This is a genomic window from uncultured Pontibacter sp., assembly GCF_947499215.1.
In the GTDB taxonomy this organism is placed as follows: domain Bacteria; phylum Bacteroidota; class Bacteroidia; order Cytophagales; family Hymenobacteraceae; genus Pontibacter.
On the sequence record NZ_CANMNI010000003.1, the window covers coordinates 288,208 to 940,328 of the forward strand.

Here is a 652,121-nt window from a genome sequence, read left to right on the forward strand (position 1 = left end):
AAAGTGGTGGCCATGGTGGGTGACGGCATAAACGATGCGCAGGCCCTTGCCACCGCCGATGTAAGCATAGCCATGGGGCACGGCACGGATGTGGCCATGGATGTGGCCGGCATCACACTCATGCGCTCAGACCTGATGCAGGTAGCTGCCGCCATCAACCTGTCGCGGGCGACAGTGCGCACGATCCGGCAAAACCTGTTTTGGGCATTTATTTACAATGTGATCTGTATACCGGTCGCCGCGGGCCTGCTGTTTCCATTCACCGGCTTCCTGCTAAACCCGATGCTGGCAGGGGCAGCCATGGCGCTTAGTTCTGTATCCGTGGTAAGTAACAGCCTGCGCCTGCGCGGCAAAAAACTTTATTAAATGAATTTGTTAATCAGTTTATAAATTATGTTAAATATGAAGACCTATAAATTTAAAACAACGATCAACTGTGGAAGCTGCATTAGAGCGGTAACACCCCATATGAACAAACTGGAAGGGGTGCAGGACTGGAAGGTGGACACAGACAATCCGGACAAAATACTGGAAGTGACCTCTGATAGCCTTGATGCGCAGACGATCAAAAGCACAGTGGAAAAAGCGGGTTTCAAAGCAGAGCAGGTGTAGTCGATGCTGACAGCTGAAAAGCTACGGGTAAGATTATAAAGATAGAAACCGATATGAATTAAGATGGGCAAACTGAGAGATCAGTTTGCCCATCTTTTTATGTGGCCCGGCTCATGGGGCGGGTGCAGACTTGTTTTCTTCTTAAAGAGGAGGGCGAGTAGTAGCATCGAAAAAGCACCGAAGATCAGCAGCGCGACCTCGCTAGCCGCCGCATTTTGCCAGAAATAATAAACCCCTGCTGTATAGGCCGTAGCGGCAATTAATAGCCATACCCTGCCCATGCGTTCGAGGGCAGTCATAAAGCTGAAGATAGCACCAGCTAAGTAGACCATAATCCACAACACCGCATCAGGGCGACTGTACTGCAAAGCAGCCGCCACCACGAGGCAAACTCCCAACGCAATTGCTATAACCTGTTTGAAAGCCATACGATTGATACTTTATACTGTATTTTGGAATACTGCAATAAAATATAAAAGTTTTGCTAAAAAACAAAATCTATAGAGCAATTTTCATTTGAAAGAGACTTTAAGTATTGTATACTACCAAGCCCACTGCGGACAAAGCACTTTGGAGGTGTTACGCAGCTTAAAACCGAGCACCACCTCGTGACTACCCGTGTTAGAATTGCCTAGCGGGGACACAATGGCATCGTAGGAATAACTCAGGTCCATCAGATAGCTGATGTTGATGCCCGCCATAACTGCCATAGACTCCTTGTGTCGGTAAGACGCCGCAGCCCATACTCTGTCACTGTACATGGCTTTCAGGGTGGCGTCCACTGACAACGGACTTGGCTGCGCCATCTTGAGCATCACTGATGGGATGAGCGCCAAATCCGGCGATACATCCAAACGATAGCCCCCGGTCAGGAAGTAGTGCTGCTGTAGACGGCCGCTGTTGTCGGTGGCCACGCCGGTGGTCAGATGTTCGCGCTTGCTGGGAACCAACTGCGTGCCGGCAAACCCGATATAGTAATTATAGGAGTAGAGCCACAGGCCCATGTTCAGGTCAAACTTAGTCTCATTCACACGACCGTCGTTTATGGCTTGGTCATTCGGGTTGATCACCCGTACAGCGGTTGGGTCCAAGTTATATTGAATTAGGCCCGGCGCAACACCCGCAGCCAGACGCAACGTACGCGTCAGGGGCTGGTGGTAGGCGTAGTTCACGTTAAAGCTGCTGCGCTTGAGCGGGCCTGTCGCGGTTGTCATGGCTACGGCGCCGATACCATGGTGTGCTCTAACGCGGCGGTAAGAGGTCGGCTTTTTGGTGGTGACCTCTTTTGGCACAACGCCGGTGCGCTGCCCAACGGGCACAGGGTTCACATCTTTCAAGATCGGGGCATGGAACGTGGCGTAGTAGGAAACAGGGGCTCCCTCCAGTCCAGACCACTGCTGCCGCGTACCAATCTTCACATCAGCGTAGTCCTCTATTCCTGCTATGGCCGGATTGAGCAGGTAATTGTTGAGGGTGTACTGCGTGTACTGCGGCTTCTGCTGCGCCATGGCCTGCGTGGCTAGCAGAAGCACAAAACCCAAAGCTAAAAGTTTGTTCATAGGCTGTTATTTGACAATGGTAATACTTCCTGAAAGTGGTTTCTCCTGACCATCCAACTGGATGAGATAATAATAAGTGGCTATTGGTAGCTCTTTGCCGTTCTGGCGACCATCCCATGGTATTTTGTAGCCCACTGAGCTAAACACCACATTGCCCCACTGATTGAACACTTGCACTTTACAATTCTGATACTGCTCGATGTTGAGAATCTCCCACACATCGTTCACGCCGTCGTGGTTCGGGGTGAAGGTGTTTGGCACGTACACCAGCTGCTGCACGGTTATCGTCACCTCGTCGGTCGACACGCAGCCCGCCTCGTTCGTCACAGTTAAGGTATAGGTGGTGGTCTCTTTCGGGTTTGCGTATGGGTTGGCAACGGTCGGGTCGCTTAAGCCCTCAGCCGGTGACCAGCTATACTTGGTGCCGCCGCTTGCCTGTAACTGCACGGTCCTGCCCAGCATGATGGTCGCATCCGGGCCGGCATTGGCACTTGGGCTAGGCACTGTAACGGTTACCGCACTGCGCTCGCTCGCACACGATAGCGCCACTTCCTGTACATAATAAGTGGTCGTTTTGGTCAGCACCGGTGTCGTGAAATTAGATCCTACCTGAATAGGATTCCCACCCGTAGGTTGTGCGAACCACTCCAATCGACCACCTTTGCCAGTGGCGGTAAGTGTCGTTCTGCTGCCGTGGCAGATTGTCTGGCCGCTGGCCGCTGGCATGGCCGGTAGCGAGGTCACCGTTACTTTTACCGCCTCACTCACCAGTTGCTCACAGGACTCAGAGGTAATCACACGCCTGAACCAAGTGGTCTGGGTGAGTGTAGCTGGCTGGTAGTCCTTGACGTTGTTCACGCCCAGCGCCGTGGTGTAGCCGTTATCTGGACCACTTGTGCTGCTCTCCCAACTATAGTTATAGTTGCCGCTTCCCCCAGTTGGCACAGTGCCCGCCAATGGCGACGGTGTCGTTCCGTAGCAAACGGTCTGGTTCGTGCTGATGCGGTTGTTCGCCATCGGCGGTCGCACGCTGATGAACACGGCCGCACTCGTGTCCGGTGTAGGGCCTGAGAGCACCACACGTCTGAACCAAGTTGACTGCGTCAGGGCGGCCGGGCTGTAATCCTGCCCGGTGCTGCTCCCCATAGCCGTTACAAATCCAGTTTTGGCACCTTTGATGCTCGATAGCCACAGGTATAGGTAAGTGCCGTCGCCGCCAGCTGGCATAGAGCCCTTCAGCGCGGCGGGCTTGTTTCCGGCGCAAATCACCTGATCGCTGTAGATGTTGTTGTTGACCACGCCCTTGTGTACTTCAATCAGAATCGGCGCCGACACGGTTTCGCAACCGCCTGAGAACACACGACGTCGGTACCAGACAGACTCCTGCAGCGCCTGCGGGCTGTAATGGCGTCCATCGTGCACACCGGTTGCCGGTTGGTAGCCACCCTGCTGGGTACTGCTGCTTTCCCATAGGTAGGTATAAGTGCCCGCACCCGCGCCACCCGACGGGCTTGAACCGGAGAGCGGTGCCGGCGTTTGGCCACGGAAAATGCTTTGCGACAACCCAATCGTATTGTTGGTGATAACAGGCGACACTGTAATGGTCACCACATTGGAAACATGCGCACATGGCCCAGACTCCACTATGCGGCGGTAGGAAGTTGTATAGGTAAGCGGACCGATGGTTAGGTCAGCCGAGTTGCCGCTCACTTTGCGGAACACACCATCAGTACCGGCGGCTTCCCAGAAGTAGGTATAGCTGCCGTCGCCGCCTGTAGGCTGCGATCCCGTCAGTTTGGCCGGAGAGCTTCCCGTACAGATCACCTGATCTTCGGAGATGGTATTGTTGGCAATGACTTCATTCACCAGCACACGCAACTCAGGCGTTACACTGAAACATTCGCCAGCTGTTACTTTGCGGCGGAACCAAGTGGTTTGGGTAAGCTTGCTTGGCTGGTAGTTCATGCCGTTGTTGACGCCAGCAGCTGGTGCGAACTCGCCGCCTTCGATGCGATTTTCCCACAGGTAAACAGGCTGCTCATTGCCGCCCGATGGTCGACTTGCTTTCAGCTCTTCCGGAGCCTCGCCGGCACAGACGGCATGCGCCTGTGTAATAATATTGTTGTTCGTGATAGCCGGCTGCACCGCAATCTCCAGCACTTGACTTATAGATTGGTTACAAGGGGCTGAGTAAACGATTCTTCGGAACCATGTATGCTCCACAAGAGGTGCCGGGGCTTGATAGTCTGCTTGGTTGTTGGTGCCTGCCGCGGTTGCAAAATGCTGTCCGTCACGGCTGCTCTGCCATAGGTAGGTATAGCTGCCCTCGCCGCTTCCGCCGCTAGGAACCGCTCCTTTTATAATAGGGAGTATGTCACCAGCGCAGATGGTGAACTTCTCGACCGCGATGCTGTTGTTGCTGATCGCCGGGAGCACCTCAACTTTGACAGCCGCACTGGTGTGCGCCGCACAAGGACCTGATGTGACCATGCGTCTGAACCAAGTGGTTTTCTTTAGCGCTTCCGGTTGGAAAGAGGCCGCTGTGGCTCCTTCGATTAGGCTAAATCCAGTATCGTCTCCTTTTTCGCTGCTCTCCCAACGGAAGGTATAGGTGCCCTCGCCACCTCCGCCTGTTGGGGCAGTGCCCGTGATGCTGGCTGGCTGTTGGCCGGCGCAGATCGGTGCTACCGCCACACTCAGAATGTTGTTATCCAGTCGCTTGTTCACGGTTACGGTCACAGGTTGGCGCTCACTGCTGCCACAGCCATTGATATTCACAGCCTCTACATAGAAGGTGGTGGTTTGGTCCAGTACCGCAGTTTCAAAGCTATACCCTTCGAAGAGGTGCTGCTGCGCAGCCGCATTGGCATACCAGCGGAAGGTATTGGTTGTGTTGCTGTTTACGGTCAGGGTGGCCATGCTGCCCTCGCAAATGGTAACAGCCGCTACAGCTGGAGCCGTTGGTAGGTTCACCACGGTTACTTCTACCACATCCGAGTTACTGATACACTCACCTGACACCACTTCGCGGATATACCAAGTAGTTTGAGTGAGAGCTGTTGGGCTGGTATAGTCCTTGCCAGTATTGCTACCGGGCGCTGGATTGAAAGTAGCGTCTGGACCAGTTGTGTTGGAAAGCCATCGGTAGGTGTAGCTGCCTTTACCGCCAGTCGGCTGGCTGCCAGACAGACTAGCCGTGGCAGTGCCTTCGCAGATGATTTGCTGACCCACCACTTGGATAGTGTTCTCCGCTATGGCCGGCTGCACACGTATCTCGATCTCATTGCTGATACTTTCTTGGCAAGGGCCGGCCGTTACCACGCGGCGGTACCACATGGTTTTGTCGTTGATCTGAGGCGTGTAGTTCAGGCCCATGCTATTACCCACCGCTGTTTCGAAGCTGCCGCCTTCGCTGCGCATTTCCCAACGGTATGTCTTCTGATCGGTTCCGCCTTGCGGTGTGCTGCCAATAATAACAGAAGGCGCATTGCCACTGCAGATCGTATTTTGCTGCACGGAGATGAAGTTCATAATAATAGGCTTCACCACATCTACCTTGACGGCTTCGCTGATGCTCTCAGAACAGGTGCCGGACATCACTTTTCGACGAAACCAAGTGGATTCATTCAGTACGTTTGGGGTATAGTGCTGCTCGCGATTGTTGCCGCTGGCCGCCCGGAAGCTTCCGCTGGTGCCGGTTGTACTAAACTCCCATAGGTAGGTATAGCTGTTGTCACCTCCGGTAGGCATGCTGCCCTCCAAGGTGGCCGCTTCGGAGCCCTCGCAGATCGGAGCGATGCCAGAGATGGTATTGTTTTCTACTACTGGCGTAACTTTCACAGCAATAGGGTCTGAGGTATGGCTGCAGCCGGCGGAAACTACGGTTCTTTTAAACCAAGTGGTGCGGTTCAATGCTCCCGGCTGATAAGTGGCTGCTGTTGCGCCTTGTATTGTCTCGAAACCGTCGGTGGTGCTGGTTACACTGCTCATCCAGCGATAGGTATAGCTGCCGTTACCGCCAGTCGGCTGGCTGCCGCTCAGTAGGGCAGGGGACTGACCAGTACAGATCACAGCCACTTCTGCTAATGCATTGTTGGCAAGTGCAGGCAGCACTGTTACCTGCGAAGCAACTAGTGGGCTGTAGCATCCATTGGTAACAGCACGTACATACAAGGTGCTGGTGCCTTCTGGTAATCCTGTTGTCGTGAAGCTTTTTGCGGATGCCACTAGCTGAGTGGCTGCCTCGTCGGCAAACCATTCGTAGGTGCCGGCATTGCCCTCTGCTATCAATGTCGCAACACTGCCTGCACCGCATAGGGTAACCGGGGCCACCACTGGAGCCGGTGTAGCAGGGTATACCTCCACTTTCACTGGCATGCGCACGCTGGAGCAGCCGCCTTCCACCGTCGTCTGCGCATAGAAGGTTGTGGTTTGATCAAGCAGAGAAGTGGTATAAGTTTCGCCTTCGTGCAGCAGATTGCCGCCTGTTGGCTGGTCATGCCACTGAACGCTGCCCTCTGGACTAACTACCTGCAGTAGCGCGGCTCCGCCCGGGCAAAGCGTAGCCACTGGTTGCACGGTTGGCGCATTGGGTAGGCTGTTAACGGTTACCAGTAGTGTTTCAGACACTTCGCATGTGCCCTCGCGATAGGTATAGGTTAGCGAAAAGTCGCCTACTTCAGCGGGATTGAATTTGCCGTCGGCCGATATGTGCTCTGAGCCGCTCCACACACCGCCTTCGTGCGAAGACTGTAGCTGCATAATGCCGCTGTTAAGGCAAACCACCTCTTTTGGCGCATGCAGCACCATTTCAGGTGTCGCCTCGATGGTAATCAACTGAAGAGTCGCTTCCGAATCGCCACACTCGTTTGTGGCGGTAACTTTTACTTCGTAAGTGCCGGGTTCGGTGAAGTGGATGCTTGGGAAGGCACTACCTGCGTTTGTTCCATCTGCAAATGCGATATCTCCCGGTCCGCTAATCTCCCAGCGGTACTGGTTTATCTGGCCGGATTGTGCATCATACACAGGCAAATGAAGCGGATTGCTTTCTGAAAATGATAGGGTCTGTGGACCGCAGTAAGCTGTGGCCTCTGGCAATGCTGCCAGCGGTTTGTGTATCACGACAATCTCAGACTCCTGACGGCTTACGGCGGAGCAGACATTGTTAGCCAACAAAGAAACGGTGTACTTTCCTGATTTATCGAAGCTGAAAACCGGGTTTTCAGAATTGGCATCCGTTCCTTCTGCAAAGCTCCAGCTATCAGAGCCGGTTACGGACCAAATATAGCGCAGGTCAGTTCCTGTCGAATTATTCTGTGCTCTGAAGATAGATGGGGCGCACACGCCGCCGTCAGGAGTAAGTTCAAAGGCTGCCTTCGGCACATCGTTCACTACAATGGTCTGCTCTACCGTAGTAGGCAAGCAAGTAGAGTTCGGATCCAATGGGTAGGCTGTCAGGCGAATCAGGAATTCGCCCAGTTCATTGAAGACGATATCCGGAGACAGTGTTTCGCTGTTACCGGAGGTGAATTTATAGCCTGTTGCCGGGAAGATCTCCCATTTCACGCGGTAGCGGTCCGTTCTGGCCGAAGCATCGTAGCCGTTTTTAGTCTTGTCGTTTAGCTTTACAGGTTCATTCAGGCACACATTACCCACAGTAAAGTCGGCAATTGGACCTTTGGAGATGCGAATACCGGTGAACGTGGCAATGGAAACGTTACAGAGGTTAGTGGCGGTACCGGTTAAGGTGAAGCCGTTCGGTTTGTCTTTGGAGGACTCCAAAAATTCGTGGCGCAGGATTCGGTCGGCTGGAAGCTCAGAATGCTTGTAGGTAACAGCAGGTGTGCCGTCATCAAATTGGAAGGTATAGACGGTGTGGGGTGAGTTTCCCTCCACGCCGGTGATCTTAAATCCGTAGGAGACAGGGGCACAGTCAATGTTATTGCCATCACTGGTTATACCCAAACCGGGGTTGCTGCCGATGAACATCTGCTCGGTGGAAGTGCCTGTGCAGCCATCGGCATTGGTAGCGGTTACCGTGATAGTATAAAGACCGGCGGCTGTATAGGTGTGGCTTGCCTGCGTAAAATCTCTCCCGAATGTGCTTGTTTTGCCATCTCCCCAGTTAATGGTATAGCCTGTGTTGGTGGCGACGGTTGTGGAGGCATTCTCTACATCCAGTTTAAATGAGTTGGCACTTCCTGTATAGCTGCAGTAGGTAAATTCGTAAATGGGATCCTTGATGCTGGCGTCAGGTGCGCCATCGATCTGTACAGGCTCAGATGTACCGGTGCAGCCGTCTTCTGAGGTGGTTGTGACGCTGTAAGTGCCTGCTGCTGTGACTGTAATATGGCGGGTGGTGGCACCGTTGGACCACTTATAGCTAGCCGCTTCACTGGCTATCAGGACTACCTCACCGCCTTGACAAAGCGATGATTGACCTGAAAAGGATATAAGAGGAGTACAACTTTGTGCTAAGGCGTTTGTACCAGAACACAGCACATAGAGTAGGGTGAGCACAGCTAGCGCAAGGCTCCTTTGTACCGGTTGCATATAGGGTTATGTATAAGTTTGCTATAGATTGATGCTTTTTTTACAAAATGCGGTTTACCGTAAAATTCAATTCAGTTGGGTTAGGCCATCTACACTAATTTACTTTCAGGTTACTAAAAGTAAGCTGCCTAAGACCTTAGCAGTTGCCATGAAAAACCTGCTTTAAAAGGTGTCTCATATTTTTTGATACCAGCTAAACATTTTACCGGTTTGTCCGTATTGTGCAAAATGTTTTTTGATGAGACTTGGTTCAAACAATTGTAAAATTTTTATGAATCTGTTTCTGGAAGGGTGTTTTTGATTTAGCATTTTACATTTATCATATCTTGTATTTCCCCTCAAATACGTTTCATATTCCCCTGTTTTAGACAATTACGAGCGGCAGGGTTACACGAAAGCATGTTAGGTATTGGATATTGCTAATATGATTTTAAATATTTATCAGTCTTGAGAAGATGATAAAATTTATACCTATGTGCGGATGTGAAGTGCTTTGTGAGCTATGCTTAAGAAAGAGGGTGTGTAACACATAGTAAATCTTAATGCACAAAAGGGGATTGAAAAAATAATAAGGCTACAGATTGGTTACACTACAGGGAGAAATTTTCAAAAATAGAGTATTAATCATCGAATAGTTATATAATAAAGATTAAATATGTAATTTATGGCAATTTGTATTTAAAAATAGGAATATGCTAATATTGTAACTTTCATTTTTATTAATGTTTTATAGTTAAATTAATAAACCTTAATATAAATGCTGTCGTATTTCAGTCTAAATTCTAGTTGTTAATCTTAAGGTCTGAAAGAGGCTGAAAGAAAAGACACCAAACTCAAAATATAAATTTTAAGCTAAAGGTGATTACGAACATAAAGATTGTCATGGGACCCCAAGGCATCGTGGGAATTGGCAAGGTGATTGAAGGACAGAGGAGTACGCACGTCAATTAAGGGTAAAAGGGAATTATGATTCAATAAGTACAATTATCAGGTTATGCACAAATACAGACACTATAATAGTTTTAATAGAATACTCTTATTAATACTAGACATTACATTGATAGCTTTCGCATTTAAGCTATCAAACCTTTTCAGATACGGTGAATTAGAGCTCACCCACCAGTACAGTATCTTCTTTGTGCTTTTCGCACTGGTTTGGTGGATCGTATCAGGCTTCAACAACTTCGTTTTCCGAATTGACGGTTTTTTGCCGGTTGGTAGAAAAACAGGCAATCTGATTAACGCTTTTGCGATTCACGCTGTGATTCTAGCGAGTTGTATCGTAATATTCAACTTGGAGCATCTGTCACGACTCCTGCTGTTGTATACCTATTTGTTTACAGCACTCTTGATCGGACTCAGCCGTGTGATTCTTTTCTTGGCACAGCGCTACTTCTCTAAGTCGGATATGGCTTACTCCCGCTACGTGATTGTGGGCATGGGGCCTGCAGCGATCAACCTGCACCAGACCTTCAGTAGCGATGAGGCACCGGGCCGTAAGTTCATGGGCTTCTTTTCAGACAAAGCCGACGAACTGAGCAAGCACAGCAGCATGGTGAAGGGTAACGTGTCGGATCTGCAGGAGTTCTGCCTTCAGAACAACATTGACGAGGTATACTATACCCTGCCGGTAAACGACAAAGAGCATATTGACGAACTGACTGAGTTTGCTGATGAGAACTTCATCTACTTCCGCATCGTGCCTGATTTTAGCGCCATCGTGCAGCGTGAGGTGAACATGTACTTCTATCAGAACATCCCGATGATTAGTGTGCGTAAGGAGCCACTGGAGCAAGTAACGAACCGTGTGGTGAAGCGTGCCTTTGACATTGCCTTCTCCCTGAGCGTGATTCTGTTCCTGTTCCCGATCGTAATGCCGCTCATCGCACTCGCTATCAAGATCAGTTCGCCGGGACCGATCTTCTTTAAGCAGCTGCGTCCGGGCAAGAAGAACAGGCTGTTTGTTTGCTACAAGTTCAGAACAATGCGTGTGAATAATAGCACAGAGCTACAGGCTACTAAGGATGATCCTCGTATTACACGGGTAGGAGCCTTCTTACGCAAGTCTAACCTGGACGAGTTGCCACAGTTCTTCAACGTACTACTAGGCGATATGTCGGTAGTGGGACCACGTCCAAACCTGGTATCGCAGCTTGACCACTACTCTAAAGTGATCAACAAGTACAAAATGCGCCACTTCGTAACACCGGGTATTACGGGTTACGCACAGGTGAGCGGCTTCAGAGGCGAGACCAAAGAAGTGCACCTGATGGAGAAGCGTGTAGAGTATGATGTAAAATACATGGAGAACTGGAGCTTCATGATGGACATGAAAATCATCTTCCTGACTGTCTGGAACATGGTGAAAGGCGAGAAAAATGCATACTAATCTAATGACCGATACAACCACAGTCGCTAAAACTGCAGCACCCTTGCAGCAAAAGCGTCGACTCTTGAAGTCTTACATCACGACAGGCAAATTCGCCGAATTCGTGGAGCAGGTCTTCTGGCTGACAGATAACAAAGAGTCATCTTATGTATGCTTCGCGAACGTGCACATGCTCGTGGAGGCCTACCAAGACCCTAGCTTTAACAAAATATTGAACGAGGCGGATGTGGCTTCGCCGGATGGCGGGCCGCTTTCTAAACTCATGAAAGTGCAGTATGGCCAGCAGCAGGACCGCGTGCCGGGTATGGACCTGATGCCGCGGCTGATCGAAGAGGCCGCCGCAAGAGGCAAGTCGGTATACTTCTATGGTTCAACCGACGACGTGCTGGAGGCTGTGGTGGCTACCGCCAATGCAAAGCACCCTAACTTGAGAGTGGCTGGCTATTATTCTCCGCCCTTCCGTCAGTTGACGAAAGAGGAAGATCAATCAATCGTGGATATGATTAACGCTACCGGCGCAGACTTGGTGTTTGTGGCCTTGGGCTGTCCGAAGCAGGAGCGCTGGATGGCAGAGCACAAAGGCCGCGTAAAGGCCTGCATGCTGGGTGTCGGGCAGGCATACATGACGTACGCTGGCTTAGAAAAGCGACTTCCTAAATGGGCCCGCGACTGGTCGCTGGAATGGACCTACCGCCTGTACCAAGAGCCAAAGCGCCTTTGGAAGCGCTATCTGGTTACCAACAGCACCTTCGTATACCTGACCCTCAAAGATTTGCTCTTGCCGGGCAATAAGCACAGAAAGACATCTTCTGTAACACTTAACTGACAATAGCCATGAATGCGCTACACAGGTTTCATCCCTAGGTAGCGCATTTTTTACGGACCTTTTCTTCAGTAACTACCGTTGCCACCACGCATACCAGAAACATAACTCAAAACCATAAGCATAATTAGAGGTATAAGTACAGCAAGGATGTTGCACCGCTCATGCTAGAGGCGTGTTATAACATGCAAGCTTCTGATAATCAAATTACTCGAACGAATCATGTCGGAAAATCAGCCTTAGCAAAATCAAAATATAGTAATTGTCGTATAGAGGACAAAATTCAAAATAGAACATTCACCCCAAACCCTTAGAAATAAATGAAAGCTGTAATACTGGCAGGCGGATACGGAACCCGCATCAGTGAGGAGAGTGGCATCAGGCCGAAGCCCATGGTGGAAATCGGCGGCAAGCCCATCCTTTGGCACATCATGAAAATATACTCAGCCCATGGCATCAATGAATTTGTGATTTGCTGTGGCTACAAAGGCCACATGATCAAAGAATACTTCGCCAACTACTTTCTGCATAATTCGGATGTGACCTTCGACATGAGCAACAACAGCATGAAGGTGCATCAAAATAACACTGAATCGTGGAAAGTGACCTTGGTAGATACCGGAGAGGGCACCCTTACAGGTGGCCGACTGAAGCGCGTGCGCGAGTACCTTGGTGATGAGACTTTCTGCATGACCTACGGGGACGGTGTAAGTGACATCAACATCAGCGAGTCCATCGCCTTTCACAAAGCGCAGGGTACACTGGCAACGCTTACAGCGGTACAGCAGCCGGGGCGTTTCGGAGCCTTTACGCTATCTGGTGGAGACACGCATGTGCGGCACTTCCAAGAGAAGCCAACCGGTGGCGACCAGCCTTGGATAAATGGTGGTTTCTTCGTGTTGGAACCAGCCGTGATCGACTATATTGAAGGTGACCAGACCACATGGGAGCGTGAGCCAATGGAGTATCTGGCCAAGGCGGGTGAACTAGCGGCTTACAAGCACACCGGTTTCTGGCAGCCAATGGATACACTTCGTGATAAGAATTATCTGGAGGAGCTAATCCTACAAGGCAAGGCCCCATGGTATAAAGTGATAAACAACCAACCTGTAAATGCCTAAACGGCGGAAGGTATACCGGAATGTTTGCCGCCTGCGTATAACATATCCTATACCTGACCCTTTAGCGAAACATAAGCTGATGAAGAGAGAATTTCTGCAGCAAACCTATCAAAACAAAAAAGTATTTCTGACGGGCCACACCGGTTTCAAAGGCTCTTGGATGTTGCAAATGCTGCACTCCCTTGGCGCTGAGGTAATGGGCTATGCCCTCGCTCCTGAAACCAAAGAGGACATGTATCAGCTGATTGACGGCGACAGCCTATGCGAGTCCGTGATTGCTGATATCCGGGATAAAGAAGCCGTGGAAGAGGCTGTGCTGCGATTTCAGCCAGACTTTATCTTCCATCTGGCAGCCCAACCGCTGGTGCGTCTATCTTATGAGTTTCCGTCGGAGACCTTTGCCGTGAACGCCGTGGGTACGGCCCATGTGCTGGATGCGGTACGGAAACTGGAAAAGCCCTGCACGGTAGTGCTCATCACAACCGACAAGGTATACGAGAACAAGGAGTGGGTATACCCTTATCGCGAGACCGACCAACTGGGTGGCTACGACCCTTACAGCGCCAGCAAAGCCTGTGCAGAGTTGGTGATCTCATCCTATACCCGTTCGTTCTTCCATCCGGAAGCCTATGACAAGCACCAGAAAGCGATTGCCAGTACCCGTGCCGGTAACGTGATTGGTGGTGGCGACTGGGCAAAAGACCGTATTATTCCTGACATTGTGCGTGCTTTGCGGGTAGGGGAACCAGTAACGGTTCGCAACCCGAATGCGGTGCGTCCGTGGCAACTTGTGCTCGAGCCGTTGGGTGGCTATCTGTTGTTGGGCGCGAAACTGGCCCAAAACCCGAAAGCCTTTGGCGGTGCCTGGAACTTTGGTCCGCAAGCCGGCGATAACAGCCCTGTAGAGGACCTAGTGCAAAAAGCGCTACAGGTATGGGGCTCGGGCAGCTACGACAAGCCGGAACTCAAAAACCAACCACACGAAGCCGGCTTGCTCAAACTCGACATCAGCAAAGCGCTGGTAGAACTGGGATGGACGCCAAAGTATAACTCAGCGCAAGCCATTGAGCGTACCATCGGTTGGTACAAGACCTACCATGAAGGGATAACTGACATCAAAGAATTCACGATGGGGCAGATCGCAGAATATCTGGGAGACGAACAGCCTGTACTGACATCTTAAAATCTGAACGACAGACACCTGTAAGGCAGCCCTTTGCAGGTGTTTTTCAAATACATCAACACACATGATCTTTACAGAAACCAAACTAAAAGGCGCTTACATCATCGACATCAAAAAGCTAGAGGATGAGCGTGGCTTTTTCGGCCGGGCCTACTGCCAGCAGGAGTTTGAGCAGTATGGTTTAAACACCAATCTGGTGCAGGCCAATGTGAGCTATAACTACAAAAAAGGCACCCTGCGCGGCATGCATATGCAACTGGCCCCGCACGCCGAGACCAAACTCGTACGCTGCACCCGTGGCGCCATCTACGACGTGATCGTGGATCTGCGGCCGGACTCTGAAACGTATAAGCAGTGGATAGGCGTGGAGCTGACCGCTGACAACTACCGCATGCTCTATGTGCCGGAAGGCTTCGCACACGGCTACCTGACATTAGAGGACAACTCCGACGTGATGTACCAAGTGACAGCCTTTTATGCGGCAGGAGCGGAGCGTGGCCACCGCTGGAACGATCCGGCTTTCAATATTCAGTGGCCAGTCGAGCCGCAGATTATTTCGGAGAAAGACCAGAACCATCCTTTACTGGAAGCTATACCTGAGCAGTCAGCTTTGTAAGCTCGACGAAGGTATAGCCTATTAAAAAGAAAGACTATGATCATTATAGATACCGCATTAGCCAAACGAGAAGCCGAAGGCCGACCTGTCCGTGTGGGCATGGTAGGGGCTGGATTTATGGCCAAAGGCGTGGCACTGCAAATAAAGAATCACGTGCCGGGTATGGAACTGGTGGCGATCTCGAACCGCACCATCGAGCGTGCCCGCGAAGCTTACAACGAGGCAGGTATAGCCGAGGTGGAGGAAGTGGCCTCTGTAGAAGCCCTGCAGGAAAACATTCGCAACGGCAGGTATAGCATCACCAACGACCCGATGCTCCTATGCCGTGCCGAAGGGATTGACGCTATACTGGAAGTAACTGGAGCTGTGGAATTTGGTGCACAAGTGGCTTTGGAGGCAATCCGGAATGGGAAGCACACCATTATGATGGATGCTGAGGTGGATGGAACAGTTGGTCCAATCCTGAAGGTGTATGCTGACAAGGCTGGAGTGGTGTTCACGAATGTGGACGGTGACCAGCCGGGCGTGATCATGAACTTGTACCGCTATGTGAAGTCCATTGGCATGAAGCCAGTGCTTTGTGGTAACATCAAAGGACTGCACGACCCCTACCGCAACCCAACAACACAGGAAGGCTTCGCTAAACGCTGGGGACAAAACCCGGCTATGGTAACTTCCTTTGCCGATGGCACCAAAATCTCTTTTGAGCAGGCCATCGTGGCCAACGGAACAGGTATGCGCGTTGCCAAACGGGGTATGCTGGGCCCCTACGCACCACAGGGAGCCAATATCAGGGAGTCGGTGAATCTGTTTCCGCTGGAAGAACTTACCAACGGTCCCGGCATCGTAGACTATGTAGTAGGTATAGCCGAGCCGGCTGGTGGCGTATTTGTACTCGCCACACAGGATAACCCGACGCAGCAGCACTACCTAAACTACTACAAGATGGGAGAGGGGCCGCTGTACTGTTTCTATACCCCGTACCACCTATGCCACCTCGAAGTGCCGCTCACCGTTGCCAGAGCTGTGCTCTTCAACGACGCTGCCCTCACACCGCTGGATCGTCCGTACGTGGAAGTGGTGACTGCCGCCAAAAAAGACTTGAAAGCCGGTGAGACCATCGATGGCATCGGCCACTACATGACTTACGGCCTGTGCGAGAATGCCGACGTGACCGAGCGCGAGAATCTCCTGCCGATCGGTGTAGCCGAAGGCTGTGTGCTGAAGCGTGATATTCCCAAAGACCAAGTGCTGACCTACGACGATGTGATCTTGCCAGAGGGTCGGACAATCGATAAACTGCGCGAAGAACAGCGCCAGTATTTTGCCGCTGCCTTTGCTGAGGCAAATGAACAGGAACCGAACAAAACCGCGTTGGCCTAAGCTGGCTTCTGGTTTTATAACAGTACAGCAACAGGCAAAATCCCGTCTTGGTCAGGTATGGCCTAGACGGGATTTTAGCTGATTGATATGCCCTCGCAAACAGGAGATAATTTTACACGTATCCTTTGGCAGAAAGCTATACCTCAAAACAAACACGATCCAAGCTTATAACAATAGCATTGCTTTAACTCATCCTTTCATGCGTATCCTTCAGGTTCACAATCACTATAAAATATCCGCTGGCGAAGACACCGTTTTCTATGCTGAGGCTGCATTGCTGGAAAGTCACGGTCATACAGTGGATAGGTTCACGCTCTCTAACGAGGATGTGAACTCGATTTCTGAGAAACTAGGTGCTGCGCTGGGAGTGGTTTATAACACTAAGAGCGCTCGCATGCTCAAAGCGAAGATCAAAGCTTTTCAGCCGGATATCATCCATGTGCACAACTTTTTTCCATTGATTTCGCCTGCCGTGTTTGATGTCGCCCATAAACTGGGTGTGCCCATTGTCATGACCCTGCACAATTACCGTCTGATCTGCCCGAGCGCATACCTGCATTACAACGGCCGCACCCACATGGAGAACGTGCATAAGACTTTTCCTATACAGGCCATCTTAGACAAAGCCTACCGCAACTCCATGTTCCAGACGGCTTCCGTTGTACTGGCTACCGGTGTGCATAAGCTTTTGGGTACTTGGCAGCACAAAGTGGACCGTTTCATCACGCTCACAAAAGGGGGCAGTGATTTGTTTTTCAACTCATCCCTCAAACCCAGACGAGAGCAGTTGGTTGTAAAACCAAACTTTACAGCTGACTTGGGTCTGAGTGAAGCCGAAAGAGGCGATCATTTTCTTTTTGTTGGCCGACTGTCCCCGGAGAAAGGTATAAGCACACTTCTAAAAGCGACTGAACTATACCCTTTCAAACTGAAAATAATAGGGGATGGCTCTATGAGAGCGGAAGTGGAGCAGCATGTTGCAAAATATCCAAATGTGGAGTATCTGGGCTATCAGAAGCTGGATAGGGTAGAACAGGAGCTTAAGACTGCTAAAGCACTCATATTCCCTTCTGAATGGATGGAAACCTTCGGCATGACCATCATTGAGGCCTTTTCGACCGGAACACCAGCCATAGCGGCCAAAATAGGCGGTGCGGAGCAACTAGTCGAAGACGGCGTTAACGGACTGCACTATACCCCCGGCAATGCCACCGAGCTGGCTGAGAAAGTGCAAATTTTAGCGGAAGACCCAGCATTGGTCTCCAAAATGGGAGCTGCGGCCCGCCAAAGTTACGAAGCAAACTATACCCCAGAAGCAAACTACCGCATGCTCATCTCCATTTATGAGGATGTGATCCGGGCCAAAAAGAAAAATGCCCCTACGACCGAAGTCGCAGAGGCGGGTTTATTATAGCCTAAGGCAGACTTTCGCCTACACAGTTTCAACATTACTCGTCTTTTCTGAGCTTTTGCGCATTTTATCAAGTATCTCCACCACTTGGTCTGTCTCCACGAACAAGTGCTGTCGCTGCCCTTCAGTGGCATCATGCACTTTTTTATCACCTTTGCAGATGATGTAGTCGTAGTCCAAGTCAATCTTGGTGGCGATGTCATAGAATGGCTCTATCACAAAGCCCTCGTGGAAGATCTCAATGATCTTGGTGCCGGGCTTGCAGAAGAACATACTGATCAGACCTGCTCCTGTGGCGGATACTACTACTTTGGCCTGCGAGAACATCCTGATTTTCTCCAAGATGCTATACTTGCTCGAAACAATAGATTTGAATTTATAAGCCTCCAAAGCTTCCAGTAGCTCTTTTTCGTTTAGCACATTGCGTATGGCGGAGTCGCTTCTGCTGATGTACAGGTAGGGCGCTTTCTCCTCCATAGTAGGTTTTTCGTTCTGTACTAATGGCAGGAAAGAGTCACGGACGTATTGCCCCAACCAGCGTGGCACCAAGGTATGGTTGCCGCGGGGAGCCGTAGAGGCTATGATCTTATCAGCGGTTAGGTGTTTGTACTCCACACCAGTAATAATCTTGTCAGCGGGTATTCCCAGCAGCTCGAGTGTCTCGGTTTGGTAGCTGTAGCGGGTGCTCGGCACTAGGAACCAGTCCACTTCGTCGTACAGGCCACTTTCACGGAGCAAGTGCAGTCGTGGCAATACATCTAAAAACCAGTGGCCGATGTTATTGAGGCCTGCACCACCTGTGAGCAAACTAAATACCGTGCCCTTGAAACGGGTAGGCGCCTGAAAATAGCTCTGATCAAAGATGTTGTTTTGTTCCGGGTCGGTCACTTTCCCGTCAGTCAAGCTTAGCGTGACATTCTCCACCACCCGGTTTAGCTGCGTCACGATTGCCACACTACTCTCATTATCAGTGTATACGCGGCCGTTTGGCACTTCCACCACTAAGTAGTCCGTGGTAACGCTGCGCTTAGGCTTCCAATAATCGGAGCAGGCCTTGTAAAGCTCCTCGCTGATCTCGAGTGGCGTCACCAGATTGGGATAAATACTGTGAACCTTCACTTCTGCATTGTTGCAGGTGCGTCGGTCGTTCAGGTTGATGCGGTACACGCCGTTGGGCCTAAAGCGGGTGTTACGAGGAATGACTCTGCCGAGTATCTTTTTTAGGCGCTTAGTGGATTTATCGTAAAAAACCTTTGGTTTCATGCTTTGATTTTAGATTTAGAGCTATACGTTCATTTACCGGATAAGGCTGTGTTATACCATCAATCTGTTTTTTTTACTAAGTGACGGGCATCTGACCTGTGTTCCGGTTGTTCGCCTTGCAAGTGCTGTGCCAACAGGCTTGCGGCAGCTTCCACCGCGATGTCGTTCCAATGTGCGTCATCTGCAGGGTATAAGGGTTTTTTCTCTTTATGGTACAGATGCTCAAACACTTGCTGTGTGTTTACAACCTCAATATTCCGTTTCTGCAACTCGGCCATCAGGCGAGGCAGAAAATCCGGCTTTTTGCGGGATGGAAGTAGCTGGTGGTAGATGTTCTCTTTGTTAGGAATGGGCATAAAAACAAATGCGATGCCACGTTCGGACAGGGCTTGTTTGTAGCTCTCCAGCAAATCGGCTATGTAGTCTATCTCCTCGTCGCTGAAGTCGCGGTTGGCGTACTCACCTTCCATAAAAAACTCGTCTTGGAAGGCGATGTACTCCTTACGCCCGAATTTACGCTCGATGTTGGCCAGTGTGCGGCGGTAGAGAGCTAGTTTGGAAACGCGGTCTGCCGTCACGGCCAGCCACGTAAGCACCGGCGAAGCATTGATAACAGATCCTGTCCGGTCTCTGACCTTTGAGCCTATGCCGGTTGCTCCAACAGGCTGCAGTTCAGGTATACGGCGCTCGATGCTCGAGACGATCACCACTTCCGGTGGACTCTCCTCAAAGCGCTTGGTGCCCAGAAACCTGTTTATGGTGGCCGGTGCGAAAGAGTATACTTCCTTGCCCAGTTGGCGCTCCAGCACCTCTGCCAGCGTTTCCTCCTGCGATAGCTTGGCACCTGTAATATTTGAGTCCCCAATCAGGAGCACTTCCGCCTTGGTGTCGCGGTTGCGGTAACCATAGGGGTCGGTATACCACTCCACCAGCTTTTTCTCGGCATATTTAGTGTGTGGTGCCAATTCTCCCTCTTCCTCCATTTTCATGTGCATGTTTGGGTAGAATGGGCCCGACATCACACGCATGGAATTCACAGAAATGGTTTCCCAAATCCTGAACGTAAAGAAATTCATGGGCAGCACAATGGCCTCAATAAGTGGCCATAGCACAAACGGGAGTACAAGCAGGGCCAGTTTTCGGAGTAATTTTTTCAAGTCTTTATTTTCCATCGTCTCCCATACCTAGAATTGGAAATAAATGAACTCCTGATGCCCAAACTGCCCGAACAGCAGCATGGTAATAATAGCCACATAGTAAAACGCCCAGCGCACTACCGCAGGCCTTCGGTTGATCAATTGCGACACGCTGCCATGGCGCTGTATGAGGTGAACCGTTTCCATGATCATGATGGAAATCACCGATACGGCAAACACTTTGAAGCCCTGATCCATGAACAGAATATGGTCAAGGTCAACGCCAGTAATCAACTGGCGGATGTTACCCAAGCCGGCAAAACTACTCTGTAGGATGTAAAAGGCCTCCCCAATGGAATTGGCCCTGAAAAAGACCCATGAAAATAGCACGAGTGCAAACACGCTCAGCACCTGTACCCACTTATAGAGCAGTGGCCTACTAGTCAGGCCCATGCTATCGGCTAGGGCATCGCGCTGTTTGGCGGTGACGATAGCAAACACTAGATAAAAGCCGTGCAGGGCACCCCACACGACAAAGGTCCAATTGGCTCCGTGCCACAGACCGCTCACCAAAAAAGTAATGAAAAGATTGTAGTACCAGCGCCATTTCACTACCCGGTTACCGCCCAGCGGAATGTACAGGTAGTCCCGGAACCAAGAGGAGAGGGAAATGTGCCAGCGGCTCCAGAACTCCGATATGCTCTTGGAGAAGTAGGGTCTGCGGAAGTTTTCCATCAGTCGGAAGCCCATGACTTGCGCCGCCCCAATGGCAATGTCGGAGTAGCCCGAGAAGTCGCAGTAGATCTGGAAGGCAAAGAAAATCGTGGCGATAATGAGGGTGATGCCTTCGTAGTCGGTGGGGTTATTGTATACCTGATTCACCATCAGGGCCAAGTTGTCGGCGATCATGATTTTCTTGAAAAAGCCCCACCCCATGCGCCTAAGCCCACCTACTATGCGGTTGTAGCTGAACTCGTGGTAAGCTTTAAGCTGCCCCAACAGGTTGCCTGCGCGCTCTATGGGTCCTGCCACCAGCTGCGGGAAAAAAGTCACGAACAGCGCAAACACCCCAAAGTGCCGCTCCGGTTTGATGCGGCCATGGTATACGTCGATGGAGTAGCTCATGGTCTGGAAGGTATAGAACGAGATGCCCATAGGAAGCAGCAGTTCAAAGGCCGGCACGGCATAGCTCATGTTCAGTGCCCCTGCCACTTCGCGGGCGCTGTCGTTAAAAAAGTTGTAATACTTGAACAGCCCTAAGATACTCAAGTTGGAGAGCAGTGAGATCCAGAGGAAAGGCTTGCGTTTCGCTTTGTCTTCGTCGCTATACTTACCCATGGCACGACCACAGCCGTAGTCCACAATAGTTGAGAAAATAAGGATCAAGGTATAAGCCGGCTTCCAAGAGGCATAGAAATAATAGCTGGCCAGCAGCAGGATGAGCCATCTGCGATTAGGAGGGGTTAAAAAGTAGAGGGTAACTACTACCGGGAAGAATATGAAGAATTCAGTAGAGTTAAATAACATACATTGATACTGTTAGGGGTGTGTGAGAACAGTATTTTCTCATGCCGTGTAGCTGCTCACCAAGTATCGTGGAATACAGGGAGAGAAAACAGAAAGCTTACTTCTCTATTATATTACCAGTCAGTCCAAAAGGTTTAGGAATCCGGTATATATTTTTCTGACTGTATAGTAAAGGCGTAATAATTGTGCAGGATTCTATACGGTGGGCAAAGTAAATAGCTGTTGCAAAAGACGTTTTTTTCAGTCTAAATTGGGTAGGCGCCTTGAAAGCAGGTATAGCTGAGGCGATGCTGTGTTATCTCTAATCAAGTGCTGGCTCATCTGGACATTGTTCCAACCGTAACAACCCCCTCCCGCAACGAGTCTTCTTTTGTATTATTTATTGCCTCCTACAGCCGAACCTCTCTGTCTTAACGGCGTAATATTATTGTACTCTAATACAACAGTTAATCTATACTCCTCGTAAAGGACAGGCGATGTTGCGAACTAGTATTTTGCTTAGAACAGCGGCTGTTCAGCTCTGAATTATACCACAAAACAACCCGACACTAATTGACGAGCATCAGCAAAATGCCGTGATACAGATATTTTTAAGCCTATATGAGAGCATATACCGTCAGGTACATTATTCAACACCTTCATTCATACCTATGGGACTGTAAGCGCAAAGTGGTCTTGGCAACCGTACTCGGTGTGCTGTTTAGCTTGGCGGCTCAGACAGTGGCGCTGGCTCAGTCTTCCTGCCCTCCGGGCTTGGTGCACTATTTCACTCTAGACGAAAAAGAAGCTGGCAGTTATATCGATGATGTAACTGGCATTCGCGCCACCTGTACAGATTGTCCCGTACCCGCTGACAGTCGCTTTGCCGGTGGGCAGCGCTTTAACGGTTCCAACACGGGATTGCTTATTTCGGACATAGAAAACTTTGAATGGAACCAGAACAGTAACTTCACGATGGAGGTGTGGGTGCAGGTTAACAACAAGTCCGAGAATCAAGTTATCATCGGGCGCAGGTCAACCAACGGACCAGCGGCTTGGTGGCTTGGCGTAAGTCCAGAGGGCTTCGCCGTGTTTGATATGAAAGACAATGCTGGCGTATCCCACACTGTGACCGATTACCAGAAACTGGTTAACCTTTTCGATGGCCAATGGCACCATCTGGCCGTGGTGCGGGTGGGTGGCCCTCAGGTTACTAAACTGTATGTAGACGGCTTCCGGGTAGACGATCTGCGCATCGATGTGAAAAAATACGGAGGAAGTTTTGAGTCTCAAAGCCCCGTAACCGTCGGGTATCTTGACTTGGGCAGTATGTTCCGCTTCGATGGCGTGACAGATGAGTTTAGTGTTTACAACCGGGATTTGCCTGAATCAGAGATGCGTGCACGCTACAATAAGGGTGCGGGCGATTATTGCGGATCACGCCAATTTGCCCCTGAAATTGTCTCAACCCCCATTACGTTTGCCACAGTTGGGCAGCAGTATACATACGAAGCCAAGGCCACAGGTAACCCTGCCCCAAGCTATACGCTCCTGTCCAATTTGCCGGGCATGCGGGTTGACTTCCGTTTGGGGGAAGTTAGTTGGGTGCCAACGCAGGAGGGAACTTTTACTGTTGAGCTAAAAGCAAGCAACAGTGTCGGTGACAGTGAGCCGCAACGGTTTGAAATAAACGTGCGGCCTGCTACGGAGGAACCCATCGGGATACTGCACCACTGGACACTGAATGAGGGTTCAGGTAATCGCTTCGCCGACGTTTATACACCTATCGATGCCGTTCCAGAAATAAAAAAACGGCCTGCTGCAGTAAAGGGTGCAGTAGGTATGGCGCAACGTTTCAATGGAAGTGACACGGGGCTGGATGTTATTGGTAGCCCGAATTTCGATTGGAAAGCGAACGAGAGTTTTACGATTGAGCTGTGGCTCCGCACGGAAACCAAAGAGGGTGCTAGCGAAGCCCAGAACCAAGTACTGGTCGGCCGCCATGCAAAAGACTCTCCGTCACAGTGGTGGCTAGGGCTCAATAAAGATCGAAAAGCTGCTTTTTATCTGCCCGATATTGGCTTTGAGGGTGGCTTTGTAGGTTCTGCGGGACCAAAGCTGAATGATGGAGTATGGCATCAGCTTGTGGCTGTCCGTGATGGTGGTTCCGGGGCTACTAGGCTGTATGTGGATGGTGAGCAAATTGCAGCAGGAAGTTTCTCCCATAATAATGGGTTTGCGAGCCGTTCGCCTGTCACTATAGGCTACTTTAATTCAAGTGTACTTGTCAGCTACCAATATGAGGGTGATATGGATGAGGTGAAGTTTTTCGGAAGAGCGCTTACTCCAGAAGAGATTAAAGAACGCTTCATAGATGTATACACTGAGCTGACAGAATTCCTGAGTTTTGAGGGACGCTATGCGGATGGGGAAACCTTCAACCAAAAAGCCGTAATTCTTGACTGGAGAACCTTTTACGAGCTTAACACAGACTTTTTCGAAGTAGAGCGTTCCGAAGACGGGGAAAATTTTACAGCCATTGGGCAGGTGAAAGCCTCCGGTACCACAACGGCTGCCATCGACTATACCTTTAGGGACGAGATGCCACTCAAAGAACAAGGGTATTACAGGCTCCGGTTGGTTCGTGTGGATGGTACCTTTACCTATTCAAATACCATCCTTTTACAGGACCGCTCACCTATTGCATCCTCATTCAGAATATATCCGAATCCTGCCGCGGTGGGAGAGGAGGTTACCATCGAGATTGCTAATCTAAAGGAAAGCGAAGAAGTGACTTTCATGATAACAGATGCTTCTGGAAGGCAAGTGCATGGGCAACAGGTACGAACCGATGCGTTTGGCGAACTAAATCTGACATTGCCAGTCGGAGCGGCTTTATCACCGGGCATCTATAATCTGACAGTGGCTGGCAGTAACAAAACGCTTAACCGAAAACTGGTGGTGGCCCATTAATGCTGTTTTTTATAAAAAATATAATTGCGATGCCTAGTTCTCAAACTCTGCAAAATGTAGTTCGTAATATGAAAGGAAAAGCACCCAAACCTATACGTCCTACTGGCGGACAATCTATCATTTAAGCTAAAATACCCTTACTTACATTAACTGTGATTTCTATATGAAAAAGTTATTGCTGATACCATTGTTGTTTGCCCTCGTTTTTACTTCATGTAAGGACGATGACGAAGAAGAATTTATACCACCGGTTTCAGATATTGATGCAACGATGCGTGGCGAATGGATAAACACGCAAATAAAAAGAGTGTACTACTCCATTGATGATGAAGTGATGTTTGAGGACTCAGTGCAGTATCAGACAGCATTCAGGTTCGACGGCAAACGCGTTACGATCTCTGTGCCAGGCAACGCTAACCCGGAAGTGCTAACTTACAGGTTCCCGGATCCTAACGATCCTAACATTATAGAAGTGCAGCAGGGCTCTCTGACGGGCCGGTATAAAATTCAAAATTTCTCAAATTCAGAAATGTACTGGGTAGAGGAAAAAGAATGGGCTGGCTTCCCCGAGGGCGCTCCAGATGATCAGAAAACAACATCCAGACTAGGTGTGTTTACCTGGAAATTTGATCGCAAACAGTAATATAAGATGAAACAGCCCAGCAAGTAAATCTGAGCTGTTTCATCTCAATAGGTTTAGGGGCCTTTCTTTCCTTGTAAAGAAGTGGCTTCTAAGCACCGATCTCAGCGTGATTGGAAACGTATGAGCTTATAAAAGTAAAGCGGTACAGGGAATCCCTGTACCGCTTTATTGTTTCTGGTTGTCAATGCCAACCGCTAGATTCTATTGGCTTACCCTTTAATCAATTTCAAGGTAATCTGTTTTTCGCTAAGCTGTGCTTATTCTTTGATCAGCTTAATGGTATTGCTCTTACCGGTAGTGTCTGTATACTTCAGGAAGTAAAGACCTGACCTTAATCCGGAAGCTGACAGGTTCATTACTAGCTTGTTGTTCTCCACTTTCAAGTTAGCCTCTTTGTATACCACTGCGCCAGCTTGATCAAGAATTACAACTTCCTGTAGTTTGATCTCCTCTTTGCCCAAGTCAAGTGTTACCACATCGTTGAAAGGATTCGGGTAAGCGCTTACTTTGTCGAAAGCGATGTTGCTATCAGTTGTCTCAGCCTGTAATGCAGATGTAGAGGATGCAACTAGACCATCAACTGCTGTAATCGGAGACAGTCTGTTTCCAGCGATCGGGCGCTCCAAGGCGCCGTCTGGCAGCTGCCAGCCCACGGCCAGGTTGTCGCCGCCGCCGCCCTGCAGCATCAGGGCCTCGATGTAGTAGCGCTTGCCGGCCTCCAAGGTGATCTTGGCAGACTGCTGGCTGGCGCTCTTGTTCCACTCGCGGGCGTTGGTCCACGTGCTGGAGAAGGCGATCTTCACTTTCTTGGCAGGGTCCTCGGAGGTGCTCAGGTATAGCTCGGCCACGTCGTCTGCCGCGATCCAGAAGGTGTACTGGCCCGATGTCGGTGCCGTCACGTAGCCTCTGATGCGCTGGCCGTAGTTGTTGCCCTGTCCGTTAGGCGCCTCGAAAGAGCTCAGCTCAGAGGTTGCAGTCGGCTTGGTGCCCACCGGGATCACGCTCACGGTCGAGCCGTGCACGTTGCTCCAGAAGTCGCGGGTGATCTTGCCTGCTGGCGTCAGTGTTGGGGTAGTAGCTATTGGAGTAGAAACTACAGGAGCAGTGCTGCCCATTTCAGATAGCTTGTTTCCAGCGATCGGGCGCTCCAAGGCGCCGTCTGGCAGCTGCCAGCCCACGGCCAGGTTGTCGCCGCCGCCGCCCTGCAGCATCAGGGCCTCGATGTAGTAGCGCTTGCCGGCCTCCAAGGTGATCTTGGCAGACTGCTGGCTGGCGCTCTTGTTCCACTCGCGGGCGTTGGTCCACGTGCTGGAGAAGGCGATCTTCACTTTCTTGGCAGGGTCCTCGGAGGTGCTCAGGTATAGCTCGGCCACGTCGTCTGCCGCGATCCAGAAGGTGTACTGGCCCGATGTCGGTGCCGTCACGTAGCCTCTGATGCGCTGGCCGTAGTTGTTGCCCTGTCCGTTAGGCGCCTCGAAAGAGCTCAGCTCAGAGGTTGCAGTCGGCTTGGTGCCCACCGGGATCACGCTCACGGTCGAGCCGTGCACGTTGCTCCAGAAATCGCGGGTGATCTTGCCTGTACCTGTTGCAGTGCTGGTGGTGCCACCTGTAGTTGGAGCTGGCTCTGTTGATGCAACCGGGGCAGTAGCAACTGGCTCAGTTGGAGCAGGTTGTGTAGTTTGAGTTGGAGCAGATCCGTTGGGACCAAGTGTAATACCGTTGCTGCTCAGCTTCGATAACCATGAGCTATACTCATTCTTCTCTTGCTGCTTTGTGATGTTACCACCGATATATGGGTTATTCTCATTTTTCACTAAGCCGTCAGGGAAATAGTTTTTGTCGAACAGGCTGCCTTGGCTCATTACGCCAGTAACGTTGTTGCGCATTACCGCATTGAAGGTAGCACCTTTCTTATAGTAGTCGTAACCATATATGCCTACGTTGTGTGTGTTCATGCGGGAGCCATCGTCAAACAAGCCAGAGTTTACACCGCGGTTGTTGAATACTTCGATGTTGTTACCACCAGCAATGGCGTAGTTGTAGTTACCGAGGTTTACAGTCTGGTTATCGTACACCTTCACGTAAGCAGTGGCTACTGAGGCCGGGTCGCCCATGCCGTCTTGGTACCAAGAGTCAGCGATGATACCGCCGCCTGAGAACTTAGTATCTGTTGCTGGGTATGGGTAAGCTCCCTGAATGTAGTTGTTGTGAATGCGGATAGGTGAAGCAGAAGTACCGCGTGAGTTAGACAGGTTGATGTTGTCTTCCACCAGCGACTTGTTCGGTTCGTTGATCACCTCGTTCCAAGCGATTTCAGCGTGTGGCAGGTTACCACGGAAATTGAACTGAGCGAACTGTGAGTGCTCACGCTGACCACCGTATACACGTCCGTCGATGTTCTTGGCTTTGTTATAGCGTATTTTTACCGTGTTGTTGGTCGATCCGTCACCTTCGTAGCGCGTGCCAACATAAATGCCGGCTGTGCCCTCCATGTAGCAGTTTTCTACCACCACATGCTTGAAATTATTAACTGTAACGAAACGACGTGGTTTTTTATAGTCGCGGAATGGCGTAGGAGTAAGACCGTAACCTTTCGTGTTTTTTACTGTAATGTTAGCTGAATAACCCCAGCTTTTGATCAGGTAACCGGCACCTCTGATGTTTGAGTTAACAATGGTTACTGGTTCGGAAGTACGTACATCTACAGCAGCTACCTCGGAATCCTTTGATTCCCAGTTGCCTGTATAGGTACCTCCTTTTGTGATTACTAATGGCCCACTGTAAGTCTGGGCATTAACGAAACCTGTCGAGAACAGAAAGGCTACGAGTGTGAGAATGAAAGCAGACAGAGTTGTCCCCGCCCACTTAGTCCCCTGAGTGGAAATTGTATTCATCTTTTTGGCTAAAAGTTGAAAAATTTAAAAAATATACTCCTTACAAGACACCAAGCATTTACTGTTTTCAAATAAAGAAGCTGATCTACTGCTTGGTGCTTTTTATGAAAATATTAAGCTTGGCGAACCGGTGCGTCTATCTTCATATATAAGTTGTTGCAAATATAAGTCGGAATATTTTAGAAAAACCAGTCTTTTTTGATTTATTCTTGAATAAATCATAAGTACTTTGAATATTTCAATTGTTAAGTGCTGCTATAAGTCTCATTTAAGCTTAAAAAAGGCGTTTTTGGACCTGCTGACTGACTAAAAAAGGTTACAAAAATATAAATAATACAAATTATATATTTAAATTAAAACAATATTTATTGTAATTATGTTAATAATTGTTAATTATAAATATAGAATACTAGCCTACAATTAGTATTAGAGGGATGTGAAAATGATAAATATATGAAATATAATATATTTAATAATAGTGTATTTCCTGTTTGGTCTTTTTAAAGGTGTTGTAACTTTGAATTGATTATGTTGAAACTCTCAGGAATGGGAGATGGTGCGGGTGATTTTGGATGGGGAATACAAAAACGGCTAGGTGATGGGAATATACATCCTTCGCCTGAGCCAGATTTCGGCCTGCAGATTTGCCGGCTATTGAATAGTGGACGGTTCAGTTGATTTTATGGGCTGTGCTAGAGAAGGACCAAGGACGATGTTGTTTCTTTCTAGTTTGGATTTCCATTTCTGATACTCAGCTCTTTCGCTTTGTTTTGTTATCTCACCTTTAATGAAGGTATTGCTGTGTTCACGCACTGTACCGTCCGGAAAGTAGTGGTTGTCGTTTCTACCGTCTTGTCCCATAATACCGATCACATTGCCATGGAAGGTATTGTTAAAGGTTGAATTCTTTTTGTAGAAGTCGTAGCCGTACAGCCCCTGTGTCCACATCTTAAATTTTTCACCGTTTTCAAAGCGGGCAGCGTTTACGGCGCGGTTGTTAAAAACCTCGATGTTATTGCCGCCTGCAATGGCATAGTTATAGTTACCAAGGTTTACGGTCTGGTTATGGTATACCTTCACATGGGCAGTGGCTACCTCCTTCGGATCGCCCATGCCGTCCTCGTACCATGAGTCCGCAATGATGCCACCGCCTGAGAACTCCTTGCTATCGGCCGGGTATGGATAGGCCCCTTGAATGTAGTTGTTGTGAATGCGGATAGGTGAAGCAGACGTGCCCCGTGAGTTAGACAGGTTAATGTTGTCCTCCACAAGTGACTTGTTCGGCTCGTTGATCACCTCGTTCCAAGCGATCTCGGCATGCTGTATCGGGTTCCGGAAGTTAAACTGTACAAACTGTGACCGGTACCAACCATCATAAATGCGGCCGTCAATATTCTTTGCCACGTTGTAGCGAATCCTGATGGTGTTGTCCGGACTGCCATTACCCTTGTAGGCATCTCCAATGTAAATGCCGGCTGTGTTCTCCATGTAGCAATTTTCTACCACCACATGTTTAAAATCGTTTACGATCAGAAACCGCCGGGGCTTCTCATACATAAACCATGGGGTGGGAGTAAGGCCGTAGCCCTTGATATTCTTAATGGTAATGTTAGCCGCGTGTCCCCAACTTTTAATCAGGTAACCGGCTCCCCGTATATTGGAGTTCTCGATAGTGACAGGCTCAGACGTCCTAATTTCCACAGCAGGCACTTCAGAGTCTTTTGACTCCCAGTTGCCGGAGTAAGTGCCTCCTTTGCTGATCACGATCGGGTCATCATAGCCAGCTGATGTGGCTTTGGCGCTATTTTTTGCACCCGGCAGGTGCCCTTGGGTATAGTAGTAAGCAAAAAGCATTGCTATTACCGCCAAGGGTATAGCAATGCTTAGTGTTTTGAGGTATGGAAAATCTTTCTTCAAATCAATGGACAAGTACGCCAAGTGGTGTTATCTTAAAAAATACCCAATTAGCCTGCGCGTATAGCCGTTTGCCAAGTGTAATGGAATATAAGGAGTGGGGCAATTCTTTAGCGTGAACCTAGTAAAGTCGCGCAAGTTCCCGCCACCTTTTAGGTCGAACAGGTGCTTGTAGTAATTTTTAAAGCTCTTTTCGCTTCTTATTTGCCGCTCCCCGCTTTCTTCCGGATAGGTGAGCAGTTTGGCGTCATAGTTTACATACAGTTCAAACCCAGCTCTTCTGGCAGTATGGGTATAGTCGTAATCTGCAATATAATGCGGGAACCTGTCTTGGTCGAAGAGTCCTATCTTTTCAAATATCGCCCGAGGTATAAGCAAGCCTCTTCCGGGGAGGTGCGTTACAGCATGCAGACCCTTTTGTTCATCTTGTGATAGGGAGGGCAGAACTTCGTCGATAGTGTTGAACAACCAGTTCAACCGCTCGCCCCCGAAGATCGGCTGTTTCGTATTGGCATCCAGTTCGAGCGCGCCCAGCAGGGCCATAGGCTTTTGCTCATGCCAGTAATACATTTTCTCGATCAGGCGCTCATCCGTGATCACGTCGTTGTTCATGGTCATGATGAGTTGAGCGTCCTGTTTCAGGGCATGCCGGATGCCCATGTTTACACCAGCTGTCCAGAACAGACTGCCACTGCCTTTGAGTACTTCAACTTCCGGAAACTCTTCCCGAAGCATATCTTCTGTGCCGTCTGTAGAGCCGTCGTCTACAATAACCACTTTAAAACGCTGGTCTGTTTGTTTGCCTAAAGATAGAAGGCACTCTCGTGTATATTCTTTTCTGTTAAAAACAGGTATGATGATGCTTATCATATGATTTGAATGTAATGCTGTTGTTAGGTGCAGATCATGCTGTCAGCGTTGCAGCTGAGCAGTACCATCTACGAAAATCAGAAGGGTTGTTATAGGATTGTTTTATAAATTAAAGCTCAGGATACTTTTAAGCTTTGAACTAACTTTGCCCTTGATCAAGTGGTTAAAGTTTTTTGTGTCTGATTCGATATCGCGCACTACGAAACGAGGGTGGCGCAGCGGGAAGGCGATTTCATTTTCCCTGATTTGTGCCTTGTTATCGTGAGTGTTAAACGTGTGTGTAGCATCTTCCCCAAAGCCGATATTGCGCACCAAGTTTACCTCCGGCACAATGCAAAGTCCTGAGTTGCTATACACTGTAAACTCCCACTGGTAATCCCAGATGTCGCCGTTTGAGATGCTGGCGAAAGCTTCTTCGAGCTTACTCAGGCGATAGGTTTCCTCAAACTTATTCAGGAACAGGCCTTTCAGGTAGCCTTTTGCCTTGAGTTCCGGGTATGCTTTCAGGTTGAAATCGAAAAGCTGCCATGCCCTGCGCCAAGTAGCCCAGCCCCAAGCATTCACCTTGTTTGAGAAGTAGTAGGAGTAGTCATTGTCTTTACGCCAGCCATTCAGGTAGTTGTTGCCGCTGATGTGCATGATGCGTGTATCGTTTTTGTACTTTTCCAGAAGCTCTTGGCAGAACCAAAAGAAGCTTTTGGAGGGCACGCAGTCGTCTTCCAGTATAATGCCGGACTCTTCATGCTCAAAGAACCAGCTGATTGCCGTGGCTGGAGCCACACCGCACTTCAAGTTTTTCTCTTGGAAGAGCGTTTTAACCTCGCACTCCCAGTCTACTTGTTCTACTATGCGTCGTGTCTCGGCGCATTTAGCTATATCTGTCTCCACGCCAGGTCTCGGGCCATCGGCGGCTACATAGAGTCGCGATGGTTTTACCTGTCGGATACGGTCGAATACTTGTTGTGTGGTATGAGCTCTATTGAATATTATTAACAGCACAGGTGTGTGCAAAGGGGTGTTCGGAATAGAATTACTCATAATATTAAGGTATAACAATATGTTTGTTTTATATACTGAAATCGCCGTCAGAAGTTACTGCTATCAGGCGGCTGTTAGCTTGCGATATTGACCGGTTGCTTTCGCCTTCCAGCGAGCGGCAAAATCGCGCAGATAACTGGTTGGCTCTACGCCATCTTCCTCCATTACAACAATTGCCCAGCCCAGTATGGCATAATAAAACACTGGCAGTACATACGAGAAACCATAGAGAAAGCCTGTGCTGATAAAGGCGATCAGGATAATCTGATTCACAGTCATGGCTTTGGAGCGCAGGCCCTTCGCGATTGCGTAAATAGGCATGATGGAGTAAATGGCAAGTCCGACAAATCCTGTGTAGAAAAGAATATCTACATAAAAACTGTGGAAGTGATGGCCTTGGCCGTCGTCGAATACAGGCTCGTTGGTGTCGTCGCGCCAGAACTGAATCGGCAGCTCAAAACCTTCGAAGCGCATACCTATTAGCCAGTTTTCCTGTATGAATGGCAGGTAAGACATCCACTGAATATAGCGCCAGCCTCCTGTTCCCTGTGAATCGAAGTTCTCTATGTCGGAGAAACTGTCCTGTATCTTGGTAATGATCTCCGGGTTCGTCGAGAATAAGAAAGCGCTACTGGCTATGCCTGCAATCAGTAGTACGATACCGATGGGCAGGAATTTACTCATGAAATTAATCGACAGGCCAGATTTAAATCTGATAAGCAGGTAATACACGACTAGTAACATCGCGGTGGATATCCACACGGTTCGGTGCTGGAAGAAGACGATGGATACCAAGATGAAAAATGCGATAAACAAACTTGTCATCTTGCCATGGAAGATGTACTTGCTCAGGAAGTAGATGAAAGGTATAACCAGCATGTACACAGAGGAGGCGTATACTCCCCGCTCATGTGAGGTAAAGGCCCCTAAACTAAGTTTATCGGGGTGCACTACAACCACACTAAGCCAGAAGCCCCCGAGTATAAACCAAACTACGTGCGAGAACTTAAGATGAAAATTGCCTTTGTAGAAGGTGTAGACAAAGAAACTGAAGTAAAAAAAGAACAGCTTCTGGAACACGTGCGGGTACACCATGGGGGTGTTATAGAAGTAGTATGACTCGAACACCATAGCCAGTACATACAGCGTAGTAAGCACGTAGGCCACCCGCATAACAGGCGACATGCGTGTAAAGTAAAGCGAGCTGTAGATAAAGGAGATGCCCGCCATGCCCTTCATCATCAGATTAAGCAGATTAGCTTGCACTGTGGTGTTTTGGGGTGCAGCCAACTCCGTGAACATGTTGTCCATTAACATGATCAGGGCAAGGGGGATGATAAATAGGAAAGAGTAATTAATCTTCATTTTAAAGGGTTGTCCCTACTTCTTTGATACTATTTGGCAGTAGGTATGGTGTTACGGTGGAACGCGTCTTCAGGTTTGTACTGTGGGGTGTCAGGCTGGACCGGCCTTCCCATAATCTCACTGTAATAAGCCAGATGCTTATCAATGATTACGTCTTCGGAGTAGTTAGCCCGTGCGAACTCACGCCCTTTTTGGGTCAGTTCATCCACCATTTGCTTATCCTCTAGCAGCTGCATGACCGTGCCGGCGATGTCATCCGGAGAGTTGATGTCGCATAGCAGACCTGCCTTGCCGAAGTCGAGCAGGTCCGGAATGAATCCGCTTTTGCTGCCTCCCACCACCGGGGTGCCAGCCACCATTGCCTCTAGCGGTACCATGCCAAAAGACTCTTCGCGAGAAGGGTGCAGCAGGATGCGCGCTTTGGCAATGTGCTGGTACACTTCATCAAAAGGCAAAGGCCCTAGAAACCGCACACCGTCTGTAAGTCCGTTGGCCTCTGCAAACTGGTAAGCCAGCCCGCCCTCTTCCATATCCACGCCGATCAGGTGATACTCCACCTCTGGATGCCGGGCCCTGATTTGGGCGAAAGCCTTTAAGGCCGTATCCACGTTTTTGCGGTGGGTGAAGCCCTGCACAGCCGTGGTGATGTAGTTACCCTTGATGAGCGGGTCAGGTATGTTCTCCTCCAGTTCGCTGGTGTAGAAGTTGTCGATGATACGCGTCTTCTTTTGTGTGCGCCTTACTAATTGGTTATAGGTATAGGATGAGTTGGCAATTAAATACTTCGCTTTTGTTACTACGATGGAGTTAATGAGCCAGCGCACCACCCGGAACATATCCGGAATGTTGAGCAGTATCTGGAAAGCAACGTCGTGAAAACTGACAGCGGTCGGCTTTCCCGTTCTTAGGGCAGCCCATGCGTACTCGTAGGACCAGAAGGCGCTGATGAAATCGGCTGGGTGCGCCTCCATCATGCGGTGCAGGTCCTTTACCTCATACAGGAAAAAGCGACGGCCGGGCTGCGCCTTCTCTCGGCTGATGCACACCTTCAGGTTGCCGCTCTCCAGCACCATCGGTTCGGTTATTTCGGTTGAGTTGGTATAAGCCACCACTTTGAATCCCCGTTTGAGCAGGGCATTGATGAAGTGGGAGGTAAGTGGAAAGGCATTGGTGGATGGCAGGTCTGTACCCGCAAGATCCCAATCTAATATCTGTAGATTTACAGGTCCGGCAACTCCTATCGTCATGTTGGTCTTCTTCTTAATGGTCTGGGGGCTTGTGTTTTAATTCTTCTCTAAGCGCTCTCGGGCTCTTTAACCAGCGTCTTTTTATACTTTGTTAGCATACGGCCATAGAAGGTGGTAGAGTTTTCCTGCATACCTGTACGGGAGAGTACCATGTGTAGCTGTTCTTTAAGTACAGGATGCGGAAAAAGCAATACCATTACAAGGAATACTACAGCACCAATGATCATCTGCGATACCAAGATGGCTAAAAGCGGTATATCCAAGCCACGCAGCAGGTTGCTAGCAAGGTATACGACTATAGCCACTGCGGCTCCGATCATCAAGCTAGGTATGTATACGCGCAATTGTTTCCAGTAGCTGATTTCCAGTACTTTGCGCATTAGGGTCTGGTACATGCCGATACGCACAAACTCACTTATGAGCAGGGCAAAGCCAAAACCTACCAAGCCATAGTCCCGAAGCAGGTAAAACAGGCTGCTGATCACTACGATCAGGGTAATGGTGATGACGATTTTCCAGTTGAGCACAGCCTTGGCGTCACACACAATACCGGCGAACATGGTAATAAAACTCAGCGGTATGGCCAAGCTTAGCACCTGCAGCACAGGTATGGCCTCTCCCCATTGATCACCTAGCACAATGTATACGATCTCGGGCGCAGCGACCATTATGCCTAGACAAACAGGAATGATCAGGGTGGCCAGCAGTGTCGTGCTGGAGAGGTAGACCCTCGCCAGTTTTTCGTTATCGGATTGAAGTTGGCTGAACGAGGGGAAAACCACGCGTGACACGGTACGGGTGAGGTTGTACATGGGCAGGTTCACGAGCATATAGGCCCGGTTATAGATACCCAGTTTGTAAGCGCCCAGCATCCGGCCGATTAGTAGTGTGGCTAACTCGGTGTATATGAATTCAAAAAAACTGATGACAGACATTTTGCTGCCGTAAGCGAGCAGCGCCCTGTAGGCATCCCACCGCACCACCGGCAGCACATTGTGGCGTGCCATTACGTAGGCGCCCAATGCAACCAGCGCAGACTGCACCAGTGAGGCGTACACTAAGCTCCACACACCATAATCCAGCCAAGCCAGCAGTATACCTATACCCAAATAGGATACAACATAGGAAGCCGTCTCTACGATACTCAGTTCTTTAAAGCGCATGTTGCGTTGCAACAGGCTGGTTGCCGTTGCGGAAAAACCGCCTATGACAAAGGCCAGTGACATCACACGCACGATCGGTACCACTTCGGGCATATCGAAAATCAGCACGGCATAAGGAGCCAGCACCCAAGCGAGCACCGTAAACACAGCGCCCAGTAGGGCAGAGGAAGTGAAAGCCGCCCTGATGTTCTCGGTGGTAAGCTCCTCTTTCTGGATGATGGCTTGGTTAAGCCCCAAGTTGGCAAAGTAATAGCCGAATCGAAGTATAACGGCAGACAGGGCCACCAGACCGAAGGCCTCCGGGGCCAACAGGCGGGCCATGGCCGAGGTATAGCCGATTTGCATCACGGCATTGGCAATAGTGCCGGCCGAACTCCATTTCAGTCCGCTTACCGCTTTCGATGCTAAATTTTTACTCATTCCCTAAATTCAGGTAGTCTTGCGCTCTTCAAAAAAGGTGCTGCAGGAATCTGCATCCTACAGCACCTTCTGAAAAATGCGGGTGAATGTTTGAGGCTAGCCTACTAGACGTAGTAGTAGCTGCCCTTTTTCTTGTATCCGTACTCGTATGTGTTGTTGTAGTCCAAGTCGTTGATCACCATGTAGATGTTCTTCAACTTTTTGGCCGCGTACAGCTCGTTCACCTGCTCCAGCATGTCTTTGCTGGTATACTTGTGCTTTACTACATACAAGTTGGTATCCATGTGCTTCATCAGCACGAAGTACTCAGCCACAAACCCGATAGGAGGGGTGTCGATCACCACGTAGTCATACTGCTCCTTTAGCTTGGCAATCAGTTCGACCATGCGCTTCTGCTCCAATAGCTTGATGGCGTTTTCCGGAATCGGACCGCAGGATATGATGTCGAGGTTTTCAATATCGGTTTTCTGGATCACTTCTTCCAGCGGCAGTCCTTGACCTAGGTACGAAGACAGGCCGGCGGCGTTGTGCGTGTTAAAGTATTTGCCGAAAGTAGGCTTGCGCATGTCTGACTCGATCAGGATGGTGCGTTTGCCCGACATGGCAATCTCACTGCTCAGGTTCACGGAGGTAAAGGTTTTGCCCTCGCCGGATACCGAGGAGGTGATGCCTATTACCTGAAACGGCTTCTCCGACATCAGGTACTGCAAGTTAATGCGTATGGACCTGAACGACTCGGCTATGGCCGAGCGCGGATTGTTCTTCACAGCCAGTTTATCAGTCTTGGTGCCATGCGCGATCACACCCAAGAATGGGATGTTGGTTACGTTGTTCAGATCATTCTTCCCCTGAATGGTGTTATCCACGTTGTCGAGCAACACGATCAAAGCGGCCGGAATGATGAGTCCAAGAATGAACGCCAGCATGAAAATCATCTTCGGCTTTACGTTCTGCGGACCAGCACCCCACATCGAGGCCTTGTCTACTATTTTCTTGTCGGTGGTGTTGGTAGCCAGTGCAATGGCTGCCTCGGCGCGCTTCTCGAGCAGGAAGTCATACTTCTGGCTTACAAAGTCAGCCTGATTCTGCAGGTCCATCAGGTGGCGCTCGTTTTCCGGCACCTTGGCAATACTAGACTCCAACTGGTTTATACGCCTGTCGGTGTTGGCGATGGATATATCCGTAGAGCGAATCAGGTTGCGGATGTTAGCGATAATGGCATTGCGCGTACTCTTGATCTCACTGTCGATTACCTTGATGCGCGGGTTGTCAGCAGTGGCACTCACACTGTAAGAAGCTTTCTGCTGGTTCAGGCGCGAAAGCTCCGAAAAAAGATTGGCCAAGTTCGGGTTTTGAACGCCAGCCACTGCCGGCGACACAGCCTGCGTAAAGCTTTCGTCGTCTTCGATCTGGTCGAGCACAGTAACATAGTACTGTTTCTCGGTGCTCAGCTTCGACTTCTCCATCTCCAACTGCGACAGCTTCTCATAGCTGATGTTAGACTGCACGTCAATGTTGGCAATGCGGTTGGATGAGCGGAAAGAGGACAGCGCCTGTTTGCTCTGACGAAGGGAGTCTGTAAGACTGGTGATCTGGCTGTCGATAAACTCCAGTGTTTTCTGTCCGTTCAGGTTCTTCTCCTCCAAGTCGCGGGACACATAAGTATCCATGAGCGTGTTGAGGAAGAGCAGTTCTTTCTCAGGTATAGCCCCCTTGGTGCTGAGACGCAGCACGCGGGCATCACGCTCAATCGGCTCTACGTGCAGACTGTTGACATAGTGTGCCACTTGGCTATCCATGCTATTGAGCACGAAATAGTGCTTTTTGGCATCTATTTTATCATCGGGGTTCGCGCGCTCCAGCGTGAAGCTAAGGTACTTGTCCTTGTATGGCTTACCGAACTCCAGTACTTTAGTGTACTCTATGTCCGGTACGATCTGCTTTACGGTATGCGTACTGTATTCATACAAAGGAGGGGTTTCCGCCTTTACTTTCAGCTCGTACTGCTTATCGTTAAGCACACGCACCTCCAGCGGAATATCGACCAGTTGCAGTGAACTTGTGTCGAGCCGCACAACGAACGGGGCATTGTCATACTGCTCCTCTTTTACCAAGTCGAAGCCGGTGTTGAGCCAGTGGTCTGATACTTTGAAGTAAGAAACCGAGAAATCAAGTTTTTTAAGTGTACTGCGCACCATGTCACCAGAGGTGAGAATACCGATCTCATCCTCTACTTTAATGCCCCTGTTCTGCACGTCGAGCAGATTGAGGAGTTCCTGTGCTTTTTTAGATCCGGTATGCTGATCCCCTAGCAGCAGGGTTGATTGAAATGCGTAAATACGGGTGGAGCTTTTAACAAACACATAAGCTCCGGCAAGCGCAATCAGTGTGAAAGCCAAGAACAGATACCACCTTGCGCGGAACTTGAACAGCCAGCTTCTCAGGTCTATTTCGTGCTCTTTATTTTTTCGTTTCATTGATGGTCTACTTAAAATAATTCAGAATTACGACAGCAGTTGATACAACTCCCAAGGCCAATGAGGCGACATTGAGACCTATCAGGTTATCACGCTTGATCAATTCCTTGGTTGGCTCTACGTACAACACATCATTTGGCTGCATGTAGTAATATTTAGACTGTACGAGGTTAGGGTCTTTGAGGTCTATTAGCACCACATCAGAACCGGATGGGGTCTGGCGCACCAGTTTTACGTTCTCGCGGCTGGCGCCACGGCTAAGGTCTCCGGCCATGCTAAGGGCTTCCAGAACGGTGGCTCGCTCATTGTAAATGAAGAACTGACCGGGACGATTTACCTCACCGAGTACACTCACCCTAAAGCTGATCAGCTTGACAACCACAGTGGCGTCGTTGATATAGCGGGATACGTTGCTTTGGATCAGTTCTTGGGTTTGCGCAACAGTCAGGCCCGCTACTTTCAGCTTGCCCACGTTAGGCAAGTTCACGAAGCCCTCCTCGTCAATGCTATATCCACTCAGGAACATGGTGCCCGGGTCGCCAAAACCAAAGGCGCTGGAGGGTGGAATAATATTATAAATGTTGGAAATCTCTGGTTCGTGGCTTTGTACTTTTACTGACAGTACATCATTCATTTGAAGTTGGTACGGTTTGTAAGTGCTTGGCACTGTAGTCGGGACGTTCTCTTTCAGGTTATCATTCTGAATGTATACGAGCTCCTTTTTGCTCAGGCACGAAGATGCACTTATCAGTAGGAGTAGGAAGTATACGACTCTTCTCATGGCTTTTAATTAAGGGTGTTTTGGTTTGTGATGATCGTAAGATTGTCGCGTTCAGCATATGGCATGCAGACCGCAAACAGAAATACAGCGGATTGCATTATCCAAAAAATTGCATCAGCCATATATACTGCAGGAGTCTCAAAAAGATTCTTATTTGACAAAATATTATGCCAATTTAATAGAGGGGAAGCTTTGTGATATTTTCATACTGCTGTAAATCAGTATGTTGCGTTAAGATAAAATAGATGATATTAAAATCGGGAATTAAGATGTGGGAGTGTATAGAGTGAATGCTTGGTGAATTATTTATATGAATAATGCAATTATAAAACTGACTGGCTATTCATGCGAAGATGTGGGAAGGCAAAGAAAAAAGAAGAAGTGCCTAATGTTATACTCCATGAGGGAAGGGCAAAAACAAAACCACCTCTTTTGGCCTAGGCACAAAAGAGGTGGTTTCCATACATATAGAAAGGGTGATAGTAGCAGACTATTCAATCCATTTGGTCCTGCGTTGCCTCGCAGCGACGGGAGCGGACTGGCGGTTCTTTAGTTTGTCAACGGTTTTACGTACCAACTGCTGGGAGAATCCATTAGAGTGTTCAGTGATTCCACCTTTAAGCTTCCAGCCTTGCGGAAAAAGTACGGCAACTTCTGTTGCGAGTGTCTCGAGGTTTGGGGCTACTACTATGTTGTATTCCATCTTTACATTAATAAACTAACTATAGAACTAATATAGCGGATTATAACATAGGTTGTATGCGAGGGGCTACGGAAAAATTAACATTAGGGTTACATTCGTTTAAAAATTTAGGGTATTATTGAAATGATGCTATAATTAAGCCACTTAAGTTGATTTTGTATCAATATAATACCAGTTTTAATACAGGCAAGTGCTTCTGGTTATCAGGATTCAAATGAAACTACAAAAGCAGTATGGCCTAAACTGTTGGGCGCCAACGAGAAAGAAAATCCATGGCTCATTAAAATTTCCCGAATCATGGTCAACCCGATGCCCTGCCCGGTCTCTTTGGTGCTGAAGAAAGGTGTGAACAGCTGTGGGCGCACGTGCTCCGGGATACCTTCTCCATCGTCTGTTATAGTGAGGCAGGCAGGGTGCTGTTGCAGCTCTACCCAGATGTGTCCGTTCTCTTGCACAGCCTCCATGGCGTTTTTCAGAATATTGAGTAAGGCCTGCTCCATCTGCTGCTCGTCCATGGGTATAAGCAGGGGCGCATCAGGCAGTCGCATACACATTTTGATATGCCGCTGCGCGAGCTGGGGCTGCATGAGGCGCTCCAGCCGGTGTAGCAGGTCCTGCACCGTAACTTGTTTCCTGTTGGGAGGTGGAAGGCGCACCACATCAGCGAAATTGGCCATGAACTTGCTCAGGTTGGCATTCCGGTCAATGGCCACCTGCAGGGCGTATGTAAAGTCTTCGCGCTGGTCTTCGGCGATCTGTGAGGTATAGAACTGTACCGAATCGAGGATGGAGTTGATGGCGCCGGTGGAGTTGTTCACTTCATGCGACATCATCCGAATCACCTTCTCGTAGGCCTGTCGCTCATTTTTGATGATGGCTTCTGTCAATTCCTCTATTAATATAAAGGCCCGCTGGAAACCCCGGTCTATGAATTGGGCCCGGTGGCAGCGGTAGGTGCGTATGCCGTTCATCCGGAAGGTATGCGACTGGCCGAGCTGCACTTGCACCAGTTCCCTTGCCCAAGCCTCCGGCAGGCTGCCTAGGGGTGTGCCTACTAGCTGCTGCGCTTTCTGATTGATAAAACGCTCCGCCGCCGGATTGATACTGTCTATGTTATTATCGAAGTCGAGCAGGATGATGCCGGCGGGGGAGGCCTGTATGATCTTTGCGAGCAGGAAGTGCTTTTCGGCTTGGGCCACACGCTCCTGCCGCAACTGCTCGATCATACGGTTGTACACGTCCACCAGCTCGTCTAGCTCTTGCTGTCCCACCGGCACAAATTTGGTGGAGAAGTCTTTGTCGCGGATGGATTCTATTCCTGCCCGGATCAGGTTGAGTGGCTTAAAAAAAGCACTATACAGCTGCACGGTAATAATGACCGAGACCAGCACGAGCACCTCCATACCTATGAACAGGAGTTTGTTTTCCTGCAGCAGGAAATAGGCCATGGCTGCCAGCAGACCATGCACCACGACCGCAAAGAGGATGAACTTAGTCCTGAGATTCATACGGGATGCCGAACTTTTCGAGGCGACGGTACAGAGCGGCACGGCTTAGGCCCAGTGCCCGGGCCACTTTGCTGATGTTGTTGTGGTAATAGGCCATCGATTTTTTGATCATGGAAGCTTCGAGCTCTTCCAGCGTCATGGTGCCTACGGCTGGCAACGCTTTGTCACCCACCTTCACAGGACCATGCTGCGCCTGTGCCTGAAAATCTTCGGCTCTGAGTACCTCATTCTCCGCCACCAGCACTGTGCGCTCCACAAGGTTTTTGAGTTCGCGGATGTTGCCCGGGAAGGGGAGCTCCTTCAGCCATTGCAAGGCTTTAGGGTTTATTTCTAAATCAGGGCGGTGGTAGGTTTTTTTCAGGTTCTCGACAAAGAACTGCACCAGCAGCGGGATGTCATCAGATCGCTCCCGCAGGGCAGGTATACGCACCTTGATCAGGTTGATGCGGTAAAAGAGATCTTCGCGAAACTTGCCTTCCTCGACCAACTGCTCCAAGTTGCGGTTGGTGGCGCAAACCACTCGGATGTCGAGCTTGCGGGAGCGGCTGTCGCCCAGCACCTCGTAAGTTCGGTCCTGCAGCACCCGCAGGAGCTTTACCTGACTGTTCATGTCCAGCTCACCGATCTCGTCGAGGAAGATGGTGCCTTTGTTTGCCATCTCAAATCGACCCACACGGTCGGCTTTGGCGTCGGTAAAGGCACCCCGCTTGTGGCCGAACATCTCGCTCTCAAATAGGCTAGACGAGATGCCTCCTAGGTTCACCTTTACAAAAGGTTGGGATTTGCGGAGACTGTTGCGGTGCACCGCCTCCGCTATCAACTCCTTGCCCGTACCGCTCTCGCCCTCTATCAGCACCGAGGCATCAGTGGGGGCGATCTGGCCGATCCGCTTCAGAATCTGCAACAGGTGCGGGTCCTGCCCTACAATGTTCTTGAAATCATACTGCTGGTCCAGCTTTTTGCGGCTCAGGCCTTCTTCTTTTCCGGTAGCCTGCTGCGATAGACTCAAAGCCGTGCGCACGGACTGCATCAGATAGTCGTTGCTCCAAGGCTTGGTGATAAAATCGGCGGCGCCGGCACGCATGCCCTCCACCGCCAAGCTAATAGAGCCCCAGCCCGTGATCAGAATGACGGGCACCTGCGGCAGTAGCTCCCTGAACTGCCCGAGCAGTAGCAGACCGTCGTGCCCCGAAGTCTCAATGGAGAAGTTCATGTCCATGATCACCAGCTGCGGTTCCTGCTGTCGGGCAAGTTCCAGCGCCTCGCGGGGTGAGGCGGCCTCTTTGGTCTTGAAACCCTGCTGCTTGAGCAGGATGCCAAGTGAGGCGCGAACCGCAATATCATCGTCTATAATCAGGATCATGAGGCTGGAGTTATCGAGTCAGGTATAAAGATAAATTTTTTAGGTATAAATTGCTATTACTCTTCATGCAGGGCAATGGCCGGATGAATGGCTGCAGCTTGGCGGCTTGGGTAGAAAGCACAACCCATAACCAGCAGGTAGATGATGCTGACCGCCATACCTAGCGCAATGAAATACACCGCCGACTCAACCTCAAATACCTGCAACAGCGGAAACTGCACGGCAAAAGCCACTCCCAGTAGCAGGCTAAAGGTGGCTAGCACCAGCACCTCGCCGATAAACTGGCGATAAATCTGTCCAGAAGAGGCGCCCATGGCACGCCGCAGCCCGATTTCCCCGTTGCGACGGCTGATGTTATACCACAGCACCCCGAACAGGCCAAGTGCCACGTTGAAGATCAGGAAGCTGCAGACCACTGCCAGTGCGATCAGAGGCACTATGGCGAGCTTTGACTTATTCTGACGCATCTTTTCGAGAGTAGATACCTCCAGCGTCCAGTCTTTGGTTATACCTGACAGCTCTTTTACCATCTTTTCCTCAAAGGCTACGCCTGTTCCCCGCTTCACCCGAATCAGGAGCTCACCGTAAAAAGCGTTCTCATTTTTTGGCAGATCAATACGGACAAAGAAGCCCGGCTCTTCAGCTGTGTACTCACTGCTCGGTCGGTAATGTTCTACTATGCCAACCACTTGGTAATTTAAAGAGTCGTTTCTAGGTATAAGCTTCCCTAAAGGATCTTCTCCTTCAAACAATTGTTGTTGTAGTGCCCTGTTAATGACGATCGGCTGGTGATGAGAGGCGTCGTCTTGTCGCCCAAACCAACGGCCTTGGCTCACCTGCACCTGCATGACTTCTTTAAAATCGTCCTGCACCAAGTACTCATTGGCCATTATTTCTTTCTGACCATAAGCAAGGTTATTGTTCATTTGACTGAATGCAAAAGGTGCATTGCTGGTAGTCAGCGCCACGCTTTCCACCTCCTGAAAAGCTTTGGTGCGTTGCAGTACCTGCTCTAGGTTCTGGCGGTTAAGCTCCGTCGAGTCGGAAGCGGGGCGCATTGTCAGCAGCCAGACGTTCTCGTGCTCAAAGCCAAGCGGTTTGCTGTAGTTGCGCACATTGTGCACGACTAAACTCAAGACTGCGAAGAGCACCAGAAAGCAGAAGAAAATCTCGGTGATCAGCAGGAAATTACTCTTCTTCCTGTTCCAGATCAGTTTAAATAGATGGCGTATCATTTTGTGCCTCCTTTCAGTGCCTCTACGGCTTTTAAGCGTGACATTTTATAAGCGGGGTATACCCCGGAGAATAAACCAAAAACAAGGCTCAGCAGCAGGCCCCAAGCAAACACCCGAAGATTAAGCCCCAGATCAGCATATACAATTACGCCACTGTCGTTGATAATCTTTAGCACGGCTGCAGACAGCAGAAAGCCCAAGATGCCACCTAAGAGTGTCAGAAAAACGTTCTCGACGATGAACTGCCCGATAATAGTGGAAGAGGAGGCCCCGAATGCTTTTCGTACACCGATTTCGGAAGAACGCTCCATGATGCGGCTTATGTTGATGCTAACCAAGTTAATGGTAGGCAGCAGCATAAAGAGAAATATGAGACCTGCCAGTACAGTATAAAGCATGCTCAGTCCGGCTTCCTGACCTCTTCCTAAAAAGGTGCGCGCAAAACTCTCTAGTATCGTGTCAGGAAAAGAATAAAGCTCAGTTCCCTGCTCGGGATGCTGGCGCTCAGCATGTTGCATCATGGCTGCATACTCCTCTTTTATTTTAGGTATGTCTGCGGAGTTTTTAGCCTTGATGGTGGCAAAGTAGCTGCCGTGCAGTCTCGCTTTGTTGAAATCCTGACTACGCAACGAGATTGGAACCCATACATCGGCGTAGGAGTGAAGACGCAGCACAGGCACATCTTCCACCACACCCACAACACGATAGGTCACTTGGTCCAACACAATGTCTTTCCCGACAACCTTACTAGAGCCAAAATACTGTTTGCGCGTGCTCTCGTTAATCACAGCCACACGGCTCGCTCCGTCTACTTCCTGTTGGCCAAATGGGGCGCCCTCCAGAAAGTTGAAATCCAGAATATCCCAAAACGCCTGATCGGTATGCTTGAGATCAAGCGCCAGTTTGCGGTTATTGACATAACTATTGACTGTCCTAAACACCGAGTTGATGGAGACATTTTCGGGCGTCTGCAGGGTGCGGACGTTATTGTGAAGGAAGTGGTAGCTGGGCGGGCCGCTCGTCATAAAGCCGCCTTCCTGTTTCTGCTCTCGCATGGTGTTCACGAAAAGCAGTTTATCCATTTCCCGTTCTGGCATTTGCGGACCAAAAGCATGGTCAAAAAGGGAGGTGGCCACCATGAGCACCATCAGTGTGAAACTGATGCCGAAGAGGCTGATGAAGGTGAAGAACTTGCGCCGCAAGAGCACCTTCCAAGCTATTTTGATGTAGTTCTTGAGCATGGCCTATACCTTTTGAAATTCGTGCGTGGCAGTTTTGGCATCGGATACCTGCTGCCCGTCAAAGAAGCGGATCAGGCGCTCGGTCTTGTGGGCCATGTTCTCGTCGTGCGTCACCATCACGATGGTAGTGCCATCCACACTGTTCAACTGGAGTAGGATGTTCATAATCTCTTCGCCCATCACGGAGTCGAGGTTACCCGTTGGTTCGTCGGCCAGTATGATCTCGGGCTGACCGATGAGTGCGCGGGCAATGGCCACCCGCTGGCGTTGGCCGCCGGAGAGTTGGCTCGGGTAGTGCTTGGTGCGGGCGCTTAGTCCCACTTTCTCCAGTGCCGTCAGAGCAAGTCTTCTGGTTTCGGCAGCTGATACGCCGCTGCGGTAGAGGAGGGGCAGTTCTACATTGTCGAGCACACTGAGGTCGTTGATGAGGTGATAGCTCTGGAAAACAAACCCGATCTTCTGGTTTCGCAGCTGTGACAGTTCCTTGTCTCTATACCTGCCGATGGGCGTGCCGTCTATCTCTACCAGCCCATTGGTGGGCTCGTCTAGAAGGCCCATGATATTGAGCAGCGTACTTTTGCCGCAACCCGACGGACCCATGATGGACACAAACTCCCCTTTGGGAATGTGCAGGTTGACATTGTGCAGGGCTACCGTCTCAATGGTCTTGGTCTGGTAGACTTTTTCGATGTTCTTTAACGTGATCATAGTTTTGTGTTTTTACCCCTCCCCAGCCCTCCCCTAAAAACAGGGGAGGGAGCTAAGTTAGAAGTTTATAATTTATAGGTTTTTACATCATTTAAATCACTCATATTAGTGTGTTAGCATAATTCATTTTCCAACTCCCTCCCCTGTTCTTAGGGGAGGGCCGGGGAGGGGTTGCTGTTCCTCAAAATCATAAAGCGTCAATTGCCTCAAGGTATAGTGCGCTATCCAGAAGGAGCTGAGTGAGGCGATGTGGGCGCGCCGAGCTTGGTCTTTCTCGCTTAGGGCGATGTTTAGGTCCGTGATGCTGATGCGGCCGATCACGAAGGTGTTTTTGGCGATCTCGTAGCGCTCTGCCGCAATAGCATCGGCTTCGGCGGTGGTAGCGAGACGGGCTTTGAGAGTGTTGTATTGGTTCACCTGCGTGAGCACGGCCTGTTCAAAATTGGCTTCCTCCTGATCCACGGTGTACTGCACCAGTTGTTTGTTCAGCTCCGCCACTTTGTAGATCGAGCGCTGCCGGCCCCAGTCCATGATCGGCATCGTAAAACCGATGCGGGCTCGCTGCTGGTTTTCAGGATGGGTATAGATATCTGTAAAAGAAGCCCCTCTGTTTGTCAGTCCAAAAGTGGCGAAGAGGCTGGCGTTTAGTCCGTTGTCACCTTTGGCTTTGGCGACCAGTCCTTCCGCTTCCAGCAGCCTTCTGCTGAAATTCAGACTCTCTTTTCGGTTCTTCTTTGCTTCTGCCAACGCCGGTACAGCCTCCACAATGCCAGCCGGTATACCTTCCGGTGTGCGCAATCGCAGCTCGTCGGTGTCTTTCATGCCGATGTAAGTCTTCAGGGCGAGGGCGGCGGTCTGCTGATCCAGCGCGGCCTGCGCCATGGCCAGTTCGGCGTTGAGCACGGCTAACCTCAGCTGCAACAGATCGTTTTTGGAAAGGCGACCCAGTTTATATTTTTCGTTGGCGATCTGGTAAAGCGTGTCGTTATTTGACTGGTTCTTGCTGGCGATACTGTGGTTGGTCTGAGCCAGCAAGAGGTCAAAGTAGAGCTCGGTGGCTTTCACAGCTACCTGCTCGCGCTCTTCCAGAAATTTGCGCTGAGACTCTTGGTATCTGAGCGGCTCAATCTTTTTAGCCCAAGCTAGCTCATTGTAGGCAAACATTGGCTGCTCGATACCGATAATGGCAGGGTTACCATTGTAGCGGGTCTGGCCACGGTCAAAGTCATCGAAACGCTGCATCAGCGAAGTCACAAACACTCGCCCGCCTGTCGGACCTATTACTTGGCTCAGGCTCAGTCCCAGTTCGGAGTTGTTGATTGACACCGGTTTGAAATCGGTGGTGCCGTCGGGTTGCGTAACCGGCATAATCGTGCGGCTGAAATCGGGTAGCGTTCCAGTTAGGCCGAGTTGTGGACGGTACTCAGACTTAAAGCTACGCCACTGCCAATAGCTGTTTTCCCGGCTAGTCTCTGCCTGCCGCGCCGCTGCTGACTGCTCCTGCGCCAAGGCAATCACCTCCTGCAGGTCCATTTGGCGAACTGCAGGCTGTGCCATACCTTGCACGCAGGGCAGAAGCATCATCACAAACAACAAACAAAATAGGTATAGCTTTTTCATAGTTTTATTCTGTACATAAGACACAAGACTTCTTCCAACTAGTGACTCAGAACTTATTCAATTTTGATTTTGTCGAGGTGCTGATATTCAGTCATATCTGAAATCACAATTTCATCACCGGCCATTACACCTGACTCCAGTTCCACAAAGTCCACGTTGCTGACCCCGATTTTCGCGTCCCTTCTGATAAGCTCACCTTCTTGCAGCACGTATACTTGTGGCTTGCCGGCGGACCTGAAGTAGGGGCCATTTTTCACACGAAGGGTATTAGGTTTAGAGACGGTACTCACATACACATCCACGCGCAAACTTGGTCGGAGCAGATGATGGGCTTTCTCTTCGAGCGCGACAAAGAAGGTGACGGTCCCGTTTTCGACAGTCGGTTTAATAGAGGCGATTGTGCCTTTCAGGTCCGTGTCGTTAATGCGGACGTTGGCACTGCTGCCGACGCTGATCTGGTTGGCAAAGGCGTCTGAAATGGTAGCCTGCACCCGGTAGCTGCTCAGGTCAGCAAGTCGGGCGATGATGTCACCGGCGTTTACGTTGCTGCCGATCTCATACTTCACCCAAGTGATCACGCCGGGCTGGGTGGCACGCACTTCTGCCTGTTGCATCTTGCGCTCCAGTTCTTCGATGGAGCGACTTTGCATGGCCAAGGTATAGCGCAACTCCTGTTCGTCGGCTTTGAGTAATTGGCGTTCCGTTACAATGTCGCGCTCGATCTGGTCCAGTTCCTGCTGCGCGATTTTTAGGTTCAGTTCGGCCTGCTTCACGCTCTCCTGCGTACCGCCGCCGATCTGGAGCAGGTACTTCTCATCTTCTAGCTGGGCCTGCAGACTACTCACCCGCATGCGCTTTATTTCCAGCTGCGATGCCAGTGCGTTGAGTTTCTTTTCGAGGTTCAGGTTGAGCTGCACCGTTTTGTGGCGGCTTTGTTCCTGCTCGTCTTTCAGCTTGTCGTAGGCCAGCTGGGTATAGGCCCTGTCGAGCAGCAGGATTTGGTCGCCGGGCTGCACCTGCTCACCGGTGTTGTGCACCACCTGCTCGATGCGCGCCTGAATGGGGCTGGTGATCACCTGCTCATGCTCCGGTACCACCGTGCCTGAAGCCGTGATGGTCGCCACCACCGGTCCTTCTTCTACTATTGCGGTTCGGAGTTCAGCGCTGGCAATGCTCGGGGCAATGAGGCTTCGAAAGCCAAACACAGCGGCTACCACGAGGGTAACTGCTATACCTATTTGCCAGATGCGTTTCCGCTTCTGGGCTTGTCTGGCGCTGGCTGATAATTCACGATCCATAGTTTTAAATTGGGTAATGCTCGTGAGGGTACAGCCAATTTAGATGCCAAATATGTATATAATTGATTTACAGCTATTTAAGTATTAAAATGCTGATTTTTAGGCGATTGGAAGTGTTCAGTAATGAACAGTTTGTGCGGTTTTGGGAGGGGAGAAATTCAATGTATAGAAGTGTAATAAAAAGATAAGGCTATATATGAAAAATGTTATGACTTTTGACTAACATTAGCTTTACTTAGCGATGGTGCTAAGTTACAGTGAGTCTAAGCCCGTTATAAATGCCTTTTGTACTTAAAGAAAAATTATGGAAAGAATACTGCTTATAATCCTGATCTTGATGGCTTCCCCATGCTTCGGACAGGACTTTAAAGCAGAGGTTGATGCGGCGTATGACTTTCATCCACACAAACTCTCGAAGAAGGAGCAAGCACTGAAGCTGCCAGCATTGGACTCATTGTTTGAGAAGGTGATTGCCGACACTGCTACTTATCTACCCCAGTTACGGGAACGGCTATTATCAAACGATCACTTACCTTATTTCTATTTTGATGGTGCTCATCTACTTATGATCATAAGTAAGCGTCAAGCTGATCTTAAGATTGCTGCTGAAGCTTTTTCAAAAAGTAATATTAAAGACTTGGACCCCAAGGTTTATGTTTCACTTTTGAGTCAACTGGCGCAGAATAATGTTAATGTGACTGATGCAGCAGTAAAAATTCTGGAAGACTCCACGTTTTCGTTCTTCATTCCTCAGCACGCGATGTATTTTAATCAAGGATACAGCCTAACATATTGTCTGTTGCCTCTTAACCCAAATGCTTATGTGGATACACTTATCACCATCTTCCAGCAGACACAGGACATTCAAGTGCAGAAATCAATTATAACGACTCTGTGGTTTTCATACTCTTGCAAAGGAGATACTTTCCTGCTTTCATTGAACGAGACTAACTCGCTTGCAAAAGAAGTTGCTTTTTATGCTAAAAGACTACTAGCAAATGATGAGCTAGACAGGAATTATAAAAGAAAGCTCAAGAAAATGAATGCAAATGAGCTAGAGGAGATGAAGCAATCAGCCCTAATGCGTTTTTCTGATGAGGCCATTTATGATTTGGATTTTGTGACAAAAGCAAAAAGGAAAAAGTCTGTTTGCCTCTAGAAATCCTGATTTTTTATATCACTGAATTAAATATCCTACACACATACATGAAGCAACAGCTACTCATTTTAGTTATTGGCCTATCACTTTTAACCATCCAAGCAACAGGACAATCCTTCAAAGACCAATTCCGGGACTTGGGGTATCAGCAGGACTCACTCGGACAAATCACCCTGCTGCAGAAGTGGGAGGCAACGGACAGCAAGGATCCAGAGCTGTATGTTGCGTATTTCAATTATTATGTAAAGCAAAGCGGGGAGGAGACAGTACAGCTGAGTGATAAAAAGCCGGCAGGGAAGGAGGCGCTGGAGTTGCAGGCTGAGGGTAAAACAAGTGGTGCACCGGCTGGCTATATGTATAGCGAAGTACACTATGAGCCGACACTCCTCCAAAAAGGGTTTGACTACATCGACAAAGGTATAACCCAATTCCCTAACCGGCTGGACATGCGCTTTGGGAAGGTATACATGCTGGGCGAGGTCGGAGACTATGCAAACTTCACAGCAGAAATAATCAAGGCGCTAAACCACGGACAGCAAATTCAGAATAAGTGGCTGTGGTCGGATCATAAGCCCTTGGAAGATCCGAAAGATGTATTGCTTGGATCGGTGCAGGACTACATCGTGCAGCTCTATAATACCGGCGATGATGCCTTGCTGGAGCATATGAAGCGTATTTCTGAAACAGTGCTAAAACACCATCCCAATCACATTGAAAGTCTGTCTAACTTGTCCATTGTGCACATGATCAGGAGTGAACATGACAAGGCACTAGAAGTTTTGTTACGGGCTGAAATGATAGCGCCTACCGACCATATCGTACTCAGCAACATCGCGCAGGCCTACAAACTAAAAGGAGATAAAAAGAAAGCTATTGCATACTATGAGAAGACCCTTAAGCACGGGGAAGGTGAAGTGAAACAGTATGCCAGAGAGCAGATACAGGCCCTGAAAAAAAGTAAATAGTCAGGCTATACCTGCGGAATAAAAAAGGCCTTCCCGTTCTTGGACGAGAAGGCCTTTTTACGATTAAAGCTATACCTATCTGAAGTTGTAGCGGATACCAAGGCCGCTCTGCCCGTGCATCCAGCCGGGAGCGTCAAACACCTCCACAAAAATGTTGGCATCCAAGAAGATGGAAAGCGGAGCGTTCGGGATGGTATACTCCAGACCCAGCACGCCGTCTATACCCAAGTCCAGATCCGTGAAACGCTCATAGTATTCTCTGTCGTCATACTTATAACGGTAGTGTACGTTGGTGAAGCGAGCCTGCGGACCAAGGCCGAAGTAAAACTGCAGCGCACCGTCATTGGACAGATCGTGGTGTTTCAGCCAATGGATTTGCAGGGCGGTTGTAGGACCGGCACGGTGTCCTTTGTAATCATAGTGCCTTCTGTCTTCGAAGCGGTCATAGCGGTAGAAGCGGTCTTCGTAGCGGTAGCCCCAGCGGTAAGAACTGCCTAGGTTCACTTCCCAAGCGGTGTTGCCGCTGTATTTTTTGAAGGTGATGCCAGCAGGGTCGCCGAAGCGGAGGCCTAGTCCGATGTTTTTGTTTGAGTCAGAAGAAGCAGACCTTTTGGAGGAAGTGGAACTACTGCTTTTTTTGGCAGTACTCGAAGACTGTCTGTTGCCACTGGTATTGCTGGAGAATCTGTTGCTTGAGCTGTTGCTGCGGGTCGGGCTGCTGCCCTCCTTTACAAGTTCTGAGGCCACATAGCCAGTCTGGCCGTTGTATTCCACCTTCACCCAGTTGCTGTTGGTGCGCTCAATTACCTTCACGTTAGCGCCTTGTGGAATTTTAGCGACAATGGCTTGGTCCGTTCCCGGGCCTTTGCGGATGTTTGCTCCTGAAGAGGAATTGATGTGAAAGCTCTGCGCATCTGCGGATGCTACAATAGCGAAAATACACACTACTGTAGCCAAAAGATACTTGTAAAAAGTCTTCATTTCTCATTTTGTTTAGGCCGCAAAGGTAGTAGGTAGGATGTTACGGACAACACGTGTCGCAAGAAGGGCTAAGACTACGGTGCAATTGCTGTGAAGCTACATGTTGATAGTCAAATTGTTGTGCTGATAGTGTGGCAAAAAATCAGTAAAAACAGACAATATAAACCCTTTGAAATCCAGCGTTATGGCGGGGTTGGGAGCAGCCGTAGCTAGTAAGCTTGTTGTGCCCTAAAAATGAAGCTTCCTGCGCATTTCTCCCCATCTTTCCTTAATTTGCCTCTTTCACCAAGCGACACGAACTATGAATCATAAGGAAAGACTGGCCGCCATACGCCAGCTGATGAAAGAGCAGGGCCTGAGCGCCTACATCATTCCCTCGGCTGACCCGCATATCAGCGAGTACCTGCCTGACCGCTACAAATGCATTTACTTTGCCTCAGGCTTTACCGGCTCGGCCGGTACGCTGGTGATCACGCAAGACTTTGCTGGTCTCTGGACCGATGCCCGTTATTTTGTGCAGGCCAAAGACCAATTGGATGGCAGCGGCTTCGAGCTGGTAAAACTGCAGGCACAGCACGCACCGGAGTACATTGGCTGGCTGGCCGATCGCCTAAACCAAGGCGATGTGGTGGCTTATGATGCGAAACTGATCTCGGTGGGACTGGCAGAACTGCTGGAAAATGAACTGGCACCATTAGGTATAGAGCTGGCCTCGGACCGTGACTTGCTGGACCCGATCTGGGAGGACCGTCCTGAACTGCCAACCTCCCCCGCATACCTCATAGGAGAGGAGACAAGCGGTCAGTCCACCACGGCCAAGCTGGAAGCACTTCGTAAAGCCCTCAAAAAGCAGAGAGCCGACTATCACCTTATCTCGTCACTCGACGACATGGCATGGCTCTTCAACCTGCGCGGCTCCGATGTGAAGTGCAACCCAGTCGTGCTCAGCTTTGCGCTGATCAGTCAGGACAATGCCATCCTCTTTATTGACCAGACTAAACTAAGTGAGGCCGACAAGAAAAAGCTAATGGCCGATGGTGTAGAGCTACAGCCTTACGAAATGGTAGAGCGCCTATTGGCCGAACTGACAGCCGGCTCTTCGATCCTAATCGACCCGAAACGTAATTGCTACGCGCTGTACAAGCAACTGCCAACCGAGGTGCGTGTGATCCAAAACACCAATCCGACGACTTTCTTCAAGGCTATCAAAAACGAGGTAGAGGTAGAAAACACACGCAAAACGATGGTGAAAGACGGGGTGGCCTTGACGCGCTTCTTCAAATGGCTGGAGGAGAATCTGGGCAAAGAAACGATCACCGAACTTTCCGTAGCCGATAAAGTGCTTGACTTCCGGGCAGAGCAGGAGGGCTTTGTGGGTGAGAGTTTTGACACCATTGCCGGTTACAAAGCGCACGGTGCCCTGCCGCATTATAAGGCTACACCGGAAAGCGATGTGGAATTGAAAGCAGATGGTTTATTCCTGCTGGACTCTGGCGGGCAGTACACTACCGGCACCACCGATATTACCCGCGTGGTTTCATTGGGCAACCTGACCGAAGAAGAAAAAACCGACTATACCTTGGTGCTGAAAGGCATGATTGATGGCGCCACCGCCCGCTTCCCGAAAGGCACCCGCGGCTACCAGATCGATGCCATCACCCGCAAACCGCTCTGGGACCACGCCCGTAACTACGGCCATGGCACTGGTCACGGCGTAGGTTTCTTCCTGAACGTGCACGAAGGACCGCATGTGTTCAATCCATCACCAACGCCAGTGGATATCGAGCTGGGTATGATCACTTCCGTAGAGCCCGGACTTTACCGTCCGAACCAATACGGTATCCGCATCGAGAACCTCGTGCTCACTATACCAGATGAAGTGAACGATTTTGGTGCGTTCTATACCTTCGAGCACCTGACCCTCGCCCTAATCGACACGGCTCCGGTGAAAAAAGAACTGTTGGACGAGCGCCAGATCAAGTGGCTCAACGACTACAACCAGTTAGTAGTAGACCAACTCGGACCGTACCTGAACGAGGAGGAACTGGACTGGCTGAAGGATAAGGCAAAGGCGATATAATTGTTGATTGCTAATTGTTAATTGTTAAACCGGCTATACCTTCAACAGGAGTAGCCGGTTTAATTTTTTAGAGTAAAACCTAAACCCAAGTTGTCTAGTTTATAGACCACTCTTTCCTGAAAAACGAAGTATATTTGGAAAAACTTCCTGCCATGAAACAGACAACCAGCACCATCCTAATGGTCGAGCCAACGGGCTTCGGGTATAACCCGGAGGCCGCCGCTACCAATGCTTTTCAAAAAGAACTGCAGGACTTCACTCCCGATCAGGTACAGGATATCGCCCTGCTCGAGTTTAAGAATGCGGTGGCTGAACTTCAGAACTTGGGCGTTGAGGTGATCACTGTCCGTGACCCCGATAATGCCGGCACCCCCGATTCTGTTTTCCCGAATAACTGGTTCTCTACCCATGCCGAGGGGCATCTGGTTACTTACCCTATGGCTTCTGCTAGCAGACGGAATGAACGACGCGAGGAAGTAATTGACAAGATAAAACATGCTTGCCAGTGCGGGGAGCATGTGGCCCTAGAGTTCTTTGAAGAAGACGATACACCCGTTTTTCTGGAAGGCACAGGTAGCCTAGTGCTCGACCGTATAAACAAAATAGCCTATGCCGCTGTGTCGCCGCGAACGAGTTTGGTAGCCTTGCAACATTTCTGCGATAAACTGGGCTACGAAGCGGTTACGTTCGAAGCCTATGGGCCGGCTGGCGAGTTGATTTACCACACCAATGTGATGATGTGCATCGGCGATACCTACGCCGTGGTGGCACTGGATGTGGTGGACGAACAGGACCGTGAAAAGCTGTACACCAGCTTGGTGGGAAGCGGAAGAGAGATTATCGAGATCAGCAAAGAACAAACCTACCAGCACTTTGCAGGCAACATGCTCCAGATCGAAAACGAGCAGGGCGAGCGCATTCTGGTGATGTCGAAGAAGGCATACAAGAGTCTGACACCTGAGCAATTGGAGCGTGTGCAGGCTCACAATGAGCACGTCCTATACCTGCCGATTCACATGATCGAGAAAGCCGGGGGCGGCAGCATCCGCTGCATGATCGCGGAATTGTTTAAGAAGGAATAAACAGCCACTGCTGGGCAATTAGAAATTCAAATTTAGAAATCAGAGGTTACGTATTGAGAGCAAGAGACAGGGATTGATTTTCCTGATGGGCAATACTATACCTTAAATTTTTAAACAATACCGTCCACAAGCTTCATTTCTAATTTCTAATTTCTAATTCCTCTACCTGCATGAGCAGCATCATCTTACTTTTTCTGTGCCTGATTATCGGGGTATTGCTGCGACGGGTACCGGCTTTTCCGAGCACTTCGCCGGTGGTGCTCAACCAGTTCATTATCCATATTTCGCTGCCGGCTCTGGCGCTGTACGCTATACCTGAAGTGGAGCTCGATAGCACCGTGCTACTGCCAGTGGGCGTGGCTTGGATCTGTTTTGGAGCTGCGGCGGCCTTCTTCTATACCTTAGGCAGGATCTATGGCTGGTCCAAAAAGCTGATCGGTTGCCTGATTCTCACGGCCGGGCTCGGTAACACCTCTTTCGTTGGCTTCCCGGTCATCGAGGCACTTTACGGCAAGCAAGGTTTGCAGACGGCCATCCTCGTTGATCTGCCCGGTACTTTTATGGTTGTCTCTACGCTAGGTATAGCCTTAGCCGCTTACTTTTCTAAAGGGCAGCCGGATTTCAAAGCGATCGGCCTAAAAATTCTCACGTTCCCGCCTTTTCTGGTGTTTGTGATCGCCTTTGCCATGAATGTGGCCAACCTCCATTTTTCCGATGACTTAAAGGATGTCTTCAACCGCTTGGGCAGCACCGTGACACCGCTGGCGCTGGTGAGCGTGGGTATGCAGCTGCGCATTGAGCGAAAAAGCAAGCACTGGCGTTTTCTATTCTTGGGCCTCGCGTTCCAGCTGATTCTAGCTCCCTTACTTATTTATGCGCTCTATGCAGGGTTACTCGGCATGCGCGGTCCGGTAGTGCAGATGAGTATTCTTGAGGCAGGTATGGCGCCCATGATCACCGCCTCTATAGTGGCCATTTCCTACGGTCTCAAACCCCGGCTGGCTTCCATGATGGTAGGCTTTGGTATACCGCTCTCATTCATTACGTTGGCCGTCTGGTACCTGCTGGTACAGAGTCTGTAGGTAGAAGAGGTTAGCTATTACTGAAGAATTCTCGTTATTTTACAAGATACAAATACACGGCTGAGCTATACCTTGGCCATTTCAATATTATGACACAGCACACATCCGACGGCATCCGCCTAAACAAGTTCATCAGCGACGCAGGCGTCTGCTCGCGCCGCGAAGCCGACAAACTGATAGAGCAGGGGAGGGTGATGGTGAATGGTAAACTGCCGGAAGTCGGAGCCAGAGTGAGACCCAAAGACAAGATACAGGTGGACGGCAAGACGCTGCAGATCGATCAGGTGGAGCCCGTATACCTTGCGCTCAACAAACCGGCCGGCATCGAAACCACCACCGACCTTTCGCAACGCGATAACATTATCCGATTTGTCAATTACCCGGAGCGCATTTTCCCGATCGGCCGCCTCGACAAAGACTCTGAGGGCCTGATTTTTCTGACCAACGACGGTGACATCGTGAATAAAATCCTCCGGGCCGGAAACAAGCACGAGAAAGAGTATATTGTGACGGTGGACAAGCCAATCAATGAGGATTTTGTGCAGAAGATGAGCAATGGGGTATCGATTCTCGGGGTGAATACCAAAAAGTGTTTTGTAGAGCAGCTGGGGCCGAACAAGTTCCGCATCATCCTGACGCAAGGCATGAACCGCCAGATCCGACGCATGACCGAGGCCTTGGGCTATGAAGTGCAGACCCTACAGCGTATCCGCATCATGAACATCACGCTTGCCAAAATTCCACTGGGCCAGTGGCGAGAACTCACTGAAACCGAGATTGCCACGCTCCACAGCTTGGTAGCTGACTCCGTAATGACAGAAGAAGGCTCCATAGGAAAGAAGAAGGCAGCCGCGAATCAGACGCAAACTTCGCAACCGGCTCGCAAGAAATCTTCGTCGGGTAGCAGACCGCCACGAAAAGAAGGCGGCGCGGGCAAGAAAAGCAGTTTCGGAGCGAGTGATGCCAAAGGCGGCAGAGGCCAGCGTGGGGCATCCAAAGGGCCGGGGGCTAAAAAGTCAGGGAGCAAGAGCAGTGCAGGTTCCAGAGGGGCCAGCAGAAACGCCCCGGCGGCCAAGGGTGGAGGACGTAAAAGACGCTAAGCTAAATACAAATAGCAAAAATCCAGTGCACAAGGTATAGGTATTCCTGATGCACTGGATTTTCTGTTTTATTTTTAAGAATGGTTTATAGTTTGTTTCCCTATATACAAACCACACCTTGAGCGTCCTTTTTCTAATTGAAAGTTCAACGCCCCAAAAAAAACTTCTACTGATTATTTTCTTCCTCTTCTTCAGAGTCTTCCTCAGGGTAGGCGTTCAGCTTGATCTTCTCGATTTGCAGATAGGTTTTAAACTGATGAATCAGCTTGTCCATCTCTTTCTCTTTCTGCTGTAAGGCATCCACTTCTTCGTCTGATGTCTGCAATACCGGGCGCAAACGGTTCAGACTTTCTTTCATTTGAGCGACGGCACCTTCCGTATGGTTGATCACATCTTGGTTCTGCTCGGCAGCCATGGCCAGTTGCAGCTGCCCGATGTACATTTCCAGAAACTCGACCATATCCCAAGGGTTATTGGGGCGGTTCCATGTGAAGCCTGTGTTGCAGCGGCGGCACTTATAGGTATTGCATTTCCAGCCGTGCTCGTTGGTAGTGGCACCTGTGCGCTTCAGCATATCGGCTTTGTTGCATTTGGGGCACTGGGCATTGTCCTCGATGATGTTAAGCAGGCGCTCCCGCTTGTCCATGATAGCGGTGCGGTTAGCGGCATGCGTGATCAGCTGCGTCTCCAAATTCTCGCAGGCGTTTGTCATTTGCGTATGCTCGGCGCTGAGTTCGCCTTCCTCCATCAGTCGCGCGGCACGCTTGCTGAAAAAGCGTATCAGTTTGATCAGTTCTCTCTCGTTAGGCTTCAGTGCAGGTTGTTTCATGTGACGTGTGTTTACTCAAAGGTACAAAATCCGCGGCAAAGCACGAATTGTTCAGTGGTTTAGCGCGGCTGCTTCGCTTCGCGTGTTCGTTTGTAGATGCGGATGGCTAGCATCAGCAGCGCCGAAAACAGCAGCAGTCCCACAATGCCCCATACCATACTCAACGCATTTTTGAGCACCACCAAAAACACGATGGCGATCAGGAAAACCGTGGCCACTTCGTTCCAGATGCGCAGCTGTGTGGAGCTGTATCGGATGATGCCGTTTTGCTGTTGCTTGAAAATGCTGTGGCAGTAGAAATGGTAGACATACAGCCCCACCACAAAAGCAAGTTTCCAAACGAGCCAGCCCGGAAAACCACCCCCGTACAAGTGCCACATGGTGAGCCCGAAAATAAGCGTGAGCACTGCCGAAGGCCACGTAATGCCATACCACAGGCGCTTTTGCATGATCTTAAACTGGTTCTGCAAGATGCTGCGCTCCGGCTCCGGCTTATCTTGCGCCTCGGCGAAGTAGATGAACAGGCGCACAATGTAGAACAAGCCGGCAAACCAAGTTACCACAAAAATGATGTGCAGGGCTTTCACGTAGAAAAAGGACATAGGCCGTCAGGGTGCTGTTTCTGCAAAGGTAATTAATAAATAGTAGTACATGTCAGAATCTCCACACAGCGCCCTTTCCTGAAGGATTTACAGTATTAAGAAGGATCGACAGGATTAAAAACCGTTTTGGGAACACGCTAAAAACAAAGTCCGAAGAACATAAGCTCTTCGGACTTTGCTGCTGGGTCTGCTTAATCAATCAAAAAAAACAGACCTATTTAACTCACCTTATACTGACTTACTAAAAATCGGCACCGTCATCTTGCCGGCCCACAGGCGGGCATCCAGACACATGGCAATGTTGCGCACAAAAGGCTTACCGGCCGGCAGCACCTGTATGTCTTGGTTGCTGTACTCTACCAGTCCATCGTCTGCCAGCGGTTGCAGGCGCATGAGGGCATCCACAAAATAAGGCAGTTCCTCAGGCTCCCAGCTGGTATAGTCGCGGCACATCAGGTTCTGGATGTGGGTGCGCAGCAGCATATCCTCTCCGGTCAGTTCGTGGCCTTTCAGGATAGGCAGGTGCCCCTCCAATACTGCAGCTTCGTAGGCCTCCACTTCTTTAATGTTCTGCATAAAGGCCGTGCCCGTGTCAGAGATGCTGGAGCAACCCAAGCCGATCAGCAACTGAGTATGGCGTGGGGTATAGCCCATGAAGTTACGATGCAAGGTACCGTTTGCCGCCGCGATGCACAGCTCGTCTTCCGGTAGGGCGAAATGGTCCATACCAGTTTCGATGTAGCCGGCCTCTTCCAGCATGGCTCTGCCCAGTTCATATAGACCACGCTTCACTTCAGGTGCGGGAAGGTCTGCCTCTGAGTAGCGACGCTGGCCTTTGCTCTTCCAAGGCACGTGGGCGTAGCTGTAGAAAGCGATGCGCTCGGGGCGCAGTTCTTTCACTTTCTCGATGGTATGGCGCACGCTGTTTGCAGTCTGGTGCGGCAGCCCGTAAATGATGTCGCCGTTGATGGAGGTATAACCGATTTCACGGGCTATATCAAAAATCTCTTTCGTCTTCTCAAATGTCTGGATGCGGTTGATAATCAGCTGCACGTACGGGTCGAAGTCCTGTATACCGACGCTCAGCCTACGGAAGCCTAGGTCGTAAAGCACCTGCAGCTGCTCGTGATTCGTCGCGTTGGGGTGCACCTCGATGCTGAAAGCCGCGTTCGGAGTGGTTTCGGTTTTCTCGAGCAGACGCTCCAGCAAATTCTTCAGGTTGGCTGCGCTGAAAAAAGTCGGGGTGCCGCCGCCCAAGTGTAGCTCGGTGATGCGTGGCTTTTCGTCAAACAGCTCTAAATACTGCTCCCATTCCTGTAGCAGGGCCTCTAGGTAGGGCGACTCTACCGCGTGGTTTTTGGTAATGCGCTTATTACAGCCGCAATAGGTGCACAAGGCCTCGCAAAAGGGTAGGTGCAGGTATAGACTGATGCCTTCTTTTTTATTCGTGGCTCGAAAAGCCTGCTGCACATGCGACTTCCAGCGGGCTTCGGTCAGGGGCTTTTCGTCCCAGAACGGCACAGTGGGGTAGCTGGTATAGCGTGGCGACGGTACATCGTACTTGGCCAGTAATTCAGCAGGAGTAGCAGGCGTGACAGCAGTTTTCATAAGCAATTTCTAAATTGTACACCGAAGCAAACATCTGCTTCATTACGTTTACAAAGGTCGGGCACCCAAGCCGCCCAAGAAATGACATTTGTCAGTCAGAGCGCTTTTTCTGAACTTTAAGGCAGGGCAAAGGGGTGATATTTGTCATGAAAAACGAATTTCAGGCGATAAAAAGCCCATCTTCTCCTGTTAACCTAGACACTTGGTGTACCCTTCAAAACTGAATTATATGCTTGACCATATCACACAAACCACTCTTTTGCTGGATGAGAAAAAATGCCGCCAAAACATCGCCATGATGGCCGAAAAGGCAGCACGCAATAACATCCGGCTGCGCCCGCATTTTAAAACGCATCAGTCGGCGCAGGTGGGGGAATGGTTTCGGGAAGCAGGCACGACAGCTATTACTGTGTCATCGCTCAAAATGGCCCGCTACTTTGCGGCTCATAGCTGGACCGATATCATGGTGGCCATACCTGTGAACATCCGTGACATGGCGCTGGTAAACGAACTGGCGGCCAAGGTCACGTTGCATTTGGTAGCAGTCAACATCGAAACGGTGCAGGCGCTGGCGGAGCGACTAACCCACCCGGTCAACCTCTGGCTCAAAATCGACACAGGCTATCGCCGCACGGGCATTTTGCCGCACAGCCACGAAGAACTGGATGCGATTGTGGCGCTTCTGGAGCATAGCGATAAACTGCAATTTACGGGCGTGCTCGCCCACGACGGCCATACCTACAAGCAGACCGATGCCGAGGCTATTCGCACCATCCACCACACCACGGTCTTTCTGCTGAATCTGGTGTGTGACAGGTATAAGGCGCGCTTCCCGGATTTGCAGGTTTCTATTGGCGATACCCCATCGTGCAGCATTCTGAACGATATCAGCGGTGTGGACGAAATCCGACCGGGCAACTATGTGTTTTACGACCTCACGCAGCAGCACATCGGTTCCTGCAGTTTCGAGCAGATCGCGGTGTGCATGGCCTGCCCAGTGATCGCGAAGCATCCGGAGCGCAACGAGATCATCGTGCACGGGGGCAGCGTGCATTTCTCCAAAGATAGCCTAGTGGGGGCAGACGACTCGCTGATTTTTGGTCTTGTGGTCGATTTGACCGAAAATGGCTGGTCGGAACCCTTGGAAGGTATAGAAGTGGTAGCGCTCTCACAGGAGCATGGCACAGTGCGAGCCAGCAAAGAGCTCTTCGACAGGTATAATATAGGCGACCTGATGGGTATACTACCGATACATTCCTGCCTTACCGCCGACGCAATGGGTAGCTATGTAACCATGGATGGAAAGCAGCTGGAACATTTGTCAGGTATAGCGCAGTAATTCTGTAATTTTTTGAGAACCCTGACGTCAGCAATTAGCCTGAAAGGCATATCTTTGCCCATCCCCCAACAGGTATGAGTACAGTTAAATCACCTCACCCGATTAAAGCCATCCGGACACCCAAGGCGGCGCAAGCCCCCAAGGTGCCCCGCCCCGCGCCTAAACGCAAGAAGCCCAAAAAGAAGCAGTCCAAACTGCCGTTCTGGATCGGGCTAGGCGTGTTGGCGGCTATTGGTATGCTGGTGCTTTACGTGGAGTTCTTCACGGAAAAGAAACAACCCGTCTGGCCGGAGGGGCACAGTCCGCTCGGTAACACCATTCTGGGGATAGACGTGTCGAAGTATCAGCGCAAAATAAACTGGGAGAAGGTGCGCGACAACGATGTGTCTTTTGCCTTCATCAAAGCGACGGAGGGCGTGAAGCTGAAAGACAGCCAGTTCGAGCGCAACTGGGAGGAGACGCAGCAGGTGGGCATCATCCGTGGCGCCTACCATTTTTACCGCCCCAACGTGGCTCCCGGCGAGCAGGCCCGCAACTTCATTGAAACGGTGGTACTGCAGCCGGGTGATCTGCCTCCGGTACTCGACATAGAGGTGCGGGGCCGACAGCCGCTCAACCACCTGCGCGGCGATTTAAAAGAGTGGCTTGTGCTTGTTGAGCGGGCCTACGGCGTCAAACCCATCATTTATACTGGATATAGCTTTTACAAAGACTATTTAGAGGGCTACTTTGATGAGTACCCACTCTGGATCGCGCACTATAACGTGAAAGAACTCAAAATGCAGCGCACCGAGCGGGCCCAACTCTCTTTCTGGCAGCACACCGACAAGGGTGCGATCGACGGCATCAAAGGGCCTGTGGACTGCAACATCTTCTACGGCTCCAAGCAGGAGATCCGAAAACTCTGTCTGCCGGACAGAGACAGCCCCAAAACAGGAAAGGCGCAGCCATAAGCTGCGCCTTTCCTGTTTCTTATCTTTTATACCTGCCTACCAGTCGGTGTTCCAACGGTTTCGGGCTGTGTTGAACTCTCTTGGTCGATGTTCATGCTGGTCGCGGTTCCTGCTGCCTTGGTCGCCTGACTGGCTTCTGGACTGCATAAAACCGCTGGAACCGTAGTCGCCTTCGCCATACCTGCTCGGAGTGTCGCGGCGATAGCTGCTGCCCATGTAGTTGCCTTGGTCGTCGCCATAATTGGAGCTGTAGTAATCGTCACGCTCAAAGTCGTAACTGTCCTGGCCGGGCTGGCCCTCAAAGCGGCGCGATACCTCACGGCCATACAGGTCTTCGCGATCGGAGCCATACCTGTTGTGGCGTCTGTAGTCTCGACTTTCGTCACTATACCTGCGCTGTGAGCCCATACCGCTGTCGTAAGGGTGGTCGGAATCGTGACGGCCACCACGTGTGTCTCCGAAGCCCTGCGCACCGCCGTAGCTACCCATATTGCCGTAGTTGCGGGACTGCTCAAAGCGGTCGTAAGGCGTCACGTTGATGTCAGAATAACGGTGCGATCCGCCCATTTCATTACCCTGATTTCCCCAAGTGCCTTGTTGGCTTTCGTTACCGTAGCCTCCTCTGGCAGATGATCCGTAGTCGTCGAAGCGGTGGCCGCTGTCGCGCTCAGGGTGGCGGTAGCGCTCCGAGCGACGGGTATGGAACAATCCTTCTTCGCGTCGGCCATAATCGCTGTCTGATGAGTGTCTGTTCATAGTTTTAATGGTTTAATGTTTCACATCAATACACTATTACTATAAACGGGAGAGGCTGGTATCCGTTGATGCAAATCACAGATTAGTGTTGCTTGCTCGACTAATCGATAACAAATGTGGTAGGAGCGGGGCTTATGGCCTGCAGATTTGCCGTAGACTTTTTAGCCGGTTTCTGAACAAGTGGACGGTCCTGTCTGTCAGATGTGTTATACGGCTTGTAGCCGAAGAACAGAAAACCCGCCGACACCGCCACCGAGAGCATGGTGATGACAATGGCCACGTAGCGGATGCCATCGTAAAAGCTGTGGCGCGTGCGCCAAATGGCCAATCGCAAGGGCTGCAGCACGGGCTGTAGCAGGCGGGCGTGCAGTACATTGTGGCGCACCCACTGTATGAATTTCTCTTGTCCGATCACTACCACACTTCCCAGTATGAATACATTCACCAAAGAGAACATCACCATCATCTGCACATACGGGTTGTCATACACGTGGCCGTACAGACGCTGGGAATAGGCGATGGCACCCAGCATGCCTAGCACCATCAGAATGTTGGGCAGGCTGAGCAGCCAGTTATTCTTCGGTTTATCGTCTTTCGGGGTCGGTATATAAGGCACTTTTACCCGGAAGATCGAATAGATCAGGCCCAGCATGAAAATCCACCACGTACCTGTTCGGAGGATACCCCCAAACATATGAAAGCCCTTCTCATTTTTTTCGTGCAGCCAGCGCTGCGCATACTGCCTAATTGCAATGGAAATGAGGAAAAACGGGGTGAACATGATCAAAAACTCCCCTAAGGACACATACCACGGAAACTCCGCCATGATAAGCGACACGGAAGGAATGAGAAAATCAAATAGGTTGAACAGCCCGAACAGGTAGTACATGGGCAGGGTGAGGTAGTGGATGCGCTGCCGCCACGTGAACTTGCTGAACAACTTCGGATATGTCGTAAACAAGAGCTCAAAGGTGCCGCGGCTCCATTTCACCTGCTGTTTGTAATAGGCGGCGAGGGTGCCGGGCACCAGTCCGCGGTTCAATATCTTGGGAACGTACACCGACTTCCAACCCTTGGCGTGCAGTTGCATGGCCGTGTGCATATCCTCCGACAGACCGGCCGCATGGCCGCCTATGCTGTCGAGGGCGCTGCGGCGGAAGGTACAGTTGGCGCCTATGGCCTGCACGGTGCCGTGGGAGTTCATGCCCATCATCATGGGGCCATAAAAGCTGTAGGTCTGCTCGGCGGCACCGTAGGCCACGAGGCTCTCTTTCTGGTTATAATAGGCCTGCACGCACTGCACATAGCCTATCTCCGGATCCTCAAAATAAGGCAGCACCTCATCCAGAAACTCCGGTACCGGTACATGGTCGGGGTCAAGGATGAGACAGATGTCTCCTGTGGCCTGCTGCAGGGCGTTGTTTATATTGCCCGCCTTGGCATTGATCTTTTTGGTTCTGGTAACATGGATTACCCCGAGCCGTTTGCACTGCTGCTTTAAATACGGGTCGTCGGCCTCGTCGCAGAGGTAGGTGGTGTGCGGATAGCGGATGCGCTGGATGGCCTCCAACGTGTTGATGATCATGTCGTAGGGTTCACCGGCACAGAAGGTGGTGAGCACGTCCACTTTGAATTGGGTGCGCAGCTTAGGCTTTACGGGTGTGCTTACGTCAAAATAGTGATACCATTCGTGGAGGGTGCGCAGCAGTTTGAAGCCGAGTGCGGTGGTGAGCAGTATGTAGAGCGGCATGTAGCCCACGTGGTCCTTATCCAAAAACCAGTACAAGAAAAGCACCATCGTGATCAGGCCCATCACGATCATAATCCGAATTGTCAAGACATCTTTTGGCTTGGGGACAATGCCGGGTATAGAGGAACGCTGGTCTGTTTGATGCCGAGTAGAAGTATACATCAGTAAGCTAACTCTTATTTATATATGGGTGAAAAGAGGCCTCCCAACACAGCATGTGCTGTGGGGATTAAAGTGTTGGGTGCAATAACATCTGAAGTTTATACTCGTATTAGCCTCAAAAGTTATATTGATTTACGCTACTATACCTGACCTTCACTTGTCAAAACCTACCTTTATGTCCAGCCATTTTTCATCTGTTGTTATCCTGAAAAGTTCAATTTTACCGCTGCTTATCCTGTTGGCTGGGGCCTGTTCTTTTAAGGCATCTGATGATCAGCGCTATGAAAAAATGGGTCGCAAAGTGGAAGTTGTGAAAGATGGGGATGCTTATACCTTGTACAAAGACGGAAAACCATATTTCATAAAAGGAGCGGCTGGCTACGAGCATTTCGACAAGGTGGCCGCCTATGGGGGCAACTCCATTCGGGTGTGGCACACCGACGATGCCCAGCGCATACTGGATGAGGCGCATGCCAATGGGCTTACCGTTATGCTGGGCCTTTGGATGGAGCGTGAGCGCGAAGGCTTTAACTACTATGACAAAGATGACGTGGCCGCACAGAAAGAGCGTCTGCGGCAGGAAGTGCTTAAATACAAGGATCATCCGGCCCTGCTGATGTGGGTGGTAGGTAACGAACTTTACGCCGAGGGTTCCAACGTGAAGGTATGGGATGCCGTGAATGGCGTTGCGGAGATGATTCATGAACTGGACCCCGACCACCCGACCACGACCACCGTTATGAATGTGCCGGAGAAAGTGGTGAACCTGATCAAGCGGCGCTGTCCGGCCATCGACATCCTTTCCATCAACGCCTTCGGGGCCATGCACAATCTGGCAGATGAACTACGGGAAACTGACTGGGACGGACCATACGTGATAGCCGAGTTTGGCGGCAGAGGCTATTGGGAAGCCTATACGACTTGGTGGTACGCGCCCATCGAGCAGACCAGTTCGGAGAAAGCGGAGTTTGCCCGCACCAAATACGAGCGCACTGTGCTGGTCGACAAGGACCGCTGCCTCGGCGCCTATGTGTTTATGTGGGGTTACAAATATGAAACCACGCCCACGTGGTTTAGCCTGATGACGGAGACGGGAGAAGAGACTGCGCTGGTGCATACCATGCGCGAAATATGGACCGGACAACAGGATTTTAACAAAGCGCCTCACATCGCCTACCTGACCATTAAGGACATCTTTCCTACCGATCAAGTTTACTTACAGCCCGGTGAGGACTGTATCGCCAAAGTATATGCTACCGATCCGGATGGGGATACCCTACAAGTAAGATGGGAGGTGCTGCCAGAAACGGTGAGCGAGGATGGTAACGCGATTAAGGAGGAAAAACCGGATGTGATCAATGGAGTTCTCGGCACGTCCGACGGTACGCAGGTTTCGTTGAAAGCTCCGAAAAGGGATGGGCCTTACCGACTGTACGCCTATGTGTATGACGGACAGGGGAACGTAGCATTCGCCAATTTTCCGTTCTATGTGAAGGCCGGAAACACGTTTAGCTCTGCGCTGGATTTTTACTAAAGAACTCATGTTATAGTTCAATTCAGGGGGCCGTCTAACAAGGGGAGAACCATACTATTCTTGATCTGTTTGTTTATTTGGCAAGAGCTACAACCAATTTGGAGCTTCTGCAGTAAACCACTTACCTCAGTTTTAGATTTAGGAGTAGTACAATTTAGACTGTATCTGGTAAGGGCAGTCTTCAGGCCATGCTGTCTCCTGCTGAACATTTCAAAGATTATAGAGCCTGAATTTGACACATGAGCAAGCAACTGAATAATACAAAAATAAAAACAGACCAAGTTCCGGTAAAAACTACGCGGGCAGTAGCTAAAAATGGGCAGACTCGGCCTAAAAAGCTAGATGCAGAAGACTTTTACAAAGAAGCGCTGAGCCTGCTGATCAAGAGCGAAGCGAAGTTTCTGGTGGGTGGCGGACTTGCCCTTGATATGTACACGGGCATCAACAGGGCCACCAAAGACTTGGATATTTTTTGCAAAGTGGGTGAATGTCCCCGCATACTCAAGACTTTTTCTGAAAGCGGCTACTATACCGAGATGACTGATGCCCGCTGGCTGGCCAAAGCCAAAAAAGAAGATCACTTGATGGACCTGATCTTCAATAACCCCGCCAGCATGTGCCCCGTGGATGATCGTTGGTTTGAATATGCCACCGAAGGAGAGCTTTACGGTGTAAAAGTGAGGTTCATGCCACCTGAAGAGTTAATCTGGTGTAAGCTATATGTGCAGAACCGGGAACGCTATGACGGCTCCGATATCAACCATATCATTCTGCGCTGCGGGGAAAAGCTTGACTGGAACCGGTTATGGTCCTATACCGAGCAACACTGGCAACTAATGCTGGCCCAATTCATGAGCTTCCATTTTGTATACCCATCAGATCGCGACATTATACCTCGCTGGCTGATGGACGAGCTGCTGCTGCGGGCTAAAGAGCAGTACGATGTGGAGACGCCCAAAGAGAAAATCTGCCGCGGCCCCTATATTGACCAAACGCAGTACGGCCACGACATTACCGTGTGGGACTACAAAGCACTCACCATGCGGACGATATAGTAAACAAGAAGTTAAATCGATACCAAAAGGTATAGAAACAGCGAGGCCTTGCAACTACATGCAAGGCCTCGCTGTTTTAGAACTTATCACTTCGTCGCTCGAGCAGGATCGTGTTGCGCCATACCCCGTGCAGCTGGGCAATGCGATCGCGGTAGCCGATCTGCCAAAAGCCGTGCCGCTCCTGCATGCGCAGGCTGGTGGTATTGTCAGCGAAGGTGGAGGATTGCAGTGTCCAGATGCCATTGGCTTCACTTTCTTCTATCATGGCACGCATCAACCGGTCGGCTATACCTCTGCCCCGGTGTCTGGTGGCGATGTAAATGCTGAACTCGGCCACTCCCCGGTAGCAGGCTCTGGAGGAAACGGGCAGTAGCGCCACCCAGCCCAGAACTTCACCATCCTCTATCGCCACTAGTCGGGTATGCGGCAGGTGATTGCGGTCCCATTCCTCCCAAGTGGGCACTTCCGTGTTGAAAGTCGAAAAGCCTGTCTCGAGGCCCTCGCCGTAGATGCGGAGCACATCACATGCATGCTCCGGTTTCATTGTTACAAGCTGTATCATCGCTTATTTCCAGATCAGAATCAGGGTGCCGCACAAGATTACGCCCATACCCAGCAACAGGCGCGGAGTAAGCGGCTCGTTCAGCAGAAAGTAAGAGAGCCCCACCGTTACCAGTATACCTGCCCGGTCTATCGTCGCCACCACCGACACATCGGCCGTCTTGATAGCTTTGAAGTAGAGTATCCAGTAAACCGCCGTGCAAACTCCCGCCAGTATAAACCAAGTCAGTGTTTTGTTGTCGATGAGCCGGGCAGTCTTCAGGCCGCCGGCGTACAGCGCATGCCCCAGTACCATCATAAACAGTACCCCTGTGCGTATAACCAAGGCCAAGTGTTCGTTGGCATTGTTATTCATTCCCATCTTCGCAAACACCATTGCCACGCCCCCTGTGAGCATGGCAACGAGTGCGTATCCTAACCAAGATTCCATTATTCTCAAAATTTCAGGCTGCAATAGTACGACAGGTTTTGTTCTCTCTTGCTAACCCAAGCCGGAATTATTTGCCTGTCAAGCCTCCTGATCTTTTTTACTTTTTTGTGAGCTGTTTAGCGGTTCTCACCTGTGCGATTTCAGCTTTCATGGCCTCCAAGTCAGCACGGAATTTACGGCTCTTCATTAGCTCGTCCACAAACTGTCGGGCAAACTCCTTACCAGCCTCTGAGTCGCTTGGGTAATGCACGCCGCGTGTTTCTCTGGAGAAGGCCATGTCGCTGGCTACCCCCATGAAGTGATCTTTGTATTCTGGGAAAATGTGGCTCAGGATATAAGCATGCACGTGAGAAGCGGAAGAGTGTCCGCTAGGGTAGGAGGCGTGACCCGGGGCTTCAAGGTTCTCCAGACGGGCATCCAGCTGGTATGGTCTCGGACGGTTGAAGTCATTTTTGAGTGAGAAGATGTAATAAGTGGCATCCTGTATCACATTCTGCAGCACTTTTGATGTTACGGGCAGCTGCTCCGCGTTGAACCAAGGGCCCAGATCGCGGCCGATGTAGAACAGGCTGTTGATGTTGCGGGTATAGTCAGGCTCAGCCGGGTTGGTGGTCAGCGGATCGAAGTAAACAGCTGCCATGGTCTCGGCGCGGTTGATCGCTTCAGCATTGCGCGTCTTTTGCAGGTGCAGCAAAAAGTCGAGTTCGGAGCGAGTTTCGGCGGAGCTGTTGGCCGGGAAAGGCTTCAGTTTAAACTTGCTTACCGGCACATCCACATATACCGTGCGCAGCTTTAGGTAGGCGCCACGTTTAAAGTCCGCCTCCGGGAAAGTGATGTCATCCAAAGAGCGGATGGCGACGTCAGACTTGTTTTCTTTAGCGGGTTTGTTGTTGCCGCTCAAGACCATGGCAGTCTGGGCGAATGCTGCTGTTTGCAGGGCCATGCTGCAGAGCAGAGCTAAAACCAATGTGAGTAGGGCAGGTGCCTGTTTGTTTTGCTGCTCACAGGCAGTATTGCAGTTTTGCTGCGCAGCGTCCTGCTGATTATTTGGCGTTTGGCTGCTCTGTTCGGCTTTCTGATTTTTGATAGACGCTGGTGTTGCGAATTGATAAATCGGTTCCATATGATGAATTGTTTTAATGTTTTAGTTTCAAATTCATCAGGATGACGGGGAGGTGAGTGGAAAGACGCAGGCAAATTGAAAAAAATAAAATATTTTTTTGACGATGGTTCTACCTAGCAAATTAATCGGCTGTTGCGCTCTCCTCTTGCTGGGGCTTTCACCATAATCTTAGTACCTTAGCGCAACCCAATTTTATACCTGTCGACAACAGCTGTAATTAAAAAACCGCAATCAAAATAAAACCCCATACATGAGCACTGAAGTAAGAGCACTCGAACCGAAAGCCCTTTGGAATAATTTTGCCGACCTGAACGCCGTTCCGCGTCCCTCTAAAAAAGAAGAACGTGTCATCGCATTCATGAAAGAGTTCGGGCAGAAACTCGGCCTCGAAACTATTCAGGACGAGATCGGCAACGTCATCATCAAGAAACCTGCAACCGCAGGTATGGAAGACCGCAAGACGGTATTGATCCAGAGCCACGTGGATATGGTGCACCAGAAAAACGCCGACACCGATTTTGACTTTGACACGCAGGGCATCGACATGTATGTGGACGGTGACTGGGTGAAAGCCCGGGGCACGACACTGGGTGCCGACAATGGCCTTGGTGTGGCTTCTATTATGACGCTGCTGGCATCCAATGACATCGAACATCCGGCTATTGAAGCGCTGTTTACAGTGGACGAAGAAACAGGTATGACCGGAGCCCTTGGCCTGAAAGGCGGTATGCTGGAAGCCGACATCATGCTCAACCTCGACACCGAAGACGATACCGAGCTGACCATCGGTTGCGCCGGCGGTGTGGACATAAACGCCAGCGGCACTTACCAGCCGGAAGGTATAAGCGGTGACCTAAAAGGCTACAAAGTAAGCATCAAAGGCCTGACCGGCGGACACTCCGGTATGGACATTTACCTAGGTCGCGGCAACGCCAACAAACTAATGAACCGTTTGCTCTACCAAGCCGCTGAAAAACTTGGACTGCGCATCGGCTCCATCGACGGCGGCGGACTGCGCAATGCCATACCGCGTGAGTCGGTGGCTGTGGTGGCTATACCTACAGGTGAGGCTGGTGCATTTGAAAAGTTTGTAGAAGAGCTGACGACTACCCTCAAAACCGAACATGCCACGTCCGATCCGAATCTAGCGTTGACTATTGAGCAAGTTGAAGCTCCTGCACAGGTATTGCCAGCCGATTATCAGGCCAAGTTGTTGCGTGCGCTTTATGCTTGTCACAACGGGGTGTACCGTATGAGTCCGGATATCGAGCATCTGGTGCAGACCTCCAACAACATGGCCCGTGTGCTGGTGCAGGACGGTAAGCTAACGGTGCAGTGCCTCACCCGCAGCTCGGTAGACAGCGAGAAAATGGATCTGGCGGCAGCTATACAGAGTGCGCTGGAATTGGCTGGTGCTTCGGTAAGCCTGAGCGGCATGTATCCGGGTTGGATGCCTCGTCCGGGTGCCGGTATCGTGCAGTTGATGAGCGATCTTTACAAAGAGAAGTATAACGGCGAAGCCCACGTGAATGCCTGCCATGCCGGTTTGGAATGTGGTATTATCGGCGCTAACTATCCGGAGATGGAGATGATCTCTTTCGGCCCGAATATCCGCGGTGCCCACTCACCCGACGAAAAAGTGCAGATCAGCTCCGTGCAGAAGTACTGGGATTTCCTGCTGGATACCTTGAAGCAAATTCCTGCGAAGGCATAACAGAATTCTCAAGATAAACAGCAGAGCCGCTCCATTTAAGAGCGGCTCTGCTGTTTTTTACATCTTCTACTTACTCACTCTCATCACCCAGTCCATCTCTCGATCTACGGCCTGCAAGGCAATCCTTGACTCCACTATCAGCAGCAAACTGGCGTAGAACAGCAGGCCGGCCCCGATCAGGCTGAGCATGGTGATCGCCCAAGCGTAGGGGAGGTTCAGCACGTCGAACAGGGCAATGGCGATGCTGGTGGCGACGAATACACCGAGGGTCAGGTATAGGCTCGTCATGGCGCGTTGCAGCAGGCGGCACCGGCGGGTGGCGCGCATCAGCAGCTCCAACAGAAAACCCTTTTCAGCCAAATCTGATTGAGAGAGCGCTTCTTTGCCTGTCAGGGTGCTGTACTGGTCAGCCAGTTTGCGGACTCGTTCCATGCTACGGCTCAGGCGCTGGGAGGTAGTCAGGATAAGGGAGCCACTGGCCATGATCAGAATGGCCGGGGTAATCATAGCCGAGAGAATAGTGAGTGCTGCGGAGAGATTGTCCATACCTGTGCTATACCTTAGTTAGGGCGACTGGGTTAGACTATCGTCAGCGCAGATTAAATTCCTGCTCTTTACTGGTTGTTCTAATTTCAGGTTTGTTTCAGTTGCAGAGTGGGAATAGCTCCAAATAAAAAGAGCGCATCCTGTGCGCCCTCAAATTTCTAAACTTTATACTCTCTACGCTCCTCTCAGGAATATCCTGAACTCCGATCCTTTGCCCAGTTCACTGTCGAACTCGATCTTGCCGTCGCAGTTCTCTACGATCCGCTTGACGATGGCGAGCCCTACGCCGGTGCCTTCTACATGGGCGTGCAGGCGCTTGAACATGCCAAATACCTTGTCTCTGTCTTCTTTCTTCAGTCCGAGGCCGTTGTCTTTAACACGCAACACGGTGAAGGTCCCTTCCGAATAGGTGCTGACCTCTATCTCCGGTTTTCGGCCGGGAGAGCTGTATTTGATCGCATTTGAAACTAAGTTATAGATGATGCTGCGGAGATTCTTACGGGAGAAGACTATTTCGGGGGCTTCTGAAAAGTCCGTATCGATCGTTGCATCATACTTTAAGATCAGATCCTGAATGTTGAGTGTTATGTCATCGATCAGTTCTTCAAACCGAACGCTCTCACTCGCAGTTTCATCCTGATGCTGTAGCTTCGCCACTTCAGTCAGGTCCATCAGCGTGAGCTTGAACCTACTGATGGCATCCTGTATCATAGCCATGATGATGTTCAGTTCATCGTGATCAGGCTCCGGGCTATCGAGCACCTCTTTAAGGGCCACCGCCAGTCCCTCGATGTTGTTGATAGGGGCTTTGAGATCGTGCGAGGCGGTATACACAAAATTATCGAGGTCTTTATTCACCCGTGTGAGTTCAGCAGTGCGAGCCTTTACCCGTTCCTCAAGCTCCCTGTTGATCTCCTGCGCACGCTTGTTGGCGCGCTCCAGCTCTTTTTTTTGCAGATAAAAACGCACGAAGGCGGCTACTTTGGCTTTGGTGATAGCAGGGTGCAGGGGTTTGAACAGAAAGTCCACAGCACCTGCCTCAAATCCCTCAATCACGTGTACATCCTGTTGGTGAATGGCCGTAACAAAGATGATCGGTACATCCCTTGTTTTAGAAATGTCACGCAGGTAGCGCGCCACTTCATACCCGTTCATGCCGGGCATCTGCACATCCAGCAAAATAAGGGCGAGTTCCTCCTGAAGCGCCATTTTGAGCGCTTCTTCTCCGGAGTTGGCGAATAGGTATGTAATGTTATCACCTTCTTCAAACAGCAGGCTTTCAAGGCTGACAAGGTTTTCTTCCTTGTCGTCCACCAGCATGATCTTTACTGGCTGCGTGTCAGTAGGTGCGGTAGTTAGTTTCGTGTCGTGGTCAGTGTTCATGTAAGGATAGCAAATAGGCGTGTATGCGCTCAACATTCATGATACTACAGCCGGGTATGCTGTTAATGGCAGCAAGTGGCATAGTAGCAACTTCTGCCTCGGCCGGGTCCTGTGCGATGACCATGCCTCGTTTTTCAAATATAGCTTTTAATCCTGAACTTCCGTCTCTGCTGGCCCCACTAAGTAGCACTGCCACTGTATTTTTTCCAAAAACATCGGCTGCGCTGGTAAATGTCACGTCGATGGAGGGACGTGAGTAGTTCTCCAACTCGGAATCGTCGAGCGAGAAAGTATGGTCCTTTTCGAGCAGCACGTGGTAGTTGGCCGGGGCAATGTATACATGGCCCGATTCTATCGGAGTTTTGTCATCGATTTCGATCGCTTTCAGGGTCAGTTTCTTTTCGAAGAGCTCCTGCAGACTGCCTTCTTGGTTTCGCAAACGGTGCAGCACCAGCACGATGGGAATGCTGAAGTCAGCGGGTAGGCCCTGCAATATCTTCATCGAAGCCTGTATGCCACCCCACGAGCCACCTATCACAATCAGTTTGGAAGAGCTATCCATCAATTGGTTTTACGGTATATGCGATTGTTTTTGTCTACTAGGTCATAACTGTTGCTGATGCCAGACATGGACAGCGTTTCTTTTTTGCCGAGCGCCAGATAGCCCAGACTCACCAGACTCTCGTCGAAAAGGCGGTATACCCGCTCCTGTAACTCCCGGTTAAAGTAAATCAACACGTTGCGGCACACAATCAGGTGAAACTCATTGAAGGAGGTGTCCGTGGCCAGATTATGCGGATAGAACACCACGTTTTTGATCAGCGAGGAGTTGAACTTCACATTGCCGTAATTGCTGGTATAGTAGTCGGCAAAGTCGCGCTTGCCGCCTGCCGCATAATAAGACGCGGTATAGCCTGCCATGTTGGACGCCGAAAAAATACCTTCCTTTGCCTGACGCAACACCTTCTGGTTGATGTCGGTAGCGTATATTTTCGATCTGCCCAACAAGCCTTCCTCCTCTAGTAGAATAGCCAGTGAAAAAAGCTCCTCTCCAGTGGAACAGCCCGCATCCCAGATCTTGATGAAGGGATAGGTCGACAGAATCGGCAGCACATTCTCGCGCAGCGACTTGTAAAAAGTCGGGTCGCGGAACATCTCCGTCACGTTCACGGTAATTTCCTGCAGAAAATTCTCGAAGAAGAAACTGTCCGTGAACAGAAACTTCCGCAGGTCTTCGATGCTCTGCAAATGCTTCTGTCCCAGAAAGCGCTTAATGCGGCGGTACACGGAGGCCCGTGCATAGCCGCTGAAATCGTATCCGTACTGTGTGTGTATTTCCTTGATGAGCGCCTCTACCTCCTGCTCAAACAGCTCCTCATTCTCAAGCTTCATACAGCCAAACGCGCATCAGGGTGAGCAATTTGTCGGTATCCACTGGTTTGGGAATATAGTCAGAAGCCCCGGCTTCTATGCATTTTTCTCTGTCTTCTTTCATGGCCTTCGCGGTGAGTGAAATAATCGGCAGTTGCTTAAAACGTAAATCCGTCCGGATTCGTTTTGTCGCTTCTATACCGTCCATTTCCGGCATCATCACGTCCATCAGTACCATGTCTATACCTTTCTCGGTATCAAGCTTTTGCAGGGCCTCTTTACCATCGTAGGCGGCGACCACCTGCATGCCGTGCAACTCCAGCAGACTGCTCAGCGAGTAGATATTGCGCACATCGTCGTCCACTACCAGTATTTTCTTACCGCGCAGCACCTCTTCCGGCACGTGCAGCTTCATCTTGAACTCGTTGCCCGGCGGCAGTTTCTGGTTCACCTTGTGCAGGAAGAGCTGCACTTCATCCAGCAGGCGCAGGTAGGAGTACTCGTTTTTGATGATGATCGTGTTGGCGAATTCCTTCAGCTTGGTTTCCTCTTCTTCACTCAGGTCTTTGCCGGAGTAGATGATGATCGGGATGTCACCCAGTTTGGTCTGCGACTTGATCTTCTTCATCCAGTCATAGCCTTTCATACCCGGCAGGTTGAGGTCGAGGATGATGCAGTCCACCTTTTGCTTGGCCAGCACCTTCTCGGCCTCTTCAGCGGAGTAAGCGGAGGTAGACTTGAGTCCGTGGGCCAGCAGCAGTTCAGCCACGGCTTTGTTCTCGATCTCGTTGTCCTCCACGATCAGGATATTCTCAATAGCGGCGCCTGACTTCTCAGAAATAGAGCTGAATGCTTTATTGAGCATCTCCAGCGTGACCGGCTTTGGCAGGTACTCTTCATTCTCGACATGCTCCCCAATTACCTCCTTGTCGTAGGCGGACATCACATGCACGTTGATGTGGCGCAGGTCTTTGTCTTCGCGCACTTGCTTGAGCACGTCCCAGCCGGTCATGTCCGGCAGGTGTATGTCGAGCAGCATGGCGTCCGGTTTCTTTTCGCGGGCGAGTTGCAGACCCTCGGCACCAGTGAAGGCTTGGTGCACCTTAAAGTTCTTGGCAGCCGCAAAATCAGCGAGAATGTCGCTGAAGCCTTTGTCGTCTTCCACAATCAGCACGCAGATGTCCTTCTTGTCCTGTCGCTCCATGTTGAGGAACACTTGGCCCATGCTTTGGCTCTTTTGCTGTGCAGGTGATGAGCTTTGCACTGGGGCAGGCTGAGCGACTGAAGGGGTGTAGGCAGGAGCTTGGCGCTGCTCAGGTATAGCCGCTCCGTTTGTTGCGCCGAAAGGAACACGCGGCAGGTATAGCGTAAAGGTGCTGCCCTTGCCCGGCTCACTCTCCAGCATTAGTTCACCGCCCAGCAGGGTCGCCAGCTCTTTGCTGATAGTCAGGCCCAGTCCGGTGCCGCCATACTTGCGAGTGGTAGAGGTGTCAGCTTGCTGGAAAGCTTCAAAAACCACATCCTGTTTGTCCTGCGGTATGCCTATACCTGTGTCGCGCACGGCAAAGGCCACCACATCCTGCGTATCGCGCAGTTGTGCCGATTTAAAGGCAGGCCGCTGTGTGACAGGGTATACCTTAAACTCAACTTCGCCCCCTTCGTCTGTAAACTTAATGGCGTTGCCGATGAAATTTTTAAGGATCTGCTCCAGTCGGAAGCGGTCTGTGGTGATGTTGTCGAAGACACCCGGCACATGACGCTCTTTAAAGTTGATCTTCTTCTTGGCGGCCAGCTCCTTAAACATAGGCTCCATCGAGATGTCGGCCAGCTTCAGTTCCTCGGTCTCCAGTTTCACCATCCCCGACTCGATCTTGGACAGGTCCAGAATCTCATTAATCAATCTCAGCAGGTCGTTGCCTGACTTGTGGATGATCTGGGCGTGGTCAACCTGCTTCGTCGAGAGCGTATTTTCAGTGTTATCAGCCAGCAGGCGCGACAGGATGAGAATACTGTTGAGCGGCGTGCGGAGTTCATGGCTCATGTTGGCTAAGAAGTCGCTCTTATACTTGCTCACCGTCTCCACTTGATGTATTTTCAGTTCGATGGCTTCACGGGCATCTTCGAGGGCTTTGTTTTTGGCACCAAGCGCTTCGTACTGTTCTTCCAGCAGTTGTGCCTTCTCTTCCAGTTCGGCGTTCTTCTCCTGCAGTTCCTCTTGGTTCACGCGCAGCTCTTCTTCCGATGCTTTCAACTCGGCATTGAGCTGGCGCAGTTCTTCCTGCTGGGTTTCAAGTTCCTCGGCTTGATTCTGGGTTTCGTAGAGCAGTTCTTGTGTCTGCAGGTGCGCTTTCAAGGTATGGATGAGTACCGAAACACGTTCGGCGGCGGAGTCCAGCAAACGGCGCTGCACTTCAGAGTATGCTTTGCGCGAGGCTAGTTCCAGCGCACCGACTACAGTGTTGCCGAAGTAAAGCGGAATGATCAAGACTGTGGCTGGCTCAATATCCGTCAGGCCAGTGCGGATGCGTAGGTATTCTTCCTGCACCCCTTCCAATACCTTCACTTTACGCTCGCTTACAGCTTGGCCCACGGTGCCGGTTCCGATCTCAAACACGGGCAGCTGCTCTTTGTTTTGCTGCACACCATGGCTGGCGGCGGGCTCCAGTTTACCGTTGTTGTTGTGCAGGTATAGCACGCCCGCCTCGGAGTCGGTATAGTTGCAGAGGTAGGAGAGAGCATGCTTGGCCACTTTATCGAGGGTATTTTCGCCCCCGATCAGGTTGCTGAGCTCTGCCACACCGGTCAGCACCCAGTTGCGGTTTGCATTCTCGGTCGTAAAGCGCTGCAGGTTGTCTTTCATGTCCCGGATGGAGAGACTTAGCATATCCTCTTCGCTTTGCACATCCACCTCCACATCGTACCGGCCCTCACCAATGGCTTGTGCCACCCGAGACAGCGATACAGTTTTGTTCACCACGCCTCTGAAAGAAGAGGCCACACTGCCGATTTCGTCTTCACTTTCAATATCCACTTTCACGTCGGTAGCGCCCAGCCTGATGCGGTCGGCGGCGTTTTTGAGGGTGGCGAGTGAATTAGAGATTAGGCTGATGATGTAGTAGGAAAGCAAACCCGTAAGAGCCAGAATGAGCAGCAGCATAACGAACAGCATCTGCAGGTAGCGCTCCTTGTTTGCGCTCTCGTCCTCTACCTGTGTTCTGATGTTTTGGATCAGGTGTTTTTCAGCTGTTCGGAGCGCCTCAATATTGGTGGTATACAGGCTGTAAACCGTGCCGGCATTAACGTTGTTCAAATCAAAATCCGGATCCTGCTCAAGGCGCTGTACCACAGCAATAGCCTGTTTATAGGAATCTGACACCACAATTTCCTGCACCTCACCCACAGTGGCTTCGTCGGCGTAGCGGTAAAAGTCCTCTAAAGATGTCGTGTGGCCATTGTATTGAGTCATCAAAAGGGCATAATCCTGATAGGAGAAAATGCCTTCCTGAATGGATTTCATGAGCAGGCTGCGCATGCGGCCAAGTTGGATCTTGGCCTCAGAAAGACTTTTAAAACTGATCAGCTTGCGGCCAATCTCGGCATTGCTTATACCGGTGGCGCTGGCATCCATGCGGTTGAGCATGTTAAACAGCAGACCGGTGGAGTAGCGCCGGAAGTCCAGCACATCCAAGAGACCCTGATCCAGATCGTTGCGGTACTTGTTGAGATCTTGCAAGGCGGAAATGGCAGGGAAGGAGCGATTGGTTTCGCTCAGGAAGTCGACGAGGTCACGAGCGGCGGCATCGGTCAGGTTTCTTTGCGCCCGGGCATCGAGTATGAAGATAGAGTCGCCGGAAGCGGCTGCCAAGATGCGAGCCCGCTCCCGCTGAAAAGCATGCAACAGTGTCGATATTTTCTCTGATTCTGTCAGCTGTACGATTTCGTCCTGCAGTTTGTCATTCTCCTCGAGTTCGCGCTGCACCGTAACGGCTACAAAATAGATAAGCGGAAAGAGGAGCAGGGCCAGTAGGAGGAGGAGTTTATCCCTGATCTTCAGGTTTCGGATGATGTTCATCGAGCGTGCGTAGGGTTAAGCAAGGGTGAATAAGAACCTGTTGAAAATGCAAGTTAATAAAACACAGGGAATTTTGGGCGTAGGCAGAGGAAATGCCCGGACAAATTGATGCTGTAGCTTGTCTGGCGATGCTGACAGCTAGTAAGTAATAGTTAATTGGGGTTGAAGTCTCGCTGTGTAGCCTAATTTCACCGCGGAAAATTTTCGGCGTCTTTTAAAGCGTTAGGGGAGTCTGATTTTAACGTAGGTATAACCGTTATGTCACCTGTGGATTCCAAGATCATCACATCAATTTTGGACAAGTCTTCCTGCCCTTTGGAGCGTGCGGCGGAATTAATCTCTTCTATGGTGATGCGCTCTCTTTTAAGAATATCCTGTAACACTTCTCCTTTGTAAAGCAGCAGGGTAGGCTGACTGGTTATAATTCGCTTGACTTGCTTTACACGCACCGAGAGCCAAGTAATGGCGTACTGCAGGAAAATCAGTAGGAAAAATGCCAGTACACCATCTGCCAGCGGTACACTTTTGTTAAGCGAGACTGCGGCGAGTGCTGAGCCCAAAGCCACTGTTACAATAAAATCGAAGGCATTCATTTTAGAGAGCGTTCGCTTGCCCGATGAGCGCAATAGCAAAACTATGGCAATGTATGCCAGAATGGTGATGGTGAATGTTCTGAAAATACTGTCCCAGTTGTCGAAAAAGAATTTTTCCATAAGGTGCGTATGCCTTTGCTTTAAGTATAGGTGTACGCCCTCTTTTACTGGAACGAGCTTATGCGGTTGCAAAAGAGTAAAATCGGCTACTCGCTGCGTTTCATCATGAATCCGTTTTCCACTTTATCGAATCCCATTTTTGGGTAGTAATCCATTGCTGCCCGGGCAGAAAGTAACAGCAGCATTGTTTGCTCTCCGATGACTTCCCTTGTCAATGCGATCAGCTGCCTGCCGATGCCTTCTTTCTGGTATTCTTTGCGCACAGCAAGGTCTGACAGATAGCAAGCATAGCAGAAATCGGTGAGCGAGCGGGCTATACCTACGAGCTGCTCATCATCCCAAGCCGTTATCACCAAATTGGAATTGGCATACATCTTAGCGATGCGCCCGTGATTAGTTGTCGGGCGGTTTATGCCTGAGCTGTTGTAGAGGTCGATGATCAGCTGCGTGTCTGGCGTCAGGTCTGATTTGTAGGTGATTTCCATGGCGTTGTGAAGGCGTTTTTCAAGTTAATTTAAATGTGATAAATGGCTTCATTTCTTATCCCACAATTCCTGCCCAAGGTATAGGTGCTTGGTGAGCATCTCTTCGTATACCTTGTCCACATTATCACCATTTAAGAAGATCAGATACCCGTTTTTTGACTTTGGAAAAATAACGGACAGTGCGCTTACGCCCGGGTCTTTTCCTGTATGAAGCAAAGCATATTCGCCATTGCTAAACCCTGTCAGTTTTTCCCAGCCAAGCCCAAAGTAGTCATCTTTACGCAGTTGCACTTGACTTTTGTGCATCTCTTCTAAAACTGAAGCTGACAACTCTGCTCCGTTTAACACATAAGCCAGAAAATTTCCGAAATCCTCTACGGTTGTCAGAAGATTGGCCGCCGCATTGGCCTCATAATATTGGGTTGTGGGGAGCTGTGTCCCTTCAGCGTCGAAGTTATGCGCATACCTTGACTCGTCCATGGAGGTATTCCACCAGAACCGAGTGTCGTCTATACCTGCAGGTATAAACAGGAACTCCGCGGCAAGCTCCTCCATGCTTTTGCCCAGCTTTTTTTCAATCGACTTTCTCAGATACTCAAAGCCTTCGCCGGAGTACTGGTACTTTGTTCCGGGCTCAAATTCAAAAGCTAGCTTGTTAGACGTGGCCATATACCGCCAGTTTGGGAAACCTGTTTGGTGGGAAAGCACGAGCCTTGGCGTAAGTTTTTTATACCGCTTGTCTTTCTTGAGATCAGGGTCAATCCAATACTTATACAACGGCTCCTCTAAATCTAGCAAGCCCTTGTCAATAAGCTTTAGGGCGGTGAGCGCTACGATGGGCTTGGTTAAAGAAGCTACTTTGAAGATAGTATTGTACGGGGCTGTCTTTTTACCATCCAGCGTACCGTAGACTTCTACTTTGGTCAGTTTCCCGTTTTCTATAATGCCCAAGCCCATGGCTGGCACACGGTTCTCTTGTAGCAGCTGCCCTATCGCATCTGCCCGCTGTTTCTCTGGGCGTGGTTCATGATGGTCGTAGCTTAAGACTTCGCTCAGTTTCCAGTCGCCATTTTCTTGCACCCATACTGAGGAGAAGCGAGCTGTACCTGTCCAGAAGTCTTCTTTTCCTGCCTCTCTAATATAAAAATGGTGGATGCCATGCTGGATAGCTCCATATAGCTCTCCATTGTTGTAAAGCGGAAAGACTTCCAGACTCGCTTCGTCCAGTTTTCTGATGGGTTTTTTAGCAGGGTTGGAGCAGATGTTTTTTCTGGTGTTCTCCAGAAAGGCTATTCGGTCCTGATAACCGCCTTGGTCGTGAAAAAACTTTAGATCATCCGCAACAGCTTGCTCAAGGTATACCATGTTGCATTGGTTAAAACCTCTTTCAAAAAAGATGCTGTCCTGCTGCTTGAGTTCGAGAAAGAGGGGAGAGCTTCTGTCTACTTGGGCCCTCAAATCAAGGGAGCAAAGTAGAAGGAATAACGTGCTGAAAAATATACGCTTTGCCATGGGTATGTTTTTTTTTTTATGACAAAGGTCTGCAACTGGTAAGATTTTCAGAAAAAATTTGGCCGCCAATAACACGACAGGGACCCGCCAATGTGGCAACGGGCTTATATGATGCTGAAATTTAGTTTGATGTACAGCCGTTTGTTTTTGTCGAGCTCAGCCGTATTCCGGAGGATGATGAACACATTGGACAGTACTAACAAGATCATAATAACCATAGTGAATTTGTTTCCCAAGTCAAACCAGTTCTTCATAAATGCACCCAGCATGAAAATGATAGGTGACAGAATGGTCCACAAGATTTGAACAGACACGATTTGCTTGGTGAGTGGTGTAAACTCTTTCTTGGCAAACATGAGGATAAGCGGGAGCACGATATTGGCCGGTGGAATGATGGTGAACGGGAGGGAGGATAGGTTGATCAGCTTGAGCCATGTTAAGTCCGTTTGATCAGGTATAATTGTTTGTTCAGGTATAGTATTCTCGGTAAGCAGTTCGCTTTCCGTCACGTCGAGCGCCTTGGCCAATGCCTTGAGGGTATAGCCTTTGGGTTCAGTTCCCGATTCAATACGTTGTATGGTTCTCACAGAGATCCCTGACTTTTCAGCCAACTCTTCCTGTGTTAAGTTTGCCGTTTCTCTAAGCGCTAGTAGTTTGGACATTTACCGGAGTATGAACTTTAGGGGTAACGTTAGAAGCCATTTATGGTAAGTGGAGGCAAGAGCCGAGGCGTGGGGACAAAGCTTGGAAATTTGCATCACAAAAACGATCATGGCCCGCGTGCACCAGCATATGAGTAACGCTAGTTAGGTTACTGTTTAGTAACAACAACACTTGCAACAGTTTGCCAATTCTCAACAACTTGGTCGTAGAACGGTTCTTCATCAGATCCACCCTTCCAAATCACATACAGCAGGCTATTATCTGGCTGATTAAAGCTTCTTGCAGTCTGTAGTAACTCTGTCGAGATACCTGTCATAACTTTGTCTAAGTTAAAGGTGAAAGTCGCTTTGTATTCGTCGGAAGGATTGATTGTTATGTCTGTAACAGTAAGATCTGCCTCGAAGGGAAAGGAGCTTCCTACCCTTACATGATCTATTCCTCCTTTTGTATTTCTAAATGTTCCTTTTAGGTCAAAAGCCAGATCAGAATTTTTCGATTTGAGACAAAACAATTTAACCTTCACATCTTTGTAAGAACCTGTCGGTAATTTAATTATTCCCGCCAGAGCATCAGCATTGAAAATATCTATGTTCTTTTCAACGAAAATGACAGTATCAAGCAGGTTGTCACTTTTCCCAACAAACGCTATTTTTTCTACATAAATAGAGGCAGAGGACCACTCAACAGCAACGGTATTCATGGTGCCATCCGATTTATTTTCCCTTCTCTCTACACCACTACCCGAGGCTTTCGCGAAATAAGATATATTTCCATAGCTGTCTGCGTCTTTAACAGGAAAATCGTCTTTTTTACAAGCTGTTACTGTTGATAATGCCAGCAATACGATGAGTAAATGTTTGAGTAATGTAGGTCTCATTTTAGTTTTTGGTTTGATAATTCTTTTTAACCGGTCTCGTGTAAGGCACGTGGAGGTATTCAAGGATAAAAATTGTCCAATCGGGATGAATTCAACTATCTTCTATAAACGTAACTTATAATTATGTATCCGCCATTCACATTGCTATAGGTTTTTGATATTATCTTTTCCAATCTACTTTGTTAATTTCAAGTAGATTCTCTTGGATCCATTGCCCTCTTTTCAGATATCCTTTTTCAATATATCTTGAAAAGAACATCCCAACCTTTTTCAAAACCCGTTCGCTTTTTTTATTCCAAAGTGCATGACAAGCAACAATCTTATTTGCAGCCAAAATCTCGAATCCAAAATTTATTACTGCCTTTGTGGATTCTGTCATATATCCTTTGTTTTGCTGTTCCGGATGTGTCCAGAATCCAATATTCCATATGTCTGGTTCGGCTTCACGTCTAATAGATATTTTTCCTACAAGAGAATCCTCATCTTTGTTAATTATTGTAAAACTATAAGCTGAATCTTCATTCCATGCCTTTTCAATATTTTCATAGACAGAAATTAATTCATCAGGAGTTTCAGGGGCATCCCACACCATACCATCGTTAAACCCTTCAAATCTCGTTGCAGAAAATACAAATGGAATATCATCAACTTTAGAAATTCGCAGAAGTAATCTTTCTGTTTCAATGGTAAATGTTTTAGATATCCTCATGTAATCGTAGTTATTGCAATAGCCTACAACGGCTCTGCTATAAGGTGGCCTAGTTAACTTATAGCAGAGCCGTTGTGTTTTCGTTTTTTATTCAGTTCCAAACACTTTCCCATTTAGTGTGTGAGTACAACAATCACAGGATGGAGCCAAGTCTTTCGCACTTAGCTCAGGATTTGTTAGCTGTAATTTACCATCATTGTCAATGTACATTCCTGAGAAATAGGTAGATTCTCCAACTCTGACAAAATCTTTTCTCTCATCTTCATTCAGAGCGACTATCCTATATATAGGTTCAGGTTTATCCAAACGAGATTTGGCTTCGCTTAGGACTTCCTCCCAATCATTCCCAACTTTTGACAATAGAAATTTGTAAAGAGGTGTATAATCAAGTCCTCTTTCTTTTTTACCATGCATTGAACCTTTGGTTTGCTCAATTGTCTCTCGTTTTTTGTTCCTCGAATTTTTGAAATCACCACCAAAATTATGGCGAACACCTCTTGCTCTTGTATTTACCTTTCTAAATAGGGGTGTTTTATCTCTATTCATTTCTTTTTTCTAAATGAAACACAACGTCTTGGGCAGCTGGTGAGCGAGGCGTAGTCAAGCATAAGGGTTGAAATTTGTTAGGTGGCTGTTATTTTTTATGCTCATCCCACTCTTCTTTTGTAAAACCTTTAGAGCCAAATAAACCACCAGCTCCAAAATCACTGTCTCCGATGTCTGCTAATTCTCCTTGGAAGCCGCTACCAAGTATAAATTTTACAGTCAAACCAAACACTGTAGCTATTTCCAGAGCCTTACTTGTAGGATTAAAGGTTATCACGTCAATGAAGTGATTGTCTTTAAATTTGTCGTCTTCTCCTTCTAATACAATTTCTTTTATTCCTGATAATTTGATTAGAGATGTTTTGCCGCCAAAGCTGGTGCTTGTCCAAAACAAGAATTTCTTCCTTTTTACATTCTTGAAGCACCGTCTTTCTACTTCAATTTCAATCGGCTTATCTATACTTAAGTTTTCAAGGTCTTCAAACTTAACACTGGCGTCGAAGAGTAGATGGTTTAGACTCTCTAAATCTTCTAAGTCAATTTTATAAACCATTTTATACGATTTTAACACTACCTAACGGACTGGTGTAGACGATGTGCAAGGCTTTCAGCCACAGCATAGAGTATACACGTGGTTGTAAGGAGTACTTTTCTATGCGTGGGGAAAGGTTCCAGTAGGATAAGTTCTTTTTTTTCTTGTTAACTGAAATTCCTTTTCCCGTTTTATGCCTGTATCCAAGTCCTGCAAATACACAGTAACTTTAAGTCTTTTATTATTATCGATGATATAACTTAGGTTCTTATTCTGAAACCAGAATGATTTAAGTTTACCTATGTGGACTAACTCTAAAGTGTCTCCTGTTTCAGCAAATAGCACTTTTACATCAAGTATTTCTACCTTTTTTTCTGACTTTATACCCTTTAAGTGATCGTAGTAACCTTTTCCATAAGTAATGGGAGTATAAGCACCAATTATCAAGTAATCTTCTCCTTTAGCCCCTTGCTTTGTGCATTTCAAAATAAAGCCTTCGTCTCGAACATATTCTTCCTTCTTATGATGATTGTAAGACACAGCGGTATGGAAGGAGCAAGAGCTACAGAAAAGTAAAACGATAATTACAATTTTCTTCATTTGTATTTCTTACAACTATCTGCTAGCAGGAACACCTACTCCCACTATCTGCACTATGTGTGGAGTTTAACGGACCTTCCTATACCTCCTCACTCCGCACCAGCACGATTAGATCAGCCGAAGCCTTATTCAACGCGATGGGGATATTATTAAGTACCGCCGTGCGGATAAGCGTCTGTATATCGTGTTCGTGGCCGTGTGGAGTTTCGACGTCGATGAAGAAAATTACCTTTTGGATTTGACCCTGCAGCAGGCGAGCGGCCAGCAGAATGTCACCGCCGCTGGGGCCGTGTCCGAAGGGCTCGATGTTCATGTCCAGCAGTTCGTTGATCAGCTTAGAAGTATTGGTGGTGCCTACCAATTTGTATTGCCGCAGCGCCTGTTGGTTTTCCTTTACCCAGTTGAGCAATTCGGTTTTTTTGTTATTGTGGGCAATCAGTGCAATGGTTGTCATAAGGTATGCTGTATAGCTTGTATCAGCAACGCCACAGTGCAGTTGCTGTTGAGCTAGTGAAGATAAGCTTTTCATCTTAATAATTTAAATGCATAACAGAAAGATCACGTGTCTCGTCAAAAGAGTGAGGCAGCTTACAGTGCCTGATGTTGGAGGACAGGCAAGAAAGCACATATGATAGTAGACAAAAAAGTACAGAAAGATTGCGCAGTGGCTGGCCCGTTACGGCTGTGTCTCCATCGGGATAGTGTATATACTGCTTGGCAGCATGGCGATTCTGTCACTGTTTGGTAGGTCTGAGGACGATGCCGATGAAGAGCGTGCATTGGATTATCTGCTCGAATACACACTGGGGGAGGTGCTGGTCTGGGTAGTGCTGATCGGTATGGTCGGTTATATTGCTTGGCGGATATTCGAGGCCATAACGGACCCATACGAGTTTGGGAAAAATCTGAAAGGTATAGGCAAAAGGATAGGCGTTGCCTTGAGTGGCGTAGGCTATGGACTTATCGCCTTTTCAGCCTACGAAGTGCTGACCGGAGGAGGAGGGAACAGTGAAGAGGAACAGCAACTCATGATCGCCAGAATACTGGCTTGGGGCGCGGGTCCATGGCTGATTGGGGCGGCTGGAGTGGTCACTATGCTGACTGGCTTGGTACAGTTCCAGTTCGTGATACAGGGAGCCTATAACAAGCGCCTAGATCTAGACGAACTAGAGCCGTATAAAAAGCGCATCATTCACATGCTGGCATGGGCGGGATACTTTGCACGCGGCATTATCCTGCTCGTACTGGGTTATTTTCTGCTGCGAGGTGCTATCAAGCAAGACGAAAACGCGGTCGGAGATACCGATTCAGCTTTCGATTTTATAGGCGGCGGCATGGTGGGAGATACAGCCTTCTTTCTGGTGGCGGTAGGCACGATCTGCTATGGCTTTTTTATGTTTATCTTCAGTGTGTTTTATAAGTTTAGGAAAGGCTGATGGCAAGTTTATTCTTGCGCAAACACATCTGACAGGTTCTCCATGTACTTCTGCCCGGAACCGGTGTTGAGCAGGAGAATCTTTTCATCAGGTGAGATGCAGCCCGTATCGACCAGTTTGCGGGTGGCCATCCAGACGGCAGCACCCTCGGGCGCGACAAACAGGCCTTCGTTTGCGCCCAGTTCTTTCAGTCCGCTTATCATTTCGTTCTCGGAGATGCTGATAGCCGTACCACAGGATTCCTGAAGTGTTTGCAGCATCAACTGTTCACCCAGTGGTCGCGGCACGGCTAGTCCGTTGGCAATAGTGGGTTTACCTACGTAATTTTGGGCATTGGCCTGCCTGCCGTAAAAGGTCTCGACAAGTGGACGGCAGTTTTCGGCCTGCACCGCTACCATGCGGGGCAGTATGGCGTTTTCCGGAAGCCAGCCTATCTTCTTCATTTCCTTGAAGGCTTTCCAGATTCCGATCAGTCCGGTGCCGCCGCCAGCAGGGTATAGAATGACGTCGGGGAGCTTCCAGTTGCCTTGCTCGGCTATTTCATAGCCCATGGTTTTTTTTCCTTCGATGCGGTAGGGCTCTTTCAGTGTCGACACGTCCAGCAGCTCGCCATTGCTGTTGAGTTCCTTTGCCTTGGCGGCGCAGTCGTTGATCAGACCATCCACCAATACCACCTCAGCGCCATACCAGTAGCATTCTTCCCGAAAAGCCTTTGGCGTATGGCGCGGCATTACCACCACGGCACGCATACCTGCCTTGGCGCAATAGGCAGCCATTGCCACGCCGGCATTGCCAGCGGTTGGTACAATGCAGCCTTCCACACCATGTTCTTTGGCTTTCGAGATAGCCATGCTCAGTCCACGGGCCTTGAACGAGCCGGTCGGGTTCTGGCCTTCGTCCTTTAGCTGCAAAGAGCGCAATTCATATTTCTTTGCCAGATTAGCGAGTTGCAGAATCGGGGTATAGCCTTCGCCGAGGCTTACGATATTTTCTTCGTGCAGCACCGGCAACATTTCAAGGTAGCGCCACATGGTTCCTTCCCGGCTGTACAAAGCCTCTTTTTCAGGCATTACATCAGGGGCATAGCCGGCCAGCAAAGGCAGGTGGCAACAAGGCGAAACGGTTTGTTTTTCGAATGCGTCGTAAGGGTTGCCACAACCGGAACAAGTCAGGGTGCTAAGGTGGCTCAAAAGGGAATGTGATGTTGTTTGCATATCCGTATTTACGGCAAATAGCCTCTCCGATATGACGAAACAAAATAGCTTTTAGGAATAGCTTATTCCGTTTTGGAATAATACCTTTTGGTAAACTGAATGAAATTTTTGTAAGGGAAATTGTTCTCTGTGCCCTTCCGTTGGATGAAATTGAAACTCCGCTTGATCGTGAGTCCCTGTATGGGCACCTGCACCAATTCACCGGACTGCAGCTCTTTGAGCACCGCCTGCCGGGGCAGGAAAGAAAGGCAGGTATCGACTCGCACAAAATTCTTAAGAGCCTCTGTACCGCCCAGCCTTATCTTGATGGGCAGTTCGCCCAGCTTCACCTTTTTTTGCTCCAAGGCTTGCTCCAGAACGGCGAGCGTACCCGAACCGCGCTCGCGCAGGGCCAACGGAATGTCGTAGAGATCAGCTATTTCCAGTTGCTGTTTTTTAAGTGGGTTACGTGAAGAGCATACCGCGATGACCTCATCCGTCAGGAAAGGCATATAAGTGACGTTACTGACTTTGTTGACGCCCTCCACAATGCCTAGGTCAATTTCATGATCGAGCAGGGCCTTCAGAATATTCTCGCTGTTTCGGTTCTTGAGATCGAGCTGCACATTCGGGTTTTTCTGCAGGTATGCCGAGAGCACAGGCGGTAGGATGTATAGTGAGATCGTGGTACTGGCGCCGAGCACCATGTTCACTTGCGGAGAGAAGTTCTCGCTCACCTGTTTGAAATCCTGATAAAGCTCGTGCTGCAACTGTTTAGCAACCAGCAATTTTTCATACAGCAGCTTGCCGGCAGGTGTCAGCACCACATTGTTTCCCAGCCGCTCAAAAAGCCCCGTCTTGTAATACTCCTCCAGCGCCTTGACATGCTTGCTGACCGCCGACTGGCTGATAAAGAGCGTCTGACTGGCTTTGGTGAAGCTCAGCAGCCGTGCCACTTCCATAAAAATCTCGTGCCTGTGAGAGAGCATACCCGTCGTAATGTGTTTCTGCAAGTATAACGAAATGCATCGTGGTTTAGTAGTGGGGAAGGCGCAAAGAGGCTTAGCTCTGTTGCGCTATAATCTGTTTCACCAAGTCCTCATCCGACAAGGCCTCCATCCAATCTTTTGGCAGCTGCAAACGCACCGTCTGGGCGCCGCCGCTCGGGGTGCAGACCACGGTCACATCGCCGTTTGTTTCTTCGGTCAGCTCAGCTGCCTTGTCTGCGTTTTCCTGTGATAAATTGCCATAGGCCTGCACGCAGGTCCAGTTAGTGTTTTCGCTGTCGGTAACTTCTCGTTGTGTCATTATTCGTAATTTAAGGTATACCCTATACTCGTTTCTAGAAAAGAAGATGCCTTGAAACCAGAAAGCCCCGGCCTGATTTCCTTTAGGCCGGGGCTTTCTGGTTTAGCTACTTAAGAGATCTACTGTACCCGGATCAGGCGCAAGTGGTCAATCATGGCTTGGTTGATATCGCCGTTCATATTCTCGTTGGCCGGCTCGAAAGTAAGCGACAACTGGTTGGCGCCTTTCTCGAGCTGTACCCATACCTTGTTGGTATAGCCCCAGTCGCTCCACTCGCCAATGCCACGCTGTGGCAGCACGATGGCGCCGGCCATCTCCTTTCCTTTGCGAAGGGTGCGCAGAGCCGCTTTGTTGTCGGTGTTGATCGGGCCGTTGCCGTTAGCGTAGCGGAAGTCGATGGCATACAGGCCAGCTTCTGGAGCGGTTACTTTAAAGTTGATGGTTGTGTTTGCCTTTTTGCTCACTTCCACAAAGCCCTTGCCCGTGAAGCCTTTGTAAGGTTGTTTGGCTGGTCTGGCCACCGCCTCGGCTTCGTATACCTGTTCCAGTGCCTTGGCATACACCGCTACCGGTTCGCTCGCAAAAGAGCCGTAACCCGTCGCATCCGTCGCGATCACCTGATATTCGGCAAAGCCATCGGCCTGCACCGCTACACCTGTTTCAGTGGTTTCCTGCAGTGGCTTGCCGTTTCGGAGCACGGTATAGTTCACCGCGCCTTCCACCGGCTGCCAGCTAAGTTTGCCATTCGTGTAGCTCGTCGTTGGAGCGGGAGGCGTTACATGGTGGGCCACTTTATTCTGGCTGCCTTTGTCGCTTATTTCATCAGCCAGCACGATCTGCACCGTATGCTGTCCAGTAAGGCTGGCAGGTATAGCAGCACCTTGCAGCGGCTGACCGTCCAGTGTGATGCTGCGGATGCTGTTGCCAAAGCCCTGCATTTCGATGTCGAGCACAGCGTTTCTATACCTGAAATTAGTCAGGCGGCGGCTGCCTTTGTAACTCTCCGGCACAAAAGGCTTGAACACCAGTTGGTTCGCCTGAAAATCCATGCCGAAAAGCAATTTATAAGTCATGCCCAGGTATCCGGCCACGCTCCAAAGTTGACGGTCAGAGTTTACCTGCGTGCCGGCATAGTCGCCGTTGCTGGCCACGAAGTTCTCTTTGTTCGTCAGGAACAAAGCGGCTGGCCGGTAGAGTGCGTTCAGGCTCTCCACGGTAGCGGTTTCATTACCGGCTTTTGCAGCGGCCAGTGTCCAGTAGGCCTGCACAAAGGGCCATATGCCGTTGTTGTGGTAAGGCGGGATGTTCGGGATCTGCGGGAAAATGCTCGGCACACCAAAGTCGTATACTGGCGTGTTAGCCACAATTCGTTTTGCTCTGTCGGCATCGGCGATGCCAAACAGCACCGTGAGCGCCTCACCCAGCGCCTCCGCTCTTGGCGACAGCGACAGGTAGTTGCGGCCGTACAAGTACTGTCCGTAATAGCCTTTGTCTTCCTGCCATAGGTGCTGGTTTATACCTTGCTTGATGCGCTCGGCCAGCTGGCTATACTTGTCGGCCGCCTGTTTGTCCTGCAGCATCTTCGCCATCTGGCTCAACAACACATTGGCCTGATAGTGCACCGCGTTTGTCCCCAAGTTTTGTGAAGCGTAAATGTCGGCAGGCTGCATCCATTTCGGGTAGGTCTGTTCGCGCCAATCCAAGAAGGAAGACTCGCCGCGCATCATGTTTGTGCTCTGGTCGAAGGCGTTTAGCAAATCGTCTTCCATGGAGTTACGGACGATCTCATAAGACATACGCAGCCAGCTCTGGTCACCCGTCACCGTGTAGATTTCCCAAGCGGCCGTGGCCCACACAATGCGGTCAGTCGACACCGGATAGGCTCCGCCTGTGCCTGTGTCCTGAATGATGCGCTGGTTCTTCACTTTGCGCATCAGGCTCTTGCGGGCGATCTCCGGCTCGATGGCCGCCAATCCCAGTATCAGACTGTAGCTAATGTCGCGCGTCCACACACCGGCCCACTCTTTGCCGGTCCGGAAAGTGCTGTCTTCTTCGATGTTCTTCACCACTTCCTCCAGCGTCATGTTATAGAGTGCATCGGTGAGCACGTAGTCGGAGCTGTACTGCGGATAGTGGTCGATCGGCAGGCTCAGCTTCCAGTGGGAAGCGATCTGCTTTTCTTCTTGATGCGCATTCATGCTCAGGGTCACTTCATAAATCCCATCGCCATCAGGGTCTTCCAGTTCCATCCCTTCACGACTCGCTAAGTTGTCGAAATCCCAAGAGAGGGGAGAGGAGTTGCCTGCGATGTAAACGCCCTTGAAATCGTCTTTGTATACCTTGCTGCCATTGTAGGCGGTGTAGAAACCGTCCTTCTCAAAAGCTGCCAGCACATCGCGCATATCCACGCGCACCGTCAATGGCGTGTTTGGCGGTAGAAAAGCCTTTGGTGGTGCCGGAGCTGTGGCCTTCAGTTGTTGACCGAATTTTATGAGCGGGGTTTCGCAGCTTCCGCCTTCCTCGGCAAGGCAGATGAACTGGTGGTCCATACCCGGCGGCATCTCGTTGTCTTTGCTGTTGATGCTGAATTTAAAGAGCACCTCCGGCGACTGGAACTCATTGGCCGGGCTCTGGTAACTGGAGGTGATCTCCGTGGGGGAGAGCGCCTGCGCTACGTGCTCACCTTGTACGACGCGGTCAGGGTATATGCTGTAGGCTTGCGATTGCCAAATAGCTTGTTCTTTGCTGACAGCTGTGTCTGTTCCGGTTTCCGGCTGTTGCGTTTTGCAGGCTGTTGCAGTTAGTAGGACTGCCAAGCCGAGGGTATGTATGTATCTGTATTTGGTCATAATGCAATTCGTGTTGTTACATAGCGCGAGCGTCCTCGCTCGTGCTTATTATAGAGGGGCCTCTGGCCCAGTTGTGAGTTGTCTCGGCTTAGCACTAGGGGCCAGAGGCCCCACGATAGCAAGTCACGAGCGAGGACGCTCGCGCCATAAAGTTACTTCACCTCAAACTTATAAATCGTCGTTTCGCTGTACTTCTCACCCGGCCGAAGAATGCTTGAAGGGAAGCTTTCCTGATTCGGGGAGTCGGGAAAATGCTGGGCTTCGAGGCAGAGGCCGGCGTAGCGATTGTACGTCGTATTGTTGTGGCCAGTCAGGGTGCCGTCTAGGTGATAGGCGGTGTAGAGCTGGATGCCGGGCTGCGTGGTTTGCACTTTCATCACGCGGCCTGTGATTGGCTCTTCTACCGTTGCCGCATGCACCAGTTTTTCGCCGCCATATCGAACCACATAGTTCAGATCGTACCCGTAGCCTTGCAGATTGTCGATGCGCTCACCTACACGGGTTGGAGATGTGAAATCGTAAGGCGTGCCTTTTACCGGAGCTAACTCACCGGTTGGAATAAGCGTCTCGTCGGTAGCCGTGAACTGGTCGGCGTGGATTGTCACGATGTGGTTGAGAATGTCCTTTTCCTTGCCCGCGCTTAGGTTGAAATAGCTGTGGTTAGTAAGGTTAACCGGAGTGGCTTTGTCGGTGGTGGCTTCGTAGTCGATCTTCAAGGCATTGAAGCCGGTCAAGGTATAGGTGACCACCACGGTCAGGTTGCCCGGATAGCCTTCTTCGCCGTCTTTGCTCACGTAGGTCAGCCGGATCGCATTTTGCTTTTGCAAGGGCTCGGCCTGCCATACCACTCTGTCGAAACCCGTGATGCCGCCATGCAGGTGGTTGGGCGCATTGTTCACGGCCAAGGTATACTCCTGTCCGTCCAAGGTGAATTTGCCTTTGGCGATGCGGTTGGCATAACGCCCCACAATGCCGCCAAAATGCGGATCGTTGGGTACGTAGCCGTCCACGCTGTCGAAACCAAGCGCCACTTCACCTATGTTGCCATCACGGTCGGGTGTTTGAATGGACGTGACGATGGCTCCGTAATTGGTGATCTTCACGGTCATTCCCTCCGCATTGGTCAGGGTATAGAGCTGCACTTCCTGCCCGTTAGGGGCGGTGCCAAAGGGTTCTGATTTGATTTCCATGGTGCTTTCTTCTTCGGTGCTCGTTGTTTGTTCAGTCTGGCTGTCGCTACCGTTACAGCCTGTGAATGTCGCAGTCCCTAGATAGCCAAACAGCGCCATCATGAGCAAGGTATGGTGGCCTTTACGTTTTTTCATAAACTCGTTCCGGTTTGGTTTATTTTTTTAGGATAAGCGAACTATACGCTGGAAGCTTGACCGTACTTTTGTTCAGGCTCGCTCCATTGTGCTGGTGCATAAGCTGGCTGTGTTCCTGCAGACTGGCAGGTATGGTGATGCTCACCTCTTTGCCTGACAGGTTGTGCAGCACAAGCACCGATTCGTCAGCCACCGTGCGAAGGAAAGCGCTTACTGCTCTGTTGCTCATGTTCACCGGCTCAAGCTCTCCATGGGTGAGGGCTTTGCTGTTATTGCGCAGTTTGATATAAGCTTTGTAGTGATTGAGGATCGAGTTTGGATCTTGCGCCTGTTGAGCAACCGGCTCTACATTTTGCTCGGTGCTATACTCCGGCGTCACCCAGCTTGTTCTGCAATCATCATTGGCTTTGGTGTCCCACAGGAAAGGCTCTCGGATTTGTTCGTCCGGCTTTTTGCCCTGCATGCCAATCTCCTCGCCATAGTAAATATAAGGCGCTCCCGGCAAGGTGAGAAGCAAGGCGGCACCCATTTTGGCTTTGTTCAGATCGACGTTCACCTCGCTCATGATGCGGTTCTGGTCGTGATTGCTCAGGATAGTGGCATCCACAAAATCCGGGTTTACCTTCTGGTATGTGTTGACGATGCGATCATGATGGATGGCCAGCGAGTCGCCGTTGCCTGTTTTTAAGGCATCAAGTATCTTCCAGCTCATCTCAAAATTAAAGAGGGCAGGCAGGCCTTTGGTATAAGGGGCCACGATATCGGCCTCGGCCCATACCTCACCGACAAGGTATACGTCGGACTTCACCTTCTGCATCTCGGCTCTAAATTCCTCCCAGAAAGCATGATTATCTTCGGGTCTGTCATCCGGGAAAATGTGGCGAGCCGCATCTAAACGGAAACCGTCCACACCCACTTCCTCAAGCCAGTAACGACCGATCTTGTAGACCTCCTCGCGCACCTTCGGGTTGTCGAAGTTAAGATCGGGCATGCCGCCCCAGAAGTAACCGAAGTATTTGTAGTCGCTGCCTTTCACTTCGTGCCACTGGTGCACATTGTGGGAGTCGTCGCCTGTGGTTTTGCCTTCGCCTTTGGTCTGCGGATCGTCTTTATGCGCCCATACGTAGTAGTCGCGGTAAGGACTTTTCTCATCTTTGGCCGCTTCCAAAAACCAAGGATGCTGGTTGCTGGAGTGGTTGACCACAAAGTCGATCACCACCTTGATGTTGCGTTTCTGGGCTTCGTTCACAAACTCCTTAAAGTCCTCCATTGTGCCGTAGTCCGGATGGATGCCGGTGTAGTCGGTCACGTCGTATTTGTGGTAGGAAGGAGAGGGGCTCATCGGCATCAGCCAAATGCCCTCTATACCTAAGTCAGCCAAGTAATCAAGCTTGGAGGTCATGCCTTTGATGTCGCCGATACCGTCGTTGTCGGAGTCACAGAAGGACTGCACAAAGATCTCGTAGCTCACGCTTCGCGGCCATTCGCTGGCGCTGGCCTCCGGCTGTGTGTCGAGTTTAGCCGGTGCGCTGCAACCTGTCGCCAAGTATAGCGCAGGTATAAGCAACAGGTGATGCAGGTTTAGTTTTTTCATGGTTGTTTGTGTTTACCCCACCCCAGCCCTCCCCTAAGAACAGGGGAGGGAGTTAGGGAATGATTGGTCTTGTTATTCTTTTGCAAAAGAGCAATTGATTACTCTAATTTCTTATCCTTTCAGGTTGTAAGCCCTTAGCCCTTGCCCCATAATTCATCGGGATGGGGGCTTCATCTGGACTCCCCCTCCTGTTTTGGGGGTAGGGGCCCTCTACAAAAGGAGGGGGCTGGGGGGAGGTTACCCTTAAAAGCCGACAGTGAAGCGCCCGTTGTCATTACGCACGACCATGCTGCGCACCTTATACCCAATTTGCGGGTTGGCTGTGCCCTGTGGATCGAAGCGGGAAACCGGATCTATGAAAGAAGCGAAGTCTTCCTGCACATCAGCTCTTTTGCCATTGAACCTGAATCTGGCCTTAGAATCATAACCGTGCAGCATTACCTTCACGTGGTTGAACTTGGTCTTGAAGTTGCCTTCCACATCGCCAAACGTTATGGTCTTGCGGCGTGGGTCGTAGGTGATCGTTCTTTTGTAAAAAGCTCCCTTCTCGTAGTCGTAGCTCTCGCCATCGTCTTCGTAGTACACAAAGCTGTTGGCCACATCGCCGCGGTATACATGGATGGTCAGCGTGTCAGTAGGCATCTCGCCGGTGTGCTGCACCAGTGACTGCATCGGAATGATGCTGCTCTCCTTCACGTAGATCGGCAGTTTGTTGTATTGCACCCCGATCATCTCCTCACGGTTGCCCTGCTTCACTTCGCCTGTCCAGAGGTCGTACCACTTGCCGCGCGGGAAATATACCTTGCCGTAGTTCTTGGTACTTTCAAACGGCATGATCAGGAAGGCCTTGCCGAACTGGAACTGTGAGTCGAACTCGCCGTTGTATACCTTCTCATCATGGGTATAGTCGATGGCCAAGGTGCGCATCAGCGGCTGACCGTTCTGCGTCGCCTCGTACATGTTAGAATAAATGTACGGCATCAGTCGGTAGCGCAGGTTGATGAAGTTGCGGGCAATCTCCGTCACTTCCTCGCCAAAGGCCCAAGGTTCGGCAGAGCGGGTGTTGACGCCTGTGTGGTTACGGAAGTAAGGGGTGAAAGCACCCAACTGAATCCAGCGGGCAAACAGGCCAACGGGAGCGTTGCCGGTAAAACCGCCAATGTCCATGGCCGAGAAACTTACACCTGTCACGCCGAGGCTGTTGAGCAAACGTATGCCTAGCAGCATGTGGCTGTCTTCAGCGCGGTTGTCACCGGTCCAGATGGCGGAATAGCGCTGCGAACCGGAGTAGCCGGCACGGGAGAGTATAAACGGACGCTTGTTGGGCATGTGCTGACGAGCGCCTTCGTAGCTGGCACGGGCCATCTGCAGGCCGTAAACGTTGCGGCCCTCCTTGTGCGTAGTGATATTGCCTTCGAAATTGAAGAGTACGTTGTTTGGCATTTTCTGACCCCACGTCGCGATCTCGTTCATGTCGTTCCAGAAGCCGTCCACATTGGTGTCGGCAAAGAATTTGATTTCTCTTTTCCACCATTCGCGGCCTTTCTCACTTGTGAAATCAGGGAAGTGTGTCCAGCCCGGCCATACCTCGCCGGCGTAGTTTTTGCCGTCGTGGTACTTCAGAAACACATCGTCTTTAATTCCACGCTCATAGGCACCGTAACCTTCCTCGATCTTGATACCCGGGTCCACGATCACGGTGGTCCGGAAGCCCATGTCCTTAAGCTTTTTGTTCATGCCGGCTGGATCAGGGAAGCGGCTTTTATCCCATGTAAAGAGCTTGTAGGCATCCATGTAGTGAATGTCCAGCGTGATGCCGTCGGCAGGTATACGCTTTTCGCGCAAGGTCTGGGCAATGCGGTATACCTCGGTTTCGGGGTAGTAGGAGTAGCGGTTCTGCTGGTAGCCCAGACTCCAGAGCGGAGGCAGCTCCATACGGCCGGTCAGGAAGGTATAGCTCCCGATGATGTCGGCCAGTTTGGTGTGGTAGAAGAAGTAGTAATCCATCTCACCGCCCTGCGCTCCGAAAGAGGAGAAGCGGTCGTTGCTGGCCCCGAAGTTGAAATCACTCTGGTAGCTGTTGTCGAAGAAGATGCCGTAGTTGAGGCCGTTGTGTATACCGATGTAAAAAGGGAAGGTGGTATAAAGCGGATCCTGGTTGGTGGTGTAGGCATAGGCATCGGTGTTCCAGTTGGTATAGCCGCTGCCACGACGGTCAAGGCCGCCAGTCTTTTCACCAAGGCCAATAAAGCGCTCACCTTTCTGCATCTTTTTGTAGGTGGTTACTTCTTCGCCAATCCAAGAGGTAGTCAGTCCTTCTTCATCTTGGTTGATCACTTTGCCATCGCGGGTATAGAAGGCAACGGCAAACGGATTTTTGGTGATGCGGGCCTGCAAAGAGTCCGTCAGGATCGTAACCTCTTTGTCGTTTTGGGTGATGTTTACTTTGGTTTGTTGCGGCTGTGTGACCACGGCATAGGAAAAGTCTTTACCCAGCGGTTGTTTGTCCATGCGCACGCGCACTACGGTCGGGGTATAGACCGTCACTTCCACGTGGGTGTTCTGGTCGGTGGTCAGGCTTACTTTCTGGCCTGCAATATTAACATTGTTCACGGCACCTACTGCTCTGATCGGGCTGTTCTGGGCCAAAGCCGGCAGGCTAAGAACGGAGGCCAAGAAGAGGGCGGCAAGTGGTTTAATAGAAATGTTCATGCTGTCGGATTGCTATTGAGATGAAACAGAATGGCTATACATAGAAAACCCGGCAGAGCGGAGCTGCCTGCCGGGTTTCTGATATGTTAGTAATGAAGTCGGATTACAACTTGGTTAAGGTATAGGTCGCGGTGTCATCCTCATCACTGAGTTTGAGCGTGATCTGATATCTGCCTGCTTCCGTAATGGCGATGTTATCACCTCCAAGGGTCAGATTGCCACCAGAGCCGCCGTAGTTGGTACCCCAGTCATCATTAAAGCGGAATTTGATTTCACCCTCTGTCAAATCAAGCGTGGCTCTCCATTCATCTTCTTCGTTGTTGTAGCGCATGTTTTGGTCAGCGTCCCAACCACCTGCGGTTGCATTGCCAATTATGCCCCAGGAGTGCTTGGCATAGCTCCAAGTCATGGCATTCAGGTCTACAGTAAGCATGTAGCTTTCGTTGGCAGGCACAGACAAGTCTGGACCATTTTGCTCCAGGTTGCCGTTTGTACCACCCCAGTTCAAGTCCCAGTTACGGTTTGCTGTAAACTTGAACATGCGGCTGTTTGGCTCCGTGAAGCTGATCACACCTTGGTAGATGTTATTGGCCTCTACCGAGATTAGGCTAGGCGCTGTAGCCGGGTTCCAGCCTTGGTAGTCGCCTGGCACATAGATAAAGGTCGGCTCAATGTAAGTGTTATAAGGGGTGATATTCACGGTTACCGGGTTAGAGTAAACCGGGCTTACGAACTCCGACACAATGGCTCTGATTCTGAAAGTCACCTCATGGGTTTCTTCCGGCGCGTACTTCAGTCGGCCCATCAGTGCGTTTAGTTCCTGACCTGTATAGGTTCTGGAAGTTACCTTGTTGCCCAACGAAACAGAGTACGGACGCACAAAGTTGTCACCAGCTGTGTCTATCTGCAGGGAATACTCAGTAGCCGCATCGAAACCGAAATCAGCCTCGTTCCAGTTCAGTGTAAGCGCTGTGCCCTCAGCGGTCTCCTCAGTCAACACCACATTGGTAGAGCTCGCCGAGAGCGCGGGAGGTGTCCCTTCACTGAGAATCAATTTCTCTTCGTCTTTCTCGCAGCTCATCAGCGTGAGGGAGGCAGCCACGAAGAATAGCGATTTGTTTAACCAGTTTTTCATAAAAAACGATTTTTAAAACATTTAGAATAGGGAGCTGCAGGCACAGGACCTGCAGCTCCCGTCAATCAGTTAGTAACCCGGCGTAGGCGTCAGGTTAGGGTTTGCAACCAAATCATTGGCAGGAATTGGGTACAGCTTCCTGAAGTCAGCCACGTTGGTGCCCTCCATCATGCCGCCTTTCCATGCCCACACATAGCTGTCGCCTGTGAAACGGTTGAAGCGGATCAGGTCGGTACGGCGGTGTGCTTCCCAATTCAGTTCACGGGCACGCTCATCCAAAATGAAATCGAGGGTCATCTGGTTTGCCGCAACGTTACCCATGGTGCTGCCATCGTAGGCACGCGTACGAAGGGCGTTTAAATATTGCAGCGCCAGCGAAGCGTCGCCACCTGTACCGCCACGCAATACTGCCTCAGCATACATGAGGTACACATCTGCCAGTCGGAACATCGGGAAGTCGGTGTCTACGAACGTAGGGTTGGAACCAGCCTGACCAGCAGGGTTGGTGTTTTTCCATTTCGTAATCGGATAACCGTCTGTGAAGGTAGCTATCGTGTTGATCTCCTTCTCTTGTCCGTCAGTGTGGAAGTTAGCACGGTCGTCGCTAGCAAGCGCTGTGCTGGAGAACAGGTCATAGACAGCAGGGGTGGAACGTATACCTCCCCAGCCTGAGTCGATTCCGAATGAAGAGGCAGACATGTTGCCGCCAACCGCCGCGTGTGTCAGAAAGGTGGTACCACCGTAAGACTGCGTGCGCAGACCATCAAACGCGATCGGGAAGATGATCTCGTTGGAGGTATTGTTGGTCGTCATGAACAGGTGGTCATAATCCGCCTCCAAGGTATAGCCTGCGTTTATCACTTTCGTGGCATACGTAATAGCCTCCGTGTTCTTCTGCTGGTTCGTGTATACTTCAGCGTTCAGATACAACTTGGTCAAGAGTGTCCAAGCGGCAGCTTGGTCGGCACGGGCGTACTCGTTCTGGCGAGGGGCTGCCAACTCGTTCTCGATGGCCAGCAGTTCAGACTCCACATAAGCGAAAAGTTCGGCTCTGGAGGCCTGCTCCGGGAAGAACTTACCTATTAGGTCTTCTTCTGTTACAAAGGGAACGCTACCGTAAAGGTCGAGGGCATGCCAATAACTGAGGGCACGCAGGAAGCGAGCTTCAGCACGGAATTTTTTCGCCTCTTCTAAGTTTGCACCTGTAATACCGCGCTCATTTAGCTTTTCATCACTCATTTCACGGATAAACTCGTTTGCCAGCGTGATCTGGTAGAAAATACGGTAGTACATGGCCGTGGTCACGTCGTTACTCGATGACCAAGTCAGCGTGTTGAGCGCTGGCAAGCCCGGGTCGTTCCAAGCGATTACCGCTTCATCGGTTGGTACCTGCTGTAGCATCCAGTAGGTGCGCACGTAGTTGGAAGCGCCTTCATCTATACCGCCCACATCCGGGCGACCAGCAGGACCTTGCTGCCCTGTCAGGGCAAAGCCAGCGTATAATTTGCCTAGAATAGGCTTGTAATTGGCAAAGTCACGGTAAACGCTTGCCGATGTAGCCTCATAGAAAGGCTCTCTGTCGAGGTCGTTAACGCAGGAGGTAGTGGCCACAGCCATGAGTCCTGCACAGAGTAAGGTTTTTAGATATCTTGATGTCATGATTTGCTCTGATTAAAGTTCGATGTTCAGACCAAGGCTGAATACACGCGGTCTAGGGTAGAAATTATTGTCGATACCACCCGCGATCTCTGGATCCAGACCGGTATAGTCGGTGATCACAAACGCGTTCTGAATGTTGGCGTTCAGGCGGAGGGCGGCACGATCATTCATGATTCTGCCAAAATTATACCCAAGGCTGATGTTCTCCATGCGCACAAAAGAAGCGTTCTCGATGTAGTAGTCCGATTCGTACTGGCGGATGTTAAAGCCTGTGTCAAATACATTGCGTGACATGTTGGAGAGCCAGTTGCTAACAGATGTTACTTCGTAAGCACCGGTGTTGGAGTTCACGTTATTGTATACATAGTTGTTGAAGCTGCCTCGCATCAATAAGCCAAGTGACCAGTTATTGTAGTTCAATTGCGTGTTGAAGCCCATGAAAAGGCGTGGCTCTGGGTTCTTGTAGCGGTACTTGTCCTGCTCGTTGATGATGCCGTCATTGTTCAGGTCAGCATATAAGCCTTCGATCGGACGACCGTCTTGACCATATACCTGCTTGTATACATAGAAGGTGTTAGGAGCATAGCCTACGGTGTGTACCTGTATGTTACGGCCTGTTGCACCAGCAATACCGCCTGTAACCACACCTACAGAGTTTTCTTCCTCTACCGTGTTCAGCTTAGTAATTTCGTTGCGTATTACAGTACCGTTGATACCCACAGACCAAGTAAAGTTCTCCCGGTCGATTGCTACATAGTTCAACACAGCTTCTATACCTTTACTTTCGATGCTACCCACGTTGGTGAGCAACAAGTTGGTCAAGTTTGTACCGGCTGGTACTGGCACCACACTTAGCAGGTCTTTGGTGTTACGCTGGAACACATCTAAACTACCATAGAGGCGGTTATTTATAAATCCGAAGTCGATACCGGCGTTCCAAGTCTGAGTCTCTTCCCATTTCAGGTTCGCGTCATATGCCTCCGGACGAAGCAGCAAGTAGTATTGATTACCGATCTGGTACATGGCGGCACTATCACTGGAAGTATAACGGGCTAGGTATGGGAAGTCGTTACCCACGTCCTGCTGACCGGTTACACCATAGCCTACACGCAGTTTCAAATCAGACACCGTGCGGGAATCACGCAGGAAAGCCTCCTCGTTGATTCTCCACGCAAATGCCAGTGATGGGAAAGTACCCCATTTCTGGCCTTCTCTGAAGCGGGAAGAACCGTCGCGACGCACAGTGGCCGTTATTAGGTAGCGGTCCATCAGGCCATAGTTGACACGGCCGAAGAAAGACACCAATGTGTTCTGCGTTTTGAAAGGGAATGGGCCAGCAGCTCTGCGTACACTACCATCTTCTCTCAGTAGAGGGAAAGCTGGACGCTCTGTTACCCAGTCTTGGTAAGAATAACCACCTGTCACATCGATGCGGCTGCGAAGGCTCTCGATGTCGTTGGTATAGTTCATGTAGTAATCGAGCAACTTGTTGGTTCTTTTCTCTTCAAATCGCTGGTAAGATCCACCTTCGAATGACTCAGAAGCAAGCGTAACAGGGGCATTGTTGTTGCCGTCGCTATCAGATTTGTCTAAGCCTACGTTCAGGTTGGCACGAAGCTCCGGCAGGAAGTGGAATTTGTAGTCGAGCTGAACGTTACCGATGCTACGGAAAGCCTGCCCTTCGTTGCGGCGCTGCTCTAGCATGCTAAGCGGGTTACGCGTCGCAATAGTAATTGGTCTTCTGTCCGATGGGTCGAGCCATTCAAAATAGCCGCCAAAACTGTTATCGGCATATACAGGCTGTGTCGGGTCGAACCCTACGGCTGCACCGATAGCACCTTGGTCAGCGAAACGGCTGTTGGTCAGAGCACCTTTCCAGTTTACATCTACGCTCAAGTGGTCGTCGAGGAAAGTCGGTGTCAGCTTCACGCTACCTGACACACGCTCAAAGTTAGAGGTTTTAAGCACACCATCTTGGTTGAGGTAACCAAGCGATACGCGATAAGGCAGCTCTTTCACAGATCCGCTCACGCTCAGGTTGTTGTCAGTGGTATAGGCATTGCGGTAGATCTGGTCCTGCCAGTCGGTGTTCTCAGTTCCCAGCAGTCGGATCTGATCTTGGTTGCCCAATTCTGTTACTGTGCTTCTGAATTCATCACCGTCCATTACGTCCACTTGCTTGGTGTTGGTAGAGAGGGAGTGCAGCGTGCTGAAGTTCACACGCATCTTCTGCCCGGCCTCTCCGCTTTTGGTGGTGATGATGATCACACCGTTGGAGGCGCGCGATCCGTAGATGGCTGTCGCAGAGGCATCCTTCAGGATGTTCATCGAAGCGATGTCATCCGGGTTGATAAAGTTCAGTGGGTTGGCCGAACCTGCGATCACTTGGTTGTCGATCGGTACGCCGTCGATCACGATAAGCGGATCGTTGCTGGCGTTGAGCGAAGCACCACCACGAATACGGATACGGCTGCCGGCACCCGGAGCACCACCGTTTGAGGTGATTTGCACACCGGCTACTTTACCGGTTATGAGCTGCTCAGCTGTGGTCACCTGTCCGTCTTGGAACTCTTCTTCAGAGATGGTGGTAACGGCACCCGTTACGTCTTTTCTCTCCTGCGTACCATAACCAACTACCACTACCTCCTGTAGCGCACGGGTGTCGGTGCGCATGGTAATAGTGAAGTTCGTCTGGCCTCCAATGGCTACTTCCTGCGTGGCGTAACCTATGTAGGAGAACACCAGTGTGCCGCCTTCTGCAGGCGTTGGCAGTGTAAACTCGCCATTGGCATTGGTCGCAGTGCCGCGCGTGGTGCCTTTCAGCACAACCGTCACACCCGGTAGGGCGCTGCCAGTTTCATCTGTCACGCGTCCGCTCACTGTTTGGTCTTGGCGCACTTTGGTAGTAGGCTTTGCAACTACGGTGGCAGCTGGCGCAGTTGGGGCAGGTTGAGCCGCTCTGGAGATGATGTACACCCCATTCACCTTTTTGTAGGCAAGGTTGTTGGAGGCTAAGGTTTTGCCTAGGTATTCCTCCACATTCTGAACGCCGCTTTTCTGTTCTGGCAAGATCAGTTGCAGGTCTTGCGCCAAGCTGGCTTGGTAAGAGAACTGAATGCCGTGGGAGTCTTTTAACTCATTTAGCAAATCCTTTAGCGACTTGGCCGTTAGGGCCTGTCCGGAGGTGTGGTTCACAGCAAGGTTCGGGCCCGGGCCCGGATACCCCTGAGCGGTTCCCGGAACCTGGAAGCAGCTCAGTGCCACTGCCAGACCTAAGGAACCGAGTCTCTTGGTAGATTTATTTAGCATAGAATATGTGGTTAATTATAGTGAGCTTATGTATAGTGTTTTCTCTTTTTGGGTAATCTGCACCTCAAAAGTCTCTTTTAGGGTGCTAAGGATATCATCTGCATTCTTTACTTCCAAAAAAGCGGTGATTTTCTGTTCCGACAGCTCTTGGCTGCTAAACTGCACCCGGTAGCCGTACTGCTGCTCGAGCATTTCGGCTACTTCTTTTAGGGTATAGTCATCAAAATATATCTTGTTATGCTGCCAAGCGGTGTACAAGGCAGGGTCTACCCGCCGGCGTGATACGCCTGCGCCAGTTGTTATACTTACTAAATCGCCGGGCTCCATTTCTATTTGCTGCTTGTTGCCATCTTGGAATAAGCTGAGGTTTACTTTGCCACTTGCCAATACCACGCGGTCTTCGTGGCCGCGATCGTATACGTTAAATTCGGTGCCAAGTACATGTATGGCGGTTCCTTTACTTGTTGTTACAACAAACCTTTGACTATTAGGTTGATGCGTAACAGAAAAATATGCCTCACCTTGTAGTATTACCTCGCGGGGACTGTTGCTAGACCATTTGCTAGGTATAGTTATACTTGAGTTGGCGTTAAGTACTACTACGGAATTGTCAGGAAGTTGGATAGTTCGCTTTTCGCCGAAAGTAGTAGCATAGGTCAGGGGCTGATCGCGTTGCAGGCTGTAGAATGTGAAAACGCCTGCCAGAACCAGTAAACTGGCAGCAGCTACCGAGAGCCACGCTTTCGGAACAGAGTGCCACATTGAGATCATCTTTCCTCCATCACTGTTCCCTTTATTATCCTGTCGCAGGGTCTGTTGCAGGTGCTCCCATACTTGGTGCACATCGTGGTCATAAGCCTCCTGATCCGCTTCTTCTTGCGAGAGCAACAGTACCAACTGACGGGCCTCTGCCAGTTCCTTCACCTTATAGGGATGTGCATCGGCAAATTTATTCCAGTAAACATTGCTTTCATGGGTAGGGTATTTCACCCATCGGATGAATTCGTGGTCTACTGCCAGTTCAGCTGCAGTGGCTGTTGCGTGGTTCATGTCGGTTCAACTTGTGGGTTTCAGTTTGGCGGCGGTGTCTATATAGACTATAGCCGGTCATAACTCAGAATATCCCTTGTGGAAAGGAAAATATTTTTAGGTTAGCCCTAACTGTCTGTAAATAAATAAGATAATTTTGATCTAGGAGTGCAGGAGAGAAAAAAGAAGTAATGAGAAGCCCGCAAGTAACTTTTGCAGGCGGGCAATAGCTTTGTAAGTGATTTTGTATACTGACTCCTGCTCAATGTCCATAATGGCTGAGATCTCGTCGTATTTCAGATTGGCGTAATATTTTAGAAAGATGACTTCCCGCTGCCGAGCAGGCAGTTGAGTGAGCAGATCGGCGATACGCTGGCGGGTAATTTCGGCTGCCTGCAGCTGGATGAGGGTCTGCTCATGAGAGTCTTCCAACTCAAAGTGGTAGTCCTCGGGCAGTGACTCGTGCAATTTGTCGCGGTTCGCCTTTTTGATGATCTCGTTGCGGATGGCCTTGAGCAGATAATTGCGCACACTGGCCGGGTTTCCCAACGTTTCGCGGCTCCGCCAGAGGCTGTAGAACACTTGCTGCAAACTATCGCGTATAAGTTCTCTGTCGGTTGTGATGCGGTGGCCGTAACGGAGCATAACGGGTGCATAATAGTGGTAAAGCTGCGAAAACTCCTCTTCGCTTCCTGCTTTAAACTTGCCCCAGACTACCAACTCATCCATGCTCGATTGACCCGTTTTGTCTACGGTTTGCAACAATAATATTAGAATTTAATCTAAAATCATACCTTTAGGCTTTGAAAAATAACGTAGCCTTATCCAGTGTTATAACATTTAGTGTTAGCGAATGGGGCTTTACGGGTAAAGACTAAGCTGTCACTTGGCACCGAGGTATGTTAACGACTCCTGTAGGCCTTGTTACGATAGAAATTCGCTTATTTCCGTATACCGCTTGTGCATTTGGTTCATTTCCAATTTATACTATAAAGTTTCTCATTATCTAACTATAATTTTCTATGGCATACAAATACCTCTGTCGCTTTTGTGCGCTCTTCATTTTTTTCTTGGCCATTGGTACGCAGGCGTTCGCCCAAGCGGTAACCACCATCCCCGAGTTTCCGACCGGAGACGAGGAGATCACCCTCATTTTTGATGTGAAGCAGGCGAAGGACGGTCGCGCGAGCGGATTACTCAACCAGACTGGCGATGTATACCTGTGGTCAGGCGCAGGCACGGTTGGATCGACGGATGCTTTTAAATACCAGCCGGCCGGTCAGACGAATTTCAACCAGCCTTTTGCACCGGGCAAAATGACCCCGCTCGGCAATGACCGATGGGAGATCAAGCTAACGCCACGCACTTATTTTGGCGTGCCAGCCGGTGAAACGATCGATAAACTGGGTCTACTTCTCAAAAATGGCAATGGCACCGCCCAAACAGAGGACTTCATCATCAAGATTTACGACGGCAGTCTGCAGGTGGCCATTCGTGAGCCGGCAGAGCAGAACTTCTTCGTCGATGCCGGTAGCAGTATACCTGTCCGAGCGGTTATCTCTTCCAAGGCCGATGTGACCGTGAAACTCGATAATGTGGTGATACACACCGACAGCGATGCAGACGAGGTAAATATCTCCGTTAATGCCGGCGTACTGCCGGGTGTCGCCAGAACCGTAACCGTAGAAGCCAAGATCGGAGACGAGACCGCTACAGAAAGCTTTACGTTCTCTGTTAAACCGCAGCCAGTTACGGCAGCGCTGCCGGCCGGAATGAAGGACGGCGTGAACTACACCAGCGCAACCAGTGCCGTGTTGGTGCTATATGCACCCCACAAAAGCTTTGTGTATGCCATTGGCGAGTTCAATGACTGGCAGAGTACACAACAGCATTTGATGAGACGCACACCCGATGGCAACCGCTATTGGATCGAGCTGAATAACCTGCCTGCTGGCCAAGAAGTAGCCTATCAGTACCTCGTAGACGGTACCTTGGCGGTGGCAGACCCCTATGCCGAAAAGATTTTGGACCCTAACAACGACCAGTATATTCCGGCCAACACGTATCCAAACCTAAAAGCCTATCCAGCCGGGGCCAGCGGTATTGTGTCGGTACTGCAGACCAACCAAGAGCAGTATACTTGGAAAGTGACTGACTTTGATCGCCCTGACCCAGAGAATCTGGTGGTTTACGAACTGCACGTGCGTGATTTCATAGCGGCCCGCAATTACCAGACCCTAGCCGACACGCTTTCTTACCTGAAGCGCCTAGGTATAAACGCCATTGAACTGATGCCGGTGATGGAGTTTTCCGGGAACGATTCTTGGGGCTATAACCCAACATTTTTCTTCGCGCCGGACAAAGCCTACGGTACCAAAAACGACCTCAAGGCCTTCATCGATAAATGCCACGAGTTTGGTATAGCCGTGATTCTAGATATTGTGCTCAATCAGGCTGACTACGAGTACCCTTATGTGCGGATGTACTGGGATGGCAACCGTCCGGCCTCCAACAGCCCTTTCTTTAACCAGCAGGCCACGCACCCCTTCAGTGTGTTCTTCGACTTTAACCATGAAAGCGAGGCGACCAAAGCCTTAGTGGAGCGTGTGAACCGCCACTGGATCGAGGAGTACAACATCGACGGGTACCGTTTTGACCTTTCGAAAGGCTTCACACAGAAGAACACAGGCGAGAACGTGGGTGCCTGGAGTGCTTACGATGCAAGCCGCGTAGCCACTTGGAAGCGCATATACAATGAGATCAGAAGCTACGACGAAACGGCCTATGTGATACTGGAACACTTTGCCGACAACCAAGAAGAGAAAGAACTGGCTAATTATGGCATGCTGTTCTGGGGTAATCTGAGCCATGACTATCGCAACATGGCCAAAGGCGTGCAGGCCAATCCGCAGTGGATCTCCCATCAGGCACGTGAGTGGGAGAAGCCTTACGTGATCGGTTACATGGAAAGCCATGATGAGGAGCGCTTGATGTATGATGTGCTTACTTACGGCAACCGCAATGGCAGTTACAACACCCGCACCTTGGGCACCGCCCTTGACCGTGCCAAATTGGCTGCGGCTTTTTTCCTGCCTATACCCGGCCCTAAAATGATCTGGCAATTTGGTGAATTGGGCTATGATGTGCCCATCAACCAAAACGGGCGTACCGGTCAGAAACCGATCCGTTGGGAGTACCAACAGAATGCTGACCGCCAGAAGCTGTATCAGGTATATGCGGAGTTGATCAAGCTCAAACTAAACGAACCGGCTTTCTCCACTGACAATTTTGACCTGCAACTGAACGGGTACGTAAAGCGCATCTCCCTTTTGCACGACGACATGGATGTATTCATCCTAGGTAACTTTGATACAAGAATGCAGCAGGTGAATGCCAACTTCCCAGCAACAGGCGTATGGTACGATTACTTCACAGGCAGCGAAAACAGGATAGAAGATGCCGGTCAGCAGATGGATTTACAACCGGGTGAATTCCATATCTATACCTCCAAGCGACTGGAAACTCCTCAGCCGGGTTTGGTGCCGTGGCAGGGGCTAGTGCTCTCTGCCGAAGAAGAATTGGCAGGCACTGGGGTGGCCGTCTATCCAAACCCGATGCAGGAGGCCACAGTGCTTAGTTTGGAGGGCGATTACCGTGGACCCGTGCAGGTACAGTTTATCGATATAACGGGCCGACAATTGCAGACCGTGCGCTTCCTGAAGCACCAGCAAAGCCACCAAGAGCATGTTAAACTGAAGCGCGTACCATCGGGCATCTACTACATGCAGGTGGAGCAGGGCGGTAAGAAAACCGTGCATAAAATGCTGAAAGTGAAAGAATAGAATTGCTCTTACCAGTTAGAGCTTAAATAAGAATCCCCCTGCTTATTGCGAGCAGGGGGATTCTTATTTAAGCCTATACTTTATTCAGTTGTTGCTTGGCTACTTACCAATCACTTTGATCATGGTGCCGGCTTGTACTTGGTCGTTGAGTTCCATACCGTTTAGCACGGCAAGCTCGTTCATGCGGGCATCCGGCACTTTGTTGTTGCGGAGTGCCTGTGCCAGTGAGGTACCCTGCGACACCGTTACGATTTTTATACGCTCCGGCTGTCTGTTCAATTTATCGGGGTCAGACAACTCTCGGAAGCTTTGCATACTGCCACTGAACACCTGGAAATAGCTGTTGAAGTTAGGGACGGTCGTGATACCCATCAGGCTATAGATATTCTCGCCATGCTGAATAAAATAAGTGAGTGTCCGCAAAGGCTGCTGTTGCTGCTGCTGTTGTTGCTGTTGTTGCTGAGGATCAGCCACCACCGCAAGGGCAGGAAGTCCGTTCACTGTTACCTGTTTACTTTCTGTAGGCTGTAACTGGTAGCGTTGCATCGCCTGTTGGGCGGCTTCCTGCAAATTAGCTCCGGGGGCCAGTGTCAGTATCATCACGGCACTTCCGTCTTTAGGGCCCATCTGCACCTGCTGTGGAGAGTTCTGGTATCCCCAATTGGTGGGCATGGTGTACTGGAATTTCAATACTGGATGATAAAAGACACTGTTTTCCACAAAACCCTGCTTTGGATCCTCCCCATAGATAAGGCCGTCAATCATCTTTAGGTAGCTGTTTCGGTTGATCTGCGCATTGGTTAGGTTTTGTTTCTTTTTTTCTTCTGCCGCCAATTGGTTTACAGTAGTATAGCGGTCGCCCGGGTCAGGGTGTGAGGATAGGAAAGAGGGCAGTGCCTGTCCACTTTCTTCCTGTTTGCGCTGGAGTGTGGTAAAGAAGTCAGCCATTTCTTTGGCGTCATATCCTATTTTGGTGGAGTACTCCACACCTAGACGGTCAGATTCGCGTTCGGCATCACGACCATACTTCAGCATCAACAGGCCAAGCCCCTGCGACACCTCTTGGCCATACTGTGCGACGGTCGGAGACAGAATCATGCCGAGTAGCAGGCCACCCTGCGCCAGTATGGATTTACTCTGCTGCTGCGCTGAGTGGCGCGCGGTAATGTGGCCGATCTCGTGGCCAAGTACACCGGCAAACTGCGCCTCATTGTTGAAGTGGGCCATGATGCCGCGTGTAAAGTATACGTAGCCACCCGGTACGGCAAAAGCGTTTATCACGGGCGAGTCTACGATCTTAAACTCATAGTTAAGGTTGTTGCGATGCGAAATCTGAGCCATTTGCTGGCCTTTCTCATTAATAAAGCGCTGCAGATTGGGGTCCTCGTAAAGTCCAAACTGGGCTACGATCTGTGGGTCAGCCTCCTTGCCAAGTGCAATCTCTTGGCTTTCGGACATAAACATCACATCTTTCTTGCCTGTCACCGGGTTGGTTTGGCAGGCAGTGGCTAGCAGCATGACGGATGCCATCAAACTGGTTATTATGTTCTTTTTCATTGTTTTGTTGTTTAAAAGCCTGCGACACCATTTATTGTGCTAATACTACAGGCAGTCTATATATGTAACAAGCAACGATATTGCACTTGATTAGTTGCGAATTGCAGAAGTGTCCGGTTGTTTGGATGTGGGTATGGCTAGTCGTAGGAAGGTATGTTCTGCCCTAGGACGATATCTCTTTCTGCCACCAGTAGGCCGTCTTTTTCCTTTAATGTCACAATGCCGGACCCACCGCGCATTGGTCGTGAAGTTCTCACTTTTTGGGTAAGCAGGGGATCACCTTCAAAGAGGTAGTCGTCGAGGTAGTACTCATTTTTACCCGGCTCTTTTACCGTGGCGTGGATATGGGCGGGCTCCGTTCTAGTAGGATAAGTGCCAGGGCGCAAGGTATAGAAGGTATAGCGCCCGTCCGAACCGGTCATGACCCAACCGCGCAAGTAGCCGTGGCGTTTGGCCCAGCCATGTTCATCTCCTTTTTTCGGATAGATACCAGTTTCATCCGTGTGGTAGATATAGAGAATCACGCCCTCTGCCGGTGTTTTTCCATCTTGCTGGTATACAATGCCGGTCACTTTGATTTTGTCGGTTCCGGCTTTGCCGAAATTAGGCAGGGTATCGACAGGAGAAAGGATTTTATCGCCGTACTCATGTATCGCCTCACATCCCTCGCAGGGGCCGCCGACGTGGTGGGAGGTTTGCAACTTTTCCCGGCTGTCCTGCGCTTGGCAGCCAGTGGTTAACAACAAAATAGACAAAGAGAACAGGAGCCTTAGCATACTGTTTTTACTACGTCTGATAAAGGATGACCGTTGTTAGCAACTCTCGTAAAATTAGCGTTGCATACCGTCTTCTCATCCGTATACCTTGCTAATCTATTGGGCAATTGCCAATTTTGTGATATGTATACACGTGAACAAACTTCAAAACTCAGACAGGCCTTCTGGACCGCGTTTGGACAGTATATGGCGCCGGTCGTTTCCGCTGAAGGCATGCCGACCAACTGGATCAACTACAAGACCGGACTGAAGGACGTGTTTTTCAAAATGCAGACTGATAAAAAGAAAGCCTCCATCGGTATAGAGTTGAACCAGCGTGACCCTGAGATACAGCAGCTGTTTTTTGAGCAGTTTGAAGCCCTGAAAGACTTGCTGCATGAGGCTGTGGGAGAGGAGTGGGAGTGGGACCTGCATACCTATGACGAACAGGGCAAACTGGTCAGTCGCATCTATACCGAGTTGCCGGGGGTGAGTGTGTTCAACCAGAACGACTGGCCGGCGCTTATTTCATTTTTCAAGCCCCGCATCATCGCCCTCGATGCTTTTTGGAACGATGCCAAGTACAGTTTCGACGAACTTAGGTAATAATGCAGTTTAGCGCAAGCGGGCCTGTCGCTTTAGGGGCTCTAGCAGATGTTCCAGTCCGTTTATTTTAATCTCGTAGAGGGTGGCCAGCTGCATACCCAATTTGCCGGGAGGGAAACCCTCACGCGCAAACCATTCCAAATAGGAGACCGGCAGGTAGCAGAGCACCGTGTCTTTGTACTTGCCGAAAGGCATTTTCATTCGTACAAGTTCGGTAAGTATGGACGCGTCTGGCTGCATGGGATGTGGGTTAATTGAAAGCCCAAAGATACATTTAAAGACAATGAAGGGTATAAAAAAAGCCTTCCAATTCGGAAGGCTTTTTTGTTATTAGTGAGGTCGGTGAGCCTTACTGTTTAACGTAAGTATACGTTTTAGCTACTTTGGCAGCCTCATACGTTTCACCGTCTTTCTCATAGGTGTCGTTGTCGTACTCATGTACCAGAACCATCTCGGTAGCTGTCAGTTTCTGTATTCTGTAAGCGATCTCTACTTCGTCACCAGCTGCATTGTAAACATTCAGCATTTTAGGGTCACCGTCTAGTTCAAGGTCAAACTTACGCGTGTACCAAGTAGGGTCTTCGCCAATCTTGAAACGCACCGTATTATCATTTTTGTACTCAAACTGATTGTTTAGATTCTCCTGACCGGTTGTATGAACAACAGTGCCATTTTCATCATAGTATTTATATTCCTCAGTATTCATTAACCAGTTTCCGAAGAGCAGTTGCTCAGTCTCAGATATTGCTGGAACAGGTGTATCATCATCGTCGTCATTACAGCTCGTAACCGTAAAAAGAACTAGAAGGATTAGTGGGAAAAATAGTAATTTTTTCATTTTGAATAATAGTTATTGGTGGTGTACAAACCTTAAATAGCAAAAGCTATATAGCTATTTGGATGGTGTGAATACGGTGCTATATTCAAAAAGATACAGTTATTGCTTTATTAATAGGTAGAGAGGGGAAATAGCTAAGTGTAAGCCGCTGAAAAAGAGTGAAATAATTTTAAATAGGCAAATAGAATTATTCCTCTACTGGTTGTGCTGCCATAGAACTTAGTTTGTTCTAATCAGCTTAACAGCTCACTAACGTGCTTGCGTATGTTATGGCAGATCTGGTCCACTGGCAGGTCGTTCGGATCGGTGCCAAACGGATTCTCAATCTCCTCGGCAATCAGCTCCAAACTGGCCAGTGCGTACAGAATCAGGATAACGACAGGTATAATAAAATAGCCAAGGCTGAATACCCAACCAAAAGGCAGCGTCATGACATAGAAGAACACGAACTTTTTGATGAAGACGCTATACGTGAAGGGAATCGGCGTGTTTTTGATGCGCTCGCAGGCACCGCAGTGGTCGGTCAGCGCTTTGATGTCCTCGCTGATGACCAGCATTTGGGCCGTGTTAAGTTTGCCCTCCGTCTGCATGGCATTGAGGCGGGTATACAGCTTGGCTGCGACTTGGTTAGGTAGGTGTTTTTCCTTTTTGAGATCAAGCACCGGGTCCAGTTCATGGAAATCCTCGTTTTCGCGCAGCAGACATTTAAGTGCAAAGGCATAGTTGGGAATCATGAGCCGGAAAAACTGCTTGTCCTTATCGTCGGTGGCGATGGCCTGCAGCTTGATGGCCAAATTACGGGAACTGTTGGTAAGGCCTCCCCATATTTTGCGGCCTTCCCACCAACGGTCGTAGGCCGTGTTGGTGCGGAACACAAGTAGGAGCGAGATCACGAAGCCCAATACCCCGTGCATCATCCCCACATTGCGGATGTACTGTGTCTCAGCAAGGTTCAGGAAGTTAAGCTCTAGGTAGGCGATCAAACCGGAATAGACACCAACCGCCAGCATGAGCGGCAGCAGCCTCCGGAAGGTGTCGGCTTTCGAGAAGCGAAAGATAAAAACGAACCAGTCTTTGGGATTGTAGTTTATCATAAAAAAGAAATCCGCTTAGCCCGTCCCAAAATAAGTGAGGGCAGGCTAAGCGGGGGTTCAGTTTGGCTAAAAGCTGAGCTTAAAGATAAGCACAAAATTTTCTAACGTGCAAGAGATACAGCAAAATTTCTATCTTGTATTTTTTAAATGTATCTGATTACCAGTAATGTAGGGTTGATTTCCTTCTTTTCTGTCTAAAATGTGATTTTAAAAAAATGACCCATGCCGCACATTTTAAGTGTAGCCTTTGTTCAACAGGTATGGAATACTTTGTAAGAGAGGGAAGCATCGTGCGTGAGATCTGGGGTAAAGGGGACACCATCCTTTTTATATTTGCCGGGGCCTCAGCCGAGTTTGCCCTTAACAAGGCGGTTGACTGGCTATACTTCACAGGCAAGCTACCTGCCGATCCGCTGGGGCGTCTGTTTTCTACCGTGGGCTATGCCCGTCAAATCGTTTTCTCGAGCAGGGAGGGGGCGCATAAGGCCATCGACACCATGGCAAAAATACATGCCGGTGTGGAGTCAAAAAGGGGCATGTCCATACCTGACTGGGCCTACCGGGACGTGCTTTTTATGCTGATTGACTACTCTATTCGTTCCCAAGAGTTGCTGGAAAGGGAATTAAGCCAAGCAGAAAAAGCCGAAGTATTCGAAGTGTTTTACCGTGTGGGTGCCCGCATGGGATTGAAGGGACTGCCAGCTTCTTTCTCTGAGTGGCAGACGATGCGGGAAGAGCACTTGAAGCAGAACCTGCAGCAGAGTCCCCATACCTTCGACCTGTACAAACAGTATCGCAAACATCTTGGGCCGATCAGGTATAAACTGCTGTTGGAAGGACAGAAACTGATTGTGCCGCCTTTTGTGCGGGAGCAGCTGGCCTTGGGTAAGATCTCACTGCTGGGCCCTGTGCTGGGCGTGTATAAACTAAGCAGGAAGTTCAGAGCGGAGTGGCTATTGAAATCCATCATCCTGCCACACGCCTACAAGAAGGAGATCAGGGAGCTGGACAGTCGACCGGTTTAAGTAGTTTTAGTGCGAAAATTATGTTAAGTAGTTTGGGGTGTTGAAACTTATTCCCTCTTCAAAAACTCCTGCACCTCATGTACCGTTTTGCGTGCTGTTCGCCCCACACCGATGAGGGTGGCGGAGGCAAAGCCAGTCCAGTTGCCGTAACCGACCAACCAGAGGCCCGGTTGCTGTGTTACACGCGTGCCCTCAACAGCTATTTTACCAGCTTCATTTTTTAACTGCAAACAGGCCAGATGGTCTAGCGCAAAGCCGAAACCGGTGCACCATATTACGGCATCTACTGGCTCTTTCTCCCCGTTAAGCCAAATCACGCCTTCCTCGTAAAAGTGCTCAAAAGGGCGTACTGTATGCAGCACGCCGCGGTCACGGGCCTCTTTCATAGGTGGCACCATCACGATGTTGCCTACATGAAACTGAGACGGCTGTACTTCCTTACCGTGTTGCATGGCGTAATACTTGGCCGAGGCTTGGTCAAAAAGAACGCGCCCGTCCACATCATCGGGCAGAAAAGTCACTTCATCCAGCGTTACCCAAGTCGTGTTGGCTACTTTTGAGACCTCGGCCAAAATCTGAGCGCCGGAATTGCCACCACCCACTATTAGCACCCGCTTCCCGGCAAACGGTTCAGGGATTTTATACTCAGAAGAATGCAGCTGTATGCCTTTAAATGTTTCGGCTCCTGTGTAGGCAGGTATAAAAGGCTTTCGGAACGTGCCGGTCGCACTGATCACGGAACGGGCATGATAAGTCTTGCCACTGCTCTTTACCTCGAACAAACCCTCGTTGTAGCAAACATCCTCTACTTGCACCGGGCGCTCAACTGGTATGTTATACCTGTTTTCATACTGGGTCAGGTAGATGATCACCTCCTCGCGACTCGGAAAAGGGCCTTTACTCTCCGGCATCAGCCAACCGGGCAAACTGCTGAAGGCGGCAGGAGAGAAGAGTGTGAGCGATTCCCAGCATTGGCGCCAAGAAGCACCGGGACTGGCTTGGTCATCAAGCAAAAGGTAGTTGAGCTTGGCTTTGTTAAGATAGTAGGCGCAGGCTAGCGCACTTTGCCCACCGCCGATTACTATGGTGTCGTAAGTGGTTTGCATGCTAGGAAGATGAGATCTGTGTACATGGAATGACAAGAGCTAAGACAATTGACCATACTTTAACAACATGCTAATTTGCCCGGCATGGTAAGCGGTATGGGTGGTGATGCGGCCCAGTGCTTCCGCCTTCGTCTTCGTGCCGAATTCCTTTGTCGTAATTGTGCTGTTCCAATCTTCGTCGGTCTGTGCTTCGATCGCCTGCTGTAGCTTCTGAGCGGAGTGTGCTACGTAATCCTTCAGTTCCCCGAAGTTAGTCCACTCGCCCGTGTCCCGCTGGGCTACAACTGTCTTGGCCCGTACCTGCAACTCCTGACCAAATACGTTTTTGGCGAACAGCAATTCTACATCGCCTATATGCCGCACCAGAAATCCAATGCTGTTGGGGGCAGGAGGGAGTTTCTTGCTCAGGTCTTCTTCCTGTAACTTATCCAGTAGTTGTGTGAAGCGCGTGCGGCCTTCCTGCCAGAGTTGTATGAGTTGTGCCGTGGATTGCATAAGCCTTATGATTTTATAGTATCAAGGTATGAATAAAATGTAATAGACCCTTATACCTTTCCTGATTTTTGGCCGCTCAGGTGAGCATCTCGTAATGATGGGGCCACAACTTATCACCAAACAAAAAGCCCCGACCTAGGCCGGGGCTTTTGCTGTACCCAAGGACGGCTTATTTCTGAGCGCTTCCCTGTGCTTCTATGTCCTTCAGCAGTTCTTTCACGGCTGCCTCCAGTTGTTGATCTTTGCCTTTGCTCACCAACTCGTATTCGTTGGCAACTTTCAGGTCTGGTTCTGTCTGCAGGTTTTCGAGGTACTGGCCTTGAATGTCCTTCACACCCAGTGGGGGCACACCCCAGCGCACATTGCCGTTCTGCAGCATTTCCCAACCGCCGAAGGTACAGGTACCCGGCACCGGCATGCCTACCAGCTTGCCCAGTTTTAGGTCGATGTAGCTGTAAGCGAAGCAGTGGCCATCGCTGTAGTTGGCCTCGTTGGCCAGCGCGATGCTCGGCTTGGTCCAGCGGAAAGATGGTTCAAAACCGGCTGAGCGGGTGTCGGTGGTATAGTCCAAGAACTTCTTGCCGCTCAAGAACATGGCTAAGTCAGCTACCAAATCGCCGCCGCCATTGTTTCGGGTGTCCACCACCATACCTTTGCGGTTGGCGTATTTGCCCATCACCTCTTCGTACACGGTGCGGTAGCTCGGGTCGTTCATGCCCGGAATGTGCACGTAGCCCAATTGGCCGTTGCTCAAACGATCCACCTCATCCGCGTTGCGGCGCACCCAGCGCTTGTAAAGCAGCGCATTCTCTTCGCTTTGTGGAATCGGTTTTACGGTAACGTCTCTTCTGTTTTTCCCGTTGGCGTCCGTTACGGTCAGCAGCGTGTTCTTGCCGGCTTTGCGGTTCAGGAACTGTGCCAAGTCCTTGTCCGGCGTGATAGTTTCGCCATCGATCTTCTCGATGATCATGCCTGCTTTTAGGTCCAAACCGGCCTTGTTCAACGGACCGCCCACGATCACTTCGTCGAGTTTGATGCCATTGCCGGTATAGGTCTGATCGTAGAAAATGCCCAGCGAAGCCGTGGCATCGCCGTTCGGGTCATTTTTGTTGTAGCTGGAACCGGAGTGCGATACATTCAGCTCACCCAGCAATTCGCTCAGCATCTCAGAGAACTCATGCTCGTTGCTGATGTGTGGCAGGTAGGCTTCGTAATCGGCCTTTAGCTCGTCCCACTTGGTGCCGTGTAGATTGGTTGTGTAAAAGGTCTGCTTGGTGCGGCGCCATACATGCTCAAACATGAAGGCACGCTCAGCGGCGGCATCCAGATTCATCTCACCGTCGATCTTCACCGTTTCCTGCTTGCTGTTGCTCGGGTCCAGCTTTACGATCTTGCCATCAGACTCCAAGAAGATGTTCTTCTGCTCATTGTCCCATACCATGCGGGCGCGGTTGGCGTTCAGGGGCACCAGCATTTTGGTTTCCTTGGAGCGCAGGCTCGTCGACCACAGGTTAAAGCCTTTCTCAAACTTGGCGAGGTAATACAGTGTTTCGCCGTCTTTCGACATCAGGGCATCGGAAAGCGTAGAGGAGTGCAGAGTCAGTTTGGCTTTGCGGTAAGGCATGCCCTCCCAGTGGATTTTCACATCATTTTTCTTGGCGACCTCGTCTTTCTTGGCTTTCTTCTTTTTGTTTTTCTCCTGTTCTTTTTCCTTCTCTTCTTTGGCCGCTTTTTCTTCCTGCTCTTTCAGCAAGGCATAATCCTCTTTGCTCAGTCTATACTTGTCAAAGGCGTCCTGTGTAAAGAAGAGGGCGTAAACGTCAGCTTGGGAGCCGCCGCTGTTGGCTTGGCTGCGCATGCCGTCGCGGGTGCTGTTCCAGATCATCATTTTGCCGTCCATCATCCACTTTGGGGCAAAGTCGTTGTAACCGCTCTCGGTCAGGTTCATCTTCTTGCCTTTGCCGTCAGCCGCGATAATGCCCACCTCTCCATTGGCAAAGCCCGGCTCAGAGTACTCAAACAAAAGCCACTTGCCATCCGGACTCCAAGTATAATACTGGTCGTTGTCGCGCATGGAGAACAGCTCGTTGGTGTTGAGAATGGTGCGCACCTGCTTGCTGGCAAGGTTGAGCACTTTCAGCGTCATGCGGTTTTCCAAGAAAGCGATCTCTTTGCCGTCAGGCGAGTACTGAGGATCATAGTTCTCTTTGTCATTCTCAACCAAGGCTGTTTCCTTCAGCAGGGTGGAAGCATAGAAGTAAGGCTCTTCGGAACGCACAATGTCAGTTTTGTAGATCTTCCAGCTCTTGCCGCGCTCGCTGGCGTAGAGTAGCGACTTGCCGTCAGGTGAGAAGCTCACGCTGCGCTCCTGCTCCGGTGTGTTGGTAATGCGCTTGGTCACGGAGCCTTCCACTGCGCTCACAAACACCTCGCCACGGTAGATAAAGGCTACCTCTTTTCCATTGGGCGATACCGCTAGGTTGCTGATGCCGTTTCCGACCTTCAGGATGCTCTCGTTGTTGGTTTTGGCGTCGGTGGCGATGCGTATATTCAGTTTTTGCGCCTGTCCGCTAGCCTTTTTGGTATACAGTTCACCATTCTGGCTAAAGCTCAGCGTGCCGTCGTTGGCAGCAGTAAGGAAACGCACCGGATGCTTCTCGAAGGAGGTTACCTGCTCAGGTTTGGCAGGACCCTGCGCCGCCATTTTGTGCACGTTGAAGGTGCCACTGGCTTCGCTCAGGAAGTAGATGGTCTTGTCATTGTCAGCAAAAACCGGGCTGCGGTCTTCGCCTTCGTAAGTGGTGAGCTTGCTGTGCTTGTTGGTTTTGGTGTCGTATACCCAGATGTCGCGGGTCACGGATGACACATGGTGCTTGCGCCACTGGTTCTCACCGCCTTTTTTATCCTGATAGAGCATTTTGCTGCCATCGCGGCTCAGTTTCACCTCCTCGGCCGGGGTGGTGAGCACCTGTGTTACGCGGCCGCCTGAAACCGCCACTTGGTACAGCTCCGGCTGGTAGGCCGTTGGGAACTGGCGGTTGCTGGCCGCGTCCAATCGGTTGGAGCCGAAGTAGACAGTCTTGTTGTCGTGGCTGAACTCGTAAGGGAATTCGTTGGCCGAGTGGTAGGTAATGCGTTGGGCAACACCGCCCGTGGCCGGCATAACGAAGATGTCGAAGTTGCCGTAGCGGTCGCTGGCGAAGGCAATGGACTTGCCATCGTGGCTCCAAACCGGCATGAAGTCGTGTGCTTCGTGCAGGGTAAGCGGGGTAGCCGTACCGCCTGCGGCTGGCACGGTATAGAGATCCCCTTTGTAGGTGAAAACAATGGTTTTGCCATCCGGAGAAATAGCCGGATAGCGCATCCAAGAAGGCGCGTCTTGCGCAGCGACTGACAAAGCCGATCCGGCTGCCAGTAATGCTGATAGTGCTAATTTTTTGATCATAGGGTTCTGCTTGAGAGCCCTAATTTAAGGAAGAAGTAGGGATTATTTAGTGTTTAGCAGAAAGTGTTTTGGGGTTATTGTGAAGGGATGATGTATACCTTAATGCGACTGCATTACCAAGGCCAGCACACAAAACGCCACGATCACCCACAGCGTAGGCGACATGCTCCTGCCTTTACCGGTTGCCACCTTCAGGGCGGCCCAGCTCAGGAAACCCCAGATGATACCCTGTGAGATGGAGTAGGTAAACGGAATCAGCACCATGGCTAGAAACGCAGGTATAGCCTCATCCATTTTCAGCCAGTTGATCTTCACCACCGGCCGCACCATAAAAGCACCCACCAAGACCAAGGCAGGGGCCGTGGCAATGGCCGGAATCATAGAAAGCAGCGGCGCTAAAAAAAGGAAGGGCAAAAAGAGCAAGCCGCCAACCACAGCCGTTAAACCGGTACGTCCACCAGCCTCTATACCTACAGCCGACTCAATATAAGCCGTACCCGGACTGGAGCCTACCAAACCCGCCAAAGTAGTTGCCACCGCATCTGTTGCGAGTGATCGTTTCACGTTGCGGGGCTCGCCGTGCTCATCGGTCAAATTGGCGGCTTCGGCCAGACCCACGAAAGTGGAAAGGCTGTCGAAAAGATCGGTAAAGACAAAAGCGAAGATCACCGGGAAGACAGCGAACTGCAGGGAGTTAATCAGATCAAGCTGAAAGATCAAGCTGAAGTCTGGTGCCGACACGAGCCCTTGCCAGCTGATGATCGGGTCCACATCAGTCCCCCACCAGCGACCCAGCGGGTATGCAGCCAAAGTGGTGAGTACGATGCCCAGCAAAATAGCGCCCGTCACGTTGCGGGTAATCAGGATCGCCATGAGCAGAAGACCGCCCAGAAAAGTAAGCACTGACGGTGAAAGCGTGCCGAGGCCTATGGTAGTGGCAGGGTGTGAGACAATGAAACCTGCGTTGATGAAGCCGATCAGGGTAATGAACAAACCGATGCCTGCCGCGATGGCATAGCGCAGCGGACGTGGTATGGCCTTGACAATGAGCGTGCGCACATTGAAAAGCGAAAGCAACAGGAAAACAATGCCTGACCAGAAAACGGCCCCCAGCGCCACCTGCCACGAAATGCCCATGCCCATCACGGCGGAGAATGTGAAGAAGGCATTCAGCCCCATCCCCGGCGCTACCAGAATCGGATTGCGGGCATAAAGCCCCATCATGACACTACTGAAAAATGAAACCAGTACCGTAGCCGTGAGCACTCCCGAAAAAGGCATGCCCGCCTGACTCAGAATGGCCGGGTTCACCACGATGATGTAAGCCGTCGCCAGAAAAGAGGTAAGGCCGGCGAGGACCTCCGTTTTAATAGTGGTATTGTTCTTTTTCAGCTGAAAATATGATTCCATACCTATGGGAGAGGTTTTGTGTCGAAAGGGAGCATAATATTAGGGAATTTATACGGAGAAGCCTCAAAAATATATGGAAAGTCAGGTGTAGAAAGCCCGTTTTGGTATCCCTTAGCTTCTTTCAATGCTGTTTAACAAATATTTAACACACCGCCACTGCCCGGGCATGCAACTTACATGTCTGTTCAGTCATCATTTGTGTCCGCCCCATCTTTACAAATAGTGTCCATTTCAGAACAGCAGGTGTCCATTATGGAACAGAAAAGCAGCTCGTTTTGCTGATAATTGGTTGTAATGTGCTGTAAATCAATCTTTAATATGGTTGGCACACATTTAGGATAGAGAAATATAAACTATGAATAACCTTACTCTCAAATCACATGAACCATTCTCTAACACAACAAGACAAAACCAGAGGCAAAGCCTTTCGCTATCTGCTTCTAACACTTCTTCTAGGGCTGACTTTTTCAGTCTCAAAAGCACAGGAGGCCACCGTAGCAGGTAAGGTGCTCGAGTCGGCTGACAAGCCACTGGGTTATGCCAATGTACTCCTGCTGAAGGCGGCAGATTCCTCGCTGGTAAAAGGCACACTGACTGACGAGGCTGGCGCTTTTCTTTTTGAAGGTATAGCCATCGGGAAATACAAAGTAGTGGCCAGCATGGTGGGTTTTGGGAAGTCAAAAGCCATGGAGGCCAATGTGACCAACGCCGACGAAACTGTGAAACTCAGCCCCATCATGATGAGCGAAGCCGCCACTGCGCTAAAAGAAGTGGTGATTGAGGCGCAAAAGCCACTCATAGAACAGCACCTTGACAAGACGGTGGTGAACGTGGAGAACAGCATTGTGTCGGCGGGCAGCACGGCTCTGGAGGTGCTGGAGAAAGCACCGGGCGTGGTGGTGGACCAGAACGACAACATCAGCATGCGCGGCCGCCAGGGGGTGATCGTGATGGTGGACGGAAAACCGGTACCGATGTCAGGCCCGGAACTGGCGAACATGCTGCGCGGTATGTCAGCTAACAGTGTAGAGAAGATCGAGTTGATCACGAACCCATCTGCTAAGTATGACGCGGCGGGCAACTCCGGCATCATCGACATCCGTCTGAAGCGTGACAAGAGTCTGGGTACGAACGGCACCTTCTCCTCTTCATTCGGGCAGGGGCGCTATGCCAAGTCCAACCAAGGTTTGCAGCTGAACCACCGGGCCAAGAAGTTCAACGTGTTCGGTAACTACAACTACGTGCTGCGCAAAGACTTTAATGAACTGGATATCTACCGCCGCTTCTTCGACGAAAATGGGGCATACATTGGAGCTTACGATCAGCAGAATGTCTTTAACATGACTTTCAACAACCACAGTGCTCGCGTAGGCGCCGACTATTTCCTTTCTTCCAAAACGACTGTCGGGGTGGTGGCCAATGGCTTCTTAATGGATATCGATAGAACTTCTGATAACAGTTCCGCCGTGATCAATGCCGCCAATCAGCCGGAATCCTCTTTCCTGACCAATGCGCTGGTGGAGCATGGTCGCCGCAACCAAGGCATCAACTTCAATCTGAAGCACACCATTGATAGTCTGGGCCGCGAGATCACCGCAGACGTGGACTACATCGCCTTTAAAAACACCGACGAGCAGAACTTCACGACCAACTATTACAACCTGAGCAACGAGCAGCTGCGTGACCCATACCTGCTATACGGCACACTGGATGGTAACCTGACCATCAAATCGGCGAAGGTAGATTACCGGCAGCCGCTGACTGCCATAGGAGGCAATTTGGAGGCCGGTTTGAAGAGCAGTTTGGTGAGCGCCGACAACGATTTGCAATTCTTCGACCGCAGCAACGGAGGCAATGTGTTCGACACCGACAAGAGCAATCACTTTCTGTACGATGAGAATATTAACGCTGCCTATGTGAATGCCAACAGGAAAGGGGATAAACTGAATGTGCAGCTGGGTCTGCGATTGGAGAACACCATTGCCAAAGGAGAGCAACTGTCCGACGTGCCCGACAACAAGCCTTTTGACCGCAACTATACCCAACTTTTCCCGAGCGCTGCCATGAACTACAGCCTGAACAAGAAACACGATCTCGGCGTATCAGTGAGTCGTCGCATTAATCGTCCGTCTTACAACCAACTCAATCCTTTTAAGAACTTTCTGGATCCTAGCACCTACTCAGCCGGCAACCCATACCTGAAACCTGAACTGTCCTACGCCTTCGAACTGACCCATACCTTCGACCAGCGCTTTATCACCAAACTGAGCTACAGCCGTACCACCGACGTGATGGTGCAGGTGCTTGCGCCGGCCCCTGAGGGAGAGAAACTGGTGAGGCAGACGTTTGAGAACCTAGCCACGCTCGACTACTTCGGGTTGACGACAACAGCACCCTTTTCCATCGGCAACTGGTTCAACAGCGTGAATAACGCTACCATCTACTACGGACTGTATAAAGGCAGCCTCGCCGATACGGATCTTAGCAACGGTATACCGACCTTTAACCTAAACTCCAACAACACGATCAAGCTGCCGAACGACTGGTCTGCCGAGTTTGTGGGAGTATACAGAAGCCGCGAGGTTTATGGCTTTTTGGAAGTCGACCCGATATGGTTTGTGTCGGCGGGGGTGCAGAAGCAGTTCTGGGACAAGAAGGCCAGCGTGAAACTGAACGTAACCGACGCCTTTTATACCAACAAGGCCCGTGGCTTTACCCACTTGGCCCGCTACGCCGAGAACTTCTACCAGCGCCGCGACACGCAGGTGGCCACGATCAGCTTTAACTATCGCTTCGGAAATGCGCAGTCAGGCCCTTCACGCCGCCGCACGGGTGGTGCCGAAGAAGAGACCCGCAGAGCGAACTAGGTATAGCCATCTGTAGATATGATAGCCTGTACATAAAACAAAGAATTGGTTTTTGTTAATTGTAAAAAGCCCGAGCGCCTGCTTGGGCTTTTTATTTGCCGTATACCGGAGTCTATACCTTGTGCCATGCAACAAACAGCCGAATTTTACTTTCACGGCTCCCTCAACGATTTCCTGCGCAGTAAGAAGCGGAAGGTTTGGTTTAGCTATACCTTCTCCGGTCACCAAACGGTGAAGGATATGATTGAGGCCATCGCCGTGCCGCATGCGGAGATCCGGGAGGTGCTTGTAAATGGGAAAGCTGTTTCATTCAGTCACCGACTGCAGCGAGAAGATAGGGTGGAGGTATACCCCTATGACGGGCGGGAAGAATTGCTGCTGCAAGGTATAGGCGACCTGAAATTTGTATTGGATGTGCTCTTGGGCACCTTGGCCAAATCGCTGCGCATGCTGGGTTTCGACACGCTCTATGAAAATACCTTTACTGACAAAGCGATTGCAGGTATAGCCGAAGCGGAGCAACGCATCGTGCTGACAAGGGATGTAAACCTGCTCAAAAATAAGATTATACCTATTGGCTACTGGCTGCGGTCGCAGCACACCGAAGAGCAGCTGGCTGAAGTGATAAGACGATTCCGATTAGTAGATCACATCAAGCCCTTTACCCGCTGTATGGTTTGCAATGGCTTGATTGTAGCAGTCCCCAAAGACGCCGTGCTAGAACAGCTGCCTCCGAAGACCCGGCTTTATTTTGAGGAATTTTACCAGTGTACAAACTGCCTGCGTGTTTACTGGAAGGGCTCGCATTATGAGAGGATGCAGGAATTGATTAAGCGCCAGTTGGGAGAGAATTGGTAGACGTTAAATACTTTCAATAATTTTTCAACTAAGATTTCAGCGCATAGCTTTGTATGACCCGAGCCAACTGCTCTAAGAATAAATGCAGGTGGTAACCATCTGCCAAGGCATGATGCAGACCAATGCTCATAGGCAGGTATACCTTGTCCTCGCGCATTTCTAGTTTGCCATAGCCGATCTTCGGTACACCCGGATCTTCTTGGCCGATCGAGAACGCATGTTCCATTCCTTTAAAGGTAAACCACGGCAGGGTGGTCATGTGCAGCAGGTCTATACCTTGGTGACCGTTAAACAGTTTTTTGCTTTTCTTAACCTCCGCAATAATCGCAGTACCCACAGAGCAGAACTCCTCTAAACTCTCAATAAAAGGGAAGTGGGTGAAGGCAATATTTTTATCATCTCTCAGAATAGTGGTGGACATGTCTAGTCCGCTAAACTTAACGACCTGTCCGTTTTTGATGCGCAGCAAAAAACTGTCTGTGGCCCGGGCGGCCTGCGTGGTGGCATGCATGTAACCCAGTGAAACTGAGAGACCATGCTGTTTGCAGTAGGTATAAAGCGGGGTGATATCTACCTCCGTGTGGACATTAAAAAACGGCTGGGTGAAGGTGCTGAAAAAGCGGAAGGTCTCTTCCCGTACCCATCCTTCGATCGATATAATTTGGCTGCTATAGCGTGATTCCATATAAATATGTCGCCGGCCGGAACGGCACAGCGCGGTTTTAATACTGGTGCAAAGATAAGGTAAGCTTGTAACATATACCTTAGTAAGAAAAAAACTAATGCAAATTGAAGCAGAGTATATGTGTTGTTATGAATATTCTATTATATTTATAGCACAATACATGTTGCTATCAAATACTACCTATGAACGAACTTTTACAAGCTACTTTTTCCAGTGTCAACCTCATCCCAACTGCCTTACTGGTTTTTGTGCTACTCTATTGGGTGGCCGTCATCTTTGGCTTTCTGGACCTTGACTTCTTTGATGTAGAAGTAGAGGCGGAAGTGGATGCCGATGGCGTGTCCTCGGTGACGTGGCTCAACTCCGTGCTGGCTTTCTTTAACTTGGGCAAGGTGCCCTTCATGGTGTTCCTGACCTTTCTGGCACTGCCATTCTGGGCAATCTCCATTTTGGGCAACTACTATCTCAACAACGACTATGCACTGTTGGGGCTGCTATACCTTATCCCGTCTTTCATCGCGGCACTTTTTGTCTCGAAGATCCTGACAAGGCCTTTTGTGAAGATCTTTGCCGCCATGGAGATCGAGCATGATTCGGTAGCCACGATCATCGGTCAGGTGTGTACCGTCATTCTCCCAGCCAACCCTACGGAACTGGGCCAAGCGACGGTTACGACCAAAGGCGCCCCACTCTTACTGAATGTCAAGACTACTGAAGGCTCCGCTGTGCAGAAAGGCGAAACCGCGCTGGTGCTGGAGTATAATGCTGAAAACAAATTTTACCTCATACAACCTTACCAAATCCTTTAATTCACATGATTGAATCTTTATCCATGTCTATCGTCATCGTGCTGGCGGTAGTCGCCATTGGCTTCATTGCCATGGTTATCAAAATGTACCAGAAAGCCATACAGGGCGAAGCCATGGTACGCACCGGTCTGGGCGATACGAAAGTGTCTTTCTCCGGTATTTTTGTGGTGCCTGTTATCCATAAACTGGAAGTGATGGACATTACGCTCAAGACGATCGTGATCTCCAGAACAGGTTCCGAAGGTTTGATCTGTAAAGACAACCTGCGTGCCGACATCAAGGTGAACTTCTTTTTGCGCGTGAACAAAACGCCGGAGGACGTGATTCAGGTGGCGCAATCCATTGGCTGTAAGCGGGCCTCTGATCATCCGGCACTGGAGAGTCTGTTTGATGCCAAGTTCTCCGAAGCATTGAAAACCGTGGGTAAGCACTTTGATTTCGTGGAGCTTTACAACAGCCGCGACGATTTCAAGCGCCAAATCATCCAAACCATCGGCACCGACCTGAACGGGTATGTGCTGGACGACTGCGCCATCGACTACTTGGAGCAAACACCACTAACCCACCTGAACGAAAACAACATCCTTGACGCCGAAGGTATCAAGAAGATCATCGACTTGACGGCTAAGCAGAAGGTACAGGCTAACCTGATCGAGCGCGAGAAGCAGAAGACCATCAAGAAGCAGGACGTAGAGGCGCAGGAAACCATCCTAGAGTTGGAGAAGCAACTGGCTGAAAACGAAGAGAAGCAAAAGCGTGAGATTTCCAACATCAAGTCCCGTGAATTTGCCGAGATGGAGAAAGTGCGCCACGAAGAGCGCCTGAAAGCGGAGAAAGCCCGCATCGCCACCGACGAGGAAGTGAAGATCGCGGAGCAGAACAAAGACCGCCAGATTCTGGTAGCCGAGCGCAGCAAGCAGCGTACCGACGCGATCGAGACGGAGCGAGTGGAGCAGGCCCGTTTGCTGGAAGAAAATGAAAAACAGCGCATCGTGGCACTGGCGCAGATCGAGAAAGAGAAAGCCATCGAAGAAGAGCGCAAGAACATACAGGGCATCATCCGTGAGCGTGTAACCGTGGAGAAAGCCGTGGTGGAAGAGGAAGAAAAAATTAAGGACACCAAGGCCTTTGCTGAGGCAGACCGTACAAAAGCGGTTGCAATAAAGAACGCTGAGCGTGAAGCAGAAGAGTCGCTGGTGAAAGAGATCAAGAGCGCAGAAGCAGCCCGTCAGGCGGCGGAGTTCCGTGCCAAGCAAATGCTGATCGACGCGGAGGCGGAACAGGTGTCTTCGAACAACCGTGCGCAGGCCATCAAAACCATGGCAGAAGCCGAGGCAGCGCAGGCAGCAGCTATTGGTTTGTCAGAAGCACAAGTAATGGAAGCGAAAGCCCACGCCCGTCAGAAAGAAGGCGAAGCGGAGGCGCTGGTGATCAAAGCAAAAGCCAATGCACAGGCTGAAGCCGACGAGAAAATGGGTATGGTAACTGCCAAAGTAACCAAAGAGCAAGGTATAGCTAATGCAGCTGTAGTAGAGAACTTGGCTGCTGCCGAAGAGAAGCGCGGACTGGCAGAAGCACGTGTGATCGGAGAGAAGTTCACCGTGGATGCCAAAGGTATAGAGGAGAAAGCCGAAGCCATGCGCAAGCTGGATGGCGTGGGCAAAGAGCACGAAGAGTTCAAGCTGCGTCTGGAGAAAGACAAGTCGATCGAACTGGCTCAGATCAACATCCAGAAAGACATTGCCGCTTCACAAGCCGAGGTAATTTCTGAAGCCCTGAAGTCAGCGAAGATCGACATCGTGGGTGGCGAGACCATGTTCTTCGACCAGATCGTGGGCTCCATCACTAAAGGCAAGCAAGTGGACCGACTGGTGGGCAACAGCGAAGTGCTGAACACCGTGAAGGAGACGTTTTTCCAGCCAAACGGTAACGGGCATGTAGACTTCCGTGAGAACCTGCAGCAGTTCATTAATCAGTTCGGCATGAACTCGGAAGACGTGCGCAACCTGAGCGTATCGGCCATTTTGCTGAAGATGATGCAGAGCAGCGCTGACGAGAGTACGCTGAATACCCTGAAGCAACTGACCACGACGGCCACTGCCATGGGGATTGCGGACAAGCCGTACATTTCACTGAACTAACCTCACCCCAAACCCCTCTCCTAAAACAGGAGAGGGGCTTTTTTCTCGCGTGTAAAAGCCATTAGTAAAACTCAAGCGAAATGAACTACTACGATGTAGCACAAATCTGTCTAAATGGTCATGTTATAACTCCCATGGCACAAACATCACCTAACTTTCAGCAAAAGTTTTGTAATGAATGTGGCGAGAAAACAGTAATGAATTGCCAGTCATGTGGTAGCTTAATAAAAGGCTTTTACCACGTAACTGGAGTTATAGGTTTGTATGACTATGAAAAGCCTAAATTCTGTGAAAACTGCGGTACTCCATATACATGGACGGAGAGACAGCAAAATGCTGCAAATGAGTTGATTGATTTTAGTGAGAAGCTATCGGAGGCTGAAAAAGAAGATTTTAAGGCAAGTGTAAACGCTATAATTAGAAACTCTACAAACAGTAATGTGGCTCAACTAAAGTTTAAAAAATACATAGCAAGTGCTGGCAGTGAAATCGCTAAAGGCATGCGAGATATTTTCATAGACGTAGTGAGTGAATCTGTGAGAAAATCAATATGGGGCAACTAAGTCTAGTCAAGTTCCACTTTTGCTTAGGACTTATAACTTCTTCGATACTCAAGCCATTAGTACAATTTAGACTGTGAAAACAATTGGCTTTAACTGAAGCCAAAAACTTACCATCATTCATTTTTAATCCTCCAACCTAATGGAAGATACCAATACCACCACCGCCCCAGCTGCCGAGAACGTGCAGTTGGAGGGTGGTACCTATGAAATCTTGCGGAACCGTCTGCAGAAAAGCGGGGCCGAACTGCGTGCGCAACTCGAGCAGTTGAATCAGGAACGGAAGAGCGTTTTCGGTGCGATCGAGACGAAGCTGATTACGACCGAGCGCATCACCACTGAGAACAACTGTGTGCCTTGGGACATGGTGCCGGTGGGCTATACCTTGCTTTTTGGCTACAACGTATACCTTGGCCTGAAGTCGGAGGTGGAGCTGTCGGATGTGTTCGGCGTCTATACCTACGAAGGCCACAGCTTCCACCAGCAGTCTCTCGACTTGCTGCAGGATAAAACCTTTCAAGACGATTTCCAGAAGCTTTACAAGTACTACAAGAACACCCAGTTCGTCAAGTTTGCGCACATCGGCAACTACCTGTACATGGTGTTCCGGGTGGGCAAGGGACTCAACGATATCAAGACCTTTAAGTGGTTGCTCAAAGGCGGTTCCATCACTTACGTGGACAACCGCAGTGATCACGAATATGTGTTCCCCAACCAGCATGATTTCAGCTGGAAGCGTACCACCCGCGAGGCACAGCGCAAAGGCAAGCACCCGCACGTGTCCATAGAGGACAAAGTGTTCGTGGAGACTGTCGGCGGTGACCTTACCATCAAAGTAGAAGATAACACCGATTCCGGCCGCGGCATTTATTCCGAAGAAGTCGAAGACAAGGACCAGACGCTCGACGACTCGGAGATTTACTATGCTGTGGTTGGGAATATCATCATTCTGAAAATACGGCCCTACCGCGAGAACAATTACCGGTATTTTGTCTATAACATTAAGCTGCAGGAGGCCCGCCGCATCGATGCGCTGGAGCACAGCTGTGTGCTTTTGCCAGACGGGCAGGGCATTATCTATGCCTATGGCTATTACCTGCAAACCGGCGAGTTCAAGCAATTCGACAACAACCTGCAGGACATGCTTTTTGAGAAGCGCATCACCTCTCCGAATGGTGAGGATTTCCTGTATGTGTTCTATAACAAGGAGTCCGGCATCTACCAGTTGCTGTCCTACAACCTGATCACGCAGCAGATCGAAACGCCGATTCTTTGCCATGGTTACGCCATCTACGAGAACGGGGAGCTAAGCTATTTTCGGGCCGACGAAGAGGCGCAGAAGCACCACGCTATCCAGATCTGGCAAACCCCCTACATCGGGCCAAACTTTACTATACCTGTTACGCAGGAGTCGTACCTCTACAAGATCGGCAACAAGGACATTGTTCGGGCCATGGCCGAAAGCAACGAAGTGTTGTCGCTGTTGCACAAGGACGATTCCTATGCCAACCTATACCTTGATCTGATCAAGAAAACCACCGATGTGTTGGACTCCTACCACTGGCTCAACCGTGCGGAAACCTATAATCTGGCTGCGCCTATTTCAGCGATCCGGCAGACGGCCACGGCGGCGGTGGAAGAGTACGAAAAAGTACTCAGCATCAAGAAAAACACGCAGGCGCAGATCAGTCAGGTGCTGGGGCAGGCCGACGCGCTGATCCAGACGCTGAAGTTCAAGAAGGCCGAAAGCATCAACGACTATGTGAAGTATCTGGCGGACCTGCGGGGTTTACGGGGTGAGGTGATTTCGCTGAAAGAGCTCCGCTATACTGATCTGCCCACCATCGAAAAATACGAGGCGCAGCTGCAGCAATTCGCGCAGGACACCGCTAACGGAGCGGTAGAGTTTCTACTGCAGCCCAATGCGCTGGCGCCTTACGAGAAGAAGGTAAAGGAGATCAACACCGCCATTGAAGGTATAGCCAAGGTGGTGGAGGCCGACGCGACTGACGAAGAGATTGCGACGGTTTCGGCGGAGTTGGAAATGCTGATCGATGTAGTGAGCAACCTCAAGATCGAAGACGCCACCCAGACGACCCGCATCATCGATACCATTTCGGCCATTTACGCCACTTTCAACCAGACCAAAGCCACCCTGCGCCGCAAGCGCAAAGAGCTTTTGAGTCAGGAAGGCAAGGCCGAGTTCAACTCCCAAATTAAGCTGATCAGCCAGAGTGTGGTCAACTACCTCGATGTGTCGGACTCGCCGCAGAAGTGCGAGGAATATCTGGCCAAGCTTATGGTGCAGCTGGAGGAACTCGAAGGCCGCTTCCCGGATTTTGACGAATTCATTGAGCAGCTCACGGTTAAGCGGGAAGAGATTTACAGCGCTTTCGAATCGAAGAAGGTACAGCTGCAGGAGGCGCAGAACAAGCGCGCTAACAGTCTACAGCAGGCCGCCGACCGTATCTTGAAAGCAGTGCAGAACCGGGCTGGCAAAATGACTTCGGTCAACGAGATCAACGGTTACTTCGCTTCTGATCTGATGATCGAGAAAGTGCGCAGCACGGTGGCGGAATTGCTTAAAATAGGCGACACAGTAAAAGCCGATACCATCCAGAGCCGCCTCAAAACACTGAAGGAAGACGCTGTTCGCCAACTCAAGGATAAGCAGGAACTGTTCGTAGATGGTGCCAACATTCTGAGGTTTGGCAAGCACCAGTTCACGGTGAACACGCAGCCACTGGAGTTGAGCGTGGTGCACCGTGACGATGCCATGTACTACCACCTAACCGGAACCAGCTTTTTTGAGAAGATCACCGATGACCAGTTTCTGAGTTTCCGTCCGGTATGGGAGCAGACGCTGGTGTCGGAAAACAATCAGGTATACCGCGCCGAATACCTTGCCTTTAAAGTGCTGGAAGCGGCGCAGGACAGAGGTATAGCCGGCCAGCAAACAGAGAATAGCCTGCGCTACCTAACCATCGACGAACTGCACAAACTCACGGAAGCGGAGCTGACTGAGTACGTGAACAAATTCATGGCCGTTCGCTTTAACGAAGGCTATATGAAAGGTGTGCACGACCACGACGCAGCGCTGATCTTAGGCGCGCTGATCCGCCTGATCAAGACAGCGGACCTGTTGCGCTATACCTCCATCGACAGAGCCTGTGCGCAGCTCTACTGGCAAGTGTTTGTGCCGGAAGCGAAGAAAAATACGCTCAACCACCAGCTCAAAGGGATAAGCGCCATCCTGCAAGTATTTCCCGACACGCACGAGTTTGACGACGTGAAGGCCGGGCTTCAGCAGGAACTTTATACCTTCCAGCAGGAGACGGGACTGTGCAAAGAAGCCAATGCAGCAGAGGCTGGCGAGTACCTGTTCTACGAACTGACCCGAGGCAATCATTTTGTCATCGACAGTCAGGCCGATGTGCTGTACGACGGCTTCAAACATTTCCTGACGGAGCGTCATGTGCTGGATCGCTTTGAAGAATCGGTGAAGGCGCTGGAAGAGAATGTAGCGCACCAGTTCGAATTGATTCAGCATTGGATCAAGGCCTACATTGCAAAGGCCGGGCAACACGACAAAGTTGAGTTTGTGGCCGAGGTAGCGACGCTGTTGCTCACTGACAGTTACAATCCGTTGCAGGTGGTGCACACTGTTCTGAAAGAGAATCTTCAAGGTATGCAGGGCGCGCACCAGCAGTTGCAGGGGCAAAGCTATCAACTGAACTACCACCAGTTCCTGCACCGTTTACGCGATTACACCAGCAGCACCGCCACGGCTTTTATAGCTTTCACGGAGTTCAAAAAGAACATGACGCAGCAGGCTGAGCAGGCATTGCGTCTGAATGAATTCAAGCCGCGGGTACTGTCTTCCTTTGTGCGCAACAAACTGATTGATCAGGTATACCTGCCGCTGATCGGCGCCAACCTCGCCAAGCAGATTGGCACGGCAGGCGAGACCAAGCGCACCGACCTGATGGGCATGCTGTTGCTACTTTCGCCTCCGGGCTATGGCAAGACGACCATCATGGAGTACATCGCCAACCGACTGGGCATCATCTTTATGAAGATCAACGGTCCGGCCATCGGGCACCAGGTCACTGCGCTCGACCCGAAAGAGGCACCCAATGCCGCTGCCCGAGAGGAGCTGGAGAAGCTGAATCTGTCTTTTGAGATGGGCGACAACGTGATGATCTACCTCGACGACATTCAGCACTGTAATCCGGAGTTTTTGCAGAAGTTTATTTCGCTGTGTGATGCCCAGCGCAAGATCGAAGGCGTGTACAAAGGCCGCAGCAAGACCTATGATTTCCGGGGCAAGAAGGTATGCGTGGTGATGGCCGGCAACCCCTACACCGAGACGGGGGAGAAGTTCCGCATCCCGGACATGCTCGCCAACCGCGCCGACATCTATAACCTCGGCGATATCATTGGCGATACAGCAGATGTATTCAAGCTGAGCTACATCGAAAACTCCCTCACTTCGAACACGGTGCTGGCGAAACTGGCTGCGAAGAGTCAGAAAGACATCTATGCCCTGATCCAACTGGCCGAAACCGGCGACAGCGAAGGGTTGGAGTTTGAAGGCAACCACTCGGCAGCCGAGCTCAACGAGTATGTGCTGGTGCTGAAAAAGCTACTCAAGATTCAGGACGTAATCCTGAAGGTGAACCTCGAGTACATCCGTTCAGCCGCGCAGGCCGACGAGTACCGAACCGAGCCAGCCTTTAAACTGCAAGGCTCTTACCGCAACATGAACAAACTGGCTGAAAAGGTGATGCCGATCATGAACGATCAGGAATTGCAGACGCTCATCCTGTCGCACTACGAAGCCGAGTCGCAGACGCTCACTTCCGGTGCCGAAGCCAACATGCTAAAATTCAAGCAACTGATCGGTATTATGACCGAGGCGGAGGCGCAGCGCTGGGAGGACATTAAAGCCACATTCGTTCGCAACAACAAGCTCAAAGGCTTCGGAGGCAATAACCAGGTTGGGCAGGTGCTTTCCGAAATGGAAAACATCTCCGGCGGACTGGCAGGTATAAAGGATGTACTGAGTCAGTTTAAGCCAACCAAGCTGGAAGCCGAAGAGTTTTAAGGTATAGCGAGTGAAAAGGAAAGCCCCTGCAGGTATAAACTGCTGGGGCTTTTGTGTTTACCGAGGTATAGCTTTAAAGTTATATTTTTAAAATCAAGGGACAGGAATCATTTTAAGTTTTAGCAGGTTGATTAATCTCCGGATAAGCCCGACCTTTGTACCTCTATGCAATTAGCCATCACCTCCTTAAATTCAGGCAGCAACGGAAACTGCTACTACATCGGTAACGAGCAGGAAGCCGTGCTGGTGGATGTGGGCATTTCGTGCCGCGAAACCGAAATGCGGATGCAGCGCTTGGGCCTGTCCATGCGCAAGGTGAAGGCTATTTTCGTGTCGCATGAGCACTCGGATCACATCAAAGGTATACCGGTGCTGGCCCGTAAGTATAAACTGCCTGTATACATTACAACTAATACCCTGTATCGCTCCCGCATAGACCTCAGTGGAGTGGAGGTATTGTCATTCACAGGTTACGAGTCAGTACAGATTGGTAACCTGACTATTACCGGCTTCCCGAAATTTCATGATGCTGCTGACCCGCACAGTTTTGTGGTGGAAGGCAACGGCGTAAAGATCGGCGTGTTTACGGACATCGGTGCCCCCTGCGACCACGTCATCCAGCACTTTCAGCAATGCCACGCTGCATTTTTGGAGACGAACTACGACGATGGGATGTTGGAGCAAAGTTATTATCCATATTACCTCAAGCGTCGCATCAGTGGCAACCACGGTCACTTATCAAACAAGCAGGCATTGGAGCTTTTCGTCGCCCACAAACCCGCCTTCATGAGCCATGTGTTCCTCTCGCACCTCTCCAAAGACAACAACTGTCCCAAACTGGCGAAGAGCCTTTTCGAGACTTGTGCTGATGGAACGGAAGTGGTCGTGGCTTCCCGTTTTCAGGAAACCCCTGTGTATAACATTAGCTGCCAAGGCGATATTTTCGGACGTACTATATCTATAGCGGATATCACGCCGGCAGGGGAGCAGCTGTCGTTGTTTTGATATTCAAAAATAGGTATGGGGCCCCCTACACTGCGCCCCAGAACAAGCTGGCCGTTACCAATAAAAAAAGTGCCAGCTGAATGAACAGTTGGCACTTTCCCTTTTTCAAACAATTGCTAGTATTGCATCCTTCTTAATTCGAGACTCAGAACTCGAATTAGTTCGCCCTCTTTAAATACTTATACAATTCCGAGTCAGTAGACAGGATGATGCTGGTCTTATCATCGAATGATTTATCCAGCGTTTCCATAGAGCGGAGGAAGCCGTACAGCTCACGTGCCTGAGCGTTTCTGTTATAGGCAGAGGCGTAAATGGAAGTGGCCTGTGCATCGGCCTTACCTCTGATCATCTCGGACTCACGGGTGGCCTGCGATGTAATTTGGGCCAAATCGCGCTCTTTGTTACCCTGTATCTTACGGGCCTCCCCCTGTCCTTCGGAGCGGAACTGGTCGGCGATGCGGTTTCGCTCACTGATCATACGGTCGTATACCCGGTTGCGCACCTCGTCCACATAGTTCATGCGCTTGAAGCGGAAGTCCAAGATCTGCACGCCTAGGTCAGATGTGCGTTCATTGGCACGTTTCAGTATAAGGGCTTCGATTTTGTCACGGCCGACAGAGATTTTCTCAAGGTTCTCCAAATCTTCCATGACCTCATCCGTAACTTCCGGATCCCGGTTGGTAGAACGAACGATGTCGAGCAGGTCGTTGCTTGCAATGGCGTTGCGGGTCTCACCGTCTAGTATGTCGTCGAGGCGGGACTGGCCGGAACGCTCGTCACGCAAACGGATAAAGAATTGCAGCGGATTGGTGATCTGCCAGCGGGCGTAAGTATCCACAAAAATGAACTTCTTGTCTTTGGTAGGTACTTGGTTGGAATCGCCGTCCCAAGCCAAATAGCGTTTGTCAAAAAACTGCACTTTCTGGATGATCGGTATTTTGAAATGCAGACCCGGCGTTGTGCGCGGCTCCCCTACAGGTTTACCAAACTGTGTGACAATGGCCTGCTTGGTTTCGTCCAGCACGAATACGCTTGTGAAAAGCAGGGTGAGCACGAGGACAGCGGCTATGAGCGAGAGTATGTTTCTGGTGTTCACGGGCTATTTCGTTTGAGTTTTATTCTGATCAAGGTTTAGCAGGGGCAGTACGTTGTTGCCTTTTTCGTCCACGATGACTTTGCCGCCGATCTTTGGCAGGATGCGTTCCATCGTTTCGAGGTACAGCCGTTTTTTGGTTACTTCAGGCGCTTTCACATACTCTTCGAAGAGAGAGTTGAAACGCGCGGCTTCACCGGTTGCCACGTTCACACGGGTGAGGGCATAGGCCTCTGCTAACTGTATGGTCTCATCAGCTTCGCCGCGGGCGCGCGGAATGATGCGGTTATACTCTGACTCAGCTTGGTTGATAAGCGTCTCACGCTCCTGCTGGGCTTGGTTAACTGCGTTAAAGGACGGCTTCACGGGCTCCGGTGGATTCACATCCTGCAGTACTACTTGGTCGATGCGGATGCCGTTTTCGTACTCATCGCACATGCGCTGCAACAACACTTCCATGCTGGTGGCCACTTCCTGACGGCCTACAGTTAGTACCTCGTTCACAGTGCGGTCCCCTACAACTTTGCGCATAGCCGACTCGGCCATATCGCGCAGAGCCTTATCGGCGTCGCGTACCTTAAACAGGTAGTTATAGGAGTTGACAATACGGTACTGCACCACCCACTCCACATTGGCTAGGTTCAAGTCCCCGGTAAGCATGAGCGACTCATCATTAAAATCTTGCTTGGAGTACTGGGTGTTCCTGCCTGCCTCAACGGTTCTGAAACCAAATTCCTGCTTGAGTTGACGCTGCACAGGTATCTTTTTCATTTCTTCGATGCCAAAGGGGAGGATGAAGTTCAGACCGGGCTGCACGGTACGGTCGTAGTGGCCCACATACAAGACCACGCCTTCTTCTTCAGGGCCCACGGTTTTTACAGATGTTAAGATGACAATAAGCAGAACAAGTCCGAGCAAGATCTTTCGGAAGTGCTTACTAAACAGGAACATGTAATACTGCATGCGGTAATTAGGCTCGGCCATGGGTGCAGATGAATTGGTTTGTAGCGTTAAGATACAATAAAAAATCTATATGCTCTAATTCTAGAGATGCGCTAGAGCATGCGTGATGCAGCACTAAACAGGATTATATGGGATTACAACCTGACAGTTAACGCACATACAGTGTGGCATATAGTCAGAAAAACATCGCTTTTTTGTCGGATTCACGTAAAGGATAGGAATTGGGAATTCTACGTGCTCTAAGTGCACAAAATCTAAAAGCGTCAGACATGAAAAAGTATTTCGTAATTGCGCTTATGGCGCTTGTCGGCTACGGTACACAGGCCCAAACTACAATGCCTGCCACCGAAGTTCAAATCAAAACCGCTGTGCTGGCAGCACCAGCCGATATGAGGGAAGGGGCTACCGTGCTAGGTTACAACCAGAAAGGGGAGGTGGTGACCTTGCGCAAAGGAACGAACGAATTGGTTTGTTTAGCGGACGACCCCAACCAGCCCGGTTTTTCAGTTTCATGCTATCACCGCGATCTAGAGCCTTTTATGGCGCGCGGACGCGAGCTACGCATAGCAGGCAAGAAAAGTGACGAGATCTTTGATACCCGTGAGAAAGAGGCTAAGAGTGGAAAGCTAACCATGCCCAAACAGCCGACCTCCCTCTTCGTGTATAGCGCTCCTGAGGAGCAGATAAACATGCGTACCGGGGAGGTGGCAGACGGCTATCTGCGCTACGTGGTCTACATACCTTGGGCTACAGCCGAGAGCACCGGTCTGCCGCTAAAGCCTGACAAAGGCTCTGTCGCCATGCCTTGGATTATGCATCCCGGCACGCATGGGGCACACATCATGATCAGCCCGCCACGGGATAAAGCTGGTCAGTAATCAGGTTTGTAACTCATAATAAACGCTTTTGCTGCTTGCTTTGCAGGCGCTCCATCAGGAGCGGAGCGAGTGTCATAAGTAGCAAACCGATGGGCTGTAAACCGCCTTTTGGGAGGTTGTAATCGGAAAGGAGCCGCTGCCAAGAGAGGTGCAGAACCTTACGGCCAAGCACAAACTCAAAGATCAGTGTGAGTAGGAACCATAACAAGCCTAGCCGCAGGAGCGTACTTTTGTCACGACTACCAATCCATTTGATGGTCAGATAGGTAATACTCATAATCAAAGCCGAGCCGGAGAAAACGCTGATCTGTCTTGCTTTAAAATCTCCGGTTCGAGGTGCCAGCAAAGCTGTGCGTGCGATCCCATGTACAACCTCCACACCCATGATTAGGAGCCAAACAGCAGCTCCTCTCAGCAAAGCGTTCTGAAGTGACGATTCTCCTGAAAAAAGCTGTTTTATTTTCATAGAGTGCGGTTTACAGGATTACCGATCCAGCATTTTACTTACAGCTTTAACAAGCAGCAGGGCCATTACCCCGCTAACAGCAATTATTTTTACAACTCTTTCCGGGTCCGGTATGGACTTGAATTTGGTATTGCCGTCTTTAATTTCAATATAACCCACGGGTTTGATGCCCACGCCGCCACCGCCGCCGGTTCCTTCTTCGCCTGCTTTAGATCCACTGCCACCGCCAAAGCCATACATCGCCTTGGCCGCAGGTATAACGGTTACGCCATCGCGTTCCACCGGCTCACCGTAAATCGTTGTGGCATTGGCGGAAATGCCCAGCCGCTGCGCCAGACGCTCTATAAAAGTGTTCTTTTCAATTTTTGCTGTCTCTTCCATGCGTTTTAAATTTAAGTTTAATATTAACTATTTGATAGTCAGTTGTACGTAAAGAAAAACATGCATTTCAGAAAAGGAAGAGGAGGGACTTGAATAATGGGTGAGTGGTACTTCAGTGAGGGTATAGGTAACTTGCAGCTTAGGCATAAAAAAACAGACCCGAGCATCGCTTCGGGTCTGTTTCTGAATAGCGGGCTAGGTCTGCAAAGCCAAGCCAAAACATAGTCCTTATTTTTCTTGAAGCGCCGTGATCTCCGATAACAAGGTATAGGAATGCAGCCGCTTCTCAGGATCAAATATACCCGTTGAAATCATCAACTCGTCTACCTGTGTCTCGTTCACGAAGACCTCTAGCTCTTCCTGCACTGACTTTTTGCTGCCCACAAAGCTGTAGCGAAGCATCTGTTTCACAGCATACTCCTCCTGCAGACTCCAGCGGTTTTCCATGCTCTCCACAGGCGGTTGCATCGGCAAGGCCTTGCCCTGAATCACGTTCAGGAAAGACTGGTAGAGGGAGGTCGCCAAATGGTTTGCCTCCGCATCTGTGTCAGCAGCCACTACGTTCACACAAGCCATGGCATAGGGCTCCTGCAATTGGTCAGACGGCCGGAAGCTGTCGCGGTATACCTTGAGCGCGGCGTGTAGGGCGGCCGGGGCGAAGTGACTTGCGAAGGCGTAAGGCAATCCCATGATGCCGGCCAACTGCGCCCCGAAAGTACTCGAGCCTAGAATCCAAACAGGTATATCCAATCCCTCGCCAGGTATAGCGCGAACCTTAGCCGTACTGTTTTCTTTGTTCAGGTATTGCCGCAGCTCGGCCACATTGTTCGGGAAGTCCTCCACATTGCCCTGCAGGTCGCGGCGCAGCGCGTAGGCCGTTACTTGGTCGGTGCCGGGGGCGCGGCCCAGCCCCAAGTCGATGCGGCCGGGGTACAGACTCTCGAGCGTACCGAACTGCTCGGCCACTACCAAGGGGGCATGGTTAGGCAGCATAATGCCGCCGGAGCCCACTCGCAAAGTAGAGGTACCGCCGGCAATGTAGCCGATCAGCACCACTGTGGCCGAACTGGCGATGCCGGGCATGTTATGGTGCTCCGCCAGCCAGTAACGGGTATAGCCCAACTGCTCTACGTGACGGGCCAATTCCAGACTGTGCTGAAAGGATTCGTGTATGCTCTTGCCTGTGCGGATAGGCACGAGGTCGAGCACGGATAGTTTGATTTCGCTTAGCTTTTTGTCAGCCATGGTGTTTTGCTTGTTTAGTGATTAGCAAATGCCGCCTACTTCGCAGCTGTTGCCCTCAATGTCGAGCTTCTGGATAGTCGGTGCTATTTGCTTGAATACGTTTAAGAAAGATTCTGCAGGCTGTGCGCCAGTCACCAGATACTGATCGTTGATCACAAAAGCGGGCACACCGGTTATACCTGCTGATTGCGCAAAAGCTTCCATCTGGCGCACTTCCACTTTACCTTCCTCGCTTTCAAAGAAATTCTCTAAGCGCTCAGTCGGTAATCCTTGGGCTACACCTATTTCCTTGAGCACAGCCAAGTCGTTCATGTTTTGGTTTTCGGTGAAATAGGCTTTAAACAGCGCACTGGCTACCTCGTGCTGTACACCATACTGCTCAGCCAGCCAGATCAGACGGTGACCGTTGAAGGTGTTGTTCACGGTCATGCTGTCCGAGAAGTTGAATTTTATACCTTCCTCAGCACCAGCCTCCGTCATGCGCTGGTCCATGGCCGGCACCTGTGACACAACCTGCTCACCGTAGTTACCCTTAAAGTAGTCAAGACGGCCCATGCCATCCTGCGGGATGTTCGGGTTCAGCTCAAAGGCTTTGAAGTTGATCTCGGCCTCGTATTGTTCTCCGACCTGCTGTAGCGCTTTGTTGAGGCGTCGTTCGCCCACGTAGCACCAAGGACAGTTAATATCCGAGAAGATGTCTATTTTGATTTTCTGCTTTGTCGTCATATTTTCTTTAAATGCGTAAGCCGACAGCTACCTGATAAAGGCAGCTGTCGGCTATATATGTTATGCTGAAGCTTAAGCTTCCAGTACGAATTTTTCTTTCTGGCGTCTTACTTTCGGCAACTTGGCCAGCCAGTCATTGTCCGCGTCACGATAGCCGAGTGGCATCAAAGTAACACTGCGCAAACCTTTATCTGGCAGGTTCAGCAGTTTATCCAAAGCGGCTGCATCAAAGCCTTCCATCGGAGTAGCGTCCACTTGCTCAGAGGCAGCAGCCACCAGTCCTACACCAAAGGCGATGTAAGCCTGACGGGCAGCCCAATTGAAGTTCTGCTCCTGCGTGTTGCGCTCAGCTATACCTAACAAGGTGTTTTTGAAGTCCTCCAGCTGCTCGGCTGGCATGTTGCGTACTTCGGCCGTGTGCTGGATGTATTCCTCAATGTGCGTTGAATTGATGTCGTCCCATGCGGCAAAAACCAGCAGGTGCGAGCCTTCCTCGATCTGCGGTTGATTCATGGCAATTGGTCTGATCTGCTTTTTCAATTCTTCGTCCTCGATCACCAGCACAGTATACGGCTGCAGACCCATGGAAGAAGGAGCCAAACGGATGGCCTCCAATATACGCTCTACTTTATCTGACGGCACACGCTGACCGTTCATACGCTTGGCGGCATAGCGCCATTTCAAAGATTCTAATATATTCATGTCTATACAACAGTTAAAGTGCCAGTAACGTTTCAATACTAAGTTACTTTTGGTAACTCAAAGGTATTTGTTAATTTTGGACCTGTCAAGAAGGCACCTCCGCTAAACTAAGTATCATGGAAGTAACTAATATTGAAAACCAGCAGCTTACGATCCAGAAAAAGATCGATAAAGTTTTGTGCAACTCTGCAGATGTGGAGTCTTGCTGCCCGATCAAAGATATTCTGGCCCGTTTCGGCGACAAGTGGTCGATCTACACCATTCTTACCTTGGGGAAGCAGGAGAAACTGCGCTTTAACGAACTGAAAAGCCAGATCAACGGCGTGTCGCAGCGTATGCTTACCGTTACGCTCCGATCGTTGGAAGAAGACGGATTGGTCAGCCGGGAGGTATACGCTGAGATTCCGCCCCGCGTGGAGTACAGCCTGACACCACTAGGGCAGGGGCTGCTGCTGCAACTGCTGCAGCTCGCTGACTGGGCCAAACTGAATGTTGATCAGATTCTGGAAGCGCGGGAAAGGTATGGAAAGAAAAGTACGCAGGGGGTATGATTAAGTCATGTAAGAGACAAGCGTCTATGCCTTATCTTGCTCCATAAATTTTTGGAACCAGACGGAATGTCCCCTTGAGGGGACTACAGGGGTGTATATAAGGCCTCTGAAATACCAAATGCATCTCTTGAGAAGATGAAATCCGTGGACGTGTAACACCCCTACGGTCCCCTCAAGGGGACAATTTCTTTTGACTAAATCTGCCTTAATAGATCTAGAAAATACAATTGTAATGTCTCGAAAAGTAGTGGCCCAACCCCCAAAGGGTAAGCTTTCACTTATTGCGAGAGTAGGGTGGTTTACCGAGGTTCCTAAAACAGGTTCGAGGTCATCAAATATAAAATAATAAAAATAGGAGAATCAAAAAGCCCGACCGCTTTTCACAGTGGTCGGGCTTTTTGATATAGACTCTCAATTCTTACGGATTCGCTCTTCCCAAACTCACATCAAAAGTCACCATTCCACGGCCGGGCTTGCCGGCGTCGGATATACCTTCCATGATCGCACGGTAAGTCGTGTTGCGGTCGGCGGCGTAAAAGGTCACGGTTGCCTTACCTTGGGAATCGGTTTGCACGCTTGGGTTCCAGTAGAGCGTCGTGCGCAGGTCGGGTTCGCGGCTGGCCGGTGTCTTGCCGTCGTACTGCGGACTGTAGAACTCTCGCACTTTGCTGTAGCCATCTGCACGGTGGATGATGATGTACTTGCCCGGCTGCACTTCCTGCATCGGCTCCCCACCCTGACGTGTATACAGGGCGATCACACCACCCGAGGCACGACCTCCGTACAGGCCAGCCGACGCCGGACTTTTCAGGATTTCGATGCGGCTTATGTCGAACTGGTTAAGCTGTGAGGTGATGCTTTCATCAACGGGCATCCCGTCGAGCAGGTAGAGCGGCGGATTCTGGCTTCCGCGTATACGCGCCCTGAAATCATTCTGTCCGGCACGGTAGATTTGTAAACCAGCCACCCGCCCTTGCAGTGACTCAATTATGTTGCCCGACGGTGAAACAGGCAGTTCTTTTACATTCAGCACAACATCCGCTTCCCGGTGCAGTTTGAATGGCTGCACCATCTCCGCTTCCCCTTGAATCTTCACATCCTTCAGCAGGATGCCCCTCAAGGTGAGCTCGCTGTTCATTTCGTCGGCGGCAGCCATTTCCACTTTACCGGCAGTGATCAGCTCTGAACTGGCGCTTGCCAAGAGCTCTCCTATTTGTGGGGCAGGTATAATAGGCAGCTTCGGTAGATAGGAGTCTTCGTCTAGGTTTACCTGCAAGTGCTTGCGTCGGCCTCTCGCATCCGTACCCTGCACCACCATGTCCACGGGACCAGTAAAATCAAATCCCTCAAAAGCAAAGCGGCCTTCTTTGTCTGTTTCTGTTGTGATAAAAGCCAGATGCTGTCCTTTCAGGTATAGCAGCGCCTCACCGCCTTTTACAGGTTTCCCTCTATCGGTCTGGAGTGTTCCACGAATAGCAAGGTCTGTCTCTAGGCTATACTTTAGCTCCGGGAATTCGCCTTTGGCGATTTGCTGCCAGCCGAAGCGGCGCCAGCCCTGCGTCATGAGCAGGTAGGAGAGGGCCTCTTTGCGAGCTGTGTCATTACCTTCAAAATAATAACCGGGGTTCTGTACATGGCCGCGAAGATCGGAAGTCAGCAGCAGGTAGGTGTTAATGTTAAGTCCCTGCAAGTCCGGTGTAACAAGTTCGTCGTCGGTAACGGCTAGCGAAAAGTCCGTAGATACTGGTTTACCCTGCTTGTCCCGCGCCAGCACCTGCATGGTCACACGCTCCCTGCCCGAATAGGTTTTCTTATCTGTAGTCAGGGTGATGTCCAGATTGTCTTGGTTGTCAATAAAGACGAGCCGCTCAGCTAAGGGCTCACCATTGGCCTTGGCCAAATTGAAGCGCACTATACCTGTCGCGAAATCCGCTTTGGCAATTTGCTTACTGAAAGACTGTCCCGGCTGCAGGTTGAGCTGTTCGGCGTACTGCACTTCATCGCGGCTGATGCCGGTGAGAAGCAGCGGCTGTCTACCAGCAACATTGCCTGCCACAGTCACTTGCAGCTGGTCGGGGTTGGCTGTTTCGTTGATTTGGAGCACATAGCCACTGGCCTGCGCCTCAGGTAAAGAAAATTCTGCCGTACGGCCGTCCGCAAAGTTCACCCGAGCCGTATAGCGTTGGCCCTGTTGCGGCTGCAACACAAACGCTCCCATGCCTAAGTGCGTGTCTTTAAAGTCAAGAACTTTTTGGTTTTGTGCGTCATAGACAGCACCAGTCACTGCTATACCTGTTCCATCAGGGTTAGTGGCTTTGAAGGCCACGCGGCTTTGCAGGCCTTGCACCAGATCACCGCCCTCGGGAAAGAACTGCAGATCGATCTTTTGAGCGGTTTTTTCTGTTTTTTCTTCGGTTTTGGTTTGCGCGCCTATAATGTTGATTTCTTTGCGGAAGAAGCTCTCTTCGCCGAAATTGCGCATCCACTGGGTATAGGCGGTCAGGGTGTAAGTACCTTCGGACAAGTTAGACGGCAGGATGATATCGCCGTTTGCTTTGCCGTTTTCCGCCTTTAGCGTCAGGCGCTGCACCGCTTCGTTGTTTGCATCGAGCAGGTCCACGTACAACACGCCGCTTTTAGCTGTTGGCTGCAATGTGGCGGCGTCCACAACATAGCCTTTCAACCAGATCTGCTGACCCGGCGTGTAACGCGGCTTGTCCAAGTGCAGGTATACCTTCTCAGGTGCATATTGGGTGTTCCAGCTCGCTAGGTGCGCCTGTAGTGTATTAAGCAGGTCCGGCTTTTGACTGACAAACGCCAGCGATACGAAAGCTAGTAGCAAGACCGGCAAAATGTATCTCCAACGCTCTAATTTATTACGATTCATATTTCCTCCATTTCTAATCATCTCTTCTAAATCAACAAAGAATGGTACAACAATCATTCCTTAAAGTGCTAGTGCAATGCTTTATGCACAAAGCCTGAAAATTATGCTGAGTTGGCCCCCTAGAGCAGTAAGGAGTCGATGCGGTTGGCCTGAACCATATTTTCGCAGGCTGACCAACTGAAGATGGTAAAACGCCCATCTTGGGAGGCAACGAGTGCAATGGCATCCCGTTGGTCGTGCACGAACTGGGCGGCTGATAAATGCCTTGTGCCCCCACTGAGTACCGGCTGGTCGATCATGGCCTCGCCTCCGATCACGGGTTCTGTCAGGATGAGCTTGTCGACCGGCCTGCTGCCCAATTTGCGCGTTATCTTCGCACCGAAACCGTACAGCTCATACCTGTCACTGATAATGGTAGCACCGTCAACAGCTGTAAGTCCGGCCATGTGATTGATAGCTCTCCCCAGTTCATCCTGCCAGTTGGTATCTTTTTCGTCCTTTTCTTTTTCCAGCTTCATTAAGTCGGCAAGTTCGGAATAAGCCGGGTCAACCGCGTACCGCATGGGGTGGCGTATCGATGTACGCCAAGCTTCTGTACCGGCAGGCACCACCAGCAAAATGCCTCCCTTTTTGTGAGCGCGCATCGATACTGCCAGCTGTACCAGCACGTTCAGCGACTTGTTCCAAGCGCTAAGTGAGCTGAAACCGAGCGCCGAGTAGAGCACATCGGGACAATTGGGCAGATGGGCGCTTTGCTCGTGCACAATTTTCACTTGATCGCCCATCAGCACGGCCACATTAACAAACTTGCCGAAGCCGTCCTGTCGGCGGTGCTTGATCACGAGCAAACCGGGCTCTGACACATCGAGCACAAAGCAAAAATTGGGTATACTGCGCGTGGTGCCCCAGATGTGCAGGAAGTCCCCTTCGTACCACACGCCTAAGTGGATGCCCGGCCGCTCCACACCCGGCCCGATCTTGGTAAGCACGGCAGGGGACAGGGTCAGGTGATGCTCAAAGAGAAGCGGTTGCTCAGCCTGTTCTGGCGGCAGGAAGGCGAGGGATATTTTAGGTGATTGCCCTTCTTCGCGCCGTAGGCTGGCCCAGAACGCGGCATCGATGATCGCTTCTATGATACGGGCGCTGGGCACGGTAGCGAGGTTGTCGCCGCCCTGATTCTTTGCCGCTTCTATCTGTTCTGAAAAATGGTTCTCTGCTAGCTGAGCCACTTCACGCGCGGCTTGGTATGTTGATTTGCCAATCATATCTGTTTTTTACTTCCCTATTTTGTTATAGGAGTCTCTTGGCATAGGTGATGCTAGAGACCTATAATTTTATACGGTGCTTTGCACAAAAGTCAACGGGAGTCTGGAAAACAGCTTCCATGGCAGGCGCTGCAGGTATAGGCCTAAAAACAGTACAGCCGCTGCGGATGACCCACAGCGGCTGTACTTTAAATATTGGGGAAAGCCCTTTGTTTAATCGGTTTAGTCCAAACCGCCCTTACGGGTAGAAGGTCTGGCCTGTGGCCATGTCGTTTGCTCGCCTGTGCGCGGGTTAACCGGCATGACACTGCGCTCACGCGATACCAGTTCAGGTTCCTCACTGGCCATATATGCCAAGATTGCCGTCAAAATCACGTTGCTGCGAACATCATCAAATACAACTTTGTCATACGTGTCGCGGTTGGTGTGCCATGTGTAATTGCCGTATGACCAGCTCAGGGAGCTCAGCATAAAGGCTGGCACGTCGTGCGGAATGAAAGAGGCGTGGTCGGAACCGCCGCCGCCTGGGAAACCCGGGAAGGTTGTCTGGATGTCTTTGGTGATATCACGCGGAACAGCGCTCAACCAGCGACCCATATAGTCATAAGAGTTCAGGAAACCCTGACCGGAGATGTTCGCCACACGGCCGGTACCATTGTCTTGATTGAAAACAGCCTGTGTCTTCTTCACGATTTCTGGATGATCTTCCACAAAGGCGCGTGAACCGTTCAAGCCCTGCTCTTCGCTACCCCAGTGACCTACCAAGATGGTACGCTTCGGATTTGGGTATACCTGCTTGAGGATGCGCATTACTTCCATCATCAGGATCGTGCCGGTACCGTTATCGGTAGCACCTGTGCCGCCATCCCATGAGTCGAAGTGAGCCGACAGGATCACGTACTCGTCCGGCTTCTCAGAGCCTTTGATCTCAGCGATGGTGTTGAAAGTCGGAACAGGCTTCTTGGCGTGCTTCGACTCGGCCACCACTTTAATGCGTGGTTTGCTGCCGTTCTCAGCCAAGCGGTATAGCATGCCGTAGTCTTCCAAAGCGATGTCTACGGTAGGGATTTTCTTGGTATAAGCACTGAATATCTTGTTTACGCCGAAACCGCTTGACCAGTTCGACATCACGATACCGGCGGCACCGGCCTGCTCCAAAGCAACTGGCAGTGTACGGGCGTTTTTACCAGTCGCACTGATGCGCTTGCGCCAAGCTTCATTATGCTCTTCACGCACTTTTTTCATTTTCTCGAAAGACTCCTCGGTAGCGAACTCTTTCCAGTTGTACTCCGGACGGCCGCTCGGCTGGTTCATCGATACCATGACCATTTTGCCCTTTACGCTCGGCAACCAGCGCTGGAATGCAGCTGAGTCAGCAAACTCCGGCATGGTGATCACTTCAGCCGTAACACCTCTTGAAGGGGTAGACGGGCTCCAAGCCAACTGCATGCCTTCGAGTGATTTCAGGCGCGGGTGCACCATGTCGATGTGCGTGATGCCGCGCTCCCAGCCGCGCCATTCGCCATAGTTTTCGTTGCGGGCCTCTATGCCCCAGCTCTTATACTTGTTCACGGCCCAGTCGCCGGCCTGCTGCATTTGCGGCGTGCCAACCAGTCTTGGTCCGATGCCGTCCATGAGTTCGTGGCCCAGCTTTTCCAACTGCGAGTTCTCAGTGGCCATTTTGATGATGTTCTGAATAACAGGGTCTTGCGGCTTTTGAGCCTGTTGCTGCTGTTGCTGCGGACGCTGCGCGAAAACTGCGCTGCTCATACCGCCCGATAGCATTAACGCTAGCGCCAGAATGTGAATAGGGTTTTTCTTCATGGTAAGGTTTAAGGTATGGATTAGGTTACTTCTTAAGGGTAATAAGCTTAAATTTAAATTCTCAGACTTACGCTGGGCCCTTTGGTTTAAAGAGCACTATAAATTTTGCAGCCACCAGGTATAGCTTCAACCTAAATTAAAGCTCTCCACTTCCGCTACAATCCCCGGCACGAATTCCTGTAAGTGAATATCCCCAATCCGCACACGCACGAGACGCAAAGTAGGAAATCCCACGGCAGCGGTCATTTTGCGGACCTGTCGGTTTTTGCCCTCCGATATCGTGATGGAGACCCAACTGGTTGGGCCGTGGCGGTCGTCGCGGATACGGCGGCTGCGCTCGGGGAAGTCCGGCGTGGTCTCTAGCCGGAAAGCGGTGCAGGGGCGGGTACCGTACTGTTCGCCGTACAGCCCGATGGACACACCTCCCTGCATTTCAGCTATAGCTTCGTCCGTGATCAGGCCGTCCACCTGCGCATAGTATTCCTTCTCGACCTGCTTGCTGCGTACCTGTTCGCTCATCTTGCCGTCGGTGGTGAGCAGGAGCAAACCTTCGCTGGCTTCGTCGAGTCTGCCGATGGCCATGGTGCCGGTCGGGAAATCGTGCAGGTCACCGAGTAGCTTCTTCTTTTTCTTGTCGGTCACGAACTGGCTGATATAGCCGTAGGGTTTATGCAAAATAAAATGCCGATGCTGCATGTAAGCGAAGGTATAAAAATCGGGTATAGAACAGACTGCAAATTAGACAAAACCCCCGAATTTATCGGCAAGCGCTGTAAAGGTACAGCACCTGTTTGCGTAATAGGACAAACATAAGACGAAGCCGAACCGGGAACAGGCCTGCGCCATACCTTACCCATCGCAACCCGGCATAGGCGACAGCCCATGCAACCGCTTCCGCGTATAGAAGAATGTAAAAGGCCGGTCAGGTATAGTCGAAACAGGTGGAGAAAGGAATCATTCCGGCTACTATAAGCCCATCCATGGCACATCCGCCTCGCCGGCACTTGATTACATCAATTTATTTTGCTTCATTACATAGTAATTGAGCGTTAAACTTTATAAATACAAAAGTGATTTTTTGGACATTCTTAATAGCAGCTATATTGGGTTACATTGTGGGCCACTACATTGTGCCAAACCGAAAACTACGCACGGCCCTGCAGGATGTGCGCAAGCAATGCGCTGCAGCACTTGAAGAAGGCAATAAAGGTGTGTATAAAACCATCGTGAACGACAATGGCAAGTCCTCGGAGTTGGTAGTGGAAGTGCGCGAGCTGGCCATAACCAAGACCGGGCAGGTAAAAGTGGAATATGTGAGCGCACAGTACCGCAACCCCGATTTCAGAACAAAAAAGGGCGAAGCCTTGCTGAATGAAGTGCGCGACTTGCTCGGCGAGTACCTGCCGCTCAACGACATTGAGTGGTACGAAACCACCGACCGGCACGAGAACATCAAAAAGTATTTAAGCTCATTGGACCTAATCAACCACAACCTTTTTAGGTAATAAGACAAGATGGAAAAAACAGAGAAAACAGAGATTACGATCGCAGAGAATCAACAGAAGATACAAGAGAAGGCCTTGGCTATCTCAAAATCCATAGATCCGGCGAACCCGGATAGCCTGAGCAATTTTGGGGTGGAAACACAGCGCAAACTGGGCCACTACTCTAACGAGCTGCTCACCAAAGTAAAAGCCAAAGACTCTGGCGAGGCAGGCGATGCCATCAATGAGCTCCTCAACCAGATCAACATGATCAAGATCGATGAGCAGGAGAAGGGTGGCTTCTTTTCTAGACTTCCATTTGTGAAGAAAATATCAGACCGCTCGAAGCAGCTGGCTACGCAGTACAACTCTGTGTCTGCCAACGTGGATGATGTGGTGGTGAAGCTGGAGCGTACCCGCCAGAGCATTATGAAGGACTCGACCAGTCTGGAAGTGATGTTCAACCAAGCGGTAGAGTATATCCATGAGATTCGTTCTGTTATTGCGGCAGGAAAGATGAAGATCGAGGAGATCGAGAACGACATCATCCCGAAAATGCAGGAAGAGGTGGAAAGCAGCGGACAGGACGAACTGGCTGTGCAGCGCCTGAGCGACATGATAGCCTTCAAGGAGCGTCTGGAGAAGAAGGTGCATGACTTTCAGCTGTCGCATACCATCGCGACGCAGTCCATGCCGCAGATTCGCATGATCCAAACTACGAACGATGTGCTGGCCCAGAAGATTCAGAACTCGATCGTGACAGTGATTCCGGTGTGGCGTCAGCAAGTGGCCATCGCATTGGGGCTTGAGAAACAGCGCAAGGCACTCGAGATCCAGAAAAAAGTGACCGACACCACGAACGAAATGCTCCGCAAAAACTCTGAGCTTCTCAAGAAGAACGTAGTGATCGCGGCGCAGGAAAACGAGCGCGGCATCGTGGACGTGGAGACGCTCAAGAAAGTGAACAAGGACATGGTGGAAACGCTCGATCAGGTGATCAAAATCTCTGAAGAGGGCAGCAAGAAACGGGCGGAAGCCGTAAAAGAACTGGCACAGGTGCAGGAAGAGCTCAACAGCAAGATCATCGGCACCTTCGGCAAGTCCAAGCAGATTGAAATTGAATAATGATATACAGAGGAGACAAGAAAGAAGAAGAACTAGCCGTCCGGCACCGTATCCTGAGCGACGAACAGGAGGCGGTGCTGGACCTCTATATCCAACACATCGACAACATATTCGAAGAGATGAAACTCTCCGAGAAGTTGCAGGTCGAAATTGAAACCCAGCACCTGAAACGCATCCTGTCCTAATGATCAGATTTTTCCGTTCTTTTTTCGGGCTGGAACAGGAGTCAACCCGCACGGTAATGGACCATCCCGGTGCGGCCGATGCGCGCGCCATGCAGTACATCCGTGCCTCCAACGCCCGCCTCAATGCCCTGCACAAACTTTACGACAGGTATAAGCACACGCCCCACGCCGAAAAAATATTGGCTGTGTTCGAGAAGACCAAACTGATTCACAACTACCTCGTTACCCGCAAGCGCATACAGGAACTGGAGCTGTTTCATGTGCAGAACACGGAGCACTTCATCAATACCTTCACCACGGTGATCAACGTGCACGAGCGGCACATCAAGGATAGTTATATTCCGGAGCAGGAAAAGCCACAGACCGTGCCGCAAACCCAGAAACCCCGACAGCCCCGTCAGGCACAGCCACAACCTGCCCCGCTACGACCGGTTTCACCAAGACCTGAAAATCCGGGTCAGCCGTTTGAGTCGAAGGTAGAACAGGTGCTCAAGCGCATCGAGTCCGAGACGATCAAAGGCATCTATACCGCGCAGAAAGTAACGGAAATGGTGAAGCGGGTTGCCAATCAGGCACCCATCGGTGCACCGGACGTAATGCAGGCCAGCATACCGACTTTGTCTGTTCCGGTCATCGCCATCGACACTTACTCCCGCGTGTTTTACTCACCGGAACTAGAAGGAGGCGCCACCATGTCACGGGAGATCTCCTTTACTTGTTCGGATGCTGACAAGGATGTTTTTCTGCAGCACATTGCTTCTAAGTTAGGGATGGCTAAATCAGAGCTCAGCTATATCGGCAATGCCATGCTGGCTATACCTGATACCAAGGGGCCGAGTCCTGCCCGGCATGTGCCGATTGTGCACTGGCGCGGTTATCCGTATGCGGTGAGTTTAATGGATTACCGCTTGTTTCCAGTGAGGATGCATCGGAAGAGCTTTTAAGGAGTTCTGAGTCTTCGAGTTCTGAGTTACTCAGTAAGTATAACAAAAGAGCCTCTGTGATTTCAGAGGCTCTTTTGTTTTGAAGATTTTTGTTAGCGTAGCGGCTGCAGTTTTATATGGCAAATGACCTTGTTTTATAGCTTCGCCTGTGCGGCGGGCACCTTCTTTTTTTCTTGATAAAAAAAGAAGTCAAAAAAATCAAGACTCCCCAAACTCGCTGACCGCTCTCGACAGGGGGACCCCTTCACCCCCAACAGTGGAGCGTCGTTTGATGCACATGGCCAATGTGTCTTTTTCATTGCCAGCGTGCGAGTCACTCTTTCAATGCGTGCCAGTGGTTAAGATCTGCAACAACGTTTATACCTGTTGAATAGTAACTGCAGAAAGTCCCCCTTTGAAGGGGGCAGGGGGATGTTAATCGTACACAGCTCCTTCCGCTTATTTGGGGATAAGGGCCCTCGACAAAAGGAGGAAGTTGGGTGAAATGTTTACGAACTACAAGACAACATAGAGCAACCCGCCTTCTCACTTGCCCACTCCGGTCTTGTCTGGAAGAACTCGTCGAATTTATCGGAGTATGGCTCTTTCATGGCCTCCTGCAGTTTCACGAAAAGCGTGTCATCTCCTTTCTCCAGTCCCTCGATGGCCTGATGCAACAGGTAGTTGCGTAACACAAAGCGCGGATTGGCTTTCTGCATCATTTCCTGCGAGTCAGAACGCCTGATCTTATTCGTGTTCAGGCGCTCGAGGTAGTTGCTGATCAAGGTATAGAGCGCTGTTTTTTGCTCAGCCGTGAGATCTTCGTACAAAGCCTGTTTGAAATAAACAGCCACTTCTTCTTCACTTTCCACAGCCAGTGGTAGGTCGATCAATAGCTGGTAGAAAATGGTCATGTCCGGTTTGATCTCGGCCAGTGTTTTTTCGAACTGGCTGATCAAATCCCTGTCGATGTTGGACACTTGGTCGAGGCCCAGTTTACGGCCCATCATGGCGTAGTATTCTGTCCAATACACGTCTTTAAACGTATCGAGCGTGGCTACCAACTGGTCTTTGTCGGTGAGCGGCAGGAGCGCGCCCGCTAAGGCGCCTAAGTTCCAGTAGCCGATGGAAGGCTGTTTTCCGAAGGCATATCTTCTGCCCGGCAGGTCGGTTGTGTTTGGGGTGAAATTCGGGTCGTAGTCGTCTACGAAAGAGTAGGGGCCGTAGTCGATGGTTAGACCTAATATGGACATGTTATCGGTGTTCATCACTCCATGCACAAAGCCCACGCGCATCCACTCCACCATTAGGCGGGCGGTGCGGTCCACGATCTCCTTGAACCAGTCGATCACTTTATTCTCTCCCGTGATATGCGGGTAGTAGCGGCTGATAGTCCAGTCGACCAACTGGCGCAGGTTGTCTGTTTCTTTGCGGGCGTTCAGCATCTCGAAATTACCGAAGCGCAGGAAGCTCGGCGCCACCCGCATCACGATCGCACCCGGTTCGTAAGCCGCGTTGCCGTTGTAGAACATGTCGCGCAGCACAGGCTCACCGGTGCTCACCAGACTCAGGGCACGCGTGGTCGGCACACCCAGATAGTGCATCGCCTCACTCATCAAATACTCGCGCACCGAAGAGCGTAGTACGGCACGGCCGTCTGCACGGCGGGAATAGGGGGTGAGGCCTGCGCCTTTTAGCTGCAGCTCCCACGTCTTGCCATCAGGCGCTTCCCACTCGCCCAGTGTAATGGCGCGGCCATCGCCTAGCTGACCGGCCCAATTGCCGAACTGGTGTCCGGCATAGCAGGCGGCATAAGGGGACATGCTGTCTGTCACGTGGTTGCCACCCAGTATATCAATGTCTTTCTGGTCAGTCGGTTTGGCTATACCTAGTTCCGCGGCAAGTTCGTCGGACCATGCCAATAGCGTAGGTTTCTCAACCGGAGTAGGTTTGGCTTTGCTGTAAAGTACGCCCGGTGTCTGACGTGGGGTTAAGGTACCGCTGTCGTCACCGGGAAATTGATCTACAAATTCTTTTTTATAAGTTTTTGAGCTAAGTGGCTCCATATCTTTCAATTTACAAGTTAAGAAGTGCAGGCATCGCGTTCTGTCAAAACCTTTTGTCTGTCTTTTGATTTCTCTTTAACAAGATTTGTGCAAGATTAGTTAAATTTAAGCGGACTATCCCTGAGTTGTCCGTATGTATATGCTGGCTATACCTTGCCATCAATTCTAAAACAGACTTATACCTTATGTCGATCACCATATTTAGCCAAGGGAGAAATACAGGCCGTTGGGCAGACGCGCTGCGGGAGAGGCGTCCCGGACTGGAAGTGCGCACTTACCCCGAAACAGTACCTGCCGATGAAGTAGAGTTCGCTTTGGCTTGGAACCACCCGCTTGGCGCTTTCAAAGATTTTCCAAACCTGAAATGTATTGCCTCCACGGGGGCCGGCGTGGACCACATTTTGCGTGATCCGGAGCTGCCTGAAGGCGTACAGATCACTCGCATTGTGGATGAGGATCTGACACAGGACATGGGCATGTTCGTAACGGCCCTTGTGCTCAACCATGTGCGCTGTTTGCATGGCTACAAAGATGCCCAGCGCGAGCATGCTTGGAAACAGCACCGCTACCTACGCACCGCCGATGTGGTGATCGGGGTGATGGGCATGGGAGTGCTGGGCAGCCACACGGCAAAGCAGCTCAGCAATCTGGGCTTTAAGGTGCATGGCTGGTCGCGCTCCACCAAGTTACTGGAGGGTATAGGGACTTATGCCGGCCCCGAGGAACTCGAGGCTTTCCTGTCTAAATCAGACATCTTGATTTGCCTACTGCCCTTAACTAAAAAGACTTCTGGTGTACTCAACAAGGAATTGTTCAGCAAACTACCGAAGGGAGCACACGTGATAAATGTGGCGCGCGGCGAGCACCTCGTGGATGAAGACCTGATCGAGATGCTGGACAACGGGCACCTGTCCGGCGCCAGTCTGGATGTGTTCCGGGAAGAACCACTGCCAGCAGAACATCCCTTCTGGGAGCACCCTCAAATCAATGTAACGCCGCACATTGCCAGCATTACCAATCCGGCTTCGGCTGTGTCGCAGATTCTGGAGAACTACGATCGCATGCGCCATGGCGAACCGCTTATCAATGTCGTATCACAAACCAAAGGATATTAAATGAACCCATTCCACTATGCCTTCAAAGTGAAGGACATTGAATCGACCCGCCAGTTTTATGTTGGCATATTAGGCTGCAAAGAAGGCCGCAGCACCGAGCACTGGATCGATTTCGACTTTTTCGGTCACCAACTTTCTGCTCACGTTAGCGCCAACATCCCCGAGCCCGACTACTGCGGACAAGTGGCCGGAATCAGTGTGCCGGTACCTCACTTTGGCTGTTTGTTGAGCTACGAGCAGTTTGATGAAGTGCTTGAGCGATTAGTGCAGCATGCTATACCTTTCGTGGTAGAGCCCTATACCCGATACGAAGGCGAAGTAGGGGAACAGCGCACCATGTTCATCCTCGACCACAGCAAGAACCCACTCGAGTTCAAAGCTTTTAAAAACATGGACGAGGTGTTTGCTTCCTGATAAGATGCTATACCTGCTTTAACAGCAAAGGCCAGCTTGTAACGGATACAAGCTGGCCTTTGTATTTTAGTTGAGGCGAGGACTAAAGTTCAGCCTCAGGTATAGCCGAGCGCCTCACGGCATAGATCAGTTCATCCAAGTACTCGCCATTTTTATAAAAGGTCTTCTCGAGCCGTGCCTCTAGTGTAAAGCCTGCTTTTTCGAGCACTTTTTGGGAGGGAATGTTTGGTCCAAAAGGGCGGGCAAAGATTCGGTTGATGTCCCAGTGCTCAAACCCGTACCGCACCATTTGCCTGACGGCCTGCGGCATGATGCCCTTGCCCCAGAAAGGCTCGGCCAGCCAGTAGCCCAACTCCGCATTTTTCCGGTAAATGTCCGATTGCGGGTGTATACCTATACCGCCTGCTGCCTCACCCTCCACTTCAATGGCCAAAATGTTGGGAGGGGTACTTTTCGCGGTCATCTGGAGGAAAGCTATACCTTGCTCTTCCGTGTAGGGATGTGGAAAAACATCCGCCATGTTTTTGGCGATGTGGAAGTTGTTGGCATATTTCACCAGACTGTCGAGGTCAGTTGCAGTCCAAGGTCTTAGCTTAAATTTCATGGTCGGAGAATCTTAAAGGTTTCTTGAATAGGCAATCTGGGCAATTTGAGCAAGTCTACTCTTTGAAAACGATTTTTCCTTCTTTAAAGAAGCCGATCCATTTTTCTTTTAAGTCGGTAGGTATAGCGGACTTGGCCATAAGGCGGCGTAGCTGGCTTATGGGTGTGGTTAGCTATTGTTTTTCTTTTCACGCTTCGCCATTTGCAAAAGGCCCTTCTACTTTCTTCTTAGAAAAGTTGATGAAGGCACGCCAATAACAGTCTCCCCCGTCACTAACCAAAATCAATCTGTTTTGCCAGTCTTGCCTGTAAAACCTAAGCTTACCATTCGAATCTTCCATAGGGTAATCTCCTATTTCGCAGAGACCGTTTATGAAAACCAGAGAATCTCCTTTACTGTCGACATAGCAAATTATCTGCTTGTATGAGTTGTCCAGACTGTCGGCCTTTAAATATCTTGAGAACTTATCTTCATTGGCTGAAATCGATTTTCTTGTTAATGAAAAGATTTGGTCAACTTGTTCCTTAGTAGGAGTCCATAAAGTGGTATCTCCTTCAGAAATAAAGTTTGCCTGCTTCGCATCATTTATGATTGAATAGCGAAGCTTCTCTCTTTCCAAGGAGTCTGCTTCAAACTTTGTTGTGACTTTATTCTCGCTAGAGTCGTGCTTTACTTCACAACTTGCAAGAGCTAACACAACTAAGATAACCAGCAATGATTCTTTCATAATTCAAATAACAGCTAACGGTACTTGTGCAGCCGAAGCCCGAAGCGTAGCAAGGGTTAAAGCTGCACTGGGTTGGGTGGTGTTATTCTTTCAATATACCGAATTTACCGTTTCTGAAATCAACTGCTACCACACTCTCAAGAAAAAGCGCATTACCTGTAAGCCCTATAATCTTTTCTTCTTTGAAAAACCTGTTAAAATTAGGCATCAGATAAACATTTGATTGTGTGAGCACGGTTGAACCAAGTCTTATAGGCTCCTTTGATTTTCTCCCCAATGCAGGGAAGCTTTTACCCCAAGATGACACAGTCAGGGTGTCTGTGACACTGCCATCAGCTAGCTTTTTGAAGTATTTCTTATTCGTAACTAGAGGAAAAATACTAGAGCCTGTATCGAACATAACCCAATAGGTCTTGGCGCCAATCGTGAAAGGAAGCTTTACTCTTCCTTTGTCAATCCTGCATTCTGAAAAATCAAAGCGCTTTCCAGTTTCTGAATCAAGCGAGTCAAGCACCAACAGTCGATGGTTGGGGTAATCTATAACCAGCACTTTATTCTTGAAGAAAGAAGCACCTAAAGTGCCGACATGTTTTACAGTAGGGGAACTGACAGAATCAGACGTGAGTATAGCTCCGAAATCTTCAAAATACATTAGGTGTTTTAATCTATAGGACGTTTCCTCTAGATGAACTTCCACGTCTTTAAAGCTACCGTTCTGTCTACTCTGAATCCTGAAGGGCTTATTGACTGTATCTAACTTTGCCGCAAGCTCTGGATAAGCCTGCAGGTAGGGAGCAATGGCGTTGCCATAAAGCATGGAATGGGTTGCGCCCAGGTCAAACTGCACCTTGAAACGATGAGGTATGGAGTCAATTTGAAAGGGCGCGTACATGAATGCTTTATCAAAATACCGATTACCCAGAGTTGAGCCTTCCCAATGAAACGCAATCCACTCTTTGTCAGGTAATAACTTTGCTTCCCTGGGCACCTGCCCTAAGACCGAAAGGGGAAAAAAAAAGAACAATGCCCAAAGAGTGCTTTTCATATTTAAAATTAAAGTTTACACCACCCAACGGTTTCCTGCTAATGGCGCGTAAGATCGTCCGCCGTGGCATGGTTTTCACAATGTTGGGCGGTGCTTTTTTTATACATGGAAGAACTGGAATCTCTTCCACTTCTTTCTCCTCAATTTTTCATTAGGGTAACTGAAACTAACTTTCTCCCCATTCATTTTGGTAAGATACAACACCAAATTCAAGGTCAAATCTCCTTGTATGTTGTCTGCTTTGATATAATAGTCAGTTTTGGCATTGATGGAATATCTGGTGAAGGTATCATCACCCCATTTCCTGAATCCCTTATCTAAAACCATATTTCCCTTTGCCAATCCATTTCCACTAGCATCAAGAATTTCATAATCAAATGAATTCAGTTTCTGATATACGTTATCGCCTGTAGAAATATTTAATTCAAGCGCATAGTCGTACTTCTTATTGTCCCATATGATAAAGAAGGGGAGGATTGTAAAACCCTCTTCACATTTAGCAAAGTTGATAGAAAGGTCAGGGGTTGTTGGGTTGTTCTTAACCCTTACCAGGGTCGAAGCGTCAGTATCCTGCCAATGCACCTTATTGGCTATGACACAACCGCTCAAAAATAGTAGTAGCGATAAAAATTGAAGATAGCTTTTCATATTTAATTAAAACACCATCCAACTACTGTGTAAACGTCACCGTGACGTTTATCCGCCATATAAGCGGAGTACAGTTACTAACTTTCAATAATATTTTTAGCAACTCATTCACTTCCATAGCGCTTTACTAATATAGTTCTTTTGCAGAGCTTCTCAAGCTGCCTCACTATTTTATTTAATTTAATATACAGCAGGTGTAATATGTTAAAATATTGTGAGTCAGTATTTTGCTGCTGTGTCTTGCTCTTGTGAGCATTCAAATATTAAATAAATTGTCAAAGCACATCAAGCGGTTTCCGCTCCTAGAAAACAACTAGAACGGTAATCAACCGGAGTATGAAACATTTAGTTGCGTTTATAAACGTAACTAAACGTTTCAAAAAACGGATGTTGTAAGAAAGGTATAGTTGACCGGATTCAGCTCCCTTGCATAGATAGCAGTTGCTAAGAGGTCGTATGTCCCTCCAAAGCCATGACGCCCTATTTTCTTATCGAACTATCACAAGAAGCGTAAATAGTAATATCGGGCTAAATTTTTATATATCTGATACTGATATTGGCGCTGTAGTAGTCGATTCAGACATAAAAGCAGACTTTAATAAATCGAGCCTTAGTTGGTAGGGAGGAAATGTTATGGATACCCAAAGTGTCAAAACTAGAGAGGGAGCTGTGGATGTAGTGGTGATAGGTGTTGGCACTAGTGGGGAGGATTTATCATTACAACTCCTTGATGCCGGACTTAAGGTGGTAGGCATCGCCAATGGATTGGTGGGCGGTGAGTGTGCCTACTGGGGGTGCATTCCATCAAAGATGATGATAAGGGCGGCAAATACCTTACACGAGGCCCGGCAGCTAAACAGTTTGGCAGGCCACTCCCGTGTGACTCCTGATTGGGAGCCTGTAGCCTCGCGGCTTAGTGAGGCAACAAGTGAATGGGATGATGCGATTGCCGTAGACCGATACGAGAAAAGAGGTGGGCGCCTGATCAAGGGCATCGGCAAAATAACGGGCCCACGTACGGTAACTGTCGGAGATGAAAGCATTACGGCGCGTTACGGTATTGTGGTCGCAACCGGTTCAAAACCTGTTATCCCTCCCATAAAAGGACTCTCCGAAGTCGATTACTGGACGACCTATGATGTCATGAAACTGAAGAAACTCCCTAAGTCGCTCATCATTCTTGGAGGAGGAGCCATCGGCTGTGAACTGGGGCAGGTTATGGCTCGGTTTGGGGTCGACGTGAAGATTATAGAGCGCAGCAATCATCTGTTGGACAAAGAGGAGCCGGAGGTTTCCACGGTGCTGGAGCGCACGTTTGCAGACGAAGGCATCAGTGTCTTCACCAAGTCGAGCATCAGGCAGGTGCGTTATACCGATGGCTTATTTGCAGTTGCGCTGGAGGATGGAAAGGAGATCACAAATGAGCGACTGCTAGTGGCCACAGGACGTAAGGCCGATATAAGCGAACTTGGGTTGGAAACAATCGGCATTCCCAGCACTTCTGGTACTATTCAAGTGGACGACCGAATGAGGGCGGGAGATGGGATCTGGGCAATGGGGGATGTGACGGGAAAGGGCATGTTTACCCATGTGGCTTTACACCATTCGGCCATCGTGGCATCAGACATACTTGGCAGAAGCCATCCTCCCGCTTCCTACCATGCCGTTCCAAGGGTGGTTTTTTCAGATCCGGAGGTTGGTGCTGTGGGCATGACTGAGTTAGAAGCCAAAAAAGCAGGTATAGAAGTTACCGTTATCGTAAAGCAGCTGCCCGCAACGTTTCGGGGTTGGATTCATGCGATAAAGTACGGGGTTATGAAGCTTGTAATTGACCGTAACAACAACACTATACTTGGAGCTTCTATGGCCGGACCAAATGCAGGGGAAGTGGTTGGGCTTTTGACCCTTGCCGTGCATGCGCGTATGCCGATCGATGAACTTAGAAATATGATTTATGCTTACCCCACTTTTTATGGCGGGCTGGGTGAAGCGTTAGGGGCTTATGGACGGGGACTAACTACCATTTTTGACCCCGAATACAAAGGCGTTAAAGTGCTTGACGAGATGATGCAGAAGGCTGTGACAAGTTCAACTTAATATAATGTACCCGCACTTAAAAGACTACATTATTAAGGTACTTCCCTTCTCAAGGAAAGTACAAGATTGATGGTATACTAGGCCGTGTTAGTGCTTTGCTAATTTATTTTCTTGAGTAGTTCAAGACCGAAATCCCACTTACCGAATCCGGATTTAGTTTCTATATGTCCTGCGTTCTCCAACTCTACAAACTCACCTCCCCAGTTGCTGGCAAATAATCTTGCTCTTTCAATCGCTACAACATGGTCGTTTGAACTTGCTACCACGATGGAAGGAAATGGCAATTTACGTTCAGGCATGGGGCTGAAGCCTGTAATATACTTTGGATAACCGGGTTTGTCCACGTCGCTTGGGGCTACAAACAAAGCGCCTTTTATTTGGTGTCCGTATTTCTCGAACCATTTGATTATAGTAACACATCCAACACTATGGCCAATTAAAATAAGCTGCCCGTAGTCGAACTGCTGCAGCTCTTCTTCAATTCTGTTAATCCATTCATCACAGGTAGGGTTTTGCCAGTCTGATTGCACCACCCTGAGAAACTCATCCGGATATTCATTTTCCCAGATAGTCTGCCAATGCTCTTTGTCAGAGTTATATAACCCGGGTATATTTATATACATGTCATTTTTATGGTTAACGACTTTAAACGTTTTTTATAGGAGGCCAACGAGGCGTAATCGAAGTATGGCTTGTATACCTTGTTGCAAGCAGTTATTTTATTTTTTCAAAGTAAAAGTTCATACCATAGTCCAACCATATTCTTTCTTGTCGAAACAAAGGTGAAGTCACCAACATTTCATATCCTGCTTTTCCCATTTCATAGTCATATGTCAAGTCAATTCGGGTTCCAAATATTGATGGCTCAATCATGTATGTACCCGAACCCCATGTTTGACTTTCAAATGTGTTATCATTTTTTATTATTAAAGTGTCGATACCTTGTTCTATAGGTCTAGGTCCTTCAAGAATATATTCAGTGTTGTTATTAATATATCGTCCTTGAAGTGCAGATTTCGAAACATAGTTCGTAATCCCTTCAAAGAATAGGAGTCCAAAGATCATTAAACCAACTATGATCAGGAGTTTTTTCATTTAATATGTACCGACGGCTCGTGTATACCTTGTGCGAGGCCATCAGCCGAGGCATAGGGTATAAACCTTGTTGGGCGGAGAGTTTCTATCAGTTAGTGTATTGATTCCTTTACTGTCCGATTCTATACTTTTTTCTTACTACTCTTTCTTTCAGAAGGATAGATACTCCATTCCGCTCCAAAGTATCCTTCTCCAATGGTAAATCGGTAATTTGTCCACCTTTGGCATAAGCTTCGTATTCGTCGTAAATCACTTCCAATGTGTCATTGCTTCTCCACTTTTGTATTACTAGTTCAGGTGGCAAACTGAATCTTGTTAATTTATCATCGAAGTCACCTTTTCTGAGTAGAGTTTGATATTGTCGAAGTCCGCGTGCTCCTACATCTAAAGTATAGTAAACTACAGCTTTTGAACTGTCGGGCGAATAAAGCAAACTGTCGAGTTGTACAGCATCATTATCCAAGTAATGAGGATTCAAGTCGTGCTTACACGATTTCCAAACTCCAACTCCAAGTCCTGCTATTATCAGTATAGGTATAACACCCATCAAAATTTTTTTCATTGCTTAGTTTTACGCCCAACTATAGTGTATAAGGAGGAGTTCCGGTTATTGGCCCTTTAGCTTGAGTACTGTTTTTTTTTATTCGCAGGCACTATTTAATACACTTTAAGCATAGCATAACACTAATATAATAAACAATATCAGCAATTTAAGCACAACTATAAATTAAAGTGCTTTATCACAGTCTATTATACCGTAGGGTTGTTTTTTACACAATTTCATCTATGTCACGCAGCAGGACCAATGCCTTGTTACGCTACTAACATGACTAAATTCATAAAATCATTTTTACACAAAACGTATTTAAACGTAACTAAACGTTTCAAAAAACGGATGTGGCAGGGAAGGGAGGGTTATTGGTCGGCTTCCGCTTGGCCGCTTTATTATGAAACTCTATACCTAACTAACTATCCTGAAATTCCGACCTCGCCTGAGCAGGGTATAGAACTGTTTGCGGTGCTTTCGGAAAGCGTAGGTGGAAAGAAAAGCAGCTGCTGAACCCAGCAGCATAGAGCCAAGCACATCGCTGGGGTAGTGCACACCTAGGGCCAGTCTGGAGTAGGCCACCAGCAGGGCCCACATCAGCACAAGACCGCGCAGGGTTGGGTTGCGGAACATCAGCACCAACACAATGGCAGCCGTAAACGCAAAGGCCGTGTGGCCGGAAGGGAAGGAGGGACTGCTGGCCTCTGCGATCTGCTCAATCGTGTCGTGCGTCACAAAAGGCCTCGGGCGGTCTACGATATACTTTAACAAGCCGATAAACAGAATATTCAACCCCATGGCAAACACATATTGGTAGGCTTTCAGTTTGAGCGAAACCATTCTCCTGAAGTGCCCCACTAGATATAGGCAAAGGGGCACCAAAGCACCAAGTCCGTAGGCCGTGATGGTTAGGGCGAGCAGCAAGTCATCCAAATGTGTTGCCCGGCTGCCATTGAGCATTTGCAGCGTGGCTATATCCAAGTTTGCGAAGGTTTCGAGAAGGGTGGTCGTAAGTAGGAGAAGAAGCGTAAAATGCTGAGGCAATAACATGAAATGACTTTAAATTTAATTTCTGATTCCTATACGATGCTTCTTTCAGTTTCTGTATCCACTTTTTCTAAAATTTGTAATTTAGAAAAGTCATCGGCTATTAGGCTCATGATTAGAAATCTTCTTTTCACTTGACGCCGTACAGAAGGAAAGACATAAAAAACCGAAATCATGAAAACCAATACATCATCTAACCCACTAGAACATCTGCTGAAAAACCCATCTGATATCATGGGTGCCATCAAAAACCCCGGCAAGTATGGGCTGGATATTTATAATGGGCTAGATACCAAGCAGCAGCAGTACGTATTGTTCGCCGCGGGCGCCGCTCTGATCGGCTATGGTATTTACCTCGGGATGAACAAAAAGTAAGTGTTCTGACATTAACATTCTGTGCCGGTATACGTATACTCAGGTATAGATACTATGTTATCGTTCACGCAGGCTAAACACCTGAATGAAAGCTTGTAGAAGCTTTTGGAAGAATTGCTTCCATGTTTAACGAAACATGAAAAAGAAAGACCTGCCTTCAACTTTGTTTGAGGCAGGTCTTTCTGATTTATACCTTTCTGTGCTGGCTATTTTTTCTTACGGCCTATTCCTTTTTTAGAAGCACGCAGTTTGTGCTGTTCCTCTTTCAGTACTTTGAAATCCTCGTTCGAGACCGTCACCGTATACTCTACCGACGACAAAAAGTGCTCTTGTTCCTCCTCGTCATACATCATCAATATGGACAGGAACTTGTCTTCATTCAGCACATAGTCATCACCCTCCTTGTCATACACCAAAAAGTCGTACTCGCCCTCTGGCAGGTGCTTGTCCACTTTGCGGGCCAGACAGTCGCCGGTAATGGTGATGGGCTCCTCCAGTTCCACCATCAGGTCGAAGGGCTGGTAGTATTTGCCGTCTTTTTTGTGCGTGATGTATTCGATCTTGTCAATCTCGAGCGCTATACCTGCATTGCGGTCGTCCCGCTTGTTTTTCACGTTGAGAATGTTGCCAGTCAGTTTCATGCTGCAAAATTAAGCTTAAATTTTAATTACCATCCCTTTAAAATACAGCTTAACTTTGTCTTTGAACGAAGAGCGCCTGCCTGAGGCGCATGAGTTGATACCCAGAAACCATGTCTACTGCCGATACAAACGATTTTTTTATCACCCAACGGAGCAGCGCCGAGATAAAATCGGAGCTGTTGAACGAGTTTTTCAAGGCTTGGTGCAGTGCTCAGTTGCAGGGGCAGCGCTACAAGTCTAACCCCACGCTGGCCTTTATCGACCTGTACGCAGGTGATGGCAAAGCCGAAGACGGTAAGCCGGCCACACCGGTGCGTGTGCTCAACAGCATTTTCGGGGCCACCGACAAGTATAACCTGAACAAAGTGGTGCGTACCTTTTTCAACGACGAGAAAAAGACCGTTACGGCCAAGCTAAAAGAGAACCTGCAACAACTGCCTTATTACGGAGATCTTCAGCACAAGCCCGTGCTTTTGCACGAGGAAGCCAGTCTGGCGGCATTGGCGAAGCTTCTAGGCAACGACACGCCCACTTTGCTATACCTTGACCCGTTCGGCTACGAGTTTTCGCAGCAGTTGCTGTTGCAGTCGGTGCGCCGCTGGGGGCTTGACCTGTTCATGCTCTTCACGCCGGCCAAACTGCGCGCCGCCGTGCAAGGTGCGGCCGACGATAGTATTATGGCCGATGTGTTCGGAAAAGAGCGACTAGAGAAAATCCGCGAGTTCTGCGACCGCTACCAAGACGCCGGTCAGCGCGAGGATTTCATGGTAGATCAGTTTGAAGATATCTTCAGAGAGAAGGATTACAAGACATTCCGCTTCAAGATCAGTCTGCCCAAAAAGAACCAGACGAGCCACTACCTGTTCTTCGTATCCAAGAACGATGCGCCCTACATGAAAATGAAAGAGCTCATGCTCATGTACAGCGACTATCAGGAAGACGGTGTGCCGCTTTTCGGGGCCAACATCAAGCACCAGTTGTCGCTGTTTCAGGAGCAGTACCGCTACTCCATCAAAAACCTGATTGCGGATTTAGCGGAAAAGAAAAGCTATTACCACAACCTGCCCATCGACAGTATTTACCGCCACCACAACATCGGCACCAATTACATTCGGGGCAATTACAAAGAAGCGTTTGAGGCGCTGAAAGCAGAGGGGGTGATCGGAGCGATCAACCCGGTGTCGAGACAGCCGATGCGGAAAGTTGCGTTTACTTCGATTATTGGGTATAAGTAGTCGATATTGCCTTACGCTTTTGCTAGCGTAGCGAATGCTGTGCTGTTTGGCAACTGGCCTTGTTTCATTGCTTCGCCTGTGCGGCGGGCACTCACTTTTCTCCTTGATGAGAAAATCGAGGGCCCCTACCCCCAGTAAGCAAAAGAATCAAGACGCTCCAAATCGAGGGCCCCTACCCCCACTCGCTGAACGCTCAAACAGTGGAGCGTCGTTTAGGGCACCGGGCTCAAGCTATCTGTTTCATAGCTGTGGAGCAAGTATGTTTTGCAATGCGTGCCGGAGGTTTGTGTGCTACAGAGCTTATACCTGAGAAACGGTTGCGACAGATTCCCCGCCTCGACAAAGAAGGGGGTAGGGGGATGTCAATCGTGCACGTAGAGATAAAACCACGAAGCTTATCTATTGTAAGGCAGCAACCGAAAGTCCCCCTCCTGTTTTTAGGAGGGGCTAGGGGAGGTAATTCCCTTCTGGCGGTAGGTGCCTTATATTTAATCTTATAAATCCTTGGGGTAGGGGCCCTATAAGAAGATTTAGACAAACTTCTAAAATATAACACCATGCAAAACCCTAAACTCTTTATGCTCATGCTGGGATGCCGTCCGGAAGGGCGCAACACGGAGCAACACGATATGTTCTTTGGCATTGGCGAACAGGTAAAGGACCTTGTTCCCGCCATCAAAGCGTTTTGGCCGGAGGCGAAAGGTAATATCCACGTGGACGGCTGGCGCGAAGTCACGCAGGTGGATGGTTATCGCATCACCGTTTTGCCGAAAGAGGAGGCATCGGCCGAGTCAGGTATAGACAAACTCTTTTTCCTCAACTTGGGTGGGTACAAGCCGGGTGAGTTCGACGAATTCCACTACAAAATGCTGGCCGTAGCACAAGAGCAGGCCGGGGCTGTGAAGCAAGCCAAGCAAACCGCCTTTTATAAGCACACCGGTTTCAAAGGGGCCACTTCTCACATCGACGATAAGTTTGGGGTGGATGTAGATGAATTGCACGAAGTGAAAGACATCCTGACTGCCGAGGCAAAGCAACGGTATAGACTGGAAATAAAAGCCAACGAAAGCGCGCAAGAGGACGAGCTGCATCTGGGCTATTTCCAGCTGCATAAGTTATAGTAAAAGCGGAGACATTCTACAGGAACAGGGAGGCTGCCTGATCGCAGATCTTCCCTATACGTTGTGCTGGTATGTGTGTATCTTCTCGGTTTGGAATCATAGTAGCGGAAAAAACATGAAGAGGTTTGCTGCGTTATTAGGGAGAGTAACTGTAAACCAAAACTTAAAGCTATGAACAGAAACGCAGATAATAACGACCGTTCCCGCAAGAACCACTACGCCGACTTCGACGAGCATGGCAATGCGCGCACCGGCAACCGTAACAGCCTTTCCCGTTACAATCCGGATGAGATGAACAGCAGCGAAGATGGACTTTACCACCCGCAGGGCAGTCAGCGAAGCTATGAAAACCGCTATTACGAAAACCAGCGGCAGCATGAGCGCAACCGCATGAGCTCCGACGCCCGCGCCTATGGCGATTTCAGCGGCGGCACCCGCTACGGCGAAGGGGGCAGTACCTATGGCGGTGGCTCGGCCTACGGTCCTTCTAACTATGGTATGTCAGGCGAGCGTGGACCTCGTAGCCATGGCGACGACAGAAGCTACTACGACCATGACGAACACAGCCGTCAGAACTACGGCCGATCAGGTGGCAACTACTACAGCGGCCGTATGAACGAAGAGCGGGACATGGACTACCGTGGCGTGGGCTACCGCGACGCTAACCGTTTAAGAAGTGGCTATGGAGATGAGGAGCGTGGAGGACGAGGCTATAACCGCAGCTTCGACGAGTTTCGCGACACGGGCTACGGCTCCAATAGGTATAACAACCGAGACGAAGACCGCGAGCGCAGCGCCTACAGCAACTGGGGACAGAGTAACCAAAACAGAGAATACCAGAACAGGTCAGATGAAGAGCGCCTTTTCAGTGAGCGTCGCAGGAACCGGGGGCGCGACCACCAAGATTGGTAGTATTTGATATCGATTTGATAGAGCGGCCATTTATTCTGAGGAGTAAGTGGCCGCTTTCTTTTCGCTTGATTGGGGATACCCACCAAAATTGCGTATTTTTTGGCTATGAAAACCCGCATTACCCAATTAGCCTTTTTAGTTGCTTTTTTACTGGCGCACAGCCATGCTTGGTCACAGACCGTTCCAAAAAAGATCGCCACCGCCTTTCAAAAGTTTGAAGCCGACCCGCAGATGCAGAACGGCATTGCCTCGCTCTATGTCATCGATGCCAAGACAGGGCAGGTCGTATTCGACCGCAACGGCAAAGTAGGCTTGGCACCCGCCTCCACCATGAAAGTCATCACCAGCATCAGCGCTTACGAGCTGTTGGGAAATGATTTCAGGTATGAGACAAAGTTCGCCCTTCGCAAAGGCGGCAATAATTCGCTTTTGGTATTGCCCAGCGGCGATCCCACATTCGGGAGCTGGCGCTGGTCGCTCACCGAAGAAGGCAATGTGCTACGCGGTATAACGCAAGCCCTGCAGCGCACCGGCATGAAGTCGGTGGGAGAGGTGCTCATCAGCAACGAGGGCTGGAACGAAGAAACCGTGCCAGATGGCTGGATGTGGCAGGACATCGCCAATTACTACGGTGCCGGAGCGGCCAAGCTCAACTGGCGCGAAAACCAGTATGATGTCATTCTGAAGTCAGGCAAACAGATCGGCGACCCGGTTTCTATCGTGAAGACAGTACCCAGTCTCAACGGTTACGGACTGCGCTCGGAGTTAACATCCGCCGCAGCGGGCACCGGCGACAACGCTTACATCTACTTTCCAGTGGGTACTGCCACTGCCGCTATCCGGGGCACCATACCTGTGAATGAGAATAGCTTTAAAATATCGGGAGCGCTTCCCTCCGGTGCACAACAGTTTGTGAGCATGTTGGCTGATACACTAAAGCCATTGGGAATCAGTTTGCCGCATCAGCCAGTTATGCACCAAAACGGCATTTCGCAGCAAGGCTATAGTGTGTTCCATACCATCAGTTCCCCGCCCATGGACAGCATTGTGTACTGGTTCAACCGCAAGAGTGTCAACCTGTACGGCGAGGCGCTGGTCAAGACCATTGCCTACAAAAGCGCCGGCACCAGCGACACCCGCAAAGGCTTAGAGCAAATCCGCCAGCACTGGAAGACACAAGGTATAGCCGAGACCGAACTGGCCATGGTGGACGGCTCGGGCCTGTCGCCGCTCAACCGCGTGACCACCCACGCACAGGTGCGCATGCTGCAGCACGCCCGGCAACAGAACTGGTACAAAGGCTTCTACGCCTCGCTGCCCGTGTTCAATGGCATGAAAATGAAAAGCGGCACCATCCGCGGGGTGAAAGGCTATACCGGCTACCACAAAGCCAAAGACGGCCGGGAGTACATCTTCGCGTTCGTAGTGAACAATTACAATGGATCGGCCTCGTCGCTTGTAAAGAAAATGTACTCGGTGCTAGATGAATTGAAGTAGAATATGACATCCACACTGACGGCCAAAACAAAAGCCCCGGAATAGCTTCCGGGGCTTTTGTTTTGAGTACCTCTAGGGGCCTATATTTTTATCAGACTTATTGTTTTTTGTTATCGTGACTTTCGTTGCTTTTGTGCCCTTTCAGGGTACTGGCATTCGGCTGGTCGTTACGGAACTCCTTGTCCGTGCTGTCAGCGCCCCGGCTGGTGGTTGTTAGGTTAGCGTGAGGACTTTGAGGGCCTTTCTGCTCCCTCTGATTTTCCTTACCCTGCTTGGCGCCACCGCTGCTGCCTTCACTGCTCGGCTTGTTCTCGCCGCGGGTGTTGTCTGCGCCGCCAGCCACCGGACCGGTCTGTTTGCCTTTGCCCAATCCGCTCACGCCTTCACCTTTTCTTGAATTCGGATCTTCGGAGATGTTTCTATTATTGTCGCTCATGGTTTGTTTTCTTTTAGTTAGAACATAAAAATTGACCTGCAGCACACGCTGCGGTCATTAAGTTGTACGCAGTAATCGGGCTCAAGGGTTAGGCAGTTTGGCTGCTATATCTTACGATCTATAGTACTATACGAAGGTGTAATACGACGGTGTACCCAACTATAAAGCACTCTGATTCGTTTATGAATTTATTGCAACAGTTTGTGTAATAATTAATTATGGTTTGAATTATACCTTCTACTAAAATAAACTGGTATGGAAAGATTTTTAGGACCCTACAGCCCGCAGTTGTATGCGATTCTGCGTATTGTTTCAGGACTGCTTTTTGCCATGCACGGCACCCAAAAACTTTTTGCCTGGCCCGGTGACCGCACTCCTGTAGAACTGGCTTCCATGATGGGGGTGGCAGGTATAGTGGAGCTAGTAGCCGGGCTAATGATCGCCTTTGGCCTGCTGACTGGCTGGGCGGCCTTTGTTGCCAGTGGTCAGATGGCGGTGGCTTTTTTCTATGCGCACTTTCCCGAAGGCTGGAACCCGCTCCTCAATGAAGGTGAGAAAGCCGTGCTCTACTGCTTCCTGTTCCTGTACATGGCTGCCCGTGGTTCGGGTATTTGGAGTATTGACGCGGCCATGGGCAGAGGCACTAGGAGAACTGCCGACAGGGAACCCAGCTATACCTAGGCTGGTAATACCTGATATTTTGCCAACTAGGCGGCAATGCCATCGTACAACCGAAATTAATTATTGGTTCAAATTTTAGTTTCGATTATGGCAGAGACGACATCATTTTCAAAAACATATACGATTGGCGGCGACCTTACGGTGAACAGGATGGGCTATGGCGCCATGCGCATTACTGGGGAGGGGATCTGGGGTCCGCCGAAAGATAAAGACGAAGCGATCCGGGTGCTGCAAAGGACGGTGGAACTGGGCATCAACTTTATAGACACGGCAGACAGCTACGGCCCCAACGTATCTGAAGAGCTGATCGCAGAAGCCCTGTATCCTTATCCCAAAGACCTAGTTATCGCAACCAAGGGAGGACTCACCCGAACGGGTCCCGGAGTATGGCCCATCAATGCAGACCCGGACTACCTGCAAAAGGCGCTGGAAGGTAGCCTTAAACGGTTGAAGCAAGACCGGATAGATCTGTACCAACTGCACCGCATCGACCCGGAGGTGCCTTATGAGAAAACGCTGGAGTTTTTGCAGCGAGTGCAGGAAGAAGGGTTGGTAAAGCACATCGGCCTGTCGGAGGTGACGATCGATGAGATTAAAAAAGCCCAAGAGTACTTCCAAGTGGTGTCGGTGCAGAACAAGTACAGCGTGGACTTCCGCAAATGGGAAGAGGAGCTGGAGTTCTGCCGTGAGCAAGACATGGCGTTTATTCCTTGGAATCCGATTAACGCGGGTAATGTGGGTGCCATCAACAAGCTGGAGGAGATCGGGAAGAAGTATGATGCCACAGCGCACCAGATCGCCCTAAGCTGGCTGTTGCACCACGCCGACAACATTCTGCTCATCCCTGGCACCTCCAAAGTGAAGCACTTGGAAGAGAATTACAAGGCCGCTTCCATTTCCCTGTCAGAAGAAGACATCCGGGAGCTGGGGCAGATCAAGCAGTCCGAGAAATAGGTTTTTGAGAATGAATTACAACTAAAAGAGCCGAGTGGACATATTCCGCCCGGCTCTTTTCTATACTGCGGATTGCGCTATTGCATCAACTCATTAAGCCTGATGCTACTAGATGATGACTGTGATGGGAATACCTTAAATACTTAATCGCACTTTTTGTCTTTGTTCAGAACCAAGATAACCCTTACGATTTCCTGCGCCTTCTTTTCATCCAGATCCAAGGCGGAGTACAGGTATTGAATAAGCTCTTCTTCTTTCTCAGTCACCACGCAGTCAGACAGCACCAGTTGTATGGTATGGGCGAAGAGGGTAGGGCGGTTTTCAACGGCTATCAGGTCAACGGAGTTATCGATTAGTACTTTGCTGCCAACTTGGACGTGGGCATAATAAACGGTTCGGCTATAAGCCATAATGTCGTGCCCTTCAAATAGTTTTCTGTTGGCCAAGGTATGGGCCATCACATCCAGTTCCTCATCGGCCACGTCATCGTCCACGGCTACGCAGGCATGCATAATGGCGATCCAAGCTTCCTGTTCGTTCTGGGGGGTGTAGGTATAGGTGTCGGGCACATTAGACCGACCTGTGGTGTTGAAAACTCCTTCCATTGGTTATCTATTATCTCCGCTATTAGGTACTCGCTATGTACTGCAATTGTTTTGCCCGGGGCTCCCGTTGGCTGATTGCTCAATACGGATATCGTTTTACCCATCGTGCAACAATTAAAATAGTTACAAGAAAAGTTTCGGGAAGGTATAGCGTTTACTGTCTTCGATTCTTTTTCTTAGACTTACGTTCTGACCGGGTATACTTCCTATTTGGTTTCACCAGAATAGGGTTGTTACTATGGTTAGGTACAACGGAGTGTGTCCCATCCGGGTTTACGAGTATAGACACAGCACCATGATTGTGTAACGAACTGTGTGTGCCGTCAGTATTTACTACGATGGCCGTGTTGCTTCCATGACTATGAACTGTAGAGTGTGTCCCATCCGGGTTCACAATGACTCCTGTATTGCCGTGTTGGTGCTGCACACTGTGCTTTCCATCTGGATTGACAATAACAGTGACCTGCGCCTGTGCCGCATAAGACGCCAATGTGAGGCTTATGAGAGAAAGGACTACTTTTTTCATAGGGCTTTAATTTGGTACAGGAGTTTATAAGCAATTTTGATGCCTGTTATATCTGTATTTAACTATATCTGTTAACGGCTTATATGTTCATGCGAGTGCACCCGTAATTTACCTGTGTTTCTGCTGAAGCACTTCTCTGACAGACTCAAGCACTTTTGCCCATGCCGGTGACTGCGGCGCCACTAAGTCGAAATGTCCGGTATCCGGCAAGAGTACCACTTCTGCAGCATCCCCCTTGCTTTTGGCGCGGCTTACATAGGCTGTGGCTTGCTCGACTGGTACGATAGGATCCAGCACTCCCTGCACCAGTCGTTGCGGTATTTTTAAAGGCAACAGTCGCATGGGGGAGGCTTGTGCGTAGCGGTAGGGTACTTCTGCCGGCATTCCCCCCATCAGCTTGGGCACGGCGGCATTGCAACTGCCCTTATCGGCAGCGTAATTTTCCAGATCGGCTATACCTGCCAGCGATACGACTCCTTTTACTTTTAGCGGCTTTTTAACATACAACTCACTTTTGGGAGAGAGCTGCTTTCGTGCTGCCAACCACAAGGCCAAATGTCCGCCTGCTGAATGCCCCAGCACCACCACCTGTTTCAGGTCAAGCGGGTACTGCTTGGCTAATTCCTTTAGATGGTCCGTGCCCTGCGCCACATCCAAAAAAGTGCCGGGCCAGCCTCCTCCTACATCTCCCACGCGGCGGAACTCGAGGTTCCAAGTGGCGTAGCCCGCCTCTGTCAGGGCAGCGCTCAGGTGCGCCATGTACTGCAGGTTGTACTGCGACAGCCAGCATCCGCCATGCACCACTACCACCACCGGAAACGGCCCCTTACCCTCCGGCAGACGCAACTCCCCGAACTGCAAGGAGTCGGTGCCATAGGCCAAGTGCATACCTGCGGCAGGGGCGGGAAGGGCTGCTATGTCCTGCCATGTAATCAGCTTCGGCTTTTGTTCTTGGGCAAAGAGGTGGCTAAGGGAGACAAGACAGAACAGCAGGGTATAAAGTATAGGGCGCATAAGCAAATTTTTTGTTACAGCTGATCGGTAAAGATACAGGAATCATTATTTATATTTAATGAACAGCCTTAAGGGAGGACTTTACTATGTTTTAAAGAATAAGGATATCACCTGTGTTCTTACTTTTGTGTAAATAATTTTGCTCCCGGACAACCCTTTACAATAGCCCCTTGTCTTACCATCAGAACCGATAATTGAACAGTTTATGAAACACTATTTATCCAGACTGGGATTACTTGTCATGATGCTGGCACTCGGAAGCTGCGATCAGGAAATGGAAGACGTGCTTCCACGCTCATTCCAAGAATTTACCCTGTACCCCGATGATATTTATATTTTCAATTCAAACTCAGACTGGATCAACAGGCTTGACCCCTTGTCAAATGACAGTGTAAAAACTGAGGTAATAGTCACGTATGACCAGCCAAAGCAGGGACAGCTACTTCCAGAGTTTGACGGACCCGGTACCATGGGCTACCAGCCAAACAACGACTTTTACGGAGTTGACAGCCTAAATTATACCGTGTGTACCAAAGAGATATGCAAAACAGAAAAGATCAGGCTGATTGTGGAAAAGCCTTATGACAAGGCCACCTGCGTCACCACATTAATTGCTGATTCTCTTGAAACCACTAGGAACAAGTTCAAAGGCATCAGAATATTTGAAAATGATATTATCTGCTATAACGAGAACTTCGGCGGACAATATATAGAGAAACCCCAGAAAGGGACTTTCAAAACGATAGAGTACTCAGGCAGCTACAAAAACACCATTTATGTTTACTATCCACCCAAGGACTATGTAGGAGAAGACTCCTTCAGGTATAGGGTATACACCAGTCGTGACCAATCTGTTTACCAAGAAATTATTGTAAAGGTAACGGTTAAGTAAAATGCAAGTCGCTATGCATAAGGCTGGTAAACCAATGCTACACTCCCTGAAAGCCGCAGGTCTTAACCTGTGGCTTCTCCTGTTTATGATTAATTCGGTTGGTGCAGGTCAAAACTTAGGACAGGGAGCTTGAAATAAGTGTACACCGAGGAAGAAATTGTAGCGGGCTGCAAAGAAGGAAAGCCATCGTTCCAGGAGAAGCTGTATCAGCTCTACTCAGGGCGAATGATGGCCGTATGCACGCGCTATACCCGCTCCCGGTTTGAGGCGGAAGACATTTTCCATGAAGCTTTTGTGAAAGTCTTCAGCAATATCAAGCACTATCAGGGAGGTGCGTTTGAAGGCTGGGTCAGGAGGATATTTGTAAATACAGCCATTAACCACTACCATAAAAACCGCAAATACCTAAATCAGCTCGACTATAGTGCGGTTGAAGAAAGCACACCGGCAGAAGATGACATTATCAGTTTGATCTCAGGAAAAGAACTGCTGGCCCTGATCAACCAAATGCCTGAAGGGTATAGGCTGATTTTCAACCTGTATGTAGTCGAGGGCTTTAACCACCGGGAGATCGCCGAGATGCTGCACATAGCGGAAGGCACTTCTAAGTCGCAACTGGCCAAGGGAAAAAGTTATTTGAAGAAGATGTTCCAAAAACTCTCAATTTCTGAAAATGCTGACTGATAAAGAACAGGAAGAAATAAGGCGAAAACTGCTGGCGCTCGAAGAAGAGCCGCCCACAGGTGCTTGGAGCAAAATTGTGGCCGACATACGCCCGCAGCAGGAGCCGCGTAGTCCTTGGTGGCATGCGGCAGCGGCCCTCTTGTTACTGCTGTTATCGTCGGCAGGTGTGTACTATTTCACAACACAGCAAGCTAGTGATGACACAGCCATCGTGAGCATTGAGCAGGAGCAGCGGCAGGAGGAATCTTCTAGACCGTACGCGGGTGAACGGGACAGAGGTTTGGCCGCTGAAAATCAGGCAGCTGTTTCGGTTGACACGGCACCACTTGAAGTAGAGGTTACAGACAATGTCGGGCTGAATGCGCCTGCAAAGGCAACACCAAAGAATAATCAGCCAGCAGTTGAGCCTATAAGGACTGAAAAACCAAAAGTAATCGCTCAGCGGGAAGCCGCGGTGCCTGTCAGCCGGTCTATAACAACCGTAGTGGTGGATGATGTCGCTCGGGCAGATAGGTATAGCCGCTCCAGTATGGCTGCAAGCGACATAGCCCCTTCGGCCGCTTCGACAGCCGATGTGCTAAAAGGGCGCATACCTATACTCGTTAATTCAGAGCCATTCGACCTTTCGGAGACACCTGCTATAGCTTTGGAGCTTAAGCCAATTCATACCCCAAGCCAGCACACCACTTCCGATCATACCAACCCTAAACAATCGGGCGACTGGTACTTAAGCATGGCAGTGGCCCCACGATATACTTTCCGGTCCTTTAAGCCAGCGGTTGAAGATGAAGTATACATCACGAAGCTGCAAAACTTGGATCGGTTAGACCCTGAGCGTATGGGTTATGAACTTGGGCTGAACGCTGGCAAGGCTATTTTGCCTGCGCTATACCTAGAAACCAGTCTGTCGGTGATGCGACTGCGTGAGAATGTTTCTTATTCGTACACAACTGGTAAAGTAGATACGATACTAAAGAGCCTGTCAAGTGACGGAACGATCAGGGCTATTCCGGTCTATGCGATTGGAGAGCGCCACTTGAGAAGTTCTTACACTTATGGCGGTCTACGGCTTGGGGCAACATACTTTTTTATGGAGCGTGCACAAAGGAGGTTTAACCTGACAGTATCTGGGGGCGTGAATCTGCTGCTTAAAGGCCGTACGGAAGAGCTCGTGAACGGAGAGTTGCTCGGAACAGTGGATTTTCCAGATGATGACAATCCATTGGAACAGACAAACTACAACCTGATGCTAGGTGTCGGCTACAACATGGCACTCCATAGGCAGTATGAGTTGATGGTTATGCCGACCGTAAACTATTTTCTAGGCTCTACCTATAGCAATCGGGAGCCCTTCGGTATGCGGCCTTATAGCATTGGTATGAGCTTTCAGATCAGAAGGCGGTTTGGGAAATAGCCCTGTCTGCTTTTCAGTCTGATAGTAGAGGAATTGCCGTGATCGATCGTCACGGCAATTTTTTTTAAAATAAACAGGAAGCACAGGCAACGGTTGGCGGTACGGTATGGTCTTATCATTAAAGAACAAAATAAAATTATGAAACCCAATCAACTTTTAATGCTAGCAGGTCTGAGTATGTCTGCGCTGCTTTTCTCCTGTGATAGAGAAGACGTGCTTCCGGGCAAGCTTTCAAATCCTTCTACAGGAACTCCTCCACCGGCGGGAAACACTCCGCCTCCTACCACTCCGCCTGCAAACGATCCACCTGCCACACCGCCTCCTGTAACTTCAAACAGCCTGCTCACAGAAATGGGCGAAAGGCAGTTTGTGTATGATACACAAAACCGACTGGTAGAGGTAAAATATTCCCAGCAGCCAGCTCTCGGTTACAACATTGTGTATGATGGAAACAAACCGGTACGAATCAACCTTAAAACCGGTGGATGGATGCTTTATACCTACAATGGCGATAAAGTGTCGGAGATTGTCTCCTATTATGGTGATAATCTGGTCAACTATCGGTATAACTTAGAGTATAGCGGCAACCTATTGGTGAAAAAAACGAGTATGAGCTATGCCCGTTATGACGAAGGACAACTTCATATAGAGGAGTTTAAGTATGATGCCAGTGGAAACATGACAGAATATGCTTCGCGCTGGTCCAGCAGCAACAGGTATGAAGACCTGAGCAGCCCTTCTATCATCAGATGGGGCAATTACGATAAGCAGCCAAACCCAATGCCTTACATTGAATTTGGTTTTTATCTTCCGGGTATTAAGTGGTCAACAAACAACCCGGGCTACCGAGACACAGGAGGAGGCAAAGAGTTTTATACTTATGTTTATCATGATTCCGGCATGCCGCAACAGCGCTACACAAAACTAGAGGCCTTTCCTTGGGTAGGTGCATTCATAGAGAAGTATAGCTATCAATAAAATGTGGGCACAGCAAAAAAGCCTGTCTTTCCTCATTCGAAAGACAGGCTTTTCTATTCTTTCTCCAACTTGGCCAGCACCCGGGCCAGCTCTCTTTGGTAGGCCGGATTCTCGTTCATGCCATTGTGGCCCTGCCCTTTGAGTAGAATCACTTTGTCAGTGGATTTAAGGTGGGCTTGCAGTTTTTCAGAGGAGCCGGGATAGATGATCTCGTCTAGCATGCCGTGGAAAATAGCGATGGGTGCCTTGGTCTGTTCTACATACTGATAGGTTTTGAACTTGTACTTGAGCAGAAAGGTGGGCACGATAGGGTAGAGGCTCTGCATCAAATCACCAAGGCTATAATAAGGTGCCTGCAGGAGCAACATCTTGGGATGATTTTCTGCGGCGAGCTTTGCAGCGGCAGCTGTGCCGATGGAATAACCGGCAACCACGATCTGCTCTTCCTTATACCTGCTTTTCAATGTGTCATAGGCGGCCTGTGTGTCGGCGTAAAATTGAGCTTCATTGCTGATCTCACCCTCGCTCTTTCCATAGCCTCGGTAGTCGAACACAAACACGTCGTAGTGCAAGTCAGTATAGGGTTCGTATACCCAGCCCCAAGAGTCCACGGAGCCGGCGTTGCCGTGCAGGTAGAACACCAGTCCCTTGGGCTCAGGCACGTTAAAAAGTACCCCGTGCAGTTTGGTTCCGTCAGGGGCAGGTATAAAGATCTCCTCAAATTCCTGCTTGAAGCTAAACCTGTGGTTGGCAGGCAGCCGCTCGGGAAAGAAAATCAAATGCTCTTGCTGAAACGATAGAAAGCCCATAAGCAGCACGTAAATAGAAACCAGTACAACGCCCGTCCTGAAAATGTTCTTCAAAGCTTTTTCCAAGGTATAGGCGGCAGCCTACGCTTCAGCCGCCGCTCTTTCTTTCTCTTTACGTCTGTTGATGCTGAAGCGGATGGTCTTCTCAATCGTCACGATGATCAGCAGGATCACACCGGCCCCGAAAATACGGAGAATTTGCATGGTATCGAGTGGTGCGGAACCGAACAGTACGTTCATGATCGGCAGGTATATGAACAGCGCTTGAAAGAAGAACATAGCTGCTATGCCGTAATATACCCACATGTTACTGAAGAAACCAATCTCCCGCATGGGCCGCACCAGCGAGCGGCAACTGAGCAGGTAGAAAGACTCGAGCACCACAAACACGGTAGTGGCCACGGTGCGTGCCTCTGCTACATCGGTACCCAGTATGCGGCGTTCGTACAGGTATAGCCCGAAGGCGGCGATGAGCAACAGCGTACCTACCAGCAAGGTGCGCATAATCAAGTCTTTAGTCAGGATCGGTTCGTTGGTGGGACGAGGCGGCCGATCCATGATGCCGGGTTCCTTCGGTTCAAATGCCAGCGTGAGACCAAGCAGCACGGCTGTGGTCATGTTAATCCAGAGCAGCTGCACCGGCTGCACCGGCAGCTGCGTACCGAGAATAACGGCGGCCAGAATCACCAAACCCTCGCCCAAGTTGGTTGGCAGCGTCCAGACGATGAACTTGGTCAGGTTATCAAACACGCTGCGGCCCTCCTCCACGGCTCCTTCTATAGAGGAGAAGTTGTCGTCGGTAAGCACCATGTCCGAGGCATCTTTGGCCACGTCGGTGCCCGTTATACCCATCGCTATCCCGATGTTTGACTGCTTTAGGGCAGGGCCGTCGTTCACCCCGTCGCCTGTCATGGCCACTACATGGTCGCGGGCCTGCAGGGCTTTTACGAGGCGCAGTTTCTGGTCCGGCGACACGCGGGCGAACACTGCCGTATTTTCAGCCACATCCTCCAGTTCCTTGTCTTCTATCTGCTGCAGCTCCTTGCCGGTGATGGCTTTTAGTTTACCGTTTTCTCTAACGCCTCTCAGTCCGATCTGGCTGGCAATGGCCGAAGCCGTCACGGCATGATCACCGGTGATCATTTTTACGTCTATACCTGCCTGCTGGCAGAGTTTCACGGCCTCTACAGCCTCTTGTCGTGGTGGGTCGATCATGCCCTGCAGACCAAGAAATACCACTCCCGAGCGCATGTGCTCGTGGTCGATGCCGTCTCGACCGTCCACTTCGGCCATACCGAAAGCCAACACGCGAAGCCCTTCGCTGGCCATGTGCTCTACCTGCTTGTTAATGGCTTCAGGGTCTAAAGGCACTGTTTCTCCGTCTGGCAGCATCATGCTTTCGCTGCGTTCCAACAATGCCTCTACAGAGCCCTTTAGGTAGATTACATTTCGTTCGCCATCGTGCAGGGTGGCCATGTACTGGTGCTCCGACTCAAAAGGAATAGTGTCTTTGCGCGGTAGCTTTTGCTCCAGTTCACTTCTGTCGAATCCGGCCTTCTGTGCGGAAACCACCAGCGCCCCCTCGGTTGGGTCCCCTTCAATGGACCACTGGCCTTCTTTCTCCTTCACCGAACTGTCGTTGCAGAGCAGGCCCGCGATCAGGAGTTGTTTCAGTGCCTTGTTCGTACCCGTTTCTGTCTGCTCCTCGGCTTCCTTAATCTGACCCTCCGGACGGTAGCCCAGTCCGGTCACAGCATACACTTTGTGGCCGGCTACGATCTGTTGCACGGTCATCTGGTTTTCGGTGAGAGTGCCGGTTTTGTCGGAGCAGATCACGTTGGTGCTACCCAGTGTCTCCACAGCCACCAACTTGCGGATAATGGCGCGACGTCTTGCCATTTTTGAAACACCCAGCGCCAGCATGATCGTAACAGCCACAGGCAGACCTTCAGGTATAGCGCCAACCGCTAGCGCCACGGCCACCATAAAAGTATCGCCCCATGCCCCGCCTCTTGAAATTTCCACGGCAAACACCGCAGCAGCCAACCCTAAAATCACCCAAAGCAGCAGGTGGCTGAACTTCTTGATTTTACGGGTGAGTGGTGTCTCTAAATCCTGTGCGCTCGAGATAGATTCCTGTATCTTGCCCACCTCTGTTTTATCGCCGGTGCCCACCACAACGCCTGTCGCCTGTCCGTAAGTGACCACCGTGGAGGAGAACCCCATCGAGAAGCGGTCGCCAAGCACATCGTCTGCCGCAACGGGGGCAGCGTTCTTCTCCACCGCCACCGATTCACCGGTCAGTGCCGATTCGTCCACTTTTACATCACGCACGTGCACCAAGCGCACATCCGCCGGAAACTTGTCGCCTGACTGCACCAGCACGATGTCGCCGGGCACGAGTTCCTGTGCGTTGATGTTATGCTTGTTTCCATTCCGGATCACCTGTGCTTTGGCTGTCATGCTGCGGGCCAAGGCATCTATGGCAGCCAGTGCCTTCGACTCCTGCACATAACCGATGATGGCGTTGATAAACACCACTGCGAAGATCACGGCAGAGTCGATATACTCTTCCAGCAGGAAGGTGACCACAGTGGCTGCCAACAGGATGTAAATAAGCGGCTGATGAAACTGCAGCAGGAAACGCACCAAGGCGCTTTGCTGCTTCTTGGGTGTCATTACGTTGCGGCCGTAGAGCTCCTGTCGCTTTTCAACCTCCTCGTCCGTGAGTCCTTTTTTGGGTGATACGTTCAGCAGTTCGAGGGCCTCTTGCGGGTCAATGCTGTGCCAGTCGTACTGCTGGTCAGGCTTTAACGGGCTTGTGCTTACTCTTTTCTGTTCTGTTACGCTCATATTCGGTCTGATTTTTCGTGTGTATGCGCATCTCTGAAAGCGTCAAAAAGGCTTGACGGCTCACAGGGGAGCATGTATTAATTCCAATACAAGGTGAGTATTTGAATTAACTGGCCACTGAGGGTACTGTGTTGTAATACGGAGAATTACTGCGTCAGGTAGGCACCGTCTACAGCGTAGTAGGAGCCTGTTACGAAAGAGGCTTTGTCGGAACTCAGCCAGATAACGAGCTCCGCCACCTCCTCTGGCTCCCCCAGTCGACCAATTGGGTGCTTGGAAGCCAGAAACTGCAGCGTGTCTTCGCCCATGCCGGTGTCGGTGAGGAGAGGCGTTTTGATGAAGGCCGGGCCGATGGCGTTGATGCGTATACCTTGGGAGGCGTATTCAATGCCGCCGTTTTTTGTGAGTCCCACCACACCATGCTTAGCGGCCACGTATGCGGCGGAATTGGCAAAGCCCACCTGTCCCAGTATGGAGGAGTTATTGACAATGGCCCCGCCGCCGTTCTGCAGCATCTGCCGTATCTGGAAGTGCATGCAGTAAAAAACGCTGTTCAGGTTTATATTGATCACTTTGTTCCAGCCCTCAATGCTCATGTCACCAATCGGGTTGGACTCACCGCCTATACCTGCATTGTTAAAGGCGATATCCAGCCTCCCGAATTTCTCCACGGCCTGCTGTACCATGCGTTCGCAGTCTTCCGGCTTCGACACATCGCCCAGCACAAAAATAGCTTTGCCGCCCTGTTGTTCAATTTCTCGCACTACCTGCAGGCCCGGTTCTTCGTGTATGTCCGACACCACTACATGGGCGCCTTCGCGGGCGTATTGCAGCGCCGTGGATTTGCCTATGCCCGAGGAACCGCCTGTTACCAGAGCCACTTTGCCTGAAAACTGTCTTTGAGTATCTGTTGCCATTTTTTTCAAAGTTTAGGATGGGTATACTTTATCTATAACGCAAAACTCGACAACAGGCCTGCATAAAAGAATGACTTGAGTCATTAATAAAAACGTTCCTTGTCAACCCTCGACACTTTTGGAGGTATTGATGCGGCGAGAGAGCGTCCTATGGCAGGGAGATTATGCTCTTAGGCACCCATACGCCAGCCTGTCTGTGGGATAAATGTGAACTAGCCGCGGTGGCTCTCAGGAGCTACCGGGAATAGTGGCTGAACCTCCTTTGGCATCTGTGTGGCGATATGCTGCAACTGGCCCTCTGTGAGGTAGTGCGTACCCAGCGAAGTGAGGACCATCGCGATCAGATTTTCCGTGGACTGTGACCAGTTGAACTGCTGCTCTCCGTGTCTGGCCTGTTCCTGCTTTACGGCCTCCTTGAGTTCTTCAAGGGTATCGAACTGCAGTGGCTGATCCCTGTATTGCCAGTGCTCTGTAAAGACTGCTTTCAGAAACATGGGCAGCTGTGAGAGCACGTGCAATGACTCACTTATCGCGATCCGGTCGCGCAGAGTATGCAGGACGGCCCTGAGCAGAATATAGGCTTGTCCTTTTTCTTGCGGGTGCCCCAACTCAGCTGCCAACTGATTGAGGTACGCATTGCCTTCCTGCGCGAATTTTTCAAAATAGTTTGCCATAGCCTTACATAGATTAGTAGTTGTGAGTGCAATACCTTTGTTTAGGTTAACGCACAGGAAATGAGTAAGTTTGATGAAGGTGTGAGGTTTGTGATACCTCTATTATGTATACTGGTTATATACTTACAGCCTGTTTTCTCCCAGTTGCTTTTCCAGTTCGTTCTCCACTTCCTTGGCTGGTTCGGAGAGTGCTGTTTGCAGGTCTTTTTCCTCTATCTGCTGATTAACCAGCCGTGCCTGCTGCACTAAACCTTTGAAAAGCCGACGATGCCAGCTGCTATGGGGCAGGTACTCCGGGTGCCACTGCACCCCGATCATAAACTCCTGCTCCGGGTGCTCTATACCTTGTACTACCCGATTTGGCTCCCTCGCTACGATATCCATGGACTCGCCCGTCTCTTTTACCGCTTGGTTATGCAGGGCGTTCACGCGGAGTCGCTGTGTTCCCAGCACTTCTGCCAGCTTGCTTCCTGCTTTTATGTGCACCTTTTTCACCGGAAACACACTGGCGGGGTTCGGCTCCTCTAAGTAAAATGTATTGATGTCCTGATAAAGCGTGCCGCGGAAGTATACGTTCATCAGCTGTGCCCCACGGCAGATGCCCAGCACAGGAAGACCTTTCTGCACCGCTTGGTCCAGCAACTGCAACTCCAAGTGGTCGCGGGCGCGGTCGAGCCCGAATGTTAGTTTGCGACTCATCAATTTTCGGATAAAAAACACCGCCGGATAGTAAATCCAGCTGATAAAGCGGCCCACCCGGTGGAAGATGTTTTTACGGGGGTGCTGCAGGGTGCGCTGCAGGTATTCCTCCATCACATGCTCCTGCTCATAGATGGAGGGGTCCACATCCGCTCCGCCACCAATAATAAGTCCCTGTAGACCGTCAGCAGTGCGGGGCCTCGATGGCGTGATGCGCACAGGTCTGCCGCCGGCGAGCAGTACCGATAGCGCCGTGAAGAACCAAGCGGCGCTGCCCCCTTTGTCTGGTCCGGTGACCCCAATGGTGGGCCTGCCGCGGTGTATCTTGTTCTCTGATCTCAGGATAGCCATTGCTTTGTTCTTTTGATCCACTTTGAATCGAAGCCAATGAGGGTATTTTCTTTCAGGGAAAGGTACTCGTCACTGAGGTGCGCTATTTTCTCATGGTCGCTCGCCAGTTCCTCCACCCGCACCCAGTTGTTCCACTCCTGGGCCAGCGTCCAGTCAGGTTGTGCGATAGAACTGTTGGGTAGCCGGTAATGAAAAGCATTCCGCGCTTTTACCTTGCCAAGCTTGGTGTACTGTGCCAGCATGCCCTCCTGAAGGAAGGCGAGAATAGGGTATAGGTCGAGCGGGCGATTGCGATCTGGGTTATGCGTGTGGTAATCTTGTGTGAATTCCAACAAGTCCGGGGCATAGGCCGGATTTAGCACAAGGTCCACGTAGGCAGCAGGATAAGGATCAATGAAAGGACTGATCTTGCGGGCCAAATCGGTTTGGCCTGCCTCCAACAGCCAAGGGTACAGCAGTATAAAAGCCCGCAGGTAAGCCAGTATTGTATCGGTTTCCAGATTGGGCGCTTCTACGTTAATATGGGTGCCAAAGGCATTGGTAAGAAAGGATTGTGTTCCTTCCGCATGGAGCCGGTAAAGGGCCTCCCGCAGTTTTTCTATCTGCTCCAGCTGTGTGCAGGGGATGGGCGGACAGGCAATCTCGTTCGGGAACACTTTGCCTATCAGATTGCTGAGGGTTTCCTCCACCTCGTCCTCCAAGGTGCCATTGCCGATTCTGACGTCCTCAAGGCGCAGATTAAATGTCTCAAACACTTTCTTATACCGCTTTTCCGTCAAGAGCGTGAGGTCAAACTCAACAGTAAAATCACCCAGTTCGGTATCTTTTACCTCTTGCTTAAAGCGATTCTCTTTCTTTATTTCCCCCCCATACAGCTCTTGTATCAACCGGGCAGAGGCTTCGATGCTCACATTCGTGTATTCCAGCTCAAAACCCACTGTGCGCAGTTCGTCCTGCTCATTATACAATATAGGAGGATGTCTAAATTTCATAATAGGCGTTTAATCCTGATTCATAAACTAAAACGGTAATGCCCTGATACGGTTATAAGGCGCAGTTCTAGGCTATTGCCAGTGTTTCTCTAGTGCAGGCTTTGCTTTTCGTACACGGGAATGCGGCGTGCTTCAAAACCTGAGCAGAACCAAAAGGGTACAGAGGTATACGCATCAGAAAAGAGCAGCAAACTGTGACAATCAGATACATCACCCTATTTTTCGCTTTCATATTCATTTCCGGCTGCGCAGGCTGGGACACGGACACGACAGGGCGAATCACCCAAAAGGCGATGGTGGTGTCGGCGCATCCGTTGGCATCCGAAGTGGGGTCCGACATCCTGCGGCGCGGAGGCAATGCCGTGGATGCGGCAGTAGCCGTGCAGTTTGCCTTGGCTGTGGTATATCCCGATGCCGGGAATATTGGAGGAGGGGGATTCCTTGTGTTACGCCAGCAGGATGGCAGCGTGGATGCACTGGATTACCGGGAAAAGGCACCCGGCAAAGCCCGCCGCGATATGTACTTGGATGAACAGGGCAATGTGGTGGAGGAGCTAAGTTTTAAAGGGCACTTGGCAGCGGGAGTCCCCGGCACGGTGGACGGTATGGTAGAGGCCCACGAAAGGTATGGCAGTATGCCATGGGCCGAGTTGGTGCAGCCGGCGGTAGAACTGGCCGCCAAGGGCTTTCCACTTACCCGGAAAGAAGCGAAAAAACTGAACGAACAAAGAAAAGATTTTATACAGTACAACACGCAGCGGCCCTCTTTTATCATCCAAGACCGCTGGCGGGAAGGTGACAACCTCCGCTTGGCGGAACTGGCCCATACCTTAAAGCGGATCAGGGATCGGGGCAGGGCAGGCTTCTATGAAGGCGAGACAGCAGAACTGATTGTGGCTGAAATGCAGCGGGGTGGCGGCATCATATCCAAAGCGGACTTAGCCGGCTACCGCTCCGTCTGGCGTCAGCCGCTGACCGGGCAGGTGGGTGACTACCGCATCATCTCCATGCCACCCCCTTCCAGCGGAGGTATTGCCCTCATGCAGCTGCTCAGTATAGCCGAAGACTATCCGCTGAAAGACTGGGGCTGGAACTCCGCCGAAGCCGCACACCTGATGGTAGAGGCCGAGAGAAGGGTATATGCTGATCGCGCGCGCCACCTAGGCGACCCGGATTTTTACGATGTGCCGGTAGAGGCGCTGCTCGATACGGACTATATCAGGAGCAGGATGGATGGCGTTTCGCTGCAAAAGGCAACCGATAGCGATGCCGTTTCTGCGGGTATGCCTGCGCCGGTCGAGAGCCCAAACACCACACACTACTCCATTGTGGACCAAGAGGGGAATGCGGTTTCTGTGACCACCACCCTCAACAGCAGTTTTGGCTCCAAGGTGTTTGTAGCCGGGGCTGGTTTTCTGCTCAACAACGAAATGGATGACTTCAGTGTGAAGCCCGGACACCCGAACAGCTACGGACTGGTGGGAGGGGAGGCCAATGCCGTCGCCCCGGGCAAACGCATGCTGAGTTCTATGACACCCACCATTCTGGAGCGGGACGGGCAACTCTACATGGTCATCGGCAGTATGGGTGGCTCCACGATCATCACCACTGTGTACCAGATTATCTTGAACGTAACGGTGCACGGTATGTCCATGCAGGGGGCGGTCAACGCCGGCCGCTTCCATCACCAGTGGCGACCAGACTGGATACTGTCCGAGTGGGGGGCGCTGGGCTTTGGCACCGGGCTTGAAATGTGGTGGCGAGGACACAGGATAGCTCCAAAAAATGGGGGAATTGGCAGAGCGGCAGGTATACTGGTGCTGCCCGACGGTCGCTTGGAGGGAGGCGCCGACCCGAGAGGCGATGATGCGGCGGCCGGTTTTTAATTAGCTGAATTTTCATTAATCTGGTTAAATAGGGTGTTTTGATGTTTTGAATGCATTACTTTTGGAGCGTAGCACAGCGCTGTTAAATCTGGCTGCCGATGCTGCTACCATGGTAACATGCCAGTCCTCGGGCGATGCTTTCAACCATTCCGAGAATTGACCCTTACGCAAAAGTATTATGTCGATGAAACTATACTTGCAACTGGTCTTACTTGTGTTTTTGCTCACCTCTTGCGGAGGTGATCCTGAAACCACCCAACCCACCGTAGAGGACATCTCGGAAGCCGTGTACGCCTCTGGCTTTGTGAAAAGCCGCAATCAGTATCAGGTTTTTCCGGTGGTGAGCGGCATTGTGGAGGAGATACTGGTAACGGAGGGCGACACCGTAAAACAGGGGGAGCCAATGATGCGGATCAGCAACGAAGCCGCCCGCCTTAACACCGAGAATGCCCGACTGGCAGCCGAATACGCGAGTGTGAGCGCCAATGCCGAAAAGCTGGCCGAGCTGCAGGAGGCCATCGATCTGGCCCGCAGTCGTATGCAGAACGACTCGCTACTGCTGGCGCGCCAGCGCAACCTCTGGGCCGAGCAGATCGGCACCCGTGTGGAACTGGAGCAGCGTGAGTTGGCCTATAAAAACTCCGTCACTGCCTACCGCTCCGCCCAACTCCGCTACCGCGACCTTAAAAAACAACTCGACTTTGCCGCCCGCCAGTCGCAGAAGAACCTGCAGATAAGCCAAACCATGCGTGACGACTACACCGTGAAAAGCGAGACGACCGGCAAGGTATACAGCGTGCTGCGCGAAGAAGGTGAGCTGGTGAGTCCGCAGATACCGCTGGCAGTGGTAGGTGATGCCGAGGAGTTTATATTGGAGCTGCAGGTGGATGAGTACGACATCGCCCGCATCAAACCGGGGCAGCAGGTGCTGCTCAACCTCGACAGTTACCGCGGGCAGGTGTTGGAAGGGCGCATCACCAAGATCAACCCGGCCATGAACGAGCGTACCCGCTCCTTTACCGTGGAGGCTGAGTTTGTGACCCAGCCCGATGCGCTATACCCCAACCTGACCACAGAGGCCAATATCATCATACAGGCTAAAAAGAACGCCCTGACCATTCCTCGCGAATACTTGGTGGACGGTGGCTATGTGCTGAAGGACAAAGACGAGCGCGTGCCGGTGAAAACCGGACTGAAGGACTACCAGAAAGTGGAGATTGTGGACGGATTGTCAAAAGATGACGTGATTGTGAAGCCCTGACCATGGATACCAGACTGATCCTGAGCATTGCGAAATCCATGCTGCTGGCCCGCTGGCGGCAGACGCTGGTGGCGGCCGTGGGCGTGACCTTCAGCATCGCCATGTTCGTGACGCTGCTCAGTTTTATGAACGGCCTTAACGACATGCTCGACAGTCTTATTCTGAACCGGACCCCGCATGTGCGGCTCTACAACGAGATTAAACCCAGCGACAACCAGCCCGTGAATGTTGCTGCCCAATACGAGGATTCCTACAACTTTATCAGTTCGGTTAAAGCCGGCGTCACGCGGCAGGAGATCTACAACAGCGGACCTATTCTGCAGGCCGTGAAAGCAGACGAGCGGGTGCTGGGCGCCGCTCCCAAACTGTTGGCACAGGTTTTCTTCAACGAAGGCACCATCGATATCACCGGCGTTATAAACGGGATAGATGTGGAGGAGGAGAGTCGCCTTTTCAACTTTCAGGATTACGTTACTTCCGGCAATGCGATTGACGCCAAAAATGTGGCCAACAGTATCATTCTGGGCAAGGGGTTGGCCGACATTCTGGTGGCCGACATAGGGGATGTGGTGCAGGTGACTACCGCGCAGGGCGAGCGCTTCTCACTCAAAGTGGTAGGCTACTTTCAGTCAGGTATACAGGAGATCGATAAAGTACAGTCGTATGCCTCTATCGCCACCACCCAGAAACTGCTCGGCAAGCCGGCCAACTACATGACCGACATCCAGATAAAGCTGCACGATTTGGAACAAGCACCTGCCATGGCCCGGGAGTATGCGCAACTGTTCCGCGTGGATGCAGAAGACATCCAAACGGCAAACGCGCAGTTCGACACCGGAAGTAGTATTCGTTCGCTCATATCCTATGCCGTGGGCGTCACCCTGCTGGTTGTGGCGGGCTTTGGCATTTTCAACATCCTCAACATGATGATCTACGAGAAGATGGATTCCATCGCGATTCTGAAGGCCACCGGCTTTTCGGGCCGCGACGTTAACCTGATTTTCTTGGTTATCGCCATGAGCATTGGTTTTTTCGGCGGTATGGTGGGTTTGCTTTTCGGCTTTATCTTTTCGGTGATCATCGATAACATTCCCTTCAATACGGCGGCCCTGCCTACCATCGAAACCTACCCGATCAACTACAGTCCGGTGTTTTACTTCATAGGAGGTTCTTTTTCTCTGATCACAACTTACTTTGCCGGTTACTTCCCGGCTCGAAAGGCCAGCAAGGTCGATCCGGTGGAGATTATCAGGGGCAAATAGGTATAGCGCGGGATGAACGAAAAGAAAGAACACATGCAGGAAGTCATACTCGAGGCGCGCGGCATCAACAAGGAGTTTCATGATCCGGTGACCGTGCAGGTGCTCCGCGACATCACCTTCACCGTGAACAAAGGCGAGTTCGTATCGGTGATCGGGAAGTCAGGCTGCGGCAAGTCCACCTTGCTCTACATCCTATCGACCATGGACACGGACTATACCGGCGAACTGCTGATCGACAGAGAACTGATGACCGGCCGCCCCGACAAAGAGCTGGCCCGCATCCGCAATGAGAAGATCGGGTTTGTGTTTCAGTTTCACTACCTGCTCAACGAGTTTACGGTGCTGCGCAACGTCATGCTGCCCGGGCTCAAGCTGGGTAAATTTAGCGAGCAGGAGGTAGAGCACCGCGCCATCGAACGGCTGAAAATGCTGGGTATAGAAAAGCTGGCCAGCAAGCCGGCCTATCATATCTCAGGTGGCGAGAAACAACGCGTTGCCATCGCCCGCGCCCTCATCAATGACCCGCACATTATCATGGGCGACGAACCCACCGGTAACCTCGACAAGCGCAACAGTGACATCGTGTTCAACATCTTCAAAGAACTCACCGAAGAACACAACCAGACCCTGCTCATCGTAACCCACGATCCGGAGTTTGCCGAAAACAGCAACCGCATCATCGAGATGGAGGATGGGCGGATTATACGGCATTAGCACAAGCCATACCTCCATCAGCCTACTTACAATTTGAAACCCTATACCTATGAACCAAAGTCTCCTGCGCCTCTCCCAAATCGCCCAAAAAGAATCACGCATCATCATCGGACTGATGTCGGGTACTTCGCTTGATGGACTGGATGTGGCGCTGTGCCGTTTCACCGGTTATGGCACCGCCACGCAGGCACACGTCGAGCGCTTCAGTTCTATACCTTATGAGGCCGCGTTCAGGGAAAGGGTAAAGGCGATTTTTTCGAAACGGCAGGTTGATTTAGAGCAGGTCTGTCTGATGAACGCCTTTATCGGCAGTTACCATGCGGAGTTGATCAATGCGTGTTTAGCAGACTGGGGGGTAAAGGCGGAAGAGGTGGATGTGATTGCCAGCCACGGACAGACCATTTACCATGCACCGGCCTCGCTGCACGGCATCTCGGGCATGCCAAACGCTACACTGCAGATCGGCGACGGCGACCACATTGCGGTTAAAACCGGTATCATTACGCTCAGCGACTTTAGGCAGAAGCACGTAGCAGCGGGAGGCGAAGGGGCTCCGCTGGCAGTATACGGAGACTACCTGCTATTTTCTGAGAAAGGAAAGAACCGGATTCTGCTGAATATTGGGGGCATCTCTAACTTTACCTTCCTGCCCGGCGACCTCGACACGTCCCGCATTTTCTCAACAGACTTGGGGCCGGGCAACACCCTGATGGATGCCTATGTGCAGGCGCATTTTCCGGGGCAGACTTACGATGCCGACGCGGCCATCGCGACTCGGGGCAGGTATAGCGCCCCTTTGGTGGAGGAGCTGCTAAATCACCCTTTCTTCGGACATTCTATACCTAAAACTACAGGTCCCGAGCTGTTCAACCTAGCATACTTGGAGCAGGCACAGCGCAAGTCCGACACAACTGGCCTTTCGCCTGAAGATGTGATGGCCAGCCTGAACCGCTTTACAGCCGAAGGTATAGCCAAGGCTGTGAAAGATGCCGGAGTGGAGCATGACGCTGAAATATTTTTGAGCGGAGGGGGGATGCACAACCCGCTGCTACTCGAGAACCTGCGGGACCTACTGACAGCTGTTCCGCTGCGCGACACGCAGGCGCTGGGTATATTGCCCGATGCCAAAGAGGCAGTGCTTTTTGCCACCTTGGCGAACGAGTGTCTGGCAGCGGAGCGCATCGATTTCGGAAGCGCCCGTATACCTTCCATTCGGATGGGAAAGATCAGTCTGCCGGATTAAGAAAATTGCCGGATTGAGAAACAGGTATAGCGGAGCCTACCGCCTGATACGTATAAGTTTTTCTTCAATGGCAGGGCTTAGCACCAGCACCAAGTGCTCGGCGAAGGCGGCATTCTCTATTTCCTCCTCACTCATCAAAGCGATCAGGCCTATGGGTTCACTGTCCTCTGTCAGAAAGATACTGCCCATGTAGCTTTCAATGTTCAACTCCTGCAGTTCTACGTCTAGCGGGAAATACTGCTGAACGTCGTGGGGGAAATAGCAGAACCGTTGGGTGATGACAGAATCGCAGGGCGTGTATTGGAGGGGATATTGGATATTGGACTTTTCCTCGCCGTTTTTCAAAAAAACCTTGGTCTCTACGCGTTTTCCGTCCGTGCTCAGGATGCCAATCAGCACATACTGCACGGAAGTATGCTCAGCTATAAAAGACGCCACGTTCTTTAAAAAGTCTTTGTCACGCTGTTGTTCCGAAATGGAGATGGCGGCTTCTAATATTTGATGCTCCTCTTCTTCCAGCGTGTAATTCCAGTGATGTACGAACCTGTATTCCATTGCAAAATTTTTGCGCAAGTGGTATGTTATAAACCTACGCGATTATACCTATGCGAGGGGACAAGATATGGGGCTATTGGTGAAAGGGTTATTTTACAAAGTAAACAGTTGGTTTTACACAGTGAACAGCTTCCCTTGGGAAGTGAATTCAATCTTGCTTGGCTAATTATTTGGTCTAAGGTTATACCTTTGCATGCTAATTTCTCAAAAAGTACTCATTTATGCAGCACGCTTTCACACGCAGGCTATACACGCACTACCGAAGCTTTGTGCTAGGGCTCATAGGTATAATGATAGTGTTTCTCTTCACTGGTCAGGCACAGGCGCAGGTAATTTACAAAGGAGGCTCCAATGTGCAGCTGCTGTACGGTCGCAGCCTTAATCAATCGGGCCAACTGGCTACCATTACCTTTGAGCACTTTGGTGATCTGGGACCCTTTGAGCACTTTGGTTTTGCTGATCTTTATAATGACGCCAGTCTGGCCGCTCCGAATATGTACCTAGAGTGGTATCCGAAACTGAGCCTGAGCCGGGCCACGGGGCGCGAGGTAAGCCTCGGCCCGATCAGCGACGTGCTGGTAGGCGGCGGTATCAACGTGCTGTTCGGCGGTATGGAGGACTTTTTCGCCTACACGGCCGGTCCGGCTTTTAAGTTTCGTTTGCCCGGCCAAGGACTGCTGCAACTCGAAACCTATTACTACAAGCAGCATGGTGCCGAGTACAGCGGCACGTACCAAATCACGCCCAGCTGGGATATTCCAATTCCTGTTTCAGAGCGCGTCCGCTTCCGTTTCCGCGGTTTTATGGACCTCATCGGTGACCGCGGGCCCGGAACTTACCAGTACCTCACCCAGCCGCAGTTTCACGTGGACATGGGTAATTTCTGGGATAAGCCCGGCAAGGTATACATGGGCACCGAGTGGCGCTACTGGCGCAATGTCGTGGGTATAGAGGGCCTTAACGAATCGATCCTGCAAGCGAATGTGCTGTTTTCTTTGTAACAGTAGAGCATAAAAAATAAACCGAAAGCCCCCGCATTTTTACAATGCGGGGGCTTTCGGTTTATAAAACTTCTAATTTCACAATCCTTTTAAAAAAGGTGCGGTTTTGCTCTCTTTCGACTTGGCAACCTGTGCAGGTGTGCCGGCAGCAACAATAAGCCCTCCGTCCTCGCCGGCGCCCGGACCAATGTCTATCACCCAATCGCTGGCGGCCACCACGCGCATATCGTGCTCCACTACGATCACAGTGTTTCCAGCTTCAACCAGATTATCGAGTTGCGTCATCAACTTGTCCACGTCGGCGGGGTGCAGGCCTGTGGTGGGTTCGTCGAGGATGTAGAGGGAATTGCCCCGCTGGGAGCGCTGCAGTTCGGTGGCCAGCTTGATACGCTGCGCCTCACCGCCGGAGAGCTCCGTAGCCGGTTGCCCGAGCCGGAGGTAGCCCAACCCGACTTCGCGCAGTACCGTGAGCGCCCGGTGTATGGCCGGCTCCTCATCAAAGAACTCCCAAGCGGCATCCACGGTCATGCCCAGCACGTCGGCGATGTTTTTGTCGCGGTAGGTAACCTCCAGCGTTTTGGCATTGTAGCGCGCACCGTGGCAGACAGGGCAGGGGGCGTATACGCTCGGCAGGAAGAGCAGTTCCACCATCACGAAGCCTTCGCCTTGGCAGTTCTCGCAGCGCCCTTTGGCAACGTTGAAGGAGAATCGCCCCGCGTCATATCGGCGGGATTTGGCCATGGGTGTTGCCGCGAATAATTTCCGGACGTGGTCAAACAGGCCGGTATACGTCGCCATGTTGGAGCGCGGTGTGCGGCCGATGGGTTTCTGGTCCACCCGCACGAGCCGTTTGATGTGCTCTATACCTGCTACAATGTGACCGCCCGTCTGCAAGGGCGCGGCACGCTCCAGTTCATCGCCTTCCTCTTCTTCCACGGGCAGTTCATGGCCTAAGTGCGCGGCTACCAGCTCTACCAGTACTTGACTGACCAAGCTCGACTTGCCGGATCCAGACACACCTGTAACAGACGTGAAAACACCCAGCGGAAACTCTGCGCTGAGATCATGCAGGTTATTGCGCGTGACACCGGACAGTTGCAACCAGCCCTTGGCTTGTCGTGGGTTAGGGTTGAGTACTTCCGCTTTACCGAACAGGTACTCGCCGGTTCTGGAGGCTTTTACTTTTTGGAGACCCTCAGGCGGACCGCTGTACAGGATCTCACCACCCTTCTCACCGGCGGCCGGACCCACGTCCACGATCCAATCGGCGTGTCGGATCACCTCCGTTTCATGTTCCACGATAAAGAGCGAGTTGCCCGCTGCTTTCAATCCGTCCAAGGCCTTGAGCAGGGAAAGCGTGTCGGCGGGGTGCAGCCCGGCGGAGGGCTCGTCGAGCACATACACCACTCCGAATAGGTGCGAGTAGAGTTGGGTGGCCAAGCGAAGGCGCTGCAGCTCACCCGGCGACAGGGTGGGGGTGCTGCGCTCCAGCGAGAGGTAGCCCAGCCCGAGGTCGAGCAGCACGTCGATGCGGGCGCAAAGGTCCTCGGCGATGCGCTGCGCCACGATAGTTTGCTCTGGGTGTTCTGCCTCCTGCTGTTCATGCCCGGTGGCGGTGCCCTCGGCGAAAGGCCTCAGTTCTTTTTGAATACGCTTCAGAGGCAAGCGCGACAGCTCTGTTATATCGTAGCCGGCGAACTTCACGTCCAGTGACTCAGGGCGCAGCCGTTTGCCTTGGCAGTTGGGGCAGTCGGTACTCAGCATGTACTGCATCACCCGTTTTTTCATGAGCGGGCTGTTGGTGTTGGCGAAGGTATGGAACACATGACGGCGGGCGCTGCTGAACGTGCCCATGTAGTTTGGTTCCTCCTTTCGCTTCAGGGCGCGTTGGGTCTGTTCGGGCGTATAGCCGGGGTATACCGGCACCACAGGTTGTTCGTCTGTGAAGAGTATCCAGTCACGGTCTTTCTGTGGCAACTCACGCCAAGGTCTGTCCACGTCAAATCCCATGCTCACCAGAATGTCGCGCTGGTTCTGACCGCCCCAAGCGGTGGGCCAAGCTGCAATGGCCCGCTCTCGAATGGTGAGGGAGCCGTCTGGCACCATGGACTGTTCGGTCACTTTATAAATGCGCCCCAGCCCGTGACAAGCCGGGCAGGCTCCTTCAGGGGTGTTGGGGGAGAAAGCCTCGGCGTAGATAATGGACTGCCCCGGCGGGTAGTCGCCGGCACGGGAGTAAAGCATGCGCAGCAGGTTGGACAGGGTCGTGACGCTGCCCACCGAAGAGCGGGTGGTAGGAGTGCCGCGCTGTTGCTGCAGGGCCACGGCGGGCGGCAGACCTTCAATAGCATCTACATCGGGTACGGCCATCTGATGAAACAAGCGGCGGGCATAGGGCGACACCGATTCCAGATAGCGCCGCTGCGCCTCAGCGTAAAGTGTGCCAAAAGCCAAGGACGATTTGCCGGAACCAGAGACACCCGTGAACACGACCAAGGCGTCGCGGGGTATGGATAGGTCGATGTTCTTCAGGTTATGCTCACGCGCGCCTCGCACACGCACGAAACCTTTCATTTCTTCCGATGCTTGCTGCCGATCTGCTTTTGCCATGTATAAGGTCTGTCTGTTTTAAGCTGTCAATAGGAGGGAATTGCTACATCCCCGATTAATCAGAGGTTGTACGGAATATGTCAGCATGCTGATGTTTTAGGAGAATCTGAAAAGGGCTGTAAGTGATTGTATGGGATGCATCTAGTTTGTTTAGTGGAATATAAAACGTTTGGTAACATATTGTTATTCAGTAGGTATAGAGTATAATAATTAATGTTGTAAGCATGCAATCCATTGTTAAACTTTATACCAATCAACGTTATGAAAACATTAAAATGCAGGGACGTCGGATTTGACTGCGATGCCGAAGTAAAGGCAAATAGCGAACAGGAAGTGATGGCGCAAGCCAGTAAACACGCACACGATGTGCACCATGTGGATGTAACGCCGCAGATGGCGGAACAAATCAGAACCAAGATTAAAGTTGATGGGATGAAATAGTCATCTGCAGACCATTTTGAGGACTGAAATTAGTTGAGGCACAGATAGAAATCTGTGCCTTTTCTTTTGATAAAACCTGAGATGCCAGCATGATAGGCAGTTATAAATATAAGTCAATTTATATATAGTGCTTCCTTTTAAAAATCCAATTTTTGTAACCCTTGAGGTATAGAATAGTATTTATTTAAACGCGAAACGAAAACCTAGGCTAGGTGGCGAGTATCGCATTATCTAACACCACTGAAAACAAACTTATGCTGGCAATGAACTATCGCGGACCACAGCGGGTCCGCATCGATGAAAAACCAGAGCCCAAAATACTGCATCCCCAAGATGCGATTGTGCGCGTAACGCGCTCCTGTATCTGCGGTTCTGATCTCCACTTATACAATGGCAATGTACCCGACACCCGCGTGGGCATGACCTTCGGGCATGAATTCATCGGGGAAGTAACCGAGATTGGCTCTGAAGTGCAAAAACTGAAAGTGGGTGACATGGTGATTGTGCCCTTCAACATCGCCTGCGGCAAATGCCATTTCTGCAAGCAGGGACTTTTTGGTAACTGCCACGAGTCCAACTCGCAGGCTACGGCTGTGGGTGGCATCTTCGGTTACTCTCACACGGCTGGCGGCTACGATGGCGGACAGGCCGAATATGTGCGCGTTCCTTACGCCGATGTCGGACCAACGGTGATACCGGAAGGGATGGACCCGGATGATGCCGTGCTGCTGACCGACGTGGTACCCACCGGTTACCAAGCCGCGGAGATGGGCGGTATACAGAAAGGCGACACGGTCGTGATATTCGGTGCCGGCCCTATTGGAATCATGGCGGCGCGCTGCTCTTGGCTCTTCGGTGCTGGGCGCGTGATCGTGATCGACAAACTGGAGTACCGACTGGAATTTGTGAGGAACTACGCTAACTGTGAGGCCTATAATTATGAGGAAATGGACGACCCCGTGTTGTTTGTGAAAAAAACAACCGACTGGATGGGTGCTGACGTGTGCATCGATGCAGTTGGGGCGGAAGCATCCGGCAATTTGATGCAGACTATCACAGGTCGAAAGTTGTTGCTGCAGGCGGGCTCCGCCACAGCTGTGCACTGGGCCGTCAACTCGCTTAAAAAGGGGGGTATCCTGTCCATTGTCGGGGTGTATGGCCCTACCGATAACCTCGTACCGATCGGCAACGTGGTGAACAAAGGTATCACGATCCGGGCTAACCAAGCTTCGGTGAAAAGGCTGCTTCCGCGCTTAATCGATCATGTGCAGAATGGCGTGATCAATCCCAAGCCACTGATCACACACCGCGTGCCGCTTGAGGATATTGCGGATGCCTATCATATTTTTTCAGAGAAACTGGACAATTGCATCAAGCCTGTGCTGATTCCACCATCAGCTCGATAGTAAAGGAGACATCATCATGGAAAATAAAACACCAAAAGATTATTCGCATATAAAAGACTGGGGAATAGACGCTGATCTGAAGAACGATCCGACCTACCCTATGAAGCACCGCACCGACGCGGAACAGGAGGGCTATAGTTGGGAGCGACCGACGCAGCAGGACATCAACATTGAAGTGCTGCACTCAAACGAGCGCCCCAATGTAACTGCCGTTTTCGGCACCTCCATGCCACCGAGCGGACTAAGCGGCATGATTAGGCGCTTCGCTTTCAAACACAGCGAAAACAGCTACCTGCACTGGCTACCGCTGCTCATGGCTGACCGCGTGAATGTGGTGGAGGGCGTGATAGAGGACTTTGCGCATGGCAAGGTACCCAATATTTTTGCCGAGAAAGGTTGGAAAGCCGATTGGGAGCATAACCGCAGCGGACTAATACAAAAAGTGGGGGTGATGGCCTTGGTTACCACCGCCGCCGTGCTGTTGCTAACCCGTAAAAAAAGCGATTAATAATTGAAGATAAGCCAAAACAGAGGCAGCGACCAACGGTCGCTGCCTCTGTTGCTTTTAGTCCCATTCTATTATGTCATCTTCATCTTCGTTATCGTCAAATTCCCCGTCGAAACTATCTTCCTCATCCCAGTCATCCATTACATACACCTCGTCCGCCTCATCGTCCTGTATACCTATTAGTTCCTCAGAAACATCAAGGTTTTCATTCTCCAACAGAAAGTCATGTAGCAGGGGCACCGCCGTAAACCCTGAGCCGCTCAGGTCGATCAATTGGCCGCGCTGCAAAAAGCGGTTAGCGTCCAGCAGCACTTCGTAAATGGGGGTATGGATGTGCTTGGGTATCTTGAACAGGCGCGGGTCTCGCTTATCGAAGGGGGTAGCAATAGCGGAGGTATACAGGTATGGGATAAGGGTTTTAGAACAGCTGATGGCAATGCGGTCGATACGGTGCTGCTGAAAGTACTCCTGTAGACGTCCGTTTATATTCTCGAAAAATTCAGCGGTCTCACCTAAACGAACACGCGAACCCGCCCGGGATTTCCCTTTGGTCTTGAGGTATTTGATCTGGCTCTTGCCCTGCTTCTTGCGCACCATGTAGGAGCGGAACACCTTGTGGTTCAGACAGCGCCCCTGCTCAAAATAGCCCATGGCGCAGTTACCCGCCTGAATCAGCAGGATAATGTAGTTTACCGGTTTTGCTTCGGCTATACCTGTCGCTGCGTACGGAACGGTGATCGGCAACCGGAAATGGATCTGTTCCAGACCCTTTTCGTCAAGCAGTGTAAGCCGGTGTTTTTCCGGGGCATATTCCGTTTTGATGGAAGACGTCTGAATGGAATGGAGCAGTTCGGCGGCCTTGTCGTGTGGTAAAAAACGGATAGTATCCATAAACAGGGTATAGCGCAATTTAGGTGCGCAAGTTCGCAAAAAGCCGCGTAGATACTAGTGAGCGCTTATCGTTTCAGGTAAATGCTCAGAGTAGAGCCTTTCCCGACCTTACTTTTAACCTCAATCCGTCCTTCAGCATTCTCCACAATTCTCTTCACCATATAGAGGCCTATACCGGACCCGTCTACGTGGTCGTGCAGTCGGGTGAACATGGAAAATATTTTTTGCTGCCCGGATGGGCTCATACCTAGTCCGTTGTCTTGTACCGTAATTATGGCAAAATCGCCGGAGGTTTTACCGCTTATCTGAACAAGGGGCACACGATCCGGGGAGCTGTACTTGATGGCATTGGAAAGCAGGTTGTAAACAATAGAGCGCATATTTTTCTCGGAGAACCTAATGGCCATGTGAGGGGCTACGTCGATTTCGAGCTTAGCACCGGCCTTTTCGATCTGGCTGCTTAAGTCAAGCGCTACATCATCGATTAACTCGCGAAGGTTAACCTCTGAAACCTCTTGGCTGTTTTCCTTTTGCAGTTTGGTCACATCCGTCAGATGCTCAATGGTGCGCTTAAACCGGGCGATGGAGCTTTCGATCATCTCGATTACCCCCTTGACCTCATCAGAAGTCCGTACCTCGCTAGGTATAGACTCCAGCAGAATGAGCAAAAGTCGCTCGATGTTAAAGATGGGAGCCTTTAGGTCGTGAGATGCCGCGTAGATGAAATTGTCCAGATCCGCATTGATGCGGACTAACTGCGTGTTGGTATCCGACAGCTCCAGGTTGGTCGCGGCGAGCTTTTCGGTGAGTGCCCTTGCCTCCTGTTCACTCTCTTCCAGTTTCATCCGGGCTATTGTCTGCTCGGTTATATCATGCACCAAGGTATAGAAGCCGACCACTTCGCCGTCTCTGATATCAGGCACGTAACTGCTGTAGATGTATTTTACAAAGTCCTCGCGGTAGGGCATTCGGCTCTCATAGTTGAGGCGCTCTCCGGCCAGTGCCCGGTCGATGTATTGTTTCACACCGCTGTAGGCTTTTTCGCCTATCACATCCCGTACAGGCCTACCCAGTAATTCATTTGCTTTTAACGGAAACCAAGACTCGTAGGCCTTGTTGGTAAAGCGGTACTTCTCCTCCTTGTCCAGATAGCCGATCAGCACAGGCAGCGCATCGGTAATCAGACGTAGCGTCTCAGCGCTCTGCTCTACTTTTTTTCGAGACATGACGTGGTCCGTCACCTCGTAAAAAAACAACAGCAGGCCGTCAATCTCGCCCTGCTCATTGCGGCGCGCTTGGTAAGTGAAGGTGAAATATAGCTCCTCCAATGTGCCATCGCCGTGGCGTGAAAGTGATACCGGATATTCTGATTCTTGGTATGTTTCACCTGTTCTGTATACCTGCTCTATGGAGCGAATCAAAGGGGTGCCTGCCAGTTCCGGAAAGGCTTCTACAAAGGGTTTACCCAAGACGTTTTTGGTCGGGAAAGCACGCTGGAAGGCTGGGTTAAACAGCTGAAACTTCAGCTCCGGGCCATCCAAGACCAGAAATGGGATAAGAGAGTTCATAAAAACGGCGTGAAGCCTGTTTCGCTGTATTTCGATAGCTGCTTTTGATAACTCCAGATATCCGGCGTATTCGGCTGCGTGGATCTCCTCCTGCTGATGGAACGATGCCTGCTGAGCTTGGACTGCTGCCAGCTCCTCCTTCGTTATTTGCTGCAGGCCATACAAAGTTTCCACTTGGTGTTTGCTCTTTTCCAGTCCTTCTTGGGCTAACACCTGCTCTGTGACGTCCACTACTTTGTGTAGGATGTACTCTATACCGCCATTTTCGTCTAGTACCGGGGTATTGGTAGGCAGCCAGTATCTTTTCTGAAAATTTCCCGTCTCCGGAGGTGATTGCACATCATAACGCTGCAGCGCCATTTGGTGGGGTTTCTTGTTTTGAATCACCCATTGCAGCGAGAGTCGCAAATTCATAGTGCCATCCGGCTCAGACAAGTTAGGATTATCAGGGAGGACCTCAAAGAGGTAGCGACCAAGCGCAGCCTCAAGCTTAAGCTGCGTTGCTTCTAGGTAAGTTTTGCTGGCTCCTAATATAGAAAGGTCAGTCGAAAGAATCAGGTATAGATCAGGCACTGCATCAAGGAAGCGTAGAAGCTCAGAAGACAGGGAAGCGTGTTTAGTCATAATTCTAATTGAAGCAGTACTGGAAAAGCGCCTCTGCAATTCGGCTTGATGGATTTGAAAAAGAAGCTTGGGAATGCCATTTCTGTCCTGCCATTCCAATATCCGGTGTTTAGCTGAGAACTGCAACAATATACTTTATAAAAGGGGCTGCTGTTTTGTTCGGACTAAAGATCAGACAATGTATTGGGAACCATTGGGACTGAAGTAGTCTCTGGTTCCTGTTGCATGCCGGGGAGGCTTATGCTTCAGCGTCTATTCTAAGGAGGTGCGCAAGGTATAAGAGGAGTCAGATTCCGGAAGGTTAAATTGTCAGAAAAAGCTTCAAACAGATTTCTCCCTTGTAACTTTTGGTGGGTGCGGGAGACTGCATCAAGTATTTAACTCGTCCGGGGCGAATTTGTTTAATGCCATTTCTAAACCTAACAAGCCTGTTTCCCCGGTGGGCACGCTAAGCCAACCGGGGAAATTGTGTCAGCTTGCTAGCATACTGTTTCCTGTTCTTTACGACTGGCGCTTACGTTTTCGGCTGATCCGTATCGGGCGATAGAATAGGTTTTAAAACCGCCGTCCAGACTTTTCGCTTTAAAGCCGTTTTCCTGTAGAATACGCAAGGCCAAGTAACCACGCAGACCAGCATGGCAATAAATATAAATTGTCTCGTTGGCCGGAAGCTCGCTTAAGCGGTTTCGTAGCTCGTGCAGCGGAATGTGTGCCGAGCCTGCCATGTGGTCTGTCATCCGCTCGGAGTCCTCGCGCACGTCCAGTACATAATGGCCAGCCGCCATCAGGTCATCTATCTCATTCCACTGAACGGTTTCCAGCATACCCTCCAGCAGGTTCACCGCTACATAGCCTGCCATATTCACAGGGTCTTTTGCAGAAGAGTAGGGTGGGGCATAAGCCAATTCCAACTCAGGTAGATCGTGTACGGTCAGGCCGGCCTTAATGGCAGTCGCCAGTACGTCGATCCGCTTGTCAACGCCTTTCTCACCGACTCCCTGCGCACCCAATATGCTGCCATCTTTGGGAGAGAATAGGAGTTTGAGGGCCATTGGCTTAGCACCGGGATAATAGCCCGCATGTGAGTTGGGGTGGATATGCACGGCATGGTAGGCAATCCCTTGGCGTTTCAGGTTCTTCTCGTTATTACCGGTGGTAGCGGCGGTCAGGTTAAACACTTTGGCTATGGCAGTACCGAGCGTGCCCCGGTAAGGTGTTTTTTTGCCGAATATGTTGTCGGCTACTATGCGGCCCTGTCGGTTAGCGGGCCAAGCAAGCGGCACAAAACAGGCCGTGCCGTTTACATAGTCCCGTACCTCGATGGCGTCGCCCACGGCATATATGTTAGGGTCAGAGGTTTGCAGGTATTCATTTACAGCAATGGTTTTGCGGTTGCCCAAGGCCAGTCCGGCTTCTTCTGCCAGTGTACTCTCAGGCTGCACGCCAGCTGCCATTATGATCATGTCGGTATGCAATTCTGCTCCGCTCTGCAACACTAGTCTTTTGCCGTGGTCTTCTATGCTGGCTAAGCCATCACCGAGGTAGAGTGCAACCCCTTGCTCTTGCAGGTGCAGGTGCAGACTGGCGGCCATTTCAGGATCGAGGGGCTCCATGACTTGGTTTGAGCGCTCTACTATACTCACCTCAATGCTGAGTTCGTGCAGGTTCTCTGCCATTTCTAGGCCAATGAAGCCTCCGCCTACAACAGCGGCCCTCCGTGGGCGCACCTTGTTTACAAATCCTTTGATCTTGTCAGTATCCGGAATGTTGCGCAGTGTAAACAAATGCTCAGCCTCTGCTATACCTGGTATGGGAGGGAGCATGGGTTTGGCCCCCGGCGATAAAATGAGCGTGTCGTAGGATTCTGTGTATACCTCCTGCGTGCGAAGGTCTTGCATGAGCACTGTTTTCTCATCCCGATTGATACGCACTGCCTCGGTGCGGTTCCGGATGTCGAGCTTAAAGCGGTCTGACATGCCGGCCACCGTCTGCACGAGCAGTTTGTCTCGGTTTTCGATTGCTCCGCCGATATAGTAAGGAAGTCCGCAGTTGGCAAAAGAGATGTACTCGCCTCGTTCAATCAGTACAATATGTGCATGCTCATTCAGGCGGCGAAGTCTGGCTGCTGCAGTAGCGCCTCCGGCTACACCTCCCACGATCACAATTTTCTCAGGTTTCATATGGCTAATTTTTTGGGTTTGTAAGTATGTGTCTTTTTTTAGGCTCTCTATTGTGAGCCATGTTCATCCGGGGTTTTCTGTCCCTGACTGATGCTGTAAAATTCGTGCACAACAAAATGATTTAGTGTGACGCATGTTACACAAGAAAAATAAAATATAAAAAGACCTTTAAGTATTTTATTAGTCGTGAAATTTACTTTCTCAGTTCAAAAGCATTGGCATGTTTGGAGTGGCCTGCGACGCTGATTTACTTTGGGAGAAGATTTATTATACTCTATCCAGTTGGCCTCGGAGCGTTGCAGTGACGTTGCCAAAGCTGCGTTATACCGCGGTTGTAGGTGATTTGCCACTGGGCTTTACTAAGACGGCAATTGGCACTGTAGTAGGGTGCCTGTGTAATGGAGATGAAACTGCGATTTTGTTTTAAAGTGAGTAACCTTCATTTTATAATGTGGAGCAATTGCGTTACTTTGCATTCAAAAACCACTATATATGAACAAACTTAAACTCGTGATCATCTGGTGCCTCTTCTTGGGCGCATTTTCTTCTTGCAGCGATAAAGACGATCCGGAGCCGGACGCTACGGCTGAACTCGATTACCAGCCTACTACACAGGGCTCTACATGGACGTATGGCGGCTCCTCGCCCTACACCGTAAAAGCTACTGGCAAAACCAAAGAAATCGGTGGCAAGACCTTCCACGAGATGGAAACACAAGAGGGTAGTGAAACACGTATGTCTTATGTGCACAAAGCGAATGGCGTGTACACCTTGGAAGGGATGGAAGAAGCCTTTGCCGGGGTAGCCCTCGTGTTCCTGAAAGATAACGCTCCGGTGGGCGATACTTGGACAGAGACTGTTGTCATGGACGGCATTAATACCAATATGACTTTCTCTATTGAAGCCAAAGACATAACCAAGACCGTGGAAGGAAAGACTTATCAGAACGTGATCCATGTCCGCTTGAATACCGCCGTAGTTTGGATGGGTATGGAAATAGATATGGGGGTGCCGATGAACTACTTCTGGGCAAAAGGCGTGGGCCTGATCCTGACCGATGCCGGTGACCATGGCAATTACCCTTTAAAGTCGCATACCATCAAATAGGGATGACTGCGCTGCTGAGCGGCGTAAGTTGGAACCAAGCTGGAGAGACAGCCGCAAAAGACCGCGGCTGCCTCTCCCGTTTTTAAGAAATATGGAGGATAGAAGCAGCTAAGCAGCGCTGCTTTCCGTATGCACACAGGATTGGGAATGCGCCGGCAAGCGCCGGAAAATGGCATAGAACCGACAAGCATTATCCGAAATGAGAGGGACCCTACTGATCATGCTGCTGCTGTGCTCCTGCGCCACCTCACGCGAGGCTGAAAGCCCTGTAGAGGATGACGCCGGCAAAACATTCCCCCCGAAGTTCTACCCGCCGGCCGTATACGCTCCAAAACCGCTTGATCCCACAAGGCTTAGTCTCACGCCCGACTTGGGCCGATCGCCCACACCCACTTACACGAATGGCTATACCCGAGAAGGCAAGCCAAGGATAGAGTACAAAAGCAGGATTATCACTGATACAGTCTACCTGCAAAGCCCGGTGGCGGCAGACTCCCTGTCCCGTGAACTGGAAATAGAGCAACTGGCCAATCAGGCCATCCGGAAAAGACTGCAGGATACGGAAGCGGACCGGGACTACTGGCAGGAGAAGAATGAGCAGAAGTTCTGGGCCCTGATTGCCATGGGGGTATTCGGGTTTTTATACATCCTGTTCACACTACTGGCTTCGCGCATCAAAGAGACCTAGCGCACAGTCGATAGAACCGTACGCCGCTGCCGTCGTTTAAAAAGGGAAGTTTCATTTTTAAACCTGATTCAAAACTATGGACAGACGAGAAAGAGATCGCTACGATCGTGACAACTACAACCGTGATTACAGCGGGGGCGCCGGCTACGGCCGTGGCGACGAACACTACCACAGCGCCCGCAACCTGACAAACGAATTCGAGCAGGAGTACCAAAGCCACCATCCGGACATGGATCGCGACCGCGACCGCTACATGCGTGACCGTGACCGCGGAGGTATGCGACAAAGCTATCATGAAGGAGATAGTGGAGGCGCCTACGAGCAGCGCCGACGGGAAGAAGACCGCGATTTCCGTGGCCGTGACTATGGCTTCCAGCAGCGTGACCGAGACCGCGACCGCGATTTCACGGACAGCTACAGCAGCCGTAACAGGTATAGCCAGCGAAGCGACGATTTCGGAGATCGCGACCGTGACAGGTATAGCGACCGCGACAGTTATGGTAGCCGAGAGCGCCGTGGCGGAATGAGCCATGACCGCATGCGCGAAGGCTATGGCATTTCCGATTACGGACGCACAGGGCAGTCATCCGTACGCTCAAACAGAGGCATTCCGAATGCAGGTGTTTCGAGCAGTTTCTCGGATGACTACGGCAGCACCGATTTCGACCGCGACCGTAGCTACGGCATTTCATCTGGTAATTACGGTGCCTACGGTTCTCACAGAGGTGGCTTCAGCCGCAACCGTGACGACTGGTAAACCACCGGTATACCTTAATTTGAACAAGACAGCCGCTGCCTTTGGGTAGCGGCTGTCTTGTTTTAAAATAGTTAATTTTAAATATAGTGTTTATTTAATTTATGCTTATATTGAAGGTGCCAATTGCGCCACTTGCTTGAAGATCACACAGTTCCTGAGTATAGAGCTGTCTAGTGCAAGAAGTGGCGGTAGAATTAATGCTGCAAAAAGGTGCAATTTGGCTAATCTCGGTAATCAGAATTTAGACAAGCACTAACGTAATATGAGCAAGTTATTCCTGCTATTCAAAACCGCAATTTTGGATGCCATTGTCATCTTTTTGTTTGGGCCGGTTCATCTTATTTATTTGGCTCTGAGGTATGGGACCGAGTTTGGAAGAGGGGTTGTCTTTGTTTACCCCATGTTCTTTACCTTGATTCTCGTGTTTTTGATAAACGTGGGGTACAGTCTGCTTAAGCTCACCTATAACGATCTCAATACCATGGATAAGACACGCTGGTTTGGTACTTGGCTTATCCTCCACACGCTGCTTTACCTATACCTTGAACTTACCATGCTCAATATCTCCACTTTGTTTTATGTGGAGTGTATCACAAGTGCTGTCATATACATGGGCTTTCTGATTTTCTTACACTACCGGATGTATACCAAACTTCCTGTTGCGCGGTATTAAGGCTTTGACCTTGACGCAGCGCACATCCTGTTAAAGCTGTCTCTGTTATAGTATGCAAGTTGAAAGAATTGTTTTTACCGCTTTTATTAGACCTATGGTAAAGAAAGAAGGGGCTGTCTGCTTAGGACAGCCCCTTTTGTTTTAAGCGACCTCAAGAGGGGTAGTGGGAGGTATAGTGAATTGTTGTATACTTGCGGCAGCGATACTATATCTTATGAAAAAGCTATACCCGGTTCTGCTTTCCCTTTGCGTGCTTGCTTCCTGCGATCAGGATTCCACTGAGCCAAGAATGGATTACCCCGTTACCTTTGCAACGAAGAAAATAATTAATACAAGCGCCATACGCATGTATACGAGTAATGGGGAAGTGTTAAATGCTGCACGTGCGCGAGCTTTTGCCAGTACTTATAGCACGTCGTACCATCTTGAAGACAAGGAAACAGACTTGGACACAGATCAGAAATTTATTTTGCGTTCTGAAAGCGAGGCCGAGCTATCGCAAAGAGGAAACGTAACAGCTTTTGAAATAGTAGAAGTGGACGGGATGCTTCAGTTAACCTCAACCGAGGAAAACACTATTTTGGAAAATTCCGGAAGTGAATATCTAACAGAATTAAAAGCCGCCATTAGCCGGTATAAGCCTCTCCAATATGATAGGCAGACGCTGGCTCCCACTACAGGCTATACCTATTCTTATAAAACGAAAGACCGCTTTTATGCTTCAGTCAAAGGCGATGAACTGCATTTTGGCAGAATGATTTTTACATTGAAGCGGCCTAACAGCCACGGCGGATTCTCATTGGTGACAAACGGTTCCTCTAATTTTTTTGAACCGTCCGGCGTCTCCAGGCTACATGCAGGCGATACCCTAGTCGTGCAGTCTTTTATCAACATCGCTATTAAAGAGTAGGGGAAAGCCAATCAGCTCACATCCCGGTAAGACAAATCAAATCTGGAATCCTCTACATTGATAATGACTTTAGAGTGCGCTTGGCAGATAAGCGAAATATCTTTGGCTGCGCCTTTCGGGAATTTGCTCTTAGGATAAGCACAAAATAGCGGGAAGGAATCGGTTTCGAAAAGCTCATTCCAGTACTTCTCCAGTATGATCGTAGCGGAGGCATTGCCCTGCTCCCACAGGATCGCCACCATTTCACCGAAGGCGCGCACCTTCCTGCCGGTGGCACGCACCCGATCAAACAGCCCACCAACTACCCTTAAGAATCGCTCCCGATCCGGTAAACCGTCCAGCATGAATTTAGAGAGGGTCTCATCAGCATCCAAGGCAATGTACTGGTCTGTTGTGCGTAGGGATTCAATATCCAGCCCATGTGACGTTAACCGCTGCTCCAATGCCTGCAAATGCTCCTTTGTTGCGATAATCATGACACAGTCCTCCGCCAAAACGCCTCCTTCCACAAAGTCTTCCAAAAGGCTCAGAAGCGCATCATCGCTCTCGTAAAGTTGAACCACATGCGAACTGCTGCCTACTTCACACCAGAACGTTTCTGAGTTACATACTTGCCAGTCTTTCTGTATATCCATCTTGAACTAAATTAAAGGGTGATGGTTAGGTATGATCTAGTGCCATATTCTTTGTTATGCACAAAGTCATGTGTTTAAAGTACTACCTCATTGTCAGAAGGTTTCAACAGAAAGATATTTCTAGTTGTATATAAGAAATTCAATAATTATGCATCTAATTGTTCTATAGGAAGGCCTCGTGGAAGTAACAATTATCTCCCTGCCTTGTGATTAATCTTTCCCCCTTTTTCATAGTATAATATAGGATAACCCGATATAATGAAACAGGCCCATGAACACAAGCAAACGCTAACTAGTGAGCAAAAACTGCTGCTCATAAAAGTACTGCATACTCTTATCTGGGTCTTTTTCAATGTGGTGATCTTCTATTTGCTTTACGCCGTCATCACCAACCGGATTGACAAGTGGGTATGGATCTGCCTTGGTCTTATTGTGTTGGAGGGATTGGTGCTGCTCGTATTTAAAAAGATGTGTCCCATTACGGTCGTCGCCCGCAAATACTCTGACTCCACACGCGACAATTTTGATATTTTCCTACCCAACTGGCTGGCTAGGTATAACAAGGAAATCTATACCTCAATTGTCATTGTCAGTGTATTCATTCTGATTTACCGTTTGCTGGCAGACAATCCCTAATAAAGGCTACAGCTTCTGTTAGCAGTCATATTTCCGGCGTTGGTCTAAAAGATTTTCATCATTGCGCAGGAAGTTCTTTCTTGTACAGGCTATCGATTTAGTAACCTGTACTTCAATGCTTTAACCATGATGCGAAACAAAGAACTGCTCTTGCTCCTTATTCGGCTCTTCTTAGGGTATATCTTCTTCTCGGCTGGCATCTGCAAACTGACTGGCGGGAATTTTGGTCAGGTGATCGGCCCGCCTTGGCTGGAGGAAGCGCTTTCGAAATATGGTCTGGGCTTGTTTGCGCAAGTCGTAGCCATTAGCCAGGTCCTGTGTGGCATGCTGCTGCTGTCGCAGCGCTTCAGTTTGCTGGGAGCCATCATGCTGGTGCCCATGAATATTGCCATCCTGTCTGTGACCGTTTCCATGAAGTGGGCTGGTACCCCTTATGTCAATACTGTTTTTCTATTCCTGAACCTCCTGCTGCTAGGTATGGAGCATCACAAATTCCGCTTTCTGCTGCAGGCAAACCAAGCCTGCCAGATCACACCAGCTGCGACAGATCGTATCGGGCAAAACCTGTTCAGCTGGCTAGGTATGGGCTTTAGCTTGCTCACCATCACGGTAGCGCCATTCAACTTGCTGCTTACCTACATCTTTGCCCTGCTGGCGTTGGGTGCTTTTGCCCTCACCATCGTGCGCAGCGGACTGGCTAAAAAACTCGACATCGCGCTGCTTATGCTCCCCTTTGCCGCCATGGTGTTTGTTACGCTAGGCAAACAGTTGCCCTACGCAACATGGTTGCTAGGAGGAGTGATTCTGAGCGAAGCCCTGCTTTTGCCTTACCGGCTATACCTTGGCAGAGACAGACACCAAGTCGTGGAGCCGACCACTGCCGTACTGGGCTAAGGTATAGGAATAGACCTTTTATTCACCCGAAGTCGTAGGTGCTTTATATACAGTCCGTCATGAAAGAGCTCCTCAAGCCCATCGGCATTTACCCGCTGGTATACTTCCGCATCCTGTTCGGGCTGCTGATGTTCTGCGAAGGTATAGGCGCTGTGCTTATTAACTGGGTGCAGGAGCACTACGTGGAGCCGACCTACCACTTTGGCTACATCGGACTGGAGTGGATGAAGCCGCTGCCCGGCAACGGTATGGTATACCTATACCTGCTCATGGCGCTGCTGGGCTTTCTGATCATGGTGGGCTGGAGGTATAAAATTTCCGCCTTTCTTTTCTTTCTGCTCTTTGGCTACAGTTTTTTCTGCGAGAAAACACACTACCTCAACCATCACTATCTCATCTGGCTTATCAGCGGCCTGATGGTCATCCTACCCGCTCACCGCAAATATTCGCTGGATGTGCGGCGGCGGCCGGAGCTGGAAAGCGAAGTGGCCCCGCAGTGGACGCTCTGGCTGTTCAGGGCGCAGCTGGTGCTGGTGTATTTCTACGCCGGGGTGGCCAAACTGCAGCCCGATTGGCTGGCCGCCAAATCCATGAGCATCTGGATGGCCAACAAAACACATTTTTATGTGATCGGCCCCTACTTGAACACACCCTTCATGATACAGACGGTGGTGTGGGGCGGTGTCGTGTTCGATTTCCTGATCGGGTTCGCCTTACTCTGGTCCCGGACCCGCTTGGTCGCTTTCTGGGTCGCCTTTACCTTTCACATTTTCAACTCGGCGGTGTTTCACGTAGGTGTGTTTCCTTATTTCATGATCGCGGCCAATGTGCTCTTCTTCAGCCCGGAACAGATCGCCCGCTGGTTTTTCAAAAAGCGGATCGTGCCGGAGGCCATGCAACATCTTCCACTCAAACAGCCAAGGTGGCAGCTGCAGCTGGGGGTGCAGTTCTTTATCCTATACCTAAGTTTTCAGCTGCTTTTTCCGCTGCGACATTTCTTTATACCCGGCGACGTGAACTGGACAGAGGAGGGGCACCGCTTTTCGTGGCGCATGATGCTGCGCACCAAAAGAGGTTATGTGCACTACCTCGTAAAGGATGGGGCCACACAACATACGGTATACGTGCAGCCCAGCAACTATCTTGTGCGGGAGCAGCTGCGGGAACTCCCCAAGCATCCGGATATGATCTGGCAGTTTGCGCAGTTCCTAAAGGCAGAGTATGAGCGGCAGGGGATGGAGCGGCCGGAGGTATACGCTGTCTCTACCCTCAGCCTGAACGGCTACCCGCCGCACCCCATCGTAGATCCCACCGTTGATCTTACCTCCGTGTCCTATACTTGGGGAGCCAAAAGTTGGGTAACACCCCGCCCCGAGGCCGATGGCTGGCCTTGGCTGTGGTAGTTCTATTCTTAGCCAGAACATTAATAAAAACATTTCGTTAAAAAATATAATAAATCTAAATTGGCTATTGCCAAATTGATACCGCCTGTACTACGCAATTCGCCAAAATCCTCTCTCAAGCATCACCCCTGCTGATTCACAAAATACAGGCCCCTAAAGCCTGAGCACGGTTCTATTATTTTCATTTACTAACCTAACCTATCTTTTATGAAAATATTCTCAATTTTTAAAGCCGCTCTTTTGACAGTATTCATTCCCTTTTTGATTGGTTGTGAGAAGGAGCCACTGACTGAACTGCAGGTGAGCGCTGAAAGCGAGCTCGGTAAAGGCAAACAAGTGGAACGACCATTTAAAGGAAGAATGGTGACTTCAACTATTCTGATAGGGGACGAAGAGGCAGGTTGGACGGAGGGGGATCTGCTGCCCGCATGGTTTCTCGGATCAGGAGAGGGTAATGCAACGCATATTGGCAAGTTCAACGCCTATTTTAGCCAGTATGGCATCCCTGTTGGAGTTAATGAGGCACAGGTTGTAGGAGCTCCGGTTACTATGTTTTTCACTGATGAGCTGTCGGCGCTTTTTACTCCGGCTGAGATAGCACTGATGGCAGAACTGGAGGTTAGCGTTGTCATTTACGACAAGCACGGCAATTCTATCTGGAGTGCCCGTGTACCAGTGACAAGAAACCTTATACTGGATGATGCCTCCCGCGTTGAAGTTTATCAGGAACTGGTAATAGTTGGGGGTACAGGCAGGTTTGCAGAGGCCTCAGGTTCTTATATACTAAGTGGCATAACAGAAGTTAGCAGCTCAGGACCAGGCAAGGGGGAAGTGCAGATCGAAGGGGTAATCGTGTATTGACAAAATCATTTCTTTATCCATGAAAATCGTTGTCTATTTCATCATTACAGCTTTTGCCTGTCTTACTGTATGCGAAACACAGGCCCGCCAATCTAGCTCATACACCGACAATACTAGCCAACAGGGTCAACAGGACTCAACCAAGCTGCTCGTCCAGCTGGTAAAAGACGCCTCTGAGATGGTCAGCAAGGGGGGTGAGAAGGCCTTTGCCGAGTTCCGCAAGGAGGGCAGCCGCTGGCGGGAGGGCGAAACTTACATTTTTGTGCTGGATACCGAGGGCAACATGCTCGTGCACGCCGACTCCTCCATGGAGGGCAAAAACCAGCTCGAGCTCAAAGATGTGAACGGCAAGCCCATCATCCGGGGCCTGATCGGGGCGGCTACCACTGCGCCCGATAAGCCCGCGGGCTGGTACCATTACGAGTGGCCGGTGCCGGGCGGGCTGCTGCCGCGCTGGAAGAGCAGCTTCGTGCAGCTGGTCAAGGCCCCCTCGGGCAAAAGCTATGTGGTGGGCAGCGGCATGTACAACGACCGCATGGAGCGGGAGTTTGTAGTGGACATGGTGCAAAAAGCGGTGGGGGAGATTGAGAAGCGGGGACGTGCCGCTTTTGAGCAGTTTCACGATCCGGCAAGCCCCTACAGAGCCAAGGATGCCTATGTCTTTGTGCTAGACCCGAAGGGGGTGGAGCTGGTTAACCCGGCCTTCCGCAACCTTGAGGGGCGCAACCTCATGGACCTGAAAGATACAGAAGGCAAGTACTTGGTACGGGAGATGTTTAAAGCGGTTGAGGCCAGCGATTCGGGTTGGGTGGATTACATGTGGCCCAAGCCCGGGGAAAATGTCTCTACGCAGAAATCCACTTATGTGAGCAAAGCGAAAATGGGGGACAGTTGGGTGCTGGTAGGTGCCGGCGTATACCTAGCCGATGCGCCCAAAGCAACCCCCAAAAAGCAAACCATAACTGCCACCGAGTTAAAATCTTTTGTGGAGGCGGCAGCCTCAGAGCTCATCAAGCGCGGAGAAAAGGCCTATCCGGACTTCCGAAGAAAAGGCGATAAGTGGTTCAAAGATGATACCTATCTTTTTGTCTGGCGACTGGATGGCACGCGGGTATTCCATGCCGCTGACTCCACCATGGAGGGAAAACAGGCGCGTGACATTAAGGATGCGGCCGGCAGGCCCTACGGCAAAATGTTTCTGGAGGTGGGGGAAAGACCAGAGGCAGAAGGATGGGTGCACTACATGTTCCCCGAACCGGGCGATATCTTCCCCGCTTGGAAGTCCAGCTTCCTGAAAAGGGTGACCTTCCCCTCAGGCAAACGCTACCTTGTGGGCAGCGGCATTTACAACATGCAAATGGACAAGGCCTTTATCGAGGATTTGGTAAATAGGGCCGCCGCCTTGGTGGAAGCGCGCGGACCTGATGCCTTTGCGGAGCTGCGCGATAAGCAGGGTTCTTTTTTCTTTATGGATACCTATGTGTTTGTGATGCGTCCCGATGGAACCGAACTGGTAAACCCAGCCCAACCCAGTCTGGAAGGGAAAAACCTCATGGAACTCAAAGACCTTCAAGGAAAAGAAGTAGTGAAGGAGGAGATCGCGGCAGCCATGAAAGATGGCAAGGCTTGGCTAGAGCACTACTGGTACAAACCTGGCGACAACACGCCGGCACCGAAGCAAACTTATGTGCGCCGGGTGCAGCATGGCGGAGAGACCTACATTGTAGGGTCCGGGTTTTATGGAGTGAATGGGAAAACCGGACAGCGCTAAACAAAATCCTCATGATAAAGCCTCATTTGTTACCGATCATCTTTTTGCTATCCTGCTTGGCAGTACATGCTCAAAGTACAGAAACTAAGTTTAAGGATAGCTCGCACACTGATGAAGTATCCTCACCACTTGGCGGTGTGACCCAGACAGCGCAGCAAGACTCAACCAAGCTGCTCGTCCAGCTGGTAAAAGACGCCTCTGAAATGGTCCGCAAAAGCGGGGACAAGGCCTTTGCAGAATTCCGTCAAGAGGGCAGCCGCTGGCGGGAGGGCGAAACTTACATCTTCGTGCTGGATACCGAGGGCAACATGCTCGTGCACGCCGACTCCTCCATGGAGGGCAAAAACCAGCTCGATCTCAAGGACGTGAACGGCAAGCCCATCATCCGCGGCCTCATCAATGCTGCTACCACTGTACCCAACAAGCCCGCGGGCTGGTACCACTACGAGTGGCCCGTGCCGGGCGGTCTGCTGCCGCGCTGGAAGAGCAGCTTTGTGCAGCTGGTCAAGGCCCCCTCGGGCAAAAGCTACGTGGTGGGAAGCGGCATGTACAACGACCGCATGGAGCGTGCATTTGTGGTAGACCTTGTGAAGAACGCCCAAGCTGAAATTGAAAAGCACGGCAAGGCGGCCTTTAAAACCTTCCACGACCGGGCAGGACCCTATCTTGCAAAGGACGCCTATATTTTTGTCTTCACTATGGAGGGCGTCGAGATCGTCAATCCTGCTTTCCCATCGGTGGAAGGCAACAACAACTTCGATATGCAAGATGCGCAGGGCAAGTACTTGGTGCGGGAGATCATCAAAACGGTGCAGACCAGTGACTCGGGCTGGGTGGACTACATGTGGCCCAAGCCGGGCGAGAGCATCCCTACGCAAAAGTCCGCTTACGTCCGCAAAGCGATGATTGACGGAGAGGCCTACGGAGTGGGCTGCGGCGTATACCTAGCCGATGCACCCAAAGCAGCAGCCACTTCAAAACAGATGTCGGCGACAGAGCTGATGACACTGGTGCGACAGGCAGCGTCAGAGCTAGAGAAACGTGGTGATAAAGCCTTTCCAGAGTTCCGCAAGAAAGGCAGCAAATGGTTTCAGGACGACACTTATGTTTTTGTTACCAAAATGGACGGGACCGGAATTTTGCATCCTACTGAACCTGATTACGAAAACCAGAATACCAGCGATCTGAAAGATGTGCAGGGAAGGACTTTTGTGAAAATGTTCCTAGAGGCAGCAAATAGTCCCGAAGCCGAGGGCTGGGTTCATTACCAGTACCCCAAGCCCGGCGATATCTTCCCGACTTGGAAGTCCACTTTTGTGAAGCGAGTGACTTTCCCAACAGGTGAGAAGCACTTCGTCGGCGCGGGCCTTTACAACATGCAAATGGACAAAGCGCTCATTACGGATGTGGTGAACCGTGCCGCCGCCTTGGTGGAGAAGGACGGAGAAAAAGCTTTTGACCAATTGCGCGACAAAAAGGGACCATACTATTTCATGGATGCCTACGTGTTCGTGAATACCCCAGACGGAATGGAACTGGTGAACCCGGCGCAGCCGAGCCTCGAAGGCAAGAACCTGCTAAAAGAGAAAGACGCGACAGGAAAGTACGCTGTGCGGGAATATATTGAGGCCGCTATGAAGAAGGGCAGCGCTTGGACAAGTTACCACTGGTACAAACCCGGACAGAACACACCTACCCCAAAACATACCTATGTGCGCAAGGTAGAGCACAATGGGCAGACCTATGTGGTGGGTTCTGGATTTTATGGGGAAGAACAAAAGAAATAATGACGTGAAAAAACTATGAAAAACGAAGTAAGAAAAATATCGTGGGAAGCGCTGGAAGAAGAAAGACTGAGCGCAACCGTATCGCGGCAAATGGTAACCGGTGAGAAAGCCACACTCACGAGAATGTCTGCCAAGAACGGTGCTGAGATTCCGCGGCATTCACATCCGAACGAAGAGTACATGATGGTGACATCGGGTGCCTTGCGCTACCAGTTTGATGACAGTGAGATGGTAGTGAATGCCAACGATGTGCTGATCGTGCCTCCGGATGTACCGCACTCGATCCGCGTGGAGGGAGATGCTACATTCTTCGTTTTCTTCTCTCCAGCTCGCGAAGATTGGCTGCGGGGAGAGGACCAGTACCTGCGCCGGTAATTCCTGCACTTATACCTGAAAAAAAGAGCGCTTAAAGTGTTGATAATAAAATAGTTTGGGCGCTATATTTAAACCATGCTAGGTTTATAGCGTCTTAGAAGAAAACACTTTAAGATAAAACGCATGAGAAAACTTCGACTATCCTGGGGACTGCTTGCCTTGTCTGCAATCCTGACTTTTACGTCGTGTCAGAAAGATGACACTATTGACCCTGCGCTGGATTCTTTTGCATCTGAGGAATTCCAATTGGAAGACTTGGATGGTTTGGAAAACACCGATGTGACAAGCGGTTCTGAAAGCTCTGCTTTTGGCACTAGCAGCACGGAGGCCATGCACAGCGAGAGGCACTCCCTCTCTTTCATACTACCGAAGCTAAATCTGAACCAAAGCCAGCGTGCTGCCATCAGCGGCTTTGCCAAGGATCATGCCTCCTGCGTGGCAGAACACCGCCAGCGTATACATGAGCTGCACCGCAACCTGCTGGCCAAGGCCAATGCCGTTCGTGAAGAGTACGTTGCCGATTACCGTGCGGGCAACATCAGCCGCGAAGAATTGGAGCAGCGCCTTACCTCTTTGCGTGAAAGAGTAAGAAACGAGATCAACAAACACGACCGCAAACTGATACATATGCGCGCCCTGCGCAAGTGCCGCCTCGACCTAATGACTAACATTGAGTCAGTGTTGAACCGGGAGCAACGTCAACTCTGGGACCGCTGGAAGCAGAGCCTGCGGCAGCGATAACAACTATCCGTAAAAAACAAACACGCTCACAGCTAGCCAAAGCTGTGAGCGTGTTTGTTTTATGCCATAGCCATATTTGGCATCAAGTGCTAAGTCCGACTAAGCCACCACTTTCCATGCCTTGGCGGATTCCTGCGCATATGCCTCGAAACTGCGAGGTGCGTGTCCCAATAGTTTGGTCTGGCGTTCTATGTCCTGCGCTGTGGCTTTCAAACCTTCTTTGTTGAAATACTCAAACATCAAGCGGAAATCAAAGGCCATCCAAGCCGGAAAGAACTGCGTGGCCTGCTGTTCCCATGCATCCAAATCGTTGCCGCCATACGTCACTGTCGTGCCCAGCGCCTCTGACCAGATCTCTGCGGTTCGCTGTCCTGTCATCGGCTCCGGTCCCACCAAGTTGTAGATCTCGCCGTTATGCCCTTCAGTGGTCAGGGCGATGGCCGCTGCTTCGGCTATATCCCGCACATCTACCCTTGAGATGCCCACATCGCCAATAGGCTGCGGGTATACACCGTACTGCAGAATGGCATCTTTGAACCAATTGTCGTTCTGGTAAAAGTTGTTTGGCCGCAAAAAGGTATATTCCATGCCCGAGTCCCGGATTGCAGCCTCAATGGCAAGCTTGGAACCGAAGTGGGGGAGATGTACAGCTTTGTCGTACTCGTGCACCGTCATGTATACAAAGCGCTTTATACCCGCCATACGGGCACCGTTCACGGCGAAGAGGCCTTCGCTGGTTTCGGTCGTGCTGACAGGATTGACCATAAACACGCCATCCATACCTTTAAAAATGGACCGCACCGTATGCGGGTCTAGAATATCGCCGATCACGGCTTCAGCTCCAGCTGGCAGGCTCTGCGCCTTTTCTTCGCTGCGGGTAAGTACCCTTACGTCAACATGACGAGCCAAAAGCTCCTTTACGGTCTGGGATCCCACCATCCCGGTGCCGCCAATTACAAGTACTTTCATAGTTAAAGAGGTTTTGTGTATGACAATTGATCAATAGCGTGCTAAGTTGCGGCTTGGCAGTCGCAATACGGTCGGTTTATTTATCGGGTCCGGCACTAACAGGAGGCTGTGCGGCCGGCACCACGTTGTTGATTGGTTTGGTGGACTTAAGGTAGGCGAATACAGCTCTCAACTCCTCGTCCGTCATATTCGCAATCATTTCCCAAGGCATAGGTGGCAGCAGCATGCGCCCGTTCTCCATTCCTTTATGTTTCCCTTCCCGGATTGCCAAAAAGAAGTTCTTCTCCGTCCAGTTCCCGATCCCTGTTTTGTCTGAGGTCAGGTTAGAGGAGTAGGAGATGCCCCACGGACCCACCCAAGACGTAAGTGTCTGCGTAACCGCGAGTCCTTTCTTTTCCATTTCAGCGCGGTCCACATCCGGTGGCGGCATATTGGCGGGGTGTCCTGAGAGTGCCCGCGACATATCATTCACCGGACCTTTGTCCGTCATTTTTTTGGGTGTGTGGCAATCGTGGCAGCCGGCGATGAGCACCAAGTGCTCGCCCTGTTTGAGCAGGGTCTGGTTGTTTTGCTGTGCCTCCAATGAAGCGCTAGCGCCCATGTTGACCTGATCAGTCGGTGTTTCGGTGCGGGCTTCGGAACATTGTGTTAGGAACACAATGCACACAATGGCCAGCCAATAGTTTAAAATTCTTCCCCAACTCATAGTTTTAAATTTTAGTGATTTGCAAAAGAGTATTGGTTGAAAATAAATAATTTTTATTGTAATAGTTATATTAATTAGTGATATTTTGTCAGTGGACGGATTTTAAGGGTAGAGGAAAGGAATCCTAGGAGAAGAATTTAGAAAACAGGGCAAACCTTACCCAAGGAAAGGCAAGGCTACAGACGCTTTGTCTATAAATGCTTAATAAGAGATATGATAAAACTTATGAGGTGATTTGGCCAATCCAGTCTGCGGCCTCTTTGTATGATATAAACTGTCGTACCTCCAAACTACCCGCTGCATTGATCGAGGCTTTTTCCATAAATTCCTTAAACTTGACATAGCTGATTCTATCTTCCCCGCTAACGCGCGCTATTTTCAAAACAGGGGAGTAGATGATGCGGGGCGCCAATTCTTGAATGGTCCAGACTACGTCCTCAGGGCAAATCTCACCTAGGGAGGCGGAGTCTGCGATCCAGTGCCGGATAGCGTGCTGGTGCAGCATCTCGGTCAGTAGTATATTGCCCTGCCGATATTCATCGCTTGTAACGTTTCGTAGCCATTCGGAATGCATGAGGTGTAAGTCCTGATCTACCCAAACCTGTAGGTAGCTGTTTTCAAATTCAATCATTGTTTTTATGCATCAGACGGTATTCCGACCCTTAGTTGGTAAAGTTGGCAACTATGGTAAGGCATGTACTAATCAAGAGGGCAAAAAGATACAACAATGCTGCAAGAATCAGAACACAATACGAATTTATAACAGTTATAATAAGAGGCACTGGCTTTTTTTTAGAGTTACAAGGCATTCAATTACATTGTGCACAGTGGCTCGGTACTAGCCAATAAGATTGTGCTTCACTACGGAAATAGCCAAAACACACTGGCTAAAAATTATTAGACTACAGATATAATTTAGTAGATTTAAACCGGAAAAAGCTATTCATATTTCCCAACCCAATCGACTCTGCATGAAACTTATCCGACAGCTGGTGCTTCTCTCAATAGCCATATTTCCTTTCGGAGCACAGGCTCAGAGCGGTGGAATTAAATTTGCCCCTGCAGATGTACAGGCCGATATGGCCTATGCCTACGAGACACTGCAAAAAGCGCATTACAACCTCTATGCCTATGTCAGCAAACAGGATTACGATGCGGCTTACCAAGAGCTTCTGAAGTCTGTCGGACAGGACTCCCTGAGCCTATTGCAGACCACCATGCTGATGCAGCGGCTAGTGGCGATCGGAAACGTGGGCCACAGCGAGGTCGATTTTGCGGCAGGCTCCTATATCGCCTACGCTATGCAGAACGGCACCCTGTTCCCGCTCGAGCTGGCCTTCGAAGATGGCAAGGCCTTTGTCCGCAACAGCTATACCCCTGATTCGACGGTGCGGGCGGGCGACCAGCTACTGCGCCTAAACGGTAAGCCCATCCGTAAACTGCAGGCGGCGTTTCATCCCTACCTCTCAGCAGAGCGGACTTATTTCAAAGATGCGAAGCTTGAGTTCTGGTCTTTCCCCCGGTACTATTGGGCGGTGTTTGGCGAAAAGCCTTCCTTTAAAATAAAAGTGAAAAACGCTGCCGGCAAGAGAAGCACGCATACCATACCCGCCATTACCGTGATGGCCTACGAAGCCAGCAGGGGAGGCGAGATCCTGAAAAACGAGCGTTCCTTTCGGTATGTGGAGGGCGTTGCCTATCTCCATCCCGGCCCTTTCAGCTCTCCCGACGCAGATGGCGAGGCGCAGTTCAAAGCCTTTGTTGACAGTGCTTTTGCAGACATCAACACCAGTCAGGCCAAGTACCTGATCGTGGACCTGCGCAACAACGCCGGTGGACACAACACCTTCAGCGATCACCTGATCGCCTATTTCGCGGACAAGCCTTTCCGATGGTTTTCTGACTTCACCGTCCGGACCAGTGAGGTGCTCAAGGCGCATACCAAAAAGCAGTACCCTGACACTATACCTGATGCCTATACCCGTAACATTCTCGAATATCCTGACGGCGAGACTTTCGCCTATGAGCAGCCCATGCAGCAGCCCATGCCGGATTCTCAGCGCTTTCAAGGTAAGGTATACGTGCTTGTCAATCGGCAATCCTACTCCATGGCCGCCGTAAGCGCCGCATTGATACAGGACTATGGCTTTGGCGTGATTGTGGGAGAAGAGACCGGCGATACGCCTACGCTCTATGCCGCCCAGTTTTCCTTTCAACTACCCCGCACCAGCGTGGAGGTAAAAGTGCCAAAAGGCTACATCGTGCGCCCAAACGGTGATGAAAAATTAGCGGGTGTTAAACCTGACCACATCGTGCACGACCACCTGCTTGATGAGCACGATGAGGTGCTGCGCTATACCTTGGAGAAGCTGATAAAACCGATGCAAATTTCTGAGGTTAGGAAATGAAAAAGGGAAGATTGGTAGGTATGGCATTCTACCGATCCAGCCTAAACTGTTTGCCAATGCACTCCATCTTAGACCTTGAAATGGACCTAGCCGCTATACCTTATACCTAGGGAGCCATAAACTGAGTAACACCGCTACCGGAGGCAGATGGCTATACCTATATATAGCTTAAAACCTTAAATATTAATACGCGTTATTAAATACATACAATACGTCCCGCGAGTGCCTTAGCTGTTAGTCCTTCATCGCCCTTTCCAGTCACTAAGGTTGTGCACAGACTTTTCCTTTCATTGACTTAATGATGCGCGCATGAAAAAAATCTACACACTTCTAGTTGCTCTCCTGATCAGTTATCCGCTGTTCGCCCAGTATGAAACCGTAGTGTTCAATTACGACAGGATGTATTTTAACGAAGGGCAGCCGTTGCCCGCAGAGAAGCCTTTTATCCTGACCGGGTCGGTGGGCAAGGATGTGGCGATGGTAGAGGTAGCCATCTACGGCTCGTCTGACACCAGCAAGGAGCCCCTCTTCGTCAACTCTTGGAAAAGGCGGCCAGGTAACCCCGAAAATAGATTCGTAGTCCCGTTGAACTACCCGCTCCGTGGAAATGCCAAATACACTTTTCTAATCAACTTTTACGAAGCGGCCAATGCTATGCAGCAGCAACAGCTCCTGCACCAGCTCAACAGTGCGCTGCACGCTTACATCGATCAGTCGTTTGTGGTGAGCCGCGGCAGTGTCGTGCTGCAAAAGCATCCGCGGAACATGCGCAGCGACATGAATGCGATCGTTAATCAAGGGCTTAACCTCTATCGAAGCCAGATAAACTATCAGTTCGACGGCTTCTCGGACATTGTGCTCGACAAGCTTGATCAAATCAATAGTATGCGCCTACGGAGGGCGCGGCGCAACATCGTAGCCACGGAAGGGGAAAGCAGTGAGGCGCTCCGCCTGAAGTATGCGAACAGCCAAATCGAGGCGCTTAAATCACTGGTTAGCCAAGAAGTGGCCCAATTTGCAAACGCGCCCCTGCACGCGCTCACAGACACCCGGAAGCTGACCGACTACGCCTCCGAAAAGACAAGGAATGTACTCGCGCTCAATGTGGGTTATGGCGGGGTTTACTACTCGGGAGACTTCGATGACTTCTCCTCTGACACGGCACCTTATGCGGGCATCTCCATTCCGTTTGGCAAGGCGCCTTTTAATTCAGCTTTCTGGACAAGGTCGAGTCTGTCGACGGGTGTTTTCCTAAAGAACCTGAACTTTGGTGATGACAACGAGGCGACAGGCCCGATTGTGAGACGACCCATCTACTTGGCACTAGGGTATAGGGCGCTGCCTTTTATCCGAGTTCAGGCTGGTGCTACCTTGCTACAGAGCAGCCAAGCATCCACTTCCATCTCCGATTTCAACCTTGACCGCTTGTATGTCAGGCCATTTGTTGGTTTGAGCTTGGAACTGAATTTATGGATGGATTTAAGCAGATAGCCATGAAATATTTTGTTTCCATATGCCTGCTTTTGCTCAGCTGCCACTTGGCAGTAGCGCAGCATGACATATATAGATGGCAGTTTGGCGGCTATACCGGCATTGCAAACTACCAGAACGATAAAAACAGCACAACAGACTATTTCAAGCCAAACAGCAACCTGCTGTACCGTTTGCAGCTGACCCGCCATCTTGGCAACAATTTCGGGTTGGAGCTGGCCTATTCGTACGGAGATGTGCGTGGGCTTGACCAATTGGATAACCGTTTCACGACTGATGTGCGCACGGCCTCGCTGCGTGGAATTTTCTATACAGACAACGGTTGGCTGCTGAACACTTCGGCTATCGTGTCACCTTATTTCTTTGCAGGGTATGGCTTAGGGATATTCGAAACCAGCGCGGGAAACTTTAATGAAGAGTCGCGCTATGTGCCGCTTATACCTTTTGGAGTGGGACTGAAATTCAGAATATCAGAACAGTGGCAGGTGTCCCTACAATCCGAAGCCGTATACCCGCGGGAGCGGCACTTGGAGGGCGCTGATCTGGAGCAGAACAGCCGCAACAGCACCTTTGTACACACGGGCATAACGGTGGGCTACAGTTTCGGTTTCCGTAAATCGGAATTCAGGGCAGCACAGTTCTATGCCGGCAACGTTGAGCTATTACAATCAGTGGAGGGCCGGCCACAGCCAAACTTACTGCAAATAATTACGAAACTAGAGCCGCGGGATGTGCGCATGCCCGTGCAGCAGGATACGACTGCCTTTGCAGAGCCGGACTTGCAAAAGCGCCCTGTTCTGCGGCACGTAGACACGCTTGAAACCACAAGAACAGCCATAGAAATAGACACTACCCAAGCGTTGAAACCGGGGGAGGTGGAGAAAGTCCCACTCGAAAAAACAGACATTCAGGATACAACCATGCTGCCTGCCGCCGCTGATACGGCCCGCCTTGCTGCAAAGCCAGATTCAGTGGTGGTGCCAGAACGAGTTGTGGAGCCAAAACAAGCGGTGGTACGAGAGCAAGTAGTGACTCGAGAACAAGTAGTCGAGCCTGATTCTGTGGTGCAGCAAAAACAGACCCGAGCCGTGACCAAGGAGCAACAGCAGGAATTAGTCGAGCGTAGGGACGAGCCCGTCATTAGGCGGGACTATGAACGGGATGAAAGGCGAACATACTATACTCCTGCACAACGTGACCAAAGAATTGCCCAACTCCAGAAAGAGCAGCAGCGGCTAGCTGCTGCGAATGCAGAGATTAGCCGGAAGCAGCGCATGCTAGACTCTTTGCAGACAAACCAACTGACAGATGAATACGAAGCGTTGACTGACCCCAACATGGTAAGCTTCCTATCGCAGCAGGCCGCCTTGAATGATAGCGTGCTGCTACGCCTGCAGCAGTACGAGCAGGAGCTGACCCTGTCGCAGCCAGCGTCTGCTCCGGGGACAGAAAGGGCAGGTCCGGTAGCACCCACCCCCCGCGCCTTAGCTGTATTCTTTCCCATCAATTCCCACCGCGTACCTGTGCAGAGCCTAACCGATATCAATCAGTTGCTAACAGCACTGGAGAATAACCCCCAACTACAAGTAAGGCTAACCGGCTACGCCTCCCAGTCAGGCAGCGCGGCCTACAATATGGAACTGAGCCGAAAAAGAGCCGAGTCTTTGATGAACATCCTCATACAGCAAGGGATATCAAGGGAGCGCTTCAGTCTGATGTACATGGGCAGCGAAAAGTCCTCCAAAGAGGAAAATCGCATGGACCGGAAAGTAGAAGTGATGCTGACAGAGTGAGTTTTTGAGGTATAAAAGCACTGGCTCATGGCCAAGCGTATAATCTAAAACGCAAAGCTCCGTCTCCGATGTGGTGACAGGGCTTTGCGTTTTCAGTAAACCTACCTTCGCAAAAAGCTGATCAAGGCGCTGTTCACCTGATCTTTGTGGGTGACGAAGATGCCGTGAGCGCCGTCTTTGATAACAACGTACTTACTGTTGCGAATCCCCTCGGCCGCCTTCTCGCTGCTTGTCTTGATCGGTACGATCTGGTCGGCGTCCCCATGTATGATCAGCGTAGGCACACTGACGTTTCGCATTTCCTGCCGGAAGTCGGTATGTGCCCAAGCTTTGGCTGTTTCGATGACGGCACGCGGCGATGCAAGAGAGGCAATCGTCCAGTCGAGGCGCAGTTGCTCTTCGCTGAGTGTGCCTTTTTTGCCTGTGTAATTATAGAACAGTTTGCCAAATTCTGCCAGAAAAGGCACCCGGTTAGTTTGCAGGGACTTCATGATTTCGTTTAGCTTTTCTTCCGGTACGCCATCCGGGTTGTCATCGGTCTGTTTCACCAGTGGGATGATCGAGCTGATGAGTACCGCTTTGTCCACTCGTTCAGGACCAAACATGGAAAGGTAACGCACCACTTCGCCGCCACCCATCGAGAATCCTACCAGCACGCAATCATAAAGGTCAAGCTGCTCGATCAGGGCCCGAAGGTCAAGGGCAAGTGAGCTGTAGTCGTAGTGGTACCAAGGCTGGTCCGAGTCGCCAAAACCACGGCGATCGTAGGCAATGCAGCGGTAACCGGCATCCACAATGGCCTGTATCTGGTACTCCCACATCTTGTGGCTCAGCGGCCAGCCATGGATAAGAATCACGGGCTGCCCATCGCCATAATCTTGGTAATTGATGTAAACGTTTTCTCCCTTTTGGATGTCCTCTGTTTCGATAAATGACATAGCGTTAAGTTTGTTTTGGTTGAGGTAAGTTATTTGATTTGAGCCTGAAACGGCCTGTTCCTTTAACTTGGTTTCTACGGAAATGTTTGCTGTTTTTAGGGAGAGCTGGCAGGGGTGATGGTATAAAAAAAAACAGGCTGCAAGTCTTTTCAAACCTGCAGCCTGTCGCTGTCTTTCACTTGTTCCTGTTACTTAATCCTGTTCCAACAGCTCGGTGTTTTCAACGGCCCCTTCAAATTCGTGAGAGGTGAAATCATCGGTACTGATCCAGTTCTCGGAGGTCAGGATGCTGTATAGGTGGTTGGCAGCTGGCTTGAGCTCCCACAGGATGCTTTCTGCCTCCGGGAAGGATTTGTCCCCAGCCATCTGCTCCGTGAAGAGCCTTTTCACCAGATTGCTGTCCGAGAGCCCAGCGCCCAGTAGTTTCAATGCCATCTCGCGGGTGAGTTCAGTCGCGGCATCCTCGTCTAGCGGAGTGATGGTACAGTCAATCAGCGTCGCCTTGGTGTTGGGGAATTTGCCGTTGAAGGCCTTGTATAAAAGCTGGTTGATGTGGAAGAGGCGGGCATGCAGGCTGATGTCTGGGTACTCTTCCACTATCTTGTCCAAGAGCATGTCATTGGATATTTGGTCAATCTGCCCCTCGTTGAGTTCCTCGCCCAATTTATACGCCAGCAGGATGGCAGCGGCTTCGTTAGGTTCATAGTCGGTGATGGCCATCAGAAGCAGTTCGTTCAGGGTATCGTTGCTGGCTTTATCGGCGTCCGGATAATTGAACTTGCCCAGAAGCTGCTTGTAATCTTCATTTGTCCAGTAACCTGGCATTTGCTCTACAGTGGCGGCGTCGTTAATTTTTATTTGATAGTTCATTGGAATTGAATCGAAAAATGTGAATTCTTTTAACAGAATAGTTAAAAGTCAAGCGTGTGCGGTATGCCAAGATGAGGCAGGATGAAATTGTCTTTGTGCGGATAAACTTGATGGAGAGTAAGCGGAGCGTGTTCACCTCCTTTTTTTGCAGCAGAAAGAAGATGAATCAAGTAAGAGCTCTTACCTATACAAAGGTATATCTCCACATTAGGTTCATTTGTTGTCGGGCAGGGCGGGGAAGCCTACTGCCAGTCTGTTGTGTTCTGGTGCTGGAATATAGCGGAAAGGGAGCTGCGGGGAGCCAAGTCCAGAAAAGGGTAAGTGACCTTAGAAAGGTATAGACCCTGCGGATAAGCCGGTGTCAGGGCTTTGGGAGCGTTCTCAGCAGCCAAGTAGCTTTCAAATTCGCTCAAGCTGAGGGAGCCGGTACCCACCAGCAGCAGTTTGCCGACAATGATCCGGATCATCCTGCTCAGGAAGCGGTTTGCCGAGATCTGGAAGCGCAGCCTGTCACCCGTGCTATCGGCAAACCAACTGGCTTCGGATATGCGGCAGATCGTACTGTCCTGCTCATCCGGTGTGATACAGAAGGACCTGTAATCTTGGTAAAGCGGGAGCAGGGCAGCGGCTGTTTTCATCGCATCCAAGTTCAGATCCCGCACAAGGTATAAGGCGCTGGCATTGCTCAGGAAAGGGTCTTTGTAGGTATGGATGAAGTAGTCGTAACTTCTCTTGATGGCATCAAATCGGGCATGGGGCAGGCCTTCCATCGGGATAATGTCGAAAATGGCAATATCCGGGGGCAGCACTTTGTTGAGTCGGAAAAGCATGTCGAATTCCCAAGGCTGCGCGACGTCCAAGTGAAAGAAAAACTGGCTGGCATGCACACCGGCATCTGTCCGTCCGCAACCCACGATGGCGACCGGCATTTTCAGTATTCTGCTCAGACAAGCCTCAATCGTTTCCTGCACATTTACGCCATAGGGGTGCCGCTGCCAGCCTTTGTAATTGGTCCCCTTGTAGCCGATGTGAAAGAAGTAGCGCAAACTGCTAGTTTTTATAATGACCTAGGCCGCCAATTCAGACCCCGGAAACAGAACATTGTAATCAAACATAGCATCAGGTGCCTCTTTAGTTATTTCAGGTAAAAGAGAAATAGGCAGACATGGGCAAAGCATGATTATTTTGGCAGGATGATGTGTCTGCAAGTACCGCAACATAAATCTAAAAATAAAATAATCTTCTTCAGACTGCATAGCTACTCCAAGGCCCATACGGTAATCCAATATTTTTATAAAGCCTTCTGTATCGTTGTAGAGTATAAATTCATACACATTATAGAAAAACTTTGTAGCCATCCTGGTATCAATTACACAATCCAATACATCGAATACCGCATTCACTTTATTTTTCATAAGCATATCTGTAAATCAAGCTACAACAATCACTTTTGATTTAAGAAAGATAAGACTTAAAAAGGCAGTAAAATAGTATATAGAGATTTTTTGGAGTATATGTTTTGGCTATATAGTGTAGGTAAGTGATTGAAAACTAAAAGGGTATCTACTTTTGATCACTTAGGTATAGACGCATGAAATACAGCGCTCCAAGGCAGCAATACTTATTAAGGTATAGCTGTTTTAAATTGACTAAATTTCGGGCTGATTAAAGGGCAGACGACACGAATTAGGTATAGTTCACCGCATGTCTCCGCTTATAACCGAAACTTTAAGCCTAATCTTACAAAGAATATTTCCATCTCAGATACATGTCTAAATCTAAAAAGCTCCACAACGTCACCATAGCCGAAGTATTCAAGACCATCATCTGGCCGCGGAGAAAGTACTTAACTATCGGGCTGGTCCTGATCGTTATCAGCCGACTGGCCGGACTGGTGTTACCGGGGGCGAGCAAGTTTCTGATTGACGATGTGATTCCGAACGGCGACAGCACTATGCTCAAATGGCTGATCGGGGCGGTGGTCGTGGCTATTACCATCCAATCCGTTACTTCGTTTGCGCTCACGCAGATTCTGAGCGTAGAGGCACAGCACCTCATCTCGCAGTTACGGGCCAAGGTGCAGCGGCACATCATTCAACTGCCCATCCGCTTTTTCGACAATACCAAAACAGGCGAACTGGTGTCGCGCATCATGACGGACGTGGAGGGTGTGCGGAACCTCGTGGGTACCGGCTTTGCCCAAATGATAGGCGGGGTGCTGACCGCCCTGATCAGCCTCGGGCTGCTCATTTACATCAGCCCCCTGATGACGGGCTTTGCCTTGATTCCGGTGATCATTTTCGGATTCATTTCCCTGAAGGCCTTCGGCGCGATCAGGCCTATTTTCCGGGAGCGTGGGGTAATCAATGCCGAAGTGACGGGCCGCCTGACCGAGACACTGGGAGGGGTGCGCGTAATCAAAGGCTTCAATGCTGAAGAGCAGGAAATCAGGACGTTTGAGGATGGCGTGACGCGGCTGTTCCTGAACGTAAAAAAGAGCCTTGTGACCACCAGCATGGTGACGAGTGCGGCCACACTGCTGCTGGGTCTGGCGTCGGCGGGCATCATGGGCATTGGCGGCTACCTGATTATGAAGGGCGAGCTGACCTTCGGCGATTTTCTGGCCTTTACGCTATACCTTGGTTTCATGATCGCGCCCATTTTGCAGATGAGCAACATCGGGAGCCAGTTTACCGAGGCCTTCGCCGGCCTCGACCGCACACAAGAAATTCTGAACACACCTCTCGAAAACGCCACCGGTGACCGCACCCTCGAACTCGACCACATTAGTGGCGACATTGTGTTCGATCGTGTGGCCTTTGCCTATGAAACGGGGAAGGACGTGGTGAAGGAGATCAGCTTTAAAGCACCTGCCGGTAGCGTGACGGCCTTGGTAGGCACCTCCGGCTCCGGCAAAACCACCATTGCCGGACTGGCTGCTTCTTTCCTTAACCCCGACAGTGGCACTATTACCGTAGACGGTCACGACTTGCAAAGCATTAGTCTGCAGAGCTACCGTAGCCAGCTGGGCGTCGTGCTGCAGGACGATTTTCTGTTTGAAGGCACGATTCGCCAGAACATCCTTTTCCCACGTCCCAATGCCACCGAGACGCAGCTGATGCAGGCCGTGCAGGCGGCCCACGTGCAGGAGTTTACCGACCGCTTCCCGGATGGGCTCAATACGCTGATCGGGGAACGTGGCGTGAAGCTTTCGGGTGGACAGCGGCAGCGCATCGCCATCGCACGGGCCATACTCGCCGACCCGCGCATTCTGATACTTGACGAAGCTACTTCCAACCTCGATACAGAAAGTGAGAGCCTGATACAGGCCAGTCTCAAAACCTTGATGCAGGGCCGCACCACCTTTGTGATCGCCCACCGCCTCAGCACCATCCGCCAAGCAGACCAGATTTTGGTGATCGAACAGGGTCACATCACGGAACAAGGCCGACACGAGGAGCTTTTGGAAAAGAAAGGAAGGTATTACCAGCTGTATACCTATCAGGCGAGAATCTAAGGGTAGTTGCTCAGGTGTAGAACAGTACGAGCTGCAAGCTCTAGCCAGTAGCTCGTACTTTAATTCTACATCAAGATCTTCTTTATCAACTCTTTCAGTCCGGTTCAGTTTCCTCTTGCTCGCCGAGCAGTTGCTGCATACTGGCCTGATTCACTTTTATGGTTCCCCGTACTGGCCTGTCGAGGTCGATGACGATAAAGACAACCAAGCATATCAGGAAAGTCATGACCAAGGCTGGGAGCGTTGATCTTTTTTTACCTAGCCCAGCTGCATAGCCCATCAAGGCCCCGGTCATAATGAAAATGATGAACAGCAGAAACAGAATCACCTCGGGTACGTGCAGTGCCAGCAGGGCATTGCGCTTACCGTAGGCGTCTATCATATTGTTGAGCGCGCTTATGAAGTAGCCGGTGGTGACAGACCTCGAATCAATGCGGGCGGCTTTCACCGCATTCACCCAAATCTCGGTGTGCAGTTTCTTTGTTGCTTTGTTCAGTTCCTCCTGCTTGGTTACCAGCGCCTCCATGGTATTGTCTACCTGTAGCCTGAGTACAATGTATTGCTGCAGCTGCGCATAGGTAAGCGAATCGTAAGGAGCCGGGAGCAGGTTAGTGCGTAACAAGGCTGTGCCAATGGTGTTCGCCTCAATGATGACGGCCTCGCTGCGGTTGTTATAGCGTTGCACCGCCATGTTGAACGTAAACCCGAGTATGAGCGCCAGCAAACCCAGCATACCGGCCTGAATCGTGTTGGTTTGCGTCTTCACGTCCGAATCTGTTTTGGACTGGTAGTAATGGCCCAAGCGGTAGCCTACCTCGTTTGCCACCAAAATCAGGGCAAACAAAATAGAGACGATGACAATGCTATCCAAGTCATACATGATTTCTCTTGAAAAGGCCATTCTACAACATATACTAAGATGTACAAATCAAAGCAGTCCCAATTGCAACGATGGTGTATACGCAATTTTTAATGTTTAGAGTAAAAGGGTAGCCTTGTAGGGTATGTCCGCTGAAATAGCCCGCCACCTGTATTTATGAAATTTTACTTAAATTGGTGAATCGTTTTCTTCTTAATCGAACCAAACCATGAGACACCTCTTGAGGTCCCAAACACTCCTGCTGTTTTTATTTGTATACCTATCCTCCTGCGCCATACAGGGTAAAACCGACTCTACCACAGAGGTGGCGAAGTGGGAGGAACAGGCTTCTCGCGTGACCATCATGCGCGATGATTTTGGCGTGCCGCACATCTATGGTAAGACTGATGCCGATGCTGTTTTCGGACTCTTGTATGCCCAGTGCGAAGACGATTTTAACCGGGTGGAGCGCAACTACCTGTGGGCCATTGGCCGACTGGCCGAGGTGGAAGGCGAGGAGATGCTCTACAGCGACCTGCGCGCCCGTCTGTACATGACCGAGGAAGAAGCGAAGGCTGAGTACGAGCGCAGTCCGGAGTGGTTGAAGCAGCTTTGCCAAGGCTTTGCAGACGGCATCAACTATTACCTGCACACGCACCCGGAAGTGAAGCCGAAGCTGCTCACGCGCTTTGAGCCTTGGATGCCGATGTACTTCAGCGAGGGCTCTATTGGCGGCGACATCGAGAGTGTTTCCACAAAAGGAATAAAGGCATTTTACGAAGAAGACAGATCGCTGGGGCTGAACAGCCACGGCCACGGACTGGTGCAGCCTGCCTTACTGGAAGAACCGAAGGGCTCCAACGGCTTTGCCATCTCGGGCAAGCACACGGCCTCTGGCGATGCCATGCTATTGATCAACCCGCATACCTCTTTCTTTTTTCGGGGTGAGGTGCACGCGGTCAGCGAGGAGGGACTGAACGCCTACGGCGCCGTTACCTGGGGGCAGTTCTTCATTTACCAAGGCTTCAACGAGAAGACCGGCTGGATGCACACTTCTGCCTATGCCGATGTGATTGATGAGTTTGAAGAGACCATTGTGAGACAGGATGGCAAGCTGTTCTACCAGTACGGCGAGGAGCTGCGCCCGGTGGCGACGGAAAAGGTGAGCTTAGCTTATAAAGACGGCGATGAATTGAAGCAGAAAAGCTTCACGACCTACCGCACCCACCACGGACCTATCACGCATATGAACGGTGACAAGTGGGTGGCCACAGCCCTGATGTGGAAGCCGGTCGATGCCCTGATCCAGTCCTATACCCGAACCAAGAAAAGCAACCTGAAGGAGTTTGACGAGATGATGCAGATGCGCACCAACTCCTCTAACTCCACCGTGTACGCCGATGCCGACGGCAACATTGCCTATTACCATGGCAACTTCTTCCCGAAGCGCGACATCTCCTTCGACTACTCCAAACCCGTGGACGGCAGCAACCCGAAAACGGATTGGAATGGTTTACATACGCTAGACGAAACGATCCGCATCATGAACCCGCCGAATGGCTGGATACAGAACTGTAACTCAACGCCTTTCACGGCCGCCGCTGAGTACAGCCCGAAGAAAGAGGACTACCCGGTCTACATGGCGCCTTCGGCTGAGAACTTCCGGGGAGTGCATGCTATACGCCTGCTCAAAAAAGCAGAGAACCTGACACTTGACAAACTGATCGACTTGGCCTACGACCCCTACCTGCCGGGCTTTGAGGTGCTAATACCGGGACTAGTAAAGGCTTATGATGCGCAGAAGCCGAATGACCCGAAACTGAAGGCAGCCATCGAGGTGATGCGCAACTGGGACTATGCGGTATCAAAAGAATCGGTAGCCATGTCGCTGGCGCATTTCTATGCTACTAACTTGCTGCGCGACGGCAGTGCACCAAAAGGCCATATCATGGAGCGTTTCGACTACTATACCAACACAGCACCTGAAACAGAGCGTCTGGAGATTTTCAGTAAGACCATCGCCCAACTGGAGCAGGACTTCGGCCAGTGGAACACGCCTTGGGGAGAGATCAATCGTTTCCAGCGCCTCACCGGCGACATCAAGCAGCCTTTCAATGATGCGGCACCAAGCATTCCGATCGGTATGGCTTCTGGGAACTGGGGAGCTTTGGCATCCTACGGCTCCAACAGCTATAACACTAAGCGCTTGTACGGCACCTCCGGCAACAGCTTTGTTGCGGTGGTGGAGTTTGGCGACAAGGTAAAAGCCAAGACCATACTGGCAGGCGGCCAAAGCGGCGACCCTAGTTCCCCGCACTTCAATGATCAGGCCGCTCGCTATGCCAATGTGAACTTCAAAGACGTAGCCTACTACCGCGAAGACGTGGAGAAGAGAGCCAAATCGACCTACAAGCCGGGGGAGAAGGTGAATTGATAAAAACGCAATTAGATCAGAATAAAAAAGGTCCGGGCTGTAAAGTCCGGACCTTTTTGTCTGTTACTGCACCGCTAGCTTGCAATTCATGGTGTTACGCATGCTCGATGTATAACTAAGATAAAATTACTGATCTAACTTCAGTTATCCTTTCTATTTAAATAATCGTAATAAATATTTTTATAGTCATAATTTATAAAGCTTCTCTTTTACTCGAAAACTTGCTGCCTACGGATGATAAAAAATTACAAATAATGAAATCATGAACACGAAATGGCGTACGCTGTCCCTGTTAGCCGCTTCCTTACCCGGCTTTCTACTATTTACCAGCTTTTTGGACAAAGAGGACAACCGGATGGAAGAAGTTCTACCCTACAGCAGCATCCCCATTTGTGGGGGAGGGAGCTCTGATAAGCTCAACACACACGGTGCACACCTCAATTGCCATTCACCCGTCACCTCCTATGTAGACCTGCTCCCGCCACCAGAGTTGATGGAGGGCATCGGCAGCAGCCATATCCCGATCACCTCAAAGTCCGAAACAGCACAGCAGTACTTCGATCAGGGACTTTCCATGCTGCACAATTTCTGGGATTTCGAGGCTTATCGCGCCTTTAAGCATGCGGCTAGCCTTGATAGCACTGCCGCCATGCCGTACTGGGGTATTGCCATGTCCCTGAACTTCAGTTCTAATCGTGAGAAAGATTACAAGGCGGCCATCGCCAAAGCCAAGAAGTTAAGCGACAAAGCCACCGAAAGAGAAAAACTCTACATCAGGGCACTGGCCGCCTATGACTCCTTAGGCAATGAAAAAGGCGTGGAAGCCTTCAAGTCCGGAATGGAGAAACTGATTTATCGCTACCCCGACGATGTGGAGGCGCAATTGGTGCTCTGGCTAAACGGTCTGTCACGTGGCTATACACCGGATATGGCCCCCAAGCAGGACGCGCTGTATGCGCAGTGGATGCTGGAGAAGCTGATGAAGACACATCCGGATCATCCGGGGGTGCATCACTACTACATCCATCAGATGGAAAACTGCTGCCCCGACAAAGCCATCGAAAGCGCCGACCGCCTAGCGGCTCTTACTCCCAATTCAGGGCACATGGTGCACATGCCGGGCCATATTTACTACCGAATCGGCGACTATGAAAAATCACGCGCCTCCTTTATCGCCTCCATGAAAGTGGATTCGGCCTACATGGCCTCGCAGCAGATACAGCAGTTGGACAACTGGAACTACATGCACAACCTCCACTACCTAGTAGCTAACTGCACAGAGGAGGGGCGCTACAAAGAGGCCAATTACTGGCATCAGCGGTTGGAGAACATTCCTCCGCCTGTCGATACCCTGAAAGACCGCCTGCAAGACCATCGGCGCATGATCTTTCGGCGGGTGGTGTTTTACGGGGCAGACCTAGATCTGCGCTTCGGCAACTGGAACAAAGTGGCGGAGCGATACAGCAAACTTGCTGACGAGGATTCTATTTTTGCCGCCCTCGGGTATAGCAAAACCTACAAGAATGCGCTGGTGCTGTATGCAAAAGGGATGGATGCCATCGAGCGGAAGAAACTGGACCTAGCCGCACAACATGCCGATGCCCTTGATGCCATGCTCTGGCGTGCCAACAAGCAGGAGAATGTTTCGCTGAGCCCCTATTTCGAGAACCGTTTTAACGCGCAGTCCTTAGAGCTCCGTGGCAATCTGCTGGCTGCCAAAGGGGATTCGAAGAAAGCTATAACGCTGCTCAAGCAGGCTCAAAAGCTGGAACGGCAACTGGGCTATCGGGAGCCGCCCTACTATGCGCGACCAGTGGCTGAAAGTCTGGCAAACGCCTACTTGCTGGCCAAAGAGTATGACCGGGCCCTCGAAACCTACGAAGCCATGCTGCAAGCCAGACCCAAGAGCGGCTTTGCTTATTACGGAATGGCGCGAACCCACGAATTGGCTGGAAACAAGGAAAAGGCAAGCCAATATTATACCTTGTTCCGAGAGGCTTGGCGCGATGCTGACAAAGACTTGCCACAAGTCAGAAAAGCAGAGGCATGGCTTAAAAAAGCACCACGTGTAGCGGCACGGAGCACGAAGTAAGGAGAGAAGTAGACAAGCAATAAAAAAGCCCCTGCTTTCGGCAGGGGCTTTTTTATTTTATTTAACTGGTATCATTACCGGAATCAACTCTCGCTCGAAGTACACAAGGTCGTTCTGGGCAGGGTTGCCGATGACAGTGCAGTAGTAAATACGCTTCAGGTATTGTCTGATAATTAATTTAAGATCCGGATTCACTTTTGCGAACACTTCAGATCCAATGGGGAATGTGTTTTCTAACATACTCTAATGTACGCATTTAACCTGGATAGCAACGGGTTATTTCCATCTATTTTAAGAATGCTGCCACTGGGTCAGATCAGTGGTGTTTATCCACGTCTATCATAAAACGCACCAGCCCCTCAAAGTAGGTTTGCTGGTCGTCGTAAAAGGCCATGTGGCTGCCTTCGGGGCAATGCAGGTAGCGGCCATTCGGAAACTGCGTGGCCATCCACTCCATGTGCTGCGGGTCCATGGTGTCGTGCTGGCCGCCGATGGTAAGCGTGGGCACCTGTATGTTAGGCAGGTGCTGGGAGCGGTCCCAGTTTAGCAGCGAGGCATTGCTCCGGATGCCGAACTCACTCGGTCCCTGCATCTGCACGTAGATGGTCTGGTTCATGTGGTCGAGCATGCGCAGCGCCGGGTCCGGCCACTCCTCCAGCGGCATGCGCAGGGCGTGCTTGGTATAGAAGTGCGGCAGCAGCAGCTCCATGTAGCGCGGGTTCTCAAAATCGTTGTCGGCTTCTATCTGCTTGATCTCAGTCAGCACCTCGGCCGGCATCTGCGGACCCAGCACCTCGTCGGCATATTGGTTATAAGTGGGTACGCTCGATACCATGTTCGAGATGATCAGGCCCTTGAGGTGTTGCTGGTACTTGAGCGCGTATTCCATTGCTAGGATGCCGCCCCACGAGTGGCCCAATAGGTAGAAATTACTCTTATCCAAGTTCAGCGCCTCCCGCACCTGCTCCACTTCTTCCACGAAGCGGTCAATTTCCCAGAGGCTGGTGTCGTCGGGATTGTCGCTGTAGTGGGAGCCCAACTGGTCGTAGTAATAATACTCGATGCCAGCCTTTGGCAGGTGGCTATGGAAGCACTCAAAAGCCTCGTGCGTGCCGCCCGGTCCGCCATGCAGCAAGAGCAGCTTGATGGTCGGGTTATTGCCCACCCGTTTCGTCCAGACGTAAAACTCACCTTTCGGGGTGCTGATGGTGATCCGGCGGGCACCGCCACTCAGCTCGTGTTCCGTGCCGGCGTAGTTGTGGTACTCTGCTACGGAGGGCGTAGAACTGCCGGAGTTTTCGGAAGGTGAGAGCTGGCGAATGGAGAGGAGTGGTTTCATGGTTTTGGAGTTTAGGTGAGAGGAAGGTATAGTACGTTAAATATAAACAAAAATTACTTTCCGCTTATGTTCCTCATTATACTGAGCGCTGCAGCTTTTAGGCTTTAAGCAGAATATGAGTCCGCTAGTGCGAGTGCTGTGCTAGTGCGATCTTGCAGCTCGTACTGTTGCTAATGCTGATGTATTTGCTCCGTAGAAATTAAAGGCACGATTTACAAACCCGCGCCAGCAGCAGGTCGCGCAAGCAGTAAAAGCAACGCTACTTACTTACACCTTTTTCAGTTTTCTTCGTTTTTACATAAGTGTATCACTATCAGATTTATACTTATGCTACTACCTGCTAAACTAATCCTGATTTTATTCTGGCCGCTGGCTATGGCCTTCTCGACGCTGCACCACGGTTGGGCAAACTACGACCAGACGAATAAGCTCGACTATACCGGCTTGGTGGAGGAAATCAAGTACGAGAACCCACATGGTATGCTGCAGCTACAACACGAGGACAAGACATGGACGGTAGTACTGGCACCGCCCAGCAGAATGAGCGCCCGCGGCCTGAACAAGGATATGCTACAAGCCGGCGATTCAGTGCGCGTAGTGGGGTATCCGCATAAGGAGGTGAAAGATGAGATGCGTGCAGAGCGAATCTATGTAGGAGATAAAAAGATAGAGCTACGCTAGCGGCGACCATTATCGGGGTGGGACTGCTGCAAAGTCTGGAAGATTCAGCACTGGCCAGCGCCATACGGCAATCTTATTGGCTTTACCCTTTTTTGGAGATTCTGCACATTCTGGGTATCGTGTTGCTGGTAGGCGCCGCCTTTCTGTTCGATCTGCGCCTGCTGGGCTTATCCAAAAACCTGCCTGTCCCTGACTTGGCCCGGCATGTATTGCCTTGGTCCAGAAGAGGCCTATACCTGATCATTCCATCCGGCTTACTGCTGTTTAGTACCAATGCGGTAGCTTTGGCAAGCGACTCTGTCTTTCACATCAAGATGCTCCTGCTGGCGGTGGGCGGTCTCAACGCCGGTTTTTTTCATCGCTACATCTTCTCTTCGGCACCGGAATGGCAGCACGGTAACACACCCCGTATTGCCAAAGCGGTGGCGGTATGTTCCATCGTAGTGTGGGTGGCGGTGATCACCTGCGGACGTCTGCTAGCTTATTAGTTGAGGTTTAAACTTCTCTATGTTTTGTCATGGCTTTTTGAATTTACTCCTGCGCCGACTTCTCTACCATCCGGACGGGTAGGTCTTTCTGGTAGTCGTACAGCTTGAGTTCCTGTATGTTGGCCGGGAGTCCGAAGCCATTTTCCAGCAGGGCTTTAGAAACGGCCTGCATGATGCTGCCTTTCAGCAACACAACGCCTTTTTTATAATCATCGGTTTCGGCCCAGAAAAACACTTTGATGTTTAAGGTGCTCACGTCGAGTAAGTCTACTGTAGCATAGGGTGGGTCTTCTTGCAAGACGCCGGGAACACCCAAGGCTGTTTTTTCGATCAGGTCAATGGCGGCCTGTGCATTATCATTGTAATCAATGCCCACTACAAAGTCTATCCGGATGCGACCGTTCTGGGTCAGGTTGGTTACTTTGGAGCTTAGTATTTTGGCATTCGGGATGTACACATCACGGCTGTCGAAGGTGAGCAGGTGGGTGGAGCGCAGGTGCAAATTCTGTACTTTCCCGATGGTGTTTTCTACCTCGATGGTGTCTGTTATCTCGAAAGGACGGTCGAAGGCAAGTATAAGACCGGCTAGGAAGTTCTCGGCAATATCCTTGAATGCGAAGCCAATCACAAACGCAGATAAGCCTGCGCTAGCCAGCAAGCCGCCTGCCACGCCGCTCAGTCCAAGAGCCTGCAGACCCAGCAATAGGCCAATGAAGATAACAACCCACCTTGTAACCATCGCAATGTACCTGCCCGTGATTTTGTCATGCGATTTGGTGGTCAGTCTGCCTTCCAGCCAGTTTTTGATTTTCCCCGCCAGCCACACCGCCACAATAAAGATGAGGATCGTGAGCAGGATGTTGGGCAGCAGGAACAGAAACCTTTCCCAATAGTGGTTGAGGACCGATATCAGATCAGCTGAAGAATTGCTGTAGTCGTCTTGCATATACAGGTGCTTTGGTTTGAGATGCTGATGCTACCAACCAGCGCAGCTTTTGTCAAAGGCGCTTATGTCAGTGTACCTGCTGTCTCTAAACGACAGGCCCAATTTACAGTTGCAGTAAACACATGGCGTAAGGCTGTAGAATGGCTTAGTAAAGCATTTCTGGCGTATGTATACCTTGACAATTGTGACATAATACAGACAGCATGAGTGAACAGATTAAACTTTGCTTTTCTCCGGATTTGAGCCTGAATGCCGAAGGCAAGCATGTGCGCGATGGCCTTTCTACCGCCATGCTCCTTGGCGATAACCTGTGGTTGAGTTGCGATGAGCGCACCACCATTGAGCGCCTCACCCGATTACCCGATGGGACCTTTGGCAAACACCACTCGTTTGATGTGCATGCTTACCTCGACCTCCCGGCACAGGACAAGAGCGAGATAGACATAGAAGGGATGGGAATGGCCGATCATTACCTTTGGCTTGTCGGTTCCCACAGCCTAAAGCGCAAGAAGCCGAAGCGGCCTGACTCCATCGCCAAACAAATCAAGTCCCTGTCCAAAATCAAAAGTGACCCGAACCGCTACCTGCTGGCGCGCATACCTATAATTCAGGATCCGGCAACAGGGGACTATACCTTGCACAAAGAAGTGACGCATCCGGACCAGCCCGGCAAAATGCTGCGTGCGGGTCAGTTGCGAGGCGACAAAACCAGCAATTTGTTAACCGAATTGATGGAGCAGGATGAGCACATAGCGCCTTTTATGAACATCCCCGGCAAAGACAATGGCTTTGATATAGAAGGACTGGCCATACACGGCAGCCGAATTTTTATAGGGCTGCGCGGCCCCGTGCTACGCGGCTGGGCCATGGTGCTGGAAGTGGAGCCGGAGGAAGACGAGAAGGGGATGCTGCACCTGAAGCAGCTCACAAAGGAGAAGCCCTACCGTAAGCACTTTCTGAACCTTCGGGGCAAAGGTATACGGGAGCTGCGCATTCACGGGAACGACATGTACCTGCTGGCCGGCCCCACCATGGATCTGGACGGCGTGATCGCCATCTACCGCTGGCGCAATGCCGTGGACGGGGACACAGAGCAAGTGGTGCATAACAACGAACTGGAGCGGCTGTGCGAGGTACCACATGGCACAGGGGAGAACTCCGGTAAAGATAAAGCGGAAGGTCTCGCCATACTGGATGACCAGCGTGTGCTGGTGGTGTTTGATAGTCCGACGGATGAGCGGACTGTTGGGAAAAATGATGTGATGGCGGATGTTTTAAGATTAGGAGAGGGGTGATTTAATACTGAGGGTCCGATACAAATACTCTAGCATGATTTCTGTATAAAAGATATGTATTCAGTTAGTTAGAGATAAAAATATCTAAAATAATAAACGCAACCGAATAGTTGCGCGTATATTAGCAAACAAACGGTTGCATATTTTAATCCAGAAATGAGAAGAGACGTTTTCCAGGCGATAGCGGATCCTACCCGAAGAGCCATTATTGGGTTGATTGCCTTGCAGGCCATGACGCCGAATGCCATTGCCGAACATTTTGACACCAGCAGGCAGGCTGTTTCAAAGCACTTGCAGATACTTCTAGAGTGCCAGCTTGTAAAACAGGAACAGCAGGGGCGGGAAATTTACTATCAGCTTGAAGTAGCTAAAATGAAAGAAATTGACAAATGGCTGGAACAGTTCAGGAAGATCTGGGAAGACCGCTTTAACCAACTCGACACTATATTTTCTAACATAAAACAAAATAAGCCATGAAACACGACCTTGAATTTGAGTTCTCCGTGAACAAGGAAATCAAAACGATCACCGTTAAAAGAGAGTTTGCAGCAGAGCTCCCGCTTGTGTGGGATGCTTACACAAAAAGCGAGATCCTAGACCAATGGTGGGCGCCTAAACCCTGGAAAGCCCGCACCAAAACTATGGATTTCAGGGAAGGTGGCTACTGGCACTATGCCATGGTTGGCCCCGAAGGAGAAGAGCATTGGGCATTGGCTAACTACAAGACCATTGATCCTAAAAAACGCTTTACCGCGCTGGATGGCTTTGCAGATGCCGAAGGCGTGGTAAACACAGAAATGCCGCAATCGAAGTGGGAGGTAAGCTTTACACCCAAAGAGGAGGTAACCTTAGTGGAAAACCTGATCACATTCGATGACCTAGCACAGCTCGAAACCACCATCCAGATGGGCTTTAAAGAAGGCCTGACAATGGCCATGGAAGGCCTTGAGGCATTATTGGCTGCTCAGAAACAGGAAGCGTAAAATTTTAAGCTGCAGAAAAGAGATCCTATTTATGAGCAAACTATAAAAGCGGGGCTGGTGCATAACCTTAGAGCCTCGCTTTTATAGTTTATAGTGCCATTCATCGTCTGCTAGTGCGAGCTTGTAGCTCGTACTGTTACTTGTGCCGAGGGTTAGCTGCGTGGAAAAGAAAAGGCACGAGCTGTAAGCTCGCGCCAGCGGGGGCTACAAGCTCATGGCAGCAGGTGGAAATAATTGAAATCAAAATTGATTTATATAAATTACTTTTGTGTATGAAGTATTTTTAAAATTGAATATTCTAAATTTTAAATTATTATTGTAAAGTATTAAATGGTATATTTCTTGAATAATGTCTCAAAAGTATTTGTATGAAAACTGCTTAAGTGGGTGTGCAGATTGTCCTCCTACTGATTATGTTCCTCGATTTATGTATTCATACAGATGGACTTTTGAGGATATAACTGATTACAAGAACTTCACACCAATGCAATTAATTGGTGAAGAACCATATGCTTCTACTGCAAAAAGATCACCTTGTAACAGCTGTGGCCTTTCTATGTTTGATTCGCTTGAAAATGCTGAGAATAGGTTGTTGAAACTAAGTGAAAGAGATGAGATGATTTTCACGAGGTATGGAAATACTATATCAGAACTTAGTTTAAAAGTGGAGCACGGTACTTGTGGGCCTGTATCGACTAAAGAAAATACTTTAGGACATTTTACTTTTCATCCGTATGATGGATGGAATCCTTTAGCAATTATAAGTGATAGAAAAACTCTAAATTAATGAAAGGTATTGAAAAAGCACCTTTTAAGTACAGTGCGCTAGGTAATTTGAGTAAAGTAGGCGATTTAGTTTATTTTCTAGATCCTATGCTAACTTTAATTAGATCAGATATATATCCGATTCTAATCTTTGACTGGTCTGAATCAGACATTGATTATGAGAGATGGATTGTGTACGAAGTATCAGCTACAAATCTTAATAATTATTTAGATAGACATTTTACTCATCTAGAGTTAATACATCATATAAAAGATAAAACTATATATGTAGTAGATTACCCTAGAAGTGATGCAGGCACAGTTAATTGTTTTAAAACAGAAACTAAATTTATTCCTAAAGAATATCTACCAAAGCTACATGTTGAACATGATGATGATGAATGTCCAGACATTGAAGAAATAAGAGCTTACATCAATAATCTTGTAAAAGAAGAAAAAGAAAAACGTATTCAGTTATGGCAAAGAAAATTTCCAGCGCTATCTGAAGCCGGAAAATTAGAAATTGCTATTCATGCTGGTGATATTATAAATAAACAAAGTAGGCTTCTTCAGCTAGAAATATAATGAAAACAATTACATTTTATTCATATAAAGGTGGTGTTGGTAGAAGCTTAACACTAGCAAATGTTGCTACTTTTTTGGCGAAGTTTGGACAAAAAGTTTGCTTATTGGACTTAGATTTAGAGGCTCCAGGGTTGAATTATAAGTTTCAGAAATATATAAAACATGAGATAAAAGGTGGGGTTGTAGATTATGTTTACGAATTTATCAATACCCAATCAATGGTCAATGATATTTCTAACTATTATACTAAGCTTGAAATTGAAAATCAATATGAAGGTTCTATAACACTTATTCCTGCAGGAGACATATATTCTAAAACATATTGGAAAAGGCTCGCATCAATTAATTGGAATTCGTTGTTCTATGATGAATATGGAGAGGGTGTTCCTCTATTTCTTGATTTCAAGGAGCGAATCAGGAAAGAAATTAATCCTGATTTCCTACTTATAGATTCACGTACTGGTATTACAGAAATTAGCGGAGTTAGTACTTCATTGCTTTCCGATTATGTAGTTTTTTTAAGTAACAATAGTTCAGAGAGTATAGATGGACTAAGACATATGGTTCAAGCACTTGATAGGAGCAGAACGACTTTTAATGATAATTACTTAGGAATTTATATAGTTCTTACAAGAATACCATTTCCTAAAAAAGCTAGCGACCAGTACGAACTACAAATAGTTAGCAATTTTAAGAAAAAATTATTTGAAGGATTAGAGTTGTCAAATATTAATGTATATGAAGAAGTTTTTGTCATACATTCTGATCCTGAATTAGAGATAAATGAAGCTTTAAAGCTTTCAGAAAATAAGTATGTAGAGAATCCAATCGTTGATGATTATATAAATTTTGTAAGTAAAATAGTACCGGATTATGCAATAGTAAATGAGCTTGATAAAATAATCTCTACTATTTTGAGCAATGCAATATCTAGCCCTGATCAAACTCAAGAAGAATTGGAGTCGCTAGCCAAGCATTATCCGCACTATAAAACATATGAATCCTTAGCAGAATTGTATATTTTAAGGAGAGAGTCTAAAAGTAATATTTTAGAAGCTTTGAATAAGATGTGGCAATTTAATAATCAGATCGATCATGAAAAACTAGTAAGGAAATATATAGAATATTTCCTTAAGGAAAATGACTCTTTCAATGGGAAAATTAAGTATAATCTTAATGTAATTGAAAAAAACCTTACATCTTTTCAAGGTGTGAAATATCAATTAATAGAAAGAATAGCTAAAGCTCATCTAGCATATAAAAATGAAAGTTTAGCCAAAATATATTTTAATGATATAATTACAAAAGTTTCTTCATCCAAAAAATTAGAACAAATTCTTGACTATTTATTAGCTCACAATGTAGAATTTGGGGCGCAGCTTGTACTAGATCATAGAGATTTAATTAGTCAAACAAAATCCACCTTATATAGGGGGATTAAACTTCTGTATTTGTCTACTTTAAAATCAGAAATAGTAACTTTTATTGATAATAACATATTAGAATATATTAAGCATCATGATGATGAATTATATATTATCATTCAGCTTTTTTTAAAGAATCTAGAAGCGGTTGAAGATGCTGTTCAGAGTAAACTAAATAAAATTTTAGCTCAGAAAGAAAAATATTTCATAATAGTTGATATAAGAAACTTCTTTAAGTTTATTGAGAAAAATAATTTAAAAGAAGTGCTTATTAGCCAGATAGATAAACATCCAAAGCAAGATGAACTTCACAAAATACTTGAACCTATGCAGCTTGATTTATTTTAAAGTAAGCTGCATAGGTTCAAGTATTTAAAATCTTTTTTTAGTATTGTTAGTTTATCATAATAGATAAAGAATGCAAAAAAAAGTTTTATACATAATATATAGTTCTCCCCCTTGCCCTTCAACCCATTTACCATAGACTTACCCGTTCGGGAAATTATACCTGCCGTCAGAGAACACCTGGCGGCGCAGAGTACGCTCATCGTAAATGCGCCTCCGGGAGCCTGTAAAAGCACCTTGCTACCGCTGGGTCTTCTTGACTAACTTTGGCTGAATGATTAGAAGATATAAACCGCTGCCTATCCCTACAGCTGCCATTAAATTAGTACAACACCTTTTACAGCGCAGAATAATTATTCGGAACAAACTCAATTATAAAATAAAATCTATATACTTGTGCTATACATTTACATAGGAAAATAATGCAAATGACTTGTCGGATTCTTGGAATTACGCTGCTGCTACTACTAGCTTGCCATGTTACGTTAATAGCCCAAGATCAGCGTAACAATGGGTTTATTGGGGTAGGGCTGGGGCCAAGTTTCTTGTTAGGGAGCAACAACGTAAAGGCCGGAACAGGATTGAATCTGACTTTGCTAAATGCTGGCTATGTGTGGGGGAAAGGCTTTGGGATAACCGGCGTGTGGGCAGGAGGTGCTCATGCTTTTGATGCGGAAAGTAGAGTTTATCATGATGGAGGCACGCATACTGTACCGGCACGCGTTGAGCTGAGCTATGGTGTGCTGATGATTGGCCCCATGTACAGCCTAAATATGACAGATGATTCGGCGTTAGATTTTAAGGTTAGGCTGGGCAGTTTATTTACCCGTGAAAAGTCTACTTCAGAAGTTTCTGCTTTTACATCTGACAATATGCGCATCAGCGCATCGCTCGGAGTAGGTTACCGTAAAAAAGTAGCGGACCGCTGGTCCCTGATGCTCTCTTCCGATTACTATGCGGTCAGACAGCAATATAGTATTACAGCAGGCCAAAATGCGCATATCCTAAGCTTTACCACTGGAGTAGGCTTTGTTTTGTAAGCTGTGAGATAGGCAAACAGGTATAGCCTACAAAAAATAGAAACCCTTCCATTAGATTGGAAGGGTTTCTTGTGAATAAGCTTATTCTAAATTCTATTGTTTTACTTACCCCAGTCTGCCCAATTGCTACAATGGCCGCTCAAGTCTGTGCCTGTGATTTCGGTTTGTACTTCTGTATAGCCTGCATTCATAATAGCCTGTGGAGCGAAATGTAGTTTGCCATTCTCCAAGGTTACAAATGCTTTACCGAAGTGGCCTTGGCTCAGACCGTGTCCTGCTTCATGCAATGCGATTGTTTCCACATCGAAGGTATAGCCATCGTTCCAAGTGAAGGCATCATTGTAGTAAATTTCCCTCCATGCGACATCCGCTTTACCATTTCCGTCCATATCTGTGGGGTTCCCTGATCCATCTATGTAAATGAGCGTAAAAGTTACGGCAAGAATATTAGCGCTTCCATTTAGTACAATCATGTCAAAGAATTCTGCCGGAAGCCAGCCTGAATGTACTATATCCGCTACATACCCATAACTACCTCCGAAGCCAAAAAGGGCAGCGATAAATCCGGTTTCTCTGCCATCATAAGGTACTTTTGTCATCCCTAAGTTTGAACAGGTTGCGTCATCCCAAGTGTCCATGGCTCTGTCTATGGCGTCTTCGGTAACCTCCGCAGCTAAGTCCTCTGAAGGTCTGTTGTTATCGACATAATAGGTGATGTCGCTTGTGCCGTCTTCGCTATAATCCTCCACAAAGTCTTCAGCGAGATGCTTCTTGCCACGGTCGTTGAAGTATATTACATTGCCCGCTTCTTTTCCCTCACCTGAAGTGATGTACTCGGCTTTGTATAGCATGTACTGCCCATGCCGCGTGTTGCCCTGAAACAAACTTTCTGAAGAGGCTGCAAGCGGCTCTATTTCCGCTTCCTCCAGTTGGTCCTGACAAGAAAATGTCATAAGTGCAGCTAGTGCTACTGAGATAGTTACTTTGATTGTTTTCATATGCTAAAATGTAATTGATGGCTGCTTTTGAATTGATTCCGAGGGGAAAAGGGCTTGACCATGATCTTGAATACAGGGGTCAAACTGGGGGAGTATTTAAAATAATACGTTTATTATTTACATTTAATAAGATTAAATTATACTTAATCCATGTATTTAGAGTCGGTGTATGCAAATGTTTAGTAAAGGCATACCAAGTATCGGTAAAACATAAAGGGCAAGAAGGGCACTTCCTTGCTTATAGCCCCACCTTATACAATCTCACTTGACTTTGCTTAACTTTGTGGGTAGTTACTAAGGTATACCTACATCATATTTTACTTAAATCTTTCCCTTTGCCTTTCAACCCCTTCACCATAGACTTACCCGTTCGGGAAATCATACCTGCCGTTAGAGAACACCTGGCGGCGCAGAACACGCTGATCGTAAACGCCCCTCCCGGAGCCGGTAAAAGCACCTTGTTGCCGCTGGCTATACTTGATGAAATATGGCTGAAAGATCAGAAGATCATTATGCTGGAGCCCCGGCGACTGGCGGCTAAAACCATTGCCGAGCGCCTAGCGCAGCTGCTGGGCGAGGAGGTAGGCCAGACCGTCGGTTACCGCATCCGTTTCGAGAACCGCACTTCGGTGAAGACCCGCATCGAGGTCGTGACTGAAGGCATCCTCACCCGCATGATCCACAGCGACCGCGCCCTTACAGGTATAGGTATTGTGATCTTTGATGAATTCCACGAACGCAGCATCCATGCCGATGTAGCCATGGCCCTGAGCCGGGAGGCGCAGCACACGCTACGGCCGGACCTGCGCATTCTGGTGATGTCGGCTACCTTGGATATGCCGCAGCTCACCAAAATGCTGAATGCCCCGGTGGCGCAAAGTATGGGGCGGCAATATCCAGTCGAGACTTTCTATACTGGCGATGCCGACGACCGCATGCTGCCCGAAATGACGGCCAAAGTGGTGATACAGGCGGCCAAGGAGCGGGAAGGGGATATCCTCGTGTTCCTGCCCGGCGAAAACGACATCCGGAAAGTGGAGATCCTGCTGCGCAAGCAAATGCGCGGCGTCATGATCCATCCGCTGTTCGGCATGCTACCCTTCGGCAAACAGTACGCCGCCATCATGCCCGACCGCAACGGCAAACGCAAAGTGGTGCTGGCCACCAGCATCGCCGAGACCAGCCTTACGATAGAAGGCGTGACGGTGGTGGTGGATACGGGCTTCGGTAAAACCTCCCGCTTCGATCCGAAGTCCGGTTTGTCGCGCCTCGAAACGGTGCGCATCTCCAAAGACGCCGCCGACCAGCGTGCCGGTCGCGCCGGACGTTTGGGCCCCGGTACGGCCTACCGCATGTGGAGCAAGGCCACGCAGGAGCGCATGGCCCCGCACCGCACCCCCGAGATCATGGAAGCAGACCTGTCAAACCTCGTGCTCGATATGGCGCAGTGGGGCATCATTGACATCCGCAGCCTGACTTGGCTCAACCCGCCGCCGCGTGCCGCTTTGCAATCGGCCACCGAAATGCTGCACCAGCTGCAAGCGCTGGAGAATGGCCGCATCACCGAGCATGGCAAGAAAATGCACGCGCTGCCTTGTCACCCGCGCATTGCCCACATGCTGCTTAAAGCAGAGGAAAACGGCCAAGTGCCGCTGGCCAGCGATATTGCCGCTATTTTGGAAGAGCGCGATCCGCTGGACCGCAACGCCGGCATCGACATCAACCTGAGAATAGAAGCCCTGCGCCGATATAGAGCTGAACATGGGAAAGGCAAAAGTTTTGGCAAGATCGAGAAGGTCGCAAAGTCCTACCGGCAGCTGTTCAATGTGGAGCCGGAGAATGGTGAATTCGACGGCTACGAGACCGGCGTGTTGCTCACGCATTGCTACCCGGAGCGCATCGCCTACGCCCGTCCCGGCAACAACGCGCAGTTTCAGCTGGCCAGCGGTCAGTTTGCCTCCGCCGGTCACCGCGACGAACTGGCGCATGAGCCATGGCTTGCCATCGCGCATCTGCACGCTGGTACCGGCGACAACCCGGGCCGCATTTTCCTAGCCTCGCCGCTCAATCCGCGCGACTTGGCCCCGCTCGTCAAGCAGCAGGAAAGCTATACCTGGGACGTGAACGACGGCGAGCTAACCGCCTCCCTCGACACGCGCATCGGCAGCATCGTTTTGCAAAGCAAACCGCTTCCACCACCCGATGAGAAGTACTTGGTTCCTGCCATTTCCGAAGCCATCAAACGGGAGGGCGAGCACCTGCTGGACTTTAACGAGGAAGTGACCCAGTGGCAGAACCGCGTGTTGAGCCTGCGTAAGTGGCGTCCGGAGGAAAGCTGGCCCGACGTGAGCACGCCCACCCTCCTCATGACCAACTGGGACTGGCTGCGCACCTACCTGTACGACGTGGAAGAGCCAGACGATCTGCTGGCCATCGAACTGTTGCCGATCTTGGAGAAGTTCTTGGACGCCGGCAAACGGTCGCGGTTAGACGTGTTGGCCCCGCCAACGCTGGACTTGCCAGACGGTTCATCGATTGAGGTATTCTACCAGTCCAACGGCACGCAACCCAAGCTGGAGATACGCCTGCAGGATGTGCTCGGCTGGGAGCAGAGCCCGACAGTGGATGAAGGCGAAATGACGGTAGAACTGCACCTGCTTACACCCGATTTAAAGCTGATCAAAGCTGTGCCTGAGCTTGAAAGTTTCTGGGCATCGGACTATCCAAAGCTTAAGCAGCAGCTGGAGGTGGTGTTTCCGGAAGTGGAGTGGGACCGGGGCTAGTTTAAGAGTTGGGGATTTAGAGAGTTTGAGATTTTATCCAATGCCGGGTCCAACTACCCCTAACCCCTTTTGCCGAAACAAGTCCGGGATCTTCGACTCGTCTAAGGCGGGGGAGTTTGTATTACAGTGAAAACTATCCCCTTGAGGGGATTATAGGGGTGTATTCGTTAGCAGGGGAAATTACTTCCTTTCACTTATCCAATGCTCCAGTGTCCGCAACACGTTTTGCATGTTTTTCTTGATCTCCATGTCATCAAACCTTAAGAACTGCACCCCATAGCGTTCCAGTTCAGACTGACGCTTCGTGTCATAGTCAAAGTTGTAGTCATGACTGTCCCCATCTATCTCAATTGCCAATTGCAGCTCGTGGCAGTAGAAATCCACGATAAAATCTAACATGGGTACCTGCCTGTGAAATTGATACCCCATCAGTTTTCGCTCCTTTACTTCCTGCCAGAATAGAATCTCAGATAGCGTACTGTTTTTTCTGAGTTCCCTAGCCTTTTCCTTCAGATCCTCTCTATAAGGTATTATCGTGTTCTTTTTCATATGAAGTACTCACCATGTGTAACACCCCTATGGTCCCCTCAAGGGGACAGTCCGGTTACGCCTGCTCTGTCGTGAATTATCAATTTCATACGGATGAAAGCTATACCCAGATAAACAGCTGCTTCAGTAAGTGAAATTCCCCGCCTTAGACAAGGAGGGGTTAGGGGTGGTTGGACCCGGCCTGTACTACTCCCAATTGCCCAAAATCCGCCGCATCACCATCACTTGCCCCACATGGTAGGCGTTATGCTCGGCTACGAGCATTGCTTCGCGGAGTAGCGTCTGCCCATTGCCGTGCGGGAAGGCCGCGTATAGATCCTGCTGCGTGTCCTCCACGAGCGCAATCATCTCTTCCACACCTTGACTGATCGATGCAAGACTGGCGTCAAGTGCCGCCTGATCGGCAGGGGCCTTCTCCTTGGGCCAGTAGTCGTCGGGCCAAGTAGGCTCCTCGTAGTCCGGGTTGCGGCTGAAGTCTAGGATGTCGTAGAGGGCGAAGCGCAGGTGTTCGAGCTGCTGCCAGATGGTATAGGGGAGGCCCTCAATGTTTCTGCCGGCCTCTTCTGCCTTTAGCCCTCGAAGCAGTTTCGCTATAGGCTGATAAGTCTGTCCGCCCCGCAGTAGGTTTGCTACATGTTCACGTAATGCTTTGTCTTTGTCCATAGGTATAGATGCGTGCTGGTACAAATACTTTACGCAGGAAAGGCAACAGTGGAAAAACCATATTTAAGTAAGGGATAACAAAATTTGCCGTGTTGGAGTAAATGTAAACTGCTGAAAGGAACGTAACAGATTCTACCAGCGCAAACCATTATATACCTTACATCATAGGAAAAACTAGAAAGATGATCCATAAAACCTACTTGAAAACCAAAGACCAGTGCAAAGTCAAATTCACGATCAGCTTAGAGCACGCAGATAAAGTGGAGATAGTCGGCCTTAACAACGATTGGGGTAATCCGATTAAGATGAGCAAGAAAAAGGACGGCACCTTTGAAAGCGTGCAAACACTTCCGCGCCATACCCAGCACGAGTTTAAATACCTAGTAGATGGTACCGAATGGCGAAATGACCCGGATGCTGACGGAGAGGCGCCCAATGAATATGGCGGCACCAACACCCTGCTCGTGTTATAAACGACCCAACTGCTCTATCAAAAGCTAGTTGCCTATACCTGAGATGTAGACCGCTATTTCTTCTTCCCTGTCCTGCATGTGCTCATAGGCAAACTTCTGGATCACATCGCAGGCCACCTTGTCCAGCACGCCAAAAATGCGAGCCTCGCTGATCACCTCTTCGTTCCAGTCTGAGGCGATGACCAAGATGGAGCGGCCGTTGTAAGGATTCAGGTCCACGAGGTCGGCGGAGAGGTTAGGGGATGGCCATTTTCCTTCCGCAATGCTGTAAAGTCCCGGCTTCCAACGCGGGGGACTTTCCTTCAGATCCGGCACGGGATTAAAATAGCCATTCTCGACAGTACCCATAAACAGGACATTCGCTTTTTTCAGCGTAGTTGGCACGAGCGTCTTGGGGTCGGGCAATACAGTGCCTGCTTCTTCCAGCACTTCATCAGAGTTTTCCATACCCATACATACTTCCGGATAAAGCAGAGGGTTGTGAAACCCAGTAAGCTGTTACCGTGCGCGCGGGTAAATATTGAGGATGCTTAGGTGAGGAAAGTCCCCTTGAGGGTAAATGAGAACGTGAGGTCGAAGCTTGGGAGGGTATGTTCTAGGAAAAACTGTCCCCTTGAGGGGACCATAGGGGTGTTGGAGGCTGTTGTTTTGCTTTGTCGCTACTACATTGGGTGAGTGCTGGCCTGATGAACACCCCTATAATCCCCTCAAGGGGATAGTCTTCGTTTTTGCGAATTCTCCCCTTGAGGACAAGTTTTGAACTCGCATTCTCACTAATCCTCAAGGGGATAATCTTCGAGAATGAAACGACCCTACCCTCAAGAGGACAGTTTCCGTTATAACTTCCACAGCCCGCCTAGGTATACAGGGAGCCGATCAGGCCTTGGTATTTCTCCAGTATCACCTTCCGCTTCAGTTTAAGGGTAGGGGTGAGCTCGCCGCCTTCTATGGTCCACTCGGAAGGGAGAAGAGCGAACTTTTTCACCTGTTCCACAGGGCTGAAGTTGAGATTGTACTGGTTCACGGCTTCCTTTATCATCTGCCAGACATCTTTGTCGTCTAAGACGGCTTCATTGCCGGGGTAGGTCTTGCCTTGGTTACTGTACCACTCGCGGAGCTTGGTGAAAGCCGGCACAATGAGGGCGCCGACGTACTTCTGCGTTTCGCCCACTACCATGATCTGCTCGATCCAGTTACTTTCCACCATCTTGTTTTCGATAGGCTGCGGTGCTACGTACTTACCGCCGCTTGTCTTAAAGAGCTCTTTCTTACGATCCGTTATCTTCAGGAACTTGCCGTCTACTATCGTGCCGATGTCGCCGGTATGCAGCCAACCCTCCGCGTCGATCACCTCGGCGGTCAGGTCAGAGCGCTTGTAATAGCCCATCATCACGTTGGGACCTTTGCAGAGAATCTCCCCGTCTTTGGCAATTTTCACTTCCACCCCTTCGAGCAGCGGACCCACCGTGCCGAACATGCGGTTATGCTCCGGGTAACGGTTGCCACTGATGATAGGGGAGGCCTCGGTCAGTCCATAGCCTTCCTGTATCACGATTTTGGCAGCGGTGAAGATCTTCAGGAGTCGCACCTGACAGGCGGCCGCCCCCGTTATAATTGACTTCACCTCGCCACCCAGCGCATGACGCCATTTGCTGAACACCAGCCGGTCGGCTATGGCCAATTGCAGACGGTAGCTCAGCGGCATCGGTTTATTGATTTCAAACTGCTCCGCCAAATTCAGCGCCCAGAAGAAGAGCTTCTTCTTGTTGCCTTTCAGCTCTGAGCCTTTGGCCACAATGCCTTCGTATACCTTCTCAAGCAGGCGCGGCACCGTCGTGAAAATCGTCGGTTTTACCTCCCGCAAATTGCCGGCGATCGATTCCATACCCTCAGCATAATAAATGGACACGCCACTGTAAAAATAGCAGTAGGTGGCCATGCGCTCGAAAGCGTGGTTGAGCGGCAGAAAGCTGATGGCCTTTTTGCGAAACACCCCGACCTCCTGTATGATGAGCGCACTGCCGAACACATTGCTGAGAATGTTGTAGTGCGAGAGCATCACGCCTTTGGGCGTACCGGTAGTGCCGGAGGTATAAAGGATGGTAGCCAGTTCGTGCTCACCCACCGCGTCGCGCAGCTGGGTGACCTGTCGAGCAGTTTCAGGCTTGGGCTCGGTCAGCAGTTCGGTCCATAGCGGAGCATTGTCGACGTGTTTAAAGTTATAGACCGCCTGCAGCTGCGGCAGGTAGGAGCGCATTTGCTGTACCTTGTGGTATAGCGACTCATTGCCCGTAAAGACCATCTTCACAGCTGCGTCTTTCAAGATGAACTCAAGCTCCGAAGGGTTGATGGTCGGGTATACCGGCACCGAGATCGCACCGATCTGCTGTATGGCCATGTCCACGAGCATCCACTCCGGACAGTTCGGACTCAAGATGGCGATCTTGTCTCGGCCCTCGGCTGTGCCGTCGCCTTTGGCTATACCCAGCTCCAGCAGGGCGGCGCTGATGCGGTTCACCTTGTCTTTTACCTCGGCGGTGCTATACCTGCGCCATTCGCCCTGCTCCTTGGCAGCCAGCATATCGTCCAGCGGAAATTGCGCCAGCTGGTAGTCGATGCAGTCAAACAGGCGCTTCGGTTTGTCGGTCGGGGTGGTCTCTGTATTCTTTTTCACAAGTGATTTTGTTCAAGCTATACCTATAAAGCAATACTGCGAAGGAGGCTGCTGTGTTTCCGGGAGAATCAAAAGCCGGGATTATTCCCACCAGTGGCTCACAGGTATGCGCCTGTGCAGGATGATGGGCTCCCCGATGCGCGGCGTGGTCATGTTCACGTCAAGCTCCTGCGCCTTTTTGGTGACCCGCTCGATCGGGTCGGTCCAGCTGTGCATCGCCAGCGCAAAACCCGCCCAGTGGATCGGCATGAGCACCTTGCCTCTTAGGTCGAGGTGCGCCTGTACGGTTTGCTCCGGCATCATGTGGATGTAAGGCCACAGCTCGTTGTACTGTCCGCACTCCATGAGCGTAATATCAAAAGGACCGTATTTCTCCCCGATCTCTTTAAAACCGTCAAAGTAACCGGAGTCGCCGCTGAAGAAGATGCGGTCCTGTCGGCCTTTGATCACCCAAGAAGCCCAGAGCGTTTTCATGCGATCCGAAAAGCCGCGTCCGGAGAAATGTCTAGCTGGGGTAGCCGCAAAGGTCAGACTGCCCAAGGTTGCCTCGTCCCACCAGTCCAGCTCGGTAATCTTCTCGGCAGGCACGCCCCAGCGCTCCAAGTGCGCCCCCACTCCCAAGGTCACATAAAAGTGCCCGGTCTTTTCATTTAGTTTTTGGATGGAGCCGTAGTCGAGGTGATCGTAATGGTCATGCGAAACGAGGATGGCGTCGATGAAGGGGAGCTCGTCTAGGTCGATGGGCAGGGAGTCAGAAAAACGCTTCGGACCCAAGAAACTGATGGGGGAGGCGCGGTCCCCTAACATAGGGTCAACGAGCAAGCGCTTGCTGTCTATTTCGATCAGGAAAGTGGAGTGCCCAAACCATGTGAGCACGGTAGCCGTGTCCTGCGGGGTATCGAGTTGCTTCGGATTCAGCTTCTCCACCGGAATAATCCAATCCGGTACTTGGTTTTCCACTTTGTTAAAGAGCCGGGAGTTGATCATCTTCACATAGCCCTTAAAGCCAATGTCCATGTTCGTCGGCACCGGGTTTTGAAACACCCCCTCCTCATAGTTTGGCGAAGCTTCTATGGCTTCTAATCGCTGCCCCTTCGCCTCAGCCCCAAACTGCGGAGAAAGGCTCATGAAACTGCAGCTGGCTACTACCAAAAGCAAAAGCAGGAAAAGAAAACTGTAAAGCGTAAATCGTTTGAGCGTCATGGGGTAAAATTACGCAAATTTGTGGTGCAACCTCCCCCCGGCCCCCTCCTTTTAACGAGGGCCCCTACCCCGAAACAGGAGGGGGAGTTTACCCCAGAAAAGGAGGGGAATGATCACAATAGTGAAAACTATCCCCTTGAGGGGATTATAGGGGTGTAGTCGTTAGCAGGGGAAATTACTTCCTTTCACTTATCCAATGCTCCAGTGTCCGCAACACGTTTTGCATGTTTTTCTTGATCTCCATGTCATCAAACCTTAAGAACTGCACCCCATAGCGTTCCAGTTCAGACTGACGCTTCGTGTCATAGTCAAAGTTGTAGTCATGACTGTCCCCATCTATCTCAATTGCCAATTGCAGCTTGTGGCAGTAGAAATCCACGATAAAATCTAACATGGGTACCTGCCTGTGAAATTGATACCCCATCAGTTTTCGCTCCTTGACTTCCTGCCAGAATAGAATCTCGGAGAGCGTACTGTTTTTTCTGAGTTCCCTAGCCTTTTCCTTCAGATCCTCTCTATAAGGTATTATCGTGTTCTTTTTCATATGAAGCATTCACCATGAGTAACACCCCTATGGTCCCCTCAAGGGGACAGTCCGGTTACGCCTGCTCTGTCGTGAATTATCAATTTCATACGGATGGAAACTATGCTAAGATAAGCAGTCTCTTCAGCAGGTAAAGTTCCCCGCCTTAGACAAGGAGGGGCTAGGGGTGGTTGGGTTAACCGTCCTACAAAAACGAAAGCTTCTCTACGCCGATGTTGCCTAAGTGGGTGGCTACGGCCATGAAGATGGAGGAAATGATAACGCCGAGGCTGATGGCTAGGAAGGCTTTTTTGCGTTCGATCTTGAAGATGTTGGCGGCGATGGTGCCCATGTAAGCGCCGGTGCCCGGCAGTGGGATCATCACGAAAACCATCAAACCCCAGAAACCGTGCTTCTTAACATTGTCGCCGGCGATCTTTTTCGCGCGCTTCGACAGGAAGATCACGCCTTTCTTATAGGCTTTAAAAGGCCAGAACTTCTGACTGAAGGTGTCGATCAGCCACATGAACAGGGGGAATACCATGGTGTTGGCCACGGTGCCGATCAGGAAAGCCAGAATAAAATGCACATTGTTTAAAATGGCAAAGGGTATGCCTGCCCGCGCTTCACCGAAAGGGGAGATACTCAGAAGAAAGGTATAAAGAAGCGTTTCAAACATATAATTCAAAAAAGTAAGCTAACCCAGTAAAAAGCCTGCAAATATAAGTGCAAAACCGGTGGTTATACATCAATTTGGCAGGGAACATTCTAAATAAATTTTTCAGCCCCACGATCCAAACGACACAGCACCAGCTCTTTGCTTTCTTGACAACAGCGCAGTCTCCTATATCATTCAACGAGATTTGGTTTTTTTTGATATAGTGATTTAGTAATTATAAATATGAAATCCATCGAATTTTCTATGTTTGAAGACTACAAGTTCTTATAAACAGTTTAGAGTGCGATTTGTTTAACTTTTTTGTTGGAAGGTAAGGTTTGTTGAAATAAGCTTTAAGTAAGAATTTAATTGTATTATATTTATATGAAGCTAAGGTTGGTACATTTGAAATGCCACAGGTTTGGCAGAGCGCAATTTGGCCTTGTAGAATAAGAAACTGTCCCCTTGAGGGGACCATAGGGGTGTTTTATCCCTGCGAATTCTCCCCTTGAGGACTACCGAGAACGAGAGTTCGAAGGTATCGAGCGTAGCTCTCAGAGGGGTGTTACTATCAAAAGGAAAACATCTAATACCCTTGCTAGCTGTAATTCTTCGCAGGTGTAGACACCCCTATAATCCCCTCAAGGGGATAGTTTTGGAGAACCAAACACAACCTGTTGACCTATGGTCGCAAGTTTCGAACTCACGTTCTCACTTGTCCTCAAGGGGATAGTTTTGAAGAATAATACGACCCTACCTTCAAGGGGACAGTTCGACACTAGTGCGAAACTGAAATTTTGTGCCGCCTCAACAAGAACGCAAAACAAAAAAAGCCCCGGATCATTCAACCCGGGGCTTTTTTTGTTTTGCGTTTATAGCGATTCAATAATTCAACTATTTACAATCAACAATTAAATCGGCCTTTGCGGCGGAAGTGGCGTCTCATTCACTTCGACGATCTCCACAACCTCCACCATCTCCGGTTTTGCCATATCTGGTTTTTCGTTGGCTTTTTTATACTGATTGTTGTCACGCTTTTTGCCCATGAGGGCGAGAGCGGCGGCACCGGCTGCGGCTACCACGGCTCCTGCTATCACAGGGTTGGTTACGGCACGGGTATACATGCTGGTCGGCATTGTGTCTTTGATGCGGCCGTGTATGCGTCCGCCTTCGCCGGGCTGGTATAAAGCGCCTTCCCGGTGACGGGCGGGCTCGTCGAGTAACTGCTGGTCGGTCATCAGCTTTTCGCTGGAGAGGTCCATGAGGCCGGGCACCAGTTTGTTGGTCAGGCTCATGAACTTACCGCCACCGCCTACCATGATGTCGCGCTTCTGGTGTGTGGCTGCGTATAGAATGGCATTGACAACCTCCTCTGGTTCGTACACCGGTGGTGGCAACGTGAGTTTGTGATTCGTGTAATTCTTGGCATGGTCAGGGTATGGCGTGTTGATGGCAGCCGGCTTGATCAGTGTAACCGATACCGGTGCGCCTTCCTCCTCCAGCTCAATACGGAGCGCATCGGTAAAGCCTTTCACGGCGTGCTTGGAAGCGCTGTACATGCCCTGCATCGGGATGGCTGTGTCAGAAAGCACGCTGCCGAGGTTGATGATCGCGCCGCCCCGGTTGCGAAGGTGCATGGCCGCCATCTGTGAGCCGTATACCAGTCCCCAGAAATTGGTGTCGAACATGCGGCGGTTGTCGTCGTCGCTTACTTCGAGCAGTCTGCCGTAGATCGACACCCCCGCATCGTTTATCCATGTGTCGAAGCCGCCGAAGTGGGAGAGGGCCGCGTCGGCGATGCGCTGCACATCCTGCTGACGGCCCACGTCCGCCCGCACAGGTATAGCCTCGCCGCCTCTTTCGTTTATCTCCTGTGCGATCTCCTGCAGTGCCCGCTCATTACGAGCCGCCAGCACCAGTCGCGCGCCTTTTTCAGCCGCCGCAAAGGCAGTCGCCAGTCCGATTCCGCTAGAAGCCCCCGTGATCACGATCACCTGCTCTTTCAATGGTTTAAGTTTGATACTCATAGTTTTGTGTAATTTGTGTTAATGAAATGATAATATGGTTATAGCGTAAGGGGGGTGGGAATGTTTTACCTCCCCCCAGCCCTTCGACTAAGGCAGGGGAGGGAGTGTGCACGATTGTCATCCCCTGCCCCCTTTGAAGGTAAGGCCGTTAAGTTCTAAATTATATCGCTCATTCTTGGCAAAACAGTCATATATAGTGATAGCCAGATTCTCCCCTTGAGGGGAGCCAGAGGGGTGTTGTCGTTTAGCATAAGGCTTTCACAACCAGCTTTACACCCCTATAATCCCCTCAAGGGGATAGTTTTTGCTAGAACTTAACAGGCCTTACCTTCAAAGGGGGACTCTTCCGCACTAGAATTCCCCTCCTCAGACGGGCTGGGGTGGGTTAATCGTGCACACTCTCTCCCCTGTTTTTAGGGAAGGGCCAGCGAGGCGGTGAAATTAAATTCCTACTATTGTAGTTATAGCACAGGATAAACTTGCACAGGAAAAGACATGACACAAGAAGAGTTTGATGCGCGCTATACCTATACCTTGGACGCCTTGGTGGCGATCATGGCGGAGGAACCGGAGGTGGATCCGGAGAAGTTCTACGGAATGGTCTGCCTGCTCGAGAACCTGCATTTTTTCAGTCCGGTGCTGTATGGCGCTATAAAGAAGAAGTCAGAATAGTATTGAATTCTGCAACGCTGCGCCGCAACACAGCGTATGCGAAACAAAAATCAATACAAGCTTATGTCTCCTCTATCTTATGTGTTTCAGGACTGGAACGCCAACAAAGGAAACCTCAAAGGTCGCCTTGTGATGGTGCTGTTCCGTGCCGCTCACCCTGCTTCATTCAATACCTTTTTCCGCATTCTCTGGCTGCCTTATCTGATGTTTTACAAAGTGCTCGTAGAGTGGTTCATGTGTATTGAACTGCCGCACTGGACCACTGTGGGCAAAAACTTCTTTCTGGGCCACGGACAGGCCTTGGTCGTGAACGGCTGCTCTGTGATCGGGGAGAACTGCTTTTTCCGCCACTCCACCACCTTGGGCAATATTCGATTCGAAGACGGCAGCTACTCCGGTTCACCTATTATCGGCAACAACGTGGAGCTGGGCTCTAATGTCTGCATCATCGGGGAGGTGCGCATCGGTAACAATGTGCGCATCGGTGCCGGCTCTGTTGTGGTGAAGGACATACCAGACAACTGCGTGGCCGTAGGCAACCCTGCAAGGGTGATTAAGCAGTTGAATCCCATAGGAGATGCCACTCCAAAACAGGTGCAAACAACACAATTAGATGCTGTTGCGGGTTAGCAAACATCGATCGGTTTTAAGCCTCATGAAATCAAATACTTATGCCTATTTAAGCCGTTGTAGCCCACAGCGGCTTAAATAGTTTTTTTGTATTTCTTGTGCTAAAGCTTGAAATATATTGGATATAATATGTATCATTGTACCAAAATGTATTTCAACTAAAGACGGTAAATCCATTACTGTTACGATATCATGAGAAATAAATTATTCATTCTAGGAGCCATCCTTTGCCTTTTTATCAGCACTGTCGACGAAGTAATGGCGCAACGCTTCCAGCCTAATCGTAAGAAGTCAAGTTCTTACCGCTATTTCAAAAGGTCAGAAAAGTTCTCCATCATGGGCGGTGTTGGCTTAACTGTGATGAACAGCGATAACCGTACGAATGGCTTTAGCGATGGTTTGGGAAATATGCTACAGCAAAACGGTGTAGGACCGACTTTGGGATTTGGCGCAATGTACCAAGTTTCACCTTATGTCGCTTTGCGTGGCAATTTGAACTATGCTGGTTTTAACTCAGATCTTTATCAGCGTCAGAATCTTGATCTGCTATTTAGCGCTAACGTAGCAGAAGTATCTGGTTCAGTAGTAGTTAACCTATTGGATAGCTACTTGCCTTCTCGCGGACCTTACAGCTCTGGCTTGCTCCGTTTGGTAGTGCCTTATGTAAAGGGTGGTGTCGGTTTGCTTTATTATAGCGCCTCTTCCTCTACTGCGTCTGACAATTCAGGATTCGCTGCGGTTATTCCTGTAGGTGGTGGGCTTCGCATCAACTATTCTAGCCGCGTAAGCTTTGCTCCAGAATTAACACTGAACTACACGACAACAGATTACCTTGATAACTTGCAAAAGAGTGGAGGCCTAACTGGTGGTAATGATGCCTACTTAAGCGCTAGTGTTAACATGATGTATACTATTTCTACAAAGCGCAGATACAGCTTCCGTAGAGGTAAGTAAAATTTAGTATCTTATTAAAAAGAGGAAGGCAGTCTGACTATAATGGTCAGACTGCCTTCCTCTTTTTAATATAGCATCAAAACTATTCTTTGAATAAACTGAGTTGTAGTAAAAGTATTTTGATGTTTATACTTCTTTAGACAGAATATTTTATGCAATTTTGCAAATCCATGAATTACGTTTTTGTCTAGATAAAGGTTGCATTGCTTGTGTGGCTTTTATGAGATGATAGCCTTATACTAATGAAGATAAAATTTATTTACCTGATTGCCCTTCTTTGCTTCGTGTCTTGCACCCATCGCAACTTGGCTTATTTTAGTGATCTGCAGGAAGCCGCCGATTATTCAGAGAACATCCAGAACAGCAGTGTGGTGAAGATTCAGCCGGATGATCTTTTAAGTATTTCGGTGACTAGTCCCAGCCCAGAGGCCAATGCCCTTTTTAACAGAGGAGAGAGCGTCTCAATGGGTACGATATCAAATTATAACATCAGTTCTGGCACTACCAATAACCTCTACCGTGAAGGGTATCTGGTAGATGAAAACGGTTTTGTTAACTTTCCCGTGCTTGGTAAGGTACAGTTGACTGGTTTGACCCGTAACGAGGCCATTGAGAAGTTTACGAAAGATTTACAGCCTCACCTCAAAGATCCGATCATTAACATCCGCTTCTTAAATTATAAGATCACCGTTGTAGGTGAAGTAAACCGCCCTGCTACTTTTACTGTACCTACGCAAAAGATTAATATACTTGAAGCATTAGGGATGGCCGGTGATATGACTGCTTTTGGCAAGCGCGAAAATGTACTTGTTATAAGAGAGGAGGGTGGCGTTCGTAAAATGACCCGCTTAAACCTAAACAATAAGAATGTGTTGAACTCGCCTTATTTCTATTTACAACAGAATGATGTGGTATATGTAGAGCCTGATAAAATGAAGCAGGTACAGGCAAGTACTAATACCCGCACTATTTCAATCATTGCTTCAGTAACCTCGCTACTGATCGTAGTTGCTACCCGCATATTTTAATTATCATTTATCATGGCAGAAAAAGGAACTCCTGAATCTCAGCGACCTGTATATGCGTTTCAAAACGGGCAGGTAGAGGAGATAAACTTGAAAGCGATACTTTATAAATATGTGCGCTACTGGTATTTTTTTGCCTTGGGTGTCGTAATGGCTCTGACCTTGGCATTCTTATACCTGCGCTATGCTACCCCAGAGTATACTATTAAAAGTAAGGTGCTTATTCGAGATGATAAGAAGGGGGCTGATTTATTAGGCGGTACGGCGCTAGGAGATCTCGATTTATTTCAATCTGGCAAAATAGTCGATAATGAAATAGAAGTTCTCAACGCAGTCAGCCTAATGCAGCGCGTGTTAAGTGATCTCTCCCTCCAGGTTAGTTATTTTACAGACGGGCGTTTTAGCGATAGAGAAATTTATGGCAAAGACCTGCCTTTAAAAGTTATAGTCACTAAACTTGATTCAGCTGCTTTTGACAAGACTATTGTGATCCAAATGAAAGGAGACAATAGGTTTCTATTGGAAGAAGTAAATGAAGTTGGCGATATTGTTCGATCAGAGCATAAGTTTGGTCAAGAACTTAGGAGGTCCTATGCGACTTTTACAGTTGTGGCAGGTAATACTTTTTCCCCATACAATATTATTGTAAAATTCCATGATATCCGAAAATTAGCAAATCATTACCAGCAACTGCTGTTGATTAGTCCGGTTAATAAAAATGCCAGTGTACTTTGGATCAGCATAACAGACCCTGTACAAGATAAAGGCAAGGATATTGTTAATAAACTGGTGGAGCTCTATAACAAGGAGGCTGTAGAGGACAAAAACCTAATCGCATCGAACACCATTGAATTTATAGATGAGCGCCTTAAGTTTCTGACGGATGAGCTAACGGATGTAGAAAAGGAGGTTGAAGCCTACAAGCGCCAGAATGAGCTAACCGATGTCAGTTCTGAAGCTGAATTATATGTAAAGAGCGCTAGCGAATACAACAAACAGTTAGCAGAATTTGAAATACAATTAGAGGTTCTTAATTCCATTGAAAAATATCTGCGCGATAATGGGCAGAATTACCAATTGGTGCCCAGTGCGCTGAGCATACAAGACCCCACCTTGGTAGGGTTGATTACTAAATTTAATGAACTGCAACTGGAGCGGGAGCGACTGCTCCTGACTACGCAGTCTACCAATGTACTGGTATTGAATATTACTGACCAGTTAGCTAACCTGCGAGCGAATATTGTGGAGAACCTGACCAATATTAAAAGGGGCTTGACGATTACGCGCAATAATCTAAAGGCCAGCATGGCTCAGTTTGAAAACAGGATACAACAAGTACCTTCTATTGAACGGGAGTTGTTGGAAATTCAGCGGCAGCAGGGAATTAAGCAAGGCTTATACCTGTACCTCCTGCAAAAACGAGAGGAGTCAGCCGTTTCCTTAGCGGCGGCAGTTTCAATTTCTCGGGTGCTGGATCCAGCCATGGCGAGTGACTTACCCGTGAAGCCTAAGAAGCAATTGATTTATATATTGGCAATCTTATTGGGGCTGGGTCTGCCATTAGCCTTTGTCTATGTGCGCGATTTATTTAATGATAAGGTAGAAACACTACATGAAGTAAAACAAGCTACAGCTACTCCAGTGTTAGGAGAGATTTCACATAGTGACTATCCTGAAAAACTAGTGGTAAAAGAGAACAGCCGTAGTGCCGTAACTGAGCTTTTCCGACTGGTGCGCACCAATTTACAGTTCTCTACAGTAGGCAAAGAGAATAAAGTGATTTTGGTAACATCGAGTATGAGCGGAGAGGGGAAGACTTTTTTTAGTATTAATTTGGGGGCTAGTTTAGCTTTAACAGGAAAGCGTGTGGTGCTGGTGAATTTTGATTTGCGCAAACCCCGCTTGATGCAGGATATCGGACTTTCAAATGAAGTAGGGATCACTAATTTTATCATTACTGATAAACTTTCAGTGAGTGACATTTTGACGCCAGTACAAGAAGTGCCAGGCTTGTATGCCATAGGTTCAGGTCCAATACCCCCTAATCCAGCTGAACTGATGCTAAGCTCTAAAGTACAATTTCTGCTGGAAGAGTTGAAAGATAGTTTTGATTATATACTGATAGACACTGCTCCAGTAGGCCAAGTTGCGGATGCCTTTACAATTGCACCTTATGCTAATTCCAGTGTCTATATTATTCGATATGGCTATACCCGCAAAAATCAGGTAGAAATCATAGATGATATTTATAAGACAGATAAGCTTAAACACCCAATGATTATATTAAATGATGCCAAAAAGGAAAATGGCTATGGGTATGGCTATGCTTATGGATATGGTTATGGAGAAACGGAGCCAAAGAATTGGAGGAAAAGAATTTCAGCTAAAGCTTAATAATATTTACCTATGAGAATAGCTGTAGTAGGCACTGGCTACGTCGGTCTTGTGACGGGCACCTGCTTTGCCGAGGTGGGCATCGACGTGACCTGCATCGACATCGACGAGAAGAAGATAGAGAACCTCAAGCAGGGCATCCTGCCCATATACGAGCCGGGACTGGAGGAGATGGTGACGCGCAACGCACAGAAGGAGCGCCTCAGCTTCTCCACCGACCTTGCCGCCAGCGTGCAGGGCTGCCAAGTGGCCTTCATCGCCGTGGGCACGCCTCCGGGTGAGGACGGCTCGGCCGACCTGAAGTACGTGCTGGCCGTGGCCCGCGAGATCGGCCGCTCCATGACCGACTATCTGGTGGTGGTGACCAAGAGCACCGTGCCGGTGGGCACGGCCGCCAAGGTGCGCCGCGCCATCCGCGAGGAGCTCGAGGCGCGCGGCGCCGACATCGCCTTCGACGTGGCCTCCAATCCCGAGTTTCTGAAGGAGGGGGCCGCCATCGACGACTTCCTCAAGCCCGACCGCATCGTGGTGGGGGTGGACGCCGAGCGCGCCGAGCAGGTGATGAGCAAGCTCTACAAGCCGTTCCTGATGAACGGACACCCCTTGATTTTCATGGACATCCCCTCGGCCGAGATGACCAAGTACGCGGCCAACGCCATGCTGGCCACTAAGATCTCGTTCATGAACGACATCGCCAACCTGTGCGAGATCATGGGCGCCGACGTGAACATGGTCCGCAAGGGCATCGGCTCGGACGCCCGCATCGGCAACAAGTTCATCTACCCGGGCATCGGCTACGGCGGCTCCTGCTTCCCCAAGGACGTGAAGGCCCTGATCAAGACGGCCTCCGAGAACGGCTACCAGATGGAGGTATTGAAGTCGGTGGAGACGGTGAACGAGAAGCAGAAGTCCGTTCTCTTCAACAAGATAAGCAACTACTACAACGGCGACCTGTCGGGTAAGACGTTTGCCGTGTGGGGACTCTCCTTCAAGCCCAAGACCGACGACATGCGCGAGGCCCCCTCGCTGGTGATCATCGAGAAGCTGCTCGAGCGTGGTGCGAAGGTGAAGGCCTACGACCCGGTGGCCATGAAGGAGGCCAAGCACTCGCTCGGCGACTCGATCGAGTACGGCAAGGACGAGTACGAGACCCTGATAGACGCCGACGCGCTGCTGCTGGTGACCGAGTGGCCCGAGTTCCGCTCCCCGAACTTCGCCGTGGTGAGCAAGCTTTTGAAGGAGAAGGTCGTCTTTGACGGCAGAAACATCTACGACGCCAAGGAGATGGAGGAGAAGGGCTTCGCCTACTTCGGCATCGGCATCAAGCAGGCCTGTGTTCCTAATTTTAAATTAGTATAACATTAATAAATGAAAATCTAAATGCTTAAAGTTTCACAGTTAAGTGATAAGATTTCAAAAAATACTTTTCTACAGGATTCCATATGGGCTTTAGGGGGTAACGTTATTGCCAAAATAATGAGCTTATTAGGTGCAATAATAGTTGCCCGTATACTGGGTAAAGAGTTGTATGGACAATATGGAGCAGTCCAACACACGCTAATAAATTTAGCTGTACTTTCTACAGTGGGACTTGGCTATACAGCTACTAAGTTCATTGCTAGTAATAAAGAAAGTAATCTAGAAAGAATCTCCAAGATATCTTCTTATATTCTTAGGATTACATTTCTGATTAGTACGTTTACTGCAACTCTACTAATCATTTTTTCTGAGGTTTTTACTGATCAAATTTTAGAAGCACCTCAATTAAAAAGTTCAATAAAAATTGTTGCCATCTGGGTTATATTTAATTCATTGACTACTGCACAAATTGGTATCTTGTCAGGATTTGGAGCCTTCAAGGCAATTTCTAGAATTAATACTATTGTAGGCTTCATAGCATTTATTTTAGGAGTGGCATTTACCTTTTTTTGGAGACTTGAAGGTTCAATTTTAGCTTTTTTATTAACTCAAATTATTAATTGGTATCTTAATTTTAAAGAGCTAAACAAGCGAGTTTCTATAAAATCAAGTTTTATTATAGATAAAGCATTGCTAAGGGATATAGCAAAGTTTACTGTTCCTATTGCTTTTCAGGAAATAACATATTCTTTTTCTTCTTGGCTACTGATATTTTTACTAATCAAATCCTCTAATTATGGAGAAATAGGGATATACTCAGCAGCAGTACAGTGGGCTGGAATTATTTTATTTATTCCTGCAATCTTAAGAAATGTTATTCTCTCTCACATGTCAGGATATTCTAATGATAGCAGAAAACATCAAGAGGTATTGTATACAACTCTTATCATAAATTTGATATTTACTGTTATACCATTTTTAGTAATTTTTTTCTTAAGAGAACCTTTGGTTAGCTTTTTCTATGGGAATGAATTTGAGGGGCATTTGGAGAAGATATTGATAATATCACTATTAAGTGCTGTAATATCTAGTTTATCAAATATTTATACTCAGGCTTATTTATCATTCGGTAAGAATTGGATTATGCTGGTTTTTAGAATAATTAGGGATTTCGGCATAATAGCATTATCATGGAGTCTTATATATACAGAGTTATTATTAGGTGCTGAAGCTTTAGTAGTCAGTTCAGTTACATTTCATTTAATATTTTTTGGAATTATGTCATTCTATTATCATAAGGTAATAGCACCTAGACTGGGCTAATTTATGAGGTGATTTTATGTATTATATTAAAGTATCGTAGAGGAAATTATTTACTGGTTAAGAAATTGAATAGGGCTTTATCTATTATTCTATTTATAATATCTCCTCTTGCAGGAGTAACTTTTAGTTTCATTAGTTTTTTTCTTAAAAAAACTAATGAATTAGATTATTACTTTTTTTGTGTATTAATGAGTTTGTTGATTGGGATCATAAACTCAGGTAAGGTTCTCGATAGTGATTTCTTAAATTATTATGATAGCTTTATCAATGTAGAAAATATGACTTTCATAGAATATATTTATTCTATGAATAAAGAGCCATTTTTCTTCTTATATAATTATATTGCTTATTACCTGTTTTTTGGAAATTTTGACATTTATATAGTAGCCACAACTACTATAGGATATACATTTATGTGTCATGCATTAATTAGATGTCATTCATTATTGAAATCATCAAATGTTTATCTTTTCATCGCCATTTTTATACTATTCCTATTCCCTAATATTTTTTCACTTTCAGCTCACTTAATAAGGCAATTTCTTGCTATGTCAATTCTTCTGATTTTAACAGTTGAGTTTGTCTTTTATGCCAAAAATAAATATTCTTATTTTATTAGTTCAATGTTGATACATACATCTTCAGTCATTTTTGGTCTCATTTATATAATTAAAATTACTAATGGTGCTAGATTTAAGTTATACATTGCAATAGTTATTACATTTTTAATTATTACAATTTTTATTAAATTCCCTTTGATCTTAGGTAACTTAAGTTTTAATAATGTTTTTTTGGATTATGGGATAACTAGACTTCAAAATATTGATAAGCAGTTTGTGGATTTAGAGTCTTTAAATATTTCTAGTTATATAATGTTTATATTTATAGTTGTGATATTTTATATTTTTTGGAAAGAATATTCAATCAATATAAAAAACTCATATATATTATTTTTTATAAGTATTGTTTTGTTGTTTTTTATAGCAATTAATCATGGAAATACAGAAATTTCTCTTCGATTTTCATTTTATTTCTATTCCTTATTACCTCTAAGTATTTATCTGTTTTTATCTTTGGTAGATATTAAAATAGTTCGTTTATATCCATTAATGAGTTTTTCTATTATATTTTTATTCCTTTTGCCCTGGTTTCTATATAAATTATTGAATGGAGCTTGGGTTTATAATAATATTAGTAGAATTTATTTTATTGGATTTTGGTAATTAATACAGTTTCAACTTTGTGATTTATAGTTTATTAATAATAGTTATTAATCAAAATATGTCTTTAGCACCAATAGTTCTGTTTGTATATAGCAGGCTAACAGAAACTAAAAAAACTGTACAGGCTTTAAGCAATAACTTTTTAGCATCTGAAAGCCAATTATATATTATATCTGATGGTCCTAAATCTAGTCAAGATTATGTTAAAGTACAGCACGTGCGTGAATATGTCAAGACTATTACAGGTTTTAAAGAAATTCATATAATTGAATGGAATAGAAATAAAGGTTTAGCTGACTCAGTTATAGACGGTATCAGTCAAGTTTTGCAGAATCATTATAGCATAATCGTGTTAGAAGATGATTTGGTAACAACTCCTAATTTTTTAGATTTCATGAATCAAGCTCTTATTTACTATAAATGCAATAATAGGGTGCAATCAATAAGTGGCTACTCCTTAGATATTAATGTTAATCAAGCTTTTACCAGTGTTTATTTTCATACGAGAACTTTCCCTTGGGGCTGGGCGACATGGCAAAATAGGTGGAATCCAGAAGTTTTCAATAAACAGAAGCTAAGAAACTTGATAACTACAAAGGAGTTAAATCTTAATCTTTTCAAAAAAAAATGTGGTGCTGATGTTGAAGGTATGCTAATCGCATCACTAGAGGGATTGAATAATTCTTGGTATATTAGATGGGTACTTAGTCACTATTTAAATGATAGACTTTGTGTTTTCCCTTTTAAATCTAAAGTCTCAAACATAGGACATGTAGAAAATGCTACACATTGTGTGGGAATCAATACTTATCAAAGTAGTCTAGATGAAGATTTTTCTAGAGCTTTTAATTTTGAAGTGCCTATTAGCGATGATGAAATTAATTATGAATTTTTAAAATATTTTTCATTTTATCATAAATTAAGTTTTAGGTTAAAATTAATGAAAAGCAAAAAAGGCCGAACAATGTTACTAAATGAAATTATTAATAGAGTTAGGAAATGATTACGAGAAAAGTTAATAATATTAGGCCTGGAAGGTCAAACATTACTCATCTCGTAAGACAACCATTTAATACTCTGCGCACAAGATTAGTTATACTTTTTAAAGCACCATATGCCAAAGTAAATGGTTTCCTACGGATTCCTTTTAGTACTAAAATATGGTCTCCACATAAACGTGTTGTTTTTGGAAATAAAGTACAATTTGGCGAAGGCTGTATAATAAATTGTAATATAATTTTTGGAAATTCCATACTTGTTGCGCAGAATGTAGCGTTTGTTGGCCGTGATGATCACACTTTCAATTTTATAGGATCATCTATATGGAATAATCCTAGAGGAGATTCATATCAAACAGTTATTGAAGATGATGTTTGGATTGGACATGGAGCTATTATAATTGCTGGAGTGCGAATAGGTAAGGGGGCAATAGTTGCAGCAGGTTCTGTTATTGTAAAGGATGTTAAGCCATATTCAATAGTAGGTGGAAATCCTGCTCATTTTATTAAAAATCGCTTTTCAGAGTATGAAATAGAACTACATGAAAAATTATTAATTGTTTGATATGGGGGTTGAATATCAATATTAAAATAGTCTAAATAATATATATAAGATATTATTAAATTAAATAGGTGAAAGTTTTAGGTTATAATATTAGTACTGTTTATCCTTGTATTCCTTCGGATAAGAAAATTATTATCAATACGATTAATCCACATTCTTTTTGTGTTGCAAAAACTGATAAAAATTTTCAAAAAGCATTATTGAATTCTGATATTTTAATTCCCGATGGTATTGGTATTGTATGGGCAACGAAAGTTTTGGCTAACAAAAAAATCGAGAAGATAGCAGGATATGATATTTTTTTACATTTACTAAAACAGATCAATTCTACTTGTGGCAGCTGTTTCTTTTTAGGGGCCTCTGAAAAAACCCTAGCATTAATTTCAAACCGAATATCTAGAGAATTTCCAAATGTATCTGTGCTGACATACTCACCACCATATAAAGCTACCTTTTCTGAAGAGGACAGCAAGCATATGTATGAAGCTGTTAATCAAGTAAAGCCGGATGTATTATTTGTTGGTATGACAGCCCCAAAGCAAGAGAAATGGGTATATCATTATCAAGAATATCTAGATGCTAAAGTTATATGTTCGATAGGTGCTGTATTTGATTTTTATGCTGGCACTGTCAAACGTCCATCCAAGTTCTGGATTAATATGGGATTAGAATGGTTACCCCGTTTCCTTAAAGAGCCGCGTAGGTTAGCTGAACGCAACTTAATCTCAACTCCAAAATTTATTTTAGAGGTTTTAAAAACCAAGGCTAAGGCAAGAAAGTCATAGAAGTGAAGCTGTAATTAATTATTTCGCTAAAGGAATAATTGAGAAGTATAGTATATCATCAATTTAGTTTTCTAGCATTGATTAGATATTAACAATCATAAATTAATATGCTTATATTTGCGGCTCTGAATATAAACAGTGCAATTTATTAGTTCTTAGTTTTATCAGAGCCAAAATAGATCTTTCATCTGATTAAAAGCCTAGTGCTGTATTAGACCAATTAACGACTAGGTAATAATTATATGGTACAAACTTTTACGTTTTTCATAACTGCATTTCTCATCACCTATTTTGCAGTTCCTTCTATTATCAAGGTTGCTACTATTCGGAACCTCTTCGATGAGCCCGATGAGCGGAAGCTTCATCAAAATACTATTCCTGCTTTAGGTGGTGTTGCCATTTTTGCAGGTATTTTCTTTTCTGTGCTTTTCTGGGCAGAGAGTTTTAACTTCAGCCTGTTGCGCTGGATCATGCTGTCGTTGGTAATCACTTTCATGCTCGGGCTAAAAGATGATATCGTTGCAATAGACCCTTTGAAAAAATTGCTTGGTTTATTGGCGGCATCAGGTCTTGTGATCGTTTATGGTGATATCCGCATTGCAAGTTTTCATGGCTTATTAGGTGTAGGGGAGTTGCCATATCTGGTAAGTGTCTTATTTACGCTATTTGTATTTATTGTGATCATCAATGCCGTCAATCTTATTGATGGCATAAATGGTTTGGCGGGAGGAATTGGCACGATTGCTTCACTTGCTTTTGGTACGCTGTTTCTGCTGAATGACCACTCAAATGCGGCTGCCTTTGCGTTTGCGACAGCAGGATCACTTTTGGCTTTCCTGCGCTATAATTTTTCGACAGCTAAAATATTCATGGGAGATGGCGGTGCTCTGGTTTTAGGCTTTGTACTTTCTGTACTCTGCACCCGATTTATGAACAGTGATATCTCTTTGGGGATGCTACCTAATTCTTCCATTTCTACACCGCTTATGGCGTTGGCCATTTTAATTATACCATTGGTAGATACGCTACGTGTCTTCATTATTCGCATAGCTGATGGCCGTTCTCCTTTTAGCGCTGATCGCAATCACTTACACCATCAACTGCTAGACCTTGGTTTTAGTCATAGACGAGCGGCTGTGATTCTTTATGCTGCCAATATTTATTTCATTTTGCTGACTGCTTTTTCCATGAGTTTGGGAATTCACACCGTTTTGTTCTTGATGCTGATAACAGCTTTCGTATTCAGTCAAATCCCTGCACTTATATTGCGCAATCGAGCGCAGGCTACTGAACAAATATTTGAGAAAAAAGTGGAAAGACACGCAGCCTAGCCGCTGCCTGTTTTAGAAACTGTGCAGGGTTTTGCTCTATGTTGTACATAAGGCAAAACTTTTTTATATGCTACCCATGGAAAAAAAATCTAAAATTTACATTGCCGGCCACCGGGGCATGGTGGGCTCGGCCATCCTGCGCAAACTCGAGGCCAACGGCCACACCAACATCATCACCCGCACCTCCTCCGAGCTTGACCTGCGCAACCAGCAGGCCGTGCAGGTGTTCTTTGAGACCGAAAAGCCGGACTATATTTTTCTGGCCGCCGCCAAGGTGGGGGGCATCCACGCCAACAACTTTTATAGGGCGGAGTTCCTCTATGACAACCTGATGATCGAGGCTAACATCATCCATGCCGCCCACCTGAGCGGCGTGAAGAAGCTGATGTTCCTAGGCTCATCCTGCATCTACCCCAAGCTGGCCCCGCAGCCGCTCAAGGAGGAGTACCTGCTCACAGGTCCGCTCGAGCAGACCAACGAGCCCTACGCCATCGCCAAGATCGCCGGCATCAAACTCTGCGAGTCCTACCGCGACCAGTACGGCAGCAATTTCATCAGCGTGATGCCCACCAACCTCTACGGCTACAACGACAACTATGACCTGCAGAACTCCCACGTGCTCCCGGCCTTGATTCGGAAGTTCCATGAAGCGAAGGAGTCCAACGCTCCAACCGTAACGGTATGGGGAACGGGGAGTCCGCGCCGGGAATTTCTATTCGCCGATGACTTGGCTGAAGCTTGTGTGTACCTGATGGAAAACTACGATGGCCGTGAACTTGTGAACATTGGCTCAGGCGAAGATATTGCTATCAAAGACTTGGCCCTGCTAGTTAAAGAAGTAGTAGGCTTTGGGGGGGAGTTGGTATTTGATACTTCCAAACCCGATGGCACGCCTCGAAAACTGATGGACGTGAGCAAGCTGCACAGCCTTGGCTTCCACCATAAAATTGAGTTACGAGAAGGTATAGCGCTAGCCTACGCAGACTTTAAAAGCAAGCTGGTTATAGCTTAAATATTTGTTTATTATTCTTAATTGATTGATTTGAAAACCGCCTTAATTACCGGAGTAACCGGACAGGACGGAGCCTATTTAGCAGAGCTCTTACTTAGCAAAGGATATAAAGTGCACGGCGTGAAGCGCCGCAGCTCCATGTTCAACACCGAGCGCATCGACCACCTGTATCAGGACCCGCACGAGAAGAACATCAACTTCAAGCTCCACTACGGCGACCTCACCGACTCCACCAACCTGATCCGCATCATTCAGGAGACGCAGCCCGACGAGATCTACAACCTAGCCGCCATGAGCCACGTGAAGGTGAGCTTCGACACGCCCGAGTACACGGCCAACGCCGACGGGCTGGGCACGCTGCGCATCCTAGAGGCCATCCGCATCCTCGGGCTGACCAAGAAAACCAAGGTGTACCAAGCATCGACGTCCGAACTGTACGGTCTGGTGCAGGCCGTGCCGCAGACGGAGACCACGCCGTTCTACCCGCGCTCCCCGTACGCAGTCGCTAAACTGTACGCCTACTGGATCACGGTCAACTACCGCGAGGCCTACGGCATGTTCGCCTGCAACGGCATCCTCTTCAACCACGAGTCGCCGCTGAGAGGCGAGACCTTCGTTACAAGAAAGATCACCCGCGCCGCCGCCCGTATCGCCATGGGCCTGCAGGACGGACTGTACTTGGGTAACTTGGACGCCAAGCGCGACTGGGGCCACGCCAAGGACTACGTGGAGGCCATGTGGCGCATCCTGCAGCAGGACGAGCCGGAGGACTTCGTGATCGCCACGGGCGTGACGACCACGGTGCGCGACTTCATCCGCATGGCCTTTGGCCACGTGGGCATCGAGCTGGAGTTCAAGGGCGAGGGCGTGGAGGAGAAAGGCTACGTGGCCGCCTGCAACAACCCGGAGTACCAACTGGAGATCGGCAAAGAGGTGGTGTGCGTGGACCCGAACTACTTCCGTCCGACGGAGGTGGAGCTCTTGATCGGCGACGCGACCAAGTCGAAGGAGAAGCTGGGCTGGGTGCCAAAGTATGATCTGCAGGCGCTGGTGACGGACATGATGCAGAACGACATCGAGCTCTTCAAGCGCGACACCTACCTCATGGAGGCTGGCCACAAAGTGCTGAATTACTACGAATAAGATATAGCTGAACTAAGATTTTAAAACGGTGGGCAGCTTAAATTTCCCACCGTTTCTTCTTTCTGATGAATTATGACAGAGACTACGAAATCAACCATTTTTGACCAGATCGCACAAGAGCTGAAAGCGCAAGCTTTTAAAACTGTAACAATCGATTCCTCCAGACCTTGGGGCGGCTTTTTTGTAATTGATGAAGGGCAGGCACCTACCTTTGCAACTAAATACTTTAATGGCTTGTCAGCCGACTCACTTAAGATCGCTGGAAAACTGAGCCCTAAGATTTTAGTGGTGGCTCCCGAGAAAAGACTGTCATGGCAGTACCACCACCGCAGAGCGGAAGTCTGGACTGTGCTGCAGGGGAAGGTAGGTGTCGTGACAAGCGATACGGACGAAGAAGGGGAGGTAAAAGTGCTGCATCCCGGCGATGTGATCACCCTGAAGCAAGGTGAGCGACACAGACTGGTAGGCTTAAGCGACTGGGGCGTGCTTGCCGAGATCTGGCAACATACGGATGCTGCACATCCTTCTGATGAAGACGACATCGTGCGCGTGCAGGATGATTTTGGGAGGTAGTGCTAAATTGAATTCCCATCTAAATCAAAAGCAGCAAGCGCACCACTTGCTGCTTTTTTTATGCCTAACTCCCAGCAAATACCCTTTCCTACCTCCCTGCTCTCTTTACCATTCCTATTATTTTTCTATCTTTAGAAGATAAAAGATTAACACCTTACACCTTGAGCAAAGATAACTACCTCAATAAATTTATTGATAAGGCACAAGCTGCCCATCTGGAACGGTCTCTTTTCAGCAAGCCGGGCAAAGATATTCCTGCAGGTATAGTGGTTTTTCTGGTGGCGCTACCGCTGTGCCTAGGTATAGCGCTGGCAAGTGGTGCGCCGCTCATCTCCGGGCTGATATCCGGCATTATCGGTGGTATCGTCATAGGTTCCCTGAGCCAGTCTCAGGTGAGTGTGAGCGGACCTGCCGCCAGTTTGACCGCCGTCGTGCTGGTCGCGATACAGAATCTGGGCAGCTTTGACGTGTTTCTATTGGCCTTGGTGATCGGCGGGGTAATCCAATTGGGGATCGGCCTACTCAAAGCCGGTCTGATTGCCGACTACATGCCCACCAGCATCATCAAAGGCTTGCTGGCGGCTATCGGCTTGATCCTGATCATCTCACAGCTCCCTTATGCGCTTGGCGTGGAGCTGGAAAAAAGCCGCATGTTGAATTACTCGGAAGACTTTTTCACGGGCGTGCAGCAAAGGGTCCTGTTCATACTCCGGTCCATCAACATGGGCGCCGTTGTCTTGTCCCTCATTTCGCTGGCGCTGCTGATTTTCTGGGACAGGACGCCCCTTAAAAAGTTGAAGCTCGTTCCGCCTTTTCTGCTGGTGGTGATCTTGGGCGTTATCCTGAACCAAGTCTTCAAGCTTGTGCTGCCTTCCCTTTATCTGGATGGTATACACTTGGTAAATATACCGGAGATTAGCAGCTTCTCCTCCTTTGTCACCTTCCCAGACTTCAGTGCCATCGGCAACATACAGGTATGGACCTACGGTTTTACAATTGCCTTGATTGCCTCCATCGCCTCCCTGCTGGCCATAGAGGCGGCTGACAATCTGGACCCACACAAGCGCAGAAGTCCGCCTAATCGGGAGCTGGTGGCGCAAGGTATAGGCAACACCCTCGCCGGACTGATAGGCGGTATACCTATCACATCCGTAATTGTAAGGAGTTCCGTCAATATTGAAACGGGGGCGGAGACAAAGCTCTCCACCATCATCCACGGTTCCCTATTACTGGTGAGCGTTCTGTTTCTGAGTGCAGTTATCAATTTGATTCCATTGGCTTCGCTGGCTGTGTTGCTCTTGGTGGTGGGCTACAAACTGGCCTCTATTGCGGTTATCAAATCGATGTATCGCAAAGGTTGGACGCAGTTTTTGCCCTTCGTCGTGACCACGCTGGCCATTTTATTTACGGATGTACTCATTGGCGTGACGATCGGAACGGCGGTCAGTATTTTTTTCCTGCTCAGGGGAAACTACTACAACCCGTTCTACATAGAGAGTACTAAATCCCCGAACGGGAAAACCTATCGACTGGAACTGTCTAATGAGGTATCCTTTCTGAACAAACCGGCTATTAAGACCACCTTGTGGAACCTGCCCCAAAATTCACAGATCATCATTGACGCTACCTTTACCACCTATGTGGAGCCGGATGTGATCGAGATACTGCATGATTTTCAGGATACGTTTGCGCGGGAAAATGATATCGACGTCATCATAACGGGTCTGCGTGAAAGTTATAATCCGAAGAGTCAGGAAGATGTGGCGGAAGTGAAAGCGGAGACCAAGAAGGTGCTGACAACTCCGCAGGATATCTTGGATTACTTTATGGAGGGCAACCAGCGCTATGTGGATGGCAACTTAGTCTCCAGAAGGTTGAGGAACAAGGAGCTGATGGACTTCATCAAAGAGGCGCCACTGGCTGCGGTCGTTAACTCCATAGACATGCGCGAGCCCTTAAACATGCTGCTGAATACCGGCATCGGTGATCTGATTCCGATGCGCGCCGCAGGAAACCTGATGAGCGACTTTCTGATCTACAGCACGGAGGTTGCCTGCCGGAAACAGGGTGCCCGACTGATCCTGCTGATGGGCAACTCAGAAAACTCTTTTATCAAAGAAGCCCTTGAATGCCATCTGGCAGGAGAAGAGTCGTATTTAAGTGCGCTGCTGGCGCCTGCCCTAGCTTCAGGCAACTTCCCTGAAGACAGGCTGCGCAGTGAGGATAGTGATAAGCTTGTGGATGGAATCACCCGCTGGAATCTGGAAGAGTCCAAGCGGAGGATACTGCAACAGAGTGAATACATTAGGGCAGAGGTGGAGAAAGGTCATCTGGGACTTTGTTCCGCTTTCTTTGACCGCGCTACCGGCAAAATTGAGTTCTCCCAACTGGCCACTGTTTAGCCTTTGTTAATTATTGTTTGACTTCTCTGTTGCTTTGGCCGCTTTTTTGGCCTGTTTGTTAGCATCTGCACGGTTCCGTTGAGCCTTTGCTTCCATCTTGGAGGCACGTTTAGCCTGCTTGGCCGCATAGGCAGCCTCCTTGTCGATGCGCTTCGCTTCTTTTGCATTCGCCTTGGCTACCCGCGCGTCTACTTTGGTGTCTTTCCGCAGGTCGGAGGCGTCATTCAGACGTTCCCTATCTGCTTTTGCTCTATCTTTTGCTTCCTGCTGTTCGGTTTTGGTCTCCTGCTTGGTTTGTGTCGTCTGGGCAAAGGCATGAGTGGAGGCAAAAGCCAGCGTTCCGGTGAGCAGCGTAATTAAAAGGGTTTTGTTTTTCATGTTGGTCAGGAAAAGGTTTATTCTATTATCCTACTATAGGTATACGGCTAGGTAACTATATTAACCGGAAATGTCTGATAATAAGATGTTTATATTTTTATATGGCCCGCTAGTCCATCTCAGGGCACATGTTTAGCTGAGAAATCACTTTCAGCCAAATCGATAAAGGAAAGCATTTCCATACCATTGGAAGAAACCCGCTGCTTTCTAAACTATTACAGGGTATGCACTTGTTACAGGCATAGCACTCACCCGGCCCGATGGCCAGAACCGACCAGCCAAACGGCTGCCCCCGCTTTTATTCGTCCCGCTGTTAAAATTTCAAACATGACTAATGACATTGTTAAGAACAGCGACTATTCAGATTACCTCACGCAACTCTTGGGAAGAAGGCCGAGCCCGGCCGAACTGATCAGTTTTGAGAATAATCAAAACTTGATTCTGATAAACAGGAGATCACCAGAGAACAATGCCTACCACATCAGTTTCGCCAACGGCACAGCTGTGCAACTACTGACTGACGGGGTCATGCAGGGTGGCTCCATCGAACTGCACAGCCATGAGGCGGGGCACCGATTTTACTCTGTCCAATTTGAGGAACAGGACGCGGTGGAGGAACACTACCTAATACTGGATGCTGCGGTCGAGTCCGTTAGGATAGGCGAATCCAGCACCACGCTGGTGCAGAGCGTGCGCCTGATCACCATTGAGGACTTGGTTCTGCAACACGACCCGATTATGTACAGCCTTCCTAATTAATGAAAGAAGACACTGGAGCAATTTTACTTTTGCCTTAGCATGATTATAAGGATCAGAGAAATGATAGAGGCGACTTCTAATGTCCGCCGAAAAGCGCAGGTGACAGAGTTCGCCTTAGCTGAAGAGCAGCAGCTCTAAAATCCTCTAAATTTATGAAAAAACAATTGTTATAGACTTTGTCTATATCCTAATAGATATTTAGAATCACTTTAAATTTGTTTACCCGTACTTGAATAAGTATATTTATTAATAATTAGATATTACATATAATAAAAGTTATCCAAATATTAATTTATATCATCAAGAATATGGAACATAAGAAAGACAGACATGTAGCCCCCAACACCCCGGTATGGGATACCAATGAGTCTAGGAGATGCCCTTTTATGGGTGGTGCCGTACATTTTACTGCAGGTAGTGGCCGGTCAAACCGAGACTGGTGGCCGGATATGCTAAACCTCCGGATACTGCATCAGCATTCCTCCAAGTCAAACCCTATGGGAGAGGGATTTAACTACGCCGAGGAGTTCAAGAGCCTCGATCTAAATGCTGTGAAGCAGGACCTGTACGATCTGATGACGGATTCTCAGGAGTGGTGGCCGGCGGATTACGGGCACTATGGTCCGCTTTTCATCCGTATGGCTTGGCATAGTGCGGGTACTTACCGCATTGCCGACGGACGGGGAGGAGCCAGCTCAGGCTCTCAGCGTTTTGCTCCGCTCAACAGCTGGCCCGACAACGCCAACCTCGACAAGGCACGCTTGCTGCTTTGGCCTATAAAGCAGAAATACGGAAAGAAAATATCATGGGCCGACCTGATGATTCTGGCCGGTAACTGCGCCTTGGAATCGATGGGCTTTAAAACCTTTGGCTTCGGCGGTGGACGAGTGGATGTTTGGGAGCCGGAGGAAGATATCTACTGGGGCTCGGAAGGAGAATGGCTGGGGAATAAGGAACGCCATGCAGGCGGCGTATTGGAAAACCCGCTTGCCGCTTCGCACATGGGCCTTATCTATGTGAACCCAGAGGGGCCTAATGGCAATCCTGATCCGATTGCGGCAGCGCAGGACATCCGCGAGACCTTTGGCCGCATGGCTATGAATGACTATGAAACCGTTGCATTGATTGCCGGCGGTCATACCTTTGGAAAAACACACGGCGCAGGCGACCCGCGTGAGTACGTGGGTGTAGAACCAGCAGGGGCCGACATTGCGGAAATGGGCCTTGGTTGGAAAAATACCTATGGCACCGGTAATGCCGGCTACACGATCACCAGCGGCTTAGAAGGGGCTTGGACTACTACTCCAACCAAGTGGAGCAACAACTTTTTCGAAAACCTCTTCGGGTTCGAGTGGGAGCTCACCAAGAGCCCGGCGGGAGCCCACCAGTGGAAGCCGAAAGGCGATGCAGGTGCTGGTACCGTTCCAGACGCGCACGATCCTTCTAAAAAACACGCTCCGTTCATGCTCACCACCGACATCGCCTTGCGTGAGGACCCTTCGTATGGCAAGATCTCCAGACAATTCTTAGAGAATCCGGATGAGTTTGCCGAAGCATTTGCACTGGCTTGGTATAAACTGACGCACCGCGATATGGGCCCGATTTCGCGTTACCTAGGTCCGGAAGTACCGGAGGAGGAACTGATTTGGCAAGACCCGATTCCGGCCGTTACGCATGAACTGATTAACGACCAAGACATCAGCGAACTGAAAAGCAAGGTACTGGACGCCGGGCTTTCTGTATCCCAGCTGGTTTCTACCGCTTGGGCATCGGCCTCTACTTACCGTGATTCTGATAAGCGGGGAGGCGCGAACGGCGGACGACTTCGTTTGGAACCGCAGCGGAACTGGGAGGTTAACAACCCGGCAGAGCTGGGAAAGGTGCTTCAGGTATATGAAAGGATTCAGGAGGAGTTCAACAGCGCGCAAGGCAATGGCAAAAGAGTTTCCATGGCCGACCTGATCATATTGGGAGGTTGCGCAGGTATAGAAAAAGCTGCCAAAGATGCTGGAATTGACGTAAAAGTGCCGTTCACACCCGGACGTACAGACGCTTCTGAGGAGCAAACTGATTGGGACGCCTTCGCGGTACTTGAGCCGAACGCAGACGGATTCCGCAACTATCACAGGAACCGTGACAACATTTCTGCCTCAGCAGAGGAAATGTTGATCGACAGGGCACAGCTGATGAGCCTGACTGTACCTGAGCTAACGGTGCTTTTAGGCGGCATGCGTGTGCTGAATACTAACTATGACAGGTCTAAGCGCGGCGTGTTTACCAACCAACCAGAAGTGCTTACTAATGACTTCTTTGTGAACCTGCTCGATATGGGCACCACATGGAAAGCGACTTCAGAAGCTGCCAATGAGTTCGAAGGACGTGACCGCAAAACCGGGGAAGTGAAATGGACTGGTAGCCGGGTTGACCTGATCATCGGTTCAAACTCAGAGCTTCGGGCTATTGCGGAAGTATATGCCTGCTCGGATTCAAAAGAGCGGTTTGTAAAAGACTTCATCAAGGCTTGGGACAAGGTGATGAACCTAGACCGGTATGACTTAAAGTAAAAGCAATCTTACAAAATGGTTATAATGGCCCTTTCAAGAGCTCATTATACAGATTGCGGAACATGATTTATCCTGCATTTTAAGGATATCAGGTAAAGGAAAACCTCCTGTTTTAGAGATATAAGTAGTTATATCACTTAAGCAGGAGGTTTTTACGTCTAGCCGCACAACTATACGGGACACACAGACGGTTGTCGTACAAGGTAAGATGCTACATTATCCCTTTTAACATCAGGTTCCAGTACATCCAAGGCAGTCCATATTTTTTTAGCAGCCACATGCTGTACTGCTCTTTGGTAGTATCTATAAACTTGCTGATGAAGGGGTCGCTGTCACGCATGTTATCGTATTTAAACTCAGCTAAAACCATTTTGCCATAGCCTGTGATAAATGGGCATGAGGAATAGCCTTCGTATTTTTCTGCCGGTTGCTTGTTGTGATTGATCTGGGCAAGTACGTGCGCTGCCACAACAGGTGCCTGTTTGCGCACGGCAGCTCCTGTTTTGCCGGTTGGCAGGGCGGCCACATCTCCTATTCCGTAAATGTTAGGGTAGCGTTTATGCTGCAACGTATTAATATCTACATCAAGCCAGCCTTTATTCGGGCCTTCTTGCACGGCAAGTTTTGAGTTTCTAACTACATCAGGGGCTATGTGCGGTGGCGCAAGGTGCAGCATGCTGTATGGGATAACTACTGTGTCAGGTCCTTCTATCCTCTCTTTTATCCTTTCGTTTGCTGTAAAGCTCTGCTGGTCCGGTTGCATACGTTTAAAGTGTATCTCGTTGCTTTTGGAATCGATCTTTACCGGACTATAGAAGGTCTTAATAATAATGTCTTTCCGGGCTACAACTTCCTGTAGAGTCCCTAGAAATTCCTTTACTCCAAAGATGGTAGAGCCGGGGGTGGCAAATACGATATTGGTGTTATTGCGAACACCTGTCTTTCGGAAGTGATCATCAGCGAGGTACATGATCTTTTGTGGTGCACCGCCACATTTTATAGGAGTACTTGGTTGTGTAAAAACGGCGTTGCCGCCTTTAAATTCCAGTAGTACGCCCCAAGTCTTGCGCGGGTCAATGTAGTTACTGCACACATTTGGCTGTTGAAGAGCTTCACGCAGACCTTCAATACCATCCAAGTCATATTTTACGCCAGTTGCTACCATGAGGAAGTCGTAGCTAAAGAAACCGCTGTGTTCGGTGTTTACCTTGTTTTCATCAGGTAGTATTTCAGTGGCCTTGTCCTGCACCCAAGTAACATTTTCCGGGATAACAGATGCTTCATCGCGGCGGGTATCCGGGTAGTTGTAAGTGCCCGCTCCAACTAGGGTCCAAGCAGGTTGGTACCAATGGTCTTTTGACGGCTCTATTACAGCTATCCGCAAGTTTTTCTGTTCCCGACGGAGCTTAGCCGCAAGCATGATTCCTGCTGTGCCGCCACCCAAAATAAGTACCTGATAATGTGTATACATGGCGATTTGTTCTGCATTTAGTGGTGTTAATTGTTATATCTGGTTAGTTATAAGTGTCTTGTGATATGACGTAACATCACTTTGTTTTACTAGTGCTATTACGGTTTTGTTTGAGATGATATGATGATATTGTTTATTTTTATGATTTTGTTAGTAGGCGAAGCTCTAATGAATGTAAGGCTAATCTGCATTGAATATTCCTTCAGGTAAAGCCAGAAATTTTTGATGGCAGATATCAGCTGTTAACTAGTTCCTTTGCTAAGGAAGAAAGATTGGGGGGTGAAATCAGCGCCAAAGCTTGTAAATAGAATTGCTTCATGACCATGAAGTTGCTTTGGGAAGACAATAGTAAGAACCAAAATCTATAGTGCATAAAAAAAGCCTCTCAGCGTTAACTGAGAGGCTTTCAAGTAGTCCGTAGGGGAATCGAACCCCTGTTGCCAGAATGAAAATCTGGAGTCCTAACCCCTAGACGAACGGACCATTCTGTCGTATTGTGGTGCAAAGATAGGGCAAAGCGCTTACAAGGCAAATATTTTTTTGTGTTTTCAACCTTATTTTATGTAAATCGTTAAGGTTCAAGCTGGAAAAAATATATTGGTTTTCCTTAATGGTAATCGTAACTTCGCACCATCAAATTTTAAAACAAATCAATCCCAAATACCATGTCTAAAATTAAAGTTGCAATTAACGGTTTTGGCCGTATCGGCAGACTTACTTTTAAGGCCCTTCTGGAGAAGGACAACGTAGAGGTAGTGGCTATAAACGACCTGACCAACACTAAAACATTGGCGCACCTGCTGAAGTATGACTCAGTACACGGCCGTTTTAATGGTACAGTAGAGGCCTCTGACAACGGTATTATCGTGAATGGCAGAGATATCCTGATCACTGCGGAACGCGAGCCGAAAAACCTGCCTTGGGGCAAAATGGGGGTAGACGTTGTATTGGAATCTACTGGACGTTTCTTGGACGCACAAGGCGCTGGCGGTCACATCGAAGCCGGAGCACGCAAAGTAGTTATTTCTGCACCAGCAAAAGGCGACATCCCGACAGTAGTATTGGGTGTGAATGAAGACATCCTGACGGGTGATGAAACCATCGTTTCGAATGCATCATGCACCACTAACTGCCTTGCCCCAATGGCAAAGGTGTTGGACGATGCTTTCGGTATCGAGAAAGGCTATATCACGACAGTGCACGCTTATACTTCTGATCAGAACCTGCAGGACGCACCTCACAGCGACCTGAGAAGAGCTCGTGCTGCTGCATACTCTATCATTCCAACATCTACAGGTGCTGCAAAAGCAGTAGGTTTGGTACTGCCACACCTGAAAGGTAAACTGGATGGCGTAGCGATGCGCGTTCCTGTTCCGTCTGGCTCTTTGACAGACCTTACTGTGGTACTGAAGAAGCCAGCTACGAAAGAAGAGATCAACGCGGCCATGAAAAAAGCTGCTGAAGGCGAAATGAAAGGCATTCTGGAGTACACCGAAGATCCGATCGTTTCCATTGACATTATCGGCAACACGCACTCTTGCATTTTCGATGCGGAAATGACTTCAGCGAACGAAACACTGGTGAAAGTGGTAGGCTGGTACGACAACGAGGCGGGCTACTCTAACAGAGCCGCTGACCTGATCGCCAAGCTTGGCTAATCAACTGGTTTTATACCTCTTTTTGCAAAAGCCCGCCTTTCCGGTGGGCTTTTGTGTTTTTGTGGCTTATATAAAAGAAAAAAGCTATATTTCACGTAGAATGACATTTATCATAGTACAGGCGTATACAGGTCCGTACTTTTATACCTGAAATCAAACAAGAGAGATAAACCGCACAAAAACTTATGAGAAGAATACTTGTACCAACCGACTTTTCCGATCAGGCCCGCAGTGCCTTTGAAGTAGCTGTAACCATCGCACGACAGACGGGCGCTGCCATCAAGCTGCTGCATGTGGTGGAGATGCCTAATTCGTCCTACTCCTTTAGCGCGACCGGTGATCTGGTGGGCGGAAACGGCATGGAGCAGGTATATATGATGAAACTGCTGGAGACAACGCAGCAGCGCATGGCGCAACTGGAGCGTTCTGTGGAGCATGAAGGAGTGGAAGTGGTGCAGGAGGTGGATGCCGACAGCGTGATTCGTAAGATCAGACGTGTGATAAGCGACGACAAGGTGGACTTAGTTGTGATGGGCTCGAAAGGTTCCAGTGGCATGGACGAGTTCCTGATCGGTTCTAACACCGAGAAAGTGGTGCGCACGGCCGACTGTCCGGTGCTGACTGTGAAAGGCCCCATTGCCAATTTCCAGATACGCAATATTGTGCTGGCATCCGACTTCAAGCGCGAGATCAGTACGGCTGTGGAGAAATTCAAGTATTTCCAGCATATGTTCGGCGCGAAGCTGCATATGGTATACATTAACACCCCAGGCGCATTTGAATCGTCAAGCAATCTGCGTACGCGCATGCAGAAGGCTGCCGAACGCTATGGCTTGCAGAACTTCACGATCAATGTATACAACGACACGATAGAAGAAGACGGCATCCTGCACTTTGCCGAGGAAATTGGTGCTGACCTCGTGATGATGGCCACTCACGGTCGCACCGGTCTGTCCCACCTGCTCAGCGGCAGTATCGCCGAGGATTTGGTAAACCACTCCGACATTCCGGTACTGACTTTTCATTTGAAATAGTTTTAGGCATAGCCCCATAAAAGCAGAAAAGCCCGGCCAATGTGCCGGGCTTTTTTCATTCTACGCCGGAATGGGTTATTTTTGTAAACCGCTTACCAGAGACAATATATACATGAGCAAACGCCCCCATATTCGTTTCATTATCAACCCAAAGTCCGGCCCTAAGAGCAAGGTAGACGTGGCCGCCCGCATAAAGCTGCACCTAGACCATAGCAAGTTCGACCATGACATCGTGTACACTGCCTATGCCGGACATGCGCCTGAGCTGGCCAAACAGGCCGCAGAGGAGGGTTGCGCAGTGGTTGTGGCCGTGGGAGGGGATGGCACTGTGAACGAAGTGGCACGTGGTCTGCTGCACACCGAAGCGGCGATGGGTATTATCCCGCGTGGTTCAGGCAACGGGCTGGCCCGGCACCTGCAAGTGCCGCTGACTGTAGATGGATCCATTCGTTTTCTGAACGAGGGGCATCGTTCCAAGATCGACAGCGGCGAAATCAACGGACATCCTTTCTTTACGACGGCAGGCATCGGGTTTGACGCTTACATCAGTTCCGTGTTCGCGGGCAGCAAAACCAGAGGCCTCAAAACCTACGTGGAGCTGATCCTGAAAGAGGTGATCAACTACCGCCACCTGCCCGTAAAAGCGACTATAAACGGCAAGACGATCGATACAGACCTGTTTGTGATGGCCTTCGCCAATGCGGCTCAGTATGGCAACAACGCCTATATCGCGCCTATGGCGGACATACGCGACGGTATGCTGGACGTGTGTCTGGTTAGGAAACTGGATATGCTGAAGGCGCTGCAACTGAGCTATGCGATGATGTCAAATAAACCGGCCGGAGCGGATAGCGCCGAGTATTTTAAAACAGAGGCCGTGGAAGTAGTAACGGACCACGAGTTGATGCACCATGCCGATGGTGAGTATCTGGGCAAAGCGACACGTTTCGAAGTGCGTATCGTGCCGCAGTCTCTGTACGTGGTGGCACCTTAGGTATAAAAAGCACAAGAAGATGAGCGATAAAAATAAAAAAGGAAGACAAGGGGTGGTGTACTCCACTAATTCAGATTTCAACTACGAATATCAGCAGGAGAACGAGGCCGAGACGCTTCCGCCCCAACAGCAGAACCTGAAGGTGATGCTTGATAAGAAATCACGCGGCGGCAAGCAGGTAACACTGGTAGCGGGCTTCGTGGGTACCGATGATGATTTGAAAGAACTGGGCAAAATGCTCAAAAGCAAATGCGGCGTAGGCGGCTCCGCCAAAGAAGGGGAAATCCTGATCCAAGGCGACTTCCGCGATAAAGTCCTGCAAGTGCTAGTAGCTGCCGGGTATAAGGCCAAAAAAGCGGGAGGGTAGGGAGTTTAGGAGTTTGAGAGTTTAGGAAGTATGAGTTAAAAACAGCAGAGCTTCATTTTAATGAATAAAGCTTTGCTGTTGTCTCGTTTATATTAGAATTCTTTCCGTTGAGTTTCTTAAACTCCTAAACTCTTTAACTTACTAACTGGTCCCTGAATGTGGTAGAAGTTGGCTGACTTTTGAACGAAAACGCGACCGGCTAGGGCAGGTGCCTTAGGTGGTCGGGGCTTGTATACCTGTGTGGGCTGTTTTGAATCTGTTTTTATGCGCTCGTAACCTACCGCTTCTAGCTTTAGCTCCAAGGCTTTTGGTGAAATATCCTTTACCGGAATCCTAACCTCCGTTCTCCGGTACCAGAGCAGCAGGGCCGAGGTAAACATCAGCGCGAAGATAGCGGCGTTGAGAAACAGTTCCTGCACAGCTGTCTCTGCATCCTCACTAAACCGACCGCTTATCCCATACCAAGCCGCCGTCAGTAGCCCATACATCCCAAAGAAGTATAGATTCAGTTTCACAAAGCGGTTTAAGGTATAGTTTTTCATAATGATTGATGACTGATGGTTAATGACGGGGATTAATAATTGGCTGAATCTGCTCAAGGATTTATAGGATTGCCGGGTCCAACCACCCCTAACCCCTCCTTGTCTAAGGCGGGGAATTTTTCCTACCACTTCTATCTCTTTTGCCTATAGTAACAACTTTCCACTCAAGGGTGCTTTTTAGTAAGATCTCGATAAGTAGTAGCTAGAAACATATAATGAGGACGTAGTAACAGCAGGTTACCCCGCCTTAGACAAGGAGGGGCTAGGGGTGGTTGGATCAGGGTGTGCAAGTTACCTGTGCACTATTCGGACAGGCGCGAACTGTCCCTGTAAATGAAACGGTAAATCTGCGTAGCACCACGACGTTATGGTATAACGTCGCTAGATCTCCGATTTCTCAACTCTTTCCAAATCTTCCGGAGTATCAATTCCAATTGTTTCGAACTCGGTGGTGGCAGTGGCGATGCGGAAGCCGTTTTCGAGCCAGCGCAGCTGCTCCAGCGACTCAGCCAGTTCTAGGCCTGAAGGGGGCAGCTGGGTGATCTGTTCTAGGATGTCGGCGCGGTAGCCGTAGATGCCGATGTGTTTGTAATAGGTATGCTGCTTGTGCCAGATATCGTTGGGCACGTTACGGCAATAGGGTATTGGCTGACGACTGAAGTAAAGCGCCTCACCGGCCTTGTTGATGACCACTTTGGGGGCGTTCACATTGAACAGCTCTTCCGGCGTAGATATCTTTTTAATTAGCGTCGCCAACTGGGTCTGAGGGTTACGGAAACAGGAGGCTACTAAGTCTATTTGCTCCGGTCTGATAAAGGGTTCATCCCCCTGAATGTTGATGATATACTCAAAGGGCTGATCGTGCAACTGGTATGCTTCGAAGCAGCGGTCGGTGCCGCTCTGGTGGTGCTCCGCCGTCATAATGGCCTTCCCGCCAAAGGACAGTACATGGTCCATAATGCGTTGGTCATCAGTGGCTATGAGTACATCTGTTAAAGAAGATTTGGAAGCCTGTTCGTGTACGCGCTGTATCATGGTTTTGCCGTTGATGATTGCCAGCGGTTTTCCGGGGAAGCGGGTAGAGGCGTAGCGGGCAGGTATAATGCCAAGTATTTCCATGGGGCAGACGGGTTTAGCAGCCTGCCATGCGCTGGCAAGCTGTGGCAAATTACAAAAGACCGCGGAGTATTACAGCTTCTTGCCCAAAAAGCTAGGGCCTTTTTCTAACGTTAAGCACCCGAATACCATCCATGGGCCTACTTTGGGGCGAAAGGCCGCAGGGGATGTCGATCTGCTTACCGAGGCGTACAAACTCAATGATGACCGGCGTTTCACCTTCTATTTTGAAGGCTTCATCAATATCGTTTTCGTTTTCCGGTTTATAGCGTGAGCCGTTGATCAGGACCTCAAACCCACAGCCGTCAACCATGTACTCACCTGACCAGACAAGCAGCGCCTCAGCAGTTTCTGTATCTCGCTCCATACTGTCTTGACATGAAGTGAAAAATAAAACAGAAAGGCATAGAAGGGTGAGCTGGTAGAATAGTTTCATGGCGCTTGGTTTAGGTGCAACAGGCAGGTTAGGGTGATAGGCACTTATAATTTCTCGATGGATATGATACGGATGAAGTCTAACGTGTTACTCACGGGAACCATGCCGCACTGAAAGTCCCGCTGATCAAGATGCACATACTTCAGGCGTACGGTAGTACTTCCATCTGTCTTGAAGGAATCGTCTATATCCTTTTCATTATCAGGTTTTAGGGTGTTCTCACCTAATTGAATACTATAGCCGCAACCGTCTACCGCATAGTCGCCCGACCAGCGAAGGGTGGCAGTTGATTCAAGCACTTCGAGGTCGTTACATTTCTCACAAGAGAAGCTGACTGATAGGAAAGTGACCAGTAGCAGCGCACAGCGTATAATATGCTTCATAAGATCAGGATAGGTCTTTACTATCTACAAGACCCACAAAACCACGCAACGGTTGCAAGGGGAATTAAAAAATTTGAGGCTATTCTCAAGTAGCGACTTTACAGTGTAACGTCGCCTTCCAACTTTCTAACTCGTAGCGAAAACGTGCTTTGGTCGATCACCTGCACGGTGTCGCCTTTTTCGATGAAGCCGTCACGGGCTTGGGCGTCGTAAATGTTGTCGTCGATCATGATGCGGCCGCTCGGCGCCATGCGGGTATAGGCAATTCCTGTTTTACCGATCAGGTGCTCGGCGGAGTCGGCGGAACGGTAGCCTTCTTTGCTGTGGAATTCGTTGCTGAGCACAACGTGCCGTAAAGCGCGACTGCCCATCACCCTTTTCCAAGTGAGCACCACAATGACGACAGCCCCCACCATACCCATCAGCACAGAAATAAGGCTCTCCATCAGTCTGTCAGGCGAAACGAAGGTGAAGTCGAAGGCTTGGTTGTTGACCATAATGAGTAACAGCGAAAGGAACACAAGCACAATGCCCCCGATGCCGGTCACGCCAAAACCGGGGACCACAAACACTTCCAAGGCGATGAGGATGATGCCCGCGACAAAAAGTAGAATCTCCCAGTTCTCTGCCAATCCGTTGAGGTAGAAAGGCGTGAGGTAGAGTATACCCGCGACAATGGCAGCCATCAGCGGAAAGCCAACGCCCGGTGACTGTAGCTCAAACCAAAGCCCCCCGATAATGATCAGAATAAGAAGACCACTGATAACCGGATTCAGGAAAAAGGAGATGATTTTGTTGGTACCACTCAGCTCGTAGCGTATAATTTCGGCGTCCTGCAGGTTCAGGATTTGTAGCACTTCGTCGATGTTGTTGGCGCGACCTTCGCAAAAGCCGTTTTCGATAGCCTCGGAGGTGGTGAATGTCAGCACTTGGCCGGCAGAGAGGGTGCTGTCCACGCTGGCATCAACCATGGCCTCGGCAAGGCGGGGGTCACGGCCATTGGCTTCGGCGGTGGAGCGCATAATGGAACGCATGTAACTCTGGTACTTGCCCGGGGCAGCCTGTCCGTCAGCGCCTACTACTGTGGCCGCACCGATGTTGGCCCCCGGCGCCATGTAAATGCTGTCGCAGGCAATGGAGATGAGAGCACCGGCAGAGGCAGCATTTTTATCGATGAACACATAGATCGGCTTCGGATACTCGAGCAGGCGCAGGCGAATGGCATCCGCGTCGTTCACGGCACCGCCGTAGGTATTAAGTTTTAGCAGAATGTGGTCAGCCCCTTGGCTGGTCGCCTCATCCAGTGCCAGTTGGGTATAGCGGTTCGTGCGAGGATCTATCTCGGAGGTGATCTCCATGATGAACACCTTCTGCTTCTTCGTTTCCTGTGCATGAGCGCCTGTGCTGAGCAGGAGGCAAACAAACAGGCAGAACAGGGTGTGCCAATGCCGGAATTTTGTGTCAGATTTCATACATTTGGGCTGGCTGAATGCCAATTAGATTTAAGGTACAAAAAAATTTCCGCTTATTCTCGCTCTACAGTTTAAATACGAGTTTCAGGCGCCCTTGTGGCGTATCCGCATTGATACCGAAGTGGGGCGGCTGGCTCTTGAGGTGCGGGACGGCGATTTGCTGCTAGCCAGTTTCTATACCTTGGATTGCCATACCCATACCTTATCACTTCTAACAGTTCCTGTGCAAAACACTTGGTGGATGGGGCTGGAGGAGGCGTATGCCGGGCAGGTATACCTGCATGGCTACGGCGATCGCAAACTGGGACAGCATAAAGGCATCTGGGCACTTGCCGCTGGCGGTGAGGGGGCGATATGGCATCAGCCGGAGCTGGCTTTCTACGGGCTGGCCCAAAATGGATTGCTGGCATACGAGGCGGCTGCACAGGAGCAAGGCTTGCTTTTGTTGGACACCCAAACGGGACAGATGCTGCAGCGCGCCATTAGTCAGGAACATGCAGCTGAGCAGGTGCAGGCTTACAGTAGCGTGCGTGACGCGGTAGTCGTTTATCCTACTCTTTACAAAGAAGGCGAGACCTACTTCGAGCAGGTGCGAGATTTTCTGGTACAGCGACTTGACTGTCAGCCGGTAAGCGCCATTGAGTATGCCGAGACTGATAATTACCTCGTCGTGTCGTACTACCTGACTACCGAAAAAAATAAATTAGATAATTTTTTGGCTGTTTTTGATTTAAATGGTTTTTTGCACTTAAATGAGCCGCTTGCAGTTGCAACAGATGGCGTAGGTTCAGATACTTTTTTTATCTTTATGCGCAGTTTATACTTCGTGCAGACCAAAGCAACCTTAAAGGCATATTCTCTTTAATTTTATAGTTACTACTTTTAGCTATGATTCGAATTCTATTCATCGCCCTTCTAGCAGTGCCGCTGCTACCTCTTTCAGCATCAGCCTTCGAAACGGCTGCCCTGCGCGACTCTGTTGGGGTAGAGCGGAAAAACGGAAAAACGTACGTTCAGCACCGCGTTGAGCCTAAAGAAACGCTTTACGCGCTTTCCAGAAAGTATAGTGTCTCTGTTGCACAGATTGTGGACTCTAATCCAGCTGTGGAGACGACCATCAACATCGGACAGATTGTGCTGATCCCGCGTCGCTATAACACCGCACCGGCTGCCAAGGTACAGGTTGCCGCAACAGCTGCTGAAGCCAGCAACCGTACGTTTACTGTGAACGATCGCGGTGAAAAGCTCCATACCGTGGAGCCACAGCAAACGCTCTTCTCTATTTCGCGCATGCACGGCGTGAAAGTGGATGATATCAAGCGCTGGAACAATTTGGCAGACAACACTATCAGCGTTGGTGCGCGATTGGTTGTGGGCAAGGGAATGGCAGTGCCGTCCAAGAAACCGATCTACGTAAGCGAGTCGGATGATGAAATAGCTAAGCCTAAAGAAACGGAAACAGCTGTGGCCTCCGCTGCCGATACACCAATCCCGACGACAAGCCCTGCTAACAAGCATATCGTGCTCACCCCTGTGTCGCCTGCCGCTCCAGCAGAATCTGAGCGCATAGCGGAAGACGAGGAAACGGTGGATAGCGTTTCTGGCGCGAAGAAGATCTTGGAAAGCGGTATGGCCGAGATGATCGACCCGAAAGCTGATTCCAATAAATACCTTGCGCTGCATAAATCCGCCCCGGTGGGCACCATTATGCAGGTGAAAAACGCCATGAACGACCAAGTGGTGTATGTGCGCGTGATTGGGAAACTGCCAAACACGGGTAACAACGAAAACGTAATCGTGCGTCTGTCTAAAAAGGCCTGTCAGAAACTGGGCGCCGTTGATCAGAAGTTCAGAGTGGAATTGTCTTACATGCCTTAAACAGGTATAGCGATAAAGAGAAAGCCCGGGCAGCAGTGTCCGGGCTTTTTTTATGTGCTCTGCATATTCCTTAACTTGCGAGACGCCATTTCTCGTACCATTGCACATGAAACAGGATATCGCTCAGATCAAAGCCCTGCTCGACGACCGGGTAGCCCGCTACAACCAGCCCAGTTTTATACCCAACGACCCGGTGTCCATACCGCATCGCTTCACCAAAAAGCAGGACATTGAGATCAGCGGATTCTTTGCCGCTATACTGGCTTGGGGACAGCGCAGGACTATCATCAACAATTGCCTGAAGCTCATGGACCTGATGGATAATGCCCCGCATGATTTTATCCTGCACCATCAAGAACAGGACCTGCCCCGTTTTCTGGGTTTCAAGCACCGCACCTTCAACGACACGGATCTTCTATACCTGCTGCACTGGTTTAAGTGGTACTACCAGCAACACGAGAGTCTGGAAACCGCCTTTACGGGCGAACAAAACCAAATTATAACCCAGAAGGCGCGATTGGAGCATTTTCACGAGCTGGTCTTCAGTCTGGAGGATGCCCCGCAGCGTACTCGTAAGCACATTGCCACGCCTGCCCGTAAATCTGCCTGCAAGCGCCTGAATATGTACCTGCGCTGGATGGTACGGCCCGCTGACGGCAGCGTGGATTTCGGCCTCTGGCACACGATGCAACCTGCCGACTTGGTCTGTCCCTGCGATGTGCACGTGGAGCGCGTAGCCCGCCGCCTCGGCCTGATCACCCGCAAAGGTATGGACTGGCAAACAGCCGAGGAACTGACGGACCACCTGCGGGCATTCGACCCCTCTGACCCCGTGAAGTACGACTATGCCTTGTTCGGCTTGGGGGTGGAGGAGAAGTTTTAAGGTATAGCTTTAACCAAATTCCCATGGTACAGCACTTACATGAAGCTTTAAACGAGCACCTAGAAAGCAATTATCCCTCCCATGGCCCGGGCGCAGCAGTTCTGGTGTCGATTGCAGGGGAGGTCTTGTATGAGCAAGATATAGGTGTAGCGAATCTTGCGACGGGAGAGCCGATAACACCGCATACGAATTTCCGGTTGGCTTCGGTGAGCAAGCAGTTTACGGCCATAGCCATACAGCTATTAGCGCAGCAGGGGAAGTTGTCTTACGAACATACCTTGCACCGCTTCTTTCCAGCGTTTCCAGCAGGTATAGGAAATCAGATTACCTTGCGACAGTTGCTCTGCCATACCTCCGGCCTGCTGGACTATGAGAAATTTGTGGAAGAGCGGCCTGACTGGCAGATCGGGGACGAAGAAGTGTTGGCGATTGCCGGCTCCCAAACCCAAACCTACTTTGCGCCGGGCACAGCCTACAGGTATAGCAACACTGGCTATGTGCTGCTGGCGCTGGTGGTGGAGCGGGTCTCAGGTATGGCTTATGCTGATTTTCTGCAGCAGCATCTTTTTGAGCCGCTTGGTATGAGGCAGTCTATGCTCTATGAAAGGGGAAAGGCTATACCTACACGGGCCTTGGGTTATGCCAGAAACATGGCGGGCGAATTAGTACTGTCAGACCAAGGCACCTGTACGGCCACCAAAGGCGACGGCTGCATCTATACCTCCGTGCGCGATTATCTGCAATGGCATAAAGCCTTGAGCAGCATGGCAGGTATGGCACCTGCACTTGATCAGGTATACACGCCGCTGGCAGGCTATCCGAACGGTTTCTATGGCATGGGCTGGTTCTTCAGCAAACGCAGGTCAGGCGGACTGGAAATGTACCACACCGGCAACACCAGCGGCTTCAGTAACCTTGTCATCCGTATACCTGAGCATGATGCATTAATCGCCTGCTTTTCCAACATCGCCGATAACCCACACTTGCTGACCAGCTTTTTGGATGTGTTGGATCAGTTTCCAATGCTCCGGTTAGAGTCGGGACTGGTGAGAGACTTGCTGGCACTTACCCGTTAATGAATGTATGGATTCCGTCTTCTCTCTTCCTGATTACTGTAAATACCGCCTAAACCGATGTTAAGCGAAAAATAGAATTTATACCGTGCTCCCGGCGCATGGGGTAAGTGCATGTCGTCATTTATTGTCCAGCGAGATTTCTCGAGCGGAAGCAGGTAGCCCACCCTTGCATTTACGAGATAGAACCACTGCGTTGAAAGGCCTACCCCCAAGTCCAGATGCGCCCTCGAGTTATGGATTTCCTTGTACTTTAAATCTGTCTGCAGATAATCTTCTAGGGTGGGGGGCTCTGCCAGTTTCTCGCGGTAAAGGTAACTGAGCCCATTGCCTTTTAAACCTAGGTATGGATAAAGTGAATAACGGTGACTCTTGGTCAAGTCGTAGCCAAAGTTGAAGGAAAACGAACGGTATTCCATTTCTGTCAGGTAGGTGCTTTCATCTTTTTTTGCAGCTGTCTTTACAAAAGAAATAGTACCAATCCCGCGGTTTGCATAAAACTGAAAGCCAATTCCAACGGAAGCGGTCGGGTGTTTAGCTGCCGGGAGTCCTGCGGTGTTTAAGGCATTTTCAAATCCTTTGTTGTCGATGATCGGGAATTCTATGGGCATGAAAAAGAAGGTCCCGTACGCCTCATTTTTCAAGGTGTCGGCTTGCGATTGTGCTTTGACTAAGGAAGCAAAACAGAGCAGTACCAAGAGAAGCGCCAGCCTTATCATCTGTTTGAATTGCTTTCCGGGTTTACCGCAATCTTCAACACGACTTTGCGCACATTCTTTTCCGTAATCATGGCGGCATGTGCATCGTCGGGGTAGAAGATGGTGAAAGAACCGGCCGGCACATCGAACCAAAAAGCAGGGCGGTCAGTGAAGAAGGCCGCATCGCGTTCGTCCGTGTATGGGTCGTTAGGGGTGCTGCACTGCGCCAGATCCCGCCAGCCCATATGGTCGGTGCCTTCTATCACATACTGTATGTCGATGTACTTGCGGTGCACCTCCAGTTTCGCATCTGACTCAGGTATACCTGAGCCTTCAGAGATTATCGCGAATAGGTCTTTGCCTACAATGGCCTGTTGACCAATGGGGATTGTCATAAGATCAGCCTGCTGCAAAAACCGAAAAGCTTGTGCAAACAGCGGGTGCATGCAGGTATAGCGGTTGGCGTTGGTGAGTTTATCGAGAACCATGATTTGAGTTTAGAGTTAAGGAATTTGGGAGTTTTGGAGTTAGAGGTTCTGAGTTACAAGTTCTGAGTCTCGAGTAAAAGTAAAACTTGTGAAAAAACTCAGAACGCAAGACTTAGAACTCAGAACTAAACCACCGGTTTTACTTGTTATAAAATGCTAAATTTGCCTTAAATTAAGAGATAACAATTGATCTATCCAGAGAATTTTGAAATAAAAATCGGGTTTGCGCAGGTACGTGAAATGCTCTCAGAACTTTGTCTGAGTCCGTTGGGCCGCCAGTTCGTGAACCGCATGACTTTCCTGAACCGGCACGACCTCGTGCAGCGTCTTTTAGAACAAACAAACGAGTTCAAGCAGCTGCTTGAGTCAGACGCTGAGATTCCACTGCAACACTACTTCGACGTAACCGCCTACCTCGATCGGGCGGCTATACCCGGCACTTTCTTGGAGGTGCAGGCTTTCTTCGAAATCAAGATGTCGTTGCGCACCATTCGCGACTCGCTGCGTTTTATCTCCAGCGCCGAAGAAGGCAAGTATGAAGCCTTGAAAGCCTTGGGAGCCAACGTAATCGTGGAGCGCTCGCTCATCGCGGCCATGGACAAGGTGGTGGACGATGCCGGCGCCGTGCACGACGATGCCTCTCCTGAGCTGCAGCGTTACAAGCGCGACCTTATCGCACAGCAGGGACAACTGCGCAAAACGATCAGCTCCATCATCCGCCATGCCAAGAATGAAGGTTGGACGCCCGGCGATGCCGAGCCGACCATACGCGGTGGCCGACTGGTTATACCTGTCATAGCTGAGCACAAGCGCCGCATCAAAGGCCTGATTCACGATGAGTCGAACACAGGTCAGACGGTATACATTGAGCCGGAGTCGATCTTTGAGCTCAACAACGACATCAAAGACTTAGAGAATGCCTACCACCGGGAGCTGATCCGCATTTTGGTGGGATTGACCAATACACTGCGCAACTTTATACCGGAGCTGCGCAAAGCTTACCAGTACCTCGGCCTGCTGGACTTCATCCGGGCCAAGGCGGCCTTCGCGCGGCGTATCGAGGCCAGTATGCCGAAGCTGCACCGTTATCCGCACATCGCTTGGAAACAGGCGATACACCCGCTGCTCTACCTATCACATAAACAGATGGGCAAGCCAACTGTGCCGATGGACCTTGAGCTGACGCGCGAGCAGCGTATTCTGCTGATCTCAGGACCTAATGCCGGTGGTAAGTCGGTGAGTTTGAAAACGGTAGGGCTGGTGCAGTACATGCTGCAGACCGGTATGCTGATACCTGTGGAAGGTGGTTCGGAAGCGGGTATCTTCCACGACATTTTTATCGACATCGGGGATGAACAGTCCATTGAGAACGACCTGAGTACCTATAGCTCGCACCTCACCAACATGAAGAAATTCGTGACGGTGGCCGACCACAAAAGTCTGGTGATGATAGATGAGTTCGGTACCGGAACGGAGCCGGTGCTGGGTGGCGCTATTGCCGAGGCCGTGCTGCAGAACCTGAACGACAGCAAGGTGTTTGGCGTGATCACGACGCACTATACTAACTTGAAGAACTTTGCCGAGCGCTCGCCGGGTATTGTGAACGGGGCCATGCGCTACGATCACAAAAACCTGCAGCCGCTCTACCAACTCGAGATCGGCAAGCCGGGTTCGTCCTTTGCCATCGAGATCGCCCGCAAAATCGGTCTGCCGAAGCACATCGTTGACAAGGCCAGCAGTCTGGTAGGCAAGGACAAGATCCGCTACGACCGCCTGTTAGAGGAACTAGAAACCGAGAAGCAGGAACTGGAGAGGAAGCTGAAAGAGGCGACGGCTTTGGAGCTGAAGCTGAAACGCAACGTGAAGGAGTACAGTGAATTGAAAAACTTCTTGGAGGAGAGTAAGCAGGACGTGATGCGCGAGGCCAAAGGCAAAGCCAAGCTTTTGCTGAAGGATGCGAATCAGAAGATCGAAGCGACCATTCAGCAGATCAAGCAGAGTCAGGCTGAGAAAGAGCAGACCAAACAGGCCCGCCGCGAACTCGAGGAGTTTGCCACCGAAAAGGTGCGCAAGGAAGAGCCTCGTCCGGCTCACAAACGAGTAGCCAGCAATGGCGGACCACTGAAAGCGGGTGATAACGTGTCGCTAATCGGGCAGGACTCCGTTGGCCAGATTGTGAGCATCAAAGGCAAAACGGCTGAGGTGCTCTTTGGCGGACTGAAGACGATTGTAAAAGTAGACAATCTGGAGCGGGCCGAGGCGCAGACCGCCAAGCAGAAAAAGGCCGCTACAGAGGCAGCCCAAGGCTATACTCGTAGCATGAACATCACGCAGCGCATGGCAGACTTTACCTCCACTTTGGACATACGGGGAGAATATGCCGAAGAGGCTCTGAATAAAGTGATGAACTTCACGGATGAGGCCATCATGCTCGGTATACCGGAGATCAAGATCGTGCACGGTCGTGGCAACGGCGTGCTGCGGCAGGTGGTGCGCGACTACCTGTACTCGGTGCGTGAAGTAGCCAGCCTCAGCAGCGAGGCCGAGGAGAGGGGAGGCGACGGCGCCACTTTAGCTGTACTGAAATAAAAAAGGCTCCTGCAAAGGAGCCTTTTTTGTTAGCGGGCAAAACGTGCTTCGATATCGACAGTCTGGTTATCCTCCGTTTCCCAAGCTTGAACAATGTAAAGCTCACTGCTTGTCAACTGGTTAATTCTTGCTGTTTCTTCATCTGCCGTGCCCTTGTCGAAGAGGATGGATTGCTCATTATTTGTGAACTCCCACCTGCCGGATTCTGCTGCACTGCCATCATAAGTTGAGCTGTAAGTGCCGTTAGAGTTAAAAGTTACCTTCCATTTTTTTACATCAAAAGAGTTGTCCGGATCATCTTCATCTATCAGCCAGTCAGAGATATCCTGAGTGCCTAAAAAGAGCGCTGTGCCTGTCCATTGGCCCCCAGTGAGCAAGGCTGTTCTCGTTGGCTCTGCATCGTCATCATCGTCGTCGCAACTCACCGTGGAGAAGGCAAGTACCATGACAAGAAATAAGGCGAGTAATTTTTGTAATTTCATAGTTAAACGGTTTTTGGAATGGGCTTACAAATTTCTGCTATCTACAAGAATCGAGAGACAGCAGGGGCTAAAATAAAACACAGCTGTACAATCAAAGGGGGAAAAGTCAAGTGTAATATATATGAAGTATACTTCTACTCAGTTTTTAAGTTTTACTTTAACCTAACCAAGAATACTAGGCCCTTTATCATTTTCTGACTTTTTAGTGAAGGCAGCTTTTGAGCACTTCAATGCATACAAAACTCAAGGAAACCGCTGTAAAAAGTAAAATTTCCACTAAACAGAAAAGGCTCCCGTGAAGGAGCCTTTTCTGTTTAGTGATCTTGAATACTACCTTGTGAATCTGAACTCAAAATCACTATCACCGGATGTGTCATAGGATTCGATATAGGAAAACTCCGTGTCTGTCAAATTTGTGATACGAACAGTTGATTCGAAGGAAGTGGCTCTGTCAAGCAAAAGAGACTCCTCGTTTTGGGTAAATTCCCACGTTCCGTTGTCCGTCACACCGCTGTAGGTGTCTAGGTAGGTGCCAACCTTGTCGAATTTGATATAGAGTTGCGAAACATCAAATGGAAACTCTTCTGCCTCGCGCAGTTCGTTCGTAATATCCGTACCATTCCACCACACAGAGGCGCCTCTCCATTCCCCGGCCGTCAGCATATCTCTTTTAGAAGGGCCTTTGTCGTCATCCTTCTTACAAGAACTCAAACTTGTGATAAGAAGTAGGGCAAACAGAAAGGTGAGCAGTTTTTGGAATTTCATAAGGTAGCTTTAGGTTAAGTAACTAGCTATTGCTTGTTATGCGTTAAACAGATGGATTTGGTTTTCGCATACATCAGCTGAATCTAAGCTAGTTAATTTAGTTATTTTTCACAAACCTCACCTCCGCATTGAACACCACTCCGTCCCGTTCTACGCTGGCAATCAAGTTCATGTTTGTTGTGGTGAGCTCATCAATCTTCAGATCGCCCAGTAGGTCAAAGTTGATGATCGTTTCATTTTCTTTGAGGGACCATTCACCGGTTGTGGTCTGCATAGATCCAGCCTGCTCGTATACAGCGGTATAAGTACCGTCGCGACGTAGGGTAAGGCGCGTACTTTTGATATCGAGCAGCATATCCTTGATTTCAGGTCGTTCCGACACATCCATACCACCGACCAGCACTTGCTGGCCCCGCCACTCGTGGGCTACCAGTAGGTCAGTATTTGTTAGGGGTTCTACATCTTTGTCTTTTTTACACGAAAACAATACAAAGGGGAGAGCTATAAGCAGTAAAAATAAGGGTAGTCTAAATGTATTCATAAAGAGTGGTATGCTAAGTTATTCATACCCTATATATCGCAGTTCCTATAAATTAGTTGGGGCGATTTAACTAATTTTTAGTTGCTTTCTCTAAATAAAAACACTTACAGAATATTTACTTCCGGCTGCAGTGTAATCCCGAATTTTTCCTGCACAGAATGGATGATATCGTAAGCCAACTCTACCAGTTTTTCGCCCTTCGCACCACCGTAGTTCACTAGCACTAGCGCTTGGTTTTTGTGCACACCGTAGTTATCGATCACTTTGCCTTTCCAGCCGCACTGCTCTATGAGCCAACCGGCCGGCACCTTCACACTGGCCTCCGAAACCGGATAGGCCGGCATGTCCGGATGCTTCTCTTTCAGTACATCAAACAGGAGCACGGGTATCTCGGGATTTTTAAAAAAGCTGCCCGCATTGCCAATCTGGGCGGGGTCAGGGAGCTTGCTGCGTCGAATGTGGCAAACGGCGGCACTCACATCGTGTATGGTAGGCTGCTGTACCTGCATTTCCTGCAAGGTGGTGTGTATGGCACCGTAGGAGGTGTTAAGTTCATGTGCCTTGCGCAGACGCAGTGTTACGGATGTTACCACATACTGCCCCTTCAGTCGGTGCTTGAACACGCTCTCGCGATAGCCGAACTGGCAGGCCATGTTGTCGAAGGTATGGACTTCGCCTGTCTCGAGATGTACAGCTTCCAATTCTTGAAACACATCCTTGAGTTCCGCACCGTAGGCGCCGATGTTCTGTAGCGGCGCGGCACCCACCGTGCCCGGTATAAGCGACATATTCTCGATACCGCCAAGGTTATGCTCGAGACAGAAAAGCACCAAGTCGTGCCATATCTCCCCGCCGCCAGCCCGTACGTAGGTATAGTTACTGTCTTCGTGCAGCACTTGCATGCCTTTGATGCCGTTAAGCAGCACAATGCCTTCGAAATCTTTGGTGAACAGCACATTGCTGCCCCCACCTAGTATGAGTTTCGGCTCTTCCTTTATAGCAGGGCGCTGCAGCAGCTCCTGCAACTCCTGCACACTGTCGAAACGTGCGAAATGCTTCGCCTTCACATCAATGCCAAACGTGTTGTAGGGTTTAAGGGAAAAGTCGTTCTCGAATTTCATAAGCGGGTATTTAGGGCAAAAATAAGGCTTTAATTTAAAAAGTTAGAAAGTAATCCCTTTAGTTCTAAGTAAACTTCCTGTACAGAACTACTCAGAACTCAACACTCGAGACTCTCGACTCATTTACTTATCTTTGCTGCTTATTCAGGTATAGACGATGGCTAAACAGAAACCGAGCGGTAATTTTAACATGATAGCGACCACACTCAGTGGTTTGGAGGAGGTGCTGGCTGAGGAGTTGCGCGCACTGGAAATGGAATACATTAAAGTGGGCAATCGTGCGGTGAGCTTCTCAGGTACGCAGCGACAACTATACGAGGCCAATCTGTGGTGCCGAACCGCCATTCGCATCCTAAAGCCGATTCGTAACTTTAAGGCCCGTAACGAGCAGGACCTCTATGAGCAGGTGCAGAAAACCAATTGGGCTGAGGTGTTTGATCTGGATCAGACCTTCGCCATCGATGCCGTGGTAAGTCACTCCACGTTTGAGCACTCGCTCTTTGTGGCCCAGCTTACCAAAGACGCCATCGTAGACCAGTTCCGTAAAGCAACCGGCGAGCGCCCCTCCGTGGACCGCATCCGTCCGGATGTGCGCCTGAACCTGCACATGCATGAGAACATGGTCACGCTTTCGCTTGATTCCTCCGGCGACTCGCTGCACCGCCGCGGTTACCGCCTGCAGACCAACGTGGCCCCTCTCAACGAAGTGCTGGCCGCCGGTATCATCTCCCTGACAGGTTGGGATAAAAGATCGACTTTCGTGGACCCCATGGCCGGTTCCGGCACCTTTCTGATAGAGGCTGCCCTGATGGCCCAGAACATTGCGCCCGGCATTTTTCGTCGGGACCCTTTTGCCTTCGAGAGCTGGAAGGACTTCAATGGGGAGTTGTTTGAAATGGTCTGGAAAACCGCAGAGGCCAAAGAAAAACGCGAACCGCTGGCCCAGATCATCGGCTATGACATTGATCCGGACTACGTGCTGGCCGCTCGCAAGAACATTGAGAATGCCGGACTGGACCACGTGATCAAAATAGCGTTGGCTGACTTTTTCGAGACAACGGCACCGGCCGAGGAAGGTGTGCTAGTGATGAATCCGCCATACAACGAGCGCATCCTGTCAGACGACATCAACCTGCTATACAAGCAGATTGGCGACACGCTCAAGGGCAATTACCAAGGTTTTGATGCCTTTGTGTTCACAGGCAATTTGGATGCCGCCAAAAACATCGGTTTACGTGCCTCACGCCGTACTCCGCTTTACAATGGCGCCATCGATTGCCGCTTGCTGAAGTATGAGCTATACCGTGGCAGCAGGAGAGGAGAGGCCAAAGATGAAGTACAGCAATAGCAGAAACTCACGCGCATATAAACAGCAAGAGCACCCCGCGGGGTGCTCTTGCTGTTTATATGAAATGTATAACCCTAGAGTCGTCGGATCTGCGCACCAAGTGCGTTCAGGCGGCCGTCAATGTTCTGGTAGCCGCGGTCAATTTGCTCCACGTTGTCGATGATGCTGGTGCCTTCGGCAGAAAGGGCTGCTATCAACAGCGCCACACCGGCACGAATGTCCGGGGAGGTCATGCGGATGCCACGTAGCGGAATCTGCTTGTTCTGTCCGATAATGGTGGCGCGGTGCGGGTCGCAGAGGATGATCTGTGCTCCCATGTCGATGAGTTTGTCCACGAAGAACAGGCGGCTCTCGAACATTTTCTGGTGTACGAGCACCGTGCCTTTAGCCTGCGTTGCCACCACCAGCGCCACACTCAGCAGGTCAGGTGTCAGGCCCGGCCATGTGTGATCGGAAATATTCAAGATACTGCCGTCGATGTAGGTGTCCACTTCATAGCGGTCCTGCTCAGGTATAAAGATGTCGTCGCCGCGGAACTCCATTTTGATGCCCAGTCGCTGGAAAGTGTCAGGTATAAGCCCTAACTCCGGTATCTGGCAGTCTTTGATGGTAATTTCGGAGCCTGTCATGGCGGCGAGACCGATAAAGGAACCGATTTCGATCATATCCGGCAGCATGCGGTGCTCGGTGCCACCCAGTTTTTTCACTCCCTCAATCACCAGCAGGTTAGAGCCGATGCCGCTAATATTGGCACCCATGCGGTTAAGCATGCGGCAAAGCTGCTGCACATACGGTTCGCAAGCGGCATTGTAAATGGTAGTGGTGCCCTCTGACAGTACAGCGGCCATCAGGATATTGGCCGTTCCTGTTACCGAAGCCTCATCCAACAGCATGTAGTTGCCTTTGAGGCTGTCCGAGGTTACGGTATAGAAGCTATCCTCAGAGCTATATTCGAATTTGGCGCCCAGCTTCTCGAATCCGATGAAATGGGTATCCAGTCTGCGGCGGCCGATCTTGTCACCGCCCGGTTTTGGCATTTTGGCCTTGCCAAAGCGGGCCAGCATCGGGCCTACGATCATGACAGAACCTCGTATGGCACGGCCTAACTGTACAAATTCCTGTGTATCCAGAAAGTCGAGATTCACATCGTCCGCTTGGAAGGTATAGGTATCGGTAGCTACGCGCTGTGTCTTTACGCCCAGACTTATCAGCAACTCGATTAGCAGATTGACATCGCGGATGTCCGGGATGTTGGAGATTGTAACAGGTTCAGGCGTTAACAACACAGCACACAGAATCTGCAGTGCCTCGTTTTTGGCGCCTTGTGGAATGATTTCGCCGCGCAGTTTGGTACCGCCTTTTACTTCAAATGAAGCCATTTATTACTATTTGTTTCTTTGGTTGGAAGTCGTTCTAGGATTTTTGCGACCGCGATTGTCGCCGCGGTTCTGCTGCTGTTGCTGTGGTCGGTTGCCGCCGCTATCATGCGACTTGGCGCTCACCGACTCAAACAGGTTGTTGCTCTCGACATAAGCGAGGTCCATGTTTAGTTTGCCTTTTGATATCTGCTGGATATCGTTCAGGATCACATCATCCGTGATGCTGTCTTTGTTGTAGGACCGGTAAAGTGTCTTCATCAGTTTGCCGATGGAGATGGTGGCCGCTTCGCGCTCCTTGTCATCCTCCAGTTCAGTGGCACGCTGAATAAGAAGCTCCACGTTCTGGCCATAGTGCTTATACCTTGGCGTGTGGAGCGGGTACTGCATAGGCTGCGGCTTGTCGTTCAGGTACTCCATCGCGCTTAGCGGGTAAGGGGCATCTACGTCGAGTTTCGAGCCGGACATCACATACAGGTGGTTCCATAGTTTTTGCTGATAGTCCTGCGTGTCGCGCAATTGCGGGTTCAGCTTGGCCATCAGGTTGACGAGCAGGTGCGACAGACGTGTGCGCTCCGAACGGTCTTCCAACGACAGGATGTGATTCACGAGGTCCTGTACGTTTCTGCCGTATTCGCGCAGCAGCAGCTCCTGCTTAAATGTGGTACTTGCTTCCATTATATCTGTTAAATGAATTCAAAATTAAAAATATGAGCTAATTAGAAATTAGGGTTAAGCAGAAATTAGAATTTACGAGAATGTAGATTGATGCGATTAAGATGTCTGTAAATATCATCTTGACCTTAGGGTATTTTATTCATCCAACCCCCAATTTCTAATTTTTAATTCATAATTTCTAATTACTCATGTATGCGTAGCTTGGCAAAGCTCAGCAATAAGGTTTTCTCACCCACCTCATCAAAGTTGATGATCGCCTTGGTGCTGTTGCCCTGCGTGTCCATTTTGGCTACTACGCCAAATCCGAATTTAGGGTGCTCCACCTTCATGCCGGCGGCCAAGTTGGATGTGTCGCTCGGTTTAAAATCGGCAGGGGCAGTATAGGCCGTGGCTGCCTGTTTGCGCGGCGGTGGCTGCACCAGACTGCTGATGCTGCTCTTGCGTTGCAGCACGCGGTCGAATACGTTGCCTCCTCCTGCAGCACCCGAATCACCGTACTTAAAATTGAGGTATTTCGGATCGATCTCATCGAGGAAGCGGCTCTTTTCGCAGGACCGCAAGTTGCCCCACTGGTAGCGGCTGGTAGCATAAGTCAGGTATAGGCGCTTCTCGGCACGGGTGATGGCCACATAAAAGAGGCGTCTTTCTTCTTCCAGATCAGCGCGGGAGTTGAGCATCATCTGGCTCGGGAAGAGGTTCTCCTCCATACCTACGATGAACACGTTCTTGAACTCCAGACCCTTGGCTGAGTGGATGGTCATGAGCGTGACAAACTCGCCGTCCATATCCGCCTTAGTGTCGGCATCGGTGATCAGGGCGATATCCTGCAGAAAAGCCGAAAGGCTCTTGTCCTCCTTCTCGGGATCGTCCACATACTCTTTTATACCGTTGAGCAGTTCCTGTATGTTCTCATAACGGGCGAGGCCCTCCACGGTTTTGTCTTGGTAGAGGTCGTCTACAATACCAGAGTGCTTGGCTACGTGCTTGGCTACTTCGAAGGCATCGGTGTTATCGGCGATACGGGCAAAGTCCTTGATCATGATCGAGAAGTTCTCGATAGCGGTGCCCACACGATTACCCAAAAACTGTCCGGCGTTCTGTATCACTTCCCACACCGAATGGTTAGTCTCATCGGCCGTCACAAAAAGTTTCTGCTCCGTGGTTTCGCCTATACCTCGTTTCGGATAGTTGATGACACGACGCAAAGCCTGCTCATCGTTCGGGTTCACCACCAGACGCAGGTAGGCGATCAGGTCCTTGATTTCCTTGCGCTGGTAGAACGATAGGCCGCCCACGATCTTATACCGGATGTTCATGCGGCGAAGGGCCTCTTCCATGGCTCTGGACTGCGCGTTGGTGCGGTACAGAATGGCGAAGTCATCGTAGGAGAGATGATTACTCATCTTATCCTCAAAGATGGTAGTGGCCACCAGCTTGCCTTCCTCGTTGTCCGAGTTGGCTTTGATCACCTCGATCAGCGGTCCCTGCTCGTTGTCGGTATAGACGTCCTTCTTGAGTTGGGCCGAGTTGTTCTTTATAACCGAGTTGGCCGCATTCACGATGTTCTTGGTAGAGCGGTAGTTCTGCTCCAGCTTAAACACTTCCAGCTCAGGGTAGTCACGCTCAAAGTTGAGAATGTTCTGAATATCGGCTCCACGGAAAGCGTAAATGGACTGCGCATCGTCGCCCACCACCACAATGTTTCGGTTCTGGGCAGCCAACTTGCGCGTGATCAGGTACTGCGAGTAGTTCGTATCCTGGTACTCATCCACCATCACGAATTTAAAGATGTGCTGGTACTTGTTCAACGCGTCTGGATGGTCGCGGAACAGCACGTTGGTCTGGAACAGCAGGTCGTCAAAGTCCATGGCGCCTGCCTTAAAGCAGCGGTTCGCATACTGTTCGTAGATCTTACCGATCTTCGGACGCATAGCGGCCTCATCGTCGGCCTGTATCACGGCATCGTTTAAGTACTGCTTTACCGAGATCAGTTTGTTCTTGGCCGAGGAGATACGACCCAGCACCACGTTCGGTTTGTAGAGCTTGTCATCCAGATTCATCTCCTTCACAATGTTGCGAATGAGTGTCTTGGAGTCGTCGGTATCGTAAATGGTGAAACTCTTCGGATAGCCTATCTTATCGGCCTCCGCACGCAGGATACGCGAGAACACCGAGTGAAAAGTACCCATCCAGATATTCTTGGCCTCGTTGCCGATCACTTTCTCGATACGATGGCGCATTTCTTTGGCCGCCTTGTTGGTAAAGGTCAGGGCCAGTATATTAAACGGATCGATTCCCAGACTAATCAGGTGGGCGATCCGGTAAGTAAGTACTCTTGTTTTGCCTGAGCCGGCACCCGCTATGATCATGGCAGGCCCCTCGGTGTGGAGCACGGCCTTGCGTTGCGACTCGTTCAGTAAACTAATATAATCCATTTCGTCTCTTCCGCGTGCGTCTTTAATAATCCATGCAATTTACAAATTCAAATCCGTTTTAGGAATGCCAGCGGCACATTTAGAGAACCAAGCGCGCTTATACTTGGTTTCTTTCTGAGTATAGTGTTTTTGGCCCTTGATTTGCGAGTCTTCATGTGGCGATTTTAGAGAAACGCCGCATAATCTGTATCTTTGTAAAATTGAGACGGTTGCCACACCCTTTTGATAGTGTGTCTTATACCTGATTTTACCATGACCCTAATACCTCGCATGAAAAAGCTACTCTTGCTACTCACACTGCTCCCAGCCGGACATCTGGCTATGGCACAGTCCGACACAACCCAAATGCTGAAAGCTATCCCCGACTCTGTGAAACAGGTAAAGGTACCGCGTTCAGCCAAGCAGGTATGGCGTACCCCGGAAATGCAGGAGGCGATGGATTTATACATCGGTCTGCAGTACAATGCGGCCTACAATAAATTCAGGCAGGCTGCCGCACGTGATGAGGCCGCTGCCTATTACTTTTTGGGTCGCATGCATCAGCACGGAGAGCTTCGGGAAGACGATACGCCAATAGATGAGATCATCACCACCGATTCGGTAGCCTATGTGCGTAACCCCGAGAAATTCTATATAGCAGATCCTGACACGGCCCGTATTCTTTTCGAAAAGGCTTTGGAGGGAAACAGTCTGTTGGGCAATTTAGGGCTGGCCGAATTAATGACAATTCGCAACGATGAGGATAAGCAGCGCTTTACACGCCTGATGCGCAGTGCGGCCGTCGACATCCGGGATATGGCGGTGGCCGGCGATGCCTTCAGTAACCGCATACTGGGTAGCATGTACTATACCGGCTATGGTGTCATGCAGGATAAGGAGTATGCCTATACCTACATTAAGCGGGCCGCTGAGCTGAATGACGTAGTGGCTTATACCTCGCTGGCTAACTTATACCTGTCGGGCGAGGGGGTGAAAGAGAATGTGGCACAGGCCAAGTACTGGCTCGAGAAAGGAGCCGCCGCCGGTGAGCGGGAGGCCCTCTATACCCTGGGTCTGCTTTATGAAGAAGGCAACATAGGCGAGCCTGAGCCTGAAAAAGCCCGCGAACTCTATCACGAGGCCATTTCGCAGGGCAGTTCGAATGCCTTCGAGCAGTTGAAGTACCTAAACCAGAGCAATGACCAGAAATTAGTGCTGGCCGCGATTGAACGGAATCCCGATATCGTGAAACGCACCTTAGGTAATGGGGCAAAGGTAAATACGCTGGCTATTCCGAACGGCTATGATTTCGATTTCAGACTGCGCACTCCACTCATGCACGGCATTTTTATTCCGCTGCTGCTCGAGGACTATGGTGTGATCTACCAGCCGAATGTTCGTCTGGAGGTGGCCAGTCTACTGCTGCGCGCCGGCGCTGATGTAAACGCGACCGATCAGGATGGAAAGACTGCCTTGCACTATGCCATGTCGGGAGCCCGTATCAATACCGAAGGCTTCGAGATAGAGCAGGCCCAGTTGTTGGATACGCTTTTCAAGTATAAAGCCGATCCCAATATCGTTGATAACAAAGGTAATACGCCGCTCTACTATGCCGTGCGCTTTGCTAACGGTACGCACATGATGGAGATGAGCCGACTGCTGAAAGGCGGAGCCAACCCGAACATCCAGAATTTAGAGGGCTTGACGCCGCTGATGCTGGCCTGCCAATTGGACGGTGGCAACGAGGTAATCGTGATGCTGATTAGTGCCGGCGCCGACCCAAGCCTGCGCGACTTTGCCGGCAAAACTGCTATGGATTACACGAAGCGCGAAAGTGTGCAGAATATTCTGATGGCGGCCGGTGCCAAGGCGCCTAACCGTTAATCTAAACTTAATTACCTTTTATTTTGTCTCTGTTTTGCTGGCTTAGCCGGCAAGGCATTTTAATTTCTTCTATACCTACATGATCGTTCTTCAAAATACCGTCATCAGTGATGATATCCGTGATAATTTCTTTGTCTGCAACCTTGAGAAGTGCAAGGGGGCCTGCTGTGTGGAGGGCGACCTAGGCGCACCGTTGGAGGAGGAAGAACTGGCTATTTTGGAGCAGAGCTACGAGCAGATAAAACCGTATATGACCGGAGCCGGCAAACTGGCAGTGGAAGAGCAAGGGCTGTACATTCAGGATTTTGAAGGTGACTATTCCACGCCGACCATCGAGAACCGCGAGTGCGCCTACGCCCTGTACGATGACCAAGGTATACTGAAGTGCGCCATTGAGCAAGCTTACTATGACGGCAAGATCAGCTGGAAAAAGCCAATTTCATGCCACCTGTACCCGATCCGCGTTACCAAATACGACGATTTTGAGGCACTTAACTATGACCGCTGGGGTATCTGCGCCGCCGCCTGTAATTTCGGTGAGTCGCTTGGCGTGAAGGTATACCAGTTCCTGAAAGAGCCGCTAATCCGCAAGTATGGCGAAGGGTGGTATACCGAACTGACTGAAATGATAGAGAAAGAAGAGGAGCCCACCGCGACTAGTTAGGTATAGGAGCAAAGAAGGTTAAAGTAATAAACAACAAAGCCCGACCAGTGTGGTCGGGCTTTGTTGTTTGTATATTCAAGCATTCTATCTTAGCGTAGCAACTGTCAATAAATCGCTAGAATTAAAAATTGTAGGGCAGTAGACAAGTATAACACGGAGGGCTTATTTGATAATGCCGGCCCCTGTCCAAAGCTCAATCAGATTCACAGCCAGTTTGTCGCCTTTGCTTTCAGCTTGGCGTGCCCAGTGAATCGCCTGTTCGTAGTTACCAGTCGCTTCGTAAGCCACGGCGAGGTTATGCGCTGCTTTACCCTGATGCTTGTAAGCTGCATCCTGAGCAAGCGGCAGCAGCGCGTCGATCGCCTGCTGGAATTGCAGCGTGTACAGCATAAAAACTGCTCCGTTCAGCCCCTTTCTCTGATGTACCTGCCGTACCAGCAGCATGGGTTGCGGGTAGAAGCGGTCCCAATAGCTATAGCCTGTCTCAACCGCCAGTCGGTTTATTTCAGGGCCTGCTTTCCCCATAGCCGGACCAATCGCAAGTAGACCACTGATAACGGCGCGTGAGTCATAATAGTCCTGTTGCTGTATGGTAGTGCGGTCCAGTACAGTGCCAGTGCTGTCGTAAAGCGACCAGCTACTTGTCACGATCAGGTCGTAGTTGGCTGTTTTGGAACGGAAGCCGTCCTCATCCTCATACGTCTCCACCTCTTTGCCCAAGCGGGTATCGAACTTGTCCAGCGTCAGGATCAGGTGTGGACTGTATCCGGCATACAAATCCTTTATCTCCGTTGGGCTGAGTTGGGTAGTGGCAGAAGAGGAGGGAAGGGATACAGCCAAGTCCGGATTAACCAGCACGAAAGTGGAGTCGTTGTAGATCGCGCCCATCACGCCACCGGCGGCTTGGTAGGCCCCATCGCGCAGCACTTCCAGCACACGCTCGTTTTTGTTAGAGGCGTGCTGCGCTGCATCATAGCGATTCACGACGAGTACTTTCCACTGGTCATGCGCGACCTGCACCACAGGCGGACGCACGGTTTCCATGGTCACCAAAGTCACGCAGCCGCTCAGCTGCAGGGTGATTGCGATGCACAGGGCGGGCATCAGCTTGGTTAGTTTCATGTCTGCTTTATTCAGAAGTCGTACTAAATTAACAGGAAATGATAAGTGTGAAAACTGCAAGCATAAAAAAACCGGCCCCAAAAGGTCGGTTTTTTTATATGGCTTATGCAATGCTCTTTAGAGCGCTCCGAAATCGAAGTTATCCAAGTAGGCTGTTGTGAAGTTACCCTCCTTGAAGCCCGGGTCATCCATCAGCTTCAGGTGGAAAGGAACTGTTGTCTTGATACCTTCGATCACAAACTCGCTCAGGGCGCGCTTCATTTTCACAAGGGCCTCCTCACGCGTCTGCGCACTCACGATCAGCTTCGCGATCATGGAGTCATAGTTCGACGGGATAGTATAGCCAGAGTATACGTGTGAATCCACGCGCACACCGTGGCCACCCGGCACGTGGAGGTTCGTGATCTTGCCCGGCGAAGGACGGAAGTTGTTCTTCGGATCCTCTGCGTTAATGCGGCACTCGATAGCGTGCATTTTCGGGTAGTAATTCTTACCGGTAATTTTCTCGCCAGCGGCCACTTTGATCTGCTCTTTAATCAGGTCGTAGTCGATCACTTCTTCCGTAATCGGGTGCTCCACCTGAATACGGGTGTTCATCTCCATGAAGTAAAACTCACGGTGCTTGTCCACCAAGAATTCGATCGTGCCCACACCTTCGTAGTTGATGGCCTTGGCGCCTTTGATGGCAGCCTTGCCCATGCGGTCACGCAGGTCGTCGGTAATGAACGGAGAAGGCGTCTCCTCCACCAGTTTCTGGTGACGGCGTTGGATAGAGCAGTCACGCTCCGAAAGGTGCGCCACCTGTCCGTGCTGGTCACCGATCAACTGGATCTCGATGTGGCGCGGCTCCTCGATGAACTTCTCCAAGTAGATACCGTCGTTACCGAAAGCAGCCTTAGACTCCGTGCGGGCATCGTTCCAAGCCTTATCGAACTCCTCTTCGCTTTTGATGATACGCATACCACGTCCACCACCACCGGCAGTTGCCTTGATGATAACAGGGTACTTGATTTTCTTAGCCAGCTTCTTACCCTCTTCTGCAGACTTAAGCAAGCCATCAGAGCCAGGTATAGTAGGTACACCTGCCTTCTTCATGGTGTCTTTGGCAGATGCCTTGTCACCCATGGCGTTGATCATCTCCGGTGTCGCACCGATGAACTTGATGTTGTGCTCAGCGCAGATGCGCGAGAACTCGGCATTCTCGGAAAGGAAACCGTAGCCCGGATGGATAGCGTCAGCGTTCGTGATCTCAGCGGCTGAGATCAGATGCGGCATGTTCAGGTAAGACTGGGCGCTAGGCGGCGGGCCAATGCAAACAGCCTCATCGGCAAAGCGCACGTGCAGGCTTTCTTTATCGGCCGTAGAATACACGGCCACCGTTTTAATACCCATTTCCTTGCACGTACGGATGATACGCAAGGCGATCTCGCCTCTGTTGGCGATTAGTATTTTTTTAAACATAATGTCAGATTTGTAGATTTGTAGATTTGGAAATGTAGAGACCGTCGTGAAAGTGATATAAAAATGGAGAGGGACATGCCATCTCCATTTTCAAATCTTCACATTTTCAAATTTTCAAATCAATGATTTAGCTTGGATCTACCAGGAACAGTGGCTGGTCGTACTCAACCGGGGAAGAGTTATCCACTAATACCTTCACGATCTTGCCAGACACCTCTGACTCGATTTCGTTGAAAAGCTTCATGGCTTCGATAATGCAGATCACCTGACCCTTTTTCACCTCATCACCCACGTTGACAAACGAAGGCTTGTCAGGGCTGGACGAGCGGTAGAAGGTACCGATCATCGGGGCCTTGATAGCGATGTACTTGCTGTCGTCGCTGGCTGGCGCTGCGGCAGGGGCCGCGGGAGCAGCTGGTGCCTGTGGCGCAGCTGGAGCTGGCGCTGCGGCCGGGGCTGGCGCGGAAGCGTGCATAGCCGGGGCTGAAGCAGCTTCTTTTACATACGTCACCTGCTGGTCTGGATCACGCTTCACCGAGATCTTGAATTCTTCTGTCTCAATGTTTACTTTATTCAAACCAGACTTGGCGATAAAGTCAATAAGGTCTTGGATTTCTTTAGCTTTCATGTTGTTATTTTACTCTCTCTGCGTAAGAATAAGTTCGTGTGTCTACCTTTATTTTTTCGTCCTGCCCGATGAAAAGCGGTACCTGAATAGTGGCACCTGTCTCAACGATGGCTGGTTTTGATGCATTAGTAGCCGTGTCGCCTTTTAGGCCCGGCTCTGTATACGTAATCGTCAGCTCCACGAAAGGAGGGATCTCACAGGTGAGCGGTGTCTCTGTTTCAGCGTGGAAAAGGATTGTCACTTCCTGTCCTTCCTTCATCAGGTCGGCAAACGGCACCATCTTCTCATCCAAGGCCACCTGCTCAAAGGTGCTCATGTCCATAAAGTTGTAGCCCAGATCATCTTTGTAGATATACTGGTGCGGACGCTGCTCCACGCGGGCTGTCGTAATTTTGTGACCTGCTGAAAAAGTGTTGTCGATCACTTTTCCAGTCTTGATGTTGCGGAGTTTCGTTCTAACGAAAGCCGGACCTTTGCCTGGTTTAACGTGTTGAAATTCAATAACAACATAAAGATCGTTGTTGAATTCCATACACAGACCATTTCTGATGTCAGCTGTGGTTGCCATAGTATGCTGGGGTTACGCTTAATATTAAATTCAAACGATAAAAGTATAGCGCAAATCGCTGTCTTGCAAACAAAGTTTATTAATATGCTTTAAAAGTAGATAAAAAATGAGCGAGGCATCAGCAGCAAGAGTATGATATTCGCTTGTTTTTAGGCCTTTTTACCCTGATTTTCGACCTTCGTTGGATAATTTGCCTACCTTGCCACCATATTCAAAAAAAAGCCCTGAGCGGAGGCATCGAGTCTCCGTTTTATCCGTAAGGCTTACAGCCGCAGGCTACAAGGGGTTTCCCCTTTTTTAATTTTATTGATTATAAACCGCATTTATGGATTTTAAGCAGGTATTTGAGCATGTGCCAGAAGCCATTGTGTTGATTTCCCCCGATATGAAGATTATGGGGGCAACTAATCTTTATCTGGAAACCACCATGCGCAGCAGAGAAGACATTATAGGGAAGCATTTCCTTTTGGAGGCGTTTCCCGAGCCTTCTGTAGCGTATGAGGACAACCCTGTTCGCATTTCTATAGAAAGAGCCATCCAAACCAAAACGAAGGATTGGTTGGATGTACTCCGCTACGATATCGCCCGTCCTGACGGGAAGGGGTATGACGTTCGCTTTTGGGAAGCGTCTCACACTCCAGTGCTGGACGGCAGGGGCGAGGTGCAATACGTGATACAGGAAACTAAAGACGTCACTGAAAGAGAGAATGCTAAACTGGCCTTAATAGAAAGTGAGCACAAGTTCCGCTTTATGGCTGACTCCATGCCACAGCTTATTGATGCGGACGATGCTGCAGGCAACTCAACCTATTTCAGCAAGCAATGGGAAAACTACACCGGTATACCTGTGAAGGAGCTTTTAGAGGATAAATGGAAAGAGGCGATACACCCGGATGATTTGCCGGGCGCACTGAGATCGTGGCAGCAGGCCTTGTCATCGGGTGTAGAAAGCCAAATAGAAATACGCATCCGCGATAAAGAAGGCGACTACCGCTGGTTCCTAAGCCGCTACCTGCCTATGCACGATGAGCAAGGCAAGATCAAGATGTGGATCGGCAGCTGCAGCGATATTCATGATACGAAGAAGCTGGTGGAGGAATTGCTGGCTACGAACGAGCAAATGTCTGAGTTGGCCGATCAGGTGCAGTTGGCCTACCGCAAAGCCGAGAACGAAAGGGCAACCTTGGAGCGACTGATCATGCAGGCTCCCGTTTTCTTCAGCATATTAAAAGGGCCGGAGCACCGCTTTGAACTGCTAAACACTAAATACCAAGCGCTATTCCCGCACTTGAAATTGGAGGGCAGAACGGTGGCTGAGGCACTTCCGGAAGTAGCCGAGCAGGGTTTTGTGGATGTGCTAGATAATGTCTATAACACAGGGGAGACGTTTTTGGCCGAGGACATTATGGTGAAGCTGGCCAACTCGGAAGGTAAACTAGAGGATAATTACCTGACTTTTACCTACCAGCCCCTGTATGACGAGAATAATCAGGTCACAGGTATACTGGTGGCGGGTTTCAATGTGACCGACAAGTTCATTATGAAGCAGAAATTGCAGGAACTTGGTGTTTCGGTAGAAAACATACAGTAAAACAAAGAGGGAGCATAGAGCGTATGAACGCAGCGCAGGTAGATTTTCAGCAGATCCGGATTAAACATATACTGTTTAAGTCCAAAGTGCGCTCTGTGCTGTATGGTGGGGCACTTGATAATGTTTTCTTTTCTGATGCAGGTCCGATTAGCCAGTGGTTTGTACAAGTAGGTAACACAAAGTATGCGGGAGAGCCGGAGCTCTATACCTTGCAGAAAACGCACAAAGACCTCCTCTCGAATGCACAACACCTTTTCAGTCTGTACAGAAACGGAAATATCGACCAAGCCCACGCAGGTATGAAGGATATCGAAAAATTGTCGGACAGGTTTCAGGAACTGCTGGCACAGATTGAAAAGCGGCTGGCTTTGCGAGCCGATCCTGTGTAAGACACATATAGCATGAAAACAGAAAAAGCGGCTCTAAGCCGCTTTTTCTGTTTAACTAGATTTTGTTATTTCGGGTCATAGGCCCACTTCACATAAATGGCTCCCCACGTGAAGCCACCGCCGAAAGCGGCTAGAATAATGTTATCGCCTTTTTTCAGCTGGTTCTCATACTCCCAGAGGCAAAGCGGAATAGTACCGCTGGTGGTGTTGCCGTAGCGCTCAATGTTGAGCATTACTTTTTCGCTGCCCACGCCCATACGATTGGCCGTAGCGTCGATGATGCGCTTGTTGGCCTGATGCGGCACAAGCCAAGCAATATCTTCTGATTTTAGGTTGTTGCGCTCCATCACTTCCGCCGATACGTCGGCCATTCCTCTCACGGCGAACTTGAACACCTGCTGCCCCTCTTGGTAAGCGTAGTGCTCACGGGCCAAAATGGTATCCATGGTGGCGGGCTTGCGGCTACCGCCGGCTTTCATGTGCAGGTACTGTGCGCCAGAACCGTCAGATTTGAGTACAGCGTCCTGTATACCGTAGCCGTCTGTATTCGGCTCGAGCATCACAGCCCCGCCGCCATCACCAAAGATGATGCAGGTAGTACGGTCTGTATAGTCGATGATGGAGGACATCTTGTCGGCACCTACCACGACTACTTTTTTATACTGGCCGGACTCTATGAATTTGGAGGCGGTTGCCAGTGCAAAGAGGAAGCCGGAGCAGGCGGCCTGCAGGTCGTAACCGAATGCATTTACAGCGCCGATTTCAGCTGTGATGAGGTTCGCCGTGGCCGGGAAGACCATATCAGGAGTAGTGGTAGCGCAGATAAGCAGCTCTACCTCTTCCGGTTTTGTATTTGTTTTTTTGAGTAAGTCCAATACTGCCGGCACAGCGATGTGAGAGGTACCCTTTCCCTCGCCCTTGAGAATGCGCCTTTCCTTTATCCCGGTACGTGAGAGGATCCATTCATCATTCGTGTCCACCATTGTCTCCAGTTCCTTGTTCGTTAGCACGTAATCCGGAACGTAGCCAGCCACACCTGTGATAGCGGCAGTAATTTTACTCATCTTGTAATCGGTCTAAGTGTTGGAAGTTTAAGACGGCAATATAATAAAAAAAACTTGGCACAAACTGTCAGTACCGCAAAAAGAGTAACTGAAACAGTTTATGCCAAGAAGTATTGTCGGCCGAAGCCAGCGCCTTATTGGGCGCCCGTATGCTTTTTGAATCGCTCTGACAGGTTCGAAGCTACCATCTTCTGGGCCTGCAGTACCATGTTGCAAATGGCTATCGGGCTTGACACCCCATGGCCAATTACGGCATTGCCGTTGATACCCAGAATCGGGCTACCGCCTACCGCCTCGTAGTTGAACTTGTCGAAGAAAGGATCGTGCATGTTCTTCTCGTTGAGGATGTCGTAGATGGACTCCGCCATTTTGAGGATGATGTTACCGGTGTAACCGTCGCATACAATCACATCGGCTTTGTCGTTGAACATATCGCGTCCTTCGATGTTACCGATAAAATTGATACTCGGGTTGGCTTTGAGACGTTGGTGGGCTGCCTGCGTATTCACAGTGCCTTTGCCTTCCTCTTCGCCAAGGTTCATCAAACCTACTTTAGGCTTTTCAATGTCCAGTACGTACTTGGCGTAAATAGAACCGATCTCGCCGAACTGTTCCAGCACCTCCGGCTTACAGTCGGCGTTGGCGCCTACGTCAAGCATGATGCCGAAACCACCATTGAGTTTAGGAACCAAGCCACCGATAGCGGGGCGAAGGATGCCTTCAACGGCTTTTACGCTAAACATGGAACCTACCAGCATGGCGCCTGTATTGCCTGCGCTACAGAAAGCATGCGCTTTCCCGGCTTTCAGCAATCCATATCCAACAGCGATGCTAGAGTCAGGTTTCTGGGTCAGGGCTTTAGTGGGGTGTTCCCCCATCTCAATCACCTGCGTGGCGTTCACCACCTTTATGCCAGTTCCTGTGTATCCATATTCTTTCAACAGCGGACTGATTATGTCCTCCTTGCCAATCAGCAGGATTTCATAGTCCTTATCGAGCTGCTCTGCGGCTAACATGGCACCTTTTACATTTGCTTCGGGTGCGAAGTCGCCGCCCATAGCGTCCAGGGCGATCCTCATGTACTGGATGAAGTTAAATTATACAGAACTAAAACGGGTGTAGGCTAAGCTTACTGGGCGTTAGTTGTATAATTTTTGATCGCCAGTTTGCCTTTGTGAAACAGGTCGCCCTCAACCACATAAGCGTGGTGGAACAAGTGAGGAGTGTCTGTAGTAGGGCAGATAGCAATCGCTTTCTCAGAGAGCTTGTAGTGAGTTCTTCTCTTATCTCTTCTGGTCTTCGAAATCTTGCGTTTAGGATGTGCCATTTTTAGTTAAAAATTTTACTTGCTATTATTTTATACTTTTTTAATTCTACTGCTTGTTAGTTCAGGTTTTTCAAAGCGTCCCAACGTGGATCAACATTATCATCGTCATCTCCATCGTTGTCATCGCCTTCATGATCGCCGTCCTTGCGTGAAGAATAGATTAGGATATCCCTTTCGTCCTCTTCATCCTGCTCCTCCACAAAACGCGGGTGAAGCTTTTTCATGGGCAGCGACAAACCTATGTAATCATACAGGTGCTGTGCCACGTTGAGCGTCTGCGTCTCGGGCGTTATCTGCCACAAGTCCTCATCCAGCTCCATGTTCTCCGGGCCGTATTTGATACGGAGCGTCTCTTCCACATCCACCGGCTGGTCAAACTCTTCCAGACTGCGGTCGCAGGTAAGGCGCACATGCCCTTTGATGTCAAAATGCAGCGTCAGCAGCGACTCGTTCTTATCGAGCTCTACCTTTGCCAGTAGCTTTCCCCCCAGTATGATCTCCTGCTCAAACAAAGCAAAGAATGAATCGTCCATCTCAAACTCATAAGAATGTTTCTTATTGCTGAGTTTGGCTATGCCGATTTCGTAGTCTCTAAGCTTTTTCACTACCGTGTTTTTATTGCAAGACGCAAAATTAGAACATTATTTTGATAAATAAAATAGCTACCCTATTTATAAAGCGTGCATTTGCTCTGTCTGGCGCTTTTTTATGATGTCGCAGGCAAGGAACAACGCTTCTCTGAAAGAGGTTTCATCGGCTGTGTGTTTGCCTGCTATGTCGTAGGCCGTGCCGTGGTCAGGTGAGGTGCGCACGATCGGCAGACCGGCCGTGTAGTTCACCCCGGTTTCCATGGCGAGGGTTTTGAAAGGGATTAGCCCTTGGTCGTGGTACATGCTCAGCACCGCGTCAAATTGCTTGTACATGCGCATGCCAAAGAAGCCGTCGGCCGGGTAAGGGCCGAACACCAAGTGGCCTTTGTCTTTTAGGTGCATCACTGCCGGACGGATAATCTCCAGCTCTTCGGTTCCTAGCAATCCTTTTTCACCGGCGTGCGGATTCAGACCCAACACAGCGATGCGTGGTTTCAGAATGCCGAAATCGCGGCGGAGGGACTCTTGCAGGATGGTGATCTTGCGGATAATCAGATCGAAGTTAATCTTGCTGGCTACCTCTTTTACAGGTATATGCCCCGTCACGGTGGCGATACGCAGGTCGTCGCTCACGAGCAGCATCAGGCTGTCGGCGGCGTCGAAGTAGGAGGTCAGAAACTCGGTATGGCCCGGGAAGCGGAATTCCTCGGACTGAATGTTGTCCTTATCAATCGGTGCGGTTACCAAGCCATCGAGCAGACCGGCCTTCAGATCCTGACAGGCGGCCATCAAAGAATCAAGCGATGCCTTGCCAGATTCTGGCTTGGGTGTGCCCGGCTCTACGGCGATGTCCTCTTCCCAGCAGTTGATCAGGTTGATCTTCTTTGGTACAAGCTCCTGCGCAGAACCCACTTGCTGATAATGGAAATGCTCAGCGCTCAAGGCCTTGCGCACCTTGTTGATCACGCCGGCGGATCCGTAGATCACCGGGGTGCAGAAGTTGAGGATGCGCTGGTCTGAAAGGGTTTTGACGATGATCTCCGGGCCTATGCCGTTCGTGTCGCCGATGCTGATACCTATTTTTGCTTTTTGTCTGTTGTCCATTTTTTGCTTAGTTAGCCTGCGAGCTAAGGTAGTTGTAAACGAGGCGCACGCCCGAACCGGTGGCCAGTTTGCCACGGTATGAATCTTCACCTAATAAATAGGCGGTACCGGCGATGTCGAAGTGCACCCAAGGGTAGTCGGTGAAATATTCTAGGAACACGCCCGCCGATATAGCGCCCGCCTCGGCTCCACCAAGGTTCTTGATGTCGGCTATATCGGACTCGATGTGCTTCTTGTACTCATCCCATAGTGGAAATTCCACGATGCGCTCGTGCTCTGCCTCACCGGCTCGCTTCAAGGCGGTCATTACTTCGTCTCCGGCATTGCTCATGGCTACTAGACCTTCTTTGCCTATGGCGCGGGCCGCGGCTCCAGTCAGGGTGGCCATATCGATCACGAGTTCCGGCTTATACCGTTGCGCAAAGCTCAGGGCGTCGGCTAGAATTAGACGGCCTTCAGCGTCGGTATTAAGCACCTCCACAGACATTCCGTTGTGCATGGTGATGACGTCACCCGGCGCATAAGCCTTGCCGCCCGGACGGTTATCCGTGGCAGGTATAAGCGCGATCACGTGCAGTTGCACATTGTTTTTGGCAAGCGCATACATGACGCCGGACACAGTAGCCGCACCGGCCATATCGGACTTCATGTAGTCCATGGACTGCGGCGTTGGCTTCAGGCTGAGTCCGCCGGTGTCATACACCACGCCTTTGCCAACCAGTATGTAAGGCTTCGCGTTTGTTGCACCTTCCGGCTTCCACTCCAATATGTTAAAGGTAGGCGGTTCTTCGCTGCCTTGGTTCACGGCCAGCAAACCGCCCATTTTCAGCGACTGTATCTGCAGCTCGTCAAACACCTGCGTGGTAAAACCGGCTTTTTCGCCCAGTTCTATCAGTTGCTCGCTGAACTGCGTGGCGCTTTGGTGACTGTTTGGCTCGTTTACCAGATCGCGGGTAACGGTCACGGCGTCGAGTACGTTTTGCAGCTCCATCACATCAAACTCCGACAGGTTCTCGTCTGTCAGCACAATGGTCTGCAGCGGGCTTGGCTTGTTGTTTTTAGTCTTATACTTCTGGAACTGGTAGTTGCTCAGGTATAGGCCCTCGGCTAGGTATGGACTGGCGTCTGATTTGGTTAGGTCCTGAATGGCCAGCTCTTCCACCTTGTCGGCTTTGAGTTGCTTGAGCAGGGTATAGCCGGCTTGGCGCAGTGCCTCTCTGGTGGCATTCTGGTTTTTCTCCTCCTTGGACACCACCACGTATACCCGTTGGGTATAGCGGTTCAGAGAAACGATCTTCGCTTCCGCTTCCAGCTGACGTTTTAGGTAGGCGGTTTCGTCTGAGCTCAGCTCTGGGAGCGAATCCGCCTGATCAGCCCGCACAATCAGGGCTACGTCTGTATTTTTACCTACCGATGTATTGTATTTGAGTTGTGTTGGCATTTGTCATTCGTATCTTTGAGTGCGCAATATAGTAAGTATATAGTGTAATGCGAAAAAGCCCGGGCACAGGTATGGCAATCGGGCGACGCATATAAATAAGGTATAACGGGTTTTCGGCGAAATTGTCTTGAGCAGCCGGGAACATAACGCATAGCAGGTGAGTAAAGTAAGTCCAAAGAAGCACTTGGGTCAGCACTTTCTGGTTGATCAGAACATTGCCCGCAAGATTGTGGAGCAATTGACCTTGCCCGGCGGGGTGGAGGATGTGCTGGAGATCGGTCCCGGCATGGGGGTGCTCACGCAGTACATGCTCGAGCACAAAGAGTATCGAACCACAGTGCTGGACATCGACCGCGAGTCCATTGCCTATTTGCAGCAGCATTTTCCGGCTTTGGGCGACCGCATCATTTCGGCTGACTTTCTGAAGACTGACCTGAGCAAGCTGTTCCCGGGCAAGTTCGCCATCATCGGCAATTTCCCTTACAACATCTCAAGTCAGATCTTTTTTAAAGTGCTCGAACACCGCGACGTGGTGCCCGAGGTGGTGTGCATGATCCAGAAGGAAGTGGCCGAGCGCCTCGCCTCGCCTCCGGGCTCCAAAGCCTATGGCATCCTAAGCGTGCTTTTGCAGGCTTTCTATACCATAGAGTATAAGTTCACGGTGCACGAAAACGTGTTCCACCCGCCGCCCAAAGTGAAGTCCGGCGTCATTAGTGTGGTGCGCAACGACCGGCAGAGCCTGCCTTGCAGTGAGAAGCTCTTTTTCTCTGTTGTGAAGAACAGTTTTGGAACAAGGCGCAAAACGCTGCGTAACTGCCTCAAAACATTTAACCTGCCGCCAGAAGTAACGGCGCAGCCTGTTTTCGACAAGAGAGCGGAACAGCTGTCAGTAGAGGATTTTATAGCATTGACCCAGCTCGTAGAGCAGAACACGTAATACCATGCAGGTAGAGATCACACGCGAATACATAGACCAAGTAGAAGAGGCGATAGCACGCGAAGACAAAGGGTTCCTTTTGGAAACCATGTCTGAAATGTATCCGGCGGATATCACTACCGTGCTCTATGAGCTCGATACCAACGAGTCCAAGTACGTGTTGGACCTGTTGCCGCCAGAGGTGGGGTCTGAAATTCTAAGTGACCTCGATTACGACATTCGCACGGATTTTCTCGCCTATTTCACGAGCCCTGAGATAGCCCGCTACGTCAACCTGATGGACTCGGATGACGCCGTGGACATTCTGAATGAGATGAATGTGCAGCGGCGTGAGGAAGTGATCGCCCTACTCGAAAACGAAGAGAAGGCGGACGACATTCTGGACTTGCTGCACTACGAGGAAGACTGCGCCGGTGGTCTGATGGCGAAAGAACTCATCAAAGTGAATATCAACTGGCGTGTGCGGCAGTGTATTGAGGAGATCCGGCGACAGGCCGAGGATGTGGAACGGATCTATACCGTGTACGTGGTCGATAACCGCGATAAGTTGGTAGGCCGATTGAGTATCAAGACGCTGTTGCTCTCCAAAGATGACAAACTGGTAAAAGACATTTACAACGAAGATGTGATCTCGATCGAGTCATTCCGGGACGAGAACGAAGTGGTGAGCGTGATGCAGAAGTACGACCTTGAGGCAATACCTGTCGTGAACATACAGGGTAAACTGCTCGGGCGCATCACCATCGACGACGTGATCGATGTAATGCAGGAGCAGGCTGAACTCAGCCGCCAGCTCATGACGGGTATCTCGGAGAATGTGGAGGAAGATGACAGTGTGTTCCGTATCTCGCGCTCCCGTATACCTTGGCTTGTGATCGGTATGGTGGGCGGTTTGCTGGCGGCGCAGTTCATGGGTTTCTTCGAAGCCGATATCGCCTTGTTACCAGCCTTGGCGCTATTTGTGCCGCTTATCACGGCGACGGGTGGTAACGTGGGTATACAGTCCTCGTCCATCATCATCCAAACGCTCTCTTCCAACGCCGTGATCTTCGAAAACTTCGCCCAGCGTCTCCTCAAGCTCATCATGGTAGCATTTCTGAACGCCCTCATTATCTCGGCGCTCGTTTTCGGTTTCACCTACCTATTCCGACAGGATTTGAAATTGTCGATAGTGGTTTCGGTCGCACTGTTCTCTGTAGTGATGTTGGCCTCCCTGATGGGTACGCTCACCCCAATGCTACTCGACAAACTGGGAGTGAATCCCGCTGTTGCCGCCGGTCCTTTTATTACGACGGCAAATGACTTATTGGGGCTGGCGATTTACTTTGGTGTAGCGCATATGCTGTATGAATTGTAAGGCCATGACCAACATCCTTATCATCGACGAAGTGCACGACAGTCTATTTCCCATGCTGGAAAGGATGGGTATGGCCTATGATTACCGCCCGGAGATCAAGCCTATGGAAGTATGCGAGGCACTGGTGGGTTTTGAAGGGCTGATCGTGCGGAGTAAGATGCGAATCACAGCGGATACCATTAAGCTGGCTGACAAGCTCAAATTCGTGGCGAGGGCAGGGGCAGGTCTCGATAACATTGATGCCGAAGCGCTGCAAGAGAGAGGTATAGCACTGTTCGGGGCCAATGAGGGCAATCGGCAGGCGGTGGGCGAGCATGCCTTGGGTATGCTGCTGAGTCTTATGCGCAACATCACCCGAGGCGACCGGCAGGTGCGTGACAAGGTATGGCTGCGCGAGGAGAATAGAGGAGAGGAGATCAGCGGTAAGACTGTAGGGATTATCGGATACGGGAACATGGGGCAGAGCTTTGCCCGCGTGCTGAGCGGATTTGGCTGCCGCCTTGTGGCATATGATCGGTTTGCGCCAGAGAAGATCGAAGCACCGGCCGAACCGGTTTCGCTGGAAGTACTGCAGGAAGAGGCAGCTATTGTGAGTCTGCATATACCTTACACACCTGAGAATCGTGCCTTTGCGGATGATGCCTTTTTCAGTGGCTTCCGTAAGCCAATCTGGTTCATGAATACATCCCGTGGCGAGGTGGTGGACCAAATGGCGCTGGTGGAGCACTTAAAATCCGGCAAGGTAAAAGGTGCGGCCTTGGATGTGTTGGAGAACGAAAAGCTACATACCCTGACCGAGCTTCAAGCCCGGAACTTTGACTACCTAAGCCAAGCCGATAACGTGGTGCTCACACCACACATCGCTGGTTGGACCCATGAGTCCTATGTAAAAATTAACGAGGTGCTGGTAGCTAAAATACAGCAGCTAAAAGAAGCCGGCAAGCTTTGAAAAGAATACCTGCTAGGCGCCTGATCTCCCGAGCAGGTTCTTCGTATAATAGGTATGGCGAAGGATTAGAGGGCATTTTAAGGCGAAGAAATAAGTCTCGCTGAAAAATTTTGTATTCAAATAAATTTGTATATTTGCTCAACACAGCGCCACCGGGGGATGCCCGTGAGCCTGTGGCTTACCCAGACCACCCGATATATTTATAGATTGCCGGGCTGAAGAAGAAGAAATTAATCATCTACATATTAGGCAAAAAGAACGGTTATGTTTGACATAGCCGTTCTTTTTGTTTTTGTGTTTTAAAACGTGAAGACAGTATTATGAGCAACATTTCTTATTACACCGCTGAAGGTTTACAGAAGCTGAAGGAAGAGCTGCACGACCTAAAAACAAAAGGCCGCTCAGAAGTGGCCCGTCAGTTGGCTGAAGCACGCGATAAAGGCGACTTGAGTGAGAACGCCGAATACGATGCCGCCAAAGATGCGCAGGGCCACTTGGAACTGAAGATCGCCAAGTTGGAAGAAGTGGTGGGCAATGCCCGCCTCATCGATGAGTCCAACCTAGACCTGAGCAAGGCCCTGATTCTCTCTAAGGTGAAGATCAAGAACCTGAAGAACAACATGGTGATGGACTATACCTTGGTGGCGGAAGAAGAAGCGGATCTGGCGTCGGGCAAGATCTCGGTGAAGTCACCTATCGGTAAAGGCCTTTTGGGTAAGTCGGTAGGTGAAAAGGCTGAGATAACCGTGCCGGCGGGTAAGATTGAGTTCGAAATTTTGGAAATCAGCCGCTAAGCGTATGGAGCCATCTATCTTCACTAAAATTGTAAAAGGCGAGATTCCCGCTTACAAAATAGCCGAGGATGATCGCTATTTGGCCTTTCTGGACGTATTCCCGACCACCAAAGGCCATACCCTTGTCATACCCAAGCAACAGATTGACTACCTGTTCGATCTGGATGATGAGCTATACCTTGGCCTGATGGCATTCGCCAAGAAAGTGGCAGCTGCTGTGGAGAAAGCCGTGCCCTGCAAGCGCATAGGTGTTGCCGTGGTAGGCTTGGAAGTGCCGCATGCACATGTCCACCTCATTCCAATCAATAAAATGGCCGATATGAACTTCGCCATTAAGCAGCAGTTCAGCAAAGAGGACTTTGAGAAAACGGCGGAGAAGATCCGGAAGGAATATGAGGCTGCTTAAGTATAGCCTGAGTATTTATAACTGAAATAAAAAAGGGGCGAATCTCATAAGATTCGCCCCTTTTTTATTTCAGTTATCGTTGCCGTACCGTATCGGGTTGCTGTTGGTGCAGGGTGTCCTGCGGCTGTACCTGTTGAACGGGCTGAGATTGTTGCTCCTCTTTTTGCTTTGCCTCCTCCTTTGCTTGTCGTCTGAAAAAGCCTCTTAGCAGGAAATTGTTTTGCAAAGCCTCCATGTTCTGGTCCAGCTTTTCGGTGCCGGTTTCGAGGTTCTGCATGGTGCTTTGCAGCTGACGGGCGAATTGCTGGTCGTTAAGTAGCACGCCCACCGCACTATTGCTGTTGTTGAGGCGGCCGCTGGCGGTGCGCAGGTTCTCCGTTATCTCTGAAGTAGAAGCAGTGGCCTCTTCCAGTTGCGTCATGGATGTTTTCAGTTGCTGAAATACTTCTTTGTCAGTTACCAACTGATTGGCCAGTCCGTCGGGGGCGTTCAGTTTGTTCGTGAAAGAGGTAAGTGCTCGAGATGCGCTTACGGTGCTTTGCGAGGTACGCTCCAAGTTGGCCACCATGGAGCGGAGGTCGTTGGCGAGCGTAGAGTCCGTCAGGATAGCGCCGATGGTGCCTTCGCCCTGCACAATCTTGCCGCTGAGCTCCTTAAAGTCGTTGGTGATCTCCACCAAGTTCTTGTTATTCTTCTGGAGCGTTTCCATCAGATCGTCGGTGTTGAGCGGGTTCTGGGCCTGCAGACGATCGCCGTTTTCTATTGGGGATGCCTGCTGGCTGCCACCATCTATTACGATGTTTTTGTTGCCGATGAAACTCTCGGAGCTGATACGGGCCACGGCGTCCTTGCGGATGTACTCCTGCACCCGCTCCTCAATGTTCATTACCACTTCCACCTGCGAGTTGCCGTAGAGGTTAATGGCTTGGATGGTACCGATCTTCACGCCGGAAAACCATACGTTGTTGCCGGTTTTAAGGCCAGCCACGTCATCAAACACCGCTTTTACCTCCAAGGTGCGGATGAACCGCTTCTGCTGTCCGGCCAATGTGAAAATGCCCGCCACCAAAATGACGATTCCGATGAAAACGAATATGCCTACGATGACGGAACGCTTATTGTCTGCTGCACTCATTTAGTCTATAAAGTTATAATTGTAAAAGGCTTTCACCCGCTCATCTTGCGTCGAGAACACTTCATCGAAAGTGCCTTCACGCTGAAACTGCCCGTCTAGCAGCATGACTACCCGGTCGCCGACTGCGCGGGCGCAAGTAAGGTCGTGTGTAATGATAATGGATGATGTATTGAATCTACGTTGTACTTCGTTAATCAGGTTATTTATATCCAAACAGGTAATCGGGTCGAGACCGGCTGTAGGTTCATCGTAAAGCATAATTTCCGGCCTCAGGATCAGGGTGCGGGCTATACCGATGCGCTTGCGCTGTCCGCCGGAAAGCTCTGAAGGCATTTGGTTGATGCTCTGTGAAAGACCCACCGCCTCCAGCACTTCTTCGATGCTCCGGTCGCGGTCAGCCTTGCTGAGCTCTTTCATGTGTCGCACCAGCGGGAATTCAAGGTTCTCATACACCGTCATGCTGTCGTAGAGGGCGCTGTTTTGGAAAGAGAAACCAATCTTCAACCGTAACCTATCCAGCTCTTTCGGAGTGAGTTTGTCCACTTCCTGCCCCAGCACGTTGATCACGCCTTCGTCGGGCCGCAAAAGTCCTGCGATGATCTTGATCAGTACGGACTTGCCCGTACCGGAGCGGCCCAGCACCACGAGGTTTTCGCCTTGGTATAGATCCAAGTCCACACCCTTGAGCACCTCAAAATCATCGAATGCCTTTTTGAGGCCTTGTATTGAAATGACCTTGTTGCTTCTGTCTATTTTCGGATTCAGAACTTTCATGCTATACCTTGCTTTAAATGCCGCGTATCGCGTTTACAATCTGCAGAATCAGCAATTCTTCTATAAATATCAGGAACATGGCCGTCACCACCGCCGAGTTGGCCGCCTTGCCTACGCCTTCGGTGCCTTTAGAAGAGTTATAACCTTTGTAGCAGCCTACCATCCCGATCGTAAAACCGAAAATGACCGACTTTACGGAAGACGAAATGATGTCGAGGAAGGTGATGGCGTCAAACACCTGCGTGAAGAAAGTGGTAAGGCTAGTGAGTTCGTTTTGGCTCACGTTTACAAAGCCGCCCATCAACGCCACAAAGGTAGTATACATGGTCAGGGCCGGGATCATGAGGGTAGTGGCCAGCACCCGGCTCACGACCAGAAATTTGAAGGGGTTGGTGGCCGACACTTCCATGGCGTCGATCTGCTCGGTCACGCGCATAGAGCCCAACTCCGCGCCTATACCTGAACCCACTCGTCCAGAGGCGATGAGGGCCGTTACAAGCGGTGCCATGGCACGCACGATGGCCACCGAGATCAGGGCCGGCAGCAGGGCCGTCGCGCCCAGATCGGCCAGCGAGGGACGTGACTGGTTAGTGAATACGATACCGATTATAAAGCCCGTGAGGGAGATCAGCGGAAGCGAGCGAACGCCCACCTCGTAACATTGCCGGATGATCTCGCGGAACTCGTAAGGCGGCACAAATACTTCTTTGAAGAAGCGGGCAATGAAGGCATAAATGCTGGCCAGTTCTATAAATATCCGGTCCATTCTGCGGGAGAGGACATATTTACGGCCAGACTTATTATTGCTTGGATCCATTTAACTGCGGTGAAAACTGGTACGCGGGTGCAAACTACGATAAAAAATCACAACAGGCTACCAGTACATAGGTTTTAGACTACATACGGAAGATGCTCAATAATGAATAATGATTAATGAGGAATGAATAATGGTTATTGAAGAATGAGTAATAGTGAGTGATTAATGATTCTTGAATTACTAATCATCACTCATAATTCATTAACTCATTAATCAAAGCATTCTCTCTGGGTTGTCGATTACGAAGCTCTTCCAAGATTTGCCGCCCTGTTTGGCATTGTTGCCCTTCTGGTAGTGGTGGCAGAGGGCGACGGACAGCGCGTCGGTGGCATCGAACATTTTCGGGTCGGGCTGGATTTTGAGAATCTGCACCAGCATGCTGGCCACCTGCTCTTTGGAGGCGTTACCGTTTCCGGTTACCGACTGCTTTACTTTTTTGGGGGCGTACTCCACGTAGGGGATGTCGCGGGAGAGGGCGGCGGCTATGGCAACTCCCTGTGCGCGACCCAGTTTGAGCATACTTTGCACGTTCACGCCAAAGAAAGGCGACTCGATGGCCAGTTCGTCGGGCAGGTATTCGTCGATGAGCTGTATCATGCGGTCAAAAATTTTCTTTAACTTGATGGCGTGGTTGCTGTAGCTTTTCAGGTGAATAACGCCATACTGCACTACCTTTACCTTGGAGCCTGTCACTTCGATCAGGCCATAGCCCATCACTTGTGTACCCGGGTCAATACCAAGAATCAGTTTATTAGGAGGAAGTGCGGAAGAGTAAACCATAAGAGGCGCAATTTAAGACAATATCTTGAACATTACCCGCAACAGAAGGTTCCTTTTAGTCGTCGGCAAAATTGTCGTGGTGCTACTCACGCTGTACTTTCTGTACCTAGCCATTTTCACGGCACCCGACACCTTGCTTACATGGCAGGGTATACTGCAATCGGCCCGCCAAAGCGATTATACCTTTCTGCTGATCTTGAGCGCCCTGCTTATACCTGCCAACTGGGGACTGGAAGCTTGGAAATGGAAAATACTGGGACAGAAGCTGGAGCCTATTTCCTACCTGCGAGCTTTCCGAGCCGTAATGGTAGGGCTCACGCTCGGCTTTATCACCCCCAACCGACTGGGCGACTACGCGGGCCGTGTGCTGGAGCTCAAAAGCAAAGAACGGCTGGAGGCGATCGGGGCGGTCTTCATAGGAAGATTCTGTCAGCTGGTAGCCACCGTGCTGGTTGGTTCGCTAGGTCTGATCTACTTTGCGCTTCTGATTTATTGGCGGGAGTATCCGGGTATCTGCCTAAGCATTTTCTTTTTGCTGCTGGTACTCAATGCGGCTCTGCTCTTGCTGCTTTTCAACGCGCGCGCCATGGTGGCGATGGTAGCTGCGGTAGGCCCGCTGCGCAAGTTGGCTAAGTATGTGGCCATCATGGGCAGCTATACCTTCAGGGAGATGAACAAGGTGCTCATGCTCTCGCTGCTGCGCTACTTTGTATTTCTGCTGCAATTTGTGCTATTGCTTGTTTTGTTTGAGGTGCGGCTGAGTCCGCTGGAGTATGTCAGCGGTGTTTCTACTGCATTCTTCCTGAAATCAGTGGTACCCTCGGTGTCACTGCTGTCGGACTTGGGGGTGCGGGAATTGTCAGCGATGTACGTGTTCGGACTGCTGGGGCAGGAGCGACTGCAGGTGCTGAGCGCCAGCCTGAGCCTTTGGTTGCTCAACATCGTGGTGCCAAGTGCCATCGGTTTGTTCTTTGTGCTGCGCCTGAAACTGAATAAAAGGGGAGGGGCCGCCTGATGTTCGGACTGCTGCTCCTGCTTTCGCTGCTCGTGTACGGCTGGATTATCATGCGCTGTTTGCTGGCTTGGAAGCGCCTGCCCGTACCTACTATACCTACTACCAACTACACACCTGCTACAAAACTCACTGTCATTATACCTATCCGGAACGAGGTGCGTCATATACTGAATTTACTGCGCGATCTGGAAAAGCAAAACTATCCGGCGGAGCTGTTTGAGGTGCTGGTGGTAGATGATCACTCCGATGACAATACCGCCCATTTAATAGAGGAATTTATACCTGAGTCAAAGCTGAGTCTGCGCCTGATTCGACTTGCTGCGCATGGGGCTGGAACCGGCAAGAAAGCCGCTATCAAACTAGGTATAGCGCAGGCAAGCGGCGAGCTGTTGGTCTTTACTGACGGCGACTGCCGGGTGCAGCCTGATTGGCTGCGGCTGTTCGCTTATACCTATACTTCCAGACAAGCCATTTTTATTTCCGGGCCGGTGGTTTTTCACCATACCCATACCTTGCTCGAGCGCATGCAACTGGTCGAGTTCGCCTCGCTGATCGGAGTGGGAGGGGCTTCGATTGGCTTAAAGCAACCCAATATGTGCAATGGTGCTAATCTGGCTTATACCCGGCGGGTGTTCGAAGAAGTGGGTGGTTTTGCCGGAAACGAAGGTATAGCCAGTGGCGACGATGAGTTTCTGCTGCACAAAGTCTGTCAGCTATACCCTGATCGCATTGCTTTTCTGAAGCACGAAGGAGCCACCGTGTATACAGAAGCCCGCAAAACGGTCAGCAGCTTTATCTCGCAACGAGTGCGCTGGGCGAGTAAGTGGCGGAGTTATCAGCGTTGGCATGTGAAATTGGTGGCCCTTAGCGTGTTTGCCGTAAACCTTTTGCTCTTTCTGGCGATACCTGCCGTGCTCGCTGGCTGGCTGTCTTTGTGGACTTTTATAGTGGCCTATACTGTTAAGTTTGCGATCGACTTCCTGTTCTTAAACCGTGTACTGGCTTTTATGCGTCGGAAAAATTATCTGATTTATATGCTGCCCTTGCAGCTTGTTTACATACCTTACGTACTATATACCGCTATACGTGGCCTATCAGGCCGCTATCAATGGAAAGGCCGAACTATCCGACACCATGACTGAGAATGAATTTGCCATAATGGACGAGCTCTATTTCGTGACGTCCTACCCAGACCTCAAAAGCACCAGCGCCCTCTCAGACCAAGAGCTCTGCGCCGCCCTGCGCGACCTCATTGCCAAGGGCTACATCAGGATCCTGTATCCTGATCCTGACACAGAGTATGCGTACGACGAGACCACATTCGGGCAGCATTGTCAAGACTATTATTATCTGGCCACCAAGGCTGGGTTGGTTGTGCACAATTCCATTTAGTTATTTTCATTCAAACATTGCGCAGCCTTTTTCGCGCAATTCAAAACAAAGACATAGGCGATGTGGTTGCAAGGTTTATACTGTGACTAATACTTATTATTTCACAGGATTTTGTGGGCTAGATAAAGAATGCGGTTGATTTTTTGTAAATTTACACGGTATATGCCTGCGTGTCAGGTATAGCTGGCGCGGAGATGCTCCCATGTGCGGGCTGTGCGCCAACCATAAACTATGAAACTGAATGCCTGATATAATCGCACCGAACGTACAGCAAGAGCTAAACCTCAAAAAGCTGGAATTATCGGCCCTGTTGGAAATTACGCAGGCGATTAACGATAACTTGCCCGAAGAGGCGCTTTACAAAATATACCGCTTCACGCTGCTGGCTCAGTTGCAGATTAACCGGCTGGCCCTGTTCGTGCACGACGAGAAGTGGGACTGCAAAGTAAGTTTCGGCACCGATCTGGAAGCCGCCAAGCAACACCTGCCCGAAGCTATTCTGGAATTGAAGGAAATCACTCGCATGTCCAAGCTGAGCGTGGACAAGAAGTGGCGAAATTTCGAGATCGTGATCCCGATCCTTCACAATGGCAAAGTACTCGCTTTCGTCATGATCGGAAAGATTCAGCCTTACTATACCAATATCGAGGCGCTCAACTTCGTGCAGACGGTCAGTAACATTATGCTCGTGGCGATCGAGAACCACCGCATGGCCCGGCAGCGACTAGCGCAGGAGTCTATTCGCAAGGAGATAGAGATTGCCCGCGAGGTGCAGTCCATGCTTTTCCCGAAGAACCTGCCTAACGACAAAGACGTGGCCATCCATGCCAGCTACATTCCGCACTCTTCCATCGGAGGAGACTACTACGACTTTATTGAGATCGATCAGGACCAGTTCCTATTCTGCGTGGCCGACGTGTCGGGTAAGGGCGTTCCGGCTTCGCTGCTGATGTCGAACTTTCAGGCGGGGCTGCGTACCATTCTACGCCAGACAGCCGACCTAAACACCGTAGTGTCGGAGCTCAACCATTTGATCTACCGTAACGCGATCGCCGAGAAGTTCATCACGACTTTTGTAGCGATCTTTAACCGAAAGACACGCGAGTTGAGCTACGTAAACGCCGGTCACAATGCGCCGATCCTGCTCTACGAAAACAACACACACGACCTGCTCAACGACGGCTGCACCATGCTGGGCGTGTTCGATGTGCTGCCTTTTATGAACGTAGGCAAGATCCATGTGCCACACGATGCCGTACTGCTATGCTACACCGATGGCCTCACCGAAGTTTTTGACGAAGACGAGTCTGAGTTTGGCATTGAGGGCACGATCGAGTTTATGCAGAAGAACCGTTTCCTAAGTTCTAAAATGCTGCACCTGCAACTGCTCAACGCCATCAACCTTTTCAACGAGGACGCTTCTTTCGGTGACGACATCACCCTGCTGTCGTGTAGGTTTAAATAGTAAAAGTGCTCCGCCTCTACAAAACACCCGCGTTGCTTCGCAGTCTGCTGCCCGGTTATACTTGGCGGAAGGAAGAACAGGGGAAGGTGCTATACCTGACTTTTGATGATGGGCCCATACCGGAGGTCACGCCTTGGGTGCTGGAGCAACTCGCGCAGTATAAGGCCAAAGCTACTTTCTTTGCTGTGGGCGAGAATTTGGTTAAGCACCGCGATGTGGCCGAGCAGGTAGTGGCGCAGGGGCACCGGCTGGCCAACCATACCCATAACCATTTGCGGGGCTGGGAAACATCTCTAAACAGCTACTTGGACAATGTGCAGCGCTGTCAGGATGAGTTGCAACATTTGAACCTGTCAGTAGGGCAAAATAATCTTTTCCGTCCACCATACGGGCGCATTACACTCAAGCAGGCCGCGGCGCTGAGACCAGACTATGAACTGGTGATGTGGGATGTGCTCACCAACGATTACGACAGGAGCCTGAAACCGGAAAAGTGCCTGCGCGAGTCCATCCGTTGTACCCAAAGTGGTAGCATCATCGTATTCCACGACAGCCTAAAGGCTCAGCGAAACATGCAATACGCCCTACCCCGTTTCTTAGACCATTTTACCGCACAGGGCTATACCTTCCAGATCCTATGACTGTATCGGTAGCCTATTTCATACTTTACTTCCTGCTTTTTCTGGTCCTGCTGGCCCTGCTGCTCTTCAACCGAAAACGCTATCCTATTCGGCCAACGGACACCCCCCACGTCAGCATCCTGATTGCCGCCCGAAACGAAGAGCACAATATCCTGAACTGCCTACATGCCATTGAGGGCCTAAACTACCCTAAGGATAAGCTGGAGGTGCTCATCGGCGATGATGGCTCCACAGACAACACGCGGGCACTGGTGGAGGAGTTCATAAAAGACAAGCCCGGCTATACCTGTATCACTATCAAGGGTACAGTAGGGCGGGCCAAAGGCAAGGCCAACGTGCTGGCGCAGCTGGCTCACCGGGCTACGACTGACCTTTTCTTGTACACAGATGCCGACATACAAGTGCCTTCAGGGTGGGTGCAGGCGATGCTGGCAGGACTGAGCGGAAAGGTGGGGGTTGTTACCGGACTGACTACCGTCGCAGGCGAGAGCCTGTTCTTCCGACTGCAAAGCATGGATTGGCTGTACTCGCTGGGGTTGATGCAGACCGTCAGTGATATAGGTCTGCCCGTGACTACCATGGGTAACAACATGCTGCTTACCCGCGAGGCCTACCAGGCTGTAGGTGGCTATGAGAATATTAAGTTTTCCATTACGGAGGATGTGGCCATTTTCAACCAAGTTCTGAGACGCGGGTTCGATTACCGGAACATCTATGACCGCAGCGTGCTGGCGCTGTCGGCTCCTGCGGCTACTTTCTGGCAGTTGCTTGAGCAGCGGAAGCGCTGGATGCGCGGAGCGACGCACCTGCCCGCCTACATGTTTGCCATACTGGTGATGCACTCAGCCTACTACCCCGTGCTGCTGCCTTACTTCTGGCAGGCGTCCGTAGGTATCGCCAGTGCAATTTTTCTGGCCAAGCTGTTGCTGCAGAGTACCTACCTGCATATCTGTCTTAGGCGTCTTGGGCTGCGCATACCTTGGTGGCAATATGTCGTTTTCGAGCTGTTCATGGTAGTGATCAGCATTATCTTTATTATCTACTTTTTTACACCCACCAAAGTAAAGTGGAAGGGAAGGAGGTATTGAATGAGTCTCGATTTCTAAGTCTTGGGTTGAGAAAGACCGTGAAGGGAAAGTTTGCGACCTATCCGAATCATGTACAAAACAATCAACAATCAACCAGTAAAGCAACCCGCCCTCTTAGCTCGTAGACCTTTCAAACCTTCTAACTTCTTCTCCTTGCACCCTTAGCCAATAGTTTGGACATTTGCGGGGAGATAAACAGATTGAAACCGACACTCATGATTTTAGTTGATTCGCACGCACACATATACACAGAGCAGTTTAAGCAGGACCGCGACGAGGCCCTAGCCCGCGCCAAGGGCGAGGGAGTAGAGAAAATCTACATGCCCAACATTGACCACACCTCTATCGATGTGATGCTAGAGACAGAAGTGAAGCACCCGGAGCAGTGTATTGCGATGATGGGCCTGCATCCGACTTCTGTGGACAAAGACTTCGAGAAGGAGTTATACCTCGTGGAGGAATGGCTGGGCAAGCGCAAATTTGCGGCAGTGGGGGAGTGTGGCATCGATCTGTACTGGGATAAGACCTTTCTGCCACAGCAGCAAGAAGCCTTGAAGGTACAGGTGGAACTGGCTAAGAAACATCAACTGCCCATCGTGCTCCATACCCGCGACTCTTTTGAGGAGACCTACGAGATAGTGGCGGCCGCGCAGGATGGCAGTCTGAAAGGTATATTCCATTGCTTTTCGGGTACGGTGGAGCAGGCTGAGAAAGTGAAAAAACTGGGCTTTCTGATGGGTATAGGCGGGGTGGCCACGTTTAAGAACGGCGGTCTGGACAAAGTGCTGCCGCATGTGGCGTTGGAGGACTTGGTGCTCGAAACCGACTGTCCGTACCTAGCGCCTGTGCCGCACCGGGGCAAGCGCAATGAGCCGGTATACCTGCCGCTGGTAGCCCGTCGTGTGGCCGAGTTAATGAATAAACCTGTAGAGGAAGTGGCGGAAGCGACTACTCGCAACGCCTATAATCTGTTTGCCCTATAAGTCTATGGCTGTAGTTAAAATAAACATCGACACCGCCGCTCCCGCGCATCCGGAAGCCTCCATTCTCATCATTTACACCGGCGGGACGGTGGGTATGGTGTATGATGAAAGGCATCACCTGATACCTTTCAATTTCACGCAGATACTGGAGAAGGTGCCGGAGTTGAGCAATTTTAAATACATGCTCACGGTGCTCAGCATAGAACCGGCCATTGACTCGTCGAACGTATCGCTGGGCGACTGGCTGATGCTGGCCAACCTGATACGCGACAACTATGCCGACTACGATGGCTTTGTGGTGTTGCACGGTACCGATACGATGGCCTACAGTGCCTCGGCGCTAAGCTACTTGTTGGAGAACCTTGAGAAGCCCGTGATCTTTACGGGTGCCCAAGTGCCTATCGGCAGAACGCGAACCGATGCCCGCGCCAACCTTATTTCGGCTCTGCAGATAGCGGCCACCAAGGTCAACGGTAAAAGCGTGGTGCCAGAGGTATGCATTTATTTTCATAACCTGCTCATACGCGGCAACAGAGCCAAAAAAGTGGAAAGCAGGCACTTCAATGCCTTTAAGTCAGAGAACTACCCGCTGCTAGCCAAAGCCGGCATCAGCATAGACTTCTATGAAAGCGCTATTTTGAACCATCCCGAGAAGCCGCTGCATGTGCACCAACAGTTGGACAACAACGTGGCGATACTGAAGCTTTTTCCGGGTATAACGCCGCAGGTGATGCGCAGTATACTGGAGGCACCGGATCTCAAAGGATTGGTGATTGAAACCTTTGGCGCTGGCAATGCACCCACAGCCGGCTGGTTGCTGGAGATGCTCGAAAACGCTATATCGAGGGGAATCTACATCCTGAACGTGTCGCAGTGTGACGAGGGCAGGGTGGATCAAGGGCGCTATGAAACAAGCAAATTTCTGCTCAATATGGGCGTGATCGGTGGTGATGATATTACGACAGAGGCAGCTATCACCAAACTCATGTTTGTGTTAGGGCTAGACCTGCCTGCGACACAAACGCGTGAGCTGCTGGCAAGTAACCTGCGGGGCGAGATTACGAAGTAGTTATCTAAATATATTTGGGGCGCCGGGGGCAGAAATTTGCGTTAGTAAAAGATATTGGCGTATATTTGCACTCACAAAAAGAGAGCTGTCCGAGTGGTCGAAGGAGCACGCCTGGAAAGTGTGTATACCCCAAAAGGGTATCAAGGGTTCGAATCCCTTGCTCTCTGCTGCATAACCCGAAAAGGGCCTGTTGGTGTAATACCGACAGGCCCTTTTTGTTTTAGCGCTATGCTTTATCCGGTCTATCTATACCTTATTCTTCCCCATGTAGTGCTGCTAGTTGACGATGATCACCTTCTCGTCGGGCAGAAATAAGTAGCTTGAGTCGTAGCAGAAGTGGTGGTGCTTATATGACAAGCTAATACTTGACAATTTGTGAGAATGAACTATATTAGCTTAACTATATGCAAAGAGTTGCTCATACTCCCGAGAAGCTCAAAAAAATGAGCTCATTCCGACAAAACCAGCTCCGCATATATGGCGGATAAACGTCATGGTGACGTTTACACAGTAGTTAAATCCGTCATTGGGATTATTTTCAAATTTGATATTGGCGCGGTTTTCAGGCTTTTGGGGCTGGGCGGCATCAAAGGCCACTAAAGACGGCAATCAATTGAAAAAGAGCCAAAGGCATAAATGGAATTTGGGCCGAGAAGTCTTGCTTCGGCGGTGCCGGGAGAAAGCCATGAGCTTTCGGACGGGGGCGTCCAGGCAAGACTTTGGCGGGGCGAAGTTAGCGTTGGGAAATGACAAAGTCAAGGGGCTAGCTTCGGCACAGGTGGCTCTTTTTCAGGTGCTTGCTGGCAATAGAGAGGCCAATGACAGATTAGTCTTTCTTTCGATTTTAGGCCAGCCCGAGCCTGACGCCTTCGGAAACGTTGCCGATACCCGTATCAACAGCATTCCCATGAGGCTAAAGCGCCAACAGAAGGAATTTTAAAAGGAGAAAATAACCCAACGAGCAGCTTGTTTTTCCCTTTGTAAAAAAAGAAATTCCACACAGACATTACAAAAAAGGAAAAACAAGCACGGATAACTACCCGAAGAAGACATCAATCCCTACTATACCGACAGGACGTCTCCTTCCAATGATTGTTAGTGGGTATATTTAAGTATAAAAAAGAAAGAATGTACAAGCTTCTGACCTTACTTCTTCTGATACCATTCCTCGCAGTAGGTCAGGGCATTACTTCAACAGAAGTGAGCGGACAGAGTAGTATCTACAATGACGCTCTGATTCAGTACATCAAGCATCTTGATAAGAATGCTGTAAAGTTTGATACACTTTACTTGAGCAATCAACCCGAAGTTCTTACCGACAGCCTAATGGCGAAGGTAGGGAACACGTTTATAAAAATAGTCAACGAAAACGAAGGTGAGCTTAACGAAATTTTAAATAGAAAAGAAGGAATCATTTACCATTACCTTTTCCCTCTAAGCTTTCACAACGGCCAGTTTTATGTTTCAATCTTGCCTTTAGGTGCTAAAAAAGAGAAAGGAGAAATAAGGCTTTTAAATTCTGGTGGTGGTAGAGCTGCATATTCTTTTGACCAGAAGAAAAAGCAGTTCAAATTCATCAAGTATGAAAGCTGGGGAATTTAAGAACAACATCCACTAACCACACCCATAAGCCAGCTACGCCGCCTTATGGCCAAGTCCGTTGACAAGCTAACTAGACGAATCCATCATTGAGCAAACCTTTGACTATGGAACAAAAAAACGAGCATAAATCAAGTGGACAAGGTGCTTCACCTTTCGCGCAAACTTATTTTCACGGTACAAAGGCTGACTTAAAAGTTGGTGACCTAATTGAAGTTGGATATAACTCGAACTATGGGCAAAAGAAAAACACAAAATTCATATTCCTGACTGCGACATTAGACGCTGCTATTTGGGGTGCTGAACTTGCCTCTGGTGAAGGGAAAGAAAGAATTTATTTAGTAGAGCCAACTGGGGCAATTGAAGATGACCCTGACTTGACAGATAAAAAATTCCCAGGTAATCCAACAAAATCATATCGTTCAACTCATCCTTTTAAAGTGGTAGGAGAAGTTACGATCTGGCAAGGACACCCAACAGAGCAAGTTAATACGATGAAGGAACATCTTGAACGACTTAAAGAACAAGGCATTAATTCGCTAAATGATTAAATTACAAAACTTAAAGATATAGTTGTTTTAACGCACCAAGACTGATCAAAATGGACGCCCACCTTTTGACGGAAAAGAAGAACGATCCGTTAACTGGCGCTTGGCTCTTTAATCCGCCTCTGCACCTTTGCCCATCCGTCAAAAATCAAGATAAAAACCGTGAGTCATTACAGATCATTCGAAACAGAGAGGCTACTGCTAAAGCCCACAACTGAGGAAGACGCTGCCTTATTTCTGGACTTGCTGAACACGCCGAAATGGCTCAGGTATATCGGTGATCGAAATGTGAGAACACTGGAAGACGCAAAAGCATACATCAACAGTAGAATTCGGCCACAGCTAGAAAGACTCGGTTACGCGAACTATACGGTCATCCGGAAAGTAGACCAAGTAAAAGTAGGCGTATGTGGACTGTATGACCGGGAGGGGTTAGAAGGTATAGATATTGGTTTCGCATACCTTCCGGAGTATGAGCGCAATGGATACGCTTACGAAGCTGCCCATGAAATCAAACGGGCTGGCTTGGAGGAATTCGGTATAAGGCGGCTAGGAGCCATTACCTCCAAAAAGAATATTGCCTCCCAAAAGCTGTTGGAAAAGTTAGGCTTGAAGTTTAGCAAAACAGTGAAACTTCCAGACGATGACGAAGAGCTTTTGTTCTATGCATTTGTCAGCGACGCTTCCTAGCTGCCGCATCAATCGTGGTGGTATTTCTCGCCCCGCAGGATGGTGAAGCCCCGATAGAGCTGCTCCACAAAAAACAGCCGGATCATCTGGTGCGAGAACGTCATTTTGGAGAGTGATATCTTGTCGTTAGCCCGCTCGTAAAGGGCAGGGGAGAAACCAAACGCGCCTCCAATGATGAAGACCAGATTGGTGGTAACAGAGTTCAGCTTTTTTTGCAGGAAGTGGGCATACTCGGTGGAGGTAAAAGTCTTGCCCTTCTCATCGAGCAGGATCACGTGGTCGCCGTCTTGAATTTTTTGCAACAAGAGCTTGCCTTCAGCCTCCTTTAGGTTATCCGCCGTAAACTTCCCGCCCTGTTTGATGTCTGGAATGATGATGAACTCGAAGGCGTGGTAGTGTTTGAGTCTTTTAAGGTATTTGGCTATACCCTCCTCTAAAAACGCTTCGTCGGTCTTGCCAATGGCGATGAGCTTGATCTTCATGCAGTGTTGCCTTTTCCGCCAATTTCGCTTTAAATAACGTTTTTTGCAACCTTTCCTAGCTTAGGAAGCCGTACAAGAGTTTCGTCTATACCTGTTTAGACCATGAGACTAGCTATTTTCAGGTATGCCCTTCTGCAGATAATCCTTAATCTACAATTCTCTTATACAAACCTGTAGTACTGCTACCGGCGGCATGGCCAGTATCACACCGATGTACCTTCTGTCCGTTTAGCTAAGTATACCTTAGTAGGAAAGGTCTTGGGAATAGCAATAATTTAACCAACTTATTGAACACGGATCCGTCACAATTAAAGAACTCCGGAGACCCCGATGCAACTAACGATTCGCGGGGTGTAACGCTATTTTTGTGCGGTGACGTTATGACCGGACGCGGGATCGATCAGGCTATGTCCCAGTCCGTCAGCTCTGTTATCTACGAGTCTTATGTGAAAGATGCCCGGGACTATGTACGACTGGCCGAGCGTAAGAATGGCCCTATAAGGCAGCCCATTTCTTATGCCTATAGCTGGGGAGACGCGCTGGCGGTATGGCGCGCATTTTCACCTGATCTTAAAATCATCAATCTGGAGACCAGCATTACCACACATCCGGAGCCATGGCTAGATAAACCGGTGCAATACCGGATGCATCCTGCTAATGTTGCTGTACTGAGGGCGGCGGGAATTAACCTTGTGTCGCTTGCCAATAACCATACCTTAGACTGGCAACGGGAGGGGTTATTGGAAACCTTGCGTACCCTTCAGAAAGCCGGTATCCATTATGTAGGAGCTGGACGCGACCTGCAGGAGGCCGCTAAGCCAGCTGTGCTAAAGGTGAGACAGGGGCGGGTGATTGTACTGGCCTATGGCTCAGAAACAGGCGGAGTGCCCCATGACTGGGCGGCTACCGCTCGGCAATCCGGTGTTAATCTGTTACCTGATTTGAGCATGAGCACTGTAAGAAATATCAGTAAGCAGGTGAAAGCGCTGAAGCAGCCCGGCGATATTGTGGTTTTTTCGGTGCACTGGGGCAGCAATTGGGGCCATGCTATACCTGATACGCAGCGCAGTTTCGCTCACTGGCTTATAGACAGTTCCGGGGTAGACCTGATTCACGGCCACTCCTCACACCACCCCCGCGCCATAGAGGTATATAAAGGAAAGCTCATCCTGTACGGAGCTGGCGATTTCATCAACGACTATGAAGGTATAAGCGGGCACGAGGCGTATAGGGGTGATTTGACGCTCCTATATTTTCCAGTTATAGATGCCGCCACGGGTAAGCTGCTCTCTGCCAAGCTGGTGCCTATGCAGATCCGGAATTTTAGGTTAAACTACGCCAGTGCCGCAGACAGTAGGTGGCTGACAAACAAACTGGACGAAGAAAGCCGGCAGTACGGTACTATGTTGCAATTGGATGATAAAGGTATCATAAGACTGCAGTGGCGATAGCACGTTATCAGATTGTGGGACGGCTTGTTTATCCTGATTCTAAATTACTCTATAACAACAGATTAACGAAACCTGCGAATAGGCACAGCAAGTAAAAAGAATATTAACTAATGTTTGAACTAAACCGAAACGATATGGAAGCTACATGCAATAACTGCAATCACTGGGAGCAGGACCAACAGAAAGTACAACTACAGAGTAAAGATTTTGGTGTGTGCGACGAACTGACAGGCCAGCACGCCCTAGAGCCTGCTTATGTATTACCGCTTGTGCATGAAGGACAGGAGGACAAAAAACCGCGACAGTTCGAGATGATCACGGGCGCCATGTTCGGTTGCAACCACTTCAGTGAGCGCAAAAGATGGGTATAAGCCCCATTAGGCCATAAAACAACAAATGCCCTGCAGTCTTCCTGCAGGGCAAATGCCTAATCTAAACACAAACAACCAACACTGTTAATTACTAAACTTCTATTCTATTCTAATCTATTCTATTTTTAAGGTTAACCTGCCTTTCAGGTTTGTCGCCGTACTTAGTACCGCAGAAAAGGCGTGTTCCCTATACCGGAGAAACTGTCCAGTATACCCACAAAGTAACCTCCTATAAAAAGTCCGTTACCCTTTTTTACGGCATCGGATCCTACAGATGAATCAATTACCTCACCATCTATAGTCGAAAAATCTATTGCTGCTTCTACCTGCGTATAAGCTTTGGCGGGTTGAATAGCCGATAATACTGCGCAGACGCCGCTTTCTAAGCCGGATTTAACTGCTTTGCTTCCATAGTATTTCATGTGCGTGGTAGGGTTATGGGGTTTGTATAGGACAATGATACAGATTAACCTGAGTATAAAAGAGGAATGTTCTTTTGAAAAGGTAACAACTGATTAAGTTATAGTTTAAATAGATAGGAGTCCTGAAAAAAGGTTTTATAGACCCAAAATTGAGAAAAAGAGGCCTTTGCTCGTGGTGCCGGTCTTTATTTGAGGTAATTTTTAAGTAAAAAGGTAACGTCAGGATACCCTATGTTGTGATGCGCGAAGTAGATAATAACTGCAAGTTTGCAATGCGAGCACAGTTGCCGAAAGCGTGGCCCCAGGTATAACCACCAGCCACCAAGCAGAAGTGTTGGCACGGATGCCCGCAATAATACGCCCCCAGCTAACCAGTTCCGACGATACCCCGATGTTTAGGAAAGAGAGGGTGGACTCGAGCATCAGAAGTCCCGCCAGTCCGAAAGAGAAAGCCACGGCTACAGGAGGAAGCAGATGAGGAAGGGCATGCTTTACCATCAGGCGGGATTCGGGCACCCCGAGACTGGTAGCTGCCTCAAAAAAAGGAAGCGTGCGTATGCGCAGCATTTCGGCCCGTGCCAGTCTGGCTGGGCCCGTCCAGAAAGTGAGCACCAGTAGTATCGATAGCGCCATCAAGGTAGGAGGAAACAAAGCCGCTAGTGCCAAGATCAGAACAAGTCGGGGTATACTGGTTTCAATTTCAATTAACCTCAGTACGAGCCCGTCTAAGGGCAAACTGGATTTTGCCTTGAGATAGGGTATGCGTTTAAGAAGCGCGCCTATACCTACCACCAATAGAGCAGGCACTGCCAAAGCCAGCAGGGCAGCGAGCCAATAATCGGTGGAAGCTACCTGAAGGGAGGTAAGCTGCAGGGGCACATAAAGGGCATAGAACAGAAAAAAGAACAGTGCCGGAACTAGCATTAACTTCCGCCCGCGACTGATGCTGGCCCGACGGTCACCGTAGAAGCCGGAGGCGGCACCCAGTAGCAGACCTAATAGGGACGCCAGCAGCATAACCGGCAAACTAATGGCGAATGCCGAGCGGGTGCCGTAAGCCAAGTTCGAGAGCAGATCCCGTCCCAGTCCGTCGGTGCCAAGCCAATGAAAAGACTTGTCCTCTTGAAATCGTGTCCAGTCAAACGGGCGGGTATAAACAGCGTCAAGGTCTAACTCGTTGGGTTGGAAAGGCAGCGGAAGCCACGGCAGGATAATCGCTACCAATCCAAGAAAGAGCAAAAAGCTGAGCGCCAGTCTGAAGGCGGGCGCCGACTGCCAAGCCGATTTTATAAGAATGATCAGGTGCTTCATCTGGCAGCTTGTCTTAGCCGTGGATCAGCCACATGGTACAACAAATCCGCCAGCAGGTGGGAGAGCAGTTTAAACAAGGCGATAACCACCACGATGCCCACGATAACAGGGTAGTCACGGGCCAACACCGAATCTATGAGTAACCGCCCGACTCCCGGAATGGCGAAAATCGTTTCGATGATAACGGCACCCGCCACAAGGGCTGGAAGAAAATCTGATAGAAGCGTGATAACAGGCAGCAGCGCATTGCGCAACATGTGCCTGCGGATAACAGCGCTTTCGGAGAGTCCCTTCGCACGTGCCGTCCGGATGTAATCCTGCTCAGAAACAGCCTTTAAGGCATGGTAAAACTGATTGGTAAGGTATGGCAGGTTGACTAGCACAAGGCTGATCATAGGCAGGGCCATGTACTGCAGCCATTGGCTCATGCGCGCGAACAGGTTAGGTTCGCTGGCCGTGTGGTAGCCCATGCCATACACGGGAAACAGCTGCAGGAAAGCCGGACTGGCCAATAGCACCAGCAAAAGTATGGCCAGCACAAACACAGGGATACTATCCAGCAGAAAGAGGAATGGCAGAGTAATTTGACGCCACTTCCGACCAGCCCGCCGGATCATGAGCAAGGCCAGCTCCATAGCCAAGAGCGAGGCGAAGACCATGCTGGCCAGCAGCAGCCACCACGTGTTGCCAATGGCCTCGTAAAGCACCTGAGCCACCGGTCGCCCATCACGCAGTGAGATTCCCCAGTTCCCTTTTGCCATGCCACTGAACCAGAGATGATATTGATTAGACAGGCCATGCCATTGAAAAGCTGGCTGTAGATAGCGATGCTTTATTGAAGTGTTGAGCAAGGTATAACCGTCCGCCAACATTCGTTGCTTTTGTGTGTCTGATGTGGGGGCTAGGGGCAGGGTGTCCAGTGCCTGCAAAGCGTGCTGCAACTGGACTGGCTGGGTATGTTGGTAGATGGCATACAGGTATGGCTGAAGAATTGTCCGCTGCTGTTCAGCAATTGCCGTTTCGAATCCTTTCAGATTTCTGAAAAAGAGGGTGGCTTGCCGCGGATCGCCATACCTTAAAGCCAAGCGTTCCAAGAACAGGCGGTCGCGCATCGGGAAAACTCGGTGTAGGGTGTCCGGTGTGGCACCCGATGCGACACTGAAGTAGAATAAGGGCAGGTCTTGGTTGGTACTCCGTAGAAATTCGCGATAGGCGCGGTCGAGAACGGTGGCATCGCCTCGGCTGTAATAGCCGGGGTCAGCTTGGTTCAACTGCTCGCTACCATAGGTGCCCGGCATCACTTTACTGATTAGAAACACAGCGGTAGCGATGCTCCAAAGCACAAGTGTGGCTAACAACAGGCGTTTTAGCAGGGAAGTAGCCATTCGGGAAATCAGGGCTTGAGCATAAAGGCGCTTAGGTCATAGTAAGGTCTTACACCCGATACCTTGGTATTGGTAAAACGATTGTGTATGGCCATTTTCTCTTTCCGGAAATAAAGCGAAAGGAAAGTGGCTTCCTCGTGCAGAATTTCTTGCAGGCGCTTCAGCAACCTAGCTTTTTCTTCCGGGTCTTGCGACGTGTTGATCTCATCTAGGAGTGCGTCACTTTCAGGGGTGCCAAACCCGGTCGTGTTAAAGCCTCCCAATCCGGCATAGGAAGTATGGAAAAGCGGCTTGTAATTAAACACAAAGGGGTTGCCCGAAATACCGCGCAAAAACATATCGAAATCGTGCTGGTCTAATTTCTGGCTGTACACATTGCCCTCCAGCGCCTGCAGGGTGACAGGTATGCCGACTTTAGCGGCATTCTGCTGAAAAATGAGGGCAGTCTGTTCGTAAACCGTGTTACCGGCTCTGTAAAGCAGGTTGATGTCCAATTTCAAGCGCTGCCCTCCTTCATTGCGGTACCAACCATCCTTGTCCTGTATCCAGCCGGCGGATTTCAAAAGGCGGATGGCTTCTTCAGGGTTAAAGGTATAGGGATTGATGCCGGAGTGATAGAATGATTTGACACTAGGAGGAACCGGACCAACCGTGGGGCTGGCATAAGATTGCTGCGTTACCTTGATCAGGCTGGCGGCGTCCATCAGGTGTGCGATGGCCTGTCTGGTGCGCTTGTCACTTAACTTAGGAGAGCGCGAGTTAATGCCGGCGTACACTAAGTCAAAGCCCTGCGGTGCGTGTAGGTTATATTCCTCTTGGAAAGACGCGTTCTGTCGGAGCTGCTCAAACTCGGCAACGGGGATGTTGTCGAGTACATCCAGTTGTCTGTTCTGCAGGGCGAGCAGCGCCGTAGTGTTATCTGGTATGATTTGGAAGCTAATGCGTTCCGGTTTTGCTGTGAGGTAGCTGGTCGCGCTGCCGGTTGTGCCGCCCCACCAGTTTTCTTTTCGCTGAAGCGTGATGTACTGACCCGATGCCCAGTCGCTAAGGGTATAGCCCCCGCTTCCCAGCAGCAGGTCTTTGCTTTCAGTAGAGCCGAGACGATTGAAGCGCTCAGCCAAAGTCTTGATACGGGTCGTGTTATATTGGGTGCTGTCAGTCTTTATTAACGAGGGAATAGTAACTGATACCAGTACGCGCTCCGGATCGAGCAAGTATTCCGGTAGAATAAAGAAATCACCTGTGAGCAACTCCATTTCGGGGGAGAAACCGGTGCAAACGAGGGTGAAATGTTTGGGATTGTCTTTGCTAACGATGACGTCGCGGATGAACTCGACTTGAGGCTTTATCTGCTCATTGCGCACATGCGGTGCTTTGAGTAGTTTCAAGGTAAATGCCACGTCATGCCCTGTCACGGGACTGCCGTCTGCCCACTCGGCTTCTGGGCGGATGCTGTATCTAAAAAAAGAAAGCGAGTCGTTGCGCTCCACTTCCGGAAAAGAGGAGGCAAGACCCGGCTTAAGTGTATTGTCATCCAGATCCACAGTCAGTAGGCTGTTATAAAGCAGGTTGATGATCTGGAGCGCTTCTAAGCTATTGTAGCTAACCGGGTTAAGATTAGCCGGGTCGATTACTAGACGCACACGAACTTCATCAGGCTGCCTTTCAGGCTGACTGCAGAAACTGAGGAGTAAGATTAAAAAACTGAGTGAGAATGCTAATATTTTCCGCATCGTTGTCTAATTGCTCGCAGTGAAATGGAGTAAAGGCAAGATAGGGAAATTGGGGCAATTCTCAAGAAAAGGAATATGCCTATTTCTCTACGTTCGTCCAAGCCCCTGAACCACCATTTGTTCTAATAGTATTCTCTTTGTTAGACTTTTTGCCGTCTTTGTTCTGCTCCTTTGTGTCTTCAGCAGGGGAGCCGATCAATAAATTCAGAACGATAGTGATGATGATAGTTGCCATGTTTCTTAGGGTTAAGTCGGTTTGTTATTGAAACAAAGATTGACACAGATAAGGATAAAATAAAAGAAAGTTTTTGCTAAAAAGTAACTATGATTATATTTAATAAATATATAATTAAAATTATAATAAATCTAATTATTTGCGTTTAAGCAATTATATTTATATTTAGCTATATGTTTAAGCTCAAAAAGTAACTTAACCTAAGCGATTGAAGCTTTAAATAATAGGAAAATAGCTGTAGCCAGCGCTCAATACTGCGTTTAAAAGGCTAATGGGTTTCTAATATATAGAATTTTTACTGGATCTCTCACCTCGCATGGAAGAAATTAGAAAGCTTATTGACATTGTTTCAACTTGCAGTCAATCAGATGCTGCCCTTTTAGAAGGAAAGAAGCAAAGTATAAAAGAGAAGAAATTTATTCAGGGTATAGAGGGTGGTCTTTATACCACAGACGAGGAGGCGGCTAAAGACCTTTATAAAACACACCCGAATGATGTGAGGTATAAAATGCTGAAGCACAGGGTTAAAAAGAAGCTGTTTAACGAACTTAGCTATGTAAATCCTCAGAAAGTGACTACAAATTTTGTACAGCAAAAGGAGATACAGTGTAACAGCTTAATTTATCAGGCTAACATCGTGCGTGTACGCTATGAATTTGATCTGGTAACCAATTTGGCTAGTAAAGCCTTGGCAATAGCGCAGGAGTTTGATTTTATTGACTTAAAAGTATCTGCGCTGGAGTTATTAAGTCTGAGTTACTCTGAGCAGAGTTATGCAAAAAAGTTTACGGCAGCTCAAGAGGAACTTAAAACCGCTATGAGTCACTTTTTGAAGGAACGAGAGGCCGTTTCACTCTTTCAGCACGCCACAATTCAATTACGTAAGTCCACTAAATCACGGAAAGAGTTTTTGCCCCTTCTGCCAAAGATTATCAAGAAGCTTGAGGAACTCTGGAAAGGCTCAGGTACATTCAGCGCTTACTACGCCTACTATAGAACATACATTATGTACCATGAGCTAGAAGGTAATTTTAAGGAAATAATAGACATCACGGTTGATGCTTTAAGGCGAGTTAGCGAAAATAAGATAAATGCACATAGGTTTGAAATAAGCTACAATAATTACATCATGGTATACGCACATTTGCGTGCGAAATTCTTTAATGATGGCCTAGTATATGCCGAGAAAAACCTGTCACTTTACAACCCCGCAACCAGAAACTGGTTTGCTTACATGGAGAATTATTTCCTGCTGGCGGTGCACGCCAAGCAGTATGAGTTAGGGAACACCTTACAGCGAAAGATTTTTGATAATACCGCTTTCCACATAATTCCAACTATTGCGAAAGAGCGATGGCTGTTATACCGCGCTTACTTCAGATTGATTTATCCGAATGCGACCATCCGGGAAGGGGAGGCCAATAACCCCTATCTGCTCTCTTTGCCGGAATATAGTAAAGATAAACTGGGCTTTAATGTGGCCATTCTCACACTACAGTTTATCTATTTGTTAGAACGCGGGGAAACTGAAGCCTTGCTATACCGCATCGATAGTATCAAAAAATATGTTTCGACACACTTGAAAGATGCCTTCAGTCTGAGAAGTAAGCTTTTCTTGAAACTACTGGTGCTCACGGTGACCGAGGATTACGATGCCGTGGCTTGCCGTACCAAAGGAGAGGCGCTCTACAAAAAGCTGATTGACACGCCGGCTCCTGGTGATGCCTATGCAGAAATTGAGATTGTGCCTTATGAGCATTTGTGGGATCTAATTTTGCAGATTCTCAGCAAAGCCGAGGTGAACTCATCAGGGCGTATGCGCTAAGCGAATATTTTCCTATATTTCAGCTATGCAAAAGAACGATCCGACTATTACCAGAGCTTGGTGCGTCTATGATTGGGCAAATTCCGTGTATTCGCTCGTTATCATCTCCACTATTTTTCCAATCTATTACAGTGCGGTATCCAAACACCCTGAAACGGGATCTACGCTGGTTAACTTTTTTAGGGTAGAACTTCAGAGCTCTGTACTCTTTTCGTACGCGGTATCCGGTTCTTTTCTGCTGATCGTGATCATGAACCCCTTCCTAACGGCCATAGCAGACTACAGCGGGCGCAAGAAGCTATTCATGCAATTGTTTTGTTACGTGGGCTCCATTTCGTGCGCCAGCCTCTTTTTCTTTACCAGAGAGACCTTCTCAATCTCGGTTGTTTTGTTCATGCTGGCGTCCATTGGGTTTACCGGCAGTATCGTGTTCTACAATTCCTATCTGCCCGAAATCGCAACCGAAGACCAGTATGACCGTCTGAGCGCACGTGGTTTTGCCATGGGCTATGTTGGCAGTGTGCTTCTGCTCATCTTTAATTTAGCCATGATATTGCAGCCGGGCTGGTTTGGCATCGCCGTTGATAACACAAGCCTGGCACCACGCATTGCTTTCCTGACCACCGGGCTTTGGTGGTTTGGCTTTGCGCAGTATACCTTCTATCACCTGCCTGCCAATGTCTATCAGAAAAACCCGCAGGGCAGTTGGATCCTGAATGGGGTGAAGGAGCTTAAAAAGGTGCTGAATCAGGTAAAGGGACTTCACTTGCTCAAGCGCTACCTGCTGGCCTATTTCTTTTTTAACATGGGTGTACAGACTGTGATGTATGTTGCCACGCTCTTTGGAATAGAAGTCCTACAGCTGCCGAGTGATAACCTCATCATCACCATTCTGATTATTCAGCTGGTGGCCATTGCCGGTGCCTATGGTTTCGCAGCGCTCTCCGCTAGGTATGGTAACATCAGGGCATTGATCATTGCCGTGATCATCTGGATTGGCATTTGTATTGCAGCGTATTTTATCACTACCGCATTTGAGTTTTATATACTGGCCGCCGTAGTTGGTTCTGTGATGGGAGGGGTTCAATCGCTTTCACGCTCCACTTACTCCAAACTGATTCCGGCCACCACAAAGGACCATGCTTCCTATTTCAGTTTCTATGATATCACAGAGAAGATTTCCATTATGCTCGGCACACTCGCCTATGGGGCCATTGCACAGGTGACGGGCTCCATGCGCTACAGCATTTTAGCGTTGATCATTTTCTTCGCCCTCGGCCTGATCTTCCTGTCGCTTATTAAAGGCAAAAAATCGCTAGAACCTCAGGGTGAGGCAGAAGCCGTGGCGCACTAGGTATAGCGGAAGCGTTTAACAAAAAACGGCAGCCTGATCGGGCTGCCGTTTTTTGTGTTGAAACTTCAATTATTAACTGATCACTGTCTATTTCTTGTATACCTGCACCCCGTTCACATAGGTGCGGAGCACTTGCAGGCCGCGCATCTGGTCGTTGGCAACCTTCATCAGGTCCCGGTCCACGATGATGAAGTCGGCGAATTTGCCGGGTTCTATGCTGCCTTTCTCGTTTTCTTCGAAAGCGGCTTTAGCAGCCCAGATCGTCATGCCGCGCATGGCTTCTTCGCGACTCAGGGCGTTCTCCATCTGGAAACCACCTTCCGGCCAGTTCTCTCCATCCTGACGAGCCACCGCCGCATGGAAACCAAATATCGGGTTAATATCCTCTACCGGAAAGTCGCTGCCTAGTGGCATGTAGCCGTTTTGGTCCAACAGTTGCTTGAAAGGGTAGGCGTGGGCGATGCGTTCCTTGCCTAGGCGGTCGCCAGCCCAGTACATGTCCGATGTGGCATGCGTCGGCTGTACAGATGGCAGCACGCTATAGTTGCCGAACTTATCCATATCCGCAGGGTTCACGATCTGGGAGTGCTCTATGCGCCAACGCTTGTCGTTATTGCTGCCTAGCACTTCTCCGTAGATATCGAGCAACAGACGGTTTGCTGAGTCACCAATAGCATGCGTGTTCATCTGGAAGCCGTGCTGGTTGAGCAGTTTGGCGATATCGCGAAACTCCTGCTCGGAAGCCAGCAGGAAACCATAATGGGCCGTGCGGTCGCTATAAGGATTGATCAGGTTCGCACCACGGGAGCCTAAAGCTCCGTCAGAGTAAACTTTAAAAGAGCGCACATTCAGGCGATCAGACTTATAAGGGCCGTTAGCAAAATAATGGTCTTGATTTACCTTACCCGGGTTCATCATCGCGTATACACGCATCTGCAGTTCGCCACTTTTGTGCATGGCGTCCATCAGATCAACGGTAGACTTGTCCAGTCCGGCATCAGCCACAGAGGTCAGGCCTACGGCAAAGCAGTTTTTCTCTGCGTTTTGCAAAGCTTGGCGCTGTTCCTGCTCGTCAGCTTCCGGTATTTTTGAGCTAACTAAGTCGATGGCATTATCAATCAGGATACCGGTCATTTTACCGCCTTCCACTTCAACCAATCCACCCACCATTTTAGTCTGAGGGGTTATGCCCGCCAAATCCAGCGCTTTTTGGTTTACTAGAGCGGCATGGCCGTCTATTCGGGTAAGAATGATAGGAGTGTCCGGAAAGAGTACGTCCAGCGTGTCCTTAGTCGGAAATTCCTTCACTGGCCAGTCGTTTTGATCCCAGCCACGGCCCGTGATCCAGTCCGCTTCGGGGTATGCCTTTTGCTGGTCTACTACTTTCTGCACTACTTCTTTGAAAGAGGCAGTACCATTTAAGTCAGCTGACTGCAGGCCCAGACCATAGCGGTAGAAGTGGGCGTGCCCATCAATCAGGCCGGGGTAGATGGTTTTGCCCTCGGCGTCGAGTTCTTGGGTGGCGGCATATTTGGCCCGGATGTCGGCGGAAGTACCTACGGCTACGATCTTGCCATCTTTCACGGCAAAGGCCTCCGCCTGATCGAAGTTTTCATTCACCGTGTACACGTTGCCATTGTACACGATCAGGTCAACCGACTCGCCGCCGGTGTTACTGGTATTGCAGCTACACAGAAGGGTGAGGCCCAGTAGGGCGGTGGCTGCAAAGGAGCGTAGTGTTTTTTTCATGTATGTGCTTATTCGAAACGCATGTGTTTCACGGATTCACCCGAGTTGATCAACTCGATCAGGGAGTCTATACCGATGCTGAGGTGTTTTTCTACATAATTAGTGGTTACCAGCTTATCGCTCTCCGAGGTTTTCACCCCTTCCGGAATCATTGGATTATCCGATACGAGCAGCAGGGCGCCGTGCGGAATCTCGTTAATGAAACCGACTGTAAAGATGGTAGCAGTTTCCATGTCGATGCCGATAGCGCGAATCTGGCGCAGGTATTCTTTAAAGTCTTCGTCATGCTCCCATACGCGGCGGTTGGTGGTATACACGGTACCAGTCCAGTAGTCCATCTCGTGCTTTTTGATCATGGACGAAACGGAACGCTGCAGACGGAAAGAAGGAAGGGCCGGAATTTCTGGTGGCAGGTAGTCATCGGATGTACCCTCACCGCGGATAGCCGCGATCGGCAAAATCAGGTCACCAATGGCAGTCTTTCGCTTCAAGCCGCCACATTTGCCTAGGAAAAGGGCCGCTTTTGGCTTTACAGCAGAGAGCAGGTCCATTACAGTGGCTGCCATGGCGCTGCCCATGCCGAAGTTGATAATAGTAATGTTATTGGCCGTGGCCGTCTGCATCGGTTTGTCCAGTCCTTTTATCTCTACGCCGAAACGGTCAGCGAACATACGCACATAGTTGATAAAGTTGGTAAGCAGAATATACTCGCCGAATTCATCTAAAGGCACACCGGTGTACCGAGGCAACCAGTCGCTTACAATCTCTTCTTTGCTCTTCATGTTTTAAATATAAGTAAATAGGTATAAAAAAGCCGCCTTAACAACAGGGGTTGCTGGGGCGGAGGCTGTAAAATTGGTAAATTGCGTCATGGAAATGCTGAACTTACCAAGGTTTGATTACAAAATTAAGCATTCTGGCGCTAATGTCCTGATTTTTGACGCCCTTCGTCGCAAATATGTGCTGCTCACGCCTGAAGAATGGGTTAGGCAGCATTTCGCGCATTTTTTGATCGGTACCCACCAGTATCCTAAAAGCCTTATCAGTATAGAACGGGGTACCACCTACAACAAGTTGCAAAAACGTACCGATATGTGCGTGTACGATCAGGCAGGTAAGCCCTATCTGTTAGTGGAGTGCAAGGCGGCGCATGTGCCTATTACGCAGGATGTCGTAAAACAGGTGTCGGTTTATAATCAAGTGCTGCAGGCCCGCTATGTGGTTATCACCAATGGAATGGAGCACTACTGCTGGGAAGTAGATTTTGAAACCCGACAATTTACACCGCTGCAAGGTATTCCGGCTTTTGGAGCAGCGGTATAGCACATACCCCTTGCAATTATACCCCTATTGGGTGAGTACATCATGCTTAATTTTTTCGCAACCAGAAATACAGGTCGTTGGCTACCATCTTGTTTTTGAAGTACTGTACATAGGCCTTCAACTGCTGTTCCTGTGTTTCATTCATCTGTTCGGCAGGTGCCAGTTCCGGAAAGGTATGGAAGCGCAGCTCGTCCGTTGCCGTCATTTCGGTTACCCCATCTTGCCGCACGAGGTAGTACGAAACGCCATTATAGAGCAAAGCGTGACCGGTAGCGGTGCTATCCAGTACTGACTGGCCGAAGGGCAGCAGTTTATCAACAGGCAGTTGCAGGTAGTCGACCATGGTAGGCAGAATGTCGGCATGCTGCGTTACCTTTTGCACATCGGCCTCCAGCTTTTTGGCAGGATGAAACAAGAGGAGCGGAACCCTATAAAAGCCCAATTCCTGCTGGTACTCCGGTCGGATGCTCTTTTGGGTATGATCCGCTACCAGAATGAACAGAGTGTTCTCGTACCAAGGCTGCTTGGAAGCTGTCTTAAAAAACTCCCGTAACGCATGATCGGCGTAGCCCACAGACTCGTGTATCTCCAGTTCCCCTTTCGGGAACTTGCCTTGATACTGGGCTGGCACGGAGTAAGGTTGGTGAGAGCTGAGCGTGAAGACCGTGCTGAAGAAGGGATGAGCAAGTTTGCTCATTTCCTGCACCGTATACTGCAGGTATGGCTCGTCAAAAATTCCCCAACTGCCGTCGAAGTCCCGCACTTGTAAGTTAGAAGGGTACTCGTCTAGTCCATAGTAGTGCTCTATACCTGCCATGGCAGTATACTGGTTAAATCCCATGGTGCCATTGGCTGCGCCATGGAAGAAAGCCGTGGTGTAGCCCGCCTCACGCAGTAAGTATCCGGCGCTGAATATCGTGTTGGACTGGTAAGGAGAGATGATGTAAGGATCTGGCAGGAGCGAGGGCAAACCCGACAGGATGGAGGGCAACGCCTCTATAGACTTTCGGCCATTGGCAAAGCTGTTGCGAAACAGGAGCCCCTCGCTGGCCAGCGAGTCGAGGAAAGGGGTATAACCTTCACCGTTGTTCAGGGCGCCCACATACTCAGCCGAGAAACTTTCCAGAATGATCAGCACCACGTTTTCCTGCAGTGGCTCACCTGCAGGTATAGCATACTTGTCAGGCTGAACCGGTAAAGCAGCTAGCAGTTCCTCATCCGACGCAAAAAAGTGCTTTTCTTCTAGCGTACTTTTTCCCAAGCTCTTAATAAAAGTGAAAGGCGAGTTGAGTGAGAGATGGCCTAACGAAGTATGTTCCTGCACAAAGGCATGCGCCGGATGCAATGGCTTAAGTTGTGTACCGCCTCTTATACCCAGCACAACAAAGGCCGCCACTAGCAACAGACGCAAATAGCGCTGCCACACGACTAGTATGTTGGAGGGTGTAGCACTCGCTGTAGGGTAGAGTTTGGTTATAGCCACTAACAGCCCCACAAAGCCAAGTCCTATGTACCAGTAGTAGCCGGCCAGTTGCCCTAGCTGCCCCAACACATCACCTGTAATAGTGAGTATCTCGTTGCCCGATCGTCTGCCTATAAATTTAAAGAACTCCACATCGGCCAGCGCCAAGGCTATAAATGGCGCATTGGTCAGCACAAACAGCCACTGTAGCGTACGCTGGTATACCGGATGCTGCAAATTGCCATGCGGCAGGAGCGAAAGCAGGATGAAAAGCGAGTTGATGATGACAAGTGACGCCACGTCGAAACGAAGACCATGCACAAAGGCCAGCGCCACTTGCCCGACAGAGGCTTCGGCGAAATGGTCGTAGTTAAAAATAAAGAAGACGGCACGCAACAAGGTGTAGAGCAGGAAAACAAGCCCTAAGCGGCGTAGCAGCAGTTGGAATGAACTGTCAAACATTAATCAGAGAAGATATCCTTAGCGTTTTGACCACCCCTAAAAGCAGCGGCAGGTCTGTAATAAAACACAAAGATACCGAAAAAGGAGCGCATTCGGCACTCACAAAACAAGTGCGCCTTTCCGACTAGGTCAGAAAGGCGCACTGCTTATAAATAGAGGTCTATACCTTGATTACAGTACAGAATCAACTTCTGTATACTCCAAGTTGAAAGCTTCCGCCACACCTTTGTACACCACTTTGCCCTGTACCACGTTCAAGCCAAGCTTCAGCTCATTGCTGTCGGCGCAGGCTTTTTTCCAGCCTTTATTGGCCAGTTGGATCGCAAATGGCAGGGTTGCGTTGGTAAGTGCCAGTGTAGAAGTATAAGGAACAGCACCGGGCATGTTGGCTACGCAGTAGTGTACCACATCATCGATGATGTAAGTCGGGTTCTCGTGCGTAGTTGGCTTGCAGGTTTCAATGCAACCACCTTGGTCAACGGCTACGTCCACTACCACAGTACCCGGACGCATTTCCTTCAACATGTCGCGTGTGATCAGGTGAGGGGCTTTCGCACCCGGGATCAACACGGCACCGATTATCAGGTCATGCGTGGAAAGAAGTTCGCGGATGTTGTATTCGTTCGACATGAACGTGTTCACGTTGGCTGGCATGATATCGTCCAGATAACGCAGACGAGCAAGGTTTGTATCGAGGATGGTCACATCGGCACCCATACCTGCAGCCATCTTGGCTGCGTTTGTTCCTACTACACCGCCACCTAGGATCATCACCTTGGCAGGACGAACACCCGGTACGCCACCCAGCAGAATACCACGGCCTTTCAGCGGTTTCTCCAGATACTTAGCACCTTCCTGCACAGACATACGGCCAGCAACTTCTGACATAGGTACCAGCAATGGAAGGCTTCTGTCAGCGCGCTCCACTGTTTCGTAGGCAAGGCAAACGGCTTTTTGCTTGATCATGGCGTGCGTAAGCGGCTCATAAGAAGCAAAGTGGAAGTAAGTGAACAGCAACTGGTCTTCTTTGATGAGGTTATACTCCGACTCGATCGGCTCCTTCACCTTGATGATCATTTCCGCGATGCCATATACCTCCTCAATGCTTGGCAGTATGCTGGCACCGGCTTGGGTATACAACTCGTCTGGAAAACCGCTGCCTTCACCGGCAGTAGCCTGTACATAAACAGTGTGGCCATTGCGCACCAGTTCAACCACGCCGGCAGGAGTTACGCCTACGCGGTTTTCGTTATTCTTGATTTCCTTTGGAACACCAATAATCATGTCGTTCTTTCTTATAGTATTAGATATTGGAAAAGCTGCGCAAATATACCATAACTATCTTGAAATAAAAGGCTAATCGAGAAAGCTGCTTCAACAATGTGCAAACATTTGCACTAGGCTGATATAAAGCGATTTGAGGGAGCGAGGGAGATGGGTGGCCGTACAAAACTGCGGTTGAAAAGTCTGACTTTGGTAATTGAATGGGGCGGTGACCTCAAAATTGCATCCTGCAATGCCAAAAGGCTGGAACGGGAAGGTATAAAATGAAAAAAGGCAGTGATAAAATCACTGCCATTAGTACAAAATAAAACTATGAAAAAAACTATCTGAAAGGTACCGGCTGACTGCCCTCCCTTAACATATTCTTTTGAGCCAGACTCTCTACTACAGTTGCCTTCAGCGTGAGCTTCAGGTCTGGCATTACTATATCATTTGATACGATGGTTACCACCTCGTTTTGCTCCCTTAACATTGTGGGAATATAGGTTAGTTCCAAAGTTGCCTGCTGTCCGGGTTTTAATGCCGGCTCCGAAACTTTATAGGTTACGCAGTTGCAGTTTGACTTCACACCCTGCACCACAAGGTCCTGCCGACCTGTGTTTTTGATTGTGAACTTCGCCACGGCTTTTTGTCCTTTTTCAAGTTTTCCAAAGCTGTGTGAAGTAGTTCCAACAGCCAAACGCGGTGAATTTGCTTTTTGTTCCAGAGTATGATTAGTTTTTAAATCTTTTGGGCCAACCTCTCCTTTTATGAAGATTACAGCATGCGGCGTAGCGGCATTGGAAGTGATAGAGATTGATTTGTGGAACGGTCCCGGACGGCCGTTGCTGTTGTACATGGCTTTAATCACACCCGTTTTTCCCGGCATGATTGGGTCTTTAGTCCACTCTGGTGTGGTACAGCCGCAAGAAGGTTGCACTTGGGCGATAACCACAGGCTTGTCGCCTACGTTCTTCACTACAAACTCATAAGAAGCTATCACGCCCTCGGCAAATGTGCCAAAGTCATGTGTCTCTTTTTCAAATTTGAGTTCGCCCTGTGCTTGGGCGGTAAAGCCGGCCAGTAAAAGGCTAAGCAGAGTAAGAAGGTAGAATTTTTTGTTCATAATGCGAAGTAAAGAAATTTTGCGAATGTAAAAAGAGGTTTTGCAAACAAACAAAGATATAAAATCTTTTATCAAAAAATAGTATCAATTATTGTACCTAGTAGTATGCGGGAGGGGCTCTAATTTGAATTTAGGCTAATCTTCTGTACTTTTGAAGAGAAAATCCACAATAAGCTTTTACAGACAAGACATGCAAACTGCTGAAGCATCTATAACTCAACGATTAAGCGTTCAAGAAATACTCAATGATTACCGCATTGGGTGGGAGAGCCGCCATGCGAGCCTTGCCGGCCGCAAAGAGGTGTTCATGGGCAAAGCCAAGTTCGGTATCTTCGGCGATGGCAAGGAAGTAGCCCAGTTGGCTATGGCCAAGTTCTTCCAGAACGGCGATTTCCGATCTGGCTACTATCGTGACCAGACTTTTATGTTCGCCATCGGTGAGCTAACACTCCAGCAGTATTTTGCACAGTTATACGCACATACCGATGTGGAGGCAGAGCCTTCCACAGCCGGTCGCGCCATGAACGGGCACTTTGGTACCCGCCTGCTCGATGAGGAGGGCAACTGGAAGAACCTGATGGAGCAGAAGAACTCCAGTTCGGATATTTCACCAACCGCATCACAAATGCCGCGCCTTGTAGGCTTGGCCTATGCGTCTAAACTATACCGTCAGAACCCTGATCTGCAGGGTATGCAGCAGTTTTCGGTAAACGGAAACGAAGTGGCTTTTGGTACCATCGGCAATGCTTCTACCTCCGAGGGCATGTTCTTCGAGGCCATCAATGCCGCCGGTGTGCTACAGGTGCCGATGTTGGTATCGGTGTGGGACGACGGTTACGGTATTTCGGTGCCAGCTGAGTACCAGACCACCAAAGGCAGTATTTCTGAAATTCTGGCCGGTTTCCAGCGCAATAGCCGTGAGGAGCAGGGCTATGAGATATTTAAGGTAAAGGGATGGGACTATGCCGCCCTTTGCGAAGCCTACGAGGCAGCCGTGAAGGTATGCCGCGAGGAGCATGTGCCGGTACTGGTGCACGTTGAGGAGGTTACCCAGCCGCAGGGACACTCCACTTCCGGATCGCATGAGCGCTATAAATCCAAAGACCGACTGGCTTGGGAGGCGGAGCACGACTGCCTTGTGAAGATGCGAGAGTGGATACTGAGCTCCGAAGTAGCAACAGCCGAGCAACTGGACGAGATCGAAAATGAAGCCAAAGAAACGGTGCGTCAAGCCCGTAGCGCCGCTTGGAGTGCCTTTGCCGATAGCATCAAAGAAGATCACGAAGAGGCCTTGCGCCTAATGGATAGTCTGGCCAATGCCAGCGAGCATATCACCGAGATCGCCACCATTACTGAAGAGCTCCGCAAAACATCGACTCCGATCCGCAGCGACGCGGTGAGAGCCGTGCGCAAAGCGCTGCGCTACGTGCGCGATGAGAACAACCAAGCCAAACGCGATCTAGTTGGCTGGCTGGAGCAGACCTTGGGTGAGAACGCCGACCGGTTCAACTCTTATTTATACAGTCAGTCCGTAGAAGCCGCGCTGCTGGTAGAGGAAATAAAGCCTGAGTTTGCGGAAGACGCTCCTGTGGTGGATGGCCGCGAGGTGTTGCAGGCCTGCTTCGACGCCATGCTGTCGCGTGACCCGCGTGTGTTCGCCATTGGCGAGGACGTGGGTCGCATCGGTGACGTGAATCAAGCCTTTGCCGGTTTGCAGGAAAAGCACGGTGAGCTGCGTGTAACCGACACCGGTATCCGCGAGTGCACCATCATCGGACAAGGTATAGGTGCCGCCCTGCGTGGTCTGCGCCCGATAACTGAAATCCAGTACCTCGACTACTTATTATATGCCATTCAGATTCTGTCTGACGATGTGGCCTGTTTGCAGTACCGCACCAAAGGAGGACAGAAGGCCCCGCTAATCGTGCGTACCCGTGGTCACCGTCTGGAGGGTATCTGGCACTCCGGTTCTCCGATTGGTATGATCCTGCACAGTATCAGAGGGATGCATGTGCTTGTGCCTCGTGACATGACGCAGGCCGCAGGTTTCTACAATACATTGCTTAAGTCTGACGAGCCGGCGCTGGTGATTGAATGCCTTAACGGTTACCGTTTGAAGGAGCGTATACCTAGCAACATTGCTGAATTCACTGTGCCACTGGGTAAGCCGGAGGTTCTGAAAGAAGGTTCTGAGATTACTATAGTGACTTACGGCTCTATGTGCCGCATCGTGCAAGAGGCCGCCCGTCAGTTGGAGGAGTTCGGCATTTCAGCTGAGGTGATTGACGTACAATCGCTGCTGCCGTTTGACTTGGAGCACATGATCACAGACTCGATCCGTAAGACCAACCGTGTGCTGTTCGCCGATGAGGATGTGCCGGGAGGCGCTACCGCCTTTATGATGCAGCAGGTCGTGGATGAGCAGGGCGCTTGGCGTTACCTCGATTCCAAACCGCAGTGTCTGTCCGCACAGGCGCACCGTCCACCATACTCATCTGATGGTGACTACTTCTCCAAACCGAATCCGGAAGATGTATTCGAAGCGGTATATGAAATCATGCACGAGGCTGATCCGAAAGCCTACCCTACGATTTACTAAACAGTATTTATAAAAGAGAAAGGCCCTGTACCAGTAAGTACAGGGCCTTTCTCTTTTATAATTTTTCTATTTTAGCCTTCTGAGGGCTGGAATAGCGTGATTTCTTCAGTGGTGACGATATTGCTGCGGTGGGGTACCGGTGTGGTACGGTCGTATATATAGATATCAAATTTAATAACCGTGCCGGGCTGCAGCAGCGGAAACTCACCGGAATTGATTTCGTTGATCGTATACTTGATCTCTCCCTCAAGTGGCTCAGGACGCTCGTCTGATGAGAGTCTCTGAAAACGGCCAGAGAACTGAAAACCGGGTAATGGGAAGGGATAAGGCTCAAAACGGTAACCGGTAGAAGTGAAAGGGTCGTCTACCCGCACGTACATCACCGTATGGAAATTGTTGTAATACTCAGAACCTTCATTGAAAGGGGGACGCAGGTCTGGTGATTCCCGCTGTGTAGACAGACCGAGGTTGCCGTCACCATCCTTAAAGCCGATGACGAGTACAAGGGAGTCACGCAGTACCTGCTTGTCAGGGTTTAGTGGGTCCCCGCTGTCCACAAAATGGTACTGCTCCACGCGCCTGTATTCTATTTCGGGAACTACGTCATAAACGGGTTCTTTGCGGCAGGAGCTAAAGGCCAGCAGCATCAGGAGGCAGGCCATACCATACTTTAGCATGTATCTCATGTGGGATCTCAGAAAATGAAGCTAAATTTACTAAATCAAACGAACAGATACAGGAATTGTTATAAATAATTTGGATGGATTTCAAAGCCCGACACCTTAGCCAATTGCACGGTTCTCAGCCTTTTGACTTCACCGAAACGGCTTTGGCACTTTTTCGGTTTCAAGCGGAGCATAACCCTGTCTATCGCTCCTATCTGCAGCAGTTTGGGAAAAACACGCAGAAGGTAAGCCGTCTGGAGGAGATTCCTTTCCTGCCCATCGAATTTTTTAAATCCCACGAGGTGAAAACGGGAGACTTTGAGCCGGAGGCGACTTTCTATAGCAGCGGCACCACCCAAATGTCCCGCAGTCAGCACTTAGTGGCCTCCTTGGACTGGTATACACAGACCACGCAGCGCATTTTCGAAACGTTCTATGGTCCGCTAACCGGTTACGTGGTACTGGCACTTTTGCCTTCTTATTTGGAGCAGGGTGGCTCTTCGCTGGTGGCTATGGTCGATTTTTTTGTGAAGCAGTCGGGGCAGGAGGAAGAGGGCTTTTACCTGCGCAACCACGGGCAACTGTTGCAGACCATCAAGGCAGTGCAGCAAAAAGGCAAGAAAGTGTTGCTGATAGGGGTATCTTATGCTTTGTTGGACTGGGCCGATGAGTTGCAGGGCCGTGAAGACTTCTCTAACGTAACTATTATGGAGACAGGCGGCATGAAGGGCCGCCGCCGCGAGATGATCCGGGAAGAGTTGCATGATTACTTGAAGCGGGGCTTTGGCATGGAGGCTATCCACTCGGAATATGGCATGACGGAACTGCTCTCTCAGGCTTACTCTATGGGTGATGGCCTGTTTCACCCCGGCTATACCATGCGCGTACTCCTGCGCGACCTCAACGACCCCTTCGACATCCGCCCTGACATGCGCTCCGGAGGTATCAATGTGATTGACTTGGCCAATGTGGATTCCTGCGCCTTTATCGAAACCAAGGACATAGGCCGCATGCACCAAGATGGTACCTTCGAGGTATTGGGCCGGTTCGATAACTCTGATATTCGAGGCTGCAATCTTTTGATCGCCTAGCACCCTATCCGTTCATTTTCCGTTTAAGCTGCCCATGGGTTATATATTTTTCATAGCATTAGTAGCAGGCATGATCCTGCTCTTTTATAGATGGGCCACGCGCAAGGAGCGCCGCCGCAAACAGATTCTTCAGCAGGACTTCCCGGTGGAGTGGCGCAAAATTCTGCAGGACCGCGTTGGCTTTTACCATACATTGAAAAATGAGGATGAAAAACAACGCTTTGAGAAGATGCTGCTGCTTTTTGTATCAGAGAAGCGGATCACAGGTATACAGACTGAGGTGGATGATACGACCAAAGTGCTAGTAGGGGCCAGCGCGATCATTCCGATTTTCGGCTTTCAGGACTGGGAGTACCATAATCTGGGGGAGGTGTTGGTGTTTCCGGGCAGTATAAAGCGCTTTAAAGATCCGGAGAACGAAGCTGTGTCGGAGGTGCTGGGCCGTGTTAATCCTTTTCAGAATGACCACTACGTAACCCTGTCTAAACCGGCGCTAGAGCAGGGCTTTAACGACATGGCCGACCGCAAAAATGTGGGTATACACGAGTTTGCCCACATGCTCGATCAAGCCGATGGTGAGATAGACGGGGTGCCCAAGACTTACCTGCCGGATGAACTGGTGCGTCCTTGGGAAGAACTCATGTACCGCAAGATTACGCAGATCGAGAAAGGGAAGTCCGATATCAACTCTTATGGAGCCACGAGCGAAGCAGAGTTTTTTGCGGTGGTGACCGAGTACTTTTTTGAGAAGCCCGGTCAATTGGCTGAGAAGCATCCCCGTCTGTATGAACTGCTGACAAAAGTGTTTCAGCAGAATCCCAAAAAGCGTTTCCGTATTAATTTCCGGGAGTTACTCAACCCCTACGGCAAGCGACTGGGCCGAAATGAGCCCTGCCCGTGTGGAAGCGGGGAGAAGTATAAAAACTGCTGTCTACAGAAGCAGCAAAAGGCAGCTTAGGTATAAAACAAAACGCCCCAGCCATTTGGCCGGGGCGTTTTGCTAAGGTGAGCATAAGTATAGGTGACTGTCTTTAGGATACCGCCGGACGGGCATAAGCCTTGGCGTCCTCCTGTGTGATTTCCTGTCCGCTCATAATGACGAGGCGCTCTACCACATTGCGAAGCTCACGCACGTTTCCTCGCCAGTCCAAGGTTTTCAAGTACTCCAAGGCATCGGCCGTGATCTCTTTCGGCTTATTGCCATAGTCATTGGCAATGTCCTGCAGGAACTTCTGCACCAAGTCAGGTATATCCTCGCGACGCTCATTCAGCGGCGGCACATGGATTAGGATAACACCCAGACGGTGGTAAAGGTCTTCTCGGAACGTCTTGGCTTCAATCTCTTCCAGCAGGTTCTTGTTGGTAGCGGCCAGTACGCGCACATCCACCTGTATGTCTTTGTCGCCGCCTACACGGGTGATCTTGTGCTCCTGCAGGGCACGCAGCACTTTAGCCTGCGCCGACAGGCTCATGTCGCCCACTTCGTCCAAAAACAGGGTGCCGCCATTGGCCTGCTCAAATTTACCGATGCGCTGCTTTACGGCTGAGGTAAAGGAGCCTTTCTCATGGCCGAACAATTCACTTTCGATCAGTTCGCTCGGTATAGCGGCGCAGTTCACCTCTATAAGCGGGCCGCCAGAGCGGTTGCTATGCTCATGAATCGCACGCGCCACCAATTCCTTACCGGAACCGTTCGGACCGGTAATTAGCACCCGGGCGTCGGTTGGAGCTACTTTCTCAATAGCCTGCTTCACGCGGCCCAGCGCTTCAGAGGTGCCTACCATTTCGTAGGTCTTCGATATTTTCTTCTTCAGGATTTTGGTTTCGGTCACCAGACTGGATTTGTCGAGCGCATTGCGCACCGACACCAGCAGTCGGTTCAGATCCGGTGGCTTCTGCAGGAAGTCGTAGGCGCCTTTTTTGGTGGCCTCCACGGCCGTATCGATGGTGCCGTGCGCCGATATCATGATAAAAGGGGTGTCAGGCGCTACTTCCATAGCCTTCTCCAGTACCTCTATACCATCCATACCCGGCATCTTGATGTCGCAGAGTACGGCATCATACTTGGTTTTGCCGATTTGCTGCAATCCTTTCAAACCGTCTTCGGCTTCGTCAACGGTATAGTTTTCAAATTCCAATATCTCCTTTAATGTGCTGCGGATGGCCCGCTCGTCATCTATGATCAGGATTTTGGGCATATTTTCTTCGTTTGTTTTATTCTGTGAGGATAAGTATATAAAATAAACAGCCGCTAATCAAGCGGCTGCTGCATTTGTACGGTATATCTTGAAAATAAGCTATGCTATCAGGGTATAATCAGCTCTGCAAGGCTTAGGAATTGGTGAAATTGATCACGCTGTATAGCTCCGGCTCCAAGAACGGGCCACCCGGATAGCCAGCGGTGTAGTCGAAGTTGATCCAGAGTTCGCCGTTTGTCTCGTGGAAGTGGATTTTGCCGCCTGTCACCTCATCCGGGAAAAGCGAACGCACGGCATAGCTTACCTTGTCCAGATCCTCCACAGTGCCCATCTTCACCTCCGCATACATGTGGTTAGGCGAGATCACGATGCGGGCCTCACCACCGATGGCCATAATCGAAGAGGCCATCAGGATGGCATAGTCGTCGCAGTCGCCTGCCAGCAGTTGGATACTTTCAGTAGGAGGGGAGTAGTAGTCGAGCCCCAGCGGGTCATTTACGTAGCGCCAACTGTTGCGCACATGCTTAAAGAGCGAGAAATAGCGCACCATCTTGCCATACTTGCGGTAGTACTCGTCGTGGAAGTAGCGGGTGGAGTTTTCTACGGCAAAGGAGCGAACGGCCGGGTGTGTCGGCTGCATGGCGCTTTTCACGCGACGCTCCTGAAAGTAAGTGCCTTTCACCGGCTTGAAATAAGATACTTTGCTGGAGTTACTGGTCATGTTCACCAGCATGGCATTATAGTCAGCGTAGAGGTTCTCCATCGTATAGTCGTCGAAAGTACTATTGAAGAACATGGCCCCCATAATACCCACAAAGGCCAACAGGATAAGTTTGTGGCTGATAAGCGTAATGACCACCGAAACAATAGCCGCCAAAACAACGCACAGGAGGAAGTTCAGCTCGTAGTCGATAAAACTAATGGGCGGGAGGTAAAAACTGATAAGGACCGCCATCGGGAACACGATGATGATCTGAATAAACCGAACTAAAAACGTAGTCAGATTGGAGAGCTTGAACAACTGCGTCATGATTCCCGAATTTTGTGGTTTCTGGCGCCTATAGCCCTTCTGGCTTTATAAGTGCATTGTTTAATATTGTCTTTTACTTGTAACGCAAAACCCGGACCTTTTTACTCATTTTGTGTCCCGTTTTTTTTACATTTTTGTCTGCGTGTGGTCTCGTGATTAATTTCGGGAATATTTTTCATAATCAGAAAGGCAACTACTGAAATAATAATTTTTCTTTTAGCATTTGCTACTGACAATCCTTTGATACGGCAAACGGGACTGGCGCTTTGAACGGAAGATTTATATAACAGGCAGCTATGCGATAACTAATTCGCCCGTTGCTAGCGAGTTTGCATAAAACTCGCTAGCAACGGGCGAAGCAACTTAACTTAAAGAGTAAGGATCGTTTCTCTTTTGCCTTATTGATACTGGATATACAGCGGTTTTGGATTCAGCTGCAATATCTCCTCAGGTGTCATCAGGCGGGTATTGTTTCGGGTGTCATTCTTATAGAACACCTTAAAACCTGTATACTGCACGGGCTCTTTGGCAATAAAGCGGCGGTAGGTGTCCTTTTTAAGTGCCGGCGATCCCCAGCCGTCCATATGCATCACCACCTGTACCTCCGGTCGGAGTTTGATGTCCTGAGAGTTCTGGATCATGCGCTGCGTGAAGCGGTGCACGATGAGCAGTTTAGGCGGCAGGTTGTACTCTTTGGCGATATTAGCCAGCAGTTCAGTAGCGTAGTTGATGTCCTCGGCATCGAAGCTGCCTATTTTCTTTCCGGGCACTCCATCCTCTTTCATGGCAAACTCGGCGTCTATACCCAAGTGTACGTTTGGCAGCTTCAGGAACTGGGTCAGGCGGGGTAACTCCTCGGGTAGGGTGCTGCGGCCTACCTGCACATCCAGAAACACCAACGCATCGCGCTGACTGGCCATCTCCAACACATCTTCTATCATTTTGTCGGTCATGCGGAGGCGGTACTTGTCACCACGGCCCGGGTGCCCTTGGGCGGTCACCACAATGGCGTGCAGGGCGGGCTGAACGGGTGTGAGCGAGTCGGCTTTGGTCCAGTTGGCCACCTCTTCGTCCAGACGGCGGAGCATTTCTTCAACCGGATATTCACCCAATATACCCATACGCTTCGAAAGCGGATTGCCATAGTAGGCCAGAATACGCTTCTGCGGCAGGATGGCGCCCGGTAGTGGAGCCGGTCCCGGATACACATAGGAATCTGGAGTAGCTGCCGGTGCGGGAGCATCTGCCTGTTCCGGGCTTGCCACTTGGACAGTCATGGTGTCTTCTGAAGCGGTAACGGCGCTGTCTGCCGCGGCAGGCAACTCATACCTTTCCGTGCTATCCGGCAGCGTGGCCGAATGCGCTTCCTTCTCCTGCGTGCAGGAGGAAGTGCTCAGGAAGAGGGCGGCGGCGAGGATACCGGGTGTGTACTTCAGGGATTTGTTTAAGCGGAAGCAGGTTAAGTTATTCAAAGCAAGGCTTTTGGAGGCTTTGCCTGCAGGCAGTAAAAAAGGGTTCATTTAGTAGGCGTAAAAATTTCTGTAAACGGTCTATCAAAGTATGGATATTTTGGGAGAAATCAGCGCCCTGAGCCGTTTTTTTAGTAAAAAACTTATGACGGTTCAGTCATGGGTGTAGTGTCTCTTTAACCATTGGCTCAAGCCCTGCAAGCCCGGGAAAAGCACGCGCTCGGTGATGTTGGCTTGGTCCAGCTTGTCCCGTATTTCCCATTTTAGGCTGGCAGGTATAATCACCCTAAAATATAGCTCTGGATGCTGTTCTAGCCATGCACTCATGTTGGCCTGCGCCGTCGACATAAGCGAGAACAGGGCGTACTGGTGCACAATGCGGGCGTCTAGCGAAGGGGGCTCTAGGAAAACAACATATTCTTCGCCTTGCAGCAAGGCCAGCTCTTTGAGAGAGCAGCAAACGGGCTGCAATATTTCCGGGGTGAATACATTCGAGCCTTCCTCCTTGATTGCCGTTTTGAGCTTAAGTGGTAAAAACTCATTGGCCTTCACATAATCCACGCACCAGATGGCGCCGTCCTCGTCGTAGCTGGACAGGTTCTGGGTAGCGAAGTGCAAGGCCACATAGGGGGAGTAAGTCCAGTCGAGGAGGCGGGTAGGAAGACCGTGGTGTTGCGCCACGGCCAGCCAGTTCCATATCGAGTCGCCGGGTGCCGAATTGCTATGGGCATACTTCCGAAAGTTGCGCAGAATGTGAGGCTCCAGTTCGTGGTACCGACTGCCGAGCCGCGTCAGGCTGGTACTTAAGTCGTATTGCAGACTCCATGACCCCCTGTACACATAGGAGGAGCGGAAGCGCCTGAGGTTTTCGTTCCAGCTGTGGTCAAAAAGGGCGGATTGTACGTCTGCCCAGCTATTTACTATAATGTCTTTTCCGGGTTCCATGCAAGGTTTTTTACTGTCTTGAAATAGCAGGCGGCACGGGTGGTTTTCTATACCTTGTAGGTCAGCCAAATGTTGTGCCTACCAATGATAAGGCTTATTGGCGGCATTCGCAACAGGCTGTTAGCATTTGGTTGAAAGGGTTGTTTTTCAATGCGCCATCCGCTTATACCTGTGTGGGCGAGTACAAGGGTATCTGAGTAGACTGACTTTAATTCAACTTTTAAAAGAGATTCATCTGTATACCTGCTTTGGTGCAGAAGTGGTTATAGTTGTAGGGTTTCATGCTGCGGCCTGCCAAGTAGCGGTTGCGGCTCATCTTAAAGAGCTTGTTGATAGCATCCGCAAAACGACCTTCGCCGCGCATGCGCGTGCCGAAGCGGCTGTCGTTGAGTTGTCCGCCGTGGCAGTCTGCGATTTGGCTCAACACCTTGTCAGCCCGGTCTGGAAAAGCCTCCCGAATCCAGTCTTCGAAGATGGGGCCGATGCTGCCGTTGAGCCGTACGATGGTATAAGCCGCGCTGCTGGCACCCGCCTCGGCCGCACGTTTAATGATGGCGGGAATCTCAGAGTCGTTGAGACCGGGGATAATGGGGGCTACCATCACATTGACAGGTATACCGACGTCCGTCAGTTGCTTCACCACCTGCATACGCCGTGCGCCCGTGGCGGTGCGGGGCTCCAGCTTCTGGCGCAGTTTCTCATCGAGGGTCGTGATGCTGATGTTCACATGCACTAAGTCCAGCTTGTTGAGCTCCTGCAGCAGGTCGAGGTCGCGGAGGATGAGCGCGTTTTTGGTGATGATGCTGACTGGATGGCGGTACTGAAGCAGCACCTCGAGCATACGCCTAGTCAGTTGTTTCTTCGCTTCGATGGGCTGGTAGCAGTCGGTGTTGCCGGCCAGCATGATGGGCATCACCTGCCAGTTCTTATTCTCCAGTTGGTGTGCCAGTACTTCCGAGGCGTTTTCCTTGACGATGATCTTGCGCTCAAAGTCCAGTCCGGCGCCGTAGCCCCAATACTGGTGCGTGTTGCGGGCGTAGCAGTACACGCAGCCGTGCTCACAGCCTTGGTAGGGGTTCATGGAGTAGGAGAGCCCCAAGTCCGGACTCTCCACTTTGTTCACGATCTTTTTGGGGTGCTCCGTGAAGAACTCGGTTCTGGAGTTGGAGAGCATCGCCTCATCCAGTCCCTCGATGTGCTCAGCGACATACTCCTGTTTCAGGTATGGGTTTGCCGGATTATACTGGGCGCCTCTTCCCTTCAAAAATTCTTCTGCTTTCATAGTGTTAAAACTCTTTTACTGTCATTTCGAACTTTAGTGAGAAATCTGAATTTAGCTCTTGTGCTTAGCTTTTAGTTAGCGACTTTTGCTATGTTATGAGAACTAAGTCCCCCTTTGAAGTCGAAGATCCCGGACTAGGGGTATGACAATCATGCACCGCTTCTCCTCCTGTTCTGAGTTGGGACAATCACCCAACACACAGCAATTCCCCCAACTGTGTGGTATAGCAAGGCGACTTCTTTTCACATTTCAGCTGCCACGGGCGGGTGGTGCCCTGTGCGGCGCAGGTGACCGTGTCGCGGCCCCAGGCGCTGTTTAGTTTGTCGAGGGTATGCATGAGCCGTTGGTGCTTGTCGCGGTCCACGGTGTCGAGTAGGGAGGTCTGTACTTGGTTCTGAGGCCGCAACTCCGACACGATCACGCCGCTTTTCTTATAGCGGTAGCCTTCGCGGTAGAGCGACTGCAAGGCCAGACTGGCATACTGCAGCAGTTCCAGTGTGCTGTTGGTGGCGGTAGGCAGGGCGATAGTTTTGCTATTGAAGTACTGTGCGTCCGCTTCCCGAAAACGGTTTGTTTCCACAAACACTGTAATAGCTCCCGCACAGCTCTGCTGGCTGCGCAGCTTGGCGGCGCAGCGCGAAGCGTAGTTAGCCGTAGCCTCCTGCAGCTGCGACGGTTCCGTGACTGCTTTGCCAAACGAACGCGAAGTGCAGATGTGCTGCTTGTTAGGAGCCATCATTTCGAGATCTTGGCAAGGCTCACCCCGCAACTCCCGCACGGTGCGCAGGCCCACCACGGTCAGGTGTTTCTTTACGAAGGCATCGGAGGCATTGCGCAGGTCCAAGGCGGAGTGTATGCCAAAGCCGGCCAGCTTGCGGGCATAGCGTCTGCCCACGCCCCACACGTCGCCTACCTCCGTTCGTCGAAGGGCTTCCATGATGTGCCGCTCATCTGTGAGCACCAGTACCCCGTCCGCTTTCTTAGACTTTTTCGAAAGCCGGTTAGCCAACTTGGCCAGCGTCTTGGTTGGGGCAACGCCCACCGACACCGGTATACCTGTCCATGTCCTGACGGTATGGCGTATCTCCCCGGCATACTGGTTCAGATCGCGGCCGTAGAAGTTGCCCAAGTCCATAAAAGCCTCATCGATGGAGTATACCTCTAGGTTGGGTGTGAACTGCGCCAGTGTCTGCATCACCCGTGCCGACATGTCGCCATACAATGTGTAGTTGCTGCTGAAAACGTGTACGTTGTGTTGCTCTATTACATCTTTTACTTGAAAGGCGGGCTCACCCATTTTAATGCCTAAGGCCTTGGCCTCGTTGGACCGCGCGATGATGCAACCGTCGTTATTGGAGAGCACCACGATGGGCTTGCCCTCCAGTTTCGGGTCGAATACCCGCTCGCAGGAGGCGTAGAAATTGTTGCAGTCCACGAGGGCGAAAAGGCTAGTCATGGCCACCGTTCACTTTGTGCAGCGACCACACCACGACGCCCCACGGTTTGAAATCCATTTCCTCCGTAATCTCCACAGGCGGGTATAGTTCGTTGGCCGGCTGCAGAAACAGGCGGGGGCCTTTCTGCAGCAGCCGCTTCACGGTGAACTCGCCGTCCACCACCCCGATGATGATGTGTCCGTGGCTCGGCTTGAGGGAGCGGTCCACCACAAGTATGTCGCCGTCGTGCAGGCGGGCGTCACGCATCGACTCGCCCCGTACCCGCAACAGATAAGTAGCGGTGGGGTTGCGGATGAGCACCTGCTGCAGATTGACTTTATCTTCTAGATAGTCCTCGGCCGGCGAGGGGAAGCCCGCCGCCACGTAACTCTGGCTGATAGGCAGGTCCAATAACTCTGATAAGTGAAGGGGTAGTATCTCAAGGCTCTCCGGCAGGGTGTTCAGGGTATGTGTTTTTTCCATAGTGCTGTCTGTTTTGGTCTCTTTCGCGACACATGCCTCAAATATAGGGTTTGCTAATATATTTGGCAATATATACTAAGAATTTTAGTTTTTGGTTCTGCCTTAGCAGGAACTATATTGGGAGTTTGACATCTATGGTACCCACAAGCGACTAAACCATCTCCAAGCCGATGAAGGCTTCGACAAACTCTACTTGGTGCGCTTGCTTGCGGAGGGAGGTTTTGAAGTAGTGCCTGTGCAAGCTGACCATAAGCCCGGTGTCGCAGATTCGCCTTTTTAACGCATGTGTGAGTTGTGTTAGTGTTTTGTGATTCAGCGTTTAATATTATTGTGTATGAAGTATCGCTGTAAGTAATGAGAGAGAATTTTCAACAGGTATAAGCAAGGGAAAGTCGTGTGTCTTAGACCGATTTTTTTATGATGCTGCCGGTATAAGTGGGTGCTGGCTTCTGCCAAAAACAGCGACATGATTTTAATGACTCGTGTAGGTTTAAAGTGTGTGGCAAAGCATTAAATTTGGGAAATTTACGAATACATGATACAACGCAGCACGCGGCTCAATGCGGTTCATTACGAACTGTGCGGGCCCATATATGAGAAGGCAAAGGAACTGGAGCAGGCAGGCCACCGCATTACCAAACTGAACATCGGGAACCCGGCTCCCTTCGGCTTTGATGCGCCGGAGGCTGTCATCCGAAGCATTATAGACAACCTGCGCCACGCACAGGGTTATTCCGATCACAAAGGCTTGCTATCGGCCCGCGAGGCCATTAAGACTTACTATGCCGCAAAAGGTATAGCGGGCATTCACACCGATGATATTTCGATCGGCAACGGCGTGAGCGAGCTGATTCTGCATGCGGTGCAGGGATTACTCAATCCCGGCGACGAGGTGCTAGTGCCCGCGCCGGATTATCCGCTGTGGACGGCGGCAGTGCGCTTCTCAGGCGGAAAGGCGGTGCACTACCTCTGCGACGAGGCGTCGGATTGGAACCCTGATTTGAATGACATCAAAAGCAAGATTACGAGCCGCACGAAAGCTATCGTGATCATCAATCCGAATAACCCGACTGGTGCGGTGTACCCGCCGGAGCTGTTGCAGGGGCTGGTCGAGTTGGCGGCGGAACACAGGCTGGTGCTGTTTTCGGATGAGATCTACGACAGGATTCTCTATGATGAAGTGGAATTCCGCTCCACGGCCACCTTTTCTGATGACGTGCTGACGGTGACTTTCAGCGGGCTGTCCAAAAACTACTTGGCGGCCGGTTTCCGGGCGGGCTGGATGCTGGTGAGCGGCAACAAGGCAAAGGCCAAAAGCTACATAGACGGCCTGAATACGATGGCGAGCCTGCGGGTGTGCAGCAATGTGCCAGCGCAGTTTGCCATAGAGGCCGCCTTGGAAGGACCGCAGCAGATGGAGGAACTCGTGCTGCCCACCGGCAGACTCCGGCAGCAGCGCGACCTTTGCTATGATAAGCTGGTTGCCATACCCGGTATTAGCTGTGTCAAACCCAAGGGGGCTTTTTATCTTTTCCCGAAAATAGATGTCAAAAAGTACGGTATAAAGGATGATCAGGCATTTGTGCTGGATTTCCTGCGGGAGCAGCATGTGCTGTTGGTGCAGGGCAGTGGCTTTAATTGGCCGCAGCCGGACCACTTCCGCATCGTATACCTGCCGGAACTCGAGGAGCTGAGCCTGACCATGGATAAACTGGCGCTATTCTTGGCAAATTATCAGGGAAATGGTGCGGTAGCCGAAAGGAAGGTAGTAGCGACAATGTAAGCGCCAGAAGCCCCATAAAACAGGAAGGGCTCCCAACAAGGGAGCCTTTCCTGTTTTATGGGGGATGAGCTATTCAAGCCTATTCTATCAAGCAAGCCTCTTTTTGATAGGCTTTCAAATCTTCTAAAAGTGGGATCAGGCGGTCGATGGTCACATGGTCCATTACCACAACTTTGTACCAGTTGGCCTCATGGTGGTTGTCCGGCACAAGGCCATACTTGCTGGCGACTCCTTTGTTAAGGTGCTCGCTACGCATGGTAATGATGTTTGAATAAGGGTTGCGGTAGTAAGCTATACCTGCTTTGTCCAGTTCGCCGGCCAACCAAGCGGCGCGGTTGAGCAGGGTAGTAGTCTTCTCTTCCCAGCCGTAGCGCCCGTAGGTCATCAGAATCATCCAAACGGCGATGGCGTTGGCACCAGAGCGGCTACCGATCAGGGTAAAGTCCTCGCCCTCCACGTAGCTGGCCTCCTTGGTGTTGGCGTGCTGCATAAAGCCTTTCCGGATCAGGAAGATGCCCGTGCCGTAAGGTGCCTGCACCATCTTGTGCGCATCCAAGGTCACGGAGGTGATGTGCTTATTTTGGAAGTTGAGCGTGTTGTCCGGGTTGGTGAAAGGGTAGATGAAGCCTCCGAAAGCCGCATCCACGTGTATCATAAACCGGCAGTCATTGGCTTCAAGCGTAGCTGCATATACCTCTGCGTTATCCACTGAGCCAAACATGGTTGTCATCATATTGGCCACCACAATAAAGTGGCTCTTGCCCTTTGCTTTCTGCGTCGCGATTACCTCTTGCAGGTGCTCCTCATCAATGGCGCGGGTTGCCTCGTCCACCTGTACCATGGCGATGGCGAGGTCAAACACATTAGCTGCTTTGCTCATGGAGTAGTGGCTATCGCGGGAGCAGAGGATGCAGATGCTGTCGTTGCGTACGCCCTCGTGATTGCGGAAGTAGTTGCGGTAGATCCAAATCGCCTGCAAATTAGCCTCGGTGCCACCCGCCGCCACGTAGCCGTCACAACTGTCCGGCTCGGCTTTCAGGATCTGCTCAGCGCACAGCCCGATCAGTTCCCGCTCGATCTGGTGTGTGCCTCTGAAAAAAGACTCTGAAGCCCCTAAGGTATGGCAGCCGATATGGTTTGGGTTGTGGATGAGCGCGGTCAGGAAAGGGGCGTCTTTCAAGAAAGGGGCATCCTGATAAAACACTTTGTTGTCGAGGTGCGAGCCTGGTACGCCTAGTATGTTCTCCTCATAAAAGTTGATGTTCTCTTCCAGCGCATTGAATACGATGGTTCGGATCGTGTCCTTACTCAGTTTAGTCCACTGTTGCATAAGTGTAAGCAGAATTAATCAAAAAATAACGGGTTAGCTAATAAAGTACACCCACGTGCTTTAGGACAGGCAATTTACGACATTTAAAAGACATGCTCCATGAGAACATCTTCCCGCCTAAGCTGTTCAAGCTGCGAGTTACGTTCCTTCGCGGGCAAAAACAATGATTAAAATCACTGCCTAAGTGATGAAAGTCACTTAAAAAAATTAGCAAGTGAACTAAACAGGGCTTTACTTTGTGGCGTTATAGTATTACTATTGTACCGAGTTCTAAACCTATTAATTGAAGAAGATTCGCTATGGTTACCTTTAAAGAGTTGAAAAATGATTTACCGGCGGGTATCGTCGTGTTTCTGGTGGCGGTGCCGCTGTGCCTTGGAATTGCCATGGCCTCCGGCGCTCCTCTGTTCTCCGGTATTATTGCCGGTTTCGTCGGAGGTATAGTCGTAACACTCATCAGTGGTTCGCAACTGGGCGTAAGTGGTCCGGCGGCTGGTTTGGCCGTAATCGTGCTGCACGCCATCGAGGGATTGGGTAGCTATGAGGTGTTTTTGTCTGCAGTCGTGCTGGCGGGTGTCATCCAATTGGCTCTGGGCTTTCTGAAAGCGGGTACTATTGGTTACTATTTCCCGTCCTCCGTTATCAAAGGTATGCTCTCAGGTATCGGCGTCATCATCATCCTGAAGCAGATTCCGCATGCCTTCGGTTATGACGAGAGCTACGAAGGCAGCCTACACTTCATGGAGCCTGACGGCGATACCACTTTCTCCCTGCTGTTCGAATCCCTGCGCTACATAACGCCGGCGGCTGTTATTATCAGCGGACTATCGCTCTTTATCCTGATCTTCTGGGATATGGTACTGTCCAAGAAAGGCAAGATTTTCCAAATCATACAGGGGCCTTTGGTAGTCGTAGTATTGGGCATCATACTCAACTTGGTTTTCCTGAATGCTTTTCCGGAGATGGCCTTGCGTGCAAACCACTTGGTGGAACTGCCGGTGGCAACGAGTTTGGGCGGCTTCTTCCAGCAATTCACCACGCCTGACTTCAGCCGTATCCTGACGTACGATGTGCTGTTTTTGGCAGGCACACTGGCCATCGTAGCCAGTTTAGAGACGCTTCTTTGCCTCGAGGCAACCGATAAACTAGACCCGCAAAAGCGTATCAGTCCGGCTAACCGCGAACTTAAGGCACAGGGTGTCGGTAACATTGTGTCGGGCCTGATCGGCGGTCTGCCTATTACGCAGGTAATCGTTCGCAGCTCGGCCAACATTCAGTCTGGTGGCCGCACCAAGCTGTCGGCTCTTATCCACGGTGTGCTTATTCTGGTCAGCGTCATCGCCATACCAGGCGTGTTGAACCTGATTCCGCTGGCTTCCTTGGCCGCCATCCTGTTGGTGGTGGGGTATAAGCTTGCCAAGCCGGCTTTGTTTATGGGCATGTACCGTGGCGGTTGGAACCAGTTCCTGCCTTTCGTGGTAACCGTGTTGGCGATCGTTTTCACCGACCTGCTCACCGGCATCGGCATCGGCATGGTGGTAGGGATCTTCTTTATCCTCAAAAACAGTTACCAAGTATCGCATACGCTACAGAAAGAGAAGACTCCGGCAGGCAAAGACAAGTACCGCATTGTTCTGGCCGAGGAGGTGACCTTCCTGAACAAAGGCAATATTCTGCAAGAACTTCGCAAGGTGCCGAAGGGCTCTGAACTGGAGATAGACATGTCCCGCTCAGCCGTGGTGGACCCTGACGTGCTGGAACTCATTGAGAACTATAAGGAAACGGCCCACAGCAACGACATCAACCTGAAGATAAAAAGCACGGCTGAGGACGAGAAGCTTGAATACGAAGGTGTGAAGTTTTAAGAATAGACGGCCTATGGGCTAATTTTAAGAAAGTATTATCCATTGATTAAAAAATATTTAAAACCATGAGAACACAGAACAAAGAGACACAGTCAGAGCTGACGCCACAGCGCGCAAAAGAAATCCTACTGGAAGGCAACAAGCGCTTTGTGAGTAACTTGAAAGTAAACCGTAACCTGCTGCAGCAGGTAAACGAAACGTCGGAAGGCCAATTCCCTTTTGCTATCGTATTAAGCTGCATCGACTCCCGCACATCGGCTGAGCTGATCTTCGACCAAGGCTTGGGTGACATCTTTAGCGCCCGTATTGCCGGTAACATTGTGAACGAGGATATACTGGGTAGCATGGAATTTGCCTGCAAGGTGGCTGGTTCTAAACTGGTTGTCGTGCTGGGGCACAGTAAGTGCGGTGCCATTAAAGGAGCCTGTGACCATGTGGAGATGGGCAACCTGAGCACATTGCTTCACAAGATAGAGCCGGCTGTGAGCGCTGTGGAATACGAAGGCGACAGAAGCTCTAAGAACGGTGAGTTTGTGGAGAAAGTAGCCGAAACCAATGTGGTGTGGACCGTGGGCGAGATTAAGAAAAACAGCCCGATCCTTCGCGAAATGATAGAAAAAGGCGAGATTGGCATCGTGGGCGGAATGTACGACGTAGAAACCGGTGTTGTGACGTTCTATGATAACGTTGAAAATATGACTGAAACGCTGCATGAGGAACTTGCTAGCAAATATTAAAATCAGAGTAGAGGAGAAGGTATACCTCAAAGACCCGGAATCATCAGATAAAGGCCGTGATATTATCAAGCACGGCATCTTTCTGATCGATGAACTGGGGCTGGAGGCCTTCACCTTTAAAAAACTGGCCGAGCGCATTGGCACTACCGAGGCGACGATTTACAGGTACTTCGAGAGTAAGCACATGCTGCTCTCTTACCTGATTTCGTGGTACTGGAACTGGCTGGAATACCGGCTGGTGTTCGCTACCAACAACATCGCTTCGGCTGAAGCTCGCTTGAAAATTGCCATCAGAATTCTGTCGGGGCGCATTGAGAAAGATATGGATTTTGAGCATATCGACGAGGTAACCCTACAGCGCATTGTCGTGGCCGAGTCGGCCAAGGCCTATCTGACGAAGGAAGTGGATGCCAACAACAAGGAGGGCTTCTTCCTAAGTTATAAGCGCCTGTGCAAGCGAATAGCCGAGATCGTGCACGAGATCAATCCGGATTATAAATATCCTGCTTCTTTGGTTTCTACCATAGCGGAGAGTGCGCATTATCAGAAGTTCTTTGCACTTCACCTGCCTTCGTTGACGAACATACACGAAGATGGCGGCAGTGAGCTGGAAGATTTTCTGACGCATATGGTGTTTAAGGCCATCGAGAAATAAGCAACTGTATTGTACTGTTGTAAAGGATGATATTGGCGACAGAGCCGGTATCATCCTTTTTTCATTTAGGCCACTTTATACAAATAAAACCATAACCCCTAAGGCCGGTTTTCCATACACTAATAGGTATAAGAAACAGAGCCTATGAAAACCAAGAGCATTTTATTGAAGAGCCGTCCGCAGGGCATGCCGACGGAGGAGAACTTTGAGTTTAAGGAAGAAGAGCTTCCCGGGCTGCAGGAGGGACAACTGTTGCTAAAGGCGCTTTACGTATCAGTGGACCCCTACATGCGTGGCCGCATGAGCGAGGCTAAGTCCTATGTGGCACCCTATAATCTGAACGAGCCGATTATGGGAGGCGTGGTGGCGGAGGTCATGGAAAGCCGAAACGACAGGTATGAGACCGGAGCCGTGGTGCTGGGCAATCTGCCGTGGCAAACCCATAGCATCTCCGATGGAAAAGGCCTCAGCCCGCTGGACCCGGATTTAGCACCACTGAGCTACCACTTAGGTATACTGGGTATGCCGGGTATGACAGCCTATTGCGGTCTGCTGTATATCGGAGAACCGAAGGAGGGAGAGACAGTGGTCGTATCCGGAGCGGCTGGCGCAGTGGGCACCGTGGTCGGGCAGATCGCCAAACTCAAAGGCTGCCGCGTGATCGGTATAGCCGGCTCTGATGACAAGACAGCTTATCTGAAGAATGAGCTGGGCTTTGACGAAGCCATCAATTACAAAACCACGGATAATATGCGCGAAGCACTGTCAGGCGCCTGCCCTGATGGGGTGGATATCTATTTCGACAACGTGGGCGGGGAAATATCGGATGCCGTCTATACCTTGCTAAACAAATTCGCCCGCATCGCGGTTTGTGGACAGATCGCGCTGTACAATGCTACCTCAGTTCCGACCGGTCCACGGGTGGAACCTATCCTGTTGAAGCAGAGCGCTTTGATGAAGGGTTTTATCGTAAGCGACTATTCAGCGCGTTTCCCAGAAGCAGCCACCGAGCTGGTAAGCTGGCTAAAAGCTGGTAAATTGCAGTACGAGGAGCATATAGTCGAAGGCTTCGATCAGCTGCCACAGGCTTTCTTCGGCTTGTTTAAAGGAGAGAACACCGGCAAACAACTTGTGAAAGTGGCAGATTATAACACGAACTAATCAGTACATTTTAAATTTCTATGAACAATTTCACTTTTTATAATCCGGTAAAAATCATTTTCGGCAAAGGGCAGATAGCGGCATTGGCCACCGAAGTACCGGCAGATGCACGCGTGCTCATAGCCTATGGGGGCGGGAGCATCAAAAAGAACGGCGTATATGAACAGGTAATGGATGGCCTAAAGGGCCATAAAGTAGTGGAGTTTGGCGGAATAGAGCCCAACCCGCGCTACGAAACCCTGATGCAGGCGGTCGAACTGGCAAAACAAGAGCAGGTAGACTACATTATGGCCGTGGGTGGCGGTTCTGTCATCGACGGAGTCAAATTCATAGCTGCGGCTATACCTTTCGAGGGCGGCGACCCTTGGACAATCTGCTCTGAGAAAGTGCCTGTGACCAGAGCTATACCTTTCGGAGCAGTGCTAACCCTGCCTGCTACGGGCTCCGAGATGAACTCTGGTTCTGTGATCACACGGGAAGAAACAAGACAGAAACTTGCGTTCGGTTCGCCGCTTACCTTCCCAAAATTCTCCATTCTCGACCCTGAAACTACCTTCTCACTGCCTTTGCGCCAGCTCAGCAACGGTATTGTAGACGCCTTCACACACGTGCTGGAGCAGTACCTGACTTATCCGGTCAATGCGCCGCTGCAGGATCGGCTAGCGGAGTCCATCCTGATCACGCTGAAAGAGGAGGGGCCGAAAGCGCTGCAGAACCCCACTGATTACGATACGACCGCCAACATTATGTGGTGCGCGACCATGGCGCTAAATGGTGTGATTCGGGTAGGTGTGCCGACGGACTGGGCCACGCACATGATAGGCCACGAACTAACGGCCCTGCATGGCATCGACCATGCCCGTACCTTGGCCATCGTGCTGCCATCGCTGCTGCGCTACAAACGCGATACCAAGAGAGAAAAGCTGTTGCAGTACGGCGAGCGGGTGTGGGGTATTACGAAAGGCAGTGAAGACGAGCGAATCGAAGCCACGGTGCAGGCTACCGCCGATTTTTTCGAGTCGCTGGATATTCGCACCAAGCTCAAGGATTATGATGTAGACAAATCAACGATCCAAGAGATTGTGAAGCGCTTTGAGGAGCGGGGTGTTAAGAACCTAGGTGAGCGGGCCGATATACAAGTGGCGGATGTAGAACAGATCCTGACTATGAGCCTGTAGTAGTATAGGTATACAGTTCTAAAAGAAAGAGCGCCTCTGATTTAGCAGAGGCGCTCTTTTGTTTTTATAGAAAATCCGTTTGGCTTAGGCGGCGAATTGCGGATTTTGCTGTTGTTCAACTTCCTCAAAAGACTTTGCCTTGTCAAAAAGCGTGTCGAGGCGGAGGAGGCGGAACAGACGCTCCGTGGTGGCATTCATATCGCACAGCACCACCTTCACGTTATGTTTTCTGATCTTAAGCAGTTCGCTCACAAATGAACAGATGCTGCTGTTGGTAATATGCAGACGGTCTACGTGCGAACAGTCAATCCAAAGCTCTTTATTGCCGTCAGTTGGCGCTTCGGCAATTGCTTGGCGGATTTTATCGAGCGCTTGTTGTTTTACAAGTCCTTTCACAAAAAAGATATGGCGATTCTGGTGCGAGGTGTGGTTGGTAATTTCCATGGCGACGTCCCTTAAAAAGATTTAACATATAAAGGAGGATGCTTTAGCAGCAGAGGCGTCCTTTATTAAATACTATAAAATTAAAAACATACTATTGGGTGAGTATTGTATTTTTAAAGTACGGGGTAATCGGTATATAGTTATTTGGTTTTCAATAAATTTAGTTAACGATTTAAATAGCTGGTTTTTGCTAAATATAAGCTTTGCATGGCTTATAAAGGAATGTGGCTTTTATAGGATTAATTTTATGTGTGCCTTGAATAAGTCTTTGTTGCAAAAATTAAATAGAGGTCTTGGCCGTAAATTTGGGGTGGCATGGAAGTCCTACCATAAGCCAATGCTATTATAACAGGCTGGGATAGAAATTCAGGAGTCAGTATATACTATTTTTAGTATATTGATAGGGAATTGACGCCGCTGCTATGTTTAAACAATTACTACTGCTACTATTCATTTCCCTAATCACCGTTTCAGCTTTCTCGCAGGGTCGTCTTGCAAACTCCCAACTGCGCAGCCCCTATACCTATATCTACCAAATCACAGACGAGCAGGCCCTGAAGATTTATGAAAAAGGGCCTGATGTGGTTAAAAGCAGTTTCTTCCATACCGTAGTCGATTCCTTTGCAATCGGCAAGGATTACAACAAACCATTACCACAGGGGCACTACCTGTACATGCATGCCCAAGGTCCCGATTTGGTTTATTGGCTGGAAACAAAGAGCAAACTGCAGGCGAAGCTGCTGCACATGCAGCCGGAGCTTACCCTGCTGATACACGACAGTCTGGGGCAACTGGTGTCCGATGCGCAGGTAATGGCAGGCAAGAAGCGCGTGCCGTTTGACAACAAAACCAACACCTATCGTCTAAAGAAAGGACCCAAGAAGGGAGTTGTCAGTGTGACCCACTCTGGCCATACCTTCTATGAAGAGCTTGCGCCGCAGCACAACCAGTCCCACTACAAGCCGAAGTGGTGGCAGCGACTGATTAACACGTTCCCGATTCGTTATGCTTGGTGGCCGTTTCGGGATGTGTACAGAACCATTAAATGGGGATATCCACAAGGTTGGATTCGGAGCGTCGCTTCTATTTTTAACGAGGATCACCGCCGCGACAAAGCTGATAAGTACAAAGGCTACCTCGTTACCAACAAACCACTCTACCAACCCGGCGACACGGTGAGGTATAAGGCCTATGTAGTAAAAGATAACGGCAAGCCGGTGCAATATAAGGCACAGCTTGTGTTGGATGGATATGATATCAAGCGAAAGAAACTGGAGGAGTTCGAACCGTACCGAAAAGGAGCTTACGAGGGTTGGTTTGTATTACATGACAGCCTGAACCTGCGGCTGGATGCTACTTATACCTTGTTGCTAGAAAGAACGAACAAAAGGGAGGATGTAATGGTCAGCCACTCCTTCACCTATGAAGACTATGAACTAAAGGAAAACAAATATACGCTGCGACTGGCGCATGAAGAACATCAAGCCGGTATAGAGAACCAACTGCACGTGCGCGGTACAGATGCCAACGGACTCAATCTACTCGACGCCCGGGTAGAGGTGGTGGTGTTCACCAAACAGGTATTCGGGTCGCGGGAGCAGCAGGTGTTTGTGCCAGACACGCTCTGGAAGCACAGTCAGTCGCTGGAGTCTGCTGGCGAAACGAGCATCACCATACCTGCCACGGCTTTTCCGAAGGCTTCTTTGCGTTATCAGGTAAGGGCTGATTTCCTGAACAGCAGCAACGAACGTAGTTTTCAGTCTGCCGAAGCCAGTTATACCTATACCCCGGGGCAGCTGAAACTCACGCTCTCGCAAGACAGTCTGCTGGCCCAATACCTCGAAGGCGACAAAGCCATGCCGCAGGAGGCAAAGCTGATCGCCATCGACACGAAAGGCAACAAAGTGCTGGAGCGGAAGGTGCAGTTGCCTTACCGTTTGCCGGTGAACCCCTACGTGCGGCGCTACGTCTTGCAGACTCCAGAGCAGGAGGCGTCACTTGCCCTGAATCCCGAGAATTCACAGATCCAAGCCTTCACCGACCGCAGCAACGACTCGCTCTACTTTGTGTTGGACAATCCGAGGAAGCTGCCGTACTGGTACTTCGTGTACCGGGGTGATAAACTGGTGGAGCAGGGTAAAGGGCATGAGAAAGAAGTACGCTATACCCGGACTCTGCATGGCGATGATCCTTATTTTGTGACGCTGCGCTACATGTGGGGCGGCGAGATCCGGTCAGATGAGAAAGTGGCGCCGCACCGCAAGTATACATTGAACGTGGAGGTGGAAGCGCCGCAGGTGGTGTACCCCGGTCAGCAGAGCGACCTGACCGTAACCGTGCGCGACGCCAAAGGCAAGCCGGTGTCCAATGCCGACCTCACCGCCTATGCCATCACCTCCAAGTTCACGGCACAGGGCGTGCCCACACTGCCGTCTTGGGACAGGTATAAAGGCCGCAAATCGTATCAGAAGCTGCGGCTCAACAACGAGTCCAAAGCCGCCACGCAGCTGATGGACTGGAACCAATGGAGCCGCCGCATGGGACTCGACAGCATGGCCTATTACAACTTTCTATACCCGAAGCAGGGTGTTTTTATGGAGTACAGCCTCTCCCGCGACAGCCTGACGCAGTTCTCGCCCTTTGTGGTAGACTCCGGGAGGGTGGTGCCTGTGCATGTGGTATACCTTGATCGGGTGCCGGTGTATTTCTCCGGAACGGATGTGATGCCTGCCTATTCCTTTGCGGCAGACAGCGGCTACCATACCATCGTGATGCGCACGGCCGACAAATTGGTCACTCTTGACAGCGTATACCTGCGCCCGTACCACAAACTGGTGCTAAGCGCTGACCTAACGCCAACTGCTGTGCCCTATGCGAAAGAGGCTGAAAAGAAGAACTACCTCTCTACTCGGGAGCGCAATAATCTCCATAGCTACCTCCTGCAGGTGGAGCAAAACTTCGGCAATGATCTGGCTTATCTGAAACAAGGCCGCAGGGTGCTGCGCATTCAGGACAACCCTAACCGAAACAACTATTATTACTCAGCTACAAAATCTCTGCTGGCGGGGCCATTCTCGCCGGGTTATCTCCAGTTTACAAGGTATAACAGTTTCAATACCACCTTCGAGATGGAGGCGGGCTATACCTATACCTTTGAGCGGGAGCTGCTCAAAATGCGCGAGCGCCGACTTTTGCCCGAGCATGTTCATCTTGGCAACTGGAACAAGAAGGAGCGCAATCCGGTGCCACTCTATGATGAAGCACCCATTGAAAAACATTTGCAGCAGGAGTGGGAGGAACTGCAGCGACAATTCTGGCTGCAGAAGACCTTAGGTAATAATCCACGCTACGACGACTACCTGCCCAAAGGCCGAGTAGGCTGGCGACTGGACAGCGCCTTCACGCAAACGCCTACCATTGCCGTGCTGCACAAGGCCGGTCAAACCGACTCCGCTCGACTCTACAGCGGCAATAATATCCTGATGACAGGTATACCGGTTGGCAAATATCGGCTGGCGCTACTGTTCCCGGACAGCAGTTATATGGCCACAGACCTGCAGGTGCAGGCAAACGGGCAGGTACAGCTATACCTACAACCAGCCGCTCAGAAGCCGGCAGACAGGTATAGCCAAACACTACAGCAACTGATCAGCAGACGAATCAGGGAAGCTCAACGTGGAGTAAGTATAGAAGTGCAGCAACAGGTGATCAGGCAAATGCGCAACGACAACTATACCAGCGGTCTTCACGAGTACAGCTCCACCGTGTCGGGGATCGTGGTGGATGCCCCCTCAGGCTTGCCGCTGCCAGGTGTGGCCGTGCTGGTAAAAGGCACGCGGATCGGTACGGCTACCGATGCAAACGGCTTTTACCAGCTTGGTGTGCCTTCCAACGCCGTGCTGGTGTTCCGCTACCTCGGGTATGTGACTTCGGAAGTGGCTACAGAGGGAAGGAGAGTGGTAGATGCCTCTTTAGACCAAGATATGAAGCAGCTTTCGGAAGTGGTGGTGACTGGTTATGGCGCGCAAGAGAAGAAAACAATGGCTTATGCTTCAGTAACGGTTGTACACGCAACGCCTGGAAGTGCTGCTGGTATACAGATCAGAGGAAATGCATCCATCCAAAGCGCAAGCTCGCCACTTATTATCGTGAACGGCTTGCCTTACAGCGGCGATCTGTCTGACTTAGACCCTGCTTTGATCGCTTCTATGACGAAGCTGGACGCAGCGGCTGGAGAGGCTCTCTATGGCTCCCGAGCGGCGGGCGGTGTGATTATAATAGGTAACAAAAGCCCCCAAGGGCTCACCGCAGAACTACCGGTGGACGAAGCCGGCGCCATCCGCGACAATTTTTCCGACTACGCCTTCTGGCAGCCACGCCTGCTCACCGACCGCAAGGGCCAAGCTACCTTTCCGGTCACCTTCCCGGGCGATATTACCAGCTGGAATACCTATGTGCTGGGGATGGATGGCAAGAAGCGAACGGGTATTTACAGCACCAGCATCAAGTCCTTTAAGGCGATGATGGCCACGCTGGCGATGCCACGTTTTCTGGTGGAGGGCGACAAGACACAGGTAATTGGTAAGGCGCTCAACTATCTGCCGGACTCCGCCAACATCAGCACCCGCTTTGAGGTGGCAGGCAAGCAGGTGCGTGAAAACCAGATACTGCTCAAGCGCGCCTATACCGATACGCTTACCCTCACGGCCCCGTCTGTCGCCCCCGACTCGGTGGAGGTGCTCTTTGCCTTGCGAGCGGCCGAAGGGATGGCCGATGGCGAGCGGCGCCACATCCGGGTATACCCGAAAGGCACCCAAGAAACCACCGGTCACTTCTTGGCTTTGCATACAGATACGACTGTGACCTTGAACTTCGACCCGGCCAAAGGTCCTGTGAAGCTACACGCCAAAGGCAATCTGATGGAGGTGATACTGGAGGAGATCGACTACCTGCACAAGTATGAGTACTGGTGCAGTGAACAGGCTGCTTCTAAACTGAAGGGGTTGTTGATGGAAAAGCGCATCCGAAAACAGCTAGGGGAGAAGTTCACACACGAACGCATGGTGCGCCGACTGGTGCGTCACCTCGAAAAGACCCAGCTGCCAGAAGGCGCTTGGACGTGGTGGCAGTCTGGTCCGGCCTATACTTGGATCACGAGCCACGTGGTAGAGGCCCTGTCGCTGGCCAAAGTAGAAGGCTACGCCCCGAAATACGACGAGCAAAAGCTACAGGACTTTATGGTATACCGGCTGGAGCAAGCCCGCTTCACCGACAAACTGATGATGCTCGAAACCCTGCACAAGCTACAGGCCAAGGTCGACTACAACCGCTACGTGGAGGAGCTCTCTAAACGTGACAGGCTTTCACTGGAAGAGCAGTTGCGGCTCACCCGCATGCGCCAGTTACTTAAGCTGGAGGCCCCGCTTGATACGTTGCAGAAGTATAAAAAGACAACCACGCTCGGAGGGCTGCACTGGGGCGAGAACAGGTATAGTCTCTTCAATAACCACATCTCCAACACGCTGCTGGCCTACGACATCCTGAAAGCGGCCGGCGGGCACGAACAGGAACTAGCCAGCATCCGGGCCTTCCTGCTGGGCGAACGCCGTAATGGCCATTGGCGCAATACCTATGAATCGGCCCGCATACTGGAAACGCTGCTGCCCGATCTGTTAAATTTTAAAGACGGAAATCAGTCGCAGCTTCAGAATACGTTGCAACTCACAGGACCTTTGCAATTGGAAGCCGCCAAATTTCCTGTAGACACCACCTTCCTACCGGGCCAGCCTTTGGTGATCAGTAAAGTCGGTAAGCTGCCGCTCTACCTGACCGCCTACCAGACCCACTGGAACTCCAGTCCGGAGCCGGTGCAGAAAGATTTTGTGTTGACGACCTCTTTTAAAGGTATAACAGACCAAGCCGCCTTAAAAGCAGGTACACCAGTCGAGCTGGTGGTAGAGGTGGAAGCCAAAGCCGATGCCGACTACGTAATGATTGAAGTGCCAATACCTGCCGGCTGCTCTTACGATGAGAAAATAGGCAAAGGACCTTACGAAGTGCACCGGGAGTATTTCCGTCACAAGGTGGCCATTTTCGCGGATCGACTGCCAAAAGGGAAGCACACCTACACCATCAAACTACTGCCACGCTACAACGGAACCTACACGGTTAATCCAGCAAAAGCGGAGCTGATGTACTTCCCGGTGTTCTATGGACGGACAGGGTTGAAGGGCGTGAAGATTAAGTAGTCGAGAGCAGATACACTGCATGCTGTTGATTTTTTCTTAGATAAGGATAAGCGAGATTTGACACATCGATTTCACAACAGTTTAAGCGTTAGATTCTTATGGGTATACAAAGCTGTGTTTAGGCCATTTAAAGCACTTTTTGAGGATATGTTAAATTATTATTAAAATATTTGAGGCTAACTATTGTTAATTAAAATCAAGTCACATAAATTGCACTATGCTGTTTAAGTAAACGCATAAGTAATTCATTCCTAACAAAAGACTCAAGCCTCTGTTTTGACCTTTAAAAGTGTTTACCCATTATATGACGGTGTGGCACATTTCTTGGAAGACTCAGAAAAAAACGTTTAACTTTTAGCCAATGTTAGATATCATCAATTTTGTTGCTCTTGCCGGCATTTTCAATGTTTGTTTTTTCTGGTATGCATCTACCAAAATGAAAACCAAGCCTGATCCGGTTAAGACGCTTGTAGTATCTTTTGTTTTCTCCATTCCGCTTAGTTTTCTGTTGATCGCCGTTTACACTACAATGCTGCTCTATGCAGCTAAGATCGGCGCCAGTGAAGATGCCATGTGGGAGTACATGGAGCAGGAAGAGTTGCAGTAACACCTACAGGTATAGCTTCGGCTAATCTGTTACCTTAAACGCATCGCGGGCACCTGTCAAAAGCAGGTGCCCGCGATGCGTTTAGGCCATTTGGTTGGAGTTTTGCCTCCGGTCAATGGCAAGATGAATTAATAACCAACTATGCTGAAAAAAGAAAGGTCGCAGCATCAGATCATTGGTCTTATTATGTACCTTTTGCCAGATGCGGGAAAATTATACAGGGGCATAGGCCGGTTATCTTCCGATAAAGCCTAGCTTAAGATCCGCAGCTCGTCACGTTTGATCAGTGGAGAACCTGCATAGCGGTCCTCACGCGGACCATTCTCTAACTTGAGCACGCCTCTTGGGCAAACGTGAGCGCAGATGCCACAACCTACACACGAAGCCCGGATGATCGGCTCACCCTGTTGCGCATACCAGCGCACATCAATGCCCATTTCGCAGTAAGTGGAACAGTTGCCGCAGGAGATGCACTGTCCGCCGTTGGTGGAGATGCGGAAGCGGGAGAAGTACTTTTGAAGCAGGCCCAGATAGGCGGCCATCGGGCAGCCGAAGCGGCACCATACTCGGTTGCCCATCAGCGGGTAAAATCCTACGCCGATCACACCCGAAAACATAGCCCCGATAAAGAACCCGTATGTCTGGGCAAAGCCGCCCGACAAGTCACCCAGCAAACGGCCTTCGCTCCAAGAGTTGACCCAAAGGAAAAGCGTGGTGAGAATGACAAAACCCAGAATCGGATAGATGATAGCCACTTCCCAACGCCAGGCTTTTCGGCTTTTGTCGGAGAGGTGTCGGTAAGGATCGCCAGCAGTTTCGGCTAGTCCGCCGCAGCCGCATACCCAAGAGCAGTACCAGCGTTTGCCATAGAAATAGGTGAGCACCGGCGTAGCCAAAAAAGAGAAAACCGCACCCCAAAATACCATAAATACCCCCAAAGCAGCGCCGTCGCGGATCAAATAGTCCACGGTACCCGGAAATAGGTAGTCGTACTTGAGCGGCCAGAAGTAACTAAAGTAGTACTCTGGTTGGTTGAGCATCAGCAGCAGGCCCGGCAATAGAAAGGCAAAACCCAACTGAAAGAACATGACCGAGATGGTGCGGATGATATGGTAGCGGCTGTTACGGTACTTGAGCAGGGCGTATACCCCCATGATCAGCACGGCCAAGGTATAGAAAGTACCATACAGAAACCACTGGTCGCTGGGGCGGTTGCGCAGCCACTGGCTCAGTGGCTCCATGGCCTGTATCAATCCTTGCAAAGTTTCAGGAAACCAGTAGAGCAGCACATAAAAACCAGTGAGCACAAAGCCGATGACCCAAGCCGATGCCCCCCGGGAAGTGGCCTCCTGTTGCCAGAGTCCGTGGTTTTGCTCGGCGGATGATCTATGCCGGCGGCTTTGCCATACATAGAGCAAGGCACCTACCGTGAAAACCGCTGTTCCTCCAAGGCCGGTCATGACAGGGGAGAGGTAATCGGCTCCCACGGCAGCAACCAGTATACCCAACAGCCCGATGCTGATAAGCAGCAGACCTGCCATCTTCAGGACATTTTGCGAAGCAGTAGAAGAGGTGGCAGTAGTATCGGAAATGACAGCAGTATGCATTTGCATGATTAGTAACTAACAGGAAGTAGAATCAGAAAACAGACCGAAGCGCTTGCGCAACTCCCACCAAGTATTGTGCTTGACGGGCGGTTGTTGGCTAGGGAATCGGATATAGTACTGGCGCAGAAGCTCTTCTTCGTAGCGCTGGAAAAACTCCGGATCGAAGTTTACGGCTGGTAGCTCTTGCATAACCTCGTGCAAGGTATAGCCTTGCTGCAGCCAGTGGTGGCACAAGTCGTGGCGGTAACGAACGCCAAGCAGATTTATACCTAGGAGTTTGGCTGTTTCCTTCTCATACAGGAATCGGATGGCCTTGGTCGCCTCCTCGTTTTGCCAGTACAAGGACTCGTGTTGCTCTGTGAAAAGTGGAGGAACAGTGCCATAAGTCTGGTATTCGATGTCGAAGAACTTGGCCGAGTTGAACCATGGTCCCCGCTGGTAAGGCTGGCGGTCACCTAGAAGGGTAGAGGCCAGCGCCTCGGCGTGCAGACGGGCGGTATACCAGAGTTGCTCCATCATCGGCTGGCCCGGCGCAGGACTTCGGAACTGGGCACAGTCGCTGAGCGCATATACATCGGACTGGCTCGTCTCGAAAAACTCGTTCACCAGTATGCCGCGGTCCATGTCTATACCTGCACCTTTTAAGAAAGCCACGTTCGGCTGTACACCGGTGGTGACACCTACAAACTGGCAGGCTAATTCCTTGCCACTGCGCGTCAGAATAGCGCGAACCCTACCGGATGCATCAGCCAGAATCTCCTGCAGTTCTTCTTGCAGTAACAGTTCGATGCCGTGGTGTTGGATGTGATCGGTTACGAGTTGGGCCTCTTCTGCAGGCAGTACATTGTGCCAGTAGAGTTTGTCGCGTATAAGCATGGTGACTGCAATGCCGCGGCTACGGAGCATCTCGGCCATCTCCACGCCAATCAAGCCGCCGCCAATGATCACAGCCTTTTGTATACCTGCCGTATTGGCTTCCATCAGCTCCAGATCCTGCAGCGAGACAAGACCTTGCACGCCTTTCAGCGTCTGGCCGGGCCAGTTGTAAAAAGCGGCGCTGGAGCCGGTCGCCAGTACCAGCTTATCGTAGTGCAAGGGAGCGCCTTCGCGGAGCACCAGCTTTTTCTCGCTTATCTCCACCCGCTCCACATAATCATGTAAAAGTTCAATCTTCTGTTCCTCCCAATACCAATCGGCATAGGGCACAATGTCCTGAAAGCGCATGTGCCCCATGTACACGTACATCAGGGCCGTACGAGAAAAGTGCAGCTTTGACTCAGCGGAGACCATGGTGATGCGGCAATCGCTACGCTGCCGGATACGCTGCGCCAGGGTAACGCCTGCAATGCCGTTACCGATGATGACTAAATGCTCCTGTGCTTTGATTTTCTCCATTGAAAAAGCCTGCGCCTTACTGGTGGCTATACCTGTTATACCTTGTTGTGGCAGGGCAAGTATAGCCAAAGATACGAAATAAGGGCAGGCATAAAAAAAGGAAGGCCGGGTCGTCCCCAGCCTTCCTCTCAGTAAGTCTATTTAAATACTAGCGGCTTCCGGCGCTACTGCCGACATCCTGTCCGCCGTCTTCTACACTTTTGCCACCCTGACGTCCGCCAGTGCGTGGTTCGTTGCCCGCGCTGCGACCGGCCTGATCACTCTCCGAAGAGCGTGGAATTTGCTCGGACGGATCCTTCTTGGCAGTCGGGTGTATGTTAGGCACTTTGTTGCCTTCGTTGATATTGTTTTTGTTTTGATCTTTATTCTGGTCTTTATTCTTATCTGCGTTCATCGTCATTCTGTTTTAGTTATCTTAAGTTTTACTCTGAATCGCCCCCAAGGTTATGGCTATACCTTAGTAACGGTCATAATCCGGGTTGGAACCTGTGCGGTCTGGCGGACCGTAACGGCGTGGCTGGCGCTGTTCGTAGTTGCTTTGGCGCTGGCGCATTTCACCGGTCATGGGATTGTAGCGGCGGTTGTAATCCGGATCGGAGTTGCGGTCGCCGTCGTAGCCGAAACTGAGTGAGCCGGCCATGTTACCATAGTTCTCGTCGCGGAGATGTGGGTAGTTGTCAGGGCGATAATCGCCGTCGAAATTGCCTGAGGTACGGCGGCTGTACTGGTCACCGTATTGCTGGCTGCTGCTACGTGAATCTCTGCTGCCTTCGTTGTAGCGCGAGCGATTATCGCGCATACCTGCGCTACCACCGTAACGTCCTCCAAAGCCACTGTAATTACCTTGTCTCGAACTGTCGCCGCGATAGCTTTGCTGGTACTGGCGCTCCGTATAATTATCGTTGTCCTGCAGGTTGCGGCTGCGGCGGTACACGTAGTCGCCTCCTTGGTCCTCGTTGTAGCGATCACGGCCTCTGTTGCCCATGTCACCTTGGCGATTGCGGTTGTAGGTGCTGTAGTGCTCGTCTTCATCCAAACGGTAAGCACCTCTATACTGCGATTCGTCAGGACGACGCTCGTTACGTCTGCGGTCATCGTGGCGGTCCTGCCAGTTGTTATATCTTTCCATAGTCTTATCTGATTTAGTATACCCTCTATAAACGAACAATCGGAAAGGGAGTTTACACGGCATCCTTAACCCTAAGCAAGGGCAAGCCCGTAAACAGTAGCAGTACATGTAAGTAATAAAATCACAATGCTATGAGAAACAACAGAGAAGAAAACCGCGATAATCGAAACATGGAGCCACGCTGGATACATGGTCATCACCATGGTGAAAACTCAGACCGCGGCAACTATACCGTGGACTCGCATTTTAACAGCGGCTATGGCGAGCAGGAAGACGATTACTATGATACCCGGTCTTTCAACACCAACATAGACCACGAATATGGCTCCCGACAGGGGCGCTTTCAGCCGGGCGGTGCGCAGTATAGCGGCGAGGACTTTACTTCGAACAGACGCAGAAGAAATGATAACCCTTATGGCATGAGTTATGTGCCGAACGACGACCATAACTCCGGCCGACACTACGATCCACAGGCTGATTACAGCAACAATGACTACGATGACTTGCGCCGTCCGGGTAATTCTTGGACACGCTCCGAACAGTATGACGAAACCTTCGGGCATGATATCAGCCGCCGTCGCAGACGCGGTGATCAGGGCTTCCAAGGCCACTCCTCCATGGGCGACTACGAATCATACCGCCGCTACGAAATGAACAACCCGGCCTACGACAACGACTACAGCGGAGGCTTTGCCGGCCGTAACCATACAGAGGGACGTGAGCATTTTGGCGAGGACAGCCATTACAGCAACTTAAGCCGCTGGGGACAGGAAAACCGCCCACAGCGCCGCTCCGAAGACCGGCACAACCGACACTAATTTGTAAAACCAAACAGCCGTAGGAGAGCGCTCTTCAGCGGCTGTCATTTTAAAAAAATAGAACGATGAGAGATTATAGAGATCAGAATTACGGCGACTTCAGCCGCCAATACCAAGAGGACCATCCGCGGCAACAGCATCACCGCAATGAGCGTCGTGATTGGGGCAGAAGAGCTGAGGACGAAGGCGCCGGAAGACAATACCGCGCAAGGCACGACGACTCGCGCATGCGCGAAGGCAATTACCGCGGCAGCATGGAGGATTACTACAACACCACTTATGACACCAACAACTACAGTGGTGTGCCTCGGCACGACGAGTACGGACTACCGCATGGCTCTGAAAACGATTTAGGAAGAGTAAGCCGCGGCAACCCGCAGTTCTACAACCCCGACAGCTTCGAGCGTACCCGCTACCGTTACAGTACCGGCTACAATCCGAACTATGACAACCCTGAGGAAGGCGACCTGTACCGCAACTTCGACAGCCGTGGTAACCATGGATACCGCCACGACGCCTCCTATGGCAATGCCGATGAGTTCCGCGATTTTGGCGACGACCACTACGGCTCTCGAGACCAGAGCGGCCGATACTAAGAAGTGCGGCCCGTGAAAATGATTATACCTATTGTATACTTTTTTTCAACATTGCGTATAAGTGACTATACATTAGTATTGAATTTCCATCTGAGAAAGGCCACAGCGTAACAGCTGTGGTTTTTTTCAATTTTTTGTGAAATCTTTGATATAGGACAAATTCAATTCAATTTGGTTAAATTTTACGATTCGAACATAATTCCATGAGCATACTCAGGTCTTTTCTATTAGGTGTCATTACCCTGATCGCGATTCTGGGTATCATATCCATTAGTTTGCCGCGTCAAATCCATATTCAGCGCGATATTATCATAAATGCTTCAGCAGAAGAAACTTACGAGCAGTTGAGTGACCTCCGTAACTGGCCTAAATGGCTTCCGGGCAACCATACCGGCACAGGCAGAGCCCTGAGTTATGCAGGACCGTCCGTTGGGTCAAGCCTGCATTGGACCAGCGAGCGACGAAGTATAGGGCAGAGCGTTGTCACTATTGTAGATGCCGAACCTCCCAAAAAGCTCGTTACCAATCTGGAGTTTGAAAAGAATGATAAGGCGCACAGCACCTTTACGCTCGAGGAAACAGAAGAGGGCACCAAGCTAACGTGGCATTTGGAGAAGTACATGGGAGACAATCCGATCCACAAATTTTCAGGATTGCTGATTGACAGTACAGTGGGAGAGGAGTTTGAGGACGGGCTCGCTAATATCAAAAAAGAAGTGGAGTCTAAATACGTGCTGACCGACAACTAAGTACAACCACACACGCAAGACTAGTAACTTTCTTAAGGTATAGCTTTTCAGCTATACCTTTTCTATTTCCTTCTGTTCCTGATCTTTTGGTATGATGGTGATCTTGCCGTCTTTTTCCAGAATGGCGTACTTGATCTGATCGAGCCGCTCGAGTCCCCGAAGAGCCCTAGCCGATTCCATGATATCCGCTTCATCTACCCGCACCTTTTTTAGCTGCTCATGCAGCACCTTGCCATCGTCGAGGAGAATTACGGGCACCCCATCTAGCACTTTTCCGAAGTAGTTATACTTTTGCTTGAGAAGTGAAAGGCTGATATCGGCCAACAGGAGGGTGATGATCAGCACAAAACTGTTCATCATGGAATGGTCCTCGCCGACGAGCGCCTGTTCCGCTGTTTCAGCGATAATCAGCAACAGCACAAAGTCGAACACAGTGGCCTCGTACAGGGTTCTTTTGCCACTAATCCTGAAAATAATCATCAGGAACACATACAAGACCAGTCCTCTGATAACGGTTTCCATAGCGTAAACTTAAGGGTATATAAACTGCGTGATAGCTACTTTTTTCTTATCAGTGGAGAAGTGCAAAGGCAGGGAGCCCATGCCTTTTGGCGTCAAGTAGAAGGTAACGGAAAATGGCTGGTTGGCTGTAGTGAAGCTATAAGTGATGCCCTGTTCGTGGGTATAGACCTCCGAAGGCTCAGGCACGACTTTATCTATTTGAAACTTCTCGTAAAAATCTTTGCTGAGGTGCAGGTCCGTGAGGGAGTTGCTGGTAGAGGGTGCCAGCTTCACTTTAATTTCGGCGGGGGCGCTGCGTCTCAAAAAGCGTTCGTATTCGACCTCAAGCAATTCGGAGCTGTCGCCTGCTTTTAGGCTTTGTAGATTGCCGATACCACCATCGCCGGTAAAGCCCAGCAAAGCTGCAATAATTACAAGCGCCATGATAACCCAAGCCACCCGCTGGATTTTCCAGCTGTTGCTTTCCAGTTGAATATCTTCGTCTATCTCAAGTTCACCCCTATGCTTTTTCACGGCTATACCTTGCGTTTGCTTTCGCAGGTATATAACGCTCGGGCAACTTTATGGTTTTGCTACACTGTCGGGGCTGGTAATTTCGGGATAGGCTTCCGTTTTAAAATCAGCTACTTGCTTATAAAGCTTGCCTTTTTCGGCGAGCGAAGACAGGAAAAGCGTAACCTTGGAAGTGTTGAAGTGGTTGGACAGATCGGCCAGCAAGTCCGGTATACCGTCACGGTCAAGGTCGCCCACCCAGAGGAGCACATAGATGGCACTCTCAAAGTTTTCGTCAGAAGCCAGCTCCTGCGTGATCTTGCGTCCGTTTTTGATACCCGTCACCGTCCATCTGTAGTTTTGTACTGAGTATGACTCTGATCCTTCCTGTTGAATGCTGTCGCCGCTTGCCGCCAAGGTATAGGTCTTGCCTTTAAAGTTAAGGTCGATGGAAGTATTCGGCAAAATCACCTGACTCGGATAGCCCACGGTGTCCACTTCACTGGCCTGCAGTTTAGCTATACCTGTCACGAAGAAAAGAGTGCTCGGGTGATCGCTCTGCACTTCACGCCCTGACCGTATCTGTCGGCCTTTATCAAAAACCGGATCAAAATATGTGGTGACCTGCAGGCGGCTGGGCTGTAGCCGGAAAACACTGTCATCCTGCACAAGCGCCATCCAGGACTTCTGTTCCGCGCCTTGCCATACCTCGTGCTTATGGAAGCGCCCTTCGATCATGATCTTGGCGGCTGTGCTGGGTTCCGGACTCAGATCAGTGGTGTCAGGAGCATAGTGCTGCATCTCGTCATCGGGAGGTAGTTTGGCTGAGTCGGGTGCCTGCAACAGACTGCTATCGGTCTCCAACAAGTGCGTATGATCCGTTTGGTTAGCCTGCGACTGGTCCGGAGAATTGTTGCAGGCCGCCATGCTCAAAGCTAAAAACAGGATCGCAAGTATACGCATTATGCTGGGGTATTAGGATAGAAGAAAACGAATATAGCGAAAATATCTTTTGGGCGAATAAAAAACAGGAAGGCTGGCCATCGCCAACCTTCCTGTTCTATAAGCTATACCTTGAAACGAAGGACTAAAGGTTCTTATAGAGTCTGTCTTTCAAGCCGGCAGAAGCCTCTACCAACGGAAGGCGCACGGCTCCGCCGCATACGCCAAAGCGCTCCAGTAATGCCTTTACACCCACTGGGTTGCCTTCTTCATACATCATCGGGTTGATATCCACGAAGTCGAAAAGCAACTCAGACGCTTCTTTGAACTGATTAGTCAAACCCAAGCGGATCATGTTGCTGAACTTCTCCGGGAAGGCATTAGCCAGCACAGAGATCACGCCCACGGCACCGAAGGAGATCATCGGCAGGGTGAGCATGTCGTCGCCGCTGATCAGCATGAAGTCGGCTGGCTTGTGCTTGGCAATGTGCATACACTGCTCTAAGTTACCGGAAGCTTCTTTTATGCCGATAATGTTTTTGTGTGCAGCCAATCGCACGGTAGTCTCAGGGGCAATGTTACTGCCCGTGCGGCCCGGCACGTTGTACAGGATCACCGGCACCGGACAGGCATCGGCAATCTGGGTATAGTGCTGGATGATGCCTTGCTGCGAAGGCTTGTTGTAGTAAGGGCTCACCGAAAGCACGGCAGTTATACCTTCCAGATCGGTTTTTTGGATCGTGTCAAGAACGTGCTGTGTGTTGTTACCACCCAAGCCATATACCAGCGGCACACGGCCATTCACATGCTTCTTCACGAAAGCCAGAATCTCTGCTTTTTCTTCAGTGGTGGTTGTTACCGATTCACCTGTGGTTCCGTTTACCACCAGATACTCCACACCACCTTCTATGGTGAAATCAAGCAACTGGCGCAAACCGTCGTAGTCCACGTCTAGGTTGCTGGCAAAAGGCGTTACCAGAGCAACACCCGTTCCTTTTAATTTATCTTGTATCATGCGCTGTTTTTCTAAAGCACGAAGTTCGAACTATCCAACGGATTCTGCAAACAGGAAGACAGGAATCAGTGGTTACTGTATATTATTCTCCTCCACCCAGTGCAGGAAGTGGTCTTTGTATACCTCACCAATCGGGATTTCTTTGTTGCCTATGCGGATGCGACTTTTTTCGATGCTATCGATCTTGTGCAGCGCTACAATGAAGGAGCGGTGCACGCGCATGAACTTTGATTCCGGCAGTTTTTCCATGGCCTTGTTCATACTCAGGAGGGTAATGATCTTGTGGTCTTTGGTCTGGATGATGATGTAGTCCTTCAAGCCCTCGATCCAGAGGATATCGGCAAAGTCGACACGAACGGTTTTGTAGTCAGCCTTTACGAACATGAAATCCTGCTCCGTGGCAGGTGGGGCAGAAGCGGCGGCTGGGGCTTCGGGTGCTTTTTGGCTGCGCTGCAGACGTTCTTGCGCTTTGGTGACGGCTTTCAGGAAGCGATCGTAGGGGATGGGCTTGAGGAGGTAGTCTACGGCGTCGTGATTGAAGCCCTCGAGTGCATAGTTGGGGTAGGCCGTAGTGAAAATGACCAATGGTTGATGTTTGAGAATGTTCAGAAACTGTATACCCGTGAGCTCGGGCATTTCAATGTCCAGAAACATCAGGTCGATCTGCTCTTCCTGTAATACCTGCATGGCCTCCGTGGCGCTTGAACATGTTTTCACAAGATGGAGAAAAGGCAGTTTGCTCACATAGCTCTCAATAATATCGAGGGCAAGCGGTTCGTCGTCAACGGCAAGGCAGCGGATGGTCATAGGTCTATTTTTTTGTTTGGAAGTACAGTTTCAGCGAAGCGAAAAATGTATGGTCTTTTTCTTCTAAATACAGTTCGTGTCGGTGAGGGTAGAGCAAGTTAAGGCGTTGCTTTAGATTTTGCAAACCAATGCCGCCAAAGTCCTTTTTTTTGTGGCTGCTGCTGTTGTTTACGGTCGAGAATTGCAGCCAATCCTCCGTCACCACGAGGTTGAGCGTAATGCCCACCTCGTTGCGGCTCACCAGTCCGTGCTTAAAAGCATTTTCAACAAGCGTCATCAGGAGCATGGGGGCGATCTGTTTTCCGGACGGGTCGCCTTCCACGTTCAGGCGGATACTGGTCTGCTCGCGCAGGCGCAGCTTCTGCAGGTCAATGAAATTCTGAATGTGCTCCACCTCCTTCTCCAGACTCACCAGCGTGTCGTTGCTCTCGTAGAGCATGTAGCGCATCAGGAGTGAGAGTTTCATGATGGCGTCTGGCGTTTCAGGGGACTGTTTGTAGGCCAGTGAGTAGATGTTGTTGAGTGTGTTAAAAAGAAAGTGGGGGTTCACCTGCGACTTCAGGAAGTTTAGCTCGGCGGCCAGTTTCTGGTTTTCAAGCTCCTTGTTGCGCCGCTCGTTGCGGATGTAATTACCGGTTACTTTTAAAGCTGAACTGATAAACACCACAATCAAACCGGCCAGCACATAGTTAAGAATACGATCGGAGGAGTAGAGCACCGTCATACCCGGATTAAACTCCCGGAACACGTAGAAGTCAAGCGGAGAGCGTACCAGCGCAACGGCCGTAAGGGTGAGCAAAACGACGCCGAGGTACCCAAAAATCTGGTTTCTGGCCAGAAACCGGGGGATCAGCACATACCAGTTGAGGTAGAAGATCATCATGGCGAAGCTGAGGCCTATTAGTGAGTCGACTGCCTTGTTAAAGGTAAGGCCGCGCTGAAACTGAATGTAGAAGATCCAAGCTCCAAAAAATGCCCAAGCTGCCACGTGTATGGCTAATTTGTACCGCTTCTTCATGCTAAATGGTGGTAGGGCTATCAAGTTCAAGGCCGTATTTGGGAATGGGTGATAAAGCTATTTAAATATCAGTCTTTTACTGAAGTTAAGCAATATTACGACGCTTCCATTTAAACGCAGCCCTATACTATACAGAAAGGCAAACCTGCCCTATTAAATCGTTTTTTTATAAGATCAAACCTGAAAAGGGCGTAAACGGTTGTTTGTATATCCTTTTCGGCTGTTCGTCTATTTCATTTTTATTTGTCCACTCAAATGCCTCCATTTGTAGCATGCTTCCCGGCTTCATGCTGTGGCGGGAGGACAGGCTTCGCGGCCTGAATTAGAGTTTAAATGTTTTTATTGTTTGTTTGTAAATCAATAAACGCCGGCCTCTTGTAGACCGGCGCTTATTTTTTGTAAGTATGTTATAAATTAATGACTTACCATACTTAAGAACTCATCTTCAGAAAGAATGGTGATGCCGAGTTTGTAGGCTTTCTCGAGCTTGGACGGCCCCATTTTGTCGCCTGCCACCAAGTAAGACAGTTTGGCTGAGATAGAGCTGACCACCTTGCCGCCGTGGCTGACAATGATGCGCTGCAACTCTTCGCGGCTCACGCTTTCAAACACACCCGATATCACAAAAGTCTTGCCCTCCAGCTTGTCGCTCTCCATTTCAGGTGCGGTGTTTTCGGACTTGAATTGCAGACCGGCAGCTTTAAGGCGCTCGATCAGTTCTTGGTGCTTCGGAATGCTGAAGTACTGTAACAGAGACTGCGCAATGCGGTCACCGATCTCGTTCACGGCAATCAACTCTTCATACATTGCGCCGCGCAGCGCTTCAATATCTGGGAACTGCTCGGCCAGTTTCTTGGCCACGGTGCTCCCCACATAGCGTATACCCAACGCAAACAGCACACGGTCATAAGGCGTCTGCTTCGATTTCTCCAGACTGTTGAGAATGTTATTGGCCGATTTCTCGCCCATGCGCTCCAGATTCACCAGCTGCTCAAAAGTAATGTCATAGAGGTCTGCCACGTTGTGAACAAAGCCGACCTTGTAAAGCTGCTCGATCGTTTTGGGGCCGAGCTCATCGATGTTCATGGCTTTGCGGGAAATAAAGTGCTCGAGCTTGGACATGATCTGTGGCGCGCAGCCTTCCTCGTTCGGGCAGTAGAAGTTCGCTTCGCCTTCGGTGCGAATCAGTTCGGAGCCGCAGGCCGGGCAATGTGTTGGGTAGATGATCGGCTGCGAGTCGGCAGGCCGTTTGCTGAAGTCCACACCCGTGATCTTCGGTATGATTTCGCCGCCTTTCTCCACGTGCACGATGTCGCCCAAGCGCAGGTCGAGGCGCTGTATCTCGTTGGCATTATGCACGGAGGCACGCTTAACTACTGTGCCCGCCAACAGCACAGGTTCCATGATGGCCACAGGCGTAACGGCTCCGGTGCGGCCAATCTGGTACTGGATGTCGAGCAAGCGGCTCACGGCGCTCATGGCCGGGTACTTGTAGGCAATCGCCCAGCGCGGGCTTTTAGCGGTATAGCCCAGCTCTTCCTGCAACGCATAGCTGTTCACTTTCACCACCACGCCATCAGTAGCGATCGGCAGTTCGTGACGCTTCTGTTCCCATTCGTTGATGTAGTCGAGTACGGTATCGATGGAGCTGCACTTGCGCCACGTATCCGAAACCTTAAAGCCCCATTTCTGGATGGCCTGCAGACTCTCGGAATGTGTGTCAAAAGGATTAGAAGCGCTCATGAAGCCGTAGGAGAAACAACCCAGTTTGCGGCTGGCCACAATCGCCGAGTCTTGCTGCTTAAGCGTGCCGGAGGCGGCGTTGCGCGGATTGGCCAGGAGCTGCTCGCCGGCTTCTTCGCGGTCGGCGTTCAATTGTTCAAATACCTGCAGAGGTAGAAAGACCTCGCCACGCACCTCAAAACTTTCCGGGAAGCCGCTGCCGTGCACCTGCAACGGGATGTCGCGGATCGTGCGCACATTGGGGGTGATATCGTCACCGCGGGTGCCGTCGCCGCGTGTGGCGCCCTGCACAAACTCGCCGTTCTCGTAGGTCAGACTGATGGCCACACCGTCGAACTTCTGTTCGCATACATATTCTACTTCGTCACCTACCACCCTGCGCACGCGCTTGTCAAATTCCCGCAGGTCCTCCTCCGAGTAAGTATTGCTCAGCGAGAGCATCGGGTACTTGTGATGTACCGTCTTGAAGCTCTTGGTCACGGTTCCGCCCACGCGCTGGGTAGGGGAGTTAGGCTGGCGCAGCTCCGGGTGTTGCTGCTCTAGTTGCTGTAAGCGCTCGAGCATCATGTCAAACTCGTAATCTGTGACTTCCGAAATGCTGTTCTGGTAATATTGGTAATTGAGGTAATTTATGCGTTGGGTGAGCTCCTGAATCTCAGTAGCTGGATCTGTTGCTAAGGCCATAGGGTATTTCTGTTTGGTCTGTAAAAATAGAGAACAGGGCGCAGGCTGCCAAGTACCTCTAGTTTTAAAATCTTGCATTTAGAAAGAACAATCGCCAAGGCTTAAGGTATCAGCAAAGTATAAAAAAAGCGGCTGCCCTTTCGAACAGCCGCTTGGTAGGTATAGCGATTGATTTACTTCAATTTCACGCCGTCGGCCACGAAGCGCAGCTCTTCTCTTGATTGCGTAATGGCGGCAATCTCTTCTACTGACTTACCGGCATCCTCGGCAAAGTGACGCTGGTCCTCCACAGAAATCACCTCATGCTTGGCCGTGCCGGTCATCACGACTTGGCGACCCGACAGATCCTCGACAGGCACAAAGAAACCATAGTCACGGAAGGTCACCTTCATCGTGCTGCCATCCTGCAGTTTCACATCCATCCAGCATCCTTTGGACTGGCAGCTCTCTACGATCTCGGCAGTGACGGTAGCCTGAACAGAATCCTGATCACCAATAGCCTCTTGTAATTGAGCTGTGGATATAATGTTCTCTTCTGCAAACGCAGCGCCGTAGGTGTTTTCTGTCTGAAAGGCGGCTTCTGCTTCGTTTTCCGTTTCGGGTTTGGTCTGTGAGCAAGCCTGAAGGGTAGCGGCTGCCAGCAGCAAGACAAATAAGTTTCTCATATGGGTGTGCGGTTGGTTGGTTACGCCAAATATAGCGATTTGAACAGATACTGAAAATCAGGGAGAAATCTTATTTACAGCTGTGCTGAACCTACCAGCTAAGGCTGTTATAAAAGGTATAGCCCATGCTAGTCCAGTGCTCTATTCTGAAAGAGAAGGAACCCGAGATGAAACAATACGCCCCACTCTTTGGTCTTGTCGTTGTAGTAATTGAGGCTCAGAGCGGCCGGCCCCAGTATGCCGTGGTACACCACAGCTGCCGTGGCCGCCACGCCCGTGCCTGTGAACCTTTTGCCATAGTAGGCCTGCTGTCTGTCATCTTGCAAAATCGGGCGGTAGGGCTGAAACAAATAACCCTCTGTGCGGGCCTCGAGCCGTGGCGTGATCAGGTATACGTATTGTAGACCTCCTGCTGCAAACTGATGTGCCCTAAAACGGTCTAGAAACAAAGTGCGGCTGTCAGCCAGCGGGTGGAAGGCCGGCGCAATGGTCAGGGTAGAGCGGTAGTTGTTATAGAAAGGCTGCGTGGAGAGCACGCCCTCCAGTCTGTAGCCTATCCGGTGGTTGCCAATGCCTATGTAATCCTCAAAGCTCAGGCGGCCATAGAACCAGTTATGCTCCCCTGACAGGCTTAGCGATTCGTTAGCCGTAGAGCCGGGAGTATACTTTTCGGTAGCGCTGACCAAGCGACCCGTGGCCGTGAACATGCGCCCGTTGGAAGGGTACTGCTTGTGATTGAGCGCGCCGCGTCTGAAAGCGGCACTAACCGTGTACGCGCCGGTGGCTGTGCGGTCAAGCGTATCGGATCGCTGTATCTCGAGTCGGTTACTATACTTGTCAATATGTTGTACGTAGGCACCACTGAGCACCAGTTTGCCCTTGTATGTATTGGTAAAGCCAAGATTAAGGGCAAAATTACGATCAGTCTGTTCCAACAGCGGCAGGTTGTTACGCTCCAGCAGCAAACCGGTCGTAGAAAGGAAATTCCAGTGGTTGTATGTAAAGGCGGGTTCTATATAGTAGGGCAGGCTGGCCGGTACATCGATGCGCGTACGCAGCTGAGCGCCTTGGTAAAACCTGCCGGTCTGAATACTGCCTGCGAAGGTATAGAGCTGTCGACCTAGCACGCTGTACTCCAGCCCGGCGTAGATGTTGTCGATCGGGCGGGAGGCAAGGACCCCTCCCAAGGCGATCTTCAGGCCGTCCTCCTTCTTCACATTCAACTGAAAATCGTAAGCTTTGGCTTGCGGGTCGTAGCGCATGGTCGGGTACAGGCTCCTGAAATTTTCAATGGCCGCCAGACGGTAGTAGCCTTTTTTTACCTCTTGCATGGTATAGCCCTCCTCGAGAGAGCTTTTGAAGAAACGGGACACGAAACTTTGCTGGTTCCGTTCTAAGCCCTGAATTTGTATCTTTTGAAAGGAATGGGGCTGGAACCCGCTTCTGAACTTCTCCCGTTTTGCTACCAAGGTCTCTGCACCTACCCTGCGTTTTATCTTGGAGCGTATGTAGTCCATTTTTTGGTTCGCCTCTTCGTACCCAGCCGCGAAAAAATCCTCCACATTTTTAAAGTCTAGGGAGGTAAGGTTGCCAAGGTCAGGCTGCAGGTAGATGTCTCTCTCGCTGAGTGCAGTGGAGTCAGAGTTCGACATCATGGCATAGAGCAAGGTATAGGCCAAGTCAAAATCATCATTTTCATAGGGGTACTCGCTATAGGTCTTAGACGAAACATTCACCCCGATGATGATGTCAGGCTTAAAGTCGTTTCGGGCCACATCCACAGGAAAGTTATTGTACAGGCCTCCGTCAAACAGCAGACGTTTTTCAATCCGGATGGGCTTGTAGAACAGCGGTACTGTAAGTGTGGCCCTAACGGCATCGGCCAACTGCCCTTTACGCAAAATTACTTGCTGCTGCGTAAAGATATCGGCGGCGACGCAGCGGTAGGGCACCATTAGTTTGTCGAAGTCGTAGCCTGCGCGGGCTGCGGGTTGGGAGAGGAGTTGGGCCAATGCGAAATTGAGCGAGGCGTCATTCACCAGATTGGAGGTAAGCTTGGCCTGAAAAGCCGAGTCGATCGCCACGTGCAGCTTCAGTAGGGCCGGATTGGGGTCGGGCGAAGCGAAGTTGTAGGTATAGTTCTGCTCCGGTTTGCCGGTAGCCCAAGCCTGAAATGCCTCTGTGTGGACCAAGTACTCGATCTCGGCAGGGGAATAGCCTGCCGCGTACAGCGCCCCCACGATGCCGCCCATGGAGGTGCCCACAATGTAGTCGATCGGGATGTTGTTTTCCTCCAATGCCTTCAGGACGCCCACATGCGCTAAACCCTTGGCACCGCCGCCGCTTAGCACGAGGGCCACTTTCTGGGCATGGCTCGCCGTGGCAGTCGCAAGTAGGAGGAGAAAGGCAAATAGCAGATGCAAAATAATTCGGCTAGTTGCCTGTTGGCACATGTATAGGCTATTGAAAGCCAGCGGGTGAAACATGTTATAGCTTCGGTTATCGGTTTCTCAGATCGGCCCAGCGGGCACTGTGTATGGTAAACAGGATACGGCCTGTTAAAATGGGGGTATAGCGTGCAGGCACTTTCAGTCGCATACTCTGTAGCATCAGCTCAAAACTGGTGCTGAAAGTGATCATGTTGCGATCAGGCGTGAAGGTTACCGGCACCACCGTCTCTTTGATGATACCCTGTATATTGATAAAAATACGGCTGTTCAGCGTTTGTCGATTACGGTTGCCTGCGTTTATCTGTTCTACGGGTGCCTCTATTTCGAAGTAAATATCCGGAAAGCGGGAAGAGAAAAATACATCCTGTGCCATGGCAACGGGTGTAGAATCGTTGGCCGGCAACAGCATGGCGATCGGAAGCAGACACTCTAACCGACGGGTGTTCTCATTGTAGCGCACAAGCATTTTGTTCGAGGCAAAGTCATAGGTGCTGCGCTCGCCCTCCAGCGAAACAAAGATGCTGTTGTTGGAGGTATAGGGTATGCGATGTTGCTGTGCCCGCACCGATACCATTGTCAGTAAAATAAGAAGTACAGGCAGTAAGTGTTTTGTCATAGTATGGCCAAGTGACATGTACTCCTGCTAACGCAAAAGGAACAGGAAAGATAATGTGGAGGTCTTCTTTTTAAGGTTTGCACGAAATCAGATATACCCACTTGCCGCCATCTTGTGATCGTATGGCGAAAATAAAGCAGAATTTAACCAGCAAATCATATTTTTTGTGACGCATTTATAAAACTATAAACAGGCTGTACTGGTATATAGAAAGAGAAAAACTATCCTTAATCCTATTAGTGAGGTATGTCCTTAGCGAATGGCTGGGAATGCTTGGGGAGAGGGCTCAACATGAATCAGGACAGAAAGAATAAAGTAGACGCGCGCCAAGGTTCAGCCTTTGGTAAAATTGAGCACATGCACCCTATTCGGATGCTGCTCTACCTGTCTATGATCGGAATTGGCGTTCTTTTCTTCGTGCTGATCGTGGCCTTTGTCAGAACCGGTGGTTTTGGCAGTGAGCAATTTACGCTACCAAAGTTTTTCAGTGTCAGCACGCTACTACTGCTCTTTAGCAGCTACACCATCAACAAAATACCCCGCATTTATAAAAAAGACAAGCTCCGCAAAATGACCCGCTATCTGGCGATCACGTTTTTGCTGGCCGCCGCCTTTATTGGGGCGCAAGTGCTGGGCTGGCGTGAGCTTACTGTCTCTGGGGCCTATTTCTCAGGCAAGGCCTCAGGTAGTTACCTATACCTGATCACGGCACTGCATTTACTGCACTTATTGGGCGGTTTAATCTTTCTGGCCTTCCTGTTGTTTAAAACGGCACATATGGCCAGCGACGGGGTGCGCAGCCTAATTTTTATCCGAGATCCCTACCGCCGCCTGCAGCTTTCCATGCTCTGCACCTACTGGCATTTTCTGGGCCTGCTTTGGCTCAGCCTCTATCTTGTCATCCTCTTCATGGCCTAGCGCACCAGCGTAACGGAGCCCTTGAATTTGTCAGCCCCTAAGTCAATCACGTAGAAATATACTCCGTCGTTCACGCCCTTTCCGTCCCATTTAAAGTTATGCTCGGTACTGGAGAACACCTCTTTGCCCCAGCGGTTATAGATGCGGATGTGCTGGAAAGCACTCGTGCACGCATCAGCCGGCATACCCGGTATCTCAAAAAAGTCGTTTAGTCCGTCCTCATTCGGGGTAAAGATGTTTGGCGGAACAAAGGAGCGGTATTCAGGTGCCTTTACGCGGAACTCCATCACGATTGTCTGATCAGGGGAGGGCGAGCAGGCGTCCTCGCTCAAGCTGAAGGTGACACGGCTTACCCCCTGTGTAAAGGCATCGCAAGTCGCCACCCAGTTGAATTTACCTTCAGCGGTTCCAAATCCCCCGGTAGAGGTAAAGGTCATACCCAAGTCGGCTAAGTTAAAACCATCTCCAACCGCCCGCATACTCAGGAGGTGCTTGTCAAGGTCCGTTCCATTAAACAAAGCCTCAAAAGGCTCATTTAGGTCAACCTCAAAAACGAGCGTCTGCTTGTCTGTGGTGAGCACGGGCACTTGGTTCGGGTAGTCGGTGCGTACCTCTATGCGTTCGGTGCGGGACACAGCTTCGCCGCAGACCATGGAGGTAGCCGTAAAATCAATCAGATAGGAGGGCTGCCGCAGTGCCTCACAGTCAATAAGCCATGAAAAAGGAGACATGACCTGACCTATTCCGGTTCGATTTTCGAAATTGATCGGTACGGTACCTAGGTTAAAGTTTACGCCCGTAGCCGTAATGGAAACTTCCTCATCGTCGGGGTCAAAGCCCAACACATTGAAGTCAATAAGATCGTTTTCACGGACAATGAAGACCCGATCTGGCTTGGAAATTTCAATGGATGGTGGCTCATTAGGTATAGGCTCGATGATGAAGCTGACCTCCAGCGTATCTTGCCGGGGCAGACTGCAGCCATTGTCCTTAACGATCAGGTTCATTTTATATACCTTTCCCTCAGTGTCAAAACATTCGTCGAAACACAGCGTGGCCTTTAAGGAGTCGGTACCCGCTGTGCTGTTTACGATGCCTGTCGTGGCTCCTGAGAAAGAGTATAAGTCGCTTGTAAAGTTGACAGGCCGCGCATAGAGCGTAAGCGCAGAATTGGGGTCAGGGTCTGTAAAAACCACATTCAGACAACGGGCATCGGTAGGGCTGATGCGAATCACATCCCCTTTCTTGTAAAAGTCAGTTTGTCCATTCGCTCGGGCCTGTACCACAGGACTGTCGTTCCGCGGGCAGTCTTTTACAAGCAGCTGAAAATCACGTCGCACTTCTCCAATCTTCACGCCGTCGCGATACTCTTGCGCCCGCACGCCAAACACATACAGACCCGCGCTTGCAGGGCGCACGGTCAGGCGTCCGGTTTGTGACTCTATCGTGATGGGAGGTGAGCCCAGTATCTGACTGGTGCGGCTATAGCCGGGTCGCCACGTAATTTCTGGGTAGGGCGCTGGGCTCGGTGGTGGTGCCGCATTGTACGGGTCAGGAGTACTGTAGCCATTTAGAGGGGTAACCATATCATACACAAGCGAGTCGCCGTCAGCATCTGTCCCACTAAAATCGTAATAAAAGAGATCATTGGCACAGGCATAATCGCTCAGCGGCGGGAAAAGCCTTGGTGAAGAGTTTACAAACGGTGCATTGTTTTTGGTGACAGGCGGAAACTCCATGTAGAAAGCCTGCGCGGCGTCTTCTGGCCGCACAATGTTATTGATGGTGCGGTTGCGGCAACAGCGTTCCCAGACAACATAATACCCCTGTGGACCGCTAAAGGACTGAGGGGAGAGAAACACGTCCTGATAATAGATCAGCCTTCTGGTGCGCAACTCCCCGATGGTGCAGGCTATATCAGTATAATTTACAAATGTATTGCTGCGCAGCGGCATGTACACATCCATTTTGAAAGCATTGGTCTGCTTGTCAAATATCCGGACTCTTACCTGCTGGTCCAGCGCACCCGGATCCCCGTTCACATCGTCAAAATAGAGGTTGAGGGTGAGGCGGTAGTAATACCCTTCCCGATGCTGCAGCTCAAACTCTCCGCCTACGATGTGGGTGGCCGCCGCCTGCAGGCTTAGCATAAACAGACTAAGTAAGAGGAGTAGAAGCTGCTTCATGAATTAGGGATTACTAATATTACGAATACTTGTAGAGGCAGTAGCAAGTGCTAGCTGTCTTCACGGTTTTTAAGTTACATTAAAACACGTAATTTACCTATCTGCCCCAAAATATTTATTGTTACATAACCCAACATTCAGGTAACATTTTCGTTATAGTGCTTCTGGGAATCTTCTTAAAACTGCAATTAAGAACCGAAATAATACTGTTTATACGCTGTTAAAACAAATCCAGCGAAGCAGGGTTAAGTATCAAGCATCTGTTAAGATGCTGTTTGTCAAATTGATCGTTTACCGACTAATGTATATACCATCATGACGTTAACACAAGAACTTGAACTGAAGAAAAAGTTGCTGCAAGAGTCCAACAAGATACTGAGTGGGCAGATACAGGCGGCTAAAGAAGCCATGGACGAAGCGCAGGAGAGTGCCAATGAGCACCATGGCGCCATCGAAGATAAGTTTGAATCGTTTAGGGAGGCCTGCCAGATACAGCGTGACATGTACGCTAGGCAGCTCGATGAACTGATCACGACCATGGGCCTGCTCAAACGGGTTAATGCCACGAAGGAGAACAAAGAGGTCTCATTTGGTGCCGTAGTCATGACGGAACTGCAAAACTACTTTATTGGGGTGAGTCTAGGTGAGTTGAAGCTCGAAGGGGAGTCCTTTTACGCAATTTCGAGTATGTCGCCACTGTACAAAGCCATGGCTGGCAAGATGAGCGGGGAGACCTTTGTCTTCCGTGACAAGGAGTACAAAGTGCTGCAGGTATTTTAGTTATATGCCGTATGTGGGCGACACTGCCAACCTTTTGTGCAAAAATGAGTTTAACTAGATAGTAAAGGGTTGAAAATGGAAAAGGTTGGCTTTCGGGCCAACCTTTTCTGCTTTATACTTAAACGGAATCGCTTATTCTACGCGTGTCCAGTTCTGGGTTCTTCCTATCAGCGAGATACCAATATAGCCTTTCACTTCCATTTTGTCTTTGCCCGTCATTTTCATGTAGCAGGAGTAGGTCTTGCCGCTCTCTGGGTCATAGATCGTGCCATCGTCCCACTTGTTATCGCCATCATATTCAAAGTTCTTCATGAACACGAGGCCTTTGAGCGGACGATTGCGCAGCTTCTTATCAGGGTTATTGTCGTCCATCTTCGGTTTTCCATTGCGAAGGGGCTCTTTCAGTTCGATAATCTTGCCATGCAGCTTGTTACCTGACTGGTAGATTTCGAAACGGGCTTTGCCTTCTTCATTGGTCCAAACGCCAATCGGGGAAAGTTTCTGTGCCCAAGCTACAGTTGAGAATAGCATGAGGACAACAAGGGTTAGTAGGTGCTTTTTCATGATTTGCTAGTTGTTTGATAAGATTAGTAACGAAATATAGACAAAATAATTCATTTTTCAACTAATACACACCGTTGGTCGATTTTTACGCTAGTGCAGTATTTAGTCTTTATTCATTTTCAAGATAATCTACAGGCATTGTTAATTTTTCATGAACCAGATAGCAGGCCATTCAGATTTTGCACAGTATTCATTTTGAGTGACTTAAAAACATAGTATGCAATTTATAGGCCAGTGTGCCTTGAGCGCAAAGAAAATATGACAAAATAAGTGCTAAACCTTGTGAACTTATCAGCGTTATTTTAACTTTATACTATCAGTTAAGCGGCGAGTGCTGCGGCTTTGCGTATGACTGCCTCGGGCAGCGACGCATGGTTTATGTCGGACTAAAGAGAAAGGAGGTGCTATGTCTAATCCATCAGTCGTCTTAGTAAGCCTTGGTAATAGTGTTCACCTTAACGGTGAACTGGCTTAGTAAGCAGTGAGTATCTACTGCTTGCGCAGTAAATATTACCTTTGGTCTTGAGTGATGGTGCCGCTGCAAAACAGGGCGCCGCTTGTTAAGATTTGAAGGATTCTTAAAAGCGCTTGATGTAACTTGACGGGCTACATCAGGCGCTTTTTCTTTTTACCCCGCCTATAGATCATCTTTGTAAATGGTGTTGTTACCCAATCTGCGTTCCCGCAGGAAGGAAGCGACATAGGAAAACACCGCCAAAAAGCAGCTAATTCCCATCACAAGCAACAAAGTGTTTTTGACGTCCCATTCAAAATTCTCCGGATCGATGCGCAGGATGAGCAGGAAGCCTGCCAGCAGCGTAAGCGCCGTAACCGTGTTGAATACGAAACGGTTGTGGCGGCGCAGGTGGTAAGTCGTGGCTAGCAGCAGGATGCCGAAAGCCGGTGCCGCCAAAGCCAGCAAGGGGCGGGAGGGTATCAGGAAATAGGCTGCCAGTCCCGCAAGGATTAGCACAAGCGCATTAATGGTATTGGCTACGTAAGGATGCACCATGTTCTCTCAGGTTTAAATGAAATGCCACCGGACAGGCAAATACCTGTCCGGCTATATAGAATCTCATACGTAACAAGGGAGGTAAGGTGTTTGGCGGGCGTATTATATAACGCGTCGAATGCCGAGAAAGCGTATTTCATAACCGGTACCTTCTACTTGGCTCACTTTAACGCCGCCGTTAGAAGAGGAGTGTACAAAGGAAATCACGTCACCGGGCTCTGAAATTACAATGCCCACATGGCCAGGTTCCCGCACATCCGGGTTTGTGCCTGTAAACACCACTAGGTCACCCGGACGGGCCTCTTCACGATCAACTGGTATACCATCTTGTGACTGAGTGGTTGAAGAACGTGTGATGGGAACATCAAACTCTTGAAACACGTGGGAGGTAAAGCCGGAACAGTCAAAACCACCGCTGGTAGTACCGCCATATACATAAGGGGTGCCGATGAGTGAAAGCGCGTAGGCGATAAGCGTATCAGACGGAGCGGTGCCAGTGGCATCATACCAAGTAGTTTCGGTAGGCTCTGTGCTTCGCTTAGCCTTAGAGCTTTTCGGTGTGATTTTCTCTTCTATAGAGGCAAGACCTTGGGTACGTTCGGTTTTATTTACTGCAAAATGCACCGGGGTAATCTCTGTTGCAGTTGTTGTAGTATCGTCCTCCATGAAAAACACGATGAAAAGCAGTAAAACAACGGGTGCGGCAATCAATGCAAAAATCTTTTTCATAGCTATATGGGTCATGGTTTGTAACACATAGTATGGAAATATCGTGCCAGAATACCTACCACATCCAAATAGAGTAGGCAAAGGACGCTTCATAAATTGACTCAGCATATCTTTTATTCGCATAGCATTAACATCCATTCATCAGCTTTTTAAGGCTATTCATCTAGAATCTACCATTTAAGAAATTAATATGGTATAATAATGTTATAAATTAGTATAAAATACATAATTTTGTGGTGTTAAATGACAATTTCTCGAATGGAGCTTTACAAATCAGAAACATGTGCAGTTGAATTCACTGATAATCGCTTGGTGTTTCTTTGTCATGGTAAGTTGGAGTCTCAGCAATTCAGAGAAGCCCTGATGAAAGCGCTGCGTTTCGCTAGGGAGCATCACGTTAAGCAATGGCTGCTCGACCTGCGTGAAATCGGCAAACTGAGCGAAGAAGAGGAAGCTTGGGTACAGGTGCAGTTGTTTCCCCAAATTATGATGCATTTAGGAACGGACAACCATCTGGCAGTAGTAGTGGATGAACGGTGTTATGATGATATGTTAAGCGAATCCGGGTTGTTGGGGCTACGCAGCTACAATTCATTTATTGTCATTAACACATTCTGTCAACTGCCTGAGGCCATCGCTTGGCTAGACAAAGGGCAGTCTAAATGTGCCTAATCAACTCGCTTTAGTGCCCAGTCAGGTATAGGGAATTTTGAAAAGCAGGCATTTTGTCGTAAAATGCCGGAAGCTTTCATTCAAATTCACTTATACAGCATGTTGCAAAAAAGGCAAACACTACAATTTCTACTTCTTTCTTTCTGTTTATTTATTCTGACGGCACACGCCACACTCGCCGCAGACCTTCGTTACAACCTGTCCATGCCGGAACCCCACACCCACTACTTTGAGGTAGAGGTGGAGCTTACCGGAGCACGCAAACCCTATATCGACTACAAAATGCCTGTCTGGGCGCCCGGCTCCTACCTAGTGCGTGAATTCGCCAAAAACGTGGAGGGCTTCAGTGCCACCGACAAGTCGGGAAAGGCACTACGGCATGAGAAGATCGATAAAAACACGTGGCGGGTATACAGCAACAAAGCAGACAATGTGCGGGTGCGTTACAAGGTATACGCTTATGAAATGAGCGTGCGCACCAGCTTTCTGGATGCATCGCATGGCTATGTGAACGGGACCAGCGTGTTTATGTATCCACAGGGTTACCAGAACGAACAAGGCACACTGGTGGTGAAGCCTTTTAAAGACTGGAAAACTGTTTCGACTGGCCTTAAGAGCATGGGGAATTTCAGCTATACCTTCCCCAACTATGATATTCTGGCTGACTCGCCTCTAGAGATCGGAAACCACGAGGTCCTGCGTTTCGAGGCCGGCGGCGTACCGCATGAGGTGGCCATGTACGGCGAGGGCAATTACGAGCCCAAGCGCTTACTAGCCGATATGAAAAAGATCGTGGAGGAGTGCATCAGCCTGATGGGCAAGCTCCCCGTGGACCGCTACGTGTTTATCGTGCACAACCTGCACAAAGGCGGAGGCGGACTGGAGCATTTAAACTCCACCACGCTGCAGACCAGCCGCTGGAACTACGGCACCGAGCAAGGCTATACCGGTTTTATGGGGCTGGTGGCGCACGAGTACTTTCACCTCTGGAATGTGAAGCGCCTGCGTCCGGCCCCGCTTGGGCCTTTCGACTATGACAAAGAGAACTATACCCGACTGCTGTGGGTATCAGAGGGTATCACGAGCTACTACGATGATCTGATCACACAGCGCGCCGGATTGATGAGCACTCAGCGCTATTTAGACGTAGTGGCTGGCAGCATCAGCTCTGTGGAGAACACACCCGGAAACAAGGTGCAGGCAGTCAGCGAGTCCAGCTTCGATGCATGGATCAAATACTACCGACGCAATGAGAACAGCAACAATGCGGAGGTATCATACTACACCAAAGGCGGTGTGTTGGGGCAGCTGCTGAACATGGAGATCATGAAGGCGACGAAGGGGGACAAGAGTCTAGATGATGTGATGCGCTATATGTATGGGCGCTATTACGAAAAGCTTGACCGCGGTTTTACGGAACAGGAGTTCAAAGATGCCCTCGAGCGCTTTGCAGGCCGCAAACTGGACGACTTCTTCCGCGACTTTGTTCATGGCACCGAGACGCCGGATTACAACAGCTATTTTGAAGCGGCCGGTTTGCGACTGGTAAACACGAACGAGGGTGTGCTAAACCTGAACTGGGGCGCTGGAACTGCTGTGGAGAATGGCAAAACTGTTGTGAAGAGTGTGGCGCGTGGCAGCAGCACCTGGGAGGGCGGCTTAAATGTGAACGACGAACTGATAGCCATTGACGGTTTCCGCGTAGATGGCGATGTCTCCGCCTTGATCAGTGGTCGCGCTATCGGGGAAACGATGCCGGTAACGGTGGCGCGCGATGGCAAACTGCTAACACTGGAGGTGCCGATCGTGCAGGACGAAAGCGTGCGCTACCGATTTGAGCGGGTAGAGAAACCAACGGCTCTGCAGCAGAAGATTTACAGTAACTGGCTCAAACAGACAGGTTCCTAAGTCCTGTTCTCTGCGAGCTTTAAAGGAGGGCGGCATTCATGATGAGTGCCGCCTTTTTTATGCAAAGCAGTGGCATGAGCCCAAGCATGCCGGCGGATGTAACAGTGGCTGTTTGTTTCCTATAACATGACAGACGCAATATAGAACTCAGCTTAAGTAGTTATTGACACGGATTTTTGTTCAAGATTTTGTGTGTAGAGCGATGTTGTTGTCAAATTATTTATTGCAATTGCTTAGAATAACGGTGTTTTGGACGGAGTTTCTTTTACATAAATTGCACCGTTAGAAGCACTTATTGTAATGAACGAATTTGCAGTTTTTGAAAAAATATTTTATATTTCGCATATTATATTAAGGATCAAGTGCTCTGCTTATGGTGATTAGCGATTCTAAACTTGCCCATATCTCTTTCTCGGAAAGCTTTGATATTCTTTCTATCAGGTGGAAAGCAAACCCTGATATGGAGCAGTTTAAAAATTTGTATTGGCAGGTACTGCAGTTTGTGAAGACGCAAAAGAAAATTTGCTACTATAGCACTGATATCTCACAGATAGGACCTTTTAACACAGATCAAGAGGCTTGGCTTAGCCGGGAGTATTACCCTCAGGTATCTAATATAATAGGGGAGAACATTTACGCAGCAGTTATATTTTCAGAGGGGCACTTTAAAGCGCTCGTGAATAATTACGTGGCTTCAGACCCGCTGCCATTAAATGATTTTATCCATTTCAACTACTTTACGGATGTAGAGGAGGCTGCCGACTGGCTCAAGCTTATGCAAAAAGGTCAGGATGTTGCTTTTGCAGCTACATCCTGACCTTCTCAAATGCCCTTTGCTGTGCGGGCTATATCAAGGGAATATGCCCAGCGCCTCATAGCTCACCCCAATCTTCTCAATCGCAGACAGGAAGGCGGCCGTACGCATGTCATGTATATCCTTTCTGTTCATAACCCCCCTTATTTCATGGTAGGCGTTGATCATGGTGTCCTCCAGCCCGGATCGCACCAAACTGATCTCATCAGCACCCTGAATGAGCAGGCTGCGCTCGTGTGTTGTGAGGCTTTTACCCGATGAACTTTCAATGGCGTTCACCAGTCTTCTATGGCTGGCTTCCTCTGCTCGTTTCCCCATACGCCCAAAGCGAACATTAGAGAGGTTCTTCAGCCATTCGAAATACGAGACTGTCACACCACCCGCGTTAATGTATAGGTCCGGTATTATGATAATACCTTTTCCGAGCAGCACCTTCTCCGCATCACGCGTAACAGGGCCATTGGCGCCTTCCGCTATGATTTTGGCTTTTATGCGGTCGGCATTGCCGGCGTGGATCTGGTTTTCAAGAGCAGCCGGTATGAGGATGTCGCATTCCTCTTCGAGCAATTCTAAGGAGTTCTCAAAGTTCTTACACTTCCCAAGGCTCAGGATTGAACCCGTCTCGCTACGGTGTTTAAAGGCCTCTTCCACATCAATGCCATTCGCATTGTAAATGCCACCCTCACGTTCTGCTATACCTATGATGATGGCACCGTCCTGCTGGCAAAACTGGGCTGCGTTGTAGCCCACATTGCCGAGACCCTGCACAATAATGCGCTTGCCTTCCATGGTGTTCCCCTCGATCCCGGTTTTCTTCATAAGGTCTGTATCGCCAAGCGCCTCCCGTATGCCGTAGAACACACCCAAACCGGTAGCCTCTGCTCTTCCTCGTATACCTCCCTGTCCAACCGGCTTGCCCGTTACACAACCCAGTGCGTTGGTTTCGCCATACTTCAAGGCTTGGTAGGTGTCGGCAATCCAAGCCATTTCACGGCTGCCTGTACCATAGTCAGGTGCAGGCACATCCATACCCGGGCCGATCAGGTTTTTCTTGATCAGTTCAGCGGCATAGCGTCGGGTTACTTTTTCCAGTGTTTTAACGGAGCTGGTGCGTGGGTTTATTTTCACGCCTCCCTTCGCGCCACCAAACGGCACGTCAACCACGGCGCACTTAAATGTCATCAGCGTGGCAAGGGCCTTCACCTCATCCTCGTCTACTTGCATGCTGAAACGGATGCCCCCTTTGGAAGGAAGCTTATGATGGCTATGCTGCACTCTGATCCCTTCAACTACCTCTACGCGGCCATCAATCTCAATTGGGAAAGACACTTTGTATACGCTATTGCAGGTTTTGATCTGTGCCAGAATGCCTGGGTCAAGTCTGGAATAACTGGCGGCGTGATCGAAGAACTGATGCACACTCTCCAGAAATTTCTTGCCTTCATTTTGGGTGTTTGCCATACGAGTTTAGTTTTTTGTTGAACTCATTAATTGTGTTTTGAACGTCTACCGGGCCATTTTGTTTGCAAACGCACCGTAGCCTCGGAAACCGACTTAAGTTAGTCATTTTTTATTTGGACCGATACAGAGTTGTCACTTAACCACTTAACTGTTTTTTGTATATGAAACCAATAAAATATTTGACTATTTCTTGTTAATAATATATAAATATTACATCTTTGTTTATAACTGAAACGTAGATTACTGCATTCTTAGTTAATTTCAAACATTATTACCTAATGGCTTTAGGCCGCGTAACTGATACGTCCATGTATACAGACAATTTAATGGGTGCCAATGCTTTTGGTAAGCATTTTTCGATCGGCGACAAAGAGCGGCAGGTTTTGCATGAGCGTTTGTGCCTGAATTACAACTACGAAGAGGAAACGCTTTATATCAAGTGGGATGGGGCTGTGAACTCTACGGAATTGCGGCAGGGGTATGCCCATATCATGGATATGGTGTTTACCTATAAACCACAGAAATGGATACTGGACCTGCAAAACCGAGTGTCAATTGAAAAGGATGACCAGCAGTGGGTGTTTAAATACATCTTTCCGGAGGTGTTGCGGGCTGTAAACAAAAATGTGTTTGTGGCTGTCGTTATGCCGGTGTTTGCCTACAACAGTTTAGTGAATGAAATAGACGGTGATGAACTGATGGATGGCGACAACTTCATGATCATACACCACTGCCTGTACCAAGAGGAAAGCCGCCGCTGGCTTAGCGAAATGGCCCGAACCGACATGAAAGTAGCAGGGGTGTAAACTAAGCTGAAGCTTAAATAAAAAGGACCGGCAGGAGAGGTGCTACACCAACCCTGCCGGTCCTTTTTATTTGCCTGTCTTCGTACTAGTGTACAGAGATCAGCTCTACATCAAAAATGAGTGTCGTGTTTGGTCCGATTACGTCACCGGCGCCCTGAGAGCCGTAAGCCAGATTAGCCGGGATGAACAGTCTCCACTTAGCGCCTTCTTTCATCAACTGCAAGGCCTCTGTCCAACCGGCGATCACGCCGTTTACCGGGAAAGTGGCGGGCTGTCCGCGCTCGTAGCTAGAGTCGAACACCGTTCCGTCGATTAGTGTGCCGTGGTAGTGGGTTGTTACTTTGTCAGAGGCTGCTGGTGATTTGCCCGTGCCTTCTTGCAACACTTGGTACTGCAGGCCGCTTGGCAGTGTTTTCACACCCTCTTTGTTTTTATTTTCATCCAAAAAAGCTTCTCCTGCCTTCTGGTTTTCGCCACCTTTTGCACCCTGCTTTTCTTGCATTTCCTGCTGTAGCGCCATCATGGCCGACTGCACGTCCTGCTGAGAAAGCGAGGAAGGCTGACCTGCAATCACTTCTTTCAATCCTTTCACAAATGACTCGGCCTCAATGTCAATGCCTTGTTTTTTGAGATTGGTGGCCATGTCGCGACCAATAATGTAGCTTATTTTTTCCTGTAGTGTCATGTGTAGCTATATGATGAATAATGAATTTACAAGGTATAAAGGTACAGTTTAAGGGGGGATTAACCTAAGAGGGAGGGCTTAAACAGAAAAAAGCAGACCGGAGGGGCCCGCTTTCTTAACCTAAACAAGTGGCAAACTTAGAGATACAAGTGTATGTCTTCGTCGTGGAGGTCCATGTGTAGTTGCTCCGGCGTTACCCAGCCTTTCATGAGATAGCCGAATGTGGTGCCCAGCAGCAAAAGTGATGAAATAGTAGTGATACGCAACATATAAATAGCTTGAAGAGTTAAACCTACTTTTTAAACGCTATATAGCGATCAAGGTTGTTGCAAAATTCACCTAATCGGCTGACTGCTAGAGCGGCTATATTATTATGATTTGTCAATTTCTTTCCCTTACCTTTGCAGTATCAATTTTTAAGGCATGAGACCATTTGGCATTTATTCTCCTTTGCTGTTGACAACCCGCATATCGGGTTTGGTTGCCGCCTCTCATCACGTTTCTCTAAGTGATGAGCTGAACGGGTATTGCCTGCACTTCTTTACCTCTCCCAAGGCCTTTAACAAGTAAGCCGGAGCTTTCTGCTCTGGCGCTCCGTACCTGAGACTGTCGATTACAGATTAAGGTTCTACAATTTTCTTTATCAATTTCATCTTTTTGGTTTTTCATCATGGCAAGTAAAGTCAGTGTGAGGCAATCCATGGGGTACGCCTTTGTAGCGGCTTATTTGATTACGCTATTTTTCTCCGTGTTTGAGCGGCCATACCTGTGGCTGCTATTGGTCATCGTGCCCTTGCACCTCATTTACCTGAGAAACGTCCGGCAGGGCAAACATTCTATTTTGCGCAACTACCCGCTTGTAGGCTACATGCGTTATTTTTTCGAGAGTATCCGCCCGGAACTACGGCAGTACTTCTTCGAGTCTGATCTAGATGGCAAGCCTTTCAGCCGCCGCCAGCGCTCCATTGTCTACCAGCGTGCCAAAAATGTGCGCGAAACGGTGCCTTTCGGCATGCAGGCTAATAGTCAGGAACCCGGTTTTGAATGGATCGCGCATACCATGTTCCCAGTGCATGTGCAGGCCAAGGACCTGCGCGTGACGGTAGGGGGTAGCCGCTGCAAGCAGCCGTACAGCGCCAGCATTTACAACATCTCGGCCATGAGCTACGGCTCCTTGAGCAAAACCGCCGTTACAGCTCTGAGCGCCGGCGCCAAACTCGGGGGTTTTGCCCACAACACCGGTGAGGGCGGCGTGAGCCCCTTCCACATCGAGGGTGGTGGCGACCTGATCTGGCAGATCGGCACAGGCTACTTTGGCTGCCGCGACAAAGACGGTAACTTCTCTGAGAAGCTTTTCAAAGAACAGGTAGCACATCCGCATATCAAAATGGTGGAGATCAAGCTATCGCAGGGGGCTAAGCCGGGACATGGCGGTATACTACCGGCTGCTAAGAACACGCCGGAGATTGCGGCTATACGTAAAGTGGAGCCCTATACGACAGTGGCCTCGCCTCCGGCGCACGCTGCTTTTAACGACCAGTTCACCATGCTGCTTTTTATTGAGAAACTGCGTGTGCTATCAGAAGGCAAGCCCGTAGGTATAAAGCTCTGCATCGGTAACAAACAGGAGTTTGAACTCTTGTGCAAGGAGATGATGCACAACCGCATCTATCCGGACTTCATCACGATTGATGGGGCAGAGGGCGGTACCGGTGCGGCACCGCTTGAATTTACCGACAGCTTAGGTATGCCGCTTTACGATGCCTTGGCCTATGTGCAGCACATGCTGGAGCAGTACGGTCTGCGCGACGAGATCAAGCTTATCGCGGCGGGTAAAATCATCACCGGTGTCGACATCATCAAAGCCATCTCGCTGGGAGCTGATATATGCTACAGCGCAAGGGGCATGATGTTCGCGCTGGGCTGTATACAGGCCCTGCAGTGTGACTCCGGACGCTGCCCGGTAGGTATAGCCACACAAGACAAAAACCTGTACAAAGGTTTGGACGTGGCCGACAAGCGTGTGCGTGTAGCCAACTTCCATGGCAATACCATCAAGTCGACCATCGAGGTGATGGAGGCCTGCGGGTTTGCTTTCTTGGAAGGTATCACACCAGACAAAATATTCAGACGGGTGGAGCAGGGACAGACGAAGAGCTTCAAGGACATCTATTTTCCGAAAAAGCCTTCCCCCAGCTCTATCAGCAAAAATTATGTGCTTAATTGATATGGAAAATGTAATCTATCTGACCGAGCAGGACTACAAGCGCCTTGTGGATCTGGTGCAGCAGCAACGACAGGGTGCTGGCGCACATGCCAACATTGCCAAGCTAGGAGAAGAACTGAAGCGGGCCAAAAGAGTCGCTTCGGAAGAGATTCCGGCTGAGGTCGTGACAATGAACTCAAGCGTTCTGCTGCGGGACCTGAAGAGCGGCAATGCCATGGAAATCACGTTGGTATACCCCAAGGATGCCGATGTAAGTGCCCGAAAGATATCCATTCTCGCACCGGTGGGCACGGCCATTATCGGCTGCAAAGAAGGGGACAAGGTAGAGTGGCCGGTACCATCGGGTACCATTAACTATAAAATAGAGAAGGTGACGTTTCAACCGGAGGCTTCCGGCAACTTCTCACTTTAGGTATAGGATTAAACCCAAAAAGCCAGTTCGCAACCTTAGAAGGTATAGCGGACTGGCTTTTTGGGTTTAAATTTAATAGATCTATACCTGTGCCTAATCAAGCGTAATCACTGATGTCTTCATCCCACAGGTCAAAATCGATATCTTCCTCCTCAATTCTAGTGCTTAAGTATACATAAGTTGCCAAACCTAAGAATAGGAGCGTAGTGCCAATCAGTACAAATGGAAAATCTTCCCTGTCTTTATTTTTAGTTTTCATAAACCCAATATTTCATGTTGCCTTATACCTGTCTATGGTGCAATATGTTTTTAATGATTTGACTGTCAGTAGGTACAAAAAAGAAGGCCGGACATTTGTCCGGCCTTTGCTTCTAATAACGCCAGCTAGTGCCGGCATCGTATAAACGTGCTTACATATTTCTGCGGTACTGTCCGCCTACCTCGAACAGGGCATTGGTGATCTGGCCCAGCGAGCAATACTTCACGGTCTCCATCATCTCTTCGAAGATATTTCCATTGTTGATCGCCACCTGCTGGATGCGCTTCAACATCTCCTCAGACTTATCAGCATTGCGCTGGTGCAAGCCCTGCAGCATGGAAATCTGGTACTGCTTTTCTTCTTCTGTGGCTCGGATAACCTCTGTTGGAAGTACCGTTGGAGAGCCAGTAGAAGAAAGGAAGGTATTTACTCCGATGATCGGATACTCACCTGTGTGCTTGAGTGTTTCATAGTACAAGCTTTCCTCCTGAATCTTGCCGCGCTGGTACATGGTTTCCATGGCACCCAGCACACCGCCACGCTCTGTGATGCGGTCGAACTCCGTGAGTACAGCCTCTTCCACCAGATCCGTCAGCTCTTCGATGATGAACGAACCCTGCAGTGGATTCTCATTTTTGGCAAGACCCAGCTCACGGTTGATGATCAGCTGAATCGCCATGGCACGACGCACGGAAGCTTCGGTTGGCGTGGTGATGGCCTCGTCGTAAGCGTTCGTGTGCAGCGAGTTACAGTTGTCGTATATTGCGTAAAGCGCCTGCAGCGTGGTGCGGATGTCGTTGAAGTCGATTTCCTGTGCGTGCAATGAACGGCCGGAGGTCTGGATGTGATACTTCAACATCTGCGAGCGGGCATCGGCGCCGTACTTGTGCTTCATCGCCTTCGCCCAAATCTTGCGTGCTACACGACCAATCACCGCATACTCCGGATCGATGCCGTTGGAGAAGAAGAAGCTCAGGTTCGGCGCAAACTTGTTTATGTCCATGCCGCGGCTCACATAGTACTCCACAAACGTGAAGCCGTTGGCCAGCGTAAAGGCAAGCTGCGAGATAGGGTTGGCACCCGCCTCAGCAATATGGTAACCCGAGATAGATACCGAGTAGAAGTTGCGCACGTTCTTGTCGATGAAGTAAGCCTGTACGTCACCCATCAATCGCAGCGAGAACTCCGTCGAGAAAATACAGGTATTCTGTGCCTGATCTTCTTTCAGGATATCCGCCTGCACGGTTCCGCGCACAGCTGCCAAAGTACGGGTCTTGATCGGCTCGTATACCTCAGCCGGCAGCACTTGGTCACCGGTTACGCCGAGGAGCATCAGTCCTAATCCATCATTGCCTTTTGGTAGCTCGCCTTGGTACTGAGGGCGTGTTATACCTTTCTCTTTGTAAATAGCGTCAATCTTCTGGTTGATTTCCTCTTCCAGTCCGTTTTCTTTGATGTACAATTCACACTGCTGGTCGATGGCGGCATTCATAAAAAAGCCTGTCAGGATCGCAGCAGGACCGTTGATCGTCATGGAAACCGACGTCATCGGATCTGCCAAATTAAAGCCGGAGTACAGTTTCTTGGCATCGTCGAGGCAGCAGATGCTTACACCTGAGTTACCAATTTTGCCGTAGATGTCCGGTCTGAAATCAGGGTCTTCGCCGTAAAGTGTTACCGAGTCGAAAGCAGTAGACAGTCGCTTGGCTGGCATCCCTAAACTCACGTAGTGGAAGCGGCGGTTCGTACGCTCCGGTCCGCCTTCGCCGGCAAACATACGGGTAGGGTCTTCGCCTTCGCGCTTGAACGGGAACACACCCGCTGTGTATGGGAATTCGCCCGGCACGTTCTCCTGCAGGTTCCACTTGAGTAAATCACCCCACGCTTCGTAGCGCGGCGTCGAAACCTTCGGGATCTGCAGGTGAGAAAGTGACTCGGTATGCGTCTTGATCTTCAGTTCTTTGTCACGCACCTTGAACACGTAGAACTCATTCTTGTAGGCCTGTACTTTGTCTTTCCAGTTCTCGAGAATTTTCTTGTTCTGTCCGTCCAGACTCAGCTCCACTTCGGCGTAAGCCTGCTCGAGTTGCTTTACCAAACGGTCCTTATCTTCCACCTCTATACCTTGCACCGCCTCAATCGACTTCTTGATGCCGTAGAGTTTCTGGGCAACCTCGGCCTGATCCTTCGTCCACTTGTCGTAGCTGCGGATGGTTTCGGATATCTCAGAAAGGTAGCGAGTGCGGGCAGGAGGGATGATGAACACCTTCTCCGACATTTCCTTGGAAGTCTGCAGGTTGGAGTCGAACTCAACACCTGTTTTTTCCGACAGCTTGGCCATTACGGCACGGTACAGTTGGTTCATGCCCGGGTCGTTGAACTGCGAAGCGATGGTGCCGAACACCGGAATCTCGTCATCGCTCACGTCCCACAGCTGGTGGTTGCGCTTGTATTGTTTCTTCACGTCGCGCAGTGCGTCAAGGGCTCCGCGCTTGTCAAATTTGTTCAGGGCGATCACGTCGGCGAAGTCGAGCATGTCGATCTTCTCGAGCTGCGTGGCGGCACCGTATTCCGGCGTCATCACATACAAACTCATATCCGAGTGCTCGATGATCTCGGTGTCGGATTGGCCTATACCTGAGGTCTCGAGAATGATCATATCAAAATCAGCCGCCTTCACGATGTCCACCGCGTCCTGCACATACTTGCTTAGGGCCAAGTTGCTCTGGCGGGTGGCCAGTGAGCGCATGTATACCCGCTCATTCGAGATCGAGTTCATGCGGATGCGGTCACCCAACAGGGCACCGCCCGTTTTGCGCTTCGATGGGTCCACCGAAATGATGGCGATTTTCTTTTCCGGAAAGTCTATCAGGAAGCGGCGCACCAGTTCATCCACCAATGACGACTTTCCGGCACCACCCGTACCGGTTATACCTAGCACCGGAGTTTTTACTTCTTTGGCCTGCTCTCTTACTTCGTTCAGGATGCTGCGTGCCTCTTCTGGGAAGTTCTCTGCAGCCGAGATCAGGCGAGCGATGGATTTCGGATCCTTGTCACGCAGGTGCTTGGCCTCACCGTTCAGGTCTTTGCCTGTTGGGAAGTCGCATTTCTCCAGCATGTCGTTGATCATACCTTGCAGACCCATAGCGCGTCCATCGTCAGGGGAGTAGATGCGGGCAATGCCGTACTCATGCAGTTCCTCAATCTCAGTCGGAAGGATAACGCCGCCACCTCCACCGAAGATGCGGATATGGCCGCAGCCACGCTCGTTGAGCAGGTCGTACATGTATTTGAAGTACTCCAAGTGACCGCCTTGGTAGGAGGTGATGGCGATGGCCTGAGCGTCTTCCTGCACAGCGCAATCCACTATTTCCTGTACCGAACGGTTGTGGCCTAGGTGAATTACCTCGGCTCCTGATGCCTGAATGATACGGCGCATGATGTTGATCGAGGCGTCGTGTCCATCAAACAAGGACGCAGCCGTCACGATCCGGATATGGTTGACCGGCTTATATGGTTCTACTTTAGTAAGTTGCATAATTTACTAGCAAGTAATTTTTCAAATTTGATGCGAATATAGTCAATTTTACGCAGGATTGACAGGCTCATCCCGATTCAGAAAAGCAAGGAAACAGGTCAGCCATGTCCAAAGCCGCATTAAGGTATACGGTGAAGCCGCTCATAAAAATAAGAAAGCACTCAGGAGAAGGTATGCGCATGTAAAACCGGAGCTAGTGCTGTTTTGGAGCTAACCGGCTTTATAATTTGGGGATTGTTCTAAGCTTGAGGGGAATGTTAGAAAGCGCTGCACCTTAGCCTAATCCAGCCTCCTTGCCCAGCGATACAAGGTCAGCCACGTTATTTGTGCCCATTTTTTTCTGGATGCTCTTCCGGTGCGTGCTGACGGTATTGGGGCTGATGAAGAGCCGCTCAGCAATCTCCTTCGTGCTGCAACCTTGGCAGATGAGTCCGAGGATTTCGATCTCGCGTTTGCGCAAGCTTCTCACAAGGAGCCGGTTCTTTTGCTTCAGATTTTCTTTAAGCGCCTGCACCAACTGGTCTTCCGTATTCATGCGCGGGCTCATGTCCACATCGACACAGATCAATTCTTTCACCTCGCCCTCTGTGTTTTTGCTAAAAGCTTTTGCCCAGCCCATAAACCATTTATACTGGTCTTCTTCTTTGTGCCTTGCCCGGAACAGGCCCCCGAACTCAGCTCCATTAAAGTGCTGGTAATGATTGATGCTGTCCTCTGGTATATTTTGGTCATCCGGGTGCACAATAGCCTGCATATACGCCATACCGCCCATTTCGTGTATCTCCGCTAAGGTATAGCCAAGGGTTTCCTCATTTGTGCGGTTACACCACACCACACCCTCATCCAGATTGGAGATGTAAACATTGGCGGGTACTTCATGGATGACTTTTTCCAAGAACTCGCATTTCTCCCTTAGTTTCTGAATTTCCTGCTCAAGTTCGGTGATTTTATCGACTCTAGAAGTCTTCTCTAGCATAGTAGGGGGCTTGGTCTGTTTAAAGAAAAAGAGTTTAAAATTATAAAACCTATATGGAAAATTCAATAGTATGCATGTATACATATTTTGGGGGGAGGGGAAAAGCCTACTTAATTAAAATGATTTCAGGCAGAATACAGCAACAAACCCACATTCTTATTAACTTTGTTTTTCGTAATAACTATTTATGAAGAATATTCGCAATTTCTGTATTATCGCTCATATCGACCATGGCAAAAGCACCTTGGCCGATCGCCTGCTGGAGTTTACCTCTACAGTGGCGGAGCGTGAGATGCAAAACCAGCTGCTGGACAACATGGATTTGGAGCGTGAGCGCGGCATTACTATCAAGAGCCACGCCATCCAGATGAATTACCACTATAAGGGAGAGGACTACGTGTTGAACCTGATTGACACTCCAGGCCACGTCGACTTCTCTTATGAAGTGTCCCGCTCTATTGCCGCCTGCGAAGGCGCTCTCCTTATTGTAGACTCCTCACAGGGTATAGAGGCGCAGACTATCTCCAACCTATACTTGGCGATTGGCTCTGACCTTGAGATCATTCCAGTTCTAAATAAGATTGACCTGCCGCACGCCATGCCAGAGGAGGTGTCTGATCAGATCATCGACCTGATTGGCTGCGACAAAGAAGACATTATCCTCGCTTCCGGCAAGTCCGGCATCGGTATAGAGAATATCCTGAACGCGATTTGCGACCGCATTCCTGCCCCAAAGGGAAATCCTGAAGCTCCACTGCAGGCGCTTATCTTTGACTCGGTATTCAATTCTTATAGAGGTATAGAGGTATACTTCCGTATCTACAACGGCACGCTTAAAAAAGGGGAGAAGGTGAAGTTCATCAACACCGGCAAAACCTATGAGGCGGACGAGATCGGGGTGCTGAAACTGAATCAGGAACCACGTCAAGTAATGGGAGCGGGTAACGTAGGTTATCTAATCTCCGGTATTAAAAACGCCAAAGAGGTAAAAGTAGGTGATACCATCACACACGTGGACCGTCCGGCTGAGCCTATTAAGGGCTTTGAGGATGTAAAGCCGATGGTATTTGCCGGCATCTATCCGGTGGAGACGAGCGAGTACGAAGAACTGCGCAACTCCATGGAGAAGCTGCAGCTGAACGACGCCTCGCTTGTTTGGGAGCCGGAAACTTCCGCCGCCCTTGGTTTTGGTTTCCGTTGCGGTTTCCTAGGTATGCTGCACATGGAAATCGTGCAGGAACGACTCGAGCGCGAGTTCGACATGACGGTGATCACGACTGTACCGTCCGTGCAGTTCCACGCCTATTCTACCAAGGGCGAGTTGCTCAAGGTAAACGCCCCTTCCGAAATGCCGGAACCGAATTACATCGACCGCATCGAAGAGCCGTTCATTAAAGCGCAGATCATCTCGAAGGCAGAGTATGTGGGTCCGATCATCACGCTGTGTATGGACAAGCGCGGTATTCTGAAAAATCAGACTTACCTGACCAGCGACCGCGTGGAGCTTTCGTTTGAAATGCCGCTCGCCGAGATCGTATTCGACTTCTTTGATAAACTGAAGACAATTTCGCGTGGCTATGCCTCCCTTGACTACGAACTGATCGGTTTCCGTCAGTCGAACATGGTGAAGTTGGACGTGATGCTGAACGGGGAGAAAGTGGACGCCCTGAGCGCCATCGTACACCGCGACAAGGCCTACGATTGGGGTAAGCGCCTCTGCGAAAAGCTCCGCGAACTGCTGCCGCGCCAGATGTTCGAGATCGCCATCCAAGCGGCTATCGGGCAGAAGATCATTGCTCGTGAAACGGTAAAGGCCCTGCGCAAAAACGTATTGGCCAAGTGCTACGGCGGTGACATTTCACGTAAGCGCAAGCTCCTCGAAAAACAGAAGAAAGGTAAGAAACGCATGCGCCAAGTAGGCAACGTGGAGATCCCACAAGAAGCCTTCTTAGCCGTGCTTAAACTCGACTAACCATACCAAGCCCCGACGTGCCCCTGCGCGCCGGGGCTTGTCGCTTTTATATACTTGCAAAAGATAATCTTGACAAAGGAAGAAAAGACTTTTTAACATAAGTTCTCCTTCGTCCTTAATTGAACACATCAACATTTAACTCATAACTCGAAATGATTCTGCTTGACGGTAAAAAAACATCTGAAACCATTCAGCAAGAGATCGCTGCTGAAGTTGCCGAAATCAAAGCCAATGGGGGCAAGGTCCCCCATTTGGCGGCTATACTGGTAGGCAATGACGGCGGCTCTGTAACATATGTGAACAACAAAGTGCTGGCCTGCGATCGTGTTGGTTTCGGCTCCACGCTAGTTCGCTACGAAGATGATGTAACCGAAGAAGAACTGCTTAACAAGATACAGGAGCTGAACGAGAGCGAGGAAGTGGACGGCTTTATCGTGCAACTGCCCTTGCCAAAGCACATCAACACACAGAAGGTGCTGGAGGCAGTAGATCCCAAGAAAGACGTGGATGGTTTCCATCCCGCCAACGTGGGCCGCATGGTGGCTGGGTTGACTTCCTTTCTGCCGGCAACTCCTTACGGCATCCTGCAACTGATTGAACGCTACGGCATCGAGACGAACGGCAAGCACTGTGTAGTGATCGGGCGCAGCAATATCGTAGGCTCACCCATGAGCATCCTGATGGCCAAAGCGGCCTATCCGGGCAACGCCACTGTCACTTTGTGCCACCGCAATACCGTCGACCTGTCTTACTATACCCGTCAGGCCGATATCATCATAGCTGCCGTAGGCTTACCGGGACTGGTAACAGCTGACATGGTGAAAGAAGGTGCTGTGGTGATCGACGTAGGCACCACCCGTGTGCCAGATGCCACCCGCAAGTCAGGCTACCGTTTGCGCGGTGATGTGGACTTCGACAATGTGGCACCGAAATGCAGCTACATCACACCGGTTCCGGGTGGTGTAGGTCCGCTGACTATTGCTATGCTGCTGAAGAATACGCTGAGGGCGGCTAGGAAAGAGGTGTACGCGTAGGCCTCTCCATACTTTAAACCTCCCCCTAACCCCCTCCTAAAAACAGGAGGGGGATTTTTTTTTGTGATTTTCCGTCAATCCTTCATAGCGAGAGGCTATGACCCCATTCCGATAACTTAAGCTTTTTGTCATTTCGACCTTCGGGAGAAATCTGCTTGATTTGGACAATTATGCCTGTGCACGATTAACCTGCCCCTTCAAGGAGTGGATTCTCTTTCACAATCCTGACAGGACGCGACCTGTTCCTACGAGAGGTTAATTTCACGAATTTAATTTCCGCTCATTCAGAACGGAACATAAGTTGATCTCTACCTTGTTGCAAATTTGACTAACTTTGTAAGTTAATCAGGGCTTATACCTGTTGCAGGTAATTGGCCAACAAAAATTTGACGGGCCTATACCTGTAATTCAGGTATAGGCAAAGGAATACAGATTTGGAATCGACAAAAGCATACAAAACCGCCTCTATCCATACGGTGCCGAAAGACGGCAGCGAACTCCCGCTGATGGAGGCATTCTATACTATCCAAGGAGAAGGAGGCAATACAGGCACGGCTGCTTACTTTATCAGACTGGGAGGCTGCGATGTGGGCTGCCACTGGTGCGATGTGAAAGAAAGTTGGGACGCCGAGCTGCATCCGCTTACGCCTGTGCAGGAGATCGTAGATACTGCAAAAACTTTTCCCGGCAAAACCGTAGTAGTTACTGGTGGCGAACCGCTTTTATATAATCTAAACCCTCTTACTGCGCAATTGCACGATCAAGGTATCAAAACCATGATCGAAACATCGGGTGCCTATCCGATCAGTGGCCATTGGGACTGGGTCTGTTTGTCACCCAAAAAGTTTAAAGCACCGGATGCCAGCGTGTATCCTTTTGCAGATGAGCTAAAAGTCATTATATTTAACAAATCGGATTTTGCGTGGGCCGAAGAGCATGCGGCAAGGATAGGAGCCAATACTAAGCTATACCTACAGCCGGAGTGGAGCAAAGCCGGGCAGTTAATGCCGCTTATTGTTGAATACGTAAAAAATAACCCCCAATGGCGTGTGTCGCTACAGACACATAAGTACATGGATATTCCGTAACATGCTATGTTCAAGCACCTGCTTCTTTCGCTCTGCTTTGTTTTAGTTTCCGTCTCGCTTTCTGTCGCTCAATCAGTTAGGTCAAGCACCTACTCCAGAAAAGCGGTTTCGCTCTATTACAAAGCCGAAGAAGCGGCACAGGCGCGTGATTTTAACAAGGCACTGGCCTATTTGGCAGATGCGGTGGAGCGTGACCCGAACTACGCCGACGCCTATCTCAAAATTGCCTCCCTGCACCGGGCTATGGGCAACAAACCGGAGGTGTTTGAAAACCTGCAGAAGGGACTAGCCCTCAAACCCTTCAATGCGGCGCTCATGAACAGTTATTTCGACCTCGCCGATCTGTACTTTGAACGGGGCGACTACGAGAACGCCCGCAAAAACTTTGAACTATTTCTGAGAGGTAAGCCCCGCAGCGGAAAAATGGTGGACTTCGCTCGCCAGCAGATTCAGTCTGCCGATTTTGCGGCTGTGGCCATGCAAAAACCCGTTAACTTCAATCCCGTTCGCCTATCAGATCAGGTAAACCGCTTTGAGTTGCAGTATTTCCCTTCTACCACGGCCGATCAGCGCAACTTAATCTTCACGGCACGTGCGGGCCATCGCCCCGATCAGGACGAAAACATTTTTGTGAGTCAGCAGCGCGATGGCAAGTGGAGCGCTCCGGCTTCGATCTCTCCTAACATCAACACGCCAGCCAACGAGGGCGCCGCCACTATTTCCGGAGATGGCAAAACACTGGTGTTCACTTCCTGCAACCGTTCCGATAGCCAAGGTGATTGCGACCTGTATATCTCTTTCCGAAGCGGTGACGAGTGGAGCAAGCCCAAAAACATGGGGCCTGTTGTCAACTCGAAGGCGTGGGACTCACAACCGAGTCTCTCAGCGGATGGCCGGACTCTCTACTTCACTTCCACACGTCCGGGAGGTGTAGGCAAGGAGGATATCTGGGTAACCTATCAGAAAGAGGATGGCTCATGGCAGAAACCGGAGAACATGGGGGAGCTAGTAAACTCAACAGGACGTGACATGGCCCCGTTCATCCACGTGAGCGGCAGTACCCTTTACTTTGTAAGCGATGGCCACCTAGGCATGGGCGGTCTCGATGTTTTCATAACGAAGCAAGGGGGAGGAGGCAAATGGGCAAAACCAGAGAACATGGGATATCCGCTTAACACGCATACCGATGAGGGCTCGCTATTTGTGACCGCTGATAACAAGAAGGGCTATTATTCCAGAAAGGAAATGACTGAGGCGGGCGCTGCCACCATTCAACTCTACGAACTCGACGTGCCTGAGAACTGGCGCAGTAAAGTGAGCAGCACCTATGCGCAGGGGCGTGTTTACAACGCCGATACGAAAAAGCCATTGGCTGCCGTGGTGCAGCTTTACGATGTGTCATCCGACTCGCTTGTGCAGCAGGTGAACTCAGACAAAATAACGGGTGAGTATACCATTGTGCTCTCAGAAGGAAAGCCGTATGCCCTGTATGTGTCGTCGCCGGGTTTCCTGATGAACAGCCTGAGCTTTGACTATACCTCGCACAAGGCGCTAAGCCCTGTTGCGCTGGACGTATACCTGAAGCCGATCAAATCTGGGGCGGCCATTGTGCTCAACAACCTGTTTTTTGACACGGGTCAGTACAAACTGGAGCGTGAGTCTAAAACGGAGCTCGATAAGCTGATTACCTTTATGCAGCAGAACCCAACAATTCGGATCGAGATATCGGGTCACACAGATGATGTCGGTTCCGATGCTAACAATAAGCTGCTTTCCGAGCGCCGTGCAAAATCTGTGGCAGACTACCTGCGCAGCAATAGCGTTCCAAAAGACCGTATCACGTCGGTAGGGCATGGCGAAACGAAGCCCGTTAAGCCGAACACATCCGACGAAAACCGCAGCCAGAACCGCCGCATCGAAATGCGGGTGCTATAGGAGGGAGGCTTCTACAATAGCAGTTTTAGAGGTATAAACAATGTAGTTACTATCACAACCCACTGGCACGCATTGCAATAGTAACTTGCACGCTTGCAATGCAACAGATTATGCTAGCCAAGTGCATCTTTGTGACGCTCCACTGTTTGAGCGGTCAGCAAGTTTGGAGCGTCTTGATTTTTTTGCTTACTTTTTTCATCAAGGAAAAAAGTAAGGCCCGGCTGGGCAAGCCAAACTATGAAATAAAGGCAGTTGCCAACTATAACGATCGCCGTTAATACACAGCAATCATAAATAGAAACGTCCCGCTACTTTGCAGCAGCGGGACGTTTCTATTTTATGATATTATGAGACTATCTTTCTTCGATAGGAACATAGTTGCGCTCGGTTGCACCAGTATAGATCTGACGCGGACGGCCGATCGGCTCTTTCTGCTCGCGCATCTCTTTCCACTGTGCGATCCAACCCGGCAGACGACCAAGGGCGAACATCACCGTGAACATGTCGGTAGGGATACCGAGTGCACGGTAAATGATGCCGGAGTAGAAGTCTACGTTCGGGTATAGTTTGCGATCTACGAAATACGGATCGTTCAGCGCGGCTTCTTCCAGTTCCTTTGCAATGTTCAGGATCGGATCGTTGATACCAAGGGCAGTCAACACATCGTCAGCAGCCTTCTTGATGATCTTAGCACGCGGGTCGAAGTTTTTGTAAACACGGTGACCGAAGCCCATCAAACGGAAAGGATCGTTCTTGTCCTTCGCCTTTGCGATGAATTTCTTAGAGTCGCCACCGTCAGCTTTAATCTGCTCGAGCATTTCGATCACAGCTTGATTGGCACCACCGTGCAGCGGGCCCCACAGGGCGCTGATACCGGCAGATACAGAAGAGTACAGGCTGGCATTGGCTGAACCTACCAGACGTACAGTCGAAGTAGAGCAGTTCTGCTCGTGGTCAGCGTGCAGGATAAGCAACTTGTTTATAGTGTCTACTACCACCGGGTTGATTTCGTAATCCTCAGTTGGGAAAGCGAACATCATGTGCAGGAAGTTAGAGCAGTAGTCCAGCTTGTTTTTCGGGTAGTTCACCGGGTGACCTACTGAGTTCTTATAAGACCAAGCAGCTATTGTAGAGATCTTAGCCATCAAGCGGATGATAGAAAGATCCATCTCCTCTTTTGACTGGTTCGGATTGAGCGACTCTGGATAGAAAGCCGTCAGGGAGCTGATCATGGCAGAAAGGATACCCATTGGGTGCGCTGCAGACGGGAAACCGTCCAAGATCTTGCGCATATCCTCGTTCACGAGCGTGTGCATCTTGATCTTGCCGCTGAAGTCATCCAGTTCCTGCTGGGTTGGCAGCGCGCCGTAGATCAGCAGATAAGCCACCTCTAGGAAGTTAGATTTTTCAGCCAGCTGGTCGATTGGATAGCCTCTGTAGCTCAGGATGCCTTTTTCACCATCCAAGAAAGTGATGGCGCTGGTAGTGGCGCCTGTATTTTTATAGCCAGAGTCCAGCGTGATATAGCCTGACTCAGCGCGCAAAGAAGAAATATCAATTGCTTTTTCATCTTCAGTGCCTGTTACAACCGGAAGTTTGTAGGACTTACCCTCTAAAATTATTTCAGCGTGTTCTGACATGCTTGTATTTTTTATATGTCCGTGATTTGTCTCTTATCGAAGCGAAATTATAGAAAAATGTAATTAAAAAGAAATGGATTCCTACGATATATGGTAAATTAACAATGTTTTAACCCATCTCTCAAGTCAACTTTTGTATAAACGTCAATCTGTCAAAATGTTTCGCTATATAGCTATTCCTGACAACTGTTGGGAGAGATAATTTTCGGATACAGCCTACCAAGGAGTTGCATCATTTTCTGGGCTCTCGGGATTTCCCCCAAACCCCCTGCGAGGATCATACGGCGTTCCCTTGCCCTCCAAATGATTCTGCATATCCATGTGCAGCTTGATGCGGTCGAGCCGGATAAACTCGGCCCAACGTGCTTGGTCCAGCTCCGACATGCGATCGATTAAGTCACTGAGCTGTAAGCCGTCTTCCTGTTTCTGCAAATCTCGTATGTAAGGGTCCGAATCCACCATGCCCTGTATCTTCACTCTGAAGTAAGTGTTCAGTTCCATATACCTATCCTCGTCCCAATTTCCCATTTCTGGTTTCATGATCACTTCTGTTTTTTTGTTTATACTGATTATTGTGCCTTAAGGCTACCTTCTTCGTTCAGAAACCACCTAAACCCTCTGCCAAATCAGGCTCATTTCATTCTCAATTTTTCGTCATTCTATGAGTTGGAAATCCTGAACTTGTTTCGGAGGTTCTTGGTAAAGAGTGCTCTCACCCCCAACTGTTGGTGAGGTTCACATTCCCGTGTGTCGACATACGCTGGTCCGGAGACCCGCAACAGTTAAGATTCGAATAGATATATCCGAATCAGCTTATTCGACCAAGTTTCTTAATAGAATGAGAGAAAGTTTTGGGTCTGTTTTTTTTACAACTTAACAGTCTTACCCTCATGGGGCCAGTTTGTCCTAACTGTAATTAGCTTCAATGACATTATAAGGCTTCTTTAATAATACTTTCAGGTTGGTCAGGGCTGAATTGGTAGCAACATGAGGTATAGGCATAGACAATTTTGTACAATATGCGTATAAACATGAAGTTATAAAATATTATCAATTTTGAATTTAATTCGAAGACCCGCTGTTTTGCAAATATAGAGGGTTCGGCACCAAACAGTTATAACAAGAAAAGTGAAAGCTTTTTTTGGACAGGAACTGCCGGATTTCGAAAACCAACGTATTAATAACATAGGGCACAGGGGACTGTCAATTTTGTCGCCAAACCATTCTACCCCTGTTTCGGGCTACGGAAAGCAGTGCCCTGCTTTAATGTGTACGTGTACACATTTCCAGCCCCAACAACCTGCTCGGACTCACCAACCAAAAATAGCAAGCATAACCCATTGTGCCGGACAGGTTTTATTTAGTCGAAACGAAGCGGCATGCCTCAACGGAGGGATGTAGAACATAAACGAAAAAAATATATGATGTCATCGGCTGATAGGCAGTAATAGGGTATTCATTCATGGCGCCACTGCTATTGCTCTCAGGTATAAAATGATTCTGACCCACGTTTCAAAAACACGCCCTATGAACATTTTAGAAAAGATCAAAACCAATTACAGTGCCTCCATGAACGAGATGACAGTAGCTGCCTATCTTGAGGAGTGCAAAAAAGACCCGCAGGTGTATGCCAAGCCGGCCGAGCGCATTTTGGATGCGATCGGGGAGCCGGAAATGCTCGATACCCGCCAAGACCCGAAACTAAGCCGCATTTTCTCGAATAAGAGAATTAAGATCTACCCGGCTTTCCGTGACTTCTATGGCATGGAAAGCACCATCGAGCAGATCGTGTCTTATTTCCGGCACTCGGCACAGGGCCTCGAGGAGAAAAAGCAGATCCTATACCTGATGGGACCGGTTGGAGGCGGCAAAAGCTCCCTCGCCGAAAAACTCAAACACCTCATGCAGCAAAACCCCATCTACGTGCTCAAGGCCGGTGACCAAGTCAGTCCGGTGTTTGAGAGTCCGCTGGGGCTGTTTGCCGACTACGCGGAGGAACTGGAACAGGAGTATGGTATACCTACTCGCTACGTGCCGGGCTGCATGAGCCCTTGGGCGACCAAGCGCCTACGAGAGTTCGACGGCGACGTCAACCGCTTCAAAGTGATCCGGCTGTTCCCGTCCATTCAGGAGCAGATCGCCATCTCCAAGACCGAGCCGGGTGATGAAAACAATCAGGATATTTCGACGCTGGTGGGTAAAGTGGACATCCGCAAACTGGCCGAGTACCAGCAGAGCGACCCCGATGCCTATTCCTATACCGGTGGTCTGTGCTTGGCTAACCAAGGTTTGCTGGAGTTCGTGGAGATGTTCAAAGCACCAATCAAGGTGCTGAACCCGCTGCTGACCGCCACACAGGAAAAGAACTACAAAGGTACCGAACCCATCGGCGCCATACCTTTCGACGGCATTATTCTGGCACACTCCAATGAGTCAGAATGGGCCAAATTCCTCAACGACAAAAAGAACGAAGCCTTCCTCGACCGTATTTACAAAGTGCAGGTGCCATACTGCCTGCGCGTGAGCGAGGAGATCAAGATCTACGAAAAGCTCATCCGAGAAAGCTCACTCAAAGAGGCGCCCTGCGCTCCGAAGACCATCGAGCTGCTGGCCGAGTTTTCTGTGATGTCGCGCCTCAAAGAGCCGGAGAATTCCAGCATCTATTCCAAGATGCGGGTATACAATGGCGAGACGCTGCGCGAAACCGATCCGAATGCAAAGTCCATACAGGAGTACCGTGATGATGCCGGTATTAATGAGGGCATGCAGGGTATTTCGACCCGTTTCGCTTTCAAGATTCTTTCTAAGGTGTTCAACTTCGACAGCGAGGAGATTGCCGCCAACCCGGTGCATTTGCTTTATGTGCTGGAGCAGGAGGTGATCAAGATGATGCTGCCGCCGGAAACCGAAACCAAATACCTGCACCTGATCAAATCGATTCTGGCCAGCAAGTACGCTGAGTTTATCTCCGACGAAATCCAGAAGGCCTACATCGAATCGTACAGCTCCTATGGACAGAACATCTTCGAGAAGTACGTGGTATATGCCGACCACTGGATGCAGAACAACGACTACCGCGACCCGGATTCAGGCGAGATCTTCGACCGCAGCATTTTGAATGATGAACTTGAGAAAATTGAGAAGCCCGCAGGTATAGCCAACCCGAAAGACTTCCGCTCCGAGGTAACGAATTTCTTCCTGCGCCACAAGGCCAACCACGGCGGCAAGAGCCCGCGCTGGGACTCCTATGAAAAGATCAAGAACGTGATCGAGAAGAAGATCTTCACCAACACCGAAGATTTGCTGCCGGTTGTTTCCTTCAATGTGAAAACCAATGAGGAAGACGAGAAGAAGCACCGCGACTTCACCCGCCGCATGCGCGACCGTGGCTATACCGACAAGCAGATCCGCATCTTGGTAGACTGGTTCATGCGGGTAAGAAAAACAATGGCCTAATAGAGTCACGAATTCTGAGTCTTGAGTTCTGAGTTTTTTCAGGAAAAGTCAACTCAGGACTCAGAACTCGAGACTCATAACTTCTAAAATATGTCCCACATCATCGACAGACGGAAGAACGACAAGGGGAAGTCTACCGGTAACCGGCAGAAGTTTCTGAAGCGGGTGGAGAACCAGATCAAGAAGGCTATACCTGACATTATCTCGCAAGAGAGCATAAAGGACAGCAGTGCGGGTGGTAGTGTGAAGGTACCTGTACGCGGACTCCAGGAGCCGAGCTTCCACCACGATTCCAAATCAGGTAAAAAGCAGACGGTGCGCCCCGGCAACGACAAATACAGCGAAGGTGACCGCGTGCCCAAACCCAAGGGCGGCGGCGGAGGAGGCGGCAAAGGCAAAGGCTCCAACAGTCCGGAGGTGACCGAGGACGATTTTACGGTGGTGCTGTCTCGGGAGGAGTTTCTAAAATACTTTTTTGATGACTTGGAGCTTCCGAACATGGTGAAGAAGCTGATGGAGAGCACCGAGAATTTTGAGATGAGACGTGCCGGATATACCCGCGACAGCGTTCCTTCGCGACTCAACATCAAATCCAGTTACCAACAGTCGCTTGGGCGTCGACTGGCCTTAAAAGGCGTGCTGGACAAGAAGTTGGCTTTGCTGGAGGAGCAGCTGTCGCTGGCTTCCGGTCCGGAGGAGAAGGCGATGTTGGCTGAAGAAGTCGAAAAGGTGAGGAGACAGGCCAACACACTGCCATTTTTTGAGGACATCGACCTCCGCTACAATAATTTTGAGCGCGTGCCTATACCTATCACCTCGGCTGTGATGTTCTGCATCATGGACGTGTCGGCTTCCATGGGGCAACACGAGAAAGACATTGCCAAGCGGTTTTTCACGCTACTCTACATCTTCCTGACAAGGCAGTACAAGAACGTGGAGCTGGTCTTTATCCGGCACCACACCGAAGCCAAGGAGGTGAACGAAGAGGAGTTTTTCAACTCCCGCGAGAGTGGGGGAACAGTGGTGGCGCCTTCGCTTAAGCTGATGGAGCAGATCATGCGCACGCGCTACAACGAGAGCTGGAATGTGTACTGCTGCCAAGCCTCGGACGGTGACGTGTGGTCGAAGCAGGACGCTACAGAGTGTAAGCTGCTCGTGCTCGAAAATATCCTGCCCGCCATCCAGTACATGGCATACATCGAGATCAACAACAACCCGCGCGAAAGCGACCTGTGGCAGGCCTACAGCCGCATCAGCGACGACGATGCCTTCTCGATCCGGCAGGTGTATGAGCCTTACGAAATCTGGCCCGTTTTTCAAGGGTTGTTTAGGAAGAGGAGTGCTGTCTAGATAAGGACTTGCAGGATTATAGAGAATTGTAGGGATTGATATACCTTGTAGGGACAGGTCGCGACCTGTCCGAATCGTGCACAGAATCCACTCTGGAGCAGCAGATAAGATACAGCGAAATTCTCCCCTTGAGGACAACCTAAAGCGTGAGCTTTAGAGTTGAGAGCTAAGCTCATGAAGGGTGTTGGCGTCTAGCACAAGACTTTAGCAACTGGCCTTACACCCCTGTGGTCCCCTCAAGGGGACAGTTTCCGCCTAGCAACTCAGAAGGGTAGAGGCAGGTTCTTTATTCCTAGGCAAGCAACATCTGAATAACAATACCATGACAGACAAAGAGAAATATCGGGCGATGTTTTGCAATCCCAACTGGGACTACGAAACGCTGGAGGCGGCTGATCGGGTGATCAGTCAGATAGGGCAGGAGTACCTTCGTCTGAAGACATACCCGAACCAGATCGAGATCGTGACTTCGGAGCAGATGCTCGACGCCTATGCACTAACCGGGCTGCCAACTTCGTACCCGCACTGGAAATTTGGAAAAGACTTCGTGCTCAACCAGAACAACTACACCAAGGGCCGCATGGGGCTGTCTTACGAATTGGTGATTAACTCCAACCCCTGCATCAGCTACAACATGGAGAACAACTCCACCTGCATGATGCTGCTCGTGATCGCCCACGCCTGCCAAGGACACAACGCCTTCTTCGCCAATAACTACATGTTTCTAGATTGGACCTCGGCCGACTCCATTGTCGACTATATGGCTTTTGCGCGGGACTATATAATGAAGTGCGAGGAAGAGTATGGCGAGGAAGAAGTGGAGCGCGTGCTCGATGCCGCCCACGCCCTCATGAACCACGGGGTAGATAAGTATAAAAAGCCCTCTAAACTGTCGGCCAAGGAGGAGAATGAAAGGCTTAAGAAACTTACTGCTATCAGGCATGAAAACTACAATGAGATCTGGCGCACGCTGCCGCAAGGCGCTGCCGACATCGAAACAAATACTGCAGACGACGGCCGTTTCCCAAAAGAACCGGAAGAGAACATTCTGTATTTTATAGAAAAGTATGCCCCTACCATGCCCGCTTGGAAGCGGGAGATCGTGCGGATTGTCCGCAAGGTATCGCAGTACTTTTATCCGCAGGGCGCTACCAAAGTTATGAATGAGGGCTTTGCGACTTTTGTGCACTACCACATCATCAACAAGATGTTTGAAGAAGGCTACCTCAACGACGGTTTTATGCTCGAGTTCATCAAAAGCCACAGCGGCGTGCTTTTCCAGCCGGACTACAACAGCAAGTTCTACTCCGGCCTCAATCCCTATACCTTAGGCTTCAACATTTTCATGGATATCAAGCGCATCTGCCAAGAGCCGACCGAAGAGGACAAGGCTTGGTTTCCCGACTTGATCGGGAAGGACTGGCTGGAGCAGGTAATTTATGTGATGGAGAATTTCCGGGACGATAGTTTTATTCTGCAGTACCTCTCCCCGAAAGTCATCCGTGATATGAAGCTCTTCACCATCATCGACAACGAGGGGGAGACGGAGTATGAGATCGGCGCGATTCACAATGAGCGGGGCTACCGCCGAGTGCGCGAGCAACTGGCGGCGCAGTACGATCGCTCCAGCCTCGTGCCCAACATTCAGATCACCCGCGTGGACCGGCACCAGACCAGCAAGCTATACCTGACGCACTACATCCAGAAAGACCGCAAACTCGACATCAAAAACGCCAAAGCCACCCTCGCCCACATCCGCTATTTGTGGGGCTTCCCAGTGGAGCTGCACTCTAAAAACAAGCTGGGCATCAACGAAACCAGCTTTTCAGTCTAAGCAGCGCCAGTCAGTCCACTCAGCTACACAGTTTTCGGCCATGTGAGAAGTGTGGAAAGGCTTACCTTTCAGCACCATCAAAAAAAAGCTCCCTTCGCGAAAAGGGAGCTTTTTGATATAGTCGTGTGCTATATCAATTTATGTTGACAATGTATTCTGGTTTAATCGTTGGTCGGCGTAATAACAGCGTCAATTACATGGATTCTACCGTTAGATGCTTCAATATCGCTCCTGAGAATCTGAGCTCCTCCGATACGTGTCGTACCTAAGTTATTGTCTGAATCAAGCATAATATAGCTAGTATCCGTTATGCGGATACGGTCGTTATTCTGTAGCTGCGTTGAAGCCAAGTCTGAAGACACGATGTGATTCTGCACCATTCTTGAAAGTGCCGCATAGTTATCGCCTAATAAAAGGTTCTCCAGTTCTGCTTTTGGCAGTTTTGCAAACGCTTCGTTCGTCGGAGCGAAAAGTGTCAGCCTCTCTACACGTTGAATGTCGTCTTCAAGCTGGGCCTGTTCAATAAGTTTTACGAAAGTGGAGAGGTTCGGACTTTTTCTTGCCAGTTCCATCACATCGTATCGCTCTGTGTTATCGATTCCTTCAAACATCTGGTCTATCTCTTCCGGGTTCTCCATCATCAGAGCAGTAGCGGGTAAGGTGACTATTGGCACTGTTATCTGTTCTTCTACCACCAGTACCTCATAGCCTTCCATATCAGTAACGTCTCCTGCCATCGTTTCGGTCTCACTCATGCTCGTGTCTTCCATGGTGGTATCTTCCATGGCGGTAGTCTCTTCCGAACTGGCGCAGCCAAATAGGACGAAGGTTGATAATGTCATCACTGCCAATGGTTTTAAAAAGTTCTTTTTCATAGTATTCATATTTTAAGTTTGTTAAAAATATAGTCAGGAAATATACCTACAGTATATTTTAACTGATACAATCTCAACTAGTTACAATTTAAGGACTTTTCTAAGGCATTAGCGCACGGATTACCGCGATAGCTGTTTTTCTCTTTGGGTGCTGAGAGCTGTTTATGGATTATATTTATACAGTGGTAAAACCCTCCTTAATGCGTTTTTATAAACTCCCGCAGCCCCTGCTCAAACAGCTCCACCTCTTCCATTGTGTTGTATGGCGCTAGGCCAATGCGCACCCAGCCGCCCATCGGGTTCACGCCCAGTTTGTCGGCCATGGTGGAGGCGTAGAAGTGTCCGTCGGCGATGCACATGTTGTAATGCTCGGCAAACCAGCTTGTGACTTCGCGTGCTTTGATGCCCGGCAAGGTAAAGGCGAAGGTCGGCGTCTTGTAGATTCCTTTCGGTGCCCGGTAGAGCTTTAGTTCCGGCAGCTGCCGCAGGAAGCTGTCTAACCGTGCGGTGAGTTCCTGCTCGTGCTCCTCAATGCGCTGCATACCTGACTGCAGGCGCTCTCTTCGAGTGGCGCCTTCTCCCAACTGCTCTATAAATGTGATCGCCCCGATCAGACTGGCGATGGCCTCGTGGTTCTGTGTGCCCGTTTCGAGCTTGTCCGGTATCTGCTGCGGGGCGGGAGCCAGTTTGTATACCTGCAGTTTTTCAAAAAGGGAGGCCGCGATCACGGCCATACCGATGTGCGGACCAAAAAACTTGTAGGCCGAGCACAGCAGCACATCGCAGCCCAGTTCTTGAAAATCGATGGGCAGATGCGGCACCGCATGCACGGCGTCGATGATCACGATTGCATTCACTTCCTTTGCCCGGGCGATCACCCGCGCAACATCCGTCACAGTGCCCGTTACGTTCGAGGACATCCCCACCGCCACTAGTTTGGTTTTCTCCGTAATCAGCTCGTCCAGTTTCTCCAGATCCAAGGTATAGGTGTCAGGGTTCAGCTCAATAAACTTCACCTTGGCGGCCTTGTCCTTGGCCAGTGTCACCCAAGGGTCCACATTAGCTCGGTGGTCCATTTCGGTTACCACCACTTCGTCATCGGCCGTGATAAAGGAGCCTAGGCTGCGGGCGATGCTAAAGGCCAGCGTGGTCATGTTCTGCCCGAAAGCCACTTCCTCTGGGGCGCAGTGCAGCAGGTCGGCAACGGCCTTTCTGCCTTCCAGCAGCAGGTTGTCGGTCCCGATGCTGGTCGGGAAGGCGCCGTGCAGGTTGGCCATACCACCCGTAATGTAGGCCATCATGCTATCAATCGCCTGTTGCGCCATCTGTGTGCCGCCGGGACCGTCGAAATAAATGTAAGGTTTGTGATCGCCGGTCTCCCGCAGGGCAGGAAAGGCAGCGCGAAGCTGTTGTACAGATAGTTTATGCATAGCGTATGTATACTGGCTCTGGTTCATATGGATACAAGCAAATTAAGCACTATAGCCATTTTAACAAACCCTTTGACGCTACTAGCTGAAAAACAAGTCATTGGATGGTGCCCGTCCTTGTTCTTTTTCGTATGCTCTTATAGCCCCTCTATGGATTCTGCGGGAAGGAAGGCCCTGATAACCAACAATCAGGGCGACTTGGGTACTGATTTTAGATCAGGATATACTGATTGCTTGAGGCACTGATGCAACCGGACCTTACTTGTTTTTTTGCCTATGAGAATAGCGCAGGTAGCACCACTAACTGAAAGCGTACCCCCACAAGCCTATGGCGGCACGGAAAGAATCGTGGCTTATCTTACGAATAAGCTGGTAGATATGGGGCACGAGGTAACCCTGTTTGCCAGCGGCGATTCTGTTACAAAAGCGAAGCTGATCGCCCCGACACCTGTCGCCTTAAGACATAACCCGCACATTGTAGATGCCATTGCCCACATCATACATTTGCTCGAACTGGTGCAGCAAGTCCAGCATGAGTTCGACATCATCCATTACCACGTAGATTATTTTCATTTCCCCTTTTCACGCCGCAGCACAACCGCCCATTGTACCACGATGCACGGGCGTCTAGATATTGAGGACCTTAAGCCTTTGTTCAGGGAGTTCTCCGACATGCCTTTGGTTTCCATCTCAAACGCCCAGCGCAAACCCTTGGCTTTTGCCAATTTTATCAAAACCATTTACCATGGCATACCCCAAGATCTTTTAAAGCTCCATGAAGCAAAAGGACAGTACTTAGCCTTTATCGGCAGAATTTCTCCGGAAAAGAGATTAGACAGAGCCATAGAGATTGCCACCAAAGCGGGCATCCCTTTAAAGGTCGCGGCAAAGGTGGACAAGGTGGATATTCCCTATTATGAACAGCACATCAAGTCCCTGCTGGACAATCCCTTGGTGGAGTACATAGGGGAGATCAACGATATAGAGAAGAACGATTTTTTGGGGAATGCCAGCGCCCTTCTTTTTCCGATTGACTGGCCCGAGCCCTTCGGACTGGTCATGATTGAATCGATGGCCTGCGGCACCCCGGTAATCGCCTACAAATGCGGGAGCGTGCCCGAAGTAATCGATGAGGGTCAAACCGGTTTCATAGTAAACAGTGTGGACGAGGCCGTTGAGCGGGTAAAGCAGCTGGACAGGATAGACAGAAAAGTATGCCGGAAGGTTTTTGAGAAAAGATTCTCCGACCGGCGCATGGCTGAGGATTATGTGGCTTTATATCAGGAGCTGATTGAAGATAAGTATTTGACACAAAACCCATTGAGTTATGAGCGTTATTGAACATGAGGGCCAATACTATATTTTATCAGAATCATCGTTTGCGGATAGTAAGAACATTATTCTGAAACAGGGGGATTCCTTTGGAATCTTCGACAGGTATGGTGACATCTTCCCAATCGGGAAAAGTCATTATGGCTTATTCCATGAGGGTACACGCTTTCTGTCCCATCTGGAATTTACCATACAGGGGAAGAAGCCTTTGCTGCTGAGTGCCAACCTGCGGGAGGAGAATGAAATACTGACCGTAGACCTCACCAATCCTGATTACCATGATGACGGGCTGGATAGGATGATAGAGCACGGAGCTATCCATATCCTGCGCAAAAAGTTTATCTACAAAGGCTATTACTTCGAGCGGTTTCATTTTCAGAATTTTCTGAACAGGACTCTGAAATACAGGGTTGGTTTTCAGTTTAACAATGATTTTGCCGATATTTTTGAAATAAGGGGGATGGAAAGAGCATCCCGTGGACAACTCTTGGGCTTTAAGAGCAATGGAGACTTGCTCGAACTGGAATACGTCGGATTGGATGGCGTTTCCCGCAAAACAACCATCGAGATGGACTGCGACTGCCAGGTTGGTTTCGATGAGAATCAGCTGGATTTTGAGATGGAGCTTCAACCGAGAGAGCAAAAAACCTTTTATTTGAGAATAGGTTTCGTCACAGACGGGGTATATCCGACGCCCCTATCGTTTGATGAGGCACGCCCGGCCTTGTTGTCCGGAATCAGAACCCAGAAAGAATCTTCCTGCCGTTTCCATTCCAGCAACGATCAGTTCAATGCCTGGGTCAATGCCTCCATGTCGGATCTGTATACCCTGCTGACTGAAACAGAGCATGGGCTTTACCCTTATGCGGGTATTCCGTGGTATAGCACGCCCTTTGGCCGCGACGGCATCATTACCGCCTTCATGTGCCTGTGGATGGATCCTGCCATCACCAAAGGGGTTCTGAAATTTCTGGCGGCCACACAGGCCGCTGAGTTGAATGATTTTCAGGATGCGGAACCGGGGAAGATCTTCCATGAAATGCGGAAAGGCGAAATGGCGGCCACCAAAGAGATCCCGTTTCAGCTTTACTATGGTACTATCGACGCGACCATGCTATTTGTGGTACTGGCCGGGGAGTATTTACAGCGAACGAACGATCAGGAAACCATCCGGAACATCTGGCCCAGCATACAGGCTGCCATCACTTGGATAAACGAATATGGCGACTTGGACAAGGATGGGTTGGTGGAATATCAGAAAAAATCTGAGAACGGGCTGGATAACCAAGGTTGGAAAGATTCCTTTGACTCCATTTTTTACAAAGACGGAGAACTGGCAAAATTGCCCATCGCACTCTGCGAGGTGCAGGCCTATACCTACGATGCAAAAGTAAAAGCAGCCGAAATGGCCCGTGTCCTTGGGGAGGATGCTTACGCGGATCAAATGACCAAAGAGGCCCGGGACCTGAAGGCTAAATTCAACCGCCTGTTCTGGTCAGAGGAAAACGCCACGTTTGTGATTGCGCTCGATGGTGACAAAGAGCAGTGCGATGTCAGGTCCTCTAACGCCGGACAATGCCTTTTCAGCAGAATAGCGGAACCTGAAAAAGCAAAGGCTGCCATGCAAAGTTTGCTCTCCGAGGATATGTTCAGCGGTTGGGGCATCAGGACCATCAGCAAGAACGAGAAAAACTACAACCCCATGTCGTATCACAACGGCTCTATCTGGCCGCACGATAATGCGCTGACAGCCTTTGGAATGCACCGCTACGATAACAAGGACGGTGTAAACCGGATTTTTGAAGCGATGATGGAGACCAGTCTGTACATGGAAAATAAGCGACTGCCCGAGCTTTTCTGCGGATTCAACAGAAGAGAATCCGAAGGGCCAACCGCTTACCCGGTTGCCTGTTCTCCCCAAGCTTGGGCAGTCGCCTCCGTGTTTATGATGATACAGTCCTGTTTGGGCATCGAGATCTATGCAAAGGAGAAATGCCTGCGTTTCAACAATCCCTCTCTACCGGATTTTATGGACTCCATTAGGGTAACTGATCTGAGAATAAACGGGGCCAGTATCAGTTTCTTGGCTGACAAGCAACACGACTCAGTGGCCATCCAGATCTTGGAAAAAACTGGTGACTTGGATGTGATCGTGAAGTTGTGAGGGTGTGGCTTTCTAGGGAGCAGAGGCGTTTAGTTCTAGTTTTATAGCGCGAGCGTCCTCGCTCGTGCTTAGTATGGCGGTGGCCTCTGGCCGCACTACATAAGAAAACTGGGCCAGAGGCCCCACAATAGTAGACACGAGCGAGGACGCTCGCGCCATACATTTAGCATTCGCTAGAACTAACGGTCCTGCCTCTTGGGAGGGGCAGGTAAGTGTATAACAGCAAACTACTCATTAAAGTGATACAAAAACGTGATCACGCCGGCATAGGCGGGCTTCTTGCTGCCTTCTATTTCGAGCATTACTTCGATCTGGGTTTTGGCAATGCCGCGTAGGTTCTTTACGGACAATACCTTGGCGCGAAGGCGAACACGGCTGTTTACGGTCACGGCTTGGTTAAAGCGCAGGTTCTCGATCTCATAATTCACCTGCATTTTAACGTTGCCGATCGTCACGATCTTGGCCCACAAATAAGGCAGCAGCGAAACGGTCAGGTAGCCGTGCGCGATGGTGGCTCCGAAAGGCGTCTCTGTTTTGGCACGCTCCTCATCCAAGTGGATCCACTGGTAATCAAGGGTGGCGTCGGCGAATTTGTTTATCTGCTCCTGCGTGATGGTGTGGTAGTCTGACACGCCCAGTTCATTCCCCTCATATGCTTCGAGTTCCTGCAGACTGTTAATAAGAATTTGGCTCATGGTGTTGTTTGTGATTTGTTAGGTTTAGGTGTTCGGATAACAGGTATAGCTACTCCGATTGACAACATTAGTTTCTCTTTCAGAGTAGTCCTGAAGAGTACGTAAGGACGAATATATCAAAAATACGATGAAGTATAAGCAGCTGGGAACATCCGACTTGAAGATAAGCGAAATCGGTTTTGGGTGCATGTCGCTGGGAACGAGCCACGAAGACAATGTAAAACTCCTGCACCGGGCACTGGACCAAGGTATAAATTTCTTTGACACAGCTGATCTGTATGACAAAGGTGCCAATGAGGAGACAGTGGGGAGGGCCTTTGCCGGTATGCGCGATAAGGTGATCATCGCGACCAAGGTCGGCAACCAGTGGCGGCCCGATGGCAGCGGCTGGGACTGGAACCCAAGCAAGCGCTACATCCTGCAGGCTGTGGAAGCCAGTTTGAAGCGACTCCAAACCGACTACATCGACCTCTACCAGTTGCACGGCGGCACCATCGATGATCCGATCGACGAAACCATCGAGGCGTTTGAGCAGCTCAAGCAAGAGGGCAAGATCCGGCACTACGGCATCTCGTCCATCCGGCCCAACGTGATCAGGGAGTATGTGGAGCGCTCGAACATAGCCAGCGTGATGTTACAATACAGCCTTCTCGACCGACGGCCCGAGGAGGAGGTGCTGGGCCTGCTGCAGAAGCAAGGTATAGGCGTGCTGGCACGGGGCAGTCTGGCGCAGGGACTGCTGGCGGGTAAGCCGGCCAAGGCCTATCTGGGCTATACCTTAGAAGAAGTAGAAAAAGCGGCGCAAGCCGTGAAGACAGTAGCAGGGGCGAAGCGTCAAACGGCCGAAGTGGCCCTGCGCTATACCTTGCACCACTCTGCAGTCAGTATGGCGGTGTTAGGTATACGCACTAGCGAGCAGTTGGAGGAGGCGCTGCAGGCTGGTAAGAGCGCTCCACTGTCGGCTGAAGAAATAAAGGCGCTGCAGACGGTGCTGCCCGCTAACCGCTATGAGCAGCACCGCTAGTAGTGCTATCTGGAAATGGGAATACCCACAGACAGGTTAATGCGCAGACCGCTCCAGCTTGGCTGTATTGTTTCGTTGTTGCTGTTTTTTACAAGTTGCTGGTCTAGTTCGCCCGGCACATGGAACGGATAGTTGGTATCAATAAAATAGCCCAAGGACAGGGTAGTTGGCATGTTCATCAAAGGATACTGCAAACCCACGAATGGCTTCAGTCCCAGTCCATAGGAGTTAAACTTGTCTTCGCTGCTTTCGACCTCGTCTTCGATGCGGGTATAGCTTTGCAGCTTCAGGGTACTCATCAGCATATGCAGTTCTGCGCCGGCAATATAGCTGAACTTCGTCTCTTTGATGGCTTGGTGGTGGTAAAACAAACCGCCGAAAGTATTGTAATTGACAGGCGTATCCATTCTAAACTCACCGGAATAGTCCGCATAAGCTACCCGTCCGCCGGTAGACCCGTGCTCCATAAAAAAGCCGATGCGGGACTGGTCCCCTAAATCCGATACGACATTGAATCCAAACTGAAAATAGGAGCCAAAGGTATCGGTGGCCTTTACATTTATATCGGTATTTGCGATCACTGTCTGCTGCAGCTCCTTCATCGACTGCATGCTAAAGGTGCCGAAGCCCAAACGCGGCTCTAGATATACGGTAGACTGAGCCATGGCTGCGCTGGCAGAAAGCAGTAGACAGGCCACCAGCAGATATTTTTTGATGTATGACATGGCCTTATAAGTTTAAATAGCGGTTACCTGAATAAAGCGTGTTGTTGTAAATGAAGACAGGGGTGCCATCCGACACTTCAAGTTTTCTGAGTAGTTCTCCCGTGCTGCTGTTGTAGATGTACAATTGGTTATAAAAGACGCCGTAGAGATTACCCGTCACAGGATCGGTATAAGCTTCATACAAATCCTTCTCTGTTTGAAGCGTTCTCTGGAGGGAGCCATCCGTAGTAGAGTAAAAGGATATGGTTGTCCCTGATGAAGTATAGAAAAGCGGGTTGGTAGTGTGATACTTCAGAGTGTTCGCCTCCAAATTTGGTATAGGCAGTTGCTTCCAAGTGCCATTGCTCTGCTCCACATGCACTTTGTCCGAAACGTTTATTGTTTTGCCATCCGGACTGATAGTGGAATAGCCATAATACAGGTCTGACTCCACAGCTGTAACGACCTTTTTCTGTGTCATGTCAATTACATAAGCCATGTCGACAATATCTGGGCTGCCGTCAGCGTTGCGCGCGCGCAGGATGAGTCGGTTGGTATTGCTCACCCCATCCAGCATGCTAAATTCATAAAACTCCTCTGGCAGCAATTCGTGCAGATAGTAGCTTTCCAGCGTCTGCAGCGTGACAGGGTCTAATTTGTGGATGGCAGTGTTTAGGATGCTATACATTATCTTGCCATCCTGAGATACAACGTTCTGCTTTTCGCTGCCGAATTGCTTAAACATGACATTCCGCTGCTCCACGACATGGCGCGTAGCCGCATCCACTACCTTGATGTAGTCTCTGTCGGCAAAATAGAGTCTTCCGGTTGAAGGCTTGGCGAACAGTCTCTCTACTTCCTGCGGTCCCCAAGGTGCGCCTAAGCCGGGCAGCATGGCATAGTCTACCAAATATCTTGCATTGGGTGCCGGATAGGCTTTGGGGTAGATCGCCAGTGTTGCATGCATATCCTCTCCGAACACGGTCGCAGGGATTGTCACAATAGTATCCTGTGGATTGGAAATGGTTAGAATCGAATTGAAATTCAGGGTCAGCTCATACCTGTCGAAATTGGTGTAGAAAGGGGTTGAACTGAAAACGACTTTCAAATCATTGTCATGGGTGATGGAACTGCTCAGCACATGCGGTTTCGGGTAGAAGAATGGGACTGAATTGCTGAGCAGGTCATAGTAATACCCGTTCACACGCGTGACCACCCAGTACAAAACCTGATCTCCCAGATAGTCTCTGTCGTACCAAGTGGTCTGGTTCTTATCCGTAATGGAGCCCACAACCACACCACTGAATTGACCCGGGTAGTGCCGCAGGATTTCATACTTAATGAAGCCGGTTCCGGTGTACTTTTTCCATTCCAGCTTCAGGCTGCCATCTTCGGCTTTTACACTGGTGAGCGTAACAGGCTTTGGGGTTGTGTTATCGATGTATACCACCCATGTCCGGTATACCTGAACCCCCTCTGCCCCCGCCTTGTCTGCCAGACTGCCTGTGCCGGAATTACCCACCACATTCAGCTGCAGTTTGTAATAGCCATCGGCAAAGTCATAGGTCGGAAGCTGGCGCTGCCCTGTAGCTGACGTGCTAGTGCCCAGCGATTTATTCCCTAGCAGAAGTTCGATAGAATGGATGGTGCGCCCCGGGAGAGAAACGCTGTATTTCAGATTGACAGATCCGCGCAGCATCAAGGTGTCTTGCTCCAAGAAGTCATCTAGCTGGATGTCGCCTGTTACTTCGAAGTGAGGGTCTACCTCCTCAAAATGGCTGCCCGATGGGCCGTAGTCGCAGGAAAGAAATAGGCACGGGATGATCCCGAGCAGCAGGCGTAAAAGTTGCTTCATAGGCAAAGGTTGGAAATTAACACAGGGTATAGGAAATGGCAAATATACAGGACGGCTTCAAATATTAAGCATTAGAAATAAGAAATATTGTGCTTGAAACAGCATGGTACTGAAGCGACTAGGTATACCCAATGTCGTCAATGCAGAGGATTGAATGGCTCTTCGGGATTGGGAAATCAGTAAGAGCAGTAAGACACCCCTGTGGTCCCCTCAAGGGCAGGGCCGTTTCATTCTAGCGAATTCTCCCCTTGAGGGGAGCGCAGAGGGGTGTTTACAGTTGTGGGTGAATTTAAATTTGCCACTTATTGGTAATCTAACTCCGAATCTACACCCCTATAATCCCCTCAAGGGGATAGTTTAAACAGTACTGCCTAAGTATAGGAGGTATAAGAGAGTAGGCCCGAACCAAAACAAAAAAGCAGCAAACCGGAATGGCCTGCTGCTTTTCATTTTGCTATGTGGGCTATACCTGCCGAAGGGGCAGGGCCGGTACATCTAATCGTAGCTTTTCTTTTTCTTGTCTAGTTTAGCCGCCTGCTTTTCCTTTGGAGTTTTGGCTGGCTTTTTCTTTACATCCTTTTTTGCGTCTTGTGACTTTGCCATAGGTATAGGGATTAAGTGTATCGAAAGATACGGTTTTTCGTGAAGAAAAGTGCACCCAGTTCCTTGTTAAAAAGAAGCGTCATGCAGTCCGTTTTGGAATAATTTATTGCTGATTCTCCTGAGAGATTCGGGGTTTGCCCAGTTTTTTCTGCCAAAAAGATGAAAGCGTGTTAAATGCCATCTCACTGAATATCCCTTCTGCCAGCACTTGGTTGTGTTCCACTATGCGGTAGCGGACCGGGAAAACGATCTTATCAGAAACTTTTATAAAATCATACTCATCCCCGAAGCGCTCATAGGCGCCGGTATCAGGGTTGGGGGAAGAAGACGTAATTACCTGTCCTTTTTTATTCACGAACAGGTCCAAGCGCATGGCTGGGGACTGGCTGTTATGCACCCGCACCATGTCGAGTTGCTGGCCTTTGTAAGGGTAAGTGCCCAAGTAGGTATAGCGAGCCTCCGGCGCGTTGAGCAGGTATAGAAAATGAAAGAATACAGACCTCTTGAGCGCATCATGGACCGTCTTGTTTTCCTGTTCTGATAGGGTTGGCTGCTGTATGGCTGTGCTCACCATTGTCGTGTCGGCTCCTGACACGTCCAGTCGTACGATGTGAGGTTGGCGCAGGTCCACATACCAATGCTGCCTCACCCGAACGGTATCTTGCTCCCGGTAGGCCTCCCGCGTTAAGGTATAGGTCATGAAGTCGATCTGACCTAGCGCTTTGCGGCCACCCAGTGCTTTGATCATGCGCGCTTTCACCAAGCTGGCCTTGCGCTCAGCTGTCTTCGACGGGGTAGTGCTTTGAGCAAACGAAGCAGGAGCGGAGATAACAAAGCAAAAGCCTAAGGCAGCTAACAGTTTCTTCATAAAAGTTAAGAATAATGCACCTCCAGTTCATCTGTTTCCAAGCCGAAAGCAATGCCCCGTAGCAGAATCTTGGCGTTGGGGTGGGAGGGATCGCTCAGGTCCTGTTCTATTTCCGTGATCGAGGTTTTCATGTCGTCGCCGGCGAAGAAGCGGAACCAGAGCCGCTTGCTGCTCTCCACTTCCTCCTCGTCGTCCACATCCTCATCCGCCATAAGCTGCAGCTCCATCTCCCGTAGCCGCCCGATGAGCGTGTCCAAGTCTATCGCACTGTCGAGGTACTGGCCGAATAATTGGCGGGCCATGGGGGTGTAGTGAGCTTGTTTGGTCATGGTGTGTATCGCAAAGATTGTCGGGTGCAAGTTACGCTTTAAAGCCATTATACTTTGCCTGTTTCCTCTCAAAGGATCAGGCCAGTTCCTTCACCGCTTGCTTCAGGTTGCCAGAAATGGTGTGCAGCCACTTCAGCTGATCCGAGATCAGGCGGGCCTCCTTCAGGTTTTTCAGAAAGCTGGGCTCGATGGGTTTGTAATTGGCCCCGGCCAGCTGACGGGTGCGGATGGCGACCAGCTCGTTATACCTACCCTCCAGCTGTCCGTAGGCCTCCACCAGCTCTTCCTTGGCCACTTCTTCTGCCTGTGTCTCCTGTTGCAGCGTTTGCAGGGCCTGCGCCAGATTGGCGTCTATCGATTTGATGATCAGGTCGAAGTGCTCCGAGGCGGCCTCGGCGTTGTTATCCCGGATAAAGGTGCCCAGTGCCGCCGCAGCCGCCAGAAAGGTATGGTTCAAGCCGACTATCTTGTAGATCCGCATCGGGTGCTGCTGCCTCGATTTCGGCTCCTGACTCATCCGCTGGAAAGCCGCGTTCAGGTTGCCCATCTGCAGGAAAGCCTCTTTTCGGGCGAGTTTGTAGGCTGTGGTGTTCTGCGTTTTGTGTTGGTTGTAGCGGTCAATCTCAGCCAGGTAGTTGCGGTTGGCGTGCAGGGCCTTCACAATCTGGCTCTTGATACTCAGCGACTCCCACGAGGGCCACAAAAAGGAGATGGCACCCATGGCAATGGCGGCTCCCGTCAAGGTATCGATCACCCGGTACTGGATCACGTCGAAGGCATCCGGGGTGATGAGGGCGTAGATAAAAATGACGCCGGTGGTAACGAAGATAGAGGAGGTGCGGTAGTTTCGCTGGATAAAAGCGAAGGAGAGAACCAGCGACACAAAGGCCAGCGCGCCATATAGATAAACGTTCCGCACCGAGAGCACCACCACGGCAGCCACGGCGGCACCGATCAGGGTACCGTAGAGCCGGTGCTTCGAGCGCTCTTTGGTCAGGGTATAGCCGGGCCGCATGATCACCACAATGGTGAGCAGTATCCAGTAGGCGTTCTGGAATGGGAAGAGGATGCCCAGCACATAGCCCAGCAGCATGGCAATGGTCACGCGGGCGGCATGCTTAAAAATGGGCGATTGGGACGTGAAGTTCTCCCGCAGGATACGGATATCGTAATCCTGCTGGGTGATAAACTGCCGGCTTTCCCTGCTTTGGATGCCAATGCTCTGCTGTCCCTCCAAATCTTGGTATACCCGCTCGATGGCCTGTATCTTTTGCAGCAGCTTTTCCTCGTAGTCCAGCAGGTTGTGGAGCAGCAGCGCACCCTCCCGCGCCTGTGGCAGTTTCAGTTCCTCCACATAGTGCCGGATGCTGTCGTGGCATTTTTCCAGCAATGGCTCCAAGTCTTTGCCCGCTGAAAGGGCAGTGCCCAGCTGCATGCTTTCGGCCAGTTCGTCCAGCTTGCGCGACAGCTCAAAAACCAGTTTGATGAAGGGCCGCAACACCCTGCCGTAGTCCCGGAACAGCTCCTTTGCCCGCTCGTAATTGGCCGGGTTGGCAAGCGACAGTTCCAGTATGTCGATCAGCTCGATGAAGATCAGGAGCTGCCTGCGGTGGTAGTTGGAGGTGCCGGTGCTTTGCCTTTCGCTCAGGAGCACCTCGCGCAAGGCCTCGTGTATCTCGTTCAGCTTCACCTGCAGGTTGTAGAGCTCCTTCTGCAGGGCCTCCGCGTCTTGGCGCTCCATCGCCAGCTTGCCGCGTAGCTGTATGTAGCGGGCCGTCTGTTGCAGACAGTCGATCAAAAGGTTTTCGGTCTGCCGCCTTTGCAGCAGCCGGTGGAAAATAACAGAGAGCAGCAGCGCCCACAGGCCGCCTGTCCCGATCAGCAGGCCGTGTATAAAAATATCGGCACCGGTATGCGCATGTACAAAGCTCAGCACAATGGCCATCAGTCCCGCAAAAGAAACCAGCGAGGCCCGGAAGCCATACACGGAAATAAAGGAAATGGAGAACACCAGCACCGCCAGTACCGGAAGCAGCAGGTAGAGACTGCCCGAGGCCAAGCCGATGGCCATACTTGCCAGCATGGCGATGGCCGCCGAAACCAGTATACCTATGGTTTTGTGTTTTCTGCTGCCCGGCACGTCGCTCCCCGAGGCCAGCACCACCCCAATGGCCATGCTCAGGAAGTAGGTTACTTGCCCGAGCCACAGCCCCAGCAGCACCGGCACGGCGGCCCCGAACGTGATCACGAGTGCCTTTACAAAGTCGGTGCTCCGGATAAATTGTCTCAGCGCTTGCAGCATACCACAAAGGTACGGGATGTGTGGGCGCGAAGTAGATTCTGGCGGGATTAAATTGAGATACCGAGCTGGGTTATTGAATAAGCGCCCGCTCCTTCAGCCAGTCGAAAATGATCTGGTCGACGGGCGACACGGCCGCTCTGTCCTGATAGGTCAGCCACACCACTTCTTCTATTTCGCTGGCGGCGGCGATCGTGCCCGTGTAGGCGCCGGTATAGCAGGTCATCTGCACCTGCACCTCCTCCGGATGGCTGTCGGCCTGTGCCTGAAATATACCTAGGAAGCGGGTGCTGTCCTCGATCAGGGAAACGCTGAGCTCTTCGTTAATTTCCCGCGACAACGCCTCAAAGTCGCTCTCTCCCTGTTCCCGTTTCCCGCCGGGGAAATAGTATTTGGTTCTGCCCTTGCTGCGGGTGCTCAGTATTTTGCCGTCTCGGATTTCGATCCAAGCGAGTTTGTCGATGATGTGCATGGGAGGCAAAGATAGGGAAGGGGATTACAAATCTCTATAACCGCCTTTGAAGACTTCGTTTACATGCCAAGTGGTGAAATCGGGGTTAGGGTAGAAGGCTTTCTTTTGAGGAGGGTTAATGGATTTACCGTGGTGCTGGAGTAGCTATGAATTAGCATTTGTCTCCTAAATATTCAATTAAAATGTTAAAATATGAGTTAACAAGATTGGGATTAACATTACTGTATTAACGTATTTATATATTTTGTTTTGGTTATACTAAATATATGTTTTAACATTATGTTTGAAAACTAACTTATAACTAGTGATAGATATATGGATTTCCAAAAGTTAATAACACGTCTAGATGAAGAGTTTGTACAGACAATAGTAGGGAAAGATGTACTATCTATTCTTAATATACTTGATCCAAACCTCTCAAGATTACAGAAACTACAAGAAGTATTATTAACTATTTATTCTCCTTTAGAGCTTATTCAAGATAAAGACATTAGGAATTTATTCATTGATGTATTAAAGGTTGAGGAAATTAAAGATTTATCCAATAAACTAGGTGTTAATTTTGATGACAATGTTTACTCTAATCTGAAAAAAATAAATTATAATAAAGACTATGAGAAATCAATTCTTTATGAATTTTTAGGGATCAACTTACCAGAGAAAGAAAAACCGCTAGAATTAGAATATAAAGAAAACATATCTTGTAACTATCCCCTTTTTCTACATCAAAGAGAAGCTTTGACAGAAGTATCAACAAAACTATACACTGATAATAGAAAAGTATTACTTCATATGCCAACTGGTTCTGGTAAAACCCGAACTGCTATGAATGCGGTATGTAATCACTTAAGATACTCTGAACCTACACTAGTTATCTGGTTTGCTAATACTGAAGAATTATGTGGGCAAGCTTATGAAGAGTTTTCTAAAGCTTGGAAGTATTTAGGAAATAGAGAATTAAAAACTGTTAAATTTTGGGGTGCATCTAAAGAAAATATTAGTGAGGTTAGAGATGGTGTTATAATTGCAGGCTTGGCTAAAACCTATGAGCTATTAAAATCTGATTTGTCAATATTTAGTAAATTGGCTACACGATTAACTCTGATAGTAATGGATGAAGCTCACATGTCCATTGCTCCTACATATAAATCTATATTGGAAATCCTAACCTCCTCCAATTCTAGTTTGTTAGGTCTATCTGCAACTCCAGGACGCACTTGGAATGATCCAACAGCAGATATAGAGCTAGCAGATTTTTTTGACAGAAGAAAAGTTACATTAAAAATAGAAGGTTTTTCAAATCCAGTAGAATATTTAATTGATAGAGGTTATTTAGCCAAAATATTAAATAGGCCCTTACTCTATTCTTCTGGATTAAAATTGACTCCTAAAGATATAGATTACCTAAAAGACTATTTACAGCTACCAGAAGATATTCTACAAAGAATTTCAGAAGATAAGCAACGAAATATCCGCATTATTCAAGAAATAGAAAATTTAATTGAAAGGCATAAAAGGATAATACTTTTTGCAATTAACGTTGAACATTCTAATTTGCTAGCCACCATTTTGCAGGCAAGAAGTGTTAATGCCTTTTCGATTACAAGTAAAACAGATCCAGCTCAGAGGAAGGAGCTTATTAAGCTATTTAAATCTGATGATTCCCAATCATTAGTATTATGTAATTATGGTATTCTCACTACAGGATTTGATGCTCCTAAAACCAGTTGTGCTGTAATTGCTAGACCCACAGACTCTTTGGTCCTTTACAGCCAAATGGTAGGTAGGGCGATTAGAGGAACAAATGCTGGAGGTAACTCTGAAGCTGAAATAGTAACAGTTATTGATACTGCTTTACCAGGATTTGATAAAATAGAATCCGCTTTTTTCAATTGGGAGGATGTTTGGAACTAATTTAAAGCTAACAAATAAATAGATGGATAATTTAATTGTGCCTGCACACTTAGTCGTGAAGGCAATGAGAGATAATGGTTATAAAAATGCTGCTTATGCATTAGCCGAATTAATGGATAATTCAATTCAACATGGAGCTAAAAATGTTGAATTGCTATGTAGCGAAGCCGAATTTACCTATAACTTAAGAAGCGTATTTAGAATTAATCAAATCGCTGTACTAGATGATGGTAGTGGGATGGATAGTAATATATTAAGAATTGCTCTCCAGTTTGGAAATGGTACAAATCTAGATCCTAAAACTCAAACGGGAATTGGCAAATTCGGTATGGGATTGCCTTCATCTTCAATATCTCAGGCACAAAGAGTAGAAGTCTGGAGCTGGCAAAGTGGGGTAGAAAATTCTATTTATACTTATCTAGATATTGATGAAATTATTAACCAAAAAATGAAGGAGGTGCCTTCTCCAGTGCATAAACCTATTCCTGATTTATGGAGAAAGGCAGGTAAAACATTTGGAGCAAGTGGTACCTTAGTTGTTTGGTCTAAAATTGATCGTTGTATCTGGAAGACGGCACAAGCTATTATTGATAATTCAGAATTCTTGATAGGTAGGATGTATAGAAAGTTTCTCAATGAAGGAAATGCTAAGATTCGCATGGCAGCATTTAGAGAAGCAAATCCTTCTAAGCCCACCTATGAAAAACTTTCTGCCCCAAATGACCCTATATATTTAATGTCTAATACTTCTTGTCCTGCTCCTTATGACAATCAAGCTATGTTTAACAGATGGGGTGAAGAAGATTACGAGATTAAATTTGATGTTAATTACGATAATAAGAAGCATGAAGTAAAAGTCAGGTTTACTTATGCAAAAGAAGAAGCTAGACAGGGTTACAATGCGGGTAGCAAACCTCATGGAAAACATGCTTCTAAGAATATAGGTGTTTCCTTATTACGTGCTGATAGAGAACTCGATTTAGATCAGACATGGGTTATTCAATATGATCCAAGGGAAAGATGGTGGGGAGCAGAAGTGGAATTTCCTCCCTCATTAGATGAGTTATTCGGTGTTACGAATAATAAGCAATTTGCTAACAACTTCTCAGAGCTTGGGAAGCTAAATATTGAGGAGGTGCTTAAGGATGGGAGAACTTATAGCCAGTTTAAAGAAGAACTTATGGAGGAGAACGATCCTAAAGCTCTATTACTGGATATAGCTTACAAAATCAAAAATCAATTAAATGCTATAAGAGCAGCTATAAAAGCTCAAGCCAAAAACCTCGAGCGGAGTGATAAGGAAAGACACTCTACAGAAACTTCTCCTGAACAAGTAGCAACTGAAGCAACTGAAGAAAGAATTAAAGAAGGTCATATTGGTACAAGTGATAAGCAAGAAGAGAAATCTGAAGACGAAAGAAAAAGAGATGTCGAAACTTCACTTGAGCAAGAAGGTGTAACAAATGCGACCGAAGTAGTTGAGCGTATGTTTACAAATAATTTAAAGTATCAGTTCGTAGATTCAGATTTTGAAAGTCATGCTTTCTTTTCTGTTAAAAGTAGAGGTGGTAAAATTCTAATTTCTCTTAACACAAACCATCCCGCATACCACAAATTAGTTGAAGTATTAGAAAAAGACTCGGAAATTGAAGGTGAAGATATTTTAAGAGATAGACTACAGAATGCATCAGAAGGATTGAAACTTTTATTAATGGCTTGGGCAAGATATGAGGATGAACAGCCAGATGGCAGTCTGAAGAGTAGTACTCAAAATGCAAGAATGGATTGGGGTAGAGTCGCTAAAGATTTTCTGAAAGGCGATTAATTTATATGTTATTTAAGAATGGCGTCAACCTAAATAAAAGCTTAGAAGAATTTGTGAAAAATTCTTCTAAGCTTTATATATATGTTCCTTATATAAAGCTAAAACCATTAAAAGAAATCTTAGCAGAGACTAAAAATGTTGAGCTCATTATCGTAAGATGGGAACCTAAAGATTTACTATCGGGCGCTTCTGATTTAGAGGTATATCCTTTTCTGAAAGAGAGAGGAATAACACTTTATCGTAACAAACGTCTGCATATGAAGGCTTTCTTGGATAACTATGAGCGTTGTTTGATTGGTAGTGCCAATATTTCTAGTCGTGCATTAAACATACCATTATCTCCAAATTATAATTATGAATTAGCAACGATTGTAGGCAGTTTGTCTTTAGAAGATCGTTTGTATTTTATAAACATAGAGAAAGAAAGTTTATTAATAACTGACAATGTTTATGAACAGATAAAAGCTCAGCTGCTAGAGAAGGATTTTGACTTTGAAATAGAGAATGATTTTCAAATCAGGTTTGAAGCTCCTGATAAAGATTTTCTGATTTCATCTCTTCCTATGAGTTTTAATGTTGCCAGTTTTTTCTCTATATACCAAAACGGGAATGCTCCGAATGAAGTAGAGCTCAATTGCTTCCTCCATGATTTAACTTTGTATGACATCCCTTTAGGATTATCACCAAATGAGCTATTCTTAAGATTACAAAGTTCTTTCTTTACGCATCCATTCATAGCTGCATTTGTAGATTTCTTAAAATTGAAAGGGGAATTAAGATTTGGAGCTGTAAAGGAATGGATTCAAAAAAGTTGCGAGGATGTTCCTATACCTAGAAGATGGGAAATAACTGAAAACATACAGATACTTTATCGCTGGATAACTACATTAGGTGAGGGTAACTTCAGAATTTATCAACCAAATCACTCACAGGTGCTACAGTTTGTAAGTAAAGTTTGACTTATAAATTTTATAATAGCTTAATCGATTATTTAAAAGAGTAATCTCTTATACAGTAATTTTTAACCTTTATTATTTAATATAAATAAGGTTTTGTGCAAATGTTTTAAACATCTGTTTCTTTATGCTTATAATGAAAATGCTATCTCCATGATCCGTTATTGTTTGGTAACATTATCTAATGCTTTAGAAAAGTACAAAGAAAAGGGCAGTGAAATAGAAACTTTATAAAATCGGTCTCTAGTTTTTCTTAAAAAAATATAGGATAAAATCAGTATTAAGTAAAGTAAGATATATCGTGGCTGACTATTGAAAAGGCTAAGTTTTGAAAAAAATATAGTGCCAAATGTCATAATAATGCCCATAGTCCCTATAATGACAGATATGTTACCGATATGATTAGAAAGATGTGATCTGAATGTAAAAGTATATACTTTATGATCTGCCTCTGGTACTAAGCCCATCACGATTCTTCTCTTGTCTCTAATACTAATATTCTCAAAACAGTAATTTAAACCTAGTTTGCTATATCGTTCTTTTAGAAGATCATTAACAATTAAAAAATTCTCCTCTTTTGCTATTTCTAATTCGATCCTTTTTTTATAAGATTTCTTGCCTCTAATTTTTTCTTTGAAAGTACTTAAACCATATACCGCATGCCCTATTAAGTACGAGATAATTAGCAACGTTAAAGTATAGTATTCATCGCGTTCATTATGTAAGTGAAAATTAAATAGAAAGTCTTGTTTCACACATGTTGAGATTACTATAATTAAATATGCATCAGGTAAAAAATAACCTATTATGTCCCAGATAAATTCTTTAAATGAATTGAAAAGTGTACTTATTCCCTCCATAGCTAAAGAAGCTTAAATAAAACAAGCAGCACAACCTTCACTTTCAGAATCATCTAAGATATCTAATAAGTAAGGTGATTTAATGTTTGAAGATAACCTCTCTTGTCGCTTAACATACTCTTCTTTTATTTGCTTGACCCTATCTGGTCTAATGAGTTCTGCTAAGCTTTCTTCCTGATTCCAAGTATAGCCATCTTTCTCATACTCCATAGCTTGTTCATAAAGCTCAGGATGTTGTTCATGTAGCCATACCCATTCAATTTTTTGCTGAAAGAAGCAGAAGTAACAGCCAGAACGGCTTCTAGAGTACTCACCTTTTTTGCCACTAGCATCAAATTCTATTTTCTTGTAGTAAGCAGGAACACCTACACCACTTTCTTCAAGAATGCGGAAGATATCATCCCTTACAAGATTTTCTTCATTCTCAACTAAAGGAAAATCTTCTTCTTTAGCTAAGGGATAATCAGTTGACTTTAAAAATTCAAATATGAGATAATTCGTCTCTTTTGTGCCTAAGTCTAAGAGTTGGTTTAGCTTATTATGCAAGGTAAAGCTGTAATCAAGTGGCTTAGAAAGCAACTCAACAAAGCGTGAGCTTCGAGAGCCAAGATCTACAACCTCTGTTAGCGAAATCGCTTTGTCAATATTACTAGAATTTAAAAACTTATTGACCACATCTTCGCTCCATATATTCCTTCTGAAAGGAAATATAGACTGTATGTTTGACTTTCTAGATATATAACCTTCACGATCTTCATCACCCCTGATGCCTACATAGGATACTACTTGGTCATTGCCTATGTACTTTTCAAAAGGCTCTAGCTTTAGCTTCTTAGTACACCATCTTGAGTTAGAAGAAGGTAGGTAACCGCCATATATTTTAAGGAAGTGGTCAAATGGATTCATGTGGCTACCATCAGCTGCATTTAGCAGATGTATCTTTTTACCAAGATACACTTCAAGATTTTCGATGAGCTTGTAAGTCTCATCTAGCTCCTTACCTGTGTCGCTAGTATAGTAATCAATATCAAGCTGCGGATACTTGCTCTTCATGTATATAGCAAGAGCAGCACTATCTTTACCTCCAGAAATACCCAATAAATGTCTTACTTTGCTCATCCCTGTGTTAACTCTTTTAATAAAATTGCTAATGCTGCAATATTTAAGCTTTTGTCTTTTGACAGTGCGGCCTTGAGTGACTCCTGAATCTCATTTACCTCACCTGCTTTTTTCTTCGGTAGCCTTACTAAGCTACGCTTCGTGCCGTCAATAAATGAGTCAAATTGCAAGCTCAATACATCCTCTTTATCAGTATCAATATCAGCCGCAGAGATGGTGGTTAGATTGTCAAGTTCTAGAATTAGCGTTTTGAACTTATCACGTAATAACAATTCTTCTTCGTCTGTTATATTTTCTAGAGACTTCCCAACCACCGCTTGACTTAGTGAACTCAACCATGCTTTTCTATCGTCAAGAGCAGAATCTAGTCTTTGTACAAAGGGTCTTTGCTTAGGTAATAGTAAATGCTTCTTCAGTCCTTTGTACCTTTTCTGTAGCTTCTCTTTATATGCGACGAAATCACAGTCTTCATAAACTATTTCCTGCTGTATAAACTCTTCGAATCGCATAACTAACTCATCATGGCTAGTTCTTATTTCTCTAATAGTAGATTGAAGGCTATTAACGTATTCATTGAGTTTTATCTTACTAGCTTCTAATTCTGAAATAGATGTACCGAGAGCGGCTGGAAGTTCTTCAAAGAAAACCCTCTCAGGGTCCTGAGAAGCTGCAATAACATCTCTTACCGCTATGGCCTCTTTAGTTAGGCGCTTCGTTTTCTTGGAATACTCAGGTAAGCTCTTATAAAAGAATAAGAAGGGCTTAATTGTCTCAATAAAACTTTGCCCACTAAACAAGTTCTTTGTTTCCTGATTTAGAAGAATACGATAGCTATTGAATATATCAAGGCGTACGCCTACTACATCAAATGCTTTTATGGAGAAGCTTTTAGGATCTCTTGATATCAAATCAAGCACCTGATCTGATATATTAGGTATAAGGCTGTTGTTACTGTACAGAGCAAAGTCATTCCTATTTAGAAAAAGGAATATTGGTACCCAATAATCAATTAAACCTTGTTTTAACTTAAATGGCTTTATTTGTAAACCTTTTACAAACTCAGATAGATTTACTTTTTCCTCTTTTGCACTATCGAGAAAATTTGCAGAGTAGTTCCAAAGTGCATTAAAGGTAGAATTTGAAGAAACAGTAATGTTATGTTCTAAGCGGTTTGCGTATGAACCTAAACCATTTCTTTTTAGCAAGGTCAAATAAATCGTTTTCTCTGGTGGATACTTGTCGGCAGGAAAACCTAAATCATCTTGATCCCAGTTATTTGTAAGAGCATAGAAAAGAGACTTCTTGGCAGTTTGTACTACGTTTGATACTTTATGCCTATTGACAAGCTCATTCTTAAACACAGGAGTACTTGGATATACTGTGTAAGATACCTCTGAAATGAGCGCATTGAAATCCTTTTTCGAATTAAGGGCTCTTTGTTCTCCTTTCCAGAACCAAGTAACGTTCGATCCTTTACCGAACAAGTTGCTTATCAAGTTTTGGTTGAGCTCAATAGTTTGGTGGTAGATCATGTTTTCTAGTTCACGTCTAGCAACCTTATCATCATGATTATCCTCTAAAACTTTTTTTGTTTTCTCGATCTCGTATAGAAGCTGTTTAATGAGGTCTGCGTTTTCGTAGTAAGCATATACAATTGCTTCTTCTTGCTGTTCAGAGTGATTTTTTACTTGCTCTGCTGATAACTTACCATTGAAAATTAGGTTTACAAATCCGTCTATTTCACCTTGGGGTACTTTAGAAATAGGGTTGTCTGAAATAATAAATTCGAATGCACGTGGAGTACCTGTCGTGTATGAATAAGACTTAGCTAGTACAGGCGGTAAGGATACATAGCGATCAAGAACTGACTTCACATCAGTAATTTCATTCACCTTATTTGCGGCCTCTATCAAAGCAGCATTAAGATCTAGATCTGTGCCCTCAAACAATATAAACCGCTTACTGTGACGTCGGTAGAAGATTATTTTCTTGGCTTCTAGTTCTGCTAGTATAGTTGTTGCATTAGGTATACCTAGGCAAGTTTTGGCATACGATGTCCAAAAAGCTTCATCTAATATAGAACCATTTGCGGCAAAAATGTTTAATATACCTATGGCTTTAACGAGCTTTACATAGGCTTCTAATTCATTATCAAAAGTTCTTTCAACAGCCTCTAAAGCTGAAGTAATAGATACCCAAGCTGCAAAGTCAGTATTATACCTAGAGGTTAGATAAGAGAAAAAATTATAATGTACATAATCATACACATTAGCTAGGCTATAAAAAGGGGAGCTTTCCTTTCTATACTTGGCTAAGCTAGTATGATCGGTACTTTCTAAGAAGGAAAATAAGGATCTTTCGTTTTGCCCATACTCCTGTAGAGAATAAGTGAGGGTGTTAGCAGCTAAAAGATCTAGCGGATAGATTTTGGCAAAAAGCTCCTCACTATAATTGCTATTAAAGGTAAATGCCTTTGAAGCTTTAAAAATCTCATGAGCAGTTCTAAGTTCCTGCGTTTCTCCCACAACCTTAGTGAAGCGACTAATGTGCTCGGAGGCTAAAAACAAAAGCTGCTCAACTGGCTCATTAAAGGTTATTTCCCTAAATCGTCCCTTTACTTTTGCCCATTCCTGTCTTTGTGAAGAGGACAGAGAGAAGCCATAACTATCAAAGCTTTGGTGAATGGTAGTCAGTAAAGCAATATTGTACTTTGGATCACTCGCAAACTCTGCTAATTGCTGAACAAAGTATAGTTCTTTCTCAGGGTCGTTCTTAGCTGCATACTCTAAGAATTTGCCAAACTCATCAATCACAACAAATAGGAGAGGCGACTCCTGTCCTAGGTCACTATACTTATTGTAAATCTCTGATAGTACATGCTCAGCTAAGTTTTCTTTAGCAGAGATATTAAGCTCAGCAGCAAAAGAATCAATAATGCTCTGATAAGCACCAACAACCTTTATAATGCCGAAATTTTGCTTTGCTCTAAAAGCTGCTTCAAAATACGAGTACTTGCCGTTCAAGCTCTGTTCGAGAGCAAGTAGGAAAGATGATTTCCCAGTACCATAAGAGCCGATTATAGTATAAGCTCTTATACCTTTTTTAAAGTCATCAACAATTTGACTTACTACACGCTGTGAGTTGGGTGTAGGAATATATGTAAAGTCTCTATCAGTATCTCTAATAATATTGATAGAAGGGGTATAGTTACTTTGCATCATAATACTTTCTTAGCATCTCAACTGCCTCAACCTTTTCCTTTATTTGCAACTCTTTTATACCTGCATGATCAGTGTAGCTAATAAAAGAGTATTTTTTTTCTGCTTCTTCAAGCTTTGCCGCTAAGCCAGCTTTGCTAAGTGCGAATACAGCACCGGGGCTGTTGAAATCTTGCTCAAGGCTATTTAGGCCAATTGAAATACTATCCTGATAGTTGTCAAGTATAGCGTAGAGTATGATTTCTACAGGTATGCTATCTCTTTCAGCATTTTCTATGCTATAGAATTCTGTGACTTTTTTCTTTTTCTGTATAAAATCATCTGCTTCTTTAAGAGTAACCTTAATTAGGTTAAGATCTGTCAATAGACCTGAAAAGCTGTCTTCGACGCTCTTTGATTTCTCATCGGAAGACAGGTACATCTTCTTGAAAATTTCAAAATCAGTATGTACAGTATTTCTGTTGTGGTTTAGATAGGGAGTGATGCTTGATTTTCTCTTAATATAAGCATCATATAAATCAGCATCGAAGAGAAGTTTATCTTTTCTAAATTCGTTGAAGATTAGGTAAAACGTCGATGCATATGCGCTCTTAACCAGATGATAATGTAGGAGCCATAAACTTGCATCATCTTCTAGAAATGGATCGAATCCATTACTACTTAAAAGAAGAGTTCCGAAATCAGTTATCTGATCATTAGAATCTGTAATTCCGAAAGCCTTCAGCCAGTGCCTTATTGAAGACACCATGTTTTTACCAACACCAAGTTCAATTACAGAGTCTTCATCACTAAACGCCTTGCCGGATTCTATATAATCATAACCTTTTTTAAGCCATAGCTGCCTACACTGAAATTTTTCGTGCCCTGAAAAGGTATATTTTATTTGCTGTTCCTGTTCTACTATCATATTCAAACTTGCCCTGCTCAATGGACTCATGTAACTATCAAAGATAGTAAACCAATATATATTAGCCTATTGAAATTTAGACAAAAAAACTAAATATTTTAGCAAAAATATTTGCTAAAGTCTTATGCATCTCTTTATCAGTTTAGTGGCTTTTGATAATAAAATCCTCTCTACCTCCTGTTATGATAATGAAGACCATAAGACTTGGTTCTGTCCTTCGTAGATCTTATTACCAAAACTCACTTCATCTTAATCTTCCCACACCCTCCAAACATCCCAAACCCCTTCCTCCCGTAAAACAAGTCACCGGCATTATTTTATGCCTTTCACCTTTTCCCCGAACCGTTACGATTTATGTCAGAACCAGCTACGCCCGGCAAGAGCCGGAAAGCCTTGAAAATTGCAGCCATCGTGCTTGTGAGTCTGGCTGGTTTGCTGTTGTTGGCGCTGTTGGTCCTCTTCTTTTTTGCCGAGCCATTGGTGGAGCGCTATCTCAAAAAGCAGGTGGCCCAGCAAACCGAGGGGCTGTACCAACTCGACCTCGACGAACTGGATCTGAGCTTCAGCAACTGGGGTGTCACCCTGCAGGGTGTGCATCTATACCCGGATACAGCCGTGCACCGGCAGCAAAAGGAGAAGGGGCAGGCCAGCCCCAGCCTCTTGGAAGTGCAAAGTCCGAAGCTCGAAATCACGGGCATAAACCTCCGTGCCCTCATCTTTAACAACCGCCTGACTGTGGGCAAGGTCGTGGCGGAAAACCCCGAGATCACACACCTACACGATGCGGCTGTTACGAAGGAAAGCCGGCAGGACTCCAAAACTGGCGGTGGTTTGGAAGCCGTTCGCATCCGGGAGCTCGACCTGCAGGATGCCAGCTACAGCTACCAGCTGCTGGGGGAGCGGGGGAGGCCGCAGCACGACATCCCGCAACTGTCGCTGCAGGTGCAGGACTTGCAACTCGACCTGCAGGCGCAAGGGGATATCAGCCAGATGTTTCAGGCGGATGGCCTTGACCTCGATATCCGGCGCTATACCTTCCATGCGCCCGACAGCGTGTATACCATCCGGGTCGGGCGCTTTACCTACGCTTCGGGGCAGCAGGAACTGAAAGCGCAGCACATTGCCGTGCAACCTAACCTGCAGGCCAATGCGGCACTTCCCAAAGACCAAGCCCAGCGCACGCTTTACCAGTTCAGCGCGCCACTGCTTGCCCTACAGGGACTGGATGTAGCGTCGGCTTGGGAAACAAAGGACTTGCAGCTTGACCAGTTGCTGTTGGAGCGCGGCACTCTGCAGCTACACGAAAACCCAAACGTGCCCGAAAACACGGAAAGCCCCAGTCCGAAGGAACGCTATACCCAGCTCTCGCCTTACCTGCGTGCGCTCGGTATAAAGGAGCTGCGCCTGCGGGATGGTGATTTTTCTTATCAGCAGCATGGCGTTGCTGTGGATACCATCCACCGGCTGGCCGAGGCAAACCTATACCTGCAAGCGGTGCAGCTCGACTCCCTTACGCTCTTTGCACCCAAGGAAAAAGCCTTTGCAGAAGTGGTCAGCATCAGCACAGGCCGCTATACCTACAAGCCGGTCAGCAGTCCCTATACCTTGCAGACAGCCGGCATGCAGCTGTCCACCCGCGACAAGCTGCTGGAGGCAAAGGCCCTGCACCTGTCCGGCGACTGGGACAAAAACGATGCATTGAAAAGTCAGAACTTGGCGAAGCATACGCTCTACGACGTCCGGCTTCCGCAACTGCGTTTCGAAGAAATGGATCTGCTGGAGGCCATCCGGTCGTCCAGACTCACGATCGGCAGCATAGCGGCGGAGCAGCCCGTGATCGATGTGCGCACCGACCAGCGCGTGCCGAAGTCAGACGAAGGACCCGATCTGCAGGAGCTGTACCGGCAGGTGTCAGGTATAGTCAGCAGTTTGGAAGTAGGGGAGATCCGCATACGCGATGCTGCCCTCACGCAGCACAGCAAAAACAGAAACATACAGCGCCTGCAGCAGCTGGAGCATGCCTCGCTGGTGGCCATTGGGCTGGAACTCGATTCCGCTTTTGTCTTCGACCCGGATCAGGTGATTCCCCTGCAGGACCTTGTGGTAACAGCCCGGAACTACCGCTACCGGATGCCCGATAACACCTATACCTTCACCTTGGACGGACTCCGCTACTCCACCCGGCAGCAGGAGTTCTTGGCCAAGTCGCTGGATGTGAACTCGAGTCTGCGGGCTAACGACTTGCAGAAACTCAGCAATAACGCCAGCCGCAAGCTCATCGACCTCTCGGCCCATTCGCTGCGGATCACCGGGCTGGATTTGATTAGCGCCATGAACACCGGGCGGCTGCAGGCGGACCGGCTGGTGCTTCGGCAGCCGGATGTGGCCATGCTGCTCGACCGTCAGGTGACGGAGTCTTCCTCAGGTCAGCAAGACGCGGGGAAGGCGCTATTTGAGATGCTTGATCTGATATCGGTGAACACCATCCGGCTCGAGGATGGCTCCTTTACCTTCAGCGAAAAACTAAGGCCTGTGATGCGCACCCACCAGCTGGAGCACGCCACCGCCACGATCTCCAAGTTTGAGCTGACGCCCAAGAGTTTTAAAAACCTGAACGACACGCTCCCGATGGAGGAACTCACCTTGGAGGCAACGGACTATACCTACCGCTCCACCGACAGCCTGTATACCATCCGGCTGGACAGTCTGCACTACTCCAGCAGGCAGCAGGAACTGGTCGCCCGCACCTTGGAGGTGAATGCCGACAGGGAGGTGAACGAGCGCCTGAAAGTCAACAGACCGGAATTGGCCAGCCACAACCTGATCAATATCTCCGCCAAAAGATCGCGCATCACGGGCTTTAACCTGATACACGCCTACGCCACGGGCAAGTACCACATGGACAGGCTGCTGCTCGCTGGCCCCGAGGTGACCATTCTGCAGGACCAGAACGTGCCCACGATCAAGAGCATCGCGCTGGCCGAGCAGGACACCGCCTCAGGCAATGACGCTGCAGAGCAGGTAGAGGAACTGGTTTCGACGTTGCAGGTGGGGCGAATCGATGTAACGGACGGCGCCTTTGATTTTGAGCTACTCCGAAACGACACCATCCGCACCAGCCATACCTTGGCCCATGTGGCGCTGGGGATAGATCAGCTCCGGCTGGTGTCGCTGGAGGCAAACGACCCGCTGGATATTTTTGATGTGGACGACATCGACGTGTTGATACAGGGCTATTCCTACCAACTACCCGACAGTTTGTATGCGCTGGAGATAAAGGAGATTACCGCTTCCATGCAGAACAGTTCGCTGCTTGTCGACAGCCTTCGCCTGCGGCCGCTCTACAGTAAGGAGGAGTACGCCGCTAAGTTTGACTACGCCCGTGACCGGGTCGACTTGGAAGTGCCCGGCATTGAGTTGATCAACGTCAGTTTGCGGGCCCTCTTCAACAATCAGGACCTGATCGCGCAGAAAATGCTGATCCGAAACCCGGATGTTGAGATCTACCGCGACAACAGCATCGGCCTTGATCCGGACCGGCAGCCCCCGACCCTGCAGCAGATGCTGCGCGATGCCGCCCTGTATATCCGGTTGGACACGATCTTGGTAGACAAAAAGAACCTCGTGCATCCGGTTATCGCCATCAACGCCGACAAACCGGGCGTATTCCGGCTGGAAGACATCCACTTGGAGCTTTTTAACGTCACAAACGACACGGCGCTCATTCGTCTGAACAACATCATCACCGCAGACGTGAAGGCCCAGCTGATGGGGGCAAGCACTCTGCAGGGGCGCTATGAATTTGAGATGGACCATCCCGAAGACCGCTATACCTACGAGGGCACGCTGGACCCGATGGACTTTAGGGCCTTGAACCCTCTGTTTGAGAACATGCTGTTTATCCGGATCAAGAGCGGGCAGATCGGCAAGGCGTCTTTCTCGATTGAATCTACCCGGACAGCCTCCACGGGGCAGGTGCATTTTCCGTACACCAATCTGAAGATACAGCTTCTGAGCAAAGACGACCCGGACAACCCAGGCCTGCTGCTCCGTGTGGGTACCCGGCTGGTGAATACGCTGATCGTGAAGACCAACAACCCCTCCACGCTGGGTAAATTCAGAGAGGGGGATGTGGAAGAAGAGCGTGACAGGCAGCGGGCTGTTTTCCATCACATGGGCCAGTCCCTGTTCGATGGCGTTGGCACCAGCCTGATGAGCAAATGTGTGGAGCGGATCGTTTCGACTTTTGTGGATTTGTAAGATTTAAACTAACCTGAGCCTATATGACCTCACACAACGCCTTGCGAGCCGATACCAATCTGGAGGCCTTCTCCACCTTGGTTGGCACCCGCTATGAGATGTATAACAGCCTGTTCTCTTCGCTGCCCTTTCACCGGGTGGAGAAAACGGGCGTGCTGCTTTCGCTGCTCGTGCTGCATGGTGAGGATGGTTATCAGCGCCAGCAGAGTCCGCAGGAGATTATTCAGAGCTTCTTCGAGCAGTATACCAATTACCGCTCGGAGCAGGAGCAGCATGACCTGCTGTTTCGTTTCGTGCAGTACGCCGAGCGGCAGGTGGTGCTGTTCGATGCGCTGGAGGAGGCCGCCTTCCGCGACACGCACGACATGCACGGTGCAGGCACCTTGAACCAACTCAGCATTGCGGTGGTGCAGGAGCAGGCGCAGGAACAGCTGGCACAAAAGCTGCGGGATTTTGCGGTGCGCATGGTGCTCACGGCGCATCCCACGCAGTTCTACCCGAGCAATGTGCTGGGCATTATCAACGACCTGTCGCAGGCGCTGGCCACTGACAATACTTCGCAGGCACATTCCTACCTGCGGCAGCTGGGCAAGACGCCCTTCTTCAAGAAAGAGAAACCAACGCCTTATGAAGAAGCCGTCAGCCTGATCTGGTTTCTGGAGAATGTTTTTTACCGCGCCGCCGGTGGCATTATTTCCTACCTGAATGTGCAGTTTCCGAGTGTCGTACGGCCGGGTTTCAAACTGATCCGGATGGGTTTCTGGCCCGGAGGTGATCGGGACGGGAATCCTTTTGTAAAGGCGGAAACCACCCTACAAGTGGCGGATGCGCTGCGGGTTGCCGCCATCAGGGCCTATTACGCCGATGTGCGCCGACTCAGACGCCGCCTGACCTTCAGAGGGGTGGAAGACCTGCTCCGCGAACTGGAAGCCAAGCTCTATAACAACCTTTTTGTGCCCGACTATACCCTGGACCTGAAGCAGGAGGATATACTCGCCCCGCTTCAGGAGATCAGCAGGCTATTGCTGCAGGAGCACAACAGTTTATTCTTGGGCCAAGTCGAGGCGCTGATCACCAGCGTGGAACTCTTTGGCCTGTTCTTCGCGACGCTCGACATCCGGCAGGACTCCTCGGTGCACGCGCAGCTCTATGAGGAGCTTTCCCAACGCACCGATCTCCTGCCAAAAAACTACGCACAACTTCCGGACGAAGAGAAAATAAGCGCCCTGCTAGGTATAGCGGGGAGTCTGGAAAATCGGGAACTGTTCACGGACGAGGAGTTGCTGCAGGATACCTTGGAGACGGTAGCCGCTATCCGGACGATACAGGAGCGCAACGGGGAGGAGGGATGCCACCGCTACATCATCTCTCACTGCACCAGCGCCCTGAATGTGCTGGAAGTCTATACCTTGTTCCGCTTGGCCGGCTGGCAGCCCGATGCGCTCACCGTCGACATTGTGCCGCTCTTCGAAACAATCACGGACCTGCGGCAAGCGGCGCCTGTTATGCGGCAGCTCTATGAAAATAAGGTATACCGGGAGCACCTGCAACGGCGGGGCGATACCCAAACCATCATGCTCGGCTTCTCTGACGGCACCAAAGACGGCGGCTATCTGATGGCCAACTGGAGCATCTATAAAGCCAAGGAGGCCCTAACGGAGGTTAGCCGAGAGTATGGGGTCGAGGTGATTTTCTTTGATGGGCGGGGAGGACCACCGGCACGGGGCGGCGGCAAGACGCAGCAGTTCTACGCCTCCATGGGCAATAACATCGCCAACAAAGAGATTCAGCTCACCATTCAGGGCCAAACGGTAAGCTCCAACTTTGGTTCGGTGGATGCGGCCCGCTTCAATCTGGAGCAGCTCCTGCATGCCGGTATCAGCAACAGTCTGTTCGACCGCAAAAAGCCCACGCTAACCCCAGCCGATGACCAGCTGTTGCAGGAACTGGCGGAGGTGAGTTTTGATGCCTACACGGAGCTGAAGAACCACCCGGTTTTTTTGGAGTACCTGACTTTTGTGAGCCCATTGCGCTATTACGGCGAGGCCAACATTGGCAGCCGTCCCTCGAAGCGCAAAGCCGGCAAGCTGAACTTGGATGATCTGCGTGCCGTGCCTTATGTGGGGGCTTGGAGTCAGCTGAAACAGAACCTGCCGGGCTACTATGGCGTGGGCAAAGCCTTGGAGGCACTGCATGCGAAAGGGGACTGGCCACGACTGCAGCAGCTCTACAAACACTCGCTTTTCTTTAAAACCCTGCTCGATAACTGTGAGATGGCGATGAAGAAATGCTTTTTCCCGGTTACGGCCTATTTGGCGGAGCATCCCACCTATGGAGAGCTCTGGAAGCAGATCTATGAGGAGTTTGAGCGAACTAAAAAGTATGTGCTGCTGCTGGCGGGTGCTGACACGCTGATGGCGGACAAACCCATAGATGAGCTCTCGATTCAGTTGCGGCAGCGCATCGAGTTACCCCTGATCACGATTCAGCAATATGCCTTAGCTAAGATAAGGAGTCTGGAGGAACAGAACCCGCAGGATCAAGGCAAACAGGTATACGAAAAGCTGGTCGTGCGCTGCTCCTTCGGCATCATTAACGCCGAGCGGAACTCTGCCTAATGGGTAGAATCATTTCATTCTCGCGAATTCTCCTCTTGAGGGCAGGGTGGTTTATTCCCCAAGGCTATCCCCTTGAGGACAAGTGAGAACGTGAGTTCGAAACTTGCGACCAAGGGTCAATAGGGGTGTATATTCGGAGTTCAATTGCCAATAATCGGCAAATATTAAATTCACCCGCAACTGTAACACCCCTCTGCGCTCCCCTCAAGGGGAGAATTTGCAAGAGTGAAACGGCCCTGCGCTCGATCGGACTTCAAGCATGCTTAAAATTATGCTCTTATAATCAGTGTTTTACGGCACTTTTAACATCGATTAAACGTACAAAGGACTACCAATTAATCCTTTTTTAGCACAATCAATTTTGGGTGATGGTAGTCAGCAATTACCGTCCCACACACACGGTCAGTCAAGAGAGAAAGCGTGGGACCATCCTGATATGGGTGCTCTTCGGAATGCTACTCGTCGTAATAGGAGTTGTAGTCGCTGCCGTGGTTTATGAAGCCCGTACTTCCCGTTTACAAGCACGTGAACTTTCACGATTTGCCGCTACGCTTACCTATCAGGTTGAGCCCGGTGCGAGTGATGCGATCATCTACCCAAAACACGGTCCCTTTGATACCCGGCTCGGCTATGCGCAACTGCCTCAACTGATCGACCGGGCGCAGGCACGCGGGATGGAGGTCATGCAGCAGGCCCGCTTTTCGGAGGCCCTTCTCAACTATACCTCTCAAGGATACTTTGCGCCGTACCCCGAGAAAACACAGGCCGGTCTGCGCATCGTCGATTACAACGGCAGGCCCGTCTACGACTTCCAATACCCGCGGCGTCTATACGCCAGCTACGAGGCCATTCCGTCGCTGATCACCTCGTCGCTTTTGTTTATCGAGAACCGGGAGCTGCTGGCTGCGGACAGGCCTTTTATGAACCCTGCTGTTGACTGGTTGCGCTTTACGAAGGCCAGTCTGCACATGGCCGCCAACAGGGCGGGGCTGGATTACCAGACCATGGGCGCCAGCACCCTCGCCACCCAGATCGAGAAATACCGCCACTCCCCGGCGGGTATAACTGAAAGTCCACGGGCAAAGCTGCAGCAGATGGCCTCGGCCAGTGTGCGCGCCTACCAGTCGGGGCCCGAAACGCTGCCCGCCCGTCAGGCGCTGGTGCTGACCTATGTGAACACGTTGCCGCTTTACGGAGCGCCCGGCTACGGCGAGGTGCATGGATTGGGGGATGGACTCTGGGTGTGGTTCGGCACGCGCTTCGATCAGGTGAACCGGCTGCTGAGCCTGCCGGTGGCCGCGGATGACACGCTGCTGGCACAGGGGCAGGCGCTCCGGCAGGTGCTTTCGCTGTTCATCGCCCAGCGACGACCCGCTTATTTCCTGAGTCCGAGAGGACGCGTAGAGCTGAGCGAAATGACAGCCAGTTACCTGCGCCTGCTGGCTTCCAACGGGCACATCAGTCCGGAGCTTCGGGATGCGGGTCTGCAGCGGGAGGTGACATTCCGTGACTTTGAGGCAGCCCCCATCACCGTGCCGATGGATACCGACAAAGGATCGCTGATGGTGCGTACCCATCTGGCGGGTATGCTGGGTAAATCGCTCTACGACCTCGACCGGCTGGATATGGGTGCGACCACCACACTGGAGCACGAACTACAGGGGCAGGTGAGCGATTACCTAAAACGCTTGAATGATCCGGCATTTGCCAAAAGCGTGGGCCTCTTTGGTGAGCGCCTGCTGGCTTCGAAGCGAACAGAAGAGGTGCGCTACAGCTTTACCTTGTATGAGCGCACACCGCAGGGCAACGTGGTGCGCGTGCAGACCGACAACACCGACCAGCCCTTCGATCTGAACGAGGGCAGCAAATTGGAACTGGGCTCTACGGCCAAGCTGCGCATGCTGGTCACCTACCTCGATATCATCGCCGAGATACACGCCCGCCACGCCGGACAGTCCGTGCCTGACTTGCGACAGGCTTTGGCGGAATCGCAGGACAACCTGAGTCGCTGGACCCAGCGCTACCTGCTGCAGGCAAAAGACAAGAGCCTGCCTGCCACGCTCCACGCCGCGCTGGAACGCCGCTACTCGGCCAGTACGTATGAGCGCTTTTTTACTGGTGGGGGCATGCACACCTTCCACAACTTCAGCGACACAGAAAACGGCAAGAACCCAACCGTGCACGAGGCTTTCCTGAAATCGATCAACCTTCCATTTGTCAGGCTGACGCGCGACATCATCCGGTATAACATACAGCAACGAACCGGAGGCAGCGCCGCAATGCTAGGCAACGCATCGGACCCGCGCCGCCGCGAGTACCTGACCCGCTACGCCGACCGGGAAGGACAGGTATACCTGCTGCGTTTTTGGCACAAGTACAAAGGCAAGACGGAGGCAGAACGCTACGAGACCCTCCTCAAAAGCATGCGCCTCAACTCGGTCCGATTTGCCACTGTGCATCGTTTTCTATACCCCGAAACCGACTCAGTCCGTTTTGTTCAGTTGATGCGGCAGCGCGTGCCTTGGGAAAAGAAACTGAAGCAAAAGCGCATTATGGAGCTGTACCACCAGTTTGGGCCCGAGGCCTTTGACCTGAACGACCAAGGCTATATTTCGCGCGTGCACCCACTGGAACTTTGGACACTACAATACCTACAGGAACACCCCGAGGCTAATTGGCCAGAGGTGGTGGCCGCCAGCCAAGACACCCGGCAGGAGGTATACAAGTGGCTGTTCCGGTCACGGCACAAGAGCGCCCGCGACTCGCGCATCCGCACCATGCTCGAGCTGGACGCCTTTGCCGACCTACAGCAGCGCTGGCAAAAACTCGGCTATCCGTTTCAGCAGCTGGTGCCCTCGCTGGCCACGGCCCTCGGCTCTTCCGGCGACCGCCCCGAGGCGCTGGCCGAGCTGATGGGTATTATCCTGAACGATGGTGTGCGGTATAAGACACGCCGCATTAAGGAACTGCATTTCGGCACACAGACGCCCTATGAAACCGGTTTGAAATGGCAGACTCAGGAAGGAGAGCAGGTGCTGCCGCCGGAAGTGGCCGCCCTCGTGCGGGAAACGCTGCTGCAGGTAGTTGCTAAAGGTACCGCACGTCGCCTGCAGGGCGGTTTGCCGGCTAGCGAAGGAAACACGTTGCAACTGGGCGGCAAGACCGGCACGGGCGATAACCGGGTGGTGACGATGAACAGGAGCGGACAGCGACTCACATCGCGCACTATTAACCGCACGGCCACCTTCGTGTTTTTTGTAGGTGATAACCACTTCGGCACGCTCACTGCTTTTGTACCCGGACGAGAGGCCGCCGATTTTCATTTTACCTCTTCGCTGCCAGTGCAGGTGTTGCGCGGCATGGCGCCGATCTTAGCACCCTACCTAGAGCCGGCCGACAGCACGCAGCTGGTCACTCCGCAGAATCCTGAGCGCACTAAAATCAAAAATTATGCAATGGAGTATACTATAAGTGAAACTGTTTCAGATAACAGGTCGAACTTATTGAACGCGGACCCCTCGCTCTAAAGATTGGGGGCAGATAACCGGATTGAAATGAGATACTCCTACCGAAGAGGGTTTTCATGGCTGCTGCTTTTTACCGTACTGGCTCTTGTTCCGCTGGGCATTGCTTTGGTGGGGCCTATACCTGCCGCCAGATCCTTCTGGATTGAGTTGGGGGTAGCCTTGGGCTTTATCGCCTTGGCTATTTTTGGTCTGCAGTTCCTCTTTTCAGGTCGCTTCCACTGGATCGCCCCCACCTTCGGCATGGATAACATCATCCACTTCCACCGGAAGATGGGGATCATTGCTTTTTTCTTCATTCTGGCCCACCCGATCATTCTCATTCTCGCTGACACGGAATTTCTGCTGTACTTTGATCCGCGTGTTAACCTTCTCCGTGCCATCGCGCTCAGCTACGTTTCGGTGGCCTTGATTGGCATCACGGTGACGAGCATCTGGCGCATGGCCTTTAAGCTGAGCTACGAGAAGTGGCGACTCCTGCACGGTTTCCTGTCGCTCTCCATCGTGTTTGTTGGCGTGGTGCATTCCATACAAGTGTCACATTACATGGACCCGCTCTGGAAAAAAATTGCGCTGGCCGCTTTGATGGGAGCCTGTATGTACCTCGTGCTCCACACAAGGCTTGTCAGGCCTTGGCTCAACCGCAAAAAGCCGTACCGGGTTACCAAGGTGAACGATGAGCGCGACGAATGCTGGACCCTCACCCTGAAACCGGAGTCGGGGAGGAAGATGGCTTTCAAGCCCGGGCAGTTTGCGTGGATCACCGTGAATGAAAGTCCCTTTTCCCTGCAACAGCACCCTTTTTCATTTGCCTCCAGCGCCCGTGCCGAAACCATCAGTTTCACGGCAAAAGAGTCCGGCGACTTCACTTCCACCTTTAAAGAGATACCTGTAGGTGCTAAGGTATACCTGGAAGGGCCCTTTGGTTCGTTCACGCCTGAGCCGGATAGTCACTTGTTTCTGGTGATGGGCGGTATAGGTATAACGCCGGGCATGAGCATGCTGCGGACTATGCGCGACGATAAGGATCCCCGCAAGGCCATTTTGCTGTATGCGAGTAAGAAATGGAAGGATGTGACCTTCCGGGAGGAGCTAACTGAAATCAGCAAAGAGATAGACCTTCGTATAATTCATGTAATAGAAGACGTGCCGGATGAGGAGGAGCTGCCGGAAGACGTAGACGGGGAAGGTGGGCGCATTGATGAGGAAATGCTTGCCAAATACCTGCCCGAACACCCGGAGAAATACATGTACTTTATCTGCGGTCCGGGCCCTTTGATGGATGTGGTGGAAATTGGACTGAACAATTTGGGTATAGACTGGCGCCGCATCTACTCAGAGCGCTTTGAAATAGTGTAATTAGCATAAAAAAGCCCATGACGGAAAAAAACAGAAAGCTTCTTTACAAGATCATCAGCCGGCTGGGTGAAGTGGTAGGCCTCGTGCTGCTGCTGGCGGCTGTTCTGTTCGCTTCGAGAGGGCTATGATGAACCAAAAACATAATAAGCTATGATCAAAAAAATAGACATTGGACACCCAAACGTGCTGGCTTTCAGAGTAGAAGGCGAACTGGACGTGCAGGACATGAAAGCTTCGCAGGAAGTCATTAAACCGGAGCTGGAATCGGATGCGCCCTTTAACCTATACTTAGAGATGGCAGCCACGGAAGGGGTGGAGCCCGCCGCCATTCAGGAGCGGGTGCGTTTTATTTTGTCGAATTTCAGCGATGTGATGAGCAAAGTGAAAAAGATCGCCATCGTGACAGACAAAAGCTGGCTGCAGCACCTTATGTCCGGTGTTTTCACGGTTGTAACGTCCATTGAGCAGCGTTCTTTCTCCTTCGACGAAGCAGATGCGGCCCGCCGGTGGGTGGCTTCGCACTAGTAATTAAACACGGCAGATCTTACTCCCCATCTTCAAATCAAACTCCTCTTCAGAGCTGGTGTTGGTGAGCTCGAGTGCCTTCACCGAAAGTCGGGCGCAGGCATCGGCATCGGAAGCGGCGCGGTGGTGCAGGAAGTCGATGCGGTGCATGTTGCAGAGCGTTTTGAGATCGTATTTGTGTATGCCTTTCCAGATGTTCTTGGAGAACTTCAGGCTGCAGGCATAGCGCGCCTGCGGCAGCGGAATGCTGTATGTGGCAAGTGTCTTGCGCAGCACGCTCATGTCGAAGCTGGCATTGTGGGCGATCAGCAGCTGTCCCTCTAGGTATGGCTTTAGCACCGGCCACAGCTCTCTGAAATCAGGCTGGTCTTTTACGTCGGCAGGTCGGATGCCGTGTACGGCAATGTTGAAAGAATTGAAATTCGGGTAGTACAAAGGCTTAATCAGCCACGACTTTGTTTCTACAATCCGTCTGTCCCTCACCACAGTTATACCTATCTCACAAGGGCTGTCGCGCTGCGGTGTGGCTGTCTCAAAGTCAAGTGCAATAAAATCCATGCTGCAAGTTAGGACTTAATCAGTAAATGTCATAAACCACAGGTTGCTATAGGAGGCCGTTACGTAGCCATGCTTGGTAAAGCTGCGTTAATAACTATTCAAAAGCTCAACAGCAATCAAAAAAAGAAAAAACACTTATGAAAACGATCCGAGTCACCTTCCCAAATGCCAGCGGACACATGCTTTCAGGAAGATTGGAGATGCCAGTAGATGGAAAGCCACATGCCTATGCCTTGTTTGCCCACTGCTTTACCTGCACCAAAAACCTGACAGCTATCAGCAATATTGCGCGCACCATGAGCCTGATGGGTATAGCGGTGCTCCGCTTTGACTTTACGGGCTTGGGGGACAGTGAAGGGGAGTTTGACGAGTCGGGGTTTTCCTCAAACGTGTCAGATCTGGTTAGTGCCTGCAAGTTTCTGGAAAAAGAATACAGCGCACCGGATATTGCTGTCGGGCATTCGTTGGGAGGCACCGCCGTACTGATGGCCGCAAAGTCACTCCACTCCCTAAAGGCGATCGTCACCATTGGCTCTCCATTCGATCCCGCCCACGTGAAGCATTTGATCCAACCTGCTTTGAGCAGCGTGGAGGCGGAGGGCACGGCTATGGTGAACATTGGGGGAAAGCCTTTTCCGATAAGCAGGGAGTTTGTGGAGGAATTGGATGCGTATGACCCGGAAGCAAGTATAGCACAGCTCGATAAGGCGCTCCTCATACTTCATTCACCGCAGGATCGGGTAGTCAGTATCGACAATGCCGCCGCCATTTACAAAACAGCCCGTCACCCGAAGAGCTTTGTCTCGCTCGACGGAACTGACCATTTACTATCTGATAAGAAGGACTCCCAATACACGGGCGAACTCATAGCGAGTTGGGTGAAACGCTACATCACCATTCCGGCACCAGAGCCCATTAACGCCATCAAACGGGTGGCGGCACGCATAGGCCCGGATGCCCTCACCACCGAGATTCAGGCAGGCAGGCACTCCCTGTTATCTGATGAGCCGGAAGAGGTTGGCGGACTTGAGCTTGGCCCGACACCATACGACTTGGTAGTGGCGGGCTTGGGAGCCTGCACGGCCATGACCCTGCGCCTATACGCAGACCGCAAAAAGTGGCCTCTAACGAATGTGCTGGTGCACCTAAGCCACAAGAAGATTCACGAAGTCGATTCTGAGAATCCGGATAAAAAAGCGCTTCTTGACCATATTTGGCGTGAAATTGAGCTCGAAGGCGACCTAACGGATGAACAACGCGAGCGTCTGCTGGAGATCGCCGAGAAGTGCCCTGTGCACAAAACGCTCCACCAACGGGTAGAGATCGTCTCAAAGCTCCTGCCCCCATCTCAAAACGAGGGATAGGAGGAAATAGGGCTGCTTTTCAATGCTAGGAAAGTTGTTTACGTATACATACTTGGTATCAGTATTTAAGCTTTTGTGTATGGATCCTAAGGTAGTACTTTCTCTTTTATTGGTGGGTTCGCTAGTCTATTTCGTTATTGAATTTTCAAGAGACTAATCCCACCTTATTCAGCCAGTCGAAAACATGCAACACTATACGCTGTTGTATGTAAAAGACTGTGTAAAATAATTCACCAAAGACCTTAACCATATGAAAGCTATCTGGAATGGAGAGACTATTGCCGAAAGCGATGATACGGTTGTAGTGGAGGGAAACCATTATTTTCCTGCGGACTGCCTGAAGGGGGAATGCTTTATACCGAGCAACACCACCACGCATTGCCCATGGAAAGGTGCTGCCTCTTACTATACCCTACACGTGGATGGGAAAGAGAACAAAGACGCCGCTTGGTATTATCCCGACCCCAAAGACTCGGCAAAGCACATCAAAGACCGTGTCGCCTTTTGGCGCGGAGTGGAGGTGGTGAGGTGAGCTAGAGGCGTTTAATTCACATATTTGATAAAGTTAGCGTACATTGAATACGCGTATGCTAATTATAAATTATGGACACTGAACTAGACCATGAGCACCAGATCTGAAGACCAACAAAGAAAACAGCGCCAAAAGGAATTCTTGGAAAGGAAAGAAAACCAAAAGCGTATTAAAGCTGCTACGAAAAAAAGTAAACACAGTACATCCACAAAAGATGATGATACTGATAAAGCAGGCAAAAGTGCAGAATAGCTCTTGCTGGTTATAAAAGGTAGTTGATATGATGTCTCTATAAGTTACTTTCCGATGCAGAATTTGGTGAAAATATTGTCCAGCAAATCATCCGTGGTGATTTCACCGGTAATCTCCCCTAGGCTATAAAGCGCTCTGCGAATATCAGCTGCCACTAAATCACCGCTCATCCCTAAACCGATCCCATTCAGCACATCGTCCAGCGCCTCGTAGGTTTTGTTCAGGCTGTCGACGTGGCGCAGGTTCGTCACGATGGTCTGCTGCTGGGTATTGAGTTTGCCTACGTTTACCTTGTCCACCAAGGCCTGTTTCAGGTCCTCTAGGTTCGCACCATCGGCAGCGGAGATTTGCACCAGTCCATCTATACCCGCAAAAGCAGCCAGTTTCTCCGGAGAGGCTTGATCTATTTTGTTGGCGACGGGCAGGAAGGGGAGTTTCTTCGGATTCAGCACTTCCAATTCAGACTGCAGCTCTTCTGGCGTGGTGTCTGTTACATCAAACAGGTAGATAATGAGCGAAGACTGGCTCAGTTTCTGATGAGTACGTTCCACCCCGATGGCCTCTACTTTATCTGTAGTTTCGCGCAGACCGGCTGTGTCGATGAAACGGAAAGTTACTCCTCCGATATTGATCTCGTCCTCAATGAAGTCGCGTGTCGTGCCCGGCACATCCGATACGATAGCTTTTTCCTCGTTGAGCAGCTTGTTGAGCAGCGTTGACTTGCCGGCATTGGGTTTCCCCACGATCACGGTCGGTACGCCATTCTTGATCACATTGCCAAGCTCAAATGACTTAAGCAGCTCCCGAATGATATGCTGTATGTTCAGGATAAGCGAGCGCAACTGGTCACGGTCGGCAAATTCAACATCCTCCTCGCCGAAGTCCAGCTCCAGTTCGATCATAGAGGCAAAATGCACGAGCTCTGCCCGCAGCCTCTTGATCTCCTGCGAAAAGCCGCCGCGCATCTGTTTCATGGCCACCTCATGCGACAGTGCAGAATCGGAAGCGATCAGGTCGGCCACGGCCTCGGCTTGTGCCAAGTCAAACTGCCCGTTCAAAAAAGCGCGTTTTGTAAATTCACCGGCATTGGCCAGTCGTGCACCTTTCTGCAGCAGCAGCTGGATGATTTGCTGCACAATGTAATCGGAGCCATGGCAGGAAATCTCCACCACGTTCTCTTTGGTATAGGAGTGAGGCCCGACAAAAATCGAAATCAATACTTCATCAATAATCTTGCCTTCATCTCGGATAGTTCCGAAATGGATCGTATGGCTAGGCTGGGCATTAAGGTCTTTGCCTTTGAATACGCTGCTGGTAATCGTGATGGCCTCCGGACCGGAAAGTCGGATAACAGCAATCGCGCCTGTACCGGAAGCAGTGGCTACGGCAACAATGGTATCGGTATGTATGAATTGATTAATCAAGGTATGGCTTTTTAAACCGTAAAATTACTTCTTTTTCTCATAGTCCTGCCACGTCATGCTTTTGTGGTGGTTGTCGCCGAAATAGGTCAGAATCTTATAGAATGTCTTGGCATCGAGGTAGCCTGGAACAGGGGTGAGCATGTTGAACTTCTCGTCAAGGTATACCGTGGTGGGATAACTCATCTGCCCCTGCAATAAGGCAATAGCCAGTTCGTGTGCTTTATACTCCGGCTTGAAGGTATAGGTATGGCCGTTGAGTGTGATTGGCTTTTTGCCTTCCGCATCCAGTTTCACGGCGTAATAATTCTTATTGATATAAGCCACAACAGCCGGATCGGTGAAGGTGGACTTGTCCATCTTTTTGCACCAGCCGCACCAGTCGGTATAAACATCAATCATGACTTTGCGCGGTTGCTTTTTTATTTTGGCAGCCGCCTCTTCCATGGTCAGCCAGTTAATTTGCGTGGCAGCCGCCTCCTTATTTTTGTCATGCGATGGCACGGAGAAGGTATAGCCCGATAGCATCAGCATGAGGGCAAACAATGGAAGCAGGAATGTTTTCTTTTGCATATGGGGTTTTGTAGAATCAGAACGTGTAAAATTCAGATTTAATTTCGTCTCCATTTCTTCTATTCGACAATTGCTATTGCACACGCTGTCGATAGCACCTTTTTCCTGCCAAATGCTTAATGCCCCACGGCCTGCACCCGCTTTTGGCGCATCAGGATACCTCTGGACGGGGAGAAGAGGAATGCCAACATAAACGCAATGCCTGTTACAGTGGCAATGGCGCCGGCAATAGATCCATCCATCCAAACGGCCAGATAATATCCTAAGATGGAGGAGGCGATACCGACCGCTACCGAAATGCCCAGCATGGTTTTGAAATTATCGGTGAGCAGGTAGGCCGTGGCAGGAGGGGCCACCAGAAAGGCCACTACCAGAATCGCTCCCACCGATTCAAACGAGGCTACGGTCGTAAGCGACACGGCCCCCATGAGCAGGTAATACCATAGCGTAGTCGAAATGCCGATAGCCGCCGCAAAGGCCGGGTCGAAGGTTGTCAGGAACAACTCTTTGTAGCCCACCCAAATGAAAATGCCGATGAGCCCAGTCACGACAGCTAGTGTCCAGACGGTGCGTGGCCCCATGCTTAGTCCGCCCTCTGTGATGATCAGGTCGAGCGGAACATAGGCAATCTCGCCATACAGCACGCAGTCTTGGTCAAGGTCTACCTGCCCGGCAAATACTGAAATGAGAATGATGCCAATGGCAAAAAGCCATGTAAAAGTGACCCCAATAGCCGCATCGGCCTGTACCCGGGCAAAGCGGTGGAAGAACTCAATGAGAAAAGTGGTCAGCACTCCCAGTAGACCCGCTCCGATGAGCATTGGGATGGTGTCGCGTGAACCTGTGAGCATGAAAGCGATGACGATACCCGGCAGCACGGCATGCGATATGGCATCGCCCACCATGGCCATACGCCGCAGTATGAGGTAGCAGCCCAGCAGACTGCAACACGTCGCTACCAAAGAGCCCGTCAATATGATCCAGAAGGCGTTCACTTATTTTGTTTAATGGTTAAAATGTTAATGGTTAAAATGTTTAGTGCACGATTCGGACAGGTCGCAACCTGTCCCTACATTACGGTATCCTTGCATGATGTGGGTCTAGGTCAGGGTAGTTGAGTTCTTCCAGTAGTTTTTGCTCTAGTTCCGGGGTGATGATGTGCTCGATGGTTTCGGCGTCTTCGTGCACGTGGTCGGAGGCCAGATTGACGTACTGGGTCAGGTATAGCTCCCAGAGTCGGTGTAGGCGTACCACCCGTCGGCCGCGCTTCTCTCCCTCAGTAGTCAGTAGCCAGCGTTTGTCCTCTTTCTTGAGGTAGCCTTGCCGCTTCAGTTTCTGCAAACCGCTAAGGGCTTCTTTCTTCGGAATATTACGGCGCTCCAGCAGTTCTTCTATGCTGCGGGCATTGCCATAGTCTTGCCGCAACTCTCCCAATTGGTAAAGCAGTTTAAGCAGGTTTTCTTCGAGTATGCGCGTCTTATTACGCCGTCGTCGCAAAATGCGGGCAATCCAGCCTCTTCCAGGAGCCAATGCAAACGACAGGATGGCGATCATCGAAACGATCAGCACGATCCAAGGGCCGGTGGGCATGGAAGGAGCGGTGTACGACACAAAGGCGCCTGCTACACCTGAAAAAGCCCCCATGAGGGCGGCCAGCACCAACATCACTTTGAGGTTCTCGGTCCAGAAGCGGGCCGCTGCGGCCGGCGTGATCAGCATGGCGGCCATCAGCACCACCCCAACCGCCTGTATACCTACCACCACGGCAAACACAGTGAGCGTAGTCAGCAAAAGCTCGAGTCCCCGCACCGGAAAGCCGATGGTTCGGGCATAGGCTTGATCAAAGCAGAGCAGTGTGAGTTCTTTGTAGAAAAAAATAACGGAGACCAGCAAGAGGACCGCCACTACACTAAAAATGATGAGGTCTTCGCCAATAAGGGAGGCCGCATTGCCGAACAGAAACTTATCGAGTCCGCTTTGCGCCGCATTGCCGGATTGCTGTATGGAAGTAAGCAGCAGGATGCCGATGCCGAAAAATACTGACAGCACCAGTCCGATAGCCGTGTCTTCCTTGATGCGGGAGCGAGAGGTAATGTAGTCGATGACAACGAGCGAAAGCCAGCCCGTGACAAAAGCACCGATCAGCAGGATAAGTGGGTTTTTGGTGCCGGAAAGGATGAAAGCCAAACAGACGCCCGGCAGCACGGCATGCGCCACAGCATCGCCTACCAGCGCTCTTTTCCGAAGCAGCGTAAAACAGCCCACCACCGCCGAACTGGCCGCCAGCAGCACAGAGCCCAGCGTCACATAACGTATGTTAGCGTCTGCAAACGAGAAAAACTCCAGAAAGTCCTGCATTTTTTTAAATGGCTAGATGGTTTAATGGTTAACCCTTCTCTCTTGCCGGGAATTCCTGTTTGCGCAGGAGGTCACCGACTTTGGAGAGGAGGGTGAGTTTGCCGCCGTAGGTTTGCTCCAGTAGCTCTTGGTTCAGTACCTGTTCGGTAGGGCCGGATGCGACCAGTCGCATGTTGAGGAGCACTACCCAGTCAAAATACTCCGAGGCCGATTGCAGGTCGTGGTGTACGACGATCACCGTCTTGCCTTGGTCGCGCATCTGGCGTAGAAGCTCAATGATGGCGGTCTCCGTGGCGATGTCTACGCCCGCAAAAGGCTCGTCCATAAAGTATATGTCAGCGTTCTGGGCCAATGCTCTCGCCAGAAATACCCGCTGTTGCTGCCCACCGGAGAGTTGCGAGATCTGTCGGTCGGCGAAGCTTTGCATGCCTACTTTCTCCAAGGCTTCCATGGCAGCGTCTTTGTCGGCTTTGCGCGGACGCTTGAACAGACCCATCTGGCCATACCTGCCCATCAACACCACATCGAACACGGAGGCCGGAAAGTCCCAGTCCACGGACTCGCGCTGGGGCACGTAACTGATGCGGCTGTATACCTGTTTCAAGGGTTGGTCAAAAATGCGCACGTACCCACTACTCGGTGGAAGCAGGTTCATCATTGCCTTGATCAAGGTAGACTTACCGGCTCCATTAGGGCCAATAACCCCCACGAGTGCACCGGCAGGCAGTGTCAGGTCAATGCCCCACAGCACAGGCTTGCGGTCGTAACTCACCGTCAGGTCGTGTACTTCTACTACTGGATTCTCTACTTGAAGTATCATATGTTATCCTTCTTATTTTAAAGAAGATACAATCGTATTTGTGTTATGCCGCACCATGCCCAAGTAAGTACCTTCCGGTGTGCCAGCATCCCCCATGGCATCCGAATAAAGCGTGCCGCCGATCAGTACGTTGTGCCCTCTTTTCTTGCTGCCTTGTACCACGGCCTCAATGGCTTTCGGTGAAACCGAAGACTCCACGAACACCGCTCTGATATTGTTCGCCACGATGAACTTGACCAAAGAGGAAACATCCTGCAAACCAAACTCCGACAGCGTAGAAATGCCTTGCAGACCTCGTACCTCGATGTCGTAGGCATTGCCGTAATAGCCAAAAGCATCGTGTGCTGTTATGAGTATGCGTTGTCTCTCCGGTATTGTAGCGATCGCGGCTTTGGTCTCATTGTGCAGGGCAGAAAGCTTTTGCAGATAAGCTTCTGACTGTGCTTGGTAGACGGCGGCATTTTGCGGATCTTTCTTTTGCAGCTCACTACTGATATGCTGTACCACCTTCATCCAGAGTGACACATCAAACCACACGTGCGGATCATAGCTGTTTTCGTACTCGGTTGAGTTAAGCAATTCGGTTTCAGGTATACCGCCTGTCGCTGCCAGCACGGTTTTGTAACGGCTCAGTTTCTCCAGCACTTCTCCCATTTTGCCCTCCAGATGCAAACCGTTGTAGATGATCACATCGGCTTCGGTGAGCTTGTTCAGGTCGCCCTGTGTTGCCTTGTAAAGGTGTGGGTCCACACCGCTGCCCATGATGGCATCGACCTCCGCTGCATCCCCCACAATGTTCGCCACGGCATCGCCCAGCATACCAGTTGTGGTCACGATCCGCATGCGCTGCCCCGGTGCCACCTCGCCCCGCGAATCCACCTGCGTACAGGAGGTACTCATCAGCGTGAATGTCAACAGCCAACAGAGTATGGAAATAGGGGAGGACTTCATATCAGGCGGAAAGGAAAATGTTGCGGGCCACCTCACTAGAAACCACAAGGTTCTTTTTGTTTTCCAGATTGATTTCTAAGGAGTTGTCGTATGGGATCTTGTCAATTACTTTAATCTTGGCGCCAAGGTATATCCCCATTTTGTCGAGGTACTGTAGGAAGAGGGGCTGCGAGTCGTTTACTCCGACTACAATGCCGGCACTGTTCACTTCCATGTCAGCCAGCAGCTTCTGTTGCTTCACATTCATTTCACCGTCCTCCGAAGGAATCGGATCACCATGCGGATCGAACTTGGGATAGCCCAGAAACTCGTCGAGCCGCTTGATGAGCAGATCAGAGTTGATGTGTTCTAGTTCTTCGGCTACCTCATGCACCTCGTCCCAGTTGAATTTAAGCTTCTCCACCAGAAACACCTCCCAGAGCCGATGCTTTCGGATGATTTGCAAAGCCACTCGTTCTCCTTTTTGGGTGAGGGTCACGCCCCGGTACTTCACGTAATCGGCTATACCTTTGGCGCTGAGCTTGCGCAGCATGTCCGTCACCGAGGCCGCCTTGGTGTCCAGCGCCTCGGCAATGGCATTGGTGTTGACCTCTTGCGAGCCGTTGTCAGATAGCTTGTAAATAGCCTTTATGTAGTTCTCTTCAGTAAAGCTGTGCACTTTTTCAGTTAACAGTTAGCAGTAATCAGTAAACATTTAGCAGTGATCAGTAAACAATAAAGAGTTATCAAGGATTATTCAGAGATAACTGAATACTGTTCACTGATAACTGTAACTACCATCTAATAAGCGCGGAGGCCCACGTGAAGCCTGAGCCGAAAGCGGCCATGCAAACGAGGTCACCTTCTTTGATGCGACCTTCCTGTACGGCTTCGCTCAAAGCAATCGGTACGGAGGCGGCGGTAGTGTTACCGTACTTGTGGATGTTGCTCATTACTTTCTCAGCTGGTAAGCCCATCTTCTGTTGGATGTAGGAGGTGATGCGCAAATTGGCCTGATGGGGTATAAGCATGTCTACATCAGATGGCTTATATCCGTTCTTGTTAAGTGCTTCTTCAATCACTTCCGGGAAGCGTGTCACGGCGTGTTTGAACACTTGGTTGCCATTCATGTAAGGGTATATCGTTCCCTCGTCAATCATCTCATGCGTTAAGCGGTCTTTTTTGGTGCTGCCCGGATCAATCACGGCCAGTTCTTCTGCAAACTCACCGTCGGCATGCAAGTGCGTGGACAAAATGCCGCGCTCTGTGCTTTCAGAAGGGGTGAGTACTACCGCGCCGGCACCGTCTCCGAATATCACTGACACGTTTCGGCCACGGGTAGAGAAGTCGAGACCGTTAGAGTGGATCTCAGAGCCTACCACCAGTATGTTGTCGTACATACCCGTTTTGATGAACTGATCAGCTACCGAGAGCGCGTAAACGAAGCCAGAGCACTGGTTGCGCACATCCAACGCCGGAATCTCTTTCAGACCCATCTCGCGCTGCATCAACACGCCAGAACCCGGGAACACATAATCTGGGCTAAGGGTGGCGAACACGATCATATCCACGTCCTCTGGCTTTAGGCCAGCCATTTCAAGGGCTTTCATAGAGGCTTTGGCGCCCATATTGGAGGTGGTGTCTTTGCCTTCCTGAAAATAGCGACGCTCTTTGATACCCGTCCGCTCTTGGATCCATTCATCAGAAGTATCCATCAGTTTTTCGAGATCCTTATTGGTCACCACCTTTTCAGGTACGTAATGGCCTACGCCGGCTATCTTTGAATTTCGCATAGTATAAGGTTTAGCTTTACAAATATACTGATTTATAACGAATTTAGATTCGTCTAAAAATTAATTTTAATTATCTTTAATCTCTCTTCCTTATTTAGTCAGAAGATCCTGCACAAGTGCTAAGAGCTTTTCTTCTTCGCTCTGCCAGAAGATATCATCCGGTATACCTTGAGCATAGAAGCGCATTGACAGCAGCTGTTTATATAAGACAGGAACATCCACAGTTCTGAAATCGATGGACAGGCCGGCCCCGCTTCCCTCTACTATGCCTTGCCACAAAGGGTTTTGCTGTATGAGGGTCGGCAGAGCATGCGCCATGTATTCGTAGTGTTTGGTAGGAATACAACGGAAGGTGCTGGCATTGGGGCGGTAAGGTAAAAGTCCGATATGACTTTCGCCCATTTTCTCTAAAATAAGCCTGTGCGGTACGAGCCTATCGCCTCCTATCAACTCGACAAAGGGTAGCTTCTGGCAGGCTGCTTGCAGCCGATCCCATGTCTGGGCGTTGGCGCAGTAACCGATAATGGTGAGCTGAACGGCAGTATTAAGCGCATGGAGTCTCTCGACGAGCGCTATTGCTTCCCATACGCCGTATTCCTCCGCAATGGTGCCGCTGTAAAGCAAGCGCAGCGGACCCTCAGTAGGTATGGCTACCGGGGTGTCCGGTATAATTTGGTTGCTGGGAGCTTTGTACTTGTTCTCGATAAAGGTATAGCGACCCTGCACGAAAGGAAGCTCCTCAGCATAACTGCGCTCGGCTAGGAGAAAGTGGTCAATACCGTTGGCGGTCAGTTTCTCAAAGCCACGCACACCAAAAGCCATTAGGTGCTTTAGTCCTTGGCTGTAGTTGTGTTGCGCCCGCAGGTTCAGGCTGTAGTTTTCCTGCACATCATAGACTAAGTCACACTTGTATTTCTGTTTGTATAGATAGCTAACTAAAAGTAACTCATGGGTGCTAACGATAATAAGTTCAGGTTTTACTTGAAGTAATAGCTGGTAGTAATCATACTGCGCCTTTGCCCTCCCAAGGCTCAATCTTTTAAAACTAAAGATAGGATGGAAGCTAATGTTGTGAGGTGCGTTTTCGGGTATGGGTGCTTCGTAAGCGCAAATGTGCACGTAAGAGCCGGGTAGCTTGCTGATGGTCACCCCTAGCTTTTCATATAGGCGAGTGTCATTTATGGGCTTCAAGAGTGAAGCTATCAGGATTCTCTTTTCAGACATCGCCTAAATTTAATACTTTTGCGCTTTGATTCTTATAAAACGAAAAATAGTATGGCACTACAGCAGATAATAGAGTCAGCTTGGGAAAACCGTGAGCTGCTTAAAGAACAGAATACCGTAGAGGCGATCCGCGCCGTGATCGAAGAGCTTGACAAAGGTCGTCTGCGTGTGGCAGAGCCCGCGGGTGATGATTGGAAAGTGAACGAGTGGGTGAAAAAGGCAGTGCTAATGTACTTCCCGATCCAAGCCATGAAGACGATCGAAGTAGGTCCTTTCGAGTTTCATGACAAGATTGCCCTTAAAAAGAACTATGCCGAGCTGGGCGTGCGCGTAGTGCCTCATGCCGTGGCCCGCTATGGCGCCTACTTGGCAAAAGGCGTGATCATGATGCCGTCTTATGTAAACATAGGCGCTTATGTGGAAGAAGGCACGATGGTCGATACATGGGCTACTGTGGGCAGCTGCGCGCAGGTAGGCAAGCACGTGCACCTGAGCGGTGGCGTGGGCCTAGGAGGTGTTCTAGAGCCTGTGCAGGCTGCGCCTGTAATTATCGAAGACGGAGCCTTTATCGGTTCTAGAAGCATTCTGGTGGAAGGCTGCCGTATTGGCAAAGAAGCAGTAATCGGTGCGGGCGTGACCATTACGGGCAGTTCCAAGATCATCGACGTGACAGGTTCAGAACCAAAAGAATACAAAGGCTATGTACCGCCGCGTGCCGTGGTAATCCCGGGTTCCTATACCAAGAAGTTCCCAGGTGGTGACTTCCAAGTACCGTGCGCCCTGATCATCGGTCAGCGCAAAGAGAGTACTGACCTAAAAACCTCCCTGAACGACGCCTTGCGCGAGAATGCAGTAGCAGTCTAGACAGTTATCAATAAACAGTAAGCAATTATTGATGAATGATTATCAGTTTACAGATTAGGGTAATTGCTCTCTAGTCTCAATACAAAAGAAAGCCCCGGTTCCAAAGAGCCGGGGCTTTCTTATTTGTTAACTGGTTACTGATAATTGTTAACTGATAACTGTTTACTGTTAACTGAAATGCTGTTTTTTCTTAAAGCGGTCTGCCACGATCAGTTCTTTGGTGCCGTGTGTCCAAGAATAGAAGCCCTGTCCCGATTTAGCGCCTTTGTGACCGGCCTGTACCATGTTCACCAATAGTGGGCAAGGAGCGTATTTCGGGTTGCCGAAACCGTCGTGCAGCACGTTTAAGATGGAAAGGCAAACATCCAGACCGATAAAGTCAGCCAGTTGTAGTGGTCCCATTGGGTGGGCCATGCCTAGTTTCATGATCGTGTCGATTTCCTCCACACCGGCCACACCTTCATATAAGGAGTAGATTGCCTCATTGATCATTGGCATCAGGATGCGGTTGGCCACGAAGCCCGGGTAGTCGTTGCACTCGGTAGGCACTTTGCCCAGTTGCAGCGACATGTCCATTACCTGCGTCGTCACCTCGTCAGAAGTAGAGTAGCCGCGTATGATTTCAACCAGTTTCATTACTGGCACCGGATTCATAAAGTGCATGCCAATTACCTTGTCCGGACGGTTAGTCACAGAGGCTATCTTGGTGATGGAGATAGAAGAGGTGTTGCTAGCTAGGATAGCCTCTGGCTTGGCAAACGAGTCGAGGTCTTTGAAAATCTTCAGTTTCAGGTCCACGTTCTCAGTCGCCGCCTCCACAACAAGGTCAGCCTCCTGCACGCCTTCCTGCATATTCGTATAGGTAGTGATATGGCTCAGCGTTTTCTCTTTTTGCTCTTCCGTTAAGTTGCCTTTGGCGATAATGCGGTCGAGGTTCTTGGAGATGGTGGCTAGCGCTTTATTGAGCGCTTCCTCTGAAATATCAATTAATGAAACAGAAAAGCCATTTTGAGCAAAAACATGGGCAATGCCATTGCCCATGGTGCCGGAACCGATAACTGCTATTTTTTTCATAGAGATGTATGCTGTAGTTAAAAATCCATTACAAAGCTAACAGAATTCAGGCAAACATAGGATTTAAAAATGTTTCTCTTGGAAGACTTCAATTTTAATAGGGAGGTGTTTGGTCAGAGAATACTTCTAGGCAGTTTGTATAGCTAATATTCTATACCAAATTATAGAAGACAATTCAAGAAACATAAGTTTATTCGATAAGGCTGTTAATCAAGAGAATAAGCGTGTAATTGTATGCCCATATATGAAGTGGAATAAATATAAATCAGATAAAATATACAAAAAAATGCGATTATATAAATCCTTCTAAGTAATAGGCGCGTAAAAAGCATAAAACAAAAAAATGCAAAGTCAGTTTTTAGGCTGGCGTTGGAAGCAAAGCAGAAGGCTTTGCGTTCATTGCAACAAAAAGGAGAAATTAAATCTAAACAACTATGGGAAATTTACTGTATATCATAGCCGTTGTGCTTGTGATCTTTTGGCTGATCGGATTCCTCGGATTCCCTGACGCTGTTGGTGGTATTATCCACGTACTTTTAGTGCTCGCTGTCATTGCAGTTGTGCTGCGATTGATACGAGGTGTTTAACCTATATAGCAGAACTACGTTAGATAGGGTATTAGATCAAATTTTGAAAAACAAAAATATTTAAAACTATGGGAAATTTATTGTATATCATAGCCGTTGTGCTTGTAATCTTTTGGCTAATCGGATTCCTAGGATTCCCTGATGCCGTTGGTGGATTGATTCACATTCTATTGGTGATCGCCGTGATCGTGGTACTGCTACGACTCATACGCGGTTGATAGACGTATACTTAAAAAAAAGGGCTGCAAAGAAATTTGCAGCCCTTTTTTGTGTTTGTGCCTTACGACTCTTTGCTATCTTCTGAAAGGAAAACTGAAGCCCGCTCTAATAACCGGATTAGAATAAGGAGACGGGTTGGTGTCGTTGAAGTTATACAGCAGAAGAATATCCGCTGCTCCTCTTTCTCCAATTTTTTGACGGTAACCAAGTCCAGCCATCGGTATGCCTTTTGAAATACGAGCCTTCTCGAGTGGTCCTGTACTATGGTTTTGATATAAATATTCTACGCTCAGCTGCTCATATTCAGCATGAATCAGAAAGTTGTTGAAAACTTGTTGCTGTGCAAAGAAACGCGCCCCGTAGTTGTGTAGGCTCCTTGCCACGTAGCGCTGATAATGGTAAACTCCACCTATCCCGAGCCAAAACGTTTCAGTGGCCCGGAAGCCTAGCACCGGTAGCAAAGAGACATTAGTAAAGGTGCCAAACTGAAGCCCGAAACTGCCTCCCCAAAACATGCGGTCCAGTAGGGCTTGGGGCTCCTCCTCGCCGGGGCGCACTACCTGTGGCCGAATCACCTCCGGTTGAGGTTGTGGCTGCACCACGCGCGGCTGACGCTGCTGCTGTGGCTCTACGGTGGGGCCTGTGGGCAGTTCACGTTTACGGCGCACCGTATCAGGTTCGGTTTGGGCCATGGCGGCTGTGCTCCCCAAAAGGCAGCACAGCACCAGTATAAAGCAAAGGCTAAAGCGTAGCGGCATATCTTGATTGGTTACAGGTTGTCGCAGACTTATACGCTATACCTTTTCAGTGGCGTACATTTTTTTGCGGAGTTCTTTTATATTGGCATCCGACAGGTACTCTTCGTAACCCATACGCTTGTCAATGATGCCGCCCGGTGTCAGTTCAATGATACGGTTGGCGATCGTGTCAACAAACTGTAAGTCGTGCGAAGAGAAGAGGATGGTTCCGTCAAAGTCACGCAGTGAGTTATTGAGTGCCGTAATAGACTCCAGATCCAAGTGATTGGTCGGCTCGTCGAACACCAGCACGTTGCCAGACTGCAGCATCATGCGCGAAAACATGCAGCGCACTTTCTCACCACCTGACAGTACATTGGCTTTCTTGAGCGACTCTTCTCCTGAGAAGAGCATACGGCCTAGGAAACCACGGATAAAGCTTTCGTCTTTCTCAACAGAGTACTGACGCAGCCAGTCTACTAGATTAAGGTCTGTGTCGAAGAACTCTTGGTTATCTTTCGGGAAGAAAGAGGAGGTGATTGTCGTGCCCCATTTAAACTCACCGCTGTCTGCCTGCTCTTCTTCAAACAGTATCTTAAAGAAAGTAGAGGCGGCAATGTCGTTACGACCGATTACGGCGATCTTGTCGCCCTTGTCCATCATAAAGCTGATGTTGGTGAAGATTGGCTGTCCGTCGATAGACTTGCTCAGGTTCTCCACGTGCAGAATCTGGTTACCTGCCTCACGCTCTGGCTTAAAGGCGATGTAAGGGTATTTACGAGATGAAGGCTGAATGTCCTCCACCGTTAGTTTCTCGAGCAGTTTGGCACGGGAAGTCGCCTGCTTCGACTTAGAGGCGTTGGCGCTGAAGCGACGGATGAACTCTTCAAGTTCCTTGCGCTTGTCTTCTGTCTTTTTGTTGGCGTCAGTACGCTGTTTCAAAGCCAGCTGACTCGACTGGTACCAGAAACCGTAGTTACCTGCAAACATCTTGATCTTACCGAAGTCAATGTCGGCCACGTGCGTACACACCGCGTCTAGGAAGTGGCGGTCGTGCGATACCACGATCACCGTGTTCTGGAAATTATCGAGGAAGTTCTCCAACCACATAATGGATTCAGCGTCCAAGTGGTTGGTCGGTTCGTCGAGCAACAGAATATCCGGGTTACCAAAGAGGGCCTGTGCCAAGAGCACGCGAACCTTCTCGCTACCGCTCAGATCTTTCATGAGGGCATAGTGCAGGTCTTCGCTGATGCCAAGACCACTCAGGAGTTCGGCAGCCTCATACTCGGCATTCCAGCCTTCCAGATCGGCAAACTCGCCTTCCAGTTCTGCGGCTCGCACACCGTCTTCTTCCGAGAAGTCAGCTTTGGCATAGATTGCATCTTTCTCCTGCATGATATCGAACAGGCGCTTGTGGCCCATGATCACGGTTTGGAGTACCGGGAATTCGTCGTACTCGAAGTGGTTCTGCTTGAGCACGGCTAGACGGGCATTGGCCGGGATTTCTACCGTGCCGGTGTTTGGGTCAATTTCTCCGGAGAGTATTTTCAGAAAAGTCGACTTGCCCGCGCCGTTGGCCCCAATAAGGCCATAGCAGTTTCCGGGTAAAAACTTGATGGTGACTTCGTCAAACAGAGTACGCTTGCCATAGGACAGGCTTACATTGTTGGTGCTGATCATAGATAGCTGTTAATGAGTATGTAAAACGATTGCGGTGCAAAAATAAGAAATAAAAACCGTCTTTTTTTCAAATTGCTGTAAACCAAAGGCTAAGCAGGGATTAGGAGCCCGTTAATTCCTTTGAAATGAAGCGCTTCGGAATAGTGGAGGAAAAATTTATGCTGCAAATCACAACGCCACGCCACTTTCTCGAGTATATTGATTTAATTATATACGGCAGATTACACCTGCTTTGCGGATCACATCGAGTAATGTGTCCCGTTTTATAACCATCCGTGCAGCTAATCTGTTCATTTTTAAAAACGAAGGATTATTACAAAATCAGTAAACATATGGCACTATCTAAAATCACCTATCAAAAGGTATCTCTAAAATATGGTATTTTCGTCGGTATAGCACACGTTATTTTCTTCTTGGTAATGCGCTTGCTCAACCTGCAGAACAGGGTGGAGCTTTCGTTTCTGAGCGGACTGTTCCTTGTGATAGGTATAGCGGTGGCCATTGCCAATTTCAAGAAGGCAAAGGGCGGTACGATCAACTACTTTCAGGGCTTGGCGATCGGAGCGACAACCGGTGTGGTTTCCTCCACTATTCTGGCGCTGTTCTTGGTGATTTACGTTACCACGCTCGACACAGCATATCTGGCTAGTTTGCAGTCAAGCTCCTTGTTCCCCGTAAGTCTTTCAGTATTGTCGCTGTTTGTGCTTACGATCATCTATGGCACCATTCCGGGTTTTATTATTTCCTTTGTGGCCATGCAATGGTTCAAACGCGCTGACCATACCGTTCCGGAGCGCATCTAATCTAGCCTTACCTTAAAACATACTCATCATTCACCCACTATACCTATGGAAAAAATTGGCCTGAAGTATGGCCTGTTCACGGCACTCGGACTTATCGGATATTTTTTGCTCATGAAGATCATCGGTCTTGAGCAGATCATAGAGCTTCGCTTTCTCAACGGCGTAATCATGGCGATAGGGGTAACCTTGGCCATAAAAGGCTTTAAGGATAGCAAGAATGGGCAGATCGGTTATTTTCAAGGGCTTGGCGCAGGTATCATTACCTCTGCGCTTGCCACTGTTATTTTTGCTGTTTTTATGGTTGTTTATATCAAGGCATTCGACGATAACCTGCTACAGGTATTGGCTGGCGAACAGTTCTTTGGCGATCGTATGACGATCACTCCGGGCATAGTCATTTTTATGGTGCTCATGCTGGAAGGTATAATATCAGGGTTCATGGTGTCGTTCATCGCCATGCAGTGGTTTAAGCGACGCGATCACAAAGTTCCCGGCAGTCCTTGAGTTATCGCGCAATTAGGAACTCAACATAATTAAAAAGAGAGGCGGCCCGAAATTTTCGGGCCGCCTCTCTTTTTAATTTATATGTTTTCGGTCAGTTCACCAGATTGTCTGGTCGCTGTATGATTTGTACAACTACTTCATGTAAGTCTCCTTCTTCATCTTTTAGTTTATAGATCACCATGGGGTTGTCTGCATCGTGAACAGGGGTGATATTGATTACTTTGCCAGATGCCAGTTTATCTTCGAGCTGCGGTGCAAGGTCCTGAAAAGCTTTGGCAAAGTTTACTTCGAGAGAACTGGGATTATAATATTTAGTTTTCATTGTTTTTTCACTTTGTATGGAGGGAGCCGCTTTTGCGGAGCCGGGAGCCACTGTTAAAAATACTATTTAAGGGGTGTTTTCCTTGTATACTGTTCTGAGGTGCCTTAGTTGCGATATAGGATGTTTTGAATGTAAGTTGTTTTTATAGTTTAATACTATTTTAGAATATTTCTATTAATGCTAAATATTCGGTTTTGTGTATTATAAGAAAAATATAAAAAATATGCTATTAATCGCATAACCAATGTTATATAAATCCGTTCATAAGCCTATAATGCTTAAACCCGCTAATAGCGGATTATATAAACACCATGAAACGATTTTTACCCTTATTAATAATACTTGGCTTGGCTGCCGAAATGGCGCAGGCGCAGCGGTTGAGAGAGGCGGATGACCAACTTGACAAGATGGTACTGGCCTTGGAGTTGAGCGGGCCTCAGATGGCGATTTTGGAAATGAAGCGTGAACTGAAGCTGAACGAGGAGCAGCTTATGCAAGTAGAGCTCTTGAACGAAGAACGATTCCAGCGCATGACGGAAGCCCAAATGGCGACGGAAGATCCGCTGCAGTTGCAGCGATCCTACAGAGAAATACAGGTGGAGCTCGACAAAGTGATGGCAGGCATTCTGAATGAAGGCCAGCTGAAACACTATTTAGAGTTGGAAGGCCGGCAGCATGTGAATTTGCTAACAGGAAAAGAAGATGATGAATAGAAAAACACGTAACGATATGAACAGCAATAGCCCGGTTTACGCCGGGCTATTGTTGTTTTAGGCGGGTTGCTCTAGGTTAGATAGGGCGAAGGTAGGTGATCTCACTGACCTTGCTCAGGGCGTTGAACCGCACTTCAGCCCGATTTGCTTCTGATAGTTTATTCCGTTCGCTGCAGTGTGCCCCGGGCTCTAGATAATAGATGAAAACCCGCTGGCCACGGCGCATTAACTGTTCCGCATCCGGCTTACCCAAGATATCTTTAATATCCGCTTCAGGACGTCCGTAGAGGTCACGTCTTACACCTTCAAAATCAGCTATCATTTGGCTCCGCTGGTTTTGGCAACCCTTCTTGTCTTGTTTCCATTTGGTGCTGTCAAATCCATCCAGACGGGTTGGCTCAGAACAGGCTAGGAACAGGGGCAGTAAGAGGCCAAGCAAAAAATACTTTTTCATATCGCAATTTCTTACTTCAAAATTGCAGCATCCGGCCTTTGCATACAAGCATTTCTTTTACTTTAATAGGAAGGCGGGTGGGGCCTTGCGAAATTTTATTGGCTTTGAGTGCACTAAGTGGCAGGGGCATATGCGTTTAACTTTAAAAGGTGGCGGCAGATGGCTGCATGAAAACAAACCTATTGGACTAAAACCGGGTGGTGGGAACGATTTTTGTGTTTTTCCCTGTTAGTACAGTACTTGCGTAAAACAGTTAAGAATAATGACCCTATGATAAGAGCCATAATTACCTCTTTTGCCCTTAGTCTTATGCTTATTGCCACTCCTGGCGGGGCCCACAACGATGTTTCTGATCCAAAAATGCTTTCTTCTGAAGCGACGCTCACAGCCGGTTCACTGGCTAGACTGTCGTTTGCTGAGAAAAAACTCGCCTATGAGCAGCACATGCAGGGAGTTTACGAGAAAGTAGGGCTGAAGAAAGCGGGCTTATCCTACGAGGTTTTTGAGCGCGCATATACCGGTTATCAGAATTTCAGACAGCAAGGCTTGGCCGCCGCTGACAAGCAGATCATGACGGTGGTAGACTTCACGAAGCCAAGTAACTTGAAGCGGATGTGGATCATAGATCTAGACACGAATGAAATCCTGCACAACACGCTTGTAGCGCATGGCCGCAATACAGGTAATGTACGCGCTGAAAAATTCTCCAACGAGCCGAACTCCAACATGAGCAGCATGGGCTTTTATATAACTGACAAGACCTATTACGGCAAGCACGGCCTATCGCTTCGCCTCTCAGGTATGGACGAGGCTTATAACTCCAAAGCCATGGAGCGTGCCATTGTGTTGCACGGCGCCGACTATGTGAGCGAAGACTTTGTAAAGCAGTACGGCCGATTGGGCCGCAGCCTCGGATGCCCTTCCGTGCCGCGTGCCATCTCGGGTGATGTGATCGAGCTTATAAAGGATAACACAGTGCTCTACATTCACTCGGCTGACAAGCAGTACAACTCTACCTATCTGGACATGGAGGGTGCTGTAGAAGGCTTCGCGCTAGCCGCTGACCTTATGCAGAGCAATGCCTGAATGAAATAACCTCAAAGCAGGTTTCCATATAAAAAAACGCCACGCCGATTTCTCAGCGTGGCGTTTTTCGTTTTTATCAACTAGGTTTCTATGTCTGGTCCTTGGTTGTTTTAACAAGGTTGATGCCTGCAAAGAAAAAAATGAGACCGACTACAAAAGGAACTACCGCTGTATACTGGCCGATAGCCGCGCCGTCGCCTCCCATTACAAATGCATATGCACCCCAGATGATGCCCACTATACCTAGAATGGTAAGTATGGCACCGAATGTTCGTTTCATATTCATAGTTCTAAATTTAAAATGAAGCCGCTTTTGCAGCAATTTTAATGTATTACGAAATTCATATAAAATAGGGTGACTATTTTTAAAACTTATGCGCTACTCACTTGTTATGCAGTTTTCATAATTTCCTATCCTTTCACGTATACTTTTTACTGTCGTAAAAGTATATGAGGTTGCAGCATATACTGTCCAATTATAGCGTGTTCGTCAAGTTGGTCGTAAAGAGGGCAGGGGCCGTTGCAACTTGCTTAAAGCTTACAAAAGTTTGAATACATGAGAGCAATTATGAAGTTCATCGTCGCTATACTTATTGCGGCGGTATCGCTGGTCACCTACTGGTGCAACAGGCAGGAGAACGAATTCACGGGAGAGGTGCAGCACGTTGATATGACAGTAGAGCAGGAGATAGCCCTTGGGCTGCAGGCCGCTCCCGAAATGGCCTCACAGTATGGCGGCCTTCACCCTGACGAACAGGCGGCTGCCAAAGTGAAGGAAGTAGGGCAGCGCATTGTCAGCAATACCCGCGTGCGCGAAACGCCTTATAAGTTTGATTTTCACTTACTAGCCGACGAGAACACAGTAAATGCCTTTGCCTTGCCGGGCGGTCAGATTTTCATCACCGCGGGGCTGTTGCGCAAGCTCAGCACCGAAGGCCAATTGGCTGGCATACTCGGTCATGAGATAGGGCACGTGGTAGGGAGACACTCTGCGCAGCAGTTGGCTAAGGCCAAGCTCACGCAAGGGCTTACCGGGGCCGCAGCCATCGCCACATATGATCCTGATAACCCTGCCACGCAGACCGGGGCTATCGCCGCTGCCATGATTGGCAAACTGGTGAACATGCGCTACGGCCGTGATGATGAGCTGGAGTCTGATAAACTGGCGGTTCGGCTGATGGGGGACTCAGGGTATGACCCGCGGGCCATGATTGAGGTGATGCGAATACTCGAAGAAGCCAGCGGAGGCGCCCGAGGACCTGAATTCACTCAGACACACCCTGACCCGGGTAATCGCGTGGCTGAAATTGAGCGCGCCATACAGCAAGAATTCCCAAATGGGCTGCCCTCAGGTTTATTACAGTAAAAGTTTACAAATGACACCACGACATTCGGATGCAAGAAGAGAAAAAGATCAAGAACCTGTTGTTTGTCATTAACCCGATTGCGGGCGACATAGACAAAGAGGAGCTGGAAGAGGAAATTAAGGCGACCTGTGCCGAGCATCAGTTGAATTGCAGTCTATACCGCACAACAGGCGAACGCGACGAGAAGCACATAAAGGAGCATATAGAGCAGCAAAACTTTGATGCCGTTTTCGCCGTGGGAGGCGATGGTACGGTTAGTCAGGTGGGTGCCCTGCTCATCGGCTCCAAAACACCATTGGGCATTATTCCGCTTGGCTCCGGCAACGGTCTTTCCAAAGATCTGAACATCCCGCAGGACACTGAGGAGGCCCTACAACTTATCCATTCCCATGTCATCCGCAACATCGACACCATAGACCTCAACGGGCAGCCGTCTATACATTTAAGTGACCTTGGGTTTAACGCCTTGGTGGTGCAGCGCTTCTGTGAGGGAGACAGAAGGGGGCCGGGGGCCTATGCGTGGATTGCGCTGCAGGAGTACCTGAACTACGTACCCAAATTCTACCGCATCGAGACAGACACGGAGAACTTTGAAGGGGAGGCTTTTATGGTGACCATTGCCAATGCGAATGCCTTTGGTAGCAACGCGGCCATAAACCCAAACGGTGTGCTCAACGATGGTCGTTTTGAGATTTGCCTGATAGAGCCTTTCCCCAAAGCAGCCGGTCCCGGTATTTTGCTACGCATGTATACCGATAACATCGACAGTTCCATCTATACCCGACGCATCAGTTGCAAGCGGGCCACCATTTATAACATAGACCATGAAGTGATGCACGTGGATGGCGAGCCGGTTAAGACAGCGGATGAGATTAAGGTGAACATGCATCCCAAAAGTCTAAAGGTCATTTTGCCGGTGCCAGACGAAGAACTGGGCTAATTCAATACTATACCTGTTCAACCGGTTGCAGAACGGGATGGAGTTCTTTGCGGAATACCACCGCGCCTAGTATGGATGAAGTGTCGTCCTCATTCACGGTAAGTGCCTCTACCCAAAGCTCGCCATTGCTATAGTAGTTCAGCACAAAGAAGCCTCTGTGCTCCAAAGAAAAAGTGGCTTTTCCTCCCTTTTTCACAAAAGAGGTCTTGCTTCCCGATCCGCTGACGATATAGTGGTTCTGGCGGACCTCAAAATGCTGCAGGTTATGGTCATGCCCGGCCACATACACAATGTTGCTGTACTGGTGGAATATGCGGAGCAGGCGCTTGCGCATTTTGCGGTAGGTGCGGTGCGACATGTCCTCATAGGCCCCAAACAGTTTGCGGTAAAAAGGGTAGAGTGAGCCGAAGATAGGCAAGGGTATATAAATGCGCTTATGAGCCGCAGTGAGCGGAAAGATGTGCTGTTTCATAGTAAATTTGCCTCCATGCAGGGCATTGCTGTAGAGGGGGTGATGCGCCGCGATAACGATCCGCTGATGCCGGTTTCGGCGCAAAAGCTTGTTTAACCTCAGAAAGAAGTCCTCGATATCATCATAAGGACAGCCCTGCTGACGCCCCATCGGTTTTTCGCCCCGCTGTACCCACCACTGCGTGTTGATGATGATCAGCAGCAAGCCGTCGGCCAGTTGTATGGCATCCGGTCCCGGACAGCCGTTGCGGGGCAGATAGCTCTGTTCGTCCTGTAGCGTTTCCACCACATGTTGTTCCTGTCGGAGCACGTATTCCAGTCCTCTTTTGCGTCCTTTGTTCCAGTCGTGGTTTCCGCTCAGGAATATCTTGCGACCAGAAAATGGGCCTACTATACTGAGCAGGTAATCCAGCCGCTCTTTGGCTGCGGCGTAGTGACGATGCGTTTCGGCTGGCAAGCCGACCGGGTACAGGTTATCACCCAGAAAGAGCACGCTTCCTTGTGCGCCTGCGTTTTGTTCCCACTCCTGCAGCATACGCAGCACCGGATCGGAGCCATCTGTCTGCACGTAGCCCACATCACCCAAAAAGGCAATGCTGTGCACGAGCTTGGCATCCGGACTTGGCTGGAACTTTCTCCAACCCACGTCCGATAGCTTGTAAAATGGCTTGTCACGGTACTTGCGCTCTTGCCAATAACTGAAGAGCAGAAATACGATAAACAAAACCGTCGGTATAATGAGGAAATAAAACAGCATGCGTGCGGATCAGAAATTAGGGGGTGTGAGGTTCTTAAAGTGACCGTTGAGCTTTACGCGCTCTTTCAGCCGCTCAGTTTCAGCAACGATTGGCAGCACCTGATTTAAATGCTGCAGGATCATCTCTTGTCGCAGCGCTTCGCTGTTGCATTGCAGCAAGGTATATTCCTGCTCTGTGTTGAGCCCCAAATGGTGGGCGATGTCGTAAGATTTAAAGTCCTCCGGCAGGTCCAGAAAGATGTTGCTGATGCCAAGGGACGTGTACAATTCCTGCAGCTTTTCCTGAATCTGCACCCGCGTCACAATGTCCTCGTCCGCTATATCCTCTACCTCCTCCACTTTGCCACCGGCATACAGTTTACCCGGAGCCGTTCTATCAAACTCAATTATCTTGAAGATGCCCATGCCTTGTGTGCAGATATCCATTTCACCGGTTTCATACTTTTTCTCAACATTCAAGAGTTTTATCTCAGTGCCATACAACCCTACGCCGTTGTTGATGTAAGTAGGTATGCCAAAAGTGCTGTCACTTTCCACGCAATCGTTGATGAGCTGCTTGTAGCGCGGCTCAAAGATGTGCAGGTTCAGTTTCTCCCCCGGAAACACCACAACATTCAAGGGAAATAGTGGCATGTATTTTTGCATATTCTTCTTTTTTAGGGATAACAGGCAAGTGACGGTTTTGTATATGAAGTACGGGTATGTTTATTCCCTTGTTAGGTATGGCAACATTGGCTGACGCGGTTACTTGAATTATACGCCAAAACACGTAGCTTTGCGCACTTGTTTTCAACCTCTCGAGATGAAAAAGAAACAGCTGGGCTTTCGTGAGATTCGGCTTATTACGATGAAGCTCCTGTTAAGCCTTGTGCTGCTGAGCATACTGTGGGTTTTGGTGTACCGCTGGGTAGCCCCGCCGGTGACACTGCATATGGTGCAGCGCCGCGCCGAAGCAGCAGCTGCCGGAAAAGCGGAGCCTGCCATCAGCTATAAATTTGTATCCTTGGAGGAGATGTCAGACCAATTGCCATTGGCCGTTGTGGCCTCAGAGGATCAACTTTTTCTGGAACACAGTGGGTTTGATTTCAATGCCATAGCCGATGCTTTTAAGCGTAATCAGAAAGGCACTAACATTCGGGGAGGCAGCACCATCAGTCAGCAGGTGGCCAAAAACGTATTTCTGTGGCATGGGCGCAGTTATTTGCGCAAAGCAGTGGAGGCTTATTTTACTTTTCTGATTGAAGTGCTCTGGGGTAAGCAGCGGATCATGGAGGTATACCTGAACATAGCCGAGATGGGGGATGGGGTGTTTGGCGTGGAAGCGGCTTCGCAGCAGTACTATAAAAAGTCGGCTTCTCATGTCGGCCGACAGCAGGCGGCGCGGCTGGCGGCAGTGCTCCCCAATCCGATTCGCTATTCCGCCGGAAGGCCTTCGCCTTATGTGCTGAGCCGCCAAGTGCGCATAGCCCGCGCCATGGGCCGACTGGGTGGTACTACTTACATCAAAACCATTCTTCCCGAGAAAGATGAAGAGAAATAAGTTATTACCGGCATTGGCCGTAGGTATAGGTCTGTTACTTACTGGTTGCCAGCAGAATGAAGAAAAGCAGATAATTCTAGCTACAAATCAGCCTGCCCAACAGGACACTGCTGCAGCTGAAACCGCCGTACGCGAGATGCTGGCAGCGCAATCGGCCTGCTGGAGCCAAGGTGACCTCGACTGCTTTATGCAGGACTACTGGAAATCAGACTCCTTGCTGTTTGTGGGAAAAAACGGCCTGACCTATGGCTGGCAGCAGACCCTCGACAACTACCGCAAGAGCTACCCGGATCCGGCGGCTATGGGTAAACTGACGTTTGAGTTGAAAGAAATGCGCCACCTCGCCACTGATCATATGCTCGTGGTCGGCAAATGGCACCTACAGCGCGAAGCGGATCTGGGCGATTTGCAGGGACATTTCTCCATCATCATCAAGCACTTCCCCGAGGGCTGGAAGATTGTAGCAGACCACTCAAGCTGATTTACAGGTAATAATTAAAAGTAATATTTTAGAACAAACACGATGGGGGCAGGTATAAGCGAATAAGCTGACCTGCCCCCATCGTGTTTCATGTTTCTTGAAATCAATTCTTAATTCTTAACTACCTTCCTCATCTCCTGCAGCGTCCTCTTCAGTTTCTCTGGCGATTTCTGGCAGTTCCTCTGTGAAAATATAGCCTTGTTTAACGGCGTGCTCGGCTGCTTCCAGCGTTTCTTTTACGAGCACCATTTCAACTTCTCCGGCTTCTTTAAATTCATCGAATATGCTGACCACTTTGGTTGTGTGTTTTTCGATGTTCACATCCCGTATGTAAATGGCCATGATTCGGCCCGGATGGTTGCGAACTATCTCGGCATAAATCTCAGCATCCTGCTGACCGCTGTCACCCACCAGTATAAAATTTAGCTCCGGATAGGTAATTAGAATATTTTCGATCTCCTTATACTTATGGCTCATGTGGTCGGAGGCGCCCAGCTTGTTCTCGTCTATACCGAAGTCGCGGAGCAGGAGCGGCCCTTGCGGAATCTCATTGAGTTCGAGGAAATGGTAAAGCAGATCGTAAGTGTTCCAAGGGCTGCTCGAGACGTAAAAAAACGGGTTGTTGCGCTTGCCGTTGCGGCCTAGCTGGAGTGATTTGTAGAAAGACGCCACACCATGGAAAGGTATGCGGGAGTGCGCGTTATTCAGTAGCACGTTACGTCCGGTTTGCAGCATATTGGTCGCACCCGTGCGCACGATGGTGTCGTCTATGTCGCTGATAATACCATACTCGGCGTCTGGTGGTGGTACCAGCACATGCGCCTGCGTTTTTATGGGCCCCTCAAAATCAACTGGTGAATCTGTGAGCGTCACTTCTATGGTGTGCCAGATGTCGTCGAGTTGAAGAGGTTTTTCAGGCGCAAGATTCATCACAAAATACCCTTCCACATCAGTCGTAATCTCATGTTTCTGGTCTTCGAGGCACAGCTCCACACGTGCACCGGGTATCTCGCGGCTGTTGAAACGTTTGTACATGTTCAGAAGATTCTCCCACATGGTGTCATTTTCCTCTGAAATTGCAATGCTTTTGTCAACCAGCACACGGCCTTTTACATAGAGGCGGGTAGGGGTGCCGTAGCTGCGGTAGGGTACAATGTGCAGCGGGCCGAAGAGGTTGAGTTTGCGCCGCAGATTAAACATCAGCGTGTCAAACTTCTCCTCTGTTTTAAGGACGGCTTTGGCGGCCGTGTTTTTTATTTTTTTCATAGGGTTGTGGTATGGTTCGCAAACACAAAGGCCTGCCTTTGGGCAGACCTTTAGAGTTTATAGGTTCAGACTTCTTTTTAATTCATCATAATCGGTATTCGGAGCGTTGGCCGTAGCGCAGCCGCGCTGCTGGGCCTGTTGCTGTATGTTCTCGATACGGTTGTCTGGGTTAGGGTGCGTGCTTAGGAATTCCGGCGGGTTGCTGCCCTGCGCTTCTTCGTTCAGTTTTACGAAGAAGCCGGCCGCGCCGTCGCAGGCGTAGTAGTCAGTGCCGTCTAGGTAGAGCACAGAGGCATCATCCGCTTCGGTTTCGGCGCCGCGACTGAAGCGCAGACCAGCTAGCGTACCCGCCAACTGAGCGGCGATCTGCTGCAAGGCACCCGGGTTGTTTCCCAGTGCCACTGAAAGTAGCAGGGCGATGCCATAGTCACGCTGCAGCTGCTGTATACTGTGGCGCTTGTCAGCGTGGGCTATTTCGTGGGCTATTACACCCGCAAAGTGATCTTCATCATCCAGAAATTTCATCAGTCCGGTGTATACGTAGATGTATCCGCCCGGTGCAGCGAACGCGTTCAGCGTTTCCCGGTCATCGATAATCTTAACAGTCCACGCAAATTCATTCCTATACTTGATCTCACCTGAGTTGAGCACGCGGTTTACGATGCGGTCAAGGTGGGTATAGGCTTTTTGCACATTGGCGTTGGAACTGTTGCGCTCGAGCAACTGACCCTGCGCACGAAAAGTGGAGTCTACCTGCTCCGAAACCTGCTGCCCAAGCCGGATGTCATCCTGAATCGAGAAGATGACGCCTTCGTTATCCTTGCAACTGCTAAAGACAAACACGCTGACAAGGATAAGCAGCCAGTGTGCTGAATTGTTGATATACTTCATAATGTGTGTTAGAATGATGACATGTTTTTAAGCGGTGCCAAGGTATAGCCTATAGGCCAAAACCGAGCGTTACGCCTAAAAAACTCAAGCTATTTAATTTTAGTATGCGCTTACGGATTAAAATTAGCCTTGGTTGGAAGGTAGATAGGGTTGGTGCTATTTAAAAATAATGCAAATAAAAAAGCCCCTGAATTTCAGGGGCTTTTTCCAAGTGTAGTATGGTCTATTTTACGGAGGAGGTACCTACGGGGTTGCCGTTAGTATCCAGCTCCACTACCTCATAACTCAGTTTCTGCAGTTCAGGTAGAACGGTTTTCTTATCGCCAACCACCACAATATGCATTTTGTCAGCTGGCAGGTGTTTGGCTGCCAGTGCATCGATCTCCTGCTTCGTCATGTTGTTGAGGATCTGGGTCTGCTTGCTTACATAATCTTTCTTCAGGTCGTATCGCAGAATGCGGCCCAAGAAGTTCGCCTTCTGACCCGGCGTTTCGTACTGACGCGCATCTGACTGACCGATGGAGTTCTTCATAAACTGCAGTTCTTCTTCTGTGATACCTTTGGTTCTGAAATCGTTGATCTCTTTCATGAACTCGACAACAGAAGCGGCAGTGGCATCGGCACGCACGCCGGCAGAAGCCGTGTACGGACCAGCGAAGCGACTGCCACCGAAGCCTGAACGGGCACCATAGGTATAGCCTTTGTCTTCGCGCAGGTTCAGGTTGATGCGGCTGTTAAAGGCACCACCCAGCACGAAGTTCATCAGCGATGTTTTGTAGTACTCACCAGTCGCGTCATATGGAAGGGCCACATAGCCAATTCTGATCTCTGACTGCGCTGCGTCTGGCTTGTCTACGAAGTAGATTTTAGTGGCCGCTATGGCAGGCGCTTTCACGTCAGCAGGTACGGTCACGTTTTTCTTCTTCCACTTCTTCAGAAAGTCCAGTTTACTAATAACATCCTTCTCGTTGATATCGCCCACGATCACTAGCTCAGCTCCTGTAGGCGTGTAGTTTGCAGTATAGAACTGCTTCACATCGTCCAAGGTGATACTGCTTACTGACTCCGTAGTACCGGAAGTTGGGATAGCCATGATGTGGTTATCACCATAAAGCAGTTTGTTGTACACGCTGCTGGCAATAGCCGTTGGTTGTGTCGATTGGTTGGCTATACCTTCCAGCTGCTGTTTCTTCAAACGCTCGAAATCATCCTGCGCGAACTTCGGACGGAACAGGCGCTCTTCAAGCAGCACGAGTGTTTTGTCTAGATTCTTCTTCAGTGACTGCACCGTTACGTACGTGTCTTCCGTACCAGAGCCGATGCGGATAGAGCTGCCCAGCTTGTCGAGCTCGCTTGTGAAAGCTTCAGAAGTGTAGTTCTCTGTGTCCTCGTTGAGCAATGATGCTGTAAGCGACGCAATACCTGCCTTGCTAGGGTTGTTGGCCAGCAAACGGTGACCACCCGGTATCGTCAACTGTAGGGTAACAGTTGGAATCTCGTCAGACTTGGTACCGATTACCTTCATACCATTCTTAAACTTCGAGGTATAGAAGTTCGGTACGCTAACGGCTTTGGCCTGACCTGAAACAGGGCGCTTGCTACGGTCGAAGGTATCAACGGCTTTGGTATATGCAAGTCCGCTGTATTCCTGAGGTTGCGCTACGGAGGTGTTAGTGTCTACCGTATAGTTGTCGGCCTTCGCAATCATTTCAGACTTGCCTTTCGGCACTACGCTCAGGATAACCGCGCTTTTACCTTTAATGTACTGGTTGTACACGCGCATTACATCGGCCTTGGTAACCGCGTTGATACGACGTATTTCTTCCTGTAGGTAATTCGGGTTGTTGCGGAAGGTTTCGTACGCGGCCAGTTGCGACACTTTGCCACTCACACTTGCCATTCTGTTCACAAGGCTTGATTCGGCAGAAGCCTTGTAGCGCTGCAGGTCTTCATCAGTAACGCCACGTGTTTCAAACTCTGCAATTGACTTACGAAGCATTTCTTCCATCTGCGCCAAGTTGTTGTTCGGGTACGTCATCACTGTGATGCCAAACTCACCCGCCAATTCAGATGTGGAGTTAGATGCTGAAGCCTGAAGTGCTTTCTGATCTTTTACAAAGTTTTTATAGAAGATAGAGTTTTTGCCCTGACCAAGTATCTCAGCTAGTACATCCAGTGCGTGTTCGTCTTTGTGACCCGCTTCCGGAACAGGGAAGGTCATGCGCAGCATCGGGAAGCGCACGTTATCTTCATATGAAATGTAGCGGTCTTTGTCTAAGGCCGTTGCCATCGGCTTCATGTCTTCCACGGCTGGGCCGACAGGTATAGAACCGAAATATTTCTCTACCAGTTTTACCACTTCAGCAGGGTTCACATCACCACCAACAGTTACGGTAGCGTTGTTAGGACCATACCAGCGTAGGAAGAAGTTCTTCAGGTCCTCAACGTTTACACGGTTCAGGTCTTCGATGTAACCAATCGTTGTCCAAGAGTATGGGTGACCGTGCGGGTACAGGTGTTGCGATGTTTTCTCATACACAAGACCATAAGGACGGTTGTCGTAGTTCTGACCACGCTCGTTCTTCACGGTTTCGCGCTGAACCTCAAACTTCTTCTGGGTTACGGCGTCGAGGAGGAAGCCCATGCGGTCAGCCTCCAGCCAAAGGGCGGTTTCCAGCTGGTTGCTAGGTACTGTCTCGAAGTAGTTGGTGCGGTCGCGGTTGGTGGTACCGTTCAGCGTACCACCGGCATCCGATACGATTTTGAAGTGCTCTTCATCGGCCACGTTGTCGGAGCCTTGGAACATCATGTGCTCAAAGAAGTGCGCGAAGCCAGACTTGCCAACTTCTTCGCGGGCCGAGCCCACGTGGTAGGTCACGTCCACATGCACCACCGGGTCGGAGTGATCCTCGTGCACGATCAGGGTGAGGCCATTGGCCAGTTTATATTTTTCGTAAGGTATAACCAGCTCATCGCTTTTCTTGGTTACCTTCTCCACGAGTTTTGTCTGCGCCTCGGCTGCACTGACCACACTGGCCGTAAGCACGATACTCAAACCGATTTTCTGTAGCATGTTAAATTGTTTTAGGTGAACGATTGGTCTTGTGTTAGGACCAATATAACACATAAAGGTTTAATGCTATAGAAAAATATAGACGAACGCCTATTTTGTCTCGGCAAACACTTGTTTAGCGAACATAACCGATACGGCCAGTGTCAAAAGAGCCACGACCAGCATGGCGGTGGTGAGCAGGAAAGCCATGCCTGCGGTCTGGGTGGTATTGGGCTCTGGAGCCTCCTGTACCATTTCGAGTAGGCGGATAAAATAGGTGCCGGAGCGCCAGCCAAGAAGCAATGTCAGCAGACCAGCCTCGGCGGTACCCAGCATAAACCCCCAGCGCTTGCGCTGGTTCAGGAAGTGTCCTGCAATGAGCGCCAGCAAGCCACCGGCTATACCTGTGATGAGCGCGGTTTGAGCCTGTTCGCCGGCCACGTCAACGGCCACGGCGCCACAGCCTAGCATGAACACGCCAAAGAAAGCGTAGAGGTAAGAAATCTGTTTATGGATGGTCATTTGAGTATCTTTTTTCGGGAACAAATATAGCGGTAATTGTTGAACAGGTATAACCAAATGCCCATAGCAGCCTGCTCAGCGAAGAACTTTTGCATCGGTTTAAAGTATTATGGGCAGGAGGTGCCTAATCGCCTCAACAGATGACCAAAGAAGAACTACATACTTTACATAAAGATCCGGCCCTTTCGGCAGAGTGGGCAGGTCTGCGCTATACCTCGGACGAAAAGCCGGGGCTGTCCCGCAAAAAAGCCGGCACAGGTTTCTACTACCTCAACCACAGAGGCGAGAAAGTAACAGATGACAAAACACTGGAGCGCATAAAAAAATTGGTGATACCCCCGGCATGGACCGAGGTCTGGATATCAAACACGGCCCGCGGTCACTTGCAGGCCACCGGACGGGACGAAAAAGGGCGCAAGCAGTACATTTACCACCCCGAATGGCAAAACGCCCGCAATCTGACCAAATTCGGGCGAATGATCACGTTCGGCAAATCGCTGCCTGCCCTCCGGGAACAGATCCAGAAAGACATACAGTCCCGCCAACTAAATAAGCGCAAGGTGACGGCACTGGTGCTGTCCATCTTGGACAACGCCCTGATCCGGATCGGAAATCGTGCCTACGCCAAGTCTAACAAATCGTACGGGCTCACGACGCTGCGCGACCGACATGTGACGTTTAACGGCAGCACGGTGACTTTCTCGTTTGTGGGCAAAAAAGGAGTGGAGCAGAAGATCGACCTCAAAGACCGCCGATTGGCGCAGTTGGTTAAGAAATGCAAAGACATACCGGGCTACGACCTGTTCCAGTATTACGACGAGGACGGCGAGCGTCAGACACTGGAGTCTGGGGACGTGAACGAATACCTCCGCGAGGCAACGGCCCATGACTTCTCAGCCAAGGATTTCAGGACATGGGGCGGCACCGTGCGCATGGTGGAGTGCTTGGAGCTGGTGATTGACGAAGAGCCAGAATTGGAAAAGGAGAAGAGCATAAAAGAAGCCGTGAAGCTGGTGGCACACGGACTCGGCAACACCCCGACAGTGTGCAGTAAATATTACATTCATCCGGAGGTGATCAACCTGTTCCGAGAAGACAAACTTCTGACTTACCTCAAAAAGCACGACCCCAGCAAGACCAAAAACGAATACATGAGCGGCATGGAAGAGTTCGTTCTGAAAATGCTGGAGAAAAGCCTGAAGAGTTGAGGAGTTAAAGAGTTCGGATTTGTAGGGACAGGTCGCGACCTGTCCCTACAGTTTTATACCACAAACTCATTTCTAATTTCCTTCCCGATCATAGGCGTGCACCCGCACATCTCTTGTGGTGAGGTCTTTGGCCTCGGTACCAAATTCGATCTCATTGCCGCGCTCAGTGTCGTAGATGTGAGTCATTTTACGCCAGCCTTTTACGGTGGACTTGTCAGTAATTTCGTCCTCACCGAGGCCGCCGTATACCTCTACCAGTATACCTTCGGCCACATCACCTTCTATTAAGAAGGTGTCATCGCCACTGAGGCCGTGCAGCGTGATCTTCTCAGTTTCATTGGTATAAAACCTTCTGTGATAGAGCACCTTTTCAGGTATGCCGTTTTGAGCAGGTCGGCTAAGAGTCACTTCGGTTTGTTCATTATCCAACCTGCGAACATGAAATTTGTCTTTCTGGTCGGTGCCGGCAATGGTTACTTCCTTGGCCAGAATCTCATACATTTCTTCTGCCACGTCCGGCAATTGATCTCGGCGGTTTTTCAGGCTCTGAATGGTGCTTTCCCCTTTTAAAGTATAGATAGGAGGGGGCAGGTTCCTGACGGCCTTTTCGATCACTTCATCCGTTATCTTTTTTTGTAAATCATTGGCAATCGCTACCCATTCCCTGCGGGTCAGTTCGTGAAGCAGACGCTCATCTATAAATTCTGCGTTGATCATTAGGGCTTTCACGTCTTTTATCTTCGGACCAAAAGAGTTGAACTTGCGGACCATCAGTTTACTGGTGGCGAGGAAGGGTATAGCACCGTCGTTCATTTTGAGGAAGACCTGATCGCGGTCCTTGGGAATAGGCACGTACTGAACATCCGGTCCGTTTTGGTAAGCAGCCCAATCCCACTGTCCCTTGTGGCGATCCCAGTCACCGACGAGTACATCCAAAAGCCGGGCGCGGGCAAAGGCCCTTTGATTAAAATGGTGGGTATTGGTTTCGTAGCGATTTCTCAAAGCGTCCTCTGAGTCTTCAAATCCCCTTATGCTTCCAAACATGCTGAGTGTGTCTTCCAGCCCTTTAAATTTCTCTTCGAGCATGTATACCTTTCCCTGCACGGCTTCAGCGTGCTCCCCAAAGGAGGTATCATTTTTTGGAACATAGTACAGAATGGGGGAGGTATGGAAAACGCCTGAGGCACTGGCTAGGTCAGGTATAACCACGGCCCCATAAGGATTGGCAGACGAGATTTGATCGCGGAGGATGTTTGTAACAAAAGTTGGTCGCCAGAATTTGGCCAGCACCAGCACCGGGTCTTTGTCGATGGAACGGAAAGCGTAAATGCGGCCGAGGCTGTCTTGTAGTTGGAAACTACTCGTCTGGTAGCCGCCGCCTTTTTTCACCACTTCCATACCGCCGTTCACCTTCGCCACATCAAAAACAGGGAGTTTGACGGGTGTGCTCCAGCTGTCGCGGTGGTGGTTTCCCCAAAAGAGGCGGTGGAACCAGCTGCGGTCGTAGTGGCGACCTGCGACAGCCCACACGCTGTCGGTGCCAGCCGGGGGTAGGTCATACTCCCCCGGCTGGACCAATGCGTCATTCTGGTAAAAATTATCGTCAGCGCAACTGCTCAGCACCAATACAAGTGCAAACAGCAACGCAGTTCTAAAGTATAGGTGCTGCATAAGGTGAAAATACACTCCTTTAACGCAGACAGCCTGCAAGGTTTTCGCTAGTTGCGTTTTTGTCTGTAGTAGTTGATCAGTCCGGCGGTGGAGCTGTCGTGTTCCGCTTCTTTGTTGCCAAGCAATTCCTCTTCAATAGCGCCGGCCAGTTGCTTGCCCAACTCCACACCCCACTGGTCGAAGCTGTACACGTTCCAGATCACGCCTTGTACGAAGGTCTTGTGCTCGTACATGGCGATCAGGCTTCCCAAGGCATAGGGCGTCAGCATGTCAAACATGATGGAGGTAGATGGCTTGTTGCCTTCGAATACTTTGTGCGGTGCTAGTTGCTTGAGCTCTTCGCCGTCCATACCTTTCTTTTCGAGTTCGGCACGTACCTCTTCTTCGGTTTTGCCTTTCATGAGCGCCTCGGTTTGGGCGAAAAAGTTGGAAAGCAGCATCGGGTGGTGCTCGCCGATCGGGTTGTGGCTATTCACCGGAGCCAGAAAATCAGAAGGAATAAGTACCGTTCCTTGATGGATGAGCTGGAAGAACGAGTGCTGACCGTTGGTGCCGGCCGCTCCCCAGATCACGGGTTGCGTCTGGAAGTTCACATACTCGCCGTTGCGCATGGCCGTTTTGCCGTTGCTCTCCATCTGCAATTGCTGCAGGTACTCCGGCAATAGACGCAAGTACTGATCATAAGGCAGCACGGCATGCGATTGTGCTTCAAAAAAGTTGGTATACCATACACTCAGCAAAGCCATCAGCACCGGTATGTTTTGGCGCATTGGGGTGTTTTTGAGGTGCTTGTCCATGGCTTCGGCGCCACGCAGCAATTCCTCAAACTTGTCATACCCAAGGGCGCAGGCCACCGACAAACCAATGGCTGACCAAAGCGAGAAACGACCGCCCACCCAATCCCAGAAACGGAAGGTGTTTTCAGGCGCGATGCCGAACTTAGAAACGGCCTCCGTGTTAGTGGAGAGCGCCACAAAGTGTTTGCTCACATGCGCTTCGTCCTTGGCAGTCTTCAAAAACCAACTGCGGGCCGTGTGGGCGTTGGCAATAGTTTCTTTGGTCGTGAACGTCTTAGAAGCGATAATGAAAAGTGTTGTTTCCGGATCGACTTTGCGCAGCACCTCGGCTGCGTCGGTACCGTCCACGTTGGAAATGAAATGCACCTCGATCTCCGGCTTCTGGTATTTTTTGAGAGCCTCGGTGACCATCTGCGGCCCCAAATGTGAACCGCCAATTCCTATGTTCACCACATGCTTTACTTTTTTGCCCGTGTAGCCCGTCCACTCACCGCTGTGCAGGCGGTCGCAGAAGGCCTTCATCTGGCGCTGCACGTCACGCACCTCTTCCAGCACATTCTCACCGTCCACCATCAGCTCTTGGTCCGTGAAGTTGCGAAGGGCAGTATGGAGCACGGCACGACCTTCGGTGGCGTTGATCTTCTCTCCGCGCAGCATGCTCTCGATGGCGGCAGGCACTTTCGTTTCCTCTGTCAGCTCGGCCAATAGGTCCAGCGTTTCTTCGGTAATGCGGTTTTTAGAGAAATCGTACAGTGTGCCGTCTACCTCAAACGAGAATTTCTCGAATCGCTGCGGATCCGCCTTAAACAGGTCGCGCAAGTGTTGAGTCTTCAGTTGAATGTAGTGATCTTCCAGTTTTTTCCAAGCGTTGGTCGTGGTCGGATTGTCGGTGTGTAGCATGTTTTATTTTGTGAATGGGTCTATGGCAGAAATTACTCTAAAAGTATCTGCGGGGTTATCTGTTTCTGGAAAAGAATAGCCTTTTCAGGGGCCTAAATATACAGTATTTTCAGTAGGCTACTTTTACTTGGTATCATTTACCTTGCTCCTGCGTAGGTCTAAGACAGTATACCTCCATTCAATTAACTGTTCAGTTGCGTATCATAAGGTATACGGGCATTAAAATATTAAACCAACGTGTATGAAAGAGGACAAAAAGCATCCGGGAGGTAAAAACAAACCAAAAACCGGCATACTGCGCGAAGATGATGGCAAACGCACACCGCCAGCGCATACCGGTTACATTACAGGCGGAGATAATCCTGCTAACCGACCAGAACAGGGACCAGACGTGCCGCCGCATGAGCGCACCGAAGGTATTCCTTAATAATGGAATAAGGGGCTTTGACAGCTATACCTGTCAGCTTAAGTAGGAGGTGCTGACAGGTATAGCGAAACACAAGCTCTGTTCATTTATAAATCATTAGCGATTCAATTATGGGTACGCTCGATCAATTATTGCAAGAAAAAAAAATCAAAGCCTTGATCTTTGATCTCGACGGTGTCGTGACGCAAACAGCACGGATACACGCGCAGGCATGGAAGCGCATGTTCGACGCTTACCTGCAACAACGGGGTGAGAAAGAGGGCAAACGCTACGAACCACTCGACATTGAGACCGACTACCGGGAGCACATAGACGGAATTCCGCGCTACGATGGCGTACGTAACTTTCTGAAGTCCCGCGGTATTACCTTGCCGGAAGGAACACCCGAAGATGAAGAGGGCGATGAGACAGTCGGAGGACTCGGGAACCTGAAAAATATGTACTTTCAGGAATTGCTCAGGCAAGGAGGCGTGGATGTGTACGATGACACTATTGCGTGGCTCAAGCGGCAGAAGCAGAATGGCATACGCACAGCTGTGATTTCGGCTAGTAAGAACTGTGTGGATGTGCTGCATGCCGCCGGTATAGAACGACTTTTCGAAGAGCACGTGGATGGTCTGCAATCCGCTGAACTTGGACTGAAGGGCAAACCTGCACCTGATATTTTTCTGGAAGCGGCCCGCCGCCTAGGTATAGCACCACAGGAAACCGCTATTTTTGAAGATGCGCGCAAAGGTGTGCAGGCCGGTAAGGCCGGCGGTTTTGGATTGGTGGTCGGTATAGACCGCACTCATGATGAAGCTGCGCTCAAAGAAGGCGGTGCCGATATCGTCATAAAAGAATTCCCCAAGGTATAAAATCCCATCATCGACATCCCTAAACCAACACTATGATACAGAAACGTGAGGCCCATGAACTTCCTTCGGCCCTCGACCAGCTCAACGAACTCAAAGCGCAATTTGGGGGCAAAACACCCGCCATCTTTCTCGACTACGACGGTTGCCTGACACCCATCGTGCAACGACCCGAAATGGCAGTTCTGTCTGACGAAATGCGGCAAGCGCTGCATGAGTTAGCCTCGGTTACCAAAGTAGCCGTGGTGAGCGGGCGCGACCGAAAGAACGTAGAACAGTTGGTCAAACTCGACAACCTCTATTTTGCCGGTTCGCATGGTTTCGATATCACCGGCCCGAACGGGATGGCTTCGGAGCCCGGAGGAGCAAAAGCCGCCCTGCCTGCACTAGACAAAGCGGATGGCATCTTACAGGAGAAGCTCAAGGACGTGGAAGGCAGTCAGGTGGAGCGGAAGCGCTATGCCATAGCCGTGCACTTCCGCAACGTGGCCGATGATCAGGTAGAAAAAGTGCGCAAGGCGGTTGACGAAGTACTGGACTCCATGCCGGAACTGAAGATCGGGCACGGCAAAAAGATCTATGAGCTGAAACCCAATCTGGACTGGCACAAAGGAAAAGCCGTGTTGTGGTTGATGGAAGAACTTGGCTTGAATGACGGGAAATATGTCCCGCTCTACATCGGCGATGACATAACCGACGAAGACGCTTTTGCAGAGCTGCAGGGCCAAGGGATAGGTATACTGGTGGGTGAGCACGAAGACAAGACGGCCGCCACCTATGCCTTGAAGAGTGTAGATGCAGTGCGTGTTTTTCTGGAAGATCTGACAGACACCATCAAGCAAAACAACCATGGTTGAATGGAGCATCATTTACGATAAGTGGATACCAAAGGAGCAAACCCTCCGTGAAGCGCTCTGCACCCTAGGCAACGGCTACATTGCCACCCGGGGGGCTTTTGAAGAGACCCGGGCTGAAGGAGATATTTATTATCCGGGCACTTATTTGGCTGGCGGTTACAATCGACTAACCTCTGAAGTGGCCGGGAAAGAAATTGAAAACGAGGACCTCGTCAACTGGCCTAACTGGCTACCCATATCATTCCGACATCCAGACGAAGACTGGTTCCATATGAGTAGTGTGGAGGTGCTCGATTTCAAACAGGAACTCGACATGAAGCATGGCCTGTTGCTGCGCTACGTGCATTTCCGCGATGGCAAAGGCCGTGAATCCATGCTCAATACCCGCCGCCTCGTCAGCATGGCCAACCCACACCTTGCCGCACTGGAGTGGCAACTTACCCCCATCAACTGGTCAGGCGAAATAGAGTTGCGGGCCGCCCTTGACGGACGTGTGATCAACAGCGGCGTGTCCCGTTACCGCGAACTGGCCAGTGAGCACCTCGAAACATTGACACAGGGGCAGCACAACGATGAAACCATCTACCTTGTAGTGCAGACCACGCAGTCAAAAACCCGCATGGCGCAGGTTGCGCGCACACAGGTATTCTTTAATGGCCAAGCCAGCGGCATGTTGCCTCAGACTAAAATTGAAGAGGGCTATGTTGAACATGAGTTCAAGCTGCAGGCTTCGGAGGGCCAGCCACTGCGACTCGAGAAAAGTGTGCTGATCTATACCTCCCGGGACTGGGCAACATCCGAGCCTTTGCTCGACGCTTGCACAAACAGTGGCAGACAAGGCACCTTTGAAGAGTCTTTGGAAGAGCATAAGCGGGCATGGCAGCGGCTTTGGAACCGCTGCGACCTAGACACGGCCTGCAACATCAAGACACAGTCCGTTCTACGCTTACACATTTTCCACCTCCTGCAAACCGTGTCCGGTCATACCGTTGACCTAGACGTAGGCGTGCCGGCACGGGGTTGGCACGGAGAAGCGTATAGAGGACACATCTTCTGGGATGAACTCTTTATTTTTCCTTTCCTCAACATGCACCTACCCGCCATTACCCGGGAGTTGCTGATGTACCGCTACCGTCGCCTGAACGAAGCCCGCAGTGCTGCAAAAGAGGCAGGGTATAGAGGTGCCATGTTCCCGTGGCAGAGCGGCAGCAATGGGCGGGAAGAGAGTCAGGTCATCCACCTCAATCCGCAGTCCGGCCGCTGGCTGCCTGACAACACGTACCTGCAGCGGCACATCAGTTCGGCCGTGGCATACAATGTGTGGCACTACTACCAAGCCACCGAAGACATGGATTTCCTCAGTTACCACGGTGCCGAGCTCTTGCTGGACATTGCCCAGTTCTGGTCTACCATCGCGACGCTGAACCAAGAGAAAGGCCGTTACGAGATTCTGCATGTGGTGGGGCCGGACGAGTATCATACCGAGTACCCTAACTCTTCGGAGGTAGGCCTGAACAACAATGCCTATACCAACGTGCTGGCTGTCTGGGTTATCCAAAGAGCCCTCGCGCTGAAAGAAGTGATTGACGACTCTCGCTATGACGAATTGCTTACCAAACTGCATATCAGTCCGGATGACCTGACACGCTGGGAGGACATCAGCAAACGCATGTATGTGCCTTTTCTGGAAGATACCAAGATCATTTCACAGTTTGATGATTATGATAGGCTGCAGGAGTTTGATTGGGAGAAGTATAGAGCCAAGCACGGAGAGGCCATGCGACTCGACCGCATACTCGAGAGCGAAGGCGACAACGTGAACAAGTACAAAGCCAGCAAGCAGGCAGATGTGTTGATGCTGTTTTACCTGTTCTCTTCCGAGGAGTTACTGTCTATCTTCAAGGAGCTTAGCTATGATTTCAAACCAGAGAGTATACCTGAAAACATTGCTTATTATGAAGCCCGAACGTCACACGGCTCTACGCTGAGTAAGATCGTGCATGCGTGGGTGTTGGCCCGTTCAGACCGTAAAAAATCTTGGATAAATTTCGAAATTGCCCTGATGAGCGACCTCGAGGATATACAGGGGGGTACGACGGCAGAAGGTATACATCTTGGCGCCATGGCCGGCACAGTGGACCTTATACAGCGTGCCTATACCGGCCTCGAGATTCGCGACGATGTGCTCTGGCTCAACCCGGTACTCCCCGAAGAGATGCCCTGCCTAAACCTGCAACTCCGTTACCGTGGCCACTGGATAGAGCTGAACCTTACCGCTGATAAAATGGTGATCACGTTCGACAGAGGCTGGTCCAAAGAAGTTAAAATCGGTGTTCGCGGTGAAGTCCATACCTTCCGGACGGGAGATCAAAAGGAGTTTGACATCCGCCGTTGAGGTATAAAGGAATTGTTCTTAGGATCGTGTATACCTACTATGCTTATACCTAAACCTGTATCAGAACCTATCCTGTGTATATACCTGTGTCAGTACCTTTCCGCATTCAAACTGAGGAAGCATGCATAAAATTTTAACTATCACGATCAACCCTGCCTTAGACAAAAGCACGCATGTGAAGCGGGTGTTGCCCGAAAAGAAATTACGTTGCGACGAACCCACCTATGAACCGGGAGGAGGAGGCATCAACGTGTCCCGCGCCATCCGTAAACTCGGCGGCAATTCCATTGCTTGGTTACTCTCAGGAGGGCCTGCAGGAGAGAAGCTCTGCGATTTGTTGAAAGAAGAAGGCGTGGAGTATTGGTCTGGCCAAACAAAAAGCTGGACCCGCGAAAACCTGATGGTGATGGAAGACAGCACCGGCGATCAGTTCCGCTTTGGCATGCCCGGTCCAAGTATAGAAGAGTCAGAATGGCAACAGGTGCTGGATAGATTGGAGAAATTGGAGCAAGTCCCTGAGTACGTGGTAGCGAGTGGCAGTCTTGCCCCCGGCGTGCCGGACGATTTTTACTACCGGATGGCGGTAATAGCCCACAAGCGTAATTTCAAACTGATCGTGGACACCTCCGGCGAAGCTTTAGTAAAAGCCGCAGGAGAGGGGCTCTACCTGATCAAACCCAATTTGGGCGAACTAGCAAAACTTGCCGGCAAAGATCACATCTCAGCATTGGAACAAGAAGAATTTGCCATGCAGGTGCTTAACGAAGGTAAGTGCAAAGTGCTGGTAGTATCGCTTGGTCCACGCGGCGCCATGCTGGCTTCTAAGGAAACAGGTATACACTACGTCGTGCCGCCAACGGTGAAGCAACAAAGCGCCGTCGGTGCTGGCGACAGTATGGTTGCCGGCATTGTCCTGAGTTTGCTCCGGGGTTATCCCTTGGAGGAAGTTGTGCGCTATGGTGTAGCCGCCGGTACCGCCGCCACTATGACGCCGGGGTCTGAGCTTTGCCGCAAAGAGGATACAGAGGAGATTTATCAGTGGTTAATGGAGCATAAGTAATAAATAAAAAAGGGTGAAGCTTTCGCCTCACCCTTTCTCGTAGCACAATGCTATACCTTAAGCATTCTTGTTCACGCAGTTCAAATCTTCAAACGCCTCTTTCAATCTGGCGATGAAGTTTTCTTCGCCTTTGCGCAGCCATACGCGTGGGTCGTAGTATTTCTTGTTTGGCGAGTCAGCACCGTCTGGGTTGCCGAGCTGGCTTTGCAGGTAGTCTTTCTTCGACTCGTAGTAGTTCTTCACGCCGTCCCAGAATGCCCACTGCATGTCCGTGTCGATGTTCATTTTGATGGCACCGTAACCAATTGCTTCTGTAATCTTGGCCTTCTCAGAACCTGAACCGCCGTGGAATACGAAGTTCACCGGGTTGTCGCTGGTGCCGAATTTCTCTTTGATAAAGTCCTGTGAGTTTTTCAGGATCTCAGGGCGCAACTCTACGTTACCCGGCTTGTATACGCCGTGCACGTTACCGAAAGCCGCTGCGATCGTGAAGCGGTCGCTTACCTTCTTCAGCTCTTCGTAAGCATAAGCTACTTCTTCTGGCTGGGTATATAGACGTGAGCTGTCTACGCCCGTGTTGTCTACGCCGTCTTCCTCGCCACCGGTCACGCCAAGTTCGATTTCTACGGTCATGCCGATCTTGTTCATGCGCTTCAAATAGCTGGCGCAAGTCTCGATGTTTTCTTTGATCTCTTCCTCAGAAAGGTCGAGCATGTGCGAGCTGTAAAGCGGCTTGCCGTGTTGCTCAAAGTATTTCTCTCCGGCGTCTAACAGACCGTCGATCCAAGGAAGCAATTTCTTGGCAGCATGGTCGGTATGGAGTACTACTGGCACACCGTATGCTTCGGCCATCAGGTGCACGTGCTGGGCACCGGAAACTGCGCCTGCGATGGCGGCTTTCTGGTTGTCGTTCTCAAGGCCTTTGCCAGCAAAGAAAGTGGCGCCACCGTGTGAGAACTGAATGATAACTGGTGAGTTAAGCGCCTTCGCTGTTTCCAGCACGGCGTTGATAGAGTTTGTGCCAATCACGTTAACGGCTGGCAGCGCAAAGTTATTCTCATTGGCATACTTGAACAGCTCTGTTACTTCATCGCCGAACAAAACCCCTGATCTGAAACGTTTTTCCATGAATGTTTAAGTTTTATTTCGACTTAAAATTAAACATAAATTAGTTCTAAACCGAAGATAGATGGCAGGAGCTTATAAAAAGCGGGACTATACTATATAGAAGGGCTTAATCGAACACCAGCACCTTGTCTTTGTGTTTGCCACGCATGTGACCGCGTATGATCTGTTGCACGTCCTTGTTGTCGTTGTAGCGCTGTATCTCCAACTTGAAATCCTCAAGAGAACTGGCTGAGAAATACTCGTCTACAAAGCCAAAACCGAGGTAAGTGCCATGCTCTACCACTACAATCGACTTCTCACCCAACTCACGGCCCTTGCCCACAATCACGAAGCTGTTGTGCTCATAGGTAAAAGACTCGATGGCGGCATCCACACGGGCATTGTATTCCTCAGGACTCTCATTTCCAATGCAGGCGCCTTTGCAGATGTGTACCTGATAGTCGAAACAGGCACCCGGTGTTTTATACAGGTCACAAAGCTTCTGGCAGAGGTTATACTTCGATACTTTATGGAAAAGAAAACCCTTGGCCTTGAACTGATTTGAAAGCGCAATGATCGGTGTCATGTTCACATCATCGGCCTTGTTCACACTGCCAAACGTCAGGCGTTTATACCCTTTGTCGTCTTCGTAAGTGAAAATGCCGGTGTTGAACACACTGCGCCGCTGTTGGCGATTGTAGTGCGGCTTCATGCGCTTGATCTCCGCCGACTCAAACAACAGCGCCACCAGTTCGTTGCCCATCAATTCGTAGGTGATATCGGCAATCTGGTTTTTGAATTCAATCGATTTGCGACTCTTGTAGTCGATGTTGAAGTGCTGGATGATGCGCTTCTTGATGTTAATACTCTTGCCTACATAGATCACTTCGCCCGCTTCATTGTAAAAGTAGTATACTCCTGGTACCGTCGGCAAAGCGTCTACCTGATCTTTGCTGATGGCAGGCGGAAGAAGGGAGGCTTTAATTTCGTTTTTGAGTTGCTCCGCCGGATCTGCTATGTGCTGCGCTCCGTCAATCACCGGGCGGTTGATTTTGATTAGCTTGTCGAACAGCTTGGCCGTAGCCTCAGCGTCGCCAATGGCGCGGTGGCGCATTTGCAGCGGAATGTCAATGCTCTTGCAAAGCTTACCCAGTGAGTAGGACGGCAAGCCGGGTATAAGCGAACGGCTCAGACGCACGGTACAGAGAGTTTTGCGCTGGAAGGTAAAGCCCAGATCAGCGAACTCTTTCTTAATGAAGGAATAGTCGAAGCGCACGTTGTGGGCCACGAAAACCATACCCTCCGTAAACTGCACGATCTCCTTAGCCACCTCGTAAAACTTAGGTGCATCCTGCACCATGTCGTCGGTAATGCCGGTAAGTTGGGATATGTAATAAGGTATAGGGCGCTGCGGATTGATCAGGGTGCTATACTTGTCAACGATTTCTTTGCCATCATGAATGAAGATGGCAATCTCCGTGATCCTGTCCTGCGTAGGTTGGCTACCCGTCGTCTCAATGTCTATGATGGCGTACAAGCTGTTTCTCTTTTAGGCTTTTTTGAAGAAGTCTTCGGTCTGTTCCAAAGGGCTATCCTGTAAACCAATATTTTTAGCAATACGTTTCAAATCGCACTCACGCCATACCTCGTGCAAATGGAGTTAGCAAAGTTAGACTATTGCTCGGCCTCCCGGTCATCTTCGTAGCGCTCCTTTTTAGCTTTTTCACGTAGCTTGTCGAACATCTTCCGGAAGCGCCCCGATTTTTTCTCCTTAACCTCGTCTATATCGGCGAGCAAAAAGCCAAAGGGCTGCAGCGGCTCATAAGCATCAAACAGCACTTTCAGAATCGCGATCATAGGTATAGAAATGATCATACCGGCAGCCCCCCAGATTTCACCGCCAATAAGCAAGGCTATAATAGCTGCGAATGGGTTGATACTTACCTTGGAACCAACGACATAGGGCGTAATGAAGTTGCCTTCCAGAAACTGCACGAACATAAACACCAGTACCACCAGCACTGCGTCGATCAGATGACCCGTAGTGGCCAACGTGAACAGTGCCGGGAGCATCGCCCCAATCAGAATGCCGATATAAGGTATAACGGTCAGGATGGAGGCAAATACGCCAAAGAAAATCGCATACTTGACGCCCAGCAGAAGCAAACCAGCCGAGTTTAGCAAGGAAACGATCACGATCACGATCATCAAGCCTGAAATATAGCTTTGCGCCACCACTTGTATGTTATCGATGGTGTGGTTCAGGCTACCGCGGCGGTCCTTGGCCACAAACTTATAGATGAACTGTTCGAGGTGATCGCGGTAGTACAGGAAACAGAACACAAAGATGGGCACAATGGTGATCATGGTCAGCGCTCCGGTAGTAAGAGAAATGGTGCTGCCGACAAAGGTGGTCGAAAACTCCTGCAGACCGCCCACTGCGTTGCGGAATAGTTCGCTCTTGTTGGCCGGCTGAATACCAAAATTATGATAGAGGTATTCCTGCACCTTCATGATTAAGGCATCAAAATTTTTACCGATGGTGTCTAGTTCAGAGGTCAGGCTCACCACCTGCATAGAGAGAAACCAGATCACAAGTCCAAGTATCACTACCACCAGTATTATGCTTACAAAAATGGCTAAGGCTCTTGGGAAGCGGAACTTTTCAAGGTCGCGTGTGAGGGGCAACAGGAGCAGGGCGAACAGTAATGCAAATACCAGCGGCATTAATACCGCTTTGAAACTCTGCAAAACCCAGATTGCTAAAAAGAGTCCCAGTAAAATGATCACATACTTGAAGTACCGGGGTAATTTGATTTCCATGGGGGTGTGTATGAATTAAGGTATACGGAATTAATAGCCGCATTCAATTAAGCAAATGTAGTGTGCAAGTATAGTTAAATCTAAATATTTTTATGCTAATAATTTTAGCTAATTTATACCTCTGTTTTTCTGAGATTTTAGTGAACTGTAAGCAATGTGTATTGGTTGTATAGAAGTGGTTGATGAATTCGATAAAATTAGCTATATTTGTTGACTAAAAATATTAGCAATAATCTTCTTGAATTGATGAATTGGTCAGATGCCGGAACTATTTGTAGCGTCTGATTTCTTTTATTTTTCTATATTTCCGAGTGATTCCACTAAATCAAATACACTTACGCTTACAGAATGGCAGAGTTAGAGCATAATTATAACGAAGACAGCATTCGCTCGCTAGAGCCCCGCGAACACATCAGGCTACGCCCCGGTATGTACATCGGTAAACTGGGAGACGGTTCTTCGGCCGATGATGGTATTTACATTTTGGTGAAAGAGGTAATCGACAACTCCATAGACGAACACGTCATGGGTTTCGGCAAGACCATCGACATCAAAATATCAGACCACAAGGTGCAGGTGCGTGACTATGGCCGCGGTATTCCGCTGGGCAAGGTGATCGACTGTGTGAGCAAGATTAACACGGGCGGTAAGTACGACAGCAAGGCTTTCCAGAAGTCTGTTGGTCTGAACGGTGTGGGTACCAAAGCGGTGAACGCCCTTTCGAGCCACTTCCGCATTCAGTCCGTGCGCGATGGAAAAATGAAAGCCGCTGAGTTCGAGCGTGGCGTGCTTACGGAAGATCTAGAGTTACAGGATTCAACGCAGCGCAACGGTACGTTGACGGTTTTCACGCCGGACGATACTATTTTCAAGAACTACCAGTACAACCCGGATTATCTGGAAAACCAGATCTGGAATTATGTATACCTGAACGCCGGTCTGACGATTAACTTCAACGGCAAGAAATTCTACTCCGAAAACGGCCTTCTCGATCTTTTGAGAAACAAAGCCGACGAGGATAGCATGCGCTACCCGATCATTCACCTGAAAGGCAATGACATTGAGCTGGCCATAACACACGGTAACGACTACGGCGAAGAGTATTACTCGTTTGTGAATGGCCAGTATACCACCATGGGTGGTACACACTTGGCAGCTTTCCGTGAAGCGATCGTGAAAACAGTGCGCGACTTCTATAAGAAAGACTACGACGCGGCTGATATTCGAGGCTCTATTGTAGGTGCTATTTCCCTGCGTGTGCAGGAGCCGGTGTTCGAATCGCAGACCAAAACCAAACTGGGCTCGATTGACATGGGACCAGACGGCCCGGCGGTGCGCGCTTATATCAACGAATTCATAAAGGAATCGCTCGACAACTACCTGCACAAGAACCCGACGACGGCTGAAGCGCTGAAGAAGCGTATCGAGCAAAGCGAGCGGGAGCGCAAGGACATGGCCGGCGTGAAAAAGCTGGCCAATCAGCGTGCCAAGAAAGCCAACCTGCACAACCGTAAGCTGCGTGACTGCCGCCTGCACTTCAACGAGGACAAGCACGAGAACTCGCTTCTTTCCACGCTATTCATCACAGAGGGCGACTCCGCGAGTGGTTCCATCACCAAATCCCGCAACGTGGACACGGAGGCAGTATTCAGTTTGAGAGGAAAGCCGCTGAATTGCTTCGGTCTGAAGAAAAAGGTGGTATACGAAAACGAAGAATTTAACCTGCTGCAGCACGCCCTGAATATTGAAGAAGGCTTGGAAGGTTTGCGTTACAACCGCGTGGTAATCGCGACTGATGCCGACGTGGACGGTATGCACATCCGTCTACTGCTCTTGACCTTCTTCCTGCAGTTCTTCCCGGATTTGGTGAAGAACGGACACGTTTTCATTCTGGAGACACCGCTCTTCCGAGTGCGCAACAAGAAAGAAACGATCTATTGCTATAACGAAACCGAAAAACAGGCGGCTATTGAGAAACTGGGCAAGCGTCCGGAGATCACGCGCTTCAAGGGCCTTGGTGAGATTTCGCCTGACGAGTTTGGCAAGTTCATTGGTGACAACATCAAATTGAAGCCGGTGTTCCTGCAAAAAGACACGACGATACAGAAAATGCTGAGCTACTACATGGGCAAAAACACGCCGGAGCGCCAGCAATTTATTATTGAGAATCTGAAGTTTGAGAAAGATATAGTTGAAGAAGTATATGCATAACGACGAACTGAACAACGAAGGTATAGAAAGAGAAGACGAGTTGGAGATCGCGTTCACAGACGGTGAAGAAGAGGTAATCCATAACGTAACCCCGGTATCTGGTCTGTACGAGAACTGGTTCCTCGACTATGCTTCTTATGTAATTCTAGAACGTGCCGTTCCTGCCATTGAGGACGGACTCAAGCCCGTGCAGCGCCGTATCCTGCACGCCATGAAGGAGATGGACGATGGTCGCTTTAACAAAGTGGCCAACGTGATCGGTCAGACCATGCAGTATCACCCACACGGTGACGCCTCTATTGGCGACGCCATGGTGAATTTGGGTCAGAAAGATCTGCTGATCGAGACGCAGGGTAACTGGGGCGATGTGCGCACCGGTGACAGCGCGGCGGCACCGCGTTACATCGAGGCCCGTCTGTCTAAGTTTGCGCTCGATGTGGTGTTCAATCCGCAGACAACACTCTGGCAGCTAAGCTACGACGGCCGTAAGAATGAGCCGGTGACCTTGCCGGTGAAATTCCCTTTGCTACTGGCGCAGGGTGTGGAAGGTATAGCAGTTGGTCTTTCGACCAAGATCATGCCGCACAACTTCAAAGAGCTGATCAAAGGTTCTATTGATGTCCTGAAAGGCCGCAGCACGACCTTGCTTCCTGACTTCCCGAACGGGGGTATGGTGGACGTGACCAATTACAATCATGGTATGCGCGGTGGCAAGATCCGTGTGCGTGCCACGATTGAGAAGGTAGATAAGACCATGCTCATCATCCGCGACGTGCCTTATGGCATCACGACCACGGGGCTGATGGAGTCGATCGTGAAGGCGAGCGAAAACAACAAGATCAAGATTAAGAAGGTAGTCGATAATACGGCTGCTGATGTGGAAATACAGGTACAGCTGCCGCCGGGGGTGTCGCCTGACCTGACCATGGACGCGCTATACGCCTTTACGGACTGCGAAGTGTCTATCTCGCCTAACACATGTGTGATCATTGACGATAAGCCGCACTTCCTGAGTGTGGACGAGTTGCTTCGCATTTCTACGTTTAAGACAGTAGACCTGCTCAAGCGTGAGCTCGAGATCCGCAAAGGCGAATTGGAAGACAGGTGGCATTACTCGTCCTTGGAGAAAATCTTCATCGAGAATCGCATTTATCGCGACATCGAGGAGTGTGAAACGTGGGAGGCTGTGCTCGAAGCGATTGACAAAGGCTTGGATCCGTTCAAGAAGCTGCTTCGCCGCGAAGTAACCCAAGACGACATCATCCGCCTAACGGAAATTAAGATCAAACGCATCTCTAAGTTTGACTCTTTCAAAGCCGATGAGTACATCAACAAGCTGGAAGAGGAGATGGCTGAGGTGGACGATAATCTGGCCAACCTGATCCGCTATGCGATTGCCTATTTCGAAGGCTTGCTGAAAAAATACGGACAGGGACGCGACCGAAAGACGCAAGTGAAAACTTTTGATGTGATTACAGCACAGAAAGTTGCGATCGCTAACCAAAAGCTTTACATGAACGCTAAAGACGGCTTCATTGGTACGGGTCTTCGTAAAGACGAGTTTGTGTGCGACTGCTCTGACATGGACGATATCATCGTGTTCCGTAAGGATGGCAAGTTCACCGTAACCAAGGTGGCCGACAAGACCTTCGTGGGCAAAGACATTATTATGGCCGGTGTCTACAACAAGAACGACGAGCACATGGTCTACAACATGATTTATGTGGACGGCAAGACAGGCGTATCCTTTGCGAAGCGCTTCTCAGTAAAGTCAATCACCCGTGATAAGGAATATGACCTAACCAAGGGCAACAAAGGCTCCAAGGTGCATTACCTGACAGCTAATCCGAACTCAGAATCGGAGGTGGTAAACATTACCCTTGCTCCACAGTCAACCGCTCGTATTAAAACATTCGACTATGACTTTGCCGAACTGATGATAAAAGGCAAAGGATCAAATGGTAATATCGTCACGAAGTATCCAATCAAGAAAGTGGTGCAGAAGAGTCTGGGTGAGTCGACGCTGGGTGGACGCGAGATCTTCTATGATGAAGTGATCGGTCGTCTGAACACCGAAGCCCGTGGCCGTTATCTTGGCTCGTTCAACACTGATGATACGATTTTGGTAATATACGAAGACGGTACCTACGAGCAGACCACCTTTGATCTGGCTAACCACTATACCGTGGAGAAGATCAAAGTGCTGCAGAAGTTCGATCCTGAGTTGGTGGTATCTGCCATTTACTACGAAGGCGAGAACAAAACCTACTACGTGAAGCGTTTCAAGATCGAGACAACCACAATAGGAAAGCGTTTCCCGTTCATCTCAGAGAGCAAGAACTCCAGACTGGAGGCTGTTTCAACGCATTCAGTACCATTGGCTACTATTGCTTTCAAGCGTTCACTGCGCGGGGAGAAAGAAACGGAGAAGCTCTTGCTAAGCGAGTTCATCGACGTGAAAGGCTGGAAGGCCATGGGTAACAAGCTAAGTTACTTCAAGATCTTTGATGTGAAAGTGCCAAGACAAGAGGAAGTGGAGGTTGAAGAGAAGCCTAAGGCTAAGAAAGTTGCTACGAAGCGTGAGCCTGTAACATTGCCTTCCGAACTAAAGGAATTGGCAGAAGAAGCAGCTAAAGTTAGTGGGGCTCAACTTGATGCGCTTGAAACCGTAGAAGAACTATCAGACGACGACAGTGCAAATAAGGCTTTGAAGAAAAGGAAACAGCTGGATTTGTTCTAAATTTAATCCTTTTTTGCATAAGTCGTTTTAAAGCAATATATTAGGTTGCTTATTACAGATTATGCGAATACTTTTTAAAGTCATACCCATTTTATTCATCATGCTCGGTTTCCTAATATCTCCACTGGAGGTGTTGGGAGATTCCGGGCATGATGTGCTTTTAAAGAAAGCGTACGAGCTGAAGGAGCAATATAAGGAGACGGAGGCGCTAGCCGTTTATGAAGAAATAATCGCCGCCGATGCATCCAATTTCGAGGCGCTGTGCCATGCGAGTTTATTGCACAGCCGTATGGGCGACCGTTTTACAGACGACAGTCGCAAGTTGGAGCACTTCAACACTGCTAAAACCTATGCTACTCGCGCCTATGAGCTGAATTCCCTAGATGCACGGGCTAACTACGCCATGGCGCTGTCTTTGTCATGTTTGGCGATGGTGTCTGGTCCCAAGCAGCGTTTAGCGCTAATCGCTCAGGTAAAAGATTACCTTGATGCCACGCTCCTTACTGACGGTGTGCACGCAGATGCATGGCACCTGTTAGGGCGCTGGTATTTTAAAATGGCCAACCTGAACTTTGCAGAAGTTACCGCATACAAAATGATGGGTAGTCTAAATGGTAGAGCAAATAATCAAGATGCCGTACATGCAATGAAGATGGCAATTCAACATAATCCGTCGAATTTGCGCTATTACTATGATTTAGCCTGTATCTATCAGGAAATGAAAGAGAAAGAGGCTAGCGTGGCAACATTACAGCAGGCTGTCGCATTGAATTTAGACCTTCAAACGAAGGAAGAAATGGAGTTAAGCAGGCGTTGTAAGATCATGCTGCAGGATTTCCTGAAGTAAGTCAATCTTTACCCATACGAGGGGCCTGCTACCAAACGGAAGCAGGCCCCTCGCTTTTTTACCAAACTATAAGCGCACCTAATAATCGGTTATTAGGCAAATTATCTATAATTTAGCGCACTTATAGATTGTAAGAATAGACAGTACGTGATGTCCCGATTAACCTGCAGATGGGTAGTGATGTTGTTTTTTGCGCTGACCGCCTGTGGTTCGGAAGAAGGAATGAGAGAGCAGATGGTGAATCTGGAGGCAGTGTCTGTGGAAGACCCTGAAAAGCAATTGGTCAACCTGAGTGAGGCGATAGAACGGTCCAGACGGGACGGCAGCCTCTACGCCCGGCGTGCCATGGTTTTCCTCCGGAAAGGAGAATTGGACAAGGCGTTGGAAGATGCTGATAAGGCCATCGAGCTGTCAAAGCAGGAGCCTGCCAACTACTTCGTTAAAGCGCAGGTGCTATACCTGATGGGCAGATCGGAGGAGGCTTTGCCTTTGGCTTTGCAAGCGGAACGTAACTCTTTTGAGAATGCCTCCCTGTATGTGCTGCTGTCGGAGTTATACCTGCAGCGCCACGAGTATAAAAAGGCTGAGCGGTTTATAAGACAGGCGCTTGAATTGGCACCTGAGGATGTTTACGCCACCTATTACTATGGTCGGGTGCAGGAGGCAACCGGCGACACGACGAGGGCCATGCAAAGTTACCAAGAAGCATTGATGCTAAAACCGGACTTTGTGGAACCGCACCGTGAACTGGCAGGCTTATACCTAGCCTTAGCGGAATATATACCCGCTAGAGCGCATACGCAGCAGGCGTTGCGCCTAGAGCAAAAGGACCCTAAGTTGTGGTACTACGATGGAATGCTCCAGTTGAACGCTCAGCGCAGAGACAGTGCCGAGCAGAGTTTCCAGCAGGCCCTAGCTTTATCCGATACCTTGCAGGCGGCACATTATCAGCTTGCCTTGCTCATGCATGGCAAAGGAGAATACGAACGGGCGATGCAGCATTTGGATGGCGCTGCTGAGACTTATGGAAATAGCCTGCGGTTCCTTTCAGTGCTTGCCAGCAGCTATGAAAAGCTAGGGGAAAACTTGGAGGCACTCCGTACCTATGAGCGTATGGTGGCATTGGAACCAAAACATACGTACGCCTTGCAGAGTATGGCGCGTTTGAGATACAGATTAGAAAGACCCAGACCCCAGCTGGACAGCATGGCTGTTCGTCAAAGGGGCTATTAACACGATACCTAAGAAAAAAACATGATCAACATCACACTGCCAGATGGCTCTGTGCGCCAGTATCCAAAAGGCGTGACAGGCCTAGAGATTGCCACCAGCATCAGTGAGGGACTAGCACGTAATGTGCTGGCTGTAAAAGTGGGTGATTCCGTTTGGGATCTCTCGCGTCCTATTGAGGCGGATGCTGGCGTGCAACTGCTTACATGGAACGATGACTTGGGCAAGAACACTTTCTGGCACTCTTCAGCCCACTTGCTGGCTGAAGCATTGGAGGAGCTATACCCCGGCATCAAGTTCGGCATAGGTCCCCCGATTGAGAACGGCTTTTACTATGACGTGGACTTGGGGGAGGGTAAGGCTTTCTCACAGGACGACTTTGCCAAGGTAGAGCAGAAAATGCTGGAACTGGCGCGTGCCAAGAATGAGTACAAGCGTCAGGAGGTTTCCAAGGCCGAAGCCGAGAAGTACTTCACAGAGAAAGGTGACCATTACAAGCTGGACCTGATCAAGGACTTGGAGGATGGTACCATCACCTTCTATACCCAAGGTAACTTCGTGGACCTTTGCCGTGGACCGCATATCCCTAACACTGGCTTTATTAAGGCGGCTAAGCTGATGAACGTGGCCGGTGCCTACTGGCGCGGCGACGAGAAGAGCAAGCAGCTGACCCGTATCTATGGCATTACCTTCCCTAAGCAAAAGGAACTTACAGAGTACCTTGAGCGCTTAGAAGAAGCCAAGAAGCGTGACCACCGCAAATTGGGTAAAGAAATGGAGTTGTTTGCCTTCTCTGAGAAAGTGGGGATGGGCTTGCCGCTATGGCTGCCGAAAGGCACGCTGCTGCGTGAGCGTCTGGAGCAGTTTATGCGTAAGGCACAGGTAAAAGCCGGCTACCAGCCAGTGGTTACACCGCACATAGGCAGCAAGGAGCTTTACATCACTTCCGGTCACTACGAGAAGTACGGAGCAGACTCATTCCAGCCGATCAAGACACCAAACGAAGGGGAGGAGTTCTTCCTGAAGCCGATGAACTGCCCACACCACTGCGAAATTTACAAGACCCGTCCGCGCTCTTACAAAGAGCTGCCGGTGCGTTTTGCCGAGTTCGGCACGGTATACCGTTACGAGCAAAGCGGCGAGCTGCACGGCTTGACCCGCGTGCGTGGATTTACGCAGGATGATGCGCACATCTTCTGCCGTCCGGATCAAGTGAAAGACGAGTTTAAGAAGGTAATTGACCTCGTGCTATACGTGTTCAATGCGCTCGGCTTTGAGGACTATACTGCCCAAATCTCCCTGCGTGATCCGGAGAACAAGCAGAAATACATAGGTGGTGACGAGGCATGGGAGAAAGCAGAGAGCGCGATCATTGAGGCAGCCGAAGAGAAAGGCCTGCGCACTGTAACCGAACTGGGAGAAGCCGCGTTCTACGGACCAAAGCTTGACTTTATGGTACGCGATGCATTGGGTCGTAAGTGGCAGCTGGGAACTATTCAAGTGGATTATCAGTTACCGGAACGCTTCCAACTGGAGTATATCGGTGCTGACAATGCCAAGCATCGCCCTGTGATGATTCACCGTGCGCCATTTGGTTCGCTGGAGCGCTTCGTGGCTGTGCTGATCGAACACTGCGGCGGTAACTTCCCGCTGTGGTTGAGCCCAGAGCAGTTTGCCATCCTGCCTATTTCGGAGAAGTACCAAGACTTTGCGCAGCAGGTATACGACCGCTTGCAGCAAGAGGACATCCGTGGCTTCGTGGACAACCGCGACGAGAAGATCGGACGTAAGATACGCGACGCGGAAGTTAGTAAGGTGCCGTACATGCTGATCGTAGGTGAGAAAGAGCAGGAGAACGGTGCAGTCTCTGTTCGAAAGCACGGAGAAGGCGATTTAGGCACCATGACAGTGGAGGAATTCATCTCTTCCTTTCAGTCAAAAATTGCTGAGATGCTGAACAATTAAGAGAAGATATTTTTTTCTTGATATAAAAATTGCGATATTCGCACCCTGATTGTAGAAACTAAATTTAAGGAGGTAAAACCATAGCTACGCCAAACAAGCGCTACATCCCACGCGGAAAAGTGGAAGAGCCATACAAAGTCAATGATAAAATAACTGCCAGAGAGGTCCGGTTAGTTGGTGACAATGTAGAGCAGGGGGTATTCTCGACAAGAGATGCTCAGAAAATAGCGAACGAGCAGAATCTTGATCTTGTTGAGATTTCGCCAACTGCTAATCCACCGGTATGCCGTATTATCGACTACTCGAAATTCAAGTACGAGCAGAAGAAGAAAACCCGTGAGATGAAGGCCAAGGCTCAGAAAGTAGTCATTAAGGAGATCCGTTTTGGACCTAACACCGATGACCACGATTTTGAGTTCAAGCTGAAGCACGCGAAGTCTTTCCTAGAAAGTGGTTTCAAGATCAAATCGTATGTGCACTTCGTCGGACGTACGATCGTGTTTAAGGAAAGAGGGGAAATCCTGTTGCTTAAATTCGCTCAGGCGCTTGAGGACATCGCGAAAGTGGAGCAGCTGCCTAAATTGGAGGGAAAGAGAATGTTCTTGATCCTTTCGCCAAAAGTGGCCCCTCCTGCTAAAAAGTAATTTGTTTAATTAATTATATACACATGCCAAAAGTTAAAACAAAATCTGGTGCAAAGAAGCGTTTTTCTTTGACAGGTACTGGCAAAATCAAGCGTAAACACGCTTACAAAAGCCACATCCTGACCAAGAAGACGACGAAGCAGAAGCGTAACTTAACTCACACTGGCCTTGTTAGCTCAGCTGATATGGACCGCGTGAAATTAATGCTTCAAATCTAATTCCCCGGAATTAGAACGGTTAATTATTTAGTACGAACCCGGCATCTGGTCTTTTGAAGATTAAAATTTAATCACCAGCCGCCAAAACTTTTTAGAAATGCCTAGATCGGTAAACGTTGTCGCAGCGCGACACAGAAGAAAGAAAATGATGAAAATGGCCAAAGGTTACTTTGGCCGTCGCAAGAACGTCTGGACAGTTGCGAAAAACGCAATTGAAAAAGGTTTGCTTTATGCTTACCGCGACAGAAAAGCGAAAAAGAGAGATTTCCGCTCCCTATGGATCCAGCGTATCAACGCCGGTGCACGTGAGCATGGCATGTCTTACTCTCAGCTAATGGGCGCCCTGAAGAAGGCGAATATCGACCTGAACCGCAAAGTACTTGCTGATTTGGCGATGAACCACCCAGAAGCTTTCAAGAGCATCGTTGACAAGGTAAAGTAATTTACTTTAGATATATTACAGCAAAGGGCCTGACGCAAGTCAGGCCCTTTTTGCTTTTGTAACTTTCCAGCAAACTAACCAAAGTCATCTTTACGCATGACCGGTGTCATCGCATCAGAGCCTCTCAATGTGGTACTTGGCATCATGGCGGCGCTTTTTCCAGCGATTCCCCAAAAGCTGGGGCTATACCTGTAAAAGCGCGGCTGTTTCATGGTTTTAATGCTTAAAAATAAAGGTATGGAGGTAAATTTTACACGGAAATTGCTGCTGATAGGGGCCCTGCTGTGGTTCCCGATGGTAGCGGCTTGGGCACAGATCCACCTGACTCCTCAGATAAGGCCCCGCGCGGAATGGCGCAATGGGTACCAGAGTCTACCAAGCGGTCAGGACGGCGCTTTTTTTGTGAATCAGCGCTCTAGGCTCACATTGGATTACAAACAGCACCAAATGCAGATGCGCTTTAGTTTGCAGGACATCAGGGTATGGGGTGATGAAGCACATCTGAGAGACGTGCCCTCCACCGCTATGCATGAGGCTTGGGCCGAAATTGGACTGACTGACAGGTTCTCCGTACGGTTTGGCCGACAGGAGTTTGTTTACAATGGTGACCGCTTGCTAGGAAACGTGGACTGGGTGCAGCAGGCCCGCAGCCATGATGGCGTGCTGCTTAAGTATAGGCCTGATGGGATCAGCTTTGATGTGGGCGGGGCCTTTAACCAAGAGAAAGAGCAGCTGTTTGATACGCACTACGGGCTGAACAACTATAAAGTGCTCGGCTTTGTATGGGCGCAAAAACAGCTAAATGATCATTTGGCATTGTCAGCCATGCACATCAGTGATGGTTTTCAGCGGCCGGACACGGTTGGAGGCGTGTATTTCCGCCATACCTATGGGCTAGACTTGAACTTTAATAAAGATCGTTTTCAGGTGAGCGGTTCGTTTTACAGGCAGTCGGGAGAGCACGCCAACGGTAAGCGGATCGAAGCCTACCTAGGCGTGGCGGAAGCGAGCTATACCTTAAAGCCCTTGAAATTTACCATTGGCACGAACTATCTGTCAGGTATGGGGGGCGGTGAGCGGAAGATGCGTTCCTTTAACACCCTGTATGCCACCAACCATAAGTTCTATGGTTTCATGGATTACTTTATCAATATACCTGTAGATACGCGTAACGGTGGCCTGCAGAACAATTACATTAAAACCAGTTATAGTCTGGATGCAAAGTATACGTTCTCGATGGACTACCACTACTTTGCACTCGCTCAAAATTTAAGAGCCACGGAGTTGCTACCGGGTACAGGCAGCAAATACCTCGGTTCGGAGATAGATGCCGTACTGCACTACAAGCATGCCGATCACATACAATTTTTCTTGGGGTATAGCGCCTTGTTTGCGGGTAAGTCCATGGAGGCGATTAAACCGGGGAATGCTTCGGCCTATGCCGACTGGGCTTGGATGATGGTAAACATTCAGCCGAGGATATTATTGAAAGCGTTTAAGTAGGAGTATGGCCAAGACAAAATAAAAGCCCCTGCGGACGGCAGGGGCTTTCTGATATGAAACAGGAAGCCTAGCGGGCCATTAACTCATGAACCTTAGCCTTCACCGTCTCATCCTGCTGGTAGGCGGTAACAATGGCTTTATACTTATCTTCTGTTAGCCCTTCTTCTTCAATGGCTTTCTTTACATTCTCTTTCACGGCAGGCTGAATCTCTACAATCTGCTGTGCCGCCTTGTCGAAGGCGGCGAGCTGCTCGGGAGTAGCGCCGATGTCGCCTAGTTTCTGTTCGCGCTGTGCCTGTGCAAATTTGTTGAACTGCTCTACATCTAAGTTGGCTTCTTCGATCAGTTTGAGCATGGTCTGCTGACCTTCTTTCTGGATGGTGGTTACTTTGGTGTTAGCCTGAAGGAATTGCTTCAGTTCAGTCTCAGAGAATTTCTCCTCCTGCTGAACCTCTTGCTGAGGCAAATCTGTCTGCTGGGCAAAGGCTGCCTGTCCATAGCAGGTGGCACTGAGCAAAAAGGCGCCTAACAAGATCTTTTTCATTTTCTTCTGTGATAACATGCGGGTTGCAGTTTAGGTTGTAAGATGATTGTGAAGAGGCGGCTACAACTGTGCCACAATAAGGGGCAGAGCAGCTGAAATGCGGATTACGCAGCAAAGCTGAGACACCTCGTAAATTTTAAGATAGAGAAATTGCCGGATTGGTCCAAAAGCAAACAGAAATCTCTTTACTGAACGCAATATGTTAGGAAGATAATGCAATAGATTCGGCTCCTGATAGGCCTTGACTGGCAGAAAAGTGATGGGCATAAAAAAAGGCCCTAGAGTTTATCTAGAGCCTTGTAGCGGGGAGCAGAATCGAACTGCCGACCTCAGGGTTATGAATCCTGCGCTCTAACCATCTGAGCTACCCCGCCGAATTGTGGTGCAAATATAGGGGGTAAATTTTTAAAAAAGCAACAATTGTCGCACAAAAAAATATTTTATTTTCTGTATATTTAGCGAATCAGAAATTAACACTATACTTACTCAGACACTTACAATACCGAAAATGAGAGCTACAAAGACTAAATTTGTGCGTGAGTACCCCATCAATGCTTCTGCCCGCCTGTTATACCCTTATCTGAGCACGCCAAGCGGACTGGCACAGTGGTTCTGTGACGATGTATCGATAGATGAGGACAAGGTGTTTAACTTTTATTGGGATGGGCGCAATCACTACGCCGAAATGACCAGCCACCGCACGAACCGCTCGGTACGCTTTCTTTTCCTGAACGATGACAAGAGCCACGCTTCAGATCCTTCTTACATAGATTTCTCTATTGAGTCGAGCGAACTAACGCAGGAGCAGTACCTGAAAGTAATGGACTACTCTGAAGAGGATGATGAAGAGGAACTGTCTGAACTCTGGGAGCATTTGCTGCAGAAGCTCCGCGAAATAGTGGGAGGGTAGCGCATCTTGCCGCTAAAGGCTTATCTTTGCACGATTTTTGAAAGTCCGGTGTTAAAAGAAAAACCCGGGCTATTCTACCGCCCCAATGCCATTAGGCCCTCATGAAGAAATTAGATAAGCTTATATTAAGGTCTTTTGCCGGACCGTTTTTTCTTACGTTTGCCATTGTGGAGTTTATTCTGCTCACGCAGTATATGCTCAAGTATCTGGATGAACTGGTTGGGAAAGACCTCGGATACGACGTGTTTGCCGAGCTGCTGTTTTACTTCAGTATAAACATGGCGCCCATTGCGCTGCCTTTGGCGGTGCTGCTTTCCGCGCTGATGACATTTGGCACCCTAGGTGAGCACCATGAGCTGACGGCTATTAAGACGTCCGGTATCGCACTGCCGCGCATTCTGCGCCCGGTTGCTTTCCTTGTGGTGGCTGTGGCGATCGGTGCCTTCTTTTTCAACAACTTCGTGGTGCCCAAAGCCAACTTGAAAGCCTATAGTCTGCTATGGGATATTCGCCAGAAAAAACCTGCCATGAACTTTAAGGAGGGTGCTTTTTACAATGGCCTCCCCGGCTACAGCATCAAAATCAATGAAAAATTGAACGATGGCCGCACCCTGCGCGACATCATGATCTATGACCACTCGAAAGGGGGGAACAACACCACCGTGATACTGGCCGACTCTGGCAAGATGTACACGGAGTATGACGACAACTACTTGGTGCTAGAGCTGTTTAGGGGCAATACCTATGTGGATCAGAATGACGGAGGGTTTAGAAGTTCCTCCGAGCAGTTTGTCCGTGAGAAATTTGACGCCACCAAAATCATCTTCAGTTTGGCCTCATTTGAATTGGGGCGAACGCGAGAGGAGCTGTTCTCTGACAACAAAATGATGAAGAACATCAATGAGTTGAGCACCGTCACAGATTCGCTCAGGCGTTCAGGTGATCGGGAGAAAAGGATGTATGCGCCCAATATTGACCCCTTCTACATGTATTTTAAAGCCGATACCGGCAATGTTAAGAATGGTATTGTGCTGAACAGGGCGGAGCCAGATTCTGTAGTGAAGGCGCGTCAACTTGTAGACTTAAATGCCGATATTCTTATGTCGGCTTCAACGAAAGCCCGCAATGTGAAGAGTTTTACATCCAGTTATTTGGAGCGCATCAACACGCTGAAGCGCGATGCCAATAACTATGAGATTGAGATTTGGCGAAAATACACGCAGTCGGCCGCCATCCTGATCATGTTCCTGATCGGTGCGCCACTTGGTGCTATTATCAAGAAAGGGGGGCTCGGTGTGCCGGTGATCATTTCCATCATCTTCTTCATCGTGATGTATGTGCTGGGAATACTCGGTGAGAAGTGGGCAAGGGAGGGTCTGATATCTGTTGGAGCAGGTATGTGGGGGGCTAATGCCATTCTGCTGCCGATAGGACTCTTCTTCCTGTATCAGGCGCAGAACGACTCTAGTCTGCTGGAAGTGGACTTCTGGCGCAAGTTGATGACGCGCTTGAAGCGCAATAAAATATAGGGCAGGCTGAGAATAACTCTGCGCAAATAATTTTTTAATATAGATAATTTGTATAACTTTGCGGCTTATACGGGAATCTATCCACTGAATATAACAGATTGATATTTTTTATACGCAATGAAATTAACTACTGAAGCGAAACAAGAAATTTTTGAAAAGCACAGCCTGAGCAAGTCTAAGACTGACACTGGTTCTGCTGAAGGCCAGATCGCGCTGTTCACTACGCGCATTGCTGATCTGACAGAGCACCTGAAGGTTCACAAGAAAGACTTCGGCACTCGTCTTGGTCTTCTTAAGCTGGTTGGTAAAAGAAGAAGACTTCTGAACTACCTGCAGAAAAACGACATTGAGCGATACAGAGCGATCATCGCCGAGCTTGGTATCCGTAAATAAGCTTATAGAATATTAGGGAATTTCTTACAGGGATTCCCTAATTTTTTCTATCCCTCTCCTTATTCCCCTTCCTCTTTGCCAGTAACCTAGCAGCGGCTGCAAACGGTAGCCCTGTTGTATTTGATGCTAAAAAAATAATAATTGAAGATGTCACAAAACGCGATCACAAAAACAATCATTCTTCCGGATGGCCGGGAGATTACAATCGAGACTGGTAAACTAGCCAAGCAGGCTGACGGTTCTGTAGTAGTTAAAATGGGTACTACCATGCTACTTGCGGCTGTTGTTTCCAATAAAGATGCCCGTGAAGGGGTTGACTTTTTGCCTCTTTCTGTTGACTATCAGGAGAAATTCGCTTCTTCTGGTAAGATACCTGGAGGCTTCCTGAAGAGAGAAGCAAGACTTTCAGATTACGAAATTCTTATTTCGCGTTTGGTTGACCGTATCCTGCGACCAATGTTCCCGGGAGACTATCATGCCGAAACGCAAATGACTATACATATGATCTCTGCTGACGCTGAGATCATGCCGGATGCCCTAGCGGCTTTGGCGGCCTCTGCAGCCCTTGCTGTTTCTGACATTCCTTTCAACGGCCCGATCTCTGAAGTACGCGTAGCGCGTATCGAGGGTCAGTTTGTAATCAACCCGAAAGTGTCTGACTTGCGTAACGCAGACATCGACATGATCGTGGGTGGCTCTATCGACAGCGTTGCCATGGTAGAGGGCGAGATGAACGAAGTATCTGAACAGGAGATGCTGGATGCAATCGCTTTTGCTCACGAAGCCATTAAAGTACAATGCCAAGCCCAAATGGAGCTTGCCGAGATGGTAGGCAAACTGCAGAAGCGCGAGTACTCACACGAAACGCATGATGACGAGCTACGTCAGAAGGTATACAGTGCCACTTACGACAAGGCTTTGGAAGTAGCCAAAAGAGGCCGCGCAAACAAGTCTGAGCGTAAAGAAGGCTTTGCAGCTGTACTGAACGAGTTTGTTGAGTCATTAGGTGAGGAGCATGGCTATGACATGACGCTTATCAAAACCTACTACCACGATGTGGAGAAGGAAGCTGTTCGCAACATGATTCTGAACGACCGCGTTCGTTTAGATGGTCGCCAACTGAACGAAATTCGCCCTATCTGGTCAGAAATAAACTACTTGCCTGCTACCCATGGCTCTGCTGTTTTCACCCGTGGCGAAACGCAGTCATTGACCACTGTAACCCTTGGTACCAAGCTGGACGAGCAGATGATCGACAGCGCTATGGTGTCAGGTACAAATAAATTCCTGCTGCACTATAACTTCCCTGCCTTCTCTACTGGCGAGGTGAAGCCAAACAGAGGCCCAGGACGTCGTGAGATAGGTCACGGTAACCTAGCCCTGCGTGCCCTTAAGAAAGTTCTTCCTGCAGATTCTGAAAACCCATACACGATCCGTATCGTGTCTGATATTCTGGAGTCAAATGGTTCTTCTTCAATGGCGACAGTTTGCGCCGGCTCACTGGCTCTGATGGATGCCGGTGTTCCTGTAAAGGATGGAGTTTCAGGTATAGCCATGGGATTGATCACAGATGAGAAAACGGGCAAATTCGCCGTTCTATCTGACATCTTGGGTGACGAGGACCATTTGGGTGACATGGACTTTAAAGTGGCCGGTACCAGCAAAGGTATCACCGCCTGCCAGATGGACATCAAAGTACAGGGGCTGTCACACGATGTGTTGAGCCAAGCCCTTGCACAGGCAAGAGAAGGCCGTCTGCACATCCTGAACGAGATGAACAAAACCATTGCCGCTCCTAACGTTGACTACAAACCGCATACACCGCGATCATTCAATATTGTGATTGATAAGGAGTTCATCGGTGCCGTAATCGGACCAGGTGGTAAGGTGATTCAGCAGATTCAGAAGGACACGGGTGCTACGATCATCATCGAGGAGAAGAATGAGAAAGGCCACGTGAACATCTTCGCTAGCAACCAAGACTCTATGAACAACGCTGTTTCTAAGATCAAGGCGATAGTGGCGCAGCCGGAGATTGGCGAGGTTTACATCGGAAAGGTGAAGTCAATTCAGCCTTACGGTGCCTTTGTTGAGTTCATGGCGGGTAAAGACGGATTGCTGCATATCTCTGAGATCAAGCACGAACGTCTTGAGATCATGGAGGGTGTGCTGGAGATCGGTGAAGAAGTGAAAGTGAAGCTGATCGACGTAGATAAGAAGACTGGTAAATTCAAGCTTTCACGCAAGGCTATTCTTCCTAAGCCGGGCGCTGCAGAGCAAAATTAATCCTACTATTTAATACTCCTGATGCCCGTTCCGTATAAGACGGAATGGCGTCAGGAGTATTATGTTTTCCCCTCGCGTTCGAGGTTCTTGATTTTATTCGTAAAATGTAAGAACTTTGCGCGATTTTCTGATGTTACCACAGCGAGCCCGAAATTAAGATTTTTACATTTTTGCAATAACAATATACTCTGATGAGACAACTCAAGATAAGCAAACAGATCACCAACCGCGAAAGCCAGTCGCTTGACAAATACCTGCAAGAGATTGGTAAAGTTGATTTGCTTACCCCGGATGAGGAGGTGTCGCTGGCACAGAGGATCAAAGAGGGAGATCAGTTTGCGCTTGAGAAATTGACAAAAGCTAACCTGCGTTTCGTTGTGTCGGTAGCCAAGCAGTATCAGAACCAAGGCCTTTCGCTGGGCGACCTTATCAATGAGGGAAACTTGGGTCTGATCAAGGCGGCTAAGCGCTTTGACGAGACAAGAGGCTTTAAGTTTATCTCTTACGCCGTTTGGTGGATCCGTCAGTCGATCCTGCAGGCATTGGCTGAGCAGTCACGCATTGTGCGTCTGCCGCTTAACCGTGTTGGTTCCCTGAACAAGATCTCTAAATCTTTCTCCGAACTGGAGCAGAAGTTTGAGCGTGAGCCGTCACCTGAAGAAATCGCCGAAGTACTGGAGCTGACCACAGCCGAGGTAGTCGATACGCTGAAGATTTCAGGTCGCCACGTATCAGTTGACGCCCCATTTGTGCAAGGCGAGGAAAACCGTCTGCTAGACGTACTGGAAAACGAGGACGAAGAGTCTCCGGACACTGGTTTGATGAACGACTCACTTCGCAAAGAGGTACAGCGTGCATTATCTACGCTGACGAAACGTGAAGCTGACGTGATCACACTTTACTTTGGCCTAAACGGTGAGCACTCACTGACCTTGGAAGAGATCGGGGAGAAGTTCAACCTGACCCGTGAGCGTGTGCGCCAGATCAAAGAAAAAGCGATTCGCAGACTGCGCCATACATCCAGAAGCAAAGCATTGAAGCCTTACTTAGGCTAGTCTTAACATGACATTTAAAAAGCCCTGGCCCAAAGGTCAGGGCTTTTTTTATTTCTGCAGCTGGCCTTCTGCCTAATTAACACAGGTAGTATGCAGGCAGAGCATGAGAAATTTTGTATACTTGCAACCAAATTTCGATTTAGTTTTACAACCACATGGAAATAGAAAAAGTTAAGTGTTTGATCATCGGTTCTGGCCCTGCTGGTTACACAGCAGCTATATATGCCTCTAGAGCCGGACTCAATCCTGTTTTATACCAAGGACTGCAGCCGGGAGGCCAACTTACCATCACCAATGATGTAGAAAATTATCCGGGCTACCCGGATGGCATTAACGGTCCGCAGATGATGGAGGACTTTAAGCGTCAGGCTGAACGCTTTGGTACAGATGTAAGGTATGGCATCGCCACAGCCGTTGATTTTTCTTCACAACCGCATAAAGTGACCATTGACGATCAGAAAGTGATTGAGGCGCATACTGTGATTATCTCTACTGGCGCTTCAGCCAAATGGCTGGGGATGGAGTCGGAGGCGAGATTGAACGGTAATGGCGTAAGTGCTTGCGCCGTTTGTGATGGTTTCTTCTACCGTGGCCAGGATGTGGCCATCGTTGGTGCTGGCGATACGGCAGCAGAGGAGGCGACCTATCTCTCTAATATCTGTAACAAGGTATACATGATCGTGCGTCGCGACGAAATGCGTGCTTCAACCATCATGCAGGAACGCGTGAAGAAGACGAAGAACATTGAAATACTCTGGAATTCAGTTACGGATGAGATTCTGGGTGAGGAAGTGGTAGAGGCAGTGCGTGTACGCAATGTGCTGACTGATGAGTTGCGTGAGATTCCGGTGAAAGGTTTTTTTGTGGCGATCGGGCACAAACCAAACTCCGATATTTTCGCCGAATACCTGAACCTAGACGAAAACGGTTATATCCGCACCATTCCGGGCACTAGCAAGACCAACATCGACGGTGTTTTTGCCTGTGGCGACGTGCAGGACTTCACCTACCGCCAAGCGGTGACTGCTGCCGGTACAGGTTGTATGGCCGCCCTTGATGCGGAACGTTATCTGGCTGCTCAGGATTTGCACTAAATATTTGCGTGCGGCATACCCGGCTTATGATGATATAGCACATACGCTTGGGTATAGCCACAATAAAATGGCGAAGCTGTAGTTAGTGATTGCGAGAATGAGTTTAAGAACGCAGCTCCGTCTAATATCAAATCTAATGCTAAAGTTTAAAGCACCCCTTTCAATTGCACTATTTATGCTCTGTTTCCTATGCGGAACAGAGAGTGCTTTTGCACAGGGTAAGGTCAAGGACCTGTTCAAAGTGAAGTCGCCCAAAATCGACTACGTGCGTCCGGATACCACGATACTGATCAAGTATGAGGAGTTTCCAGACGATGATTCTGATGCGGGGAAATCCATTTTCTTCAACCCGAAAAAAGAGCTTTCCATTGTAAGCGAAGACACCTCTGATCTAGATCTGGGGGAGCAGCACATCGTTGAGGTTTCGGAAGAAGTGCTAATTGACTCCACGTGGATAAAGATTGCGGGCTATTATGCTATTTGGGACACGCGGAACATCAACCCTTACCGTATGGACGGGCGTCAGCTGAAAGATACAGTTGACATTACCTTGTATGATCCTCGTGTAAAGCGTGATTATAAAATGCCATTGGAGAAGACGCCTGTTACGAGCCGTTTCGGCCACAGGGGCTATCGCTGGCACTACGGCACTGACATTGATCTGGACACGGGCGATTCCATTTACGCCGCTTTCGACGGGGTAGTGCGTATAAACAAGTGGGATGGCAGTGGCTATGGCAATTACATTGTGTTACGTCATTACAATGGACTCGAAACGCTTTACGGGCATATGAGCAAGACCATTGCCGAGACGGGCCAGTTTGTAAAAGCCGGTGAGGTGATCGGACTGGGGGGGAGCACGGGACGCAGTTCTGGTCCACACTTGCATTACGAGGTCCGCTATCAAGGGAACCCGCTTGACCCTGAGTTGATGTATGACTTTCCAGACTACCTGCTCAAAGGGCAAAGCTTTGTGATTACGTCAGCTGTATTTAACTATTATAACAAAGCCAAGGGTTCGAAATCGAGTGGATCGCGAAAGGCTTCTTACCATAAAGTGCGCAGCGGCGACACCCTGTCAGGTATAGCGAAGCGCTATGGCATATCCGTTTCCCAGATTACCAGACTAAACGGCATCAGCACGCGGACTACCCTAAAAGTTGGGCGCTCGCTCCGCATCAAATAAATTAGACAAAAGGATGAAATTAGATATACTTGCCTTTGCCTCACACCCGGATGATGTAGAGTTGGGCTGTGCGGGTACACTCATTGCGCATATTGCGGCCGGAAAAAAAGCTGGCGTAGTGGATTTAACGCGGGGTGAACTGGGTACAAGAGGAACACCGGCGGAGCGTGTTGCTGAAGCCGAAGAAGCCGCCAAAATCATGCAGCTGTCTGTTCGTGATAATCTGGGTTTTGCTGATGGTTTCTTCGCTAATGACAAAGAACATCAGCTGCAGATTGTGAGAAAGGTACGCCAGTACCAGCCTGATATTGTGCTGATGAATGCTATCCACGACCGTCATCCGGACCATGGCCGGGGTGCTGCTGTAGTTGCCGAGGCTTGTTTCTTGGCCGGCCTTAGAATGATCAAAACCTTGGGCGATGATGGGCTGGAACAAGCGGCTTGGCGCCCGAAGGGCATGTACAACTTCATACAGGATCGCTACATCAAGCCGGACTTCGTGATGGACGTTACCCCTTATTGGGAGAAGAAAATGGAAACCATCCGTGCCTTCAAAACACAGTTCTATAACCCTGATGATACTTCCCCGAACACGTATATTTCTTCGCCTGAGTTTTTAGATTTCATCGAGTCCAGAGCGAGAGAGTATGGGCATGCCATAGGAGTGACCTACGGAGAGGGTTTCACCTCTGCCAAGCAGGTGGGCGTTCGCAACCTCTTTGATCTGATCTAACTCGGATTTTCTCTCCAAAATATGATAAACAGAAAGGGCCGGATCTAAATCCGGCCCTTTCTGTTTTAAGCTACTTATACCTTATTTAACTCTGTTCTTTCGCCAGTTTGAAGCGGTGCCATTCTGAGTCTCCGTTGTGGTAGCGGTTACCTTTGGCTTATTGTTGCCAAGCAGTATGGCGGCCAGCACGGCGGCGATTTCTTCCGTGTCTTCAGTAGGCTTTGGTTCCAGCACGCTTGGGCTGAAATAGCGCTCGATGAATTTCGTGTCGAAATTGCCTGAAACAAAGGCCTCATGCTGCAGCACAAAAGTGCCGAATGGGAGTGTGGTCTCTATACCTGTTATCTTATATTCCTCGATAGCTCGCAGCATTTTTTCGATGGCCTCCTGACGGTCTTTGCCGAAAGTCACTAGTTTGGCGATCATCGGATCATAATAGATCGGAATGTCCATGCCTTGCTCAAAACCATCATCTACACGCACTCCCAATCCCTGCGGACGAACATAGGTTTCTAAGCGACCAATATCCGGCAGGAAATTATTCATGGGATCTTCGGCATACACACGCAGCTCCAACGCATGACCATTTATTGTAAGGTCTTCTTGGCGGAAGCCCAAGGGCTTGCCTTCTGCAATATGGATCTGCTCTTTTACCAAGTCCAGTCCGGTAATTTGTTCCGTCACCGGATGCTCTACCTGCAGACGGGTATTCATTTCAAGGAAGTAGAAATTCAGATTCTCATCCACTAGGAACTCTACAGTGCCGGCTCCCACATAGTCGCAGGCCTTGGCTACATTGACGGCACAGCGGCCCATCTCATCACGCAGTCCCGGGGTCAGAACAGCTGATGGGGCTTCTTCGATTACTTTTTGGTGACGACGCTGTATAGAGCACTCACGCTCAAAAAGATGTACGATATTGCCGTGCGTATCGCCCAGCACCTGAATCTCGATGTGACGCGGTGAGCCGATGTATTTTTCGATGAATACGGAGCCGTCGCCAAAAGCTGAAGTAGCCTCACTAACAGCCAATTTCATCTGCTCCTCAAACACGTCCACGCTATCGACTACACGCATACCCTTGCCACCGCCACCGGCGCTGGCTTTGATCAGGATCGGGAATCCGACTTTAGAGGCGATTTCTTTAGCTTCCTCCACATCCGTGATAGCTTCCTCGGTGCCCGGTACCATGGGTATCTTGTACTTGGCAACAGCGGCTTTCGCAGCCAGTTTGCTGCCCATCAGTTCGATGGCTTCAGGAGAGGGGCCAATGAAAATAAGACCGGCTTCTTTAACCTGCCGTGCAAAATTTGCGTTTTCAGAAAGGAAACCATAACCCGGATGAATGGCGTCCACGTTTAGGCGCTTGCAGACATCTATGATTACGTCGCCTCGCAGGTACGATTCGTTTGATTTGGGGCCGCCTACGCACACCGCCTCGTCGGCATAGCGCACGTGCAGGGCATTGCGGTCTGCCTCGCTGTAGATGGCTACCGTACTGATACCCATTTCTTTGGCTGAACGCATCACGCGCAGTGCTATCTCGCCTCTGTTGGCTACGAGTATCTTGTTGATTTTTCTCATGCAGTAGCTAAGCTTTATTTTTATTCAAATTAACGGTATTGTGGGCAAACATAAAAATGAGCTACCCAAAAAGGGGACTAGAGAGTATTAGAAATTGTTTATGAATCTATAAAATCATAAATTTGCAGTCATTATACTCAGAACTGAATATATAGTATAACTAACTATATCAGAACCTTAAATTATCCCGAAACTTAATTAAACACAAGGTGGATTTATTTGAAAAGTTGTTGACCAACAGAGGTCCGTTAGGCAGCCACTCACATTATGCGCATGGCTATTTCACGTTTCCAAAGCTTGAAGGGGAGATTGCTCCGCGTATGAAGTTTAGAGGCAAGGAGGTACTTACTTGGAGCCTTAACAACTATTTGGGCTTGGCTAACCACCCGGAAGTACGTAAAGCTGACGCTGAGGCGGCTGCTGAATGGGGTATGGCTTATCCGATGGGTGCCCGTATTATGTCCGGTAACTCGAACCTGCATGAGAAGCTGGAGTCCGATCTGGCTGACTTTGTGCAGAAACCTGACGCTTTGTTGCTGAACTTTGGCTACCAAGGTGTTGTATCGATCATTGACGCGCTCGTGGACCGTCATGACGTAATTGTATATGATGCGGAGTCACACGCCTGTATTATCGACGGTGTGCGTCTGCACCAAGGCAAGCGCTTCGTGTATGGTCATAACGACATGGCGAGCCTTGAGAAACAACTGGAGCGTGCCACTCGCTGGGCTGAAAACACAGGTGGTGCCATTCTGGTGATCACGGAAGGAGTATTCGGTATGTCCGGTAACTTGGGCAATCTGAAAGAAGTGGTAGAGCTCAAGAAAAAATTCCAATTCAGACTGTTTGTAGACGATGCGCACGGTTTCGGTACCATGGGTAAAACAGGCGCCGGAACTGGGGAGCACTTGGGTGTGCAGGACGGTATAGACGTGTACTTCTCTACTTTTGCCAAATCCATGGCTAGCATCGGTGCCTTCGTGGCCGCAGATGAGCAGGTAGTAGAGTACCTTCGCTACAACATGCGCTCGCAGATTTTTGCCAAGTCGCTTCCAATGCCGTTGACAGTTGGTGCCATCAAGCGTTTGGAGTTACTGCGCACAAAGCCTGAGTTGAAAGACAAACTTTGGGAGGTGGTGAATGCCCTGCAGACTGGTCTGCGTGAGAAAGGCTTTAATATCGGTACAACTGAGTCGCCGGTTACGCCTGTGTTCCTGAACGGCCAGATTCCAGATGCAACCCAGCTGACGCTCGATCTGCGTGAGAACTACAACATCTTCTGCTCCATCGTGGTGTACCCTGTTGTGCCGAAAGACGTGATCATGCTGCGTCTAATCCCTACCGCCGTTCATACCTTGGACGATGTGAAGGAGACAATCGATGCTTTCGAAAAGATTGCACAAAAACTAGACAAAGGTCTATACTCTAAGGCACAGGTTTCTGCTTAATTTGCTTTAAAGGCATATATTAAAGTTTGCTAATCTTTGCATGTTATCATTTAATGTGTATATTGGAGCAGTAAAAACAAATGTTTCACTATAATAAACACCTCTAATGAACAACAACTTTAGCAAACTCAAGGACCTAGTTATGTCGTTGGAAGCTGACTTCGAAAAATTCTACGACAAGAACAACGCTGCTGCTGGTACTCGTGTACGTAAGGGTATGCAAGACCTGAAAAACATGGCACAGGACATCCGTAAGGAAGTTCAGGACATGAAAAACAGCGCTACAGAGACGAAATAAGTAGCTCTTATAGCAAGTAAAACAAAAGAGGTGGTCTTTTCAGACCACCTCTTTTGTTTTTAAAGAACTGTTTTTCAGTTAGTTAACTGAAACTAAATAATAGTTTTTCTTACCCTTCTGTACAACAAGGTATTTTTGCTGCAGTAGCTCGTAGTTTACCGGATCTTCCGTTCCCTGAATTTTCTGACGGTTAATACTCACGCCGCCGTTCTTGATCATGCGCTTGGCTTCGCCCTTCGATTCGAAGATTTGGCCACCCGTAACTTCAGAAAGTAGATCGCTAACCGTGGCAGCTCCTTCGTAATGGCCGCGGCTCACTTCTATCTGCGGCACACCTTCAAACACTGATAGCAAAATATCCTCCCGAAGGCCTTTTAGCGTATCTAGATCGCCTTTTCCAAATAAAATTTCAGAAGCATCGACTGCGGATTTGTAATCTTCTTCGGAATGCACGCGAATTGTAACATCTTTAGCCAAGGCTTTTTGCAATACACGCAAATGCGGGGCCTGTTTGTGCTCCTCTATTAGGCTTTCTATTTCATTCTGCGGCAACAGCGTGTATACCTTGATCAGTTTCTCAGCCTCCTCGTCAGACAGGTTCAGCCAGAACTGGTAGAACTTGTAAGGAGAGGTGAGGGCCGGGTCTAGCCATACGTTGCCACCCTCTGACTTACCGAATTTAGTGCCATCCGATTTGGTCACCAATTTACCCACTAAAGCGAAAGCTTTGCCATCATCTATACGACGGATCAACTCCGTGCCTGTGGTGATGTTACCCCACTGGTCAGAGGCTCCCATCTGCAGTCGCACGTTGTGGTGCTTGTACAAGTGGTAGAAATCGTAGCCCTGTATCAGCTGGTAAGAAAACTCTGTGAAAGAAAGACCCTCGGCTCGGTTGCCCTCTTCGTCGGCGCTGATGCGCTTCTTTACCGAGTCCTTAGCCATCATGTAATTTACGGTTAGGTGCTTGCCCACCTCGCGCAGGAAGCCCAGAAAGCTAAACTCCTTAAACCAGTCGTAATTGTTCACGATCTCTGCGGAGTTCGCACCACTGTTAAATTCAAGGAATTTCTCCAGTTGCTTGCGTATACCCGCTTGGTTAGCCAACAGTGTGTTTTCATCAAGCAGATTACGTTCTGCTGATTTTCCAGAAGGGTCTCCGATCATACCGGTGGCGCCGCCTACCAATGCCACGGGTTTGTGGCCTGCACGCTGCAAGTGTACCAGCAGCATGATGGTGGCCAAGTTGCCGATATGCAATGATGATGCCGTCGGGTCAAAGCCAATGTAGCCGGTCGTCATACCGGATGCAAGTTGTTCCTCCGTACCGGGCATGAAATCGTGGAGCATGCCTCTCCATCTTAGTTCTTCTATCAAGTTCATGTAAGCCTAAATCGTCTATTCCGGACAAATATAAAAAAGAGTTGGCACAACCCTTAATATAAGGTCTCCATAAAGCTCACTTTGATCTTGGTCTGGAAGTCGCCAATCACCTTGAATATCTCTTTTAGGGTTACTTGTTCTATCTTGGTGAGTGTCTTAGGGTCCAGCAGATTGTCGGGCGCTTTTCGGTCGTCAATGATCTGTATCGCCTGTTTCTTCAGCCGCATCCCCATCAGGTAATAATAGGCCTGTAACAGTTCCTGACGCTCCTTTTCAGTGAAAATACCCATTTGGGCGAGTGCTTCTAGGCGTTCCCCGGTGTTTGTTAAGAAAATACGGTTGCGCAGCGCGTAGGCGCGCACCAAGTCTACGATAGGTGTCATGGTCTTCTTTAGGTTAAATACCTGCTGACTGCCACTGCTGAAAGTTTTGATTGTATTGAAAAAGGTAAGTGGCGGCTCATACTGTAGCGCGTTCTGGGCCATGTGGTGCAGAAACCTATGCCTTGGGTTTTTGAGCTCCTCATTCAGAAAGGCTTTCAGCTCGTCCATAATGGACGCATCGCCATACAGAAAGCGGCAGTCGAAGAAGGTAGCCACTTTGAGCACCGCATCCGGGTCCGATTCTGCGAGCCAAGTGCTGTAGTTGCGCTTCCAGTGGGAGAGGGAGTGTGTCCATTTAGAGTTTTTGGCCATAAATCCCCCCTCGCAAAAACTGAAGCCTATGTGGTCAAGCCGTTCTGACACGATAGTGGCAAAAGCCAAAAAGTAGTCCCGTACCATTTCGCGCTGTTCGTTGGCCTTGTCTTCGTATATGATGGCATTGTCCTGATCGGTGCGTAGGGTTTGTTCTTGTCGGCCCTCACTGCCCAGCACCATAAAGACGAATTTAGCCGGTGGAGGCCCCATCTCCTCGATCACGCCCTCTATTACATTGATGGCTATGGTATCGGCCACCGTCGTGATCACCTGATTCACAATCTCAGACTTCACGCCCCGGTTGAGTAATTGGTACACTAGTTCAGGCACTTTTTGCCAGCGCTGTTTGAGCTCCGGAACGTTTCGGGCCAGCTTTACCGACTGTATGAACATAAAAGGGGACTGGGCCAGACTGCTGAGCAGTTTGTTGCGGCTAATGAACCCGCTATACCCAGCTGCCTCTTCTATAAGCAGATAGCGGGCGCGGGTTTGGAACATGAGCAGTACCGCTTCATAAATGTAGGCCTGTGAACTGATGGAGATAATGGGCTGGTCCATAATTTCCTGAACGGGACGGCTGTAATCTACCTGTCTGGCCACCACATTGTTGCGGAGGGTAAGGTCCGTGATATAGCCAACTATCTGCTCCTGCTCATCTTTCACGAAAAGACAGCTGACTTTCTGATCTATCATCGTCTGGGCCGCGTGTGTGATAGAAGTGTCGCCGGAGCAGGACACGATGGCCCTTGGTTCTATGGTCTGGAGCTTTCGGGAATACAGTTGGTCAGCCGCAATGTTGTTTTCGGGTTGTATGCGGGAGGGTCTGATGAAGTGCGCATACTCTTCATCAAGCATACGGCGTCCGTACTCGGCTGTGAAATAATGGAAGAAGCCCTCATAGGCTTGACAAAGTGCCAGAAACTCTTTGCGGTGCAAGGTATAAACCACGGTGCCCTTGGAGGGGATGACCGTGCGGAATGATCGGCGGCGGTTTAGCAGGATGGAGGCACCTCCAAAACAATGGCCACTGCCATACCTGACCGGAAGTCTTTTGTTCTGCTCGCTGTCGTAAAAGAATACCTCGTACTCCCCCCGCACGATAATATCGACTCCTCGCAGCTTCGAAACATCCTGCAGGTATAAGATCGTGTCTTTGGGGTGCTGTACTTCCTGCAGCAATTCAGCCACGCCCTGCAGTACCTCATCCGGAAGCAGGTTGAAGGGCTTGACGGTTTTTAAGAATTTGGATTTTGGGTTCATATTAAAAGAGCGGTTGCAAGGTATAGGAGCAAAATGATAAGAAGGGCGCTAATTACATACAGTAGCTTCCGCCGATGGCTTCTGGGTTTTTTGCGCAGTGCCTTTTCAGGTATAGGCGATTGCTGCAATTGAATGGTGCGCTCGTCAATGTCGCCTGCGCGCCAGAGTTCAAAAAAACAGCGGGCTGTGGCGTGGGCATCAATTAGTGCATCGTGCTCCTGCTGGAGTGGCTCCCCGAAGAGCCGCATGTAAAGTTCACCAAGCCGCATGTGGCGGTGGCGGGCTTCCCGTATAAAATGCCCTGTAGCCTGCATGGTGCAGAAAGTGGGCAGCTGCTCGAGCGGATTATCCAGTCCAGCCCTGTAAAAACCGAGGCCGAGCATATGATAATCGAGTTGCATAAAGTGTCCCACTACTAGCGGTTTAAACTTTAACAAGTCCTTTTGCAATTGCTGCATCGCCTCATAACGGCCGTGACCATTCTGCTCCAAAAATTCTAAGCTGATACCGTGAATGCTCTGTGAAACAGGGCTCATCTCGTAGTCGGAGGGTTTGATGTAGAAATTCTCCGACTTAACCAGATCGCCTTCGCGGGTATAGACCTCCCATGCGACCTGCACAATGTGCGGCCAGTTGTCCCGGGCAGAATAGGGCTTACTCCAGTCCTTAGGCAGACCGGAAGTTTCAGTGTCAACAAAGAGCAGGTAGGCGTTCACTTTATAAAATTAGGTATAATTTCATACGGCTGTGACACGGGCAGGGTATAATCTTCATTTTGCCCACTTTGTCTTTCTTTTGCAGCGCAGGATAGAGTATATTTGATGTTTGTATACCTGATTCGCTGACACATTATACCTACCAAAAAGCATGTCGCACACACCTGAAGGCATTATAGAGCAACTGAAGAAAAGGCAGTTCGCGCCCGTGTATTTTTTGCAGGGGGAGGAGCCGTTCTACATCGACCAGATAGCCGACTACATTGAGGCCAACGCCTTGAAGGAGCACGAAAAAGGCTTTAACCAAGTGGTGGTGTACGGTAAGGACGTAGATGTGGCCACAGTGTTGTTGCAGGCGAAACGCTTCCCGATGATGTCTGAGCGGCAGGTGGTGATCGTGAAAGAGGCGCAGAGCATCGTGGACTTGGAGCGCGAGGAGGGTATGAAGCAGCTAGAAGCCTACCTGCAAAATCCTTTGCCCTCCACCATATTGGTTTTCTGCCATAAGCACAAGTCCTTAGACGGTCGCAAAGCATTGGGGAAATCGGTGCAGAAGCACGCTGTTTTGCTCACCACCAAAAAGCTGTATGACAATCAAGTGCCGACTTGGATCAACGGGTATGTGAAGTCCAAGGGGCTGCAGATCAGTCCGAAGGCGGTGATGCTGCTGAGCGAATACATCGGGGCCGACCTGTCGCGTCAGGCAAATGAGATAGACAAGCTGCTCATTAACCTGAAGCCGGGGCAGACAATAGACGAGCGGGTAGTGCAGGAGAACGTAGGCATCAGTAAAGAGTACAATATTTTCGAACTACAGTCCGCTTTGATTGCGCAGGATGCCCTGAAGGCAAACCGCATCATTCACTACTTCGAGGCCAACCCAAAAAACAACCCGCTTATACCTAACCTAAGCCTTTTGTTTTCGTTTTTCACCAAGCTCCTGACCCTGCACCAGTCGGCTGATAAAACTGAATCCGGAGTTCGAAAGAGCTTAGGCAATCGGGGCTTTCTGGTGAAGGAATACATGCAGGCGCTGCGTGCGTATCCGCTGGGCCGCGTAGCCGACATTATCCACCACATACGCGTGGCTGACCTGCAGGTAAAGGGTGTCTCGGGCGGTGATATGAGTGAAGCTGAAATTCTTAAAGAGTTGGTTTTCAAGATCCTTCACCCGGTGCCCAGAACTTTAACATTTCATTAAGTACAATTTAGCGTTTGCAGTACAATATTTGCTGCACTAGCTGCATTGTATAAAGGGCGTTGGTCCGGGTCAGGTACGTGCTTTCGGATGTTTATTGCGTGTTGGTTCGTGCGGTTGTCAATTTTTATTTAACTTTGAGTTGGTCACGATGACTGTAGTGCGATTCGGCGCTCAGTACCGTTGGTCCTAAAAATAGCCATAAGATTAGCTTCTGAGGGAGCAAAAAGACACATATGAAGATAGCCTATAAAGTAGCGCTGGCATCGGTTCTGGCTGGAGGAAGCCATGTGGCGGTCGCGCAGCACACGCAGGTATTCACCGCAAAAGACAAACATTACCATGAGGGAGTGGAGCTTTTTGACCGAGCCAAGTATGGCGCGGCGCAGGAAGCTTTTCGCAAGTACATCAACCTGATTGGCGACGATGCCAAGACGGCGGACGCACAGTACTATTATGCGCTGAGCGGTCTGTACCTGCTGCACCCTGACGCGGAGCAGTTGATTCTGAACTTCACGCGTAAGTTTCCGACACACCCGAAGACCACATTGGCTAACTATGAGCTGGGCCTGTACTACTTTGAGAACAAGGACTATAAAAAAGCGGTTGAGAAACTGGAAAGTGCTCCGACGCATTTGCTGAGCATTAAGCAGAACAAAGAGCTGGAGTTCAAATTAGGCTATTCTTACTTCGCCAACAAAGATTTTAAAAACGCCAAAATCTGGTTCGACAAGAACAAAACGACTGGCTTCCGGGAGGATGAGCATCGTTTTGCTTACGCTTCTAACTACTATGCCGGCTACATTGCCTACCGCGAAGGCGACTATGACGGTGCGAAGGCAGATCTTCTGATCGCCGAAAAAAATGAGGCCTATGCCCAGATTGTGCCCTACATGATTACAGAGATTCTCTATAAGGAGAATGACGTGTATGAGGTGATCCGCTACGGAGAGGCAGCACTTGCCAAAACCCCGAAGGTGCAGCAGGCTGATGAGATTGCTCTGTTAGTCGGGGATGCCTACTACCAGCGCGCGGATTACAAGTCGGCGGAAAAGTACTTTAGCCAGTATGCACAGGGCAAGCGCAAGCTAGAACCGGTTATACAGTATAAGATCGCCTTCACAGACTACAAGAACGGCAACTACAAGAATGCCATTGCCAATTTTAAAGAAGTAGCGAGCAAAAAAGACGCACTCGGTCAGAATGCGGCTTACTATTTGGGTTTGAGCTACCTCCGCGAGGATAACAAGCAGTATGCGATGACCGCCTTTGATCAGGCCCGCAAAAATGATCATGACAAGGAAATAACAGAGGCGGCTACCGTAAAATATGCGCAGGTAAGTTACGAACTGGGCAACTTCCGTGAGGTCTTCAACTCCTTGCAGACTTTTAATCAGGATTTCCCGAAATCACAGCATGCCGCCGAAGTGGACAATCTGTTGAGTGAGGCCTATTTCAACTCCAATAACTATCCAGAGGCGATTCGGCACATTGAGAACATGCCAAACAAGAGCTACCGCATTCTGGAAACTTACCAGCGTGTGACGCATTTGTATGGGGTAAACCTTTTTAACGAGGGCAAATTCCCATCGGCGGTTGCGCTGCTCGACAAATCGCTTCAGTACCCCTACGACAAAGAAATCACAGCAGCCAGTCATTTTGTGAAGGGCGAGGCTTACTCCATGGGACAGCGTTACGTGGATGCCATCAACAGTTATGCGGCTGTATTCCGCAATAGCGGTGCCAGTAAATCAGACTACTACCTGAAATCACGCTATGGTATCGGCTATGCCTACTACAACTCCAAAGAGTACGATAAGGCCCAGCCGCACTTCAAGGCCTATGTGGATGCCACCAATCCAAGCGATCCGAACCATTACGATGCTATGATACGCTTGGCTGACCTGCACTACGTGAACAAGCAGTATAGCCAAGCTTTGGGACTGTATGACAAGGTGCTGGCTTCCAATTCGCCTGACAAAGACTACGTGTACTTCCAGAAGGGTATTGTACAGAGTTTGAGTGGCAACAAAGATGGCGCGAAGCAAAATCTGCAAACTGTGATAACTCAATATCAGAAGTCACGCTATGTGGAACCTGCCATGTACCAGCGCGCGATCATCGATTTCGAGGCCGGTAACTACCCTTCGGCTGTCACTGGTTTCACTAACCTGATCCAAAGTAGACCACAGAGCAAACTCCTGCCAAATGCGCTCGAAAAACGAGGGATAGCCTATGCTAACATGGGGCGCAATGCTGAGGCAGCTGCGGATTATAAGCGCGTAGTCGATGAATTCCCGAATTCACGTTCCGCCAGCGGCTCGCTTTACAGTCTGCAGGAAGTACTCGCTGCTCAAAACAAAAGCGAAGAGTTTGATACGTATGCTGAGAAATTCAGAACGGCCAACCCTGAGAGTAATGCTCTAGAAAGCATTGAATTCGAAGCTGCTAAGACGCTTTATTTCAATGAGAAATACGATCAGGCTCTAACCAAATTGGAGAGTTACTTAAAGACCTATCCGAAGAGTCCTTTTGCCAGCGACGCCCGCTACTTCTTAGCAGACTCATATATGAGAGTAGATAACCAGCAGGAAGGTTTGCCGCGCATGAAAGAAGTAATTACTGAAAACAAAACGGAGTACTTGAACCGTGCCATTCAGAAAGTGGCTGATGCTGAGTTTGAGAACAAGAATTACCCAGAGGCGATCAAGTATTACAGCCGTCTGCGTGATCTGGCCATTAACCGTCGCGAGCAGCAAACAGCTCTCACCGGTTTGATGAAGAGCCACTTCCTGACAAAGGACTATAGCTCATCCAAGCGCATCGCCAACGAGCTGATCAGTCAGGGCAATGCGGCGCTGTATGTTTATAACACGGCCCTTCTTTACAAAGGCAAAGCCACGTATGCGGAAGGAAACTTGGAGCAGGCGCTTAAGGAACTGCGAGAAACTGCTGCGGCTGCGGCTGATGAGAATGGCGCTGAAGCGCAGTATCTGGTAGCCGAGATCCTTTACAAGCAGAAGAAGCACAGCGAGTCTATTGATGTGGCCTTCGACTTCAACACCAAATTCTCCAGCTACGACTATTGGTTGGGCAAGTCCTTCCTGATTATTGCCGACAACTATGTTGCCCAGAAGGAGACCTTCCAAGCCCGTGCAACGCTGAATTCAATTATCGAAAACTCACCTGAGGCGGAGATTGTGGCAGAGGCTAAGCAGAAGTTGGCAAAATTAGGCGGCGCTGACAGCAGCCCGGCTGACACACTGCAGGGAGGTAACCAATAATACATCAGATGATGCTGAAGAGAAAAACCAACATGAAGAATAAATTAAAGAAAGCTTCGCTCGTCCTTGTATTGTGTGCGGGATACAGCTTTATGAATAGCGCTGAGGCGCAAACGACCGGCTGGGGCGAAGGCGCCAAGCTACAGGACGCCGAAGTGGTGGTAGAGAAGGACCGCAAAATTGAACTGCCGCGGGCCTCTCGCAACTATCAAAAATTTGCCGTAGCCCCACCTGAGCAGGGTGACCGCAATGTGCGCTACCGCTTTAGCGACTATAGATTGGCCGAGCAGGATGTGGACCTGCAGATGCGTGTGCTTACCATCAAGCAGGATGAGCTCACTAAACTGTACGGCAACTACCTGAAGGCGGGTATAGGCAACTACGGTACGCTGTACCTAAAAGGCTACTTCCATAACAAGCGCAGCAATGTGGCTTCTTACGGAGCGGATGTTAGCCATATCACTTCTGCCAGAGGACCGGTAGACGGCAAAAATTCTGCTGTGACCAACTCGGCCATCAACGTGAATGGCGAGACTTACATGCAGGGGCTTACCTTGGGAGGCAAACTGGGCTACGGACGCGACAAATATCACTTTTACGGATTTAGCCCCAAACCTACCGATGACTGGGTTACTCCTAATCAGGTATTTAACCGTGTGAATGCCGAAGGGTATATGCATAACCATGGCGCAGGTATGCCGCTCCTGTTCAGGGCAGGTTTGAATGTGAACTACCTGAATGACCGCTACGACATGCGGGAGACAAACATCGCAGCCAAACTAAATACGGAGTATGGCATCGATGATGTTTCCGCCTTTAAAGTAGACACGGACCTATCGCTAGTATCGCACAAGGATTCTGCTTCGGTTAGCCGTACCCTGTTCAAAGTGCATCCGCAGTACGAGCGTCAGTTGAATGCCATCCGGCTTTCGATTGGTGCTAACATCGCTTACACAGGCGACACCGTAAACGACGCCCGCAAATTTAATGTATACCCTACCGTGCGCGTGGGAGTGGAGCCAATTAAGGATAACCTTCTGATTTACGCAGGTATAGGTGGGGATCTGCAAAGGGTTACTTTATATCATCTGACACAGGAGAATCCTTTCTTGGCGCCTAATGTAAGAGTGGCCGATCAGAACAAGGGGCTGGAGGTATACGGCGGCATGCAGGCCAATATTGCCAACTATTTGCACCTGACGGGCCGCGTGGCTTACCAAAATTTCCGCAACATGTATTTCTATAACAACTCGGCAAGCGATTCTAGTAAGTTTGACCTGTTGTATGACGACGGCGTGACAAATGTTTTCAATATTTATGGTGAGGCTACCTTCAATTATTCTGACGAACTGCGCATCGGATTAAAGGCTGATTATAATAAGTATAGCACGGCTAGCTTAGAGCAGGCGTTTCACCGTCCGGAACTGATGGCGAGCGTTTTTGCGACCTACAACTTCTACGATAAGATTCTCTTTAATTCAGAACTTTACTATATTGGGAGTTCTTTCGGACGTATTTATCGTCCGGACGGTACTTCTGTACTGAGGGAGACCGACACCATCATTGACCTGAACCTGAAGGCGGACTATAGATTCTCAAACAGGTTCACGACTTTCCTGATGGTGAATAATTTGTTTGCTCAGAAGTACGAAAGGTTTGTAAATTACCCGAACAAAAGTATCAACCTGATAGGAGGCGTCTCTTATTCATTCTAAGTGCCTATGGTAGAAAAGCACATAAAGAACCTGCTCTATAATCACGACTGTGTGATCATCCCGGATTTTGGTGGGCTGATCACACGGTACGTTCCGGCCCGGATCAACCCGGTGAAGAACACGCTGGTGCCACCGTCTAAAAAGATCGCTTTCAATGAAAAGCTGGTCTTAAATGATGGCTTGCTCATTAGTACGATTGCCTACGCCAACGGCATCTCCAAAGAGGAGGCCAAGCAGTTGGTGACAGCATTCGTGCATAAGGCCCGCACGCATCTGAACGGTGAGAACCGTTTTGAGATGACGGATGTCGGGGTGTTTCGCTATAATGCAGAGCATAAACTGGTGTTTGAGTACACCGAAGGCGATAATTTGTTAGAGGGAAGCTTCGGGCTTCCCGAAATTGTGGCTAGACCGATCCGCCATGAAGAGCCAGCCGTGCTGCGCACACTCATGAAGGAGCGTCAGGCTGCAGAACCAGCTACTTCCAAAAAGCCTATCCGTTCCCGTCTGAAGCGTGCCTACCACGTAGCTTCAGGTTTGGCACTGACAGGCCTTGTGGGTGCGGCGCTCTATATGCTGTCTCTGCAGACAGACTATAATATCAGCAGCCTAAATCCATTCTCGCTGCTTGGAACAGAGAGGCAGATGGAACAGGCACCAGAGTTGACTGCCCATAACATCGCCCCACAGGAGGAGGTGGCTTCAATTGATGCAGCGTCCCTAAACAGTTCTGCTGAGAACGAAAGCCCGGTCTACGATGTTGATGCGGATGCTTGGGCTGCTTCTTCCAGTAATACTAATGCTGAGGGTGTTCAATATACTGCAGAAGAGAACGTTACAAGTAATGTAGAGGAGGAGACTTCAGCTGTTCAACCTGAAGTGGTAAGCACCACGGTGAGCGGCAAAGACGGACGCTTCTACATCATTACAGGTGGCTACGCCCGCATGCACAATGCAGAGTACAGCCGCCAAGAGATTGCTGAGTTTGGACATGAAGCCAAAGTGCTGGAGCCCGGCAAAGGCAATAGGTTATTTAAAGTTTCTGTAGCCGATTTTGATACGGCAGAGGAGGCGCAAGCCGCTATGAACACCTACAGAAAATCATTCGGAGAACAAATTTGGGTTTTTAATAATTAACATGACATCTCTCTTCTTACAAATTACGACAGCCCCGGCTGACACCACTTCAATGCTGGCAGACGGAGCAGAAACTGCGGAAAGTTCCGTTTCATTGATGGATTTGGCTATGGCAGGCGGTTGGGCCATGATCCCGCTCTTGCTGTTGTCATTGGCTGCCGTTTACATCTTTTTTGAGCGTTACTTGACTCTCAAGAAAGCCGCCAAAAACCCGGATGGTTTCAGTGACCGCATCAAGAGCATGGTATTGGCAGGTGACATCAACGGCGCCCGCATGCTATGCGCTCAAACTAACACGCCGGTATCCAGAATGCTGGGCAAGGGGGTAAGCCGCATTGGTAACCCACTTAAGAACATCGAAACATCCATCGAAAACGTGGGTAAGATTGAGATCAGCCGACTGGAGCGCAACCTAGCCGCCTTGGCAACCATTGCCGGTGCTGCGCCTATGTTGGGCTTCTTAGGTACGGTAACGGGTATGATCCAAGCCTTTATCGCGATTGCGCAGGCGGAAGGCTCTGTAAGCCCGCAGTTGCTTTCAGCCGGTATCTACCAGGCGATGGTAACAACGGCTACCGGTTTGATGATCGGACTGCCAGCCTACGTTGGGTACAACTACCTCGTGTCTAAGATCGATAACATCGTTCACGCCATGGAGTACTCTTCGATAGAGTTTATTGATCTGTTACAAGAACCACAACTTTAAGCATGAATTTACGCTCAAAAAACAGGATCAACCCCGATTTCAACATGTCCTCCATGACGGACATCATCTTCCTGTTGCTTATATTCTTCATGCTGACGTCTAACTTTGTGACGCCTACTGGTTTGCCGGTTAGCTTACCTTCCAGCAAGGTGTCTAACATCGTGATGGAAAAGGTTAACATCACTATTACAAAAGACTTAGGTTACTACCTGAACGGTAAGCAAATCGAGGAGTCGCAGCTAGAGCCTCAACTGGCAGCACTTTTGCAGGGAACAGAAGAAGGTGTGGTGGTGTTGAACGTAGACAAGACCGTGCCGGTGGAATATCTTGCCAAGGTGGCAGGTATAGCCGCTAGCTTAAAAGCGAAAGTAACTTTGGCCACTGAGCCAACCAAGTAGCGTTAATTTCACATGGAGATAGCATTATCACAGGAAGAGGAAAAGAATAAGAAGATTGCTGCAGGCATTAGTATCACCCTGCACGTGATCATCCTCTTGCTGCTTTTTTTCCTGTTAGCTTGGAATGGTGCTCCCGGCGACCCAAACGAGGAAATAGGTATTGAACTGAATTATGGTACCGATGCCGTAGGCAGCGGCGATGTGCAGTCGAAAGCTACTCCGAACGAATCGAAGAATGTGGAGGACAGCAAGCCTGCTCCGACACAGCCGGATCCGCTTCCGGAGCCAAAGCCTGTAGCGGCTGCCACACCAACGCCTCCTACACCGGTAGAGACGCCTAAGGTGGTGACTGCCCCTGTAGAATCTCCTGTATCTGTAAAAGAAGAAGTAAAGCCACAGCCGAAGCCTCAGCCTAAAGTAGAGGAAGTTAAAAAGCCGGTAGAGCAACCGAAGGAAGAGGTGAAGAAGCCCGAACCTGAGAAGCCACGCACGCTTTATCCGGGTAAGCCATCAGAAAGCACCGGTACAGGCAAAAGCGGTACTTCTAATGAAGCAACAGGCAACAACAACGGTGACGATGCCAACAAGGTCGGCGACAAAGGAGATCCGCGAGGTATCATGGGTGCCAAAAACTACGAAGGTAATCCGGGTGGCGGCGGCGGTGGCGACGGTCTGGACATGGCTGGCTGGCGCTACGATGTTTCACCGAAGCGTGACCCCTATGATAATGAGACTGGTTTTGTGAAGTTCCGTATCCGTATTGATGCCGATGGCAACCTGATCGGTGTAGAACGTTTGGAAAGCACAGTTTCACCACACGTAGAAAAATGGTACCGCGACCAACTGCAGAAGACCACTTTTAGCCGAACAGGCGGTGGCAGAAGCACTTCAGGAGCTACCGGAACCGTAACTTTTGTGATCAGATCCCGCTAATCCCTTTTTTGATTTCATGACCTATCAAGAGTGTCTTGATTACTTATACCAGCAATTGCCGATGTTTCAACGCATCGGCAATGCTGCTTTTAAGAAGAGCCTAGACAACATTATCGCCCTCTGCGATGCCCTCGGACAGCCGCAGCATAAATTTAAGACGGTGCACGTGGCCGGTACCAATGGCAAAGGCAGTAGTTCTCACATGCTGGCCGCCGTGCTGCAAAGTGCTGGCTACAAAACCGGGCTCTATACTTCGCCGCACCTCAAGTCCTTTACGGAGCGTGTGCGTGTGAATGGGGTGGAGTTGCCGCAGGATTACCTGATCCAATTTGTAGAAGAGCATAAGGATTTGTTTGAGCGTGTAAAACCTTCATTCTTTGAAATGACGGTCGCACTTGCCTTCAAATATTTTGCTGATGAGCAGGTGGATGTCGCCGTGATCGAAGTAGGCCTTGGTGGAAGGCTGGACTCCACCAATATCATTACGCCTGAAGTATCGCTTATTACCAACATCGGCTTTGACCATCAGGCGCTCTTGGGCGATACCTTGGCTGAGATTGCAGGGGAGAAGGCCGGCATTATCAAGCCGCACACACCTGCCATAATAAGCACAAAGCAGTCAGAGATAGCACAGGTGTTTACCCAGAAGGCCAAACAGGAACAGGCGCCGCTTTATTTTGCCACCGATACCTTACAGGTCCAGCCAAAGGAACAGCGATTGGACGGACAGGTGTTTGATGTATACCGTGATGGTGAACTGTGGTTATCCTCTCTTCAATCAGACTTAGCAGGTATATACCAGCAGTACAACCTGCCGGGAGTTCTGCAAACCGTGCTGTTACTACAGGAGCGAGGCTACATTATACCTGAATCTGCCATACGCCAAGGTATAGCCGATACGAAAGGTATAACAGGACTAAAGGGCCGCTGGCAAATCTTAAATGATAGACCTTTAACTATTTGTGATACTGGGCATAATTTAGACGGCATTAAACAGATACTTGCACAGTTAGAGGCCTTGAATCCGAAGCAGGTGCACATGGTGTTTGGTGCCGTGAACGACAAAGATGTGACGACCATTATGCAACTTCTACCGAAGCGCTATACCTATTATTTCTGTCAGGCCCAAATACCGCGGGCTTTGCCTGTAACTGAGCTAAAGGAAAAGGCAGATTTGATCGGATTGAAAGGTGATGCCTATACCTCGGTGGCCGAGGCCATCGCCACTGCCAAGGCAAATGCACAGCCGGATGAGGTAATATTTATCGGAGGTAGTACCTTTGTGGTCGCAGAGATAGAAGAACTATAAAGAATGGGAAGATCTAAATTAGAGAAATTTGCCGCCATAGCTGAGCGGGAGAATGTAGTTGAGCCGGGAAGCGAGCATTATGGCCTGTTGAAAGGCAAATGGCGCGACGAGTTTTTTGAGAACGATAATCCGCTTATACTGGAGATTGGCTGCGGTCGCGGTGAGTACACGGTAGGTATGGCCCGCCTGTTTCCTGACAAGAATTTTCTGGGGCTCGACATCAAAGGAGCCCGCATCTGGAAGGGGAGCACCTTGGCGCAAGAAGAAGACCTGTACAATGTCGCCTTCCTGCGTACCTTCATCGAAAATCTAGAAGAGAACTTTGCTGTGGGCGAGGTGGATGAGATCTGGGTAACTTTTCCGGACCCGCGACCGAAGGACCGGGATATCAAGCGTCGCCTGACTTCCCCACGTTTTCTGGACCTGTACACCAAGATTCTAAGGCCGGGAGGCATCGTGCACCTCAAAACCGATAGTCAGATGCTGTTCGACTATACTTTGGAAGTGCTGCAGGAACGCAAGCCCAAGGAGCTTCTATTTACGAATGATCTCTACCAGTCTGATCTGCAGGAGCACACCATGGGTATTTATACCACGTATGAGAAGCGCTACCTCGAAGAAGGCATCTCAATCAAGTACCTGCAGTTTAAGGTATAAGTCTGCCTGAGGCAGAAAAACTAATTAGCATCACGTAATAAAAACGGCCCGTTATACCTAGGTACAGCGGGCCGTTAATGTTTTATAGGTGCAGTTCATGTCCCTATGCGGTCAATTTAAGTTGTATTAAACTTAAACTGTCATCTCGAAAGAATTGAGAGATCTGACATATTACAAAGCCGTTGCAACAGTTCCAATTACTCCCAACTCAAGACTCAAGCCTCAGAACTCGAGACTCGCATTGCCCTAGTTTTCCTCGATCTCTTCAAAAATCTCCTGCAGTTCGTCAAAGTCCTTCAGACCGGGTTTGATCTCATGACCACCGCGAAGACCTATACCTGCCGGTTTGATCTCTTTTAGGATAGTGCTGATGTTGTGGCGGTGCACACCAAAGCCGAGGTATACCTGAAAGCGCTTTGCCAGATTCTTAAGGAATTTTGTGTTCGTTTCGTCAATGCTGTCGAAGTCAGTGGAGTAGATCAGAAAGCTGTCCACAGAAGGGCCGTAGAGCTCCATCATTTCCAGTAGCTCGTTCTCCACCGTGTCTTTGTTGATGAACACCTTCTGTATCACCGGGCGGTTGATCTCTTCAATCTCGTCGATCAGGTAAGGCGTGTCCAATTGTATGTAGTCCAGACCAAAGTCATCGGCATACTGGTTGATAATGTCCGGTTTGGCACGCTCAAATTCACCTGCCAGTTTCACACCCGACACCCATCCTACAATTTCCTTCAGCGTGTCAGATGACATGCGCTCTTTATCGTCGAGCTTCAAGTTGAAGCTGATAATGTCTACACCCATGCCGGCACAGTAGCGCGCGTCACTCAAATTATTTATACCGTTCACTATCACAGAGGTACGTAAGCCCATAGCTATCTTATCTTTTATTGAACCGTGCTGGTTCAGGTTGTCCTATTAAATTCCAAAGTAAGTCCCAATTAGGGTACAATGCCATACTTTTTAAGGTTTTTTTTGAAAGAGGTTACAAATCCGGCGAATCATAACGTCACGGCTGCACCAATATTTGACGGGCTGAATCTTTATTAGTGGTGTGATGTTACTATCTTTGTAGTAAAATTACAGCAATTCGTATTTCATTTTTAAAGATAGATGAGTAAGTTAGGAAGGGTATTAGTAGCCATGAGCGGCGGTATCGACAGTTCGGTAGCGGCCGTGATGTTGCATGAGCAGGGCTATGAGGTAGTGGGAATGACCATGAAAACGTGGGATTATGCCTCAAGTGGCGCCAGCAAGAAAGAGACTGGATGCTGCAGCCTCGACTCCATCAACGATGCCCGCAACATAGCAGTACAACTTGGTTTCCCGCATTATATAATAGACATACGTGAAGAGTTTGGTGATTTCGTGATCAACCACTTCACTGATGAGTACATTGCCGGCCGCACGCCGAACCCATGCGTGTTGTGTAACACACACATCAAGTGGGATGCCTTGCTGCGTCGCGCCGACCAGCTGGGTTGTGACTTTATAGCTACAGGCCACTATGCCAATATCCGCGAGGAGAATGGCAGATATGTAATCTCCAAAGGTTTGGATGAGAACAAAGACCAGTCCTATGCGTTGTGGGGCATCTCGCAGGAGAGCCTGAGCCGTACGATCTTCCCATTGGGCAGCCTGCGTAAAACGGAGATTCGCCAGATGGCCATGGACCGCGGCTTTACCGAGTTGGTAAACAAGCCGGAGTCTTACGAGATATGCTTTATACCTGACAACGACTACCGTGGCTTCCTGAAGCGCAGGGTAGAAGGGTTGGAAGAGCAGGTGGCCGGCGGCGAGTTTGTGCTCGAAGACGGTACGGTGGTTGGCAAGCACGAAGGCTATCCGTTCTATACCATCGGGCAGCGCAAAGGCCTAGGTATAGCGCTCGGTTTCCCGGCTTATGTGACACGCATTGAGAAAGATAGTAACCGTGTTGTGTTGGGCAACTACGAAGATCTGGCCAAAAACGCTATGACCGTGGGCAAGCTCAACATGGTCAAATATGACAACCTGATCGGTCAGCCTATACCTACTATTACCAAAGTGAGGTATAACGACCCGGGTACGGAGGCCATCATTGAGCAGGAAGGCGACAAAATGAAAGTACATTTCCTGAGCGGCGTACATGCCATCGCACCGGGACAGGCAGCTGTTTTCTACGAAGGCAACGACGTGATTGGCGGTGGCTGGATCGAAACCAACTTTAACTCAGACTATAACCTGAACGTGCTCCGATAATGAGAAAAGCCCTTTTGCTTCTGGTTGTGCTGGCCACCTTTGTTGCTGGCTGTGACAACAAGTACAAAGACCCAGACCCACAGGCGATGGGCTATGATTATTATCCGATTGAGGTCGGGAACTACCGCGTGTATAATGTAACGGATATCAGATTTAGAGACAATGTAGGTGATACATCCCGGTTCCAAATGCGGGAGCGGGTGGACACCAGCTTCCACGATCAGACGGGCCAGCTCGTCTATAAGGTTGTTCGCTCCATAAGACCAAACGATAGAAGTGCATGGTTGGATGACTCTGTAATGGTTGTTGCGAAGACGGAGCGTATGGTAATGCTGACAAAAGACAATACGAAATATGTAAAGCTGGTTTTTCCTGTCAAAGAAGGTACTGAATGGGTTGGTGATATTTATAATACTAAGTTAGCTCCGTTTGGAACGACTAATAAAGTTAGGGATGGCAAAGAGGTTTATACTTTTACTAATGTTGGAGTTCCTTTTATAATTGGTGAAAGTAATTTTCAAACCACAGCAACTGTTATTCAAAAAAGCTCAATCAATTCCTCTTTAAATCTCGATGAACGTTATGAAGTGTATGAATTAGGAACTGGATTGGCTTACAGATTATTTAACCGGGCAAGTTATTCCCCATGTAATGTAGACGAGTGTTTATTTGGTGAAGAATATAAACTCGAAGGCCACGAACGCCATGAAATCCTGATAGACCACGGTAAACTTTAGACCACATGCGCTTAATTACTCTGATCATCGTCCTATTACTGATTGTGCCTCTCACACAGGCTCAAGATAGCGGCGGCAACTCAGAGCAGAAGCACCTGATCTATTTCACAGACAAAGCTGAATCTCCCTATTCCTTAGAGCAGCCTGAATTATACCTGTCTAGTAAAGCCCTTGAGCGTCGCAAACGGCAAGGTATAGCGGTAACGCCGCGTGACTTTCCGGTCAATCCAAACTATATTACTGCCTTAAAAGAGCGAGGCGCAACAGTTTTATTTACCTCCCGTTGGTTTAATGCAGCTGTGGTACAGTGCTCTCCCGAAAAGCTCGCTGAGTTGCAGTCGCTAACCTTCGTGCGCTCCTCACAGAACTTAAACAGAGTAGTCACGCCTGCCGCCGGTAAAAAAGGAACACAGGAAAACGATAGCATGCGATTGGCAAAAGCAGCCTTTGATGCTGCTTACTATGGTCCCGCTTTTCATCAGTCTAATATGCTGGGCGTGCCTGAAATGCATGCCGCCGGTTACAAAGGTGAGGGTATGACCATTGCCGTTTTCGATGCCGGTTTTCCGGGCGTGAATAGCATCGGTGCCTTTACCCATCTTTTCCAGAACGAGCAACTCAAAGGCACTTTCGATTTTGTGGGAAGAAAGCAGGATGTGTTTGGCCATAATCAACACGGTACCTCGGTACTCTCCACCATGGCGGCTTACGAGCCCGGTCTATTGGTAGGCACGGCTCCCAAGGCAAGCTACTACCTTTTCCGCACCGAAGATGCCGCTACGGAGCATAACATTGAAGAAGTGAACTGGCTATTGGCCGCCGAATTCGCTGATAGCGCCGGGGTGGACATCATTAATTCCTCGCTGGGTTACACTGTTTTCGATGATCCTTCTTATAGCTATTCTTACAGCGAACTCAACGGCAACACGTCCATCGTAACTCGTGCAGCTGACTTCGCTGCAGCCACCGGGATGTTAGTGGTAACGAGTGCCGGTAATGAGGGCAATAAGGCATGGCGCTACATCTCAGCCCCCGCCGACGCCGACTCTGTGCTCACGGTAGGTGCGGTGGACTCTTTAGCCAATCATGCTATCTTCAGTTCTTTTGGCCCGACGGGCGACAATCGCATCAAGCCGGATGTAGTAGCGATGGGGCAAATGGTCTATGTACTTTCTTCATCTGGAAGACTGGGACGCTCAAACGGTACTTCTTTCTCTGGACCTATCATGGCAGGTATGGTGGCTTGCTTATGGCAGGCCAACCAAGAATTGACAAACATGGAATTGTTGCAACTGATACGGCAGTCGGGTAGTCACTACAATAACCCGAACAATAGCATCGGCTATGGTGTCCCTAATTTTAACCGCATCGTGACAAGCCTGACGGACCCGCTGCACGCAGGTATAGTGATTACCAATCCGGTCGGTAATGAACCCATTCTATTGGTGATGGACGAAAGTTGGATAAAAGAGCATGCCTTAGCACAGGTATACGATGCCACCGGTAAGCTGGTGCATTCACAATTGCTGGTGGCGAATAACCGCCGCCATGCCTTAAGCCTCAAACCAAGTCGACTAAGTAAAGGCGTATACTTGTGCAAAGTGAGCGCAGGCAGCAAAACTGTAACATTGCGCTTCGTTAAACTTTAACAGCCTTCTCTTTTGCTGCGTCAGATTCTATCTTAATTTCTATATTTGTTTCATGAAACCAATTATCGCTCCTTCTGTACTCGCTTCTGACTTCGCCAACCTGCAGTCTGAAGTAGAAATGCTCAACGAAAGCCAAGCCGATTGGCTGCACATTGACATCATGGACGGCCGCTTCGTGCCGAATATCTCTTTCGGATTTCCGGTGATGCAGGCCATCAAGCGTCACGCCAAAAAGCCACTTGACGTGCACCTGATGATCGTGGAGCCTGAGCTGTACATCGAGCAATTCAGAGAAGCCGGTGCTGAGTTCATTTCTGTGCATATCGAAGCCTGCAACCACCTGCACCGCACCATGCAGCAAATAAAAGCCACAGGAGCCAAAGCTGGTATCGCCGTGAACCCGCATACTTCCGTACAACTCCTCGACGATGTGATTGCTGATGTTGATCTGGTATGTCTTATGTCGGTAAATCCGGGGTTTGGCGGGCAGAAGTTTATCGAAAACACGTACCGCAAGATCGAAGCGCTCAAAGACCTGATCATCAAGCGCAACTCAAACGCCTTGATTGAGATTGACGGGGGCGTGAACCAGCAAAATGCTCCTCTTCTTTTAGAGAAAGGTGCAGATGCACTGGTAGCCGGCAGCTTTGTGTTTAGCTCGTCCGATCCGCTGCAGACCATCGCCAATCTGAAAAATCAAGCCTAATATAAAAAGACCCTTTATGCTAAGATATCTATCGGTATGGCTGCTTTTGTTGCTGCCGGCGGGTGTCTTAGCACAACAGGCTACCGTAAAAGGCACGGTACGCGACAACAGCCGTCAAGCCCTCGAACTGGCGACGATAGGTGTCAAAGGAAGTACCACAGCCACGCAGACCGATGCGCAGGGCAAGTATAGCCTTCGGGTTCCTGCCAACGAAGAGCTAACCTTGGTTGTCCGGTATCTGGGTTTCAAAATTCAGGAAAGAGCGGTGCGTCTGGAAACAAGCCAGGAACTGTCGCTGGATTTTATACTGGAGCCCGATCCGCAAAAACTCCGTCAGGTTGATGTGCGGGGCAAAAACGAAAATGACACCCGCGAACAAGTCAGCGTCACGCGACTAGATCCCACCCTCACCAAAACGCTTCCTTCCGCTTACGGGGACTTTAACATGATACTGGCTACGCTGCCCGGCGTGACTAGCAACAACGAGCTTTCGTCGACCTACTCTGTGCGGGGTGGTAACTACGACGAGAACCTTACTTATGTCAATGGCATTGAGATATATCGTCCCTTTCTGATCACAGCCGCTCAACAGGAGGGACTCAGTTTTGTAAATCCGGACTTGGTGAGCAGTGTGGAGTTTTCATCGGGAGGCTGGCAGCCAAAGTATGGCGACAAGCTTTCGTCGGTGCTCAATATCCAGTACAAACGCCCTACGGCCTTTGCCGGATCAGTAACAGGCAGCCTGACCGGCGGTGCGCTACATCTGGAGGAGGCTTCCAAGAACAAACGTATTTCCTACCTATTGGGCCTTCGCCACAAAAACGGGCAGTACATGCTGCAGGGTTTGCAGGTGGACGGACAGTACAGACCAAACTTCTCAGACGGACAGGTATACGTAAGCTTCGACTTGGGTAAAGAGCCCGAGCGCACCACACTGGGCGTGCTAGGCAGCTATGCCCGCAACAGCTTTCAGGTGCAGCCCGAAACCCGCACGACTACCTTTGGCACTAGGCAGGCACCCTTACGTTTGCTGGTTGCTTATAATGGGCAGGAGAACATGGAGTATGACACCTATCAGGTAGGCGCTAACCTGAGCCACCAGGTTTCGGATGTCTTGCTCTCAGAGTTTATCGTATCGGGTGTACATTCGCTAGAGCGGGAGTTTCGGGATATTGAGGCGGCCTATCGTCTGTGCGACGTGAATACATTGGGTCGCAATGATATGGGCGAGTGCCTGCGTGAACGTGGCATCGGTAGTCAGTTTGATCATGCCCGCAATACCCTCAAGGCAATGGTTGTGGCGGCGGAATCGCGCAACACTTGGCGGTTGAGCTCGCGTAGCACCGTGCTGGCCGGAGCCAAAGCCAGTCTGGAGCGCATCAACGACCGTTTGGCTGAGTACGGTTTTGTAGACTCGTCGGACTTCGTGACCATGAGCTACCGCCTCAACTCCGATCTGGAGCTCCAGACCCAGCGCTACAATGGCTATGTTCAGCATACCTATGAGATCGATTCTCTCAAAACCATTACCTACGGCATCAGAGCCAGCTACTGGGACTATAACAATGAACTGACAATTACCCCACGGGTACAGTACTCCTTTATCACCCGCCATAACCCGAACCTTTCCTTTAAGGCGGCTATCGGCTTGTATTATCAGCCACCATTTTACAGGGAGCTGCGCAATTTTCAGGGAGAGCTCAATCCTCAGCTGAAAGCACAGCGCTCGCTGCATGCCGTGGTGGGCAGCGACTACCTCTTCAAGGCATGGGACCGTGACTTTAAACTCACGGCCGAGGCCTATTACAAACACATGACCAACGTGATTCCCTACGATCTGGACAATGTGCGTCTGCGCTACTATGCCCAGAACAATGCCAAAGCCTATGCAGCGGGTTTTGATGTGCGGGTGAATGGGGAATTTATAAAAGGAGCGGAGTCGTGGTTGAGTTTGGGAATGCTGACGACGCGCGAGAACGTTCAGGGAGATTCCAATCTACTTTATAACAGTACTGGTGAAATAATAGGTAGCCAAGATCGGGGATACATGCGCCGCCCGACAGACCAGTTGCTCAACATCGGTGTTTTCTTTCAAGACCATTTACCGGACAACCCAACCATACGGATGTACCTAAACGCCGTGTATGGCAGCGGTCTGCCTTTTGGTCCGCCTAACAGACCGGAGTTCCGCAATGCCTTTTCAGGGAAGTCTTATAAAAGGGTTGATATTGGCTTTTCAAAGCTGATAGCCTTGGGCGACGATCTGACGGACCGGAAAAAGGTGTCGCTGGAAAGTCTTTGGATTGGGCTGGAAGTGCTCAACATCATAGACGCCCAGAATCGCATTTCCTATAGCTATGTGAGCGACGTGAACGGCCTTACCTACGCCATACCTAATTTCCTGACAGGCCGAAGACTTAACTTGCGTTTCATTGCAAAGTTTTAAAAGGAAACGGGGCCGCTGACACATAAGTCAGCGGCCCCGTTTCCTTTTAGGTATAGCTATTAATTCTTACGCTTCTTCCATTCATTGTATGCCGATTCAATCTCTTGTGCATACGTTTTATATGACTCTGGCTCTTTATGACCAAGTTCAATGCACTTGGCTGTCAAGTTGGCCGCCATTTGATACTCTCGGTTGAGCGCATACAGTCTGGCTTTCACCCAGTTATTGTAAAAGTTGTCTTTGATGGCGATAGATTTGTTGATCCATTCAAGCGCTTTTTCGTGGTGCTCCTTCTTTGAAAGCATGTAATTAGCGGCTTGTGCCCATGTATACCAATCGTCCGGTGCAGCCTCCTTAAGGGCTTTGTTAATGTTTGCTAGAGCTTTTTTCTCAATTTCAGTTTCGATGCGAATGGATACCTGTGAATTTTCCCAACTCAGATTGAGTGTGCCGTTGTTGGTGCCGATATCGCTAAAGTTAAACTGCAGTGTTTCCTGAAAAGGGATTTTATTTGGCGTTACACGCAGATAAGCCACGTCATTCAGTTCGCTATAGCCTTCCAAGCCCCACAGCGTCGTATCTTTGTTGAGGACAATGTTCCAGTCCGTTTCATTTTCAGGAAGAATAAAGAAGGAGTAAGTACCGGCCGGTACGCGTTCATGATTCAGAAAAAGATCGTCTTCGAAGGTAATCAAGGTCGCCTCATTGGCACCAGCTCGCCAAAGCTTGCCATAAGGCACCAGCGAACCAAATATCTGACGTCCCTTAACACCCGGCGCATGGTACCGCACCGAAATTTCTGTCAGCCCAATCGTTTGTTTTACCATCGCCTCCGGACTGGCTTGAGGTAATTTAAGTTGAGCTGTAGCATCATAGCTCCAAGCTAGGCTATAAAGCAGAATAAGTGAGCTAAGCAGATACCTTTTCATGTTACTATATACGTGTGGTGTGGCAAGTTTATTTTAAAAGAACTACTGAAAAAATTATGCCAGAGCTTCTATTTAAAAAAATATTACGTGACGCGAAGGTAATAAAAATTGTACTAGAAAATCTATATCAAGTATAGTCTAAGACCTGTTCCATGCTTTTTGCTGAGTTTTTCAAATATATAATTGTGTAACACAGGCTTTACATCATATCCAATTTATAACAATCTAATATAAAATATAATAAAATATAAAATATGTGTAACATTATTATTTATATTTTGTATAAAGATACGTTTAAATAAGATAATACTAATCAAACAGACATACTAAATAGCATTCTATCTCAAGCTTAACATTCGAGTTAGCGGGGTGAGAAGTGCTCTTTTTTATGCACCTGCTATAATGGTAACTGGTGTGTGAAAGATTGTTGCGCGTTGGTTGCATAGCAGCTCCCAATTTTACTGTATTATTAATATGAACCCTAATTAATAACCCTTTATCTAGAATTTATGAATGGTAAACTTTTACTAAATAACATGGCGAAGTGGAAACTGCTGTTTGTAGTTTCCTTGATGACTTCGCTGTCATTTGTGGGCGTTAATGCCTTTGATACTTATTCGCCAACAGTGACTTCTGATAAGGAGGACTATTCACCAGGGCAGACAGCTATTATAGAAGGTTATGGATGGACAAAAGATGATTTTGTTGACGTGCACTTAGAAGAGGATCCGGCACATGACCATCATCATGAGTATCATGACACAAAAGTTGATGAGAATGGCTACTGGCGAATTGAATATCCGATTGAGGATCGTCATTTAGGTGTTAAGTTTACAGTAATTGTAGATGGCAAGCAGAGTGGAGATCAAGCTACTACTACATTTACTGACGGAAACCTGACACTGCAGGCAACAGGATTACCCTCAAATACTCCTGTAGCTATCTACCACTCATACACAGCTGCTGGTAGCGGTTCAGTTGGCTCAAGTACCACGTTCAATGCTGGTACACCTCATACTGGTGTTGCATTTCAGAATAACACTGATCTCTATTTCAAATATGATAAAACAGTTACAGTTGCTAATGTTGTTTATACTCTTGAAAACGTAACTGCTCTCGCATCCACTGGAAATAATAACCCTTCTCCATTTAATTTATCTATCTCTACTAATCCTGATTATGACTACCAGTTCAAAACAAATCAAAATGTAATATTAACAGCAAAGTATTCGATATTACAGCATCCTACTAATCTCTCCGTTGTTTCATCTACTGGTAGCTACGGAGGTTTAGTTGATATTTCAGCTACACTAACATCAGATAATAGTGGCCTAAGTGGGAAACAAATTAGCTTTTCTTTGAATGGAAATTCAGTAGGTACGGCTTTGACGAATTCTGCAGGTGTTGCTACTTTGAATAACGTGGATTTGACCGGATTGAATGCTGGTACTTATTCAAGTGCTATTACAGCCAGTTATTCAGAAGAACCTAATTATAAAGGTAGCAACGCAACAGCATCTTTAGTAATCGAAAAGGCTTCTGCAACAATTTCTTTGGGCAATCTAACTTATACTTTTGATGGTACAGAACAGGCTGCATTGGTAACAACTTCTCCTGCCGGGTTGAGTGGTCTTGTGATCAATTATAAGCCAGATAATACTGATGACGGGAGCTACACAATTTCAGTGCCTATTAATGCTGGAACATATGAGGTTAGAGCGACTCTGAACAATGCAAATTACGAATCTGTTGCTGCTACCGGCACTCTTCAAATCAACAAAGCCGAGCAAACCATATCATGGGCAAATCCGTCGAGCATAGAGTATGGCACACCTCTTTCAGACGCTCAATTAAATGCTACTCTAACTTTTGGTGATGGTGCATTAACCTATGCTCCGGAGGCTGGTGTACTGCTGAATGCAGGAACGCATGAGCTTGAAGTGACGGCTGCAGAAACCAACAACTTCAATGCTGCTAAAGCTACCGTATCAATTGAAGTTACAAAGGCAACACCGTCTGTATCCTTAGTAATAGGCGGGCCTTATACCTATGATGGTAATGCTGTATCTGTTAGCAGCGCAACCGTGACAGGGGTTGGAGGCGTCAGCCTTGGAGTAGCTACAGTTTCTTATGAACAGAATGGAGTTGGTATACTTTCACCGGTTAATGCCGGTATTTATAATGTAAGAGCATCATTTGCTGGTAATACTAATTATAACGAAGCAGAAACAACTGGAGCCCTAGAAATAGAGAAGGCACAAGCCACTTTAACTCTAAGTAATTTAACCGGACATACCTATGATGGTACTCCCAAAAATGCTGTTGTTTCTACAGATCCCGCCGATCTGAGTGGCGTTACTATTACAAATAATGGTCAAACTAATTCCGGGACATATAGTATAGCTGCTTCACTCAATAACCCAAATTATGATGCTGAGCCAGTAGCTGGACAGCTTATAATCAATAATGCGACGCTAACAATCACAGCGGATGATCAAAGTAGAATCTACGGCGAGCAGAATCCTGTCTTCACTGGTTCTGTTGTAAGCGGTGGTGTGCAGGATGAGACTTTCATTGTTACAGCCTCATCTAATGCAGTATCTGGCTCAGACGTAGGCCAGTACGATATAACACCATCAGTAATGGGGGCCACCCTAATCAATTATGATATTATTGCCACTAAGGGCACACTAACGATCACAAAAAGACCAATCACTATTGCCGCTGAAGCAGGTCAGAACAAAGTATTTGGCGAGAGTGATCCGGCTTCCTATACCTATCGGCTGTCTCCTGGAAGCTTAACGGACAATTTTCACCTAACTGGATCTTTGACTAGAGACGCCGGTGAAGATGTTGGTACTTATGCCATTAAACAGGGTTCATTAGTTGCTACTGCTAACTACGCTCTGACGTATGAGGGTGCTGATTTTGTTATTTCGAAACGGGATGTGACAGTAACTGCCGACGCTAAGAGTAAAACTTACGGGGATGATGATCCGGAATTAACCTATGTGGTCACTTCTGGTTCAGTCGTAAATGGAGATGCTTTTTCGGGTGTACTGAGACGTGCAGAAGGTGAAAATATAGGTGAATATGCTATCAATCTGGGTACATTGAGTTTAGGAGATAATTATAACCTAAGTTTTGCTGGTAGCGCAGTTTTGGGTATCTCTCCGAAAGCTTTGGTAGCTTCTATAGCAGCTAGTAACAAGGTATACGATGGCAATACTTCTGCTACAGTTACAGGCAGTGTTCCAGCTGAAGACCTAATAGGCAGTGACGTTGTGGCAGTTGCGGTGAGCAATGCTGTTTTCGATACAAAGAGTGCTGGAACTGGCAAAACTGTTAGCGCATCTGTTTCTATCAGTAACATCAACTATAGCCTAAGCAATTCAACCGCGACCACTACGGCTAACATTACTCCAAAAGAGATTACAGGAGCATTTGTGGCGGCAAGCAAAGTATACGATGGTACGACTGCAGCAAACGTTACTGATAAATCCCTGCAAGGAGTTATTGGTCAGGACGATGTGGAGCTTACTAATGGTATCGCTGCATTCAGCGATAAAAATGCAGCTATAGGAAAAACTGTAACGCTGGCAGGAGCTGTTTTGGATGGCTCTGATAAGGCTAACTACTTCTTGAGCACTGTGAGTACTGCCTCAGCAGATATATCTCCAAAACCTGCTTCTGTAACGCCTGTGGCAAACAGTAAGGTATACGGCACCTCAGATCCTGCACTGAGTGGTTCTACCAGCGATTTCGTAGCAGCCGATGGCATTACAGCTACCTTTGCGAGATCAGCAGGGGAATCAGTGGGTTCTTATGCAATAAGTGCCATACTTGAGCCACAGCGTGAGCTTTCTAATTATGCGATCACGTATAACACAGCTGCGTTTGAGATCACGAAAGCAAGTCTTTCCGTAATTGCAGACGATTTCACTAGAGAGTACGGCGATGAGAACCCTACATTTACGGGAGCAGTTAGGGGTATAGTGGCTGGTGATGTAATCATTGCTTCTTATGGCACACCTGCTACGAAAGCCAGCGCAGTGGGCGACTATCCAATTGAGCCGACACTTACCGGTGACGCACTCAGCAACTATGAGGTATCTTCTACTAACGGAACGCTGACAATCTCAAAAGCTTCGTTGTCCGTCTCAGCCAACGACAAGTCCCGAATTTATGGTATAGTCAATCCAGAGTTAGATGGTGTATTGTCAGGCGTTAAAAATGAAGATAATATTTCTGCTTCTTATACAACGGAAGCAACGGCAGATTCAAATGTAGGTGAATACGTTATTAGCACTTCGCTGCAGGACCCAGACGACAAATTGGGCAATTACGTGGTTACAATAGCAAACGCTAAGCTTACCATCACGCAGGCACCCGCTACAATTGCTTTAGCAGGATTGAGTAAAGTATATAATGGTACTGAGCAAGAAGCTGAAGTAACCACATCGCCAGCAGGTCTTTCTGTGACTGTAACCTATGCTGGTGGAACTGCTTTGCCTAAGACGGCAGGATCTTATGCCGTGTTAGCTGTACTAAACAACAGCAACTACAGCGCAGATAACGGCACAGGTACATTGGTCATCACCCAAAAAGAAGTGACAGCCACTTTAGTAAATACTGGCAAGGTATACGATGGCACTACAACAGCTACAGGTACAACTGCTACATTAGAAGGTGTGATTTCTCCTGATGATGTGACCACAACCGTGACAGATGCGGCATACAGTGCTGCTGCTGCAGGTGAAAGAACCGTTACTGCTACAGTTGTACTGGCCGGAGCAGACAAAGCAAATTACACGCTTAAAGCTGTGATGCCTGTGAATGCTACTATCTCTCCAAAAGAGCTGACCGCTACAATCGCTGCGCAAGACAAGGTATACGATGGTAACGCGGATGCATCTGCTACTGGTAGCGTGGCTGATGTAATTGCTGGTGATGAGGTGCTAGTAACTGTAAGCAATGCGAAATTTGGCGATAAGAATGTAGGAAACGACAAATCAGTAACTGCCGGAGTTGCGATTAGCAATTCGAACTATGTGCTGACTTCAGGCCAAGCATCGACGACAGCCAGCATTACGAAAGCACCGCTTACGATCACTGCACCAAGCATGAACAAGTATTGCGGAACTGTTGACCCGATGACAGGCTATGCCTCCACAGTGGTGGGTGCGGTAGCCGGTGAAGTCATTGCTACTAGCTACAGCTTCTCAGGCACTGATGTGATACCAAGCAGCACTGACTCGCAGTTGAGCAATTATGCTGTGGATTATAATAACGGTACACTGACAGTGAATGCAGTTTCGTTAGAGCAAAACAACAGCAATAACCCTCGAAGTATTAACGAAGATGTAATTATCACAGTAACTGTAGAAGACGGTAGCGCTCTACTAGCCGGAGTTTCATTGAAGTTAATGATCAATGGTTCAGAGCGTGAAACAGCTGTCAGCAACGAAAATGGTATCGCTACCTTTAACATTGGCAAACTCGCTGCAAACGTATATGGGGTTAAAATAGTGGCAGGCGATGGCTGCTCTGAGTCTTCTTTAGCTTACATGCCAGTTTATGACCCAGACGGTGGTTTTGTAACTGGCGGAGGTTGGATCAACTCAAGGGTTCAACCGGGTGTTGAATATATGCATACAGCGGGTAAAGCTAATTTCGGATTCAACGCCAAGTATAAGAAGGGTAAAAATGAGGTAGACCAAGTTGATGGCAACACAACCTTCCACCTTAATGCTGGCAACATGGACTTCAAGAGCTCTTCGCATACTGCTATGTCGCTTGTAATTGCGAAACACAAAGCAACCTATACTGGCGAAGGCACCATAAACGGTATCAGTGGTTATGGCTTCAGGGTGATTGCTGTGGATGGTGACCTGAAAGACAGCGGAAATCCTGACCAGTTCAGAATCAAGATTTGGGTGAAAAACTCTGGACAGGTGGTTTATGATAACCAGTATGGTATTGCTGAAAACGAAGAACCAACCGGAGACAATACCATCCTCGGTGGCGGTTCCATTGTAATCCACGAAAACAAGGCGCTTACTGCCAGCAACGGCAAGAAACAGGAAGTAGCTGGCCAAGTGAATGGTTTGTCAACTGCCCGTTTTGACAACTACCCGAATGCCTTCTCTGATCAGACGACCATCCGCTTCGCATTCGATGCAGAGCAAAGCTTCTCCTTGGAGGTGTATGACATCCGTGGTGCTTTGGTGAAAAAAGTGGCAACTGGAAAAGCAGAAGCCGGACAGGTATACGAGTACGAACTGGATGCTCGAAACTTGGCTGAAGGTGTATACTTTGCACGTCTTGCTGCAGGCTCTAAAATTCAGACCATCAAGATGCTGTTGAAAAAGTAATTCATTTACAACAGGTTTTTATGACCCAAAAAGGAAAAGGCACCCGTCAGCTATGACAGATGCCTTTTCCTTTATGGGTCAAATTATACCTACTCCAATCAAAACAAAAGCGCTGTTGTTTTTGTATAAACCAAAATCCTTATACCTTTGCGACAGCAGTATGAGCAAAACCACGCTACATAACATCTTCTTCACTTCCATGGCAGCACCTGTTGCCTGTGGTTCTGCTGCGCATCATCATTTCCATCATTCCTCGTAAGAGGAATCATAACACCATATAGCCCCCTGTAGGGTCATCATACCCTTTCTACACTTTGCCTGAGGCAAGGTCTTTCTTATTTGTACCTGTTTAATCCATAAAAATTCTATGCTACGTTTAGCAATCCAGAAATCCGGTAGGCTGAGTGAAGACTCGCTTAAACTTATTAAAGAGTGCGGTATTTCCTTTATCACCAGTTCACTCAAACTAAAAACTGAATCCACCAACTTCCCACTCGAAATCCTTTACCTGCGCGACGATGATATTCCCGGTTATGTGGCCGACGGTGTCGCTGACATTGGCATCGTGGGAGAGAACGTGCTAGTGGAAGAGGGAATGCAGCATTTGGCCGTAGAGCAGCTGGGCTTTTCCAAGTGCCGTTTGTCACTAGCCGTACCCAAAGGCGATACCTATGCCGATATAAGCGACCTGCAAGACAAGAATATTGCCACTTCCTATCCTAATCTACTGCAATCTTACTTGGAGGAGCGCGGTGTAAAAGCCAACATTCATACCATCAGCGGTTCTGTGGAAATTGCGCCGAGCATCGGGTTGGCTGATGCCATTTGCGACATTGTTAGCTCAGGCAGTACGTTGATCAGCAATGGTTTGCGTGAAGTGGAGCGCGTGTTTAAGTCACAGGCCGTGCTGATTGCCAACGGTGGACTGAACGAGGAGAAGCAGGCTATTCTAAATAAGTTGTTATTCCGCATAAAAGCTGTACAACGCGCCCAGAAAGCAAAATATATTCTCTTGAATGCACCCAATGAAAAAATAGAGGAAATAAGTGAGCTGCTACCAGGTGCAAAGTCTCCCTCCATTATTCCTCTTGCTGAAGAAGGCTGGAGCTCACTGCACTCAGTTGTGAATGAGGATGATTTCTGGGAGATTATCGAGAAATTGAAGGAAGCCGGTGCACAGGGCATATTAGTAGTACCAATCGAAAAGATGATTATATGATGCGCAAGATAGAATTTCCGGATACTTCACAGTGGCTGGAACTGGTGCAACGCCCTACGCAGAATTTTGAGAGTTTAGAGATAGGTATAGCGCAGACGTTTCAGTTAGTGCAGGAACGTGGTGATGCGGGCTTGTTCGAGTTGACACAAAAATATGATGGCGTGCAGTTGGATAGCCTATATACCACAGCAGAAGAAATTGTCGCTGCTGAAGCTGTTTTATCAGAGGAACTGAAGGCAGCTATTTTGCAAGCTTACAGCAACATAAATCTATTTCACGCGCAGCAGGCTGAGCAAACCAAACAGGTAGAGACAATGCCGGGTGTGACCTGCTGGCGCAAAAGCGTGGCTATTGAGAAAGTTGGGTTGTACATACCCGGAGGAACCGCGCCGCTTTTCTCCACGCTGCTGATGCTGGGCGTACCGGCGAAACTGGCGGGTTGCAGCGAGATCATTCTTTGCACACCACCCTCCAAAGACGGCACCATTCATCCGGCTATCCTATATACGGCTTCCTTGCTAGGTATAGCGCGCATCGCTAAAGTAGGCGGCGCACAGGCCATTGCCGCGATGGCTTTCGGTACGGAAAGCGTGCCAGCCGTCAATAAGATTTTCGGTCCGGGCAATCAGTACGTGACTGTGGCCAAGCAAATGCTCAGCAAAACAGGCGTGGCCATAGACTTACCCGCTGGCCCTTCAGAAGTGCTCGTGATAGCAGACGATTCAGCCAACCCGGCTTTTGTGGCAGCCGATCTGCTATCGCAGGCAGAGCACGGCGCTGACTCACAAGTGATACTCCTGACAACGTCGGCAAAATTTCTTACAGAAGTTGAGAAGGAGCTTGAAGCGCAACTAGATGTACTGCCGCGCAAAGAGTTTGCTACAAAGGCTTTAAATAATAGCTTAGGTATTCTGCTAAGTGATGTGAAAGAGATGCTAGCGTTTTCAAACCTGTACGCTCCCGAGCACTTGATTATCGCCATCTCTGATTTCGAAGCAGTACTGGATGAGATCACCAATGCCGGTTCAGTGTTTTTGGGAAACTTCAGTCCGGAGTCTGCCGGTGACTACGCTTCGGGTACGAACCACACGCTCCCCACCAATGGCTATGCCCGTGCCTACAGCGGCGTGTCTCTAGATAGCTTCGTGAAAAAGATCACGTTCCAGTACGTCACGCCAGAAGGCTTGCTCAATATTGGCAACACGATCGAGGTGATGGCCGAGGCAGAAGGCTTGGAGGCACACAAAAATGCGGTTAGTATTAGATTGAAGGAGATAGGTAATGTTTAATTTAGTGAGTATCGTACGCCCGAACGTACTGAAGATGAAGCCATACTCATCGGCTCGGGATGAGTTTAAAGGAAGTGCCAGCGTGTTTATAGACGCGAATGAGAACAACTTGGGCAGTCTGGCCGGAGAAAAATACAACCGCTATCCAGACCCGCACCAGAAAAAGCTGAAAGAGGTAATCGCCGGAATGAAAGGAGTGAAGCCATCACAGATTTTCCTAGGCAACGGCTCAGACGAAGCCATTGACCTGCTCTTTCGCATGGTATGCCGTCCTGGGCAGGATAGCATGTTGCACCTGCCACCTACCTATGGTATGTATGAGGTATCGGCTAACCTGAACGAGGTGCAGCTTGACGCCGTGCAGCTTACACCTGACTATCAGATTCCGGTTCGGGAAGTATTGCGACAGGTGAAGGATACTACAAAACTTATATTTGTCTGCTCGCCCAATAACCCCACTGGTAACATAATTGAGTCGGAGAGCATAGAAACACTGCTCGATAATTTTGACGGACTGGTGGTAGTGGATGAGGCTTATATTGACTTTGCCGATAGCCCAAGCTGGACAACCCGTCTGTCTGAGTATCCGAATCTGGTGGTTTTGCAGACTTTCTCCAAAGCATGGGGTATGGCCGGTCTGAGGTTGGGTATGGCCTTTGCCTCAGATGAGATTATAGCCTTACTTGACAAGATTAAGCCACCTTATAATATTAATGAAGCAACTCAGGTATTGGCGTTGAAAGCACTCGAGCAAACCGAGCAACTCGCTTACATGATCGAAGAGATTGTGCAGGAACGAGAGATGCTGGTGCAGGCACTTCCGAGTCTGGATGCCGTGGAGAAAGTCTACCCGTCTGATGCTAACTTTTTGCTAGTGAAGGTGAAGGATGCCAACGGCATGTATAAGTATCTGCTGGACCAAGGTATTGTGGTGCGTAACCGCTCCAGTCTGCCGGGCTGCGAAGGGTGTCTGCGTATATCGATCGGAACCGTGGAGGAGAACCAGCAGCTGTTTCAAGCTATGCAAAGTTTTAAATAAGCGTATCAGGTAGCACGCGACAAATACACAGTTAAGTCGTGCTACCTGATACGCGCTATGAGATACGTTTAAGAAATGAAAAAAGCATTATTTATTGACCGCGACGGCACCATACTGGTAGAGCCGAAGACGGATTTTCAAGTAGACTCCTTCGAGAAGTTTGAGTTTGTGCCGAAAGTGATTCGCAACCTATATAAGATCTATACCGAGCATGATTATGAGCTTGTGCTGGTAACGAACCAAGACGGACTGGGAACCGATTCTTACCCAGAGCATACCTTCTGGCCATACCAGAACAAGATGCTGGAAATCCTGAAAGGAGAGGGTATTGAGTTTGCTGACATTCTGATTGACCGCAGTTTTGAGCACGAAGGTCTAGAGACACGCAAACCGGGCATCGGGATGATGAAGCAATACTTATCAGGCGAGTACGACTTAGCCAACTCCTATGTGATAGGCGACAGGCTAACGGATGTGCAACTGGCCAAAAATCTAGGCGCGAAAGCTATTTTCATTGGAGAAGAGCCTGTGAGCGAGGCCGCACTAAGCACTAACGACTGGGACGAGATCTATACCTTCCTGAAGCTGCCAGCACGTCGCGCAAGCATTCGTCGGCAGACCAATGAAACCAATATTGCTATTGATCTGAACCTGGACGGCACCGGTCAGATGAACATCCATACCGGACTCGGTTTTTTTGACCACATGCTCGAGCAGCTTGCCAAGCACGGAAAGTTAGATCTGAGTATACAGGTGAAAGGCGATTTGCACATAGACGAACACCACACCATCGAAGATACGGGTTTGGCATTAGGCGAGGCCTTCTTGGCGGCATTGGGTGATAAAAAAGGTATCAGCCGTTACGGGTTCTTGCTACCAATGGATGATGTGCTGGCGCAGGTTGCCATCGACTTCAGCGGTAGACCATGGACGGTATGGGAGGCAGAGTTTAAGCGGGAGAAAGTAGGGGATATGCCGACCGAGATGTTCTTCCACTTCTTTAAATCATTCAGTGACACCTCTAAGAGCAATCTGAATATCAAAGCTGAGGGGCAGAATGAACACCATAAAATAGAGGCGATTTTTAAGGGTTTTGCCAAAGCGGTCCAGATGGCCGTGAAGCGCAATCCGGAAGATAACTCTATACCGAGTACGAAGGGTACACTTTAGTCTATAAATAAAAAGGGCTGACTGTAGCAAAACAGTCAGCCTTTTTATCTGGTTGAATAAGCGGTTGGTCGGTTGTTCAGCAGGCGCGCAACCAGTCGCTGGCTGCCTCTATATTATCAAATTTCTTTATGTAGCTATAGTCAGTCATCAAGCTTAGTGTTTTTTCTGCAGATAAGCGGCTAAACGTACTAGGGGAATATACCCATGCAAAGCACTCTAATCCCGCGGCGTGCATGCGCGGAAACCAATCTTGGCCTACCCACTTGGCAGCGCCTGACCAAATGCCTTCGATCTTGGTGTTGTCATTAAGGATCTTGGTGGAACCCGTTTCAATCAGGCATTCCAAAATCTTTTCACAGCTAACCATGATGACGTCGTAGTTCTGAAAACCCTGCCAGTTGACATACAGCCAGCCCTCAGCAGGATTAAGCTCAACTAAGATATTGGCTTGCTGATATAAGATTTCGTTTGCAACTAGCTTCATACGTTCAATCAAACACAAATCATCTGTATTATAGTTTACCTTGCAATCACTGATAAAAAGCAATGCATCTATAATGTAAACAGTAAGCACTTCTCAAAAATCAGACCCAATGTTTAACGCTTTAGTTAAAGCCTGTAAACTCATGGTAAACAATTATTATAGCTTTGTGTTAGATTGGTTGGGTCACTTCGGTCTTTCCCATCGAGGGAAATACTTAGTACGTTTTTTCCATTTTTTGTCCTTTTTTCAAGTCAATATGAGAATGTTAGCTCGAGTTTATTAAGCCTCCAAAAAAATAGATTATAAAAAAAGTTATTTAAAATTTGCATTAAAGCGTTCAGCCTTTACCTTTGCAACAGAGGGTTGAGCTGTATTTGACCCATTTTAAAAAGAACATGATCCAAAATCTTCTTCATTCTGCATGGTGGTGGCACGTTACGCAAAGTATCGTGAACAGACCCGCTATGTTGTATATAAGAAGCTAATACAATCTATAGCCAAAGGTATAAAAGCCTGCTGTTCACCTGAACAGCAGGCTTTTTTTGTTTTCAACCCTACTCAAACCATGAAAAAATATAAGATCACAACGACGACTAAACGCCTATTGGCCGACACGCTTACGCCGGTTAGTGTATACCTGAAGCTTCGCGACCGTTTCCCAAACAGCATCCTGCTGGAGAGTTCGGATTACCACGGCGCCGAAAACAGCTTCTCTTATATCTGCTGCAGCCCGATGGCCAGCATAAAAGCTGAAAATGAAGTGCTGACGGAAATATTTCCAGATGGTAGTACCGTTGAAACGCCAATCTCCAGCGACGTAAATATACCTGCCAGACTTTCGGCTTTTGCCGGCAGATTTGAGTCCGAGCAAAACAGCTTCAACTTTATCAGCAATGGTTTGTTTGGCTACATGAACTATGATGCGGTACGTTATTTTGAAGACATTAAGCTTGACTTGCGTGCCGACCGCCAACAGATGCCCGACCTGTACTATGCCGTGTACCGCTACATTATTGCGATTAACCATTTCACCAACGAAGCCTATATTTTTTCGCATACCTGTGGCGATTCCGATTACGATGGTATCGCGCAACTCGAAGCCTTACTCAATAGTCGCAACATTCCGAGCTATACCTTTAAGTCGATAGGGGACGAGGCTTGCAATATAGGTAGAGAGGCTTTTTTGCAGAACATTAAGCGGGCAAAGGAGCATTGCTTCCGGGGCGATGTGTTTCAGTTGGTGCTTTCCCGCCGCTTTGAGCAGGCCTTTCAGGGAGACGATTTTAACGTGTACCGGGCGCTTCGCTCTGTCAATCCTTCGCCATACTTGTTCTACTTCGACTATGGCAGCTTCAAAATCTTCGGCTCCTCGCCAGAGGCGCAGCTGGTGATCAAAGACGGGAAAGCGAGTATTTTTCCGATTGCGGGGACTTTCCGAAGAACAGGAGACGATGCAGCGGATGCTGCCTTGGCAGAAAAGCTACTCGCTGACCCCAAAGAAAACGCAGAGCACGTGATGCTGGTGGACTTGGCCCGTAACGACCTAAGCCGAAACGGCCATAGCGTGGAGGTGGAGACTTTCCGGGAGATACAGTTTTACTCCCACGTCATTCACTTGGTGTCAAAGGTATCAGGCCAACTTCATTATCAGGAAGATTCACTGCAGATGGTAGCCAGTACTTTCCCGGCAGGTACGCTTTCTGGGGCTCCCAAATACAAGGCCATGCAGCTGATCGATCAGTACGAAACCACCAATCGCTCTTTCTACGGAGGCTGCATCGGTTTCATGGATTTCAACGGCAATTTCAACAGCGCCATCATGATCCGTTCTTTCCTGAGCAAAGACTACAAACTTTTCTACCAAGCTGGTGCCGGCATTGTGGCCGCCTCTGACGAGAACAGCGAATTGCAGGAAGTAGACAATAAACTAATGGCTTTGCGCAAAGCCCTCACTTTAGCACAGGAGATCAACTAATATGAAAGTTCTGGTAATCGACAACTACGATTCCTTCACCTACAACCTTGTACACTTGCTACAAGAACTTGGGGCAGAGGTAACCGTGCGAAGAAACGACAAGACAAGCTTAGAGGAAGTATCGCAATATAAGAAGATCATGCTGTCGCCGGGACCCGGTATACCTGACGAAGCGGGAATGCTGAAGGAAATCATCCGTGAGTTTGGAGCAACTAAAAGTCTTTTCGGGGTATGCCTTGGACATCAGGCGATAGGTGAGGTGTACGGAGGCAAGTTGTTTAACAGCAACGAGGTATGGCACGGCATTGCTACCCCTGTTGAAGTAGTTTGTGATGAGGAAGCACTTTTTCAAAACCTCCCGAAACAATTCAGCACCGGTCGCTACCACTCTTGGCTGGTAGAACAGAACTTACCTGAATGTCTGGTGCCAACGGCAGTGGATGGAACCGGGAATATTATGGCGCTGCGCCACAGCGACTATGATGTGCGCGGCGTGCAGTTCCATCCGGAGTCTGTGCTGACGGAGCACGGACGGGAGATGATCAAAAACTGGTTAACACATTAAATGTCATCTCGATGATAGGAGAGATCTGAATTAGAAATGCAGCAGATTTCTCGCTGTTCTCGAAAAGACAAAAAATATCAACCATGAAAGAAATACTGAACCACTTATTTGAACATAAAACGCTGAGCAGGGAACAGGCGCGTGAGGTGCTGAAGAATATTGCCGCCGGTAGGTATAACCAAAGCCAGATCTCGAGCTTTCTGACCGTTTACATGATGCGCAGCATTACTGTGGAGGAATTGGAAGGCTTTCGAAATGCCTTGCTGGAGTTGTGTCACCGGGTAGAACTGGACTCTTATGACCCGATGGACCTGTGCGGCACGGGCGGCGATGGGAAGGATACCTTCAACATTTCTACGCTATCTTCCTTTGTGGTAGCTGCAAATGGGATTGCAGTCGCCAAGCATGGCAACTATGGCGTTTCCTCGTCCTGCGGCTCTTCCAACGTGCTGGAGGCTTTGGGTATTCAATTCACCACCGACAAAGACAAGTTGGAACGCAGCATTGCAGAGTATAATATTTGCTTCCTGCATGCCCCGCTTTTCCACCCGGCCATGAAGAGTGTCGGACCAATCCGCAAAGACCTCGGCGTAAAGACTTTCTTTAACATGCTCGGGCCGATGGTAAATCCAGCTTTCCCGAAGAAACAGCTGGTGGGGGTCTTCAGTCTGGAACTGGCGCGTATGTACGGCTACCTCTACCAACAGCAACCTGACATTAGGTATAGCATCCTCCATACCTTGGACGGCTACGACGAGATCTCCCTGACGAGCCCCTTCAAAATGATTGCAGATAGCAAAGAACAATTGCTCGACGCTAGTGATTTAGGGCTTGGCCGTCTGGAGCACAACCAGATCAAAGGGGGAGAAGGTATAGCCGATTCTGCTGAGATTTTCCTTAAGGTGCTCAAAGGCGAAGGCACGGCCGCCCAAACTGATGTAGTCGCTGCCAATGCAGGCATGGCCATCCACTGCGCCCGTCCCGGAACCGCTATACCTGATGCCGTGGATTTGTCTAAAGAAACACTGCAATCAGGTAGGGCTTATACCTTATTTAACAAGCTGATAAATGACAGCAAGCTGGTAACAGCCTAATCAATTTCAAATTATTAGAGCATCCTGTTAATACATTATATAATTAGCACATTAAAACCATGAACATTCTTGACGAGATCATTGCCCATAAATACAAAGAAGTTGAAGACCGTAAGGCGCTATACCCGGTAAAACTACTGGAGAAGAGCTTATACTTCGAGACGCCTTGTCTTTCACTGGAACGCTACCTGTTGCGACCAGACAAGAGTGGCATCATTGCTGAAATCAAGCGCAAATCACCCTCTAAAGGAGATATCAACCCTTACGTGTCAGTAGAGCGAACTTCGATCGGCTACATGCAGGCGGGAGCTTCGGCTCTTTCAATTCTAACGGATACTCAATACTTTGGAGGCAAAAACGAAGACCTGATGATCGCTCGCAAGTATAACTACTGCCCGATCCTGCGAAAAGATTTCACAGTGGACGAGTACCAGATCGTAGAGGCCAAGTCGATCGGTGCTGATGCCATTTTGCTAATCGCTGCGGCTTTGGAGCCTACTAAGCTGAAACAACTGGCTGCTTTTGCCCGCTCGTTTGGACTGGAAGTATTGCTGGAAGTGCATTCTCAGCAAGAACTGGAAGCTTCGTTGAGTGAGGATGCGACGATTGTCGGAGTGAACAACCGCAATCTCCAGACTTTCCAAACGGATGTGGCCTTGTCCTTAGAATTGGCGCAGCACATCCCTGCAGGTATAACCAAGGTATCTGAAAGCGGATTGAAATCACCGAAAACACTGGTAGAGTTGCAGGTGGCGGGTTACAATGGTTTCCTGATCGGGGAGACATTCATGACAGACGGTCGTCCGGAGCGTGCAGCCGCTGAGTTTATCCGTGAACTGCGTCAGCTGCAACAAAACGTTTCGCTTGTACAGGCGCAGTCGTAAGTGGGAGTCAGTATAACAATCTGGTAGAATGAAAGACCTGAAAATAAAAGTATGCGGGATGCGCGATCCGGAAAACATCCGGCAGGTGGCGGCACTGCAACCCGATTATATGGGCTTTATTTTTTATGAAGGCTCCAAACGCTACTGCGAAGCATGCATTACGCCGCAGCTTTTAGCTGAGCTGCCGGAAGGTATACAGAAAGTGGGCGTTTTTGTGAATGAAGCTACTGAAGTTATTCAGGAGATTGTTCAGAAGTATGGGTTGGATCTGGTACAGTTGCACGGCCGCGAAACGCCGGGCCAGTGCCGGGAATTGCAAGAGGCGGGTATACGATTAATCAAGGCTTTTTCGGTTGACGACCGCTTTGTGTTTGAGAACACTTTGCTCTACGAACGCTACTGCGACTATTTGCTGTTCGACACCCGCGGGAACAACTACGGCGGCAACGGCACTGTCTTCGATTGGGAAATGCTGAAAGGTTACTTCTCGCCTCTTCCATATTTCCTGAGCGGCGGTCTGAATCTGGAAAACCTTCAGAGCAAGGAGTTTGAAGAGCTTCGTCCAAAGCCTTTCGCGATTGACGTAAACAGCGGTTTTGAACTAAAGCCGGGACTGAAGGATGTGGGTAAATTGAAGGAGCTGATCACCAAGTTTAGAGTTAGTAATTAAGAAAATTTTATAGCGCGAGCTTCCTCGCTCGTGTTTATCATAGGGGGTCTCTGGCTCAGTTGTAAGGAGTCTCGGCTTAACACTAGGGGCCACCACAATAGCTAGTCGCGAGCGAGGACGCTCGCGCCATGCAGAACCAAAAGATAAAAAACACATGAAATACTCAGTAGACGAAAACGGATTTTACGGCAAGTTCGGCGGGGCTTATGTCCCGGAAATGCTATACCCGAATGTGGAGGAGCTCCGGGAGAACTATTTGAAGATTATGGCAGAGCCGGATTTTCAGGAGGAAATGCAAAGCTTGCTCCGCGATTACGTGGGACGGCCGACGCCCCTATACTTTGCCAAGCGCCTTTCCGAAAAGTATAACACGAACATCTACCTCAAGCGGGAAGACCTTAATCATACTGGTGCACATAAGATCAACAATACGATTGGGCAGATTTTGCTGGCAAAGCGTCTGGGCAAAACCCGCATCATTGCGGAAACTGGTGCCGGTCAGCATGGCGTGGCTACCGCTACGGTTTGTGCACTGATGAACCTCGAGTGCATCGTGTACATGGGTGAAGTAGACATTGAGCGACAGGCCCCTAATGTGGCTCGCATGAAGATGTTAGGCGCCACGGTAGTGCCTGCCACCAGCGGTAGCCGTACCCTCAAAGATGCGACCAACGAAGCCATCCGCGACTGGATCAACAACCCCGAAGATACCTATTATATCATCGGCTCCGTGGTAGGTCCGCACCCATACCCAGACATGGTGGCTCGTTTTCAGGCGGTGATCTCAGAAGAAATGAAAGCGCAGTTGCTGGAGAAGACCGGCAGTGAGAACCCGGATTATGTCGTGGCCTGTGTAGGCGGCGGCAGCAATGCAGCCGGTGCTTTTTACCACTACCTCGATACGCCAGAGGTGAAGCTCGTGGCGGTTGAGGCTGCTGGCCTAGGTATAGACTCCGGTGAGTCGGCCGCTACCTCAGTCCTAGGCAAAGAAGGTATTATCCATGGCAGTCGCACTTTGCTGATGCAGACGGAAGACGGACAGGTAACAGAGCCTTACTCTATTTCTGCGGGCTTGGATTACCCGGGAGTAGGACCGCTGCATGCGCATCTGCACCAGTCCGGTCGTGCCATTTTTGAGAGTATCACGGACGAGGAGGCCTTGCAGGCGGTGTTGGAACTGACCAGACTCGAAGGCATTATACCTGCGCTTGAGACAGCCCACGCCTTGGCCGCAATTGGCAGACTGGGCGCGAAGCCAAGTGATGTGGTGGTAATCAACCTTTCAGGACGCGGTGACAAAGATTTGGCAACTTACTTAGACAGATTCAACCTAGATGGAAAATAGAATTCAGCAATTATTCGCTCAAAAGCCGCAGGGCTTGCTCTCAGTCTATTTCACGGCAGGCTTCCCTAACTTGGAGGACACCGTGCCAATCATGCTGGAGCTTGAGAAAAATGGGGTAGACTTGATTGAAATAGGTATGCCTTTCTCGGATCCATTGGCCGACGGTCCGACCATCCAGCAAAGCTCCGAAGTAGCGATCCGCAACGGCATGACCATACCCAAGCTGTTTGAGCAATTGCAGGATATCCGCCAGCATACCCAGATTCCGCTGGTGCTGATGGGCTACCTGAACCCGGTGATGCAGTATGGGATGGAGCGCTTTCTGCAAAAAGCCAGTGAATTAGGTATCGACGGTTTGATTCTGCCGGACCTGCCTTTGTCGGATTATGTGCGGGAATATAAGGCCTTGTTCGAGCGATATGGTCTCAGTAATATCTTCCTGATCACGCCGCAGACGCCGGAACAACGCATCCGCGAAATCGATACGCACACCAATGGCTTTATTTATATGGTATCTTCCGCTTCAGTGACGGGCAGCACAACGGGGCAGTCGGTGGTAAACACGTCTTATTTTGAGCGTGTGAACGGAATGGGCCTGCGCAATCCGGGCATCATCGGTTTTGGCATTCACAACCACGACACGTTCACGCAGGCCTGTAACCACGCCAGCGGCGCTATCATCGGCAGTGCTTTTATCAAGGCATTAGCCAAGGAGGGGAACCTTCACGAAAAAATCAGCACATTTATTCAAAGTATCAGACAGAACGAAATCGCATGATCATACAATTGCAACAAGGTATACCTACCGAACTACTGGAAGAGATACTGCAGGAAGTAAAAGGTATAGGTTTTAAAGCCAACGAAGTAAAGACACAGGAAGCACACTACATTGTCGGCATCGGCAAAAAGGATTTTGACATCCGCACGCTGGGTCAGTTGCCGGGCGTGGCGGACATACACCGCGTGTCGGACGAGTACAAACTGATTTCCCGCAAGTGGCGCGTGAATCCGACACTGATCGACTTGGGCGATGGCGTGGTAATAGGAGAGGGAAACTTTAGTATCATGGCTGGTCCGTGTTCTATCGAAAACGAGCGGCAGATCGAGTTGGTGGTCGAGCACCTAAAAGCCAATAATGTGAAAATCATGCGTGGCGGTGTGTTCAAGCCACGCAGTTCGCCTTATGCTTTTAGAGGGATGGGGCTGGAAGGGCTGCGCATGTTCCACCAGCTTTGCAGCGAAAATGGCATCAAGATCATCACCGAAGTCATGCAGGTGTCGCAGATCGAGGACATGGTCGATTATGTGGATGTGTTTCAGGTAGGAGCTCGCAATAGCCAAAACTTCAATTTGCTTGACTCACTGGGCGAGGCCCAGAAACCTGTGTTGCTGAAGCGTGGCATCTCCGGTACGCTGGAAGAGTTGCTGCAGGCGGCCGAGTACATCTTCTCGAACGGGAACGAGAAGATCATGCTTTGCGAGCGCGGTATACGCTCTTATGAAAACGCCTACCGCAATGTGCTCGACTTGAACGCAGTGCCGGTTCTCAAAGCCAAAACGCACCTGCCGGTAATTGTGGACCCATCGCACGGCATCGGATTGCGGGATCATGTAGAGCCAATGTCGCTGGCCGCTGTAATGGCCGGAGCCGATGGTGTAATCTACGAAACGCACCAGAAGCCGGAAGAAGCTTTCTCGGATGGGCAGCAGACGGTGAATTTTCAGGAGTCGGAGCGTTTGATCAAGCGGATGCGGCAGGCGTTTGCTTTGCGGGAAAGCTTTTAGTTTTGATAAGGTCGTAGGGCTGTTAAGTACTAGAGAAACTATACCCTTGAGGGGATTATAGGGGTGTAAAGCAAGTTGTGAGAAACTTTTATAAAACGTCAACACTTCTGATATCCCCTCAAGGGTAAAGCCGTTACATATCATTCTACCTCTTTTGTCATCCTGTAAGGATCTTAGTAGCAAGTAGCTTCTGCTTAACCTCCCGGGGGTAGGGGCCCTCTATTTCAACCAAGTTTCTTAACAGAATGACAGAATGTTTTAAGTTTATCTATTAAGAATAAAACAGCCCTGTCCTTAAGGATAGTCCTTCATCCCATGAACATAAAAAAAGCCCGGTACTACACAGTACCGGGCTTTCTGTTTTAATTAGCTTTCTTGTCTAGCGTTTCATCTAACCACTTGAAGAACTCGCGCTGCCAAACCATGGCGTTCTGCGGCTGTAGTACCCAGTGATTTTCGTCTGGCAGGTATAGGAGGCGGCTCTTGATGCCTTTAAGTTGAGCAAGCTGGAAAGCCTGCAGACCCTGCTCTATACCTACCCGGAAGTCCTGTCCGCCCTGCACGATCAGGATCGGCGTGTCCCATTTGTTGGCGAGTTCGATCGGGTTGTACTCCTTGTAGCTCTGTGGTGACTTAGTTTCCCAGTAAGGGCCTTTCAGTTCGTTGTTGGCGAAGAACATTTCTTCCGTGGTGCCATACCAGCTGCGCATGTCAAACAAACCATCGTGTGCGATGAAAGTCTTGAAACGACCTTCGTGCAGACCCGCCAGCATGAACACAGAGTAACCACCGTAGCTCGCGCCAATCGCACCCAGTCTGTCTTTGTCTACATAAGATTCTTTAGCAACATCATCGATGGCAGACAGGTAGTCGCGGATTGGCTGACCGCCCCAATCACCGCTGATCTGGCGGTTCCACTCTTCGCCATGACCCGGCATGCCGCGACGGTTAGGTGCCACCACAATGTAGCCTTGCGCTGCGATCAGCTGCAGGTTCCAGCGGTAAGAGTAAAACTGTGTTAGGGCAGACTGCGGACCACCTTGGCAGTAGAGTAGTGTCGGGTATTTTTTGTTCGGGTCGAAGTCCGGTGGGTATACTACCCACGAGAACAGGTCTTTGCCATCGCTGGCTTTGGTGGTGCGTGGCTCCACTTTGCTCTTCGCCAGCTTGTCGTATACCTCGTCGTTCACTTTCGTGAGCTGCGTCAGTTGGCCCGACTTGGTATCCAGACGATATAGCTCCGGCGCACGGTTCATGTCGTTGCGCGACACGATCAGGTTATTGCCAGCCTGACCCGCAATACCATTCACGTCGAACTGGCCTTTGGTCACCTGACGTATACCTTTTGCCGTGAACTTCTCGAGGTTTTTCGGAAGCGCGATCTCGTATACCTGAATCGTGCCTTTGGTAGGGGCTACAAACCAGATCTTGCTGCCGTCGTTGTTCCACTCAAATCCATTGATGGTTTCGTCCCAGTCTTTGGTCAAGTTGTGCTTCTTACCCGACTTTGTGTCTAGTACGATCAGCTCATTCTGATCCGCCTCGTTGCCGTCTTCGTCCATCGCCAGCCAAGCCAGTTTAGAACCGTCGGCGCTGTAAGTTGGATGGGTGTCGTAGCCCATGTTGCCCTCTGTGAGGTTGGTCGTTTTTCCACTGGTGATATCGTAGCGGTAAATGTCGGTATTGGTGCTTACAGCGTAATCCTTGCCAAACTTCTTCTTGCTCACATAAAGAATGGCCTTGCTGTCCGGACTCCAGATCACGTCTTCCTTGCCTCCAAACGGCTTCTGCGGCGCATCAAATGGCTCACCTTTCATCAGGTCAACCGGCGTGCCGAGCTGACCATTGTTGTAGCTGGCAAAGAAGATGTGCTGAAACTTGCCCTCTTCCCACGTATCCCAGTGGCGGTAGTTCAGGTCGTCGTATACGTAAGCATTCGACTTCTTCAACTCTGGGTAGATGTCGGTGCTGTGCATCTTTTTCACTTCCACTTCGCGGGAGAACAATAAGTGTTTTCCATCTGGTGAGAAACGCACATTGCTCAGGCCGCCTTCCACGTTGGTGAGTTGCTTCGGTGCGCCTTTGCCACCCGCTAACTGCCATAGCTGCCCTTTGTGCAGGTACACGACGTTGCCTGTCGCCTTGTCAATGTGCACCACGCTTTCACTGCCTTTGCTAGAAGTCAGCTGGGTTGCTTGTCCACCCGCAACAGGTATAGCGTAGAGGTTGCGCTCGCTGTTGTTTTCTTCCACGTTCGGGTAGCTCACGCCATAGATCACGGATTTACCGTCGGGAGTTATGGTTTCTGCAGAAACCCGGCCCAGTTTCCAAAGAAGTTCCGGGGTCATGCGCTGTTGTGCCTGCGCCATTGTCACGGCAAACACACCAGCCAGTATCATTATCTTTTTCATGCTCCAAAAATAACCGAAAACCCGACATTCTGAAATGACAATCGTATACCTTCCGAAAAAGAAACAGACAGAAGCATGGTATTCCGCCATCCGCAACTTATATTTGTACCAATGAAAGGCACAATGGCACATCTGCACCATCATCATGCACGAAGCAACAGTTTCGGAGCCGTCTGCCTATGGATTTGATTTAGTTTTACTAAAATATACTTTCCAAAAGCCTGACTCCGAACAGAGTCAGGCTTTTTTTGTTTGTCTGAATCAGGATCTTAGGATTTATTAATCATTCGTCACTATTCATTACTCATTATAAACTATGAACCTCGTTATAGTTGATTACAAAGCTGGTAATGTGCAGTCGGTGCTGTTTGCGCTGGAGCGACTAGGGGTGCAGGCTACGCTAAGCTGCGATTTTGAAACGATCAAGGCGGCGGAAAAGGTAATTTTTCCGGGAGTGGGAGAAGCCTCTTCGGCCATGGCTGAGCTACGGGCCCGCAATCTGGACAAGCTCCTGCCAACACTCGAACAGCCTTTCTTCGGTGTTTGCTTAGGTATGCAGTTACTCTGTAAGCACTCCGAAGAAGGAGATACAGACTTGCTCGGTATTATTCCGTTACCGGTAAAGCGATTTCAGACAGACTTGAAAGTACCGCATATGGGCTGGAATCAATTGGAAAACTTGAAATCGCCTTTGTTTGAAGGTATAGCCGAAGGAGAATACGCTTATTATGTGCACAGCTACTATGTGCCGCTGAGTGAGTATACCATCGCACAGACTTCCTATCCGGAGCCTTTCTCGGCCGCATTACAATATAAAAACTTCTACGCTGCGCAGTTTCATCCCGAAAAAAGCGGTCCTGCCGGTTCTCAGATCCTTAAAAACTTCCTTGCCTTATGATGGAAATAATCCCAGCCATTGACCTGATCGGCGGCCAATGCGTGCGCCTCACTGAAGGCGATTTCGCCCAGCAAACCACCTACGACAGCAACCCCTTAGATGTGGCTAAACGCTTTGAAGCCAATGGCATCAAACGCCTGCACTTGGTGGATCTTGACGGTGCCCGTGCCCGTAAGCCGGTGAACTTAAACGTACTCGAAAGTATTGCCGCCAACACAAACCTTACCATCGACTTTGGCGGTGGTTTGCAGTCCGACGAAGCCCTGCAACAGGCTTTTGATGCGGGTGCCTCGCAGATCACAGCGGGCAGCATTGCAGTACGTGAGCCGGAGAGAGTGAAGAACTGGCTCTTACAGTACGGAGCCGACAAAATCATCATCGGCGCTGATTTCAAAGGCACCAACATCGCCATCAGCGCATGGACCGAAGAGAGCAAATACCCACTGCAGGATTTTATGTCAGGCTACCTCAAAACGGGCGCCAAACTTTTCATCTGCACCGATGTTAGCAAAGACGGCAAACTGCAGGGGCCTTCCATCAACACCTACCGTCACCTGAAACTCACTTTACCAGAAGCCCAAGTGATTGCCAGTGGTGGCGTCACCACGATGCAGGATCTTGAAGTATTGCAGGAGATCGGCGTAAAAGGCGCCATTATCGGAAAGGCAATCTACGAAGGAACAATTACACTAAAGGACTTAGCGCGATTTTTATGTTAACTAAACGCATTATACCTTGCCTTGACATTAAGAATGGCCGTACCGTAAAGGGTGTCCGTTTTGAGAATATCCGTGATGCCGGCGATCCGGTGGAGTTGGCCAAGTGGTATGCCGAGCAAGGCGCCGACGAACTGGTGTTTCTGGATATCACCGCCACCAACGAAGAGCGCAAAACCTTCGCTGAACTCGTGCGCGACATTGCCCGCCACATCGATATCCCTTTCACAGTGGGAGGCGGCATCAGTGCCGTGGCCGACGTGGAAGTGCTGTTGCAAGCCGGTGCCGATAAAGTGTCAATCAACTCGGCCGCTATCCGCAATCCGCAGTTGGTAGAAGACTTGGCCCGACGCTTCGGTAGCCAGTGTGTGACCGTGGCCATTGATACCAAGTATACTGAAGCAACAGGCTGGAAGGTATACGCTCGCGCCGGAACCGTGGAGACAGAACATGCCACCGTGCACTGGGCCAAGAAAGTGGTGGAGCTGGGTGCTGGTGAGATCCTACTGACAAGTATGAACAACGACGGTACCAAAGCCGGTTTTGCGCTGGATATTACCAAAGCGGTTTCAGAAGCGGTTTCCGTACCGGTGATCGCTTCAGGTGGTGCAGGTACTATGCAGCATTTCGCTGACGCTTTCCAGATTGCCCATGCCGACGCCGCCCTTGCCGCTAGCCTCTTTCACTTCCGCGAACTGGACATACCGGATTTGAAGCTTTTCCTAAAAGGAGAAGATATAGCGGTAAGATGCTAACTTCCCAACTTTCTAACTTCTAAACTTATTTCTCTGTGCTAGATTTCAATAAAATGGGTGGGTTGGTACCCGCCGTGATACAGGATGCTGAGACGAGCCAAGTGCTGATGTTGGGCTACATGAACCAAGAGGCATTTGACAAAACGCAAAAAGAGGGGCTGGTGACTTTTTTCTCCCGCTCTAAAAACCGTCTCTGGACAAAAGGCGAAACTTCCGGGCATACCTTGCAGGTGGTCAGCATCGTTGATGACTGTGACAATGATTCGCTCTTAATTAAGGTGAAACCAAACGGCCCGACCTGCCATACCGGTGACACCAGTTGCTTTGGCGAGGATGCTGGAGTTAAACGTATGGCGGCCATTCAGTTTATCGCCAAACTAGAGGAAGTGATACAGCAACGTAAGGCAAACCCTACAGAAGCTTCCTATACCAATTTCCTGTTCGACAAAGGCGTAAACAAGATCGCTCAGAAAGTAGGGGAAGAGGCCGTGGAAACGGTGATTGATGCGGTGGCTGGAAAACTGGACACAATGAAAGGTGAGGCCGCTGACCTGCTGTACCATCTGCTGGTGTTATTGGCAGCCACGGGACTGGAGTTAGCCGACGTGGTGGCGGTGCTACAAGAACGACATAAGAAATAAGGCATCAAAAAAGCCAGTAATTTGATTACTGGCTTTTTTGATTTTAATGATAAGCTTTACTTCTTTAGCTTCAGGTTGTTGAATTCACCTCTTAGTATGATGTCGCACTTTCGAGGTGTTGATGGATTTGTTTCGTAAGCAGTTGGGTCTGTTACATTTTTTATGTTTACTACATAACTGCCGCTGGCAAGGCCAGTCGAGGCATTGTAGGTTTTAATTTCAAAATTGCCCTCCATTTGGTTGCCAACACTGAACAAAGCATTACTGCTTGTCTTGTTATGGTAATGGTAGTAGGTGAGTTCTGCCTTCCCTGACTTATTGGTAGAAAGTGACTTCAGACTGTAAGTACCCACATAGCCGTTTTTCAAGTCTGTTTTCCTAATGTTAAAAACTATTGCATCTTTTCTAACCGGCTTGGTGGGGGCAAACATTACCTCCAACCTGTCATCATCCGAGAGCAGTTGCATTTCAGATAAGCTTAAGGTATAGACCATTCTGTCTGTTTCCTCAGAACCCAGATAATCAAAAGTCCGCTCCATAGTTGCTTCTACATTTGGCAGGATAGAAGCAGTTTCTTCCTCCTTTTGATCGCATGATGCAAATGAAATCGCCAGTGAGCAGAACCAGACAAAGGAGATAATCTTTTTCATAGTTTTAATTTGACTTTAAAATTATGAAAAAGATTAATTATGGCATAATAAATATTAAAAATTCTTTATATAAAATGTTTTAACTGATCTGCTATTTCTCCACCTTTCTCTTCCTGCACAAAGTGGCCGGCATTAAAACGTTTGATTTGAGCATCAGGAAAGGCTTTTTGCCATTTGTCCAACAGGTGCAGTGGCAGCAGCGCGTCTTTTTCTCCCCAGAGTATAAGCTTAGGTACAGCCCGTAGGCTTTCTCGCTGTTCCCAAAGGCTGGAAAACCAAGGTCCTGAATCCTTAAGCGCCACTGCAAATCGCCAAGTTCCCTCTCTGTTTCGAGGGTTGTTGAGCGGCTTAAGGTAATGCTGGTGCACATCTTTGCTGAGGTGCCGTTTCTCGCGGTAGCCCCGTGGCAACAGCACGCGAGCCGAGAAGCCGAGACGCAGGTATAGAAAACGCCCTACCGCGCCATTCAAGAAATTGCTGATCTTCATGATCTGCTTCTCTTCCTCCAGTGACCACATCCAAGTATTTAATATGACAAGGCGCTTCACATTTTCAGGGTGCTTCAACGCATAGCTCAACCCAATCGGACCTCCAAAATCATGCACCACGAGCGTTATGTTTTTTAGTTGCAGGTTTTCGATGAGTTGCTCCAAGTTCTGGGCATGGGCTTCGGGTGTATAGGCAAATTCTGCTGGTTTCTCGGACAGGCCAAAACCCAAATGATCTGGTGCGATGCAGCGGTGATTGCGGCTAAGCGCTTTAATTTGCTGCCGCCACACAAAGGACCACGTCGGAGTGCCATGCACAAACACGACCGGATCACCCTGTCCCTCATCAACATAATGCATTTGCCCGGACTGCAACTGCATAGTGTGATGCGCAAAGGGGTAAAGAATACGGTCAAGCCATTTAGGAGATTTCATATCATTTTCAAAAAACAACAAACAATCACTTCTTATACTTCATAATCAGGAGGGAGGCCACGTCATCGATCGGGTAATTTTCATATAGCAAAAAGTGGTGCGCCATACCGTCGATGGAGGCAAAAAGTAGTTTCGCTTCGAGATCAGGGAAGGGGATGCCCGCCGTTATCAGATTTTGCTTAATGCGGGCCTCAATGAAAGCGGTCTGTTCCTGCATGTCAGCCATGAGTTGCTTTACCACCGCAGACTGCATGCGGATGCCGTGCAGTAGTTTCCAGAAATCCTTCTTTTCCTTCAACAACTTTACTGTCTGCCGGATGTGGCGTTCTATACCTGTACTACTTGAGCCATTGTCAGGCAAGTCTGAGAAAGAATCGTGGATGTCCTGAACACCGCGTCTAAATATTTCTTCCAGTAGTTCGTCCTTACTTTTAAAGTAGTTGTACAGCAAACCCAACGATATATCCGCTTCGGCGGCGATAGTGCGGATAGAAGTGGCTTCATATCCTTGGGTCGCAAAAAGACTTAGACCGACCCCAATTAGCTTATTTACACTCTGTTCTCTTTTTTCCTGAAAGCGACTCATATTATTGAATGAACGTACGTTCAAATATAGGTAATAATATTGAATGAGTGTTCATTAAATAAGTTTTGCTTATGTTGGATTGAATGAATTGCTAAAATTATTAGTAATTAGGTTTCGTCGTTATGAGGTGTCTTCAGCAATGGTCAGCCTATAAAATTTATCAAATGGTTTGTTATAAACAGGGTGTGCTTAAATGCGACTTGTGCTAAGCAGCCCGTGGATGTTAAGTCGCTTACCTTACAAGACATGGTAGTTCCATTAAACCCAGCTGTACTGAACCTCAATTTGTACTCACTTCTTTTATGAGCATCAAGTAAGACAGTCTGCAGAAAAGCGAACTCATAGATAGAGCTGTACCGCAAGAAAGGCAGTGGAAATTTGAACGTGTGTTACGAAGACTTTAAGGTGGAACTGCTCACTAAGGATGTGAACAAAAGACAGTCGCTCGACAAAAATATCCTCCCTAAAGTGGCTACCTTAAAGAAAGAGAGTGAGTGCAGAAGGGTGAAATTGCAGTGGCGCGTGTTAAAAGCCAGTCAGTATTCTACTACTGAAAAAACTGACTTGTGAGCGTTTTCCGAACAGCCGTAGGTATCAAAGTAATAGCCGCCAGCCTCCAATAGGGGAACAGGAAAGGAGTATTAAGTTTAGAATTCCAAACCATAGAACTCTAAACTCAGAACTCGAGACTCAGAACTCAATCTTAACTTCCCGTTGTTTTAATCAACAGTTTTCTATACTTGGTGAAAATGCTGGATTTAGATACGAAGCCGAGGTATTGATCGCCTTTGAGCACGGGGAGGTTCCATGCGCCGGTTTCGTCGAACTTTTTCATCACATCGGCCATGGTATCGTTGTGGCGCACGACGGCAGGCGGGGCCGACATTAGTTCTGATACCAGCACCTTGTCATATTTGTCCTGTTTGAACATGATCTCCCGCACGTCCTCTAGCAAAATAATGCCCCGCAGCTTTTGCTGTTCATCCACCACTGGGTATAGGTTACGGCGGGAGTGGGCGATCACATCCACGAGTTCGCCTAACGTGGCCGTATGCCTGACAGGGTGAAAATCAGTTTCCACGAGGTGGCGGATCTGCATAATGCGTAACACCGTGCGGTCTTTGTTGGCTGTGAGCAGCTCGCCTTTTTGGGCCAGTTTTTTGGTGTCGAGTGAGAAAGGCTCAAAGTATTTCACGAGCGCATAAGCAGTTGCTGATACGATCATAAGTGGAATCATCAAGGTATAGCCCCCCGATATCTCCGCGATCAGGAAGACTGCCGTGAGTGGAGCGTGCATGACACCGCTCAGTATACCTGCCATACCTACCACAGTGAAACTACTCTCGGGCAGCTTGTGTAATTCCAGCATGTTGATGAGCCGACTCATAAAGAAACCCACATGCGCCCCCACAAACATTGACGGGGCGAAGTTGCCGCCGTTGCCCCCGCCAGCGATGGTGAAGGTCGTGGCTGCTACTTTCACGAGGGCGAGCATGCCCACAAAGCCGAGCACTAGCCATTCGTTTGTGCCGAAAAACGAAAGCCAACTGTCCTGCAGCAGACCTTCGGGTTTGCCGCTTTCTAAGAGTTTCACGGCGCCGTAGCCCTCACCGAATAGCGGCGGAAACAGCATAATAAGCAGCCCGAGTAAGACACCTCCCACAAGTGCGCGCCGGTAGGGCTGGTTCTGAAAGGGCTCAAACAGTGCTTCTATACGCCAAGCCGCCCGGCTATAGTATACCGACATCAAACCGGTGAGGACACCTAGTAGCACATAAAAGGGCACATGGGAAGCGGCGAAAATATCAAGCTGATCGGTAAAGAATAGCAACTCTTCGCGTAAAATAATACGCGAGCAAAGCGCTCCAACTACTGCGGAGATGATCAAAGGGATGAAGGCCGAGATGCTGATATCGGTGAGCAGCACCTCAATGGCGAAAAGGACACCGGCGATAGGTGCATTAAAAACAGCGGCTATACCTGCCGCCGCACCGCATGCTAGCAGCAAGGTGCGGTCGCGGTAGTTGAGGTGGTACTCCCGCCCGAAATTAGACCCGATGGCCGAGCCCGTCACCACAATCGGCGACTCAAGTCCCGCAGACCCCCCAAATCCCGCCGTAATACCACTGGTGAGCACATGCGAATACATCTTATGCGACTCCACCAGACTTGACTTCTGCGAGATGGTATGCAGGATACTGGCTGTTCCGCGCCCCAACTGACCATTGAATAGCACCCGCACCAAAAACACCACCAGTAGGATGCCGATCAGCGGAAAGACCACCAGCCACACCGGTTCCTCCAACAGGCGGTTGCCATAGGCCAACAGCTGATGTATGTAGTGCACCAGCGTTTTGAGCACCACGGCGGCAAGACCGGCGGTGAGCCCAACCAATACGCTCGATATCAAGATGAAATCGCGGGTGGAGGTATGGCGGCGAAGCCAGAGGAGCGGTATTTTATACTTGCGGAACTGGGGCATGAAGGACTATACGCGAATATGTTCGCGGGTTTACAAAAATTGAAATTTAAAGACAGGACCTTGCCGGTTCAGCCCATAAAGGTATAAATTGTGCATTTTTAGCAAAAAAATAACACTGTAAATCTAACCTCCTGCCGGGTTTTTTAGTTATTATAGAGGTTGGAACAGGAGTAGAAACATCCAATTAAGTGTGTATGCAACAAGAACCAGACAAAAGCGGAAACCTGATACTGAAAGAACTGCACGGACATTTCCATGTGATAGGTGATGTGCATGGCTGTTTCGATGAGCTTTTGGCACTGCTGCAAAAACTGGGTTATGAGGTGTACGATGATAGCAAGACAGGCAAGTATCGTGTGACCCCTCAGGAAGGCAGCATGGCTGTGTTCGTTGGCGATCTTGTGGACCGGGGGCCGAACTCACCGGAGGTACTGCGCCTCGTCATGGACATGGTGGAGCAGGATGTGGCGCTCTGCGTGAGCGGAAACCACGACGACAAACTCTACCGTAAGCTTATGGGGCGAAACGTGCAGGTGCGGCATGGGCTGGAACTCACCGTGGCCCAGCTCGAAAATTATGACAAAGCGTTTATTGACCGGGTCCGGGAGTTTTTGGGGCACTTGCCGCACCACATTATTTTGGACGACGGCCGTTTGGTTGTGGCACATGCCGGACTGGAAGAGCGGCTGCACGGCCGGCACAGCAAATCAGTGCGCGATCTCTGTCTTTATGGCCCCACCACTGGCGAACTTGATGCGCATGGCCTGCCAGTTCGCCTCGACTGGGCCGCCGATTACTCGGGCGTAGCAGTGGTCGTCTATGGGCACACCCCGGTTCGCGAACCGCGCTGGAAAAACAACACCATCAACATTGACACAGGCTGCGTGTTCGGCGGAAAGCTAACAGCGCTCACCTATCCTGATCATATCCTTACAACCGTCGATGCCTTCGACACCTACGCCGAGTCTATCCGGCCCTTCCTGCAGCCAACAGCACACTAATCTATTTATTCGGACGATTATCCTTTTCGTGGTCACGATGGAACTGGTGCTCATTGTGCATGTAGTCTTTAAACTCCTCCAAGTTGGTACGGTCCCAAAACGGAATCTTGTTGCGCACAGCGGTGCGGCCGATCACGTGCGCGGCCACAGGGGAAGTGATGAATGTAAAGCAGATGATCAGCACCACTTTCAAGAACATGTCAGGCTCGTTGAAATAAATACCCATACCTGAAAGAATCAGTCCGAGGCCCAATGTTGCTCCTTTGGTGATGGCCGACATGCGAATGTAAAAGTCGGGGAAGCGAAGCAGGCCGATGGTGCTTATCAGCATAAACATAACACCGATGATAATGAGCACCGAACTGATGATCTCGCGGATGAGCAGGAAATTTACGTTTTCAAACATAGGCTAGCGGGTTGATTTCATAAGATAATAGGCAAAGGAGATGGAGCCCAGAAAACCGAAGAGTGACAGTATAATGGCCACATCAATAAAGTCTTCGTTTCCTGTGAGTTCCGTGTAAATGGCCACAATGCCAATAACGTTGGCCACAAACAGGTCGAAGGCCGTAATACGGTCGGGTAGGGTCGGACCAATGGCGAAACGTATGGCCGTCATGACCAGACAAATACTCAGGGCTGCCATTGCAAATATGAGGGTGAAAGAAAAAAGACTCATCTTGTCAGTTCCATTAAACGGCGCTCAAAGCCGTGTTTTATTTCATGTTTCACCAACTCCACATCATTGTGCTTTACGTAGAGCGTGTGCACATAGAGCACTTTGCAGTCGGGGCTCACATCTACGGACAGGGAGCCCGGCGTTAGCGTAATGATGCCGGCCAGCAGCGTGATTTCCATGTCGGTCGTTACCGAAAGCGGCAGCGCTATAACGGTGGGTTTCATGCGGTAGTTTGGGGTGAGGATGTCGTAGGCCACCTTCAGATTTGCGATTACCAGTTCTTTTAGGAAGAATAAGATAAAAGTGAAAGCCTTTGGCAGTTTATGGAAATAGGAGCGATGGTAAGAAGGTGAAGAAAGCCAGAGTATAAACATGATGATAACCCAGACCGCCACCGCCCAGATGGCATTGTAGGGCAACACCGGGTCGCCGTACTGAAAGTACACGTAGCTGCCGAAAAAGGCGATCAGGAAATGGACGATAAAAGTTTTCATGTTATCTTTTCAATACGGCATTAATGTACAATTCGCTGTTGAGAAGCTGTTCTGCAGCCAAATGAGCCATGGAAACTACCGGCTCCGCGTAAATCCCGATAAACAGAATAAAGACTACTAGGAATACAATAGGTACGTGCATCATTCTACTTGCCTGTTGCTCGCTATCCGCCATAACATCCAAGAGCGGATCCGACTCCGGTTTCTTTTTCCAGAATACCTCGTTCCATATTTTGGTCATCGAGAAAATAGTGATCAGACTCACCGCCAAGGAGGTGATCACAATGACGAAACTGTCTATCTCAAAACCGGCCTTGGCCAGCATGAATTTTCCCCAAAAGCCGGAGAAAGGCGGGATGCCCGCCAGTGAAAAAGCCGATATAAAAAACAGCAGCGACAAAAACGGATGCTGCAAGTATACGCCACCTAACTTTTTGAGCGCAAAAGTACCGTTGCGGTGCGCCACCACGCCACTGATCAGGAAGAGGTTGGTTTTCACCAAGATGTTATGAATGATAAAGTAGATGCTTCCCGCTATGGCCAGTGGTGTGAACAGCGCCAGTCCCATTAGCATATACCCGATCTGGCTGACGATGTGGAATGAAAGAATCTTGCGGAAATCGTTCTGCGATGCAGCTCCAAACACACCGATGACCATGGTGAAGCCCGCCAGTACCGTTAAAAGCGGAATTGTAAGATCTTGATCTGTGACAAAAATCAGCGTGAAAAGACGAATGAGTGCGTACATGCCCACTTTCGTGAGCATACCCGCAATAAAAGCCGAGATGGCAATGGGAGGGGTGTGATAGGAGGCGGGCAGCCAGAAAAACAGCGGAAAGATGGCGGACTTGATGCCAAAGGCGATCAGAAAAAACATACCCGCCATGGAAATTAGGGCCGGATGGGAAACAGGTGTGCGCACTAGTACGGCCAACTCAGCCATGTTAAGCGACCCCATGATACCATAGACCACGCCTATACCTGTCAGCAGAAAGCCGGATGCCAGAAAGTTGATGGTCACGTACTTAATGGCCCCCTCCAACTGTGGTTTGGTTCCCCCGAGCGCAATTAGCACAAAGCAGCAGATGAGCAGCACTTCGAACCACACAAACAGATTGAACAAGTCGCCGGTAAGACAGGCCCCGGAAACACCCATTTGAAGGATGAGCAGCACAGGGTAGTAGCCGAATGTCTGGCGGGCTTTGTCGAGTCCTTTGATAGAATAAAGATAAATGGCCATTCCGGTTATGGAACTAGTGATAACCATCAGGGAACTGAATACATCAGCCACGATCGTGATACCAAACGGAGCAGGCCAGCTACCCATCTGGGTGGACATAATGCCCTTGTTATTCACTTCCAATAGCAGCACGAAAGAGGCGATCAGCATGCAGGCTTGGGCCAAAATGCCAATAAGCTGTTGCACGCGCACATACCGCCAGAAAAAGAGACAAAGAATAGCCCCGTAAAGCGGTATGAGCAGTGGCAACAGGAGTAGCAGGTGATTCATAGGGTTGCTTAGTGGTTTTCTTCAATTTGATCGGTAGTGCTCATGTCGTCGAGGTCGGTGGTTTCGAACGACTGGTATACCCGTTTGATAAGCACGATGGCAAATGCCTGAATACCAAAACCGATCACGATGGCCGTGAGCAGTAGCGCTTGCGGCACTGGGTCGGCAAAAGGCTCCGTGGCTACCCGCTCGCTCTGTGAGATAATAGCGGAACCGCCCCGTGTCAGTCGCCCGATCACGAACAGAAACAGATTGGTGGCCAGCCCGAACAAAATGAGCCCCAGTATGAGCTTGAAGAAGTGCCTGTGCAAAATCAGGTACAGGCTCGCTGAAAAAAGTATGCCGATCAAAAATGGGAGTAGGAGTTCCATGGTTTTATTCTTCTGACATCACAAAAGTTATTTTGAGCACTACCCCGATCACTAGCAGGTATACCCCGATATCGAACAGGATGGGAGTGCCCGGTTTACCTAGTATGGGTATGTAAAAGTCCGCCCAGAAGGCGTGCATAAACGGCTGCCCCGCTATTAGTCCGGCCACGCCGCTGGTAGCGGCCAGCAGCAGTCCTGTGGCAATGATGTAAATCGGCTCGATCCGGATCATACGCTCTTTCAGTTGCGGATGGCGGGCCAGTCGTCTTCGTCTCCACACGTTCACCCGCATCATGCGCATCAGGTAGAGCGAACGACTCTGGTTTGGCTGGCGCGGATAGCCGTACAGGTTTATTTTCAGGAAGGTGTTCACGGTTTGATGCGGACCGTGCGTCATGGTATGAAACACGAAAGCGATGGCTCCGATCAGCCCTCCTATAAAGCCGCCGCCCGGATGATTATGCCCCCTGAAGAGAGTATAGACAGAGAAAATGATGAAAATAGGAATCAATATCCGGATGGCGGTCGCGAGTATGACAGTCTTCATGGTTTTTCTCCTTTCTGCATGCGTAGTTTCAGCATAGCCAAAATACCGATGGCGGCCACTGCCAGCACGACTATTTCGCCGAGCGTATCCAGTGCTCTGAAGTCTACCAGTATGACGTTGACGATGTTGCGCCCTTGCCCGAGCAGGTAGCTGTTCTCCCCATAATAGGCCTTCAACTCCGAATCAAGCGGGTACTGTTTCACGATCAGGATGACATAGGTCATCATAGCCCCGAAGGCAAGCGACAGGAGAATATACTTGTAGCGCTCCGACGCATGCGACAGATAGCGGAAGGCGGGCAGCTTATGCAGGATGAGTACGAAGATTACGACAGTGAGTGTTTCGATAAGCAGTTGCGTGGCCGCCACATCGGGTGCACCAAACAGGATATAGAACAGTGCGATGGAGTAACCGATGATGCCCATAATGGCAATGGACGTCAGTCTGGAGCGTGACTTGAACAGGAAAATAAGCGCCGGAACGATCATGAGCAGCAGCACCACTTCATACATGCGCAATTGGGCAAGCTCCGGCAGACGGTTAGCAAGTTCCAGCCGTGGCCCATCTTTCCAGAGCGAAAGCATGATCAGGGTGATGTGCGTGAGCACGATGGCAGCGATATAGCTGCGCAGATAGCCATTCTGGATGCTAGCCGTAATTTTGGTAACTCCTGCTAGAAAGCCCTTTAAGGATAGCTGGTACAAGTTAGCTGGACCATAACGGTATAGGCCGTTGAAGCGGGTAGCATAAGCTTGCAGACGGTTTGAAAAGCGGTATACCACATAGCCCAGCGCGATGGTGAGCAGACTCAGACCCAATACGAGATTGAAACCGTGCCAAAGCGCCAGTTCAAATACCTGCTCCACGCCCAGCATGGCCTCCGCAGACCGACGCAGCAAGGGCGTCACCAAGAAGCCGGGCAGCAGACCGAATACCAATCCTGTGATTGACAAAATAACAGGAGGCAGGTATAGTAACGCCTTGTCAGGATGGAGCAGCGGGGTAGGTTTTGCGCTGCGTTGCCAGAATAAGCCAAAGCCCAGCGCGATGGCAACGGCCACAAACACCATTCCCGAGAAGAAGCTGATGGCGAAAAGCATCCAGCGGAAAGGGCTTTCTTCGAGTGTGGCCTCATACACTAGCTCTTTGCCAATAAACCCGAAAAAAGGCAGTAGCCCCGCCATCGACATACCCGCGAGCAGAGCCGCAATAGCCGTGTAGCGCATGGAACCTGATAAGCCTGTTAACTGGGTTAAGTCCCGTGTGCCCGTGGCATGATCTACGTTGCCTGCCACTAAGAAAAAGGTGCCTTTGTAAAGTGCGTGCGCCAGCAGAAACACCACCATGGCCTCTAATGCCGGTGCGGTACCGACGCCCGTCATAGTCACGAGCAGCCCCAGCGCGCTGATGGTGGTATAGGCCAGTATGGCTTTCAGGTCGGTGTGCTGCACAGCCAGCAAGGCGCCCAGCACAGTGGTGATTCCCCCGACTATCATCAGGGTATACTGCCATTCGTCAGTGCCGCCCATCACGGGGGTGAGTCGTGCCAGCAGATATACGCCTGCTTTTACCATGGTGGCCGAGTGCAGATAGGCGCTAACCGGTGTCGGTGCTGCCATGGCGTTGGGCAGCCAAAAGTGAAAAGGAAACTGAGCCGATTTGGTAAAGGCCCCCAGCAGCACCAGCACAAGCGCCGGCAGATAAAGGGCGTGGTTTGTCACCATGTCGCCTCGCTCCAGCAGCTCGCTCAGTGTATAGGTGTCGCCGGCCATACCTACCAAGATCAAACCCGCCATTAAGGCCAGTCCGCCGAGGCCGGTCACGAGCAGGGCCTGCAGGGCTGAGGCGCGGGAGCTTTCTTTGTCGTGTCCAAAACCGATGAGCAGGTAGGAGCTGATACTGGTCAGCTCCCAGAACACAAACAGCGAAATGATGTTGCCGGCCAGCACCAAGCCGAGCATGGCCGTCATAAAGAGGGTCAGGTACAGATAAAAGCGACCCAGCAGCGGATGGCCTTTCAGGTAGCCGCCTGCGTATAGCATAATGAGTGTTCCGAATCCCGTGATCAGCAGCGCAAACAGCAGACTGAGCCCGTCGAGGTAAAAATGCAGGTTGATGTTGAGTGAGGGTGCCCATTGCTGCACTTCTCCCAAATTGTCGCCTCCAAGAACGGAGGGTGTGAGCGTAAGCAGGTAGGCGAAGATGGAAAATGGCAGCAGGGCCATGGGCACGTATACCCATTTGCCGAGCCAGCGGTAGAGCAAAGGCGCGGCAAATGCAAACAGGAATCCTGCGAGTATAGCTAAAAACATCAAAAATGCTTAGTTTGTAAATGTATCCTTAGTAATTTCGTAGCTGATTTAACACTTAGTACCAATCTGCGCACTTAATGTTACGTCAGGGCCGAAAATGAGAGGGAGAGCAAGAAAAGGACAAGCGCAGCAACTGATAACCCATAAAATCAAAACATCATCATGAACACGCTGAAACGTATTATGGTGGGGCTCGACCTGTCGGAGATGGACGATACCCTGATCCGCTACACGGCTTTCCTGTGCTCCATTTCTGAGATAGAGAAGGTATACTTCATCCACGCCGAAAAAAGCCTCGACATACCCGCAGAGATTTTGGAAGGCATGCCGAACGGAATGACACCTGACGAGAAAATCCGCGTTGCGATGGAGGAAAAGGTGCGGAGCTATTTCGGATCTGAAAGCCAGGCGAAGATAGAGGTGCAGGTAGTGGAGGGCTCGCCGCTGAAGGAACTGCTACACTGGTCTAAGGTAAAGCAGATCGACATGGTGGTTGTGGGTCGTAAATTCCACATGCGCGGAAGCGGTGTGCTGGCACAGAAAATTTTGCGCAGCGGCCGTGTGAGTGTAATGTTTGTGCCGGAGAATGAAGATCCGATCTTGAACCATATCATGGTCAGTGTCGATTTCTCTGAATATTCGATGATGGCGCTCGATCGTATTCTGCACTCCGCACTTACCAGACCGGAGGTCAACATCACCTGTCTGCACGTATACCAAGTGCCGACGGGCTATATCACACTGGGTATGAGTTACGAGGACTTTGATGAGCGTATGCAAGGCTTCGCCCGTGATAAGTTTGAGCAAGTACTGTCCCGTTTCCCTGAACTGAGAGACCGCGCCACCTTGCGACTGGTAAAACAGGAAAACGAGGATGATGTAGGTGAACTGATTGTAATAGAGGCCAAGCGTGCCAGAGCCGACATGCTGGTAATCGGTGCCAAAGGTAAATCCGCTGCCGCCCTGTTTGTACTGGGTAGCGTAACCGAGAAGATCCTCCGTCATAATGATGACATGCCAATGATTGTCTATAAGAAAGAGAAAGAAGAGATCGGTTTCTTGGATGCCCTTCTTAGCGGTGACTAAAAAAACATAGCCGATCCAGTGATCGGGATATATGAACAGGAAAAGGCCTGTAACGCTACCACGTGTTACAGGCCTTTTGTTTTACCGACTGCGGTCAGCAGTATAACTCCTAGCAGTGCCGATACGGCCAAGGCGAGGTATATGCTGATCTTTACGAGCGAGAGCAGTTCGGTGTCTGAAAATACGGCATGCGCCTGAAAAATGGAAAGCATGAAGCCGGCCCCAGCCAGTAGCGCGGCTCCCGTCAGTTGCACCCAGTGCAGGCCCGCAGGTATACGGGCTAACCTCGTCACAGAGGCCAGCCAAACGAAAAGCAGGATGCCGATGGGTTTGCCCAACACAAGCCCCAGTGCTATACCCATGGGCACGGTGCCGAACAGGTTCTGCCACTCAAAACTGTTGTAGGCAAAGGGAGCAAAGGCGAGGGCGAACAGTGGCAATACGAAGTAGCCCGCCCAAGGCAGCAGCTGTTGCTGCAGACGGCGCAGAGGCGAAAGCGCTTGGTTACAATTGGCCCGCAAGGTGTGCACGGCTGCCTGATAATCTTCTTCTATCTCTTCGCCGGGCTCCGGCCGCTTCATCATACGCAGACCGTGCAGTTGCCCCATCACGGTGTCAGCCGTGGCTATAAAATCTTCTTCCGCCACCCGGGAGTGCACCGGTATCAAAAAGGCCAGCAACACACCGGCAACGGCACCGTTAACACCGGCCAGCAGAAAGGCGCACAGCATAACGAAGCCCAACAGTAGGTATAGCCACATGCTGCGGTTGCGCAGCGCCCGCAATACCACTAGCAGCCCGAAGATGCCAGTGGCGATCGAAAGCGCCAGCAGGTTTTGGAGGGAGGTATAAAGCACGACAGCAAGCAGGAGGGTAGCTATACCTTGAAAAATGACTAAGGTAGAAAGGAATACCCGTAGTGCGACTGGCAGAAAACCTCCCACTAGTGCGAGCAATGCAAGCACAGCCGCCACATCACCCGTTGCCACAATGCTCCAGCCAGCCTGATAGGAATCTGGGTTCATGTATAGGTATAGCCCAGCCGGTACGAGCATGCCGCCAAGAGCCGCTGCCGCCGGAAAGGCCGCGTCTTTCCAAGCTTTCAACTCCCCTACACGCAGCACCCGTTTCAATTCCAAACCGAGCACCATGAAGAATGGCGCCATCAGCACATGGCTTATCCAGAAGCTAAGCGGCTTTGAAGAACTGAACGCGCCAAATGAAAAATTAAGCGGGGTGGTCCAAGTATACAACCAAGCCTCACCCCAAGGAGAATTTAGCCACGAAAGCGCAAGCAGTGCCACCACCACCGTAAAAGTGCCACTGCGCAGTTGCACATGCTCAAACACCTCGAAGGAGTAAATGATGCGATTGTATAAAGCGGGTTTTGCTGCCAAGGTATAAGTAAATCGGAATATACAGATTCACCTTAGAGACGTGAGAGCAGTCTAAAAGTTTTAGACAGGAGATACCTTGCTGCTTGTGCTTCTATTTTTTTGCTTGACGTAAAAACGCCCTCATTCCGAAAGCTTTCAAAACGAGGGCGTTTAGTCTATTAATGTACCGAAACAGAACATGCATTAATATGCACATTGATGCATCAGTGCAGCATTAAATCTATTCCACTACCTCTTTGGCAATATACCTTGAGTTCATGATGCTAAGGGCACCCATATAGCGGAGGTTAAAGCTGATTACGTCGCCTACTTTATAGTTTTGTTCGTTCATCCCGAGTTCCACCACCAGCATGTCGGAGCTGGCGCCCACCACGGTCAGGCCATGGTCTTTCGGGATGAGGTATTTCGGGTTGATGTCGAGCAGACCCACATCGAGGATGGCGCGGTGCGAGGTTTTGCCGTAAAGGCTTTCGTCGATCTCGAAGCTCTCGCCACTCGGGTTTTCGGCCAGCATGCCGATCGGGATCATGGGCTTTTCGTTCAGCTCGATGATCTCGGCACAGAACTCAAACACATCGTCGTACATGCCCTCAAAGGTTTCCCCAGTAAATAGATTGAGCCCAAAATACAGCGCTTCCCCAATCCGGAAATGGTTGATGCCCTTCGGCATCTGGTGGTTAAAGAGCAGCGGAATGGTGACGGAAGTACCGCCCGATACCCACGGGATCTCGATGTTGAACTTGGCCTCGATGATCTGCTTGTACAGGCTAAGTTGAATCAGTTTGTCCTGCGTGGGCATCACCCCGTGCAGGCAATTGAAATTAGCGCCCAAGCCAATAACCGATATACCCGGCAAGTTGAAAATCTGCTCATAGAAGTCCACCAAGTCATCTCCCATCACGCCCTCGCGCAGATCGCCCATCTCGATCATGATGATGATCTTGTGAACTTTGTTTTGCCGCACAGCCTCTTCTGATAGCAGCCGGATGATGTCGAGCTCCGTTTGGAAACTCACATCCGCATACTTGATGATATCCGGTATACTTTGCTTTGGGGCGGGCTTGATGTAAACGGTCTGCACATCTGGCGCCATTTTTTTGATGGCGATCAGGTTGGTTACCCGCGAGTCGTGGATTTCCTTCACACCCAAGTCGAGTACCTCTTTAAGGAACGTCTCTTCGCCGCAGAGCAGTTTGGTCACGATGCCCCAATCGATGCCCTTTTCGCGGAGCACACGATCGATGTGGTTGTAGTTGTGTCTTAGTTTCTTACGGCACAGTTTTAAGACTGCCATACTGTTATCGGATAAGTCTGTATTCTAAATATTTGTTGGTGAAGCCCATTTTCTCGTAAAGGTGGCGGGCCGGGTTGTCGGGCTCCACGTGCAGGGCGATGCTGCCTTCGCTTGTTTCGGTAGCCAGTTGCACGAGTTTCTTGCCGACGCCTTTGCCACGCTGGCTGCCATGCACGGCCACATAGACAAGTATGTTCTCCGGTATATACCCGCTCATGCCGGTATTGTTCAGGATAAGCGCCCCCACAACTTTACCGTCTTCACGCGCCACGATCACCGAACCGCCTTTTCCTTCTGCATTTGAAAGCGCGTAGTCCATGCACTTGGCAATGTCTTCGCGGGCGTCGCCGTACTGGTCCAGATGCTCGAACAGGAAGTCAAGCACCTCATCGCGGTTTAATTGCTGATGGTTGGTTGGGGTATGGATTTCGTAGTGGACGGAGTGGTTTTCTGCCATTTCTCTTTTTCAGTTTTATTAGGGTATAGTATAGTTAACGTAATGTAAAGCACAAGGGAAGCCGTGAGGCCGAATAAATTAGGGTCGAGGCCGTAGGGCAACCGGAAGCTGAGACCTAGCAACGGCATATCTACGAGGCCTTCGGTAGTCATGTTCACTTGAAGCAGAATGGTGGTGAAACCCCCGATGAGCATGGCCCAGAAGGCGGCTAAGCTGCTGCGGCGTTTCCAGAACAATGCCCCGATGATCGGCACAAACAGGCCGGATACCATAAAGGCGTAGGAGTAGAGCATGAGGTCAAGCACGTTGGTCATGGTGGTGGCCAGCCAAAGCGCAAAGGCGCCCACCAGCAGCGTAACTAGTTGTGACAGACGCAGCATCTTCGGCGAATCCGGATCTGCTTTTGTGAAATGGCCGATCACATCCGTCACGATATTGCCGGAAGAAGCCATTAGGCAGCTGTCGGCAGTGGAGAGAATAGCCGAGAAATAAGCCGAAAGCATCAGGCCCATGAGGCCGACAGGCAGCACGGAGCGCAGCAGCATCGGCAGTCCGGTTTCGGGGTCCACCACAGCGCCTGCTCCCAGTGCGTCAAACATGCCCTGTTCAGCGGCCACCCGGGCCAGTATACCCAGACTCACCCCCATAAAAGCCATGATCGGCCACTCGAATAAACCCGCGAGGTACCATGCCCGTTTGGCTGTTCTCTCATCGCGGCAGGCGTAGATGCGCTGGTAGAGCGTCATGCCGACAAACCATATAGGTATAATGGTGATCGCCCAGTTCAGGATCTGTTGCCATGTAATGTTGGTCAAAGTTAGAAACTCAGCAGGCAGGGTACTTTGAATGGCCTCCATGCTGCGGCCGGACTGTGCCGAGAGCCATGCAAAATCTGTCAGCTGACCAAAGCCGATCTGCTCCACGCCACCGCCCACAGCCAGAAAAGAAACAGGTATACCTATAAAGACAAGTCCGCCCATGAGGATAGCCCACTGCACGGTGTCGGTATAGATCACGGCTTTTAGTCCGCCCATCACGGTATAGACCACGGCAATGATGCCCATAATCAGCAGGGCCGTGTTCAGGTCAAGGTTAATGAAGGTACCGCTGGCCAGTTTGGCTCCTGCCAGTATCTGGGAACTGGTAAAACCGGTATAGCCGATAGCGGAAATAATGCCGGCCAGCAGCGCCACACGGGCATTGAAGTAGTGACCGAAGATCTGGGGAAAGGTGAGAAACTTATCGAAAGCCGGATTGCGCTTGACCTTTGGTATCAGAAAAACCGCTGCTAGCCATGCGCCGAGCAGACCGGTAAACAACATCCAAGCGCCGGAGAGGCCCATCACAAAGCCGAGTCCCCCCAAACCGATCGAGAAGCCACCACCCACATCGGTCGCTACCACCGAGAGGCCAATGTGTCCGCTGCCCATACCTCTGCCACCCACATAATAGTCGTCCGCACCTTGGTTCTTTTTGAGAAAGTAAAAACCTACGCCCAGCATGGCCAGCATGTAGAGCACAAAAATGCTAAGATCGATTAAATGCATGTATTAGAATAATATAAGTTTGAGTAGGTATAAAAAGTATTGATTAATTTGAATATACTTAAAATTTTGCTGAAAAGCCTGTTTTAGTGTCGAAAAGTTGGTTTAAGGGCGAGGATTAGTGGAAATGATGTGTGGTTTTTGTGCTAAATCGGTTGAGGGATGGTGTCGAGATGGAGTGGCTAAAAAGAGTAGAAGAGGTGCGGTTATGTTAGGATAATGATATTTGGGAGAGGGCATTAAAGATAACTGGTTTTGACGGGATCTTGGAGTCTGTTAGGATCGAAATTTTGCAAGTATATATTTTAATTTTATTACCGTTTTAGAAGAATTGAATTATATTAGCTTAATGTTATATAGGCTATTTAGAGAGTGGAATTGATAAGCAAGTTCAACGCCACACATAGTGCAGATAGTGGGAGTAGGTACTCCTGCTAGCAAGTAGTTATGCAGTAGTTAAAGTATGAAATTGACGTTAACAATAATATCTTTCCTATTCGCTTTCTGGGCTAATGCACAGGAGCTTGACATAGTTGGGTATGATGAGATTTCAATAAACGAGATAACTGCAAAGTCATCTGAATCTGCATTGTTGAAAGTGTTCGGTAAACCAAAATCTATAATTGAGCCGAACTACGAATGTGGAGCACTATCGCCTACATGGAATGACGTGGATGTAAAACTGTACAGCTGGGACGGTATAGAATTTCATTGCGTTGACGGGGTTCTGGAAGTAGGCAGAATTGACTTCAGTAAAGCCAACCCCAGAATAAAGACCAAGCAATTGACGCTTGACAAAAACACCAAACTGACCGAGTTGAAAAAGGCTTATCCCAACTCTTATAAAGTCTGGGAAGGACAAAAAGATAAGGGTGGCACAAGTACCTTTTACCTCTCAACCGAAGAGAATAGTGATAGTCAGTTTCACATCGTCATTGAGAATGGAAAGGTAATCGGGTTTGAGCTTTTTCACCCTTGCTGAAAGAAAACCATAGCATAACAAGAGCTAAAAATCACGGCTGCCCTATTGGGACAGCAGCATTTTTTAGCCTAGCCGTTAGAAGCCATAAAAAAGAAAACCAGATGAAACTTATCGAGCTAAAGGAAAGCGAACTAAGGAGCATTACCTTATTCTTAATCGATAAGAAAGTTATCTTCCATCCTAAGATATCGCCAAATGGTATTCCTGATTTCACGGGGTACCATGGGAAGAAATTCTGCCTGATTCTAGATAGAAATTTAGTAGTTAAAATTTTAAGACTCGTCTCGCAAGGTGAATTGAAAGATAAATTTGATTTGAAGCTTGTGAGTTCATTACTGTTGTGGGCTGAGTTGAACAACATTGCTGTTACGTCAGGGTTAGCGCAGATGGAGTATTCACATCATCACGGTAATGACATTGAGGCTAGCAAAGAAAACAATGTCTTCCTGAAAATTTTCGATCAATATGACCCAACGCATTGGCTAGATTTAGCTTTAGGAAGGCGATTAACCATACCCCCAGTCAAGTTAGAGGGAAAAATTGACTACAAGTTTTTCATGGAGAATGATCATTATAAGATGCACTACCTTGAAATGCTAAAGCTATCTCAGCTATATTATGATAACAGCACTTCAATTGAGCAAAAGTTCGAAAGTCTGTATCAATGGGTTTTTAACAACATTCTCATTTGTAAATACACCACCTTTTTTGCTGCGCTTGCCTTCGGAGGCAAAAGCAAGATGTTTAGGAATCAGGAAACAAGTTTTGAGGCTGTTGACAAGAAGTGTCGAAACCAAGCTTGGGACCTAACTTATCTTTCACTCTGGAGTACCCAGTACTTCTACGAAGAAGATTCTAATGAAGTATTTCTCTTTGCTACTCATGACGGAGAAATGAAAGAGCTGTTCACTTTATCACATCAAGAGTCTTCAGAGATTTACCGGAATATTTTTGGAAAGGAAATAGGTGACCGTATAATTGATATTGTAAGCAAGATCTATGTTCGAAGAGAAAGACCTAAGATTGATTCTTTAAATCTAGATAATATGATTGTTAAAGAGAAAGATAATTTGAAACAAATATTAAAGAAATATTACACAATCTAGCCACGCCTATAAAGTAGATACGCCACTTCATAGCCTAGTCTGTTGGTGTGCATTGCAATCATGAAAAAAGGAGATGACATAAAGAATTGGAAGATGTACCTAGAGCAGAAGTTCTCGGACGCTTCCCTATACCTAGTCATCGACAATACAAATAAACAGTCAGACGGCATCTACAGAGTTACTTCTAAGACTAATAAAACAGTTATCGACTTCATATGGCCTGACATGCAATGGAAAAGTCTTGACGACATCCAATATTATAATGAATCAGCGAAAGGTTGGTCAGGAGAGCTGTTAGGTGGCAATAGCCCTAAAACGGGACTATACAATAAGGAGAATATTGACTTTATTGAGAAGCTACTAGAAGTGCCGATAAAGAAAGGCTGGATAAGCGAAGAGTACTACATTTGGGGAAAGCTAGTCAAGGCAGTTACTTACGAAAGCAATAATGGGGAAAAGGCGAGTAAAATCTTTTCCGACTTCCATACTGGCTGTCTTGGGTTTATGCTGTTCCCTCTAACACTATTACTGAATACCGCCTTAAGATCTGGTTTAGTAGGAGAGAAAAAAATAGTTGTTGTAGGACCGATTGAAGAACAATCAATCACCAACAAAACCTATAGCGGATAAGCGTACCATAGCCAAGTCGTTAAAATTATAGAATGAAAGATAAGAATCTGTTTGCTCTCTCAGAAAGTATAGCTGAAAACGAAAAGTGGATTGCTCTATTGACTCATTATTTAGAGCAAGCTGACTCAGTTGAGTTCAACACTCTGTACAATCCAACCAAACTAAATCAAGAATTAGAATCTCTTAAATCTGATTTAATAGAAGAAGGAGAGAGAAGGGATAAAATATATCCAAATGGAATGTTTCGCAGGTACAGATTATCAGAAAAGGTAAGAGAATTCATACTTTCAAAACCGTACAAGGACTGGCGTAATTATCAATTTGAAGACTTATCTCTAATGAGAGATGGTGCTGAAATACTTGCTACCATCACGCATGAAAACTATGTCTTTGCTCAAATGACGGAAGAAGAGAGAAAGCAATTTAACGAGCAAGGGTATGAATTTGGTCTGTTGCAAGAAATAGAAAAATAACACTTCACAACAAGGTTTATATCCTATGTATCGGCTGACTGCCTCTCATAAGGTATACACGAAGCGTTAGCATGATTTAACACGCGAAGCACACAACAATTCCCTATGAAACAATTCTACCCTTTATTCATCCTTTCCTTTTTGCTCACCTTTACAATTCCTTCCCAAGCGCAGGACTGCAACTGCACTGAAGCCTTTGAGCAGACCGTACAGAATTATGAAAGCAACTATTCCTTGTTCCACCTGAAAGTAACCGACAAAAACCGGGAGATTTACAAAGCGCATACAGTAGTGTACCGCAACAAGGCAGCCGAAGTACAGCAGATCGAAGACTGTTTGCCCGTTCTCCAGCAATGGCTGACATTTTTTTGGGATGGACACAGCAGAATAGAATACACCGGTGCTAGTGGTAAAGAAAATCGCAGCGAGCGTATCGAGATGGACCGGAAGAAATATCATGCAGACTACAAAAAGAAGAAGTATAAAAAGAATGATTTGCTCGGCATCTGGAAGTACAGTGGCTACGAGGTGGCCATCTTGCCGGACCCTAATAACGATGCCCGCAAATCTGATTTTGTGGGTATTGTCTTAAGCAGCACCAACAAGAACTGGAAGCCGGGTGATGTGAAGTTCAAGCTCACCCACATCTACGGAAACGACTACTCATCCACTCACTTTATGGATGATTACAGCTCGAAGAAGGTAACTGGCAATATGAACAGCCCTCATCAATTGGAATTCAAAAATTTCAACAATTGGACCAAGGTATGGCCCGTTGCTGATCCAACCACTACTGTTAAGGAAGAGAATCTTTACAGCGAATTTCATTTCCGGATGATTGACGGAGAGGTGCCTTATTTGCGTCTTCCCAATTTCTATGAAAAAAAGCCAGCCTTTGTAGACAGTTTACTCAAGGCTCACCACGACGAACTGCTACAGGCAGAATTTATTGTTGTGGATGTGAGGGATAACAATGGCGGGAATGACAATGTGTATTACCCCGTTTTACCTTACCTGCTGACCGGGCCTATCCAAATACCGCAGGCTGGCCTCTGGATGTCTGAAGGAAATCTGGAAACAGTGATGAACCACATTAATCCGGAAGACCTGAATGAGGAGGAGAAGGCGCAGTATGATTTCTTCATGTCACTTAAAAACTCCTTTTACTGGTATGGCAACGATGAATACGCTTATACCTATACCCCTAAAGCTGTGTTTGCGCCAAACAAGAAGGTGGCTGTTCTGATGAATGGGAAAACAGCCAGCTCCGGCGAAACCTTTGTGTACCGCGTGAATCAAAGCGACAAAGTGGTGCTCTATGGTCAAAACACAGCAGGGGTGGTGGACGGCTTTAGCCAGTTTACTAGGTCCATTGGCTGTTTCGAGCTGAAATACCCATCTTCTCTCAGATCAAAAGATATTGCAGAGCATCCGGTTGATCCCTATGGTTTTGCGCCCGATGTATACCTGAGCGAAGAGGTGGATGCCTTGGAGTTTAGTATTCGGCATATGCGCGAATTGATTAAGGCGCAAAAGGACTAAGCATCCCAGAGATTCTATCGTAGGGTATAAGATGTAACTAACAGGAGTGTAAGCAAATGAGACCGAAAGAATTAGTAAGCAAATGGGTAGAGGTATTTAACAGAGGAAATGCTGACGAAATCGCTACGTTTTACCATTACGATGCCGTTAACCATCAAGTAGCAAACGAACCAATTATTGGAAAAGAAGCCATAAGGCAAATGTTTGAGCAGGAGTTTTCTACTGCTAAAATGACCTGCATCGTGGAGCATATTTTTGAAGATGGTGACTGGGGAATCCTCGAATGGAAAGACCCATTGGGTTTACGAGGCTGTGGTTTCTTTTATGTTGTAGGCGGGAAGATCAAACTCCAAAGAGGCTACTGGGACAAACTCTCCTTCCTCAGGCAGCATAACTTGCCAATTCCAACCGAATAGAAACATTAAACCATAACCACATTAAATTCAACCTATACTTCTTTGCCTTCTTATTTCTGGCCGGTTCCTGCAGCGCCTCAAAAAACATAGTGATGCCAAACTATGGTAGTCCGAACGTAAAACTGGAAAAAGTCGACTTTCATCAATGCACTGCAGGAGGTGATCGGAAAGGTGGACGAACCCCGCAATGTCATCATCAGAAGAAGTAAATTATTCAGATTCATTCACCAGAAAGACTACCATCCGGTTCTAGAAGTTTTGGGACGTAATAATTAGTTAGCTGAGTATATCAAAGACCAGTTGGAGAGTCTGGTGGGCGAATGTGTGCTTATATTTACAAGAACAATCGAAGGTCGTAAATAACTTAAAATCACGGATAAAATCCTTGTAAGCCCAGTTTGAGGAAGAGATAGAGCACGTAAATAAATGGCGCCAAGCGCTGCTGCGCTCTACACCTTCAATTTACTTTGCATTATTATTCAAACAAATTCCAATGAAACCAATCACTTTTGTTTTAGCAGGCCTTTCATGCTGTTCAGTTCTTCTGACCAATTGCACATCAGGCGATCTCCAAAATGAAGGGACTGTCTCTACCGATATACAAGTTGTCGGTGCCATGCGCAATGTAATGTGGAAAGGGGAACTGGCCGGTACCATCGCCCTCGATACGATCGCTAACAAGCAAGGCCTCTACGGTCTGGGCCCAATGGCTTACTTGGCCGGCGAACTGATGATCGTAGATGGCAAATCCTACAAGTCTACTGTACTGAGCGATTCAACAATGGCGGTGGAGGAGACCTATGCCGTCGAAGCCCCATTCTTTGTGTATGCCAATGTAGGGGAGATGAAGGCGTCGGCTATACCTGACTCCATTCAGACGATCAAGCAACTGGAAGCCTATCTTGATGAAATCACAAAGTCTGCGAAGCGGCCTTTTGCTTTTAAACTGACAGGCCCAATTAAGAAAGCTAAGATTCATGTCCTGAACCTTCCCGAAGGGGCTAAAGTCAGTTCACCGGCTGAGGCACACCGGAATCAGGTGAGTTACCACTTGACTCACGAACAGGCAGAAATTATTGGCTTCTTCTCAACGGAGCACAAGGCTGTGTTCACCCATCACGATACCTTCCTGCACATGCACCTCCTAACAGCAGATAGATCAAAGATGGGCCATTTGGACGAGGCTTTATTCGGGAAAGGGATAAAACTATACCTGCCTGTTGAATGATTGAAAGCCGTTTCTATGCCTTATTTTAATGCGAATCCCAGTATCTGCAGCAGAAGGCAATACGGTTTGCCCTGAACCACTTGTAAGCTGCTCTTGCTGATAACTCCTAGGAAAGAGCAGCTTTCAGTATGACTTTCTGTGGAGCTTTGGTTATAACACAGCCTAGTCTCTTCATACACAGGAATTTAATTATCCCCCTTAGTGCATATTTTGTTATAAAATCTGCGTATATTAATAAGACGTGTTGTCTCAGTCTTTTTAATGGCGTGCCCATGGCAAGGTTTCTCACTCTTGCGCTTCTTTCTTGTATCCTTTGCTTCCCCATAACCGAGGCATTGGGGCAAACTGTGGCTACTGATACGGCCTATTTCACCTCCAAGCGTAAAAGCATTACGATACCATTCAAACTGGTTCACAACCTCATCATCATACCTGTTCAGATCAACGACTCCAATCCACTGAATTTTATTCTTGATTCCGGTGTCAAAAACACGCTGATTACCCGACTGTATTATTCTGATTCGCTCAGCCTGAACGAGGCCAACAAAATATCCATACAGGGCTTGGGTGCCGGTGCCGAAATTGAGGCGCTATACTCTGCGGGGAATGTGATGCGCATGCCGGGGATACAGGGTGATAACCATAAGGTGTATGTCTTAATGGAAGATGTGTTTAATCTTTCCACCCGGATGGGGATGTCCGTACACGGCATTATCGGTTACGATATCTTTCGAAACTTTATCGTCAAGATTAACTACAGCAATAAAACCCTGACCCTGTACAGGCCAGATGCGAAAGTAAGAGTGCCCAAGCGGGGAGAGATTTATCCGCTTCAGATTGAGAACACCAAGGCCTATGTAGAAGCAAATGTGAGGCAGTTCAACGGCGATTCCATAAAGGTGAAGCTGGTAATTGATACAGGCGCCAGCCATTCTGTGTCGCTATATCTGCCCACGGATGAGCGTCTGCAGTTACCACCTAAAGTAATGGAAGCTTACCTTGGTAGAGGGCTCAGTGGTGATATAAACGGTAAGATTGGCCGCATCAACAGTTTCAGTCTGGGCAAGTACGAACTGCAGAATCTACCGGCATCCTTTCCGGACGAGGAATCTATAAAAGCGGCACTTAACTTGGCAAACCGGAATGGCAACTTGGGCTCCGATATCCTGAAGCGCTTCACAGTCATTTTTGATTACCCGCATCAGCGCATGGTGTTGGTACCAAACGGCAAGTTCCGATCTCCCTTCTATTATAACATGACCGGTTTTGAGATTAGCACGCCACTGCCGGGCACCAACCTCTACATTGTTTCTCACGTGATTGAGGACTCGCCTGCCAAAGAGAGCGGACTTTTGCCCGGCGATCAGTTGATCACTATCAACGGGCGTGATTGCAAAGAACTGGCCTTGGACGAACTGCTGCAGCTATTTGACAGTAAGCCGGGGCGCAAAGTTCGCATGAAACTCATACGCGATTCAAAAACAGTGAATGTAGAAATGGTATTGCAGAGTAGAATCTGACTACCCCTGCGATACGTCTGAGTAGATCTGAAAAAACAGGAGTACCACCGCCATCGCGATCAAAGCGATACCAACATAAAGTCTCACTTTAGGAACAGGGGCAGCTGCCATATTTCCGGCAGCGTCGGGTTTGCTGAAGCGCAGGTTAGCCAGTATGAGACCGTTACCAAAGCTGAGCCAGATGGCAGCCATGAGCGGGTCACGCGTAAGGAAAAGAGATGCCGTGCCAATGGCCGAAAAAATAAGGCCGATTATAACGCTGAGGGATAGATTCTTCATTGCGCCGCAAGTTACACAAACCAGCCTTATTTAGTACATCCTTCCTATAGCCAAACCTGCAGGCACAGGATTCGGCAGCTATTTAAACTAATTGTTGTAACATTTTGTAGAAAGGTGTAAATTTTATCATAAAATACAACCAATTGTTGTAGATGCCGATATTAATTGCAAATCTTTGCTTTCCTAAACAGGCAAAGACCTGTTTTTATAATTAGAACTGATTATCTGAAATGAAAAAAAAGCCGACTTTATCATCTGAGATGGTAAATCACCTTTCGCTGAAAGGTGCGTCTTTTTCTATCCTGTCTGCTAGGATAGTTTTGAGGGCCATTAACGCCGTGGTCCGCTACAGGCCCTAGGCCGACGTGCTTCCTGACCGCCTACGTAGTGGTCATTCTTCCCCTGTTTTCCTGATTAGTGTTTAAGCTCACGAGTAGAGGTATGCGTTTTGGCATAACTTGTTCGCAGCTGTTTCACACCGTTTTTAATTTATAGCATCTGGCTTTGCACAGGCATGGCCCGGGTATATATTTTCCAAAATGAATCCATCACCTTTTATCATTACCGTTGCCGATGTGCAACACACGGGCTATGCTGCGCAGATATGCGATGAAATGGAGGCATCTGCCAAAGCCAGAGGCACAGGTATAGCCAAGCGTACCCCAGAATACATTGCTCAGAAAATGCTTGAAGGCAAAGCCGTGATCGCCATGGATATGAACGGCGTTTGGGCGGGTTTCTGCTACATCGAAACATGGAGTCATGGTAAGTATGTGGCCAACTCAGGCTTAATCGTATCGCCGGAGCTGCGCAAAAGCGGTCTGGCCAAACTGATCAAGCACAAGATTTTTGAGCTGTCGCGCACCAAATACCCTGGCTCCAAGATTTTTGGTTTGACCACCGGTTTGGCTGTGATGAAGATTAATTCCGACTTGGGTTATCGTCCGGTAACTTACTCGGAGTTGACCGATGATGAAGCTTTCTGGAACGGATGTAAGAGCTGCGTGAACTATGAGATCCTGACGATGAAGAACCGCAGCAACTGCCTCTGCACCGCCATGCTTTATGACCCGGCCCGAGAGCAAAAGCCGATCGCCCGCGAGCAGCTGCAAATCCTGACGCCGATCGATGAACCGGCTATACCTGTAGGTTACGGCACTTTCGCACATGGCCACGGAAACACAACCATTAACCCGACAAGCATTTAAAATATCATGAAGAAGAAAGTTGTTTTAGCCTTCAGCGGCGGCCTCGATACCTCTTACTGTGTGAAGTACCTGAAAGAAGAGAAAGATTTGGAAGTACATTCGGTACTGGTGAACACCGGCGGTTTTTCAGAGGAGGAATTGCTGCAGATCGAGCAGCGCGCCTATGATTTGGGCGTAACGCAGCACACCAATCTGGATGAGACGGAGTACTACTATCAAAGCTGCATCAAGTACTTGATCTTCGGAAACGTGCTGAAGAATAACACTTATCCGCTGTCAGTGAGCGCTGAGCGTGTCACGCAGGCTATGGCCATCGCGCGTCACGCCAAAGCCTTGGGTGCAGATTACGTGGCCCATGGCAGCACCGGTGCGGGCAATGACCAAGTGCGCTTCGACATGATTTTCCATGTGATGATCCCGGAGATTGAGATCATCACGCCGATCCGTGACATGAAACTGTCTCGTGAGGAGGAGATTGAGTACCTGAAAAAGCACGGCGTGGAATACGATTTCGTAAAGGCACAGTACTCGATCAACAAAGGCATTTGGGGTACCTCGGTTGGCGGTAAAGAAACCCTGACTTCGCACCAGCCACTGCCAGAATCAGCTTACCCAACACAGCTGACAAAAGAGCAGCCTGAGCGTGTGACCCTGTATTTTGAGAAAGGCGAGCTCTTAGGTATAAACGACAAGGTATACGACAGCCCGGTAATGGCGATTCAGGAGCTGCAAGGTATAGCTGGGCCTTTCGCCATTGGCCGCGACATCCACGTGGGCGACACGATCATCGGTATCAAGGGACGTGTGGGCTTTGAGGCAGCCGCCCCGATGGTAATCATCAAGGCGCACCATACCTTGGAGAAGCATGTGCTCACCAAGTGGCAGCTTTACTGGAAAGACCAATTGGCAACATGGTACGGCAACTGGCTCCACGAGGGGCAGTTCATCGACCCGACTATGCGCAACATCGAGACTTTCCTGCAGGAAACTCAGGAAAACGTGACCGGCAAAGTGCATGTGCTGCTGGCGCCGTATCGCTTCCAAGTGGAAGGTATTGAGTCAGAGCATGACCTGATGTCGTCGGAATTCGGCAGCTACGGCGAGATGAACAATGCTTGGTCGGGTGAGGATGTGAAAGGCTTTTCGAAAATTTTCGGCAACCAAGCCATGATGTATCACAAGATTAACAACACCGAACTATAATGGCCGTGACGATAAAAGCAGGTATAGTAGGCGGGGCAGGCTACGCGGGTGGCGAACTGTTGCGTCTGCTTTTGCTACACCCAAACGTAGAGTTGGCTTTTGTGCAGAGCCGCAGTCAGGCGGGCAAGCCGGTATATGCCGCGCACCCGGACCTGCTGGGGGAGACAGAACTGGTGTTTACGGCAGATGCGGCTATACCTGTGGATGTGCTATTCCTTTGTGCCGGTCACGGAGAAGCGGCTAAGTTTCTGGCGGAAAACGAAGTGGCTGCCGAGACCAAGATCATTGACTTGAGTCAGGATTTCCGTTGGAATGAAAGTACAGCATCTGCTATGGTTGAGGCGGGCGGCAGAAGTTTTGTGTATGGCTTGCCGGAGTTGCAGCGCGAGCAGATACAGCAGGCGCAGCACATCGCCAACCCGGGTTGTTTTGCCACAGGTATACAGCTGGCTTTGCTGCCTTTAGCAAAGCATAAGCTGCTCAATTCCGATGTGCATGTAAGTGGCATCACTGGATCAACCGGTGCCGGTCAGAGCCTGAGCACGACTTCGCATTTCAGCTGGCGCACCGAAAACATCTCGACCTATAAAGTGATGGAGCACCAGCACCTGCGCGAGATTAAACGCAGCATGAAAAGTTTGCAGCCAGAAAAACAGCCGGGGATTCACTTTGTACCTTACCGCGGCCCATTTGCAAGAGGAATTTTTATTACGGCCTACCTACAAACGGATTTGGCGCTGGAAGAGGCGCAGGCACTATACAACAGCTACTACGAAGGTCATCCTTTCACCCTTGTAGCGGACCAGAACCCGGACCTAAAGCAGGTAGTGAACACCAACAAGTGCGTGCTATACCTGCAGAAGCAGGGGCAGATGCTCGTTATCACCAGCCTGATCGACAACCTGCTGAAAGGCGCCGCCGGACAGGCAGTTCAGAACATGAACTTGGTTTTTGGGTTGGAAGAGACCGCCGGATTGAAGCTTAAGGCTGCGGCTTTTTAAATAGTAAACACACCCCTAGCCCCTCTCAAGAGAGGAATATGGGAGCGATTATCATTCCCCTGCCCTCTTCGAAGGGGGACTCTCTTGCAGTAATAATCCCCTCCTTGGAGGGGCAGGGGTGGGTTAAGTACTCTAGAAGAATCTTATTGAGGATAAAAACAATTTAACAATCAACAATTCAACCATGCTCACATACCTAAGAACACTGTTCTACATCTATTTCCTGACCTCTTACATCTAATTCCATAGCCATGAACCTCTTTGATGTTTATCCGCTCTTCGATATTGAGCCTGTTAAAGCCTCCGGTCTTTCTGTTTGGGACAAAGAAGGCAGAAAGTACCTCGACCTATACGGCGGCCACGCCGTGATCTCCATCGGTCATTCACACCCGCATTATGTGAAGCGCATTGCCCGTCAGCTTTACGATATTGGCTTTTACTCCAACGCGGTTCAGAATCCGCTGCAAGTAGAACTGGCTGAAAAACTGGGTAAGCTCAGCGGTTACGACGCTTACAGCCTGTTCCTGTGCAACTCCGGTGCCGAGGCGAATGAGAATGCCTTGAAACTGGCATCATTTCATACGGGCCGCAAAAAGGTCATCTCTTTCAAGAGTTCATTCCACGGACGCACTTCAGCTGCTGTGGCCGCCACCGACGACCCGAGCATCGTAGCGCCGATCAACCAGACCGAGAATTTCATCTTCCTGCCTTTTAATGATGTGACTGCTTTTGAAGAAGCACTGCATGCGCATGGACAGGAACTGGCTGCTGTCATCGTGGAAGGTATACAGGGTGTCGGAGGGGTAAACATCCCAAGCGTGGATTTTCTGAAAGCTTTGGAAGTGCGCTGCAAGCAAGTCGGCGCTCTACTGATTTTGGATGAAGTGCAGTCGGGCTACGGCCGCTCTGGCAAGTTTTTCGCCCATCAGCATGCAGGCATTACCCCTGACCTGATCACGGTAGCCAAAGGCATGGGTAATGGCTTTCCGGTGGGAGGTGTGTTGGTGAGTCCTGCTATTGAGGCAAGTCATGGCATGCTTGGTACCACTTTTGGCGGAAACTACTTGGCCTGCGCTGCATCACTTGCCGTGCTGGAAGTGATGGAAAATGAAAACCTGCTAGAGAACGCCACCATCATGGGGCACTACCTGCGCGAGAAACTCGAAGGAATGCCGGGCGTGAAAGAAGTTCGTGCGCAGGGTTTGATGATTGGAATTGAGTTGCACGAACCCTGCGCTGGTATACGCAAGACGCTGCTCAACGAATTCGGCATCTTCACGGGCAGTTCTTCCAACAAGAATACGTTACGCCTTTTGCCAGCCCTTACGATCAGCAAGGCTGAAGCCGACCAGTTCCTGAAAGCATTTTCAATCATCCTTAGCAAAAAAGTAACCGCCTCATGAAGCAATTCACATCCGTACACGATGTGCAAGATGTAGCCGCCTTGGTGAACGAAGCACTCGAACTGAAAAAATCACCCTACACGCACAGAGAGCTGGGCAAAGACAAAACACTTGGTCTGATCTTTATGAACCCAAGTCTACGCACTCGCCTCAGCACCCAAAAGGCAGGAATGAACTTGGGTATGAACGTGATGGTGATGAACCTTGACAAAGAAGGTTGGGCACTCGAAACGCAGGACGGAGTGATTATGGACGGCACCACCGTGGAGCACATCCGGGAGGCCGCCGCTGTGATGGGCCAGTACTGTGACATCATAGGCATCCGCTCTTTCCCAAAGCTGCAGGATAGAGAAGAAGACTACAGCGAAGACCTGCTGAACAAATTCATTGAGCTAACCGGCGTTCCGATCGTGAGTCTGGAATCTGCCACCCGACACCCGCTGCAGAGTCTCGCCGATTTGGTCACGATAAAAGAACAGGCTGTTGCCGGTAAAAGACCCAAGGTCGTGCTGAGCTGGGCACCGCATATCAAGCCCATCCCACATTGTGTGGCCAACTCCTTTGCCGAGTGGATGCAGCAGGCGGATGTGGAACTGGTGATTACCAACCCGGAAGGCTATGATCTGGCGGAGGAGTTCACCAGAGGCGCACAAGTGCTACACAACCAAGACGAGGCGCTGCAGGACGCAGACTTTGTGTATGTTAAAAACTGGTCGAGCTATGAGCAATACGGACAGGTACTAACGGACGGTGAAGGCTGGATGATAACGAACGAAAAGCTAGCCCAGACCAATAATGCCAAAGTAATGCACTGCCTTCCCGTACGCCGTGGTCTGGAACTGAGCCACGAAGTGCTGGACGGACCAAACTCACTGGTGATCGAGCAGGCGAATAACAGACTATACGCTGCGCAGGCAGTGCTGAAGCGGATGCTGGAGGGGATTAATGGTTAGTTGCTGATTGTTTGTTGTTATGGTAAACTTTCGCCCTCCTCCCAAATACTTTCGGGTTGAGAGCAAACAAGTAGAATTGGCTCGTAGAGAAGGTAGACCTGGGACATAACAACTACAGCGCATGAACCTACAATGTAGTAGAACCAGAGTTTCCCTCCTTGGACAAGGAGGGGTAGGGGTGGTTTGATCCGGTATTAAGAGAACCTCTACAGCAAACAATCTTTTGAAATAAGCAGGGACGTATTAAAGATTAACTCCATGTACATCATTAAAATAGGCGGAAATGTTTTGGACAACCCGGAGCGGTTGCAGCGTTTTTTGATTGATTTCGCGCAACTGTCCGGTCCGAAACTACTGGTGCATGGCGGCGGCAAAATTGCTTCTACGATCGGGCTGCAACTGGGTATTCAGCCAGCTTACGTAGAGGGCCGCCGCCTGACCGACGCTGAAACACTCAAGGTGGTAACGATGGTATACGCCGGGCTCATTAATAAAAACGTGGTAGCCCAACTGCAGTCACTCGGTTGCAACGCCATCGGTATGACCGGTGCTGACGCCAATGCCATACCTGCCTCCAAGCGACCAGTCAAAACGGTGGACTATGGTTTTGCCGGTGATATTGCCGGACCAGAAACTGTAAATGCACAAGCGATTCAAGCACTTTTGCAAGCAGGTTTGACACCCGTTTTGGCACCGCTCACACATGATGGTAAGGGCAGCTTACTTAATACTAATGCCGATACCATTGCCTCGGTTCTAGCGACGGCTTTGGCCCCGCATTATAATGTGAAATTAGTGTACTGCTTCGAGAAAAAAGGCGTGCTGGCCGATGCAGCTGATGACAATGCTGTGATCGCGCATATCGACCAGAACAGGTACAAGGATCTGAAAGAAAAAGGTATTGTAAGCGATGGGATGATCCCGAAACTGGATAATGCCTTTGCTGCTTTGCGACTAGGGGTAAGCGCCGTACTGATTGGGGAGGCCGAAGCCTTGCCTTCACTTTCTACGGGCTTCACAGGAACGACTATACAGTTGCAACATGGTTAAGACCCAGCTATACCCGAAGGCCCTTGACCTGCTCCAGCAACTAATCGCTATACCTTCATTCAGCAAAGAAGAAGATAAAACAGCAGCGCTAATTGCTGCAGTGCTGGAAAAAGAGGGGGTGAAAGCGCACCGAAAGCTCAATAATGTCTGGGCGTTTAACAAGCACTATGATCCTGACTTGCCTACGCTACTACTCAACTCGCACCACGATACCGTGAAGCCCAATACCGGCTATACCCGCGATCCGTTTGCGGCTACCATAGAGGACGGCAAACTGTACGGACTGGGCAGCAATGATGCAGGTGGCTGTCTGGTTTCCTTGCTGGCCACATTTCTATATTTCTATGCGCAAGAGGAGCTTAAATACAACCTCGTTTTTGCAGCCACAGCCGAAGAGGAAATATCAGGCAGAAACGGGCTGGAGCTGATACTGCCGGAATTGGGAGACTTGGAAGCCGCGATAGTAGGTGAACCAACTCTGATGCAACTGGCTGTAGCCGAAAAAGGCCTATTGGTACTGGACTGCGAGGCTAAAGGCCGTTCCGGACACGCCGCCCGCGAGGAAGGACTGAATGCGATTTACGAAGCGCTCCCGGACATCAATTGGTTTCAAACTTATCGCTTTCCGAAAGTCTCCGAGCATTTAGGCCCGATCAAAATGTCGGTGACCATGATACAGTCAGGTACGCAGCACAATGTGGTGCCTGACAGCTGTACGTATACAGTCGATGTGCGCTTGACGGATGCTTATACCATGGACGAAGTGTTAGAGGTGATCCGCCAGCATGTGAAATCGGAGGTAAGGCCACGGTCCACTCGCTTGAAACCTTCGGCTATACCTATGGAGCACCCCTTGGTGCAGGCAGGTATAGCGCTCGGCCGTAGCACCTACGGTTCGCCCACCACTTCTGACCAAGCACTGCTCTCCATACCTTCGCTTAAACTCGGTCCCGGCGACTCCGCCCGCTCGCATATGGCCGATGAGTTTATTTACTTGAAGGAGATGGAGGAAGGTATAAGTCTGTACATCGACATTCTGGAGCGGGTAATTAAATAGCCAAATAAATGTCATCTCGAACAGCGTGAGAGATCTGGATTTCGATAATTGTACCACATATTAACTCCAGATTTCTCACGCTGTTCGAAATGACATAATAAATATTCACTCAATCACTCAACCACTCATTCACTTATTCAAAAATTACCACCATGAAACTCTGGCAGAAAAACACCAACGTCCAAAAAGAGATCGAGCAATTTACAGTTGGTCGCGACCCTGAATTTGACTTGCAGTTGGCCGCTTTTGATGTGTTGGGTTCGCTGGCGCACACGCGCATGCTGGAGCAAGTTGGCTTGCTTGATAAAGCTGACTTGAATGCCTTGCAGCAGGAGATGAAAAACATCTACCAATGCATCATGGCTGGTGATTTTGAGATTGAGCCGGGAGTGGAGGATGTGCACTCGCAGGTAGAGTTGGAGTTAACCCGTAAGCTAGGTGAAGCGGGTAAAAAAATACACAGCGGTCGTTCGCGCAACGATCAGGTGCTTGTGGATCTGAAATTATACCTGCGTCATGAACTGCAAGAGATTGTGGGAGAGGTGAAGACCCTTTTTGATGTGCTACAGGCGCAAAGTGAACGGCACAAAGACAAACTGCTACCGGGCTATACTCATTTGCAGGTGGCCATGCCTTCGTCCTTCGGACTTTGGTTCGGGGCCTATGCCGAGAGTCTGGTGGACGATGTGCTGCTCTTGCAGGCTGCTTACAAAGTGACTGACAAAAATCCGCTGGGTTCGGCTGCTGGTTATGGTTCATCATTCCCACTCAACCGTCAAATGACGACCGACTTGCTTGGTTTCGAAACCATGAACTACAACGTGGTCTATGCTCAGATGGGACGCGGCAAAACGGAACGCATCGTGAGCACGGCTATCGCTTCGGTGGCCGCCGCATTGGCCCGTATGGCCATGGACCTTTGCCTGTACATGAGCCAGAACTTTGCTTTTGTCAGTCTGCCGGATCACCTCACGACAGGTTCCAGCATCATGCCGCACAAAAAGAACCCGGATGTGTTCGAGATCATGCGTGGTAAATGCAACAAGCTGCAGGCGCTTCCGACCGAAATTTCCATGCTGCTCATCAACCTGCCATCGGGTTATCACCGCGAATTACAACTGCTCAAAGAGTCACTCTTTCCCGCTTTTACGGAGTTGAAAGACTGTCTGCAGATGATGACCTTTATGTTGCCGCAGCTACAGGTGCGCGATCAGATCATGGAGGAGGAGAAGTATAAGTATGCTTTCAGTGTGGATTCTGTGAATGCCGAAGTGCTGGCAGGAATGCCTTTTCGAGATGCTTACAAAGTGGTTGGAGAGCGCATAGAGCAGGGGACTTTCACCATACCCGCATCTGTAACGCATACCCACGAAGGCAGTATCGGCAACCTATGCAACAAGGAAATCGCCCGGTTAATGGAAGAGACTATCGCTGGCTTTAACTTCGGAAGAGCCAATAAAGCGATAGAGGAGTTGGTGAAGTAAGTTTGGGAATTATAAGAGTTTAGGAGTTTAAGATTTTAGTATTTCAACAACTCCTAAACTCTCCAATTCCTTAATTTAAATGATAGTTCTGAGGTTTGATGTTGTTGAGTTTGCGGGTGGCTTGTAGGAGGGTGGCTACTAGCAGGGCGATGAAAACGGACATGCCGATCACCAGATAGGAAAGTACTTTAAGGGTTTTCACCTGCCGGTCGGCTGACTGGTAGAGTTCTTGTCCAACCTCGCCCTGTACTTGAATCAGTTCATGCAGCGGCTCCATAAGGTGCAGAAATGCGGTATGTGCCTCCGAGCGATACAGGTGCTCCGCCTTAGTTTTATTGCCAGAACTGCTGAGCTCAAGAATGCGATCCTGCACGGTAACTAAGTTTTGAAACTGCTTCTTGTACTCTGCTAACCCCCTGCTTTCACGCTCAATCAGATAGGTTTTTTCAAACTGGTTAATGAGCGACGCAATCTCTGCGGTATTGGCCTCAACCACACCATACAGACTGTCCTGTTCACCCACGGAGTTTGAAAGGATATGCTCTTCCAATGTCATCCGGTTCTGATAGTAACGTTCCATTACGTCCGATATCACCAGCGAAGGAACCAGACGATCTTGGTACACGGAGCGGAACTGGTTACTCACTTTCTCAATACTATGGCTGGCAAACCAGTTCGCTAATATGATGATGGCGAATACAGAACCCAGCGCAAAGGCCACTTTGTCCCGTTTTGTAATTCGATAGGCCCAATTCATAGCGCATACAATTTAGTTTTAAAACAATATACGGTTTCATACTGATATTAACCAGCATAAACCTGTATAATCGAGAGCAATAATTGTGCTTTTCTTTAGCAGTATTGTAAATTCTTCTTTTAAAAATACAGATAACTTCTTTTGCTGGGCGCGTATAACAGGCACATTGACAAAGTGTTTTACCTGAAGTATCGCCTGTGATTCCGATTAAGATCCATACGCAACCCGACGACTCCACCTGCGGACCTACCAGTTTGCATGCGGTCTATCGCTACTTCAAAGATACGATCTCTTTGGGAGAGGTAATCAAGGAAGTACCCTATCTGGACGAGGGCGGTACGTTGGAGGTGCTGCTCGCCTGCCATGCGCTTAGCCGAGGCTACAGGGCCCGCATCTATACCTACAACCTGCACATCTTCGATCCGACTTGGTTTGATCTGACTAACGAAGAGATTATCGGTAAACTGGAGGAGCAACTGCAATTCAAGAAGGGCAGCAAGTTCAAGCGGGCTACCTTGGCTTACATCGATTTCCTGCAGCGTGGCGGCGAGTTGCGCTGTACTGACCTTACCAAGGGCCTGTTGAGGGAATACTTCGAGCGGGATATTCCGCTGCTGACAGGTCTCAGCGCCACCTACCTTTACCAAAGTTCCCGTGAGTTTGGTGATGAGGAGGGCAATTCGGTGTACGACGACGTGCGCGGTTTTCCAATGGGACACTTTGTTGTGCTTTGCGGCTTTGCTGAGGATCAGAAACACATCGTGGTTGCTGATCCCTATCAGGAAAACCCCTATTTCAAAAACAATTACTATGAGGTGAAGGCGTCGCATCTACTCAACTCCATTATGTTGGGTATGGCAACTTTCGATGCGAACCTGTTGGCCATCCAGCCCGCCCATACCGAACCCATCGACGAATAAATAATGCGAAAAATAGTAGTAGTGGATTATCCCAAGGACTGGGATGTGGCGATAGAAGACGTGGAAGTGGTGGACGTGCAGACTTATCTGACGGATGCGACCTATACTGATATAAAAAATGCGCGCATTTTTAACCTGTGCCGCTCTTATAAGTATCAGAGCGCAGGATACTATGTGTCGCTGCTGGCAGAGGCCCGCGGGCACAAACCCATACCGAGCGTAGCTACCATGCAGGACCTAAAGAGTCCGACCATTGTGCGGGCCATCACCGTGGAGCTAAACGAACTGATCCAGAAAACACTCGGCAGTTTGCGCTCCAAATCCTTCACGCTGAGTATCTATTTCGGACAGAATGTGGCTCAGAAGTATGAAAAGCTTTGCAAGCAGCTGCACGACCTGTTTCAGGCGCCGCTCCTGCGGGCCCAGTTCGTATATAAAGACGAGTGGGTTCTGCAGAGTATTTCGGCTATACCTATAAATGATGTGCCGGAACACCATTGGCGCTATCTGCTGCGTTTCGCTAAATCCTACTTTGCCCGTCACCGTTTTTCGGGTGCCAAAATCGGCCGCAACAAGATTTATGACTTAGCCATACTGGTCGATCCAGATGAGAAGGAGCCGCCATCCGACAAAAGGGCGCTACAGCATTTTGTGGAGGCAGGGGAGAGCCTCGGCTTTTATGTGGAACTGATCACCAAAGACGATTACCGTCGCCTGCCGGAATTCGACGCGCTCTTTATTCGGGAAACGACTTCGGTAAACCACCATACCTATAAGTTCGCCCGTAAAGCCTATGCCGATGGTTTGGTGGTAATCGATGACCCGATTTCCATTTTGCGCTGTACCAACAAAGTATACTTGGCTGAGCTGCTGACCAAAGCGAAAGTGCCTATACCTAAGACCATGATCATACACAAGGATAACCGAGAACTTGTGGAGGCAGAATTGGGTATACCCTGTGTGCTAAAAAAACCGGATAGCTCTTTTTCGCAGGGGGTCGTAAAGGCCAAGGATAAAGAAGGGCTAGAGCGCGAGCTCGATGAAATGTTGAACGATTCGGAACTGATTATTGGGCAGGAGTTCACGCCGACCGACTTCGACTGGCGCATCGGCATCATGGACAAGCAGCCGCTCTACGCCTGTAAGTATTTTATGGCGAAGGGGCACTGGCAAATCTATAACTGGAACGGCAAGAAGAAAAACGATACAGAAGGCGATCACGAGACCGTACCGTTTGAACAGGTGCCCTTTACAGTTCTGCACACGGCAATAAAAGCGGCCAACTTAATCGGGAACGGGCTTTATGGGGTGGATATAAAGGAGATAGACGGAAAAGCCTACGTGATCGAAGTAAACGACAACCCGAGCATCGACTCCGGTTGCGAGGACCAGATACTTAAAAAAGAACTTTATACCTCTATCCTTAAATCCATAAAGAAACGCATAGATGACAACAAGAACGTTAGAACAGATGAGTAGTAAAACTGCAACGCTGCACCTGTTTGAGGGTTATGGCGTGGAGATGGAATACATGATCGTGGACAAGGACACGCTGCAGGTCAAACCCATCACCGATCAATTGATCTATGATGAAGTGGGCGCTTATGTGTCGGATGTGGAGTTCGGCCAGATGGCATGGTCAAACGAGTTGGTGCTGCATGTGGTAGAACTCAAGACACAGAGTCCGGCCTCTTCCCTGATTGGTTTGGAGAACCATTTCCAGCAGCATGTGCAGCGCATCAACAAGCTGCTTGAAAAGCACCATGCCATGCTCTTGCCTACAGGCGCGCACCCTTTCATGGATCCATTTAAGGAAACCAAGCTCTGGCCACACGAGCACAATGCGGTATACGAAGCCTATAATCGGATTTTCGATTGCCGTGGTCATGGTTGGGCCAACCTGCAGAGCACGCATCTTAACCTGCCTTTCGGCAATGATGAGGAATTTGGCAAATTGCACGCCGCCATCCGGATGGTGCTACCGCTTATACCTGCCTTAGCCGCCTCGTCGCCCATGCTCGACGGAAAGCTGTCCGGTCTGTTGGATACCCGCCTAGAGGTATACCGTCACAACCAAGACAAGATTCCGGCCATAGCGGGGAAAGTAGTACCCGAGGCGGTGTTCACAAAGGAAGCCTACGAGACGCAGATACTCAACAATATGTATAAGGCTGTGGCTCCCTACGATCCGGAGGGTGTGCTGCAAGAGGAGTTCCTAAACTCACGCGGTGCCATCGCACGCTTCGACCGCAATGCCATCGAAATTCGCCTGATTGATATACAGGAAAGCCCCGTGGCGGACCTTGCCGTGTTGCAGGCCGTGGTGGCCACGGTGCAGGCCTTGGTAGGCGAGCGCTGGGTAAGCATTGAAAAGCTACAGCAATGGGACGAAAACTGCTTGTCAGAACTGCTACTCCAAGTAATTAAAAGCGGACAGGAAACTGTGATCACAGACCGGGCGTTTATCGACTGTTTCGGATTTGACTGTGAAGACAATTGTACGGTTGGAGAACTGTGGAAACACCTTGTCGCCGAGACGCTCAACCTTGAGGAGCAGCCGCATGTAGCCTATGCGCTAAACGTGATTCTTTCCAGAGGCTGTCTGTCGAAACGGATAGTGGAGGCTTTAGGTGAAAACCCAACAGAGCAAGACATACAACGCGTTTACCTTGGCCTTGCCCATTGCCTGCAGTGGGGCGGGGTGTTTATACCTGAAAAACCATGCTGAGACTTTTACTGACCTGCGAACATGGTGGAAACCTTATACCTCCTGCCTATGCGCCACTCTTTCATGGGCACGAGGATGTGTTAGAAACGCACCGAGGCTACGATATCGGGGCATTGGAGCTTTTCAATAGCATAAAGCCGGTTGCTGACGTGAGTTTCTACGCCGAGACAAGTCGCCTGCTGGTAGAGCTTAACCGTTCTGCAAACCATGCAAAGCTCTTCTCCGAGTTCAGCAACGAGCTGCCGAAGTCTGAGAAAGACCGCTTATTAGAGCGCCATTACAAGCCATACCGGGAACAGGTCGAGCAAATGGTGCAGGACTTTGTATCAGCGGGCAGACGCCTGCTGCATATCGCGGTGCACACATTTACCCCGGTGCTGGAAGGAGAGGAGCGCAAAGCGGATATTGGTCTGCTCTATGACCCCAAGCGACCCCATGAGCAAGCCTATTCCAAGCAGTGGAAAGCGGCACTCAATCGGGCAGACAAAGACCTAGTGGTTCGTTTCAATTATCCTTATTTGGGCATTTCCGATGGATTCCCGACTTATTTACGCCGCAAATTTACAGCAAACGAATACGTGGGTATTGAACTGGAAGTAAACCAGCGATTTCCACTGGATGGAGGTGAAAAGTGGCAAAAGCTGCAGGCGCTTCTGGCTGGCACGCTGCAAGAACTGGTTATCCGTAACAGAGCAGAGCTTTCTGGTGATTCAAGATAGTTGTGTGCTTTTAAGATAACCCAAAAGCTTAATAAACAGTATTGTATGATATATATGAAGAGATTTGCATATAAGTATCGGCCTATCACTTCTGTATTTTGTTTAACCCTTCTAAGGGCATTAATTTTTTAATTATAATTCCTTAAATTCCTAAAACTATGAAGATCAGAAGTTTACTTAATTTAGTATTTGTGCTGATTGCTGCACAACTTATGTTTGCATGTAGCTCCACCAAGTACTATGAGTTTGCTGGCCACAAGCAGGCTCCTTACAATGACATGAAAAAGCCGGCTGCTGAGAAAGCAGTTGCGCCTGAAATCTCCCTGAGCGAAGTAGCCTTGGCTGCCGCTGAAGAGAAGGCCACTGAGAAAGAAGCTGAAGAGCCTGTACTTGAAGCCAGCGTGGCAGTATCAGCTAAACCAGCCGCTCCAGCTCCTAAAGTTGCTCCAATTGCTCCTGTAGCCGTGGAAGAAGTAACCATAACGGAAGCTGAAGCCATGGCGATGGCCAAAGAGCGCTTGGCAAGTATGACCAAGGCCGAGAAGAAAGAGTTTAAGAAAGAGGTGCGCGAAGCATTAATGCAGGATCGTAGCGGTAGTGGTGTAAGTATCATCAAGATCATTCTGGCGGTATTGCTTCCACCGTTGGCCGTTTTCCTGCACGTAGGTATAGGCACGCAGTTCTGGATTAGCCTTATTCTGACACTGCTCTTCTGGATACCGGGTGTTATCTATGCCTTGTTGGTTGTGACGGATACCATTTAAGCAACACTTAGATACGAAACAAAAAAGCATCACTCTCGGGTGATGCTTTTTTGTTTTGGGGCGATAACCCCGTATATAAGATTGCGTTCTATACCTGTAACCGGATTATTAACTAATGAGGCATGGAATACAAGGACTATTACAAAATTCTGGGCGTTGAGAAGTCTGCCTCCCAAGCTGACATCAAGAAAGCCTACCGTGCTCTTGCCAAAAAATATCACCCTGATAAAAACAAAGACGACAAAGCCGCAGAGGAAAAGTTTAAGGACATAAGTGAGGCTTACGAAGTGCTGGGTGACGAACAGAAGCGCAAGCAATATGACGAGCTAGGGGCCAATTGGCGGCATTTCCAGCAGGGAGGCGGACAGTACCAAGGGCGTCCCGGCGGCGGTTTTCGCGGGACGTATCACGAAGCTGACATGGGCGACATGTTCGGGGGTGGCAGCGGTTTTTCTGACTTTTTTGAACAGTTTTTTGGAGGCGGCTTTGCCCAGCAGGGTGCTAGTTTCCGCGGTCGCGGACAGGCACCAAAGGGGCAGGACTATGAGGCGGAAATGCTTATCTCTCTGCAGGAGGCCTACAGCGGTGCCTCACGTTTACTGACAGTTAACGGCCAGCAGCTACGCATCACAACCAAACCCGGCGTGGCCGACGGACAGGTGCTGCGCATCAAAGGCAAAGGAGGTCCGGCTGTCGCAGGAGGTGCGCCGGGCGATTTGTACATACGGGTGCAGGTGCAGCCTTTCCCGGGTATCGACCGCCAAGGCGACAATCTGCATACACAGCTGAATCTTGATATGTACACCGCCATACTTGGTGGAGAAGAGCAGGTACATACGCTTTCGGGCAAGCTAAAACTCAAAATACCAGCCGGTACCCAGAATGGTAAAACTCTTCGACTTAGGGGCAAAGGCATGCCTGTTTATGGAAAGCCCGATCTGCACGGCGATTTGTACGTAAAAATAGAGGTACAGCTCCCCGTGCATCTGTCGGCAGAGGAGCGAGAACTGATGGAGCGGTTGCGGGAACTCCATCAACGCAAAACTACCAGCGTATAAAATCATACGATTACCAAATAGCCAGCCAAGCCATGTTAATGACCATTGAACACATCAGCATCCAACATCCCTTCGAAAGTTTTGTAGATAGCCTTGCGGACCGCAACCTAACCTGTTATGCGAGTGATCTGCTAGAACAACAGGGCTGCAATAACCTACAAGAGCTAAGCGATGCGGTGAAGCGGGCTACTGAGGTGTGTAACTCTATGCACGTGCCGCTGCAGGAGAATTTCAAAGTCGTATTCCGATCACGTAACGGGGAAGTGGTGCAGGACTGGCGTCTTTCACGGATGGCTTATCTGCTGACAGCCCTCAACGCCGATTCACGAAACACTTTTGTGGCCCAATTGCAGGTGGAAATGGTAAAGCACATGCTAAACAACGCTTGAACCCGCGTCTGCTAATGTCGCTATACCCTCTTGCTCTAAGCTATTTGACCAGCCAAACTGAATACAAAGCTTTTGCATGTGATGTGGTATTGGAGCAGTAATCCGGATTTGCTCGCCGTGCACCGGATGCGTGAAGGCCAGTGAAGCGGAATGCAAAAGCATAATGGGGCATTCTAACTGCTCCCGAAACATCTGGTTGTGCCGCCAGTCGCCATGGCGCCTATCCCCGACAATGTAATGCCTGATGTGTGCGAAGTGCTTTCGGATCTGGTGCATGCGCCCTGTCTCCGGCGTCACCTTAACCAGCGAGTAGCGGGCTGTGCTGTAGCGGCCGACAGGTATGGGCAGCTCCACGGTTGCCAACCGTACGTAGTGTGTCACGGCATCCTGCGGGGCTTTGTGCTTGTGGTCCTTGTCCGGCCGGATGGGGCTGTCGATGGTATCTTTTTCCAAGGTATAGCCCCGCAAGATGGCGTAGTAGGTTTTGTCTACTGTTTTTTCTTCAAAAGCTTTTACCAAAGGGCTCACAGCCTCTTGGTTTTTGGCGAACAACAAGACTCCTGAAGTGCCTCGGTCTAGTCTGTGTACAGCGTATACCTGATGACCCAACTGGTCACGAAGCATCTGCAAGGCAAACTCCTTCGTTTCTTCCGCAATGCGCGTGCGGTGCACCAGCAGTCCATTGGGTTTATTAATCGCTACGTAGTTCTCGTCTTCGTATATTATCTCAAGCACAGCCATAAATTTAAGGCAAAGGTAGGTAAAAACAGGTAGGCTGCCACGTCAAAGCGGGTTTCAACTTTGTACCTAGCAGGTACGAACAACTATAAATTAGCCTGAATAGTAAGAATTGAGCGGAAAGCTGCCTATACTTGCCGGTTGATTACAACAAGACAGATAAAGCGAATGGCCATATCATTTGATAACCTAAGGAGAGGAAAGAAGTACATGCTGCAAAACTTCGGGGAGCAGTTTGAGTTTCAGGTGGTCGATATGCCCGAAGAAGGCGCTTACTTAGTGAAAGACCTGCACACCCTCGAAACATTTTTGCTGCATGAACTGGTGCAATACGGACGCGGTAAGGACTTTGACATGCAGGAACTATAGGAATAGGCTTAGGTGCTGCGACTGACTTTGCCTTTCAAATCCCAGTGGCTGCGCTGGATCTTTCCAGTTTTGGCATCCCGGATGATTTTGCGCACATAGCGCTCACCGGAGATGGCACCGTCCTCTAACCGCTTCCCGATAAATAGTGTCACAGGCTCTCCGTTTTCATTGGTCACAATAGTGAGGTCCTTGCCATTGTAATGCTGGTCCAGTCTACTGTCAGGAGCATATATCTTGTCAAGCTTCTCAATCAATTTGGGTCCTAGGGCCATAGGCTTCTATTTTTAATGTCTTTATCCGACTGATGCTAGAGTACTATCTTGCTGGGAAATCCAAACCTTTGCATCAGACAAATCGCTGAATACCTCTATCTCTATTGTGTTGCATGTCAGATTATTTATCAACTCGATAACCTTGTGAGTCACCAGTTCATGAAAAACATCCATAGGTACTACACGGGCAAATCTTGTAATCTCTGTTTCATTCATTCTGCTTGCGGTTAGCTCAGCCAGAGCACGCTGCATGCTAAGATCCAGATTAATAGCGAGACTATTATCGGCTAACCATCCGATCGCATGATATCTTTTAGCAGCATCTATCCCTATGTTGTAAGCCTTAAGGAGTATGGTTTCATCAGGCTGTTGAAGCCATTTCAGATGATGTGTACGCTCATTCTTATTAAAGGCAATGTGACAATAGTTGTCTTTATATAGATCCATAAGGTTATTTTCTGTGAGAAAGTATGCATACATAATACTATATGTACCTTGTTAAGTTCCAATTTTTTAGAGTTATTCTCGGTATATTAGGATAGTTCAATGATTAAGTTCTAAATAGTAACTTTAGGCTCGCTGTCTAGGTAAAAAATACAAGGCGGTAAATTGGAAGGTTATGGTATACGTAAGGGACAATCAGGAGCAGTTGGTTCTGCAGACTGAGTATTTAGAGATTAAGCTTGATGCTAAGCATCATATGTTATCAACTGACTGGTCTGGCTGGTTGGATTTTAAAAAAGGACAGACTGGATGTCTACAAATTCTGGAGCATGTCAGAAATCAAAACGTGACTAAAATACTGAATAATAATTCTAAAGTGACTGGTCACTCGGGCGCCACCAGTTGGATGAGCGAGGTATGGTTGCCGGCATTACGTGAGGCCGGTATTACACACTTTGCTTGGGTATACTCGCACGAATTCTTCACGCAGCTAGAAATAGACAACACAGTCGACAGAACGACAGGTATAGCGATGCGCACTTTTTTTCTTCCAGAAGATGCACGTCAATGGCTGTTAGCGCACTAACATGTACACCGGTGTTGCGTATATCAAATACAAACTCACCTGAATATGCAGCCAAACCAGCAAGCACAGCATTATTTTGTTTACATAATGGGCGACCAATCACAGCCCCATTTGAATATCGGCGTGTCAAAAGACCTGCAGCACGACATGTCATTGTCCGAACAGCCTAACCTACATCCAAAACTGGTTTATTACGAACACTACGACATGGAGGAAATAGCCCGAGTACGGGAGCGCCACATCAAAGCCTGCAGTCCGGAGGAGAACCTTCGGTTAGTTGAATCGATGAATCCCAACTGGCTAGATCTTGCCGATACCTTGTCTTAGGTGTAAAGCCCCTTTTTCTTATCCTTTTCCATTCCCGCTTGACTTCTGCACATAGTACCTGTACCTTGTAGGTAGATAGCCACGATTTGTGCAGCCATCACAGGGAATAAGCACTCCATGAAGAAACTACTCCTGCGACAAAGCGAGAATGTACGACTGCAATTGCTGGTCCTGCTGGTAGGCATAGTACTTCTTCTCACCAAGTTTCTGGCTTTTTACCTGACCAATTCTAACGCGATTCTCACAGACGCACTGGAGTCGATCATCAATGTGGTGGCCGGTGGTTTTTCTCTGTACAGTCTGATTTTGTCAGCACGGCCTAAAGATTTGAACCACCCGTACGGTCATGGCAAAATTGAATTTGTGGCAGCCACACTCGAAGGCTCCCTGATACTGGTGGCCGGTGGCGCCATTATTCTTAAGTCAATTTACAACCTGTTTGTGCCGCAGGAGCTATACCGGTTAGATGCAGGTATATATCTTATCGCTATTTCAGGGCTCATCAATTACATAGTAGGATATGTGACAGAGCGTCGCGGTAACCAGTCTAATTCGCTGGTACTGGTAGCAGGAGGGAAGCACCTCAAAACGGACGCCTACTCCACGGCTGGCATTATGGTCGGACTGCTCCTGCTATACCTGACGGGTGAGGTATGGTTGGATAGTGCCGTTGCCATTCTATTCGGTGCTTTCATTTGCTATACCGGTTACCGTATACTGCGGGCTTCACTGGCCGGCATTATGGATGAGGCTGACTATGAGTTGCTGCAGCGAATTGTAAGGGTGCTAAATGAGAACCGCCGCGAAAACTGGATTGACATACACAATTTGCGTGTCATCAAGTATGGCAACACCCTGCATATTGATTGTCACCTGACAGTGCCGTGGTATTTGTCGGTACTGGAGGCACATGACGAAGTAGAGGCGGTGGGTAGGCTTATCAGAGAGCGTATTGACCCCGACATAGAGCTGTTTATTCATACAGACCCCTGTGTAGCGGTGTCCTGTTCCGTGTGTACCAAGTCAGTTTGTGAGGTGCGTCAACAGCCTTTGCTGAAACGTGTTGAATGGGACCTCGACAAAGTGATTGCCGATAAGAAACACGAGGTTTAAATTGCTTGGAACAACATGGTCCGGCATTAATTAAGAAATTTAGTGTATACGCATAATTTTTGTCTGAAATTCTATACCTAATTAAGCTTTTTAGCGTAGCCAAAGTATAGGCTTGCGGCGAATGAATCGAAATTATACATACCTTTTTTTACCTTTCTTAATGCTGCTTTGGATGTGTACCGAATCCGGGGGAGAGCAGCGTACCCACCTCGAGGAAAGTTCATATGCTTACGGCAACAGTGCAGATACTACTGGTTTAGTTAAAGCGACTTTTGCTGGCGGTTGTTTTTGGTGCACAGAGGCTTATTTCAGGCGTCTGCGAGGGGTGGACCGCGTGGAGTCAGGTTATACTGGAGGGAAGGAGGAGCAGCCTACCTATGAGCAGGTGAGCAATGGCCGAACCGGACATGCGGAGGCTGTCAGAATCTGGTACGACCCTAAAACTATTACTTACAGAGAACTACTGGAGGTGTTTTTTGCCACCCATGACCCAACGACCCTTAACAGGCAGGGGCCTGATGTCGGTAAGCAGTACCGGTCCGCAGTTTACTACCACGATGAAGAGCAGCAACGGCAGGCTAGGGGCTACATGCGCGCATTAGAGGATGCCGGTACCTTCCGAAACAGGATCGTGACGGAGCTGGAGCCAGCCGGAAAGTTCTGGGTGGCTGAGGACTATCACCAAGACTACTACCGAAAAAATCCCGATGATCCCTATGTCGTATCCGTAACACACCCCAAGGTGCTTAAATTTGAAGCTGCCTTTCGGAATAAGCTGAAAAAGAACTATCTGCGTGACTAGTTCATCCCTATTATTAAATTCCAAGTTCTGTATTATATCAAAATGCTTTTGTAATGCGTAAGTAGGACAATTGCATTTTGAACCTAATAATTACAAACTATGGATTTTATACTCAACTTACTTGTAAGTGCCGGTGTCATTGTACTTCTAGCTTATGCCTTGCCTCAAGTTCATGTCAAGAGTTTCCTGACGGCGCTATGGGTAGCCTTTTTGATCGGGCTTTTGAACGCGACAATTGGCTGGATCATCAGGGGAATATTGAATCTGGTGTCTTTTTTCCTGCTCGAAGCCATTATTGGCTTGATTGTTACGACGCTAATGATCAAGCTTGTCGACAAGCTGGTTAAGAATTTTAAAGTTGATGGCTGGTGGCCGGCTCTGGTTATTGCGATTGCCACATCCATCGCTTTAGCTTTGGTTGGCTGGGCACGCGGTGGTGATGAGGAGTACTCTATGTTAGAGACAAAGCCAAATATGGAACAGCTGTACACAAAGCAGGAGACTTCTTCAACTGAGACGATTGCAATATTTTAAATGCTTAAAGCATTCCTATAATAGAAAAAGCCGGTGCCTTTAGTTCAAGTACCGGCTTTTTCTGTTTCGTACAAATACTGAATTGGCTCTACCTTAGAGGACAGGAAGTTTTTTTAATTCCTCATCCGTGAAGATCCTTGACCGAATATGAAACCGAATTCCGAGCGGTATTTCCAGTGAGAAGCTAGAGCCTCTGCCCGGTACTACATCTAGCGTTAGCTGCGTGTGCTTCCAGTATTCAAACTGGTCCCGGTTCATATAGAAGTTACAGCCATGTACCTCCCCAAGCAATACATCGTTGTCTCCAACTTTAAACTCGCCCGCTTCAAAACACATAGGCTGGGAGCCGTCGCAGCAACCTCCGCTTTGGTGAAACATTAAAGGGCCATGCCGCTCTCGCAACTGGTCTATCACCTTTTTAGCCTCCTCGGTTATTTCTACACGTTTTATTTCCATAACGTTTTTAAAAAAGAATCCCTGCTCAGGATATAAGCAGGGATTCAAATTTGTCATTTCAACAATTAAAAGAAGCCAAGCTTATTCTTGTCGTACGAGATGAGCATGTTCTTGGTCTGGCGGTAATGGTTGAGCATCATTTTATGCGTCTCACGTCCAAAACCAGACTTTTTGTATCCACCGAATGGAGCATGCGCCGGATAGGCATGATAGCAGTTCACCCAAACACGGCCCGCCTGAATGGCACGAGGGATTTGGTAAATCTCATGTGCATCGCGTGTCCATAGTCCAGCTCCTAAGCCATAAAGCGTGTCGTTGGCGATGGAGATCGCTTCTTCCGCATCTTTAAAAGTCGCAACAGACACAACAGGGCCGAAAATCTCTTCTTGGAACACCCGCATTTTGTTGTTGCCTTTGAAGATGGTAGGCTCGATGTAATAGCCACTCTCAAGGCCATTGTTCAATTTAGCAATACCACCTCCACAAAGCACTTCTGCGCCTTCTTGCTTGCCGATGTCCATGTATGACAGAATCTTCTCAAACTGGTCATTGGAAGCTTGTGCTCCCATAGTAGTGTCTTCGGCGAGCGGATGACCCACTTTAATTGACTTGGTCCGGGCTACAACACGCTCCATAAAGCGGTCATAAATGCTCTCATGCACGATTAAACGTGATGGACAGGTACAGATTTCGCCTTGATTCAAAGCAAACATCACAGCCCCTTCCACACACTTGTCAAAAAACTCGTCGTCGGCGTCGGCTATGCTTGGCATAAAAATGTTCGGTGATTTGCCTCCCAGTTCCATCGTCACTGGAATCAGGTTTTCGGAGGCGTACTGCATGATGAGACGACCTGTAGTCGTTTCGCCGGTAAAGGCAACTTTGGCTACGCGAGGGGAGGTGGCCAGCGGTTTTCCCGCCTCGGGACCAAAACCTGTTACCACGTTCAACACCCCCGGCGGCAGCAAGTCTTGAATCAGCTCCATCAGTACCATGATGCTGGTCGGTGTCTGTTCTGCGGGTTTTAGCACAACGGTACAGCCAGCCGCTAGGGCAGGGGCCATTTTCCAAGTTGCCATCAGCAGTGGGAAGTTCCAAGGTATAATCTGGCCCACGACACCGAGTGGCTCCTGCAGGTTGATGCTGATCGTTGTCTCGTCGAGTTCTGACATGGTGCTCTCGTCGGCACGAATAACACCTGCAAAGTAACGGAAGTGGTCAATGGCCAATGGAAGGTCGGCGGCGCGAGTCTCACGTATGGCCTTGCCGTTGTCCACTGTTTCCACCCGTGCCAACATCTCTAGGTTTTTCTCCATGCGGTCAGCTATAGCCAGCAGGATATTACTTCGTTTTGTGGCCGAGGTCTTAGACCATGACTGGAAAGCCTTGTGTGCGGCATCCAAAGCGCGGTCAATGTCTTCTTTGGTGCCTCGGGCGGCCTTCGTAAAAGATTTGCCATCAATGGGAGAGATGTTGTCAAAATATTCTCCGTTGGCAGGAGAGACCCAATCCCCACCAATAAAATGCTCATATTTTTCTTTGAATTTAGGGCGCTCCAGCACGTTTTGCGCTTCGGCTGTCATATCTAAAGTTGCCATAGAATATAGGTTTTGGTTTCATGGCTAATCTCCTGACTAATATTGTTTTAAACTAAACTTATTGTCTCAAAAAATGTATCTTTAATATCAGAATAAGACAGCGTATTATCCGTTGAAATTATATGCCGGGAAAATATCAATTGCAACAACTGCCTGTACTGGAAGAAAAGTCACTCATGACACTGGTAGAGAACCGTTCAGCCTACACGCTGGAGCACTGCGAGCTGAACGTTTTTGAAACGCACCGGTCAGCTGAGAAGGTAAGCTTGGTATTCAATGATCTGGTGCTTACAAGTATGCTTCGCGGCAAAAAGGTGATGCACCTCTTCGGTAAAAAGGGTTTCGACTATTTACCGGGAGAATCGGTGATAGTGCCACCAAATGAGGTGATGAAGATTGACTTTCCTGAGGCAGAAAGAAATAATCCGACGCAATGTATTGCGCTGGCCATATCCCAAGATCAGATACAGGCGACAGTAAATATGCTCAACGAGCGTTTTCCGAAGGTAGAGCGGAGTTCACATTGGAAGATAGAACATGAAATGCTTCATTTGGTGAACAATCAAGAGCTGGCTGACATAATTAATCGCTTCATTCGTATCAGCATCGACGACCACACGAAAGAGAAAGATGTTTTAGCAGGTTTGGCACTGCGCGAACTGCTCGTGAGGCTGATGCAGACACAGGCGAGACAGCTTTTGGAGGCCAATTACAAGACTATGGCATCCAATAACCGGTTTGCGCACATCATTCAATACATAAAGGAAAGTATTCGGGAAAAGATCGAGGTAGATAAATTAAGCGACAAAGCCTGCATGAGCCGTGCTAGTTTTTACCGAAAATTCAGAGAGGAGTTTGGCTATTCACCAGCCGATTATATTTTGAAGGAACGTATTCAGCTCGCTAAGGAGTACCTGCGTAATCCGGTGAACACTGTAACGCAAGCATGCTATATGGCAGGCTTTCAGAATCTCAATTATTTTATCCGTGCATTCAAGAAAGAAGTCGGCACAACGCCAAAAGCTTTCCAACAACAGAAAAAACATCTGCTATAATTCAACTATTTCTGTTTAACATAAAGTATATTATCAGTGACACTTATTATAGAGTAATATTACTCGTATATAATCAGTCTTATAATTTATATTATGTTAAGTAATATTTGTAACAATAAGAAAGGGAGCCTGATTTAGACTCCCTTCCTTTCTTTATTAGGCTGCAAAAGCTAATTAGTTCTTCAACTTCTTGCCTACTCGCTCAGCATCTGCTGTACGTTTAAGACGTGTATATACACGCTGAAGGTTTGCAAGTGTAGCTTGATCGTCCGGTTGAATCTCCAGAGCCTTCTCAAAGTATGGCAATGAAGCCTCATAGTGCTTCTTAGCCTGAGCTTCTAGCGCCGGGCCTTTTTTCTTGTAAGTGGCGTAGTCCATCTTAGCAGCTCTGTTGTTGAAATCGCTGCCTTTGTTATACTCCAGTACACCAAGGTTAAAATAACCGTCAAAGTTGTTTGGATCTACCTCAACCGCCTTTTTGTAGCTGATATAGGCTGCATCGATGTTGCCTTTACGCTCCTCTAGGTTACCACGCACGGCATAAAGGCTCGCATTGTTAGGATCAGCCTGAATGTTTTTCTCAAGCTTAGCCATCGCCTCGTCAGCACGGTCGTTTTTCAAGTAGTAGCGCAGTTCTTCCTGCATCAGGTATACGCTGTTCGGGTGCTTCTCGAGAGCGGCGGCAATCGATGCCATTACCTCATCGTCGCTTGCCTCTACAGCTTGCTGCAATTGAATTTTAGCCTTGTAAACGTCTTCCGTATCGTGTCCAATACCGATCAACTTATCATAATAATTGACAGCTGTTTTATAGTCCTGCTTTGCAGTTGACGCGTAAGCAGCGTATAAAATGGCAGTAGTATCGGTTGGGTTCACTTTAGAAGCCATGTCGTATTTAGCGATGGCATTGTCCCAGTCTTGGTTGTTGTGGAATTCAACCGCTTGGTTCAGAACCTGTCCGTACAGAATCTCCATACGCTCTGGCACCATTTTACCAAACTGACCGTCTTTGCCGTCAATTTCAAGCGTCTTGTTGAACGAAGCCAATGCGGTTTCTGGAGTTTCCTCCGTAGCCAGTTTACCATAGATTGGGTGACCAATTAGGTCTTGGTTAATCACACCGTGGTAGAACCAAGTTTTCGCTTTGTCTTGTGTTTTTTTGTGCTCCGTGGCTTTGTTGATATCTGCCAGCGCTTTGTCCAGCGTACCATTCTTATGGTTAAGAACAGCGCTGTTTACAGCTGAGTTCTGAGCAACAGCAACCTGAACGCTTGCGGCTGCCATGGCTGTCATCAGTATTTTTTTCATACTTTTCAGAGATTGGTTTTTGTTTGTTTGTTAAACGATAAATAAATGAAATAAAATTCCCTTTTACAGATTAAGCTTCATCTTCCGTAGTATCCGGATCAATCTGGGTGTCAGGCTGTAGCGAGTCCTCCGGCTTCAGTTCGGACTGTTCCATCAAGGCTTCGGTCACTTCCTCCTCGTTCTCCATCTCAATTTTGGCTACTGACGATATTTGGTCGCTTTCATTTAGCTTGATCAAACGTACACCCTGCGTGGCACGCCCAATAACGCGTATATCAGCTACGCGCAGTCGGATCGTAATGCCGGAGCGGTTGATGATCATCAGGTCATCGGTGTCTACCACACCTTTGATCGCTACCAGCTTACCGGTTTTCTCCGTTACGTTAAGGGTCTTCACCCCTTTTCCGCCGCGGTTCGTTATACGGTATTCTTCGAGTAACGAACGCTTGCCGAAGCCATTTTCTGAAACTACCAGAAGCTCTGTACTTTCGTTTTCTACACAAACCATACCAACTACTTTATCTTCCGGCCCGGCCAGTGTTACACCACGCACACCTGCGGCGTTTCTGCCCATCGGACGAACTTGGCTTTCGTTAAAGCGGATGGCTCTGCCAGACTCCAGCGCAATGATAATCTCGCTGTTGCCTGTCGTCAGCTGCACATCCAGTAAACGGTCCCCGTCGTTGATCGTGATGGCGTTAATACCATTGGTACGCGGTCTGGAGTAAGCTTCCAGCACGGTTTTCTTGATCGTGCCTTGCTCCGTACAGAATACCAGATTGTGGTTCAGTACGAAATCCTGATTTTTCAGGTCACGCACATTGATCACCGTACGCACTTTGTCTTCCTTCTCGATGTTGATCAGGTTTTGGATAGCGCGTCCTTTCGTGGTCTTCCCTCCTTCCGGAATCTCGTATACCTTCATCCAGAACACACGGCCGAACTCTGTGAAGAACAGCATGTGGTGGTGGGTGCTTGAGATAAAGAGGTGCTCCGTGAAGTCACTTTCTTTAGAAGCGGCAACGCCACGTGAACCCACACCGCCACGGCTCTGACTACGGTACTCGCTCAGCGAAGTACGCTTGATGTAACCTTCGTGCGAAATTGTAATCACCATGTTCTCTTCCGGAATCATGTCCTCGTAAGAGATATCGCCGGTAGAAGCCTCGATGCTAGTGCGGCGCTCGTCACCGTAGCGCTCTTTTATTTCATTCAATTCGTCTTTGATGATCTGCATACGCAGCCCTTCATCGTTCAATACAGACGTCAGGTAATCGATCAGTTTCATGATCTCCGCATACTCTGCCTGAATCTTGTCACGCTCCAGACCGGTCAGGCGCTGCAAACGCATGTCGAGAATGGCGCGTGCCTGAATTTCTGACAAAGCGAAACGCTCCATCAAACCATTACGGGCAATCTCCGGATCACGCGAAGAACGGATCAGGTTGATTACTTCGTCTAAGTTGTCCAAGGCGATTAGCAAGCCCTCCAAGATGTGGGCACGCTTCTTGGCTTCGTCCAACTCATACTGCGTTCTGCGGATCACAACTTCGTGTCTGTGGTCTACGAAGTGATGGATCAGGTCTCTCAGGTTCAGCGTCATCGGGCGACCTTTTACCAAGGCCACGTTGTTTACGCCAAATGAAGACTGTAACTGCGTATACTTGTATAAGTTGTTGAGAACCACATTAGGTATGGCATCACGCTTCAAGTCATACACGATGCGTAAACCGTCACGGTCAGACTCGTCGCGCAGGTCGGAAATGCCCTCAATTTTCTTATCGTTAATAAGGCCTGCAGTCTTCTCAATGAGAGAAGCCTTATTCACCATGTAAGGGATCTCCGTTACGATGATCTGCTCTTTGCCAGTAGAAGTAGTCTCAAAATTGGCGCGTCCGCGCATTAACACGCGACCTCGACCGGTTTCGAATGCGGCTTTCACCCCGTCGTAACCGTAAATAATACCGCCTGTCGGGAAGTCAGGTGCGGTGATGTGGTGCATCAGTTCAGCTACGGTGATCTCTCTGTTGTCGATGTAGGCAATCGTACCGTTGATTACTTCGGTAAGGTTGTGGGGTGCCATGTTCGTGGCCATACCTACCGCAATACCGGAAGTACCGTTCACCAACAGGTTCGGAAACTTAGCTGGCATCACAGACGGCTCCTTCAGGGAGTCGTCGAAGTTTGGCACAAAGTCCACTGTGTTTTTATCAAGGTCAGCCAAGATCTCGTCAGCGATGCGCTTAAGGCGGGCCTCAGTATAACGCATCGCTGCCGGTGAGTCACCGTCAATAGAGCCGTAGTTACCCTGTCCGTCCACCAATGGGTAGCGCAGCGACCACTCTTGTGCCATACGCACCATGGTCTCATACACAGAGGAGTCACCGTGCGGGTGGTACTTACCCAGCACCTCTCCTACGATACGCGCTGACTTCTTGTAGGCTTTGTTATAGGATACCCCCAGTTCGGACATACCGTACAGCACACGGCGGTGTACTGGCTTCAGGCCGTCTCTCACATCGGGTAAGGCTCTGGAAATGATAACAGACATTGAGTAGTCGATATATGCACCGCGCATCTCGTCTTCAATGTTGATCGGTATTATTCGTTCGCCTTCGTTCATGTTCAAGGTCTAAATAATAGTTTTGTGTTGGTTGATATACTGGCAGGCAGATTGCCTGTCGTGTTCTAGTTTTTGCGTGAACTCTTGTCGTTATTGCGCTTGCGCACCTCACCTGTCTGTTGTGGCAGGCTCTCTCCTATTTTCGGGTTCTGTTTTTTGTAAAAGGGCATGCCTCTATACTCCTCACTTCCACTGTGCGTGTGCACCATGCGCACCTGACAGGGGGCGATAGGACAAAGTGGTTTGCAGGAGGAGACAGACAGAAGCAGCAAAGCAGCGCTAAAGGATAAAAGCAGTCGGATTTTTGCCATGCATGTTGGGTTATGAAGAGCTCTCAGAATAGGTGAATCGCTCTTGCAGCCTTATCATACAAAAGTAGTAAAATTTGCATTAATATACCAGCTTTTAAGGCCATAGTTTACCTTGAAAAAGCACCTTGCGGTAAGGTTAGGAGGTATTAGGCCGGATGGAATCCGTTAATGGTAAAACCGCCGTCAACAGCGAGGGTTTGGCCGGTAACATAGGCCGCTGCCGGCATGCACAGGAAGGCCACAGCCGCCGACACATCCTCTGGTTTGCCGATCACGCGCATCGGGGTTCTGGAGATCACGTCGTTGTAGTAGCTTTCGTTCTGCAGCACGGTCTGGGCCAGCGGCGTGCTGATGTACCATGGTGCCACCGCATTAACGCGTATGCCGTCCAGTGCCCATTCCGCTGCAAGGTTTTTGGTGAGTTGCACCAGTGCGGCTTTGGTCATGCCGTAAATGGCACCGGTGCGCACATGCGTCAGGCCCGCTACCGAAGTAACGTGTATGATGTTGCCCTGCGCCGATTGCTTGAGCAAGGGATGCAAGGCACGGCTCAGCTCAAAGGCGGAGCGCAAGTTGGTGTTCATCACAAAATCGTATTCATCGGAGGTATAGTCTGTCGTTGGCTTTCGGATATTGGTGCCCACATTGTTCACCAGAATATCAAGTGCTCCCCAATCGGTATGGACTTTATCGATCAATGTCTGACGACCCTCTGTGGTGCTGACATCTGCTATCAATACTTCCAATCCTTCGGGAAACTGCGCCAGTAAGTGTTGAAGGTCCGCCTCTTTGCGTGCCACAGCAAGTACTTCGGCGCCCAAGCCAATAAACTCTTCCACTATAGCGGCCCCTATTCCTTTAGAGCCTCCGGTTACCACGGCTTTTTTGCCATGTAGCATCCATCTTTCTGGTGTCATTCGCATCTTTTGGTTTACTTAATTCCTGTGATTCTGTGCAGGTATGCTTTCAGATAATCGACATCAATTTTTGGACGATTGTTGATCTCCTCAAAGTGAAGGGAGCCATCGTCTTCGCGCCACACATGGTATACGAACACGTACTGCCCTTTGCCCTCCTGCCAGCCGTCAAACTGACCGAAACGCAGATCCTTGATATGAATTCCCTCTCCTGCCGTTTCCACGGCATGGTAGCCTTTGGTAATTTCCAATAGTCGCTCCATTTTGGAGTGGCCTCGGAACTCTTCCAGCAAGTGCTCCTGCCTTGGCTCAAAGCTATACCTGATGTTTTGGTCTTTGTCGAGCAAGGAGTAAAAACCGGTATAAAAACCATCCTCCGCTTCGGCAGTAGCAGACCACAGCAAAGTGTTCAAGGGGGTTGCTTTTACGATTTGAGAATCATATTCTATACCTTGCTCTTCTAGGCTATTCTGAAAAGCGCTTTTAGCATAGGCTTGCGCCCCAAACGAGAATAGGATGTACAATGAGCTAATGATGAGCCCAGCATTGTTCCAGCGCCGCCTTTTTGGATTGCGCCTGTCATAGAACATCACGGCAATCACGCAGATCAGGAATGGAACCGTATACAGCGGATCTATGACAAAGATGTTGTAGAAAGCTACCCCGTAATTGGTGAACGGCCAGAACAGCTGCGTGCCCCATGTCGTGAAGCTGTCGAGGATAGCATGCGTGGTGAAGCCCAAAAAGAACAAAAGCGTCCAGTCCCGGAAAGTGGCGTGCTCATTTTTGTAGAGCCGCCAGAGCACCCAGCCAAAAATAGGTGAGGTGATAATGGCGAAGAAAAAAGAATGGGTGACCGAGCGGTGAAAACTCAACTGCCCTACCATGTCCAACAGCGGATTAGCCAGCACATCCAGATCAGGTATGGTACCGGCAATGGCTCCCCAGAGCAGGGCTTTGTTTCCCAAGTTTCGGCCTGCCACTGCCTCGCCTACGGCGGCACCCAATACGATCTGCGTCAGTGAATCCATCTTTATGCCTTTACTTGATGATCGGTGCGCGCTTAAACTCTTTCTCGCGGTCGAAAAGTAAGCGGTAAGTCGTGTAGGTCTTGTATACGCGACTACCTAAATGCTCCACCAACTTTATCATTTTTGGGTTGAAGTCTCCGATCCAGTTCATCTGCAAGTCATAGTAAGGGATATTCGGGTTGCCTTGCACCAGTTTTGCCGCAGAAACGACCATGGCTGCCTCCACGCCCCTGCCTTGGCACTCTGGTATAATACCGAACACGATGCCATACATGGTCTTGCAGGAACCTCTCCAGCGATGGTATACGAATTTGAGCTTTCCCCATAAATCCAGCTTGCCATTAACGTGTTTGAACAGTTGGTTCAACTCAGGTATGGCAATAAAGAAGCCCGCTGGTTCGCCTTTGTGGTATGCGAACCAAATGATCTTCTCGTCAAGCACCGGTTTAAGCGCTTTCATGATGGATTTGGATTGCGCTTCGCTCATTGCCTTCACTCCTTCATGCTTCACCCATCCCTTGTTGTAGACAATTCGGAAATCTTCAGCATATTTATTAAGATTATTCTTGTCGATGTGCTGGAAGCTGTAATCGGGGTCAGACAGAATACGCTGCGCTTTGTCATGGTATTCGGGAGGAAGCGGATCTTCTACAGTGCGGTAATACACATACTGGTTAAAGTACAGCTGAAAGCCGTAGTTCTCAAACAGTTTTTGATAGTAGGGATGGTTATAGTTCATGCAGTAGGTGGGCTCATGAAACCCATCCACTAATAAGCCCCACCACTTGTCACGCTCCCCTAAATTGATCGGGCCGTCCATCGCCTCCATACCCCGTTCCTGCAGCCAGTTGCGGCAAGCGTCAAACAGCATATTAGCAGCTTCCTGATCATTGATGCAGTCAAAAAAGCCCATGCCACCGGTAGGTTGCTCAAAGGTATTTGCCGTCTTTTTGTTGATGAAAGCGGCTACTCGGCCAATGGTCTCCCCCTCACCATCACGCAAAATCCAGCGGATGACTTCTCCGTCGCGCAACAGCTTGTTCTTTTTAGGGTCGAACACTTGGTGGATGTCCTTGTCAAGCGGCCGAATGTATTTAGGGTCTTTGCGGTAAAGCTTGACCTGCATTTTTATAAACTCTTCGGCCAGTTCCGGGGTGTTAACTTCTATGAGTTGCATGGATCTCGTGTTCAGTGCTTGGGTGAATCCCCAAAATAAGGCATAAAACTTGAAAAACCATATATACCTTGTGTGTGGGAGTATAATACACTGAGGTATAGAAAGAAAGAGTGCTATACGGAAAGGTGTAAAAACAAAAAAGCCTTCAGATTTCTCTGAAGGCTTTTAAGAGCCCCCTGCCGGGATCGAACCAGCGACCTACTGATTACAAGTCAGTTGCTCTACCAGCTGAGCTAAGGAGGCGAT

At 49.4% G+C, this 652,121-nt stretch carries 567 protein-coding genes, 4 tRNA genes and 1 pseudogene (1 of these 572 running past the window's edge); 289 read left to right on the forward strand and 283 right to left on the reverse strand.

Going from position 1 to position 652,121, the window contains the following annotated elements; genetic code table 11:
* Together Q1A04_RS15145 and Q1A04_RS15150 are read left to right on the forward strand one after the other, a co-directional pair.
* A protein-coding gene (locus Q1A04_RS15145) for a heavy metal translocating P-type ATPase (RefSeq protein ID WP_366943906.1) crosses the window boundary here: on the forward strand, positions 1-366 show its end. The gene continues 1,917 nt to the left of window position 1, outside the view; the window shows 366 of its 2,283 coding nt (coding positions 1,918-2,283); its start codon lies off the left edge, out of view; its stop codon occupies positions 364-366.
* A 36-nt stretch (positions 367-402) separates the two neighbouring features.
* Complete coding sequence (locus tag Q1A04_RS15150; protein WP_299707705.1) at positions 403-612, forward strand: heavy-metal-associated domain-containing protein; 210 nt, start codon at positions 403-405, stop codon at positions 610-612.
* Between the two features lie 80 nt (positions 613-692).
* Here Q1A04_RS15150 and Q1A04_RS15155 read toward each other — a convergent pair whose 3' ends face one another.
* The 3 genes from Q1A04_RS15155 to Q1A04_RS15165 form a co-directional block, all read right to left on the reverse strand.
* Entirely contained in the window at positions 693-1,040 is a 348-nt protein-coding gene (locus Q1A04_RS15155; RefSeq protein ID WP_299707707.1) for a transmembrane 220 family protein, read from the reverse strand.
* Positions 1,041-1,154: 114 nt separating this feature from the next.
* The gene (locus Q1A04_RS15160) at positions 1,155-2,171 is read right to left on the reverse strand and encodes a type IX secretion system membrane protein PorP/SprF (RefSeq protein WP_299707709.1); all 1,017 of its coding nucleotides are present in this window, start codon (positions 2,169-2,171) and stop codon (positions 1,155-1,157) included.
* A gap of 6 nt (positions 2,172-2,177) precedes the next feature.
* The gene (locus Q1A04_RS15165; protein ID WP_299707711.1) at positions 2,178-8,723 is read right to left on the reverse strand and encodes a gliding motility-associated C-terminal domain-containing protein; all 6,546 of its coding nucleotides are present in this window, start codon (positions 8,721-8,723) and stop codon (positions 2,178-2,180) included.
* A 1,057-nt stretch (positions 8,724-9,780) separates the two neighbouring features.
* Here Q1A04_RS15165 and Q1A04_RS15170 point away from each other — a divergent pair.
* The 7 genes from Q1A04_RS15170 to Q1A04_RS15200 all read left to right on the forward strand — a co-directional run bounded on the left by Q1A04_RS15170 (position 9,781) and on the right by Q1A04_RS15200 (position 17,652).
* Positions 9,781-11,112, forward strand: a complete 1,332-nt coding sequence (locus tag Q1A04_RS15170) for an undecaprenyl-phosphate glucose phosphotransferase (protein WP_299707713.1) — start codon at positions 9,781-9,783, stop codon at positions 11,110-11,112.
* Positions 11,102-11,938, forward strand: a complete 837-nt coding sequence (locus Q1A04_RS15175; RefSeq protein ID WP_299707715.1) for a WecB/TagA/CpsF family glycosyltransferase — start codon at positions 11,102-11,104, stop codon at positions 11,936-11,938. Before Q1A04_RS15170 ends, Q1A04_RS15175 begins: the two co-directional genes overlap by 11 nt.
* Before the next feature lie 317 nt (positions 11,939-12,255).
* The gene (gene rfbF / locus Q1A04_RS15180) at positions 12,256-13,056 is read left to right on the forward strand and encodes a glucose-1-phosphate cytidylyltransferase (RefSeq protein ID WP_299707717.1); all 801 of its coding nucleotides are present in this window, start codon (positions 12,256-12,258) and stop codon (positions 13,054-13,056) included.
* A gap of 79 nt (positions 13,057-13,135) precedes the next feature.
* Positions 13,136-14,239: a CDP-glucose 4,6-dehydratase gene (gene rfbG / locus Q1A04_RS15185; RefSeq protein ID WP_299707719.1), complete on the forward strand. Its 1,104-nt coding sequence runs from the start codon at positions 13,136-13,138 to the stop codon at positions 14,237-14,239.
* 64 nt (positions 14,240-14,303) lie between these two features.
* Positions 14,304-14,855: a dTDP-4-dehydrorhamnose 3,5-epimerase gene (gene rfbC / locus Q1A04_RS15190; RefSeq protein WP_299707721.1), complete on the forward strand. Its 552-nt coding sequence runs from the start codon at positions 14,304-14,306 to the stop codon at positions 14,853-14,855.
* A gap of 36 nt (positions 14,856-14,891) precedes the next feature.
* On the forward strand, positions 14,892-16,238 hold the full coding sequence (locus tag Q1A04_RS15195; RefSeq protein WP_299707722.1) for a Gfo/Idh/MocA family oxidoreductase: 1,347 nt from the start codon (positions 14,892-14,894) through the stop codon (positions 16,236-16,238).
* Between the two features lie 199 nt (positions 16,239-16,437).
* Positions 16,438-17,652 carry a glycosyltransferase family 4 protein gene (locus Q1A04_RS15200; RefSeq protein ID WP_299707723.1) on the forward strand — a complete coding sequence of 405 codons (1,215 nt, stop codon included), beginning with the start codon at positions 16,438-16,440 and terminating at the stop codon, positions 17,650-17,652.
* Between the two features lie 18 nt (positions 17,653-17,670).
* On the opposite strand, the gene Q1A04_RS15205 is transcribed toward Q1A04_RS15200, so the two are convergent.
* Genes Q1A04_RS15205 through Q1A04_RS15215 form a run of 3 tightly spaced genes read right to left on the reverse strand, consistent with a single transcriptional unit; the run spans position 17,671 to position 21,575 of the window.
* Positions 17,671-18,912 (reverse strand): glycosyltransferase family 61 protein, encoded by a 1,242-nt coding sequence (locus Q1A04_RS15205; protein WP_299707724.1) that lies wholly within the window; start codon positions 18,910-18,912, stop codon positions 17,671-17,673.
* Positions 18,913-18,971: 59 nt separating this feature from the next.
* Entirely contained in the window at positions 18,972-20,069 is a 1,098-nt protein-coding gene (locus tag Q1A04_RS15210) for a hypothetical protein (protein WP_299707725.1), read from the reverse strand.
* Positions 20,070-20,096: 27 nt separating this feature from the next.
* Positions 20,097-21,575 (reverse strand): MBOAT family O-acyltransferase, encoded by a 1,479-nt coding sequence (locus Q1A04_RS15215; RefSeq protein ID WP_299707726.1) that lies wholly within the window; start codon positions 21,573-21,575, stop codon positions 20,097-20,099.
* A 600-nt stretch (positions 21,576-22,175) separates the two neighbouring features.
* On the opposite strand from Q1A04_RS15215, the gene Q1A04_RS15220 reads away from it, so the two are divergent.
* Positions 22,176-24,527: a LamG-like jellyroll fold domain-containing protein gene (locus Q1A04_RS15220; protein ID WP_299707727.1), complete on the forward strand. Its 2,352-nt coding sequence runs from the start codon at positions 22,176-22,178 to the stop codon at positions 24,525-24,527.
* Positions 24,528-24,690: 163 nt separating this feature from the next.
* Complete coding sequence (locus Q1A04_RS15225; RefSeq protein WP_299707728.1) at positions 24,691-25,170, forward strand: hypothetical protein; 480 nt, start codon at positions 24,691-24,693, stop codon at positions 25,168-25,170.
* A gap of 257 nt (positions 25,171-25,427) precedes the next feature.
* On the opposite strand, the gene Q1A04_RS15230 is transcribed toward Q1A04_RS15225, so the two are convergent.
* The 16 genes from Q1A04_RS15230 to Q1A04_RS15305 all read right to left on the reverse strand — a co-directional run bounded on the left by Q1A04_RS15230 (position 25,428) and on the right by Q1A04_RS15305 (position 49,015).
* Complete coding sequence (locus tag Q1A04_RS15230) at positions 25,428-28,064, reverse strand: PA14 domain-containing protein (protein ID WP_299707730.1); 2,637 nt, start codon at positions 28,062-28,064, stop codon at positions 25,428-25,430.
* Between the two features lie 651 nt (positions 28,065-28,715).
* Entirely contained in the window at positions 28,716-29,933 is a 1,218-nt protein-coding gene (locus Q1A04_RS15235) for a glycosyl hydrolase (protein WP_299707732.1), read from the reverse strand.
* A 75-nt stretch (positions 29,934-30,008) separates the two neighbouring features.
* Entirely contained in the window at positions 30,009-30,848 is an 840-nt protein-coding gene (locus Q1A04_RS15240; RefSeq protein WP_299707733.1) for a glycosyltransferase family 2 protein, read from the reverse strand.
* Positions 30,849-30,950: 102 nt separating this feature from the next.
* Positions 30,951-31,886, reverse strand: a complete 936-nt coding sequence (locus Q1A04_RS15245; RefSeq protein ID WP_299707735.1) for a nucleotide-diphospho-sugar transferase — start codon at positions 31,884-31,886, stop codon at positions 30,951-30,953.
* Between the two features lie 63 nt (positions 31,887-31,949).
* Positions 31,950-33,251 (reverse strand): O-antigen ligase, encoded by a 1,302-nt coding sequence (locus tag Q1A04_RS15250; protein ID WP_299707737.1) that lies wholly within the window; start codon positions 33,249-33,251, stop codon positions 31,950-31,952.
* Between the two features lie 29 nt (positions 33,252-33,280).
* Positions 33,281-34,498, reverse strand: coding sequence for a glycosyltransferase family 4 protein (locus Q1A04_RS15255; protein WP_299707739.1), 1,218 nt, complete (start codon positions 34,496-34,498; stop codon positions 33,281-33,283).
* 47 nt (positions 34,499-34,545) lie between these two features.
* Positions 34,546-36,081 (reverse strand): lipopolysaccharide biosynthesis protein, encoded by a 1,536-nt coding sequence (locus tag Q1A04_RS15260; RefSeq protein ID WP_299707741.1) that lies wholly within the window; start codon positions 36,079-36,081, stop codon positions 34,546-34,548.
* 104 nt (positions 36,082-36,185) lie between these two features.
* Positions 36,186-38,558, reverse strand: coding sequence for a tyrosine-protein kinase (locus Q1A04_RS15265; RefSeq protein WP_299707743.1), 2,373 nt, complete (start codon positions 38,556-38,558; stop codon positions 36,186-36,188).
* Positions 38,559-38,565: 7 nt separating this feature from the next.
* A complete protein-coding gene (locus Q1A04_RS15270) occupies positions 38,566-39,339 on the reverse strand; it encodes a polysaccharide biosynthesis/export family protein (RefSeq protein WP_299707745.1) in 774 nt (257 codons plus the stop codon).
* 906 nt (positions 39,340-40,245) lie between these two features.
* Positions 40,246-41,550: an ATP-binding protein gene (locus Q1A04_RS15275; protein ID WP_299707747.1), complete on the reverse strand. Its 1,305-nt coding sequence runs from the start codon at positions 41,548-41,550 to the stop codon at positions 40,246-40,248.
* Positions 41,534-42,913 (reverse strand): sigma-54 dependent transcriptional regulator, encoded by a 1,380-nt coding sequence (locus Q1A04_RS15280; RefSeq protein ID WP_299707749.1) that lies wholly within the window; start codon positions 42,911-42,913, stop codon positions 41,534-41,536. Before Q1A04_RS15280 ends, Q1A04_RS15275 begins: the two co-directional genes overlap by 17 nt.
* Before the next feature lie 56 nt (positions 42,914-42,969).
* Positions 42,970-44,148: an ABC transporter permease gene (locus Q1A04_RS15285; protein WP_299707750.1), complete on the reverse strand. Its 1,179-nt coding sequence runs from the start codon at positions 44,146-44,148 to the stop codon at positions 42,970-42,972.
* Positions 44,145-45,389 carry an ABC transporter permease gene (locus Q1A04_RS15290; protein ID WP_299707752.1) on the reverse strand — a complete coding sequence of 415 codons (1,245 nt, stop codon included), beginning with the start codon at positions 45,387-45,389 and terminating at the stop codon, positions 44,145-44,147. The genes Q1A04_RS15285 and Q1A04_RS15290 overlap by 4 nt, the downstream gene beginning before the upstream one ends.
* 3 nt (positions 45,390-45,392) lie before the next feature.
* Positions 45,393-46,097: an ABC transporter ATP-binding protein gene (locus Q1A04_RS15295; protein WP_299707754.1), complete on the reverse strand. Its 705-nt coding sequence runs from the start codon at positions 46,095-46,097 to the stop codon at positions 45,393-45,395.
* A 123-nt stretch (positions 46,098-46,220) separates the two neighbouring features.
* Positions 46,221-47,717 (reverse strand): TolC family protein, encoded by a 1,497-nt coding sequence (locus Q1A04_RS15300; RefSeq protein ID WP_299707756.1) that lies wholly within the window; start codon positions 47,715-47,717, stop codon positions 46,221-46,223.
* Positions 47,718-47,770: 53 nt separating this feature from the next.
* Positions 47,771-49,015: an HlyD family efflux transporter periplasmic adaptor subunit gene (locus tag Q1A04_RS15305; RefSeq protein WP_299707758.1), complete on the reverse strand. Its 1,245-nt coding sequence runs from the start codon at positions 49,013-49,015 to the stop codon at positions 47,771-47,773.
* Between the two features lie 304 nt (positions 49,016-49,319).
* Between Q1A04_RS15305 and Q1A04_RS15310 the strand changes: the two genes are divergently transcribed.
* Both Q1A04_RS15310 and Q1A04_RS15315 read left to right on the forward strand, forming a co-directional pair.
* Entirely contained in the window at positions 49,320-50,174 is an 855-nt protein-coding gene (locus Q1A04_RS15310) for a hypothetical protein (RefSeq protein WP_299707760.1), read from the forward strand.
* Positions 50,175-50,221: 47 nt separating this feature from the next.
* Entirely contained in the window at positions 50,222-51,139 is a 918-nt protein-coding gene (locus tag Q1A04_RS15315) for a tetratricopeptide repeat protein (protein WP_299707761.1), read from the forward strand.
* Between the two features lie 75 nt (positions 51,140-51,214).
* On the opposite strand, the gene Q1A04_RS15320 is transcribed toward Q1A04_RS15315, so the two are convergent.
* Entirely contained in the window at positions 51,215-52,120 is a 906-nt protein-coding gene (locus tag Q1A04_RS15320; protein WP_299707762.1) for an SH3 domain-containing protein, read from the reverse strand.
* 301 nt (positions 52,121-52,421) lie between these two features.
* Between Q1A04_RS15320 and Q1A04_RS15325 the strand changes: the two genes are divergently transcribed.
* The 4 genes from Q1A04_RS15325 (at position 52,422) to rluF (ending at position 57,464) form a co-directional block, all read left to right on the forward strand.
* The gene (locus tag Q1A04_RS15325) at positions 52,422-54,200 is read left to right on the forward strand and encodes an aminopeptidase P family protein (protein ID WP_299707763.1); all 1,779 of its coding nucleotides are present in this window, start codon (positions 52,422-52,424) and stop codon (positions 54,198-54,200) included.
* 152 nt (positions 54,201-54,352) lie between these two features.
* On the forward strand, positions 54,353-55,282 hold the full coding sequence (gene ctlX, locus Q1A04_RS15330; protein WP_299707765.1) for a citrulline utilization hydrolase CtlX: 930 nt from the start codon (positions 54,353-54,355) through the stop codon (positions 55,280-55,282).
* A gap of 170 nt (positions 55,283-55,452) precedes the next feature.
* Entirely contained in the window at positions 55,453-56,364 is a 912-nt protein-coding gene (locus Q1A04_RS15335) for an AEC family transporter (protein ID WP_299707767.1), read from the forward strand.
* Between the two features lie 89 nt (positions 56,365-56,453).
* The gene (gene rluF, locus Q1A04_RS15340; protein ID WP_299707769.1) at positions 56,454-57,464 is read left to right on the forward strand and encodes a 23S rRNA pseudouridine(2604) synthase RluF; all 1,011 of its coding nucleotides are present in this window, start codon (positions 56,454-56,456) and stop codon (positions 57,462-57,464) included.
* Between the two features lie 166 nt (positions 57,465-57,630).
* On the opposite strand, the gene Q1A04_RS15345 is transcribed toward rluF, so the two are convergent.
* From Q1A04_RS15345 to hemN, 3 genes are all read right to left on the reverse strand, one after another.
* Positions 57,631-58,293, reverse strand: coding sequence for a hypothetical protein (locus Q1A04_RS15345; protein WP_299707770.1), 663 nt, complete (start codon positions 58,291-58,293; stop codon positions 57,631-57,633).
* Positions 58,294-58,352: 59 nt separating this feature from the next.
* Complete coding sequence (locus Q1A04_RS15350) at positions 58,353-58,895, reverse strand: CopD family protein (protein ID WP_299707772.1); 543 nt, start codon at positions 58,893-58,895, stop codon at positions 58,353-58,355.
* A gap of 228 nt (positions 58,896-59,123) precedes the next feature.
* Positions 59,124-60,503, reverse strand: a complete 1,380-nt coding sequence (gene hemN / locus Q1A04_RS15355) for an oxygen-independent coproporphyrinogen III oxidase (protein ID WP_299707774.1) — start codon at positions 60,501-60,503, stop codon at positions 59,124-59,126.
* Between the two features lie 229 nt (positions 60,504-60,732).
* Between hemN and Q1A04_RS15360 the strand changes: the two genes are divergently transcribed.
* Entirely contained in the window at positions 60,733-61,842 is a 1,110-nt protein-coding gene (locus Q1A04_RS15360; protein ID WP_299707776.1) for an alanine racemase, read from the forward strand.
* Between the two features lie 74 nt (positions 61,843-61,916).
* Complete coding sequence (locus Q1A04_RS15365; protein ID WP_299707778.1) at positions 61,917-62,795, forward strand: glycoside hydrolase family 25 protein; 879 nt, start codon at positions 61,917-61,919, stop codon at positions 62,793-62,795.
* Positions 62,796-62,831: 36 nt separating this feature from the next.
* Here the strand turns inward: Q1A04_RS15365 and Q1A04_RS15370 are convergent, their stop codons facing one another.
* Positions 62,832-63,551, reverse strand: a complete 720-nt coding sequence (locus Q1A04_RS15370) for a hypothetical protein (protein ID WP_299707780.1) — start codon at positions 63,549-63,551, stop codon at positions 62,832-62,834.
* A 100-nt stretch (positions 63,552-63,651) separates the two neighbouring features.
* The gene (locus tag Q1A04_RS15375) at positions 63,652-65,463 is read right to left on the reverse strand and encodes a glycosyltransferase family 2 protein (RefSeq protein ID WP_299707782.1); all 1,812 of its coding nucleotides are present in this window, start codon (positions 65,461-65,463) and stop codon (positions 63,652-63,654) included.
* 175 nt (positions 65,464-65,638) lie between these two features.
* Here Q1A04_RS15375 and Q1A04_RS15380 point away from each other — a divergent pair, with 175 nt between their 5' ends.
* Entirely contained in the window at positions 65,639-66,997 is a 1,359-nt protein-coding gene (locus tag Q1A04_RS15380; protein ID WP_299707784.1) for a glycoside hydrolase family 2 TIM barrel-domain containing protein, read from the forward strand.
* A 239-nt stretch (positions 66,998-67,236) separates the two neighbouring features.
* Positions 67,237-68,052, forward strand: coding sequence for a nucleotidyltransferase (locus Q1A04_RS15385; protein WP_299707786.1), 816 nt, complete (start codon positions 67,237-67,239; stop codon positions 68,050-68,052).
* A gap of 76 nt (positions 68,053-68,128) precedes the next feature.
* Here Q1A04_RS15385 and Q1A04_RS15390 read toward each other — a convergent pair whose 3' ends face one another.
* The 3 genes from Q1A04_RS15390 to Q1A04_RS15400 form a co-directional block, all read right to left on the reverse strand.
* On the reverse strand, positions 68,129-68,614 hold the full coding sequence (locus tag Q1A04_RS15390; RefSeq protein WP_299707788.1) for a GNAT family N-acetyltransferase: 486 nt from the start codon (positions 68,612-68,614) through the stop codon (positions 68,129-68,131).
* A gap of 3 nt (positions 68,615-68,617) precedes the next feature.
* Positions 68,618-69,043: an EamA family transporter gene (locus Q1A04_RS15395; RefSeq protein ID WP_299707790.1), complete on the reverse strand. Its 426-nt coding sequence runs from the start codon at positions 69,041-69,043 to the stop codon at positions 68,618-68,620.
* Positions 69,044-69,140: 97 nt separating this feature from the next.
* The gene (locus tag Q1A04_RS15400; protein WP_299707791.1) at positions 69,141-70,166 is read right to left on the reverse strand and encodes a phosphatase PAP2 family protein; all 1,026 of its coding nucleotides are present in this window, start codon (positions 70,164-70,166) and stop codon (positions 69,141-69,143) included.
* Positions 70,167-70,416: 250 nt separating this feature from the next.
* Between Q1A04_RS15400 and Q1A04_RS15405 the strand changes: the two genes are divergently transcribed.
* Entirely contained in the window at positions 70,417-71,880 is a 1,464-nt protein-coding gene (locus Q1A04_RS15405) for an aminoacyl-histidine dipeptidase (protein WP_299707792.1), read from the forward strand.
* A gap of 66 nt (positions 71,881-71,946) precedes the next feature.
* On the opposite strand, the gene Q1A04_RS15410 is transcribed toward Q1A04_RS15405, so the two are convergent.
* From Q1A04_RS15410 to Q1A04_RS15480, 15 genes are all read right to left on the reverse strand, one after another.
* Positions 71,947-72,426, reverse strand: coding sequence for a DUF2721 domain-containing protein (locus Q1A04_RS15410; protein ID WP_299707794.1), 480 nt, complete (start codon positions 72,424-72,426; stop codon positions 71,947-71,949).
* Between the two features lie 174 nt (positions 72,427-72,600).
* Positions 72,601-73,809 carry a hybrid sensor histidine kinase/response regulator gene (locus Q1A04_RS15415; RefSeq protein WP_299707796.1) on the reverse strand — a complete coding sequence of 403 codons (1,209 nt, stop codon included), beginning with the start codon at positions 73,807-73,809 and terminating at the stop codon, positions 72,601-72,603.
* A complete protein-coding gene (locus Q1A04_RS15420; RefSeq protein WP_299707797.1) occupies positions 73,799-74,371 on the reverse strand; it encodes a chemotaxis protein CheB in 573 nt (190 codons plus the stop codon). The genes Q1A04_RS15415 and Q1A04_RS15420 overlap by 11 nt, the downstream gene beginning before the upstream one ends.
* The gene (locus Q1A04_RS15425) at positions 74,371-75,201 is read right to left on the reverse strand and encodes a protein-glutamate O-methyltransferase CheR (protein ID WP_299707799.1); all 831 of its coding nucleotides are present in this window, start codon (positions 75,199-75,201) and stop codon (positions 74,371-74,373) included. Before Q1A04_RS15425 ends, Q1A04_RS15420 begins: the two co-directional genes overlap by 1 nt.
* The gene (locus tag Q1A04_RS15430) at positions 75,191-79,252 is read right to left on the reverse strand and encodes a response regulator (protein ID WP_299707801.1); all 4,062 of its coding nucleotides are present in this window, start codon (positions 79,250-79,252) and stop codon (positions 75,191-75,193) included. The genes Q1A04_RS15425 and Q1A04_RS15430 overlap by 11 nt, the downstream gene beginning before the upstream one ends.
* Positions 79,253-79,440: 188 nt before the next feature.
* Entirely contained in the window at positions 79,441-79,965 is a 525-nt protein-coding gene (locus Q1A04_RS15435; protein ID WP_299707803.1) for a DUF421 domain-containing protein, read from the reverse strand.
* 86 nt (positions 79,966-80,051) lie between these two features.
* A complete protein-coding gene (locus Q1A04_RS15440; protein WP_299707805.1) occupies positions 80,052-80,450 on the reverse strand; it encodes a GNAT family N-acetyltransferase in 399 nt (132 codons plus the stop codon).
* 48 nt (positions 80,451-80,498) lie between these two features.
* Complete coding sequence (locus tag Q1A04_RS15445) at positions 80,499-81,962, reverse strand: class A beta-lactamase-related serine hydrolase (RefSeq protein WP_299707807.1); 1,464 nt, start codon at positions 81,960-81,962, stop codon at positions 80,499-80,501.
* A gap of 104 nt (positions 81,963-82,066) precedes the next feature.
* Positions 82,067-82,624 (reverse strand): helix-turn-helix domain-containing protein, encoded by a 558-nt coding sequence (locus tag Q1A04_RS15450; protein ID WP_299707809.1) that lies wholly within the window; start codon positions 82,622-82,624, stop codon positions 82,067-82,069.
* A 149-nt stretch (positions 82,625-82,773) separates the two neighbouring features.
* Complete coding sequence (locus Q1A04_RS15455) at positions 82,774-83,502, reverse strand: hypothetical protein (RefSeq protein ID WP_299707810.1); 729 nt, start codon at positions 83,500-83,502, stop codon at positions 82,774-82,776.
* 160 nt (positions 83,503-83,662) lie between these two features.
* Positions 83,663-84,211 carry a GNAT family protein gene (locus tag Q1A04_RS15460; RefSeq protein WP_299707812.1) on the reverse strand — a complete coding sequence of 183 codons (549 nt, stop codon included), beginning with the start codon at positions 84,209-84,211 and terminating at the stop codon, positions 83,663-83,665.
* An 87-nt stretch (positions 84,212-84,298) separates the two neighbouring features.
* On the reverse strand, positions 84,299-84,757 hold the full coding sequence (locus Q1A04_RS15465) for a hypothetical protein (protein WP_299707814.1): 459 nt from the start codon (positions 84,755-84,757) through the stop codon (positions 84,299-84,301).
* 88 nt (positions 84,758-84,845) lie between these two features.
* Positions 84,846-85,310: a hypothetical protein gene (locus Q1A04_RS15470; protein ID WP_299707816.1), complete on the reverse strand. Its 465-nt coding sequence runs from the start codon at positions 85,308-85,310 to the stop codon at positions 84,846-84,848.
* Between the two features lie 99 nt (positions 85,311-85,409).
* On the reverse strand, positions 85,410-85,889 hold the full coding sequence (locus tag Q1A04_RS15475; protein ID WP_299707818.1) for a hypothetical protein: 480 nt from the start codon (positions 85,887-85,889) through the stop codon (positions 85,410-85,412).
* Positions 85,890-85,968: 79 nt separating this feature from the next.
* Positions 85,969-86,343, reverse strand: a complete 375-nt coding sequence (locus tag Q1A04_RS15480) for a methylglyoxal synthase (protein WP_299707820.1) — start codon at positions 86,341-86,343, stop codon at positions 85,969-85,971.
* Between the two features lie 238 nt (positions 86,344-86,581).
* Between Q1A04_RS15480 and Q1A04_RS15485 the strand changes: the two genes are divergently transcribed.
* A complete protein-coding gene (locus Q1A04_RS15485) occupies positions 86,582-87,325 on the forward strand; it encodes a DUF1206 domain-containing protein (protein WP_299708832.1) in 744 nt (247 codons plus the stop codon).
* An 8-nt stretch (positions 87,326-87,333) separates the two neighbouring features.
* Here Q1A04_RS15485 and Q1A04_RS15490 read toward each other — a convergent pair whose 3' ends face one another.
* From Q1A04_RS15490 to Q1A04_RS15545, 12 genes are all read right to left on the reverse strand, one after another.
* A complete protein-coding gene (locus tag Q1A04_RS15490) occupies positions 87,334-88,539 on the reverse strand; it encodes a threonine synthase (RefSeq protein ID WP_299707822.1) in 1,206 nt (401 codons plus the stop codon).
* Positions 88,540-88,601: 62 nt separating this feature from the next.
* The gene (locus Q1A04_RS15495) at positions 88,602-89,531 is read right to left on the reverse strand and encodes a LysR family transcriptional regulator (protein WP_299707823.1); all 930 of its coding nucleotides are present in this window, start codon (positions 89,529-89,531) and stop codon (positions 88,602-88,604) included.
* A 49-nt stretch (positions 89,532-89,580) separates the two neighbouring features.
* On the reverse strand, positions 89,581-89,826 hold the full coding sequence (locus Q1A04_RS15500; RefSeq protein ID WP_299707824.1) for a hypothetical protein: 246 nt from the start codon (positions 89,824-89,826) through the stop codon (positions 89,581-89,583).
* A 119-nt stretch (positions 89,827-89,945) separates the two neighbouring features.
* Positions 89,946-92,675: a trehalase family glycosidase gene (locus Q1A04_RS15505; protein ID WP_299707825.1), complete on the reverse strand. Its 2,730-nt coding sequence runs from the start codon at positions 92,673-92,675 to the stop codon at positions 89,946-89,948.
* Positions 92,676-92,827: 152 nt separating this feature from the next.
* Positions 92,828-94,000 (reverse strand): aldose epimerase family protein, encoded by a 1,173-nt coding sequence (locus Q1A04_RS15510; RefSeq protein WP_299707826.1) that lies wholly within the window; start codon positions 93,998-94,000, stop codon positions 92,828-92,830.
* Positions 94,001-94,019: 19 nt separating this feature from the next.
* Positions 94,020-95,594, reverse strand: a complete 1,575-nt coding sequence (locus Q1A04_RS15515) for an alpha-amylase family glycosyl hydrolase (RefSeq protein WP_299707828.1) — start codon at positions 95,592-95,594, stop codon at positions 94,020-94,022.
* 243 nt (positions 95,595-95,837) lie between these two features.
* A complete protein-coding gene (locus Q1A04_RS15520; RefSeq protein WP_299707830.1) occupies positions 95,838-98,306 on the reverse strand; it encodes a TIM-barrel domain-containing protein in 2,469 nt (822 codons plus the stop codon).
* 103 nt (positions 98,307-98,409) lie between these two features.
* Complete coding sequence (locus tag Q1A04_RS15525; protein WP_299707832.1) at positions 98,410-99,441, reverse strand: SusE domain-containing protein; 1,032 nt, start codon at positions 99,439-99,441, stop codon at positions 98,410-98,412.
* A gap of 69 nt (positions 99,442-99,510) precedes the next feature.
* Positions 99,511-101,100 (reverse strand): RagB/SusD family nutrient uptake outer membrane protein, encoded by a 1,590-nt coding sequence (locus Q1A04_RS15530; protein ID WP_299707834.1) that lies wholly within the window; start codon positions 101,098-101,100, stop codon positions 99,511-99,513.
* A gap of 12 nt (positions 101,101-101,112) precedes the next feature.
* Positions 101,113-104,409, reverse strand: a complete 3,297-nt coding sequence (locus Q1A04_RS15535) for a TonB-dependent receptor (protein ID WP_299707836.1) — start codon at positions 104,407-104,409, stop codon at positions 101,113-101,115.
* A 15-nt stretch (positions 104,410-104,424) separates the two neighbouring features.
* Positions 104,425-105,459 carry a FecR family protein gene (locus Q1A04_RS15540; protein WP_299707838.1) on the reverse strand — a complete coding sequence of 345 codons (1,035 nt, stop codon included), beginning with the start codon at positions 105,457-105,459 and terminating at the stop codon, positions 104,425-104,427.
* A 141-nt stretch (positions 105,460-105,600) separates the two neighbouring features.
* On the reverse strand, positions 105,601-106,167 hold the full coding sequence (locus tag Q1A04_RS15545) for a sigma-70 family RNA polymerase sigma factor (protein WP_299707839.1): 567 nt from the start codon (positions 106,165-106,167) through the stop codon (positions 105,601-105,603).
* Between the two features lie 293 nt (positions 106,168-106,460).
* On the opposite strand from Q1A04_RS15545, the gene Q1A04_RS15550 reads away from it, so the two are divergent.
* Positions 106,461-109,280 (forward strand): alpha-amylase family glycosyl hydrolase, encoded by a 2,820-nt coding sequence (locus tag Q1A04_RS15550; RefSeq protein WP_299707840.1) that lies wholly within the window; start codon positions 106,461-106,463, stop codon positions 109,278-109,280.
* Positions 109,281-109,379: 99 nt separating this feature from the next.
* Here the strand turns inward: Q1A04_RS15550 and Q1A04_RS15555 are convergent, their stop codons facing one another.
* Positions 109,380-110,837 carry a M48 family metalloprotease gene (locus Q1A04_RS15555; protein WP_299707842.1) on the reverse strand — a complete coding sequence of 486 codons (1,458 nt, stop codon included), beginning with the start codon at positions 110,835-110,837 and terminating at the stop codon, positions 109,380-109,382.
* Between the two features lie 137 nt (positions 110,838-110,974).
* Positions 110,975-111,613, reverse strand: coding sequence for an intradiol ring-cleavage dioxygenase (locus Q1A04_RS15560; RefSeq protein ID WP_299707844.1), 639 nt, complete (start codon positions 111,611-111,613; stop codon positions 110,975-110,977).
* 123 nt (positions 111,614-111,736) lie between these two features.
* On the opposite strand from Q1A04_RS15560, the gene Q1A04_RS15565 reads away from it, so the two are divergent.
* Positions 111,737-112,198 carry a DUF4268 domain-containing protein gene (locus Q1A04_RS15565; RefSeq protein ID WP_299707846.1) on the forward strand — a complete coding sequence of 154 codons (462 nt, stop codon included), beginning with the start codon at positions 111,737-111,739 and terminating at the stop codon, positions 112,196-112,198.
* Between the two features lie 9 nt (positions 112,199-112,207).
* On the opposite strand, the gene Q1A04_RS15570 is transcribed toward Q1A04_RS15565, so the two are convergent.
* The 3 genes from Q1A04_RS15570 to Q1A04_RS15580 form a co-directional block, all read right to left on the reverse strand.
* The gene (locus Q1A04_RS15570; protein WP_299707848.1) at positions 112,208-112,438 is read right to left on the reverse strand and encodes a DUF3820 family protein; all 231 of its coding nucleotides are present in this window, start codon (positions 112,436-112,438) and stop codon (positions 112,208-112,210) included.
* Between the two features lie 109 nt (positions 112,439-112,547).
* Entirely contained in the window at positions 112,548-112,904 is a 357-nt protein-coding gene (locus Q1A04_RS15575; protein ID WP_299707850.1) for a hypothetical protein, read from the reverse strand.
* A gap of 365 nt (positions 112,905-113,269) precedes the next feature.
* Complete coding sequence (locus Q1A04_RS15580; protein ID WP_299707851.1) at positions 113,270-114,130, reverse strand: bestrophin family protein; 861 nt, start codon at positions 114,128-114,130, stop codon at positions 113,270-113,272.
* A gap of 260 nt (positions 114,131-114,390) precedes the next feature.
* On the opposite strand from Q1A04_RS15580, the gene Q1A04_RS15585 reads away from it, so the two are divergent.
* Positions 114,391-115,155 (forward strand): oxygenase MpaB family protein, encoded by a 765-nt coding sequence (locus Q1A04_RS15585; protein WP_299707853.1) that lies wholly within the window; start codon positions 114,391-114,393, stop codon positions 115,153-115,155.
* A gap of 47 nt (positions 115,156-115,202) precedes the next feature.
* On the opposite strand, the gene Q1A04_RS15590 is transcribed toward Q1A04_RS15585, so the two are convergent.
* From Q1A04_RS15590 to Q1A04_RS15605, 4 genes are all read right to left on the reverse strand, one after another.
* Positions 115,203-116,261, reverse strand: coding sequence for an ArsO family NAD(P)H-dependent flavin-containing monooxygenase (locus tag Q1A04_RS15590; protein WP_299707855.1), 1,059 nt, complete (start codon positions 116,259-116,261; stop codon positions 115,203-115,205).
* 39 nt (positions 116,262-116,300) lie between these two features.
* A complete protein-coding gene (locus tag Q1A04_RS15595) occupies positions 116,301-116,756 on the reverse strand; it encodes a DinB family protein (RefSeq protein ID WP_299707857.1) in 456 nt (151 codons plus the stop codon).
* A 169-nt stretch (positions 116,757-116,925) separates the two neighbouring features.
* The gene (locus tag Q1A04_RS15600) at positions 116,926-120,201 is read right to left on the reverse strand and encodes a S41 family peptidase (RefSeq protein ID WP_299707859.1); all 3,276 of its coding nucleotides are present in this window, start codon (positions 120,199-120,201) and stop codon (positions 116,926-116,928) included.
* A 99-nt stretch (positions 120,202-120,300) separates the two neighbouring features.
* Complete coding sequence (locus tag Q1A04_RS15605; protein ID WP_299707861.1) at positions 120,301-121,611, reverse strand: NCS2 family permease; 1,311 nt, start codon at positions 121,609-121,611, stop codon at positions 120,301-120,303.
* A gap of 380 nt (positions 121,612-121,991) precedes the next feature.
* Between Q1A04_RS15605 and Q1A04_RS15610 the strand changes: the two genes are divergently transcribed.
* Complete coding sequence (locus Q1A04_RS15610; protein ID WP_299707863.1) at positions 121,992-124,478, forward strand: outer membrane beta-barrel family protein; 2,487 nt, start codon at positions 121,992-121,994, stop codon at positions 124,476-124,478.
* A 126-nt stretch (positions 124,479-124,604) separates the two neighbouring features.
* Entirely contained in the window at positions 124,605-125,336 is a 732-nt protein-coding gene (locus Q1A04_RS15615; RefSeq protein ID WP_299707865.1) for a Mut7-C RNAse domain-containing protein, read from the forward strand.
* A gap of 28 nt (positions 125,337-125,364) precedes the next feature.
* Here the strand turns inward: Q1A04_RS15615 and Q1A04_RS15620 are convergent, their stop codons facing one another.
* The gene (locus Q1A04_RS15620; protein ID WP_299707867.1) at positions 125,365-126,021 is read right to left on the reverse strand and encodes a CatA-like O-acetyltransferase; all 657 of its coding nucleotides are present in this window, start codon (positions 126,019-126,021) and stop codon (positions 125,365-125,367) included.
* Positions 126,022-126,203: 182 nt separating this feature from the next.
* Between Q1A04_RS15620 and Q1A04_RS15625 the strand changes: the two genes are divergently transcribed.
* From Q1A04_RS15625 to Q1A04_RS15645, 5 genes are all read left to right on the forward strand, one after another.
* Positions 126,204-126,830 carry an OB-fold-containig protein gene (locus Q1A04_RS15625; protein WP_299707869.1) on the forward strand — a complete coding sequence of 209 codons (627 nt, stop codon included), beginning with the start codon at positions 126,204-126,206 and terminating at the stop codon, positions 126,828-126,830.
* Positions 126,831-126,835: 5 nt separating this feature from the next.
* Positions 126,836-128,971: a flotillin family protein gene (locus tag Q1A04_RS15630; RefSeq protein WP_299707871.1), complete on the forward strand. Its 2,136-nt coding sequence runs from the start codon at positions 126,836-126,838 to the stop codon at positions 128,969-128,971.
* Between the two features lie 80 nt (positions 128,972-129,051).
* Complete coding sequence (locus tag Q1A04_RS15635; protein ID WP_299707873.1) at positions 129,052-129,534, forward strand: DUF2321 domain-containing protein; 483 nt, start codon at positions 129,052-129,054, stop codon at positions 129,532-129,534.
* A gap of 139 nt (positions 129,535-129,673) precedes the next feature.
* Positions 129,674-134,638 carry a DNA repair ATPase gene (locus Q1A04_RS15640; RefSeq protein WP_299707875.1) on the forward strand — a complete coding sequence of 1,655 codons (4,965 nt, stop codon included), beginning with the start codon at positions 129,674-129,676 and terminating at the stop codon, positions 134,636-134,638.
* A gap of 165 nt (positions 134,639-134,803) precedes the next feature.
* Positions 134,804-135,643 (forward strand): MBL fold metallo-hydrolase, encoded by an 840-nt coding sequence (locus Q1A04_RS15645; RefSeq protein WP_299707877.1) that lies wholly within the window; start codon positions 134,804-134,806, stop codon positions 135,641-135,643.
* A 157-nt stretch (positions 135,644-135,800) separates the two neighbouring features.
* On the opposite strand, the gene hflC is transcribed toward Q1A04_RS15645, so the two are convergent.
* Both hflC and hflK read right to left on the reverse strand, forming a co-directional pair.
* Positions 135,801-136,739 (reverse strand): protease modulator HflC, encoded by a 939-nt coding sequence (gene hflC / locus Q1A04_RS15650; protein WP_299707879.1) that lies wholly within the window; start codon positions 136,737-136,739, stop codon positions 135,801-135,803.
* Between the two features lie 3 nt (positions 136,740-136,742).
* Positions 136,743-137,720 carry an FtsH protease activity modulator HflK gene (gene hflK / locus Q1A04_RS15655; protein ID WP_299707881.1) on the reverse strand — a complete coding sequence of 326 codons (978 nt, stop codon included), beginning with the start codon at positions 137,718-137,720 and terminating at the stop codon, positions 136,743-136,745.
* Between the two features lie 248 nt (positions 137,721-137,968).
* Between hflK and Q1A04_RS15660 the strand changes: the two genes are divergently transcribed.
* A complete protein-coding gene (locus Q1A04_RS15660; protein WP_299707883.1) occupies positions 137,969-138,577 on the forward strand; it encodes a hypothetical protein in 609 nt (202 codons plus the stop codon).
* A gap of 13 nt (positions 138,578-138,590) precedes the next feature.
* Here the strand turns inward: Q1A04_RS15660 and Q1A04_RS15665 are convergent, their stop codons facing one another.
* The 5 genes from Q1A04_RS15665 to Q1A04_RS15685 form a co-directional block, all read right to left on the reverse strand.
* Positions 138,591-139,043 carry a hypothetical protein gene (locus Q1A04_RS15665; protein ID WP_299707885.1) on the reverse strand — a complete coding sequence of 151 codons (453 nt, stop codon included), beginning with the start codon at positions 139,041-139,043 and terminating at the stop codon, positions 138,591-138,593.
* A gap of 18 nt (positions 139,044-139,061) precedes the next feature.
* A complete protein-coding gene (locus tag Q1A04_RS15670) occupies positions 139,062-139,424 on the reverse strand; it encodes a spore germination protein GerW family protein (RefSeq protein ID WP_299707887.1) in 363 nt (120 codons plus the stop codon).
* Between the two features lie 228 nt (positions 139,425-139,652).
* A complete protein-coding gene (locus tag Q1A04_RS15675) occupies positions 139,653-140,669 on the reverse strand; it encodes an LLM class flavin-dependent oxidoreductase (protein ID WP_299707888.1) in 1,017 nt (338 codons plus the stop codon).
* Positions 140,670-140,690: 21 nt separating this feature from the next.
* Complete coding sequence (locus Q1A04_RS15680) at positions 140,691-141,395, reverse strand: DsbA family oxidoreductase (RefSeq protein WP_299707889.1); 705 nt, start codon at positions 141,393-141,395, stop codon at positions 140,691-140,693.
* Between the two features lie 72 nt (positions 141,396-141,467).
* Entirely contained in the window at positions 141,468-142,097 is a 630-nt protein-coding gene (locus Q1A04_RS15685; protein WP_299707890.1) for an NAD(P)H-dependent oxidoreductase, read from the reverse strand.
* Between the two features lie 116 nt (positions 142,098-142,213).
* On the opposite strand from Q1A04_RS15685, the gene Q1A04_RS15690 reads away from it, so the two are divergent.
* Positions 142,214-142,648, forward strand: coding sequence for a helix-turn-helix domain-containing protein (locus tag Q1A04_RS15690; RefSeq protein ID WP_299707891.1), 435 nt, complete (start codon positions 142,214-142,216; stop codon positions 142,646-142,648).
* A 418-nt stretch (positions 142,649-143,066) separates the two neighbouring features.
* Here Q1A04_RS15690 and Q1A04_RS15695 read toward each other — a convergent pair whose 3' ends face one another.
* From Q1A04_RS15695 to Q1A04_RS15710, 4 genes are all read right to left on the reverse strand, one after another.
* Positions 143,067-145,535, reverse strand: a complete 2,469-nt coding sequence (locus Q1A04_RS15695) for a TonB-dependent receptor plug domain-containing protein (RefSeq protein ID WP_299707893.1) — start codon at positions 145,533-145,535, stop codon at positions 143,067-143,069.
* Between the two features lie 119 nt (positions 145,536-145,654).
* Entirely contained in the window at positions 145,655-146,800 is a 1,146-nt protein-coding gene (locus tag Q1A04_RS15700; protein ID WP_299707895.1) for a putative sensor domain DACNV-containing protein, read from the reverse strand.
* A 222-nt stretch (positions 146,801-147,022) separates the two neighbouring features.
* Complete coding sequence (locus Q1A04_RS15705; RefSeq protein ID WP_299707897.1) at positions 147,023-148,624, reverse strand: M20/M25/M40 family metallo-hydrolase; 1,602 nt, start codon at positions 148,622-148,624, stop codon at positions 147,023-147,025.
* Between the two features lie 126 nt (positions 148,625-148,750).
* Positions 148,751-149,320, reverse strand: a complete 570-nt coding sequence (locus tag Q1A04_RS15710; protein ID WP_299707899.1) for a pseudouridine synthase — start codon at positions 149,318-149,320, stop codon at positions 148,751-148,753.
* A 374-nt stretch (positions 149,321-149,694) separates the two neighbouring features.
* Between Q1A04_RS15710 and Q1A04_RS15715 the strand changes: the two genes are divergently transcribed.
* The 4 genes from Q1A04_RS15715 to Q1A04_RS15730 are packed head-to-tail and all read left to right on the forward strand — an operon-like array spanning position 149,695 to position 152,362.
* Complete coding sequence (locus Q1A04_RS15715; protein WP_299707901.1) at positions 149,695-150,129, forward strand: hypothetical protein; 435 nt, start codon at positions 149,695-149,697, stop codon at positions 150,127-150,129.
* 9 nt (positions 150,130-150,138) lie between these two features.
* Complete coding sequence (locus tag Q1A04_RS15720) at positions 150,139-151,233, forward strand: toxic anion resistance protein (RefSeq protein ID WP_299707903.1); 1,095 nt, start codon at positions 150,139-150,141, stop codon at positions 151,231-151,233.
* Positions 151,233-151,418: a hypothetical protein gene (locus Q1A04_RS15725; RefSeq protein ID WP_299707905.1), complete on the forward strand. Its 186-nt coding sequence runs from the start codon at positions 151,233-151,235 to the stop codon at positions 151,416-151,418. The genes Q1A04_RS15720 and Q1A04_RS15725 overlap by 1 nt, the downstream gene beginning before the upstream one ends.
* Positions 151,418-152,362, forward strand: coding sequence for a hypothetical protein (locus Q1A04_RS15730; RefSeq protein ID WP_299707907.1), 945 nt, complete (start codon positions 151,418-151,420; stop codon positions 152,360-152,362). The genes Q1A04_RS15725 and Q1A04_RS15730 overlap by 1 nt, the downstream gene beginning before the upstream one ends.
* A gap of 488 nt (positions 152,363-152,850) precedes the next feature.
* Here Q1A04_RS15730 and Q1A04_RS15735 read toward each other — a convergent pair whose 3' ends face one another.
* The gene (locus Q1A04_RS15735) at positions 152,851-154,407 is read right to left on the reverse strand and encodes a YdiU family protein (protein WP_299707909.1); all 1,557 of its coding nucleotides are present in this window, start codon (positions 154,405-154,407) and stop codon (positions 152,851-152,853) included.
* A 185-nt stretch (positions 154,408-154,592) separates the two neighbouring features.
* Here Q1A04_RS15735 and Q1A04_RS15740 point away from each other — a divergent pair, with 185 nt between their 5' ends.
* Positions 154,593-155,522: a glyoxylate/hydroxypyruvate reductase A gene (locus Q1A04_RS15740; protein WP_299707911.1), complete on the forward strand. Its 930-nt coding sequence runs from the start codon at positions 154,593-154,595 to the stop codon at positions 155,520-155,522.
* Positions 155,523-155,936, forward strand: a complete 414-nt coding sequence (locus tag Q1A04_RS15745; protein ID WP_299707913.1) for a VOC family protein — start codon at positions 155,523-155,525, stop codon at positions 155,934-155,936.
* A gap of 82 nt (positions 155,937-156,018) precedes the next feature.
* Here the strand turns inward: Q1A04_RS15745 and Q1A04_RS15750 are convergent, their stop codons facing one another.
* The 4 genes from Q1A04_RS15750 to Q1A04_RS15765 form a co-directional block, all read right to left on the reverse strand.
* A complete protein-coding gene (locus tag Q1A04_RS15750) occupies positions 156,019-156,540 on the reverse strand; it encodes a GNAT family protein (RefSeq protein WP_299707915.1) in 522 nt (173 codons plus the stop codon).
* A gap of 187 nt (positions 156,541-156,727) precedes the next feature.
* Positions 156,728-157,267, reverse strand: coding sequence for a hypothetical protein (locus tag Q1A04_RS15755; protein WP_299707917.1), 540 nt, complete (start codon positions 157,265-157,267; stop codon positions 156,728-156,730).
* An 82-nt stretch (positions 157,268-157,349) separates the two neighbouring features.
* Entirely contained in the window at positions 157,350-158,312 is a 963-nt protein-coding gene (locus Q1A04_RS15760) for a hypothetical protein (RefSeq protein ID WP_299707918.1), read from the reverse strand.
* A gap of 99 nt (positions 158,313-158,411) precedes the next feature.
* Positions 158,412-158,960 carry a hypothetical protein gene (locus tag Q1A04_RS15765; RefSeq protein ID WP_299707919.1) on the reverse strand — a complete coding sequence of 183 codons (549 nt, stop codon included), beginning with the start codon at positions 158,958-158,960 and terminating at the stop codon, positions 158,412-158,414.
* 633 nt (positions 158,961-159,593) lie between these two features.
* Here Q1A04_RS15765 and Q1A04_RS15770 point away from each other — a divergent pair.
* Positions 159,594-161,057, forward strand: a complete 1,464-nt coding sequence (locus Q1A04_RS15770; RefSeq protein ID WP_299707921.1) for an NAD(P)/FAD-dependent oxidoreductase — start codon at positions 159,594-159,596, stop codon at positions 161,055-161,057.
* Between the two features lie 98 nt (positions 161,058-161,155).
* On the opposite strand, the gene Q1A04_RS15775 is transcribed toward Q1A04_RS15770, so the two are convergent.
* The 4 genes from Q1A04_RS15775 to Q1A04_RS15790 all read right to left on the reverse strand — a co-directional run bounded on the left by Q1A04_RS15775 (position 161,156) and on the right by Q1A04_RS15790 (position 163,749).
* Positions 161,156-161,680 carry an alpha/beta fold hydrolase gene (locus tag Q1A04_RS15775; protein WP_299707923.1) on the reverse strand — a complete coding sequence of 175 codons (525 nt, stop codon included), beginning with the start codon at positions 161,678-161,680 and terminating at the stop codon, positions 161,156-161,158.
* Between the two features lie 91 nt (positions 161,681-161,771).
* Positions 161,772-162,152, reverse strand: a complete 381-nt coding sequence (locus Q1A04_RS15780) for a hypothetical protein (RefSeq protein WP_299707925.1) — start codon at positions 162,150-162,152, stop codon at positions 161,772-161,774.
* 109 nt (positions 162,153-162,261) lie between these two features.
* Complete coding sequence (locus Q1A04_RS15785; protein WP_299707927.1) at positions 162,262-162,714, reverse strand: hypothetical protein; 453 nt, start codon at positions 162,712-162,714, stop codon at positions 162,262-162,264.
* A 399-nt stretch (positions 162,715-163,113) separates the two neighbouring features.
* Positions 163,114-163,749 carry a phosphatase PAP2 family protein gene (locus Q1A04_RS15790; protein WP_299707929.1) on the reverse strand — a complete coding sequence of 212 codons (636 nt, stop codon included), beginning with the start codon at positions 163,747-163,749 and terminating at the stop codon, positions 163,114-163,116.
* A gap of 171 nt (positions 163,750-163,920) precedes the next feature.
* Between Q1A04_RS15790 and Q1A04_RS15795 the strand changes: the two genes are divergently transcribed.
* The gene (locus Q1A04_RS15795) at positions 163,921-164,121 is read left to right on the forward strand and encodes a hypothetical protein (protein ID WP_299707930.1); all 201 of its coding nucleotides are present in this window, start codon (positions 163,921-163,923) and stop codon (positions 164,119-164,121) included.
* A gap of 206 nt (positions 164,122-164,327) precedes the next feature.
* Here Q1A04_RS15795 and Q1A04_RS15800 read toward each other — a convergent pair whose 3' ends face one another.
* The gene (locus tag Q1A04_RS15800) at positions 164,328-164,762 is read right to left on the reverse strand and encodes a hypothetical protein (RefSeq protein ID WP_299707932.1); all 435 of its coding nucleotides are present in this window, start codon (positions 164,760-164,762) and stop codon (positions 164,328-164,330) included.
* Positions 164,763-164,872: 110 nt separating this feature from the next.
* On the opposite strand from Q1A04_RS15800, the gene tcmP reads away from it, so the two are divergent.
* The 4 genes from tcmP (at position 164,873) to dacB (ending at position 169,527) form a co-directional block, all read left to right on the forward strand.
* Positions 164,873-165,997 carry a three-Cys-motif partner protein TcmP gene (tcmP, locus tag Q1A04_RS15805; protein WP_299707934.1) on the forward strand — a complete coding sequence of 375 codons (1,125 nt, stop codon included), beginning with the start codon at positions 164,873-164,875 and terminating at the stop codon, positions 165,995-165,997.
* Between the two features lie 557 nt (positions 165,998-166,554).
* Positions 166,555-167,118, forward strand: coding sequence for a DUF1543 domain-containing protein (locus Q1A04_RS15810; RefSeq protein ID WP_299707935.1), 564 nt, complete (start codon positions 166,555-166,557; stop codon positions 167,116-167,118).
* A 171-nt stretch (positions 167,119-167,289) separates the two neighbouring features.
* Complete coding sequence (locus Q1A04_RS15815) at positions 167,290-168,030, forward strand: hypothetical protein (RefSeq protein ID WP_299707937.1); 741 nt, start codon at positions 167,290-167,292, stop codon at positions 168,028-168,030.
* Between the two features lie 105 nt (positions 168,031-168,135).
* Positions 168,136-169,527 carry a D-alanyl-D-alanine carboxypeptidase/D-alanyl-D-alanine-endopeptidase gene (dacB, locus tag Q1A04_RS15820; protein WP_299707939.1) on the forward strand — a complete coding sequence of 464 codons (1,392 nt, stop codon included), beginning with the start codon at positions 168,136-168,138 and terminating at the stop codon, positions 169,525-169,527.
* A 97-nt stretch (positions 169,528-169,624) separates the two neighbouring features.
* Here the strand turns inward: dacB and Q1A04_RS15825 are convergent, their stop codons facing one another.
* On the reverse strand, positions 169,625-169,963 hold the full coding sequence (locus Q1A04_RS15825; RefSeq protein ID WP_299707941.1) for a hypothetical protein: 339 nt from the start codon (positions 169,961-169,963) through the stop codon (positions 169,625-169,627).
* Between the two features lie 255 nt (positions 169,964-170,218).
* Here Q1A04_RS15825 and Q1A04_RS15830 point away from each other — a divergent pair, with 255 nt between their 5' ends.
* On the forward strand, positions 170,219-170,644 hold the full coding sequence (locus Q1A04_RS15830; RefSeq protein ID WP_299707943.1) for a DoxX family protein: 426 nt from the start codon (positions 170,219-170,221) through the stop codon (positions 170,642-170,644).
* An 87-nt stretch (positions 170,645-170,731) separates the two neighbouring features.
* A complete protein-coding gene (locus Q1A04_RS15835) occupies positions 170,732-171,598 on the forward strand; it encodes an aldo/keto reductase (protein WP_299707945.1) in 867 nt (288 codons plus the stop codon).
* 143 nt (positions 171,599-171,741) lie between these two features.
* Here Q1A04_RS15835 and Q1A04_RS15840 read toward each other — a convergent pair whose 3' ends face one another.
* Both Q1A04_RS15840 and Q1A04_RS15845 read right to left on the reverse strand, forming a co-directional pair.
* Positions 171,742-172,203 carry a tellurite resistance TerB family protein gene (locus tag Q1A04_RS15840; RefSeq protein WP_299707946.1) on the reverse strand — a complete coding sequence of 154 codons (462 nt, stop codon included), beginning with the start codon at positions 172,201-172,203 and terminating at the stop codon, positions 171,742-171,744.
* Positions 172,204-172,837: 634 nt separating this feature from the next.
* On the reverse strand, positions 172,838-173,743 hold the full coding sequence (locus tag Q1A04_RS15845; RefSeq protein ID WP_299707949.1) for an alpha/beta fold hydrolase: 906 nt from the start codon (positions 173,741-173,743) through the stop codon (positions 172,838-172,840).
* A 205-nt stretch (positions 173,744-173,948) separates the two neighbouring features.
* Between Q1A04_RS15845 and Q1A04_RS15850 the strand changes: the two genes are divergently transcribed.
* The 4 genes from Q1A04_RS15850 (at position 173,949) to Q1A04_RS15865 (ending at position 177,711) form a co-directional block, all read left to right on the forward strand.
* Positions 173,949-174,635, forward strand: coding sequence for an Ig-like domain-containing protein (locus tag Q1A04_RS15850; RefSeq protein WP_299707951.1), 687 nt, complete (start codon positions 173,949-173,951; stop codon positions 174,633-174,635).
* 138 nt (positions 174,636-174,773) lie between these two features.
* A complete protein-coding gene (locus tag Q1A04_RS15855) occupies positions 174,774-175,319 on the forward strand; it encodes a sigma-70 family RNA polymerase sigma factor (protein ID WP_299707953.1) in 546 nt (181 codons plus the stop codon).
* Positions 175,309-176,733, forward strand: a complete 1,425-nt coding sequence (locus Q1A04_RS15860) for a hypothetical protein (protein ID WP_299707955.1) — start codon at positions 175,309-175,311, stop codon at positions 176,731-176,733. Before Q1A04_RS15855 ends, Q1A04_RS15860 begins: the two co-directional genes overlap by 11 nt.
* A gap of 138 nt (positions 176,734-176,871) precedes the next feature.
* Positions 176,872-177,711, forward strand: a complete 840-nt coding sequence (locus Q1A04_RS15865; protein ID WP_299707957.1) for a hypothetical protein — start codon at positions 176,872-176,874, stop codon at positions 177,709-177,711.
* Positions 177,712-177,764: 53 nt separating this feature from the next.
* On the opposite strand, the gene Q1A04_RS15870 is transcribed toward Q1A04_RS15865, so the two are convergent.
* The 6 genes from Q1A04_RS15870 to Q1A04_RS15895 form a co-directional block, all read right to left on the reverse strand.
* Positions 177,765-178,574: an alpha/beta fold hydrolase gene (locus tag Q1A04_RS15870; protein ID WP_299707958.1), complete on the reverse strand. Its 810-nt coding sequence runs from the start codon at positions 178,572-178,574 to the stop codon at positions 177,765-177,767.
* Between the two features lie 27 nt (positions 178,575-178,601).
* Positions 178,602-181,373, reverse strand: coding sequence for a cation-transporting P-type ATPase (locus Q1A04_RS15875; RefSeq protein ID WP_299707960.1), 2,772 nt, complete (start codon positions 181,371-181,373; stop codon positions 178,602-178,604).
* 146 nt (positions 181,374-181,519) lie between these two features.
* A complete protein-coding gene (locus tag Q1A04_RS15880; RefSeq protein ID WP_299707962.1) occupies positions 181,520-182,290 on the reverse strand; it encodes a glucose 1-dehydrogenase in 771 nt (256 codons plus the stop codon).
* 212 nt (positions 182,291-182,502) lie between these two features.
* Positions 182,503-182,964 (reverse strand): DUF2267 domain-containing protein, encoded by a 462-nt coding sequence (locus Q1A04_RS15885; RefSeq protein WP_299707964.1) that lies wholly within the window; start codon positions 182,962-182,964, stop codon positions 182,503-182,505.
* Positions 182,965-183,087: 123 nt separating this feature from the next.
* A complete protein-coding gene (locus Q1A04_RS15890; RefSeq protein WP_299707966.1) occupies positions 183,088-184,014 on the reverse strand; it encodes a gamma-glutamyl-gamma-aminobutyrate hydrolase family protein in 927 nt (308 codons plus the stop codon).
* A complete protein-coding gene (locus Q1A04_RS15895; protein ID WP_299707968.1) occupies positions 184,002-185,006 on the reverse strand; it encodes an amidoligase family protein in 1,005 nt (334 codons plus the stop codon). The genes Q1A04_RS15890 and Q1A04_RS15895 overlap by 13 nt, the downstream gene beginning before the upstream one ends.
* A gap of 293 nt (positions 185,007-185,299) precedes the next feature.
* On the opposite strand from Q1A04_RS15895, the gene ggt reads away from it, so the two are divergent.
* The 5 genes from ggt (at position 185,300) to Q1A04_RS15920 (ending at position 191,372) form a co-directional block, all read left to right on the forward strand.
* Positions 185,300-186,892 carry a gamma-glutamyltransferase gene (ggt, locus tag Q1A04_RS15900; protein WP_299708834.1) on the forward strand — a complete coding sequence of 531 codons (1,593 nt, stop codon included), beginning with the start codon at positions 185,300-185,302 and terminating at the stop codon, positions 186,890-186,892.
* Positions 186,893-187,070: 178 nt separating this feature from the next.
* Positions 187,071-188,153, forward strand: a complete 1,083-nt coding sequence (locus Q1A04_RS15905; RefSeq protein ID WP_299707969.1) for an efflux RND transporter periplasmic adaptor subunit — start codon at positions 187,071-187,073, stop codon at positions 188,151-188,153.
* Positions 188,154-188,155: 2 nt separating this feature from the next.
* Positions 188,156-189,415 carry an FtsX-like permease family protein gene (locus tag Q1A04_RS15910; RefSeq protein ID WP_299707971.1) on the forward strand — a complete coding sequence of 420 codons (1,260 nt, stop codon included), beginning with the start codon at positions 188,156-188,158 and terminating at the stop codon, positions 189,413-189,415.
* Positions 189,416-189,448: 33 nt separating this feature from the next.
* Positions 189,449-190,129: an ABC transporter ATP-binding protein gene (locus Q1A04_RS15915; protein WP_299708836.1), complete on the forward strand. Its 681-nt coding sequence runs from the start codon at positions 189,449-189,451 to the stop codon at positions 190,127-190,129.
* 49 nt (positions 190,130-190,178) lie between these two features.
* A complete protein-coding gene (locus tag Q1A04_RS15920; protein ID WP_299707973.1) occupies positions 190,179-191,372 on the forward strand; it encodes an anhydro-N-acetylmuramic acid kinase in 1,194 nt (397 codons plus the stop codon).
* 36 nt (positions 191,373-191,408) lie between these two features.
* Here Q1A04_RS15920 and Q1A04_RS15925 read toward each other — a convergent pair whose 3' ends face one another.
* Positions 191,409-191,927, reverse strand: coding sequence for a hypothetical protein (locus tag Q1A04_RS15925; protein WP_299707975.1), 519 nt, complete (start codon positions 191,925-191,927; stop codon positions 191,409-191,411).
* Between the two features lie 221 nt (positions 191,928-192,148).
* Between Q1A04_RS15925 and Q1A04_RS15930 the strand changes: the two genes are divergently transcribed.
* Complete coding sequence (locus Q1A04_RS15930) at positions 192,149-192,928, forward strand: hypothetical protein (RefSeq protein ID WP_299707977.1); 780 nt, start codon at positions 192,149-192,151, stop codon at positions 192,926-192,928.
* 78 nt (positions 192,929-193,006) lie between these two features.
* Here Q1A04_RS15930 and uvrA read toward each other — a convergent pair whose 3' ends face one another.
* A complete protein-coding gene (uvrA, locus tag Q1A04_RS15935) occupies positions 193,007-195,538 on the reverse strand; it encodes an excinuclease ABC subunit UvrA (protein WP_299707979.1) in 2,532 nt (843 codons plus the stop codon).
* Between the two features lie 261 nt (positions 195,539-195,799).
* Between uvrA and Q1A04_RS15940 the strand changes: the two genes are divergently transcribed.
* From Q1A04_RS15940 to Q1A04_RS15950, 3 genes are all read left to right on the forward strand, one after another.
* The gene (locus tag Q1A04_RS15940) at positions 195,800-195,979 is read left to right on the forward strand and encodes a DUF1059 domain-containing protein (RefSeq protein WP_299707981.1); all 180 of its coding nucleotides are present in this window, start codon (positions 195,800-195,802) and stop codon (positions 195,977-195,979) included.
* 254 nt (positions 195,980-196,233) lie between these two features.
* Positions 196,234-197,385 (forward strand): zinc-dependent alcohol dehydrogenase, encoded by a 1,152-nt coding sequence (locus Q1A04_RS15945; RefSeq protein ID WP_299707983.1) that lies wholly within the window; start codon positions 196,234-196,236, stop codon positions 197,383-197,385.
* Positions 197,386-197,401: 16 nt separating this feature from the next.
* Positions 197,402-197,893, forward strand: a complete 492-nt coding sequence (locus Q1A04_RS15950; RefSeq protein WP_299707985.1) for a hypothetical protein — start codon at positions 197,402-197,404, stop codon at positions 197,891-197,893.
* Positions 197,894-197,950: 57 nt separating this feature from the next.
* Here the strand turns inward: Q1A04_RS15950 and Q1A04_RS15955 are convergent, their stop codons facing one another.
* The 3 genes from Q1A04_RS15955 to Q1A04_RS15965 all read right to left on the reverse strand — a co-directional run bounded on the left by Q1A04_RS15955 (position 197,951) and on the right by Q1A04_RS15965 (position 203,156).
* On the reverse strand, positions 197,951-198,784 hold the full coding sequence (locus Q1A04_RS15955) for a hypothetical protein (protein WP_299707987.1): 834 nt from the start codon (positions 198,782-198,784) through the stop codon (positions 197,951-197,953).
* A gap of 65 nt (positions 198,785-198,849) precedes the next feature.
* On the reverse strand, positions 198,850-200,976 hold the full coding sequence (locus Q1A04_RS15960) for a PAS domain-containing sensor histidine kinase (protein ID WP_299707989.1): 2,127 nt from the start codon (positions 200,974-200,976) through the stop codon (positions 198,850-198,852).
* 479 nt (positions 200,977-201,455) lie between these two features.
* Positions 201,456-203,156 carry a CoA-disulfide reductase gene (locus Q1A04_RS15965; protein ID WP_299707991.1) on the reverse strand — a complete coding sequence of 567 codons (1,701 nt, stop codon included), beginning with the start codon at positions 203,154-203,156 and terminating at the stop codon, positions 201,456-201,458.
* 492 nt (positions 203,157-203,648) lie between these two features.
* Between Q1A04_RS15965 and Q1A04_RS15970 the strand changes: the two genes are divergently transcribed.
* The 5 genes from Q1A04_RS15970 to Q1A04_RS15990 all read left to right on the forward strand — a co-directional run bounded on the left by Q1A04_RS15970 (position 203,649) and on the right by Q1A04_RS15990 (position 207,291).
* Positions 203,649-204,263 carry a hypothetical protein gene (locus tag Q1A04_RS15970; RefSeq protein ID WP_299707993.1) on the forward strand — a complete coding sequence of 205 codons (615 nt, stop codon included), beginning with the start codon at positions 203,649-203,651 and terminating at the stop codon, positions 204,261-204,263.
* Positions 204,264-204,462: 199 nt separating this feature from the next.
* The gene (locus Q1A04_RS15975; protein WP_299707995.1) at positions 204,463-204,951 is read left to right on the forward strand and encodes a hypothetical protein; all 489 of its coding nucleotides are present in this window, start codon (positions 204,463-204,465) and stop codon (positions 204,949-204,951) included.
* Positions 204,952-205,027: 76 nt separating this feature from the next.
* Positions 205,028-205,708 carry a hypothetical protein gene (locus Q1A04_RS15980; protein ID WP_299707997.1) on the forward strand — a complete coding sequence of 227 codons (681 nt, stop codon included), beginning with the start codon at positions 205,028-205,030 and terminating at the stop codon, positions 205,706-205,708.
* Between the two features lie 400 nt (positions 205,709-206,108).
* Entirely contained in the window at positions 206,109-206,381 is a 273-nt protein-coding gene (locus Q1A04_RS15985; RefSeq protein ID WP_299707999.1) for a hypothetical protein, read from the forward strand.
* Positions 206,382-206,595: 214 nt separating this feature from the next.
* Positions 206,596-207,291 carry a hypothetical protein gene (locus Q1A04_RS15990; protein WP_299708001.1) on the forward strand — a complete coding sequence of 232 codons (696 nt, stop codon included), beginning with the start codon at positions 206,596-206,598 and terminating at the stop codon, positions 207,289-207,291.
* Between the two features lie 11 nt (positions 207,292-207,302).
* On the opposite strand, the gene Q1A04_RS15995 is transcribed toward Q1A04_RS15990, so the two are convergent.
* On the reverse strand, positions 207,303-207,926 hold the full coding sequence (locus Q1A04_RS15995) for an MEDS domain-containing protein (RefSeq protein WP_299708003.1): 624 nt from the start codon (positions 207,924-207,926) through the stop codon (positions 207,303-207,305).
* A 258-nt stretch (positions 207,927-208,184) separates the two neighbouring features.
* On the opposite strand from Q1A04_RS15995, the gene Q1A04_RS16000 reads away from it, so the two are divergent.
* The 8 genes from Q1A04_RS16000 to Q1A04_RS16035 all read left to right on the forward strand — a co-directional run bounded on the left by Q1A04_RS16000 (position 208,185) and on the right by Q1A04_RS16035 (position 216,394).
* On the forward strand, positions 208,185-208,562 hold the full coding sequence (locus tag Q1A04_RS16000) for a hypothetical protein (protein ID WP_299708004.1): 378 nt from the start codon (positions 208,185-208,187) through the stop codon (positions 208,560-208,562).
* A 126-nt stretch (positions 208,563-208,688) separates the two neighbouring features.
* Positions 208,689-209,456 (forward strand): DoxX family membrane protein, encoded by a 768-nt coding sequence (locus tag Q1A04_RS16005; RefSeq protein WP_299708006.1) that lies wholly within the window; start codon positions 208,689-208,691, stop codon positions 209,454-209,456.
* 59 nt (positions 209,457-209,515) lie between these two features.
* A complete protein-coding gene (locus Q1A04_RS16010; RefSeq protein WP_299708008.1) occupies positions 209,516-210,859 on the forward strand; it encodes an HTTM domain-containing protein in 1,344 nt (447 codons plus the stop codon).
* Between the two features lie 207 nt (positions 210,860-211,066).
* Complete coding sequence (locus Q1A04_RS16015) at positions 211,067-211,720, forward strand: hypothetical protein (protein WP_299708010.1); 654 nt, start codon at positions 211,067-211,069, stop codon at positions 211,718-211,720.
* Positions 211,721-211,739: 19 nt separating this feature from the next.
* The gene (locus Q1A04_RS16020; protein WP_299708012.1) at positions 211,740-213,491 is read left to right on the forward strand and encodes a cache domain-containing protein; all 1,752 of its coding nucleotides are present in this window, start codon (positions 211,740-211,742) and stop codon (positions 213,489-213,491) included.
* Positions 213,492-213,502: 11 nt separating this feature from the next.
* Positions 213,503-215,278, forward strand: a complete 1,776-nt coding sequence (locus tag Q1A04_RS16025) for a cache domain-containing protein (protein ID WP_299708014.1) — start codon at positions 213,503-213,505, stop codon at positions 215,276-215,278.
* Positions 215,279-215,293: 15 nt separating this feature from the next.
* The gene (locus tag Q1A04_RS16030) at positions 215,294-215,653 is read left to right on the forward strand and encodes a cupin domain-containing protein (protein WP_299708016.1); all 360 of its coding nucleotides are present in this window, start codon (positions 215,294-215,296) and stop codon (positions 215,651-215,653) included.
* A 123-nt stretch (positions 215,654-215,776) separates the two neighbouring features.
* Positions 215,777-216,394 carry a hypothetical protein gene (locus Q1A04_RS16035; protein WP_299708018.1) on the forward strand — a complete coding sequence of 206 codons (618 nt, stop codon included), beginning with the start codon at positions 215,777-215,779 and terminating at the stop codon, positions 216,392-216,394.
* A gap of 99 nt (positions 216,395-216,493) precedes the next feature.
* Here the strand turns inward: Q1A04_RS16035 and Q1A04_RS16040 are convergent, their stop codons facing one another.
* The 3 genes from Q1A04_RS16040 to Q1A04_RS16050 form a co-directional block, all read right to left on the reverse strand.
* Positions 216,494-217,363, reverse strand: coding sequence for an SDR family oxidoreductase (locus Q1A04_RS16040; RefSeq protein WP_299708020.1), 870 nt, complete (start codon positions 217,361-217,363; stop codon positions 216,494-216,496).
* A gap of 76 nt (positions 217,364-217,439) precedes the next feature.
* Positions 217,440-218,069: a c-type cytochrome gene (locus Q1A04_RS16045; protein WP_299708022.1), complete on the reverse strand. Its 630-nt coding sequence runs from the start codon at positions 218,067-218,069 to the stop codon at positions 217,440-217,442.
* 223 nt (positions 218,070-218,292) lie between these two features.
* Positions 218,293-218,700 carry a hypothetical protein gene (locus Q1A04_RS16050; RefSeq protein ID WP_299708024.1) on the reverse strand — a complete coding sequence of 136 codons (408 nt, stop codon included), beginning with the start codon at positions 218,698-218,700 and terminating at the stop codon, positions 218,293-218,295.
* Positions 218,701-219,040: 340 nt separating this feature from the next.
* Here Q1A04_RS16050 and Q1A04_RS16055 point away from each other — a divergent pair, with 340 nt between their 5' ends.
* The 3 genes from Q1A04_RS16055 to Q1A04_RS16065 all read left to right on the forward strand — a co-directional run bounded on the left by Q1A04_RS16055 (position 219,041) and on the right by Q1A04_RS16065 (position 223,761).
* On the forward strand, positions 219,041-220,477 hold the full coding sequence (locus Q1A04_RS16055) for a S41 family peptidase (protein ID WP_299708026.1): 1,437 nt from the start codon (positions 219,041-219,043) through the stop codon (positions 220,475-220,477).
* A 309-nt stretch (positions 220,478-220,786) separates the two neighbouring features.
* Positions 220,787-221,968 carry a hypothetical protein gene (locus Q1A04_RS16060; protein WP_299708028.1) on the forward strand — a complete coding sequence of 394 codons (1,182 nt, stop codon included), beginning with the start codon at positions 220,787-220,789 and terminating at the stop codon, positions 221,966-221,968.
* A 2-nt stretch (positions 221,969-221,970) separates the two neighbouring features.
* Positions 221,971-223,761, forward strand: a complete 1,791-nt coding sequence (locus Q1A04_RS16065) for an OmpA family protein (protein ID WP_299708030.1) — start codon at positions 221,971-221,973, stop codon at positions 223,759-223,761.
* Between the two features lie 101 nt (positions 223,762-223,862).
* Here the strand turns inward: Q1A04_RS16065 and Q1A04_RS16070 are convergent, their stop codons facing one another.
* The 4 genes from Q1A04_RS16070 to Q1A04_RS16085 form a co-directional block, all read right to left on the reverse strand.
* Positions 223,863-224,699, reverse strand: a complete 837-nt coding sequence (locus Q1A04_RS16070) for an alpha/beta hydrolase (RefSeq protein ID WP_299708032.1) — start codon at positions 224,697-224,699, stop codon at positions 223,863-223,865.
* A 192-nt stretch (positions 224,700-224,891) separates the two neighbouring features.
* On the reverse strand, positions 224,892-225,569 hold the full coding sequence (locus Q1A04_RS16075; protein ID WP_299708034.1) for a hypothetical protein: 678 nt from the start codon (positions 225,567-225,569) through the stop codon (positions 224,892-224,894).
* 242 nt (positions 225,570-225,811) lie between these two features.
* Complete coding sequence (locus Q1A04_RS16080; protein ID WP_299708035.1) at positions 225,812-226,615, reverse strand: tRNA pseudouridine(38-40) synthase TruA; 804 nt, start codon at positions 226,613-226,615, stop codon at positions 225,812-225,814.
* Between the two features lie 21 nt (positions 226,616-226,636).
* Positions 226,637-226,984, reverse strand: coding sequence for a hypothetical protein (locus tag Q1A04_RS16085; protein ID WP_299708037.1), 348 nt, complete (start codon positions 226,982-226,984; stop codon positions 226,637-226,639).
* 353 nt (positions 226,985-227,337) lie between these two features.
* On the opposite strand from Q1A04_RS16085, the gene Q1A04_RS16090 reads away from it, so the two are divergent.
* Complete coding sequence (locus Q1A04_RS16090) at positions 227,338-229,086, forward strand: ABC transporter ATP-binding protein (protein WP_299708039.1); 1,749 nt, start codon at positions 227,338-227,340, stop codon at positions 229,084-229,086.
* A gap of 94 nt (positions 229,087-229,180) precedes the next feature.
* On the opposite strand, the gene Q1A04_RS16095 is transcribed toward Q1A04_RS16090, so the two are convergent.
* Complete coding sequence (locus Q1A04_RS16095) at positions 229,181-229,987, reverse strand: DUF4239 domain-containing protein (protein ID WP_299708041.1); 807 nt, start codon at positions 229,985-229,987, stop codon at positions 229,181-229,183.
* A 187-nt stretch (positions 229,988-230,174) separates the two neighbouring features.
* Here Q1A04_RS16095 and Q1A04_RS16100 point away from each other — a divergent pair, with 187 nt between their 5' ends.
* Together Q1A04_RS16100 and Q1A04_RS16105 are read left to right on the forward strand one after the other, a co-directional pair.
* Positions 230,175-232,379, forward strand: a complete 2,205-nt coding sequence (locus Q1A04_RS16100; RefSeq protein WP_299708043.1) for an acylase — start codon at positions 230,175-230,177, stop codon at positions 232,377-232,379.
* A 262-nt stretch (positions 232,380-232,641) separates the two neighbouring features.
* Complete coding sequence (locus Q1A04_RS16105) at positions 232,642-234,471, forward strand: hypothetical protein (protein ID WP_299708045.1); 1,830 nt, start codon at positions 232,642-232,644, stop codon at positions 234,469-234,471.
* Between the two features lie 57 nt (positions 234,472-234,528).
* Here Q1A04_RS16105 and Q1A04_RS16110 read toward each other — a convergent pair whose 3' ends face one another.
* Together Q1A04_RS16110 and Q1A04_RS16115 are read right to left on the reverse strand one after the other, a co-directional pair.
* The gene (locus Q1A04_RS16110; RefSeq protein ID WP_299708047.1) at positions 234,529-234,711 is read right to left on the reverse strand and encodes a hypothetical protein; all 183 of its coding nucleotides are present in this window, start codon (positions 234,709-234,711) and stop codon (positions 234,529-234,531) included.
* 76 nt (positions 234,712-234,787) lie between these two features.
* Positions 234,788-235,810, reverse strand: coding sequence for a proline iminopeptidase-family hydrolase (locus Q1A04_RS16115; protein WP_299708049.1), 1,023 nt, complete (start codon positions 235,808-235,810; stop codon positions 234,788-234,790).
* 327 nt (positions 235,811-236,137) lie between these two features.
* Here Q1A04_RS16115 and Q1A04_RS16120 point away from each other — a divergent pair, with 327 nt between their 5' ends.
* Positions 236,138-236,491, forward strand: a complete 354-nt coding sequence (locus Q1A04_RS16120; protein WP_299708051.1) for a DUF6152 family protein — start codon at positions 236,138-236,140, stop codon at positions 236,489-236,491.
* Between the two features lie 17 nt (positions 236,492-236,508).
* Entirely contained in the window at positions 236,509-236,979 is a 471-nt protein-coding gene (locus tag Q1A04_RS16125; protein WP_299708053.1) for a DUF6644 family protein, read from the forward strand.
* A 43-nt stretch (positions 236,980-237,022) separates the two neighbouring features.
* Here Q1A04_RS16125 and Q1A04_RS16130 read toward each other — a convergent pair whose 3' ends face one another.
* Positions 237,023-237,925 carry a mechanosensitive ion channel family protein gene (locus Q1A04_RS16130; protein ID WP_299708055.1) on the reverse strand — a complete coding sequence of 301 codons (903 nt, stop codon included), beginning with the start codon at positions 237,923-237,925 and terminating at the stop codon, positions 237,023-237,025.
* A gap of 203 nt (positions 237,926-238,128) precedes the next feature.
* On the opposite strand from Q1A04_RS16130, the gene Q1A04_RS16135 reads away from it, so the two are divergent.
* The 7 genes from Q1A04_RS16135 (at position 238,129) to Q1A04_RS16165 (ending at position 244,362) form a co-directional block, all read left to right on the forward strand.
* Complete coding sequence (locus Q1A04_RS16135) at positions 238,129-239,220, forward strand: DUF3616 domain-containing protein (RefSeq protein WP_299708057.1); 1,092 nt, start codon at positions 238,129-238,131, stop codon at positions 239,218-239,220.
* A 156-nt stretch (positions 239,221-239,376) separates the two neighbouring features.
* Positions 239,377-239,697, forward strand: a complete 321-nt coding sequence (locus tag Q1A04_RS16140) for a metalloregulator ArsR/SmtB family transcription factor (RefSeq protein WP_299708059.1) — start codon at positions 239,377-239,379, stop codon at positions 239,695-239,697.
* Positions 239,694-240,203, forward strand: coding sequence for an SRPBCC domain-containing protein (locus Q1A04_RS16145; protein ID WP_299708061.1), 510 nt, complete (start codon positions 239,694-239,696; stop codon positions 240,201-240,203). Before Q1A04_RS16140 ends, Q1A04_RS16145 begins: the two co-directional genes overlap by 4 nt.
* A gap of 484 nt (positions 240,204-240,687) precedes the next feature.
* Complete coding sequence (locus tag Q1A04_RS16150) at positions 240,688-240,990, forward strand: hypothetical protein (protein WP_299708063.1); 303 nt, start codon at positions 240,688-240,690, stop codon at positions 240,988-240,990.
* Positions 240,990-241,553 carry a hypothetical protein gene (locus tag Q1A04_RS16155; RefSeq protein ID WP_299708065.1) on the forward strand — a complete coding sequence of 188 codons (564 nt, stop codon included), beginning with the start codon at positions 240,990-240,992 and terminating at the stop codon, positions 241,551-241,553. Before Q1A04_RS16150 ends, Q1A04_RS16155 begins: the two co-directional genes overlap by 1 nt.
* Entirely contained in the window at positions 241,553-243,325 is a 1,773-nt protein-coding gene (locus tag Q1A04_RS16160; RefSeq protein WP_299708067.1) for an AAA family ATPase, read from the forward strand. Before Q1A04_RS16155 ends, Q1A04_RS16160 begins: the two co-directional genes overlap by 1 nt.
* Before the next feature lie 578 nt (positions 243,326-243,903).
* Complete coding sequence (locus Q1A04_RS16165; protein WP_299708069.1) at positions 243,904-244,362, forward strand: hypothetical protein; 459 nt, start codon at positions 243,904-243,906, stop codon at positions 244,360-244,362.
* Between the two features lie 101 nt (positions 244,363-244,463).
* Here Q1A04_RS16165 and Q1A04_RS16170 read toward each other — a convergent pair whose 3' ends face one another.
* Positions 244,464-245,360, reverse strand: a complete 897-nt coding sequence (locus Q1A04_RS16170; RefSeq protein WP_299708071.1) for a hypothetical protein — start codon at positions 245,358-245,360, stop codon at positions 244,464-244,466.
* 335 nt (positions 245,361-245,695) lie between these two features.
* Between Q1A04_RS16170 and hrpB the strand changes: the two genes are divergently transcribed.
* On the forward strand, positions 245,696-248,143 hold the full coding sequence (gene hrpB, locus Q1A04_RS16175) for an ATP-dependent helicase HrpB (protein WP_299708073.1): 2,448 nt from the start codon (positions 245,696-245,698) through the stop codon (positions 248,141-248,143).
* Positions 248,144-248,323: 180 nt separating this feature from the next.
* Here hrpB and Q1A04_RS16180 read toward each other — a convergent pair whose 3' ends face one another.
* Together Q1A04_RS16180 and Q1A04_RS16185 are read right to left on the reverse strand one after the other, a co-directional pair.
* On the reverse strand, positions 248,324-248,692 hold the full coding sequence (locus Q1A04_RS16180; protein ID WP_299708075.1) for an endonuclease domain-containing protein: 369 nt from the start codon (positions 248,690-248,692) through the stop codon (positions 248,324-248,326).
* 186 nt (positions 248,693-248,878) lie between these two features.
* Positions 248,879-249,355 carry a DinB family protein gene (locus tag Q1A04_RS16185; RefSeq protein WP_299708077.1) on the reverse strand — a complete coding sequence of 159 codons (477 nt, stop codon included), beginning with the start codon at positions 249,353-249,355 and terminating at the stop codon, positions 248,879-248,881.
* A gap of 182 nt (positions 249,356-249,537) precedes the next feature.
* On the opposite strand from Q1A04_RS16185, the gene Q1A04_RS16190 reads away from it, so the two are divergent.
* On the forward strand, positions 249,538-249,828 hold the full coding sequence (locus tag Q1A04_RS16190; RefSeq protein WP_299708079.1) for an isoamylase early set domain-containing protein: 291 nt from the start codon (positions 249,538-249,540) through the stop codon (positions 249,826-249,828).
* 24 nt (positions 249,829-249,852) lie between these two features.
* On the opposite strand, the gene Q1A04_RS16195 is transcribed toward Q1A04_RS16190, so the two are convergent.
* From Q1A04_RS16195 to Q1A04_RS16220, 6 genes are all read right to left on the reverse strand, one after another.
* The gene (locus Q1A04_RS16195; RefSeq protein WP_299708081.1) at positions 249,853-250,275 is read right to left on the reverse strand and encodes a hypothetical protein; all 423 of its coding nucleotides are present in this window, start codon (positions 250,273-250,275) and stop codon (positions 249,853-249,855) included.
* 409 nt (positions 250,276-250,684) lie between these two features.
* Positions 250,685-252,502, reverse strand: coding sequence for a long-chain fatty acid--CoA ligase (locus Q1A04_RS16200; RefSeq protein WP_299708083.1), 1,818 nt, complete (start codon positions 252,500-252,502; stop codon positions 250,685-250,687).
* Between the two features lie 81 nt (positions 252,503-252,583).
* Positions 252,584-253,705 (reverse strand): MBL fold metallo-hydrolase, encoded by a 1,122-nt coding sequence (locus Q1A04_RS16205; RefSeq protein WP_299708085.1) that lies wholly within the window; start codon positions 253,703-253,705, stop codon positions 252,584-252,586.
* 175 nt (positions 253,706-253,880) lie between these two features.
* Positions 253,881-254,249, reverse strand: coding sequence for an endonuclease domain-containing protein (locus tag Q1A04_RS16210; protein ID WP_299708087.1), 369 nt, complete (start codon positions 254,247-254,249; stop codon positions 253,881-253,883).
* 184 nt (positions 254,250-254,433) lie between these two features.
* Positions 254,434-254,907, reverse strand: a complete 474-nt coding sequence (locus tag Q1A04_RS16215) for a small multi-drug export protein (protein WP_299708089.1) — start codon at positions 254,905-254,907, stop codon at positions 254,434-254,436.
* A gap of 890 nt (positions 254,908-255,797) precedes the next feature.
* Positions 255,798-256,913 (reverse strand): SDR family oxidoreductase, encoded by a 1,116-nt coding sequence (locus tag Q1A04_RS16220; protein WP_299708091.1) that lies wholly within the window; start codon positions 256,911-256,913, stop codon positions 255,798-255,800.
* A 495-nt stretch (positions 256,914-257,408) separates the two neighbouring features.
* Here Q1A04_RS16220 and Q1A04_RS16225 point away from each other — a divergent pair, with 495 nt between their 5' ends.
* The 16 genes from Q1A04_RS16225 to Q1A04_RS16300 all read left to right on the forward strand — a co-directional run bounded on the left by Q1A04_RS16225 (position 257,409) and on the right by Q1A04_RS16300 (position 275,302).
* The gene (locus tag Q1A04_RS16225; RefSeq protein WP_299708093.1) at positions 257,409-257,585 is read left to right on the forward strand and encodes a hypothetical protein; all 177 of its coding nucleotides are present in this window, start codon (positions 257,409-257,411) and stop codon (positions 257,583-257,585) included.
* A 63-nt stretch (positions 257,586-257,648) separates the two neighbouring features.
* The gene (locus Q1A04_RS16230) at positions 257,649-258,215 is read left to right on the forward strand and encodes a serine acetyltransferase (protein ID WP_299708095.1); all 567 of its coding nucleotides are present in this window, start codon (positions 257,649-257,651) and stop codon (positions 258,213-258,215) included.
* Between the two features lie 192 nt (positions 258,216-258,407).
* On the forward strand, positions 258,408-259,169 hold the full coding sequence (locus Q1A04_RS16235; RefSeq protein ID WP_299708097.1) for a hypothetical protein: 762 nt from the start codon (positions 258,408-258,410) through the stop codon (positions 259,167-259,169).
* A 242-nt stretch (positions 259,170-259,411) separates the two neighbouring features.
* Positions 259,412-260,197 (forward strand): polysaccharide biosynthesis/export family protein, encoded by a 786-nt coding sequence (locus Q1A04_RS16240; RefSeq protein ID WP_299708099.1) that lies wholly within the window; start codon positions 259,412-259,414, stop codon positions 260,195-260,197.
* A 12-nt stretch (positions 260,198-260,209) separates the two neighbouring features.
* Positions 260,210-262,588: a tyrosine-protein kinase gene (locus Q1A04_RS16245; RefSeq protein ID WP_299708101.1), complete on the forward strand. Its 2,379-nt coding sequence runs from the start codon at positions 260,210-260,212 to the stop codon at positions 262,586-262,588.
* A gap of 12 nt (positions 262,589-262,600) precedes the next feature.
* Complete coding sequence (locus Q1A04_RS16250) at positions 262,601-263,947, forward strand: UDP-glucose/GDP-mannose dehydrogenase family protein (protein ID WP_299708103.1); 1,347 nt, start codon at positions 262,601-262,603, stop codon at positions 263,945-263,947.
* A 21-nt stretch (positions 263,948-263,968) separates the two neighbouring features.
* Positions 263,969-265,270, forward strand: a complete 1,302-nt coding sequence (locus tag Q1A04_RS16255; protein WP_299708105.1) for an oligosaccharide flippase family protein — start codon at positions 263,969-263,971, stop codon at positions 265,268-265,270.
* A gap of 65 nt (positions 265,271-265,335) precedes the next feature.
* Entirely contained in the window at positions 265,336-266,493 is a 1,158-nt protein-coding gene (locus Q1A04_RS16260; RefSeq protein WP_299708107.1) for an EpsG family protein, read from the forward strand.
* A 58-nt stretch (positions 266,494-266,551) separates the two neighbouring features.
* Positions 266,552-267,496 (forward strand): glycosyltransferase, encoded by a 945-nt coding sequence (locus tag Q1A04_RS16265; protein WP_299708109.1) that lies wholly within the window; start codon positions 266,552-266,554, stop codon positions 267,494-267,496.
* Entirely contained in the window at positions 267,493-268,056 is a 564-nt protein-coding gene (locus Q1A04_RS16270) for a DapH/DapD/GlmU-related protein (protein WP_299708110.1), read from the forward strand. The genes Q1A04_RS16265 and Q1A04_RS16270 overlap by 4 nt, the downstream gene beginning before the upstream one ends.
* A gap of 68 nt (positions 268,057-268,124) precedes the next feature.
* Positions 268,125-268,841, forward strand: coding sequence for a WecB/TagA/CpsF family glycosyltransferase (locus tag Q1A04_RS16275; RefSeq protein ID WP_299708112.1), 717 nt, complete (start codon positions 268,125-268,127; stop codon positions 268,839-268,841).
* Positions 268,842-269,083: 242 nt separating this feature from the next.
* On the forward strand, positions 269,084-270,172 hold the full coding sequence (locus Q1A04_RS16280; protein ID WP_299708114.1) for a glycosyltransferase family 4 protein: 1,089 nt from the start codon (positions 269,084-269,086) through the stop codon (positions 270,170-270,172).
* A 76-nt stretch (positions 270,173-270,248) separates the two neighbouring features.
* Positions 270,249-271,184, forward strand: a complete 936-nt coding sequence (locus Q1A04_RS16285) for a GDP-L-fucose synthase (RefSeq protein ID WP_299708116.1) — start codon at positions 270,249-270,251, stop codon at positions 271,182-271,184.
* Between the two features lie 30 nt (positions 271,185-271,214).
* A complete protein-coding gene (gene gmd, locus Q1A04_RS16290) occupies positions 271,215-272,327 on the forward strand; it encodes a GDP-mannose 4,6-dehydratase (RefSeq protein ID WP_299708118.1) in 1,113 nt (370 codons plus the stop codon).
* 72 nt (positions 272,328-272,399) lie between these two features.
* Positions 272,400-272,900, forward strand: coding sequence for a cupin domain-containing protein (locus tag Q1A04_RS16295; RefSeq protein ID WP_299708120.1), 501 nt, complete (start codon positions 272,400-272,402; stop codon positions 272,898-272,900).
* 161 nt (positions 272,901-273,061) lie between these two features.
* On the forward strand, positions 273,062-275,302 hold the full coding sequence (locus Q1A04_RS16300; protein ID WP_299708122.1) for a SulP family inorganic anion transporter: 2,241 nt from the start codon (positions 273,062-273,064) through the stop codon (positions 275,300-275,302).
* A 6-nt stretch (positions 275,303-275,308) separates the two neighbouring features.
* On the opposite strand, the gene Q1A04_RS16305 is transcribed toward Q1A04_RS16300, so the two are convergent.
* Complete coding sequence (locus tag Q1A04_RS16305; protein WP_299708124.1) at positions 275,309-275,680, reverse strand: hypothetical protein; 372 nt, start codon at positions 275,678-275,680, stop codon at positions 275,309-275,311.
* 327 nt (positions 275,681-276,007) lie between these two features.
* On the opposite strand from Q1A04_RS16305, the gene Q1A04_RS16310 reads away from it, so the two are divergent.
* Positions 276,008-276,439: a hypothetical protein gene (locus Q1A04_RS16310; protein ID WP_299708126.1), complete on the forward strand. Its 432-nt coding sequence runs from the start codon at positions 276,008-276,010 to the stop codon at positions 276,437-276,439.
* 308 nt (positions 276,440-276,747) lie between these two features.
* Positions 276,748-279,003 (forward strand): catalase/peroxidase HPI, encoded by a 2,256-nt coding sequence (gene katG / locus Q1A04_RS16315; RefSeq protein ID WP_299708128.1) that lies wholly within the window; start codon positions 276,748-276,750, stop codon positions 279,001-279,003.
* 211 nt (positions 279,004-279,214) lie between these two features.
* Here katG and Q1A04_RS16320 read toward each other — a convergent pair whose 3' ends face one another.
* A complete protein-coding gene (locus Q1A04_RS16320) occupies positions 279,215-280,474 on the reverse strand; it encodes an FAD/NAD(P)-binding oxidoreductase (RefSeq protein WP_299708130.1) in 1,260 nt (419 codons plus the stop codon).
* Positions 280,475-280,885: 411 nt separating this feature from the next.
* Positions 280,886-280,957: transfer RNA gene (locus Q1A04_RS16325), tRNA-Glu, on the reverse strand.
* 182 nt (positions 280,958-281,139) lie between these two features.
* Here Q1A04_RS16325 and gap point away from each other — a divergent pair.
* The 4 genes from gap (at position 281,140) to Q1A04_RS16345 (ending at position 284,527) form a co-directional block, all read left to right on the forward strand.
* The gene (gene gap / locus Q1A04_RS16330; RefSeq protein WP_299708131.1) at positions 281,140-282,132 is read left to right on the forward strand and encodes a type I glyceraldehyde-3-phosphate dehydrogenase; all 993 of its coding nucleotides are present in this window, start codon (positions 281,140-281,142) and stop codon (positions 282,130-282,132) included.
* 185 nt (positions 282,133-282,317) lie between these two features.
* Positions 282,318-283,166, forward strand: a complete 849-nt coding sequence (locus Q1A04_RS16335) for a universal stress protein (protein WP_299708133.1) — start codon at positions 282,318-282,320, stop codon at positions 283,164-283,166.
* 112 nt (positions 283,167-283,278) lie between these two features.
* Complete coding sequence (locus Q1A04_RS16340) at positions 283,279-284,160, forward strand: diacylglycerol kinase family protein (RefSeq protein WP_299708135.1); 882 nt, start codon at positions 283,279-283,281, stop codon at positions 284,158-284,160.
* Positions 284,161-284,179: 19 nt separating this feature from the next.
* Positions 284,180-284,527, forward strand: coding sequence for a translation initiation factor (locus tag Q1A04_RS16345; protein ID WP_299708137.1), 348 nt, complete (start codon positions 284,180-284,182; stop codon positions 284,525-284,527).
* A gap of 116 nt (positions 284,528-284,643) precedes the next feature.
* Here the strand turns inward: Q1A04_RS16345 and Q1A04_RS16350 are convergent, their stop codons facing one another.
* From Q1A04_RS16350 to Q1A04_RS16370, 5 genes are all read right to left on the reverse strand, one after another.
* The gene (locus Q1A04_RS16350) at positions 284,644-285,069 is read right to left on the reverse strand and encodes a hypothetical protein (RefSeq protein ID WP_299708139.1); all 426 of its coding nucleotides are present in this window, start codon (positions 285,067-285,069) and stop codon (positions 284,644-284,646) included.
* Between the two features lie 381 nt (positions 285,070-285,450).
* A complete protein-coding gene (gene kdsB / locus Q1A04_RS16355; protein ID WP_299708141.1) occupies positions 285,451-286,188 on the reverse strand; it encodes a 3-deoxy-manno-octulosonate cytidylyltransferase in 738 nt (245 codons plus the stop codon).
* 91 nt (positions 286,189-286,279) lie between these two features.
* Positions 286,280-286,552, reverse strand: a complete 273-nt coding sequence (locus tag Q1A04_RS16360; protein ID WP_299708143.1) for a hypothetical protein — start codon at positions 286,550-286,552, stop codon at positions 286,280-286,282.
* A gap of 113 nt (positions 286,553-286,665) precedes the next feature.
* Positions 286,666-287,004 (reverse strand): hypothetical protein, encoded by a 339-nt coding sequence (locus tag Q1A04_RS16365; RefSeq protein WP_299708145.1) that lies wholly within the window; start codon positions 287,002-287,004, stop codon positions 286,666-286,668.
* A 98-nt stretch (positions 287,005-287,102) separates the two neighbouring features.
* Positions 287,103-288,476 (reverse strand): NfeD family protein, encoded by a 1,374-nt coding sequence (locus Q1A04_RS16370; RefSeq protein ID WP_299708147.1) that lies wholly within the window; start codon positions 288,474-288,476, stop codon positions 287,103-287,105.
* Positions 288,477-288,570: 94 nt separating this feature from the next.
* Between Q1A04_RS16370 and Q1A04_RS16375 the strand changes: the two genes are divergently transcribed.
* From Q1A04_RS16375 to Q1A04_RS16390, 4 genes are all read left to right on the forward strand, one after another.
* The gene (locus Q1A04_RS16375) at positions 288,571-289,341 is read left to right on the forward strand and encodes a DUF4905 domain-containing protein (RefSeq protein WP_299708149.1); all 771 of its coding nucleotides are present in this window, start codon (positions 288,571-288,573) and stop codon (positions 289,339-289,341) included.
* 23 nt (positions 289,342-289,364) lie between these two features.
* Complete coding sequence (locus tag Q1A04_RS16380) at positions 289,365-290,354, forward strand: LysM peptidoglycan-binding domain-containing protein (RefSeq protein WP_299708151.1); 990 nt, start codon at positions 289,365-289,367, stop codon at positions 290,352-290,354.
* 106 nt (positions 290,355-290,460) lie between these two features.
* On the forward strand, positions 290,461-291,237 hold the full coding sequence (locus Q1A04_RS16385; RefSeq protein WP_299708153.1) for a TIGR02757 family protein: 777 nt from the start codon (positions 290,461-290,463) through the stop codon (positions 291,235-291,237).
* A gap of 23 nt (positions 291,238-291,260) precedes the next feature.
* A complete protein-coding gene (locus tag Q1A04_RS16390; protein WP_299708155.1) occupies positions 291,261-292,313 on the forward strand; it encodes a serine hydrolase in 1,053 nt (350 codons plus the stop codon).
* Here the strand turns inward: Q1A04_RS16390 and Q1A04_RS16395 are convergent.
* Both Q1A04_RS16395 and Q1A04_RS16400 read right to left on the reverse strand, forming a co-directional pair.
* A complete protein-coding gene (locus Q1A04_RS16395; RefSeq protein ID WP_299708157.1) occupies positions 292,310-292,921 on the reverse strand; it encodes a hypothetical protein in 612 nt (203 codons plus the stop codon). The two genes, Q1A04_RS16390 and Q1A04_RS16395, sit on opposite strands and share 4 nt — an antisense overlap.
* A 104-nt stretch (positions 292,922-293,025) precedes the next feature.
* Positions 293,026-293,496: a YhcH/YjgK/YiaL family protein gene (locus Q1A04_RS16400; RefSeq protein ID WP_299708159.1), complete on the reverse strand. Its 471-nt coding sequence runs from the start codon at positions 293,494-293,496 to the stop codon at positions 293,026-293,028.
* 186 nt (positions 293,497-293,682) lie between these two features.
* Here Q1A04_RS16400 and Q1A04_RS16405 point away from each other — a divergent pair, with 186 nt between their 5' ends.
* The gene (locus Q1A04_RS16405; RefSeq protein ID WP_299708161.1) at positions 293,683-296,085 is read left to right on the forward strand and encodes a Smr/MutS family protein; all 2,403 of its coding nucleotides are present in this window, start codon (positions 293,683-293,685) and stop codon (positions 296,083-296,085) included.
* A 29-nt stretch (positions 296,086-296,114) separates the two neighbouring features.
* Here the strand turns inward: Q1A04_RS16405 and Q1A04_RS16410 are convergent, their stop codons facing one another.
* The 4 genes from Q1A04_RS16410 to murB all read right to left on the reverse strand — a co-directional run bounded on the left by Q1A04_RS16410 (position 296,115) and on the right by murB (position 298,994).
* On the reverse strand, positions 296,115-296,567 hold the full coding sequence (locus Q1A04_RS16410; RefSeq protein WP_299708163.1) for a hypothetical protein: 453 nt from the start codon (positions 296,565-296,567) through the stop codon (positions 296,115-296,117).
* Between the two features lie 330 nt (positions 296,568-296,897).
* Complete coding sequence (locus tag Q1A04_RS16415; RefSeq protein ID WP_299708165.1) at positions 296,898-297,332, reverse strand: hypothetical protein; 435 nt, start codon at positions 297,330-297,332, stop codon at positions 296,898-296,900.
* Positions 297,333-297,429: 97 nt separating this feature from the next.
* Positions 297,430-297,819: a hypothetical protein gene (locus tag Q1A04_RS16420; RefSeq protein WP_299708167.1), complete on the reverse strand. Its 390-nt coding sequence runs from the start codon at positions 297,817-297,819 to the stop codon at positions 297,430-297,432.
* 158 nt (positions 297,820-297,977) lie between these two features.
* Positions 297,978-298,994: a UDP-N-acetylmuramate dehydrogenase gene (murB, locus tag Q1A04_RS16425; protein ID WP_299708169.1), complete on the reverse strand. Its 1,017-nt coding sequence runs from the start codon at positions 298,992-298,994 to the stop codon at positions 297,978-297,980.
* Positions 298,995-299,151: 157 nt separating this feature from the next.
* Between murB and Q1A04_RS16430 the strand changes: the two genes are divergently transcribed.
* Positions 299,152-300,342, forward strand: coding sequence for a THUMP domain-containing protein (locus Q1A04_RS16430; RefSeq protein ID WP_299708171.1), 1,191 nt, complete (start codon positions 299,152-299,154; stop codon positions 300,340-300,342).
* A gap of 74 nt (positions 300,343-300,416) precedes the next feature.
* On the opposite strand, the gene murA is transcribed toward Q1A04_RS16430, so the two are convergent.
* The 3 genes from murA to Q1A04_RS16445 form a co-directional block, all read right to left on the reverse strand.
* Positions 300,417-301,721 (reverse strand): UDP-N-acetylglucosamine 1-carboxyvinyltransferase, encoded by a 1,305-nt coding sequence (gene murA, locus Q1A04_RS16435; protein WP_299708173.1) that lies wholly within the window; start codon positions 301,719-301,721, stop codon positions 300,417-300,419.
* Positions 301,722-301,727: 6 nt separating this feature from the next.
* A complete protein-coding gene (locus Q1A04_RS16440; protein ID WP_299708175.1) occupies positions 301,728-302,396 on the reverse strand; it encodes a DUF4290 domain-containing protein in 669 nt (222 codons plus the stop codon).
* A gap of 182 nt (positions 302,397-302,578) precedes the next feature.
* Positions 302,579-304,831: an ATP-dependent helicase gene (locus Q1A04_RS16445; RefSeq protein WP_299708177.1), complete on the reverse strand. Its 2,253-nt coding sequence runs from the start codon at positions 304,829-304,831 to the stop codon at positions 302,579-302,581.
* Between the two features lie 270 nt (positions 304,832-305,101).
* On the opposite strand from Q1A04_RS16445, the gene Q1A04_RS16450 reads away from it, so the two are divergent.
* Positions 305,102-306,694: an ankyrin repeat domain-containing protein gene (locus Q1A04_RS16450; protein WP_299708179.1), complete on the forward strand. Its 1,593-nt coding sequence runs from the start codon at positions 305,102-305,104 to the stop codon at positions 306,692-306,694.
* Between the two features lie 79 nt (positions 306,695-306,773).
* Positions 306,774-307,358: a DUF3109 family protein gene (locus Q1A04_RS16455; protein ID WP_299708181.1), complete on the forward strand. Its 585-nt coding sequence runs from the start codon at positions 306,774-306,776 to the stop codon at positions 307,356-307,358.
* A 162-nt stretch (positions 307,359-307,520) separates the two neighbouring features.
* On the opposite strand, the gene Q1A04_RS16460 is transcribed toward Q1A04_RS16455, so the two are convergent.
* From Q1A04_RS16460 to efp, 4 genes are all read right to left on the reverse strand, one after another.
* Positions 307,521-308,480: a DUF6340 family protein gene (locus Q1A04_RS16460; RefSeq protein WP_299708182.1), complete on the reverse strand. Its 960-nt coding sequence runs from the start codon at positions 308,478-308,480 to the stop codon at positions 307,521-307,523.
* Positions 308,481-308,597: 117 nt separating this feature from the next.
* A complete protein-coding gene (gene accC, locus Q1A04_RS16465; RefSeq protein WP_299708184.1) occupies positions 308,598-309,941 on the reverse strand; it encodes an acetyl-CoA carboxylase biotin carboxylase subunit in 1,344 nt (447 codons plus the stop codon).
* Positions 309,942-310,068: 127 nt separating this feature from the next.
* The gene (gene accB / locus Q1A04_RS16470; RefSeq protein ID WP_299708186.1) at positions 310,069-310,569 is read right to left on the reverse strand and encodes an acetyl-CoA carboxylase biotin carboxyl carrier protein; all 501 of its coding nucleotides are present in this window, start codon (positions 310,567-310,569) and stop codon (positions 310,069-310,071) included.
* A 4-nt stretch (positions 310,570-310,573) separates the two neighbouring features.
* Complete coding sequence (gene efp / locus Q1A04_RS16475) at positions 310,574-311,137, reverse strand: elongation factor P (RefSeq protein WP_299708188.1); 564 nt, start codon at positions 311,135-311,137, stop codon at positions 310,574-310,576.
* A gap of 325 nt (positions 311,138-311,462) precedes the next feature.
* On the opposite strand from efp, the gene Q1A04_RS16480 reads away from it, so the two are divergent.
* Positions 311,463-312,728: a PAS domain-containing protein gene (locus tag Q1A04_RS16480; protein ID WP_299708190.1), complete on the forward strand. Its 1,266-nt coding sequence runs from the start codon at positions 311,463-311,465 to the stop codon at positions 312,726-312,728.
* A 23-nt stretch (positions 312,729-312,751) separates the two neighbouring features.
* Positions 312,752-313,117, forward strand: a complete 366-nt coding sequence (locus tag Q1A04_RS16485; RefSeq protein WP_299708192.1) for a histidine kinase — start codon at positions 312,752-312,754, stop codon at positions 313,115-313,117.
* 65 nt (positions 313,118-313,182) lie between these two features.
* Here Q1A04_RS16485 and Q1A04_RS16490 read toward each other — a convergent pair whose 3' ends face one another.
* From Q1A04_RS16490 to Q1A04_RS16515, 6 genes are all read right to left on the reverse strand, one after another.
* Positions 313,183-314,181, reverse strand: coding sequence for a beta-ketoacyl-ACP synthase III (locus Q1A04_RS16490; RefSeq protein ID WP_299708194.1), 999 nt, complete (start codon positions 314,179-314,181; stop codon positions 313,183-313,185).
* Positions 314,182-314,315: 134 nt separating this feature from the next.
* Positions 314,316-315,260 (reverse strand): phosphate acyltransferase PlsX, encoded by a 945-nt coding sequence (gene plsX, locus Q1A04_RS16495; RefSeq protein ID WP_299708196.1) that lies wholly within the window; start codon positions 315,258-315,260, stop codon positions 314,316-314,318.
* A 50-nt stretch (positions 315,261-315,310) separates the two neighbouring features.
* A complete protein-coding gene (gene rpmF, locus Q1A04_RS16500) occupies positions 315,311-315,508 on the reverse strand; it encodes a 50S ribosomal protein L32 (protein WP_162426976.1) in 198 nt (65 codons plus the stop codon).
* A 56-nt stretch (positions 315,509-315,564) separates the two neighbouring features.
* Positions 315,565-316,113, reverse strand: coding sequence for a DUF177 domain-containing protein (locus tag Q1A04_RS16505; protein WP_299708203.1), 549 nt, complete (start codon positions 316,111-316,113; stop codon positions 315,565-315,567).
* Between the two features lie 66 nt (positions 316,114-316,179).
* Positions 316,180-317,202: a 4-hydroxythreonine-4-phosphate dehydrogenase PdxA gene (gene pdxA / locus Q1A04_RS16510; RefSeq protein WP_299708205.1), complete on the reverse strand. Its 1,023-nt coding sequence runs from the start codon at positions 317,200-317,202 to the stop codon at positions 316,180-316,182.
* A gap of 7 nt (positions 317,203-317,209) precedes the next feature.
* Entirely contained in the window at positions 317,210-318,643 is a 1,434-nt protein-coding gene (locus tag Q1A04_RS16515) for a M17 family metallopeptidase (protein ID WP_299708207.1), read from the reverse strand.
* A gap of 157 nt (positions 318,644-318,800) precedes the next feature.
* Here Q1A04_RS16515 and rsmA point away from each other — a divergent pair, with 157 nt between their 5' ends.
* The 5 genes from rsmA (at position 318,801) to Q1A04_RS16540 (ending at position 323,086) form a co-directional block, all read left to right on the forward strand.
* Positions 318,801-319,580, forward strand: a complete 780-nt coding sequence (gene rsmA / locus Q1A04_RS16520; RefSeq protein WP_299708209.1) for a 16S rRNA (adenine(1518)-N(6)/adenine(1519)-N(6))-dimethyltransferase RsmA — start codon at positions 318,801-318,803, stop codon at positions 319,578-319,580.
* Between the two features lie 4 nt (positions 319,581-319,584).
* Positions 319,585-320,937 (forward strand): magnesium transporter, encoded by a 1,353-nt coding sequence (gene mgtE, locus Q1A04_RS16525; protein WP_299708211.1) that lies wholly within the window; start codon positions 319,585-319,587, stop codon positions 320,935-320,937.
* 4 nt (positions 320,938-320,941) lie between these two features.
* Positions 320,942-321,886: an NAD(P)-dependent oxidoreductase gene (locus Q1A04_RS16530; protein WP_299708213.1), complete on the forward strand. Its 945-nt coding sequence runs from the start codon at positions 320,942-320,944 to the stop codon at positions 321,884-321,886.
* A 320-nt stretch (positions 321,887-322,206) separates the two neighbouring features.
* Positions 322,207-322,680 (forward strand): transcription elongation factor GreA, encoded by a 474-nt coding sequence (gene greA / locus Q1A04_RS16535; RefSeq protein ID WP_299708215.1) that lies wholly within the window; start codon positions 322,207-322,209, stop codon positions 322,678-322,680.
* A 4-nt stretch (positions 322,681-322,684) separates the two neighbouring features.
* Positions 322,685-323,086 carry an HIT family protein gene (locus Q1A04_RS16540; RefSeq protein ID WP_299708217.1) on the forward strand — a complete coding sequence of 134 codons (402 nt, stop codon included), beginning with the start codon at positions 322,685-322,687 and terminating at the stop codon, positions 323,084-323,086.
* Between the two features lie 73 nt (positions 323,087-323,159).
* Here the strand turns inward: Q1A04_RS16540 and Q1A04_RS16545 are convergent, their stop codons facing one another.
* The 4 genes from Q1A04_RS16545 to ruvC form a co-directional block, all read right to left on the reverse strand.
* Complete coding sequence (locus Q1A04_RS16545) at positions 323,160-324,221, reverse strand: MlaD family protein (RefSeq protein ID WP_299708219.1); 1,062 nt, start codon at positions 324,219-324,221, stop codon at positions 323,160-323,162.
* Positions 324,222-324,995: an ATP-binding cassette domain-containing protein gene (locus tag Q1A04_RS16550; protein ID WP_299708221.1), complete on the reverse strand. Its 774-nt coding sequence runs from the start codon at positions 324,993-324,995 to the stop codon at positions 324,222-324,224. It abuts the gene before it with no gap.
* A gap of 13 nt (positions 324,996-325,008) precedes the next feature.
* The gene (locus Q1A04_RS16555) at positions 325,009-325,812 is read right to left on the reverse strand and encodes an ABC transporter permease (RefSeq protein ID WP_299708223.1); all 804 of its coding nucleotides are present in this window, start codon (positions 325,810-325,812) and stop codon (positions 325,009-325,011) included.
* A gap of 213 nt (positions 325,813-326,025) precedes the next feature.
* Positions 326,026-326,592, reverse strand: coding sequence for a crossover junction endodeoxyribonuclease RuvC (ruvC, locus tag Q1A04_RS16560; protein WP_299708225.1), 567 nt, complete (start codon positions 326,590-326,592; stop codon positions 326,026-326,028).
* Between the two features lie 25 nt (positions 326,593-326,617).
* Between ruvC and Q1A04_RS16565 the strand changes: the two genes are divergently transcribed.
* The 13 genes from Q1A04_RS16565 (at position 326,618) to Q1A04_RS16625 (ending at position 337,082) form a co-directional block, all read left to right on the forward strand.
* A complete protein-coding gene (locus Q1A04_RS16565; protein WP_299708227.1) occupies positions 326,618-327,607 on the forward strand; it encodes a lysylphosphatidylglycerol synthase domain-containing protein in 990 nt (329 codons plus the stop codon).
* Complete coding sequence (locus Q1A04_RS16570) at positions 327,607-328,749, forward strand: glycosyltransferase (RefSeq protein WP_299708229.1); 1,143 nt, start codon at positions 327,607-327,609, stop codon at positions 328,747-328,749. The genes Q1A04_RS16565 and Q1A04_RS16570 overlap by 1 nt, the downstream gene beginning before the upstream one ends.
* Positions 328,742-328,999, forward strand: a complete 258-nt coding sequence (locus tag Q1A04_RS16575; protein ID WP_299708230.1) for a hypothetical protein — start codon at positions 328,742-328,744, stop codon at positions 328,997-328,999. Before Q1A04_RS16570 ends, Q1A04_RS16575 begins: the two co-directional genes overlap by 8 nt.
* Positions 329,000-329,240: 241 nt before the next feature.
* Positions 329,241-330,464 carry a PP2C family protein-serine/threonine phosphatase gene (locus Q1A04_RS16580; protein WP_299708231.1) on the forward strand — a complete coding sequence of 408 codons (1,224 nt, stop codon included), beginning with the start codon at positions 329,241-329,243 and terminating at the stop codon, positions 330,462-330,464.
* Between the two features lie 5 nt (positions 330,465-330,469).
* Positions 330,470-331,105 carry a polysaccharide deacetylase family protein gene (locus Q1A04_RS16585; protein WP_299708232.1) on the forward strand — a complete coding sequence of 212 codons (636 nt, stop codon included), beginning with the start codon at positions 330,470-330,472 and terminating at the stop codon, positions 331,103-331,105.
* Positions 331,102-332,193 carry a glycosyltransferase gene (locus Q1A04_RS16590; RefSeq protein WP_299708233.1) on the forward strand — a complete coding sequence of 364 codons (1,092 nt, stop codon included), beginning with the start codon at positions 331,102-331,104 and terminating at the stop codon, positions 332,191-332,193. The genes Q1A04_RS16585 and Q1A04_RS16590 overlap by 4 nt, the downstream gene beginning before the upstream one ends.
* A 215-nt stretch (positions 332,194-332,408) precedes the next feature.
* A complete protein-coding gene (locus tag Q1A04_RS16595) occupies positions 332,409-333,176 on the forward strand; it encodes a TatD family hydrolase (RefSeq protein WP_299708234.1) in 768 nt (255 codons plus the stop codon).
* A 4-nt stretch (positions 333,177-333,180) separates the two neighbouring features.
* Complete coding sequence (locus tag Q1A04_RS16600) at positions 333,181-334,245, forward strand: asparaginase (protein WP_299708235.1); 1,065 nt, start codon at positions 333,181-333,183, stop codon at positions 334,243-334,245.
* A gap of 79 nt (positions 334,246-334,324) precedes the next feature.
* Positions 334,325-334,412 (forward strand) — tRNA-Ser (locus tag Q1A04_RS16605).
* A 359-nt stretch (positions 334,413-334,771) separates the two neighbouring features.
* Positions 334,772-335,185: a hypothetical protein gene (locus Q1A04_RS16610; RefSeq protein ID WP_299708236.1), complete on the forward strand. Its 414-nt coding sequence runs from the start codon at positions 334,772-334,774 to the stop codon at positions 335,183-335,185.
* Between the two features lie 188 nt (positions 335,186-335,373).
* Entirely contained in the window at positions 335,374-335,847 is a 474-nt protein-coding gene (locus tag Q1A04_RS16615) for a hypothetical protein (protein WP_299708238.1), read from the forward strand.
* Between the two features lie 104 nt (positions 335,848-335,951).
* Positions 335,952-336,395: an NAD(+)--rifampin ADP-ribosyltransferase gene (gene arr, locus Q1A04_RS16620; protein WP_299708240.1), complete on the forward strand. Its 444-nt coding sequence runs from the start codon at positions 335,952-335,954 to the stop codon at positions 336,393-336,395.
* 159 nt (positions 336,396-336,554) lie between these two features.
* On the forward strand, positions 336,555-337,082 hold the full coding sequence (locus Q1A04_RS16625; protein ID WP_299708242.1) for a GNAT family N-acetyltransferase: 528 nt from the start codon (positions 336,555-336,557) through the stop codon (positions 337,080-337,082).
* Positions 337,083-337,090: 8 nt separating this feature from the next.
* Here the strand turns inward: Q1A04_RS16625 and rlmH are convergent, their stop codons facing one another.
* Positions 337,091-337,564, reverse strand: coding sequence for a 23S rRNA (pseudouridine(1915)-N(3))-methyltransferase RlmH (gene rlmH, locus Q1A04_RS16630; protein ID WP_299708244.1), 474 nt, complete (start codon positions 337,562-337,564; stop codon positions 337,091-337,093).
* Between the two features lie 287 nt (positions 337,565-337,851).
* Between rlmH and Q1A04_RS16635 the strand changes: the two genes are divergently transcribed.
* Together Q1A04_RS16635 and Q1A04_RS16640 are read left to right on the forward strand one after the other, a co-directional pair.
* Positions 337,852-339,015, forward strand: coding sequence for a CapA family protein (locus Q1A04_RS16635; protein WP_299708246.1), 1,164 nt, complete (start codon positions 337,852-337,854; stop codon positions 339,013-339,015).
* Between the two features lie 134 nt (positions 339,016-339,149).
* Entirely contained in the window at positions 339,150-339,386 is a 237-nt protein-coding gene (locus Q1A04_RS16640) for a hypothetical protein (protein WP_299708248.1), read from the forward strand.
* 161 nt (positions 339,387-339,547) lie between these two features.
* Here Q1A04_RS16640 and Q1A04_RS16645 read toward each other — a convergent pair whose 3' ends face one another.
* The 5 genes from Q1A04_RS16645 to Q1A04_RS16665 all read right to left on the reverse strand — a co-directional run bounded on the left by Q1A04_RS16645 (position 339,548) and on the right by Q1A04_RS16665 (position 344,472).
* On the reverse strand, positions 339,548-339,808 hold the full coding sequence (locus Q1A04_RS16645) for a hypothetical protein (RefSeq protein WP_299708250.1): 261 nt from the start codon (positions 339,806-339,808) through the stop codon (positions 339,548-339,550).
* Between the two features lie 219 nt (positions 339,809-340,027).
* Positions 340,028-341,119: an ABC transporter permease gene (locus Q1A04_RS16650; protein ID WP_299708252.1), complete on the reverse strand. Its 1,092-nt coding sequence runs from the start codon at positions 341,117-341,119 to the stop codon at positions 340,028-340,030.
* Positions 341,116-342,504 (reverse strand): ABC transporter permease, encoded by a 1,389-nt coding sequence (locus tag Q1A04_RS16655; RefSeq protein ID WP_299708254.1) that lies wholly within the window; start codon positions 342,502-342,504, stop codon positions 341,116-341,118. Before Q1A04_RS16655 ends, Q1A04_RS16650 begins: the two co-directional genes overlap by 4 nt.
* Before the next feature lie 8 nt (positions 342,505-342,512).
* Positions 342,513-344,237: an ABC transporter substrate-binding protein gene (locus Q1A04_RS16660; protein WP_299708256.1), complete on the reverse strand. Its 1,725-nt coding sequence runs from the start codon at positions 344,235-344,237 to the stop codon at positions 342,513-342,515.
* Positions 344,238-344,316: 79 nt separating this feature from the next.
* Positions 344,317-344,472 (reverse strand): hypothetical protein, encoded by a 156-nt coding sequence (locus Q1A04_RS16665; RefSeq protein WP_299708258.1) that lies wholly within the window; start codon positions 344,470-344,472, stop codon positions 344,317-344,319.
* A 316-nt stretch (positions 344,473-344,788) separates the two neighbouring features.
* Between Q1A04_RS16665 and Q1A04_RS16670 the strand changes: the two genes are divergently transcribed.
* Both Q1A04_RS16670 and Q1A04_RS16675 read left to right on the forward strand, forming a co-directional pair.
* Positions 344,789-346,297 (forward strand): hypothetical protein, encoded by a 1,509-nt coding sequence (locus Q1A04_RS16670; RefSeq protein WP_299708260.1) that lies wholly within the window; start codon positions 344,789-344,791, stop codon positions 346,295-346,297.
* 25 nt (positions 346,298-346,322) lie between these two features.
* Entirely contained in the window at positions 346,323-347,651 is a 1,329-nt protein-coding gene (locus Q1A04_RS16675; protein ID WP_299708262.1) for an MFS transporter, read from the forward strand.
* An 87-nt stretch (positions 347,652-347,738) separates the two neighbouring features.
* Here Q1A04_RS16675 and Q1A04_RS16680 read toward each other — a convergent pair whose 3' ends face one another.
* Positions 347,739-349,400 carry an amidohydrolase gene (locus Q1A04_RS16680; RefSeq protein WP_299708264.1) on the reverse strand — a complete coding sequence of 554 codons (1,662 nt, stop codon included), beginning with the start codon at positions 349,398-349,400 and terminating at the stop codon, positions 347,739-347,741.
* An 8-nt stretch (positions 349,401-349,408) separates the two neighbouring features.
* Positions 349,409-350,182 carry an AMP nucleosidase gene (locus tag Q1A04_RS16685; RefSeq protein WP_299708266.1) on the reverse strand — a complete coding sequence of 258 codons (774 nt, stop codon included), beginning with the start codon at positions 350,180-350,182 and terminating at the stop codon, positions 349,409-349,411.
* An 88-nt stretch (positions 350,183-350,270) separates the two neighbouring features.
* On the opposite strand from Q1A04_RS16685, the gene Q1A04_RS16690 reads away from it, so the two are divergent.
* The gene (locus Q1A04_RS16690; RefSeq protein WP_299708268.1) at positions 350,271-350,723 is read left to right on the forward strand and encodes a type I restriction enzyme HsdR N-terminal domain-containing protein; all 453 of its coding nucleotides are present in this window, start codon (positions 350,271-350,273) and stop codon (positions 350,721-350,723) included.
* Between the two features lie 46 nt (positions 350,724-350,769).
* Here the strand turns inward: Q1A04_RS16690 and Q1A04_RS16695 are convergent, their stop codons facing one another.
* From Q1A04_RS16695 to Q1A04_RS16705, 3 genes are all read right to left on the reverse strand, one after another.
* On the reverse strand, positions 350,770-352,647 hold the full coding sequence (locus tag Q1A04_RS16695; protein ID WP_299708270.1) for an LTA synthase family protein: 1,878 nt from the start codon (positions 352,645-352,647) through the stop codon (positions 350,770-350,772).
* 171 nt (positions 352,648-352,818) lie between these two features.
* Complete coding sequence (ald, locus tag Q1A04_RS16700; protein WP_299708272.1) at positions 352,819-353,931, reverse strand: alanine dehydrogenase; 1,113 nt, start codon at positions 353,929-353,931, stop codon at positions 352,819-352,821.
* 322 nt (positions 353,932-354,253) lie between these two features.
* Positions 354,254-355,036, reverse strand: a complete 783-nt coding sequence (locus Q1A04_RS16705) for a DUF1573 domain-containing protein (RefSeq protein WP_299708274.1) — start codon at positions 355,034-355,036, stop codon at positions 354,254-354,256.
* Between the two features lie 190 nt (positions 355,037-355,226).
* On the opposite strand from Q1A04_RS16705, the gene Q1A04_RS16710 reads away from it, so the two are divergent.
* A complete protein-coding gene (locus Q1A04_RS16710) occupies positions 355,227-357,635 on the forward strand; it encodes a thiamine pyrophosphate-dependent enzyme (protein WP_299708276.1) in 2,409 nt (802 codons plus the stop codon).
* Between the two features lie 71 nt (positions 357,636-357,706).
* Here the strand turns inward: Q1A04_RS16710 and Q1A04_RS16715 are convergent, their stop codons facing one another.
* Entirely contained in the window at positions 357,707-358,321 is a 615-nt protein-coding gene (locus tag Q1A04_RS16715; RefSeq protein ID WP_299708278.1) for a hypothetical protein, read from the reverse strand.
* Between the two features lie 74 nt (positions 358,322-358,395).
* Between Q1A04_RS16715 and Q1A04_RS16720 the strand changes: the two genes are divergently transcribed.
* Positions 358,396-359,391: an acyl transferase gene (locus Q1A04_RS16720; RefSeq protein ID WP_299708280.1), complete on the forward strand. Its 996-nt coding sequence runs from the start codon at positions 358,396-358,398 to the stop codon at positions 359,389-359,391.
* A 34-nt stretch (positions 359,392-359,425) separates the two neighbouring features.
* Positions 359,426-360,349 carry a zinc-dependent peptidase gene (locus Q1A04_RS16725; protein WP_299708282.1) on the forward strand — a complete coding sequence of 308 codons (924 nt, stop codon included), beginning with the start codon at positions 359,426-359,428 and terminating at the stop codon, positions 360,347-360,349.
* A 73-nt stretch (positions 360,350-360,422) separates the two neighbouring features.
* Here Q1A04_RS16725 and Q1A04_RS16730 read toward each other — a convergent pair whose 3' ends face one another.
* From Q1A04_RS16730 to umuD, 7 genes are all read right to left on the reverse strand, one after another.
* The gene (locus tag Q1A04_RS16730; protein ID WP_299708284.1) at positions 360,423-361,589 is read right to left on the reverse strand and encodes a sigma-54 dependent transcriptional regulator; all 1,167 of its coding nucleotides are present in this window, start codon (positions 361,587-361,589) and stop codon (positions 360,423-360,425) included.
* Between the two features lie 133 nt (positions 361,590-361,722).
* Entirely contained in the window at positions 361,723-362,619 is an 897-nt protein-coding gene (locus tag Q1A04_RS16735) for a transglutaminase (protein WP_299708286.1), read from the reverse strand.
* Positions 362,620-363,017: 398 nt separating this feature from the next.
* Positions 363,018-364,139 (reverse strand): hypothetical protein, encoded by a 1,122-nt coding sequence (locus Q1A04_RS16740; RefSeq protein ID WP_299708288.1) that lies wholly within the window; start codon positions 364,137-364,139, stop codon positions 363,018-363,020.
* A gap of 102 nt (positions 364,140-364,241) precedes the next feature.
* The gene (locus tag Q1A04_RS16745) at positions 364,242-365,033 is read right to left on the reverse strand and encodes an FRG domain-containing protein (RefSeq protein WP_299708290.1); all 792 of its coding nucleotides are present in this window, start codon (positions 365,031-365,033) and stop codon (positions 364,242-364,244) included.
* 220 nt (positions 365,034-365,253) lie between these two features.
* Positions 365,254-366,315 (reverse strand): PA0069 family radical SAM protein, encoded by a 1,062-nt coding sequence (locus Q1A04_RS16750; RefSeq protein WP_299708292.1) that lies wholly within the window; start codon positions 366,313-366,315, stop codon positions 365,254-365,256.
* 187 nt (positions 366,316-366,502) lie between these two features.
* On the reverse strand, positions 366,503-367,771 hold the full coding sequence (locus Q1A04_RS16755; RefSeq protein WP_299708294.1) for a Y-family DNA polymerase: 1,269 nt from the start codon (positions 367,769-367,771) through the stop codon (positions 366,503-366,505).
* Positions 367,764-368,234 (reverse strand): translesion error-prone DNA polymerase V autoproteolytic subunit, encoded by a 471-nt coding sequence (umuD, locus tag Q1A04_RS16760; protein ID WP_299708296.1) that lies wholly within the window; start codon positions 368,232-368,234, stop codon positions 367,764-367,766. The genes Q1A04_RS16755 and umuD overlap by 8 nt, the downstream gene beginning before the upstream one ends.
* 535 nt (positions 368,235-368,769) lie before the next feature.
* Here umuD and Q1A04_RS16765 point away from each other — a divergent pair.
* Complete coding sequence (locus Q1A04_RS16765; protein WP_299708298.1) at positions 368,770-370,017, forward strand: pyridoxal phosphate-dependent aminotransferase; 1,248 nt, start codon at positions 368,770-368,772, stop codon at positions 370,015-370,017.
* A 79-nt stretch (positions 370,018-370,096) separates the two neighbouring features.
* Here the strand turns inward: Q1A04_RS16765 and Q1A04_RS16770 are convergent, their stop codons facing one another.
* On the reverse strand, positions 370,097-371,347 hold the full coding sequence (locus Q1A04_RS16770; RefSeq protein WP_299708300.1) for a pyridoxal-dependent decarboxylase: 1,251 nt from the start codon (positions 371,345-371,347) through the stop codon (positions 370,097-370,099).
* A gap of 299 nt (positions 371,348-371,646) precedes the next feature.
* On the opposite strand from Q1A04_RS16770, the gene Q1A04_RS16775 reads away from it, so the two are divergent.
* From Q1A04_RS16775 to Q1A04_RS16795, 5 genes are all read left to right on the forward strand, one after another.
* Positions 371,647-373,212, forward strand: a complete 1,566-nt coding sequence (locus Q1A04_RS16775) for a SulP family inorganic anion transporter (protein ID WP_299708302.1) — start codon at positions 371,647-371,649, stop codon at positions 373,210-373,212.
* Between the two features lie 65 nt (positions 373,213-373,277).
* Positions 373,278-373,949 carry a carbonic anhydrase family protein gene (locus Q1A04_RS16780; RefSeq protein ID WP_299708304.1) on the forward strand — a complete coding sequence of 224 codons (672 nt, stop codon included), beginning with the start codon at positions 373,278-373,280 and terminating at the stop codon, positions 373,947-373,949.
* On the forward strand, positions 373,924-374,604 hold the full coding sequence (locus tag Q1A04_RS16785) for a TetR/AcrR family transcriptional regulator (RefSeq protein WP_299708306.1): 681 nt from the start codon (positions 373,924-373,926) through the stop codon (positions 374,602-374,604). The genes Q1A04_RS16780 and Q1A04_RS16785 overlap by 26 nt, the downstream gene beginning before the upstream one ends.
* Before the next feature lie 144 nt (positions 374,605-374,748).
* Complete coding sequence (locus tag Q1A04_RS16790; RefSeq protein ID WP_299708308.1) at positions 374,749-375,765, forward strand: NADP-dependent oxidoreductase; 1,017 nt, start codon at positions 374,749-374,751, stop codon at positions 375,763-375,765.
* A gap of 20 nt (positions 375,766-375,785) precedes the next feature.
* Entirely contained in the window at positions 375,786-376,943 is a 1,158-nt protein-coding gene (locus Q1A04_RS16795) for an iron-containing alcohol dehydrogenase (RefSeq protein ID WP_299708310.1), read from the forward strand.
* A gap of 84 nt (positions 376,944-377,027) precedes the next feature.
* On the opposite strand, the gene Q1A04_RS16800 is transcribed toward Q1A04_RS16795, so the two are convergent.
* Positions 377,028-377,387, reverse strand: a complete 360-nt coding sequence (locus tag Q1A04_RS16800; RefSeq protein WP_299708312.1) for an STAS domain-containing protein — start codon at positions 377,385-377,387, stop codon at positions 377,028-377,030.
* 422 nt (positions 377,388-377,809) lie between these two features.
* Between Q1A04_RS16800 and Q1A04_RS16805 the strand changes: the two genes are divergently transcribed.
* On the forward strand, positions 377,810-383,635 hold the full coding sequence (locus Q1A04_RS16805; protein WP_299708314.1) for a carboxypeptidase-like regulatory domain-containing protein: 5,826 nt from the start codon (positions 377,810-377,812) through the stop codon (positions 383,633-383,635).
* A 436-nt stretch (positions 383,636-384,071) separates the two neighbouring features.
* Positions 384,072-384,242: a hypothetical protein gene (locus Q1A04_RS16810; RefSeq protein ID WP_230392283.1), complete on the forward strand. Its 171-nt coding sequence runs from the start codon at positions 384,072-384,074 to the stop codon at positions 384,240-384,242.
* Positions 384,243-384,493: 251 nt separating this feature from the next.
* Here Q1A04_RS16810 and Q1A04_RS16815 read toward each other — a convergent pair whose 3' ends face one another.
* The 4 genes from Q1A04_RS16815 to Q1A04_RS16830 all read right to left on the reverse strand — a co-directional run bounded on the left by Q1A04_RS16815 (position 384,494) and on the right by Q1A04_RS16830 (position 388,373).
* Complete coding sequence (locus Q1A04_RS16815; RefSeq protein ID WP_299708319.1) at positions 384,494-385,855, reverse strand: 4Fe-4S dicluster domain-containing protein; 1,362 nt, start codon at positions 385,853-385,855, stop codon at positions 384,494-384,496.
* A 9-nt stretch (positions 385,856-385,864) separates the two neighbouring features.
* Entirely contained in the window at positions 385,865-387,313 is a 1,449-nt protein-coding gene (locus Q1A04_RS16820) for an FAD-dependent oxidoreductase (RefSeq protein WP_299708321.1), read from the reverse strand.
* A gap of 79 nt (positions 387,314-387,392) precedes the next feature.
* Positions 387,393-387,638, reverse strand: a complete 246-nt coding sequence (locus Q1A04_RS16825) for a hypothetical protein (RefSeq protein WP_299708323.1) — start codon at positions 387,636-387,638, stop codon at positions 387,393-387,395.
* A gap of 63 nt (positions 387,639-387,701) precedes the next feature.
* Positions 387,702-388,373, reverse strand: coding sequence for a hypothetical protein (locus tag Q1A04_RS16830; RefSeq protein ID WP_299708325.1), 672 nt, complete (start codon positions 388,371-388,373; stop codon positions 387,702-387,704).
* Between the two features lie 131 nt (positions 388,374-388,504).
* Here Q1A04_RS16830 and Q1A04_RS16835 point away from each other — a divergent pair, with 131 nt between their 5' ends.
* The 3 genes from Q1A04_RS16835 (at position 388,505) to Q1A04_RS16845 (ending at position 390,536) form a co-directional block, all read left to right on the forward strand.
* Positions 388,505-389,191 carry a hypothetical protein gene (locus Q1A04_RS16835; RefSeq protein WP_299708327.1) on the forward strand — a complete coding sequence of 229 codons (687 nt, stop codon included), beginning with the start codon at positions 388,505-388,507 and terminating at the stop codon, positions 389,189-389,191.
* Positions 389,192-389,256: 65 nt separating this feature from the next.
* Entirely contained in the window at positions 389,257-389,787 is a 531-nt protein-coding gene (locus tag Q1A04_RS16840) for a hypothetical protein (RefSeq protein ID WP_299708328.1), read from the forward strand.
* Positions 389,788-389,990: 203 nt separating this feature from the next.
* Positions 389,991-390,536, forward strand: a complete 546-nt coding sequence (locus Q1A04_RS16845; protein WP_299708330.1) for an SRPBCC family protein — start codon at positions 389,991-389,993, stop codon at positions 390,534-390,536.
* Between the two features lie 51 nt (positions 390,537-390,587).
* Here Q1A04_RS16845 and Q1A04_RS16850 read toward each other — a convergent pair whose 3' ends face one another.
* From Q1A04_RS16850 to Q1A04_RS16895, 10 genes are all read right to left on the reverse strand, one after another.
* Positions 390,588-391,058, reverse strand: coding sequence for a DUF421 domain-containing protein (locus Q1A04_RS16850; RefSeq protein ID WP_299708332.1), 471 nt, complete (start codon positions 391,056-391,058; stop codon positions 390,588-390,590).
* Positions 391,059-391,067: 9 nt separating this feature from the next.
* A complete protein-coding gene (locus Q1A04_RS16855; RefSeq protein WP_299708334.1) occupies positions 391,068-391,571 on the reverse strand; it encodes a hypothetical protein in 504 nt (167 codons plus the stop codon).
* Positions 391,572-391,619: 48 nt separating this feature from the next.
* Positions 391,620-392,513 (reverse strand): hypothetical protein, encoded by an 894-nt coding sequence (locus Q1A04_RS16860; protein ID WP_299708335.1) that lies wholly within the window; start codon positions 392,511-392,513, stop codon positions 391,620-391,622.
* A 124-nt stretch (positions 392,514-392,637) separates the two neighbouring features.
* Positions 392,638-393,507: a 4-hydroxy-tetrahydrodipicolinate synthase gene (dapA, locus tag Q1A04_RS16865; protein ID WP_299708336.1), complete on the reverse strand. Its 870-nt coding sequence runs from the start codon at positions 393,505-393,507 to the stop codon at positions 392,638-392,640.
* A gap of 72 nt (positions 393,508-393,579) precedes the next feature.
* Positions 393,580-394,314 carry a LytTR family DNA-binding domain-containing protein gene (locus tag Q1A04_RS16870; RefSeq protein ID WP_299708337.1) on the reverse strand — a complete coding sequence of 245 codons (735 nt, stop codon included), beginning with the start codon at positions 394,312-394,314 and terminating at the stop codon, positions 393,580-393,582.
* Between the two features lie 4 nt (positions 394,315-394,318).
* Positions 394,319-395,332, reverse strand: a complete 1,014-nt coding sequence (locus Q1A04_RS16875; RefSeq protein WP_299708339.1) for a histidine kinase — start codon at positions 395,330-395,332, stop codon at positions 394,319-394,321.
* Between the two features lie 414 nt (positions 395,333-395,746).
* Positions 395,747-397,759 (reverse strand): NAD-dependent DNA ligase LigA, encoded by a 2,013-nt coding sequence (gene ligA / locus Q1A04_RS16880; RefSeq protein ID WP_299708340.1) that lies wholly within the window; start codon positions 397,757-397,759, stop codon positions 395,747-395,749.
* A 173-nt stretch (positions 397,760-397,932) separates the two neighbouring features.
* Positions 397,933-398,424 carry a DUF4920 domain-containing protein gene (locus Q1A04_RS16885; protein WP_299708341.1) on the reverse strand — a complete coding sequence of 164 codons (492 nt, stop codon included), beginning with the start codon at positions 398,422-398,424 and terminating at the stop codon, positions 397,933-397,935.
* Between the two features lie 128 nt (positions 398,425-398,552).
* Positions 398,553-400,847, reverse strand: a complete 2,295-nt coding sequence (locus tag Q1A04_RS16890) for a patatin-like phospholipase family protein (RefSeq protein ID WP_299708342.1) — start codon at positions 400,845-400,847, stop codon at positions 398,553-398,555.
* A 76-nt stretch (positions 400,848-400,923) separates the two neighbouring features.
* On the reverse strand, positions 400,924-401,490 hold the full coding sequence (locus Q1A04_RS16895) for a hypothetical protein (protein WP_299708344.1): 567 nt from the start codon (positions 401,488-401,490) through the stop codon (positions 400,924-400,926).
* 246 nt (positions 401,491-401,736) lie between these two features.
* Between Q1A04_RS16895 and Q1A04_RS16900 the strand changes: the two genes are divergently transcribed.
* Positions 401,737-402,408 (forward strand): cytochrome c oxidase subunit 3, encoded by a 672-nt coding sequence (locus Q1A04_RS16900; RefSeq protein WP_299708346.1) that lies wholly within the window; start codon positions 401,737-401,739, stop codon positions 402,406-402,408.
* On the opposite strand, the gene Q1A04_RS16905 is transcribed toward Q1A04_RS16900, so the two are convergent.
* A complete protein-coding gene (locus Q1A04_RS16905; RefSeq protein ID WP_299708347.1) occupies positions 402,405-404,594 on the reverse strand; it encodes a gliding motility-associated C-terminal domain-containing protein in 2,190 nt (729 codons plus the stop codon). The genes Q1A04_RS16900 and Q1A04_RS16905 overlap by 4 nt on opposite strands.
* Before the next feature lie 315 nt (positions 404,595-404,909).
* Between Q1A04_RS16905 and Q1A04_RS16910 the strand changes: the two genes are divergently transcribed.
* The gene (locus Q1A04_RS16910) at positions 404,910-405,374 is read left to right on the forward strand and encodes a hypothetical protein (protein ID WP_299708348.1); all 465 of its coding nucleotides are present in this window, start codon (positions 404,910-404,912) and stop codon (positions 405,372-405,374) included.
* A 132-nt stretch (positions 405,375-405,506) separates the two neighbouring features.
* Here Q1A04_RS16910 and Q1A04_RS16915 read toward each other — a convergent pair whose 3' ends face one another.
* From Q1A04_RS16915 to Q1A04_RS16925, 3 genes are all read right to left on the reverse strand, one after another.
* Positions 405,507-405,938: a DUF2147 domain-containing protein gene (locus Q1A04_RS16915; protein ID WP_299708349.1), complete on the reverse strand. Its 432-nt coding sequence runs from the start codon at positions 405,936-405,938 to the stop codon at positions 405,507-405,509.
* Between the two features lie 637 nt (positions 405,939-406,575).
* Positions 406,576-406,950, reverse strand: coding sequence for a hypothetical protein (locus Q1A04_RS16920; RefSeq protein ID WP_299708350.1), 375 nt, complete (start codon positions 406,948-406,950; stop codon positions 406,576-406,578).
* Positions 406,951-407,052: 102 nt separating this feature from the next.
* Entirely contained in the window at positions 407,053-407,679 is a 627-nt protein-coding gene (locus tag Q1A04_RS16925) for a C40 family peptidase (RefSeq protein ID WP_299708352.1), read from the reverse strand.
* A gap of 258 nt (positions 407,680-407,937) precedes the next feature.
* Between Q1A04_RS16925 and Q1A04_RS16930 the strand changes: the two genes are divergently transcribed.
* The 3 genes from Q1A04_RS16930 (at position 407,938) to Q1A04_RS16940 (ending at position 411,076) form a co-directional block, all read left to right on the forward strand.
* Entirely contained in the window at positions 407,938-408,351 is a 414-nt protein-coding gene (locus Q1A04_RS16930) for a hypothetical protein (protein ID WP_299708354.1), read from the forward strand.
* 99 nt (positions 408,352-408,450) lie between these two features.
* A complete protein-coding gene (locus tag Q1A04_RS16935) occupies positions 408,451-410,259 on the forward strand; it encodes a PDZ domain-containing protein (RefSeq protein WP_299708355.1) in 1,809 nt (602 codons plus the stop codon).
* A gap of 460 nt (positions 410,260-410,719) precedes the next feature.
* Positions 410,720-411,076, forward strand: coding sequence for a hypothetical protein (locus Q1A04_RS16940; protein ID WP_299708356.1), 357 nt, complete (start codon positions 410,720-410,722; stop codon positions 411,074-411,076).
* Between the two features lie 33 nt (positions 411,077-411,109).
* Here the strand turns inward: Q1A04_RS16940 and Q1A04_RS16945 are convergent, their stop codons facing one another.
* A complete protein-coding gene (locus Q1A04_RS16945) occupies positions 411,110-412,534 on the reverse strand; it encodes a Glu/Leu/Phe/Val dehydrogenase (RefSeq protein WP_299708357.1) in 1,425 nt (474 codons plus the stop codon).
* A 278-nt stretch (positions 412,535-412,812) separates the two neighbouring features.
* Between Q1A04_RS16945 and Q1A04_RS16950 the strand changes: the two genes are divergently transcribed.
* A complete protein-coding gene (locus Q1A04_RS16950; protein WP_299708358.1) occupies positions 412,813-413,340 on the forward strand; it encodes a hypothetical protein in 528 nt (175 codons plus the stop codon).
* Between the two features lie 85 nt (positions 413,341-413,425).
* Here Q1A04_RS16950 and Q1A04_RS16955 read toward each other — a convergent pair whose 3' ends face one another.
* Both Q1A04_RS16955 and Q1A04_RS16960 read right to left on the reverse strand, forming a co-directional pair.
* A complete protein-coding gene (locus tag Q1A04_RS16955) occupies positions 413,426-414,025 on the reverse strand; it encodes an FKBP-type peptidyl-prolyl cis-trans isomerase (RefSeq protein WP_299708359.1) in 600 nt (199 codons plus the stop codon).
* A gap of 137 nt (positions 414,026-414,162) precedes the next feature.
* Positions 414,163-414,294: a hypothetical protein gene (locus tag Q1A04_RS16960; protein WP_299708361.1), complete on the reverse strand. Its 132-nt coding sequence runs from the start codon at positions 414,292-414,294 to the stop codon at positions 414,163-414,165.
* A gap of 401 nt (positions 414,295-414,695) precedes the next feature.
* Here Q1A04_RS16960 and Q1A04_RS16965 point away from each other — a divergent pair, with 401 nt between their 5' ends.
* On the forward strand, positions 414,696-416,252 hold the full coding sequence (locus Q1A04_RS16965) for an FMN-binding glutamate synthase family protein (protein WP_299708363.1): 1,557 nt from the start codon (positions 414,696-414,698) through the stop codon (positions 416,250-416,252).
* A 1-nt stretch (position 416,253) separates the two neighbouring features.
* The gene (gene rnk / locus Q1A04_RS16970; protein ID WP_299708364.1) at positions 416,254-416,664 is read left to right on the forward strand and encodes a nucleoside diphosphate kinase regulator; all 411 of its coding nucleotides are present in this window, start codon (positions 416,254-416,256) and stop codon (positions 416,662-416,664) included.
* Between the two features lie 410 nt (positions 416,665-417,074).
* On the opposite strand, the gene Q1A04_RS16975 is transcribed toward rnk, so the two are convergent.
* Positions 417,075-420,461 carry a methylmalonyl-CoA mutase family protein gene (locus tag Q1A04_RS16975; protein WP_299708365.1) on the reverse strand — a complete coding sequence of 1,129 codons (3,387 nt, stop codon included), beginning with the start codon at positions 420,459-420,461 and terminating at the stop codon, positions 417,075-417,077.
* 274 nt (positions 420,462-420,735) lie between these two features.
* Complete coding sequence (locus tag Q1A04_RS16980; RefSeq protein ID WP_299708366.1) at positions 420,736-421,437, reverse strand: LuxR C-terminal-related transcriptional regulator; 702 nt, start codon at positions 421,435-421,437, stop codon at positions 420,736-420,738.
* Between the two features lie 187 nt (positions 421,438-421,624).
* On the opposite strand from Q1A04_RS16980, the gene lepA reads away from it, so the two are divergent.
* From lepA to Q1A04_RS17000, 4 genes are all read left to right on the forward strand, one after another.
* The gene (gene lepA / locus Q1A04_RS16985) at positions 421,625-423,409 is read left to right on the forward strand and encodes a translation elongation factor 4 (RefSeq protein WP_299708368.1); all 1,785 of its coding nucleotides are present in this window, start codon (positions 421,625-421,627) and stop codon (positions 423,407-423,409) included.
* Positions 423,410-423,561: 152 nt separating this feature from the next.
* On the forward strand, positions 423,562-424,443 hold the full coding sequence (locus tag Q1A04_RS16990) for a tetrahydrofolate dehydrogenase/cyclohydrolase catalytic domain-containing protein (protein ID WP_299708370.1): 882 nt from the start codon (positions 423,562-423,564) through the stop codon (positions 424,441-424,443).
* 434 nt (positions 424,444-424,877) lie between these two features.
* On the forward strand, positions 424,878-425,531 hold the full coding sequence (locus Q1A04_RS16995) for a 7-carboxy-7-deazaguanine synthase QueE (RefSeq protein WP_299708372.1): 654 nt from the start codon (positions 424,878-424,880) through the stop codon (positions 425,529-425,531).
* A gap of 6 nt (positions 425,532-425,537) precedes the next feature.
* A complete protein-coding gene (locus Q1A04_RS17000; RefSeq protein ID WP_299708374.1) occupies positions 425,538-427,466 on the forward strand; it encodes an OmpA family protein in 1,929 nt (642 codons plus the stop codon).
* A 353-nt stretch (positions 427,467-427,819) separates the two neighbouring features.
* Here the strand turns inward: Q1A04_RS17000 and Q1A04_RS17005 are convergent, their stop codons facing one another.
* Both Q1A04_RS17005 and Q1A04_RS17010 read right to left on the reverse strand, forming a co-directional pair.
* Positions 427,820-429,106, reverse strand: a complete 1,287-nt coding sequence (locus Q1A04_RS17005; RefSeq protein ID WP_299708376.1) for a citrate synthase — start codon at positions 429,104-429,106, stop codon at positions 427,820-427,822.
* A gap of 216 nt (positions 429,107-429,322) precedes the next feature.
* Positions 429,323-429,646, reverse strand: a complete 324-nt coding sequence (locus Q1A04_RS17010) for a hypothetical protein (RefSeq protein WP_299708378.1) — start codon at positions 429,644-429,646, stop codon at positions 429,323-429,325.
* A gap of 987 nt (positions 429,647-430,633) precedes the next feature.
* On the opposite strand from Q1A04_RS17010, the gene Q1A04_RS17015 reads away from it, so the two are divergent.
* The 3 genes from Q1A04_RS17015 (at position 430,634) to Q1A04_RS17025 (ending at position 435,746) form a co-directional block, all read left to right on the forward strand.
* Positions 430,634-432,562, forward strand: a complete 1,929-nt coding sequence (locus Q1A04_RS17015; protein ID WP_299708380.1) for a PrkA family serine protein kinase — start codon at positions 430,634-430,636, stop codon at positions 432,560-432,562.
* Between the two features lie 90 nt (positions 432,563-432,652).
* On the forward strand, positions 432,653-433,912 hold the full coding sequence (locus Q1A04_RS17020; protein ID WP_299708382.1) for a YeaH/YhbH family protein: 1,260 nt from the start codon (positions 432,653-432,655) through the stop codon (positions 433,910-433,912).
* Between the two features lie 322 nt (positions 433,913-434,234).
* Positions 434,235-435,746 (forward strand): SpoVR family protein, encoded by a 1,512-nt coding sequence (locus Q1A04_RS17025; protein ID WP_299708384.1) that lies wholly within the window; start codon positions 434,235-434,237, stop codon positions 435,744-435,746.
* A 161-nt stretch (positions 435,747-435,907) separates the two neighbouring features.
* Here Q1A04_RS17025 and Q1A04_RS17030 read toward each other — a convergent pair whose 3' ends face one another.
* The gene (locus Q1A04_RS17030) at positions 435,908-436,621 is read right to left on the reverse strand and encodes a fasciclin domain-containing protein (RefSeq protein WP_299708386.1); all 714 of its coding nucleotides are present in this window, start codon (positions 436,619-436,621) and stop codon (positions 435,908-435,910) included.
* A 197-nt stretch (positions 436,622-436,818) separates the two neighbouring features.
* Positions 436,819-438,051 (reverse strand): cysteine desulfurase-like protein, encoded by a 1,233-nt coding sequence (locus tag Q1A04_RS17035; RefSeq protein ID WP_299708388.1) that lies wholly within the window; start codon positions 438,049-438,051, stop codon positions 436,819-436,821.
* Positions 438,052-438,327: 276 nt separating this feature from the next.
* Here Q1A04_RS17035 and Q1A04_RS17040 point away from each other — a divergent pair, with 276 nt between their 5' ends.
* On the forward strand, positions 438,328-439,392 hold the full coding sequence (locus tag Q1A04_RS17040; RefSeq protein WP_299708390.1) for a glycosyltransferase family 4 protein: 1,065 nt from the start codon (positions 438,328-438,330) through the stop codon (positions 439,390-439,392).
* The gene (locus tag Q1A04_RS17045; protein ID WP_299708392.1) at positions 439,379-441,547 is read left to right on the forward strand and encodes a glycogen debranching N-terminal domain-containing protein; all 2,169 of its coding nucleotides are present in this window, start codon (positions 439,379-439,381) and stop codon (positions 441,545-441,547) included. The genes Q1A04_RS17040 and Q1A04_RS17045 overlap by 14 nt, the downstream gene beginning before the upstream one ends.
* Positions 441,548-441,559: 12 nt before the next feature.
* Here Q1A04_RS17045 and Q1A04_RS17050 read toward each other — a convergent pair whose 3' ends face one another.
* The gene (locus Q1A04_RS17050) at positions 441,560-441,706 is read right to left on the reverse strand and encodes a hypothetical protein (protein WP_299708394.1); all 147 of its coding nucleotides are present in this window, start codon (positions 441,704-441,706) and stop codon (positions 441,560-441,562) included.
* Positions 441,707-441,774: 68 nt separating this feature from the next.
* Positions 441,775-442,242: a MaoC family dehydratase gene (locus tag Q1A04_RS17055; protein ID WP_299708396.1), complete on the reverse strand. Its 468-nt coding sequence runs from the start codon at positions 442,240-442,242 to the stop codon at positions 441,775-441,777.
* Positions 442,243-442,369: 127 nt separating this feature from the next.
* Between Q1A04_RS17055 and Q1A04_RS17060 the strand changes: the two genes are divergently transcribed.
* Complete coding sequence (locus Q1A04_RS17060; protein ID WP_299708398.1) at positions 442,370-443,266, forward strand: aldo/keto reductase; 897 nt, start codon at positions 442,370-442,372, stop codon at positions 443,264-443,266.
* A gap of 5 nt (positions 443,267-443,271) precedes the next feature.
* Here Q1A04_RS17060 and Q1A04_RS17065 read toward each other — a convergent pair whose 3' ends face one another.
* The 7 genes and pseudogenes from Q1A04_RS17065 to Q1A04_RS19055 all read right to left on the reverse strand — a co-directional run.
* Positions 443,272-443,991 carry a hypothetical protein gene (locus Q1A04_RS17065; RefSeq protein ID WP_299708400.1) on the reverse strand — a complete coding sequence of 240 codons (720 nt, stop codon included), beginning with the start codon at positions 443,989-443,991 and terminating at the stop codon, positions 443,272-443,274.
* Between the two features lie 4 nt (positions 443,992-443,995).
* On the reverse strand, positions 443,996-445,825 hold the full coding sequence (locus Q1A04_RS17070) for a hypothetical protein (protein ID WP_299708402.1): 1,830 nt from the start codon (positions 445,823-445,825) through the stop codon (positions 443,996-443,998).
* A gap of 706 nt (positions 445,826-446,531) precedes the next feature.
* The gene (locus Q1A04_RS17075; RefSeq protein WP_299708404.1) at positions 446,532-447,296 is read right to left on the reverse strand and encodes a hypothetical protein; all 765 of its coding nucleotides are present in this window, start codon (positions 447,294-447,296) and stop codon (positions 446,532-446,534) included.
* A gap of 5 nt (positions 447,297-447,301) precedes the next feature.
* Entirely contained in the window at positions 447,302-447,625 is a 324-nt protein-coding gene (locus Q1A04_RS17080) for a hypothetical protein (protein WP_299708405.1), read from the reverse strand.
* Between the two features lie 76 nt (positions 447,626-447,701).
* The gene (locus Q1A04_RS17085; RefSeq protein WP_299708407.1) at positions 447,702-449,927 is read right to left on the reverse strand and encodes an FUSC family membrane protein; all 2,226 of its coding nucleotides are present in this window, start codon (positions 449,925-449,927) and stop codon (positions 447,702-447,704) included.
* Between the two features lie 70 nt (positions 449,928-449,997).
* Positions 449,998-450,396, reverse strand: a complete 399-nt coding sequence (locus Q1A04_RS17090) for an NUDIX domain-containing protein (protein ID WP_299708409.1) — start codon at positions 450,394-450,396, stop codon at positions 449,998-450,000.
* Between the two features lie 24 nt (positions 450,397-450,420).
* A pseudogene (locus Q1A04_RS19055) lies at positions 450,421-450,552 on the reverse strand (restriction endonuclease); the annotation flags it as partial.
* A gap of 159 nt (positions 450,553-450,711) precedes the next feature.
* Between Q1A04_RS19055 and Q1A04_RS17095 the strand changes: the two are divergent.
* Genes Q1A04_RS17095 through Q1A04_RS17105 form a run of 3 tightly spaced genes read left to right on the forward strand, consistent with a single transcriptional unit; the run spans position 450,712 to position 455,094 of the window.
* Entirely contained in the window at positions 450,712-452,310 is a 1,599-nt protein-coding gene (locus Q1A04_RS17095) for a DEAD/DEAH box helicase (RefSeq protein ID WP_299708411.1), read from the forward strand.
* A gap of 22 nt (positions 452,311-452,332) precedes the next feature.
* Positions 452,333-454,135 (forward strand): ATP-binding protein, encoded by a 1,803-nt coding sequence (locus Q1A04_RS17100; protein ID WP_299708412.1) that lies wholly within the window; start codon positions 452,333-452,335, stop codon positions 454,133-454,135.
* 53 nt (positions 454,136-454,188) lie between these two features.
* The gene (locus Q1A04_RS17105; RefSeq protein ID WP_299708413.1) at positions 454,189-455,094 is read left to right on the forward strand and encodes a hypothetical protein; all 906 of its coding nucleotides are present in this window, start codon (positions 454,189-454,191) and stop codon (positions 455,092-455,094) included.
* Between the two features lie 158 nt (positions 455,095-455,252).
* Here the strand turns inward: Q1A04_RS17105 and Q1A04_RS17110 are convergent, their stop codons facing one another.
* Genes Q1A04_RS17110 through Q1A04_RS17125 form a run of 4 tightly spaced genes read right to left on the reverse strand, consistent with a single transcriptional unit; the run spans position 455,253 to position 461,195 of the window.
* Complete coding sequence (locus tag Q1A04_RS17110) at positions 455,253-455,951, reverse strand: hypothetical protein (protein WP_299708414.1); 699 nt, start codon at positions 455,949-455,951, stop codon at positions 455,253-455,255.
* Between the two features lie 12 nt (positions 455,952-455,963).
* A complete protein-coding gene (locus Q1A04_RS17115) occupies positions 455,964-457,070 on the reverse strand; it encodes a phosphoadenosine phosphosulfate reductase family protein (protein ID WP_299708415.1) in 1,107 nt (368 codons plus the stop codon).
* Positions 457,067-460,291, reverse strand: a complete 3,225-nt coding sequence (locus Q1A04_RS17120) for a hypothetical protein (RefSeq protein ID WP_299708416.1) — start codon at positions 460,289-460,291, stop codon at positions 457,067-457,069. Before Q1A04_RS17120 ends, Q1A04_RS17115 begins: the two co-directional genes overlap by 4 nt.
* A complete protein-coding gene (locus tag Q1A04_RS17125; protein WP_299708417.1) occupies positions 460,278-461,195 on the reverse strand; it encodes a DUF4007 family protein in 918 nt (305 codons plus the stop codon). Before Q1A04_RS17125 ends, Q1A04_RS17120 begins: the two co-directional genes overlap by 14 nt.
* 354 nt (positions 461,196-461,549) lie before the next feature.
* Between Q1A04_RS17125 and Q1A04_RS17130 the strand changes: the two genes are divergently transcribed.
* From Q1A04_RS17130 to Q1A04_RS17150, 5 genes are all read left to right on the forward strand, one after another.
* Complete coding sequence (locus Q1A04_RS17130; RefSeq protein WP_299708418.1) at positions 461,550-465,455, forward strand: hypothetical protein; 3,906 nt, start codon at positions 461,550-461,552, stop codon at positions 465,453-465,455.
* Between the two features lie 23 nt (positions 465,456-465,478).
* Entirely contained in the window at positions 465,479-468,073 is a 2,595-nt protein-coding gene (locus Q1A04_RS17135; RefSeq protein ID WP_299708419.1) for a phosphoenolpyruvate carboxylase, read from the forward strand.
* Between the two features lie 452 nt (positions 468,074-468,525).
* The gene (locus Q1A04_RS17140) at positions 468,526-471,600 is read left to right on the forward strand and encodes a transglycosylase domain-containing protein (RefSeq protein WP_299708420.1); all 3,075 of its coding nucleotides are present in this window, start codon (positions 468,526-468,528) and stop codon (positions 471,598-471,600) included.
* A 27-nt stretch (positions 471,601-471,627) separates the two neighbouring features.
* A complete protein-coding gene (locus tag Q1A04_RS17145; protein WP_299708421.1) occupies positions 471,628-472,956 on the forward strand; it encodes a ferric reductase-like transmembrane domain-containing protein in 1,329 nt (442 codons plus the stop codon).
* 150 nt (positions 472,957-473,106) lie between these two features.
* On the forward strand, positions 473,107-473,481 hold the full coding sequence (locus Q1A04_RS17150; RefSeq protein WP_299708423.1) for an STAS/SEC14 domain-containing protein: 375 nt from the start codon (positions 473,107-473,109) through the stop codon (positions 473,479-473,481).
* Between the two features lie 3 nt (positions 473,482-473,484).
* On the opposite strand, the gene Q1A04_RS17155 is transcribed toward Q1A04_RS17150, so the two are convergent.
* A complete protein-coding gene (locus Q1A04_RS17155; protein WP_299708425.1) occupies positions 473,485-474,039 on the reverse strand; it encodes a 3'-5' exonuclease in 555 nt (184 codons plus the stop codon).
* 137 nt (positions 474,040-474,176) lie between these two features.
* Here Q1A04_RS17155 and Q1A04_RS17160 point away from each other — a divergent pair, with 137 nt between their 5' ends.
* The 3 genes from Q1A04_RS17160 (at position 474,177) to Q1A04_RS17170 (ending at position 476,187) form a co-directional block, all read left to right on the forward strand.
* Positions 474,177-475,403 carry a bifunctional alpha/beta hydrolase/OsmC family protein gene (locus tag Q1A04_RS17160; protein WP_299708427.1) on the forward strand — a complete coding sequence of 409 codons (1,227 nt, stop codon included), beginning with the start codon at positions 474,177-474,179 and terminating at the stop codon, positions 475,401-475,403.
* A 250-nt stretch (positions 475,404-475,653) separates the two neighbouring features.
* On the forward strand, positions 475,654-475,935 hold the full coding sequence (locus Q1A04_RS17165) for a DUF427 domain-containing protein (RefSeq protein ID WP_299708429.1): 282 nt from the start codon (positions 475,654-475,656) through the stop codon (positions 475,933-475,935).
* Between the two features lie 90 nt (positions 475,936-476,025).
* On the forward strand, positions 476,026-476,187 hold the full coding sequence (locus Q1A04_RS17170; protein WP_299708431.1) for a hypothetical protein: 162 nt from the start codon (positions 476,026-476,028) through the stop codon (positions 476,185-476,187).
* Positions 476,188-476,231: 44 nt separating this feature from the next.
* Here Q1A04_RS17170 and mnmE read toward each other — a convergent pair whose 3' ends face one another.
* From mnmE to Q1A04_RS17215, 9 genes are all read right to left on the reverse strand, one after another.
* Positions 476,232-477,611 carry a tRNA uridine-5-carboxymethylaminomethyl(34) synthesis GTPase MnmE gene (mnmE, locus tag Q1A04_RS17175; RefSeq protein ID WP_299708433.1) on the reverse strand — a complete coding sequence of 460 codons (1,380 nt, stop codon included), beginning with the start codon at positions 477,609-477,611 and terminating at the stop codon, positions 476,232-476,234.
* Positions 477,612-477,635: 24 nt separating this feature from the next.
* On the reverse strand, positions 477,636-478,181 hold the full coding sequence (locus Q1A04_RS17180; RefSeq protein WP_299708435.1) for a thioredoxin fold domain-containing protein: 546 nt from the start codon (positions 478,179-478,181) through the stop codon (positions 477,636-477,638).
* 116 nt (positions 478,182-478,297) lie between these two features.
* Positions 478,298-479,176, reverse strand: a complete 879-nt coding sequence (locus Q1A04_RS17185; RefSeq protein WP_299708436.1) for a metal ABC transporter permease — start codon at positions 479,174-479,176, stop codon at positions 478,298-478,300.
* Between the two features lie 79 nt (positions 479,177-479,255).
* Positions 479,256-480,539 carry an iron chelate uptake ABC transporter family permease subunit gene (locus Q1A04_RS17190; RefSeq protein WP_299708438.1) on the reverse strand — a complete coding sequence of 428 codons (1,284 nt, stop codon included), beginning with the start codon at positions 480,537-480,539 and terminating at the stop codon, positions 479,256-479,258.
* Between the two features lie 28 nt (positions 480,540-480,567).
* Positions 480,568-481,359 carry a metal ABC transporter ATP-binding protein gene (locus Q1A04_RS17195; RefSeq protein WP_299708440.1) on the reverse strand — a complete coding sequence of 264 codons (792 nt, stop codon included), beginning with the start codon at positions 481,357-481,359 and terminating at the stop codon, positions 480,568-480,570.
* Between the two features lie 12 nt (positions 481,360-481,371).
* The gene (locus Q1A04_RS17200) at positions 481,372-482,310 is read right to left on the reverse strand and encodes a zinc ABC transporter substrate-binding protein (RefSeq protein WP_299708442.1); all 939 of its coding nucleotides are present in this window, start codon (positions 482,308-482,310) and stop codon (positions 481,372-481,374) included.
* Position 482,311: 1 nt separating this feature from the next.
* A complete protein-coding gene (locus tag Q1A04_RS17205; protein ID WP_299708444.1) occupies positions 482,312-482,968 on the reverse strand; it encodes a metal-dependent transcriptional regulator in 657 nt (218 codons plus the stop codon).
* Positions 482,969-483,083: 115 nt separating this feature from the next.
* On the reverse strand, positions 483,084-484,082 hold the full coding sequence (locus Q1A04_RS17210) for a 3-oxoacyl-ACP synthase III family protein (protein WP_299708446.1): 999 nt from the start codon (positions 484,080-484,082) through the stop codon (positions 483,084-483,086).
* A 90-nt stretch (positions 484,083-484,172) separates the two neighbouring features.
* Positions 484,173-485,306, reverse strand: a complete 1,134-nt coding sequence (locus Q1A04_RS17215; protein WP_299708448.1) for a glycosyltransferase — start codon at positions 485,304-485,306, stop codon at positions 484,173-484,175.
* A 51-nt stretch (positions 485,307-485,357) separates the two neighbouring features.
* On the opposite strand from Q1A04_RS17215, the gene Q1A04_RS17220 reads away from it, so the two are divergent.
* On the forward strand, positions 485,358-486,170 hold the full coding sequence (locus Q1A04_RS17220) for a 2,3,4,5-tetrahydropyridine-2,6-dicarboxylate N-succinyltransferase (protein WP_299708450.1): 813 nt from the start codon (positions 485,358-485,360) through the stop codon (positions 486,168-486,170).
* A 168-nt stretch (positions 486,171-486,338) separates the two neighbouring features.
* Here Q1A04_RS17220 and Q1A04_RS17225 read toward each other — a convergent pair whose 3' ends face one another.
* Positions 486,339-487,244: a 3-hydroxybutyryl-CoA dehydrogenase gene (locus Q1A04_RS17225; protein WP_299708452.1), complete on the reverse strand. Its 906-nt coding sequence runs from the start codon at positions 487,242-487,244 to the stop codon at positions 486,339-486,341.
* A 434-nt stretch (positions 487,245-487,678) separates the two neighbouring features.
* Here Q1A04_RS17225 and Q1A04_RS17230 point away from each other — a divergent pair, with 434 nt between their 5' ends.
* Together Q1A04_RS17230 and Q1A04_RS17235 are read left to right on the forward strand one after the other, a co-directional pair.
* The gene (locus Q1A04_RS17230; RefSeq protein WP_299708454.1) at positions 487,679-487,831 is read left to right on the forward strand and encodes a lmo0937 family membrane protein; all 153 of its coding nucleotides are present in this window, start codon (positions 487,679-487,681) and stop codon (positions 487,829-487,831) included.
* A gap of 68 nt (positions 487,832-487,899) precedes the next feature.
* Positions 487,900-488,049: a lmo0937 family membrane protein gene (locus Q1A04_RS17235; RefSeq protein ID WP_007660460.1), complete on the forward strand. Its 150-nt coding sequence runs from the start codon at positions 487,900-487,902 to the stop codon at positions 488,047-488,049.
* Positions 488,050-488,124: 75 nt separating this feature from the next.
* On the opposite strand, the gene Q1A04_RS17240 is transcribed toward Q1A04_RS17235, so the two are convergent.
* On the reverse strand, positions 488,125-488,808 hold the full coding sequence (locus Q1A04_RS17240) for a hypothetical protein (protein ID WP_299708467.1): 684 nt from the start codon (positions 488,806-488,808) through the stop codon (positions 488,125-488,127).
* 36 nt (positions 488,809-488,844) lie between these two features.
* Positions 488,845-490,470, reverse strand: a complete 1,626-nt coding sequence (locus tag Q1A04_RS17245) for an ATP-binding cassette domain-containing protein (protein ID WP_299708469.1) — start codon at positions 490,468-490,470, stop codon at positions 488,845-488,847.
* 332 nt (positions 490,471-490,802) lie between these two features.
* Here Q1A04_RS17245 and Q1A04_RS17250 point away from each other — a divergent pair, with 332 nt between their 5' ends.
* Both Q1A04_RS17250 and Q1A04_RS17255 read left to right on the forward strand, forming a co-directional pair.
* Positions 490,803-491,273, forward strand: coding sequence for a DUF4199 domain-containing protein (locus Q1A04_RS17250; protein ID WP_299708471.1), 471 nt, complete (start codon positions 490,803-490,805; stop codon positions 491,271-491,273).
* 45 nt (positions 491,274-491,318) lie between these two features.
* On the forward strand, positions 491,319-491,777 hold the full coding sequence (locus Q1A04_RS17255; RefSeq protein ID WP_299708473.1) for a DUF4199 domain-containing protein: 459 nt from the start codon (positions 491,319-491,321) through the stop codon (positions 491,775-491,777).
* 91 nt (positions 491,778-491,868) lie between these two features.
* Here the strand turns inward: Q1A04_RS17255 and Q1A04_RS17260 are convergent, their stop codons facing one another.
* Positions 491,869-492,099 carry a hypothetical protein gene (locus Q1A04_RS17260; RefSeq protein ID WP_299708475.1) on the reverse strand — a complete coding sequence of 77 codons (231 nt, stop codon included), beginning with the start codon at positions 492,097-492,099 and terminating at the stop codon, positions 491,869-491,871.
* A 311-nt stretch (positions 492,100-492,410) separates the two neighbouring features.
* Between Q1A04_RS17260 and Q1A04_RS17265 the strand changes: the two genes are divergently transcribed.
* The gene (locus Q1A04_RS17265) at positions 492,411-492,812 is read left to right on the forward strand and encodes a hypothetical protein (RefSeq protein WP_299708477.1); all 402 of its coding nucleotides are present in this window, start codon (positions 492,411-492,413) and stop codon (positions 492,810-492,812) included.
* 76 nt (positions 492,813-492,888) lie between these two features.
* Here Q1A04_RS17265 and Q1A04_RS17270 read toward each other — a convergent pair whose 3' ends face one another.
* The gene (locus tag Q1A04_RS17270) at positions 492,889-493,266 is read right to left on the reverse strand and encodes a hypothetical protein (protein WP_299708479.1); all 378 of its coding nucleotides are present in this window, start codon (positions 493,264-493,266) and stop codon (positions 492,889-492,891) included.
* A gap of 270 nt (positions 493,267-493,536) precedes the next feature.
* On the opposite strand from Q1A04_RS17270, the gene Q1A04_RS17275 reads away from it, so the two are divergent.
* The gene (locus tag Q1A04_RS17275) at positions 493,537-494,352 is read left to right on the forward strand and encodes a murein L,D-transpeptidase catalytic domain family protein (RefSeq protein ID WP_299708481.1); all 816 of its coding nucleotides are present in this window, start codon (positions 493,537-493,539) and stop codon (positions 494,350-494,352) included.
* 88 nt (positions 494,353-494,440) lie between these two features.
* On the opposite strand, the gene Q1A04_RS17280 is transcribed toward Q1A04_RS17275, so the two are convergent.
* A complete protein-coding gene (locus Q1A04_RS17280; RefSeq protein WP_255594448.1) occupies positions 494,441-494,632 on the reverse strand; it encodes a hypothetical protein in 192 nt (63 codons plus the stop codon).
* Between the two features lie 276 nt (positions 494,633-494,908).
* On the opposite strand from Q1A04_RS17280, the gene Q1A04_RS17285 reads away from it, so the two are divergent.
* Positions 494,909-495,718, forward strand: coding sequence for a M48 family metalloprotease (locus tag Q1A04_RS17285; protein ID WP_299708484.1), 810 nt, complete (start codon positions 494,909-494,911; stop codon positions 495,716-495,718).
* A gap of 29 nt (positions 495,719-495,747) precedes the next feature.
* Positions 495,748-496,659 (forward strand): diacylglycerol kinase family protein, encoded by a 912-nt coding sequence (locus tag Q1A04_RS17290; RefSeq protein WP_299708486.1) that lies wholly within the window; start codon positions 495,748-495,750, stop codon positions 496,657-496,659.
* A gap of 7 nt (positions 496,660-496,666) precedes the next feature.
* Here Q1A04_RS17290 and Q1A04_RS17295 read toward each other — a convergent pair whose 3' ends face one another.
* Together Q1A04_RS17295 and Q1A04_RS17300 are read right to left on the reverse strand one after the other, a co-directional pair.
* Positions 496,667-497,854, reverse strand: a complete 1,188-nt coding sequence (locus tag Q1A04_RS17295) for a metallophosphoesterase (RefSeq protein WP_299708488.1) — start codon at positions 497,852-497,854, stop codon at positions 496,667-496,669.
* A gap of 42 nt (positions 497,855-497,896) precedes the next feature.
* Positions 497,897-498,520, reverse strand: coding sequence for an LON peptidase substrate-binding domain-containing protein (locus Q1A04_RS17300; RefSeq protein ID WP_366943929.1), 624 nt, complete (start codon positions 498,518-498,520; stop codon positions 497,897-497,899).
* A gap of 169 nt (positions 498,521-498,689) precedes the next feature.
* Here Q1A04_RS17300 and mtgA point away from each other — a divergent pair, with 169 nt between their 5' ends.
* Entirely contained in the window at positions 498,690-499,427 is a 738-nt protein-coding gene (gene mtgA, locus Q1A04_RS17305) for a monofunctional biosynthetic peptidoglycan transglycosylase (RefSeq protein WP_299708492.1), read from the forward strand.
* Positions 499,414-499,908 carry a DUF4440 domain-containing protein gene (locus Q1A04_RS17310; protein ID WP_299708494.1) on the forward strand — a complete coding sequence of 165 codons (495 nt, stop codon included), beginning with the start codon at positions 499,414-499,416 and terminating at the stop codon, positions 499,906-499,908. Before mtgA ends, Q1A04_RS17310 begins: the two co-directional genes overlap by 14 nt.
* Positions 499,909-500,025: 117 nt before the next feature.
* On the opposite strand, the gene Q1A04_RS17315 is transcribed toward Q1A04_RS17310, so the two are convergent.
* From Q1A04_RS17315 to Q1A04_RS17330, 4 genes are all read right to left on the reverse strand, one after another.
* A complete protein-coding gene (locus tag Q1A04_RS17315; RefSeq protein ID WP_299708496.1) occupies positions 500,026-501,174 on the reverse strand; it encodes an App1 family protein in 1,149 nt (382 codons plus the stop codon).
* A 57-nt stretch (positions 501,175-501,231) separates the two neighbouring features.
* On the reverse strand, positions 501,232-502,065 hold the full coding sequence (locus Q1A04_RS17320; RefSeq protein ID WP_299708498.1) for a M48 family metalloprotease: 834 nt from the start codon (positions 502,063-502,065) through the stop codon (positions 501,232-501,234).
* Positions 502,066-502,288: 223 nt separating this feature from the next.
* The gene (locus Q1A04_RS17325) at positions 502,289-505,138 is read right to left on the reverse strand and encodes a pitrilysin family protein (RefSeq protein ID WP_299708500.1); all 2,850 of its coding nucleotides are present in this window, start codon (positions 505,136-505,138) and stop codon (positions 502,289-502,291) included.
* Positions 505,139-505,228: 90 nt separating this feature from the next.
* Positions 505,229-505,639, reverse strand: a complete 411-nt coding sequence (locus Q1A04_RS17330; RefSeq protein ID WP_299708502.1) for a hypothetical protein — start codon at positions 505,637-505,639, stop codon at positions 505,229-505,231.
* Positions 505,640-505,779: 140 nt separating this feature from the next.
* On the opposite strand from Q1A04_RS17330, the gene Q1A04_RS17335 reads away from it, so the two are divergent.
* On the forward strand, positions 505,780-506,847 hold the full coding sequence (locus Q1A04_RS17335; RefSeq protein ID WP_299708504.1) for a DNA topoisomerase IB: 1,068 nt from the start codon (positions 505,780-505,782) through the stop codon (positions 506,845-506,847).
* A 72-nt stretch (positions 506,848-506,919) separates the two neighbouring features.
* On the opposite strand, the gene Q1A04_RS17340 is transcribed toward Q1A04_RS17335, so the two are convergent.
* Positions 506,920-508,518, reverse strand: coding sequence for a hypothetical protein (locus tag Q1A04_RS17340; protein WP_299708506.1), 1,599 nt, complete (start codon positions 508,516-508,518; stop codon positions 506,920-506,922).
* Positions 508,519-508,565: 47 nt separating this feature from the next.
* Complete coding sequence (pgi, locus tag Q1A04_RS17345) at positions 508,566-510,215, reverse strand: glucose-6-phosphate isomerase (protein ID WP_299708508.1); 1,650 nt, start codon at positions 510,213-510,215, stop codon at positions 508,566-508,568.
* A gap of 241 nt (positions 510,216-510,456) precedes the next feature.
* Between pgi and Q1A04_RS17350 the strand changes: the two genes are divergently transcribed.
* The 5 genes from Q1A04_RS17350 (at position 510,457) to Q1A04_RS17370 (ending at position 515,808) form a co-directional block, all read left to right on the forward strand.
* Complete coding sequence (locus Q1A04_RS17350) at positions 510,457-510,642, forward strand: hypothetical protein (RefSeq protein ID WP_299708510.1); 186 nt, start codon at positions 510,457-510,459, stop codon at positions 510,640-510,642.
* A gap of 155 nt (positions 510,643-510,797) precedes the next feature.
* Complete coding sequence (locus tag Q1A04_RS17355; RefSeq protein ID WP_299708512.1) at positions 510,798-511,499, forward strand: beta-phosphoglucomutase family hydrolase; 702 nt, start codon at positions 510,798-510,800, stop codon at positions 511,497-511,499.
* A 32-nt stretch (positions 511,500-511,531) separates the two neighbouring features.
* Positions 511,532-512,353: a trehalose-phosphatase gene (otsB, locus tag Q1A04_RS17360; RefSeq protein ID WP_299708514.1), complete on the forward strand. Its 822-nt coding sequence runs from the start codon at positions 511,532-511,534 to the stop codon at positions 512,351-512,353.
* On the forward strand, positions 512,346-514,748 hold the full coding sequence (locus Q1A04_RS17365; RefSeq protein WP_299708516.1) for a glycosyl hydrolase family 65 protein: 2,403 nt from the start codon (positions 512,346-512,348) through the stop codon (positions 514,746-514,748). The genes otsB and Q1A04_RS17365 overlap by 8 nt, the downstream gene beginning before the upstream one ends.
* A 121-nt stretch (positions 514,749-514,869) precedes the next feature.
* On the forward strand, positions 514,870-515,808 hold the full coding sequence (locus Q1A04_RS17370; protein ID WP_299708518.1) for a hexose kinase: 939 nt from the start codon (positions 514,870-514,872) through the stop codon (positions 515,806-515,808).
* 57 nt (positions 515,809-515,865) lie between these two features.
* Here Q1A04_RS17370 and fbaA read toward each other — a convergent pair whose 3' ends face one another.
* The 3 genes from fbaA to Q1A04_RS17385 form a co-directional block, all read right to left on the reverse strand.
* Positions 515,866-516,936, reverse strand: a complete 1,071-nt coding sequence (fbaA, locus tag Q1A04_RS17375) for a class II fructose-bisphosphate aldolase (RefSeq protein ID WP_299708520.1) — start codon at positions 516,934-516,936, stop codon at positions 515,866-515,868.
* A gap of 106 nt (positions 516,937-517,042) precedes the next feature.
* Positions 517,043-518,452 (reverse strand): exonuclease domain-containing protein, encoded by a 1,410-nt coding sequence (locus Q1A04_RS17380; RefSeq protein WP_299708522.1) that lies wholly within the window; start codon positions 518,450-518,452, stop codon positions 517,043-517,045.
* Positions 518,453-518,589: 137 nt separating this feature from the next.
* Complete coding sequence (locus Q1A04_RS17385; protein WP_299708524.1) at positions 518,590-519,738, reverse strand: AI-2E family transporter; 1,149 nt, start codon at positions 519,736-519,738, stop codon at positions 518,590-518,592.
* A gap of 348 nt (positions 519,739-520,086) precedes the next feature.
* On the opposite strand from Q1A04_RS17385, the gene Q1A04_RS17390 reads away from it, so the two are divergent.
* From Q1A04_RS17390 to rplT, 8 genes are all read left to right on the forward strand, one after another.
* The gene (locus tag Q1A04_RS17390) at positions 520,087-521,949 is read left to right on the forward strand and encodes a DNA topoisomerase IV subunit B (RefSeq protein ID WP_299708526.1); all 1,863 of its coding nucleotides are present in this window, start codon (positions 520,087-520,089) and stop codon (positions 521,947-521,949) included.
* The gene (locus Q1A04_RS17395) at positions 521,942-524,689 is read left to right on the forward strand and encodes a DNA gyrase/topoisomerase IV subunit A (protein WP_299708528.1); all 2,748 of its coding nucleotides are present in this window, start codon (positions 521,942-521,944) and stop codon (positions 524,687-524,689) included. Before Q1A04_RS17390 ends, Q1A04_RS17395 begins: the two co-directional genes overlap by 8 nt.
* A gap of 61 nt (positions 524,690-524,750) precedes the next feature.
* A complete protein-coding gene (locus Q1A04_RS17400; RefSeq protein ID WP_299708530.1) occupies positions 524,751-525,536 on the forward strand; it encodes a hypothetical protein in 786 nt (261 codons plus the stop codon).
* A gap of 150 nt (positions 525,537-525,686) precedes the next feature.
* Positions 525,687-526,769: a tetratricopeptide repeat protein gene (locus Q1A04_RS17405; protein WP_299708532.1), complete on the forward strand. Its 1,083-nt coding sequence runs from the start codon at positions 525,687-525,689 to the stop codon at positions 526,767-526,769.
* A 21-nt stretch (positions 526,770-526,790) separates the two neighbouring features.
* The gene (thrS, locus tag Q1A04_RS17410) at positions 526,791-528,731 is read left to right on the forward strand and encodes a threonine--tRNA ligase (protein WP_299708534.1); all 1,941 of its coding nucleotides are present in this window, start codon (positions 526,791-526,793) and stop codon (positions 528,729-528,731) included.
* 119 nt (positions 528,732-528,850) lie between these two features.
* Positions 528,851-529,375 (forward strand): translation initiation factor IF-3, encoded by a 525-nt coding sequence (infC, locus tag Q1A04_RS17415; protein ID WP_007656418.1) that lies wholly within the window; start codon positions 528,851-528,853, stop codon positions 529,373-529,375.
* A 23-nt stretch (positions 529,376-529,398) separates the two neighbouring features.
* The gene (gene rpmI / locus Q1A04_RS17420; protein WP_007656420.1) at positions 529,399-529,593 is read left to right on the forward strand and encodes a 50S ribosomal protein L35; all 195 of its coding nucleotides are present in this window, start codon (positions 529,399-529,401) and stop codon (positions 529,591-529,593) included.
* 97 nt (positions 529,594-529,690) lie between these two features.
* A complete protein-coding gene (gene rplT, locus Q1A04_RS17425; RefSeq protein ID WP_220627401.1) occupies positions 529,691-530,035 on the forward strand; it encodes a 50S ribosomal protein L20 in 345 nt (114 codons plus the stop codon).
* Between the two features lie 74 nt (positions 530,036-530,109).
* Here the strand turns inward: rplT and Q1A04_RS17430 are convergent, their stop codons facing one another.
* The gene (locus Q1A04_RS17430) at positions 530,110-530,247 is read right to left on the reverse strand and encodes a hypothetical protein (RefSeq protein WP_299708541.1); all 138 of its coding nucleotides are present in this window, start codon (positions 530,245-530,247) and stop codon (positions 530,110-530,112) included.
* Between the two features lie 25 nt (positions 530,248-530,272).
* Here Q1A04_RS17430 and Q1A04_RS17435 point away from each other — a divergent pair, with 25 nt between their 5' ends.
* Positions 530,273-531,538, forward strand: a complete 1,266-nt coding sequence (locus tag Q1A04_RS17435; RefSeq protein ID WP_299708543.1) for an alginate export family protein — start codon at positions 530,273-530,275, stop codon at positions 531,536-531,538.
* Positions 531,539-531,605: 67 nt separating this feature from the next.
* Here Q1A04_RS17435 and Q1A04_RS17440 read toward each other — a convergent pair whose 3' ends face one another.
* Positions 531,606-532,082 (reverse strand): DUF4168 domain-containing protein, encoded by a 477-nt coding sequence (locus Q1A04_RS17440; RefSeq protein WP_299708545.1) that lies wholly within the window; start codon positions 532,080-532,082, stop codon positions 531,606-531,608.
* Between the two features lie 300 nt (positions 532,083-532,382).
* Positions 532,383-532,456 (reverse strand) — tRNA-Met (locus tag Q1A04_RS17445).
* 134 nt (positions 532,457-532,590) lie between these two features.
* Here Q1A04_RS17445 and Q1A04_RS17450 point away from each other — a divergent pair.
* The 8 genes from Q1A04_RS17450 (at position 532,591) to bshB1 (ending at position 541,268) form a co-directional block, all read left to right on the forward strand.
* Positions 532,591-532,992: an START-like domain-containing protein gene (locus Q1A04_RS17450; protein ID WP_299708547.1), complete on the forward strand. Its 402-nt coding sequence runs from the start codon at positions 532,591-532,593 to the stop codon at positions 532,990-532,992.
* A gap of 101 nt (positions 532,993-533,093) precedes the next feature.
* The gene (locus tag Q1A04_RS17455; protein ID WP_299708549.1) at positions 533,094-534,521 is read left to right on the forward strand and encodes an LptF/LptG family permease; all 1,428 of its coding nucleotides are present in this window, start codon (positions 533,094-533,096) and stop codon (positions 534,519-534,521) included.
* 117 nt (positions 534,522-534,638) lie between these two features.
* On the forward strand, positions 534,639-534,914 hold the full coding sequence (rpsO, locus tag Q1A04_RS17460) for a 30S ribosomal protein S15 (RefSeq protein WP_116543530.1): 276 nt from the start codon (positions 534,639-534,641) through the stop codon (positions 534,912-534,914).
* Positions 534,915-535,061: 147 nt separating this feature from the next.
* Positions 535,062-537,200 carry a polyribonucleotide nucleotidyltransferase gene (gene pnp, locus Q1A04_RS17465; RefSeq protein ID WP_299708555.1) on the forward strand — a complete coding sequence of 713 codons (2,139 nt, stop codon included), beginning with the start codon at positions 535,062-535,064 and terminating at the stop codon, positions 537,198-537,200.
* A gap of 191 nt (positions 537,201-537,391) precedes the next feature.
* Complete coding sequence (locus tag Q1A04_RS17470; RefSeq protein WP_007656436.1) at positions 537,392-538,255, forward strand: sigma-70 family RNA polymerase sigma factor; 864 nt, start codon at positions 537,392-537,394, stop codon at positions 538,253-538,255.
* 155 nt (positions 538,256-538,410) lie between these two features.
* Positions 538,411-539,349, forward strand: coding sequence for a thioredoxin-disulfide reductase (gene trxB / locus Q1A04_RS17475; RefSeq protein WP_299708557.1), 939 nt, complete (start codon positions 538,411-538,413; stop codon positions 539,347-539,349).
* Between the two features lie 175 nt (positions 539,350-539,524).
* Positions 539,525-540,535 (forward strand): M23 family metallopeptidase, encoded by a 1,011-nt coding sequence (locus Q1A04_RS17480; protein ID WP_299708559.1) that lies wholly within the window; start codon positions 539,525-539,527, stop codon positions 540,533-540,535.
* 13 nt (positions 540,536-540,548) lie between these two features.
* The gene (gene bshB1 / locus Q1A04_RS17485) at positions 540,549-541,268 is read left to right on the forward strand and encodes a bacillithiol biosynthesis deacetylase BshB1 (RefSeq protein ID WP_299708561.1); all 720 of its coding nucleotides are present in this window, start codon (positions 540,549-540,551) and stop codon (positions 541,266-541,268) included.
* Positions 541,269-541,349: 81 nt separating this feature from the next.
* On the opposite strand, the gene accC (Q1A04_RS17490) is transcribed toward bshB1, so the two are convergent.
* Positions 541,350-542,852 (reverse strand): acetyl-CoA carboxylase biotin carboxylase subunit, encoded by a 1,503-nt coding sequence (gene accC / locus Q1A04_RS17490; protein WP_299708563.1) that lies wholly within the window; start codon positions 542,850-542,852, stop codon positions 541,350-541,352.
* A gap of 209 nt (positions 542,853-543,061) precedes the next feature.
* Here accC (Q1A04_RS17490) and Q1A04_RS17495 point away from each other — a divergent pair, with 209 nt between their 5' ends.
* Together Q1A04_RS17495 and Q1A04_RS17500 are read left to right on the forward strand one after the other, a co-directional pair.
* Positions 543,062-544,300, forward strand: a complete 1,239-nt coding sequence (locus Q1A04_RS17495) for an aminotransferase class I/II-fold pyridoxal phosphate-dependent enzyme (RefSeq protein WP_299708565.1) — start codon at positions 543,062-543,064, stop codon at positions 544,298-544,300.
* A 106-nt stretch (positions 544,301-544,406) separates the two neighbouring features.
* Positions 544,407-544,598, forward strand: a complete 192-nt coding sequence (locus Q1A04_RS17500; RefSeq protein ID WP_299708567.1) for a histone H1 — start codon at positions 544,407-544,409, stop codon at positions 544,596-544,598.
* Between the two features lie 78 nt (positions 544,599-544,676).
* On the opposite strand, the gene tyrS is transcribed toward Q1A04_RS17500, so the two are convergent.
* From tyrS to Q1A04_RS17515, 3 genes are read right to left on the reverse strand one after another with little or no spacing between them, the layout of a single operon-like run.
* On the reverse strand, positions 544,677-545,981 hold the full coding sequence (tyrS, locus tag Q1A04_RS17505; protein ID WP_299708569.1) for a tyrosine--tRNA ligase: 1,305 nt from the start codon (positions 545,979-545,981) through the stop codon (positions 544,677-544,679).
* 53 nt (positions 545,982-546,034) lie between these two features.
* Positions 546,035-547,939, reverse strand: a complete 1,905-nt coding sequence (locus Q1A04_RS17510; RefSeq protein WP_299708571.1) for a DUF294 nucleotidyltransferase-like domain-containing protein — start codon at positions 547,937-547,939, stop codon at positions 546,035-546,037.
* Complete coding sequence (locus Q1A04_RS17515) at positions 547,936-548,655, reverse strand: 3'-5' exonuclease (protein ID WP_299708573.1); 720 nt, start codon at positions 548,653-548,655, stop codon at positions 547,936-547,938. Before Q1A04_RS17515 ends, Q1A04_RS17510 begins: the two co-directional genes overlap by 4 nt.
* 151 nt (positions 548,656-548,806) lie before the next feature.
* Between Q1A04_RS17515 and holA the strand changes: the two genes are divergently transcribed.
* The 9 genes from holA (at position 548,807) to trmB (ending at position 559,992) form a co-directional block, all read left to right on the forward strand.
* Complete coding sequence (holA, locus tag Q1A04_RS17520; RefSeq protein ID WP_299708574.1) at positions 548,807-549,856, forward strand: DNA polymerase III subunit delta; 1,050 nt, start codon at positions 548,807-548,809, stop codon at positions 549,854-549,856.
* Between the two features lie 233 nt (positions 549,857-550,089).
* The gene (locus tag Q1A04_RS17525; RefSeq protein ID WP_299708576.1) at positions 550,090-553,137 is read left to right on the forward strand and encodes a tetratricopeptide repeat protein; all 3,048 of its coding nucleotides are present in this window, start codon (positions 550,090-550,092) and stop codon (positions 553,135-553,137) included.
* 32 nt (positions 553,138-553,169) lie between these two features.
* A complete protein-coding gene (locus tag Q1A04_RS17530) occupies positions 553,170-554,852 on the forward strand; it encodes a TonB-dependent receptor (protein WP_299708578.1) in 1,683 nt (560 codons plus the stop codon).
* 6 nt (positions 554,853-554,858) lie between these two features.
* Positions 554,859-555,989, forward strand: coding sequence for an SPOR domain-containing protein (locus Q1A04_RS17535; RefSeq protein WP_299708580.1), 1,131 nt, complete (start codon positions 554,859-554,861; stop codon positions 555,987-555,989).
* 52 nt (positions 555,990-556,041) lie between these two features.
* Positions 556,042-556,695: a MotA/TolQ/ExbB proton channel family protein gene (locus tag Q1A04_RS17540; RefSeq protein ID WP_299708838.1), complete on the forward strand. Its 654-nt coding sequence runs from the start codon at positions 556,042-556,044 to the stop codon at positions 556,693-556,695.
* A gap of 2 nt (positions 556,696-556,697) precedes the next feature.
* Positions 556,698-557,093: a biopolymer transporter ExbD gene (locus tag Q1A04_RS17545; protein WP_299708582.1), complete on the forward strand. Its 396-nt coding sequence runs from the start codon at positions 556,698-556,700 to the stop codon at positions 557,091-557,093.
* A gap of 12 nt (positions 557,094-557,105) precedes the next feature.
* On the forward strand, positions 557,106-558,026 hold the full coding sequence (locus Q1A04_RS17550) for a hypothetical protein (protein WP_299708584.1): 921 nt from the start codon (positions 557,106-557,108) through the stop codon (positions 558,024-558,026).
* A gap of 16 nt (positions 558,027-558,042) precedes the next feature.
* Positions 558,043-559,335 carry a folylpolyglutamate synthase/dihydrofolate synthase family protein gene (locus Q1A04_RS17555; protein ID WP_299708585.1) on the forward strand — a complete coding sequence of 431 codons (1,293 nt, stop codon included), beginning with the start codon at positions 558,043-558,045 and terminating at the stop codon, positions 559,333-559,335.
* 3 nt (positions 559,336-559,338) lie between these two features.
* The gene (trmB, locus tag Q1A04_RS17560; protein WP_299708587.1) at positions 559,339-559,992 is read left to right on the forward strand and encodes a tRNA (guanosine(46)-N7)-methyltransferase TrmB; all 654 of its coding nucleotides are present in this window, start codon (positions 559,339-559,341) and stop codon (positions 559,990-559,992) included.
* Positions 559,993-560,238: 246 nt separating this feature from the next.
* On the opposite strand, the gene Q1A04_RS17565 is transcribed toward trmB, so the two are convergent.
* The gene (locus Q1A04_RS17565; RefSeq protein ID WP_299708589.1) at positions 560,239-560,862 is read right to left on the reverse strand and encodes a hypothetical protein; all 624 of its coding nucleotides are present in this window, start codon (positions 560,860-560,862) and stop codon (positions 560,239-560,241) included.
* 240 nt (positions 560,863-561,102) lie between these two features.
* On the opposite strand from Q1A04_RS17565, the gene mnmA reads away from it, so the two are divergent.
* The 5 genes from mnmA to Q1A04_RS17590 are packed head-to-tail and all read left to right on the forward strand — an operon-like array spanning position 561,103 to position 567,768.
* Entirely contained in the window at positions 561,103-562,230 is a 1,128-nt protein-coding gene (mnmA, locus tag Q1A04_RS17570) for a tRNA 2-thiouridine(34) synthase MnmA (RefSeq protein ID WP_299708591.1), read from the forward strand.
* Positions 562,230-562,967, forward strand: coding sequence for a hypothetical protein (locus tag Q1A04_RS17575; protein WP_299708593.1), 738 nt, complete (start codon positions 562,230-562,232; stop codon positions 562,965-562,967). Before mnmA ends, Q1A04_RS17575 begins: the two co-directional genes overlap by 1 nt.
* Positions 562,968-562,972: 5 nt before the next feature.
* Complete coding sequence (locus Q1A04_RS17580) at positions 562,973-564,616, forward strand: S8 family serine peptidase (protein ID WP_299708595.1); 1,644 nt, start codon at positions 562,973-562,975, stop codon at positions 564,614-564,616.
* A 52-nt stretch (positions 564,617-564,668) separates the two neighbouring features.
* Positions 564,669-565,322: a ribulose-phosphate 3-epimerase gene (rpe, locus tag Q1A04_RS17585; protein WP_299708596.1), complete on the forward strand. Its 654-nt coding sequence runs from the start codon at positions 564,669-564,671 to the stop codon at positions 565,320-565,322.
* Between the two features lie 16 nt (positions 565,323-565,338).
* Positions 565,339-567,768: a TonB-dependent receptor gene (locus tag Q1A04_RS17590; protein ID WP_299708597.1), complete on the forward strand. Its 2,430-nt coding sequence runs from the start codon at positions 565,339-565,341 to the stop codon at positions 567,766-567,768.
* Positions 567,769-567,827: 59 nt separating this feature from the next.
* Here Q1A04_RS17590 and Q1A04_RS17595 read toward each other — a convergent pair whose 3' ends face one another.
* Positions 567,828-568,697 carry a DUF2911 domain-containing protein gene (locus Q1A04_RS17595; protein WP_299708598.1) on the reverse strand — a complete coding sequence of 290 codons (870 nt, stop codon included), beginning with the start codon at positions 568,695-568,697 and terminating at the stop codon, positions 567,828-567,830.
* Positions 568,698-569,233: 536 nt separating this feature from the next.
* Between Q1A04_RS17595 and Q1A04_RS17600 the strand changes: the two genes are divergently transcribed.
* The 5 genes from Q1A04_RS17600 (at position 569,234) to hisB (ending at position 579,788) form a co-directional block, all read left to right on the forward strand.
* Complete coding sequence (locus tag Q1A04_RS17600) at positions 569,234-575,071, forward strand: MBG domain-containing protein (protein ID WP_299708600.1); 5,838 nt, start codon at positions 569,234-569,236, stop codon at positions 575,069-575,071.
* Positions 575,072-575,438: 367 nt separating this feature from the next.
* Positions 575,439-576,290, forward strand: coding sequence for an ATP phosphoribosyltransferase (hisG, locus tag Q1A04_RS17605; RefSeq protein ID WP_299708602.1), 852 nt, complete (start codon positions 575,439-575,441; stop codon positions 576,288-576,290).
* Entirely contained in the window at positions 576,290-577,579 is a 1,290-nt protein-coding gene (gene hisD, locus Q1A04_RS17610) for a histidinol dehydrogenase (protein ID WP_299708840.1), read from the forward strand. The genes hisG and hisD overlap by 1 nt, the downstream gene beginning before the upstream one ends.
* The gene (hisC, locus tag Q1A04_RS17615; RefSeq protein WP_299708604.1) at positions 577,572-578,618 is read left to right on the forward strand and encodes a histidinol-phosphate transaminase; all 1,047 of its coding nucleotides are present in this window, start codon (positions 577,572-577,574) and stop codon (positions 578,616-578,618) included. Before hisD ends, hisC begins: the two co-directional genes overlap by 8 nt.
* A gap of 75 nt (positions 578,619-578,693) precedes the next feature.
* The gene (hisB, locus tag Q1A04_RS17620; RefSeq protein ID WP_299708606.1) at positions 578,694-579,788 is read left to right on the forward strand and encodes a bifunctional histidinol-phosphatase/imidazoleglycerol-phosphate dehydratase HisB; all 1,095 of its coding nucleotides are present in this window, start codon (positions 578,694-578,696) and stop codon (positions 579,786-579,788) included.
* A gap of 76 nt (positions 579,789-579,864) precedes the next feature.
* Here the strand turns inward: hisB and Q1A04_RS17625 are convergent, their stop codons facing one another.
* On the reverse strand, positions 579,865-580,272 hold the full coding sequence (locus Q1A04_RS17625) for a hypothetical protein (protein ID WP_299708608.1): 408 nt from the start codon (positions 580,270-580,272) through the stop codon (positions 579,865-579,867).
* 565 nt (positions 580,273-580,837) lie between these two features.
* On the opposite strand from Q1A04_RS17625, the gene Q1A04_RS17630 reads away from it, so the two are divergent.
* The 8 genes from Q1A04_RS17630 (at position 580,838) to aroF (ending at position 588,590) form a co-directional block, all read left to right on the forward strand.
* On the forward strand, positions 580,838-582,247 hold the full coding sequence (locus Q1A04_RS17630) for an anthranilate synthase component I family protein (protein ID WP_299708610.1): 1,410 nt from the start codon (positions 580,838-580,840) through the stop codon (positions 582,245-582,247).
* 1 nt (position 582,248) lies between these two features.
* A complete protein-coding gene (locus Q1A04_RS17635; RefSeq protein ID WP_299708613.1) occupies positions 582,249-582,812 on the forward strand; it encodes an aminodeoxychorismate/anthranilate synthase component II in 564 nt (187 codons plus the stop codon).
* A gap of 83 nt (positions 582,813-582,895) precedes the next feature.
* Complete coding sequence (gene trpD, locus Q1A04_RS17640; RefSeq protein WP_299708616.1) at positions 582,896-583,906, forward strand: anthranilate phosphoribosyltransferase; 1,011 nt, start codon at positions 582,896-582,898, stop codon at positions 583,904-583,906.
* 59 nt (positions 583,907-583,965) lie between these two features.
* Positions 583,966-584,790 (forward strand): indole-3-glycerol phosphate synthase TrpC, encoded by an 825-nt coding sequence (trpC, locus tag Q1A04_RS17645; RefSeq protein WP_299708619.1) that lies wholly within the window; start codon positions 583,966-583,968, stop codon positions 584,788-584,790.
* Between the two features lie 28 nt (positions 584,791-584,818).
* Positions 584,819-585,460 carry a phosphoribosylanthranilate isomerase gene (locus tag Q1A04_RS17650; protein WP_299708622.1) on the forward strand — a complete coding sequence of 214 codons (642 nt, stop codon included), beginning with the start codon at positions 584,819-584,821 and terminating at the stop codon, positions 585,458-585,460.
* A 154-nt stretch (positions 585,461-585,614) separates the two neighbouring features.
* Positions 585,615-586,805 (forward strand): tryptophan synthase subunit beta, encoded by a 1,191-nt coding sequence (trpB, locus tag Q1A04_RS17655; RefSeq protein ID WP_299708625.1) that lies wholly within the window; start codon positions 585,615-585,617, stop codon positions 586,803-586,805.
* Positions 586,795-587,583 carry a tryptophan synthase subunit alpha gene (gene trpA, locus Q1A04_RS17660; protein WP_299708628.1) on the forward strand — a complete coding sequence of 263 codons (789 nt, stop codon included), beginning with the start codon at positions 586,795-586,797 and terminating at the stop codon, positions 587,581-587,583. Before trpB ends, trpA begins: the two co-directional genes overlap by 11 nt.
* Positions 587,580-588,590, forward strand: a complete 1,011-nt coding sequence (gene aroF / locus Q1A04_RS17665; protein ID WP_299708631.1) for a 3-deoxy-7-phosphoheptulonate synthase — start codon at positions 587,580-587,582, stop codon at positions 588,588-588,590. The genes trpA and aroF overlap by 4 nt, the downstream gene beginning before the upstream one ends.
* Before the next feature lie 362 nt (positions 588,591-588,952).
* Here aroF and Q1A04_RS17670 read toward each other — a convergent pair whose 3' ends face one another.
* Positions 588,953-591,001, reverse strand: coding sequence for a S9 family peptidase (locus Q1A04_RS17670; protein ID WP_299708634.1), 2,049 nt, complete (start codon positions 590,999-591,001; stop codon positions 588,953-588,955).
* A gap of 316 nt (positions 591,002-591,317) precedes the next feature.
* On the opposite strand from Q1A04_RS17670, the gene hisH reads away from it, so the two are divergent.
* From hisH to hisIE, 4 genes are read left to right on the forward strand one after another with little or no spacing between them, the layout of a single operon-like run.
* Positions 591,318-591,899, forward strand: coding sequence for an imidazole glycerol phosphate synthase subunit HisH (hisH, locus tag Q1A04_RS17675; protein WP_299708637.1), 582 nt, complete (start codon positions 591,318-591,320; stop codon positions 591,897-591,899).
* Positions 591,896-592,618, forward strand: a complete 723-nt coding sequence (gene hisA / locus Q1A04_RS17680) for a 1-(5-phosphoribosyl)-5-[(5-phosphoribosylamino)methylideneamino]imidazole-4-carboxamide isomerase (protein WP_299708640.1) — start codon at positions 591,896-591,898, stop codon at positions 592,616-592,618. Before hisH ends, hisA begins: the two co-directional genes overlap by 4 nt.
* The gene (gene hisF / locus Q1A04_RS17685) at positions 592,612-593,370 is read left to right on the forward strand and encodes an imidazole glycerol phosphate synthase subunit HisF (protein ID WP_299708643.1); all 759 of its coding nucleotides are present in this window, start codon (positions 592,612-592,614) and stop codon (positions 593,368-593,370) included. The genes hisA and hisF overlap by 7 nt, the downstream gene beginning before the upstream one ends.
* A 35-nt stretch (positions 593,371-593,405) precedes the next feature.
* Positions 593,406-594,011: a bifunctional phosphoribosyl-AMP cyclohydrolase/phosphoribosyl-ATP diphosphatase HisIE gene (gene hisIE / locus Q1A04_RS17690; RefSeq protein ID WP_299708646.1), complete on the forward strand. Its 606-nt coding sequence runs from the start codon at positions 593,406-593,408 to the stop codon at positions 594,009-594,011.
* Positions 594,012-594,067: 56 nt separating this feature from the next.
* Here hisIE and Q1A04_RS17695 read toward each other — a convergent pair whose 3' ends face one another.
* The 4 genes from Q1A04_RS17695 to Q1A04_RS17710 all read right to left on the reverse strand — a co-directional run bounded on the left by Q1A04_RS17695 (position 594,068) and on the right by Q1A04_RS17710 (position 598,652).
* Entirely contained in the window at positions 594,068-594,661 is a 594-nt protein-coding gene (locus tag Q1A04_RS17695) for a hypothetical protein (protein ID WP_299708649.1), read from the reverse strand.
* A 65-nt stretch (positions 594,662-594,726) separates the two neighbouring features.
* Positions 594,727-595,584, reverse strand: coding sequence for an alpha/beta fold hydrolase (locus Q1A04_RS17700; RefSeq protein WP_299708652.1), 858 nt, complete (start codon positions 595,582-595,584; stop codon positions 594,727-594,729).
* Positions 595,585-595,609: 25 nt separating this feature from the next.
* A complete protein-coding gene (locus Q1A04_RS17705; RefSeq protein ID WP_299708655.1) occupies positions 595,610-596,194 on the reverse strand; it encodes a TetR/AcrR family transcriptional regulator in 585 nt (194 codons plus the stop codon).
* Positions 596,195-596,873: 679 nt separating this feature from the next.
* The gene (locus Q1A04_RS17710) at positions 596,874-598,652 is read right to left on the reverse strand and encodes a chloride channel protein (protein WP_299708658.1); all 1,779 of its coding nucleotides are present in this window, start codon (positions 598,650-598,652) and stop codon (positions 596,874-596,876) included.
* 194 nt (positions 598,653-598,846) lie between these two features.
* Between Q1A04_RS17710 and Q1A04_RS17715 the strand changes: the two genes are divergently transcribed.
* On the forward strand, positions 598,847-599,653 hold the full coding sequence (locus Q1A04_RS17715) for a metallophosphoesterase (RefSeq protein WP_299708661.1): 807 nt from the start codon (positions 598,847-598,849) through the stop codon (positions 599,651-599,653).
* Position 599,654: 1 nt separating this feature from the next.
* Here Q1A04_RS17715 and mnhG read toward each other — a convergent pair whose 3' ends face one another.
* From mnhG to Q1A04_RS17750, 7 genes are read right to left on the reverse strand one after another with little or no spacing between them, the layout of a single operon-like run.
* The gene (mnhG, locus tag Q1A04_RS17720; protein ID WP_299708664.1) at positions 599,655-600,059 is read right to left on the reverse strand and encodes a monovalent cation/H(+) antiporter subunit G; all 405 of its coding nucleotides are present in this window, start codon (positions 600,057-600,059) and stop codon (positions 599,655-599,657) included.
* 3 nt (positions 600,060-600,062) lie between these two features.
* Positions 600,063-600,332: a monovalent cation/H+ antiporter complex subunit F gene (locus Q1A04_RS17725; protein WP_299708667.1), complete on the reverse strand. Its 270-nt coding sequence runs from the start codon at positions 600,330-600,332 to the stop codon at positions 600,063-600,065.
* Complete coding sequence (locus Q1A04_RS17730; protein WP_299708670.1) at positions 600,329-600,826, reverse strand: Na+/H+ antiporter subunit E; 498 nt, start codon at positions 600,824-600,826, stop codon at positions 600,329-600,331. The genes Q1A04_RS17725 and Q1A04_RS17730 overlap by 4 nt, the downstream gene beginning before the upstream one ends.
* A 1-nt stretch (position 600,827) precedes the next feature.
* Positions 600,828-602,336 carry a proton-conducting transporter membrane subunit gene (locus tag Q1A04_RS17735; protein WP_299708673.1) on the reverse strand — a complete coding sequence of 503 codons (1,509 nt, stop codon included), beginning with the start codon at positions 602,334-602,336 and terminating at the stop codon, positions 600,828-600,830.
* Between the two features lie 8 nt (positions 602,337-602,344).
* Positions 602,345-602,707: a Na+/H+ antiporter subunit C gene (locus Q1A04_RS17740; protein WP_299708676.1), complete on the reverse strand. Its 363-nt coding sequence runs from the start codon at positions 602,705-602,707 to the stop codon at positions 602,345-602,347.
* A gap of 4 nt (positions 602,708-602,711) precedes the next feature.
* The gene (locus Q1A04_RS17745; RefSeq protein WP_299708679.1) at positions 602,712-603,254 is read right to left on the reverse strand and encodes an MnhB domain-containing protein; all 543 of its coding nucleotides are present in this window, start codon (positions 603,252-603,254) and stop codon (positions 602,712-602,714) included.
* The gene (locus tag Q1A04_RS17750; protein ID WP_299708682.1) at positions 603,251-605,566 is read right to left on the reverse strand and encodes a putative monovalent cation/H+ antiporter subunit A; all 2,316 of its coding nucleotides are present in this window, start codon (positions 605,564-605,566) and stop codon (positions 603,251-603,253) included. The genes Q1A04_RS17745 and Q1A04_RS17750 overlap by 4 nt, the downstream gene beginning before the upstream one ends.
* Positions 605,567-605,728: 162 nt before the next feature.
* On the opposite strand from Q1A04_RS17750, the gene Q1A04_RS17755 reads away from it, so the two are divergent.
* A complete protein-coding gene (locus Q1A04_RS17755) occupies positions 605,729-606,652 on the forward strand; it encodes a universal stress protein (protein WP_299708685.1) in 924 nt (307 codons plus the stop codon).
* Between the two features lie 65 nt (positions 606,653-606,717).
* Here Q1A04_RS17755 and nhaA read toward each other — a convergent pair whose 3' ends face one another.
* The 4 genes from nhaA to Q1A04_RS17775 form a co-directional block, all read right to left on the reverse strand.
* On the reverse strand, positions 606,718-608,049 hold the full coding sequence (gene nhaA, locus Q1A04_RS17760; RefSeq protein ID WP_299708687.1) for a Na+/H+ antiporter NhaA: 1,332 nt from the start codon (positions 608,047-608,049) through the stop codon (positions 606,718-606,720).
* Positions 608,050-608,269: 220 nt separating this feature from the next.
* The gene (locus tag Q1A04_RS17765) at positions 608,270-609,343 is read right to left on the reverse strand and encodes an alanine/ornithine racemase family PLP-dependent enzyme (RefSeq protein WP_299708689.1); all 1,074 of its coding nucleotides are present in this window, start codon (positions 609,341-609,343) and stop codon (positions 608,270-608,272) included.
* Positions 609,344-609,347: 4 nt separating this feature from the next.
* Entirely contained in the window at positions 609,348-609,800 is a 453-nt protein-coding gene (locus Q1A04_RS17770) for a GNAT family N-acetyltransferase (RefSeq protein WP_299708691.1), read from the reverse strand.
* Positions 609,740-611,347, reverse strand: a complete 1,608-nt coding sequence (locus tag Q1A04_RS17775; protein ID WP_299708694.1) for a sodium:solute symporter — start codon at positions 611,345-611,347, stop codon at positions 609,740-609,742. Before Q1A04_RS17775 ends, Q1A04_RS17770 begins: the two co-directional genes overlap by 61 nt.
* A 460-nt stretch (positions 611,348-611,807) precedes the next feature.
* Here Q1A04_RS17775 and Q1A04_RS17780 point away from each other — a divergent pair, with 460 nt between their 5' ends.
* From Q1A04_RS17780 to Q1A04_RS17815, 8 genes are all read left to right on the forward strand, one after another.
* Positions 611,808-612,326, forward strand: a complete 519-nt coding sequence (locus Q1A04_RS17780; protein ID WP_299708697.1) for a hypothetical protein — start codon at positions 611,808-611,810, stop codon at positions 612,324-612,326.
* The gene (locus Q1A04_RS17785) at positions 612,320-613,432 is read left to right on the forward strand and encodes a hypothetical protein (RefSeq protein WP_299708700.1); all 1,113 of its coding nucleotides are present in this window, start codon (positions 612,320-612,322) and stop codon (positions 613,430-613,432) included. Before Q1A04_RS17780 ends, Q1A04_RS17785 begins: the two co-directional genes overlap by 7 nt.
* 60 nt (positions 613,433-613,492) lie before the next feature.
* The gene (locus Q1A04_RS17790; RefSeq protein ID WP_299708703.1) at positions 613,493-614,062 is read left to right on the forward strand and encodes a hypothetical protein; all 570 of its coding nucleotides are present in this window, start codon (positions 613,493-613,495) and stop codon (positions 614,060-614,062) included.
* Between the two features lie 32 nt (positions 614,063-614,094).
* Positions 614,095-614,535: a hypothetical protein gene (locus Q1A04_RS17795; RefSeq protein WP_299708706.1), complete on the forward strand. Its 441-nt coding sequence runs from the start codon at positions 614,095-614,097 to the stop codon at positions 614,533-614,535.
* A gap of 105 nt (positions 614,536-614,640) precedes the next feature.
* A complete protein-coding gene (locus Q1A04_RS17800; protein WP_299708709.1) occupies positions 614,641-616,077 on the forward strand; it encodes a S41 family peptidase in 1,437 nt (478 codons plus the stop codon).
* Positions 616,078-616,133: 56 nt separating this feature from the next.
* Positions 616,134-616,493 (forward strand): nuclear transport factor 2 family protein, encoded by a 360-nt coding sequence (locus tag Q1A04_RS17805; RefSeq protein ID WP_299708712.1) that lies wholly within the window; start codon positions 616,134-616,136, stop codon positions 616,491-616,493.
* A 616-nt stretch (positions 616,494-617,109) separates the two neighbouring features.
* Complete coding sequence (locus Q1A04_RS17810; protein WP_299708715.1) at positions 617,110-617,721, forward strand: acetolactate decarboxylase; 612 nt, start codon at positions 617,110-617,112, stop codon at positions 617,719-617,721.
* Between the two features lie 347 nt (positions 617,722-618,068).
* Positions 618,069-619,241, forward strand: a complete 1,173-nt coding sequence (locus tag Q1A04_RS17815) for an aspartyl protease family protein (protein ID WP_299708718.1) — start codon at positions 618,069-618,071, stop codon at positions 619,239-619,241.
* Here the strand turns inward: Q1A04_RS17815 and Q1A04_RS17820 are convergent, their stop codons facing one another.
* Complete coding sequence (locus tag Q1A04_RS17820; protein ID WP_299708721.1) at positions 619,242-619,520, reverse strand: hypothetical protein; 279 nt, start codon at positions 619,518-619,520, stop codon at positions 619,242-619,244. It abuts the gene before it with no gap.
* Positions 619,521-620,059: 539 nt separating this feature from the next.
* On the opposite strand from Q1A04_RS17820, the gene Q1A04_RS17825 reads away from it, so the two are divergent.
* The 8 genes from Q1A04_RS17825 (at position 620,060) to argH (ending at position 628,879) form a co-directional block, all read left to right on the forward strand.
* Complete coding sequence (locus tag Q1A04_RS17825) at positions 620,060-620,728, forward strand: GNAT family N-acetyltransferase (protein ID WP_299708724.1); 669 nt, start codon at positions 620,060-620,062, stop codon at positions 620,726-620,728.
* A 6-nt stretch (positions 620,729-620,734) separates the two neighbouring features.
* Positions 620,735-621,931 carry an argininosuccinate synthase domain-containing protein gene (locus Q1A04_RS17830; RefSeq protein WP_299708727.1) on the forward strand — a complete coding sequence of 399 codons (1,197 nt, stop codon included), beginning with the start codon at positions 620,735-620,737 and terminating at the stop codon, positions 621,929-621,931.
* Entirely contained in the window at positions 621,931-622,932 is a 1,002-nt protein-coding gene (gene argC, locus Q1A04_RS17835; protein ID WP_299708730.1) for an N-acetyl-gamma-glutamyl-phosphate reductase, read from the forward strand. Before Q1A04_RS17830 ends, argC begins: the two co-directional genes overlap by 1 nt.
* A 251-nt stretch (positions 622,933-623,183) precedes the next feature.
* Positions 623,184-624,335 carry an aminotransferase class III-fold pyridoxal phosphate-dependent enzyme gene (locus Q1A04_RS17840; RefSeq protein WP_299708733.1) on the forward strand — a complete coding sequence of 384 codons (1,152 nt, stop codon included), beginning with the start codon at positions 623,184-623,186 and terminating at the stop codon, positions 624,333-624,335.
* Positions 624,332-625,288, forward strand: coding sequence for an acetylornithine carbamoyltransferase (locus Q1A04_RS17845; RefSeq protein ID WP_299708736.1), 957 nt, complete (start codon positions 624,332-624,334; stop codon positions 625,286-625,288). Before Q1A04_RS17840 ends, Q1A04_RS17845 begins: the two co-directional genes overlap by 4 nt.
* Positions 625,289-625,546: 258 nt before the next feature.
* On the forward strand, positions 625,547-626,338 hold the full coding sequence (argB, locus tag Q1A04_RS17850) for an acetylglutamate kinase (protein ID WP_299708739.1): 792 nt from the start codon (positions 625,547-625,549) through the stop codon (positions 626,336-626,338).
* A complete protein-coding gene (locus tag Q1A04_RS17855) occupies positions 626,331-627,395 on the forward strand; it encodes a M20 family metallo-hydrolase (RefSeq protein WP_299708742.1) in 1,065 nt (354 codons plus the stop codon). Before argB ends, Q1A04_RS17855 begins: the two co-directional genes overlap by 8 nt.
* 152 nt (positions 627,396-627,547) lie before the next feature.
* Complete coding sequence (gene argH, locus Q1A04_RS17860; RefSeq protein WP_299708744.1) at positions 627,548-628,879, forward strand: argininosuccinate lyase; 1,332 nt, start codon at positions 627,548-627,550, stop codon at positions 628,877-628,879.
* 70 nt (positions 628,880-628,949) lie between these two features.
* Here argH and Q1A04_RS17865 read toward each other — a convergent pair whose 3' ends face one another.
* A complete protein-coding gene (locus Q1A04_RS17865; RefSeq protein WP_299708746.1) occupies positions 628,950-629,636 on the reverse strand; it encodes an MCP four helix bundle domain-containing protein in 687 nt (228 codons plus the stop codon).
* Between the two features lie 197 nt (positions 629,637-629,833).
* On the opposite strand from Q1A04_RS17865, the gene Q1A04_RS17870 reads away from it, so the two are divergent.
* The 7 genes from Q1A04_RS17870 (at position 629,834) to Q1A04_RS17900 (ending at position 636,214) form a co-directional block, all read left to right on the forward strand.
* The gene (locus tag Q1A04_RS17870) at positions 629,834-630,556 is read left to right on the forward strand and encodes a peptidase-C39 like family protein (RefSeq protein ID WP_299708749.1); all 723 of its coding nucleotides are present in this window, start codon (positions 629,834-629,836) and stop codon (positions 630,554-630,556) included.
* Positions 630,557-630,559: 3 nt separating this feature from the next.
* Positions 630,560-632,035, forward strand: a complete 1,476-nt coding sequence (locus Q1A04_RS17875) for a RimK family protein (RefSeq protein WP_299708752.1) — start codon at positions 630,560-630,562, stop codon at positions 632,033-632,035.
* Positions 632,028-633,284: a glutamate-cysteine ligase family protein gene (locus Q1A04_RS17880; RefSeq protein WP_299708755.1), complete on the forward strand. Its 1,257-nt coding sequence runs from the start codon at positions 632,028-632,030 to the stop codon at positions 633,282-633,284. The genes Q1A04_RS17875 and Q1A04_RS17880 overlap by 8 nt, the downstream gene beginning before the upstream one ends.
* Complete coding sequence (locus Q1A04_RS17885; RefSeq protein ID WP_299708757.1) at positions 633,278-634,003, forward strand: N-formylglutamate amidohydrolase; 726 nt, start codon at positions 633,278-633,280, stop codon at positions 634,001-634,003. Before Q1A04_RS17880 ends, Q1A04_RS17885 begins: the two co-directional genes overlap by 7 nt.
* A 158-nt stretch (positions 634,004-634,161) precedes the next feature.
* Entirely contained in the window at positions 634,162-634,767 is a 606-nt protein-coding gene (locus tag Q1A04_RS17890; RefSeq protein WP_299708759.1) for a YqaE/Pmp3 family membrane protein, read from the forward strand.
* Between the two features lie 122 nt (positions 634,768-634,889).
* Positions 634,890-635,825: a J domain-containing protein gene (locus tag Q1A04_RS17895; protein WP_299708762.1), complete on the forward strand. Its 936-nt coding sequence runs from the start codon at positions 634,890-634,892 to the stop codon at positions 635,823-635,825.
* Positions 635,826-635,857: 32 nt separating this feature from the next.
* Entirely contained in the window at positions 635,858-636,214 is a 357-nt protein-coding gene (locus tag Q1A04_RS17900; protein WP_299708764.1) for a hypothetical protein, read from the forward strand.
* Here the strand turns inward: Q1A04_RS17900 and Q1A04_RS17905 are convergent.
* Positions 636,200-636,955, reverse strand: a complete 756-nt coding sequence (locus tag Q1A04_RS17905) for a pseudouridine synthase (RefSeq protein WP_299708766.1) — start codon at positions 636,953-636,955, stop codon at positions 636,200-636,202. The two genes, Q1A04_RS17900 and Q1A04_RS17905, sit on opposite strands and share 15 nt — an antisense overlap.
* Positions 636,956-637,120: 165 nt before the next feature.
* On the opposite strand from Q1A04_RS17905, the gene Q1A04_RS17910 reads away from it, so the two are divergent.
* Entirely contained in the window at positions 637,121-637,321 is a 201-nt protein-coding gene (locus tag Q1A04_RS17910) for a hypothetical protein (protein WP_299708768.1), read from the forward strand.
* An 8-nt stretch (positions 637,322-637,329) separates the two neighbouring features.
* On the opposite strand, the gene Q1A04_RS17915 is transcribed toward Q1A04_RS17910, so the two are convergent.
* Together Q1A04_RS17915 and Q1A04_RS17920 are read right to left on the reverse strand one after the other, a co-directional pair.
* A complete protein-coding gene (locus Q1A04_RS17915) occupies positions 637,330-637,593 on the reverse strand; it encodes a hypothetical protein (RefSeq protein WP_299708770.1) in 264 nt (87 codons plus the stop codon).
* 21 nt (positions 637,594-637,614) lie between these two features.
* Positions 637,615-638,040, reverse strand: coding sequence for a hypothetical protein (locus Q1A04_RS17920; protein WP_299708773.1), 426 nt, complete (start codon positions 638,038-638,040; stop codon positions 637,615-637,617).
* 343 nt (positions 638,041-638,383) lie between these two features.
* On the opposite strand from Q1A04_RS17920, the gene Q1A04_RS17925 reads away from it, so the two are divergent.
* The 5 genes from Q1A04_RS17925 to Q1A04_RS17945 all read left to right on the forward strand — a co-directional run bounded on the left by Q1A04_RS17925 (position 638,384) and on the right by Q1A04_RS17945 (position 641,399).
* Complete coding sequence (locus Q1A04_RS17925) at positions 638,384-638,623, forward strand: hypothetical protein (protein ID WP_299708776.1); 240 nt, start codon at positions 638,384-638,386, stop codon at positions 638,621-638,623.
* 45 nt (positions 638,624-638,668) lie between these two features.
* Positions 638,669-638,950 carry an excinuclease ABC subunit C gene (locus Q1A04_RS17930; RefSeq protein ID WP_299708778.1) on the forward strand — a complete coding sequence of 94 codons (282 nt, stop codon included), beginning with the start codon at positions 638,669-638,671 and terminating at the stop codon, positions 638,948-638,950.
* Positions 638,951-639,067: 117 nt separating this feature from the next.
* Positions 639,068-640,063, forward strand: a complete 996-nt coding sequence (locus tag Q1A04_RS17935; RefSeq protein WP_299708781.1) for a cation diffusion facilitator family transporter — start codon at positions 639,068-639,070, stop codon at positions 640,061-640,063.
* A gap of 172 nt (positions 640,064-640,235) precedes the next feature.
* Positions 640,236-640,865: a peptide-methionine (S)-S-oxide reductase MsrA gene (msrA, locus tag Q1A04_RS17940; RefSeq protein WP_299708784.1), complete on the forward strand. Its 630-nt coding sequence runs from the start codon at positions 640,236-640,238 to the stop codon at positions 640,863-640,865.
* Positions 640,866-640,964: 99 nt separating this feature from the next.
* Positions 640,965-641,399, forward strand: a complete 435-nt coding sequence (locus tag Q1A04_RS17945) for a phage holin family protein (protein ID WP_299708786.1) — start codon at positions 640,965-640,967, stop codon at positions 641,397-641,399.
* 93 nt (positions 641,400-641,492) lie between these two features.
* On the opposite strand, the gene Q1A04_RS17950 is transcribed toward Q1A04_RS17945, so the two are convergent.
* On the reverse strand, positions 641,493-641,855 hold the full coding sequence (locus Q1A04_RS17950; protein WP_299708789.1) for a DUF779 domain-containing protein: 363 nt from the start codon (positions 641,853-641,855) through the stop codon (positions 641,493-641,495).
* A gap of 65 nt (positions 641,856-641,920) precedes the next feature.
* Positions 641,921-643,453, reverse strand: coding sequence for an aldehyde dehydrogenase family protein (locus Q1A04_RS17955; protein ID WP_299708792.1), 1,533 nt, complete (start codon positions 643,451-643,453; stop codon positions 641,921-641,923).
* Positions 643,454-643,575: 122 nt separating this feature from the next.
* On the opposite strand from Q1A04_RS17955, the gene Q1A04_RS17960 reads away from it, so the two are divergent.
* Positions 643,576-644,508 carry an AraC family transcriptional regulator gene (locus Q1A04_RS17960; protein ID WP_299708795.1) on the forward strand — a complete coding sequence of 311 codons (933 nt, stop codon included), beginning with the start codon at positions 643,576-643,578 and terminating at the stop codon, positions 644,506-644,508.
* A 174-nt stretch (positions 644,509-644,682) separates the two neighbouring features.
* On the opposite strand, the gene Q1A04_RS17965 is transcribed toward Q1A04_RS17960, so the two are convergent.
* The 7 genes from Q1A04_RS17965 to Q1A04_RS17995 all read right to left on the reverse strand — a co-directional run bounded on the left by Q1A04_RS17965 (position 644,683) and on the right by Q1A04_RS17995 (position 652,118).
* On the reverse strand, positions 644,683-645,816 hold the full coding sequence (locus tag Q1A04_RS17965; RefSeq protein WP_299708798.1) for a tetratricopeptide repeat protein: 1,134 nt from the start codon (positions 645,814-645,816) through the stop codon (positions 644,683-644,685).
* A gap of 70 nt (positions 645,817-645,886) precedes the next feature.
* Entirely contained in the window at positions 645,887-648,439 is a 2,553-nt protein-coding gene (gene gyrA, locus Q1A04_RS17970; RefSeq protein WP_299708801.1) for a DNA gyrase subunit A, read from the reverse strand.
* Between the two features lie 65 nt (positions 648,440-648,504).
* Positions 648,505-648,750 (reverse strand): hypothetical protein, encoded by a 246-nt coding sequence (locus Q1A04_RS17975; protein WP_299708804.1) that lies wholly within the window; start codon positions 648,748-648,750, stop codon positions 648,505-648,507.
* Positions 648,751-648,896: 146 nt separating this feature from the next.
* Positions 648,897-649,667 (reverse strand): SDR family oxidoreductase, encoded by a 771-nt coding sequence (locus tag Q1A04_RS17980; RefSeq protein WP_299708808.1) that lies wholly within the window; start codon positions 649,665-649,667, stop codon positions 648,897-648,899.
* A 14-nt stretch (positions 649,668-649,681) separates the two neighbouring features.
* Positions 649,682-650,698 carry a metal-dependent hydrolase gene (locus Q1A04_RS17985; protein WP_299708811.1) on the reverse strand — a complete coding sequence of 339 codons (1,017 nt, stop codon included), beginning with the start codon at positions 650,696-650,698 and terminating at the stop codon, positions 649,682-649,684.
* A gap of 10 nt (positions 650,699-650,708) precedes the next feature.
* On the reverse strand, positions 650,709-651,875 hold the full coding sequence (locus Q1A04_RS17990) for a hypothetical protein (protein WP_299708814.1): 1,167 nt from the start codon (positions 651,873-651,875) through the stop codon (positions 650,709-650,711).
* Between the two features lie 170 nt (positions 651,876-652,045).
* Positions 652,046-652,118, reverse strand: a tRNA-Thr gene (locus tag Q1A04_RS17995).
* Positions 652,119-652,121 lie beyond the last annotated feature (3 nt).

Bases quoted from the DNA above. Each gene is read 5' to 3' on its own strand.
- ggt (WP_299708834.1), top strand. From the start codon at position 185,300: ATGGTGGTGTCGGCGCATCCGTTGGCATCCGAAGTGGGGTCCGACATC.
- Q1A04_RS16010 (WP_299708008.1), top strand. From the start codon at position 209,516: ATGAAAGAGCTCCTCAAGCCCATCGGCATTTACCCGCTGGTATACTTC.
- Q1A04_RS17725 (WP_299708667.1), bottom strand. From the start codon at position 600,332: ATGAGTCTTTTTTCTTTCACCCTCATATTTGCAATGGCAGCCCTGAGT.
- Q1A04_RS15795 (WP_299707930.1), top strand. From the start codon at position 163,921: ATGAAAACCAATACATCATCTAACCCACTAGAACATCTGCTGAAAAAC.
- Q1A04_RS17405 (WP_299708532.1), top strand. From the start codon at position 525,687: ATGTCCCGATTAACCTGCAGATGGGTAGTGATGTTGTTTTTTGCGCTG.
- Q1A04_RS16600 (WP_299708235.1), top strand. From the start codon at position 333,181: ATGGCTGTAGTTAAAATAAACATCGACACCGCCGCTCCCGCGCATCCG.
- Q1A04_RS15410 (WP_299707794.1), bottom strand. From the start codon at position 72,426: ATGGACAATCTCTCCGCAGCACTCACTATTCTCTCGGCTATGATTACC.
- Q1A04_RS16025 (WP_299708014.1), top strand. From the start codon at position 213,503: ATGATAAAGCCTCATTTGTTACCGATCATCTTTTTGCTATCCTGCTTG.
- Q1A04_RS16905 (WP_299708347.1), bottom strand. From the start codon at position 404,594: ATGAAGCAGCTTCTACTCCTCTTACTTAGTCTGTTTATGCTAAGCCTG.
- rpsO (WP_116543530.1), top strand. From the start codon at position 534,639: ATGAAATTAACTACTGAAGCGAAACAAGAAATTTTTGAAAAGCACAGC.
- Q1A04_RS17135 (WP_299708419.1), top strand. From the start codon at position 465,479: ATGACCTCACACAACGCCTTGCGAGCCGATACCAATCTGGAGGCCTTC.
- Q1A04_RS15155 (WP_299707707.1), bottom strand. From the start codon at position 1,040: ATGGCTTTCAAACAGGTTATAGCAATTGCGTTGGGAGTTTGCCTCGTG.
- Q1A04_RS16590 (WP_299708233.1), top strand. From the start codon at position 331,102: ATGACTGTATCGGTAGCCTATTTCATACTTTACTTCCTGCTTTTTCTG.
- Q1A04_RS15585 (WP_299707853.1), top strand. From the start codon at position 114,391: ATGGAATACTTTGTAAGAGAGGGAAGCATCGTGCGTGAGATCTGGGGT.
- Q1A04_RS17440 (WP_299708545.1), bottom strand. From the start codon at position 532,082: ATGAAAAAGATCTTGTTAGGCGCCTTTTTGCTCAGTGCCACCTGCTAT.
- Q1A04_RS15405 (WP_299707792.1), top strand. From the start codon at position 70,417: ATGAGCACTGAAGTAAGAGCACTCGAACCGAAAGCCCTTTGGAATAAT.
- Q1A04_RS17035 (WP_299708388.1), bottom strand. From the start codon at position 438,051: ATGCATAAACTATCTGTACAACAGCTTCGCGCTGCCTTTCCTGCCCTG.
- Q1A04_RS15465 (WP_299707814.1), bottom strand. From the start codon at position 84,757: ATGAATAGAGATAAAACACCCCTATTTAGAAAGGTAAATACAAGAGCA.
- Q1A04_RS15975 (WP_299707995.1), top strand. From the start codon at position 204,463: ATGAGAGGGACCCTACTGATCATGCTGCTGCTGTGCTCCTGCGCCACC.
- Q1A04_RS17745 (WP_299708679.1), bottom strand. From the start codon at position 603,254: ATGAAGACTGTCATACTCGCGACCGCCATCCGGATATTGATTCCTATT.
- Q1A04_RS17160 (WP_299708427.1), top strand. From the start codon at position 474,177: ATGAAAACGATCCGAGTCACCTTCCCAAATGCCAGCGGACACATGCTT.
- Q1A04_RS15240 (WP_299707733.1), bottom strand. From the start codon at position 30,848: ATGATAAGCATCATCATACCTGTTTTTAACAGAAAAGAATATACACGA.
- Q1A04_RS16660 (WP_299708256.1), bottom strand. From the start codon at position 344,237: ATGCGGAAAATATTAGCATTCTCACTCAGTTTTTTAATCTTACTCCTC.
- Q1A04_RS17430 (WP_299708541.1), bottom strand. From the start codon at position 530,247: ATGAAACAGCCGCGCTTTTACAGGTATAGCCCCAGCTTTTGGGGAATC.
- Q1A04_RS15770 (WP_299707921.1), top strand. From the start codon at position 159,594: ATGGATACCCAAAGTGTCAAAACTAGAGAGGGAGCTGTGGATGTAGTG.
- Q1A04_RS15230 (WP_299707730.1), bottom strand. From the start codon at position 28,064: ATGAATACAATTTCCACTCAGGGGACTAAGTGGGCGGGGACAACTCTG.
- Q1A04_RS15840 (WP_299707946.1), bottom strand. From the start codon at position 172,203: ATGGAAGGAGTTTTCAACACCACAGGTCGGTCTAATGTGCCCGACACC.
- murB (WP_299708169.1), bottom strand. From the start codon at position 298,994: ATGAAATTCGAGAACGACTTTTCCCTTAAACCCTACAACACGTTTGGC.
- hisD (WP_299708840.1), top strand. From the start codon at position 576,290: ATGCGCAAGATAGAATTTCCGGATACTTCACAGTGGCTGGAACTGGTG.
- gap (WP_299708131.1), top strand. From the start codon at position 281,140: ATGTCTAAAATTAAAGTTGCAATTAACGGTTTTGGCCGTATCGGCAGA.
- pgi (WP_299708508.1), bottom strand. From the start codon at position 510,215: ATGCTACACACCGACAATCCGACCACGACCAACGCTTGGAAAAAACTG.
- Q1A04_RS16365 (WP_299708145.1), bottom strand. From the start codon at position 287,004: ATGAAGCATATTATACGCTGTGCGCTGCTACTGGTCACTTTCCTATCA.
- Q1A04_RS15305 (WP_299707758.1), bottom strand. From the start codon at position 49,015: ATGGATCGTGAATTATCAGCCAGCGCCAGACAAGCCCAGAAGCGGAAA.
- Q1A04_RS16485 (WP_299708192.1), top strand. From the start codon at position 312,752: ATGAACGCAGCGCAGGTAGATTTTCAGCAGATCCGGATTAAACATATA.
- Q1A04_RS15420 (WP_299707797.1), bottom strand. From the start codon at position 74,371: ATGGATAGCTCTTCCAAACTGATTGTGATAGGTGGCTCGTGGGGTGGC.
- Q1A04_RS16285 (WP_299708116.1), top strand. From the start codon at position 270,249: ATGGAAAAAAAATCTAAAATTTACATTGCCGGCCACCGGGGCATGGTG.
- Q1A04_RS16805 (WP_299708314.1), top strand. From the start codon at position 377,810: ATGTTTAAACAATTACTACTGCTACTATTCATTTCCCTAATCACCGTT.
- Q1A04_RS17235 (WP_007660460.1), top strand. From the start codon at position 487,900: ATGGGAAATTTATTGTATATCATAGCCGTTGTGCTTGTAATCTTTTGG.
- Q1A04_RS16575 (WP_299708230.1), top strand. From the start codon at position 328,742: ATGACTGAGAATGAATTTGCCATAATGGACGAGCTCTATTTCGTGACG.
- Q1A04_RS17045 (WP_299708392.1), top strand. From the start codon at position 439,379: ATGAGCGTTATTGAACATGAGGGCCAATACTATATTTTATCAGAATCA.
- Q1A04_RS17270 (WP_299708479.1), bottom strand. From the start codon at position 493,266: ATGAAAAAGTATTTTTTGCTTGGCCTCTTACTGCCCCTGTTCCTAGCC.
- Q1A04_RS16990 (WP_299708370.1), top strand. From the start codon at position 423,562: ATGATTCTGCTTGACGGTAAAAAAACATCTGAAACCATTCAGCAAGAG.
- Q1A04_RS16775 (WP_299708302.1), top strand. From the start codon at position 371,647: ATGGTTACCTTTAAAGAGTTGAAAAATGATTTACCGGCGGGTATCGTC.
- Q1A04_RS17020 (WP_299708382.1), top strand. From the start codon at position 432,653: ATGTCCCACATCATCGACAGACGGAAGAACGACAAGGGGAAGTCTACC.
- Q1A04_RS15390 (WP_299707788.1), bottom strand. From the start codon at position 68,614: ATGATACAGCTTGTAACAATGAAACCGGAGCATGCATGTGATGTGCTC.
- Q1A04_RS15265 (WP_299707743.1), bottom strand. From the start codon at position 38,558: ATGAAACGAAAAAATAAAGAGCACGAAATAGACCTGAGAAGCTGGCTG.
- Q1A04_RS15450 (WP_299707809.1), bottom strand. From the start codon at position 82,624: ATGTCCAAACTACTAGCGCTTAGAGAAACGGCAAACTTAACACAGGAA.
- Q1A04_RS15965 (WP_299707991.1), bottom strand. From the start codon at position 203,156: ATGAAACCTGAGAAAATTGTGATCGTGGGAGGTGTAGCCGGAGGCGCT.
- rfbF (WP_299707717.1), top strand. From the start codon at position 12,256: ATGAAAGCTGTAATACTGGCAGGCGGATACGGAACCCGCATCAGTGAG.
- Q1A04_RS16045 (WP_299708022.1), bottom strand. From the start codon at position 218,069: ATGAGTTGGGGAAGAATTTTAAACTATTGGCTGGCCATTGTGTGCATT.
- mtgA (WP_299708492.1), top strand. From the start codon at position 498,690: ATGAAAAAGAAACAGCTGGGCTTTCGTGAGATTCGGCTTATTACGATG.
- trpD (WP_299708616.1), top strand. From the start codon at position 582,896: ATGAAAGAAATACTGAACCACTTATTTGAACATAAAACGCTGAGCAGG.
- Q1A04_RS16305 (WP_299708124.1), bottom strand. From the start codon at position 275,680: ATGAAAAACAAAACCCTTTTAATTACGCTGCTCACCGGAACGCTGGCT.
- Q1A04_RS15765 (WP_299707919.1), bottom strand. From the start codon at position 158,960: ATGAAAAGCTATCTTCAATTTTTATCGCTACTACTATTTTTGAGCGGT.
- Q1A04_RS17060 (WP_299708398.1), top strand. From the start codon at position 442,370: ATGAAGTATAAGCAGCTGGGAACATCCGACTTGAAGATAAGCGAAATC.
- Q1A04_RS16265 (WP_299708109.1), top strand. From the start codon at position 266,552: ATGTCTTTAGCACCAATAGTTCTGTTTGTATATAGCAGGCTAACAGAA.
- Q1A04_RS17700 (WP_299708652.1), bottom strand. From the start codon at position 595,584: ATGAAATCTCCTAAATGGCTTGACCGTATTCTTTACCCCTTTGCGCAT.
- Q1A04_RS17115 (WP_299708415.1), bottom strand. From the start codon at position 457,070: ATGAGCAAAGTAAGACATTTATTGGGTATTTCTGGAGGTAAAGATAGT.
- Q1A04_RS16335 (WP_299708133.1), top strand. From the start codon at position 282,318: ATGAGAAGAATACTTGTACCAACCGACTTTTCCGATCAGGCCCGCAGT.
- Q1A04_RS16005 (WP_299708006.1), top strand. From the start codon at position 208,689: ATGATGCGAAACAAAGAACTGCTCTTGCTCCTTATTCGGCTCTTCTTA.
- Q1A04_RS15280 (WP_299707749.1), bottom strand. From the start codon at position 42,913: ATGATCCTGATTATAGACGATGATATTGCGGTTCGCGCCTCACTTGGC.
- Q1A04_RS15315 (WP_299707761.1), top strand. From the start codon at position 50,222: ATGAAGCAACAGCTACTCATTTTAGTTATTGGCCTATCACTTTTAACC.
- Q1A04_RS15150 (WP_299707705.1), top strand. From the start codon at position 403: ATGAAGACCTATAAATTTAAAACAACGATCAACTGTGGAAGCTGCATT.
- Q1A04_RS16685 (WP_299708266.1), bottom strand. From the start codon at position 350,182: ATGAAGAGCAAAGAAGAGATTGTAAGCGACTGGTTGCCTCGGTACACC.
- Q1A04_RS15825 (WP_299707941.1), bottom strand. From the start codon at position 169,963: ATGAGCGACAATAATAGAAACATCTCCGAAGATCCGAATTCAAGAAAA.
- Q1A04_RS15575 (WP_299707850.1), bottom strand. From the start codon at position 112,904: ATGAATACTGAGGAATATAAATACTATGATGAAAATGGCACTGTTGTT.
- Q1A04_RS15200 (WP_299707723.1), top strand. From the start codon at position 16,438: ATGCGTATCCTTCAGGTTCACAATCACTATAAAATATCCGCTGGCGAA.
- Q1A04_RS15515 (WP_299707828.1), bottom strand. From the start codon at position 95,594: ATGAAAAAACTAAACCTGCATCACCTGTTGCTTATACCTGCGCTATAC.
- Q1A04_RS17765 (WP_299708689.1), bottom strand. From the start codon at position 609,343: ATGGCAGTCTTAAAACTGTGCCGTAAGAAACTAAGACACAACTACAAC.
- Q1A04_RS17350 (WP_299708510.1), top strand. From the start codon at position 510,457: ATGAAAGAGGACAAAAAGCATCCGGGAGGTAAAAACAAACCAAAAACC.
- Q1A04_RS17260 (WP_299708475.1), bottom strand. From the start codon at position 492,099: ATGAAAACTAAATATTATAATCCCAGTTCTCTCGAAGTAAACTTTGCC.
- Q1A04_RS15525 (WP_299707832.1), bottom strand. From the start codon at position 99,441: ATGAAAAACTGGTTAAACAAATCGCTATTCTTCGTGGCTGCCTCCCTC.
- Q1A04_RS17695 (WP_299708649.1), bottom strand. From the start codon at position 594,661: ATGAAAAAGATTATCTCCTTTGTCTGGTTCTGCTCACTGGCGATTTCA.
- Q1A04_RS15745 (WP_299707913.1), top strand. From the start codon at position 155,523: ATGAACCCATTCCACTATGCCTTCAAAGTGAAGGACATTGAATCGACC.
- Q1A04_RS15565 (WP_299707846.1), top strand. From the start codon at position 111,737: ATGTATACACGTGAACAAACTTCAAAACTCAGACAGGCCTTCTGGACC.
- Q1A04_RS17300 (WP_366943929.1), bottom strand. From the start codon at position 498,520: ATGCCACTATTTCCCTTGAATGTTGTGGTGTTTCCGGGGGAGAAACTG.
- Q1A04_RS16280 (WP_299708114.1), top strand. From the start codon at position 269,084: ATGGTACAAACTTTTACGTTTTTCATAACTGCATTTCTCATCACCTAT.
- Q1A04_RS16745 (WP_299708290.1), bottom strand. From the start codon at position 365,033: ATGGAACCCGGAAAAGACATTATAGTAAATAGCTGGGCAGACGTACAA.
- Q1A04_RS17450 (WP_299708547.1), top strand. From the start codon at position 532,591: ATGAGAGCTACAAAGACTAAATTTGTGCGTGAGTACCCCATCAATGCT.
- Q1A04_RS16360 (WP_299708143.1), bottom strand. From the start codon at position 286,552: ATGGAGCGAGATACAGAAACTGCTGAGGCGCTGCTTGTCTGGTCAGGT.
- ligA (WP_299708340.1), bottom strand. From the start codon at position 397,759: ATGGCCTTAGCAACAGATCCAGCTACTGAGATTCAGGAGCTCACCCAA.
- Q1A04_RS17755 (WP_299708685.1), top strand. From the start codon at position 605,729: ATGAACACGCTGAAACGTATTATGGTGGGGCTCGACCTGTCGGAGATG.
- otsB (WP_299708514.1), top strand. From the start codon at position 511,532: ATGATACAGAAACGTGAGGCCCATGAACTTCCTTCGGCCCTCGACCAG.
- Q1A04_RS16170 (WP_299708071.1), bottom strand. From the start codon at position 245,360: ATGAAAACAATCAAAGTAACTATCTCAGTAGCACTAGCTGCACTTATG.
- Q1A04_RS17825 (WP_299708724.1), top strand. From the start codon at position 620,060: ATGAATCCATCACCTTTTATCATTACCGTTGCCGATGTGCAACACACG.
- Q1A04_RS17750 (WP_299708682.1), bottom strand. From the start codon at position 605,566: ATGTTTTTAGCTATACTCGCAGGATTCCTGTTTGCATTTGCCGCGCCT.
- Q1A04_RS16670 (WP_299708260.1), top strand. From the start codon at position 344,789: ATGGAAGAAATTAGAAAGCTTATTGACATTGTTTCAACTTGCAGTCAA.
- Q1A04_RS16910 (WP_299708348.1), top strand. From the start codon at position 404,910: ATGACGTTAACACAAGAACTTGAACTGAAGAAAAAGTTGCTGCAAGAG.
- Q1A04_RS16920 (WP_299708350.1), bottom strand. From the start codon at position 406,950: ATGGTGCATCCTTACGTAGCCAATACCATTAATGCGCTTGTGCTAATC.
- Q1A04_RS15735 (WP_299707909.1), bottom strand. From the start codon at position 154,407: ATGGAGCCACTTAGCTCAAAAACTTATAAAAAAGAATTTGTAGATCAA.
- Q1A04_RS16310 (WP_299708126.1), top strand. From the start codon at position 276,008: ATGACTAATGACATTGTTAAGAACAGCGACTATTCAGATTACCTCACG.
- Q1A04_RS17390 (WP_299708526.1), top strand. From the start codon at position 520,087: ATGGCAGAGTTAGAGCATAATTATAACGAAGACAGCATTCGCTCGCTA.
- greA (WP_299708215.1), top strand. From the start codon at position 322,207: ATGAGCAACATTTCTTATTACACCGCTGAAGGTTTACAGAAGCTGAAG.
- Q1A04_RS16550 (WP_299708221.1), bottom strand. From the start codon at position 324,995: ATGAAAGTTCTGAATCCGAAAATAGACAGAAGCAACAAGGTCATTTCA.
- Q1A04_RS17960 (WP_299708795.1), top strand. From the start codon at position 643,576: ATGCCGGGAAAATATCAATTGCAACAACTGCCTGTACTGGAAGAAAAG.
- Q1A04_RS16030 (WP_299708016.1), top strand. From the start codon at position 215,294: ATGAAAAACGAAGTAAGAAAAATATCGTGGGAAGCGCTGGAAGAAGAA.
- Q1A04_RS17795 (WP_299708706.1), top strand. From the start codon at position 614,095: ATGAAAGATAAGAATCTGTTTGCTCTCTCAGAAAGTATAGCTGAAAAC.
- Q1A04_RS15615 (WP_299707865.1), top strand. From the start codon at position 124,605: ATGCAACAAACAGCCGAATTTTACTTTCACGGCTCCCTCAACGATTTC.
- Q1A04_RS17125 (WP_299708417.1), bottom strand. From the start codon at position 461,195: ATGATAGTAGAACAGGAACAGCAAATAAAATATACCTTTTCAGGGCAC.
- rlmH (WP_299708244.1), bottom strand. From the start codon at position 337,564: ATGAAGATCAAGCTCATCGCCATTGGCAAGACCGACGAAGCGTTTTTA.
- Q1A04_RS17820 (WP_299708721.1), bottom strand. From the start codon at position 619,520: ATGAAGAATCTATCCCTCAGCGTTATAATCGGCCTTATTTTTTCGGCC.
- Q1A04_RS17330 (WP_299708502.1), bottom strand. From the start codon at position 505,639: ATGACCATCCATAAACAGATTTCTTACCTCTACGCTTTCTTTGGCGTG.
- Q1A04_RS16530 (WP_299708213.1), top strand. From the start codon at position 320,942: ATGACCAACATCCTTATCATCGACGAAGTGCACGACAGTCTATTTCCC.
- Q1A04_RS17170 (WP_299708431.1), top strand. From the start codon at position 476,026: ATGAGCACCAGATCTGAAGACCAACAAAGAAAACAGCGCCAAAAGGAA.
- Q1A04_RS16720 (WP_299708280.1), top strand. From the start codon at position 358,396: ATGGATTTCAAAGCCCGACACCTTAGCCAATTGCACGGTTCTCAGCCT.
- Q1A04_RS16650 (WP_299708252.1), bottom strand. From the start codon at position 341,119: ATGAAGCACCTGATCATTCTTATAAAATCGGCTTGGCAGTCGGCGCCC.
- rpmF (WP_162426976.1), bottom strand. From the start codon at position 315,508: ATGGCACATCCTAAACGCAAGATTTCGAAGACCAGAAGAGATAAGAGA.
- Q1A04_RS16105 (WP_299708045.1), top strand. From the start codon at position 232,642: ATGAACACGAAATGGCGTACGCTGTCCCTGTTAGCCGCTTCCTTACCC.
- Q1A04_RS16320 (WP_299708130.1), bottom strand. From the start codon at position 280,474: ATGTATACACATTATCAGGTACTTATTTTGGGTGGCGGCACAGCAGGA.
- Q1A04_RS16860 (WP_299708335.1), bottom strand. From the start codon at position 392,513: ATGCGTATACTTGCGATCCTGTTTTTAGCTTTGAGCATGGCGGCCTGC.
- Q1A04_RS16090 (WP_299708039.1), top strand. From the start codon at position 227,338: ATGTCTAAATCTAAAAAGCTCCACAACGTCACCATAGCCGAAGTATTC.
- Q1A04_RS17190 (WP_299708438.1), bottom strand. From the start codon at position 480,539: ATGCAGGACTTTCTGGAGTTTTTCTCGTTTGCAGACGCTAACATACGT.
- Q1A04_RS17130 (WP_299708418.1), top strand. From the start codon at position 461,550: ATGTCAGAACCAGCTACGCCCGGCAAGAGCCGGAAAGCCTTGAAAATT.
- Q1A04_RS15790 (WP_299707929.1), bottom strand. From the start codon at position 163,749: ATGTTATTGCCTCAGCATTTTACGCTTCTTCTCCTACTTACGACCACC.
- pnp (WP_299708555.1), top strand. From the start codon at position 535,062: ATGTCACAAAACGCGATCACAAAAACAATCATTCTTCCGGATGGCCGG.
- rpe (WP_299708596.1), top strand. From the start codon at position 564,669: ATGAAACCAATTATCGCTCCTTCTGTACTCGCTTCTGACTTCGCCAAC.
- Q1A04_RS15780 (WP_299707925.1), bottom strand. From the start codon at position 162,152: ATGAAAAAACTCCTGATCATAGTTGGTTTAATGATCTTTGGACTCCTA.
- Q1A04_RS17770 (WP_299708691.1), bottom strand. From the start codon at position 609,800: ATGGCAGAAAACCACTCCGTCCACTACGAAATCCATACCCCAACCAAC.
- Q1A04_RS17280 (WP_255594448.1), bottom strand. From the start codon at position 494,632: ATGAAACGAACATTCGGTGCCATACTTACCATTCTAGGTATAGTGGGC.
- Q1A04_RS17875 (WP_299708752.1), top strand. From the start codon at position 630,560: ATGCGAAAAATAGTAGTAGTGGATTATCCCAAGGACTGGGATGTGGCG.
- Q1A04_RS16460 (WP_299708182.1), bottom strand. From the start codon at position 308,480: ATGAAACTAACCAAGCTGATGCCCGCCCTGTGCATCGCAATCACCCTG.
- Q1A04_RS15205 (WP_299707724.1), bottom strand. From the start codon at position 18,912: ATGAAACCAAAGGTTTTTTACGATAAATCCACTAAGCGCCTAAAAAAG.
- Q1A04_RS16965 (WP_299708363.1), top strand. From the start codon at position 414,696: ATGGCAAGTAAAGTCAGTGTGAGGCAATCCATGGGGTACGCCTTTGTA.
- Q1A04_RS15670 (WP_299707887.1), bottom strand. From the start codon at position 139,424: ATGGAAGAGACAGCAAAAATTGAAAAGAACACTTTTATAGAGCGTCTG.
- Q1A04_RS16415 (WP_299708165.1), bottom strand. From the start codon at position 297,332: ATGAAATTCCAAAAACTGCTCACCTTTCTGTTTGCCCTACTTCTTATC.
- Q1A04_RS15370 (WP_299707780.1), bottom strand. From the start codon at position 63,551: ATGAACAGACACTCATCAGACAGCGATTATGGCCGACGCGAAGAAGGA.
- Q1A04_RS17830 (WP_299708727.1), top strand. From the start codon at position 620,735: ATGAAGAAGAAAGTTGTTTTAGCCTTCAGCGGCGGCCTCGATACCTCT.
- Q1A04_RS17335 (WP_299708504.1), top strand. From the start codon at position 505,780: ATGACCAAAGAAGAACTACATACTTTACATAAAGATCCGGCCCTTTCG.
- Q1A04_RS17955 (WP_299708792.1), bottom strand. From the start codon at position 643,453: ATGGCAACTTTAGATATGACAGCCGAAGCGCAAAACGTGCTGGAGCGC.
- Q1A04_RS17890 (WP_299708759.1), top strand. From the start codon at position 634,162: ATGAAGATCAGAAGTTTACTTAATTTAGTATTTGTGCTGATTGCTGCA.
- Q1A04_RS16220 (WP_299708091.1), bottom strand. From the start codon at position 256,913: ATGAGTATCAAACTTAAACCATTGAAAGAGCAGGTGATCGTGATCACG.
- Q1A04_RS16895 (WP_299708344.1), bottom strand. From the start codon at position 401,490: ATGACAAAACACTTACTGCCTGTACTTCTTATTTTACTGACAATGGTA.
- Q1A04_RS15850 (WP_299707951.1), top strand. From the start codon at position 173,949: ATGAAACACTATTTATCCAGACTGGGATTACTTGTCATGATGCTGGCA.
- mnmA (WP_299708591.1), top strand. From the start codon at position 561,103: ATGAGTAAGTTAGGAAGGGTATTAGTAGCCATGAGCGGCGGTATCGAC.
- Q1A04_RS17715 (WP_299708661.1), top strand. From the start codon at position 598,847: ATGCAACAAGAACCAGACAAAAGCGGAAACCTGATACTGAAAGAACTG.
- Q1A04_RS16640 (WP_299708248.1), top strand. From the start codon at position 339,150: ATGGAAGCTACATGCAATAACTGCAATCACTGGGAGCAGGACCAACAG.
- Q1A04_RS15630 (WP_299707871.1), top strand. From the start codon at position 126,836: ATGATTGAATCTTTATCCATGTCTATCGTCATCGTGCTGGCGGTAGTC.
- Q1A04_RS16695 (WP_299708270.1), bottom strand. From the start codon at position 352,647: ATGTTTGACAGTTCATTCCAACTGCTGCTACGCCGCTTAGGGCTTGTT.
- Q1A04_RS16680 (WP_299708264.1), bottom strand. From the start codon at position 349,400: ATGAAAAAAACACTACGCTCCTTTGCAGCCACCGCCCTACTGGGCCTC.
- Q1A04_RS16825 (WP_299708323.1), bottom strand. From the start codon at position 387,638: ATGAACGCAGATAAGAATAAAGACCAGAATAAAGATCAAAACAAAAAC.
- Q1A04_RS17590 (WP_299708597.1), top strand. From the start codon at position 565,339: ATGCTAAGATATCTATCGGTATGGCTGCTTTTGTTGCTGCCGGCGGGT.
- rluF (WP_299707769.1), top strand. From the start codon at position 56,454: ATGACACAGCACACATCCGACGGCATCCGCCTAAACAAGTTCATCAGC.
- Q1A04_RS17155 (WP_299708425.1), bottom strand. From the start codon at position 474,039: ATGGATTTTATTGCACTTGACTTTGAGACAGCCACACCGCAGCGCGAC.
- Q1A04_RS16245 (WP_299708101.1), top strand. From the start codon at position 260,210: ATGGCAGAAAAAGGAACTCCTGAATCTCAGCGACCTGTATATGCGTTT.
- Q1A04_RS16430 (WP_299708171.1), top strand. From the start codon at position 299,152: ATGGCTAAACAGAAACCGAGCGGTAATTTTAACATGATAGCGACCACA.
- Q1A04_RS15810 (WP_299707935.1), top strand. From the start codon at position 166,555: ATGCAAAACCCTAAACTCTTTATGCTCATGCTGGGATGCCGTCCGGAA.
- Q1A04_RS16140 (WP_299708059.1), top strand. From the start codon at position 239,377: ATGAGAAGAGACGTTTTCCAGGCGATAGCGGATCCTACCCGAAGAGCC.
- Q1A04_RS15195 (WP_299707722.1), top strand. From the start codon at position 14,892: ATGATCATTATAGATACCGCATTAGCCAAACGAGAAGCCGAAGGCCGA.
- Q1A04_RS15215 (WP_299707726.1), bottom strand. From the start codon at position 21,575: ATGTTATTTAACTCTACTGAATTCTTCATATTCTTCCCGGTAGTAGTT.
- Q1A04_RS15710 (WP_299707899.1), bottom strand. From the start codon at position 149,320: ATGCAGCATCGGCATTTTATTTTGCATAAACCCTACGGCTATATCAGC.
- Q1A04_RS16740 (WP_299708288.1), bottom strand. From the start codon at position 364,139: ATGAACCCTTTTTTACTGCCTGCAGGCAAAGCCTCCAAAAGCCTTGCT.
- uvrA (WP_299707979.1), bottom strand. From the start codon at position 195,538: ATGGCAAAAGCAGATCGGCAGCAAGCATCGGAAGAAATGAAAGGTTTC.
- Q1A04_RS17530 (WP_299708578.1), top strand. From the start codon at position 553,170: ATGAAGAATAAATTAAAGAAAGCTTCGCTCGTCCTTGTATTGTGTGCG.
- Q1A04_RS15940 (WP_299707981.1), top strand. From the start codon at position 195,800: ATGAAAACATTAAAATGCAGGGACGTCGGATTTGACTGCGATGCCGAA.
- Q1A04_RS16555 (WP_299708223.1), bottom strand. From the start codon at position 325,812: ATGGATCCAAGCAATAATAAGTCTGGCCGTAAATATGTCCTCTCCCGC.
- Q1A04_RS17880 (WP_299708755.1), top strand. From the start codon at position 632,028: ATGAGTAGTAAAACTGCAACGCTGCACCTGTTTGAGGGTTATGGCGTG.
- Q1A04_RS16410 (WP_299708163.1), bottom strand. From the start codon at position 296,567: ATGAAATTACAAAAATTACTCGCCTTATTTCTTGTCATGGTACTTGCC.
- Q1A04_RS16800 (WP_299708312.1), bottom strand. From the start codon at position 377,387: ATGGAAATTACCAACCACACCTCGCACCAGAATCGCCATATCTTTTTT.
- Q1A04_RS15995 (WP_299708003.1), bottom strand. From the start codon at position 207,926: ATGGATATACAGAAAGACTGGCAAGTATGTAACTCAGAAACGTTCTGG.
- Q1A04_RS16135 (WP_299708057.1), top strand. From the start codon at position 238,129: ATGAGTGAACAGATTAAACTTTGCTTTTCTCCGGATTTGAGCCTGAAT.
- Q1A04_RS15905 (WP_299707969.1), top strand. From the start codon at position 187,071: ATGTCGATGAAACTATACTTGCAACTGGTCTTACTTGTGTTTTTGCTC.
- Q1A04_RS15535 (WP_299707836.1), bottom strand. From the start codon at position 104,409: ATGCTAAATAAATCTACCAAGAGACTCGGTTCCTTAGGTCTGGCAGTG.
- Q1A04_RS16055 (WP_299708026.1), top strand. From the start codon at position 219,041: ATGAAACTTATCCGACAGCTGGTGCTTCTCTCAATAGCCATATTTCCT.
- tyrS (WP_299708569.1), bottom strand. From the start codon at position 545,981: ATGAACTTGATAGAAGAACTAAGATGGAGAGGCATGCTCCACGATTTC.
- Q1A04_RS17545 (WP_299708582.1), top strand. From the start codon at position 556,698: ATGAATTTACGCTCAAAAAACAGGATCAACCCCGATTTCAACATGTCC.
- Q1A04_RS16060 (WP_299708028.1), top strand. From the start codon at position 220,787: ATGAAAAAAATCTACACACTTCTAGTTGCTCTCCTGATCAGTTATCCG.
- Q1A04_RS17310 (WP_299708494.1), top strand. From the start codon at position 499,414: ATGAAGAGAAATAAGTTATTACCGGCATTGGCCGTAGGTATAGGTCTG.
- Q1A04_RS15755 (WP_299707917.1), bottom strand. From the start codon at position 157,267: ATGAAAGAATCATTGCTGGTTATCTTAGTTGTGTTAGCTCTTGCAAGT.
- Q1A04_RS15705 (WP_299707897.1), bottom strand. From the start codon at position 148,624: ATGAAGAAAAACCCTATTCACATTCTGGCGCTAGCGTTAATGCTATCG.
- Q1A04_RS17915 (WP_299708770.1), bottom strand. From the start codon at position 637,593: ATGGCCCTAGGACCCAAATTGATTGAGAAGCTTGACAAGATATATGCT.
- Q1A04_RS16930 (WP_299708354.1), top strand. From the start codon at position 407,938: ATGGAGCTTTACAAATCAGAAACATGTGCAGTTGAATTCACTGATAAT.
- hemN (WP_299707774.1), bottom strand. From the start codon at position 60,503: ATGAAAACTGCTGTCACGCCTGCTACTCCTGCTGAATTACTGGCCAAG.
- murA (WP_299708173.1), bottom strand. From the start codon at position 301,721: ATGGCTTCATTTGAAGTAAAAGGCGGTACCAAACTGCGCGGCGAAATC.
- Q1A04_RS15600 (WP_299707859.1), bottom strand. From the start codon at position 120,201: ATGATCAAAAAATTAGCACTATCAGCATTACTGGCAGCCGGATCGGCT.
- Q1A04_RS17195 (WP_299708440.1), bottom strand. From the start codon at position 481,359: ATGATACTTCAAGTAGAGAATCCAGTAGTAGAAGTACACGACCTGACG.
- Q1A04_RS17635 (WP_299708613.1), top strand. From the start codon at position 582,249: ATGAAAGTTCTGGTAATCGACAACTACGATTCCTTCACCTACAACCTT.
- Q1A04_RS15400 (WP_299707791.1), bottom strand. From the start codon at position 70,166: ATGGAACCGATTTATCAATTCGCAACACCAGCGTCTATCAAAAATCAG.
- Q1A04_RS17325 (WP_299708500.1), bottom strand. From the start codon at position 505,138: ATGCTACAGAAAATCGGTTTGAGTATCGTGCTTACGGCCAGTGTGGTC.
- Q1A04_RS15945 (WP_299707983.1), top strand. From the start codon at position 196,234: ATGCTGGCAATGAACTATCGCGGACCACAGCGGGTCCGCATCGATGAA.
- Q1A04_RS16875 (WP_299708339.1), bottom strand. From the start codon at position 395,332: ATGAAGAAGCGGTACAAATTAGCCATACACGTGGCAGCTTGGGCATTT.
- Q1A04_RS15695 (WP_299707893.1), bottom strand. From the start codon at position 145,535: ATGAATCGTAATAAATTAGAGCGTTGGAGATACATTTTGCCGGTCTTG.
- Q1A04_RS15480 (WP_299707820.1), bottom strand. From the start codon at position 86,343: ATGACAACCATTGCACTGATTGCCCACAATAACAAAAAAACCGAATTG.
- dacB (WP_299707939.1), top strand. From the start codon at position 168,136: ATGAAAACCCGCATTACCCAATTAGCCTTTTTAGTTGCTTTTTTACTG.
- Q1A04_RS16250 (WP_299708103.1), top strand. From the start codon at position 262,601: ATGAGAATAGCTGTAGTAGGCACTGGCTACGTCGGTCTTGTGACGGGC.
- rfbG (WP_299707719.1), top strand. From the start codon at position 13,136: ATGAAGAGAGAATTTCTGCAGCAAACCTATCAAAACAAAAAAGTATTT.
- Q1A04_RS16725 (WP_299708282.1), top strand. From the start codon at position 359,426: ATGGGTTATATATTTTTCATAGCATTAGTAGCAGGCATGATCCTGCTC.
- Q1A04_RS17025 (WP_299708384.1), top strand. From the start codon at position 434,235: ATGACAGACAAAGAGAAATATCGGGCGATGTTTTGCAATCCCAACTGG.
- Q1A04_RS17780 (WP_299708697.1), top strand. From the start codon at position 611,808: ATGAAATTGACGTTAACAATAATATCTTTCCTATTCGCTTTCTGGGCT.
- Q1A04_RS15895 (WP_299707968.1), bottom strand. From the start codon at position 185,006: ATGAAATTTAGACATCCTCCTATATTGTATAATGAGCAGGACGAACTG.
- Q1A04_RS17145 (WP_299708421.1), top strand. From the start codon at position 471,628: ATGAGATACTCCTACCGAAGAGGGTTTTCATGGCTGCTGCTTTTTACC.
- Q1A04_RS15800 (WP_299707932.1), bottom strand. From the start codon at position 164,762: ATGAAACTGACTGGCAACATTCTCAACGTGAAAAACAAGCGGGACGAC.
- Q1A04_RS17240 (WP_299708467.1), bottom strand. From the start codon at position 488,808: ATGCCGCTACGCTTTAGCCTTTGCTTTATACTGGTGCTGTGCTGCCTT.
- Q1A04_RS17275 (WP_299708481.1), top strand. From the start codon at position 493,537: ATGATAAGAGCCATAATTACCTCTTTTGCCCTTAGTCTTATGCTTATT.
- Q1A04_RS17600 (WP_299708600.1), top strand. From the start codon at position 569,234: ATGGCGAAGTGGAAACTGCTGTTTGTAGTTTCCTTGATGACTTCGCTG.
- Q1A04_RS17670 (WP_299708634.1), bottom strand. From the start codon at position 591,001: ATGAAAAAGATAATGATACTGGCTGGTGTGTTTGCCGTGACAATGGCG.
- Q1A04_RS15675 (WP_299707888.1), bottom strand. From the start codon at position 140,669: ATGGCTGACAAAAAGCTAAGCGAAATCAAACTATCCGTGCTCGACCTC.
- Q1A04_RS15730 (WP_299707907.1), top strand. From the start codon at position 151,418: ATGATCAGATTTTTCCGTTCTTTTTTCGGGCTGGAACAGGAGTCAACC.
- Q1A04_RS16755 (WP_299708294.1), bottom strand. From the start codon at position 367,771: ATGACTAGCCTTTTCGCCCTCGTGGACTGCAACAATTTCTACGCCTCC.
- trmB (WP_299708587.1), top strand. From the start codon at position 559,339: ATGGGAAGATCTAAATTAGAGAAATTTGCCGCCATAGCTGAGCGGGAG.
- hisH (WP_299708637.1), top strand. From the start codon at position 591,318: ATGAACCTCGTTATAGTTGATTACAAAGCTGGTAATGTGCAGTCGGTG.
- Q1A04_RS17065 (WP_299708400.1), bottom strand. From the start codon at position 443,991: ATGTCATACATCAAAAAATATCTGCTGGTGGCCTGTCTACTGCTTTCT.
- Q1A04_RS17365 (WP_299708516.1), top strand. From the start codon at position 512,346: ATGGTTGAATGGAGCATCATTTACGATAAGTGGATACCAAAGGAGCAA.
- Q1A04_RS17055 (WP_299708396.1), bottom strand. From the start codon at position 442,242: ATGAGCCAAATTCTTATTAACAGTCTGCAGGAACTCGAAGCATATGAG.
- Q1A04_RS16710 (WP_299708276.1), top strand. From the start codon at position 355,227: ATGCAAACTGCTGAAGCATCTATAACTCAACGATTAAGCGTTCAAGAA.
- Q1A04_RS17845 (WP_299708736.1), top strand. From the start codon at position 624,332: ATGAAGCAATTCACATCCGTACACGATGTGCAAGATGTAGCCGCCTTG.
- Q1A04_RS17255 (WP_299708473.1), top strand. From the start codon at position 491,319: ATGGAAAAAATTGGCCTGAAGTATGGCCTGTTCACGGCACTCGGACTT.
- Q1A04_RS17575 (WP_299708593.1), top strand. From the start codon at position 562,230: ATGAGAAAAGCCCTTTTGCTTCTGGTTGTGCTGGCCACCTTTGTTGCT.
- Q1A04_RS15365 (WP_299707778.1), top strand. From the start codon at position 61,917: ATGAGTACAGTTAAATCACCTCACCCGATTAAAGCCATCCGGACACCC.
- Q1A04_RS15865 (WP_299707957.1), top strand. From the start codon at position 176,872: ATGAAACCCAATCAACTTTTAATGCTAGCAGGTCTGAGTATGTCTGCG.
- Q1A04_RS16850 (WP_299708332.1), bottom strand. From the start codon at position 391,058: ATGGAAACCGTTATCAGAGGACTGGTCTTGTATGTGTTCCTGATGATT.
- Q1A04_RS16255 (WP_299708105.1), top strand. From the start codon at position 263,969: ATGCTTAAAGTTTCACAGTTAAGTGATAAGATTTCAAAAAATACTTTT.
- Q1A04_RS15430 (WP_299707801.1), bottom strand. From the start codon at position 79,252: ATGAACATCATCCGAAACCTGAAGATCAGGGATAAACTCCTCCTCCTA.
- Q1A04_RS17535 (WP_299708580.1), top strand. From the start codon at position 554,859: ATGGTAGAAAAGCACATAAAGAACCTGCTCTATAATCACGACTGTGTG.
- Q1A04_RS15835 (WP_299707945.1), top strand. From the start codon at position 170,732: ATGGCAGAGACGACATCATTTTCAAAAACATATACGATTGGCGGCGAC.
- Q1A04_RS17790 (WP_299708703.1), top strand. From the start codon at position 613,493: ATGAAAAAAGGAGATGACATAAAGAATTGGAAGATGTACCTAGAGCAG.
- Q1A04_RS16810 (WP_230392283.1), top strand. From the start codon at position 384,072: ATGAAAACCAAGCCTGATCCGGTTAAGACGCTTGTAGTATCTTTTGTT.
- Q1A04_RS15360 (WP_299707776.1), top strand. From the start codon at position 60,733: ATGCTTGACCATATCACACAAACCACTCTTTTGCTGGATGAGAAAAAA.
- Q1A04_RS17895 (WP_299708762.1), top strand. From the start codon at position 634,890: ATGGAATACAAGGACTATTACAAAATTCTGGGCGTTGAGAAGTCTGCC.
- mnhG (WP_299708664.1), bottom strand. From the start codon at position 600,059: ATGTTTGAAAACGTAAATTTCCTGCTCATCCGCGAGATCATCAGTTCG.
- Q1A04_RS15830 (WP_299707943.1), top strand. From the start codon at position 170,219: ATGGAAAGATTTTTAGGACCCTACAGCCCGCAGTTGTATGCGATTCTG.
- Q1A04_RS16665 (WP_299708258.1), bottom strand. From the start codon at position 344,472: ATGGCAACTATCATCATCACTATCGTTCTGAATTTATTGATCGGCTCC.
- accB (WP_299708186.1), bottom strand. From the start codon at position 310,569: ATGAAAGCTAAAGAAATCCAAGACCTTATTGACTTTATCGCCAAGTCT.
- pdxA (WP_299708205.1), bottom strand. From the start codon at position 317,202: ATGGACAACAGACAAAAAGCAAAAATAGGTATCAGCATCGGCGACACG.
- Q1A04_RS15685 (WP_299707890.1), bottom strand. From the start codon at position 142,097: ATGAATATATTAGAATCTTTGAAATGGCGCTATGCCGCCAAGCGTATG.
- Q1A04_RS15970 (WP_299707993.1), top strand. From the start codon at position 203,649: ATGAACAAACTTAAACTCGTGATCATCTGGTGCCTCTTCTTGGGCGCA.
- Q1A04_RS17140 (WP_299708420.1), top strand. From the start codon at position 468,526: ATGCTACTCGTCGTAATAGGAGTTGTAGTCGCTGCCGTGGTTTATGAA.
- hflK (WP_299707881.1), bottom strand. From the start codon at position 137,720: ATGGCCGAGCCTAATTACCGCATGCAGTATTACATGTTCCTGTTTAGT.
- Q1A04_RS16445 (WP_299708177.1), bottom strand. From the start codon at position 304,831: ATGGATTATATTAGTTTACTGAACGAGTCGCAACGCAAGGCCGTGCTC.
- Q1A04_RS16195 (WP_299708081.1), bottom strand. From the start codon at position 250,275: ATGGAAAACTCTGATGAAGTGCTGGAAGAAGCAGGCACTGTATTGCCC.
- Q1A04_RS15875 (WP_299707960.1), bottom strand. From the start codon at position 181,373: ATGAGCGTAACAGAACAGAAAAGAGTAAGCACAAGCCCGTTAAAGCCT.
- Q1A04_RS15220 (WP_299707727.1), top strand. From the start codon at position 22,176: ATGAGAGCATATACCGTCAGGTACATTATTCAACACCTTCATTCATAC.
- Q1A04_RS16370 (WP_299708147.1), bottom strand. From the start codon at position 288,476: ATGAAATCTGACACAAAATTCCGGCATTGGCACACCCTGTTCTGCCTG.
- Q1A04_RS16790 (WP_299708308.1), top strand. From the start codon at position 374,749: ATGAAAACCAAGAGCATTTTATTGAAGAGCCGTCCGCAGGGCATGCCG.
- Q1A04_RS17710 (WP_299708658.1), bottom strand. From the start codon at position 598,652: ATGCCCCAGTTCCGCAAGTATAAAATACCGCTCCTCTGGCTTCGCCGC.
- Q1A04_RS15980 (WP_299707997.1), top strand. From the start codon at position 205,028: ATGGACAGACGAGAAAGAGATCGCTACGATCGTGACAACTACAACCGT.
- Q1A04_RS17220 (WP_299708450.1), top strand. From the start codon at position 485,358: ATGGCACTACAGCAGATAATAGAGTCAGCTTGGGAAAACCGTGAGCTG.
- Q1A04_RS17225 (WP_299708452.1), bottom strand. From the start codon at position 487,244: ATGAAAAAAATAGCAGTTATCGGTTCCGGCACCATGGGCAATGGCATT.
- Q1A04_RS17015 (WP_299708380.1), top strand. From the start codon at position 430,634: ATGAACATTTTAGAAAAGATCAAAACCAATTACAGTGCCTCCATGAAC.
- mgtE (WP_299708211.1), top strand. From the start codon at position 319,585: ATGCAGGTAGAGATCACACGCGAATACATAGACCAAGTAGAAGAGGCG.
- argH (WP_299708744.1), top strand. From the start codon at position 627,548: ATGAAACTCTGGCAGAAAAACACCAACGTCCAAAAAGAGATCGAGCAA.
- tcmP (WP_299707934.1), top strand. From the start codon at position 164,873: ATGTCTACTGCCGATACAAACGATTTTTTTATCACCCAACGGAGCAGC.
- Q1A04_RS17385 (WP_299708524.1), bottom strand. From the start codon at position 519,738: ATGGAAATCAAATTACCCCGGTACTTCAAGTATGTGATCATTTTACTG.
- Q1A04_RS16730 (WP_299708284.1), bottom strand. From the start codon at position 361,589: ATGCCCAAAATCCTGATCATAGATGACGAGCGGGCCATCCGCAGCACA.
- msrA (WP_299708784.1), top strand. From the start codon at position 640,236: ATGTGTACCGAATCCGGGGGAGAGCAGCGTACCCACCTCGAGGAAAGT.
- Q1A04_RS16240 (WP_299708099.1), top strand. From the start codon at position 259,412: ATGAAGATAAAATTTATTTACCTGATTGCCCTTCTTTGCTTCGTGTCT.
- Q1A04_RS15885 (WP_299707964.1), bottom strand. From the start codon at position 182,964: ATGGCAAACTATTTTGAAAAATTCGCGCAGGAAGGCAATGCGTACCTC.
- Q1A04_RS17200 (WP_299708442.1), bottom strand. From the start codon at position 482,310: ATGAAGTCCTCCCCTATTTCCATACTCTGTTGGCTGTTGACATTCACG.
- Q1A04_RS17030 (WP_299708386.1), bottom strand. From the start codon at position 436,621: ATGAAAAAGAACTTTTTAAAACCATTGGCAGTGATGACATTATCAACC.
- Q1A04_RS16400 (WP_299708159.1), bottom strand. From the start codon at position 293,496: ATGGTTCTCGATAAACTCACCAACGCCAACCGCTATACCTGCATGCAC.
- Q1A04_RS15425 (WP_299707799.1), bottom strand. From the start codon at position 75,201: ATGAAGCTTGAGAATGAGGAGCTGTTTGAGCAGGAGGTAGAGGCGCTC.
- Q1A04_RS16975 (WP_299708365.1), bottom strand. From the start codon at position 420,461: ATGCAACTTACTAAAGTAGAACCATATAAGCCGGTCAACCATATCCGG.
- Q1A04_RS15950 (WP_299707985.1), top strand. From the start codon at position 197,402: ATGGAAAATAAAACACCAAAAGATTATTCGCATATAAAAGACTGGGGA.
- ctlX (WP_299707765.1), top strand. From the start codon at position 54,353: ATGAAACAGACAACCAGCACCATCCTAATGGTCGAGCCAACGGGCTTC.
- Q1A04_RS16450 (WP_299708179.1), top strand. From the start codon at position 305,102: ATGAAAAAGCTACTCTTGCTACTCACACTGCTCCCAGCCGGACATCTG.
- Q1A04_RS17510 (WP_299708571.1), bottom strand. From the start codon at position 547,939: ATGAACCCAAAATCCAAATTCTTAAAAACCGTCAAGCCCTTCAACCTG.
- Q1A04_RS17805 (WP_299708712.1), top strand. From the start codon at position 616,134: ATGAGACCGAAAGAATTAGTAAGCAAATGGGTAGAGGTATTTAACAGA.
- Q1A04_RS16645 (WP_299708250.1), bottom strand. From the start codon at position 339,808: ATGAAATACTATGGAAGCAAAGCAGTTAAATCCGGCTTAGAAAGCGGC.
- Q1A04_RS16945 (WP_299708357.1), bottom strand. From the start codon at position 412,534: ATGGCAAACACCCAAAATGAAGGCAAGAAATTTCTGGAGAGTGTGCAT.
- Q1A04_RS15385 (WP_299707786.1), top strand. From the start codon at position 67,237: ATGAGCAAGCAACTGAATAATACAAAAATAAAAACAGACCAAGTTCCG.
- Q1A04_RS17245 (WP_299708469.1), bottom strand. From the start codon at position 490,470: ATGATCAGCACCAACAATGTAAGCCTGTCCTATGGCAAGCGTACTCTG.
- Q1A04_RS15720 (WP_299707903.1), top strand. From the start codon at position 150,139: ATGGAAAAAACAGAGAAAACAGAGATTACGATCGCAGAGAATCAACAG.
- Q1A04_RS17040 (WP_299708390.1), top strand. From the start codon at position 438,328: ATGAGAATAGCGCAGGTAGCACCACTAACTGAAAGCGTACCCCCACAA.
- Q1A04_RS15470 (WP_299707816.1), bottom strand. From the start codon at position 85,310: ATGGTTTATAAAATTGACTTAGAAGATTTAGAGAGTCTAAACCATCTA.
- trxB (WP_299708557.1), top strand. From the start codon at position 538,411: ATGGAAATAGAAAAAGTTAAGTGTTTGATCATCGGTTCTGGCCCTGCT.
- Q1A04_RS16490 (WP_299708194.1), bottom strand. From the start codon at position 314,181: ATGAGTAAAATTACTGCCGCTATCACAGGTGTGGCTGGCTACGTTCCG.
- kdsB (WP_299708141.1), bottom strand. From the start codon at position 286,188: ATGGAAATACTTGGCATTATACCTGCCCGCTACGCCTCTACCCGCTTC.
- bshB1 (WP_299708561.1), top strand. From the start codon at position 540,549: ATGAAATTAGATATACTTGCCTTTGCCTCACACCCGGATGATGTAGAG.
- Q1A04_RS15380 (WP_299707784.1), top strand. From the start codon at position 65,639: ATGTCCAGCCATTTTTCATCTGTTGTTATCCTGAAAAGTTCAATTTTA.
- Q1A04_RS15910 (WP_299707971.1), top strand. From the start codon at position 188,156: ATGGATACCAGACTGATCCTGAGCATTGCGAAATCCATGCTGCTGGCC.
- Q1A04_RS17315 (WP_299708496.1), bottom strand. From the start codon at position 501,174: ATGAAAAAAATAAAAAACACGGCCGCCAAAGCCGTCCTTAAAACAGAG.
- rnk (WP_299708364.1), top strand. From the start codon at position 416,254: ATGGAAAATGTAATCTATCTGACCGAGCAGGACTACAAGCGCCTTGTG.
- Q1A04_RS15415 (WP_299707796.1), bottom strand. From the start codon at position 73,809: ATGAACACTGACCACGACACGAAACTAACTACCGCACCTACTGACACG.
- Q1A04_RS17215 (WP_299708448.1), bottom strand. From the start codon at position 485,306: ATGTCTGAAAAGAGAATCCTGATAGCTTCACTCTTGAAGCCCATAAAT.
- Q1A04_RS17855 (WP_299708742.1), top strand. From the start codon at position 626,331: ATGGTTAAGACCCAGCTATACCCGAAGGCCCTTGACCTGCTCCAGCAA.
- Q1A04_RS17290 (WP_299708486.1), top strand. From the start codon at position 495,748: ATGCAAGAAGAGAAAAAGATCAAGAACCTGTTGTTTGTCATTAACCCG.
- Q1A04_RS16655 (WP_299708254.1), bottom strand. From the start codon at position 342,504: ATGGCTACTTCCCTGCTAAAACGCCTGTTGTTAGCCACACTTGTGCTT.
- Q1A04_RS17565 (WP_299708589.1), bottom strand. From the start codon at position 560,862: ATGGGCTTACGTACCTCTGTGATAGTGAACGGTATAAATAATTTGAGT.
- Q1A04_RS15955 (WP_299707987.1), bottom strand. From the start codon at position 198,784: ATGGATACTATCCGTTTTTTACCACACGACAAGGCCGCCGAACTGCTC.
- Q1A04_RS16835 (WP_299708327.1), top strand. From the start codon at position 388,505: ATGAGAAACAACAGAGAAGAAAACCGCGATAATCGAAACATGGAGCCA.
- Q1A04_RS16115 (WP_299708049.1), bottom strand. From the start codon at position 235,810: ATGAAACCACTCCTCTCCATTCGCCAGCTCTCACCTTCCGAAAACTCC.
- Q1A04_RS15290 (WP_299707752.1), bottom strand. From the start codon at position 45,389: ATGCTCAAGAACTACATCAAAATAGCTTGGAAGGTGCTCTTGCGGCGC.
- Q1A04_RS16595 (WP_299708234.1), top strand. From the start codon at position 332,409: ATGATTTTAGTTGATTCGCACGCACACATATACACAGAGCAGTTTAAG.
- Q1A04_RS17910 (WP_299708768.1), top strand. From the start codon at position 637,121: ATGGCCATATCATTTGATAACCTAAGGAGAGGAAAGAAGTACATGCTG.
- Q1A04_RS16395 (WP_299708157.1), bottom strand. From the start codon at position 292,921: ATGCCCATAGAATTCCCGATCATCGACAACAAAGGATTTGAAAATGCC.
- Q1A04_RS17595 (WP_299708598.1), bottom strand. From the start codon at position 568,697: ATGAAAAGGTATCTGCTTAGCTCACTTATTCTGCTTTATAGCCTAGCT.
- accC (WP_299708184.1), bottom strand. From the start codon at position 309,941: ATGTTTAAAAAAATACTAATCGCCAACAGAGGCGAGATCGCCTTGCGT.
- Q1A04_RS15435 (WP_299707803.1), bottom strand. From the start codon at position 79,965: ATGGAAAAATTCTTTTTCGACAACTGGGACAGTATTTTCAGAACATTC.
- Q1A04_RS16040 (WP_299708020.1), bottom strand. From the start codon at position 217,363: ATGAAAGTACTTGTAATTGGCGGCACCGGGATGGTGGGATCCCAGACC.
- Q1A04_RS15690 (WP_299707891.1), top strand. From the start codon at position 142,214: ATGGAAGTAACTAATATTGAAAACCAGCAGCTTACGATCCAGAAAAAG.
- Q1A04_RS17090 (WP_299708409.1), bottom strand. From the start codon at position 450,396: ATGCACATCATCGACAAACTCGCTTGGATCGAAATCCGAGACGGCAAA.
- Q1A04_RS15925 (WP_299707975.1), bottom strand. From the start codon at position 191,927: ATGGAATACAGGTTCGTACATCACTGGAATTACACGCTGGAAGAAGAG.
- Q1A04_RS16120 (WP_299708051.1), top strand. From the start codon at position 236,138: ATGCTACTACCTGCTAAACTAATCCTGATTTTATTCTGGCCGCTGGCT.
- Q1A04_RS15680 (WP_299707889.1), bottom strand. From the start codon at position 141,395: ATGACGACAAAGCAGAAAATCAAAATAGACATCTTCTCGGATATTAAC.
- hisF (WP_299708643.1), top strand. From the start codon at position 592,612: ATGTTAACTAAACGCATTATACCTTGCCTTGACATTAAGAATGGCCGT.
- arr (WP_299708240.1), top strand. From the start codon at position 335,952: ATGGAACAAAAAAACGAGCATAAATCAAGTGGACAAGGTGCTTCACCT.
- Q1A04_RS15455 (WP_299707810.1), bottom strand. From the start codon at position 83,502: ATGAGACCTACATTACTCAAACATTTACTCATCGTATTGCTGGCATTA.
- Q1A04_RS16925 (WP_299708352.1), bottom strand. From the start codon at position 407,679: ATGAAAAAGATTTTTGCATTGATTGCCGCACCCGTTGTTTTACTGCTT.
- Q1A04_RS15930 (WP_299707977.1), top strand. From the start codon at position 192,149: ATGCAGCACGCTTTCACACGCAGGCTATACACGCACTACCGAAGCTTT.
- Q1A04_RS15860 (WP_299707955.1), top strand. From the start codon at position 175,309: ATGCTGACTGATAAAGAACAGGAAGAAATAAGGCGAAAACTGCTGGCG.
- Q1A04_RS16935 (WP_299708355.1), top strand. From the start codon at position 408,451: ATGTTGCAAAAAAGGCAAACACTACAATTTCTACTTCTTTCTTTCTGT.
- Q1A04_RS15175 (WP_299707715.1), top strand. From the start codon at position 11,102: ATGCATACTAATCTAATGACCGATACAACCACAGTCGCTAAAACTGCA.
- Q1A04_RS17990 (WP_299708814.1), bottom strand. From the start codon at position 651,875: ATGCAACTCATAGAAGTTAACACCCCGGAACTGGCCGAAGAGTTTATA.
- Q1A04_RS17110 (WP_299708414.1), bottom strand. From the start codon at position 455,951: ATGGAGGGAATAAGTACACTTTTCAATTCATTTAAAGAATTTATCTGG.
- Q1A04_RS17265 (WP_299708477.1), top strand. From the start codon at position 492,411: ATGAAACGATTTTTACCCTTATTAATAATACTTGGCTTGGCTGCCGAA.
- Q1A04_RS17775 (WP_299708694.1), bottom strand. From the start codon at position 611,347: ATGCATTTAATCGATCTTAGCATTTTTGTGCTCTACATGCTGGCCATG.
- Q1A04_RS15440 (WP_299707805.1), bottom strand. From the start codon at position 80,450: ATGGAAATCACCTACAAATCAGACCTGACGCCAGACACGCAGCTGATC.
- gyrA (WP_299708801.1), bottom strand. From the start codon at position 648,439: ATGAACGAAGGCGAACGAATAATACCGATCAACATTGAAGACGAGATG.
- Q1A04_RS16225 (WP_299708093.1), top strand. From the start codon at position 257,409: ATGACACAAGAAGAGTTTGATGCGCGCTATACCTATACCTTGGACGCC.
- Q1A04_RS17005 (WP_299708376.1), bottom strand. From the start codon at position 429,106: ATGTCAGAACACGCTGAAATAATTTTAGAGGGTAAGTCCTACAAACTT.
- Q1A04_RS15445 (WP_299707807.1), bottom strand. From the start codon at position 81,962: ATGGCAAAGCGTATATTTTTCAGCACGTTATTCCTTCTACTTTGCTCC.
- Q1A04_RS17630 (WP_299708610.1), top strand. From the start codon at position 580,838: ATGAAAAAATATAAGATCACAACGACGACTAAACGCCTATTGGCCGAC.
- Q1A04_RS17865 (WP_299708746.1), bottom strand. From the start codon at position 629,636: ATGAATTGGGCCTATCGAATTACAAAACGGGACAAAGTGGCCTTTGCG.
- Q1A04_RS16155 (WP_299708065.1), top strand. From the start codon at position 240,990: ATGAAAGGTATTGAAAAAGCACCTTTTAAGTACAGTGCGCTAGGTAAT.
- Q1A04_RS16295 (WP_299708120.1), top strand. From the start codon at position 272,400: ATGACAGAGACTACGAAATCAACCATTTTTGACCAGATCGCACAAGAG.
- Q1A04_RS17070 (WP_299708402.1), bottom strand. From the start codon at position 445,825: ATGAAGCAACTTTTACGCCTGCTGCTCGGGATCATCCCGTGCCTATTT.
- Q1A04_RS15310 (WP_299707760.1), top strand. From the start codon at position 49,320: ATGGAAAGAATACTGCTTATAATCCTGATCTTGATGGCTTCCCCATGC.
- Q1A04_RS15595 (WP_299707857.1), bottom strand. From the start codon at position 116,756: ATGCAATCCACGGCACAACTCATACAACTCTGGCAGGAAGGCCGCACG.
- Q1A04_RS16455 (WP_299708181.1), top strand. From the start codon at position 306,774: ATGATCGTTCTTCAAAATACCGTCATCAGTGATGATATCCGTGATAAT.
- holA (WP_299708574.1), top strand. From the start codon at position 548,807: ATGTCGCACACACCTGAAGGCATTATAGAGCAACTGAAGAAAAGGCAG.
- Q1A04_RS16350 (WP_299708139.1), bottom strand. From the start codon at position 285,069: ATGAAAAACTATACCTTAAACCGCTTTGTGAAACTGAATCTATACTTC.
- Q1A04_RS15500 (WP_299707824.1), bottom strand. From the start codon at position 89,826: ATGACACAACGAGAAGTTACCGACAGCGAAAACACTAACTGGACCTGC.
- hisA (WP_299708640.1), top strand. From the start codon at position 591,896: ATGATGGAAATAATCCCAGCCATTGACCTGATCGGCGGCCAATGCGTG.
- Q1A04_RS15165 (WP_299707711.1), bottom strand. From the start codon at position 8,723: ATGCAACCGGTACAAAGGAGCCTTGCGCTAGCTGTGCTCACCCTACTC.
- lepA (WP_299708368.1), top strand. From the start codon at position 421,625: ATGAAGAATATTCGCAATTTCTGTATTATCGCTCATATCGACCATGGC.
- Q1A04_RS17810 (WP_299708715.1), top strand. From the start codon at position 617,110: ATGCGCAATGTAATGTGGAAAGGGGAACTGGCCGGTACCATCGCCCTC.
- Q1A04_RS16915 (WP_299708349.1), bottom strand. From the start codon at position 405,938: ATGAAAAAGCACCTACTAACCCTTGTTGTCCTCATGCTATTCTCAACT.
- Q1A04_RS17120 (WP_299708416.1), bottom strand. From the start codon at position 460,291: ATGATGCAAAGTAACTATACCCCTTCTATCAATATTATTAGAGATACT.
- Q1A04_RS15395 (WP_299707790.1), bottom strand. From the start codon at position 69,043: ATGGAATCTTGGTTAGGATACGCACTCGTTGCCATGCTCACAGGGGGC.
- Q1A04_RS16980 (WP_299708366.1), bottom strand. From the start codon at position 421,437: ATGCTAGAGAAGACTTCTAGAGTCGATAAAATCACCGAACTTGAGCAG.
- Q1A04_RS15890 (WP_299707966.1), bottom strand. From the start codon at position 184,014: ATGGCTATCCTGAGATCAGAGAACAAGATACACCGCGGCAGGCCCACC.
- Q1A04_RS17180 (WP_299708435.1), bottom strand. From the start codon at position 478,181: ATGCAAAAGAAAACATTCCTGCTTCCATTGTTTGCCCTCATGCTGATG.
- Q1A04_RS15610 (WP_299707863.1), top strand. From the start codon at position 121,992: ATGAACCATTCTCTAACACAACAAGACAAAACCAGAGGCAAAGCCTTT.
- hisG (WP_299708602.1), top strand. From the start codon at position 575,439: ATGCTACGTTTAGCAATCCAGAAATCCGGTAGGCTGAGTGAAGACTCG.
- Q1A04_RS15845 (WP_299707949.1), bottom strand. From the start codon at position 173,743: ATGCGCCCTATACTTTATACCCTGCTGTTCTGTCTTGTCTCCCTTAGC.
- Q1A04_RS16840 (WP_299708328.1), top strand. From the start codon at position 389,257: ATGAGAGATTATAGAGATCAGAATTACGGCGACTTCAGCCGCCAATAC.
- Q1A04_RS15915 (WP_299708836.1), top strand. From the start codon at position 189,449: ATGCAGGAAGTCATACTCGAGGCGCGCGGCATCAACAAGGAGTTTCAT.
- Q1A04_RS17525 (WP_299708576.1), top strand. From the start codon at position 550,090: ATGAAGATAGCCTATAAAGTAGCGCTGGCATCGGTTCTGGCTGGAGGA.
- Q1A04_RS16780 (WP_299708304.1), top strand. From the start codon at position 373,278: ATGAGAACACAGAACAAAGAGACACAGTCAGAGCTGACGCCACAGCGC.
- Q1A04_RS15260 (WP_299707741.1), bottom strand. From the start codon at position 36,081: ATGAGTAAAAATTTAGCATCGAAAGCGGTAAGCGGACTGAAATGGAGT.
- Q1A04_RS16340 (WP_299708135.1), top strand. From the start codon at position 283,279: ATGAGCAAACGCCCCCATATTCGTTTCATTATCAACCCAAAGTCCGGC.
- Q1A04_RS17210 (WP_299708446.1), bottom strand. From the start codon at position 484,082: ATGCGAAATTCAAAGATAGCCGGCGTAGGCCATTACGTACCTGAAAAG.
- ald (WP_299708272.1), bottom strand. From the start codon at position 353,931: ATGATTATTGGTGTTCCAAAGGAAATCAAGAATAACGAAAACCGCGTA.
- Q1A04_RS16210 (WP_299708087.1), bottom strand. From the start codon at position 254,249: ATGAAAAAGAACACGATAATACCTTATAGAGAGGATCTGAAGGAAAAG.
- Q1A04_RS17285 (WP_299708484.1), top strand. From the start codon at position 494,909: ATGAGAGCAATTATGAAGTTCATCGTCGCTATACTTATTGCGGCGGTA.
- Q1A04_RS15325 (WP_299707763.1), top strand. From the start codon at position 52,422: ATGAATCATAAGGAAAGACTGGCCGCCATACGCCAGCTGATGAAAGAG.
- Q1A04_RS16765 (WP_299708298.1), top strand. From the start codon at position 368,770: ATGATACAACGCAGCACGCGGCTCAATGCGGTTCATTACGAACTGTGC.
- Q1A04_RS15760 (WP_299707918.1), bottom strand. From the start codon at position 158,312: ATGAAAAGCACTCTTTGGGCATTGTTCTTTTTTTTTCCCCTTTCGGTC.
- argC (WP_299708730.1), top strand. From the start codon at position 621,931: ATGGCCGTGACGATAAAAGCAGGTATAGTAGGCGGGGCAGGCTACGCG.
- Q1A04_RS16215 (WP_299708089.1), bottom strand. From the start codon at position 254,907: ATGTTTGAAACGCTTCTTTATACCTTTCTTCTGAGTATCTCCCCTTTC.
- Q1A04_RS16180 (WP_299708075.1), bottom strand. From the start codon at position 248,692: ATGAAAAAGAACACGATAATACCTTATAGAGAGGATCTGAAGGAAAAG.
- Q1A04_RS16870 (WP_299708337.1), bottom strand. From the start codon at position 394,314: ATGACCATCCGCTGCCTTGCCGTTGACGACGAACCGCTTGCCCTCGAT.
- Q1A04_RS16205 (WP_299708085.1), bottom strand. From the start codon at position 253,705: ATGACGCTCAAACGATTTACGCTTTACAGTTTTCTTTTCCTGCTTTTG.
- Q1A04_RS16540 (WP_299708217.1), top strand. From the start codon at position 322,685: ATGGAGCCATCTATCTTCACTAAAATTGTAAAAGGCGAGATTCCCGCT.
- Q1A04_RS15815 (WP_299707937.1), top strand. From the start codon at position 167,290: ATGAACAGAAACGCAGATAATAACGACCGTTCCCGCAAGAACCACTAC.
- Q1A04_RS15665 (WP_299707885.1), bottom strand. From the start codon at position 139,043: ATGAAAATAAAACAGCTTTTTTCAGGAGAATCGTCACTTCAGAACGCT.
- Q1A04_RS17400 (WP_299708530.1), top strand. From the start codon at position 524,751: ATGCGAATACTTTTTAAAGTCATACCCATTTTATTCATCATGCTCGGT.
- Q1A04_RS16235 (WP_299708097.1), top strand. From the start codon at position 258,408: ATGAGAAATAAATTATTCATTCTAGGAGCCATCCTTTGCCTTTTTATC.
- Q1A04_RS15570 (WP_299707848.1), bottom strand. From the start codon at position 112,438: ATGCAGCCAGACGCGTCCATACTTACCGAACTTGTACGAATGAAAATG.
- Q1A04_RS15335 (WP_299707767.1), top strand. From the start codon at position 55,453: ATGAGCAGCATCATCTTACTTTTTCTGTGCCTGATTATCGGGGTATTG.
- Q1A04_RS16070 (WP_299708032.1), bottom strand. From the start codon at position 224,699: ATGTCATTTATCGAAACAGAGGACATCCAAAAGGGAGAAAACGTTTAC.
- Q1A04_RS16830 (WP_299708325.1), bottom strand. From the start codon at position 388,373: ATGGAAAGATATAACAACTGGCAGGACCGCCACGATGACCGCAGACGT.
- Q1A04_RS15700 (WP_299707895.1), bottom strand. From the start codon at position 146,800: ATGATTGGCAAATCAACATACCAAGCCGCGCGTGAAGTGGCTCAGCTA.
- Q1A04_RS16035 (WP_299708018.1), top strand. From the start codon at position 215,777: ATGAGAAAACTTCGACTATCCTGGGGACTGCTTGCCTTGTCTGCAATC.
- Q1A04_RS16440 (WP_299708175.1), bottom strand. From the start codon at position 302,396: ATGGAAGCAAGTACCACATTTAAGCAGGAGCTGCTGCTGCGCGAATAC.
- ruvC (WP_299708225.1), bottom strand. From the start codon at position 326,592: ATGGTTTACTCTTCCGCACTTCCTCCTAATAAACTGATTCTTGGTATT.
- Q1A04_RS16000 (WP_299708004.1), top strand. From the start codon at position 208,185: ATGAAACAGGCCCATGAACACAAGCAAACGCTAACTAGTGAGCAAAAA.
- Q1A04_RS16570 (WP_299708229.1), top strand. From the start codon at position 327,607: ATGTTCGGACTGCTGCTCCTGCTTTCGCTGCTCGTGTACGGCTGGATT.
- Q1A04_RS16380 (WP_299708151.1), top strand. From the start codon at position 289,365: ATGATTCGAATTCTATTCATCGCCCTTCTAGCAGTGCCGCTGCTACCT.
- Q1A04_RS15785 (WP_299707927.1), bottom strand. From the start codon at position 162,714: ATGAAAAAAATTTTGATGGGTGTTATACCTATACTGATAATAGCAGGA.
- Q1A04_RS16705 (WP_299708274.1), bottom strand. From the start codon at position 355,036: ATGAACAAAAAATTCTACCTTCTTACTCTGCTTAGCCTTTTACTGGCC.
- Q1A04_RS17555 (WP_299708585.1), top strand. From the start codon at position 558,043: ATGACCTATCAAGAGTGTCTTGATTACTTATACCAGCAATTGCCGATG.
- Q1A04_RS16545 (WP_299708219.1), bottom strand. From the start codon at position 324,221: ATGAGTGCAGCAGACAATAAGCGTTCCGTCATCGTAGGCATATTCGTT.
- hisC (WP_299708604.1), top strand. From the start codon at position 577,572: ATGTTTAATTTAGTGAGTATCGTACGCCCGAACGTACTGAAGATGAAG.
- Q1A04_RS15275 (WP_299707747.1), bottom strand. From the start codon at position 41,550: ATGAATCTCAGGACTAAGTTCATCCTCTTTGCGGTCGTGGTGCATGGT.
- Q1A04_RS15640 (WP_299707875.1), top strand. From the start codon at position 129,674: ATGGAAGATACCAATACCACCACCGCCCCAGCTGCCGAGAACGTGCAG.
- Q1A04_RS16690 (WP_299708268.1), top strand. From the start codon at position 350,271: ATGGAAATGCTGAACTTACCAAGGTTTGATTACAAAATTAAGCATTCT.
- Q1A04_RS17395 (WP_299708528.1), top strand. From the start codon at position 521,942: ATGCATAACGACGAACTGAACAACGAAGGTATAGAAAGAGAAGACGAG.
- Q1A04_RS15545 (WP_299707839.1), bottom strand. From the start codon at position 106,167: ATGGATGAGTTGGTAGTCTGGGGCAAGTTTAAAGCAGGAAGCGAAGAG.
- Q1A04_RS15775 (WP_299707923.1), bottom strand. From the start codon at position 161,680: ATGTATATAAATATACCCGGGTTATATAACTCTGACAAAGAGCATTGG.
- efp (WP_299708188.1), bottom strand. From the start codon at position 311,137: ATGGCAACCACAGCTGACATCAGAAATGGTCTGTGTATGGAATTCAAC.
- Q1A04_RS15605 (WP_299707861.1), bottom strand. From the start codon at position 121,611: ATGGAATCATATTTTCAGCTGAAAAAGAACAATACCACTATTAAAACG.
- Q1A04_RS17930 (WP_299708778.1), top strand. From the start codon at position 638,669: ATGCAGCCAAACCAGCAAGCACAGCATTATTTTGTTTACATAATGGGC.
- Q1A04_RS17165 (WP_299708429.1), top strand. From the start codon at position 475,654: ATGAAAGCTATCTGGAATGGAGAGACTATTGCCGAAAGCGATGATACG.
- Q1A04_RS15225 (WP_299707728.1), top strand. From the start codon at position 24,691: ATGAAAAAGTTATTGCTGATACCATTGTTGTTTGCCCTCGTTTTTACT.
- Q1A04_RS16950 (WP_299708358.1), top strand. From the start codon at position 412,813: ATGGCTTTAGGCCGCGTAACTGATACGTCCATGTATACAGACAATTTA.
- Q1A04_RS15560 (WP_299707844.1), bottom strand. From the start codon at position 111,613: ATGCTAAGGCTCCTGTTCTCTTTGTCTATTTTGTTGTTAACCACTGGC.
- Q1A04_RS15725 (WP_299707905.1), top strand. From the start codon at position 151,233: ATGATATACAGAGGAGACAAGAAAGAAGAAGAACTAGCCGTCCGGCAC.
- Q1A04_RS15250 (WP_299707737.1), bottom strand. From the start codon at position 33,251: ATGAAGATTAATTACTCTTTCCTATTTATCATCCCCCTTGCCCTGATC.
- Q1A04_RS15375 (WP_299707782.1), bottom strand. From the start codon at position 65,463: ATGTATACTTCTACTCGGCATCAAACAGACCAGCGTTCCTCTATACCC.
- Q1A04_RS16580 (WP_299708231.1), top strand. From the start codon at position 329,241: ATGCCTGATATAATCGCACCGAACGTACAGCAAGAGCTAAACCTCAAA.
- Q1A04_RS15990 (WP_299708001.1), top strand. From the start codon at position 206,596: ATGAAAAAGCTATACCCGGTTCTGCTTTCCCTTTGCGTGCTTGCTTCC.
- Q1A04_RS15300 (WP_299707756.1), bottom strand. From the start codon at position 47,717: ATGAAAAAGCTATACCTATTTTGTTTGTTGTTTGTGATGATGCTTCTG.
- Q1A04_RS16675 (WP_299708262.1), top strand. From the start codon at position 346,323: ATGCAAAAGAACGATCCGACTATTACCAGAGCTTGGTGCGTCTATGAT.
- Q1A04_RS15520 (WP_299707830.1), bottom strand. From the start codon at position 98,306: ATGAACATTTCTATTAAACCACTTGCCGCCCTCTTCTTGGCCTCCGTT.
- Q1A04_RS15490 (WP_299707822.1), bottom strand. From the start codon at position 88,539: ATGCAAACAACATCACATTCCCTTTTGAGCCACCTTAGCACCCTGACT.
- Q1A04_RS16770 (WP_299708300.1), bottom strand. From the start codon at position 371,347: ATGCAACAGTGGACTAAACTGAGTAAGGACACGATCCGAACCATCGTA.
- Q1A04_RS17230 (WP_299708454.1), top strand. From the start codon at position 487,679: ATGGGAAATTTACTGTATATCATAGCCGTTGTGCTTGTGATCTTTTGG.
- Q1A04_RS17540 (WP_299708838.1), top strand. From the start codon at position 556,042: ATGCTGGCAGACGGAGCAGAAACTGCGGAAAGTTCCGTTTCATTGATG.
- fbaA (WP_299708520.1), bottom strand. From the start codon at position 516,936: ATGGAAAAACGTTTCAGATCAGGGGTTTTGTTCGGCGATGAAGTAACA.
- Q1A04_RS15475 (WP_299707818.1), bottom strand. From the start codon at position 85,889: ATGAAGAAAATTGTAATTATCGTTTTACTTTTCTGTAGCTCTTGCTCC.
- Q1A04_RS16145 (WP_299708061.1), top strand. From the start codon at position 239,694: ATGAAACACGACCTTGAATTTGAGTTCTCCGTGAACAAGGAAATCAAA.
- Q1A04_RS15270 (WP_299707745.1), bottom strand. From the start codon at position 39,339: ATGAGAAGAGTCGTATACTTCCTACTCCTACTGATAAGTGCATCTTCG.
- rpmI (WP_007656420.1), top strand. From the start codon at position 529,399: ATGCCAAAAGTTAAAACAAAATCTGGTGCAAAGAAGCGTTTTTCTTTG.
- Q1A04_RS15350 (WP_299707772.1), bottom strand. From the start codon at position 58,895: ATGTCCTTTTTCTACGTGAAAGCCCTGCACATCATTTTTGTGGTAACT.
- Q1A04_RS17885 (WP_299708757.1), top strand. From the start codon at position 633,278: ATGCTGAGACTTTTACTGACCTGCGAACATGGTGGAAACCTTATACCT.
- Q1A04_RS17980 (WP_299708808.1), bottom strand. From the start codon at position 649,667: ATGACACCAGAAAGATGGATGCTACATGGCAAAAAAGCCGTGGTAACC.
- Q1A04_RS15540 (WP_299707838.1), bottom strand. From the start codon at position 105,459: ATGAACCACGCAACAGCCACTGCAGCTGAACTGGCAGTAGACCACGAA.
- Q1A04_RS16955 (WP_299708359.1), bottom strand. From the start codon at position 414,025: ATGACACTACAGGAAAAAATAAGCTACATTATTGGTCGCGACATGGCC.
- Q1A04_RS15660 (WP_299707883.1), top strand. From the start codon at position 137,969: ATGAAAAAGTATTTCGTAATTGCGCTTATGGCGCTTGTCGGCTACGGT.
- Q1A04_RS15160 (WP_299707709.1), bottom strand. From the start codon at position 2,171: ATGAACAAACTTTTAGCTTTGGGTTTTGTGCTTCTGCTAGCCACGCAG.
- Q1A04_RS17000 (WP_299708374.1), top strand. From the start codon at position 425,538: ATGTTCAAGCACCTGCTTCTTTCGCTCTGCTTTGTTTTAGTTTCCGTC.
- Q1A04_RS17100 (WP_299708412.1), top strand. From the start codon at position 452,333: ATGGATAATTTAATTGTGCCTGCACACTTAGTCGTGAAGGCAATGAGA.
- Q1A04_RS17920 (WP_299708773.1), bottom strand. From the start codon at position 638,040: ATGGATCTATATAAAGACAACTATTGTCACATTGCCTTTAATAAGAAT.
- Q1A04_RS16345 (WP_299708137.1), top strand. From the start codon at position 284,180: ATGAGCGATAAAAATAAAAAAGGAAGACAAGGGGTGGTGTACTCCACT.
- Q1A04_RS17010 (WP_299708378.1), bottom strand. From the start codon at position 429,646: ATGAAACCAGAAATGGGAAATTGGGACGAGGATAGGTATATGGAACTG.
- Q1A04_RS16785 (WP_299708306.1), top strand. From the start codon at position 373,924: ATGAGGAACTTGCTAGCAAATATTAAAATCAGAGTAGAGGAGAAGGTA.
- trpC (WP_299708619.1), top strand. From the start codon at position 583,966: ATGAACATTCTTGACGAGATCATTGCCCATAAATACAAAGAAGTTGAA.
- Q1A04_RS15345 (WP_299707770.1), bottom strand. From the start codon at position 58,293: ATGAAACAACCTGCACTGAAGCCTAACGAGAGAGAACTGATCAAACTG.
- Q1A04_RS15620 (WP_299707867.1), bottom strand. From the start codon at position 126,021: ATGGAATCACGCTATAGCAGCCAAATTATATCGATCGAAGGATGGGTA.
- Q1A04_RS17150 (WP_299708423.1), top strand. From the start codon at position 473,107: ATGATCAAAAAAATAGACATTGGACACCCAAACGTGCTGGCTTTCAGA.
- Q1A04_RS15880 (WP_299707962.1), bottom strand. From the start codon at position 182,290: ATGGCAACAGATACTCAAAGACAGTTTTCAGGCAAAGTGGCTCTGGTA.
- Q1A04_RS15635 (WP_299707873.1), top strand. From the start codon at position 129,052: ATGAACTACTACGATGTAGCACAAATCTGTCTAAATGGTCATGTTATA.
- Q1A04_RS17650 (WP_299708622.1), top strand. From the start codon at position 584,819: ATGAAAGACCTGAAAATAAAAGTATGCGGGATGCGCGATCCGGAAAAC.
- Q1A04_RS17080 (WP_299708405.1), bottom strand. From the start codon at position 447,625: ATGACCAAACAAGCTCACTACACCCCCATGGCCCGCCAATTATTCGGC.
- Q1A04_RS17905 (WP_299708766.1), bottom strand. From the start codon at position 636,955: ATGGCTGTGCTTGAGATAATATACGAAGACGAGAACTACGTAGCGATT.
- Q1A04_RS17580 (WP_299708595.1), top strand. From the start codon at position 562,973: ATGCGCTTAATTACTCTGATCATCGTCCTATTACTGATTGTGCCTCTC.
- Q1A04_RS16480 (WP_299708190.1), top strand. From the start codon at position 311,463: ATGGATTTTAAGCAGGTATTTGAGCATGTGCCAGAAGCCATTGTGTTG.
- Q1A04_RS15320 (WP_299707762.1), bottom strand. From the start codon at position 52,120: ATGAAGACTTTTTACAAGTATCTTTTGGCTACAGTAGTGTGTATTTTC.
- Q1A04_RS17075 (WP_299708404.1), bottom strand. From the start codon at position 447,296: ATGAAGAAACTGTTAGCTGCCTTAGGCTTTTGCTTTGTTATCTCCGCT.
- Q1A04_RS17975 (WP_299708804.1), bottom strand. From the start codon at position 648,750: ATGGCAAAAATCCGACTGCTTTTATCCTTTAGCGCTGCTTTGCTGCTT.
- Q1A04_RS15580 (WP_299707851.1), bottom strand. From the start codon at position 114,130: ATGATAAACTACAATCCCAAAGACTGGTTCGTTTTTATCTTTCGCTTC.
- Q1A04_RS16095 (WP_299708041.1), bottom strand. From the start codon at position 229,987: ATGGCCTTTTCAAGAGAAATCATGTATGACTTGGATAGCATTGTCATC.
- Q1A04_RS17985 (WP_299708811.1), bottom strand. From the start codon at position 650,698: ATGGATTCACTGACGCAGATCGTATTGGGTGCCGCCGTAGGCGAGGCA.
- Q1A04_RS15645 (WP_299707877.1), top strand. From the start codon at position 134,804: ATGCAATTAGCCATCACCTCCTTAAATTCAGGCAGCAACGGAAACTGC.
- Q1A04_RS15750 (WP_299707915.1), bottom strand. From the start codon at position 156,540: ATGAAATTTAAGCTAAGACCTTGGACTGCAACTGACCTCGACAGTCTG.
- Q1A04_RS17340 (WP_299708506.1), bottom strand. From the start codon at position 508,518: ATGCAGCACCTATACTTTAGAACTGCGTTGCTGTTTGCACTTGTATTG.
- Q1A04_RS17965 (WP_299708798.1), bottom strand. From the start codon at position 645,816: ATGAAAAAAATACTGATGACAGCCATGGCAGCCGCAAGCGTTCAGGTT.
- Q1A04_RS17840 (WP_299708733.1), top strand. From the start codon at position 623,184: ATGAACCTCTTTGATGTTTATCCGCTCTTCGATATTGAGCCTGTTAAA.
- Q1A04_RS16940 (WP_299708356.1), top strand. From the start codon at position 410,720: ATGGAGCAGTTTAAAAATTTGTATTGGCAGGTACTGCAGTTTGTGAAG.
- accC (WP_299708563.1), bottom strand. From the start codon at position 542,852: ATGAGAAAAATCAACAAGATACTCGTAGCCAACAGAGGCGAGATAGCA.
- Q1A04_RS17500 (WP_299708567.1), top strand. From the start codon at position 544,407: ATGAACAACAACTTTAGCAAACTCAAGGACCTAGTTATGTCGTTGGAA.
- dapA (WP_299708336.1), bottom strand. From the start codon at position 393,507: ATGATACAAGATAAATTAAAAGGAACGGGTGTTGCTCTGGTAACGCCT.
- trpA (WP_299708628.1), top strand. From the start codon at position 586,795: ATGGAAAATAGAATTCAGCAATTATTCGCTCAAAAGCCGCAGGGCTTG.
- Q1A04_RS16795 (WP_299708310.1), top strand. From the start codon at position 375,786: ATGAACAATTTCACTTTTTATAATCCGGTAAAAATCATTTTCGGCAAA.
- Q1A04_RS15550 (WP_299707840.1), top strand. From the start codon at position 106,461: ATGGCATACAAATACCTCTGTCGCTTTTGTGCGCTCTTCATTTTTTTC.
- Q1A04_RS17900 (WP_299708764.1), top strand. From the start codon at position 635,858: ATGTTAATGACCATTGAACACATCAGCATCCAACATCCCTTCGAAAGT.
- Q1A04_RS17625 (WP_299708608.1), bottom strand. From the start codon at position 580,272: ATGAAGCTAGTTGCAAACGAAATCTTATATCAGCAAGCCAATATCTTA.
- Q1A04_RS15510 (WP_299707826.1), bottom strand. From the start codon at position 94,000: ATGAAAAAACGTAAAGGCCACCATACCTTGCTCATGATGGCGCTGTTT.
- Q1A04_RS16100 (WP_299708043.1), top strand. From the start codon at position 230,175: ATGAGACACCTCTTGAGGTCCCAAACACTCCTGCTGTTTTTATTTGTA.
- Q1A04_RS15985 (WP_299707999.1), top strand. From the start codon at position 206,109: ATGTTCTTTACCTTGATTCTCGTGTTTTTGATAAACGTGGGGTACAGT.
- katG (WP_299708128.1), top strand. From the start codon at position 276,748: ATGGAACATAAGAAAGACAGACATGTAGCCCCCAACACCCCGGTATGG.
- Q1A04_RS16815 (WP_299708319.1), bottom strand. From the start codon at position 385,855: ATGCAAATGCATACTGCTGTCATTTCCGATACTACTGCCACCTCTTCT.
- Q1A04_RS16885 (WP_299708341.1), bottom strand. From the start codon at position 398,424: ATGAGAAACTTATTTGTCTTGCTGCTGGCAGCCGCTACCCTTCAGGCT.
- Q1A04_RS17935 (WP_299708781.1), top strand. From the start codon at position 639,068: ATGAAGAAACTACTCCTGCGACAAAGCGAGAATGTACGACTGCAATTG.
- Q1A04_RS16900 (WP_299708346.1), top strand. From the start codon at position 401,737: ATGTCCTTAGCGAATGGCTGGGAATGCTTGGGGAGAGGGCTCAACATG.
- Q1A04_RS16020 (WP_299708012.1), top strand. From the start codon at position 211,740: ATGAAAATCGTTGTCTATTTCATCATTACAGCTTTTGCCTGTCTTACT.
- Q1A04_RS16130 (WP_299708055.1), bottom strand. From the start codon at position 237,925: ATGCAAGACGACTACAGCAATTCTTCAGCTGATCTGATATCGGTCCTC.
- Q1A04_RS17550 (WP_299708584.1), top strand. From the start codon at position 557,106: ATGGAGATAGCATTATCACAGGAAGAGGAAAAGAATAAGAAGATTGCT.
- Q1A04_RS16735 (WP_299708286.1), bottom strand. From the start codon at position 362,619: ATGACGCAGTTGTTCAAGCTCTCCAATCTGACTACGTTTTTAGTTCGG.
- Q1A04_RS16960 (WP_299708361.1), bottom strand. From the start codon at position 414,294: ATGTTGCGTATCACTACTATTTCATCACTTTTGCTGCTGGGCACCACA.
- Q1A04_RS15590 (WP_299707855.1), bottom strand. From the start codon at position 116,261: ATGCAAACCACTTACGACACCATAGTAATCGGCGGTGGGCAAAGTGCG.
- Q1A04_RS16750 (WP_299708292.1), bottom strand. From the start codon at position 366,315: ATGAAAGCAGAAGAATTTTTGAAGGGAAGAGGCGCCCAGTATAATCCG.
- Q1A04_RS15555 (WP_299707842.1), bottom strand. From the start codon at position 110,837: ATGAAAAAGAACATAATAACCAGTTTGATGGCATCCGTCATGCTGCTA.
- Q1A04_RS17250 (WP_299708471.1), top strand. From the start codon at position 490,803: ATGGCACTATCTAAAATCACCTATCAAAAGGTATCTCTAAAATATGGT.
- Q1A04_RS17480 (WP_299708559.1), top strand. From the start codon at position 539,525: ATGCTCTGTTTCCTATGCGGAACAGAGAGTGCTTTTGCACAGGGTAAG.
- Q1A04_RS17800 (WP_299708709.1), top strand. From the start codon at position 614,641: ATGAAACAATTCTACCCTTTATTCATCCTTTCCTTTTTGCTCACCTTT.
- Q1A04_RS17470 (WP_007656436.1), top strand. From the start codon at position 537,392: ATGAGACAACTCAAGATAAGCAAACAGATCACCAACCGCGAAAGCCAG.
- Q1A04_RS16160 (WP_299708067.1), top strand. From the start codon at position 241,553: ATGAAAACAATTACATTTTATTCATATAAAGGTGGTGTTGGTAGAAGC.
- Q1A04_RS15245 (WP_299707735.1), bottom strand. From the start codon at position 31,886: ATGAGTAATTCTATTCCGAACACCCCTTTGCACACACCTGTGCTGTTA.
- Q1A04_RS16185 (WP_299708077.1), bottom strand. From the start codon at position 249,355: ATGGACAAAGACAAAGCATTACGTGAACATGTAGCAAACCTACTGCGG.
- Q1A04_RS16270 (WP_299708110.1), top strand. From the start codon at position 267,493: ATGATTACGAGAAAAGTTAATAATATTAGGCCTGGAAGGTCAAACATT.
- Q1A04_RS15460 (WP_299707812.1), bottom strand. From the start codon at position 84,211: ATGAGGATATCTAAAACATTTACCATTGAAACAGAAAGATTACTTCTG.
- trpB (WP_299708625.1), top strand. From the start codon at position 585,615: ATGAAATACTCAGTAGACGAAAACGGATTTTACGGCAAGTTCGGCGGG.
- Q1A04_RS17945 (WP_299708786.1), top strand. From the start codon at position 640,965: ATGGATTTTATACTCAACTTACTTGTAAGTGCCGGTGTCATTGTACTT.
- Q1A04_RS15255 (WP_299707739.1), bottom strand. From the start codon at position 34,498: ATGACGATAGGAGTTGCCGGACCTGTAAATCTACAGATATTAGATTGG.
- Q1A04_RS15625 (WP_299707869.1), top strand. From the start codon at position 126,204: ATGAACGAACTTTTACAAGCTACTTTTTCCAGTGTCAACCTCATCCCA.
- Q1A04_RS17320 (WP_299708498.1), bottom strand. From the start codon at position 502,065: ATGAAGTATATCAACAATTCAGCACACTGGCTGCTTATCCTTGTCAGC.
- Q1A04_RS16110 (WP_299708047.1), bottom strand. From the start codon at position 234,711: ATGTTAGAAAACACATTCCCCATTGGATCTGAAGTGTTCGCAAAAGTG.
- Q1A04_RS17735 (WP_299708673.1), bottom strand. From the start codon at position 602,336: ATGAATCACCTGCTACTCCTGTTGCCACTGCTCATACCGCTTTACGGG.
- Q1A04_RS17085 (WP_299708407.1), bottom strand. From the start codon at position 449,927: ATGCTGCAAGCGCTGAGACAATTTATCCGGAGCACCGACTTTGTAAAG.
- Q1A04_RS17455 (WP_299708549.1), top strand. From the start codon at position 533,094: ATGAAGAAATTAGATAAGCTTATATTAAGGTCTTTTGCCGGACCGTTT.
- Q1A04_RS17435 (WP_299708543.1), top strand. From the start codon at position 530,273: ATGGAGGTAAATTTTACACGGAAATTGCTGCTGATAGGGGCCCTGCTG.
- rplT (WP_220627401.1), top strand. From the start codon at position 529,691: ATGCCTAGATCGGTAAACGTTGTCGCAGCGCGACACAGAAGAAAGAAA.
- Q1A04_RS16390 (WP_299708155.1), top strand. From the start codon at position 291,261: ATGGTACAGCACTTACATGAAGCTTTAAACGAGCACCTAGAAAGCAAT.
- Q1A04_RS16065 (WP_299708030.1), top strand. From the start codon at position 221,971: ATGAAATATTTTGTTTCCATATGCCTGCTTTTGCTCAGCTGCCACTTG.
- aroF (WP_299708631.1), top strand. From the start codon at position 587,580: ATGATCATACAATTGCAACAAGGTATACCTACCGAACTACTGGAAGAG.
- Q1A04_RS16715 (WP_299708278.1), bottom strand. From the start codon at position 358,321: ATGAGATACATGCTAAAGTATGGTATGGCCTGCCTCCTGATGCTGCTG.
- Q1A04_RS15530 (WP_299707834.1), bottom strand. From the start codon at position 101,100: ATGACATCAAGATATCTAAAAACCTTACTCTGTGCAGGACTCATGGCT.
- Q1A04_RS16845 (WP_299708330.1), top strand. From the start codon at position 389,991: ATGAGCATACTCAGGTCTTTTCTATTAGGTGTCATTACCCTGATCGCG.
- rfbC (WP_299707721.1), top strand. From the start codon at position 14,304: ATGATCTTTACAGAAACCAAACTAAAAGGCGCTTACATCATCGACATC.
- Q1A04_RS15920 (WP_299707973.1), top strand. From the start codon at position 190,179: ATGAACCAAAGTCTCCTGCGCCTCTCCCAAATCGCCCAAAAAGAATCA.
- Q1A04_RS15505 (WP_299707825.1), bottom strand. From the start codon at position 92,675: ATGACCAAATACAGATACATACATACCCTCGGCTTGGCAGTCCTACTA.
- argB (WP_299708739.1), top strand. From the start codon at position 625,547: ATGTACATCATTAAAATAGGCGGAAATGTTTTGGACAACCCGGAGCGG.
- Q1A04_RS16515 (WP_299708207.1), bottom strand. From the start codon at position 318,643: ATGCCAACACAACTCAAATACAATACATCGGTAGGTAAAAATACAGAC.
- Q1A04_RS15740 (WP_299707911.1), top strand. From the start codon at position 154,593: ATGTCGATCACCATATTTAGCCAAGGGAGAAATACAGGCCGTTGGGCA.
- Q1A04_RS17950 (WP_299708789.1), bottom strand. From the start codon at position 641,855: ATGGAAATAAAACGTGTAGAAATAACCGAGGAGGCTAAAAAGGTGATA.
- Q1A04_RS16050 (WP_299708024.1), bottom strand. From the start codon at position 218,700: ATGATTGAATTTGAAAACAGCTACCTACAGGTTTGGGTAGATCAGGAC.
- Q1A04_RS15295 (WP_299707754.1), bottom strand. From the start codon at position 46,097: ATGATCACGTTAAAGAACATCGAAAAAGTCTACCAGACCAAGACCATT.
- Q1A04_RS16385 (WP_299708153.1), top strand. From the start codon at position 290,461: ATGAAACAGGATATCGCTCAGATCAAAGCCCTGCTCGACGACCGGGTA.
- hisB (WP_299708606.1), top strand. From the start codon at position 578,694: ATGAAAAAAGCATTATTTATTGACCGCGACGGCACCATACTGGTAGAG.
- Q1A04_RS17095 (WP_299708411.1), top strand. From the start codon at position 450,712: ATGGATTTCCAAAAGTTAATAACACGTCTAGATGAAGAGTTTGTACAG.
- Q1A04_RS16190 (WP_299708079.1), top strand. From the start codon at position 249,538: ATGATCCATAAAACCTACTTGAAAACCAAAGACCAGTGCAAAGTCAAA.
- Q1A04_RS15285 (WP_299707750.1), bottom strand. From the start codon at position 44,148: ATGATACGCCATCTATTTAAACTGATCTGGAACAGGAAGAAGAGTAAT.
- Q1A04_RS17730 (WP_299708670.1), bottom strand. From the start codon at position 600,826: ATGAAAACTTTTATCGTCCATTTCCTGATCGCCTTTTTCGGCAGCTAC.
- Q1A04_RS16230 (WP_299708095.1), top strand. From the start codon at position 257,649: ATGTCTCCTCTATCTTATGTGTTTCAGGACTGGAACGCCAACAAAGGA.
- Q1A04_RS16150 (WP_299708063.1), top strand. From the start codon at position 240,688: ATGCAATTAATTGGTGAAGAACCATATGCTTCTACTGCAAAAAGATCA.
- Q1A04_RS16085 (WP_299708037.1), bottom strand. From the start codon at position 226,984: ATGAAAAATAAAGTGAATGCGGTATTCGATGTATTGGATTGTGTAATT.
- umuD (WP_299708296.1), bottom strand. From the start codon at position 368,234: ATGGAAAAAACACATACCCTGAACACCCTGCCGGAGAGCCTTGAGATA.
- thrS (WP_299708534.1), top strand. From the start codon at position 526,791: ATGATCAACATCACACTGCCAGATGGCTCTGTGCGCCAGTATCCAAAA.
- Q1A04_RS17050 (WP_299708394.1), bottom strand. From the start codon at position 441,706: ATGGCGCGAGCGTCCTCGCTCGTGTCTACTATTGTGGGGCCTCTGGCC.
- Q1A04_RS15960 (WP_299707989.1), bottom strand. From the start codon at position 200,976: ATGACTAAACACGCTTCCCTGTCTTCTGAGCTTCTACGCTTCCTTGAT.
- Q1A04_RS16615 (WP_299708238.1), top strand. From the start codon at position 335,374: ATGTACAAGCTTCTGACCTTACTTCTTCTGATACCATTCCTCGCAGTA.
- Q1A04_RS16075 (WP_299708034.1), bottom strand. From the start codon at position 225,569: ATGAACTATCAAATAAAAATTAACGACGCCGCCACTGTAGAGCAAATG.
- Q1A04_RS16015 (WP_299708010.1), top strand. From the start codon at position 211,067: ATGAAAATATTCTCAATTTTTAAAGCCGCTCTTTTGACAGTATTCATT.
- Q1A04_RS17370 (WP_299708518.1), top strand. From the start codon at position 514,870: ATGCATAAAATTTTAACTATCACGATCAACCCTGCCTTAGACAAAAGC.
- plsX (WP_299708196.1), bottom strand. From the start codon at position 315,260: ATGAGGATCGCCCTGGACGCTATGGGCGGCGACTTCGCACCCGAAGCA.
- Q1A04_RS17740 (WP_299708676.1), bottom strand. From the start codon at position 602,707: ATGGAACTCCTACTCCCATTTTTGATCGGCATACTTTTTTCAGCGAGC.